Here is a 922,746-nt window from a genome sequence, read left to right as displayed (position 1 = left end):
AATGGTACACCGATAGCCAAGGCATCATGGGCACCAATATTCATACCGAAATTTGGTCTGATGATCCCAAGCTTGGTGAACAAGCTGTTGCGGCCGTAATGGACGAGATGGAGCGTATTAATCAATTGATGAGTCCATACATAGAGCAAAGTGAACTATCCAAATTAAATCGTCAGGCTAGTGCCTCTCCAGTGAAAGTTTCAAAAGAGATGTTCGATTTAGTCACATTGTCGGTTGGTTTGTCTGAAGAAACGCAAGGTGCCTTTGATATTACCTTTGCCAGTGTAGGCTACTTGTACGATTATCGGCAAAATCAGAAACCAGACCAAGAAACTATCAATCAGCTTCTTGAAGCCGTTAATTATTGCCACATACGCTTAGATACTGCCAATCAGACTATCTATTTTTCCCATCCCAAAGTGAAAATTGATTTAGGGGGTATTGCCAAAGGTCATGGGGTTGACAATGCTTTATCCATATTGAAGAGCATGGGAATCGAGCATGCGCTAGTCACTGCGGGCGGAGACACTGGGTTGCTAGGCGACAGGCGCGGAAGACCATGGACAGTGGGCATTAGAGACCCACGTAACAAAGACAAACAAGCGGTTATTTTGCCTTTGGAAAACATCGCCATGTCTACCTCAGGAGATTATGAGCGATATTTTGAGCAAGATGGCCAGCGTTATCATCACATTCTATCCCCCAAAAGTGGTAAGTCAGTTTACGAAGTGCAAAGTGTGACTATCATTGGTCCAGACAGCACTTTGAATGATGCGCTTTCCACAGCAGTATTTGTGATGGGGGTACAACAAGGCATTGATCTAATCAATCGAACGCCAGGTTATGATGTGCTGATTGTGGATAACCAACGTCGTTTACATCATTCCAAAGACTTCTACACCCTAACTTCACACTAAGGGCGACATGTTTAGTTTAAACAAAGGTACCATTTTAGTGGTATTGGGAACGATCCTGTTTTCCAGTAAAGCGATTATGGTCAAATATCTTTATCAATTAGGCATCGGCTCCCTCGAATTGCAAACGCTGCGCATGTTATTTGTTTTACCCTTTTACACTGCGATTTTATTGTGGTCGCTGAAAAAGTCAGGGTGGGGCACCTTGAGTGCCAAAGAGTTATTGGGCTGCATTTTGGCCGGTATTGCTTGTTATCATATTGCCAGCTATTTGGACTTGCTCGGCTTACAGTATATTACCGCTGGTTTGGAACGGATCATTCTGTTTTGTTATCCGGCCATTGCGATTTTATTTAGTTGGTTATTTTTAAAAGAAAAGCCCATGCCCAGATTGTGGATTGCACTATTGATGTCTTATGCAGGCATTGTAGTGTTCTTTTATGCGGACTTATCCTTTGCAGGCGATGAAATCTATTGGGGCAGTTTCTTGGTGTTTGTTGCCAGTATTTTTACCGCTTGGTATATGGTGGCAAACCAGCGTTACTCCCGTCAAATTGGCAGTCAGCGTTTTGTGTGTCTGGCGATGATATCTGCCTGTATTACATTATTGATCCATTCCGCTATCGTGGGGGTTGAAGATTTGACTCAATATACCTCGAGTCATTATGCTGGAGTGGCGGTGATAGCCATATTTATGACACTGATCCCATCCTTTATGATCAGTGTTGGGGTCAAACTCATAGGTGCCAGTAAAGCCGGTATTGTTGGTACAGTTGGACCGTTATTTACCATTATTCTATCCAACCAACTATTAGGTGAGCCGGTTTCGTGGTTGCATTTATTGGGCTTACTCTTAGTGCTATTTGGTATGCGCCAGTTGAAAGTGTAGCGTTTTCCGTTCATCTAACAGGCTAAACTTGGCGAACATAGAATAAACACAATTGTACGGCAGCTTTTTTATATCAAGGCTAGCACTTCTTTGATATTTGCACTCACCTATATTGTCTTGCCGGTATTTTATCGTTGGGTTTACCAGTCATCCGCGTTATTTACCGTTAATCATATATTCCACAATCCAACATTTGTTGTCGCTATGCTGGTTACCACTTAATAATCAAACGGACATAATAATGTTTAAGAAAATTGTAATCACACCACTACTAATGATTGTAATGTACTTATCTGCCTTTTCATTTGCATATGCTGATATTGCAGGTTCATGGAAGGGCGAATTAGCCATAGGTGGAACCACTAAGTTACCTTTGATAATGCATTTCACTATCGAAAATGACAAAATTACAGCCACCATGGACAGCCCTGCACAAGGCGCAGCCGACATACCTGTAGATGATGTTGTGGTAAGCGATAACATTAGCTTTAGCGTCAACGCGATTGGCATGTCGTTCGTCGGCAAGCTAACGCAGCCGGACACCATAACGGGTACCTTTTCCCAAGGCAGTGCTAAATTGCCGTTAGTGTTAATCCGTAGCCATGACGCACGACAAGCGTTAAACCGCCCACAAACACCGGTGGCTCCCTTTGATTATGTAAGTGAAGAGGTAACCTTTGATAATACCAGCGCGAACATCACTCTTGCTGGCACATTGACTAAACCTCAAGGCAACGAACAATTTGCCGCGGTAATCTTAATCTCAGGCTCAGGACCACAAGACCGTGATGAAACATTGTTTGGCCACAAACCCTTTGCCGTTATTGCTGATTACTTAACAAAAAGTGGCCTAGCCGTTCTGCGCTTTGATGACAGGGGGACGGCTCAGTCCCAGGGTGACTTTGCCAATGCGACCAGCGAAGACTTTGCCAGTGATGTGCAAGCGGCGTTTGATTTTTTGACAACCAGAGCTGATATTGACCCTAGGAATATTGGCCTTATTGGGCACAGTGAAGGTGGAATGATTGCACCTATGGTAGCAAGTCAGAATAAGCAAATTGCCTTTGTTGTGATGATGGCTGGCTTAGGGGTAGACGGTGTGACTTTATTGACTCAACAGTCGTTTGATATACAAAAACGCATGGGAGTAGATGAAGGTGCGCTGATAAAAGAGCGCCAACAGGACACCCAATTGTTCAAACAAATAGCCCAAGGCATGTCGACCGATGACATTCGTCAATTTCTCATCAATCAACAGGGTCTTAACGAAGCGGATGCAACTAGCAAAGCGCAACAAATGAGCTCTGCTTGGATGCGCTTTTTCCTTAGCTATCAACCTAAGCAATATTTGGCACAAGTAAAATGCCCATTGCTAGCCATCAATGGCAGTAAAGATCTACAAGTCGCTGCATCTGAAAACCTAGCCGCTATTGAGCAGATTTTAACCCAGAGCAATCATCCTGATTTTGTTGTTCATTCACTACCAGGTCTTAATCATTTATTTCAACAAGCTGAAACCGGCTTACCAAATGAGTATGCTACTATCGAAAATACGATGGATATAGCCGTCCTAAAATTGATGGCTGAATGGATAAACGCAAGAACATAATGATGAAAGGTCGTTCATTTACATTTTTTCAAACTATAGGATGGTTGCTGTTCGGCGCCATCAATTTCTTTAGTCGTGCCGCCATGCAGGGAGTACTTTGGTCAGAGTTTGTCTCAACCAGTGTATTAGTTGTCATCGCTTGGGCAGTGTCGAGCGGTTTGCGCCGTTTTTACCGACGCTCAATCACCTCGCAAGTGTCACTCATTGCGCTAGTTTCTTCGGTGATTCTGGCAAGTCTAGTGGCGGGCGTGCTTTGTACCCTGTTGATATTTGTGGCCTTAGAACCATTTGCTAGCACGCTGTATGACACTGAAACGATTTTTACTACTGTGTCGCTGGTGTCGAATATTATCAACTTGAGTTTGGTAATGCTGATTTGGTCAAGTCTATATTTTGTGATCAAGCGCTATCATAAGTACGAACAAATGAAAGCAGATAAACAACAGCTGGATGCCGCGTTAAAACAAGTCAGTTTAGAGTCATTGATCAGTCAGCTCAACCCACACTTTATGTTCAATACAATTAATAACATTAGAGCACTGATACTAGAGGATACCCATAAAGCCAGAGACATGCTGAGTCATCTTGCCGACATGTATCGTTATACCCTCAATAGTCAAGAAAATCACTTAGTCACTTTAGCCGAAGAGTTAACTATGATTGATGACTATTTAGCCTTGATGGATATTCAGTTAGAGGGGCGATTACAAACAGAATTTGAGGTTGAGACACAAAGCAAAGCGGCATTGCTGCCGCGCATGATGCTGCAATTGTTAGTTGAAAATGCGATTAAATATGGCATAGCCACTAAAAAATCCGGCGGAAAACTGGTTTTAATTGCCAAGCGAGACAAAGACCATTTATTTTTGCAGGTGCGCAACAGCGGCAGTATACAAGCTCAAAAACAGGATAGCACTGGGCTAGGATTGAAAAATATCAAACAACGTTTAGATTTACTCTATGCCGACAAGGCATCGATAACCATGAAAAACGAACATTCCCAAGTGGTGGTAAGCATTTTAATACCCTGGAGCACAACTGATGTTGACAGTCGTAATCGTTGATGATTCGCGACTTGCCCGAGTCGAGCTGGTTAATTTACTTGGGCAAATCGCAGATATAGATATTCTCGGTGAGGCCGAAAACGTTGATAATGCCAAAGCGCTTATTGATCAAACCCGTCCTGATCTTGTCTTGCTTGATATCAACATGCCGGAAAAAGATGGCTTTGATTTATTGACTGAACTGACAAGTGTACCTGAAGTGATTTTCACAACGGCCTATGACCAGTATGCCATCAAATCATTTGAGTACAATGCGTTAGATTACGTGTTAAAGCCTGTAACTGCCCCACGACTTGAGCAAGCTTTAGAAAAGGTCAGAGACAAGTTAAAGGTCCGAAACGCACAAGATGATAGTGATCCATTACTAACGCCGGACAGTCAGTTTTTTGTTAAAGATGGCGATAATTGTTGGCTGGTAAAGTTGGGGGAGGTATCTTTAATTGAATCTGTTGGCAATTACAGTCGGTTATATTTTGCTAACAATAAGCCTATGATTTATAAAGCACTGAGTAAAATACAAGCGCGGTTAGCGCCGGGTATTTTCTTTAGAGCGAATCGGCAGCAATTGGTTAATATGCGAGACGTAGTCAACGTTGAGCCACTTTTAAACGAGAGTTTAGAGCTAAGCTTAAAAAATGGCACGAAAGTGAATGTTTCACGCCGACAAAGCGTGGAATTCAAAACCCTGTTTAAACTGTGAGTTTTTCAGCCTAAATGGCTTTTAAAAATGAGGGTTGGGCGAAAAATATCAGTCGCCCTTGCTCTTAGTTTACTAGGTGACTCAATGAGTATAAGTCACGTGTTTGACTTGTTTTTTTACGAACTTCTTCAAGTGCAGCAGCCTCACTCACTACAAACAAAGCGTTAATCAACCGATTGAAGTGCGCATGCATGGCCGATCTGGCTGCTTGTGAATTTCTATCTTTAAGGGCTTGATAAATAGCCTTGTGTTCTTCCAAGCGGTCACGATTGGACTGACTACAGACACCGGCGCAGGCCTGCTTAATTTGCGGTTGGGAATCTCGAAGCGCCCAGAAATTTTTGACCGCAAGTAGGATCGCATTATTCCTAGTTGCTTTGGAAATAATGAGATGGAATTCGCGGTCCGCTTTCTCTGCTTCGACACCAGATTCCATTGCATCGAGTGTTTTCTTTAGGGATTCAAGTTCGACTTCTGTGATAGACACCGATGCTAACGCTGCTGCCTCGCCTTCGACCAGTGCACGGGCTTGAGTCAGCTCGAAGGCACTAATTTTATCTTTCCAATTTGTCAACCAATAAGTTTATATTGGTTTGTTATCGTTATGGGTTGAAGTCGGTTTTATCAATATTTCTCATAGTGTTAGGCTGCACCAGTTTTCGGGAAATTTTATATGATTACTACCGGTGATGTTATTTTATTGTATGTTTTATAAGGTTTTTTTGGCATGTTTTGTAAAGTGATAGATTGTGAAAAGGCGATGTTAAAACCATTTATTCTAATTTTTCTTACCAATAATATGCTGACTCGGTAATAACCACTTCTTGGAATTGGTAAGTGTGTGGCGGGGGTGTGTCAAAATATAGCTATTATTTTTTAATTGGGGATTTCAATATGGGCTAAATTACTAGCACGTTCTACATTATGTATTAGCAAAAAATTCCCCAGTGGCCTAAACCACATAGTTGCTAGACTGAAAATAACCATTCCTAAGTAAAACGATAAGCGAGCTAGATATAGAGGTGTTGAGCTAGTTGTCTTGATTGATTGCAACCTAGGTGTAAACCTCTCTATACTTATTCTAAATCTAATTTAGTGATACTTTTTTATGAAATTACTATATCTGCTGCCAATGCTATTTTTGACCGCTTGTTCTTCACAGGCACCTAAAGCAATATTATCGGAGGCGACAGCTACTGAGACATTTATTGATGAGCCTGTGACCTCAACGGGACGCTATTTCGCTTATGTACCTTCACCTTCTATTTTGATTTTCTCAGAAACGCGAGATTGGCGACATGAAGAAGGAATAGCCGGGGCGAACCTAGCTATCATGAAGGCAGCAAAGGAAATGGGGCATGGTTATTTCACGACAGAACATAGTGGTATTTTTAACGAAAAGGACTTAGCGCGTTTTGATGTTATTGTATTTAATAACATGACTGGCGATGCGCTGACGCCAGAACAAGAACTAGCCTTTGCCAAATGGCAGTCTAAGGGCAAGGGTACGGTTTTATTGCATGGAGCAGGGGACGACTCCCATCAAGATTGGAGTTTTTACCACAATGAATTGTTGGGCGCGACTTTCGTCAGCCACCCTATGGCTCCTCAATTTCAACCGGCACGGGTTGAAATATTGCAGCCCACTCATCCAGTTATGGCTGGTATGCCAAAGGACTTTATGGCAATTGATGAGTGGTATACCTTTGACGCTCCACCGAGTGATGATTTCATTGTTCTTGCCGGGTTAGATGAAAGTACTTATAGCCCTGTCAATACCGTTTATGGCGATCGTTCTGATTTGCGTATGGGGCCTAAACCTGTTGATCATCCAATTATTTGGTCTCGATGCATTGGGGACATGCAAGCACGTGTTGTTTTCAATGCTATGGGACATCGTTATGAATCCTATGAGACTGAAGAAACATTACTTCTATTGAAAAACATGCTGAATTGGGCGGCTAAAAAAACCGATCCACAGTCACAAGGCTGTGCAAAATAGCCAGAGTTTTATAGGTGCGAATTGGAACCTAAGCCTAAAATATAGCTGCTTATCCCATATGTTGGCTATCAGGTGTGCATGTTTGAGTAATCATTAATGCTGATTAGCACGGAAAAATAGCGCCCAGTCAATAAGTGCTAGTCTTTAATCTTTTAATGTTTTACTATTTTTGAGTAATTTTTTCAGCGTAAATGTAAAGGATTGCTTGCTGCAAATTCATTATTTATCGCTATCTGCAGTACATTTAAGGATTATTTATGGCGGTATTATCGCGCTCGCTGTGTATGTTAGTGTGTTCCCTCATCGTTTCTGCTTGCGGTGGAGGTGGTTCTTCAAGCTCAGGGGACGATGGCGGACCCACTGGGAATAATCCGACCCCTAGTCAAATCATTGCGAATGCTCAAGACTATTCAATTACAGAGCTAAAGCGCGCTGCAACGCGATTAATTGATACTCGCTATACAGGTAAAAAAACCACTGCAAGTTTAGATGTTGACCTTTCTCAGCAAGTGTTCAAATACTTATTCGATGATGCGGCAACTGAAACTCCATATGTTGCCGGCGAAAATTTCACTGACCAAGTGGATAGCAATGGCAATATAGATATTGCGTTTTCGTGTTATTACCAAGGTACTGTTAGGTATAAAGGTAAACTTAATGGCGCTTTCCAAGGTAATCTTGCGATTACTTATTCCAATTGTGCGCAAGCTGATAACGGTTTTCCAATCACTGGAAGTGTTGCCCTAACGATTAATACACTGACAGAAACGTCGGTCAATTTAACCTATTATTTTGATAATCTTGGTTGGACATATGATGACCAATTTATCAAATTAACCGGGTATTCAGATTTTATCTCTACGGGTTACACCTATAGTGACAATTATGCTGTAGAAAATAATCAATATGTCTTGTTTAGCATAGATGATCAACAGTTACTCCTTGACGCCGAATTAGACATTACCACTATAGATTATCAGGATTCGGTTAATTTAACTGGCGAGCTTTTTATCGGTGAAAAAGGCAAGGTTGCTTTTAGTCTAGAAGATGTCGAAGGTTTCCCCCCTTACATCAGTAGCGGCAATGTATTGTTGAGTGCAGATAAACAAGTTACTTTTGATTTTGGTTCAGCAACGGATTCCAATTCTGATTTTATTCGCTATCTTGAAGATAACGATGGCGATGGTAATTATGATGTAGGCGCTTACTTCGTTGATATATACGAACTGTTGAATGGTTCTGTTTCAACCAAACAACTGGTAGCTCTTGCTCAAATGTCGATTCCACCATCAGTTGGCAGCCCGTACCTTTCAAATTACGGCGATATAAATACAACCACAGCAATTGGCGTTGAGGCTGGTTACTATAGCGATCCGGATAATAGTAATGATGAACTAGTGGTTAGTTATCGTTGGTACATTAATGATCAATTGGTGAGCAATCAATCAAGCAATACTTTACCTCCATATCTTGCCGTTTACGGAGATAGTGTGAGAGCAGCGGTTGTTGTATCTGATGGCATCAATAGTACAGAAAGCCCATCCTTGTATATTTATCTACAGGATGCACCCGCAGAAATAAAAATCAGCGACATTCCTGAGGTTATGAAATCTGGTGATGTCGTACAATTTCGTGTGACCTCATATGATCCTGATATTGATATGGATGAAGCTGCGGGCACATTAGTCGCTGGGCCAGAAGGTGCGGTAATTGATGGGTATGGCTGGGTTACTTGGAATGTGCCAACAGAATTTCTATTTCCATTTCAGATATATGATTTTACCTTTTCTTTACCTAATGAAGGAGACGGCGACGCTGAAAAAATAGTGGTACCCATTGAGGTCGAATCTGATGTGGCTATGCCAATAACACGTTCGGGTATCACGGTTCCTGCCAATAATAAATCCATGCATGTGGGCGATTTTGATGGTGATGGCATTAATGAAGTATTGTCTACCAATAGTACAAGTAGCGTTTTCCTACTTGAATTCAAAGATGACAAATATCAACAGAAATGGGTATATCCGTTTAAACTTCCCACCAAAGGACGGATAGTTCAAGTACTAAAGGCAAATCTGGATGAAGATGCTCAACAAGAAATCGTCGTAGTCACCGAAAACGGTGTCAATGTTATTGATGGGTTGGATAAGCAAGCGACTGCTTTATTTGAGACCACGGAATACATCACATTTGCTACCTTAAAAGATATTGATAATGATGGGATCCCTGAAATGGCTTTCCTCAGTTCTCCAGAGACATATTCTGATGGTTATGAGTTGCATGTAGTGTCTTTAAATGCACCTGAATTGGAGCTGTTCACTACCAATGTTGGTTCTGCGAAACAAGTTGAATTTGCAAATGTCGATGACGATAACAATTTGGAATTAGTGGTAAATAATGGTCGAGTTTATGATGCCGTTACATGGGAAAATCAGTGGTTTAGCGGCACTGAGTTTGGCGATGCTAATATTGCTTTAGGTGACTTCAACGGTGACGGCATTGCAGAAATTGCCGGTGCAGATCGTTGGGGAGACGTTAGCATCTATTCAGCAGTAGACAAATCTCAATTGAGTAGTTTTAGTAATTTCAATACCTGTACCCTACTTAGTGAAGATTTGAACAATGATGGTACGGATGAACTTATCGTCGGTGATTGCCAATGGGGCAACATCACCGCTTATAATCTGCAAGGCAACCAGCTAGCTGTATTGTGGGCAGTAAACATGCAAGATCACGGCTCTACGTCTTTAATGAGTGGCGATTCAGATAACGATGGAAAATTGGAATTGCATTGGGGGACAGGTGTTAGTTCGTCAGGAAAGGATAGTTTTATTGCCGCTGATATTGAAATTGATAGTGCAACTATCAAAGATAGCTCTAACGCTGTTCAGTTAGATAATTATAGCAGTGCTGGTTGGTCAAATATTACAGAAAATAATGAAAAGGCAGTGTTTTTTATTCCATCAACTCAAAGTGGATATCAAGGAAGCCGCATAGTCACATTGGATGAAGATGGGTCATATTCACTCAGCGATGAGATTTCTTCAAACTGGGATGGTAGTAGACACGCAGTCACAACTGACTTTAATAACGATGGTTTTGGCGATATTTTTGTACCGAGCACAGATCTTTATGATGGTGCATTCTCCGTTATCCAGCTATACGATAACAGCACTATTTGGCAGGTTACCGGTGATTATGATTCTACCATTGGAGTGATTCAAGCCAATGATTTAAATGCAGATGGTTATGATGATGCGTTATATGCTGATGGGCGTGTTCTTAATGCAATTGATATAGAAAACCAGACAATAATAGCCAATTATACCTTTGATAATTACATAAATGATTTTGCTTCAACAAGGATCAACAACACTGCAGTTGTGTTGGTGTCTTTTGCTAATAAGTTATCTTTTTTGATCAGAAATGGAGCGGTATTCTCCGAAAAGTCCTTTATTGAAAAATCTTGTAGACGCATGGCGTTATTCAACTTTGACAATGATGCCCAATTAGAACTTGCATGTCTTGAAGTCGATCAATATTCATCGTCTTCGCAAACGTTAGTTGTGTATGAATTGAACAATAACACTTTTACTGAAGTTGCTCGTAACTTAGCAAATAGCTATATTTATGATTTAGTTGCTGATCCTAGTACCGATGAAAATCAAAACTTGTTTGTCACTACTTCTAAGCGGGACCGTCTCTATGATAACTACGATAACCTGTATCAAATTAAAAAAATGACATCGCAGGGCAATGTCATTTGGAGTAGCCCTGGCTTAGTCGGGGAACCTAGTTCATATGGGTTGAAAGTAAGAATGGGCTCTAATCAAAAATTAGAGTTTATGCTGTCAACATCGCAAATGATGTATTGGATTAAGTAGCTTATTTGACATTAGGCCCTAATCACAGCGCGGCACTTGTACTCAGCGCAACTACTAACATACTTGACTTTACGTCAGGTATTTATTAGCCCCTACACTTTGGAATGCAACCGCTTGCTGTAAAGCCGCCTGCAAGTTAAAAGGCGGCTGACAAGCCTATGAGATAGTCAGCGCCTTTAAAACCCTTCTGGGAGCATATGCGCCGCGCAATTACTGCTTAACATCCTTATCAGCATCGTTACGTAAGTAACCCGCCGCTTCATCATCTTTAGATTCCAGCTTTTCATTGCTTTTATCTTCGGGTAAAAATCGGCTTTGTTGATTAACTTGATGAATGGTGCTGGCATTTTGTAAGTCGGCTTCATTGGTTATGGAAGCAATCGATTCTCTGCCTTTGAGGAAGTCTTTAATCTCTTTAACTATGGTATCTAGTTCATCATTGTTCTTAGACATACCCATAATGTAACGAGAAGACTCAAGATTGCCCGAGCCACTGGTGGCAAAAATAGAAGTATTTAACCGCGAGGTGATAATCCAAGGGGTAATTGAGCTTCGCACTACGACGTTCTCAGAACGGGTAGAGTCGTGAATTGCCATACCGGTAGAAATTCGCGATTCAGTATAGGTGCCTTCTGTCTTAAGGAACATCAATAATGATGTGAAATGAATTTCACCCCAAAATAAATGCGAAGCATTGTTTAATATTTTGCCGGTAGCTTGAAAAGATAGCCAACCAAATAGGCTGAATAACCCAGTGTTAATGAAGCCCGCAAACTGAGTGACAGCAGACGAACTGGATAAATCACCATCTATCGCATTCAAGAACACTAATGCGTCAGCCAAGTTAAGGGTGAAATAAGCAAAAAAGGCGAATGCGACTAGCACACTAAGTTGCGCTAACGCAGTGGATAAGACCTTATTCGCAGTTTTGTAGTTTACTTTGTTTTCATCGGCTAAAATCGGCTGGGTTTCGACCAAAAGTTCTCCCGCAAAACTCCCTTTACCCTCGGCTTGTTCTTTCAAAGCAGGATCGAATTCACGGTATATGCGGTTAGGAATTTCTTTGTAGCGTCTATTCGCCAGTACGATATTTTCAATATTGATAAATATTTCATTCGGGTGCACGCTTTCTTGCATGTTATCCCGATACTCGCTGACTTCAGTTTGTGGTGTCACGGCTTTCAATCTAGTGTTTAGATTCGGCACCACGCCAATAATCACAAACAGGATGGCAACTAACAATAAGGCAAAATTTCCCCAAGCACTGAAAATAGGCACTGTTTCAGTAAAGTTCTGTACTTGAGCAGATGTCCAACCGGTTAATTCGTCAAGGGCAAAACCCATAAACACCGGTACTATGATGCTTAATGCGATCACCGCTCCAAATGAAACACCTCCGCTGGCATTGGAGGTTTTGTTAGCTTGATTGGTAATGGAGTTAGCTGTGCTGCGCCACATCATAATCAAGTAAAAGAACAATAGTATCGACAACACAGGCATCGTAACTTGTTTCGCTGTCTCGCCAGCCAAGCCAGTACTGACCACGAAAAATACTACTAAAAATGACACGAATGCAGTCAAAAAATTCAGAGTAAGGGCGCCTAATTCTTGCGCTAAGTGTCGCAATGGATTAGGCAAAAAAGTAAGGTTAGGGGAGAGCGAATGGATCAAGCGAGAAATCCAGCCAATTGGCTCAGCAAAGGTTGTATTCTTGCGCCCCATTAACATCGAATGAAGTTTTGCATCATTGTAAAGCAATGCATTTTTTTCCGCTTTGGCGGTATCTTGCTCTGATCTAGAATAATTATAGGCTAACGAGGTGGGAACGGAACGGCCGACAAAATATCTAAATAGCTGAAAGATGCCGATACCCGTATGCCGCACACCACTGGCAAGTAAGATAAAGCCGAGGATGGCATAGGTATAGCTGTAAATCGGCTGTTCTTTGAGAGTCGATGCGACATTAAGTAATGGGATAATTCCCGAAATAGCAAGTAACACACCGGTCGCTACTCGAAATTTACCTTCGGTCTTAAAAGGGTTTTTAATTCCTAATGTTTGTGAGCCAAAATCATAGGCCATATTATTTTCTTTCCATAGTTTGAGTGAGTCAATTTGTACGATGCATTGTTTTGACCAGTGGTGAATGAACTTGACTAGGGTTCACTGGATTGTCGCACAACAATGTCATTTTGGATTTTAGGTTTATTCCAGACTTATTCATTCGTTATATCAAACATTAGCTTTGACTAGCGAGCGAAAACTGTAGCATATTTCAAACGGATTATTGCAGAAAAAATAGTGCTCGATAGTAACAGATAGAATACACACAGCGGGGAGTGCAGGCTTGATTCGATGGCCAGATGTGGCGTAAAAAAGCCGATTAAGATAATCGGCTTTTAAAGTCTTCGTAATTAAATTGCCTAATCAATTCAAACTCCCCGTTTTTGCGCAGGATACCAATTGACGGGTGTTCAACTCCGTTAAAAAATGTCGTTTTGACCATGGTATAGTGAATCATATCTTCGAATATGATCCGGTCCCCTTGTTTCAGGGGATGATCAAAACTATAAGTATCAATCACATCACCGGCGAGGCAAGAGTTGCCACCCAATTTATAGGTAAATTCTGTTGCATTGGCCGGACCGGCATTACGTACTTCGGGGCGATAAGGCATCTCTAACACATCGGGCATATGGCCGGTGGCGGAGATATCCAAAATTGCGATTTTGCCTTCATTCTCAACAATATCGACAACCTCTGATACCAAAGTACCCGTTTGCCACGCCACAGCCGAGCCCGGCTCCATAATGATCTGCAAATTGGGATAACGCTGTTTGAACCCTTTTAAGGTGGCAATTAAATGCTCAACATTGTAACCCTGCTTAGTCATCAGATGACCACCGCCCAAGTTTAACCACTTAAGCTGGGGTAACCATTTTGCAAAGCGTTTTTCCACCGCATCTAAGGTGCGCTGAGTGGCATAGGAGTCACATTCACACAAATTGTGTACGTGAAACCCTTCAATGCCGCTCAAGTCTGCATCTTGTAAATCTTTAACCAAAACACCTAAGCGAGAGCCCGGTGCACTTGGATCATACAATTCGGTTTCTGCTTCTCGGTGCTCAGGATTAATTCTCAAGCCAGCAGAAATACCGCTATCTAATACTTGCTGCTTATAGCGCTGCCATTGGCTCAGGCTATTGAATGAAATATGGTTAACTAACCTCAGCAATTCATCCATGTCTGATTGTTTATAAGCCGGAGAATAAGCGTGGACTTCCTTGCCCATCTCATACTTGGCTAATTTAGCTTCCCATACTGAGCTGGCGGTGCAACCCTTGAGATATTGGCCAACCAAATCGAACGTTGACCACATGGAAAATCCTTTCAAGGCCAGAATAATGTCAACGCCTGCTTCATTTTGCACGCGCTGCATTAACTGCAAATTGTTTTCCAGCTTCTGTTCTTCACATACATAACAGGGTGAAGGAATGTTTGGATTTAACATCGGGTCACTCAAGTGGTTACTCCTGCCTGTGGCTTAAAATTGGATAAATTACTTTTTAAACGGACTCTGGTCACATTCTATTACATGCCATGGCAAACCATGTTTGTTAAGCATATCCATGAACGGATCAGGATCAAACTGTTCCATGTTCCAAACACCTTCCTTCTTCCAGGTGCCGTTAAGCATCAAGGCTGCGCCTATCATCGCTGGAACGCCAGTCGTGTAGGAAACCGCTTGCGCGCCCACTTCTTCATAACATGCAGCATGGCTACAATTATTGTAGATAAAGATGGTTTTCTCTTTGCCATCTTTAATACCTGTGATGTAGGTTCCGATACATGTTTGACCGGTATAACCTTCTGCCAGAGAGCCTGGGTTGGGCAACACTGCTTTAAGGAATTCCAGCGGCACTATTTGCTGTCCTTGGAAATCTATCGGCGCAATGCTAGTCATGCCAATACCTTCTAACACACGCAAATGGTTAAGGTAAGCATCGCCAAAGGTCATCCAGAATCTGGCACGTTTAAGTGTAGGGAAGTGTTTGACAATAGATTCCAATTCTTCGTGGAACATCAAGTAAGATGCGCGCACGCCGATATTTTGGTAATCAAGATCTTCACGTACTGACAAGGGATCAGTTTCTTTCCATTGGCCATCTTCCCAGAAGCGTCCACGTTGGGTAATTTCACGGATGTTGATTTCTGGATTGAAATTGGTCGCAAATGCTTGTCCGTGATCACCGCCATTACAATCAACGATATCCAAATAATGGATTTCATCAAAGTAATGCTTCGCCGCATAAGCGGTATACACGTTAGTTACACCGGGATCAAAACCACTGCCGAGCAGAGCCATAATACCTTTTTGCTTAAAACGTTCCTGATATGCCCACTGCCAAGAGTATTCGAACTTAGCTTCATCTTTAGGTTCGTAGTTAGCCGTATCCAAGTAATCTGTGCCGGTTGCCAAGCAGGCATCCATAATCGGCAAATCTTGATAGGGTAGTGCTAAGTTAACCAATAAGTCTGGTTTAACCTTGTTGATCAATGCTTCAACTTCACTGGCATTGTCTGCATCTATAGCAAACACACCTTTTACGCGATCCGCACCTACTTCAGCCTGCAATGCCTCACATTTGGAGACAGTTCTGCTGGCCAGATAGATTTCGTCAAAATGCTCAGGTAAGCGCGCACATTTCTTTACCGTTACGGCTGCGACGCCGCCAGCACCAATGATCAAAACACGAGACATATTCGGTTCCTATTAATTGATAAAAGTATAAAATTTCGCGCATGCTATCACTGATAATTTCATACGCAAGACTGGACTTAAAAAATAGTCGTTAAAGTCGATTAATTCCAATCCGTTTCAGTTTGACCTTGGTGTTGATTTTCAAGGTGCTCTAACGCCTTACTGACGATTTTTAAACGTTGCTGCAAATCACCTTTGGCCAATATGTATGGCTTATTGTGCTTGTGCATATAATCGATTAAAAACTGCTGGAATTCTTTGCGATTCGCATCGCCTGAACGCTCCCAAGTATCATCATAAGGAATCGAATCGTCACACAATACGACCAAATCATAACGTTGCCAACTTTGTTGGGCTAATGCTTCCAATTCAGGCAAAGCTTTGCCGTGATAATGCAGGGCAAAGTGCCAAGTAGTAAAAGCATTGGTATCGCATATCAAAAATTGATTCGCATGCTTTAGCTGTTCATCTTCCCATTGATTTTGCATTTGAGCGATATGTAATAATTGTTCTGGAGACAGGCGCCTATCGACTTGATGCTCAAGCCAGTATTCACGTCCGTATTCTTCTACCCACTGGGTCTCATATCGCTTCGCCAGTGCCGCCGCCAAAGTTGACTTTCCTGTCGACGGCGCACCGAGTAAAACGACTTTTTTAAATAAATCCACATAAACCTCGGTAGATAAGAAATGTTTGTGTTGAATAATATTCTGTCGAATCTGAGTTGCACTAATAGGGACATGCTCTCTGTGCATGTCTACTCGAAAGTCTTGGCAGTTGAGCGCTTTGGAAACATGTTCTCCATAAGGCTCACTACTGAAAAAGTAATCAAACTTATAATCTTTTAGCAGGCTCGACAAAAAACGGTTTTGAATATCCATTATCTGCTGTGTATAACCTTGCACTTGGGGGCCATTTTTGGCCTCTATAACCGTCACTTGGGGAAACAAAGCCCGGATCCAATTAGCGCGATGATTAAGGCTAATGTGCGCAAGCTCTTTACAGGGATAAATCACAACAATCAACTGTTTAACATGTTCAAGGGCTGTTCGGATCAAATATTCATGACCTTTGTGAAAAGGTGCGAATTTGCCTAAGGTAAAACCAACATCAGTCAAGGGCAGCTTTCCCAGCGGTTTTCTGGTAACTATTGTACCATTGCCACTGGCCAATGCAGGCCATTACTAAAAAGCATAAATACAATGCGGAAGTGGGATAAAGGCCTTTTTGCCAATAAATCCAAATTGCCACGATATCGACCACTATCCAAAAACTCCAATTGAATAATTTTTTATGGGACAACAACCATTGGGCAACTAGACTGGTGCAGGTGGTAAAGGCATCAAAATAAGCAAGACTGGCGTCAGTATAGGTATTCATTAACCAACCCAGAACGCCAGTGCTGAACAACGCCAACACAATGAAAAAGGCATAATGCTTGGCCTTGCCTTTGTCCACTATCACTTGACCGCCCTGATCCAAGTTTCGTGACCAGATTAGGTAGCCATAAATTTGGAATCCAACATAAACCAGATGTAAAAGCATGTCCGAATACAGTTTTACACCGTAAAATATCCAACTGTATAAACTGACCTGAATGAGACCAAACAGGAAACACCAAATATTGCGCTTTATCAGCAAGTAAACACAAATAAAACCGCACACTGTGGCTAGCCACTCTACTGGTGAAGCACCAGCAAACCCAGCTAACCATTCTGACCAATTCATTGTATGTCCACCTAAACCCCTTGGCTGATATTTTATTCTTTATTATTCAGACTGTTACAAACCTAGTTGTAAATATCAAGGCTTACGTACATTCGGAGTCTTGCAGAACGATGCTTGCTCAGTTTCGATTCCCCTGCATTCCACCTGTGTGTATGGCTAAAATTTTGCTGTTGGCCGGGAAGTATCCCTGTTCAATCATCTGCTTTAAAGCGAAAAAGAGTTTACCTGAATAGACAGGTTCAACTTTTATATGGGTGTCTTGATAAAAATCCTCACAGAAACTGATTAACTCAGGTGTTTTCTTGGCGTAACCACCACAATGGTAATCATGTAAAATCTGCCATTGGGCTGACAAGGATCTGTTTTGCGCTTCAGGCAATAAGTCCTTTACTAGGTGTTCTAGGTAATCTTGGCCTTTGAGTACAGCGATACCCAGAATTTTACTGCTTACTTGTGCAATTAGATCTATGCCATGGACCAATCCAGCCATGGTGCCGCCACTTGCCACCGGCGTGACTATGTAATCGTAGCTTTGTTGTAGCTCATTGATGATTTCTGCACTGCCATGCAAAGCCTGCTGCTGGGAGCCGCCTTCTGGGATAATCACGGGGTTGTCAAACTGCTGTTTAATACGGTTTAAATAATCCTCATCATTGCGTTTTGAGTAGGTTAGCTTGTCGACAAATTCAATTTTTGCCCCCCATTGTTGGATGTCTGTCAGCATAGGAGTCATATTTTTTGAGTAATCTCCTCGGACTATGCAACGCAGCGGCAGTTGAAGTTGCTGACAACAATAGGCTAGTGCATGCAGGTGATTGGAGTATCCACCACCAAAACTGATAATCTGACAGGGTTTTTGCTGCATTATTTGCTGTAACGCTAAACCGAGTTTTCGCCATTTATTGCCAGAAATAATTGGATGGATTAAATCATCCCGCTTTACCCATAACCTGACGTGTTGCTCATTGTGCCACGCTGGTGAAATCGCCACTTCTGCGGAGGGAAGACTGATCCCTAAGGTGCGCTGCAATCTGCTTAGCTCGCCAGTTGACAAGTGATTAAGCCTCCACTGTGGAGCGAATAAAACGTTTACTTTCTGAGTAGGGTGAAAAATGCAGCACTTCACCCCTGGCGGCGCGTTTTTGAGCCGCTATCCAATATTCGGCTGTCATCAGGTCAGGATGAAGCTCTTTGAGTAAATCTTTAAGTACGCGCTTGCCGACAATAAAATGCTCGAACTGCTCTGGGAAAACGTCCTCCGGCGAGACTGACAAGGTATCTATAGCAAAGGGGTCATCTGATTGTGGCAATTTACGAAATGTCCGTTGATGCATCCAACAGATTTCGTCGTAATCGTAAAATATCACCCGACCATGACGAGTCACCCCAAAATTTTTATGTAGCATATCGCCGGGGAAGATATTCGCTGCGGCAATTTGTTTGATACACAAGCCTAAATCATCGATGGCATTATGAATTTTTTGTGGGTCAGTTTCGTTTTGTAAAAATAAATTGAGCGGTGTCATTTTTCGTTCTATATAAAGATGCTTAATGATTAATTCATCATTCACCACTTCAATATTTTTACTAGCCACTTCCTGTAGCTCTTTGAGAAGTTCAGGTTCAACTCGCGCTAGGGGCAAGCGGAAGTTTACATATTCATGGGTATCGGCCATGCGTCCCACGCGGTCGGTCATTTTGACCAATCGATAGCATTCTTTTACTTGTTCGCGGGTGACACTCTTACTCTCGGGAAATTCATCTTTGATGATTTTGAACACCACTCCGTATGAGGGAAGATGGAAGACCGCCATCACCAGCCCTCGCACACCTGGTGCAATAGTGAATTTGTCGTCGCTGTTATCCATATGTTGCAAGAAGTTACGGTAAAAGACGGTTTTACCGTGCTTGTAGTGACCGATTGCCATGTACAGCTCGAAATTTTTTTTATTCGGCATCAGTTCTTGTAGGAAGGCGACAATTTCTGCTGGATAAAGAGTGTCAGCCATGAAATAGGCCCGGGCGAAGCCAAAAATCACGCTCAAATCTTTGCGTTCTGTTAGCAGTGCATCTACTTGCAGTTGATTATCTGCGTTAACCAATAATGCAATAACAAAAGGCATTGTCTCATCTGGCATACAGATACGGCCAATCAGATAGGCGGCCTTTCCGCGGTAAAATACTGGTTTGAGAATCTCGACTGTGTGCACCATAGCCAGTTGCTGAGTATTTAACCGTCTACGTAAGGCTTGGTCTAAGTTTTCTAAATCTAAGGCTTTATTTTCAAACTCAAGGGAAAAGCGATAGATAGATAAAATGGAGGTCATCATTGACCCCACAGTGCCGCCGGTATCAAAGCTGTTGACTATTTTACTGCGGTCCTGACCTGCGATGTAACAGCGACTGGGCAAGATGAACATGATGTCATCGTCAATTTTATTGTGTTTATACACTCGACCAATAACTGAATTGTAAAACGTCTCTGCGAGCTCGTATTGGGGGTGTTGCTCTAGTTGTGCAGCGAAGTGGCGTTTTACATCCTGCCAAAACTCCAGCACCTGTTGATGTGGATTGACTAATGTGTAAAGCTCAGCGACAGTATCAGACAGGCTTTGTTCATAAATTGAGATGCGCTCTTTGACAGCAAACTGGGCTGCTTGCCATTGAGCCTGTTCAAAGCGGGATTTTGCTCCGGAGGTAATGCGGCAAAACCAGCGGTAATTTTTTTCAAAGCCAGTGAGAATTAGATAAGCAACGCGTTGTTGAATTTCGGGCATAAGGTTTTGTCAGCTACCGAGGTTACAGGACAATATATTTTGCACCATAAAACAACACAACATGTGTGACAAGGTAAAAAGGAGTACCAGTGAGTTTCCCTGTATTAATTTGTGATGACTCAGCAATTGCACGCAAAATGGCAAAGCGCAGCTTACCTGATGATTTTGCCAGCGAGGTGCATCTTGCCTGCAACGGCCATGAAGCGCTGGCTAAACTGCAAGAAAGACACTTTGCATTGATGCTGTTAGATTTGACCATGCCCCAACTGGACGGTATAGGGGTGCTTGAGGAAATCAAAAGGCATAGTATTGAAGTGTTCGTTATTGTGGTCTCTGGGGATATTCAACCTGAAATGAAAAAGCGCGTGGCACAACTTGGCGCATTGGACTTTATTGAAAAGCCAGTCGATGCCGACAAACTACTCAAAATTCTAAACCGATTCGGCCTGCATTAACCTCTTGATTTGACTCCCCTGATCTTGGCGCTGGATCAAGAGGGTCAGAGTCTGAGGGATCCCCACGAATATTCAATCATTAAAATTGTCTGCTATCATAGTTCTGATATTTAATACCGCAGTTTCAAATTGCTCGCTGAGCAATTTGAAATGCTTATCTACGAAGCCTCTCAATCCTAAATAGTGAAACGATAATACTCGTCTAACCTTAACTGTGTTCGCTTGATAGCGACGGTGTAAACCAGCCGTGAACATTGCTAGACCTATAATGTTGGCCAGAATACTGGCAAGTGTAGCGATAAGGATGAGTACTGCAATGCGGTGTATATATCGGCTTTTATGGTGTTCAAAACCCAATCCAAATAAACTGCTTTTGATATCTCTAAACTCTTCTTCAATTTGCATACGCAGTCGATAAATAGCGACTATTTTTTTACCTAAACTTTTGGTGCGAGGAAGTGATGTGGCAATTAACCAAGGGTCTGTAGCACCTCTTGCATGGACCTTGGAACACTTAGATTGGCGGGCAATGTTATGTTGCGTTAAGCTATGTCGGCCTTTGCTTTTTCCTTTAAATAACACCAAGGTACATGCTAAAGGTTGGCTGCGGCAAATATGGCTAGTAAACCCTATAGGTTGACTGGTAGCTCGCTTATATAACTCAGAGGTATGCTCCCAGTCTTCTTTTTGATTAACATACATCATAGGCTTGCGGACTCTTCCTGCAAAGTCCCACCCCAGAGCAATGACCTCTTTAAACCAAGGGGTTTTATAGCCAGCATCTGTCACAATTATCGGTTTAGCATCGTCATCGATAATCGTCTTTAATTTTGCTAAAAACGCCTTGTGCGTGCACCGTTTTTCTTTCGTGCTCATATCATGAACTTCTTGATAAATAGCCACTCCTCGGCCATTAAAAGCTACCGAAGCCCTTAGCAAAAAACAGCCTTTATGCGTATCTAAGTCAGACCAGTCAATCAGAATAATAGGGCGTGATGAAGCATTCGTATATTGCGTATAGATGGCTTGATAGATAGGTAATTGTTCATTAATAATGTGTTTATTAGACAACAAGCGGTCCGCTTGTTTAATGCGATGTTTTTCATATGCTGAAGATGAAATACCGCGTCCCATGCTGGTAACACTGGCTTTAGCTCCATTTAGCAAACTGCTCACACAACTCGTTAATGACGCTCGTCTAACTTTATGCATTTTGGGCGTGACAGCTCTAAGGAACTTCTTCAAAATAACAACTTCATTCATGGTATTGGTCTTTAGTGATGTTTGGCGATTGATCTGATCACCAAGTACCGTGAATGTTCCAAATTATTTTAAATTACTTCTCTGTTTATTTCGTGGGGATACCTCAGGGTCAGAGTAACTTGAATCTTTGGCATTAAAGGTCTAGTTCTCTAGCTATACGGTTGATGCTGTCGCCTAGTTAGCTATGCTAATGAGGTTCACTCAAGCAAAGGATTGCTGCTATGCCAAGACAACCTCGACTCAATCTAGTAGATGTACCTCAACATGTTGTTCAAAGAGGTAATAATCGGCAAGCCTGTTTCTACAGTGAGCAAGACTATTCAGTATATTTAGACAAACTGTACCTTTACGCGAAAAAATATTCTGTTGCCGTGCATGCATTTGTCCTGATGACGAATCATGTACATCTACTCCTGACACCAAGCACTCCCAAGGCAGTAAGTAAATTGATGCAGGGTATCGGAAGATTTTATGTACGCTACATTAATAAAACCTATCAGCGCACTGGGACTTTGTGGGAAGGACGATTCAAGTCAACCTTGATCGATAGTGAGCAATATTTTTTGCTGGTGAGTCGCTACATCGAAATGAATCCAGTCAGGGCTAGAATGGTTGACCACCCAGCGAGTTATCCATGGTCAAGCTTTCATAGCAATGGATTGGATAAAGACATCAAACTACTCACGCAACATCCATGTTATTTAGCCCTAGGACAAAATCAGTTAGAGAGAAAAAAAGCCTATCGAGCGTTGTTTTTAAATCACATTGCTGAATCTAACGTAGATGCAATTAGAAATGCCACTAATAAAGGAAAAGTGCTTGGGGACAGCCAATTTAAGCGAAAAGTAGAGCTGGAAACAGGTTTCTCACTTGCCCCAAAAGTGCATGGGGGAGACAGACGTTCTTGCAGATAAACTAAAGGTGCTGATAGCAAGTTACTCTGACCCTCTTGATCTTCTCTTGATCTTGGCGCTGTTGATATAAGTTAGAGCTTTTGATTTGCAATAAAATCCAATAATTCTTTTTTAGGCGGTTGACATATAGACGTCTATACGGCAAATTGAAGACATGAAAGCAATAATAATAATGAGCACCACCGGCATGATGATGATTACCAGCCCTTCGGGGACTGTCGCTGGCTAGTGCTTAAAGAAATTTAAAAAAAAGCCCGCGAAACCAGCGGGCTTTTTTGTTATTTAAAACTGATATTTTGTGATTGGCTGTCCATGAAAGAGGCGAATTTACAAACAAAAGCAACAAGAATAAGCGTGAAACAAGTTAATAGGAGCAACAAATGAAGGTGTTGAAATTCGGTGGCTCATCTCTGGCAGATGCGCAGCGCTACTTACGAGTTAAAGATATTAGTCTCGATAGTCACCAAGAAAACGGCGCTGCGGTAGTTCTGTCGGCTCCCAAAGGTGTTACCAATGCATTGTCATTGTTATGTGAACAAGCTACATCTGGTGAAGACTACGGAGAGTTGTATGCAAAGTTAGGAATGACCTTAAATGGTATTGCCGATGATCTTGCCAAGCAACTTCCCAATTATCGAACCGATAAGATCAACAGCTTTATTCAAAGCATTTTGCAGAACCTAAAGCAGCACCTAGACGGTATACGCCTGTTAGGCTGTGCTCCGGACCAAATAGTCGCCAAAATTCTCAGTATGGGCGAATATGTTAGTGTTAATTTGTTTAGTGAAATTCTCACCGCCCTAGGTCAGAAAAATATTATTATCGATCCGGTTCAGTATATTGTTGCTGAAGGGGATTACCTCGATAGCATTGCTGATGTAGCCGTAAGTAAGGCGCGTTTTGCTGAACTGCAATATAGTTCTGATGATGTACTCATCATGCCAGGTTTTGTGGCGGTAAATACAGAAGGGGAAAAAGTCACATTAGGGCGCAACGGCTCTGATTACTCCGCGGCTATTTTGGCTGCTTGTTTAGATGCAGATTGCTGTGAAATATGGACAGATGTGGATGGAGTCTACAATGCTGACCCAAATCAAGTTGAAGGTGCGGTTCTATTAGATAAGCTTACCTATCAAGAAGCGATGGAACTATCCTATTTTGGGGCCAAGGTTCTTCATCCCAAAACCATCGGACCTATCGCCCAACATCATATTCCTTGTTTGATTCGCAACACCCTTAATCCAGCCGCTCCGGGCACCTTAATTGGTAAAGAGTCCAGTGATATTTGGACCAGCGTGAAGGGTATTTCTCACCTTGATGACATGACAATGTTTAATGTGGCAGGTCCTGGCATGAAAGGCATGGTGGGCATGGCCAGTCGCGTCTTTGAAGTGATGTCCAATGCCAATATATCTATCAGCCTAATTACTCAGTCTTCATCGGAATACAGCATTAGTTTTTGTATCCATAGTAAAGATGCGGAACGAGCACAGAACTTGTTAGAAGATGCATTCGCATTAGAATTAAGTAATCATTTACTAGACCCTATCGAAGTCAGGCATGACTTAGCCATAGTTACCTTAGTGGGGGACGGCATGCGACATTCCAAAGGATTGGCCGCGAAATTTTTCAGTTCATTGGCTCAAGCACGAGTCAATAACGTGGCCATTGCACAAGGTTCTTCTGAACGCTCTATCTCTACAGTCATTGAAAAACATCGCGCTAAAGAAGCGGTGAAGGTAGTTCACCAGAATTTTTTCTCAAACTCCCACTCCATTGATGTTTTCCTGGTGGGGTGCGGTAACGTAGGAAAAGAATTATTACAGCAAATGGAACGCCAGCAGCATACGTTGATGGAAAGAGGCATCAGCTTAAAGGTTTACGGTATTGCCAATAGTAGAAAGCTGTTATTGCAAGCTGGTGGTATTGACTTGAAAAACGGTTGGTCTGGTCAACTTGCAGAATCAACAAAGCAATTTTCATTGATCACTATTACTGACTTTGTGCAGGAAAATAGCCTGGTCAACCCTGTCATAGTCGATTGTACCAGCAATGAATCTGTGGCAGCCCAATATGCAGAGTTTATGCTTGCAGGCTTTCATGTGGTGACGCCGAATAAGAAAGCCAATACCCGAGATATCGCCTTTTATAAAACCTTGCGGACCACCGCTCAGCAAACTAACCGCCAATTTTTATATGAAACTACTGTAGGGGCGGGGTTACCCGTTATAGATAACTTGCAGAAGTTGATTTATGCCGGCGATGAGCTAAAACGCTTCGAAGGTATTTTATCCGGTTCACTGTCATTTGTATTTGGCAAACTTGATGAAGGCCTGAGCATTTCACAAGCAACTACTATTGCCCGCGACAATGGTTTTACTGAGCCGGACCCTCGAGATGATCTCTCCGGTATGGACGTAGCACGTAAGCTATTAATTATGGCCCGAGAAGCAGATCTTGAATTAGAGTTAGATGACATCGAAATAGAATCTGTATTACCAGATTCATTTGATGCCAGCGGCTCGATTGAGCAATTTATGCAAAACCTGCCTAAGCTAGATGAGCACTATAAAACCCAAGTGTCTGCGGCCAAAGAAAAAGGTCAGGTGTTACGCTACGTGGGTGCCATCGAAAATGGTCAGTGTAAAGTGTCACTCAAAGCGGTAGATAGTAAGCATCCTCTCTATGCAGTCAAAGAGGGTGAGAATGCCCTTGCAATTCACAGTCATTATTATCAACCTATCCCTTATGTAATTAGAGGATATGGCGCGGGTGCAACAGTGACGGCTGCTGGTGTATTTGCTGATGTGCTGCGCACTATGCCTTGGAAACAGGATATCTAACTGATGAGTAAAATGTTGAAGGCCTACGCGCCAGCGTCAATAGGCAATGTCAGTCTCGGCTTTGACTTGCTCGGCGCGGCGTTGTCTCCCATTGATGGTTCTCCCTTAGGCGATGAAGTGGAAGTTAGCTCAAGCCAATCCTTTGAGTTACGAGTGAAAGGCCCATTTGCGCATAAGTTACCAGCCGACACCAATACCAATATTGTGGTGGATTGCTACAAGATGTTTGCTGAAAAACTCAAATCAAAAGGACAAAGGGCCCAACCTGTTGCCATGACCTTATACAAAAATTTGCCAATTGGCAGCGGCTTAGGCTCAAGTGCTAGCTCTATTGTGGCTGCATTACATGGCTTAAATGAGTTTTTCGACAGCGCATTTGAACAGCATGAGTTGCTGTTGATGATGGGCGAACTGGAAGGCCAGATCAGCGGCAGTGTGCACTATGATAATGTCGCACCATGCTTCGTAGGCGGACTAACCTTGATGAACAACGCCTCGAATCAAATAGCCCTTTCATTGCCGGTATTTGAAAACTGGTATTGGGTAGTGTGTTATTCCGGTATCAGTGTCTCCACTTCAGAGGCTCGTCGTATTTTGCCGAAGCAGATTAGTATCGCAGATACCATAACCTTTGGTCAGCAGTTGGCGGTTTTTGTTGATGCTTGCTACCGTAAAGATGAAAATCTCGCCGCTGCTGTAATGAAAGATGTGTTGGCTGAGCCTTATCGAAAATCACTATTGCCCCATTTCGGTCAAAGTCGAGATTTTGTGATGCAAAATGGTGGTCTGGCATTTGGTATTTCTGGATCCGGCCCTACTGTATTTGCGGTTTGCAATGATTTAAGCAAAGCTAAGACTATTCAACATTGGTTAAATGACAACTATATTCAAAATGACTCCGGATTTAGCCATATTTGTCGGATTGATTCGCAAGGGGCCCAGGCCTCTTAATTGCCGTTTCAATGTACGAAGCGGAAACATAAAATTAAGGTAATAAGTACGTGGAATTGTTCAATTTAAAAGATGACAGTGATAAAGCCAGTTTTGCCGAAGCTGTCAAGAAAGGGCTGGGTAAAAACCAAGGGTTATATTTCCCAAAACAGTTTCCCAAGTTTGAAAACATAGACGAATTACTTGCACTCCCTTTCGTAGCGCGCTCAGTCGAAATATTAAGTCGTCTCATTGGCGATGAATTGCCCAAGGCTGAAATCCAAGGGATAGTCGAGCGGGCGTTTACCTTTGAAGCACCCTTAGTCAAAGTGGCGGATAATATTTATAGTCTTGAGTTATTTCACGGGCCGACGTTAGCCTTCAAAGACTTTGGTGGGCGGTTTATGGCTCAGGTGTTATCGGTTATTGCCAAAGGCCAGCCGATTACCATATTAACCGCGACCTCCGGGGATACTGGTGCAGCGGTAGCGCATGCCTTCCATGGTATTGAAAATATCAATGTAGTGATTTTGTATCCTAAAGGCAAAATTAGCCTGTTACAGGAAAAGCTGTTTACGACCCTAGGTGACAATATTCATACCGTTGCCATAGAAGATGATTTTGATGCCTGTCAGCAATTGGTCAAATCAGCTTTTGATGATGAAGATGTGCGGGTTGGATTACATCTCAATTCTGCTAATTCAATTAACATCAGTCGTCTGCTTGCACAAGTTTGTTACTACTTTGAAGCCGTTTCTCAGCTCAGTGAAGCTCAAAGACAAGATCTAGTCATCTCTGTGCCAAGCGGTAACTTTGGCAATTTAACCGCAGGTATGATTGCAAAAGTCATGGGTTTACCGGTTAAGCACTTCATTGCTGCCACAAACTCAAATGACACTGTCCCTCGTTATTTGAAAACGGGAGAGTGGCAGCCCAAATCCACAGTGGCTACCTTGTCTAATGCGATGGATGTAAGTCAACCAAACAATTGGCCACGAATAGAGGCGATGATAGAGCAAGGGCTTATCGATAAGGCAATTTTAAGTGGTGATGCGGTAGATGAAGACTACACCCAAGTGGCTATGAAACAATTGGCAAATTTAGGCTACATTAGTGAGCCTCATGCGGCCATTGCCTACCGTTCGTTATCTCGTCATTTAGAGCCTGAACAGACGGGCATTTTCTTGGGTACAGCGCATCCGGCCAAGTTTAGAGAAAGTGTTGAAAATGTTTTAGGGCAGCCAATTAGCTTGCCGCAACCCTTGGCAGACTGCGCGGGCAAAGAGATATTATCCACTGAACTACCGAATGACTATGCACAATTAAAAGCTCATTTGTTTAGTATATTAAAAGGCTGACTGTGAGCGATTGGCAAACTGAATTAGCGGCTGAGCAGAATCAGCCGTATTTTCAACAACTGATGCAACGAGTGGAACGTGAACGTACAGAAGGGAAGGTTATCTTCCCTCCCGCTGATGCAGTGTTCAATGCTTTTGATTCGACACCTTTTGAGCAAGTAAAGGTAGTGATTATCGGCCAGGATCCCTATCACGGTTCAGGCCAGGCACATGGTTTGAGCTTTTCGGTGAAGAATGGCGTCAAGATCCCTCCGTCATTACGCAATATCTTTAAAGAATTGGAAACTGACATAGCGGGTTTTAGCACGCCAACCCATGGCAATCTCCAAGGTTGGGCGCAGCAGGGAGTGTTGTTGCTGAATACCGTGTTAACCGTCGAACAAGGTAAGGCTCATTCCCATGCAAGGTATGGCTGGGAAGACTTTACAGCCCATGTAATTCAGCGCCTTAGTCAACATAGGCAGAACTTAGTATTTATGCTGTGGGGAAGTCATGCCCAGAAAAAAGGGCAAATAATAGATCAGAAAAAACACCACATACTCACCGCGCCCCATCCTTCGCCATTATCTGCCCATCGTGGTTTTTTGGGTTGTCAGCATTTTTCCAAGACAAATCGGTTACTGCTGGCGCAGGGTGATACTCCAGTTGATTGGTCTTTAGCATAAAAAAGCCCCGACATTCGGGGCTTTAACGTTATTTATAAATTAGCTAGCTCTGCTTCCAAAGACATATCCATTTCTTCGAGTTCTTTTCTTAGCCGATAACGATCTTGTATCGCTTCTATTTCTCTCCACTTACGCTTTTTACTTTTTGTTTTAGATGGGCGGGATTCTGAGTCAATCATCGACATTAATTCATTTTTATCCACTTTACGTCTCCATTTTTTGTTTTTTGCGCAAATCAGGCTGACAATGAATTAGTATTTCCTAACTAATGGCATTGCCAAAACAGTATGTACCATAGGCCAAGCTAAAATAAAACAAATAGTTTTACTTTTTGTTAACAAATGGTGACGATTTGATGACAAATTAACTGATATCGAAGGAATTACCGCTATTTTGCCGATAATTTAAACAGCAGTATATAAAAGGCCGCCAGAAAAGGCGGCCCGAATTCAATGGTGCAGGAGAATTTTTAAACCCAATTATTGATTTGCTTGTCGAAATGCTTTAATAAGGTGGTTAGTCGAACTATCAAAATCTAGCGGGGCTTGAGTATTGACAAGTTTATCTAGCACTTGATTACCAAGTACTTTGCCTAATTCAACTCCCCATTGGTCAAATGAATTTACTCCCCATATAGCACCTTGTACGAAGACTTTATGTTCATACATTGCGACCAATGCACCTAGGGTTTTCGGATCTAACTGCTCAAACAAAAACGTATTGCTGGGTTTATTACCCGGCATGGTTTTATGAGTAGCTAGTGATCTTTGAGTGTCTTCATCTAGACCTTGGTCAGCTAGGTCGGCAAAACATTCATCGAAAGTTTTACCTTGCATCAATGCTTGTGTTTGACCGAAACAGTTAGATGCTAACATGGCATGATGGGTGTCATTCTGATTGTGCACATTTAATGGCAACATAAAATCTGCTGGAATAAGCAGTTTGCCCTGATGGATCAGCTGGTGGAATGAATGTTGACCATTGGTGCCTTCACTACCCCAAATAACGGGCCCAGTGGCATAGTCAATTTGATCGTCCGCATTGGCAACAGATTTACCATTACTTTCCATATCCAATTGCTGAACATAGGCAGGAAACCCGCGCAAATAATGGTAGTAGGGCAACAGCACATGGCTTTGGGCCCCGTGAAAGTTTGTGTACCACACGCCTAACAAGCCTAATAACATTGGCAAGTTTTGTTCAATTGGGGCCTGCTGAAAATGTTCATCCATCTCGAATGCACCTTCAAGCACGGCACGGTAATTGTCATATCCTACAGTCAAAGCAATGGGGAGTCCTATTGCCGACCAAAGGGAATAACGACCTCCTACCCAGTCCCACATAGGGAAGATGTTGTTCTCATCCATGCCAAAGTTAACGGCTGCTTTCACATTGGAAGAGACGGCTACGAAATGTTTGGCTATATCCTGTTGAGTTCCGCCTTGCTCTAAAAACCACTGTTTTGTGGTTAACGTATTTTGCAACGTTTCTTGAGTAGTAAAGGATTTTGACGACATCACAACTAAGGTTTCACTGTGGTCAAGTTTGGCTAGCACATCTTGAATATGGCAGCCGTCTACGTTAGCCACATAATGCACATTGATACCTTTGTGCCAATACGGCTTTAGGGCTTCAGACATGATTTTAGGGCCCAGAAATGAGCCACCAATACCTATGCTTACGATGTGTCTGATTTCTTTACCGGTATAGCCTTTATGTGCCCCAGAGTGAATCGAGGCGACGAAGCCTTTGAGCTTTTCTTGGGTGGCTAATACTTCGGGCATAACATCTTTACCATCAACCAATACAGGTTTGCCGGAAAAGTTACGTAGTGCAGTATGTAAAACTGCACGCTGTTCCGTATTGTTAATGATTTTTCCATCAAACATAGCGTCGCGCTTTTGCCCTACTTGCATGGTATCAGCCAGGTCAAACAAGGCTGTCAATATACCTTCATTGATGAGGTTCTTGGAATAATCCAGTGTGATGCCGCACGCTGAAAGCGTATACCGTGAAGCCCGTTGAGCGTCTGCTGCGAACCAATCGCGCATATGCTGCCCAGCAATATTGTCGGCTTGCTGGGTTAACCTTTGCCACTGCTCAGTGTTATTAGCTAATGTCATAGTGTGTCTCTTTATGCAAAGATGATTAAAGCAGGCTTTTCAGCATGATTTCCAATTTATCTTGGTCTTTAGCGAAGTTACGGATCCCTTCTGCTAATTTTTCTGTAGCCATAGGATCCTGGTTGTGCTCCCAGCGGAACTGACTTTCAGTCAATTTAGCGCCAGGGGTTTTACTTGCACCTTTATCGACCAATTTGGTTTCCAATCCTCCAGCAGTCTGGGATAACTCTTCTAGCAAATTGGGACTGATAGTCAGACGGTCACAACCGGCTAACTCAGTGATTTCGCCAATGTTTCTGAAGCTGGCGCCCATCACCACTGTTTTGTAACCATGCTCTTTGTAGTATTGATAAATATTAGTGACGGACACCACACCCGGATCTTCATTGGCTGGATAACTGTCTTTACCTGTGCTGGCTTTGTACCAATCTAGAATACGACCAACAAAAGGAGAAATAAGGAAAACCCCAGCTTCTGCACAGGCTCTTGCTTGAGCAAAACTAAATAACAAGGTTAGGTTACAATTAATACCTTCTTGCTCTAGTCTTTCAGCAGCACGAATGCCTTCCCATGTGGAAGCCAGTTTAATTAGCACCCGCTCTTTTGAGATGCCTGCTTGGTCATATAGTGCGATTAATTTTTTGGCTTTTTCGATACTTCCTTCAGTATCAAAAGATAGGCGCGCATCCACTTCAGTGGAAATACGACCTGGGATGATATTGACGATTTCTTTGCCAATGCTGACAGCTAGTTTGTCACCGGCATCTTCAAGCTGCTGGGTCTTATCTTCGGATTGGCTTTTAGCCCAAGCAATAGATTCATCAATCAACGCCTTATACTGAGGCATCTCTGACGCTTTGAGCAGTAATGATGGGTTAGTGGTGGCATCTACCGGTTGATATTTCTTAATCGCTTCGATGTCGCCTGTATCTGCTACTACGGTAGTAATATCTCTTAGTGCTGCTAATTGGTTAGTCATGGATTACCTCAAAGAAAAAGATCAGTGTGAACAGCCCAGAAGCGTGTCTATGGCCGTTATTCAAATGATCAGGGGTTAGCTTAGTATCATCCCTATAGGGTATAACTGTTACACTCAGGTTTCTACTCATATAGGACTAGAGTAAACAAAAATAATAGTGATATCATAAGACATAAAAGTATAACCACTTAACTCTTTGGTTTTCTTACCTTATTGATGTTGCGTTTCGATATATTTTGAGTTTTGTTGAGAGATTGAGTTGATCCTATCAATAAAAGCCTTATCTCGTTAGTTAAGCAGGTCCATTAGTGTTTGCTTTTACGTCTATGCTATTGCTCATATTTACGGCATTGATTACCTATTGTTCAAAGGAGAACCCATGCTAGTTGTCGTGTCACCTGCCAAAAATTTGGATTTTGAAAACCCTGCCACTACCACAAAGAACTCACAAGCCGATTATTTAGATGAATCACAACAACTTATCGATGTGTGTAAGCAGTTGGCACCGAGCCAATTGTCTAGTTTAATGAAAATCAGTGATAAGTTAGCCGGCCTAAATGCAGCCCGTTTCAGTAGTTGGTCACTGCCTTTTACCCAAGACAATGCAAAGCAGGCGATATTGGCTTTTAATGGCGACGTTTATGCCGGATTGGATGCACAGAGTTTTAGCGAGGACGATTTTAGCTTTGCCCAACAGCATTTGCGTATTTTATCTGGATTATATGGCCTGTTGCGGCCACTTGATCTGATGCAACCTTATCGGCTTGAAATGGGCACTAAACTAGATAATCCCCGCGGTTCAGATTTGTATCAGTTTTGGGGTGATAAAATCAGTCAAGGACTCAATAGTACTTTGCAACAGCAGGGCGATAGCGTGTTGGTCAATTTAGCTTCCAATGAATATTTTAAAGCAGTCAGGCTAAAACGTTTGCAGGCGCAGGTTATCACGCCAATTTTTAAAGATGAAAAGAATGGGCAATACAAGATAATTAGTTTTTATGCTAAAAAGGCCAGAGGCTTGATGGCTAGGTTTATCATTCAAAATAAGTTGACTAGCCCGGAGCAACTCAAACACTTTGATTTGGAAGGTTATCAATATTCAGCTCAGCAAAGTACCGCTGACAAACTTGTATTTACCCGTGCAGAGCAAAAATAAATATCAACAGCAGTGATAAAATCACCGATTCGACGGTCTGATTTTAGTAGTATTAGCTATTCGGTAAATAGGATTACACATATTCATGTCAGAAAAATGCGCTATTCATCTAGCCTTAATTGCGAGCATCACCCTGGTGACTGCGCCTTCAATAGCCGCTCAAAACGAACCGGCAGAGGCAAATACCGGTCAGGAAAAACCTAGTTTTGCGCAGTGTATAAATGGGATACAGACAATGGCCACGCAAGCAGGAATTGCTGACGAGTTCATTAAGCGCGCGTTAGACGATGTGCAACATATAGACAAAGCGCTTGAATATGACCGAAATCAGCCAGAGTTTGTGCAAACGTTTCCCAATTATTTGAATAAACGTGTAACCCAGTGGCGAATTGACAAGGGTCGTCAAATGTTGCGAAAACATGCCACTTTGCTATCTGATTTAACACAACGGTTTGGCGTGCCTGCACATTATTTAATTGCTTTTTGGGGACTTGAGACAAACTTTGGCGGTATAAAAGGTAAGATGTCGACAATCGACTCTCTCGCTACTTTGGCTTGTGACCCTCGTCGCAGTGGTTTCTTTACTGAGGAGCTAATCACCGCTATGCGCTTGATGGAGCGCGAGAATCTAGCCAAATCGAAAATGATAGGTTCCTGGGCCGGCGCTATGGGACACACTCAGTTTATGCCCTCAGCCTACATCAATTATGCAATGGATGGCGATGAAGATGGGGTTGTAGATCTATGGGATAGTGAAGAAGATGCGCTGACCTCAGCGGCAAACTTCCTTAGTAAACTTGGTTGGCAAGCGGGTTTTATCTGGGGACGGGAAGTGTTATTGCCAGAAAATTTTGATTACAGCCACGCTGGAAAAGATAATCGTCTTAGTCTCAGTGAATGGTCAACCAAAGGCATTCACAAAGCGGATAATAAAAGGTTGCCTGAGAGTGATATCCAAGCATCGTTATTGGTTCCCACAGGTGCCAATGGTCCGGCGTTTCTAGTTTACAAAAATTTTGACGTGATAATGCGTTGGAATAACTCAGAATCATACGCCATCGCGGTAGGTTACTTAGCCGACAAGCTGATTGGAAAGTCGGATTGGGTAACGGCCTTGCCTGATTTACCCACCTATCCTATCGCCAAAATGGTGGTGTTGCAGGAGAACCTTAACCAACTTGGCTTCGATGTTGGCAAGCCAGACGGCATTGTCGGTCCAGCAACCCGCAGAGGTATTCGCAACTTTCAGAAGTCGGTTGATTTAGTCGCAGATGGATATCCTGGCGAGCATGTGTTTGATGCCCTCCAGCAGGTCTTAGCGCAAAAGACATTATAAGAAAGGCTCCAATTGGAGCTTTCTATTAAGCCTTAATTGTCAGGTATTTGCTTAACATTTTTTGCAATGCATCTTGTTTTATTGGCTTGGTTAGATAATTATTCATCCCCACTTCCAATGCTTTGTCATGATCTTCATTCATCGCATTGGCGGACAAGCCACAAATTATTAACTCTTTAAAACCTTTATCACGAAGAATACTCGTTGCGGTATAGCCGTCCATTACCGGCATTTGAATATCCATTAGCACCAGATCATAGTGGGAGGAGTTAACAATTTTAGTTACCGCTTGTTGACCATCTTCGGCAATGTCATAGCTTACGCCCATTTTCTTTAACATTTCCACCGCGACAAGCTGATTAATATGATTGTCTTCGACCAACAAAAGGTGACCTTTGAACTGTGGTAACTCTTGTTGTGCATCAGCCAAATGTAATGTTTTTGCCATAACTTCACCGTAACGTATCCTTTCAATAAACAGTCTAAAGCTTTGGGTAGTGAAGGGTTGTGAAATAACCGGGTATTGCCACTTTTGCTCTAACAAGTGCGGTAAGGTGCTGGGCTGGGTATTGGTAACTAACCCTACTTTTGCGCCCATTGCTTGGGCCTCTGCAATTTTCGATTGAACGGTTTTATAGGCAATAATATTCTCAACTTCGATTAACAAAAAGGCTTCTTCACCCCGTTCTTGCAGTTGGATTGAAAAGTTTTGCTCAGTTAATTGAATGTAATCTTCATCCAAACATTGCAGATACGCCTCTGGGGTAAGTCGCTCTGCAGCCGTGCTATAATAATATACTTTTAGGCCAGCATCGCAGGCAACGGTTTTTTGCTCCTGTCTATTAACTTGTAAGTCAATGTGGACAACGAATTCACTTCCCTGATTAAGCTCCGAGCCGACCGATATTTGACCATTCATCAGCTCTACCAGTTGATGGACAATGGATAAGCCCAATCCTGTACCACCAAATTGGCGACTGGTTGAGCCATCCGCTTGAGTGAAAGGGTTAAAAATACTTTTTAGCTGTTCCTCGTCCATGCCAATACCGGTATCTGTAATATTCAGAATCAGGGTGATGGTGTTGTCGTCTTTGTTTACAAAATCAACATTTATGCTAATTGTCCCCTCATTGGTGAATTTTACAGCATTAGTGGATAAATTAAGTAGGATCTGACTAATCCTTAGAGGATCACCAATAAGGCTATTGGGTAAATGTGGGTTAGCATAGAAATGAATGTTGAGATTTTTTTCCTGTGCTTTGACGCTGATGTTTGAGAGCAGGTTTTCAAACAACGAATCAGGGCAGAATTGGACACTTTCAATATCCAATTTTCCGGCTTCGATTTTAGAAAAATCAAGGATGTCATTAATTAAGCTCATCAATATTTGGGTTGAATAGGCAACCTTCTCCAAATATTCCCGTTGCTGCTCATCTAATTTGGTATTGAGTACAATATCCACTAAGCCAATAATACCATTCATGGGTGTGCGTATTTCGTGACTCATATTAGCTAAGAAGATACTTTTCGATTGTGTCGCTTGTTCCGCTTTTAGGCTGGAACTGGCTAACTCTTTATTCAATTGTTGCTGCTGCACGTTGAGCAACTTTGAGTGTTCTAACAATTCCCTAGTTTGCATGTTCTTTTCATGAAAAACTTGCGCTGCAGAGGCTAATTTGCCAATTTCGTCTTTGCGGTGGGTATGGGGGATTTTACCTATGCTCAGGCCATCTGCCAGTAAATTAAATACTTTTGAAATTGCAGCTATGGGTAACAATACTCGGTAAACCAAGAACAGGGTTGCAAAAAAAGCTAAGGCGATACTAAACCCAGTGACGGCCTCATTTCTATCCTGCGATTGATCAGCACTTTGAACAATTTGCTGATAAATCAGCTCCTGTTTGGTGGTCACCAATTGACTTAGTTCTTTGGCTAAATACAGAAATTCATTGGCTGAACCTGCCATAACCACATTGATCAAAAAAAGGTAACCCCGAGTAATTTGGGTTAATTGCAAAAAATCAGCTGACAAGTTACTCAACGATAGCTTTAAATCTTCTGCAATGGGTGCTAACTCGTCGGATTCACTGAACAACTGTCGAGTGTCGGTGATTTCCTGTTTAAATGCGTCGATGTTGCTAGGACTAGGCGATATCAAGTACTCCAATGTTTTCATGTGTGCTTGGGATAAATGGTATCGAGCGGAATTCAGAGCTGCCTTTTGATCAGCAGTCAAAGCGCCGGATTGTTCATACTGTTTGAGTGATAGGGCTAGCTTGTCTAGATCTACGGATAACTTCTCATCAAAAATGGCTTTACGGCGACTTCGGCCTTCTACAACCGTCTCAAAATTTTCTTTGTAATCGATTAAATGCGAACGCATGCGCGAGATCAAATCGCGATAAGCATCGACGTCTTGATCCTGCTGGATAATGTTTTCCAGTGAGACTAAATTATTATTAATCTTTTGGTAAATCGTTTCGAATCGGACCAAAACGGAATTACTTGCGGTTTGCTTGTAAATCAATACGTAGCGCTGAACATCTATTACGTCTTTCTCTAATTCTCGGACCAATTCAACTTTTAGTACTGATCGTTGTGAACGGGAGATATCCTCAAAAAAGCGCGTGCTATTGCCCCGGGATATAACTCCTTGTATCAGCAAAAGCCCGATTAAAGTTATCAGTACTAGCGAGATCTGAAATTTGAGTGAACGAAACACGTAATCCTTGTCCTTAAGTCGCTTTAAGAGCTAATAAACTCATACCACTTTTGTAAACTATACTCATAACTTGGCATAACTGTATTCCAAACCGCAACGTTACTAAAACGGGTTTCATAACTGCCACCACTGCGTGTATCGCCCTTTTTGACTGCAACATTACCATCCGAACCTAACAGATCAACTGTTGCGGCTTTGCCTTGATACCAATAATCCCACTCTGCAGCGCTTAAATACTGCGCTGAACGTTGAGCATTAGAAATGTAGTAGCCCTGTCTTGCTATAAATGCACCGGGCCAGCCAGATAGCCACCAGTTCATATAATCATAAGCGGCGTCTTTAGCGTTATTTGAAATGGCAGAGGACATGCACATAACACCATGCCAGCCTCGATAACCTTCTTTTGGCGCGGCAAAATTAACGGGTACATTTTGGCCATTCAACGCTGAAACCGCTGGGGAAAACATACTCTCAATATTCACACGTTTGGTACGCATGAAGTCAACGGACTCAGGCACTGAAGTCCAGAAACCACTAAAATGATTTTTTTGTTTTAAGTCGATTAAATAATCGAACATCACGTCCAGTTCGTTATTGGTAATAGCGCCTATATCGGCAAAGTTGACAATACCCTTTGCTTGAATGGCTAAGGCTAAATCAAATAAACCTATTGTCGGCGCGTTAACAATACCGACTTTACCTCTATGCTTGGGATCCAATAACCACCCCCAACTCTCTGTTTCATAGGGGATTCCTTTTGGGATCACACTTGTATTGTAGCCGAATGAGTCGACATTATGCACATAGGGTAAAAAGCTGATCCTATCGGTATGTCCCGGACCAAGGGTATTATCTTCTTGCACATGCAGCAGTTTATAAGGGGCATCTCCAGCGCCAATCTTTGCATAATCGGTTACTTTGCCGGTTTTAGTTAATGGATTAATTTCATCCCAATAGGTTAAACGTTTTTTATCGATGGCTTGTATGGAGTTCGCGCGCCATAACACATTGATACTGTTTGACCATTGTTCATACAAATCAAAAGAAGAGGGTGCAACGGAGGCTTTTTGCAACACGGCAGCACTACCTCGGGCTTCGAATTGTACGTCTATGCCTAGGTCTTGCATGGCTTGCTTACGAATACTTTCCTGCAAGGTGACGTGTGTTCCTAAAACCCGCAGAGTGTGTTTTTTACGGGCAAAAACATAAGGTGCGTTGCAGATAGCCGCGACAGTTATAGTTGAAGTTGCTAAGGTTTTTAGGGTGCGTCGTTTGTTAGTATCAACATCTTTTAAGTTAACTTTCATGGGGTCACCACCATTGCCACGGACTACAACACAGTAACTTAAGTCTGTCTAACACACAATTATCCATTAGTATAAAAATGCTACCTTAATGTCGCGCGAAAAGTACTGGTACGCCCTAATGGGCGTTGTACTAGCTTCTACTCAGTATAGACCAGCCTGTTAGTCTTGATAGAGTTTTTGCTCGAATATGAGTTGTTGATTTTTTTTACCCTGGCTAAGGTCGATTTTAAAGCGATAATGCTCTTCGTCATCGAACGGCATGACGGCCAAATAATATATAGCATCGCCCTCGATGACTTGGAAAAATTCTAGTTCTATTCCTCTACCAAGTAGGTTTCTGGCACTGCCTTGTATGTTAACTTTTTGTGCTTTTTGGGTTTTGCGATCTAAAACCGAGATGTTGATGATGGTGTTGTTTGGACTTCTTCTAATATTATTTTGTTTTGCTATTGCTGGGGTTAAAATAGTGCTGGCGAAAGCAATATAATGGACATCCCAATCGCCCAGCACTTTTTTCTGTTCTGCTTGAGTGAAAAGACTGGTTATCATAAATGCCAAAGCTAAAGTACGACTAAATAAAGCGACTTTGTGTGTTGTGCGTCTATTCATGTTTAACCAGTCCTATTATCGTTTCGTTAATTTATATGGTTCTGAAAAAAATCATCAGTGCATAGACCAATAGGATCACAATCATTGGAGATAAATCTAATCCTCCGATTGGTGGAATAATGCGTCTAATGGGGGCTAATAATGGTTCGGTGAGTTGATGAAATAAATACTCAATCGGGTTGTTGCCCTGGCTCACCCAACTTAATACTGCACGGATAATCAGCACATAAATAACCAATTGAAGCATTTCGCCAATCAAAAAGTAAACCGAACCCATCAGCAATAAAATCGGATTGATGGTGACATAGCCTTGAATTGCACCTATTGCCCAAGTCCTTAGTAAGGCAACTATAAAGGCAAGGAGCAAAGTGGCGGTGTCAAATCGACCAATAGACGGCACCACTCGCCGCAATGGCCCTACCAATGGGTGAGTTACCTTTACCACAAATTGGCTTAAAGGATTGTAAAAATCAGCCTGAGTAAGCTGCAACCACAGTCTTAATAGCACTACCATAAGGTAGAGCGTAAATAGGGCGTTTAACAAAAAAACAATCGCGTTCATAGTCTGTATTTTATCCTAAAATTGTTTAGCCATTTGTTGCGCACGCTCGATGGCAGCATCCATCGCTTTGGCGACTATTGCTGGCAAGTTGTCTGATTGAAAACTGGCTACTGCCTGTGCGGTAGTTCCACCTTTAGAAGTAACTTGGGTTCTAAGTTGTTCAATTTCAAGTGTATCATTGTTACACACCATTTCAGCACTACCTAACATGGCTTGCTGAACCAGTAAGCGCGCGGTATCACGAGACAATCCTAATTCCATGGCATGTTTTTGCATGGCTTCGGCGAATAAGAAGAAATACGCTGGACTGCTACCCGCGCAGGCAATAACCAAATCAATATCACTCTCTTTGGCAACCCAAACGGTTTCACCTACCGCAGACATCATGTATTGCACAAAATCGCGGTCTTTACTGTCTACTTGCTCAGAGGCGTATAATCCGGTCATGCCTTTCCCTAATAGGCTAGGGGTATTTGGCATAGTGCGCACTAAGGGGTAATTACCGCCAAGCATTTCAAGCAAGCGAGCGCTGAGGATCCCCGCAGCGATGGACACGAATACTTTACCGGTTAACGACTGCGCCTGGGCAAGTTGTTGGCAAACCTGCTCCATCAATTGAGGTTTGACGGCCAATACAATTACATCGGCTTGCGAAACTGCCTGATTGTTATCTTGGGTGATTTGTATACCGTGTTTTTTTTGCAGCTCATTTAACTTACCCACAGATGGATTGCTGGCAATGATATAGTCACTGGGGTATCCCGATTTAACTAGGCCGGAGATAATTGCCGCTGTCATATTGCCTGCGCCGATAAATGCTATTTTTTTATGTTCCATAGATCCCTACAAAATTTATTAATTTCTGGCACCAAAGATTGCCGTGCCGACTCTTACCATTGTACTGCCTTTCAACACTGCAGGTTCAATATCTGCACTCATTCCCATCGATAAGGTGTCAATGTTTTGATACTTACTTTGTAGATCCAACCACAAATGCTGCATTTTTGCGAATGTGTCTAACAATTCATGGCTAGATTGTTGGCTTGCCGGGATCGCCATTAGCCCTCTGAGTTGTAAATTCGGTAATTCGCTGATTTGTTCGGCCAATTCGTCGATTTCATTTGGGAGCACACCTGACTTAGAGGGTTCCTCATTGATATTCACTTGGATTAGCACCTTTAGCGCGCAACTGTCATGGCGTTGTTCACTCAGCCGTTTGGCAATTTTACGCCTATCAACGCTGTGTACCCAATCAAAATGCTCAGCCACCAGCTTAGTCTTGTTGGATTGAATAGGGCCAATAAAGTGCCATTCAATATCACTAAGTTGTTGCAATGCTTTGACTTTGTCTACACCTTCTTGCACATAATTCTCACCGAACAAACGTTGTCCTGCTTCATACGCAAGAACAATATCGGATACCGGTTTAGTTTTACTTACCGCTAGTAATTGAACTGAATTTGGCGCACGATTAGCTTTTTGGCTAGCTTCATTGAGGCTTTCAAGTGCGCTTTTGAGACGTTCTGCTATTGTTTCCATAAGCCTTTATAAAGACGGAGAAATCGTGTTGTGGATATTACCGAACTTTTAGCATTCAGTGTGAAGAATAATGCCTCTGATTTACATCTTTCAGCTGGCTTACCGCCGATTATTCGAGTCGATGGCGAAATGCGTCGCCTTAATGTGCCTGAGCTAGACCACAAACAAGTACATGGGCTGGTCTACGAAATTATGAATGATAGGCAGCGCAAGGAATATGAAGAAAACCTTGAAGTGGATTTTTCGTTTGAAGTGAAAGATCTATCTCGCTTCCGGGTGAATGCATTCGTGCAAAACCGTGGCGCTGCAGCGGTATTAAGAACGATCCCGAGCAAGGTACTAACCTTGGACGATTTAGGTGCACCGGCTATCTTTAAAGATATCATCAACCAACCAACGGGTATTGTGCTGGTCACAGGCGCAACAGGCTCAGGGAAAAGTACTACGCTGGCAGCTATGGTCGATCACATTAATACCTACAAGCGCGAACATATTCTGACCATTGAAGACCCGATTGAATTCGTCCATCAAAATAAATTGTGCGTGTTGAATCAACGGGAAGTGCATCGGGATACCCATAGCTTCAATAATGCCTTGCGCTCTGCGTTGCGGGAAGACCCTGATGTTATTCTGGTGGGTGAATTGCGAGACCTTGAGACAATTCGCTTAGCCATTTCAGCGGCAGAAACCGGACACCTGGTGTTTGGAACCTTGCATACCAATTCCGCCCCCAAAACCATAGACCGGATTATTGATGTGTTCCCCGCAGAAGAAAAGTCGATGGTGCGTTCAATGTTATCCGAGTCGTTACGGGCTGTTATCTCTCAAACTTTATTGAAGAAAGTCGGTGGGGGGCGTGTGGCTGCTCATGAAATCATGATTGGCATTCCGGCGATTCGAAACTTGATCCGTGAGGACAAGGTGCCGCAAATGTATTCAGTGATCCAGACCGGTCAAAGTCATGGTATGCAAACCATGGATCAATGTCTGCAAAAACTCGTCGCTCAAGGGGTGATCAGTGCCCAAGATGCAGCGTCCAAATCCATTGATAAGCAACCCAAGATTGGTTTTTAGGAGTAGCTTATGGACTTAAATCCGTTTTTACGAAAAATGGCCGAGCAGGGGGCTTCGGATCTATTTGTCACTGTGGGCTTTCCTATTAGCGCTAAGATAAATGGTCAAATGACGCCGATTACCGATGAATGCTTAACCGAAGAGGCAGCATTGGCGTTGGTGCAAAATGTAATGAGTGATAAACAACGGGACGAATTCGAGACTAGCAAAGAGTGTAACTTTGCTATTGCCAGAGATGGCATAGGGCGATTTCGTTGCAGTGCATTTTGGCAGCGTGATATGGCGGGCATGGTTGTGCGCCGGATCGTGACTCAGATTCCCAAAGCCGATGACTTAGGTCTGCCGGAGATCCTAAAAGATGTGATAATGGCAAAGCGTGGCTTACTGTTATTCGTTGGTGCTACCGGAACAGGTAAGTCAACCTCTTTAGCAGCCCTTATGGGACATCGTAATCACCATTCCCGTGGGCATATTTTAACTATCGAGGACCCGATTGAATTTGTGCATGAACATGCCGGATGTGTTGTCACTCAGCGGGAAGTGGGTATTGATACTCGCTCATTCGATGATGCTTTAAAAAGTTCTCTGCGCCAAGCGCCTGATGTAATTCTCATCGGTGAAATTCGGTCAATGGAAACCATGGAATATGCTATGTCGTTCGCCGATACAGGCCATTTGTGTGTGGCGACATTACATGCCAATAATGCTAACCAAGCAATCGAACGTATCATGCACTTAGCCCCGCAGGAGCAGCACGCGAAGTTGCGCTTTGATTTGAGTTTAAATTTGAGGGCGATTGTCGCACAGCAGTTAGTACCTACTATTGATGGGAAGGGCCGTGTAGCAGCAATTGAGATTTTGTTAAACTCGCCACTGGTAACAGATTTAATCCAGCGTAACGAAATAGGCAGCCTCAAAGAAGCGATGAAAAAAGGAAAAGAGATGGGCATGCAAAGCTTTGATATGGCCTTGTATGAGCTTTATAAAGAGCAGCGTATCTCCCTTGAGCAAGCGATTCATCATGCGGATTCACCTAACGACCTGAGATTAATGATAAAACTTGATACGGAAGAGGGCACTGGGTTAGGCTCTCTGTCTAACGTATCAATAGATATGGACTGAGGGTGCAGAAAATTTATTGGCACAATGATCGTTTTCGGGTCTATCAAATCAAGCAAATACTAGATGATCATCAGATCCCGAATTTTATCAAAAATGAGTTTGCTATAGGTGCCATCGGTGAGCTTTCACCGATGGATATCATGCCTGAAGTATGGTTAACCGATGATGGTTGGGAAGCTAAAGCTAGAAGTTTGATTGCCGAATTTAATCAGCCGGCAGAGTCCACCCAGTCGTGGCAATGTCCACAATGTCAGGAGAGCAATGAAGGCAACTTTAGTATCTGCTGGAACTGTTCCAGCGCGAAGGCAGAGTCCGAAGTAGATGTTACTGGCACATGAAACTTTCCAGGATCAGGCAGGCAGAGACACTATCCACTTTGCCTTTACTGAGCTTTTTGAAGCCGCCAAGCTCAAACAAACGAGATTTAGCATCGGCTGTAGTAAGACGTTCATCACAGGTTTGCACTGGCACTTTAAATTTGGCATGTAATCTATTGGCAAATTTTTGTGCTGCGAAAGTAACCTGCTGTTTACTGCCGTCCATGTTAAGCGGCAATCCCACTACGATTAAATCGGGGCTCCATTGCTCGTATAGCTTAGCGATAATGTCCCAATTAGGTATGCCATCAGTGGCTGCAATAGCTTCTAATGGTGAAGCCGTACCGGTAATCTCCTGACCCACAGCAACTCCAATACTTTTTGTACCGAAATCAAATCCTAACAACGTTCTGGCGGATGTACTCAATCTAGTACCCTTTTAAACAACAATGAATTTGCGCTGACAATATAGCAGCTATTAAGCATGACCAGCGTCAGGCCCTAGTTGCCAAACATCTATTCCCAGCTTTTGAACCGCAGCCTCCCACTTCTTGTGGATAGGTACGTCAAATAACAGCGCATCGTCAGCTTCAACTAATAGCCATGAATTATCCTGCACTTCTTGCTCTAATTGGCCCGCCGTCCAACCGGCATATCCCAAAGTTACTAAAGATTTTTCAGGTCCGTTTTCATTGCCCAATACAGACAGAATATCTTTGGATGTAGTTATCATAATATCCGAGGTTAGCGCCAAACTGGAACTCCAACCTTGTTGGGTAGTATGCAATATAAAACCACGATCTTGTCCGACAGGACCGCCAGCGAGAACAATATTTTGTTCTTTTTCTTTCAGTACAATGGCATCTTTGTCTGCTTGGGCGATTAATTCCTTTAGCGTCATGCCAACCGGTTGATTGATCACGAGTCCCATGGCCCCTTGTTCATTATGTTCACAGATGTATGTTAATGAACGGGCAAAAAAAGGGTCATCCAAACTTGGCATTGCGACCAGTAAATGGTGCTCAAAATTTTGCATATTAGTTACCTAGCCTCTTCTCGATAGCATCAAATAACATACCAGTAATATCCACATCATAGGCCGCCTCAATTTCTTGTACACAGGTTGGGCTGGTAACATTAATTTCGGTTATTCGGTCTCCGATAACATCTAAGCCAACGAAAATTAAACCTTTCTCAACCAATAATGGCGCGATGGTTTCAGCAATTTTCTTGTCGCTCTCAGATAGTGGTTGGGGCCTGCCAGTGCCTCCTGCGGCTAAGTTACCACGTGTCTCCCCTTTAGTGGGTAAACGGGCAAGACAGTAAGGTATAACTTGTCCATCGACGATTAATATACGTTTATCGCCGTCTTTTATCTCAGGCATGTATCTTTGGAACATGGCATAACGCGACCCTAATTCAGTTAACGTTTCAATGATCACGCCCAGATTAGATCCTTCAGCGGTGACTCTGAAGATTGATGCGCCGCCCATACCATCCAGAGGCTTACAAATTATATCGCCATGTTTTTGATGGAATTGACGAATCAAGGCTGAATCTCGGGTGACCAAAGTATCGGGGATCAATGCTGGAAACCAAGAAGTAAACAACTTTTCATTAAAGTCTCGCAAGCTTTGCGCCCGATTGACAATTAAAGTGCCAGCCTGCTCTGCCAGAGAAAAAATGTGCGTGGCATACAGAAATTCACTATCAAAAGGTGGATCTTTGCGCATCAAAACTACATCCAAATCGGCTAAGCAACGGTGCTCTTGCTCGCCCAATTCGAACCACTGCTGTGCGTCTCGCTTAACACTCAAAGGTCTCATGCGCGCCATGGGTTTACCGTTATCGATATATAAATCGTTCATTTCCATATAAACAATTTCGTATTTACGGCTTTGCGCTTTGAGTAACATGGCAAAACTGGTGTCTTTTTTAATGTTAATCGATTGGATTGGGTCCATCACGATGCCGAGTTTAATAGCCAAGTTGAGTCCTTAAGGAATGGGTTTTAATCATCATACCTAAGATCTTGTGCTAGGAATAAAAATTTCAAGATGATCGCAGCGCTTAATTTTATTCTAAAGCCAAAAAACATTGACCGTTGGCTGCGCTTGAGCAATTCCCGTCAGAATTTTTAGTTGCAATGGGAAAATAGTTCAGTGCTGAAATAGCGCTCGGCGTTATCAGCAAATAGCATGACAATTCTTTTATCTTGGTTTTGGGGTTGTTGTGCAACTTGAATTGATGCACACAAGGCCGCGCCGGAGGATATACCTACTGGCAAGCCCTCCTTTTGAGCTAAAAGTCGGGCATGTTCAATGGCATCATCATCACTGACAGTTAGTATGTGATCTATCAGGCTCAGATCCAGTACATCGGGGATGTGACCAGAGCTAAGACCTTGGATTTTGTGCACTCCAGATTTCCCTTGGGTCAGCACAGGACAAGCGCTGGGCTCCACCCCGATTATTGTTATGGCTGGATTGAGTTTTTTTAACGCTTTGGCAATACCGGTAATAGTGCCGCCTGTGCCTATTCCAGCGACAAAAACATCAATTTTCCCAGCACAATCCCGCCAAATTTCCATAGCGGTTGATCGAAAGTGCGCTGCTGGATTGGCCAGATTCGAAAACTGATTAAGTGATACTGCATTAGGTTTTTGTTGGACCAATTTAGCGGCATGTTCGATTGCCCCTTTAGTACCAAGTTCCCGTGGCGTGGTCACTACGTTGGCGCCATATAGTTTGATAAGCTTACGTCTTTCAATCGACATGTGTTCGGGGATCACTATGGTTAAGGGAATATTACGAAGGGCACAAATCCAAGCACAGGCTACTCCATTATTGCCGGATGTTGCCTCTATCAATTCCGTTTTTGAGTTAAATTCTGCTGAAGCCATGAGCGCATCGATCATGGCCAGCGCAGGGCGGTCCTTTACCGACCCGGCAGGATTGAAATATTCTATTTTGGCTACTAGTTCACAGTCTAGTTCATGGGATTGCATAATGCGGGACAGCCTAACCAGAGGTGTGTTGCCGATGGTTTGGGTGATGTCAGCATAGATGTGTTGCTGAGATTGTGAGTCCAAAGTAACAGTCTGTTGTCTAGCAAGCATGGTTGGTCCAATCAGGGATCTAGTGATAAGTAGCTTGTCACACTATTCTAGTAATAAATTCCAATTTATTTCATATTATTGTGCTAGGTTAGAATAATATTCTAATAATCTCTGTTTGGTGAGAATGTGGATAGTATAGATAAGGCTATTTTACGACTATTGCAGAAAGACTTAACTCTGTCTGTCAATGATATTGCGGAGCAGGTTGGTTTAAGTAGTACACCCTGTTGGCGACGAATTCAGTTGCTTGAAAAGCAAGGGGTGATCAAACATCGTGTTGCGCTATTAGATGCCGAGAAAGTTGATCTGGGCACTACAGTATTTGTGCAAGTCAAAGCCGGTAAACATGATGATAAGTGGCTCACTATGTTTGCCGCGCATGCTAGCTCACTGGAAGAGGTGGTTGAATTCTATCGTATGAGTGGTGAGTACGATTATATGCTCAAAGTATTGGTCAAAGATTTGAAAGCCTTCGATGTTTTTTATAAAAAGCTGGTATCAGGGGCTGCCCTATCAGATGTGACATCAAGCTTCGCCATGGAACAGATCAAATATACTACAGTGATGCCATTGCGCTAATGACTGACCGCAGGACTATTTCCTAGGCTGAAAGCAAAAGCGCCTGTGGATATAGGCGCTGCTGATGTTGCTAGATCATTGGCTTTTTGAGGGAAGTATCCTAAGGAGAAACCCGCACCTCACTTAAGAAAGCTTTATGCTGGTCCAGCACCGGTTGAGTTTCGCCTTTAATTTCGAAGCTCTGCTGTAAACGAATATCCGCTGAAGAACTGCCAATCATTAACTGGATTTCGCCGCTGTCTAATACGTAGTCCATATTGGCGTCATAGTACGCCAGCATGTTCACTGGTAGCGTAAATGTGACTTTAACTGATTGGTTAGGCTCCAATGATATCCGTTTAAATCCTTTTAGCTCTTTTACCGGACGAGTGGCGCTGGCAACCAGATCATGAACATAGAATTGCACCACTTCGTCGCCAGCTCTCTTACCACTATTTTTCAAATTAAAAGAGGCAGTAACCTCTCCATTGATGGCTGCTTTACTATCATCAATGGTTAAGTCGGAGTAGCTAAATTGGGTATAGCTCAAGCCATGGCCAAACGGATACTGAGGTGCTGTGTCGCCAAATATATAACCACGTTTGGCAGATTGTTTGTGATTGTAAAAAAGCGGCAGTTGGCCAATGTCTTTTGGAAATGTTACCGGTAGTTTGCCACCTGGATTGACATCACCAAACAGCATGTTTGCCAGCGCAGTACCGGTTTCCTGACCTAGGTACCAAGCTTCCACTATCGCTGGCGCTTGTTGATTTATTTTGTCTCCAAGGGTCAGGGGTCTACCATTATATAAGATCACTACTGTTGGCTTACCTGTGGCCAGCACCGCTTCAACTAATTGCTGCTGTTCACCAAGCAAGGTAAGAGATGAACGGTCACCTAGGTGATTCTCCGCCCACGCTTCTCTTGAAGAGCCTTCATTACTGCCGACAACCAAAATGGCAATATCACTTTGCTCAGCCAGCGCAACGGCCTCATCCAGCATGCCTACATAATCTTTTGGGTCTGCCAATTTCATATTTTCTTTATCCCAACGCTGTTTGGAATAACTTTTTGCAGCAACCGAGGCGGCGGATGGATTCTGCATGTCTTCGGTAATTAATGCGCCCCGAGCAAAAGACACTTGCGCTTTCCCGGCTAGCTTACTTTTAATCCCATCTAATATGGTTACCGTTTTAAGTGGCACACTACTGTATCCACCCAACAAGGTTTCATCTGCGTGAGGGCCAATCACGGCGACCTTTTTATATTGGTTTATGTTTAGCGGTAAGATCCCGTCATTCTTCAGTAGCACTATGGATTTTTCAGCGGTTTTCAAGGCTAACGCTTGATGGGCTTTACTATTGATTTGTGAAATACCTTTTTCATCAGTAAAAGCATTTTCGAATAAGCCCAAACGGAATTTGTCGGCTAACACTCGTGCTACTGACACGTCTATTTGTTGCTCGCTAATGCGGCCACTTTTGACCAGTTCGATTAACAATGGGTAGGCATCTCTATCGGGCATTTCTACATCGACACCTGCATCAAGAGCCATCTTAGCAGCATTGTCCAGGGTACCGGCTAAACCATGGCGAGTTATGAGCTCTTTGATTGCATAATAATCACTGACCAAGACTCCATCGAATCCCCACTCGTCACGAAGGATCCCAGTTAGTAGCTTTTTATTGGCATGGCTGGGTAAACCATCAATTTCATTATATGAGGCCATCACACTGCGAGCGTTGGCAAGCTTAATGGCGGCTTCAAACGGCGGCAAAAAGACCTCCCTTAGTTCTCGTTCACCCATAGGTGCAGGGGCGATATTTAAACCGCTTGAAGGCTGACCGTGACCGGTAAGATGTTTCAGAGTGGATAATACCCGCGACGATGGAATGCGCTCGCCATCTCCTTGGAAGCCTTTAATTGCAGCCACACCCAACTCGGTAATCAAGTAGGTGTCTTCACCCATAGTTTCTTCAATCCGTCCCCAGCGAGGATCTCTTGCCACATCTAATATTGGTGTTAGCGCTTGGTTGCCACCGCGAGCTCTTACCTCAATAGAGGATGCTTTATACATTTGATAAAGCAAATCGGCATCCCACATACTCGCCAAAGCAATGGCTTGCGGGAAGCTAGTGGATTGTGTCGCAGCATGGCCATGTAAGGCCTCTTCATGAAAAATAGCAGGAATACCTAAGCGAGTTTCTTCAACTAACCATTTTTGGATCCCGTTAGTATATTTAACGGTTTCTAAAGGCAGCATACCTTCACTGGGCCGGGCAATATGACCAATCCCTAAAGGTAAAATTTGTGCAGCCATTTCAGGTAAAAATACCTTGTTGGCGTCTGCCATTTTTTTGCCTTCATTCCAGACAGTTTGTAATTGAGCGACTTTTTCTTCCAATGTCATTCGACTGAGCAGGTCATCCACTCGCTGCTCAATGGGCAACGCTGAATTTTGGTAGTCATTTGCTGCTGCGGGTAAGGCAAATGCCATACAAAGCAGTGAAGCTGTGGTCAAAATAGTCTGCAGTCTTGTGGGTTGTTTATTCATAGGTGAGATATCTGTCCGTAATGCTCGAGGAGGATTCATTCTGTGTAAGTTTATCGTCAAAAAAAGTTATTAGTCATTGTGACAATTTGTAAACGCATTATTATATTTTCGTTAACAATCCTGCTGGCACCTAGCGAGATGATATTAATTCTATAATCGTTAAGTAACTAGCTGCATTGCGTGGAGGAGTGTCTAATTTTGATTGTTTATTTGTTTTCACAGACAAATTTATGATTTCTGGTAATTGTTAAAAACTGCTTAGACATAATGTTGTTAAAATGTATATTTTCCTTTCGAATAATGAAAATCATCATTAAAATTACCTACTGAGGTTTATTATGACCCACCGAAATGTCTGGTTAACTATCAATCTAACAACCCTGTTTTTAGGGGCGTTGGGAGTCACTGCCTGTGAACAATCATCACAGCAAATCGTCAAAAAAGACAGTCAAGTCCAAACTGCACATACCGATACCTACGGTTCAATCAACACTCCTTTGGTCACTGATATCTATACCGCCGACCCTTCTGCTCATGTGTTCGAAGGAAAATTATATATTTACCCCTCACATGATGTTCAATCAGATATTCCTGAAAATGATTCAGGGGATCACTTTGCTATGCGGGATTACCATGTACTCTCAGTCGATGCCATAGGCCAACCGGCGAAAGTACATAATGTTGCCTTAGCACTTGAGGATATTCCTTGGGCGGGTAAACAGTTATGGGCACCAGATGCTGCCTATAAGGACGGTAAATATTATCTTTATTTTCCTGCTAGAGACAAACAGGATATTTTTAAAATTGGGGTGGCGGTTGGCGACTCTCCAATAGGGCCTTTTACCGCGCAACCTCAGCCGTTGGAGGGCAGCTTTAGTATCGATCCAGCGGTGTATGCCGCCGATGATGGTCATCATTATCTTTACTTTGGCGGAATTTGGGGCGGCCAATTACAGCACTGGCAGGGTAATACGTATGCTGAGCAAGAATCTTATCCGCAGGATGACGAACCGGCACTTATGCCTAAAGTAGTGAAGTTATCTGATGATATGCTCAGCTTCGATGGTGAAATAACAGACGTCCAGTTACTTGACACTGACGGTCAACCGATAACCCAAGGTGATGCTGATAAACGTTTTTTTGAAGCGGCGTGGCTGCACAAGTACAACGGACGTTACTATTTTTCATACTCTACCGGCGATACCCATAAAATTGTCTATGGGGTGGGTGACAATCCTCTTGGACCTTTTACTTATCAAGGAGTGATTTTGAACCCTGTGATTGGATGGACCAATCATCATTCTATCGCCGAATATAACGGCCAGTGGTATTTGTTTTATCACGACAGTACCTTGTCTGGTGGCAAAACACATTTACGCAGCGTGAAAATGACACCCTTGACCCATTTAGAGGATGGTTCTATTCAGACTATTGATGCATACGAGCAGCAATAAGGTGTATTTCAAGGCTAAAAATGTATAACGAGATCAAATTTGTGCATTATTTAAATTGATAAATGGCTACACAAACCGTGGATGTCTATATACTCGCGCTGTTACAAGTTGATAACATATTGAAAGCACAATAATAACAAGCCTATCTTGCCGTTAAGCAGATAAATAAGAATAACAACAAGGAGCATATCTTGAGCCAAGAAAAAGAGAATATTTTATTCATCGTAATGGTCAGTTGCGTGGCGACTATTGGTGGATTTTTGTTTGGATTTGATAGCGGCGTAATAAATGGCACCGTTGATGGTCTTAAACTAGCCTTCAATTCCGATAGCGTGGGCACCGGTTTTAATGTCGCTAGTATGCTATTGGGCTGCGCCTTAGGGGCTTTTTTCGCGGGCAAGCTGGCTGATAATATAGGTCGTAAATCGATTTTGATTATCGCTGCGATCTTCTTTATTGTCAGTGCTTGGGGCTCAGGTTACGCGGATACGTCAGGGGCCTTTATATTCTTTCGTATTCTTGGTGGATTAGCTGTGGGAGCTGCATCGGTGATGGCTCCCGCATACATCAGTGAGATCGCACCGGCTCGAATTCGAGGGCGACTCACCACTATTCAACAAGTGGCGATTATTGGCGGTTTATTTAGTGCCTTTGTGAGTAATTATTTGCTAGCTGATTTTGCCGGTATTTCAACTGCTAATATTTGGCTGGATTTTGCTGCTTGGCGATGGATGTTCTGGATTGAACTGATGCCTGCCAGTTTATTTCTGTTGACCTTACTCTTTATTCCAGAAAGTCCACGCTATTTGGTGATCAGTAATCAGATCGAAAGGGCTCATAAGGTGCTCGTCAGACTTTATGGTGCGTCAGAAGGTGACGCTAAGTTAAAAGAAATCCAAGATTCATTGATCAGTGATCAAACCCCTAAGTTTAGCGATTTGATTGATAAGGTTAGCGGTAAAGTCCGCAAAATAGTATGGGTCGGCATAGGCTTAGCGGTCTTCCAGCAACTGGTTGGTATTAATGTGGTGTTTTACTACGGTGCGGTACTGTGGCAAGCAGTGGGATTTTCTGAATCCGATGCGTTATTGATCAATATCATTAGTGGCGCGGTAAGTATTCTTGCCTGTGTGATCACCATGCTGTTAATCGATAAAGTCGGCCGTAAGCCATTCCTAACTTTAGGCTCTGTGGGGATGACAATTACGTTAGGATTAATGGTGTTTGCTTTTGTCAGCGCCGATTTTGATGCTAACGGCAATCTCGATTTAGGCAACTTAGGTACCCTTGCACTGGTGTCTGCTAATGCCTATGTGTTTTTCTTCAATCTATCTTGGGGTCCGGTTATGTGGGTGATGTTAGGAGAGATGTATCCAAATCAGATCCGTGGCTCGGGATTAGCCATTGCCGGATTATTCCAGTGGTCTGCGAACTTTGCGATTACCATGACATTCCCTATCATGTTGGCGAGTATTGGTTTAGCTGGCGCCTATGGTTTCTACGCTCTATGCGCATTGATCTCGGTATTCTTCGTGATCAAGTTCGTACATGAAACAAAAGGCACTGAGCTGGAAGATATGCAGGGATAACCCTTCTCCAAATTAGCTTCGCTGTGTCGAGCAAGCTTCAACGTTTAATTACCTAAATCCCTCGTCAATACGAGGGATTCTTTTGCCTAGAGTTTATCTAACACCAGAGTTGGGTAATCATACCCTCTCAATCAAGCCATTTTTGTAGTTGTCGGCAGCTAGGTTGTGGTTGGCGCGAATCATCTACTTGCAAGGCGGCTAGCTGCTTGGTTGGGACTGCATGCTTTGATTATGAAGCTAGATTAACTAGCACATAAAAAAGGCCTCTGAAGAGGCCTTAGGACGTGTGTTAAAATTAGCGACTAACCGTACAGAATACGATTCACTTTGTTTTCAAGTAACTCTTGTTGACCACTCACGTGTTGCGGGTTCAACTGGTTGTTGATTGTGTATTTTGCGATGGACTCTAACGAATAGTCGCCGTTTAAAATACTCTTGCCTAAGTCTTTGTTCCACAGTGCGTAACGTTCGGCAACTTTTGCTGCTAAGAAGTCATTTTCAAGGATCTGAGCAGCCTTTTTAAGTGCCAATGCCATATGATCCATGCCACCAATATGACCATGAAACAGATCTGCGGGATCAGAACTTTGGCGTCTAAGTTTACAATCGAAGTTCAAGCCACCCGTCGAAAAACCGCCCGATTTAAGAATCTCATACATGACTAAACTGAGTTCCTCTACCGCATTGGGGAATTGGTCTGTATCCCAGCCATTTTGCGCATCACCACGGTTCGCATCGATACTGCCAAAAATACCCAAAGATATAGCAGTGGCTACTTCATGATGGAATGAGTGACCCGCCAAAGTGGCATGGTTGGCCTCAATATTCATTTTAAATTCTTGTTCGATACCGTACTGCTTTAAAAAACCAAAGACGGTGGCGCTATCATAATCATATTGATGCTTAGTAGGTTCTTGTGGTTTAGGCTCTATCAACAAACTGCCTTTGAAGCCTATTTTATGTTTATGTTCAACCACCATCTGCATAAAGCGGCCAAGTTGCTCACGCTCCTGACGAAGATCGGTATTGAGTAATGTCTCGTAACCTTCTCTACCACCCCACAGCACATAGTTTTCGCCGCCAAGACGTTTTGTCGCATTCATTGCATGGCAAACCTGAGTCACGCCATAAGAAAACACTTCTGGGTTAGGATTTGTCGCCGCACCGGCTGCATAGCGCGGATTACTGAATAAATTAGCCGTTCCCCACAATAGTTTCACCCCAGTTTCTTGTTGCTTAGCTTCCAATACATCGACCATCTCAGCAAAATTACTGACATATTCTTTGATTGAATTGCCCTCTGGAGCGACATCTACATCATGAAAGCAATAGTAGGGGATATTCAGTTTGTTGAAAAACTCGAACGCAACGTCAGCTTTTTGCTTGGCTCTTTCCATTGGTTCGCCAGGCTTTAGCCAAGGACGAGAAAAGGTGCCTTGACCAAATACATCGACACCGTCCCAACAAAAGTTATGCCAATAACAAGCGGCGAAACGAAGGTGGTCTTTCATGGTTTTACCCAAAATCACCTCATCCGGATTGTAATGATGAAAGGCAAGAGGATTATCGGAATCCACGCCTTCATAGGAAATTTTTTCAATATTGTTAAAGTATTGCGACATTAAGGTCTCCTTTCGGGGCTTTGATAAACATATCAATAATATGATTTAAGTCTGAAGAGTTATGCACCAAGCAACAATTACGAATTGTACTTACTGTTTTGCGCTTTCTTTTGATGTCTAGGGTTTAAACATCGGTTCTAGGCATGCATATACTTGTTTAAAGATATTTCGCCTTTGTTGGTACATCGAGATCTTAGTGGGATCAGGATAATGGGCTTCTACTGTTTCAGGTACCGGGCAGATGGAATCAATCGAGCGCGCAGGCTCTAATGCCAAACAAGCCAGACGTGCTGCCCCCAATGCAGGGCCAACATCGCCGCCTTGGCGAAATATAACTTTGCTATTGAGCACATCCGCTAACATTTGCCGCCAGTAGGGGCTTTTTGCACCACCGCCAATCAAGGTTATCTCTGTTGCCGCAGCGCCTGATGCATGTAACGCTTCTATGCCATCGGCAAAAGCAAAGCTCACGCCCTCTAATACGCTGTGGGTCATACTCGTCTGGTTAGTGCTGTGGGTTAAACCATAAAAGCTGCCTTTAGCATGAGGATTATTATGTGGGGTCCGTTCACCACTGAGATAAGGTAAAAATATCGGACTGTGCTGTAGGTCCACTGGACTTTGTTCAAGCTGAGCCAACAAGTTGACAACAGATTTTTGCGCAACTTCATCGGCGAACCATTGCAAGCAACTGGCGGCACTTAAAGTGACTGACATCAAATGCCAAGTTTCAGGCAGTGCGTGGCAAAAACTGTGCACCGCCATATCTGGATTGGCACTAAACCCATCCGTTACTAAAAAATACACCCCAGAAGTCCCCAGTGATATCATTGCTTGTCCGGGTTTGATTAGGCCCACGCCGATGGCACCACCTGCATTATCGCCCGCTCCGGCAACCACAGGTACCGAAGGCATATTCCAGTGTTGAGCAATGTCTGGATGCAGATGTCCGGTAATTTGATTGCCTTCGAATAGCGTTGGCATCTGTTGCACTGATAATCCACAGGCCGTTAATAAAGCGTCGTTCCAGTCACGCTTTGCCACATCCAGCCACATGGTGCCTGCTGAATCAGACATATCGGATGCGTAGTCACCGGTCAGTAGAAATCTTAAATAGTCTTTGGGCAACAAAACTTTATGAATTTGAGCGAATAATTCAGGTTCATGTTCCTTGACCCACAACAGTTTAGGTGCAGTGAATCCAGGCATCATGATGTTGCCGGTAATGTTCCGGCTATTCGGAACGAGCTTTTCCAATGCTTTACACTGTGCTTCGCAGCGACCATCGTTCCATAAAATCGCGGGTCTGAGTATCTGATTGTGTTTATCTAGCAAGGTCGCGCCATGCATTTGTCCAGACAAACCTATTGCCTTAATCTTTTGCATGTCATGACGACTGGCAAGGGCCTTCATCGCCCCATCGAATGCCAGCCACCAATCATTGGGATCTTGCTCGGACCACAGCGGTTGAGGGCGGGAAATAGCAATGGATTCTGATTGGCTATCAACTAACCCACCATCCTCATTCATGAGGATAACTTTTATACCTGAGGTACCTAAATCAACGCCAAGATACATAAATTGCCTTTTACACCAGTTTTTTGATTGCAACATAGTCGAATATGCGCAATTTTCTAGCAATTATGATATTTAATAATTAAATTTCGTAATCTTTGTGTTTTGTTTTAATTATTAGATTTAGTATTAAGATGAATGAATCTGTAAAAACATAAGATTTTCTGTTTTACTAAAGGTGTATTGATGTACAAAGCTAAGCACAGTATTTCGTTACTTTTCAATGCTAACAAAGTCTATGACCGTCAGGTTATCGAAGGTATTGGTCACTACTTACAATCATCCAAAGTAGATTGGGATGTGTATCTTGAAGAAGATTGTCTAGCGCGATTAGAACATATTGAAGAGTGGGTAGGTGATGGCATCATTGCCGATTTTGATGATCCATCCTTCCAAAGTGCACTGAAAAACATCAAGTTACCGATCATTGGCGTCGGTGGCTCCTATGAAAATGAAGCCGACTATCCGGATGTTCCTTATGTGGCTACAGATAATTTGGCCGTCATCCGTTCGGCCTATGAACATCTAAAGCAAAAAGGATTAGAGCGTTTTGCATTTTATGGCTTTCCGCCGGATCAAAACCACCGCTGGGCAATTGAACGTGAAAATGCCGTGATCAAGTTATGTAAATTAGATGGCTATGAATGCTCTATCTATCGAGGCCATCCTACCCGGCCAGAAACCTGGCAATATAGTATGAACCGTTTGTCTGACTGGTTGCAGAGCCTTCCCAATCCAGTGGGTGTGATTGCCGTCACAGATGCCAGAGCACGACACTTATTACAAGCCTGTGATCATATAGGCAAGATGGTTCCTGAGCATATTTCCATTGTCGGGATAGATGATGATGACATCGCCCGCAACCTGAGTCGGATTAGCTTAAGTTCGGTGACCCAAGGGTGCTTTGAAATGGGCTATCAGGCCGCAAAGTTACTTCATCATCGCCTAGATAATCCTAATCTGAAGAATAAAATCGTCAAGGTCCCACCAGTGGGAGTTGCACAGCGACAATCGACAGACTTCAAAGCGTTGAAAGACCCTTATGTTATCCAGGCAATGCATTTCATTCGCCAAAATGCCTGCAGAGGGATTAAAGTGGATCAGGTGTTAGATTACGTTGGTATTTCTCGGTCTAATTTGGAGAATCGTTTCAGTGAAGGGTTAGGACACAGTATCCACACTGAAATCCACAACGAAAAATTAACTCGAGCTTGTAAAATGCTGCAACAAGGTGAAGTACAAACCAGTGAAATTGCCAGTATTTGTGGTTACCCATCTTTGCAATACATGTATGCAGTGTTTAGAAAACATTTTGATAAAACACCAAAAGAATATCGTGATGAGTGTGCGGCCAGTTAACTATTCGTTAGCCCGTTTTTTTATGGGCTAACGGCATCGTTTTTGCTAATTTAAAGACTATTAGCGGTGGCCAAGATAGTTGAGACCTTGAGTTACAGATCACCATGGATAGCCTGTAATGCCGATATGGCTGCAATGGCTGCCGTTTCGGTACGCAATACCCGAGGTCCCATCTGCGCGGTTTGAAAGCCTGTTTGTTCAGCAGCGTAAATCTCACTGTCGGAAAATCCTCCCTCTGGACCTATCAATAATCTGACACCTGCTGCAGGAATCGTCAGATGTTTAATGCTTTTGTCTGATCTTGGGTGCAAGGTTAAGCGCAATTGATTGGTGGATTGGCTCACCCAATCGCTAAAGGAGATGCAAGGGTTTACACTAGGTATAATGTTCCGACCACATTGTTCACACGCTGCAGCGACTAATTTTTGCCACTGCTGCTGCTTCTTAAGCCACCGGTCTTGGCTCAATTTCACCCCACAGCGCTCAGTTAAAAGGGGAGTGATTTCATCCACTCCCAGCTCTACCGCTTTTTGTATGGCAAAATCCATCCGGTCGCCTCTGGATACTCCTTGGCCCAAGTGGATTTTAAGAGGAGATTCAACACTGATTGATAATTTTGCATCCACCATGGCGCACACCTGACGTTTTTTAACCACCGTCAACTCAGCGCTATATTCATTGTTGTCACCATTAAACAGCACAATGGGGTGACCTTCGTTAAGACGCAAAACATTCGCTATGTGATTGGCTGCATCAGCACTGAGTTCGACCACCTGGTCTACGACCAATAGGTCGGGATGAAAGATTCTGGGTATACGCATAGTCAAGATTGCACGAGTAAGTTTAGATATTGAATATGGTATCAATCATCGAAAGGATGACAAGCGGTTAATTGAGTTGGCCGGAAATGAAATCGGCAGACCCCAGTCTGCCGATAATTATTTAGCCTAATTTACGTTAATCGCATCAGCTTGATTAAGGGCGGCTTGCTCGATGTCAGGACTCTTTTGCTGCTGAATTACAGCTTTGTGTCTGCGGGCGTGTACGGTATTTTCACCTGTGTCTTTTGAGAGACAAAATATCAAAAGAATCACTAAACTCAGGAAAATTAGTGAGATAATTAACATTTTCAATTCCTTTAAAAATATTACGCTGACCCTATCTAAGGGAGCGTAATTATAGCAGCGTTTTGTACAAATGTTGAACTTCCTACATTCATAATCCGGTATTTTTTTAAATAACTATTAAATTCAACACATTAAATTTTTACTTATTTTCAATGGGGAGATTCTAAAGCGTAATTTTGACAGGACAATGACAATGAAGTGGAAAAACACCACAAGATCTCGTATACCTTTGTAAGTGATCAACCCTTAATCTGTAAGCCTTTTGCGCATTATTTGTTTAATCGCCCTTTGGTCAAAATAAAGAGTGCATATCTTATTGATTCGTCTATCATTTCGACGTGGAAAGATGAACTTGGACTGCTCACACTCGCGTGCATTATTTATGTGTTGCTTTCGAGCAGTCGAGCTATTCCACCATACTAATAATCAAAGCAAGCTCGGGAGAGAATTAATGGAAGACATAAATGTGTCAGAATTGGTCGAAACGTATTTGATCCCATGGGGAACAAATATCATTTTCGCACTTCTGATTTATTTCATAGGTAAAATTGTTGTCAAGATGCTAGTGAACGTATTTGGCAAAGTGTTAGGCCGTTCTAAATACGACGATATGCTAATAGATTTCTTAAAATCTATTGTGCATGCAGTATTGATGTTGTTCGTTATTATTGCCGCGTTAAATGAGTTAGGTGTTAACACCACATCAATGGTTGCTATCTTAGGTGCTGCAGGCTTGGCCATAGGTTTATCTTTGCAAGGTTCTTTACAGAACTTTGCTTCAGGTGTGATGTTGCTAGTTTTCCGCCCCTTTACTCGTGGTAATTTTATTGAAGCAGGTGGTACAGCTGGTGTGGTTAAAGATATTACTATCTTCAATACAATAATGACTACTGGTGACAATAAAGAAGTTATTGTGCCTAATGGCGCCATATACGGCGGGAATATCATAAATTATTCAGCTAAAGAAACACGTCGTGTTGATATGGTTGTGGGAATTTCTTATGACGCAGATCTGAAAAAAGCCAAAGAAGTGCTAATTGAAATGGTTAATGCTGATGAGCGGATCTTAAAAGAGCCTGCTCCAACAGTAGCCGTTGCAGAACTAGCAGATAACAGTGTTAACTTCGTGGTAAGACCTTGGGTTAAATCTGCTGATTATTGGGCAGTAAAATTTGATTTCACTGAAGCTGTGAAATTACGTTTCGACCAAGAAAATATCGGTATTCCATATCCTCAAATGGATGTACATTTACATAAAGTAGAAGACTAAACATCTTTTGCTTAAAGAATGCCGCTCACCTAAGGTGAACGGCATTTTTTTTTGGCTTATTTATGACAATTAGGTTTGTCGTTAGTTGAAGATGCGAGCTGTTGTGCTTTTGCCATATTGGCCTGTAAATCTTTAATCCTAGTGTTAGGAGATGGATGGGTAGACATAAATTCCAGTGGACGATTACCACCACTTGCTTTATCCATGTTTTGCCAAAGATTAACCGATTGACGAGGATCAAATCCTGCTCTTGCCATTAAATCCAAACCAATTAGGTCTGCTTCACTTTCATGGGTGCGGCTGAAGGGCAATTGCACGCCTACTTGAACGCCCACACCTATGGCCGCCATAATCATATTACTGCTGCCGACTTCATTACTTTGCAGGATTTGATTGGTCGCCTCTAGACCGATTCCGATGAGGGCCGAGTTAGACATTCTTTCGTTACCATGTTCTGCTATTACATGGCCCACTTCATGGCCAATTACGGCGGCCAGTTGATGTTGATTTTCAGCCACGTTTAACAGTCCAGTGTATACCCCAATTTTGCCCCCTGGTAAGGCGAATGCATTAACTTGTTCATCTTCAAACACCACTAATTCCCATGTTCCATCGAACACCTCTTTTGGTACATGCTTGGTAATATAAGAAGCCACACAGGTCACAAACTCATTCTCTACTGGCGTTTTCGAGACCTTTTGTTCAGTTTTCATCGAATCAAACGCTTGGGTCCCCATATCCGCTAATTGATTTTTCGAGTACAACTTCAATTGGCTTCTGCCTGTGGGAGATGTTGCGCAAGCAGCAACCAAGGTGGCAGTTGTCGCTGCAATGACTAATGATTGTAAAAACCTTTTCTTCATCGTGAGTATCCATTACTAAGTGGTAAATATAGGGTTATTATTCTACAGCTTGTTAAGCTTAAATTCAGAATTGGAACTTTATTATAAACTCTCTTGAAAATTAAACTGACGAAATTATGAAAACACCCTTAATTCCATGGCTGAGTGTTAGTTTGCCATTTCTGTTAAGTTGTTGCGCGACTTCGCATGATAATTATGCCGACAGAAATCAACTAGTAACCGACTTCTATGCCCACGTTGAAGCTATTAATGATGTTGAATTTGAGTCTCAAGTGGGCGAAAGCATGGCTGTATGGGGGCTGTGGGGGGCATTAGAAAATGCCCATGGTAATAGCGCAGATATGCTCGTTGGAGCCACAGTCAGTGCGTTCTTTGGTGGATTGATTACCGCGTTGTCCGAAGGACCAAGATATGGTTATGAATATCATTTGCTCGCTGTGGATGGTGACTCGGTGATTGTTGTTTTGGATTATTTCCCTGCTGAGGAAGGTCAATGTGTCAGAGTCAGAATGGCTAATTCGGTCAGCGTAAAAGCCACTGATGCAGGTTTCTGTTATTCAGATGACGAATATTAAGACTGGTACCCAGCCTTATGCTAAAAAATATAAACGGCACCCTAAGGTGCCGTTTTTCATATTAAGCAGCAAAAGTTATATAGCGGCTTTGAGTTCTTCTGCTTTATCAATTGCTTCCCAAGGAAACTCTTCGCGACCAAAATGACCGTATGCAGCTGTGGCTTGATATATTGGGCGCTCTAAGTCGAGCATTTTGATCAATCCATAAGGACGAAGGTCAAAATGTGCACGGACCAAAGCGGTCAACTGGCTGTCAGACAACACACCTGTTCCAAAGGTTTCGATATTTATTGAAGTAGGCTCAGCTACCCCAATTGCATAAGACACCTGAATTTCACAACGTTTAGCTAGACCCGCAGCAACGATGTTTTTCGCCACATAACGTCCTGCATATGCAGCAGAACGGTCAACCTTAGAGGGATCTTTACCAGAGAAGGCACCACCACCATGTCGAGCCATACCGCCGTATGTATCAACGATAATTTTACGACCCGTTAGTCCGCAATCCCCCATTGGCCCGCCAATTACAAAGCGACCGGTCGGGTTTATCAGATACTTAGTTGACTTGGTTAGCCACTTTTCAGGCAGCACGGGCTTAATGATTTCTTCCATCACCGCTTCTTGCAAATCTGCTGTACTGATTGAATCACAATGCTGAGTGGACAACACAACTGCGTCAATACCTACTGGTTGGTTGTCTTCATAAATAAAGGTCACCTGGCTTTTAGCATCAGGACGTAACCAATCTAACTTGCCACTTTTCCTGATCTCGGCCTGACGCTTCACCAATCGATGAGAGTAGGTGATAGGTGCTGGCATTAGGACATCGGTCTCGTCACTTGCGTAACCGAACATTAGTCCTTGGTCACCAGCGCCTTGATCTTCTGGTCTGCTGCGATCAACACCTTGATTGATATCTGGAGACTGTTTACCTATGGCGTTAAGGACCGCACAAGAATCAGCGTCAAAACCCATATCCGAATGGGTGTAACCTATTTCTCGAACCGTTTTGCGGGTAAGTTCTTCAATATCAACCCATGCAGAAGTAGTGACTTCGCCACCGACCAAAACCATACCTGTTTTGACATATGTTTCGCAAGCTACACGAGCTTTGGGATCTTGGATGAGAATGGCATCTAACACGGCATCAGAGATTTGATCTGCGATTTTATCCGGGTGCCCTTCAGAGACGGATTCAGATGTAAATAGGTGTGTTGTCATCAGTATTCCTAAACAATAAAAGTAGAACTTAACGTAATAACGTCATCAATAAGGTCATTGTAACTTGAAAATAGTAAATTACCAGTCTTTCCATCTAGACGTCCAAATGTCTATCCGTTCAGAATGGTTTCCACTAAAACGTAAGCAAAAAAAGTATAATCAATAATGAATAAGCGTTGCAGTTCATCTGTGGCTAGTAGAAAATGACCAGCCCAAATTGAATACAAGCTAACTAATCAGTGTCTTACGCAATCCTGCCAGACTTTGATCAAGCTTAACGCAACAAATTGCAGGAGACCTTATGCCTTCACGTCGAGAACTCGCCAACGCCATACGTGCTTTATCCATGGATGCAGTCCAGAAAGCTAACTCAGGACATCCTGGCGCCCCAATGGGTATGGCTGATATAGCTCAGGTGTTATGGAGTGATTTCCTAAACCATAATCCAGCCAATCCAGACTGGGCTAACCGAGATCGCTTTATCTTGTCGAATGGCCATGGTTCGATGTTGATTTATTCGCTACTGCATTTGACGGGGTACGAGTTACCCATTGAAGAATTGAAAAACTTCCGCCAATTGCACTCGAAAACACCAGGTCACCCAGAATACGGTTATGCTCCGGGTGTTGAAACCACCACAGGTCCACTTGGGCAAGGTGTGAGCAATGCGGTCGGTATGGCAATTGCCGAAAAAATGCTTGCTGCACAGTTTAATCAACCGGGTTTCGATATCGTAGATCACTTTACCTATTGCTTCCTAGGCGACGGCTGCTTGATGGAAGGTATTTCCCATGAAGTCTGTTCATTGGCAGGCACCTTGGGTTTGGGCAAATTGATTGCATTTTGGGATGATAATGGCATCTCAATCGACGGTGAAGTTCAGGGATGGTTTACGGACGACACACCTGCACGCTTTGAATCTTACGGCTGGCAAGTCATTGCCGATGTAGACGGTCATGATCCTGAAGCGATTAAAGCCGCAATAGAAACGGCTAAGTCTGATATAACTCGTCCAACTATGATCTGCTGTAAAACCGTTATAGGGTTCGGCTCACCAAACAAATCCGGCAGTCATGATAGCCATGGTTCTCCTCTTGGTACAGATGAAATTGTCGCTACTCGCAAGGCATTGGACTGGAAATATGATGCCTTTGTTATTCCTGATGATATATACGCTCAGTGGGATGCTAAAAAATCTGGTGCAGATAAAGAGCAGCAGTGGAATGCGCAATTGGCTGATTACCAAAGGGCTCATCCAGAATTAGCGGCAGAATTAACCCGCAGACTAAAAGGCGAGTTACCGGCGGATTTTGCACAAAAAGCCGATGACTTCATTAAGTTTTCACAAAGCAAAGCCGAAAACATCGCTAGCCGTAAAGCCTCGCAAAATTCTATCGAAGCCTTTGCCAGTTTGCTACCTGAAGTAGTGGGTGGTTCTGCTGATTTAGCCGGTTCTAACTTAACCTTGTGGTCTGGCTCAAAAGGCATCACTAAAGATGATGCAAATGGCAACTATATTTTTTACGGAGTGCGCGAATTTGGCATGACCGGTATCATGAATGGTATTGGTTTGCATGGCGGATTCCGTCCTTATGGCGCAACCTTCCTAATGTTTATGGAATATGCACGTAATGCAGTTCGTATGGCCGCATTAATGGGTATCCCGAACATCTTTGTTTACACCCATGATTCAATTGGTCAAGGTGAAGATGGCCCAACTCACCAACCTATTGAACAAGTCGCTAACTTACGCCTTACGCCTAATCTTACTACATGGCGTCCATGTGACGGTGCTGAAACAGCAGTAGCCTGGAAAGCCGCGATTGAGCGTAAAGATGGTCCTAGTGCGTTAGTCTTTAGTCGTCAGGGATTGCCTGCTCAATCTCGCAACGACGCCCAATTGGTGAATGTGGCTAAAGGCGGGTATGTGCTAGTGGATTGCGCATCTACACCTGATGTTATCTTGATCGCAACAGGTTCAGAAGTGGCTGTAGCAGTAGATGCGGCTGCTGAATTGACCCAAAAAGGTCACGGGGTTCGAGTAGTCTCTATGCCAAGTACCAATGTATTTGATGCTCAAGATGCTGATTATAAACAATCTGTTCTGCCTAGTTCTGTGACCAAACGAGTTGCAGTGGAAGCAGCGCACGTGGACTTCTGGCATAAATATGTCGGTTTTGACGGCGCAATCGTCGGCATGAGTACCTTTGGTGAGTCCGCTCCTGGTGGCGCATTACTGAAACACTTTGGTATTACTGTCGATGCGGTTGTAGCAGCGGCGGAAAATCTGCTTTAATCCCTGACCGTTGCTAATCTTAATTAGCATATTTGATAAATCGGGGCGCATAATAAGCGCCCCTTTACGTTTAAGAGTCTAATGATACGTATCGCAATTAACGGCTTTGGTCGTATAGGTCGCAATGTTTTACGCGCCTTATATGAAACAGGCCGCAATCAACATATCCAAGTGGTTGCAATAAACGAGATTGCCGAACCGGTTGGCATTGCGCATTTGCTAAAATATGACACGGCGCACGGCCGCTTTAAATTTCCGGTTAGTTTGCAGGGCAACATTTTGGATGTAGCTGGCGATAAAATTGAGTTATTACAGCAGCGCAACTTAGATGGTCTGCCTTGGGCTGATTTAAACATTGATCTGGTGATGGAATGCACAGGTGTGCACAACGATCGCGCAGATGCCGAGATCCACATCGCACAAGGTGCAAAAAAAGTGTTGTTTTCCCATCCATCCACACCGGACATGGATGCCACAGTGATTTTTGGCATTAATGAAGATCAATTGCAAACGGCTGATCGCATCGTATCTAATGGTTCGTGTACCACTAATTGTATCGTTCCAGTGATCAAGGTTCTCGATGAGGCCTTTGAAGTGCTCAGCGGCACTATTACTACTATTCACTCATCAATGCATGATCAACAAGTTATCGATGCCTATCACCCCGATTTGCGCAGGACTCGTGCAGCTAGCCAATCTATTATTCCAGTGGATACCCGACTTGCGGCGGGTATTGAACGTATTATGCCGAAATTTTCCGGTAAATTTGAAGCCATTGCTGTACGGGTTCCTACCATCAATGTGACCGCGATGGATTTAAGCGTGACTTTGGCCCAAGAAGTGTGTATTGAAAATGTTAATCATGCCCTTCAACAAGCTGGTCTGGGAAGGTTATCTGGGATCTTAGGTTATACCGAAGAGCCCTTGGTGTCCGTTGATTTCAATCATGATTCGCGCTCTTGCATCGTAGACGGCACCCAGACCCGAGTCAGCCATAAACAGTTGGTCAAAACACTTGTCTGGTGTGACAATGAGTGGGGATTTGCAAACAGAATGATCGATACTGCTCAGGCTATGTTTAGCCCAAGCTTAAATGAAAGTTAACTATACATTTAAACGTGATAAATAAAGGAAAATCTATGTCGATTATCAATATGACTGAGCTGTCGCTTGCTGGCCAGAGAGTGCTCATCCGCGAGGATCTAAATGTACCAGTCAAAGATGGCAAAGTGACCTCTGATGCGCGCTTGAAAGCGGCTATTCCTACTCTTGAACATGCGTTAAAAGCTGGGGCGAAGGTGATGGTAATGTCTCATCTTGGACGCCCAACCGAAGGGCAGTTTGATGCAGAATATTCCCTTCAGCCAGTAGTCGATTATCTACAAGAAGCCCTTGATGTGCCCGTCAAGTTAGCAACAGATTACTTGCAGGGCTTAGAGCTTAAAGCGGGTGAGCTTGTAGTGCTAGAAAATGTGCGTTTTAATTCTGGTGAGAGTAAAGATGACGAAAATTTAGCCAAACAATATGCCGCTTTGTGTGACATCTTCGTGATGGATGCATTTGGCACGGCACACAGAGCACAAGCATCAACCCACGGCGTGGCTAAATTCGCTCCAGTGGCATGTTCTGGGCCATTACTATCAGATGAGCTTGCAGCCTTGAGTAAAGCCTTAGACAAGCCAGCGAGGCCGATGCTTGCCATTGTTGGCGGCTCAAAGGTATCAACTAAACTCACCGTATTAGATTCTCTTTCATCTAAGGTCGATCAGCTTATCATTGGTGGCGGCATTGCCAATACCTTCATTGCTGCTCAAGGTCACAATGTCGGGAAATCTTTATACGAAGCCGATTTGATTGATGAAGCAAATCGTTTAATGAAAGTTGCCAAAAGCAATGGTGCAACTATCCCTGTTCCGGTAGATGTAGTGACGGGAACTGAATTTTCAGACTCCGCTGTTGCCACCCTAAAGGATGTTTCTGAGGTTGCGGCCGAAGATATGATTTTTGATATTGGCCCTCAAACAGCTGCAGAATTGGCCAAATTGATTGAAAAAGCCGGCACCATTGTCTGGAATGGTCCAGTGGGAGTATTTGAGTTTGATCAGTTTGGCGAAGGGACCAAAGCCATAGCCATGGCCATCGCTAACAGCTCAGCCTTTTCGATTGCCGGTGGTGGTGATACGCTTGCGGCAGTCGACAAGTATGATATCGCCGATAAAATCTCCTATATTTCCACCGGCGGTGGTGCATTTTTAGAGTTTTTGGAAGGGAAAACCCTACCAGCTGTTGCTATGTTGGAGCAACGGGGCAAGAAATAATACGATTTGCTCAAGCTGGAAGCAGGTACCCTAGTTCAGCTTTGTTAAACTAAAGTAACTAATAAGAGGCGCTTCGAAGCGCTCAACCTATAATTTGTATTCTACTATAAAGGAGTGTCGCGAATGGCTTCACAAGCTCAATTAGATATGCTTAAAAAATTACACACTGTTAATGGCTTTATTGCTGCACTTGACCAAAGTGGTGGCAGCACGCCAAAAGCGTTAAAGCTTTATGGGGTGAATGAAGATCAGTATTCTGGTGATGAACAAATGTACGATCAAGTTCATCAGATGCGGACACGCATCATTACCAATGAAGCCTTCAATGGTAAGCGAGTGTTAGGCGCCATCTTGTTTGAAAACACCTTGGATCGTGAAATAGAAGGCCTAGCTAGTTCGGTATATCTATGGGAAGAAAAGCAAGTCATTCCTTTCCTCAAAGTGGACAAAGGCTTACTCGATGAAAAAGATGGTGTTCAATTGATGAAAGATATACCGGGGTTGGATCAGTTACTTGATAAAGCCAATGACAAGGGGGTATTTGGCACTAAAATGCGTTCGGTTATTAAGTTAGCTAACAAGGATGGTGTGCATGCCATTGTGAAGCAGCAATTCGAGGTCAGTGCTCAAATACTAGCCAAAGGTTTAGTGCCCATTATTGAACCGGAAATCGATATCAACAGTCCTGAAAAAGCCGCTGCTGAGCTACTGTTAAAAGGTGAGTTACTAAACCACTTAGATGCATTACCTGAAACCCAAAATGTGATGTTGAAATTAACACTACCTGATGTTGCAGGTTTTTATGACAGCTTAATTGCACACCCACGAGTACTAAAAGTGGTCGCTCTATCGGGTGGTTATAATAGGCAAGAAGCGAATCGTCGCTTGAGTGAAAATAAGGGAATGATCGCTAGCTTTTCAAGAGCCTTGTCGGAGGGTCTTTCGGCACAGCAGTCTGATGCTGAGTTTGGAAAAACCTTAGACGAATCAATAGAAAGTATTTATCAGGCGTCCATTAGCTAACTATCTATCGGTTTTTCTCGAACCGGACGCTAGTCCGGTTTTTTTTTGTTTCCTTTAGTCTTAGCCTTGGCTATATTATTTGCACAGCAGCAATAGGGAGCGGTTATGGACTTTGAACTTCCATTACCTTTATATAAGAAACTTACGGTAACTTTCAGGGTGGAACCTGGCTGCTTAGGTCCGGATGGAATAGATCATATAGAAGGTTTCTGCAAGCATGCTAAAAAGGCCGTGGCTGGACTGGATTCTGATTTTATTCGCTGGGTTATTGTGCCCCGTTATGACAAGTCAATGGCAGAGACTGAATATAAAACTAATGGTAAGTTATTAAATTACGATCAAGCAGAGCTTTATTTGCAGGTGTTCAATAAAGAGCTCGAAGACTTCGAGGAACACTTGCAAGAACGACTGTCTGAATTAATTGATGAATATTTAGGACGGGCTTAGAAAGAATATAAAGAATTGAATCTATTGATTTTTTATAAATATATTGGCCAAGTAGGTATGTGATATTGTCAAAAAAACAACGTAGTATATCGAGTATCAAAAACAGCCGGTTAATAAAACCTGTGGTAAGAAGAGCTCATGCCTACAGCATCAATAAAAAAGCCTTATCAATATCAGAACAATTCTCCAATAGCTTCAGGCCGGTCATAGCTAACTCTGAACTGCTTAGACAACAGACCTATCAAATGCGCCATGATGTTTACGCCAAGGAAATGGGCTTTGAGCCCATCCAATCCAATGGTTTGGAAATAGACGAATTCGATGGGTATTCCACCCATTGCGCATTGATTCATCAACACACTAGCCAAGTCGCTGGCTCAGTTCGAATCGTCAGACCGACTCAAGAGGGTCAGTTGCTGCCAATGCAAAAGTTTGTCCATCAAAATTTTTCGGCCAGTGCACTTCACCCAGCTGATTTGCGGCTTGAGAAAATGTGTGAAATATCTAGATTGACCGTACCCCTTAAATTTCGCCGCAGAGAGATCGATCATCATTCCGGTGCAGAGATGGGGGTGATCAATCAAATGACCTACTCGGAAAGTGAAATACGCTGTTTCCCGTTTATATCCGTCGGCTTGTATCTTACTGTGGCGGCGGTGGTGCTAAGAGAAGGAATAAACCATTGCTATATTATGGTCGAACCTCGCTTAGTAAAAAGCATGCAGTTTGTGGGTTTGCCCTTTGAGCAGATTGGTCCTGTGATTGACTACAATGGAATGCGCGCGCCTTACTATCTTCGCACCCAATTAATCCCCACACACCTCAAAGAAGGCTTCAGATTACTGTTGAGTAATATTGACGCCCATCTTGAGTACGCTTGACACCTTAGCACTATTCAAAGCTTAAGCTATATTGCAATACCTTTAATTGTTCAGCCTCGCGGACCAGATCGGCACTGAAAATCGGTTTATTTTCTAGCCAACCTTGGGGGAAACGCAGTAACACTTGATTGTCTGATACATCAACCTCGAACTCTGGCAAAATATTATCTTGGCGCTTGATGTTAAGTAATACACCGAGGCGCAGGATAATCAGCAGTTTATTTACTGTGTCAGGGTCGAACTGCCAGAATTCGGGCAATTCTTCGAGGCGCAATTTTTTACGATGAAAACGGGCGAGTGTCGCCAACAGGTTTTGCTGTTCTTGATTAAATCCGTACAAATCAACATTCTGTAGGATATAGCCGGAATGACGCTGAACACCACGGGAATTAATTTGCAGGCCCACTTCGTGCAACAGGGCTGCCCACTCTAACATGTTGCGATGCTGTTGCCCGCCAATCTTCCACGCTTTACGACTTTTGTCATAGATATACAAAGTGGTGTCATGTACCCGTCTGGCCTGGTCTATGTCAACGTCATAACGGGTAGACAAACTTTGCGCCGTGCGTTCACGGATATCATGATGGGCAAGTTGTTCTTCCATTTCATAAATAACTCCCTCACGCAGAGCCGCAGCAGAATACTCCATAGACAAAATCTTCAGGCTTTTAAATACGGCAATCAAGATAGACAAGCCCGCAGCAAAAACCGGTATACGGTCTTCGGTAATGCTGGAAAGCGCTAGTTTGTCGGTATGCCCAGCTTCTATGCTCAGTTCTCGCAGTTTTTTAAGGGCATCTATACTGACAAAGCCTTCAGGACCATTCTCATTAAGAGCCTGTGCCTGCAATACAATTGCCTTGATAGTGCCAGATGTACCAAAACAGCTTTGCCAACCTAACCGTAAATATTTGTTATCGATTAATTCTAACTCTTGCTGAGCGGCGGTAATGGCTTTTTTAAACGCAGAAGATGAAAGATTTCCATCTTTAAAAAATTGGTTGGTGTAACTCACACAGCCCATTTGCAAACTGCGTAATATTTTGGTTTCAAAACCATCGCCGATGATAAATTCGGTAGAGCCACCACCTATATCTACTACTAGTCTTTGACCAGCGTTTTGGACCGTATGGGCAACACCTGAATAAATTAAACGTGCTTCTTCGATGCCGGATATGACTTCAATGGGGTAGGGTAAAATCTTTTTAGCCGCTTTGATAAAGTCTTTGGCATTTTTGGCTTTACGTAAGGTATAAGTCGCTACGATTCTCACCGTATCAGGCTCAAAGCCTTGCAGGCTTTCAGCCACCACTTGTAGACTGGCAAGACCGCGATCGATGGCTTCTTGAGACAGCCGATTGTTTTTATCTAGGCCGTCGGCTAAGCGCACTTTTTGTTTTACGCGATGCAAAATTTGCACATTATCGGCAACAATACGCGCCACCACCAAGTGGAAGCTATTGGAACCAATATCCAATGCAGCTACTTGGACGGAAGGACGGGACTCTATATTGTTGAGCACATCGCTTATCTCAGGCATTAGTTTCTCTATGTGGTATAGCCAAAAAGTGAGGTCTAAAGGTTAAGTTCGAACCTTGCCTTATTCCAATGCTTTTAGGAAGTGATATGTTTCAACTTGAGAGCGAATATTTTTGCGATTGCCCCTTTTAACATATCGATTAGTTTGTTCGGCATCTATGATACGCGCTTTGATGGTATCTCTTAGCTGAATATCCAAAATAGCAATAATGCGCTGCTTAAGCTCTTCATCGTAGACTGGGCAACCCACTTCTATACGGTTGTCCATATTGCGGCCCATCCAATCCGCCGAAGATATTATCACTTTAGGCTGACCGGCATTTTTGAAAACCATCACTCGAGGATGCTCTAAAAACCTATCCACTATACTGGTAATAAAGATGTTTTCACTCATCCCTTTGATGCCAGGCAAGAGAGAACACATGCCTCTGACAATTGCGTTGACCTTTACGCCCGCTTGACTGGCGCGGTAAAGATCATCAATCAGTTGTTGATCAACCAGATTATTGACCTTGAGAGTGATCCCTGAGGGCAGGCCGGCTATAGCATTTTGAATTTCTTGACGCACCAAAATTTGAATCTTAGTGCGGGCATTTAATGGTGACACTTGCAGGTGCTGGAATTTATTTCTGCGATAAGGCAGTTGAATCAGGTCAAATACCCAGATTGCTTCTTGTGCAAGCTCTTGATTGCGAGTAAACAAACTAAAGTCGGTGTAAATTTTAGCGGTTTTTTCGTTAAAGTTACCTGTTCCAAAGTGGGCATAATGGGCAAGTTGACCATTTTCCTCGCGGCTGACTACACAAAGTTTACTGTGTATTTTAAATGAAGGTGAGCCCAGAACTACACGTATACCGGCATCTGTCATGGTCTTGGACCATTCAATATTGGCTTCCTCGTCAAATCTGGCTCGTAGCTCCACCACCACAGTAACGGTTTTACCATTATCTACAGCGTCAATTAACGAGCTGACAATGCGCGACTTAGTCGCTACACGATAAATATTCAAGCGGATATGTTTTACGTTGGGGTCAAAGGCTGCTTGGCGAACAAATTCAGTAAAATGTAAGAAACGGTGGTAGGGATAATAAAGCAGAATGTCCTTGTGCTTGATGGCATCAAATACCGTATCGAAATCCGTGAATACCTTGGCGTTTATCGAGGGAAGTTTGGGGTTCTCAAGATAACTACGACCGACATTGGGGAAGCCGATGAAATCTTTGAAATTACGATAAGCCCCGCCGGCTATCAAACTATCATAATTTGAAATCTTCAGGCGTTTACGTAAATTTTTAAGCATCTCTTCAGGCATATCTGCGTCGTGGATCACTCGCACGGGTTCGGCGATCAAGCGCTGCTTCATACTCTCCGACATCTTCTCAACAAAACTCTCATCAATTTCGTCGTTGATAGAGTATTCAGAATCCCGGGTTACTTTGAACGAATAGGCTTCTAATTCATTGAATTCTACAAATCCTTTAAAGATGATATCAAGGCAAAGTTGGATCACATCATCTATGAGTATGATGTGTTTCTTTTTGCGAGACTTTTCCGGTGGTATCAATATGAAACGGGACATGGCCTCGGTTGGCAGTTCAATGGTGGCATACTGGGTAGCCTTGTCTTTGCGGCGAATTGCCACATACAAATAAGTGCCAAAGTCGTTAAGGCGATGCACTAAGTCGACTTTTTTATGAATGAGTATGGGAGCAATATGGCGTAATATTTTGTTTTTAAAATAATTTATTAGCCAATCCCGTTGGAAATCAGACAAGCTATTATTATCAATAATATGGATATTGTAACGGGCCAGACCCTTGATCACATCCTCATAGACTGATTCGAAGTTGTCTGTCATCACCACTACTTTTTGCTGAATCTTTTCCATCAACATCTTAGTATTGTTGGCAGCATCTTCATTACCTTCATCCATATGAATGTAAATCTGTCGTTTAACTTCGGCGACACGGACCCGATAAAATTCGTCCATATTGCTGGAATAAATACCGAGAAAACGAATTCGCTCCACGATAGGATTTTCTTTGTCTGCGGCTTCTTGCAGCACCCGCTCGTTGAACGCAAGCCAACTCAATTCTTTGGGATAATACAGCTCATTTGGGGTCATAATTTACCTAGTGTCGGGGCTACATCGTAAAATGTTGTTAATGGTCAACTGTTTATGTGACATCTCTATGAAATGGAAGTTGGATTTGCGGTTCATCGCAATGCCACATCAACCACCAAATCATTGGCGATACCTTCTAAGGCATCAGATAGAGCATCAATTTCAAAGTTTGCTGGAATCGACACCTTTGCATGGGCTTTAAATAACAAGCTGCCCCAGTTGGGCGCACTTTCGCAACTGGATTCAAATTTAATAATATTAATATTGAATTGACTCAAGGTCGCAGTCAGTTCTTGAACTATGCCAGGCTTGTCGTTGCCCATAATATCTATTTCGGCAATGGTAGTGTCGGTCACACTAGTATCATCTGATTTAACCGAATGAATTGTCAAAGCCGGATGGGCATGCAACCATTCTATCAGTCCAGCATGGTTTTGCTCGGGAATGTCCACTTCGAGGAATCCAGCAAAGTGACCTCCCATATAGGAGAAATTACTCGCTAACCAATTGCCTTCCATTTCATATACTTTTTGCGCCAGGGATTCCACCAAGCCGGGCTTGTCTTTGCCGATCAAAGTCAGGATCATTGACTTCATATCTCATTCCTTATTCTTGTTGGGAATAGTGTATTGTTAGCATAGCGCATACTTTACCGCTAACTGCGACTATTTACCTCTATCCAATAGTGTTTTCCTTTAGGATATTGGGATTTATACCAATTACCGACACCTGTTTTATACATCAAAAATAACCATAGCTTAAGCAAAAAAGCTCAGACACTTGCCCGAATCCTTAAATCCATTACACTAGCCGCACTCGATTAGAATTGGTTGGTAGCGTGGATCATTTGTCGTCACACGAATCTACAATGGAAAACGGCGAAATCGGTAAAATAGCTCAGCGACGAAGGGTTAAAAACCGGCTGATTGCTTACCTGATTGGGATTGCCGGTTGGTGTGTGCTGTTGATGTTGGGACTATTGCTGTGGCATTTGGTCGTTCAAGTGTTGCCATTGTGGAAGTCTGTTCAGATTGAGCCTGCCCAACAGTATCGGGTTCCCGAGGGGCAAAATATTATTCTCATGGGCGATTTTACCCATGGCGACGCCATGGCAAGTTATGATTCTCTGTGCAGATTAAATTTTTTATCACTATCAAACACAAGCTCAATGGGTCAGTCCGGTCTGCAGATCACGAAAACCATACCCACCTTGTGCGATGACCAAGTTAAAGTGAAATCCTATGGTGGCGAATTGTATGTCGCGCGCTTAAGTCAATCGGGATTACTGAGAATAGAAAAGCTCACCCAGTTGCAAAATCATTTTGAAAGTCAATTAGAAATGAGCATCGCCCTTGACGGAGCGAATCCGAACCAGCCCATAGATTCTTATGATTTTGAGTTGTCGGATTCACTCATCATGCTGTCTGTGGTGCAAGATGACAGATGGCAGGTCATAAGTTTGGACCGTCAACGCAAAGAAGAGGTGCACCGAGCGACAGTGATTGCGCAGAAACTCTTGGTATTATTGCCTCGCATCGGACAATTCATGTATGTGCGCGATCAATCTTTAGTCACTCAACTCATTGGTCGGGATGATGAGCTTATTAGCCCAGTAGATAAACCGGTAACCTTTTTGCAAGCCTTACCGAGTCAACGATCTGTTTTTGTTGGCTTAGCCAACAGCAAAGTGCAAAAGTGGTCGGTTGTGAATCAAGCCGGGGTACTGAATTTCGTACCCGTATATGCGCTGGCAGGTGACATCTCACCATTGAAAATCCATGTCCACCAAACAGAAAATGCCGCAGTAGCCTTTACTGACAACCAGAATATTGTTTTATTCAATTATGTCACAGGGGAAACCTTACTTGCAGAACAGCAAGAATTCCAATATCAGGATTCATTTTTAGCTCAGGATCACCTCTTTGTGTATCAACAACAAAGCATTCAAAGCTGGAAAATTAAGGCTTTATCTGCCGTCAACACCGTTGAAGCACTATGGGGGAAAGTACAATACGAGGGGTACAAACAAGCTGATTATGTTTGGCAAACCACTTATGCTACAGACTTTCAGGAGGTAAAGTTTAGTATAGTTCCATTGGTGATTGGAAGTTTAAAAGCTTCGCTATTGGCACTGTTAATTGCTGTACCCTTGGCCTTGAGTGCCGCGATCTATACTGCTTATTTCGCCCCGCAAAAAATGCGGAATTGGATGAAATCCTCAATTGAAATGCTCGAAGCCATTCCCTCTGTGGTCTTGGGGTTTATTGCCGCTATCTGGCTGGCGCCTCTGGCTGAACAGTTTTTGCTTTCACTGTTCTTGTTTATATTGCTGATCCCTTTGGTATTAATTGTCTTTGCATTCTTTCATCAACCTTTGGTTGCGCGCTTGCCACAAAGATTTAAAGAGGGGTGGGAGTTGCCGGTTGTGGCAATATTGCTGTTGCTAAACGGGATCTTTGTCATTTGGGTGACTGAACCTTTCACTGCAATGCAATCTCAGTCAGAAGTTTCAAGTTTCTATTCTGTGTTTTCATTTGACGCGCTCAATTCGGTTAATAAGAGTACTTTGGTTGTAGCCCTGGCCTTGGGCATCGCAATAGTGCCAAGTATCTACTCCTTGGCAGAAGATGCCCTGTTTGAGGTGCCAAGTAGTCTCAAACAGGCGTCTTCAGCATTAGGCGCAACACGTTTACAAACACTACGCAAAGTGGTCCTGGTATTGGCTTATCCGGGGATTTTGTCGGCAATCGCACTTGGATTGGGCCGAGCCTTTGGTGAAACTATGATAGTACTAATGATCACTGGCAATACGCCTGTGGCGGATTGGGATTTGTTATCTGGCATTCGCACTCTTACTGCAAATCTGGCGATCGAGCTTCCTGAAGCAGAAGTGGCTAGTAGTCATTACCAAATCCTATTTTTAACGGCCTTGGTGTTATTTATGTTTACCTTCGTGCTCAATTCCATCGCCGAATTACTAAGGTATTGGTTAAGAAAGAATTATAAACATGGTTAATTGGAAATTAAATTCAGCTCAAAAACAATCTATGGTGACCAGCCTATCTGCCGCCATCGCTGCCTTTTTGATTATTATCCTATTGACCTTATCAATATTTATTATCTTTAGAGGAAGTTACTATTTCTGGCCTCAATCGATCCAACATCTGATTTATCAGCAGGACGCTCAGCAAGTACCGCAGCAACTTTATGCATTACCCACAGCGACTACTATGCGGGTTGATCAACAATTACTACATTTCAAATATTCATCACCCAGTCAATTGGTTAATGGGCAAGCCACCTTCACGTCAAATAGTATTTCCGCAACCGAACCGGAGCAGCCCGTGGCAAGGATACTGCTTAGCAATGGTGGCTTGGTGATCGCTGAAGTGTTACAAATTGTCGATGATAACGGACACGTTTTTGATATTGAAAATTTTTCAGCTTTACGAGACACAGTCGTATCTTTAGAAGATCAAATTGACCATATTCGCAGTGGAGAATTGGCTAATATACACAATCGTTTAGCGGATATGGCCCGTAAAAATGTCGAACAAAGCGCGCCTGCTCGGCAACGACTATCGCAACGTTTTTTTAGGTTACAGAAAGATATTGAGGCTCTTGAGAGCACAATAGGATTATTTCAGTTGAAATTGCGTTTTGCAGATGGACAGCAGGCCAGTTTAAGTCTATTCGATGTGCGTCAAATTGATTTTCCCAATAGTATGTCTTTTTCGCAAAAACTATTGGTCGGATTGTCCAGCTTTAGTGATTTCATCACTGATTCTCCTAAATTAGATAATACTTCGGGCGGCGTATTTCCTGCGTTATTTGGTACCATAGTGATGGTACTGTTGATGACTATACTCGTCACTCCCTTTGGTGTGCTAGCTGCGCTGTATCTGCATGAGTATGCCCCGCAAAATAAAACTACAGCATTAATTCGTATCTCAGTAAATAATCTGGCAGGGGTGCCTTCAATTGTATATGGCGTGTTTGGATTGGGTTTCTTTGTCTATACCCTAGGCGGTAATATCGATGAAATACTTTTTTCTGATAATTTACCTTCACCGACTTTTGGCGCGCCAGGCTTGTTTTGGGCTTCTTTGACCATGGCAATATTAACCTTGCCGGTGGTTATTGTTGCTACCGAGGAAGGCTTGCGCAGAGTCCCCAAGGCGTTGCGAGATGGCAGTTATGCATTAGGTGCAACCCAAGCTGAAACAACCTTAAAGATGGTGTTACCTATTGCCAGCCCAGGCATCATGACGGGAGTTATTTTGGCAATTGCACGTGGGGCCGGAGAAGTTGCCCCTTTAATGCTGGTGGGGGCGGTGAAATTTGCTCCAGCTTTACCCGTAGATGGAGACTTTCCCTTTGTGCATTTACAACGTCAATTTATGCATTTGGGAGTACTGATCTATGATGGAGCTTTTCATAGCCAAAATATTGGTAATGGCTCTTCATTTGTTTTTGCCTGTTGTATGCTACTGTTGATCATTGTGTTCACCTTGAATCTAGTCGCAGTTTTTATCCGTAACCGGCTGCGCAATCAATATTCACAAAATTTTTGATTCATTTTAGAGAATAAAAGCTAAATGTTAAAACTGTTTGAACATGACACCTTGGATGTACACAATTTGACCAAAGAGCAGACGGCAATCGACGTGCGGGATCTCAATTTGTATTTTGCTGACAAACTTGTATTAAACAATATCAACATGTCCATCCCTAAACACCAGGTTACTGCGTTCATTGGTCAAAGTGGCTGCGGGAAATCGACCCTGATAAGCTGTTTCAATCGGATGAATGACTTATTACCCAATTGCACTGTTAACGGAGTGGTAAATATTGGTGGTCGTAACATTTACCATCGCAAAGAAAATGTTGCTTCGTTGCGTACTCAAGTGGGTATGGTATTTCAAAAACCTAACCCTTTCCCTATGTCTATTTTTGATAATGTCTCATATGGCTTGAAATTACAGGGCGTCACAGAGCGGCGCAAATTGGATGATGCCGTTGAAAATACCCTCAAAGAAACCGGTCTATGGGAAGAAGTGCGTAATCGCTTATTTGAGTCGGCCCTTACCTTGTCAGGTGGGCAACAACAAAGATTAGTAATTGCCCGAGCGCTGGCATTGAAACCAGAAATATTATTACTCGATGAGCCCACTTCAGCGCTAGATCCTTTGGCTACCCTGCATATTGAAGAACTGTTGAATCAATTAAAGCTCCGACACACAGTGGTAATCGTCACTCATAATATGCAACAGGCAGCACGAGTATCCGATTACACCGCCTTTTTGCATGAAGGACAGATTATCGAGTATGCCGATAGTGATAGTATATTCACCATGCCGAAGATGAAACAAACTGAAGCCTATATTACGGGTCGATACGGTTAGAAAGGTCGCAATCAATGTCATATATTGAAATTAATACGCATATTTCGGTTGGGTTTAATCAAGAGTTGGAAAACCTTAAGAACTCGGTTTTGACCATGGGCGGGCTGTTAGAACAACAGTTGTCAGACACCATAAAAGCATTGAAGGATAATAATGCTGGGTTAGCTGAAAAAGTTGTATTGAATGATAAAGAAATCAATCATATGGAAGTGCAGATTGACGAAGAGTGTATGCGTATTATTGCCCGCCGCCATCCCACTGCCAGTGATTTACGGTTGGTAATGGTAATTGCCAAGGCAACCGCAGATATTGAACGGATGGGAGATGAGACAGAACGTATCGCCCAGCTAATCTGTCGTTCCAACGTACCTGATTCGGACACCTTAAAATCGAGTATGTTGGTGATTGGCGAATATGTGTTGGCTATGCTCAAGAGCACATTGGATGCCTTCGCTAGATTAGATTTAGAAGCGGCTGAAAAAACCTATAAGAGCGATGTAGTTATAGATGCTCAATATAAAGAATTGTTGGGGATCACTATGCTTGAAATGCAGCAACATTCTGACGAGTTGGAAACGTGGTTAGAGGTGCTGTGGGCGCTGCGATCATTCGAACGTATCGGAGATCGCTGTAAAAATGTCTGTGAGTATGTGATGATCCTCAATAGAGGTTCGCAGGAGCGATATAAATAACGAGGGAAAAGTAGCAAGCCGGTGCTGACGTGCTAAGCTTGATAACTATCATAAACCTCGATGAAACTTTACTTTTGTATTTAAAATGAACGCTTTTAACAAAGTGTTTCAAATTCAACTTCAACTGATTAACATGTAAGAGGGTTCGGAAGTTATTGTCATAAAAAAGTCATATTCACCAGATAGTGTTTCGAGTATGATGCGACGCAACGTACCGGCTGACAGAAATATGTTAAGAGAAATCTAATGCCTACAAATTCATTTCTTGGTGTATTTGCCAAGTCTCCATTGAAGCCTTTGGAAGACCATATTGATTTGGTTGACAAATGCAGTCAAATGCTAGCACCGTTTTTTGCTTGTGTATATGAGTCTGATTGGGATGGCGCGCAAAGCATCCAATCCGAAATATCACAGATGGAAAAACAAGCAGACGTCATTAAACGAGACCTACGGACTAATCTCCCGACCGGTTTGTTTATGCCAATTCAGCGTCAGGACATTCTCGCTTTATTGACCCAGCAAGATAAAATTGCAAACAAAGCCAAGGATATCTCTGGAAGAGTATTAGGCCGTCAATTATTAATTCCTGCATCTTTACAAGCTAGTTTTAAAATATATCTAGAGCGCTGCTTAGATGCGACTACTCAAGCTAAAAATGTGATCAACGAATTAGACGAGTTATTAGAAGCGGGCTTTAAAGGCCGTGAAGTTAATTTAGTCGAACGTATGATCAAAGAGCTTGATGGCATAGAGGATGATACAGATAGACTGCAAGTACAATTGCGTCGAGGTCTGTTGAACATTGAAGCTGAATTAAATCCAGTCGATGTGATGTTTTTATATAACATTATCGAATGGGTAGGTGATCTTGCAGACACGGCCGAACGTGTAGGCGCCAGACTAGAATTGATGTTGGCAGGCTAGGGGCTTACACATGGATATTATTAATACTTACGGGTTTGTCCTGATTGTTCTTGCGGCCGTCGTTGGTTTTTTGATGGCTTGGGGTGTTGGCGCAAACGACGTAGCTAATGCTATGGGAACCTCGGTTGGCTCTAAAGCGTTAACCATAAAACAAGCAATCTTTATTGCGATGATTTTTGAATTTACCGGCGCATATTTAGCCGGTGGGGAAGTCACAGCGACAATACGCAAAGGCATTATTGATGCGAGCTTTTTCGTCGATGTGCCAGAACTGCTAGTGTTCGGGATGATTTCAGCCCTACTATCTGCGGGGATCTGGTTGGCTGTGGCCTCATATTTAGGCTGGCCGGTTTCCACTACACACTCCATTATTGGGGCGATTGTTGGTTTTGCTGCTGTGGGGGTGAGTTCAGACTCAGTAGCCTGGGGCAAAGTAGGTGGAATAGTGGGGAGTTGGGTGGTGACGCCGGCTATCTCTGGTTTCATTGCATACCTGATATTTATGAGTGCTCAGAAACTTATTTTTGATACTGACAATCCGTTCAAAAATGCTAAACGCTATGTTCCTTTTTACATGGCATTGGCTGGCTTTGTTATGTCCTTAGTGACAATTACAAAAGGCTTAAAACACGTAGGGTTAAATATTGGCACCAATGAAGGCTATTTAATCGCTGTTGGAATAGCAATAGCTGTAGGCATTATTGGGCGGCTGTATATTAATCGGATTAAATTCGATGAATCATTAGACCGTGCTATGCATTTTAACAATGTCGAAAAAGTTTTTGCTATCCTGATGATAGTCACGGCGTGTTGTATGGCTTTTGCCCACGGCTCTAATGATGTGGCAAATGCTATTGGCCCGTTGGCCGCAGTTGTATCTGTGGTGAACAGTGGTGGCGAAATTGCCGCTAAAGCGCCCCTGGCGTGGTGGATCTTACCCTTAGGGGCGTTAGGTATAGTTGCGGGATTAGCGCTGTTCGGACACCGTGTTATTCGTACTATTGGAAATGGTATTACCCATCTTACTCCAAGTCGTGGTTTTGCAGCTGAACTTGCTGCCGCTGCCACTGTAGTGGTTGCCTCTGGTACGGGTTTGCCTATTTCCACAACGCAAACTTTAGTGGGGGCGGTGCTAGGTGTAGGTATGGCCAGAGGTATTGCTGCGTTGAACCTAGGTGTGGTTCGAAATATCGTTATTTCTTGGGTGGTAACTCTGCCCGCCGGTGCGGCACTATCAATATTCTTCTTCTTTATCTTGAAAGCAATTTTCACTGTTTAAAGTTTAAAATTATTTCAATTAAAAAGGCATCATTTTGATGCTTTTTTTTTGCCCGCTATTTGGGATACACAAACAGTAAAAACTAATCTAAAATAGCTATATTAATCTATTTTTTAGAAGAGAATATTTACATGAAATGGCCAAACCTCAAACATTTACATTATTTAGTGACACTGCATCAAGTCCAGCATTTCAATAAAGCCGCCCAGCAATGTCATGTTAGTCAATCAACGCTGAGTACCGCGATTCAGAACTTGGAAGAGCAGTTTGGCTGTCAATTACTTGAGCGAGACCATAAGACTTTTGTGTTTACTTCCTTTGGTTTGGAATTAGTGGAACGCAGTAGACACCTACTCAATGACGCGAATGAACTGATCGACTTTGCCCAAACTGCGGGAAATTGGCAGGCTGGCAAGTTAAAGCTTGGGGTGATCCCAACCATAGCTCCGTTTATTTTTGAAGGCGTGTTGAATCAGGTAAGTCAAAACCTTCCTCAAATTCAGCTGCAATTACAAGAAGACACCACTGAGAATTTGCTTCGACAACTTTCAGATGGTTCATTGGATTTACTTGTCCTAGCATTACCTATGGATACCCCGGGCTGCAAGCAGTTGGTCATAGGGCATGATCCTTTTCACTTGATAGCTCACAGTGACTTGGTCGGGACTTTACCTCAGCCGATGGATTTTTCTGCATTGCCCAAAGAAAGTGTATTTTTATTGCAAAAAGAACATTGTATGACAGGTCATGCAGTCAGTGCCTGTGGTCTCCAGCATTCTGAGCAGGTGAGTTCTTTAGCGGCTTCTAGCCTGTACACTTTGGTCCAGTTAGCCAACAGCAAATTGGGCTTCACTTTTATGCCCGAGCTAGCCATAAAACATAACATCCTTAACACTGCACCACTGGTCTCAATGCCAGCAGAAGATAAAGCATATCGGGAAATCGGCTTAGTATGGCGGACTGGAACAACCCGTGTCAGGCTGTTTAGGCTTTTGGGAGAATTGTTGTCTCCACTGATGCCCATTCCCACCCTCGAAAAATAATTAGGATACTTTCAAACTTTTTTGAACTGCCTATCGACTTTAGAGATAAGAACGGATTAGGAAGTAACACCAGTGTTTGAAAAAAGCGATGAACAGCTCATTAATAAAGCATTGGCAGGCAACAAACGAGCCTGGATGAGCTTATTAAAGCGCTATGAAACTCAAATATATAATTACGGTATTCGGATGACCGGCAGCAATGAAGATGCATTAGATTTAATGCAAGAAATTTTCATTTCTGTCTTTCGTAATTTGGCCAGCTATCGCGCTGAGGGAAGCTTCAAAGGATGGCTGTTTAAAATCGCCCACTACCGATGTATTGAGTTTTATCGGCGTAAAAAACCCAACCAAGGATTGGAAGGTGTTCCTGAGCTAGAAAGCCAAGAGCCTTGCGTGGAAAGTCGGATGAGCGCCATTCAAGATACTAATCAACTGGTAATTGCTATGCAGCAATTACCCTTGGCGCAGAAAGCCGTAGTGGAGCTTAAGTTTTTCGGTCAATTTACCTTTGATGAAATTGCCGACCAGTTAGGTATTTCGGCAAATACGGTAAAGTCTAGATTGTATGGGGCTTTGGCAAAGTTAAAAACCTTATTGGAGGTGGAATATGCTTGAACAGCAGCAGAATGAATTGTTTGCGGCATGGATGGAAGACAATTTAAATCCTGACCAGCGACAGCAGTTTGAACGTCTATGCAGCGAAGATGTCGAGTTCAATCAACGGGTGCAAGTGGCTAGTCATGGATTGCTATTGGCTCAGGATTATCAACAACAAAGCGTGCCAAATTGGCAACGTGAGGAATCCTTTGATATGCCTGACAAGGCGAGCTGGTGGCAGTGGCAAGGTCTCCCTGCCTTCTCGGGTGCACTGTCTATGCTGGCGATTATTCTGGTAGTAAGCGGCTTTGAGGCAAGATTTGAGCAAGGCGCATTGACCATCAGTTTCAGTCAAAAACAGCCGGATATAGAGCAAATTGTTGAGCAGCGATTGGTTGAGTTTAAACAGGATCAACAACAAGCGTTAGCGAACTATGCATTGTCATTACGTGAGCAGCAACTTGATGCTAGCACCCAACTGACAAACTATTTGTTGTCGTCTAGCCGTAAGGAAAGGCGTGAAGACTTTGGTGAGTTGATCAAATTCATCAATGAACAGCGCAGTGATGACCAGCTATTTTATGCTAGGCAATTGAACCAGTTAGAACAAGAAATTTATAGCAGTCCCACAAGCTTGCCGTGGGACCAAACCAGCCATAATAGTAATTCCGCTGAGCAATGAGGATGTAACCATGAAAACCCTATTTAATCCACGTAGAACCTTGATCCAAGCAGCAGTCACCTTGATGTTTTCGGCTTTAACGCTAGGTAGTAGTTATGCCAAAACCAATCTGAATGACCTAGGCAACGAGTTGGAAATCATGACTAACATATTGAAGACCTCTATGCGTCAAGATAGTAAAGATGCTGGCTTTAAAGTACGTAGCCTAAATGTTATGTATTTAGCTAATCAAGGTGTTGTTTTTGAAGTCGCGACCAGTTCCAAGCAACGCAACTTCATTTTTGAGTTTAATGGTGATTCAGAATTCTTTGTTTCGCCGCCTGAGGCCCCTGAAGCACCACATTTTGATGCACACGGAGCAGTAGATTTTGAAGTGGAAACGGAGCAGTGGGGGGAGGAATTTGCACAAGTATTCGAGCAGGTTCAGGAGTCCATTGAGCGTTCATCTCATATGATGCGTGAAATTAAGCAACAAGAGCGCGAGTTTGCTTGGGATTTACGGGAATCTGAACGTCGCTTGCGAGACTTGGAATTTGAAATTCGAGCAGCCGATAGCGCACGTCAGAAAGAGCTTAATGCCGAAAAGAAAGACCTTGAAGACAAAATTAAGCAACTGAAATACAAGCAAATTGAAGTTGGGAAGTACGCAACCAAAATAGAACAGGAACATAAACAAAAAGCGGCTGAAAAGCTGGCCGCGCGCAAGCAACAATATGCCGCTTTTATCGGCAAATTCGAAGATAATGTTTCTTCGACCTTGTGTAAGTATGGAACTGGCATCAAAGCTCTCCCTGAAAGCGAACACGTTAGCTTCGTTTTGAACAACATGGGGATGCCTGAAAGAGGTGGCCAACAAGACAAAATCTATGTTTTTAAAAATAAAGATATTCAATCTTGTGTAAGGGACAAACTATCCCCTAAGGAGTTAATCCAAAAGGCAGAGAGTTACATTTTTTAATGCTCTGGTAAGTAGTGTTAGGCACCACTGAGAAATCATTTAAGAAGCCGCAGTAGATGCGGCTTTTTTATGTCACTCACACAATTTAGTTAACACTACAGTATAAAATCGAAAAATGTGCTCGACATTCTACTTCCCTATAAGCCCAGCTCTTGATATTGACTTAGCGCCTGCATAGCCTCAACGTCGTAGACTACTGACGGGCCACCACCCATCATAATCGCAACTGACACGGTTTCAGCAATCTCCTCCTTCTTTGCGCCAGCTTGCATTGCATCATGCACGTGAAAAGAGATACATCCGTCACATCGAACGGTAATCGCTATTCCTAGACTCAGGTTGTCACGTATCGCTTATTGTCATACCAACGCAGATTTGCGCCCAATAATACTGAGCCATTTCTTATTGAATTTAACTTGGTTGGGGAGGGGCCAGTCTACGTAATACCCCTCCCATTACATGCATATACCCGCCAATTCCGACCGATAAAAACGGTAATTGTCACCCGTTTCCCTTCGTTGCACGCAAACCAATATAGTATTTGTTGGCTTAAGGCAGGGCTGTTGATTTGCAGAATGACATTTAGGCCTGAAAAGGCTAAGCTAAGAAAGTTTAAAATTGTAATTTACAATAATCGGATTCATCGAAATGACAAAGCAAGTTGTAATCAGTGGCTCAGGGTTGTGGACGCCAGAGCACAGTATTTCTAACAGCGAATTGGTTGATAGTTATAATCAATTTGCCGAAAAATTTAATCAACAGAATGCGCAAGCAATTGATAGCGGTGAAATTGACGCTAAGCCTTCTTCTAGCGCTGAATTTGTTGAAAAAGCCTCAGGCATAAAAAGTCGCTATATTTACGTTAAAGACGGGGTGCTGGATATAGATCGCATGCGCCCTCGTATCGCGGAACGAAGTGATGATGAATTATCTCATCAAGCCGAAATCGCCTTAAAGGCGGCTAAAAAAGCCCTGAAGGCAGCTAATAAAAAGGCTTCTGATGTAGATGCTGTTATAGTTTCATGTGCTTATACTCAGCGGTCTTATCCCGCTATCGCCATTGAAGTGCAAGGTGCTTTGGGTATTAAAGGGTTTGCTTTTGATATGTTAGTGGCTTGTTCGGCGGCTACATTTGGAGTGCACCGTGCCTATGAAATGATTGCCGCAGAGACGGCTAAATGTGTTTTGGTGATCAATCCTGAATTGGTCTCTCCGCAGATAAACTATACCGATAGAGATAGTCATTTCATTTTTGGTGATGTTGCTACTGCCATGGTTATTGAGCATAAAAGTACGGCTGACAGCGAACATCAATTTGAGATTCTAAGTACCAAAGCGGTAACTGATTTTTCCAGCAATATACGCTCCAATTTCGGCTATATGTCTCGGGCTTTCGATAGCTCCCCTTATGGTGCAGATAAATTGTTTCATCAAGAAGGACGTAAGGTCTTTAAAGAAGTGTGCCCGATGGCTGCGGCGCATATCAGTGAGCATCTTGATCGTCATGAGTTGACGTCCGCAGATGTGAAACGATGGTGGCTACATCAAGCCAATATTAATATGAATACCTTAATTACCAAGCGCCTATTAGGCCGTGAAGCTCAACCAACAGAAGCGCCAATTGTATTAGACACTTATGCTAATACCGCTTCTGCCGGTTCGATTATTGCGTTCAACTTACACCATCAAGATCTAGTTTCAGGAGATTATGGTTTAATTTGTTCATTCGGCGCAGGCTATTCCATTGGTAGTATGGTGTTGCAGAAACGCTAGACGTGGCGACAATAGCAGTAGTTAATGAAGGAAGCGTTTGAGCAATGATTGCAGATTTAGGGTTTGCGTTAAGTACAATCAGTTACGGGCTATTATTGCTACTGCTGTTTACGGTCAGAAAAGCTGGGTTGGCAAAATACCTTCTCATCCTAGCGACTGCTGCCACTTCGTTATGGTCCTTGTCGCATATAAATGCGCTTTTTGGCCCAGTGATAATCAATCAGTTACTGTTGTTTGATACTTGTAAGCAACTAATTTGGCTCGTCTTTCTTCTTTCTTGTATTAAAAATGACTTCTACAATTTAAAAGAAGTCATTGCCCGTCCGTTCTCAATGCTGATGTTAGCAATTCCACTTATAGCCATTGGCTTGCCGTTTTTTCTGCAGCTAGATATAACGTGGCGCTTTCTACTGCAAACTGTCATCGCCCTACAGTTATTAGTCATGTTAGAGCTGATTTATCGTCAGGCAGGCGAACATAAGTGGGCTTACAAACCGCTTATCTTGTATCTGGGAGCGACCAACCTATTTGAATTTGTCACCTATGCCAACGCTACTATGGTTGGCAGTCTAGAAGTCAACTATATCGCCGCCAGAGGATTTATTTACGCCGTGTTATTGCCTCTACTGGTGTTGGCCATCCGTCGGATTAAGCATTGGGGAGTCGACATATTCATATCTCGCGAAATAGTACTGCACAGCTCATTATTAATGGTTGCAGGCGGTTACTTATTCATTATGGCGATGGCCGGTTATTTCGTAAAATATATTGGCGGTCAATGGGGCGGAACAATCCAGATAGTGCTTATTGCGTTGTCCACTGCGCTATTGATGACATTATTTTTATCCAATAGTTTAAGAATGAAAATTAGAGTGTTTATCACCAAACACTTTTTTGCTAATCAGTTCGATTATCGTATTGAGTGGTTAAAACTAACCGAGTCCTTACCTTCTAATGAGTCGGATTTAACTGCAGTTTATCGTAATGCACTTGGCGGTTTAATGCAGGCAATTGATTACAACTCTGGAATACTAATTAAAAAACAAGGACAGTCACTTCGAGTTGTCTCACAAACAGAGCGTGACGACTTATCCCCCCGTGAGTGGCAACTGCTGGATGATTTTTCACGTTATTGCGAGCACAAAAACTGGATAATTGACATCGAGGAGTTACGTTATAAACCTTTTGTTTATGAAGGTCTCAAAGTTAATCACGCGCTGCTCAATGAATGTTCATTTCAAATTGTCCTGCCGATATATAAATCTCAACAACTCTGGGGGTTGGCATTGATGAGTTCCGATCAATCTTCCCGACGATTAAATTGGGAATTACGGGATTATCTATCTGCTGTTACCGCTCAAGTATCTAGTTATGTATTTCACAATGAAGCCGGCAAAGAAGTCGCTGAAAACGCACAGTTTGCGGCCTTTAACCGCATGTCTGCGTTTGTGTTGCATGATCTTAAAAATGTTTTGGCCCAAATCGATTTAATACTTTGCAATGCCGAGCAACATAAAGATAACCCCGAATTTATTGACGATACATTCGAAACCTTGCAGCACACAAAAGCACGAATGGACAAAATGTTACGCCAGTTGACAGACAAGAATGAAGCCCAACAAAATCATGAGAAGCTTTGTACCGTTTCCATCGCATTGGATAACGTCATTACCCATAAGTGTGCAGGAAATTTACCTGAACCTAGATTAAATGTGTTGCACGAGAAACAACTGGTGATAGATGAAGAAAAATTCTGTAATGTAATGTATCACCTCATAAGCAATGCTCAACAAGCTACACCTGATGATGGTTCAGTAACAATTACAGTTGATATGAATCAATTAGGTAACTTTTTGCTGGTGACAATCGCTGATACAGGGGAGGGCATGAGCCAGGACTTCATTGAACGTCGATTGTTCAAACCATTTGATACCACCAAAGGCAATGCTGGTATGGGCATTGGCGCCTATGATGCAAAGAACTTTGTTGAAAAAATTGGTGGAAGCATTCAGGTGCAAAGTACACAAGACAAAGGTTCGGTGTTTACGCTGTCCTTTCCTGCGGAATAAATAATAATAACGAGGCCGAGAAGCAGTGGATAGAATATTAGTAGTGGACGATGATCTAGGAATACAAAAGCAGTTAAAATGGAGTTTAAACGATTATGAGGTTATTTTTGCAGAAGATCGCCAATCTGCTATTAACCAGTTACGCCGATATGAGCCTAAGGTAGTCACCTTAGATCTCGGCTTACCACCTGACCCGACAAATGCCTCAGAAGGCCTTGCTGCATTAGAAGAAATTATTGCGCTTGCGCCTCAGACCAAGGTGATAGTAGTCACTGGGAACAATGATAAAGAGCATGCCCTAAAAGCGATAGCATTAGGAGCATATGATTTTTATCAAAAACCAATTGACTCTGACACTATTCAAATCTTAATCCAACGAGCGGTCAACTTATACAAACTTGAGCAAGAGAACCGTCAGTTGGCGCGTTCTTCTTCCTCAATGAGCAAGATAATTGGTAATAGTGAGTCTATTCAATTGGTTAGTCGCAAAGCTGAAAAAATTGCGCAAACTGATATTAGCACCCTACTACTTGGCGAAAGTGGCACTGGTAAAGAAGTATTTGCCCGCAGTATTCATGATCACAGTCTGCGTAAAGATAAATCATTTGTTGCGATAAACTGTGCGTCTATTCCTGAAAACCTATTAGAGAGCGAACTGTTCGGTTACGAAAAAGGCGCATTTACCGGGGCCAACAAGACAACTTTAGGTAAGATTGAAACCGCGCAAGGTGGCACCCTATTTCTAGATGAAATCGGAGATATGCCGCTGGGTTTACAAGCTAAAATGCTGCGTTTTTTGCAGGAGCGTGTAATTGAAAGGGTGGGGGGGCGAAATGAAATTCCCGTTGATATCAGAGTAATCTGTGCAACCCACCGTAACTTACAAGATATGGTTAGTGAGCAAACATTTCGCGAAGATTTATTTTATCGTGTGGGTGAAATTATCATCAGTATTCCACCGTTGCGTGACCGTGAGAACGACGTAATTTTACTAGCCAAAACCTTCCTCAACCAATATAACGAAGAATTTGGTACTAAGGTAAAAGGGTTGAGTGATGGTGCGATTAAGGCGATGCTGCAACATCAATGGAAAGGTAATATTCGCGAACTTCAAAACAAGCTGAAATCGGCGGTAATTTTGGCCGAAGGCAGTACCATCCAAGCCGATGATTTGGGCTTAATTGTCCGTGACCTGGGTGAAATAAGCGAGAGTCTGAATCTGCGAGAAGTCCGTGAGGAAGCAGAGAGTAGGGCGATACGCCGTGCATATCATCAATCTGAGAGAAATATGTCACGCACCGCAGAATTGTTGGGCGTAACACGACCTACCTTATATTCATTAATTGATAAATATCACTTGGATGATATAAAAACAGGCGCTTAATTGCTTGCGCCTGCTAATCATTGGGGATGGGAGCACCCTGAGCTCAGATTATTCTGCGCTCAGGTAACCTACCAAACCAGCTCGGTAAAATGCTTACGGCACATGGATTCATAACTGTCGTTACCACCAACTTGTACTTGTGCCCCTTGGGTCACAGCTTGACCAGCCTCGTCTCTTCGTACTACGAAGTTTGCTTTGCGACCGCAATGGCAAACGGTCTTCAATTCGACCATTTTGTCAGCCCAGGCCAACAAGTAGTGGCTCCCCTCGAAGGTTTCACCCAAAAAGTCAGTGCGAAGCCCATAAGCTAAGACTGGAATATCCAGATCATCGACCACTTGCAATAATTGTTGCACTTGTTGTTTGGATAGGAACTGCGCTTCATCAATAAATATGCAGTCAATCTTGCCATCCTGACTCATCTTCTGAATGCTTTCAAATAATTGTGAGCTGCTATTAAATAGATTGGCTTCAGCTTGCAGCCCTATTCGGGAGGCTACTTTCCCTTGCCCGTAGCGGTCGTCCAGCGCTGCTGTGAAGATTTCCGCACGCATGCCTCGCTCTTGGTAATTATACGCTGATTGTAACAAGGAGGTGGATTTTCCTGCGTTCATTGCAGAATAGTAGAAGTACAGCTGCGCCATTTAACTGATCTCAAGTTTAAACGTCGTATTGTGCCTATTATTGAGCTAAAAGTGAAATCGAAAAGATACTGGGAAAGTCAACTTTATGAGGTAACTTGCCAAGAATTTGCATGCTGTTGCACCCACACACGTAAGTCATCGTTTTTCATTGGTTCGGCAAATAAGAAACCTTGTAGAAAATCAACCCCAAGCTCGGCTAAGCGATCAGCTTCATGTTGAGTTTCAATTCCCTCTGCAACCGTTTTACTGCCGAACTCATTGGCGATGAAAATGGTGGCACGAATTATCGCTTCACCACCGTGGTGAATGTTTTGAACGAAAGAACGGTCAATTTTGACTATATCGACATTGAGGGTCTGTAACTGACTTAATGATGAATAGCCGGTGCCAAAATCATCTATAGAAACCTGTACATTTCTGGCCTGAATGGCATCTAGTTGTGCTAATACACGCTTCTTATTGTCAGCAAATATCGACTCAGTGATTTCAATATGAAGACGTTCGGCGGCCAATTTACTGGTGGCTAACGCGCGGTCTAAAATGTCAATAAAGCCGTCATCTAATAATTGGATAATAGATACGTTAACGGATACTGAAGCGTCAAGACTATGTTGCCATTGGCTGGCATCTATACAAGCACGGTTAAGCACCCAAGCACCTATGTCATGGATCAGGCCGGACTGTTCTGCCAAAGGAATAAATATATCTGGACTAACTAGGGAACCTTCAAAGTCCCAACGCAGCAAAGCTTCATAAGACCAAGGATGTTTAGACTCGCAATCTACAATTGGTTGATAGCAAAGAAACAGCTCACGCTTGTCAATTGCCCGTTGCAAACCATCTCTTAGCTTTTCTACTTCTTTGAGATTTTTGAATAGATCAGGAGTAAACATTCGAGGTTCAGCAGCGTGATTTTTTTTCTGCTCAAACATCGCGAAGTCTGCCAATTGAATCAACTCGAGGCTGTTGTTCGTATGCTCTGGAAGCATCGCAATACCGATAGAAGCGGTTAAGTGTAATTGATTCGACATGACATCTAATGGCTGCGCGATGCGTGTCATTAACGCTTGTGCAACAGAAATGGCAGTCGGTTGATCAGAATAAGGTAACAGCATCAGAAATTCGTCACCGCCCCAACGCCCAGCATGATAGTCGTTGGCAAATGCACTGAGGCGACTTGATATTTCGACTAACACCGCATCGCCTATTTTATGTCCAAGGGTATCATTAATTTTTTTAAAGCCATTTAGATCGATAAATAGCAAGGCGATTGAATTGTTCCTAGCAAGACATTTTTGCGCCATCTCGTTGAGTTGTCGAATAAAAGCTGAGCGGTTGTAAAGTTGAGTCAGTGGATCTAGGTCGGATAATTCGCGGATTTCTAAAGTGCGCCGCTCAACTTCTTGTTCTAATGAGAGATTCGTGTCGTTAAGATTTTGATAGGCTTCAGAGAGCTTTTTATGTACATCATCTACTTGTTGGATCTCTTGATGCATTTTGGCTACCAAATGAGTATTTTGATTGCGCAGTTTAATCGTATCTAAGGTTAATCTTGCGGCTCGAAAGCCGGAGAATGACATAGCAACTGAAAACATTAGCCCTAAAATGCCCAAATACATATGGAATATGTTATCTGATAGGGCTGCTCGGGTGGAAATAGGCACTAACATTAACAATACAAAAGCGGATGCAGTCAATTTATGCCCAACCAAAGTACTATTAGAGCCTCCCGCTAAGCTACACAATATCGCCATAGTAGCGGCAAACTCGAATTCATTCATACCCTCGTAAAATATTACCGAAAATGCACTCCATAGCAGTGCGGTGGCTATGGCACCTGTAATGCACCGGCTAATTGCAGCGTTGCCATCATAATCAGTCCCGCTGAGTTTGAAGTACCAATACATGGCATCGATAAATCGCATGAAGATAATCAGCGACATGACGACAAACCAATCAAACTTTTGACTATAGGTATTACTATCAGAAATTCCAAAGACTAGGAATGCAGCGGCAATAAGACTCCCAAACATACCAATAATAATATTCTGGTACATGATGTTAGCGGTATCGCGTTGGATAGTCTTAGCGGTTTCAGGCGTGTTTTTGATAATGCAAACCCTTGTAATACAAATGCGAGCTGTGCGCGCGTGTTGACAGTTTGATTATAATACAATGTTAACTATCACAAGCACTGAGTTTACTTAGTTGCAGTAAATTTCGCATATTTGGTAAAAAATTGGTACTAAATTTATAGAATAGTTGCCTTGTGGCTATTATTTGCAGCGTTTTTTGGGGTATTTTACCTGAAATTTGTTTTGCTATAGGTTATTCAGATACTAAAACTAGGGTTCAACCTTACACAATCCTATATTTCCCCGTTGCCTGCCATCGCGTCACTCACATTTGGACCGATTAACCTTGTTCAGCCCACTCATTTGAATGAGCCCAAGGTGGTTTATCGATGAATCGTTACTGCAAACTATTACTTTTTCTTAGGTTTCTTTATTTTCTTTTTAGCTGATTTGGGTTTCTTATGTTTAACCGGTGCTTTTGCTTCTTTATGTTTAGGGCGCAATTCTTCAATCACGCGTCGCTTAAGACGCTGTTTAGTATAACGTTCTATCTTGGCAATTATTCCCATATCATGGGCTTCTGCTATGGATATGGCGATGCCTTTTTTACCTGCTCTACCAGTCCGTCCGATTCGGTGTACATAGATGTCTGCAGTGCGGGGTAAATCGTAATTAATCACATGGCTAATATTCTCCACGTCAATCCCGCGGGAGGCGACATCTGTCGCCAGCAAAATCTTTATATCACCACTTTTGAATTTAGCCATAGCACTTATGCGCTTGTCTTGCGGCATTTCACCTTGCAACCAGATGATCTGGAAACCGTCACGCTCTAGCATTTGTTTTAACTGATTAAGGCGATCACGGGTTTTAACAAAAACAACCGCGGTTTCAACTTGATTAGCTAGGATGTTTTTTAATAGTGCGTATTTATGGGCCGGGTCATCCGCTAAATGCAACCACTGCAGAATTTTAGCGTGTTCTTTACGTGATGGGTTGGCTTCAATGGAAACCGGCTCGATTAATAGATCTTTTGCAAAGCGGGCAATTCCCGGGCCTTCTAAGGTGGCCGAGAACAACATGCTTTGTTTGCGCCATCTTGCTTCTGCGGCAATCTGATTCACAATGGCCGAAAACCCCATATCAAGCATTCTATCGGCTTCGTCTAGGATTAAACTTTCGATGTCGCGACAGTCGAAACTTTCTTTTTCAATATGTTCGAACAATCTTCCCGGAGTGGCTACCAATATATCCAGATTTTTCTCTAAGGTCTCACGGTCTGTACCGTAATTTATGCCGCCAGTAATCAAGCCACATTCTAAGTCGGTATACTTGGTGATCTGTACCGCTTGCTCATAAACTTGTAGGGCTAATTCGCGGGTGGGAGTTAGAATCAAAATGCGGCAAGCACCTGGTTGTTGACGAGGAAAGTCGAGTAGGAACTGGCAAGCTGGTAACAAAAAAGCAGCTGTTTTACCTGTCCCGGTAGGGGCATTGGCAAGGATATCTTTCCCTTCCATCGCAGGCGGAATTACCAACGACTGAATACTAGTAGGGTTGGTATAACCCATATCAGCGACGGCACTACATAGTTTTTCGTCCAGATCTAATTGCTCAAACATACTTTTTCACGTTAACAAACTTGATTCTAAAAATTGGCGCAATTATAGAGGAATCGGTGCGGATAAGGCAGTATTAATTGTATTTTAGCCAATATCAGTATTTCCCTCTGATTTAGCTTAATCTAACTTAAGTTCATTTTTGACTTTTGCAATGGACTCTATCCTTTTCTGATCTAAGCACAATTTTATTTCCTTACCTTTCACCCCGGTGGCCAAGATACTTTGCACGTCTACTTGATTGGCAGCCATATAGGCTCGATGGACATAGTCAGCCTGCTGATATGGGGTATCTTCAAAGCCAGTTCTGCCCCTTGCATCGGCGCGGCATGTGGTAAGTAAATCGGCAAATCGTTGTGGTTTTCGCCAAGCGTCACAACGATTCATCACGTTCAATAAAGTAGCAGGTTTTAACGCAAAGGCTCGATGAATATGACTATGAAACTCACACATCAACAGGCCTAGTTCCGTGCATTCATTTGGCGCCTTGAGTCGTTTGCTCAAAGCTAGCACCGCTTCCAAACCGAGTTTTTCATGGCCATGGTGGGAGGGCCACTTATCCGGTGCGGTCAAAGCCTTGCCGAAATCGTGAACTAAAGCAGCATAACGAATTGACAATTTGTCACTACTTTTTGCGCACTGCTGCAAAACCATCATGGTATGCACTCCGGTGTCAATCTCTGGGTGCCACTTAGCAGGATTAGGAATACCCCACAATGGGTCTAATTCAGCAAACCAAACCTTCAATGCACCGCATTCGCGCAAAACGGCAAAAAACACTTCAGGATTAGGCTCCATTAATGCCCTTGCCGTTTCTTTCCAAACCCGTTCTGCAACCAAGTGTTCAAGCTCACCCTCGGCGACCATATTTTTCATCAATAGCATGGTTTCAGTCGCAACTGAAAAGCCGTACTGAAAATAACGGGCGGCGAAGCGCGCAACCCGCAATACTCGCAATGGGTCTTCGGCAAATGCGGGAGACACATGCTTTAAACGTTTTGCTGCGAGGTCTTGTTGGCCACCATATGGATCGATGAGCTGTTGTTCTTCACCCATCGCCATAGCATTTATCGTCAAATCACGACGCAGTAAATCTTGCTCGAGGGTTACACTGGTATCACTTAGCACTTCGAAACCGGTATAGCCTTTTCCCGATTTGCGTTCAGTGCGAGCTAAGGCATATTCTTCTTTGGTGTTAGGATGAAGAAACACCGGGAAATCTGAGCCAACCTGCTCAAAACCTTGGTCTAACATATTTTGAACGGTGGCACCCACAACGACCCAATCATGGTCGTTGACCTTACGACCAAGTAACTTGTCTCTAACCGCGCCACCCACTAAATAAGTTTTCATAGCCCAAATAATGCTGATTAATATATCGCTAATATTATGCCTTAACATCGGCTAAAATGCAGTCTTTGACATCACTTCAATTAGTGTTACCTTATTCTTCGCAAATATGGATTGGCTTAGTTAAAACATGTACTTAAATTATTTTGGATTATCGGATAATCCTTTTTCCATCGCCCCTAACCCAGACTATTTATATATGAGCCCGCGACACAAAGAAGCGCTAGCCCATTTGATTTTTGGTTTGCGTGAAAGTGGCGGGTTTGTGATGTTGACGGGGGAAGTTGGCACCGGAAAAACTACAGTTTCACGCAAGTTATTACAACAATTGCCTGACAACACCCAGGTGGCCATGATCCTCAATCCAACCTTATCCGCCATCGAGTTACTTGCCTCTATTTGCGATGAACTGAAAATTCGCTATTTGAAAAAGCAAGCTAGCCTAAAGTATTTCACCGATAAAATACTAGATAAGCTGACCACCAATCATCACAACGGCATTAATACCGTACTTATCGTCGATGAAGCGCAGCATCTGTTACCAGAGGTATTGGAACAGCTTCGCTTACTAACCAATCTCGAAACAAATCGTGAAAAGTTGCTTAAAGTAGTTTTGATTGGCCAGCCTGAATTGCAACAATTACTAAAGCGCAACGAATTACGGCAATTAGCCCAAAGGATCACCGCACGGTATCACCTTTTACCTTTATCTGGGCCTGAAGTGAAAAATTATATTGTCCATAGGTTGTCCGTGGCCGGCGGCCATGAACGGATTTTTAGTCCCGCTACTATACAAGCTATTTATCAAATTACCGGTGGAATTCCTCGGGTGATTAATTTGTTGTGCGATCGCGCATTAACCTTAACCTTCACCAAACAGCACCCGATTGTGAAAAGGCATATTTTTATAGCTGCCGCCAGGCAAATTCTTGGTGATGATGTCGTTAGGCATCGTCAGGGTAAGCAGTGGACATTAATCCTAACTGCGTGCTTTGCTGTTTCAGCAGCCGTCGGTTATTGGGTAGGGGCTTAACATGACGCAAAAAATCCCTATCGACCAATTAAAAGTAGGCATGGTCATTATTAAAGTGACGGCACAAAACGGCCCAGTCAAAATTAAAAAATCTGGACTAGTCAACAGTCAGGATATGATTAAAGCCCTCAGCGAAATGGGGGTGCAAGAAGTAGAAGTCGATCCAGACATGACAGTGGAAGTTAAGAAACCAAAAATAGCTAAGTCTAAAACACTACAATTGTTGGAAGACACCGGTGGCTTCAATCAGAGTCTTGATCAGGATATTTCAGAGCAATTTAATCGCAGCCTTTTCCTACCTTCGGTGCAAGAGTTGCCCGAAGCATGGCAGTATTATGGCAAAAAAGCCGGACTGGTCGCCTTGGTTGTGCTTGGTGGTTTTTGCATTGGTTGGGTGATAGCATCGTTAAGCTCTTGGACACAACTAGTCGAAATTAATTTAGCCAACACACCGGCCCAGACTCAAACTACACAGAAATCGTCGGCTGCAGCGGTCGTGACAACAGCACAAGATCAGCAGCTACATACACAAAACCCAGCAGACACTGAAGATTTAGCGTCTGCTATGGATGCAATGCCAAAAGCTCTAGAGATGGTTGAGTCAAACAACAATCAACTGGCCCCTCAACCAATAGAGCAACAACCCATTACTCGTCCCAAACCAGCAGAGACCTCGGAAATAGCAGAGCCGGAATCTAAAATACCGGAAGAATTATTGAAAAAGTTTCAAGATGCTATGGAGTCTTTGGATCAAGAGACGGGTAAGAATGTAGCGGTAGAGACCAAGCCTATAAAAGATGTGCCTACCGTGGAGGAGCTACCTGCTTGGGTGCTGACCCAATTACCCAATATGTCTTTTTCAGCCCATATGTATGCCTCTTCACCTGATGAACGTTGGGTTCGAGTCAACGGTAAACGGGTATTTGAAGGTCAGAAGATAGATGCTGAATTGACCTTGGTGACCATTGAGCCACAACACGTGATCATAACCTTTAAAGGTCAAGAATTTAGTATGGATGCGTTAACCGATTGGTAATCTAGCGATTTGTGCATAAGCAACTATACGTTATTCACAAATATTTCTTTGAAGAATTTAGTCAAGTTAATATCAAATTCTTCAGGTCTGACACTGGCTTCTATTTGCGCTTCAGTTTTGCTCAAATCAATATGTTTAATTTCAGAATAAGATGTTGATTTAGTGCTATAAAAAGATGCCACTGTGGGTTGCAAGGGCGACTTTTTATTGCTCTTGATCACAATACATAATTTACCATTGGTGAGTTTCACCAAAGAGCCGATAGGATGAACCCCTAAACATTGGACAAATCCTTGCACCAATTTCTGCTCATAACCAGGGTCGGTGAGAAGATTTCGCAAGGCTATTGTTGGGGTAACCGCTTTTTTAAATACGCGGTTGCTAACCATAGCATCATAGCTATCTACTATTGCAGCCATGCGGGCAAATTCGCTAACATCGCAGTTGCTTTGTGAATCGGGATAACCGCTACCATCGATTCGCTCATGGTGATTAAAGATAATATCTCTAACATTATCTGAAATGTCACCGCACCGCTCGACCAAATCCAAGCCAATATCCACGTGGGTAGTGACTATGTCTCGTTGCAGTTCAGTCAGTGGTTTGGCTGATTGAGTAATGTCTTTTGGCATGTTTGTCATGCCAACATCCATTAATAAACCGGCTAAACTGAGATCCTCTATTATGCGAGGTTCAAAACCACGGGACTGGGCAAACATGGTGAGTAAAATGGAACAATTAAGTGAGTGCTCTAAAAAGTATTTCCCCGACTTGTTCAACATCGAAAGGCAACATAAGGCGCTTGGCATTTCGAATACTGAATCAATAATATTATGACTTAGGCTCTTTACTTCATCTAAGGAAGTAGGTTGGTTATTTTCAAGACGCTTAAAAAAACGTTCCTGAATGTCCAATGCATCATCATAAAGGGTAGTGGCGGCACTTAGTTGCTCTTTAATAGAGCGTTTGGGTTTTTCCACTGGCGTAGGAGTTTGACTAGCCACGGGGGCTGATGTGGCTTGTTTACTGCGGGATAAATCAATCTCAACTGTCACTACACCTTTCGCCTTCAGTGATTGCACTGAGGCTAAATTGTTGACTAATCCTTTAGTTTTAATTCGAAGCATACCGGTTTGTTCGACAACATCATTGACAAACATACCAGGCTTCAAATCATCAATAGTGATGGTTTGCAGCATTACCTATTATTCATGTTAGGTTTTATTATAAGACGAGATCTTAGCCTAAACGAATAAACAAATCATTGCTTAATATTACTTAAAAACAATAAATTGATTTTTTGCCGCTATATTTGGCGAGAGTTTTTACCCTCGCCATAAACGATGTGAGCTTAAATTACCTTAACCAGGCAAATGCATTTTCTTCAAAATTGAGGATTTTATCATCCAACTCCAAGGTTTGACCTATAGCATCTAAACCTTTGATTAAGTTTGTCTTGTGATGCAATGCAATATCAAATGAAAATACTTGGTCGGCGAATTTAATTCGCTGATTAGGCAAATCGATAAATATTTCGGTGTGCGGATTAGCCTTAACTTGAGCAAATAAAGTGTCCATTTGCGCGCTATTCAAGGCGATTGGTAATAACTGATTATTAATGCAGTTACCGTAAAAAATATCGGCAAAACTGGTGGCAATTACCACCTTGAAACCATAATCATCGAGCGCCCAAGGAGCATGTTCGCGACTAGATCCACAGCCAAAGTTTTCACGGGCCAATAAAATACTAGCCCCTTGATATTCAGGCTGATTGAACACAAAGTCTGGATTGGGCTGCTGTTCATGTAGATCTAAATAACGCCAATCGTGAAATAAATGTTTGCCATAGCCTGAACGTGTCACACCAGTTAGAAATTGTTTTGGAATAATTTGGTCGGTATCTACATTGGCTTGATCCAGTGGAACGCCAGATCCCAAGTGAGTGGTAAAACCTGTCATTACGTGCTCCTAAAGTTCTCTTACATCGACAAAATGACCGGTAATCGCTGCGGCCGCTGCCATTGCAGGTGATACCAAGTGAGTACGGGCACCTCGGCCCTGACGGCCTTCAAAATTGCGATTGCTGGTGGATGCGCAACGATCACCCGCTTTCAAAATATCATCATTCATGCCTAGGCACATTGAACAACCGGGTAGACGCCATTCAAATCCAGCTTCAATAAAAATTTTATCTAATTGTTCCTGCTCGGCTTGTTGTTTGACAGTAACCGAACCAGGCACAACAATTGCGGTTACGCCCGCTGCCACCTTACCTTTTTTGGCAATTAGTGCGGCTGCACGCAGATCTTCTATACGACTGTTAGTACATGAGCCAATAAACACATTATTGACGGCCAAATCAGATAACTTGGTGCCAGGAACAAGATCCATGTATGCCAGGGCTTTGATGGCCGACTCTCGGTCAATTGGATCACTGAAATCATCCACATTCGGAATAGGTTGATTAACCCCAATTACCTGACCTGGATTGGTACCCCAAGTTACTTGCGGCATTATATCTTGTGCATTTAGCTGCACTACAGTGTCAAACTGAGCGCCGTCATCTGAATACAAGGTTTTCCAATACTTAAGCGCGTCATCCCACATTTCACCCTTGGGAATATATTCAAGACCCTTTAAGTAATTGAATGTGATCTCATCCGGCGCAATAAATCCAGCTTTAGCCCCGGCTTCGATGCTCATGTTACATATGGTCATACGCTCTTCCATGCTTAAATCACGGATAGCTTCGCCTGCATATTCAATTACATGTCCGGTTGCGCCTGCATGACCAATTTTACCAATGATAGCCAAGATAATATCTTTAGCGGTGATCCCATCAGGTAATGCACCATCCACATTAACCAGCATACTTTTGGCTTTACTTTGCTTTAAAGTTTGGGTGGCAAAGACATGCTCGACCTGAGAGGTTCCAATTCCAAAGGCTAAGGCCCCGAAGGCTCCGTGGGTAGCTGTATGTGAATCACCGCACACCACTGTCATACCAGGTTGAATCAAGCCCAACTCTGGCGCAATCACATGCACTATGCCTTGCTTTTGATGGCCAACGGGAAATAATTCAATGTCGTGTGCTTTACAGTTGTTGGCAAGGGTTTGAAGCTGGAGCTGATTATCTGGACCACAAGCATCTAAAGCTAAGGAACGAGTGGAAATACTATGATCCATAGTGGCGAAAGTCTTGTGCGGGCAACGCACTTTGCGTCCTTTATCATTCAAGCCTGCAAATGCCTGGGGTGAAGTCACTTCATGGATAAGGTGACGGTCAATATAAATTAAACTATCCTCGCCCAATTGCTCAACAATGTGGGATTGCCAAATTTTGTCATATAGAGATAACGGCATACTGTTGTCCTATTAATTCACTGGGCTGAAGGGTTGGCTTGAGATAAGATCACTTGGCTCACATAATCACCCACCTCGGAAGTGGATTTAGCCATTCTACGCTGTTCTGGCGGCAGCAACTCTGCAGTTAAAATACCATCAGCTAAGGTTTTTATCACAGCTTGGTCAATGCGCTCTGCTGCATCTGCTTGATTTAGGCTAAAGCGCAATAACATGGCCGCAGACAATATCTGCGCAATAGGATTTGCGATTCCTTGTCCTGCAATATCAGGTGCGGAGCCGCCAGCTGGTTCGTATAAGCCAAATCCACTGGCATTAATGCTAGCGGAAGGTAGCAGTCCCATAGATCCCGTGATCATCGCGCACTCGTCAGAAATAATATCGCCAAACAGGTTTGAACAAAGCATCACATCAAAATCACTTGGATAACGCAACAGTTGCATGGTGGCATTGTCAATGTAGATATGTTCTAAGCTAACATCGGGGTAATCTTTGGCGACTTCTTCGGTTACCTCTCGCCATAATCTGGAGCAGACCAGCACGTTAGCTTTATCAACCGAAGTCACTTTTTTTCCGCGCTTTTGCGCAGCTTCAAAAGCACTTACTGCGATACGACGAATTTCTCGTTTGCTATAGCGCATAGTATCAAAGGCAAACTGTTCTTCGCCTTCACCTTCAAGGCCCTTGGGTTGACCGAAATAAATGCCGCTGGTTAACTCGCGGATCACTAACACATCAAAGCCGCTTGCCGCAATATCCGCGCGCAGCGGAGATAAGTGCTCAAGACCGGGATAGATCTTTGCTGGACGCAAGTTACTGAATAAATCGAAATGGCTACGTAATTTTAATAGTGCGGCCCGTTCTGGACGCTCCTCGAGCGGCAAACTGTCCCATTTGGGGCCGCCTATGGAGCCAAATAAGATGGCACTGGCTTTTTCACAGCCATCTAACGTGTATTCGGGTAAGGCTTGTCCGTGGTTATCAATTGCGCAACCACCGACATCGTATTCATTCAGGGTAAAGGTTATATCACTCGTCTGTTCAATGGCGTTTAGCACTTTTTTCGCTTCAGCCATTACCTCAGGACCAATCCCATCTCCTGCTAATACAGCTATTTCATAGTTAGTCATTTAAACCCCTGCAATGTTTACATTTTGTTTCTTTTGATGATCAATTTGGTCAGCTAAGTGTGTGTTATTAAGTACATATATCAGCGCTTTTACCCCAGCCTCAACGATATCTGTGGCCAAGCCAATTCCGTTAAAGCGACGGCCATTGTATTCGGCAATGACACTGACCTGGGCTAGGGCATCAGCTCCTTCACCTTTTGAATCAAGTTTGAAGTCAACAACATCTACTTTGTTATGGCCAATGGCTTTGGTGATAGCATTATAAGCTGCATCGACAGGTCCGTTGCCGATTGCTGATTCAGTTACCTCGATATCACCGATACGCATTTTAACCGTGGCACTTGGTATGATTTCTCGTCCCGAGTTAGCTTGCAAATATAACAATTCGTAATGCGCTTGGTCTTGGCGCTGCTGATCAAAAAATAGTAGGGCTTCTAAGTCATAGTCGAAAACCTGGCCTTTTTTATCAGCTAGTTTCACGAAGGCGTCATAGATGGCGTCTAACTCATAATCCGAGTCTTTATAACCCAATTCGGTCAAACGATGTTTAATGACATGGCGGCCAGAACGAGAGGTCAGATTTAAATTGTTCTTGTTGATACCGACACTTTCAGGTGTCATTATTTCATAGGTATTTTGTGCTTTTAGTACACCATCTTGGTGAATCCCTGATGAGTGGCTAAACGCATTCGCGCCGACGATGGCTTTGTTGGCTTGCACCTGCATATTGCACAGTTGACTGACTAATTTAGAGGTACGGGAGATTTCCTGACTTTTTATATTGGTTTGCAAACCTAATAGACCGCTACGGGTTTGCAAAATCATCGCGATTTCTTCTAATGAGCAATTACCAGCCCGTTCACCAATACCATTAATAGTGGCTTCTACTTGTCTGGCACCTTGCTCAACGGCGGCCAATGAGTTTGCCACAGCAAGGCCTAAATCGTTATGGCAATGCACAGATATGATGGCTTTATCAATATTGGGTACACGGTTATATAAGCTGCTGATAATACCGCCAAATTCTGTCGGCGTGGTGTAACCTACGGTATCGGGAATATTGACCGTGGTGGCGCCAGCATGGATAGCGGCTTCCACCATACGACATAGATAATCTATATGGGTTCGACCAGCATCCTCACAGGAAAATTCAACGTCATCGGTGTAACGACGAGCCCGTTTAATTGCATGAACCGCCATATCAACCACTTGTTGTTGGGATTTTCTTAATTTTGCGTCCACATGAATTTCTGAGGTTGCAATAAAGGTGTGAATACGGAAATGATCTGCTACTTTTAACGCCTCTCCACAGGCATCTATATCTTTGTCTAAGGCTCTGGATAATCCACACACAGTGGCGTTTTTGATTTCTTTGGCAATGGTTTGTACCGAAGCGAAATCGCCCGGTGAAGAAACTGGAAATCCGGCCTCGATAATATCCACCCCAAGTCGCTCAAGGGCAAAAGCGATTTGAAGCTTCTCTTTAACAGTGAGGCTTGCTGGCAAGGCCTGTTCGCCGTCGCGCAAGGTGGTGTCGAAAATTTTGACTAGATTTGACATCGTTTCTCTCCTGTTATGTTTCGCAAATATAAAAAAACCCGTGCAGTGCACGGGTTTAGTGATTTGGTTGTGACCATTTACAACCTACCCGTGCAGTCTCGCTGCCAGAAGGAGTAGAATGTTCAGTAATGCTGTAAAAGATGTTTTCACAATGCGCTCTTCAACGTTTTAATTCATGCATAGTCACTGGCTATATTTGTAACGTTTATCTAGTCTAGCGTCAACTAAAGTTAACATACTTGTATATATCGCTTTGGAATAATAAACCTAAAATCGGGATAAGCCGTGCCTATCGATTCACTTTATTTATAGGTTTTCCAGTTTATCGTGGTGGCTAACAATAATTCTCGTAAACTCAATGCTCGGGGAATAGTACGGCCTTTATGATTCCAGCTGTGACCGCAACACGCTGCGGTAATGTTCAATTTGTTAGGCAAAAGGAGAGTTTTCTGACAGTGTACCTTAGGTTCCGAAGTTAGTTCTTGACCATCGAATTGGAACCATCCATGTTTATTTACATGCAGTCGCTTGCGTTCTGAGTCAATCCGATCAATAGAATCCAATTCCACCGTCTCTAAGCCCATATCAGATATAAACACCGGTACGGGTAAACCCATTCTGGCATGCTTGCCCAACCAATCTTGGCACTTGTTAGCTTGATGACGGGTGATGACACTTTTAGCTGCTTGCTTGGCCTGCCAACTGCCATTGTGTATATCTACATCAATGGGCGCTTCTTGGGTGAGAAAATAGTCGGCGGCATTTTTAATATGATACGACAGACCCGCTAAACGACGTTGTAACAAACTCACATTACTGATTGAGTTTTTGCTAAGCGCTTGTAATTCTCTTTCGTACAGGGCATTACACAGCTCGGCAAAATGGCGCTGTCTTTGGTCGCTAGCGAAAATATCAACCTGATGCTGATGATTGGAATCTGACATTAGCTGATTTATATCAGACATTTGAGTCTATGTAACCCGATTTGGGAGCAGATAAGGGTGCAGCAGACAAAATACAATGTCTGCCGCACATCAGAGCAGAATATTACTGACCCTTTATTTCTTTGCGGCCACCGTAGGATACGGCATCGCCTAAAGCTTCTTCGATACGTAGCAATTGGTTGTATTTAGCTACGCGATCTGAACGGCAAAGCGAACCGGTTTTAATTTGACCAGCAGCAGTACCTACAGCAAGATCGGCAATAGTCGCATCTTCTGTTTCGCCACTGCGATGTGAAATCACAGCGGTGAAGCCTGCATCTTTGGCCATTTTAATCGCATCTAGGGTTTCAGATAAGGAGCCAATTTGATTAAATTTAATCAAGATTGAATTACCCACACCATTGTCGATTCCGCGCTTCAGAATTTTGGTATTGGTCACGAACAAATCATCACCGACCAATTGCACTTTATCGCCAATAATCTTAGTCAAATATGCCCAGCCATCCCAATCGCTTTCATCCAAGCCATCTTCAATGGAGATAATCGGATACTTATTGGCTAGCTCGGCAAGGTAATCACTGAATTGCTCTGAGTTGAATACTTTACCTTCGCCTTTCATGTTGTATTGTCCATCAACATAAAATTCTGATGATGCGCAATCAAGGGCCAAAGTGATATCTTTATTCATTACATAGCCAGCGTTTTCAACTGCTTGAATAATGACTTTTAAGGCTTCTTCATTTGAGCTAAGGTTTGGAGCGAATCCACCTTCGTCGCCCACTGCTGTGCTAAGACCTTTAGCAGAAAGGACTTTTTTCAGGTTATGGAAAATTTCAGCACCCATGCGCAGTGCTTCTTTGAAGTTAGGTGCGCCAACGGGTTGCACCATAAATTCTTGGATATCAACATTGTTATCAGCATGCTCACCACCGTTGATGATGTTCATCATCGGCACAGGCATTGAGTATTGTCCTGGTGTGCCATTTAGCTCTGAAATATGCTGATATAACGGAACCTTCTTCTCCATTGCAGCAGCTTTGGCTGTCGCTAGAGATACCGCAAGAATAGCGTTAGCGCCAAATTTTTCTTTGTTTTCGGTACCATCTAAATCGATCATAATCTGATCAACTGCACGCTGAGCAAGAGCATCTTGACCTATTAGGGCTGATTGAATTTCGTTATTTATGGCAGCGACGGCTTTTAAGACCCCCTTACCTAAATAACGAGTTTTATCACCATCACGTAATTCCAACGCTTCACGAGAACCCGTAGATGCACCAGAAGGAGCACAAGCTCGGCCCCAAGCCCCACTTTCTAAATAAACATCTGCTTCTACTGTGGGATTTCCGCGCGAGTCCATGATCTCACGGCCAATAATCTTGCTGATCTTTGCCATTTTGTTGCCTTATTAAAAATATAAATGTAATTCAATACATACAGGTCAGCCCGTCACTACAAAAGAGAGTAGATTTACTTATCTATTATCTTTTGTAGCGAACTCTAAACTGCCTGATATTCGTTAATTATTATTTTTATGGTATTCGCCCGCGGCTTGCACAAACCCTGTAAATAGAGGATGTCCGTCTCGCGGAGTAGAGTTAAATTCTGGGTGGAATTGGCTTGCAATAAACCATGGATGATCGGGTAATTCGATTACCTCAACCAAGCGTTTATCGGTAGATAACCCGGATACTTTTAAACCTGCCGCTTCTAGCTTATCACGCAGATTATTGTTCACTTCATAGCGGTGACGGTGGCGCTCAAATATTTCATCACTGCCGTACGCCGCTTGAACTTTGGTATCTGGGATTAAATGGCACAATTGACTACCCAAACGCATTGTACCACCAAGATCAGAGCTTTCATCTCTGACCTCTGTGCTGCCATCAGCTTCTAACCATTCAGTGATAAGACCAACCACAGGGAAAGGAGTCGCGGGGTCAAATTCGGTGCTGTTGGCATTTTCCATGCCTGCAACATTACGGGCGAATTCAATCAGCGCGATTTGCATACCAAGACAAATACCTAAATAAGGCACATTATTTTCTCTGGCATATTTAGCTGCGGCAATCTTGCCTTCAATACCACGCTCACCAAATCCACCAGGCACTAGGATCGCATCCAAATCGGCCAGCAATTGCTCACCCTTACTTTCAACATCTTGAGAGTCTATATAACGAATGTTGACGGTAAGGCGGTTTTTCAAACCAGCATGCTTTAAGGCTTCATTGACTGATTTATACGCATCAGGCAATTCTACATATTTGCCAACCATGCCAATATTAACTTCACCAGTAGGATTAGATTCTGCATACAGAACCTGTTCCCATTCGGTCAGATCGGCTTCTGGACAGTCAAGTCCAAAACGCTTAATCACTAATTCATCCATGCCTTGGGCTTTCAACGAGGCAGGAATACGATATATGCTGTCAACATCCTTTAGGCCGATAACGGCTTTTTCGACCACATTTGTAAACAAGGCAATTTTTGAGCGTTCATTTGAGGGCAGGGCACTTTCAGAACGACAAACTAAAATATCGGGTTGGATACCAATTGAACGTAGCTCTTTAACTGAATGCTGTGTTGGTTTGGTTTTTACCTCGCCTGAGGCTGCCATATAAGGCACCAAGGTAAGATGCATATACAAAACATGATCACGGCCTAACTCACTGCCTAATTGACGAATGGCTTCTAAGAAAGGTTGCGACTCAATATCACCAACCGTTCCACCAATTTCAACTATGGCAATATCTACGCCTTCAGCGCCTTCAATTACCCGGCGTTTTATTTCGTTAGTAATATGTGGGATAACCTGAATGGTTGCGCCTAGGTAATCACCTCGACGTTCACGTTTCAATACTTCTTCATATACCCGTCCGGTAGTGAAGTTATTGCGTTTAGTCATGCGGGTGCGAATAAAGCGTTCATAGTGACCTAAGTCCAAATCCGTTTCTGCACCGTCGTCAGTGACAAACACTTCTCCGTGTTGGATCGGGCTCATGGTGCCTGGATCTACATTGATGTAGGGATCCAATTTAAGCATGGTGACTTTCAATCCACGAGCTTCTAGTATCGCCGCGAGTGAAGCAGCAGCAATACCTTTTCCAAGTGATGAAACCACACCACCTGTGACGAAAATATAATTTGTCATGTAAAACCTAAGACGTTTGGAGTTGATAAGAATTGTTGACCAAGGTACTGAAAATTTTCAGCTAATGGACGGCGTAACAGTATACCCAAAGGCGCCTGTGCATACAATGAACTTTTTCGTATTCAGGCGCTTTGTTTTTAATCAGTTTTGGCTCAGATAACAGCTGATAGATGATTACTGATGGCTCATTTTTTTAAGCACATAAAGTAATTCCAGTGCCTGTTTGGGACTGAGGTCATCTGGCTCAACTTGAGCTAATTTATCCTTAACCGGATCGGCTTGCTCAAGTAAGTTTAATTGTAGTGAGTGATCGCTTACTTCATTTAAATTTACTTCAATACGGGGTTCTAACTCTAGCATAGCGAGTTTTTGCTTGGCAGATTGGATCACTGTTCGCGGCACTCCAGCCAGTTGTGCGACCTGTAATCCATAGCTTCGATTGGCCGGTCCTTCTTGCACTGCATGCATGAAACGGATGCTATCTTGGTATTCAACCGCATCCAAATGCACATTAGCCAAATTGTCTAATTCATTGGCTAACTCCGTCAGTTCAAAATAATGGGTGGCGAATAAGGTGAAGGCATTTATTTTCTTAGCCAGATATTCCGCACAAGCCCAAGCAAGCGATAGGCCATCATAGGTACTGGTGCCACGACCAATTTCATCCATCAACACCAAGCTATTGGCCGTGGCATTATTGAGGATATTAGCGGTTTCAGTCATTTCAACCATAAAGGTTGAACGGCCAGACGCTAAATCGTCAGAGGCTCCTATTCGGGTAAATATCCGATCAATCGGGCCAATTTTAGCATCTTGAGCAGGTACAAAACTGCCAATGTAGGCCATTAACACGATAAGTGCAGTTTGGCGCATATAAGTAGATTTGCCGCCCATATTTGGCCCAGTAATCACCAGCATGCGACGGGATGCTGTCAAAGCTAACGGATTAGCAATGAAGGGACCTTGCATCACGTTTTCTACCACCGGATGACGGCCTTGTTGATAGAATATTCCGGTATCCTGGCTAAGCTGAGGACAGTGTAAATCTAGGGTTTCAGCCCGCTCGGCTAGGTTACTTAATACATCCAGTTCAGCCAAACCAGCGGCACTATCCATGAGTGCTTCGAGTTCAGGTAGTAACAAATCGAACAATTGCTCATACAGTTGCTTTTCCAGCGCCAGTGCACGGCTTTGACTGGTCAGTACTTTGTCTTCATGTTCTTTGAGCTCAGGAATGATATAGCGCTCATTATTTTTCAACGTTTGGCGGCGGACGTATTCCGGCGGCACTTTATCCGCATAGCTGCGGCTGACCTCGATATAGAAGCCATGAACCTTGTTGTAGCTGACTTTTAGAGTCGAAATACCAGTGCGTTCTTTTTCTCGCAACTCAAGTCTATCAATGTAATCTGTCGCGCCCTTGGCCAGATCACGCAGTTCATCTAATTCTGCGTTGTAGCCAGGGGCAATAACACCGCCATCGCGGATAAGTACCGGCGGATTCTCGATAATCGCGTGTTGTAATAGCTCTAAAAATGCGGGGAATTCTGTAATCTGTGTGGCCAATTGCGCAAATGGCGCACCTAATTGCGCTAAATTGGTCTGCAACTTTGGCAGGGTTTCAAAGGCATTGGATAAGCGTGAAAAATCTCGAGGTCGAGCGGAGCGCAATGCTAGCCTTGCTAATGCTCGTTCAACATCGCCAATATGCTTCAAGGTACTTTGTAGTTCAGTATAATCACTATTTAGCAATGCTTGAATGCGTTGCTGACGAACTGCTAATGCTTGATGATCACGCAGTGGCCGTTGAATCCATCGATTGAGCAGTCGACTGCCCATAGCAGTAGAGGTGCAATCTAAAATACTACTGAGGGTATTGTCAGTGCCTCCGGCTAAGTTGTGAGTAAGCTCAAGATTGCGTCTAGTTGCGGCGTCCATCATCACCGAATCACAATGATCTTCTAGTTGAATGCGGCGAATATGCGGCAAGGCTGCCCGTTGTGTGTCTTTAACATATTGCATCACGCAACCTGCGGCACATAATCCGAGTTTGGCGTTGTGAACCCCAAAGCCATTTAACTCTTTAGTGCCAAATTGTTGATTCAATTGATTTTGCGCGGTTTGCAAATCGAATTCCCATTCTGGGCGGCGACGCAATCCTGATTGATGTTCAATCAGATGGTGAAAATCAAATCCTTCAGGATAGAGTAACTCTGCTGGCCGACTGCGTTGTAACTCGGCCAATAACGACTCTTCGTCATCTAATTCGACAATGGCAAAGCGACCACTGGTAATATCTAGTGTGGCGTAGCCAAATTTAGTCTTATGGGAAAATACAGCTGCGAGCAAATTATCGCGCTTATCCTCTAACAGGGCTTCGTCTGTGACAGTGCCGGGTGTAACGATTCGCTGTACTTGACGTTCAACCGGACCTTTGCTAGCGGCTGGATCACCAATTTGTTCGCATAGTGCCACCGATTGGCCCATTTTCACTAGGCGGGCAAGGTAATTGTCAACCGCATGGTAAGGTACACCTGCCATAGGAATGGCGTTGCCGCCAGATTTTCCTCTGGCAGTAAGTGAAATATCTAGCAATTGGGCAGCTTTTTTGGCGTCATCAAAGAACAGTTCATAAAAATCACCCATTCGATAAAATAGTAAAATATCCGGATGATCGGCCTTAATACGTAAATATTGGCGCATCATCGGGGTGTGATTATCAAGTTCGGTTGGTTGAACGCTTTGATTCATAGAAACTTTGAGCTCTTTGTTGCAGTGTCTTAGGTCAGAATAAACGGGCTATTCAAAATAAGGCGGTGAATTTCAATAGGTGCATTATAAGAGCTACGCGGGGTTTTTCTAGCGCTACTGATGACAAATATCAGTAGTTTCTCTCAAAGGCACCTAAGCTGCGCAATCGCGGGGTTAATTTAGCGACTTATTAAGTATCGACTATCCCCTTGAATAGCATTGGCGATAAAAGGCATAATTAGCTTTTACTTTTCAAGGCCTGTGCTTATGTTTGCAGATAAGATTGAATCATTGGTCGTGCACTTGGCCACTAATTTGCTCAAGCAAAAATGGACAATTAGTTGTGCTGAATCTTGTACTGGGGGTGGGTTAGCTTTTGCTTTCACCAGTGTTGATGGCAGTTCCAATTGGTTTGAACGCTCTTTTGTGACTTATAGCAATCAAGCTAAACATGAGTTGTTGCAGGTAGAGCAGACTACCTTGGATACATTTGGTGCCGTGTCGCAACAGACTGTTGAACAAATGGCCCTAGGCTGCGCCAAAGTGAGTAAGGCAAATTTAGCGGTTTCAATCAGTGGTATCGCTGGGCCAAATGGCGGTAGCACCGAAAAGCCAGTGGGCTTGGTTTGGTTTGGCTTTTATTGCCAAGGCCAGATAACCAGCACCAGTCGAATCTTTACTGGAAATCGTCATCAGGTCAGAATGCAGGCAATCCAATTCGCCCTTGAGCAAAGTATATTAGTTTGTGAAGGTGAATGAATTCAGTGACTTTGCCTAGCAATGAAATTTATTTTGATAAAAAAACAAAACTGTACTTGTAACTGTATAATCATACAGTATACTTCTGTTCAACAACTATATTGATTGAAATCAGCCAGATCATTAACCATCGCTGATTCACCCATGCTTAATTCGAAGGATACTCCGATGGACGACAATAAATCTCGCGCACTATCAGCAGCTTTAGGACAGATTGAAAAACAATTTGGTAAAGGTGCCATCATGCGTCTGGGTGATAACCAGGCACTTGATATTGATGCAATCTCGACCGGCTCACTTACTATCGATATTGCCCTTGGTATAGGTGGATTGCCCTGTGGTCGTGTGGTTGAAATTTACGGTCCAGAATCATCGGGTAAAACAACATTAACGCTTCAAGCCATTGCTGAAGCACAGAAAATCGGTAAAACCTGTGCATTCGTCGATGCTGAGCATGCTTTGGATCCGATTTATGCTGCAAAGTTAGGGGTCAACATCGATGATTTATTGGTGTCTCAACCTGATACGGGTGAACAAGCCCTAGAAATTTGTGACATGTTAGTACGTTCGGGTGCGGTTGATGTTGTGGTGGTTGACTCGGTAGCTGCTCTTACACCAAAAGCAGAAATCGAAGGCGACATGGGGGATTCTCACGTTGGTCTACAAGCTCGCTTGATGTCTCAAGCATTGCGTAAATTAACAGGTAACATCAAACGTTCAAATACCTTGGTTATTTTCATTAACCAGATCCGGATGAAAATCGGCGTTATGTTTGGTTCACCTGAAACCACTACCGGTGGTAATGCGTTGAAATTCTATGCTTCAGTTCGATTGGATATCCGTCGTATCGGCGCCATCAAGGATGGTGATGAAGTCGTCGGCAACGAAACACGGGTCAAAGTGGTCAAGAATAAAGTTGCCCCCCCATTCAAACAAGCTGAATTCCAAATCATGTATGGACAGGGAATTTGCAAAGAAGCTGAGTTGATCGATTTGGGTGTGAAGCAAAAATTCGTCGAAAAAGCTGGTGCATGGTATAGCTACAACGGCGAACGTATTGGTCAAGGTAAGGCTAATGTTGTTAAATACTTGAAAGAGCATAAAGAAATGGCTGACGATATTGAAAAGCGTCTACGTGCAGAATTATTGTTGCCTAAAACGGTTAAGCCGGAAGATGCCGCCGCTACCGAAGAAGTGTTGTAAAATATTAAATTAAGCGCGTCTCCTAAGCGTGATATTCCCTGCTAAGACTGTTAGTGGGGCTTTTTGCGTTTAGGAGCAGAGCAACTCTACGGAAGCGTGTTAGTTAATTACTGACAGGACATTTTCGAAGTGGCTTATATCTCCAATCCTCCCAATCACTTGCTTTATTGACTTAAATCAAAGCTTTTCTAATGGTCTAAATTACTCTGTTAATTGAATTAGCGTATCAGCTATATAATAAGGGGTAAGTTATGAACCATGTGAGATGTTCTGTAAAATCTATTTTAATAAGTTTAACCACAGTTACGCTTTTGTCAGCATGCGCCTCATCACAAGGCCCCAACGAGTCGAGCGGTATGATTATCGGCGGTATTTTAGGCGGCGTACTTGGCCACCAAATTGGTGGGGGTCATGGCCAAACCGCTGCAACAGTGTTTGGGGCTATGATTGGAACCGCTATTGGAGGAAATGTCGGCCGTACTATGGATGAGGCCGATAGGTTGAAACTATCTCACTCACTTGAAACTGTTCGTACAGGTGTTTCCACCAGTTGGCGTAATCCAGATTCTGGAAATTACTACAAAGTAGTGCCAACAAAAACCTATGGGGGAGATGCTAAACCTTGCCGAGAATATCAAATTGAAGCAACAATTGGGGGCAAAAAGGAAGATATTTACGGAACCGCTTGTCGCCAAGAGGATGGCAGTTGGAAAGCAAAAAATTAATCTCTTTATATTTTAACTATCGAGGTTGCATTAGATGGAAATTTCAAAGGGACTTACCGTCACTTCTTGTGCCTAGCACTCGTGCCTGAAGATACCCATTTGTGTGTTGTATATATAGATAAACTGCTTCTATGTGATATTGATAGTTGCTTTACTGTAGGTCGGTAGCTCAATAAAAATGCACCGATGTATAAATCAGTATGTAGCAAAGATGTTGAACTTAGGGTCTAAAAAAAGCGATTTACAACCGTCTAGAGCGAGTGGAATAGAGGACAGTCCCAAAGAATTTGTAATCATTCCAAAATTTGATTTCTGTCAAATTTAACTATTCCTTTTTTGCTTTAATGAAGAGGAAAGACAGCAGTCTGAATGTCTTTACTCAACGGTCTATTAAAAAAATTGGAGTGTTACCATGACAAGTATTCAAACTAAACAGCAATCAAAACCTAGTAAACATTCGGGCCTTATCCCCATTGATATGTCTTGGGGACAAATGGACAAAATGTTCGATAGTCTTCGAAATCATTGGCCATTTCACTTTACCGATGAAGCACCTTTTAAACTTAATGGCCAACTGTTAAGCCCAGATGTAGATGTAAGTGAAGATAAAAAAAGCTATAAAATATCAGCCGATCTTCCTGGGTTAGATAGTAAAGATATCAGTTTAGACATTTCGGATAATGTGTTGACGATCAGTGGAGAGAGGAAAACTGAATCTGAAAGAGATGATGAAAACAATTACCATATCATGGAAAGAAGCCATGGGTACTTTAAACGCAGCTTTTCATTACCTGTAGCGGTTGAACAAGATAAAATCAAAGCTGACTTCAAAAATGGCGTTTTGCATGTCACTTTACCAAAATCGGAAAAAGCCCAACAATCACAGCGTAAAATCCCAATTTCTAGTTAGCTGTTATTTTGCTTAATTTTTTGTGGAACGCGTTGATTAGTGTCTTTTCAAAGTGAGTATTTGAATGGTCAGTGCGTTCTACACTATTGTTAAGCTAAACTGAAAAGCAACAGCAGGACTTTTGCCTAAACTATTCGATTAATATTAGACCACTAAAAAGTGGTTAGAAAACTTCTTTGCCGTCATATCGTGCGGCCATATCATCCAGCTCTGAAATAGTGCTGTCAAATCCCTTATCTGCAAACTTATATACCACTTGCACTTTATCTGAACCGCGAAATAACTTAGCCTTAATATCTTGCAGGCGTGAAGAATTGACTTCATTTAAGAAACGATTGGCTATTTGAGCGGAATTAAATTGATAAACGATCTGATTTTGCATGATACTCACGTCGTTAGATTTTCAGCGCATAGTGCATGTACAGCTAAACAGAATCAAGACTTTAGTCACCATTTCGGCTACTGGTAGTGTGATTGGATCACGAATATTAAAACAATTCGGCAATATGACTATTGTAAACAAAGGTGTTTATATAAAAGCAGTGAGTGATGTTTTCGTCGGAAAAAAAATCTTAACAACATTGCTATTAATTAATGGTAATGTCGGTGTAATTGAAAGAATTTTATACTAGCCAATAAAAACTGTTCAAAAAGGTTAAGAAAATTACCCAAGTAGTAAAGGATAGGCAATGTCGAACAAGGAGTTAAAAAAGCTAGTTAATCAGATAGAAGCTCAAGTTCATGCTGCAAATTGTTCTGAACAGATTCACTTAGCGCTTATTAAAGCTGTTGATTACCCCCAGCCTTTCGCTTATCAACATAACTACCATATCACTATTAGTATTGTTAGTTTGTTGCTTGGTGGGCTTTTGTTGATGGTGCCTGCTTTGGATGTTGCATTTTTACCTAATTGGAATAATCCTGGCCAAGGCCATTGGATATTCGTTTGGGTTGGCCTACTGGCTTGCTCTGCATTCATCTTCTATTTAGTCTTTAGCCGCGCAAGGCAACTGTCCTCACTGGCTAAAATGGCATTTTTTAAAGACGCCCTATTTGATAATCACATTATAAAAAAGCCGAACCCGAGTAGTCGTGAAATGAGTAGGCATTTTGCGGAGTTCCTGCGTGGCAATCATAGTCGTGAATTTCGCGAGTTTTATGCGGGAGAGTATGTAGGATCGGAACACAACTTCAATTTTAGTTATTTCCACTATCATTATGTTGATAAACGCATTGAAACCTATGTTACTACCGACTCAAAAGGACGCACAACTGTCAGAACGAGAACGGTGTATGACCACTTTGATCGCTATGGGATTATCGTGCCCTTTAGCTTTTACCAGAATATCCAAATTATCGGTGATTCATTAGCTCAGCTTTATCCGGAAAAATATTTTACAGGCTCTGTTCAGTTTGCGCGTAAATTTAAAGTTAGGGCTGGCGATCAATTTATAGCTGCAAAGTTTTTGAAACCCGCAGTTGTAGTAGCGATTGAAGATATTGCTCAGGTGTTAGGTCGGCTTAATATAGAACTCAATACTACAGGAGAGCTTTGTATTTCTTTTACAGATGATAATGTATTAAGTGTTAAACAACGGTATGACTTGAAACAGCCAGTTGAGTTTTATCAAGAATTAGTAGCAAATACAGAACTGCGCAAGCTGCAATCTACGCTTGATTTTATTCATCAACTTATGAAACATTCAGACAGTAACTTCTAAGGATATTTATGCAAACCACTACGATTATTGGACTCGTTATATTGTCTGTGTTGCTTGTTGGCATTGTGGTTATATATAACGGCATTATTACCCGTAAAAATGCAGTGGAAAGAGCTTGGGCGGGCGTCATAACTCAAGAACGTCAAAAAAATAAAATTTTGCCAGAGTTAGAAAAAGTCGTTAGCCAACATAAAGAGTTTGAGTCGAGTGTGCTTACTGATATTACTCGTTTACGCTCGAAGTTGACGGAATTAAACGATCAGCAAATAGACACTCATGGGTTAGCAGATGTAGAGTCTTTGATGTCATCGGTAGCACAAGGTATTAATATTGCGGTGGAAGCCTACCCTGATCTTAAAACCGCTGGTTTGATGGACTCAATGATGCGCGAAATAGCTGAACAGCAGGAAAATGTCGGTGCCGCGATACGGATTTTTAATCAGAATGTTGAAGCCTTTAACGCTGGCATTGAAGTTTTCCCCAACAATATGGTCAATGGCATATTGAATAAACAGCCTCGAATTAATGTGTTTTCTGACGTGCAGACTTCCCAAGGTTTCGATTACAAACCTAACCTTTAACTATAATTGGCGCACCCTCAGCTAACCCAAAACAGCAGGTCTGGCTTTTGTATCAGTGCTGCTGGTAAATTCCTAGTTTTTGTTATTATATATTGGCAGACAAATCTAGAAGTAATAGGATCTTCAGCTACTTTCTACTGTGCAGGCTTGTTTAAATGAACAATACCGTAAAAAAATTAGACAATAACGTGATAAAAGCCTTAACCATTGTGTGTGAGACGGCAAAACAGCAAATTCCGGGTTTTAGTTGGTTAACCCATAGTGCAAATTATTCCAACTTCCCTGCTAGTCTAAAAGTAACCTGTGTGTTTGAAACAGAGCAATCCCTAAATGAAGCAGTCAATCAGCAACGGGATTTAGTTCTGATCAAATCCATTCATACCCAACTGTTGAAGGTTGGTATATTACTCAAACAAGCTAAACATAATGTTGTATTTGATTCTGAAGAAGGATGCATTGAACAACATGGGGGGAACTGGTCGAAGCGTCTATCACAGCATTAAATTAACTCACCATTTAACTTATGTTATCTGATTTTAATAGGGCTTTTAGAATGCGAAAAAATGTGTTTGAAGAGTGTTTGGCATTGGCTTTTATTCAATCGTTTTTGCTCAGCTAACCAGGCCTGTATTTGTGAAATAGCTACTTCTATACTACGAGCCTCTATGCTGTTAAATTTCTGCCTAGCGGAGTGAGTCAATATGAGCGTTAAGGATTGTTCTAACACACAATAGTCATGAAGCTTTCCTAATAGGTCCCCTAGAATAGCTAGTTGGTTAAGGTACATATCATTCTTAGCGTTTTTATTTGAATGCAACATTCGTGATTGATACAAATAGTACTTAACCCATTTTCGACACTGATGATATTTATCATCTTTGTCTGTGATTGCTGCCTTAAGAGCCAACTTTCGCGATTTTTGGTAACTGAATTGTAGACCTTGGCTACAGTCAGTCATTAAAGAAAGCGTTAATTCCTGTTTCCAGACCAGCAGTAGTTGCTCAAGTTGAGCTCGCACATCAGCTATACGGCTTTTCTCATTTGCATGATGACGTAGTTCAACAAAATATCTGAGTAAGAATTGCTTAGTCTTATCGTTTAGTTTTGCTAGCGCTTCGATAGCTTGACACACCAATTCATATTGTACGTCGGCATCACGTTGCCCAGCGTAGCTATCGGCGAGTGCCTTAACGAGTTGTTCAACATTATTGAGGATGATTTTATTGCAAAAAGGTCGATACAACTGAAGTAGTGCTCGCAGGTTTTTGCTGCACACACGTAATTCGTGTACTGCTTCAACGGACAAGTCGTTCGATGACGCTTGGGAATCAGCCATAGCCTTTTGCAAGGCGTTGACGCGCTTCTTAGCAAGTTTGATGAGTGGATCTGACTTTATAGAAGATTTTTTCATGACTAGTTTTACTGAATACCTCCAATTTATTTAACCCAGAGCTGACAAAAATGAAGCAACGAATCTCTCAGGTTATACCAACATGAGCACTAGCCGGTACCAAAGTTTTGTGCTATCTGACATAGTTACCAGTGGGAACCGTATTTGTACAACTGCCGAGCTTATGTATTTTAGAAACGAGTTACAAAGATAGTACATTAGCGATACATAAGTATTCATCAGGGCTACAATATTCTAGCGCTCATAAACGGTCCCTTCAGAAATAGCATGGGCTAAAAACTAGTTTAATCAACGGCTCTTTATTAATAATGGAGCGGCTATTGAGACATCATAAATGAGGCATAAAGGTTAAAAAAAACCGGTGGTACAAATATAGCAAGACTATTTTTGTGGCCAGCGACTATATTTTTATATGCTTAGACGTCATGGTACGAAGTCATATGCTGAGTGCTCTGAAGCTAAGGTAAGATAATTACGACTAATTGCTCATGCGACAATATCCGGTAAGGCTTTATTTGCTAAATGGCAGGATAAGTGCGGGTAGATCGCCTGACGTTTTTGAAATGACAGAATCGCAGGTTTCTGAATTACCCCACTCTCCAGGTTAATCGCTTGTCTAATCGTTTCATTTTTATGCCAACTAGCTCGACCTGCCAGTATAGTCGGTAAATATACAATTAAAGCAGCGGAGATAGATCGCGTTGCACTCTCCCAAAGATAGCTAGGTGAGTGATCCACAGCGTAGTAATCGATGCTTTGATACTTAAACATCGGGTGTTTAAACGTTGTCGGTTTGGCGAAAAAGAATCCCATGCCCTCGTCACAACTGACATCGATAATCAGGCTATTGGCTTTGAGGCAGGCACTTTCTGCTTCGGTCACGAAATCAGTTGGATTTTCAGTATCTTGAAAGGTGCCATTGACAATAATATCAGCTTCACTAATTAGTGATGTTAAGGGGCGTACACTGCCGTCATGTTCTACCACTACCATACGTGCCTCGTTCTTGTCGCCAGCGCGGATGCGAACATAATTACAATCAAGCACTTCTTCACGGACCTCATGCTCGGGTCGTTGAATGCAAATAGTGATATCTCTGAAACCATGTGCTTTCAAAGCGTATATTGCACCTCGGCTGACGGCTCCGAAGCCGAAAATAATGGTTTTACGTTGATTACCGTAGTGTCCATCTATACCTTTGAGTTGCAAGGCATGGATAACCGCACAGTAGCCCGCCATTTCGTTGTTTTTATAGAAGGTATGGCGACCAATGTTGCCACTAGGTGACCAAATGAACATATCCTCAAAGGGAATGAGGGTTTGTTTACGGTCTATCGCGGCTTGAGTGATGTCCCGCTGCTGAACACAATGGGCATAACCCCAAAGTGTTCCGCCTTCGCGAAGTTCCTGCAGGTCAGCTAATACGGGCTTGGCAACAATAACAGTGCCTATCTCGGCGAGTAAATCGTGCCGTGAGGCTATGCCGCCGGTCAGCACTGCAATTTCTGCATCAGTGATTCCAAAGGGTTCACCATAACCTTGTTCAAATACCAGCTGGCGACGCAGTGATTCTGGAATACGCGGTAAATGATCAGGGTGGATGGGATACCTTCGTTCATCTTCTTTTTTTGAAGTCCCTATGACTCCTACTTTTGAAGTATGCATGCTGTGGTGCCCTTATGATTGAAATATTTTGAGTGGGACCTAAGCAACAAATTATTTGTGTCACTGATAGGTCAGTATTTTATATTCTGCTCTGATGAAAACACTGCTGAGGTGCGGCACATATGTTTTTTGTAAAGGACAGGTTATTAGGCTAACGACCTAACAAGAGGTAAAAATCTGTGAGAATCAAACTCACTAGACACTAAATTATTCGACGGTAAATATGCTGACGTCTAAAGACCAGAAGGCATTTGAATACTTCAGAAAATGAAGTGTTCAGACAAAGTATTAGAAAATAGTAGGTAAATGTAGATGGAGTACGTGATAGACCATACAGCATAACCCTGTGGAAGCATAGGTATATCAATTGCACATCTGCTAACAGCTTGACAGTGACTAGACCTTAACAAAAAAGCATCATGCCAGTGAGCAGCATAATAGTGATATAAATCATTATATTGTGAGTAAAAGTAACAGAGCTACTCGCTATAAATTACTAAAATCAACTTGTGGCAGACTTTCAAAGCCGGGTTTGGCAAAGAGGTAACCCTGCATTAATTCAATTCCAGCATCCCGTAGCCAGATCATTTCTTCGGATGTTTCGATACCTTCTGCCAATGGCGTTACATTCAGCTCTTTGAATAAATTTAGACAGTTCTTCATGATGGATTGTCGAGTTTTATCTTGGTCGATATTACGGATCAGTCCCATATCAAATTTAATAATATTGGTCTGAAAATCAGCCAGCAATCCTAATCCAGCATAACCTGAACCAAAATCATCAATTGCGGTTACAAAACCCGATTTTCGATAATATTCAACAATGCGCTTAACAAAATCACTGTCTTCAATTTTCTCTGCCTCGGTAAATTCAAACATGATTTTATCGGTTGAAAACCCATATTGCTTAGCGGCTTCTAACGTGGTGCGAATGCACCTTTCAGGTATATAAACTGCGTTGGGCAGAAAGTTGATGCTCAGCATCGAATCAAGTTTTAGCTTGGATGCCAGCGCAATTGCTTTAACGCGGCAATGCTGATCAAATAAATACCTATTGTCATCGTTTACTTGAGAGATGACGGAATAAGCCGATTCATTGTTTAATCCGCGAGCGAGAGCCTCATAGCCAAAAATTGTTTTAGTTTTGCAATTAATAATTGGCTGGAAAGCCATAGTGAAATCAAAATCAAGGCTGCCTCTATCAGAGCAGTTATCACATGAAAATCTATCAACTATTGTTGTTTGTTCGTCCACTCTTAAAACCCCATTAACGATAAACAGCCACTTCAGTATCTTTGACTCTGACTACCAGATTAAATGTATTTAGAATCATCTCACCTATAGCATTTATGCTTGTGAAATGCTAATTGTTGATGAATGACAAGGTGCAAAAGCAACCGTTGTCCTCAGCCTGCGCAGAATAACATATTATACATAGCATTTTTGAAATGCGTCATTATTGACGCAAACAGCGTATATCAGCTTGTAGTTGCACACCGTTAAATCAGCTTTAGACTGTTTAACTAATCGGTGACTGCATGTATTTGATAAGTTCTGTTGAGCAGATTTAGAATCGACAAACTCTGTGTTGATGAATGAAAATAACGGTAAAGATTGGTTAATCAGGCCCGACCAAAGCAACTGAAATGCTAATGAAGACAGACTTGCTTCATCCAATACATGCTCTGTTTTAGCTGATTTAATCTCATGCAAAGTTTGCATGAATTGGTTAGAGACAAGGCTGTTTATCAAAGCTAAAGTTGCATCGTTTTTTCGCTCGGGAGGGGATAGGTCGTATAATATCGAGACGATATCTTTAGTAAGCTGTTGTTTTAACAAATAGCTGATACCTATATTACTTAAAATAATAATGCTGTGTTGGTCATCGATGAATCGGCTCATCATCGAGCTATAACCATCAATCTGGCCGTCATAGTTATGCAGACTATGGCGATTAAGATCCTTGTCTTTACTATTCCCTGTGGAGACCTTGTCGATGGATTAATTTACCAAGACTAAACGATAACCCTTAGCCAATGACAAGGTTTGATGTCATAGGCGGATTGCCAGATTTCAGGCATGGTTTTTTAGGCTGATTTTTGCCAACACACACTCATCAAAAAACTGATTGTTTTTGTATGAGGCGCTTTTACGTATGCCTTCAGACCTAAAGCCGTTTTTTTCTAACACTCTAATGGATGCTGTATTCAAGGAAACGACAGATACAAACAGGCGAACAATATGAGTAGTACTAAATAACCTATCTGAAAATTGCTTTACAGCTGAAGTGGCGATGCCTTTATTCCAATACTCCTGGCCAATCCAATAGCCAAGCTCTGCACTTCGATAATATTCAAAACTGCCTACTTGAGCCGATATACAGCCAACTAATTTACCCTGGTATTCAATCGCTTTTGTGTACTGTGACCGCTTACTGTGTTCCACCCACCATTGTCCATCGCTTGGGGTGTAAGGCGTTGGTACTGCATCTGTAATGTACTGGGTAACTTGCTTGTTATTGAGATATTTTACAAGCAAGTCAGTGTCGGTACTCTCGAAGGTTCGTAGCCTGATATTCACCAATAATTTTCCTATGCATGGGGGCAGAGTGATTCAGGCCGACTATGTCCTCAAGTCTCATCTATTTTTCAAGGGAGTTTTTGCAAACCATTTAATCCAACTCAGTGAAATAAGCAATTAGGTCACGGCATTGAAAAAGTATGGTGCAGAGTTTCAGGCTCCTTTATTTTTGTCATCCCACAGCATTGGCTCCCAAAGTTCAACTTTGTTTCCATCAGGATCCATTATCCAAGCGAACTTACCGTTTTCATGGGATTCTGGACCGCCTACCGTGGCTATACCTGCTTCTTTGAGTTGAATAAGCATTTCATCAAGATTGTCGACTCGATAATTAATCATAAATGCAGAGTCACTAGGACTGAACCATTGACTGTCCTTGTTGGCCAGATGCCAAACGGTCAGTCCCTTATCTTCAGCCTTATCTTCTGGCCACTTAAGTACGGCACCGCCAAATTCTTCTAGCTTCAATCCTAGGTGTTGCTGATACCAGGCTGCTAGCTCAGTGCTATCCCCCTTACATTTTAGAAAAACTCCGCCAATTCCAGTAATCTTCGCCATGGTAACCTCTTATTCTTTGGGTAACTTAAATAGTTAGTTTGAAAGGGATTCGTTATTTATAACAGCATTCAAAAGATTCTGCCGTAAAAAGTTTTTTGTGCCCTACAAAGTAAATTTGTTAGGTGGCGGGTTAAGCGCTTGCTGTCGCAATAAATACAAATCCGGCCACCTGACAGACTAGATTAATTGTAAATACTGCCGCCGAATAGCCAATTATTTTCGGCCAGGTAAATTCAGTCATACTTTTCAACATCAATAAGGGAACCAAAAAATAGCTTGTTTCAAAGAGATACAAAACCCAGATGGGCAGGCCTGATGCTCTGACTAAAACCGTTGCAAAAAATATAATCAATGCAGGAGCTAAAATAAATGCTAATGAGGTAAAGCCGTCCAAATATCCTTCTTTATCGATGAATTTAAAAAAACACCATACGAAAAATGCTGCTACTGCTATTTGAATCATATTTATTGCCTAATTTTGTTATTGATAAAAGTTAGCGGTAAATTGGGCTCTATAAGTAGCTTTTTCGTATTCTATGATTGGGGTGAATTGCCCGTTAGAGCTAACCTTATTGTCTACCACCCGTCCTTTTATGATGCTGGAGTTGGCCAACATATCACTGGCATTGAAATATAAAACAATAGAAATCAACGCTGTGGTCAAACAAAAAGATAGGGCTATTGCAAAATGGATTATTGGTTTGGGGTTCCAGCCATACTCTGCTTGAATAATCTACTCCTTGATAAATTTATTATGGTTATCTTGCAGGCTGTAATTTGGCATAAAAACAAGCAGTTAGGAAGAGTGAAGGTTAAATTTACCCCCTGTTTGCAAGGCGGCAAGTAATTGCGTCGATAAAATACAGCACAACAATACCTTGTGATTTGCGGCTCACCCTACTTAGCAGTGTTACTACACACTCCTACGTAGGGTGAGTAATGCACTATGCGTGCAATTGGGCGTAAATCACTCTTAGGGTGGTCATCAAAGACTCTTTTACACTGGGCCAGAATATGGCGATGCTATCAACTTCGCCTTGCTGGAAATCAGTTTCAAGTCGGGTGGCAACATCGTCCAGTGGGGCTGAATTTACTTTACGGGCGATGAACGCTAGTTTTCGAGCCTGCATTAAAATGGCTTTGTTGTCATCGTCATTTACTGCCTTGTCCATGTTCTGCATGCTTTGTTCTAGCTCAGACATCATTTCACTCAAGGCCAATGCAAGGGAGACTTTAGGTGGATTTTTTTGTAAATAGGGCAGCAAATCGAACCATATTTGTGGCTCTTTTGGCATAGCTAACTTAGCAAAATCAGGGATGACTTGTTGACTGATTTCCGGTTGTTGTTCTTGTACTTGTTTTAACTCTTCTTTATGAGCATCGACCAAAGCTTTTTCTTTGTGTTGTAGCTTTTGTTGGCTAGATTGAAGCTGTTTTTGGGCCGTTTGCAAGGCAGTCTCTTTACTGGCAATTTGTTGTTTGCTGTTGGTCAGTTCCTGCTCCAGCTGTTGCAGTTTGCTATTCAGCTCAGACTGATTACTGTCTTGTGCATTCAAATTCGCCTTGGTGTTGTCGTATTCTACCTGGATAGCTTGTAACTGTTGATTTAGTTGCTGTTGCTCATTTTGCATGCTGTGAATATTCTGTTCACTGGATTGCAAGGCTTGTTGTTGGTCGGCTAATTGCTGCTGCAGCTTTAATTCCTGTTGTTCTTGTTGTTTCAAGCGTTGCTGCAACTGTTGCGCTTCGTTGCGCGCTTGTTCAAGTTCGGTTTGCAGTTTCTGCTCTCCTGATTGGGTGTCTGACACTTGAGACTCGGCTTTTTGCAATTCTGCTAAACTTTGGTTGAGGCTCTGTTTCATCTGCGCATTTTGTTGTTCGGCTTCTTGCAATGCACGTTGAAGTTGTTGTTTTTGCTGTTCAATTTCTGCGTGATGCTGACGCCATTGTTCATCACTACCTTGGAGCATCTCTTTTTGTTTGATGGCGCGACTTTCCACGTCAGTCAGCTCGACCTTGAGTTGTTCTAATTTTTGCTGTTGCTCTAAGCGTTCGCGCTTTTCGGCATCGGTCTGGCGCTGATTTTCATCTAGCTGCTGGCGGGTCGCCTGCAGTTGCTGCTGTTTGGCGGCCACTTCTTGTTTCAACTCTTGTTGACGTTGTTGCCAATGCTGATCGCTTTCTTGCATAGATTGTTGTTGCTCAGCGCTACGCTGCTCCATCTCAGCTAATTCAACTTGCAGACGCTCAAACAAGTGTTGCTGCTGAGCCTTTGCTTGTTTATCGATTTCGCTTTGCTCGGCAGTCTGTTTGAGGGCTTCTTCGGTTTCTATTAAGCGTTGCTGCTTGGCCTGTAATTCTTTGTTGAGTGCTTCTTGCTTGTCCTTCCAGCGCTGATCCGCTTCTTCCATGATCCGCTTTTGGTGGGCTTCGCTGCGTTTTCCCACTTCAATTAATTCAGCCTGTAAACGCTCCATTACTTGGCGCTGCTCGGCTTTTTGCGCTTCCGTTTGCTGCTTAGCTTGATTGAGGTTTTGCTCGGCTTGTTGCAGTTTCTGTTGTTTAGCCTCTAGTTCAGCTTCAAACTTGTGCTGTTGCTGTTGCCAGTTCAGATTGGCCTCTTCAAGTTTTTGACGCTGCTGTTCATCACTGCGTTGTTCCATTTCCGCCAACTCTTGTTGCAGGCGAGTGAGCAGCTGTTTTTGTTTAGCCCGTTCGTCTTTTTCCAGTTCAACTTGCAGCTCTTGTTTTTTCAGTACCTGTTCTGTTTCGAGTAGGCGTTGTTGCTTAAGCTGCAACTCTTGTTGTAATTCTTGTTGTTGCTTGCGCCATTGCTTATCTGCTTCAACCACTTTCTGTTGCTGTTCTTCGCTGTGTCGTTCGACTTCATTGAGCTCTTGCTGCAACTGCTCTAATCGCTGTTGCTGGATGAGTTTTTCCGCTTGATCTTGCTCTGACTGGCGTTTGGTTTCATCCAGCGCGCTCTGGGTCTTGTGTAATTGGGTTTGTTTGTTAGCCAATTCTTGCTCTAACAACGCCTGCTGTTTCTCCATATCGCCTTTTTGCTGCTTGGACATTTCTTCAAATTTATCCATCTCGTGCTGCAGGTGATCGATATGACGGGCTTTGTTCGATAGCTCAGATTGGGCGACAAAGCATGATTGCTCCAGATCTCGTCGTTGTAACTCTGCCTGTTCACTGGCCTTGCGCTGGTTAATTAGCTGCTGGCGTAATTTTTCGCTGGTCTGACTGGAGCTAGAAAGCTTGCTATGCAAGGCGTTGATTTGCCCGCTGACATCACTAATCTGTTGATCTTTGCTTTGGATAGATTGTTTAAGTTGCTGAATTTCACCTTCAAAGTTTTGCATGGCCTGCTGCTGCGACTGCCTTTCTTGTTCAAGCCGTTCGGCGGTCGCTTCACTGTCTGCCAACTCTTGCTGGGCGGTTTTGTATTTCTTTTCACTGTATTGCAATTCATTGGCAATCTGATTGCGCTGACGCTCTAAACCACTTACTCGGCGGGACGACTGCTCTAATTGAGCGGCCAGTTGTTGATTATTTTCTTCACTTGAAGCCAATGATTCGCGGCTTTGCTGGTAATCCGCTTGCAGTTTATTTAAATGTTCAGCAATACTTTCGTGAGCTTCTTGTAGTGAAGTTATTTCTGATTCCTTGTCGCTGAGATCTTCTTTCACTGCCTTGAGTTTTGACTCGGTGGCCGATAAGCTTTTCACCTTGCTGGCGAGTAAATCTTGGCTGCTTTCCAAAAGTTGTTGCTTCTCAACAATCAGCCGCTCGGCGGCCTGTTGTAAATTAACCGCCTCGATTCGCTCTGCGTCGGCTTGTTTAATTGCGCGTAAATCTGTCCAGATACACAATATTGAGTCTAGGCGCTGGCCTTTGAACATAGGCACAAAGGTAGCATGGCAAGGTAGCTTCACTTCTCCTCTAGCATGCTGCCACATCAGTGAAAGGGCTTTTGAGTCTTGATTAATCTGACTGATTTTTTGTTTTAACTGATCGAGATCGGCATCATCACTATTGAGCGATTTTGAATAAGGGAAGTATCCGAATAATTCTTCTTCGTCCTCAACCCGGAAAAAATCGCAAGCAGCGGGGTTTAATTTATTAAAGCCCTCGCCGCTGAGCACCGCCATTGGCATACTGCTATGTAGAAGTAGGCTTTCGAATTTGTCTTGTTGGTACTGCTCATCGCTGATATCTGATATCCAACATAAGAAGTGTTGTTTGGCTTTATCGAAAAGCTCAATGTTCAGTTCGCTAGGGTGTAATTGTTCAGATTTGCCTTTCAAGTTGGCGTGAAAGCCCGTTAGCTGGCCATTTTTATGTAGCTTTTTAGCTGCTTTCCCTGCACTTTTAGCATCATTAAATAGCTGATAAAAAGACCCTTTGCTAAGTTCATGGGCAGTTAGCCCTAATCGCTTCGTCAGGGCTTCGTTGGCCTGCACAACTCTATCATCATCATCAATCATGGCAATCCCTAACGGCGCTTTATTAATGATATCGGTAAAGTGCTGGCGCTCTTGTTCAAGTTGTGCACTGAGACTTTTCAATTCAGAGATATCTTCTAAACTACAGACCGCCCCAGCATTATTACCCTCGTTGTCACGAAACGGCTGAATTTTGACTTTGAGGACTTTCAGCTCTCCCAAAGGCGAGGTTATTTGTATTTCTCGGGCCATACCAGATTGAATTGAATAGCTTGCTATGCCTTTATTCGGGCCAGAGTCAGGTTGCATCTCTTTTAACTCATCACTAAAGCATGCCAACTGTCTGGCATTTTGATGGCGAATCGTTTCGATTGAAGTATTAAACAATATTTCAAAAGGGGTATTACAGTTGGTTATCAAACCTTGATTGTCTAGGGTGTACATGGCTGCGGAACTGCTACTGAGCAAACCTTTAGCTTGTTGCTTACTCGCCGCGAGTTGATTCTTAAGCTCAATCACAGGGGTGTGATTGCTAATTGTGAGTTGTGCGACTAGGCCTTTATTGTTGTCATCTTTTTTGACCACAACCCCGATTAACTTGCCGTAAAATGCTTGCTCTTGTCCATCGAAACGACATTCAAATTTTGCCGATTCGCCTCGCTCAAGTTGGCCGTAAGCTTGATTCCAAGCGAATTGAGATGACTGATGTACAAATTGTTCAAAGTATTTTAATTCTCCCTGCCCAGCATCGGCAGCTATACCTAGCTGGCTGCATAATACTGCATTGGCGTAAAACTGCTTATCGGCTAAATTCAGTGTTAATTGGCCAATAGCTGTGTCGTCCAGCAACTGATTATTAAGGGCTAAACTTTCGGTTTTTTTGTCTACGATGGCTTGCTGTTCACTGATGTCATACAACGATATGATAGAACTAACCTGTTCGCTGTGATTTTTTTGAGGGGCAAATTCGAGTACTAATTGACGCTTTTTTATCGGGGCGGATAATGCCAATTTACATTGAACTTTTGCGTTAATGGACTGAGTTAATGCCTCATGATCTTGGCCATCAAGCAGCTTATGTAAAGTCTTGCCGAGCAAGTTTTCTGCTCGGTCACCTAAGTAGTACGCAGCTAATTTATTGCAGTACTGAATTGCTCCGGCAGTATTGACATGCACCATGCCTACATGAAAATTGTCTAGTAGCTGTTTTTTTCGGTCTAATATAGCGGTATTTTTGACGTAGGCTTTACGGGCGCGGCTGTGACTGAATTTCAAATATATCAAGGCAAGTAGCAGGAATGAAAACGTGGTGCCTATAACGATAAGTAGCTTATCGATAGTGGCTGCATCCTGCTGCAACACTTGCTCACCCAGAGCAAAGGCTGAATGACTGCACAATGCCAGACTGCCAAATATGCCTTTGTGATAGCTGCGTATTGCCATTAATTTGATTCCCCATTATTCGCCTTAAAACACCATACACCCTATAGAATAGGCAAGAAATCTTTATAAAGATGATTAGGTGTACAAAATAATACTCAACCACAGTTGTTAACATGGCCAATCAATGCCCAATCGAAACAGATCGGCATAATGTGAGGCAAAAAAACGCTGTTTATTGCTAGGCTTTGGTCGCTAGCTTGTTGTGAGTTTTGGCCCAACTCTCTGGAAATTTACCTTGTAGCACATATGAAAACGCAATCAGCTCTGCAATTACATGATAGAGCTGCTCGGGGATTTCTTGTCCTAAATCGAGTTTAGCCAAAAAATCACTCAAGTAGGGATCTTCATGGACAAGCACGCCATTTTGTTTGGCAACTGCAATGATCTCTTCTGCTAATTCGCCAAAGCCTTTGGCAATGACTTTAGGGGATTCTTTGCTGCCATCTTGATATTTGATACCAACGGCGCTCTTGGTTTTGCTCTTATTCATAGCTTTAAGCCTGTGTTTCGAAAATTTGATAGGGGCGCGATTGCAAGTGAGTGGGTATTTTGCCCAACTGACACTGGGTTTTCGCGACTTCAATTCCTAAACTCTCTAAGCGTTTTTTAAATAACGGCAAATAATCAAACACTAAGGTTTTGACGCTGTCATTTGAAGTATAAAAATCTAATTCCAGTACATGTTCTCGTAATTTCGCTTTGGTTAACATCTGGCCTATATCACCTACATCGAGTTTCATGGTCAGATGCCAAGTCGCAGTTTGGCTAGCCTCTTTTTGCTGCTTGTTTGGCGGTTCGGTTTGACGCTTTATCAATAACTCAATATCTCGACGAGACTCACCTGTGCCACTTGGCAGCACATAGTAAAAGCTCTCTTGCCCTTGAATTGCTTGTTCAGCATTGGCCAGCTTGTTGGATTGGTGTTGCGCAAATATCTGACCAAGTTGTTTGAGCATCTGATGGCGTTGCTCCATTTGGTTTAGATCGCTCACACTGCGTTGGCCCTGTGCCGCGCCAGAGGCAGAACTAGTACCTAGAATGCTAGAGATGACTTGAGCCACTTTTTCGTTAGTCTGGGGTTGGGTGCGGGTCAAACGTGCTGCCAGACTGATTTGCAATAGGGCGATCAAGCCTCCCATTAAGCCTTGTTGGGCAGGGGGCTGAATAAGTTGTACTGCCGACAAATTCAACGGCGGTTGCGTCAGCAATTGCTTGATGTGGGCACTATCGGTGTCTTTACCTTGTGGCAGACTTTGTTGAATTTGCTGTAATAAATTTTGCATCAATTGTTTTGTTTCAGGATCTTTTACCACAGCGGTGTCTTGCAAGGCTTTTTCAATTTGAATCAGGGTCTCACTAGGGCTGCTTGCTTGGGGTAACAGACGACGCAAGATGTCATGTATTTGAGTTTGCAACTGCTGCTTTTGCAGGTTAGGTAGTTGAGCAAGTTGACTAATACGCTCTGCTACTGAGGCCGTCTCGGCAGTATTGCCTGTCAATACTGCTTGTGGATCGGCTTGTTTACCCCCTCGAACCACGCTTTGATTATCAGCAGTTTGCATTTTTTGTTCAGATGAAAGAGCAGGGGACGATTGTGCATCTTTCGGCGCAACAGTGACAGGGGCTGGATTACTCAAAAGTTGCTGGGCCTGTTTGAATTGTTCTGAGGTCAGTTTGATACTCGCCATAGGTTGGTCCAACTGGCTGCGTAGTTCCCCCCCATGGACTTGATTCAATGCCAGGGTGACGGTGCGAACGGACGGGGCAAGGCTGGCTAATTTTTCAGATAACGAAGTGGGTAACATTTGCGGATGACGGGCCAGTACATCTAGCAATGCTTGTTTAGGGATAGATAAGGTGTTGGATGAAGCGCTGGCTTGAGAACGAACTGATTCAGCTTGCAATAGTTTGGTAATAGAGCCTTTATCCAGCTGAATTGAGGTTTTCTCGGTTAGGTTGGCAGGGGATTGCGAAGCTGTAGCTAGCTGTTTAGATTCAGCTAATTTGCCACTGCCTAACGACTCATTCACTTGACCCTGTATAGAGCTTGCTAGTGACTTCTGTGTCAATGTATTTGAGTCAGACGTGGGTACAATTTGCTTGATTGAGGTTTTGGTTCGCTGCGCCAAGCCAGCAGACAATAGCGATACTTGCCAGTTATTACCTTTGGGTTGTAACTGTATTTGTACCTGTTGGCCGAGTTGCAGATCAACTGAACCCCGGGGAAGTTGTACACTAAGGTTTTCCTGTCGACCGTTTATCTGAGTGCTTACTGATATAGAGTTATGGGTGAGTGCGGTAATTTGAGCCGATACGATTAAGGTCTTTGCACCCGTTGCTGGCCCGATTCTAGCTTGTATAGCATCTAATAACTGTGATATTTGTCCTTGGCTCAATTTGGCCAATATAAGTTGTTGTTGGCCAACTGCAGCTTGGTCTTTAGGATATAAATTTAGGACTGCAAAGCCGGGTTGCCCCCCTTGACCTTGCTGGATCAGCGCCTGATAAGCGTCTGAGCGCAGCCCTGCTGGCAAACTGGCAGGCTTTTCCAAAATGAGTTGTTTAGTTAATTTTGCGCTATCCGGCTGTGTCTGTCTAGGCAGGGTAATGGCAATTTGATTTCCGGCAAGATGCTGCACGATCACCTGCGCAGCTTGGCGGGCAATAGGCGATGAATTTTGCGCTTGGCTCAACTGGGCTAACGCTTGGCTGAGTTGCTGCGTACTTAATGAAATATCAGACATAACCAGTTTATCGGCATCTAACCAGGATGTTGAGTGTGTCGTTAGCATAACCTGTTGCGAGAATAGAATCTAATAACTGGAATTGGTCGGTTGCTATGGTATGATTTGCGCCGTTTTTTAGGCTCGGTAATCGTTGCTGCTGCCACTGCGGAGAATACACAACCTTGGCATTACTAAGCGGACAGAACTTGTCTTGTGTGAAACAAGACCGGACGCTGTTTGAGAACATTACTTTCTCAGTTCATCCAGCTGAATTGCTCTATATCCGCGGCCAAAATGGCTCGGGTAAAACGAGTCTGCTACGAATACTGGTTGGGTTGTCTGATCCTGCTAGCGGCGCTGTATTATTTAATGGCCAATCAATTATTGAAGTTGCCGACGCCTATCATCAAGGACTCGTGTACTTCGGGCATAAACTAGGTCTGAATTTGAGTTTAAATGGGATAGAAAACCTGCAATTTTGGTGTCAGTTGAATAATGTGGTAGTTGATGACAACCAATTATTTGCGTTAATGGCGGCGCTAGGCTTGGTTGGTTTGGAAGATCTACCCGTGCGTCAGCTTTCTGCTGGTCAACAACGCAGGGTGGCATTAGCTCGGCTATGGCTTAAAACGGATGCGAAAATTTGGATCCTAGATGAACCTTTTACCGCATTAGATGTACAAGGTATTGAGTTGTTAAAAAGCAAAATGGTGCAGCATTTGAGTCAAGGCGGTGGGGTTATTATTACCTCGCACCAACAGTTGGATATTCCTTATCAAACATCTGAATTGATGCTGGAGTACAGATTATGAGTACTGCATTGCTGGCAGTATTCAAACGAGACCTTGCTTTGGCCTTTCGCCAGCGAGCAGAGTTGATGCAGCCTATGATGTTTTTTGTACTGGTGATAAGTCTATTCCCTCTGGGCGTGGGACCAGGGCCAGACATTTTGCAAAAGATAGGTCCAGGGGTAATTTGGGTGGCGGCTATATTGTCATCACTGTTAGGTATGGAGCGCTTATTTCGAGATGATTTCCAAGATGGCAGTTTAGAGCAATTAATGCTCAGTGGCGTGTCCATGCCGCTAGTGGCTTTAGCCAAAGTGGCTGTGCACTGGCTAACCAGTATTTTTCCGTTGATATCGCTCTCACCTTTACTTGCACTTTTCCTAAATTTAACAGTCGAAATGTATTGGGCCTTGTTGAGTACACTGTTAATTGGCACTCCTTTGTTAAGTTTGGTGGGCGCAGTTGCCGTAGGGTTAACTGTTGGAATACAAAAAGGCGGAGTACTCTTGGCATTGTTGTTATTGCCGGTGTTTGTGCCCTTACTAATTTTTGCTACCGCGGCAGTTGACGCCGCTTCATTTCAGTTACCTTATTCTGCCCATTTAGGTTTCATCGGGGCGATGTTATTATTAGCCTTTGCGTTGGCACCCAGTGCTATCGCATATGCATTACGAGTGAGTCAAAGTTAATGTGGAAGTGGTTACATCCTTACGCTAAATCAGAATCAGCTTATCAGTTGTGTAAAACCCTATTACCCTGGTTTGCCATCAGCTCAACCCTGACCCTAATTATCGGTACGTTGTGGGGCTTGTTGTTTGCTCCGCCAGACTACCAGCAGGGGGATTCCTTTCGAATTATTTATATTCACGTTCCTACTGCAATCTTATCTATGAGTGCTTATGCGGCCATGGCCGTTGCCGCCTTGATTGGGTTGGTCTGGCAAATCCGCACCGCGTATATGGCGATGATCGCTATAGCGCCTGTAGGTGCCGTGATCACCTTTATTGCGCTATTTACTGGTGCTGCTTGGGGCAAACCCATGTGGGGCACATGGTGGGTGTGGGATGCACGTTTGACCTCCGAATTGGTCCTGTTGTTCCTTTATCTCGGGGTGATATCCCTTTACAACTCCTTCGATGACAAAATTCAAGGGGGTAAAGCTGCGGGGGTGATGGCATTAGTTGGAGTGATTAATCTGCCCATTATTCATTATTCTGTGGAGTGGTGGAATACCCTGCATCAAGGGGCCAGTATCAGTAAGTTCGATAAACCATCCATTGCCAATGATATGTTGTGGCCGCTGTTAATTAATCTACTTGGCATGGCATTACTCATAGGTGCCATCTCAATTAAACGACTACAAAACGAGTTATTACGCCGTGAAATCCATCGTCCTTGGGCAGTCAAAACCTTGATCAAAGAGGGACGCTCATGAATATACAGTTTGAAAGTTGGCAAGCCTTTTGGCACATGGGCGGCTACGGTTTTTTTGTGTGGTTGTCCTTCGGTGTCACCTTAGCGTCTATTTTGCTACTGGTGGCAGAAAGTTATTGGGCTAAAAAGCAATTGGTTAAAGCCGTCACCGCGCAGCTAGCCCGTAAGAAACGTATTCAACAAAGTAAACAACAGCCAACCGATGTCGCCGCACAGGTTGAGCAAAGCGTAACAGCCCAACAGAGGAAAGAGTTGTGAATCCAAGACGTCAAAAACGATTAATGGGCGTGAGCGCCATAGTTATCCTGATCGCTGCCGCCGTGTGGATGATGCTAAATGCACTGAGTGACAATATCGATCACTTCTATACCCCGTCAGAAATCGTTGATGGTAAACAAGGTGTCAAACCTCAGGTAGGCCAACGTTTACGTATTGGTGGGATGGTCGTGCCAGGCAGTGTCAAACGTGATCAACAAAGCTTGGCGGTAAGCTTTGACTTGGTTGATACAGGTCCATTGGTAACGGTAAGTTATTCGGGTATCTTGCCAGATCTATTTCGTGAAGGGCAGGGTATCGTTGCTACAGGTAAATTAACCGAATCAAATAAAATTGTCGCTGATGAGGTGCTGGCCAAACACGATGAAGAATACATGCCGCCTGAGCTAGCCGAAAAACTCAAAGGCATTAAACATGTCAAACCCGAAAACTTAGGCACTGGCCAATAGGAATATAAATCAGATGTTTGCTGAATTAGGTCATTTTTCGTTAGTCATGGCATTGTTTATGTCATTATTACTCGCAGTCTATCCCATGTGGGGCGCACAACGTAATCATCAGCAGATCATGGCGCTGGCTAAACCCTTAGCCATAGGTATGTTTGTGTTCACGGCATTTGCCTATATTGCCTTGACCAATGCTTTTTATCACGATGATTTCAGCATTGCCTATGTTGCCCATCACTCTAACAGTTTACTGCCTTGGTATTACAAAATTACCGCAGTGTGGGGCGGACATGAAGGCTCATTTTTATTGTGGGTTCTTATATTTTCGGTTTGGACAGTGGCGGTTGCTCTTTTGAGTAATGGCATCCCTCAAGAGATGGTCGCCAGAGTGCTGTCTATATTGGGCTTGGTGGCCGTGGGCTTCTACTTATTTATTCTGATTGCATCTAATCCATTTGAGAGTTTGTTGCCGTTTTATCCCGTTGATGGAAGAGACCTCAATCCGTTACTGCAAGATTTTGGCATGATCATTCATCCACCTATGCTGTATATGGGCTATGTGGGCTTTTCAGTGGCTTTTGCCTTTGCCATTGCTGCACTTATCTCTGGTCAGTTAGATTCCACTTGGGCCCGCTGGTCGCGGCCTTGGACTATCGCTGCTTGGTGCTTCCTAACAGTAGGTATTGCTTTGGGGTCATGGTGGGCTTATTACGAACTTGGCTGGGGCGGCTGGTGGTTCTGGGATCCGGTTGAAAACGCATCGTTTATGCCTTGGCTAATTGGCACTGCCTTGATCCATAGTCTAGCGGTGACCGAAAAACGCAAAATATTCAAGTCTTGGACGGTTTTGCTGGCTATATCGGCTTTCTCATTAAGTCTGCTTGGTACCTTTTTAGTTCGCTCAGGGGTGTTGGTATCGGTGCATTCATTTGCCAGTGATCCTACCCGAGGTTTATTTATTCTCGGCTTATTGGCTGTGGTAGTTGGTGGTTCGCTTACGCTATATGCGCTGCGTGCTCCTCAGTTGAAAAGCGTAGGCCGATTTGAATGGTTCTCACGAGAAGTGATGTTAATGGGCAATAATTTGCTGTTAACCGCCGCCACTATTGTGGTGTTGTTGGGCACCTTATTGCCCCTTGTGCATAAAGAACTGGGCATGGGTTCCATCTCAATAGGTGCGCCATTTTTTAACCAGATGTTTGTCTATTTGATTGTGCCTTTTGTGCTGTTGTTAGCCATGGGACCACTTTCCCGCTGGAAAAAGCAAGCGCCACAAGCATTACAAAAGCAATTATTGCTAGCCTTTGGGCTGAGTATCAGTGCCGCGCTTTTGATTCAGTTCAGTTACGACCAAATGTCTTACATGGCAACCTTAGGTTTAGTGCTTAGTGTCTGGATATTTATCTCAACCATACAAGAAATATTACAACGTACACAAAATCGGGTGTCTGACTCCAGCAGTCGACTGGGCAGATTGCGCAGTCTAACCCCCAGTCATTGGGGGATGGTGCTGGGTCATGTGGGCTTCGCCGTGACCTTGATGGGAATTACCTTAGTTAGTAATTACGAGCAGGAGCGAGACTTACGCATGCATGCTGGTGATGTCGTTGAGCTTGGCGGATACACATTTCAGTTTAGTGCTGTGCGTGATCTTCAAGGCCCCAATTATACTGGTCATGTTGGTATTTTCGATGTGTATACGGATAGTTCATTGACGGACAAGATTACCCATCTTGAACCTGAAAAGCGCTTCTATCCTGTGCAGCGCACCGGTATGACCGAAGCGGGAATAGACTCTGGGATCACCCGTGATCTATTTGTGGCACTGGGCGAACAGCTTAATGACGGTGCTTGGGCCGTCAGGATCTATATTAAACCCTTCGTTAATTGGATTTGGGCAGGGGCATTTTTGATGGGCTTCGGTGGCTTATTATCGATTTCGGATAAGCGCTACAGAATGGCCAAAAAATCTAAAGCAAGCCAACAACAGCGCGCGGTATCTGATGTTGCAGCTTTGCGCAGTGCTGCTAGGGTGGAAGGAAAAGCATGAGAAAACTGACTATCTTTTTGATCCCATTAGTTTTGTTTGTACTGACCTCGGTATTTTTGTACAAAGGCTTGTACAGTGACCCACGTCAACTGGATTCGAATCTAGTTAATCAACCCCTGCCACCTTTTGCGCTGCCAGATTTGATGCAACCGGATAAAACCCATACTCCAGAGATATTCAAAGGGCAGGTGACTTTGATGAACGTCTGGGGCGTGTGGTGTGTCACCTGTGCAGTAGAGCTGCCCTATTTAACCCAGTTGAAAGACCAAGGGGTGAGGATTGTCGGCTTATACTACGACCAAGACACTGATCCAGATTTTGGCTTGAAAAGTATTCCTACAATTCAACAGGAAGTACGGGCCAAGCTAGCAAAATTAGGTAACCCATACGCCTTTAATATATTCGATGTTAAACGGGATTATTCGTTGGATTTAGGCGTCACTGGAGCACCTGAAACCTATGTGATTGATAAGCAAGGTGTGGTCAGGATGCATCATATTGGTGATATCAATCCACGGGTATGGCAGAACAAAATTGGTCCCTTATACAATGAGTTAAGCGCCCAATGAAGACCTTAATTGCCTTAATGAGTTGTATGTTGTTTGGCATAGCTAGTATAGGTGCTGCAGAGCAAGCCTATGAGTTTACCGACCCGGTCAAACAACAATTATTTTTAGACTTAACCCAAGAATTACGCTGTCCTCAATGTCAGAATCAAAATATTGCGGATTCAGATGCGATGATTGCTCACGACTTACGCCGCAAGGTATACGAGCTTTTGCAACAAGGTAAAAGCCACGAAGAAGTGGTCGACTTTATGAAATCCCGTTACGGTGATTTCGTCTCGTATCAGCCGCCTGTTACGCCTCTGACTATTTGGTTATGGCTGCTGCCAGTATTGTTCATCGTGACCGGAATGATATTTGTGTTTAATAAGCGCAGCAAGCAACCTACAGAATTTGATCAAGATAAATTAGACCAAGCTGATTCCCTATTGGAGAAAGATAAGTGAGTAATTATTGGTTTGGAGTCGCACTACTGAGCTGTGTTGGTGTGTTGATTCTAGTCTTTCCGTGGATACGCCGCGGTAATCGCCATCAGCAGGATGTGTTAACTAACACACAAATTATTCGTCAGCGTATGCTAGAGCTTGAGCGCGAGGTTGGCGAGGGGCTGATTGCAGCAGAAGACAAAGACAGCGCGGTCAAAGAGTTGAAGCTTGCCTTGGTGGATGAAAACCAGCCTTTACAAAATACCCAACATTCAGCCTCTGGCATTATGCTGCTAGGGCTAGTCGTTGCGTTATCAGTGTGTGGGTGGATTTACTACAAAAGTAATGAAGTTCAGGATATTGCCAGTTGGCAGCAAGTGACACAACACTCATCCGAATTAGCTAAACGTATTGTGGTGGATGCGGACCCTAGTGTAACCGTTAAAGATTTAGAAGATTTCGCCCTAGCCATGCGAACCAAGTTGCTTAACACCCCAGATGATCATATTGGTTGGCTGCTACTGGGCCGGATCCACGCGTCATTAAATCGATTGGACAGCGCCTTGCAGGCGTTTGAAAAGGCGTACGCTCTGGCGCCAAATCATGGCGGTGTCTTATCTAGCTACAGTCAAACACTTGTATTAACCGGCGAGGAATCTTATCTTCGCCAAGCCGAAGGCCTGATTAGGCGCTCCATCGAGCTAGACCCGAATGATTATAATGCATTGGGAATGTTGGCGGTGACTTCTACTCAGTTAGGCGAAACGCAACAGGCAATTGATAGTTGGCGGAAACTGCAACAAAAATTGTCCGGTGACGATCCTATGCAGTTGGAAATACAAAAAAGGATTGCCGCTTTGAGCGGGGACGCTGAGGATGTAGCTGAAACCTCGGTTATGGTTGCGATCGATATTAGCCAAGAATTGAAAGACAAATTACCCGAAAACGCATTTTTGATTGTTTTCGCACAAGATGCAAACAGTGACTTACGTATGCCAGCTGCCGTGGTGAAAAGCCGTCTAGCCAATTTACCGGTGCAAGTTAGGTTATCTGATGCGAATGCCATGATGCCAACGTTTAAATTGTCACAATTAACCCAAGCACGCTTAGTCGCCAGGATATCAATTGATGAAAATGTGGCACCTGCATCAGGGGATCTGCAAGGAGAGGTAGTGGTAACGCTGCAACCAGGAAAGCAGTTTACCCAAAAAATTACCATTGATAAGGAACTATTGTAATGACGAATAAGATTTTGCTTGTTATAGCCACATTGTTGGCTCTCGGAGGCTGTGCTTCGCGACAAGCCTCCGACGAACAGGTTGAGAATCAAGGATATGCAGATCCGCGGGATCCAATCGAAGGATTCAACCGCGTGATGTGGGATTTTAACTATGATGTGTTGGATGCATACATATTGCGCCCAACCACAGTGGTATATGTTGACTACATGCCCCACGTGGCGCGTACCGGTTTATACAATGCCGCGTTAAATCTAGAAGAGCCGTCGAATACGCTAAATAATCTCTTGCAAGGTAAAGTCGGTGGTAGCCTAACCAGCCTAGGCCGCTTTGTACTGAATTCTACCGTGGGAATTTTGGGGCTGATTGATGTAGCCAAAGAGATTGGTTTAGAACGTCAAGAAGAAGAGTTTGGCGAAGTGCTAGGCAAGTATGGTATTGGCACAGGGGCATTTTTGATGATCCCAGCCATGGGTCCGTCGGATATTCGCTCCAGTGTGGGTGATTTTGTCGATTCATCATACTTCCCGTTGCAAGATTTATCTTTTTACGTTGCAGCGGTTCGCACCGGTATCAAAGCCCTAGAGGCCCGTGCTCAGCTCATTGAGCAAGAAGGAAACTTGGAACAGTCCCTAGATCCTTATGCTTTTGTGAAGAATGCTTATTTTCAAAACCTTGAATTCAAAGTAACCGATGGCAAGGTACCACCTAGTGAATTGCAAGTGGATCCTGAGGTCGAAGAGGAAGGGTTCGAAGACTTCCTCGATGATTTATAAATAGCAATCATGCTCCTCTTTATGCACTGTTGTGTTAAGCAAAGGGGAGCCAATTGGAAAGCCTATCACTTTGTCTAGCTCAACTAATATATCGGCAAATACCGCAGCCATTGGGGTGTTTGACTCTGGCGTAGGCGGGATTTCCGTGGCCAATGCTATTGCAGATATTCTGCCTAATGAAAATATTATTTATGTGGCCGACACCGCTCATGCGCCATATGGTGCCAAAACTGAAGCTTTTGTCACGGCACGCTGCAAACGAATTGTCGATTTCCTTCTGGCCAAACAGGTGAAGTTGATTGTGGTGGCCTGCAATACAGCCACGCTTAGCAGTATTGCCCATTTACGGGCTAACTATGACATGGAATTTGTCGGCGTAGAGCCCGGCATCAAGCCAGCATTAGAAGCCAGTCAAAGTGGTGTGATAGGGGTTATGGCGACGCGTAATACCCTGCAAAGTAACCAATACCAACGCCTTGTTAAGCGTTGGGCCGCAGATCAAACTATTATTAACCAAGCTTGCAATGGTTTGGTTGAGCAGATTGAAAAGGCGCAATTCGATGCGCCAGATACACTTTCTTTGTTAAATACGTTTATTTCACCTATGTTAGAAAAGGGTGCCGATCAAATCGTTCTTGGCTGTACCCATTACGGTTTCTTAAGTCACCAAATTGCAGCTTTGGTGGGTAATCAAGCTCAGCTGATTAATACTAGTGAAGCTATCGCTCGGCGCACTGCCGTATTGTTGCAACAATTGAAATTACTCAATAACAGCGAACAAGTTGGACAAATATCGGTCTATACTAGTCTGCTGGATGTTGGCTTTGAGGAGTTATGTAGCCAACTTTGGGATCGAGTCGTCAAGTCAATCGACACTTTCGACTATTGATTTGGTGCATACTCCTGTTTGGCTATCCTTCTTAGGTGAAAATGGATTTTTTGTGAAATATAGTCTGTCAATAATCGCTTCTGTGCTGCTACTTTCCGGCTGCGCCAATCAAGGTTCTCGCTATCAGGGCGAACACTTGGTGATACCCGCTATCGAAGAAATTAAACCTTGGCAACTCTTTCAAAAAGATGAAAATGGTTTTCGCTACAGTATGTGGCAAGCGCCAGGAGAACGTTGGGCAAATACCTTTGCGGTAAGTGTTTACTATCAGCAAAGCGTTGATTTGGAAGCACGTAGAGCCGAATTAGATAAACCCGGTTTGGAAAGTTGCCAAGGTTTTGCATCGACAGATTTGCCCCATCCAAAATCCCTAGCCGTGGCTTCACGATATTGGCAAACCCAATGTGAGATGTCAGGTAAAGTGGTGGCGCGTATGCTGCATTTAGTGTTGCAGGGCCGAGAGAGCTTCTATCACATTCAGAAAATTTGGAAGTACGAGCCTACTCAGGCGGAATTCGAAGCGTGGCAGCAAAGATTCGAAGCGTCTTTCGTGTGCAATCTAGCTGCTGAGGCAACTGATTGCCCCAGCGAAGATTAATGATCGGTAAGCGCTTGGTTATTCACCAAATGCACCGGCTGGACCTGGAAAGACGACAGGGCTCTCAAAGCCGTCTTTACTGACACTGGCGACGCCGAAAAAGTAATTATCGATGACCACGTTTTCCAGTGTGAACTCATTGACCTTGCCCACATATCGGCTAAATTGCCACTGGGGAGCGTCGGTATAACGCCAATAAATCTTATAACCTGCTAGCTGCGGGTTTTGCTGTGCATCTGCGGTTTGCCAACTTAAGGTTGTGCTTGGTTGCACCGCGCCTTTAATCTTAACCTGAGCGGGTGGATTCGGAGCCCACGCCATTCCTGCTAAGGAAACAGCATTTAATCCGGTGAGCTTAGCGGCATAGTCAAAATTGACGCCTTGAATAGTATCACCATAAGTAATGCCATTCTCGCTACGTAAATCCTGATGTTGGTGATTGTAGTTTTCGTTGGTTTCCATGATCCTAACCCCAGGGTAACCAAGGTCATTGAAAGGGCGATGATGTCCACCACGGCCAAAACGGTCTAAGCGATAAATCACCATGGTATCCAGATTGGGAATATAACGGTCGGCCATCCAATCAATATAACGGGCTAGATTTCGACTAGGAGAGTCGACTTCACCACCGGTAAAACGGCGTGTGCTTGCTTCTTCAGGACTTTCTGTTTGACGGGTCCCTTCGGCAAAAATACGCGCGCTGGTGTTATTGATCACACCATTAATGCCCTGAATATTACCAATCATGTCATTATTTAATACCGCCTTGATACGCCAGCCTTGCTGTTGAGCGGTTTCAGCTAAGATTTTGCCACCGAATAGTCCTTGCTCTTCACCCGCGAGCGCGGCATAAACAATGCTGCCATTAAACTTATATTTAGACAGTACTCGTGCTGCTTCCAATGTCCCCGCTACGCCAGATGCGTTGTCATTGGCACCGGGTGAGTCAGAGGTGAAATCCATCACATCCGATACCCGTGAATCTATATCGCCAGACATCAGCACATAACGTTGAGGATCAGTCTGGCCCCGTTGAATGGCGATTACGCTGACGACTTCTACGGCATCTGGAATACGTTTTTTACCGCTGATGGTCCGAGATTGAAAATAAACTTCTAAGCAGCCACCACATTGTTGTGATATCGCCTCAAACTCGGCTTTGATCCAGCGTCTTGCCGCGCCTATCCCACGACTATCAGATTCGGTCTCGGACAAGGTATGACGGGTGCCAAAGCTGACAAGTTTGACAATGTTTTTTTCGATATTGGCGGCAGAAATATCTGCGGCTATATCATGGAGTTTTTGTTGATCTTGATAGGCTGGTTCAGCACTGGCAAGATTAACTGCACCTATCGCGAGGAATAATGTTGCGGCAGATAAAAAGCGTGGGGTCATAGAAACCTCTTATTAGACATTAAAGTAACAGTATACGAATAAAATCGGACTAAGCCTCCTTTATACGGTAAAGGTAGGTTTTTGGTAGCAAAATACGTTAAATAGGTGATTATTGCCTGTCAACCACATCCATTTATATTGTGCTATCTGACTTTGCGACTTCATCGGATTACAGTATGTTAACTAGCGATAAGCTATTTAGGATATAAGTTGGGGATTATGTTGTTAAAACCCTGACAAATATTCCTGTGGGTTTAAAATAAACATTTTCTTCCAGCCTTGCGGCGTATCATCCGCCAACCAAAAATATGGCAAAAGACTATATATGGCATAGTGCAAGTGGGGTGGTCGCTCTGCGGCATTGCCTGTGGTTCCAACCAAGCCCAATTGCTGGCCGCTACCTAACCAATCTCCTGGCTTCGCTTGGGTATCATCTAAGTGGGCGTAGTAATGCAGCTTCCATTTAGGACCTAAAACCAGCACATATCTACCGCCCTTATCACTTTGAGCAACCTTCACGACTACACCATAAGTTGAGGCTATAACGGGAGTGCGCTGGATAGCGAATATGTCGATGCCTTTATGCATCCCAGAGCTTCCCCAAGGGGAGTGCCAGAAAGTATCGTGATTCCAGTCTGTGCTGTCTGCTCCAAGAACTGGAATAATCTGAGAGCTGGGTAATAGCAGCCCAATTCCCGTTAGGATCACAATAATATAGAACAGTTTACGCAACATAATGCCTCAGTTTCATAGTGCATTTATCATGGTTGTCCATGTAACTCTGGTTGTCCATGTAACTCCCTTTTTATCATGGGTGATGAGATGGACGCTCCCCAATACGGCGTCAATGCGCCAAAATAGTAGTTCTTAAACAAGACTATTTACATAGGGAACGTCCAATATGAAGCTTAAAACAATTACCATCGATTTGGCAAAGACTGTATTTCAAGTGTGCGGAGTAAATGAACATATTAAACCGCAATTTAATAAGAAATTAAAACGGACTGAGCTACTTGATTTTATGCGCCAACAACCACCTACGTTGGTGGTGATGGAAGCCTGTTATTCATCGCATTACTGGGGGCGTGAAATTGCTAAATTAGGTCATGATACCAAGCTTATACCAGCCCAACATGTCACGCCTTTTGTGCGAGGCAACAAGAATGACCATAACGATGCTTTTGCCATAGCAGAAGCCAGCCAGCGCTCACATATCCGCTTTGTCCCCGTAAAATCTGAGCAACAGCAAGAAATTAATTGCTTGCATCGAATTCGAGAGCGCTTAATTAGAAACAAAACGGCCCTGAGTAACCAGATACGCGGGTTGTTAAGTGAATTTGGGGTAATATTTCCTTGTGGCCACGTGGCCTTGTGTGCAGGATTAGCCCAAGTAATTGATAGCGAACAACGCAGTAACCAGTTGAGAACCATGATGCGCGCGTTAAAGGCAGAATATGAAGACACACGCTCTCGCATCAAGGCCATTGAGCAGCAATTGCATCACTTTGTTAATAACAGTGAAAGTGGCAAAATATTGCTCAGCATCCCAGGGATTGGTTTCATTAATGCCTCAGCGTTTTTAGCCGCCATTGATAAAGGCCAGGCGTTTAATAATCCCAAAGAATTTGCCGTGTGGTTAGGGCTGACGCCTAAACAACACGCCTCAGGCAATATCAGTAAGATGGGCGGCATTACCAAACGCGGAGACCGTTATTTACGTAAACAACTGGTACATGGTGCGCGGTCTGTCGTGAGTCGTGCCGCGCAAAGAACTGATCCGTTATCACTGTGGGCCACTAAACTTCGCGTTACCAAGCCGTTTAATAAAGTGGCAGTCGCCGTCGCCCATCGTTTAGCACGTTTAATCTGGATATTGCTCACACGTCAGGAGCACTATCGCGTTACGTCCTCACAAGTGAGCGCATAACATGAATCACTTTACGTTATCCCTGTCGAGCTCAATTCCGTGTAGGACAAAGGCACCAAGCCTGTGTGGGTGTTGTGGAAGGCAAGACACGGGATAACACTTACTTTACCTACCCCGCTTAGTCATAAAATGATGAAGAAAACGGTCTACCTACCTCATCAAAGCCAGACTTAGACACGGATAACAATCCGACTGGGTGTTTTTAGGCGATAAGGTTCGGAGTTCATCAGAGGCCAGCGTTGATTAAACCAACGCTAATAAAGAGCCTGAATATATGTCAGAACTAAGCCATTTTAGACTGCCTTCAAGACAACAGACTAGCGGTAATAGAATAGTAAAAACGTAATTCGTGCAGAAAATCAGCACGAAGGGGCAATTAGTACGTTGACATCAGGGGAGCGTCCATATATGTCCATGTAACTCAGTCCATGTAACTCATTCGATTTATATGCTGGCGGCGAGTTCTGCCCCTTGGCGTATGGCGCGTTTAGCGTCGAGCTCTGCTGCCACGTCGGCACCACCAATCACTTCGACCGAAAGTCCTGCTGCTAGCAGGCTCGCTTCTAGTTCTCTAAACGGGGTTTGTCCGGCACAAGTAATGATGTTGTCGACCTCGAGTACTTTAGGTGTATCACCAATCAAGATATGCAGACCCTGATCATCAATCTTTTCATAACTAACAGAGTTGATCATGTTGACCTTGTAATGGGCAAGGGAAGTGCGATGGATCCACCCAGTAGTTTTGCCTAGTCCAGCACCAACCTTGCTCGATTTACGCTGCAATAAAAAAACCTCGCGGGGCGGGGCAGGTATGCTCGGTGCGGTTAACGCGCCTGGCTGACTAAAGGTTTTATCGATGCCCCAATGAGCTAACCATTTGTCTAGATGGGTTGTTAGATGTTCCTGCTCAACTAAGTATTCGGCTACATCAAAGCCGATCCCACCGGCACCGATTATTGCGACGCGTTTACCTACTGGCTTGTGATCTCTTAGGACGTCTATATAACTCAGTACTTTAGGATGGTCGATGCCTTCTATGCTTAATTGGCGAGGTTTGATACCAGTCGCCAAAATGACTTTATCGAAGCCCTCGGCTGTTAACAGGTCGGCATCTGCCTGAGTATTTAAGTGTAATGTCACGCCAGTCACTTCAATGCGGCGGGCGAAATATCGTATGGTCTCGTAGAACTCCTCTTTACCCGGAATTTGTTTAGCGTAATTGAACTGTCCACCTATTTCACTGGATTGCTCATATAAATGCACATCATGGCCGCGTTGAGCAGCATAGGTGGCAAATGCTAGTCCTGCGGGGCCCGCGCCGACTACTGCCAGTTTCTTGGCTGAAACAACAGATTTGAAAATCAGCTCGGTTTCATAGCAGGCCTCGGGATTCACCAAACAACTTGCGCGTTTTTGCGCAAAAGCATGATCTAAACAGGCTTGATTACAGGCGATGCAGGTATTGATTTGATCGGATTCGTCACGCATCGCCTTGGCCACAAAATGGGCATCAGCCAAAAATGGCCGCGCCATCGAAACCATATCGGCGTGACCTTGAGCAAGCACATTTTCCGCCACCTCTGGGGTGTTAATTCGATTAGTGGTGATAAGCGGGATTTGCACCTCACTTTTCATCCGTTTAGTGATCCAAGTAAAAGCTGCCCGTGGCACTGATGTTGAGATAGTCGGAATACGCGCTTCATGCCAGCCAATACCGGTATTGATCAGTGTTGCACCGGCTTTTTCAATTTCTTTTGCAAGGTAGACAACTTCATCCCATGGGGCACCGCCTTCCACAAGATCAAGCATAGATAGGCGATAGATAATAATAAACTGCTCGCCTACTTTTTGTCGTATTTGACGCACAACTTCTATCGCTAAGCGAGCTCGATTTTCAAGACTGCCACCCCATTCATCGTCTCGTTGATTAGTACGCTGACAGAAGAATTGGTTAATCAGGTAACCTTCTGAGCCCATTATTTCCACACCATCATATCCGGCCTGTTTGGCATAATTAGCCGATTGTGCATAATCATCGATGGTATTTTTAATTCCGCGTTTAGACAAAGCTTTAGGTTTGAACGGAGAAATAGGTGATTTAACGGCTGATGCTGACACACTAAAAGGATGGTAGCCATAGCGTCCGGAATGGAGGATTTGCATACAAATCTTACCATTTTCAGCATGTACCGCATCGGTTATCACTCGATGCTTTTTAGCATGGCGACGGTTGCTCATGCGGCCTGCGAAGGGCGCAACCCAACCCGCAATATTTGGGCTGATACCACCGGTAACAATCAAGCCTACACCGCCTCTAGCTCGCTCGGCGTAAAACGCGGCTAATTTATCGAAGCCGCCTTTTTCTTCTTCCAAGCCTAAATGCATGGAACCCATCAAGGTTCGATTTTTCAGGGTGGTAAAACCTAAATCAAGCGGTGTCAATAAATGTGGAAATGGAGATTGTGATGTCATATTGTGTAACCCTTTTGTATCATAAGTAAAGAGTATGATGCTTAACTCCAAGGTGCAAGCGACTTGAGCTACACTGGGTTAGCAGATAACTATGGTCCACTATGACTCAGCAAACCAATAAGCAGGTTCTACATTCTATTCGCCAGCATTTTAACGATGATGACGCGGTTAAATTGCAATCAATACAATCATTGTGGAGCGACTACGGCGAAATAGCGCGCTACTGGTTACCCAGTTTATCCAGCAGTGTGGTGGTAAAGTCGGTTAATCCTCCAGACGATACGCAGCATCCGCGGGGCTGGAATACTACTGTATCTCATCAACGTAAGTTGGACTCCTATCGTAATGAACAATATTTTTATCAGCATTATTCGGCCTTTACTGATAATTATTGTCATGTTCCACGCTGCTTGGGGACAGGGCAGTTCGGTAAGCAAAGCTGGTTGATTTTACAAGACTTAGATCAGCATGGTTTTACCTATAGGTGTGATGATGCCCCGCTGGCGTTAGTCAAATTAGGACTACGTTGGCTAGCTTATTTTCATGCTCGTTTTTTGCAGGAACCTCTTTCAGGATTATGGCCAATTGGCACTTACTGGCATCTTGCTACTCGACCAGATGAGTGGCAAAAAATGCCTGATGGTCGTTTAAAACAACAGGCGCAAAGCATTGATAACCAGCTAAATCAGGCCGGCTTTCAGACTTTACTGCATGGCGATGCTAAGTTGGCTAATTTCTGTTTTAGTCAAGACCAAACGGATTTGGCTGCGGTAGACTTTCAATATGTCGGGGCTGGGGTTGGGGTGAAAGATGTGGCCTATTTCTTGGGAAGTTGCTTCGATAGTGACGGGCTAATTCATCACGCTGATATGTTGCTAGATCACTATTTCAGTTGCTTACACCAAGCTGCGAAACACTATGTTATCAATACAGATATAGCAGCAGTAGAGCATCAATGGCGCGCACTATATCCTCTGGCTTGGGCCGACTTCCAACGATTTTTAATCGGTTGGGCGACAGAACATTATAAAATTAATGACTACATGTTGATGATGACAGACAAAGTTCTTACGAGCCTCAATAATTGAGCAACTAATGAGGCAATTAAGTTCAGTACTACACAATCATGAATACAGCCGCCACAGCGGTCATGGCCAAAATTAGCCAGCGATACTGCTTGTCAGCAAGTCGTTTAATAATCTGAATTCCACAATAAGCACCTAGGGCAATAAACGGCAGGCCAAGTAAATTTAAGTACAAGGAGTCAAGGGTAATGGTTTCCCAACTCCATACATGAAATGGCACTTTGAATAAGTTAATGACTAAGAAGAACCACGCGGCCGTACCAATGTACTCATTTTTAGGCAATCTCATGCTCAACAAATATAAGGCCATCACCGAGCCTGCAAGGTTACCAATCATAGTGGTTATTCCTCCTAGGGTACCCATTAATATGGCAAACCACATGTAATCCGGCACCTTGTCTTTATTGACGGTTTCCATCCAGATCATGATGCCGAGACTGACGAAGATAATGCCGCCCATTATTTGTTTAAATAACAGATCGTCAATGTTGTTGCCGATTACAGTGGCAATTAAAACTCCCACGGCTGCAGAGGGAAAAAGTTTGAGCAAAAAGCCCCAGTTGGCATGTCGATGATAATATTTAACCGCAAATAAATCGGCCATAATCAACATAGGTAACATCAACCCAGAGGATGCTTTGCCGCCAAATATTAACGCCATTATGGGGACGGCAAACATCGAAACACCATGCACACCAGTTTTGGCCATGCCAATGAAAAATGCTATTAAACACAGCATAGATAATTGCGAATAACTCAAAGAGTAAGAAAAAAGTTCGAGCATAGTTAGATGTACAACCTTCGATTTATTGATGTTGGGCAATAGTTGCTGTTAGCAGAGCAGCGGACTCTATTTTACCCCAACTAATATTATTATCAGCAGATTAACTGACATTCCTTAGCATAGATATCGGCAAGCTTTGAGTTAACCCTGTTGTTGCTGTTGAAGTTTTTCAAGCCAACGATGAAGGGTGACTTTGGAAATCTCCAATTCAACTATTTTTTCATTGATACGTTCTATTTGCTTACTGATGGCCTGTGTCAGCATTGGGCATCCCGGTTGGGGATTGCTCAAAAAAGCAATGGCCGGTTTGATTTCACTCAGCGTAAAACCAACAGACTGTGCCATTTTAATGAATTTTAGCTCATCTAAGCACGAGGCTGGATAATCACGGTAGCCATTAATACCTCTGGGCGGAGCAGAAATGAGACCGATTTTCTCATAATAGCGCAGAGTGTCTTTACCTAAGTTGGCCTTGGTGGCCAGTTCGCTGGCTTTCATAATCGCTCCTGAGAAAAAGCACTTGACCCTGGAGTGTACTCCATACTTTATCATGCTGATACTTTGTTTTGTTTAGGATTAAACACAATGTCAGAATTTCACAGCCAAGCGTTCAGTGCGACCGATGGATTTAAGCTGATAGGGCGCTTTTACCCTAGCAATAGTGGTACAGCGAAAGGGACAATTATTATTGCCAGTGCAACAGGAGTGCCACAAGGTTTTTATCGCAGGTTTGCACTGCGTGCTACTCAATCTGATTTTAATGTGGTCACATTTGACTATCGAGGCATTGGCCAATCTGCTCCTGCATCTTTGCGCGGCTTTGATATGGATTACCGAGATTGGGCCAGCAAAGATTTGAGTGGTGTAGTTGATGAACTCAGTCAGCAAGGTTTACCTTTGTACCTGCTGGGGCATTCCTATGGTGGTCATGCAATAGGTTTGCTTGAACCACATCAGAAAGTGACAGCGGCATATACTTTTGGCACTGGAGCTGGCTGGCATGGTTGGATGCCGAGAATGGAGCAACTCAAAGTGCAGTTCATGTGGCACGTAATGGCGCCCCTTGTCACCCGAGTCAAAGGATATTTAGCCTGGAATGCCTTGGGAATGGGGGAGGATTTACCCTTGGGGGTATATCGTCAATGGAAACGCTGGTGTAGTTATCCCTATTATTTTTTCCAAGATCCGCAATATCCCCATATGAAAGCGCTGTATGAGCGCATTGAAATGCCGATTAAAGCGGTCAATTCTACCGATGATAAGTGGGCTACGCCCAGTTCTAGGCAGGCTTTCTTTACCTACTACGTCAACGCAAAGTTGCAAACTGCCGATATTCATCCGTCTCAAATGGGGCTGAAAAGTATCGGTCATATGGGCTATTTTCATGCTAGTGCAAGTGTATTATGGGAGGACGTTCTAAGCTATTTTGAGCAGAAGGGGGCAGCCACTGTTGGATAGTAAACGAGTCATGTAGCATGGATGCTGCTAACGGTTGTAAGGTGCCATACTAGCCACACTCACTTTAGCCTCTGGCGTTTGTGAGTGTGGCTACTTAGACATTTTTTTATAAAAATAAGTAGCTATTTAAACGGTTGGAATACGTACCCAACCTTCCATCAAAATCCGCGCACTGCGGCTCATCACGGCTTTTTCAACCTGCCATTTCCCATCAATCTTAGTGGCTTTTGCACCCACTCTAAGGGTGCCAGACGGATGGCCAAAACATACTGACTCAATGCTTCCGCCGCCGGCGGCAAGATTGACCAACGTGCCAGGAACTGCGGCTGCAGTGCCAATGGCAACGGCTGCTGTGCCCATCATCGCATGATGTAGTTTACCCATCGACATCGCCCTCACCGACAAATCTATGTCTGCGGATTGGACCGTCTTGCCACTAGAAGCCAGATAACTCGCTGGAGGCGATACGAATGCCACTTTGGGCGTGTGTTGGCGTGTTGCCGCCTCTTCCAAAGAGTTGATCAAGCCCATTTTCATTGCCCCAATCGCGCGGATAGATTCAAACTTTTCTAACGCACTACTGCTACTGTTGATCACATCTTGTAGTTCAGTTCCTTGGTAGCCAATATCAGATGCGTTGACGAAAATAGTTGGGATACCAGCGTTTATCAAGGTCGCCTGCAATGTACCTATACCTGGGATATCTAGGTTGTCGACAAGATTTCCAGTGGGAAACATATCTCCTTCACCGTCTGCTGGTTGCATGAACTCTACCGGTATTTCTGCGGCTGGAAAGGTAACCCCATCTAGTTCAAAATCACCGGTTTCCTGTACTTCTCCATTAGTCATGGGGACGTAGGCGATGATGGTTTTTTGGATATTAACTTGCCAAATCTTTATTTTGACGATGCCATTTTTAACCAATTTGTGCTCTGGGATCAAACCACTATGGATGGCAAAAGGAGCCACGGCGGCGGATAAATTCCCGCAGTTCCCAGACCAATCTACAAAGGCTTTATCAATAGCAACTTGACCGAACAAGTAATCTACGTCGTGATCCGCCACTGTGCTTTTGGATACGATAACGGTTTTGCTGGTACTTGATGTAGCCCCGCCCATGCCATCTGTGTGTTTGCCGTAAGGATCAGGGCTGCCTATCACTCGTAATAACAAATTATCGCGGTATATCCCTGGTCGCTGCGCTTCTACCGGCAGTGCATCCAATCTAAAAAATACACCTTTGCTGGTGCCGCCACGCATATAGGTAGCGGCAATTTTCAGTTGTGGGGCGAAACCGCTCATGCGCTATGTCCTGCAGATTCCAAAAAGTCTTGGGCAAAACGCTGCAACACGCCACCTGCTTCATAAATTGATAACTCTTCGGCAGTATCCACTCGACAGGTCACCGGCACTTCAATTAATTCATTGTTGCTGCGATGAATACGCAGGGTCAAAGTCGCACCAGGCTGGCGCTCACCGACAACATCATAGGTTTCGCTGCCATCAATTTTAAGTGTGGTGCGGGTGGTTCCGGTTTTAAATTCTAAGGGCAATACACCCATGCCGATTAAATTAGTGCGGTGAATTCGCTCAAAACCTTCAGCCACGATAACTTCTACACCAGCTAGACGAACACCTTTAGCGGCCCAGTCTCTCGATGAACCTTGGCCGTAATCTGCCCCAGCGATGATGATCAGTGGTTGTTTACGTTGCATATATACTTCGATTGCATCCCACATGCGCATCTCAGTCCCTTCAGGCTCAAGGCGAGCTAAAGATCCTTGTTTAACCTGGCTAGTGCCATCAGCAAGGGTTTCCATGACCATCTCGTTTAACAACTTGGGATTAGCAAAGGTCGCCCGTTGGGCGGTCAAGTGATCCCCTCTGTGGGTGGCGTAGGAGTTGAAATCTACTTCCGGAACATCCATCGACAATAGATACTCGCCCGCGGCGCTATCACGCATAATAGCGTTAGAAGGTGACAAGTGATCTGTGGTGATATTGTCCCCGAGCACTGCTAGAGGACGCATATTGGTCATGCTACGTTCTCGAGCTAATGCCCCTTCCCAGTATGGAGGGCGTCGAATATAGGTACTTTTTTCACGCCATGCATACAGAGGATCTATGTGCTCACCGTAATCGACGCTTAAGTCGAACATCGGCTGGTATACTTTTTTGAACTGCTCGGGTTTCACACTTTGCGCCACGATTTGATCAATTTCTTCATCGCTGGGCCAGATATCTTTTAAGGTGATAGGTTTGCCTTGGTTATCATAACCCAATACATCTTTTTCAATATCGAAGCGAATCGTACCGGCAATTGCATAAGCTACAACCAAGGGCGGTGAGGCTAGAAAGGCTTGCTTCGCATAAGGATGAATACGGCCATCGAAATTACGGTTACCCGATAACACAGCAGTGGCGTACAAATCACGCTCAATGACTTCCTGCTGAATCTTAGGATCCAAAGCACCGCTCATGCCATTGCAGGTAGTGCAGGCAAAGCCGACAATCCCAAAGCCAAGTTGCTCTAATTCGGACAATAAATTAGCATCTTCCAGATAAAGCTCGACGGTTTTAGAGCCTGGGGCCAGAGAGGTTTTGACCCAAGGCTTGCGACTCAGGCCCAGTTTATTAGCATTGCGAGCAATCAACCCCGCTGCGATTACATTACGTGGGTTACTGGTATTAGTACAACTTGTGATAGCGGCAATAATCACCGCGCCATCAGGCATTAAATCTTTCTCGTTTTCAATGACACCCGAGATACCGCTAGCGGCTAGGTCTTTAGTGGCTACCCGGCGATGAGGATTAGATGGCCCCGCTATATTGCGTCCAACCGAAGATAAGTCGAATTGTAATACGCGCTCGTATTCGACCTTGTTAAGGGTGTCAGCCCATAAGCCGGTGTGCTTAGCGTAGGTTTCGACTAATTTCACCTGCTCGCTTTCACGACCGGTTAGTGTTAAGTAATCGATGGTCTTGTCATCGATATAAAACATGGCAGCAGAGGCGCCAAATTCTGGTGTCATATTGGAAATGGTCGCGCGGTCACCCAAGGTTAATTGCGCCGCACCTTCGCCATAAAATTCTAGATAGGAAGAGATCACACGTTGTTCACGTAAAAACTCCGTTATCGCTAGGACGATATCGGTGGCGGTAATACCTGGTTGGCGTTTACCGGTTAATTCAACACCAATAATATCCGGTAAGCGCAAGTAGGACGCTCTGCCTAACATCACGCTTTCGGCTTCTAGTCCACCCACACCAAGGGCAATTACACCCAGAGCATCTACATGGGGGGTGTGACTATCAGTGCCTACTAAGGTGTCAGGAAAAGCGACACCGTCTCTTGCGTGAATAACCGGAGACATCTTCTCAAGGTTGATTTGATGCATGATGCCGTTACCTGGAGGGATCACGTCTACATTTTTAAATGCGGTCTTGGTCCAGTTGATAAAATGGAAACGGTCGTCATTACGTCTATCTTCAATCGCACGGTTTTTTTCAAAAGCATCTGGTTCAAAACCCGCGTGTTCTACTGCCAACGAGTGGTCGACGATCAACTGAGTTGGGACCACCGGATTCACTTTAGACGGATCGCCTCCTTTGGCTGCGATTGCATCTCTTAGCCCTGCTAGATCTACTAGTGCAGTTTGACCGAGAATGTCGTGACACACTACCCGCGCTGGAAACCATGGGAAGTCCAGATCACGCTTACGCTCGATAAGTTGACGTAATGATGGCTCAAGTTGCTCAGCAGGGCAGCGGCGAACAAGGTTTTCAGCAAACACTCTTGAGGTGTAGGGTAAGCCTGCATAGGCACCTGGTTTAATTGCGTCCACTGCTTCTTGAGTATCAAAGTAATCCAGCTTGGTACCTGGTAATGGTTTGCGATGCAATGTGTTCATAGTGTTTCCAAATTATCTGTGACAGTGTACTCAGGCAGGGACGCCAAGTAACTTTTGAGTGTTGAAACAACACGGCTAAATAGGCCAGCCTATTTAGCCGTTGGGCTGTTTATCTTTGTTTTATCGGAGTGACTTTGCGCGGTCCTGCGCCGATATAATCTGCACTTGGGCGTATAATCCGATTGTTACTGCGCTGCTCCATAACATGAGCTGCCCAGCCTGTTAGGCGCGAGCAGACAAATATTGGGGTGAATAACTTGGTGGGAATACCCATAAAGTGATATGCCGATGCATGGAAAAAATCAGCATTACAAAATAGCTTTTTGCTGTCCCACATAAATTCTTCACATGCCACAGAAATGTCATACAAACTGCTATCGCCAAATTCCTTAGCGAGTTTTTCAGACCAGGCTTTGATGATAACATTGCGAGGATCCGATTCACGGTAAATGGCGTGACCGAAACCCATGATTTTTTCTTTACGGGCCAACATACCGGCCATTTTTTCTTTGGCATCTGCGGGTGAAGAAAATTGCTGGATCATATCCATGGCCGCTTCATTAGCGCCACCATGCAATGGACCGCGCAAAGAGCCGATCGCGCCTGTGATACAGGAGTACATATCAGACAAGGTAGATGCACATACTCGAGCGGTAAAAGTCGAAGCGTTAAACTCGTGTTCAGCATATAGAATTAACGATACATCCATCACTCTTTGATGTTGTACCGATGGTGATTTGCCGGTGAGTAAATGTAGAAAATGGCCAGCAATGGAGTCTTCGTCACTGCTACAGTCAATCTCTACACCCTCGTGGCTATATCGGTACCAGTAACACATGATGGCAGGGAATGCGGCCAACAAACGATTAGCAGCCTGATGCTGCTCGGTAAAATCCACTTCAGGCTCTAGGTTGCCAAGAAATGAACAGCCAGTACGCATCACATCCATCGGGTGGGCGCTGGCAGGGATCAATTTAAGAACTGCTTTGAGGGCTTCAGGCAAATCCCGTTTAGCGGTTAACTCAGTTTTATACTCGTCTAACTGAGATTGGCTAGGTAATTCGCCGTTGAACAACAGGTATGCGACTTCTTCGAAAGTGGCATTTTCGGCCAAATCAGAAATATCATATCCGCAATAGGTTAGACCTGAGCCTGACTTACCTACTGTACAAAGTGCCGTTTCTCCAGCACTTTGGCCGCGAAGACCTGCACCGCTTAATTTTTTATCTACCATGATTTAATCCTGTGAGTTTAATATAAATATTAGGCTACTAATTGACAAAGCTGGTTACTTATTTTTTCCGACAGAAAACAAGCTGTCTAATTTTTGTTCATATTCGTGATAACCAAGATAATCGTACAATTCTATCCGGGTCTGCATACTATCCACCACGGCTTTTTGATCGCCATTTTCAAGGATGGAGGTATAGACATTTTCCGCTGCTTTGTTCATAGCTCTGAACGCACTCAATGGATAAAGCACCATAGCGGCACCCCATTGAGCTAAGTCTTTGGCATTCCATAACTCAGTCTTACCAAATTCGGTGATGTTGGCCAAAATGGGGACGTCCAAGGCTTCGCTAAAAGCTCGGTAGTGCGCTTCGGTTTGAATGGCTTCGGCGAAAATACCGTCAGCGCCTGCGGCAACATAAGCTTGTGCTCTGGCGATTGCCTTGTCTAACCCTTCTTGGGCGAAAGAGTCGGTTCTAGCCATGATGAAAAAGTCGGGATCGGTGCGCGCATCAACGGCGGCGGTGATACGGTCAACCATTTCTTCGATGGAGACAATTTCTTTGTTGGGACGGTGGCCACAACGTTTTTGCGCAACTTGGTCTTCCATGTGAACTGCTGCGGCACCCGCTTTTTCCATGTCTCGGATGGTTTTGGCGATATTAAACGCGCCCCCCCAGCCAGTATCAATATCAACCAACAAAGGTAAGTCACAGGCCGAGGTAATTCGTTGCACATCCACAATCACATCGTTTAATGAGGTCATTCCTAAGTCAGGCAAGCCGTAAGAAGCATTCGCTACACCGCCACCTGAAAGATAAATGGCTTTATGGCCAATTTGTTTGGCCATCATCGCTGTGTAAGCATTAATGGTTCCGACAATTTGTAAAGGTTTGTTGTCAATCAATGCCTGACGAAATCGTTTGCCTGCGCTCATAATGTATCGCTCCGGTAGTTAAATTAAAATAGTGACTAGTGGTTTACAGCAGTTTCTTTTCAATATTATTTTTCGAATATAAAATGTGTCTACGCATCAACATTTCTGCCAGCTCACCATCACGGTTGGCTATCGCTTGAACAATATGTTTATGTTCGTCAAATGCGGTGGACACGCGCGGACCTGCCATGCCAAGTTGGACCCGATACATACGTACCAGATGATAGATTCCGTTAGTTAATATTGAAATGAGGTGATTGTTTTTACTGCCCATAATAATGCGGTAATGAAAATCTACATCGCCAGCTTCTTGATAGTAAGACTGACCTTGTTTGACTTCTTCAAAATGATTTTGCAGAAGATTTTCCAATTCAGTGATTTCAGCATCGCTCATGTTGCTAGCGGCTAGTCTTGCCGCCATACCTTCCAGTGACTCGCGTACTTGATAAAGCTGCACCAATCCTTCCGGTGTTAAGCTTACCACTCGAGCTCCGACGTTCGCCTTACGTTCGACTAAATGACAGGTCGCTAAGCGATTTATCGCTTCGCGCACCACCGCGCGACTGACAGCATATTTTGTCGACAATTCCATTTCACTAAGCTTTCCGCCCGCAGTAATCCGGCCTTCAACAATGTCTGAACGCATCTGATAAAAGGTCTTGTCTGCTGAGGTAACAGGGGATTCAGCAAAAGATTTCACGTAAGCTCACTGTCAGTTAATCAAAATAATGTCGACAATGTAGGCTATAAATTGCTTTTTTGCAAATATTATCCGGTTGATTGTCGACAATCTATTGGGCTGTCAGTTGTACTTAGAAAAGTCAGGATTGAATATCGGATAGGAATTAAATGGGGCCACAGATGCTGCATGGGGAGCTTTGGCAACATCATTTGCCCCTACCTAGGTCTAAGGCTATACGTAGCGCTGTGATTTTAATGGCGCAAGCAGTAAATAGAATATCCAAGCAAACCATGAAACAAAGATAACCGCCAAGATCCAAGCTGCTTTTTCGCCTCCTTGGGTACGGTCAGAAATACTGATTGCAAGAATCGGTATGAACCATAAAACGAAAACAATCACGCCTATTAAAAAGCTAAACATTGTGACTTACTCCTGTATTGACCTAAAAACACGCTCGGTTGCGTCTGATAAATAAAAAGCAAAGCGTGTTCCAACTGTGAAAATCCTTACTTATCAGTCAGATAAGGTGTAAGTGAAATAATTTGATATTTGCTTTTCACCAAATTTTAAGTAAATTGACGAAAAGACGAAACATTATGTTGTTGTTTCGAGTATTCAATTTGGATTGTAAATGCCTCAAAAATCGAAATTATCCACTGAACAATGGGTGGCGCTGCTGGCAAAAGATGAACTGCCAGCCATTACTTCGATAGCCGGAATTTTGGATAAGTTTTCGAATGACGATACTTCCTCTATTCCAAAACTAAGTAAAGTTATCCTGCATGACCAAGCATTGTCTTCTTGCTTACTAAGGGTGGCCAATAGCTCTAGTCGTTCACCTATCCACAAGGTCACTACTGTCTCGCGGGCGGCGATAGTGTTAGGTGTTCATTCAGTAAAAAATATATGCTTAACCGCCAAGGTGCTCGAAGGGCTGCTGAACAATCATAAACTCGTCCCGCAGGTTTACGAGCGTCTTAAAAAATTAATGGCCAATGCATTTTTTGCTGGATTGCTAGCAAGGATGATGGTGCCGGACTATGAGGAGAATACTCAAGAAGAAGTGTACCTTGCGGCGATGATGTACAACATTGGCGAAACCTCTTTTTGGAGTACGGGAAGTATGTTAACCCGTGATTTGATTTTGAAAAGCGGTATGCCTAAATTAGCCTTTGAGCAATATTGTGCCAATCAAGGCGGGATCAAATTTGCCCAGATAAGTTTAGGCTTAGCCCGCACATGGCGCTTAGGTGATCTGTTAGAGAAGGCCTTAGATCATCCAAAAAGCCGCACTAAAGAGATGAATATCATCAGTCTGTCCAATCAGTTGAGTGAAGCGATTGGTACTCCGCCGAAGAACCGCCTCAAATTCGATCAATTGTTACAAGAAGTGGCTAATTTAATGGGCACTGATATACGGATCCTGAAGAACAAAATTGAGGCAACTCGACAGGTGGCCATTGAATTGCTGGGCTCTTATAACGCGTCTATGTTAGAAAGTTATTTAAAACCTTTGCCCAAAGACGCTGATTTTAGCACACAAGCAGCGGCGCCAAAGGTGCCTTTGACTAAAGAGCAAGCGGTGCTAGGCGCTGTAAAATCCTTATCTGAATTGTCTAAACATAGTCGAAACATTAATGATTACTTGTCTGACACCCTGAACCATCTAAGTCAAATTTTTCACTTTGAGCGAGGCGCGTTTTGGGTGTTAAACAGTGATAAAAACGTATTGCAATGTCGCTTGGCCGTGGACAGTGACAGCCAACCCATTCGTTTTTCTAGACAATTTCCAGTCAATGACGGCGCGAATATTTTGACTATGGGTTTACAAAGTGAAGCGCCTTTGTTCATCAATGATTTTCGTCATGCTCGCTGGCAAGATGTGATGACATTAGACTCGGAGTATTTGATGGAAAATGGCATTATGTGTTTATCACCTGTACGAGTAAATAGCCGCAGTATTGGCGTGTTAACCGCACAATTTATCGATAAATCAGTGCTATTTAGCAGCGTAGATTTTGAACACTTTAGCTTTATTACTGAGCATTTAAATATGTGTTTGTCGTTGGTTTCACGAAAGTCTACGGGGATTCCAAACCCATAAAAAAGCCGCATTCACATTTTCATGCTTGCGGCCCAGGGAGTTAACAGTTCACTACGCTGTCAGTAGTATGACGGGTTAAAGGGGCAAAAAGTTTAATAATTATCCAAATTTTTTAAATTCCATCGTTGAAGGATAGTCTTAAATCAAAAAGATGCCATCAAAAAGATTGCATCCTTGCTTTTTTAGTGCTTATATTAGTCAGACACACCCGATGCAAGAAATTAATAAGGATTTTTATGGCTGATACACTTGATGACCTGAACCATGCACAGCGTGAACGCTTGGCATTTATTGATTTTAGTTTGCAATACTTTGGACACGTGGCTCGCACAGACTTGATCCAACGTTTTCAGACAGGGTTAGCGGCCAGCACCCGCGATTTTTCTACTTACAAATCCATCGCACCTGACAATTTAATTTTACGGCATCAGAGTAAAAGCTATCATCGTACAGCCGCGTTTAAGCCCGTGTTTAAGCATGATCCTGAAGTGATTTTAACCTCCCTTAGTCGGGGATTTGGTAACGGCATATCAAGCGGTGTGCAGCCTTCTGAACAATGCTTCGATGCTGTTAGATTAATCCATCCCGATGCGAACATTATCGCGGCGTTAATGCGAGCCATTCATACTAAACAGCCCATAGAAGTGGACTATGTGTCTATTAGTTCAGGTCAATCAAGTCGTGTGATAGTGCCACATAGTATTGTTAATAATGGGCATCGTTGGCATGTTCGCGCCTATGATCGCAAGCATCAGAGCTTCCGAGATTTTGTTTGTACCCGGTTTATTCAGATTACTTCGTTGGCGAGTGACATGCATAAAGGGGAAGGGCGTGAGCATGACAGCCAGTGGAATCAGCAGGTGGAGCTGGTGTTGGTTGCTCATCCGAGCGTGTTGCAACCTAAAGCAATTCACATGGATTATGCCATGGTCGACGGCCAATTACGCTTAAAAATCAAGGCACCTTTGGCGGCTTACTTATTGCGTCAATGGCAAGTAGATTGCTCAGTTGGGCATAAGTTCAAGGCCCAGGGCTGTCAATTGGCATTGGCCAATATTGAGGTACTTGATGGACTGGAGAATACGTCTCTGGCACCGGGCTACCACTAGGTTAGTTTATCTCAAGCACAGTGATACGATGCTGGATAGCAGCCAAGGTCTCATGATGGCTGAATTTAAATAGCGTTATGCCCTGATGTTGAATGGCTAACTGGTGTACATAACTGACCTCTAAGCGATCGCCATTTTCGTAATGGGCATCTTGATTAAATAAACTGTCAGCTTCATCAAAAAGCAGAATATGGCTGGACGTCTCAGCATCGGCAAACAGCCTTGATAAGTCCCTAGGATGCAAATTTTCAATAAATTCACGAGTAATTAGCCGCACCGGACGCTGGCTTGTGTAAGCCAGCATACTGATAAACAAACCGCAAAAGTGCTGATTGGTAAAATTTAATCCCCTCACAACCGACAAGCCCTTTTGTCCATTGGCGAGTATATTTTGAAACTCCCCATGAACCCTTTCGGTGAAGGGGGGCTCTTGGCGAATTTTGTGCGGCTCAAATAAATCATATATGCCTGACATAGCGCCATTATTGTAGCGTCCAAATAGGGTTTTCAATTGTGCTAAGGCCATACTGCTGCTCCGGTAACTAGAGTGAGTTAAGTGTAGTTAAAAAATCTATCGGGAGAATCAATCAATCTTGGATACAAACTTGCATTGCACCCTAGCAGGTAGATTGTGAAGTCGCTAGTGAGAAACATATTTAAACCCATAGAAGATAAAAAGATATCTATTAAATCAATCAATTAAAGAGCTTGAACTCTTTGTGCTCGTCCAACGTATTGTAAGATTATTAACCGCTAAAAAGGAAACAATTACTTATGTCTGAATTATTTACTCCCGTTAAGCTTGGGGATATCAATTTGCAGAACCGTGTGATCATGGCTCCCTTAACTCGTTGCCGGGCCACAGTCGATCATATTCCAACGGATCGAATGGCCACCTACTATGGTCAGCGTGCAGGGGCCGGTCTTATCATCGCTGAAGCTACCATGGCAATTGAAGGAAACTCTGCTTTTTATCGGGAACCTGGCATCTACTCAGACCAACAAGTCGCTGCATGGCGCAAAGTTACAGATGAAGTTCATCAGCAAGGGGGCAAAATATTTTTGCAAATTTGGCACGGTGGAAGAGCTTGCCATCCTGTGCTCAATGACGGGGCAACACCGGTTGCTCCGAGCCCAATTGCCATCGACGGCGAAGTGCATACACCAGAGGGTAAGAAAGCCTATGTTCAACCAGAGAGCTTAACGGCGGATGCAATTCATGCCATTGTTGAAGGCTTTGCTAAGGCTGCCATAAACGCTAAAGCTGCCGGTTTCGATGGTGTCGAAGTACATGGTGCCAACGGCTATTTACTTGATCAATTTCTACGGGATGGTTCAAACAAACGGGATGACCAGTATGGCGGAAGTTTGGAAAACCGCTCCCGTTTATTGTTTGAAGTACTAGATGCGGTTATCAATATTTGGGGTAGCGGTAGAGTAGGCTTGCGTTTGTCGCCACTGAATAGTTTCAACAGTATGATTGATAGTGATCCTATGGGAATGTTGGCTTATGTTGTGGAAAAACTTAATTCGCGTAAATTGGCTTATTTGCACATGATGCGCGCGGACTTTCAGCAGAAACAAACCGGTGATGTAATTGCTATTGCATCCAAAGGATATCAAGGAAATTTGATAGGTAACATGGGATATGATCAGGCTGAGGCGAGCCAAGCAATCGAAAAAGGCTCATTAGCAGCGGTAGCATTTGGTTCAGCCTACATTGCCAACCCAGACTTGGCCTACCGTTTTAAAAATGGTGTACCCTTGCAACAACCGGATGAAGCGACCTTCTACACCCATGGAGACGAAGGCTATATAGATTATCCAACTGCATCTTAAGATTAACTGGTTCGGCTATGTAGGATTTACATAGCCGAAAGCTTATTTGTAGGCATACAGGTCAATATTAGGGGGAATTGTTGATTCAGTATGAGCCAGCATCGGAAATGCCTTCGGCAAAATCCTGAGTTTCATAATAAATTGGTTTCATCGAGCCGCAAAAGCTCAAGCGAGTGATAAGATAATTTTCATCTGGTACAGAAGTTTGTGCATATACATCGGTGCTACACATGACATCTTGCATTAGCAGAATAACATGGTCATAGCTTGGTGCACCTTGGATTTGGTGGACTAACAAACGCGCGTTGCTGCTAAGCTCTACCAAGTCATAGGTTTGCTTGCCCGTCGGGGCTTTGAAATTCTCTAACATTCTCACATATTTTTGATCGGCAAAGGTGACTTCCAATTGTTCGTATATAAGGCTTCCTTGACGCTCATAATGACCGACATAGACATCAGCTTTAACGGTGACTTCCTCACCACGCATTAACCTTTGCAAGTTGAACGGCTCAGGTATAATCGTAACCAAATCCGCATCTTTTACTAAGTAAACTAAGGCGGCACTCTTGGATTCAAGTTTATAGATGATTTGCGCATTGTGAGGTCTGCGATACTTGGCTTGATTCGATGCATATAAAATTGAACCGCTACTAAATAACAGCATGCCATGGGTCCCATAATAGCTTGGGTCAAGAGGCTTAGGCGCTTCTACAGCGGGCTCTTCATTCCCATGAGCGGCGCAACTAATTAATAACATTACCAATATATAACAATACTTTTTCATCTTGGCCCTTAAAAATCCTACAATGTTGCTGATTATATCTTATCTAACCCAGTTGGCTTGAATTTTTCACGACCTTGCTTGCGGAAAATTGTGTTTTTGCGCTTCAAAGCAACTATCCCAGTAGGGTGTGTCGCCAAATCGCTTAGCCAGAAAATCAATCAGCGTACGGGTTCGAGCAGATAGATATCGAGTTTGCGGGTATAACGCATAAAGATTCATGTCAAACCACTGATAGTCAGTTAACACCGGAACCAGCAGTCCTTGTTTTATGGCTGTATGACAAATGAAGGTTGGTTCACACACTACGCCTAAGCCCGCAATGGCAGCATCGCGCAATGCATCGCCATTGCTACTCAGCAAACGGGGCGTGACACTAACCTGACCGCTGATTCCTTCTTTGCTAGTATAGCGCCATCGATTAGGTTGTTTGATATTTGAATAGCAAAGTGCCGGTAGCTGTTTTAAATCATTCGGATTTTGAATGGGGCCAAATCCTTTTAGTAAAGAAGGCGAACAACAAACTACATGCTTAACCGCTGATAACTTGCGCGCTCTTAGGCTTGAATCATCCAAATTGCCTATGCGTAACGCCAAGTCAAAGCCTTCTTCCACAATATCAACCCGTCTATCGCTCATGTCCAAGTCGATATTGACCTTTTCATGAAGATGCATAAATGCAGCAATTGCAGAAGAAAGATGGCCAATGCCGAAACTAAGGGGGGTGGCGATTTTGATATTGCCACTTAAATCTCCCGACGCACGCATTACTTGTCTTTCGGCCTCTTCGAGGTCGTCTAATATTTGCTTGCAGCGTGCAAAATAAAGCTCGCCATCTAGGGTAATGTTCATTTTACGAGTGGTGCGTTTAACCAGTTGCACCCCTAGTCTTTGTTCAAGATCTTTCATTCTTCGACTTACCGCCGAATTTGCAACCCCTAGCTTTTCAGCTGTTCTAGTTGCTGATTGAGTCTCAATCAGGGTAACAAATACCCGCATTTCATCTAGCTTACTCATTTCTATTTTTCTGATTTTTAGAAAAGTTATTTGATAAAATGCGTATTTTTATCTTTATTGTCAAGATGTATGATGCCTTCACTAACTTAACACCGTTTATTTAATTGAATTTTTGGAGAGGATTATGAGTAAGCAATTATTGAGAATTGATGCAAGCATGCGCAGCAATGGTTCGGTCAGTCGCCAACTTGCCGACCAATTGGTCAGCAAGCTAACTAGTCAACAGGACTATATCGTTAAAAACCGTGATTTAACTGATTCTATTCCTTTCGTGAATGAAGGCTGGATCAATGCCAACTTTACTGATCCCTCTGAACGCACTGCCGAACAGCGCTCAATCTTGGCTTTATCTGACGGTTTGGTGGAAGAGTTGAAAGATTCAAGTGTTTTGGTAATAGCTACACCAATCTATAATTTTGGTGTGCCAGCGGCATTCAAAGCTTGGATTGACATGATTGCCAGAGCAAGAGAAACCTTCCGCTATACTGAAAATGGGCCGGTTGGTTTGCTTGAAGGTAAAAAGGCTTATGTGGTGATCACTTCTGCTGGAACGCAATTGGGCACAGAAATGGACTTTGTCACTCCTTGGCTGAAACATGTACTTGGCTTTATTGGCATCAAAGAAGTAGAAATCATTGATAGTAGTGGTTTGATGATGGATGAAGCGGCGGCTATCAATCGCGCAGAAACTAGCATTCAGGCGGTGGCTTAAATCAGATTAACCGACCGATTTAATCATTAGGCATGGCGGGATAACAGTATTATCCCGCCCGTGGCATTAGTGCTAAATGGCTCGTCTTTGTAGCAGGCCTATTTAACGGCCTGTAGCTTTTATGGCATGTTTATCTCTGCGCTGCCTAAAAATGATCTTGAGATTCACCAGTGGTTAAACACTATGCTTTTTCTAATCGTCTTGCCCAGCAACTAGGGTTATTTAAGCTAGCGTAATTGTGCTCGGATAAGTCCTTAGAGCGCGGCAAATCATACACTTATACCCCCTCAACAGCGTAAACTGTCTACCTAGGCAGAATTTCGGTGTTAAATTGCGCCAAACCTCGCTAGAATCGTCGCCCAAACGGAATTCTTACTCCGCGTTAACTGCATCTTGAATCCCGAATTGTTTTGCCGCTTTCATCATAATTAGTAGGACGTTTATGCCTGGGTTACACCGCATTATTCTTATCGACACCCATCTACCTGGCGTAGTGGAATTGAAACTCAATGGACACACCAATATCTGTGGTACTAATGCATCGGGCAAAACCACACTGCAGCGTTTGATTCCGGTCTTTTATGGTGAATATCCTAGCCGCGTAGTACCGGCTACCCGTGACAGTTTTGAAAAATGGTATTTGCCTCGAGAGTCGAGTTTTATTATTTATGAGTACGCACGCAACGAAGATGACTTGTGTCAAGTTGTGCTGGCGTCATCAGGCAATGGTGTCAACTACCGTTTTATTGGTAAACCTTTTGACTTAAACGATTATTTATTTAAAAACAAAGCCGGAGAACACTCCAGCGTCAGTATGAATGAATTGGCTCGAAGCTTGAAACGCTCAAACGTTCTGGTGACCAATTTACTCAATACCAAAGAATTCAAAGCTATATTGCAAAATGATCGCGGTGTTCTTAACGACAGTGCCAATAATCGAGAGCTATTAGGTTACGCACGAATTTTTAGTTTGTGCGACCAAGTCCACCATTTACGCCATATTGAAAAGCTTGCTAAAGCGGTGCATTCCAAAGAAGGCAAAATGGAAACCATCAAGGCAATGATCGCTGCCATTCTGGAAGAAGATGGGGTACAGCCGCCAAGTTCCAGTTTAAGCCGCAATCGCGTTGAGGACTGGATAAGCGAGTGCCACCTCATCAAAGAATTTGATGCCATTCGTCCAGAATTTGCCCGTTTGGAGCAAGCTGACTATCAGTTGGCCCAGACTGAATCTAGACTCAGCACCATCAAGCAACAGTTTTCGCTGGACACCAGCGCTTTGTCGGCCAATATTTTAAAATTGCAGGGACAGGTTGATGAAACTCACTTGGGTAGTAAGAAACTCGAAAACGATTGGACAGCGAACCGTGATGAATTGAATCGAACTTTATCCAGTGCTAAAGCCGATGCTGAAAAATTAGAGTCGGATTTAGAGCAAATTGAGCAAGAGTTTGACGATTGGCAATCACAAGACATTGAGACCCTGCAGAAAAATTTGCAGCAGATGCCGCAATGGGAAAGTGAACTGGAAACTGCATCAACCCGCTATGCATTGCTAACTGACAAGCATCAAGATATTGAATCCAGTTTTAATAAACGTATCGCCCACATCAGTGAAAAATTGAACTTGGAGTTAGAATCCTATTCTGAGCAAAAAGCCCAACTTCAAGACATTCTATCCACCCAAAAAAGTGATGAGCAGCAGGCCTTACAACAGATACGCGATGAACATCAAAGTCAAATGAGTGCCGTCGAGGACACTTATCGCCAACGTGTGAATGAATTAAAAGTTCAGCAGGCTGAAATATCTGCCAGTTTAAAAACCGCTGGCTTTGATGAGTTTGAACAAAGCCAGTTAGATATACTCGACGCCACATTAAAGGAAGCCGGTATTGTTGAGGATGCTAGCCGTGATTCGCTGCGTAAGACACAATTAGCATACCAACAAGCGGTTCAAGCTCGCACACAATCAAATAGCCGCTTGGAAGACGCCCGCCGTCGATTCCAAGCCGCCCAACAAAAGGTATCTGAGGTTGAAGCGCTGCTCTATCCAGGCGAAAACAGTCTGCTTGAATTTTTACGCAAAGAACGTCCTGATTGGGAAACGACATTAGGCAAGGTTATTCATCCGGATCTGCTCAAACGCAAAGATCTAAAACCTGCCGTAGCTGAACATGGGGATAGCCTGTTTGGCGTGAAGCTTGATATGCACAGTTTAGATACCCCGGCCTATGCTGAATCGGAACAATCGATGAAACAGCGCCTAGCGGATACCCAAGAAGAACTTGCTCAAGCTTTGCAAGTGCAAAATGAAGCTGAGAGTGAATTATCCAAAGCCAGTGAAGAGGTACGTAACAAGGAGTTGGCGCAAGCTCGTCAAGAAAGTGAATGCAAAACTGCCGAAGCAAATCGTAAACGGGCTCAGCAAGATAAAGAGCAAATTCAGCAAGAATATGCCCATGCGTTGTCCCAGCGTAAACTGCAAGATAAGAAGCGTTTAGCTGCCAACCAAGCTGAACAGAGCAAGTGTCAGTCGCAACATACCCATGACATTCAGGAATTGAAAGATCAGCAACGGGAAGCGCAGACCGAACATCAATTTCATTGGCAGCAATTAATCGGCGATACCCAAGCTAAAATCAATACCGTTGATCAGCATATCTCCAAAGCCCGTCAAGTGGCGCTGGAAGATAAGCAAAAAACCGAACAATGGAAAGCGGATGAGCTCGACAATCGTGGTGTTGATGTGGACGAAATTGGTGGGCTGCAAAAGCATATTAAGCAATTACAAAAAGATATCACTTATACCGACACTCACAGGCATAAAGTCAAAGATTATCAACGCTGGTATACCAACTACTTTGTTGGATATAAAGTGACATGGCAGAAAAACCTCAGTAGCGCAAAAAAAGCCGCTAGTCAGGCTGAGCGAAAGTTAAATCAGCAGGAAGCTGAGTTTAAACAGCAACGTCAGCAATTTAAAGACAATCAAATTCAGCTAGAACAAGAATTGCGTTTGGCCCGTGAACAAGATGCTGACGTGCAAAACATTAATCGAAATTTGGCCAAGCTAAGCTTACCCAAATTGGATGATACTGTTAATAGTTCGTCAAACTCCACGCTTGATACAGTAAGCATAGGTCAAAGGATTTCAGAAGGCCAAGATTTACTGCAAACCCGTGAGCGGTTGCTGACTGATATCAAAGTATACGTAGAACATTTTGATCAATTGATCGCGGCCCAATCTGGTACAGGTTTGGCAGATATATGGGAACGCTCACGTGAAGATTGTGCGGTGGTTAATGCCCAAGGTATACGCAGTGTTGATCATCGCCGTATGGTTAATCATTTGGCCCAATTACTCAATGAAGTGGTGCCGCAAAAACTACATGGGCTAAGGGAACAAGGTCGTATTTTTGGCGCCGATTTGACTCAATATTATAATGTGTTGGAGGATATCGATAAGCGTATCGCCAGCCAAAGCAACCGTATTAGTAAAGAAGTCGACGAAGAACTGTTTTTGGACGGCGTATCAGAATCTGCGGTGAAAATTAGGTCGCGTATATCAGAATTAGAATTTTGGCCGGAATTAGCCGAGTTCAACACCCTATATCAGGCTTGGATGCAAAGTGGCGCGGTGGAGTTACCCGATGACAACTATGCGGTAAGTATGCGCCGAGTATTGGATATCCTCGGGCGTGCAGCCCTCAGCGGAGGTATTAGTAAACTGCTGGATATTGAACTGCATATCAAAGAAGGTAATTCTAATTTGGTTATCCGCACCGACCGACAACTAAATGAGTCTTCCAGTCATGGTATGGCGTATTTGATTTTGTGTAAGTTCCTGTTGGCGTTTACCCGTTTGTTGCGAGGCCAAGCCAATACAACCATTCACTGGCCAATTGATGAATTGGGTACCTTGCATCAAAGCAATGTGAAAAAGATTTTCGATGCTTGTCAGAACAATAATATTTGTGTGGTGGGAGCCTTTCCAAATCCGGAGTCAGAGGTACTGACTTTGTTTGATAATCGTTACTTGATTGATAAAACCACTCGCAAGCTTCAAGTGGTGCAACCTAAAGTCAGCTCCATTAGTAAACGACTTGCCCAGCGCAAGGCGGCAGAACAGGAGGTCAGCATATGATCACTGAGCAAGGTAGAATTTTAGAGCAGCTTTTATCTGGAAACTTTATTTGTCAGGTATCTGATGAAGATGCATGGCGATTTATTAAAACTAGCGGCAACAGTCACAAGATTGAAGCCCAGTTAAATGTGCTTAACCGAACCTTGGCCAGTGCGGCTGATGGTGAAGTATTCTATGCCGCATATCAGTCCTTAGCAGAGCCTGAGCGCAAAGTGCTCACCAGTCAGTTCCAAGAAATATCCAGTCACTTGGTTCCGCTGGTGGAGTGGTTATTATTGGTGCAACAGGCTAGCGGCACAGATGTCCCAGTGGCGCAGGGCAGTGCAATTCGGTTGACCGAATTACAAGGTACCATCGAAGACACGCCTGCATTTGCCGAGCAGTTGGCGAAAATCTCTCACTACAAACTGTTTGGCTCAACCAGCAGCACGGCAGATGGACAAATAAAACAAGTCTTTAAACGCCTCACGGATTTGGGCTACCTGTTAAAGCCAAACCAAGATAAACAAATTTTTATTGCGACCGGTAAAATTGAATACTTGTTCGAAGTGATCAAATTCATCGACGAAACTGAATCGTTATCGTTAGCAGAGCAAGCGGAGAATGCGGTTCAGCAGGGTAGTTTGCTATGAACCAAAACATGCTACAGGCAGGGGTTAAGCTGCTCAACGCTCTGAGCCGACATGCTGACCTGATCATGCAGGTTTATTTGTCCGGTAGCTTAGATGAATCGAAATTTAGTCCTAAGCTAATTGATAGTTTGATCAAGCAAGGGATTTTATGGAGACCGGAAGCTGAATCCGATCTACGCCTGAAAAATGCCGTGCGGCAATTATTGGAAGGCAGCCTGCAGGATGAGCGAAATCGTCAGATCGACGCTAATATAGGCTCGACCCTTAGTAGTTTAAAGACGTTGGCTGAGCATTATAAAGAAGCATTGCAACATCAGCGCTTTGCTGAATCTCAAGCTCACTTGTCGGATTTAACCGAACATGTTTACAGTTTGACGGAGTCGCTGGCCAATAATGTGCGGGTTTTATTTAGTCGAATCAATAATGAGTTCGGTTATGTATCCTCTATTGATGCAAAAATCCGCGAAAACCAATTGGCCCAATCGCAAGTTTCTGAGTTGCTCAACCAGTTAGAGATGTTTCGCTTTGATGAATTAAGTGAAATTGCCGCCAATCACCGGGAACTTCGACATTTGCTGATAGTCACCCTACAGCATAATTTCTCACGAGTGACTCAAGAGCTATCTATTGTTCAGGCAAGATTACTGGCGTTACTGGGACGTTTCCGCGAGTTTCGTGGACGCACCAGGCTGATCAAAGGCTTTTTACTGCACATGGAACATTCAGCTGATTTTACCCCTATCAATTACTGTCGATTGTCACAAGTGCCTATGCTATTCAATCAGGCTCCAAGTGTTATCCAGCCCGCCAGCGTAGATGTTAATCGGGTCGAGCATGAGCAAGAGTTACAGCTTTTGGTTGGGGCAATTCGCAGTTACAAGCGTCAGCAAAACAGCTATCAACCGGAACGCGCTGCCCAGCAAATACATTTGGAAGCTCAATCTGCGGTGGAGTTTGAAGAAGACTTACTCAAATCGGCCGTCGAAGACTATTTTTGTCAGGTGATTGATAGTGGCGAGCGCTTAACTGCTCTGCAATATTATCAGCAAAACGCCTTGGAGTTCGATCCCGAGGCTTGGTTGTATCAGGTTATTGGAGGGTATCAGGGCCTAACACTAGAAGAACAATCTTACTTTGCCATAGAACAAAGTGGCGAACCTCACCCCATTTATACCGGAAACTTTATTATTCGGGATGTGGAGCTAGGCTTACGCTAAGCTGCAATGATTAACACCCTCATAGGCAAACTTTTGTTACCCATGTGGGTGTTTGCAAGGCCATCGCTGAAGGCTAGGGCATGACCTTCATAAAACTATTAAACTTATCTTGCCCTTTCACAATCCATTCAGGGGTAGATTCACCGGTTCCAGCTAAGGATATCGACTGATGTTGGTTCACCACTTCTTTCACCACCGCCTGTTGTTCCTCGGTGATATCCACAAAAAATACATGTTTGCCTTGCTTGAGTAGCTTTTGGAACCGCTTGAACTGATGGTTGGGCACTTGGATACCAATTAAGCCACCTTCCCAGGTGCAAAATCCTAATAACGCTACGGCTAGAAAACCGAACGGGATCCAACCTGCTGGACTCAGATGCCACTGCATTGCATATGCGATAGCCAACACCAAGCCTGCGGCGATTAGCCCCACCACTGCGCCGAGTTCAGTTGAGCGTACTACATCCTTTTTTAATACTGACTCTATGGCGTGTAAATGGTGCTGTTCGACCTCAGCGTCACTTTCACTTAAAACATGAATTTGTGGGATAAGGAGACCTTTAGCCTGTAACTCAGTTTCAATCAGTTTTAGGTCGTTTAAATCATCGCTGATATAGTAATGTCTTTTCATAATGCCTCGCCCAGTTGATAAATTTGCGGGTGATAGTAATACTGTAGACCATTTATATCACCAGCTGGTTATTTTTTAATCGGTTAGGCTTAAAAAGTTCACATTCGACAATATTTTGCTTGTGCAATATGGCGCATTGTTTGATGCAAAAACCAAGCTCGCCCCAATAAATAAAGGAATACGCATGAGTGCTATGGCTTCATCTATGGTGTTTTTAGCTGCTGCGGTGGTGGCCGTCCCCATTTTCAAAGGTCTCAAATTAGGCAGCATTCTTGGTTACTTGAGCGCAGGGATAGTGATTGGTCCTTCTGTTATGGATTGGGTATCAGAGCCGGGCACAATTTTGCATTTTGCCGAATTGGGCGTGGTGTTATTGCTGTTTGTGATTGGGCTAGAGCTAGAACCTAAGAAACTTTGGAAAATGCGCGATCAAATCATTTTCACTGGAGGTGGACAACTGTTACTCAGTGCAAGTGCCTTGGCATGCGCAGTAAAGTACTTTATGGCAACCAGTTGGATCAGTGCCATTGTGATTGGCTTGGCAGCAGCATTATCGTCAACTGCATTTGCAATTCAATTGATGAATGAGCAAAAGATCCTAAAAACTCCGCCTGGCCAAAAGGGTTTTTCAGTCTTGTTGATGCAGGATTTGGCGGTGATCCCGATTTTATTATTGGTGCATGCTTTGTCCGATGCCACAGGTGTGGATACGCCGCCGTGGTGGGTGAGTGTAACGACCATTGTGGGTGTACTCGTCATTGGTAAATACTTATTAAATCCATTTTTGCGGTTAATATCCGATTATGGCAGCTCAGAAATAATGACCGCGTCGGCATTGTTAATTGTTATGGCGACCGCCCTGGGTATGCAAGAGGCAGGATTATCCATGGGTATGGGGGCCTTTGTCGCCGGTATCCTATTGGCTAACTCTAGCTTTAAACATCAGCTAGAAACTGAAATTGAACCCTTCAAAGGCCTGCTACTGGGGTTATTCTTTATTGCCATTGGAATGAATATGGATCTGCAACTATTATTTGCTGATCCCGCTTTCATAGTCTGCGCCGCGCTAGCGCTCGTAGCGATCAAGACCTTGATCATCTTTAGTATATTGAAACTTGCCAATCAAACTAAAACCGATTCAATGCGCATCGCTCTGATGCTGTCCCAAGGTGGAGAATTCGCATTTGTGGTGATGGGACAAGCTGCAACCAATAGTTTGCTCGAAGCCGATATTGCAAATCAAATTACCCTGATTGTAGGCTTGTCTATGGCTCTGACATCACCACTGGTGATATTGCATAGCTTATGGTTTAACAGCCGTAATTGCCCTGCTGTGTATGACAGTCAAAGAGATACTGATGAACCTCGGGTGATCATCGCTGGCTTTGGCCGGTTTGGACAAATTACTGCGCGTATTCTAACGGCTAATCATATCCCATTCACCGCATTGGATAAGGACGCAGAACAAATTGAATTTGTTAAGAAATTTGGCAGTAATATTTTCTATGGGGATGCAACACGGCTGGATTTGCTCAAAGCAGCGGGCATCGAACAGGCATCGGTATTACTAGTCGCGGTAGAGAGGGAAGAAGACACGTTGAAAATATGTGAAATTGTTAGTGAAGAGTATCCCCATATCAAGATGGTAGTGCGGGTGCGAAATCGCGCCAGTGTGATTGAGATATCAAAGTATCAAAATGCAGAATTAATCAGAGAAGTATTTCCAAGTGGTTTAAAAGCAGCAGAAAATATTCTCCGTCACTACGGCTATGCTGAGGCTGAAGCGAAAAATATGTGTGATATTTTTGAGCGTCACGATCATCAACTCCTGCAAAAAGCTATTGAAGAAAACGTCGATATGCCGCAATTAATTGAAATAAATAGGAAAGGCCGAGCAGAATTGGAGCAGTTATTTACCAAAGATATAAAAGATTTAGGTCGATAAATTTCTTTATTTAGGTTATCTTTTTTACCCTTGGGCTTGCTCGCCTGAGCCATCATATTAGGGCAGTTCGCCAGTTTCGACGATTCCTAGCATGCTTACAGCGGAAGACGAGCTACTTCATTAAGACTATTACTCAATTTACTTAAGCGCTGTCATAAAAGTTAAATTTAACTCAGGTAACTTCGGCGGGCTTTTTCGCTTTATGGATCAATTTAAGATGTTTGATTTTATCCGCAATAATATACGCAACAAGCTGTTGCTTTTGTTCTGCTCGGCTTTATTAGTAATCATCATAGCTGTATATACCGGATTGACTTCAATCCATCATGTTATTCAAGACTATTCAGAGACTGTAAACACAGATGTGTCTAATTTGACTAAGATCTCTGAACTAAACTTGGACTTTAAAACTCAAGTGCAAGAATGGAAGAACACCTTAATAAGAGGAAAAAATCCCAAACAACTGGATAAATATTGGAATCGTTTTTTACACAATGGGGTCCTCATCCAACAGGAATATCAAAGCCTGTTAAAAGAGCTTGATCCCAGCCATCCAGCGTACAATGACTTGTTGAATTTTTCTGAAAGTTATCCTCCTATGCTGGCAGCCTACAAGGAAGGATATAATGCATTTTTACTATCAGGATTCGATATAGACGTTGCTGATAAAAGTGTCAGTGGTATAGATCGCGCACCAACAGAAAGTCTTACTGCAGCAGTAGACAAAACCAATGGTTTTATTTTGGGTTTGAAATCTGACATTGAGGAAAGTGCCGATTCTGCTTTTTTGATTACCAACGTCACAGTGGCCCTGGCGATAATCGCCAGCATAATATTGATTACCTGGTTCATCGAAGTTCGCATTCTTAACCCGCTTAATCAGGTTAGTACCCTTTCTAGACAAATAGCAGGGGGTGACTTCACCACTAAAATCACCAGCACCACCAGCGATCAAATCGGCCAAGTGGCTGATAATTTTAACCTTATTCAAGATGACCTGAGTAAAGTCCTGTTTGGTATATTTGATGACCTAAAACAGTTAGGCCAGTTGATAACCAGTCTGATTCACGCCTTTAATGCGGTTAAAAAAGGGCTAAATAGTCAGATAGAGCAAACTCAATCGGTCAATGACATAGTAACTGAGTTAAACATAAATGGTTCGGCCATTAATGGTGCTATCCAACAGGCGTCAGAATTTGTCACTAAATCCACTGAAGATGCAGAACAAGGTCGCAAAGTTTTCCAGCAAAATGTCGACATTAGCCAGAATATGATGGCGGCAACTAATAATGCCTCAGACATCATCTTAACCCTTAAGAAAGATTCAGATGACATTGGCGATATTGTTACTGTTATCAATGGTATAGCCGAGCAAACTAATTTACTCGCTCTAAACGCTGCGATTGAAGCTGCTCGTGCAGGTGAATCAGGACGCGGATTCGCCGTAGTTGCAGATGAAGTACGAACGTTAGCCAACAAAACGCAACAATCAACTAAACTAATTTCACATAATATTGGCAAATTGCAGGATGCGTCAGATCGTGCTGTGACCGCAATGGAGCAAGGTAAACAACAAGCTGCATTAAGTTTGGAGCAAGCAGTTCTATCACAGAAAATCATTGATCAATTAATTGATTCCTTTAGCCAGATTAGGTTGCTCAATGGCCAAGTGAAGCAATCAATCAACACTCAGCAACAGCAGAATGAATCGGTTAAAGATGGCATTCACAATATTGTCAACTTAAGTGAAAGTTCACAGCATGAAGCCAAAGTAATGGAAGAGGCAGCTGGAGTACTCTCCACTATATTTGAGCATCTGGATTCAGCGACAAAAGACTTTAAAATTAAACAGACGGGATAGGTTGTGTGTAAAATACTGCGATCCAGACTCCTAGCCTAAAGGCAGGGAATCTGGGTACTTGTCAGCTCATTTTTTTCAGCCAGCTCAAGGGTGCTACTTTCAACACAAAGCGTAAAAACGCCCATGGCCAAACCGGTACGTAACTATTGCCACCCTCTTTTTCAATGGCCTTGACCATCGCTCTGCAGCCTGTCTCAGTATCCACGATAAAGGGCACGGCTTTGACTTTTTCATTGATCTCACTGCGAATGAAACCAGGGTGCACGGTTGACACCTTGATGGGTGTCCCTAAGACATCCACTCTTAATCCTTCAGTCATGGAGCTTAATCCGGCTTTGGTGGCGGCATAAACGGTCATTGCTCGTCGCGCACCACGAAATGCACTTATAGAAGAAATGGTGACTAGATGACCGGCATTCTGCTGTCTAAAAATTTCCATGGCAGCTTCACATTGGGCTAGTGCTGAGACGAAATTGGTGATGGCAGTTTGTTTATTTGCATAGAAATAACCGGTGCCGATGGATGCACCTTTGCCCATGCCTGCATTGACAATAATGCGGTCAAGATCGCCGAACTCGGCTTTAAAAGCACGAAAAACCTCAAACACCTGATCATGATTATCAACATCCAGTGACATGATAGAGACTTTAATAGTAGGATTAATCGCTAATAATTCGGCTTTCAATTCTTCTAAACGCTCTATTCTGCGTGCACACAGTGCGAGGTTGCGACCTTTCTTGGCAAACTCAATCGCCATACCCTTGCCGAGGCCTGAGCTGGCACCTGTAATTAAAATATTCTTTCTGATCATAATGGTAACTTCTTATTATTGTTGTCTATTTGTAGGTAATCAGGTGTTTAGGCTTGCCTTCAAAATGGCTGTGATCATTTAATGTGGATAAAAACACCCGAGAACCGGTACTGACGAGTTTCGTCATGCTGCAATTCACTAGCGTCCAGTTAACTTGCATAATTTTAGCTGGGTCAACGCCTAATAAGCTTTGAGATACGACAGAAATGGGTCCGCCCGATGAAAATACTGCTATGCATTTTGCATCGTCAGCATGTTTAATCACATTCTCAAGACCGGCTTTTATCCGTAACTGATACTCTTGCCAAGATTCTTCATAATCGTCATGTTGGCCAGAGATCCAGCGCGCCATGGCTTTATTGAATAGCGTTTCAAACGCCTCTTTTGGGTTGGGTTGCTGACGTACCCAGCTTTCTATTGAGGGCGCATCTGCAAATTCGGGACCGAAACGGGCTAAAATATCATGGTGATTGTATTCGTTCCAATTGGCATCTACTTGCCACAATGGTTCAGCAAGATCCTGCTCCATGCCTTTAAGACACTGCTGTGTGGTTTGTTTGTGGCGCAGCATGCTACCCAAAACCACTTTGTCGAACTGCCCCAGTCGTGGCTGCAGGGACTGACCTAAAATTTCGGCTTGCTGGTGGCCTAATTCTGACAACTTGTCATAGTCTTGTTGACCAAAATTAGCTTGGCCGTGGCGAATTAAATAGATGACAGTCATACACGGGCCTTTTTTATCGATTTTTTGCAGCGCCACAGTAAGTAGTGCACGAAAAACCAAATATGTTTAAACGCTGGATTATTAGTTTGTTTATGGTGGTATCGATAATAAATTTGTTGAGCGATGGCGGCTAAGCGGAATAATCCGTATACCTCGTAGAAGGTAAAATCGTCGACTTTGTAGCCGGTTTTATCCAGATAATACTCAATAACTTCGGCGCGGGTAAACATCCCATCAAGATGGGTAGGTTGGCGACGGGTACCTTGTGCAATGGGATCATCACCAGCGTCTACCCAGTATGCCAAGCTATTGCCGATATCCATTAGTGGATCCCCTAATGTCGCCAACTCCCAATCCAGCACACCAATGATGTGGGTTGGGTCATCGGCTTGTAGCACTAAGTTATCAAAGCGAAAGTCATTGTGAGTGATACAGATATGCTCTTCAGCCGGAATGTTGGCCTTGAGCCAATCCATTACATAATTAGCGCTGGGCACGTTCCAGGTTTTGGCTTTGCTGTAGCGTGTTGTCCACCCTTCTATTTGGCGTTGTGTATAACCAGTACCTTTGCCAAGATGTTGAAGATTCGCCGACTTGTAATCAACCTGATGCAACTCGATTAGGCTATCGAGAGCGTTACGGCACAAGTGCTGAGTTTGAGCTTTGTTCAGCTGTACGCCGCGGGGTAAGTTCTTTCTGGGAATGACGCCGGTGAGTTTCTCCATCACATAGAACTCACTGCCAATCAATCTTTCATCGTCAGAATAGGCAAGCATTGCTGGAACATAAGAATAGACAGGTTTAAGGGCTTGCTGCAGGCGATATTCTCGGCCCATATCATGGGCTCCTTTGGCTTTAGTACCACTAGGTGCTCGACGTAAAATTAATTCCTTTTCGGGATACTGCAAACAATATGTCCAGTTGGACGCGCCGCCAGAGTATTGATGCACAACAGGTTGTGAACTGATATCGCTCATTTGAGTTTTCAGCCAAGGATCTAGGCGGCTTAAATCAAGTTCTTCGCCGGATCTGACTGAGCCAGCTTTATCAATAACATTATTGGATTTTAAGCTATCAGATTGAATTGGCTGAGTCATTTTGACTCTCGGATTTTACTGAGCTGGCGGGTCTTACGTTTAATCATATTCAAGTAGCTACGTATGGGTAAAAAGCGTTTAAGATTATAAGCGGTTTTACCCGCTTTATGAGTAATTATCATGAATCTACCTGCATCAGCCTGCTGAATAATGGTTGCTGCCACTTGAGTGGCAGACAGGTCAGATCTACTTAAAAGTTTAGATACCACTTTATCGATTCCTGGCTGCTTACTGCGCAAGGATTTGTCGAGATTGGTTGGGAAAAACGACGGGCAGGCCACACTAACTTGAACACCTTTAGGGGCTAGCTCTAAATGCATAGTTTCAGAAAAACTCACCACTGCTGCTTTGCTGGCATTATAGCTCGCCATCAATGGAATGGGCGTGATCCCCGCTTGAGACGCAATATTGATTATTTTGCTGGGGTTGGGCATGCAATCTATGAGGCTGCGGGTAACGCGCACCATGCCTAGCAAGTTGATATTCAATACCCATTGCCATTGTTCGATATCTTCGAATGCCAATGCGCCTGCGGTTGCAACACCTGCATTATTTATCAATAAATCAACGTGCTGCCATTTGTTCTGAATGGCAGCTGTTAATTCGTCCACATCTTTTTGCTGGGTAATATCACAATTTTGATACCAAGCATCGCAGCCCTTGTCTTTGAGCAAATCGACGACGGCTAAGCCATCATCTTTGTTTAAATCGACCACACATATTGACACCTTTGGCGCGGCATAGCCCAGCGCCAATGCTCTACCTAATCCGGAGGCCGCTCCGGTTATAACTATATTGCGATTACTGTTGCTCATTAATACTGCTTAGTGTGGTTAACGGTTAACATACTTTTTCAATTCTAGACGGGTCACCATGGCTTGATGCACTTCATCCGGCCCATCGGCTAAACGTAATGCTCTAGCGCCAGCGGCAAATCGCGCTAAGGGGAAGTCGTTGCACATACCTGCTCCACCATGTATTTGGACGGCCATATCAACCACATTCTGCAACATCCGCGGCACGACTACTTTGATGGCTGATATTTCAGTCATCGCATTTTTCACGCCAACCGCATCGATTTTCCACGCTGCATTGAGTGTCATTAGGCGGGCCTGATCAATTGCCATTCTAGCGTCGGCCAAGCGCTCGCCGTTACCGCCTAGTTTTAGTATAGGTTTACCAAATGCTGTGCGGGATAAGCCCCGTTTGATAGCAAGTTCCAAGGCTTTTTCCGCCATGCCAATGGCCCGCATACAATGGTGAATTCGCCCCGGTCCTAAGCGACCTTGTGCGATAGCAAAGCCTTTGCCTAAGCCTGTAATGATATTTTCTTTGGGCACTCGCACATTAGTAAAATGCATTTCACCATGGCCATAGGGCGCATCATAGTCACCATATGCTTGCAGCATTCGTTTGATTTCAATGCCTTTGCTGTCTAATGGTACTATGACCATACTGTGTTGTGCGTGACGTTCATTTTCAGGATTAGACAGCCCCATGAAAATGGTTACTTTGGCGTTGGGGTGGCCTAAGCCAGTACTCCACCATTTCTTACCGTTGATAACGACTTCATCACCGTCCATTTCAATGGTTGCTGCCATATTGGTTGCATCTGATGAAGCTACATCGGGCTCAGTCATCCCAAATACCGAACGGATTTCACCATTGAGTAGTGGTGTTAACCACGTTTGCTGCTGATATTCTGAGCCAAAGTGGTAAAGCACTTCCATATTGCCAGTATCTGGGGCATTACAATTAAAAATTTCCGGTGAGAAGGGGACACGGCCCATTTCCTCTGCCAATGGGGCATACTCGATACAGCTTAGAGCTTTACCTAGTTTTTCATCTGGTAAAAACAAGTTCCACAAACCTTGCTTTTTAGCTTCTTTTTTTAATGCTTCCACTTGGGGATGTAATTTCCAATTGACCCAATCGCCACCAGGATTCATCGCATGCATATCTGCATATACCTGATCTTCAATTGGATAAACATGCTCTTGCATAAATGCCTTAACGCGCGCGAGATACTCTTGTGCTTTTTGGCTGTGCTGGAAATCCATGCTGGGCTCCTCATAGGGTTAATAGTCAATTTTGTATTCATAGCATAGTGTAAAAGACTGCTTTGAATGAAATGAAATTTAGTATTTAATAGGTATGAATTTAATTCATAGTGTTAACGTGCACTCAACAGCATGGGTTTTATCTAAGGTGCAAATATGGCGGATATGAAACGGATACAGCAACTCGATTTAAATTTACTCAAGGTATTTGAAAGCCTGTATCAAGAGCAAAATATGACACGCACCGCAGAGAGATTACATATAACACCATCTGCTGTTAGCCATGGGATCAAACGTCTGCGAGATTGTTTACAGGATCCTTTATTTCAGCGCAGTCAAAACAAAATGTTACCGACACCGGCTTGTCAGCGCATGGCGCCAATGATTATTGATACCCTAAGTCGTTTGAGGCAAATATTGCAGCAGTGGGGCGAGTTTAATCCACTATCAAGCCAACATCATTTTCGAATAGGTATGCATGACGCGTTGGAGCCTTCAATTTTGCCTCGCGTAAGTCGTTTACTGGCACAACGGGCACCGCATGTAACGCTATCGAGTATAAAGGTGGAACGAAGCCAATTAAAAAGGATGTTAGCAGCGGGCCATGTCGACTTTGTGTTTGATATAGCGATGCCAATTAAACTACCAATTCGACATCAAAAAATGCTAGATGATGGCTTTAGCATTTTGCTAGATAAACACCATTGGTTAAGGGGTGGGATGAGTGCGGAACAGTATTTTGATTGCCAACATATTAGTGTCTCGCATCGGCCAAGCGGTGCAGCTGTGGAAGATTTGTACTTACAAGAACAGGGCTTGAGCAGAATCACGTCAGTACGCTGCCAAAACTATTATGCGGCAAAAGATATGTTGAAAAGTGCTAACTGGTTGCTAACGCTACCGACTTCACTGGCGCGGCAACTCAAGGATGATGGATTGGAAATCGTAAAAGTACCTTTTGCCATGCCAGCCATTGCAACCCACTTATATTGGCATCAAAATACCGAGCAAGATCACGGGTTGCTTTGGTTCAGAGGGCTACTGACTGAACTCATTAGTGTTAAACTCCCGTCACAGGTTGCGCTTAATTAGGCGAGTTTGAGTGCTTATTTAGCCATATCAATTGATACGATACGCTGGCAGCTCAGTATTGACTATGTTTAAGCCTCGCATGGTTAACAGGCCGTGGTAGCTTTCTTCGCCAGTGCTGGAAAATTCGAAATCAAATTCGGTATACCAATCCAATTTTGCTTTATATATTGTCAGGCGGGTTTTGCTCCGCGCTGCACTAATAAATTGTAAAGCCTGCTTATCGCAGTATTGTTCCAGATACGCTTTGGCCTTTTCGGAGATGGCTCTGATGCGCCAAAATTGGAAGCCTACGGCTGCAATAATAACGAAAAGTAGAATATCGAATAAGTTAAACTGCATGCTAATTATCTCTATTCGTTGCGGAAAATAAACTGCCTACTGCGTGGGTTAAAGCGGGCGACTTGTCGGTTGAACGCAGCATAGCCAGCATAGCATCGCGGCTATCAGGGAGCTGAACTAAGTCTCGGAAAATTGCCTCAAACAAACTATGGGTTGGGTCAGCCTCGGCGACTTTATGCATGAAATTCATAAGTTTGTTATTTTCACTCAAGGGTTGCCATAAACGTCCGGCGATAACCTCCAAAGTATTGTGATCATTGCATACCTGAGCAGCCAAAGCCATTTCAAGCATACGTTTAGTGCTGTCTCCTTGGGTTTGGCTTAACGCCCGTAAACCATGTTGCCATGCAACGGCATCAGTTGAGTTGCTATCAATAAATTTTTCAATCTGCTGTGTTATCGCTGGATTTAGGGGCTGGTTTTCAAAACTTATCAATAACGTAAATTGTACAGTTTGAGGTAACAGTGCAAATTGCTTGAGCACAAGCTCGTTGATTTCAGGTTCAGCTACATTTGCAGCTAAATCAGCGATACCTTGTAATGACAATGTCTGCCAGTCAATGACCAGCGGCGCTTTAAGATAATCCAAAGCGGCCTGATAATACTGTGAATAGTCCAATTTTAATGTGCGGCGACTGATACTGTTAAAATCGGCTAGTTGCTGCTGGTTGGGCACAAAAGTGTATGGGTTGTCGGGTAGTTGGCCATTACTTTTTTCAGCATTCTCAAGCTGCGAGCCCAAGGCATCGACGATGATCTGCAAAAAATGATTACGGGCGGCGGTTACAACTAAACCCTGCTCATCAATCGGCAATTTCACAAACCAAATATATTGTTGAGAGGAGCGAGTTTTATCCCAGAAAACTATTCCGAACCAGGTATGTTGTGCTCGAGGGAATTGCGGCTTAACGCTAGCATTTTCAATATTCAAAAATAGCTGAGAGGGAAGTTCTCGTATGGTCCTGCCCATATCGAAAACGCGATAATCGGTGCCAGCATGCAACAAAAATTCACTGATGGAAGATATTTGGTTCTTAGTCATATTTGCTTTGGGGTATGATAGTCGTTAAACACTTAATCAAAAATTTAGCACGAGAGTATAAAGCCTGATGACGTTAACCGAAAGGTGCCTGTGAAGACTAGTCAAAATAAAAGCATAGTATTGCGGCAAAAATTGCCCGTGTTATTAGATAATTTGCGCGATATTCTGCAAATACATGATCTTTGGAGTAGCACTGTGCCATCAGAGCAAGCTATGGGCAGTCGAGCCCCCTTTGCTTGCGACAGCATGCCGTTAGAAAATTGGCTGCAGTTTGTATTTTTACCTAAACTTGAGCATTTGCTTGAGCAACAACAGCGGTTGCCTGAAAATTTGGCGATTCTACCTATTGCACAGATTGCGTTCAGTGCTAAACACCATGAGCCAATCTTATTGGCTATCGAAAAAATTGATCGATTATTTAATGCTGCGGAGTATTCAGCATGATTTTACCTATTGTCTATCAAGATGAATATATTGTTGCCATCGATAAACCCGCTGGACTGTTGGTGCATCGGAGTATGTTGGATAAACATGAAACCTTGTTCGCTATGCAAATATTGCGCGACCAGTTAGGTCAGCATGTATTTCCGGTGCATCGCCTCGATAGACCCACATCTGGAGTATTGCTGTTTGCGCTCTCTTCAGAAATTGCACGGAATTTAACCGAACAGTTTAGCGCCAAAAATATTGCTAAGACGTATTTTGCCATTGTCCGTGGGCACAGCCCTGAGCAGGGTCATATAGATTATGCATTAAAAGAAAAGCTCGATAAGATTGCGGATAAAAAGGCGCGGCAAGACAAGGAACCGCAACAAGCCCAGACTGATTTTGTGACTCTAAAACAGGTTGAAGTTCCCTTCGCTGTTGGGCGCTATCAAACCGCACGTTATTCTCTGGTGAAGTTGCATCCATTGACAGGACGTAAGCATCAGTTACGTCGCCATATGGCACATATTCGCCATCCAATTGTTGGAGACACTACTCATGGAGATGGTAAACAAAATCAATTCATCCGGCAGCAGTATGGTTTTGAAGGAATGGCACTGACCTGTCAGCAAATGATAATTGAACATCCGGTTGAGCTTAAAAAATTAGTATTACGTAGCCAATTTGATGCACGAATGGCAAATCTATTGTTAAATTGGGACATCAGTTCTGAACAATTACAACACATCATCTAGAGGAAATAAACAATGGTAGAGTTAGGGATCTTTGTCGGCTCGGTATACGGCAATTCACAGCATGTGGCTGAACAAGTTGAAGAAATGATTGCCGGCAAAGGACATAGTGTGGAAGTGTTCACTGATCCAAGCATTGATGACTTTAAACAGACCAAGTCTGTGTTAATTATTAGCTCTACTACGGGGCAGGGAGATATCCCGCCTAATTTAGAATTTTTCGTGATGGACTTACGGGATAAAATGCCATTGATGGAGCATAAACCCTTTGCTGTTGCGGGTTTGGGGGATAGCAGCTATGGAGAGACTTTTTGTGGTGCTGGGCGGCAAATATTCGAAGTTATGCTAGAGCTACAAGGCAAGCCAGTTGCAGATTTACTAATTGTTGATGCGATGGAAACCTTAGAGCCGGAAAATGAAGTAGTTCCTTGGATTGAAGCGCTACTGCCAAAGCTGTTAAGTTAATTCAAAACAACTACTCTGATTCTGTTCAGAGCCAAGTGCACGACACTGGGCTCTGAACGCTCCAATAATGTTTTTTAGGCTGATTTTATTCAACTTGAGCTTCGGTAGTAATAGTGATCTTCACTGCATCGCCTACATTAGGTACATATTGAGCTAGTCCAAAGTCAGAACGCTGAATTTCGGCATGTGCATCAAAGCCAATCGCTGCTTTTTGTGTCATTGGATGCAAGCCTGTTTTGTTCAATGTGGCATGAAATACCACCGCTTTTGTAACGCCCTTAATTGTTAGCTCACCCACTACATCAAAGGTACTCTCACCTGTCTTGCTCACCTTAGTGCTGACAAACTTTGCATCTGGAAAACGGCTGGTATCAAAATAGTCTTTATCTAAAAATTCGCTGGTCAATTTTTCCACATAAGTATCTATCGAAGTGACTGGTAAAGTAACAGTGATACTAGATTTTTCAGGAGCTTGCTGATCGAAAACAATCTTTCCACTTGCCCCGGATAACGAAGCGGTAGGATTTGAGAATCCAAAATGACTCCAAGATGCAACTATACTGGTGTGAGTGGGATCAATTTGATAGGTCATCTCGGCAGCAGTAAGATTCAAACTTAGTGCGCTAGAAAGTAGCAGTGTTCCGAGCTTTAAATATTTTAACATTGTTTAGTGCCTCATGATTTAGGTTTAGGACTGATAATTGGTACGTATAAGCCTATAAATAGTTTAGTTTATTTTGATGTTTATTCCTCATTCATCTCATTCATGGACAGGCATATTAAATATCTTCTTGAAGAAGCTTGATTCTCCCATAAGCGTTGTATTTTAAGTTGGGATATCCATAAATTATGACTTTTTGCGCCAAATCAGTCTGAGTTAGCCAGCATTAAAGCTAAAGTTATGGTTGATACGAGTTTTAATTCAGCAGGAGCTCTCAAGCTCTGCAGTTGATTTTGGGAGTGAAAGAATTGCGTTGTGCTTAGGGAAAAACGGCTATGCCTAGGATACGTTTTCGCTTAGTGTGATGTTTATAGCGATTCATGGATTGGGGCTGACCAGCCGCGACACTAAAGCAGCTTTCAAAACATTGGCTTAGTGTTAGCCAATGGCTTTCATCTATACCTAAACGTCGCAAAATGGGAGACACAGTGATGTCAATCGTACCTGATTTTTGTGGGGCAATACACCGCCCGGTTGTCTCAACTAATTGAATGTAGTCGATTAAATCAAAATTCAATGCTGAAGGTTTGTTATTAGCATGATTTCCCACAAAAGGCATCAGTGCTCTAGGTTGATAGCCTTTTTTTAAACTGAGTATACGGCGTTGAATACTTGTGTGTTTAGATGTTTCAGGGAGCGTAGCCATGTTGACACGAATAGGGTTTAAATCCACATAAACCATACAGGCGGCTAACGCGTGTTCATCTAAGAGTGCCTGTGATTTAAACCGACCCTCCCAGAAATGACCGGTGCAGTTATCCTCAGCATTGGCTTGGCGTGCAATAGGCTCGTTGAGCTCGCGCATAAACCAACTGATATCGAACAAACGTCGCCGGTATATTGCAATTGTCGCGTCCAAAGTTATTTGTTGAGCATTGTCTGTGGCTTCGCTGTCGTCATTCATAAATTGTTGTACGAGTAACGTGGTCTTATGCAATTTTTGCCAACGAATAATTACTTCTTGGTCACTAAGTTGCTTGGCTTCATCTTGATTCACATGCAATACAACATGGGTGTGATTACTCATCACCGCATATGCACAAACATCAATACAAAATACCCTTGATAAAAAGAGCAAACGGTCTTCAACCCATTGGCGGCGGTATTCATAGCTTTTGCCTGTGAGCATATCTTCCCCACACAAAAATGCACGACGAACACAGCGAGAAACGCAGTGGTAAAAGGGCGTATCAATCAAACTGATTTGGCGCTTTCTAGCTAGAGGCATTTGGTAGTCCTTGTCCAATTCCATTATTACAAGGTTAACGTAGTTCCTTTTTTTTCCAAGTCTAGTTTTAAAGTGGGTGATGAGATGGACGCTCCCCAATACGGCGTCAATGCGCCAAAATAGTAGTTCTTAAACAAGACTATTTACATAGGGAACGTCCAATATGAAGCTTAAAACAATTACCATCGATTTGGCAAAGACTGTATTTCAAGTGTGCGGAGTAAATGAACATATTAAACCGCAATTTAATAAGAAATTAAAACGGACTGAGCTACTTGATTTTATGCGCCAACAACCACCTACGTTGGTGGTGATGGAAGCCTGTTATTCATCGCATTACTGGGGGCGTGAAATTGCTAAATTAGGTCATGATACCAAGCTTATACCAGCCCAACATGTCACGCCTTTTGTGCGAGGCAACAAGAATGACCATAACGATGCTTTTGCCATAGCAGAAGCCAGCCAGCGCTCACATATCCGCTTTGTCCCCGTAAAATCTGAGCAACAGCAAGAAATTAATTGCTTGCATCGAATTCGAGAGCGCTTAATTAGAAACAAAACGGCCCTGAGTAACCAGATACGCGGGTTGTTAAGTGAATTTGGGGTAATATTTCCTTGTGGCCACGTGGCCTTGTGTGCAGGATTAGCCCAAGTAATTGATAGCGAACAACGCAGTAACCAGTTGAGAACCATGATGCGCGCGTTAAAGGCAGAATATGAAGACACACGCTCTCGCATCAAGGCCATTGAGCAGCAATTGCATCACTTTGTTAATAACAGTGAAAGTGGCAAAATATTGCTCAGCATCCCAGGGATTGGTTTCATTAATGCCTCAGCGTTTTTAGCCGCCATTGATAAAGGCCAGGCGTTTAATAATCCCAAAGAATTTGCCGTGTGGTTAGGGCTGACGCCTAAACAACACGCCTCAGGCAATATCAGTAAGATGGGCGGCATTACCAAACGCGGAGACCGTTATTTACGTAAACAACTGGTACATGGTGCGCGGTCTGTCGTGAGTCGTGCCGCGCAAAGAACTGATCCGTTATCACTGTGGGCCACTAAACTTCGCGTTACCAAGCCGTTTAATAAAGTGGCAGTCGCCGTCGCCCATCGTTTAGCACGTTTAATCTGGATATTGCTCACACGTCAGGAGCACTATCGCGTTACGTCCTCACAAGTGAGCGCATAACATGAATCACTTTACGTTATCCCTGTCGAGCTCAATTCCGTGTAGGACAAAGGCACCAAGCCTGTGTGGGTGTTGTGGAAGGCAAGACACGGGATAACACTTACTTTACCTACCCCGCTTAGTCATAAAATGATGAAGAAAACGGTCTACCTACCTCATCAAAGCCAGACTTAGACACGGATAACAATCCGACTGGGTGTTTTTAGGCGATAAGGTTCGGAGTTCATCAGAGGCCAGCGTTGATTAAACCAACGCTAATAAAGAGCCTGAATATATGTCAGAACTAAGCCATTTTAGACTGCCTTCAAGACAACAGACTAGCGGTAATAGAATAGTAAAAACGTAATTCGTGCAGAAAATCAGCACGAAGGGGCAATTAGTACGTTGACATCAGGGGAGCGTCCATATATGTCCTGATTAAAAGCCTATACGTTGACATCATGGGAGCGTCCATATATGTCCACAAAAAGGTGATAGGGGACAACCGGCTGGGGTGGGTGTCCACAATGGGGGCAGAGGTGTAACAACTCGATGCTCGATATTTCTATTGAGCATCCTGCTTATTTAATTTAGCGCGAGATTGGTTATTCTGCGGCCCTGAGCAATGCATTAATACCCACTTTTGAACGAGTTTGTGCATCAACTTTTTTCACGATTACCGCAGCGTAAAGACTATATTTTCCATCTTTGCTTGGTATGCTGCCAGAAACCACAACAGAGCCAGCAGGTACGCGGCCATAATGGACCTCGCCGGTCTCGCGGTCATAAATGCGTGTGCTTTGGCCAATATAAACGCCCATTGAAATAACTGAACCTTCTTCGACTATCACCCCTTCTACAATTTCAGAGCGAGCACCGATAAAACAGTTGTCTTCAATAATGGTCGGGTTTGCTTGAAGCGGCTCAAGTACACCACCAATACCTACGCCACCGGAAAGGTGCACATTTTTACCGATTTGAGCGCATGAACCCACAGTCGCCCAAGTATCTACCATAGTACCCTCGCCCACATAAGCTCCTATGTTGACATAGGATGGCATAACTACCACATTTTTACCGACAAAAGAGCCAGTTCTGACCGCTGCAGGAGGCACGATTCTGACGCCGTCAGCTTCGAATTGGGCTTTGGTGTAATCTGTGTATTTCAACGGAACTTTATCAAAAAAGCGACTTTCAGCTCCGTCCATCACATCATTGTCGTTGATGCGAAAGAATAACAGCACCGCTTTTTTCAACCACTGATGAACTACCCATTCACCAGCAATTTTCTCGGCGACTCTAGCTTCACCTGAGTTAAGCATCGCAATGGCTTTTTGCACTGCTGAACGGGTTTGTTGATCGACGGTTGCTGCCGTAATCGAGGCTCTATTTTCAAATGCACTTTCTATTTGGTTTTTTAGGTCGGACATGTTTCACCGCTGTTTTGAGGTTGATCTAATAGTTGAGTTAAACGATTCTTAAGTTGAACCTGTTGTTCTGTCGTGAGGGCTTGTTCGCTCTGATTAGCGATTATAAATAAATCTTCTGCCCGTTCCCCTATGGTCGAAATTTTTGCCATATGCAATGTCAGTTGCAATTCAACGAAGAGGTGGCCGATTTTAGCTAGCAGCCCTGGAGCGTCCAAGGCTTCTAATTCCATCATAGTAACGTCTGAGCTACTTTGATAGAACCGAACCTTAGTTGGCACATCCAGTTGTTTCATACGGCGCGACATTTTTCGCTCGTTACTGTGTTCTCTGCCGGGTTTTTCCAGTTGAGTTTCAATAGCTTGCTGTAAACTTTTCATCCGACTCGGAGATGAAATGCGCGAACCATCTTGCTCGAGAAGAATAAAACTATCGAACACATAGTCATCTTTGGTTATGGTGATCTGAGCGTCATGAATGGAACAGTTGCGACTGTCCAAAACAGAGGCTATCTGCGCAAAAAGGGCGGGGCGATTTTTGCCATAGACGAGTAATTCAGTGCCTGCTTTCGCTGTAGAGTCGTTCAAGGCCACGGTAAGCTCATTACTCTCTTTATGAGTTGCCTTGGCCACTTCTTGAGTATGCCATGCCAATTGGGTCGGACTGAAACGAGCAAAATAATCATTGTTCAAGCGCCGCCAAAACTGATCAATATCGGCAGCATCTATCCCTTGGTTATTTAATAAGGTGCGAGCCTCAATTTGATGCCTATTCACCCTCTCAAGCAAGGTTACGCCGCACTGTAGACCATTATCCAAGGCCTTTTGGGTTAACAAGAAAAGCTCTCTTAATAAAGACGCTTTCCAATCATTCCAAAGATTGTTGTTGGTCGCACGGATATCCGCCAAAGTAAGCGCATATAAGTGATTAAGATGGTTGTGGCTTTTAACTGCCGCAGCAAATTCGCCGATGATATCGGGGTCATAAATGTCACGACGTTGAGCCACAACAGACATCAGTAAATGGCTTTCTACCAACCATCTGACCAGTTCTGCATCTTCACCATTTATATTATGGTGTTCACAAAAGCGCATCACGTCTTGAGCGCCTAATACCGAATGATCACCATTACGGCCTTTGCCAATGTCATGGAAAATTGCTGCTAAATACAGTAATTCCGGTTTGTCGGCTTCACGAACGATCCGTTTGCAGCGGGGGAATTCTTTATTATTTTCATCATGATAACGAAAAACATTCTTAACTAATCTGTGAGTATGCTCATCTACTGTGTAGGCATGAAATAGGTCAAATTGCATCATACCAACAATGTGATCCCACTCAGGTAAATATGCCTGTAAAATGCCATGCCGGTGCATTAAATCCCAACCTAAACCAAAGAAGTTTTGATGACGCATTAATTGCATAAATACCAGGCGACATTCGGTTATCTCAAAAAAGTATTGATTACTAAACTTACGCCGGGCATTGCGCAGTTGACGTAAACAACTAGAATGTAAGCCCTCACACTGTGGAGTGTTGGCCACCAACAAAAGAAAACGCAAAGTATCCGCGGGACTAGAAAAAACATCTTCATGGCGACAAGCCATTAAGCCATCAGCAAGTTCAAAGTTTTCATTTATTACCTTAAGCTGTTTGACTTTCAAGTCTAGAATGTCTTGGCGAAAATATTGCAATAGCATTTCATTGAGTTCGCTCACGCGGCGCACGATGCGGAAAAACGCTTTCATCATTTTTTCCACTGCAGGCTTGCCGTCACCGTATCCTAGACGCGCCGCCACATCCGCTTGGTAATCAAACAACAAACGGTTTTCGCTGCGCCCTGATACCATATGCAAGGCAAATCGAATCCGCCATAAATGGCTGCGGCATTCTATCAACTCTGCCCATTCGCTTTCGGTGAAGTAACCATGTTCAACTAATTCACGGCCATTCCATACATTGAAGTGTTGTTTGGCTACCCAGCCTATAGATTGGATATCTCGTAAACAGCCCGGATTTTCTTTAACGTTTGGCTCTAAATTATATGACGTGTCATTGAATTTGCTGTGGCGATTTTTTTGTTCTTGATATTTGGCAGTGAAAAAGTCTTTACTACTGATATAACCTTTGCCTGTTAACTTTTTTTGAAGGTTTTCGAAGGTATTGCTACTACCCGTTAATAGCCTTGACTCAACTAAGTTAGTCGCGATGGTGGTATCGCTTTTGCCAAGGTTGAAGGTTTCTTTAACTGTTCGTACGGACTGGCCGATATCTAATTTAATATCCCACAAGAGCGTTATAAAACTACTTACCTTTTCTTGGCTGGCTGTAGATAAGGACTTTTCACTTAAAATTAGTAAATCCACATCTGAATAAGGTTGCAGTTGTCCGCGCCCATAACCGCCAACGGCAACCAGGGCTAGGCCTTTTTGTTTATGTAAGCCTATTAGTGTCCAAGCATGGCATAAAAGTGCGTCGACGAATCTAGCTCTATCGTGTACTAATTGATCGACTGAAACGTTCTCAAATTCTTTGTCGAGCCAAACATAGCTGTCTGCAACACATTGTTTGAAGCCCTTTAAATCGTTGATATCTTGTATTTTGTAAACGTTTTCAACGAGTTGCTGAATTGACAATGGGCTTCCCTCATAAATCTCGATAAATGAATAACGTTCCTTGCATTAGTCACGGAGCGTTAGCTGTTGATTCTATAAAGTTTCCACTAACCTAGTGATGAAGGCAAATAACTAAAACCAGGGTGCCATAATCAATCTTCATAAGCCAAACATTGCGCTTGGCTTAACCTATTGCTATTAATCTACATTAATGGCTAATGACGCGGTCAATCTCTTCATCATCACGCAAAGTTAAAATCTCTACGCCATTAGAAGTAACTAATAGTGTGTGTTCCCACTGGGCACTTAAACTGCGATCTTTGGTTACGACTGTCCATTGGTCAGGGAGAATTTTAGAATAGCGTTTACCGGCATTAATCATTGGTTCAATGGTAAAACACATGCCTTCTAATAATTCTTCACCCGTATTTGGGCGTCCGTAGTGCACCACCTGTGGCTCTTCGTGGAAATTGGCGCCAATTCCATGACCGCAGTATTCCCGAACTATGGTGTAATTGTGCTTTTCTGCATGTTGTTGAATGATATTGCCAATATCACCTAAACGAGTACCTGGTTTCACCAGCTTAATCGCTTTGTACAGGCTTTCTTGGGTAATACGAATGAGCCTTTCCGCCATAATGCTGGGTTTACCCACAACAAACATTTTAGAGGTGTCACCGTGATAACCGTCTTTTATGACGGTCACATCTATATTAATGATGTCACCATCTTTAAGTTTTTTGTCGGCTGGAATGCCATGGCAGATGACATGGTTTACTGAGGTGCAAATCGACTTGGGAAAGGGTGGGTGTCCATAGTTTAATGGCGCAGGAATCGCTTGTTGCTCATTCACAATATAATCATGACAAATTTGGTTGAGCTCATCAGTGGTCACACCTTTTTTGACATGGGGACCGATCATTTGCAACACGTCAGCGGCTAAACGGCCAGCAACGCGCATTTTTTCAACTTCATCTGGTGTTTTGATAGTAATTGTCAAAGCTATTTCCCAATTTGGACTAATAAGAGTTTCTGAATCGCGTTTATTGTATCGCCTCAACTTAATTTTGTATAGCCGCTGACCACGATGTTGCGACCGTAAAACGCCCGATGTTCTGGACAATACTCTTGTCTGTTGGCAGTTGATGTGATATAAAGCGCACCGCAAATTTAGTCAAGTCTCACTAGAGGCTGCTAATGTAGCGAAAACTATTTTTAAATAACACACATACATCGACACATTTGTCGGGGTGTCCAAGCCGGTTTTGCCGCCTAATTGGATCGATAGATGGGATGTATGGAGGCCTAACCCCAATTTGAGGAAATTATAATGGCAAACGTATCTATGCGTGACATGCTCCAGGCGGGCGTGCACTTCGGTCACCAGACTCGTTACTGGAATCCAAAAATGAAGCCTTTCATCTTTGGTGCTCGTAACAAAGTTCATATCATCAACCTAGAAAAAACAGTTCCTTTGTTCAATAACGCATTGAGCTATATTGGCGGTGTATCTGCCAAAAAAGGAAAAGTACTTTTCGTAGGTACTAAGCGCGCTGCAAGTGATGCAGTAAAAGACGCGGCACAGAAATGTGACCAGTTTTATGTTAACAAACGCTGGTTAGGCGGTATGTTGACTAACTGGAAAACAGTTCGTCAATCAATCAAACGTCTTAAAGAGCTTGAGCAACAGTCTCAAGACGGTACATTTGAAAAGTTGACTAAAAAAGAAGTGCTAATGCTTCAGCGTGAAATGACTAAGCTTGAAAGCAGCTTAGGTGGTATCAAAGATATGGGCGGTCTTCCAGATTGTCTTTTCGTAATTGATGCTGACCATGAGCACATTGCAATTACTGAAGCTCGTAACCTAGGTATTCCTGTGGTTTCTGTTGTGGATACTAACTCTAATCCAGATGGTGTTGATTACATCATTCCAGGTAACGATGATGCAATCCGTGCAGTTCAGTTGTATTTGAATGCAGCTGCTGATGCAGTGCTACAAGGTCGCGAACAAAATCTTGAAGTTCAAGCTGAACAAGACGATTTTGTAGAAGCAGCTGAGTAAGCTCTGAGTTTACCGACTAAAATTCTTAGTACTGGTAACTCAATTGTCATTTTGCTGTTATGTTTTAACGGCAAAATGACCCAAACAATTCATCAGGGCGGTATATGTATACGGCCCTGATTTTTTTAAAATATGAACTCATTTGAAATGCTGAGGAAACCAAAATGGCAGTGACAGCAGCCCTAGTAAAAGAACTTCGTGAGCGCACTGGCGCCGGCATGTTAGATTGTAAGAAAGCATTAGTGGAAACTGATGGTGATATCGAGCTGGCAATTGAAAACATGCGTAAGTCTGGTCAAGCAAAAGCCGCTAAAAAAGCGGGTCGTATTGCTGCCGAAGGCGTGATCATGACTAAAGTTGGTAACGGTGTTGCCACCATGATGGAAATCAACAGTGAAACTGATTTCGTAGCCCGTGATGAAGGTTTCTTAGCCTTTGCTAACAAAATCGTAGATCTTGCTGCAGCTGAGAAAATCAACGATATCGAAGTGCTTAAAGAGCGCGAAATCGATGGAACTAAAGTAAGCGACTTGCGTGATACTTTAGTGGCTAAGATCGGCGAAAATATTTCTCCACGTCGTGTCATCACTGTTGAAGGTGATAACCTTGGTGCCTATGTACACAGCGGCCGTATCGGCGTAATCGCTATTTTGCAAGGTGGTGATGAAGAGTTGGCGAAAGACGTAGCAATGCATGTTGCTGCTGCTAGTCCTCAATTCGTTAAGCCTGAAGATGTGGCGCAAGAAGTTGTCGATAAAGAGAAAGAAATCCAAATCGAAATCGCTATCCAATCAGGTAAGCCTGCCGACATCGCTGAAAAAATGGTGTCTGGTCGCATGAAAAAATTCACTGGCGAGATCAGCTTAACTGGTCAACCTTTTGTTAAAGATCCTTCAATGACTGTAGGCGAATTGCTTAAGTCTAAAGGTGCTGATGTTATCAACTTCGTACGTTTTGAAGTGGGTGAAGGTATCGAGAAGAAAGAAGAAGATTTTGCAGCTGAAGTTGCTGCGCAAATGGCCGCTGCAAAGAAATAATTGCGCCTTTCGCTTTTGCGTAAAGCCATTGTCATATAAACTATCGGCACCTCAATTTGAGGTGCCTTTTTATATGCGTTAACGGATCGTAAGAATCAGTAGCGTTACTTAGCCAATATTGAAGGAATTGCCAACCAATGAGTATTGCACCAAAGTCTGCCTATCGTAGAATTTTACTAAAGTTAAGCGGTGAAGCCCTGATGGGTTCTGAAGGTTTCGGTATCGATCCGAAAGTGCTAGACAGAATGGCCCAAGAAATTAAAGAGCTGGTTGAAATGGGTGTGCAAGTTGGGCTAGTCATTGGCGGCGGCAATCTGTTCCGCGGTGAAGGATTAGCAAAAGCCGGTATGAATCGCGTGGTTGGCGATCATATGGGTATGCTTGCCACTGTGATGAATGGCCTAGCTATGCGCGACGCACTGCACCGAGCTTTTGTCAATGCGCGTTTAATGTCAGCGATTCCTCTTAACGGTGTGTGCGATGCATATAACTGGACAGAAGCTATCAGCTTACTGAAATCTGGGCGTGTGGTTATTTTTTCAGCCGGTACCGGCAACCCGTTTTTTACGACAGATTCTGCAGCCTGTTTGCGGGGAATCGAAATTGAAGCCGATGCGGTTTTAAAAGGAACTAAAGTTGATGGGGTGTATGACGATGACCCTGTTACTAATCCCGATGCAGTGCTACTAAAAAATGTTAGCTACCAAGAAGTACTAGAAAAAGAACTTAAAGTGATGGACTTGGCTGCTTTCACATTGGCTCGTGACCACAGTTTGCCGATTCGTGTATACAACATGAATACACCTGGTATTTTACGCAGAGTGGTTATGGGTGAAGATGATGGAACTACCATCTCACATCAGAAAACAAACGATTAATAAAAAAGAATTATAGGGAGACTGCCGTGATAAACGAGATTCAAAGTGATGCTAAGCAGAGAATGGAAAAAAGTATTAGTGCGCTCAAAAGTCAGCTCAGTAAAATACGCACTGGCCGCGCGCATCCAGCGCTACTTGATAGCATTATGGTGCCATATTACGGCACTGATACTCCGCTCAAGCAGTTAGCCAATATCTTTGCTGAAGATGCCAGAACACTTGCACTAACCGTGTTTGATAAAAGCGCTTCCGCTGCGGTCGAAAAAGCTATTATGCAATCAGATCTTGGATTAAATCCGATGAGCTCTGGTACAGCAATGCGCATTCCTTTGCCAGCGCTGACTGAAGAACGTCGTAAAGACTTAATAAAAGTGGTTCGCAATGAAGCCGAACAGGGCCGAGTAGCGGTGCGAAATATTCGTCGAGATGCCAATGCAGATATCAAAGAATTGCTCAAAGAAAAAGAGTTGAGTGAAGACGAAAGTCGCAAAGGTGAGGAAATGATTCAAAAACTAACAGATGAATTTGTTAAAAGTATTGATGTGATGCTGCAAGATAAAGAAAAAGAGTTGATGGAGATCTAAGTTCGTTAAGACGACTTAGTTCCCTATCCTATCTATGACAGATTCTAAAATACCTAAGCACGTTGCCATCATCATGGATGGCAACGGTCGTTGGGCTAAGAAAAAAGGCAAAATTCGCACCTTTGGCCATAAAGCTGGTGTGGAATCAGTCCGGGCAGCGGTGCGTTTTGCCCGTCAAACTGGTATCCAATCTTTAACTCTATTTGCTTTTAGCAGCGAGAACTGGAATCGACCCGCGGCGGAAGTTGGCGTGTTGATGGAGCTATTCAATTTCGTGTTAAATAGCGAAGCTAAGAGACTGAATAAAAATAATGTTCGATTGAAAGTGATTGGCGATACCTCGCGGTTTGACGGGGGTCTAGTAAAGAAAATTCATAAAGCCGAAGCATTAACAGAAAACAATACCTCGTTAGTGCTTAATATAGCGGCTAACTATGGTGGTCGCTGGGATATTATAAACGCGGCTAAAAACCTAGCAAAATACACGATAGAAACGAACGGCAAAATCGATGACATAAGCGAACATGATTTCAATCAATATATGTCACTTGCCGAGCAACCTGAATTAGATTTATTAATTCGCACAGGTGGAGAGCATCGCATCAGTAACTTTTTGATGTGGCAATGTGCCTATGCTGAATTTTATTTTACTGACACATTGTGGCCCGATTTCGATGAACAGGCCTTCCAACTTGCAATAGATGACTTTGCCGACAGACAACGTCGTTTTGGTTTAACTGGCGAGCAGGTAGAGTGCAAATGATGTCGGCCGCAAGTTGGAGTAGTTCAATACTATGTTAAAGCAGCGCATCATAACTGCTCTTATCCTAGCGCCTTTAGCGTTGGCAGCAATAATATTATTACCGTTATTTTGGTTCGAAATCTTTATCGCTTTCGTGATGGGCATGGGGGGATATGAATGGGCAAATATGTCAGGTATATCGAAACGCCCCTACAAAGCCTTGTTTGCTGTATTTATTTTAGCCTGTTGTTTATTGCAAACCTATTTGGTTCCCACAGAATTAATTTGGTATCAAGGTGCATTAAACCCAGTGTATAAATTGATTTTGGGGATTGCTGCTATTTGGTGGTTAGTCTCATTGCTGATGATATTGGCTTATCCGCGTTTTTCCGCAATCTGGAAAAACAGTAAATCTATTCGCTGCTTATTTGGATTTCTAACCTTGATCCCCACATGGGTGGCGGTGGTTTCGTTACGTTCACATATGCATGATATAGATCCCTTTTATGGTGTTTCGTTAATTTTCTATGTACTGGGTATCGTCTGGGCGGCAGATATAGGCGCATTTTTTGTTGGGGTTAAATTTGGTCGGCATAAATTACGCCCTAATGTATCGCCCGGCAAAACATTGGAAGGTTTACTCGGCGGTATTGGCGCCTCCACTGCGATCATTGGCTTTGCTGCTTTGCATTACCAAGTCGACCCTACCCGTATATGGATGCACATACTGATAGGTGGATTAACCGTGGCCGTGTCAGCTCTGGGTGATCTGAATGAAAGTATGTTTAAGCGTTGCGCCGGTATTAAGGATAGCGGGAAGATATTACCGGGTCACGGCGGGTTATTAGATCGAATTGATAGCCTTACTGCTGCGTTTCCTGTGTTTGCCTTCTGTTATGTTATGTGGATGGCTTGATGCAAAACATAACAATTCTAGGGGCAACAGGTTCAATAGGTCAGAGCACACTCGATGTGATAGCTCTACACCCAGACAAATTTAACGTCGTCGCCTTAACGGCGCACAGCAATATAGATAAGTTAATAGAACAAGCAAAAACCTGTCAGCCTGAGTTTTTGGTCATTTCCGATCAGGCAAATTACCTGCAGACTAAGCAAAAATTAGCCCGCGCCAAACTATCTTGTGAGCTGTTAACCGGCCACCAGGGCCTATGTCATGTCGCTCAATTGGAAAGCGTCGACAGTGTAATGGCCGCTATTGTAGGCGCTGCGGGTTTGCTACCGACCTTATCAGCTGTCAAAGCAGGTAAGAAGGTGATGCTAGCCAACAAAGAGTCTTTAGTAATGTGTGGTGATATTTTTATTCAAGAAGTGAATAAAAGTGGTGCACAACTATTGCCAATTGATAGCGAACACAATGCCATTTTTCAGTGTCTTCCGCAGAGCTTTGAGTACGGTGATTTAGCGGCATCAGGTATTGCCAAAATTTTATTGACGGGATCAGGCGGTCCGTTTCTAACTCGTCCGTTAGATAGTTTTGATAAAATCACTCCCGATCAAGCTTGTGCTCATCCGAATTGGGATATGGGTAGAAAAATTTCAGTAGACTCAGCTACCATGATGAATAAAGGCTTGGAATTCATTGAAGCCAAATGGCTGTTCGGCTTAGCCTGCGAAGATATTCAAATTGTGTTACATCCACAAAGTATCATTCACTCCATGGTCCAATACGTCGATGGTTCAGTATTGGCGCAAATGGGTAACCCCGATATGCGCACCCCTATTGCCCATTGTTTGTCTTTTCCCGAGCGGATTGATTCAGGTGTCAAGCCATTGGATTTCTCGGCCCTGACGGATTTTAGTTTTGAGCTTGCCGACTTCAATAGATACCCTAATTTACGCACGGCAATTGAGGCCTGTAAAGCAGGTCAATATGCCACTACAACACTGAACGCGGTGAACGAAATTAGCGTTGAGGCATTTTTGTCTGGGCGCATTCGTTTTACTGATATCGCCAGATTGAATCGGCGGATTGTGGAACAAAGTGAAGCCTGTGCTTTAAATTCAGTAGATGACGTAATCGCATTAGATCAGCAAGTTAGAAAGTTGGCGTTGCAGCAATTAGATAAGGCCTGTGCATGATCGCTTTCCTGTGGAATTTAGTCTCTTTTATTATCGCCCTAGGAATTTTAGTGGCTGTCCATGAATGGGGACATTTTTGGGTTGCTCGGCGTTGTGGCGTCAAAGTTCAACGTTTTTCAATTGGCTTTGGCAAAGCGCTTTGGCGCACCACTGATTCCTTAGGAACCGAGTATGTGATCGCAGCTATACCCCTTGGTGGCTATGTGAAAATGCTTGATGAGAGAGTGGAGCAAGTTAAAGAGGCTGATTTGCCTTATGCTTTCAACCGTCAGCCTGTATTGAAGCGAATTGCGATTGTTTCCGCCGGACCTATTGTTAATTTTTTATTTGCCGTCCTAGCCATGTATTTTCTATTGTTGATTGGCGAACAGGCAGTAAAGCCGGTGATTGGTGACGTCCAAGCAAATTCAATAGCCTCCCAGGCAGGGGTTCAAACGGGCGATGAAATTATCGCATTGGCAGGCCGTGAGACCCTTGACTGGCAGGAAGTGAATTATGAAATAATGGGAGCCATCGGTGATGCTAGCGTACCCATGCAAGTTTCAAGTTCGGCAGGTTATACCCGTACTATTGAATTAGATTTAACTAAATGGCAATTTGACCCAGAAAAACAATCTGCATTGGCTAGTTTAGGTATAATCCCATTTGTTCCCAAGGCAACAAATCAAATGGCCATGGTGGAGAAATATTCTCCAGGTTATAACGCTGGCTTGCGCGAGAATGACTTAATTGTTGGGTTCAATGGAACTCCTGTTGAAAAATGGGAACAAACAGTGGAGTTGATCGAACAACATCCGTTGCAAGACGTCGCAATTACTATTGAACGAGAGGGTGAAATAAAGATCTTAAATGCCACTGTTGGAGTGAAGTCCGATGGGTCAGGCAAAGGGTTACTCGGGGTCATCTCCTATCGAGAGCCATGGCCTGAGGATTATATATTCGTAAAACAATATGGTCCTATCGATGCTTTGTTTCAAGGAGTAGATAGTACTTGGCGTTTGATAACATTAAGTCTTGATATGCTCGGTAAGCTATTTACCGGTGACGTATCGGTTAAAAATTTGAGCGGACCTATATCCATTGCCCAAGGGGCAGGTATGAGTGCCAGTTATGGTATTGTCGCTTTTTTAGGCTTTTTAGCCTTAATTAGCGTGAATTTGGGAATAATTAACCTTTTACCTCTACCTGTGCTTGATGGCGGCCATTTACTCTATTACTTTATAGAGCTTTTAACGGGGCGTCCGGTTTCAGAGTCGGTTCAGGAAGTTGGGTTTAAGATTGGTGGAATCATCTTAATACTGTTGATGGCCGTTGCCTTTTATAATGATATTGCGCGACTATAACGCGCATTGAACAAGATGCTGTGTAGTGACTAGCATTGAGTGCTTAGGAAGAATATTAATAAATGAAGTTAAAACAGTTAGTTGTAGCCGGATTACTGTTATCCAGTGCTAGCTTTGCAAATGCAGCACCTGAAAACGAGTTTTTGGTGTCTGATATTAAAGTGGAAGGATTACAACGGGTTGCTCTTGGAGCGGCGCTGACTTATCTGCCCGTCAAAGTTGGCGATCAAATGAACAGTTTCCGCAGTGCTCAGCTGATCCGCAGTCTGTATTCCTCTACGCATTTTGAAAGCATAGAAATTTTACGTGATGGCACGACTTTAGTGGTGCGGGTAAAAGAGCGTCCGACTATCAGTAATATTATCTTTGATGGCAATGATGACATCAAAGATGAACAATTGCAGGAAAGTCTCGAAGGCAACAATATTCGCGTGGGTGAGCCACTAGACAAAACCGTATTAACCGGTATTGAGAATGGTCTAAAGGACTTCTTTTACAGCATAGGTAAATATAATGCTGATGTCAGTGCCATAGTCACGCCTTTACCTAGAAATCGAATCGATCTGAAGTTTCTCTTTGAAGAAGGCGACTCCGCCCAAATTCAACAAATCAACATCGTCGGTAACGAAGTCTTTTCAGATGCTGAACTATTCCGTCAAATGGAATTAAAATTCGATGCTCCATGGTGGGATTTCTTATCTGAAACCCGTTATCAGAAGCAGACGCTTTCGGGCGATATGGAAACATTACGCAGTTATTATCTCGACAGAGGGTATTTACGTTATACCGTCGATTCCACTCAAGTATCAATGACACCTGAAAAAGATGGTATTTATATCACTTTGAATATTACTGAAGGTGAGCAGTACCGGATTTCAGACGTTGAACTTGTAGGTGATGTGCTTGGCAATGAAGAGTATATGAAAGCTATAATGCCATTGGTTAGTGGCGAGCTTTATAATCAAGCTGAGGTGACTTATACAGAAGAGTTTATTAGTAAGTATCTCGGTCGTTTTGGTTATGCTTATCCACAAGTAACCACCATCCCAGAAATAAATGATGAAGATAAGACGGTAAAATTGACCCTGTCGGTTGACCCAGGCAAACGTATTTATGTGCGCCGAATTAATTTCGAAGGGAATACCGTGACCGCCGACGATGTATTGCGTCAAGGTGTAAGCCAAATGGAAGGTACCTGGTTATCGAATAATCTTCTTGATTCATCGAAAAATACTTTATCCAGATTGACCTATATGGAAGAAGTGGATTTTGAAACTGTGCGCCTGCCCGGTGAAGATGACAAAGTAGATGTCATCTATAAAGTCAAAGAACAGCCATCTGGGTCTTTTAATGCCGGTATAGGTTATGGTGATAGAACCAACTTAAGCCTTCAAGCTGGTATTCAACAAGATAACTTTTTAGGTACGGGTAAACGACTGGCATTTAATATCAGTACTGTGTCATACCAAAAGAGCGTGCAGCTTTCGTATACTGACCCTTACTTCACCATAGATGGTATCAGTTTAGGTGGAAATATTGCTTACAGTGAATTCGATGCAGGTAATGCCAACCTAATCCAGTACAACAGTAAACAGTACTCCCTTGGGGTGAATGTTGGCTATCCAATTAACGAGTTCAACCGAATAAACTTTGGTATGACATACAGTGACGTCGAGTTGTCTCGTCGTAGCTCCTATGAACAAACGGATCGTTTCTATAGTCAATTTATCGACCCGAGCAATCCGGATGCACCGATCAGTTACAATAGTTTCTTAGCATCGGTCTCGTGGAGTCGCAGCACACTTAACAGAGGTATTTTCCCAACTGCAGGGTCATCACAAAGTGCGTCCTTCAGTATTACAACCCCTAACTCAGACGTTAATTACTTTAAAAGTATTATAGATAACAAATTTTATTTCCCGTTAACCAGAGATCAGCGTTGGTCTATTTTGGCTAGGCTTCGTGCAGGTTACGGAAATGGTTATGGTGATACAGACGGAAATGAACAAGTGTTACCTTTCACCCAGAACTTTACGGCTGGTGGTAGCGATACCTTACGAGGCTTTGAGAATAATACCGTTGGACCACGAGGCGTTCAAAGAAATCCCCGCAGTATCCAAGGTCCGGATGGAACTATCTACTTAGGACCAGAGTCCGACTTAATTAGTGTTTCTTCAAGATCCCTTGGTGGCAACGCGATGTTATTGGGCGGACTAGAATTTATTGTACCGACGCCCTTTGTTGGTGAAGAATTAGATAATTCTGTACGTTCGAGTTTCTTTTTCGATGTGGGTAACGTTTGGGATACCGAATTTGACTTTAAAGAATATAGAGATTTAGATGCGGCTAACAGCGCTGCTGACCCAGTTTCAGACTATAGCGATTGGACTCGCTATAGAGCTTCAGCTGGAGTTTCTGTACAATGGCTGTCACCCATGGGCCCTATGGTATTCAGTTTTTCTAGAGCACTACAAGAACGCGTTGGTGATGATGTTAAATTCTTCACCTTCAATATAGGCCAAACATTTTAATCTTAGGTTAGCAATTAGGCTAACCAAAAAATATAACAACAGGAAGGAGTTACCCTTGAAACAGTTAGTTAAAACACTTTTTGCAACCGCATTGTTAAGCAGCGCACTATTAAGTTCAGCAGCTATGGCTGAACAACGTATTGGAGTTGTTAATCGCGACGCTATCGTGCAGCAGATGCCTCAGGCCATTGCTAGTAGCCAGTCTCTGCAAATAGAGTTTAAAGATGAAGGCACAAAAGTAGAAGCCTTGCGTCAGAAAATGGCGGCAGATTTAGAGAAGTTACGTAAAGATGCTCCGACCATGAGCGAAGCGCAAATCAAAGCGGAGCAAGAACGTTTGCAAGCTGCCAATACAGAATATGAAGCTATTGCTAAGCCTTTACAGGAAAAAATCCAAAAGCGTAGACAAGAAGAAAACGTAAAAGTCGTTACGCTACTTAATCAAGCTATTCAAGCGGTAGTTACTGAAGAAAAACTTGATTTGGTACTAGACAGACAAGCAGTAGTATTTGCCACTCCTCAATACGATATCTCTGAAAAAGTATTGAAGAAAGTTAGCCAAATGAAGTAAGGCTAGGAGCCCGCATGCAGTCAATCAGTCTTAAGTCATTGGCAGAAAAGATAGGTGCAACGTTACATTTATCTGGCGATGATAACGAAGATACCCAGATAAATAGTTTGGGAACCTTGGCCGGTGCGGGCATTGGTCAGATTTCTTTTTTGTCCAATAGCAAGTATCGTAATCAACTTGCTGACACGACAGCACAAGCTGTAATTCTACATCCTGATGAATTATCCCATTGCCCTAGTACAGCGTTAGTGCATACAAATCCTTATGTGGGTTTTGCACTAGCTGCCCAAGCTCTTGATACCACTCCTGACGCCGCCTCAGGCATAGCTGCAAGCGCAGTGATAGCCGAGGACGCGGTGCTTGGGACAGGTGTCAGTATTGGTCCCAATGCGGTAATAGAGTCGGGTGTAGTGCTAGGCGATCATGTGCAAGTTGGTGCTGGGTGTTTTATTGGTAAAAACTGTCAGATTGGCAGCTATACTAAATTATGGGCAAATGTTTCCCTCTATCATAATACAATTATGGGTGAGCAATGCTTAGTGCAATCGGCTACAGTGATAGGTAGCGACGGTTTCGGCTATGCCAATGACAAAGGTCGATGGATTAAAATCCCGCAACTTGGAAAAGTTGTGATAGGCAACCGAGTTGAAATTGGAGCCAGTACTACAATCGATCGCGGTGCGCTAGAAGATACCATCATTGCAGACGGCGTTATCATTGATAACCAAGTACAACTCGCCCATAACGTACACTTGGGAGAAAACACTGCGATGGCTGCCTGCAGCGTAATCGCTGGAAGTACTAAACTTGGGCGTAATTGTTCTATTGCGGGATTATGCGGTATCAACGGGCATATCGATATTTGTGATAATGTCCATTTCACTGGTATGAGTATGGTAACAAAAAGTATCAGCGAAGCCGGGGTGTATTCATCTGGGATGCCGGCTGTTTCCAATCGGGAATGGCGCAAAAATGCCGTTTATTTAAGACAAATTTCATCTATTGCTGATCGTGTCAAAGCGTTGGAAAAACAACATTCAAAATAGTGAATTAGTCTTGCTTATTCACTGATTAAAGGAGATCAGCCTTTGGCCGACCATTTAAACCCTATCGAAATAGAAGAAATACTAGAGCTGTTACCCCACAGATATCCCTTTTTGTTGATTGACAGAGTAACTGACTACACCTTGGGTGATTCAATTAAAGCCTATAAAAACATTACTTTTAACGAGCCATGTTTCACCGGTCATTTTCCGGGTAAGCCGATTTTCCCTGGCGTATTGATACTAGAAGCCATGGCACAAGCGGCCGGTGTACTAGGTTTTAAAACGGCTGGAAATACAGATGAGTTATACTTGTATGCTGGCATAGACAATGCACGTTTTAAACTTCCAGTTGTTCCTGGTGACAGACTGGACTTTGACGTTGTGTTAGTCAAAGAACGGCGTGGGATCTGGAAATTCCGCGGAACGGCAAGTGTTGATGGAAAGGAAGCCTGTATAGCTGAATTTATGTGTGCAATGAGGAAAATGTAAGCTGTGATCCATCAAACTGCTATAATTCATCCTTCTGCAAAATTAGCTGCTGACGTCCAGGTTGGCGCTTACACTTTGATCGACGCCGATGTTGAAATTGGCAGCGGCACTATTATTGAGTCACACGTGGTGATCAAAGGCCCAACAAAAATAGGCAAGAACAACCACTTTTTTCAATTTGCGTCTGTCGGCGAGCAATGCCAAGACAAGAAATACGCTGGTGAGCCTACCAGACTAGAAATTGGCGATAATAATGTGTTCCGTGAGTGTGTCACACTGCACAGAGGCACCGTACAAGACAACAGCTTAACCTCTATCGGCTCTAACAACTTGTTGATGGCGTATGTCCACGTAGCTCATGATTGTATGGTCGGTAACGATAATATCCTTGCCAACAATACTACCTTAGCAGGCCATGTGCATTTAGGTGATTCAGTGATCCTTGGTGGAATGACTGCCGTGCATCAATTTTGCCATATTGGTTCGCATAGTTTTACCGGTGGTGGCTGTGTGGTGCTTCGTGATATTCCACCTTTCGTGATGGTAAGCGGAACTGACAATACACCGGCGGGAATTAATTCCGAAGGCTTACGTCGAAGAGGTTTCGATAAAGATGCCATTCTTCAAATCCGTCGAGCCTATAAAATACTCTATCGTAGCGGAAATCGCGCCGAAGAGGCAGTTGAGAAATTACGTGAAATGGCCAAAGAAACTAGCGAAGTAGGTCAAATGGCAGAATTCGTCGCGAATTCATCCAGAGGCATCATTCGTTAGCATGTGCCTTTAACCCTGTGTTTTTCTGAAATGTCCGCCAAGCCCCTTAAAATTGCAATTGTTGCCGGAGAAGCCTCCGGTGACGTACTTGCAGCAGGTCTTATCAAACAAATAAGACAGATACACCCAGATGCAATCATTGAAGGGATTGCCGGTCCCAACATGTTACAGCAAGGGTGTAAGACGCTGTTTGACATGGAAGAGTTATCAGTCATGGGGTTGGTAGAGGTTTTATCGCGAATTCGCCGACTGCTGCATATCCGCAAAACAGTATTTGAATATTTCAAAGCCAACAAGCCCGATGTCTATATCGGCGTGGATGCCCCTGATTTTAATCTCCCACTTGAAAAGAAATTAAAAAAACTCGGTATTAAAACGGTGCACTATGTGAGCCCAACTGTGTGGGCATGGCGTGAAAATCGTATCTATGGGATTGGTGAAGCCACCAACCTAGTGCTGAGTATTTTTCCGTTTGAGAAGCAAGTCTACGACAAACATGGTTTTCCCTGTCGTTTCGTTGGCCACACTATGGCCGATGATATTCCACTGCAACCTGATCAACAGCTAGCTCGACAGTCATTTACTGACCTAGCCGTTGGGGCCGACGAAAAAGTTCTGGCCTTATTACCCGGTAGTCGTGCCGGTGAAGTCAATATGCTGCTGGATATTTTCCTTCAAAGTGCAGCGCTTGCAAGTAACACAATAGGGCCGCTACGTGTTCTGATCCCAGCGGTTAATGAGCTTCGAAAACAGCAGATTGAATTAATTGTTAGTCAATTCAAACAACAGCAAGATTATCCTGAGGGATTAACCGTATCGGTTTTGCTCGGTCAGTCACGTAATGTGATGATTGCCGCGGATGCAATTCTGCTTGCCTCTGGCACGGCCTCTTTGGAAGCCATGTTATGCAAACGACCTATGGTAGTGGCTTACCGGTTAAGATGGCTTACTCATCAAATGATGAAGAAGCTGTACAAAGCGAAATATTTCTCATTGCCGAATTTGTTGGCAGACCAGAAAATTGTGCCTGAATTACTCCAAGATGATGTCAACCCGGCCACTATAGTCGAGTATATTGTCCCGATGTTGCAAGGTGAGAATAGCCAAGTTAGCCAAAAATTTGTAGACCTACATAAAATGTTAAAACAAGATGCAGATAAACAATCTGCACTTGCCGTACTGGAATTAATTGAAGGGCCGAAACGTGACTAATACAAATTCAGCCATGGTTTTTTTGGCGGGTGTAGACGAAGTAGGGCGAGGTCCTTTGGTGGGCGATGTGGTTACCGCTGCAGTGATTTTGGACCCGCATAAACCGATCGACGGATTAAACGACTCAAAGAAATTGAGCGAAAAGAAACGCAATGCTTTATTTCAGCAAATATTAGATTGCAGTTTAAGTTGGGCTATTGGGCGGGCAAGCCCGCAAGAAATTGATCATTTAAATATTTTACAAGCTACTATGTTAGCCATGACACGGGCAGTAGATGGTCTCAGCATACGACCCGATTTCGTAAAAGTGGATGGCAATCGTTGTCCCAATTGGGGGTATGCTAGCGAAGCCATAGTTAAAGGTGATGGCAGTGTCGCTGAGATTTCAGCGGCTTCTATACTGGCGAAAGTCACCCGAGATCAGGAGATGCAAGCATTGCATTTGCAATACCCTCAATATGGCTTTGATCAACATAAAGGTTATCCAACAAAGGCGCATATGCAAAAATTAGCGGAATTTGGCCCAACCAAAGAATATCGAATGAGTTTTAAACCTGTACAACAGGCTTTGTTGCAGCATAGCGGAGTGGTTCATGCAGTCTGAAGGCCACGTCATTTCCAATAGTTTTATTCATCTAAGGGTCCATAGCGATTACTCGATGATGGATGGCTTAAACAAAGTTAAACCCATTTTGGCCAAGGTCAAAGAATTGGGAATGCCTGCTGTTGCGATTACCGATCAGATGAATATGTGTGGTTTGGTTAAGTACTATGAAACAGCCCATGCTAACGGCATTAAGCCTATTGTAGGGGCTGATTTTTGGGTGCAAAGTGATGAAATGGGCGATGAGATATTTCGCTTAACTTTGCTGGCGATGAACAATCAGGGTTACAAAAATATTACTCTGTTGATATCCGAAGCCTATCAACGTGGCCATGTACAAAACAGAGCGGTAATTGACAAGCAGTGGCTGGTTAAATACTCAGCTGGCGTGATCATCATATCGGGGGGGATTTCCGGCGATTTAGGGAAAGCCCTGACAAAAGGTAATATGCCAGTGGCACTTGCCATGACCCAATTTTATCAGCAGCACTTTGCCGATAGGTTCTATTTAGAATTGACTCGTACCGGTCGACCGGGAGAACAGGAGTATATCCAACGAGCCACTCAATGGGCCCATCAGCAAGCATTACCCGTGGTGGCCACTAATGAAGTGTGCTTTATCGATCAAGAAGGTTTTGCGGCACATGATATTCGGGTCTGTATTCATGATGGCTACACCAGAGACGACAAACGACGTCCTAAAAACTATAGCGAACAACAATATTTACGCACAAGTGAAGAGATGTGTGAGTTGTTTTCGGACATTCCAGAAGCTCTGCAAAATACCGTCGAAATCGCCAAACGCTGTAATGTTACCGTTCAATTAGGCACTTACTTTTTGCCAGATTTCCCTACCCAGGGAATGGATATCAAAGACTTTCTGGTCAAGGTATCTAAAGAGGGGCTAGAGCGTCGATTAGCATTTTTATTTCCCGATGAACAAGAGCGTAAAGAAAAGCGCCCGGAATATGATGAGCGTCTAGAAATTGAATTAGGCGTTATCAACCAAATGGGTTTTCCGGGTTACTTTTTGATCGTAATGGAGTTTATTCAGTGGAGTAAAGATAACAATATTCCGGTCGGGCCTGGACGGGGTTCGGGTGCCGGTTCCTTGGTTGCCTATGCCTTGGATATTACCGATCTGGATCCGCTGGAATACGATCTATTATTCGAACGTTTCTTGAACCCTGAACGGGTTTCGATGCCAGATTTCGACGTCGATTTCTGTATGGATCGTCGGGACGAGGTAATTGATCATGTCGCCGAAATGTATGGTCGAGATGCGGTATCACAGATCATAACCTTTGGTACCATGGCAGCTAAAGCCGTAGTGCGTGATGTTGGTCGTGTGTTGGGCCATCCATATGGATTTGTCGATAGGATATCTAAGTTGATCCCGCCAACCCCTGGGATGACCTTAGAAAAAGCCTTTGTAGAAGAGCCTCGATTACCAGAGCTATATCATCAAGATGAGGAAGTCAGGGATCTCATCGACATGTGCCGTATCTTGGAAGGGGTAACTCGTAACGCAGGTAAACATGCCGGTGGTGTGGTTATCGCGCCTACCCAAATAACTGATTTTGCGCCTTTGTATTGTGATGATGAAGGCAAGAACCCCGTCACCCAGTTTGATAAAAATGATGTCGAAACAGCCGGACTGGTTAAGTTCGATTTCTTGGGATTACGCACACTGACAATTATTCAGTGGGCTATTGATATGGTTTCCCGTGGCAAAGGCATTGATATTGATATAGCAGCAATTCCTTTAGTAGATCCTAAGTGTTTTAGGCTGTTACAAAATTCAGAAACCACCGCAGTATTCCAGTTGGAATCTCGCGGTATGAAGGATCTGATAAAACGTCTAAAGCCAGATTGTTTCGAAGATATTATTGCATTGGTAGCTTTGTTCCGACCCGGCCCGCTGCAGTCAGGCATGGTAGATAACTTTATTGATCGTAAGCATGGTCGAGAAGAGATCTCCTATCCTGATGCCGAATATCAGCATGAATGCCTTAAAGAAATTCTGCAGCCCACATACGGAATCATTCTTTACCAAGAACAGGTCATGCAGATTGCTCAGGTTATGTCTGGCTATAGTCTTGGCGGCGCCGATTTGCTTCGCCGCGCTATGGGTAAGAAAAAACCAGAAGAAATGGAAAAGCAAAGGGGCTCTTTTGAAGCGGGAGCAAAAGACAATGGCATTGACCCTGACCTGGCGATCAAAATATTCGATCTGGTAGAAAAGTTTGCGGGCTACGGATTTAACAAGTCTCACTCGGCAGCTTATGCCTTAGTGTCTTATCAAACCTTGTGGCTTAAAACCCATTATCCGGCTGAGTTTATGGCTGCGGTAATGTCTGCAGATATGGACAACACCGATAAAATTGTGACCTTGGTAGATGAATGTAATCGGATGGGTTTAACCATATTACCGCCTGATTTGAATGCCGGTCAGTACAAGTTCACCGTCGATGCTGAAGGTCGTATTGTATATGGCATAGGTGCCATAAAAGGGGTCGGTGAAGGTCCTATAGAAGCGATTATCGCTGCACGAAAAGAGCAGGGTACATTTTCGGATCTATTTGATTTTTGTACCAAAGTAGATCTGAAGAAGGTCAATAAACGGGTACTAGAAAAATTGGTTATGTCTGGTGCTATGGATAATTTAGGTCCGCATCGGGCTTGCCTAATGGCTACCTTACCAGAGGCAATAGCGGCAGCGGATCAACACGCTAAAGCCGAATCTCATGGACAATCTGACATGTTTGGCTTGTTGACCACAGAACCGGATCAAATAGAGCAAGCCTTTGCCAATGTACCTACCTGGCCTGAGAAAGTGTGGTTAGACGGTGAAAAAGAAACCCTTGGCCTATACTTAACCGGACACCCTATCAATCAGTATGAGCAGGAGCTTAAACACTATAGCTCATCAAGATTGGTTGACTTAAAACCGACCAGTAAAGAGATTACATCGACTGCAGTCGGCTTAGTCATAGGTGTCCGGGTTATGACCAATAAAAAGGGCCGGCGCTGGGCCATAGTCACATTAGATGATAAGAGTGCTAGGATAGATGCAAGGTTTTTCCCCGATATGTACGAAAAATATGAGGAACTCCTGCAACCTGACCGAATTTTGCTCATATCCGGACAGGTCAGCTTTGATGAATTCTCTGGTGGCAATACAATATCGGGCCGTGATGCGATGGATATCGTGCAAGCACGGGAGAAAAACGTAAAATGTTTGGGTTTAGAAGTTAATTCGGACTGGTGTAACCAAGCAACAGTGGCTAAACTGCAAGCAATTTTACAAAATTATCAAGGTGGAAGTTGCCCGATTAATATGCGAGTGCTTCACCCTGATGCTGAAATGGTTTTAGCATTTGGGGCACAGTGGTATGTGACACCGGAAGATCAGTTAATTTACGAATTGCAGCAAATGCTGTCTAAACAGGCAGTACAGTTGCAGTTCAGTTGACGCAAATGTGCGTTTGAAACACAAATTTAAAAGGTTCGGGATGAGTTTAAATTACCTAGATTTCGAGAAACCTATTGCTGACTTGGAAGCGAAAATTGAAGAATTGCGTCTTGTTAATCAAGGCGGTGAATTCGATGTTAGCATTGAGGAAGAAATCACTAAGCTACGTGAAAAAAGCGCTGAGCTTACACGTAAAATATTTGCAGATTTAGGTGCATGGCAAGTTTCACAATTAGCCCGTCATCCTATGCGTCCTTATACATTGGACTATATTCCACGTGTATTTGAAGAATTTGATGAGCTAGCAGGTGACAGAGCTTTTGCTGATGATAAAGCGATTGTGGGCGGCTTGGCTGATTTAGATGGTCAACCTGTGATGATCATTGGCCATCAAAAAGGTCGTGATACCCATGAAAAAATTCGCCGAAATTTCGGTATGCCTAAACCTGAAGGTTACCGCAAGGCCTTGCGATTAATGCATATGGCTGAACGCTTTAATTTGCCGATTATCACCTTTATCGACACCCCTGGTGCTTATCCTGGTGTGGGCGCGGAGGAGCGTGGTCAAAGTGAAGCTATTGCAAGAAATCTAAAAGAGATGGCTGACTTAACAGTACCGATAATCTGTACTGTTATTGGTGAGGGCGGCTCTGGCGGTGCATTGGCCATAGGCGTGGGCGATCGAGTTAATATGTTGCAGTACAGTACTTACTCGGTTATTTCCCCAGAAGGATGCGCATCGATTTTGTGGAAGAGCGCAGATAAAGCACCATTAGCCGCCGAGGCTATGGGGGTCAGTGCGGGTCAAATCAAAGAGTTGGGTCTTATCAATACTATTATTGAAGAACCCCTAGGCGGCGCCCATCGCAACCATGATGCTATGGCAGCGAACTTAAAAGCCACCCTAAAACAACAGTTAGCGCAGTTGAAAAATTTGTCTAAAGAAGATTTATTACAACAGCGCTACGATAGAATTATGTCATTTGGTTATTGTTAAACCGCAGTTCAACGTGTTTACTAAACCGCCCTGTAGCAACTCGGCGGTTTTTTTATAATGTCTAAAGCCTACCTTACATCTTTGCTCAGGGATGACTTTGACTGCCCGGCTCGACAAATTGTAGTGGCCTATAGTGGTGGGGTTGATTCACATTTATTGTTGCAACTTAGCGCAGAATTACGCGCACTGTTTCCACAACATCGCTATTTAGCCGTCTATATTCATCATGGAATGAGTGCTAACGCTGATCAATGGCAAGCGCATTGCCAGCGAGTTTGCAATACCCTCAACTTTCCGTTTAAAAGTGTTCGGGTCAATCCTGCTGATTTTTCCGGTGAAGGGCTGGAAAGTGCCGCCAGACAAGCACGCTATTCGGCATTAATTGCTAGTACAGAGGATGAGGGTGTCATTTTACTTGGTCAACACCAAGATGATCAGTTTGAGACCTTTCTTTTGCAACTTAAACGGGGAGCGGGTCCTAAAGGTTTGTCTGCAATGCCTGCACGCTCGCAGCGTGAACGCGGAATTACATTAGTGCGTCCTTTTTTATCTATTGGCCGCGAACAAATTGAACGGCTCGCTCAAGAGTGTCAGCTCGAGTGGGTGGAAGATGAGTCAAATCAAAACCTTCAGTTTGATCGTAACTTTTTGCGTCAACAGATCATTCCCGAACTTAAGCAACGTTGGCCGGGAGTAGCTAAATCTGTTAGTCGTAGTGCAGGCCTTTGTGCAGATCAGCAGTGCTTGCTGGAGGAAGTTGTCAATGAGCGTCTCACCAAGATGATCAGAAACGATGGCGCTATTGATATCCAGCAACTATTGGAGTACTCACAAAGTTGGCAGAATCAAATTGTCAGACATTGGTTAGCGCTGCAAAAAGTACCCATGCCGTCCCAAGCGGTTTTATCAGAGCTTTCACAATTTTTGAACGCTAAACAAGATGCCAATCCACAGCTAAATTGGCAATGCTGGCAATTCAGGCGCTATCAACAACATCTTTTTTGTATTCCAACCCCTCAATCAGTATCTAGGGTCACGGTATATCACTTTGTTAATAGACAACTTGAGTTGCCCAATGGATTAGGAACACTTACCGTAAGGGCAGAACTTGATAGTACTTTGCTGTCTGAGTTGAGCGTTAGATCCGGAAGTTTTGCTCAGTCATTCAAGCCTGTAGATGCAAGACATTCGAAACCGCTGAAACAATGGTTCAAACAATGGCAAATTGCCCCTTGGGTACGAGAGCAATCTTTGCAATTGTATCTGTCGGATAAACTAGTTGGCATCATCGTGGATAAACACCTCATCATGTCGCAAAATACGGATGAACAGCTTTGTAAGACCGTGTTTTTATCCGGCTGAATTTGGCTGCATCGAAATTTATACACTGCTTTATGCAAATTTCCTTTGCTAAGCGCTAGTGTTTGGTGGAAGTTGTAGCGTAAAATCCACAACAATAATGTACCCGATTCGGGGTATTGTGATAATACAGGAGATAACACAAGACTATGGCTGCTTTTGGAACAGTTTTTATGCCAGAGATGGTACTTGCTACTTTTGATAATAATCAATGGAGCGAAGCGAAGTTTGTCGCCTCTGACAGCATTCAAATGCATCCTGGTGCCCATGTCCTGCATTATTCCAGCACATGTTTTGAAGGATTGAAGGCATTTCGTCATGCTGACGGTGGCGTGTATATTTTTCGCATGGATGAAAATATTAAACGCATGCAACAAAGTAGTCGTTTACTTAACTTACCGGCTTTCACCACTGAGCAGTTATCGTCGATGATTATTGATGCAGTACGCAAATACCAAGACGAAGTGCCACAACCACCTGGTTCAATGTACATACGGCCCACACATATCGGTACAGAGCCATCAATTGGTAAAGCAGCGGCTCCTTCTGCAACATCTATGTTGTATGTATTGTTGTCTCCTGTGGGGGACTATTTTTCAGGTGGCGCTAAACCTCTTCGCTTATTGTTGGCAGAAGATGGTATGCGCTGCGCACCTCATATGGGCATGATTAAAAGTGGTGGTAACTATGCCAGCGCATTAGGACCTATTTTGCAGGCCAAAGCACAACATAACGCCGATCAAATTTTGTTCTGTCCGGATGGCGATGTACAAGAAACCGGTGCTGCCAATTTTATTTTGATAGATGGCAATGAAATTATCACCAAGGGATTAGATAGTTCATTTTTGCACGGTATCACTCGCGCAACATTGTTAACTTTGGCTGCTGACTTGGGAATGAAGGTAAGTGAGCGCGAACTTCCAGTAAGTGAATTACTTGAACGAGCAGCCAAGCCTGGCACTGAGGCCGCTCTGTCTGGCACTGCTGCAGTACTGACCCCTGTTGGTACCTTAATTCATCACGAACAAGAATTCACGGTTGGAACAGGCGAAGCAGGGCCTACTACCATGAAGCTGCGCCAAGCGTTGAATGAAATTCAATGGGGAAATCGTGAAGACACCCATGGTTGGTTGACTAAAGTCTAGACGCCCATCGAACAACATGGCCATTTTCGAAAAATGGCCATGTTATACCCTCCACTCTTGTAGGAACTCCATATTTAAGTTTGGTCGTAGCCAATCGATCTTTGAAGCCGTTTGAATGATATCCAGCGCAATTTCAAAATACCTCTTACGTGGACACCCACCTTTTTTTACATTCCAAGACAGCACTGGACTACAAACACGCTGTAAATACCTCCTTGTACGCTTAGCGCTCTCGTCCCTGATAGCGATAGTTTGTGTCCCAGTATCTGTCTTTGCATTCAAATAGGTGTGAGTGCCTGTCCATGTAATGGTCCCAGTATCTGTCTTTGCATTCAAATAGGTGTGAGTGCCTGTCCATGTAATGGTCCCAGTATCTGTCTTTGCATTCACATAGGTGTGAGTGCCTGTCCATGTAATGGTCCTGGACTACCTCTTACGTGGACACCCACCTTTAATTTTTTACATTCCAAGACAGCACTGGACTACAAACACGCTGTAAATACCTCCTTGTACGCTTAGCGCTCTCGTGCCTGATAGCGATAGTTTGTTTCCCAGTATCTGTCTTTGCATTCAAATAGGTGTGAGTGCCTGTCCATGTAATGGTCCTGGACTACCTCTTACGTGGACACCCACCTTTAATTTTTTACATTCCAAGACAGCACTGGACTACAAACACGCTGTAAATACCTCCTTGTACGCTTAGCGCTCTCGTCCCTGATAGCGATAGTTTGTGTCCCAGTATCTGTCTTTGCATTCAAGTAGGTGTGAGTGCCTGTCCATGTAATGATGTAATGGTATCTGTCTTTGCATTCAAGTAAGTGTGAGTGCCTGTCCATGTAATGATCTATTTTCTAGCGGGAATTGAGTTATTCGTAATTGGCTGCTCTTGCGGTGGAGCACCGTTGCTGAAAGGTAGGAAGGACATTATATTGGCGGGCTTGGGCCTCAGTGGCCCTCCAATAAGAACCGCTCGGCTCTTTCTACTCGGCGAGGTTTACCTGAAATGACCACGACGTCACCGACTTTCAGCGCTTCAGACAGATCCGGTGTGGCAATTTCAATATTTTTGCGCCGCAGCCCTTTTATATTGATCCGCATACCGGTTAAATTTAATTCGTCGATACTTTTGCCAACAGCAAAGGCATCGCTGGTGAGAATGATAGCGTGCAGAAATTCTAATTTATCCTTGGTGCCATAACTTATTTCCGTGGTTTCACCTGGGAAGAAGCCATGCATATTACGATAATGGCCTTTCCTTTCAGAGCGTACCCGTTTAAGTATTCGTGACATGGGAATGCCAGATAGATGTAGCACCTGAGAAACCAGCATCAAACTTCCTTCTAATATCTCAGGTACCACTTGGCTGGCTCCAGCGGCATATAATTCTTCAAGGTGATAATCTTTGCGGGTGCGAACAACAATCGGTAGACCTGGACGCAAATCCGTGATCATTTTGATCACGCTCAGGGCTTTTTGATGTTCATCAAAGGTCAATAAGACTAATTTTGCTTTGTCGATGCCGACCGCACGTAAGATATCTTTTTGAGCCACATCACCAAAAAAAATAGGTTCTCCGGCGCTACGGCTTTCACTCACTCTGACGGGATCTGCATCCACCACTAAATAAGGGATAGCCTCGGCATTTAGTAAGCGACTGACAGATTGTCCGACGCGACCGAAGCCCAAGATCAACACATGATCTGTCATATTGGGATGATAAATATCTTCATCCAGAGGATCGCGAGACAATTCTGTGTTACTCGCCAATTTTTTGGCTAAAATTAAACCGTTATCAACCAACCAAGGTGTTAGTGCCATGCTGACCACACCAATAGCCAATAGCAAAGAGCCTTGTTCAGCGCTTATAACTTCATGATTTACGGCCAATGCAGCCAATACAAAACTAAACTCCCCCATCTGGCTGAGTTTAATTCCTGTGGTCCAGGCGTCGATTTCATCAGTTCGAAAGAACCAAGCACAGGCTCGGATAATTAATATCTTGCCCAGCATAATGACGATCAATCCAAGTATTATCCAGTGAAATTGGTTCAAAAGAGTATGCATGTCAAAGCGCATACCTATGGTGATGAAAAACAGTCCCATTAAGATATCTCTGAATGGGCGTATATCTGCTTCAAGCTGATGACGATATTGGCTTTCGCTAAGCATCATGCCGGCTAAAAATGCGCCTAACGCCATCGATAGTCCAAACGAATAGGTCAGCCCGGCTGCAATTAGTGCCACTAGAATCGTTGTTAAGACAAACAACTCATCGGTACGAGTACGTGCCACCTCATTAAAAATGCGCGGTAACAACCATTTCCCGGCAGATAATAAAATACCCACTACTAGTGTGCCTTTTAGAAAGGCCATGGTAATAGCCATCCACATCGAGGTTTGAGAATTTTCCGCAAGCAATGGAACGAGTATTAGTAACGGGACTACAGCTAAATCTTGAAACAATAGAATACTCACCACCATCTGGGCGCGAGTGGAATTGAGGGTGCCTTTTTCTGCCATTTGTTTGATCACGATGGCGGTGGATGACAATGCAATCATGCCACCTATGATCAGTGCCGCTTTGCTATCAAAACCAATAGCCATAGCTAATCCCATAAATGCCAGTGTGGTTACCAACATCTGACCTAAACCAATTCCAAATACCAGATGGCGCATTGCCAGCACTTTAGGTAAGGAAAACTCTAAACCAAGGGAAAAAAGTAAAAAGACTATGCCAAGTTCGGCAAAAAAATGAATTTCTTCGGGGTTATCGATAATCGCTAGTAGATGAGGGCCGGCGAAAATTCCACAAGCTAAATACGCCAGAATGGGCGGAAGGTTCATGCGCTTAAATAACCAAACGGAAAAGACGGCAAAGCTCATCAATACTAATATGCTGGTAAAGCTTACATGCATAACATTGAGACTCCTACTTGGGTTATTCGAACTACTTCATGTTTGATGGCATAACACTTGCTTTAACTCTTGAACTGTTGATACAAAATCACTAAACCGACTTATTTCGCCAAAATTTTGGCAGGAGAATACACCTTGGAACAGATGACGCAATTATTTGAACCGGCCGTTTCAGACTCTGTATTTACTCTTGAGCCTCATCAAACTGGCTTGAGCCAAAGTGAAACGCAAATCATTATGCATCAAATGATGTCGAGTTTAGATTTACACAAATTGGCCTCAGTGTTTTTTAGTCAACTCAAAAACAGCTTAAATGCAGATGCGGTGACAATCAAATTCCCCACAGGTTTAATTACCTTGGGTGATTCGCAAAACGCTAATAATATCAAAATGTTAGACCAAGTTTCACAAAAAAACACTTTTGCGACTATGGTGTACTCTTTTTCCAATTCATTGACATTACGCGAAGCGAATATTCTGAACGAATTACATCGGCTTTTCAAATTCCCTCTTAGGAACGCCCTAGAACACCATACGCTGAAACAAATGGCGTTAAAAGATCATTTGACCTCACTTGGTAATCGAGTGAATTACCAAGAAACCTTAACTAGAATGATTAGTCAAGGGAAACGCACCGGTGATGCGTTCGGCTTGCTGGTGATCGACATGGATAATTTCAAACAGGTGAACGACCGCTTTGGCCATAACGAAGGGGATCAAGTACTGATCGCATCAGCCGAAGCGCTGAAATTGTCATTACGAGACACGGATTATGCATTTCGCTTCGGCGGCGATGAATTTTGTTGTTTACTGCCAGGTAGCGATGACAGCACTAATGGTATCATTGCTCGGCGCATTCAAAGCTTAATGGCAGACTGTGCTATTTTATCCAAACACGGTATTTCATGCAGCATCGGCAGCACTAACTATGCAGATGGGGATACCGAACAAGATCTGTTTAACCGAGCTGACAAGGCTCTTTATAGCGCTAAAGAAAGCGGAAGAAGTTGTTACAAAGCGGCATAATCCGCACTTGCAATGGCAAGTTGTTGCATGGCTAACCCCTTTGCTATTAGAGAATTCATCTTACAAATCTATGCTCATCCCTTCCGCAGCCGCAAACACTTCTAGTCTATCTTCTGCGATTTGAATGACTTCCTGACAATGAGTTTCAATCGCCGCAATATCATCATCGGTACGAATGTGATCGTGACTATATAGAGCCAAGCGCTTTGTTCTGCAGGCTAAGGCCAACTTAACCGCCTCTTCTGCAACCGAGTGGCCCCATCCGGATTTTGCGGGCATATCGGAAAGCATGTATTGGGCGTCATGTATCACGATGTCTGCACTCATCGCGAACTCAACCCATTGCAGAAAATCAGTCTCCTTACGATAAGGCGGGTAGAGTTCGTTGTCAGTAATGTAGGCAACTTTGGCACCATCAGCCTCAATGACATATGAGCTACCACTACCAGGATGGTTCATTGGGTGTCGATAAATGGTGGCGCCGTTAATTGTCCAGCTGCTGGTTTTAGCATCTATGGGCTTGAGCTGAATATTCGATTGCAGTGTCTTATGATGAACTGGAAAATAACTTCCGGTCATTTGCTGCAATATAGCGTCATATTCGTTCAACGTGGTTAACCCTGGGGTAATGTGTATATTTCGCCCGGGTTGATAAATGGGCGCGAAAAACGGAAACCCTTGAATATGATCCCAATGATTATGGGTAAGCAATAAATGTATATCCGAGTTGGTGGATAGCAGGTCTTGACCCAGTTTTTTAATGCCTGTACCTGCGTCGAGTATTATGTCTGTTCCATCATTCAAGCGCAGATGGACACAGGCTGTGTTGCCACCATACTTAACATACTCTGGACCTGGTGCTGGAATGGAGCCTCTCACACCATAAAAGGTTAAACGCATATACCGTCTCTTTGTTTTACTTTAACAAAAGTAAAGTGTTCAATACTGTTGTTAGCATAGCTTACCACTATGTATTTCAACAAATAAGATATGAAGTTATCCAAAGTTATTGAAAAACATATAAAAAGGATTTCAACCCAATACAAAAGTGGCATTTGGCCTAACTAAAATTGGTTTTTTGCCCTAGCAGTTTGGGTAAATGATTTTTGAGGTAGTGCAGTTTTCAATCACTCTGTAGGATTGTTCAGCCTAGCAATTGTATGGGCTTGAAGGGGAGCGTGGATTTTAATGTAAAAGCGTCGCCACGGCGACGACGCTTTTACACGATTGATTTAGAGAGTTTTTACCCACTCTAAAACATTGTCAATATCGAGTAGTTGTTTTTCGCCTGAGCGGCGATGCTTATACTCGATTTTATTTTCATCAAGATTGCGCTCACCAATGACAAGTGTATGAGGAATGCCGATAAGTTCCATATCATTAAACATCACGCCCGGACGCTCTTTGCGATCATCAAACAATACATTGATGCCTGCTTCAACCAGCTTCGCGTAAAGATCCTCAGCAACTTGCTGAATTCGATGGGATTTATGCATATTCATTGGAATTAATGCCAGGGTGAACGGGGCAATCGCGTCAGGCCAGATAATGCCATATTTGTCATGATTTTGTTCAATTGCAGCTGCGACAATACGAGACACACCTATGCCATAACAGCCCATGGTCAAAATCTGATGCTTGCCTTGTTCATTAAGGACACCACAGCCCATCGCACTAGAGTATTTGTCACCAAGTTGGAAAATATGACCCACTTCAATACCGCGTTTAATTTCAATGGTACCTTTTCCATCTGGTGAGCTATCGCCAGCAAGCACGTTTCGCAAGTCTGCAACTTGATAATCGGTAACGTCTTTATCCCAATTAACCCCAGTAAGATGAGATCCGGTTTGGTTAGCGCCACACACAAAGTCAGCTAAATAAGCGGCGCTGTGATCAACTATTACAGGAATAGTTAAGCCTACTGGTCCGATAGAGCCAGGCTCACAGCCAATAGCTTGTTGAATTTGTTGATCTGTAGCCATCGTCAATGGTGTATGTACCGATGCTAACTTCTCGGCCTTTATTTCATTTAACTGATGGTCACCTCGAAGGACAAGGGCAACTAAGCCTTGATCACCATGCTCATCCGCGGCAGCCAATACCACAATAGTTTTGGCAATATCAGCTACTGGTACATCTAAGAACTGACTGACTTGATCAATAGAGGTGATTTCCGGTGTCGCAATTGTCTGTTTTTTTGCAACGCCTTGGGGTTTTTCACCTATAGGGGCAATAGCTGCAGCCATTTCGACATTGGCGGCATAATCAGAGCCATCACTGAAGGCAATAGCATCTTCACCAGATTCAGCTAATACATGAAATTCATGTGAAACCGCACCACCTATTGAACCAGAATCTGCAATCACAGGACGATATTCAAGGCCGAGTCGCTCGAAAATAGTGCAATAGGCTTGAAACATCCGTTGGTAAGTTTGCTCTAAAGATTCTTCCGAGGTGTGGAATGAATACGCATCTTTCATGGTGAATTCACGACTGCGCATGATGCCGAAACGAGGGCGTACTTCATCGCGGAATTTAGTTTGGATTTGATATAAGTTAATAGGCAGTTGCTTATAACTACTGATCTCATTTTTGACTAAAGAGGTGATGACTTCTTCATGGGTAGGCCCCAAAACAAAATCTCTAAAATGACGGTCTTTGATACGCAGCAATTCTGGACCATACTCTTCCCAACGACCACTTTCTTGCCACAAATCTGCAGGTTGAACAACTGGCATTAGCATTTCAATTGCGCCGGCCTTATTCATTTCGTCCCGTACTATGTCGGCGACTTTATTCAGCACTCGCAACCCTGTTGGTAGCCAAGTATATAGACCCGACGCTAGCTTACGCACCATACCGGCACGCAACATTAACTGATGGCTGACGACTTCCGCATCAGATGGGGTTTCTTTTTGAGTAGATAGCAAATATTGGCTGGAACGCATCAGCTTTATGTGTCCTTATTGTCACGGTGTTCAAACGGCGCTCATTCTAGCAGTACACAGACGTGGGCAAAAGTGATAATGCGTGGCTAGGTGCAATTTTGTTGGAATGATGCAATTTATAGTTAGACAGGGCTTACTTCTATGACGGTACAAGTGTCGAGGTTCACTTGCCAACGCACATTAAACTCGTAAAGTTTTACCCCATAAACTCGCTCAGAAGATGTGTTTCGTTGGTAAGCCGGACGGGGATCCTGTGCCATAATCTGGCTAATTAGCAGGTGTAGTTCAGGGTAGGCGGCGCAGTAGTGCTGAATTTGCTGTTGTGCCTGTTGGCTAAAAGCAACCTGTAATAAATTTTCTGGAGCCTGTTGGGCATAACCGGCCATAGCATCAGGGAGCGCATCGGCATAAGGTAAATAAGGTTTGATATCAATGATCGGTGTGCCATCTAATAAGTCTATTCCTGAGACTATAATCTCGACATTATTTTGAACAATATCAACGGACTCTAGTTTTACTACACTCATACCTAAATTATTAGGCCTGTGTGTATTACGAGTAGCAAACACCCCAATTTTTTCATTGCCGCCAAGGCGCGGAGGGCGAGCAAGGGCTGAGTGGGTCTTATCAGCCGTTTGATGGAATTGAAAGATTAACCACAGGTGACTAAATTGCTCCAATCCCCGACAATAATCTGCTTGGCAGTAAGGTTTAACTAGTTCGATTCTACCTTTTGCCGCAGTCGCAAGGCCTGGCTGGCGGGGAATCGCAAACTTCTCTTTGTAGGGGCTGTGGATATAGCCAATGGGGTGAAGTGTTATAGTCATTTAGAATCCAAGCTGTGTGTCTAGAAGTACAGCACATTTAGCAACAATTAACCGCTATTTTGACATCAAAAATACATAATTGCTTGCTAACCTGAGGTCAGTTCACTTCCTGGACGCTTATTGGCTTAAACCATTTCAGCGCAGAATTAATGCATTCCACGTAATTGATCTGGTTTAAGTCATTTTTTTTAGTATCCTTATGCCCTCACATTTAATCTCTTTTGTGTTGATGAAGTTGTTGAAAAGCTAATTATCAACACCATATTCAAGCAAGATTTCGTTAACTTCTTGATCATTATGGGAATAGCATGATCTATGTAAATAAATTATCGAAGATGTTTGGTGATTTCGTCGCAGTAGATAACCTTACATTTAATATACAGCCTGGCGATGTGGTCGGATTTTTAGGTCCAAACGGTGCAGGTAAGTCCACTACCATGAAAATGCTCACGGGTTTCTTAACGCCATCTCAAGGCGATATTCAGGTATTCGACCAGTTTGTCTCGCAGGATGCTAAAAAAATCCAACAAAAAATAGGTTATCTTCCTGAGGGAGCGCCAGCCTATGGCGACATGACTCCTCTGCAATTTTTGCATTTTATAGCCAAAATTCGCGGCCTGAAAGGCCAGTATAAGAAAGACCGAATCAATCGTGTTATTCAGCAGGTTGAATTGCAATCCGTTCTAGACAAACCCATAGATAACCTGTCCAAAGGGTTCAAACGCAGAGTGGGTCTAGCTCAAGCTATATTACATGACCCGGAAATTCTGATTTTGGATGAACCAACTGATGGCCTTGATCCCAATCAAAAACATCAGGTTAGAGGGCTAATTCAGAATTTATCGAAAGACAAAATCGTGATCATCTCAACGCATATTCTTGAGGAAGTGACCGCCGTATGCAATCGGGTGATGATTATCTCTGCTGGCAAACTGATGTTTGATGATACCCCCAACGCATTGTTACAAAAATCCAAATATTATAAGGCTGTGACCTTGCATTTGAGTTATCCGTCAGATACTTCAGGCTTTTTGGAGCTTCCTGGTATTATCGATATCGAAGAAGAACGCAGTACCGGCCGAGTAACGCTGTTGACAGATTCGGGGGCGGACGTATTGCATATGGTTACCCAGCATATTAAAGAGAGACGATTGCCTGTTGATACACTTTATGTAGAACAAGGCCGCTTAGATCAAGTGTTCCGCGATATGACACAAGGAGTACCAGCCTGATGGGCATGATTGCAACCCTGTTTAAACGGGAATTATCTAGTTTTTTTGCCACACCTGTGGCCTATGTGTTTATTACTATTTTTCTGATTTTGTCCGCCGTTTTTGCCTTTTTCGTCGGCAGTTTCTATGAACGGGGACAGGCAGATTTATTACCATTTTTCAATTTTCATCCCTGGCTTTATTTGTTTCTAGTGCCTGCTATTGCCATGCGCACCTGGTCGGAAGAACGTAAAAGCGGCACCATTGAATTGCTGATGACGCTACCTATCTCAACCTTTCAGGCGGTAATGGGAAAGTTTTTAGCATCTTGGGCAGTATTGGGCCTATCTCTTTTACTGACATTCCCATTGTGGCTCACGGTGAACTACTTGGGAGACCCCGATAACGGCGTTATCATTGCTGCTTACATCGGCAGTTGGTTAATGTCAGGGGCATTTTTAGCTGTTGGAATGTGTATGTCAGCGTTGACTAAAAACCAAGTGGTTGCCTTTATCTTGGCGGTGGTGCTGTGCTTTATTTTCGTGGTTAGCGGCAGCAATATTATTCTTGATGCTTTCAAAGATTGGGCACCATCGATAGTAATGGATACCGTGGCCTCATTTAGTTTCTTAAGTCACTTCGAATCGATTGCCAAAGGCGTGATCGCATTAAATGATGTGGGCTTTTTCATTCTTTCTATCGCAGTATGGCTTTATGCAAGCCTGCTGATTATTGAACATAAAAAGGCGGATTAATACTATGAGTCGCACTTCCACCTCTTTAATTTTGATACTGTTAGCGATGTTATTTTTTGCCCTGACGGTATTAAACAATCAATTGTTAAGTCCACTTCGTTTGGATTTAACCGAGAATCAGGTGTATTCCCTATCTGCAGGCAGCAAAGAAATTGTCGCCAACATAGACGAGCCAATTAACCTGTATTTTTTCTATTCAGATAAATCGTCAAAAGGCATGACTACCCTGCGTAACTATGCGTCTCGGGTGGAAAGTATGTTGCGTGAATACGCAAAAGCGGCCCCCGGCAAGATTAATCTAAAAGTCATAGACCCAGAGCCTTTCTCTGAGGCTGAAGATCAGGCCAGCCAGTATGGTTTAACTGCAGCAACTATTGGGAATTTAGGCGATTCTATTTATCTTGGTTTAGCAGCCACCAACGCATTAGATGACCAAGAAACAATTGGCTTTTTTGATCCTCAGCAGGAAAAATTCTTGGAGTATGAAGTTAGTAAATTGATTCACAAATTGTCCAAGCCAAAAAGTGTCAAAGTGTCGATTGTCAGTGACCTGCCACTTGCTGGTGGCCAGAATCCGATGTCAGGACGATTTGATCCGGCTTGGACTTTCTACACTCAGTTGCAGCAATTGTACGACGTGGAGCAAGTTGCCAACAATGCTGAGGCATTGCCAGACTTGACCGATGTATTGTTGTTAGTGCATCCCAAAGATTTATCTCAAAGCCTGATTTATCAAATTGACCAATATGTGATGAAAGGTGGCAAGTTAATGGTTTTTGTCGATCCCAATAACGAGTCAGATCCTATGGCCATGATGGCAGGAATGGGGGCCACGGGGCCTAACAGTTCAAACCTAGTGCAGTTGTTTGATGCTTGGGGATTGAATTTCAATGCTGAGCAAGTCCTGCTAGATGCACAATTAGGCCTAGATATTCGAACCGCAGAGGGGGGGGTTGCCCGTCACTTTGGCTTTATCGGGGTGCAAAGTGAACAACTTGACAGAGATGACGTTACTACCTCTAATCTAGAAGTTATCAATGGTGCTTCTTTTGGTGTGTTTACTAAAAAAGAGGGCAGTAACCTGCGTTGGGTACCGCTGATGAAATCATCTTCAAATACCGACTTGCTTGATGTGGCGGCCTATACGACGAATCGTGATCCTATGGAATTATCGCGAGACTTTAGCAATGACAACCGTCAATACGTGCTTGCCGCGCGCTTAATGGGTAAGGCTAATTCTGCGTTTGAAAATGCCCCTGAAGGGGACAGCACGGGTGAATTTCAGCGCTCAACTCAACAGCTTAATGTCATAGTTGTAGCAGACACGGATCTATTAGCAGATAGATTTTGGGTGCAGCAAGCAAACTTTTTCGGTGAGACAGTTTTTACCCCTTTTGCGAATAACGGCGACTTCGTGACGAATACCGTTGAAAACCTAGCTGGCAGTAATGCACTCATTAGCATTCGTAGTCGCGGTACATTTGCACGTCCATTCAAGACAGTTGATGCTTTGACTTTTGAGGCGGAAAGGAAATTCCGCGAGCAGGAGCAGTTGTTGCAATTACAATTGGAAGAAACCGAACAACAGTTATCTCAATTGCAAAGTCAGCAAACCGATAGTGCCACATTAGTGATTTCTCCTCAGCAACAACAAGCTGTTGATGACTTTATGGCCAAGCGAATCGAGATTCGCAAAGCATTAAGAGATGTTCGTCATCAGTTAGACAAAGATATTGAAGAGTTAGGTAACTGGTTGAAGTTTATCAATATTGCCGTTGCGCCGATTGTGCTAATGTTAATTCTATTGTTGTTGGCAAGATTACTTAGGACCAAATCAAAAGGGAATGAGGGAGCGGCGTCATGAATAGGCAACTTATTGCGCTAGTAGCAATATTAGCTACGGTTGGCGCAGCGATTTATTACTTGCTTGTACAGTCGAATAATCAGGTAGCCACTAGAGCATTATTGTTTCCCAACCTTACACAGCAAGCTGCCAACATTGATTTTATCGAAGTTACACAGCCAAGCGGACGGGTATTCAACGCCACAAAAAAAGCTTCAGATTGGATAACGGCCTTAGATGAAGTTGGGGTTGATTATCCAATGGAACAGGCTAGGTTGGCCGAGCTGGTTGAGAATCTCGCAACCGCCATTTTATTCGAGGCTAAAACCACCAAGCCTGAAAACTATGAACACTTAGGCTTGCAGGATATCACCCAAGCAGATAGTCAGGCCACTGAAGTCTCGATACGAGCCGGCGGCAGTCAATATCGTATTTTGATTGGTGCAAATGCAAGTTCAGGCCAAGGTTCATATGTGAGACTCACCGATGAAAGCCAAACTTGGCTGTTAAACAAAGTTATTGATTTACCAAGTAACCAATATGACTGGCTGAAACAGCCCATATTAAATATAGATGTAAGTCAGGTAGACTCAATGGTGCGTATAGGTGACGGGGGTTTTAGTATTATAAAATCATCTGGGGGAGAATATCAGTTTCAATTAACTAATCTCAGCTCAGCACAATCACTAAAGTATGACTCTATCGTAGATGGTTTTGTGACTAACCTGATGGCATTAGATTTTGAAAAAATTCTAGGTGTGGATTCTGCAACTTGGCAGGAATTACCTGTTGTCGCTGGATTTCAAATTTCGTTGTCTGATGGCACTGTTATAGAGGCATCTTTACGGCAAGAACAGCATCTAAATTACATCATGTTTACCGCGTTGGGCGGGCAGGGCGGTGATTACTGGGATGGGTTGGTATATCAAATATCTAGCTTCAATGCTGGTCAGATAGGTCGAACGCTAGCTGACTTTGTTGAGCAAACTAAAGGGATAGATGCTTCTCAAACTATGTCAACTGACGAGGGTGAGTCGCCCTCTAATTAAAGCACGCTAGTAACAATTTTCGCAGCCCTAGCAGACCGATTTGATTCGCGGTTTCAATATTATCAAATGGTATTTGCTGCGGCTCTTTGTGGGCACGAATCGCTCGGTCTAAACTTTCTTCACGAAGTAAGTGAAACATAGGGTAGGGTGAGCGATTGGTGAAATTCGACGGAGAATCTGCATCCTCACCTTCAAAGAAATAATCGGGGTGGAAACTAGCGATCTGATAAATACCACGATAGCCATTATCGTCAATCCAATTTTCTAGTCGTTCCAAAGCATCGAGATAGTCGAAAAAACTTTCATACCTTGCTGCACAAATTATCAAAGTGGTTTCGGTCTGTGGCTCGTTGTGCAAATGGGTAACTTCAAACTCAAGAGCTTCTACTAATTGTCCCATAGAGGGATGTGCTAGGTATCGATAGCGGACCGATTGGCGCAAAACTTCACGCTTTGCGAAAGGACAAAAATTGAGCCCTATCACTACCTTATCGATCCATGCGACTGTGCTGGATATGACTTTGTCTTGGTTGCTAGAAACACTCATCGATATTAGTAACGATACTTAATGTAGGCTTCAAGGGTGTTTTCAATTAGGCTGGCGACTGTCATAGGCCCTACACCGCCAGGTACTGGGGTTATCCAGCCTGCACGTTCTTTTGCTGCCTCAAATTCAACATCGCCAACTAGGCTACCATCTGCCTTTCGATTAATACCAACATCGATCACAATCGCGCCCGGTTTAACCCAATCCCCTGGGATAAATTCAGGTTTACCTACTGCAACTACCAAAATATCGGCCCGGGCGACATGACTTTTCAAATCTTGGGTAAACTTATGACATGTTGTCACCGTACAACCTGCCAATAGGAGTTCTAATGACATGGGGCGGCCAACAATGTTGGAAGCACCGACAATAACGGCATCTAAACCTTTGGCAGGGCGCTTAGTGGATTCGATAAGGGTCATGATACCTTTTGGGGTGCAGGGTCTTAAGGCAGGCATGCGCTGAACCAGACGACCAATGTTGTATGGATGGAAGCCATCAACGTCTTTATTCGGCTGGATACGTTCTAATACCTGATCAGCATTGAGACCAGCAGGTAGGGGCAACTGGACTAAAATACCATCCACTTCAGGATCAAGGTTGAGTTTATCTACCAAGGCTAATAGATCCTGTTGGGTGGTATTTGCAGGCATATCAAAAGCCTTATCGACGAAACCGACTTCTTCGCATGCTCTGCGCTTATTCGCTACATATACGCCGGAGGCAGGGTCTTGACCCACTTTAATAACCGCCAGACCGGGTGCTCGTTTGCCTGCCGCAGTTATGGCTTCGACTTGAGCGGCGACATTCTCGCGGACCTGTTTGGCGATTGACTTTCCATTTATGATTTGAGCTGGCATGCGTACAACTTTGGCAAGTGAGAGTGATGGTATTGTCCCATAACCAAGCTAAATATCGCAATCGCCTGACGGAAATTTATGCGTTTATATTTATGTAAAGTGGTATCCAAGTCCTCAACAACATTTTTCAAGGTTTTTCATTGATACAACACTAGATATCAACAGAAATAGTCTTACACCAATTAAAACTTATTGCGCATTGCTAAGACGTTTCGCTTAGAAACGATTAGAATAGGCCGGATTTTATTGATTAAGGAATTCGGAGTTGGAATTGTCAGGTGTTGAAATATTTGGTTACTGTGCGTCTGCAATCATTGCATATTCACTCACACGTAGCTCAATTATTAAATTGCGTTGGTTCAATCTATTTGGTGCATCGTCGTTTTGTGTCTATGGAATTATTATTGGTGCCGCTCCTGTTGCGATATTAAATGGTTTTATCGCTATCACAAATGTGGTGTATTTACGCAAGATGTTACTGCAGGCCGAGCAACACTTTTCGGTACTGGAAGTGAGCATGCCATCGAATTATGTGGATTTTTTCTTAGATTATCATCGTCAAGAAGTTTCCGAATTGTTTCCCCGTTTCTTTAAAAGGATAAACCAGCCAGACCGACAATTTTATTTCATGATGGAAAATACAGAAGTGGTAGGCTTGCTATCAGGTTATCCAACCGGTGATAACAACTTTATGGTAGATTTTGATTTTGTGATTCCAGCATATCGAGATTGTCGATTAGGCCAATTTGTCCTTGGCGAAGGGCAGCAGTTGAAGAAGGTGTCCGAATATCAACACATTCTGGCCAAAGCTGATAGCGTGGATCATGAGGACTACTTAATGCAACTGGGTTTTTCTCCAAACAAGAATGGTATATGGTCTTACGATAAGACAACTAATCATTAGCCGCGGAAGCCAAAGTGAAAAAATTAAAAAATGAACAACAATTAATGAAGCTCGCGTTGAGTGTAGGTGAAACCTATGCTAAGAATAGGGGTTACACTGGCTTTAATGAAACTATGGGGCAGAAAGAAAAAGTAGAGATAATCTATCGATTGTTAGTCAAGGATCGACTGGTAGCGCCATTGGCGTCAGATTCTGAAGATTTATTGAGTATGAAACATCGCCTGGCTGTGTGGATTAAAAATAAATTGCCAGCAACCCACGAATTACTTAAATAGTACCGTGAACTTGGCTTATAAAGGCCGAATTGGTTCGCTTATTAATCAAATTGAGCTAAAAATAAGCATCTGATAATTTTATTTAAAAAAGTGTTTGACGAGGTAAGTTCAACTCGGTAATATTCGCGCCCCGTAGAGATGAGGATTTGTTTCTACGTAAGTCGGTGAGTAGCGCAGCTTGGTAGCGCACTTGGTTTGGGTCCAAGGGGTCGCAGGTTCGAATCCTGTCTCACCGACCACTTTTGTTTCTGTATCGATTCGTCGAGCGTCCGTAGCTCAGCTGGATAGAGCACCCGCCTTCTAAGCGGGTGGTCGCAGGTTCGAATCCTGCCGGACGCGCCAGCGAACCGGCTGGTCGGTATCGTAATTATTCCTTTGTTACACTCAGATTTATTCTATCAAAGCTTTCTAATTTTACTCTCACATTGATAATTTGAAACAAATGCCAGCGGTTTGTCTTATTACCTTTTGGCAAGGTTTCTATTTGTATTGCCTACCGATAGTTCCCGTATGAACTCAGAACACCTTTTGACAGTTTGTTTTTTCGCAGTACCCTCTGCAGCTTAACCCTGTTTGCCACATACAAAGCAAGCCTGTCCTTATAGAGTCGTTAACATGGCTGTCCATGTAATGGTATGGTCCATGTAATGATGATGGTATGGTCTTTAACATGGCTGTCCATGTAATGTGGTCTTTAACATGGCTGTCCATGTAATGGTCCATGTAATGGTTCTTAACATGGCTGTCCATGTAATGGCATAGAGTCGTTAACATGGCTGTCCATGTAATGATGTTTAGCTGTCCATGTAATGATGGTCCATGTAATGATGCAATGAATGGGCGCTGGTCCTTAGCATTGAAAAACGACTAACAAGTAATCAATTTTGTTAAGGGAATGAAAAATGTTGTATGGGGTGTGAGCGAACAGCAAAAATATTGATGATATATGCATTAATTGTTTGACATCATATATGTCAGTATATAACATACCGCCCGCTGTCGAGGTGAACGGATTTGAAATATAAAAGCCTTAGATTTAAAGGCCTGTAGGGTTTTAAAATAAAGGTTAAAAATAAGTTTATTAAGATATGCAGCGTTACAGAGTGGTGGGCGTAGCTCAGTTGGTAGAGCTCCGGATTGTGATTCCGGCGGTCGTGGGTTCAAACCCCATCGTCCACCCCACTCGCGGGAGTGGTGGAATTGGTAGACACGCTGGATTTAGGTTCCAGTGCTTCACGGCGTGAGAGTTCAAGTCTCTCCTTCCGCACCATTTATTTTGTATCTTGTGTATATTAAATAATGGGATAGTGATTGATTTTGCAGAAATATTTTTCTGCAAAATTTAGTTACGAATTACAAATTTTCTCAAACACTTTTCTTAGCACTTCTCCTCTTAATTATATCTTGTTTCCAAACTTAACCCTTTATGCATGGCATTAATAAACTAACCTGTTACTGCAAACAGCTTATCTTAACAAAAACTGTTTTTGCCATTTTGCCAACAATCAGCAACCCAGTTGCTGATTATCGAGTTAACCTATTAATACGGGTTTAGGTATAAAAATTAATTTAGTTTGAGTTCAAGATTTTCCGAAGGAATATCCAAATATAGAGTAATGATCTTACCACCTCTAAGTACGCTAAATACCAATGTCTGTGCGTTTTCTATCGTCTGCTGAATGCTATTTAACCCGTCCTCGCTGTCCACATCAAAACCATTCACTTTTTGTAACAGGTCACCTTCTTTAAATCCAGCCGATTTAAATAGTTTGGGATTTAAACCAGGGGAAACTATAAGTCCGTTGCCATTAGTTTGATTTCCTAACAAAATCACTATGTGTTCAAGTCGTTTTGGACGATTCCCAATACTTAGGGCTAGGGAAGATGAACTAATATCATTATTTCTTATACCTTGTGGAGCTGTTTTTTCGGCGCTATCTGACTGATTGTTGGTGGTTGAATTAGCGGAGCCACGTATCAGCAATACTTGTTTATCACCTTGATTCAAAATCACAACCCGATCACTGCGTATTTCTATCAAAGTGGCATTGGTGTACGCAATTTGGTCGCCGATGAAATACGTGCGAACTTGCAACCGAGACTGAATAGTTGCAGAGGACTCATGTTGCTTATCACTGCTAACCACACCTAACAAGGTTAAATCTAATGGCGTCACTATGAGGCTTTTAAGATCAAGTGGATTACTCACTGCTTGGCTTGACGATGCTTGCTGTACAACGTCAACTGCTTTTTTGCCTCTATCTTGGGTAATCAACTTGGCTTCTTCAGTCAATTCAATCGGTGCTCGACTGTCATTGAAAAACATAAAGTAAGCCAAGATAGCTATTGCCAAGGCGAGTGCAGATAAAATTAATTTACTGTTAGAATTGGGGCTATCGCTCATTTGGATCTCTTTAGCGGCTGTTATATTTAGCTAAAAGGATAACGAGGACCGCTTCTTGGTACAATGCTTTATTTATCATTAACACCTTTATCTATGCTGTTGACTGCTTGATCAACTTTAACAACCGATGATAAGGAGTACGACAATACTAATTGCCTAGATGTACCTTTCTGATAATGGCTAGGGATGGTTAATATTCGCTGGTTGGCTATCAAGGTATATTGAAGCTACCTTCAAGCAATTGCATAAAATCAAAGGTAATTTAATTCCACTATTAAAATAGACTTAAAATATGACGTTTATTTTTTGTGGCGCACCATATTTTAACTCAGGTCTTTCATATTTTAACTTTAAGTCCTCAAGTTAAAAATAAATAATTATAAATCAACAGCATATCTACATTCATAAAGTTGGCATTAAAACTGCATTATCAAGTCAGTTGATTAATGAAAATGCAATATTTAATATAATTGCGCTATGGAGTAGTGAAAATGAGCTTTTTTACAGATAGAAAAACATTGGTTGTCGGAGCGTTATCACTGGTTACCAGTGTTTCCGCTGTGTTAGTGACATCACAATCGAACGCATCAAGTGTACCGTTCTTTACCCAGTCGGTGAGCACGACCCAAATGACAGTGCGCCAACAGCAAGTAAACCAACAACAGTCTTATATTCTACAAGGCTTAAGTCGTGATGCGCTTGTTGCTGTAGTGGAAAATGCCGGTGGTGTAGTATCGCGCGAGTTCCCGATAATTAGTGCTGTTAGCGCCTATTTATCTGATTCTCAGATTAGTGAAATTGCTAAAATCGCTGCGGTTAAGGTAACCGCTGACAGAGCCATGATGACAATGGCTGACAATAGCGCTGCCACTGATGCCAGTGCAAATGTGAAGAAGTACGCTATTGATAATTATATTACCACGCAAACCAAAGCTGACTTATTGCATCAACAAGGCATAACCGGTCAGGGCGTCACTGTTGCTGTTATTGATAGTGGTTCTTTAATGGGGGGTAAGCAGGGTGAATCTTTGCTTTATAACACTAATTATCAAAATCGTGCTTTTGATAAGTATGATGCTATCACAGGTGTAGTAAGCACAGAGTTAGACGATGATCTTAACGGTCACGGAAGTCACGTTACTGGTATTATTGCTAGTAGCCTTAAAAGTGATTCAGGCAAATACAATGGTATGGCGCCAGATGTTTACCTTTTGTCAGTAAAAGCCTTTGATGAAACCGGTAATGGTAGCTACTCCGATGTGTTGAATGGATTGAACTATGTATTTGAGAATCGTGAACGTCTAAATATTCGCGTTGTAAATATGTCATTGGGTGCTGAAGTTCAATCAAATTATTGGGAAGATCCAATCAATCAGGCTGTCATGCGTTTATGGGATGCTGGTGTAGTAGTAGTTACCTCTGTGGGTAACACAGGTTCTGATTACAATACAGTGACCCTGCCAAGTAATGTGCCTTATGTTATTTCTGTCGGTGCTATCACTGATAGTTACACTCCTTTTGATACCTCTGATGATCGCATGACCACGTTCTCTTCACGAGGTCCAACTTATGAAGGTTTCATCAAGCCAGAAGTTGTTTCTTATGGTGGCCATATTCGTTCAAAACTGGATAAAAGTAAGTTAATCAAACAAAATCATGCTCCTTCTGAAGAGGGTGAAGATTACTACATGGTGTCTGGTACTTCACAAGCAGCTGCAGTTGTAACGGGTGTGGTTGCTCTTATGCTGCAACATGATCCAGCGCTTAGTCCTGATGATGTCAAATGTCGTTTGATGGCTAGCGCAAGCGCAATCACCAATCCTGATAACGGATACAAATATGGTCCTTTCACCCAAGGTTCTGGTCTTGTTGATGCATATGCAGCAACCATGAGCCAAGCGACGGGTTGTGCAAACAACGGGCTGGATCTAGTTGCTGATTTGATAGGTAGCGCGCACTTTGAAGGACCTGCTCAAGTTGCAGACAATGGTGAGATTTATATCAAGCTTTCTGATACCACAATTTTGATTGAAGGCGCTGTAATGGGGTCGTCTGCGGTCTTGGAAGGTTCAGTGTGGGATGTATCTACTGGGTTGCAAGGCTCTGTGTGGGATGTATCTACTGGGTTGCAAGGCTCTGTGTGGGATGTATCTACTGGGTTGCAAGGCTCAGTGTGGGATGTATCTACCGGATTGCAAGGTTCTGTGTGGGATGTATCTACTGGATTGCAAGGCTCTGTGTGGGATGTATCTACCGGATTGCAAGGCTCTGTGTGGGATGTATCTACCGGATTGCAAGGTTCTGTGTGGGATGTCTCAACTGGTCTGCAAGGTTCGGTGTGGGACGTATCCACTGGATTACAAGGTTCGGTCTGGGATCGCATGTCTGCTCTTGAAGGTTCAGTATGGGACACCAATGCATTTGTTGAAGGCTTTGCATGGAAGGCACTTGCTGCGATTGAAAGCGTAGCAAATGTTGATGAAAAGCCTGCTAAACAACAAAAAAGCTCTAACGATCTTTTAAGCGAGCTACCCGCTATTTAATTAATATCTGTCAAAAGCTGCACTTATACTAAAGTGCAGCTTTTTTTATTCTAATTATTTGTTAAGTTAGCTACGCTAATCAAGCGCATCTATTGATAGTTAAATAAATGCTCTAGCGTCCTTTACTCATAATTTAACATCAAAAATAGTGATTGTGACTGCAGAAAAATACATTGGTGTTAGCTGGAATATGCTACATTACGAGATTAAGGTATTGAAAATTAATGAGATATGTCATGTTTAAAAACATTTTTGTAGTCTTCTGGATCGCTCTGGGATTGACTTCTGCAACTAATGTACTTGCTGACAATCAGAATATTCGTTTTCAGCGTATCGCTCTTGAACAAGGATTATCCCAGGAAAACGTCTCCACTGCATTTCAAGATTCCGAAGGCTTCATGTGGTTCGGCACACAAGAGGGGCTGAATCGCTATGATGGTTATCAATTTAAAGTGTTTACCTACAGTTCACGGAATAAAGAATCACTTAGCTCAGATTGGATTTATCATATAGTCGAGCCACAAAAAAATAAACTATGGGTCGGTACCCGTGGCGGTATCAATGTTTTTGATAAAGCCAGTCAAACCTTTAAGTCTTATCGACACGATCCCGAGCAACCAGGCACGGTCAGCAACGACATTGTAAGGTTCCTGTTTGTATCTTCTACCAATGTTATTTGGATTGGGACCGATGGCGGACTGAACCGCTATAACCCGTTGACCGATGATTTTACCTACGTGCCTCTAAGTGATAACACTATCGAAGCCATTCTTAGCATTACTGAAGATGCCAGTGGAAACCTGTGGGTCGCAAGTTCAAATTCAGGCGTGGTGAAAATTAACCCAGATACCTTAGAGGTATTAATTGACGGTGGGACCTTAGACACCCTTACGGGTACTTCGCTGTCTGCAGCCAAAACCCTTCTTGTTGATAGTCAGCAACGTCTCTGGATTGGTGGTCTGGGCATAGGTGTTAAGGTGATCACGCCACCTAATGCTGAACAAACCGAATTCGACGTTTGGAGCCCTGCCATACTTGAAAAAGAAACTGTTTCCCATGTGTACCAAGATAAAGCCAACAAGGTCTGGTTGGCAACTGATAATGGTCTGTATCGAATGCAACCGGATCGAGAAAGCTTCCTACATATTAAAAACGAGAAGCAAAATCCCTATAGTCTGTCCGATAATCAATTGAATTATTTGTACCAAGACCGCGGTAATGTTTTTTGGGTCGGCAGTATAAAAGGACTGAATAAGTGGAATACAGCAACATCCAATTTCGATCATATCAGGGTAGGAGCGGACAAAGATAAAAGCTTAGCTGGGAGTTATATCAATACCTTTCATGATGGCGCAGCTGGGAAACTATGGATAGGTTCATTGAGCGGATTAGATTTACTGGATGTCGAAAGTGGTAACATTGTTCACTTGAATCACCAACCCGATAACCTAAATTCGCTGCTGAGCGACAAGGTGATGGCACTATACTCTGATAATGGTGATGAACTCTATATTGGTTACCAAGACAAGGGCATGAGCAAATTAAACACGAAAACAATGCGTTTTACCCATTATGAAAGCGATAAGTTAAATCCTCAAACTTTGGGTGCGCCAGGGGTAACCGCCATTGAGCCTGCTGGAAATAATAAGTTGTGGGTGGGTACCTTCGGTGGTGGCTTAAACTTGTTCGATATACAAACCCAAACCTTTACCCGCTATAAACATGACAAAACTAACTTACAAACCCTTAGCACCAATAGAGTTCTTTCCGTGCTTCGGGCTAGAAATGGATTAATTTGGGTAGGAACCTGGGGAGGAGGATTAAATATCTTCAATCCCACTACTGCTACTGCGATGCGAATTAAATCGGATCAAGGCTCGCCCAATGAACTCGGCAGTAATGAAATCTGGTCTATTTTTGAGGATTCAAAGGACAATATTTGGATCGGGACTCGTGGCGGGGGCGTGGTCAAGTTGTCCGCCGAAAATCGCAAGGTGGGTAATTTTCAATTTGAGCGCATATCTCGCTATGAAGGTCTACCCAGTAGTAATGTGTTTGGTATTTTGGAAGACTCAAGTGGCTTGCTCTGGTTAAGCACTAACCGAGGCTTAACTAAACTTGACCCTGAGACTAAAGAACTATTAAATTTTGATAGTTCTCATGGCTTACAAGGCAACGAATTTAACGCCGGTGCTTACTATCAATCTGCTGATGGTAAATTATATTTTGGCGGAACTAATGGAGTGACTTCGTTCTTTCCAGAAAAAATTTCACCAAATAAACACATTCCACCTGTGGTGTTAACTAAGTTTCAGAAGCTAAATGAAGTCTTTAGTATCGACGCCTCAGGCAATGACCACAGTAATATACAAATATCCCACAAAGATTATTTGATTGCTTTTGAGTTTGCTGGTTTGGACTTTGCTTCGCCAAGTAACAACCGTTACCTATATAAACTTGAGGGTTTCGATAATAACTGGATCGAGGCCGGCGATATTCGAAAAGCAACATATACTAACCTGCCTGCCGGCCAATATTTATTTCGAGTCAAAGCGTCAAATAATGATGGTATATGGAATGAGCAAGGAGTCGATGTGGCCCTAACCGTATTGCCCGCCCCTTGGTATTCTTGGTGGGCATATACAATCTACGCTGGGTTTGCCCTTGGATTACTCTACTGGATTTATCGCTCCTACCTTAACAAGCTTGAAAAAGAAGCTAATTATCGCCAAGAGTTGGAATTAGAAGTAAAGAGTAGAACAGTGGAATTACGTGAAGCCAACGAGCAGTTACTTAATGCTAGTGTGACAGATCAGCTAACCGGGCTGCACAATAGACGCTATCTAAATAATATTATCGAGCAGCAATGTGCCAGCGTGTTCCGTGAATTTGAAGAAAACCTGGTCACTGGCCGTTGTACTGCAGACAGTGGTCCACGATTATTCTTCCTCATGTTCGATCTAGATGGTTTTAAACCCATAAATGATACCTATGGCCATGATGCTGGCGACAAAGTGATATGTCAGGTGAGTGACCTGCTGAAGCTCGTATGCCGCAAATCCGATACAGTAATCCGTTGGGGGGGAGATGAGTTCCTGATCATGGGGCGTGTTGAAGAAGTCAGTGAAATTGAGTTGTTAGCAGAACGCTTACGCAGCAAAATATCTGGGTTTGGCTTCGACATCAATTTGAAACAAAAAATGCATTTATCCTGTTCAATTGGCTACAGTATGTATCCTTTCTCTCATCATTATCCAGATTCACTGAGTTGGGAGCAGGTACATTTATTGGCTGACAATGCTCTTTACAAGTCCAAAGAAGGCGGACGTAATCAATGGACTGGGATCTTGCAATCAGCCGAGATGCCTCCGGTCAGTATCATGAATACCTTGACTCAGAATATTGATAACGTGATTGACGAAGGCTATGTCAGGGTTAAGCAGGTATTGCAGGATGGCACGGCAAAAGTCATGGATATCCAAACCAGCAGACGTTAGGCAATAAGGGCTAATTGCTATGCTGGGTTAGCTAAGGGATATCGGTTTTTATTAAACGGTTAATCGGCTAGTTTAGCACTAGACGCATCATTGAGATGCGTCTAGCTCACGTTTCAATTTGTAAAAGGTTGGTTCACTCACACCCAACATTTCTGCCGCCTGAGCCATACTATATACAGGTGTACTCAATATACTTTCCAGTACTAACAATTTAATTTGAGCCACACAATTCTTGAGCACTACCTGACCATTGGCGATAGGAGCTAATGCCTCACTGATTACATGCCAATTACTGGGCCTATGGCTTTCAGTCATGTCTCCCTCAGCTAAAATTTTATCGACTTTTCGTCTTGCCGTACTCTGCGAAATAGACAGTCTAGCAGCAGTAAGACGCATTTTTCGATCGCTAGCAATATAGGTTTTAATAATCAATTCATCTTCAATCCAACTGCCAAAGGGCGCATTGACAAATTGGGGATGTTGGCCTGCTTGGCTAAGTGTTTGCTTGAAGATATCTAACAACATTTCAGTGCAATGTTGTGCACTGACCATAGTTGTGTGTACTTCACTTCTGGCATAGTTATTTGTCGAGTTGTTGTCTTGTTGGCTCGAAAAGCGTTCAGCATTATAATCAGGCTCTGAATAACCCGCATGATTGTTGTTGGAATTGACTAGCGAATTCACCCCAGGGTAGGGCGGAGCAGGACTTTGAGCTGGCAATCGTGAATGATTTTCAGTCTGGGCGGCTGTGGGGCGTACATCGTCTTCAATGTTCAATAGCCCCCACTCAATTACTTTTCCTTCACACAGTAAGGTTGCCTGCATTAATCGATTTTCTAGCTCACGAATATTACCCGGCCATGTATAGTGCAGCATCTTTTGCAGTGCATTAGTCGATAGGTTGCGTTTTTCCAATTTGAATTGTTCGGCGTACTTGGTCAAAAAGTGAGTTGCCAGCAATTCGATATCTTCTGGCCTTTCACGCAGCGGTGGATTATATAAGGTCAAAACGTTTAATCGATAATACAAGTCTTTGCGAAAGTTACCCTGCTCGACTTCAAAGGCCAAATCTCGGTTTGTTACCGCAATGATTTTAACATCGACAGTTATGACCTTATTGCCGCCAACAGGAGTGAAGTGTTTTTCCTGTACGAAACGCAACAGCTTGGTTTGCATATTTAGCGGTAACTCACCTATTTCATCTAAGACTAAAATACCGCCTTCGGCATCTAACACTTTTCCGGAAGAGGTGTTCTGCGCACCAGTAAACGCACCTTTTACATAACCAAATAATTCTGACTCTATTAGGCTTTCAGGGATAGAGCCACAATCTACAATGACTAAGGACTTATTATTGCGATTGCCCATCTGATGTAATGCGTTGATAAGACGTTCTTTACCTGTACCGCTTTCCCCGGTAATCAATACTGTGGTGTCAGTCATAGCGGCGCGTTTGGCGTGCTTGAGTAGATTTGCCATTGCCTGCGAACGATAAATAATGCTGCTAACTTGTAGGCCTTCTTTTAACTGGGTCAGTTCATGTTGCAACTGCTCATTTTGGCTTTCCAGTTTACGGTTGAGCTCCTCTTCTAATTTACTTCTGCGTAGCGCCTTACCTAACTGACGAGTTAAACCTGAGAGCAAAACCTGGGTATCATGTTTAACTTCAAATTGGCTAGCTTTACCACAAATAAATAAGCAGTCGGCAGTTTCTATTTCAAGTGGCAAGACCAAAATAATAGTGCTTCCAACTAGCCTTTCAGAGGGTTTGTCGCTAGCCATCACGCTTTGTTGCATTTGTTTTATTTCGGTTAGAAAGGCACTATCTTGTGCTGTCATGGCGACCGCATCATCATTACTGTCGATAGAGTATAGATATTGTTGCTGTTGCTCGTTTGGACCGATCACGCCGGCGCACATAAAATCAAAGGTTTGTGCCAGACGCTGTATGACGCTTTGCGCCAACTGGGAAAAATCGTATTTGTCGGCGATTAATGAAGATATGTCCCATAACAACAGCATGTTGCGATAATCGGTGATGGTATCTGCTGTAAATATCCCGCCTAGATAATTAAATTTTTGTTGATAAAGACTGAAATCATCTTTGTGCCAGGTAATAATCGATGGCTTCTCTTCTTTCTGGGCTGCTTTTAATGCTTGATCTGCGCGACTGATCAACACAGATGCACATGCGGATTTTGATGGGTAGTCTTCACTATATTCAATAATGGCAGCACCGACATCAAAAGCTAGATTAATAGCCCCATCCAAGTAATGTCTCTGTTGCAGAATTAATTGTAATTTTTTGGCAAAGCTTGCCACATCGGTCTTTTCATTTACCGGAAAAGCTACACCGAATAAGGCACCGCCATAGCGACTTAAAATATCATTTTCTCGGGTACTGGATTTGAGCAATTCGGCTATCTCGCGAATAACATTGTCGCCAAACTCATTGCCAAATTTTCTATTTATTTGGTGAAAGTCAATACAGTGAACCATGATCAAGCCCACCGAATATTGGTTACTCAGCTGAGCGATCTTGTTCTGCAATACGGTGCGGGAGCACAGATTTGTCAAGGGGTCAGACAAGAGCGTTAAAAATTCGGAAATCAAACGCATCTGCATCACAGTTGATTGCAGCATATGCTGAACAGTGACTAACTTATCAGACGAAACCATCAGTTGTTGATTTGATTGATCAGGAGACAACCAATTCGGTATCTGCTGGGCAAAATTAAATTGCATCAGAAACCAAGTGTTGTCATCGAAAGTCTTAATCGGCGCGCGACGGGAGGCTATTTCTGACGCTGTTGCTTTATTGTTAGAGGCAAGGTTAGAGTAGATTGAATCAGCTAAGGGCTCTTCCGTAATTTTAACTAACAAAGTGGTCGCCGAGATTGCCTTAAACGCCATATTGTTAAACGCACTATCTTGTTTAGCAAAGACGTTTACTTCCCCAACCTGTGACGCTTCAATCGGAGTTTCATTAGGACCAAATTCACCCACATTAAAGCTCCCCATTTCATCATTCAATTGGGGATGCCAGACACTAATGTTCTTAGCGCCAGAAAATACTAGTATGCTGTTAATGTGATGATAAAGAAGATCTTTAGGGTTCAAGTTTTACTGGTCCGATTCGCTGATTTATGAAACTAATATTCCATATCGCGCTGCTTGATGCAATTAGACAGAAGTGTTAGACCCGAGTAAACATCCATAATTAGCCTCTAATTTGTCAGGATCACAGCCGATTAAAACAATTAGTCATTATTGACGCCACTTTAATCAATTTTTGCGCTCGACTATGTAAGTCCCAGCCTGTATACTGTCGCGTCTTTTTTAACCGAGGTGGATCACGTTGATCCGCAAAATGCGGTGAATTTGGTCTAGAAAAAAGTAGCGGAAAAACGAACTAAAAACGTCTTTCCCAAGCTAATCTTCAAATCATTGCGAATTCGAATTACGCGTTTTTGTAACGCATAGTTGAGGTATAATAATGCAAGTGTCAGTCGAGACGACTCAAGGCCTAGAGCGCCGTATTACCATTTCTGTTCCTGCTGATTCAATTGATTCAGCGGTGAAATCACGTCTTCAACAGTTGGCGAAAACCCAGCGCATTAACGGTTTCCGTCCAGGTAAAGTTCCTGTATCTGTTATTCAGAAACGTTTCGGACAGGCTGTACGCCAAGAAGTAGCTGGCGAAGCAATGCAACGTAATTTTTACGAAGCTGTCGTTAAAGAAAAATTAAATCCTGCTGGTATGCCGCGTTTTGAAATGAAAAAAGACGTTAGCGGCGAAGATTTAGAGTTTGTAGCTTCTTTTGAAGTATATCCCGAACTTGAGATCCAAGGCTTAGATAAAATTAAGCTTGAAAAACCAGTCGTGGAAATTACCGATAAAGATCTAGCAGACATGCTAGACACCCTTCGCAAGCAACACGCTAGCTGGAAAGAAGTAAAGCGTAAAGCCAAGAAAGATGACCGCGTCACTATCAGCTTCGTTGGTACCATTGACGGCGAAGAATTTGAAGGTGGAAAAGCGGAAGATTTCCCACTTGAACTAGGTAAAGATCGCATGATCCCTGGTTTTGAAAAGCCACTTGTGGGTGCTAAGAAAGGTGATGAAGTTGTTTCTGATGTGACCTTCCCAGAAGATTACCATGCTGAAAACCTTAAAGGTAAAGACGCTCAGTTCACTATCACAGTGAGCAAAGTAGAAGGTCTTGAACTACCTAAAGTTGATGAAGAATTTGCAAAAACTTTCGGTATTGAAGACGGTGACGTTGAAGCATTGAACGTAGAAGTTCGTAAGAATATGCAACGGGAACTTGACCAAACCCTTAAAGCAAAATTAAAAGAAGATGTGATTGCCGGTTTATTAGAAAGCAATACATTAGATCTCCCAGCTGCATTGGTTGAGCAAGAAGTGAACGCTTTGCGTGAACAAGCTAAACAACGCTTCCAACAGCAATCTGGCGGTAAAGTAGACAATATGCCAGAGCTACCAGCAGATTTGTTTGAAGAAAATGCTAAACGTCGAGTTTCTATTGGTCTTATCTTAGGTGAAATAATTAAAAACAACGACATTAAAGTCGATGACGCAAAAGTTGAGCAATTAATTGAAACTACTGCATCTGCTTATGAAGATCCTCAAGAAGTGATCGATTACTACAAGTCTAACAATGAATTATTACAACAAATTCAAAACGTTGCGCTTGAAGAACAAGCTGTAGAGTGGGTAGTAAGTCAGGCTAAGGTCAAAGAAGTGAAAAAGCCCTTTGACGAGATCATGAACAAACAAGCATAATTTCCTTGTTTGTTATTTGACTTCAATAGTCTCCACCTGATTAAATGCTCGGTATCTCCCGAGCATTTTTATTTGTGAAGAATTAAATTTATGTTGAATACCCCGTTCGATCCACTCAATGCGCTTGTCCCTATGGTTGTTGAACAAACTGCAAAGGGTGAGCGTTCTTATGATATATACTCACGTCTACTAAAAGAAAACGTAATATTTTTAGTTGGCCAAGTTGAAGACCACATGGCCAATCTAATTGTTGCGCAAATGTTGTTTTTGGAAGCTGAGAACCCAGAAAAAGATATCTTTTTATATATTAATTCCCCAGGTGGCTCTGTTACCGCTGGTATGGCGATTTACGATACTATGAATTTCATCAAACCTGATGTGAGCACAGTGTGTATCGGTCAGGCTGCAAGTATGGGCGCTTTCTTGTTATCTGGTGGGGCTAAAGGCAAACGCTACTGTTTACCTAATTCTAGAGTGATGATCCATCAACCTCTAGGTGGATTCCAGGGGCAAGCGTCTGATTTTGAAATTCATGCGAAAGAAATCCTGTCTATTAAAGAGAAGTTGAATCGTTTGATGGCAGAGCATACCGGTCAAGATTATGAGAAAGTTGCGCAAGATACAGATAGAGATAATTTCTTGAGCGCGTCTGAATCAAAAGAATATGGTTTGATCGACCAAGTGCTAAATAGTCGTAATGATGCGATAAGTACTAAAAAATAATTTGAGAAGTAAGTCATTTGGGTTAACACTTACTAATAGTTGTCAAACTCGAAGACTAGACAAATTGGAAGAGGCAAGTTTTAGATGACTGATAAGAAAAACACAGATGGCGATAACAAATTATTATATTGCTCTTTCTGTGGCAAAAGTCAGCACGAAGTGCGCAAACTTATCGCAGGACCATCTGTGTTCATATGTGATGAGTGCGTAGAGCTGTGTAACGACATTATCCGTGAAGAAATTAAAGAAATTTCACCTAAGAAAAAGCAGGACGCATTACCTAAGCCTAAAGAAATCCATGCTCACTTAGACGAATATGTAATTGGTCAGGAACACGCTAAGAAAGTGTTGTCGGTAGCAGTTTATAATCACTATAAACGCTTACGTAGTGGCGACGTCCATGACGGTATTGAATTAAGTAAAAGTAATATTTTGCTAATCGGGCCAACGGGTAGTGGTAAAACTTTACTAGCTGAAACTTTAGCTCGTTTGCTTGATGTACCTTTTACTATGGCAGACGCTACTACCTTAACTGAAGCCGGTTATGTAGGTGAAGATGTAGAGAACATCATCCAAAAGCTATTGCAGAAATGTGATTATGATGTTGAGAAAGCACAGCGCGGAATAGTTTATATTGATGAGATTGATAAGATTTCTCGTAAATCTGATAATCCATCTATTACCCGTGATGTGTCTGGTGAAGGGGTACAACAGGCCCTGTTGAAACTGATTGAAGGGACCATCGCTTCTGTTCCACCTCAAGGTGGACGCAAGCATCCTCAACAAGAGTTTCTGCAAGTAGATACGTCTAAGATATTATTTATCTGTGGTGGCGCGTTCGCAGGCTTAGATAAAGTCATAGAGCAACGTGCAGCCGTTGGTTCCGGTATTGGTTTCGGTGCGACAGTTAAAAGCAAAGCAGACAAGAAAAACAGCGGTGAGCTGTTTAAGCAAGTAGAACCAGAGGATTTGGTTAAATACGGCTTAATTCCAGAATTCATTGGTCGCCTCCCTGTTCTAACTAGCTTAGAAGAGTTGAGTGAAGATGCGTTGATAGAAATTCTGAAAAAACCTAAAAACGCACTGACTAAACAATACGGCGCATTGTTTGCCATGGAAAATGCAGAGCTTGAGTTTCGCGATGATGCTTTGCACGCAATTGCCAATAAGGCGATGCAGCGCAAAACCGGCGCCCGTGGATTGCGTTCTATCGTAGAAGGTGTATTACTCGAAACCATGTATGACTTACCGTCCATGACAGGGGTCAGTAAGGTGGTTATCGACGAGACGGTGATAAAAGGCGAATCCAAGCCAATTCTGATTTACGATAGTGGCAGCGATAAGAAAGTTGCAGCAGAATAAAAATTAAATTTATAAAGGCTCTTTGGAGCCTTTATTTTTTTTGATTGAACTTTACTTCGTTATCCCCATATACATAATCATAACTTTCCTAGTATTAATTAAAAACGAGATTAAGCATGACAAAAGAGCGAGTCGATCGCATTGAAATGCCGGTACTGGCATTAAGAGATGTAGTGGTCTATCCACACATGGTCATCCCTTTGTTTGTCGGACGTGAAAAGTCCATTCGATGCCTTGAAGCGGCTATGGATAAAGACAAACAAATCTTCCTAGTTGCCCAAAAAGATGCGGGTGTGGATGAACCGGAAACTGATGATGTATATGAAGTGGGTACGATAGCCACCATTTTACAATTATTAAAACTCCCCGATGGCACGGTAAAAGTGTTAGTCGAAGGTAATGTTCGAGGTCAGATCCAAACATTCCTGCAAACGGATGAGTTTTTTATTGCCGAAGTCAAACAGCATGTAGATAAAGAGTTGCCAGAGAACGAACAGGAAGTCCTTGTGCGTTCTGCGATTTCACAATTTGAGGGTTACGTTAAGCTCAATAAGAAAATCCCACCGGAGGTGCTGACTTCTCTTAATGGTATCGAGGACGCTGCACGATTGGCTGATACCATGGCTGCGCATATGCCTTTGAAATTAGCTGAAAAGCAAAAAGTGCTAGAGATGGAAAGCGTCAATGAACGTCTCGAATACTTGATGGCCTTGATGGAAAACGAAATCGATCTGCTACAGGTTGAAAAGAAAATTCGAACCCGTGTTAAAAAGCAGATGGAAAAAAGCCAACGCGAGTATTATCTGAATGAACAGATGAAAGCGATTCAAAAAGAATTAGGTGAGCTGGATGAGGCGCCTGATGAATTTGAAGCCTTAGGCAAAAAGATTGAAGAAGCCAAAATGCCTGAAGAAGCCAAAGAAAAGGCTACGGCAGAGCTTCGCAAACTCAAAATGATGTCGCCCATGTCGGCTGAAGCCACAGTTGTGCGCAGCTATATAGATTGGCTGGCCAATGTCCCTTGGTTTAAGCGCAGCGCGGTGAAAAAAGATCTCGCAAAAGCAGATGATATTCTTGACTCAGATCACTATGGTTTAGAAAAAGTTAAAGAACGCATCATTGAGTATCTCGCGGTACAACAGCGAGTGAAAAAACTTAAAGGACCGATCCTGTGTTTAGTGGGACCACCAGGGGTGGGTAAAACATCCTTAGGTCAATCTATCGCTAAAGCTACGGGACGCAAATACGTGCGTATGGCTCTAGGCGGCGTGCGCGACGAAGCGGAGATCCGTGGGCATCGCAGAACTTACATTGGCTCAATGCCGGGTAAACTGATCCAGAAGATGGCTAAAGTGGGGGTCAAGAATCCTCTCTTTTTGTTAGATGAGATAGACAAAATGTCATCTGATATGCGCGGCGATCCTTCTTCGGCACTGTTGGAAGTGTTAGATCCTGAGCAAAATAGCACCTTCAGTGACCACTATTTGGAAGTGGATTATGATTTGTCGGATGTGATGTTTGTGGCTACCTCCAACAGTATGAATATACCTGGTCCATTACTGGATCGTATGGAAGTCATACGCCTGTCGGGGTATACCGAAGACGAAAAACTTAACATTGCCATCCGTCATTTGCTTAAAAAGCAAATGTCACGCAATGGTCTCAAAGACGGTGAATTGGTAATCGAAGATTCAGCAATCATAGGGATTATTCGTTATTACACCCGTGAAGCAGGGGTGCGTAGCTTAGAGCGAGAAATTTCTAAAATTTGTCGTAAGGCAGTGAAGAATATCTTGTTGGATAAGTCGGTTAAGCAAGTTGTTGCCAATCAAGATAATCTTAAAGACTTCTTAGGTGTACAACGATTTGATTATGGTAAGGCTGAAGGCAACAACCAAATCGGTCAGGTAACTGGTTTGGCTTGGACATCAGTTGGTGGAGACTTACTAACCATTGAAACCACCTCAGTGCCGGGTAAAGGCAAAACTACCTTTACCGGTTCTTTGGGTGATGTCATGCAAGAGTCGATTAAAACCGCAATGACAGTGGTTCGCAGTAGGGCAGAAAAACTACGTATCAATGAAGATTTCCATGAAAAGCGCGATATTCATGTACATGTCCCTGAAGGTGCAACACCAAAAGACGGTCCAAGTGCGGGTATAGCAATGTGTACAGCGTTAGTTTCATCATTGACCGGAAATCCCGTCAAGGCAGAAGTGGCCATGACGGGAGAAATAACTCTACGGGGTGAAGTGCTCGCCATCGGTGGATTAAAAGAAAAACTGTTGGCCGCTCACCGTGGTGGAATTAAGACAGTTATCATTCCAAAAGACAATGAAAGAGACTTAGAAGAGATACCTGACAACGTTAAGAAGGATTTAAGTATCCATCCGGTACGGTGGATTGACGAGGTATTAACGCTTGCATTACAGGAAAATCCAGAGCGCTTTAGCTTAGAAAAACCAAAAGCGAAGAAAAAATAGCCGAAAACGGCTGTTTTTTCGTTTTTTTTTGAATTTTAGGGCTTCCCTAAGTTAAAAGATATGTTAGCCTTTAACCTAGTTTCGTGCGAAGCCTTATAACAAAAGGGATAGCGACGATTCATTAGTGTTAACAAATTGTAAAACATTGCTTGAAGTTAAGATTCAAGCTTGTTATAACGTCACTGCAATAACAATTTTGCGGAACCACAAATAATAACAATTGAAGGGGATCTTATTGTGAACAAGTCTCAACTAATCGATGCAATCGCTTCTGGTGCGGATATTTCTAAAGCTGCTGCGGGTCGTGCTCTTGATTCATTTACCGACGCGGTTACTACTGCACTTAAAGATGGCGATCAAGTAGCGCTAGTTGGCTTTGGTACATTCTCAGTACGTGAGCGTTCAGCTCGCAGTGGTCGCAATCCACAAACCGGTGAGACTATCCAGATTGCTGCAGCTAAAGTACCTTCTTTCAAAGCAGGTAAAGCACTTAAAGATAGCTGCAACTAATTAGTAATGTGATTTCACATTCTAACTGCAACTACGAAAAAACCCTTACTCATTAAGGGTTTTTTTATTTCTGATAGATCCCCCTAGTTTGACTATTCCTACCCATAGGTTTATTACTTCACAAACCAGCTTAAAATCGATTAGCTGGCATCACATCATAGCTATCGCTGCCATTTACAAAAACTGCCTCCTAAAGTATTAGCATTCTCATCAAAAGCATTAAATAGCGGGCACTCATTGGCTAACATAGGCTCATTTGAGTAAAAGAAATGGTTTAGATAGAGTCTATTTGACCTTTAACCGCCAATGTTAGCCTTTTTGCTGTTATAAACTTTGCGATTGTCTGGTGATCCAGCTATTTTTCGCGCTATAATCTTGCGCCTTAAATACTGTGTTTTTAAGTTCATTGGCCACAGTTGTTGTTATCAAGTCAGTTAGAGAGAATAGACTAATATGTTGGAAAGAATCAGAGAAGGATCGCAGGGTACATGGGCAGTCGTGATCTTGGGCTTAGTTATTTTAAGCTTTGTCTTTGCTGGAGTAGGCGGCTATGTGTCTTCTACCGGTACAGCAGCGGCAGAGGTTAATGGTGACGAAATCTCATTAAACACATTTGAACGTGCATACGAAAACGAACGGGCCCGATTAGAATCTCAGTATGGTGAAGCTTTTACAGCCTTGACAGCTGATGCAGCCTATTTGAATCAATTCCGCCAGAGCGTATTAGACCGTCTCATCGCTGACAAACTCATTGAGCAAGCAGCTGAAGATTTAGGTTTACGGGTGAGTAATCAACAAATTAGTCAGCAAATTGTCAATATGCCAGAGTTTCAAGTTGGCGGTCAGTTCGACAATGTTCGTTTCCAAAATGCGCTCAGACAAGTGGGTTATCAAACCAGTACATTCAGAGACTATATGCGTACTGAAATGACCCGTCAGCAGGTTGCTAAAGCATTATTGGGCAGCGAATTTACCTTACAGTCTGAGGCATCAAGAGTATTAAAGCTTCAAGCGCAAACCCGTAATTTACAGTTTATAACCATCCCTTCTGAGTCATTCAAACAGTCTATAGAGGTGTCAGAAGACGACATCAATATTTTCTATCAACAAAACTTATTGCGCTTCGATACAGAAGAAAAAGTTAGTTTGCAATACGTTGAGCTAAACGCTGACGACTTCTTGGTTGATATCGATGTTACTGAGCAAGAGTTACAGGATCTGTATGAGCGTTCTAGCAGCACTTATCGCACAGAAGAAGAACGTCGTGTATCGCACATCTTATTTGAAACAGCTGATAACGCTGATGCGGCACAAGAAAAAGCAGACGAAGCTGTTAAACGCTTAAATAACGGCGAAGACTTTGCGACAGTTGCAAAAGACATGTCGGAAGATACTTTCTCAGCTGAGAATGGCGGTGATTTAGACTTTTTCGCACAAGGCATGATGGACCCCGCTTTTGCTGATGCTTCATTCGAATTAAAAAATGTCGGAGATGTGTCTGCCATTGTTGAGAGTGAATTTGGCCTACATATTATCAAATTGACTGATATCAAAGCTCAACAGGTCACTCCATTTGAAGACGTTAAAGAAGAATTGGTCAAACGAGTCAAGAGTGAAAAAGCGATTGAAGAATTCTATCTTGCCCAGAACCAACTAAAGGAACTCGCGTTTGAAATGCCTGACAGCTTAGTGGATGTAGCAGAGGCTATTGGTGTGACAGTGCAAGAAACGGCATTGTTCACGGCGCAAACAGCCCCTGAAAAAATTGCTAATCCGACTGTACTTGCGGCGGCTTTTTCAACTGAGCTCACCCAAGACAAAGTCAACAGCGAAGTCATCAGTATTGGTGATAACCACGTTGTAGTGTTGCGAGTTAAAGAATATGAGCCAGAGCGCACTAAAGCGTTACAAGAAGTGAAAGAGCAAATCGTGACACAGCTAGTTTCGGAAAAAGCACAAGCTGCGGCTAAAGCATGGGCAAACGAGTTGTTAGTTGATCTGCAAGCTGGCAACGATATCTCTGCTAAGTTGGCTGATAAAGATCTAGCCTGGGAACTCCAAGCGGGTGTCGCTAGATTCGGAGCCGCATTGCCTCGTGGAATTGTCGATCAAGCATTTAAAATGTCGGCTACTGAAGGCGCAAATCAAGCTGTGGTTGAGCTGGCCAGTGGTAATGTTGGACTAGTGCAACTAAATAGTATCAATCTGACGGACGAGGTTCCTGCCGAACAAATTACTGCTATGCAACAGCGCCTTGGTCAAGCCCGCGCTGAAGGTAGTTATGCAAGTCTAATTGCTGCTATGCGTGCAGAGGCTGATATTAGTATCAACCAATTGTAAGCTTAAGCTAAACCCAATTAAGCCCTTGATCGCTTTAGACGATTAGGGGCTTTTTTATATCTGAAGTTAATCGAAACTCACTTTACTATGATTAGCACTTGGTACTCAAAATTAGATGTTTCTGTTAGTGGTTCCGGCAAGGTTATGCTTGGCCCCGGCACAATTCCTAACGCCTCGCTGACCCAATGCAGGCTAATTTGAGGGTTAACTGGCTCAGTTGCGAGGTGAAGTGCTCCTTGCCATTTTTCTGTTATGGGGGCGCAATTGAAAAAACTACTGTTTGGGCTGCTGTTAATCGTGATATCACAGGTAAATTCCTGCGCTGAGTCACTAACCCTTAAGCTAGTTAAATCAACATAATCAGCCCTTTTTGGATCCTGATATTGACATGGGACATAATCAGTTACTTGTTTAACAATACATGCTACATCACCACTGATTGCAAGATTACTGCGCGGCTTTGCTGATCCTTGAACTGACAACAACAAAGTATTTGCTTGGCTAACATGTAAATTAGAGGGAGGGACATGGGGAGGTCGATGGGATAAACCGGCATTTCCACGGTGAATAGTCGCTGCTATTTGCGCTTGGCCTATCGTAAGGCCACTCACTCGGCCACGGGAATATTGGCCAAATTGTAGGTGTTGTTGGTCTACCTCCAATACATAGGGTTGTTGGCTAATGGTGGCAATATGTTCTGCGCTGCTTCTCCAATTAGCCAATAAGGTCACGTCAATATCATAAAATGGCAGATAATCTAGCCAATCTAATTGTCTTGATGCCACTTTCTGCCTTATGAATTCAATATGCTCTGGCCGCAGTTTTTCTATATAGATTCCTCGGCTAAGCAGCTGTAACGCGCCGCTGAACATGTTTATTTGGGGCAGAGGTAGGCTAGCTGGTTGTTGATTGTTTAGTGCAGCGCGAAGGCTGCTGAGGACATGCTGCTGATAGGCTAGTCGGTTACTCTCATCATGCAAATATTGGCTATCAAATTGGGTCAAATTAATCAGTTGCCAGTCTGGGTAAATTTCGAATTGTCCATCTATGCGTTTAAAGCGGCAGATCTCTAGGTAGGGATCGGCAATATTGAGCGCCAAGGTATAATCTCCATTGGAGTTTATGCCGAAGTGTTGGTGTGCCGAAGGACCGGGCGAATAATTTGAATGTTCGACAAGCATGGTTTGGGTATCGTGGTGGTCACGACAACAACTGCTGCAAAGTGGGTTTTGACCGGCTGTCGCGATACCCACAGTTTTGTTGACCCAACTGCCAGGTTGATTAACTAGCGATTGGTCTTTTAGTATCGTCATAGAGGGTGTCTTACCGCGGCCTGCACCGGCTATCTGACAGTCACAGTTTATGGTTCGAAAATTCGCTTGGGTAAGTACCTCAGTTTCGGATTCATGGCGTTTGAACTGAGTTATCGATATGTCTGTGCTGGCGCTGTCACTGGGCCAAGAAGGTTGGGAAAAACTGACATTTACGTCGCCGTTAATTAAATGGGAACCTTTCATCGCGGGGGCGCTTTCAGCTAATAATACCCTAGGAACCCTTTGATTCGACGGCGTCTGCTGTATGCCATGGATGCTTCGATAGCTCAAAACAGGTGAGACGATACCCTGCAAAGATGTAGTCTGAGTTAATCCTTTGGCGCTGGTCCATTTAACGCTGATTGTGACCCATTTTTGCTCGGGTAAAGAGGGCAGAGCATGATTGTTGGGGATATCTTCGTAGTCACGCCAACTATCCTTTACATTGTCGTTGTCAGTATCGACATAAAATTGATCTCTTACCTGCCATTGCTGATTAAAACGCTGCAATTCTGTTTCATCACCGTCAACGCTGATGTCTATGTCTCCGGCTACTATTTTTCCACCTAGGTTATCTGCGATAGATTGAAAAGAGGAATTTTCATCCATCCTATGAAGGGTCTTGAAATCACGTAAGTCGGTTAATTTTTCGTGGGCCAATTGTCTGGCTATTCCGGCAATATGACGAGATTGTTCAGATTGCATAATATGTGACTGTAAACGCACAAACCCCATTACGCCGATTAGCATGATGATGCAGGCCACCATCACTTCTATCAAACTGAATCCATAGGCCGGCCTCATTGGAAATCCCTATTACTGCCGGCTATATTGGCCACCCGTCTTAATGCGGGAGAATCAGTCAGTTTAGTCAGGATATTAGCGTCAAAGACCAAGACCAGAGACTCGCCAGTAATGTGCATATCACGGTCGGATAAGATCGCTCCTACAATGGTCCCTAAACCCTCTAGGTTAATGATATTTGAGTCAGTACGGCTGTCGGTAACCAACAGCAAAACGAGCCCGTTAATCTGTGCTTGTTGAGCTAGTTCTAGTTGGCCGTTTTCAACCACTAAGAACACTGGGTTTAGCGCTGTTCCTAGTTGTTGGCCCTGATAAAGAACACAATCCCCTTCGATCCACAGCATGGTCAGATTACCTTGAGGTAAATCACTACAGTTATTGCGGATACTGTCTGACTCATCTTTAAATTGCATACTGTACTGCTTAGGAACGTTGCTTAAATAGGCCAGGCTATCGCTGGGGAAGTTGAGATCGTGAGCCACAATATCGGCGGCCAGTGCAGAGTTATTTGAGTATGGCATTGCATCACATGACGCCTGCTCATATTCAAAGTGTCCGCAACTTACAAATGCGTCTGACAACGGCCCCAGCCCCAACTTGCTCCATATCGAGAGGGGTAAGCCTGTTCCGCTACCATTTGGGTTGGCTACTAAGGTAACACTTGCGGTTAATAGCAACTGCCCGTTGACCATTAAAGGGGCGTGAGGAAGGGTGCTTAGTAGCGGGTAGCTAATAATAGATTGATGGGATTGTAAAACCCCCATTTGCTCTGAGGTATTGGCACTGACGTGAACTTGATGAACGGCTAAAGAATTGGCCAAACGCTCACTGCGCTGATGGCTAATCAATGCCCTATAACTGCCTACACTAGGAATATCCCCTCTTAATTGGCTATCGGACCATTGGGGATCCGCCTGCAAGATATTCATTACTTCGGCCAGGCCGGACTGAGCTGCGGCCATGGCGGTGCTTTTAATTTGACTATTAAGGGTTATGATATGTTTAGAATGGCTGACCTTCATATTGTAAATGCCTATGACAGACGTCAACATTAGCAACAGTGTCACACTCAGCAGAGTGACAGCTCCGCGCTGATTAAAAGATGGCATAATTGCTTACTCGAATTGTCTGTTGTCGCTGTATGCTTAACTCTGGGTGAGAGTGTAAATGGGCGCTAAGACTAATGTTTATTTGGAATCGTGTGAGGCCCGCAAGCTGCTCTGTGGTCGCACGAAAGGTTAGCTGTGTAACCCTAACGAAACTGTTGTCCGACAAGTCTTGCCAACCCCCAGATTCACAAGGGGAGCCGGCTTGTCGCATTTCCAAGGCTCGGTCTCTTAATCTGAACCCGTAGCGCTCATCGCCATCTTCGGTGTCTAATCGTCCATTATTATTTCGATCATAAGCAAACTCGATGCAGCTATTCATGCTTTCTCCTGCATAGTGAGATAATTGCCATTGTTGCCAAAACACAGACTGGCTGTGTTCTAGAGACAACGCAGCTTGATGAGCATTGCCGTTATAGCCTGCTCTGCGCAGTTCTGAGGTGAGTAATGACATTATTGTATCAAGCTCTTCAGATAGGCGCATTTTAGCTAAAAATTTTGCGCTAGTGACTCCGGATATAGCGACGAAACTAGTGAGTGAGGCGATAGTGGCTGTGCTTATCGTCATGGCGATGAGTAACTCAACCAATGAAAATCCTGCTTGCAACTTTGCTTTAGCGATATTATTTAGCATGCTGAGTAGGCTCCAATTTGTCCCTGTTGGACACATATCCTAACTCTACCCAAATTTGATATGACTAATTTAGCTTGTGTTGTGCCGTTGGTGAACACACTGCTACCGGCGTTTCCCATTGCACTACCGCGGGTCTTATCGAATATCACTGCGTTATCGTTGCCCATGGTTACCTTAGGCAAATGAATAAATGGATAGTCCTTTGCAGTAAGTTGATAGCTTTGATTACCGAGGGTACAGGCGTTTGCTTGTTTGCAATCACAAGTTCCACGATCGCTCAGGGCCACGCACCAGTTTTGACCTGGAGAAAATTGTACAGTCACTTCCTTAGCTTGGGTTACGGCAAAAGCGCGGCCTTGTTGGAGCAAGTAGTAGCTTTGTTGCAAAGCTCCTTTAAGCTGCTGATGATGCAGCGCCGCGGTGATCGACGGCCCACCAAGGGCTGCTATTAATGTAATAATACTCACCACTATCATAGCTTCGAGAAGCGAGAATCCTTGTGTCTTTATGATTAAATGCACTTTCAATACCCTTTGAAGTTTTCCATGTGCTTTACTGATATTGAGTATAATTGCTAATCAAACAGACAAGGGTACAGATTTATGGTCAAAGGAATGAGTTTGTTGGAATTGATGATTGCGCTAGCTATTTTAGGGATTGTTGCAGCACTGGCGATACCTTCTTATAAGCAATCATTGCTAAAGGCTCGCCGTCAGGAGGCGCAGGTAACATTAATGAAAATAGTCTTGATGCAACAGGAATTTAGAATGTCTCAGCCTAGCTATGCGACAACTGAACAGTTATCCCTTGTTAGCTCAAATTACTATCAATTTAGCGTTTCTAATCAAGGGGCTGCAACATTTACCATACACGCGAATGCACTTAATGAACAACAGGCAGACAGAGGTTGCCAGCAGCTAAGCATTAATCAATCTATGCTCCAAGCTCCCCGCGCTTGTTGGTAATTAAATTGCACTAGTTAACTAACAACATAGCAAAATAAACCACCGCGATAACACAGGAGATAACCAGAATTTTGACAAATCCTTTTTTGCCTTCCTCCAAGCTGTAGCCATTAGTTTTTAGATATGCAATCCAAATTACACACATCATTATGGGAATTAAAAACAAAAATCTAAGCAAGATTGGACTCCTAAAATCGCTATTATGATCTAAACCAGCTCCAATAGTGTCATGTTTTCCTGCGCTAGTAAAAACCCTCAGTGACGGAATGCATCAGGGTAAATGGCAATAGCTTTACTCAGTGAGTGGAATTTCCTCAATAGCATACTAGGTGCCGCCTAGGGATGAGAAGAGGTGACCTACATTTGGTTTAGTCGCCACTTTGTCTAAGAGATAGAATATACCCAGGAGTGGTCAAACAGAACTGGAGGAACAGATGATGAGGGTGATGTGGTCGTAACAGCAGTATAGTTATCCTGCTGTCTGTAATGGCGTTTGTAGATAGCGTTGACGTTTTTTAGCTTTCATCATGGTGATATCCCCCATGGCTAAACCATCGATACACTGATTAAAATCAGGATCAATGTTAAACTCAATAAATTGTAAACCACCATCTTCATAGGTTTCAGAATATTGCTTGAAGAGTGTTGGAACTACCGCCCCCATATTCGCTAGGGAGTGCTTTAGCACAGTGAAGTCTTGTTTGTAGTCTGCGCCTAAAAATGGTGAGCAAGTATCCTGCGGGATTTTAAAGGGTAGCTTGGCGTAGGCAAGCTTAGTCTTGGCGGGGAAATACAAACTGTAAAACTGTACTAATAACACCTTAGCAGCACAGTGATAGTTATTACTTAGGCTGACCGGGCCAAATAAATAACGATATTGCGGGTGTTTATTTAAAAAAGCGCCTATGCCATACCACAGATAATCTAAGCTGCGTTTGCCCCAATAACGGGGTTGAACAAAACTGCGCCCCAGTTCAAGACCTTGCTCGAAGTAGGGGGCCATTTGATCGGTGTATTCAAACAAGGTTGCGGAGTAGAGGCCGCTTAGGCCTTTATTAGCAATGATTTGTTTGGTATCTCCGAAACGATAAGCGCCAGCAATCTCCAAGTCTTCATTATCCCAAAGCAGTAAATGAAAGTAGTCGGAGTCGAAGTTATCAACGTCTCTGCGTTTATTGCTACCTTCCCCGACGGCTCGAAATGCGAACTCACGCAATCTGCCTATCTCACGCATGATAGGTGAACTTCCGGTATGCCGATATAGGTAGATATGTTTTCCATCACCCGTTTCACCGAGGCGTTCACATTGCTGTTTAATTGCCTTTGATAAGGTTTTGCGGTCTTCTGGTAAAGCAATCGCGGTTTGGGTTTTATAGATACCTTGTTTGCCATGACCAATACGGTATAGATGCTTCTTGAACATTTTCACCTGATGGGTAGGGGGGAATTTATTCTGAATGTAGCTATCAACAGGAATAATCTCACCTATGCGGATGGGCAGATGCTTGCGTCTTTGTTTAAACATCTCTTTAACCAATAAAGCTGTGGCCATAGGCTTATAAAACATGGACACGCTATAGAATAGCGGCGAATTTTTTGCGTCTATGTAGGCCGGAAGGATCGGGGAATTAGTGGCTTTTGCAATTTTTAAAAATCCAGAATGCCAGCGTGTATCTCGGATACCTTGGGGGCGCAGGCGAGATACTTCTCCAGCCGGAAAAATTAAAATTGCGCCTTGATTGTTGAGATGCTGATGAATATTTTGGAGATGCTCTTTGGGGGTGCCGCCCTGCATATTATTCACTCGAAGTATTATGTCATGTAAAGGAGGAAGCGCCATGAGCATTTCATTGGCGACGACTTTTACATCACTGCGCACTTCACAGAGTAGTTTCATCAAGGCTAGGGCATCAAGTGAGCCTATTGGGTGATTTGCGATGACGACGACTCGGCCATCGCTGGGAATACGTTCCTTCTCACTATCTCTAGCAGAGTAGCTGACGTTGAAGTATTCCAAAACCTGTTCAATAAAATCGATACCCTGCAGATTGGGGTAATCTCGACCAAATGCTAACATTTCTTTTTCATGTAGTAAGTGGCGCAGAATAAAACGGATAGATTTAAACAGCCAAGGCCTGCCCTCTGTTTGAGGGTAATGTTTTTTTAAGAATTCTTCCGCGGTGTACATACTCACGCCTTTTGACTGCTACTTCTGGAAGACGATAATCGAGTTGTATGACACTTTGACGCCAGATTCTTTGCATATTTATGACGTGGTAACTTTGCTAAAAATAGAATTAATTAGCAGGAAAGCTAAAGTAGATGGGGGATAAATGTCAAAATTTGGACATAAAAAAAGCGCTAAAAGCGCTTTTTATAATGCATTTCTGAAACGCGATATTATAGTGCTTTGATCTGCGCAGCAAGACGGCTCTTATGACGAGCAGCTTTGTTTTTGTGGATCAAACCTTTAGTTGCCATACGGTCAAGCAAAGGTGTAGCAGTAACGAAGGCAGCAGTAGCCGCTTCTTTATCACCAGCAGAGATAGCTGCAATTACTTTTTTAAGATAAGTACGAACCATAGAACGACGGCTAGCGTTGTGCTGGCGACGTTTCTCCGCTTGGATTGCGCGTTTCTTAGCAGACTTAATGTTAGCCAAGTTGGAACTCCCGAAAAAATTCTAGTCAAAATTCAAGGGCGCAGATTGTGCCTATTTGATGCTCTATTGTCAAACAGTTTTACGACTAATAATGCAATTTAGCGCGTAAACAGCAGCTTTATTATCAACAAGACTTGCTGAATGTGTCTGTTTCGTCATTTATTTGCCAGATCCATTAACCATATCGACAGGAGCAGAACATGTTTTTTACCGGTTAATTTTACAGAATATCAGAAATAATTTCCCTGTATTTTTTTAAGACTCGCATCTGCTGGACAGCTTCCATTGAAGTCCCGCATAATATCCTCTCTAAACCCACGGGTTATGCATTAAAGGAAATTGCATTTTGTCGAAAAAATTGCTGAAGTCCGGCGTCGTTGTATCTTTCATGACATTTCTATCTAGGGTGCTGGGTCTTATTCGTGATGTCGTTGTGGCAAATATGCTAGGTGCGGGCGCCGCAGCAGATGTGTTTTTAGTTGCCAACAAGATACCTAATTTCCTTCGTCGCCTATTTGCCGAAGGCGCTTTTGCTCAAGCTTTTATTCCGGTGCTTACCGAAGTGAAAAACGAAGGCGATAAAGAACATCTAAAGTTATTTATCGCCAAGGCATCCGGTACCTTAGGAGTAGTAGTTACCCTAGTCACTTTGTTAGGCGTCATTGGCTCGCCAGTGGTTGCAGCTTTGTTTGGTGCCGGTTGGTTCCTTGACTACCTACAAGGATCGCCACAGGGTGATAAATTTGAGCCATTCGCTTTGATGCTTAAAATTACCTTTCCCTATTTATTTTTTGTTTCACTGACCGGTTTATCTGGCGCGATATTAAACACCTTGAATAAGTTTGCTGTCGCGGCCTTTACTCCAGTGCTGTTGAATGTATCCATTATCGCCTGTGCAATATATCTAAGTCCTAGTTTCGAAAACCCTGAATTTGCATTGGCATGGGGCGTATTTTTTGGCGGCCTGATGCAGTTACTGTTTCAAATTCCATTTCTGTATCGAGCGGGTGTACTGGTCAAGCCAAAATGGGCATGGTCTGACCCTAAAGTGTCTAAGGTCAGGCGCTTGATGATCCCTGCGTTATTTGGGGTTTCGGTAAGTCAAATTAACTTGTTGCTTGATACCATGATTGCTACCGCGCTAATGACAGGGTCAGTGAGTTGGTTGTATTACTCGGACCGTTTATTAGAGTTTCCACTGGGTTTATTTGGTATCGCTATCGCGACAGTTATCTTGCCTACTTTATCTAGTCATCACGTTAGTAAAGATCAGCAAGCTTTCAGCAATAGCATTGATTGGGGCTTGAAGGTTGTGTGTTTGCTGGGGTTACCCGCTGCTGCCGGTCTGTTCGTATTGGCCGAACCTATGCTTTTAACCATTTTTTATGGGGGTGCATTTACCGTCAATGACGCCGCCATGGCCTCTGCAAGTTTAATGGCTTATTCGACTGGTTTATTGAGCTTTATGCTAATCAAAGTGTTAGCACCGGGGTTTTATTCCCGTCAAGATTTAAAGACTCCGGTGCGCTTTGGTATCTATTCTATGGTGGCAAATATTTTCTTTAATATTGCCCTTGCGATTCCGTTTGGATATGTCGGGCTGGCTATTGCTACATCAATGTCTGCAACGCTGAATACGGGTTTACTGTACTTTCAATTGCACCGATTAGGTGTTTATCAGGTAACCGCAGCGACCTTCATTTACCTGATGAAAATTATCCTCGCTACAGGATTAATGGTTGGGGCAATCGTATACGTCAAACCTGACATCGCAATTTGGTGGCAAATGAGTACATGGTTTAAGTCACTGCTATTGGCTAAGTTGATTGGGATTGGATTTGGCACCTTCTGTATTACCTTGTTACTTCTTGGGGTCAGAGTCAAAGATTTCAGCGGTACTCACGTGGTACGAAAAACTGATTAAAGGTATTCAAGGTTACGGAATTGACTAGTTAAATCATTTTTATACCCCGATTCTGATAAATTTGCGACTTTTGTACTGATATCCGGTCGATTCACTTTCTTTAACTGTTCAGTTGGTTATAATTCCGGCCTTTGAATTGCTACAATTTACGCATTGAATTAGAGGGCGCAGTGGAATTAATCCGAGGTTTGCATAATATCCGTGAAGAACACAAAGGGTGTGTGCTAACAATTGGGAAATTTGATGGTGTACATTTAGGTCATCAGGCAGTACTGACTAATTTAATCAAGCAAGCTCGTCAGCTGAATTTACCTGCCACTGTGATGGTGTTCGAGCCGCAACCAGAAGAAGTATTTACACCGCAAAGTGCACCCGCTAGATTGAGCCGTTTACGTGATAAGTTTGTGCATCTTCGAGAAATTGGCGTTGACCGTTTGTTGTGTATTAAATTTGATCAACATTTTGCCGATTGTAGTGCTCAGGATTTTATCGAAAATTTGCTGGTGGATAAACTAGGTATTAAATTTCTCGTTGTTGGCGATGATTTTCGGTTTGGTCAGAAGCGCAGAGGTGACTTTGGGTTACTCGAAGACAATAGCAAAAAATTTGACTATCAAGTAGTCAGTACTCAAAGTTTCCGCCGTAAGGATTGCCGAATTAGCTCAACCGCTATTCGACAAGCATTGTCTCGCGGTGATTTTGTTGAGGCTGAAGCAATGCTTGGAAGACCCTTTGCAATCGCTGGCAGAATAGTACACGGTGAGAAAAAAGGCCGAACCATTGGTTTTCCCACTGCAAACGTCTTGCTAAAACGCTGCAAAGCACCCATTAAGGGAGTCTTTGCCGTAAGCGTTAAAATTGGCGACAAACATTTCCATGGTGTCGCTAATGTTGGAACTAGACCGACATTGTCAGGACAGCGATTACAGTTAGAAGTCCACCTGTTTGATTTTGATCTGCAGGTCTACGGTCAATATATTAGCGTCGTCTTCGTGAATAAGTTGCGAGATGAAATAAAATTTGATTCTTTCGAGTTGTTAAAACAACAAATACAAGTCGATGCACAGCGGGCGCGGGCGCTCATGTGCGTCGAATAAATACCACTAAGATTTGGATTTAAACCTTAATGAGTGATTACAAACATACCTTGAATTTACCCTACACTGATTTCCCTATGCGTGGGAATTTGGCGCAACGGGAACCGCAAATGTTAAAGCAATGGACAGAGAAACGACTGTACCATGTGATTCGAGCGGCCAAAAAAGGTAAAACACCTTTTATATTGCATGATGGCCCTCCTTACGCCAACGGTGATATTCATATTGGCCATGCGGTGAATAAAATTCTTAAAGATGTGATTGTAAAGTCTAAAAACTTATCCGATTTTGATTCTCCCTATGTACCAGGTTGGGATTGCCATGGTCTTCCCATCGAACTTCAGGTAGAGAAAAAAGTCGGTAAGCCAGGTAAAAAAGTCACGGCGGCAGAGTTTAGACAAAAATGTCGCGACTATGCCGAGCGACAAATCGCTGGTCAAAAGCGAGATTTCATTCGTCTAGGTGTACTGGGCGAGTGGGACAGACCTTATAAAACCATGGATTTTAGCTCCGAAGCCGACATCATTCGTGCGCTCGGAGGCATCGTGCGTTCAGGCCATTTGGAAAAAGGCTTTAAGCCAGTGCATTGGTGTACCGATTGTGGTTCGGCACTTGCCGAAGCCGAAGTGGAATATCAAGATAAACAGTCGCCTTCTATTGACGTAAGGTTTTTAGCCGCAGATGAGCAAGGGCTGGTGGAATCCTTTGAACATCCAGAAGGGCATGTAGGTGAAGGGCCGGTCTCTGTTGTGATCTGGACTACTACTCCTTGGACTTTACCTGCAAACCGCGCAGTATGTGTGAGCCCTAAGTTAGAGTACACATTAGTGCAGGTGGACGGCGAAAATGGCAAAGAGCGCTTGATTATCGCCTCGGACCTAGTTAAAGATTGCATGGACCGTTTCGGTTTTGATCACTATCATGCGCTAGGTTATTGCCACGGAGATGCATTTGAAAATCAACATGTTAAACATCCGTTTTATGATTTTACTGTGCCGGTTATTCTAGGTGATCATGTTACCACTGAATCAGGTACTGGTTGCGTTCATACGGCTCCTGGACATGGTGTAGACGATTTTAACGTTGGTGCAAAATACGGTTTGGAAGTGGCTAACCCTGTAGGTGCTAACGGTGTTTATATGCAAGGTACCGAATTATTTGAAGGCGAACATGTATTCAAAGCCAATGCTCACATTGTCGATGTGCTTAAAGAACATAACGCCTTGGTCCATCATCATGCCTATACCCATAGCTACCCGCATTGCTGGCGTCATAAAACGCCGATCATTTTCCGAGCTACGCCTCAATGGTTTATTAGCATGGACAAAAATGGCCTTCGTCAGCAATCTTTAGCCGAAATCAAGAAAACCCAATGGATCCCTGAATGGGGTCAAAGCCGGATTGAATCCATGGTGGAAGGACGTCCTGATTGGTGTATTTCCAGGCAGCGTACTTGGGGTGTGCCAATTGCTTTATTTGTGGATAAAGACAGCGGTGATTTGCATCCTAATACCGACGAACTGCTTGAGCGTGTAGCTAAACTAGTTGAAGCCAAAGGCATACAAGCTTGGTGGGATATTGATCTAACCGAGTTCTTAGGTGAGCAAGACGCGAAAACTTACACTAAGGTACCAGACACCTTGGACGTATGGTTTGATTCAGGTGTGACCCACCACTTTGTGGTCGACAGTCGTGATGATATTCCGGCATCAGCAGACTTGTATCTGGAAGGGTCAGATCAGCACCGTGGCTGGTTCATGTCGTCATTGATGACCTCAGTTGCAGAAAAAGGTCATGCGCCATACAAACAAGTACTAACTCACGGGTTCACCGTCGATGGCGAAGGCAAAAAGATGTCTAAGTCTATTGGCAATACGGTTGCCCCTCAGGAAGTTATCAATAAACTGGGGGCGGATATATTACGTCTTTGGGTTGCATCTACGGATTATCGCAGTGAAATTGCGGTTTCAGATGAAATTTTAAAACGTTCGGCAGATTCATATCGTCGTATACGCAATACTGCCCGGTTCTTGCTGGCCAATCTAAACGGTTTTGATCCTAGTGTTGATGTCGTGCCTTTTGAGCAATTGGTCGAGTTAGACAAATGGGCAGTGAGTCGTGCCGCAACTGTTCAGGCTGAAATCATCGAAGCCTATGAAAAGTATGACTTGTTAGTGGTTTGTCAAAAGATGATGCAATTCTGCTCAATTGAGTTGGGCAGCTTCTATTTGGATATCATTAAAGACCGCCAGTATACGGCTAAAACAGATAGTCATGCTCGACGTTCATGCCAGACAGCCCTCTATCATATTGTTGAATCTCTAGTGCGCTGGATGGCGCCCGTCATGAGCTTTACAGCACAAGAGTTGTGGCAGGAAATGCCTGGCCAACGTGATGAGTTTGTTTTTAGCGGCGTTTGGTATACCGGCTTGCCCACTGATAGCGTTAAAGGTGATTTTGACAATGGATTCTGGCAGCAAGTGTTGGAAGTCAAAGAACAAGTAAACCGTGCATTGGAACAACAACGCAAAAATGGCCACTTGGGTGCATCACTAGAAGCCAATGTGACTTTGTTCGCAACTGCTGCACTAGCCGACAAATTAGCACTATTAGAAGATGAATTACGCTTTGTGTTAATTACCTCGGCGGCCAAATTGGTAACCGTAGAGGCAGCCCCAGAAGGCGCCATTGATACTGAGATAGAAGGCTTGTGGATGGAAATCGCCAAGTCTGCCGATCCTAAGTGTGTACGCTGTTGGCATCACCGAGCCGATGTGGGTGTGGATGAGTCCCATCCAGAGCTTTGTCATCGTTGTGTCGATAATGTCGAGGGTGAGGGTGAAAAAAGACATTATGCTTAATATGTTTAGTAATACCGGCTTACGTTTTCTATGGTTGGCGGCTCTCACCGTGGTGCTGGATCAATGGAGTAAATACGCTATTGTTGCCAGTATGGACGTGTACCAGTCCATCCAATACACCTCGTTTTTCAATTTAACTCATACCCGCAATTATGGTGCAGCTTTTAGTTTTTTGAGTGACGCCAGTGGCTGGCAAAGGTGGTTTTTTACTGGCATAGCGGTAGCCGTTAGCGTGATAATTTTACGTTGGTTGAAGGCCAGTCCTAAAAGCCAGATTCTATTACCCGTGGCATTTTCGCTTATCTTAGGTGGTGCAATAGGCAATGTATATGATCGAGTTGCCTATGGTTACGTAATAGATTTTTTGCATGTGTATTATCAACAATATGACTGGCCAGTGTTTAACTTAGCAGACAGTGCAATTTGTCTAGGTGCTACGCTATTGATTGTTGATATGTTTAAAAATAAACAGGACAAAGGCGAGGATAATGAGTCTACAAATTGATCAAAATAGCCAAGTTGTAATGCATTTTGACCTTAAATTATCCGATGGTTCTGCTGCGGATAGCACCCGGGTCAATAACAAGCCGGCAAAGCTGCAAATGGGCGACGGCAGTTTAACTGCGAATTTCGAACAGTGTTTGTTGGGCTTGCAACAAGGTGATAAAAAATCCTTTACCTTAGAAGCGCCTGATGCATTTGGCCTGCCTAATCCAGATAATATTCACCATATGGAGCGCAGTCGTTTCTCCAAAGACACCCCGGTTGAACTCGGCACTATCATTGCGTTTAGTCAACCAGATGGAACTGAAATTCCAGGTATAGTGCGTGATGTAGAAGGGGATTCGGTGACGGTGGATTTTAATCATCCCTTAGCCGGTCAAAGGGTAATATTTGATGTGGAGATCCTTGGCGTAAGCTAGGGTTTAGACTATGCAGATACATTTAGCCAACCCCAGAGGTTTTTGTGCCGGTGTAGACCGTGCTATCACTATTGTAGAACGTGCACTGGAGCTATTTTCTCCACCTATTTATGTGCGCCATGAAGTGGTTCACAATAAATTTGTGGTTGATGGGTTAAAGCGCCGTGGTGCCAAATTCGTCGACGAACTGACCGAAGTGCCAGATGATAGTATTGTTATATTTTCTGCCCATGGCGTATCTCAGGCGGTTCGTAATGAGGCAACCGATCGTGGCTTAAAAGTATTTGATGCAACTTGTCCGTTGGTAACCAAAGTACATATGGAAGTGATGCGAGCTAGTAAGAAGGGCACAGAGTGCATTCTAATCGGACATCAAGGCCATCCTGAGGTGGAAGGCACCATGGGGCAATATGACAATGCTGCTGGAGGCATCTATTTAGTGGAGTCTGTGATGGATGTGGCTAATTTAGAAGTCAAAGACCCCACTAAGCTTTATTATTGCAGTCAAACGACCTTGTCGGTAGATGATACCGCAGAGGTTATTGATGCTTTGCGTGAAAAGTTCCCGGCTATCGAGGGTCCTCGTAAAGATGATATTTGCTATGCAACGCAAAATAGACAAGATTCAGTTCGCGAATTGGCGGGTGATTGCGAAATTTTATTGGTGGTTGGAGCTCAAAATAGCTCTAATTCCAATCGTCTTCGAGAGTTAGCCGAAAAAATGGGGGCTCAGGCCTATCTGATCGATAGTGCTGACTGCATTCAGAAAGAATGGTTGGAGAACGCAAAACATGTTGGTGTGACAGCCGGCGCCTCAGCCCCGGAAGTGTTAGTACAAGCGGTAGTGGATAAATTGATTAGCTGGGGAGCAGATAAAGCTCATGAACGTCCTGGCCGGGAAGAAAATATCGAGTTCGCGGTACCAAAAGAGTTAAGAGTTCGCCACGTCAGCTAACTCTCTGAGCCTTGAATATTATTGCAGTGCGTTCAAGCATAGTGATAATTTATTCAACGTATTAAGCGCGTCACATGGACGTGATGTAGTCAGTATAACCAACTAGCAATACTGGCAGTGGATACCGATGAATCATCGAGTATTTCAACTATAACAAGCTGTTGAAAATGTTTAATTGGATAAAATTAAGCGGTTTCCCATTGGCCAGTTCCAAAATGGCTGTATTATTTCATACCTAAGCACCTGCTAATATAACCAACACCTAGTCTAAATAGGCTAAATTTAATACCAACGAAAAAGCAGTTCAAGCGATAGACGCAACAAAGACTATACTGGGTCTAATAAACTTGAGTTTTTTGATCTATCAATTTCAGTGAGTCAGGAGTTACCGTGGTAAGAAACGCAGCATGTGGCTATCAACCTACACAGCAACGTGGTGTTGGCATGATTGAAGTGCTGGTTACTTTGTTTATTCTCTCCGTTGGTTTACTTGGCGTCGCGTCGCTACAATTTGTCAGTTCATTTTCTAATTCTGATGCATTGAATCGTTCTCAATCGGTAATGGTGGCGCAGCAGTTAAGCGAACGTTTGAGGGCCAGTGCCAGAATGTCTCTAGTAGGGGATGGTTTAGTTGTCGACCAAAACTATTTCGATGCAGATATCTACAATTTCAATAATCTCTCTTGTAATTCTAGTGCTTTACCTTATGCCTGTTTTTGTCTAGTACAGCCAGCAGATATCCCTGATTGCAGTGGTTCACAGTGCAGTGCAGCGGAGTTTGCGATTTATGATGCCTACGAAGCCAGTTGCTCAGCGGTAGGCTCGAATCCGTCGGTAGAGATCCAAGTAAACTGTGAGGACAATGATTTGTTCGATACAGAACAATGCAGCAGTGGTTCGCGAGTAAACATCATGCTCAGATGGCCCGTGGAGAATCGACAAAATATTGAGAGAGCGTTAAACGACAGTTGTAATGAGGGTAAGTCCGAACCTCATGACTGTGTTCGACTGGATGTGGTGCTATGACTCGTCTACATGCCCGCCAACAGGGTTTTAGTCTTGTTGAAATCATGATTACCCTAGCATTAGGTTTGCTGATATCCGGCGCAATTGTGCAAGTATTAGTGAGTAATAGTTTGACTGAACGACTCAATCGCTCTATTGCTTCAACTCAAGAAAGTGGCCGTTTTATTATTACGCGCCTGCGCAATGAATTAATTATGGCCGGAAGGTATGACCCATTATCCCCCACCTTGAATCGAGACCTCGACCCCGTTGCCGAAGGCGCTTATGTGATGAATCATCCCATTGTACTGCCAGGTGACTTTGCGGCATTTGCTGATGTTGGTTCTTCTCAGGGGGCGGCGGGGAGTAATGATAGGGTCGCGGTTGCTATGGTCGCGTCTAGCGATTGTCGCGGGCTTAAATTAGGGTATGGCGTCAATGAAGAGTTTTACGTGGTCAACGAATATTTTGTCGAGGGTACTCAACTTAAGTGTCGTGGCTTTGATGGGCGCGTATTGCGCGGACAAAAAGTTGCAGTAGGACATGACAACCATGCTTCAGTCACCTTGGTTGATGAGGTTCAAAGCTTTCAAGTACTTTATGGCTACACCAATAATGTCCTTACAGGTGACAACTCCGCTCGCCCGGTCAGTTATGTCACCGCTGATCAATTGGCTGCCATCATTGCAAACAATGGTCAGGTTGTGGCCATCAGACTAGCCGTACTCTTGAAAGGTGATGGTGAAGTGTCGATTAACAATACGCCGCGCTTTAAACTGCTCAACGAGACTGCAATTAACCCCACAGAGCCGCGCCTGTTTAAGCAATTTGAAACCACAATAACATTGCGCAATGTGAAGAACTTTATGCGAAGTAGAAAGGTATGAAACAACAAGGTTTAGTGATGGTATTTGCATTGTTAGTACTGATGAGTCTAACGGTGTTAGGAGTAGCTTCAGTCTCAAGTAGCTTAATGCAAAATAAGATGGCGGTTTCTATGGAGAAACAATCATTGGCCTTTGATGCTGCAGAAGCGGCGATTGCCGGAGTCGTGTTTGAATCTGAGGACGAGGTACTGCTATCGGATCCCGACAAAGTTGACCCCTTGTCTCAAGCCCGACAGGGCAATATTGTTGATCTAGCCAATGATGATATTAGCTGCTTTAACGCCAATGATTGGACTAATCGAACGGTTACTACCAGCGGCTTGCGAACTAATACAGAGCATACGGCGGCAGGACTTTTTGATGAAAAGCCTGCTATTTCAAGCTGGTCTCGCACTGCTTTTATTCAAGAGCGAGCTTGTTTAGGTTCCAGTAACGTGATCGGCGGCAGTAATATTAGCTGTCATGTATTTATCATTAAAGGCTGCGGACAGTTGCAAGGTGCTAAGTTTGCCGTAGCGAACACTTTGAGCGCGTCTGTCTTCGCGCCAGCATCCCAATAGCGAGGTTGTATTTATGTCTATTAATAAAGCGCTAACTGGAGTTGCATCATTTTTGCTTAGCAACATGATTGTCTTTACTGCTTTTGCGGACGATTTGGAAATTTATCTAGGAACATCAGATGCGGCGGTCGAATACTACCCTAATGTACTCTTTATCATGGATACGTCCGGCAGTATGGGCGGCAAAGACAATACTACTGAAACCCGTATGCTTAGAGTACAAAATGCCTTAAAAGAAACCCTTGGAAGTGTGACCAATATCAACGCTGGGTTGATGCGTTTTTCTGATTTCGGTGGGCCGGTATTATATCCCGTCAGTCCGATTGATGCCTCAGTAGTCCCTGAAATCATTACGCCGATAGTCTCAGGCTCAGATGATGCGTATGAGATTTCAGGGGTGGTAAATACGTCATCCAACCAAGTCAAAATATCCCAAGGTACCGAAGTTGTGACTAGTGGTTATCGCTACCAACAACTAAATATTCCAAGAGGAGCGGTGATCACCAGCGCCTATATGCGCTTTACTTCGTCGCAGTTAAATACCGCCGTTACCTCTATTAATATCCGTGCCGAACTAATTGGTGATGCCACAACATTTACCACGAGCAATTTCGATATTTCTTCGCGCACTCGCACCGTCAATGAAATCAATTGGGATAGCGAAAATGATTGGCCTTTATCTGCTGATACGATTAATTCACCGTCTATTGTGAACGTCATTCAAGAAGTGGTTGATCAAACCAGCTGGTGTGGCATGAATGCGTTAAATATTATTCTTGAGACCAGTAGCGTAAGTGGTTCTAGTGATAGGCGTACTGCGGCATTTGAAGATGGCACAGGCTCTACCCCGCAATTGGTCATTGGTTATGATGAGAGTACTGCAACAGGCTGTGTTCAAGGGCAAGCTAATTATCAAGTTGCATCCCAAAGAGACAACGCTGAAGAACGTAATGACGGTGCTCAGTCTACCGGCTCTGAGTTGACCTTTAATGCTTCAAACAACAAATATGTTGCAGTACGTTTTCGTAACCTAGCACTGCCGAAAAATGCTGTTGTAACTAATGCCTATTTGAGATTTACCGCTTATCAGAACCGCACCGGTAGCGGCGCGTCCTTTGTCATACGTGGCGCTAATGAAGCCGATCCCGATAATTTCAGAAACTATCCTCGCTATTTACTGCGAGACAAAGCCAAAACGTCAGCCTCAGTAACCTGGTCGAATATCCCCCAGTGGTACCGGAATTTTTCCTATGATTCGCCCTCTGTGGCTTCTATTGTGCAAGAGTTAGTTAATCGAGGAGATTGGCAAAGCGGCAATGACATGATGTTTATCATGTCAAATATTACCGGTGTAAGAGGGGCTTACAGCTACCAAGGAAAACCATCGGGGGCGCCAGAGTTAGTGGTGGAATATCAAGGTTCTGCTACCCCAGGTAGTATCTCCACAGTCCGTCAACACCTTATCAGCAAGGTGGATGAATTGACTGCCAATGGCTATACGCCCATCGTTGACACGCTATTGGAAGCAGCTAAATACTATGGTGGACGGGATGTAGATTATGGTTTGGCTAGGGGAACAAGCTCAGTGAGCTCTTCGGTTCGCCGTAGTACTCGTGTCAGCCATCGACAAGCCTATATTGGAGCCAACTCTGTATTGCCTAACGGTTGCAGCGAAGACAATTTGAGTGATGGTAACTGTGTTGGTGAGTATATTCCGGCAGGTGCCAGCTATATTTCGCCAATTGAAGACAGGCAGTGCCAGACTAATAACCATATTGTGTTGTTATCCGACGGTGAAGCCAACAACAACCATAGCGTAAGCAAGATTCAAGCGCTGTTAGGGGCAAATTGCCGAGATGCCAATGGTGGCGAAAAGTGTGGCGTTGATCTGATCGGTAATATCGGTGACCTAGGCGACTCGGTTATTGATTCGAGGATCATTACCCATACCATAGGGTTTGCTACCAACAGTGCAGCCAGCGCTTTCTTAAATAAATTAGCCATTAATGGCGGCGGCGGTTTCTACGAAGCCGATAACTCAGCCGATTTGGTAACTGCATTTTCATCTATTTTAAAAACGGTTAAGGATGTTAACACCACCTTCGTTTCTCCAGGGGTGGCGGTCAACCAACTGAATCGCCTGACCCATAACGACGAATTGTATTTCGCCTTATTCAAACCATCAGAAGGGGCCATTTGGCCTGGAAACTTGAAAAAGTATCGGATAGACGGTGATCAAGTTCTCGACCAAAATGGTCTAGCCGCAGTCGATGACGGTACTGGGTTCTTTTCGGAAAACTCACACAGCTATTGGTCAGTCGCAGCGGATGGCAATGATGTCAGAGAGGGAGGGGCCGCTAGCAGAATGACATTGTCACGGAATATCTATACCTTTGAGGGTAATGGCACCATCATACGTGAAGGTAACTTGTTACATGAGAGTAATACTAGTATTAGCCAAAATGATTTAGGCGTGTCGGATTTACCCGATGCTGCAACACTGCGCACTACTGTATTGAAGTGGGTCAGAGGAGTGGATGTTAGAGATGATGATGGCGATGGTAGTAGCGACGACGTACGTTTAATGATGGGTGACCCCATTCATTCGCAACCCATTATTGTCAATTATGGGGCAACAGAAAGTGCTATTTTAGTGGCAACCAACCATGGTCTTCTGCATTCATTTGACCCTGTTACCGGCAGCGAAAATTTCGCCGTAATGCCAAGAGAACTGCTAGCCAATCAATATGACTTATACCGTGATGGCGCAAGCTTCAATCATATTTATGGCTTGGATGGTGACATGGTGTTGCGTAATGACGGTGATAATAAATACTTATACGTGGGTATGCGCCGAGGTGGCAACAACTATTATGCTTTTGACATTACCAGTAAATCATCCCCTTCTTTAAAGTTTGAAATTCGCGGCGGCAGTGCAGGTTTTGAGAAACTGGGTCAGAGTTGGTCTAGACCGACTGTAACAAAAGTTAGAATTGGCTCAACGGTTAAAAACGTGCTGATATTTGCCGGTGGTTATGATGCACAGCAGGACGATAAAGAAACGCGCAGCCCGGATGCAATTGGCAACGCTGTGTATATTGTTGATGCAGATACCGGTGGTTTACTCTGGTCAGCAAGTAATTCAGGTGCTGATTTGACCCTTACCGACATGCAATACAGTATTCCTGCCCGCGTGTCAGTTATTGACAGAGAAGGTGACGGATTTGCCGACCATATGTATGTAGTGGATATGGGAGGTCAAATGTTCCGCTTAGACATACACAATGGAAATGGCGTGAGTGAGTTAGTTAGCGGAGGCCTAATGGCACAGTTCGCGGGAGAATCAGCCACCGATAATCGCCGTTTTTTCTATGGTCCTGACGTGTCTGAAATTACCTTAGGTGATGAGCATTACTATGCCGTTGCCCTTGGCAGTGGCTATCGTGCCCGCCCTCTAAATAGTGTGATTAATGATCATTTTTACATGATTAAAGACCCGGGCGTATTTGAGTTGGATGCAAACGGACTCTATACACGCCCATCTACACCCATATCATTGTCCGAGTTGTTTAATGCCACTGCGCACACTCTGACCTCAAGTGATGAATCGGAAAAAGAAATCGCCACTAATGAATTTTCCAACAAACAAGGTTGGTACCTAGAGTTGGCGGCAGGGGGGGAAAAGGTACTGGCGTCTCCACTGATTATCGACTATCAATTATTCTTTACCACCTATTTACCGACTACAGCCAGTGTCAGTGATTGTGCTCCGCCTGCGGGTAACAGCCGGGCTTATTTGGTTAATTTGCTCAATGCCAATGCGGTGACTGACTTAGATAAAAATGGGGATTACCAAAACGAGGATCGCTTCGCCCAATTACGTCAAACAGGCATAGCACCGGAAACTAAAATTTTGATAGAAGATATTGTCAAACCCGTTGTTTGCTTAGGCACTGAGTGCACCTCGGCGGTAATGGATGTAGACGATGAAGGTAATCCGTTGCCTTGCGGAACAGCTTTTGAGTGTTTGGCTGAAAACATTTATGGGCGCTTCGAACGGGTACAGAAGAATAGTTGGAAAACTGAAATTGAACGGCAATAGAGGGAATAATAGATGACGTTTAGTACAACAAAAAATAGCGGTTTCACCTTAATAGAATTAATGATTGTGGTGGCAATAATCGGCATTATTACTAGTATTGCCTACCCGAGTTACCAAGGGTTTATGAAAAGCAGTAATCGAAGCGCTGCACAGGCAGACTTAATGGCGTTAGCCGCTGCTTTGGAACGTCACAAAGCCTCAAGCTATACTTATAAAGGTGCAGCAGAATCAGCAGGGGATACGGGAAAACCAGCGGTTTTTCATGCTCATTCACCTTCATCTGAACCTCTAGCCAATAAAAAGTATGATTTAACCATTGATAGTGTTTCAGCATCTGGAAACAGTTACCTTATTTTGGCTAAACCGGTGGCTAGCTCAGCGCAATCCGGTGACGGTACTCTATATTTTTATAGTGACGGCAGAAAAGCCTGGGACAAAAACGATAGCAACTCTCTATCAAGTGACGAATATTGCTGGGGATGCTAACTAGTCATTATTAAAAGGCCCAAAACATTTGTTTGGGCTGTGAATCTAATAATAGCCACGGCATCTAGTCATTGTTAGATTGTAAAAATTGTTTTACCGCTAAAACCGTTGTGTGTGGATCTTCTTCATGCGGCACATGGCCCAAGTCATCATAAATAATCAATTGACTGTTTGCGATATCTTGTTCAAACATGGTTGCGAACTCAACCGGTATTAGTTGGTCTTTCTTGCCCCAAATTAACAGAGTAGGGACCTTTATAGTGCGAATCTTATTTACTAAAGGCCCAGGTAACGTCTGCTTAAAGCGTTCTTTCAAAGCGTCACGATTACCGGTGCGAAGGGTTAACTCGTAGTATCTGTCTATCAATGCATCCGTTACTAAATCTGGGTTTGCGTAAACATTTTTAACGCTGCGCGCGACCAATGCCCTAGGTAAGACATTTTTTAATAGCCGACTAGCAATAGGATTTTTCGATAATTTAAAGGCCAGTGGCACAGATTCGGACTTGTAGGGGTAGCCACTGGCGTCGACCAGAATCAATTTGGACACTCTATCAGGATGCAATACTGCAGTTGCCCAAGCGATGTACCCACCAAGAGAGTTACCGGCTAACACACCTTTATCGACTTTTAATTTGTCTAATACCGCCAGTACGACTTCTGCATAATGTTCAATGGTATAATTATTTTGCGGATCGGGACCTGTTAGACCAAAAGCGGGTAAATCGAAACGAATCACCCGGCGCTGTTCTTTTAAGGCTTCTACCCATCCATCCCAAGTGTGCAAAGAGGCACTGGTGCCATGAATTAAGATGATAGGTTCAGGATCGGATTTTGGTCCTTCGTCCCTTAAATGAATATTCATACCTGCAATATTCACGAATTGTGAAGGTTCAGGTGCCCAGCGTTGACTAAGTTCAGCAACCGACTTGTCTGGAGCTTTATTTAAATAAAGGTAAATGGCAAGGGAGATTATAATCGCCATCAGCAAATACAAGCTGAACTTTAAAATTTTCAAGGTAAGCCTCTGGTTAGCTATGTTAGGGTATCAATCATCTATTATTCATACAGTTTCATCTTTAGCCAAATGATATTTTATAAATTTCTCCGTATAAAATTTCGCAGCTATCTATGGGTTTTTGATTAAAAAGCGGGTCTGAAATCAGGTTCAGGAAATGAAACAGCCATGAATAATCGCTGAGGGTGGAAACAATCTGGACCAGGGGCTTGTGCTGAATCAGTTATTTTTATAGAAGCTTTTGGCTAACGGATATCGCTTTTAAGCATCCTTGGCATAAGAGCCTATCGACATGCAAAGTGTCCTTGTGGCATATCGTGTCAGCTTAAACAATAAGTCTGCTATCAAGCAGGTTGCTGTATCAGAACTGATGCAGCGACCTTTAGACACCTATCACATTTATCTTGGCCTTGGGGCCTTAAGGAAGGGTTTGCGGGCTTGTTGGCGGCGGCAGGCTTCTGCGCCATTTTTCTAACTCAGCCACTCTGCGGGTTATTGCACCATTAACTTGGTCCAGCGCCACAAGTTTTGCTTGGATATCACCGATTTGCCTTGAATTATTGTTCTCACTCCCTTTGAGAGCAACTATTTGGGTATTCAATTGCGCCAGTTCATTAGATTGCTGTGATATTTGTTCCTGCAATACAGTTAGATTGGTCGAAACAGTCAAAGTATCACTTTCTAAGCCTGACAATTTCTTGTCTAAAGTTTGTGATGTGGAGTTTAGCTTTTCACTCAACTGGTTGATTTCAGTTTGATTTTTGCGCCAAGCACTGGCCCATAGCTTATCCATTTGAGTCCACAGCTCATCGGTTTTGTCACTCAATTCTGTGACTTTAATACGCAGGGCACCAGCAGATTGATCCATTTCCTCGCCAGTTGCAGACAGTCTTCTTTCCAGCTCTGTCACCCGACTGACAGCATTGTCTAAACTTACTTGCATAATCACTTTTTGCTGATAAAGCCAGTAACAACCAGCCGATGCTGCAATTCCGAGCAATAACGCGAGTACCAGCCAGAAACCGGATACACCGCTTTTAGGGCTTCCATCGTTATCTGATTTTAGCGGTTTGCTGCTTTTTTCTTTAGCCCGAGATTTTTGGAAAGCCTCACGATCTTCTTTATCTAGCACAATATTAGGAAGATCGTTATCGAGTCGCTCATTAGTCATTGGCAGATATCCAGTTTTCTTAATAAGGTAAAATGTTGCTGTCAGTAGCAGATGTTAGCGTTTTTTCTGCTTTGATGCTATTGCCAGTGCGCAGATGGAATATAAAAAGCACTCAACAGCATAAATGTTAACTACGCACAGAGAAATCGCCTCAGCCGGTATATATTGCGGCTAGCGTAATATGCGGGTTAAATATTTGCAGACAATAAAAAAGCAGGCCTAAGCCTGCTTTTAAAAATAACATAAACTTTAGTGATTAAGCCGCGTCTGCTTGTTCGTTATCGGTGCTTTGCTCTGGAGAGAGTAGCTCTAAATCAAAGTTGTATTCATCCACACGAACCGCTAATTTGCGCTTGTCGTTGTAATCCAACACGCTAGTGAGCTCATCTTGAGTCAATAGACCTTTGCTGAATAAGGTTTCAACCACATGCTCAAATGACAACGAGGGTATCACTGGTGATTCACGTACAGCCTTATGAATTTTCTTCAATAATGGCATAGCGGCATGTTTAGCATCAAATGCTTGTTGGTTGATGTCGTTACCATCTCCTGGAATCACTTTAACCAAGTGAGTCAACTGACGTTTAATGCTGGTTTGTTGCATACTGGCTTCTGATAACTCACGTTTCAGATCATCGGATATGCCGCTGACAGACGAAGTATAAGTGTTAGTTAACAATCTCATCAAACCACGGGTAGCAGTTTGCGGGAAGTTATTCACGAAGTCGACTAGAGCTTGTTCACCTTGCTGCAAACACCATTGAATAGCGTATTCGAAATAAGGTAGGGCTTCTTTGCGGTTTTCGACCTTTTGCTCATAAAAACGTATTACTGCCATAGCAGCATAGCTGTAGCTCATAATGTCGCCTAAACGAGCAGACAATAGTTCAGCTTTTTTCAGGTCTCCACCTAGTACTAATAAAGAGAAATCTGCCAATGGAGCTAATTTAGCTGATAACGCGTTCAAACGTTTCTCGTATTTTTTAACTTCTGGCATAGCCGATTCTGCTCGGCGAGCAAAAGGCACGTAGCTGTTAAGTAGCGAACGGAATGCATTGGCGGTACTAAATTTAACGGTTTTACCTAGTACTTTATTGAACTTGGCGTCTGCAGCGTTATCATCGCTGTGGATCAGATCGACCATTTCTTTCAAATACGGGTGACAACGCATCGCTCCTTGACCAAAGATCATCAAGCTGCGGGTGAGTATGTTGGCACCTTCAACGGTAATCGCGATAGGCAGCGCCGAATAGCCATTCGCCAGGGTATTCTGTGGTCCGCGCTGAATCGCTTTACCCGCTTGCACATCCATAGCTGAGTTCAATACATCACGACCCAGCTCTGTCATATGATATTTTGCAATGGCAGTAACAACCGAGGGTTTTAGTCCTATGCCTAAACCTTCAGTGGTTAGAACACGCATGGCTTCAAGAACGAAGGTTTTACCGGCGATATCAGCTAGTTTGTCTTGAATCCCTTCGAAACGTCCAATTGGTACGCCGAATTGTTCACGTACAAAGGAGTACTCAGCGGTAGATTTAAATGCTGACTGAGCAGAGGCTACGCCCATGGCCGGCAGCGAGATACCGCGGCCAGCGCCAAGACAGCTGACTAGCATTTGCCATCCGCGGCCAATATTCTTTTGTCCACCGATAACGAAATCCATTGGTATAAACACATCAGTACCACGGGTAGTGCCGTTATAGAAACGCACACCCATAGGATCATGACGATTACCTAGTTCAACCCCTGGGTGAGACTTTGGAATAAGTGCACAGGTAATGCCTAATTCCAATGAATCGCCAAGTAATTGTTGTGGGTCGAATACTTTAAACGCTAGGCCTAAAACTGTAGCGATAGGCGCTAAGGTAATATAGCGTTTGTCCCAGCTAACACGCAATCCGACGACTTCTTCACCTTCCCACATGCCTTTGGTTACATATGCAGCATCAGGAATAGCGCCTGCATCTGAACCGGCTTCGGGGCTGGTTAGGGCAAAACATGGAATATCTTGGCCGATACTTAGTTTTGGTAACCAATAATTTTGTTGCTCTTCAGTTCCGTAGTGCATAAGCAACTCACCGGGACCTAAAGAGTTTGGCACCATTACGGTAACGGCTACGGCGCCGCTTTTTGCAGCAATGGTGGCTACGATTGTTGAGTTTGCATAAGGGCTAAATTCTAAACCACCAAATTTCTTTGGAATGATCAATGAAAAGAATTTATTCGCTTTAATGAAATCCAAAATATTCTCAGGAATGTGAGCACTATTTTGCAGTTCAAAGTCATCGATCATGCTTAGTAGCTCTTGCACAGGTCCGTCGAGAAAAGCCTGTTCTTCAGCTGTTAATTTGGCAGCCGGAACGTCTCTAAGGGCCTGCATGTCAGGCTTACCTTGATAAATAGAAGATTCGATCCAAACATCACCCGCGTCTAGCGCTTCTTGCTCGGTGACTGAAATTGGTGGTAGTACTTTCTTTAAACTTGTTCTAATACTCATTTTAAACACATCCGCTCATCTGACCAGTTGCTAATAATACTACCTCATTTATCAAAAAGATCAAAATTATCTACAAACCAGTCTATTGCTGGGTCGCGGGTTTAGTCTGCATAAATGATAAAAGTTAACTATAAAACAATTAGATAGTCTCGTGTAGAATAGAAACTATAGAGCGGGGATAGGTAATGGTTTTTGGATAAAATCTGTCAATATATTATGAATATAGGCCGTCAAGTTTTGTATTTGTCGGTATGCTTAACTAATATTGAATGAACTTTACCCAAGGGTTTGTTTGGTTTGATGTTTAATACGTTGAGCCTGAAATTTGCTAGGCTTGAGGCTATTAGTCGTAGTGGTTAACAATTACTATCTGCACTGCTTTTGGCAATTAAGTGAACGAAGTATGTAGTGGATGAAATGGCATGAAGCTATTTCATTTCGAATTAACAACAGCACGGTAGAGGATTTTTTCGGATGAAGCGTTTTTGGTTAAATGCAGTACTAAACAAACCTTGGTGGATCCTCATAGTCTCTATTTCGTTAGTTGTTCTGGCCAGTGCCGGAGGTCAGTTTTTAGCCTTCAACGGTGATTACAAAGTTTATTTCAAACAAGATAATCCGCAGCGGCTAGCATTTGAACAAATGCAAGCTGTGTTTAGCAAGAATGAAAGTGCAACCATTCTTGTGGTGCCGCAATCTGGGAGTGTATTCAATACACGAACCTTGACTCTATTGACTGAATTAACGGAAGACGCTTGGCAGACGCCGTTATCGAATAGAGTCGACTCAATCAGCAACTTTCAACACACTTGGTCTGAGCAAGACGATATGGTGGTTGAGCAACTCATATTAGACGTTGATTCAATTAATTCCCACAGAGTGGAGCAGGTCAAGCAGGTCGCCCTGAGTGATCCGAACTTATTAAATCGTCTGGTTGACCCTAAAGGTCAAATTGCATTAGTAGCGGTTACGGTACAATTGCCCGATGGTGACAAAACAGCCGCCACTGCCAGTATTGTCGACTCTATAAGGCAGTTAACCGACAAGTATAAAGCTAAGTACCCTGATCACGATTTTTATCATACCGGTATTGTGTTCATGAACAGTGCGTTTGAGCATGCTGCAAAGTCGGATGCTAAAACCTTAGTGCCCTTAATGTTTTTGGTTATTCTGATTGTTTTGTGGGTATTGCTGCGTTCCTTCCTAGGAATGCTCACAACCCTGCTTATAGTGCTAACTTCAATCGCTTCGGCAATGGGGGTTGGGGGGTGGTTTGGCTTTGAGCTGACCACAGCTACGGTGAATGTTCCTACCTTAGTTATGACGCTGGCGGTGGCAGATTGCGTCCACGTAATTGCCTCAATGCTGTATGAACTAAGAAATGGAAGGACCAAGCGTGAAGCTATACAAACCAGTATGGAGCTGAATCTAAAACCTATTTTTATCACCAGTGCCACCACTGCGATAGGATTCCTCACTCTGAATTTTTCAGATGTACCCGCGCTAGCTGATTTAGGTACGCTCACCGCAGTAGGGGTTATGATTGCGTGCGCCTTATCGGTGACCTTGCTACCAGCACTATTGGTTTTGGTGCCGATTAAGGCAACTCAAAGCCTAAATCAAAGTGAAGATCCCTTTGTCGCATTTGGAGAGTGGGTTATTGCTCATCACAAGCGTATTTTGCCGTTAACGGTAGTTGTTACAATTGCTGCCATTGGCGCATCAAGTTTAAATAAAATCAATGATATACCTATAGAGTACTTTGATGAGTCAGCTGAATTTAAAATTGCCGCTGATTTACAAAATAAATTGCTCGGCGGTATGTCGACAGTGGACTTTGCTGTGTTAACGGACGTTGAGTCTGGGATTAATAATCCTGAAGTATTAGCAAAGATCCATGCATTCAGTCTTTGGCTAAAACAACAGCCTGAGGTTGATCACGTCGCCAGTATTACCGACACATTTTTACGTCTGAATAAAAACATGCATGGTGATGATCCCGACTTTTATCGTTTACCTGAAAATCAGGAACTGGCGGCGCAGTTTCTGTTGTTGTATGAAATGTCGCTGCCTTATAATTTAGATTTGAACAATCAACTCAATATTGATAAATCGGGTACACGTATTTCAGTGACGATGCAAAATTTAGGTAGCAAACAGATCACTGACTTTGAAGATCGCGCTTATCAATGGATTGCTGATAATGCTAGCGATTTACGTTTAGCCGCAGGTAGTCAAAACCTAATGTTTGCCCACGTAGGCGAAGCTAATATGAATAGCCTATTACGCGGCACCCTGTTTGCATTAATTCTGATAAGCTTGATTTTAGTGTTTGCCTTAGGCTCTTGGAAACTGGGCGGGATCAGCCTGATCCCAAATCTACTGCCGGCGGCTATAGGTTTTGGTATTTGGGGGATCTATTCAGGCGAAATAAATATGGGCCTGTCGGTCGTATTAAGCATGGCATTAGGTATAATTGTGGATGATACTGTGCACTTTCTAAGCAAATATAGACATGCAATCACTCGTGGTGAATCGTCTGAAGATGCTGTTCGTTATGCGTTTCGAAGTGTTGGTAAAGCGCTATGGATAACGACTATCGTACTGACGCTAGGATTTTCTGTTTTAACCTTGTCTTCGTTCGCGTTAAATTCTGACATGGGTTTATTAACCGGGATCATTATTGTTATAGCATTGGTTGTGGACTTTTTGTTCCTACCTGCTTTTCTTCTGCTTTTCGACAAACATGACACGTCTAAGGATTCAAACTATGAAAAACAACAGACAAACTCTTTTGCGGGCTAAACAAGCTTTTGCCCTGGCATTATTGATAATATTTAGCGCTATAGTCAGCGCCCAAGAGTCAGATCAAAAAGGGATGGAAATAGCGAAGGAGCGTAAATTACGGGATTTGGGTTGGGAAGATACCGTGGCGGATATGACCATGGTGTTGCGTAATTCACAAAGCCAACAAACTGAACGCAAGATGCGTACGAAAGCCCTTGAAGTATTGGATGATGGTGACAAAACCATTACTATTTTTGATGAACCACGGGATGTCAGCGGCACTGCTTTTTTAAATTTCTCCCATGCTACTGTGCCTGATGACCAATGGATATATCTTCCGGCTTTAAAGCGGGTGAAACGTATTTCTTCACGGAATAAATCAGGCCCCTTTATGGGTAGCGAGTTTGCTTACGAGGATATGACTACTTTTGAAGTTGAAAAGTATACGTTTAAGTATCTATCTGATGATCAATATAAAGACCGTGATATGTTCGTATTAGAGCAATATCCGGTGGATGAATTTTCTGGCTACACTAAACAAAAAGTGTGGGTTGATAAAGAGCGTTACGTGCCTTATAAAATTGAATTTTATGATAGAAAAGGTAGCTTACTAAAGACATTGGAGATGAGTGATTACAAACAGTATTTGGACAAATATTGGCGCCCACATCGGGCTGAAATGTTCAACGAACAAAATGGTAAAAGTACTGAGTTGATTACCCATACAATAGAGTTTAAAACCGGATTGAAGGACGGAGATTTTGATAAGAACAGCCTTAAAAGGGCGAGATAAAGCACTAACTAGTGCATGTTTAGCTTGTGCTTTTATCTCTACTTTTTCTTTTGCCAGTGAAATTGAAGTAAGAGGCACTGCGGCTATTGAGCAGCGCTATTTTTTGCAAGATGCACTGATGGACCAGCAGCAGCGGGCGAGCATTTCTATGTTCGCTGAAGCTGAAATTTACACTGAATTTAATGACGGAAACGACAGTCTACTGTTTAAGCCCTTTTATCGTTTTGATCAGCAAGATGATGAACGGACCCATGGAGATATCAGGGAGCTCATTTGGCTTCACGTTGGAGATGATTGGGAACTGCGTACCGGCGTGGGACGGGTATTTTGGGGACAAACGGAATCCTTGCATCTAGTGGATATCATTAACCAGACCGACTCCATTGAAGCCATAGATGGCGAAGATAAGCTGGGCCAGCCAATGGTTAATTTATCGATTATACGTGATTGGGGTACCACGTCATTTTTTGTTCTACCTTATTTTCGCGAACGCACATTTTCCGGCCCTGAAGGGCGGCCAAGATTTGCTTTGGAGGTTGATAGCGACAATCCTTTGTATGAATCTAATGATCGAGAAAAAAATATTGATTGGGCAGTGCGCTGGCAAAATACCTTAGGGGATTGGGAAGTGGGCGTCTCTTACTTCGATGGAACGTCACGGGAACCCATCATGGTGCCAGTACTCGACCAAGACGAAGCTTATTTACGCCCCTTATACCCGCAAATCCAGCAGGCCGGAATTGATTTACTAGCGGTTTATGGTGCCTGGTTATTTAAGTTTGAAGGTATTTCCCGTCAATCCGAAGTTGATGACTACACTGCTGCAGTTGGGGGATTTGAATACACCAAAGTTGGTGTGTTTAATAGTAATTTTGATCTAGGTTGGTTGATGGAATACCAATACGATGGCCGCGATAATATATTGTTAGCCCCGTCACAAAATGATCTTATGCTTGGTTCCAGAATTGTATTTAACGATATTGATGGAACGGAAATACTGCTCGGTTTTATCCAAGATTTAGATGTATCTTCTAGTCGAATGGGGTTTGTCGAGGCTTCGAGCCGAATTAATGATAATTGGAAATGGCGTTTTGACGCTTGGTTGTTTTCCAGTAAAGAGCCGAGTGAACCCGTCTATCAATATAGACGTGATGACTTTGCCCAGCTCAGCGTAGAATATTATTTTTAATTGTCGGGCCCATTCGTTGCTAGCTTAGCGACGAATGGGGCCAATGTAACTTGAGGCAATGACAACGTTATCTAAATACATGTCAAAGTTTTTACTCGGTTTTGCCACTCCACCAAAATAATAATTCATCCAAATTTTTTCTATTTTGAGATTGTCAGTTGTTCTGAAGTTTAGATTGTTTCTGTGGAATATTTTAATCCCATCTATCCATACAGTTAAAATCCCATCTTCCTCACCAGGAGTATTTAACTTTAAGTACTGCTCAATACTGTACCACTTTCCCGGTTGCAGAGTGGATAGCTCATCGCCCCAAGGGATGGATTTACCATATTTATTCTTTGTATCGACTTCATAAATATAACTGCCAATTGGCATTCTGGCGGCCCAGTCTTGATTACTTGAGCTAATGCTTTGGTAGAAGGCGCCTCGTGCAGACCAACCATTTTCGCCATTATTTGCCCGACCGCCCCAGCCTGCTTGGTTATAAGTACCGCCGAAACCGGGCAACTTCCCACCGCCAGATACGTTGGAGCCGGGGGCGAGCATTGAGTAGTAGCGGAAATAGGCTTCTTCTGGCTCATGGCCTAATTGGGCTTTGAAGTAGAAGTCTAAGTTCCCGGCCAGATTACGGGAGGTACGAAAAGGCAATACCACCGACTTCCCCGCCTGGCGGGAATAGTGATGAACTTGGCTGTGGTCAACATATTTTAATTCCCCGGTATTTTGCCAAACGGGCTCGTTCAATCCCACCTTAACCTTGATCTCGTTAAACCAGCTTTGCTGGTCAAAATTGTCGGCAAAATAAACGTGTTTGTCTTTTTCGATACCACTGTCAAGAATGTACTTGTGAGCAATACCATTGGAATCAATGTTGGCGGCGGGAGGAATGTAATTGAGTTGGGAAATGGCCAATGCCGATTTGCCATATTGCCGGTCAGTGGTGGTAAGCAACAAACTGGGATTGTCCAATTTTTTCCCTTTCAAATCCTCTGGCAGGGAAAATTTAAGCAAGATAAAATTGCCGTTACCGCCTTTCAGCATTTTTTTAGCGCCATTGGGTTTACGATCTTTTTTAGCAATATAAGTATCGGTTTCGGCAATTAAAAGGCGCTTTTTGCCTGCCACATTGAATATGAGTTGTGGCGCATCATAACCACCTTTCTCGATACTGAAGAAGTCTGTCACGCCCTTATTAGTGCTCTCCGCTGATATCATAAGCACTATGGTGTCAGCAGCTTTTAGCTGCTCAAGGGAAGTCGTAATCGCTCTTTTTATATCTTGATCCGCGACCGGCAAGCTAGTGAGGTATTTAGCATTTGCCGTACTAAATTGTTTAAAATTTCCATCTGGCCAAAAGATGTGTGCTTCTGCGCTGGCAAACTGAAAGGTCGCAGACGTATCGAAATATGCCGACGCCGTTGAGCAAAAACCTAGCACACAGGCGGCGATGGATAAATGATTCAGCGAGCTTAGTTTCATAGCAGCTATTCCTTTTAATTTAATTCAACAGGCGGTTATCTTTAATACGCACAAATGCACCATCTCTGGCTCTAATCCGCCCGTCCAATTCATTGCCATCAATCACCACTGAGGTTTGCTCAAAACGCGCGTCAATACCCAATGAGTTGAACATTGCATTACCTCTAATAGTGGTTGCTGCCGCCTTATTCAGATAAATACTCACATCATTGCGACAATTCACAATTAAATTATCCATAATCTTGCCGTTATTATGTTCATAGGGACAACCGGATGTCTGGCAGAAGGCTTTCTCTGTACCACCATTGCCTAAGGACAAACCCACCCTAACATCTAAACTAGATTGATAGGGAATACGCCAGGCACAGTTGACCACATTGTTTGTCATCACACCGTGTTGACCACCACCTTTAAAAAACGCGCCATAGGTTACGCTTATTCTAGCATCAACCTTGCGGGTGAAATCGGCAATAAAGTTACTGTCGACTAACCAGTTATCTCCCCCCACCACATCTATTGGGCTGGCAGGCGTTGTCGTTTGGCGAACGGACTCATTATAGAAATCGTTATGCTTAATAATAACTTGATCAGCAAATTTAGCTGGCTGAGAATTGTAGTTACCGTTGGCCTTAATGGCCGCATTAAAATTGATAAATTGATTGTTCAATATGACGCTGCCATCTGCATCGCCATAGATGTGAATAGCATGTTCGCATATACTATGGCTGCTGCAATCGCCCCTGAAAATGATATTCTTCACCTGCCAGAAGGCCTTATCTAGATACAAGCCTTCGGACACTGCCACTTTAAAAATGACACTTTGAGGCGTTTTGCCAATTAACTTTATCGGTTTAGATTCCGTTCCATTATGTCTGAAACTAAGCCTTTTGGTTAACCGGTATTCTCCCTCATCTATTAAAATCACACTACCTGGCTTAGCCTGCATAGCTGCCTGATACAGCTGTTTTTCATTGCTAACCAGATGGACTTTTTGCGCCTTAAGTGAAGAGAGTTCAAAATCCGCGCTCTGGGGGGTGAAGCCTACTGACACCTCATCCTTTTGATATGGTATAAGGGCTGCTGGTGGTAACAATTCAAGTGTCGCATCCATCAGCCTCAACACTGAGGCTCGGATCCCCCAGTTTTTTTTCAGATTGATCTGCACATATTGCTTGGCTTTTATGGTTAACTCTTTTCCATCTTGTGAGGAAGACAAGTAACCATAAGCAAAGATAACTATTAATATGGCTGCCAAAAGCAGCCATTTCAGCATCTTGAAAACCTTATTCATAACGACAGTTATAATAAAATTTCGTGTACGTGTGGGTGACCAAGGAAATCTTGAGGACTTGCGGTAGGGCCGTAAGCCCCTGATTGGAAAACAACTAGCCAATCACCAATTTGTGGATCCGTGAGATGCATTTTGTCCGCTAAGGTATCTAATGGGGTGCATAAGGGTCCGACTGCAGTGACGGCTTCGCTTGAGCTGTCAGCACCCATTTTATTGCCAATTGCAACGGGATAGTTTTTACGAATTACCTGTCCGAAGTTACCAGAATTGGACAGATGGTGATGCAGCCCGCCGTTGGTCATCAGATAGGTGTGTCCGCGGGAGACCTTTTTATCGGTAATTTTACTCGCATAGATTCCAGCTTCAGCGACCAAAAAACGGCCAAGCTCAATGATCAATTCAATGGCTGCCAATTGGGGGTAAGTGTCTAATAAATGCCGTAAATTTGTGCCTATGGGGGTAAGGTCTAGTCTTTCTTCTCCTGCAAAATAAGGGATCCCAAATCCACCGCCGATATTGACTGTTTTAACCTCAACAGGGGTGGCATCAATCAATTTCTGGGCTAACGCGAAGGTATTATTGTGTGCATCCTGTATGGCCTCAACCTTAAGGTTCTGAGAGCCCCAATAGATATGAAATCCGCGGAATGACATAGTAGTATAATCAAGGGCCGGCAGAAGCTCTAATAAGCGCTCTTCGTCAATACCAAACTGCTTGGGTCCTCCGCCCATCTTCATGCCCGAGGCTTTAAGCTCGAATGCTGGATTAACGCGAAATGCTACTATGGGTTTAATACCAAGGTTTTGACCAATAGAGATTGCCCTTGATAGTTCCAGTTCTGACTCCACGTGTAAGGTGACCCCTGCACAAATAGCTGCTTTTATTTCAGATTCTTGTTTACTGGGACCAGCAAAGCTGATGTCTTCTACCGGCATGCCAGTTTGAATAGCTAACAACATTTCTTTTTGTGACGCCACATCAAACCCTGCAACCCAGTCACGCATAGCCTGCACTAGAGCGGGGTAGGGATTGGCTTTTATTGCATAATGAAGCTTTATGGTTGATGGCATGTGTTGGTGAAAAAGCGCTATTTGTTTTTTTACAATGGCTTGGTCATAAGCGTAAAACACCGGCTTGTCTAATATTGCAGAGATTAGATCAAGGTTTTTACCACCCACTAAAATCTGTTGCTCACTGACTTCAAATTGATCCATTATTGTATGTACTGGCGCGGGTTTAGCCATTTTGGTATTTTTCCTTTACTTCTTTGCTTAACAAGCTGCGGTCGACTTTTCCATTAGGATTGCGCGGCAATGTCGTCCGAAACTCTACATATTTAGGATGCATAAAATTAGGCATAGCTTTTTTACATTTGGCCAAGATGTCTTTCTGAGTGGTTGTCACATCATCTTTTAAGACTAAAAGCAGCACCACCGCTTGACCTAATTCTAAGTCATTTACACCTGTTGCCACTGCTTCTGCCACTTCATCAGCAGCTTGATAGCAGGCTTCTTCTACTTCCATAGGGCTGACTCGATAGCCCGATGTTTTAATCATTTCATCTTTGCGACCAACAAAATAGAGGTAACCATCTTTATCTCTCTTTACGGTATCGCCAGACCAGACCGCCATTTCCGACAGTACTAGGCCATTTAATTTAGTCGGAACCGGTTTAAAGCGCTCAGCGGTTTTGGCATGGTCATTCCAATAGCCTAAACTAACATGAGGACCACGGTGAACCAACTCACCCGGTTCGTCGACATCACACTCGCTGCCATCCTCTCGTACCACCATTATTTCAGCATTGGGGATAGCTTTACCCATAGAGCCTACTCGCTCATCTACTTTACTCGGATGCAAATAGGTACTGCGAAAGGCTTCGGTAAGCCCATACATTAGGTATGGGTCAGCATTGCTAAAGGTTTCCCGTAATTTATTCAGTGTAACTAAGGGCATAGCGCCGCCTGAATTGGTAAAGTAGCGCAACTGTTGGGTGGCTGACTCGGGCCAATTCACTTTCATCAACTGCTGCCATAAAGGTGGAACCGCGGCTAATCCAGTAACTTGATGTTTTTCAATGGTTTTAACCACATCGCCGGGAAGTAAATAATCCAGCAATACGCAAGTCGCACCACTAATAAATGCTGTGGTTACTTGGCTTAAACCATAGTCAAAACTCAGAGGCAAAAGAGCCAGTAACACATCTTGGTGATCGTTATTTAAATACTGAGAGACACTCAGTGCACCCGCCACTATATTGCGGTGGGAAAGCACTACACCTTTGGGTTTTCCCGTGCTTCCTGAGGTATACAAAATCGCCGCCATATCGTTATCTGCACGAGTGAGTTCGGGCAAAGACATAGCAGGTAATTGGTGTAACAAAACCGTGTTAATTTGGTGATTGAAAGTCGCCGGTAATTTATCTATCAAGATAATATGCTGCAAGGCGGGACAAGCAGCCAATATCGGGTCAAGTGCTTTTAGCCGATCACTACTGGTGATTAAAATTTTGACATCACAATCATTCAAAATGTGCTGAACCTGGGGGGCTTTCAGGACCGAATTAACTGGCACAAACACGCCGAATGCCCGACTTATGGCAAATAAGCTAATGATAGTTTCAGGTACTTTGGGAAGGAACACAGCAACTCGGTCATGCCGATTTAGGCCTAACCCCGTCAAGCCTATGGCCGTTTTGCTAATTTGTTCATCTAATTCCGCGTAACTCAGCGTATTTTGCTTATGTATCAAAGCGCTTCTAGAGCCATGCTGGACTGAGGATTTTGATACTAACTCATCGAAAAATGTTACCATTTTTAATACTTATCTCTTGTTTATTGACTGCAACTATTTCTTATTACTTTAAATAATGGAACAATAAGTGCGATGTTGGTAGAGGTTTATTTTAACCATACCAAAAAATATAATAATACAGGTAGTGAAAGAATGAATATAGCCGCTTCGGTGAAAGAAATTTTAATTGACGTACTGCAATTATCAAGTGACAGCGAGTTTGATGAAGATACCGCTTTATTAGGTGCCATACCTGAGTTCGATTCAATGGCTGTGGTAACAGTGTTAACGGCCATCGAAGATACCTTTGGTATCGAAATAGATGATGATGAAATCAGTGCTGATATTTTTGAAACATTCGGTGCACTTTGCGCCTTTGTAGAAGAAAAAGTACAGTAACCAAAAAAGAACCTCAAGATATGACAACAAAAAAAGTAATGTTGGTTTTTGGTACTCGTCCAGAAGCAATTAAAATGGCTCCGCTAGCACTAGCGTTAAAAAATGATAGTCGCTTAGATGTATCGGTTTGTGTCACGGCACAGCATCGCCAAATGCTTGACCAGGTCTTGGAGTTGTTTACCTTAACACCAGACTATGACTTAGATTTAATGCAGCCAGGTCAAGATTTGTACGATATTACCACACGAGCACTACTAGGCCTTAGAGACGTGTTCAGCGAAGCAAAGCCTGATTTGGTGCTAGTACACGGAGATACCACTACCACCTTTGCCGCATCGCTGGCTGCGTTTTATCAACGTATTGCTGTTGGGCATGTTGAAGCTGGACTGCGGACCGGTGATATATACAGTCCTTGGCCAGAAGAAATTAATCGTAAATTGACCGGGTCATTGACACAACTGCATTTTGCGCCAACTGAAAAAGCCCAAGCAAACCTATTAGCAGAAGGTGTGGCGCCACAAAGTGTATTTGTGACAGGCAACACTGTGATTGACGCACTAGTGCAGGTGGCGGATAAAGTAAAAAATGACCTAGAACTGAATCGCCAAATGTCAGAAAAGTTCTCGTTCTTGGATCCACAGAAAAAATTGATTTTGGTGACTGGGCATCGCCGGGAAAGCTTTGGTGGCGGCTTTGAAAATATTTGTCGTGCATTGAGAACCCTATCAGAAAAGCCTGATGTGCAAGTGCTATATCCCGTTCACCTTAATCCAAATGTGCAAGAGCCCGTCAATAGGCTGCTGGCCGATACCGACGATGTATTTTTAATCGAACCACAGGAATATTTGCCCTTTGTATATTTGATGAGTCGCGCCCATATCATTTTGACAGACTCAGGTGGAGTGCAAGAAGAAGCCCCGTCGCTAGGCAAACCCGTGCTAGTCATGCGCGATACAACCGAGCGACCAGAAGCCGTTGAAGCAGGTACAGTTAAACTAGTTGGTACCGATTATCAGACTATAGTAGAGCAGGCCGAATTGTTGTTAGACGATTCTGGCGCATATGAGAAGATGTCATTTGCCCATAATCCGTATGGAGATGGCAAAGCCTGTCAGCGGATACGCGATATCATCGTCAATAATTAAGGAATAGTATGGCATTTGAAAAAGTTTCAGTAGTAGGGTTGGGTTATATAGGCTTGCCGACGGCGGCCGTAATAGCATCTAGAGGCATCGAAGTTATCGGCATCGATGTATCCAAACAGGCAGTCGACACCATCAACCAGGGAAAAGTTCATATTGTTGAGCCGGATTTGGACATGGTCGTTCAAGCTGCTGTCACTATGGGGAAATTGCGCGCCTCATTGACTCCTGAAGCTGCCCAAGCATTTATGATTGCGGTGCCAACTCCGTTCAAGGAAGATAAACAGCCTGATTTGAGTTACATCGAAAAAGCGGCAGAAGCTATAGCTCCGGTGCTTGAAAAAGGTAATTTGGTGATCCTTGAATCCACGTCTCCGGTGGGCGCAACGGAAAAGCTCACAGGTTGGTTGCAAACACTACGGCCTGATTTGTATTTTCCTGGCCATCCTTCACATGAGCCAGACATGTACGTTGCCCATTGTCCTGAGCGGGTGTTACCCGGCCGTGTATTGGAAGAGTTAGTCTCTAATGATCGTATTATTGGCGGAATGTCTGCGGCATGTAGCGAAAAAGCCATTGAGCTATATAAGATTTTTGTCCGCGGAAATTGTATTTCTACTAATGCAAGAACTGCAGAAATGGCGAAGTTGACAGAGAATAGCTTTCGCGACGTCAACATAGCCTTCGCCAATGAGCTGTCTGTCATTTGTGATGAGCTAAGCATAAATGTATGGGAGTTGATTGCGCTAGCAAATCGTCACCCCAGAGTTAATATTCTGACTCCTGGGCCTGGTGTTGGCGGTCATTGTATTGCTGTAGACCCTTGGTTCATCGTGGCCTCAGCTCCTGAGTCTGCGCGTATGATCCGTACCGCAAGAGAAGTCAATGATGGCAAGCCTGAATATGTGATCAACAAAGTGAAACAGGCTGCAGATGAATTCAAACGTCCCGTTATTGCTTGTTTAGGGCTGGCATTTAAACCTGATATCGATGACCTTCGGGAAAGCCCTGCACTTGGAATTACGCAAAAGCTTGCTGAGTTAGGTGTTGGTCGTATTTTGGCTGTTGAACCTAATATTCATCAGTTACCGGCTAAACTCGAAGGCAGCAAAATCGAGCTTGTGAGCTTAGATACGGCCATTCAACAGGCAAATATTGTGCTTGTATTAGTCAATCACAAACAATTTAAAGTATTAGACAAGTCTCATTTCAATACCAAAGTATTAATCGATTCAAGTGGGCTTATTTCTTAGCTGTTTCTGCTTTTCGATAATTGCCCTTTCTTTCGCGAAACACGCTGCCTACAATAGAATTTCAGTTCTATTGTAGGTTTACACTCAAATTAGTTTATTAATTAGTAAAGAGCATCGTATGAATTCAATAAAAAAATATGGATTGTTATTGGCAACGCTTGCGTTGGTAGCCTGTAGCCAGAAAACCCCGACGGAATACATTGAAGAAGCAGAAAGTGCTATTTTGGAAAACCAGTCGGATAAAGCCATTATTGTGCTGAAAAATGCATTGTCCAGTGACCCGAAAAACCTAAAAGCGCGATTCTTACTTGGATCTATTTATTTTAGTCGTGGTAATGCCGCGTCAGCTGAAAAAGAGCTTAAAATTGCCTTTGACGGAGGCTACTTTAAAAATCAAGTATTACCTATATATCTCGGAGCGTTAGATTTTCTTAAAAAAGATCAACAAATAATCACTATTGTCGAACGTGTTACAGGATTGTCCGCAGAAGCCGAAGCCGCCGCGCAAACCTACAAAGGCTTGGCTCTGTTTAGACAAAACGAAGTATCTCGAGCAAAGTTAGCGATTAAACGTGCAGCAGAATTAGCCCCTCAGTCATCATACAGCCGACTCGGCCGTGCTAACCATGCATTACAGGATGGTGAACTAAATGATGCTTTGATGATCTTGCAGGAGTTATTAACGGCAGACCCTGAGTTTATGCAAGCACGACTGTTACAAGGGCAATTGAGTTTACGCCAAAAGGATTACGAGACAGCGATACAAGACTTTAAAGCCTATAATAAGCAAATGCCTGGTGACGCTCAGGGAAATTTCTTATTAATTGACGCGCTGTTACAACATCAGCAATACGATGAAGCTGAGGCATTAATTACGCCTTTAGTTGAAAAATTGCCTGACAATCCAAGACTCAATGAATTTGTCGGCGTAATGAAATTTAATAAAAATGACTATGCTGGCGCTAAAGTAGCTATGGAACAGGCAATTGCAAATGGTTCTAATGCACCTCGGGTCCGCTTAATCGCTGGAGTCGCTGCTTATCAGCAAAATAAACTTGAGCAAGCCCACAGTCATTTAGCTTCCATCCAGAATTTATTACCTACAGATCATCCCGGTAAACGCTTGTTTGCTGAAATACAGTTACGTTTGGGCTACAGCACAGATGCAGCTCAAACCCTGAGTAACCTTGGAGGCTTCGATCTTTCTGATGCTAGGCTATTTACTCAGGCCGGATTTGACTTGGTTAATAAGGGTAATAGACAGCAAGCTAAAAAAATGCTTGAGTTAGCAAAAAAGGTTGAACCAAGTAGTTCTCAAGAAAAAACCCGCTTGGGAATGCTAAAACTGTCGTTGAATGATAGAACTGGCTATCAGGATCTTGAAGAAGCGATAGCCGAAGATCCTGAGGCGATGCAAGCACGACTCGCTTTGGCTCAGTCATATGTTGTACAAAAAAACTTTGATAGCGCTGCAGAGGTCGCCAAGCAATGGATCTCGGAACAGCCAGATAATATCACCGCGTTTAATTTACTTGCAGAGATATATACAGTTTCCGGTCAGCTTGAACTTGCCAAGCTGACACACAAGCGGGCTTTGGATGTTGCGCCGAATAATCCGACCTCTCTTAAGTTTTTAGCGAAGGAAGCTGAAGAACAGGGTAACAATAAAGATGCCTTAGTATTACTTGAACGAGCAGCTAAGGAAAATCCAGAATATTTGCAAGCATCATTTGAGTATTTAGTGGCGGCTCAAGCGCAAGGTTCCTCACAAACAAAAGATGCTCTGAGTCTGATAAAGGCTATCCATGAAAAGGATCCTAATGACTTAGAGAAGAAGCTGAATTATGCTCGTGCGCTAGTTTTGCAGTCTAAACCTCAACAAGTGCTCGATGTTCTAACTACTGTTAAAGCCCAACCTGATTTACCGGTATTTTACTGGAAAGCACAAGCAGACAGCCTGTTAGCTTTAAATAATCCATCGGATGCATTAAACGTGTATTTGAAATGGCAACAGTTGGAACCCATGCGCAGAGAGCCTTGGCTGGCGGCTATCGTTATTTATGATGGTATTAGAGATTTAGTTGGCGCGCTGGATACGGTTAAACGGGCGCAGAATTTTCATCAAAATGATGCTGAGTTTAAGGTGATGGAAGTTCATTATAGTTTGATCAATGGCAATGTATCAGTGGCTCAGCGGTTATTAAATAATCTTCCTGCCCATGTTAAGTCAAGCAACATGGTTAAAGGCTTACAGGGACAGATTTATTATGCAGAGAAAAAATTCTCTAAAGCGCTTCCTCTGCTGCAGGCTTACTATGATGAAAGCGGTGATGGGCGGTTCGTTCTTTATATGGCTGAAGTCAAGAAGCAATTAAATGAGCCACAAGGCGCAACTGATCTATTAGAGAAGCATTTACAAGTTCGGAAATTAGATCTTAATACAAGAGCAAGATTAGCCGAAATGTATATGCAGGAATTCCCTGAAAAAGCAATTGAACACTATGTATTCTTAGTTGAGTATTTACCGGAAAATATAATTGTACTAAACAATTTAGGCTGGCTGTACGGGCAAACAGGGGAGACAGTTAAAGCGGTGGATTATGCAGAAAAAGCGGTAGCGCTGCGACCTGAAAACCCTATGATGCTGGATACTCTAGGTGTCGCATTATTGAAAAATGGTGATCTGAAAAGAGCATTAGAAGTTAGTAAAAAAGCATTTGATTTGCAGCCAAGTAACCAGGACTATCGAATACATTACGAAGCGGCTCAAAAAGCGAATCAATAATAGCACTTGGGGGTAATTAAAGTGTCAGCATTTTTAACACTCCCCAACAGTCATAAATAAAAAACAACGTAAAAACAGTGAGTTAAAAGTTGGCCCGTAATATGCTTTATACAATCATGGAAAGCTAGACATGCAAAATAGCTTTAACAACTTTAACTTACTCGCTGGAGAATAAATATGAATTACAAGTCTTTAATAGCAGGGATGATTTTAGCAACTGGTTCTTCGGTAGCCATGGCTGATGCATTTTACATTGATGCAGGTGCTGATTTCGGTGATAACCTGAAAAATCAAGCTGCTGGTGCAACAACTACTGGTTGGTTAGAGCAAATGTCTTATAACTATTCGTCTTCAACATTGGTAACTGATGCTGATATGAATGGTCCAACTGCGGGTGATGCTATCACTACTACAGGTGGATTCATCAGTGGCCCTGCTGCTGGCGCTAATATCGCTAACAATGCCGTTGCTGGGTTTTTACCAAATCAATTCGGTACTGAAAGCCACAATGGTTTCGGTAACTGGGGTTTAACCTTCCAATTCGAACTATCTGGTACCTTAGGCCCTGGCTTAGCGACAGATTATAATACTGGTGAAATCACTTTCTATTATTTCACGCCAGGCTTTGCTAACACTAGCGAGTTTGTAGAATTGTTCACTCTTGATTTCTTGAGTGTGACACAGAGCTTAGGTGGTCCTTCGCTTAGAACTATGATTTCTTCAGTTGGTGCTGGTATGGTAAACGGTATTGCAGCTGGTGACGTATTGAACTTCGATAAAGGTTCTGCAGCTGATTTGGTTGATCAAGAAATTGACGGTTTCGGTTTTGTTGACTTCAACACTGATCCGCGTTTCGTGACAGTTATTGATAATAACGATGGTACCTTCACATTGGCTGGTAACCACGACGGTTCATTATCTTTCCAAATCCCTGAGCCTTCAAGCTTGGCGGTATTAGGTCTTGGTCTTTTAGGTTTGGCTGGCGCAGGTCGCAGACGTAAAAACTAAGATACTTTAAAAGTGTTAAAAAACCCGGCTTATGCCGGGTTTTTTATTTTCCGCTCAAAGTAGCTTAGCCAATACTTCTATCCATTATAGGCCCTATTTTTAAACAAGTTAAAATGAACCGGGTTAAGAGACGCTGTAAGAAGCCTGAAGAAAAACAATCATTTAAGAACAAAGTAGGCTAGGATCGAGAGGATAGATTGGCAGCTAAGATAACACATCAAATGTTAAACCTAGCCGCTAGAGTCAAGTGTGTGAATTAAACAATGATTAGAAGCACATAATGTTTAGTTTCATGCTTTAGCTCCACAACAGCGCTTTGGGGCCGTTCGTAAGCTATTATTATTTTAGCTAATATCCGCTGGTTTGGGCTTGCCTATGGCCTTTTTAACCATGGGAAACATGATGTACTTCTGTATAGGGTTTTTATTCCCCCAAGGACGCCATGTTCGTTTGGATTTGTTTTTGTAAGCATCTACATGCCATCCATGGGGGGCACACAGGACTTCTCCACGATTTAACAGGATTTTCAATACGTTACTATTTAGAACGCCTGCCGCTAATGAAATTCCCATTGGGGTCGATGGAACTTTCCCATGCCAAAAGTCGACTTTCGTTCTGTCAACTAGATAACTTAGTTGCAGCATTGCTGGCGATAAGCCCATAATTAAGTGATAAAACTTATCTTCTTCATTGAGTCCTTCTAAACAAAAATACTGCTCAAAAGACATTTTTCCAGGCATAAATACTAGCACTGCGGTTCCCATTCCCATAGGAGCAGCGGTGACGCAAGGGATATTCTTCTCATAACAACGTTGAAACACTTTTCGTCTAATATCCATAGCAAAGATATCCAAGCTATCTATATATAGATCCACACCGTCTAAAAAGTCCTCTAAATTTTCATCACTAATGCCGGTGTCGAAATTTTTTACACGAGATTCCGGGTTGATATTGGCAAGTATATCTTCCATTACCTTAGATTTTTCTAAGCCAAGGGTTTTCATGGAGGCACCGGCCTGACGATTAAAATTGACTAAATCATATTGGTCCATATCCGAAATATGGAAATTGCCAATACCTAGTCTGGCGCAAACAATCGCGTGATCACCGCCGACACCTCCCAAACCACCAATAGCCACTTTGCTGTTGCGAAGAATTTCTTGCTCTTCATCAGTCATCCAACCAATGTTTCTAGAAAATGCTTCTTTGTAGTCAAACATTATTAGTCTCTCTATGTTTGTTAGGGCAGTAACCAATCAATAGGGGCTATCTGTCACTTGGCGATCTCATATTATCGCTATCATCGATACTATTCACATATAAGAAAAGAGCTCAGCGACCTGATATACCTCAAATCTGGGGTTGTAATTCAATATCAATATTTTGTAATAAGGCTTTAAAGTCTTGTTTTAAATTCTGCTCAACTTGTTTAGGTTGGATGTAGTAGGGAGCTCTTTTGCCGTGGTAGTCAATGACAGGTCCAATTTGCTCAAAGGGCAATCCTACAAAACGCATGCTTCTGGCTAGACGAGGTTCAACCATAACAAAGCAATGATTGATATTTTTCTTCAATAAAATTGAAGTGGCCGACAAATATAAACCTACCGCAATAAAGGGGAAACACCTTAATTCTGTTTCAGAGTATATTTCTTTATTGATCATACCTATCGCTGCCCCTTCGTAATTATCCATTTTACGACGTCTGAATTGGGCTGGAACGGCTAATCTTGAAATTTCACAAATGTCATTCCGAGCAAAATTATCGGGAAACAAGTCAGGGCGCTGAATGGCTTCTTTACAATATAGTTCTATCGGCAGCAGTTGACTTGGGTTATCTGAAACAATCAATCTGACGGTGCCAGCAAACAGCTCACTGGATTTATGCTGAATCAGACAATGCAGGGCATGCTTATCAAACTCGTCCGTTTCTAATCTATCATCTCGCTCCGGTTCGAAATGCAATTCTTCACAATAAACCTGATGACGGATCTCAAAAGACTGATTTTTATGTTGCTGAGTTTCTGAAAATACTGGCCTTAAATAGTCGGAGAAATGACTAGAAATGCTTTCTTCTGAAATTTCAGTCATTAAGACTTCCCTTTGTGAAGGTTATTAACCATTATTGATATGACCTATATTACGAATTCAATTTCATTCAGTATAAAGTTTCGGGTTTAACTGCATGTTTGTCAAACGATTAACATTAAATAATCGCCGTTTAACTAAATACTTATACCAATTGTTTAGATAGTAACAGTTCAATTAAGGAGATTATGTTGAAACCTCATCGGCTATCCCAAATACATATTGAAGTGGCTAGAAACTCTACCGACGATTTCAATTTATTCCATGATAAAAATCGATGGAATTGGATTAAACACAATCCATTTAATGGTCCTATAGCACTAGGCTTCCAATTAGGTTGTTTTATTGAAACCCAAATGGAACAGACGGAAATTGAAAACCATGAACAGCAGCAACTGCACCGAGATGATTTTCCTTTTAGTGCGTTTGAGCTAACCTTTGCAGGTGTAGTGGTTGCAGGTGATGAACTTCATTTAGACGTGAAGTCAGGTAAACATAGTCAAAACCAAAATGGCAAGTTGTATTCAAATCGTTTACTGCTCAAGGCCAATGATAAAGCGGTGATATTGGGCTTTAAACGTGAATCAGAATTTAATACGGTTTTGTTGCCTGCAGAGATTCCTTTGGATGTAGATTGGGGCCGACGTGCGGACCGCTCGTTTCACCAAAGTAGTGGCTGTTTCCTTAAACGCAAATATATGATTGTGGGGAATGCAAAGAACTTTCTGACCAGTGCGTTCGCCGAGCAATCCCACTATATTGACGAATTTTCAGATAGGGTTAAATTTCCGCAAATGTATCCCCTTAGTTTAGTCTCTTCAGCGTTACTCGAGCGGGCGCAGGCCATAGGCCATGATTTGGTGAAAAATCCAATGATTTATGCGTCGCACAAACTTTGCATTGATAAGAAGCAATTAGCTAGCCTTAAAAGTAATGATGTGTTGAATATAGTGGTTAGCCCAGAAACTAAGGTTGAAGGTGACCAACAAAAGGTCAGTCATGTGTGTGTCGGTTATGTGCAGCAGAATACCCCGCTATTTACCGCGCAAATTGTGCTGTTACCACTTGCCTCCATCGTTGGTGCATAAACGTCCGTATAGAGACAACAAACAACGCTCAGGGTTTGTATTCCATTACAGCTAACTACAGTTTTAACTTAATGGGCAAATACTTAAGTGTCGTTTCTCTACCTATATCGTAAAGCATTTTCTTTTGCTTTTTAGTAAGTGCAAAATCGACAGAGGAAAATTCGCCCGTATCAACCACCAAAGTGTTATGCCAGTGCTCGGCATGCACATACTCTCTGGATAAGGCGGTCATAAAGGTTTTGATCAACATAAACAAGTATTCAGGTAAATGAAAGAAAACCTTACGTTTTTGTATACTTGGTGCTTGTTGGCTTTGAAGACGAAAGCACACATTCACATCGTTACTGTCGGTCCATTCTCTAAATAAGGCATCTTCTGAAAGAATAGCGCCATCGACTAACAGATGATCTTTATAGGGCTTAAAACTGAAGATAAGTGGTATTGACATCGAGAACCTAACAGCTTGGGATACGGCTAAATCGGGACAGTTTTGTTTGTTAAAAATGACCGGTCCTCCGCCATTAATATCAGTTGCGACAATGCTTAAATCGGTGGTCATCTGACTAAAGGTTTTACCTTCAAGTTGTTTATCCATCCATTGTTCAAAAGCATTTCCAGAGCTTAGGCCTCCTTCTTTTAACAATCGAAAAATGGAATAACCCTTAAATCGCCTAAAATCTGTTTCAACCGCCAGCGTCATTATTTGATCTAAAGATTTACCACTGCAAAATAGCGCCGATACAATAGAACCTCCGGAAATACCGACGATATGGTCATAGTTTAGGTTCAATTCATGCAATGCTTGCATGATACCTATATGAGTGGTTAACCGAGTGCCACCACCAGAAAAAATAGGTACTATTTTAGTTTCAATCTCAAACTGCTTAGATGACATGGTGCACTTATTGGTAACAAGATGTTAGATACAATATGGTTCAAAAAATTATCTTTTGCTCAATCTTTTGCGCGGTCATTTTCAAAATAACTGATTTTCAACCCTTAACTGAATTACACTAGATAAGTTGAATAGCATAAGGATACTGGAATTTTGTCTAAGTTTAGCTACCTGGCTATAGGATTTTTAGTCCTGTTATGTGCACCAAATCTTAGCTTGGCGCATAGCATTGTAGATACGGTTAAAAAAGTAAAAGAATCAGTGGTAGGTATTGGTGTTTTCGACCCGATAAATTCGCCAAGAGCTAGTCTACAGGGGACTGGTTTCGCCGTCGCAGACGGCAGTTATATTATTACTAACCATCATGTTATCAGCACTCCATTAAAGGAAAATAGCCGTCAGAAAAGGGTGGTTTTTGTCGGAACGGGCAGACAACCCAAAGCACTCGAAGCTACAGTTGTCGAGATAGATGAACTACATGATTTGGCATTGCTAAAGATAAGTGAAAAACTAAAACCTATGCAATTGGCAGATAATAATTTGCTCGACGATGGCACCGAAGTGGCATTTACTGGATTTCCGATTGGAGCAATTTTAGGTCACTATCCGGTAACTCATAAAGGGATTATGGCGGCGTCGACTCCGATTATTATTCCTAGCAGTCACTCTAGTCAACTTGATGTAAATACCTTACGACGGCTGCGAGATCCATACTATATTTATCAGATGGATGCGACTGCATACCCAGGTAATAGCGGTAGTGCTGTGTATGAGGTAGACCAAGGAAAAGTCGTTGCGGTGATCAACAAGGTCTTTGTGAAAACAACTAAAGAGGCGGTTTTATCAGAGCCTAGTGGTATTACCTATGCAATACCTGTAAAATATGTTCGTGAATTACTCAAACAAGCAAAAGTTAGTCTTAAATAGTATGTCAAATATCTTTACACTTATGGGCTATTGCTTTAATTAAGATTAGCTAAATCAAGTGGTTGCTGATTTGGTGCGGTTCTTGCTGTGATTAAGTTATAGATTGTAAACTGCGCTTTGAAGTCGCAAAAAATGGGTTTTAATCAATGAATGAATTCAACAAGACAACTACAAAGGATGTTTCCGTTGTGAAAAAGCGCCGTAATTTTTTGAAGAAAACGGCAACGGGCGCGGTTATTGCGAGTCTTCCGGCAAAATCGGTCTGGGGCACCTGTGCTGTTTCTGGCGCGATGTCAGGTAATTTGTCACAAAATGCCGGACGCCACACCTGTACCATACCTGATTTAGGTAATGGTATGCATCCCATTCAATGGAAGGATTGGGACAACCACTACGAAGATTGCTTCCTTAGTTTGAAAGCCAAGAAAAAAGAAATTTATGATAACCGCTACAGAGACTCGAGCTGGAAAGAAAGAGAATACCGAGCTGAATGTGAAAAATATACATCTGTCATAAACACTTGCATGAATAGTGTTTTGAGGTTGCCACAAGAACTCAATCCAATAAATAAAACCTGCCGTGGCGCGTTAGATACATGGGAAGCTGGTTCATCAGGTATTTATTCCAAATTAGCTGCTGTATATCTAAATGCCTTTTTTGGCTTTTATGACGGCTACCATGGCGACCATCAAGCTCAAGAGTTGACTGAGCAAGTGTTCTTATATTGGTACATAGAAAATCATGCGGCTAGTACGGGGCAAATGTTAAGTCGTAACGACCAAACCTTCAGAACTAGTAGTTTAGGTATCAGCGATTATGATTTAGGCTTTGATGGAACCGCATCCACTCAGTGGAAACCTGTGTAAGCAGTACGATTACTCGTTGACTCATTTATCTGACAAACATTATGCCGTAGTAGCGGGGTCTGTAGTTACTTGGTTACAGGACGGAAGTGGCATAGCGATTTATAACGCCTACAATGGTGATACTACTTTTCTCCATGCTCAAGGCACTGTGAAAGCCGATCTCATTGCAGTGCCGATTCCCGCAAGCATAACCCTGTTAAATTTAATTGAATGGCTTGAGCTAAGCACTGATACTGCTGAGCATACCTTACAGCAATTAATCGAGCGCAAAGTGCTGCGGGAACAGGTTTAAATGCTACGAATCCATACTGGCCTTTATCATTTTGACTATTGCTCGCAGGCGCCGCATGTCGATGAGGCGGTGAAAATAATATACGGAGACGTGCCTGAGTTAGACCAACCTGTGGATTTTAAAATCCGCATCATTTTTGAATCCCTAGTTCGACGTTTTATCAAACCCCAAGTTAGCTTTTTCTCTGATCAGCATTCACCTTTTAAACCCTTGCCTGTTTCCCAAGCTGCGGCAGTATTAGAGTGGGGAATGAATTGGTGTATCGCAGCACACGAATACAATAAGTTGTTGATCCACGCTGCGGTGTTAGTTAAAAATGGTAAAGCGATAATTTTCCCGGCATTGCCAGGCTCAGGTAAAAGTACCTTAACGGCCTATTTAGGCCTAGCCGGATGGTCAACTTATTCAGATGAGATGGCGGTTATTGATACTCAAAGTGGCCAAGTGTCACCTTTATATCGGCCCGTCTGCTTAAAAAATAACTCTATTGAATTAGTTAAATCTTGGCACCCAGCAGCTAATTTCACACCAATTTGTCGAGATACTCAAAAAGGTGATGTGGCCCACGTTAAAGTCATGGATTGGCAGCGTTACCAGTCACTCATTCCGGTGCCCATAGTCGCTGTAGTTTTTCCTAAATATCGGGCTAATACAGAGCTGACCATTTATCAATTAAGCCACTTAGATGCTTTCAATGTGCTGAGTAAGAATGCATTTAATTACAATGTGTTAGCCAAAAAAGGTTTCGAGACGGTAGATAAAATTATTCGCAATACCGCTCATTTTGAAATCGAATACGATAATGTCGCAGATGTGGATGATTTTCTAACTGAAGACATTATTGAGAGTTGCCGATGATCGATACCCGTAGTTTATTTAGCTTGCTATTGGAGCCTAAGGTAGGAGTAGATTACAGTTTATCGTACTGGCAAGAGGTGATTTTTATTCTGCGAGAAGCAAAAGTCCTGGCCAGTTTGTATCACAGCGCACAACGGCATGGATGTCTTAATCAGTATCCGGAATTCGCCCAAAAACACCTAAATTCGGCGCAAGTCTATGCCGACCGACAAGCACTACAAATCAATTTTGAAGCGTCTGAACTACGCTTGCTATTCGAAGAAATTGATGTCACCGCCATATTTTTGAAGGGTGCGGGATATACTTTGCGTGACAGTAGCAATAGCCGAGGCAGAATATGTTCTGATATTGATGTGTTGGTTAATCAGCAGGACCTAGCCAAAGCCGAAGCCCATTTAAAGTCACGCCGCTGGAAATCAGAACCTTTGAGTGATTATGATGAGAAATATTATCGCCAATGGGCCCATGAAATCCCACCATTAATTCACTTGAACCGCGCTACAGTGGTTGACATGCATCATAATCTGTATCCGCCTATTAGTGGCCGTTCTCCTGATGTATCATCATTCATTGCATCTAGACAGAAGACTCAAAATGGATGCTTTGTTTTAGATCCAGCCTCCACGGTGATGCACAGTATTATTCATATGTTCGCCAATGAAGATAGTTCGAGTTGGATGCGAGATATGCTCGATATACTGCTTCTGATTGAAGAATTTGGCGATGATGCGTTTTGGTTGAAACTATTAGATTTATCAAAGCAAACCGGATTCAACTTCGAGACCTTATGTTGTTTGCGTTCAATACAATACTACAGTGAAATATTATTGCCTGAAATCGCCCAGCAATTTGTAGCTAACTTCCCGTTGTCGAAACGTCAGGCTTGGTTGTTAGAAAACGCTTTTATTCCTGCGGTGGCACCTGAGCATGATCAGGTATTGGGTCGTCGACATAAAGTTGCTAAAAACATTGTCTATCTGCGCGGCCATTGGATTAAAATGCCAACATCTATTTTATTTAAGCATTTTGTTATTAAATTGTTTTTATCTTTACGTGATCAACTAGTTGGTAAACACCAATTTGACCCTAAGTTACCCAATAATCCCAATTGGTAATTCGCCGCCATCACAATTTTAATCCTTTTCTATACTACTAATTTATCCTTTTTCAGGGCAAACTAGACAAACAAAACTGACTAACATCAACATACGGATTTATATCTGGGGTGAGGAAATAAGCTTGGCACAAAACAAACTTGCAAAATGTATAGGGATCATCGGGTTAGGTTACGTTGGCTTGCCTCTAGCGGTTGCCTTTGGCAAGCAATACAGGACGATTGGATTTGATATTAACCAGCAGCGAATCGCTGAATTAAATCGCGGTGAAGACCATACCCTCGAGGTATCTGCACAGGAACTGTCTTCGGTTAACGATTTATCCTTTAGTTATGACTCCGAAGATTTGTCCCAGTGTGATTATATTATAGTCACGGTTCCCACTCCGATTGATAAAAATCGTCAACCTGATCTAACGCCTTTGCGAAGAGCCAGTGAAATGATTGGTAAGATATTACAAGCAGGTACCACTGTTATTTACGAATCTACTGTTTATCCTGGGGCGACCGAGGAAGTTTGTATTCCCTTAATCGAGCAGCATTCAGGATTGGTTTTTAATCAAGACTTCTACGCAGGTTACAGTCCAGAACGGATTAATCCAGGTGATAAAACCCATCGTCTAGAGAGTATTGTAAAAGTAACTAGCGGCTCCACTGAAGATGTAGCAGAGCGAGTAGATCAGCTGTATTTGAGCATTATTCAGGCCGGTACTCACAAAGCTTCTTCTATCAAGGTGGCCGAAGCGGCTAAAGTGATTGAAAACACGCAGCGTGATTTAAATATTGCATTGATTAACGAGCTTGCAATGATATTTGAACGTTTGGGAATTGATACTGAAGAGGTGTTACTTGCGGCGGGAAGTAAGTGGAACTTCCTTCCCTTTAGACCGGGCTTAGTGGGAGGTCATTGTATTGGTGTGGATCCTTACTATTTGACCCATAAAGCCGAAGAGATTGGTTATCATCCCGAGGTCATATTAGCTGGACGGAGAATTAACGACCAGATGGGCGAATACGTCGTCAGTCGTCTAGTCAAAAAAATGCTTAACAAAAAGATTATGGTTAATGGCGCCAATGTCTTACTGCTAGGTATTACCTTTAAAGAAAATTGTCCTGATATTCGCAATACTAAAGTGGTCGATATTGCCACTGAGTTAGAGAATTACCATGTTAATATGGACATCTATGACCCTTGGGCAGAATCTGACGAAGTTTACCAAGAATATGGCTTACGTTTAGTGGATAAACCTGAAGCGGGTAAATATGATGCCATTATTGCCGCAGTTGCCCATCAGCAATTTAAACAAATGAGCAGTGAAGAATTAACTGCTTTAGGCAAAGACAACTGTGTTATTTTTGATTTGAAATACATTGTAGATAAAAAGATCGTAGATTTGCGATTATAGGAAAATTGATGAAAGTTTTAGTAACCGGAGCGGCTGGATTTATTGGCTCCCATGTAAGTTTGTATTTGTTAGAACGAGGTGATGAAGTTGTTGGATTGGACAATCTGAATGACTATTACGATGTCAATCTAAAGCTAGATAGACTTAAACGTGTCGAGCAACATAAGCATGCCTTTAATTTCACCTTTGTTAAAATGAGTGTGGAAGACCGTGAAGGAATGGAAGCACTTTTTGCGGAGCACAAGTTCGACAAAGTGGTGCATTTAGCCGCCCAAGCTGGTGTGCGTTATTCACTTGAAAATCCACATGCTTACATAGACGCGAATATCGTCGGTTACATGAATGTGCTAGAAGGGTGTCGCCATAATAAAGTTGCACACTTAGTTTATGCTTCATCCAGCTCAGTCTATGGTGCCAACGAATCTATGCCGTTCTCGGTTCACGACAATGTTGATCATCCGGTATCATTGTATGCTGCCAGTAAGAAAGCCAATGAGCTGATGGCTCATACCTACAGTCACCTATACAATCTACCTACCACAGGGTTGCGTTTCTTTACAGTCTACGGACCCTGGGGACGACCTGATATGGCACTTTTCTTGTTTACCAAAGCGATATTAGAAGATAAGCCTATTAAAGTATTTAATTACGGTAAGCATAGACGCGACTTCACCTATATCGATGATATCGTTGAAGGGATTATTCGTACCCTTGACCACAATGCCGAAGCGAATCCTGAGTGGAGTGGTAAGAATCCCGATCCAGGTAGCAGCAAGGCTCCGTGGAAGGTTTATAATATTGGTGCGCAAACACCGGTAGAGCTGATGGATTACATTGAAACTCTGGAAAGTCATCTTGGCAAAGTAGCTGAAAAAGAACTGCTTCCTCTGCAGTTAGGCGATGTGCCTGATACCTACGCAGATGTTGAAGCACTTGTGACAGATGTCGATTATCGTCCACAAACCAATATCAACGAAGGTATTGGAAATTTTGTGAAATGGTATAAAGACTACTTTGGGGTTTAATTCTGGCACTTAAGGTGATTCTTGGATTACCGTTGGATCAAAAAAGGGTTAAGCATTGCTTAACCCTTTTTTATGCAAATAGTTAAAAATTTACATATTAACGCCGTCAGTTAGTGCTATTTAGCTGAGCTTTCATTCTTCTACGCATTTCATGCAATAGTGGCTCGGTATAACCATTGGGTTGCTTAGTCCCTTCAAAAATCAGTGCTTTAGCGGCACTATATGCAATCGAATTGTCCAAATCAGGACACATATTTATATATTCAGAATCACTAGAGTTCTGTTGATCAACTAAGCTGGCCATACGCTGTAGAGATTCTTTCACTTGTTCTTCATTAACAAGTTTATGTTCCAACCAATTGGCAATGTGTTGACTTGAAATACGTAAAGTCGCGCGGTCTTCCATTAAGCCAACATTGTTGATGTCCGGCACTTTAGAACAGCCAATTCCTTGATTGACCCATCTGACAACGTATCCAAGGATCCCTTGGACATTGTTGTCAAGATCGTTCTGAATCTCTTGCGGACTGACATTTACTGCAGGTTTCATTAATGGAATACGTAAAATGTCATCGACTGAAGTGGTATGTGTGAGGGACAATTCAGACTGCTTCGCAAAAACATCAATTTGATGATAATGCAGTGCATGTAATGTTGCTGCAGTAGGCGAGGGTACCCAAGCCGTATTGGCCCCTGACAAAGGATGTACTTGTTTGGCCTGCATCATTTCAGCCATATGATCTGGAATTGGCCACATGCCTTTGCCTATCTGCGCTTTACCAGAGAATCCGGCGTTCAAGCCATGGGTAACATTGTCTTTTTCATAGGCAGTTATCCAAGGCTCTTTCTTCAACTGAGCTTTGAGGGCAAAGGCGCCGGCTTGCATCGAGGTGTGGATTTCATCACCGGTGCGGTCAAGAAAGCCAGTGTTGATAAAGACTACTCGGGTTTTTGCCGCCTCAATACATGCGCTTAGGTTAACGCTGGTACGGCGTTCTTCATCCATGATACCCATTTTTACCGTATTGGGGGCGAGGCCTAAAAGTTGCTCGATACGCTCAAATAGAGTATCTGAAAAAGTAACTTCTTCAGGCCCATGCATCTTAGGTTTAACGATATAAATACTACCATGTTGGCTGTTTTTGAAACGCCCATTACCGAGCAAATCATGCTTTGCAATTAATGAGGTGAGCACGCCATCTACGATCCCTTCTGGTACAGGTTTACCGTCCAAGAGAATCGCATCTGTATCCATCAAATGGCCTACATTGCGCACAAACATCAGGCTGCGGCCATTTAGCGCAAGAGTACTTCCGTCAATATTAGTGTAGCTTCTGTCAGCGTTTAGGGTACGGGTGAATTGCTTACCGCCTTTAGTGACATAGGTCTCTAGCGTACCCTTCATCAAACCTAACCAGTTGCGATAAACTAGGGTTTTGTCGTCGGCATCCACTGCTGCAACAGAGTCTTCACAGTCCATGATAGTGGTCAAAGCAGATTCGACTAGTATATCTTTCAGGCCACTTGAGTCGCTTTTGCCCACAGGATGAGAGCGATCAAATTGTAATTCAACATGCAGCCCGTTGTGTTTTAACAAGATTCCGCTCGGGTCAGCCAAATCACCTTTGAAACCGATTAATTGTTCTGGGGTTGCCAAGTGAGCTGTTTGGTTATTTTCCAAGGTGCAGACAAGTGCTGAATTCTCGATACTATATTTAACGACATCTGCGTGTGTACTCTGTTGCAGCGGGGCTATTTTATCCAACCACTGACGGCCAAATTCTATTACCAGTTGACCACGCACTGGATTATATTGCTTACCCTTTTGCGCTCCATTGTCTTCACTTATTACGTCAGTACCATAAGCTGCATCATATAAGCTTCCCCAGCGGGCGTTTGCTGCATTGATGGCATAGCGCGCGTTATTAATAGGTACAACGAGCTGTGGGCCTGCCATAGTAGCTATTTCAGCATCAACGTTGGTGGTGCTTATTTTGAACGGTACTGGCGCGGGAACCAAGTAGCCAATATCTTGTAAAAAAGTTTTATAGGAACTCAACTCGTATTGTGGATGAGAAAGGTAATATTTATCTAGTTGATGTTGCAAACTATCGCGCTTTTGTAGCAAGGATTGATTGATGGGCACTAAGTCTTTAAGTAGTGAAGAAAAGCCTTGCCAAAATAATTCTGAATCAACTTGAGTTTGCGGCAGTGCCTCATTGCTTATAAAGTTTTCTAATACTTCAGCAACCTGGAGTGATCCTCGTGTTACATAATTCTGCATAGCCATTACTCCTGCGGTGTGTGATTTGACTATCATACCCAGTCAATGAAATTATGTTTAATTTATGGTTATTATGCCTGTGATAGATTTGGTGAATGTTAGGGGTGACAGCTGTCCCTTCAGGCAGCATTTGACTAACTTAGTTGGTTTGCCACATCACCAATTAAACGTCGGAACCATATATGCCCTGCATCGTGATGCAATAGCGCGCTCCAAGCCATTTTGAGTGCAATAGGGGGAATATCAAAGGGTGGGTCTAATATAACCACATCTTGGTCTTTGTGATAAAGATGTGCAGCCTTTGAAGGCAGCGTCGCAATCAAATTTTGCGCTTTTGCTAACTGCAAGGCTACATGGTAATGGCGAGTGAATACACGGATATCTCGCTTCTTGCCAATTTTGGTCAGCTCAGCATCCACCCAACCTAGTTTTTGTACTTCATTGGGATCCACCCCCACACCGACACCAAATCCGGTTTTACTCACCCAAATATGTTGAGCCGACAAGTAACTGTGTAAATCAAATTTTGCCACTATCGGGTTCTGACTATTTAACACACAGGAAAAGGTGTCGTACCAAATCACTTTCTGGTGAAAAGAAAGGGGCAATTCATCGAAACGATTGATAGCCATATCTACTTTGCCGTGCTCTACGTCGTGAAACGTCACATCACTTGGGGTGATAACATCCAAGGTGATGTTAGGGGCAATTTTACCTAATTGGCGAATAACCTCGATCAGTAAAGTAGATTCAGCATAGTCACTCGCCATAATTCTAAAGGTTCGATGGCTTGTAGCCGGAACAAATTCGGTCTCAGGTTGAATTGTGGTTTCAAGTTTGGCTAGTACATCTCGGACTACAGGTTGCAATTCCAATGCCCGTTTAGTTGGAGTCATACCGTCACTAGTGCGAACTAATAGCGGATCTTTGAACAAGTCCCGTAAACGCTTCAAACCGTTGCTCATGGCAGGTTGAGTGATACTTAGCTGATTGGCTGCTTTGGTTACACTTCCTTCACGAAGCAGAACATCTAAATACACCAATAAATTCAGGTCGACTTTTGCTATGTTCAAAATAAATCTACTTATGGTCTGATTTTCAAAGGATTATATCAACAGGTGGGGGGTATTCACACACAAAATCCAATCAATTGGTTTTGTGGATAAAAAAAGAGCAAGCGAGTGCTTGCTCTTTTAGCTAGTTCACTTTGAGCGCGATGATTTACGCATCAAATTGGTTCATGGTGTTGTCTTCGCCGGCTGCCTTAAGCGCCTGCTCACCACTGAAGTATTCTTTATGGTCATCACCTAAATTAGATCCTGCCATGGCTTGGTGCTTCACACACGCTAGGCCCTGACGGAGTTCTTGACGTTGCACGCCCTTAACATAAGCAAGCATACCTTGGTCCCCGAAATATCCTTTGGCTAGATTGTCAGTGGATAGAGCCGCTGTATGATAGGTTGGTAAAGTGATCAAATGATGGAAAATACCAGCTTCACGGGCTGCATCAGCCTGGAAGGTGCGGATTTTTTCATCTGCTTCTTGAGCCAAGTCGCTGTCATCATATTTCACAGACATTAATTCATCACGGTTGTATTGGCTTAGGTCTTTACCCGCTTCCTGCCAAGTATCGAAAACTTGTTGACGGAAGTTTAGCGTCCAGTTGAATGAAGGGGAGTTGTTATAAACCAATTTAGCATTCGGGATAGTTTGACGAATCGCGTCTACCATTGCACCAATTTGTCCTACATGAGGTTTCTCGGTCTCAATCCACAATAAATCAGCGCCATTTTGCAATGATGTTATGCAGTCCAGAACCACACGATCAAAGCCAGTATCGTCCTTGAATTTAAACAATCCATTTGGTAAACGTACTGGTTTAACAAGCTGACCATCTTGGCGAAGAGCCAAATCGCCATCATTTAAATCATCAACAGAATTTACCGCGGTGGTATCTAAAAAGGCGTTGTACTGAGACGCTAAATCCCCTGCTTTAGTTGAAACAGGGATTTTCTGGGTCAAACCTGCACCTAAAGAATCGGTTCTGGCCACTATCACACCGTCATCCACGCCTAGTTCTAGAAACGCATAACGCACAGCATTAATCTTAGCTAAGAAGTCTTCATGAGGAACAGTAACTTTGCCATCTTGGTGACCACATTGCTTGGCATCAGAAACTTGATTCTCGATTTGAATGCAACAAGCACCCGCTTCAATCATCTTCTTGGCGAGCAAATAAGTAGCCTCTTCGTTTCCAAATCCGGCATCAATATCGGCGATGATCGGCACCACATGAGTCTCATAATTGTCTATCTGCGCCTGTATTTCGCTGCTGTCTTTACCTGCGGCCTTGGCGCTGTCTAATTGTTTAAACAAGTCGCCCAGTTCCCGCGCATCGGCTTGGCGAAGAAAGGTGTAGAGCTCTTCAATTAACGCTGCAACTGAGGTTTTTTCATGCATGGATTGATCAGGTAAAGGACCGAACTCAGAGCGAAGGGCGGCAACCATCCAACCCGAAAGATAAAGATAACTTTTATCTGTTGTGCCTTGGTGTTTTTTAACGGCCAACATTTTTTGTTGGCCGATGAACCCATGCCAGCATCCCAAGGATTGAGTGTATTGACTGTTGTCGGCATCATAATCCGCCATGTCTTTACGCATAATAGCAGCGGTATACTTTGCGATTTCCAGACCTGTCTTGAATCGGTTTTGAGCTTTCATACGAGCTGCGTATTCTGGATTAATTGCACTCCAGCCACTACCATTTTGCTGACAAAGTTGTGATACTGCATTTAGATCATTTTGGTATTGAGACATAGCTCTATCCTTCTCGTTACTTTTGTAGGGAACTGAGGTCAACAGCGAAGTAGTGACTTGGCTATTAACTTAAAATTATCGATTCGCCTATTGTTAATATTGTTTGCATCGATGGAGTCATAGTAACGGGATGGTTTGAATAAATGAAACTGATGTTAATTATTTTCGGTATAGATATTGTGAATGTGTGGCGTGAGTAAAACAATTTCCATAGCGATATATATTAAATTGTAAAAATAACCGCTGTGAATAATTCGGCTATAGTATAAAACTATGCCGTTGACAGGTTTACCACAGAGCCGTTTTAAGACTATTATGTATATAGTCAACTAAGTGTATGGTACCTATGTCCGGAATTTTAGCGTCAGTCGATCAAAGAACTCAACTTGTAGGCGAGAACAGGCTTGAACTTTTGATGTTTAAGTTAGGTACGAGGCACACTTTTGCAATCAATGTTTTCAAAGTAAAAGAAGTGATTACGGTACCACAACTAAATCAAATTCCCGGTTCACATGCTCATTTAAAAGGTATAACCAACTATCGCGGTACATCAATACCTGTGATCGATTTGCGCCAAGCCATTAAAATCAGTTCCTCTCCAAAAGTATCGCAGAATCAAAATGTCATCATCACTGAATACAATCGTAGTGTGCAGGGTTTTTTGATCGGCGAGGTGATGAACATAGTCAATACATCCTGGAGTAATATCCAGCCACCGCCTACCACTATAGGCAAAAACAACTATCTGACTGCGATTACTCAAATTGAAGTTGATGGTAAAAATGAGCTAGTGGAAATTATCGACGTGGAAAAGGTCTTGGCAGAAATTATTGAGTACGACACCCATATTTCTGAAGATGTACTCGATGAAGATGTGGTAAAGCATTTGAAGGGGCAAACTGTGTTAGTTGTAGATGACTCGGCAACAGCAAGGTGGCAGATCCGAGACACATTAAAGCAATTGGGTATAAATATCATTGAGCGGCGTGACGGTTTGATGGCGTTGAACTTGTTACGACAATGGGCTGATGAAGGCAAAAATGTCACCGACGAAATTTTGATGATGTTTACCGATGCAGAAATGCCTGAGATGGACGGTTATCGTTTGACCTCAGAAGTGCGTTCAGATGAGCGCATGAAGCACCTATTCATCGCACTCAATACCTCGCTAAGTGGTAGTTTTAATGAAGCTATGGTTGAGAAGGTTGGTTGCAACCGCTTTATCTCAAAGTTTCAGCCTGATTTGTTAGTGGATGTGGTTCAACAGCGCATGCGTGAAAAATTAGAATCAGACTAAACATACGACTTCTAGTATTATCCTTTGGCAGAAATGCCGACAAATTATTCCTAAAAATACCACTCCCTTAGGGGCCCGTGTATTTCTTATGGTCATTGAAATGAGACCTATAGGTTCAAATTCACGTTCATTTGCTATAGTTATGGGTTCAAAATCAGCAAACTGTAGTGCCTCTTTTGGCTTATTCCAGTATGATCCGCCTTCACAGGTATAATGAATCCTGAAGTAAATAGTCATTCGGAGTTGTAATGAAATCTATTTTAGCACTGCTTAGTGTGTTGGTACTTTGTACTGCCAATGCAGATGAAAAACCTAAGAATATCATCATGGTGATAGGTGATGGTATGGGACCGGCGTATACCACTGCTTATCGTTATTTTGCGGACGATAAATCGTCGGCAAATATAGAAGAAACTGTGTTTGACCGTCACTTAGTTGGCATGGCCAGCACCTATCCTGCACGAATGAGTGGTTATGTCACTGATTCAGCAGCCGGTGCTACTGCACTATCGACAGGGTTTAAGTCTTACAATGGTGCCATCGCCGTTGATATTGACAAGAAGTCCCTTCAAACCACTTTAGAGTTGGCCCGACTCAAAGGGATGAAAACCGGAGTTGCAGTTACCTCGCAAATCAATCATGCCACACCAGCATCTTTTGCTGCTCACAATGAGTCCCGTCGCAATTATGATCAAATAGCAGATAGCTACTATGATCGAAAACTAAATGGAATGTTTGTGTTAGATGTGATGTTAGGCGGTGGCTGGGATTACTTTATCCGTAAAGATCGTAACTTGGTTGAGCAATTTCAAGCTGCCGGATACCAATACATTGATACCTTATCAGCTTTGGGGGATTTGCAGCCTAATAAACCTGTAATTGGATTATTTGGCGAGCAGGGTATGCCCTGGGCTCTGGATACCAACAACCGTGTGCGTTTACCCATGTTGACAGGGGCTGCGGTCAAACAACTCGAGAACGACAAGGGCTTCTTCTTGGTAGTGGAAGCCAGTCAGGTAGATTGGGCAGGGCATTCTAACGATGTGGCGTCTGCTATGGCTGAAATGCATGATTTGGCCAAGACCCTAGAATGGCTTGAAAGCTATGTTGAGCAGCATCCAGACACCCTAGTGGTGTTGACCGCCGACCATAGTACCGGCGGATTTACTCTCGCAGCCGATGGTTTATATGAGTGGAAGCCAGATCCGCTAAAAAATCTTAATGCGTCTTTAACTACTCTAGCGGCTAAAATGACCACTAGTGATACACCATTCGAAGAAGCGCACAAGGGTTTAGGATTTGCGTTAACGGAGGAAGAAAAAGCGCTCATTGCAACTGCTAGTATTGGCGACCAAAAAGCCGTTTACGTACAACTGAAAAAAGTTATGGATAAGCGCACGAATACCGGATGGACTACCTCTGGTCACACAGGCGTTGATGTGCAGATATTTGCCATGGGGGCTGGTTCTGAGCACTTCTCAGGGCATATGGATAATGTTGAAATTCCGCAAAAAATATTTGCTTTGCTGGGTCAACAAGCAGACTAAATGACACTAATAATGGTGGTTAAAACAAAAAAGAGGTATCAATTGATACCTCTTTTTTATATCTTGCTAGCCTTGTTAATCGAATAGTACGCTACCGAGCTAAGCTTCTTCTAATATAAATGTGAAAAAATCTTCGCCAGTCAACTTTTTCATTTGTACAAATAAATAACCTATTGCGCCAAATAACATAATAGTGCTTGGGATCACAATAACTGGATAGCTTAGAGCCGTCATACGCCCTAACTCTTCAATATATGCGGTTGTGCCTGGCTCGCTAACTAAAATCATTTTCGCTAAAATATAATTAAGTGCTGAGGATAAGAAAAAAGATGCTGTCACAATATAAGAGCTGACATTTACCTTCTGATTAAAAAGCGCAGTATTATTTTTATTTTCAAGAGCCAGATTTAATGCTTGTAGGTCAATCACATTCTCATTCAAAATAAGGAGTCTGACTAAAGGCTTTTGAGTGAATTGCGAGACTAACACGGCAATACCAATTAACAATGGGATCGCGGCTTCTTTAATAGCTATATATTCTGCTGGTAGTTTGAGCAGTGTTATACCACCGGTCAGAAAAATACTGATAATCCCTAGCACAGAAAAACCGTTAACTTTGCCTGATTTCTTCAGATCCCATAGGCCAAAGCCAATTGGAAATAGCAAGGCAATCACTACGCTCCAGGCTGGCCCTAAGGAGTCTTCTCCACTTAGGTTGGTTAGAATTAATACTGGGATAACAATATTAAATGCCAAGTTCCCAAGGAAACCGCCGTTTTGTTTAGGTTTAGCAGGCTTTTTGCTTGTCGAACTTTCTGCTTGATTGGTCATGAATTAGGACTCTCATAATAGGAACAAAAATTATATCGAATTTACCACCAAAGCTCTAATAACAACGGGCCCAAAGTGCAAATAACTGCGATAATATAACTCACTGGTGTAATTATTTTTGCGCGACTATCTCCTTTTTGCCCAAATTTTTGCAGCCACTAATCCTGTTATGAAGCCGAATAAATGGGACTCCCAAGATACAAACGTGCGGGTAGGGAAGACACCAAAAATCAATCCCCCGTAAAAAAATGTGACAATAAGTGAAATAAACAACAATTTAAATCTTTCTGCCAGTAGCCCGCCTAAGAATAAAAACCCTAGATAACCATATACCAATCCACTGGCACCTATGTGCATGGCAGAACGGCCCAATATCCAAACCATTAAGCCGCTGCTGAGTACAATAAATAGTGTAATCGCGAAAAACTTATTGCGGCCATATTGCAGCACCAGCCAACTGAAAATTGCTAATGTGACAATATTTGCACCGAAGTGAAAAATATCTCTGTGTAGCAAAGGACTCAACAAAATACCCCGTAAGCCAAATAACTCACGAGGATAAATACCGAACACATTCAAACTGCGGTTCGAAATAATATTTACCAACTCAATTATTGCAAAGGTTAGTATGAAATAAAAAACAAACTTAAATTGTAAGTAGAGCTTTGAGGTTGCATTTCCCGTCACATAGGTTCCTTAAATTACTATACTACCGCAAGGCTTAAAATCGCTAAGCTAGGTTAAACAACGGTTTTTATTGTCGCTGCAGTGTAAAGGGCGCAGATAGTGATTGGAACCCTAATAGATGTAACAAGTTTTATCACCGTGAAATTTAAGCTGATTACGACAGGTTGGAATTTCCCCAGGCTTCACATAATTGATGCCTGCTAGACCGTACAAATGGGTGAAAACTGTCGTTGCTGACCCCCTGTTTGTGCATATTAATCGCAGGATAAAATATCTAGTTAATATAAGATTTATCGCTACTGTTTTTCAGTTAATATAGATAAATGGAATTTTTCACCAACGATTTTTTAACGCCTCTTACGACTTGCCTATTAATCGTATTGGCCGGAATGACATCTTTCTTTACTGCTGCATTTGGCGCGGGGGGCGGACTGATGTTGCTGGTGGTGTTAGCATCAATTATGCCGATGTCGGTCGTTATACCTGTGCACGGTTTAGTGCAATTAGGCTCAAATGCAAACCGCGCAGCTATGACCTTTCGTTACATTGATCGCGCCATGCTGATATTTTTTTCTATAGGCGGGCTAGGCGGCGCGCTGAGCTCTTGGTTTTTTGTAGCGGACTTCCCCCACGATTTGAGTAAGATAGCAGTTGGCATCTTTGTCTTGTATTTATTGTGGGGCGTGACGCCTAAAATTGCTGAGACCTCTACCCTATGGAAGATAATAGCAGGCTACATCACCACTTTTCTTTCTATGTTTGTCGGAGCCAGCGGTCCGTTAGTGGGTAGTTGGATGCATGTAAATGGCTACGACAAGATGCGCTTCACGGCCACGTTTTCTAGTTGTATGACCCTTCAGCACACTTTGAAAGCGTTGGTTTATGTGGCGGCTGGCTTTTCATTCTGGCAATGGCTGCCACTGATATTATTAATGATTAGTGCTGGTGCCCTAGGCACTTGGTTTGGTTTACGACTTTTAGTTAAGTTGCCGACGGCAAAATTCAAATTAATATTTAGACTGATCTTGAGTGTATTATCTGCTCAATTAGTTTGGCAAGGTATCTTGGCCGTTGTAGATGATATGCCACCTTCTGTCTCAGTCAATGATGATATGTGGCACAAATCGGCTCATGTCTTGAGTGATAATATTGCCATCCTCACGAATAGTTAAACCTGCTGCCTTATCACCCACCAGCCAACTCCCTATCAAGGTATAATAATCGCCAAATTTAGGTAAGGGCGCATATCCTTGATATATAAACCCTTCATCGCCATAGAATCCGTCTGATTCAGCGATCACCTTGCCATCTTTTTGAATCTTAATATTAGCGCCTTCCCTAGAGAAAATAGGTTTGCGGACAATACCACCTTTTTGGTCTAGCAAATGCTGTTGATCAGCAAAGTATGCTGGCAACAAATTGGGATGCTTGGGGAAATGCGACCAAAGCAGAGGCAAGATTGCTTTGTTGGATAATAATGACTTCCATGGGGGTTCCAACCAGTGACATTTTTGCTGAGCAAGGTAGTCCCCAAACTCTTCGCGCATCATGAACTCCCAAGGGTATAGCTTAAATATCCATTCTATGAGTTCATCATCCAGATCGGTGAATTGATTATCTTGCGTGATGCCAATATCTTCAATAAAGCTAAATTTTACAGGGATCCCCGATTCTGCTGCGCAAGATGCAAGATATTCAATGGTACCTAAGTCTTCCTTGGTATCTTTACAACATGCAAAATGGAGCTGTTGGTTAGGATGCTTAGCTGCGATGTCCGCAAAACGATAAATTAACTTTTCTTGAATGGAATTAAATTGGTCTGCCGAACGAGGCAACTTAGCGCTATCCACATTTTGTTCTAACCAAAGCCATTGCCAATGGCCTGCTTCAAACACAGAGGTAGGTGTATCCATGTTCATCTCAAGCAATTTTGCCGGCGAAGATCCATCGTAGGATAGATCGATGCGGCCGTACAACGAAGGGTCTTTTTGCCGCCAAGAGTGTCTAACCAAATCCCACTGACTGGCCGGAATAGCAAATTTTTTCAGTAGTTCTTCATCGTTGATGATGTTGTCGACCACATGCAAAGCCATTTGATTCAGCTCTTCGGTCGGATCTTCTAAGTCATTTTCAATTTGTTCGCGGGTAAAAGAATAATAGGCTCTTTCATCCCAATAGCGGTCCCCGTACATTGTATGAAAATGAAAGCCAATCTTGTCTGCTTGTTGCTGCCAATCTAGTCTTTCATCAATGGGTAATCGGATCATGCAGGTACCTCAGTGCTTGGCGTGAGTCGGGTTGATGGGCAGGGACAGCATCCCTGCCGCATAATGAAAAGTTAGTGGATTGACCTTAAGGGCGGTTTATCCGCCCCAGCCGCCTTTAGAGCCGCTGCTCTTACTGCCCCAGCTAGATTTTGCGCGAACACTGCTACCAAAACCGCCCCGCTTTATGGTTTTACTCACAGTAGGTTTGGGTTTAAACGCATCGGGTTTGACTTTGTAATTACGTTTGCGAATATCACCATAATCATAACCGTCTGCACCGACCCAGCGATGGCGATAGGAAGAATAGGGTGAATAGGAGGTAAACAGCGGTTGGTATTGATAGCGATTTGGCGACAACAAATTACTGATCATGTAACCCGTCATAAAAGGGATGAAAAACGAGCTTGAATTGCGTTCCACATAGCGACACTGATTTGGCCCGAACTCACTCTCACAGTCACCTTGGCTGTTATATTTAGGAGCGGTGCGCTCTGCTTCGGCCAATGCCTGCTTATAGGCAGTTACACAGGTTTGAGCTTGTTCTGGGTTGGCGTCTTTACAATCCTGTTCGTTTGTATACACAGTGGCTTCTTGACGGTTGTCAGAGCAGGCAGCAAGCAAAACGCCAACCACACCCACCGTGAGCGGTTTAAGTGCAAAATGCTTACGAATCATTGGAAGTGTTATTTGAGCACTGCGTTTGGGTGTCATAATAGGCCCCTTAATACGTCATGCAAGCCGCGTTAAGCAGCCCGACGCCAATAGACATTGATGCTAACATAATACCGGCGGATACTTCTTGATTGTCGATACGTTCGGCGATTTTTGGCATGAAAGTAAAACGTAATATCAAGAAAGCTAGAACTTGAGCAATAAGGGCTACGAATCCCCAGATAGCAAAATCGACTAATGAGGCCGAGTTACTAACTGCACCTGCTAAAGCGATACAAAAGCCCACAATGGCTCCGCCAAAGCCAAGAGCTGCTGCTGTATTGCGCTCCTCTTTTACTAGTTTCCACTCATCTTGCGGCGTGACCAAGGTGTAAGCCAGTTTAAATACAAACAGCAGCGCAATTGAAACAGCGAAATAAATAGTAAAACTAGTTAATCCTGCGAATGATTCCATAATGGTGTCCATGTGGTTTCCTTAATTTTTATGCTAGAGTCTAGTTAGCCGTTGATTTTAATATCTGCTGGCAACACATCAAAGCCGGTGCTAATCACTAAGCAGCGATCATGATTATTGTTAATAATTTTTTCTTCTGCGCTGACAAGCAAAGTTTCAGATTGTTGAGCATTGATTTCTCGTTCGTAGAGCATCACAAACTGATCCGTTTCACTTACATCACCATCTAATTCATAGGTCTTTTCTGTCATGGCAACTGGCGGTGACTCATCACCAATTGCATCCCATACTCGGTTAAAAGTGTTGCCTGCTAAGGTGTACAATGGTGTGGAGACTTGTTCATTTATTAACTGGTCCCACTGCTGTTTTGAACCAACCGTTTTGGTTTCATAAAAGTACCACAACTTAACATCGGTAATATGACTTTCAGTCTCTCCACCGTCCAAAACGACTTGCAAGAAAGCGTCATCATCGGTGTAAAAGCGTAAAATTTTACCGCCGGTATCGAGGTGGGCCTCACCTACAGCTTGAATAATATGCTGCCTGGCGGCACCATCTATTGTCAGTAACGGTTCGATCAATTTCAAATTCAGATCGTCGAGTTCAAATGAACCGCCTAAATAAAGGCCCATTATCTCCGGCGCCTTTGGCTTGGTGTTGGTATCTTTTTTACCGAATAACTTAGAAAACATGCTTCCCTCTCAACATTCTTTGGATTGGATGATTAAGCACTCAGTGCTGCCCAATTCATCTGCATAATGCGTTTGTCGGCAATGTAAAATAGTTTGTATTTGCCACGCAGTTGCTGATCAAAACTGGGATTGAGTTGCACCCTAGCAGGCACGGTCGGCTCAACGTAACCAATAAAAGTGGCGTTATATTGTTGTTTTAGCGCCAAGAAGAGCTTTTCAACAGGTATGGAATCTATATCTTCCGGAACTTCAATGGAGTATTGAGCTTGGCCATCTTGCACAGTTAATAAATCATGCTGTAATAAGCTCGAGCCAGGGTCGAAAGCCGATTTGGCTAACATTTCAACCGCCACACTTGGTGTGCATTCAACATTGGGGCAATGGGTCTGTAATAAATCGACTAGGCTTTCATCTTTGAAATAGGCAATTAGATGTCCCATCTGATTGCGTTTGCTGCAATATAATGCAGTTGTCATGGTGACATCATCTTCTGGGTTGTCCATTATCACAACAGACGCACTGGCTACGCAGGCACGATCCATGTCGTCATCGTTGTTAAATGATGAAACTTTGACAAATTCAATCTTGTCCGGCATCGGATTGTCAATATCCGCTTTGGCACACAATACTATGCTGGGCTGATGATCTGTTTCGCTGCGCTCTTTTAATAGCAAGTTCAATAGTTGCATCGTACGTTGACCATTCCAACCAATTACGAGTACATGATTTTCCAGATTTAATGGTTTCAAACCTTTTACCCCTTTTTGCCATTGCAGTGCAACCCAAGACGCCACCCGCCCAAGGACTAACGCAAAGATACTGAGTCCTAGTGGAATAACATAAAATGAAACTAAATACTTACCGGCCTCGGTGCTGGGAGAAAGGTCGCCATATCCCACCGTTGAGCCTGTGACAACCAGCCAATAAATAAAATCGCTGGGGTTGAGTAGGGCGTGTTCACCCGCTGCAGACAATAATAGCCAACTGCTGGTGCCATAAAATAAAAGCGCCAGTACAATACTGTACCAGCGCATTTCAGAGAACACTCTGACGATTACTTTTTTGACTTTACTGAATACCAACATCCTGATGGTTACCGTATTACTGTCCTAAAATCCGTTTTAATTCATCATCAGCTGAACTTTGTCCACCTTTGATGCCAGCTTGTGCCAGACGTTTTTCAAGATCGTCAGTTGATTCATCCGCCGCGAGTTCTTCAGCTGCTTCTAATTCAGCGCTGCGCAGTTTCTGCTTATCCTGAATGCGACTCAATGACTCGGTTGCCGTTTTCATTTTGCTATTGGCACCCATGTGACGAGATGAAACTGCAACTTGCGCTTTTTGCACTGACTCAGTGGCTTTAACCATATCGACTTGCTGCTCAAGTCGTTTTAAATTTGACTTGGCTTGGTTGATATTCCCAGCTAATTGCTTTTCTGATTGAGTAAACTGGTCAAGGTAAGCCTGCTCTGCTTCAAGCTCGGCGCTCAAGTCAGACACTTTTTGCGCACAATCAAGAGCCAGTTGTCTATCGCTATCAATTGCCTTACGGGCATGCTCTTCATATTGGCTAATTGACGTCTTAAGACCCTCTACTTTTTGTTTAGCCAATTTACACTTGGCCAAAATTTGCGTACGAGCATGGTCCGACTTACGTAATTCTTCTTTGGCTTCACGGATCTCTTGTTCAAGGATACGTATAGCCTGACTATCAACTACAGATTGTGCTGCTTCGTTAGCACCACCTTTAACCGCAGTTATCAATTTTCTCCAAACTGACATAATTCTCTCCTATATACCGACTAGGGTTATTTCAAATGATCTTGATAAGCATCTAAAAATGCTTCTACATTTTGAAATAATGCAGTGACTTCGATCATGACGCTTTCAGCTTTTGATTGTGAGCTTAGTGCGCCAAATGCAGTGTAATACTCTTCTCCTGCGACTTGGGATATGCCAATAGTCGTTAAGGGGAACAGCATGTGTGTTTTTAGAATTTCTTCATTCAACGCTGCGTTATCTTTTACCTCTGAGGTTGAAAACAATAAGCTTTCAACAATAATCTGTTCACCACTGATGGCCAACCAAGCGTCTAAACCATCGCCATTGCCGATCAATAAACAGTTTTCTTCCTGGGTGACAACTAGGTTGTCGTTTTCTGAAAAAAGGGTCTCAAGTTTATTAAGGTCCCAAGTCATGCCTACTCTCCTGTCAGTGTAATGACTATAGTATGTTACCTTTGTTGACGAAAAAACATGATCAATGCAAATTGCTTTGTAAGTTTTTTTGTAACAGGACGAATTGTAGTCACAAGAGTATTTTCTTGTCAAACTTTATTTTAGCTGAATGTAGTGTATAATTCATTTACGTAAATTATAATTCACATAAAGACTTAATTGGAGAATGTATGGACCCGCAAAATAATGCTGATTGGCGGCAAGTTGTACAACGCATCATTAAGGCCGAAATGTCTAAACGTGGGGTTAAATATCAAGATCTTAGTGACCGACTGGAGAATATTAAGATATACCAAAGCGCCGATAACCTTAGAAATAAGGTGAACAAGGGCATTTTAGGTGCTGATCTGTTACTGCAAATTATGTATGTATTAAACATGCGTAAAATTGAGCGAGATGAGATTATTGATATTTTTGCCGACATGGAAATCAAATTAGATGATCAATAAACCTGCGGCCTAATATTAGCAGGCAAAAAAAAGCCCAACAGGGGATGTTGGGCAAAATATCGTTTGGGAGAAACGCTGAAAAACTTAATGTTGTATACAATTTAGCCTAATCATTTTTTTACACAAGTAATACAGGGTATGTAGAAAGGATTGCAGGTATATTTTTTAATACGTAAAATAGTGGTAATTATATTTGGAATTTGCTATGAAATTATCTGATTTTGACTTCGAACTACCTGAGCATTTAATCGCTCGATACCCAATGAAACAGCGCAGTGCAAGCAGGTTGCTGCATCTTCAAGGCAAATCAGGAAAGGTGCAGCATAAAAAATTCACCGATCTAATCGATTTAGTTGAGCCCGGTGATTTACTTATCTTTAATAATACCCGAGTGATACCCGCGCGCATGTTAGGGCAAAAATCTACTGGCGGAAAAGTAGAAGTATTAGTTGAACGTATTATCGATGACAAAACCATCTTGGCCCATGTGCGCGCGAGCAAATCACCGAAACCCGGAACTCAATTGTTGATGGAGGACCACATCAAGCTTGAAATGCTCGGTCGCAAAGATCAACTATTCGAATTAAAAGTGTTAAACGACGAGCCTATACTTACCTTGCTAGAGCAATATGGCCACATGCCATTGCCACCCTATATAGACCGTCCCGATGAGTTCTCTGATAAAGAACGCTATCAAACCGTATACTCTGAAAAGCCAGGCGCTGTTGCCGCCCCTACGGCAGGCTTGCACTTTGATGAACAAACATTACAGACTCTCAAGCAAAAAGGAGTAGGGATCAAATTTGTCACTTTACATGTCGGTGCCGGAACCTTTCAGCCCGTGCGGGTCGAGAATATAGTAGAGCATCACATGCATTCTGAATATGCCGAGGTGCCACAAGATGTGGTAGATGCAATTATCCGCACCAAAGAAAGTGGAAAACGCGTGATTGCGGTGGGTACTACTTCAGTACGTTCTCTGGAGTCTGCTGCCCACGCTTCTATCAAACAAGGAAAACCCCTTGCGGCATTTTTTCAAGATACCGATATATTTATTTATCCCGGTTATCAATTCGAAATTGTTGATGCCATGCTGACCAATTTTCATCTGCCTGAGTCAACTTTGCTGATGTTAATCAGTGCATTCGCCGGACGAGATCAAGTTATGAACGCCTACCAACAAGCCATTGAACAAGAATATCGTTTCTTTAGCTACGGTGACGCTATGTTTATCGAAAAAATGTAACTTAGAGTCTCTTTATAAGGCCCTGAAAACTTTACGGTTTACAGGGCTTTTTTAATATTGCGAAGAGAAATCGCATTTGCTGATTTAAGCATCGCTATTATTCCTTTATAATCCCCGCTGTTTTTCAGCCCTGGACTGTCTTCCGGGTCGCAGAATGAATAAGGTTTAAAATGAAATTTGAATTAGACAATACAGATGGAAAAGCCCGTCGCGGCAGACTCATCTTTGAACGCGGTACGGTTGAAACCCCAGCCTTTATGCCTGTTGGTACTTACGGTACGGTAAAAGGCATGACACCAGAGGAGCTGGAAGAAACAGGCGCTCATATTTGTTTGGGTAATACCTTTCACTTAATGCTACGTCCAGGCACTGAGATCATGAAGCAGCATGGTGATTTGCATGATTTCATGCATTGGCACAAGCCGATTCTTACCGATAGCGGTGGTTTTCAGGTCTTTAGCTTGGGCGATTTAAGAAAAATCACCGAAGAAGGGGTGACGTTTCGCTCGCCTATCAATGGCGAAAAAATTCTATTAACCCCAGAAAAATCCATGGAAGTGCAGCGGGATCTTGGCTCTGATATTGTGATGATATTCGATGAATGTACCCCTTACCCTGCCACTGAACCTGAAGCTCGCCGGTCAATGGAGTTATCTTTACGCTGGGCGAAACGCAGTAAAGCCGCTCATGAAGGAAACCCCTCTGCATTATTTGGTATTATCCAAGGGGGTATGTATGAAGGCTTGCGCGATCAATCATTAAAAGGGTTGGAAGATATCGGTTTTGACGGCTATGCCATCGGTGGTTTGTCTGTTGGAGAGCCTAAAGAAGATATGATCCGTGTACTGGATCATACTACCGATAAAATCCCTGCAGACAAGCCTCGCTACCTTATGGGAGTTGGGCGACCAGAAGATATCGTAGAAGCCGTTCGACGTGGTATCGATATGTTTGATTGTGTGATGCCAACCCGAAATGCCAGAAATGGACATTTATTTGTTACCGATGGGGTGGTTAAGATCCGAAATGCTAAACATAAGACGGATATTGGCCCCTTAGACGAAAAATGTGATTGTTACACTTGTAAAAATTATTCACGGTCATATCTACATCACTTGGACAAGTGTAATGAGATCCTAGGTGCGAGACTAAACACTATCCATAATCTGCGCTATTATCAGCGGGTTATGCAAGGTTTACGGGACGCAATTGCTGAGCAAAAGCTTGAGCAGTTCGTCATAGAATTTTATACACAAAAAAATATGCCGGTACCGGCACTATAACTAAAAAAGATAAGAGGAACTTATGAGTTTATTTATTTCGAACGCTTATGCTCAGGAAGCCGGTGGCCCAGCGGGTGGTGGTTTTGAGATGCTGATTTTATTGGGTGTTTTTGGCTTAATATTCTATTTCATGTTGTATCGCCCACAGGCTAAACGTGTAAAAGAACATAAAGCATTAGTCAATTCAATCGGTAAAGGTGATGAAGTACTCACTCAAGGTGGCATGGTCGGCAAAGTCACTAAAGTCTCTGATGAAAAAGACTTCATAGAAATCGCGTTGAATGACAACACTAATATCGTCATTCAAAAAGGAGCGGTTTCAGCGGTTCTGCCTAAAGGCACCATGAAATCAATTTAAAAGATGAACAGGCAAACTTAGGTTTGCCTGTTTCGTTTATGTAGTGAAGGAAAGCTAAGTGTTAAATCAAACTCCTCTTTGGAAGTACATTCTGGTGTTGCTGGTGATAGCCGTCTGCACTTTGTATGCTTCCCCCAATCTGTATGGCGAAGATTACGCCGTTCAGATTTCTGCTGGCAGAGATGCAGTGGTAGACACCAAGTTAATGGATCGCGTTAACGGGCAATTGGCAGAAGCCAATATCGATAAAAAAGCCATAGTGCTAGAGAACAACCAGATACTCGTGCGCTTGAAAAACGATAGTGATCAACGCTTAGCACGAGAAAAACTAGAAGTCGCGCTAGGTGAAGATTATTACGTCGCTATGAACTTAGCCCCTGACACGCCTGAATGGTTAGCCGGCTTGGGTGGCACACCGATGAAGCTTGGTTTGGATTTGCGCGGTGGTGTGCACTTCCTAATGGAAGTGGATATGAACTCGGTAGTCACTAAAACGTTAAAAGACATGGAAGGGGATTTCAAAACCTCATTGCGAGAAGAAAAAATTCGTTACCGCCGTGTCAGTATCGTTGATGAAACTGTGCATATTCAGTTTCGTGATAGCGAAACCTTGGACAAGGCAGAATTTTTCTTAAAAAATCGCAACCGTGACATGACACTGACTCAGCAGGGCGACTTACTACTCGTTGCCAGTATGTCAGAACAAAAATTAACCGAAATTCGTGATTACGCGGTAAAACAAAACATCACCATTATTCGTAATCGTGTCAACCAACTTGGTGTGGCCGAACCGCTAGTTCAGCGTCAGGGTGCTGAACGCATTGTGGTGCAGCTGCCTGGTATTCAAGATACCACTCGTGCTAAGCAAATTCTGAATGCAACAGCCACCCTCGAATTCAAAATGGTCGACTTGGAACATGATGTTCGTGACGCCCTCAACGGCCGTATTCCTCCTGGAACTGAATTAATTGAAGATCGGCAAGGTGTGCCACAATTGCTTCAAGATAAGGTGATGCTCGAGGGTAGCCATATCATTGATGCCAATAGCGGAGTTGACGAATATGGTATGCCTAAAGTGTCTATTTCATTGGATTCCGCTGGCGGAAGTAAGATGTCTTTGGCCACCAAAGGAAATATTGGTAAGCCAATGGCAACGGTTTTCATTGAATACAAAGCCACTGGTGAGCGTGATGAAAACGACAAACTCATTTTCGTACCCAAACGTGAACTTATCAATCAGGCGACTATTCGTGCTCAGTTAGGCAGTCGATTTGAAATTACCGGCTTAGATTCACCCAAAGAAGCAAGAGATCTAGCGCTGTTGTTGCGAGCTGGAGCTTTGATTGCACCAATTACCATAGTAGAAGAGCGGACTGTTGGGCCTAGCCTAGGTCAAGAAAATATCGATTTGGGAATGCAGGCTATAATTTGGGGCTTTGTACTGGTTCTGGCATTTATGCTGATGTATTACAAAGCTTTTGGTTTAGTCGCTAATATTGCGCTTGCGGTTAACTTAGTGATGATTGTCGGTGTAATGTCAATGATACCCGGTGCCACCCTGACGTTGCCGGGCATGGCAGGCATAGTATTAACAGTCGGTATGGCGGTTGATGCAAATGTGCTGATATTCGAGCGGATTAGAGAAGAGTTACGGGACAGTCGTACGCCACAGCAAGCTATTCATCATGGGTATGACAGTGCATTCTCGACTATTTTAGACGCTAACATCACGACTTTCATTGCGGCAATCATTTTGTTTGCCGTTGGTACAGGTCCTATAAAAGGCTTCTCAATTACCTTGATGATCGGTATTTTGACGTCAATGTTTACCGCAATTATCGTTACCCGCGCCATTGTCAATGGTGTATGGGGCGGTAAGCGTCTAAACAAGTTATGGATTTAGGAGCGGGAAATGAGATTTTTTAAAATGAAAGAAAGCATCGATTTTATGTCGATGCGTATACCCGCCATGATTTTTTCTGGTTTGCTAATCGTTGCTTCCTTAACCTCTTTGGCCATTAATCAGCTCAACTGGGGGTTGGATTTTACCGGTGGTACTCTGATTGAAGTGGGGTACGACAAACCTGCTCAGTTAGACAGTATTCGCTCTCAGTTAGATGTCGCCGGTTTTGGCGATGCGGTTGTGCAAAACTTTGGTAGCAGTGAAGATGTACTTATTCGCCTTTCACCCCGTGATGGTGTAAAAGCAGAAGAAGTCGGCGATCAGGTACTAGCAACCTTACGTGCATCTGGTGATGCGGTAGATATGCGGAGAATTGAATTTGTTGGCCCTAATGTAGGAGAAGAGTTAGCTGAGCAGGGTGGATTGGCCATGTTGGTTGCGCTGATTTGTATTCTTATCTATGTCGCAATGCGTTTTGAGTGGCGCTTTGCATTAGGCTCGGTAATTGCTTTGGCACACGATGTTATTCTCACCTTGGGATTGTTCTCCGTATTGCAAATTGAGTTTGATTTAACCGTTCTAGCCGCAGTATTGGCCGTGATTGGATACTCGTTGAACGATACTATTGTTGTTTCGGATCGTATTCGTGAAAACTTTCTGAAAATTCGTAAAGGTGAGCCAATTGATATTATCAATACCTCATTAACGCAAACTTTGAACAGAACCATCATAACCTCACTAACCACCATTTTGGTGTTGTTAGCGTTGTTTTATAAAGGTGGAGCATTGATTCATGGTTTTGCTACAGCCTTGCTATTTGGTGTAGTCATTGGTACTTACTCGTCAATTTATGTGGCTAGTCTTGTCGCGCTTATGTTAGGAATAAGCAAAGAAGACTTAATGCCTACAGTCGTTGAGAAAGAAGGTGCTGATTTAGACTCTTTACCTTAGCCTCATCAGATATAAATTATTTTAAGCCGGGCATGCCCCGGCTTTTTTATGCTGCGAACATAGCGCAAGCCCAATTAGATATATTTGCTTGAAAATGCTGTGTTGAGGGATAGGTAAGCTTATGATGGAATCATGCTGTTTATGTGAGGGCACACAGATGAACGAGCAGGGGTAAAAGACTTAATTAAAAATGACATTTAACAAGCGCCAAAAAATAGACTAACCTTTATTACATAAGAATAACTATTGGCACCGAGTGGAAAACCTGTCTGCAACTTACCTACTAACCGTGTTGTTAGCCACAAATAGTGGAATTGCATTTGCGCTACTAGCCTTGGTGCCTTCAAATCAAACACAGCATAATAACTACTCCATAAGATATTTCAGGTTGTTTTTCTTATTCTCCCTGTTCGGTTACGCATCTTATGTGCTTCGTGCGGTGCTGATACTAGAAGTGTCTGTAGGCCTGACGAATTGTTTATTGCTATTTGCCATGTATTGCATTGTATTCGGTTTAAGATGGCGCTTGAAGCTAGATAACCATATATTTTACTGGCCAGTGATAGGTCATATTGTGGTTTTTACTGCTTTACAGGTCACCTTGAGTCATTATTATCAAGACAGTATGTTGCTGCGTCTGCTGTTTTTCTACATCAACTTAGTCGCGGTGTTACTCTACGCCTTTGCCTTATTGCATCGAAATCGCAAAGAAGAGCGACATACTTCCAAACCATTGAGTTTAGCAATTGTACTTACTACTTTGGGGATCATGCTTTTCCCCATTTTGTATTTATCCAGCGTCGATGAAGTAGACTTCTTAAACTTGTTATTGCTGATTCAAAATATGATTGTGCCTATGATGTTCGGTACGATTTACTTTTTGCTGTATGAAGATGCATTATATTTAGCTAAAGAAAGTGCCAGTCAGGACCCTGTTACTGGAGTATATAACCGACGATTTTTCATGGAGCAAGCTAATCGTTTTTTACACGCCGCCAAACGACACCAGTTTCCAGTTTGCATTATTTTATGTGATTTAGATCGGTTTACTGATGTAGCAGATAAATATGGCCAATTTGCCAGTGATGAGGTTATCGCGTCGGTGGCAGATATTATTCGTGAGCAGATGCGTGTCGAGGACTTTATTGCTCGTTTTGGCAGCAAAGAGTTTGTCCTACTGCTGCCACAAACTAGACAGGCTGGCGCAATGCTTATTGCTGAACGCATCCGTATACAAATTGAGGCATTGCAATTGAGGTATGAGCAGCAATCGATTTCATTGACGGCCAGTCTTGGGGTGACCAGTATTCATCAATCAGCCGATATCGAAACGAGTCTAAAGTCTGCCGATTTGGCGCTGAGAAAGGCCAAACAAAAAGGCTACAATTGTGTTGAATTTATAGATTCCCCCACTGTACGGCCGCAAGCATTCATCGAACCTGATGAATGACAGTATGGGTGAGTTCGAAATAATTTGTATCTACCACTAAAAAGGGAGGCTTTTGCCTCCCTTTTTTATTAGATTAGTAGTTACTGTCTACTTTAAGTGTTTCACCAATGCTTGAACCACTCTTGGGTTTCCAGCAACAATTTCACCTTTATACAAGGGGTCATTGCCGCCACTGAAGTCTGTCACCAAGCCACCAGATTCACGCACCAGTAGTTCACCTGCTGCAACATCCCAGGGTTGAAGACCACGCTCCCAGTAGCCATCAAAACGTCCGGCTGCTACATAGGCTAAATCCAGAGCAGCAGAGCCGCCACGGCGAATATCACCACATTGCTTAAATATATTACTAAAGCGTTGGATGGCTTGCTCAGCATCATCTTTGGCTTTAAAAGGAAACGCCGTGGCCAAAACTGTGTTATTGAGGTCTCTGGCGTTACTTGCACGAATACGGAATCCATTCAATTGCGCACCACCACCCTTGCTGGCGGTAAATAACTCACCTCTGATGGGATCAAAAACTACGGCTTGGTCTATACGACCTTTGTGCATTAATGCAATGGATACGGCAAAATGAGGGATGCCTTTGATGAAATTAGTGGTGCCATCCAATGGATCGATAATCCATTTGTAGTCTTCATCTCCTTTAACCAAACCACCTTCTTCACCGATGAAGCTATGGTCTGGATAAGATTGCTGAATTTTGTTGATTATCGTAAATTCGGCTTCTTTGTCAATTTTAGTAACAAAGTCATTTTCACCTTTTTTCTCGGTTAATAAGTCGCCACGGTTTTCAAACCCACGAGTAATCACGTTACCTGCAGCGCGCGCAGCGCGCACAGCAATATTCAGCATAGGATGCATATAATTCCACCAATTTTAAAAGAACAGGAGCTACAAACCAGAAACTGGATTGCACAAAATTTCGCCGCGTATTCTAGCAGTTTTTCATTTTGTTGCAATTAAATTCTGCTAGAAACTAGCTTTTGCTAATCATTAGGTTTTGAGTAGATGCTCGACTTCAGTGGTTTTCACTTTGTGATAAGCGGGCGTTATCTGATTGTTTTTTATCAGTGCATGAGAGAAGTGATGGCGGATCATAACCTCGTCAGTGACATCAATCAGGTCCCCCACGCCAACGATGTTCCACAATTGCTCTTCTAGCAATTTAGCTCGATGTATAGCGTACACTGCTACGTAGCTCAACTCCGACTGCAGTTGTTCCAAGTCAGGTCGGCCTGCTCTAGCAAGGAACACTTTAATGGCAATAAATTGGCCGGCTAATAACGCTTCAGAAATAAAACTTTTACGCTCTTTATCACCATGGAATTGATCAGCAAAGCGGCTTTTTACTGCTGCAGATGAACTGTCTTGGCTTGGGTCGAAAGCAACAAAAATTTCGCGCATAACAGGTTTGTCATTGGTTTTGATTTTTTTCAAGGTGTACTGGATGAAATCTAACTCGACGCCATAAGTAGAGTACAAAAAGTCTAATTTAAACTGGCCTGGCTCGGCGTTGAAAGCCAATAAGGTATTTACCCGACTGTTAGGCGCGCTGGTAACCAAGGCGTCAGGCAGGAAATCCACACCTTCTTTACGGATGAAAAAGGCGGTGTTAAGGACATTTTTAGCATATAAGTTCCGTAACGCATTACCAATGCCAGGGATTTCTTCCTCTTCTTTGTATGCCTTTAACTTAGAGCGATTGTTGCGAATTAATTCGTCAAAGAACTTCTGCGCAGTTTTATTGGCGGAGTCTGTAACCGCATGCAAATGCAGTACGTTTCTATCATAGGAAATCCCACGAACTTGATAGGGTAGGTTGATCAAGTCATATTTTTTGGTGACGTTTTGCAGTGTTGGAAAACTCAAATCGACAAAATCATTCTCAACCCCATGGAAGAAGCTATTGAGTTCAACGCGCAACCCATGAATAGAGATGTCTTCACTATTGCCTTCTATAGTGACGTCGCCAATTTTTAATGATACTTTGCTACGCAATTGATAGCGGGTCTCTTTGCGTTGATTATGGTATTTAAAGCGAAACATCTGTACTGCAACAGGCACTTTGTTTCGCGGGTGGCCAAATACTCTTAGAGCTGAAATCTCACTCCTGCGGATGGGAATACGCTCATATGTCTGGGTACCCACTTCATCGGTAATATCAGTGAGCAACGCAATATGTTTAACATTCTTGATACGTGCCATAAGACGAGGAGCGGGGGGTTGATTCTGGCGTTTAACCGCACTGCTAATCGAATCGGGAATGGATAAGGGGATATGAGCCTGAGCTAAGGTCATATCGGTGATCTGTAATTTAAATACTCGCCAACTGGCTTTGCGGGATCCATAACCTAAGAACACTTTCATTAGGTCAGGGCGCTCAAACAACTCTTCTTGAGAGGCCGAATAAAAATATATTTTTTCGTCTTTTACGTGATTAAACGCGTAAAGTACTGTTTCTCTTGGACCCTCTTGAAGAGCTATCAGTCTTTCAAGCCGACTATGGTTGATCATATAACCAATGCGCAACTCAAATTGTTCATCACTCCAATAATATAAAGGATCCTTATTACTATCATTGATTAACGCATATTTGGGTTTGTGCAGACCATTAATTGTCTCGATGTACAAAGGCACTGAGGTAAAGTTAGGCGTGAAATATTGTTCGTAAGTTTTTAATTTGATGGCGGAGAGGGTGTTATCCATGTTCACTTTGTAGCGACGCTTATTACCATGGATAAATTTCTCAAAAAACTCTTCAAAGGCATGAGATGCATGCTCATTGTTTTTTTGTAATGATAGTCGCTGTTCTTTTTTATTGGTTTCCACATCGACAATGGTGTAACCCACACCGGCTTTTCTATCGATGGCATACTCACCTTCCAAACCGCGGAACTGGACGGTGATCCGTTCGCCGACTTTGAATAAATGTTCATTCGCCAATTTTATCTTTAAGCCACTGACGGAGACATCAATAGTTGTTGCTTGTAAGCTCTTGTTTAGATCCGTAAACATTTCGATATTGATAGCGAAATTCATCCGCTCTTCACAGCGCTTTGCATAATTACCAAACATTAATGCGGGGGCTTGATGGGGATGTTTTTCGCTAGATGGATGACCTTCTTTTTCTGCTTTTTCCGCCTTCTCACGCTGCTTTTGGTAAATCACTCGATAACTATTTTCGGTACTAATTACCGCCTCATACACTCCCATGGTGTACTCACCAAATAAGCGGACCTGACGTTCGAATACATCAATCGCGGTGTCATCGAGGAAATGGGACTTGCCCTGATAGGTATATTCGCGACAAACACCTGAAACTTGTCCACGTAAATCCACCACCCGCAAACAGGGGCGGGCAAGACGCTTCAATTCCATTTTTATCAGGAAGCGCTTTTGCTTTGGTACATCGGAAGCTACCTGCGACAACACCTGATTAAACTCAGGTTCATTGATCATAGGTTTAAGCTGTTCGATAATGTCTTGGAATTCTGTTAAATCTTGACTCATGCCACTAAAAGTTCGTTATGGTTAATCTGTCAGTATGATATTCTGTTATCGGCAATGATTGCATAACCTTTGACATCAACTCACTCTAATTTAATGTAGTTCAATTACTTATGGCAAAACGTAAAACCGCTTTTGTATGCTCCGATTGTGGAGCAGAGTTTCCTCGCTGGCAAGGACAATGTAACGACTGTTTAGCGTGGAATACTATTTCTGAGATTGTACTCAGTTCTGAAAAACATGCACCCGAACGCAATTTAAAGGGTTACGCTGGGCAGACTCAAGCGAAAGTAGAAACCCTGGATAAAATAGATTTACAAGCTCTTCCTAGATTCAGCGCTGGATTCAAAGAGTTAGATAGAGTCTTGGGTGGTGGTGTAGTGCCGGGTGCCGCCATGCTGATTGGGGGGTCTCCTGGTGCGGGTAAGAGTACCCTATTGTTGCAAGTTATGTGTCACCTAGCCGCGGCTAAAAATACCCTATATGTCACGGGTGAAGAATCCCTACAACAAGTTGCAATGCGTGCTCAACGACTCAGCCTGCCGACATCTCAACTAAAAGTGTTAGCCGAAACCAACATCGAAACCATTTGCGAGCTGGCATTGCAGCACAAGCCGCAGATCATGGTGATTGATTCTATACAGGTGATGCATGTCAATGATGTTACTTCCGCCCCTGGCAGCGTGTCACAAGTACGTGAAAGTGCGGCCTTTTTAACCCGCTTTGCTAAACAACATCATATCGCCATGTTTTTAGTTGGTCATGTAACCAAAGAAGGTAACCTGGCGGGCCCCAAAGTACTTGAACACTGTATCGATTGCTCCATGATGCTTGAAGGGGAAAGTGATAGTCGTTATCGAACCCTCAGAGGCAATAAGAATCGTTTTGGTGCAGTCAACGAGCTTGGCGTGTTTGCCATGACAGACAAAGGCTTAAAAGAAGTCAGCAATCCGTCCGCGATTTTCTTAAGTCGCGACGAAATGCAATCTCCCGGCAGCATAGTTATGGTGATTTGGGAGGGGACTCGACCTTTGTTAGTGGAAATACAAGCCTTGGTTGATTATTCGCAAATGGCTAATCCACGCCGCATAGCGGTAGGTTTGGAAACCAATCGACTGGCTATGTTATTAGCAGTGTTGCATCGACATGGTAATGTTCAAATGAACGACCAAGATGTATTTGTAAACGTCGTGGGCGGAGTCAAAGTTACCGAAACCAGTGCAGATTTATCCTTATTGCTAGCGATGATCTCTAGCTTTAGGAATCAGGCATTACCGCGGGAATTAATTGCGTTTGGCGAAGTGGGATTGGCAGGCGAAATCAGACCGGTGCCAAATGGCACTGAACGGATCCAAGAAGCGGCTAAGCATGGCTTCAAAAAGGCTATAGTGCCCAAAGGTAATAAACCTAAACAGACTATTGCTGGCATTGAAGTTATTGCTGTTTCGCGCTTATCAGAAGCGTTGGAAGCACTTTAATTAATGGGTGGCGCTGGTTGTTAGTGTGCAATCAGCGCTTGGATTTCCCGGTGGAGTAATTCATCGTCAGCTAGATTAAGCTCAACCAGACGGCGTAATTTAGTAATGCTTTCTATATCTAGTTGCTGAGCACTAAAGCCTAAAGAATGGTTGGCATTGTGTGCAATTGTTCCTCGCATCACAATATTATTGTTCACACCTTGTATATCAATATCTAATTCAAAGTCACGTTCCAAATCACCCTCGAAATCGTCAGGGTAAGCAATTAGCGCCCCCTTGAGTGATATATCGAGCACCGTTGTCTGCCAAACATTATGATCTTGGATGAGCAGCGCTGAGGCAGAAAATAGCACTCGATTAAAATGTCGTTTTTCCATGATTTGCACTAGCTAAGTAATGTTTCATTATAGTTAAGCACAAAAAAGGCGCAATTGCGCCTTTTCGTTGTATTTCAATTGAGCAAAAATTATTTGCTGATTTTTTTGTATTTCAATCTATGGGGCTCAATCATGGCTTCACCAAGGGTTTCTTTTAACCAAGCTTCATACTCAGTAAAGTTGCCTTCGTAAAAGTTGATTTTTCCTTCATCACGATAGTCCATGATATGAGTGGCCACTCTGTCAAGGAACCAGCGATCATGGGAAATAATCATTGCACAGCCAGGGAATTCCAATATGGCATTTTCCAGCGCTCGCAATGTTTCCACGTCCAAATCGTTGGTCGGTTCATCTAACAGCAAAACGTTTCCGCCTGCTTTCAATAATTTAGCCAGATGGACGCGATTTCGCTCACCACCGGATAAGTCTTTGATGAATTTCTGTTGATCTGTCCCTTTGAAATTAAAGCGGCTGCAATATGCTCGGCTGTTGAGCTCGAAATTACCGATTCGAATAATCTCTGAGTCATCAGAAATTTCTTTATACACGGTATTTTTCTCGTTCATATGATCGCGAAATTGATCGACGCTGGCTAACTGCACCGACTCCCCTAATTCGATACTGCCTGAATCGGGTTGTTCTTGTCCGGTCAGCATTCTAAACAGGGTGGATTTACCCGCACCATTAGGACCGATAATCCCTACAATCGCGCCTTTGGGGACCTTAAATGACAAATCGTCAATCAGTAAGCGATCACCATAAGATTTACTTAGATGAGACACCTCGATGACTTTTTCCCCTAAACGCTCACCGGGCGGGATAAATAATTCATTGGTTTCATTTCGCTTTTGATAATCACCGGTGCTGAGTTCATCAAAGCGGGCCATACGTGCTTTGCTCTTAGCCTGACGACCTTTAGGATTGGAGCGTACCCATTCCAATTCTTGCTTAATTGACTTTTGACGAGCGCTTTCTGTGCGTTCTTCTTGTTCTAAACGTTTGTCTTTTTGGTCTAACCAAGAAGAATAGTTGCCTTCCCATGGAATACCCTGACCACGGTCGAGTTCTAAAATCCATCCCGCCACATTGTCCAAAAAGTAACGGTCATGGGTGATGGCAACAACAGTGCCCTCATAATCATGTAAAAAGCGTTCTAGCCAAGCAACGGATTCAGCATCCAAGTGGTTGGTCGGCTCATCGAGTAATAACATGTCGGGTTTTTCTAGTAACAAGCGGCATAAAGCCACTCGGCGTCTTTCTCCCCCAGACAATTTACTTACATCCGCATCCCAAGGGGGCAGGCGAAGTGCATCAGCCGCCCGCTCCAAAGCATTATCTAAATTGTGGCCATCTTTAGCTTGAATAATGCTTTCTAATTCGCCTTGTTCTTTTGCTAAAGCATCAAAATCTGCACCTTCTTCGGCATAGGCTGCGTAAACTTCATCCAAGCGTTTAATCGCATGAGCCACATCGGCTACGGCTTCTTCTATATTGCCTCGAACGTCTTTACTCTCATCTAATTTGGGCTCTTGTGGGAGATAGCCGATTTTCAGGTCCTGCAGAGGACGAGCTTCGCCCTCAATGTCCTTATCGATACCTGCCATGATGCGCAATAGGGTAGATTTACCTGAGCCATTCAAACCTAACACACCAATTTTAGCGCCAGGGAAAAAGCTGAGTGAAATATCTTTTAGAATATGTCGGTTGGGCGGGACGATTTTGCCCACTCTGTGCATGCTGTAAACGTATTGTGCCATTGATGATACTGATTAATTACGAATACCTGCTAGTGTAATCCAGACTTTCCTTTAGTCCAATGGCTGATGTGTTTTTTTGTCGGTAATAGCTCATTTGGTCTGATCTGTTGTTATTCTGGCCATAACAACTGGTATTTAGAGTCACAACCGGCACAATGGATAGATGACTATTTTATAAGAGAAAAAAATGACATCAATTCGATGGGGGATTATTGGCCCAGGCGGAATAGCCCACCAATTTGCCAAAGCTTTGGCGGCCTCAAAACAGGGGAGCTTGCAAGGAGTAGCGAGTCGTAGTCAACAGCGGGCGGTTGAGTTCGCCCAATTATATCAAGCCCCAGACACCTACGCTGATTATGACGCTATCATCAATGCTCAGAATGTCGATGCTATCTATATTGCCACACCACATTCCCATCATTATCCTTATGCTAAGGCGTGTATTGAAGCCGGAAAACATGTTTTGATGGAAAAACCATTGACCGTGAATGCCCAGCAAACTCGGCATTTAATTAATCTTGCAGTACGGCACAATTGTGTTTTTCAAGAAGCATTGTGGAGCCGCTATATGCCCTGTTTCGAGACCGTAAGAGACTGGTTGGATAAGGGGCTTATTGGTGATGTGCAATATATTAGTTCGCAAATCGGCTTCCCATTTTCGCATTTACAAAATCATCGATTAACCAGTCCAGGGCTTGCTGGCGGGGCCCTGTTGGACTTGGGAGTGTACAGCGTCAGTATTAGTCAGTTTTTGCTACGTGAATATCCAAACGCTATAGCTGCTATTAGCCAAATAAACTCAGATAGGGTGGATCAAAATACGTTGGTAAATTTAGCTTATCCTTCAGGGGTGAGCAGTCAGTTTACCTGCACCATCGGCGCTCAGGCTACCAACACCATGACCATCCACGGTAAAGCGGGCTATATATTATTACCGGCTCATTTTTGGAATGGCCAACATGCACAACGTTATCAAGATGATGAGCTGGTTGAATCTGTTGATTTTCACCATCAAGTAAACGGTTTTGAATATCAAATTGAGTCTATTATGCAGTCAATCTGTAGCGCACGATTATGTGATCCTCGCATGAGTCATGCCGACAGTATTAATGTCATGGAAACCTTGGATGAGGTGCGTAAACAGGTAGGTTTAACCTTTCCTGAACGCATAGAAAGGGTAGAATAAAACTAACCGGTATAAAACATTGCGTTTTAACGGTGTACATCGGCAACAAAATGACTAGAATAAGCGCTCATTTTTTGCCTGAGATTGTGCTTAGACAAAGTTATTTAATTTGAAAAAGTGCCAAGTTGTTGAGGAGACACCATGCTGACACGAAACATGAATATCGCAGATTTTGATCCGGAATTGCATGACGCGATTGTTAAAGAAACTCAACGCCAAGAACAACATATTGAATTGATTGCTTCTGAGAACTATTGCAGCCCAAGAGTGTTAGAAGCACAGGGTTCGCAATTGACCAATAAATATGCCGAAGGGTACCCACATAAGCGTTACTACGGTGGCTGTGAATATGTGGATATCGCAGAAGATTTGGCCATCGAGCGTGCTAAACAACTTTTTGGTGCTGATTATGCGAATGTTCAGCCACACTCAGGTTCACAAGCCAACTCTGCGGTCTTTATGGCCTTGTTAGAGGCTGGCGATACTGTATTAGGTATGAGCTTGGCCCATGGTGGTCACTTGACCCATGGCTCACATGTGAATTTTTCAGGTAAAACTTATCACGCCGTACAATATGGTTTGAATGAAGCGACTGGCGAAATTGATATGGAGCAGGTGGAAGCCCTAGCCCTTGAGCACAAACCTAAGATGATTATCGGTGGATTCTCAGCTTACTCAGGTATTGTTGATTGGCAGCGTTTCCGTGAAATTGCTGACAAAGTTGGTGCGTATTTATTGGTTGATATGGCCCATGTCGCTGGCCTAGTGGCTGCCGGTGTTTATCCGAATCCATTGCCTCATGCCCATGTTGTAACCACCACTACCCACAAAACTTTAGCGGGTCCACGAGGTGGATTAATCGTTTCTTCTTGTGGCGATGAAACCATTTATAAGAAATTAAATAGTTCGGTATTCCCAGGTAATCAAGGTGGTCCTTTGTGTCACGTGATTGCTGCAAAAGCCGTAGCCTTCAAAGAAGCGCTGGAGCCAGAATTTAAAGTTTATCAACAGCAAGTGGTTAAAAATGCCAAAGCTATGGTGGCGGTGATGCAATCACGTGGATATAAAATCGTATCTGGTGGTACAGAAAATCATTTGTTCTTGATGGACTTGATTGATAAAGACATCACCGGTAAAGAAGCTGATGCCGCGCTGGGCAGTGCCAACATTACCGTGAACAAGAACTCAGTCCCCAACGACCCACGTTCACCTTTTGTGACCAGTGGTTTACGCATAGGCTCTCCGGCAATTACCCGTCGTGGCTTCAAGCAAGCTGAAGCTGAGCAAGTTGCCACTTGGATTTGCGACGTACTTGACAATATGGGTGACCAAAGCACAATAGATCGAGTAAAAAGCGAAGTCCTTGCCCTATGTGAGAAGTTCCCTGTTTATGGGTAATCTGATTTGAATCATTGAAAAACCGTACCTGTGTACGGTTTTTTTATGTCTGAAAATAGACTATGTTGTGAGAACTTCAATTTGTTGAAGATATAACCCTTAAAATTTAATTTTCTAGCATATTGTATAGGACGACAATAGCCATGTTGAAAAATCCACCTTCTCTGCTAATTGCTTTAGGTTTAGTGATCACCTGGATAATATTACAAATCCTATTAGGCCTAGTGCTCTATCAATCTGGTTTAGTGACACAGTCCAGCGTTTTTTGGGATATGCTAGTTGTCACCATTGCTACCGGTATGGTGGTGTTACTGGCGATGAAGCACACTGAGTTGAGTTTCAGCGGCTTGTGGGATGATTCTGGCAATCAGTTTAGAAGCACAGCGACATTATTGTTTCCACCAATATGCGTGGTATTAGTCGGTGCCTTGTGGTGGTTTGCCGATATTCAAATGCAGTATTTTAAACTGATTCCGCCTAGCCCAGAGATCCTCAAGCACTTTGATATGTTAATGACGGGCGGTATCTGGTCTATATTGGCAGTGTGTGTGATTGCTCCGGTTATTGAGGAAGTTCTTTTCCGCGGTATTATTTTTCGTGGTTTTCTGCATCATTACCCGCCCAGTCTAGCGATAGTATTATCAGCGGTGTTATTTGCCGGTGCTCATCTGAATCTGTATCAGTTTTTGGTGGCACTGGTGATGGGTATTTTTTTAGCTTGGATATATTACAAAAGCCGCTCATTGTGGCCGTGTATTTTTGCTCATGCAGTGTTCAATACCAGCGCCTATATAGGTTACCAACCTATTGAACAATACCAATATAATTCTGTTGTAGTCAACGGTCTTACATTTGGGCTATCAGTGGCTGGTCTGTACCTTTTAAGCCAAGTTTTCAACCGTGGATTTAGCCGGCGCAAGCTAATTTAAGGCATTTTATTCCTTGTCTCAATTTTATCGAATAATGGCTTGCTTACCTCTATAAGCGGTTTGATATTCTGGCAAACTAGGGTCTTTATCATTAAACAGGGGCCCAAGATGTCATCTGTAGTAACCCGAATTCCTGCTGGGCAGAGCGACGCTGCCAAACAATACTTTAGCCAATTGCTGAGCTTCGAAACTGATTGCTGGGATGTACATTTCGCTCAATCGAATAGTCGTCAGGATTTTGTTTTACTGGATGTGCGCAATGCCCAGTTGTATGCGCAAGGTCATCTTCCCCATGCGATTAATATTGCGCATAAACAGTTAAGTGTAGAAAGTTTATCTCACTTCCCTGACGATACTGTATTTGTGGTTTACTGCGCAGGACCACATTGCAATGGCGCAGATAAGGCTGCGGTCAAGTTGGCTGATTTGTCTCGTCCGGTAAAGAAAATGATTGGTGGGGTAACGGGCTGGCTCGATGAAGGATTAAGCCTTGTGGTGGGATAGATAACATGGTTTTACAGTTTATGTCGGGCTAATTAGCCTATCGAACTATAATTTAGCTGCAAATTTTGCTAGTTTTAGCCCATTAAAATCTTGTTGAAAAGATACCAACATTTATGTTTTGTCCATTTTGTGCTGAACAAGAAACCAAAGTTATTGACTCGCGGCTGGTGGCTGAAGGCCACCAAGTTAGACGTAGACGTGAATGTACCAGTTGTCACGAGCGTTTTACGACTTTTGAAATTGCTGAACTAGTTATGCCCCGAGTGGTGAAACGAGATGGCTCCCGTGAACCTTTTAATGAAGATAAATTGCGCGCAGGACTGCAGCGGGCGTTGGAGAAACGTCCTGTGAGCACTGAAAAAGTTGAGCATTGTATCAGTCAGTTAAAGTCGTCTTTGCGGGCCACCGGTGAGCGTGAAATCAGCAGCGAATTTCTAGGTGGTTTGATAATGAACGCGTTGAAAGATCTCGACAAAGTGGCTTATGTGCGCTTTGCGTCTGTCTATCGCTCATTTGAGGATATCCGTGAGTTTGGCGAAGAAATTGCTAAGCTTGGCGACTAGACGTCCTATCGTGAGTGGATAACTTCATGACAGTTCAAACATTTTCTGCGCAAGATCACCGTATGATGGCCCAAGCCTTGAAGTTGGCTCAACGGGGTATCTATTCCACCTCGCCAAATCCAAATGTGGGCTGTGTGATTGCTGATGATAGCGATAACATAGTGGGCCAAGGCTGGCACCTTAAAGCCGGCTCTCCTCATGCTGAAGTCCATGCATTACGCCAAGCTGGGCGGTTGGCTAAAGGGGCGACAGCTTATGTCACTTTAGAGCCCTGTAGCCACTTTGGTCGTACGCCTCCCTGCGCGAATGCGCTAGTCGAAGCTGGTATTAAACGTGTGGTGGCCGCTATGGTCGATCCTAACCCTGCCGTATCTGGGCGTGGACTAGCCATATTGCAACAACAAGGCATAGACACCTCATATGGATTAATGGCTGAGCAAGCAGAAACGTTAAACCGTGGTTTTGTTAAACGGATGAAAACAGGAACACCCTGGGTAACCCTTAAGCTCGCTGCTAGTTTAGATGGCAAAACCGCGTTAGCTAACGGACGCAGTCAGTGGATCACTGGCACTGCTGCGCGCCAAGATGTGCAACGACACCGACTGGCAAGCTGTGCTATTTTGAGTGGTTCAGGTACGGTATTAACTGATGACCCAAGTCTCAATGTTAGACACCATGAGTTAGGTGATTTAGCGCAGCAGATAGATAAAAGTACCATGCGCCAACCCGCTAGAATAATATTAGATGGCAGGAATCAACTTCACAATGCGCTCAGATTGTTTGATCTTGCTGGCCAAACCTATGTATTTAATCAAACCTACAACTCGTTATTGAGACCTAGTGTTGAGCAAATTCAGTTGGCATCTAAGGATAACAAACTTGACTTGCAGGCCGTTCTGCAGAATTTGGCTGAACTGCAATTTAACAATATTTGGTTAGAGGCGGGTGGCCGACTAGCCGGTGCCCTAGTGCAACAAAATTTAGTTGATGAATTGATTTTATACCAAGCGCCCAAATTATTAGGCGATAAGAGTCAAAACTTGTTTGTAATGGATGAGCTAACCTCCATGTCGCAAACAAAGATGTTACAATGGTCATCCATCAAAATGGTCGGTGAAGACGTTAAATTTACCGCACGTTTTGTGCCTAATAGTGAATAATTAGAGAAATTATGTTTACCGGAATAATAGAAGATGTAGGGCATATCGCCAAATTACAGCCCACAGGTGACGATATTCGTCTCACCGTAAATGTGAATAAAATGGACATGTCAGATGTGGCCCTTGGCGATAGTATTGCCACTAATGGTGTATGTTTGACTGTGGTGGACTTTTCCAGCAAACACTACAGTGTAGATGTATCCCATGAAACTATAAAACGCTCTGGTTTTGCTGATTATGCTGTTGGCGACAAAGTTAACTTAGAAAAGGCGATGCAGGCCTCCTCTCGTTTTGGCGGGCATATCGTCAGTGGCCACGTCGACGGGGTTGGTAAAATCATCAGCTTAACCCAGATTGACCGTTGGTTAGAGGCCTGGATCCAAGCACCAGATGCCCTTGCTAAATATATTTCTGAAAAAGGTTCTATCACCGTAGATGGGGTAAGCTTAACCGTAAATGATGTAGACGGTGGCAAATTTATGCTGACGCTTATTCCCCATACACTGCAAGAAACCATCATTGGGAGTTATCGTGTTGGTAGCAAAGTGAATTTGGAAGTTGATCTTATTGCACGATACTTAGAACGCTTGATGATGGGCGATAAAGCCGCTCAAAGTACCAGTAAAAGCGGTATTGATCTGAAGTTTTTAGCCGAGAATGGTTACCTGAAATAACTAAAATCTACGTGCCGCGTAGAATCAAATTAAAACGTCATAACTGATTATAGAGAACCCTAAACACATGGCATTTCATAGCATTGCAGAGATAATTGAAGATATTCGTCAAGGCAAAATGGTCATTCTGATGGATGATGAAGATCGCGAGAATGAAGGCGACCTTATCATGGCTGCCGAGCATGTCACACCTGAAGCGATAAACTTCATGGTAACTCATGCCCGTGGATTAGTCTGTCTACCCATGACGGCTGAGCGTTGTCAAACCTTGAAATTGCCCCTTATGGTCGATAATAATGGCGCGCAATTCTCCACCAATTTCACTGTCTCTATTGAAGCTGCTGAGGGTGTAACAACTGGCATATCTGCCGCAGACCGAGCCCAGACTATATTAGCTGCAGTGAACAAGAATGCGCAAGCTAAAGACATAGTGCAACCAGGTCATATTTTCCCATTAATAGCTAAAGAAGGCGGGGTTTTGAATCGCGCTGGGCATACCGAAGCCGGAGTGGATTTAGCTCGCTTAGCAGGAGCAGAGCCAGCATCTGTAATTGTCGAAATTTTGAATGAGGATGGGAGTATGGCGCGCCGTCCCGAATTAGAAATTTTCGCACAGAAGCATGATCTTAAAATCGGTACCATTGCTGACTTAATTGAATATCGCAACCTAAACGAAACTACTATAGAAAAAGTGGCTACGTGTAAGCTACCTACTCGTTATGGTGAATTTGATTTAGTTACCTTTAAGGATGTCATCGATGATCAAGTTCATTTTGCCCTGTGCAAAGGCAAAATAGAGGGTGAGACTCCAACCTTGGTTCGCGTACATCTGCACAATACCTTCAGTGATTTACTCGGTTCCGAGCGTTCCATTGAACGTAGCATGGGTTTACCAGAAGCCATGCAAAAAATATCTGATGAAGGCGGCGTGTTGATCTTACTCGGAAAACAAGAAGATTTAATTGCCCAAGTTATACAATTTGAAGCCGAAGATAACGGCGAAATGCCAGTCAATGCTGCATGGCAGGGGACATCTCGGACCGTCGGTGTGGGCAGTCAAATACTGGCATCTTTGGGTGTTCGCAAGATGCGTTTGCTTAGCAAGCCGAAAAAGTACCATGCACTATCTGGTTACGGCTTAGAAGTCGTAGATTACGTATATTAGTTTAAGTAACGGTGTGCTACAATGCGCGCCGTTTTTCCTACAGGACTCTTGTATCATGAATATCATCGAAGGTAATGTTCGCGCAACAGGCAAAAAATTCGCCCTAGTTGTGTCACGCTTTAATAGCTTTGTTGTAGAAAGTTTGGTTGATGGCGCATTAGATACGCTTGATCGTGTTGGTGAAGTCAGTGATCAAGATATCACTTTAGTTCGCGTGCCAGGTGCTTACGAGCTGCCAATTGTCGCTAAAAAATTGGCTGAACAGAAAAAATACGATGCAATAATTGCTTTAGGTGCAGTTATTCGCGGTGGTACACCTCATTTTGAATTTGTTGCGGGCGAATGCAACAAAGGTCTAGCCCAAGTATCCTTAGAGTACGGTATTCCTGTTTCCTTCGGTGTTATCACCACTGATAGCATTGAACAAGCCATTGAACGTTCTGGTACTAAAGCTGGCAATAAAGGCGCTGAAGCAGCTATGGGCGCTTTGGAAATGGTCAATGTAATTGCTCAGATTGAAGAGGCTTAACACGTGAAGCCAGCGGCGCGCAGAAAGGCCAGAGAGTTAGCGGTTCAAGCTGTCTATTCCTGGCAGATGACCAACAATCCTGTAGAACAAATTGAACTCAGTATCGCCACTAGCAACAACATGGCTAAGGTCGATATGGGATATTTCCAGGAGTTGTTGCGAGCAGTAGTGAACGATAGCGCTAACCTAGATAAGACTATCAAGCCTTACCTAGGACGACTTCCAGAAGAATTGGATGTCGTTGAAAAAGCGATTTTGCGCATATCTACTTATGAACTAAGTGTGCGAATTGATGTGCCTTATAAGGTTGTGATCAACGAAGCAATTGAGTTGGCAAAATCCTTTGGTGCTGAAGAAAGCCATAAGTTTGTCAATGGTGTATTAGATAAAGCGGTTAAAACACTTCGTAAACACGAACTGTCTTATAAAGAGTAACGTGAAAGAATTCGATGTAATTGAGCGCTTTTTTAACTGCAAAAGTTATCAGCGCAAAGATGTAATTCAAGGTATTGGTGACGATTGTGCCATTACCCGTGTGCCTGACGGTCTCAATTTAGCTACCACCACTGATACCTTAATCAGTGGTGTGCACTTTCCCATAGACACCGCCCCAGAAGCCATTGCTCATAAAGCACTAGCCGTTAACTTGAGTGATCTTGCGGCTATGGGCGCTGAACCTGCTTGGTTTAGTTTGTCCCTGTCATTACCAAGTGTAGATGAGGCATGGTTAGACGCATTTTCCAAGTCATTATTTGAGCTTGCTGAGTACTATTCTATCCAACTGATTGGTGGCGATACTGTCAATGGGCCATTGTCTATTACTATCACTGCACAAGGGTTCGTGCCCCAAGAGCATGCTTTGATTCGCAGTGGCGCTATGCCTGGTGACTTGATTTATGTTACTGGCACCCTAGGGGACGCGGGCATAGGTTTAGGCATCCTACAAGGCAAGCATGACGTGAGTCAGCATTGCGCAGATTATTTGGTAAACCGTTTAAATTATCCAGCTCCTCGCCTGTTGGCAGGAACTGCGTTACGTAGAATCGCATCCGCTTGTATCGACTTGTCAGATGGTTTGGTGAGTGATATTAAACATATCCTCAAGGCGTCCCAATGTGGAGCAAAAATACAAGTTGATAAACTTCCTCTTTCTGTGGCTTTAAAAGAAGCTGTAGAGGTTGAGGATGCTTATCAATCTGCCTTGAGTGCCGGAGATGATTACGAATTACTCTTCACCGTAAGTGAAGAACAAAAAGGCAATTTAGACATTGCCCTAGCAAGTGCCAATATCAGTGTAACCTGTATTGGTCAATTGACGGGTTTGAAAGAAAAATTAGAATTACGCTACGAAGACGAACCTTACCAGGTTCAACGTTCTGGTTTTGAGCATTTTGCCTAATGATCCCTGAACTCCGTCAAAAAGTGTCATTGCGTAACCCAGTACACTTTTTGGCTTTTGGCTTTGGATCTGGACTTGCCTCAAAAATGCCCGGAACATTTGGCTCTATCGCCGCTATTCCACTTGTTATGTTATGCAGCCATTACCTTACATTACCTCTATACCTTGCAGTGACGGTGTTAGCTTGCATCTTGGGTATCTGGATTTGTGGGCAGGCCGCAGACGATATGGGCGTGCACGATCATGCCGCTATCGTGTGGGATGAAATTGCCGGGATGATGATAGTCATGGTTGCGGTTCCCTTATCGTGGCAAACCATGCTCGCGGGATTTGTGCTGTTTCGGTTCTTTGACATAGTCAAACCTTGGCCTATCAGCTACGTAGACCGTGTGTTACATGGTGGCATAGGGATTATGTTGGATGATGTGTTGGCTGGTGTGGCTGCACTGCTGAGTGTGCATTTGATGTTGTATTTAGCTTGGTTAGTTTAACCTTAGAAACTGCTGCTTAGCATCTCCACTTTTCATTTCCATCCTGAAACAAAATCAATCCATATCAACCTAGGGTGATTGCACTGTGGATATTTCGATTGTATGGGAGTTATCCAACTTCAGATTGGTCCTGCACGGCATAGGCTAAAGATTAAACGGCGCATTAGTGTCATCCACCAATACGCCCTCCAAGTAGCATCAACAGATGAATTAACTCGCTAGAAACCCTTCCACCTTGTGAATAATCCCAGCCGAATCTAAGCCTAGGTCGGCATACATTTGTTGTTGGGTACCTTGCATGATGAACTCATCAGGTAAACCAATCTGTAATAATTTGGTTGCACTTTTTTGCGTCATTAAATATTCCGCCACAGCGCTTCCAGCACCGCCGACTATGGCACCATCTTCCAATGAAACCAACAGGCTATGATCCAGACAAAGTTGGTCAAGGACGCTGGTATCCAAGGGTTTGACAAAACGCATATCTATCAAAGTTGCATCCAGTATCTCTGCTGCCTGCTGCGCAAAAGGTAGCAAGGTGCCAAAGTTTAAAATGGCGACTTGCTTACCCGCTCTAAGGCTGCGGGACTTGCCAATTGGAATGGCTTGCATCGTCTCTTCAATAACGACCCCGCTGCCGGTACCTCTGGGATAACGCACAGCGGCAGGCTGATTGAGTTTGTGCCCAGTATATAACATTTGACGGCATTCATTTTCATCCCCAGGGACCATGATGACTAGGTTGGGAATACAGCGCAGAAAAGATATATCAAATGCACCTTGGTGAGTCGGACCATCTGCGCCAACGATGCCGGCTCTATCTATAGCAAACAGAACCGGTAAATTTTGTAAGGCAACATCATGAATCAGTTGATCGTAAGCCCGTTGTAAAAATGTGGAGTAGATGGCAACCACCGGATTAAGCCCTTCTTTGGCTAAACCCGCGGCAAAGGTTACCGAATGCTGCTCGGCTATGGCAACATCGAAATATTGTTCAGGGTATTGTTGAGAAAACCTCACCATGCCTGATCCCTCGCGCATGGCGGGCGTAATCGCCATCAACGCTGGATCTACAGCTGCCATGTCACATAACCAGTCCCCAAACACCTGAGAATAGCTTGGGCCACTGGGCGCTGATTTTGGCAAAGCGTCGTCAGCTGGATTAAATTTAGGCACAGCATGAAATTTTATTGGGTCTTTTTCAGCTTGTTCAAACCCTTTGCCTTTCTTGGTTACCACATGAAGTATTTGTGGGCCTTTGATGTTGCGCATATTACGCAAAGTTTCAACGACCCCTTTTACATCATGACCATCAATAGGTCCGATATAATTAAAGCCTAATTCTTCAAAGATTGTTCCCGGGACTACCATGCCTTTTATGTGCTCTTCAGCTCGGCTGGCAAACTCTTTGATAGGCGGCACATTACTCAGAAGCTTCTTACCCCCGTCACGAATCGAGTTAAAAAAGTTACCGGTCAATAGGCGAGCTAAGTGGCTATTAAGGGCTCCCACGTTTTCGGATATTGACATCTCATTGTCATTCAAAATGACCAACAAGTCTTTATCCATATCCCCACCATGATTCAAGGCCTCAAAAGCCATACCTGCGGTCATCGCACCATCGCCAATCACGGCAACCACTTTACGACCTTTAGCTTCTTTATCGGCCGCAACTGCCATGCCAAGTGCTGCACTGATAGAAGTAGAGGAGTGACCCACAGCGAAAGTGTCGTATTCGCTTTCCGGCGGCCAAGGGAAGGGGTGTAAACCGCCTTTTTGGCGAATAGAAGTCATACGTTCTCGGCGGCCAGTTAGAATTTTGTGTGGATAAGCCTGGTGGCCGACATCCCAAAGAAGGCGATCGAAAGGGGTGTTATAGACATAATGCAAAGCGACGGTTAACTCTACAGTGCCTAATCCTGAGGCAAAGTGACCACTGCTTTTACTCACACAAGACAATAAATATTGCCGCAATTCATCGGCACATTGCTTCAATTGCTCTTGCGGTAGTTTGCGCAGTTCTTCAGGAGTGCCAGCCTTGGCCAACGTAGGGTAATGTGCTAAATCAAGAGTCATGAATTGCCTAATAGTTATTCTGAGTGTGTCTAATGGTTTCGTTGCACAGTGAAATCAGTGAACGTTTCCAAAACACTGGTATTGTAGGGTAAAGCACGCAATGCGTGAAGTGCTTGTTGGTGCAACTGGGATAAATAGTCCTTGGCGCCTCGCAAACCTAATATCGATGGATAGGTAGATTTGTTTTGCGCTTGGTCAGAACCTTGCGGTTTACCTAGGGTTGAAGAGTCTCCAACGATATCTAGAATATCGTCCTGAACCTGAAACGCCAGACCCAAGTTAACACTAAATTCATTGAGCAACCTTGTACTTTCTGGGGCTACATCCGGTGAAAGTGTCGCCGCCATAGAGACTGCTACACGAAGTAACGCCCCCGTTTTTAAACTATGAAGCTGTTGTAACTGAGCTTGGGAAATGCGTTTGTCTGTGGAGGCTAAGTCAATGGCTTGGCCACCACACATACCATCATAACCCGATGCATGGCTGAGTTGTTTGATGAGCGCTAATTGCATTTTAGGACTGTCATGGCTCAAAGTTGCATTAGCTAAAATGTCAAAGGCCATAGTTTGTAGGGCGTCGCCAGCTAAAATCGCGGTGGCTTCATCATATGCAATATGACAGGTTGCCTTGCCGCGACGTAAATCGTCATCATCCATTGCCGGTAAGTCATCATGCACTAAGGAATAGGCATGGATGCATTCAATTGCGACTGCCGGGTAATCTAGATCCTGCTGTTTTGCGCCTAACATTTCACCGGTTGCATAGACTAAAAATGGACGCATGCGTTTGCCACCATTAAATAGAGCATACTGCATGGCACTTTTAAGCTTAGGGGCATGCTCCTCGCTGACTTGAAAAAAGCCTTGCAGGATTTCATCAACCCGCAATTGATAATCTTTTTGTCGTTGGCCTAACTCAATCATCAAAGATCAGTCTCTTGCTCAAGGGGGGCCAGTTTCTCTTCACCATCTTGATTGGTTAAAATTTGTACTCTTTGTTCAGCCTCTTTGAGCATTTTTTGACTGGCTCTTGCCAATACTACACCCCGCTCAAACTTTGCCAGTGCTTGTTCTAGAGGTAAATCGCCACTTTCCATTTCAGATACAAGATCTTCAAGTTCTTGCATCGCATCTTCAAATGATGGTTGTGCTGTTTGCTTGGCTTTACTCATTTGTGTTGGAGGTCCTAGTGGCGGGAAAATTTAAGCCTTGAAAGATACCTGACGCACCTATTAGGGTCAATTGATTTTGCCTGTTAAATCGTTGCTCAACCTAGGTTTAGAGCTCAAAATATAAGTTGAGGTGTTATTGCATTACAGTGTTAGATTTTAATCTACAATTAGGTGCTATTTATTATACTGAAGTTAGGAATATGCTATGGTTTAATGAACCTAGAGTAGGGTTAAATAATTATTGCTTCAGATTTGTAATCTATAGCCGATAAAATTGAATATTTCAGTGACTTATCAAGTCAAGTAGCATTGTAAAATAGTTTGCTCGAAACGGGGTTTCGCAAAGTATTTGGCGTCTTTGGAGGACAGTGTGGATTTAGCAACCCTTATAGGTATGCTTGGTGCAATTGGTTTTGTTTTTATGGCCATGGTGTTGGGTGGAGATCTCAGCATGTTTATGAATGTGCCATCCATACTAATTGTATTCGGCGGAACGTTGTTTGTTGTGCTTTCGCAATTTTCTCTGGGCCAATTCTTTGGAGCTGGTAAAATCGCTGCAAAAGCATTTATGTTTAAAATTGAATCGCCAGATGACTTGATTCAAAAAATCGTTGAAATGGCCGATGCTGCTCGAAAAGGTGGTTTTTTAGCCCTTGAAGAGGCTGAAATAGAAAACGCCTTTATGCAAAAAGGGGTCGATATGCTGGTGGATGGTCACGATGTGGATGTAGTAAGAGATACCCTAGCCAAAGACATCGCAATGACCACCGAACGCCATGAGTTTGGGGCGACTATTTACAAAGGTATGGGTGACGTCGCACCCGCTATGGGTATGATAGGTACCTTAATTGGGTTGGTTGCCATGCTCTCAAACATGGATGACCCCAAAGCGATTGGACCTGCAATGGCGGTGGCTCTATTAACCACCTTGTACGGCGCATTTTTCGCTAACATAGTGTGTTTGCCGATTGCCGTAAAACTAGGTAATCGTGCGATTGAGGAAAAGATCAATCAAAGTTTGGTGTTGGATGGCATCATTGGTATTGCTGATGGGCAAAATCCCCGTGTCATCGAAGGTATTTTGAAGAGCTATTTGGCTGCTAATAAGCGCGGCAGCGCCGCTGAGGAAGAGTAGTAATGGCTGAGCAGGAATGTCCAAAGTGTCCACCTGAAGGACTTCCGGCTTGGATGGGAACTTTCGCAGACTTGATGTCACTGCTGATGTGTTTCTTTGTTTTATTACTGGCTTTTTCTGAAATGGACGTACTGAAGTTTAAACAAATCGCCGGTTCAATGAAGTTTGCCTTTGGTGTGCAAAATAAAATTGAAGTCAAAGACATTCCCAAAGGTACAAGCGTTATCGCAATGGAGTTTAGACCAGGGAAACCGGACCCCACTCCAATTGAAAATATCCAGCAGCAAACAATCGATATGACTCAAGAAATGCTTGAATTTCAAGCGGGTGATGAGGATTCTGCCGGCGGACGTCAAAAACAACGGGGTGAACAACGTGGCGGCTCTGCCCAGCAAACCGCCACCGACCAAGCGGCTAGTACAGCACAGATGCAAGCTACCCAGCAACAAACTAATGAGATGATGAAAAAAGTTGCTCAGCAGTTGGAAAAACAAATCTTAGACGGCTCTATTGAAATGGAGTCTTTGGGACAGCAAATCATTATTCGGATCAGAGAACAAGGCTCATTTTCAGCGGGGTCAGCATTCTTACAACCGCAATTTAAACCTATATTAAAGAACATTGGTGAGCTTTTAGGTGATGTCCCTGGCGAGATTGAAATTTCAGGGCACAGTGACAGTCAACAAATCTCCAATGAGCTATATCGTTCCAATTGGGACCTTTCCGCGCAACGTGCAGTGGCTGTGGCGGAAGAAATACGTCGGGCGACCGGATTTGATGAACAACGAATGATCGTTGTCGGCAAAGCCGATACAGCGCCGTTATCGACAAATGAAAATAATGGTGATCGGAGTCGCAATCGACGGGTCGAAATTTCTATAAATCAAGGCAAGCCTATGTATTCAAAACCTATTTCCGTGGTTGAATAAATTTAATCCTCAGTTTTTTGGCTTTACATTTTATTTATTGTTGGCCTTATTTGACATTAAAATGCTCCTCACTGCCAGGCTATGTCTGACAACCATTTATACCCCTGTAACCCTGTCTCGTATGACCTCACTGCCAGGCTATGTCTGACAACTCAAATTAGCGTAAGGGCGTTATTTTAAACCACCGTACCTCTGTTTTAGCCTCAACTAGGTAAATGCGATATGCTTATTTACTGGATTGTGCATTTTAGTGTTATGCCTATTGACTTAACTAACTCAATTAATTCGATCCAAACTCCTTTGAGTGTCGTAAAGTTCTATGAATCGTTAAGAGGAATATTATTTTGGGCTCCAACATTTTTTCGGCACCTTTGTTTCCTTTGTCTGCGCATTTATTGCCTGGTGGCATGATGTCGTTGCGAATTTTTGAACCGCGCTATATCCGGATGGTAAAAGAAGCCTGTGCTAATCAGACGGGGTTCATCATTTGTATGCTCAATTCTCAAGGCAACAAACAGCTCAATCAACACATATACCCAGTGGGAACCTATGCCACGGTGGTGGACTTCGACCTGTTGGAAGACGGCTTGTTGGGCATCAAAGTTCAAGGGCATCGATGTGTCACTATAGATGCAATAGAATCGCAAGATGACGGTTTGCGGGTGGGACAATGTCAATGGCAAGATGACTGGTCCTGCGATCTAGATATTGACACCCTCGCACCCATGCATACTCGACTTCAAGAGATATTTGTTAAATACCCAGAGGTAAATGCGCTTTATCCAAAGCCGGAATTCAGTAACCCTTTGTGGGTCATCTATCGCTGGCTCGAATTATTACCTGTTCCGGCAGAGCAAAAACAAAAGTTTTTGGCTCAAAAAGACTGCGTTAATGCTGTCGAATTTCTTTCTCAACTGGTAGAGTGATCCCTTTCAGTCAAAGCACGTATAAATTCTGAAGTTAACAAATTCAGGTGAAGGTGCATGTTAGTCGGAATCCCATTGGAAGAAAATCGCTCGGAAACGCCGCGGCCAAAAGAGTGTGCCGAAGAGATGTCTCAGTATTTGCAGATAGTCGCAGAAGATAGATGTACACGCTCATTTTCTAAAGTGTTTGGCTACTTCGCCCCGCGTTTACGTTCTTATGCGTTAAAGCAAATTGGTAATGAAGCGCTAGCGATGGAGCTGGTGCAAGATACAATGTCAAATGTTTGGCAAAAGGCGCACTTATTTAATGCTGAAAAAGGTTCACCTTCTACGTGGATCTTCACCATTGCCAGAAATATTCGCTTCGACATGTTACGCAAGCAAAGAAATCGCAAGGAAGATATATGTTCTGACGATCTTTGGCCTGTACTGTGCGAGCAAACTGCTGATGTCAATGAAGTGTCTATAGATCATCAGATTACCTTACAGCAGGTATCGACCCTTTTTGAAACCCTTCCAGATAAGCAAAGAGTGGTTATAGAAGCTATATATGTCGAAGGTAAATCGCAGCAAGAAGTTGCGGATGAACTAGGGATCCCCCTTGGTACGGTAAAATCGAGAACCCGATTAGCCCTACAAAGATTGAAAGAGATGTTGAACGACGATGATTAATTTCCACCCTAACCAATTGCAGCTAATCGACTTCGTCGAAGGCAATTCTGCCCCCGCAATGGCGTTGATGATCTCTGCTCACAAAGATATGTGTCCCAAATGCAGAGGCCGCATCGAGTTGTTAGAAAGCAGCATCGGTGAAGGAATATTTGAAGTAGAAGCTGAGCGCATTGATTTTGGTACTATGCTATCTGATATCACTAAATTACCCGCAGCGGAACAAATCACTTTCGATCAAGCTAGTCGAGGTCAACCGCTGGTTGAGTCGATTGAATTGGACGGTAGGCAATTTAAATTGCCACGTACATTGAGACGTTTTATTGCTAAAACCGGTAATTTTTCACATTTGCTTGGTAATCTTTGGCAAGCTCCTGTCGATTTAGGTCCCATAGGTAAAGCTAACTTTATCTATATGCAAAAAGGCGGAAGAGTCCCAGAACATACTCATAGAGGTACCGAACTGACGCTAGTTATAAACGGCGAATTCAGTGATGGTATGTCTGACTACGATACTGGCGATTTCATTCTAATGGGTGGGGAGAATACTCATGCTCCTTATTCTGAAGCCAGTGAGGGGTGTTTAGTATTTTCAATTGTCGACGCACCATTACACTTTACTTCTGGCATCGCACGCTTGTTAAATCCATTCAGTCATTTGTTTTTTAACACCAAATAAAAAACCCCTTGAGTTATTTCTATCTTCAAGGGGTTTACTGAGTCAACACTAGTGGAACGTATTCCTAGCTTGAGTATTGACTATCAGGGTAGTTCAAGCGCAATGTTTTCAGCGCATTTTTCTTCAAATCTGGTAAATCCAATTGCTCATAACATTCAACCATGATTTCTAATGCCTGCTGAATTTCAGTTGAATCTGGGTAGTACTCCAAAACATAGCGACCACGGTTAGCAGCAGCGACAAAGGCTTCGCGACGCATATAAAATCGCGCTATAGCAATTTCATATTTGGCTAGACGGTTTTTGATAAAAACCATACGTTTCTTGGCATCAGCCGCATATTTGCTATCTGGAAACTTATTTATCAAACGTCTAAAATCATCGAATGCATCTCTAGAGCGGGAGGGGTCGCGGTCAGAACGGTCTATGCCTACCATTTCTTGGAACAAATTTTTATCTGCATCCATATTGGTTAACCCTCTCATGTACAGAGCATAATCCACATCGGAATGATTTGGATTAAGGCGAACGAAACGGTCGATGGTTGCGATAGTTTCATCTGTCTTACCTACCTTGTAGTAGGCGTAGATCAAATCCAACTGAACTTGGTGGGAGTGAGGACCGAAAGGGTATCTAGAGTCCAGAGTACTTAAAATCGTCGTGGCTGCGTTAAAATTTCCTTGCGCCATCGTTTTCTTTGCTTCTTCATACAAAGCGCTTTCACTGCGGTTGCCGAGTAAAATTTCTTCACTATCAGGTGAGGAAGAACAACCATAAAGGCCGACAACTGATAATATTAAAACTAGTTTATAGAATGAATTTTTAAATGTCATGGTACTCTTATTCTTTATTAGGATTCAGCCGAAGGTAAAAATCCGCTAAACTCCACTTATATTAATTCATTGATCCGAAGCATTCTACCTTAGGGATCTTTGTGATGCACTTTTTATTGCGAATTGCAGTCATTCATTAACAGGACCATATTTTACATGTCAATCCAACAACAAGCCGTTCAACTGAGCGCGGCAGTGCCCGAAATACTTATGGGCAAACGGTTAGATCAAGCTTTAGCCGAAATGTTCCCAGATTATTCAAGATCTCGCATAAAAGATTGGATATTGGCTGGAAATGTTAAAGTAAACGGTGTCGTTTGGGATAAACCTAAAGAAAAAGTATTTGGTGAAGAACAAATTGAAATAGATGCGACTCTTGAAATTCAAGTCAGCCATGAAGCTCAATCGATAGAGCTAAATATTGTTTACGAAGATGAACACATACTAGTTATTAATAAGCCCGCTGATTTAGTTGTACACCCAGGCGCAGGCAACGCCGACGGCACTGTGCTAAATGCCTTGCTTAGTCACGCACCTGAAGTGGCAAATGTACCAAGGGCAGGAATCGTACATCGACTCGACAAAGACACTACTGGCTTGATGGTAGTAGCGAAGACTGTACCGGCCCAGACACACTTAGTTGAAGCTCTACAAGCCCGCGAGATTAGCCGCGAATATGAGGCCGTTGTATATGGCACTATGGTTGCTGGTGGAGTGGTTGACGCACCTATAGGGCGACATCCTACCAAACGCACTAGCATGGCAATTAGAGAGTCAGGTAAACCAGCTGTGACCCATTATCGGGTTAAAGACAAGTTTCGAGCCCATACGCACTTGCGTCTTAAACTTGAGTCCGGTCGAACTCATCAGATCAGAGTGCATATGGCGCATCTGCGCTATCCTCTGGTAGGAGACAACCTTTACGGTGGTCGCCCCAGACTCCCCAAAGCTAGCGGGCCAGAAATGATTGCTATGTTAAGAGGTTTCAAACGTCAGGCATTACATGCTATTCAATTAGAACTAGCCCATCCTATTACAGGTGAGTGGATGAGCTGGAAAGCACCACTACCAGAGGATATGTGCGAACTTTTAGAGGTATTAAAGGCGGATACACTCGAACATGGATTTGACGAAGACTAAATTAACCACAGAAAATGTAATTAAGCCTAATTGGGCATTGCCTGATGGCGTCAACGCTTTTTATACTAATCGCCTAAATGGTGTCAGTCGTCAACCATATGACTCGTTTAATTTGGCGACTCATGTGGGTGACCACTCAGCCAGAGTCGAGGCTAATCGCAGCAGATTGCCTTTAGCGAATAAAATAGCATGGTTGCAGCAAGTTCATAGCAGTCGTTGTATCTCTCTATCAGAGCAGTATTTTTTATCTGGTGAAACTGCTAAGGCTGATGCTAGCATGACCCAAAACAAGCAGCTAGTCTGTGCGGTAATGACAGCTGATTGTTTGCCAATCTTAATTACAAATCAAGCTGCTACCTGCGTTACTGCCGTGCATGCAGGGTGGCGGGGATTAGCTAATGGGGTGTTGCAAAATAGTATAAAGGCTATGCAGTGTCCTACCGACACCCTTACTTTATGGGTTGGTCCACATATTTCGCAACAGCACTTCGAAGTAGGTGAAGAGGTTAAACAGGCTTTTACTGGCTATCCCAACGCTTTTATTCACGTTGCCAATAGCTTAACTGGAGTGGCCAAGTACCAATGCAGTTTGATAGAAATAGTCACAGCCATTTGTGAGTCTTTGGGATTAAGCCAAATTCACAGCGAAAATATTTGTACTTATCAAAATCATCAGTTGTTTTACTCCCACCGCCACGGCCAGCACAACGGCGCGGCCCAAACGGGTCGTTTCATCAGCGCTATTTACCTCGAAAAATAGCGCTAAAATTGTGATCTAGATCAAGCAAGCATAGGGTTATCTATTGAATCATAGATAAGTTGGACCCATCTAAGGGGTAATGTAAATTCTTTAGGACGCAAATATGAGATTAGATAGATTTACCAGTAAATTTCAGATGGCTATCTCCGACGCTCAATCAATCGCGTTGGGCAGAGATCACCAATATATCGAACCCGTTCACCTAATGACCGCATTGTTGAATCAAGAGGGCGGTTCAATACGCCCCCTGTTCGATAATGCCAGCGTCAATGTTAATGCGCTGCGCTCTTCGCTAGCAGAAGCCATCGAGCGTTTACCTCGTGTAGATGGGATTGGCGGTGACGTGCAACTTAGTAAAGATTCAATTGTATTGCTAAATATGAGCGATAAAATTGCACAAAAACGCAAAGATGAATATATCAGCTCAGAAATATTTGTGTTGGCGGCAATTGAAGATAAAGGCAAGTTGGGGGAGATATTTAAGCAATTAAATGTGACTCAGGGCAAATTAGAGCAAGGCATTGAAAAAATGCGCGGTGGTCAGAAAGTCACTGACCCAAATGCAGAAGATGTGCGCCAAGCCTTGGAAAAATTCACCACAGACCTGACCGAGCGTGCTGAGCAGGGCAAATTAGACCCAGTGATAGGTCGTGATGAAGAAATTCGTCGCACCATTCAAGTATTGCAGCGTCGAACAAAAAATAATCCTGTATTGATTGGTGAGCCGGGTGTGGGTAAAACTGCCATTGTAGAAGGGCTTGCGCAACGTATTATTAATTCAGAAGTCCCTGAGGGTTTAAAAAATAAGCGTGTCTTGTCATTGGATATGGGAGCCTTGATAGCGGGCGCTAAATACCGCGGCGAGTTTGAAGAACGACTCAAAGCGGTGCTAAATGAACTGTCCAAAGAAGAAGGGCGGGTGATTTTATTTATTGATGAATTGCATACCATGGTCGGCGCAGGGAAAGGCGAGGGCGCAATGGATGCTGGCAATATGCTCAAACCAGCATTGGCACGTGGCGACTTGCACTGCGTGGGGGCAACCACGTTAGATGAATACCGCCAATATATTGAAAAAGATGCGGCGCTAGAGCGTCGTTTCCAAAAAGTCATCGTCGATCAACCTAGTGTCGAAGACACTATTGCAATATTACGTGGTCTTAAAGAACGCTATGAACTGCATCACTCAGTTGATATTACCGATCCAGCCATAGTCGCTGCGGCGTCTTTGTCTCATCGCTATATTTCTGACCGTCAACTGCCGGATAAAGCCATCGATTTGATTGATGAAGCGGCTTCAAGCATTCGTCTGCAAATGGATTCTAAGCCTGAGGATATGGATCGTTTAGAGCGCAGAATTATCCAGCTGAAACTTGAAGAGCAGGCGTTAGCTAAAGAAAAAGATGAAGCCAGCCATAAAAGACTTGAGCTTATTGAGCTGGAGCGTGAGCAAGCTGAAATTAAGTTTTCTGAATTAGAGACAATTTGGAAATCTGAGAAGGCAGCTATGCAAGGTACGCAACACATTAAATCTGAGCTAGAACAAGCAAAACTGGATTTAGAAATTGCACGACGAGCGTCTGATTTAAGCCGCATGTCCGAATTGCAATATGGCCGGATCCCAGAGTTAGAACTGAAGTTAGAACAAGCTTCTGAAAAAGACCTAACCGAAACTCACTTGCTGAAAAATAAAGTGACAGAGCATGAAATTGCCGATGTATTGTCGCGTTGGACGGGGATCCCTGTCAGCAAGATGCTGGAAGGTGAGAAGGACAAGTTACTGCGAATGGAAGATGTGTTGCACTCTCGCGTAGTAGGCCAATCAGAAGCGGTGACAGCCGTATCTAATGCTATCAGGCGTTCTCGTGCGGGCTTATCTGATCCTGACCGTCCAATCGGCTCATTTTTGTTCTTAGGCCCAACCGGTGTAGGTAAAACTGAATTATGTAAAGCCTTGGCTGGTTTTCTGTTTGACACTGAGCAAGCTTTGGTGCGCATTGATATGTCAGAATTTATGGAAAAACACTCGGTGTCAAGGTTGGTCGGTGCCCCTCCTGGCTATGTCGGCTATGAAGAAGGTGGCTACTTGACTGAGGCGGTGCGCAGAAAGCCTTACTCGGTCATTCTATTAGATGAGGTGGAGAAAGCTCACCCTGATGTTTTCAATATCCTGTTGCAAGTATTAGATGACGGCAGGCTAACTGATGGCCAAGGGCGCACGGTTGACTTCAAAAATACGGTGATCATTATGACCTCTAATATTGGTTCAGATGTGATTCAAGATAAACATCAAGAAAGCCAATACGAAGAAATGAAGAAAATGGTGATGGATATAGTGGCGCAACAATTTCGCCCTGAGTTCATTAACCGTATTGATGATTCAGTTGTATTTCATCCCTTGGGTATGGAGCAAATCAAGTCAATAGCCAAAATTCAATTGCTGTCTTTACGTCAACGTTTGATTGAAAAAGGTCATAAACTGGAACTTTCTCAGCAAGCATTAGAGCGTATTGCTGAAGCGGGATTCGACCCAGTTTATGGTGCGCGGCCACTTAAGCGTGCAATTCAAACTGAAATTGAAAATCCATTGGCCCAGCGACTGCTATCGGGCGAGATTGAACCTGATAGTACCATCAGAATAGATGTCCAAGATGGTGAGTTGATTATTCATTGATTATTGGGTAACCCACAACTGATAGCGAGGTGATTTGATAAGCTGACTGTTAACATCAGCGTGGGTCACTTCAGTTCTTGCCTGATCACTAGCCAAAAAAAGCCGACTTACGTCGGCTTTTTTAATACTATTGGAGTTGTTCAAGTAGTGCTTGTGCAGCATCCTTTTCGATGAAGTAGCGGGGCGAGGACAGAGCACGGTTCAAAGAGGTCTTGGCTTCTGTGTCACGTCCAAGTTTATGCAAGGTATAAGCTAGGTGATACTGATTAGAAGGGTCATCAGAGTTCATTGCAAAAGATTTTCGTAAAATCGTTAGTGCTTGTTCATGTTGGCCTTTGAGGGCAGTTATCCAGCCGTAGGTGTCAAACAAAGCAGCATTTTCATTGCCAATTTCAAGTGCCTGATTAATATATTGTTCCGCTTTAGACAAATCTTTGTTGATGTAAATGTTGGCCAAATTGTTCAGAATAAACATCTGATTGACTAGCGGCTTAACGTCTAAAAGCTTGTCATAGTGGGGTAAGGCGTCGTCTAATCTACCTTGGTTAACATAAAAGTCAGCTAGCAGATTTCGTGAAAAATAGTATTCCGGTGCCCTGTCCACTATTTGAATTAACTTCTGTTCAAACTCCTTAGCAGCAACTCCTCGGGAGGCGAGTTGATAGAGTTTGAGCAAAGCATTTTGGTAATTACTAGTACCTTCCAACGCCTTGAGATATTCCTGAGCCGCCTCAGTTGTTTTTTGCTGGGCGCTATAGACATCGCCGGATAAAACTAACAATTGTGGATCACCTGCACGTAGCTTCAACCATTTAGATAACATGGCACGGGCACTGGTCAAATCATTGCTAGCAAGATGCAGCCTAACGTATTCTGTGGCCAAGAAGAAACTGTCTGGGTGAATGGCATACGCATCGGCAATGCTTTTCTTGGCATCGTCTAGTTCTCCAGCTCTAAATTGAATCTTACTCAACTCTACTAGGGCTACGGGATCCTTCTCAACTAATTGATTGATCTTACGCAATTCTCGTTTAGCTCGGTCATGCTGCTTTAAGGTCAAATAAAGTTGTGCTCGTTGCATTTGGTACTTGGGTTCATCGGGACGGGTCTTGATCGCAATATTGATTTGACGTAAGGCTCTCTCAGTATCACCTTGCTGCGTATAAACGGCGGTAAGTAACTCTAAGGCTGGCAAGTTATCGATATCTTTTTCCAATACTCGTTTAAGATTATCAATTGCCGCATTGGCGTCGTCATTATTGAATTGACTGCGGGCCAGCAAGACTAAAACATTAACTGAATCTGGCTGAATAGTATTCAATTCTAAGGCTAGCTTCAGCGCCTTTTCGTGATCCCCCTTGGCGCTAAGAATATTGGCTTTGTTAAAACGGGCTGAGAAATGCTCTGGATTGATTAATAGAGCTTTATCTAAATATTCTTCAGCCTTTGCGAACTGTTTTAATTTAATTTGAATCGCCGCTTTGAGGTTGAGAAAATTGATGTTATCTGGTGATACTTCTAATAATTTATTCGCGATTGCATCAGCTTCCGCGAACCTTCCGGTCTCAATATATAATTGAGTCCTAGTCATAATATAACCAATATTTCGTTGGCTATGTTCAGATGCATCCAGCTTTTCTAGTGCCAAATCGTACTTTCCACGAGACATTAAGGTTTTAATGTCGAGTAATTCGACGCTGGGGTCGTTAGGGTATTGGGATTTGAGGCGACTTATAATATCAACCGCTTTGAATGACTTGTCATTGGCTAGATACAGTTCCGCTAACAAAAGTGCGGTGTCAATTTTTTCCATTAATTGGCGTTCATGACGCTGCATAGCTTCCAGCGCGGGCTTGGGTTCGTTCAGTTTAATATGGGTTTTAGCAAGTAACGCAATTGCTTCAATATGGTTTGGGACGAACGTTAGATACTGAATAAAGTGTACTTTGGCCTGCCGATAATTTTGTAGGGCATAAGCAGATAAAGCGCTAACGTACAATAGAGAAGGGTCGTTTTGCAGCACTTCACCGCTCAACCCAGCCAACTGAGCGCTCAAATTTTCAAGCTCTTTGGCGGCTTCGTCACTCATTTGATTTTTGGCCAGCAACCATGCCTTTAACAGCATAGCTGTCGGGTCCCCTGGGGTTTGTTCTAGTATTTTGTTTAATAAGGCTTTCGCTGCGTCGACATCTTGGTTTTGTAAATGCGCCGTCACCAATGAACGCTTGATAACCGGGTCTTCTGGGTCAATGGCATAGCTTTTCTGGTAGGCGGAGATGGCTTCGGCTATTTGCTGTTGACGTAAATAATAATTACCTTGTAATAACCAGGTTTGCGGATTGTTTGGTTCAACCATAAATGATCTGTTTAGATAGTCTTTACTGGTTGGATAATTTTCGTCGCGGATTTCAAGTGAGGCCAATGCGTTTAAAGTTCTGACATTGGTCGGTTCAGTGATCAGAGCGCTTTGGTATTCTTTTCTCGCTCCGGCGATGTTACCCATATTTAGTTGAGCTGTGGCAACAATGATTTGCCAATCAGTGCTACTTTGAGGTGTTAGATTGTTAAATTCTGCATCGACAATCTTTTCATTTTGATTGGTGAACAGCCAAACCTTACCTAGCGGATCTGCAACTAGACTGGGGTCGGCGCCGGCACTGAGTGCTTCTTGTAATACATCTTCAGCTTCAACTAAATACCCACTAATAAGCAGCACTCTACCCATGAGTATTTTGGCTGGTAGGTTATCTTCATTTTCTTTTAAACTATTCTTCAAATGGATATAGGATGCTTCAAAATCATTGGCTTGAAACGATTTCAAGGCTTTTTCATAATATTCGCTGCTGTTTTCAGCCTGACTATAACAAGGGACTAGTAGTAGGCTAACAAAAGTCAGCGCCTTCAATACGTTCAACACATTAATTCTCACAATGAAATTTTGATTTGAAACTTTATTTAAGCTGCTTAACATACAGCAAAGTCGAGATTTTTACACCCGTAGGGTATAACAAGTCATATAGACTTGAAGCGCAAGAATAACATTAGATGTATTCATATTGCACATCAAGGTAAACGGGGTATTTGTCATTTAGCACAGGGATTTCAGGCATAAAAAAAGACGGCGAACCGTCTTTTCTTGGAATTATTTGGCTTATACCGTCTTTTTACGTCTCAATAAAGCTGCAACACCAGCCAACATCAAGGCGAAAGTAGCTGGCTCTGGCACGCTAGTTTGACTGTCAGCCTTTCTGGTTGAAACCATGCTTAACTTGACTGCATCCCAACTGCTATTCGTTGCGCCAGTAAATACTGGATTGTACACGCCAACTAACCAATATTTAGATTCAAAACCGGGAGCAATAGTTTTAGTATTATTTACACCAAGGTTCATGACATCAGTATGGTAGCCCCAACCCTTGCCTACAAGATCACTCCATTTATCATCTGAAGCGAAAGGTGTATTGGTATCTAAAGCGGTTGAGCCAGTGTAACCAAGTACAGTCATATCAGAATCGTTGCTTGCCCAACCAGCACGCAAACCGGTCAGTTCTACTGCGGTATCGAATTCAAACAATACCATGTCAAACTCAGCCCAGTTGGTGTTACTGCCTTTGTTATCCAATGCATGATGCGGATCACTGGTGCTGTCGTCGGCATTAATCGCGCCAATACCACTGCTGTAACTGGTAAGCTGCGCACGCTCAAGAAAGGGGTCTTGGTCGTAAGATGCTGAACCTGGATCACATTCAGGACCCGTCCCACATACGCCGAAATTACCAGAGTTAGCCCAAGCGGTGATTTTCACACCGTTCGCCCCGGCAGATTTATAGATTTGGTTACCGCTGATGCTGACATTAGAGGATGTTAGATTCCAATCTTGCGGAGTGTAAGTCGTGGTGGATGCGTTAGCCAAACTTGCTATCGATAACACAAAAAAACCTGTTACTGCTCTTTTAAACATATTGTGCGTCCTAATTTTCGAAGCTACGGATGTCACCGTACCGATTTCAAAATATCTCTGATCCGAGTTAAGCAACTATTGTTCCAGTTTTATAAAACCGTTTAAAAACAATGGCTTTTCAATGTTATTCGCTGTGGTTAAGGTAAAGCTAAAGTGCTGGTGTAAAAATTCCAGACACTTAACTTTCACACTGCCGGTAAATAGTGACACAATTCTAACCAATTACGCTAGGGATCGCTATTCTATTTGAAAAATCTTGTTTTTCCCTTGTACCGTATCCTAGACGTTATGGTATCTTGTGAGCCTAATTTAGGAGGACTAATGACTGAATCTAAACGTAAAGGTATTTACTTATTACCTAACTTGCTAACCACTGCGGGACTTTTTTCTGGATTCTATGCAGTTGTAGCGTCAATGAATGGCCGTTTTGAAGCAGCGGCTGTAGCGATTTTTATCGCGATGATTTTTGATGGTCTGGACGGCCGCGTAGCGCGCATGACCAATACTCAAAGTGAATTTGGCGCCGAATACGACTCAATGGCCGATATGGTGTCTTTTGGTATGGCCCCAGCACTGGTTGCCTATAATTGGGGGTTGGCTGATTTAGGCAAAATAGGTTGGTTAGCAGCCTTTATCTATGTCGCTGGCGCTGCCCTGCGTTTGGCGCGCTTTAATACTCAGCTAGGTGTGGCGGATAAACGTTTCTTCCAAGGCTTAGCCAGCCCGGCGGCTGCGGCGTTAGTCGCAGGGTTGGTCTGGGTAGGTGAGGAATATGGTCTTAGAGGAAGTGATAACGGTATTATTGTTGCTTTGGTGACAGGTCTGGCTGGTTTGTTGATGGTCAGTAACTTTAAATACAATTCTTTTAAAGAACTTAATCTGCATGGCAAAGTGCCTTTTGTAGCTATCCTATTGGTTATGTTGGTATTTGTGGTGGTGGCTACAGAACCTTCATTAATTTTATTCCTTGTCTTTGCACTTTATGCATTGGCCGGCCCCATCAATACTTTCCGAAGCGTCGATAAAGTTAGGTTGGAAGATGTGGTGGGTGATCACGAAGAACATGATGCGGACTTCAGTAGTGATGAAAATGATCATTCCTCACATGAGGATGATCAGCCTGATGCGGCGCCGAAAACTAAATAAAGTGTCAATAATTTTAACGGATTTATCTATTAGTAAACCAAGCCTAATAGTAACTTGTTGAAATTTATGGAAAATAAATATTGGTTCGTTATTTGCTTTAAAGTCGGTAGAGGTCACATTCACAAAAAGTGATCGCGTAACAATTATTAAAACAACAAGAATGATCGGATACACCAATCCAGATTACAAAAAATATAAGGCCCACTTATGAAGTATTTGAATAAAGTTTTGCTTGCTACAGGTTTAATCGTTTCTACTCTTGGCATGTCTATGACCGCCAGTGCAGGCGCAATCATCAAACAGGACATCTATGTGTCTGTTGATTTTGCAGATTCAAACCCTTACGGGATTGTTGAAGGTGCAAACCAATTAATCGGTTCTATTACCTATAATACTGATGATGCAGATGACTTTGGCTTTTTAAGCGCTGAATCTACCGTCCTTGATCTTAGCCCTGGTACTTTGTCCCTTGGCTTATCTGATGCTGTATCAGCAGAGTTTTCACCTCAGCTATTAACTGCCGGTATTGATATGTTCAATCCGTTTGCAGGTTTAGATTTTTTTGTTGACGAATTTAACCTTTTCGGTGCTTCACCTGATTACGTACTAGCGCTTGAGCTTAGTGCTTTTGGTGGTTTCATGGTGTTAGATGAAATTTTCTATGACGTAAACGGTGATATCGAAGACGTATTCCCAGTTGCGTTTGCTGAAACTAATCTTGGCGCTGTTACTTATGTGCCAGAGCCTTCTGCATTATTGCTAATGCTAGCTGGCCTAGGTCTACTAGTTCGCAGAAAAGTTTCTGCTAAATAAGACGCTTTTGAATGATGAAAACCCAGCTTCGGCTGGGTTTTTTATTTTTGACTATTAAAATATTGTTGTTTACGGCTTTTACTAAAAGCTGGCTCAGTTGTTGCAATCCCACTGTTATTCTCTCACACCGTCAAAAACTCGTTATATGCAACTTACTGGCTTATTAAATAGCGTTGATAAAAATCAAGTAAAGCAATTTACTGGTGGCGTGGGTGCACCTCTGGTGGTCTTGGCCATTATGGGTATGGTGATCTTGCCAATGCCTGCATTTTTACTCGACATCCTCTTCAGTTTTAATATCGCATTGTCATTGATGGTGATCCTGGTATCGGTTTTTACCAAAAAACCGGTGGATTTCGGTATCTTCCCATTAGTCTTGCTAATCGCTACGGTATTGCGACTTGCCTTGAATGTCGCCTCAACTCGTATCGTATTACTGGAAGGTCATGAAGGTGGGGATGCGGCAGGGAAAGTCATTGAAGCTTTTGGTGCGGTCGTAATCGGTGGCAATTATGCAGTAGGTATAGTGGTATTCGCCATACTACTGATCATCAATTTTAAAGTTGTTACTGCCGGTGCCGGGCGGATATCCGAAGTAAGCGCTCGCTTTACCTTGGATGCTATGCCAGGTAAGCAAATGGCGATTGATGCAGACCTAAATGCTGGTTATATCGATCAAGATGAAGCCCGCATCAGACGCCTAGAAATTACTTCAGAAGCGGATTTTTACGGTTCCATGGATGGTGCCTCTAAGTTCGTTAAAGGTGATGCCGTTGCAGGGCTATTCATCATGTTGATTAATATTGTTGGTGGTTTATTCATCGGTATTATTCAACACGATTTGGCGTTTGGTGATGCCATCGAGATTTATACTCTACTTACCATTGGTGATGGTCTAGTGGCGCAAATACCTTCGCTATTACTATCGGTAGCTACCGCAATCATCGTTACCCGTGAAAATGACTCACAAGAGATGGGCGCGGAAATGAAGCGTCAATTGGGTAATCAAAAAGCATTGTATGTGACCTCGGGTATTTTGTTCGTAATGGGTATAGTGCCAGGTATGCCACATATTGCTTTCTTAGGATTTAGTGCCGTAGTGGGTGGTGTTGCTTATTTCAATACTTGGAGCGCTAAGAAGGCAGCGGAAGAACCAAAATCCTTGGATAAGTTGCCGGAACAAAGCTTACAACCAGCTGAAATCAAAGAGCTTGGTTGGGATGATGTACAGCATGTTGACACCATAGGGTTGGAAGTGGGTTACAGGCTTATTCCGCTAGTTGATAAAACCCAAGGTGGCGAGTTGCTGACCCGTATTAAAGGGGTCAGGAAGAAGTTATCTCAAGAGTTGGGCTTTTTAATCCCGCCCGTGCATATCCGTGACAACCTAGATTTGAGCCCAAATAGTTACACTATTGCCATGCTGGGCGTGACCGTAGGCGATGCTGAAATTAGTCATGATGATGAATTGGCGATCAACCCCGGCCAGGTTTTTGGTAAGTTGGAAGGTAAAGCGACCAAAGATCCTGCATTTGGCTTGGATGCGGTATGGATCCGCCCTGAGCAACGTGAACATGCACAGACGTTAGGTTACACGGTAGTTGATTCTGCCACTGTGGTGGCGACACATCTGAGTCAATTGCTGACCAATAATGCCTATCAATTACTTGGCCATGAAGAAGTCCAGCAGCTACTTGATATGTTAGCCAAATCAAGTCCCAAATTAGTCGAAGGTTTAGTGCCAGATTTGTTACCACTTAGTACGGTGGTGAAAGTCCTACAAACTCTGTTGTATGAAGGTGTGCCTATTAGAGATATGCGTAGCATAGTGCAAACATTATGTGAGTATGGCCCACGTACGCAAGACCCTGATGTTTTAGTCTCAGCAGTGCGAATTTCACTGAAAAGACTCATAGTCCAAGAAATCAATAATAATGAAGCTGAACTGCCCGTCATAACTTTGGCACCTGAGTTGGAACAGATGTTGCACCAGTCATTGCAAGCCGGTGGTGAAGATGGTGCAGGTATTGAGCCTGGATTAGCTGAGAAATTACAACATTCCCTCAGTGAAGCCTCTCAACAACGAGAATTGGAAGGAGAGCCAGCAGTGTTGTTGACATCAGGCATGTTACGTCCTGTGTTATCAAAGTTCTTCAAACATTCAGTGATGGGACTGCACGTCTTGTCCTACCAAGAAATACCAAACGACAAGCAAATTCGGATTGTCAGTTCGGTGGGTCAATAAAATGACGATTGTCGAAAAAGACATTCTGTATTCGCTAGTTAGGGGGCGATGTGAAAATTAGACGCTTTATTGGAAAAGACATGCGCGAAGCGCTCAAACAAGTGAAAACTGAGTTGGGCGGTGAAGCTGTGATTATGTCAAACAAGAAAATTGCCGGCGGTATTGAAATTATCGCGGCCTATGACAAACCATTAGACAAACCCAATAACGAGCCGTGGGGAGGCGCCACTACATTAAGTCAAGCGCCCACAAACACAAGACCTCAGGCGAGTCAACCCTCTGCTAAGCCGTCGCCAAACAAAAATATCCCTAGTTTGAGCGAAATTATTGGCGACTCTGGCCCTGATAGCCTACGGGAACTGCTAGAGCAGCAAGGTCAAAGCAGTGACCTATCGAGCAATGTAACTAAAGCTAGCGCGCAACCTGTGCGTAGCTTGCCTGATATTGACAATCAAACTGCGATCACCGAAATCCGAAATGAACTCAATTCCCTACGTAATGTGCTGCAATTTCAGGTATCTGGTTTATTTAAGCAAGAAACTCAACGCAATCATCCTATGCATGGATACCTCTCATCTAGGTTGATCCAAATGGGGATAAGCCCCGCCATTGCTGAAGATGTCGTCTCTTATGCTCCTGAAAATACTGACGAACGTCAGTCTTGGTTATTCCTACTTAAACTATTGTCTAATAAAATTCAGACCACAGGTAATGCTATCTTAAACGATAAAGGGGTAGTTGCACTGGTCGGACCCACGGGGACAGGTAAGACAACTACCATTGCTAAGTTGGCCGCCAGAGCTGCGCAAAAATACGGTGCAGACCAGGTTGCAATGGTAACGATTGATTCATATCGTATTGCGGCATACGAGCAGTTAGCAACCTATGGAAAAATAATTGGCTGTTCAGTAAAAAAAGCGCAAAATGCCCAAGAGTTATCAGATATACTTTTTCAACTTCGCAATAAGCGACTGGTTTTAATTGATACAGCTGGATTTGGGCAACGTGACGCCAGATTGATCAAACAGTTAGATACGTTAAATCAGCATTCTTGTGCTAGTATCAAAAAATATGTTGTGATGCAGGCGAATGCTCAACATCGGGTAATGGAGCATACCCTTAGTGCTTATCAACACATTTCATTGCAGGGATGTATTTTTACCAAGTTGGACGAATGTTACAGTCTTGGTGAAGCGCTTAGTGTGGCAATTGAACACAAATTAGCCGTTAGTTATTTAACGGATGGACAAAGTGTCCCTGAGGATATTAAAGTTGCCGATGCAAAGTATTTAATATCAACAGCGGCTAAGCTTTATAAAAAATATGGTTTGCTCCATACTGGTAAAATCGAAGTTCAAAAGTCGGCAATGTCAGTATGATTGAGGACCAAGCGAGTAGCTTAAGAAGAATGAATCAATCTCGATTAATTAAAGTAATTGCGGTCACCGGCGGTAAAGGCGGTGTAGGTAAAACAAACATTACCCTTAATACTGCAATTTCAATGGCTAAAACGGGCAAGCGAGTCATGGTGCTAGATGCTGACTTGGGTTTGGCTAATGTTGATGTAATGCTAGGTTTAAGGGTCGAAAAAAATCTCTCTCATGTACTGTCAGGTGAATGCACCTTAGATGAGGTATTAGTGATGGGGCCCCATGGCGTGCTAATTGCGCCGGCCACCTCAGGCTCTCAATCTATGACAGAATTAAGTCCAACTGAACATGCCGGACTTATCCGAGCGTTCAGTGAGCTAAGAACCGATATCGATGTACTTATCGTCGATACCGCCGCTGGCATTTCAGATATGGTGCTAAGCTTTTCCCGTGCCTCTCAAGACATCATGATGGTTGTTTGCGACGAGCCAACATCATTGACAGATGCATATGCGCTGATCAAATTACTCAACCGTGAACATGGCGTATTTCGGTTTAAGATTGTTGCAAACATGGTGCGTAATATGCGCGAAGGCCAAGAGTTGTTTGCTAAGTTGTCTAAAGTGACCAATCGCTTCTTAGATGTGGCGTTGGAATTGGTTGCGACTATTCCCTACGATGAGAATATTCGCAATTCAGTGCGTAAGCAAAGGGCGATAGTCGATGCTTTTCCTAGTTCACCTGCTGCTGTAGCGATTAAAGGCTTAGCCGAAAAAGCATTGCAATGGCCTATACCTAATCAGCCTGGTGGCCATTTAGAATTTTTCCTTGAGCAACTTATTGTCGACAAGGCGGTGGGTGGTCAAGGGTGAATAGAAAAGCTGCAGCTTATCAACAACAGGTCAATATGGCCCAATTGGTAGAAAGACATGCTTCTCTGGTTAAGCGCATTGCACATCATCTTTTGGCTAGGTTGCCTGCTAGTGTATTAGTCGATGATTTAATTCAATCTGGCATGATTGGATTGCTTGAGGCAGCGAAAAATTTTGATGGCACCAAAGGTGCAAGTTTTGAGACCTTTGCCGGTATCCGTATACGCGGAGCCATGTTAGACGAAATTCGCAAAGGTGATTGGACACCTCGTTCTGTGCATAAGAACGGTCGTGCCATTACTGAAGCCATTAATCAGGTTGAGCGTGAGACAGGAAGGGACGCCAGAGATGTTGATGTGGCTGAAAAACTTCAAGTTTCTCTCACTGATTATCATCAAATGTTGAATGAAGTAAACGCGGGTAAAATTATTGGAATCGAAGATCTGGGTATTACTGAAGATGTAATTTCTACCGAGCAAAATAAAGGTAGCGATGCTCCATTTCAGGATTTATTACAAGGATCATTTCAAAAAGCCCTCGCCCATGCTATTACTACTTTACCTGAGCGAGAAGCGATTGTATTGTCGTTATACTATGATGAAGAACTCAATCTACGCGAAATTGGTGAAGTACTCGAGGTGAGTGAATCGAGAGTTAGCCAAATTCATAGTCAGGCGATGCTTAAATTGAAAAATAAAATGCATTCTTGGCGAATGAACGAAGAACAATAGAATATAATTTTGGTTTAATCCTCATTGGAGGCAGTTTTGAATAAAAGTATGAAAATTCTTGTGGTTGATGATTTTTCAACAATGAGACGTATCATTAAAAATCTACTTAAAGATCTTGGGTTTACTAATGTGCAGGAGGCCGATGATGGCAGCACTGCACTTCCTATGTTGCAACAAGGAGAGTTTGACTTTGTGGTAACAGACTGGAATATGCCCGGCATGCAGGGAATTGATCTTCTTAGAGCGATTCGTGCAGATGATAGCTTGAAGCATTTACCAGTTTTGATGGTAACGGCTGAAGCCAAAAAAGAACAAATCGTTGCCGCTGCGCAGGCAGGTGTAAATGGTTATGTTGTTAAACCTTTTACTGCAGCTACACTGAAGGAAAAGCTTGACAAAATTTTTGAGCGTTTGGGTTAAGACTCACCTGTTAACAACACAATAGGAGTGTCTTAATGACCAGCTCTGTCGAAGCACCGTTATCGATTGAAGATGCGAGAAAGTTAGTGGCTCTTTTGGAACAAGGAGATAACCTTGCGGCCAAAGAATTACTCGAAGAAGCATCATTAACCGATTCTGTCGAATTGTTTGCTGAAGTGGGTAAGCTAACCCGTCAACTGCATGATTCGTTAAATACCTTTCAGTTAGACCCGCGGATTTCTAATTTGGCGACAGAAGAAATTCCAGATGCGCAAAGTCGTCTCAATTACGTGATTGAAACCACTGAAAAAGCTGCTAACCAGACGATGGATGCGGTCGAAACAAGTATGCCGATAGCAGAAAGGCTACATTCAGGGATCGCCAAAATTTTGCCTGAATGGAAAAAATTAATGACCAGACAGCTGCAAATAGGTGAGTTTAAGAGCTTATGCTACGAATTAGATTCGCTTTTAGAAGAATCCTCCGCAGATACTGCTAAACTAAATACTCTGCTTACTGAGGTATTAATGGCTCAGGGTTACCAGGACTTGACCGGTCAGGTTATCCGCAGAGTAATTGAATTGGTTAAAGAAGTTGAATTGAGCTTAGTTAACATGTTGACAGTGTTTGGGTCACCAGAAGCAAACAGTTTAATGTCGAAATATGACGAAAGTGCTAACAAAACTGAACCTCAGTCCGATAAAGTCAAAGCGGAAGGACCAATCATCGATGCAGATACGCGGGATGACGTGGTGTCGGGTCAGGATGACGTTGACGACTTATTATCTAGCTTGGGCTTTTAAGAGGAAATGATGCATGTCTTTTGAAGTTGACGAGGATATCCTACAGGACTTTTTAGTCGAGGCCGGTGAAATACTGGAACTATTGCAGGAGCAACTCGTAGACCTCGAAAACAATCCGGAAGACTCTGATTTACTAAATGCTATATTTCGCGGATATCATACCGTGAAGGGTGGGGCTGGCTTTTTGGCTCTATCAGAATTGGTAGATATTTGTCATGGTGCGGAAAACGTTTTCGATGTTATGCGAAATCGACAACGAACATTAACTCCAGAGTTGATGGACGTAATATTACAAGCCACTGATGTGGTTGTCGAAATGTTCGAAAATGTCAAAGCCAGGGACCCCTTGGTACCTGCTGACAAAGAGTTGTTGGATACCTTGCATCGACTTAGCAAACCTGAATCTCAAGATGAGCAAGTGGCGGTTGTCTCAACAGCTGCACCACAGGTAGCAGAATCTGGCGATGCTGGAAGTTCTGAAAACATAGATGATATCAGTGAAGACGAATTTGAAGCATTATTAGATGAATTACATGGAAGCGCCGCGCCAAACAAAAGTGCGCCTGAACCTGCAGTAGTAATTGATAACGGTTCAGAACAAGACATTAGCGATGATGAATTTGAAGCTTTGCTGGATCAATTGCATGGCGAAGGTAAATTTGTTGCAGAGAAAAAACCTGTCGACAAAGCGCCCCCTGCCGCAGCTTCTCAGCCAAGTTCTGGTACCGAAGAAATTACAGATGACGAGTTCGAAGCTCTACTCGATCAATTGCACGGCAGTGGAAAAGGTCCGGCAGTTCAAGATCCGGCCCCGCCTTCGCCGCCACCACCACCACCGCCTCCTCCTCCAGCGGCACCATCTGAAGCAGCTAAACCTGCACCAGCGGCTGTAGCTAAAGCAGCGCCGAAGAAAGATGAGAAGAAAGCCTCCGGTAGCGCTGCCCAAGGTGAGACCACGGTTCGCGTGGACACTAAACGACTCGACCAAATCATGAACATGGTTGGAGAGTTAGTGTTGGTTCGAAATCGTCTGCTAAGTCTAGGCATCAATGTCAACGATGAAAGTATGACTAAAGCCATTGCCAATCTAGATGTGGTGACTGGTGATTTGCAAGGTGCGGTGATGAAGACCCGCATGCAACCGATTAAAAAGGTTTTCGGACGTTTTCCCCGAGTGGTTAGGGATTTAGCCAGAACTCTTAAGAAAGAAATCACTTTAGAGCTTGAAGGCGAAGAAACAGATTTAGATAAAAACCTAGTTGAGGCCTTAGCGGATCCTTTGGTCCACTTAGTGAGAAACTCAGTCGATCATGGTATTGAAATGCCGGCCGATCGGGTTGCTGCGGGCAAGCCTTCGATGGGGATCGTCAAGTTATCGGCTTCCCAAGAAGGGGACCATATATTACTTACCATTGCAGATGATGGTAAGGGAATGGATGCAGACAAGTTAAAAGACATAGCAATTAGTCGCGGTGTTTTGGATGCTGATGCCGCCGCTAGAATGTCTGATGTCGAAGCCTTTAATTTGATTTTCGCGCCTGGATTCTCCACCAAAACTGAAATATCTGATATTTCAGGACGGGGTGTTGGCATGGATGTGGTGAAAACTAAAATTAACCAGCTCAATGGGACTGTGAATATCGACTCTCAACTGGGTAAAGGCACCCGTTTAGAGATAAAAGTGCCTTTGACATTGGCTATTTTGCCAACCTTGATGATCGTAGTTGGTGATCAAACTTTTGCATTACCCTTGGGCGCGGTAAACGAAATAATTAACATGGATATGAGTAAAACCAACACGGTTGACAACCAACTCACCATGATAGTCCGCTCGAAAGCGATTCCGTTGTTTTATCTTCGGGACTGGTTAAAGCGGGGTAAAGGTAAAACGGATCCTAATTTAGGTCATGTTGTTGTAGTCCAAATTGGTACTCAGCAAGTAGGCTTTGTAGTTGATGCTTTGATTGGTCAAGAAGAAGTAGTGATTAAACCCCTCGATGCATTGTTGCAAGGCACGCCTGGTATGGCTGGCGCAACGATTACCAGTGATGGTGGCATTGCTTTAATCCTAGATATTCCAAATCTGTTAAAGCGATATGCGAAAAAGAAATAACCACTAACGAGGCATTTTTTCACAATGGCATATAGAGTATTGGTGGTTGATGACTCAAGTTTTTTTAGCCGTCGTGTTAAGGATTATCTGAATCAGGATGCCTTTTTAGAAGTTGTTGGTGTAGCGCGAAATGGCGAGGAAGCCATAAAGCTAAATGCTGAAATGAAGCCTGATGTAATCACCATGGATGTAGAAATGCCCGTCATGGATGGTATCACCGCAGTTAAGCGCATTATGGCTACTAAACCGGTTCCTATATTAATGTTCTCTTCTTTAACCCACGACGGGGCACAAGCCACCTTAGATGCCTTAGAGGCAGGGGCTTTGGATTTCTTGCCTAAGAAATTTGAAGATATTGCTAGTAATCGTAAAGAGTCTATTGATTTACTCCAATCCCGCGTGCGGGCTTTAGCAAGTAAAGGCAAAGTTGTTGCTAGGCGGACGCTTAGCTCTGCGAGTTCTCCTGGAACTACAGCGAAAACACAAATCTTTATGCGTGCTACTAGCTCTTCGGTGGCCCCTTCATCAGCTAATAGTCCTTCTGCTGGAGTCGCCGCCAATTTACGTTCGTCAGGAAAGCGTTATGCGGCCTTAGCAATTGGAACGTCTACCGGAGGGCCGGTTGCTTTGCAAAAGGTTCTGACTAGTTTACCCCAGTCCTTTCCTTACCCAATATTGCTAGTTCAACATATGCCAGGTAGTTTTACCAAAGCATTTGCAGAACGCTTAAATGAGCATTGTGCAATTAAGGTTAAAGAGGCCGAGGCCGGTGATCTTTTACAAGCTGGCAGCGCTTATTTAGCGCCAGGCGGAAAACAGATGTTAATCGAAGGGACGGCACGCAATGCACGAATTCGTCTTAGCGACGGTTTGGACAATGATCATTTACTTTTTAAACCCAGTGTAGACGTTACATTTACTTCATTAAGTGAGGTATTTGCCGGGGATGTATTAGGTATCATATTGACAGGTATGGGGTCTGACGGTAAAGAAGGTAGTCGTGCGTTGAAGACGAAAGGCGCGACCATTTGGGCTCAAGACGAAGACACTAGCGTAGTTTATGGTATGCCTCAGGCTGTAACTGTGGCAAATATCGCTTCACGCAACCTGCCTATTGGAGAAATTGCTAAGAGCATACTGTCAGAAATGCAGGTAAAATAAGAAAAATAACGTGCAACCAATGAACAGAGCAACTAATTGATAGTTTGGACGATAGCCAATCAAAAAGGCGGTGTAGGTAAAACTACTACTACAGTGACTTTAGGCGGCCTCCTTGCTCAGCAAGGTAAGCGCGTTATGCTGGTGGATACCGACCCTCAGGCCTCGTTAAGTTATTATTTTGGGGTTGACTCAGAAGAGTTATCTAGCAGTGTGTATGATGTTTTTATGGCGGGAGATGAGTTAGATCGTGATCGAGTGCTGGATTCACTCTGTTCGACTAAATTGGATTCTTTGTTTATCTTGCCAGCCTCTATGGCGCTGGCAACATTGGACCGTACCATGGGTACCCAAAGTGGAATGGGGCTGATTTTGAAAAAGGCGTTTGCACTGGTAGCGGATGACTTTGATTACATTCTTATTGATTGTCCGCCGGTTCTAGGAGTCTTAATGGTTAACGCGGTAGCTGCATGTGATCGAATGTTAATACCCGTACAAACCGAGTTTCTGGCCTTAAAAGGGCTACAGAGAATGATGCACACATTGGAGATTATGGCAAAGTCGCAAAACCGACAATTCGAACATCTGATCATTCCTACTATGTTCGATAAGCGCGTAAATGCAGCGGCAGATGCCTATCAAGAGTTGTGTCGTAAGTATACCGGTCAGGTATGGTCGGGTGTGATTCCAGTTGACACTCGTTTTAGAGATGCGAGTCAGGCGCAAACGCCGCCTTCGGTATTTTGCCCAAAATCCAGAGGGGTCTACGCTTACAAAAGTTTATTAACTCAGCTTCAGACAAAAATTGGCTATATAAAATGAATAATGGCGTGTTTGCAAAAGAACAGATAGTTGAAGATTATTTAACCTCTTTATTGACTGAAGAGGCGCCAAAAGACGTTATTCAGAGCGAAAGTGTCGCCAAGTTGCTCAAGTCTGCTAATCTGAGAGATGTTGACGTTGATAAGATAGTTGAAACGCCAGCGGTCACACCAGATAAAATCGCAATTAAAGAAACGGTTTTGCAGGTCGACATAGAAGAGGCTGGAAATGCATCTCAGACAGCAACGGTAAGTCATATTCCTACCGGAGACTTTCAAGCTTTATTTTTTAAAGTGGCAGGGCTCACGCTGGCACTACCCTTAACGGAACTGGGGGGGATCCATAAGATTGAAAAGATCGGTCCTTTGTTTGGTAAACCGGATTGGTTTAAAGGTGTTATGCTGCACAGAGATGAAAATTTAAACGTAGTAGACACTGCAAAATGGGTAATGCCAGAAAAATATGACGAAAAACTGGCAGAATCTTTAAAATATCAATATCTTATTATGTTAGACAGCAGTGGTTGGGGATTAGCATGCGAAAGTTTAGTCACCACTGCAACCTTAAAGCCTGCTGATGTGAAATGGCGCGAAGATAGTAGTAAGCGTCAGTGGTTAGCGGGAATGGTTAAAGAAAAAATGTGCGCACTTGTGAATGTAAAGCAGTTAATCGCTTTGTTAGACAAGGGCCTTGGTAGTAATAGTAAATAGACGCAGCTTGTAAGGAGCGAGTCATATGAGTGATGACAGAATTACGAAAAATGCCGCTGTAGACAGTAATGATGAAGTTTTACAATGGGTAACGTATCGATTAGGTGAAGAAACCTACGGTATCAACGTGATGCAGGTTCAGGAAGTGTTAAGACACACTGAAATTGCGCCAGTGCCAGGCGCGCCTGAATACGTACTAGGTATTATCAATTTACGTGGCAACGTGGTTACTGTAATTGACACTCGTACCCGCTTTGGTTTGCCGCCAACCGATATAACCGATAATACCCGAATTGTGATTATCGAATCTGATGAGCAGGTTGTAGGCATTTTGGTTGATAGTGTGGCTGAGGTGGTTTATTTGCGTTCCTCAGAAATTGACAGTGCGCCTAATGTTGGAACTGAAGAAAGTGCTAAGTTTATCCAGGGCGTCAGTAACAGAGATGGCGAATTGTTGATTTTGGTCGATCTGAATAAATTATTAAGCGATGAAGAGTGGGATGAAATTAGCGGACTCTAATAGTTCGTTGTAGCATATTTACTAGACCCTGGTCTGAATGAGCAGGGTTTTTTGTTTGGGATTCACTATGACATTATGGGTTATTGTTCTGCTGGGCGTAGCAATAGTTTTGTCTGGCGTCTGTCTTGCTACGCTTTTCTTCGCCAGAAGGCGGATTACGCAACTTGAACAACAACATAGTGCTATTAGTGAGCAATTCATCTTTCTGCAACAACAGGTTGAGGTCCATACTGAAGAATTAAATGAAACTCGTGTCGGCGCTCATGGCCTTAGCGCTAAAGTCAAAGAACTACTGGCGACCTTTGATCATCTAAAAGATAAAATTCACGAAATTGAAAATCAAGATCCTGACACTCGGCTCTATTCCCACGCGACAAAATTAGCCAACGGCGGCGCAAGCGTAGAAGAATTGATGCGAGAGTGCGATCTACCTCGAGCTGAAGCTGAATTATTAGTTTCCATTAAAAAAGGCCGCTCAAGCTAAACGTTATCCCTGCCTGTGCTTATCCTGCCCTGTCTCAAAATCAACGCTCCCTGTTATTTTGTTTAAATTAGAAGATTATGTGAAGATTACGTCAGAAGATTACGTGGACAGGCATCGCTATTTAAAATATCGTTAATGTTTGCCATCGTTCAACAATTGGCTTTGCGCTACCTATTTGATAAGCATCGAGGTAAATATTTTAAATAAATTTAAAGCGGTCTTATTGGTTGTTTTGCTTATCTTAGTTTACCTCCTCAATACTAGTTCTGGCGATAAACACATCAACAGCAGCTCACTTACCAATCCGAACTTACAGTATGAACATGAAGAACCTTTAGGTGAAAAGCTACAGCGAGATAACTTTTCAGAAGATCTTGAGGACAGTGCTACTGAATCAAAGTTGGATGAGTATATTGCTAGCTGTGAGAAAAATATTGATGACTATGGCAGCGATGACCATGATCGGTTGAATGCCTATTTAATGTCACTTGCCAATTCAAACAGCAAGGAAGATCATTTTAATTTCGCATTTTTTAGTCCAATCGATAACGAACAGCAACGATTGAAGTTGTTGCTATCTTATGATCAGCAATATCCTAATGAACCTGAGGTAATGTTTGAGATCGTCAGATTGTGCACTACCAATGAAAAATCAATGGCATGCACCGGCAAGTTAATCCAAAGAGCGACAATGTCCGAATCTTCTAACGGGGAGATGTGGCTCAATAGCGCGAGTTACTTTGCAAAACATAATCACAACCGACAAACAATGGATTCAATAGCCAAGCTCATCAGTTCTAATTATTTTGGTAATGGCTGGGCTGATGATATTAGTCGTTTTCTTAATCTAATGCGTAAACTAGAGGGTGAATATAACTCCAACCATTTTGTAGCTGCTCTGGGTAAAGCAGCAACTAAGCAAACCCAATTTCATTGGATATTTAACTGGTGTAAATCAAATATTAGCGATATTGAGATTGCAGATTCATGTTTTGAACTTGGCAGAAATCTCGCTCACAGAAGTAAAACCTTAGAGAGCCAGTCTATCGGTTTGAACTTGCAAAACATGGTTGTGGATCTTCGCGGTGAAAGCGGATATGACTTAAGTTATAGAGAACAAGCCAGCCAGATACAAACTTCCTATAACCCAATATTTGTCAAAAGGGCTAACCTAATAGGTGCAGATGAGCGATTGTTGCAAAACTGGCTTAATGACTTGAAAAATTTTGGAGAAGTTACTGCTGCTAAAAACGTCGTCAAACAGGTATTAAATCGGTCTGAAAATTCAATTGAATGCCCTTAAGTACAAAAAAGTAAACATCACAGCCTAACGAATACCCATTTAGACGTCTAGACGTAAAGATGTTGACTTTTGCTTCGAGTTGCGAGAAATTCACCTCATCAAATTCAACTTCGGAGTGAACATGCCCATTCGTATTCCTAACGACCTTCCTGCACAGAGTATTTTAGATGCGGAAAATATATTCGTGATGGACAGCGAAAAAGCGTCTCGTCAGGATATTCGCCCCTTAGAAGTAGGTATTTTAAATTTAATGCCGAATAAGATTGAGACAGAGGTGCAAATTCTGCGCCTGATGTCCAATACACCTTTGCAAGTTAATATTGATTTGATCCGTATCGATAATCAGGCTCCCAAGAACACGCCTAAATCTCATATGGATAATTTTTATTTGTCGTTTGATGAAATCGCCCATAAAAATTATGATGGTTTTATTATTACTGGGGCTCCAATCGCACATTTGGATTATGCGGACGTGAAGTACTGGGATAAAATCACCACTATAATGGATTGGACTAGGCGTCATGTGCAATCAACATTGTATTCATGTTGGGCCGCCCACGCGGCGTTTTATCATTATTACGGCTTTAACCGCGAATTAAGAGCAGAAAAACTTTCAGGCGTATTTGAGCATAAAGTAAATGATACCCACGATGAGTTGGTACGAGGGTTTGACCCGTATTTCAGTGCACCCCATTCCCGGTATGGCGAAATCCCTTTGTCTCGCTATGAGCAAGTTGAGGGTCTCAAAGTATTGGCTAGTTCACAACAGACTGGGGCTTATATAGTCGCATCTGAAGATAAGCGTACGGTATTAATTACCGGCCATCCTGAATATGACCCTGATACCTTGGATCAGGAATATCATCGGGATTTGGCAAATAGTCAGGCACCGAATGTCCCACAGAACTATTATCAGAACAATGATCCTACCCAGCCTTTTAAGGTAACTTGGCGAGCGCACGGGACTTTATTGTTCACCAATTGGCTGAATTACTATGTTTACCAGACTACACCGTATAATCTGGATGAATTACCGAGCAAAAAATAAGAGGGGTTTGTATGGCCAATCGATCTATTGAAGTATTTAAAGCATTGGCAAATCAGCGAATTCTGATCCTTGATGGTGCTATGGGTACAATGATCCAACAACACAAATTGGACGAAGATGATTATCGCGGTGAGCGATTTGCTGATTGGCATTGTGATGTGAAAGGCAACAACGATTTATTGGTCCTCAGTCAGCCTTCGATTATATACGATATTCACTGTGAATATCTCGAAGCGGGAGCCGATATCCTCGAAACCAATACCTTCAATGCAACCTCCATTGCGATGGCCGATTATGATATGCAGTCGCTGGCCAAAGAAATAAATATTGAAGCAACTAAATTGGCCCGCAAAGCCGCTGATGAATATACAGCTAAAACGCCTGACAAGCCTAGATTTGTGGCTGGTGTCCTTGGGCCAACTAATCGCACCGCTTCTATATCCCCAGACGTTAATGACCCAGGCAAACGCAACGTCAATTTCGATCAATTGGTGGAGGCATATAAAGAAGCAACCCATGGTTTAATTGAAGGTGGCGCAGACTTTATTCTATTGGAAACAATTTTTGATACGCTTAATGCAAAAGCCGCAGCTTTTGCGGTAGATTCGGTATTTGACGAATTGGGCTTCAAGTTGCCCATTATGATATCAGGTACTATTACCGATGCATCGGGTCGCACTTTGTCAGGTCAAACGGCAGAAGCATTCTACTATTCCCTAAGACATACTAATCCAATCTCATTTGGGCTTAACTGTGCATTGGGGCCTGATTTACTGCGCCAATACGTTGAAGAGATTGCCAGTCGTGCCGAATGTTTAGTTTCAGCTCACCCTAATGCCGGACTACCCAATGAATTTGGCGAATATGATATGGAAGCAGATGAAATGGCTGAACATATTAAAGAGTGGGCACAGTCGGGACTGGTTAATATTGTTGGAGGATGCTGTGGTAGTACCCCTGAGCATATTGCAGCAATGGCCAAAGCCGTTGAGGGGATCCCCCCTAGAAAACCAATACAGAATGACGTAAAAATGCGTTTGTCTGGACTTGAACCTTTTGTGCATTAATCGGGAGTTATCTGTGTCGCAAACTCAAACCAATGCCAGTGCTACATTCATCAACGTTGGTGAGCGTACTAACGTTACTGGCTCTGCCATGTTTAAACGACTTATCCTCGAAGGGGATTATGAAACCGCCCTCGATGTTGCTCGCCAACAAGTAGAAAACGGTGCGCAAATCATCGATATAAATATGGATGAAGCCATGTTGGATTCCGAAGCTGCTATGGTGCGCTTTTTGAATCTCATTGCCTCTGAGCCTGACATTTCAAGAGTGCCGATTATGATCGACTCATCCAAATGGAGTGTCATTGAGGCCGGTCTAAAATGTGTGCAAGGTAAAGCCATTGTCAACTCTATTAGTTTAAAAGAAGGGGAAGAGCCATTTCTTCGTCAAGCTAAGCTTATCAAACGTTATGGCGCGGCAACCGTAGTAATGGCATTTGATGAACAAGGCCAGGCTGATACTCAAGAGCGAAAGTTTGCCATATGTCAGCGCAGCTATCAGTTGTTAACCGAAAAACTCGGCTTTCCGCCAGAAGATATTATTTTTGACCCAAATATTTTCGCTGTTGCGACCGGTATTGAAGAGCACAACAATTACGCAGTAGATTTCATTGAAGCGACCCGTAAAATTAGACAAGAGTTACCCCACTGCCATGTCTCCGGCGGGCTTTCGAATATTTCTTTTTCATTTCGTGGCAACAACCCTGTACGTGAAGCTATGCACTCGGTGTTTCTGTATTACGCGATTAAAGCGGGCATGGACATGGGTATTGTCAACGCAGGTCAGCTTGAAGTGTATGATGAAATTCCAGCAGAGCTAAAGCAAGCGGTAGAGGATGTGATCCTCAATCGCCACCCCGACGCCACCGATAATTTATTAGCGCTAGCGCCCAAATATCAAGGCGACGGAAAAGTTGTTGCTAAAGAGAATCTTGAATGGCGAGAGTTCCCGGTTAGTAAGCGGCTAGAATATGCGCTGGTTAAGGGCATCACCGATTTTATTGAGCAAGACACTGAAGAGTGCCGCCTACAGGCTGAAAAACCACTGCATGTGATTGAAGGTCCTTTAATGGACGGCATGAATGTAGTAGGGGACTTATTTGGTGAAGGTAAAATGTTTCTTCCCCAAGTGGTTAAATCAGCACGGGTGATGAAAAAAGCCGTTGCCTATTTAGAACCTTATATTGAGTTGGAAAAAGACAAAGGCACCACCAACGGTAAAGTCATCTTGGCTACCGTGAAAGGTGATGTACATGACATTGGCAAGAATATTGTTGGCGTGGTACTGCAATGCAACAATTACCAGATTATCGATCTGGGTGTAATGGTATCGGCAGCTAAAATTCTACAGGTTGCCAAGGAAGAGCAAGCTGACATGATCGGCTTATCGGGATTAATTACGCCCTCTCTAGATGAAATGGTTCATGTGGCCAAAGAAATGCAGCGATTGAACTTCACTATTCCGCTTTTGATCGGCGGCGCCACGACATCCAAAGCGCATACAGCGGTTAAGATTGAACAAAATTATTCAGCCCCGGTCGTCTATGTACCCAATGCAAGTCGTGCGGTGGGCGTGTGTCAGAAGTTGATATCTGACGAGCATCGACCAGCATATGTCGCTAAGCTGCAAAAAGAATACGACACGGTACGTGAGCAGCATGCCCGTAAACGTCCTCGTAGCAAGCCTATTAGCTTGCAGTCAGCCAGAGAAAACGCTTTTAGTTGTGACTGGCAGGCCTATCAGGCTCCTGTTCCGAAAAAGCTTGGTGTGAGCGAAGTCTCCGTCGAATTATCTGAACTAATTGATTATATAGATTGGACCCCGTTCTTTTTAACTTGGTCGTTAGCCGGTAAATATCCACGCATATTAAACGATGAAGTCGTAGGGGAAGAGGCAAGCAAACTGTTTGCCGATGCCAAGGAAATGTTGCAGTACATGGTTGACAGTGAAAAACTACAAGCCAAAGGTGTAGTCGGTATTTTTCCTGCTAATCGGGTGGGTGATGATATTGAAATTTATCAAGATGAAAGCCGTCAGCAAGTATCGGTTGTTGCACACCATTTACGCCAACAGACAGAAAAACCCAAAGGTTTTAATTATTGTTTGAGTGACTATATTGCACCGAAGTCTTCTCGCAGAGCAGACTATATTGGCGCTTTTGCGGTGACTGCTGGAATAGGTGAAGATGACTTAGCCAATCATTACATTCAACAAGGTGATGACTACAACGGTATTATGGTAAAAGCCTTGGCGGACCGTTTAGCTGAAGCCTTTGCTGAGTATTTGCACGAGAAAGTGCGTAAAGAAATCTGGGGCTATGCGAAAGATGAAACGTTAAGTAAAGATGATCTCATTCGCGAGAAGTATCAGGGGATCCGCCCCGCACCGGGTTACGCAGCCTGTCCTGAGCATACTGAAAAGCAAGCAATTTGGGATTTGCTCGATGCCGAAAATACCACTGGTATGAAGCTGACCGAGAGTTTTGCAATGTGGCCTGGTGCCGCGGTTTCAGGATGGTATTTCTCTCATCCCGATGCCCGCTATTTTGCCGTTGCACAAATTCAACAAGATCAGGTGGAAGAATACGCACAGCGCAAAAATTGGAGCATAGAAGTCGCTGAAAAGTGGCTTGGGCCGAATATCAATGGATAAGCATACTTTGGCTGCGCAGCGCTTTTCACAAGCTTGTGAGAACAATAAGGCTCCAATTTTACAACAATTGAAGTCTCGTTTAGCTAATTCAAAGGCCGTATTAGAAATAGGCTCAGGGACCGGCCAGCACGCTGCTTATTTCGCAAAAGGTCTGCCTCATGTAATTTGGCAACCAACCGATGTTGAAGACAATCACCCCAGCATTGAGGCTTGGGTCAAGGCTGCCGGTTGCCCTAATGTTGCGCCACCAATGCCATTTTTTATTGGTTTGCACCCATGGAGCTTTGAAAACATAGATGCTGTGTTTAGCGCTAATACCGCCCATATTATGCAAGCGAATGAAGTCCAGTTAATGATGGAATTAATCGGACAGCAGCTGCCCGATGGTGGCATATTTTGTCAATACGGCCCTTTTTGCGTAGCGGGTGAATTTACCAGTGCCAGTAATGCTGACTTTGATCAAAGTCTGCGTCAGCGGGGTTTGGGCGGAATTCGCGATATTGACGAATTAATAAGTTGGGCGCCGCAATTGCAATTATGTGAAACAATTAGTATGCCAGCGAATAATTTATTACTGGTTTGGTCGAAAGCAACTGCTGAGTAACACACTGATATCAGTTATTTTGTTCATTTATTTGTTTAAACGGTAGTAACTGCGCAGCAGTAATTTTGTATGTTTCAATTTGCGGTGTTTCTTGCTCAATAAAACGATTCACCGCCTGTTGAAACGTCTCGTCCGCTAGCCAGTGATTGGAATAACAAAAAATTGGCTCAAATCCCCGAAGTATCTTATGTTCCCCTTGAGTGCCCGGATTGAAACTGTCGAGATGCTTCTCAATACAAAACTCAATTCCTTGGTAATAACAACATTCAAAATGCAAGCCATCAACGTTTTCCAGAGCTCCCCAGTAGCGTCCGCACAACTGATCTTGGTCAAATAAATACAAGGCTCCGGCTATAGGTTTATCGTGTTTGTGAGCTATTACTAATAATAGGTTTTCAGGCATTCTGTCTAGCAGTTGATTAAAAAATGCTTGGGTAAGATAACCTGTATGGCCGCTACGTTTTAAGTAAGTCTGACAATAGCAAAGATAAAAGAAGTTCATTTCAGTAGCGCTAAGTTCTGCGCCGCTATAGCGCTTAATCATAACCTGTTGAGCGAGTACTTTTTGACGTTCTTTACGGACACTTTTTCGTCTGCGAGCGGTAAAGGTGGCAAGAAAGTCATCGAAATCCACATAATTACGATTAAACCATTGAAACTGCACACTTTTTCGTTGGCTACATCCTGCAGACTGCATCAGCTCGCTGCTCGCTTGTGTTGGAAACAAACTATGGAACGACGACATCCCAAGTAGGCTCAACTGTTGATTAATGAACAATACCATCTGCTGTAAGAGCTCAGTTTGGTCAATATCTTGGACAAACAAACAACGCACTCCAGTAACTGGGGTAAATGGAATAGCATTGACTAACTTAGGATAGTAGTCCATTTGATGGCGCTGATAAGCTTCAGCCCAGGCAAAATCAAATACATATTCACCGTAGCTATGGGTTTTCTTATACAAAGGTAGAATGGCGACGAGGCTTTCCTGTTGATAAGCTACTAGGTGATTTGGTAGCCAGCCGGTATCTGCTCCTACCGAACCTGAAGATTCCAACGCTGCGAGAAAGTCGTAACGGCAGAACAACCCTTGATTTTTCGATAATTCGTCCCAGATCTCTTTACTGATATCGTCGACCGAGTGAATGAATTGGAAGTGAAACTGCAAAAGTATTTATCCGTTAGCATAGGGTTTGTATAAATGGATAATAATATGGCCAATAATGATACGAAGATCATTAACCATTCTATTACACGTTTGTTAGCTCGTCGTGAGCACTGTCAAACTGAAATTGTAAATAAACTGCGTGCCAAAGGCTTCGACGAAAAATTAGTAAAGCAGCAATTGCAGTTGTTTGTCGATAAAAATATTCAAAGTGATGCGCGTTATGTAGAAAGTTATATCCGCTCTAAAGCAAATAGTGGGCAGGGTAAGCAAAGAATTTTAATGGCGTTGCAAACCCAGGATATAGATGAAAATGTAATTAACCAAGGCTTCGAACAAGCTGAGACTGATTTTTATGACAATGCAGTGAAGGTATATCAGAAAAAATATACCGACAAACCCATTGTCGATTGGCAGGATAAACAAAAGCGTATGCGCTTTATGCAGTATCGGGGATTTAGTACCCAACAGATAGATTTTGTGTTTAAAAATGGTCAGGGTGAATAATTGCGGTTAATTGTCTTAAATAATTGACTGTCTGAGCGCTGTAGGCTTAACAAGAGCAAGCTTGTTGTGCTATTGTGCAGCGAAATTTAACCCGCAGATATCAATGCTTTGTGTAGATTTTGCACCTAAAGTAACCAGGAAAATGAATGAGCAAAACAACCGCTGAAATTAGACGTGCCTTTTTAGATTATTTTTCTAACCATGGCCATCAAATTGTTTCCAGTTCCTCTTTGGTGCCGGCGGATGACCCTACGCTATTGTTTACCAACGCCGGGATGAATCAATTTAAAGATACGTTTTTGGGCACCGAGAGTCGCAGCTATACCCGTGCGGTATCTTCACAGCGTTGTGTTCGAGCTGGTGGCAAGCACAATGATTTAGAAAATGTAGGCTATACCGCCCGCCATCATACTTTTTTCGAAATGCTTGGCAATTTCAGTTTTGGCGATTATTTCAAAGAACAAGCGATTAAGTTCGCATGGTCATTTCTGACTGAAGAATTGGCGCTACCCAAAGAAAAATTGCTGGTTACCATTTATCACGAAGATGATGAAGCCTTCGACATCTGGCATAAAACCATAGGTTTACCAGCAGATAAAATTATTCGTATTGCCACGTCTGACAATTTTTGGTCAATGGGCGATACTGGACCATGTGGACCTTGCTCAGAGATATTTTTTGATCACGGTGAGCATATTTGGGGCGGCCCTCCGGGTACACCTGAAGAAGACGGTGATCGATTTATCGAAATCTGGAATCTTGTTTTCATGCAGTTTAATCGCACTGCTGATGGCGTGATGCATCCGCTGCCTAAGCCATCTATCGATACAGGTATGGGACTAGAACGAATCTCTGCGATTTTACAGAATGTACACAGTAATTATGAAATTGACATTTTTGTTAAGTTAATCGCTGCTGCGGGTGAGATTGTCGGCTGCCAAGATTTGTCTGATAAGTCGTTACGTGTTATCGCTGATCACATCCGTTCCTGTGGTTTCCTCATCTGTGATGGCGTGATGCCATCGAATGAAGGCCGAGGTTATGTGTTACGTCGCATCATTCGTCGTGCGGTACGCCATGGTTATAAACTTGGCGCTAAAGATATTTTCTTCTATCGTCTGTTTGACGCCTTATGTGAACAGATGGGCGATGCTTATCCCGAATTAGTTGAGCAAAAACCGGTTATTGAAAAAGTATTGCGGGTTGAAGAAGAACAGTTCTCTCGCACCTTAGAGCGTGGCATGGCTATTTTAAACAGTGCGCTGGATGAGCTAGAGGGAGAGGTCGTACCCGGTGAATTAGTGTTTAAACTATATGATACCTACGGCTTTCCTGCAGATTTGACTAATGATGTAGCGCGGGAAAAGGGCTTTACCATTGATCAAGAGGGTTTCGAAACCTCAATGGCTGGACAACGAGAAAGAGCCCAGCAGGCCAGCAACTTTGGAAAAGATTATAACAGTGACATACGCTCTTCCGTGGTAAGTCAATTTAGCGGTTATGAACTTGAACAGGATGACTCAGTCATTCAAGAATTATTTAATCAGTATGGCCCTGTAACAGAGCTCAAAGCCGGTGAGCAGGGAGTGGTAGTGTTATCAAATACGCCATTTTATGCCGAGTCAGGCGGACAAGTTGGTGATACGGGTGAATTGCGTTCTGAACAGGCTAGTTTCACCGTATCAGACACCCTTAAATTAAACGATGCTGTGGGTCATCACGGTGTGGCGAACGGCACCTTTAACGTTGGCGACACAGTAGCAGCTGTGATTGACATAGAGCGGCGTAATGCGATTCGCTTAAACCACAGCGCTACTCACCTAATGCACGCCGCACTTAAATCCGTGTTGGGCGAGCATGTCAGTCAAAAAGGCTCATTAGTGGATGCCCAGCGTTTACGCTTTGACTTTTCTCATTTTGAAGGGATTTCTTCACAACAACTGACTGAAATTGAAAATTTAGTTAACCAAGAAATTCGTATGAACCATTCTTTGTCGACCCAGTTAATGGGGTTGGACGAAGCAAAAGCTGCAGGTGCTACTGCGTTATTCGGTGAAAAATATGACGAGAACGTTAGAGTTGTCGCTATGGGACCGTTCTCTATGGAACTGTGCGGCGGAACTCATGTCAAACAAACCGGTGATATAGGGTTATTCAAGATAATAAGTGAAAGTGGTATAGCATCAGGTGTGCGCCGCATAGAAGCCATAACTGGCCAGAGTGCGATTCAATTCGTACAAGACCAATCCGACCTAGTTAATCGTCTAAGTAGCTTACTAAAAAGTGATCAACAGAACTTAGAGCATAAAGTTGTTTCAGTACTGGATCAAACCAAAGACTTGGAAAAACAAATTGCTAAGTTGAAGCAGCAAATGGCGAGCCAAGCAGGTTCAGACTTGATCTCATCTGCGATTGAAATAAACGGTGTAAAAGTCCTGTCTGCTAAAGTAGAGGGTGTTGAAGCTAAGTCTCTACGTAATATGGTAGATGATCTAAAAAATCAGCTACGCAGTAGTATTATTGTATTAGGCTTAGGACAAACTGATAAAGTAAGCTTGATTGTGGGCGTAACAGCGGATTTAACCAGTAAAGTTAAGGCTGGTGAACTAGTTAACTATATCGCCAATCAGGTTGGCGGTAAAGGCGGCGGCAGAGCCGATATGGCCCAAGCAGGTGGTAGTAAGCCAGAGAACCTAGAGTCTGCATTAGCCTCTGTAGCGAGTTGGTTAGAACAACGTTTATAAATAAAGGTAAGAATTTCAGTTAGTTTTTGTAAGTGACGACAACGACAAGGAATACTGAACGCGTATTTTTCTGGTGATACCAGATAAATACGCTAGTTTTAAGTATGGATGATTGTGGATTAACGGAAAAGGAGCAACAGAATGCTAATTTTAACCCGTCGTGTTGGCGAAACCTTAATGGTTGGTGACGAAGTCACTGTAACTGTATTAGGTGTAAAAGGTAATCAGGTAAGAATAGGGGTTAACGCGCCTAAAGAAGTATCTGTTCACCGAGAAGAAATATATATGCGAATTCAAGCTGAGAAAAATGGTCAAGGAAATTCTGAACCATCTGGCAATCAAAGTGAAGAAAACGCGTAAATAAAAGAGGCTGGAAATTTCAGCCTTTTTACTTTTTGTTAGAAAAATTTAATTTAGTACCACCAGTGAATTGGTCAAATAAAGTACTTGGTTAGCGATTGTTTGACCGAATCGTTTAAAATCATAGCAGGCGAACACATTGAGTTGAAAAAAGGTTTGACATCCTTTCATGATTCAGTAAACTTCGCTCCCACAATTTGGAGAGGTGGCCGAGTGGCTGAAGGCGCTCCCCTGCTAAGGGAGTATAGGGTTTGTAGCCCTATCGAGGGTTCGAATCCCTCCTTCTCCGCCATTTATTTTTGATTAAATAAATGGATTGTAAACAACGCGTGTGTAGCTCAGCTGGATAGAGTACCTGGCTACGAACCAGGCGGTCGGAGGTTCGAATCCTTCCACACGCGCCATTTTTTACTAAGGCTTAATTAGATTAGTAAAACGTATGAGTTAAGTGTTAACTTAGCTGATATAAGATTAATGTGAAAACATTAATGTTGTAAGAAAGAATCAGCGCGTGTGTAGCTCAGCTGGATAGAGTACCTGGCTACGAACCAGGCGGTCGGAGGTTCGAATCCTTCCACACGCGCCATTTTTTCTAACACTCAAGCCTCAACGTTTATCATCATAATTATCATACCCATCGCAAATAGATAAGCAATTTTTAATTGCTGTTTCAAATTACCGTCATACATCATATTTGTTTATTTTCCTTGCTGCTCGCAACCTCTATTGGTTAAATCCCTATTCAACCTCAAAAATTATCCATGTCATTTAAGGGTTGGGTAAAAATTCACTATTTCTGAATAGATATATCAAAATGGCAGGTGATATAAATGGAATTTCCTTGAGTTTTCAAAGTGTAAGTGGTACTTATCTGCACCACACAACTTTAATAGTGAAACATCATGGAAGTACCTATCTCAGAGCTTTTAACCGAAGCAGTCACGCTAATGGTAGTGGGTATGACGGTAGTATTTGTATTTTTGACTCTATTAATTGGCGCAGTGACGTTTATTGCGTTTATTAACCGAAAATTTCCAGAGCAAATACCATCACAGCATACAATGCATCCCCACCGACCGGCACAAGGGCAGATCGAGTCTTCATCATTGATTGCTGCAATCTCGGCGGCGGTTCACGAATATCGCACTAATCGTAAATAGAGCCTAATCCGATTCCTAGGAGTTCCCATGAGCAATCCCCTAAAGATTACCGAATTGGTGTTAAGAGATGCACATCAATCACTACTAGCAACCCGTATGCGCCTAGAGGATATGCTTCCTATCGCAGATAAACTCGACAAAGTTGGCTTTTGGTCGATGGAATCCTGGGGAGGCGCGACTTTCGACGCTTGTATCCGTTATTTAGGTGAAGATCCATGGGAACGTATTCGCGCGCTCAAAAAAGCCATGCCTAATACGCCACAGCAAATGCTCTTGCGGGGGCAAAATTTATTAGGCTATCGTCATTATGCAGATGATGTGGTTGAGAAATTTGTTGAACGTGCACACACTAATGGTGTCGACGTGTTTCGTATTTTTGATGCGATGAATGATACTCGTAACCTGCAAACAGCGGTTAAGGCGACCCTTGCTGTTGGTGCTCATGCGCAAGGTACCATCTCATATACTGTCAGTCCGGTACATACATTACCCCGTTGGTTAGATATGGCCAAAGAGCTCGAAGATATGGGCATTCATTCCCTTTGTATCAAGGATATGGCGGGATTATTGAAACCTTATGAGTGTGAAGAACTTATCACGCAATTAAAAGAAACCATTCAGGTCCCTATTGCGATGCAGTGTCACGCAACTACTGGATTGAGCACTGCTACTTATCAGAAAGCTATCGATGCAGGAATTGATATGCTTGATTGCGCTGTATCGAGCATGAGTATGACTTACGGGCATACGGCGACTGAGACTATCATGGCGATTGTTGAAGGCACTGAACGCGATACAGGGCTCGATTTACTGTTGTTAGATGAGATTGCTAGCTACTTCAGAGATGTACGTAAAAAATACGCTAAATTTGAAGGTAGTCTTAAAGGAGTTGATGCCCGTATTTTGATTGCTCAAGTGCCTGGTGGGATGTTAACCAACATGGAAAGTCAGCTCAAAGAGCAGGGCGCTGAAGACAAATTAGACCAAGTGTTACGGGAGATTCCCAAAGTTAGAGAAGATCTTGGTTTTATTCCGTTAGTCACGCCCACCTCGCAAATAGTCGGCAGCCAATCTGTATTAAACGTGCTCACCGGAGAGCGTTACAAAAGTATTACCAAAGAAACGGCTGGTGTACTCAAAGGTGAATATGGTGCTACCGCAGCGCCAGTCAATGCTGAACTGCAGCTACGTGTGTTAGATGGGCAACAGCCAATTACCTGCCGTCCAGCAGATTTAATTGATCCGGAGTTGAGCAAACTTGAAGCCGAATTAGACGAATTGGTAGCAGAAAAGTCTATTCAACTTGCGGAACACAAAATTGACGACGTATTAACTTATGCGCTGTTCCCGCAGATTGGTTTGAAATTCTTAGAAAATCGTAATAATCCTGATGCATTTGAACCTGCTCCAGGCAAAGAGCTTGAACCCACTGCTACAGCTAATTCTGTGATAGCGACGCCAGACCAAGGGAATGTAGAAGCTTATTCTGTCAGGGTAGATGGTAAAACCTATGAAGTTGAAGTGGGGCCAAGCGGACAGCTTTCCTCCGTGCATCCCAGTCAGACATCAAATAGCCAACCCGCGAGTGTGTCTAGCGGCGCAGAGCTCAAAGCGCCACTGGCGGGTAATATATTTAAAATTGTTGTTAGAGTTGGCGATCACCTGGCTGCTGGTGACGTAATAGTTATCATGGAAGCCATGAAAATGGAAACCGAAGTCCGTGCCGTTGAAGGTGGCACAGTGTCCTCCATATTAATAAAAGAAGGTGATGCCGTGCAATCAGGCCAGCCTCTAATTCACTTGGGTTAATAACATGGAAAAGTTAGAAATTTTGTGGCAAAGCACTGCTTTGGCTCATTTCCAAAGTGGTCAAGTGATCATGATGATGGTTGGCTTGATACTGCTGTATTTGGCCATCGTGAAGAAATTCGAACCACTTTTGTTGATACCCATAGGGTTCGGCGCTTTGCTAACAAATATACCATTGGCCGGATTTACCGATGCGGGTGGCTTGCTTCATTATATTTACGCTATCGGCATTGATACAGGTGTGTTTCCACTCCTCATTTTTATGGGTGTTGGTGCTATGACCGATTTCAGTGCATTAATCGCTAATCCAAGAATGTTATTATTGGGAGCCGCAGCTCAGTTTGGTATTTTTGCGACCCTAATCGGCGCTATCCTACTGAACCTGGTGCCAGGCCTAGAGTTCACGCTAAAAGACGCAGCAGCAATCGCGATTATTGGTGGTGCGGATGGTCCTACGGCAATCTTCCTGGCCTCAAAGCTCGCGCCAGAACTATTAGGCACTATTGCGGTTGCAGCATATTCATACATGGCGCTGGTGCCAATTATTCAGCCACCTATAATGAAAGCACTGACTAATGAAGATGAACGGAAAATTGAAATGGCCCAACTGCGGGTCGTGTCAAGACGAGAGAAAATTATCTTTCCGTTAGCGGTGTTGCTAATGACTATTCTATTTTTACCCACAGCGACCCCCCTAGTTGGTATGTTCTGTTTAGGTAACCTAATGAAAGAATGCGGGGTGGTAGAGCGTTTGAGCAATACGGCACAAAACGAACTCATTAACATAGTGACAATTTTCCTCGGTTTGGCAGTGGGGTCAAAATTATCCTCTGACAAATTCCTCAAAGCTGAAACCTTAGGCATATTGGCTTTGGGCGCGATTGCATTTGCGATAGGTACCGCCACAGGAGTGCTGATGGCAAAACTGATGAATAAATACAGTAAATCAGCTATTAATCCGCTGATAGGGGCCGCGGGGGTTTCTGCGGTGCCTATGGCCGCCCGTGTGGTGAATAAAGTTGGATTGCAAGCCAACCCCCATAACTTCCTGTTAATGCATGCTATGGGGCCTAACGTGGCTGGTGTGCTAGGTTCAGCTGTTGCAGCAGGTATTCTATTGGCCCTAGTTGGCTAAAAACTCCTGCTTGCTAGGCGTTTGGCGTTATCAGAGACTGGTGAGACTTCACCAGTTTCTCGGTGTATTCGCTTTTGGGCCAGGTGAAAATCACCTCGGTTTTACCGCTTTCTACCACCTTACCGTTTTGCAAAATCAAAGCTCTATCACTAACATGTCGCACTATGCCTAAATTGTGCGAAATAAAGATAAAGCCCAAGCCCAAATCATGTTGCAGCTTCATAATCAGATTGATAGTTTGCGAGCGCACTGAGGGATCTAAAGCGGCAAAAGGTTCATCTGCTACTATGACTTGAGGATCCAAAATCAGTGCCTTGGCCAAGGCTAGACGTTGCCTTTGTCCATCAGACAGCATATGCCGATAATAAAACATATGTTCACTCAACAGTCCAACCATCTTAAGGGTGTCTACGATTTTGTTCAGCCGTTGTGCAGAATTAAGCTGGGTATTCAAAATGAGCGGTTCTTCGAGAATTTTGACGACGGTAATGCCAGGATTCAATGATTCATTACTGTGTTGGAATATCATGCGGATATTCAAACAACGTTGTTTAAGGTTATGGGGTGACAGTTTTTGACCGTTTAAGAATATATTTCCGCCTGTTGGTTGTTCGGCGCCTACTAATAACTTACCTAATAATGATTTACCCGAACCATTTTCACCTACTATTGCTAAGGTTTCGCCTGCGTTTAAGTCAAAACTGACCGGACTAAGGGTGAAGCCTTTGCGCTGTTGAAACCATTTTTTTTGCGGCTTTTGTGCAAAACAAAGCTCTTTAACTGAGATTAACGCTGTCATTGCCTGTCCCTGATTAGTGGAAAGTGGCAACTGTAGTAATGGTCTTGTACATGTCGTAGTTCAGGCACTCTTACACACTCTCTTTGTGCTCTGGGACAGCGCGGACCCAGCCGGCACCCAATCGGTAAATGCTGAAGGGTAGGCATAGTGCCATCTAAAGCTGCTAGAGGAGACTTCGGCGGCAAATCCTTTCTAAAGCTCGGTGCACTATCTAATAGGGCTTTGGTATAGGGGTGTAAGGGACGCTTTCTTAATTGTGCCATCTGTCCATCTTCAACGGTTTGTCCACAATACAAAACCGTCATGGTATTGGCCATACTAGAGATGGCTAACAAATCATGACTGACAAATAAGATACTTAAATTGCGTACTTTGTTGAGCCGAGTCAATAATTTGAGAACTTGAGTTTTAGTGGTGATCTCCATCCCCCTAGTTGGATCATCGGCAATTAATAGTTCAGGGGAAGACACTAACGCACAGGCAATCAAAAACTTCTGACAAATATCATCAGCAATTTGATTGGGATAACACTTAAGATACTTATCGTGCTCCTTAATACCCACTTTGTGCAGTAATTTGATGGCCATGGCCTTGCGATTCTTGGCCTTTTGCCAAAACCATTTACCTTCAACCAAATCGGTTGGGATACTTTCCATTAGTTGTTCCCCTAACGTGGAGGAAGGATCCAGAGACAATAACGGATTCTGAAAAATCACTGCGATTTCAGAGCGCATAACTTGGCGTCGTTCAACAGCGTTCATCGAGAGTAAATCTTTGCCCTTCCAAGTCAAACGATCCGCTGTTATTCGCCAATTCTCTGGAATAGCGCCAACAATTGCTCTAATAATTAAACTCTTGCCGGAGCCTGACTCACCCACCAAGGCTCTAATTTCCCCGCTCTCTACTTTAAGGTTGACCTTGTCGAGGGCTTTCATCCAACCACTGGAGCCCTCAATTTCCAACGTGAGATTTTTGATATCTAATAAAGGCATTAGTGTTTTAGCCTATTTCTAAGAGCGGAGCGAAGCCCATCACCGACAACATTGACAGATAACACCATGAGAAAGATAGCACTACCTGGCAAGGCTATGATCCATGGCGACTTATACGCCACTTTTAACCCTTCTGACAACATGGTCCCAAGCTCTGGAGACGGAGGTTGCGCGCCCAACCCTAAAAATCCCAAAGCACTGATATCTAATATCGCAATGGAAAGGGCCATGGTCCATTGCACAACCAGCATTTCGTACATATTTGGCAGTATGCAGTAAAAAAACAAATGACGATTGCCGGCACCATCAAGTTTAGACGACAGCACATATTCTTTTTGCATTTCTGCTCGCACGACTTCACGGGTGTTGTGCACAAATTGTGGGATCAATGCCAGTGAAATAGCCCACATACTATTAACTAGGCCCGTTCCTAAAATAGCCACTATGATGATTGCTATCAGTAAGGTGGGGACTGCCATAATAGAATCGAGCAAGTGATTCAGTACGCTGGAGCGGACCCCTCTGGTCATGCCAGCAAAGGTGCCAATCGCCACCCCAACAACCAATGACACTAAGACCAATAAAATACTTATCCCCAGAGTCATTCGGCAACCGTAGATGAGCCTGGAGAGTAAATCTCGACCAATACTATCGGTACCAAAAATATGCCGGATTGAGCCGCTTACATCCCACGCAGGGGCTATCAAAAATGCATTGGGAATTTGCTCTAGGGGATCAAATGGCGCGATTAACGGACCAAAGATCACCAAGATAACAAAGAAAACTAGCAGCCAAAGCCCAAGTACCGCTATGTGACTTTTGCGAAATTCCATCCAGGTATGGATCAAAGGCGAAGGATGGAACTCTTCTTGATACAAATCAAACTTTGGCATAACGGGCTCCTGTCTGGGCAGGATTAATCAGTTTTGCGACTAAATCTACTGTCACTGTAAAAGCAATTACCAAGGTGGAAACAGCTAACATACCGGCACGTATCGCCGGATAGTCTTGTTGATAAATTGCCTGTATCAACCAGTTACCAATGCCCGGCCAAGAAAAAATGACTTCAATAATCATCGCATTGGTCAATAGCACTGCAAATTGCATAGCGAATAACGGAATAATCGGCAGTAGCGCATTTCGCACACCATGTCGCATAATAACTTGGAAATGGCTCAAACCGCGGGTATAAGCCGCTTGTATATATTGACTGGTCATCACATCGATAACCGAGCGACGGGTTAGTCTGAAAATAATAGCGGTGGTAACTATGGTTAACGATAGCGTCGGCATAATTAAATGCTTGACGGCGCTGTTTATGGCATCTGACTTAAACTCAATGTCACTAAAAAATAGATCAAGTAAAATGAAGCCGGTTTTGTGGGGGATGTCAAAAAGTAAACTAATGCGGCCAGACAGGGGTAGCCAGCCCAATTGAAGAGAAAAGATCAATATCAGGATCAAGGAAAGCCAGAAAATTGGCATGGAGTAGCCGAGTACGCTGGCGGTTAATAGGCCAAAGTCTATGGGTTTGTAGTGTTGAAACCCGGCTAAAAACCCCATAGGGACGCCGATCAATAGCGATAAGATCAATGCATAGGCACACAGTTCGATGCTAGCCGGGAATGTTTGGCTAATTTCATCCCATAGGGGTAACCCACTGCTGAAACTTAATCCGATCTGGCCGTCAAATATATTCAGCAAATAATACCAATATTGATGCAAATAAGAGCGGTCAAATCCGTGCTTGATGGCGAGTTGCTCATACTGGGCAGAATCGATATTTTTTAATCCGGTTAAATTTATCAGCGGATCCCCTGGAAACATATAAACCAGCAGAAACGAAAAAAGGCTTAGCACCAACAGGGTAAAAAATAATAAGTTAAATTTGCGGATAATATGGGCAAACATCATGGTTTTTCTACATCCCCAAAACGAATTGCACCAAAGGGGTTAATTAATAAACCTGTAAGTTCTCGTCGATGAGCACGATATCGAAATGCGTGTGCCAGTGGTACTAATGGAACTTCTTTAGCCAATAATTTATTCGCCATTTTGTAATACCGTACACGTTGTTCTGTTTCAGAATACTGTAAAGCTTTATTGACCAAATCGTCATATTCATGGGAGCACCACATTGCACGATTTGTCCCGGAGGTAATGGCATCGCAGGTGAGTAGCGGACGATAAAAATTATCGGGGTCACCGTTGTCCGCTGACCAGCCAATTAACACTGAGTCGTGGGCTCCTTGCTTTAAACGCTCTCTAAATGCTGACCATTCGTAACTGACGATATTCACCCTGACTCCTACCTGCGCTAAGTAATTTTGCATCAGTTCAGCCATTTTCCGCGCATTTGGGTTATAGGCCCGCTCAACTGGCATGGCCCAAATATTCATGGTGAATCCTTCGGCAACGCCGCTTTCCCGCAACAATTGTCTAGCCATAACCGGATTGTAGTTTGTATCACTTAAGTCCGCTTGATAGGCCCATGATGATTCTGGTAGTAATCCTTTGGCGCTGACGGCACTGCCGAAATAGACCGCTTCGATTAAACTGTTTTTATCTATCGCCATTGCCAGAGCTTGTCTTACTTTGGGCTGATCGAAAGGTGCTTTAGCGGTGTTGAAGGCCCAAAACCCCACATTCAAACCGGGTTTTTCATCTAAGATTAAATCCTCACGCTCTCTGATAGTATCTAACTCACTGTGGGCAGGAAAAGCAATGGCATCACATTCCCCCGTCATCAATTTGGCTAATCTTAACGAGCTCGAAGGCGTGATATCAAAAATCAGTTTTTGCGGGGCACGATCATGCAGCCAATATTGTTGGTGTTTAGAGAAACGTATGTAGCGGTTTTTCTTATATTGTTCAAACTTGAAGGGGCCTGTCCCTATTGGTAAGTTATCGATATTAGTTTTTATATTTAGCTGCTCTAGCTGTTGGGCATATTCTGCGGACAAAATGACAGCAAAATCAGTGGCTAGATTGGCTAAAAAAGAGCTATCGGGGTGATCTAAGGTCAATTCCACTCGATAACCGTTAATTCTTTTCACATCGTTAATAACGTAACTTAAACCTGAACTGGAAAAATAAGGATAATTGCCGCCGGAGACATCGTGAAAAGGGTGTTCGGGCAAACGCCAACGGTTAATGCTAAAAATCACGTCATCGGCATTAAAATTTCGGCTGGGGGAAAAATACGAAGTAGTGTGAAATTGAACGTCTCTGCGCAGTTGAAATGTGTAGGTCAGGCCGTCGTCACTTATTAACCAACTACTGGCCAATGCTGGGACTATTTTACCGGTTAAAGGATCGAAGTTAATTAAGCGATCATATATTTGGTGTGATGATGCATCTGATGTCGTCCCTGAGGTATCTAACTGCGGGTTAAAACTATAAGGATTACCTTCAGAGCAGTAAATAACGCCGGATTCTCCCAGCGGCCTAGTGAGGTTTTTATGACATGCAGCAAGGCCAAATAACAAGCTAAATATCACAAAGTGTTTGATATTTAAGCAGGGCATCAGGGTATTAGTCACTTTAGTTTTCCATCTCTTCGACCGAGCTGTCTAATAAATTGTATTTTTTTAAGTATCCTCTAAGTTGATGATAGGTCAACGAAAGCTTGTCGGCGGTTTTTTTCTGATTAAATTGACTATCCGCTAGAGCTTGTTTAATTAGATCGATTTCAAAATCTTGAGACAGCGTTTTTAGGTCTACTGGAAAGTCAAAGCTGGTGGGCTGTTCTATTCTGGTTTCTACAGCATTAGGTTGAGTTGGGGTTGTGGTAATGGCGCCTGCATGGGGCTCGGGTGTTGAGCTGATGATCCTGTCTTGGGTTTTGATACGTTGCTTGGGTCTAAAAGCAGACTCGAACGGATCCAAGACAATTTGATGCACTGGCACATGAGGGTTATTCGAGCGATAAACCGCTCTTTCCACCACGTTTTTTAACTCTCGTATGTTACCAGGCCAATCGTGCTCCATTAAAATACGTTTGGCTTTTTCGGTAAAGCCGCTGAATAATTCCATGTCCAGCTCTCGGGCCATATTGATGGCGAAATGCTCAGCTAACATCATTATATCATCAGGACGTTCACGTAGCGGTGGTAAGGTTATTACATCAAATGCCAAACGATCCAACAGATCAGGTCTAAACTCACCGCTGGCCGCTAGGGAAGGCAAGTCTTCATTAGTCGCTGCCACTAATCGTACGTCTACTTTGACACTGCGAGAACCACCAACACGTTCAAATTCACCGTACTCTATAACCCGTAAGAGTTTCTCTTGGATTAATCCTGAGGTATTTGCCAGCTCATCTAAAAACAAGGTACCATTATGCGCAACTTCAAAACGTCCCTCTCGACGTTTTTGCGCGCCGGTAAATGCGCCTGCCTCATAACCAAACAGTTCAGATTCCAACAAGCTTTCACTTAAGGCGGCACAATTTAATTTTAAATAAGTTTGTTCCCAGCGTTTAGACAAATAATGTAATCTTGCTGCTACAAGCTCTTTACCCGTTCCACGCTCACCTATAATTAACACAGGCTTATTTAACGCTGCTATTTGAGAAATTTGTTCCAATACCTCTAAAAAGCTATTGGATTGACCTAACAAATTGTCTTGTTGACGAAAACGGCTCATCGACAATATTCCTTATTTAAACCTTGTATTTAAGAAGCAGCAGGTCTTTTTTTGTATGTTTAGCGTTGCTATGAAACGCGTTACTGACCTTTACCTTCGCCCTTTTAGTCAATAAAATCTAAAAAGTGGTCGAATCGACTAATATGTGGTTGATTGTAATAATACGCTATTCTCGCAAAGTTAGTATAAAAAATATTAAATATATATAAATCATACTGTTAAATCACTTTTTAGAATTGGCCCGCATATTGAATAAGTAACTGTAGTTAATGCATTTTGCATTATTTTATTCAACAACATGAGTTAGAGGAAAAGATTATGGGTATCTTCTCGCGTTTTACTGACATAGTGAACTCAAATATCAATTCATTGCTAGATAAGGCCGAAGATCCTGAAAAAATGGTACGCCTTATTATTCAGGAGATGGAAGACACCTTGGTTGAAGTGCGTTCTGCTTCTGCCAAGACGCTAGCAAACAAGAAAGATATTGCTTCACAAATATATAAACTCAGCAATGAGGCTGATGATTGGCAAAGTAAAGCTGAGCTAGCCATTAATAAAGATCGTGAAGACCTCGCTAGGGCTGCTTTGCAAGAGAAAAAGAAATGTGTTGAACACGGTGAAGTCTTGTCCAAAGAATTGTCACTTATTGATGAACAAATCAGTAAGTTACAGGGTGAGATTGGTCAATTACAAGATAAACTAGCGGATGCTAAAGCCCGTCAGAAAACCATTATCATGCGTCAAAAGACAGTCAGTTCGCGTTTGGAAGTTAAACGCACACTGGATAGCACAAAGGTTGATGCTGCAATGGGCCGCTTTGAGCAATATGAGCGTAAAATTGACGATTTGGAATCACAGGTTGATGCCTATGATTTAGGCAAAAAGACCCTTGCAGATGAGTTCAATGAACTTGCAGGTGATGAAAAAATTGACGATGAATTGGCCGCATTAAAGAAAAAAGTGCAGAATAAAGCCAGCAAAGCCAAGAAGTAGGTCTAGGTGCGGATAAAGGAGTAACATTGTGGAAGATATATTAATGTTTACGGTAGGCATACCGACAATAATTTTTATGACTATTGTGGCGCCTATCTGGTTGATACTCCACTATCGCAGTAAGAAGCAAGTCAGTCAGGGGCTTTCGGAAGACGAGTACGTGTCTTTACAGGAATTGTCTAATAAAGCAGAAATGATGGCTGATAGGATTCAAACATTGGAAGCGATTTTGGACGCCGAAACCCCTGATTGGAGGAATAAAGCATGAACACTCGTAAGCAACTTCAGCGTGATACGCAAAACGGTAAAATTGCCGGAGTGTGTGCCGGCATCGCAGAATACTTTGGTATTGAAACTTGGTTAGTACGTATTGCCACTGTGGCAGCCATGTTGTTGCTTGCAGGACCTTTTATTCCGGTGTTTTATATTGCAGCTTGGTTCATTTTGGATAAAAAAACTCCCGAGCATGGGCAGGCGTTTCATCGCTCAACACCTTTTGATCCAAAGCATCAGGGCAAAGGTTGGAAAAACGAATTAGCTGATAACGACCGTAAAGTTGAAGTGAAATCAAAAGTTTGGCAAGCAGGCGAACCGCCTAAACAAGCTTTTTACGATATCAAACAGCAATTTATTCGGACTGAAGCGCGTTTACGTAAGATGGAAACCTATGTTACCTCGTCAGAGTTTCAGCTGAATCGTGAGCTAAACAAGCTGTAGGGGCAAATCCTACTGAAAGCTTTAATTGAAAGACTGTAATAATTCCATTAGCGTGGAGGGCTAAAAGCCCAACTAGGGCGGCCATATGGCCGCTTTTGTTTATTAGCGTGAAAGTTAGCTTTATGGAGATTGATGGATTTGCTAAACAAACTGACTCAACATACGGCGTTGCAACGGCTGCAAAATCAAGTAAAGGTTTTGGGCAATAGAATTGCTGATCATCACGTCAGCCTGGCTGTAACCGGATTAAGCAAGAGCGGTAAAACGGCATTTATCACATCCTTATTGAATCAATTGCTCAATGCACGGGAATCGGCAGACTTACCGTTTTTTTCAGTGGTTAAGCAAGGCCGCTTAATTGGCGTGAAACGCGATGTTCAACCAGATGTCACTGTGGCACGTTTTGCCTATGAAAAAGGCCTTGAAAATCTCACTCAAACACCGCCTGTCTGGCCAGAGTCTACCGCTGGTGTCAGTCAAGTTAGGCTGTTGATTAAATATCGAAACCAATCAAAACTAAGACGTTTGGTGTCTGAATTTAGCACTCTGACCTTGGACATTACGGACTACCCCGGTGAATGGTTGTTAGACTTGCCTTTGCTCGAGCTTGATTACCAGCAGTGGTGTGAGCAATTTTGGCAAGACGTCCACGATATCACCAAAAGTCGTTTAGCAGAGCCATTTAAACAGGCGATTTCCGGCTTAGATATAGAAAGCACACCAGACGAAATGCAGTTGCAGAGTATTTCGACACTGTTTAGCGATTTTCTACTGCAATGCAAGGCCCATGGTTTTCAACTCATTCAGCCAGGTAGATTTGTTTTGCCTGGAGAGTTGGCGGGTGCGCCGGTATTGCAATTTTTTCCTCTCACACCAGAGCAATTAACATCCATCACCAACCAATCAGTGTTTTCCTCCAAAGAAACCGTTGTGGGATTGCTCAGTAATCGCTTTGAACAGTATCAGAAAAAAGTCATAAAGCCGTTTTATAGTAAACATTTTAAACGTTTCGATCGTCAGATTGTTTTGGTCGATTGCCTAAGCGCACTCAATCAAGGGGCGCACAGTTTTAATGATCTGCGTAAAGCGGTCAATTGGTTGCTTGGCAGCTTCCACTATGGCAAGAGCAACATATTAAAACGTTTGTTTTCACCAAATATTGATAAATTAATGTTTGCAGCTAGTAAAGCCGATCACATAACGCCTGCCCAACAACACAATTTGGTGTTACTGCTGGAGTCGATAGTGCATGAAGCCAGACAACAAATTCAATACGAAGGAGTCGTGACCGAATCTACCGCTTTTAGTGCCATTCGAGCGTCCAAGTCTGGAACGGCGGAGGTTAATGGTAAGACGTTGCAGGTGCTGCGGGGCACCGATTTGAATGGAAAGAAAATCACTCTTTTCCCGGGCGATGTGCCAAGCGTTTGTCCTGATGATAGTTTCTGGCAACAGCAAGGATTTCAATTTCCGGCCTTTGCGCCCATGCCTTTAGAAGTCGGGCAACAGACATTTCCGCATATCCGTTTAGACCATGTGCTGGAATTTGTGTTGGGAGACAAAATGGAGTGAACAGATATGACTCAAAATAATAATCAACCCGATGGCAAGTCACCAAGCCCAACCCCTTCAGCAATCCAGTCTGCGTGGGTGCTCGAAGAGCAAACACATAATAACTCACCATCAAATGACGAGGTACCTAATGGGCAGTTATCACCTGCATTGGTGTTGGATGACAATGTACAATGGATGGATGACGAAGGTGCACTTAGTGCAGATACCGGACACGCTGAAAATCTTGCTCCAAGTAGTAAAAAGCCAAATAAAAAATGGTTCTGGTTAGGCCTAGTCGTCATACTATTGGGCGGTATAGAGTTGTTTTTATTTACTCAACAAGTGCTGGAACAGCATGATTGGCTCTCTGCTGCGTGGTTGCTGTTATTGTTCGCGGTAGCAGTAATGGCAGTTAAGCAAGTAATCTCAGAATGGCGAGGATTGCGACAACTGAAACGCTTTGAACAGCAGCGTGATCTAGCCAAAACCTTAATTAATACCCCCTCTATTGGTCAGGGGGAGATATTCTGTAATCAATTAGTCAGTCAGATGGAAGTGATTGAGCCAGAGGCAGTAAATCAGTGGCGGAACACTCTGCAGCCCCATTACTTAGATAGTGAAGTCCTTGGCCTATTTGAACTACATGTCCTAGAGAAAGCCGATCAAGCAGCGTTACAGAAAGTGACTAAGCATGCCTCAGCCTGCGCAGCCATGATTGCGGTCAGTCCTTTCGCGTTATTAGATATGGCGGTGGTATTATGGCGTAATCTGGTAATGCTTAAGCAAGTTAGTCAATGTTATGGCATGCACCTTAGCTATTGGGGACGGATCGGCTTGGTGAAAAGAGTGTTTAAAACCATGCTTTTTGCCGGAGCTGCTGAAATTGTCAGTGATGCAGGAAATTATGCCTTAGGGGCGGGTATTACCGGCAAACTTTCCACTCGACTTGCCCAAGGGTTAGGCGCAGGAGTGTTAACCAGCAGAATTGGGATCAAGGCCATGCATGCCTGTAGGCCTTTACCGTGGGTGGCGAAAAAGCCGCCAGGATTGTCTCATTTGACTCAGCAGCTACTCAGTGACCTAAAAAAAGTCGTTGGTTAACTTATTGAATATTAAGATTTTAAGGCTTGGCGTGTAAAATTATTGTTACGAACTTGTTGTTCCTCGAAATACAGCAGATTCTTTTGCTTTGTGTCTAAATCAGTAGACTTAACCGCATTAGAACGTATTTTAAAGGGCTGTGCTGTTTAGCCGGCTAAGGGTAATAACATGTCTAAAGTGACGAAGTATGTTTCTCATACAGCCGATGAAAACGGTAATGTTAAATGGTCATCTGATGAAAATCGGGTGTGGCAAGATCTTGTAGAAAGACAATTAGAGTGTATCAAAGGGCGGGCATGTGACGAATACATGCAGGGACTGGATCTGTTAGATCTGCCGAAAGATAGGGTGCCGCAATTAGCTGAGGTTAACCAGGTTTTGGCTGTGCATACCGGTTGGCAAGTAGAACAAGTCCCATCGTTGATCAACTTCGATGCCTTTTTCAATTTATTAGCCAACAAGAAATTCCCGGTTGCGACTTTTATTCGCAGTCGTGAAGATTTTGATTACTTACAGGAGCCGGATATATTCCATGAAATTTTTGGCCATTGTCCGCTATTGACTAACCCTGCTTTTGCGCACTTTACCCATACCTATGGAAAATTAGGCTTGGCGGCAAGCAAGGAAGATCGAGCGTATTTAGCTCGACTCTATTGGTTTACTGTTGAGTTTGGTTTATTGCACACGGCCCAAGGACCACGGATCTATGGTGGTGGAATTTTGTCCTCTCCGGGGGAAACCGTCTACGCTCTAGAAAGTGACGTACCTGACCGCTTGCCATTAGAACCTTTAGAGGTACTTCGCACCCCTTATCGAATCGACATTATGCAGCCTGTATATTTTATGTTGAATCATTTTGAGCAGTTATTTGATTTGGCTCAAATGGATGTAATGGCGTTGGTTAATACGGCTAAGAAGTTAGGTTTACATCCCGCAAAGTTCGAAGCTAAGAATAAATTAGCTAGTTAAACCATATAGATACTATCCTACCTGCTCAAGCCACAGTGCTTGAGCAGGGTTGCTGGTCGCAGAATTAAGTCATTTATCTCATTGAAATTGAAGACAAGCAATCCTATTTGTAATAATATCTTTACACATCTAATTTTGGACCACTCATTTAATGCGCTTGGAAATTACCTGCCAGGATCGCCTGGGTATTACTCAGGATATATTGGATATATTAGTCAACTACGAAATTGATCTTCGTGGTATCGAAATCGATAAATCCGGCAAAATATTCCTGAATTTTCCCAATATAGAATTTGATGACTTTCAACACTTCATGCCAGAGATACGCCGTATTAAAGGTATTGAAGATGTTAAAACAACCCCATTCATGCCCATTGAGCGGGAACAGAATCAACTTAGAGCCCTTTTACAAACCTTACCCGATCCGATTTTTTCTTTGGACACTAAAGGGCGTATTCTGTTGGTCAATGATGCGGTAGTCGCCAGTATTGAGCAGCAACCTGAGCAGATGTTAGGCAGTGAAATCAACGAATTCGTCCGTGGTTTTAATTTTCAGAAGTGGCTAGATGGCAAGACAGTTGCAGCTCAGACACTTAAAGTGAATTTTTTGGAACAAGATTTTCTGGCAGATATTTTACCTGTCATGATCCCCGATGCAGACGGTGAATCTATTTTGGCAGGGGCACTATTGATGCTCAAATCCGAGTTTCGCCTAGGCCAGCAACTCACCGTATTTCATCAAGCCAGTAACGATAGTTTTGCGTCGGTTCAGGCCACCAGTAATAGCATGAAGAAAGTGGTTCGCGAAGCCACTCGCATGTCTGAGTTAGATGGCCCAATTTTAATTCTTGGTGAAACCGGAACGGGCAAAGAAATGCTGGCAAGAGCCTGTCATGAGGCGAGTCGGCGTGCCAGTGGAGAGTTTTTGGCGCTCAATTGTGCCTCATTGCCTGATAGTGTGGCTGAGACTGAACTATTTGGATATGCCGCGGGGGCTTTTGGCCAATCAGAAGGTAAGGCCGGTATTCTAGAACAAGCCAAAGCTGGGACCTTATTCTTGGATGAAGTGGGTGATATGTCTGCGCAGTTACAAGCCAAACTATTGCGTGTCCTACAAAATGGCACCTTTCGCCGCGTAGGGGACTCCAATGAGGTCACAGTTGATGTGCGAATTGTATGTACCACACAAAAAGATTTGTCCAAATTGATCGAAGATGGCGAATTTAGAGAAGATTTATATTATCGACTCAATGTACTTAGCTTAATCGTGCCGCCTTTAAGAGAGCGCAAGTCGGACATCATTCCATTGGCTGATCGTTTTCTTAAGCAGCACAGCATGAAATTGGGTAGACGAGCTCCCAAACTGAGTAAGTCTTGTATTGATTATCTACAAACTTACCCATGGCCAGGTAATGTTAGACAATTGGAAAATGCGCTATATAGAGCCCTTTCTCTATTAGAGGGCAATGAAATGAGTAAAGAACACATTCAATTGCCGTCTAGTTCAACCAGTATCAGCTTTGTGCCCGAAGATTTCGAAGGTACCTTAGAGGATGAAGTTAAACGCTATGAGAAAAATTTATTAAGGCGTCTTTACCCCTTCTATCCCAGCACTCGACAACTGGCCAAAAAACTGGGCTTGAGTCATACAGCAATCGCTAACAAATTGCGTGAATATGGCATAAATAAGAAGACTGTAAAAATTTAGTTACACATTTGTAATATGTGTTAACTAAAGTTGACAATGCAAGCCGCTATTTAGCGGCTTTTTGATGTCCAAACGCAAATGTACAGCTAGGCTTACAGTTCTGCTTGTCGCACCAGACTAACTATCGCCTTAGCCTATCTTTAATTCTAGCGCTCAATAGTGTCTATTAGCTCTTTATTACATTTGTTCTAGAAACATTGAGGCAATGACCATGACACAAGATTTTGATTACAATCCGTTAAACAGTGACGGTTTCGAATTTGTCGAATATACCGCAGCGGATGATAAAGGGATCCAAGATTTAAAAGATTTATTTTTATCATTAGGTTTTGCCGAAGTAGCAAAGCATAGATCCAAGCGGGTGTGGTTATTCAAGCAAGGCGACATTAACTTTATCGTAAACGCTGAACCGGCATCACAAGCTGAAGAATTTGCTAGATTGCGTGGACCTAGCGTATGTGGAATGGCATTTCGCGTGAAAGACGCAGGCAAAGCACTGCAACACGCAGTTAAAAATGGCGCGAAACAATTCGTCGGTAATTTAGGCGCGATGGAACTAAATATTCCAGCTGTATATGGAATTGGCGAAAGTACGCTGTATTTTGTCGACCGTTACGGTGATGAATCTATTTACCAAGTCGATTTTAAATTCTACCCAGATTGGCAACAACGGATGAAAGATACCGATGCTGGACTAGAGGTTTTAGACCATCTTACTCACAACGTGAAACGCGGAAATATGGCTGTATGGGCAGACTTCTATGAGCGTATCGGTAACTTCCGCGAAATCCGTTATTTTGATATTGAAGGAAAGCTAACGGGGTTAGTTAGCAAGGCTATGACTTCACCATGCGGTAAAATCCGTATTCCAATCAATGAGTCTTCTGATGATAAGTCGCAGATTGAAGAGTTTATTCGTGAGTACAACGGCGAAGGCATACAACATATTGCGTTGTCCACCGATGATATTTATAAAACAGTGCGGGATCTAAAAGCGCGCGGCTTGAAGTTTATGGACACACCAGACACTTATTATGAAAAAGTCGATGAGCGTGTAGCAGGTCATGGCGAAGATCTTGATATGCTCAAAGAGCTTCGTATTTTGGTCGACGGCGCGCCGATGAAAGATGGTATCTTGCTACAAATTTTTACTGACACTGTAATCGGGCCGGTTTTCTTCGAAATTATTCAACGCAAAGGCAATGAAGGTTTCGGTGAAGGAAACTTTAAAGCGCTATTTGAATCCATTGAACAGGATCAAATTCGCCGCGGTGTGATTGACGCAAACGGAGAAAAAAGCGATGCGTAAATGGATCCAATTTCCTCGTCAGGAAGGGATATCTTCTCGACAAGCTCATGCTGACTTTCCTGAAAAGGCGATATATGAGCGGGAAATTGGTCGCAGTGGCTTTTTTGGTCCTGCTACCCACTTGCATCATACTCATGCTCCTACAGCTTGGTCTGATTGGCAGGGGCCTTTGCGGCCCCGCGCATTTGACCTAAACTTGCTGGGGCAACAGGGTGTTGAGGTTGAGTGCGACTCGCCTTGGTCTGCGCCTGTCATTTTAAGTAATGCACATTGTCTTTATCGTATCTGGCATTGTAAACAAGCTATGTCAAAGCTGGCACGAAACGCCGATGGTGATGAGCTTCTGTTTGTGCATCAAGGCAGCGCTGAACTATTCTGTGATTATGGTCACATGCAGATTAACCAGGGTGATTACGTGGTTATTCCCCGCAGCACTATGTGGCGCTTAGAGCCGCATAGTCCGATGCAAATATTGATGATTGAAGCTACCAATGATAGTTATCAATTACCTGAGAAGGGATTGGTTGGTCCCCATGCTATTTTTGATGCAGGCATGTTGGACACACCAGCCATTAATGAGCAATTTAGCGCACAATATTCTGAACAAACATGGCAAGTAGAGATTAAACGCCATAACCAGCAATCTGTAGTGACCTATCCATTCAACCCCTTGGATGCAATTGGTTGGCATGGGGACTTGTCAGTAGTGCGGATTAACTGGCGAGATATTCGTCCACTTATGAGTCATCGGTATCACTTACCACCTTCGGCGCACACTACCTTTGTTGCCAGTCGATTTGTGATCTGTACCTTTGTTCCTCGGCCAATAGAAAGCGATCCTGGTGCTTTGAAAGTGCCCTTTTACCATAATAACGATGATTACGACGAGGTGCTCTTCTATCATGAAGGCGATTTTTTCAGTCGAGATAACATCGAGAAAGGTATGGTGACATTTCATCCAGCTGGCTTTACACATGGTCCCCATCCTAAGGCCTTCGCCGCAGGGCAAGCCCATAAAAAAACCTTCACTGACGAAGTTGCAGTGATGCTAGACACAAGAGACGCACTCGAGGTTTCAGAGCAAGCCGGTAAAGTGGAAAATAGCCAGTATGTGAACAGTTGGCAAGTTAAGTAATTTAAAAGTAGCGAACAATATAGGAATTATCCGACAATGAAATTAGCAAGTATTAAAAATGGTACACGAGATGGCCAATTGGTCGTTGTTAGTCGTGATTTGACTTTGGCTATTTCAGCAACAGACATTGCGCCGACTTTGCAGGCCGCACTGGACAACTGGCAAGCACTCGCGCCTAAATTGCAACATTTGTATGATCAATTAAATACGGGCTCTGTAGACAGGGCGGTAAAGTTCGACCAAGCAGAATGTGAATCACCACTCCCCCGAGCCTATCAATGGGCCGACGGTAGTGCCTATGTAAACCACGTAGAGCTAGTGCGCAAAGCGCGGGGTGCGGAAATACCAGAAAGCTTCTGGACCGATCCATTAATGTATCAAGGCGGCTCTGATGATTTTATCGGGCCTAAAGATGATATTCAGTTGCCCAGTGATAAGTGGGGAGTTGATTTTGAAGCCGAAGTTGCTGTGATAACCGATGATGTTCCTATGGGTATTGCTAAGCAGCATGCAGCTGATCACATTAAGCTTTTAATGTTGGTTAACGATGTGTCTTTACGTGGGTTGATACCGGGTGAACTAGCAAAAGGATTTGGTTTCTTTCAATCCAAACCGGCATCGGCTTTTTCGCCCGTCGCGATTACGCCAGACGAGTTGGGTGCTCATTGGCAAAACGCAAAAGTCACCTTGCCACTGTTATCTAGCTACAATTACCAACCGTTCGGTAAGCCCCAAGCTGGAGAAGATATGACCTTTAGCTTCGCTGAGTTGATAGCCCATGCTGCTAAGTCTCGTAACTTAGGTGCAGGAGCCATTATTGGTTCGGGTACGGTGTCAAATAAACAGGGTACAGAATACGGCACTAGTATCGCTGAAGGTGGGGTAGGTTATTCGTGTATTGCTGAAGTGCGTATGATTGAAACTATTCGCGATGGTCAACCAAGCACTAGCTTTATGCAATTTGGTGATCACATAAAAATTGACATGCATGATGAGGATGGCAATAGCATATTCGGTAGCATTGAACAAAATGTGGTGAAAGCGGGTCTACCTCACGAAGGCTAGATTATCATTTAGGAGCAGTACAAATGAGTTTATATTTACATGGTTATTGGCGGTCGACCGCGACTTATCGGGTTCGGATCGCGTTGAATCTCAAGCAGCTTGATTACACTTATGTGCCTGTGCATTTAGTTAAGGATGGTGGTCAACAATATAGCTCAGAATACGCTGCTCTTAATCCTGCTCAATTAGTGCCCACCTTTGTTGACGATGACGAAGATATCTTTCTGAATCAGTCTATGGCGATAATCGAGTACTTAGATGAACGTTATGATAAGGGGGCCAGCTTGTTACCTAGTGATAGGTTAGATCGGGCGCGAGTCCGTGCTCTGTCCCAGGATATCGCCTGCGATATTCAACCTTTGGGCAATTTACGGGTGCTGAATCATCTTGATGCGCAATTTGGCGCAGATCAGGCTGCTCGCAGCGACTGGGCCAAGCATTGGATTGAAAAAGGCTTTGATGGAATTGAAAAGCGTCTAAACAATACCGCTACCGACTACTGTTTTGGCTTTGATTTGAGTATGGCTGATGTCATTCTTGTTCCGCAAGTCTACAATGCCGTTCGCTTTGGTGTGGACATGCACAAATACCCAAATATCCAGCATGTAGCCAAAAACTGTAATAAGCTAACGGCATTCATTGATGCGTTGCCAGAAAATCAAATCGACGGGGCTAAATAATGCTTAGCCATTATTGATTTTTTATCGGTAATTCGGTGGTGTTTTTTACTTGCTTGAGGGCAAAGGTTGAACTGAGATGATCTACCAAGGGAAGGTGGGTCAACTTGCTTTTTAACAATTGTTCATACTCTTCGATACTTTCAACGATCACTTTGAGTAGGTAGTCTTTTTCACCACTGGTGGTATGGCATTCAACAATCTCATCGATATTTTGCACAGAGGCTTCAAAATCATTGAGTGAGTCGCCATCATGATTTTTCAAGGTTACGTAAATGAACACGCTAACCCCTAAATTGAGCTTTTTACTATCTAAAAGTGTGACTTTCTGTTTTATGATGCCTTCCGCTTCCATGCGTTTTACTCTGCGCCAACAGGGAGTATGGGATAACCCCACTTTCTGACTTAAATCAGCCATCGAAACAGTAGCATCTTTTTGTAATACGCGGAGAATTTCGCGGTCAAATTTATCAAACTTCATATGGTTTCTTGTTGTGAAAAGTCATTTTGTACCTGTTTGTGCAGCATGCGTAAAATCGTCATCTTTTTCAATAGGAAAAACTAGGATATATATCCTATTTGTTGGAACGCAATCGTTACGAAGTTGCGTGTTCGGGCGAACATTCGAAAACATTGCAAGGTTTATCCTCTCAGCTATAGGCTAATATTGAGCGAAAATAACCACATATAATAATAGGGTATAGCGATGTCAGTGTTTGACCACAAAGAGTTTGATAACCATGAGCAGGTTGCTTTTTTTTCCGACAAGCAAACTGGCTTGCAAGCAATCATTGCAGTGCACAACACTAATTTAGGTCCATCGTTAGGGGGTTGCAGAATGTGGCCTTACGCCGATAGCGCAGAAGCGTTAAATGATGTTCTTCGCTTGTCTCGTGGCATGACCTATAAGGCGGCAATGGCTCAGCTCAAACTTGGCGGTGGGAAAGCCGTTATCCTAGGTGATCCTCGAAAGCACAAAAGCCCAGAAATGATGAGAGCGATGGGGCGCTTTGTTGAACAAATGGGTGGTCGTTATATCACAGCCGAAGATTCAGGTATTGCCGTTAGTGACATCAAATTAATGGGCGAGAGCACCCAACATATATCCGGGGTGAGCGCCAAATACCGTTATGATGGTGGTGAAGCGGATGGTAATCCAGCACCATCAACCGCATTTGGCGTCTTTACTGGTCTAAAAGCGAGTGTTGAATATGCTTTAAAAACAGACTTGAAAGGCGTTCGCGTGGCTGTTCAAGGCTTGGGACATGTGGGGTATCGGTTAGCTAAGCACCTCCACGAGCACGGTGCTAAATTATTTGTGACTGATATTTATGAAGACAGTATCGCTCGTGCGGTAGAAGAGTTTGGCGCCGTTGCCGTCGCCCCTCGTGATATTTTCGATGCGGAAGTAGATGTTTATGCGCCTTGTGCCATGGGCGCGTCTATTAATCATAATACTATTGAGCGCATCTCTGCAAAAGTCATAGCAGGTGCTGCCAATAATCAGTTAGCCGAAGAGTCGTTAGGTGAAGTACTACGCCAAAAAGGCGTGCTCTACGCACCTGATTATGTCATCAATGCGGGTGGTGTTATTGATATATATCATCAGCGCATGCTAAGTACTGCAGAAGCCATGCGAGCCCACATCGAAGGCATAGCCGATACATTACTAGAAATCTATACCCGTTCAGAGCAAAACCAACAACCTACTAATGTGGTTTCAAATAGTATTGCCGAAGAACGCTTTTTAACCGAATAAATAACAGATAAGCAAAAATTGCTGGCAAGCAGCAAAACCGATGGATTTGCTGCTTGCATAATAGTTTTGATTTGGTCATAATGCGCGCCGATTTAGTAAAGCCTAACGGCTCAAATTTCAATCGTTATCGAGTTTCAATGGTGGTCCTCTGGTCCTTTCGCAATGATACTCTGTGAACCCGGTCAGGCCTGGAAGGGAGCAGCCGCAGCAGACGACTCATGTGCCGAAATGTGGCTGGGGGACCGCCACCCAATCTCCCCCCATTAATCTATTTTTTTTCTTCATCCAAGAATTCTATTGCTTTGTTAACCGCATTAGTAACATTCATTTCCATCTGCTGGCGCTCACTTTGCGGTAGATAAAACGACATATCTACTTCATAGCGAATATAGCGTGGCGGTACTTGGTTAAGTGCTAAACAACATAAGTCTGCAATGTAATCATTACTTTTATTTTTGTTTAAACCAAGTTCAGCAATTCGCTCTAAAATTAAATGTTCGTAATAATTGTGGATATCATCGTCTAACTTCATAGTTCAGTTCTTAAATGAGTGTTAAAGCAATAGCTTAGTGTAATCACATCAAATTACCAAGATTGATATAGCTTCTAACATAAGGTTTTAATCTCTTTAGCCAGAATAAACGGTTAAAGAAAAATTTCACGATTTACTTAAGTTGTTGATTGTAATAGGGTTTGGCAGATTGCGCAGTGGTTGAAAGCTATGTTAGGCCTGTCCGATAAACATGAGCTACAAAACAAGACTATTTTTCACTTCAAATAGTTGCCTTGGTCCGCATCTGTGCTTAATTATCATAAAAAACGGTTATAAAAATACACTGAATTTATAATTGCAGTTTGAAGACGTAAACATTTGCTTACTAGTGATGTGAAAATTGACTGAAAATAATTTGAACTTTCCGTAAATAGGCTGATACAACCAGTTGACCAACCCCTCATGATGTGTTTATTATCTGTCGCGAGGTTCACTACCTTACTAATAAAAAGTCGCATAAGCGGCAAAAACTCACACTATTAAATAGTGGTCCAGGGAGACATACATGTTTACAAATTCCAAGTTGGCGAAATCAGTTCGCCTAGCTATGGCTTTTGGCGCTGCGTCAACAGCTATGGTTGCTTCAACTTCTGTCATCGCTCAAGAAGAAGGTGCTAGTTCAGTTGAGAAAATTTCAGTTACAGGTTCACGTATCCAACGTACTGACCTTGAAGGGGCTTCACCTGTAATCTCCATCACAGCTGCTGATATCAAAATGGAAGGTGACTTTACTGTTGCTGATGCATTACGTAGCAGCTCTTTGAACTCTTTCGGTTCGTTCTCTGAACGTTCTGGTAGTTCAGCTCAATCTCAAGCAACTATTAACCTACGTGGTGCTGGTTCACGTCGTACGTTGGTATTGTTGAACGGCCGTCGTTTCCCAGGTTCACCTACACTAGGTGGTGCATCTGCTAACCTTAATGCTATTCCTTTTGCTGCTGTTGAACGTATCGACATCATGACTGAAGGTGCTTCTGCGGTATATGGTTCTGACGCAATGGCTGGTGTTGTTAACGTTATCCTTAAAGAAGATTACGAAGGTCTTACATTTAACATCGGTGCTGGACATCGTGACCAAGACGAAGGTACTACATCTAAAGAATTCTCTATTGTAGGCGGTGTGTCTAACGATAAAGGTAACATTACCTTCGCATTCGATCATCAAGAGCGTAAAGGTATTTCTGACGGTGCACGTCCATATACTGCTGCTAGCATGACTGATTTCGATGGCGATGGTGTAATCCAAGCTTATCAAGAAACATCTGGTTGGTCTTATTTCGGTGCAACTGTACTGACTCCTGATTTCGGGACGGCGACAGCATCTCCATTGTGTGGTGACTTGACTGCTGAATATGGTTCTAACACTTTCCAAGAAGTACGTGCTGATCAAGACTGGGGTGCTGGTTCTACTTACTGTATGTATGCTTACGCGAACGTGTCTTACAATACTGCATCTATCGATCGTAATACGCTTTATGTGAATGCTAACTATGAAGTTGCTGATGACATTGAATGGTTCGGACAAGCTATGTTCGTACAAAACAGCTCATTTGGTCGTTATGCTCCTCCTGCTGCTGCTTGGCAAAATATGACAGCTGATAACCCTCATAACCCTCATGGGGTTGATGGTGCTTACGGTCTGTTCCGCTGGGTTGGTATTGGTACTCGTGACGGCAACGTTGACGATTATAACCAAGATTATACTACTGGTTTCAAAGGTAACCTTGATTGGAAAGATGCTTCTTGGGAAATTTATTTCCATAATAACGTTGCTGATAACAAATCAGTTGGTCAGTATTACTTAAGCTACGGTGGTTTAGCATATAACGAAGCTAATGATATCGATCTTGGTACTGACGAAGGTGTTGCAAATATGAAGGCAACAACTTTGCAAGATTCTAAGTCTAATCTTAACCATTACTATGCTGGTATCGGTTTCGATATGTTTGAACTAGACGGTGGTGCGGTTGCGCATTACTTTGGTGCTGAGTTCATGGAGCAAACTTATGCAGATACTTATGACGGTCAGTCTGAAGCTGGTCTAGTAGGTGGTTCTGCAGGTAACAGTGCTGCGGGTGAGCGTGATATCACATCATTCTTCTACGAAGCTGCTCTTCCTGTACTTGACAATCTAGAAGTTAACGTAGCGGTTCGTTACGATGACTATTCTGATTTCGGTGATAACGTTGCTCCTTCTGTTAAAGCTCGTTGGGAAGTTGCTGATGGTATCGTGCTACGTGCATCTTACTCTGAGTCATTCCGTGCACCAGGCTTGGATGAATTGAACGCTGCAACTACATTCTCTGCTGAAGCTGCTACCGATTACGCACAGTGTGCTGGTAATGGTGTTGCTGCAGAAGATTGTCCTGAGCGTCAATATGACACTTACTACAAATCAAATTCTGGCTTAGGTCCAGAAACATCTGATTATGTGAACTTTGGTGTTGTATGGGATATCACAGAAGAGTTTGGCGTAAAGCTTGACTACTTCAACTTAGCTATTGACAACGTAATCCAAGCCAAAACTGTTCAATCATTGTTGAACGACGAAGCTGCAGGTCTTCTAACTGCGCTGGCTCCTGGTACTGATACGTCTGATGAAACTTTCTACTTGGTCCGTGCTGCTTCTGGCGCAATCGTAGAAGCGGGTACTGGTTATTTCAACGGTATTGGTTTCGAAATTGAAGGTATCGATTTAACCTTCACTGGTATGGTAGAAACAGAGTTTGGTGACTTCCGTTTTAACAACGTGAACAGCTTCGTACTTGCTTACGACCAAGAAATTGGTGGTGTCATTACTGATACTAAAGGTTGGGCTGGTCAGCCTGAACTTAAGTCTGTAGCGACTCTATCTTGGTCTATGGAAGATCATTTAGTAGCTTGGAACACGACTTACACTGATAGTACTGATGCGGGTTCTGGCCCAGGTACAGGTAAGTTAGGTAGCTGGGTAATCCACAACCTAACCTACACGTATAATGCAGGTGAGTACGGTGCGCTTACACTAACAGTTAACAACCTGACTGATGAAGATCCAGTATTGAACTCTTCAGGTCAGTGGACTAACCAAGATCTATACAACAACTTCGGTCGTGATTACCGTGTAAACTATCAAATTAGTTTCTAATTATTACGATAAGTTGTTAACGTAACAACAAAAAGGCCGATGCGAATCGGCCTTTTTTTTCACCTTTTTTTAATCGGAGTATTACAGGTAATGAGTGATTATTGGACCCAGTACTGGCAACAAGGACACCTCACTTCTTTTGGCCAAGAGATCGCTGGAAACTACGTTGGTAGTTTGCAACAGGTTTGGACTGACTTTTTTGCTCAGCTAGATTCAGGTAGTCGAATTTTAGATATTGGTACTGGCAATGGCGCCTTATTAGACATAGCTATACAAAGCAATAAAAATTTCCAGTTAGTAGGTGTGGATAGTGCCGAACTGACTATTCCTGATAGCCTCGATAATGCTGAAAATGTCCATTTTAAGCAAAAGGTAAACGCCCAAAATTTACCTTTTGAAAATCAATATTTTGATGTAGTTATTTCTCAATTTGGTATTGAATATGCAAATCTGTCCCTAGCACTACCTGAATTAGTCAGAGTGATGAAACCTGATGGACAATTCCAATTAGTTATGCACGAGGTAAATTCTTCAATAGTAAAACCAAATGCGGATATTCTTAATGCAGCAATTGGTTTAAATGCAGAAAACGGTGTCTTGTTCCAATTGCGAAAGCTCATAAATGCACTTGCAAAAAATGACCAAAGATCGGTACATACTGAAAATTGTCGTATATCGTTAAATGAAGCAATCACCCAACTAGCGAATGGCAATCATGGTGGTCTTCTAGGGACAGATTTTCCTGCATTTTTGAAGCATATTATGTCTCCAACGCTAACATATACGCAGAGAAAGGAAAAATTAAAGTTATTTACTCGTGAACTGAAAGGTCAGATAATTCGATTATCAGATCTAGTCGCTGCAGCATTAACCCAACAGCGCTATGAAGCAGTATTAGACACCTTGCAGTCGCTAAATCTAATTATTGAGCAAGATTACATGCTTAAGGAAAATAATATAGCTATTGCCAAAGTGCTTCGAGGGCAAAAAAATTAGTCAAAGTATCAACGCCCCGATTATCATACTATCTGCGCCAAGAGCGGGTAGCACGTTACTGTTTGAAACCTTATCGCGCCTCCCTGATCTGTTCACCATAGGTGGGGAAAGTCATGCGTTAATCGAGCATATTCCTGCTCTTAGTACCGTCGCCCGAGGATATGTTTCCAATCGACTGGATGAAATCGATGCGACTCCAGAGATTATTGCAACTTTACGTTCGCGCTTTATTGCAGCGTCAAGGGATTTTAAAGGACAACCCTTGTTTGATAAGTCGCAAAGTTTTCGCTTACTCGAAAAAACACCTAAAAACGCCCTTCGCATAGGCTTTCTAAATAAAGTATTTCCCGATGCAAAGTTCGTATTCTTGGTTCGTGACCCTCGTGAAAATATTAGCAGTATCATGCAGGCCTGGCGTTCGAGACGTTTTGTCACTTATCCTGACTTACCGGGCTGGAAAGGGGGATGGTCTTTGTTTTTGCCGAATAATTGGCAAAGTCTAATTGGTGAGTCTTTAGCAAAGGTAGCCAGCTATCAATGGAAAGAGGCCAATCAAAGCATTTTGGAAGGGTTAGAGCAAATACCGCGTGAGCGCAAGATGATGTTAGGCTACCAAGACTTGGTAGCAAATCCTCAGGCAAGCCTTGAGGCTATTCTTGCATTCGCTCAGCTAAAAGCTGAAGCTCAAACAATGTTAAGTAATGGTTTACCTCTGTCACGTTATACCCTCACACAGCCTAAAGCGGATAAATGGCACGCCAATGCTGCTGAGATATTGCCTTATATGTCGAGTATCAGTGAACTGGTAGAGAGGTTAAATAAAGGCTTAGTTGCCGCTAACAATAAAACTATTGATCACAACATTGATTTATCTGTAGTGTCTGATTTGCCGAGTCTAGCAGCTAAACAGCCACAACCACCTCAAGCACGTGTATCACGTAATGCCCCGTGTCCTTGTGGTTCGGGTAAAAAGTATCGACAATGTCACGGTCAGTTAGCATAATAAAGTTAGTATAGTATCGCACCGGCTAGCGAGAGCCGTAGCGCCAAAGAATACCCACAAAGGTTGTACATGAAACTGGAACACGAGTTTATCCAATTACCACACAAGTTTGAGGTGGAAAGATTGCAACAAGAAGTGCAAACCTTACCTCGGAACCTATGGATACCCCATCATGAAGGATTTCAAGGTAATTACTCTATACCGTTGGTCTCTCGTGGCGGATTGATGAATAATGACTTCAAAGGTGCGATGGCGTGCACCAAAATATTGGACCAGTGTCTGTATTTACGCCAGGTTATTGCTAGTTTTGGCGAGGTAGTTGGACGCTCAAGATTAATGGGATTAGATGCTGGTTGCCAAGTCCCTGTGCATTCTGATATTAATTATCATTGGTATAAACGTGTCCGTATTCATGTGCCAATCATTACCCAGCCAGAAGTGATCTTTCATTGCGGTGAGCGCCAATTACATATGCAAGCAGGGGACGCATGGATATTTGATTCGTGGAAATATCATCAGGTTAAAAATGATAGTTCAGATTTTCGGGTTCATTTGGTTATTGATGTGTGTGGCTCTGCCGAGTTTTGGCAGCAAACTAGAACCGGTGCGGTTCCATGGATAGCCGATAGGCAAAAGGTTCAATCGCCTAAATTAGTTAATTATAAGGCGCATAAGGTTGCCGAAATTAGAACTGAGCAATTCAATGTACCTTTGGTGATGTCGCCAGGGGAAGTCGACGGCTTGGCCGGAGATTTATTGCGAGATGTGCAAAGTGTCGTTACTAATGACACCACAGCGCTAAATGAATTTGTCTCCAAAGTGAATGATTTTGGATATCAGTGGCGCTGCTTATGGACTTTATATGGTATGCAAGAGCAGGGGTGGGCACATTATCAGCAACTACGTCATCGCGCCTTTGAGAGTGTGAAGCATTTAGACACAAAACTGCGTTTGCAAAATGGTACTCAAGCTACGCGAATGTTCTTAAACTGCATTATTGACCCTGCTTTAAATGTCGAAGTAAAAGACAGTTTTTTATCGGTAGACAACACAAGAGATCCCCAGCAGTCTGTGCAAAAAACAGCTCCATCTGCAGTCACTGCCGCTAGCAAAAGTGGGTCGTCCACGCCCACAGCGCAACGAACAATATCTCGTAATGATCCTTGTCACTGTGGTTCAAAATTAAAGTTTAAAGCATGTCATGGCAAACTGAGTTAACCCTCAAGTTTATCGCTTAAAATTGGTTATAAACTTGCCATTTTGTTGGTTAATTGCTCGATTCTGCGCTCAAAGTCAGAAATGTAAGGACGGTACATTTTGCCACTTCCCAATGCTTTCGTGGTGATCGGCTGCCTAACCTGACTCACACTTGGGGTAAGAACAGGTCTGTCGGAAGTATGAAATTCGAGACATTGTGGTTGGAAATCTACCCCACAAAAATCTAAAAGGTTACGTATGCTCTGCTCGGGAGAAGTAACTAATGATTGGTAACTTAAGTGGTATATCTGATCACCATAAACAGCTTTCCAGTGTTTCAATAGGGAAATATATCCAGCGGTATAATCTACGATGTGGCCTAACTGGTAGCTAAAGTCGTTGCCTTTGCTAAAGTGTTGTTTATATACACTCAACACATTGTCTAACGGGTCGCGCAACAAAGCGATTATTTTTGCGTTTGGGAAGAGTGCTTTAATCAAAGCTATATGAATGAAATTTGTAGGATTTTTGTCTATAAATAGAGCATGTTTATTGCCAGTATACTCTTCTACCTGCTGAAGATAATAATCGGCAAAATGCTCTCGTTGTTGCCGGGTCATAGTGGTTATACCCTCAATATACGACTTACCTTTTGATAGCTGCATTGCGATCCGCTCAATAAAAGGCAATTCATCAGTGCAACCGATATCGGAATGACTGGCCAAGATTTGCTCGGTTAGTGTGGTACCTGAACGCGGCATACCTACGATAAATATCGGAGTAGGGGCGTCAGCTGCTAATGATGTGGAATTAATATGTTCGGGTCGATAATCTAACTGCGTTTCAATGATATGTTGATAACCCGCTAACTTAAATGGTCGGGTTTGACTTATTTGTTGGTTTGCAGCTTGTAGATATTTAAAACTTGATGTCACATCTTTTGCTTGCTCTTTAGCCCGTGCCATAGCAAAGCTAAGTAACCCTATTTCTTTCTTATCTGTTATTATAGAATGAGATTTATCCATCGCCTGCTGTATAGCTAATACATCTTGTTCAGAAAATCGATAATCTTTTAAATCGGCTAAACTCCAATAACCCGTCCCTAACATAGATGGTTGGAGTTGAATGAACTTTTGATATTGCTCAGCGGCAAGAGGGGACTGTCCTTTGGCTTTATGAACATGGCCTAAATTCAATATTGCGAGGTGATTGCTATTATCTAAGCGCAGACACTCTTGTAGTGCAGTTATAGCTTGATCAATTTTACCAATACGGGCTAAACATAAACCTAATTGAAATATAATTTTGGGGTTGTTAGGTTCCATTTTGTCTAGCTGTTTGAGTGCTTCGGCCAGTAAAAAATGTAGCTCTAATTGACTTAGCTGTTGGGCAAGCATCTTCAGATGAGTGATAGAAATATCGTCTTGCTTTAGAACCTTTATTAGATACTGTCGTGCAATATCAAAGTGAAGCTGGACTCGCTCAACATGAGCGCCGAGTATTAGTCCATCAATACTTTCAGGATTCTTTCTAAATATTTTGTTCAGCATTATACGAGCCGAACTGATTTTGCCATGACGCAAAGCATCATATGCGTCAGTTAATAATTGTTGCGTATGTTGGTTCACTGATATGTCCGAAAAACTCATGTTGGGCAAAGACATATTAGATGGTATCGTGACCAATAAAGCAAGATTAGGAATAAATAGGATTAAGGCGTTCAAGCCGGATGGTTTTCTATGCAAAACACAGCGTTCAACCCCCAGAAGTCGATCAATACTGCAATGCAATTGATGCAAGCAGGCCAATTTGAAAATGCTTTACAAATATTTAATCAACTAGAAAAGTCTGGTTTTAATGATCACCGTTTGTTTCGTGTAATGGGCTCGGCTTATGAGCGTTTAGCTAACATAACGGCAGCGGCTAAATATTTCAACAAGTCACTTACCTTACAGCCTCGTCAAGCTGATTTGAACATTGCGTTGGGTAATATTACGTCATCCAACAATGATTATGCTTTAGCGAAAACCTATTACCAACTTGCAGTTGACCAATCACCAGACAATAAGGGATACAAGTTAAAACTGGCTAACTGTATGTTACTCAATAGGGAATATGAAAAGGCACTTGATCTACTTGAATCTATATCCAGCGATGATCCTCAAAATCTACTTGCCACAATCGGGAAGTGTCGAGCGTATGCCGCAATGGGTGAAGAGGCTCTAGCGATACGACAATTGGAAGAAGCGCTAACACAACGTCCTCAACAGATTGAGTTAATTAAAGAGTTTGGATGGTTATATAAAAATTTAGGTAGAGCCGAGCTAGCAATTCACTGGTTCGAAAAACGCCTCGAGTTTGAGCCAAACAATGCAGAAGCCATTGAGGATTTGGCACTTGCGTATTTGGATAATGGTAATTCGCAGCAAGCTCTGAGGATAATTCAGCATGGGGTTAAAGAAAACCCATTAAACCAAATGTTAAATAAATTATTAACGTCATTAAAGTTTGAATTGGCACAAAACAATCATTTAGACCATTACCAAAGTCTATCTAGAGAACAGATGCCAAATGGTATGTTCATAGATTACGTACAAAATTTGTTAAAAATGGATCAGATATCCCAAGCAGAAGAGGAATTGCGCGAAGCATCTAAATATGCAGATAAGTCTACAGTCATACATTATCTACAATTGATGTTATGGAAAAAAAAACACCAATTCGAATCAATCATAGATACATTGCAAAAACTGAGAGCAAATAATGTAACGTTGAACGGTAGCCAAAGTGAAATTTTGGTACAGGCATACTTAGCTATCGGCGAAGGACCTAAAGCGCTGACAATTATTAAATCAATGCTAGACCGCAATCCGCAGGATCAGTATTATTGGGCGTTGTATACAACCGCTTTACGTCAGGTAGGTTCTGACCTTTATTACAAATATTGCGACTATGATAAATATGTTTTTCAACAGTCATTAATTTTGCCATCTTCGCAGGGTAGCGTCTTTGAATTTAATCAAAAATTGAAAGTTCTGCTTGAAAAGCTCCATACCAGCAAGCAAAACCCGCTCGATCAATCCCTCATCGGTGGAACGCAGTCAGCCGGTCAGTTACTGAATCGCCAAGATGAGCTGATCTCTGAGTTTAAACAAGCTTTACTAACCACTAGCGCCCAGGCATTAGAGCAATTAAAATTTGATAAAAACCATCCCGTTGGACAGTTTGTTGGCGGTACTAATCATTTTTCATCATCTTGGTCAGTAAGATTGAGCAGTCAAGGTTTTCACATTCCTCATGTACACACTAAAGGATGGTATAGTAGTGCTTACTATGTAGATTTACCTAGTGAGATTGGTACAGAATCTAAGCAAGGATGGTTAAGTTTAGGTAAGCCAGGCATATTTCTCAACAGGCCTTTAGATGCTGAAAAATGGATAAAGCCGGAGCCAGGAAACTTGGTATTGTTTCCATCCTATTTTTGGCATGGTACTGAAGCATTTGAAAGTGAATCGCCGAGGCTGACAGTGGCCTTTGATTTGTTGTCGAATTAATATTAGTACAGGTTAACAAGCTGTTAACCTGTATATGCGCCTTTCTTGGTCTGACGTAGTCAATATTTTCTGCCGCTAAGTTTTGAAAAACAGTCTTATTCGCACAAAAGAATAAATATTTAATCATATACGATGCATAAACCATCAACCTAAGTTTACATTCTTGCGTTGAATGTAACTAAATATTACCCGAATATGCGAGGGTAACAGCCTATAAACAATCAGTTCCAGTTTATTTTACTGATTAGAAAAAATATTATTCTGGTCAGATGTGTTACAAAATCCCATGTAAAAGGTATGCATAAGTAGCTAATGTTTGCTCTGTTTATGTACAGTCGTTTGAAATCTATTCAGTTTCGGTTATTTATCTACATTGTTAATGGGCTGTTGCTTGACTATCGCCCGTAATCCATGTGATTATCGCTGACTGTAAGCTTTGTACTTTTTTAATTCAAAGCTAAACTCCTTATTTAATAGAGCTTATATATAGAGCTTAAAGCCCCTCGCCGGGATACTAATCACCTAGGCTAGGATTCAAAACAAGAAAATTGGTTGGGAACTATGTCCAAAATGAGCAAGAGAACCCTTATTGCCTCTACCGTAATTGGTGCATTCGTACTGGGTAGCAGTGCTGTCTCTGCAGACACGCTAAATGACCTTCATAAAGAAGAAGGTAAGATTCACGTCGCTGCAGTTAAATCCCAAGAGAAGATCAACAGTCTCTATGAACAGTCTCAAGAATTACTTGCTGAATATCGACAAGTGGTTGATGAAACTGAAAACTTGAAAGTTTACAATGACTATGTTGCTACTCTGGTTGCTGATCAGCAACGTGGTATCAATTCATTGCAGAAGCAGATTGATCAAATCGATGAAACTAAACGTGGAATCGTTCCACTATTGTTTAGAATGATTGACAGCTTAGACAAATTCATTAGCGCAGATGTACCAATCAAATTGGCTGAGCGTAAAGCACGTATCGAGCGCCTAAGAGATGTAATGGGTAACTCTAACGTAACGGTATCAGAGCGATTCCGTCAGGTTATTGAAGCTTACCAAATCGAATTGGATTACGGTTCAAAAATCTCTGCTTACCAAGGCAATATGAATTACAACGGAACAGACATCACAGTTGATTTTTTCAACTTGGGTCGCACCGCTCTGATCGCTTTATCTTTGGATCAGAAGAACGCGTGGATGTGGGATACCAATGGCAGCAATTGGGTAGAGCTTGACAGTGAGTACTTGGATTCAAGTATTGAGGCTGTACGTATGGCAAGAAAGCAATTGCCTATCAACCTAGTTAAACTACCAATTCCAGCTGCGGAGTAATTAAGAATGAAAATGACATTTAAATCCGTATTAACTGCAGCTGCAGTAACGCTATTAGCATCAAGTGTACAGGCGCAATCAAACGCGACTCTTGACCAGCTTTTACAAGATGTAAAAAACAACCGTGTATCAGAAGCGCGTTTGAATAAAGACCGTGAAGCTGAGTTTCAGTCTGCACGTGCTGACAAACAAGCTCTATTGAGAACAGCTAAAGCAAACTTGAAAGCTGAAGAAAGTCGTGGCGACAAGCTAGCAAAGCAATTCTCTGATAATGAAGTGACTTTGACCGACAAAAGCACCGAACTTGACCTAGCGACCGGTGATTTAGGCGAAATGTTTGGTGTTGTACGTCAAGCAGCTTCTGAATCTTATGGCCGTATCGCTACTTCAATTGTAAGTGCAGAGTATCCTGGTCGAGCCGAGTTCCTAAAGAGAATGTCAGAAGAGTCTGAAGGTCTACCCAATATCCGTGAGTTAGAAGATATGTGGATAGCGCTTCAAACTGAAATGACTGAATCTGGTAAAATTTCACGCTTCAATACTGAGGTAATCAATATCGATGGTGGTTCTTCACAACAAGAGATTGTGCGTGTTGGTACCTTTAACCTAGTCGGTGAAGTTGGCTACTTGATTTATGATGATCAAGAAGAAAACGTACAACCTCTAGGTCGTCAACCTGATGAATACCAAGCTGAAACAGCTAGAGCCTTGCACAGCGCTACTTCTGGTTTAATCCCTACCTATGTGGATCCATCAAGTGGTGCAATCTTGGGCCTGTTGAAGCAGAAAGCAACTTGGGAAGAGCGTTATCACGCAGGTGGCCCAGTGGGTTACACCATCACCGCTATGCTGGCAATTGGTTTGTTGATTGGTCTATACAAAATCATCACTCTTACCCTAATCAGTGGCAAAATGCGTTCACAGCTTAACAACCCTGGTTCGCCTTCAACTAATAACCCGCTAGGTCGTGTTTTGACTGTTTATCAACAAAACAAAACCAGTGATACTGAAAACCTAGAATTGAAATTAGATGAGGCTATTCTTAAAGAATTACCTTCAATTGAGAGCGGCATCAATATTATCAAAATCTTCGCTGCTATTGCTCCGTTGCTAGGTCTACTAGGTACAGTATTGGGTATGATTGCAACCTTCCAACAAATTACGTTGTTCGGTACAGGTGACCCAAGACTAATGGCTGGAAGTATCTCAATGGCGCTTGTAACTACTGCGCAGGGTATTATTGCAGCGCTTCCATTGATTCTTATGCACAGCATTGTAGCTGGACGCAGTAAGTCAATTGTCCACATTCTCGATGAGCAAACAGCGGGTATCGTTGCGGCTCACGCTGAGACGGAGAAAGCATAGTATGTTTGACCTGATTGGATTATGGGAATCTGTCAGGGAATTTATCGCGACCGGTGGTGGGGTTTTATACCTCGTCGCCGCAGCGCTCTTTCTAATGTGGGTTTTAATGATTGAGCGTTTTTGGTTTTTAACTTCTGTCTATCCTAAGATGAAAAAGAATATCATCAGTGAATGGGATGCTAGAAGTGATACAACCTCTTGGTACGCGCATAGAATCCGTGACGCTTGGATTTCACAAGCTTCAGACAAGTTGAGTACAAACATTTTACTAATTAAGACTCTAGTGGCAATGTGTCCATTAATAGGTCTTCTTGGTACGGTTTGGGGCATGATTAACGTATTTGAAACTATGGCGACTCAGGGAACCGGTAACGCCCGTTTGATGGCAGCTGGTATCTCTATGGCTACAATCCCAACTATGGCTGGGATGGTCGCAGCTTTATCCGGTGTTTTCTTTAGCTCGCGTTTAGAAGCTAAAGTTAAAATCGCCAAAGAGAAGCTTGTCGACAGCCTACCTCACCATTAAGAGAGAAGTTTATGGCTCGTAAAGAACGTGCACCAGAAGAAGATGCAGCGATTGATATGACACCGATGCTAGACATCGTGTTTATCATGCTTATCTTCTTTATTGTAACCACAGTATTCGTTAAAGAAGCGGGTATTCAAGTGAACAAGCCTGCTGCAAACCAGGCAACTTTACCTAAGAATGCAAACATCTTTATAGCTGTGACTGAAGACGGTGTAATTTGGATGGATAAGCGCGAAGTCAAGGTTGAAGCTATACGCGCCAACCTAGAAAAATTGCTCGCAGAACAACCTTCTGATGTTGTGATTATCCAAGCAGATGCAAAAGCAGAACACGGTATTGTGGTGAAAGTCATGGACCAGATTAAAGCTGCCGGAATTGATAAAATTTCTGTTGCGGCAAAAGGAGCATAACTGAATGAGAGTTATTATTTCAATTCTGATCGGTGCTGCTATTGCTTTTGGTTTATTCGTTATAATGGCAAAATTAGTTGCTAATACTAACGCTCCCCAAGCAGACGTGGCTGATACACCGGTTATTGACATCGTTATGAATGACCCTGATGAAACCACACAAACTCGTCAACGTGTTCCACCACCACCGCCTCCTCCGCCACAACAACCACCTAAGATCCAACCGGTTGAACCTGATGTGGAAGATGCTAATGCAGAAGGCGTAAGCTTTAATATGCCTGCTGTTGATGTTGGCGGCGCGTCCATCGATATCGGTGGCGTGGGCAATATGCAACGAGATGGCGACGCAACTCCTATCGTGCGTATAGAGCCGAAGTACCCTGTGCAAGCGGCTCGTGATGGTAAAGAAGGTTGGGTTATTCTATCTTTTACTATTAATGAAGTAGGCGGAGTGGATGACGTTGAAGTAATTGACGCTGATCCCAAACGTATTTTCGACCGCGAAGCGAAACGTGCTTTGAAAAAGTGGAAATACAAGCCTAAAATTGTTGATGGTAAACCCGAAAAACAGTTCAATATGAAAGTGCAGTTGGACTTTAAATTGGATCAAGGCTAATGAAAAAGTTTGTTAAGAATGTTACTGCGATAGCAACGATTACTGCTGCTGCGTTGCTCTCAAACTATGCAACGGCCCAATCAGCACCAGTCGTATGTGCCGATTATAAGCGTGGAAACACAAGTATTGTCGGTGAGCGTACCGGCAAGAAGATACAAAAGGCACTTGACGCTTATAATAACGATTTGATGAAAGAAGCTTTAGAGTTTCTTTATGATATCGATGCGAAAGACGGTTACGATAGAGCATTTACTGATAATTTTATTGGGAAAATGTTAGCAGGACAAGATGACCAGGGCGCAAAAGCTCTTCAATATCTTAAAAATTCTGTGAATCCTAAGTCGTTAAATGATCTTGAGCATGCAGGTACCTTGCGCTTAGTTGCTGATTTAAGCATGCAAGAAAAGGAATATGCCCAATCCGTTGAGTATTATCAAAAATGGATGGACTATACCTGTAAAGAAGATGCAGATGTATACACACGTTTAGCTCAGGCCTATTACGAATTGAAGCAACTACCTAAGATGGTTGAACCGGCTGATAAGGCAATTGCGCTTTATGCTAAGCCGAATAAAAACCCTTATGTGTTAAAGTTGCAGTCTTTTTACGAACGCAAAATGTATAAAGAAACTGTTGCGATCGCTGAAGAGTTGGTTCGTGTCTTTCCTGACAATAAGCAATGGTGGTCACAATTAGGCTTTTTCTACATGTTAGTTGAAGACTATAAGAAAGCATTGTCTACTTTTGAGATCGCTTACAATCAAGGCTATTTGAGTAAAAAATCTGAGATTAAAGCGCTGTCACAATTGTATGCTACTAATGAAATTCCGTACAAAGCTGCGGTTATTCAAGAGAAGTATATGAAATCTGGCTTGCTTGAAAAAGATGACAAGGCGTTAGCTAACCTTGCTAACTCTTGGCACCAGGCTCGTGACTATAAAAAAGCAGCTGGTTACTATGCTCAAGCTGCTCAGGTCCGTCCTGACCCAGATTACTTCCGTAAGCAAGGTATATTGCTGCTCGCTGCTGAAGATTATAAAGGTGCGATAAATGCGTTACAAAAAGCACTGGATGAAGGCGCAGACCAGCAAGGGCGTATCCATATAGCTATGATGGAAGCACATATTTATACCGGTAATTTCAAACAAGCTATGGTCCATGTTCGCGAAGCGAAGAAGGAAAAGAATGTTGAAAGAACTGCAAGAGCGTGGGAGCCTTACATTAAAGAAAAGGCTAAAAACCGCGGTATAAAAGTCTAGTAAACTTATCGTTAAATTAAAAAGCTCCTTTAGGAGCTTTTTTTATACCTGAAATATAATTTTGCTTAAGCTGTTTAATCTAAGCTAAAGATCTTGGCTGGCTCAGGTATTATCCTGAAGCTGATAGATAACTGTGCAAACTGGCGTTTATTAGCTGGATACTAGCTACACAGCAGGTACTAGACTCAGCAAAAGGCGTTAACCGTCCTATGAGCGTTAGTGCTAGGCGAGGAATTGTTAGTTTTAAGTTTTGGTTGGTTCAGGCTAAATTTATCCTTACTATGGCTGCCAAACGGCTAAAGGCTTCTCTGGCCTTTGCTTCAATCTGTTTCTTCCCCGTTAACTTATAAGTTTGTTGTAATGCTTCATAAGGTAGCTTTTCTACCAGTAGGTCTTTAACAAATTGGCATTCTTTGTGTTGGAGACTAATGTCTTCAGGGACACACAACAACCATAGATACAAATACCACTCAAGGCTATGCAAGGGCCGTTTATGGGCAATAAAGTCCTTGACCATTTTGTCTAAAGTTGAGGTATCGGGTTTAGCGGTTGTCCTTGTCGTGCTGTCTATTTTGCTAAAAATTTTAGTCATGATTACCGGCTCAAAATTTTCTAGCCGATGATTTTGTTGGTATGCTAGTTGCGCAGCGCTAAGGTTACTCAAGTTATCTATAATGACTTGGTTCACAAGGGACAATGAACGTAACATTAAACCACTGTATTGGCCACTAGCGGCGTCTTTCTTCAGACCCAGACGTACCATGTGGAAATCATTTTTTGACCAAAAATCAAAAAGCTCTGGTGTAAGGCCGTAAGATGTAGCGATAAAATCAGTATCAACAGTATGCTGACAAATCTTGTCCACAAGAGTGCTGCCTAGGCCGGTCAACCTGGCATGGTTTGCCACTGCAATTCTCACTACCCTTAAATAGCGAAAGCCGGCTAGGTGAGGGGCACAATATTCAAAGGCCAGTCGTTGAGCGGTTAAGTGTCCGGCAACACGTCGCTGGCCTTCTGCTATACCAACCTTTAGAGGATCAAGAACTGGGCCGCCTTCATCATTTGTTAATGCTACGGCAACGGGTATCCCTTTGGAATCGAACAATACATGCAGCTTTTGGTCGGGCGAATCAAGCATGCGCTTCAAATCATCAGGTCGAGTTTGATAGTGAGCTTCTACTAACAATTGAAATACGCATTCAAGCAATAAAGGCTGTTTGATTAACTCTGTTGGAGACAATTGACTGTAATGATACGTGCCATGGGTTATTCGGTTGGGCAGGCTGCCAATTAATGGCTCTTCAACTGGGGCTTTAGGCTGCATGAGGGATTGGGTCGCCATCACTTTGAACCAAAATTGCTCTAGAGAGTCATTGTTAAACCAACGAATAGGTTGGGTTAGGCTAAGTAAATGGGTATGTTTGTAGTGCTGAACTAAATAGGGTTTGAACCTCAGCTCAAATCCTCTGCCGCTGCCTTCATAGCCCTGAATGGTAGTACTGAATATGATCTTGGGATAAAGATTGAGAAGATCCTCTAACACTTTATTTGGTATTGCTGCGGCTTCATCAACCAGTATCAAATCTGCCGCTGGAGGCTGCTCCAGAAGCTTGTCAAATGGCAAAAATCGCATTGTTGACTGTTGATATGAGATACTGTTCTTAACACCTTCAGGAAGGGCACACAAACGAGCTGCGTGTTTAAATATTTGGTCACACATGGATATGTTTACGGCACACACCACTATGTTGATTGGGCTTTTGAGCATTAGTGAACCGGCAACGATCCCTAAAGTGGACGACTTACCCCGTCCACGGTCAGCACTTAACACCATTTTCATCTCTGGTTGAGCAGTAATGGATAAGATGGATTCTACCAGATGAGTCTGTTGCTCTGTGATTAAGTGGTTAATTGAGCTGGGTTGCTGCGCATTTAATTCAGCAACTGGCCCTTTAAACTTTTGCGCTTGCCAAAGGGCGATATGAGGATCTGTTTGAATGTGACTGCACAGCCAACTAACAAAATAACTGTGTCTATTTTTGGTGTTATAGCCATAGGTGGTCGTGTTGATATATTCAGGGTCGGCATATTTTGGCCATTCAGATAATGGTGGACACAGCATGATCATCAAATTTTGCTGAGTCACGCATCCACTCACCGCAAATAACGCGTTAGCCCGCAGCCCACTGAACGCATCGTAAACTACACAATCGAACTCTTGCCCCATGATTTGCTTGTATCGACGATTATCCACCTGAGACTCAGGCGTATCTTCACCTAACCACAATAACGTATCAGGTTGTTTATAAGCGAGTAAACTGCGTACTGATTCATAAACCCAAGGTTGTTCCCCAGAGATAACCAATAGTTGCCGATGGCAGATTGTATTTCGCCTTTGTTCAACCCAGCGCTTGATTTCAGCGGCTAAAACCATATTTACAACATTCATGTTATAGACTAATGCTATAGTGTATTGAAAATAATTGAGGAATACGAATGCGCTTTTTGTCCCGTAGGTTGGTTATGCCCAGCGATCTAAATTATGCAGGCTCTTTGTTTGGTGGTAGGGCCTTGGAATGGATAGATGAAGAAGCCGCAATCTATGCGATTTGTCAGCTTGAAACCAATGTTTTGGTTACTAAGCATATTGGTGAAATCAGTTTCGAGTCCCCGGCGTTGCAAGGGGATGTTGTCGAGTTTGGCTTAGCGACCAAAAAAGTCGGACGCACGTCAATAACGGTAACTTGTATGGTTCGTAACAAGGCCACCAAAAAAACTATTTGTGTCGCTGATGATATTGTATTTGTCAGAGTAGACACAGAAACAAGGGAGCCCATTCCCCATGGTAAAACCTTAAAAGAACTCGAAAATCAAACTAAGCAAGAGCTGCGCTCGCTTAATATGCTAACGGATTAAATGGGTTTGTTTGAAAAAGGTATGTGATACGCCCCTGAATTTAGGGGCGTATTTATTTGCTTAGCTGAGTTTACACACTGGCGGCGACAATCTCTCTGGCTTCTGTTGGCGTGATGTTTTGATGTTCGCCTAGCTTAATAAAACCATTCTCTTGAAGGCGTCTTGCCACATTATCGGCAACGTCAGGAGCAATACCATACTCTGATAATTTTGTTTTAATGCCCATTTGCTGGAAAAATTGTTCGGTTTTCTCTATAGCGAGGTTAATGGCACTTTCCTCATCATAGCGACTCAGCCCCCATACGCGCTCAGCGTACTGCAATAATTTTTCCCGCTTGTGTTCTTTTTGATGATGCATGACTCTAGGCAGAATTATCGCTAGGGTCACAGCGTGATCAAGGTTGTGCAGCGCGGTTAATTCATGGCCAATCATATGAGTGGACCAATCTTGCGGCACACCCACCCCGATTAAACCATTTAGAGCTTGTGTGGCATTCCACATTAAATTCGCTCTGAGCATATAATCTTGAGAGAGTAATACTTGGGGACCGATTTCAATCAAGTTGTTTAAAATAGCTTCGGCAAAGCGATCTTGCACCGTTGCGCCAACAGGGTAAGTGAGGTACTGCTCCATTACATGCACAAAGGCATCAACCACTCCATTGGTTAATTGCCGCTCAGGCAATGAATAGGTTGCTTCAGGGTCTAAAATAGCAAATTTAGGACGCACATGCTCAGAGTCAAAAGGTAACTTTTTCCCTAGTTTGCGTCTGGTAATTACCGAGGCAGTATTGGTCTCGGTACCTGTTGCAGGTAAGGTTAGGATGCAGCCTAGCCCTACTGCACTGGCGACTTTCCCACCGCCAGCTAAAATTTCCCAAGGATCATTATCATAAGGAATTGCCGCGGCGATAAATTTACACCCGTCTATCACTGAACCACCGCCCACCGCTAAAATAAATTCAACGTCATTGGCTTTAGCGTGCTCAACGGCCTGCATCAAGGTGTCAAACTCAGGGTTAGCTTCAACACCTGAAAACTCAGTCCACTGATGGCCTTCGAGTTGTTCGAGCACTTCTTGGTATATACCATTGTGCTTGATACTACCGCCGCCATAAACCAGCATGATTTTACTCTCAGGGAGCAGTTTGCTTAGCTTTTTAATACTGCCTTTACCAAAAACGACTTTGGTTGGGTTGTAATAGGTGAAATTTCGCATGATTTGTTCCTGTTATCTACTCTAAGCTAGATATTGAAGCACTACAGGAAAAATTCAAGCCTTGATATGCTTATAACCAATAAATATAGGGCATGCCTATTTTAAGCTTCGAGTGCTCAATCCATTTGTAGCAGTTAGTGTAAATGCTTGTTATTATTCAATTGTTCAGAGTACTTGTTGCTCTGAATACACCAAGGGGTGCTGATTAGCTGAGATCCGTTTCGCGGAGACCCTTAGACCTGATCCGGATAATACCGGCGTAGGAATGGTATGAAAAATTAAAAATTCATAATTAACCTCTCCATTTACCTGCCGTAACACCGGGTCTTTTCATTGTTAAGAAGAGATCCTTATGAACATAACCAAAATAGCATTAGTCGTGAGTGCGTTGTGTGCCGCCAACTTGCACGCTCAAACAACTCCTAATAGCGAAGAAATCGAAAAAATCATTGTCAGTTCCGACTTTAGAGCTAACGATATTCAAAATGTCACCGCCAGTGTCAGTGTTATCTCAGCTGATGGCATTGTGAATCGTAATGCTAATCATCTGGACGATATTTTGTCCATGGCCGCCAATATCAATTTTGCAAGTGGAGCATCTCGGGGTCGATTTATTCAAATTCGAGGCATTGGTGAACGTAGTCAATTCGCCGAGCCAATTAATCCATCTGTCGGCTTTTTAGTTGATGATTTTGATTTCTCTGGTATTGCCGCAATAGGCACTCTGTTTGACGTGGAGCAAGTGGAAATCATGCGTGGTCCCCAGGCCACTGAGTTTGGTGCTGCAGGGATGGCTGGTACCATAAAAATAAAAACCACTGAAGCAGACGAATCACAACCGACTCGATTCATTGCAACTATTGGCCAACAAAATAGCTGGAATCTAGGGGCGGCCTATGGCAACAAAATTTCCGATTCGGTATTTTATCGGCTTGCAGTTAATCAATATAAAAGTGATGGTTTCATTGAGAACCAATATTTAGGGCGAGACGATACCGATAACTTGGACGAGTTGACCGCCAGACTGAAGTTAAAGTTTGTTTTGTCCGACTCCACAACCCTTGATTTTAACTACCAATATTTTGATATAAGTAATGGCTACGATGCATTTTCTCTTGATAATAATCGAACGACCTTATCCGATGAGCCGGGCTTTGATACCCAGCAAACCCATGCCATAGGGATTAAGGGCGAATTTGAATTATCCTATGCAAAGGTCAGCGGATCAGTTAATCATGCAACATCGGATATGGCTTATGGCTATGATGAAGATTGGACCTATGTTGGATTCCACCCCTGGGAATATAGCTCCGTTGACAAGTATTATCGCTCTAGAGATTTGACTAGCGTCGATTTACGCATAGTTTCGAACCAAAGTTCGCTGATTTTTTCCGACTCAACCCAATGGCTGATTGGGCTCTTTAGTCGTCACATTGATGAAGGTTTATTGCGCAATTATACCTACGCTGACAGTGATTTCAGCAGTCAATATAAGCCTAAAAATCTGGGGGTATATGCACAAACAGATAGCAATTTGTCTGACAACTTAAGTCTTAGCTTAGGTTTTAGGATTGACCGTTTTGAAATTGACTACGCTGATAGTAACAGTTTCCAACAGTCGGTTGAGAATACCTTAGTGGGCGGTAAAGTTGTTTTGCAGTACAGCATTGATAAGGCATCAGTCTATACCAGTGTTTCAAGAGGTTATAAAGCCGGCGGGTTTAATCCTGACGAACGGGTAAAAGCTGAAAATCGCCTATTCGCACCAGAATATAACTGGAACTATGAAGTGGGTGTAAAAGGACAGGCATTAGATGATAATTTATTCCTGCGTTTGGCATTATTTTATATGGACAGAGAAGACACACAAGTAAGTGACTATGATGTTCTGATCCGAGAAGACAATACTCCAGATTTTATCGATATCATTGCTAATGCGGATATTGGTACCAATAAAGGTTTGGAAGTCGAAGCAAATTGGCAAGCATCTGAGGAAATTCAATTTGCCGCTAGTTATGGCTACCTAGACGCAAGTTTCGAGGATTATCAATTGAGTGATGGCAGCTTGATAGACAGGCAGCAGCAAGCTCAAGCCCCCAAGCATACATTCAATATTGCCATGACTGGGTATATAAGTGAGCACATATCTGTGCATATAGATGCTGATGGTAAGGACGAGTACCGTTTTTCTGATGGTCATGATGTTACGTCTCCTTTCACCGTTTTATTAAACGCTCAGGTTAAATATCACTGGCAAGAGTGGACATTCTCTTTGTGGAGTAAAAATCTGTTGGATAGAGAATACTATGTCAGAGGATTTGGTGGCTTCAGCAATGATCCTCGTGATGAATATGCCTTCCCTGAACCCTATTTCCAATTGGGTGATGGTCGTCAGTTTGGATTAACCGCGAATTACCTTTACTAAAAAGCAGGATAAGAGATGAAATTAGTTGTCGAGATATCGTTGTACCCGCTACAAAACGAATATATTCCTGTTATTCAGGGTTTTATTGACAGGCTCAATACCTATGACCAACTTAGTACGCAAACCAGTGCAACTAGTACCATTGTAATGGGCGAGAATACTGAGTTGATGAATATTTTAAACACCGAAATGCAACGTACCTATGAGCAGGTGGGCCAAGCCATATTTGTCTGCAAGTTCCTCAATGGGGAGAATATGGGCAGCGGCAGGTGATGGATGGATTTTTGCAAGCTTTGCAGCAGCAAATGCAACAACAATCATGGATAGAGGTTATTGCGGTTCTCTTTTCCCTTGCTTATCCATGGTTGGCGGCTAGGCAAAATATATTGTGTTGGCCGGCCGCGTTGCTAAGCACTTCATTGTACATCTTTGTATTTTGGGAAGTGAGCTTGCCGTTTAACAGTGCACTGAATGCTTATTATATGATTATGGCAATTTATGGTTGGATAAAGTGGCACAAAAGTCCGCAGTCAGAAGAGCTACCAGTTCGCTCATTGCCACTGCTGATCCATTTAACAGCAATTTCTATTTTGTTGATAAGTGGCTTTGTAGTGTCTAATCTTGTGACTATGTCATTAAGTGGACATGATCATTATTTAGATGCGATGGTGACTGTGTTTAGCGTATATGCCACGTATTTGATGGCGAATAAAGTGCTAGAAAACTGGTTATATTGGATTTTCATCAATGCTGCAGCTGCGTACTTATATCTTAATAATGGTCTGTTCTTGACGGGGATTTTATTTGTCGGATATTTTGGTTTTGCCCTTTATGGCTTTTATAGCTGGCGAAGATCCTATCAGCAGGCTTAGGGGGTATTATCAGTAACAAGTTGCATACCTAGTGCAACTTGTTGCTCTAACACTATAGGAGTAACCTCAAGTTAAACTCAATAGAACATATGTTGTGCATTAAGGGGGAAAGGTGAAACAAGCCAAAATCATCGATGAACTGATTGCTAGCCAACTGTTTGGCCTACATCTATCTATGGAACCAATAACGGGGGGCACAGTTAACCAGAGTTATCGGCTGTATGATGGAGAAACAATTTATTTCCTCAAGACATTTGAGCTGAATCATATTGCACCAACCGATCGGCAAGCGCTATTTTACCAGCAAGCTCAATTGGCTGATTTAGGGCGAGCAACAAAACCTGTATATCTCTCCAAAGCCCATGACTTCCAAGTTGAGCTATGGTTCGAGCATGTATCTTTATCAAAGGCTACAATCGACACCCAACAAAAAATCATCTGTTTGGCCAAAGTGCTATTTGATATTCATCATCTTCCCACCGTTGCCACGTCTTTGGATTTACCCAAAGATTGGTTGCTGTACCTAGATGCCGCTGGCCGCCAAAACCTCGCATACTGGATGGAACGCATCGAATTATGCAAAGCTGATTGGATCGATACTCACAAAGTGGATCAAGTACTGTGTCATAACGATCTAGCCATGGAACATATAGCAATGGCTGAAGTGCCGGTCATCTTCGATTGGGAATACGCTGCTTTGGGCAATAGATATTTCGATTTAGCTGCCTGTGCCTTGATCAATCGTTTGGATCATAGTGAAATATTATCCTTGCAAACCCATTATGCACATTTATCTGGATTGGAGCCGCAATGGGTGTTCGAGCAATGCCAACGACAGTTTCCCATTGTGAAATTGACCAACGATTTATGGTATCTCGCTGCAGCTGAGGTGAACAAAGCCCAAAGCGTTTAATTTTTCAGCAACTGGATGGGTTATTGAGAATCAACACGCAAATTACTTTACCTTTTTTTATCCATGAGTATAATGCCTCTTCTTCTGCAGGGGTGTAGTTCCAATTGGTAGAACAGCGGTCTCCAAAACCGATGGTTGGGGGTTCGAATCCCTCCACCCCTGCCATATTTTCTGTTAGGCTAAGTACATGACTTTGGTTAAACGCAATAGCTTGTCAGACTTCCAACGTGCCATTTTGACGCATATTGGCATTACCCCTTGGCAACTAAAAAATCTTGCACCTGAAGAGGCTAGCTCTTCACACTCTGGTGAACAGAAATCCTCTGAGAACATCAAACCTCAGCCAATCCCAGTTCAAGCAATTAGTTCTGAGCAGAAGCAAGCGGGTCTTGCGCGATTGAAACAACAAATTGCACCAAAAGCTAAATCCGCAGAGGGGAAGGTCTTGCTGTGTATGGATGCGCAATCTGCACAATATAGATTGGTTCAAGATGTGCTGCTAAGCATTGCTCCCAATCAGCATAAGCCATTTATGCTATCGGCCCAATCACCTGAGGCCTTTTGCGATTTCAGCATTGCGTGGAAAATAGGTACAGAATTTAGCCTAACTCAAAATGTAATTGAAACGCCGCCATTAAACTTACTTAGCAAAGCCCCGAATAAGCAAAAGTTATGGAAACTACTGCAAACTTTGCCAACAGCATAGATGTCGACTATGTCCTTTGCTCAGATGTCACCGGATAATTGCCTTGACGCATTTGCTATTCAGCAAAAGTGTCATCTGTTTCCCTGGTCGCAGGCTGTATTCACCGATTCTCTTAGCCCTCCTTACTTTGCGTACCAGATGTGCGAAAACCAACAGGTTATTGGGTATTACTTAGGTTTAGCTGTCGCAGGGGAGGCCACCTTAATGGATATCGGCATTCAACACCTCAGCAGAGGAAAAGGCTTAGCGAATAAATTGCTAGGGCATTTTATCGAAAAATGTATTGAGTTGAAATGTACAGAAATCTGGTTAGAAGTACGAGAATCAAATAGCGCGGCTATTTCGTTGTATCAGAAATATCACTTCGAACCCATTGAAATTCGAAAAGGCTATTATGAAAATGAATCAGGCCGTGAAAACGGCCTCATCATGAAACGATTAGTATAGTCGTACTTATCTAACCGAGGCCTTATCAAGGTTCATTTGCTCAGTTGCATCAGAACGCTCCATAGCCATTTGTACAATTGCAGATGAATTAAACTGACAGCCTGAACACATGGCTATGAATTGATTCATACTTGGGCTACCGATGTTCTTTTCCCAGTTTTCATAAGTCTTACGGGTTTTAACATTAGCCAATTTGGCCATTTGAACGGTGGTTAATCCTGCTTCTAAGCGCATTTTTCGTAAATCACTACCAGTAATATACATAGGTTCCTACTCCATTTTATTTTTATGTTAACGGCAGGTCGTTGATAACGGCGTATTTTATCAATAACACCTGCTTGTTTTTCAAGCATAGTGTAAGCAAGCTTTTGTGGATTCGGGTCCACATCGCGTAAAAAACCGCCCATTTTTTATAAATCTTTGTTTTTTAAAGGTAAATATATTGCACAAAAGTATGTTTTTGGGTCTTTGGGGTGAAAATTGGAAGGAAGGCGTCGAAATCTGACAAACGCCTTTAAGAAAATTTAGCTAGTAACTAAATAAATCGAAATATTCCAAGACGGATCTATACCAAGGTAGCTGGCTTTGTTCCACAGCACTAGGTGGTTTGACTTTGCTACCAGCCTGAGCTGTCATAGTTACACAACTAGCCAATAATAATAGAGTGATAGCTACAGTGCCAATAACAGGTTTTGCTTTCATGCTCTTTCCTTACGCTCAACTAATTCTAGTGTATGTTTACTATATGGCAAAAAAGGCAAGCACAGGGGCATACCAGGTGGTGGTTTCAACGATGGGGTCAGCAGCAGGCGGTTTGACTTTGCTTCCAGCCTGAGCCGATGTGGCCATCATAGTGCTACTCAGTAGTAAGGTAATGGCAGCGGCTTTAACATAAGTATTGGTTTTCATAATGATTCCTTAATAGTGTTGGGCGTTAATTTTAAAGTTTGAATGAGCTGAAGTAGGCAAGCACAGGGGCATACCAGGTGGTGGTTTCAACGATGGGGTCAGCAGCAGGCGGTTTGACTTTGCTTCCAGCCTGAGCCGATGTGGCCATCATAGTGCTACTCAGTAGTAAGGTAATGGCAGCGGCTTTAACATAAGTATTGGTTTTCATAATGATTCCTTAATAGTGTTGGGCGTTAATTTTAAAGTTTGAATGAGCTGAAGTAGGCAAGCACAGGGGCATACCAGGTGGTGGTTTCAACGATGGGGTCAGCAGCAGGCGGTTTGACTTTGCTTCCAGCCTGAGCCGATGTGGCCATCATAGTGCTACTCAGTAGTAAGGTAATGGCAGCGGCTTTAACATAAGTATTGGTTTTCATAATGATTCCTTAATAGTGTTGGGCGTTAATTTTAAAGTTTGAATGAGCTGAAGTAGGCAAGCACAGGGGCATACCAGGTGGTGGTTTCAACGATGGGGTCAGCAGCAGGCGGTTTGACTTTGCTTCCAGCCTGAGCCGATGTGGCCATCATAGTGCTACTCAGTAGTAAGGTAATGGCAGCGGCTTTAACATAAGTATTGGTTTTCATAATGATTCCTTAATAGTGTTGGGCGTTAATTTTAAAGTTTGAATGAGCTGAAGTAGGCAAGCACAGGGGCATACCAAGTGGTGGTTGCAACGATGGGGTCAGCAGCAGGCGGTTTGACTTTGCTTCCAGCCTGAGCCGATGTGGCCATCATAGTGCTACTCAGTAGTAAGGTAATGGCAGCGGCTTTAACATAAGTATTGGTTTTCATAAAACTTCCTAAATATCAGACTAATTTTCAAAATGTGGATTTAAATCCACATGGAAATGCTAGTATGCGTTTTTTTTGAGCAAATTTGCAGTATTTATGCTTTTAGAAGTTTGGGGATGAGTAATTTATAACTTTCATAAAACACCACCCATATTAGATAAGTGTAGAAAAGCTGGCTCAGGTAAGGGTATATAGCCCAAACATAGAGTATTTGATAATGCTCAAAAACGCCTCGAATCAGATACTCTACAATCATTAATAATTGTAATAGGACAAATAGTGCATTTAACTTATAAATTTGCCAATCGAGGTTGACCGAATCAATGTGATCTCGGACGAAAATTTCCTGCATGTAAGCTACGCGCATAAAGATAAGATGACGCGCAAAAGCATAAAATGACATTAAGGTGACATACCAATAGACTTCCGGCGCCTGTTGTTCTGTAAAACTCCAGTACAAGTCAGCAGCAATCGCCAGCACTAAAGCTAGCAGTAATAAGCGAGATACTTTGTCGTATTTGATAACCCAATAGACGCTCAATGCCATAAAGTAAAAAAGCGCTTTAATAATATCCTTGTATTCAAGTTCACTGATCGTCCATGCAGTTTCTTCCGCTAACCGTTGCAGTACTAAAATAATCACCACACCAAGCACATTTATGTTCTTTCGGCAGATTGTTGCGGTAAAAAGCAAGATACAAATAAACAGGCGATCAAATAGGAGGGGTTTTCCGAAGGTATAGATTCCAGCAAAGATAAAAAGCCCTCCAAGGAGGGCTATTAGTATCTTTGGGAAATAGTGGGAAAGTAGCATCAGCTATGAGAAAAGCCGAAATAATCCATAACAGTTGAAAAAAATGACTCTCGAGTTTGCTCGGACGCCTTTTGGCGGCATATTGACCACCACTTACTGATGACTTCAACGCCTATACTGTTCATGGTTTCAGGTTTATCATTTTCTATAGCTGAAACAGTTTCACGACTGATTCCAACTCGCATACCTAATTCTTCTTGAGTGTATCCAGCTTCCTTACGCAAAGAACGTAGTTGTGAACCACTAAACATTTTTCTTCGTGACATTGGCTTATTTCCAGATTGACTAAATTTACTGAGAAACAAAAGGTAAAAAACTTACCTGTTCAGAATATAAGCTAATCTCAACAAACAGTAAATGTAAATTTAATTTTTTTATTCACTGACTTGCGATTATCAAGATATTAATTCATAAATGAAACTGGCAACAAGCTTCGGGACTTTTGCACCTATCTCGTATACAATTCGCGCCCAAAAATCTTTGTAATTAATTAGCCATATAGAGAACTCATGTCATTCCAGCAAGAAGTTGATAAACGCCGCACCTTTGCGATTATTTCTCACCCCGATGCGGGTAAAACCACCATTACTGAAAAAGTATTGTTATTCGGTAATGCGCTGCAAAAAGCAGGTACAGTGAAAGGCAAAAAATCGGGGCAACATGCCAAATCTGATTGGATGGAAATGGAGAAAGAAAGAGGGATATCTGTCACCACATCAGTTATGCAATTTCCTTATCGTGATCATTTAGTCAACTTGCTTGATACCCCTGGACACGAAGACTTCTCCGAAGATACCTATCGCACCTTGACAGCGGTTGACTCATGCTTGATGGTTATTGATGCAGCTAAAGGTGTTGAAGCTAGAACCATTAAACTTATGGAAGTGACTCGCTTACGAGACACACCCATTATCACATTTATCAATAAACTTGATCGAGATACGCGGGATCCAATTGACTTACTGGATGAAGTTGAAGACGTTTTAAATATCAAGTGCGCGCCTATTACTTGGCCAATTGGTATGGGAAAGGAATTCAAAGGGGTTTATCATCTACTCCGTGATGAAACCATGCTGTATAAGTCTGGCTTGGGACACACCATTCAAGAAGAACGCATCATTAAAGGGCTCGATAATCCGGAACTAGATATAGCCATAGGTAGCTATGCCGATGAGTTACGTGAAATGCTTGAGCTGGTAAAAGGTGCGTCACATGAATTTGATTTGCAATCGTTTCTAAGTGGTGAATTGACACCAGTATTTTTTGGTACCGCACTGGGCAACTTTGGTGTCGACCACATGTTGGATGGCTTAGTAAAGTGGGCACCAAAACCTCAGGGCCGTGAAACGGACCAAGGTAAAGTGAAAGCCGATGAAAACAAATTCAGTGGTTTTGTGTTTAAAATTCAGGCTAACATGGACCCTAAACATCGGGATCGTATTGCATTTTGCCGTATCGTTTCGGGTAAGTACGAGAAGGGCATGAAAATGCATCAGACTCGAATCGGTAAAGATGTCCGTATCTCTGATGCTTTAACTTTTCTGGCCGGGGATCGTTCCTTGCTCGAAGAAGCTTACGCTGGCGATATCATAGGTCTGCACAACCATGGTTCCATCCAAATCGGTGATACATTTACCTGGGGTGAAAAGTTTCGTTTTGCAGGTATTCCTAACTTCGCTCCTGAATTATTCAAACGGATTCGACTAAAAGATCCGCTTAAGCAAAAACAATTGCAAAAAGGCCTGATCCAATTGTCTGAAGAAGGTGCGGTTCAAGTATTTAGACCGCTGACCAACAATGACTTAATTGTGGGTGCGGTTGGTGTATTGCAGTTTGATGTAGTGGTCGCTCGCTTAAAAGCAGAATACAACGTAGATGCCATTTATGAGCACGTGAATGTCAGTACAGCGCGTTGGATATATGCCAAAGATCACAAAAAACTAGATGAATTCAGACGCAAAGCAGAAGTAAACCTTGCTTTGGATGGGGGCGACAATCTAGCTTATATCGCCCCGACTATGGTAAACCTCAACCTGTCGGTTGAGCGTTATCCTGACATTGAATTCCACAAGACCCGTGAACACTAAGCATTATTAACACTAAAACCAAACAGACAAATTAAGTAGCACTATGAATTTACAGACCCTTTTGCTCGACCGTTTTAAAGCTGCCCTAGTTGTGATTGGCGCGCCTGCTGATGCACCAACACCGTTAGGACGAAGTACACGTCCAGAGTTTGGTGAGTATCAATTTAATGGTGCTATGGCTTTGGCTAAATTACTCAAGCAGAAACCCAGAGATATCGCTGAAAAGCTAGTTACAGCGGTAGAAATGGACGACATAGCACAAAAATTAGACATTGCTGGGCCAGGTTTTATCAATATTCACCTTAAACCTGAGTGGATGGCACAACAGCTTAAAACGGCTAAACAAGATGTGCGTCTGGGAATTGCAAAACAAGCAACGCAAACCATAGTGGTTGACTATTCTTCCCCCAATCTTGCTAAAGAAATGCACGTGGGGCATTTGCGAAGTACTATCATCGGGGATGCGGTTGTAAAAGCATTGGAATTTTTGGGGCACAAAGTCATTCGCCAAAACCATATGGGTGACTGGGGTACACAATTTGGCATGCTGTTAGCGCATTTGAGCGACCAACTAGCGTCCAATCAAGTTGCCGAAACGGCCTTGTCTGATTTAGAAGATTTCTATCGAGAAGCCAAAGTTCGCTTCGATAACGAAGATGGGTTTGCCGACCGCGCCCGCGATTACGTGGTGAAACTGCAAAGCGGTGACCCACAATGTTTAACCCTTTGGCAAGAGTTCATTGACGTTTCGATTAAACACAGCGAAGAAGTGTATAAAAAACTCAATGTATCACTCACCCGTGCAGATATCATGGGGGAAAGCGCTTACAACTCTGAGCTTCAATCTACCGTCAACAGCCTCAAAGAGCAGGGCATTGCGGTGGAAGATCAAGGTGCTGTAGTCGTCTTCATTGAAGAATTGGCTGATAAAGAAGGTAATCCGGCAGTTTATATTGTACAAAAATCCGGTGGCGGCTTTTTGTATTCGAGTACCGATCAAGCGGCTATCCTTTATCGTTGTCAAACGCTCGGCGCAGATAGGACCCTTATCTTCACCGATGCTCGTCAGGCGCTGCACTTTAAGCAAACTGAAATTGTCGCCCGTAAAGCCGGTTTTATCAGTGACAGCCAAAGTTATGAACATTGCCCCTTTGGCATGATGTTGGGACAAGACGGCAAACCCTTTAAAACCCGCAGTGGCAGCACTGTTAAGCTCGCAGATTTATTGGTCGAAGCAGTTGAACGTGCTGAAGTATTGATAAACAAAAGAGAATCAGATTTATCGGCTGAAGAGCGCAAAATAATCGCTGAAAAAGTTGGGATTAGTGCAGTCAAATATGCTGACTTAAGTAAAAATCGCACAACCGATTATATTTTTAATTGGGATACCATGCTCAGTTTTGAAGGTAATACAGCTCCGTATCTTCAGTACGCATACACTCGCGTTCGCAGTATCTTTAGAAATGCTGGCGTTGATCTAGAACAGTTGGACGGCACAATCTTACTCGAAGCAGAGCAAGAAAAGGCTTTAGCAGTAAAATTGTTGCAATTTAGTGAATACCTAGCTCAAGTCACGAATGAAGCCACGCCCCATGTGTTATGTACTTATTTATACGAACTTGCCAGCCATTTCATGACATTCTACGAAGCCTGTCCGATTTTAAAAGAATCTGTCAGTCAAGAGCATAGAATAAGCCGGATGATGCTTGCCGCCATGACGGCTAAAACCCTTAAAACCGGTTTGGATATTCTAGGCATAGACACCATGGAAAGAATGTAGCAGCCTATTTGGCCACAATATTATTAAGCTGATTAAATATATGAGAGACCGACTATGATCAAAATACTCGCTTTTGCTGGCAGTGGCCGCAAAGATTCTGTTAATAAGAAAGTTGTAGCAGTGGCTGCCAAAGGAGCAGAAGAAGCTGGTGCTCAAGTGACCATCGTGGATCTTGAATCATTTAATATGCCAATGTTCGATGAAGATCTCGAGGCCAAAAACGGTATGCACGAAGGTGCTCAACAATTCAAGCAATTGCTAATTGACAGTGATGGCATATTAATTTCTAGTCCTGAATATAACAGCTCCTACAGTGCGCTTTTCAAAAACGCCATTGACTGGGCATCCCGTAAAATTGAAGGTGAAAAACCCCTCGAAGCATACAAAGGCAAAGTGGCCGGTATTATGGCTGCCTCTCCTGGGGCGATGGGCGGAATGCGTGTGCTAGTGACACTGCGTATGTTGATGGAAAACTTGGGCACCATGGTGTTACCCAATCAAAAGGCCGTAGGTGGAGCTTTTACTAAATTCGACGGAAATGGCAATATCACTGATCCTGCAACGGAAAAAGCCCTTAAAAAAATAGGTAGCGAATTAGTCGAAACCTTACAAAAATTGAAAGCTTAGCTCAGCGTATTTATCGTAAGCAGTGGTATATCTTATGCCACTGCTTTGCTGCACTGGCACTGTCCAAATGCTAAGAAATCCGGTAGAATCCCGTCCCTAATTTAAATACAGATTGAATATTTATGTTTGAAATCAATCCTATACAAAACATGTTGGCAGATGTAAGAAAGCGCAACGACTTGCTTCGGGGGTATCTTTGACTTCGATCACAAGAAAGAGCGCTTGGAAGAAGTCTGTCGTGAGCTAGAAAGTCCTGATGTGTGGAATGAGCCAGAACGTGCTCAAGCTCTAGGCAAAGAAAAAGTTGCTTTGGAAAATGTGGTTGAGACCATCGAACAGCTAGACCAGGGCACGGAAGATGTCGAAGGCTTGCTGGAATTGGCAGTAGAAGCGGAAGACGAAGATACCTTCAATGAGGCTCAAGCTGAACTTGATCAATTGGTTGAGAAGTTAGAGGTGTTAGAATTTCGCCGGATGTTTTCCGGTCCGAACGATAGCAACGATGGATATATCGATATCCAGTCCGGATCAGGTGGCACAGAGGCTCAAGATTGGGCCAATATGTTGCTGCGCATGTATCTTCGCTGGGGTGAAGCCCATGGCTTTAAAACTGAACTCATTGAGGTGTCAGACGGTGATGTGGCAGGTATTAAAAGTGCGACCATTCGTTTTGGTGGTGAATACGCTTTCGGTTGGCTCAGAACTGAAACTGGCGTACATCGATTAGTCAGAAAGTCTCCTTTTGATTCGGGCAGTCGTCGACATACTTCTTTCGCTTCAGTGTTCGTTTATCCGGAAATCAACGATGACATCGAAATCGAATTAAACCCATCAGATTTACGTATCGATACCTATCGTGCTTCCGGTGCGGGTGGGCAACATGTAAACCGTACCGACTCTGCGGTGCGCATAACCCATTTACCCACTAATATTGTTGTGCAGTGTCAAAATGACCGCTCACAACATAAAAATAAAGACCAAGCCATGAAGCAGCTAAAAGCCAAGCTTTATGAGTTTGAGATGCAAAAACAAAATGAAGAGAAACAAGCCATGGAAGACAGTAAATCTGATATCGGCTGGGGCAGTCAAATCCGTTCCTATGTATTAGATGATTCTCGGATTAAAGATTTACGCACCGGGGTTGAAACTCGCAATACTCAAGCTGTATTGGACGGTGATTTAGATAAATTCATTCAGGCAAGTCTTAAATCAGGCCTGTAATTGAACCTAATGATAATAATTCAGGAAAGTCTATGACTGACATTCAACAAGATGAAAATAAATTAATCGCTGAGCGACGTGGCAAGTTGGAGCAGATTCGTAGTCAATGCGATTCCAATGGTTTTCCGAATAGTTTCCGTCGCGAGTTCTACAGTCAAAATTTGCAAGATGAGTTCGGCGAATTGGGCAAAGAAGAATTAGAAACCTTGGGGAAGGTGGTCAGTATTGCGGGGCGTATTTTAGCCAAGCGTGGTCCGTTTTTATTACTACAGGATATGACTGGACGGATCCAATCTTACGCATCTAAAGATGCCCAAAAAGATATTAAAGCCCGCTATGGAAGTTTGGATATCGGCGACATCGTTGGCGTTAAAGGTACATTGCACAAGTCTGGTAAAGGTGACCTGTATGTCAACATGGACGAATATCAACTTTTAACCAAGTCCTTGCGTCCATTGCCAGAGAAATTTCACGGTTTAGCCGATCAAGAAACTAAGTATCGCCAGCGTTATGTTGATTTGATTACCAATCAGCAAACCCGTGACACCTTTATGATCCGCAGTAAAATTGTCAATGGTATTCGTGCCTATTTGACCGAGCGTCAGTTTATGGAAGTGGAAACACCGATGTTGCAGGTTATTCCTGGTGGCGCTACTGCTCGCCCATTTGTGACCCATCATAATGCATTAGACATCGACATGTATTTACGTATTGCGCCTGAGTTGTACCTGAAACGTCTTGTTGTGGGTGGTTTTGAACGTGTGTTTGAAATCAATCGTAACTTCCGTAACGAAGGCTTATCGACTCGGCATAATCCAGAATTTACCATGATTGAATTCTATCAAGCTTATGCAGATTACAATGACTTGATGAATTTAACCGAAGACATGTTGCGCACCCTAGCTAAAGATGTACTTGGAACTACTACCCTCACCAGCACCGAAAAAGATGCTGAAGGGAATGTGGTTAGTCAGGTGGAGTATGATTTTGGCCAACCGTTCGAACGTTTGAGTATGAACGACGCCATTATCAAGTATTGGCCTGAAGCTAACGTGGCAGCCATTCAGGATCCCGAAAATCATCTTGATGCACTCAAAGCGATGGCTAAACAACTGCATATTAAAGAGCCTGCGGTTGATGGTATTTGGGGCGCTGGTAAGTATTTATGTGAGATTTTTGAAGCGACAGCGGAAGAAAAGCTCATCCAACCTACGTTCATTACGGCTTATCCGTGGGAAGTCTCGCCGTTGGCACGTCGCAACGATAAAAACCATTTTGTTACCGACCGCTTTGAGTTTTTTGTGGGGGGCCGTGAACTGGCCAATGGTTTCTCTGAGTTAAATGACCCTGAAGACCAAGCTGCGCGCTTCAAAAAGCAAGTTGAAGAAAAAGACGCTGGCGATGATGAAGCCATGCATTTTGATGAAGACTATATTCGGGCACTTGAATATGGTTTACCGCCGACTGCAGGTGAGGGGATCGGTATCGATCGTTTAGTCATGTTATTTACCGATAGCCCGACTATAAAAGACGTGATTTTATTCCCGCATATGAAACCTGAAGTTAGCGGTGAGTAATTACACGGCGTAAGCTTAGGCATGCTGTCTGAACTGATGTTACATTGAAACGGAGGCTAATTAGCCTCCATTTTTTTTACCTGCTGCAACAAAGTTTGATTGTAGGGTACAGGGATATCTAACCTCCTAGCTTGTTGCACAACATAGCCATTGATAAAATCAATTTCGCTTGGCCGTTTATGCAATAAATCTTGATGCATCGATGAGTAATTCTGCGCGGTGTGTTGGATTACCTGATAGCAGTGTTGTAATCGCTGTTGATGATTTGCCGTTAAACCAAGTGCCTGCATAACCTGAACTACTTCGTGAACAATACCTTCAATATGCTGAGTGTATTGTGGCTCGGCAAGTTGCCCATTGCGGATATTATTTAAGGTTGTTAGCGGGTTGATGACAGCGTTAATTAGCAGCTTGTTCCATAATACTTGCTGAATATCGGTATGCCAGGAACAAGGCGGCAACAGTTTTTCAAACTGTGTTTGAAAGTGAGGGTTATTAGCTGAATCACGCACCCAGCCCGCTTGGGTCTGACCCTTTCCTGTAACCATTAAGGCTCCCTGATCAGGCTTAAACGCAGCGTAACTGGTTGTCGCTATCATAATTGGATTTTCTGGCAGTAACTCTAAAACATACTCGTAGGTGCCTAAACCGTTGTGCAACAGTATCACAGGTATTTTGGTTGCTAGCCGGCCCTTTAATTGCTCAATCGCGGGTAGTATTTGATAGGCTTTGAGCGGAAGTATGACTATTCCCGAATTGATCATTTCGCTGGCTTGTAGGTAGTCAGGTTGTAGAGTGTGTCGTTGTTGATTTTCTTGACAATGAATTTGAATCGGCTGTGCGCTGCGGGTGACCATCTGATAAGTACAATGCTGTCGCTCACAGGCTAGGGCGATTAAGTTTCCAATCGCGCCATTACCGACAATACTAATCATCGCTTAAACCGCCAGTACAGCTTAGTTACGAGGGACCAGCCGCCGAGTAATGCACAGGCCAAGGTAATGCCTGTCAGGTCGGCGTAGAAGTCATCCAAACTGCCGCTTCGATAGGGAATAAAATGTTGCGCTACTTCACTTAATACCGCAAATAATGTGAGCCCAATAACCAACATCCAAAGCGGGCATTTGAGAACCGGTTTCGCTACCAAGGTGATAAGGACAAATAGCAGCGCATGCAATAATTTGTCTGAACGAGTATCGACGGGAATATATTCAACGGGAACAAACATTAATAATAAAAAAATGCCAAATACCAAGGCCGCCAACCAATACATTAGCCTGCGGTGGTTAACCAGGTTCATTGGCGAGCCGTGGCGATTTTTAACTTTGGCCAATCTAACAACCAAGGAGACAAAAATTTGTCTGCTATGTTTGAAATGCAGTTTGGTTGAAAAAACTCCCCAGTTTCAGGCATGCAGGTCACACGCAGTAACGTCCCATTGTCTTCAAACTCCAATGCATAAGCGTGCAGATAGGCACGGTCGGAAAAGGTACCCGAATAATGGGTATCGCCCAAAATAGGGCTGCCGAGGCTCTTCATCATCACTCTGATTTGATGGGTTTTGCCGGTATAAGGTTTGATGACAAATAAACGCAAACCGTCAGTCAAACCGCAATTAAAAAATTGGCTGGTGGCGGGATTGTGTTGGCTGTGTTGAAGCGCCCATTTGCCATCCCGAACTTTGTGCATATCTCCGGTGACAGTGCCTTGGCTTTTTTTTGGCTTTTTATTACTCACCGCCAAATAATATTTTTGAATCTCGCGCTTTGCAAATAACTGGCTGAGCCTTGAAGCGGCTGCTTCAGTGGTCGCGAGGATTAACAACCCAGAAGTGACTTTGTCCAGCCGGTGCACCAGCCATAGTCGCTCTAGATTGAGCTGGCTTTGCATTAGGGTGAGTACACCTTCAGTTTCAGCTTCCCTTTGTACAGGAATGCCTGCTGGCTTATTGATGATGACGAAGTCATCCGCTTGATAAGCAATTGAAATCAAGTAATGTTAATCCTAACTGAACTAATTATATTAAGCGGATTCTAACAGCTGCAGTGCTAATGGATAATCTAAATCGCCCACTGCTTCTGTTATTTGTTGCTTGGCTTGTGCAGACAAGTTTGACCCGTCTAACAGTTGCTTAAGTTGCTCTGGTGGTACAAATTCATTTTTGTTTAAAATGTTGATGAGTTGTTGTATCCCTGAGTCATCACTTGGCGTTTGCGGTTTTTCATGTTCATCTTCTAGTTCAGCTATTTGGATTAGAGTTTGCTGTAAAATAGCAGAAAACTCTGCAAATTCAGCACTAAAGTCTGAGCCACTGTTCACTTGAGATTCCAGTGGTTTGGCAGCAGAATGTAAAGCATTTAACCCCAAATTACCGGCTACACCTTTAACTGTATGAATGGTGTGTTTATATGCTTCGAGGTCTTGTTGTTGCTGAAATTCACTGAGTTTATCTAGCAGTTCGGTATACTCGATTTTAAATTTGCCCAACAATTTAATTAGAAGTGCACGATTACCACTGAGTTGTGACAGTCCAAAGTTTAAGTCGATGATCTCATTCTGTTGGTTCATTTATATCTCTTTACATACAAATTTTGACAATATATTACTTTATTCTAATCGTCAGGGTAGACTAAATAAACCAAATGACATTAAAAACGCGGATTTCTTTGCGATCAATATAAGGCAATTAAGTGAATAGACTAACTTTACTCCTCGGAGCCTTGAGTTTTTCCCTACTCGGATGTAGCTCCGGAAAGCTTGCGCAGCATGATCAAGCCATACAAACTTTGCCAGAAGGTATTAGCTTGATTGAGCAACATCTGGGTGGGGAACAAGACCTAGTAACTATCCCATATAGTAAGTATCAATTGGCTAATGGGCTGACTGTGGTGTTACACCAAGATAAATCAGACCCGTTAGTGCATGTGGATGTGACATATCATGTTGGCTCAGCGCGAGAACAAGTCGGCAAATCAGGTTTTGCCCATTTTTTCGAACATATGATGTTTCAAGGCTCCAAAAATGTCGCCGATGATGAGCATTTTAAAATCATCACAGAAGTTGGTGGTGATATGAATGGCACTACTAACAGCGATCGCACCAACTATTATCAAACGGTGCCGGCTAATCAATTAGAAAAAGTGCTCTGGTTAGAAGCTGATCGAATGGGCTTTTTGCTCGATGCCGTTACGCAAGAGAAATTTGAAATACAACGGGAAACGGTTAAAAACGAGCGTGGTCAAAGTTATGATAATCAACCTTATGGATTGCGAACTGAGCGCAACAGCGAAGCTCTCTATCCTATTGGCCATCCTTATTCGTGGTCAACAATTGGCTATGTTGAAGACTTGGACCGAGTAAATGTAAATGATCTGAAGGCCTTTTTTCAGCGTTGGTATGGTCCAAATAACGCTGTACTTACCATAGGCGGGGATATCGACCAGATAAAAACCTTGCAGTGGATAAATAAGTATTTCTCTACTATCCCGTCTGGCCCGGAAGTCAAAGACGCCCTAAAGCAGCCAGTCATCCTTAATCAAGATCGTTATTTAACTCTTGAAGATGAAGTTTATTTACCCTTGTTACAATTAACATTTCCTACCGTATATGTGCGCCACCAAGACGAAGCTCCTTTGGATGTATTGGCCGATATTTTAGGCGGGGGCAAAACCTCATTATTCTATAAAAATTTAGTCAAAGACAATATCGCCGTGCAAGCGGTGGTCTCTCACCCCTGTCGTGAACTTGCTTGCGAATTTCAATTGATAGCCTTACCCAACCCCGGCAAAACCACTCAACTGGCTGATATTCAGCGTCGAATCGAAGATACCTTAATCGAGTTTGAGCAACGTGGGGTTAATACCGATGATTTAGCAAGGACTAAAGCATCAATTCAATCTTCGACCATCTTCGGTTTACAAAGTGTGTCAGGCAAGGTTTCTATCTTGGCCTCAAATCAGACCTTTGATGACCAACCGGATATGGTTCAATATGATTTGAACCGTTACAACAACGTTAGTGCAGCAGATGTCATGCGAGTTTATCGAACTTATATAAAAGATAAGAGCAAAGTTGTGTTGAGTATCGTCCCCAAAGGCAGTGTGGGCCTAGCTGCTAAGCCTCAGAACTTTGAATTACCTGAGCGTACGCTTACCTCTGAGTCTGATAATTCGTCCGTGTCAGTCGTGGCTAAAACGATACAAGATAGCTTTGATCGTTCAATCCAGCCCTCTGCGGGACCGAATCCAAGTGTCACGGTTCCCCAATATAGCCAAAAGACCTTCGACAATGGGATTAGAATGCTCACTCACCATACATCAGAAACCCCAACGGTTTCATTGTTACTGAGTTTGGAGGGAGGGCCCTTATTAGACCCAATTGAAAAAGCAGGTTTAGCCTCTTTTACTGCCAGCATGATGAATGAGACTACTAGTGCTATGTCGAACGAAGTAATGGCTAATCAGTTGGCCTTGCTGGGGAGCCGAATTTCATTTAGTGCTAATGGACGATTCACTCAGATTCAGGTCAATAGTCTGACCCAAAATCTGACTAAAACCTTAGCATTATTAAAAGTGAAATTATTTTCACCCGCATTTAAGCTAGAGGATTTTCAACGAATTAAGCAAAACTTAGCTCAACAATTACAGCAACAATTGAAAAATCCGAGTATATCTGCGGCTAAAGCTACAGATTTACTAATGTATGGAGCAGAAAATCGTATTAGCCTGCCGGATTCTGGCACCCTCACCACCTTGCAAAATATTCAATTGGACGATGTTAAAGAGTTTTACCGTCGCTATTATTCGCCAGCGAAAGCAAATTTGGTGGTAGTGGGTGATATTGATGAGCAAAAGATTGCTAAGCGGATCCCGTTTCTGACCGAATGGCAAAACGGCGATTATGACATTCCCCAATACAGTGCTTTTCCCGAGTATGAGCACAGTAGTATTTATCTGATTGATAAACCTGACGCCGCGCAGACCGTGGTACAGATTTTAAAAAGAGGGCTACCTTATGACGCTACTGGGACGCACTTTAAAAGTAAGCTAATGAACTTCCCCTTGGGGGGCATGTTTAATAGTCGGATAAATTTGAACCTGCGCGAGGACAAGGGGTATACCTATGGCGCGTCAAGTCGCTTTGTTGGTGGTAAGACCCTAGGTCGATTCCAAGCGGGAGCGGATTTAAAAAAAGAAAACAGCGCCGATGGGATTCGTGAAATATTGCAAGAAATTGCCACCTTTAAACAACAGGGTATGACAATTGACGAGTTACAATTAATGAAGAGTGCTTATACTCAGGCTGAGGCGTTAAGTTACGAAACCCCCTTTAATAAAGCGACTTTCTTAAATCACCTGCTAACCTATGATTTAGCAAAGGAATATCGTGACGTTCAGTATGATATTATTGATAAAATCAGCCTTGAGGAATTAAATGACCTTGCGAATGAATTGCTTGATATCAATGAGTTACAAATTGTAGTAGTGGGAGATGCTGCTGCAATTCGGGCCCAGCTAGCAACCTTAGGGTTGCCAATAGTTGATATGCAAACGCCTCAATAGAGGCGTCGAAACGTATTTACTTTAAGGTAGCAACAGACTAGTAATCTCGGAAGATTTCACTTAGTTTGTCGGTCTCATAAAAATTACGCAAAGGTGCGCAGTAGCATTCACTACGGTGTTGGCAGGGGGTAAATCCAAGTCTATCTGTGGTTGAAAATATTGAAATGCTCCCCACCTTATGATTTTGGCTTTACTCTAGGAATAAATTTTGACGTCAAACACATCGTCTTTTGCCAAAAGACTGGCCGTTTTTAAACGACCTCAGGTTTTGAAAACCTTACCTCAAATTAAACATGGCGTTGAACGTGAAACTCTCAGAATTAACCCCAAGGGTACTCTGTCACAAACACCCCATCCCACAAAATTAGGGGCCGCACTTACCCATGATTATATCACTACCGACTTTTCTGAATCTCTGCTGGAATTCATAACACCACCGGAAAGTGATATCAAGGTGACACTAAATCAACTGGGTGATGTACATAAATTTGTGATGGAAAATATTGGAAATGAGCGTTTGTGGCCGATGAGCATGCCATGCTTTATTGACGGTGAAGAGGATATTCCTATCGCACAATACGGCAGCTCAAACGCAGGCAAAATGAAAACCTTGTATCGAGTCGGCCTGAAAAACCGTTACGGAAGCATGATGCAGGCGATTGCTGGCGTACATTTTAACTTTTCATTTGGCGATGGGTTCTGGCAAGTGTGGTTGCAAGAAATGGAACAGCAAAATGCCGATAAAGACTCCATATCGGCAGCTTATTTTGCGATGATAAGAAATTACCGGCGCTTTTGTTGGCTTATTCCGTTTTTGTTTGGCTCTTCTCCGGCGATTTGTGGCTCGTTTATTCGTGGCAAGAAAACCAATTTACCTTTCAAATTATTGGGTAAAGGTACTCATTACTTACCCTATGCTACCTCATTACGGATGAGTGATTTAGGCTATACCAATTCGGAACAATCTGGTTTGGCTATTTGTTACAACCATGTAGACAGCTATATTAATTCTCTACGTAAAGCCATTAATACGCCATCGGAAAAGTATCAAAAATTTGCCGAAAAGAGCAACGGAGCGTACCGTCAGTTAAATGCTAATGTGCTGCAGATTGAAAATGAATTATATTCACCAATTCGCCCTAAACAGCCCACTCAACCTTTGGAAAAGCCCACAGATGCGTTAGCTAAACGTGGGGTGAGTTACATTGAAGTGCGGGCGCTTGATGTGAATCCATTTAGTCCTGTAGGCATTACTGAAGAGCAGTTTTATTTTCTCGATGTGTTTTTGGCCTACTGTCTGGTGGCACCGAGTGAAATGATGGATGAAAATCAATATGCCGAAACTGAGCGCAACTTAAAAGCGGTGGTGGTAAATGGACGAGACCCCGAGCTAAGGCTACATAATCATAATGAAGCCGTGTCGCTACCTCAGTGGTCAGAACAGCTGTTTGATGAGATGCGTGAAGTGGCCGCCTGCTTGGATCAAGCAAATAACTGTCAATATTATTCTGCAGCACTGGAACAGCAATGGCAGAAGATATGCGATCCTTCACTTACCCCTTCGGCCAAGATTCTTGATATTCTGTTGCAGAAAAACTTTGATAATGGCGCATTGGGGGTAGAGTTGGCAGAGCAGTATCGCAGCCAGTTATTAACCTCCGACTATGCACTGATTAGTCAAGATATGTTTAACCAACAAGCCATTGACTCTCTTGCAGAGCAGCATCGAAGAGAACAACTTGATGATGTTTCATTTGATCAATTTTTGGCAGAATATTTTAGCTCTTCTGTGACCAATTAATTTCCTAGACAGCAAAAAAAATGCCTGACGATATCGTCAGGCATTAAACTACTACCAGGGAAAACACACAATAACTAGAACACACCTTATATGAGTCACTACTGATGGGAAAGTTCACAAAAATCCGAAAAATCTTTAAAACAATTTTCACATCGTTTTTGCTCGCCTTGTTGTTAGGCAGTTGTGCCACTACTCCGCCCAAAAATATTAGTAATATTTGTGAAATTTTTAGACAAAAGTCAGATTGGTATGATGCGGCTTCTGAAATGCATGAAAAATGGGGAGTGCCTATTCATGTTCCTATGGCAATGATGTACCAGGAAAGCTCTTTTAGAGCCGATGCATTACCACCACGAGACTATGTGTTTTTTGGTTTAATTCCCTGGGGCCGGATCAGCAGTGCCTATGGTTACTCTCAAGCGAAGACACCCACTTGGTCGGACTATATCCGTGAAACGGATAACTCAGGGGCGGATAGGGATGACTTCGATGATGCAATTGATTTTATGGGCTGGTTTATCGCTAAAACCTATAAAGTGAATGGCATATCTAAATGGGATGCCTATGCCCAATATCTCAATTATCATGAAGGCTGGGGCGGGTTTCGACGCAAATCTTATAATAAAAAAGCTTGGCTAGTACGGGTAGCTAAAAAAGTTAATGCTCGTTCTCTTCGCTATGCAGGGCAGCTAAAATCCTGCCAAGCAGAATTAGAGCGAAGTTGGTTTTGGAAGTTGTTTGACTAGTCTGCTGCACCTACCAACTAGTGGGTTTTATAAGACATAATCAGTCGTCATGATATGCCGCAACACTAACAGATTTTAAGCCTAAATCTAAAGTGGTGAATAACCTAGAGGTTAATTTGGCACTTTTGGAGTCATTTGCTCGTTGCGAAATCATGTCATCTAAATTGACGTCTGACGGTTGATGTTTGCTGGTGACCTGTAAAGGCAAAAAGCATAAACCAAAATCCTTGCCACAACGCTTACCTGACCACTGTTCGATAATAGAATTGACCTGTTGCTCGCTCTCAGGCGAATGCAGATGGCAATGCAAAAGGATCAAATGATAGTCAGGCTTGGTGGCTAAGCTTGCGCCTAGTTGTTGAAATATGGCTTGTAAGGTTTTAGATAAACCTTGATTGTCGATGTCAGAGATTTGCCCCACACAGACTAAGCTTATTTGAGTCTGCAAAATAGCGTTATGCATATCAGCTGTCGCGACCAATTTGCGTTGTAGGCGAGCTTTTATAACGGCATCTTCCAATTCTTGGTCTTGGATTGGCGAATGATTTTGGTTGATACCATTTACTTTTCGCATGTCCATATCTACGGCTATTACGCGATGGCCATTATTGGCAAATGACACCGACAACAAGGTACCAATTAACCCTAGGCCCACGACACTGATGTCTTCAAAACGAGGTTTGGGGCTTGTATAAGCATTGGAGCGGGTAAATTGATGATGAACATAGGATCGGATGTTAGTCTGTTGATTTTGCATTTTTCCTTCCACTTGCACTTTTCCAGCATGAGTAACCTGTACTGGGTAAATATCAAAATCCATTCCAACATTTAAATTTATTATAAATCAATCGCTTGGAGTGTTAGCTTATGAAATTTTGGGGGATTATGACGCTTTTAGCAGACAGTAAAGGGGTATAAAACAGATTTTTAGCAGTTAAGTGAGTTCAATTGATCTAGATCAGCTTGCCGATTGACAGGATTGTTTAAACTGCAAAGGTAGCAACAACAATCATATTAAATCAAACGAGGACAAGACTATGTTAGAACTACTTTTTAAAGATCCTGTGGTTTGGGGCTCTCTTCTAGGCTTGGCAGTCGTCATTGGTATATGCGTCTATTACATGTATCTATTTATCTACAATACCAATCATGATCTCTAACTAGCTGCTGACCTAGTTTGGGTAACCAATTGATATCAAGTATAAAGTGTAACTCTTTTGGCATTGACGCTGTGAATGCTGACAGCTTATGAATGGCTACTGGCTAGAAATCGGCAACTCAATCAAGACTAACAAAGCGCCGTTACCACCCCATTCCAATGGTGCTTGGTGAAATCCCTCAACTGCTGGGTGTTGGACTAACCAGTTAGGGACAGCTTTTTTAAGCACAAATGAGCCTAATCCGTGTACAATACACACACAATGTAGGTGTTGCTTTTGTGCGGCTACAATCAAGGCTGCTATTTCTAATTTTGCATTCTCTCGATTAAGACCATGTAAATCCAAAATCAAATCAGGCGGGTATTCTCCCCGTCTTAAACGTTTTATCTGAAAACTATCAATCCCTGGCCTTACATACTTAAGTGGGCCGGTGTCTGAAAAATGTGCTTCAAAGCCATCTGAAAAATGAAATGACGCAGCAGCTTGTTTCATTTGCCGATTGGATTGCACCTTTTTCTGCTCAGAAAGTGAATTTCGCTTGCTGGTAGGTCGCGGAGGCGTTATTTTGTCCTGCTTAATAGGCGCGACATCCTTGAAGGCACCTCTGAAAAGAGTCATGTCATCTATTTCTGGCGCATCTGTATCCTGAGCTGAGCTTTTTTTCATATTTGGTTATGATTTATAAATAATCGAACGGGCAATTAAAGTCTAAGCATAGCAAAATACCGGTGAGCGAAAAACACCTTAACTATGACTTTATAATTATGACAACCATAGAATCTATTGATTTAGACACCACGGCGTCTGAACTTGTAACACTATTAGACATCATCAGATGGTCTATGAGTCAGTTTAATCAAGCTGATTTATTTTATGGCCATGGCACTGATACACCTTGGAGCGAAGCGCTAAGTCTGTCCATGCAAGCGTTGCATTTGCCGCAAAACATGTCAGACATCGATGTACAACTCTTGTTGCACGCACGTTTGACCAGTATAGAAAAGCGTCAGATATTGGACTTGGTTTATCGTCGTGTCACTGAACGGGTACCTAGTGCATATTTGACTCAGCAAGCGTGGTTTTGTGGTTTACCCTTTTATGTGGATGAAAGGGTTCTGGTGCCTCGTTCGCCGTTTGCAGAATTGATCAATGATGGTTTTTCTACTTGGTTGTCCAATGAGCCCAAGCAAATTTTAGATTTGTGCACAGGTAGTGGGTGTATCGCAATTGCCTTAGCCTATCAATTCGAAGAGGCTATTGTGGATGCCGTCGATATCAGTTCTGATGCACTCGCTGTTGCCGATATCAATATCCAAGAACATGGTTTAGCCGATAGAGTGTTTCCGATCCAATCCGATTTGATGTCAGCTTTGAGCGGTCAAAAATATGATTTAATTGTCAGTAATCCGCCTTATGTTGATGCTGAAGATATGGCTGACTTACCGGATGAGTTCCAGCATGAACCTGAACTGGGTTTGGCCGCCGGAGAAGATGGTTTAGAACTGGTAGATACCATTTTGCATCAAGCACTTGAGTATCTAACCGATGATGGCTGGTTGTTTGTTGAAGTCGGCAATAGCCAGGTACATATGAATTATAAATATCCTGAATTACCCATGCAGTGGATTGAATTTAAGCAAGGTGGTCACGGAGTATTTGCCTTGAGTAAACCTCAATTAGAGGCTTATTGGGCTGAACGAAATTAACTTTAGGTAAGGTAACTTTTATGGCTGGTAATACGTTTGGCAAGCTTTTCACTGTAACCACTTTTGGCGAAAGCCACGGTATCGCTATTGGTGGAGTAGTCGATGGCTGTCCACCAAATTTGGAACTTTGTGAAGCGGATTTACAAGGTGACTTAGATCGTCGCAAACCGGGTACCTCCCGGTACACGACCGCCCGCCGTGAAGATGATGAAGTGCAAATTTTGTCTGGTGTGTTTGAAGGTAAAACGACAGGCACCAGCATAGGTCTGTTGATAAAAAACAAAGACCAACGTAGTAATGATTATTCTAAAATAAAAGATACCTTTAGACCTGGCCATGCAGATTATACCTATCAGCAAAAATATGGCTTGCGGGACTACCGCGGCGGGGGTCGCTCTTCGGCTCGAGAAACTGCGATCCGTGTTGCCGCCGGTGGGATCGCTAAAAAATATCTAAAACAACTCCACGGGATCGAAATCCATGGTTACCTATCCCAACTTGGTCCGATTAAAATAGACAAGGTTGACCATAGCCTAACCAATACCAATCCTTTCTTCTGTCCCGATGAATCAAAACTAGATGCACTTGACGAATACATGCGGGAATTAAAAAAACAAGGTGATTCGGTGGGCGCCAAAGTATCTGTGGTCGCGACCAATATGCCGGTGGGTTTAGGTGAGCCGATTTTTGACCGCTTAGATGCTGATTTAGCGCTGGCGATGATGGGGATCAATGCGGTGAAAGGAGTCGAGGTTGGCGATGGTTTCGCGGTAGTTGAGCAAAAAGGCAGCGAACATCGAGACGCAATTACCCCTGAAGGGTTTAGGACAAATCGATCCGGCGGTGTGCTCGGTGGTATTTCGACCGGTCAAGATTTAGTTGTGCATATGGCCCTCAAACCCACCTCTAGCATTAGCATCCCTGGAGACTCTGTGGATATCAATGGCCAGGCTACAGAAGTGGTCACTAAAGGCCGTCATGATCCCTGTGTAGGCATAAGAGCAGTACCTATTGCTGAAGCTATGATGGCGATCGTGCTTATGGATCATCTGTTGCGTCACCGTGGTCAAAACGCGGACGTTATTTCGCAGACGCCAATTATCCCAGGACAGGCATAAGCCCATCAAGGAGACTGAATTTTTGCCTAACAGCGTGTCTTCGCCCCTCAATTTATTTCTCATTGGCTTAACCTACCTGCTCTATTTTGGGCAGTTAGGGGTGCTGGTTCCTTATTTGGGTATCTTTCTCGATGGCAGGGGCTTCAGCTCCGAGCAAATCGGCGAATTATTTGCGTTGATAACAGTAGCGCGAATACTCGGGCCAAATCTTTGGGCATCTATGGCAGATAGGTCAGGCAAGGGCTTGGGGATCCTGCAGCTAGGGTGCTTTCTAACCTTCGCGACTTTTTGCTTGGTATTTTGGGTAGACGGATTCTGGGGGTTAACCCTGAGTTTCGCCTTAATGATGATGTTTTGGACAGCCGTCTTGCCACAGTTAGAAGTGCTGACCCTGAACGCAATTCATAGCGACGCCAATCGTTATAGTCGGATCAGACTGTGGGGCAGCATCGGATTCATCATTCTGACCATAGTGACCGGCAAAGCCATTGATCTGTTTTCCAGTGAAGCACCTATCTATGTTAGTGCTGTGGTACTTTTGATTCTATTTGTGTCAACCCTGTTTATTCGGGAAAAGGTGGTTCAGCCTGATGTGAAGAGCAGTGCCGAATCAGCATGGAACTTAGTCCGCACGCGACCCTTTGTATTGTTTATGGTATCAGCGATTTTGTTGCAGGTCAGTTTTGGTACCTACTATGGTTTTTTTGCCCTTTACTCACGAGATCTCGGCTACAGTGGTCAAGCAACGGGCATCTTTATTGGCTTGGGTGTTGCGGCAGAAATTATTATCTTTTTGTTGGCAGGGCGCTTGATTGAGCGCTTTGGAGTGAAGTGGATTTTAATCATTAGTATTTTATTGACGGCACTACGCTGGTGGTTATTAGGTAGCGCGGCGCGATTTATTGAAGTCATTATTTTAAGTCAATTGCTGCATGCGTTTGGATTTGCCATGACCCATGCCGCTTCAGTACAGTTTATCCGCCACTACTTCGGAAATGACTTTCAAAGTCGCGGGCAAGCGCTCTATATCAGTATTGCTTTTGGAGCAGGTGGGGCCGTTGGCAATTACGTCTCTGGCCACATGTGGGCGCAAGGGGAAGGCGCTTTCCAGGCCTACGTTTTTTCTACTCTTGCAGCGTTACTTTCGGCAGGATGTCTGCTCCTAGTACGCTCAAAAAATATGTAGAACGTTAAGGATTTTTTGCTATACAAGGCTTGATTGACTATTACCGGCCAGCAAAGTATCGGTTATAGAATATCCACAGTTAGCCTCACTAGCTATGCTATAGTAAGCCTATGGGGTGATAAACTGTTACTTCAATTACAGCGACCGATGCAGGGGCGCTAAATCGAAATATTATAGGTGGAAAAATTTGATCATTTCTCGGATGTTATGTTTCGTCAGTCTGTGTTTTAGTAGTTTTGCTGTGCAAGCTCAGGAAACCGATAACTTATCCAGCTTGCACCGCTTCAATCCAGACGCAACTTTGCCCGTCATCTCAAGCATGAATATTCGCCAAGTGTACGCCGGCAACAATGTGCTGGCGAAGTCTATCGCCTTGGCACAAAGCGGTGGCAAGCTACAGTATATCTCAGGTGGCAATCGCAGTTCGGAAGTCAAAATTGAATTTCAACAACCCTATAAAGAATCCGAGTTGATTGAAAGCTTGGAGTTACACTTTGATAAAAAGTACGGCTTTATTAATCAGGTAACTCTGACATATAAGATCGCCAGTCGATATTTAGATATCTTGCCGGTCTATGATAAGACCTTGCAACAAGCGGTGAGTAAATACGGTGAGCCATTAAGTTTTAAAACAGTTCAAGATATTGTTAAAACCTCCAGCAGCAAGCCTAAATTTGCTGATTTCAGAGCTAATTTGACCGTCAAGCCTGAGCTTAAAGATGAAATAGCCCAGTATCTAAACTATAAGCAAGTCACCTCAAAGACCCATTTTATCGAGAGTGAAAATGGCCGCGCTTTGCTATTAACGGGCTTCAAACAATGTTATTTCTGGCCAAAGCAGGAATTTGCGGAAATTTTAACCCTGTGTGCTTTCCAACCCTCAAGCGGCAACATGAAGGGACAAGGCGTGACTTTATCCTTGGTGGATTTCAGGGTGAAGCAAGCTATTGAGCACTATCAGTCAGAAGAAGCAGAAATAAATATTAATTTGTAGCCGAATCATAAATTGAGGCCTGTGCAGCAGTTCGGCTAGTTGAACAAATTTCCTTTATCGTCGGCTCAAAAGCAACTGGGCGTTTTGTTGGTCAATTTTAAAATCAAATTGGCGTAATAGATTCATCCCCACCAAACCATCAGCATAATCAAACTCTTCCATAGGAAGGACCACTACTGCCACACTATCCACTCGGAAGCCGCCAAAGAACAGGTGATCTAATTGATAAATAGCTCCATCAACTTGTCCGCCCGCGGTGTTCACTTTATAAGTACCAACGTAGTGCTTTTTCACATAACGGCCAATGCGCTCAAATGCATTCTGGGTGAGCACTGTTGTTGACGCTCCGGTATCTAACATCAACTCAAAAGGCACGCGGCCAATTCGAGTAGATACCACAAAGTGATCTCCGAGGGGCGTTAGTTTCGCGCTGCGTTCGTAATCATTCGATCTGTTCTTAGACTGGTCTGCTGATGCCGCCACAGCGTACTGTTGTTGGAATATTTGCCTGATCCTTTCAGCAGAGGGATCACCTTGAGGCAAGGACGCCAGCACATTCTCCATTAAAAACTCCTGTTGCTGATGGGCATAAGCTTCTGCAAGAGATAAGATAATAGTGTTTCGGGTAGGGTCAAATTGCCATAATGGCTCCAAAAATGTGGCTAAAATATCCCAAGAACCTATCCCCTTAAGCTTCTCAATATTGTCTTGGGTAAGTTGTTCGATAATACTTAATACTTCGGCCCTTTGTGGGGTCGTTAAGGCAAGATCTAACAGCGAATAATACTCCGCTAGCACCTCATTTATTTGGCCGGTGCTTTGCACCCATTGAGCTTCTAAGATCAAATAATCTATGTCTTGAGGGTGCATTCTTAAGTAGACTTGAATGGCCTGTTTTGCACTATGATATTCATTGGCGGCAATTTGCTGGCGGATCTGTTGGATATGCTGTGCTTTATATAGATCATTGTCTGTGTCGCTCAGTGATGTCTTGTGGGAGACCATACTGGGTTCAACCGGTGCAGCAGGCTTAGTACTGGGAATGCTTTGCTCAGATTGGGGCGCATAAGATTCCTGCGCAGGCTGTGAGCGGTCAGAGGTCGCGCTTAGCTTGAGCCACAAATTTATATTGATCCCCACCGACAGCGCTAAACAAACAATAACCAAGGGCAGCAGTGATTTCATTTAAAAACCAGCGAAATAATAGCGTAATGCGCAGTGATTATATTCATCAGTCCAGGCAACTCAGTCATTTCACACACGCTTTACTGTATACCTCAACGAAGGACTCAGGCATACGTTTGGGTTTGCCTGAAGACAGTGCGATACACACGAAATCTGTGCGGGCGGTCAATAGGGTTACTTGGTCAGCTTGGCGAATGAATTGAAAGCGGCGGGCCAGTTTGAGCCTTTTGTCACACTCAACAATCCAAGTGGCACACAATACTTGCTCATTTAACAACGCGGCTGCATGATATTCAATTAGGTGCTTGCTTATCGCCATACCGCGATCAAGTTGCTGATATTGTTGAATACTCAGTCCCAATTGATTGGAATGGGACCAAGCTACTTTTTCAAGTTGCGATACATAGGCGACATTATTGACGTGATTGTAATGATCGATCTGTGCCTCTTCAATTTTCCATTCGATGATGTGTGGTTCAGGCAGCATCCAGTCTAAGGATGTGGATTCACTCATTTGCTGCTCACCTCAGGTAGCGGATTCGGTTGGTCAGGATCGAATAGATGCAGCATAATCTGACGTTCACGCTCGACTATCGGCAGGATAAAATCATCTACTTTTCCTAGCTTCTTAAACGCTTTAAAACCAGTTTCTAGGAAGACATGTAAGCTTTCAACCCCAGCTAACTTTGCCGGTTTACGGGATAACATTAATAAGGTCGAAATCCCGCTAATTTTGACCACCCGTGCTAAATCTTGGCCAAGGTTTTCAAGTAAAGTAATTTGTTCAATGCGTTGCGGTTGGTTGTCGCATTGACGATAGGCTTGCGCATAGCTTACTCTGTCTAGCTGAGCGTCCCCCAGTGCCTCGGCCAACTGAACGTCTAATTCATAGGACAGGCAATTTAGTCTTAGTGCGGCTTCAAGAGAATCCAGCGCTTGTTGGGGAAGGAGCTTGGCCATTTTGGGTACAACCCGCGCTATTTCTTGATCCCGTTGACTGAAATCTTTTGGACCATACAACTCATCAATAAAAAAAGCCATAGCCGGACGAAAACGTTTGCTGTCCCACATGTCTTGATAGCTCACTAATAAACGCCGAGTTTGCCAATCTTGTAAATTACGCAGTGCGTCAGTCAAGCCACTTTCAGTCACATGTTGATGCAGCGCTGAGGATTGATTTAGATGAACAATTATATTTTCTGTCGATGTAGGCATGTTTACACTTATTTAATTAAGGTGAGGGTATCGAATACACTAGCGTCTATCCATCCGCGATTTTTGTCACCCTCTAGCGGCTGAATATCTTTGGAGCCTATGAAATGTTCACGAATAGGGCTACCGTCATTGTCGCAATAAGCCAGCATGAATCCCATTTTTTTACCTGCACTTAGCACCACGGGTGTGTTTTGTTGATTGTCTTGGTAACTGTCAGCAAATACCTTAACTGCCAGTTCCCAGGTAATCTCATAAGGTGCTTGATGGTTGCGAGTCCATTGACTGTTGATGTGCTGATTGTACAGGGCTGGATTACGATCTTTTGCAAGATCAACAACCTGATTATCTAAACTGACATGATAGGCAAAGGCGTTGTGATTATATTGATGATCACCACCTGAGGCATTCTCATCGATAAATACCTCTATACAGTCATCACTCCAATAACCATCGAGGGGGTTAGGATGATTATCGTATAACACGTCATCAATGATATTAAGTTGAATATAAAGGGTATTGGTATCCCAGAGGAGACGATACTTGGCAGAAAAATCACTGCTCTCTAGCGGACCCCCAATGATTACCTGATCTAATGGTTGCCATTGGGCTGACTGCCATTGAGGCTCGTTATCAATTCCATCGATAATAGGCGCTTGTGTGGCCAACTTAACATCTAATGCATTGGTGTTGGTGATAAAAAGCAAAAATGACAATAACCACATAGGTTGGCGAATAAGCATGTTCTCTCCTTTTTAGTAAGCTTGTCTCAATCAAGCATCTTTGGCAAGCATTCACCACAGTGGCGAGCATAGCTTGACTAAATATCCCTGTAAATATTTGGCACTAAGGTTGAGTAAAGTTGGTGAGACTGAGTACAATAGTGGCTGTCTTAAAGTCGGTAGTTTTGGATTTGGCCGTGCATCGTTATCAAGATTTAGTTGATATATTCAACCAAACATTTTATCAAAGTGAGAATACCCGTTTGGTGAAAGGGGATAGCGATCCCGTGTATCTTCCGGCCTCTGCACAATGTGGCTATCATCAGGTGGTATTTGCGAACGGTTTCTATGCCAGCGCACTCCATGAAATTGCCCATTGGTGCATAGCTGGAAAGGCCCGCCGACAGCTCGAGGATTATGGTTACTGGTACTGCCCCGACGGACGGGATGCTCAGCAGCAGCGCCAATTTGAAATGGTCGAAGTCAAACCACAAGCCATAGAGTGGGCATTTAGCTTAGCTGTAGGTTTTCCCTTTCAGGTTAGCACCGATAACCTCAATGGTGCTCAACCGGATAGACAGGCATTCGCGCAAAATGTCAGGGCACAATTAGGCTTATATCAAACCTATGGATTGCCCAAACGGGCTGATTTGTTTGTCCAAGCACTTGATCAATTTTATCCCTCCCCAGCCCGCAGAATAGAGCAAAACTTGCCACTAGAGATAAGCCTGTGAGAGCGTTTAAATTAGGTCTTATCGTCAATCCTTTTGCCGGCATCGGCGGTGCGCTAGCGCTGAAAGGCAGCGATGGCAAGCAAATCCGTGAGAAAGCGTTGGCGATGGGAGCCCAGAAAAAAGCCAATGATAAAGCACGGTTGGCGTTACTTGAATTGACGGCCAATAAAGATGACTTGATAGTTTATACCGCTGCTGGAGAAATGGGCGAATACATCAGCCAGCAAAGTGGTCTGACTACCCATGTGGTTTACACGCCCTCGTCAATTCAAACCGAGAGTGATGACACCGAAAATGCCGCCAAGGCCATTTTGGCGCAAAATGTTGATTTATTATTATTCGCTGGTGGTGATGGTACGGCCCGTAATATATATGATGTAGTGCAGCAAAAAGTACCGGTTTTGGGCGTACCAGCTGGCTGTAAAATTCATTCTGGTGTTTACGCTATCACACCCAAATCAGCGGGGCGTGTGGTGAATATGTTGATATCGGGTGACATTGTTAGCCTTAATGATGCCGAAGTAAAAGACATTGATGAGGACAAGTTTCGCCAAGGACAAGTGCTGGCTAAATATTATGGTGAAATGAGAGTACCTGCAGAGTTACGTTATGTGCAAGCCGTCAAAATGGGCGGCAAAGAATCGGACGAATTGGTTTTGATTGATATTGCGGCGGATATTATTGAAAACATGCAAGAACATCCCGAGACCCTATTTGTGATGGGCTCAGGCTCTACCGTAGCAAGTATTATGGACGAGCTGGGTTTGGAAAATACCTTATTAGGCGTTGATCTTGTACTCAATCAACAACTGCTGCACAAAGACGCTACCGCAGAACAGGTGCTTAGCCATGTCCAACAATATCCTAGCAAATTAGTGATTACCCTGATTGGCGGGCAAGGTCACCTATTTGGCCGCGGTAATCAGCAACTCAGTCCTGCGGTCATTGAATCCATTGGTCGGCAAAATATACTGGTCGTGGCGACCAAAACCAAATTACAAACCCTGCAAGGTCGGCCCCTGATATGTGATAGCGGTGATTGGCAGCTTGATGAAAAAATGTCAGGGCTGATCCCAGTTATTACGGGTTACAAAGATCTTGTTTTATACCCTGTTAACCACCAAGAGGAGGGCAATTAGTGCCAGCAGAACAATTAGAGCAGTTTATCGATAATACCGAACAAAAACTTGATGAGGTAGTCGTTACCGGTAGTGATGAAGAATTGTTTATTTCAGGCTATTTCCATGGACATTTTTCGTTAGTGGTCAGTCAGGTCTTAGGGCACGAGGTACCGACTATGGCCTTGTTAGATGAACTGCTATTAACCAGTCTATCAAATGCCTTTGCTAATAATGAATTGGAACCACAGGATCAAGCTAAAGTGCTGTCACTGTGGCAATCGCTAAAAATTCAATAGGCGACAACTATCTGATTTACCACTATAGATAAGGCTTCTTGGCTATTGACGAGCTACATAATTTGCCGCTTATGGGTTACCACTTGCCGCAGTGCAGGTGTTTAGACGTTATTATTTTCCTTTCCCTGCCGTTAACCTCTTATAGATTGCCATTTCCCCGTAGATTTTTAATTGGCGCGTTAATTGCAATTTCGTGATCTTATAGATTATCAATGACATTGTCCCATTCACAAGCGCGTGTCGGCCAATGCCAATTCTTTGCAGAGGGTAAACCATGAACACAGCAGCAAGGTATTGCAAACTGATAGTGACATTAGCACTATTTGGGGTGCTTCAAGCCTGTTCATCTAATCAGACCGTGAATCATACTGGGTCGGCGGTGGCCCCTCAACTGGCCGTGTCGCCTCTAGGGAATGTTGAATACCATACCTCAGAACTTGCCGATGAGTTATTTGCGCGGGTGAAACTCGACCGCGAATATCGTTATGCGGTCGTTAGCTTCGTGCCCGTTACTAGCTTAAAATTTAGTGGCCTACAGCAACATCCACTGATGCTATTAGGCCACCAATTGTCAGAAGGCATGGTAACTGAAGCCAGTCGTCGTGGATTTATTACTCAAGACTATAAAATCACTAACGATATATTAATAAGTAGCGATACGGAAAACGTCATGAGCCGCGATGTCACTCGCCTTGCGCCTTTAAAAGACGTCGACTTTTATATAACGGGCACTATTACAGAACAGCAAGAAGGTGCGATCGTCAATGCGCGTATTGTGCATGTTCAAAGCAAAGATGTTGTGGCGGCTGCGACTAAGTTTTTTCCTGCCCAGATATTTTGGTTACGGGAAAAGGTCACCACCCGCGGTGGCATGATTTACCGAACTGATTCTTGAATATAAGGTGTAATTTGTGATGAAAATAGTAATAGCATTATTGGCAAGTTCAATGCTGATTGGGTGTGCGAATTCGTCTTGGTGGGCAAGCGAGGATGAATCTGAGGGTAAGCGCAATATGGCTGAACCTTCCGCGGTGAAAATGAACGTAGTGAATATCACCTCCGATCCCGATGCCCCGCAGTTTGATCAGTCCAGTGCAAGTAAAAGTGCGCAGGCAAGCTTATACGGTGCTGCGCCAGCCAATGCGCTTTATGGTAACGGCGGAGGCATACAAAATGGCCGGATGATGACCAAACACGTGGGTGATTATGTGCAAAACATGACTCAAGATTTGATCTCAAATATGGAATATTTGACTGATAAAACGCCCGTGGGCGTGACCACATTTGCTCTTATTGACAGTGATTTACAGCGAACCAATTTACTTGGCTTTCAATTATCTGAGTCTTTTATGCATGAGTTGCATAAGTTTCGTATTCCGGTTATCGATTTCAAAGCCACAGAGTACATTCGGGTGACGGAACATGGAGACTTCTTGTTGACCAGAGACTTTTTAGAGTTAACCGAGACGGCCCCCATTGAGTATATCCTTACCGGCACGTTAACCAAGCATCAAAGCGGTTATTTGGTCAATGCTCGGATCCTTGGACTAAAATCAAAAGCCGTGGTGGCTTCTGCTCAAATGCTAATGCCGTTTTACGTGGTTGACGCTTTACTGCCAAGTGAACATGATTTGGTTGATGGTGTTAAGTTGACTCAAGGGGAGTAGCCAAGATGAAAATGGGGTTTGAGATAGCGGCTTTGTGCATATTGACTTCATTGCTTAGCGGCTGTGCGAGCAGCGACTATTCATTCGCAGATCTATTTTCAGCAGAAGAAGAGCCTGTGGTGGAGGTTAGCGAGCCCAAAGTTAACTCCGCCCCCTCACCGTCTGGTCTGCGCTATCGAGCGGATAGTCGGCAGATGAACGCGATAAATCGTTTCGATAATGAATCCCAATCAGCGATAACAAGCTACCGTTCACCACCATCACTTTATAAACCTGCTTATAGTCATAAATCCTTAATCGATTATGCCGAGCAGTTGACTATGGAGTTGGTGAAAAATGGTCGGTATCTTACTACCCACAGCCGTGTGGGAGTCGCTTCTTTTGTAAATTTGGACGCAGGATTGAAACAAACTAGTGCATTAGGCAATCAATTGTCCGAATTAATGATTTCAGAAGTACAAAGTTTTGGTGTGCCGGTGGTCGACTTTAAAACCACTGACAACATTACAGTCGGCCCATCAGGGGATATGGTGTTTAGTCGAGAAGCTGCCAAACTGGCTGATAACTTAACAGTTGACTATGTTTTATCTGGCACCTTAATTCAAAATGAAAAAGGTGTACGAGTTAACGCCCGTATTATCGCTATGGACTCTAAGCTTGTGGTGTCAAGTGCAAGCATAATGATCCCGCATTTTGTTGTGCAGTCGCTGCAGCCGAGTTTTGTACAACTAAGCGAGTAGTCCCACTAAAGATCTTTGCCGCTATTAGATTTCAGTTTAATGTCTCCTTGCTGGCGAATTAATTGTCGAATCAAGAATCTATTCGGATTGAGAGCATTAAGTAATTGGTGCGACAACGGCAGGGGCTCTGCACTAATTTGACTCGCAATTAAATCAGCTAATAAGGGCGCAGTAGTTAAGCCCCGTGAGCCTAAACCACTGAGTATGTATAATCCGCTGAGATCTTCGGCCATCGGGTAGCGGTGAATCGGCAAGGCTTTGTACAGATGGTCAAATTGTTGCTGCTGAATACTAGCCTCAAACATAGCGCCCGCCACCGGCAGGTGATCTGGCAAACTGCATCTTATCGCTGCTCGTCCAATATGATTGCCTTTAATAGTCTTAATCCAATTCGTGTGCGCCAGTCCTTTTAGATGAGTTGCTAGGTTGATATCTTGTTCGTTTTTGCGATACGCGCGACTGGTATCGTGCTTAACATAAGTCGATCCAAGCGCATGTGCGCCTTGGAATTCAGGGGTTAAATAGCCTTTGTGGCACAAAACAGTGTTTAGTTTATCTAAAGGCTGTTGACTGGGGATGGCTTCTACCTGTCCCCGTACGAGGTTAAATGGCAAATCTGCAGTGTGGGAAATAGCTTTGCTATCCGCGCCAGTTGCAATCACCACTGTATCAAATTGCATCTCCCCCTGCTGGCTTGATGTGACAGTCCAGTGATGTTCTTGTTGGCTCAATGACTGCACGGTGCAATTGCTGAGAAGCTTGCACTGGCCGATTTGTTGCGCATAGTCAAACATTGCATTGACTAGCTCTGGTGGACAAATCCAACCTCCTTGCGGAATAAATAATGATGAATAGGGTAAATCTAGCCCGGCTATGGCAGTACCGCTGACAGCATCAACCCCATGGATTAACGAATCAGGCCATAGGGCATTGTCGACTAAGTTTCGCTGACGAGTTTCAACTTGCGAATTAAAGGCTAACTGCAATACTCCGCACCACTGATGGGCATATGTGCAACCTGCTTGCAGTAACTGCTGATAGCGGCGTGCGGCGAAACCAAAAGCTAGGGCTTGAAGTCGGCTGGTAATGTTGGCTTCTGCGTTAAGTTGAGGATAAAAGCCTCCCTGAGGATTTCCAGAGGCACCTTGAGCCGGCAAAGACTCCTTGAACAAAACGGATACCATATGCCCTCGTTGAACCAGTGAAATAGCCAAGTTGGCAGCAGCAATACCACCGCCAACAACACCGATATGCAATTTCTTTTCGGCTGCGGTATCTACCCTGACCACCGCATGGCGCTGAAAATACTGCTGGGTATCACGTTTGATGTTTTGGTTGTGGGTAAAGTGGCCCATTAACATCTCGCGTTTGCGACCAAATCCTTTGGTTTTGGTGACCTCGAATCCCACTTGGGCAAGGCCGCGTTTTACAATACCAGCGGCGGTAAAGGTGGCAAAGGTGGCTTGGGGTTTACTTAATCGAGCGATTTGAGCAAATAACTCATCGCTCCACATCTTTGGGTTTTTACTGGGCGCGAAACCATCTAGGAACCAAGCATCAACGATTCCTTGGGGATCATTGTGCATCGCTGGAAAGCTATCTAATACGTCGCCAAACCACAAATCTAAGGTTATTGTGCCCTTGGCAAATTGCAATCGATGACAGCCATCAACTAAATCGGGATAGTATTCGACTAGGCCATTAGCTTCCCTTGCCAAGGTTGGCCACTTGTCTAGGGCCGCTTGCAAATCTTGTTGACGCAGCGGAAATTTTTCGGTGCTGATAAAATGTAACTGCTTGAGCGGTGCTTCGGGGTGTTCAAGTCGGAACTGGTCAAAGGCTTGCCATAGGGTTAGAAAATTTAAACCTGTCCCAAAACCTGTTTCTGCAATTACAAAGGAATGCTTGCAATGCTCAACAAAACGTTGTGGGATTCTATTGTGTTGTAAAAACACGTAGCGAGTCTCTTCCAATCCATCGGTATTGGAAAAATAGACGTCATCAAACTCGGTGGCAACTGGAGTACCGTCAGAATTGAACGTGATCTTTGCCGGTTTTATGCTCAAGTTAGCGCCTTTTAATTGATAGTCGTGCTAGGATTAATGAGTGGCATTATCCCACTTCATAGAAGAGCAGACCAGTTCGCTTTACAAAATCATTATTATATGCGGCAAAATTGTTCGAACAAAATTGTTTTTAAAGGGTGAATTATGAGAAGAGCGGTCATTACAGGTATCGGCATTGTTTCGAGTATTGGAAATAACCAACAAGAAGTGTTGGAGTCACTCAAGCAAGGTCGCTCCGGCATCACCTTTTCAGACGAGTTTGCGGAGATGGGATTACGCAGCCAAGTCTGGGGTAAGGTGGATATAGATTTTTCTGAGCACATAGACCGTAAGCAATTACGTTTTATGGGGGATGCAGCAGCATATGCTTATATTGCAATGAAGCAGGCTGTCGAGGATTCGGGACTTGGCGACGATCAAGTTTCCAATATTCGTACCGGAATTATTGCCGGCTCGGGCGGTGCTTCATCTAAAAGCCAAGTTGATGCAGCAGATATTTTGCGCACCAAGGGTGTAAAGCGAGTAGGACCTTACATGGTAACAAAGTCCATGGCCAGTACCGTGTCTGCATGTTTGGCGACGCCATTTAAAATTAAAGGGATCAACTATTCGATTGCCTCTGCTTGCGCTACCAGTGCACATTGTATTGGCAACGCATTAGAGCTGATTCAATTAAATAAGCAAGACGTAGTGTTTGCTGGCGGCGGTGAAGAACTTCATTGGACTTTATCCGTGCAGTTTGACGCTATGGGGGCATTATCTTCGAAATATAACGATAACCCAGCAGTTGCTTCCCGTACTTATGATGCAGATAGAGATGGGTTCGTGAGCTCTGGCGGTGGTGGCATGGTGGTTGTTGAAGAGCTAGAGCATGCTCTTGCACGCGGCGCCAAAATTTACGCTGAAGTGGTAGGTTACGGTGCTACATCCGACGGGGTTGATATGGTTGCTCCATCTGGTGAAGGTGCGGTTCGATGTATGAAAATGGCCATGCAAGGAGTGGATAGCAAAATTGACTACCTAAATACCCATGGTACCTCAACACCGGTAGGTGATGTGAAAGAACTTGGCGCTATCCAAGAAGTCTTTGGCAGTGACGGACCGGCAATCAGTTCAACTAAATCTATGACTGGTCATGCGCTTGGTGCTGCAGGCGTAAATGAAACAATTTACAGTATTTTAATGATGGAAAATGATTTTATTGCTCCGTCAATCAATATTGATAATCTGGATGAAGCTGCCAAAGGTTTAGATATAGTCACTGAGCCCCGCGAGGCCAAGTTGAACACTATAATGTCTAATAGTTTTGGCTTTGGTGGTACAAACGCAACCTTAGTATTAAAACGCTACGAAAGTTAATCTAGTGTAAGGTGGAAGTGAGGCATTGGTTGCCTTACTTCCTCTATATCTAACATTCATTTATGGCTATATTTCGCTTAATTGTATTAATTCCGCACTGTCTAAAATTTTAATTTTTCCATATGCCGACGATATGACCTGCTGTGATTTGAGTTGATTGAGTATTTTGTTCACCGTTTGTCGCGAACTGTTGATCATATGGGCCAGTGACTCTTGTGAAATACTGATAGTCGCACCTTGAATTGCCTGCTCGGAATTGGTTAAACCGCCAGCTAGGAGCAATAATCGTTTTGCTAACTGACCTTGCAGACTGAGTCCACCGGTTTCATCAAGTAACGAAAATGTCGCTCTTATCCTTTGGCACAACAACCGCACAAAATGTGGATACAAGGAAGGTTGTGACAACAACAGTTTTTGGAATGTCTGATTCGGAAGCATTAACAGTGTGGTCGCTTGTTCTGCGTGAGCATCATGGGTACGAGGTAAGCCATCGAACAAGGATATCTCGCCAAACCAGTTGCCGTCATCAAGCCAGGTCAAAACCATTTCTTTGCCATGGCTGTTGACGTTACTGACGCGAATCTTACCGTCCAATACGCAATATAAGCCGTCAGCCACATCTCCTTTAGCGTGTAACTGTTGTCCTTTGGGAAGCATTCTCAATCTACTCATGCCAACTAAGCTATTAATGACTGTCTCGGGTAATTGAGAAAACCAATTATTGCGCTTGAAGAGTGTTTCTAACTGTTGTCTATCCATTTTCCACCACAGCTGATTTAGTCAAAATGAATCATCGCTAGTGTAAAGAAGATTGTCAAATTCGCGACAGTTCATGCCAGCAGATTATCTTATGCTGGTTTATTCAGCTCACAATAAAATTGGGAATCACATGACTTTATCAGTTCAAAATCAAGTTAGTTCAGAAGAATGGCAAACCCGTATTGATCTGGCTGCGTGCTATAGAATTGTTGCCCATTATGGCTGGGATGATCTGGTGTTTACTCATATATCGGCTCGCGTACCCGGTCCAGAACATCATTTCTTGATCAACCCCTATGGTTTAATGTTCGATGAGATTACCGCATCAAACCTTGTCAAAGTGGATTTGCAAGGCAAGATAGTGATGGATACTGAATTTAATATTAATCCGGCAGGTTTTACTATTCATAGTGCAGTTCATGAAGCCAGAGAGGATGCTAAGTGTGTGATGCATTTGCATACCACCCAAGGCGTAGCAGTGTCAGTGTTGAGAAACGGTTTGGAAGCGTATAGTCAGCAATCCTTGTTTGCTTTGGCGTCTATGGCTTATCACGACTATGAAGGTGTGGCGTTAAATCCAGATGAAAAGACCCGTTTGGTGGCGGATTTAGCAGATAAATCCTTTATGATCTTACGTAACCACGGCTTATTAACCTGTGGGGAGTCTATCGCGGATACCTTCTTATTTATGTTCTTGTTACAGCGCTCTTGCGAGATCCAATTACAAGCTCAAGCAACAGGACAGCCACTCATCCGAATAGCTGATCCGATTCTTCAAGGCATTCAAGCGCAAGCAAAACAAGTAACCCGTTCTGCCGGTGGCGCCTTGGCCTGGCCTGGGATATTGAGAAAGTTAGACCGAATTAATCCTGGCTACGACCAGTAAACTAACTATGTTAGCCAGCTAACAGTGATCTTTTGCGGGAGTGACTTAACCAATGCCCTATGCGGATTTAACCGAGTATCGGAATCAACATCATCATTTTGCGATACAAGGACATAACATTGCCTATTGGCAAGCCGGTGAAGGCGAAACTGTAATGTTGATCCACGGATTCCCCAGCGCTGCTTGGGACTGGCAGAGGATATGGCAAGAGTTATCTCGCCATTATCATGTTGTAACTTTAGATTTACTTGGTTATGGCTTGTCTGACAAACCCTACCCACATCAATATAGGCTAATGCAGCAAGCCGATATTGTGGAGGGACTTGTGGCCCATTTAGGCTTATCTAACGTGCATATTCTGGCACATGACTATGGCGACTCAGTGGCCCAAGAACTCCTCAGTCGACACTATACTTGTGACTTAACGTGGCAGATTCCTTCAATATGCTTTTTAAACGGAGGTTTGTTTTCTGAAGCGCACCGGCCGTTGTTCAGGCAAAAATTGTTGAAAAGCTTTTTAGGCCCTATGCTGGCTAAACGGATGAATAAAGGATCACTAGAAAAGAGTTTCAACAATATTTTCGGTAAGCAAACCCCGCTCAAAGCAGCAGAAATTGATGTACTGTGGCAACTGCTCACACACAATAACGGCATCAGGATACTGCCTGCGATGTTGAAATATATTGATGAGCGTAAAGTAAACCGCGACCGTTGGGTTGAAGCCATGCAATTGAGTAAGGTGCCGCTGCATTTTATCAATGGTGTGCAAGATCCCATCTCTGGTCAGCACATGGTGGAGCGATATCAACAGTTGCTTGACAAAGCCGATTGTGCCTGTCTTCCTTGTGGCCACTATCCGCATTTGGAAATGCCCGAGAAAGTTCTAGAGTGTTATTTAACTTTTCGCCAATCGCTATCTTAAGACGAAAACGTCAAGCAAAATTCCACTTAAAAGCCGTGACAATAAAAATATATGGGCTAAGCGAATGCCATGTATCTTGGTAATAAAAATTGTTGGGATGATCATTTTTAATCCCAGTTGAGCTACCAATTGTCGTATTATAGCTGAGCGTTTTCATTTTCTGGGCAAGCAGCCTGAACATTGTCTTAAATGAGTATTTATAGTTTATGAATATACTGTACGAAGATTCCATGCCTTTTGCCGAACACTTTTTTGCCGACTTAGGACAGTGTCAGGCGTTCTCCAGCGGCGCAATTCAGCCAGAAGATATTGCTGACACCCATGTGTTGCTAGTGCGCTCAACCACCAAAGTTAATCAATCCTTGCTGCATTTAGCTAAGAATTTGAAATATGTCGCCACGGCAACCGCCGGTTCAGATCATTTGGATAAAAATTATTTAGACAGCCATGCATTGCCTTGGGGAAGCGCGGCTGGCTGCAACGCTGTTGCCGTAGCTGAATACGTTTTAAGTTGTATGTTTAATCATTACTATGCTGATATCGAGGCACTGCAAAATAAAACCGTGGGTATTGTGGGAGCAGGTCACGTAGGCAGTGCACTGCAGAAGCGCCTTCAAACCATTGGGATACAGACTTTGCTTTGTGATCCTCCACTGGAACAGACCGATGATCCGCGTAGGTTTTCCAGTTTGGACGATATTTGCCAGTGCGACGTTATTAGCTTGCATGTACCCCTTATTGTGGAGGGTGAGCACCCGACCTTTCATATGTTCGATGCGCAACGTTTAGCAGCACTAAAACCAGAACAATTGTTGATCAATGCTTGCAGAGGGGAAGTGTTGAACAACCAGGCAGCCTTAGCATTGTATCGTCAAGGGAAAAAGCTGAATTTAATGTTGGATGTATGGGAAAATGAACCCAACATTGACTTCAACCTTGTTAATAAAACCCTGATCGCAACTGCTCATATTGCCGGACATACCTTAGAGGGAAAGGCGCGGGGCACTTATATGCTGTATCAACAAGTGTGCGAACGCTTTGGTCATGAACAGAAGTTGTCGTTTGAAAGTTGTTTGCCCCCTTGCGAGCCTCTGGATTTCAGCGTACAACCTGAGGACTCACCCTTGCAACAGGTGAAGCAGGTTATCTTAGCTACCTATGATGTAAAACAAGACAGCCATGAGTTTAAAGGGGAGGTAAAAAGTGCTGCTCAATTTGTTTATAGCCGAAAACACTATGCTATAAGAAGAGAATTTGCTTCAGTCCCTTTAAAAACTGGAAATTTTGCTCCAACCAAGGCAATCTACGATCTTGGTTTCCAGGGCTAATTGGCACCTGAGAATAACTGTATTTTAATTGATAATTGGAGTGATGCATTAATGTCTCGTGCTTTCGATGTTGCTGTCCTTGGAGCAACCGGTCTCGTTGGTCAACATATGATAGAAATTCTAGAACAAAGAGATTTTCCAGTAAATAAACTCTATCCTCTAGCGAGCAGCCGTTCTGCTGGTGGAAAGGTGACCTTTAAAGGCAAAGAGATTACGGTACTTGATGCTGATGAGTTTGATTGGAGTCAGGCTCAACTAGGTTTTTTCTCTGCCGGTGGAAGCGTGTCAGAGAAGTTTGCCCCTATAGCTGCTGAAGCTGGTTGTGTGGTCATCGATAATACCTCTCACTTCCGTTATGAACCTGACATCCCACTGGTTGTGCCTGAAGTCAATCCTAATGCCCTAGCTGATTTTAGAAATCGTAATATCATTGCCAATCCAAATTGCTCTACCATTCAAATGTTAGTGGCACTTAAACCGATCCAAGATGCTGTGGGGATCGCTAGAATAAACGTTGCTACTTATCAATCTGTCTCAGGTGCTGGAAAGTCTGCAATGGAAGAGTTAGCTCGTCAAACCACTGACTTGTTAAGTGGCAGAGAAATTAAGCCTAAAGCATTTAGTCGCCAGATTGCCTTTAATGTGATCCCACAAATCGACATGTTTATGGATAATGATTACACCAAAGAAGAAATGAAAATGGTCTGGGAAACTCAGAAAATAATGGGTGACGATAGTATTCGGGTTAATGCGACTGCGGTGCGAGTTCCAGTATTCTTTGGTCATGGCGAGGCAATTCATATTGAAACCCATTCACCAATTGATGCCCAAGATGTGAAAGCCTTGCTCGCTAATGCGCCTGGTGTGACTTTGTTAGAAAATAATGAAGATTTTCCTACCCAAGTTGGCAATGCAAGTGGCACCGATGATGTTTATGTTGGTCGGGTTAGAAATGATATTTCTCATCCAAACGGAATCAACCTGTGGGTTGTGTCGGACAACGTCCGCAAAGGTGCAGCGACCAACAGTATCCAGATTGCAGAAGTATTGATTCGAGATTATATGTAGTCTTTATGCCTAATGCAGTGGTCAATATCCACTGGAAAAGCCAGCAGCCTTTTTGACTGCTGGCTTTTTTTTTGCGGGATACAGCAATGAATAAATTGGTATTGCTCATAAAAATTGTTACTTTGTCGATACATAGCTAATGATGAATATTTGACGGTGTAAATGATTGGCACAAACGCTTATGGCGTGCAGCTGGACAAGTAGAACATATCCACTTGGTAGTTTATATTTATGAATACAATCACATATCTATTTTCAGGTTGGAATGACTTTTGCTATCCTGTATAAGTCAGCAACGGTTGCCAATAAAATGACGAGACGCTGTTTGTGACATTTTATGCTGTGTTTCAGCTTAAAGTAGAAACTGGGATTGAACAATCAATATGGCTGCAATTGAGCCCTGATTAATTTTTTGCAATTTTATCTTTGGAAAGAGACAGGCACCCCAGTCTCATAATAATTATTCTAACAGGACGACGATACAATCATATGAATTTGCGACAGGTAGTGTTTTTGCTAATTGCAGCTGTTGGAGTTTGGTCTTTAAGCACCAGCATCGAAGCTCAGCAAGTTCAAATTAAAGGTCCGAAGAATAGCAGTAGCCAGCTTTCGGGTAATGTTTACGGTCCTATCAAACCTAGTGACACCCTGTGGCGTATCGCCAGTCGTTATCGCCAGAATTCCGATCTTTCGGTTTATCAGGTCATGCAAGCCATCTATGAACTCAACCCAGAAGCTTTTGAAAATAGTAATTTTAATCACTTAGTTGATGGTTCTATTTTGAAACTGCCATCAGAACGCTACATTGCTAGAATTGACCAGAAGCAAGCTAGATTAAAGGCTGAAGCTGATGATTCCAATTGGCAGACTGATCCAGCTAACATACCCGTGGCGGCCAAGGCAGCAGAAATAACAACAGCCGTCAGCAAAGAGGATCTTACCGCCACCAAGCAGGGGATTGAAGACAAGTTAACGGCACTTGATGCGGAACAAAATCGCCAGTTCATGGCAATCCGGCAGCAATTTGCCGAGTCTATTAATAGCGTACAGTCGTTGTTGGACGAAAATCGGAAATTGGTTGACCGATTAGATAATGTAGATAGTGATATCTCTAGTCTGCGGGGCAGAGTAGATGAAGAACTTCAAGTTCAAATGGATCAAATGTTAGCCTTGCAAAATGAGTTGCTGTCAATTTCTAGGCAAGCTGAAGCTCAGCGCAAGGCAGAACTTGAACAAGACAATCTAGCTTGGCTAACAGACCCACTGTTCCTTATTCTATTATCTGTTCTCTTATCGATCAGTTTGCTAGGCGCATTGGCAATGTGGATGATCCGGAAAAACCGCTCTTCCATTTCAGATAGCGATTCTGCTTTAAGTGACAATCATGCCGCTGTGCTTGAACAAAGCGATGAGATGGATGATTTAGCCGATGCATTGACGAATGAATTAAACGGTGACATCGAAGAGCAAGCAGACGACGATTTATTTGCAGACGATGATTTGCTCGATGATGTGTTGTCGGATGAATTAGAGGAATCATTAGATTCTAAGTTGGATGACGATTTTGAGAACTTTGATGATTTAGATGATGACAGTCTTGACCCCATTGTTGAAGAGACAAGTGAGGAAAACGACGAAGATGACGGCCTGCTTGATCAGAACGATCTTGATAGCCTATTTGACGAAGATGATGATTTACTTGCTGAAATTGAAGGGGATAGTGACGAAGCATTAGATCAACAAACACTTGAAGACTCGTCGCTGGTTGACGACCTAGTTGAAAATGAAGATTCAAGTAACGCTGCCCCCGAGACTGAACAAAATGTCGCGGATGAAACAGAAATCGTAGATATTGATGCTATTTTAGATAGTACAGCTGAGCCTTCAGATCAGCCTGTTGCCCCTGCTCCAGTCACGTCTGTAGTTGATGAGGAGCCTGAAAAGCCCGAAATTAGCATCGATGAGTTGTTAGAACAGCCCGAACCCGAACTTCCTGAGTCAATTATTGATAATGATTCCGAATTGATGAGCGAGGCGATGTTGCAAAACATTGACCGTGAAATTACGAGTCAAAATGTTCAACTCGATAATATCACCGATGAATTGCTCACAGAGATAGAGCAATTAGAGCAGATGGGCAGCATGGTCGGTGATCTTGATGATGACGATTCAGAGCAAGATGCTGAGTCCGACACGGCAAATCTAAGCGAGCCTCAAATGGGTATTCAGGAGCTTGATTCAATTTCCGACGGCCTAGAGGATATGATAGAAGAAGATGACAGTGACGAAATGCTCGCAGAATTGGATGATATTCTAGTCAAATCAACTAATACCGATGTAGTCGAAAGTGATGAAATCGATAGCGACGATGCGCTTATGGACAGTGACGACGTCGATGCACTATTGGCGCAGCAGACGCTAACTAATCAAGGTGTTGAGTCATTATCTGCAGATGAATTGCTTGCAGAAATGGATATGGGCGATGATGAATCCGGTCAGCAGGACCAAAATATTGCCGCGGAAGTGCCAAAATCACAGCCAGAAAGCATTGAGGTAACCGACAGCTTAGACAACGCGGTAGACACCCAGGCCGACGAAGAGCAAATTGACATTGATTCTATCCTGGCCGACAGCGCTGAGATCTCGTTTGAACAAGATGGTGAGGAAGATGTTGATAGCGACAAGTTAGAAGAACATGTAGAGGATATTATTGATGCCCTTGATACTGATGTCTCGCAAGACAGCCTTGCCCCTGAAGACAGTCATGACAGCCTTGCCCCTGAAGATGCCCCTGAAGACAGTCATAATCTTGATGTAGATGCTGCTGAATCAGATGGCCCTGAAGACAGTCATAACCCTGATGATGATATCCCTGAGCTAGAAAAAGCGTTGGAGGAGTTCGACCGTGAAGTAGAACTAGAGTCGACGTCATTCGATGTTGAATTGGATGATGATACTGAACAAGCTATATCTCAAAGTGATGGCATTGAACTTGAGACTCTGTTACCCAATAGCAATGCTGATGATTTAGATAAAATAATTTCAGATTTAGATGATGACATACCAAGCATAGGGGATTTAGATAGTCTGTCTTCTGAGACTACCGGGGATATTGACGATTCAGATTTGGAGGAAGCTCTCAAAGCGTTTGATGAAAGTGCCCTAGATGAGCAAAGCATTGATGATTATAGCGCAGATAGTGAGGATACCAGGGAGTCGGTTGATCTTGAAGACCTTCCGGGCTTAGGTGATTGGTTGTCATCGCCTGAGGCTGAGGAGTCAGCTTCAATTGATGAGCTTGAGAAAACCAGTTTCGATGAACTTCTTGATAGTATTGATGAAGATGTTGATGATGAAGATGCACAGCCACTGGTTACAGAGCAAGAACGTATACTTGATGAGACTGGGCTCGATTTCGATGCATTGTTAAATGAGCCAGATGCCTCGTCACAATTTGCTAAGTCAACAGAGTCCCGAGATGAAAGTGATTTTCTAGATGTTGATGATTTGATTAATGAAAGTATCGAAGCGGAAGGATTGATTGGAAACGACCAAGAATTCAATCTAAGCGCTGCCCTAGACTCGTACCCTCAAAGTCGTGCTATGGATGAGATGGTAGATGTTGATAGTGATGACGGTATAGGTGCAAAACTAGATTTAGCACAAGCTTATATCGAAACCGACGATAACGATTCAGCCGCTGAACTATTACAAGAAGTCCTTGAAAAAGGGGACGAGAGTCAAAAAGTAGAAGCCAAAGAGCTACTTGACAAATTACCTTAGGTACTAGGTTTTGATGTCACTGTTTGAAAGATAAATGCTGGCATCAAAACAAAGCAAACCCTACAAATCCTAAGACAGCCACCCAAACTAGACTTAGTACATCCTAAGACTACATCCTAAGACAGCCACCCAAACTAGACTTAGAACTGTACTTTGTTTCAGTTTCAAATCTACTAGGCTTAAGGCATATGACTTGTAAAGGGTTTATTTATGCCAATGGCAAGGAAACACCAGATTAGTTTATCTGATACAGCCTATTATCACTGTGTCTCTCGCTGCGTTCGCCGTGCTTTTCTATGTGGAGAGGATAAATTAACAGGCCAAAGCTATGAGCACCGTCGTAGCTGGGTGGAAGACCGGTTGTTGTTTTTGAGTACAGTTTTCACAATTGATGTGTGCGCATATGCAGTGATGAGTAACCACACCCATGTTGTACTGCATGTAAACAGAGAAAAAGCGTTTGGGCTGACAGATATAGAAATAGTTAAGCGCTGGCAAAAAATACATAAATCAACCTTGTTAGCACAACGCTTTACAGCTAAACAGTCAACGCCTCTGACTCAAGCCGAGCAAATAACCCTTAATGCGACCATCGCCATATATCGTCAAAGGCTATACGATATCAGTTGGTTTATGCGAGAGCTGAACGAAGTTATAGCCAGAAAAGCAAATACCGAAGATTGCTGCACGGGGCATTTCTGGGAAGGTCGCTTCAAATCTCAAGCTCTACTAGATGAACAGGCTTTAACTGCGTGTATGGTGTATGTGGACTTGAACCCAATTCGCGCTAAGATAGCGGACTCATTGGAAATGTCTGAGCATACCAGTATCAAGCGTCGGATAAGCCATGCTGAACGTGGTCGTCAGCCTAAAGTTCTTATGCCCTTTGTGGGAGGCTCACAGCAGCATCAGTCCCCAGGATTAGCATTAAACTTACTTGAGTATATACAGTTGGTAGAGTTAACCGGGCAAAGCCTTGCCCCAAATGAGCGAGGTAGTATTGCAGCTGATACCACTCCTATTTTAACTAAGCTAGGAATTGAGAAGGAGCAGTGGCAGATATTAACCCAATGTTTTGAGTCCACATTTAGTGTTGCAGCGGGGACTGTAGATTCCATAAATAGATATCGAGCCCACACTAAGCGAAAACGCGAAATCCCAATACAAATAAGTGTTTGAACACCGGTTTATTTCAATGTTGTGCAGTTTCATACTGTGAATTAATCTGTGTGTTAGATGGTCTAAACCTACAAAATAGCAAAAATCAACTCCTCTTGTTTACTGTTATTCGTTCATTTAATGAATTCGAAAGAAATTGCCGGTTTTATTTTTAAGAACCATCTTACAATCATAAACAGGCATGGCTGTCTGAAAATCAGTGGTCTAAAGGATGGGGTCTAAAAAGTGGCTGTCTAAAGGACGATTTAGCTGACTAAAAGATGATTTAGTCGATATTTAGAGCTGTCGGCCAAACAGATTGTGAATTTAGATGGATATTTGATTACAATAGGGCTATTGGCAAGACAGTCATTCATTTATTCGGTCATTCATTTATTCGTCATTCATTTATTCAATTGGCGAGACAGTCATTTATTAGACAGTCATTCATTCATTCATTTATTTGGGAACATAATAGCACTATGAGAATTGCCTTAGGCATCGAATACGACGGCGCCAACTACTATGGTTGGCAGCGTCAATCCAAATCAATCAGTGTTCAAGAGCACTTGGAACAAGCACTAAGCAAAGTTGCAAATACTCCAATTCAGGTTAAATGTGCAGGTAGAACAGATGCAGGTGTGCATTCAACTGGACAGGTGGTGCATTTTGATTCTCCAGTAAGCAGGCCAGAGCGCGGTTGGACACTGGGCGTAAACACTAATTTACCTGACAGTATCGCGGTTAAGTGGGCTAAACAGGTGGATGATGATTTCCACGCGCGCTTTTCAGCTGTCGCTCGACGCTATCGCTATATTATTTTTAATCACCCATTTCGCCCCGCGATCCTAAATCACGGTATTACGCATATTTATACTCCATTAGATCACGAAAAAATGCATCAAGCCGCGCAATGTTTAGTTGGAGAACATGATTTCAGCGCCTTCCGCGCATCATTGTGCCAAGCAAAAACACCGGTTCGCCGTTTAAAGCATATCGAAGTCACTCGCAAGGGTAACTACATCATGATTGATGTGCAGGCAAATGCATTTGTCCATCATATGGTGCGCAATATTGCTGGAAGTCTGATGGTAGTGGGCAGTGGTGAACAGCCAATAACGTGGATGCAGCAAGTGCTAGCACAAAAAGATCGCAGCAAAGCTGGCATTACCGCCAAACCCAATGGGTTATATTTGGTCAAAGTAGTTTATCCAGAAAAGTTTGGGATCCCAGAGACTCCGCTGGGACCGGTTTTCATCTAGTACTACTTCTTAGACCAGTTTTGTTTTCTAGGTTTAAGCAAACTATGCTTTAATGGCTTCAATAATTGATTAGACTTTAATTTTTTGCGGAAAAGGCAGTATTAGGCTGCGACTTGCCGCATTTAGGATGTGTTAAATGAGTTGGATACAAAAGATTTTACCTCGCACTCAATCTTCAATTAAGAGTAACGTGCCTGAAGGTATCTGGACCAAATGTGGTTCTTGTGGAGCGGTTCTGTATAAAACGGAATTAGAAAAACAGTTAGAAGTATGCCCCAAATGCGATCATCACATGCGAATTACGGCCAGAGCTAGGTTGAATTCGTTTTTAGACCAAACCGATCGCAAAGAACTAGGTGAAGAGCTGGAGCCACAGGATATTCTTAAGTTTCGTGACTCTAAGCGTTACAAAGACCGTCTTAGTGCAGCGCAAAAAGCGACGAATGAGAAAGATGCATTAGTCGCTATGCAAGGTAAACTCAAAGGAATGCCCATTGCTTGCGTGGCGTTTGAATTTTCCTTTATGGGTGGCTCAATGGCCTCCGTCGTGGGGGCACGTTTTGTAAAGGCGGTAGAAGCCTGTTTAGAGCATAATATGCCACTAGTGTGTTTTTCTACTAGTGGAGGCGCTCGAATGCAAGAAGCATTATTCTCATTAATGCAAATGGCTAAAACCAGTGCAGCTTTAGCGCGAATGAGTAAACAGGGCCTGCCTTATATATCAGTGTTAACCGATCCGACTATGGGCGGTGTATCGGCCAGTCTTGCGATGTTGGGTGATATCAATGTCGCTGAACCCAAAGCATTGATTGGTTTTGCCGGTCCTCGTGTTATTGAGCAGACAGTCCGTGAAACCTTACCAGATGGTTTCCAACGCAGTGAATTTTTGGTAGAAAAAGGTGCGATTGATATGATTGTCGATCGTCGTGAAATGCGTGACACCATTCATCGTCTTTTGAGTAAATTACACACTAAACAGCACTAATGACAAAGCCAGAATCTTTCCCAAACCAGGATAAACCATGTTTATCCTGGTCTCTTGCCATGTGGCAAGATTACTTACAAGCTATCCATCCTAAAAATATCGAAATGGGCTTAGAGCGCTGCCAGCAAGTATTGGTTAATATGGCAATTGATTTGTCACACTCAAAAATTATAACGGTCGCGGGCACCAACGGTAAAGGCACGACTTGCAGAATGATTGAGCAGGGCTTGTTGACTGCCAATCATACTATAGCTGTTTACAGCTCCCCACACCTCGTTGATTACAAAGAAAGACTACGAATCGACGGCGTAATGCTCAGTGATGCGGAACATATTGCCGCATTTATGCAGGTTGAACAGGCCCGTCAGAGTGTATCGCTAACCTTTTTTGAGTTTGCCACTTTGGCGGCTTTAGCGCTGATAGCTAATAATCGGCCAGAGTATGTATTGCTTGAGGTGGGCCTAGGAGGACGCCTAGATGCAGTGAATATTATTGACCCTGATATGGCTGTTATCACTAGTATAGATTTGGATCATCAAGATTGGCTGGGCGACAGCCGTGCGCAAATTGCGATAGAAAAAGCAGGAATTATGCGACCCTTGATTACTGTGGTAATTGGCGAACCTGATCCACCCGATACCTTACTTGAGCAGGTACAACAGTTTGAAGCAAATGCCTTTTGGCAAGGGCAAGATTTTAGCTATCAGCAACATCAACATGATTGGTCTTGGCGTAACGATGAATTTCAACTAAATAATTTGCCGCTACCGTCCATTCCGATGCAAAATGCTTCAACCGCTCTACAAGTTCTTGGTTTATTAAAAATCAACTTGCAGCAAGAGTGGGTAGTTTCATTAATTGAAGACACCCAACTGCCAGGACGTTTCCAGACCATATCATCGCAGCCAACTATAGTTTTGGATGTTGCGCACAACCCGCAAGCAACCCGCTATTTGGCGACTAAAATAGCTCAACAGGACTATCAAAGTTTGCACTTGGTGGTGGCAATGTTGGGAGACAAAGATATCGCTTCGAGTCTATCGCCACTTCAGCCGTTCAATGCCACCTGGCATGTTGCTTCGTTGGATGTGCCAAGAGGTGCTGATCACAGTCAAATAAAATCTGTGCTCAATCCCACTCAAACAGTGTTAGAATTCAAGGAAGTTTGGCAAGCGTACGAAAGTGCTCTTGAGCAAGCGAAGGTAGATGACTTGATTATAGTGTTCGGATCATTTTTTACCGTTAGTCAGGTTATGCAAAAACGGGCTAATCGAACAACTTAATTAAGCCGGTGTCAATTCAACGTAACTGTGTTTTCGAACAAAAAGGATAATTCTTTGTCTTCAGCGTTACAAAACCGATTAGTGGGTACTATCATAATCGTTGCTTTAGCAGTGATTTTTCTGCCGGATATATTAGACGGTAAAAAACAAACCTCAGAAGATGTGTTTGTTTCTTTACCTGAAAGACCTCAAATGGCTGCGGTTCAAAGCGCCGAAAGTTTTCCTGCCGAACAGGTGAAACAACAAACGATTCGCAAAGCTGAAATAATTCCTGATGTAGCTACTGATGATTTTGATATAGCAAATAATGAAGCTGCCACGATCGAGTCTGCCGATGCTTCTCCTAGTTCGTCGGCTTCAAATCAACCTAGTGGTGTAGATGTTGATCGGGCTATTGTCGATCCAGCTGAACAAAACACCGCAACTCAACCCGCTACCCAGAACGATAATTTGTTAGCGGATGCCGGTTGGGTAGTGCAGTTGGGTGTATTTAGACATCAAAAAAATGTTCGAGAATTGCTCAGTACACTGCGTAATGCGGGTTATCGGGCATTTAGCCGGCCAGTGAAAACCAGTACTGGGGAGCTGACCAAAGTGTTTGTCGGACCTGAATTGGACAAAGAAAAATTAGCTAAAGCGCTCCCCCATTTACGTGAGTTGACCAACCTTCAAGGTCGAATAAGTCCTTTCACAGTAAAATGAATGCTAGAAAAAACTTCTATCTCTGGTAGAATGCGCGCGATTTTAACGAACCAATAATAGTGTGACTGTGTCATTATGAATTGGATAGACTTCACCATTATCGGTGTTATCGCAATCTCCACCATCATTAGTTTGATCCGTGGATTCGTCAAAGAAGCCATTTCTTTGGCCATTTGGTTCGCTGCCTTTTTTATCGCCAGCCAATTTTATGAGTTCCTTGCTGTTTACATGACTAAGTTTGATGATCAGATGGTCAGAAACGGCGTCTCTATCGCTATTCTATTTGTCAGTACTTTGATTTTAGGTGGCCTGATAAATTATTTGATAGCGCAGCTTGTGCAGTTTACCGGCTTAACCGGTACCGACCGCGCCCTTGGCTCTGTTTTCGGCGTATTAAGAGGTGTGCTGATTGTCAGCGCCGCATTATTCTTTTTAGATACATTTACGACTTCATCTGAATCCACTTGGTGGATTGAATCAATTCTTATTGCTGAATTTACCCCGATTATTGAGTGGTTTTTCAGCTTTATTCAAGATAACTCCAGTTTTTTAACACCGAATAAGTAGGTAATTTGCATGTGTGGTATTGTCGGAATAGTCGGGAAAAGTGCAGTTAATCAATCGCTTTATGACGCGCTAACTGTATTGCAACACCGTGGACAGGATGCTGCTGGAATCGTCACCATAGATGAGGGAATGTTTCACTTGCGTAAAGGCAACGGCCTAGTTCGGGATGTTTTTCATAATCGTCATATGCAGAGGTTAACGGGGCAGTTTGGGATTGGCCATGCACGCTACCCAACTGCAGGAACGTCCAGTTCAGCTGAAGCACAGCCGTTTTACGTAAATTCCCCCTTCGGTATAGCCTTTGCCCACAATGGCAATCTCACCAATGCTCATGAATTGCAAGATGAAGTGTTCAGAATTGCCCGACGTCATATTAATACCACCTCTGATTCAGAGTTATTATTGAATATATTTGCCCATGAGTTACAAAACTGTGCGGGTTTAACTTTAACCGCCGATGAAGTATTTGCTGCGGTGTCTAAAGTGCATAAGAAAATTCGCGGTGCCTACGCCGTGGTTGCTGCTGTGATTGGCAATGGTATGGTGGCATTTCGTGACCCTTTCGGTATCCGCCCATTAGCGTTAGGTAAGCGCAAAACCGAACTAGGCGATGAATACATGGTCGCCTCGGAAAGTGTTGCACTGGATGCCGTCGGTTTTACCTTTATTCGTGATGTTGCCCCAGGCGAAGCAGTTTATGTTACCGAAGCCGGCGAATTACACACCCAACAATGCGCCGAAAACCCGATGAATGCGCCATGCATTTTCGAATTTGTTTACTTCGCTCGCCCTGACTCGTTCATCGACGGGATCTCGGTTTATGCCTCACGGGTAAACATGGGCAAAAAGCTGGGTCAAAAAATTGCTAAAGAGTGGGCCGATTTAGACATAGATGTGGTTATCCCTATTCCAGAAACATCGATGGATGTTGCCTTGCAAATAGCCATTGAGCTAGACCTACCTTATCGCCAAGGTTACGTAAAGAACCGTTATATTGGTAGAACCTTTATCATGCCTGGGCAAACCATGCGACGTAAGTCAGTACGTCGTAAACTTAATGCAATCAAGTCTGAATTTAAAGGCAAGAACGTATTGTTGGTCGATGATTCCATCGTCCGTGGTACTACCTCAGAGCAAATTATCGAGATGGCTAGGGAGTCAGGGGCTAAGAAAGTTTACTTCGCGTCAGCAGCTCCTGAGATTCGTTTCCCAAATGTATATGGCATAGATATGCCAAGTGCTAACGAATTGATTGCCTATGGGCGAGAATTGGATGAGATCAGCGAGTTGATTAAGGCTGACGGTTTGATTTTCCAAGATATTAAAGATTTAGTCGACGCGGTCAGAGAAGAAAACCCAGCCATTACGCGGTTCGAAACTTCAGTATTTGATGGTAAGTATATCACCGGAGACGTTGATCAAGGCTACCTAGAAAGGATCGATGTGGCCCGCTCTGAAGGTGCTAAGAACGCGGTGATCCAGACCGAGCTGAGTAACCTTGAAATGCATAATATGGATTTAGACAACGACGACTAATCATTCACTGATCAGATGTTATCGAAAAGCAAAAAGGGCAACATCAATGATGTTGCCCTTTTTGCTTTTTTATTAGATAGATTTACAAAGAGCTAGTCACTGTCGCCTGTTGTAATGGCCAACCACCTAGGGTTTTCCATTTATTCACCATAAAACAAAACAATTCTGCGGTTTTAGCTGTGTCGTATAAAGCGGAGTGAGCTTCACGTTGATCAAACTCGATAGCAGCCGCTTCACAAGCTTTGACCAGCACGGTTTGGCCCAAGGTCAACCCCGCTAAACTAGTCGTGTCAAAGGATACAAATGGATGAAATGGAGAGCGTTTAATATTACTCCGTTCTAGTGCTGCATTGACGAAGCCTTGATCGAAAGCAGCATTGTGAGCAACGATAACGGAGCGCTGACAATCTGCATTTTTTTGAGCTTTACGGACCTGCTTGCATAAGTCTTTAATTGCATCAGTTTCGTCAATTGAGCCGCGCAGCGCGCAATATGGATCGATGCCGTTAAAATCAATAGCCGCCTGTACGATATTCGCGCCCTCAAAGGGGTTGATGTGATAATGAAATGTCTGATCCGCTTTCAATAGTCCATTTGAATCCATTTTCAAGGTCACAGCCGCTAATTCTAATAATGCATCGGTTTGAGCGTTAAAACCCGCAGTCTCCACATCAATAACAACGGGGAAATAACCTCTGAAGCGCTGACTAAGCAAGTGAACTGTGTCTGACATGACGACCTAAATGATTGACCAATTAAGCGACCATTATGTCAATCTTTGCCAGACTCTGCCACAGACATCACCGTTAAGTGCACCAAACGATTGTTTTTTGCTCGCCAAAGCGTTTTTATCATGGTCATGCTTTTATTTCAGTTAGCGTACAAATCCCATGGCTGCTATTATTTAGCGAGTTTGGATTTAGCTTTCTAGATTGCCACAGCAAAAATTAAACCTTTTCGGCAAATTGTCGATACTAGTGTAGATTGCTAACTCGATTGATTGGATACCAAAGTGATATGAAAAAATGCGCTTTAGCACTGTGTATGACGCTTAGCTTTTCTGCGCAAGCGGGATTGCGCCATTATTCTGCGCCGGTAGAAGCTTCTCAATGGCAGGTAAGTGAAAAAAGTCGATTGCAATGTACCTTGCAACATCAATTGCCGGGCTATGGTCAAGCGATGTTTACCAGTACTGCATCGAAACAACTTAATATGGAGTTTGAACTGGACATGCTGCGTTTGCCGAATAATTACGGCATGGCTGCGGTATATTCAGTGCCACCAACGTGGATGCCCGGACAGCAGCAAAAAGAAATCGCTAATATGCCAATCCGCAAACAATACAATGGCGACTTGCCCGAAAAAGCGGCATGGACCATGCTGTCTGAGCTGGAAAAAGGTTATTGGCCCACCTTGTATTATCAAGATTGGTACAGTGATTTTGATCGTATCGCAGTGGGTCTCAATGCAAGCAATTTCAGTCAACCCTATGTTGAGTTTGCCCAGTGTGTGGCGAATCTTTTACCTTTTGCGTTCGATGATATTGCCTATACAGTGCTAAGTTATCAAAGCAACAGCGTGGATTTAACCAAATACTCGAAAAAGCGTTTGCAAATGATCGGTGATTATTTAAAAGAAGACACCGACTTAGAGCTAGTGTTATTGGATGGTTACAGTGATAGCTACGGTGGTCAATGGAATAATACTCAATTGTCAATCCGCCGTGCTGTGGAGATAAAAAGTTTCTTTAGTGAACTAGGGGTCGATCCCACTAGAATTGAGGTCACTGGCCATGGAGAACGTCGCCATGCGGCCGCAAATAATAATAAAATGTCCCGTGCAAAAAACCGTCGCGTTGTGATCAGAATGGCTAAACCTTAGGTTTAGCCATTCAACGGATTAGTCAAACTAAAGCTATTGAGCCTGTTGGTGAAGGTCCTTTTCGTGTAGTCTCTTTTGGTATAAATAATTTACCGCCACATCGGTGAAGTCAGTAAATATCCCGTCTACCTCGACCTTATCAAACAAAATGGTGAGTAACTCGTCAGCGCCCATTGCTGGTGGTAGTTCATCTACTCTAAAAGTATATGGATGGATTAATAAAGCATTCTGCTTAGCATTCGCCGCCAGCGGGGTAGGCTGCATCTTGTCCAGATCAAACAACTGTGGCACCCACGGACCTATACCTTGGGCGACTTTGGCTATTTCTGCTAGCCCTGGTGATGATTGCAGGTAATCGTAGTCGGAGCTTGACTCATGCCAACTGTTATCCGCCAGTAATTGAATTAATTTTACCTTTGCGCCTAATTCGTTGCGAATCCGCTTAGTTTCGGCAAAATCAAAACATTGTATGAATACCATGCTATCGGCACTATCCAGCTGGTGCTTGCGTAAAACCTTTAATACTATTTTACTGATATCAACTCCTTGTTGACGATGCCATGCAGGAGACTTGATTTCAGGATACAGCCCCACCTGCTTATTGAATTGACGGTTAAGCTGCTGAATTAATTCTATATGCTGCTCAAAAGTAGCAATGCGGAAGGGTGACAACCCCTGATATCTAGATGGAAAAACCTGATTGTTATCGCTATCAGTTCGTTCATGCTTGTGTAGTTGTTGTAACTCAGCCAAGGTGAAGTCCAGGGCGTAAAAGCGTCCGTCAGGGCGGTGGCGGTCAGGGAATACCTGTTCCACATCGGTTACTGACTCTAAATGGATATCGTGCAGTACCACTGGAACCCCATCTTTACTAAGCACTAGGTCTTGCTCAATAAAATCGGCACCTTGGGCAAAAGCCAAAATAGCCGCCTCCAAAGTATGTTCAGGTAAATAGCCTGATGCGCCTCGATGAGCAATAACTAAAGGCTTCGCCCAAGCTTGTTGTACAGACAATACCAGAACAGCCCTGAACAACAGTTTATATATTATTCTTCTCATTCATCTATCCCATAGATAGTTAATCTTAGCTGGCTAGGTTAAAACTATAGTGTGACTTTTTGGTGAAAAAATAGATTACTCATCAAAATAGTGTACCGCAAAATCTACAACTAATTGACAACACTATTCCCAAGACACCCATCGCAATGAACCTGCAATTTAAGATGGCTGTCTCAGCAACCCGCGATGGCTGTCTCAGCGACCAACCAATGCGGTCTCAGCGACCAGCTTTTCAACTTTGTTGCCTTACGAGCATCTGCAGGCAGTGTTGCAATAGGGCCTAATAAAGCTGCTCAAGCCTGCGGCAATCCTTAATCATGGGATAAGTAAACGAACGAGAAAGTAAATCTGGCTGAGCCCAACAGCCCCCTAACTATGGGGGCTGTATTTTTGTGGCGAAATTATATCTAGAAAAAGAGATAAAGCATTAGCATGATTTTAAAATTCAGCTTTAACGGGGCAAAAGTTAGCTATTCGGTTTTATCTTTGAAGTCACATATGTCTTCAATAATACAAGAGCCGCATCGAGGTTTACGTGCAATACAGGTGTATCTGCCATGTAGAATTAACCAGTGGTGCAAATCAAAAAAGAACTCGGTTTTATGCGGGGTGTTTTTGATGATATTTTTTTCGGTCTCTTCTACGGTTTTACCTTTTGCATAGCCTGTGCGGTTGGCGACGCGCTGTATGTGAGTATCCACTGCAATGAAGTAATTACCTTGGTCGTCTTTGAGCTGGCCGAAGGCTGAATTTAACACCACGTTAGCCGTTTTTCGTCCAACCCCGGGCAAGGCTTCTAATGCCGCGCGATTTTCCGGTACATGAGAGTTGTGCTGTTCTATCAAGATTTTGCAGGTTTTAATGACATTGGCGGCCTTGGCATTAAACAGCCCAATGGTTTTGATGTAGTGCTTGAGGCCTTCCACGCCTAAGTCGTAGATCGCCTGCGGAGTATTAGCCACTGGATAGAGTTTGTCTGTGGCTTTATTGACTCCCACATCAGTGGCCTGGGCCGAGAGAATAACCGCAATCAGCAACTCAAATGGAGTCGTATAATTGAGCTCTGTGACAGGATTGGGGTTGTGGGCCCGCAAGCGGGTTAACATTTCAAGGCGTGTGTGTTTATTCATAATAATACTTTACTACAATCTGGCTGATTAAGTTTCGGTAGTGACCCGGGCCCGTGTTACCGCTTTGTCTGTTGTCGGTGTTTCAATCCAAGACTCTACTCGATTATTAAGCGCATTTTTTAAGGCGATTAATAAGCCCATTCCTAAAAATGCGCCTGGGGGCAATATTGCCAATAGAAAAGGACTTTCGGTTTCAAATACGGTAAGTTTGAGCACGCTGGCCCAATCACCTAACAATAGGTTAGCACCAGAGAATAACGTGCCATAACCCAATAACTCGCGCATTCCACCTAGGATCATCAACACGGCCGTAAAGCCAACCCCCATCATCAAGCCATCAAATGCCGCATACTTAACCGGATTTTTTGATGCATAGGCCTCGGCGCGACCAATAATGGCGCAGTTGGTCACAATTAGCGGAATAAATATGCCTAATGTTTCATATAAATTGAATGTGTAGGCGTTCATGAGTAGTTGGATCACCGTCACAAAGGCGGCAATCACCATCACAAATATCGGGATACGTATTTCATTTGGCACCATATTACGCACCAATGACACAGTGCAGTTTGAACCAATTAACACCAGTGTAGTGGCCAAGCCTAAGCCCAAGCCGTTGATCACTGTCATGGTAACGGCAAGTAATGGACACAAGCCTAATAGCTGCACTATAGCGGGGTTATTTTTCCATAAACCCTGCCAGCTAAGCTCTTGATATTGGTTCATGTTAGGATCCTCCCGCGGCAGAGTCTTTGCTATGTTCGCAGATACCTTCAGCGGCAAACAGCTCTGTCTGATGTTGCTGGAAATAAAGTATGCTATTTTTTACTGCATTTACCACCGCTCTTGGGGTAATAGTTGCACCGGTAAATTGATCGAATTGACCACCGTCCTTTTTAACTTGCCAGGCTTGTAATCCCTGAACAGCGATAGATTTACCGTTAAAATCGAGGACCCAATCGCTGACTCGTAACTCAATCTTATCTCCCAATCCTGGTGTTTCTTTATGCTCTAGCACGCGCACACCAGCTACTTCACCGTCGATTTTAATGCCAACGATCAACTCAATTTTTCCGCTATATCCATTAGCTGCGGTCACCTCGAGTGCAGCAGCTACAGGTGCTCCCTGCATTCTCGCAAAATACACCCGGTGGGCTTCATCGCTACCTAAGAATTCTGCATTGTAGACATCCGTGCAATCATGATGAATATCGTTGTTATAAGATGAAGGAGGTATTATTGCACTCAAAATCGACAGCCTTTTTTGTACCTGCTGTTCGGTTATCTTGTCTTTGGTGCCCACAAAAGTGAGCGCAATCAAGGCTGTGGTAGCTAATGCGAAACTACTCAGAATTAGGCCATTTTGGAGTACACTCTTTTTCATTGACTAATCCTTGCGCTGGGATGATTTGCTTTCAGCGGATTTCACTACAATGTTCTTTTTGTGATCTGAATGGTGTCCGTAAGTTCTTGGTCGGGTGTAATAATCAATCAAGGGTACGGCCATATTCATAATTAACACCGCAAAGGCGATGGCATCAGGATATCCCCCCCAAGTGCGAATTATATATATCCAAGCACCAATGCCGAATCCAAAAATTATCCGCCCACGATTGGTGGTAGAGGCGGATACCGGATCAGTTGCGATAAAAAATGCCCCGAGCATAAAGCCGCCACTGAAAAGATGGAATATCGGGTCGCTGTATACGCCGTTGTCTACCATATACATCACAAGTGATAAACAAACCATGCCTGCTATCACGCCCGCTGGTATATGCCAATTAATCACTTTAGTCTTTAATAAGTATAAGCCCCCCAACAGATAGGCAATATTTATCTCAAACCAGCCGACCCCTAGACCAGATTCGAACATCGCCAGTTGACCGCTCTCTTGTACGGTCATTCCTTGCGATACCGCAGTTTTAACCGCGTCTAATGGTGTTGCCATGGTGTAACCATCGATATGGGTTCGCAACTGCTCGATGCTATAGCCATCAGCGCTGAAACCGGTAAATACGATGCTAACAGAATCCATAAAGCTTTGCGGAAACTGACTCAATGATTGTGGAATGGCCCAAGTAGACATCTCTACCGGAAAAGACACTAACAACATGACGTATGCGGCCATGGCGGGATTAAATAAGTTAAATCCTAAACCACCATATAGTTGCTTAACGATGGCAATAGCGAAAAAACTGCCAATAACGGTTATCCACCAAGGTGCGAGAGGCGGAATACTAACAGCAATTAAAAAGGCCGTTAGCAAGGCACTGCAGTCTTTGATGGCCACTTCAAAATTTTTCTTACGCATCTCTAAAAGCGTCGCTTCGGTTACTACCACTGTAATAGCTGCGATGGCAAAGTGTATTATCGCCCCCCATCCGAAAAACCATGTTTGCAATGCAATTGCGGGCAAGCCTGCATAAATTACCAGACGCATAACTTGACCAGTGGTGCGCTTCACGCGCTGATGGGGAGAACTGGCTATTTTAAAACCCATATAAAATTACTTTTCATCCTCATTTGGATCAGTTTGCTTGGCCGCAGCCCGTTTTGCCTTGGCTTTGACCACGGCGGCAGCAACTTTCTGCTTTTTAAGTTGCTCTGGGGTTAATTCCGTCGAGGCAGGCTCAACCTCCTGCTCACTTCGTTCAGTTGGGGTTGGTTGTTCTGCTGGCGATGACTCAGCCTGTTTAGCTGCGGCTCGTTTTGCCTTGGCTTTGGCCACGGCGGCCGCAACTTTCTGTTTCTTTAAATGCTCTGGATCTAATGGTGCTGCAGCTGATTGCTCAATACTTTCAATTTCTTTTGCAGGAACAGACGCTTGGCCAGAAGCGGCTTGTTTAACCGCCTCTCGTTTGGCTTTGGCTTTAGCAATTGCGGCGGCAATTTTTTGCTGTTTAACCGGTTGATTGGTAGTCGTCGCATTAGTATCAACCTCCGGTTTAGCCGTTGCTTTGGCCGCTTCACGCTTTGCTTTTGCTCTGGCTATAGCCGCCGCGACTTTGTCTTGCTTATCTGTGCTTGCAGCGGCCGACTCGCTTGTCAGGTTTTGGTCGGTAGTCTGGATGTCTGTTTCTTGGTTTTGTAGCTTTTTGGCCTTGGCTCGAGCCAACGCAGCACTGATTTTATCTTTAGCGTCGCTACCTTTCTCACTCATCGCATTACGACGAGCTTCAGCTGCCTTGGAGTGCTTTTCATCGCGCTCTCGTTGCTCAGCCTCTAAACGTTGCTTACGGGCCTCAAAACGCTCTCTGGCTTTGTCTGCTTGGTCTTTTTCTCGCTCTTGTGTGCGTATGTCTGCTTTGGCAATGCGATAGTAATGTACCAGCGGAATTTCACTCGGGCAGACATAAGCACAAGCACCACATTCGATACAGTCAAATAAATTGTATTCTTGCGCTTTATCATACTCTTTGGCTTTGCTGTGCCAGAATAATTGCTGCGGCAGCAGGCTGGCTGGGCAGGCATCTGCACAAGCACTACAGCGTATGCAAGGCTGCTCCGGTCCGGGCTCATCGACTTCAGCCGAAGAGGGGGCCAAAATACAGTTTGTCATTTTCACCACTGGAACGTCATTGCTCAACAACTCGAAACCCATCATCGGGCCACCCATGATAATTTTCCGGTGGCGCTGTTTGTGCTCGCGGTATTTACCTTGTTCAAGTAGGTATGAGATGGGAGTGCCAATTGGCGCCCAAATGTTTTGTGGATATTTAAACGCTTCTCCGGTCAGGGTTACCACCCGCTTAACTAATGGCTTACCACTTAAAACGGCATCGGCAATGGCAAAGCAGGTGCCCACGTTTTGCATGATCACCCCAACATCAATGGGGAGCCCTTTCCCCGGCACTTCACGGTTGGTTAGCACTTGGATAAGTTGTTTCTCGCCGCCTGCTGGATACTTGGTTGGAATTGAGACTACACGGTATTTGGCATTTTCCTGACAGGCCACTTGCATGGCCTCAATCGCTTCGGGTTTATTGTCTTCAATGGCCACTAACACAATTTTGGGGCTAAGCAGATGGGCTAAAATATCGATCCCCTGTCGTATCTGCCATGCGTGTTCCCGCATCAGTCGGTCATCTGAGCTGATATAGGGTTCGCATTCCACCCCATTGATAATCAAAAATTCGACATTTTTCTTCGGTGAAGCCTTAATGTGGGTGGGAAACCCTGCACCACCCATGCCGCTTATCCCCGCGCTACAAATAGCTTCTACAATTTTCGCTTTTGGTTTGGTTTGATAATCTAAAATCGGTTTTAAATCAATCCATGTTTCAAACTCATCGGTGCGTAATTCCACACACAACTCGGGTAACCCTGAGGGATGTGCTGATACGTGAGGACCAATCCGCACTATGCTGCCAGAAGCGGGTGCGTGCACCGGAACGGCAAATGGATTGGTACTCTTGGTCAGTGCTTGTCCTTTTAAGACGCGTTCACCTTCTTTGACTATTAAGCTGCCTTCTACCCCTATATGTTGCTTGACGGCGATGAAAAGCGTGGGCGGCAGCGGTATTTCTTTGATATTGCTGTGATTGGATAGTTCTTTTAGCCCAGGCGGATGCACTCCGCCTGGGAAGTCCCAAAGTCTGCCCTGATTAAGTCGGTCTACAATATCGTCAAATTCGTTATACAAAAAAGATCCTTTAACTTACTTGTTTCACATCTATGGCATTCATCTGCCAGCGCCAAGATGCAGCCGTTTCCGAAATAGGTATCATATCTATGCAATCGACAGGGCAGGGATCAACACAGAGGTCACAACCGGTGCATTCATCTTCAAGTACTGTGTGCATTTGTTTTGCTGCCCCGATAATGGCATCAACCGGACAGGCTTGTATGCATTTAGTACAGCCAATGCATTCATCTTCACGAATAAACGCGACCTTCTTTACATCTTCTTGTCCATGCGCCGCATCTAGTGGTTTAGCCTCTACTCCCATCAAATCTGCAAGTTGCTTGATAGTGGCTTCACCGCCAGGGGGGCATTTGTTAATATCATCGCCATTGGCGATTGCGTCTGCATAGGGGCGACAGCCGGGATACCCACATTGACCACATTGGGTTTGCGGTAATATTTCGTCTATTTGATCTACCAGAGGATCGCTTTCAACTTTGAAGCGAATGGCTGCATAGCCCAAGATAGCGCCAAATATTAAAGCCATAATTCCAATGGCGACTAAGGCAATCATAAAGGTCATTAAAACTTCACCAATCCACTAAAGCCCATAAATGCCAGTGACATCAGTCCTGCCGTTACCATAGCGATAGAGGCCCCTTTGAACGGAGCAGGGACGTTGGCTGCTGCAAGTCGTTCACGCATAGCCGAGAACAAGATTAACACTAGAGAAAAGCCCACTGCGGCGCCAAAGCCATAAACCACCGATTCAACAAAATTATGCTCTTGGTTGACGTTGAGTAAGGCCACACCCAGTACCGCACAATTAGTGGTGATGAGCGGCAGGAATATGCCAAGCAAACGATATAGGGTTGGACTGGTTTTGTGTACCACCATTTCAGTAAATTGGACTACAACCGCAATCACTAAAATAAAGCTCAGGGTTCTTAGATAGCCGATACCGAAAGGCTGTAATATGTAATGTTCAACCAAATAGCTGGTAAGGGAGGCTAAGGTCAGCACGAAGGTCGTTGCCATCGACATACCGATGGCCGTTTCCAATTTGTTTGAAACGCCCATAAAAGGGCATAGCCCTAAAAATTGGACCAAAACAAAGTTGTTTACCAGTACTGTGCCGATCAACAGAACTAAAAATTCACTCATGAAAAATATGCATTGCCTGACTATGACGGGATCGAGGGTATTATCTACGTTTCAGAGCTGATTAACAACTTGATATTAATAGGGATATTAAGACTGAAATTTATACAAGTGGAAAGTGTAACTAGATAGAGTATGCAGGTATCGAAGTAGTGAGCTGACTTGGCTCCCCCTCCCCGACTCGAACGGGGGACCTGCGGATTAACAGTCCGTCGCTCTAACCAACTGAGCTAAGGGGGAATCAAATTGTCAGGTTGAAATTGGCTCCCCCTCCCCGACTCGAACGGGGGACCTGCGGATTAACAGTCCGTCGCTCTAACCAACTGAGCTAAGGGGGACCGGATTTCAACGGAGGCGAATGTTAATGAGCAACACGCAATCTGTCAACACAATATCGAAGGTTTTTTAAGGAATATGTTTATTTGCTCAAATTAAATGCAGTAAAGGTGATAAAATCAACAGTCCTAGGATGTTTTATATACTGGGTTTTTGATCGAGCTAAAATGTTAAGCTGAATTTGCGATTTACACTAGGTGTGAGAGTAGTCGAAATCACCTCATTTAACCTCAAAAAGTTACTTGTTTTGGTTGACAGACTTGACAATTTCTGGGCAATTTCGGTGCCATTTTTTAATAACAATAAATGCACAATGCTAGACTAAATAGTTATAAAGAAACAGTTGATCACTGTTCGTTAGATCAGTGTTTCATAAAACTGAAACATAAAATCAAAGCTCCTAGGGTTAGTGGCGACTTACCTAAATTTTGGTCACATAACTGTAACTGGGCGCTGCAATTGAGATTAGTCCAGTTATCCACCGTTCCTGTGGATAAGTCTGTGCATAAATAGATAGGCACTATGCTTCAAATTTGTTTGATAATGTCAATATGAGAATTCACTTATTCATCAATAATATTAAAAATTATGTAAAACAGATAGATACAAATTGTTGCTGGGGGATTTTTCAAAAATGAGTATTATACTGCCCCGGCTAATCCTGCGCTGTGTGTAGTTTACTGAAAACGATTACTGAAAATGGTATTAGTGGATGAAAATTTTCAGTTTATTGGTTCAGGCCAGTGGTGAGTTGTGTTTTTAATCCAAGGCGTAAAAAAGCAGTTACACTTTATTAGGCCGCTTTTACACAGCGATTTAGCAAAAAGTTGAATTTGTTCTGTGTTATTCCTGTCATAATAGTGTTGCCAAATTTAAGCCGAAGTTTGAATTATATTTAGACCCAAAACAGGCCAGCAATTTAATACTGAGCATAGTCAATAAAATCTATATCGCTTACCATCATTCATTGAGCTAAAAAGAGATGACAATCACGTGAGTCAAACCAAGCCTTCAAGTAGAAATAATGATCTGTTAAACGCCCCGATCCCTGAAACCTTAAAGCGAATGACTTTACCTATGGTGTTGGCCATGGTGATGCTAATGACCTTTGGGTTGGTCGATACGTTTTTTGTCAGTTTACTTGGCACTGAAGAGCTTGCTGCTATCAGTTTTACATTTCCAGTTACTTTTACCATCATAAGTTTAAATATTGGCTTGGGCATAGGTGCATCTGCTGTCATTGGCCGAGCATTGGGCTCTGGCGAAACCCAAATGGCCAAGGAGTTTGCAACCGGTGCATTGATGCTTTCTTTTATCCTAGTGGGCATATTAGCGTTTATTGGTGCGTTGAGCATAGATCCTATATTTCGTCTGATGGGAGCCACGGATGAGCTTATGCCCTTTATACGAGATTACATGCTAGTGTGGTACGGTGCAGGTATTTTTCTTGCTGTTCCTATGGTGGGTAATAGCGTATTAAGAGCTTCTGGGGATACCAAAACCCCGAGTATTGTGATGGCCAGTGGCGGCTTGATAAATGCTATTCTTGACCCCATTCTTATCTTTGGTTGGGGACCGATCCCTGCCATGGGTATAAAGGGAGCTGCACTTGCCACAGCCATTGCGTGGGCAATCGGCTTAATCTACATCCTTTATCTATTGGCCTTAAAGCGAAAATTGATCCTGCCACGCCTACTAAACTGGAAAGAACTTAGGCTAACCAGTGGTGGTGTGTTAAAAATTGGATTGCCCGCAGCCGGTGCGAATATGCTTACACCTATCGCTGTTGGGGTGATCACGGCTATAGTCGCAGGTTATGGACCTGCCGCTGTAGCGGCTTGGGGAGTGGGAAGTCGACTAGAATCCATCGCAAGTATTGTGGTGTTGGCTTTATCAATGTCATTGCCACCCTTTATCAGTCAAAATTATGGTGCTAACAAGCAAGGTCGGGTTAGAAAAAGTTATACCCTGTCGCTAAATTTTGTGATTATCTTTCAATTAATGATATTTGGCATACTTTGGCTTGTCGCTCCTTACATCGCAGCCATATTTGCAGAAGATCAAACTGTTGAAGAGTTGATCACTTTGTTCTTAATGATCGTACCCTTAGGCTATGGTTTACAAGGTGTAGTTGTATTAACCAACTCATCTTTCAATGCATTACATAAACCACTGTCAGCACTGATATTAAGTATTGTACGGTTATTTGTATTCTACGTGCCTTTGGCTTACATCGGCAGTCAATGGGCTGATATCAAAGGGCTATTTTGGGGGTTGATAGTAGCGAATCTGTTTACTGCCAGTCTAGCTTACAGCTGGTTTATGCGCAGTACTAAATTATTTCAATTAGATAAGGTAAACAATGAGGTTTGATATAAGTGAGTAGAGCATTTGACTTAGTTTCGACCTATCAACCTGCAGGGGATCAGCCCAAGGCAATCGAACAATTGGTTGATGGTTTGGACAGCGGCTTAGCTAACCAAACACTGCTGGGGGTGACAGGATCCGGTAAAACCTTCACCATGGCCAATGTCATTAGTCAGGTACAGCGTCCTACCTTAATCCTTGCTCACAACAAAACCCTAGCGGCGCAGTTGTATGGTGAGATGAAAGAGTTCTTTCCCAATAATGCGGTAGAATATTTTGTCTCTTATTACGATTATTATCAACCTGAAGCCTATGTACCTAGTACCGATACCTTTATCGAAAAAGACTCCTCCATAAACGATCATATCGAGCAAATGCGGTTGTCGGCGACTAAGTCTTTGATGGAACGTCGAGACGTAGTGATAGTGTCGAGCGTTTCTGCCATATATGGTTTGGGTGACCCTAAATCCTATATGAAAATGCTATTACATCTTCGTCAGGGCGATTTGATGGATCAGCGCGCCATCCTGCGCCGTTTAGCCGAATTACAATACACCCGCAATGATGTTTCCTTTGAAAGGGGGACATTCAGAGTACGCGGGGATGTGATTGATATTTTTCCTGCGGACTCTGAAAAGCAGGGCATCCGCGTAGAGCTGTTTGATGAAGAAATCGATAATATCCGTTTGTTTGATCCTTTAACCGGCTCTGTAGAAAAAACGGTAACTCGGGTGACTGTATTCCCTAAAACCCATTATGTTACGCCAAGAGAAAAAATCCTGGCCGCTGTTGAGCATATCAAAGTTGAATTGAAAGAGCGGAAGGCGCAATTGCAATCGGTGCATAAATTGGTCGAAGAGCAGCGTATTGTTCAGCGAACTCAATTTGATATGGAGATGATGCAGGAGTTAGGCTATTGCTCGGGTATCGAAAACTACTCTCGGTATCTGTCGGGCCGTGCGCCGGGCGAACCGCCTCCAACACTTTTGGATTATTTTCCTGCCGATGGCTTGCTATTTATCGATGAGTCTCATGTAACTGTGTCGCAAATCGGCGCTATGTTTAAAGGGGATCGCTCTCGTAAAGAAACCTTGGTTGAGTTTGGCTTTAGATTGCCTTCTGCTCTGGATAATCGGCCACTCAAATTTGAAGAATTTGAGCAAATTTCCCCCCAGACTATTTATGTGTCTGCGACACCGGGCAAATATGAGATTGAGAAATCCGGCGAAGATATAGTTGAACAAGTCGTTAGACCTACCGGATTGATTGATCCTGAGATAGAAGTACGTCCTGTCGGTACTCAAGTGGATGATGTTATGTCAGAAATCCACAAGCGGGTGGCGGTTAATGAACGAATATTGGTGACGACTTTAACTAAACGGATGTCTGAGGATCTGAGTGATTACCTTGATGAACACGGTATTAAGGTGCGTTACCTGCACTCTGATATAGATACGGTTGAGCGTATCGAGATCATCCGTGATTTGCGTCTCGGAAAGTTCGATGTACTGGTCGGGATCAACCTGTTACGAGAAGGTTTGGATATGCCTGAAGTGTCCTTGGTGGCAATTTTAGATGCCGACAAAGAAGGTTTTTTGCGCTCCGACAGGGCGCTTATCCAAACCATAGGTCGAGCGGCGCGGAATATTAATGGCAAGGCCATATTATATGCAGATCGGATAACGGGCTCGATGCAGCGTGCGATGGAGGAAACTGAGCGTCGTCGCAATAAACAACGACAACACAATCTCGACAATGGGATCACTCCGACCCAATTGAATAAACCTATTACCGACATCATGGATGTAGGCGATGGTAACTCCATTGATGTTGGCGGCAAAGTAAAATTACGTAAAGTGGCTGAGGCGACTAAGAAATATCAATCTATGAACGCCACCCAATTAATGAGCAAAATTGCCGAATTGGAGAAAAGCATGTTCGTGGCAGCCCGAGAGCTTGAGTTTGAAAAAGCGGCAAGTATACGGGATGAAATTGAGGTGCTAAGAGAGCAAAGCGTTAAACTTTCCTAATAATCAGGCAGCCTAGCTAGGCTGCCTACTATTTGAGCCTGCCTCCATTGGCGCCTTCCACTTCCTTACACCCTCAGCTAGATTCAACTGGATAATTTCCACACTGCATGCAAGCGCAAGCAGAGACACAGTGTAGCTGCTATAAATACGACTAAAAATAAACGTTGTAATAGCCAGCATGCTTGCCTAATATAGGCTTTATAGTATTAATTCCTATACCTTACTGGTGTTGTTATGTTGAATCGTCTACAAGAATCTGACATTAAATTATTGAGGGTGTTTTACGCCGTTGCGTCATGCAATGGGTTCACTGCCGCCGAGCCAGTGCTGCGTATGCAACGTCCGAATATTAGTGCAGCGATTAAAAAACTCGAAGAGCGCTTGGATTTGGTGTTATGTCACCGAGGACGGGGTGGTTTTCAAATGACCAAAGAAGGCGAAGTGGTCTTTCAGGAAACCAAACGTATCTTCAACGCATTTGATAATTTTGTATTTAATCTGAAGAGTTTACATGATGATTACTCAGGGCATATTACCTTGGTATTGATGGCTGGCTTGCCCTTATCAATGCATCTTGCGGTGAGTAAAGCGGTTAAAAGCACGATGAAAAAGTTCGATGATATTCACGTTAATATCCAGACGCGCTTATACAACGAAGTTGAGCATGTGGCGTTATCGGGTGAATGTCATTTAGTGGTGTCCACCTATGATATGGTAAAACCGGAATCAGTCACCTTCCATTCTGTCGGTCACGAATGCGCGGGTCGCTTGTATTGTGCTCCTTCCCATCCTCTTGCCAAATATCGCGACGCCTTGCCAGATACGGTGAAAATTGATGATTACCCGGCTATCGGGATTTCTGGGTTATCCTCTGCCAATTACATTCAGGACGAGAACCGTTTAGCCATACAAACCTTTTCTGATTCATTCGATGCTTGTTTATCCGCCATCATGACTGGTGAATACGTGGGGCTGTTGCCTGATTATATGGCTAAAGAGCAGGGGGCTGGCTTAGGTTTGGTGCCGGTTGGCGGCGGAAAATGGTTTGAGTTCAAACATGAATTGTTTGTGATGAATGGTAAAAATACCCGATTGAATCCAGTCTTGCGCCATTGCATAAAAGAATTAAGTTACTTCATTAAAGAAAGTCAAAAATAACCAAGTTAGAGCTAGACTAGCTAATTGGGTTAACGTTTATTCATAAAAAACGCCAGCGGATTGCTGGCGTTTTAGTATCTATCATAACTGTGTTGGGTTACTTACGTTGGAACTCGCTGGTTTTTAACCATTTAGGCCAATCGCTGGAATTGGCAATTTGATAACCTACATCAAACAACATCTGGGTGTCCTGTTGTACTCCAGAAAAATCCCAACTTTCCCTAAATTGATCACAGACTTGGTGATAACAGCCAGTGATCACAACATTTGTGCGTTTACGGTATGCGGCAGTTTCTTCATCGAAAGGCTCGCTGCCTCCTTCGGCGTACAGGGCAGGTACACCTAATTTGGCGAAGCTGAAATGATCAGACCGATAATAATAACCCGCTTCTGGGCGATCTTCTTGAGTCAGGTGGCGACCTTGCTTTTTAGCTGCCATCTCCAAGTTTGTTTCTAATTCTGATTTGCCCATACCCACGACCGCAACATCTTTGGTTTTGCCTAATACATTCATCGCATCCATATTGATATTCGCTACCGTTTTGTTAAGTGGAATAATAGGGTGCTCAGCGTAAAATTGTGAACCTAATAAACCTTGCTCCTCAGCGGTAACCACTAGGAAAGTAATTGAGCGCTGCGGTCTAACGGTTAATCCCGCGAAAGCTTTGGCCATAACCAAGCTGGCTGCTGTGCCTGTTGCGTTGTCATGGGCTCCATTATAAATCTGATCCCCCACACGACTTTCATCTTTGCCTAGGTGGTCCCAATGCGCCGTGTATAATATATGCTCATCGGCACGCTCACTGCCGGGTAAGGTAGCGATGACATTATTACTCACCGACTTTTGCAACTTACTCTTAATAGTGACAGCGGCTTTTAATTGCAAAGGTGTAGAGTAGGGTCCTTGCATGGCTAAGGCTTTTTGCTGGGCGAAATCTAAACCTGCATCCTTAAATACTTTGTTCGCAGCGTCTAAGCTTATCCAACCTTCTACCGCAACTCTATCGGCATTGCCGTTGTCGCTCGCTAAACTATATTGTGGACCACTCCAACTGTTGGCCACCACGGACCAGCCGTATGACGCGGGCGCGGTTTCATGGACTATGATAGCTGCTTCAGCTCCTTGGCGACTGGCTTCTTCAAATTTATAACTCCAGCGACCATAGTAGGTCATGGTTTTGCCTTGGAACTTACCGCTTTCGGGGTTTTCAAATCCAGGGTCATTGACCAAAATCACCACGGTTTTGCCTTTTACATCTAATCCGGCGTAATCATTCCAGTCATATTCTGGCGCATTCACGCCATAGCCTACGAATACCACTTCGGAATCAGTCAGGTTGATTTGGCTGTTTTCTCGTTTAGACGAGGCTACCATGTCATCTCTGTATTTGAACTGATTCTGGCCAATCCTCAGAGTCATGTCTGGATCAGCAGTGATTTCCATCAGCTCCACGGCTTGCAAATAGCTATTGCCATTGCCGGGTTGATATCCCAAGGCTTTAAAATTACTGATTAAGTAATCCAAGGTTTTGGTTTCACCTGGCGAGGTAGGCGAACGGCCTTCAAATTCATCAGAGGACAATACTTTGGTATGTTGTTTCAAGTCCTGTGTACTGATATTTTGATAGACGCTATCAAAATTACTCGCAGGCATGTTGTTATTCGTTTGACTGCACCCCGCTAGCAAAATAGTGGAGGTGATCAAGGGAAAAATGAACTGTCTTATTTGCATATTGTTGCTCTTATTATTACATTTGTCCCCAGTATAGAAAATCCAATCAGTAATCACTAGAGTCGAATGAAATCTAATTCAGATAATTTGCCAGTAAAAAATCCTTTGATCCCGTTAAAGCGCATTAAGGCCCAGCCGTTTGAACCCCTCAATGAATTGTTTGGCTTAACTCATCAGGCCAATTTACTCCATGCATCTAGCCTAAATAAGTGGGCAGCTAAACTGCAGGGGATTACTCATGAGTTTGTGTGCCAATCAGAACTAGCGGACAACCTTAGTTACTATGAACAAATTATCAATCAACAAAGTATTATTCCGACTCGTCCAGATAGCTGGCATGACTTGTTTAACGGCCTGATATGGCTGCAGTATCCAAAAACTAAAAAATTATTAAACCAATGGCATATGCAAGATATTGAGCAATATGGTTTAACGCCCAGAACAGCGCGGCGCAACCGCATAACCCATTTTGATGAGTGTGGGGTCGTACTAGCGGTTGTAGATAAGCAAATAAGTGGCTTGCTTGCCGAGCATCATTGGCAACAGGCGTTTGTGCAACATCGGCCATCCTGGGGCAAGCAGATTAAAGCCTTTATATTTGGACACGCTAACTTAGAGATGATGTTGAAGCCCTTTATTGGTCTGACCGGAAAGTGGTTGGCGGTAGAGGTTACAGCGGAGTTTTTCAAGCTAGAGTACGGCCAGCAAGTGTCATTGTTAGACACAAAATTAGCCGCTCAATTGCAAGCAGAGCAACCCTTTTCACAGGCAAAATCATTACGGCCACTGCCGCTCTTAGGGGTGCCTGATTGGTGGGATGACAATCAACACCCTGAGTTTTACCGCAATACTGATTATTTCCGCCCTAAGTGCAATTAGACTAGCGTAACTAAGAGTGCGATGCTCAAAATGACCGTGTAAGGTAGCAACGCAAGCAGGTAAACACGCCGATTAGAAAATTGCGTCCAGCGGCTTATCCCCACCGCCGTCAAATATATGCTGAACAAGGTGTCGAGACGAATAAGGTCGGTGACAGCAATCCACGTGGACGACATATCTAAACCCAGCCAATAGCTAAGTGAGACTATATCAAGTTGGATCAGGTGGATCTGGTTGGTTGAGCTCAGCGCCAACATCAACAATGCCAACAAGCAGCTAATTACAGTTGGCAGCGATACCCACCAGGTAAATCCGTACCAATCGGTAAAACCATTCAGATTTTGTTCATCAGAGCGGGTGACTAAATGCAAATAGCCAGCAAATACAGCCATTGCAGCTATCACACCCAGCGACATACCGATAATATAACCTGTGGTATAACTCGCTTGTGATCCCATCATTGCTTTCATACTGTCTTGCTCGGCAGGACTCAAATCGCCTGCCGTAAGCTCGATAACAGCGTGTTTATACCAAGCAAAATCAACAAAATTAAGATAGCTATACATGGGCAAAACAGCTGCCAACATAACTAAAATGAAAGGGATCCATGACCAATTATGTTTGTGATTGAGGGTGGTAAAAACCTCCCGTGGTTTGATAAATACCTGCAAACATGCTTGGAATGGATTGGTAATAGTGTTCATCGGCAGATTAGGTCCTTTTAACTGGTTAAAACTGGTATGGATTATTGTAAGATAATATGCAGTGTAACAAGGGATCCTATTATTTAGAAAATGATTTCCAGATATATGTAATAAATCCAGCACGTTATACACTAACTAAAATAACAAGGTCGTAATTGGGAAAATGGAATGATTGAAATAAAGCAATTATCGAAGAAATTTGAAGTTGAAAATCCAAAGAAACTTAGCGAGCAGGAGCGCAAAGATCCTAGGCTTATAGGGCGCTTTTTTCACTCAGTCAAAGACGTGTCATTTTCGGTTGAAAAAGGTCAAGTGCTAGGACTGCTAGGGCCAAATGGTGCAGGTAAAACCACCACCTTAAGAATGCTATCTACTGCTTTACAACCAGACGGTGGTAGTGTCTTTATCAATAACATTGACGTACTTAAAAAGCCTATAGTAGCCAGACAAAAAATTGGTTTTTTGTCTGGCTCTACAGGCTTGTATGGGCGCCTAAGCGGGCGTGAAAATATTGAGTATTTTGGTCAACTCAATGGCATGAGTAAAGGGGATATTAAGGTTAGGATCGGTGAGCTTTCCGCCATGCTGGACATGGATTCTTTCCTAGACCGGCGCTGCGAAAATTATTCAACGGGTATGAAACAAAAGGCTGCCATTGCCAGAGCGGTAGTGCACAGTCCAGAAGTGGTTATTTTAGATGAGCCCACCACAGGGCTAGATATTATGGCGACACAAACGGTAATGGATTTTATTCGTAGCCTTAAAAATGACAATATTCCGGTAATTTTTTCCACTCACCATCTAGATGAAGTAGAAGAGCTGTGTGACAAAGTGGTGGTTATCGACCAAGGAGTGGGCAAGTTTGAAGGTAGTCTGCAAAGTTTTAAGCAAATGGCAGGCGGTGATAATTTGCATCAAGCGTTTTTAGCCACCATCAACAAGGAGCTATGAATATGTGGTTAGTATTTTTAAAAGAATTAAAAGAGTTGGTGCGCGACCGCAAAACCCTCTTCTTTATGATCGCGTTGCCTATATTAGTGTTTCCGGCAATCATAAGTGGTGTACTGTATTTCAGTAAGCAAGCGGTAGAAGACGCCGAATCTAAAGTGTTGAATTATGCGATTGTCGGTGCTCAATACGCTCCGGAAATTACTGATAAACTGAGTAATACCGCCATGTTTAATCTGGTTGATATTGAGCTTGAGTCTGATTACGCCAGTTTGATTGAACAAGACAAGGTTGATTTCGTGATCGAAATCGCACAGGGCTATTCAAACGATATACTGCAATCCGGACAAAACCGAATAAAGTTGTTTTTTAATGATACAGGCTTAAATAAAGTATTCGCCCGAGTCGATGAAATAGTCAAGCAACAGGCAGATGTTCAGCAAAAGCTGGCCTTCTCACAACAGGATTTAAACCCGCAACAACAACTGGCGCTACTTGAGCCTATAGTGCTGGAAAAAGTCAGCACTGCTGATGAGCGAGAGAGTTTAGGTGAGCGGTTAGGTGGCTTGATCCCGTACTTTATTTTTATTCTGTGCTTGCAAGGAGCTATGTTTCCAGCTGCGGATTTAGGTGCCGGTGAAAAAGAGCGGGGTACCTTGGAAACCTTGCTAATATCACCGATTGAACGTTATAAGATAGTCTTGGGTAAGTTCTTCACTATTGCCCTTGCAGGGTTGACTTCAGCGTTGGTGACCATCTCCAGTATGGCCATATGGGGCTTAATACTAAGTCAGGGTATGGCAGTGGAAGTCGTGGTGAAATTCATGTCTTCTATTGGGGCGATAGACTTTGTGCTGATGTTTTTAATGTTGGTGCCTGTGGTCGCAATTTTTGCCTCAATTTTATTAGCACTGTCTATTTACGCTAAAAGTTTCAAAGAAGCCCAAAGCTACATGGGGTCTTTGACCTTAATGTTATTTGTGCCCATTATATTTTCCTTGCTACCTGGGGTTGAACTCAAGGGCGGCTGGGCTTGGGTGCCGCTAACTAATGTAGCCTTAGCCATTAAAGAGCTGATCAAAGGTACTATGGATTATTTCCAGTTGTTTGCCATTTTCGGCTCCACAGCCGTAATCGCCTTGGCCTTGATTGGTTTTTGTGTGCATTGGTTTAATAAAGAAAAAGTATTATTTAGATAAGCAACTTATCAGTCATGCGGCAGTCCTGTCGCATGATCTTCCTGTACCTCGCCATATAGCGTTAATAGCAATTAATCACTCTCTAGTTGTTGGTGCTTATAAACCGTAACTAAACTTTAATAGCAGCAGTACAATAGACGAATAGGTGATTGAAATCGCCAGTCCAAATTGGATGAAGTGTTTAAACTTGTAGTTTGCTGCGTTAAATGCCAGCAGGTTGGTTTGATAGCCATAGGGTGATAGGAAACTGGCACTAGCAGCAAAGGCAACGGCTAAAGCGAAAGGCATTATAGGTAGACCTAGCATACTCGCGACACCATAGGCGAATGGAAACATAAGGGCTGCTGCTGCGTTATTGGTGACAAGCTCAGTTAACACCAGAGTTACTAGGTAAATAACCACCAGGGCCATAAACGGACTGGTACCTAATAAGTAAGGGCGCAAACTGTCAGTCAGCAATGCTATTACACCAGAGGTTTGCAAAGCGGTGGCTAAGCTTAGCGCGCCGACAATGACTATCACTAGGTTAAGTGGAATGTTGCGTTTTACTTCGGCATTGTTGGTAACACCACTAATCACCAACAGGGCCATAAAAAACATCAAGCCGGTGGCAAGATTAACTATAGATGCTGCGGCCAAAACAATTGTCAGTAGAAACCCGCCCACGGTTATCCATTCTTGTGGTTTGGTTAACTTGGTCGCTATTTTTTGCTCAGAAATAACGAAGAAGTTTTTCGACAAATTGTGGCGTTTCACAAAGTCCTGGCCAGTGGCTAGCAGCAAAAAATCACCTGCTTGCAGTTTTATGTCTCCCAACTTTCCTGAAAGCTGCTCACCATCCCGTCGGATGGCAACCACTGCTGCGTCAAACAAAGCCCTAAAGCCTAAAGCTTTAATAGTTTGGCCGATGATTTGGGCACGGTTAGAGATAATCACTTCCGTCAGGTTATCGCGCAGTAAACCATTGGTTTCGGCAAATAATTTCAAGCCCTTAATATGACTAAGGTTGTCTACCTTTTTGATATTGCCGGAGAAAATTAATTTATCGTTTTGTTGAATAACGATATCGGGGGTTACCGGCGTAATGAGCTTACCGTCTCTGACTATTTCGACTAAAAATAATTCAGGTAAATTACGTAAATGATTATCTTCCACTGAATGGCCAATCAGCTCAGAGTTTTCAATCACCTTGGCCTCAATAAAATATTCTTGAAAACGGCCTTTACGATTCTCTATGGTCGGTAGTATTGGGATCAACAAAAACATCAACAACCCACAACTTAAACCCGCCACTAAGCCGTACAGGGTAAAATCCCAAAAATTAAAACCCGGGTGACCCAGTTCAATTAGAAAACTGTCAACAATCAGATTGGTTGACGTGCCTATTAAAGTAACAGTTCCGCCCAATATCGCTGAGTAGGAGAGGGGTATGAGTAGCTTTGAGGCCGGGTGATGCTGATTTTGACTCACCGGCCCAATTAAACTGGCCACAACAGCGGTATTGTTAAGCAATGCTGAAGAGGTAAAAGTGAGACCAAACAAACGCCAAAAGCTCACATTGAAATTAGGTGAAATTAGCTTTCGTCCTAATCGCTTTATCAGTGAGGTCTTATCTACGGCGCTGCTGACTAGCAACAATAAAATCAGGGTTAATAAACCCTGATTGGTTAGATTGTGGGCGACATCTTCCAGTCCTATTTGCGTGGTAACAACTAAGCCTAAAATAGTGCCAGCAAAAATACTGGATGGGCGCTTATCGGTTACGACAAGCGCCAAAATTGTCATGGTAAATATACCAATTACAATTAGCTGATTGATGTCCACAGTTTCTCAGTGTTTATTTTAGAGTTTTGTAATATCAGTGGCGTTCCAATGTGGGAAATGCTTTCTGACCAAACTATTAAACTCCAACTCAAATTCTGAGAATTGGTGAGAGCTGTTTGCTTCTTTGTTCTGCTCGATGATCATCCCTGCGCCGACAGTACCATTGCTGACGCGATCGATAATAATAAAGGCACCGGTAGTTCGATTTTTAGCGTAAGGGTCGCAGGCCACTGTCTGAGTCAATTTAATATTACCCACCGCAATTTCATTCAGTTTCAAATGTACTGATTCGGTTTTTTGTAGGGTGTTGACGTCAATTAAATGATCCACCGATGAAATTGAGCCGGGCACAAATTTGGTCGCAAATTTAAAGCCATATTGTTTATTCGGGATCATGGCCTCTTCTGACATCCAGACTAAGTGGGTTTTGAAATTATTGCCCTGTAATGGGAGATTGTCAGATTTAACAATCATGTCACCACGGGAGATATCAATTTCATCTTCCAATGTAAGCGTGGTAGTCAGTGGGGCATGGGTCGATTCCAGCTCGCCTTCGAAATTAACGATAGCACGCACCCTCGACTCTTTGCCTGAGGGCAGGGCGGTAACTTTGTCACCTTTACTAATTTGCCCAGAGACAACCGTGCCAGCAAAACCACGGAAGTTTAAATTAGGTCGATTCACATATTGCACAGGGAATCTGAAATCTTCCAGATTGAGATCCTTGCCTATCTCAATATTCTCCAACGTGGTCATAAGGGTATCGCCCGTGTACCACGGCATATTCTCACTCTTATTTACCACATTGTCGCCATCTAGTGCAGACATCGGAATGAAGCGAATATCAGGAATATCGAGCTGTTTAGAAAATTCAAGATAATCCTGCTTAATTTGCTCATAGACCTCTTGACTGTATTCCTTTAAATCCATTTTATTGATGGCCACCACAACGTGTTTTATGCCTAAAAGGGAGACTAAGAATGAGTGACGACGAGTCTGAGTTTTCACACCGCCTCTAGCATCAACCAGGATAATCGCCAATTGACAAGTGGAAGCACCGGTAACCATGTTGCGGGTATATTGTTCATGCCCTGGGGTATCAGCAATAATAAATTTACGTTTATCGGTAGAGAAGTAGCGATATGCCACGTCTATAGTGATCCCTTGTTCTCGTTCAGATTGGAGACCATCGACGAGTAGGGCCAAATCCACTTTTTCACCAGTGGTACCCATTTTTTTACTGTCTTTGGTAATGGCGGCTAACTGATCTTCATAGATCATTTTTGAGTCGTGTAATAATCGGCCGATCAAGGTGCTCTTGCCGTCATCTACGCTGCCGCAGGTCAAGAAACGTAGCAGGTCTTTTTTCTCATGTTGTTCTAGGTAAGACAAAATGTCTTTTTGGAGTAATTCGTTTTCGCTATTCATGTTAGCAGCTCACTAGGAAGTAAGGATTTAATACAGAGTCTTTTTGGTTGTAACGCAGGGGTAGGGCATCGCTTGCTAGAGGATCAGATTCGTCAACTACGGTAACTTTTCCTCCTGCGGCTTCAACCACAGCTTGGGCCGCACCTGTGTCCCATTCGGACGTGGGCCCGAGTCTAGGGTACAAATGCGCCGCCCCTTCGGCGACAAGGCATAGCTTCAACGAGCTGCCCATGGCAACCAATTCAGATTCACCGTCAAGGCTGTCCAGTAATGCTTGGATGGCAGGGCTCTGATGGGAGCGACTTCCAACCACTTTCCAAGTGTCACCGGCTTGATGAGGTAAGGGACTAATCATACTTGATTGGCCCTTTTCTATCTTATAGGCGCCTATACCAGCCACGCCTACATAGGTTTTATCCAACACAGGAGCATATACTACGCCTAATGTCGGTACACCTTGACTGATGAGAGCAATATTGACGGTAAACTCACCGTTCTTTTTAATAAATTCTTTAGTGCCATCTAATGGATCGACTAACCAGTAGTCTTGCCAAGACTGGCGAGTGTGCCAATCAATGTTGGCGGATTCTTCAGACAAAATAGGTAATTCAGAAAGCGTTTTTAAGCCATCCACTATGATGTGGTGAGCGGCAAGGTCGGCTTCAGTTAGCGGGCTTTCATCGGCTTTTTCATAGATGCTAAAATCTTTCTGATAAATCTGCATGATGGCATCACCGGCTTTGTGGGCCAGCGCAGTTATTTGGGCGGCAAGAGGATGTTCAAACATCAGTCTAAAAACCCTTTCTGTGACAGCATAGTAAATAGCAGTTCTGCCGACTCTTCTGGACTTTGGCCAGAGAAGTTAAGGTGTATTTCAGGGTTTTCTGGTACTTCATAAGCAGAGCCTATGCCGGTGAAGTCTTTGATATCTCCTTGGCGAGCTTTTTGATACAGGCCTTTAGGATCGCGTTTTTCACATTCTTCAATAGGCGTATCAACAAACACTTCTACGAATTCACCTTCTTTTAACAAACCGCGACAAAAACCTCTATCGGCTTTGAAGGGCGAGATAAAAGCGGTCAATACGATAAGGCCTGCATCGACAAATAATTTTGCTACTTCGCTAATACGACGAATATTTTCAACTCGGTCTGAATCGCTAAAGCCAAGATCGCCGCACAAGCCATGGCGAACATTGTCACCATCGAGCAAGTAGGTATGTTTGCCTGCTTCAGTTAGCTTCTTTTCTAATAGATTCGCAATGGTAGATTTACCCGAGCCGCTTAAGCCTGTCAGCCAAATAACCGCGGGTTGCTGATTTTTAGCGCTTGCTCTGCGGGACTTGTCGACATCATGCTGATGCCAAACGATATTATTTGCCATTAGAAATAACCCTCCATTTTCTTTTTCTCCATCGAACCAGATGAATCATGGTCAATCACTCGGCCTTGGCGCTCTGATGTTTTGGTAAGCAACATCTCTTGGATTACATCAGGTAGTGTGCTGGCAGTCGATTCAACTGCACCTGTTAATGGATAACAGCCCAAGGTACGAAAACGTACTGAACGCATCTCTGGTGTCTCACCTTCTTTCATTGGCATACGCTCGTCATCTACCATAATGAGTACACCATCCCGTTCTACCACAGGGCGTGGTTTAGCCATATACAGCGAAGGAATCTCGATGTTCTCTAGATAAATATATTGCCAAATATCCAGTTCGGTCCAGTTTGACATTGGAAAGACGCGAATACTTTCGCCTTTATTAATTTGTGAATTGTAAATATTCCACAATTCAGGCCGCTGATTTTTAGGATCCCAGCGGTGATTTTCATCTCTGAATGAATAGACCCGTTCTTTGGCTCTGGATTTCTCTTCATCACGGCGCGCACCACCAAAGGCGGCGTCAAACTTATACTTGTTTAACGCTTGCTTCAAACTCGCAGTTTTCATGATGTCGGTATGCTTGGCGCTACCATGGGTGAATGGTCCAACTCCCATTTCTAGGCCTTCAGGATTAATGTGAACCAATAGATCCAATTCATGTTTGGCCGCCATTTTGTCACGAAACTCAATCATTTCGTGAAATTTCCAAGTGGTGTCAACATGCAAAAGAGGAAAGGGGATTTTTCCTGGAGCAAAAGCTTTTCTGGCTAAGTGTAATAATACCGAGGAATCTTTCCCGACAGAATACAACATGACCGGATTGTCAAACTCGGCGGCCACTTCTCTGAAGATGTGAATACTCTCTGCTTCTAGTTGCTTAAGGTGCGTTACAGAAGGAATGTTTGTTGTCATGTGTAAGTTCCAGTATTTCAGACTTTAGACTAAAGAATTATATGCTTAGAACTTTAACACAACTGTGAAAGCTTTAAGTATGCTAATTTTCTATACTTAGGAGCAAAAAGGTTTAACAAAAGCATTAGTGAACAAGATGTTAACACCTTGTTCACTAATTGACTCTTTTCCCAATTTTTAGGCTTCTTCTAGCCCTTTTTCAGCTTCTGCAAAGGTATTCAAAACAGACTGCTGAGGGGCAGGAGAAGCTAGGCTGGCAATCACTATGGCACAAGAACTGGCGATAAAGCCTGGCACAATTTCATAGACAATATTACTTAAAGGCTGCCCGTCGATTGAAAGACCAGCAAAAATCCAGATCAACACAGTGACTGCACCGGTGATCATCCCCGCTAGAGCACCTGCAAACGTCATGCGTTTCCAATAGAGGCTAAACAATACCAAGGGCCCAAATGCCGCACCAAATCCAGCCCAGGCATTACTGACTAAGCTAAGTACGCTGCTATCTCTGTCATAGGCGAGGTAAATAGCGACAATCGCAACTAGTGCCACTGAGATCCTACCCACCAACACCAATTCTTTTTGGCTGGCGTCACGGCGCACAAAGGCCTGATAAAAATCACCGGTTAGTGAGCTTGAAGTGACCAGTAGTTGTGAGGATATAGTACTCATGATGGCAGCTAATATGGCTGCTAGTAAAAATCCTCCAACTAGCGGGTTGAACAGGACCTGAGACAGATAAATAAAGATGGTTTCAGGGTCATCTAATGTGGCTGGGTTCTTGGTGATATAGGCAAGACCAAGCAAACCTGTCGCCACTGCTCCGGCAAGTGATACTATCATCCAGCTCATGCCGATTCGTCTCGCGGTCTTCATATCTCTTACATGGCGTATCGCCATGAAACGCACGATTATATGTGGTTGGCCAAAATAGCCCACACCCCAAGCCATAAGCGAAATAATGGCCAACAAGCTTAATGCTTCGCCTGTTTTGGCATCCACCCACAGGTTGGTCATATTCTGGCTAACTGAATTGATTTGTACGGTGGCTTCATGCAATCCGCCGATATCCCACAGTACCACTATAGGCACTAACACCAAAGAGACAAACATAATGCAGCCTTGTACAAAGTCGGTCAGGCTAACGGCTAAGAAGCCACCAAACAGAGTGTAAGCCACTACCACGCCGGCGGTAACATACAGACCCATCTCGTAGGTTAAACCAAAAGATGATTCAAACAACTTGCCCCCGGCAACTATGCCGCTGGAAGTGTAAAGGGTAAAAAATACGATGATCACCATAGAAGAAATCAAGCGTAGGAGTCGGGTATTATCTTCAAAACGGTTCTCGAAGAAATCGGGAAGGGTGATGGCGTTTTTGGCGACTTCGGTATAAACCCTCAGCCGTGGTGCGACAAAAATGTAGTTTAGGTAAGCACCTACGGTAAGTCCCACAGCAATCCAAATACTGGATAAACCAGACACATACATCGCACCGGGCACACCCATTAGCATCCACCCACTCATGTCTGAAGCTCCGGCCGATAAAGCCGTGACCTTGGGGCTGAGGGTTCTTCCTCCTAACATATATTCTTGCATATCGGAGGTGGATTTTTTGAAAGCGTATAGCCCTATCCCAAGCATCACAGCAAAATATAATGTGAGTGAGATTAATGTACCTAATTCCATTAATAATCCTTTGGTTCTTTTAAATCGACCCTTAATCACAAACAGGCGTTTGAGAAAGGAATTGAATGATCTATGCTAACAATCCTAGCCACAGCTTACCAGTTGAGACCCAAATGAAGCGCCAAATGCACAGTTTTGATACTCTTTCGACCACTTTATTGTACGCGATACTGCGACTGCGTCAGCAAGTCTTTATGTTGGAGCAGCAAAGTATCTACGATGACATTGATAATCTTGACCAGCAAGCTCGACATCTCACTTTTTTAGATGAAAACACCCGAACCCTGACAGCTTACATGCGTTTTAGACTGCTAGCAGATGGTACGACGGTCAAACTGGAGCGAGTCGTTGTGGCTAAATCTCAGAGGGGGAAGGGGCTCGGCCTTGGGCTAATGCAATTTGCTTTTGAACAAATTGATAAAATACCTCAGGTCAAACAGATACAGTTATCCGCTCAAGTAGATGTGATTTCGTTTTATCAAAGCTTAGGATTTGAAGCTTTTGGCGAGGTTTACGATGATGGGGGGATTGACCATCGGGATATGCAATTGAATTGGCAACATCGGACTAAGTCATCAAAATAATTGACCTAGTCCGAAATGTTTGATGCAGAATTAAACGTTAAAACGGAAGTGAATTACATCACCGTCTTTTACAATATAATCTTTGCCTTCTAGACGCCATTTACCGGCATCTTTGGCACCCTGTTCACCTTTGAATTCAACAAAGTTGTCAAAGCCAATAATTTCAGCACGAATAAAGCCTTTTTCAAAATCAGTGTGGATTTTACCTGCAGCTTGGGGCGCCGTTGAGCCTTCAGGAAACGTCCAAGCGCGGACTTCTTTCACACCCGCAGTGAAGTATGTCTGTAAAGTAAGTAGACTGTACCCAGCACGAATTACACGATTAAGACCTGGTTCAGTAAGACCCATTTCGTCCATAAACTCGGTTTTTTCGTCTTCTTCAAGCTCGGCAATTTCAGATTCAATTTCGGCACAAACCGCCACTACTATTGCGTTTTCTTGTTCTGCAATAGCACGAACTTCATCAAGATAAGGATTATTTTCGAATCCATCATCGTTGACGTTAGCCACATACATGGTAGGTTTTAGGGTTAACATATTCATGTAGCTAATAGCCGCAAGTTCTTCTTTTTCAAGAGGAACTGCGCGAAGGAGTATGCCTTCATCTAGTGCCGGTTTGATTTTCTCTAGTACTTTAAGTTCAAACTTTGCATCGGAATCACCGCCCTTAGCCTTCTTACCCACCCGTAAAAGGGCTTTTTCTAAGGTTTCGAGATCCGATAAGGCCAATTCAGTATTGATCACATCAATATCATCTCTTGGACTCACACGACCAGCAACATGCACAATGTTTTCATTGTCAAAACAACGCACTACGTGTCCAATTGCATCTGTCTCGCGAATGTTGGCTAAAAATTTATTGCCAAGTCCTTCACCTTTTGAAGCCCCGGCTACCAATCCAGCGATATCAACAAATTCCATAGTAGTGGGAATCGTACGTTGGGGATTCACTATAGCGGCCAACTGATCTAGTCGTTCATCAGGAACAGGGACGACACCGGTATTTGGTTCAATGGTACAAAAGGGAAAGTTAGCCGCTTCGATTCCAGCTTTGGTCAGTGCATTGAAAAGGGTCGATTTACCGACGTTTGGTAAACCTACAATCCCACATTTAAAGCCCATTTGTTGTTCCTCAAGATAGTCAGCCTAGTGCTGGCTGTTAAAAGTTTATTCTGCTTTGAAGCCGTGCAGGCGATTCATCGCTTTCTTTAAATCGTGTTTAATTAAGATATCGGTACAGCGCATTGCTTCATCGATTGCCGCATCCATCTGCAGCAGTTCTGTCGCTGATGGTTTTCCCAATACATGTCCGGTCACTCTGGACTTGTCACCAGGGTGGCCGATGCCAATTCTTAATCGTAAAAAATCTTTGTCATTACCCATTTTAGAGACAATATCGCGCACCCCATTTTGACTTGAACTACCACCGATTTTAAATTTTGCCACACCAGGGGGCAAATCTAGTTCGTCGAATGCGACTAGCATATTATTAGTGGCGATGCGGTAGAATCCAGCATAGGCTGATACGGCCTGACCGCTATTGTTCATATAAGTGGTGGGGATCAGCAAACGAATGTCTTGGCTGTCTATGGTTATGCGGCCAGTGTAGCCATAAAATTTATTTTCTAGCTTTAGCGTGCAATTGTGTAACTTTGCTAGGGCTTCAACGAACCAAGCACCTGCATTGTGGCGAGTGTTGTGATATTCGGGGCCTGGATTTCCCAGGCCCACAATAAGCTGAATATCAGACAAGCAACTTATTCCTTAGCTGCGTCTTCTTCAGAGCTTTCTACTTCTTCTTCGGCAACACTTGGACCTTTAGCTGTCTTAACAGTAACAACTGCTAAGTCATGATCTTCGCCTTTAGCCAATTCTACTGAAGTAACACCTTTAGGAAGCGTCAAATCAGATAAATGCAAAGTTTGGCCAAGTTCAACATCAGTTAAATCTACTTCGATAAACTCTGGAAGATTTTTAGGTAGACAAGTGACTTCTACGTCATTCATGTGGTGTTCTGCGTGACCGCCATGAACCTTGATAGAATCTGCACTTTCTTCGTTGATAAAGTGAAGAGGAACACTAGTGGTTAGCTCTTTGTTCTTATCAACGCGCAAGAAATCTATGTGCGTAACTTTTGGTTTGAACGGGTGACGTTGCATGTCTTTAACTACAGCTTCAACTTTCTCGCCAGCGATATCAAGTACTAAAACATGGCTGTAAAACGCTTCAAACTCTTGAGCTTGAAGAACTTTGTTGTGGGCTAGGGTTAAAGAAACTGGCTCTTTGTCAGCTCCGTAAAGGATCGCAGGTACTTTGTCTTCACGACGTAGGCGGCGGCTCGCACCTTTCCCTAGATCTGTGCGGACTTCTGCATCCAAATTAAAAATTGCATCAGACATTTTTTTACTCCAAAAAATAAATAGTGTTGTAAATTCTTGCGACCAGAATTTACGATATAACAAGCGTCTTGCTTGAACCCCTATTAAAAAGGGCGGCGAAGTCTACCATTTGACTGACTCTTAAACAAGCATATAGCACGTACTAGGCTGGTTTAATTTCACCATTGTGTTTTTAACAATATTTGCATTACAGTAGTACAAATAACAAATCATAAAAATAACATGGGGTTGCGCTATGTCATTAAAAATTAAAGTTACATTTTTATTCTTGAGTGCCTTACATCTAAATGCCTTTGCTCAAAACCAAGCCTTAGTCGGCGGCCGATTGATTGATGGTTTTGGGCATCAACCCATCGCCAACAGTGTGATCTTAATAAAAGATGGCATCATCGAAAAAGTCGGTACTATCGATACGCTAGCGATACCAGAAGGTTACACTCAAGTGTCGACTGAAGGCATGGATGTGTTGCCAGGGCTTTGGGAAAATCACGCGCACTTGATGTTAAATGGGCATGCTGACTACGTGCATTGGGATGTTGCTTATATTGACAGGTTGTCGGATGAAATAATGCCAGCAAGTGCCGCCCAATTATTGTTGGCCGGTATAACCAGTGCACGAGATTTAGGTGCACCGCTAAAAGATACCATAAGTGTCAAATCACGGATTGAGAGAGGCGAGATACCTGGCCCAAATTTATATGTTTCTGGCCCATTTTTACAACACGAAGCTTACCCAGGGACCGAAAAATTTCGCTGGGGCATAGATGGCGTGGCTGATGCAAAGCGCAAAGTGAATCAATTAGCCGACGCGGGTATGGATATCATCAAGTTAATTGATCAAGACAAAATGACCCTTGAAGAGGCTCAAGCAATTGTGGATCAAGCCCACGAACGGGGGCTAAAAGTAGTTGCCCATTCACATCGTCCTGATGAAATACGTCGAGGGTTAGAAATAGGCGTAGATAATTTTGAACACACCGGCTTAACCACCTCGCCAGAATATCCAGCTGATATTATTCAAGCACTCAAAGAACGCACCGCAACAGGTCGAGTTGCCGGCGGGCCGCTATTTTGGACACCCACAGTGGAAGGCTTGTGGAATTATCAACTTACCGTAGCCAATCCCGAACGATTAGATAATACCTGCTGGCATCGTGGCCTTAAAGACGACACCATCGCTGATATCGAGTCCTCATTAAAAAATGTCGGTCAATTGGACTATATGCAGTTAACGCCGTTGCGCAAGCCTACACTGAAACGTAAAATCGCGCAGTTAAAGGAAACCGGCGTAGTGTTCTTAGTAGGAACCGATAGTGGGATTCCAACTAAATTTCATTGCCAAAGTACGTGGAATGAAATGGCCATTTGGGTCGAGCAGATGCAAATCAGCTCTATGGATGCGATTCGGGCCGCAACCTACTGGCCGGCAGTAATGATGGGCGTAAATAAAACTACTGGTACAGTTTCAGAAGGTAAAGCAGCCGATATTATAGCGGTGAAAGGGGATGTACTGCGCTACATTAATTTGCTGCAAAATGTGAATTTAGTCATGAAAAATGGTGTGATCTATAAACAGGACGGGCTACCTGTTGAAGCCAATTTATAATATGAGTTTAGCCCGCAAAGGCTGAGGTAAAACCACACTGCACGATGTATAAGCGCCGTGTGGTGTAAATTACTCTAGTGACATCTTCAGTAGGAGTTGGGCTCAGTGACCTGACTGTCATCTATCATTTTTGCTTGAACCACTTTTAACACTTCACCATATTGTTGAAAGGTCATCACGTCTGTTAACACAACGCCTTGTACTTCAACCACCATGCCGTTTTTAAGCAGTGATTTGTCCATCCCGCGAGGCATATATTTTTTGCCATCTTGGGCATCTAAGGCGAAAAACCCGCCTTCTAACGATTTATAAACGATTGTGCCTTTAATAGTCAGCATTTTTGCTGGCTCCTGTTTGGATTCATCCTTATTCGCCTGAGATAAAGAAACGTCAGCCTGTTTGGCCGATTCATTATCAATTGCTTCGCCGGCACATCCACCGATTGCCAACAGCAAGGCGACATTTACTAACACTTTCATAACAGACTCCTTTGTATTTGATACTAGCATACGCCATTCAAGCACGGACGGCGGCAAATTTCGACATTTAGCTGCGTAAATAATAACTGACAAATGTCAGTAAGTGGTCAAGAACCAACATGGCCATGCTCTGCGGACGACTTTAGGATTTCAAGCTTCTAATTTCCCTATGGCAGATTGATCTTGGGACAAGTATCGATGGAAAAGGGATGTAATCTTAGTTCATTCCTCCCTTGCATGGGGCACACGCAGTCTATAAGACAATAAAAAGCCGGATACTAGTCCGGCTGTTGGTGAAGATTTGGTTCTGCTTGGCTTAGTATTCGAACATTGCCGAAATAGATTCTTCGTTGCTGACGCGGCGGATGGCCTCAGCTAGCATGTTTGACAAGGTAAGTTGCTTCACCTTGCTCAATGCTTTGATTTCAGGTCGCAGTGGAATACTGTCAGTGACGATAATTTCATCAATGACTGATTCGGTAATGTTCTTAACTGCATCACCTGAGAATATCGCATGAGTTGCATAGGCATAAACATTTTTAGCGCCATGTGCTTTTAACGCCTCGGCGGCTTTACCTAAGGTTCCACCAGTATCAATCATATCGTCAACGATAATACAGTCGCGGCCTTTTACATCACCAATAATATGCATTACTTGTGCAACATTGGCTTTAGGACGACGTTTATCAATGATGGCTAAGTCAGTGTCGTTTAACAGTTTTGCCATTGCTCGGGCACGAACAACACCGCCAATGTCTGGTGATACCACAACCGGATTATCAAAATCACGTCTGCGCATATCATCTAACAAAATGGGCGTACCAAAAGCGTTATCTACTGGCACATCGAAGAAACCTTGAATTTGCTCTGCGTGTAAATCGATAGTTAATACTCTATCTACACCAACGTTTGATAAGAAATCGGCTACCACTTTAGCGGTAATAGGCACACGAGCTGAACGTACTCGTCTATCTTGTCGAGCATAGCCGAAGTAAGGAATTACCGCGGTGATACGGCCAGCTGATGCACGTCTGAGGGCATCAATCATCACGATCAATTCCATCAAGTTGTCATTAGTAGGCGCGCAAGTAGACTGAATAATAAAAACGTCCGAGCCGCGGACATTTTCATGAATCTCGACACTTATTTCTCCGTCACTGAAGCGGCCAACGCTAGCATGGCCAAGTTTGGTGTAGAGTCGGTCTGCGACTTTTTGGGCGAGTTCTGGTACTGCATTACCAGCGAAAAGCTTCATGTCCGGCACAAGAAAATTCCTCAGTGCGAATAGTTAGGGGGCAACAAATGCGCTTAAATGCTAAACCTTAGCAACAGTTGTCAATTGGTCGGCTGTCTTAACATCATTACATCAGCATAAACTAAAGTAATAAATTCAGCCGGATTTTTTTGCTAAATGATCACATAAAGGAGAATTATTCACTCCTTTGGCTATAAAAGCCTGACAATCTTCCGGCAAAGTATCTTTAACCTGTTGTGCTTGGTTGTTAGTGTCAAAAATGGCGAATAAGCAGGCGCCTGTTCCGGTCATTCTCGACGGCGCGTATTCTAACAAGTGCGCTAATAAATTTGCAACTTTAGGATAGCGTTGACTGACTAATTTCTGGCAATCATTATGAGTTTGCTCAAAAGAATAATCGGACCAGGCTATTTTGGGGGTATTTCTGGGTAAATCTGCAGCAGCAAAAACCTCAGCGGTAGACACGTGGCAATTAGGGAATACGATTAAATAGTATTGGGTTTTGAGCTCTACCGGTGAAATAATTTCGCCTACGCCTTCGGCAAAGGCCGTTTTACCCTGAATAAAAATAGGTACATCCGCACCTAATTGGAGACCAAGCTCAGACAACACATGTGAAGGTAAGTTAGTATTCCATAAATAATTCAACGCCACTAGCGTGGTTGCGGCATTAGATGAGCCGCCGCCAATGCCGCCGCCCATCGGCAATACTTTATCCAGCCAAATATCACAGCCAGCCGAGGTCTTAGTGTAGTGCTGGAGCAATTTAGCCGCTTTAACAATCAGGTTTTGCTCGGCAGGAACATCTTGTAATACGGTTTGCAGGTTAATAATGCCGCTTTGGTTGACTTTAAACGCTAGCCTATCGCCCACATCAACCATTTGGAAGAGACTCTGCAATAGGTGGTAACCCTGCGGGTTTCGGCCAGTGATATGTAGAAAAAGATTGAGTTTGGCTGGGCTTGGCCACCATTCCAACTGGGTTTCATTTGACATCGTTATAATTTCTGCCATGAAGTGATTTTTATTTTGATTTGATTTTGCTTGTCTTTACGATTAACTAATTCTATTTGGTGGGGGAGCAGTAGTTCATCGACTAATTTATATTTTGAATAGGTCAATATCCAAGGTGAGCACCTTTTACACTTCGACACTAATTGATTCACCAAACCTAAATCGTCATAGATTATTGATTCTTGGTCGCTATGTTGACCCTTTACCCACATAGATAGTTTTGCGACTGGAATATTCCATCCGGTAATACGCTGGATAAGATCAGAGGCATTCACATCGGTATAGGTTTTATCATCGGCTTCAAGTTTAGCATAACCTGGATAGCCTTCCATTGACATCAAGGTGGTGCCAATAAAGGTATTTAGCTGCAGATCATACTGCTGATCTAGCTGCTCCCATCTAACATAGGCACTGAATTTTTCATCTGCGCTTTTAAACGCCATACGGCCCTTGATCTTCCAATGATTGAACTCACTGAGGGCTTGCTGATGGGCCACACTATCAACACTCTGGTTTTGAATGCGCTTGCTTGCGCAGCCATTTAGCAACAAAACGCAAATAATACCTATTGCTAGCCCAACAATTCTCATCAAATCTAATCTTTATGAAGTTTTACTAGGTTATATGGGAACACAGAAGGTTAGATACTTTCAATAGTTTTGGCTTTTGCGTACAATGCCGCTCCCAACAACTTTGGACATTTTCAGCCTTTCTGAATGACGTTAATCGCGCTAGGTATTAATCACAAAACAGCATCTGTCGTACTGCGAGAGAAGGTCGCCTTTGCACCTGAATCAATCGTTAGCGCGCTGTCATCCCTACGCCAGTCATTGGGCGCTGAAGAGTCAGTGATTTTATCTACTTGTAATCGTACCGAACTTTATGTTGCCGCCGACCGGATCAATAAGGATGATGTAGTTAATTGGCTGGCCCAATTTCATGGTGTGGCCGCTGGTGATATCGCCAACAACAGCTATTTATTTGAAAGTCGTCAGGCGATTGAACACATAATGCGCGTAGCCAGTGGATTGGACTCGTTAATATTAGGTGAGCCGCAGATACTCGGCCAAGTGAAACAGGCCTATATGAGTGCGAAAAACTCCGGAGCCATCCAAGGGCATTTTGAACGGCTGTTTCAACATATTTTTAGCGTAGCCAAAAAAGTCCGTTCTGACACTGACATCGGCGCCAATGCTGTTTCAGTGGCATTTGCAGCGGTACAACTGTCAAAACAAATATTTTCCTCGTTAGCTAAAACCAATGTGTTATTGATTGGTGCTGGCGAAACCATAGAGTTGGTGGGTAAGCATCTTAATGAGCAATCGGTGCAGAAAATTACCGTGGCCAACCGGACTTTGAGTCGAGCACAGGAGTTGGCTCAGCAGATAGGCGCAGAAGTCGTCACGTTGGCGCAGGTGCCGAGTATCTTGCATCAAGCGGATATTGTTATCAGTTCTACCGCCAGTACCTTGCCCATCATAGGTAAGGGTATGGTGGAAAGTGCCTTGAAAGATCGCAAACACAAGCCTATCTTCTTTGTTGACCTAGCAGTTCCGCGGGATATCGAAAGCGAAGTGGCTGAACTTGATGATGCCTATTTATATAGTGTGGATGATTTACAACATATTGTTGAACAGAATCTTGCTAATCGACAGCAAGCTGCAGACGAAGCTGAAAATATTATTCAACTGCAAGTAAAAGAGTTTTATAACTGGCAAAACTCGCAAGCATCGGTGGATACCTTAAAAACCTTCCGCCAACAGAATTATGAGATCAAAGAAAAGCTACAAGAACGGGCACTCAGTCAGCTTGCAGAGGGTAAAGACCCCCAACAAGTGGTGATAGAATTGTCCAACAAATTAACTAATGCGTTGTTACATGCTCCAACAAAGGCCTTAAATCAAGCAGCCTCTGAGCAAGATGAGCAAACACTGTCCATCCTAAAAAACACCTTAGGGTTGCAGTCTGAACAACAAGATTAAACAGGAACACCATGAAAGACTCAGTCGTCAGCAAGTTAGAATCCTTAATAGAGCGATTTGAAGAAGTGCAAGCTTTGTTAAGCAATGCCGAAATCATTGCTGATCAAAATAAATTTAGAGCCTTATCGAAAGAATATTCGCAACTTGAAGATGTGGTGAAAGCTTTTAAGCAGTATCAACAAGCTCAACAGGATCTCTCATCCGCGCAAGAAATGATGCAAGAAGATGATGCCGAAATGCGCGAAATGGCGCAGGAGGAATATAAAGCTGCAAAGTCGAGTATTGAAAGTTTAGAAACTGAATTGCAAATATTACTCTTGCCTAAAGATCCAAATGATGAAAGTAACTGTTTCTTAGAAATCAGAGCAGGAGCCGGTGGTGATGAAGCCGCCATTTTCGCTGGCGACTTATTCCGTATGTATAGTCGTTATGCCGAAACCCAAGGATGGCGCCTAGAGTTGGTTAATGCCAACGAAGGCGAACATGGTGGTTATAAAGAAGTTGTGGCTAATATCATTGGTGATGGCGCCTATGGAGTAATGAAGTTTGAATCCGGTGGACATAGGGTGCAACGTGTACCTGAAACCGAATCCCAAGGACGGATTCATACATCAGCTTGTACGGTAGCCGTACTACCTGAAATCCCTGAATCTGAAGCGATTTCAATTAACCCGGCTGATTTACGGGTTGATACCTTCAGAGCATCTGGTGCCGGTGGTCAGCACGTCAATAAAACTGATTCTGCTATACGTTTAACTCACATTCCTTCTGGGGTTGTGGTGGAGTGTCAGGATGAACGTTCACAACATAAAAACCGAGCTAAAGCGATGTCGGTATTGCAAGCTAGGCTGAATCAGATAGAAGAAGATAAACGCAATGCCGAAGAAGCTTCCACACGACGTAATTTGGTTGGAAGTGGTGATCGTTCTGAGCGGATCCGGACCTATAACTTTCCCCAGGGACGAGTAACAGATCACCGCATCAACTTAACCTTATATAAACTTGATGACGTTATTGCCGGCGATGTAAATGCATTGTTAGAGCCAATCAGACAAGAACATCAGGCCGATTTGCTAGCATCACTATCGGATCATTAAAATTGCTTTGAGCTCGTTAATGTCAATTCAACAACTATTAGACTGGGCAATAGTCCAGTTAGCTTTAGGCGAAAGTCCTAGGCTTGATGCCCGGATATTACTTAGTCATTGCACTAACTTAAGCATCACGCAACTGATGACTTGGCCGGACAAAAGCATTGATGAAACGCCAGAGAAGCAATTTCGAGATTTAGTCCAACAACGTAAAGTGGGTCATCCGGTCGCCCATTTAATTGGATATCGTGACTTTTGGACCTTGTCGTTGAATGTTACACCTGATACCTTAATTCCGCGCCCTGAAACAGAATTACTGATTGAACAAGCCTTGCAACTAGATTTACCCCGCGAAGCCCGCGTGTTGGACCTAGGTACAGGGACTGGGGCAATTGCTTTGTCGCTGGCCAGTGAACAAGCTGATTGGCAAATAACAGGCGCAGATTTTAGTGCTAAAGCAGTGCAGTTGGCAAAATCCAATGGGGTTAAAAATCACTTAGAGCAGGTGACTTTTTTACAAAGTAACTGGTTTGAGCAAATCCCCCTGCAATCCTTCGATTTAATTGTTTCGAACCCTCCTTATGTTGAGTCTGACAGTCCGTATTTAGCTCAAGGCGATGTTAGATTTGAGCCTGCTTCAGCGTTAACCTCAGGGAGCACTGGATTAGATGACATCACTCAAATTGTAAAAAATGCTACCTCTTATTTATCCTCCAAAGGATGGCTTATGTTAGAGCATGGCTTAGGGCAAGCCCCCGAGATTGCCAAGTTATTTCTCAATTCAGGTTATCAAAATATCTTCCATGCAGAGGACCTAAATGGCGTCACTCGTATTAGCGCTGCCCGTAAAGTAGTTTGATTTTTACTATTTATTTAACATCAACTCGGTTTTTTCAATAGTGTTAGTGGTTTAATCGATAACTTGATGTTAAATTTAGGCAAATTATAGGATTGCAGGGTCATTGAATGTCAGACACATTTCTTTTTGCCGAGGACACGGACGAACCGATAGAAGAGCCAAGAGGCACGTGGAAGGTGTTGATTGTTGATGATGAACCTGAAGTTCATGCTGTCACTAAATTAGCCTTAAATGATTTCGTCTTTTTAGACCGCGGGCTAACTTTTATCAGTGCCCACAGTGGAAAAGAAGCCAAACAACTTTTTCAGGAGCATGATGATATTGCCGTGGTATTGCTGGATGTTGTTATGGAAACCGACGAAGCTGGCCTGGAAGTAGCTGATTATGTTCGTAATGATTTAGACAACCATTTTACCCGCATCATTTTACGCACGGGCCAACCTGGACAGGCGCCAGAGCGTGATGTCATTGTCAACTACGACATCAATGATTATAAATCCAAAACCGAATTGACGGCACAAAAACTATTTACCGTCGTTATTGCATCTTTGCGCTCTTACCGTGACATCACCGTTATAGAAGAAAATCGCAAGGGGTTAGAGAAAATCATTACTGCCTCTGCCAACCTTTTTACCCTGCGTTCATTAGAAAGTTTTATTGAAGGCATTATCCAACAACTTTCTTCCTTATTAGGAGGCACACAGGACGCCGCTTACATTACCTCAGCAGTGGCGGGTCCTATTCCTATTGATTGCCCAGAGCCTGAAAAATTCTATGTATTTACAGGCAAAGGTGAATACCAAAATCAAGAAGGTGCGCTGTTACAGGATGTGGTCAAAGGCAGTGGACTCAAAGCCTGTAAAGATGCCTTGAAAAATCATTCCATGGTGTATGGCGACGAATTTGTGGCGGCATATTGCCAAGGAAAAAGTACCAATGGTTCCTTGTTGTACCTGTCCGGATTACCTAGAAAACTGAATAAAATTGACAAAAAACTACTCGAAATTTTTAGTCAGAATGTGCAAATTGCATTTGATAATGTGTTGCTCACCAAAGATATCGAAGATACCCAGCGAGAAATAATAGAACGCTTAGGGCAGGCGATGGAACGACACTTCAGCGTCGGCAAACATATCCAAAGAATGGTAGAGATGTGCCACATTTTGGCCACAGAGTATGGTTTACCTGATTGTCAGATTGAAATGCTCAAGTTAGCCGTTCCCCTCCATGATGTAGGTAAGCTGAAGGTCCCTATGGATATTATCCGTAAACCTGGGCCTTTATCAGATGATGAACGTAATATCGCTCGCAGCCATGCAGAGATTGGCTATCAATTGCTAAAAGGATCTCGTCGTCCAATTATTCAAACTGCGGCAATGGTGGCCAGAGATCATCATGAGCATTGGGATGGTAGCGGATATCCGCGAGGCCTAAAGGGAGACAAAATACATATATTCAGCCGCATTACTGCTATCGCTGATGTGTATGATGCATTACGAAGCAAATTATTTCATAAAGAGGCTTGGCCTTTAGACAAAGTATTAAAAGTGTTTAAAGGCGAAAGCGGCAAGCACTTTGATCCCAAGTTGGTGGATATACTTATTGAAAATATAGAGCGGATTGAAAGTATCCAAAAAAAGTATCCTGATGAGGTGATGCCTTAAGTCATATTTAGGGCTTGAGCCGTCATTGCGCAAGTCATAGATTTAATTCGACTGTGCTCAGCGACTTAACTAGAAAGCAGATTATCTTGCTCGATTTAAGCCAACAACTGAGATAGAGTGATCACTGTTGTAAGGCTGCCGGTCTTATTACTTGCCAAGCTCAGCGGTTGCCGCTAGTTGTCCACTTAAAATAATAATTTAGGGCGTTACATGTACATAATAGTTAAACATTTCCATCTTACGACGGTAGCACTATCCATTTTGTTATTTGTTTTGAGATATATATGGCTGATGAGAAACTCCAGCCTGTTACAGGCTAAATGGGTGAAAATAACCCCGCACATAGTAGACACATTCTTGCTCGTTTCGGCTATTGCACTTTGTTTCATGGCACCATTTAATCCACTCAATCATCCTTGGCTATGGCAAAAGATTATTCTAGTGGTCGGCTATATAGGGGTAGGATACTTTGTGTTAAAAGTTGCTCGCAGCACCCTTTCAAAGTGGATTGGATTTAGTGTGGCGATAGCGTGTTTGGCACTGGCTGGTAAAATGGCGGTAACTAAACACGCCCTTTTCATGCTATGACTGCATATTTGAGCAAAATCCGTTTCAAGAAGTAGTACCCGATTCCGATAACAGAGATATATGATGTTTTTATCCGAGGATACCGTGGAATCCCTACTACGCGCGATAGGTCAACAAGATATGGTCGGTGCAAGCTTAGTGATAGCTGGCCAATTTGCTGGCATCGGCGATGTTGAGTTGCACAGTGATAAAATTCAGCAGTTGGCACTAGAAGCCTGCAAGATGATTGGTAATGATTGTGATGAGCCATCACGATTTGACCAATTTATAGATGTATTTTATAAAAAGTTTGCGTTTAGTGCCGATGAGACCGACTTTTTCAATTCTAGGTACAGTTTACTTGATCAAGTGCTCGATTATAGAACCGGCATTCCCGTTACTTTGGGGATCATTTTTTGTGCGCTAGCCAAGCAATTGGGTTTTGAAGTTGAAGGGATAAATTTTCCTGGGCATTTTTTAATTCGCTTTAAGAGTCACAATCAAGTGGACGTTTTTATCGATCCCTTGAACGGTAAACCCATGAGTAAAAGTGAATTAGAAGTGTTGTACTTTAGCATTGTGGGCGAAACCGATGTCGACGCTATACCTAACGAGGTGATGCAAGCGGCTAGCGTGGAAGAGATCGTGATTCGCCTGTTGCACAACCTTAAAGCATCCTTTATCCGCGAGCAAAATTATCAAAAGGCATTGGGTGCGGTAGAAATGCTAATTAACTTGTGCCCAAATGATCCTTACGAGCGACGTGATAGAGGCTTTTTATTGCATCAATTAGATTGTCCTCAAGTGGCAAAAGCTGATTATCAGTTTTTTATTAAGCATTGCCCCCAAGACCCCGCTGCGCAACTACTTAAGTTACAAATGCGGCATTGGGATTATCAACACGGGCTGATATTACACTAGCAGTCTTGCAGCGCAGATTGTGAAGCGGCCCGCGCTTATATGGTTCTAATCAGTGGTCTAACTTGTTACTATCCTTTGCTAAACCGTCATCTATTTCCTGGACTATTTAATGAGTAATCAACAAACTATTGCTATTGGGTCAATGCTGATAGGCAATGATCAACCCTTCACCTTGTTTGGCGGCATGAATGTGCTGGAATCACGTGATTTGGCCATGCGCATCGCCGAGCACTACAAAGAGGTCACTGAGCGGTTAAATATCCCTTATGTGTTCAAAGCTTCCTTTGATAAAGCCAATCGCTCTTCGGTAAACTCTTATCGTGGCCCGGGTATGGACGAGGGCCTTAAAATATTTGAAGAGATTAAGCGCACTTTTAATGTTCCGTTAATTACCGACGTGCACGAACCTTATCAGGCTGCGCCTGTTGCCGAAGTAGTCGATGTTATCCAGTTACCAGCGTTCTTAGCCCGACAAACGGATCTGGTTGTGGCTATGGCTAAAACGGGTGCTATTATTAATGTCAAGAAACCACAATTTCTGGCCGCCCATGAGATGCGCCATATCATCAATAAATTTGCGGAAGCAGGTAATGACAAAATTATTTTATGCGAACGTGGATCTTGCTATGGGTACAATAATTTAGTCGTCGATATGCTTGCCATGGATGAAATGAAAAGTTACGCGCCCGTCATATTTGATGCAACACATGCGTTGCAAAAACCTGGCGGCAGAACCGATTCGGCCGATGGACGACGTGCCCAAGCTGCTCAATTAGCCCGAAGTGGCATGGCATTGGGATTAGCCGGATTGTTTATCGAAGCTCATCCAGATCCTAATCTGGCCAAGTGTGATGGCCCATGCGCACTTAAATTAGATAAATTGGAACCTTATCTAATGCAGATGAAAGCGTTAGATGAATTAATAAAATCCTTTCCTGCCTTAGACACCAGTGCTAGTTAACTATTTATCCTCACAGCAGTGGGTTATTCTGCAATAATCCCTGCTGTAGGCGCTTCTTGTGATGGATTGTTCAGAAGTTGTGTACTCTCATCAGAAGAAACAGAATTAATCGGCATACTTAGCACCAATTTCTGGTTATCAGTAGTAAAATCAAAGTCTTGTACTTCGAGAAGATTTTGCGCTAAAAGCATGTCTATGGTGGTAGACAACGCTATCGATTCCACATTCTGCTCGCTGGCCCCAACTGGATTGGTTGAAGCTGCTAACAGGATTAGCCCCAAAACGGAGGATCTTAAATTTTTCATAGTGAGTCCTTGGTTAATATTTTTAAACTGAAATTAGCTGTTTTGATATATTTCCTTAGCAATGAGAGATTGTTAAGGTTATGTTTTTAATCTTATATTTTTAATGTTGATTGTATTTTAGGCTGTATTTGATATGGGTTAAAATGACATTTTTTATTTTTTAGTATTAGATAAACTAATGAATTGATAGGATCTTTAGGGTAAACTAGGGACAACTAAGTAAAGATAAGTCATAGAGTCTGATGAACCGCAGATTACCGCCGTTAAACGCACTTAGAGCATTTGAAGCTGCCGCGAGACACCTCAGTTTTACTAAAGCTGCAGATGAGCTATTTGTGACTCAAGCTGCAGTCAGTCATCAAATTAAAAGCCTAGAAGATTTTTTATCGATTAAATTATTTTTGCGCAAAAATCGCTCGCTACTGCTTACAGAACAAGGGCAGGGTTATTATCTCGACCTGAAAGAGTTGTTTGAGTCGCTGCACTTAGCCACCGCTAAGCTTTTGGCATCAGGCGCCAAAGGGGCCATTACTGTCGCTATGCCACCTAGTTTTGCGATCCAATGGTTGGTTCCCAGAATTCATCAGTTTAGCCAGGCTTATCCTGATATCGACGTTAGAATCAAAGCCATCGACTTTGATGATGGTTTTTTAGCCGATGATGTGGATGTGGCTATTTACTATGGCCGTGGGAAATGGTCTGGGTTGCAAGCTGATAAATTGCACACCGAGTTTCTCACTCCTGTGTGTTCTCCCTTGTTGTTTGACGGTGAAAAACCTTTGGAAACATTGGATGATCTTAAACATCATCGTCTGCTACATGATTCTAGTCGGGAAAGTTGGCGCAATTGGATCCGTCATTTTCATGTAAATGGAGTAAAGGTAGAGCAAGGCCCGATTTTTAGTCACACCATGATGGTTTTGCAGGCAGCGGCGTTGGGGCAGGGGATTGCGCTAGCCAATAGCGTGCTGGCTCATCCAGAGCTTATCTCCGGAAGGTTAGTTTGTCCCTTTGAAGAGCGCTTGATCAGTAAAAGTAGTTACTATTTGGTGTGTCATCAATCGCAAGCCGAGTTGGGCAAAATTGCCACATTTAGGCATTGGTTATTAGAACAGGTTAAAGAAGAGCAAGATGAATATTTCCGTTGATAGTCCAGACAAGCCTAAAGCCTTATTTATCCTGGCGCACGGTGCGGGTGCCGACAAAGATAGTGACTTTATGATGGTTATGGCTAAGCTGCTATGTGAAAGGGGAGTGAAAGTGCTACGCTTTAATTTTCCGTATATGCTCAAAGCTAAAGAGACCGGTAAGCGACGTCCACCGGACAGAATGCCGACACTATTGGAGTCTTATACGCAGGTTATCGCTGACGTTGACAAAAATTTACCTCTTTTTATCGGTGGAAAATCCATGGGGGGAAGAGTCGCCAGCATGCTTGAGAAAGATGACAGGGTGCGGGGTATCGTTTGCCTTGGTTATCCTTTTCACCCTCCTGGAAAGCCTGAAAAGCATAGGACTGCGCATTTGTTGACAGCCACTAAACCTATATTGATAGTACAGGGGGAAAGAGATACCTTTGGTAGCCGAGAACGAGTGGCGGGTTATTCGCTTCCTCAATCGATAAATGTTAAATTTTTGCCAGCCGGTGATCACAGTTTTGTGCCTTTAAAATCCAGCGGCTTTACCCAAGCTGAGCACCTTCAATCGAGCGCAGCTTTAATAGCTGAATTTATGGACAAATTAATATGAAATTTCTATTAGCTTTTTCAGCCATAAGTGCCTGCTTATCAGTGCTGTTGGGGGCGTTTGCCGCCCATGCATTGAAAGCCCAAATTGGACCAGAGTCGTTGGGATATTTTAAAACGGCAGTTCAATATCAAATGATCCACAGTATTGGGGTTTTGGTTATGGCGGTATTTTACCACCAATGGAAAAATGTCTGGTTATTGTGGGGCGCTCGCTCCCTCGCCGCGGGTATTGTTCTGTTCAGCGGTAGTTTATATGTCTTAGCTCTAACGGACATTAGCTGGGTCGGGCCCATTACACCATTAGGCGGATTATTTTTTGTCGCCGGTTGGATATGTCTACTTGTTGCAGCGTATGAATATGAAAACTAATCGTGTTTTGTTTTATTGTCGTGCCGGATTTGAATCTGACATGGCAACTGAAGTGTTAGAGCGGGCTTCCGAGCTTGATATTTATGGTTACCCAACCTTTACTAAGTCTTCTGGTTTTATCACCTTTCAATGTCATCAAGCCGAACAGGCTGAACTGTTAGTGCGCAAATTGTCTTTTCAGTCTCTAATATTTGCTCGGCAAATGTTTGTTTGTGCTGAGCAAATTGTCGATTTGAATACCACAGACAGGATTGGTCCCATATTGTTGGCAGCTGAAGATTTCCCAATGTGCGGCGACCTTAGAGTCGAATATGCCGATACGACTGATGGGCGAGAATTATCTAAGTTGTGTCGTAAATTAACGGTTCCCTTACGACAATCGTTGCGCAAGAAAGGCAAGTTGAGTGCCAAAGAAAATAAGCAAAAACCCTGTTTGCATGCTTTTTTTACTAATGGTGATAGTGTTTATGTAGGCTATTCCTATAGTAATAATAGCAGCCCTTATCCATTAGGTATTTTGCGTCTTAAATTTCCCAATGCTGCGCCTAGTCGCTCAACCTTGAAGCTTGATGAAGCATTCCAATTATTTATTCCGGCAAATGCACAGGATTCACGTTTAGCCCTAGGCATGCAGGCCGTTGATCTGGGCGCTTGTCCGGGAGGTTGGACCTACCAATTGGTGCAGCGTGGCATGTTTGTGCAAGCAGTCGATAATGGCGCTATGGATGAAGCATTAATGGAAACGGGCCAGGTAAAGTACTTCGCCGAGGATGGATTTAAGTTCGAACCCCGTAAGAAAAATGTATATTGGTTGGTGTGCGACATGATTGAGCAACCGCAGAAAGTGGCTAAATTAATGGCTAATTGGTTGATCAAGGGCTGGTGCAAAGAGGCCATGTTCAACCTCAAGTTACCGATGAAACAGCGATACGAGTCGGTTAAACAGGCGGAAAGTATCGTCACAGAGCTCATGGATAAACACCAATGTAACTTTAGTTGGCAGGCCAAACACCTTTATCATGATAGGGAAGAGGTCACAGTGCATCTGCGTCTAGTATAAACACGTGTAGAACTACAGTGATTGATCTTGGGTTATCGACTGTTTTTGCTATGTTGTTTCAGGGCTTTTTTAAGGTCAATCCAGTGTTGTTTGAGCCGCAGCACAGCAACTCGCCTGCCTTTGTCTGTTGATGGTTGATAACGATGTTGAATGATTAGGTCAGTGATCTTGTTGAACGCTCGACTGACATCTCTAGGCGCTTGTGCTTCAACTTGCTTAGCAAAAGCGTTAGGGCCGTCACTTTCTAATCGATGCATATGGTGGTTTCCAAGCAACGTCAAAGCGTGCTGATAATAGCGCATTGCCTCATCTGCTTTGGGGTGTCGCCACTTGGGCAGAAAAAACAATACTAATAGTAGTGCGATAATCGCCACCACACCAAGACCGAATAAAGCTAATTTTTTCGGTGTTAAATCTCCAATAATGGATTTTATTAGGTCTTGTTGTTTATTTTGGTCAAAGCCCAATACCCATTTGCTCCATAAAAAATCAATGTCTCCCAACAGTAATCCTAACTCTTTGAGCCAACCAATAGTGTTAAATCGATTTAGTGAAAACGCTGAGTCGATGAGTTCATTGGCATTTTCCACCGCGGCGCGCAGTCCAAAATTGATCCTATTTGGCGCTATGATCGCGGTGGGGTCGTATCTCAGCCAGCCAAGATCACTGTGCCAAGCCTCTACCCAAGCATGGGCGTCATATTGATATACACTCAGAAAATTACTCTGGCGCATCTCACCACCTTGGTAGCCTGTTACCATGCGGGCCGGGATCCCACCGAGTCGCAAAATATAGGCCATTGCACTGGCATAATGGGAACAAAACCCCTGCTGCTTATCAAATAGAAAAGTATCTACAGGGCTATTTTGCATCAGTGGTGGCTGCAATGTGTACTCAAAGGGCTGTGTGGCAAAAAAGTGCTGCACCGCTTGAATGAAATCTGCATCTAGAGGGTATTGTCTACGCAAATCGCTGACCCAAAGTTGAGTTCGGGGATTGCCCTGTTCAGGCAATTGCAGGTTAATACGTTTATCTAGGCTAAATATTGTTTGGTTTAGGGGGGCCTGAGGGTAGGACCGCAATCGGTACTGATAACTGCTGACCAAGGGCGTTTCACTGACAAGTTGGTAGTCTTGCCCTTGCCAAATTTTCCGGTCACTGCTGAGTCCATCGGGTTGAGCGATATCCAACCCATATAGCCACCTTTGGTGTGTGGGTTCAGCAATAATTTGATAACTAAAATATTGGCCTTCCAGTTGTGGTTTAAATTCACGATTATAAGCTCGATATTGACGGCTTACTGCTCTTCTATCTGGTGAAACTTGCCAACTTTTGCCGTCAAAATACTCCATCACAATAGCACGCCAATATCGTTGCTGTATAGCGGGTACAGCGCCATCGAATTCGACACGAAAGGCAAGCTCGGCACTTTGCGATAACTTAGCGATATCGCCCGGCGTAACCTTCTCCGCTAAGCCCGTTTTATGTTGCTTGGAGGAAGGCATTTGCCATAAGGGTTGCAATTGGGGAAGGACTAAAAACATCAACAAGGTGAGAGGCACAGATTGTGCAACTAAAATAGACACCCGCTTGACTGTATGTTTGAAGGATAATGCTGGGCTAATGTTGGATGCTAGCGATAGCAATAATAACAAGGTTAGTGCCAGATATAATAAGCTAAAGCCAATGCCTTGTTGAAAAATGAAGCCACAGCCGAGTAAAAATCCGCAGGTAGTAACCAATTGGTAATAGTCTTTGTCAGTTTTTAACAGCATGAGTTTGAGCGCACATGCCATGACCAACAAATTGAGCATGGCAAGCAAAATACCGAGCTGAAAACTGAAGTAAGCTAGTACAATGCCACTTAGCAGGGCTAACAGGTTTAAGGTTCGTACAGATGGGGAATGTTTGTGTAGGCCAAGAAACAAAGCCAAGCGCATTACACCTGCACATATCACCAAAACAAAGATCCAACCCATTACCGGCTCGGCTAGACTGAAACTCACGGCGATAAACACCACAGTAATTAATAGATGAGCTACATTGTTGAGGCTCTGGCTCATATTATTTTAGCTCTGCCAGTCGCGGCTTAAACATCGCCAGTGCAGCAAGGCAAAGGTGTTGATGGGCCAATCCTGAATCTGGTGCAATGATTTGACTCTCCAATTTGAGTCCAAAGGGCTGATTCTGACGTGTCAGTTCTAGCACTTGAAAGCATAATTGGCTAAGGGCATTTTCAAGTTCGTCTGAGGGCAAAGCAGGTAAAGTCAACCAACTTATAGAGCCATTTTGTTGGCTAAATTTTTTTGAAATCATTCCCCTGCCTTTGGCGACTTGCTTCCAGGCTACGTGGTGTAGAGGCTCTCCTAGCTTATAAACCGCTAAGCAGTCAAAATCGTCATGGCCCCTGGCGCTTAATTGCTCATCGCTAAATTGTTGTTCAGACATTTGATTGACCGTCGACACTCGGCAAACTTTAGGTTTGGGGTACACGATTAAATCAGATTCGAAGGCAAGGTGGGTCCAGCAACGAAATAATCCGAGGGGATAAAAACTATTAATGGTAATCCGTGGTAGGGTTATTTTGCCCCGCTGTTCACAGTGGAGTGCTTGGTAAATAGGATTCGAAAAATCATCTAAATCCATATTGACTTGTGCTGGCTGACGTAAAAAGCTTAATTGCAATTTGCCATGGCTGGACTGTTCACCGTGGTTGAACCATATAGGCAACTGAATATTATCGTCGACGAAACCATTTTGTACCTTTCCCAGTTGAACATCTAACTTTGCAAAATTAAAATACCCTGCAAACAAGCTCAATAGGAACAAAGAAAGTAAAAAATAACATAATATAATCATTAAGTTATTTTGATAGTTGGTACCTAAAAAAAATAAGCCTAGACACAATAATAGGTAAAGTCCGCCAAAGCGAGAGGGAAAAATAAAGATATTGTGTCTATTTAGTTTGACGCGACGTGCTCTAGGTATGCGCTTGTCCAACCATTTTGACAGTCTATTATGCCATCTCAGCATGGGTTAAGCCGCCAAAGGGTCAATGGCTTTTAGCAGTTTATCACTCAAGGCGTCTTGTCCCGAGAAATCCGCGATGGCCGCTCGCATGCGATGCTCTGCAACTGAGGGTAAAACGGCTTGAATATCTTCAGGGATCAGATAATCCCGACCTTCGATATAGGCCCACGCCTTCGCCGCTGCAACTAAAGCTTTGCTCGCTCGGGGTGATAAAGGGTTAGGGAATCCTTCTATTTCTCTGCTATAGGTAACTAATTTTAGGACATAGTCCAAAATAGCATCAGAGCAGTGCACTTCATTTGCCGCTTTTTGCAAAGCAATAAATTGCTGACAGGTCATCACACTACTTAATTCTTCCGAGCCGCTAGAGTCTTGCTCTAAGAGCATTTGTTTTTCAGCTTGCCAATCGGGGTAACCAAGTTGGATGCGCATTAAAAAACGGTCTAACTGTGATTCGGGTAAGGGGTAGGTACCAGACTGATGCGCCGGATTTTGTGTACCTATGACGAAAAATGGGCTTGGCAAAGGTCGGGTTTCACCATCTAAACTCACCTGTTTCTCTTCCATCGCTTCGAGAAGGGCGCTTTGTGTTTTGGGGCTGGCACGGTTAATTTCATCCGCTAATACAATTTGGCTAAAAATCGGACCTGGATGAAACTGAAAAGCTTGTTTGGCACTGTCAAAAATATTCAGGCCTAACATGTCGGCAGGTAACAGATCTGAGGTGAACTGGATCCGCGAAAAATCTAAACCAAGCACCTTTGCCAAGGCATGGGATAAGGTGGTTTTACCCATGCCGGGTAAGTCCTCAATCAATAAATGGCCGTTCGCCAACAGACAGGTTAGAGCTAATTTGATTTGCCGGCGTTTACCTATCACATGTTTCGAAATTTGTTCAATTGCATGGCTAATAGTTTGCTGCATTTCTAGTTAGGCTTCCTTATGGTCTAGTGAATATAGCTAAGTAAACTGATAACAATAGTTTAGATTCCATCAACGGGAATAAACTCACCCATGCCAAATTTCCCCAAAAAAAGGTTTTTTCTACCGGTTGGGTTACTATCCAAGGTAGGTTAGATGTTTTTAGGAATTTGCTCAGTAATATTAGCCTATAGTGGATTATCTGTAATCTTTGTCTGCGATACATTGGTATAGAATTGCGAATAATAGAGGATCAAAATTTTGCTCAATGTGAAAATCATCACAATTTTTTGCTGAAAAATACTATCCTATCGTCTTATAATAGCGACCATCCCCCCTGTAGTTATTTTGTGGAATTATGAAGACCATTACTATTGACGAAGAACTCTATGCTTTTATCGCCTCTCAAACTAAGCATATCGGTGAAAGTGCATCTGATATTTTGCGCCGAATACTGATTGATGAACTCGGGTTAGTTGCCGGCGAAGATCCTCGCGTAGACGTGACTAAGCCTAAGCAAGTCACCAAAGCAGTGAGAGAAATAAACAAAGCTAAGAATCAATCTCAACAATCGGCTCATAAGCCAGTTGATGGAGTGGTAGATGCCGCTGATTTATTTAACTTACTTAGCGCGGACAAATTTAAGCAAGCGATGAGTAAAGTTGAACGCTTTTTGTTGATGCTATCTGCGTTACATCATGCTCATCCTATACACTTTGATGCGGTATTGAACATTAAAGGCAAGGGACGTTTATATTTTGCCCAGAGCAAAGATGAATTATTGCAATCAGGCAGCAGTACCAATCCAAAACAGATACCAGATTCTGAATTTTGGGTAGTGACTAATAACAACACGGCTAAAAAACGCACTATGCTATTGAATGCCGCTGACGCATTAGGGTACTCTAAATCTTCAATGGATCGTTTAGTCAAAATGTTTGACGCAGAATAAGTATCCGCCACACCCCAAGGAATAAAATGGCCGTTCATCCTCAAGCTGGGCAACCAGCCGCTCCAGAACAACTTGTTAATGTTGCTCGATTAGTCAGTGATTACTATACCAATAAGCCGGATGTTGATGATGCTACTCAAGCTGTCGCATTTGGTACCTCTGGGCATCGAGGAAGTGCGTTCTTAAGCACCTTTACGGATATTCACATTGCTGCCATTTGTCAGGCCTTAGCCGAGTATAGGCAGCAACAAGGTACAACTGGGCCGATGTTTATTGGCATGGATACTCACGCATTATCTGAACCGGCCTTTGTGACTAGTGTAGAAGTGTTGGCTGCGAATAAGATTCCATTGTTTGTCCAGCAGCAACGAGGCTATACACCCACGCCAGTTATTTCACATGCCATATTAAATTTTAATCGCGACAAAACCAGTGGTTTAGCCGATGGCGTGGTGATCACTCCTTCACATAATCCTCCGGAAGATGGCGGTTTTAAGTACAACCCTACCCATGGTGGTCCAGCCGATAGTGATGCAACAGGCTGGATTCAGATCCGAGCAAATCAGCTGATTGCAGACGGAAATCGTGGCGTTAAACGGATTGACTTTGACCATGCAATGAAATCTGACCTAGTCAAAGAAGTCGACCTGGCGGAACAATATATTGCAGAGTTAGACCAAGTCATTGATATGCAAGCTATCGCAACGGCCAATTTACGTCTAGGAACCGATCCCCTTGGTGGTGCGGGCTTGGGCTACTGGGATAAAATAGCGGATCGCTATAATTTAAATATTTCAGTTGTTAACAAAAGAGTTGATCAGCAGTTTGGTTTCATGCGCCGTGACAAAGACGGTAAAATACGTATGGATTGTTCTTCGCCATACGCGATGGCGGGATTGATCGATCTCAAAGATAACTTTGATGTGGCATTTGGCAACGATCCCGATTTTGATCGACACGGAATTGTGACTAAGCACGCCGGATTGATGAATCCAAATCACTATTTAGCTGTTGCAATCAATTATTTGTATCAACATAGAAGTAACTGGAGCAACAAACTGGCGATTGGCAAAACCTTAGTTTCAAGTAGCATGATTGACCGAGTTGCCCAGTCTTTGGGCCGTGAACTAAGAGAAATGCCTGTTGGCTTTAAATGGTTCGTGCAAGGTTTACTCAACAGTGAGATTGGCTTTGCTGGCGAAGAAAGTGCTGGTGGTATTTTCTTACGCAACAATGGGCAGCCTTGGGCCACAGATAAAGACGGAATTATATTATGCTTATTAGCCGCTGAAATTATGGCGGTTACGGGTAAAGATCCTGGTCAGCATTATACCGAATTGACCGATCGCTTTGGCGCGCCTATTTATCGTCGTGTTGACGTTGCAGCAAGCCACCCACAAAAGCAAGTACTGAGTAAAATGGACAAATCAGTTATCACTTCCACCCAATTGGCCGGTGAAAAAATTACCAATATACAAACTCATGCACCGGGTAATAATGCCGCCATTGGTGGCGTAAAAGTCAGTACCGAAAATGGCTGGTTTGCGGCTCGTCCTTCTGGAACCGAAAATGTGTATAAAATATATGCGGAGAGCTTCAACGGCGAAGCCCACCTCAATGATCTATTAAGTGAGGCGCAAGCACTAGTGGATGGTGTGTTTCAATCGCAAAATGTTTAAATAAGGTGTTTATATTGTTAATAAGCTGTTAAGTTAGGCGATAAAATCCACTTGCATACGAATTCATTCTGTTATTTAACATTTTTTTAACAGAAAAGCGTTTAATTTCCTGCTAAAACTATTGGTTTTAGTAAATGCTGTAATTTTATTACAGCATCTAACTCGGTTAATTACCATTAAGTAGGAATTCCAGTCATGGCTAAACCAGCTGTAAAGAGTAAGGCGAATAATGCGCCTGAAAAATTAGACAAAAACACCATCAAAGACGCTATCGTGCGTCATTTGCATAGCACCCTCGGAACTGACGAAAATAAAGCTAACAACCACGCCTGGTGGAAAGCGGCTTGTGCAGCAGTCCAAGAGCAAGTGCTAGAGCGTTTACGTCGCACGCAAAAAGCCCATTACTTGAATGACACTCGCGCGGTGCATTACTTTTCTGCTGAGTTTTTGATGGGCCGACTGATGTCGAATAATCTGCATAATTTAGGCCTGTTTGAGGTGACGGATCAAGCGCTAAATGAGTTAGGGGTAAGTCTTACCGATATTATGGAAGAAGAACCTGACATGGCCCTGGGCAATGGTGGTTTAGGGCGTTTGGCGGCGTGTTTTATTGATTCTTTAGCGACCATGGATTTGCCGGCAATTGGCTATGGTATCCACTATGAACATGGTTTATTTCGCCAAGAAATTAAAAATGGCGCGCAGATAGAACGACCTGATAGCTGGCGTGATTACGGTAACCCTTGGGAAATTTGCCGTCCTGAGTCGATCCAAGATGTATCCTTATATGGATATGTAGAAACTAAATATGGCGACAATGGACGGATCCAAAAAGAGTGGCACCCTGGACTGATTGTAAAAGGCATCCCGTGGGATATTCCTATTGTGGGTTATGGCGGAAAAACGGTCAATGTCCTGCGCTTATGGGAAAGTCAGGCTTCTAGTTACTTTAACTGGGATGTATTTAATGCCGGGGGTTATGTCGATGCCCAAAGTGAAAACGTTCAGGCTGAAACCATCTCTAAAGTGTTATATCCGAACGACGAAACCGAAGCTGGCAAAGAATTGCGTTTGATTCAACAGTACTTTTTCTGTGCCTGTTCACTAAAAGACATAATTCGCCGCTACAAACGTGCCCATGGTGATGATTGGAGCCGCTTTTCAGAGCAAGTCGTTATCCAGTTGAATGATACCCATCCGGCTATTGCGATTCCAGAGTTGATGCGCATCCTAGTTGATCGTGCTGAACTGGATTGGGACGCTGCTTGGGCTATTTGTAACCAAACCTTCGCCTATACTAATCATACATTGCTACCTGAAGCCCTGGAGAAGTGGCCTGCCCGAATGATCGAGAAAATATTACCTCGTCATTTAGAAATCATCTACGAAATCAACTATCGCTTTCTCGCTGAAGTAGAGAAGAAATGGCCGGGTGATAACAAGATTAAGCAGAAACTATCAATTATTGAAGAAAGCAGTGAAAAAATGGTTCGTATGGGGAATCTGTCTGTGATTGGCGCTTTTGCAGTCAATGGTGTGGCAGAGATTCATTCTAAACTAGTTAAACAAAACTTGTTTCCTGAGTTTGATCAATTGTGGCCTGACAAACTTACCAATGTAACCAATGGTATAACTCCTCGTCGTTGGTTGAAGGCTTGTAATCCTGCATTATCGTCGCTAATTGATAAGAAAATTGGCACCGATTGGCCGCTGAAATTGGATAAACTTAAAGATCTTGAGAAGTTTGCAGATGAAGCAAAATTTCAGAAAGACTTTATGAAAATCAAGCACCAAAATAAAGTGGCGCTAGCCAAAGAAGTGAAAAGTTTGACAGGGATTGATATCGATCCAAAGGCTATTTTTGATATCCAAATAAAACGTTTACACGAATATAAGCGTCAGCATTTGAATCTGCTGCATATTATGGCGTTATATCGCCGCTTATTGGAAAATCCCAATTATGATATCTTCCCTCGGGTCTTCATTTTTGGCGCTAAAGCCGCTCCGGGTTATAAGTTGGCCAAGGATATTATTTACGCCATAAATCAGGTAGCAGAACGTATCAATAACGATGTTAGGGTGAATAAAAAGCTCAAAGTGGTGTTTTTACCGAATTATCGGGTCAGCTTGGCTGAAAAAATGATCCCGGCGGCTGATGTATCTGAGCAAATATCCACTGCTGGCAAGGAAGCATCTGGTACAGGCAACATGAAATTGTCCCTAAACGGCGCCTTAACTATTGGCACGCTAGATGGGGCTAATATTGAAATCGCAGAAGAAGTCGGTGATGACAATATATTCATTTTTGGACTGACAGTTGATGAGGTACAAGCGCTGCATGCTAAAGGGTATAATCCTTACGATTATTACTACAAAAACTCTGAGCTTAAAGCCATTTTGGATTGGTTAGAAACTGACTACTTCACCCCTGGCAATCCTGGTGCGCTTGCATCGATCAAGCATAGTTTGCTTGATGGTGGCGATCCCTACTTGGTAATGGCTGATTATCAGTCTTATTCAGAAGCGCAGAAAAAAGTAGATGCTGCCTATCGCGATACGACAAACTGGGCTCGAATGGCAATTTTGAATAGTGCCAGAATGGGTAAGTTTACCTCAGATCGCTCAATTCAAAACTATGTCGACCGTATTTGGAAATTGACGCCATGTGCCGTCGACAAATAAGGCTAGCAATGGATTTGTTTTCGCTTCGAACAATATTGTTCAGATAGTAAACAATTCTTTTTAAAATTGACCATTTAAAGCCCAAATTATTGTTTGGGCTTTTCTTTATCCCTCATATGTGTATAGAATCGTAGTTAATCCCTCAATCATGCGTTTAATAAGATATGAAGTAATGGGTGTTATTCACCAATCATTAGCAACCATCCCTAATCGGTATGCATTTCTCGACCGCATAGATGCGTCGGTTAAAAGTAACAATCAGCTATCACTCATGCTAGTTGATGTGGTGCGTTTTTCGGATGTCAGTAGCTCTTTAGGCTACCAGGTTGGTGATGTGATTTTATTGGCAATCGCCAACAGGATCCGCAAGTTATTTGGTGAGCAAGTGTTACTTGGTCGCATCAGTGGCGATATATTTGGCTTAGTTATTCCTGGTCGTCACGGTGAAAAACAGCTCAGATATCATTTTAATCATTTAATTGAACATTTCAAAACCCCTATCACCTTTGATGGGCATGCATTTATTGCTGATTTCAATGTTGGCTCTGTAGCCAATTCTGTGGAAAATAAAGATACCATCAAACTACTGGCACGCGCAGAAGCGGCCCTTAAACAGGCCAAAGAAAATAAATACGAAAATCTGCAAATTTTAAGTATGTATGAAAAGGCCGATACAGGCCGTTCATTAGCACTAAAAGCTGACCTTAAGCGGGCTTTCTTAAACGACGAATTGGAAATTTACTTTCAACCTAAAGTGGAATTGAATACCCTTAAAATTTCTGGTGCTGAATGTTTACTTCGCTGGAACCATCCACTTGATGGTGTGTTATTTCCCGGCGCTTTGATCGAAGCAGCTGAATCCTACAATATGATGAATGAATTAGGTTATTGGACCTTAGAGCAAGCCTTCAAGAGTGCGTGTAGCTTTAAGAAACAAGGTTTGGATTTAGTCGTATCGGTCAACATGTCACCTACTCAATTGTATGATTTCAACTTTATTCCCACCCTGCTTAAGTTGAAGCAAAAATATCAAATTCCCTTGCATTGCTTAGAATTGGAGTTAACTGAAGATGTTGCTTTGTCCAATTCCTTAATGGTTAAGCGCCAGTTATTAGAAGCTAGATCGCTGGGTATGAAGGTTGCAGTAGATGATTTTGGCAAAGGCTACTCAAATCTTGCTTATATTCGCGATATGGCAATCGATACGATCAAAATCGATAAAACGTTCGTGATGGAACTGGAGAACAACCCCGTTAACATGGCAATCATTAAAGCAACCCAAGTCATTGGTGATGCACTCAATTGTCATATTGTCGCCGAAGGTATCGAGACCATAGGGCAAATGCAAATGTTAAGAGAAGCCGGGATCCTCTGCGGCCAAGGGTTCTTGTTCTCAAAAGCCATCCCGGAAGATGACTTTGTAAAATTATGCCATACTGATTTGGCTGTTGGTACGTCTAAAGCCTATATGAGTCGCAAGGCTTAACCCCTTAACTTTTTCTACAAACTGCTTAGTTGTTGCTATACTCTGCAAAACAAAAAGAATCCTATCAATATGTTATCTAAAGAATTAACTCACACTGGTGAATTCCTTCAATATTCCAGACGACACCCAGAATACTTTGAAAATGGGATGAATTTCGATTTGGCCGATGGTACCTGCGTATCAATTCCCAGTGCTGGCATCATTATCTTCACTCCAGCTAACCCCGCTAATAAAGATATAGTTCTGTCCTGCGGAGTGCATGGCAACGAAACGGCGCCCATCGAAATCTGTGATGATTTGGTTAAATCTATTTTGACTGGTCGCTTGTGTTTGGCGCAACGGGTGATGTTTCTATTTGCCAATTTGCCAGCAATGGATATTGCCGAACGCTTTGTCGAAGAAAACTTAAATCGATTATTTAGCGGGGCTCACGCTAGCAACAGCGAATTAGCCAATGCTGAGAGGCTTAGGGCCAAACAACTAGAGGACGCAGTTGCTAACTTTTTCCAAACTGCTCAGGGCGATATGCGCCTCCACTATGACTTACACACGGCTATTCGGCCTTCGAAAAATGATAAGTTTGCGGTTTACCCCTTTTTACACGGTAAACCTCATTGCAAGCAACAATTGGCCCTGTTGAGCGCCTGTGGGGTCAATACGATATTATTGTCGGAGAATCCCACTACAACATTTAGCTATTTCTCTAGCCATAGCTTTGACGCCCATAGTTTTACTGTGGAGCTAGGTAAAGTCAGGCCTTTTGGTGAAAATGATATGCGCCAATTTACTGCGGTAATTGACACTTTGGGCAAATTAATCAGTCAGTTAGAATTGCACGTAGCGGAGTATGACCCAACAAAAATGGATATTTTTCGTGTCAATCAGGTGATCAATAAACATCAAGATGATTTTAAATTGCATTTTGCCGATGACATTCCAAATTTTACCGATTTCAAAAGAGGCACGCTTTTGGCCTCGGAAACCGGAACATCCTATTTTACAGAGTACGACGGGGAAGCCATAGTCTTTCCTAATGCACAGGTTGCACTTGGCCAAAGAGCGCTTTTGACCGTTGTGCCCACTGAACTTTAAGGCGTTGTGATGGTTAATAATGACTTTCAGCTACATCCTCAACTCGCTAAAGATTGTTTTGAAGTATGCAATCTGCCGTTAAGCAAAATTCTGCTATTGAATGATAGTCAGTTTCCTTGGTTTATTCAGGTTCCACGTTTATTAGGTGTCAGCGAGATCATCGAGCTCAATGATGCTCAGCAAAGTCAGCTATGGTATGAATCAAAAATTCTTAGCGAGACCATTAGCCATCAATTTCAGCCTGATAAGTTAAATGTTGCTGCACTTGGAAATATGGTGCCGCAACTGCATATTCATCACATTGCGCGATACAAGTCAGATCCAGTATGGCCTAAGCCTGTTTGGGGCATCTTACCCGCGAAGCGTTATACTCAAGAAGCCCGAGATAAAATACTGCTGGAAATGAAGCAAACGCTGGAGGAAAAGTTATGTTAGTGACAACAACGCACCATTTGGATGGTAAAAAAATCGATCAATATTATGGCATTGTCGTGGGTGAAGCTGTGATGGGGGCCAACGTAATTAAAGATATATTTGCCTCAATACGGGATGTCGTCGGCGGTCGTGCTGGCTCATACGAGAAAGAATTGACTCGTGCTCGTAAAATTGCATTTTCAGAGTTAACGGAAGAAGCGCGCATGATGGGGGCTAACGCAGTGATCGGGGTAGATATTGATTATCAGGTTATCGGTCAAAACGGCAGTATGTTGATGGTCAGTATTTGCGGTACTGCGGTTAAATTCCAAGATTGAGTGGCAATTGGTGGGTGAGGCGGGCTTATAGGAAATCGTTGTTCATCCACCACTTGTTACTGATTTCTCGCAATCCAGCATGTTTAAACGCTTTGCGGGCTAAACAACAATCTTGTTGATTCAAAAAATCGCCGATACGAATACTGATATGTTCATCTGACAAGACGAACTGCAAACGATCAAAACTAGTTTCCACCTCAGTTACCCTTAAATGCGTATCGAGACGATTAAACTGCCATCTGAACACTGGATGACTGATCCCACATTCAAAAGTGACCTTAGAGGGGGTGATAGTTAGCACTTGGCGAGCATGACAGTTAAGATTTACCCGATACATCAACCATGCTAACAAAGCCACTTCAAAACCCGCAAAGGGCAAAATGAACCAGGCACCCAGTAGCGCCCACAAGGTAGCTATTAGCAACACAAAAACCGCCATCACTGTCACTACCAGCTTTGCTTGCTGCCAGCTAACCGAACGGTTTGGGGATAGCTCGATAATAGTGGCACTAGAATCTATTTGGGTGTTAACCATATTCGCCTTGTCATTTGATTTAATCGTTATGTTGCAAAGGTTTCTCTAGTAGTATGATCCAATTGAGTAAATTGTGACTATCGAGTTCTGAGTATTAGCTATTAATAACCAAAACCAAGGTCCTTCAATAATACAGAGCGCTATTTAATTCTATGTTGCACCATCTTTGCCGTTATCCGCTGCGTTACTTGTTAGCTTTGTGCTGGCTAATCATTATTATAGCTCAGGGCCAACCACTTACTTTAATCGTAGAATACGGAGCATTCTCACTGCTAGGGATGCTGGGTGCGGTTTTTGCCAATGCAACCGGTGCTGGTGGTGGTGTGGTCTTTGTGCCCTTTTTTCAACAGCTGCAATTTGACCCCAATACTACAATCGCCACTAGTTTTGCGATTCAATGTTGCGGTATGACCGCAGGTGCTGTTACATGGTGGAAGTACTTTTCGACACAGCAAGGTGGTAATAAAGACTGGCAGGAGCTCGGCCTTAGCCTAAAACTAGCAATTCCCTCTTCGGTGCTAGGCATTTTGCTGGCCCAAGGCTGGCAACTGACGCGCGGCACTATGACTGCTGCGGAACATCTTCACACAGGTTTTGGGGTATTTTCTATTCTGTTGGCACTCGCTATTTTTGCCAGCATCCCCTTGTTAAAAAAACTCAATTTCAAGCAATCACTCGACATATTCGACATTATCAGCATATGTATCATCGGCTTACTCGGTGGTGCGATAACAGCATATTTGTCTATAGGGGTAGGTGAATTGCTCGCGGTGTTTTTAATTATGCGTCGCTTCAACGTCACCTTCGCAATCGCCACAGCGGTGATCGTGAGTGCATTTTCTGTTTGGGCAGCAGTGGTAAATCACCTAGTCTTCACCCAGGCGGTTTATTGGCCTATAGTTTTATTCGCCGGAGCGGGTGCTATAGTGGGTGGTATATTGGCTAAACAGTTAGTTATGTATTTTTCGGCGACCAATTTAAAAGTTTTCTTCGCTGGCTGGGTATTAATATTAGGTGTCTTTGCTTTGCCGCTTTGAACCTGTTGCTGAGGCAATCAGCACAACTTTTCAAAATCACTAGGAGTGACATTTGCTTCAAGCTAAACAATATTCTGTTAGCCAGTATTGCCAGTCATTGACTGACAAAGAGGATTGGATTGCGGTGGAAGAGCCATTAGAAATATGGCTCAAGCAATACGTTACTCCGCAACAAACTCAATCCAGTCATCTGCTAACCACCATGCGTACCCCAGGCAATGACATTGAGTTGGTCAAAGGATGGTTGCACGCCAGTGGTTTAGTGGACATGGCTTGGGTATTGAGTATTGAAGCAACTGGCACTGAGGCGTTGAAGCATCAGCACAGCAATAGAGTGGTGCTGACCTTGAAGCCTGGCAAGGTTATCCGCTTCGATAAAGCACAGCGAATGCAAACCGCCAACTCAAGTTGTGGTGTGTGTGGACAACAAAGTATTGAATGGTTGATGGATGATTTACCTGCTATTGAACCAATTAATCGAATCAGTATGGCAGCAAGTCGGATAATGTTGATGCCAGCTCGATTACAAAATGCTCAACAGCAATTTCATAAAACCGGTGCTTTGCACGCGGCCGCCCTAATTGATAGTGACGGTAATTTGATTGATATCTTCGAAGACGTAGGCCGACATAACGCCATGGATAAATTAGTCGGCAATAACCTTGCAAACCTACCCGGTAAATTTGCCGTAGTATTAAGCGGACGGGTAAGTTTTGAGATGGTCCAAAAATCTGCAAAAGCCGGTATTAGCATGATAATAGCAGTGGGTGCACCAACGAGTATGGCTGTAGATCTGTGCCGAGAATGGAATATTGCTTTGATTGGGTTTAGCAAGTCTGAGCGGTTCAATCTATATCATGGGCATTCGCAGATACTCGATGATAGCGACATTGCCAACTAAACAAATATTTGTCTACTTGTTAACCTCAAGACGGGTTAATTAATAGGATAAAACGGACAGTATTAATGTGGGGACTAAGATGAGCCAATCATCCAAGCATACAAATCGTATCACCGTGGTTGAACCCAAAGAGTGGGCTGCGGGCTTGCCAGCAGTAATCTCAGCATACAAAAATGTTAGTTTAAAAGTGGGGCCTATCAAGGGCAGTAGATTACTCAGCCACTTAAATCAAATTGAAGGCTTTGATTGTCCAGGCTGTGCTTGGCCTGATCCCTTGCACACACGAGCAACTTTTGAGTTTTGTGAAAACGGTGCCAAGGCCGTCGCCGATGAAGCTACCCTTAAGCGCATCAATGGGGATTTCTTTACACGCTATAGTGTGACTCAACTGAGAGATAAATCAGACAAATGGTTAAATGCTCAGGGGCGACTTTGTCAGCCAATGGTCAAGCATGCCGACAGTGATCATTATCAAGTCGTTACTTGGCAAGATGCCTATACTCTCATCGCTGAACACATCAAGGCTCTTGATAGCGCCGAGCAAGCAACCTTCTACACCTCTGGACGAGCGAGTAATGAAGCAGCATTTTTATATCAACTATTTGTGCGAATGTTGGGCACTAATAACTTACCGGATTGTTCGAACCTGTGTCACGAATCTAGCGGTGTGGGGCTAACAGAAACTTTGGGGGTAGGAAAGGGGACAGTCTCATTAGATGATTTGGAAAATGCCGATGCAATATTTATTTTTGGCCAAAACCCAGGTTCAAACCATCCTAGAATGCTAACTTCATTGCAAAAGGCTAAACGTAAAGGGGCAAAGATTGTCGCCATCAATCCCTTAGATGAAACGGGCTTAAAGCGTTTTAAAAATCCTCAGGAGATTGAAGGAGTTTTAGGTCAAGGCACTGCCCTGAGGGACTTGCATTTAGGGTTGCGAGTGAATGGAGACATGGCTTTGCTAAAGGGCTTGTGCCGAGAGTTGATCGAGCGAGACAATGACGCCAATCCCGTTCTTGATCATGACTTTATTAATCAATTTTGTCATGGCTTTGAGCCGTTTCGGCAGGACATCTTAAGCACCGATTGGAGCTACATCGAGCAGCAAAGCGGCTTAACTCGTCTACAAATACAACAAGCCGCCGATATAGCCTGTCAATCTCAAAGGACCATATGCTGTTGGGCCATGGGCATGACACAACATAAGAATGCGGTAGCTAATATTCAATTGATGACTAACTTCCTGATGTTGCGCGGCAATATTGGCAAACCAGGAGCTGGCGTCTGCCCAGTGCGAGGGCATAGCAATGTGCAGGGCGACCGAACCATGGGGATTTGGGAAAAGCCTACAGCTGAATTCTTGGATGCCCTAGCTACAGAATTTAATTTTGATCCCCCAAGGCATCACGGCGTTGATGCAATAGAAAGTATTCATGCCATGCTAGCGGGCAAGATTAAAGTGTTCTGTGCTTTAGGTGGAAACTTTTTCAGAGCCAATCCTGATCACGAGATGAATGCCAAGGCTCTAGCCAATTGCACTTTGACGGTACAGGCTTCAACTAAGCTAAATCGATCGCATCTATTTACCGGTAAAACCGCATTGATATTGCCGGTGTTGGGACGGACAGAGATCGATCGCCAATCCACAGGTGTCCAAACAGTTACGGTAGAAAATTCAATGGGGGTAATCCAAACCTCCCATGGAAAAATCCCTCCGGCGTCTGCGCATTTAAAAAGTGAAGTTGGATTTATCACAGAATTAGCCGAAACCATTTTGGGTAATAGCCAAGTAGACTGGTTAAGTCTGAGGGATGACTATACTAAAATCCGTGCTCATATTGCTGCAGTCGTGCCAGGTTTCGAAGGTTTTAATCACAAAATTACCCAGTTTGGTGAATTTGTACTGCCTAATCCTGTGCGTGATAAACGCCAGTTCAATACCTCCACTGGCAAAGCTAACTTTATCGTCAATCCCAATCAGCATGTGAGTGTTGAGCCAGGGCAATTCTTGCTGATGACAATCCGCAGTCATGATCAATTTAATACCACCATTTACACTGACGATGATCGCTATCGAGGGGTGTTCGGCGGGCGAGAAGTTATATTCCTCAATCGTCAAGACATGCAAAGGCGCGGGGTCAGCGAAGGGCAATTGGTCGACATTACCAGCTATGATCCAGTAACCCGTAAGGCTCAACGCCAAGTGCTGAATTACAGGGTAATTGGTTATGATATACCCAACGGTTGCGCAGCGGCTTATTATCCTGAAACCAATAATTTAATTTCGCTGGGTCAGGTTGCAGATAGAAGCAACACTCCCGCTTATAAGTCAGTGATCATTAGCATTCACCCCGCAGTTGGCGAAGAAGGGGCCAAGCCACGTAACGAGGTGGAATAAATGCAAAAGCGTCAGCATGATGAATCTTATGTGCAGTTTAGCAGCCCTGATTGGTGCAAAGATGCGGTGATCTATCAAGTTAATACCCGTCAATTCAGCGACCAAGGCACCTTTGAAGCTGTGCAATCTCATCTTCCAAGGCTAAAGAAACTCGGCATCGACATTCTTTGGTTAATGCCGATTCATCCCATAGGAGTCAAAAACCGTAAGGGTAGTTTAGGTAGCCCCTATTCCGTTAAAGACTACTTTGCCGTCAATCCTGACTTAGGTGATCTAGCAAGCCTCAAACGCTTGGTATCAGCAGCTCACGACTTGGGTATGAAAGTTATTCTTGATTGGGTGGCCAATCATAGTGCGTGGGACAACGTATTGGTGGATAGTCATCCTGAATGGTATGCGCGGGATCAAGATGGAAATTTCACACCGACACCGTGGTGGGATTGGGATGACATTATAGATTTTGATTACCGTCATTTCGGCTTGCGAGAATACATGCTCAAAGCGATGTGTTATTGGGTGGAGCAAGCTGACATCGATGGGTATAGATGCGATGTGGCGGGTTTTGTACCGAATGATTTTTGGCGCTCAGTGCGACAACAGCTTACGCAAATTAAACCTATATTTATGCTCGCAGAGTGGGAGTCCAAAGATCTCCATCAACATGCTTTTGATATGACTTATGCGTGGAGTTGGAATGAAATAATGCACAATATTGCGATGCAAAAGGGGGGTCTGAATAAACTTTTTAAATACTATTCGTGGAATCAAAAGAATTATCCCAAACAGGCTCACCGGATGACTTTTGTTAGTAACCACGATAAAAATGCTTGGGATGGAACCCAGTTCGAGCAATTTTCCGACTGTTTACCGCCAGCCATTGTTTTATCTGTCTTAGGCGAAGGTATGCCACTGATTTATAATGGTCAGGAAGCGGGAAGTCGTAAAAGGTTGGCTTTTTTTGACAAGGATTGTATTGAGTGGCAAGAACACGAAATTGGTGAACTCTACCGTCGCTTGATCAAATTGAAGAAATCTCACAGTGCTTTGCATAACGCTCATTGGGGTGCCACAATGCTCAAAGTGGTTAACAACTGCCCAGAATCAGTGTTCAGTTTTATTCGACAAGACACCAACAGTAAAGTTTTTGTGGTGTTAAATTTGTCTGCTAGGCCTCAATCCGTGACTTTTAACAGCACTTTGTTAAGCGGACAGTTTATGTCTGTTTTTGACGACACAGATAGTGAGTTGAACTCAGAACTTACCGTTAATTTAGCACCTTGGGATTATAAAGTTTATGTCAGTTAAATCTTTTTCTGCCAGTCAGGCCCAGGTCTTGGTAGTGGATATGCAACAAAGTCTGTATCCGGTATTATACGGTGCGGCAAGGGTCCTGCAAAAAAGTCGTACATTGCTAACTTGTGCACAACTTATGGACGTACCTATTACTTTTGTTGAGCAGTACCCCCAGGGCTTAGGCAAAACCCATGCAGATCTTGCCGGATTTATCTCAGTCTGTTTTGAAAAAACTACTTTTAGTGCATTGCAACAACCTGATCTTGCTCAACATATTGCTGATATTAAGCAGCAACAGAATCGTCCAGATCTAATCCTCTTGGGTTGCGAGTCCCACGTATGTTTATTACAGACAGCTCTCGGGGCTATGACACTGGGTTATAATGTAGTGGTGGTGTGGGATGCAACAGCGTCTCGTTACGAAGCGGATAGAAGTCTTGCTAAAACAAGGTTAGAGCAAGCGGGTTGCCAACTGGTGTCGACTGAGATGCTAGTATTTGAATGGTTGCAGGGCAGATCCCATGCTAACTTTAAACAAATGATTGAACTGATTCGCCAGCATTAAAAAAGGCGGTTAATCACCGCCTTTTCATCTGTATCTTATGCAAGACACTTGTTGATTGTGTTAGCAATCAGAGGTGTCGCCACCGGTTTTTTCTTTCATTTTGATACAAGCTTCTTTAAGCTTTTCTTCAGCCGCAGCTTTCATTTCAGCAGACTCTTCTTCAGCTGCATCTTTTATATCAGAGGCTTTTTCTTTAGCTGCATCAAGCATGTCTTCACTCTTATCTTCAGCTTCATCCATCATGTCGGCCGCTTTTTCTTTCATTTCTTTAGCTTCTTCGACAACAGCTTCTTTAGTATCTTCAGCTGAATCTTTCTGTGCTTCGGTACAGCCTGCTAAACCTAATCCAGCGATCATCATAGCCAATGCGATTTTGTTTTTAATATTCAACATAGTTTTTCCTTAGTGTAAGTAGTATGTGTAACTTTATTTAGTTGCGTGTGAGCGGCTAAAGGTAGTAACAATAAACAATAGCACCCCAATGTAACAGACTACGGCTACTGTAGCAGACATTATTAGCTTGGGTAGCGAAGTTTTCTGCAAGGCTGCTATCAATACAGTAGATAACACCACAAATATCCAAAATAGCATGTTTAGTCTCCTTTTATTGAAAGCAGCTATTCGGCTAGCGTTTTAGCTCGATAGTAGCTGTATTAATGATTTTTGATTCTATTTGGGAGTAATGCTAAAACTGTTCCAACTATGCATGCTATTGATTTGTATAGATAAAATTTGGGGTGGGGAGTTGCTACACTATAATCCTTGTTAAATAGTGTAGCAATTTCAAGACAGTGTTAATGTGAGTCTTCAAAAATTACTGGAAATGAAGCCTAACAACAACATCACGGCCAATATAGCGGCCATACGTTTAGCCAGTTGGGCAGTGGAGTAGGCTGATGATTGTTTTATTGCAGGCAGCGAGTCGAGTAACCGTGTCATTTGCAATGAGCCGCTATCGCGTAAGCTGGCCAAGTTGCCAGTCAGCCGATTAGCGCTAGCTGGCAACAGTTTTCTATACAGCCATTCAACATCTAAATTAACCGACCGCAGTTCAGCTGGATATAAACCTTTTTTATTTAACCATACAAATGCCAACGCTGAGAAAAACAGTAACTGCAATTGAGTCAATACATGGGTGATATCGTAAGGTACGTAGCTGTTCTCCCAGGGCAATAGTGAGTACAACAAGGCCGGATAGGTGCCAATAAAGATGCACAGTGCAGAGGCTATAAACATCGCCAGCAACATATTATTTGGCGCTTCTTTGGGACGTAAGCCTGAGTCATGGGCAAAGAATGCGAAAAATGGAATTTTGATCCCTGCGTGATGAAATACCCCTGCCGAAGCAAACAGCAACATTAGCCACAAATACTCGTGTCCCGCCTCAATCATAGCTGCCATCACCATACTTTTGCTGACAAAACCGCTGAATAATGGGAAAGCCGAGATTGACGCAGCTCCGACAATACAAAACATAGTGGTCTTGGGCATGGTTTTGTAAAGTCCGCCTAAGTCGGACCCTAGAACATGCCCCACGCGATGCAATACGGCGCCCATGGTCATAAACAGCAAACCTTTGAATATCACATCATTGAAAGCGTGGGCGACTGCGCCGTTTAATGCGAGGCTGGTGCCTATACCAATGCCCACTACCATAAAACCTAATTGATTGATTAAACTGTAGGCCAACACTCGTCTAAGATCGTTTTCGATCACGGCATAAAAAATCGGGAAACAAGTCATGGCCGCGCCTATATAGACTAATAACTCAGTCCCAGGGAAGGTGCGAGCAAGGGCGAAAATAGCCACTTTTGTGGTGAATGCAGATAGGAATACCGTCCCTGTGGGGGTTGCTTCAGGATAGGCGTCAGTCAACCAAGTATGTAAGAACGGGAATCCACACTTGATGCCAAGGGCAATGAAAATAAACCACGAAGCTATGCTATCAAGCCCAATATAGTCAAAGGCAAGTGACTGAGTTTGCTGGTAATGCAGCAAGGTGCCGATTAGTAATAAAATGCCCGAAAAAACTTGGTAGACAAGATATCGAATACCGGCTTTATTGGCTTTTTCAGTACGTCTGGCCAAAATTAACCATACTGAGGTTAGCGCAAGCAACTCCCAAAAGATAAACAGGCTAATCAAGTCGCCGGAAAATACCGCCCCTAAGGCGCTTCCTGCATAGAGTAAACCTGCTGTGTGCTGCAACTTATCTTTGACATGTAGTGAATAGATTATGGCAATCAATGCGGCTATGTGGAATAAGTAACCAAATAAAATACTGAGTTTGTCCACATGCATTATTTGTAATTCAAACTCTACGATACTTACTTGTAGCCAATCGCCATGAGAGGCACTGAAATATAAATTTAAGCCTCCCCAAATCGGGATCAATAGGGTTAGAAAGCGAGCCTTGGCGGGCAGCAATGGTAATAGCAATGCCCCCAGAAAAAAGGGTATAAACGGCGGCAAATTCTCAACCCACATTAGTTATCTCCTTGCTCATCATGGGGCACTTCTGATTCATTTCCATCGTAATAATCTTCTTTACGCATCATGAATTTTCGCATTTTTTTAGCAATAACAACTAACACCACACAGGCAATAAAACCGTAAATAGCATAAAAAGCAGGTATCCGCTCGATGTCGGTATAGATATGTCGATGCAGCAAAAAATCTAATAGCACCAGCAGTAAGCATAAGGCGTAAAAGACCCGTAATATCAGGGTGACATTGCTGGGCTTATCGAAAAAGCCGGGTTGTTCCTCTGGGCCAGTTGGCTGCTGATTTAAATCTGACAAAACTAACTCCTTGCGGTTTATGGAAAGACCGCTGCTTTTGCTAGGGAATAAAATGGCTCTGGGTAAAAGAATAAATAAACGCAAAACACGGCGGGTATAGCCATACCTATTATACAAGGCAATGGTGCTTCATTTATCTTTGCGCTTTGTCCTGCGGGTAAAGGCGAGAAGAAGGCTTTTACAGGTATCACTACTAAATAGGCAATATTCAAAAGTGAGCTAAGTAGCAAGGTGACTAAGAGTGCCCATTTGGTTCCTTCTGGACCCGAAAAATCCATACTGGCTAATAGCAAATACCATTTACTCCACATGCCACCAAAGGGCGGTAAACCAACAATGCTTAATGAGCCAATTAAAAATACTAAAAAGGTAAAAGGCATGGTTCTACCTAAACCCGACAGTTCACTTACTTTGGTTTTATGTGCTGTAACTAAAATCGCCCCAGCTGCGAAAAACAGACTTATTTTGGCAAAAGCATGCATAGCGATATGCAATGAAGCGCCTAATAATCCTAATGAATTCGCCAACACGGCACCTAATACAATGTAACTAAGTTGACTGATGGTAGAGTAGGCCAGACGTTCTTTTAGGTTGTCTTTTGTCATCGCAATAAAAGAGGCCAACAATATAGTCGCCATTGGGAACCAAATTATCCAGTGATTTGCACCGGACAAATTGAGGGCTTCTGGGCCAAAGATAAAAATGGTAATTTTTAAAATGGCAAATACACCGGCTTTTACTACTGCTACCGCGTGAAGCAGCGCACTAACAGGCGTCGGTGCTACCATCGCGGCAGGTAACCATTTGTGCATAGGCATCACCGCGGCCTTCCCTATACCAAATATAAATAAAGCATAAATAAGCGCTATCCATTCGCTGGGAATGTGATCGCCTAATACCCCGCCTTGCGTAAATTGCAAATTTCCGGTGAAATGCCAAATAATCAGCATTGCCGGTAAGAATAGTCCGATGGAAGTACCCATAAGGACACCCAAATATATCCGACCACTGCGTTTGGCTTTTTCATCACCAGAGTGGGTAACAAGGGGATATGTGGACAAGGTCAATATTTCATAAAACAAAAATAAGGTAAATAAGTTGTCTGCAAAGGCGATTGCCATTACGGCGGAAATAGCGATAGCGAAAAGTGCATAGAAACGAGTTTGATGTTTTTCATGGTGAGCCCGCATATAGCCACTGGCGTAAATACTGGTAACCAGCCATAAAATGGCCGCAATCAGGGCAAACAACATCCCCAGCGGATTCAAACTAAAGGCTATCTCCATCCCAGCAAAGGGTTGCGCAAGCACTAAGGTGGCGTCACTCATGTGTTCTAAATGGCCATATAATCCAACCACTACAATTAGCAAAGCTGTAGAGACGAGTAAGGTCACCATTTCCCGCACATTGGGTATTCGGTCGAGTCGGCTAATGAGTAAAGCCCCAAACAAAGGCAATATTATGCTAGTCAATATTAGTAAATCGACACTCATCCTTGCCCCCTATGTCCAGCAAATAAAAGGTCTACGGCCGAATGAGCGGTTTGCATACTGAAGTCGGTAAAAATACCAAAATAAATACACATACCAGACAATATCCATAGTGCAGCTGTCATACTCAATGGGGAGTGGCTAAAGCGTTCACTACCTGATTGTACATCCTGAATTCTGATCTTACTTTGTTGCTGAAAATATAAGACTTCGATTAATTTCCACATGTAAATGATAGCTAGCAAGGAGCCTATAATTATGATCACCAACATGGCCCACTGCTGTTGTTCAATAGCCGCTTGGAGCAACTGCCATTTACTGACGAAACCGACAGTGCCAGGCACACCGATAAGGCTCATTGCAGCAATCAACATAGCGGCAAACGTCCAAGGCATCTCTTTGCCCATGCCTTTCAAGTTTTCATAGGTCGCGGTATTTACTCGGTAGATAAAAAGTCCTGCAGCCATAAAAAGCGCGGCCTTCATCAGGGCATGATTGAATAAATGTAACAGGCTGGCGGTCAAACCACTGCGACTAAAGAAACCAATTCCCATAACCATATAACCGATTTGAGCCACACTGGAATAAGCTAGCATCTTGCGCATACCGTTTTGACCTATGGCTCTTACTGAGCCATAGAGAATTGCCACAGCACCGACTACTACTAGAACCTCTGGTAGCAGCGTAGATAATACATAATCAATTGAAAACACATTGAAAAGACAGCGGATTATTACGTATATGGCAACTTTGGTGGCCGTAGCACACAGAAAAATACTGACTACAGATGGTGCATAGCTGTAGGCATTAGGTAACCAAAGATGTAGCGGATAAATGGCGGCCTTGAGCGCCATTCCCACTATAATAAAGGCGAAGGCCGTGTGGACTAAGCGTATATCACTAGCAGCGACGAGTCCGCTGGATAAATCTGCCATGTTTAACGTGCCGGTAGCAGCATAAGCAAGTCCGATACCGATCAGGAAAAACGTTGCGCCCAAGGTCCCCAGCACCAAATAGTGAAAGGATGCAGTAAGCGCTTTTCGATTATTACCTAAGGCAATGAGTGCATAAGATGCTAAGGATGAAATCTCTAAAAAAACGAAAAGATTGAATATGTCACCGGTTAAGCAAATACCTAGTAGCCCCAAAAAGCACAATTGGAACGCTGTGTAGAATAATGGAATTTGGTGGCTTTCGATCTCAACCTCAACGGATCGTTTAGCATATATGGAGGTCAACATACCGATCCCAGAAACAATAAGTGCAACTAGGCCGTTAACTGAGTCTAAACGATATTCGATTCCCCAAGGCGGTGCCCAACCTCCTAACTCATAATGTATAACAGTGCCATCGGATAACCCCAACAGCAAAATAATCGACATCACAAAGCAGCTTGTTGTGACGAGAAGCGTAATCAGCCACCCAATATAGGCTCGATTTAACATTGCAGTGATAGGCGCACACATTAAGGGTACGACCACCATCAAAATCGTCAGATTTTGTTCTATCATACTTCGCCGTCCATTTTTTCTAATTCATCTTCTTCAATGGTCCCATATGCCTCTTTGATCCGCACTATCAGTGCAAAACCCAGTGCTGTGGTGGCAACGCCGACAACAATGGCAGTTAACATCAGCACTTGGGGGAGGGGATTGGAATAGATATCAAATCCGTCAGCTATAATGGGAGCGGTACCGCCGGTGACTTTGCCTAGACTGATGTAAAGTAGAATTACGCCAGTTTGGAATACACTCAAACCGGCCATTTTTTTAATTAGGTTTGGCTTACTCATCATGGTGTAGAGGCCGGTCATCATGAGTAAAATTATGATCCAATAATTGATATGACCTAATACATATTCCATCATACTGCCCGTGTCCTTCTTGCAAAAGTAAAGAATATCAGCACCATAATTGCGGCCACTGTCAGACCTACGCCTAATTCAATCACAATGATACCTATATGCTGACCTGCTAAGGGGGTCGAGGCTAGGACGCCGTAATCTAAATATGTACCTCCCAATATTAGTGATGCAACGCCAGTACCAGCATACAAAAGCACTCCTAGGCTAGCCGTAATAACTAGGGCTTTATCTGTCAATATTTTGGCTGCAGCATCTAAGCCAAATACTAATGCATATAGCAACATCGCCGAGCTGAAGATAACCCCGGCTTGGAAACCACCACCAGGACTATAGTCGCCATGAAATTGAACATACAAGGCAAACAGCATGATAACGGGAATTAGCACTTTGGCGATGACCCGAAGAATTAAGTTATCAACCACCTTTAACTCCTTTTACTCTGGGTTTTTGTTTGCGCCTAAGCAGTAAAAGCACACCTATCCCAGCAGTGAATACAACGGTAACCTCACCTAGAGTATCGAATCCCCGATAGCTGGCTAAAACCGCTGTAACCAAATTGGGTACCCCAGTGTCTTGCTGGCCCTTTTCGATATATCGTTTAGCCACTTGGGTATGTACTGGCGATTCTTGATCGCCTAAGTTGCCCATATTGTGAGTGCCGTAAAATAGTAATCCTCCGGTAACAAGCACGATAAACAAGGGGCCTAAAGCTAATTTAGGCCGTTTTTTCTCGTGTGTATCATGGGTAACAGCTAGGGTGGCTAGCATTAAAACTGTGGCAATTCCGGTACCCACAGCAGCTTCTGTAAAGGCTACATCAGGTGCATCTAACACCATGAACAAACCTGCAACCAGTAAGCTGTACAAGCCAAACATCATGGCTACCGCAAATAAATTTCTGACTTGAAGAATTGAGATGGCCATCACCAACAGAAACAACAACAACACAATGTCGATTATGAGACTTATCATCACTGCTCCTCATTTTCGTTACTACAGGGAAGGTTTTTACCGTTATTTTGCGGTTTCAATCCCCAATTCCAAGCATTGTTTGCGAGTGAGAATGAAGCTGTGGGGCTGGTAAAAAATAAAAACATAAATACCAGTAGTAATTTGACAGTTACCAGAGAAAGGCCACTTTGAAATGCTAAGCCGGTGAGGATTAAAAAACTACAAAGCGTGTCAGTCACCCCAACGGCATGAAGGCGGCTGTAAAAATCGTTCAAGCGGTGCATGCCGATGCCACCGATTATGCCAAGCAGGCATCCTAAACTAACAAAAATACAGGTCAAAACATCCGCTATTATTAAGATCATTGACTTTCCTTAGATGGTTCAACACCACTCTTAGCTTGTTCTGCGTCAAATTGAGGCTGCATAGCAGGAGTGTCTTCCTGTTCTGGATGAGGGTCGGCATATTCCTTGTTGCGCTGGACCAAACGCAGTGCCGCCACAACGCCTATAAAATTCAACAACGAGTAGAGTAAGGCGATATCTAGTACGTCTGGGCGGCCTGAGATAAAGGCGAAAACCGCCACCAACAATACAGCTTTGGTACCGAACATGTTTACCGCTAAGATCCGGTCAAATACTGTAGGTCCCAATAATGCTCGGGCTAAGGCTAACGCCATTGTCACCATGATTGCCAATGCTGCCGCTATAAAAAGTTGACTCACTGGTTTTCTCCTGCTTGATTATTTTTGTCCAGCGGGATCAATTTTGCTATCTCACCCTCTAGCAAAGCTTGCGCCCCTTCCTCGCTAATAGTATGGACATACAAATAACCGTCTTCGATATGTAAACTGGCGGAGCCAGGAGTGAGGGTAATAGCATTGGCGTAAATGGCTTTGGTTAGATCTGATGATTGTTCTAATGGTATCTTGATCAATTGGGGGTTAATAGGTTTGACGCCTAATATTCGCAGGGTCACATCGATATTCGCAGTGAAGATTTTTTTGGCCAAAACCAACCAGAACCACAGCAGTTGAGCGGCCATAGTAATCGGATGACTTTCATGGTCGATAAGCTCCATCCGTCTGGCCATCAGCAACACAAATAGCACTGAGACTATGCCAAAGCTGATAAACAATATGTTGAAGTGGCCAGAGAGTAATAACCACAGTAGCATAAGGAAAAGCCCAAGGCTGAAAGTCAACTTCAAAACTGAGTGCTCCAAACTAAAAACATTGTTACCTCATTATGTAATTTAACTAAGCAGAATGGATACCTTAGATGAAAGTCCATGCTATTGCCAAGCCCAAGTGCAACTAACCGCTTATAAAATATACATATGTTCAAGTATTTTTGATCATTAATGCTGATATTTTAGGGTTTTTTTGGCATACTCATTGATTACACTCGTACACTTTCAGTGCGTCATTATCAATCTCTAAGCCTATTACGATTCTAGTCTATCGATCAACCAATACAGGTCTATTTAATGTCCAAGGTTACCGAATTATTTGCCCAAGATGGCCTGTTATCCGTTGCTATAGCTGGTTTTAGTCCCCGCAAAGCGCAAGTTGAAATGTCGCAAGCCATTGAAACGGCTATTCTGCAAAAAAGCCCGTTGATTGTCGAGGCGGGTACGGGTACAGGTAAAACATTCGCTTACCTTGCTCCCGTGATGGTCAGTGATAAAAAGGCTATTATTTCCACCGGTACCAAGAATTTACAAGAGCAACTTTTTCATCGCGATTTGCCCTTGTTGACTAAAGCCTTAGCCAGTAATCGACAGGCTGCTTTGCTCAAAGGTCGCTCCAATTACTTGTGCTTGCACCGTTTGAGTCAACATAGCGGTAACAGCACCTTATTGGAAAAACAAACGTTAAATGAACTTACTCAAGTGAGACAATGGGCATCTGCCACCCGCAGTGGTGATATTGGTGAGCTAAAGTCTCTTGCTGAAGATGCCAGAGTAATCCCCTTGGTAACCTCGACAGTGGACAACTGTCTAGGTAAAGATTGTCCTGATTATGAAGACTGTTACTTAGTCAAAGCCAGAAAAAAAGCCCTTGAGGCTGATATCGTAGTGGTGAATCATCATTTATTTTTCGCTGATATGGCTCTCAAAGATACAGGTTTCGGAGAACTCATACCTGACGCGGATATCGTCATCTTTGATGAAGCCCATCAGATACCTGATATCGCCAGTGAATATTTTGGTGAAGCGCTTTCAAGCCGGCAAATATCCGATTTGGCCCGAGATATCGACATCGTCAAGCGCACTGTGCTTAAAGATGCCGACCAATTGGTGAAGGCCGCGGAAAAATGCCGGCTGATCGCTGCTGATCTGCGTATTCTTTTTCCCGTTACGCCAGAAAAAGGCAATTGGCGAAATATGTTAGCCAGAGCGGAAATTCAAACCCAAATGAGCAAGTTGGATGAGTCCCTTGGAGTATTATACGAGGTGGTCAAAATCCATTTGGGCAGAGAAAAAGAGTTGGATACCTTATTTGAACGGGTTACCCATGCTAAGTCTAAATTGGCTGTGTTAACCGACACAAATCAAGCTGGTGTGAGTTTATGGTATGAAACCACACCTAAACATATTGTGCTTCACCTCACACCGTTATCGATTGCCAAACGCTTTGCCAGTTTTATCGAAGAGCCCAAGCGAACATGGGTGTTTACCTCTGCGACCTTAATGGTTGATGGCGGATTCTCACATTTTCAACGTCTAATGGGCTTGCATGATGCACAAACTTTGGCGTTGGACAGTCCTTTTGACTATCAAAAGCAGGCAATATTATGTGTGCCGCGCTATTTACCTGAGCCCAGTAGTTGGGAAATGAAAAAGACCTTGTTAGAGGTCGCGATAAAATTAATTGCAGCCAGTGATGGCCGGTGTTTCTTGTTGTTTACATCACATGCAATGCTAAAAGAAATAGCGGAGAAACTACCTGATCGAATCGATAACCCGATTTTAGTCCAAGGCACAACTACTAAGCGTGCGCTGCTCGAAGAATATGTAAATAATAAACAGGCAGTGTTACTCGGAACCGGTGCATTTTGGGAAGGCGTCGATGTGCGGGGTGATGATCTCACCTGTGTAATGATTGACAAGTTGCCCTTTGCGGCACCGGACGACCCGCTGCTGCAAGCTAGAATAGAAGATTGTCGAAAATCTGGCGCCAACCCCTTCGCTCAGATTCAAATTCCACAGGCGGTGATTTCACTCAAGCAGGGAGCGGGTCGATTGATCCGTGATGAAACGGATCGAGGAGTGCTGGTGATTTGTGATAATCGATTAATCACTAAAGATTACGCAAAGACATTTTTATCCAGCTTACCGCCAATGAAACGAACTCGGGATATTGATTTAGCGATGGATTTTTTGCAGGATATCCAAAAACAGAATGAGCAACCATGAATTTACTAGCACTTGATACCGCAACCGAAGCCTGCTCTGCTGCGATAAAAATTAATCAGCAGGTGCACAGCCTCTTCGAGGTGTGTCCTCAACAACATAGCCAGAAAATACTACCTATGGTAGACCAGTTACTGAAAACTCACCAATCTAGCTTAAAAGACTTTGATTACTTGGTTTTCGGACGGGGTCCCGGCAGTTTCACTGGGGTTCGTATTGCCACTGGGATGATCCAAGGATTATCTCTAGGAACTGAACTTAAAGTCGTTGGGGTGTCTACTTTAGCTACTATGGCCCAGCAAGTTATAGACACTGAAGGGGCTGAGCGGATTGCAGTAGCCATTGATGCTCGTATGGATGAGGTCTATTTCGGACAGTTTATTAATCGAAATGGTCTCGCCGTGTTGGATGGCATTGAGCAGGTGTTGGCACCAGAGCAAGCTTTGCAGCTATTAACCGAATTACCCGATAAACTGGCGGGAACGGGATGGCAAGCTTATCCGGCGTTTAGCCCGCTCGTGGCACAAATAGGTGCGGCACAGGTGCTGTATCCAAACGCAGCATACATGCTTCAGTTAGCCAGTAGACACATAGCCCTTGGGGAAGTATTTGATTGTGAAAATATCCAACCTGTCTATTTGCGAGACAAGGTAACTTGGAAAAAGCTGCCCGGTAGAGAGTAGCAAACAGCGAAACTAGTGGCACTGTCGTCGCGATTTGTATGAGCTAATTTCAACAATGAGCATGAAACTTGCAAAGTTTAACGGTTGGTAACGACAGACATTCAACAGAATTATCACAAGAATAATTTAAAGGTCTTAATTGATTGGAAATTGACAGCCCGTTAGTTGCACTGCAAAACCAACTAACGATAACGCCGAAGGTGAGGGAGCCGCGAAAACCGGTTGACCCTCAACAGCAACCAAATCAGCCGGGCAGCGGCAGGCCAGCTGGTGCGCAGACGGTTGTTCGTCAAAATAACCCTGAGGCGTTGGCGGATGTTGAACGTTACTCTCAACAGCAACAGGACAAAGTTGAGTATTCTGATTATCGCGCTACTAAAGCCATAGATACTTATCAATCCCTAGCCAAACATGAACAGCGAGACGAGATTCAATCGTTATTTGGTGTTGATACTTTCGTGTAACGCCTGATAATTTAGGCTCGTGTTATTCAGCGCAATTTTGTTGCTATTCAGTCAACTTCTGTTAGCTTAAATACATAGTATCTGTTATTCAAAATGAATGAAATCTGGGGTTAAGTTCGGCTTGATTGAGCTATAAATTAACTAACAGCGTACCCATACTAGGTAGCAAATTTAACAAGAGGTTCCAACATGCAAGCTAAGATAGCGGCGTTGTTTGCCGTAATATTATTGTCAGGGTGCGTATCTGTGCCAGAGAGTGTTCAGGTTGATAAAAATGTTGAGCTTCTCTCCTACGAAAAAGCGTCCGCAGACCCTGAAGGAAATTTAGATAAGATGGCCCGTTGGGGCGGTGTTATCGCGCAAATAGAGAATCTGCCTGATGCCACTATGTTGGAAATCTTACACTATCCGTTAAGAACTTATGGGAGACCAATTATTTCAGACCAGAGTATAGGTCGATTCAGGGTCTATGTTGACGGATTTTTAGATCCTATGGTATTCCAAAAAGGCCGGGCGGTAACCGTAGCAGGCAAGCTTATTGGTGTCGAAGAGGGCACGGTAGGTGAGCATAAGTACGTATTCCCAACTTTACAATCTACAGGTTACCATTTGTGGAAAGAGATTGAACGAGTTGAAGTCAGTACCATTCATATGTGGCCCTATCAGTCTTATTGGGGCTTCCCATATCGACCATATCATCAAAGGATCATCATCCGAGGTGGTCAACGCCAAACTCAAGGTGCGGCTCTACCAGTCAATAATCGGCCGGCTAAAAATATCAATAATCGAGATATCGACAGCCGCAAAGAGCCGTGAAAATCAATCCTACAGGATATTATCACCGATGAGTATGGTCCATTATCACGGCAGGTAATTTCCGCTAAGCGGCATAAGGTGGTACAAAAGCGGCAAACTGATGCCGCTTTTTTGTGTCCATTGCATGAGCATATAGCGGTTAATATGGAGCTCGGTATGCATGATGTAAAATTTTCTTTGGCCAATATTCAATTATCTGGATTAACTAATGGCAATGTAGGCAAGCCGCTTATTTTAGCCTTGCATGGATGGTTGGATAATGCGGCTAGTTTCAGCCCGTTAGCAAAATACCTCTCAGACTATCAGGTTATCGCTATTGATTTTGCGGGCCACGGATTATCGAGCCACCGCAGTGCCGATGCCCATTATCACCAAATTGATTTCGTTCATGATTTGCATGAATTGGTCGTCACCCAAGGGTTTAAGTCGTTTATTCTTTTAGGTCATTCGATGGGCGGGATTGTGGGGTCGATGTACACCAGCAGTTTTCCTGAATATGTCAGTCATTATATTACTATTGAGTCTTTCGGGCCTTTGACCAAAACAGCTCAGAGCAGTCCTGAACAAATGCGTGAATCCATAGAGAGTCGTCTGCAATTACAAGCCAGAGAAGCAAAACATCCAAAAAGTTATGATGCCGTCGTCAAAGCGCGAGCCAAGGCGGGCGATCTTAGTTGTGAAGCGGCAGAGTTATTAGTCAATCGAAACTTGTATGAACAAGACGGTGAACTGCGGTTTCGCACTGACCGACGGTTAAGGACGATTTCCTCTTTGCGGGTTACGGATGATCAAGCGCAGCACTTTATGCAGAACATTCAGTGCCCCACGCTTGCGATTATGGGAACTGAAGGTTACGAAGTGATGCGTGAGAAGGTCAAAGAACGTTTGGGATGGGTCCAACACCTCACCCATGTTACTAGTCCCGGTGGCCACCATCTGCATATGGATCACCCCAAACAAATTGCACAACATATCGAAAGCTTTTTACAGAATAATTCGAATGGTGTCGAATAGGCTAAAATTCATCCCCAAAAGAGAGGGTTTTTGGTCTGATTGTCTAGCTTTTCAGCGAATGAAGGCTTATTCCGATCGATATGTTTATCTTTCGCGCATCATTGGTTAACATAACTGGTCCAAGCTGTTAATAATTAACCCCAACTTGGGTTAATCTTGCAGTGATTAAACTAAAAATTTACCCCGCAAAGAAGATCACAAGCCCATGGAGGCAAAGTGGAAAAAATTTGGTTAGAGCATTACGACTCACGCGTACCGGCTGAAATTGACCCTGATCACTACTCCTCAGTAGTGGATATCTTTGAACAGTCAGTCAGCAAGTATGCGAATAATACAGCCTTTATCAATTTTGGGCACAGCATCAATTTCGCAGAACTCGATCGATTGTCCAAACAATTTGCTGCCTACCTGCAAAATGCAGGACTACAAAAAGGTGATCCCGTTGCGATTATGATGCCGAATATAATCCAATATCCGATTGCTTTATTCGGCATCCTGCGGGCCGGTATGACGGTGGTGAATGTTAACCCGCTCTACACCGCTAGGGAGTTAAAGCATCAATTAAGCGATTCGAATGCGAAAGGGATTGTGATTATCGAGAACTTTGCTTGCACCCTAGCTGATGTGATCAAAGACACCCCTATTCAAAAAGTTTTATTGACCCAAATTGCAGATATGCTGCCCGCCCCAAAGCGCTGGGTGATGAACTTTGCAGTTAAATACATCAAGAAAATGGTACCTAATTTTAGCATCGATGGTGCTGAATCATTTATGGCTGCCGTTAAGCAGGGCGCTTCCTTGCCTTATACCCGGCCAGATATCAATAATGATGATATCGCCTTCTTACAGTATACCGGCGGTACTACTGGTGTATCGAAAGGCGCGATGTTGACTCATCGAAATATGGTGGCCAACTTAGAGCAAATTTCCTCGATTCTTGAGACTGTCATTGAACCTGGTAAAGAGTTGGTAGTAACGGCACTGCCGCTATATCATATCTTTGCATTGCAGGCGAACTGCTTGACCTTCGTGAAATTTGGCTGTCCTAGCTTATTAATCACTAATCCTCGCGACATGGATGGTTTTGTAAAAGAGATGACCAGTTACCCATTTACGGTAATGACGGGTGTGAATACATTGTTCAATGGCTTGCTAAACACGCCAGGATTCAAAGAATTGGATTTTAGCAATTTTAAGTTTGCCTTGGGTGGTGGTATGGCAGTGCAACGACCGGTTGCCGAAAAATGGGAGAAAGTGACGGGTAAAGTATTACTTGAAGGTTATGGTCTTACTGAGTGCAGTCCCGTGGTAACAGTGAACCCTCCGCAGCTAGAAAAGTACAAAGGCTCTATCGGCATGCCGGTGTCTTCAACGGATATCAAATTGTGTGATGATGACGGTAATGAAGTCGAAGCTGGTAAACCTGGTGAGATGTATGTCAAAGGTCCGCAGGTGATGAAAGGGTATTTGAATCGTCCGGAAGCCACCGCTGAAATTATGCAAGATGGTTGGTTGGCCACAGGGGATATTGCGACTGTAGATGAGCAGGGGTATTTTTATATTGTAGACCGCAAAAAAGATATGATCCTGGTCTCAGGCTTTAATGTCTTTCCCAATGAAGTCGAAGAAGTTGCCGCCATGCATGAGGATGTTATTGAAGTGGCTGCGGTCGGTGTGCCCCACGAGTCGTCTGGTGAAGCGGTTAAGCTATTTGTGGTACGTAAATCTGAATCATTAACCGAAAAAGCATTAATTGATCACTGTCGACTACATTTGACCGGCTACAAAGTTCCTAAATTTGTTGAGTTCAGAGACGAGCTTCCTAAGTCAAATGTTGGTAAGATATTACGTAAAGAGTTGCGCAATTAATGTCGGTAAACATCTGACCTCCTTATTTTTGCTAAAGCCGACTGATGTCGGCTTTTTATTTCCGGACCGTTTAATAAATCTATGCATTACACACTTATTACCACAGACCAAAAATTGCACGAATTCTGTGCTCAAGCCCAGCAAAGTGACGCCATAGCCGTTGACACTGAATTTGTTAGAACGCGCACCTTATACCCCCGTTTAGGCCTTATTCAAATATTTGATGGCGTAACACTGGCGTTAATCGACCCCTTGGATATCACAGATTTTGGACCACTAGTGGCGCTGTTAAGTGATGAAAAGGTGGTGAAAGTCTTACATTCGTGTTCAGAAGACTTAGAAACCTTTTGGCACAGTCTTGGAGTGGTGCCTAAACCTGTGTTTGACACGCAGTTCGCGGCTTGTTTACTGAACATGGGAGCTACCCTTGGATACGCTAATTTAATCGAAGAGATGTTAGCGATTAAGCTTGATAAGGGGGAATCCCGTACCGACTGGATGGCCCGTCCGCTAAGTGAGGAGCAGTGCCAGTATGCCGCCAATGATGTATTGTATCTATTCGATGTATATCCAAGCTTGAAACAACAAATTGAAGCCTTAGGTCGAACCCAATGGGTTTACCAGGAAATGGAGCAATTGGCCCGTAAAAAGACGCTGCAGGTTCCGACTGAGCTAGCTTATTTGGGAATTAAGAATAATTGGAAATTAACCGGTCGGGAACTTTACCTGCTCAGACTATTAGCTAAATGGCGGGTTGAGCAAGCACGTAAGCGTGATTTGGCGCTGAATTTCGTGGTACGAGAATCCAATTTAGTTGAAATTGCCCGCCAACAACCGACTAATAAGAATGCGCTTTTTAGTATAGATGGCTTGACTCCTCAAGAAGCTCGGATTCATGGCGACGCCATCTTAGAAATGGTGAATGATGCTAAAAATTCACCTGTTGAGGTATTCCCCGCACCGATTGAACGATTAATGGAACACAGTGGTTTCAAAAAAGTCAGCGCTGAATTAAGGGCTGCCTGCCAGCAAACGGCAGATGCGTTATCCATACCTGTAGAGGTGATGGGTTCTAAAAAACAAATTCAGCAGTTACTCAAGTTTCATTGGCTTAAACTAGATGAAATGCGCGAGATGGGTATTCAGCCAGATTTAATCTCAGGTTGGCGAGCACCATTGCTAGCGGCCCAACTGGACGCTATTTTATCTCACTATCAAGGGAGCTAGTTCATGCTGGTCTATGTGTATAAAAGTTCACGAAAAGCTGACACCTATTTGTATGTTTTAAAGCGAGATGACTTTAGCCCAGTGCCTGAAGCACTGATGACCACTTTTGGTCACCCAAATTTCGTGATGATATTACCCTTGAGTAAGCGTGATCATTTGGGTGTGGTTGATAAGCAAAAATTGAGCAATGAATTGAATGACAAAGGTTTTTATTTGCAATTACCACCACCTACAGAGAATCTTCTCAAACAACATGTTCAGCAACAAAATGACAAGCATAGGTAGTAAGGTTTTGATTATGCAAACTAAATTATGGCGAGTGATTATAATAAGTTTAGTGATCTATGGGCTGAGCGTTTTTCAGTTATCAGCACAACAGGCCAAACCTAGCTTTGTCCAATACATTGAGCAACTGAAATTTGAAGCACAACAACAAGGTTTTAGTCCGGCTTTAGTAGAGCAAGCATTTTCACAGGTGCAATATCATCAACGTGCAGTTAAAGCGGATAAGAATCAACCAGAGAGGAAAATCACTTTAGATACCTATTTACAAACGCGGGTACCAGATTGGAAAGTTAAACAAGGGGTTGAGCTGTATTCACAGCATCGTGAGTTGTTAGAACAGGTTGGCCAGAAATATGGCGTGCAGCCTCGTTTTATTGTTGCGCTGTGGGGCAATGAGAGTAACTTCGGTAAATTTACCGGTAATTATCCGGTGATCTCAGCACTGTCTACAATGGCTTACGAGGGGCGTCGTGAGAGCTTTTTCAAAAAACAATTATTTGCGGCTTTAACCATTTTGCAGCAAGGGCATATCAATCAACAAGATTTTTTGGGCTCCTGGGCTGGGGCGATGGGGCAAAGTCAATTCATGCCAACTTCTTTTCTGGCCTATGCAGTTGATTTTGATGGTGATGGTAAAAAAGATATTTGGTCCAATCCTGCCGATGTGTTTGCATCTATTGCCAATTATTTGCAGCAAGAAGGCTGGAGTGATGAAATTACTTGGGGACGACAAGTAAAGCTGCCGGCGGGTTTTGACTTAACACTGGCTGGACTCGACAAAAATAAAATGAAACCCCTGTCTCAGTGGCAGACACTAGGCGTTAGGCGATACGACGGTTCGGCCTTACCAGACATGGCATTGGATGCGTCTCTTATCATGCCGGATGATGAGAAAGGCCGCATTTATCTGGTTTATTCTAACTTTCATACACTGATGAGATGGAACCGCTCCACTTACTTTGGAAGTGCAGTTAGTTATCTATCCGATCGAATTAAAAAGGAACTGACGAATGTATAATCATCGTGGCTTTGATGGCGAAATCTTACCCTTTCCCCCAGGCAAGGTGGTATGCGTGGGTCGGAATTATGTAGACCATGTACATGAATTGAATAGTGAGATGCCGACCCAGCCATTATTGTTCATGAAACCAGCCTCAAGCTTACGCCATGTATCTGAACCCGTGAACATTCCTGCTGATCGTGGCAGTTGTCACAATGAGCTGGAAATAGCCTTGTTGATCGGCAAAACGTTATCTAGTCAGACATCCATTCCTGTGCGCTCAGCTATCTGGGGTGTAGGCCTTGGATTAGATTTAACCTTGCGGGATGTTCAAACTGAACTCAAAGCAAAAGGTTTACCCTGGGAGCGAGCTAAATCCTTTGATGGTGCTTGCCCGGTAAGTGATTTTGTACCGATTCAACAGATAGACAACTTAGACACCTTAACCTTTAATCTAAAAGTTAATCAACAGATTCGCCAACTTGGCGATGCAGCATTGATGATCTGGAATATTGATAGCCTATTGATGCAGATTAGCCAAGTATTCACCCTATCACCGGGCGATATTGTTCTTACTGGCACTCCTAAGGGGGTTGGACCTCTTAGCGATGGTGATGAGGTTAGCATGACATTGGATGGCCACTTTAGCCTGCATACCAGAGTGTTTTCCAATAAGGATGGTGAATGATGACATTGGCTGCCAAATTTTGGGAAAGCAAAAGTTTAGAGCAGATGAATAAGCATGAATGGGAAGCGGTATGTGATGGATGTGCCAAATGTTGCTTACATAAATACATCGATGATGATGCTGAACCTAATGAAGCCTTGCAAGTCAATCCCGACGAGCCAATGGATGAGCTACACTTTACCAACATAGTGTGTAATTTGCTCAACACTAAAACCTGTAGTTGCACTCAATACGCGCAACGTAGCGAATTGGTCCCCGAATGTGTCACCTTAACCAAAGCCAATTTAAACAACATCGACTACATGCCGCCTAGTTGCAGTTACAGAAGATTACGTGAGGGCAGAGGACTACCCTCTTGGCACCCGTTACTAAATAAAGGCAAGAAAAGTGAAATGCATAAAGCGGGTATGTCGGTTCGGGGTAAAACCGTATTTGATAATGATGCAGATATGACACATTTTGAAGATTATATTGTGGTCTGGCCGTTACAGGACTTAGACTAAACTTCTTTTTCACTAGAAATAATTTCGGACATTTTCAACGAAAGTAGACGACTCGTAATCAATATGTGCTTAGGGTTGAAGGTGATGTGTAAGCTGTCTTGTTGATATCCATAGATTTAATGGATTATTCGACTAGAATGTGGATATGATCTTGAAAGTTTATAGGTAGGAGTAGCTCCATTAATATTTCTTTAGCACAATATGGTGTGTTCATTGAAACGCTGCCAGATGGTGTTTTGTTGGTCAATAAAACAGGCATAATTGAGCTGGCTAACTCGAACTTTTATGAGCTGTTGGGTTATCAGCAATCAGAAGTGATGGGTAAGTCTGTCCACATGCTGATTCCTGCAGCAAAGCGACAAGCTCACGAGCGCTATGTCAATGGTTTTGTATCTAGTCCGTCTAAACGGGTGATGGGTGAATTAGCACAATTAACCGGCATGCATCAAAAGGGGTATGAAGTACCACTGGATATCATGCTAAATCCGATAGAATTGGATGGCAGCTACTACACTATTTGTTGTTTGCGTGACACCAGTGTTATGAGGTCGTTAAAGGAGTCATTAGAGAAAGCCCTTGAACGAGAGAAACAGCTCACTATGATTGATGCTCTAACGGGGGCAGGCAATCGACGCTTTTTCTATCTTCAGGCCGAATATGAAATAGAGCGTGCCAGACGGACCACTAATACCTTCTCCATAGCGTATATTGATTTAGATAACTTCAAACAGGTGAATGACCGATTTGGTCATCATGCTGGTGATGAAATACTACGTTATTTTGTTGAAGTGTGTAAAACGCACCTAAGGAAAACCGATATTATTTCACGATTAGGGGGGGATGAGTTTGCTTTGATGATGGTTAATGCCGAACCCACCAGCTTACGCCTGATTGTGCAGCGAATTATTCATGATATGAAGTCTTACATGGACCAAAATGCTTGGCTGGTCACCTTATCTATCGGTGTGGTCTCTTTTGTAAAACCCCCTGAAACCGTTGAGCTCATCCTTAGATTATCTGACCAGTTGATGTATTCCGTCAAACATTCGGGTAAAGATTCTGCCAAATATTCTGTTTACGACTAATTTCACTGGCCTAGTTCTAAGGCCCCGCTTCAATTTGTTATCCTAAATACCTGCATACATAAAGATCAGGTTAAATCCTATTATCAGTTACACAATTGCTCGCGTAATTGGCTGATTTGCTGATCATCAAGAGTGAGTTGATGTTGTTTATGTAACTCTGTCTTCAAGTTATCAATGTATTGCTCAAAACTTCGGGTGACAGGAGTATTTTTTACTTCTGCTAATAAATGATTAGACGAACTAAATCCCATGGCATTAGCATGGCGTTCTTTCGCCCGCGTAAACTTAATATTCAATAATGTTTTGAGTACATGGGCAGCGCTAGTTAGCTCTGCTACATTGGTGTGGGTAATGTCTGCCACATTGCTCTCCGTGAAGTGTAGGATTTAAAAGTACAGTATAGCCTTTACTATACTGCAGAAAATAAGTAAAAGGCTATATGTAAGCAGGCTGAGGCGATAAATTAACTTTCCTATCGCCCCAATATTTGGCTATGCTGCTTCTTAGAAGCTACGCCGAGTAAATAAACGACTAAATAGTACCAATACAAACATTAAAGAATAAACAGCAAATATTACGATCATCCACTGGGGCATACTCAAGTCTAAAAATTGCCAATCTATATTTCCGCAATCACCCGTAGCCGCAAATATATTAGGTAACCAATTGTGTAACGGCATAAATGAAGGGAAGTTCGGGACTATCTCACAAGATGCAAAAAATGGATTGACAGCAGTTTGAATATCGACGTGCTCAATGGCCACCAAAAGCCCCCAAACTGCGGATGTTCCCCAAACTAAAAACCCTAACAAGCGGGTCAGGATGTTGTTATGAATTGAGGGAATTAAGCCTGCAAATAACACCCCAAACACAGCAGCACGTTGATATATGCACATTATACAAGGCTTCAAATCCATTCCGTATTGAAAATATAATGCTACAGCCTCTAGTAATAATGCGGTTATGAATAAGCTCATCCACGCCCAACGCTGCTCAGCCCAATTACCGAGCATATAAAATGTATTCATCTTTGTATAATCACCTAATGGGGGCTTGGGGCAGCAGGTACACCTGCTGCAGCGTTATGATGTTCAATCCAATGCAGATCGTATAAGGTATCCGTCAACTCATATAGACCGAAATATGTGGCGGCTAATCCTACTAAGGTTAAAACAATCGTATAAGGCAGAGCCATATAGACCATTCTACCGTAGGACAATCTTAATAAAGGCGCGATTGCCGAGGTTAACAAGAATAAGAAAGCGGCTTGTCCATTAGGAGTGGCGACACTTGGCAGGTTTGTACCTGTGTTAATTGCAACGGCTAACATATCATACTGGTCACGGGTGATTTGACCGTTATGTAGGGCTGTGGTGACTTCAGTTATGTAAACCGAGCCTACAAATACGTTGTCACTGACCATGGACAAGGCGCCATTTGCTAAATAAAACAACACTAACTGGGTTTTGCCTTCATAGCTCAGCACCCATTCGATGACTGGCTTGAAAAGCCCTTGGTCAATAATTACTGCTACGATGCCAAAGAAAATACACAATAGGGCGGTAAATGGCAGGGCTTCCTCAAATGCCTTACCTAAGGCATGTTCTTCAATTACACCACTCATCGCAGTAGCAAGTACGATGACAGATAAGCCAATCAAGCCCACTTCAGCATAATGACCAGCTAAACCAACAACTAGCCAGATACCAATCAACGCTTGCGCTATTAGGCGTGCATTGTCACGGGTAGTGCGCTGCTCGTCCATATGGGTATTGTAGTCACTTAATATATTTCGAACGACATTGGGTAATTTGGCACCATAACCAAACCAGCCTGCTTTTTCGACCACATAAGAGGTTAGCAATCCTGCAAAAAATACTGGAATGGTAATGGGCGACATACGGACGAAGAACTCGCCAAAATCCCAGCCTGCTTTGTCGGCAATAATTAAATTTTGTGGTTCACCAACCATAGTCATTACACCGCCTAACGCAGTACCTATGGCCGCATGCATCATTAAGTTACGTAAAAACGCACGAAAATTTTCTAAGTCGTCCCGACTGGGTTGTTCTACATCGTCATCACTGGAGTGGTCGTGGTCATGATGGAAGTCTTTGCCAGACGCTACCTTATGGTAAATGCTGTAAAAACCCATACCCACTGCAATGATAACGGCAATCACGGTTAACGCGTCCAAAAACGCTGATAAGAAAGCCGATGCGGCGATGAAAGCAAGTGACAAAGCGCGTTTATTTTTCACATTTATCAGTAGTTTTGTGAACAAATAAAGCAGCAGTTCTTTCATGAAATAGATACCCGCAACCATGAAAATTAACAACAGCACTACGCTGATATTAGTTTTGATCTCATGGTACATATGCTCAGGCGAGGTCATACCTATTATGATCGCTTGCATCAGCAATAGACCACCAGGTTGTAACGGATAACATTTCAATGCCATCGCTAAGGTAAAGATGAATTCCAGTACCAGCACCCAACCGGCTAAATAGGGGCTGACAAAGGTGAATAAAAGTGGATTTAAAATTAGAAAACCAACAATAACTTGCTTGTACCAATCTGGTGCATGCCCCAAAAAGTTTTTATAAATCGCTTGGGTCAAAGAGATTTGCATAGCTCGTATCCTTTTACTAACTGACTGTTAACGGCAGTTTGAATTTGTGGTTCTTTTTTAAGAGGTTAGCATGTTAAATGCAAGGTAAATTTGTGCATAAACAGTAATTTGTCACTCATTTGAACATATTATGTTCGTCATTACTAAAGCTTAACCTTAAGTTTGAAATTTACCACTGTTTGTCAGCTCATTATTAAAGCGACAATTTTAGCTTTATACTTATGATTTTTAGAAGTAAGTCGCGCTAGGATGACGTTTTCTGGTTAACCAGGTATGGATTCGCTGAAAAATTAACCGTTTTTAGGCAACTAATTAAACTTTCATTGTTCCATCTAAAAATCATCTGGTACAATCAGTTTGAAAACATGACCTTACAATTATAATAAGAGAGCCGTTGCATGATTTACAAGGCACAAAGTCCAGCCGGATTCGCTGAAGAATATATCGTCGAATCAATTTGGAGTGGACGATTTCCGCCAGGTACTATTCTACCAGCAGAGCGAGAGTTATCAGAATTGATCGGTGTGACCCGCACCACTCTTAGAGAAGTATTGCAACGACTTGCTCGTGATGGTTGGTTGACTATCCAGCATGGTAAACCCACCAAGGTAAATAACTTTTGGGAAACCTCGGGTTTAAACATTCTTGAAACCTTGGCAAGATTAGATCAAGACGGTATCTCTGAGCTAGTTGATCATTTACTCGCCGCCAGAACAAATCTCAGCGCAGTGTTTATTCGAGGCGCAATTAAAAATAATGCTGAACGGGTCACTGAGATACTCAAAGGCTACAAAGACATTCCAGAAGACGGCGCAGCCTTTGCATTATTTGACTATCAAATTAACCATGATATGGCGTTTGCTTCAGGCAATAAAGTCTATGTATTGATGATGAATGGTTTTAGAGGATTATATTCGCGGATTGGCGGTTACTACTTCTCATGCCAAAAGTCGCGAGATTTATCCCGCAATTACTACCAAAAACTTATGCAGCTAGCCGAAAAAGGCGATTTTGCTGGTGTCGCTTCAGTTATTCGAGAATATGGAATCGAGTCAGGTAAGATTTGGCACGAAATCCGTACGGAGATGCCCAAAGATTTGGTTGATTAAGGTTAGCTGAAAGACTAATAAGACAGGAACTTGAATGACTAAATTAAGTTCCTGTATTTAATTCTATAAAAATCAATAATTTATATAGCCCACCATAATTCCTTCAAAATAATCGTTCAATTAGTATGCGGTTTCTAATTTAACTCTCTATCCTTGCTATCAGTCACTACAGCGAGGAATTATTCATGACTAAGTTAGATGCAATCAAAGGTAAGGTTTCTGAAGCAGAAGATTTTGCACGTAAAATCTGGTTAGCAGGTTTAGGTGCTTATGGTAAGAGTTTTGATGAAGCTCAAGGCCAATATGAAAAATTAACCACTGAAGCGGGTAAAGTTTTCGACGAGCTAGTTGAAAAAGGCGAAACTCTTGAAACTGAAGCGAAAGCTAAAATCAAATCCAAAACTAACGTAGAAGAGCGTGTAGCTGAAGTACGTAAAAAATTGGGTTTAGATAAAACTGGTTCAGAAGATAAAGTAGAAGAACTTTCTGCAAAAATAGATGCGTTAACTGACGCGGTAGCTAAATTAGCTGCTAAATAATACAGACTGCCCAGCTTCAAAGCTGGGTAGCTTGTTTGTTAACACAAGTCTTATATTGGAGTTTGTATGAAAGCAGTCAAGAAAATTGAAACCACTAGCCGTAACTCATGGTTAGCAGGTGTGGGCGCATATTCTCAAAGTGTTGAAAAATCTGCCGATACGCTGGACAAGTTGTACGTTGACGGCAATTCTTTCATACAAGATCTGATAGTTCGTGGAGAATCCGTTGAAGCACAACTTAAAACAAAGTTGACCGCTAAACTAAAGGGGATAGCTATGTTCGAAGACAAAATTGCAATGCTTAAAGCTAAATTTGGTTTGCACAATGATCGTCAAGAGATCCAATTAGAAAAATTGTCATCTAAAGTAGACAATCTGATTGAAGTGGTAGCTAAGCTAGCTCAACAAAAGGCAGCTGAAAAATCAATTGCTAAACCTAAAGTGGCAGCAACGTCAACAGCAAAGACTCCTGCTAAAACGGCCGCGAAATCAACTACTAAGGCTACAACGGCTAAAGCGACAACTGCTGCAACGCCAGCCGCAGCAAGCAAAACTGCAGCTCCGGCTAAAGCTAAAGCTGCTAAAGCGCCAGCCAAGCCTCGCGCTCGCAAAACTGCGGCGACTAAGCCTGATGTTAACAAACAGTCTTAACTGACAGAAGCTATCTGCATAGTGAGATGATGATCTCTAGTGAATTGTTCATCTTGTTAGCGAGCTAAGTTATATTAGGTCAAAGAAATACTGGCAGGATGCTGGATGCGGTTTTCTATTGGAATACCTTTAAAGCGCCTTTAGGCGCTTTTTTGTTGGGCTAGAGAGCTTATATTTACTAGTTCTAAATGATCCATGTCAACCTATAACCCACCAAACCGGTGGACAGCCATCGAAATAATTTCCAAACCGGTGGACAGCCATCGAAATAATTTGAGCTTATTCGACCTAAGATGAGTACACGCCAAAACAGCTAACGCGCTACAAAATCGCTGTGAATACATCCATGTACGCTTTGCGTTTTCATCCCTGAAAACGATATTTTGCAGCACACTAGCTGCCTTTGCATTAATTAAGTGGCTACAGTGATTACGTGGACAGGCATCGATAAAAATTACGTGGACAGCCATCGAAATCATTTGAGCTTGTTCTAGCTAAGATGAGTACATGCTAAGGCGGCTAACAGGCTATAGGTTCGCTATGGCTCAATTGCCATCCGTAGATAAAGCTAATTTACCCAAGGTATTAAACGGTGTGTGAATAGTTAATCCGAATGATTATGAAGTTTTAGATGGGACATTAAATATGCATTAGTTAAAAAGCGCCGTATGAGGTGCAAATGTGATGTGAGCGCGGTGACTCATAAATGCTTGAGTCACCGCAGATCTAGTGAATTCTAAACCTATTTCAGGCTGTTTTTGAAGGCTCCACTAAGCGTAAACCATTGTGTTGGGTTAATACTCTGGCTTCTCTGGCTTTTAACTGTTTTAGATATTTGCTAAACGTTTTGCTGATCAGCGTATCCCGTTTAATCAAGTCAATTTCAGGCCAGGTCGCACGCTCTGCACTACTGATTAATCTCTCAATACTGCGCAGTGAAGGGTTGGCGAAGATTTGTTTTAAACTAGCTAACCCGCGTTCAGGCAATATGTTGATGTCGCCGACATATTGTTGATCAATGATAGAACGTAATTTGTGAATACCCATCTTTGCACCTGAATTCGAAACCGCATTTTCGAGCATGTCGAAGGCATAAATGCTATTCACTTTAGCCAGTTTTGCTACATGCCGCCACGTCATCGCCATAACTCCATTGCTGTGCTTTTTATCGCGAGATAAAAAAGGTACAGCAATGGGATTGGTTTGACTCACGATGCTGTGGTTTACGCCGTATAAGCGTGCCAACTGTTTAAAAGGCATGTCAGCCATCAATGAACCATCTGCAAAACGACGATTTGGAATATAAGGGACAGTATCACCACTTTGATTTTTCGCTTTGAGTTGCACCGGACTAAACACTAAAGGGATCGCGCAAGATGCTCTGACCGCTTGAGTGATAATGGCATTGGGTGAAGTCATTGCATTTAATAAACGTGAATATTGGTGCAAGTCAGATGGAGATACTGTGATGGTAACGTGACGTCCAGTTTTTTTGTATGCCTCTTCAAAGGTAGTCAGATCGAACAGTTCAATCAAGGCATTTTCTAGATTGGTACTATCGAGCAAACTGTTACGACCAAATCCCTGCCATAAACGCCATTCACTGAATTTTTCGTAAATACTTTGGGGGGCTAAGGCTTCAACCAGCTCCTCATTAGTTCGAGTAGCGATTAAGCTGGCAATGATTGAGCCAGCGCTGGCACCGGAGACCACCTCTGGGAGCAAATCATGCTCGGATAAGGATTTAACCACACCGCCATGGAAAAAGCCCAAACCAGCGCCGCCACTGAGCATTAAACAACTTTTACCAAAAGCATGTGAGGTTTCATCAAAAAAGGATAATTTCTGGTAAAAATCCACCTCATGCTCATCGGCATGATAGATGAAGTCCAATGACTGACAGACTTGCTCGATAAATTCTTGGATCAGGTGTTTGGTGCCAATCTTGGAATGATTTTTCAAAGCGGCGTTAGCGATATTCCCTAAATTGCCGTGGATACCTTCGTGTAATATAGACATCAAACCTAAGGCATCACCCCGAGAGCGGGCTAATTTTATCCGTTGAACACGTTTGCGAATTAAACGGTAGTCGTAATCTCGGCAGCTATCTTTGGCTTTCCAATCATCAGCGCCAGACAGTTCATCATGGGCCTCACAGGCTTCCTTGTATTCTTGATAGCTTTCGGCGTGTTTTATCACTCCATCGAGTTCAGTTAGCTTGTTGCGATTTGTCATAGATACCACTCTTTTTTGCGTTACAACTGCATCAGTGTTATCGGCGTTTGGTCGGATTGTTGACCAAAACGTCTAATTAATAGTTATGTAATAAAGGAAAACATTAGAAAACGCTACCAAATATCGACCTTTTTACGAATTATTCAATTCGATTTCAGCGCATTTGTAGTTAACATATTGTTCTTATTTGATATTTAATTTTGTTTAAAATGACAAAGTTTTCTAATTATAATTCGCAAATTAGATTGACCATTCTAACCTCAAAGTTTAGCCTGAGGCTTACTTCGCCACTAAATCTTTAAAATAAAGGCATCCACGCTAAATATGCAATGGATTATTGAAAACTATCTACTGTTACTAATCCCTTTTACAAGCGGAATTGTCGGATGGCTGACTAACTTCCTTGCCGTTAAAATGATGTTTTATCCTATTGAGTTTGTTGGTATTCGGCCTATATTCGGCTGGCAAGGCTTGATCCCGATGAAACGCAGAGAAATGGCTGAAATAGAAGTCGAGTTAGTGCTGGGAAAGTTACTCAGTGTACAAGAATTAGCTGACCGCATCGAAGCTGACAAACTGACCTTGTCTATTCAACGGCGACTCAAGCAAGTTCTGCGTAAAATCGTTAATCAAGTCATGCAAGAAGCTGCGCCACAAGTTTGGGCATCTATGCCGGTGCAGGCCAAAAATTTGGTTTTCCAGCGGGTAGAAGCTGATATCCCTAACGTGGTGCATAAAATGGTCGACGACTTTAAGTACAATGTTGATGAAATCATTGATATTAAAGAGCTAGTGGTTAATCATCTGGTCAATGAGCCGGAATTAATCAATGAAATATTCTTAAAAGCTGGCGAGAAAGAATTTCCATTTATTGAAAAATCCGGTCTGTATTTTGGTTTCTTATTCGGTTTACCCACCATGCTATTCTGGTACTTTTATCAGGCGTGGTGGATACTGCCGCTGGGCGGATTAGCAGTAGGCTACTTAACCAACTGGATAGCAATAAAAATTATTTTTGAACCTAAGCATCCAATTAAAATTTTCGGCTTTACTCTGCAAGGCATGTTTCTAAAGCGTCAAAAAGAAGTGTCTGAGGTGTACTCCAAGATTATCGAAGAAAAGCTGATCAATTCGAAAAATATCACCGACATCGTTTTACATGGCTCAGGTTCGGCTCAATTACTAGAGATTATCGAGTTACATGTCAATGACGCTATAGAACGATATGTTGCAATCGCTCAACCCTACTTTGCCTTGGGTGTTGGCTCTGAAAAGTATTATCGGATGAAGCAGTTAGCTGCGGAGCAAATTTTTGCCAGCTCCGACAAATATCTGCTCTATGCCCATGAGTATGCTAACAATGCGCTGAAAGTAGGTGATGACTTGTGCGCGCGCATGCAGCTTTTAACCCCTGAAGAATTCGAAGGGGTGTTGCGTCCCGCCTATCAAGCCGACGAATGGAAGCTTATTGTGGTTGGCGCTATTTTGGGTATGATTGCGGGTTTTATGCAATTATCATTATTTTAAACCCGCTCGATGTTCGATTAGCTATCTTTTTCCAAGTATTCAAATATCGAGACCATGGATAAGGTCAATTTATGTTTCGGCGCTAAGCTTATCAGCGGTTGCTTGGCTTGGTGAGACTCGCGCATTTTTACCGACTGGGCAATGTAGTGGGGCAGTACTGGATAATTCTCTGCTATCAGCTCATGAATGATTTGTTTAGGTAAATTGGCATTGCTCAAATACTGATTAGCTATAATTCCTTCCACTTCTAATTTGGCGTTGTGATCTTCACGAATCTCGGCGATTTTCTGTTGCAAGCTATATAAACCCTGACGAGCAAAGTCATCACAGTCGATGGGAATGAGACAACGATCTGCGGCAATAAGCGCAGACATGCTGTAAAAGTTTAATGCTGGCGCCGTATCAATGTAAATCCGCTGATAATCCTCCGACAACGACTCTAACGCCTCTTTTAACTTGTAGATTTTATGTCGGCTATCTAACTCACTTTCCAACTCTGCCAAGCGCGGTGAACCCGCTATAATATCTAGATTATTTACCTTAGTCGGTTGGCAAAATACTTTGGCAGGTTGACGATGGAGGTGAAAGGTAATGGTTTGTTCGAACAAATTAGCGATGGTTGAGGTATCTTCTTCCTTTAGTGCATCCAAATAAGCGGTAGTGTTGCATTGAGTGTCTAAATCTATAATCAAGGTTTTGAAGCCTCTTTGCGCGGAAATCGCAGCCAAATTAACGGTTAAGCTCGATTTTCCCACTCCCCCTTTTTTATTAAACAGCACTCTAATCATCAGATTCACCTTATCCTTGTACAATGTAATCGCAATATGAAATGATAAGCCATATTACGCAAGTAATCGATCACACTTGGTTCATCATCTATGAAGACAGCAGAAAGGATTTTAGTCACCTCGTTGGAATTGTTTAACCAACGTGGAGAAAGCAGTGTCAGCAGCGTCGATATCGCGTTGGAGCTAGATATCAGCCCAGGAAATCTTTACTATCACTTCAAGGGTAAAGAAATCATTGTGGCAGCGCTATTTGATTTATACCGTGAACAGATGGATCAGGTATTTAATTCTGCGCAAAACAAAGACTTGAGTATTGAAGAATTCTTCTACTTTTTATTCTTGGTACTCGAAAAAGGCCACCTGTTTCAATTTCTTTATCATAATCAAGCCAACCTAGCTGAAAATCACCCTAGTGTTGCCAAGTTGTTTAAAAAGCATCTATTGTTTCAAGAAAAATCCATTGAAAAATTATTAAATCAATTTGCCAAAAATGGCAATATTGCCACTAGTCAAACTCAAAGATTGCAAATCGTTGAGATAATTGGGCTAGTCTTTACCCAAGCGGCTAATTATTATGCATTAAAAGGGCAGGATGTTAGCGACGAAACACACTTATATAAAAGTTTAGCCATGATTCTGTTTGCTGTTTTACCCTATATACACTTGCCCGAAGGGGAATTACATCATTTGCAAGAAGCTATCACCAGCCATTCTTTAGTCAGTCGTCTGACAGAAGAATAACCGATGCGCTAACGATTGATTATATCTAAGGAAAGCATAGCTTGAGTAATAATATTACGTTTCTTGATAAAACCTTTTGGATCACCGAATCTGAAGACAATCCAAAACATGTTGCCAGCTTGCAATTATTGGAAATGCCAGATGGTGCAGCACCAGATTATGTAGAACAATTATGTCAAGAAGTCAGGCAGTTTGATCATGCGAACAGCCCATTTAATGGCGTGGTAAAATGTGTGCTTGGTTTCCCAACTAAACTTATTGCGTTGGATAAACTTGATATGCAGTACCATGTGCAATTGCATGAGGTTGAAGATGTAACAGACCGAGAAAGCCTGCATGTATTAACTGCAAAATTGCATGAAACTTGGCTCGATAGGGACAAACCCCTTTGGCAATATCACTTTATTAGAGACAATAAAAGTACCCAGTTTGCTATCTATGCAAAGGTTCATCATATGTATGGAGACGGTGCCACACTGATAAGGTGGTTTCAGGCTGGCTATTTAGATCACCCAACGACTGAAGGTTTCGTGCCTGTTTGGGCTAGCGACCGGCCAAAGCGCAAAGAACGCAAACAAGGCCTAGTGAAGTCGATAATGCTGGGTGCATTCGAATTTGTCATGGTTATCTTAGATATGCTGTTTATCTTCTTACGTTTGTTAATGAAACTCACCTACATCAACCCGGTGTACATGCCCATTCCCTTTTCTGGAACCAAGACCTTATTGACCGGTCAGGTGAAGAAAGGGCGAGTGGTGTCTACTGTAGATTTAGATTTCGATCGCATCAAAGCCCTCAGTCGTCGCGCCAGAGCATCGGCCAATGAAATTCTCCTTTGTAGTTTTGACATTGGAGTACATCGATTTTTAAAAGATCACGGGCATACGTTCAAAAAAGCCCTGTATACCAATATGCCGATAAATCTGCGTAAACCCGGTGAACAAACTGGTGGTAATAAAATCGCAATAGTTCCCGTCAGGCTAGCCCACGGCAAAAATGATCCCTACTTACGCCTTAGGCAGATAATTGAAAACCATCGAATAGTGAAGTGGGCTGCCAAACGTTCACGGCCCGCAGCATTTAGCTATTACACCTTACTTATACAATCTTATGGGTTGATATTTGAGATGTTGCGTTTGTCTGATTTCGTTCGACCAATCGCCAATATTCTCATTTCTAACGTACCTGGTCCGTCGAATCAACGATATTTAAAAGACAGCAAATTATTGTCTTGCTACCCCATTTCAACCATGACCCCTGGGGGAGGAGTCAATATCACCTTGATCACTTATGCTGGAGTGGCTAATGTTGGAATCGTGTGCTGTGACAAAAACGTCAAATCCTTAGAGCCCCTGTCTTTGTATTTCGTTGAAGCATTTGAGATGTTGGAAAAATGCATCGATGATCCATCCTTGAATATAGATGATATTGGCGAAAAAGTGCGTGAGGATAATCTATCTATTGTTGATGATATTGTGTTTCACGAAGAGAATAGCTGCGACCCGATAGAAAAGGTGAATAAGCGCGAACAGTAGCCAAAATCGATTTGCAATATGTTGATGTCGCGTCAGAAATGACGCGACATCGTGCTTTAAGGTATCGATAAAATTCGATGCTTCAGCAGTCAGTTAAATCAGAACTTAAACCTTACACAACGGTCTTCGACTACCACGGTTTTGCCATATTCGCGGAACAGCTTTTGCTGCCAATCATCTTCATCCATTTCATAAACAAATTCCGGATCCTGTTTTAACTCTTCTATCAGTTTGATGATCTGCGGCTGGTGGTAGTTTAGAATTTTTTGTTTACTGCCAGAAAGATACAAGTGCAAATAATCCGACGCCATATCTGAACTTCCCGCTGTCATTAAACCTATGGCTGACTTGAAGGTACCGCTGATCAAGTTCTGTACCCCTTTTGGCAGGACTAGATCGAGTAATTGCCGCGAATTATTCAGTAACGCATATTCATCATTAATTAACTCGATTGAATCCAGCAGCATTTGCTCAATGGAAACCGTTTTGCTTGTGACATCGTATTGAGGGGTAACCAGCAATGAAATTGACAAATGGGCACGATATAAAGGGGTGCCCGCTGAATCAATATCAAGACTTGCTAAAATTTTTACATGCACCGAATCACTGCGGCTTGGAATATCAATGTGGGCATTCAATAGGGTGAACGTGCCCTTACCAACAGGTACATCGACAAGAAATGATTGGGGAAAATGGGGCTCAGCTAACTCATTTAATTCTTCGATGCTGTAGTCGACATGCGGGAGTTTTCCACGCTTTATCATCCATCTAGCGGATAGTTGCTGTAACCATAAAACGAGATCTTGGCGCCAACTTGTTTTCACTTGGGAATGCATTCACATAGATAGAGTCATGGAGTTAGTGTGTAGTGACCAGACCGTGCTTGTCAAGAATACAGTAGAAGCCTGCCGGTGATATTGTGGATTTCCGTTCTTATGCGGGAGCAATAATCAGGCTATAGCCACTGAAAATTATAGCGCAGCAGTGGAACATGCTCAGCAGGCGTATGCCCTTGGTAAGGATATATATGCACAAGGTACGGAAAATGCGATCAATCTTGAATACAATTTAGGATTAGCTTATTCGTTGAATAATGAGACAATATTGGATGATATTGAGCCAACTCCCTTATATCGTAAAGCGCCTGAGTATCCGGTTGTAGGGGCTCGTCATAAAAAGAATGGTTCTGTATTACTTAGTTTTGATATCGATGACGCTGGTTTTGTGAAAAACATCAATATGGAAGAGGAAGACGGTGGTCAACACTTTGTTAAAAGCTCTATAGAAGCATTGAACAAGTGGCGGTATGGACCGAAAATCATCGATGGAAAGGCGGTCAATGCGGAAAATATGAGAGTCCGCTTAGATTTCAAAATAGACCGTTCATAGTTTACCGACCCTAGGCCCTAGCCGCACAGTGATGATTTATCCGTGCGGCTTCCCTATAGATTACATGTCTTAGTTGAACAGGGGGCGGGTAGCTGAATACCTCAGTCTTAACGCTTTTACTAAGCTTGTTCATCTAACTCCCTTTCTTATCAATAACCCCCTTTGGTAGTAGTAGCTAATCGTAACGATTTGATTGAGACTTTAAATATTAAAGTGTTATTCACGCTCACTAAAATAGTTACTAATTGCTATGTAACAGATCTCGTTTAACAGAATCTACGTAAACCCTCAGATCCATTGTAAAATACACTTTGATAATGCACTTGCCACTCAAATAAGACAAAATTTCAGGTTCCAATTAGAAGCCATTGCTTTGATATTTACATAAAAGTAACACTTAATTTGGTTTTTTGATAAACTCACTGGTAAGACATCAGATGAGTTGCGGTTGAACTTAGATAAACTTTTAAATATAACGTTAAATCAGTATGTTAATAATCCGGCCAGAGTAGTAAAGAGAGAAAATGAACGATTTAAGCCAAACTCAATTCGATTTTATTATTGTTGGAGCCGGTTCCGCAGGAGCTGCTTTGGCATCTCGTTTAAGCGAAAATCCGTCTGTCACTGTGTGTCTTATTGAAGCTGGCGGCAAAGATAGAAATCCGCTTATTCATATCCCATTTGGGTTATCACTATTATCTCGAGTTGAAAGTGTTAATTGGAATTACAACACTGCGGCGCAAACCGAATTAAATAATCGAGAATTGTACTGGCCAAGAGGCAAAACGCTAGGTGGCTCTAGCTCTATCAACGCAATGTGCTACATTCGCGGTGACCATAAAGACTACGATGATTGGCATACACAAGGTGCAACAGGTTGGGACTGGCAATCGGTTAAACCTTATTTTATTCAATCTGAAAAACAGCAGCACGGCGCTAACGAAGATCACGGTGATGCAGGTCTACTAAGCGTCACCGATCTCCAGCACATCAATCCATTATCAGCCTCTTTTGTCCAAGCTGCTGATGAAGTAGGTATGCCAACCCTTGCCGATTTTAATGGCCAGCAACGTGAAGGGCTGGGTTATTATCAGGTCACCCAAGTTAATGGACAGCGCTGTTCCGCTGCCAAAGGTTATTTAACCCCAGCGTTGCAACGAAGTAATCTTGCGATTTTAACTCACGCCCAAGTTGAGCGGGTCATCACCAACAATGGTCAAGCCACAGGGATCGCATTGCGACTAGATGGCAAAGCAGTGCAACTTGATGCCAGTAAAGAAGTAATTTTGTCGGCTGGTGCAATCAACAGTCCCCAATTACTAATGCTATCCGGAATTGGTCCACAGGCTCATTTGCAACAGCATGGGATTGAAACTGTCGTCGACTTACCCGGTGTGGGGCAAAATCTACAGGATCATTTAGACGCCATCGTGCAACATCGCTGTGAAGCAAAGCAAGGCTATGCGGTGGCTTGGGGGGCGTTACCCATGTACATCAAAGGGGTCTTTCAGTATTTATTTGCTAGAAAAGGTCCATTTTCATCGAATATCGCTGAGGCGGGTGGATTCGCCAGTAGCAAATATGCGCAAGATCGTCCCGATTTACAGTATCATTTTCTACCGGCTATCTTATTGAATCACGGCAGAAGCACTGCATTTGGTTATGGTTATGGCATTCATGTATGTTGTTTGTATCCTAAAAGCCGCGGCGAAATTCGTTTAGCCTCAAAGGATCCTTTAGCACCTGCGGTGATTGACCCTCAGTATCTAACCCATCCGGAAGACGTCGCCGTAATGATAGATGGCGTACGAAAAGCGCGGGCAATATTGGCAAGTAAAACCTTCCAGCAATATGGTTCAAGAGAGATTGGTCCCGGGCCTGATGCACAATCAGATGAACAAATTTTGAGTTTTTTGCGCAAGCGAGCTGAAACTATTTACCATCCTATTGGTACCTGCAAAATGGGGGAGGTAGACGATATGATGAGCGTGGTCGATACGCAATTGAAAGTTAAAGGGATAAAAGGTTTGAGAGTGGTTGATGCATCAGTAATGCCAAGCCTAATTGGCGGTAATACCAATGCTCCCACCATTATGATTGCCGAGCGTGCTGCAGATATGATCAAGCAGGAATATCAGCTTCACCACTAATGATAACAATTAATCTTTAACGCTATGTAGTAGCAAGCTGTTTACCCATAGCTCAAGGTTTTTCTTTCACGGGGTTTTGCTAAACAACTCGACCGCCGTGTCACACATTTCATCAATATGACTGGCATCTGCGTAGATCCCATCAATCAGTAAGCGCGCTATCCCGTGCAGGGTTCCCCACGTCACTTGTGCAAGGCGCAGCGTATCAGCCTCAGCTGACATGATACCCTGTTGCTGCCACGTTTGAGTCATGGTGACCTGATGTTGAAAGCTGGGAAATGCCACCGCTTTTAGAGATTCTGTGGCACTATTTTGCTTCCATATGGTGCGCCCAAACATCAAATCATATAATTCTGGGTTGTCTGCCGCATAGTGAATGTATCCATGGACAAACTGTCTATATTTCTGTTTCGGGCTTAAATCGGGCTGTTCAAAGATCTCTTTCGCTTCGCGCTGCCAATGGATGAAACCTTGCTCTGCAATCGCGCAAAGCAGTTGATTTTTGTCTTTGAAATGGTGATAGGGCGCGGTACGAGACACACCTACACGGTCAGCTAATTTACGCAGAGAAAGTCCGTCGACACCGTCTTCACCTAACATCGCAGTCGCAGCATCAAGCAAACTAGCGCGCAAGTCGCCATGGTGATATCGAGATTTTTGATTAGATATTTTTTTCATGACGGAACTCTAGCATAGATCTTGACAGCGTCAAAATAAGCCTCTATCTTGACGTTGTCTAGTTTGTGAGAGAAAGCTAATTCAGCTCACTTATATGGATTCATCAACGATCTAAACGGTAGTGATGCCGTTTACGTGCTTTACTTAAGCTGAACTTGACCTGATAGGAGAAAACCATGACAGATTTAACATTCGATGATTTAACTACGCTGAACGTGACTATCGATAATCATATTGCGCACATCCAATTATGTCGACCGGACCAACTTAACAGCATGATCCCTGAGTTTTGGCTGGAATTACCCGCTGTAGTGCGCAAGATAGATGATCATGCTGCGGCAAGAGTCATCGTTATTTCTTCTACAGGTAAGCATTTTAGTGCAGGTATGGATTTGTCAGTGTTTATGCAAATGGGCAAAGACTTCAGTGGTGAGCCTGCTCGTCGTGCTGAAAAAATGCGCCGTTCGGTGTTAGAGCTACAAGACTCATTCAATGCACTTGAATCTATTCGTATTCCAGTATTAGCCGCCTTGCAAGGCGGTGTAATAGGAGGAGCAGTTGACATGGTATGCGCTGCAGATAGTCGTTACTGCACCGAAGACACCTTTTTTACCATAAAAGAAACCGAGCTTGGGATGACCGCGGACGTTGGTACATTGCAGCGACTTCCACATTTAATTCCCCAAGGCTTAATTAGAGAATTAGCCTACACCGGACGTAACTGGAGTGCTCAAGAAGCCATGGCCCAGGGGTTTGTTAATCAGGTTTATGCTGATCAGGAAGCCATGCTTAGCGCAGTAATGAAAATTGCCGCTAAAATCGCGATGAATTCCCCTATGGCAGTCGCCGGTTGCAAAGAAATGATTAATTACAGCCGCGATCACAGTGTTCAAGACAGTTTGAATTATATGGCTACGTGGCAGGCAGGGATGTTTCAAATGCCGGATATTCAAGAAGCAATGGCGGCTCAACAACAGAAGAGATTGCCCAGCTACGAAGCGCTTCGTGACAAGCGCTCGATGATGTCTGCAAACAAGAAAGCATAATATTGATAGGATTATATTTTAAATGACTGCACAACTAAAAATTGAAAACCCGTATCCACATTTATTTCAGTCACTTGATTTAGGTTTCACTCAGTTACGAAACAGAGTGTTGATGGGCTCGATGCATACCGGTTTAGAAGAAGCCCCTGATGGGCATATTCGTATGGCGGCATTTTTTGCGGAACGGGCCAGAGGTGGTGTTGGCTTAATCGTCACCGGTGGGATTGGTCCAAATGATGAAGGCGCAACCCATGCCAAAACCAATCGCTTGGATAATGACCAAAGAGTGGCCGAGCATAAAGTAGTAACGGATGCTGTACATAAGGAAGGAGGTAAGATTTGTATGCAAATCTTACATACCGGACGCTACGCTTACAATCCTCAATTGGTTGCACCTTCTGCTATTCAAGCGCCTATTAATCCGTTTAAACCTAAAGAGCTTGATGAAGCGGGGATTCAGAAGCAAATTGATGACTTTGTCTTTACTGCCACACAAGCCCAAAAAGCCGGTTATGACGGTGTTGAAATCATGGGATCTGAAGGCTATTTCTTGAATCAATTTATTGCATCTCGGACCAACCATCGGGATGACAAGTGGGGTGGGGAGTACGAAAACCGTATTCGTTTACCTATCGAAGTCGTGCGTCGGGTTCGCGAAGCCGTGGGTGAACATTTCATCATTATTTATCGCTTATCTATGCTGGATTTAGTTGAAGGAGGTTCAACCTATGATGAAGTCGTCAAACTCGGCTTAGAAGTTGAGCAAGCCGGTGCGACCATCATCAATACTGGTATCGGTTGGCATGAAGCCCGGATCCCAACAATTGCGACTAAGGTACCCCGTGCCGCCTTTACTTGGGTAACGGCGAAATTTCGTAAAGCACTGAATATCCCAGTTATCACGTCAAACCGGATCAACACCCCAGAAGTAGCCGAACAGGTATTGGCTCGTGGCGATGCGGACATGGTATCTATGGCACGACCCTTTTTGGCTGATCCTGATTTCGTTATCAAAGCAATGCAAGACAGAGCCGATGAAATAAATACCTGTATCGGTTGTAACCAAGCGTGTTTAGATCATGTGTTTGAAAATAAAACCGCCAGTTGCTTGGTTAACCCAAGGGCTTGTCATGAGACCGAACTCAATATTGTTAAGGCACTAAAAGTTAAAAATATGGCGGTCGTGGGAGCAGGGCCGGCAGGTTTGGCCGCTGCAGTATCATTGGCGCAACGAGGGCACAGTGTGACTTTGTTCGACGCTGCTAAGGAGATTGGCGGACAATTTAATATTGCGAAGCAAATTCCTGGTAAAGAAGAATTCTTTGAAACCTTGAGATACTTTGCGCGCCAATTGGAGCTCAATGGCGTGACACTTAAGCTAAATGTTAAAGTGACTGCTGAAATGCTTAATAACGCCGATTTCGATGAAGTGCTCATTGCCACGGGTATCAAACCCCGTATGCCACACATCGAAGGTATTGAGCATGACAAGGTGTTAAGCTACTTGGACGTGATCCGCGATAAAAAACCAGTTGGCGATAAAGTCGCTGTAATTGGTGCCGGTGGTATCGGTTTTGATGTATCTGAATTTTTATCCCATGCTGGCGAATCAACCAGTCAAAATATCCCTGCTTTTATGAAAGAGTGGGGCATTGATATGACCTTTAATTCCCGAGGCGGCATTGAAGGCATGCAGGCTCAGCCAACTGCATCCGGTCGAGAAATCTATTTGTTACAGCGAAAAACCACTAAAGTAGGGGCTAATCTGGGCAAAACTACCGGTTGGGCACATCGTGTAGGCTTGTTGGCCAGGGGCGTAAAGCTGGTTGCAGGGGTTGAGTATTTAAAAATTGACGACCAAGGTTTACACATTAAAGTGAATGATGAAGTTCAGATACTTGATGTAGATAACGTTGTGATCTGTGCTGGACAAGATCCCTTACGAGAACTAACAGATGGTTTGAACATTCCATTTCACTTAATTGGTGGTGCGGATGTCGCAGCAGAGCTAGATGCGAAAAGGGCGATTGACCAAGGCACCAGATTGGCTGCAACCTTGTAACCCATAATTTAACCCAAAAAAAACCAGCCACTTAGGCTGGTTTTTTATTGAGTAAATAATTTTTACGCGAAGTTTTTCGCAGCAAAATCCCAGTTAACCAATGACCAGAAGCCATTTAAGTAATTAGGACGAACATTACGATAGTCAATATAGTAAGCGTGTTCCCACAAATCTACAGTGATAAGCGGCGTTACACCTTCTTCTGTAATTGGAGTTCCCGCATTGCTAGTATTAACAATGTCTAGGCTGCCATCAGCTTTTTTAACTAACCACGTCCAGCTAGAGCCGAAGTTGTTAACCGCTTTATCATTGAAGGCTGCTTTGAAATCGTCAAAAGAACCCCATTTTGCATTGATCGCAGTTGCAAGATCGCCACTTGGCTCACCGCCACCGTTAGGGCTTAAGCTGTGCCAGTAAAAAGTGTGGTTCCAAATTTGTGCCGCATTGTTGAATACGCCACCGTCAGAATTTTTAATCACTTCTTCGAGGCTCATGTTAGCCATGTCAGTGCCTTCGACTAGACCATTCAATTTAGTAACGTATGTCGCGTGATGCTTACCGTAGTGAAACTCTAATGTTTCAGCAGAAATATGTGGCTCAAGAGCGTTTTTTTCATAAGGTAGCGCGGGTAGTTCAAATGCCATGATAGGTCTCCATAATTGAGCAATAGCTGTTTTAATGCGTGTTAAATGCTAGCTTGAAAAAAAAGAATGTAAAGCCTTGCTTGAGACTTTTCATTCATAAGTTATCAATTCATATCAAGTTGTAATGAGGGCGGGTTAACAATTTTCAACCCCCTAAACTTTTTACTGGTTAACTGCGTTGCGGATCACTTTACCTGTTTGCATAGCTTAAAAGCAATCAAACTAAGGATCAATTTGGAAAGGCAGGCTTGAAAGGAGTACACTTAGACCCATATAGCTAATCATTCAATTGTTAATTTTAGAGAGTACTCAGATGGAAACCGTAGATAAAATCAAGCAGCAAATTTCCGAAAACCCCATATTGTTATACATGAAAGGTTCGCCTAAATTACCCAGTTGTGGTTTTTCCTCTCAAGCTTCTCAAGCCCTTATGTCCTGTGGAGAGCAGTTTGCTTATGTAGATATTCTACAAAACCCAGATATCAGAGCTGAATTGCCCAAATATGCTGATTGGCCAACCTTCCCCCAACTTTGGGTTGATGGAGAGTTAGTTGGCGGCTGCGATATCATTATCGAGATGTTTCAACAAGGTGAACTTCAACCTCTTGTTAAGCAAACTGCTGAAAAGTATAACAAAAGCGAAGAGTCCGAATAATCGAACCCCTGACGTTTTAGTAATAAAAAAGGAGCATTTAAGCTCCTTTTTTTGCAATCAATTTGATTGGATTAAATCAGGCTAGCAAACTTCTTTAAACAGAGATTCGTCCATTATGGTGGAGTCGATGATATCTTGCGCCATCTGTATACATCTACCACACTGACTGCCAACACCAAGCTTCATGCGCAACTCGCGAGTTGTCCCCACGCCATCTTCTCGCACAGCTTGTTTAATCTTTTTGTCAGTTATGCCATGGCATAAACATACATACATACACTTTCACCTCAATCGTTATGCAAATGATAATAATTGTTATTTACACGCAATTCAAGTTATAATTTGCATAAATACTGAACAAAACTGAATTTCATTTATATCTAATTGTAATGAAGGCCATTTTTTGTTTGGTCGACTAGCTTTTGTATCTTTTAGTTTGTGACACTGACATTGAAAAGCAAAGGACCATTTTGGCTGACTTTCGACACATTAAAGGGCAATATCTGGCCTTTTGATAAATCTGCAGCTATCGCAACTTTTTTAGTCTACAAATTGAGGCATAAAAATATTGTTTTCAACCTTGCTATTTGACTTTAAGGTCTTATATCAGGGCTAGGTTTAATCAATAAAATTCGATAAATCATAAGCACAACATTTGAAATAGTGCTTTTTTACATAATGGAGAATTAAATGAGTGTATTAGTTGGTCGACCAGCCCCAGATTTCACCGCGGCTGCGGTTCTTGGAAGTGGCGAGATTGTAGACAGTTTTACGTTAAGTGAAAATATTAAAGGTAAAAAAGCCGTAGTGTTTTTCTATCCTCTGGATTTTACCTTTGTGTGTCCTTCAGAATTGATTGCCTTTGACAAACGCTATGATGAATTTAAAAAACGCGGTGTTGAAGTCATTGGTGTATCAATTGATTCTCAATTTAGCCACAACGCGTGGAGAAATACTCCAGTAAATCAAGGTGGTATTGGTCCAGTTAAATATACACTAATTGCAGACGTTAAGCATGAAATCTGTCAAGCATATGATGTTGAGCATCCAGCTGATGGTGTTGCATTTCGTGGTTCATTCTTGATTGATGCTGAAGGTAATGTGCGTCATCAAGTGGTTAATGATCTACCGCTTGGTCGTAACGTAGATGAAATGCTGCGTATGGTCGATGCGTTAAACTTCCATGAAGAACATGGTGAAGTTTGTCCTGCTGGTTGGCAGGAAGGCAAAAAGGGTATGGATGCAAGCCCAGAAGGTGTTGCTAAGTACCTATCTGAAAACTCGGATGCGCTATAGTCATCTAGTTGAGATAAAAGCTATATTGAGAACCGCTTCTTATTGAAGCGGTTTTTTTATGGTTTTTTAGTGGGTGAAAACCGGGTCACCAATAACGCTCCATAATAAGACAGAGCCGACCATTAGTATCACAAGTAATATTAATCCGCCGGTCACTACTGAACTTGAATAAATAAATCCCTTGTCTTCGGGAATATGCAACATGATTGGCACGCCTGAATAGAGCAAGTAAATAGAATAAGACACGCCGACAAACCCCACCATCATCACAAACCAAAGTGCCGGATAAAACGCAGCGAATCCGCACATAAACAGTGGAGTGGCGGTGTAAGCAGCTAATTCCAGTGATTGAGTATAAGTGGGATTTGAATCAAACACCTTTGCCAATTCATGCATAATGATTGCCAGCGCCACTACACCAGCCATTAGACCAAAATACATCCCTATTCCCAGGCTAAGAGCGGATTGTTGATTAAGTTTGATCACTTCGCCCACACCAATACTCCAGCCTAAATGCGCGGAGGCATAGTAACTAAGAATAGCGGGAATTAACGCAATGATGCAGATATGGCTAAGACTATAAAAATAACTCTCATGCTTTTCATCGATGGCATGCCATTCTTCTTTTGGGTGAGTGTAGATTCCCCACAGGTGATTCAATATCACAATACGACTCCTTAGGCGGCTTTTTATACAGATGTTAAAGTCACTTTAACGTATGTTTTACATGTTGTTAACAGCAGTGTCTTTTACCAAAGCTGTTAGGTCAATCTTTTTGTGTGAAAAATGTGCTGATAGTTTGTAATCCGAGCATTTATGGAAGGGTGGGAGGCTGTATTTCGCATAATTGAGCTATCCGGCGCATAGGAAAGCACCACTTGACAGCAAACAGCCCCCCCAATTCGAAAAAGTCACTTTGTGCCGCAAAGGCCATTAACTCTCTCAAATTGAACCGCGGGTGACTCTTTGACGTTATAAGGGCAAACATTGCTCAGTCAAATCTGCGGCAGAATATTGATATTCGACCTAAACAAATTATTTGGATCTACTATGCCTTTAATTTTTTGCAGTCTTGCCAAGTTCGCCCCGTAAGGACCTATTTTTCTTATTTCGCCGTTTTCAGGTACAAAATTGACATAAACGCTACCAGTTGAAAGTGCCTCGGTTTTAGTAAATAGGTCACGCACCCAGGCTTTTCCTGCAACATCGAGATTGTCAGATTGCCAGCGTCCATGAATATTCATAGTGTAAGCGGTCGAACGATGAGGGAATGCCATCGCATCACCTTTCACACGGGAGGCGGCACCGCCTAGTTGAGCGATAAATATCTCACACTCGTCAGATGGTACGCTAGTGATTGCATTCAACATGATATCTATTAGTGAGTCCGTAATCTGTTCGAAGTCATTGGATTTCCAATAGTTCCGCGCCCCCTCGGCCAATAATGGGTCAAATGCACCCTGCCAAGCAACATAGGGTGTTTCAGCAACGGCATCTCCAAGCGGTCGGCCCATTGCGCGCAGTGGCGCTAAGGTTGCTTTCGCGTTGTCCAAATCGCCAATACAAGACATGGCGAGTATCAGAATCGGTTTTCCATGAAATTCAGCCGCAATAAATGGAAAAGGTGGGGCTTTGCGTACTACAGTCCAACAGGATGCTTCATCTGGCAATGACTTGGTAAGCTCCTTGTATTGTTGTAGAACGTGCTTCGCTTGCTCAATGGGAAAGATCACTGGACCAGATAAAATAGTGGGCCCAACCGGATGAAGTTTGAATTCAAAGTTGGTGATCACGCCAAAATTGCCGCTTCCGCCGCGTATAGCCCAAAATAGTTCAGTATTTTCCTGTTCAGACAAATGTAAGAAAGCACCTTCTGCAGTCACTATGTCCGCAGATAAGATATTATCAACGGTGTGCCCAAACGCACGACTCAGCCAACCATAGCCCCCACCAAGGGCCAGCCCGGCGATTCCAGTAGTTGAATTGATACCTGTTGGGACTGCTAGGCCGAAGCACTGCGTTTCGTGATCCACATCGCCCAACAGGGCACCACTTTGAACATTGGCGGTACGTTTTAAAGGATCGACTAATACACCTTTCATCGCGGATAGATCTATCATCATACCGCCGTCACATACGGCCCTACCGGCAATATTGTGTCCACCACCTTTTAAAGATAATAATAGTTTGTGTTGGTGGGCGAATTTAACCGCAAAGATTACGTCTGCGGCGCCAGTGCAGCCCACTATCATGGCTGGATAGTTGTCAATCATTCCATTCCAGACTTGTCGCATTTGTTCATATTGTTGATCTTCACGGAGGATTAATTTGCCCCGTAAACCCGCAGCTAAGCTATCTAGTTGCGGTTGTTCTAATTCGAGCTTTTGCCCATCTAGTTGCATTACTTGAATAGTCATTATCTTGTCCTTTGTGTTGATAACTTCATCAGCCTAGGCCTGCTAGTTTGCTCTGTCTAGTGCACTAACTGGACTGCCTAGTACAAATAAATCACTACCTAACTTGCGCTGACCATGATTAGAGTTAAGCTGTTAGTAATAAGATTGTGCTGAGGGACCGCATATGAATACCACTTCCTATGGGCAATATTGTCCGCTGGCTATGTCTGCTGAATTTCTATGTAACCGATGGACGCTACTGGTTTTTCGAGAATTGTTGTTTGGTTCAAGCAATTTTAATGATATCAGCAGGGGTGTCCCGCGAATGTCTCGAACACTATTATCGACGCGCTTGAAAGAGTTAGTCAGTATAGGGCTAGTTGTGCGTCATGAAAGGCATGCTAGTGGCCAAGTCGACTATGTGTTGACCGATGCGGGTAAGGCTTTAGAGTCAGTTGTTTTTGCAATGGCTTCTTGGGGGCAGGAGTGGTTAGAAACCGAACCTTCAGTTGAAAACGTAGATGTTAGTTTTCTTATGTGGGATATAAGACGCAATGTTAAGATACTTCCACAGTTACCCGATCCTTTTATTGTGCATTTTTTTATCACTGATGTGGTAGAAAATAAGAGTGAGCATTGGTTAGTGTTCGAAAATGAAGAAGTTGATTTGTGTTATATCAATCGTGGTTTTTCAGTCAACGTTAAAATAGAAGTGAGCGCTAAAAAGCTAACAAAGATATGGATGGGATGGGACGATTTTGATCAAGCGATCGCTGACAAAACCCTCAAACTAAGCGGACCTAAAGACTACACAGACATAGCTCAACAATGGTTAGGTTGTAGCAGTGTCGCGCATATCAAAAAACGCGCTAAAGCCTTGCTCACTAAACAATAATCTTAGCTTGATTTGGCCCGATTACTGATCCGATAATTAAAAATTTCCGTAAAACTTTTACTTTGCAGCTGCAACGTTGAATAATTGAGCGTGGGGTGCTTGGCGTTTCACAAAACGTTTTCACTCATTATTCGGTTACGCTGTTTAGAATTTCTATTTGAGACTTTTGGGCAGTGATTAACTTGTATATTAAATGTTGAACATCGCACTCGTTAATCAAACGTTAAACTGTGTGCTAAGTAGTAGGACTATGAAACCAGACTCTGTCGTAAATTCGTCTTTAAGTTTTCTCTCTGGTGGAGGGAAGATGGGCGCGTTGACCCGTGCCTACGACTGGGAAGCAACAAGTTTGGGAAGCCCTGAGAACTGGCCGCAACCTTTAAAAACCAGCTTACGTTTATTACTTTCTACAGGTCATCCCATGCTAATTTGGTGGGGACCTGATTTAATCCAATTTTATAATGATGCCTATTCACGCTCCCTTGGTGTAGAGCGCCATCCTAGTGCTCTGGGGCAATCATGTCGCGAATGCTGGGGAGAAATATGGTCAGTTATTGGTTCACAAATAAACCAGGTTTTGGCCGGTGAGGGACATACCTGGCATGAAAATCAACTGGTACCCATTACCCGCAACGGCGTCCGTGAAGATGTGTATTGGACCTACAGCTATGGCCCTATAGATGATCCCCAATCAGAAGGCGGGGTCGGTGGTATTTTGGTTGTCTGTACGGAAACCACCGAGCAGGTTTTAGCCGAGCAACGGTTAAAAACAGCGACTGAGCGTTGGCGTTCTTTGTTTGACCAAGCTCCAGGTTTTATGTGTATATTGAATGGGCCTGAATATCGCTTCGAATATGCCAATAAAAACTATATTGATATGATTGGCCAACAGGACATTTTAGGTAAAACCGTTCTAGAGGTTTTGCCAGAAGTCGTCAATCAAGGGTTTATTGCGCTATTGGATGAGGTTTATTCAATGGGTAAGACACACAAGGGGGTTGCGACTCCACTAAGCCTCAACTCACAAGAACCACTATTTATCGATTTTGTCTACCAACCTACGTTTGATGAGGATGGCCAAGTTACTGGTATATTGGTGCAAGGTTATGATGTGACTAAACGAGTCCGTGCGACTGCGTCCTTGCATGAAGCCGATCGCCGCAAAGACGAATTTTTGGCTATGCTGGCTCACGAATTGCGGAATCCATTGGCACCCATCCGAAATGTCAGCGAGTTGTTAACTCAATCTGTTCATCAAGATCCCCAGTTGCAAAGTATCGGCAATATATTAGATCGTCAAGTTACCCAATTAACGCATTTAATGGATGATTTACTGGATATCTCGCGCATCACTCAAAACCGCATTACCCTTAAATTTGAGCCATTAAATCTGTCAAAGTTGATGGTTTTGGCTCTAGAGTCTTTAGACAATTCCTTTGAATTAAAACAGCAAGAGGTCAGTTTTCTCGACCATCAGGAGCCTGTGTTTATTAGAGGCGATTTGACTCGAATGGTGCAATGTCTGTCAAATGTGCTCAACAATGCGGTCAAATATACTCCAGTTGGAGGCAGCATTAGTGTTCACCTTACAGTGGAGGGCGCTAATGCAATTGTTACAATAACGGATACCGGTTGTGGCATCCAAAGCGATATGTTAAGCAAGGTATTTGACTTATTTGTACAAGCCAAAGGTTCATTGGATCGCTCACAGGGCGGTTTAGGTATAGGTTTAAATATCGTGCAGCGTATGGTCAATATGCATGGAGGCAGTGTTACAGCAAAGAGCGAAGGATTAGACAAAGGCTCTAGTTTTAGAATTTGCTTACCCCTTATCGAAGCTCCGGATGAGGATTCAAGCTGTTTGTTAGCGGCGAAACAAAGCTATGTTAAACGTATATTGCTGGTGGATGATAATTGTGATGCAGCTGATACGCTGGCTGAATTACTCAGTATGCAAGGTCATGAAGTTACAACCGTCTATACAGCTCACGCAGCGCTTGAGCAAATAGATATTGTGGATCCTAGCGTAGTCTTGCTCGATATTGGTTTGCCTGACATTAATGGTTATGAAGTTGCTAGTTATATTCGGGATAAAAACAAAGAAAGGGTGTTGATTGCAGTAACCGGATACGGCCAAGCAGAAGACATACGCCTAGCCAAAGAGGCGGGCTTTAATTTTCACTTCACCAAGCCGGTAGTATTGAACGACCTAGTGAACGTATTCGACAAGACTGATGGCGATTTACAATCATTTTGATGATTTAATTATTAACTACCCTTGTATGTCAGCTTTGTAAACTGCGCTGACCTTCTTGCTAGGCAAAACGGCAGTAACGCAGCTATCCAGTATGAGCCTATAAATGCTTGCTAGGGGAATTAAAGATATTACTAATGGCATCGATAAGTTTCGCTTTTTCAGCGGGCTTAGCCACGTGGGCATCAAATCCTACACGCTTGTACATTGCGATATCTTCGGCCATCACATTTGCTGTAAGTGCAATGATGGGCAAATTGGGCTGCTGCCTTTTAATTTGGATGCAGGCTTCAACGCCATCCATTTCAGGCATCTGTATGTCCATCAGAATAATATCCGGCGATTTTTGATGGGCTAGATCAATGGCTACACGACCATTCTCCGCAAACCACAAGGTTGCATTGGTGGGGGCCAACATGGCTTCTATTATGGTCTGATTTATTTCATTGTCTTCAGCCACTAAAATAACTTTGCTATTTAATTCTAACGTGTCGGATTTAGCCACTGGAGCGTGATTTTCATTCGCTTGGGCTTTATGTAAGGGCAAACTGACTTTAAAGGTTGAGCCTATTCCTTCCTGACTCTCCACCGAAATGTCGCCATTCATTAGCGCAACTAAGGATTGGGTAATCGATAAGCCTAAGCCCGTGCCACCGAATTTTCTGGTAGTCGATGAATCGGCTTGTTCAAATCGTTGAAACAGTCGGTCAACAACCCCTTGGCTCATACCTATGCCGGTATCGGTTATAGTAAAGATTAAGCTGTCGTTAGCAGGTGCGTAATCGATAATACAGGTGACCTCACCGGATGGTGTGAACTTGATGGCGTTGGACATAATATTTAGCAAGATTTGCTGTACTCTGACTGAATCCCCTAACCAGTAGTCATGGCTTACATTTCGTTGTAAGCGCAACGCTATGCCTTTTTGTTTCGCAATAACGTATAAGTCTGACATCAAATGCTCTGTGATAGTCGATAACTTAAAAGTGTCATTTTCGAGGGTGAGCTTGCCAGCCTCTATTTTAGAAAAATCTAATATGTCGTTAATTATTACGATCAGAACATCAGTTGAATAGGTCGCTTTGGCGAGCAAATCTTGGCCTTGGCTAGTGAGTTGTTCATTTTTTAACAGTTGCAAGGTCCCATAAATGCCATTCATTGGCGTTCTGATCTCATGACTCATGTTGGCCAGAAATTTAGATTTTATGCTATTTGCCTGCTCAGCGAGTTCCTTCGCATCGGCCAATTCTTTTTCGCGCTTGATTTGCTCACTTAAATCGAACGCTATACCTAAGAATCCGATAGTCTGACCATCATCATCGCATAAACTGCTGACATTTAACCTGACAGGAATATGACGCCCAAGCTTATCAATATAGGTCCAGCGATTTACATCAGGCTCGCCAAGACGGGCCTTTGCCACAAAAGCCTCAAAACCAATTTCAATGTGCATGCCTAGCTCTAGTGATAGCTGTTTGGCTCTGGCCACTACTTCTTCCGGTAAATGCAATAGTGCGGCTGTATGCTTACCAACGACTTCGTCGCTAGTATAACCTAGGAGTCTTTCTGCAGCAGGGTTGAAAATGGTGATTAAGCCTTCTTCATCAGTGGCGATAATGGCATAGCCAGCTCCGTGCAAAATACTGCGCTGCAGCACACTAACCCGTGAGATTTCTTTGGTTCTTTCGGCAACCTCATTTTCCAAGTTTTTATTTGCAGTCGTTAAAGCAGTCTCTCTTTCAATTGCCATCTCGATACGATGGCGTTTGATTTGATTACTGCGAGATATGCTCAACTGCAAAGTAAATAAGCCCAATACTATCAATAGGGTAATGCCGATGATTTGCCAAAAAGACAGAGAAGGAGAGGGTAGCAGTAAAGAGGTAATATAAGGTTGTTTGGCGACCAGTTGTAGTTGCCAGTTGCGGCCCAAAATGTCTATTGACTGACTTGCAGTATAGGCAGTTCGCTCAGCATCGCTATTATCGTAAGAGAAAAAAGTAGTGGATGCTTGCTCGGTGTTATCGCTGATGGTTAACGTGAGATCATCATTGCTACTGATCAGTGACCCTAATACTTCATCAATTAATAGTGGCGCGTAGCTCCAGCCGACTAAATTTTCTAAACGGCCTTGTTCGGTTTCTGCCACTACTTCTGTAGTGTAAACAGGCATTAAAATTAAGAATCCATGCAAGGCTTTTTGTTTAGCTTGAATTAGGGTGATGGGACCGCTAAGCCGTAAAGTGTTTAGTCGAGCGGCATCTAGTGCTGCCTGACGGCGCATTTTTTCAGAGCCTATATCTAATCCAATAGCCTGGAAGTTCGGGCCTTCTGGCGAGATATATTGGATAACAAATAAACTGTCAGTATTGGCAGTGAGCTGCTTTATGGAGAACTGATTGTCAGGCCTATCCTCACGGGCTTGGGCGATAAAGTTTTCTTTCTGCTCAGGCTGAATATAACGGATGAAGCCAAATCCCCGCGCCCCAGGGAACTCATTTACGTAATCTCTGGTTAGGGCATATCTACGCATTTGCTGATAGTTGATTCCGTCTGGACCAACTGACATGATTGAACCACGAACGCCTCTGAGCCCATACTGGTATAAGGTCACCCGGGAAACGACTCCTTGGCTGATTTGTTCAAGGTGTGAGGTTAAACTCTGCTGAATTCGTTGTTCATTTTCTATATTTTGGTAATGACTTACATAACTGGCAGTGCTGACTCCTACAATTAGAAGTACAAAAAGCAGTAATAGAAAAGCTATGATTTGCTTAGATGAACGATTTGATATTTCTGAGCTATGTGTCATTTAATCCTTGTACCAACCTACATAATAGGTGATAAAAATGGCGGTGAGAAAATGCCATTGTCTGAAGCTGAATGGTTTAGTTTGGCCCTAAACCAATAGCTAATAACCGACCAACAGGGCAACCCAATCTTATAGCGAAAAAGTATAGTATCAATTTATATTTTTTGATAGCCATGGGAGGAATTATATCAACCGGCTAAAACTTTGATATATCGCGTTAAAATAGGCTAATGGTAGTAAATTTATGAGTTGATTTGGCGGTTATCTAGTCACTAAATGGGTGCACATAAAAATTCGCTATTTGCCAGTGTCAGTGGTATTTTGGTGGGCGGCTTGTGAGAAAGTCATGTTTTATTTATGTGCATTCGCAGTTTTATTCTTAATCCTTCGTTCGGTTCAATCTAAATCTACGTTTTCTTCCCGCTCAAAGGTCGTCGATAAGGCGCATTTTTAGTTTTTTTAGGATAATTTTTATGTCTAATACTGTAACCGGTACGGTTAAATGGTTTAACGAGTCTATGGGGTTTGGTTTTATTGAGCAAGCTTCTGGACCGGATGTATTCGCCCATTTTAGTGCTATTGTCAGTGAAGGTTATAAAACCCTTGCTGATGGGCAAAAGGTTGAGTTTACACTTGGCGAAGGCAAAAAAGGTCCGCAGGCCGAAAATATAGTGTGTATTGAAACCAATTAGTGTCCTGTTAATCAATCTGTTGGCTGATTACAATAGTCTAATCTGCGGATGTGCATTTCACAGATGAAAAAAGCCGCTTAAATTAAATTTAAAGCGGCTTTTTGCTTTCTAAATAATGCACAGCTAGCATCGCAGATGCTTAAGTGACTTAATCCCTGCGAACAACTTGAATGCTAGTTATTATTCAATAACCGATAAAAGATCAGGGTTGATCACAAGATTTCTCACACCATGTGCATGATCTTCTTTGAACTCATTTCCTTCACACCAATTTCCAACTGATTCAATATTTACCTTTGCAACTTGAGGGCGCACGCTCCAAGTGACTTGAATTGGCGAAGCCTTTTCATTGTAATCGGGGCCTGTCGTCGAGCCAGCATACTCAATCGGAGTACCGGTATCGTTAGGAATGTTCTTAGATTGATATAAACCATCTTTTAACTCAAAGTCAGTAAGCTTGCCAAAATCACCTGCCTGTTGATCATTCACTACCACATAGACTTGAGTTTCAACCCGTAATTGTGGGTTGATAAAGGATTCACTCAAACAAGCTTTTAAAGTATGGCCGGGCTTAACCTGTGCAGAACTGTGTACGTAGTGGACTTCAATAGTATCGCCGGGCGACAAACTGCTATGTCCTTTTTGGCATACTGGCTGTGAAATAGGCGCAATCTCTGCCTGACTTAGCTGGCCACTGTAGTCAAAACCTACAAGAGTTCCATTTCCAGCATCTTTGCTAAACTCGCCGCCTTTATGCTCAGCAGATTTGTGAAAGTGTATGTTACATAGATTCATTTGAGTGTAGTCTGGAGCAGCAGAAAATATGCGTTTGTTGTTACCAGAAACAGCGTCGATATCTCTTGGCGATTGTGGGCCGAATCCTTTGTTGTGAGTGTTTTTTTGTAACATAGCGCGCTGTTTTTCAACTGCGTTTTCGTCACTCGAATGTGACATATTATCAGCTAACACAAAACTTGACGTCAGAGTGACACTTACAAATCCAATAACGGGTAACAATTTCATTGTGTAGTGGTCAAGTATTAATTATCCTACCGGTTTTAATTTCTCGAATCGGCATATATCTGTTTGGTATTTTTCTGTTATTGAAATTGAATCTAGATTATTTAATAAAATATCTTTATCTTCTGGTGATATCTGAAATTGAACGTAATTTCCAACGGGAAGTTTGACCGACTGTTCTTGCAAGCTTACGAAAACATTTCCACAATAGGATTTGTAGTATTGAATAAGTACATCTATGTCACTCGCGTTTAATGAAATCGGCAGAATTTGGTTATAAATACAGTTTTGATAGAAAATATCAGCGAAACTAACGGCAATGATTGCTCTTATACCGAAACCTCTGAGCGCCCATTGTGCATGCTCTCTGCTCGAACCACAGCCGAAATTTTCTCGACTAAGCAAAATTTGTGACTCTTTAAGAAATGGTGAATTAAGTATGAAGTTGCTGTTAGGCTTTGAGTAGTCGCCATCGATATAACGATTATTGAAAAATAAGTTTTTTCCGTAACCACTGCGGCTAGTACTAGACATAAATTGCTTTGGAATTATTTGGTCAGTATCGATATTCGATGAATCTAAGGGAATGGCTGTACTTTCTATATTGAAATAGGCCATTAAGTATTCTCCTCTACCAGTAGTCTGACATCAGTAATCTTTCCCGTAATTGCTGCTGCAGCTGCCATTGCGGGGCTCATCAAATGTGTTCTTGCTCCTCTGCCTTGCCTGCCTTCGAAATTTCTATTGCTTGTCGATGCACAGCGATTTCCCGGCTTCAGGGCATCATCATTCATACCTAGACACATGGAGCATCCGGGGTGGCGCCATTGGAAACCGGCAGATTCGAAAATCTCCTTTAATCCTTCCTTTTCTGCTTGTTCCCGGACAGCTACGGATCCTGGTACAACAATAGCCTTTACAGAAGAAACGACTTTGCCAAGGCTTGCAATCTTAGCTGCTTCTCTTAAGTCTTCGATACGACTGTTTGTGCATGAACCAATAAACACATGGTCGACGGTTGTTCGGTCTAGTTTTGAATCAATACTAAGATTCATATAGTTTAACGCGTCTTTGGCTTCTTTTATTTTCTCATTAGTTTGATTTACCGAAGGATCCGGTACGTACCCATCAACCCCAATAACTTGCGAAGGGTTGGTGCCCCAAGTAACTTGTGGAGTGACCCCACTGATATCAATGCTGATGTGCCTATCAAACACAGCGTTGCTGTCACTTTTTAGTAAAGACCATTGTGCTATTTTTTGCTCCCAGTCACGATCTGATATTAACGGAAGTGCCTTTCTGATGTAAGCAAAGGTCTTGCAGTCCGGCGCGATGAGGCTACTTTTGGCACCAGCTTCTATGGACATGTTACACATAGTCAAACGTTCTTCCATGCTCATTTGTTCAATTATTTCTCCTGAGTACTCAATGACATATCCGGTAGCGCCATTGTTACCAATTATACCCAAAGTATAAAGAATCACGTCTTTAGCAGAAATAAAGGTTCCTCTTTTACCAGTGTATGTAATCTTCAAAGTTTTGGACTTTAAAAGTCGAATGCTTTGGGTGGCCAAAACATGTTCAACTTGAGAGGTACCAATGCCAAAGGCTAGCGCACCAAAAGCACCATGAGTAGATGTGTGGGAATCTCCACAAACGACAGTCATTCCCGGAAGGATTAATCCTTGCTCTGGAGCAATTACATGCACTATGCCCTGTTTAGGGTGGCCTAATGGGAATAGTGTTACGTCTGCCTGTTGGCAATTGTACTCTAGCATTGTTAGTTGAGCTTTATTCTCAGGTGAGCAATCTTCCAGCGAAGCTGATGTAGTTGGAATGCTATGATCCATAGTTGCAATCGTTAAGTTAGGCCTTCGAATGGATCTGCCTTTATCTCTAAGACCTTCGAATGCTTGCGGTGAAGTAACTTCATGAATTAAGTGTAGGTCTATGTAGAGTATTGCTTCTGCATTGTGGGATGCAACAATGTGTGTGTCCCATATTTTTTCATACATTGTTTTTGCTGAATTCATTCATTATATCCCAAATTAAATGCCAGAAATAAAGGTAGGGACCAGGATTTGAAGTCATGGTAATTCATAAATTTCAGGTTGCTGGTCACGTCTTTTTGAATGGAATATTGAGACTAGCGACCTTTTACAATTGACATGGTAACTGACGCAACATGGCGGCCATGACTTTTGGCAATTTCAAGGTCATTTTCAGAAGGCATCCTGCTCCCGTCGCCACCTGCTATAGTGGATGAACCATAAGGAGTGCCTCCCATTACTTCATCTATTTGAGTTAGTCTTTTTTCTGTATATGGTGCACCGACAATAGTCATTCCCAAGTGGAGCAGATTAACTATAGTTGAGATCAGAGTCGTTTCTTGACCGCCATGTTGGCTTGCTGTAGAGGTAAATACACTACCAACTTTTCCGACTAAAGCATTCTGAAACCATAAACCGCCCGTTTGATCTAGAAAGTTAGCCATTTGAGCTGCCATTCTTCCATATCGAGTAGGAGTGCCGATAATAATTGCGTCGTATTCGGGAAGTTCATCTACGCTGGCAATTGGAGCTGCTTGATCAAGCTTGGCACCTGACGATTTTGCTACTGCCTCCGGCATTAACTCAGGCACTCTTTTTATTATTACTTCGGAGCCGGGTACTGAGCGAGCTCCTTCTGCTATTGCCTGGGCCATAGCCTCAATGTGTCCATAAGTTGAATAATATAAAATTAGTGTTTTCACTATTGATACTCCAGTTGCTGTTAGGGTTTCTTTAATTGTCCATTGTATTGAATATGTTCAGCGGCTTTGCCTGATAAGATAAACCCAATCGGATTACGATTTTCTTCTTCCAAATGAGCCACTAAGCTCGCGGTTCTGGCAAGCAAAGAGATACCTTTCAATGCGCTCAGGGGAAAACCGACGTCGAGCATAACTGCAGGAATCGCACCATTGACATTTATAGGTAGTGATTTTCCAAACACACTAGGGATAAGCTTATGAATCTCATAAAGTGCCTCAATGTAAGGGCCTTCTACCTGTTTTTCCTTGGCAAGTTTGAGGATAAGGTTTGCCCGGGGATCCCCAGAAGAGTGGAGTGGATGACCAAACCCTGGAGCTCTACGGCTCTGCTCCTTTAATTGAAGCAGCGCTTTGTGTACAACCTTTTCGAGGTCATCTGTTTGAGCCTCATTAACAATTTCGGATAGAAAACGACCAGTAACTTCTGCGCTACCAAGCACTACTGAGCCGCAGCCATTGAGTCCGGCGGAAACTGCGCCTTGAAAAGCCTCTGGCGCCGCTGCTAATGTCATCCTAGCTGCCACTACACTGGGCACAAGGCCGTGTTCAGCTATTGAAGCTAGCACCACATTAGCAAAATATTTTTGATTTTCATCAGGTAACTTTCCACAAACTAATAGCCAAAAATATGCGGTGAAATCTATTTCCCCAATTATATCGTCACAAAGATCATAACCACGGACTGTAATATTTTCGGCAGTAGAAGTACAAATGCTAGTATATGCATTATCTTGCTTTCCAATTCTCATTGCTGCTTCTCGCTATTTTGAAGTTCACTTTAATTTCTGCTGGGCTTAGTATTTGTTGAAATCACTAATTTGGTTAATTCGACTAACGAACTTGTTTTCGATAATCGAAAGATATATCATTATCCGTAGTAAGTAAAGGGAGTAGTCTCTTCAAGTAATAAGATTATTTAATGAATAACATAACACTGAGGACTCAAACATGTTTAAAATGCTATCGGATGTAAATGTCGTTGAAATGGGAACGTTCATCACTGGGCCTGCCGCTGGTATGTTTTTAGCAGACCTTGGTGCGGATGTAATTAAAGTTGAAAGGCCGGAAATTGGGGACCCCTTCAGAGCTTTTAACGGCGAGTTGTATAGCCCTCATTTTCAAACCTATAACCGCAATAAACGTAGTGTTGAACTCAACACAAAGTCTGACTCAGATCTTGAAGAATTCGATAAGCTAATTAGACAAGCTGATGTATTTATCGAAAATTTTCGCCCCGGCGTCGCCAAGAAACTCAGAGTTGACTATGAACGCTTAAAACAAATAAATCCCAAATTAGTTTACTGCTCAATTTCAGGGTTTGGTCCTGATGGACCTGACGCATTGAAACCTGCTTTTGATACTGTAGCTCAAGCCGCAACTGGATTTCTTCGTTTATTACTCAATCCTGCCAACCCTCGGGTTGTTGGTCCTGCCATTGCTGACGCAATCACAGGCTTTTATGCATCACAAGGGATTTTGGCAGCATTGTTTGCGCGGCAAAAGTCAAATGAAAGCTGCTTAGTCGAGATTTCGATGTTGGAAGCAATGAGCCACTTTAATTTGGATGACTTTACCCATTACCTTTCCGCAGATTTAATCATGGGACCAGAAAGTAGACCTAATGTATCCCAATCCTACGTGTTTGAATGTAAAGATAAACGTTGGATCGCCTTACACATGTCATCACCAACAAAATTTTGGACGGGTCTAGCAGAGGCTGTGGGCCATCCAAATATGTTAAGTCGGTCTGAGTTCGCAAGTAGAGAGTCTCGTATAGAGAACTATGATAAAGTGGTTGAGTTTCTCAAGCCATTATTTCTTGCAAAACCGTCGTCATATTGGTGTGAGAGGCTGGTAGAAATTGAAGTACCTCATTCACTTGTCCTAAATTCCAAGGAAGCGCTGGAAACACCACAAGCAATCCATATGAATCTATGTGTGCAAACTGAGCACCCACAGAAGGGTATTTTTAAAACCGTTAGATCGCCCTTACGCTTTAATGGCGAGGCGAATCTAGACGTTTTAGCCCCTCCGGTACTAGGGGAACACAATGGCCAGGAGTTTAATGGCTAATTTGAATATTGAATAAATTGCCTTGCAATTCAATTTTGCTATAGTGCTGTGCATTAATGATTGGAAAGGTTAATACAATATTTTGAAAGAGAAAAACCCTGAATACTTAACAACACTAGAACGAGGCTTGACTGTGCTGCGCTCATTCAATAAGTCTCAACCCGAAATGCAACTTAGCGAGGTGGCGGCTGCTACAAATTTGAGTCCGGCGGTAGCTAGAAGGTGCTTAAATACCTTTGTTGAACTCGGTTATGTTGTAAAGGTGGGGAAAAAGTTTCTTTTAACGCCTGAAGTATTGGTTTTTGGTTCCGCATTTTTAGCTTCTGCCAGTATTGACTCAGTTGTAGGTGAGCATTTGCAAAGAGTTCGGGATGAAACTGGAGATAGCTCTTCAATTTCAGTCCTATCTGGCGAAGACATATTGTATTTAGCCCATATTCCAACAAATCGACATATAAGATTGAATGCTGGAGTGGGCACTCGATTTCCCGCCCACGCAACATCAATGGGAAAAGTGTTACTTGCTTACATGACGGAAACCAGAGCTGTCGAATATTTTGAGCGTGCTGAATTGAAGCGCTTTACAGATCTTACTGTTACGTCAAAAGACACACTCAAACAGCAGCTTATTGACATAAAAAAGAAAGGTTATTGTTCAGTCTTGAATGAATTAGATTATGGCCTGGTTTCAGTAGCTGTTCCGGTTTTCGATGACAACGGTAATGTCTTGGCTGCAATAAATTGTTCTACTGGCGCATCAAGAATCGCGCAAGATGAACTTGTCAGAACGCGTCTTCCATTGCTTAAAGTGGCAGCTAAGGACATCCAGTATGCCCTCAGCAAATGGCCAATATTGTTACATTCATTGTTAAAAAATTAAGTTCGGTATACATCATCTAAAGCACTCATTGAGTGCTTTTTTTTTATCTTCTCCAAACCGCTATATAAATAATGAATAAAATTCGATTAACGAACTTGTATTCGCTAATCGAAGATAGTAATGTAAAGGAAAGGTTAAAAAAAAGTAACGTTTTGTGTGCTTTTTTAACTACTAATCCAGGTCACTCGCTAGGAGAAAATCATGCCTGAATCCGCATTTGAGTATATTTCAAATAAAACTTTACTAAGCACTTTGGTTGCTATTGGTTTGTTCGGTACCACAACAGCTTTCGCACAAGAGCAGCAAGATATTGGTGAGCAGGCTGATCAAACTAGTGATGTCGAAGTCATTATGGTGAAAGGTACGAGGCGAACCCAAAGCCTTCAGGATGCGCCTGTGGCGGTAACTGCGTTTACAGATTTTGATATTCAGGGAGCAGGGATTGAGCGTCCAGCGGATTTTATCAGTCTAACGCCAAATGTAACCTTAATAGAAACACAAAATGCAGGCATGGCGTTTATTACTATTAGAGGGATTTCTCAGAACAGAGATACACAACCATCAGTCGCCGTGATAATAGATGGTGTACAGCAAACTGATGCGGGGCAATTTCAGCAGGAGTTGTTTGATATAGAACAAATCGAAGTGCTAAAAGGTCCGCAAGGAGGGCTCTACGGCAGAAATGCAATTGGTGGTGCTATTGTAATATCAACCAAGGATCCAGCCGAGTATGCAGAGGGGCGAATTAAACTTGGTGTGGATAATGGACCTGGCTTCAGGGCGCAAGTAGGGGTGAGCGGACCGGGTGGAGAAAACTGGGCTTATCGTTTATCGGGATCATTTTATGATACGGATGGTTACATAGAAAACACTTATTTGGGCGAAGATTCTGACCCACTGAGAGATATTTCACTTCGAGGGAAAGTTGTTTGGTATGTGAATGATAAACTTGAAGTTGATTTCAGAGGTTACTACAGTGCATTGGAAACTCAACCATTTAACTACCGAATCGCTTCTGACGTAAATACAATACTATCTCCTAGAACCAACAATGCTGGAATTAACGACCGGGACTTATATGGAGGCTCGGTGAAAATAACCTATACAGAGGAAGATGGTGGATTCTGGACTTCAATAACCGCTTATGACCGTAGCAAAGAGTTAATAGCGGGAGATGCGTTTGACTACTTACCTATTGAAGAATCTTTTCTATTTAATTTGGCTGGTTTTGATCAAAGTCAAATTTCCAATTTTGGATCTAAATCATGGAGCCAAGAAATTCGCTATACCTCTTCAGATGATGAAAAATTTAAATACATCTATGGTGCTTATGTAGTTGACACCGAGCAGTTGCAACAAAATGGGGCTCGCATAGATACTGGTGTTGGTTTTTCCGCACCTCTTGACTGGATTAGTTTAGACCCAGCCAATCCACAGTTAAACTTTTTATCTGATGTACGAAACAATTTTGCTTGGGCGTTTTTCGCTAATGCATCATACGAATTTAATGAACAGTGGTCGGTTGATACATCACTACGTTACGATAAAGATGAACGGGAAAACTTGACGCAAACGCCTCAGGCATTCATCCCCAATGTGCCCGGATTTGAAGTGGGCGTTGAAGGTGAAGTTAAAAAGCGGGATTTTGGTCAATGGCAACCCAAACTAACTTTCACCTATAAGCCCGTTGATGAATTTACCGCTTATGGCGGCTACAGTGTAGGCTTTAGGTCTGGTGGATTTAATCAAACGGGATCAGATGCTATAGCGGGTAGTGCAGGAATTTTCGGTATAAAAGAGTTTTACGATGCAGAGACAGCGAAAACTTTTGAGGTTGGAGGCAAGTTTACCCTACCCGATATGAACGTAAGAGGTGGTTTCGCATTATATTCGACCGAAAGCGAAAACACACCTTTCTTCGTTTTCTTACAGCAAAATTCAACACAAAATATTGGTGTTATACCTGAAGCACGTTTACAGGGGTTTGAATTTGATATTAACGCAACGCCTCTTCCCGGATTACGATTGGTAGCAGGTTTTGGTTACGTTGATAGTGAGATTAAAGAGTACGGAGACCCTTCTGCGATTGGCAATCAGACCCCCGCAGTTTCAAAAACGACTCTAAATTTAGGTGCACAATATACCCAGGATTTGAATGATGGAATATCGAGTTTAGTTTGGCGACTAGATTACCAAAGACTAGGTGAGACGAACTTTGACATTTATGAATCAACGACTCGTGATCCTATTAATCTATTGGATGCTAGGGTGACCTACGAAGCAGAAAACTGGTCACTGGCGTTGTGGGCTAAAAACTTAACTGACAAACAATACAATGCTGAATGGTCGCCTGGAGGCTTTATATATCGTGCTCGCCCAAGAATTTATGGGCTAACCTATACTTACAATTTTGAAATGTAGAATATATAAGTTCAGTTAAAACGCTAATTAATCAACTTTTGGAGAAATTTATGTCATTAGCACATTGGGATAAATCTGATACACCAATTCAGAAACTTCGGTCACAACGGATTAACCGTCAACGTTCGACGTCTATCAATGCGCTGCATCATCACGCTTTCAAATGCAAAAATGCTGAAGAAACTAGGAAGTTCTATGAAGATGTTCTTCATATTCCTTTAGTGTGTACGATTATTGAGCCAGTTGATCCTATAACAGGAAAAGAAACACCATATGCACATATGTATTTTGAACTTGGTGACGGAAGTTGGTTAGCTTTTTTTGATTTTCCGCAAAAGTATCAGGATCTGAATTGTGGTTTTGAAAAGACCGATGTGTGGACTCATCACATAGCACTTGAAGTTACTGATGAAGATATATTAAACGAACATCGAAAAAACCTTGATGCAGCTGGAATCGAGTACATGAATATCGATCATGAGTACTGTAATTCTATTTATTTCCATGATCCAAACGGGTTAGTGGTAGAGTTCACGCATAACGTCGATGATACCGAGCGATATTTTCACGATAAAGCTCGTGACGTTAAAAAAGACACCCAGGAGTGGATGCGAGTGAGAGCAGAACACTACCCCGATGCTACTTAATGGGAGTTACGAAATTGCATGAATTACGTATCGCAAGTTTAGATGGAACTGAACTTGCTGTAATCTCCAATGGTAAAACCGACTTACCACCGATAATTTTTGTTCATGGAACCTGTTCTAGTTATAAAATTTGGCACCAACAATTTAACGATTCTAAGTTAAATGAACATTTTCATCTCATAGCATTCGATCTTCGTGGTCATGGACATTCAGAAAAGCCAAAGGTAGCTGAATTCTATACTGAAGGTGAGCGATGGGCTGGAGATCTCTTTTCAATTTTTGAGTATTTCAATCTACGTAAAGTATTTATCGTTGCTTGGTCTTATGGTGGTCGGGTCGTGAATGACTATTTAAAAGTATTTGGGAAGTCGATGCTTAGCGGAATCAATTTTATCGCAGCAGGTACATTAGCGACAGAATCAGTTAAGGGGCCGGGTTACGCAGTGTTATCTGCGCTTTATGACGAAAGTCAAACCGTGCGTGAAAATGCCGAAAAGCGGTTTGTAACTGATCTAACTCAAAATGTGGCAGATGATTATATTGCAAATCAGATGCTTAACGATTTATCTGCGGTACCACTGAATGTGCGCATTTTTATGCGCAATAGACGGATGGACTACGAAGACGTATTAGCAAAACTAGACTTACCTGTGTTATTAACGCATGGCAAGAAAGATTTATATTCACTGCCGCTCTTAGCCGAGCTATTAGAAGTTCACCTACCTAAAGCATCTACATCTTGGTATAAAAATGATGGGCATATACCTTTCCTAAGTTCCCCCAATCGTTTTAATAATGAATTAGCAAAATTTGTGCTAACAGTATAATTTTTATGTTATCTGAATCAGCCAAAAGAGCTATGAAGTGTTGCAACATTATAACAGGCTGCAGATTGAATTTAGTTGTCATCGCCATCTAATTTGTTTGAAGGCAAGAGTGGTTGAGCTAAATAGTCGATGATCATTGATCTAATGAATTTCACTCGGTTTGCCAAAATAGCGTGTCTGTTGAAGCACAAATACAGGTTTTCACTGATAGCCTTCTCTAGTCTATGTATGTTGATTGTTTTTTGCGGTTTAAAGGCTTGTGCTGCATGTAACGGAAGTACAGTAAACCCCAATCCCATACTGACAGGCTCCAGGATCAAGCTGATTTGGTTTGAGAAACCCCGATATGGAAATTGTTCTATATGCTCAAATTGACCAAAGTTTTTACTCAATAACAGTCTGCCATGATGTGCTGCGTCAGGGTGGGAGATAAATCCGATTTTAACTAATGCACCCCAGTCAATTGAATTAACTTTGTTTGATGTGACTAGAACGAGCGGTTCTTCTCCTATCTTCTGGCTAACAAGGCTACTGCTATCAGTTAACTCGGTTATCAAACCCAAATCTAATTCTCTGCTGTTTAAGTCCTGTTCAATGCTTTTATTGGGTGCAAAACGATAATCGATAGAAAGTGCAGGATGCGTTAATTGCAAGGTAAGTAAACGTGGATAAAGATTTAAGCCAATACTCCCCGGCGAGGCAATTTTTACTCTGCCACTGTATGCGTCATCTTGTTTAATTGATGCCTCTAACTCTGCGGCTGAATGCAGCAGTTCTCGCCCTTTGGTATATAATTGCTGACCAGCGCTTGTGAGTGAGAATGATTTCCCCTGTCTAATTAGTAATTGGCTTGCGAGTTGGTTCTCCAACTTTTTAATATGTTGGCTCACACCCGATTGAGTCATAAATAGCTTTGTCGCCGTTTGGGTAAAATGTCCAACATCCACAAGCGTGCAAAAGGTGTTTAACCAGGTTGGGTTAATCATTATAAAAAATACTCAAAATAATAATAATTGATAATTTTATGTACTTTAACATAGGGACTATACTTTTTACTACTTTACAAAGAGGGCGATAAAATGAGCAATGTATATCCAAGAACCTTTTCCCATATTGGTATATCTGTACCTGATTTGGATGCGGCAGTTAAGTTTTATACTGAAGTGTTAGGTTGGTATCTTATTATGCAGCCAACTGAAATAAGCGAAGATGACTCACCAATAGGTGAAATGTGCACTGATGTGTTTGGTGCAGGCTGGGAGCATTTCAGGATCGCTCACCTGTCCACTGGGGATAGAGTAGGGGTCGAACTGTTTGAATTCAAAAATCAGCAAAACCCTGAAGACAATTTCGAATACTGGAAAACAGGCGTGTTTCACTTTTGCGTGCAAGATCCTAATGTTGAAGAGTTGGCCGAAAAGATAGTTGCCGCAGGGGGCAAAAAACGTATGAAGGCGCCACGTTATTATTATCCTGGAGAAAAGCCTTACCGAATGATCTATATGGAAGACCCATTCGGTAATATTTTGGAAATATACAGCCATAGCTACGAATTAACTTATGCAGCAGGTGCTTATTAATTTGAATGTTCTGGGGGCGTAAACACCCAGAACGAAGCGAGGCAGGGGGCAAAGCTAAAAGAGCACCGCTTTAAGGCTGTGCTCAGGCAGGCCTACTCCCTCACACTGTTCCGGTAGCAATAACGGGTACACACCAAAAACGCAATTTACCGTTTGGACATGCTAGTCTTATATGCGTTAATAGTTGCTCATACTGCGGTTGTTCATGCAGCAACTCGAATCGATAGAAATCCCGATAGCCCTCCACTTGTTCCTGAATATTATAATGATGATGCTGCCGACTATAACCCTGAATCTTACTCAAGCTAAAGCCTGAAAGGCTATCTGCTTCAATTAAACTATCAACCAGATTATCTTTGAATTCTTGAGGAACAATAATAATTAGTAGCTGGCTGTGGTTAGTTTTTTGCATTGCGGACCTCCATCCATTTATACAATACGGGCAGTAGATACAAGGTGGTTAATGTTGAAGTGAATAACCCTCCAATAACTACTATAGCAAGGGGTTTTTGTATTTCCGCACCTGGTCCGGTAGCAATGGCTAAAGGCGCGAGACCAAACATGGCTGTGGTCGCTGTCATTAATACGGGCCTTAATCTTCGCGTCGCTCCGTCAATAGTTCGGGTAAGAATGTCACTAATTTCGAGTCTTGTTTGTTCGAAGTAACTTACCATTACCACACCATTTAACACCGCAATACCCAGCAATGCGATAAAACCTACTGACGCTGGCACAGATAAATACTGGCCAGTAATGAAAAGCGCAAAAATGCCGCCCATTACGGCAAACGGAATGTTGAGTAAAATTAGCGCCGATTTAGCTAAAGAGCCAAAAGTAGTAAACAAAATGATTAATATCAGTAAGAGCGAGATAGGCACCACCATCATCAAATTTCTTGTCGCACGCTGTTGGTTTTCAAATTCTCCACCAAAAGTAACCGAGTAGCCTGGCGGCAAAACTAAAGTATTATTCAATTTTTGTTCTAGCTCTTCTACAAACCCGACTATATCTCGTCCGGATACGTTTGTAGTCACCACTGCAAATCGGTTGCTGTTCTCCCGTTCCACCAGAATTGGACCTTGTTTAAATTCTATATCAGCGATTTGATACAATGGAATCAGGCTGGCATCGGGCATGAGAATAATGCTATTTTCAATGTCGTTTAAAGTTGATGGACGTAGTGGCGAGTTAGCAGAAACAGCTATAACAATGGGTGTTTTTCGCTTACCCTGAATGATTTCAGAGACTCCCACTGTTTCGAACTGTGAACGCAAATAGTTGGAAAGTTCGGTGATGGTCATCTGATAATGCTGCGCGATTTCAGTTTTCAGGCGAATGTTTAGAAACTCACCTCCCTCAGTTACGGCCGTGTTGACGTCAACACTGCCCTGAGTTGCTTTGGTGATATCAGTTATCTGTGAAGCTAAATGAGCCAACTGATTCAAATCCTGACCAAAGACCTTAATGGTGACATCACCCGTGCTGCCAGTTAACATCTCAGATACCCGCATTTGAATGGGCTGGGTAAAGCCGAAATTAATCCCGGGAAACTGTTTCAGCACCTCACGGATAGCGTCAACCAATTCTTGTTTACTGGAAAATCGCCACTGCGCACGAGGAGTCAACTCCATAAATACATCTGTTTCATTAAGGCCCATGGGATCCAAGCCGATCTCATCCGCGCCAACTCTGGCAACTATTTGTTTAATTTCTGGGATCTTCGCAAGTAACGCATTTTCAATTTGAATATCCAGTTGAGTAGAGGCCTCCAAGGTAATGTTAGGGGATTTCTCAAGCTGCACAATGATATCGCCTTCATCCAGCACAGGCATAAAGGTTTTACCTAAATAGACAAATTGCACTCCACTTATTACCAGTGCCAACATCAGACCAATAATTAATGGAGCGGGGCGACCCAAAGTTTTCGATAAGGTATTGCGATAGTATTTTTTTAATAGGCTGACAAAGCGAGGCTCGCCGGAATCCTGCCCAGTAATTAACATTGAGGCTAGGGCTGGAATGGCAGTGATTGACAACAACAGGGCCGCAAACATAGCAAAGACGATAGTTAACGCCACGGGTTTGAATAACTTTCCTTCCAAACCAGTGAGCGCTAAAAGAGGCGAAAATACTATCATTACAATGATGGTGCCTGAAACGACCGGAACAGCCACATCTTTGCATGCCCGATAAATTAAATGTAATTTTGGCAATGGTGTTTTTCGATTAAGTTGGTTCACCACATTTTCAACTACTACGACGGATGCATCTACCAGCATACCTATGGCAATCACCAATCCGCCTAAACTCATCAAGTTGGCTGACATTTGGAAAGTGTTCATTAACCAAAAGGTAGTTAATGCAGAAAGGGGCAAGATCATCGATACAACGATGGCCGCACGAATATTACCTAAAAACAACGCCAGCACAATTACCACCAAAATTACCGCTATCAGTAAAGCTTCTTCTATGGTGCCTATAGCGGTATCAATAAGATTTTTGCGATTGTAAAAGACATTTATGCTGGTGCCTTCGGGCAGGGTATTTTCAATCTGTTTTAACCTATTTGTCACTCCTTCAATCACCTTAGCAGTGTTTGAATTTTTCAGGGAAATAACGATTGCTTCAGTGGTTTCCTCACCGTTACGGGTGACCGAACCATAGCGGGTTAGATGGCCGACACTTAAAGTGGCAACATCGGATAGTCGTATGGATTGTTCGGCAGTGACGGCAATTACCATTTCGCTAAGTTGGTCGATGTTCTCAATACGACCTTCGCCACGAATAATCAGTGCATCGTTGCCTACATCCAAACGTCCGATATTGCCATTTACGTTATTTGCCTGAATATGCTTAGCTAACTGGTCTAAGGTTAGGCCCAATACCGCAAGTTTTGCTGGTTCAGGGGTGATTTGATAGGTTTTGGCAAACCCACCTAGAATATTCACGTCGGCAACACCGTCGATAGTTCTAAGTAGCGGCCGGATATCCCACTCGAGTATTTGTCTGCGTTCGACCAGGCTTAAGTGCGGGTTTTCTAAGGAGAACATGAACATCTCACTGAGCGGTGTACTCATGGGCGCTATTCCACCTTCTAAGCCCTCAGGTAAACTCGTCCAAAGATTGTTTAAACGCTCAGCGACTTGTTGTCTAGCCCAATAAATATCAGTGCCTTCGACGAAATCTAGAGTGATATCGGTTATTGCATATTTTGTGGTTGAGCGCAGTATTTGTTGGTTGGGGATCCCCAATAGCTCAGTTTCCAGTGGAAGTGTGACCTGAGCTTCGATCTCTTCAGCCGTCATGCCGGGAGCCTTGAGGATAACTTTTACTTGGGTGGGAGATATATCTGGGAAAGCATCAATTGGGATGTTCATCCACGAAACGGCGCCTGTCAACAGAACCCCTATTGCGATGAGTAAGATAAAAACCCGTTGAGTGAGGGAGAATCGAATCAAATTGGAAAGCATTTATTCGCTCCCTAATCCAAGCATAATACCCTGTACTGCACTCACTGAGCTTGTTAGTACTTCAGCATTTGTCAGGGGTGTGTCACTGGTGGCAATATAATTTTGCTCAATACTGCTAACTAACGTGATTGCCGTGGCATGAAACTGATTGTCTATTTTTACAAACACAAACTGTTCGCCTCCAATTGAAAAAACTGACTTACGAGGTATGGAATAGGCCGGTTGATTAAAATGCGCTACAACTGAAAAACTTTGGCCGAGGAGGTAAGGGCATTGGGCCGTTAAGGGAGAGGACCAAACTTTGCTGGAAAGTCCAGAGACAATTGACTCAACTGCGCTCACGGTTAACTGGCAATCCCGTTCTGGCGTAGAGAGATACGCGATGTTATGGGCATTTTTGTTTGCCACATTGAGAGTCAATTTTATACTTTCAAGGGGGATGATACTAGCAATTATGTCTTCTTCTGCAAGGGATAAAAGGTTAGTGTTAAATTGCACAATACCGTCTATCGGCGTTTTCAAGGTCAGCGTTTCACTATCGTCATCGAAATGGGAAACAAGCTCAAAAAAGTGCTGCATTTCGTCGTAATCTAATTTAGCGCTAAAATAAGCGCTGTTTATATCTATCCAACTTTGCTGTGAAATTGCTGATTGTGCATACAGTGGTGAATTTCGCTTGTATTGCTGTGCGGCGAGTTCAAACATGGTTTTCTTTACGTTGTACTGACTGAAATAATGGTGTACTTCCGGTCCAGACAGTTTGACAAAATCCTCGCCAGACTTCAGTCGAGTGCCCACCGGATACATAAAAGTAACTTGCTGTGCCGATAGTGGAGAGCGAATACTATAAGCCTTGCCTGGCTCTTGCTGAATACTTCCAAGGGTGGGGCGGCCCGGGTAAACAAGTACAGATTCCACCTGCTGTGTCAGCAGTTTCAAATTTTTGAGATCCTGGATGGCTAGTTTGTCCTGCTCGGCAAATCCATTGGGTGCTAATACCAAACTAGCGAGAATACCGAGCACTCGTGCTATACCATTCATAACGATTTTCCTAAGGCTTGATTAAGGGTGGCTACTTGTCGGTGTAGATTAATTTGGTTCACTGCGAATTGAGCTTGAGTATCCACAATTTCTAGGCTTCTACGCAGGATCCATTCTTGGTCGGCAATGTTTGATGTCAATAAGTTATCCAAGGTAGGTTGCAGTTGCTGGGTGATTTCCAATGCTTCCTCCAACAGATTATGACGTTGCTGGCTTAGGGTTAGCTCAGCACTAGCGGTATTGATTGATTGCTGTATTTGTTGTTGCAACGTGATTCTTTGCAGTAAGTATTGAGATTGAGCTTGCACAAATTCAGTGTACTGAGACTGGCTAAAGTCATTACCAACTGAAAAGGGCATTTCAACTCCCAAACCTATTTGATTTTCTGTTATTCCGCTTGTTTCAATTCGTTTCGCAGTGACAGACAGATTCCAGGGGCGCGCGTTATTAGCTGATAGTTTTAATTGGGATGTAAACAACTGCCAAGACGCATCTAGTGCCTGTATGTCTGGATGCTGGGTGGCAGCATTTGGGTCCTGGCCATCAAATGCTTCAACAATGTTGTCCGGTAGGTTATTTAAACCTGTAAGCGTACGATATTCAGATAGGAGTTTTTGTACTTGATTTTGATACTCTAGCAGGGCAATACGAATTTGAATGGTTTCTTGTTTAACTAACATGGTCAGATAAGAAGGGGTGTTTCCTGCTTTGGAAAGTTTCTGGTAATGCTCTAACAGGGTTTGTAACACCTTAAGTTTTTGCTGCGCTTGATGACTGTAGACTTGTTGAAGTTGGTATTCCCATATATTAAAACGGATAAGGCCGGAAAGAAGCAGGGCTTGCTGCTGCGATGCATGATGTCGAATGAGTGGTGCAGACTGATGTAACTGCTGTTCTAGGTCATGTTGCAAACTAGATTTCATAGGTAGGTTTAGGCTTATTTCTGCTTCTTTTGCGCCCTCAGTTTGCTGATTATGCAGGTATAATAGGGATACGGTTGGTGAACTGGCGATCCAAGAATTTGTCGGTTTGTCAATGGAACCCGATGAAAGTGATAGGCGATTAAGCTGTTGGTGTTTCTCTATCGCAGCGTCTAACACATCCTCTAGGCTCAATTGCATTGCCCAAAGGTTGGAATGCCAAATAAGTAACAATAACAAAAATAGTTTTCGATTCTTCAACAAATGAAACATTTTCACGATAAGCTCACTGGTGTAGGTATTCGCGCAATGTTGCTTGAAACAACATTTTCTGACAATAAACACATGTTAGAGAGCCATCGAACATATGTTCGACAGAGTGTAAGATAACGTATTTTTATTAGGTTTAGGTTAGATGAAAGATAAAATTATCATTGCAGTACTGATTGTTATTATGCTTCTAAACGGAATCGATGTGTTCGTCGATATCGACTTGAATGTGCCAATTTGGCATGTGCTTCAGGAGTCGGCCATCGTATTCATCTCAGGCATCGCAGCCATGTTTCTGATTTACGATTTGCGCAAACGTACAACGTCATTAAATCGCCTATCCACACAACTCAAAGAAGCTGATACACAAATTCAATCGCTAAGTGGCAAGATTGAAACCGAGCGCAAACATTATGGACAAGTTATTAAAGCTCAGTTTGAAGATTGGGGGCTGACAATGGGTGAGCAGCAAGTGGCTATTTTGATTTTAAAGGGATTAAGCTTGAAAGAGATAGCCAGCGTCCGGGACACTAAAGAGACAACTGTGCGGCAACAAGCTTCCAGCTTATATGCAAAAAGTAACCTGGTCGGTCGCCACGAGTTCTCTGCCTGGTTTTTAGAAGATTTTCTGAACTTTAAGTAGATAATGGACAGGTTTGAAGATTCCCGATGGCAAGCCGAAGTTGATTAATTTTCCTACAAAGGGCTAAACACTGTTATGCTGGTGTCCGTCTAAGCAAAAAAAGCGAATCCTTTGTCAGATTTATATCAACAAGATCAAAAAGTTCAAAAGCCGATGTCAAACCTTCAAAGTGCAAACCGCTTATTGGTCGATGCTATTGTTAGCATGACTGACATTGTGGAATCCATGCATCATCGTATCAGCCCCATGTCCAGAATAACTCAATCCCCTGCTAAAGAGCGCACTAGTGGAGTTACCGGTCTAGTTTACAAAAGTATTCGAGGTTTGACTGAACTTGTTGGTAAGGGAATTGATGTGCCACTGGGCGTCATCAGCCAATCGTTAGGCCAAAAAGAATTAGCACCTAGCGGGGCTGCCTTAGTCTCAGCTTTGAACGGCGTGTTAGGTGACCATTTAGCTGAGCGTCAGAGTCCATTGGCTATTCCAATGATGTTTAAGCAAGACGGTAAGCAATTAGACCAATCGGCATTAATGGATGCTATCAACAAATCAAAGGGTAAACTTGTCATCATGGTGCATGGTCTATGCATGAATGACTTACAGTGGCAGCAAGGGGAGCATAATCACGGTAAAGCACTTGCAGATGACTTAGGGCATGCCGCAGTGTATTTACATTACAATAGTGGTCAACATGTATCTGAAAATGGCAAAACGTTTAGTCATATGCTTGAAAAAATTGTGCTTCAAGCAAATGCGATGGACGCATCTTTACAACTAGATATTTCGATTGTGGCCCACAGTATGGGAGGCTTGGTTTCTAGGAGCGCCTATCACCACGCAAAAATATTGGGTCATGCTTGGCCAGACTATTTTAAAAATTTGATTTTTCTTGGCACACCCCATCACGGGGCACCACTTGAAAAAGCTGGGAGCTGGCTGGATATGTTACTCGACATCCATGCCTATGCATCTCCTCTTAGCCGTTTAACCAAAATCCGCAGCGCGGGAATTAATGATTTACGCCACGGTAATATTGTCGAGACGGATTGGCAAGCGCGCACCCGATTTGATTTCTCTTCTGATAAACGCACGCCAATGGCGCTACCTGATAACGTCAAATGTTATGCAGTGGCTACCACTATTTCAGCCAACTCAAGTCGCATAACGGAACAAATGGTTGGTGACGGTTTAGTACCACTAGACAGCGCCTTGGGTAAGCATGAGAACAAAACCTTCACCCTGCAATTTCCTCGAACTCATCAATGGATAGGACGAGATATTAGTCACATGCAGTTACTCAGCGACCCTGATATTTACGTTGCGATAAGACATTGGTTAGCTATTGAGTAAGTTGTTAGGAGAAACATCCTATTTAAAAGGATAAATTTGGTGTGTTATGGAGTAGCAAATACAGTCTAAAGTAAAAAGGGAGCGACTTAGCCCCCTTTCAATTATAGCTTCAACATTGTGATATTGGGTCAAACTTGATTGGGGTGTTTATTTGTTCTGGCGGGTAGCCAATGTACCAAGAATGTAAATCTTGGACTATTTGAAATCCACATTTTTCATCCACAAGACTGCCACGAACAACTTTGATTTTATTGTTTTGCTTGATAAAAAAAGTTTGGTCAGGGTTATCGATTTCTGAGTACTCACCAGTTAAATCTTTTTTAACAACGTGGAGGGCCGTGTTTAACAACTCAGAGAGTGCATTAACAATATCGCTATTATCTCCTTGGAGCATTAAATCACGCTCTTCACTAGTCAGTTTTGGGCCGAATATCTGAATCATATTTTGGTAACGAAGGTGTTTCTCACCACCATTTTCATCTGGTAACCAAACAACCAACTTTAACGCCAATTGATTCATTTCTGTATTACTCAAAAAAATCGGCTTTACCATTAAAGTGTCAGCAGTAATACTGTCTGTAGCAACTATATTAGTTCGGTATTGTTCAACTAAACTGCTAATGGAAACCCCATCAACCATTTCAATTAATGGTTGTACTTGGTTGTTGGCTTGCTCCTGTGCCTGAGACAACATGCTATTACGAGATGAATTGACTATAGCGGCATGAGCTCCAATTTGGGCAAATAAACCTATTAACCCTGCTCCTCCTTGATACAAGATAGGGGACTCTGCTGCGGTGTCATCGCGAACATGAATTCCCCGCAACTCGACATTGTCATTTTCAGCAAAACTAAAGGCGAAACTGTCTTCGTTATAGAAAGTTCCACCCACTTTATTTACATGCTTGGCATAATCATCTCGATTGGGTGTGCTGGCACACCCAACAAAGAATAATGTGATTGCAATTATTAAACAGCGCATAATATTGAGCTCTTTATATTATAAATTAAATTGCATCACGAACTTTGGCTTTAAAGTTCTCTATCGCTTGGTAATATGAGGTTGTTACACTTGGGAATGTAGGCGGCTCATCCCATTCACCTTCGGGTTGAACTTTTTCATCTAACGAAAGATATTGTACGTAGGCGTTTGATTCTAAATCAACGGCGTACAATAAACCCGCGATGTGGCCTTGTGGATCACCGTTTGGGATGTACTGGCTAAAGCTTCGGAAAGCTCCATGTCTGTGCAACTCAAGGACAACTAGGACGTCAATATCTAGCTCTTGTTTAAGTGCTCGAAAATCCTTTTTAGCAAATCCCAGCTCACCCTTAAATTTATTCATTTTAGCGATAGGCTTAGAAAGGCTGACAATTTTTATATTGGGTGTTTTCTGACCATATTCTTCTAACACAAGTGCCTTAATGTTCTCCAGTTCGTTTGCATCTACTTGTGTTTCAAGATGCCTGTCCAATTTGCTCGTTAGAGTAGATGCTACACCGTAACACAGTAGGCAACTGGCGCCATAAATATGAGTAGTTGCTTTGTCTTCTGGAGCTACATAAACATAGCCTACCTTGACGTCCGGTTTTGCAAAGATATTACTTGTCATTGCCACTGTTGGTTGCGGTGTGCTGCCGCACGCAGCTAACAACATAGTTAAACTTAAAACCACAATAAATTTAACTTTGCTTCCATATTTGTTCATTTCGATTCCTAATTTTTAGTTTTATTAGTATTTTTCACACAACTGGATCTTTGGCAGCTCGAAACTGCAAAAGCTAATTGTGTGGGAGGATCGTGGAATAAAAAGGAGGGTCTAAGCAAGCGCATTCAACTTCCATTTATTGCTCAATATCCAGCGAAAGATTCTAAACATAACGTATCTAATTGGCTACTATTTTTTCTCACTCGCTAGAGTATTGCTACAATAACCCATAACTTTTTGATCTTCATAAAGGTTATAGTTCAATTTTGTGCAAAGCTGAAAAGTTAGATTCGAATCTGGTTTGTAAGTAAGTCTGACTAACGGCAGTATCAAAGTAGTGGGAAATCGCATTTGATAGATGAATCTTTCAATCCTCAATAACAATGTATTAGAATAGCGACATATTAATAATACTATCTGGCAAAACTTTATGCGCCCATTGTTATTCCTTTTTCTACTAGTCTCATTACAAGTGAATGGCAACGAAAAAATTCTCAATGTGGCAGTTAATATTGGCCCGCCTTGGGCGTATTTCGATAAAAATAAAGGTGTGACAGGCATCGATGTGGAAATTATAAGGCGTATTTTTGCCAAGCATGGTTTCACTACTGAGTTCCATTTATTAGCCTATAGCCGCCTTATAAAAGAATTTAATCAAGGAAAATTTGATTTCGCCAGTCCCGCTGCGTTTGCGCCCGACAACGGTTATCTCACCAGCAAGTATCTCCCTTTCAAAGATGTTGTCGTTTCACTTAAACGCCGCGGTCTCACAGTAGCAAAGTTGTCAGACTTAACGGGTAAAAGCATCGCAGCTTATCAACATGCTACCGTTGTATTAGGCGCGGAGTACGCCAAAACTGTTGAAAGTACTAACTACCTTGAATTCGCAGAAAGGGAAGTTCCGATGACGTTGTTGGTTCATGACCGCAGTGATGTAGTGATAGGCGAAAGGCGCTTACTAGAATACATCCAAAATAATCTTTATCCACAGGATGAAATCGTTATCCATCCAATCTTCGCCAGCGTAAGTTATGGAGCGATTGCGAAGGAACAAGGTATTCAGCAACTGTTCGATAAAGCGCTCAAAGAAATGATTGAATCCGGTGAGTATCAGGAAATATTGGCTATGTGGCCTTAGCTTATTTCATCAGCGTAATAGGATTGTTGTTTTTTGCTTCAATTCATATCAGGGCTGTTCAGTTAACTAGGGCTTTTTCAGCCAATCCATCTCTGTCACCCGTGTATTTAGTACCCGTTCTGAATTAACTAATAAAAACTAATTTTCTGCGCCGGGAGTCGCCTGTTAACTGCAGGCGAGCGCTTCCGGATAATAGTTGGTTCTATGGCAAATTAATAAGCGTTTATCCCTGTCGAGTGACAGTTGATTGTATGGCTGGCTCGGCAACGGATTGTTCAAACCCATTTAGTGCGACTTTAATTAACAAATGCTAAATCTCCCTAGTAATTACCCTTAGAGTATCAGGCCAACTAACCCAGCGAGCACGCCATATAAAATTAATACCAGTACCGTACGTTTAAGAATATAGCCCTCTTGTTTCTGCAATGAAAGAATGGCGGTAACCGCTACAATGTTATTGATACAGACCATATTTCCCATGGCAGCCCCTACTGATTGCAGGGCTAATATCGTCGTTAGATCTAAGCTTAGTCCGGTTGCGATGGATTGTTGTATCCCCGAAAAAGTCAGATTTGAGACCGTGGCTGAACCAGAAAAAAATGAACCCAGTGCGCCAAGAAAGGGGGCAAAAAATCCCCAGTATTGACCGCTTAACGTGGCTAGATGTTGACCGATTAGGCTAACAGCAGATTGTTCAGCGCCTAACATCATCAAATTAACAAATACCAGCGCGCCCATTAAGGCCACTACAGGTTTATGCATTATGGATTGGGTATGTCTTAACACTTCTGCTAGTGAGCCCTGGCGAAACGTCCACAGGGTAATTAAGCCAATGAGTAAAAAAGGTAATACTGATGGAACATACAAAACACTGTGTTGCCATGAGGTGTTGGTTTGCAAAATTTGCTGTAAATTTAATACCAACGCAGCACTGATACTAAAATCTCCCAGTAGTCCCAAATTGAGATGCCATGCTGGCTCACTAAGCTGCAATAATGATTTAAGGCCCAACTCTGGCACTCTGGTCACTATTAATAACAGTACGGTGCCCCATAAAGGAAAGCTAGCCTTACATAAAACCCTCAGTGATATCTGACTTTCTGCTGAAGACGACGGTGCCCCTGCAGAGGGGCTCAAGCCAATTCCAAACTTTGCCAATAAAAGTGTTAGCAATAATCCGATTGAGCCACCAATTAAGGACGGAAACTCCACGCTCACGCTACTTAGTGCAAGATAGGGCAAGGTGCACGAAAAGGTTGATAGCAGAATAAATACGATGTTCTGTTTAAGTAAGCGGTTGTCAGTGAGCACGAAAGCCAAAGCGCAGAGCACCACTAAAGGGGCAACGGCAGTATTAATTAATGCAGACTTCCAAGCAATATCGCCCAGTTGTTGGGGGAATAACTCGAGCACCGATAATCCAAACCAAATTGGTGTCCCCACCGCGCCGAAGGTAACTGGGATAGAATTTAATATCAGGCAACACACTGCTACCCGCAAAGCAGGAAAACCTAAACTGACTAAAATAGGGGCAGCAATCGCCGCAGGGGTACCAAATCCACTTGCCCCCTCAATTAAAAAGGCAAAGGCCCATGCCACAATCATAAGTTGTGCCACCGGATTGATACTGATTTGATTTACCCAACTGCGTATTATGTCTAACGCGCCACTGACTTCCATGCATCGAAACAGGAAAATCGCACCGGCTATTATAAGTATTGGCGTCCAAGCCTTTAATAAACCTGCGATCACGCTGGCATGAACCAAATTTGGCTCACGGTTAAATACCAGCAATACTACCAAATAGACTAGTAGGGCAGAAAAGGGGAGCGCCTGATTAGCGGGAAGACTGTTCTTTCTACTCATCAAGTAGATCAGAACAACAATAGGTAAATAGGCAAAGCCCAGTAACAACATGTATTTACCTTCTTATTTGTCCTATTTCATTTAGGACTCTATTTAAGCAGTCTGTGGAGATATGTCAAAGGTAAATAAAAGCGCTGGGTAAAAAGAAATTTCACTATTTGAACAATGTTAAAAACAACTCATATAAGAAGAAAAACAGGAGGTTAGGCACTAAGCCTTAGACAGTCGCCTATTGAACTACAATGTATCTTTACCGCGGCAAAAATGGCTGGCAGTATGATAGCAATCAACTAAACATTGATAAGGCCAGTTCGGTCTGCAACGTTTATTACCACAAGGCAGCGCAAGATGGATTATTTGATCTGGATTGGTATTGTTTTTTGCTTGACTCAGTCGGCTATTTTTTCAGGATTAAATCTGGCTTATTTCAGTATCAGTCGTTTGCGGCTAGAAATTGAGGTGGCGAACGGCAATGCCGCTGCGGCCACTATTTTGGCGTTACGCAAGGATTCTAATTTTCTACTCACCACCGTTTTGTGGGGAAATGTAGGAATAAACGTGTTGCTTACATTATTGTCTAATTCGGTAATGGTCGGTCTGACAGCATTCCTTTTTTCGACCGTGGTGATAACCATCGGTGGAGAGATATCGCCCCAAGCTTATTTCTCCAGAAATGCATTGCGGATGGCGTCAATGTTGACGCCTGTTCTACGTTTTTATCAGGTTATCTTATTTGTCATCGCTAAGCCCAGTGCGCTGGCCCTTGATTTGTGGCTGGGCAAAGAGAGCGTGCAGTATTTTCGTGAGCGTGATCTGCGCCAATTATTGCATAAGCATATCGACGCCGAGGGTTCAGACGTTGACGCTACCGAGGGGATCGGTGCGCTCAACTTTCTCGCCATTGATGATGTGCCAGTATCCGAGGAAGGCGAGATAGTCTCAGATGAGAGCATTATTCAAGTTGATATTATTGATAATAGGCCGGTATTTTTTGCCGGTAAACTCTCCCCCGAACAGGAACAAAAACAATTCGCACATCGATTGTCATCTACTCCTCATCAATGGATTATACTGACCGACAACAATGATTTTCCTGCCTTTGCTCTAGATTCAGATGCTTATCTACGTCGTGTATATTGTGCCGTTGATGAGGTTGTTGAGCCTTTCGACTACTGTCATAAACCAATGATTTTGAATGATCCAAAAACTCGGCTCGGCGCAGTACTCATTTTGATGAAGTCGGAAGCAGATCAGCATTCAGACACACCCTTGAAGCAAGATTTGATATTGCTTTGGGCTGAGGAGAAACGTATTGTCACCGGCGCCGACATTCTTGGTCGATTGCTCAAGGGCATTGGTTTGTATAAGTCCCTTGACCTACAAAGCAAAAAAGAGTGATGAATTCTGTGGGCCAGATCCCACATAGCTTAAAGAAGTAAGGCTTAACTCAGAAATAATTGACCATTTTGCCGCTCGGGCATGGCGTTTACCTGTCTAGAATAGATGTTTGCTACGCTACAGCGGCAAATATGCTAATGTGCGCGCCATTTCTTAATTTCATATAAAATTTTTAATTAGGTCGTATTATGATCCCATGGATCCAACTAGGCACTGCGCAAATTCTCAATAATGGCGGCACGTTAACATTTTCCCAGCGAGGTGATGAATTTTCAATTCGTTTATCTGGCATACGCGGCGAACTGATGAATAGCCGTGTATACAATTCAGAAAAAGAGCTTTCTAAACTAGGCTGTGCATATTTAAAATCAACAGAAAATGCCCAGGTACTAGTGGGTGGGTTAGGTATGGGATATACCTTGGCTGAGGCGCTCAAGATCGTCACCCCAAGCTCCCAAGTGACAGTTGCAGAGTTAATTCCTGAAGTGGTGGCTTGGAATCAAGGGCCATTGGGTAACTGCGCTAAAAATCCATTAAAAGATCCTCGCGCGAAAGTACATATCGGAGATGTGCAAGCATTATTAAGCACTAACAAACCTACATATGATGCGATATTACTCGATGTGGATAATGGCCCTGAAGGACTTACTCATTCGGATAACAATTGGATTTATTCCTTGCCAGGACTGCAAAGTATTTATAACACTCTGCGCCCTAAAGGGATGCTAGCAATATGGTCGGCCGGGCCGGATTATTTATTTTCTGTACGCTTGAAAAAAGCAGGGTTTGAGGTAGATACACGGATAGTAAGGGCACGCATAGGCAAGGGCAGTCGACACACTATTTTTCTAGCTAGAAAAGCATAGGGTGAAGCTATTAACCTGCCCATCAAGAGAGACTAATTCCTTATGCCTAAATCTCAGTAATTCTGCCGGTTGAAGTCGATATTGTTGGGAGAAAAATTGCCCTGATAGTTGGCTGTTAGGTTGCTTTCATCGGATGGAACAACCTATACTCAATCGATGGATACCCAATTCAAATAGCTAATTTAAATGATAATAGCTGGTTATAAAAGTAATCTGATTAAATGCAATGGATACAGCATTTGGCAAGAAGATAATGTTATTTTTATTTATTCTGTTGGGTTATGGGGGAAATCAACTGCCGAACGATTCAGTAGAGATTATACCAAAATGCGCGAGCCGCTGGTCGGCAAACCATGGTCAGTTATCAATCACAGTAAAAATTGGGTCTTAGGAACACCAGAGATTGAACCAATATTGGGTAAATTGGCTAAACCAGAAGACAATGACGGATTAGTGGTATCAATCCGAATTGTCAGTGAAAATGCCCTCGCTCAGTTTCAGATGAAAAAAATCACCGAAAATATACCAAAAAGTTATTTCAGAATGAGTTTTATAGAGGAAGTCGAAGCATTTAACTGCTTAAAAGAGCATGGCTTTGATACACAAATCCAGCTTTTTTCTGAGCGTATTGACGTCTAAACTGAATGTTATAGCAGGCAGGCTCTCCTTTTTAGCAGAAATTTCATATTGCCTGACGTCACACTCTGATAAATCAATTTAGCATTATTTATCAGATCACCAGGGACAGCTTTTACGTTTGAGTTGGTAATGACGGCGTGGCTTGATTTTCACTATTTAGAACAAATCCATGTTGCTCCAACCAGGCTAAGCCCTCAGCTATGCTTTCAACTAAAACGACCTCCTTTTTCTTCAAATTATTGCCCAAATATTTTGTTAGGGTGAATTTCTTTATTTCAACGTATTCATCGCCAAGAACAAAGACTAAATGAGTGCGTCCATTCTGCCTCACCCAATCTTCCATTTCGCTTAAAATTTGAACAATGTCGGTTGAGCTCAATCCCCATTGACGGACATCAACCAAATTTCCCCAAGGGGCTCCATTTAGTGTTTTTACCTGCAACTTTAATTGGTTAAAAACCCGGCGTGTATCGTCTATATTGATAGTGCCGACAACGGTGGTGATAAGGATATTGCCATTCCAACTGATATTATATGAACTATGCTTCTTCATGATCCTCCAAGAATCCAATATAAATTGCATTCTTTCTAGTCGCCGATATCTCATAAGCAAGCGCACTTAAGATTTACCCTACGTCGAGTATATGAAATATTAAAGCTTCATGTCCAATAACTGTAAATATTTTTACTGAGTCTGTTATCTTAAGACTCTGTATTTTTTCACGACCATTTGGCACTACGCTGACTTATGCGCTTATTCGCCGTCAGGATGTTTGAAGCTGTGCGACCAAACAAATTAAGATTGATGAAGTTATCACGCCAGAGAATCCCCCAACTGTGCTGGTGGGCGATGCTAATTGCGAGATGAAAACTTAGGTGCGCAGACCAATTAGTCATAATTTGCCTTAGTATTAGTTACATATTGCGGTAAATAACTCTTCATACCTAGCGGCAGGGCTAAATCTCTGAGATATATAATGTTTATTTTAATATTCTTGATCTTTTTAATTTATTAATAAGTAAGCTTACACTAAACACGCTAATCGTTAACTTATCACAATAATCAAAGTCACCGTGGAGACGCAAATGTTGCTATTTAAATCGAAAACGCAAAAGCACAAGCTGTGCAGTAGTGTTGTTAAAGCCATGCGAACTCCAACTATTATTACCAATAAAGAAAACCTAGTCGTTTGTGTCAACCTCGCATTTTGTGAGGTTATGGGTGAGGCCAAATTCGACAATCGTAACTTTGCAACTTTGTTCGATCAAAAAGGTTTACAAACGTTTTTGAAAAACGGCGTTGAGGTTATTTTGCATACCACTAGCATAGACATTTTAGGTGAAGTTTTTTCTCTGCATGCTGTTGAACTTGTTGATAACAATCCTATTGACGCGGGGTTTTTTAGTAAACTTTGTGACAAACTGAGCGAGGGTTTGCTGATCGTTAACGAATCGGGCGAGATAGTACATTTTAATCATACTGCAGCCCAACAGCTGAAATTAAGTGAACGGGATTTGGGAAGAAAATTCACCGAACATCAAGGTGGCAAGTTATTGGCTCAAGCAATCAGTGAACTAAAAGTATCCTTTTCGCTCGTCGATGGCGGTAATGAGGTATTAATAAGCGAGAGTTGGTTTGAGCATTGCGATCAAGTTTTCAAAGCGATAAAGCTAATACCTGAAACACAATCGGCGGAAACTAAACAGCAATTAGAGATGCTGAGCCGAGTTGTTAGTTCTACCAGGGCATCGTGTTTGATTACCGATACAAAGGGGAATCTTGTATATGTTAATCCCGGATTTGAGAAACTTACTAAATACACAGCCGCAGAGGCTTTGGGAAAGAAACCCGGTAAAATGTTACAAGGGAAACATACCGATAAGGAGACTGTTAATCGAATTTCTCAAAAGTTAAAGGCCCGTGAACCTTTTTATGAAGAAATCCTTAATTATACAAAAGATGGGGAGCCGTATTGGATAGTTCTTTCGGTTAATCCTACATTCGATGAAAATCGTCAACATACAGGTTTTGTAGGGGTTAGCTCGGATATTCGCGAGACCAAACAGCAGGTTTTAGCGCAATTGAGTCAAAAAGAAGCAATGAGTCAGCATTCTGCAGTCATGGAATTTGATCTGCAAGGTAAATTGATATCAGCTAATCCGTATTGTATTCAACAGTTTAATAATATTACTGAGACAGAATTCAAAAAGATCGTCAAAGGGCTATTTGAGCACGTGTCAGTGGAACAATCCACTCGCATTAAAGAGGGGGACAGCGCGGACGTTGTTATCGCTGTTCATTATGATAACCGTGAAATTAAGTTTAATTGTATCATTAGTCCAGTTAAAGACTTAAATGGTGCTGTGAATAGGTATTTAGTTTTTGGTGAAAATATATCAGAGCGTAACCGAGTTATTGAAGATACTCATGAAGCAATGTCACAAGTCCTTGATCGTATCCAAGAGATTGTTACCACTATTAACTCAGTATCAAATCAAACCAATCTGTTGGCCTTAAACGCAGCTATAGAGGCTGCAAGAGCAGGAGAAGCAGGGCGTGGTTTCGCAGTTGTCGCTGATGAGGTAAGAACGTTGGCTCAGAGTTCCACCGATGCAGCAACACAAATAGGTGAATTGATCAATGAAACTCAAACCCATGTGGATGGCCTGTCAACCTATTTAGGTAACTAGTAAGGAGCAAACTAGCTTGTTTAACTGATTTCATTAGTCACTTTGAAATTATTTGTTGCAAAAGTTAGGAGGGTAATCCCCCCGAAAAATAACTGAAGACAATTTTGAATAACTCAGGGATGACGTTTTTGCTTGGGGTGAGATAGAAGGGATGAGTTTCTTGATTATTTTACTCGGGGAAAAAATAATCATTTGATTTTGATGAATATTTTAATTGAATTTATTTAACAAAAGCAGTCATTGTTAATAAATAATCTGATCCGCTGAAATTCTTTTTGCCTTAGCTCCTAGGTGACAAGCTTACGTAATTAACCGGTATTTTTTAAAGTAGAACAGGCTTTGGCACATCTTTCATTGAAAAATAATGTTTCGCTGTATCAATGTCGTAACGATGACGAATAAGATCATGATAATAAAAGTAATGATTATTGAACAACGAGTACCAAAGACTTACTGAAACCGATTAACATAGGTCTTAACTGCCCAACCCCACAGAGCTGGATTGACGAGTCTATCAAGCCTGAAAACGTGTCAACACTGTTAGTCGATCATGCTAATTGAGAGTTAAAAGCATAGCTGTGCAACTATAAACTTCTACTGGTATAAGTGTCATAAAACACTATAATCTCATCAATAGTATGAATATTTCATATCTTTGGGGAAGTGTAATGTCAACAATCCGAAAAACTATTACTGTTACAGATCAACAAGACGAATGGATAAAAGCCCAAATTGTTGCTGGCCGATACACCAACGATAGCGAATATATCCGTGCTCTGGTACGTAACGATCAGGAGCAAAATAGCCATGATGGCGCTATAAGAAAAGCCTTAATTGAAGGTGAGGCAAGTGGAAAGCCACAGCCATTCGAGGTAGGTGCTTTTAAAGCAAGAATGATGGCTAAACATGGCTAGTTACCGTCTTGCTCCATTGGCCGAGCTGGATATGGAAGCAATTGGGGAATACTCTTTTGAACAATGGGGTATCAATCAAGCTAACTATTATGCTGATGAACTTGTTTTAGCTTTTGAAGGTTTGGCAGAGTCTCCTTGTTTGGGGGTATCCTGTGACAATGTTCGGGTAGGCTATAAATTTTATCGCCAAGGCAAGCACTTGATTTATTTTAAAACAACCGATTATGGTGTGGCGGTTATAAGAATACTGCATGAGCGAATGTCACCCAGTCTCTTTCTTTAACTTTTCACAGGATACCCTTGATTGAATATTTCAGAGCTACTTTCTCCGATAAACAGTTTTCTGCAATGCTCAACCCCACAAAGCTGGATTGACGAGGCTATCAAGCCTGAAAACTTGTCAACACTGTTAGTCGATCATGCGAATTGTGAGCTGAAAGCCGCTCAAACCGCCATGCTGTTATTACGGCGTTATGCGGTCGACAAGGAAAGCGGTGACGCTTTGCTGGCTTGGCTTAAACCGTTTGAAGATTATGTTTATCGCCAAATAGGCAGCGGTGACTTTAGTCAACATGTTAGCTTATCTAAAAAATTGATCAGTAAATCAGATTTTTCTCATGGTGATGAATTGATTGCTAAAATGGTAATGTTGATCAAAGAAGAATTACATCATTTTCAGCAAGTGCTCGAGATCCTCCACAGTCGCGGAATCGAATATCAAAACATCAAAGCCGGTCGTTATGCTCGCGGCATGATGCGTCATGTGCGCACCCATGAACCAGCAAAGCTAACCGATACGCTTATTTGTGGTGCATACATCGAAGCCCGCTCTTGCGAACGTTTTGCCAAACTTGCACCTTATTTAGACCCAGAGTTAGAGTCGTTCTATGTGTCATTGCTTCGTTCTGAAGCTCGCCATTTCCAGGATTATTTAACCCTCGCGCAAACGGTAAGTGGACAAAGTATCGACCAGCGAGTTAATTTCTTTGCTGAGAAAGAGGCAGAGCTAATAGCAAAAGCTGACGATGATTTTAAGTTCCATAGCGGCACACCCATATAACTAATGAAACTTGCTAGGTAGCTCAAAGCACTAGGTTGTTGCCGTTTTAAAAACTCACAGTCACTTATTTTCTTACGCAAAAAAAGCACCCTAAGGTGCTTTTTAAAATTAAAAATCTTTACCAAATACGCACACGGTCTTCTGGCGCCAGATATAGAGCATCATCTGGTTTTACATCGAATGCTTTATACCAAGCATCATGATTTCGTGGGGCTAGTGCGCGGAATTGACCTGGAGCATGAGTGCCAGCACGAAGCTGAGACAACATGCTCTCTTCTGTGCGTTTTTCACGCCACACTTGGGCCCAAGCTAAGAAGAATCGTTGATCGCCGGTGGTGCCGTCAATAATCGGGGCTTCTTTACCATTTAGGCTTAATTTATAAGCATGATAAGCCATGGATAGCCCGCCAACGTCTCCGATATTCTCGCCTAAACTGTTACGACCATTAACGAAATTGTCTGGGATTGGCTCATAAGCGCTATATTGGGCAGCTAGTGCATCGGCTTTGGCATCAAAGGCGGCTCGATCTTCATCTGTCCACCAATTTTGCTGAATACCATTAGCATCTGATTTTGAACCTTGATCATCAAAACCATGGCCCATCTCATGTCCAATGACTGCGCCTATCGCACCATAATTTACCGCAGCATCTGCATTCGGATCGAAAAAAGGTGGTTGTAGAATGGCGGCAGGGAAGACGATTTCATTGAACGAACTATTGTAATACGCATTCACTCTTTGCGGCGCCATACCCCAGCGTTCCCGATCCGTTTTTTGCAGTTCTTTGGCTGCACTATCGGCTCTAAAGAATTGACGTAAGCGCACAACATTGCCAAGCAAATCATCATCGCTGATTTTCAGTCCATCGAAGCTTTGCCAAACATCTGGGTAACCAATTTTGGGGTTAAATGCGGCTAGTTTTGCTTGCGCATTGATCTTGGTCTCGGCCCCCATCCAATCTAGGTTTTCGATACGCTCGCCTAAGGCTTTTCGTAAGTTTTCAACCAACTCTGCCATTTGCTGTTTAGAACTGGCAGGGAAGTGTTTTTCTACATAGGTCTTACCTAATGCAAAACCTAGAGACTGGGTTCCTGACATGTCAGCAATTGCTCGTTTCCAACGAGGACGAGGCTCTTGTTGACCGTTCAAGGTTTTACCGTAAAAATCAAAGTTGGCGTTAAAGATATCATCAGACAAAAAACGAGCATGATTGCTGATGGTGTGGTAGCTCATATAGTCCTTCCAAACCGACAACGGCTGGCTATTTACCAACTCTATCACGGCTTTAATTGGCTCAGGCTGGCTCATATTTAGCTGAGGAACCTGATATTCGGTTTCTGCAAAATAGGTGTCCCAATCAAAGCCAGGATATTCGGTTGCCAGATTTTTACGCTCAACTTGATTAAGGGTTAAATCACGGTTACGGCGCTTTTCACGAGGCCATTGTAGTTCTGCAATTTTTGTTTCAAGAGCGAGAATTTGTTGTGCCTTTTCGGCGGCATTCTCTACTTCTGCAAAGTTCAACATTTGTTCAATATGCGTCACATAAGCCTTACGAATAGTAACAAAGCGCTCTGATTCTTCTAAATAGTAAGAACGGTCAGGTAAGCCTAAGCCTGCCACACCTAGGCTCAATTGATACTGATCTGGGTTCAAACGGTTGAACCACATACCACCATCAATGGGGGTGCTGGTGCCCTCAAGCCAAGACCGACCAAAGGCAGCCGTTAACTGAGTCTTATCTTGAATATCCGCGATACCCTTTAAAACCGGCGCGATTGGCGAAATACCTTTAGTGTTGGCCGCATCGGTATCCATATAGGCAGCATAGAAGTCAGCAATCAGTTGTTGCTCTTCGTTCAATTGTGTCGCAGTAGTGATTTCTTCGATAATTTGTTTTATTTCTGTTTCGCTGCGCTCGGCTAACTTATCAAACGCGCCGTAGCGAGTCTTATCACTGGGCATTTCAAAATTCTTATACCAAGTACCACCGGCATATTGGAAAAAGTTGTCACCGGGTTTTACTGATTCGTCTCGGGCATCTAATTCAACTCCAAAACTGCCCAACTCAGCGCGGGTAACTTTGCCACTATCGGCTTTAGCCGTTTCAGTCTGGATAGCTGAGAGGGTGTCTGTGGGCTCGCCACAAGCACTTAATAAAAATACGCAAGCGATGCTTGATGCAATAAGTGTTTTGTTCATAATTCCTCTGGCTCTCTCTAAGTCGGTGCCTTGCTAATGTGCAGGAAATCAGTTGATTTGCTACACATCTGTCTTGTTAATAGTTTAATTGCTGGCTGTTGGCGGTAACTATTTCGTGCGCTACCTTAGTGAACTCTTCGATGAATTGACACATTTTCGGGATAAATTATCGAAAAATTGCGTGTAAACACATCAGCACAGCTAACTTATACTGCTTAAACAGCCCATAGGATTATATTATTGAGTAGTGCGGGCAAATAAAAGAGGGTAAAACGCACACAAAGTAATGTGAATTAGCCGATGAATACCTTGACCCGCTCGCAGGCCTCAAAAGTGCCTTGGGGTACTAAGGGACAAAATTAAGCAAATTAAGTGACTTAGTCTACAGTTTCCCTTGCATAAGTCGTCTAAATCAGTATAATTCGGCGGCCTTGATTTTCGTGCTCTAGGGCACAGGGGAGCAGGGCAAACAAGTTAACAGTAACGCTATTACGAGTTTGAGGCATTTATATGGTTACTATTCGTTTACAGCGTGGTGGCGCAAAAAAGCGTCCATTTTATCAAGTAGTGGTTGCTGACAGTCGTCGTTCACGTGACGGTAAGTTCATTGAGAACATTGGCTTTTTCAACCCAACTGCACAAGGTCAATCAGAGCGCTTACGCTTAGATCTTGAGCGTGTTGAGCATTGGGTAGGACACGGCGCAAGCCTGTCTGAGCGCGTTGCTCGCTTGGTTAAAGATGCAAGAAAAGCAACTGCGTAAGCATTGTTTAATAAAATTGAGGTATAGATGAGTCAAGCGTCTGACACAATAGTGATTGGCAAAATCGGTGCACCTTACGGTGTGAAAGGTTGGGTTAAAATCACTACCTATACTGATGAGACTACAGGTGTATTTGATTACGCTCCTTGGCTTTTGGGCGAAGCAGCAAAAGAATATACCGTTGACAGCTGGCGAACGCACGGTAAAGGCGTTGTCGCGAAACTAATTGGGGTTGAAACGCGAGATGATGCTGAAAGTATCAAAAATCTCGATATTTCAATCAAAGCTGAACAGCTACCTCAATTGGCCGACGATGATTATTATTGGCGAGACCTAGTCGGCATGCAGGTAGTGACTTTAAACGGTTACGGTCTGGGTGTAGTGAAAGAGTTATTTGAAACCGGTGCTAACGATGTAATGTTAGTAAAAGCTAATTCAAATGACGCTTTTGGTCAAAAAGAACGTATGTTGCCTTTTATTCGCGAACAAGTGATTAAAGAGGTCAACGTACAGGCGAAAACAATCACAGTAGATTGGGATCCCGGGTTTTAAATGAACCCACCAATGTCCGATGTTGAGGATACCTCAACAACACAACGTTGGTTTGGTGTGGTAAGTCTGTTTCCAGAGATGTTTGACAGTTTTACTCAGCAAGGTGTCACTGGACGAGCGGTGAAAAACCACTTGTTGTCAGTAGAGTTTTTTAATCCAAGAGACTTTACTCATGACAAGCATCGAACAGTTGATGACCGCCCTTATGGCGGCGGACCCGGCATGCTGATGATGGTTCAGCCATTAACTGACGCTATTCACGCAGCTAAATTAGCTGCGGGGAAAAAAACTAAGGTGATTTACTTGTCACCTCAGGGAAAGAAGTTAGACCAAGCTGGTGTGAAGGAATTGTCTGAGAATGACAGTTTAATATTTGTCGCCGGTCGATACGAAGGTATCGATGAACGAGTAATAGAAGCCGAGATCGATGAAGAATGGTCTATTGGCGATTATGTACTTAGTGGTGGTGAACTACCGGCCATGGTTCTAATGGATGCTATATCTCGATTTGTACCGGGAGTGTTAGGACACGATCAGTCAGCCCAGCAGGATTCGTTTACTGAAGGTTTACTAGATTGTCCCCATTACACCCGGCCTGAAAATCTTGATGGACGCAGTGTACCTGAGGTTTTATTAAGCGGTAATCACCAAAAAATCAGGCAGTGGCGGATGCAACAGTCGCTAGGGAGAACCTGGCTACGACGCCCTGAATTGTTAAATGACCTAGCTCTGACTGAGGAGCAAAAACGATTGTTGGATTTGTTCCAAACATCGTTGGCGCAGCATGATGACAGTTAATCTAGGATGAGAGGTTATGATGAGCAAAGTCAATCAAGATATCATCAAGAAAATTGAAGAAGAACAGTTAAAGACTGATCTTCCGAGCTTCGGCCCGGGTGACACAGTTGTTGTTAAAGTACGAGTTAAAGAAGGCGAAAAAGAGCGTCTTCAGGCTTACGAAGGCGTTGTAATCGCTAAGCGTAACCGTGGCCTACACTCTGCATTCACTGTACGTAAGATCTCCAATGGTGAAGGTGTTGAACGTGTTTTCCAAACACACAGCCCTGCTATAGCTTCTATTGAAGTTAAACGCCGTGGTGCGGTACGTCGTGCTAAGCTTTATTATCTTCGTGAACGTTCAGGTAAATCTGCACGTATCAGAGAAAAGCTTAACTAAGATTTTAATTAATGCGTTATTGTTAACTTGTGAAAACCCGCGAAAGCGGGTTTTTTTATGGCGAGGGGAAATATCTACAATCCATTGAGTAGCATTGGCTCATACCTATCAATATCAGCTTTAATTTGCTATTCAGCTAACCTTCAGTTTATTTCAGTTATTCTTCTAATTATAAGATTTAATTACATATTTTTGGTAAAACGGATTCACTTAAAAGAGTTGGTATAGTTTCTGCTTTTAATACAAGCATAAAACAAATAAGCAATGAACAATTTATATTTTCACCCAAGGAGACAAGAATGAAAAAAACACTTCTAGCTATTACCTTATCCAGCTTGCTGATCTCAGGTTGTGCCTCTAATGCTAGCAATGCACAAAAGGGGGCCGGCATCGGTGCTGTACTAGGCGCATTGGCGGGTAAAGGCACGGGCGACAACGATAAGAGTCGCTACGTTTGGGGCGCTGCGCTAGGTGCGTTAGCGGGTGGCGCTATTGGTAACTATATGGACAACCAAGAAGAAGAGTTTAGGGAAGAATTGAAGGGCAGTGGCGTTGAAGTGTATCGAGAAGGCGACAGTATAAGACTGTCGATTCCAGGAAATATTACCTTTGAAACGGCCCAGGCGAATATTGTGACTGGCTTTTATCCTGTTCTTAACGATGTGGCTAAGGTGTTAACTCGCTATGAGAAAACCAAGCTGAGCATTGAAGGTCATACTGATTCAGTTGGCGACGCCACTTACAATCAGCAGCTTTCTATACAACGAGCCAACAGTGTTGCAGCTTACTTAGAAAGTAAGAATGTTATGTCGAGTCGACTACAAACAATAGGGTATGGAGAGTCACAACCCGTAGCGTCAAATGATAATGCTCAAGGTCGACAAAAAAATCGCCGGGTAGAACTACGGGTTATCCCGATAACTGGATAGACATTTAGCAGCAAGGCTGCATGTTGATTGCTTTTTAAGCGGCCGCTGTAATGATTTCAGAAATATACTTAGTAGGAATTGCGCAAAATTTATTTGTGACGCAAACTATCCAAACTGATTGAACTAACGGTAACCTAGGTTACCGTTTTTTTGTGGCTGAGTTATTGTAGGAGTAATAATGTTCATAGATCCGTCTTGGCGAATTCTGACCATAGGGGATGGAGATCTATCATTTACCTACTCGTTGCTAAAAGATCGCAAGGTGGAAAACGTTTATGGCTCAGTACTGGATCCTGAAGTTATATTAAGAGCCAAGTATCGTGAACATGCAATTGATGCATTATTGGATCGTGACAAGAAGATATTTTACCAGCTTGATATCACTCAAACCCAAAGCATACCAGCCCAGTTAATCCAGCAATTTGACCTAGTGATTTTTCAGTTCCCACTGATACCCAATTTTGGCCGTGATCCAACCTCAACTACTGCGCCGCAAATGGACAGTAATATTTTGAATCGACATCTACTGCTTAGCTTTATTCAAAACTGTTTTGAGGTGCTGCTCGACCCTGCTGGGCAGGGGCTATGTTATATCACATCTAAAGATGTGAAGCCCTACGCTGACTGGAACATCGAAAACCTAACGCCGGTGCCCGGTGCAGCCCATTTTTTGGGATGGCAGCCTTTTGATAGCCAGAATTTCCCTCGCTATAAAGTACGTAATGTAGACCGAGATAAGCAGATTAAAGACACCGCCGGGAAAACCTATGTTTGGGGCTACAAAGGCTTGCAATATCCAATGCTGGATTTGCGGCCCTCCAGTAAATCCCTGCTGGGCTACTGTAAGCTGTGTGGAACGGGTCCACTATTAACAGAGCAATCTTTAGCAGCGCACCAACTATCCAAAAGCCACCTGCGCAAATTGAATTATGAAACTAAGTGGCAGGACTACATCAAGATGAAAGTCTAAAAAGCACACTAGACCGCGACTAAGGTTCGTTTGAGAACCATGATATTATTCTGACAATTTGACGTTCCGCCATCTTTGTAAGAACTACTGTGTGTGAACAAACTAATCATCAAATGCTAAATTGAGAGTAAATCTATGAGCGACCATGAAAAGATTTCAGAACAGCAAAAGATGCTGACCCAAGTTGAATATTTTCCCAGTGATAAGGCGCTGCACCAGCAGCGTATGCATGCTAAAACCCAGTGTCATCAATTTAATTTACTGCCGCCGTCGGACTATAAAAAAGGCATGCTACTGTTAAAAGACTTATTTGCAAAAAGTGCTGGATTTTGGATCGAACCTCAATTTTATTGTGACTATGGTTATAATATTTCTTTAGGCAAACACTTTTACGCCAATCATGGTTTGGTGATACTTGACGCCGCACCTGTGAGTATCGGTGACAATGTGCTGTTAGCACCTGGGGTGTTGATTTCCACCGCCACCCATCCTGTTGATCCGCAAAAACGTAAAAAAGGCATTGAAACGGCGCATCCAATTCGCATCGGCAATAATGTGTGGATCGGCATGGGTGCCAAAATATTGCCCGGTGTGACTATAGGCGATAATGCCGTTATTGCTGCCGGCGCGGTTGTGAATAAAGATGTGCTTGCCAACACAGTGAATGCGGGTGTACCGGCTAAAATGATTAGCAATATTGAGGTATGATGATCTACTAGGTTGGAGTAACTATTTTGAAAATAGATAATTGGAGTTATCGATGAACGACTTTCATTCGGCAGAATTGGAAGAGGCATTGACCTCTATCTTGTTGAACCAAACTAGCTCGATAACTGAATATCAATTGATAGTGACACTGCAAAACGAGCCTTTTACACTTTTCGACCCTGAAGCGTTGCGTGACCCATTAAATTTGTTCCGCTGTCATTTCATTCTGTTCCATCATTTATATCGCTTGGCAGATAGTTTCAACTATCAGCAATTGGGACAACTTAATATTCACACTACCTGTATTGAATTACGCCCATGGGCAGTCGGCTCAAATAAGCTCAGCGAAAAGGACCCGTTAAGACAATATTATTTAGATTGGAGTCATTTCCAAAAAACGGACCAACAGGCGGTCGAGCAACTACTGGAGAGTTTCTGGCAAAACATGCAGCGGTCTGAGAGGCTAGATATCACCCCGCAAAATAAACAAGCCGCCTTGGCAGAATTTGGTATCGCAACATTAACCACTCCAGAACAGTTGAAACGCCTATATCGTAAACTGCAACATCAACATCATCCAGACAAAGGCGGCAGCGGGGATAAGAGTAAGCGTTTGGAACACGCTTACTCCTTACTCAAACAATGTTTTTAGGCGTAGTTGAATTTTGTAAAAAATAACTGAAGTAGCCTTCTTCGAGTGGCTTGCTAAACCAATTACCTTGAATATGATTGCAGCCCATTTGTCGTAAGATGTTGACTTGATCCCTTTCTTCGACTCCCTCGGCGATTATGCTTAAATTCAAGTTCTTTGCCAGATCGACCACGGTTCTGGCAATAGATTGGTCTTCTTTACTATTGTGCATGTTTTTTATAAATGATTGGTCAATCTTCAATTTATCTATAGGAAAGTCTTTCAAATAGCTTAGCGAGGAATATCCGGTGCCGAAGTCGTCGATAGCTAACTTAACACCCATTTGTTTGAGTTGACGAAGGGTGTCCAATGTATTGGTATCATTGTTGAATAGTACACCTTCAGTTATTTCCAATTCTAGATTGCTGCCGGGTAGGGTGTGTTTCGTCAACGCTGAGGTGATGGTGCTAACAAATCCTGGGGCGGTAAATTGTTTAGGGGAGATATTCACTGCGATTACAAAATCAGTGTAGCCGGCATTAACTATGTCTTTTGCTTTTTGGCAGGCTGTATTCAGCGCCCATTCACCCAACGCTAAAATTAAGTCTGATTGCTCAGCCAATGGAATAAATTCTGCTGGGGAAATCCATTGATCCTCTCTATGCCACCTTATCAGGGCTTCGGCGCCAGTGATTTTGTTAGTCTGTAAATTAAGTTGAGGTTGAAAGTACAATTGGAACTGCTGTGCTAGCAAAGCGTCTCGCATGGCAACTTGTAGTTCATTTTTACGTGCAATGGCGTCACCCAGCTCCTCACTGTAGAGGATGTAATCTGTGTGTTGTTGACTGGCGGATGCATCAAGAGCAATACGGGCATTACGGATCACAGCTTCGACGCTAGCACCATCGCCAGGAAATGTGGCGAAGCCAAAATCCAACTCCAAGCGATACTGCCCTGAGAACTGGGTTGCTTTCATTTGCTGATTAAGATGCTTTACAAAATGCTCGGCCAGTGTTGGATCAGGTGTAGAGTCTATAATGATGGCGAAGTTTTTATCACCAATATGAAAACATCTAATGTGCGGCTCAACGTCTAAGCAAGCTTGCTGCAGAACTTTGGCCAGTTCAATAATGACCATTTGGCTTCTGGTATGGGACACATCCGCCAATAATTTACTAAAGGAACGGATTTCAATCTGCCCTAAGGTAAAAGGCTTGTGCTCAATGACCATATACTCGATGACTTCGCGAAAACGATATTGATTAGCAAGCTCTGTTTCCGGATGATGATAGGCTTGAGATTGCAACCTTTGCTCAGCGACTTTTTTGGCCGACACGTCGAGTAAATGCAGATCCCAGCGACGTTGATCGGTTAACCAATGTAATTCGCACTCGTACGTATATTGTTTTAGTTGATACTCAAATCGAGTGAATTTTTTGTTGTTTTGTAAAGCAGCTCTCTGGTATCGACTCAAATCCATGCAAAGTAACGACCTGACATCATTTGGGCCAAGATCTAGAGTGGTTAGTAATCGATATGTTGCCGGATTAGAATATATAACCTCACCTTGTTCATTCAGACTAATAATTGGGTTTGGCGTGCGATGTTGAAACATAGATACATCAGTATTTTGCTGTGCGGATAATAAGCAAGTACTTAATGTACGCTTAAAAAACCATCCCAATAATACTGCAGCCAAGATGAATATTAGGATTAAGAAAATGGCGTACTGGAGCAATCCAATATCCCCTGACAGTTGCTGCTTATCGATTCCTATCGAGTTTAGCAATTTCTTGGCACTTGATATTTCCTGTTGGATTTGCACTATCTGGCTGATACCCAATGGTGGGGCTAGTTGGTTGCTTTGAGCCTGTGGGATATTTGCGCTCAATTCAATTGCTTGTAAGTGTATACTTTGTTGGATCTGCGCTAGTTTTGCTAAAGGCTGGCTCGGCCCAAGTTGATGGCTAAGCTCTGTAATACTCGCGACTGTTTGCTGAGAACTAATGGTAAATGTCTGTTGAAAATGGTCAATATTAAAAGCGTTCGAATATGAATCTAATAAACTTTTCTGAAGAGTTAGATTCTGCTGGATCTGCTGTACTTGTGCTTGTGAACTGGTTCCTAATAAAAGGGAAGAGTGTTGGAGATGATAATTCGCCACCAATAACATAGCTGAAATACCAATAGCAAAAACAAACATTATGACAAAACCAATGTTAAATTTGCTTAAAAGTTTCCTTGGAGAATTCTCCTTCATGTAGGCAATTCCATATTCCGTGTTAAATCTATCATTTTAAAAATAAACCATTAGTGTCTAACAGTCGAGTTATGGCGTAAATTTCTAAAATAAAAGCACTTTTTAAATTACAGGTTGTGCTAGAATGCAAAGGCTGGTAAAAAGTCAACCCTGCTTCTGTAATTAAAATGCAAGTTTAGTGTATCGTTTGGTTTACAGCTCTGTTGTGACTACTCTATCTACATCTACACCTACACCGAATTATAAGGTAAAAATCGAACTATGATTAAAGATCCCGTCAATAATGTCCATATTTCATCTGAGGACGTTATTGTAACTCCTGAGCAATTGGCCGCAGAACTACCCATTAGCGACAAAGCACTGAAAGGAATTGAAGATTCTCGTGCCATCATCTCCGATATTATTCACCGTCGTGACCACCGTTTATTGGTTATCAGCGGACCATGTTCAATCCACGATATTGAGTCGGCTAAAGAGTATGCGATAAAACTCAAAGAGCTACATGAATCCAGTAAAGATACGTTGTATATCGTTATGCGAGTGTACTTTGAAAAGCCGCGTACTACCGTTGGCTGGAAAGGGATGATAAATGATCCTCATCTTGACGGCTCCTTTGATATTGAGTGTGGTTTACGTAAAGCTCGCGAGCTATTGATTTGGTTGGCTGAGCTTGAACTGCCTGTGGCTACTGAAGCCTTAGATCCCATTAGCCCCCAATATCTCGCAGAATTATTTAGTTGGTCTGCTATTGGTGCAAGAACCTCGGAGTCACAAACTCACCGTGAAATGGCCAGTGGTTTATCCATGCCAGTAGGCTTTAAAAATGGTACGGATGGCAGTTTAGGTATCGCTATTAATGCCTTGCAATCAGCCGCATCGGGTCACCGTTTTATGGGGATCAATAAGCAAGGCCAGGTCAGTGTTATCAAAACCCAAGGCAACCCAGATGGGCATATAATCTTACGGGGTGGTAAACAGCCAAACTATGATTCAGTTTGTGTGTCTGATTGCGAAACTGAAATGAGCAACGCTAATCTTTTTGCAGGTTTAGTTGTTGATTGTAGTCATGCTAATTCTAGCAAAGATTACCGCCGTCAGCCTTTAGTGGCGCAAAATGTGGTTAATCAGATCCTTGAAGGGAATCAGTCTATAATTGGTGTAATGCTCGAAAGCCATCTTAAAGCAGGCAATCAAAGTAGTGACGGCAAAACCCTAAAAGATCTAGAGTATGGTGTGTCTATCACTGATGGCTGCATTGATTGGAAGGCGACAGAGGATTTGCTCGATCATTCTAGAGAAAAACTAATCACAGTATTACCCATGCGTTTAAACAAACTACGGGAATCGGCATAAGCGAAATTTATCATGTCAGACAATCCAGAATCACTCGATAATTTACGTCTGAAAATCGACCAGTTGGATAGCCAACTGGTCGATTTGCTTGCGCAGCGCGCACGCTTAACCACTAAGGTTGGAGAATACAAAAGTCGCAGAGGCTTGCCGGTATATGTTCCTAGCAGAGAGGCCGAGCTGATTAGCAAACGTCGCGCTGAGGGTGAATCTAAAGGGGTTTCAGCAAGCTTAATCGAAGATTTATTACGCCGTATTATGCGCGAGTCTTATCAAACCCAAAGCAATCAATATTTATGCGTAGCAGCAAAGGTAAATAAAATAGTGATAGTGGGTGGGCGAGGGGCTTTAGGGCGTATTTTTGTCGATATGTTTAAAAGAAGCGGTTATCAGGTTGAGATTCTTGAGTATAAAGATTGGCCTAAGGCCGAGCAGATATTGACAGGCGCAGATTTGGTCTTAATTGCTGTGCCTATTGCGTTGACGGAAACGGTTATTGCCCAAGTGGCTCAGTTCATACCGAAAAAAAGTATCTTGGCTGATATTACCAGCACAAAGCAAAAACCCCTGCAAACTATGTTAGACAATCACAGTGGACCTGTGGTGGGCTTACATCCAATGTTTGGTCCAGATGTTCAAAGCTTAGTTAAGCAAGTTGTGGTGGTTTGTGAGGGGCGTCAGCCGGAAGCCTATCAGTGGCTAGTCGAACAAATCCAAATGTGGGGAGCAATTGTGCATTTGAGCACGGCCCAAGAACATGATGATGCTATGGCGTTTATACAAGTTATGCGCCATTTTAGTAGTTTTGTTTACGGTGCTCATTTAGCTGGGGAGAATCCAGATCTTCAACAGTTGGTCGCATTTAGCTCGCCGATCTACCGCCTTGAGTTGGCGATGGTCGGTCGTTTATTTGCTCAAGATCCAGAGCTTTATGCAGATATAATCTTTAACAACGTTGAGAGTATAGGATTATTGAAGCGTTTTCGTGACCGCTTCGATGCCGCACTGTCATTGTTGGAAGGGAATAACAAAGGCGAATTTGTAAAACAGTTTTTTGCCATTGGTAACTGGTTTGGCCCATATGCTAAAGAATGCTTAGTAAGCAGTAAAAAATTATTGCTCAAAGCTGATGACGATAGGGTTCTATAAAAGCTAGTAGCGGGTTATTTAGCCCTAAATCACATTACTAGTGGTACTGGTTAAAAATTTGGTCTAGGATTTTGTTTCAACTATTTGTTCGCCTTGCGCTAAGTATCTGTTCCATGAGTTTACGATTACGGTTAATTATTGCCACTTTGAGTTTAGTCGCACTTTCAATTATTGTGTTGGGTGTGATTTCGGTTAATATCGCTGCCAATAGAGCCTCAGAAGCCCTAACTGAGTCAGCTAAACAAAAGCTCATTAGTCAAAGTGCTCAAAGCAGGGAAGCCGTTGAAGAGTACTTCCATATCATTGAGTCACAGCTGAGAGTTCAATCTTTTTCGCTATCTACCATTGAAGCTGCGCGCGAATTTATTCCTGCTTTCAATCAATACCATAGTCAGCGGGGTAATATTAATTCAACTGAAATTAGCAAAACTGAGGAGTTCTATGACAAAGATTTTGTGTAGCACTTCAATGAGTTAAATCCACATAAAATTCAAAAAGCATCAGAAGTCTTAACCAGTATAGGTGCCAATGGTTTAGCTTTATAATATGACTTTATCGCAGGGTCAGATTATCCATTAGCAGAGAAGGCAGAGCTAACCCAACTTAGAAATAATACTGATTATGCCACTGCACATGCGAAGCATCACCCTTCAATACGTCACTTTTCTGAAGAGTTTAACTATAGCGATATTTATATTGTAGACATAAAAACCGGCGATATTGTGTACAGTGTTTTTAAAAAGGTCGATTTTGCCACCAACTTAAAAACCGGTCCCTACGCAAACTCTGAGATTGGTCTTGCCTATCAAATGGCGGCTAAATCAAGCTCAGAAGATGAGGTGTTTTTCACTCACTTTAGAAACTATCGTCCCTCATATGATGCCTTGTCTGGCTTCGCTTCTTCACCTATTTATGTTGACGGCAACAAAGCTGCTGTATTGATCTATAAAATGCCGATGAAACATTTGAACAGTCTATTAACTCATTCTGGAAAGTGGAAGGACTATGGCTTTGGTGATACCGGAGAATCTTATCTAGTCAGCTCCGCTGGCGTACTGATAACAGAAAGTCGCTATTTTTTAGAAGACATGGACTCATATATTAAAGAGATCAGTGAAGTACACCCCAATCAAGCCAAAGAAATGCGTGCTCGAAACACGTCTATCGGTGTTCAACCTGTTGATACCGCAAGTGCAAAGGCCGCATTGAGCGGGCAGTCAGGGTTTATGAAAGTAGAAGACTACAATGGTATAGAGGTTTTTTCTGCATATTCCCCCCTTAAAGTTGGCAATATTCAAATGGCGATTTTAGCGGAAATTAAAGTAGATGAGGCCGTCCAAGCATCTAAAAGTCTCCGCAATGAATTAATTTGGACCATGATCTTAGAGATGATTATTTTGGTCTTTATCGCCGGCGTTATTTCATGGTTTATTTCTAATCGGATGGTGAAGCCTTTAAATGAATTGGGGGATGCGTTTGAGGAAGTAACCTCTGGGAACGGTGATCTTACTAGCCGCTTAAAGTCCTCTAATATTCCAGAAATAAATCGAGTGACTCAAAGTTTTAATACCTTTATTGGGCAGATTCGTGAAATTATTGCGCAGATAAAGTTGGATGCTGATACCTTGGCGTCAGCCTCTCAACAACTTAGTGCTGTAACTAGCCAAAGCTATAATATTACTTCGATTCAAGGAGAGCAAACCGAAATAGTCTCATCTTCTATGGTTGAGCTGGCGGCCTCAATCGAAGAGGTTTCGCGCTCTACCGTAGATACCAGTACCAAAAGTTTACAAGCACAAGAGAGTTTAAAAGAGAATATGGAGCGTGCTGATATGGCAGCTCAGAACATTAAACTTCTGGTGCAATTGATTAATGATTCAAGCGAAGTGATATCGAGTTTAAAAAATGAAGTACAACAAATAACAGCAGCCTTAACTGTAATCACCAGTATTGCAGATCAGACTAACTTGCTGGCCTTAAATGCGGCAATTGAGGCTGCTCGGGCTGGAGAGGCAGGTCGGGGGTTTTCTGTAGTTGCAGATGAAGTGCGCGCCCTTGCTACACGCTCACAACAAAGCACAGTTGAAATATCAAAACTCGTAGAAGTGATGAATATTTCTTCTCAAAAATCAGTTGAACGTATGGAAAGGGCAGGCGCTGCGGCCAGCGGCGGTATTCATTTAGTCGATTTAGTTACAGTGGCAATGGATGAATTATCTGTGTCGCTTAAAGCGCTATTAGCTTTGACGGATACGGTGGTTGCAACCACAGTTGAACAAAATGCAACGTCAGCTTCGGTTGCGGAAAGTGTACAAAAAATTAACGATATGGCTAGTGAAGTCATGGATGGTTCAAATCAAACCCGACAGGCTGCAGAGGAACTAGCTAAAATTGCTGAAAAGACCCGAGAGCTGGTGTCTCGGTTCAAAGTATAAATAACTATAAACTAAAAAATCCGTTAGTCTGGTTTACTAACGGATTTTGTTTAGTTACTCATCTAGGTGAAGCTGCCGTTTGTTAATCTGCTAAAGCATGGACTGCTGCAACCTTGGTGGGACTAATTTCTTCACTTGGGTAACAGCCCAACACTTTAAAATATCGTGTTGTTCCCTTGAGTTTATCCAATGCTGTTTGCATCGGACCATCTTGTACATTTCCTTCAACATCAATATAGAACATCTCTTCCCATGGATTTCCGGTAATCGGGCGAGATTCCAGCTTGGTCATATTGATATTGTTGTCACGCAAAACGGTCAGGGCTTCTACTAGCGCCCCTGATTTTTGCACAGTCGACATGACTAAGGTGGTCTTTGCCGGAACCTGTAATGGGACTTTCACTGCTTTACGCGCGACTACGATAAATCGACTGTGGTTCTCTTTCTGATTAGCTAGATTAGACTTTATTGCAGTTAGCCCATAGAGTGCGCCACCTGCTTCACTACCTATGGCTGCGGCGCAATCGCTACCTAGTTCATTTACTTTAAGCATGGCTGCTGAGGTGCTGTCACAGGGTTTAACTTCGACATTACCCAATTCAGCAAGAAAGTGACTGCACTGAGCGAACACTTGAGGGTGGGCGTAAAGTGTACGAATCTTGCTCATTTCGATATCTTTTGCTACTAACATCGCATGTTTTATTGGATGGGTTAATTCGCCAATAATAGATAAACTGGTGTGCTGTAGTTGGTCGTAGACTTCGTTGATACTGCCGGATGAAGTATTTTCAATCGGCAATACCGCATAGTCAGCCTCATTGGTTTCTACCTTTTTGACGATTTCTGCAAAACTTTTACAGCCAATTTCCATTAGCTCACCAGGGCGACGGGAAAAATACTTTTGGGTGGCTAAATAACTGTATGAGCCGCGGTCACCTAGAAATGCCACTCGGTTTAGCGGCAGGCTGCTGCCAGGGTTGGCTCTTTCCGCCAGTAAAGCTTGTTGATTCAACACCGAATCTTCTATCACAACATGAAAAATTTGGGTGACGTAATGCGCATCTAAACCAAACTCTTTGCCTTGTTTAATTAAGCGGATCAATAGCTGCTCTTCACGTTGATGATCTCGAACCGGAATTTGGTTACGGATCTTAGTTTCTGCAACACTATTGGTATATTGCTGGCGTTGGGCGAGTAATTTTAAAAGGTTGCTATCGAGAGTCGTAATCTTCTCTCTTAGCTGTTCTAGTTCCTGTGTAGACATTTGACTCTTCACCTGCTTTTAAAATGCAAAACCTCCATGCTTTGGAGGTTTTGTGTGGACTCGTAAATTCACAACAAACACTCACCTAAGGCTAGGGGGGCGTATAAAACAACCGTTTTGTGAAGTGGATTTTTTTCATACCTCGAATCTATTAATTCACCCCTCACTTGTCAATCAATAGTTCGATTATGTTTGCATATCTTATTCATAATCGTGAATCTCTAGCAATATATCCCTGCGTTACCTTGACATATATAAAGACTCCCGATTAATCCAAATCTTTATAAAGACATATATGGACGCTCCCCTGATGTCAACGTACTAATTGCCCCTTCGTGCTGATTTTCTGCACGAATTACGTTTTTACTATTCTATTACCGCTAGTCTGTTGTCTTGAAGGCAGTCTAAAATGGCTTAGTTCTGACATATATTCAGGCTCTTTATTAGCGTTGGTTTAATCAACGCTGGCCTCTGATGAACTCCGAACCTTATCGCCTAAAAACACCCAGTCGGATTGTTATCCGTGTCTAAGTCTGGCTTTGATGAGGTAGGTAGACCGTTTTCTTCATCATTTTATGACTAAGCGGGGTAGGTAAAGTAAGTGTTATCCCGTGTCTTGCCTTCCACAACACCCACACAGGCTTGGTGCCTTTGTCCTACACGGAATTGAGCTCGACAGGGATAACGTAAAGTGATTCATGTTATGCGCTCACTTGTGAGGACGTAACGCGATAGTGCTCCTGACGTGTGAGCAATATCCAGATTAAACGTGCTAAACGATGGGCGACGGCGACTGCCACTTTATTAAACGGCTTGGTAACGCGAAGTTTAGTGGCCCACAGTGATAACGGATCAGTTCTTTGCGCGGCACGACTCACGACAGACCGCGCACCATGTACCAGTTGTTTACGTAAATAACGGTCTCCGCGTTTGGTAATGCCGCCCATCTTACTGATATTGCCTGAGGCGTGTTGTTTAGGCGTCAGCCCTAACCACACGGCAAATTCTTTGGGATTATTAAACGCCTGGCCTTTATCAATGGCGGCTAAAAACGCTGAGGCATTAATGAAACCAATCCCTGGGATGCTGAGCAATATTTTGCCACTTTCACTGTTATTAACAAAGTGATGCAATTGCTGCTCAATGGCCTTGATGCGAGAGCGTGTGTCTTCATATTCTGCCTTTAACGCGCGCATCATGGTTCTCAACTGGTTACTGCGTTGTTCGCTATCAATTACTTGGGCTAATCCTGCACACAAGGCCACGTGGCCACAAGGAAATATTACCCCAAATTCACTTAACAACCCGCGTATCTGGTTACTCAGGGCCGTTTTGTTTCTAATTAAGCGCTCTCGAATTCGATGCAAGCAATTAATTTCTTGCTGTTGCTCAGATTTTACGGGGACAAAGCGGATATGTGAGCGCTGGCTGGCTTCTGCTATGGCAAAAGCATCGTTATGGTCATTCTTGTTGCCTCGCACAAAAGGCGTGACATGTTGGGCTGGTATAAGCTTGGTATCATGACCTAATTTAGCAATTTCACGCCCCCAGTAATGCGATGAATAACAGGCTTCCATCACCACCAACGTAGGTGGTTGTTGGCGCATAAAATCAAGTAGCTCAGTCCGTTTTAATTTCTTATTAAATTGCGGTTTAATATGTTCATTTACTCCGCACACTTGAAATACAGTCTTTGCCAAATCGATGGTAATTGTTTTAAGCTTCATATTGGACGTTCCCTATGTAAATAGTCTTGTTTAAGAACTACTATTTTGGCGCATTGACGCCGTATTGGGGAGCGTCCATCTCATCACCCATTCATTACATGGACCATTACATGGACAGCCATCGTAAACATTACATGGACAGCCATCGTAAATGCTTCCATCAGAAACATGGTTTTTGACCGCGATTTAACCAGTGTTTGATTTTTATGCTGAGAAGTCGAAAGTGATTGGAAGTCTGAATTTGAAAGGAAAGGGGGACAGCGGTGGTGTTCCGCTGTCAGATCGCCATTACATGGACAGCCATCGTAAATACATCATCATTGCATGGACACCCATCATCATTGCATGGACAGCCATCGTAAATGCTTCCATCAGAAACATGGTTTTTGACCGCGATTTAACCAGTGTTTGATTTTTATGCTGAGAAGTCGAAAGTGATTGGAAGTCTGAATTTGAAAGGAAAGGGAGACAGCGGTGGTGTTCCGCTGTCAGATCATCATTACATGGACAGCCATCGTAAATGCTTTCATTAAACATTACATGGACAGCCATCGTAAATGCTTTCATCAGAAACATGGTTTTTGACCGCGATTTAACCAGTGTTTGATTTATATGCTGAGAAGTCGAAAGTGATTGGAAGTCTGAATTTGAAAGGAAAGGGGGGACAGCGGTGGTGTTCCGCTGTCAGATAACGATAGACTATTCAGCGAATTAGTCGCTGAGTAAGGTGACTAACATTCTGCGCACTTCATCTGCCTCAAAAGGCTTGTCACATAGCGCGTTTACTCCAGTTTGCTGGATGTTAGCCATATGCGCGCTGTCAGCAGCTTCTGATGTTACCATTATGATAGGAATATGTGATGTCTGCGGATTAAAACGAATAAATTCTGAAAGTTCACGTCCATCCATTTCAGGCATATTGTAGTCTGTTACAACTAAGTCATAGGTATTGTCTTTAATGTAGGTTAGGGCCATTGCACCATTTTCAGCTTCTTGGATTTTTTTCAACCCCATGCCTTCTAGTACACGGCGAATGTGGTTTCTAGCTAATCTACTGTCGTCAACCAATAAAACTCGTACTTCTTCAACATCAAATAAATCCAGTTCTAGTTCAGAAGTGTTGATCAACTCTAACGTAGCCTTCAATGCTCGTGATAAATGCACAGGTTTAAAAGGTTTTGGTAATATTGCTGCTACGCCTGCTTGTTTAAATTCATCTAATTTAGCCACGCGGTTTTCACTGCTTACTAGCATAAACGGAATTGAGGCCGTTTCATCATTACCCTTTATATGCTTTAGCAAATCTAAACCTGTACCGTCTTCGAAATACATAGAACTCACTACCACGTCACTGCCATGGGCTTTCAAAGCACTTTTAGCTTCTGCTATCGTCGAGACAGAATCTATCTCACCGACATTTTCTTTAATCAGTAGTGAGGTAATGATTTTACGTTGAGTATCTGAGGGCTCAATCAATAAGATATTGACTTCAGATAATGAGATATTTTCCATAATGGATTCCTGTTATTTGACGAGAGGATTGGCTAGCCACCGACAAGTTTTACGGTCATGCCTTTTTTTTCGAGAATCGATTTGATTTTATCTCGATTATCCCCTTGAATTTCGATAATACCTTGCTTGATCGCTCCGCCCGTCCCACAGTGCTTTTTAAGCTCTGTGCACAGGGTTTTGAGTGGTTCTGGCGATAATCCGAGGCCTTCAATTGTGGTCACTCCTTTGCCCTTGCGACCCTTGGTTTCTCGTCGGATCCTGACAATTCCGTCTTTAGAGAGTGATTGAACAGGCGTAGTGCTTTGTCTTTCAATACGACCACCGTCGGTACTATAGACAAGATTATTTTCAGACATAATACTTTAAGTTGTGAATAGAATAACGCTCAGTTTAGACAAATATTGGATGGACATAAACATCAATTATTCAAACAAGCGGACTTAATTTAACTTATTATTTTAAAACACCTATATTTATTCGATTAACGGTTTAAAATTGTTGTGTCGGTTGTGTTCAAGGCAAATCTGGGAAGAAATTCATGTTTGAGTAATTGAGGAGATAAAAATGAGCGTAGAGTCTCAGCTATCGGAAGACCAAAAAACGTTGACTATCCACATGGATGAGAAATTTGATTTCGGCAAAGTACAAGAATTTAGAATCGCCTTTACATCAGCACCTAGTACTATTCATACAATCATAGTCGACCTAGAACAGACCGAATATATGGATAGTTCTGCGCTTGGTATGTTACTTAACATGCAAAAAACTATGGTTAGCCAAGTGAAGACCTTTCGGATTGTGAATTCTCGTCCCCAAGTTTCGAAAATATTAAAAATCTCCCGCTTTGATAAAAAATTTCAATTAAGTTAAATAGTAGACGGTCTCATGCGGATTTTGATAGTTGATGATGAGTCATTAAATCGCTCTTTGCTTAGGTTCATGCTCGAAGAGGCTGGATTTCCTGACTGCTATGAAGCTGGCAGTGGGCAGCAGGCCATTGAACTCGCGGCTCAGATTGACCCTGATTTGGTACTTTTAGATGTAATGATGCCAGATATGGACGGTTATCAGGTCGCTCCTATCTTGAAAAGTATGTCTGACGAAATATATCTGCCAATTATTTTTATTACAGCCTTGGATGATCAAACCGCTCTTGCTAAGTGTCTAGAGGTTGGTGGTGATGACTTTGCGGCCAAACCGTTTGATAAGCTTATTTTAACCGCTAAAATTCGTGCTCACCAACGTACTCGGTTACTCAGCCGACGAGCCTTTGAACAGAATCAAGAGCTCAATTACTTTCGTAATGGGGTGCAACGAGAACATGATATTGTTGAACATATTTTTAATAATGCCTTAGCGCTGGACAAAAAATTAGCTTGTTTTTTTGATTACAGACTGACGCCAGCCAGTCGTTTTAACGGTGACCTGTTTCTGGCTGAAATAAGCCCATCCGGCGGAATTTTCTTTTTAGTTGGTGACTTTACGGGGCACGGTTTGGCCTCTTCTATTGGTGCCTTACCTGTTGCTCGAAGCTTTCAAGCTATGGCGAGCAAAGGTATGGCAGTGTCAGACATGGTAGCTGCGCTAAATAAAACCTTGCTGTCATTGTTGCCTGGCGATATGTTTTTTGCAGCCGCATTGGTTGAAATATCAAATACCGGACAGCATTTTACCATCTGGAATGGAGGCATGCCTGATTTATGGGTGATTAAAGCTGACGGTGAAATAGCTAAAACACTTGCTTCTAAGCACATGGCGTTGGGGATCCTTGAAGAGCACGAGTTCGAGAATAATGTCGAATATTATGAGGCCAAAAGTGATGAACGACTTGTAGGCTATTCGGATGGCGTTATCGAACTGATGAATATTGATTCACAAATGTTAGGTGAAAAAGTAGTGTTAGGTTGGTTGTCCGAAACGCCCGATATGACGGTTGAGGATATTATTCACAAGATAGAAAGCTTCCGAGGTAAGGCAGAGCAACTAGATGATATTACCTTCATCAGTTACACCTGCCAGAATTTGGATAAGCTAAAGCCTGACCATTTGGTAACTCAATTGCCTTTTAATGTTAGTGTTGAGCTATTACCTGATCAGTTAAGAGAGTTTGATCCGGTTTATGATCTGGTGGCTATGGTTGCCTCTCAATTGGGAATGTACGGGATCCGTTCAGACCTGAGTACTGTTTTGGGAGAATTATTCAACAATTCACTTGATCATGGCTTATTGGAGCTAGATTCAAACTTAAAAAATAGTACCGATGGATTTTTTGAGTTCTATGAAATGCGTTTTCAACGCCTGGCAGAACTGAAAAATGGCAGTATTTCTATTTCTATTTCAGTTTCATTTCAGCCCAATGGTAAAACCTTGATTGCTAAAGTAAGCGATACAGGGAATGGGTTTGACATTCATCAATCCCATATTTTCAATGATGATTTTACTTATGGTCGAGGGATCCCATTAGTCAAAGAACTCTGCGATAATCTGGAATATAGTCCCGATGGTAGCCAAGTTACCGCCACCTTTTTAATCTAGTAAGAGAGACAAATTGTGATAATAAGACAAGCCCAACCAAACGACTTACAAGCCTTAGTGGGCTTTAATCAAGCTATGGCACAAGAGACCGAAGGTAAAGCCTTGGATACAGACATATTAACTTCCGGCGTTTCTGCGATGTTGAGTGATAGCAATAAAGGTTTTTATTTAGTTGCAGAACAACAAGATGGCGAGATTGCAGGAAGCCTGATGGTCACCTATGAGTGGAGCGATTGGCGCAACAGTCAATTTTGGTGGGTGCAAAGCGTATACGTTCGCCCGGAAAATCGTCGCACAGGGATTTACTCCATGCTTTATCAAAAAGTTCAAGAGTTGGCTGAACAAACCGATGGTGTGTGTGGCTACAGGCTCTATGTTGAAAAAGAAAATGTTATAGCTCAAGCAACCTATGAAAAGCTTGGTATGGGCCAGAGCCATTACTTTATGTATGAATCAAAATAGAGCGATTGTTCAATTTCTAATTGCTATTGAGAATTATTATCAATAACGGTAAGATCGCCTTATCTTAACTAACCCTATGGGAAATTATGCGAAAGTTATTTGGATATTGTGTTATTGCAATTGCAGCTTTTGTTAGCAGTTCTGCTTACAGCGCTGAGGTTAACGTATACTCCGCACGTAAAGAAGCCTTGATAAAACCCGTGTTGGACAATTTTAGCCAAGAAACGGGGATCAAAGTGAATTTGATCACTGGCAGTGCCGATGCGCTGATTAGCCGGATTGACAGCGAAGGTAAATATAGCCCTGCTGATATTCTACTCACAACAGATGCTGGTCGCTTAGTTAGAGCAAAACAGCAAGGTCTGACCCAAGCGTTTACATCTGAAACCATTGATAAACAGGTTGCGCCTGCTTTAAGAGACCAAGAAGGCCATTGGTTTGCGTTAACCAAACGTGCTCGTCCTATCATGGTTGCCAAGAGTAACTCTACTTTAGAGGGCCTCAGCAGCTATGAAGATTTAACTAACCCTGAATTTAAGGGCCAAATTTGTATCCGATCTTCTAGTAATATATACAATCAATCAATGTTAGCTGCCTTGATTCATTTAGAGGGAGAGGCGGCAGCGTCTAAATATGCGACTGGGCTGGTTAAGAATTTCGCTCGTCCGCCTAAAGGTGGTGATAGAGACCAAATTAAAGCCATGGTTGCTGGTCAATGTAGTGTTGCGATTGCAAATACCTATTATCTAGCGGGTATGTTGAAAAGTAGCGACCCAGCAGAGGTAAGTGTGGCAGAACAGGTTAGGGTTATTTGGCCTAATCAACAAGGTCGTGGGGCTCACGTGAATATATCTGGCGCGGCGTTGATCAAGAATGCTCCTAACCCTGAAGAAGCGAAGCAACTGTTAGACTATTTATTGAATGAGAAGTCTCAAGCTTGGTATGCCGAGGCTAATTTTGAATATCCGGTACGCGAAGACGTCCAGTGGAGCAAAACGTTAAAAGGTTTTGGTGAGTTTAAAGCCGAAAGCGTTCCCCTAGAACGTGTAGGTGAGCTTAACGCTGAAGCATTAAAAGTCATGGATAAAGCAGGCTGGAAATAACCTACTTGGGTCAAAAATTCACATCTAAATGGTTTAAAAACATAATTCCAGATAGATTCAACACCAGCCTACTCATTGTGAGTGGGCTGTTAGGACTTCCGGTATTAGTTGTGTTTACCAGTCTGGTTGACCCACAACCAGAGATCTGGAAACACCTCGCTGACACCGTTCTAGCTGATTATATAGTCAATTCTCTACTGCTCGCATTTAGCGTTGGTCTGGGTTGTCTGTTGCTTGGCGGCAGTCTGGCTTGGTGCGTGGTGAGGTTTGAATTCTGGGGGCGAAAAACCCTGCAATGGGTTTTGGTCCTGCCACTAGCCATGCCCGCCTATATCATCGCTTACACTTACACGGGGTTGTTAGATTTTGCCGGGCCATTGCAAAGTGCTTTACGCGAACACTTTGGTTGGTCTTATGGTGAGTATTGGTTTCCCGAAATCCGCTCGCTTTCAGGCGCTATAGCCATGCTGATATTAGTGCTATATCCCTATGTTTATATTTTGGCTCGTACCGCATTCGCGGAACAATCCAAGAGCCTACGAGAAGCTAGTTTAAGTTTGGGTATCTCATCTTGGCGTTATTTCATTCAAGTCGCACTGCCGATGGCAAGACCTGCCTTATTAGCAGGCACAGCGCTCACCATGATGGAGGCGTTCGCCGACTATGGCACTGTGCAATATTTTGGTGTCAGTACCTTTACTACCGGAATTTTTCGCACCTGGTTTGGGCTTGGTAATCAAATTGCCGCCTCACAATTAGCCGCACTGCTGTGCACCTTTGTGTTAGTTTTGCTGCTGCTAGAACGCTGGTCACGGAATAAAGTACGCTATTATCAACGGGGCAATGTGGCTGATACTATCCCGCGGATCAAGTTGAACCCCAGCGCGGGTCTAACCCTATTGCTCCTTTGTGCGCTGGTGCCGCTGTTAGGTTTTTTTGTTCCGGTTTATCAATTGTTGATCTGGGCGTTAGCCAATTCCAACGGTTATATCTCTGACGACTTCTGGCAATTGCTATGGAACTCATTCTTTTTAGCGGGTGTGGCAGCAGTTTTGATCGTTGGCCTTGCCATAGTCTTTGCCTATGGGAAGCGGTTAAGTCGTCATCCCCTTATGAGTATTCAAATACAAACGGTAAGTTTAGGTTACGCTATTCCCGGGACTGTTATTGCGGTGGGTGTCTTGTTACCGTTAAGTTGGGCAGATCACGGTATTAATTACCTGAGCGAAACCTTTTATGATACCTCAGTCGGTTTAATTCTTTCCGGTACCTTAGTTGCTTTATTATTGGCTTACACCGTTCGGTTTCTCTCAGTGGCCTTGCAAAATGTCGACTCTGGATTGGCTAGGATCACGCCTAGTATGGATGAAGCTGCGCGCTCTATGGGTCTTTCCTCCCCTAAAGTTCTGTTTCGGGTGCATATACCCATTATGCGCGCAAGCATCATCAGCGCCTTGTTATTAGTCTTTGTTGATGTACTTAAGGAATTACCCGCCACTCTAATTTTACGTCCATTCAATTACAATACCCTGGCTGTCAGTGCATTTCAGTACGCATCAGATGAACGTCTGGTGGATGCCGCAGCGCCGGCACTGGCAATTGTCGCTGCCGGCTTAATTCCGGTTATTATGTTATCCAGAGCGTTAGATAAAAATAGAGAACATTAGAGATCATGTTAAGCCTGCAAAATATAGATGTCTTTTACAAGCAAACCCAAGCGGTAAAAAGCGTGTCTTTGACACTCGAAAAAGGACAAATAGGTTGTCTGCTGGGGCCTTCTGGATGTGGCAAAACTACCATATTACGAGCAATCGCCGGTTTTGAAAAAATTCAGCAAGGGAAGATCAACGTCAGGCAAAAGTTGATGAGTAGTAACAGTGATTTTGTCGCGCCTGAGAAACGTAAAATTGCCGTTGTTTTTCAAGATTTTGCATTGTTTCCTCACCTAAATGTTGAGCAAAACGTGGCATTCGGTTTGAGTCATTTAGTTCCTAAACAGCGTATTGCCCGAGTTGAAGAACTACTAGAATTGGTTGAACTCACTCAACATAGATCACAGTTCCCACATCAGCTATCCGGAGGCCAACAGCAACGGGTTGCACTTGCCAGAGCGATGGCGCCAAAACCAGACTTGTTACTATTGGATGAACCCTTTGCCAATTTGGATGCTGATTTACGTGAAGATTTGGCGAGGCAAGTACGTAATATTTTAAAGCATGAGCATACGACAGCGCTTATGGTTACCCACGACCAACATGAAGCATTTGCAATAGCCGATGCCATAGGCGTTATGCAACAAGGTGAGTTGCACCAGTGGGGCAGTGCCTATGATTTATATCATCGACCGGCCACTAAATTCGTTGCAGGTTTCATTGGCGAAGGGGTGTTTCTTAAGGGGAAGGTGATAGGTTTGCACCAATTAGAAACCGAGTTGGGGACGTTTTCATTAACCCAAGGCGATGATACTCCGGTGGACACCATAGTGGATGTGTTAGTCAGACCGGACGATATAGTACATGATGATAACAGTCCGATATGCGTAGAAGTGATAGCAAAATCATTCCGTGGCGCACATATCATGTACCAGTTGCAATTACCTAACGCCCCTTTTAGTCAAGTGCAGTGCTTAGCCCTGAGTCACCATGATCATCAAGTAGGCGAGAAAATTGGAATACGTCTAGATTTAGAACATATCATTTTGTTTTCAGCCGATGAAAATTCAAATCTTTCAATTGTTTAGTGTCATTCAAAAATAACTAAATGGCGAAGCTAAATGCTATTTTAACCTATTTTTTCCGCGCTCCGACGGAGCCAACTGAACTTCTGCTATGCATAGCGGTATTACTAGTAGACAAGTATTTTAATTCGAATAGGTGCTATCCATGTTAAAAGCGATTAGTGAATGGTTTCAGGAACAAATTGGACAATCACAGCAACACGATCAGCAAAGTACAGTTGAATTAGCCACAGCTGTACTGCTGTATGAAATTATGCGGGCAGATGAAAAATTTGAAGAAGCTGAGCAATTGGCCTTTAATGCGTTGCTCGAAGGGCACTTTTCGTTGCAGCCAGACGCTGTACAATTGCTGGTAGAAGCGTCTAAACATGAAGCTAAGCATGCAGTCGATTTTCAAACATATACTCGTGTTATTAATCAGCAGTGCAATGTCGATGAAAAACGCAAAATACTGCACATGTTGTGGCGGCTAGCTTATGCAGATAGACATATCGATGTACATGAAAGTCATCTGATACGCCGAATTTCAGATTTACTACATATTCCCCATAGTGAATTTATCCAAACTAAGCTAACCATCATCGACGCCAACCAAGCTAATTAACCGCAATACACGGGATTGAGGGCCGGTGTTGTTTTTTCAATACAGGCTAACACCTTGATCCCAATAGATAAATACAAGTGCCTGCAGTCCATGTTGCTAAAAAGGTACATATTACTATTGGTGCTCTGCTTGATAAATTGTATGCCAAGCTCAACCTATTGATAAATATATAAAATATTTAAGTGGCATAGTTCCTGATATATCCTGTTAGTAATTGTGATTTAGCTGTAACTGGTTCCTACAGCTATGTAAAGGACTGCACAATGATGAGTACTTACCGTAACTTCTTGTTATAAGCTGCGATGGCGTTGCAACTTCAGGTTAAGTACTTTGAGCACTTTAAGTCGTGCTACGGGGCAAGGATGCCACCATTTTTATATTTTATGATATTCAGTACTCAAGGAGAGAATAATATGCAACGTTCACTGGCAATGGGATTACTTGTACTAATCGTAGGATTACTTCAATTTGTGGTTAGCATCCGAGCGATGGCTCAATCCGATATAATCGCTGAAATGGATCAGGATGAAGATGGCATGATCAGCATTCGAGAAGCCGTTGCAAATCCAACTTTATTAGCATCTTTTGGTAAAATAGACACCGATGGCGATGGCAAGATTAGCCATCAGGAATTGTCTCAATCAACTTTATTAACTCAAGTTGAACTTGAGCATTAAGTCCAACTAGCGGATGCCTTGTTTTGCCGGTTTTATTTGTACTTTTTGTCTGGTTCAACAGTTCCAATTAGTAGATTATCGTAGGATACTGCCAACTTGCTTGTAGTCTTAAAAGGTATGAAGATGCAATTTGGCTCTCTACGCCAACTTACACTGTTGAGTTTTCTTGTCGCCCTGATTCCGTTGGCCGTATTATTGTGGCATAGCCAGAGTTCACTCACCAAAATGGCCAAAATAGCCGCCAGCGAAGCGCAATTTTCTGTGGATATGGCTCGCCAAATCGGTGCGATGGAAAATATTGCTATTGATGTAGAAAGGTTGATTCGTCAGTATCATGTGTTGAAAAAACCAGAGTTGCAGCAATTAACAGAAAGTTACATCCAACGGCTACTGGAAAAATTACAAAATGTCTGTTTTGAGCTGCCGGATCAGTTTCCCTGCCAATCGGTGGAAAATCGGGTTCAATGGTTCAAAACTAATCCAAACATAGAAGACCCTTTATTACTCGACGCGCAACTTGCGGAGTTTCGCCGTGCGATAGCTGAGCTCCATCAGCAGGTGGATGCACTGCTGGACGAACGTATTGAGCAACAACAAGAATACGTTAATTCGGTGCAACAAACCCAAGCATGGTCCACCGGTATATTGGCGACCTTTTCACTGCTTTTGATCGTGTTTGCCAGTCAGTTAATTCTGTCACCGGTGGCTAAGATTGAACGCATCATTGGCGAAATTGCGAAGCAGTCGGAAGTCCTCCCTGGCATTTCCAAATCCGGCCCTAAAGAGCTGATTGAGGTTGAATATAAACTACATTGGTTGGCTGACCGGTTAAATCAACTTGAACATTTACGTCATGCATTATTGCGTCACGCCTCCCATGAACTTAAGACCCCGTTGGCAAGCATTAAAGAAGGCTGTTCACTATTAACTGAATGTGTAGTGGGGCCGCTAAACGATCAACAAAAAGAAGTTTTGTCCTTACTTAACAGCAGTACCGACAGGTTGAATTTATTAATTGAACAATTACTTGACTATAACTTGCTATTGCAACAGGCTAAACCAGTGTATGAAAAAACAGACACCAAGCAGTTATTTACTGCGGTGTTGACCGATAATGCATTGGCCATTCAACAAAATCACAACCAAGTTAATATCGATATTAAGGTCGATTCCATGTTGGTCGATCCCAACCTGTATCGTCGTATTTTGGATAATTTGGTTTCCAATGCATTAGCCCATGGCAGCATCGGTCGACCCATTGATATAAAGCTCTACAGACAAGCCGACATGTGGGTTTTGGATGTAGCTAATCGAGGTCAAAAGATCCCAATGGAACTGAGAAAATCTTTATTTGAACCCTTTAAAAGAGGGGATAATCGACGCAACGACAGAGTAATAGGTTCGGGGTTGGGTCTATCTATCGTTGCCGATTGTGCACGAATGATGCATGGCACCGCTAATATAGTAGATGTGGACTACGCTGATGTATGTATGCGAGTCAGTTTGCCTTTAAGCGAGGGGCTGTCATGAAAGGATTCATTGTTGTAAGTGGATTCAGTGTATTTGCACTCTCGGGTTGTGTGCTGTTTGACGGGGTCAGTGATAGAGAGCCTTCTAGCAATCAAGTTGAAGTCGAACTAGTTGCTGAAAATTTCTGTTTGAGCCAGCAAACGCAACAGCAGATAGAGCATAACTGTGATGTACTGTATTGGCTAAATTACTGGGTTGAACAAGAGCAGCTCAGCTGGCCACAGCGCTTAGACAAGCTCAATGAGCTTGGTGACTCGCCGGCTGATTTAATGAAAAAAGTGTTGCTCAGTCAAATTAAGGGCACGCCCTATCAGCATCGATTGCGAGCGCAGGGCTGGGCTGAGCAAATCTTTCCACAAATGTCAGGTCCAATGCGGCAACTGTTTAGGGTGATCCTACACAAGCCAAGTGAAGAATTATTAGAGTTGGAATCAGGTTTAACCATCCTAACCAAACTCAATACCAATCAATCAAAGGTATTAGATGAACAAAAGCTACGCCTACAAGAACAGCAACAGCAGATCGATCAGTTGCTAAAAATTGAGGCTTCGATGATGGAAAAGAAAGAGGGGATTAACCAATGAGTAAAGCAGAAGAACCATCTCTACCGAAATTATTGCTGGTAGATGACGACGAAAGTTTACTGCGCCTCATGACAATCCGTTTGCAAGGTGAAGGCTATCAGGTCGCCACTGCAGAAGGAGGCAAAGAAGCACTAAAGTTACTCAATGCCCAAAGCTTTGACGTAGTGCTTAGTGATTTGCGTATGCCAGGCTTGGATGGGTTAAGCTTGTTCGAAGAAATTGTCGCCTTGCGGAGGGATATCCCAGTGATATTAATGACCGCCCATGGCACCATTCAAGACGCGGTTGAAGCCACTCAGCGTGGCGTATTTGGATTCCTGACCAAACCCATAGATCACGATGCATTGCGCGACTTGTTAGTCAAAGCCGTCAGTCAGAGTCAAGGTGTACAAAAAGGTACCTGGTGCGAAGAAATTATTACCCGCTCGATGCAAATGGAACATCTGCTGGATCAAGCCTTCCGAGTAGCGCAGCGGGATGTCAGTGTATTGATAACAGGTGCCAGCGGCACAGGTAAAGAACTCCTAGCTCAGGCATTGCATAATGCCAGCTCTCGGGTCAAAAAACCTTTTGTCGCAATCAACTGCGGGGCCTTGCCGGAAAACTTACTTGAATCTGAATTGTTTGGTCATGCCAAAGGTGCTTTCACCGGCGCGGTAAATGAGCACCAAGGCCTATTCAGAGAGGCTGATGGCGGCACTTTATTTTTAGATGAAATAGGGGACATGCCGATCACCTTGCAGGTCAAACTATTGCGTGCATTACAAGAGCAGCAAATTCGTCCCGTTGGCGGCAGTAAACAAATTCCGATTAATGTTCGCGTTATCTCTGCGACCCACAAGAATTTGGCCAAAGAGATGGTCGATGGCAATTTCCGTGAAGATCTATATTACCGCTTGAATGTCGTCAATTTAACCTTGCCTTCTCTGCGCGAGCGCTCTGAAGATATTCCGTTGTTGGCAAGACACTTGTTAGCGAAAAGTGCCGAGCGGCACGATGTTAATGTCAGTCGTTTCTCTGACGATGCCATGCAATTATTGGTCACTGCGCCTTGGCCGGGTAATGTTAGGCAGTTAGTCAATGTGGTTGAACAATGCGTGGCATTGACCCAAACCTCAGTTATCGCGTCACATTTGGTTGAGCAGGCACTATCGGCATCGGAACAAAAATGGCCCACCTTAACTGAAGCCCGTGATGCGTTTGAGCAGAGTTACTTGCTCAAACTACTTAAGATGACCGACGGTAATGTTACCCGTGCGGCGGAATTGGCTGGGCGTAATCGCACCGATATGCATAAGCTAATGAAAAAGCACGACTTACATTCCACAGACTTCAAACCAGAAACAGCTTAATTTTTACCGCAACAATCAAGCTGTGTCCCCACGGTCACAGCTTGTATCAGACGATTGCTAGAAAATACTCATTTGCTGATTGATACATTTAGGTAAGTCGAATTTTGGTGAATTGATATTTGGGTATGATTGACTTAATTGATTGAAAAACTGCTCTGCAAGCCAAGGTGCTTGTGCATTGTCGGGCATGTGAAAAAAGATGTAGGGGCTGATATTGTCATTTTGCCATTCAACGATTTTGTCTACCCAAGGGGCCAGAAACTCAGCGTTTCGATGTAAATTGGGATGGCCTACAAAGCGCACGATTGGACGACTGCCGGTGGCGACCACATGAGTTGGAATTTTCGGCTTTTTCGATTGGACCTCAAGGGTCAAGGTATCCGAAGGATTATGACAAGCGAACAGCCCTCGGGTATCCATAATCACTCGATTTATCGACAGTTGAGTTAATAACTGATTAAGTCTCAACTCATTGTCAGCTTTATCAAACCAAGCTAAGTCGCGCACCTCAACAGCGATATGCATATCTTTGGGTAAACTGAGCAAAAATTGTTTTAATTCATCGAACCGATTGGGTCCAAATGAGCTAGGAAGCTGCAACATGACACAGCCTAATTGGTCTTCTAGCAAGGCAAAACGTTTAACAGTCTGGGCCAATAATTCGCTATTATGGTTCAGGTTTTTACTATGGCTGATGTCTCGGGGAAGCTTGAAGGTAAATGAAAAACCCCCATCTACCTGTTCTTTCCAACCGAGCATAGTGTCTTCACTGGGTAATTGATAAAAGCTGGTATTGCCCTCAACACTGTTGAACCAGCTCTGATAACTTCGCAACGGATGTTGGCGACTGGCCGAGTTTGCATACAAGGTGCCGAACCATTGCGGATGACTCCACATCGGGCAGCCATAATTAAGTGTTGTCTGAGGTTGCTGCATTTTTCTACAAAGTCCCAATTATAAGGTGATTTTAGCCCACAAAATGTTATTTCAACAGTGTGCAATGACACGGTTTTGTTTATACTATGCGGCTTTAATCCTGTGATTTAACAGAAATTTCACTGCGGGTGCCAGTTAGTGTATCAAGACTAGGGATCCAAGCAACAGAGGCTATACATGCGCACAGATTACTGCGGCAACATTAATGCAAAATTTATTGGTCAAGAAGTCACACTTTGTGGCTGGGTAAATAAACGTCGAGATTTGGGCGGTGTAATCTTTCTTGATCTGCGTGATAGAGAAGGGATAGTGCAGGTTGTTTATGATCCTGATTTGAAAGATGTATTCGAACTGGCTAACAGTTTACGCAGTGAATTTTGTGTGCAAATTTCCGGTCTGGTCAGAGCTCGTCCTGAAGGCCAAATAAATCAAGATATGTCTACTGGCGAGATTGAAATTTTAGGTAAAGAGCTGACTATTTTGAATAAATCAGCCGCGCTGCCATTGGATTGGAACCAAGAAAATTCTGAAGAACAGCGACTAAAGTATCGCTACCTTGATTTGCGTCGTCCCTTGATGAGCGACAGATTGAAGTTTCGCGCTAAAGTGACCAGTTCAGTACGCAGTTATTTAGAAAATCAAGGTTTTCTAGATATCGAAACACCAATTTTGACCAAAGCAACACCTGAAGGTGCGCGAGACTATTTAGTTCCGAGTCGCACCCACAAAGGCGAGTTCTTTGCGCTTCCCCAATCACCCCAGCTGTTCAAGCAATTGCTGATGATGTCGGGCATGGATCGTTACTATCAAATCGTTAAATGTTTCCGTGATGAAGATCTGCGCGCAGACCGTCAACCTGAATTCACTCAAATCGATATCGAAACCACCTTTTTAGATGCCCAGGGCGTGATGACTATCACCGAAGGTTTGATCCGCGATTTATTCAACAAGATGTTAGATGTTGAATTAGGTGATTTCCCCCATATGACTTATGCAGAAGCTATGCGTCGTTTTGGTAGTGATAAACCAGACCTGCGTAACCCGCTGGAATTGGTTGACGTTGCTGATTTACTTAAAGACGTTGAATTTAAAGTATTCGCCGGCCCTGCCAATGATGACAATGGTCGTGTTGCGGTGATTAAAGTGCCTGGTGGCGCCAAATTGTCACGTAAGAATATTGACGACTACGGAAGTTTCGTTGGTATTTATGGTGCCAAAGGTTTGGCATGGATGAAAGTAAATGACTTGTCTGCGGGCATGGACGGTTTACAGTCTCCTATTCTTAAGTTTTTATCCGAACCGGTTGCCATGGCAATTGTTGAACGCTGTGAAGCTAAAGACGGCGATATCATCTTGTTTGGTGCCGATGCTAACAATGTCGTGACCGAAGCATTAGGCGCGTTAAGACTGAAGCTAGGTGAAGACCTGGACTTATTAGAAGGTCAGTGGAAACCATTGTGGGTGATTGATTTCCCCATGTTTGAAGAATTCGATGGTCAGTTCCACGCACTTCATCATCCGTTCACCGCACCACGGGATATGACGCCACAGCAATTGGCTGAGGATCCAGCTACGGCTATTTCAAATGCCTATGACATGGTATTGAATGGCGTTGAGTTAGGCGGTGGTTCGGTACGTATCCACAGTCAAGATATGCAAGCTGAAGTATTCAGATTACTTGGTATTAGTGATGAAGAGGCCCAACTGAAATTTGGCTTCTTACTTGAAGCTCTTAAGTTTGGTGCGCCGCCCCATGCAGGTTTAGCTTTCGGTTTAGACCGCTTAGTAATGCTTATGACAGGTGCTACTTCTATTCGTGATGTAATGGCATTCCCGAAAACTACCACCGCTGCCTGTCCTTTAACCAACGCGCCCAGTGAAGCTAATCCTGAGCAGTTAAAAGAATTGGCTATCGCCACTACGGTTACCAAGAAAGCGGATTAATATGGCGTTTCGCCGTCCCGAATCTGTGCTCATTGTTATTTATGATGCTGCTTCACGAGTATTAGTGTTGCAGCGTCAAGATGACCCAGATTTTTGGCAAAGCGTGACCGGCACCCTAGAGCACAATGAGCTGCCGTGGGAAACCGCCAGTCGTGAAGTTGCCGAAGAAACCGGCATTCATATCGAAACACATAGCTTGCAGCTCATCGACTGTGGCTGCACCAATCAATATGTGATTAGAGATATTTGGCGTCATCGCTATCCTCCGAATTGTCGTTACAATACCGAATATGTATTTGCCTTGCAGGTCACAGGAGACGAAGTGATTAAGCTAACAGAGCATTTGTCTTATCAATGGTTAGATAAACACCAAGCAATAGATAAAGTTTGGTCTGACACCAATAGAGCTGCCATTATAAAATTTGTGCCCGATGCTGGTGAGCAAAGATGTCGATAATTCTCGGCATAGATCCTGGCTCGAGGATCACCGGCTATGGCGTGATCAAGCAAGTAGGCAATAAATTTAGTTACCTTGGAAGTGGTTGTATTCGTATGCAGGGTGATGAGCTTGGGCCCCGTTTGGATCAGATTTTTAATGGCGTCAGTGAAATCATATTGCAGTTTCAACCCAATGAATTTGCCATCGAACAGGTTTTCATGGCAAAAAACCCTGATTCAGCACTTAAATTAGGCCAGGCCCGCGGTGCGGCGATTGTGGCGGCTACCCAATCTAAGCTACGAATTGCTGAATATTCAGCCCGACAAATTAAGCAAAGCGTCGTTGGCAAAGGCTCAGCAGATAAAACCCAAGTGCAGCATATGGTCACTTACTTGCTGAAACTGGCAAGTACACCCCAAGCCGATGCGGCCGATGCACTGGCAGTGGCTTTGTGCCATGGTCATACACATCAAAACTTGCTGAAACTTGCCGGCCAAGCCAAAAAAACTGTGCGTGGACGACTTCGATAATAGTTGTTCTGAACCATTGCACCTGACCCTAGTAAACTAATAAATAACAGGAAATAAGCATGATTGGACGGATCAGAGGGTTATTACTCGAAAAGCAACCACCAGATATTTTGATTGAAGCGGGTGGTGTCGGCTATGAAGTACAATTACCGATGACAAGCTTCTATCAATTGCCAGAGGTTGGTCAAGAAGCCATTGTTTATATTCATTTTGTGGTAAGAGAAGATGCCCAGTTACTCTTTGGTTTCGCTGACAAATCTGAACGTGCCTTGTTTCGAGAATTGATTAAAGTCAATGGCGTAGGCCCTAAGTTAGCATTAACTATATTATCTGGCATGTCAGCGTCGCAGTTTATTACCTGTGTTAGCCAAGATGATTACACCGGCTTGGTTAAATTACCTGGGGTAGGTAAGAAAACCGCAGAACGTTTGATTATTGAAATGCGTGATAGGCTGAAAAAATTGTCGGAGCAGGGTGATGGCGCGGCCCACTTACCCTCGATGCAGGTAGACGGTGACAGCCAAAGTTTAATTCTGACCAGTGATGTTAAAGAAGATGCATTGAGTGCGCTGGTCGCATTAGGCTACAAGCCAGTGCATGCTGCCAAAGTGGTTAATTCGGTATTTCGCGAAGGAGTATCAAGTGAAGATGTGATCCGTGACGCTTTACGATCATTAGCGTCCTAGAGGTTGTGATACAACAAGTCTGTACTAACGTTGTAATTTACTGTATAAAAACACACTAAAAGAGCAAGTAGAAGTTTTCATGATAGAAGCAGATCGTCTGATCCAACCCATAGCCAGCAGTGAAGATGAAATCATTGACCGTGCCATTCGACCCAAGATGTTGGCGGATTACACTGGGCAAGATCATGTGTGCGAACAAATGGATATTTTCATCCAAGCCGCCCGTAATCGCCAAGATGCGTTAGATCATCTACTGATTTTTGGCCCGCCAGGATTAGGCAAAACTACCTTGGCCAACATAGTTGCCAATGAAATGGGGGTGAATATTAAAACCACCTCGGGGCCGATTCTGGAAAAAGCCGGTGATTTAGCCGCACTACTCACCAATTTAGATGAAAACGATGTGTTGTTTATCGATGAAATCCATCGTCTAAGTCCTGTGGTAGAAGAAATTCTTTATCCGGCAATGGAGGATTATCAGTTAGACATCATGATTGGTGAAGGACCGGCAGCGCGCTCGATAAAACTCGATCTGCCGCCATTTACCTTAATTGGCGCTACCACCCGAGCAGGCTCTTTGACCTCACCACTGCGTGACCGGTTTGGCATCGTGCAGCGTTTAGAATTTTATAACGTAAAAGATCTGACCCAGATTGTGCGGCGCTCAGCAAATTATCTGAATTTATCTATGGGTGAAGAAGGCGCGTTAGAGATTGCCAGACGCTCTAGAGGTACACCACGTATTGCCAATCGTTTATTACGTCGTGTCCGTGATTTTGCTGAAATAAGAGCCAATGGCGACATCAGCCAAGATGTTGCCGCCCAAGCCTTGGATATGTTGGATGTGGATAAAGAAGGTTTTGATTACATGGACCGTAAATTATTGATGACCATCATCGAAAAGTTTATGGGCGGCCCAGTAGGGTTAGACAACCTAGCAGCGGCTATTGGTGAGGAAAAAGATACTATCGAAGATGTAATTGAACCCTTTCTCATTCAACAGGGTTTTTTGCAACGCACACCACGGGGTCGCATTGCCTCACAACGGGCTTTCTTGCACTTCGGCCAAGATTATAATCCACAGGCATAGCGGCCTATTCTAAGTTGCTAATAAGTCGTTCAATTGAAATTGCTCACTACTGGTCTCGCCCTTATTATTGCTTTGATGTGAAGGGCTGTTGGTGCAGTGGATTTCAGCCACCGTCAATCAACTATCTGGCGTTAGTCATTTTCAAAAAATACGCAAAAAAAAGCCCGCGAAAAACGCGGGCAAAGCAACAAGTGTTTGGAAAGGAAAATTCCAGGGAACAAATATGTTTAAAACAAAGGAACATTATCTGACTGGTGCAAGAAAAAATGTCTTTGCGTTAGTCCAGAGAACGAGGCGTATTCTAGCGACGTGGGAAAAATCGGCAACTGAAATAAATTGCTGTTTCGAATTAGAAAAACTAATGGGTCTGTAATTTATCTTGATTTCGATCTTGCGCTTAGGCTTTTAAAAACAGTAGATGCAAAGTTTAATGTAATAAATTATGATTGTTTTTTGTTAATTTTAGATTAAATTAATTGTGGTCAGAATTGTCCGCTTTGAAAAAGTATGCAAGTTGAATGCATGAATATATGAGTTTTGGCTTAATTCTAGGTTCGAACTTATCAAAACACTAATAGAAAACACGATAAATAGCTTGTTGGCTGTATAAATTAAGGTCGGAATCAATCATGGCTCGCCCATGTAGTATAGATTCATATTGCATAAATATGCAGTTTATCAAGGCGGGCAGATAATCTGAATAAATGACTCTTTGGGTATAAAATGGCTACACACATACATAAAATCAGAGTGTATTACGAAGACACCGACGCCGGTGGCATCGTTTATTATGCAAACTATTTAAAGTTCTTGGAGCGAGCTAGAACCGAGTGGTTAAGAAGTTTTGCCATAGAACAACAAAGTTTATTGGAACAATCTATCGGTTTTGTCGTCAAACGGGTTGAAATGGACAATCTAGCTGCGGCAAAATTCGATGATATGTTGCATGTTTACAGCGAATTAATTGAATTGAAACGTGCTAGCATGACGTTCAAACAAACAATAAAAAATGCAAACCAAATAACTTTGGTCAATGCGCAGATACGAGTAGCATGTGTGGATCTAGCTAGAATGAAGCCCATCGCTATTCCGAAGTTTATTTTAGGGGAAATCTCAGGTGTCATCTAATTTGTCATTTTTTGATCTGTTCTTACAGGCAAGTTTGCTTGTGCAATTGGTTATGTTGTTACTTTTGGCGACATCGGTGGTGTCTTGGACCTTCATTATTCAGCGGGTAAAAGTGCTGGGACAAGCGAAAACTGAAACCAAAAAGTTCGAAGATAAATTCTGGTCGGGTGTGGATTTGAATCAGCTTTACCAAGAGTTATCGGCCCGTCAGTCTGTTCAGGGCATGGCAAGTTTATTCTGCGCAGGCTTTAAAGAGTTTGTGCGCTTACGTAAATCAGACTCATCCACCGAGACCTTGATGGAAGGCACACATCGTGCGATGCGAGTCTCCTTATCTCGCGAGGTAGATAATCTGGAAGCCAACTTATCTTTCCTCGCAACGGCAGGTTCAATTAGCCCGTATATTGGTTTGTTTGGAACAGTTTGGGGGATCATGAATTCCTTTATCGCGCTGGGTGAAGTGCAACAGGCTACCCTTGCCATGGTCGCACCGGGTATCGCAGAAGCGCTAATTGCTACGGCAATGGGCTTGTTTGCAGCCATTCCGTCGGTTATTGCCTATAACAGATTCAGTAATCAGGTAGAGAAGTTAGAGAATAGCTACGGTAATTTTATGGAAGAGTTTTCCAGTATTTTACATCGTCAAACTTTAAATCAACGCACTGACAACGCCTAGGTACGTTTATGTATGAAAGAAAAAGGCGCCGTCCTGTCTCCGAAATAAATGTTGTTCCTTACATTGATGTCATGTTGGTGTTGCTGATCATTTTTATGGTCACAGCACCACTGGTGACCCAAGGTGTAAAAGTGGACTTACCCAAAGCCCAAGCCGAATCGCTGTCGGAAGAGGCCAAGCCACCTATTATTGCCTCAGTGAATGCTGCCGGTGAATATTTTATCAATGTGGGTGACAGCCAAGATGTAGCTATGTCCGCTGCGGATCTAGCGGTAATAGTGGCGCAACAGATCAAAAAGGAACCTAACACACCTGTGGTTGTTAAAGGTGATGGTGCGGTTCCCTACAATAAGGTAGTGCAGTTGATGGTATTGCTGCAACGTGCAGGGGTGCCTTCTGTCGGTTTGATGACTGAATCACCAGAGCAGTAGGGGGCAAGATGTCTAAGTTTGGCTCTGCGCTTTCTATCTCGCTGGCATTGCACGGCGTACTCGCTGTATTTTTGTTGATAAGTGTGGATTTTCATTCATTGCCCAAGCCGGTGAGTCTTCAGTCGCCCGATTTCGCGCCAATTCAAGCGGTGGTGGTCGATGCGAAAACGATCAATGAGCAACTGAATAAAATCGAGCAAGCAAAAGAAGCACAACGGCAAAAAGAGTTAAAAAAAATTCGTGATGAGCAGCGCCGCAAAGATGAAGCTGCCAAACGCATTCGTGACGAAGCAGATAAAAAACGCCGTCAGATTGAAGATAAAAAGCGGCGCGAGCAAGCTGCTATAGCTGCTAAAGAAAAGCAACGTAAAGAACAGCAGCAAGCCGAGCAACAAGAGCAGGAGCGTCAAGCTCGCGAACTTGAACGTAAGGCCGCTGAGGAACGGGAACGCAAGGCCCGTGAAAAGCAAGAAGCAGAAGAGCGTGCTAAACAGCTAGCGCAACGTAAGAAACAAGAGGAGCAAGAGCGCAAAGAGTTGGAGCGTTTAATGCAAGAACAGCTAGAAGCGGAGCAAGCTCAGCAGGCGGTGCGTAACCAACAAAGACAACGGTTTGTTTTGACCGAGGTGCAAAAATACCAAGCGTGGATAGAAGCTAAGATTGTCCAGAATTGGAATTATGATGATTCAATGAAAGGTAAAACCTGTCGGATCCAAATTCGCTTATCGACCACAGGCTTTGTGATTTCAGTGCAAACCTTGGGCGGTGACAAGCGAGTATGCTTAACCGGCGAGCAGGCGGTGCGACGAGCAGGGGAGTTACCTATGTCCTCAGACCCTGAGGTCTACAATGAATTAAAAGATATAACATTTAACTTTGGTTTTTAAATTTGATGAAAAAAATTATTAGAGTATTGGCAAGTTGTATGCTGCTGAGCTTCTCAGCAGTTTCGAGTGCTTCATTAGAGATTTACATTACCGAAGGCGTCAATTTTGCCCGCCCGGTAGGAATAGTTCCATTTCATTTAAGCCCAGGTACGGTATTGCCCAGCAGCATCCATGAAGTGGTTGCAGCGGATCTCACCCGCAGTGGTAAGTTCTTTGCCATCGCCCAAGACAAATTACCACAGGCGCCAAATAGCGACGCGGATATGGATTATGGTCGCTGGGTTGAAGCTGGCGCAGAGGCGGTATTAATCGGCCATATTGAACAGCAAGGTACAGATCAATTTAAAGTATCGTTGCAATTAGTTGACGTCCTTCGAGGACAGATCACCGGCGGACGCACCCAAGCCTTAAGCGACGGTAAGTTAGTTGCCAGTCGCGATCATATCTTAGATGAGTGGAACATGGTGATAAGGGGTGACCAATTCCGTCAGTATGCCCATCGCATCAGCGATATAGTGTATGAGAAATTAACCGGCGAAAAAGGCGCTTTCTTAACACAAATCGCTTATGTCATTGTGCGCGATGCAGCCACTGAAAGTAAGCCTTTTCAATTGGTAGTGGCCGATTATGATGGTGAAAATGAAACGGTATTGCTGCGTTCCAACGAGCCGCTCATGTCACCTACTTGGTCTCCTAATGGTCGGCAGTTGGCGTATGTGTCCTTCGAGCAGAAAAAACCGCAAATCTATATTCAAGATATCTATACATCGAGTCGCACTTTGGTGACGGATTTTCCAGGAATCAATGGTGCACCAGCGTTTTCCCCTGATGGCAAGCAACTAGCTATGGTGTTGTCAAAAGATGGTAATCCAGAAATTTACATTATGGATATTGCTTCTAAGCAGTTACGACAAATCACTCGAAATCGTGCAATCGATACTGAACCCAGTTGGTCTCCGGATGGTAAACATTTGATTTTTAGTTCAGAACGGGGTGGTAAACCTCAGATTTATCGAGTAAATTTAGCTTCAGGCAAGACTAGGCGAGTTACTTTTGAAGGGGATATGAACCTGGGGGGAACCTACACACCTGACGGTAGTCAGATGGTCATGGTAAACCGCACCAGAGGAAACTATCATATTTCTAAACAAGGTATTGATTCTGGAAATATGTTGGTTCTTACCAAAACCTTTTTGGATGAATCGCCGAGTATTGCACCTAATGGCAGTATGATAATATACAGTACGCTGCATGAAGGAAAGCAAGTGTTGTCATTAGTGTCTCTCGATGGAAGGTTCAAGGCAAGATTGCCGGTGTCAGACGGGCAGGTAAAGTCACCTAGCTGGTCACCATTTTTATAATAATTCAAACACGAATATAAATTTCTAAAAATGAGAAGGACTAAAGAAATGCAACTTAAAAAATTATGTAGAGGGTTATTGATTGCACTGCCAGTGTTAACCATGATGGCGTGTACTTCAACAGATAATAAAACTCTTAGCGAAGAAGAAGCCCGTGCAGCGGCGGCGACTCAAGCGGAAGTCGAAAGACAAGCCCGTGATGCACAGCAAGCAGCTGAAGCCAAAGTACTTGAAGATCGTAGAATGAAGCTTGAAGAGATGCGTCAAAACGATCTTGCCACTTTGCAACAAGATCAAGTTGTATACTTTGATTTTGATACGTCAAACCTATCTTCTGCTGCCTATGCAGTGTTAGAAAAACACGCCGATTATTTAGCAAAAAATCCTAGCCAGTCTATTGTTATTGAAGGTCACTGCGATCACCGTGGTACACCGGAATACAATATTGCACTGGGTGAACGCAGAGCCAAGTCTGTGCAAACTTATTTAATGAATTCAGGTGTAAGTGCGTCACAAATGAGTGTTGTGTCTTACGGTGAAGAGAAACCAGCGGTAAGTGGTTCGTCAGAATCTGCTTTTGCACAAAACCGCCGTGGTATTTTGGTTTATCAATAAGATTAGGTAATGATGATTAAACGCAATGTAGCGATTAGTCTTTTACTGGTCAGTGGAGCCGCAGTTAATGCGGCTCCTGCGCCTGTATCAGACTTGAATGACGGCTCTTTGGAGCAACGAGTAGCAGTGCTTGAGCGTATCGCACAAACGCGCAGTGATATGCAGCATCGGGTGCAGCAGCAGTTAGATGAAATGCAATCTGATGTGAGCGAGATGCGTGGTACATTAGAGTTGCATAATCACCAACTGGAAAAGATTTTAGAGCGACAGCGTGAGCTGTACCTTGAAATTGACCGCAGAGTTGCCGCTATCAGCGCTCAGACTGCCAGTTTACCTGTTTCTGGCCAATCCGTTAGCTCAGCGTCCGTGGACAGTGTGGCGTCTTCTCAGGTGCCTAGTGCGACTAATATGAGCGAAAGCGAGGCCTATGATCGGGCGGTGAATCTTATACTGCGTGACAAAGAATATGATCAAGCGATTCCGTTGTTCCAGTCTTTCATCCAGCTTTATCCCAATTCTAGTTATGCACCCAACGCCCATTATTGGTTAGGTCAATTACTGTTTAATAAACAGGATTGGGTTGGGGCAGGTGAGCAATTCCAAATTTTATTGAGTGGTTATCCTGATTCAACTAAACGTGGTGATGCTTTGTTCAAATTAGGTGTAGTTGCACAAAAACGCGATAATTTGGCCAGAGCCAAGCAATTATTTCAACAAGTTTTAGATGAATATCCTAATTCGTCGGCCAGTAAATTGGCAGATGCTAGATTAAAATCGCTCAATTAATCGCTATAAAAATAACCACTTAAGTTAAGTAAAAGTTAAATTTCACTTAACCTTGGGTATAAAAGCAGCAAACAGTTAAATAGTTCGTATATTTCTCAAATTAGAGGTTGCGCCCTGACGATATTTGAGTATTATATGCCGCCGTTGCAGGAGGTAAGCAACAACACTGAAAGAGGGTCGTTAGCTCAGCTGGTAGAGCAGTTGACTTTTAATCAATTGGTCGCTGGTTCGAATCCAGCACGACCCACCACTTTCAGGATTATACGACTAGTTGTCAAATAATCCTTAAAACCTTCGACAACTTTGCAGGACGCAAATTTGAATATGCTAAGCATAACCCGATAAGGGTAAAGAACAGGACTTCGACAGAATTTAGGCTCATCCTAAATTCTGACATTGGTAAGCTTCAATTAGATGGGTCGTTAGCTCAGTTGGTAGAGCAGTTGACTTTTAATCAATTGGTCGCTGGTTCGAATCCAGCACGACCCACCATCTAATCATCAACAAATTCCCAAACTTAACTAAACTGTCTTAAACATCCTAGCGTCTTACAGCGATCAAGAGGGTCAGAGTAACTTGATCTTTCTTTGCCGTTTTCAAGTTACTCTGACCCTCTTGATCTACTCTTGATCTCTCTTTAGCTGAGGGCTTCCTTGAAGTCGCTTTTGTAGCGTCTTGATATGGCCAGCTGTTTGCCAGATTTGAGAGTCACCACACCATCACCGCTGGCCGCATACTGAATATTATCAATAGCTGCATGATTGACGCCGTGACTTCTATGTATACGACTAAACCCCATCGACTCAATGCGTTGTAGTGTATTGCCTAGAGTGCCTCGCAAAGGGTAGATCCGGCCACCTTGATAGAGGTTGACATAGTTGCCTGCTGATTCAAGCCATTCAACCTCTGTTACTTTAACTAAAAACTCCTTATCAAGCTTTTTAACCAACAGGTGATGGGGCGCGGCACTATTGCTGCTCGTAGAATCGTCCTGCTGGGACTCTTGGGCCTCATCCTTAATAAGGCTTGCCTCTCCTTTTAAACGGCCGTACAGGGCTATTACGAGTTGGTGGAGCACCAACCAAGTTATGTATCCCCAAATATCTTTTCGATATTCATACCAAAACTCTCGCAGCCAAGGTGCAAAGTCATAGTTTCCGCCAGCAAAAAAATAGATGATTTCTCTAAACATCACCATCAATAACACGTGGGCGATAGAAAAAAGCGTCGCGGCGAGCAAATGGATCAGGATCTGTTTGGGTATATGGGAAAAGCGTGGCGGAAATCGTCTGAACACAGCAAACATGGCAGGGAGTAATAAAAAGGTACTTAATGCACTTGTGTATTCCCATGCAAAAGGTTCCCAGATGGAAATAGATAATTGTCCGCCACGACTGTGCTCCATTAAAACACTGGTGGCATTAATGCTGTTATTGGTAAAAAGGTAGAGGCCAATTAGCCCAAAGGTGAATACAAATTTGTGTTTTTCAAACCGTGCTAACCAAAGTTGAAATGAATTATCCCCAAATGCCACCGCTTATCCCTCATATCATCCATAGCCCCACTCTAGGCTGTGTTTTTTACTCAGTAATCCGTTAAATATTACCAAGCATAAGTAAACTGTAAGGGAATAGCATGACACAAAATCATATTGGCCGTCGACACGATTTGGACTGGTTAAGAGTACTGGCATTTTCACTGTTAATTTTGTATCACATTGGTATGTACTATGTTGCTGATTGGGGTTGGCATATCAAAAGTGAGCATACTAGTATTTGGTTGCAAGAGCTGATGATATTGACCAATCCATGGCGCATGTCGCTGATCTTCTTCATTAGCGCAGTAGCACTTTCATTAGTTCAGCAACGTTATGGGGCTGGAAAACTGTTGTTATTGCGCTCAAAACGTATATTGATCCCACTTATATTCGGTATGTTTGTAGTGGTGGCGCCGCAGGTGTATATCGAATTCAAAGATCAGAATTTGATATCAATGGATTATTGGTCCTTTTGGCGGGAATATATAGATGTTGACACTCAGCTATTACCCCAGCGCCATTCTGAAATCGGATTGTTGACCTGGAATCATTTATGGTTTTTGCCCTATGTATGGGTGTATAGCGTCATCATCCTACTGTTACGCCATCCATTGAATCGACTAGCCAATAGCCCGCTGCTGGCCAAGATCCCGATGCCAGCAATGATGCTAATTGCCATGGGTGGTTTAATCGCGTTTTGGTATAATTTAGCCGCTGACTATCCCTCTACACATGGTTTATTTGACGATTGGTACAATCACAGCAAATACTTTTTGGTGACTTGTGTGGGTTATCTGTTTGCTCAACATCGCCATTGGTGGTCAGCTGTTATCAGTAAACGCTATTGGCTGCTGTTAATCGCTTGTTGCGGCTATATTTTTATCGTGCTTGATCGGCACCAATACTTTGTCTGGTTAGCAGAGCATTACGAACAGTCACTTTTGGTGAGGTTATTTTATGGTGTGGCCTTTTCTGCAAATCACTGGGGCTGGATTTTTGCTGTGGTGGGTTTAGCGGGTCACTTTCTTAACAAACCCAGCAAATTGCTGACTTATGCTAATCAAGCGGTTTTGCCTTGGTATATTTTACATCAAACCCTAATCGTAGTGATTGCCTGGAACCTGCGCTCATTTGGTTTAAATAGCGGATTAGAATGTATATTGATCCTGTTGTTAACCACTTTAGGCTGCATTGTCGGGTATGAAATGGTACGTCGTACTTGGCTAAGCAGAATATTATTCGGACTAAAAGCGACTCAAAAATCAGGGTCTCAAGCCAATAATCAGCCTAATTTAGCAAAAAGTCTCTGATCTGCTATGTAATACCTCAAGCTAAACTATAAATTATCTTAGCTTGAGGTATAATGTCCGGACGTAACCACCCTGTATAAAAGAGAAGTAGCATGTCGCAGGTGAATCGAATTGATTCAATAGACTATCCGTTTCCAGCCAAACCAGTGGTTTTATCGGGTAGCCAACAAGCGTTTTATAAATCTGAGATTAAACGTCTGTTGGTCGAGAAAAATGCCGTATTGGTGTCTCACTATTACACCGATGCTGAAATTCAGCAGCTTACCGAGGAAACCGGTGGATTCATTTCTGACTCACTGGAGATGGCCAGGTTTGGTCGCGACAGCAGTGCGCAAACACTGATTGTGGCTGGCGTGAAGTTTATGGGGGAAACCTCAAAAATTCTTAGCCCAGAAAAAACCGTCTTGATGCCAACCTTAGATGCCACTTGTTCGTTAGATTTGGGTTGTCCCATCGATGAATTTAGTGCCTTTTGTGATGCCCACCCTGATCATACTGTAGTGGTGTATGCCAATACTTCAGCTGCGGTTAAAGCTAGAGCTGATTGGGTAGTCACCTCAAGTATTGCTCTAGAGATTGTTGAGCATTTAGACTCTCTTGGTGAGAAAATTATTTGGGGCCCGGATCGACATTTAGGCGCGTACATCGCTAAACAAACAGGCGCTGACATGCTGATGTGGCAAGGCGAATGTATCGTGCACGACGAGTTTTCTGCCAAAGCACTACGAGACATGCAACATCTTCATCCTGATGCTGCGGTTCTAGTGCATCCAGAGTCTCCGGCTAGCGTGGTTGACATGGCAGATGCAGTAGGCTCAACCAGCCAATTGATTAAAGCCTCGCAAGAGCTGCCACACAATAAATTTATTGTTGCCACTGACCGCGGCATTTTTTACAAGATGCAGCAGTTGGCACCAAACAAGCAGTTTCTAGAAGCGCCAACAGGCGGGAACGGCGCAACCTGTAAAAGTTGTGCTCATTGTCCGTGGATGGCAATGAACGGCTTAAAAGCGATTTATGATGCATTGGTTGATAGTCAAGGGCATGAAATTTTTGTGGACGATGATTTACGCAGAAAAGCCCTAATCCCCTTAAACAGAATGCTCGATTTTTCAGCACAACATAAGCTTCTGGTCAAAGGAAACTCATAAACCCTAAGAAAGCCGCATATTTTTGCGTTTTCAGCTTGATCACTGAAAGGTTATTACCTACTATACGCGGCGCTCGCAAATCATCGGTTTGTAGCAAAAAATTTGGAGAGGTGGCTGAGTGGCTGACTAATTTGTCTGGAACAAATTAGAGCATGCGAAGCATGACCCGAAGGGTGAAAGGCAGGATGCCTGGAGTAACGCGCACGCCTTGCGCCGAATTTAAGGACAACCTTAGAATCGAATAGGGCATAGAATACGTAAAAATTTGGAGAGGTGGCTGAGTGGCTGAAGGCGCACGCCTGGAAAGTGTGTTTAGGGTTAAACCTAACGAGGGTTCGAATCCCTCTCTCTCCGCCAAATAATTAAAACCCGCACTTGTTGCGGGTTTTTTGCGTTATTGAATCGCAGAAAGGTGCGATAGGGTGAGAAGCCTCGCGGTTCGACTAATTGTCAGGAACAATCAGTAGCGCCGAAGGCGCCCGAAGGGTCGGGCACAGGGATGTGCCTGAGTAGATCCCTGTCTCTGTGGCCAAATTATATAAACCCGCACTCGTTGCGGTTTTTTTGCGTATTTGAATCGCACAAAGGTGAGTTAGGGTGAGAAGCCTCGCGGTTCGACTAATTGTCAGGAACAATTGGTACCGCCGAAGGCGCCCTAATTATCATTTCGCACGTAAGCCTCACTAAATGTAAAGCCGCCGAATACAAAATCAACTAACACTCTAATTAATAGTATTGAAAATAAACAATGTTCAAGGCAAAGTAGTGGTGTATGAAAAATAACCATGTGTAATGGTGGCACAGATAAGAATTGCTTTGTTTCGCAGGATCGCTAGGCAATATATGTGTCAGATTAAAGTGATATTTAATTATAAAGACATAAAGATGAAGCCAAGTGTGACTCCGAAAACGGGTAGTTTATTAGAAGCTTATTCAAAACAAATATTTGAATATCCGCTTCCCAAAGCCAAGATGACTCATGAAATTGCCGTCGTTAATGATGGCAAGATGGTAGTTATTTCTCAAATGGATAGCAGTACTCTAGTACAGATAGACTTGGATAATATGGGGCGTCCGATTAATGCTTTCAGCTATCAGATTGGCAATCAAACTTCTGGGCTTCATGGTGTATCTATGTCGACATCTTATCTGGGAGATATCTGGGTTACGCTGCAAAACGATTCGGAACTCATTCGCCTTACACCTGGAAAAAGTGCATCAGTTGCTCCTCAAATCCAGTCAGTCATCCAGGTACCCAAACCTGGAAAGGGTCCACATTGTGTCTCAGAATTCGGCGAGGATCTTTGGTTTTCGTGCAAAGATCCCAGTGATGATACTGGTGATTATTATGTATGCCGCATAAATAAAGCTAATCCAAATAAGTTTTCACTCTGGAGAGTGCCTAAATCTCCAGTCTTCGTCATGAAACACCCGAAAACTGGCGATGTCTACGCCTCAATAGATTCTAATAGTAAGATAGCTAGGTGTAAAAATAGTGAAGGTGCATATTGTCAGCAAACAATCCAGAATCCAGAGCTTCTAGAAATCCCATCTGAGCAAGGCAGTACTGTAGTCGGTATGTGCATTGGTCCGGATGAAAATCCATGGTTTGTATTGTTGGGTGGTTCGGGTGCTGGCACTGGTACTTTTGGGAGGATTCTACCAAGTTGTGATATTGAGTTTGTACAACTTACAGGGCCGTTAGGAGCCAAAGCTGGTCTGCTACATATCACTTTTGCACCCCATACAGATGGGGAAAGTTATCGTGCATATATTTTGTCATCAGATATCACAAAGGACAGCACATTTAATCAACCTAACGCGCTATTTGACGTAACCCTAGACTCTAAGACCTTAGAGGTTTTAAGTGAAGTGAGTTTTGTATTCCCGACACAGTATAGTTGGGCCCATCGTGTTTTTTATTCTAAGCATGGACTTTATTGTACACAACTACGAACTTCGGGATTGGTTCATATTATCCCTAAAATTGAAGGGAACAAACCTCAAATCAATGAAGGTAATGAAACATTTAAAAAATTTGGAATGGGTATCAATAGCAAAACTGTAGTGTATGTGTGAGGGATAACCAATACGTAAAGCCAACGGATATTTTAAATTTCATAGCTTTATGGGGCGAGAACTCGCTAGCTGAGGTTGAGTGAATATATAGCCCCAAGTCATACTTAGGAAAGCTATTATGCTAAAGAGTTCTTTGAAACTCTCAATAAATCCAGTCGTTATGCTATCGCGCACGGATTGATAAGTGCCAAAAAGAACGAAACTAGGCTGCGGCGGTTTACAAAATGCATGAGCATGCTTAATCGCCAAGAAAAGCCGAAATAAGGTGAATTCAGCATTATAATTCAATTAACCCTGCTGCAATTTGCATCGGTCCATTAGTCGGATTAATGCAGCACTATATGGTCAATTCTTTCTACGTTTTGATGAGGCAATATTATGATAAAAGTAATTACATTCTATTTTTTTCTGATGTTTTGTTTTGATGCTTTAGCAATTGAGAAATTTCCAAACCTACTATTTTTAGAAGGCGAACAACAGTCACCCCCAGCTGATTTGAGTGCAGTGAAATGGCTTTCAGGTCATTGGAGGGGAGAAGCATTTGGAGGCCTCATTGAAGAAGTATGGTCACCGCCTGTTGTTGGAAGCATGATGGGAGCATTTAAGCTAGTTGTTGAAAATGAAGTACAATTTTATGAAATTGAGACAATATCTGAAGAAAATGGAACACTTATATTCAGATTAAAGCATTTTCATAGCGATCTAAAAGGCTGGGAAGAGAAAGATAAAACTTTTGATTTCCCATTAGTCAAACTCACAGAAAATAAAGTCTATTTTAACGGTCTGACTCTTGAGAGGATTAACGATAAAGAGATGAATATATATGTAGCGATTGAATCTGATGGCAGCACAACTGAACAGAAGTTTACTTATCAAAGGTTTGAGTAAAAGGCTTGAGAGTAGGGCTCAAGGCACTACCAAGCTGTTAGTTTCATATGAGTATATATCGCACAGTCATCATGAATTTGTTTTTTACATCATTGGTCTTGATGGCAAGTGATAAACCTAGTGATTCAACAGATGAGCAATGGAACAAGTATCTTGAGCACAAAGCTTCGCGGGATAAGATGCTTGAGGCTCGTTATAATAATGAGTTAAAGCATAATCCACCTAAACCGCCTTGGATTAAATACCCTAATCGTCATCCGACAGATATATTTTGGCGAATGGGTAATGGAGAAGATTATTTAGTCGATTATTTCGGGTTATATTTTAAGTATGCTTCGGTATCTGAGACTAAGGCTTATATGCTTAAATACCCAGAACACAAGGATTGGCTGGGTACGTATGAAAGCATCAAAAACTAAAAATTAATATACGGTCCTTAGCGCCCGCATCGTTTAACCTTTAGGTTCTATATGGTTGAGTTCTTGTATTTACTGTCTTCACGAAAATCGCCAAGAGCGCTAGTAAAGCAATTTAATCACCCTGATGGCAGCTGCAATAACAGAAGCGGAAATTTTAATTTGGCGCGACATAGTGCGAACTTAACAAACCCAAGTCAGCGGGAGAAGACATGAAGTTTAACTTTTTTTACTTAGTTTTACTCATTCCACTTTCAACTATTGCGTCCCAATTGGAAGAAAGTGAAGTGTTGCATTTATCTGGCGCTGTTTACTCGTTTATAGCCGAAGTTGGATTGTGTGGTAAGCAATACCCTGATTTGAATGACCAAACAAAACGCTCTCACGCTTTTTTTAAATCCATAATTGGCAGAGTTGAGGCGTATTACGCATCCTTAGATAAAACGTCCAAGTTTGTAAAGGTTGAAAAAGCTGGTGTCAATATTGCTGGCCGCAAGATGATGCAAGCTATGTCAAATGGTGGTATCTCGAGAGACAAATGCAATACTATAATTGCTTTTGGCTCAGAATTAGACTTCCCCGAAGATCTACAAAATGTGCTATCTAAAATGGGTAGCTAGTTCGATCTCAACCGGCCGAACGCCTCGTCGGTGTACTCGGCCATAGGCTTATTTAAGTAGATTTTATGCCATTCACACCTTTTCACATGGGTCCAGGGATACTGATCAAATCACTACTTCAAGGTGGTTTTAGCCTAATGGTGTTCGGTTGGTCCCAAATCGTAATGGATATACAGCCGCTTGTTGTTTTAATAACGGGTGAAGGTCATCTTCATGGTTTTTCCCATACTTATATAGGGGCTTCGTTGTTGGCTGTATTTTCAGGTCTAACCGGTAAGTATTTATCGGAATTGGGTTTGAAAATTCTGAAAATGGATTTTTCGTTTTCTATCGAAATATCTTGGCTAGTGAGTTTTATAAGTGCATTTATGGGTTGTTTTAGCCATGTGATCTTGGATAGTATTATACACGCGGATGTTGAACCCTTTTCCCCGTTTTCGCATAACAACGGGTTTTTAGGCCTTATCTCAGTTTCAACTCTTCATACCCTGTGTTTGTATAGCGGCTTCTTGGGTGCGGCAATATTTTATGGGGTGGGTTACTTGAAACGTAGTAGCTAAAAATTAGGATGCAGTTCCTTGGACCTGCAACATTTAACCGTTATGGATTAAAAGGATTTAAAATGAAAAAATTTCTAGTGTTAACTGTGATACTTGGTTTTTCTACAGCTGGATATGCTGCAGGAAATATGGATAAAATTACTAATTTGAATGAGTTTAGCTATTTCACCCATACTTACTATCTGCATCCACAACCTGAGCTAATTGAAAATGCGATTAAATTTGTCGATTCTTCTGATGTTGCCTCCAATCCAAATGCAAAAGCACCGCTGCTTATGTCGTTTAGTTGTCTATTTTCTAACTATGGGGCATCTGAAAGGGAAAAGTGGCAAGAACAAATCAAGAGCACAGGGGAGCCTGCTAAATCCATACTTACTCAGTCAATCAATCAGTCACCACTTGAGTTATTAGCGGCAACAGCTACTTCTCCAGCAAAGAATGACATGAATTGGTCTTGTTTCTTCGCAACCGGAGACTTCTCATATCTGAATTCAATCATAGAAGGACTTCAGCATTTGGATAATCGTGAAGATATGAATTTATACTTAACCGCCGCAACCGCTAAATGGTCACTATCAAGTAATGCTAAACGGCATGTTAAAGTCACAACGGCAATGGAGGCCATGAAAGGCGGTGATGTAAAGGCGATGCAGCCAGTTGCTGATGAGATCTTAAACAAGGACCCTCAAGTTATTAGAGCAGAAATGCTAGCAGTTCTAAAGGAGCAGAAAGAAAAAGGAGTATGGAAATAGTCTTTTCAGCCCTAGAAATTAAACGGCGTAATGCACACCTTGAATTTTGCACCAGGTTGTAGTCGTTTAAAGGATATAAATTTAGTTAGTCTAGCCCTTGTGTCGATTTATTGTGGCCAACTATATTATTGCCTCTGAAACAAGCGTCAGTAAAGTTGTTCGTCGACTCTTTTGAGCGCAAGGAAGAAATCCAAACATGGGTTTGTTTCACTTTGGATACGCGAGTGTTCAAGCACCAGACGGTTATGCAGTGATTGCCACAATCCGCAGTCTGATCCGAATACATTAACTCAAATTTTTCTTTCAAGCAGGTACTCTGGAGAATCTTACCTCTGGGTTAACCTGCGACAAGGCAATGCAGATATAAAAAAGCGTTAAAATTTTAAATACTTAAACATGGATATTTAATCTTCTTAGCATTGTCTTATCCGTGGGGGAAAGATCTAAAATGGCGCTTCTGGCAAGGGTTTCTAACACATTGCTGGCGTTGTGATTGGCTTTATCGAGCGCAATGTAATCAGATTGTTTAGTGGAGGGGACGGGATTGATCCTAATGTAGCGTTTCCCAAGCAAATCTCTGGCTTGCATGATCGCAAGTTGCTCCTGACAGTGAAGTGTGAACTGAAATAAATCATGAAAAGCCAACCACTGAAGGCTTCCCGGGTTCAATGATGCTTTTGGCGCAGACGCAGGAGAGCTGTTTGCCGTGCCAATACTGACCATGTGAATATCATCAATTCCAATATCTGCAGATTTCAGAGCTCGTGTTATCGCCAAAGCATCTGGCGCATTGGCGATTAATCCGCCATCTAGATAGCTGCCTTTATTCACAACATGAGGTTTGAAAAAAGTAGGTGCTGCCGATGTTGATAACATGGCATCCATGATGGTCGCGTCAGTCGGTTGGTTATAAGAAAAATCCTTGCTGCCTAATATTGTCGGAGTAGCCAAACTGTGATCGATGCTGGTCAGCATCAGCTTACATGGGTTCTGGTTACAGGTATTAAATTGCTCGCCTGAAAAAGTGGTTTCTTCCCCGTCACGAATCAGTGATGAGTTTATAGCCGCTTCGAGTGGCCCTGTAGGATAGGAACTTGTAAACAAACTCTTGAGCTTTCGTCTAAGGCGTTTTGCGAATATTTGTTCACCATGCTCGCGCAGTTTAGACACCAAAGTAGCAGCGGGAATACCATAGGCCAAGCCGGTGGCGATGATCCCGCCGATGGATGTGCCGCAAATGAGATCAAAACACTGATTGAGCGGCCGGCCGGCTTTTTCTTCCAACATAGTCGCAATGTAGCCACTAAAAAGCCCTCTGTAGCCACCACCGGTCAATGCAAGTACTTTAAAGCTGTTGTCGGTCTTGTCTAAATCATCTGCCAGGTTATCAAGCAGCTTTCCGTGTTTCATCTCTGGGGCCATATTTTTTCATCGTTAGATTTCGTTGATCACTAAGCCAAAATCTTTTTTAACGTCCTTATTAGCGATAATCATATTTTCACCCAGCCATTCACAGTTATTGCCCAGGGCAGTTGCCATGATCATTTTGTAGCCTTCAGGGACCTCAACTTGGTTGTTTGTCCCGTCTGTAATAAACACATGCTCGTTGTACAATAGCTTATAATGCTCTTTCGCGGGCTCATCAAAATCTAATATTCTGTCATCAAAATGTTTGAGTCCCCTTAAAAAATAACTCTCCACTTTTTTTCGCAGCTCAGGGTGGACATTGTTTTCAATAGTCGCCTCAATCACACCAAGTGTAATGATACTCAGGTAGCAACGGCTAACAGGATAGGAGGTGAATAAGTGGTGATCAGCGTTGCGGAAAAACTTAATAAAAGCATCCGTGCTCAATAAGTATTTTGTCATTCAAATAGATCCACTTTAAGGTTTGGCTGCGCTTTTTTGTGCTCAATCGTAAAATCGAAATCCAGAGGCGGAATCGACTTGGGCATAACATCGGCCAGCGACACTTGCTCTTCCTTGGAATACAACTCAGCTATTTCATCTAAGGAGAATAGGAATACCGGCTCTTTGCCCTTTAAGCCTCCAACCGCTTCAATATTTCCAGCAAGAGATGAATCGACAACATCTTTCATTTTGAGCTTGGCGCTTCTTACTGTTGTAGATTTAACGGCATACTCTCCACTATCCTGCATAACAAGAACACCTTTATCAGCTAATAAGGTAATTACTTGATCACTGATCAGCGAGCCAAACTTCTCGCGTAAGTGGTTTATGCCATTGCTGAATGGGATTAATCGTCTACTCCCAATATCTTTTAACACCCTAAACCCCTTTTTTGTGGTCTCAATAATACTATTGTAGCCACATAAGTGCCCGCGTCAATATATGTGGCTATATAATGTGCATCTTGAAGCTATATCAGAAGTGATCCTATGAATATTTATGCTTGTCGTCGGACGTGATATTTGTTCTAACATCTTTAACTGCATGAAAGTTTTAATTTTTCTTATATTCATTTGAGTAGCAAGACGGTATCTGGCAGCGCTCTATCAAATTAATGGCGATTTAAGTACATGTGATCTAAATTTATTGACTAGCCGTTTGAAAATTATATTGCCCAAAATGCTTGCGAGTTGTGATGCGGCGATTGAGGCTTGCCTAAGTGATTTGGTTAGCATGTAAAATAAGGAGGTTATTATGTCGACAATTTCAATTAACGGGGTAAATCACCCGCTGCCCGACGATCCACGCACTACGCTACTTGACTTTTTACACCAAGAACTGGCTTCCTTTGGCACAAAGAAGGGATGTGATCATGGCCAATGCGGAGCTTGTACTGTGATTGTGGATGGTAGGCGGGTAAATGCCTGTCTAATATTCGCCTTCCAACTACAAGGTAAGAACGTTAAGACCATAGAGGGAATTGCTGATGGCGACGACTTACATAAAGTGCAACAGGCGTTTATAGACAACGATGCTTTTCAGTGTGGCTTTTGTACGCCGGGTCAAATATGTTCGTCTGTGGCAACGATCAAAGAGATGGCACAGGGTGAGCCAAGTATTGTGCAGTTTTCAAAACAATACGATGTCAAAGAAGATATTAAGGAGCGGATGAGCGGTAATCTTTGTCGCTGCGGTGCCTACCCAAATATCATTGCAGCCGTTGAAACGACAATGACAACGTCTAAGGAATAACATGGAACCCTTTAAAGTTATTCAACTAACAGATAGCAAAACATTGTCATCAATTGGTGATTGCCAAGGTAGCCGATTTCTTGCCGGGGGCACTAACCTGATTGACTTGATGAAGCATCAAATCGAGACGCCGGTTAGACTCATTGATTTGTCCCAATGGGAAGCAAGCGATAAAATCGAAGAGTCTGATGATGACATCAGTGTCGGCGCTATGGTGACCAATACGGAGTTGGCGAATTTTTCAGCCAAACATCCCGCTTTGTCGGTGCTGGCTCAGGCTTTACTTAGCGGGGCAACAGTGCAACTTCGCAACCGTGCCAGCACTGCCGGTAATTTGCTGCAACGAACCCGGTGCTATTACTTCTACGATACCTCTAAACGCTGCAATAAGCGTGTACCCGGTAGCGGCTGTGATGCGTTGCAGGGCTTTAATCGTATACATGCTGTGCTAGGGGCCAGTGAACATTGTATTGCATCTCATCCATCCGATATGGCTGTGGCAATGACCTTATTGGATGCTAAAGTTCATAGCATAGACACTGCGGGGTCAACAAGAGCGATACCAGTTAGAGAGCTTTACAGGTTGCCTGGTAGTACGCCTCATATCGAAACCTGCCTAAAAAGTGATGAATTGATCACCCACGTCAGTATTCCTAAGCGCTCAAGAGGCACACATTATTATCAAAAGGTACGAGATCGCCAATCCTACGCTTTTGCGCTCGTTTCCGTGGCGTGCACGTTAAAATTAATCGACAACAAAATAGAAGATGTGCAAATCGCATTCGGCGGGGTTGGCACCCAGCCGTGGCTTGCAACCAATACCATGGCCAAACTTCAGGGGCAGCAAGCAACCACCAAGAACGTTGAAAATGCTTTGGATGCAGATCTCATAGGCGCTAAAGGAGCGGGCCGTAACGATTTTAAGATCTCACTTACCAAGCGGACTTTGAAACATGTATTAACTACTGTTATCCAACATCAACAGTCTAATCCGGGTTACGAAGGGGCATTGTATGACCATAACCAATAGCAAAGCGTCTTTCTCCATAGGACAGGCCATGAACCGGACTGATGGACCGGCCAAAGTGCAGGGCCAAGCAACTTACGCCGCCGAACATCAGCTTGATGCAAAACCCTTGATAGGCTGGGTGGTCACATCGAAAGTCGCTAGCGGACAGATTGAGTCAATCGATGCATCAAAAGCTGAACAATCAGAAGGAGTGAGCGCGGTACTAAATTACACTAATTCACCGGCTCAATTGCAATTCGGCAAACCTGAAGACGAAGGACGCTTCACCCAAAGCCGAGCTATGCTAAATGACACCAAAATTCGCTATTTTGGATGGCCGGTGGCATTGGTCATTGCGAATACCTTAGAACAAGCAAGATATGCTGCCAGCCTCGTTGAGGTCAAAGTGCGTGCCGACAAAGTCACTCTATTTACCCAAGCGGAACAAGCACAGCAAACACCCGACGAATTAGATGGTGGGCTAGATGCAGATGCGTCAGCAGGTGATATTGCAAGCGCGCTGGCAGGCTCTGATCAAAGCATAAATGTAACTTACCAAACCCCATCTCAAGTGTCTGCTGCGATGGAGCCCCATGCCTGTATTGCCAATTATGATGGCACTAATCTAACCGTCTATACCAGCATTCAGTTTGTCGCTACTGCGGTTGAGGCTATCGCAACCACGTTAAACATGGACAAAAGCAAGGTCAGAATTATTTGCCCCTATGTGGGGGGCGGATTTGGCTCAAAACTTGGGGTTCATGCAGAAACAATACTAGCCTGTTTAGGCGCTATACATATGCGCTGTCCTGTAAAGGTTGTCGCAACCCGCCGACAGGTATTTCATTTGGCGCCGCACCGGGGTAACTCCTATCAAGATATGCGCTTGGGTGTGATGAATTCCGGTCATCTAAGTGGCATTGAGCACAAAAGCTATATGCCAATGGCACGTGGCTATGCCTTCGCCGAGCCAACCGGCGCCGGTGCCCGTTCTACCTATCAAGCTGACGCAATATCCAGTACCCATCGGGTTAAAGAAGTTGATATGCCCACAATAGATTCAACTCGTTCGCCGGGGGATGCCATAGGGTCACTGGCATTCGAGTCGGCAATAGACGAGCTGGCAAAGCAAATCGATATGGATCCCGTTGAGTTTAGAATGCTTAACATGCCCACCAAGCACCCCATTTCGGGGTTGCCTTTTTCCAGCCATCAGCTTAAAGCTTGCCTGCAAACCGGAGCGCAAAAGTTCGGCTGGCAGGCAAGAAACCAAGGTAACAAAGATAACGATGAGGAATGGTTAACGGGCTTTGGTGTCGCGTCAGCAATACGTATGAATATGATCACCCCCTGTTCGGTAAAATTGGAATTGAGCGCCGCTGGCAATATCAATGTATCTACCGATATGACGGATGTCGGAACAGGTACCTACACCATTCTCACCCAAATCGTATCCGATTTTTTCAGCCTGGCGACTGACAGAATTCAGGTGGATTTAGGTAACAGTCACTCACCAGAATCTTGTGGCTCAGGTGGATCCTTCGGAGCATCTAGTTGTGGTTCCGCAACGTTAAAAGCCTGTAAGCAGTTGAATGAAAAAATTCAAAGACTGTGCTTCTCCACTACTTCGCAGGATCGGGTGATCTTGGCAGGACAGACTATTACTTTGCCAGACTCTGAGGTAAATAAAACTAGAGCGGTGCAACTTGATAGTTTAAAACAGCAGTTAGGCGGAGGCACGATTCAAACCACCGCCCACATAGAGCCAGGCCAAGGGCATGAGGACTACGAGCAATTTTCTTACGGTGCACATTTTGCCAAAGTTGAGGTGAACAAAACCACCGGAGAAGTAAAGCTGATAAAACAACTAGGGGTCTTTTCTGCCGGACGCATCCTAAACAGCAAGACCGCTGCATCACAGCTAAAAGGTGGCATGGTTTGGGGAGCGGGTTACGCCCTTCGAGAAGAGCTATATACCGACACCCGAGATGGCAGTTTTATTAACTGTGACTTTGCCGAGTATCACTTGCCAGTCAACCGAGACATAGGCGAGGTCGAAGTACACTTCATCGAAGAGCCTGACTACAAAGCCTGTGAACTAGGCTCTAAAGGAATTGGTGAGCTGGGAATAACCGGTGCGGGGGCGGCGATTGCAAACGCTGTAGCAGATGCCACTGGGGTACGAGTGAGATCTTTTCCCATCACGCTAGACAAACTATTTCCCGCATTTGAAGATAGCTAATTCGCCCAACGGCGCAGTTTTCATTTACATCAAGTCGATATAGTCTGGGCCATTGCTTCTCTAATCTGATAAATAAGCAATGGCTGATGAATTTGTTGCGCCAAGGGATATAGGCATCTGAAGACGATGATGGCTGGGCCCATATAGGCACTATAGGCAAACATATCTCAAACCACGCATCATTCGCTCAAAGAAATTACGGCTTCAAAAAATTAAGGGCTCTGTTTGGCGCAATTGATTTATTTGAACTTAAACAAAAGAATGGCTCTGGTACTTACGTTCGAGATAAGCGAAAAGCTAAAAGTGCTTAATTGAACAGTGTGATGGGCTATAACTCAAATAAATTCTATTTTTAATCCGCAAAATCATTCTAAAAAAAGATATTTTATACTCGCAATATCTTGTCCTGGACACGAGTGAAAACAATAAAGGTCGCGTTTTTGTAAAAATTAATCAGCACTCGCAGTGGTGATGGAAAATGCCTCATTTGCGCAAGTGTAAATTGCGAAGGTATCGATGGATTAAATAACTCAGCCGAGATGCCATCCATGAACAGCCTTAGTCTACACTAAGTTTTAACCCTGGTTGTGGCGGTGAATTTATACTACTGCCTTGTTCCATCCATTTTAGTTATAGATTTGATACTCGCTACTACGATATCGAAGGCCAACTGCTAGAGATAGCAGCAGGGTAGACTAAAACCCCAGACTATTATATTTAGCTGTGCAGTGAACTTCTCGTTTTTCAAGTTAACCTTGGGTGTATCGCTGCGCATCAAGCACAAACAATTGTGTGGGCAATTCTTCAGTGACTTTCAAAAAAGCATTTTGACCAAAACGGGCGGCTAGATCCTGCATCGATGACTCGTCATCGGTAAAAATTAAGTAGCTAGATTCTTTCGCCCAGCTTTCAGCTTCATCAGTGCCGTAGCCGGATAAATAAAAGTATTTATGCTTTTTTAGTTCATCGCAAAATCGTTGGTGGCGCAGTGCGTTTTCCTGTGCTGAAAGCATACAACTAAAAGGGTTTTCAGGGGTGATAAAATAGGCACTTTTAAGGTTTTTTAAACGCAGAATTGTGTTTACCACTTCAGAGGTTTCGCCCACATGAAGCCGATGTAGTTCACCGGCATATTCAACCATATATTTCGCGGTGCGATAAGCATGCAAAAGGTGCTCGTCAATCATGTTGTCTATTCCTTATCAGTCAAACACGACAGCAATTTTTCTATCTAAATAACCACTGCTTCACCGCGTCCATATTCTGGATCACCACTTGTTGTGCTCTGGGGTCGGCAGCAATGACATTCATGTCGATACGCATCATCTGCATCAAGTACTGCACCAGCGCACCACGGACTTTTATCAGAAGTAGGTTGTCACTCATACCATAATCATTCGCAACTATGGCTTGTTGCTCTGCTGATAGGCGCTGGTCTGGGGTGAAACACACATTTACCTGCGTGTTCCAGGCCTCATCTTGGATAATGGTTTGTGTGCTAGTGCCCATAGGCTCAGGGGTGCCATAAAAACGGGTGAGTACAAAATCACGATAATCCTGGTTCTTTTCACAAAAGGCGCGCACATGCCAGCGCATTCCTGAATGCACAATAGAGTGGGGCACAATAATGCGACCATCTTTATCAGGAGTATTCACCGAACGATAATCAACTTCTAACCGGGTTTTATTGCGACAAGCTTTGACAATCTGGCGTAGCACTTCCGGTCGTATTCGATAAGTGGGTAGGGGTATTTTATGGGTGTAATTAAAGCCCAAGGTCATGTCTTCGAAAGTATTCATCAAGTCACTGTTGCGATGAATAAGCTGTAAGTATTCATCTGCGTCACCTAAGGTCACTTTCGGACTAAATTGTTCTGTGGGCTCATACCCTTTCAAGGATGAATTATAACTAAGGTTGTCTGGGCCAATGCTTTGTCGGTATTCAGTGATATCTTTCGAGGCTTGTTGTCTACCGATCCCAAAGTAATCGATAAGATGGCCTGCATTTAATTTACCTTCCCACAGCGCCACTATCTCAATCAATCGATAGCGCTGCAATAAGTCATACCGAAACGGCCAATGGGATTTTTGTTTCATATGTGTCGTCAATAGCTACATTTAATGTGATAAATAACAACACAAAACTTCATTAACAGCAAAATAATTTATTAAATATGTATGGTTAATGTACATGTGTCAAATTTCTAAAAATGTAAATCCCTTTAATAATAAGGGGGTTGGCCTGTTTGCCAATCCGCCCCTGTTGGATTTATGCACATTCCTGCCTGAAAACTACTCATGTTTATCCGAACAGTGATTTACCTGTCGTAATTGACGACATATTATTATTTCACGGTTTAAACAAGAGGAAGCCACCATGACCATCTCTCAACATGCTCAGAAGCGTTGTCAGCAGCGCGGTATTTCTCCAGACCTTGTTGTATTGCTAAACGCTTTAGGAATGGAAACCCAACAGAAGGGCAACACCTATGTGCTTGAACTCGACAAGCACACTCAGAAAACCTTAACAAAAAAACTCAAACGATTGTTAATGCAAATTCAGCGCAATGTGTTTGTGGTTATCTCAGATGACGACCATGTCATTACCATCGCACATAAGCACTAGGAGAACGTAACATGAAAATGGACTTCATCATGGCTGTCTTGCCAAAGCCGATTTGCCAACCCGACTTCATCATGGCTGTCTTGCCAAAGCCGATTTGCCAACCCAACGATAATTCCTTGAACGAAAGGGGACGAGTATGACCAGTTTTGCGGATCCAGATATTATTGCTTGCCCTCACTGTGAATCTCGTTACCTTCGTCGTGTATTACGCAGTTTAAGTATGTTTGGTCAACAAACTTACTCCGACGGCGGTAATGGCGGGATATTGAGCAATGTTATTGTGCGTGAAAGTCGTTGTACCCATTGCAGCAAAATTATCAAGGATGTGGACGCGCTGCCTGCGTTAGGCACCCAATCAAGAAAGTCTTTTTGGCGACAATGGTTTGCACCCAAAGAGTCGCTTTACTATCTACCTCAGGCATCCTTTGATGTTTATCTTGACCTTTTCAATGATGCCTCTGATATTTTGCAACAGCGCAGGTATGCGGTTCTGGCTTACCGAGAGTTTAATATCAATTTCAAAGTGTATGGCAGTGAGCGAGTGGCATCGAATGAATACCAGCGGGCCTACCGTATGCTTACGGACTTTATGTTAGACCATCCCATGGTACCAGCCATCGATGAATACATATTGATTTGCGCCGATATTTACAGACTTCGTGGGGAGTTTTTACTTTCAAAACAAAACTATGCTAACGTGACCGGTAAAGAGTTTGCCCATGTTGTCGAGCAAGGAAAGCGCTGGTGTAACAGTAAAAACACCAGTTTGATGGCCATCAAAGAGCCCGATATGGTAAATAATGCAAGGAACGCATCGTGAGAAAACAAAACAGCTCGATTCTTTTTAGTCCCTCTGATCTCGTTCGTTTTGTCCAATCTCCATTTGCCAGCTGGATGGAAAGACTTTGTTTAGAACAGCCGCAGACCAAAGCGCTAAAAGATAAACCTGATCCCTTATTAAGTTATTTAGCTGATAAAGGCCTTGAACATGAAGCCAACTATCTTAGTAATTTAGTCCAAAGCGCACAGCGCTTGGTAACTATAGGGGATGGTCTGTCCAATGATGAAAAAATAGCAGCCACCATTGCTGCGATGGAAGATGGTGCGGATGTTATTTTTCAAGCATGTTTAGCAGCGGATAGCTTTCAGGGCTTTGCGGATTTTTTAGTGAAAGTTGATAAGCCATCTAAGCTGGGTTCGTATTCATATGAACCATGGGACACTAAGCTAGCCAAACAGCCTAAAGCGTATTTTATCATTCAACTGTGTTGCTACGCCGACTTACTAAAGTCTGTACAAGGAGTGCTGCCAGATAACATCGCGGTTGTATTGGGTACCCAAGAGAAAGTTCAGTATAGCAGCTTAGATTTTTGGGCTTATTATCAGGCGAAGAAGACCGAATTTATAAATCAGCAATCAGGCTTTGACCCGAGCAATCAGCCCGATCCCTTCGCATACAAAGACCTTGGTGATTGGACTGACTATGTTGAACAATTGCGTCAGCAACAAGATCACCTATCCAAAATTGCCAATATCACAAGGTTACACATTCAAAGGTTGAACCGTGCGGGGATCAACACCTGCGAACAACTAATCAATAACAAGCAGTTAAGCATTGGTAGCATGCCGGTAGAGATCAGTGAGCGTCTTAAGCACCAAGCTAAGTTGCAGAAACAAACCGAAACAACAGCAACTTTGGCGTTTGAATTGCTCCCCATGGACCAAAATGATCCCAAAGGCTTGGCAATCCTGCCGCCCCATGATCAAGGCGATTTATTTTTTGACCTAGAAGGCTTTCCATTAGAGGAGGGCGGTTTGGAGTATTTGTGGGGCTGCAGTTACTTCGACACTGGTGGCAAACGGCAGTTTTGGGAGCGCTGGGCCCATGATCATCAACAAGAAAAGACAGCATTTATCGACTTTGCTGAATTCGCCTATAAGCGCTGGCGGCAAAACCCTAGTATGCACATATATCATTATGGTCATTATGAAATCAGTGTATGCAAACGCTTGATGGGTCGTTATGGCGTTATGGAAACTCAAATCGATGACATGCTACGAGCTGGAGTATTTGTTGATTTATACAAAGTCATTCAACATGGCATGATTTTAGGGGCCCCGAGTTACTCGATCAAAAAAGTAGAGCAGCTTTTTAGAGAGCAGCGCGATACAGATGTGGCCTCTGGTGGTGAGTCGGTGGTGGTGTATGCCAAATGGCAAGAAACTCCCGATGGCCAAAGCTGGCAAACTTCAAAAGTCTTATGCGATATTCGTGATTACAATATTGATGATTGTAACTCCACTCAAGAGCTCACAGCATGGCTGCGCGAGCTACAAAAGAATTATCAGATTGAGTATGTCGAGCCCTTCCCAGTGGCAACAGGCACAACGGCACAACAATCTGACCAAGATGAACCTGATCCTGTTCGACAAATTGAGACGAATTTACGAGTATTGGCGGATGCTCAAGGTACATCACACCAGACCAGCCTGATCACTAATCAACTGGCCGATTTAGTGGATTTTTTCTCACGTGAAAACAAACCGACCTGGTGGCGATTTTTCGAGCGTAAAGCCATGAGCTTTGAAGAATTATTTGATGATCCTGACTGTCTAGTAGGTTGTGAGCGCACGGCTACCGATCCTCAACCATCGGGCAAAAGCGGTAGGGGCGCGCCAGTGTATGAATATCAATTCATTCCATCCCAAGAGTTTAGAAATAGGCGTTTTAAACAAGCCTTTGTATTGGAAAGAAATATTGGTGTGGTGGGTATTGAAAATGTTGATGATAAGGCCGGGCTGGTATGGATTAAAGGAAAGCGCAATGCACCTTTACCTGATTATCTGACGCTAATTTCCTATGAATATATTAATCCAGGTGCAGTTGAGGACCGAGTGCGCGGAGCAGCCATTAGATTTACTAACGAGCAGAAATTATCCAAGCCGCTGGAAGATTTTTTACTAAGACGATCACCAGCGTTACCCCAAGGTTTACTGCAGCAAATCGATAGTGCCAAAGACGCCAACAAACTGGCATTGATCACTCAAGCAGTATGTCGCTTAGATAATTCGTTTCTATCCATTCAAGGACCACCTGGAACAGGCAAGACCTACACTGCATCACACGTAATCCTTGAGTTATTGCAACAGGGTAAATCCATCGGGGTCAGCTCCAATAGTCACAAGGCGATTAACAACCTGATGAGCGCAGTTGCGAAGCTTATGCTCGCAGCGGGGCTGCAGATTCCCATGTACAAAGTGCAGCAAGACGACACTGACGAGATGTTTTCCCTTTACCCTATTCAGCAGCTCAATTCGCGAGATGGCAATATTCACCTTCAAGGCGCTGGTCTATATGGTGCAACCGCATGGGGTTTTGCGCAAAATGAGCATTCATTTGATTATTTGTTTATCGATGAAGCTGGGCAAGTATCCGTTGCATACCTCATCGCCATGGCTAAAAATGCCAATAATATTGTGGTGATGGGCGACCAAATGCAATTGCCGCAACCATTACAAGGCAGCCATCCAGGCGACAGTAGTTTGTCGATTTTAGACTACCAACTGCAAGAACATGCCACAGTGCCCATCGACAAGGGCGTTTTTCTGAATCGCTCGTACCGCATGCACAGCGCGGTTAATCAGTTCATATCAGAGATGGTCTATGAAGGCCGATTGGATAACGATGCTAACTGCGATCGACAACACATACATTTTCCCAAACAGCACCACACAAGCCTAATCGAGTCAGCGGGGATTATCGCAATACCGCTAGACCATTCAGGTAACAAACAGAGTAGCGCAGAAGAAGTTGCGCTTATACGCCTATTGGTCGACGATTTACTCAAAAGTGAGCACACCGATAAAAACGGCAATAAAAAGCCAATCACCGGCTCTGACATACTGGTGGTCGCGCCATTTAATCATCAGGTAAACGAGCTTAAAAAGACATTGGGATTTGATGCGCGAGTAGGCACAGTGGATTTATTTCAAGGCCAAGAAGCGCCAGTGGTGATTGTTTCAATGACCGCCAGTATTGCCGCTGAATCCGCTCGAGGCGCAGATTTTTTGCTAAGCATAAATCGCTTAAACGTCGCGATTTCAAGAGCGCAAGCACTCGCCATAGTGGTTTACAGTGAAACCCTATTACAAGGCTCACCAAGCAATATCGAAGATATTAAACGCTTTAGTTTTTTTCAGCAGTTGGTTGACTTGTAGGCACTTGACTTAAAAAAGGGAATAAATGAAAGGATTAAATTCAGCGATAATGTTTTACATGAAGTTTAGTCAAATTGGCTTCGCTGCTTTTTTGAAATTCTAGAGAATTTGAGTATATTGATATAAATCGCAGGGGTAAATAAGTCCTTAAATATTCAATTCATCCACATAACTAGCGCAGTATCCTAAAGTAATGTACTTTTGGGCTTATATCGTTCAAAGAAAAAGGAAACCGTTTGAGCGCCAGCAATATTACTTATTACTCAAAGCAGGCTGAGAGTTTAAGTGCCCAATATGACAATGTCAGTTTTACTGATGTGCATAGTGATTGGCTAACGCATTTGCCAGACAAAGGCTGGGCACTTGATGTTGGTGCAGGGTCTGGCCGTGATGCAGCATTTCTTGCAGATAAAGGTTTAAGTGTTGTTGCTGTTGAACCCGCCGAGGGTATGCGTTCATTAGCTCGCGAAAAACACTCAAATCTTAATATTCATTGGCTTGACGATACGCTTCCAGAGTTACAAAAAGTCTTTGCTCTACAAATTAAATTTGATCTCATTTTACTTAGCGCAGTGTGGATGCATATTGCACCATCTAATCGTGAACGTGCTTTTAGAAAGCTAAGCACCTTATTGAAACCTAATGGCAAGTTAGTGATATCGCTGCGTCACGGTGAATGCCATGACGAGCGTGTTATGTATGAAGTGTCTACATCAGAGCAGGCGCAATTAGCCAGCAAGTTTGGTCTGTCATATGAGTTAGCTACCTCGCAGATAGCTAAGGACAAACTCGGTCGCGATGATGTAAGTTGGCAGACTGTGGTGCTTACCTTGCCTGATAATGGCACAGGGGCTTTTCCACTAATACGCAACATTGTAGTAAACGACAACAAAGCCTCTACGTATAAATTGGCGCTATTGCGCGCCTTGTTGCGCATTGCCGAAGGACATCCCGGCGCAGTGATAAGCCAAACCGATGACTGTGTTGAGTTGCCTCTAGGTTTGGTATCGTTGTATTGGATGAAGTTATATAAACCCTTAGTTGATACCTTTGCTATGCAGCAAAATAGCAACAGCAAAAAGGGCTTAGGTTTTATTAAAGAAAATGGTTGGCAAAAGCTTACTTCGCTTGCAAATAATGACTTGTATGTAGGGGCTAGTTATTCAAATAGTGCTAACGACTTTGCCAGTAGCTTGCATCAAACTTTAAAAGACATTAGTAACACCATAAAAGACATGCCAGTGAAATACATTACTTTACCTGGCACTCAAGATGCGGTGTTTTCGGTGCAAACCAAATTCAAAAGTAAACCCAAATGCATCATGCTTGATAATGACTATTTAGCCAGTTTTGGTTCATTTTACCTACCCAAACCTATTTGGGATGCGATGGCGCAGTTTAGTGTATGGATTGAACCGGCTTTGTTGAATGAGTGGGTAGCTCAAATGGAGAAATACAGCGGCAATAAAAACAATGGGTTTACCCGCCAACAATATTTTGATGCATTGCGTTGGGACAATCCACATCGCAATACCACTAAAGTGCGCAAGCGTATTGACGCACTTTTGGCCCAGCAAAATGTACATTGTGTGTGGTCGGGTAAGCGGCTAAGTATGACTGGCAAATATGCCGTTGATCACGCTATACCATTTGCGCGGTGGCCCAATAACGACTTATGGAATTTGCTGCCCAGCAATAGCCAAATTAATATCAAGAAATCAGATAAGTTACCCAGTGCATCAAAATTAAATAGCTGCCGATCGGATATAACTCATTGGTGGCAATCAGCTTGGCAGGATGATTCGTCTGAATTTTTCACTCAAGCGAGCTTTGCTCTGCCTATGCTTTCAAACCAAAATCGCAGCTTCGATGATGTGTTTGAAGCGTTTTCTTTACAACGTGATCGCCTGCGCGATTTACAGCAATTGACCGAGTGGTATTAATTTAGGATAGATTATAATCTCGCTAAATTGCTCTATTCTATCAACAGGGCATCTAATACAACCATCAATCTTTCTTATTTATTGTTACTTCAATATTTTTACTGTTGCCAGCGAACCAGCTTTGAACGTAGATGCTGCCGATAACTGGGGGCATGCCATCTTCTGGTATTTCTTTGTATCGCACGCTATTTTTATTCTTTTTTTCGAATTCAAACTTCACTTTCTTCTCAGACATTTTTCCTACCTTCACTGCAGCTTAATCGCTGGGATCTAATTTAATATCGGTGATTCTATAATTGTTTGAGAACAACAGACTAATAAAATTTTATCTCCAATACTCTACGGCTGCTTAAACAAGAGGTAGGCTAAAGCTATTTCTTGACCGGAATGTCTTCTAATAGCTGTATAATTGCGTGGTTGTTGGTTAGCTTGGCTAGGTCGATGAGATAGCTTTTTTCTAGCTCTTGCATGGGTTCGTCGGGCAATAGTTCTTTTATCGATTGCTCTTCGCCATTTGCTATGGCGGTTTTCAACGCTGCGAAGTTGGCGATGCCGTGCTCATTTTGGTTGCTGTTGTCATGTTCCATTGGTAGCGCTCCGTTTATGTTTACTGATTGAAGTCAAAACTTACTCTATGTATTAACCATATGGCTGGGTCTTATGTAATACAACGCTCTGAACAAAATAATCCCTAATATATTTTCTGTGATGTGGGTTCAAAACCTAGCCTTGGAGCTCAGTGGCAGGCTTATTTATGTAAGCGGTGATTTTGTCGCCACGCAGATGCATTCATTGCATAGGCTCGTTTGAACAAGCGGTTAAAGTGTCCGGCATCTTGGTAGCCTACTGACCAGGAAATTTCTTCTACGCTCTTGTCACTATGCTTGAGGTACTCTTTGCCTTGTTCGATTCGGAGTTGCTGTATGTAGCCAAGGGGTGTTTCGCCGGTGGCATCTTTAAAGCGTCGCTTGAAAGTGCGGGTGCTCATATTTGCCTTGCTGGCCAGTTCGTCGATGGTGACTGGGTTCATAAAGTGAATTTCTAACCACTGTTGAACAGATAAAATCTCATCGTCTTTATGGTAGGTTTGATGTCCCATGGAGGTGAATTCGCCGGAGTAACCGCGCCGAAAATCCACTAAAAATACCTGCTCAACAGATTCACCTACCTCAGGGCAAGACAGCCGAGAAAGTAAATACACCATGATCTCCAGTGCCGCATTCATACCAGCGGAGCAGTAAAGCTCACCTGTGGCAGTGATATAGCGTTCAGGACGCACATTTACTTTGGGGTATGAGCGGGCAAAATGGGCTTGCTTTTGCCAGTGAGTAGTACTGATCCTGTCATCCAAGAGTCCGGCTTCGGCCAAAAAATACGCCGCAGTTGCCGCCGCCATAATGGGCTTACCTTGTTCATGCCACTGCCGAAGACGAGGGTACAAGGCTTGTTGCTGAATGAGTAAGTCATCCATGTCTCCCCAAATACCATGCAGTATGACTAGATCTGTGCTGTGAATGTCATCCAGCGCACAATCTGGTGTCACTGCTAAACCGCTAAAGGTAGATGTGGGCTTACCATCTAAGGTCACCAGCGAAATATTAATTGGCTCACCCAGTAAACGTTTTTGTAAGCTCGACGCAAAGGCTAAAACATCGTGAGTAAGACCTAGGCTCAGGCCCATTGTATTTTCACAAGCGTAGAGGGTGACGTGCTTCAACATAAACAAATTTCCTATTCTGTTGGCGGTATTATTTACAATAATGGCCCGAATGACCAGTTAAATGTCCTGACTGACGCTGTTAACATGTTGTTTACACTTCTAGTATGTTCACAGTGAATTTGATACTGGAGAAAATCATGGACTTAACCCAAGAGCATGAAGCGCTAAGAAAGACAGTTCGAGATTTTGTAGATCGGGAAATGGATCCCTTTGTGGAAGAGTGGGAAAGTGCTGGGAAGGCTCCGCTGCATTCTCTATTCAAGAAAATGGGTGACCTAGGCTTGTTAGGCATTCATAAACCAGAAGCCTTTGGGGGCTCAGGTTTAGATTACAGCTACAATCTAGTGTTTGCTGAAGAGATCGGCCGTGCCTATGGTGGTTCGCTACCCATGGCAATTGGGGTGCAAACGGATATGGCCACACCTGCCTTAGCGCGCTTTGGTAGCGACGAGTTGAAGCGTGATTTTCTCGCACCTGCCATTGCCGGAGACATGGTGGCCTGTATTGGTGTTAGTGAGCCAGGCGCAGGCTCTGATGTGGCAGGTTTAAAAACCAATGCCAAAAGTGACGGTGATGATTACGTCATTAATGGCAGCAAAATGTGGATCACCAACGCAACCCAAGGCGATTGGATTTGTTTGTTGGCCAATACCAGTGACGGTAATGTACATGCCAATAAGTCTCTTATTATCGTTCCACTAGATTCTCCGGGCATTGAGATATCCAAGCCATTGAACAAAATGGGTATGCGCGCCAGTGATACCGCGCAAATCTTTTTCGATAATGTGCGGGTGCCCAAGCGTAATCGGATTGGAGAAGAGAACCGCGGCTTCGCAATGCAGATGATGCAATTCCAAGAAGAACGTATATATGCCGCCGCCGGTGCACTTAAAGGGATGGAACGGATCATTCAAGACACTATCCAGTGGTGTCGTGAGCGTCACACCTTTGGCCAGCCCGTGCTAAACAACCAAGTTGTGCACTTCAAACTGGCTGAATTACAAACTGAAGTTGAGGCTCTTCGCGCGCTAACCTGGAAGGCCTGTCATCAACATGTGAATGGCGAAGATGCTACCTATCTAGCCTCTATGGCAAAACTCAAATCTGGACGATTGTGGCGAGAAGTTACCGATGGGTGTCTACAGTATTGGGGCGGCATGGGGTTCATGTGGGATAACGTGGTTGCCAGAGCCTATCGGGATAGTCGAATTTTATCGATTGCCGGTGGCAGTGACGAGATGATGTTGGGCATTATTGCTAAGCATATGGATATATTTCCAAAGCGCAGATAAGTGCATTCGAGTTGGGAGATTGTACCCAGCACGTTTTTAAATGTGAATTTGGTTAAAGAAGTAGAGGTTAAAGGGAAATCAACATGGCTATTCCAGTATTGTTTCACAACAAATTAAGTTTACCGGTCATTTGCGCTCCTATGTTCTTGGTGTCTAGTCCTAAGTTGGTGATCAGTGCGTGTAAGAACGGCATTGTGGGCTCGTTTCCCACATTTAATACTCGCACCCAAGATTTACTCGACAGCTGGATAGAGCAAATCTCGACAGAATTGGACGCCTACGCCAAATCAAACCCAGAAAAGCCAGTTGCGCCCTTTGCGGTTAATCTTGTGGTGCATCCGTCGAACACTCGTTTAGAAAAAGACCGTGCGGTGGTGAAAAAGCATCAAGTGCCCTTTGTGATCACCAGCCAAGGCAACCCTGCTCAGGTGGTTGAAGAAGTCCATCAGTGGGGTGGCATTGTTTTTCATGACGTTATTCGAGCCGACCATGCCAAGAAAGCTATCGCGGCGGGGGTTGACGGCATCATCATCGTCACCGCCGGTGCGGGTGGACACGCCGGTGAGATCAATCCCTTCGCCTTGGTTCGAGAAATACGTGAGTTTTGGGATGGCCCGCTAGCACTGGCTGGCGCAATTAACGACGGTTACGGCGTGCGGGCAGCTGAAATTTTAGGGGCTGATTTTAGCTACATGGGCACACGCTTCATTGCTACAGAAGAAGCCGAGGTAGAAGCCGACTATAAATCAATGTTGGTGTCCTCTGAAATTAAAGACTTAATCTATACCGATACCTTCACCGGCGTGAAATGTAACTTTCTCAAGCCCTCTATCGCAAGAGCTGGAGTTGACTTAGAAAGCTTTCAGGCCAAATCACATGTGGATCTTGATTTAGGAGAAAGTAATGCCTGGAAAGACTTCTGGAGTGCAGGGCATGGTGTGTCTGGAATTAAGCAGGTTTTGCCTATGAAGGCTTTGGTGCAACAGCTTAAAAATGAATATCAAGGGGCTGTTGAGATGCCTGCTTTTACTACTAAAAGTTCATGATGTGAGCCAACAGGCTAGCAATGACTATTTTTCACTAACAACAAATACGGATTGGAAACATGGCAATCATTCAGTCGCAGCTTGATACACAATCAGCACAATACAAGCAGAACGCCAGTGTGATGCTTGACGCTGTAGACGAGCTGCGTGGTATCGAAACGCGCGTTATTCAAAATGCCCAGCAAAAAGCTCCGCGTTATATTGAGCGTGGTCTACTTCCACCTAGAGAGCGGCTTAATCTGTTGCTTGATCCCGGCGCGCCTTTTCTAGAGCTGTCGACCTTATGTGGCTATATGCAAGAGGGCGACACCGACGGCTCGGCAGCAGGCGGTGGGGTTATCGCCGGTATGGGCTACGTTTCCGGTACCCGCTGCATGGTGTTGGTCGATGATTACCTCGCAAAAGGTGGCAGTATCACCCAGTTAGGTAGTGTTAAACGCTTGCGCATGTACAACATTGCACTGCAAAACAAACTGCCGGTTTTAGCCTTAGCCCAAAGCGGCGGCGGCGATTTGACCTCGCTGGGCGACTGGTTTGGTTTTACCGGTGCAGGCTTTGCTTTACAGGCAAAGCTATCCGCTGCGGGTATTCCGCAAATTACCGTGGTGCACGGAAGTGCCACAGCCGGAGGGGCATATCAACCGGGTTTATCAGATTACGTAGTGATGATCCGCAAGCAATCTACTGTGTATCTTGCCGGGCCTCCGCTGCTAAAAGCGGCTACCGGTGAGATTGCCACAGATGAAGAGATTGGCGGGGCTGAAATGCATAGCTCGGTGTCAGGGGTGGCAGATTATCAAGCTGAAAATGACGCCGATGGCATTCGCATTGCCCGTGAAATTACCCATAGTTTAGGCTGGCATAAAAACAGCCCGGCGCCAATTAATAATACCAGCAAGGCACCCTTATATAACACTGATGAGCTGTTGGGTGTTGTCCCTGAAGATGCTAAAACCCCTTACGATGTTCGCGAAGTCATAGCACGAATTGCCGATGGTTCGAACTTTCTCGATTTTAAATCAGATTATGACGTAGGCACGGTTTGCGGGCATGTGGAGCTGTGCGGCATGCCTTGTGGCGTGATTGGCAATAACGGTCCTATTACCGCCCAAGGGGCAGCCAAAGCTGCCCAATTTATTCAGTTATGCCAACAAACCGCCACGCCAATTATATTTTTGCACAACACCACCGGCTTTTTAGTCGGAACCGAATCTGAGCGCGCCGGTATCATCAAGCATGGCGCAAAGCTTATCCAAGCGGTAACCAATACCACAGTGCCAAAAATTAGCCTTTTGTTAGGCGGCTCATTTGGCGCGGGTAACTATGCCATGGCTGGACGAGGCATAGATCCACGTTTTATGTTTGCATGGCCACGCTCGGTGGTATCTGTGATGGGCCCAGCTCAGGCGGGCAGCGTTTTAAGAACGGTTGCCAAAGCAAAGATGGCCAGAAGCGGCGCAATTGATCAAGACCGGCTCGATGCATTAGAAAAAGGCACCGTCAAAGTCATGGAAGCTAAATCCCGCGCGTTGGCCAATTCCGCCCGCTTGTGGGATGACGGCATGATTGACCCCCGTGATACCCGAGAGGTTTTGGCCTATGCATTGGCTATCTGCCAAGAAGGCGATAATCGCAAGCTCAATAGCAATACTTTCGGCATAGCGCGTTTCTAGTGATATATATTTGCGCCTGCTAAGGGCTGGGTTAGCAGCGCCGAAACTGAATGGAAAGAGATAAGCACTATGTTGAACATTAAACAGCAAGACTACCAAGAGATTTTAATCGCACAAAATAATGGGGTGTTGACCATCACATTGAATCGGCCCCACAAAAAGAATGCAATGAATTTAGCTTTGGTTAACGAGGTGACTGGGTTGTTCGCCAGTATCTCTGACAGCAGCGAAATCCGGGCGGTAGTTTTGCGTGGCAGTGAGGGTAATTTTTGTGCGGGTGGTGATATTTCTGACATGCACAAAGATGCGGCCAGTGAAGAACAGCGGCATAAAACAGTATGGGAATTCAATCGCAGTTTCGGCCGCATGATCACCCAAGTGAACCATGCACCGCAGGTGGTGGTTAGCGTGCTGGAAGGAGCTGTGCTTGGTGGCGGCTTCGGTTTGGCCTGTGTGTCTGATGTGGCGATTGCGGATGCAAATGCTGCTTTTTCAATGCCTGAAACGGGCTTGGGGATCATTCCTGCCCAAATTGCGCCCTTTGTTGTGGCCCGCATAGGCTTAACCCATGCTCGTCGCTTGGCCTTATTAGGCGAGCGAATTGGTGGTGAAGAAGCCAAGACATTGGGAATAGTACATTTTGTTTGTCATTCAGCAACTGAGCTGCAAGAACAGCTTGATAGGGTAGTGAAACAAGTCAGGCGCTGTGCCCCCAAAGCGAATGCGGCAACCAAAGCGCTGATGTTAAAGGTCGGTCAAGTTGAGCTCGAATCCCTGTTAGATGAGGCTGCAGATGCCTTCACCCAATCATTAACCAATGATGAAGGTCAAGAAGGTACACAAGCATTCTTACAGAAACGCAAGCCAAATTGGAGTGAGTGATGAATTGCAATCAGCTTGTATCTCCAACAAACCAGCCACGCCTAAGTGAATGAATAATGAGTTTATGATGAAAACACTGAATAAAATACTGATCGCCAATCGGGGTGAAATAGCGGTGCGGGTGATCCAAACAGCTAGGCGTTTGGGCTATCGAACTGTGGCGATTTACAGTGACGCAGATAGTCAGGCCCGTCATGTGTTGGAAGCCGACCAGGCTGTGTGTGTTGGCCCCGCGACTGCGGCTGAGTCTTATCTGGTGATAGAAAATATTATTGCAGCGGCACTTAAAACCGGTGCCGATGGGATTCATCCTGGCTATGGATTTTTATCAGAAAACGCCTCATTTGCTCGTGCCTGCGAGAATGCCGGTATCACCTTTATTGGCCCCGATGCCGAAGCTATTGAACTTATGGGCAGCAAAAGGCTCTCCAAAGTGGCTATGATTGCGGCCGGTGTGCCCTGTATTGACGGCTATCAAAGTGAAGATCAAAGTGATCAGGTGCTTATCGAAAAAGCCCAGCAGATAGGCTTCCCCCTTATGGTCAAAGCATCGGCGGGTGGCGGCGGACGTGGCATGCGCTTAGTTAACCGGCAAAGTGAATTGGCCGATCAAATAAAAACGGCACGCTCTGAGGCAAAAAATGCCTTCGGCAGTGGTGAATTAATTCTAGAGCGCGCGGTAATTGAGCCTCGTCATATTGAAATTCAGGTGTTTGCTGACACCTTTGGTAACACGGTTTATCTGGGCGAACGGGATTGTTCTATACAACGGCGACATCAAAAAGTGGTTGAAGAAGCACCGTCTCCTTTTGTCGATGATGCCTTACGGGAACGCATGGGCCAAGCCGCGGTTGAGGCCGCTAAGGCATGTAATTATATCGGCGCGGGCACCGTTGAGTTTTTAGTTGATAAAGATAAAAACTTTTATTTCCTAGAAATGAATACTCGCCTGCAAGTTGAACATCCGGTGACCGAACTCGTCACCGGCCAAGATCTGGTGGCTTGGCAGTTGATGGTGGCAACCGGTGAGCCACTGCCACTGACCCAAGAGCAGATTGTTATTAGCGGCCATGCTATAGAAGTGCGCCTTTACGCTGAAGATCCCCGCAACGGCTTTATGCCGCAAACCGGCGAGGTTTTATGCTGGCAAACACCAGAGCAGCGCGAAGGTATACGCATCGATTACGGAATAAACTGCGGGGATGTAATCAGCGCCCATTACGATCCCATGCTGGCAAAAATCATTGCCTATGGTGATAGTCGCTCAACCGCAGTCCGGCGCTTGGCTAGCGCCACCCAAGACACCCAACTGTTGGGGGTGAACAGCAATAAACATTTTTTAGAAAAGGTACTTAAACATCCGGCATTTTTAGCCGCACAAGCAACCACTGCTTTTATAGAACAACACTTTACCGATGACGACAGCATATGCGGTGATACCCCAGACGCTAGCACGCTAGCCCGTGCAGCCATTATTTATTATCAGCATGAACTGGCAAAGGTGCACAACTGGGATAGCGCTGCCGGACAAGCATATACCTTCAAGTTGGATTTTAACGGCCAAGTTTATGCTGTGCGCCTTGTAAAACATGCAAACGACTACTTGGTGTCCACTGCCAAGGGCGAATCACAGTTAGAGCTTGTGGCATATCATGACTGTCAGTGCGTGGTGGTTGAAGACGGTATACGTGAAACTTTTTACTATGTGTTACAACAAGATGTACTGTATTTAGATGATGGCACTGGTCATTATAAATTTGACAATGTGACCCACAAACCTGCAGTGGCGAACGATACCGCAGGAAGTGGCGAAGTGAAGGCACCGATGGATGGCGTGATTGTCAATCTGTTAGTTCAGGAAAACGACAAAGTTGAAGCCGGACAAATACTGGTGGTAATGGAAGCCATGAAGATGGAGCACCAAATGAAAGCGACCATTAAGGGCAGGGTAGACTTTGTCGGTGTGGCGGTTGGTCAGCAGGTAAAATCCAAGCAGCTGTTAGTGGCTGTAAGTGCTGAACAAGCAAAAAATAGCAACGAGTAGTGTAGGTTTTTATGACGGACAAAACAGTAAGAATTGGCGGAGCCTCGGCGTTTTACGGAGACAGTCAGCTATCCGCTAGGCAATTAGTAGAGGGGGGTGATATCGACTACCTTGTTTTTGATTATTTAGCCGAAGTGACTATGGCGATATTGTCCCAAGCGAAAGCTAAAAACGATAGTTATGGCTATGCCGTTGATTTCGTCACCGTCGCCATGAAAGATGTGTTAGCCGACTGTGCAAAAAAAGGCATCAAGGTGATCGCCAACGCTGGTGGAATGAACGTTCCAAGCTGTATTGCAGCGCTCAAACAGCTTTGTGATGAACTAGGTATTAAGCTCAACATTGCCGGTGTGTATGGTGATGACTTATCTGCAAAGCGTGATGAGCTAGCCGATTGCGACTTGTCTGAGTTGCAAAGCAAAGCCCCCTTGCCGAAAAACTTGGCTAGCATTAATGCCTACTTGGGCGCTAGGCCCATCGCCGATGCCCTAGCCGCCGGTGCTGATGTAGTGGTAACAGGACGAATAGTGGACAGCGCGCTGGTAATTGCGCCACTGATACATGAATTTGCCTGGGGTGAAAGCGACTACGATAAGTTAGCCCAAGGTGCACTGGCAGGCCATGTGCTGGAGTGCGGCGCACAGTGTACAGGTGGTAACTTTACCGATTGGCATCTAGTGCCAGATTTTTCCAACATGAGCTACCCGGTGGCAGAGGTCAGCAGTAACGGTAATTTTGAAGTGTGCATTGTACCTAATACCGGCGGCTTGGTAAGCGTAGCCACTGTTGGTGAGCAGGTGTTGTATGAAATTGGCGATCCCGCTAATTACTTGTTGCCTGATGTTTGCTGCGACTTTAGCAATATCGAGCTAAAACAAGTGGCCAAAGATCGGGTGCGGGTTTGCGGTGCAAAGGGCAGAGCGCCGGGTAATCAATATAAGGTTTGTGCCACCTATGTGGATGGCTACAAGCTAATGAGCTCGTTTTTTATGGGAGGCGAGCGCTGCGTTGAAAAAGCCCAGACTAATGTTGCTGCACTTATTAAACGCACAGAGCGTTTTTTTGCTCAAAAAGGTTTGCCCGCTTATCGTGATACTAATCTAGAGATTATTGGCTCAGAGGCAACCTATGGCCCTCATGCAAAAAACCAAAATACTCGCGAAGTAATGGTTAAATTGGGTTTGCATCATGATAACAAAGCCGCGCTGCAATTTGCTGCTAGCGAAATTGCTTACCTCGCCACCTCCGCCGCTCCTGGTATGAGCGGTTTTGGTGCTGGGCGGCCAAAACCCCAGCCCTTGATACGGGTTCACTCTGCGTTAATTGATAAAGCCTTGGTGCCTGTAACCGTGCAGTTGAACCAAGATCCAATTTCTCAGAAGTGTTATTTGACTCCGCAGCTATCAAAGCCTGCTGTAGCGGCTTCATACTCACAGCAGCAAATAGAAAACTACATACTTAACGATGATGAATTAGTCGATGTACCCTTATCGAAGCTGGTGTATGCACGCAGCGGTGACAAAGGGAATAACGTCAATATTGGCATTATTTCACGTGAAGCAAAGTATTTACCCATCCTATATCATCAGGTGACGGCCAAAGCGCTAAAGGACTATTTTGCCCATCAGGTGGAAGGTGAGGTTGAGCGCTTTAATCTGCCGGGTTTTAACGGATTTAACTTCCTGATGAGCGAAGCGCTGGGCGGCGGCGGAACCGCATCACTGCGTATCGATTCACAGGGCAAAGCGGCGGCGCAGATGTTGTTGTCGATGACGGTTAAAGTTCCCAAAAGCTGGGAATTGTAAGGCACTAAATTATCAGGGGAATAACTTGATAAGGGCTCCAGTTTAATTTAAAAAAGAGGCACTATTATGGGTTATCAATCCAGCCTTGCGGCAAACAGTTTTAGCGGCAAGACCATTATCATCACAGGCGGGGGAAGTGGCATTGGACGCTGCACGGCCCACGAATTGGCGTCTCTTGGCGCTACCGTTGTATTGCTAGGACGCACCCTTGAAAAACTTCAAAAAACTGCACAAGAAATTATTGATGACGGTGGACAAGCCCAATACTTGCCATTAGATATTCGCGATGAACAAAAAGTAATTGAAACCATCGGGCTCATATTGGCAGAAAACAGTCGAGTGCATGGCTTGGTCAATATGGCTGGTGGCCAATTTCGCGCTCCTTTAGAAGCCATAAGCAAAAAGGGCTTTGATGCGGTGGTGCAAACCAATTTAGTTGGCGGCTTTTTGATGGCAAGAGAAATATACAAGCAACATTTCAAAGACCATGGCGGCAGTATTGTTAACATCACCGCTGACAATAAAAACGGCATGCCTGGCATGGGACACTCTGGTGCCGCCCGCGCGGGAGTAGAGAATCTCACCAAGACCGCTGCATGGGAGTGGGGCAGGCATGGTGTAAGGGTGAATACGGTAGCGCCAGGTTGGGTGGCATCCTCGGGGCTTGATACCTATCCTGAAGAAATGAAAAAGGCGCTGCGCAGCTTGAAATATGCGGTGCCATTAGGGCGTATTGCCTGTGAGGCTGAAGTATCCTCGGTCATATGCTTTTTGATGAGCGATGGGGCTAATTTTATTAGCGGACAATCTATTTGGGTTGATGGCGGATCTAGCATGGGCTCGGCACCTGCGATGTACCCATTAAGCCAAGATAAAGTAACTAATAGTCAGACATGCGACGGTTTTCATCGCTCTGTTATACCAGAAGTATTGCGCTAAAAAACCAGATTGAAATTGCCAGCAGACGTTCTGTGAGTGAAGCTTTTGAACTCGTCTTAATACGGCAATTGCCTATAAAAATAATATGAAACGGTAAGTTATTGCCTAAGGGGTAAAAGATGAGAGATAAAGCACTGGAAAAGAACCTGATTGAACGTGTTGCAATGGGAGACCTATTGCGACGACGCAGCCGAGACAGTGCTCATCTACCGGCCTTAGTCGATTTTCATCAAGGTCAGCGCAGCGAAATCAGCTATGGCGAGTTAAATAATCGGGTCAATCAACTCGCCCATGGTTTGATTTCTAACGGGCTAAAACAAGGTGACAAGCTTGCTTTAATTTCTACCAACCAAACTGACATGGTGGTGGTTTATTTTGCTTGTTATAAGCTTGGCGTGGTGGTGGTGCCGATCAATTTTATGCAAAGCATAGATGACATTCGTTATAATTTTGAGCATAGCGAGTCTGTAGCGATCGTTTATCAGGAGATGTTTTCCGATATGGTTTTAGCCTTGCTTGAAGGCAACACTAGTATCAAGCTCACAGCTCAAATAGGCAATCAAAGAGGTCGCGCCAATTTTTCACTTGATGAGTTAATTGACGGACACAGCACCAGTGAAATTGAAGACCGCCTTATTGCTGATCGCGATACCGCTCATATGATTTACACCTCGGGCACTACCTCAAGACCCAAAGCGGTGGAGTCGTCCCATTTAACTTTAACCATTGCCGCGCTGACCGGTGTTATTGAATTAGATATTAATAAACAAAATCGCATGCTCTTGGTGTTGCCCCTCTTTCACTGCGCGGCTTTATCTATTTTACACCCCATTTTGTTACGCAGTGGCTGCGCCGTGCTGCATGCTGCTTTTGACCCTAAGGTGATTGTTAACAGCATCGAGCAGGAAAAAATTCAAACCGCAGCTTTTCTTCCGATGATGTGGAACGCCTTGCTGGCCACACCCGATATTGATAAACGTGATTTTAGTCACTTCAAAACTGGCATTTACGCCATGGCGGCAATGAATAGTCAAAATTTAGATAAAGTCAGAGATACTTTTGGCTGCGAAATGCACCTCGGAAGTGGGCAGACAGAGTTTGCGCCAGTTGCCTGTATTTATCGCGACAACACGCCAACTGAGTTTGCTGAGGGTAATTATTGGGGCGTGCCTGTTTGCACCGCCGAACAAGCGGTTATTGACGAATTTGGTAACGAGCTGCCAAATGGCCAAGTAGGCGAGATAGCGTGGCGAGGGCCACAGGTGATGAGCGGCTACTATAAAAACCCCGAAGCCTCAGATGAAGCCACTGGGTTTGGCTGGCACCATACTGGCGACTTAGGTTTAATTGACAGTAAAGGGCAGTTACTTTTTATTGATAGGAAAAAAGATACGATTAAATCCGGCGGTGAAAATGTATCTTCGCAAAAAGTAGAACAAATTCTAGAATCCTTCAAAGGCGTGGAAAGAGCCGCCTCATTTGGTGTGAGCCACCCTCATTGGGGCGAGGCAGTATGTGCCTGCGTTATAGCTCAATCAGAGGTAGAGCTGGATGTAGCAGAAATAGAATTATTCTGTAAAACTCAGCTCGGAAAATTCGAAGTCCCTAAGGCTATTTTCATCTGCCAAACGCTCCCCATGACAGGCACCGGAAAAATCCGCAAAGTAGAATTACGCCATCAATATAGCGATATATTTGCTACAGCTGACTAATAGACAAGATCAAGAGGGTCAGAGATCAAGAGGGTCAGAGTAACTTGAAAAATATCAAGTTACTCTGACCCTCTTGATCCTCTGACCCTCTTGATCCCTCTTGATCCCCAATTAGATGTATAGCTAATAATTAAATACTCTTGGGTTTAGGTTTGGTTTTAGGCTGGGATGATTTATGATCTAGGGCACTGTTCCAATACAATAAACAAATATGATCCCGCTTAAGCGAAAAACCAGCCCCAAAAAATCGGTTCGCTCTGTTGCTCAGACACCGAGAAAATGTCGCTGTGGTGGTGCACCGAGCAAACCCAAAGCAATAGCCGATTGTAATGATAGATGGTTCATCCGCTGCAAAGTTGAACGATGTTGTGCGTATAACATTGGACAAGGCTTAGCAGATACTATCTTGGGTTGGAACCATCTGAGTTCTCATCTATATCGATAATATTGAAAAGCGGTGGGATGGATTATGTTCACTACAAATACCGCAAAAGTGCGTTTCTAAAATAGCGCTACGGATATCACTTAAAGTTTGGTTAAAATAGCCTATTCACACCCACAGGTAATTAAACTATGCCGCAAACTCGCGCCGACTCCCTTGTAGTTCTGGATTTTGAAACCACAGGACTATCACCCGATATGGGCGACAGGGCTATCGAAATTGGTGCTGTGCGTCTTGAAAAGGGGGAAGTGGTTGAGCGTTTTCAGGCATTGATGAATCCAGGTAAGCGCATCAGTGCGTTCATTGAAGATTATACCGGTATTACTAATCAGATGTTGAGCCAAGCGGCTCCATGTGATGAAGTGACGGATGAGTTTGCTAGTTTCATGGGGGACAGCAACCTTGTTGCCCACAATGCGTCTTTTGACAAACGCTTCTTAGATGCCGAGTTACGTCGAGTATCCAGAGCATACACAGGTGCCTTTGCGTGCTCTTTACTGGTGGCCCGACGTTTATATCAGCAAGCACCTAATCATAAACTCGGTTCGTTAATCGCCTATAAAAACATCCCATCCGATGGCGGCTTCCACCGGGCGTTATTCGACTCAGAAATGACAGCGAAATTGTGGATGACCATGTTGCAAGATATTTCCCAAATCACAACTCGAGAAGATGTACCGTTTTCGCTAATCCAAAAACTGGCCAAAACACCCAAAATAGCGGTGTATAAGTTACTGCAATCTGGGTTGCCTAAAATCTAGAATCATTTTCACAGGGGATGCCGTCACGGTCACCGTCCATTTTAGTATTCGGGCAATTTTCAAGAAAGTATTCGGCTTCCGCTCTAGATGTCATTTGGCTGCAATGCTGCCTTCCATCACAGGAAAACGTTTGTTCAGGGACGAATTGTGTTGAATAAGGTGCTGGTATTAGGGGAGCCTTTTTAGGTAACAAATCCAAACGCTGAATCACCACCGCCACAATAACTATTAAAACTGCCACGTATAAAAAGCGCAGATTTGAGCGAGGTTTGTAGTTTTTAACAAGCTTAGGTTGGGTTCTCGATTTGACACCTTCAATTCGAGCATTAGTCGCTCTTTTTTTGCCATTAACCTGTTCGACATTAAAATAGATAAAGTCGCCGGTTCTAGGTTTACGACTCATGTCATTGAGTTCAGATATATGAATGAAAGTATCGTGGTTTAATTCGGCTGTTTTAATAAAACCGAATCCTCTGGCATCGTCCCACTTTGTTAACTGGCCTTTGTACATACCTTTCCTTGGCTAAATTTATGCACCAAAATAATAACAAGGAAAATCAATAAAATCTAACGACTAGTTAATAATCAAGAGGGTCAGGAATCTAATCTAATCAAGAGGGTCAGAGTAAAAAGCACGAGCCTAACAAACGTGTTCAGACAATGATCACGTTTTTACTCTGACCCTCTTGATCTCTCTTGATCTCTCTTGAGCTCGTTTGACTTTATTGGCGTAAAACATCGTTAAAGTGTCATTCTGCCATTTCTGGTTGTCTGTTAAGCTCTGGCTAGATTGCACAGTCAGGTATAGATGATGAACAAGAAAATTGGTGTTTTACTTTTTGATAAGGTGAATCTGTTTGATGTGGCAGGGCCATTGGAAGTCTTTGCTGTGGCCAGCGAACTGGGTCCGTTGCAGTATCAAATCGTTGCTATTGGTTTAGAGCAGAAGGCGTATCAATCAGAAACAGGTGTAAAACTGGTAGCAGATCACTGCACTATTAGTGATATGCATTTAGATACGCTGATTATTCCTGGCGGTGCAGGTGCAAGAGATGCGCACACTACCGAATCGCACAATCGTTGGTTAACCGAGCAAATCGATAAATGTCGCAGAGTGATGAGTATATGCACTGGGGCTTACCTTCTAGCCTCTACTGGGGTGCTGAATCACAAAAAAGCCACCACCCATTGGAACTACATTCAGGACTTTGCTCAGCGCTATCCGCAAATTGATGTGGTTGAGGACCAGTTGTTTGTCGATCATGGCAAGATAGCTAGCTCTGCTGGGATATCTTCAGGGATCGATCTTGCGCTGGCGCTAGTGGAAAGGGATTGCGGAAGTGAGTTAGCGCTACGTGTCGCAAAGTTTCTAGTCTTGCATTATCGTCGCACAGGTAGCCAAGCGCAGTTTTCTGAACCCTTACGATATCAGTTTTCAGCGGACAGCCACTTCTCAGGTCTTACCCCGTGGATACTGCAAAATTTGACCAACAAATTACCGGTTTCGGCGCTGGCCGAGCAAGTTTGTATGACGGAAAGAAGTTTTTACCGCAGTTTTATCAAGCAAATGAAAATACCACCGGGTAAGTATGTCGAGCGGTTGCGATTAGAGCATGCCAAGCAATTACTGGTCGAATCAAATTGCGCTATGCAAAAAGTTGCACAGGCCTGTGGCTATAAAAATTTAGATGTGTTTAGACGGGCATTTGAGCGCAAGTTTGCAATTTCACCTAATGCGTACCGCAGTCAATTTTCAAGGCTTCAATAGCAGCCTGCAATAAGTGAATTCAATGGTGTCTATCGAATGAGGATAATTTATAAAAGGGAATAGAGAAAAATTTACCAAGCCTCAGACTGATTGAAAGTCAATCTTTGCTCCTAATACTCAACCAAAACTTAAGGGGGGGTCATCATGACGTATAAACATAAAAAAGGCTTGCAAGAGCAAGCCATTATTCTAACCGAGGATATCTTCGAACCAATCCAAGATATCAACACCTTCAGATTCTTCTGGTTCATTCGGCGGTGGCTTGGTGCCACTGGTAGCGTGCGCCTGCATGGATACAAAGGCAGGAACTGCGGTTAATATAACAGCAAAAAAGATGGATTTAGACTTTCTCATATTTCCTCCAAACACGAAATGTGGATTCATTTCCACATTTCTATTATGCAGATATCGGAAGAAATTACTAATTCTTTAGGCCATCATTGAACGGGCTTTCATTTCATGTATGGCTTCGCGCAATACAATGTACATCACCCAAACGCCGAGCGCCTGCATGATATATTCATAGGAAGTGTATAAATACATAGCATTTTGATTGATTGTTGTACGAATAAGGTACTCTGTCACCATGGCACATTCAATTAAACAAACAACACCTTTGGTGTTATAAACTAACCAATCACCCTGAATATAGTTGGTGCCTTTACGGTAATGGGGGCGCAAAACGATTGCGCCCCTAACCAAAATGTATATGCCTATTTTAACAAAGAAAAAGTAGATCATCGGGCCGGTTTCACCAACTGAAGTCCAATACAGCTCGAATCCCACCACGATAAGTATAAAGGGCACGACTATCTTATTAATAGGATCGGAGCGAATTTGCCACATACATCCTAGAGCAAAAAGAAAGAACAATCCTTGGTAATAAATGTTTTCAGTTAGCAATTGGAAGGCGATAAAAATCCCAATTTTCTCAACGATTAAAATTAAGCATAACCCGACAATGTCTGCGTTGTTTCTGAAAAAGAATAAAATAAATAAGAAAATGCTGGCACTGACCAGATCAAAAATATAGGGCGTATCAAAGGTGAATATCCCCAATAAAATAGAAGCAACAATAGCTACTGGGGTGAGGAAATTATAGACGAACTGTCGGCTCAGCACACTAGAATCCAAAGTAACAAATAACTTTTTCCATGAAGGAGTGTTTATGGGCGTCATCAATTCTTGAACTGGAAATCTCATACATTTTACGCATAACTTCCATACTTAAATGTTCAATTGTGCCGGGTTTATTATTTTCAATTGCAGAAATGGTTTCTCTGCTTAACCCGACCTTTTGCGCCCATTCTTCTTGTGTAAAGCCGGATTTTTTACGCAACTCCCTGAGGACGGTTCCTTCAAACTTTTTTCGTCTACTCATACTGCTCTTACCTCTGTCATACTGCGACAGGCAAAATGTAATCTAAATTGCATAGATGGTAAAGAGAATTGCGTTGTTGAAATATTTTAAATTACTCTATTTCCTAACAAAACTTGGCTAACAGACGGCGAAAACCACAGAAAATATGCAAAAGTGCATTTTATCTCAACGCTGTTATTTTTTTCGTTGACTGGATTGACGAATGATCAATTCGGTCGGCATCATTGTGGAGATTACTTGCTCATTGGCCATTAACGCAATTAAGGAATCGACTAAGAGTTTTCCAGCTTGTGCGGTATCTTGCTTGATAGACGTTAACGCCGGTTGGGTATAGGCCGCCACCGAAATATCATCGTAACCGGTAATCGCAACCTGGTTAGGAATATCGATACCCGATTCATTGAGTGCTCGAATCATCCCTAGTGCTATGGTGTCGCTCGCTGCCACTACGCCATCATAATCAAATTTACCTTGTTTAATTAATTCAAGTGTTACTTGATAGGCATCATCGTAATTGAAATGGATGTCTAAGGGGGCTGGGGCCGTTAGTTGATGTTGCTGAAGTGTTTTTTGATAGCCAGCGTAACGCTGACTGGTTTCAAAAGATCGCCAGCCACTAAAAACAATATTTTGGCAATTTTGTTCAATTAAATGTTTTGTGGCTAGCTCTCCTCCAAGAAAATTGTCGGTGCCAACGGTAGGGTAGGACTGATTGGGCGAAGGTGCGCCCCACACAACAATTGGATAACTGGGATTAATCAGTGAATCAAACTTTTTGATATCATCGCCTTGGCCAAACACGATCAAACCATCGGCACGCTTCATATCAAAGAAATCGGCCAACTGAATGTCCTGATTAATATTCAGTGATACCAATAACACGTCATATTTGAGTGTGGTTAGTTCTTGCGCGATCACGCCGACAAAATTCAACATAAAGGGATCGGTGATCGACTGGTCAAATTCAGAACTTTTAATGATCACCACCGCTATGGTGTTGGATTTCTGCAAACGTAAATTACGAGCAGCTGTATTTATTTTAAATCCATGTTCAGCAGCGATGGCTTGAATTTTTTGACGAGTTTTTTGACTGATCAACGAATTGTTGTTTAGTGCTCTAGATGCCGTAGATTCTGATACCCCAGCTAATTTCGCTAAATCTGATAGCTTCCTAATTTTACTCGCCATTACCGTTACTTTCCTTTGAGCTTACTTCGACTGATGAAAATACGCTAAAACACCCGATTTGTTAAATTTATTTAATTTTATTGCAATCGATTGCGAAATTAATTGCAATCGATTGCAATTTTACATATCTTTAACATCGATAAGAAAAAGCAGGCGTTTAAGTCGGTTTATATGCGTCGAATTTAACATCTAACAGGTACAACGAAATGAAACACACACAATTTGCACACACCTTGCTCGCAGCTAGTATCGCACTTGCGCTTCCATCATTAGCCCGGGCTCAAGAAGCAGAAAAAGTTAAAAATGAAAAACAAGATTATGTAGAACAAATCGTGGTGACGGGTACGGCTAGTGGCCAATCTGTTCGAAAAGTCGACGCAAGTTATGCTTCATCCATTTTGGGTGAAGACGATATTAAGAAGCTTGCTCCAAAAAGTACTGCCGATTTATTTAAAGCCATTCCTGGCGTCTGGGCTGAAAGCTCAGGTGGAGTAGCGGGCGCAAACGTGTTTGTGCGAGGATTTCCCGGTGGTGGAGATGCCCCATTTTTAACCGTGCAATTGCAAGGTATACCGGTTTATACGCCTCCTACCTTGTCCTTTTTAGAAAACTCTTCAATGTTCAGAATTGATGAAACCATTGATTTTATGGATGCACTACGTGGTGGTCCTAGTTCCGTTGTGTCAAATGGTCAGCCTGGCTTGACCACCAACTTCATGCTTAAAGAGGGCGGAGAGTCAACTGAAGGCCGAGTGAAATACACCACTTCAGATTATAATTTGCAACGAGTGGATGCTTTGGTTAGCGGTGCGCTAGCGGAAGACTTATATTTTATGATCGGTGGTTATGTGCAGCAAAGTCCAGGGATCAGAGATGCGGGTTTTGATTCTGAGAAAGGCCATCAAATTACCATTAATATTACTAAAGTATTGGATAACGGTAAGATCAACTTATTCACCCGTAATACTGATGATCATGGTGCTTGGTATCTACCTACGCCGTTGGTGGCAGGGGTAGATAATAGCTACACGCAACTCGGCACTTTAAATCGCCAAGCATCTATTCAGTATGGTCCAGAAGGTGAATCTGAGGCATTCGATTTTGGTGAAGGCCGCGGCTGGGATGGCTCTATTTCCGGCGGTAGTATTAATTTGGACCTAGACGGAGATTGGGCCTTTGTCGACCGTTTCGCCTATACCTCTGGCAACGCTGATACCTTGGGTTTAGTGCCAAATGGCGATGCCGTAGCCTTATCTACTGTTGCCGACAACGGCCAATCAGCGATTGGCGCGGTAACAGGCAATACTTACGACGGTGATACCTTGGTACAACAGATAGGCCGTTGGGTAGTCAGAAAGCAAATCGAATCATTTACCAACGATTTAGCATTGACCAAAAAAGGCGATAACTTCTCAGCAACAGTGGGTTTATTTACCAGCAGTTTTTCTGCTAACGACTGGTGGTCAATTGGTAATCATTCCTATCATGTAATTGCCCCAGGTGGTGAAAACCTAACCGGTATAGCCTGTAACGACAATGAAGATAGTTGTGGCTGGAACTATGATATTAACTCTACTGGTGACGGCAATACGCGGGCGCTCTATGCTGCCTTTGAATATCAGTTAAGCGATACGCTTTCTGCTGATATTGGTGTGCGCCAAGAGAATCATGAAATTGAATACACCGTTGATGAGGGTCTCGATGGAGTGATTAACAAAGCAGTGCAATATGATGAAAACGATACTGCAATTACCCTCGGGGCGAACTGGCAGTTGCAAGAAGATATGGGTATTTTTGCTCGCTACAGTGAAGGTAGCAAAATGCCTTACTTTGATGATTTTCGTGACAACTTTGGTGCTTATGAAAACGGTGAAGATCTGATCAAAGAGGTGACCCAATTTGAACTAGGCTATAAGCTGGCCAAATCCAATTACTACCTCTATGCCACGGGTTTCTATAATGAAGTCAAAGGTGATACCTTTACTCGCGTTCCCGGTGGACCTACTGAAGTACTAACGAACCAAGCTTACGGTGTAGAGCTAGATGCGGCTTATTACAATGACACTGGCTTCTCTGTTACTTTGAATGCAACAATTCAAAATCCTGAAATTACCGACAGCGCGACAAATGAAGGTAACGAAGCGCAGCGTCAACCGGGTTGGCAACTTCGTTTGACCCCAAGTTATGAATTTGAAATGGTCAATTACGTGCTAAACCTGTATGGCACCCTTTCTGCGGTTGATGATCGTTATGCCGATAACGAGAATACCGTCGTATTGGAAGGCTATGAAAAATTAGATATAGGTCTGATTATTCAACATGACAACGGTATGCAATTCGAATTTGCCATGCAAAATGTGACCGATGAAGACGCGTTGACCGAAGGTGACCCTAGAAACCCAACGTCGCCAAATGGTCGTTTCATTTTGCCGCGCTCAGCTACCTTTAGCGTAAGTTACGACTTCTAACCTGCGTTAATCTCAAAGCACCTTGCTGGATTGCAAGGTGCTGTTGTTTTGGTTAACCTCAATTCGCACGCCACAAGCAATAAACCGCTACATTTTTTGGATTGATCATTTTGCAAGTTAACACTCTAAACCCCATGTCTCGATTGATGACAATAGTCGCGATTGCCGCCTGTTATTTTACCTTCGCGATTTTGCTCAATAGCGTCGGACCTGTCATTCTGCAATCAATTAACAGCTTTGATATCAGTAAACCTCATGCGAGTACTCTCGAAGGGTTTAAAGATCTGTCAATTGCTTTGGTGTCATTTGTCATTGCCTCATTTATTCCGCGAATAGGTTACAAAATAGCCCTGTTAGCGGGACTATTATTAGTTCTGCTTGCTTGTTTAGTCACGCCACTAGTCAATGAATTTGTAATGATCCAAGTGCTGTTTGCTTGTATCGGGACCTCTTTTGCTTTGGTTAAAGTGTCGGTTTATTCAATTATTGGCCAGTTAAGCCATGATGCAAAGGGCCATGCGTCGTTACTCAATACCATTGAAGGGATCTTCATGCTGGGTGTTTTATCCGGTTATTGGGTGTTTAGCAGCTTTATCGGCGAGCAACCAAGCGATTCGGCACAATGGCTGAATGTATATTTCTTTTTGGCGTTCTTAATTGGTATTACCATTATTTTCACTTTTTTTGCACCGATAGAAAAACCGCAAAAAAGTAGCCAAAGCGTAAAATTAAAAGATGACTTTCTGCAGATGATCAAACTGGCCTATAAGCCTTTGGTGCTTATTTTTGTGCTGTCGATCTTTTTATATGTGTTGGTCGAGCAGGGCATAGGTACTTGGCTGCCTACCTTTAACAACGAAATACTTCACTTACCGGTGAATATCAGTATTCAAGTTACTAGTTTATTTGCAGCATCTATTGCCGTTGGACGCCTGCTCGCCGGTCAGGTTCTGCGGGTATTCAACTGGTATGGTTTTTTGAATGTGTGTTTGCTTGGCATGGCGATTTTGATGCTGTTGATCCTACCCTTAACTAAAGACTTAGTTCCCGCTGGCGTTGATAGTATCTGGGATGCCCCTTTGGCTGCATATATTTTACCTTTGATTGGCTTATTAATGGCGCCCATATACCCCATTTTAAATTCAGTTATGTTAAGTTCCCTAAATAAATCCCACCATGCCGCTATGACAGGGCTTATTGTAGTTTTCTCTGCGCTAGGAGGCACAACAGGCTCTATTCTCACCGGTTACATCTTTGACATTTTTGGTGGTCAAAATGCATTTTATAGCGCGCTTATACCTATGCTGGGTATTGCTTTGAGCCTTTATTTTTTCCGACGTAAGACTACCCCGTCGCCTACATAGTTTTTGAGATCAGCAAAATGACGTACTCCCAACACCCTAAATATGATGTGCAAGACAATCTAGCCTTTTTGGACAGTGAGTTGTTTCACGCTGTACAAATGGCGGGGCTTTTCGACGATAGCAAAGCCTTTGCTGATGCATTACCTAAGTGCGATTATGCCAAGGTGACTCAGCACTACGACCAGCAAGTATCTGCTAGCGATTTTAATCTTCGCAGTTTCGTAAATGCACATTTTGATTTGCCCCAGCCGTTGGAGTTAAGGGATGTGATAAGCCAAGATGTGCGCTCACAAATAGAAGCCTTGTGGGATAAACTAGCCAGACAACCCGACCATCCACAAAATGATTCTCTGATCCCTTTGCAGCATGGCTATTTAGTGCCTGGAGGACGGTTTCGTGAAATTTATTATTGGGATAGCTATTTCACCGCCTTGGGACTGATGATTTCAGGGCGAGAAGCCTTGGTTAAATCAATGATTTACAATTTCATTGAATTACAACAACAAGTGGGGTGTATTCCAAATGGCAATCGCAACTACTACCGCTCACGCTCTCAGCCTCCAGTACTAGGATTAATGATTGACCTTATCGTTGAAGCGCAGACAGATGAGCAAGAAAAGCTGAATTTCATCGCTGCTACTGTTGCGGGCTTAGAAACCGAATATCGCTTCTGGATGGATGGGGCCCAAAATTTGTCGGTGTCGGATTGCGCTAAGCGTCGGGTAGTTCGCATGCCAAACTCACAGGTGTTGAACCGCTATTGGGATGATAGCGCTACGCCTCGACCTGAATCTTATCGAGAAGATATGGAGGCTGCCAGTGCCCTAGAGGCGTCCCAGCGGAATGATTATTATCGAAATATACGAGCCGCTTGTGAGTCGGGATGGGACTTTAGTTCACGCTGGTTGGCTGAGCACAATAATTTATCCTCGATTCAAACTACCCATATTATCCCCGTTGATTTGAATGCACTGTTGTGGAAAGTTGAAAAATTACTGGCGAAATATCACACCTTGCTAGGTCAGCATGCTAGGGCAATTGAATTTAGTGAAAATGCTGATAAACGTAAACAGGCGATAGATTATTATTTGTGGGATACTCAACGGCAATTTTATTATGACTACAATTTCGTCGCCGCGCAGCAAACCACGGTGAAATCACTGGCCGCAGCAGTCCCTTTATTTGTGGAAATGGCCAACGACGCTCAAGCCGAGTCGGTTCTGCAATGCATTGCACACGATTTTGTCTGCACTGGTGGACTGATCACAACTACTGAGCACACCTCTCAGCAGTGGGACTCCCCCAATGGCTGGGCACCACTACACTGGTTTACCGTGCAAGCTGCGCGTAATTATGCCAACACTAATCTGGCTGAGTTGATTATGCAAAGATGGCTGAATACGGTGGAAAATCATTTTCAACAACATGGTAATTTGATGGAAAAATACGATGTGATAAGTGCTGCGCAATTGGCCCAAGGTGGCGAATATGAAGTGCAACATGGATTTGGTTGGACCAACGGAGTGACCTTGAAGTTCTATGATTTACTCACCAAAGGGTAAGGTTGTCGGCGCTTTTTTACAGTGGAACTCTAACGTTAAAACCCTTTTCATTGAGGTTTGAAAACTACTTTACGTTTTTAGCATCTTCAAATAGCAAAACCTGCTGGTTGCTATTTTAATGAGATGCTAACTTGTCTCTTGAGGGCATAGTACGGTTTCTGCCACCTTCTTTGGCTTGGTATAAAAAGTGATCCGCCAGACCGATTGCTTTATCAATTGAGGTGTTTGGCGTGACCTCATTCACACCAATGCTAAGGGTCATAGTTATCTCTTTGCCGTCATGTATAAACACGCTATCTGCTACTTTTAAACGGATTTTCTCTGCTAAGGTGAAGGCGTCATGGGCATTGGTTTCCGGGAGCAACAATAGAAACTCTTCGCCTCCCCAACGGGCAATCTTATCTTGTTTTCGCAATGTCTGAGTAAATAAATTGGCTAGCTGTTGTAAAACACTGTCGCCGCCGTCATGACCGAAATTATCGTTGATGGCTTTAAAATGGTCGATATCACATAACAGCACCGACATATCCACTTTGCTTCGTTGTGCACGGTTGAACTCATAGTCCAAATATTCGCGCATAGCCCGGCGATTTGGCAGCAGTGTAAGTGGATCATGCATGGCCTGTTGTTCAAATCTATCACTTAATTGTTGCATCATTTCGAATGATCTATGCCGGGTGTATTCATACACGCCGAATAAAAACGTGACCGTTAAGAATGAATATATTAAGCGGGATTTAAATTCGTAGCTGTAACTAGCTTGCAGCAGCAATTCATTTGGGAAAAACAGCATAATACTGATAATACTGATGAAAACCCCAATATTAACCAATCCTTTTTTAAGACCCGCGAAGAAAAATGCAAAAGGTGGCACTATATATATCCACAATGGGCCAGTATTGGCATAACCACCGGTGTAAACTACCGAAATCATCAGGGCTAACAGGCAATAGTGAATAATTCTGCGTGAAACAATGTAAGGGTGCGTTATGCTTTTAATACGATGAATTTGGTGAGCGATTAAGAACACGATAGCGGCGACAAGCAGCAAGCTACTTAACACCTTTTCGTCTCGATATAGGGCACTCATTGATAGGATAAAAGTGACTATTAGCCCGATTAGGGAAAATAGATTCACCACGAAAATTTGCTGGTTTACCTCGTAAGTTTGACTGGTATTGTTACCTGAATGCAGATGATTTTTCAGCAAATTATTAAAGTTTAACACCATTTTCAATCATCGCCTTTGAGGTTTCTGAGACTTGCTGACTCATCTGAGTTACCAGCGCCCGTAATTGACTGACAGAATGAGCATAGCCGTCTTGGTGCAGTTCAGCCACAAATTTAAACGCTCTCACTTCTACGCGGCTTTGCTGCTCTTCTTGTGCCGTGGTTTGTAACCAGTATTGTCCGGATATCAAAACTTGCGACTGATAAGTAGAGATAAAGTGATCAATTTGAATACTCAACTGGCTATGACTTTGACGTGCTAGCGGAGATGCGGCAGAGACCAACTCAATTGGGCTGGCTGCCGAACTCATATCTGCTAACAGGGCCTTTTGAATACCCAGTTGTAACGGCTCAGCCCAAAAGTCTTGTTTGGAATAATATAGCTGGTGATCTTTTAATTGCATGGCCAAATTTGCTCTGTCTAAATAGCCAGATAAACGTACCTGCTTTAATACTACAATGGGTTTAGCTGGGTCACGCCGGTTCTCTGCTGCCAGCGCGCTAGTATCGCTTAGTAAATAATAGTTAATGTTCTGAACTGGACTGCTAGAGCAGGCCGCCAATAACATTATTATTGAACACAACAGTAATTTATTCATTATTGCCATCCTTGTTACCAGTGTTTTTTGCTCTAGGTTCAATCACCGGTTGCGTGCCATCGGCAAAGATTAAGCTATTTGGGGTCTGGTTAAGTTGCTGTAAAAGGGGCGCGAGTTGATCCAAGGTTAACTGAAATTTTTGCATGGTGGAGATAAGTTCATCATTGCTGTCTGATCCTTGAGAATAATCTTTGAGGAGTCCATCTAGACTAATCAAGGTGTCATTTAAATGATCACTGGTTGATTGATCTGTCACATCCCTTAAGACTTGGTTTAACGAGCCAGCCGTTTGCTCAATGCTTTGACCGGTTTGATTAAGTGTTGCCAGCAAAGTACTGGCACGAGTAGAAAGCTCTGCAAAGGGAATCGTGTTGATGTTGTCCAATACATCACTGACTTTTTGGGTAATTTGCGCAAACTCACCACTGGTGGTGGGTATCACGTTATAGCCTAAGAATGTCTGCGGCGTATGTTGATCCAGATCTTCGTAGTGCTGCAGATCAACATAGAGACCACCGGTGATAATATTGCCAATTTTCAATGACGCTCTAAGTCCTTGATCGACCCATCTTAAAATTTGGGATTTTACGAATACTGCACCCTGACGGTTATCTGGTTGCTGGACGCGGCTGGGCTGAATAGTGATCAAAATGGGAATCGCATAGCCTTCATCTAAAAATTCTTCGTTGGCCACACCGGGTAAATTAATCTCTAATACTTTACCGATTTCAAGGCCTCGATATTCAACCGGTGCTCCTACGGTTAGACCCCGTATGGTGTCCTTGATTAAGATAATAAAATTCACGCCTAATTTATACCGCTCGTTTACAGCGGTATCATAATCACGATATATATCAAAGTAGGCGCGTTTGGTGATCACATCTCCTGCGGGCATTCCTTGAGGAATACCAAAGGTTACGCCATTTGTTAGCATAGTTTCCAAGCTGCCGGTTTGCACTTCGATACCGTTGGCAGCCAACTCGAATCGCACACCACTGGTGTTCCAAAATTTTGTGTTTTCAGTAATTAGCTTGTGGTAAGGCGCTTCGATAAAGGCATTGTAGTAAACAACTCGTTCTTCAACATTGAAATAAATATCTTCAAATTCTCCCACTTTGAGGCCTTTATAAACAATGGGATCGCCTTCTTTAAAGGCGAATTCGGCGTTGCTGTTTAAAGTGATTTGCAGGCCGGGTGTGCCTGCCGGCGTAACTGGAGGGTTTTCCAAGGCGACATAAGAGGTGATGGGCTCAACACTTTCATTCACATTATCATCTTGACTGGGCTCTAAGGTAATATAAGGGCCTGATAGCAATGTGCTTAAGCCTGAAACTCCGCTGAGTGAAACTCTTGGTCTAACTAACCAAAAGCTACTGTTTGATTTTAACAAGTGCGCTGCGCTTGGCTCAATTCGGGCCGTAACCAGCACGCCACTCATATCAGCTTTGAGCGCCACTTTTTTTACTACACCAACTTGAACATCTTTGGTTCTGATTTTGGTTTTATCAGCTTCAATGCCGGTTGCTGAAACAAACTCAATGGTGATTAGTGGTCCTTGATTGGCCCACTGGTGATATACCATCCAGACCCCAATGGATAGAGCGAGCAGTGGAATTAGCCAAATTTTAGAGATACGGCGACTTTGTGACACAATCGCGTGCTGCACTTCATGTTGATTGTTGTCATCTTTGTTCATTGTTATTCACCGAATTTGTCCATATCAATCGTGTATCGAAGGTCATTGCTGCCAACATAGTTAAAACGACAACTCCACAAAAAGCTAGGGCTGCGGGTCCTGGATAAACACTCATGGTATTGCCTAACTGAATTAGACTCACCAGTATTGCGACTACAAATATATCAATCATCGACCATCTGCCGATAAACTCCGTCACCCGGTACCAAAAAATCCGTTCAGAGTGTCGACTATCTTTACCTTTTTGTACCGTGTAATTGAGCCAGATTAAGATCAGTAATTTACCGACAGGGACAATCACGCTGGCAATGAAAATCACTATTGCGATTGGGTAAGAGCCTGATTGCCATAATAAAATAACTCCCCCTAAAATGGTACTGGGTTCATCAGTGCCCAAAAGGTAAGTGTGCATGATGGGTAGGGTATTGGCTGGAATGTAAAACAAAATAGAGGTGCAAAGCAGTGCCCATGTTCGCTGAAGACTTTCAGATTTGTGTAATTTGGCCGGCTGGTGGGGTCGTTTTGCCACCGCCAAATATAATTGATGTTTGTCCATATACAATATTGCCGCAATCAAACACAGGGTAAACCCAATGTAAGCGTAGAAAGACATCCCCAGACTAATGTCCGCCAATGAACTGACTTTCACCAAACTGACCAATACCCCAATGAGAAATATTTCAGCCATGCTCCATGGGATTATGCTAAAAACCAAGGTTAAGATACGTTTAGAGAAAGGCCATGATAGTCCTAGTTGTAATGGGCATACCACAAGCAAAATACCGATTAATACCATGGCGGGTATCACAACGATTGACAGCATTTGTAAAATGGCCAGCACAATATCTCCTTCCTCTATAAGAACTTGGATACCAGAGATAATACCGATGGACTGTTCTTGACCATTGGCACTGAAACCCAGAAAGTTAAATGGCAAAGACAAGCCTAAAAAGATCAAAGCAGCAATACTAAAGGCAATAATGCTTTGGACGGAATGCTGGTTAAAACGAGTTAATACAAAGCCACATCTAGGGCAAGTTGCGGTTTGCCGATTAGATAAAAATGGCAGTGCCACTTTGTTATCGCATTCATGGCAGGTAACGATAGTAACGTGTTTGTTAGCATAGACGTTGCTATTTGGGAGATGGTGAGTGCTAGTCATGTTCTGCCAGAAACTTAAATGGACAAGGCGCAGCGATGCGCTTTGATGAAAGTAGCCACCGAACAGTCAATATCATCAACGGTGGTTGCCCAGGAACAAATACTAATCCTTATAATGCTTCGCTCTTGCCACTTAGCTCCAACGCACCAGAGCTCACCGGAGCGTTGCAATGCCTTCAATGTTGCTTGGGTTATCTCATCGTTTTCACACTGGATGATTACCTGATTGAACACCACATCATTTACCACTTTAAAGCCGTTCTTGGCTAATTGTGATGCTATATAGACTGCCCGCTGATGCAACAGCTCAACCAATTGGGCTATGCCCTTTCGACCTAAGTATCGCATACAGGCCCACAGCTCTATTCCTCGGGCACGACGTGACATATCCGGTGTGAAGTTCATATTATCACGCTCATCACTGGCCTGAATATATGAACCTTGCTGATGAAGGGCGTGAGTTAGCGCATCTTGATCAGAGCACAAAATAATCCCGCAATCGTAGGGTGTATTTAAGGTTTTGTGTCCATCTACTGACCAAGAATTGGCTAATTCAACGCCTTGGGTAAGTGAGTCAAACTGTTTTGATGCGCTGGCCCATAAGCCAAAGGCACCATCAACATGGACCCAGCAGCCTGCCTCATTCGCTTGGGGTATAAGCTGGCTAAAGTTATCGAAAGCACCGCTACAGACATTGCCAGCTTGCAAAATTAATATACAGCTTTGATCCAGTTCAGGTAGTTGGTCTACCTTCATTCTGCCTTGCTTATCACATTCGACCCATTCTAGCTGTTGGCGACCAAAACCGAGCAAATTCAGCATTTTAATAACAGTGCCATGAGTCTGAGTACCGACAATGATGCGCAGCGACGGCGCCCCAAACAGGCCGCGTTCTGTTAGGTCCCAATTTAATTTTGATAGTTGTCGATAACGGGCAGCGGCCAGCCCACATAATGTAGCTACCGAGGTGCCACCCACTAAACCTGCGACACTACCGTGGGGCAATGAAAAAAGCTCAGTTAACCATCGTTGACAGACGCTCTCGGTTTGAGCGGCAATTGGGGACATCACATACAGCCCAGCATTTTGATCCCAGACATCAGCCATCCATTTTGCGGCAAGCCCAATAGGCAGCGCACCACCATTTACAAAACCAAAATAACGACCAACCGAATAGGGCACGGTATTTTGTGCGCCTATGTGGTTCAGTTGGCCAAGAATTTTTGCGGGGTCTTCACTGGCTTCAGGTAAGGGGATATTCAATTCTTTAAGCAGACTCAGGCTTTGTTGATTTGGAAATGAACGCATCTTGGGAAGATTTTTAGTGTAGCTATAGGCAAAGTCAGCAGCTTGTTTGAGTAGCTCCTGGTTATCTTGTTGTGAAAATAAGTCGGCCTGTAATTTTGACATAGATGCTTAGCGATTCCTTTTACTATGGCTAACTTATCACTAAAGTAAATTTTGAGCATTAAAAAAGCCATCTTATTTGATGGCTTTTAGGTTCAACTTATTGCACGTCTAATTAGTAGTTAGCGTTACCAGGTGTGCGCGGGAAGGGGATAACATCGCGTACATTTTGCATACCAGTTACATAGGCCACTAAGCGTTCAAATCCAAGACCAAAGCCTGAATGGGGTACACTACCATAACGACGTAAATCACGATACCAACCGTAATCTTCTTTATCTAGGCCCATTTCCTCTAGACGACGGTCGAACACATCAAGGCGTTCTTCACGTTGTGAGCCACCGATAATTTCACCGATACCAGGGGCTAATACATCCATAGCAGCGACGGTTTTACCATCGTCATTGATACGCATGTAGAAAGCTTTAATGTCCTTTGGATAATTTTGCATGATGATGGGGGCACCAACATGTTCTTCGGCTAAATAGCGCTCGTGTTCAGACGATAAATCAACGCCCCATTCCACTGGGAATTCGAACTGCTTACCGCAGTTTTGCAATATTTCGATGGCGTCGGTGTAATCCATTCTGACGAATTCTTGATCGATCACTTTTTCCAAGCGGCTAATGGCGTCTTTATTAATACGTTGGGCAAAAAATGCCATATCGTCGGCGCGCTCAGCTAATACCGCTTTGAATACGTACTTCAATAGATCTTCAGCCAATTGGGCGACATCCGATAAGTCAGCAAATGCGACTTCTGGTTCTATCATCCAAAATTCGGCCAGATGGCGGCTGGTGTTGGAATTTTCCGCCCGAAAGGTAGGACCAAAGGTATAAACCTTTGATAAAGCCGTACAGTAGGTTTCGGCGTTTAGCTGACCTGAAACGGTTAAATAGGTTTCTTTGCCAAAGAAGTCTTGTGAGTAATCAACTTCACCGGCTTCTGTTTTTGGGACATTCATCATGTCTAAGGTAGACACACGGAACATCTCACCCGCACCTTCGGTATCACTTGCAGTCAAAATTGGTGTGCTTATCCAGAAGTAGCCCTGTTCATGGAAGAACCTGTGTATGGCTTGGGATAAACAGTTACGTACACGCATCACAGCGCCAATTACGTTGGTACGCGGACGTAGATGGGCATGTTCACGCAAATACTCAATACTGTGACGCTTTGGCGACATTGGATAAGTATCGGGATTTTCAACCATGCCTAAGATTTCAATTTGATTGGCTTGGATCTCAATCGCTTGTCCTTGACCTTCAGAGGCTTTTACTTCACCTGTGACGGCAATAGAACAACCGGTGGTTAATTTTTGTATTTCTGCATAGTTTGCTAAATCACTCTGGGCGATAACCTGAACTGGATCGAAGCAACTGCCGTCGTGTAGATTAATAAACGACAAGCCTGCTTTTGAATCTCTGCGGGTTCTAACCCATCCTTTAATGATTAGCTTTTCTCCAATTGGATACTTGCCAGCTAAAACGTCAACCACAGGGGCGTGCGCCATTGATATTCTCCACTACTGCAGGATTTTAACCTGCTTTATTTCATTAAAAATGCTAAATGCAAACTCAGCGACTACTATTCAGTATTAGATGAATCCGGATTCTTACTGTACATTTATCAAGATAAGCTGATATAACCGTTCCGGAATACAACGCTGTTTTGATAAGGTGTGTAATCTTACTTAGCTAAACCGCAGACTCAAGTAAAAATAGGCACTAAACGTATAATATGATTGAACAAGAGCACTGGCCGGGCAAAAATCGCCGCAAGACACCTCGAAGTCACGATAAATTCTACCAAATAGTATTAGCCTTGAATATCTTTGCGTGGGTTGTTTTTGTCGCCTCATTGATTGTTTTTCACTATGCAAGGCCTGAACTGATCTCTGGAGTACAAGAATATTGGGGAGTCGATGGGCGAACTGACTGGTCCATGTCACTTAGTCTCTACCTACTTTTGCTGTTGGGATTTTGCACTATCCTCAGTGCTTCGCTGTTGGTTATGCGGCGATTAAGGAATCGCCGCGAGAATGATTATTTTGGTATTAATGTGGTTATACTACTAGCCGTATCTGTCACTGTGCTAAGTTGGATTTTGTACGACATGAATGGCTGATGTGCCGCTTAGCTAATTTAAACTCTGTAGCGAAATCGCAATTGCGGCAGTGAGCTGACTAAGTTGTTCTGAGCTAATGATAAAAGGCGGCATGATATAAATCAGCTTCCCAAAAGGCCGGATCCAAACCCCGTTATCAACAAAGATTCGCTGTAACTGCGCCACGTCGACCGCTTGTTTACATTCCACTACGCCAATTGCGCCCAGTACTCTCACATCAGCAACTGCCACATGTTGTTTTAACGGCAAAAGCTGTTCTTTAAGCTGTTGCTCTATGTCTGCTACCTGTTGTTGCCAGTGATTTTGTTGGATCAATTTAAGGCTGGCATTAGCTACCGCGCAGGCCAGAGGGTTACCCATGTAAGTTGGACCGTGCATAAATACCCCAGGTTCACCTGCGCACACCCCTAAAGCTACATCTTCGCTGCATAAAGTGGCCGCTAGCGTCATGTAGCCGCCTGTTAGGGCTTTACCAAGACACATAATATCAGGACTTATCTGTGCATGCTCACAAGCGAATAGCTTACCGGTTCGTCCAAAACCTGTGGCTATCTCATCACAGATGAGCAATATATCGTGTTCGTCACACAATTGGCGGCAACGTTTTAGATACTCCGGATGATAAATCCGCATCCCGCCAGCGCCTTGCACCACAGGTTCAATTATTAGCGCGGCCAATTGATGTTTATGGGCCTGGATCAAGTCTTCTAGTGGGGCAATATCATCCTCATTCCAATTCTGATCAAAGCGGGTTTGTGGCGCCGGTGCGAATATTTGATGGGACAGTACGTTATTGAATAAGCTGTGCATTCCATTGACTGGGTCACATACCGACATCGCAGCAAACGTATCACCGTGGTAACCATTGCGCGGTGTTAGAAATTTATGTTTCTCAGTTGAGCCTTGGCATGCCCAATATTGCAAGGCCATTTTCATTGCTACTTCAACGGCGACAGAGCCTGAGTCAGCCAAAAAGACTCGTTCTAAACCTTTAGGGGCAATGTCGAGCAGCTGACGGCATAAATCAATGGCAGGTTGGTGGGTGATCCCACCAAACATCACATGGGACATTTTACCTAATTGATCTACTGCAGCTTGATTCAATTCTGGGTGATTGTAGCCATGAATAGCCGCCCACCAAGACGACATGCCATCTACCAACTGCTCGCCATCTTGCAAGGTTAAATGCACCCCTTTGGCGGATTCAACTTGATAACAGGGAAGGGGGTTGACTGCCGACGTATAGGGGTGCCAGATATGTTTTTGGTCGAATTGGAGATCAGATAAATTGGAATTGTTCAATTATTGCTCACATGTAAATTTTTTGAAGTGGTACGAGTTGACAATAGTGTTTTGCGCCTTAGACTAAGCCAACATAATTGGATAGTAAAGGACCAAACATGACCAGCCCCGCAGTTTCTTCTCAATTGGGTGATATTCGACACGATTGGACGTTAGAGCAAATAAATGCATTATTTGCGCTACCCTTCAATGATTTGCTATTCAAAGCACAATTAACCCATCGGCAACATTTTGATCCCAACTATGTGCAGGTTAGTACACTGTTATCGATTAAAACAGGAGCTTGCCCAGAAGACTGCAAATACTGTCCGCAAAGTGCACGTTACGATACGGGCTTGGAAAAAGAGCGCCTACTGGAAATTGAAAAAGTTATTCAACGTGCTAAAGAAGCTAAGCAAACCGGATCTACCCGTTTTTGTATGGGAGCAGCGTGGCGTAATCCTAAAGAGCGAGATATGCCCTATGTGATTGAGATGATCAAAGAGGTGAAAAAGCTCGGCTTGGAAACCTGTATGACCCTCGGCATGTTAACCCGCGATCAAGCAGTTGCTTTGCAGCAAGCTGGTTTGGATTATTACAACCATAATTTGGATACGTCGCCTGAATATTATGGCGATATTATTACCACTCGGACCTATCAAGACCGACTGGATACACTACAAAATGTTCGTGATGCAGGGATGAATGTCTGTTCTGGCGGTATTGTTGGTATGGGAGAAGATGCAGCAGATCGTTCCAGTTTGCTAATGCAATTGGCCAATTTAGAGCATCACCCAGAAAGTGTGCCAATCAATATGTTAGTGAAAGTCAAAGGAACGCCATTAGATAATGTCGAAGATTTAGATGGCTTCGAATTTATCCGTACTATTGCAGTGGCTCGGATCATCATGCCCAAATCTTTTGTGCGCCTGTCTGCCGGTCGTGAATCAATGAATGAACAAATGCAGGCGATGTGCTTTATGGCCGGGGCAAATTCCATTTTTTATGGCTGTAAATTGCTTACCACCTCAAACCCAGAGACTCACGAAGATGTAATGTTGTTTAAGAAGTTGGGTATTAACTCTCAACAGACTAGAGAATATTCTGATGAAGCCCATGCAGCGGCCTTGCTTGAAGAAATTGAAGCGAAGCAAGCACAACCCTCGAACGACTTGTTTTATGATGCCAGCAAAACGTCAACGGCTAACGCTACTGCTGACTCGATCGGTTAAGCCGTGGCATTTGAATTTATCAAACAGCAATTAGACCAGCGCCGTCAAGCAGGATTGTTTCGAACGCGACGGGTGTTGAGTGCCTGTGATGGGGCAATGATAGAAGTCGATGGCCAGCATTATCTTAATTTCTCTAGTAATGATTATCTTGGCCAGCGACAAAACATCAAGATTTTACAATCTTGGGTAGAAGGATTGTCATTGTTTGGCGCCGGCAGCGGTGCCTCACCTTTGGTGACTGGCCACACTCAAGCTCATCAAGACTTAGAAGATTACCTAGCTGAAAATCTGCAGCGGGAAAAAGTCTTATTGTTCAATTCTGGTTTTGCGGCTAATCAGGCTATATGCCAAGCGCTAGCTCATGAATCGATGACGATATTGTCTGACAAATTGATGCATGCCTCTTTCATCGAAGGTGCTATGCACAGCAAAGCTAAATTTAAACGCTTTAAACATAATGACATTGAACATGCAAAGGCGTTGTTGGCTGAAAGGGAGGGGGACACCCTACTGGCGACTGAAGGGATTTTTAGTATGGACGGTGATGCTGGGGAGCTCATTTCGCTGGCCTCCCTTGCTAGTGATAGTGACGCTTGGTTGCTGGTGGATGATGCCCATGGGTTTGGAGTGACTGGTCAATATGGTCTAGGCAGTATCGAAGCGCTAGGGTTGAGCCAGCAACAGGTGCCCATTTTAATGGCCACCTTTGGTAAAGCTGTAGGAACCGGTGGGGCTTTTGTGGCAGGCTCTGCGGATTTAATTGATTATTTAATCAATTTTGCCAAACACTATATTTACAGTACCGCTATGCCGCCGGCTATGGCTCGCGCGACACTGACAAGCTTACAAACCCTTCGAGATGGTCAGCAGCAAGCTAAATTACAAACTCACATTAAGGATTTCAAACGCTTGTGCTTACAAGCCAATATCAGCCTTTTATCGTCAGACAGTGCCATCCAACCTATTTTGATTGGGGATCCGCAACACTGCCTGAGTATAAGCGAGCAACTCAAAAATTTGGGCATTTGGGTCACGGCTATTCGTTTTCCCACCGTGCCCAAGGGGCAAGACCGATTGCGCATTACACTAAGCACGGATCACACCCCCCAAGACATTGCTGCTTTGGTTGATGCCCTACAGATAGTACTTACAACATCATCAATGCAAGGTGAAAATTAGTTCCATGAACGAACCATTGATAGATCCTAGGGAGCAATCCAATACGTTGCTTAAGCAACGGCTTGCAAGACAATTCGGCCAAGCCGCAAAAGTTTACAATGATATAGCGCAAGTGCAGTTGGATATTGGTTTTGATGGGCTGCAAATGCTGCCTCAAAGTGGTGATTCAGCGTTGGATATCGGCTGCGGTACAGGGCGACTCACTCGACAACTTGCTCATCGTTTTAATAAGGTGTTTGGCATAGATTTAGCCTCTGGCATGATTGAGGTTGCCAAGAATGACATGGGAAAAACTGACAATGTTCAGTTTTCGGTCGCTGATGCTGAGCAATTGCCCTTTGAATCAGGTCAGTTTGATTGTGTGTTTTCTAGCATGGCGTTGCAGTGGTGCATACCAATTGAAGCAAGTTTAGGGCAAGTTTTTAGCGTGCTCAAACCTGGTGGTAAAGCGGTATTGACGATTTTGAACGACGGCTCATTAAACGAATTGAAAGCCAGTTGGGCGCAAGTCGACTCTATTCCCAGGGTCAATCAATTTTTGTCCCATGCGCAAATCGTCAAAGGAGCTAGAAGCGCAGGCTTTGTGGTGGAAGACGCGCAAAAAACCTATGTTACTTGGCATGCCAATACCAGAGCTGTGCTAAATAGCGTGAAAAAAATCGGCGCGGGTGTGCTGTCGGACACCGGCAATAAAGCCAGTTTGACGCGAACCACTTTAGCGAAGCTCGCTAGCGCCTATGAATCACAATATGCGATTAATAAACACCTTCCGTTGACCTATCAGGTCAGTTTTCTACTGCTGGAAAAACCACGTTGACGAGATCAATATTTATCACAGGCACCGATACCGATGCAGGAAAAACCTTTGTTGCTGCGGCGCTTTTAAAACGTGCTTATGCTTTGGGGCTCACTACCGCGGGATATAAACCCGTGGCAGCGGGTTGTGATACAACAGCCGAGGGCTTGCGTAACAGTGATGCTTTAGTATTACAATCAGAAAGCCATCCTTCATTGAGTTACCTTGAGGTGAATCCCATTGCGTTTGAAGCACCAATCGCCCCTCATATTGCAGCGGCTCTTGAGGGGCGCAGTATTTCATTAGCTGAAATTTCACAGGGTTATCAACATTTATACACCCAGCACCCCGATTTTTTGGTAGTTGAAGGAGCGGGGGGATGGCGACTGCCACTCGGTGATCAGCGTTTTATGTCAGATTTTGTTATTCAGCATAAAATACCAGTGTTGTTGGTAGTAGGTCTCAAGTTGGGCTGTTTGAATCATGCCATTTTGACCCGTGAAGCTGTTCTAAAAGATGGGTTAGAAGTCGTTGGATGGATTGGCAATCATATCGACCCTGATATGCTCTATGGCCAAGAAAATATAGCTAGCCTGAGAGATATGTTCCCTGAACCTTGTTTAGGTATTATACCTCACTTAAAGGGGCATCAAGATGCCAGTGATTTCCTCGCAGATGCGGACGCATATTTGACCACCTAGGGTAGCGCTGAGATTTCATCTATAATGAACTCGGCCTATGGGATGAATAGGCCAAGCTCAATTCGTTATATTTATTCTTTGTTATCGGGCGGTTAGATTGAATGCGCGATCAAGTAACTGGATAGATCTTCATTGGCTTTAATAAAGTGTTTGGTTTTGTGCTTAAAAATAACACCGCTCAAGTCGCCCTTTAAACTGAGTATGCTGTCCTCTAATAATAAAGCTGAACCTTCTCTAATCCCAATCACCGGAGTATCGGGCTGCAACAGACAGAATTCTTCTATTCGTTGATCTCTGGTTTCACCATTGTGCCCAGGAGGCTGGTAATCGGTGTAATGTGGATTGAGCTGAAAAGGGACTAAATTTAAGGCATTAAATGATTGAGGTTCAATAATTGGCATATCATTGGTGGTGCGAATGGATGGTCCACAGATATTAGAACCTGCACTCCAACCTACATAAAGGGAACCTGATATTACCGCAGTTCGGATCTCATTTATTAAGTCCCTGTGTTGCAATTGGTAAAGCAAGTTAAAAGTGTTGCCTCCTCCCACCAAAATAGCAGATGCCTCTCGGATAGCTTGCTTTGGATCCGTCTGCTGGTGGATTGATTCTATCTCAAACTCAGGCAGCGCTTGACGAACTTTGCTTATATAGTCATCCCAGGTCAGACTGACGCCAGCATAAGGAATAAAAAGCAGCTTGTTGACGCCTTCCAAAAACGGAATTAACGTTCTTTTTGCCGAACTTAAATATTCTTCATTGCCAGCTTTTGAACTGCTAAGCATTAATAACTTCATGATTTTTAATCCCAAATTCAATTTAGCGCTAGACGCGCAGCAGATGGAGGCTAAAATAGCACATCGCCACATCCAATTTTCGACTAGGGATATATAATACATGGCTGGACCAATCAAATCAGTGCTGTTTGTGTGTTTGGGGAATATTTGTCGTTCTCCTACTGCTGAAGCGGTGTTTCTACATAAAGTCAAACAGCGGACTTTAGCCATAGAGGTAGATTCTGCAGGTACTCAGGGATTTCACACTGGATGTGCGCCGGATGAGCGTTCCCAGCAGGCTGGCGAGGCAAGAGGCTATAGTTTTGAAGGTCTCAAATGTCGCAAAGTGGAAAAACAAGATTTTGAGTATTTTGATCTCATAATTGCCATGGACGAGGTCAATCTGCGTAACTTGCAAAGCGAATGTCCTGAAGAGTTACATGAGAAAATTCACTTATTTATGTCTTTTTCAGCCCTTGAAGAGGATATAGTGCCGGATCCCTATTATGGCGGCAAAAAGGGATTCGAATACGTTTTAGACCTGATTGAAAGCGCTTCGGATGGCTTATTAAACTACATTACTCGTAGAAATACTTGACATCAAACAAGCCTGTGAAAATTAATAGTAACTGCTGCACAAGGCTAGATATGGACACAAGATTAGCAGTTAAAAAGCCAGTGACTGAGCGATAACACTGTTTATAGTTTATTCTTGTATAGGATAGGCTTGAATGAGATTGAAAAGTGCTGTGTTTCACCGTAACGTCTCAGACCAGACTTAATTCGAGCAGAGCTGATCTGCAACCTGAAAATAAGAGGAACAATAGTGAGCCAATGGCAACTAGATAGCTGGCGCAGTAAACCTATACAGCAACAGCCTACGTACCAAGATCAAGACCAATTGAAATCTGTTGAGAAAACCTTGCAAAGTTATCCGCCGTTGGTGTTTGCAGAGGAGACTCGTCAGTTGTTTAAACAATTAGGTGATGTTGCTGAAGGAAAAGGCTTTTTATTACAGGGCGGTGATTGTGCTGAATCATTTAATGAATTTAATGCGCCGAAAATCCGTGACACTTTCAAAGTCATCTTGCAGATGGCGATTGTTTTAACCTATGCAGGTAAGTGTCCGGTCACCAAAGTGGCCCGTATGGCGGGACAATATGCTAAACCACGCTCGGCGGATTTAGAAACCATTAACGGTGTGACCCTGCCGAGTTATCGTGGAGACATTATCAATAGCTTTGAGTTTACTGAGGAAGCTCGCCAACCTGATCCGAATAGAATGATCGAAGCTTACCATCGTGGCGCCTCTACCCTGAATTTATTGCGGGCATTTGCTCAAGGCGGCTTAGCTGACCTGCATCAGGTAAATCGTTGGAACATGAGTTTCCTCGAGAATAATCCTTTGAGAGAGCGTTATCAGGATATTGCTAATAGATTGCAAGACACTTTAGAGTTTATGGATGTGATTGGGATCAATCATGCTAATAATGCTACCTTGCATGAAACTCATTTATTTACTTCCCACGAAGCTTTATTGCTCAATTACGAGCAAGCTTTGACTCGCATCGATACATTAACCGGCAAACCTTATAATTGTTCGGCACACATGGTATGGATTGGCGAGCGGACTCGTCAACTCGATCATGCTCATGTTGAGTTTTTTAAAGGTATCCATAATCCTATCGGCGTGAAGATTGGACCCACAATGGAAGAGGACGAGTTAATTCGTCTTATCGATGCCTTGAATCCAGATAATCTAGCTGGTCGATTAACCTTTATCACCCGTATGGGTGCCGATAAGCTCGCACAGAATCTGCCTCGTTTACTGCGTAAAGTAAAATCCGAAGGGCGTAAAGTAGTGTGGAGCTCTGATCCAATGCATGGCAACACTAAGAAAGCGTCTAGCGGTTATAAAACGAGAAATTTCGATGATATCCTCAGCGAAATTCAACAGTTTTTTGCTGCTCATGAAGCAGAAGGGACACACCCTGGTGGTATTCATTTAGAAATGACGGGACAACATGTAACTGAATGCACAGGTGGGGCATATCAAATCAGTGATGATGACTTAGCCCAAGCCTATAAAACTCAATGTGACCCAAGATTGAATGCTGATCAGGTGCTAGAGATGGCGTTCTTAGTGGCTGATCACTTAAAGGCTAAAAAATAATCTAGTATTGCAAACCACTATATGGAAGTCAGCGAGGTGAGTGCTGGCTTCCATTTGAGTTACTCAACCTGAGTTTGCAGCAGGCACGCATTAGGCGCTGCGTTTATCCATTTCAACCACATCGGCTTTTTCTTCGTTTAGCACAGATTTAAGATCAGCGCCTTTGAGTAACTTACCTACCATGTCTTTATTTTTAGATAACAAAATCGTTAGCTCTTCAGAGATCTCTGGCGCTAACTTAATGCCTTTAGCATTGAAATAAGCACCAAGGTTATCGGCTACTTCCAACATTTTGTCATATTTGTCTGCAGCTTTTTTATCGGTGGTCACTAGTTTTTCTTCCCCGTTATGTTCAACAACGTATTTTACGATAATGGCCATGTGGATTTCCCTTATTGAGTAAGAAGTATAAATATAGATCATGCACTGTCTGTTTGTACAGTATTAATTGAAATAAATATACCTAGTAACGTCAATTTCACTTATTGTAACAAAGAGGAATCTATTTTTATGAAGCTATCACAGTGGTCAATTAACGCTTTTGCAGTCAGACTAGGCACACCATAAACCTCTGTCGAGCAGTTATGTTTAGCTTTGATATGGGCGAGCAGCATACTGAAGTCACCATCGCCGGAGCACAGAATTACCTTATTTAAATTGGCGCTGGCTTCCATTATGTCGATAGTGATCCCCACATCCCAATCACCTTTGGCAGAACCGTCCTGACGTTGAATGAATGGTTTGGTTTTAACCGCAAATCCAATGTGTCTAAGCGCATCTTGAAACTTAATTTGCGAGTCATTCTGTGGGGCGATAGCGTAGGCAATTGCGTTTGTGATAACGCCTTGTTGGCTGATGTTTTGCCATAATTTGCGGTAGTTAAACGAACCTTGGTAGGCATCTCTGCAGGTGTAGTAGATATTCTGAACATCTACAAATATTCCAATGTTTTGCATGCTGACGCCTTTTGTAACCGATATAAAGTCACCTATTTTAGGTAAAGTAGGTGACAAGGGATATCAGTTTAACTTTTACTGGCAAGATAATCTTCATAATTACCTTTAAAGTCGACCAGGCCGTTAGGGGTTAATTCAATTATTCTTGTCGCCAAAGAAGATACAAATTCTCTATCATGACTGACGAAAAATAATGTGCCTGGGTAATTTTCTAAAGCGAGGTTCAAGGATTCAATGGATTCCATATCCAAATGATTGGTGGGTTCATCCATCAGCAGAATATTGGGCTTTTGCAGCATCAATTTACCGAATAGCATACGGCCTTGTTCGCCACCTGATATAACTTTGACCGATTTATTAATTTCTTTTTGTGAGAATAATAAGCGACCCAAGGTACCGCGGATGACTTGCTCGTCATCGCCTTCCTGCGCCCATTGATACATCCATTCAATCAGCGACATATCTTGTTCAAATTCAGATGCATGATCTTGCGCATAATACCCAAGTTGAGAATTTTCAGACCATTTTATCTGACCTGTATCGGCTTCGAGATCGCCAAATAAACAACGTATTAAACTGGTTTTACCGGCACCATTGGGCCCAATAATAGCTACCCGTTCGCCCACTTCTACCATAAGGTCGAGTTTGCTAAATAAAGCGGTTTCAAAGGCTTTCGACAGTCCTTCTACTTCCAATGCCAGTCTGTGCAACTTTTTATCTTGCTCAAATCGGATGAATGGATTTTGACGGCTGGATGGTTTGACTTCTTCTATTTGAATTTTATCTATTTGTTTGGCTCTAGACGTTGCTTGTTTTGATTTTGATGCATTAGCAGAAAAACGACTGACAAATGTTTTTAATTCAGCAATTTGTGCTTTCTTTTTGGCATTTTCTGATAACAAGCGTTCTCTTGATTGGGTAGCAGCCGTCATGTATTCGTCGTAGTTGCCCGGGAAGACACGCAACTCACCATAATCCAAATCAGCCATATGGCTACAAACACTGTTCAGGAAATGACGATCGTGTGAAATGATTATCATCGTACAGCTACGGGCGTTAAGAGTGTCTTCCAACCAGCGAATCGTATCTATGTCGAGGTTGTTGGTTGGCTCATCAAGGAGCATGATATCTGGTTCAGCAAATAATACTTGCGCTAGAAGTACACGAAGTTTCCAACCTGGAGCAACTTCACTCATTGGACCGAAATGCAGAGATTCATCAATACCTACGCCAATAAGGAGTTCGCCTGCTCGGGATTCTGCGGTGTAACCATCCATTTCAGCAAATTCTGATTCCAGTTCTGCGGCTCGAATACCGTCGGCTTCAGTCATCTCCGGATTTGCGTATATGGCATCACGCTCTTCTTTTACGCTCCACAGTTCATCATGGCCCATGATGACAGTGTCGATAACACTATATTTTTCAAAGGCGAATTGATCTTGTTTTAGCTTACCGATACGTTCATTTGGGTCTTTTGAAATATTGCCCGCAGAGGGCTCTAAATCACCACCTAAAATTTTCATAAAGGTCGATTTACCACAACCATTGGCGCCGATTAAACCATAGCGATTGCCATCGCCAAACTTGACCGAAACGTTTTCAAAAAGTGGCTTTGCACCAAATTGCATTGTGATGTTGGCTGATATTAACAAGACGATATTCCCAATAGTTAAAACGATAAAGTTACGAGCATTAATATGCCGTTAAAAATTGCGCCATATTATGCCACAGTTTTACTTTTGAAGCGCCAGAAACAGCCAGAATAAAGCTACGATTTGTTTAATAATACTCCCCCAATCATATTTAAACATGCTAAGTATTCTAAAAAGGGTCAATTCTGTAGCTTCACTTTAAAGTCGCTACTTAGCTGATATGTTTGTTAACCATTGATGCCGTAATGTGCTATAAAATAAGTCGTTAATCGAGTAGAATTCCGCCTAATGTTTGCTTGAGTGTTTCACTCACATATAGAGTTGGGTTTGTGATAAGTAAATTTTTATTGTCAGTAATTTTCATGCATGCTTTATGGGTTATAGGCCCTGCTGAAGCATTGGCATCAGAGTCTAAAGCCCTTGTCTTTGTGGTTAATTCTCCCGGTTCGTTTCCCTATTTGTATTATGATGATGTGCAGCAAAAGTATTCCGGTTTGGTCGATTATTTCTTTTTAGAAGTAGAACCTAAAGGATTTCCACCAGTTGTTTTTGTCGATTCTAATCAACTGCGCAGTGAACAATTTGTCATAGAGGGTAAAGCGGATTTATATTTGGCCAATGTAGGTTGGCTACAACGTCCTAAGCTGACAATAGCAAGCCGACCTTTTGTCTCCCATAAAACATTTTTATATAGTATTGAACCATTCGAAGCTGATTTTTCGCTATCCAACACGGTTAGAGGACGAGTATGTACACATGAAAATTTTGTCTATACCGGTCTAGAGTTTTATTTTGCAAACTCTAATTTAGTGCGGGTAGACTCAAGTAGTCATAAAGCTATGGCTTCTATGTTAAAGAGCAAGCGCTGTGATTTTGCCGTAATGAATGACTACAATGCTATGGAAGCTTTTAGCACAGATGAGTTCTGTAAAACGAGTATTTACCAGTCCCCCGAGCCGACAAGTACGGTCGATTTAACTTTTGTAATGCGTCCACAAATGCAGGCATTAAAAGAAACTATCGATAGATTGTTAGTTGAATTTATTAGCAGTGGTCAATTAGATGCAAAGTTGGCGTCCTATCCTAATATTCCTGACTTCCCGAAAAAAGCCACCTGCCTCTAGATAAGTTGTTTTACTAAGACTCCTTGGGTACAGCTGGATTTTTGTGTGAAGTTAGGCTACCAACTAAATTTTTCAAGACAAATTGCAAATTGTATGGAAAATCAGCCTAGGTGGTGATTTTTATAAACTGATTCTTATCAAGACATATATGGACGCTCCCCTGATGTCAACGTACTAATTGCCCCTTCGTGCTGATTTTCTGCACGAATTACGTTTTTACTATTCTATTACCGCTAGTCTGTTGTCTTGAAGGCAGTCTAAAATGGCTTAGTTCTGACATATATTCAGGCTCTTTATTAGCGTTGGTTTAATCAACGCTGGCCTCTGATGAACTCCGAACCTTATCGCCTAAAAACACCCAGTCGGATTGTTATCCGTGTCTAAGTCTGGCTTTGATGAGGTAGGTAGACCGTTTTCTTCATCATTTTATGACTAAGCGGGGTAGGTAAAGTAAGTGTTATCCCGTGTCTTGCCTTCCACAACACCCACACAGGCTTGGTGCCTTTGTCCTACACGGAATTGAGCTCGACAGGGATAACGTAAAGTGATTCATGTTATGCGCTCACTTGTGAGGACGTAACGCGATAGTGCTCCTGACGTGTGAGCAATATCCAGATTAAACGTGCTAAACGATGGGCGACGGCGACTGCCACTTTATTAAACGGCTTGGTAACGCGAAGTTTAGTGGCCCACAGTGATAACGGATCAGTTCTTTGCGCGGCACGACTCACGACAGACCGCGCACCATGTACCAGTTGTTTACGTAAATAACGGTCTCCGCGTTTGGTAATGCCGCCCATCTTACTGATATTGCCTGAGGCGTGTTGTTTAGGCGTCAGCCCTAACCACACGGCAAATTCTTTGGGATTATTAAACGCCTGGCCTTTATCAATGGCGGCTAAAAACGCTGAGGCATTAATGAAACCAATCCCTGGGATGCTGAGCAATATTTTGCCACTTTCACTGTTATTAACAAAGTGATGCAATTGCTGCTCAATGGCCTTGATGCGAGAGCGTGTGTCTTCATATTCTGCCTTTAACGCGCGCATCATGGTTCTCAACTGGTTACTGCGTTGTTCGCTATCAATTACTTGGGCTAATCCTGCACACAAGGCCACGTGGCCACAAGGAAATATTACCCCAAATTCACTTAACAACCCGCGTATCTGGTTACTCAGGGCCGTTTTGTTTCTAATTAAGCGCTCTCGAATTCGATGCAAGCAATTAATTTCTTGCTGTTGCTCAGATTTTACGGGGACAAAGCGGATATGTGAGCGCTGGCTGGCTTCTGCTATGGCAAAAGCATCGTTATGGTCATTCTTGTTGCCTCGCACAAAAGGCGTGACATGTTGGGCTGGTATAAGCTTGGTATCATGACCTAATTTAGCAATTTCACGCCCCCAGTAATGCGATGAATAACAGGCTTCCATCACCACCAACGTAGGTGGTTGTTGGCGCATAAAATCAAGTAGCTCAGTCCGTTTTAATTTCTTATTAAATTGCGGTTTAATATGTTCATTTACTCCGCACACTTGAAATACAGTCTTTGCCAAATCGATGGTAATTGTTTTAAGCTTCATATTGGACGTTCCCTATGTAAATAGTCTTGTTTAAGAACTACTATTTTGGCGCATTGACGCCGTATTGGGGAGCGTCCATCTCATCACCCATCGTTGATTCTTATCAAGACACCCATGGCTAATCTGAGTAGTTCTTTACCTGGATAGTCATTCAAGATCGTGCATTGCACGGCAGTTGCTATACCACTAAATTGGAGTGAATACGGCCTAATACCTTATACGTGGATTTTGCTGAGAGTGATTCAATGAAAGCTACACTTTACGCTTAGACCAGGTGTAAGCTAGTTTGATGGGCGCCTAAAGTCTGACTTATCCGTTTATGTCAAGACTAGATACACCTGCTTTCAACGAAGGAATTGTTTTGCATTAACAACTTGTTGGACGGAAAGTGGGGTGTTATTTTCAAAATCTACATCATGGCCAATTTCGATAATATTCACTTTTCTATTTGCACCGGAAAAAGGCTTGATGCTCGTGATACTGATACCTGCTCGGATCAGAGTTAATGCAACATATTTTACTTCTTCAATATCAACTTGATCGCCGAACCAAATTGCATTGGTTTTGGCATTTTTCAGAGTAGGAGCGCTTTTTGAAACTGAGATCCCCTTTACGGTCAGACTCTTCCAAACTCTTTGTTGATCTACCTCTTTGACGAAATACCTAATTTCAGTTGCCATACTGAAGGAAATATCTTCCTTTTGCTCAATATTTTCAATATTTTCAATGGTTTCGTTGGCAAGTAGTGACATTTTAATAGCATCAACACTGGTATTATCAGGATCGACTAGCCATTCATCGACTTTACTCAATAACACAGACAAACTTGACTCGGTATTGTGTTTAAATTCAGCTAGCGTTTCACTTACATGGATATTTCTGGTCTCTAGAGATTTAACACTATTTTTCTGTTCCATATTCTCAGTTGCAGCATTGATATTCGAATTAATGCCGAGAATGCAGGTTGCCGCCAACGCTAAGACAAGTAGGCTTATCATAGCTCTTTTATGTTTTTTTTTGACTGTCCATAAATATCGAAATTAGGCCGATGAACATTGCAAGTAGCGGCATTGAGAATGCTTCTAGAGACATAGTTTTCTACTTATTGTTTTTCGTGTCGTGAGCGAATTGCCCTTTAAAGAGGGTATAAACGTTAGTTCAATTTGGGGATTATGTGAAATTATAAATTGATAGGTTACATTCGAACGAAGATTAATCCTCTAGAAACCCATAGCTAGCAAAATGTGTTAAAAAGAAAATGACGATTAATTAATTTGGGAATAGGTTGAAAATTTTCTAGATGGGTTTAGGGAAAGGGTTAGCAAGAATTAGCTGTTCCACTATATAAATATAAATCGCTGACCGCTGCTCTGGATGATATTAGCAGTGAAATATGCTGTAATCTGACCAGTATGGCTAACTAAGTTAATCTGTAGTCTTTACGAATATAGAAGCCGATGGGTTGAGTCAGGCAAATACACTCGCCCAAATCAACCCATTGGTAATTATTCATCCAAAGGAGTATTGAAGTCTTCAGACAGCTCAAAGTCACCTGTAACACTAGCCACTTTGCCATCAACAAATTTAATGACCAACTCTTTACGGAAATCTTCGCCACGTTTACGCATGCCGCGTTTCATTTCATATACATAATACCAAGTATTATGATCGAAAGAGTCTTGCACGACAGGACGCCCGAGGACATAGACTACTTGTTCTTTGGTCATTGCAATACGAAGTTGCTCGACGTTTTTATCTTGTAAAAAATTACCTTGCGGTACATCAATACGATATATCCAGTCGGCGCAGCCAGACATGGCAAAGCTAAGTACAACAACGATCAATAGGCTTTTAAACTTCATTATCCAATTCATTTCATTTTTTAGTTAATAGGATTAAGCACACTTGCGCTTTTACAGGACACGCATGCTAACTCACCCCACTACTTGCAATCAATCTTTTCTAGCAACAAGGGGAAATCGCTATTGATAATGCTGAAGTAACTCCTTGGCATTGGCAATCGCGGAGTCGGTTAGTGTATCTCCAGCTAATAGACGTGCTAATTCTTCAATTCGTTCATTTTCTTTTAAACAAATCATATGAGTTTCGGTGGTTTCATTGTCAGTAAACTTTGTTACAAACATTTGTTGATTACCACTTGCAGCTACTTGGGGTAAATGAGTCACACAAATTACCTGACATGACGCCCCCAGTTTTCTTAGCAACTTACCCACTACAGAAGCGGTTGGCCCACTGATACCGGTATCTACTTCATCAAATATCATGGTAGGTATTTGATTTCCTTTGGAGCTGATAACTTGCAACGCCAAGCCAACTCTTGACAATTCACCACCAGAAACTACCTTATCTAGCGCATCGGGCGCTATACCCGGATTGGTTGAAATCGTGAATTGAATCCGATCTAACCCTGAGCTACTGGCACTTTGGCGTGGATCAAAATCGACCTGAACGGAAAATTTCGCCTTGGTCATGTTCATTGCTTGGATATGAGTTTCTACTTGTTGAGCTAGCGCTTGGCTGGCTATTATACGTGATTCGCTCAGCTTTTTGGCACTTTTCAGATATTGGCTATTTAGTACAGACAGTTGCTGTTGTAGTGCATCCAAGGACTCTTCTTGTTTATTTAATTCACTTAACTCAGTGGCTAACAACTGATGGCAATTGTAAAGTGCTTCTGGACGCACACCATGCTTGCGAGCAAAGTCCAAGGCTTTAGAATAGCGCTGCTCCACTTGTTGCATACGCATAGGATCAATTTCGAGTTTGTCCGAGTAGGCCCGTAACTGGTTCGAAGCTTCATCGAGATTAATCAATGCCTCATTCAAAATCGCTACTATGGGAGAGAGTTCAGCGTCATGCTCTTGGAGCTCCGCAAGCATTTCGACACTGGTTTGCACTGCATTCATAGCGCTATTTTCGTCAGCATCATATAAGCAATAGAAGCTCTTTTGGGTTTGCTCCAACAGAGTTTGGCTATTACTCAACTTTTTGTGCTCGATTTCTAACTCTTGGAACTCGTTCTCAGATAACGCGAATTCATCGAGTTCTTGGACTTGGTATTCTAATAAACTTTTACGATCAGTTCGGCTTTGTTGTTCACCAAGTAACAGTTCCAACTCGCGATGAGCTTGATTTAGTGACCCATAATGACTTTTCACATCATGGAGCAAGTCAGCATGATCGGCAAAGTTATCTACCACTCTTTTTTGCATATCGGGCTTGAGTAATTGCTGATGGGCATGTTGACCATGAACACTTACCAAGTTAGAGGCTAGCAATTTCAGCTGTTGTAATGGGACAGGGAAGCCATTTATATAGGCTTTTGAGCGTCCTTCACTGGATATTACTCTACGGATAATTAAATCTGCCGGCACTTCATCGGCATCCATAAAATCATTATCAATAAGCCATTTTTGAACATTGAGTAATTGGGTTGTATCAAAGGTTGCGCTAACATCAGCTTTACTGCTATTCGCTCGAACCAAGCTGGCCTCGGCTCTATCGCCTAAACATAATCCCAAGGCATCGATTGCAATAGATTTCCCTGCTCCCGTTTCACCGGTGATAACAGATAAACCCTGACGGAAATCAATATCCAAACTTTTTACAATTGCTAAATTTTTAATAGATAAATGGATCAACATAAAAATAAACACATGTTCATATATACAGTAACTGTAAATATATACATATTTTGAAATTTGTAAAGTGAATTGCGAATTAAGCCGTTCAGTTTTTACAGCTGCATTTAATAAAGTTTTGAGCCCCAACCCAGCTTGGTACGTAACACATTGAAATAGTTATAATCTTTAGGGTGAATAAGAGACAGTTTGTCCTGATTCTTTTTAATATTAATAATGTCACCGGGTAACACTGTTAATACTATATGACTGTCGCAACTTACTTGTAAGTTGTCTGTGTTGTCTTGGGATACTTTCATTTTGACGGTACTATTGGCGTCGACCACTATGGGTCTGCTACTCAATGTATGGGGAAACATGGGTACTAATGTCAAAGCGTCTAAGTTCGGAGTAAGAATCGGCCCCCCCCCGGACAATGAATAGGCTGTTGAGCCTGTAGGAGTGGCTACAATCAGTCCATCTGAGCGTTGGCTAAAGACAAAATTATCGTCAATATAGACTTCGAACTCCATCATATGCGCCACTTTACCGTGATGCAGTACCACTTCGTTTATTGCTGAATTGGCACTTTGTAAAATGCCGTCGCGAAATACTTCAACCTGCAATATGAATCGTTGTTCGCGAACACTTTCCCCTTGGAAAATGCTTTCTAACTGACGCTCGATGTCATCTGGACTGATATCAGTTAAAAAGCCTAAATTACCACGGTTTACACCGACTACAGCGACATCATGCTTGGCCAACACTCTGGCAGCACCCAACATATTTCCATCGCCGCCAACAACTATTGCTAAGTCTGCTTGTGTGCCAATTTCTTCCAACTCTGCTGACTCAAAACCGTTACCTACCAGCATGTTGGTCACTTTTCGTTCTACCAAAATGCGGCAACCCTTGCTTTTTAAAAACTGCACGATTGCATTCAAGCTTTTGTTGGCACCTTCGTGTGCGGGTTTACCAATCAATCCAATGGTTTTAAACGGCATAGTGATGAAAACAACGTTAGTAAAAAAGGAACTGCAGTATACCCATGCTTTAATGTTAAAACCAAGTAACAATAGCCAACAACTAGCTTAGCTGACTCGGCTCAACGTGCAGTCCAACCACCGTCAATTACTAGGGTTTGAGCCGTCATGTTACGAGCTCCATCACTGATCAAAAAGGCGGCGCTAGCGGCAAGTTCATCGATACTGATAAACGCCTTTTTTGGCATTGGCTCAAGCATTATTTTATCGATCACTTCTGCTTCAGTTATATTATTTTGCAAGGCTTGTGCTGCGATTTGTTGTTCCACCAGTGGGGTTTTCACATAGGCCGGACATAGGGTGTTTATCGTGATGTTTGCTTGCCCAATCTCCAATGCCACCGTCTTGGCAAAGCCGAGCAGACCATGTTTCGCGGCTACATAAGCTGATTTGTAGGGGGAGGCGACCAATGAATGCAAGGAGCCAATATTAATAATACGGCCAAAATTACGCTCTCGCATACCGGGCAAAAAAGCCTTCGACAATAATGCGGGTCCAACTAACATGATATTGATTAACATCTGCCATTTATCCGCAGGGAAATCTTCCAATTTAGAGACATGTTGAATGCCAGCATTATTAATCAATACATCTATTTGAAGTGGCATCAAGGCATCAACCAAGCCTTCTATTTGTTGGCTACTGGATACATCTATTACGATAGAGTCTGCAACTATACCTAACTTCCTCAATTTGCCGGCCGCTAACTCAGCAGACTGGCCATTGATATCAGCAATCACTATATGATGGCCTTGATTCCCTAAGTATTCGCCAATGCCATAGCCAATACCACTTGCACCACCGGTAATTAATACGGTTTTAGTAGACATAAATTCCCCTATTAGCTCTATTTATTTAGCCATGTGTTTAACAATATTTTCGACAGCCTGAATCTGTTTGCCAGATTTAGTTGCATAATTCTCGCCGGTATATCCCCACCAATCCCAGCAACCTTGAGGGTTGAGTGGCATCATCATGGATGCACGAGTTTGGGGGTACAAGACAACCATATGGTTACTATCGGCCCAGTTGTTTAAGCCATTTTGTTGAATGAATTGCTGGTCTACAGCCTCTGCGTTCTGATTGCAGCCATGAAAGCTCATGTGAAGGGTGCATTGCTCACCTTGACTACAGCTATTGGGCACATACGCATAACCTGTTTTTGCCAATGTGCTCGCGACTTCACCGCCCAATTCACGTTGATCAAATTCCACTACCTGACCGCTAGGTTTCTCGCTAGCTGGTTTCAACGAATCGAACAAAAATGACAAAAACTCACCCGCGGCATCATAGTTACATTTACCGATAAATGGCGCTTTGGATTCATCGCACTGGTGGCCGTTTTTTTGGGTTGGAAAGTGATGAGCGAATGGCTTGTCGCTAATGTATTTAAGGTTTTCAGGCTTTATCCAGTTTGAATATTGGGTAAACAGTGCTTCGCTGACCGGGGCAATTACGCGGGTGTCTTTGTTACCGTGAAATAACCAAACCTTGCTGTGCTGTAAGTTACCAATTGCATCAATCAGTCCAGCTTTGGCATAATTCTCGGCTTGTTGCTTAAGCAAGGCAAGGTCGATGGGGGTATCCACTTTGTTTACACATTGGGATAATGCGCCACCAATAGATCCCTGTGCACAATAATATGGCCCAGCAGCAATGATCGCAGCTTTATCGACCCATTTAGAGTGGGCAAGGTGAAATTGATTCGCCATAAATCCGCCACTTGAAATCCCCGATACGCTGATATGCTCAATATCTAAATCCAGCTGTTGCAAAGGGCCAGCAAAGGCTTTTGAAACCAGCATAGGTAAAGCTAACAGTAATAAATTTTTCATATGAAACTCCAGCTCTTATTGTTTTAGGAAAGCGCGGATAGCATCAGTATGCTGGGAGATGCCAGTTACACCTTCAAGATGTCCCAAGGGGCCTTCAAGCATTTTAATTTGGCTTTTTTTACCGCTATCGATCAATGCTTGATGAGTTTGTTTAGCGTGGTAGGGCATCAGCAGTTGATCTTGGGTAGCGGGTAGGAACAATGTCTTTGCTGTGATGCTCGCGATGGCTTTAGAAAAATCATGTTGATGGCCGGTGATAAATAGCTGGCAGGCCCTGACTAAATAAAGCAGATGATTTGCATCCATAGTTGTCGCGCGGGCCTGTGCTCTGCTGCGCAGCCAATTAACTATGCTGTGAGATTTTCGAATATCATGCAATGGCTCACTTTCGAGGGCCTGAAAGGGCACAGTTTGTTTGCCTAGTTGGTTGAAAAAATCCGCAGATAGGGCATTTTGAGTGATCAACATTAATGACGCGGTTAATCCGTCAATAGGGGCTGAACCGGCATAATAATCGCCATCGTTCCAATTTCTATCGAGTTTGATTGGCGTGGCCCAATGTTCTAAAAGTGCCGTTGTCCAAGGGTCGGATTGGCCAGCTCCTATAACTGACATCATTCGTTCAACTTTACTCGGATAAGCTGCCGCCCAATCGATGGCTTGCATTGAACCCATTGAGGGCCCAACGACAGCGTATAGTTTTTGAATACCCAAAGATTCAAGCACCAGCTTTTGAACATTGACGAAATCACGAATGGTAACCACCGGGAAGTCTAGACCATAAGGTTTTTGAGTGTCGGGGTTGATGGACGCTGGACCCGTTGTGATCACATGGGGATCACCAACACCTAAATTAGCCAAAGAATCCACACTGATCACAAAAAAGCGATTGGTGTCGATTGCTTTCCCAGGGCCTATAATGGCGTCCCAATATCCCAGGCTGGCATCGGCTACATCATATTTTCCGGCTGCGTGGGAGTTGCCGGTAAAATAATGGGTAATTAGTATTACATTATCTTTTTGTGGGTTTAGGTTGCCATAGCTTTCCCAGCCAACATTCACTTCCTTTATGTTATTACCATTAAAAGTCTTGAAGTTTTGGCTGGTGAAAGTTTGTTTATCCACCAACAACTCAGCATTCACTGAACTGCACATGATAGCTAGGATAGATGATAGGGCTATGGCCCAGATATAGTTGACAGGAAAACGCTTCAACGACGGCGAATTTGACCTATGTATTAAATGATTATTCATCGAGTTACCTTAAAACCAATTAAATAATGCAATGGCCAATGACAAGCCTATTAATGGCACAACCACGGTGAGCGCCCCAACAGCCCAATAGGCCCGTTGATGGGTTTCATGACAAATGGCGCGTATGGTAGTGACCACATAACCGTTGTGAGGTAATGAATCTAGCGCGCCGGATGAGATAGAGACTATTCTATGCAGTTGCTCCGGGTCGACTCCCTGATCCATGTAGTGTGGACCAACCAAAGGCAAGGCTATTGCCTGACCACCTGATGCTGAACCGGTGAGGCCTGCGATCACACTTACCGCTATTGCCGCGCCGATAAGCTCATTACCGGGTATTTGAGTCATTATTTCAACAGCTTGTTGGAAGGCTAGCGTTGATTTTGCGATGGTACCAAAACCAACCACAGCAGCGGTGTTGCCGATGGCAATCAGGGCACCTGTAGTGCCTAAAGTCACCGCCGCACCAAAGTTGTGGAAATATTTGTAGTTGATGATAATCAATGTCATCACACCACCACCAAGTGCAACTATTAATGCCATTTGCTGTAAAGCTTCATGCAAGCTAAAAGACAATACCAACACGACTAATAAAGGGAAGAGTCCTGTAAGCGGATGGGGGTAGTCACGTTCTGCTATTTCTGGGTCATGCTCTTTATGTTCAAAAGTCTCTCCGTTGGCAAGAGCTTTGTTGATCATTTTGCGGATCCACCAAAAACCCATAGTTGCCATGAAAATGGCGACTACTAAGCTAACTTCCCAAGCAGCGAAAGGGGATGTACCTAAATATTTAATTGGGATCCAGTTTTGAATTTCCGGCGAGCCCGCCGATGTCATGGTAAAGGTAACCGAGCCGAAAGCGAGGGCCGCGGGAATAAAACGACGGGGTAAATTTGCGTCTTTGAATAGACTTAATGCCATTGGGTAAACGGAAAAAGCGACCACGAAAACACTCACGCCACCATAGGTTAGTATGGCGCAAGCAATCACCACTGCTGCCACTGCATGTTGTTTGCCTAGACGTTTAATAATAGCTTTGGCAACCGCGTCAGCTGCGCCGGTATCCTCCATGAATTTGCCAAACAAACTGCCAAGTAAAAACATAAAAAACCACGAAGCAATAAATCCCGAGAACCCTTGCATATAGGTTTCAACAAAATTTACTTCACCGATAAAAACGGGGATTCCACTGGTTAGTGCTACAACCAAAGCACACAAGGGTGCCGCAATAAACAAATTCATGCCTCTTATCGTAAGTATGATAAGTAACAATAGTCCACCTATTAAGCCAATCAGACTGAGCATGGGTATTCCTTTTTATTAATAATATTTCAATGACAAGTCTGTGACCGCAGACAATATAATATGCCGCACAGTGTTAACGTTTTTCGGTTTAAACAACATAGTACTATGGTACTAAGGTAAAACGTTGCGTTCTGAATTACAGTACTCAGGCATCAAGTACTGACCACAAACAATACACATATTAAAATAATGAAAACTGTGTAAAAGGACATCTAATGAAAACTACTCCGTCTAATGCTTTGCCTACTATTAGAACGAATCTAAAAACCAGCGCTATTGCCTGTGCAGTGGCGTTGTCTGGACTATCGGCCCCATTACTTGCTCAAGAAAAGGAACGTGGACTGGAAAAAATTGAAATTACAGCCCGTAAAACCGTAGAAACATTACAAGAAGTGCCTATCTCTGTAACCTCTGTTGGGGCGACCAAGTTGGACGAAATTGGCGCTTCGGTGATTACTGAAATAGCGCAATTTTCGCCAAATACAACCTTGCAAACAAGTCGTGGTACAAACTCAACCTTAACCGCCTTTATCCGAGGTGTAGGCCAGCAGGATCCACTTTGGGGTTATGAGCCGGGCGTGGGAATTTACGTAGATGATGTCTATATGGCACGCCCACAAGGCGCAGTTTTAGACTTGTTAAATGTAGAACGTATAGAAGTATTGCGCGGCCCACAAGGCACCTTATACGGTAAAAACACCATTGGTGGTGCGATTAAATATGTGACAAAGGCTATGTCTGGCGACCCAACGATGGAAGTACGAGCTACTGTGGGCAGTTACGGCCAGCGAGATTTAAAAGTAACCGGCCAATTGCCTGTTATTGAAGACAAGCTTTATATCGGAGCAGGTTTTGCTACCCTAAATCGTGATGGTTTTGGTAGTTTCCTTCAATCTGCGTTGCCTAACCAAGATACCGAAAACTATAACAAAGATGTCACAGCAGCTAGAGTAACAGTAGAGTTCACCCCTGCCGATGATATGTTTTTCCGTTTCAATTGGGATAAAACGGTCGATGACTCTAATTCTAAAGGCGGTTACCGTCTGTTACCGAGTTTGCTAACGGATGCACCTGTGCCTGATAGTGTGTTTGATTCTTACACCAGTTTGCCAACAGAAAATAAAGTTGAAACCGAAGGGTTCAGTTTGATGGCCAACTGGGATGTATCTGATCAATTATCATTAAAATATATTGGCTCTTCTCGTGAAAGTTACTCGCCGACCAATATTGACTTTGACAATACCGCATTGGACATTTTTGATGTGCCTGCGATTTATGAAGATGAAAATACCACTCACGAGCTGCAAGCAAACTATCGCTCAGATAAATTCTCATTGGTGAGTGGTGTGTACTATTACGATGGTGAATCATGTGGTCAATTTGAAGCAATTTTAGGTGTGTTAGGTCGTGCAGCATTTGCCACTCCAGGGCTAACTCGTGAAGTTTCAGGCTGCAATAACAGTGAAAGCGTCGCGATTTATGCGCAATCATCTTTTGATATCACCGATAAGCTATCGATGACAGTAGGTGCACGTTATACCGATGAAGAAAAGCAAGCCACGGTTAACAATGGTTTAGTATTTGACAATGTATATCCGTCTTCTGGCTGGATCCCTGGTTATGTTCGACCAGACGGTAATTTAGTACCACAAGTATTGGGTAGCGATTCAGATGGAGATGGTGTTTTAGACGCACCTGCGGTAGAAAGCTGGAGCCGATTCACTCCAAGATTGGGGTTAGAATATCAAGTTAGTAGCGATATGATGTTGTTCGCCAGCTACTCACAGGGCTTTAAATCAGGAACCTTTAATCCTCGGGCGACAGCGCAAGAAAAGGGTGCACGTCCAGAGATAGTTGATAGCTATGAAATTGGCGTCAAGGCTGATTGGTCGGATAAATTGCGTACCAACATTACCTTGTTCTCGTTAGATCATAAAGATCGTCAATACATTTCCGTTATAGCCGGTGATAGTGCAACTGACTTAAATCAGGTGTTGGGAAATGTTGGTGAATCAGACGCACAAGGTTTAGAAGCGGAAATTACCTATGCCGCTACAGAGTCATTAACCTTTGATTTTGCACTAGGGTTGATCAATTCTGAATTTAGCACCGTAATAGAAGATACTCCTGCTGGGCCAATTAACATTGCTGAAGCGTTTTCAGTTTCTAACACGCCAAAGCGAACCGCTAACTTTGCGGTTAACTACCTACTAAACACCAGTGGTGGGGATGTGATGTTCAATGCGAACTATTACTATCGCAGCGAATACAGCTTGTTTGAGCAAGACAACCTGTTGAACCAAGATGGTTATGGTTTATTGAATCTCAGTGCGGTGTGGTACAGCGACGACGGTAATTGGAATGCAGGTTTGCACATTAAAAACTTGACCGACGAAGAATATTTGGTCGGAGGGTACCAGTTCGTTACACCAAACCCAGACGCGCCGAATGATATTAGTCAGTACACGCCAGGCTTAGGTGGCGATAACACTTTGATTGGATACTATGGGGATCCAAGAACTATCCACCTAACTGTGGGCTATAATTTCTAACTTTTTTGTGTGTTGTTTGGGCGGCTTTGCCGCCCTTTTTTTTGCTATTCTGTTGAGGGGCTCTTAATATAGCGGCTCTCTCCAAAGGTAAGTAACTGAATACACTCTATGAATGTAAAAGCATTAATTGCAGATGACCATCCTCTTTTTCGCGTTGCCTTAAAGCAAGCAGTCTGTGCACTATTAGATAAAAATATTGCTGAAGCTGCTAGTTTGCAGGAAACCTTGGATTGTTTAGTCAAAGATCCGGAAATTGAATTGGTTTTTCTGGATTTAAATATGCCAGGTAATGATGGTCTGTTTGGCCTGAGCCAGATACGGCTCAGGCATCCGGATGTACTGGTAGTTATAGTATCGGCAGAGGAGCAAGCTCAAATTATCCAGCGCGCGATTAATCTTGGCGCAAGTGGCTTTGTTCCAAAATCAAGCACATTAGAGCAAATCGCCGAAGCAATCGAGCAAGTGCTTGATGGTGGCCAATGGTTGCCAGCTCATCTTATTGACGAGGTTGAGCAGGCGCTACCTGATGAACAATCATCATTTGCCCGTCACTTAGAACAACTCACTCCTCAGCAGTTTATTGTGCTGAAAATGATGGCTGATGGTTTATTAAATAAACAAATTGCTTACGAACTAGGTATAAAAGAAACCACTATTAAACAACATGGTTCAGCCATTTTGAAGAAACTTAAGTTGAACAACCGCACTCAAGCAGGCGTGCTTTTCAAGCAAATCATGCAGTAAGCTGATTTGCACAGTAGAATCGGTTCAGACAGGATATAGTGAAAATGGCTGCTCATCTAATAGGTTAATAGTCGCCCTAAGCGGTTAACTTGGCCTGACGCAGCATACGTTTAAGAGCTGCACTTTTGAGAGGTTTGGGCAAAAACAACAATCCCGCGTCAAGGGAACAAGAACGCATTTCTTCACTGCGTTCGGCTGAATTTAAAATTCCAGGTAGCTTGATATTAAAATGAGCACGGATGGCATGACTCATTTCAATGCCAGTTAGGCCATCATCCAAATGATAGTCTAACAACATTAAGTCGACAGGTTGTTTGAGATCAGCGACCTGCTCAATGGTCTCTATGCTGACCACAGTTGCCTCCCAACTAGTCAATAATTGTTTCACAGCAGTGCGGGTTTGAACGTCATTTTCGACCAATAACACTGTCTTGCCCTTTAAGATAGCTGTCTTAAGTTCTTGAGTTGGCGGTTGGTTGGCCGGGGCTAACTTACTCTGGCAAATATTGACTGCAACACTAAATTGACTGCCTTTTCCTGGTTCTGACAGCAGCTTTACAGGGTGTTTTAATAGACTAGAAATCTTGTCCACTATGGTTAACCCCAATCCTAAGCCTTGCTGTTGCTGGGTATGATTGAGTTGTCTAAACTCTTCAAAAATGCATTGTTGCTCGTCAACGGAAATTCCTGATCCGGTATCTAATACACGAATTTGCAAACTGTGCTGATTGCGTTTACAGCCCAAAACTATGCGACCCTTGGCGGTATAGCGCACCGCATTTGAGAGTAAGTTTTGGATGACTCTGCGCAGTAACTTTTTATCGGAGCGGATCCATAAGGAGCTGCGTACGTAATGAAATTCTAGACCTTTTTGCTGGGCAATCATGGCAAACTCATTGGCCAGCGGATCGAGGATTTCGGTAATTGCAAATGGCTGGATGTGAGGGACTAAAATTCCAGATTCTAATTTTGTCATGTCTAACAATAAAGACAATAATTCCTCGGCGTTGTTAAGGGAATCTTTCAAAGACTGACTTAATAAACGGATCTCTGGCTCAGAGGATTTTTGATTGATTAGCTCGCCAAATAAACTTGCGGCATTAAACGGCTGCATCAAATCATGTCCCGCAGCGGCTAAAAATTTGGTTTTACTGTCGTTTGCTAGTTCAGCCTGATGTTTGGCTATCGTCAGGGCCTGATTGGAATTTTTTAGCTCTTCAGTACGTTTTGCTACCCGCAATTCTAATTGTGTTTTTGCCTGTTCAAGTTGTTGTTGTATTTCAATATACTCGGTTATATCACTATAAGTAGTAACGAACCCACCGCCTGGTAGTGGACTACCATTAAGTTCTATGACTTGACCGCCAGGTTGTTTACGAACGTATTTGTATCGGCTGCCTTGTCGAATGTACTCAATGCGTTTGGCTATCTCTTGTTGCGCGTCATCACTGTGGCCGAACAAGCCCCGCTTAGCGTTAAATTCGAGTAATTCCTGCATGGATAATCCAGCTTTGATGAAGTTGTCAGGATAATCAAAAAGCTCCACATAACGCTGATTCCACGCAATTAATTTCAAATCAGGGTCTATTACGCTGATCCCTTGTTGTATATGCTGGACACTGGATTGCAATATCTCATGATTAAATTGAAAGGTCTGAGTGGCCTGTTCCATCCATTCAAATAACTCAGGTAAGGATACCTGGTCTTTTTCTGATATGGCTGAGATAAGGATGCGAGCACTAGCGCCGCCAATTTTACCTGAAAGAATGCTTTCCACCCGCTCCAACAATAGTGGGCTTGCATAGCCATCTCTAGAATGTCGTTGTGAGAATGTAGCAAGTTCGTCTTGTTCATGATGATTTAATACATTTTGAGTTAGTGCTAATAGTCTATTCAACTTGATAACTTGACGGACCGGGCTCTCTTCTGACGTATCATCGGCTGTGCTGTGAGTTAACTTTCGATTAGGGATGAGTAAAGTTACTAGCACGTAACACAGGGTATTGGCGAATACACTTAGCATAAAGCCTCTGCCAAGCTCCAGATCGGTTGGCATAGGATCAAAATAATAACTGCCGGTAATACTTGGCCACAGTAACCAATAAAACCAACATAGTGCGCCGACAATCAGACCTGACAAGGCGGCTAAGCGATTAGATTTTTGCCAATATAATCCGAAGATAATCATCGGCATGATTTGTGAGAGTAGGGCAATAGAGATGATGCCACTATTGACCAGTGGTGAGCCCGAACTGACATCACGATGATATAGATATGCGATGAATAGTACTGAGGCTATGGCCAGACGACGAATAAATAATATTACTCCTGGTGTAAGGTCGTTTTGTTGCTGATTAATTAGCTTGAACTTGATCCATATGGGCGTAATAAGGTTGTTAGAGATCATGATGCCAACGGCAAGGGTGGCAACAATTACCATGCTGGTCGCAGCGGCTAACCCGCCCACAAAGCTGATTAGGGTTGCGATTTTTTGCTTGGCCATTAGTGGTAAGGCTAGTGCATAGCTATCGGTGCTAATGGTCTCTGGATTGAGCAAAATCTGACCCGCCAAAGCAATTGGCAATACAAACAGCGTCATACCCAATAAATATAACGGAAATAACCACCGAGCAGTCACTAATTCTTGTTCTCCTTTATTCTCAACAAAGTTGACATGAAACTGACGGGGCAAACAAAACATCGCACAAATACCAAGTAAAATATGACTGATAAACACCCAGATTGCCGGATCCGCTTCTATCACTTGTCTAGCGTTGGGGGAGTTTTGTGCTTGGCCCATCAAATCAAATATACCATCGAACAATCCGTAGCAGACAAACAGGCCAACGCACAGCAGAGCAACAAGTTTTAGCAAGGATGCAAAGGCTACGGTTAACATCAGTCCCGGTTTTTTGTCGATGAGATCAAATGTACGGGCACCAAACAAGATGGCAAGGATGGCCAGCAAAGCCGTAACATACAAACCTATATCAGAAGATAAATCAGGGGCTGCGGCGGAGATTAAAGTGATATTGTGGGTGACTGAATCAAGCTGCAAGGCAATATAGGGTACGACCCCAATGAAACATAATAAAGTGACAATAGCAGCCAGCATATGAGATTGACGATACTGCAATCCCACAAAGTCAGCCAGTGAACTGACGTTGTTTTGCTGGCATATTAAGGCAATTTTTTTCAGCGCGGTAAAGCCAAATAACATCACAAAAATAACACCTAAATAGGTAGGAACAAACGCCCAACCGTATAGTGTTGCTTGGGTTGAAGTACCGAAAAAAGCCCAAGAAGTGCAATGGACGCCCATGGCTAAGCCATAGATTAGTGGATGCTGTTTTTTTCGGTCCAACAATTTGTCGCCAATGAAGCCAACTAAAAACAACAGCAATAAATAACAAAACACCACGGTCGAGATGGTTGCAACGCTAAACATTTACAATACAGCATAAAATAATCAACAATTTCACCACTTTACCTAGACAAGTCAGATTATGAAAGCGGCAGAATTAAACATCTAATTAAAAAAAAATGTAATTCAATAAAAAAACTGGGGTTTTTACCCTTGAAGCCCATTAAAGCAACCCCATCTATAGGCTCAATCAGATTCAAATTACAATTTTAGAGTAAAAATCAAAGCGATGGAGTCAGGCATGAATAAAGATCAGCAGCCCCAAGATTTAAACGAGCATGAGCAGCAAGAACATTCGGCTGTTGATGATAGCAACGAAGTTCCAGCGGAACAGCAATCATTGTCAGCAGAGCAGCAAACCATTTCAGAGTTACAAGCTGCACTAGCCAAGGCAGAAGCAACAGTATCTGAGCAGCGTGATTCAGTATTACGTGCTAAAGCGGAAATGGAAAATGCACGCAGACGAGCTGAAACCGAAGTGGAAAAAGCACGTAAATTTGCCTTGGAACGTTTTGCCGCCGAATTGTTGCCAGTGGCAGATAATTTAGAGCGTGCTGTACAGCTCGCTGATCATGAAAATGAATCATTAAAACCGATGATGGAAGGGGTAGATATTACGCTCAAGTCATTTATCTCTACCATTGAAAAATTTGGACTTAATGTGATTGACCCTCAAGGTGAAGCATTTAATCCAGAAAAGCATCAAGCCATGTCGATGCAAGAAAGTGCTGATGTGCCAGCTAACACTGTGTTGGCTGTGATGCAAAAAGGTTACGAAATTAATGGCAGATTATTGCGTCCCGCAATGGTCATGGTATCTAGAGCCTCTGAAGGCGGCGTAGATATCGAAGCTTAAATTGCATTTTTGGGTTTTTTTTTTCATAAAAAACATTGAAAAAATTCAGAATAACCCCACAAAAGGTACAGACTTTAGAATTACAGTTTTTATGGAGATAGACTAATGGGTAAGATCATTGGCATAGATTTAGGTACAACCAATTCATGTGTTGCTGTGTTAGAAGGCGACAAAGTTAAAGTATTAGAAAACGCAGAGGGTGATCGTACAACACCTTCCATCATTGCATACAGCAATGACGGTGAGATTTTAGTTGGTGCGCCAGCTAAACGTCAGGCGGTTACTAACCCACAAAATACCCTATATGCGATTAAGCGTTTAATTGGTCGCCGTTGGGAAGATAAAGAAGTTCAACGTGATATCGACATCATGCCTTTCAGCATTGTTAAAGCTGACAACGGTGATGCGTGGGTTGAAGTGAAAGGCGAGAAGATGGCTCCGCCACAAATCTCTGCTGAAGTGTTAAAGAAAATGAAAAAAACGGCAGAAGATTACTTAGGTGAAAAAGTAACTGAAGCGGTCATCACCGTACCGGCTTACTTTAATGATTCACAGCGTCAAGCCACTAAAGATGCAGGTAAAATTGCAGGCTTGGATGTTAAACGTATCATTAACGAACCAACTGCTGCAGCCCTTGCTTATGGCATGGACAAGAAGAAAGGCGACAACGTTGTTGCTGTATATGACTTAGGTGGTGGTACGTTCGATATTTCAATTATTGAAATTGATGAAGTTGAAGGCGAGCACACATTTGAAGTACTTGCGACCAACGGTGACACACACTTAGGTGGTGAAGATTTCGATAACCGCGTAATTAATTACTTAGTTGCCGAATTCAAGAAAGACCAAGGTGTAGATTTACGTAAAGATCCCTTGGCTATGCAACGCCTAAAAGAAGCGGGTGAGAAGGCTAAAATTGAATTGTCTTCTGCACAACAAACAGAAGTTAACTTACCGTATATAACAGCTGATGCATCTGGTCCTAAGCACTTAACGATTAAAGTTACCCGTGCCAAACTAGAGTCATTGGTTGAAGATATGGTTAAGCAAACTCTTGACCCAGTTAAGCAAGCGTTATCTGATGCAAACCTTTCAGTTAGCGATATAAATGACATCATTCTAGTGGGTGGTCAAACACGTATGCCATTGGTTCAGAAGTATGTAACTGAATTCTTTGGAAAAGAGCCACGTAAAGACGTGAATGCTGATGAAGCCGTTGCAGCAGGTGCTGCGATTCAAGGTGGTGTTCTAGCCGGTGACGTTACAGACGTACTTCTACTAGATGTTACTCCTTTGTCTCTTGGTATCGAGACTATGGGCGGTGTGATGACGGCGTTGATTGAGAAAAACTCAACCATCCCAACTAAAAAATCACAAACCTTCTCTACGGCGGAAGATAACCAATCTGCAGTAACAGTTCATGTGTTACAAGGCGAGCGTAAGCAAGCCGCAGGTAATAAGTCTTTAGGTCAATTTAATCTTGAAGGGATCCGTGCTGCTCAACGCGGTGCGCCTCAAATCGAAGTCACCTTCGATATTGATGCTGATGGTATTTTACATGTTTCCGCTAAAGATAAGGACACAGGTAAAGAGCAGAAGATAACTATCCAAGCGTCTTCTGGTTTGAGTGAAGCAGAAATCGAAAAAATGGTAGCAGATGCAGAAGCTAATAAAGATGCTGACGCTAAGTTTGAAGAAATGGTTCAGACTCGCAACCAGGCTGACGGTATGATCCACGGTACCAGAAAGCAAATCGAAGAAGCGGGTGATGCATTGCCTGCTGACGATAAAGCTACAATCGAAGCGGCTATTGAAGCCCTTGAGACTGCGGTTAAAAACGAAGACAAAGCGGAAATCGAAGGCAAGACTCAAGAGTTGATTCAAGCTTCTGCTAAATTGATGGAAATAGCTCAAGCGAAAGCGGGCGCTGAAGGTGCTGCTGGTGCAGAACAGCCTGATGCGAAACAGTCTTCACAAGATGATGACGTGGTTGACGCTGAGTTTGAAGAAGTAAAAGACGACAAAAAGTAATTGTTGTCTTGGCCTGAACCATTCAGGCTTTGATCCAAACTGGGCGCAGCAAGATTTCTTACTGCGCCCTTTATTCGTTTTAGGTTAGACAAGTTCAAACACTATTTAACGTGTTTGGCATCATATAGGATAAACGAGCAGTATGTCGAAGCGAGACTATTATGAAGTGCTTGGAGTTAGCAAAAGTGCTGACGAGCGTGAAATAAAAAAGGCTTATAAACGCCTCGCGATGAAGTTTCACCCGGATAGAACTAAGGGTGACAAAGCGATGGAAGAAAAATTTAAAGAAGTCCAAGAAGCACACGAAATCCTTACCGATGGCCAAAAGCGAGCAGCGTATGATCAATATGGTCACGCTGGTGTTGATCCTAATCGAGGCGGCGCTGGCTTTGGTGGTGGTGGTGCTGACTTTGGCGATATATTTGGCGACGTTTTTGGTGACATTTTTGGCGGGGGTGGCCGTGGAGGTCGACAATCTCGAGCTCGTCAAGGCTCTGACCTTCGATATAATCTTGAGTTGTCACTTGAAGAAGCCGTAAGGGGCAAGAATGTAGAAATTCGCGTGCCTACCTTGGTTGCTTGTGATGGTTGCGACGGCTCTGGTGCTAAGAAAGGCAGTTCTCCCACCACCTGTCCTACCTGCCATGGTAATGGTCAGGTGCAAATGCGCCAAGGTTTCTTTGCCGTGCAGCAAACCTGCCCAACCTGTTCTGGACGTGGGAAAATTATTGCAGATCCTTGTCGTGAGTGTCATGGTCATGGACGTAAGGAAAAAACTAAAACCCTGTCTGTGAAAGTACCAGCGGGTGTAGACACCGGCGATCGTATTCGTCTCACCGGAGAGGGTGAAGCGGGTGAAGCCGGAGCGCCAGCAGGTGATTTGTATGTTCAGGTCCACGTTAAAGAACATAGTATATTCACTCGTGACGGAAACAACCTGTATTGTGAAGTTCCATTGAGCTTTACCAAGGCGGCGTTAGGCGGTGACATCGAAGTACCTACCCTAGATGGCAAGGTTAAGCTTAAGATCACAACTGAAACGCAAACTGGCAAAATGTTCAGACTTCGCGGTAAGGGTGTTAAATCAGTCCGTAGTGGTAGCGTTGGTGACTTAATGTGCCGGGTTGTGGTTGAAACACCAGTTAATTTAACGTCTCGCCAGAAAGAGTTGCTTGAAGAATTAGATACTTCAATGGGTAAAGGAGACGAAGCAGCTAAATATCGTCCAAAAGAACAAGGATTCTTCGACGGTGTGAAGAAATTCTTCGATGACCTAACCAATTAATTGAAAGTATTATATAAAAAGCGCCTTTTGGCGCTTTTTTATTATCTTGCTATTGATATTTTTTATTGCCAACTGTTAGGTTAAGAAGGTAGATTCAGAACCAATAAACTACCAATACGAAATTGCTGTTTTTAGCAGCTCCAACATTATAAAAGAGGGAACATATGAGACCAATCGTCAAGTCTGCTTTGCTAGCGTTAAGTTTATTAACAGGGATACATTTAGCTAATGCAGTTGAACCGGCTCAGTCCGACAAGCATGCGGCCAGTGCTGTGCAGTTCAGACAGGCGTTGCTACAGTTAGTCAGAAGCAATGTAGGCGCTTTAGGAGCCATGGCTAAAGAAGCGATCCCAATGGATGCACAGACCATTGAAAAAAATGCGTTACGCATTGAACAGCTTTCTTTAATGATGGATGATTACTTTTCTGTTGATACCCGCAAGTTTGATGTAAAGACAGACGCTTTGGCTAAAATTTGGCAAGACTATCCAGATTTTCAAACAAAAATCACCGCTTTAACTGATGCGGCACGAACCTTGAGAGTTTCAGCTGAAGAAGGGCAGACTGACAGTTTTAAAGCTAACATTGGCGCGGTATTGAAAAGTTGTAAAGGCTGCCACGACAGCTATAAAGCTGATTAATCTCTGCTAAATAGAGCATTCAGATGAGCAGGCTATAAGTTTCTGAAGACTTAAATGCCTGCTTTTCTAGCGCAGTAATAACGCTAAAAGTAATATTCCACTTCGGGTACCGGGGCGGCTATCGCCACTAACCAATAAATAAATGCTGCTATCAAAGCTGCTATTATCAAGGCCAACACAATTCTTGAGGATGTAACTCTGGGTGAGTCTGCCACTTTATCATCAACTTGTTTGTAGCCACTTATCATGGGAGCAATCAACGAGCGGCGTAATCCAAATTTGTACCACAAGATAGCGACAATATGAAAAAGAATCACATAACTGATTAGCTCAAAGGTGAAGTGATGCAACCAATTGAGCCAACTTTGGGTTTCTGTATTTACCGCCGATATGTATGGTCCCGAGTGAAGCACATCATCGGTAGCGAAAAGACCACTGATGGTTTGCATCAATAAAAGTACGATAACCAAGGGCACCAATAAACCGCCTACAGGATTGTGGCCAATATAGTCTTTGTTGTTGCCTTTCATTAGTGCAATAAAATAGTTAAAAATAGCTTTAGGAGGCGCAAGAAAATCACTGAACCTAGAATGTTTAGTTCCGACGAATCCCCATATCAACCGAAAGATTATAAGACCCAGGGTGAAGTAACCAATGTAAAAATGGAAGTCCATCAAGTCACCACCCAACTCAGCCGTAGCCCATTGAGCAACTATGGCTAATACCAATAACCAGTGGAACAAACGAATCGGTAGATCCCAAATAAGTCTTTTACGCATTTTATTTCCTAACAGCTTGTTAATTTTACATCCAAGAACGCTTTTGCTGACTAACGATCTGTAGAGTATTAGCCAGAAAGTCTTTTGCAACTTTCGCCGGCATAAAGGGAATGGCTAGCGATCCTGATGCCAATATAAACACAATGTTTGCCAGATTATGACGTCGCATGATTGGATTTTGGACAAATTTGCTTTGTTGTACCTTATAATTAGCGAAACAATAATGATTGACCCCGAATAAGCCTTTGCGTATATAAAAATACTTCGGATCTGCAGCATAACCCCAGCGTTTCCAGCGGCACCAGATTAACACTAGAGCGACAAAAGTAACTATTTCGACAATGACAAGTCCAAAAGGATTGGCATGAGTTAATACAAAGCCTGATGCTAGGATATTCAACGGCAGTAACCAATAGATTATCTGCCGCCATATAAAGCGTTTGCTAATAGAATTAAATTCAACATTTCGCAGTTGATTTAATTCCAATGCATCCTCACTGATAGCCAAGGCTTGGTGATGAGTTACAGAAGGAACGATAATCTTATTATTCTGCTGTATTTGGTTAGCATGTTGGCCGGCCGAGCTGTTTTGTTTCATTTCGAGGTTTATCCGCCCCAATAGTACATCCAACCAATCTTGTTTAAATACTAATAACTGAAGTCTAGAAAGTCGCATTGTGACTTCCTGACGGGTGAATAACCCGCTGCGCCTTACATATTTATCGTCGGTTTTATGCAAGGTATATTGGTAAAACATAACGATGGAGCCTAACACCGACAGCAACGAAAGGGAGCCGGCAACGATTATTATGAGTAGTAACCCCGTCAATGCGACTTGCCAAATAGATTGTGTTTGTATGTCAAAATACGATTGGTAGTCAATCCCTATACTGTCCAACCAAGATACCATGTAAGAGGCTATGTCATCGTACACCGGCGCCAATACCCCAAGAATGATCCACACTCTATTATTGGTAATGCCATGTAAAATAAGATCCTTAATACTCCGGCTATTAATTAATTGTTCTGTCGGCGACTGAGGTTGTTTTTCCTCTGCGGATGGTTCATTAATCTGTATAGATTTTTGCTGCAGGATTTGCGACTTTAAGTACTTAGCATAATCCATAGGTAGAGCAACAATTTTTGCCTCCTGCTTAGCTGAACCCGCGGTATCGAGTTGCAAACAGGCATGGTTATTTAGACGATAATAAAGGGGCTGTTCAATAGTGACGTTTTGAATTCGTTCAAAGGGCAAGTTTATATTTTTCTTAGATAAAACCCCTGAGCGGATCTCGACAGTTTGGCCCTTTAATCTAAACGTATAAAACACGTATTGGAGCACAGATGACAGCACAATAAATGCGATCACTGCTATGACTACTGGCAGCCATACATGTGGTTTTTCTTGCAAAGTGGAGTAGCTAATTGCCAGAGCGGGAACGATATAAATCATATTGCCTGCAGCTAGTTTTATGCCGCTGGCGATAAAATACAAAATCGCAATGGGAGAAAGTCGTTGCCAGTCATCTTTATTCGGGCTGATTATAGCATCCTGGTCAGCCATCCAATTGGATATCCTTGTGCTGCAAAATATACTGCCGAAGCCTTTGTGCTTGCTTAAAGCTTAAACCCGGAATTTCGAAGGTATGCATCGAACCGCCGGCGCTAAATACTTGAATGGCAGCGAGACCGAACAGCCGCTCAATAGGACCACGTTTTATCTCAATGTGTTGAATGCGCAAAATAGGTTGGCTAATGATGTTCTTGAAAAATACGCCATAGGTAAAGTGTAAATCGTGTTCGCGCAGATAATACTTTTTACATGGAATTGCGATGAACTGATATGTACAAACGGCTAAAGTCACTAACCCGACTACCAATAATCCCGGCTTATATAGTTGTAGCATTGACTCATGCAAGGTGAAAATCGTCTGAAATCTGCTGATAGACATTACTGTAATGAACATCAAAGCAGCGATTAATATACTGCCGATGACCGCAATTATATACCTTGAATCTAAGGCTTCAAATGGCAATTCAATTGGGTCCGGTAAGTCTGCACTTGAGATGGCTAAATTGGAAAATTCCATGTATGAGTTCCATTGAAATACTATGGTTAATGTAACGTATTATGCGATGGATACAATCCTAGCAACTGATTTTCTCAATTGTACATCGAATGATTATGTCTTATACCTAACTAACTACTGAAAAATGCAACAAGATGTAGCACAATATTCAAAAGTATTATTGGCTGAAAAAGGGTGACTATGACTGCAATTGGTATATTTGGGGCGAATGGGCGAATGGGACGAGTGCTGATAGACGCCGCAGATAGTGATAGTTTAGTCGAGCTCAAAGCTGCATCTGTGAGAGCCGGCTCTGCGTGGGTTGGGATGGATGTGGGAGAATTAGCCGGCATTGGTAAGAAAAGCCTAGTTGTGACTGGAGATTTAAATGCAGCGGCCAGTTATATTGACGTGGTAATTGATTTTACTTTACCTGCAGCATTAGAAAGTAATCTGGCCTGGTGTATCAAACATAAAAAAGCCATTGTGGTTGGCACCACTGGATTGACTGAAAATCATAAAGCCATATTAGCGCAAGCGGCGCGCAGTATACCGATTGTCTTTGCGGCTAATTACAGCGTAGGAGTGAATCTGATGCTTAATTTGGTTCGTCAAGCGGCAAAAGTTATGGGTCAGTCGGCTGATATAGAAATTGTTGAAACTCATCACCGCTTCAAAAAAGATGCTCCCTCGGGAACGGCAATTGCGATAGGAGAGGCCATCGCAGACGAACTAAATTGGGATCTCAATCAATGTGCCGTTTACGCCCGAGAAGGGGATACGGGTGAACGCCAACAAAACACTATTGGCTTTGCCACTGTTCGAGCCGGAGATGTAGTCGGCGATCATACGGCGTTGTTTGCCGATTTGGGTGAAAGATTAGAGATAACCCACAAGGCGTCTAGTCGCTTAACCTTTGCCAAGGGTGCAATGAAAGCAGCAAAATGGCTAAAAAATCAACCTGCTGGGTTGTATTCGATGGAAGATGTTTTGGGTTTTAAATGAGTATTTCAGGGGCTTATAATCAAAATTGGTGTAAAAGCCTCATTTCTGTGATTTTTCTACATAATATTAGACCTGAATAAAGACTTGGTGTATGATCTCGGGAATTTGCCTAATTTTCGCGATTGACAGTGTTGATTTAGCGAAAATGCTTGCGGCAAAGAACGTAAACGAGATGTGAATCGAGGATTTACGCTCGTTTTTTATAGGGTTTTGAGGCGTTGTACGCTTTTTTTCCTTGGGTTGTCCTTAATTAGGAGGTTGACTTGGCTATTTCCGCCCTTTTGGTGCTAGAAGACGGTTCAGTTTTCAAAGGCACATCAATTGGAGCTTCTGGTGTTTCCGTCGGTGAAGTGGTTTTTAATACATCAATGACCGGTTATCAGGAGATATTGACAGATCCTTCGTATGCAGAACAAATCATTACTCTTACCTATCCTCATATAGGCAACACTGGTACTAATTCTGAGGATGTTGAATCAGATAAAATATGGGCCAAAGGCCTTATTATTCGAGACCTTCCTCTATTAGCTAGTAACTTCCGCAATCAATCTTCCCTTTCTGACTACTTAAAAGACAATAATATTGTTGGCATCGCTGATATCGACACGCGCCGCTTAACGCGTATTTTACGGGATAAAGGCGCCCAGCGTGGCTGTATCGTTACGGTTGATGATTTTAGCCAGCAAGCAGTTGACGATGGGATAAAAGCATCTTTAGCGTTTCCTGGTCTAAAAGGAATGGATCTAGCCAAAGCAGTTACTACTGATAAATCTTATGAGTGGCGTGATGGGGTTTGGTCACTGGAAGACGGTTACGAAAAAGATAAGCAAGATTGTCAGTTCCATGTGGTTGCCTATGATTTTGGCGCCAAACACAATATTTTGCGAATGTTAGTCGACCGTAGTTGTAAGCTAACGGTGGTGCCTGCAACCACCTCCGCTGCAGACGTATTGGCATTGCAACCTGACGGCATCTTTTTGTCGAATGGTCCTGGAGACCCAGAACCCTGTACCTATGCAATTGAAGCCATCCAAGCTTTTTTAGAAACGGACATTCCGATTTTTGGTATTTGCTTAGGTCACCAGCTGTTAGCCTTAGCTAGCGGTGCTAAAACCTTAAAAATGAAGTTTGGTCACCACGGTGCGAATCACCCAGTTAAAGACTTACACCGTGATGTAGTGATGATTACCAGTCAAAATCACGGTTTTGCTGTAGATGAAAATGCTTTGCCGGATAATCTTGAAGTCACTCATGTGTCTTTATTTGATAAATCTTTACAAGGCATACATCGAAAAGATAAACCTGCATTTAGTTTTCAAGGCCATCCAGAAGCGAGTCCAGGTCCACATGACGCCGCGCCTTTGTTTGACCACTTTATTGAATTGATGCAAGCCAGATCACACTAAATAACGCCTAGACTAGAGAAAAATTACTATGCCAAAACGTACCGACCTAAAAAGCATACTGATTCTGGGCGCAGGCCCAATCGTAATAGGACAGGCATGCGAATTTGATTATTCAGGTGCGCAAGCCTGTAAAGCGCTGCGAGAAGAAGGTTACCGAGTCATATTGGTTAACTCTAATCCCGCCACAATCATGACTGATCCTGAAATGGCAGATGCCACTTACATTGAGCCAATTCATTGGGAAGTGGTTAAAAAAATAATTGAAAAAGAACGTCCCGACGCTATCTTGCCCACTATGGGCGGACAAACCGCGCTGAATTGTGCGTTGGATTTAAATAAGTTCGGGGTGTTAGAAGAGTTTGGCGTAGAAATGATCGGCGCCACTGCTGATGCGATTGATAAAGCAGAAGATCGCGAGCGTTTTGACAAAGCTATGAAATCCATTGGCCTAGCGTGTCCTCACGCTGAAATTGCCCATACTATTGAACAGGCTCATGATGTGATTAGTCGCATCGGCTTCCCATGTATTATTCGACCGTCATTTACCATGGGTGGCAGTGGTGGTGGTATTGCTTATAATGTTGATGAATTCGATGAAATTTGTCGCCGAGGTCTCGACCTTTCACCCACTAGTGAGTTATTAATTGATGAATCGCTGATAGGTTGGAAAGAGTATGAAATGGAAGTGGTCAGGGACAAAAATGATAATTGCATCATTGTTTGTACTATCGAAAACTTCGACCCTATGGGAGTACATACTGGAGACTCGATAACTGTTGCTCCAGCCCAAACCTTAACGGATAAAGAATTCCAGATCATGCGTAATGCGGCTATGGCAGTATTGCGAGAAATTGGTGTGGAAACCGGTGGTTCAAACGTGCAATTTGGTGTGTGTCCGAATACGGGTCGTATGGTTATCATTGAAATGAATCCTCGGGTATCTCGTTCTTCGGCACTAGCTTCTAAGGCAACAGGATTCCCGATCGCTAAAGTTGCTGCTAAATTGGCGATTGGTTATACCCTTGATGAACTAGCTAATGACATCACTGGCGGGTTAACCCCAGCATCATTCGAGCCATCCATCGATTATGTGGTTACCAAGCTACCGCGTTTTAATTTTGAAAAATTTGCCGGTGCCAATGATCGTCTGACGACACAGATGAAATCAGTCGGTGAAGTTATGGCGATTGGTCGAAATCAGCAAGAGTCATTGCAAAAAGCACTTCGCGGCCTTGAAGTAGGTGTGAATGGATTAGATTCGATTATCGATATTAGCGACCCAGAAGCAGAAGAAATTATTATTCGTGAGTTGAGAGAGCCTGGCGCTGAGCGTATTTGGTATATCGGTGATGCTTTACGAATGGGTATGAGCGTTGAGGAATTATTTAACCTAACCAATATTGATCGTTGGTATTTGGTCCAAATCGAAGAATTAATTAAATTAGAACAACAAGTGTCTGAATTAGGGTTAAGTGGCATAGATGCTGATTTTATGCGGACCTTAAAACGCAAAGGTTTTGCCGATGCCCGCTTGGCTGAATTAACCTGTGTAGCTGAGAGTGATGTACGAGAGTTGCGCCGCGGTATGGATATTGTACCTGTATACAAGCGGGTGGATACCTGTGCGGCAGAATTTTCTACTAGCACGGCATACATGTATTCTACTTACGATGAAGAATGTGAAGCGCAACCCACCGACCGCGATAAAATTATGGTGTTAGGCGGAGGTCCAAATCGAATTGGCCAAGGGATAGAGTTTGATTATTGTTGTGTCCATGCTGCTTTAGCGATGCGTGAAGATGGCTATGAAACAATCATGGTCAATTGTAACCCTGAAACGGTTTCAACCGACTATGATACATCTGACCGCTTATACTTTGAGCCCGTCACTTTGGAAGATGTGCTAGAAATCGTTAGAATTGAAAAGCCCAAGGGTGTCATTGTTCAGTATGGTGGCCAAACACCACTTAAGTTGGCTCGCGCTTTAGAGGCTGCTGGTGTGCCTATCATTGGAACCTCACCAGACGCTATTGACCGTGCAGAAGACCGCGAACGTTTTCAGCAAATGGTCAATAAACTAAATCTAAAGCAACCCGCCAATGCGACTGTCAGTAATATGGAACAGGCGTTGACGGAGGCTGAAAAAATTGGTTTTCCATTAGTTGTTCGTCCCTCCTACGTCTTAGGCGGTCGTGCAATGGAAATCGTCTATGACCTTAAGGATCTTAAGCGCTATTTGAATGAAGCCGTTAAAGTATCCAATGATTCACCTGTTTTACTGGACCGCTTCTTAGATGATGCAATCGAAGTTGATATCGATGCTATGTGTGACGGTGAGAACGTGGTAATTGGCGGCATCATGGAACATATCGAACAAGCGGGAGTGCATTCCGGTGATTCAGCTTGCTCGTTACCTCCATATTCACTGAGTGAAGATATACAAAATGTGATGCGCCAACAAGTTAAGGACATGGCTCTGGAGTTGGGGGTTATTGGATTAATGAATACTCAGTTTGCCGTCAAAGATGGTGAAGTGTATTTGATTGAAGTGAATCCTCGTGCAGCCCGGACTATTCCATTTGTGTCAAAAGCTACGGGTATGCCATTGGCAAAAATAGCAGCCCGAGCTATGGTGGGGCAGTCGTTACCCTCTCAGGGCATAACCGAGGAAATCATTCCTCCGTTTTATTCGGTAAAAGAAGTTGTCTTGCCGTTTGCTAAATTCCAAGGTGTTGATCCCTTATTAGGCCCTGAAATGCGCTCTACCGGCGAAGTGATGGGAGTGGGGGATACTTTTGAAGAAGCCTATGCCAAAGCAAACTTAGGCGCAGGCGCTCCTATTCCTGCAAAAGGTAAAGCGTTACTCTCAGTGCGCCAAAATGATAAGCATCGCCTGGTCGATTTAGCGACTAAGATGGTTCAACGTGGCTTTGATTTAGAAGCTACTACAGGTACGGCTCAGCTTATAAATGATGCTGGCATTGCCTGTTCAGTAGTAAACAAATTGACTGAAGGCCGGCCTAACATTGTGGATGCAATCAAAAATGGTGAGTATTGTTATATCGTAAATACCACTGAAGGACGCAAAGCCATAAATGATTCGGTTTATATTCGTCGTGAGGCGTTGTTAAATAAAGTTGCTTATACCACCACTCTCAATGCAGCTTTTGCAACCGTCAGTGCCCATGAAGCAGATGATCGCGCCAGAGTGACATCTGTACAATCTCTCCACCAGAGAGTTAAAGAACGCTAAAGTTGTGTTAAACTAAAGCATCTAGAAGTTTAATTGAAGTGCGCATGTTATTGCGCACTTTCTTATTGTGCAACGAAGTCTTATAACTAAAAATACAAGAGAATTTTACGCAATGAACCAATACCCCATGACTGCAAAAGGCGCGGATTTATTACGCAAGGAACTTAATGAATTAAAGTCAGTGAAACGACCTCAGATTATTCAGTCTATCGCAGAAGCCAGAGAACATGGTGATTTGAAAGAGAATGCTGAGTATCATGCCGCCCGCGAGCAACAAAGCTTTTGCGAAGGCCGTATTCAAGACATTGAAGGCAAACTTTCCAATGCTCAAATCATCGATGTCACCAAAATGACCAATAATGGCAAAGTTATTTTTGGCACTACAGTGACCATCATTAATATGGAAAATGATGAAGAAACCACCTATAAAATTGTCGGTGATGATGAGTCTGACATCAAAAATAACCTAATCTCAGTTAATTCACCTATTGCCCGCGGACTGATAGGTAAAGAGATCGACGATATAGTCAATATCCAAACTCCAGCGGGAACAGTAGAGTTCGAAATTTCTGCTGTAGAATATGTTTGAACCTCATTAATTGTCACTAATACGCCTGTACGCGGTATCCATGCGTACAGGCAGTTCTCAATTTGATAATCTTAACCATACCTATGCTAACCTTGGCTATCTTAGCTGGTTCGATAATTCTTAAAAAATTCACCCACATACATAAACCTCTTCGCGACTGATGTGAGCTAAACATTAATTTTAATTGGTCGGTGTTGCGAAATAGGTTGAAGACGTTAGGCCGTCGCTGAATGGGAGTGAAAGCGGTACCCGAGCCATAGGGTTATTTAGCTCGTTTCTGACGCCAAAAAACTAAAGGTAAGCCTACTAAAGTCAAAATCCACAGGGGTAAATCCCCTAGCATTCTGTATGGAGTGACACCATCTGTCAGAAAAATATCATCACTCAAAACGGCAGCTTCAAATTGCGGTAAACGACTTTGAATATGTCCTTTATGATCGATAAACGCGGTGATGCCATTATTGGTTGCTCTAAGGACTGGCAAGCCAAATTCTTTGGCTCTAACTTGTGCAATTTCTAGGTGCTGGTCCGGCCCGTGAGATGCTCCAAACCAAGCATCGTTACTGACAGTAATTATGAAATCGGTTTGCTCGGTGAGATTGGCCGATATCTGCCTTGGGAATGCTATTTCAAAGCATATTGCTGGAGCTAGGTGATAGCCTTTTGCTAACAAGTTTTGCTGCTGAAAATCGCCTTGGGTAAAGGATGACATGGGGAGATCAAAAATAGGTGCTAACTTACGCAACACATTCTCAAATGGAATAAATTCACCGATGGGTAATAGATGATGCTTGTCATATCGATTGCTGTGTAAATAGTGATAATGTTCTGTTTTGTCAGTATTGGACTGCTTGCCTAGCACTATTAGATTATTAAAAACTTGGCGGGTATTGTAATTGTAGTTGACGATCCCAGTGATGAGCCCTGTATCGGTTTGCAGCGCCTTTTCATCTAGCTGTACAAGGTAATCTTCCGCTGTTGATTCCAATTGGGGAATCGCTGCTTCTGGCCATATTATTATGTCATTTGACCAATGAGCTTGGGTCATCTTCTGATATTTAGCCATGGTGGATAATTCCTGCTCAGGTATCCAGCGCATCTCTTGCTTGATGTTCCCTTGTACCATAGCTATGGACACGGGTTGTGCTTTGACAGACACCCAGTCATATTGATCAAGTGTCCAACCGCCGAGTATCGAAACAACAAGTAAAAAAGCTGGGGCTCTGATATTATGTTTTCTTAAGCCGGTGGATATCGAAATACAAATTGCAATGAGCAGGGCACTTAAACCGGATTCGCCAATCACCGCAATCCAACCAGCCAAAGGACTATCAATTTGGCTATAACCAATTGATAACCAAGGAAAACCAGTGAGTAGCCAACTACGTAACCACTCTACAACCACCCATAGCAAAGGAGCCGCTATGAGCCAGTAAGATGGTTTGACCCTATGTTTTAACAGACTTGCGAATATTGCCGGATATAAAGCTAAGTAACTACACAGTATTAGCATCAATCCTATCGAGCCCGCTAAGGGTAATCCGCCGAATTCAGAAATGCTAACATGCACCCAGGAAATACCAGCACCAAACCAGCCTAATCCAAAAGCAAATCCAGATTTAAAACCCGAGGGGGAGATTAGCAGTAGATAGAAAAAACCACTTAGACAGGCCAGCATAACCGGCCAAATGGAGAAGGGAGCATAACTAAAGGTCAGTAATGCTCCCAATACACAACTTAATCCATAATGAAGTATTGATTTCAGAACCTAGTCTTCCTTGTTAGGCAAGGTCACTTTTAATTGAAGTAATCGGCGCTTATCTGAATTAGTGATTTTAAAGCTTAACCCATCAATTTCTACTTCATCGTCCGTACTTGGCATATGGCCAAAGGCTTTAAGTACAATGCCCCCAATCGTATCAGCTTGCTCCTCATCGTAATGAGTTTCAAAAAATTGATTAAAATCTTCTATAGGGGTTAGCGCTTTTACCGAATATGTATAGGTATTGAGGGGTCTGATATCGTCTGAGTCATTTTCCTCAACATCATGTTCATCTTCAATTTCACCGACGATAAGTTCTAGAATATCTTCGATGGTAACTAAGCCAGATACGCCGCCATATTCATCTACCACAATCGCCATATGATAACGTTGTTGTCTGAATTCTTTTAACAATACATCAACTCGTTTACTTTCAGGCACAATAACAGCTTGGCGCAACACATCCTTTAAGTGAAACTCTTTGCCCGGTATAAAGGCATAGGCAAGCAGGTCTTTGGCGAGTAAAATTCCTTCGATATGATCTTTATCTTCATTGATAACAGGGAAGCGAGAGTGAGCAGATTCCAACATGACTGGCAAGAATTGTTCGACCGTTTCGTCGATGTTAATGGTGATCATTTGAGCCCGAGGGATCATAATATCACGCACTTTCATTTCGTTGACACCCATTACCCCTTCAATCATTTCACGGGTTTGTGGGTCAATTACTTCTCGCAATTCTGCGTCAGTAATGATATCAACTAAATCTTCTTTGTTCTTCGGCTCTCCGTTGAAGGTTTGGACCAACTTGTCCAACCAACCTTTATTCGAAGAACCGCTAGTAGAGTGGGGGTTATCGTCGCTCATAATACTTTTGTTTAGTTCCTTGACCGTTTATCTTTAATGATCTTGGTAGGGATCGTCAATACTTAATTTCGATAATAACGAAACTTCTAACTGTTCCATCTCTTGTGCATCCTGATCATTTTCATGGTCAAAGCCCAATAGATGGAGGGTTCCGTGTATCAACATATGTGCCCAATGATTGGCTAATGGTTTTTGTTGTTCATTTGCTTCTTTTGCGACTATTTCGGCGCAAACCACTAAATCACCGAGTAAATGTAACTGGATACCAGGCAGTGCTTCAAATGGGAAGGACAATACATTGGTCGGCTTTTCTTTGCCCCGATAGGCATTATTCAACTGTTGGCTTTCTTGTGGACTGACAATCCGGACCGTCACTTCTTGATCTTCGTTGAACCGTTCTCCCAGAGCTATATTCAACCATTGTTGAATATCTTCATGGGCAGGAATATCGGTGGCGTCACAAGCAATTTGCAGATCTAATATGGCTGCCACTAGTGTTATTTCTCATCCTGTTTTTGCTGTTGTTGATTCTGCTGAATTTTCAATCGTTCTTGCTCAGATTCATATTGCTCATAGGCTTGTACTATGCGCGCAACGACAGGATGACGTACTACATCATTAGCAGTAAAGAAATTGAAGGATATGTCCTGCACATCTTTGAGTACTTCGATGGTGTGACGTAGACCTGATCTTACCCCACGGGGTAAGTCTATTTGAGTAATATCACCGGTGATAACCGCCCTAGAATTGAAACCTATACGGGTCAGGAACATTTTCATTTGTTCAACTGTGGTATTTTGACTCTCGTCTAAGATAATGAATGCATCGTTAAGAGTACGCCCACGCATATATGCCAAAGGGGCGACTTCTATAACATTACGCTCAATCAGTTTTTCAACTTTATCAAAGCCGAGCATTTCAAATAAAGCGTCATAGAGCGGGCGTAGATAAGGATCGACTTTTTGGGATAGATCACCAGGTAAGAAGCCCAATTTTTCACCAGCTTCCACGGCTGGGCGAGTCAGTAATATTCGTCTAATCTCTTGTTTTTCTAGGGCATCAACCGCACAAGCGACCGCTAAATAAGTTTTGCCTGTCCCAGCAGGACCGACGCCGAAAGTAATATCATGATTTACAATATTAGACACATATTGACTTTGATTCGGGTTTCGGGGCTTGATCACACCCCGTCGAGTTTTTATATGAACTTCTTTTCCATAATGACCCGCTTCGGCTTTTTCTAAGCACTTAGCCTCTTGGATGGCAAGGTGAACCTGATCAGGCTCTAGAATGTGGGTGATACCTTTAACAGGTTGGGTCTCGATATAAAGTAACTTGAGTAACTCCGCAGCGCCGTTGGTCTGCAGCGGCTCTCCCAATACCTTAAACTCATTATTTCGATAGGTGATTTCAACACCTAAACGGCGTTCAATTTGTTTGATGTTGTCGTCTAAAGGCCCACACAGACTGGCTAAACGTTTATTGTCTGCCGGTTCCAAGATGATTTCGTTGCTAACTAGGGTACTCAAAATAAAAACAAACCTTTTAAATTAACCAATTGAAATAGGTACAAATTTCTCTACACCCAATTCATCTTTCAAAGCGGCGTGCTTAGACAAGATGGACTGAGGAGTAATGCTAATTCGAAGCCCCATATCCTGCTCCCTGCGGACTACTTGTCCTCGTAATGAATTAGCAAATACATCTGTAATCAGCACATCAATGAATTCGCCAATCATGTCCGGTGTGCCTTCAAAATTCACTACACGATTATTCTCGGTCCGACCGGATAATTCCATGGGATTTTTCTTTGAAGGTCCTTCTACCAAAATACGTTGTTCGGTGTTTAACATGTTTCTGGCGATGCGAAGTGCTTGCTGATTGATCCTACTTTGTAGAATTTGTAAACGCTGTTTTTTGGTTTCATCACTCACATCATCTGGCAAATCGGCGGCAGGCGTTCCGGGTCTAGCACTATATATAAAGCTAAAGCTTAAATCGAAATCAACTGCTTGGATTAAATCCATAGTGGCTTGAAAATCCTCATCACTCTCGCCAGGAAAACCAATGATAAAATCAGAAGACATACACAAATTAGGTCGTATCTTTTTCAAACGCCTAATTTTAGATTTGTATTCAATTGCTGTATGACCTCGTTTCATAAGATTTAACACTCGATCTGCGCCGCTTTGCACCGGCAGATGAAGGTGATCAACTAATTCAGGAATATTGGCATAGGCTTCAATCAAGTCTTCAGTGAATTCAACTGGATGTGAAGTGGTGTAGCGAATACGATCGATACCATCAATAGATGCTATTAATTCAAGTAACTCAGCAAATCTACAGATTGATCCATCGAAACTAGGGCCTCGAAAGGCATTCACGTTCTGCCCCAATAAATTAACTTCTCGAACGCCTTGTTCGGCAAGTTGTGCTACTTCCAGTAAAACATCGTCTACCGGGCGACTGACTTCCTCGCCACGAGTATAAGGGACCACACAAAAGCTACAATATTTTGAGCAGCCTTCCATGATAGAGACAAATGCACTGGGACCGTCCGCTCTTGGCTCGGGTAAACGATCAAATTTTTCAATTTCAGGAAAGCTAACGTCGACTACTGATTTTTGACCACCTTTTATTTGGTTGATCATCTCAGGTAACCGATGCAGTGTTTGCGGCCCAAAGATGACGTCCACAAAGGGAGCTCTTTGTCGTATCGTTTCCCCTTCTTGGGATGCAACGCAACCCCCCACGCCAATTATCAAGTCTGGTTTGGTTTTTTTAAGGTTCTTCCAGCGGCCTAATTGATGAAACACTTTTTCCTGTGCTTTTTCTCTGATTGAGCAGGTATTTAATAAAATAACATCTGCATCTTCCGCTTCTTGAGCCAGCTCATAACCGTGCGTAGAATCTAGTAGGTCAGCCATTTTTTCCGAGTCATACTCGTTCATTTGGCAACCCCAGGTTTTGATAAATAACTTCTTGCTCATAGCGCGCTTTCGGACCCTAATGTTTTGTAATTAATATGATGCATTATGATAAAAATACATACCGCTGAATTATGTCAATGTGACCGCAGATTTTAACGTTTTTTGAGCGTTTGCACCAGCCTTGTATTGAGAAACAGTGGCTCATTTCGTTTATTGCGGTGTTTGCTTGTGAAAAAGACTGATCGCGAAGATACTTTTTAAGTATCATTCATGGTGTGAAAAATAATTGGAAAGTGGATTATATGTTTGATGTGGGTGTTATAGGTGGAGGAATGGTCGGCAGCTCAGTCGCTCTAGGCTTGGCTCAACAGGGTTGTAAAGTGGCTCTTGTAGAATCAACTATGCCTGAAAGTTATGTAATCACTCAACCGCCAGACCTGCGTGTATCTGCAATTAATTTACTCTCACAAAATTTACTCAGTCAATTGGGGGCGTGGCAAAGCATTGAAAAAATGCGCTTGTGCCCATTCAAGCGTATGTCAGTGTGGGAAAATGCCAAACACCGCACCGATTTTGTGGCTAAGGACATGGATCTTGAGAATTTGGGACACATCGTTGAAAATCGTTTGGTCCAATTGGCTTTGCTCGAGCTCATCGGCCAACAGGAAAATGTCACCCTATTGAGCAATGGGATAGTCGATGGAATTCATATTAACAGTCACATAAATGTAACTGTAAAAAATACTGACAGTTTTAACTGCAAGTTATTGATTGGTGCCGATGGGGGGAATTCACAAGTAAGAAAGTTAATGAATATTGGATCTCAAGGCTGGCAATACACACAACAAGCTTTGGGTATTCAAATTAAGATGACTGATGGCGTCCAACGCGATATAACTTGGCAAGCATTCAGACCAACTGGACCTTTAGCATTTTTACCGCTTTATGGCGGTTATGGCTCCTTGGTTTGGTATGATGACGCGAACACCATTCGCTATTTAAACGGATTGAATAAAACCCAACTCAAAGCGCAAATACTAGAACACTTTCCGTCAGAATTAGTAGACTTCGAAATCTTAAATTACGCTAGTTTTCCACTCACTCGAATGCATGCCAACCATTACGCAAAGGGCAATACAGTATTAGTTGGTGATGCAGCACACACCATTAATCCTTTGGCCGGGCAGGGGGTTAATTTAGGCTTTAAAGATGTCCAGGTACTACTAGAAAAAATGTCCACATGGGATAAACAAGAAAATTCAATTAAACCAATTTTAGTGCAGTACGAATCTATTCGTCGACCAGATAATCTGTTGATGATGTCTGCGATGGATTTTACTTACTCGTTATTCAGTAATGATATTGGCCCACTTAAGCTTTTACGAAATGTTGGCCTTGCATTAGCTGACAAAGCCACACCATTAAAGAAACAAGTTATGAAGTATGCATTGGGATTAAATTGAACTGAGCTGGGGCAATATTGATGCCCCAGTTTATCGCCAATTCCCATTGTTTATTTCTGATCCCAAATACCTGTTTCTGTTTCACCTTGAATTTGACAATCCCCAGTGGAGTACTCTGGACGCTCCCCTCTATCTCGCTTGATGAAATAGTCTTTACTAATGGCAACTATGGTAGGTGTCATCCACACAATGGCAATGATATTGATTATAGTCATTAAACCCAGCGCCATATCAGCCATAGCCCAAACTTGGGGTAGGGAAGCCTTTGAGCCCCAGAAAATCATCAACAAATAACCTAGGGTATATACACCTCTGCCGATTTTGTTATCTAGTTTAAACATGTGCAGATTACTTTCGCCATAGGCATAATTTGCCACAACGGAGGTAAATGCAAATAAACTGATAGCTGCAGCCACAAAATCTCCACCAAAATCACCCAGATGAGAGCTCATGGCAGTTTGAGTAAGTCTGATACCTTCCATTTGTTCACCGTTAGAGCCCCCGGCGAGTAAAATTACCACTGCAGTGCAGGTACAAAGTATCATAGTGTCGATAAACACACCGAGCATTTGCACATAGCCTTGTGAAACCGGATGATTTGGATTGGGTGTGGCGCCTGCCGCTGCATGAGGAACACTTCCTGAGCCCGCTTCATTGGAATATAAACCACGTTGGATTCCATTTTTAATTGCAGCGCCAAGAGCTCCGGCACCGGCCTCCTGCAAACCAAATGCCGATGTAATGATATCGTACAACATTGCGGGTACTAACTGGATATTAATAAAGGTTATCGCTAACGCTACTAACACGTAAGTTACAGCCATGAAGGGGACGATCCATTCTGCAAACTTCGCTATGGCTCTAAAACCACCTATAACAATTAATCCAGCTAATACAATGATAACAAGTCCAGAGTATTGGGTTGGGATATCATAAGCATGATTTAATGCATCTGTGATGGTGTTTGCCTGTACCGCGCTAAAAATAAAGCCATATCCAAGAAACAAACATAGGGAGAATAGAACGGCTAGCCATCTCTTGTTTAGACCTTGTTGAATATAATAGGCTGGTCCGCCTCGATATTCACCATTTTCATCTCTGACTTTGTACAATTGCCCCAGAACACTTTCGGCAAAACCAGTAGCCATGCCTAATATGGCAATCATCCACATCCAGAAGATAGAGCCTGAGCCCCCTAATGAAATTGCTACGGCTACACCGGCTAAATTACCGGTACCCACGCGAGCAGATAAGCTGGTGCATAGTGCTTGGAAAGAACTGATCCCTGACTTGTCACTTTTTTGGCTACCTTTCATTATTGAAAACATATGTCCGAAGTGACGGATTTGGACAAAGCCAAGCTTGAATGTAAACCATAGCCCACCCAATACAAGCATCACTGCTAAAATTGGCACCTGAACTGTGCTGATAGCATCTTCACTTTCCCAAAGTACACTTAGGCCTTTGTTCCAGAGTAAATCGTTGATAAATGTCACTATGTCATTAAGCACGCTAATATCCGTAAGTATTTGATTTTATTTGGTTCAGTTTGAAGATAATGAATTGAGTGGCAAAGTGCTAGTATTTTTTAGAAATAAAAAGGCCCGAGAGGTTATCTCGGGCCCTTAATATGGCTGGGGTAGCTGGATTTGAACCAACGAATGGCGGGATCAAAACCCGCTGCCTTACCGCTTGGCTATACCCCAATTGGGTGACAAATGCTTGCGCACTTGTTTGTACTAAAAATGGCTGGGGTAGCTGGATTTGAACCAACGAATGGCGGGATCAAAACCCGCTGCCTTACCGCTTGGCTATACCCCAACAAAAATGGTGCGGAAGGAGAGACTTGAACTCTCACGCCGTGAAGCACTGGAACCTAAATCCAGCGTGTCTACCAATTCCACCACTCCCGCTTTCACTCTTGCATTCCTGCAAGAATTGGTGGCTACGGCGGGACTCGAACCTGCGACCCCATCATTATGAGTGATGTGCTCTAACCAGCTGAGCTACGTAGCCACGTACTTTTGTTCACTCCTCTGTGGAGTGGCGCGTATTATGCTGATCTGAAGTTAGGTCGTCAACCCTTTTTTTAGCATGAATATTCGTTTGCTTAGTAACTAAACAATGTGTTTAAAAAATTGGCAAAAAAGCAAGTCAAAATTATATATTGAGTAAATTAAGAGACTAATAAAGGTGTATGACTGTTCGTAAAATGAAGCTTCAAATTGAACAAGACTACCCTAAAAAGTGCATTCCACTCATTTGTACATATCTTCATGGGTCATTTTTCATCACCCACACCCTATTTGTTTGTAGGTGACGTGGAGATCGTTATATTACTGCTGTGAAGTCTTTATTCAGATTCTTGTTATTGATTTAATTATATAAGGCAACTAGGGTCTTAGAGTGCTATTACGCCGTTGCAGCACTATTACTAGGTTCAAAATTCGGGTTGCTGATAGCTAGCGAGTTGTGCTTAAGGTCAATTGCAAAAAAAAATCCATAATCAGTAAACTAATTATGGATTTTGTAGCCACTATATATGGATTAACCAGAATTAATATCAGGTAACCCACATATCGGATTTTTTATTTAATAGTTTGTATCTTATTGAGCTTTAACTTCAATAACAGTCAAACCATTCTCGTCGCCGTTTTCATCTGTGTAGATGATTCCGCCAACATAGTCTTCACCACTTTGTAATCCACGCATACCAACAAATACATTATTAGTACGACCGTCAACTGCACGAGAAGATGCTCTAACCGACATGTTAGTCGAACCAGATTCATCTACAGTCCATACATGTAACGGTGCTACAACGCTATCTGCACCATTTAACGACCAACCTAGTACAAATACTACGTAAATGTCGCTATTTCCTAGATTAGCTAAAGGAACAGGGTCAATTAATACTACAGATTCGTCAGAAGCAGCATTGGTACTTGTGCCAACTTCAGAACAACTAAACTGTGGGCATGCATAGACAAAAAGATCTAAATCTACAGCAGGATTTGCTTGATCTTCTGATTTAAGTCCGAATTTAGCTATGCGAGTTCCCTCTGGTACATCTACAAAGTAGAAACCAAGTCCAGGTTCGTTAAACGTAAATGACCCATCTTCGTCTTGTGCTACTGTACTGAATGAAACATCAGCTGTATCAAGACCAATACCCTGTGCAAAGAAACGACCATTATAAGCTAGGTCTACTGGCACTGTTACTCTTGCAGCAGAGCGTGTAGCAACAACGTTAACCGACTCTGGAGCATTTACACGAGGTGGTACAGTAGCTTTAAGCGCTACCGGGCTATATACATTGCGAATACCATCTGACCAAGTCACTGAACCGAAGGTCCATTGATCTAGTACTGCGTCACTATTTTTGCTAAAGGTAACTTCATACACACCTAAACCACCTGCATTAAAGCTCATGGTGTTAGTTGATACAAATGTTCCTAAATCAAAGTCATATACACTTACTTCTACATCAACACCTGCAGGTGCTTCAACAGTGGCAGTGTAGGTATCTGAGTCACTTACATTATTAACATAACGTCTAATCGTTTGTGTTTCAGATAATGACTCAATCGCGATCGACGCAATATTTAAGTCACTCGCGTCAGTTGGGAAGCCTGCATTTTCCAGAGCGCCACAGGCACCGGAGAAGTAATCGGCTTCAACAAATGCTGCATCACCACTTCCGCATAAGAATGCGTAATAGTCATTGAAAGTTGCATCGTAGATCAAACCTGGATCCACCGCACTATTTGGATTTGCATGACCAGCACCAAAATCAAACGGGTCAGCAGGCGTGCTGCCATCTTCTTTAGTAACACCTTGATAAGATGAAGTCATCAACGCAGATTTGATTGCAGAAGGCGACCAGTTAGGTTGAGCTTCTCTTACTAATGCTGCCATACCTGCAATATGAGGCGAGGACATAGATGTACCGCTCAAGTATGCATAGCTTTCTCCAACTGTACCAGAGTCGATTTGAGCGCCAGAAGTACCCGCTAAAATTTGCACACCAGGAGCCGTAATATCAGGTTTGATGATATCAGCAGTCGCTAAACTTTCACCACGTGACGAGAATCCCGCCATTTGATTACCAATTTGAGGCGCTGAACTTGCGGTGCCTTCGTTGGTCATATTAACGCTTACAACAACTTCATCTACCAATCCGGCTAAATCCAATCCATCTTGATTAGAGATCATTACGCCAGGAATGGTAATTCCAGTTCCATCACCACCCATCGCGATTGCTGGCCTGTCATCTGAGTAAATAACAACGCCATCTGCACCGGCATTTTGTGCATTCAATACTTTAATACTGAAATTACAAGTACCACGCGCGATAAGTGCAATTTTACCTTCAAGTTCACCAGCAGGATTATCTACACCATCGCCACACGCCAAAGCTGGCGTTACGGCAACTAATTCGCCACTTAAACCTTCTTCAGGGATAGGACTTGTGATTGCACCAGGAATTGAGAATAAATCACGGATAGTGTCGCCATCATTGACTTCAAGGATATTGCCTACTAAGGCCGCATCACCTTCATATGTCGAAGCTGCAACTGTGGTTACCCAAGGTACATTGTGTGCAACGGTTTGCGGACCAGGACCAGAGTTACCAGCAGACAATGAACTGAACACACCACCACGAGCGGCGTTAAAAAACGCAACATGCACGGGGTCAGTCATAGCAGTGCGGCTACCACTGATTGAGTAGTTAATCACATCTACACCATCTGCAGTTGCTGCATCGATTGCTGCTACTGAATCTGTAGAAAAACAACCACTATTACCCACAGCACTGCCATTCCAACAGACTTTGTATGCTGCAACTCGAGCACGGGGGGCGATACCAGATACAGTACCTATGTCAATTCCTTGTAATGACGCTGTTACACCTTCATTCCCGCCTGCTGTGGTAATAGTATGAGTACCGTGACCGTCTGCATCACGGGGAGAATCAAACTCGCCCGGTAAAATGGTGTTGTTTTGAGCGAATGAATCGTTGAAATACCTGGCACCGATTAATTTATTGTTACAGGCGAACTCTGGATCTGTTCCAGTATCACATTCACCGGCCCAATCTGGGCGACTGATTTCGATTGGATCAAAACCATCATCGGATAAACTTGGATTTTCTGGCCAGACACCAGAATCTACTACACCAATGATTACATTTTCGCCCTTAGTACCTAGGGTATGTAATCCACCTGGAGCAGTAAGCCCTAAAAATGCTGGTGTATTTGATGTATCCATCTGAAGAAGTTCATCAGGCCAAATGTTTAATACATTTGGATTAGATTTTAACTTGGCCAACTGAGCTGGTGATAAACTTGCGGCAAAACCATTGAATGAATGCTCGTAGGTGTAAATAGCATCAGTAACACCAACACTATTCATGACTGCTTTTTGCTTGTTTACTAATCCTTTCCGATAAGCAATAGATGCTGCAGAATTTGCATCATATTTTGCTTCATTGAATTGACCTTCAAATCGATCTGGTATCGATGCGCTACTTGCACCTTGTCGCGTAGCCGCTGGGGCATCTTTTAGTTGTACTATGTAGCGAGATTTTGAAGGAACCGAGTTAAGGCTCGTTGAATCTAAAGTGAGTAGACTACGGTCTGAATTTGATAATGCAAAAGCACTATGTACAGACATCGCCAAGAAGCACCCTGTACCGAGCACTGTTAGCTGTTTGCGTAACATAGAATTTTCCTTTATTTATATATAATTATAATTATTAAGCAGAATGGGTACTGCCTACGTATAGAAAACGTTATCCAAACTTCTTTGGTTTGGTCCGTTAACTATAACGCTAAAGTAATCTGTCGACTATTATTTATTATGTGTCGTATCAGATATTAGTTTTTACTAAGCAAATATCGTTCCTTAGATGCATCTGCATGATTTTTATATGATTTAACTTCAGGAGTGGGTAGTTATTCCCTTGAACTGTTAAAATAGATGACACTCATCGACTACTTTTGGTTTGAATTTTACCCAGCACTTCAACGGGAATTTGGACATTATTTTTGATTCCTTTGCTCATCCCAAGCAGACTGTAGTAGATTTCAAACTTGATTAATCCTGCCTTTATATAGGAAGTATCTAAATCGAAGTTTTTATCCCTAGCTATGGACTAAAAATTGGCTAAATAACAATTAATTTCAAATAAGCCCTTGACGTTCATCTTGGTAACTGTAGAATGCGCCCTCGCTTCGGGGAGTTCTTACAAGAACACTCATTCACAGAGAGTCAAATGACAAATCTGTGACACAGCTCTAGGGCAGGTGTGAAGCGGGGTTCAACCAGAAACGTTTCGAAAATAAATTAAAATTTTCTAAACAAAAAAGGTTGACACCGAATCCGGAGAGTGTAGAATACGCCTCCCGCTTGAGAGAGACCTTAGAGTCAAACTTCAGCAAGGAAAAAGATTTATCGGGTGACGTCAAATGCGACGCTTACCTTGAGCAAGAAAGCCGAGTGATAATGTTTACATATTTGCTGGCAAGATTAGCTCAAAATGTTCTTTAACAATTGATAACAAGACAATCTGTGTGGACACTCATTATAAGAGTGTTTACCAAAAAAATTCATATTTCGAAACTTTAATTGAAGAGTTTGATCATGGCTCAGATTGAACGCTGGCGGCAGGCCTAACACATGCAAGTCGAACGGTAGCAGAACTAGCTTGCTAGTTGCTGACGAGTGGCGGACGGGTGAGTAATGCCTGGGAATTTGCCTTTGTGTGGGGGATAACTATTGGAAACGATAGCTAATACCGCATAACGTCTACGGACCAAAGGGGGCTTTTAGCTCTCGCGCAAAGAGAAGCCCAGGTGAGATTAGCTAGTTGGCGGGGTAAGAGCCCACCAAGGCGACGATCTCTAGCTGTTCTGAGAGGAAGATCAGCCACACTGGGACTGAGACACGGCCCAGACTCCTACGGGAGGCAGCAGTGGGGAATATTGCACAATGGGGGAAACCCTGATGCAGCCATGCCGCGTGTGTGAAGAAGGCCTTCGGGTTGTAAAGCACTTTCAGTTGTGAGGAAAGGTTGATGGTTAATACCCATCAGCTGTGACGTTAGCAACAGAAGAAGCACCGGCTAACTCCGTGCCAGCAGCCGCGGTAATACGGAGGGTGCGAGCGTTAATCGGAATTACTGGGCGTAAAGCGCACGCAGGCGGTTGTATAAGCTAGATGTGAAAGCCCCGGGCTCAACCTGGGACGGTCATTTAGAACTGTACGACTAGAGTCTTGGAGAGGGGAGTGGAATTCCAGGTGTAGCGGTGAAATGCGTAGATATCTGGAGGAACATCAGTGGCGAAGGCGACTCCCTGGCCAAAGACTGACGCTCATGTGCGAAAGTGTGGGTAGCGAACAGGATTAGATACCCTGGTAGTCCACACCGTAAACGCTGTCTACTAGCTGTTTGTGGATTTTATCCGTGAGTAGCGAAGCTAACGCGATAAGTAGACCGCCTGGGGAGTACGGCCGCAAGGTTAAAACTCAAATGAATTGACGGGGGCCCGCACAAGCGGTGGAGCATGTGGTTTAATTCGATGCAACGCGAAGAACCTTACCTACTCTTGACATCCAGAAAATTTGGCAGAGATGCCTCAGTGCCTTCGGGAATTCTGAGACAGGTGCTGCATGGCTGTCGTCAGCTCGTGTCGTGAGATGTTGGGTTAAGTCCCGCAACGAGCGCAACCCTTGTCCTTAGTTGCCAGCATTTAGTTGGGCACTCTAAGGAGACTGCCGGTGACAAACCGGAGGAAGGTGGGGACGACGTCAAGTCATCATGGCCCTTACGAGTAGGGCTACACACGTGCTACAATGGCGAGTACAGAGGGAAGCGAGACAGTGATGTGGAGCGGACCCCTTAAAGCTCGTCGTAGTCCGGATTGGAGTCTGCAACTCGACTCCATGAAGTCGGAATCGCTAGTAATCGCAAATCAGAATGTTGCGGTGAATACGTTCCCGGGCCTTGTACACACCGCCCGTCACACCATGGGAGTGGGATGCAAAAGAAGTAGTTAGTCTAACCTTCGGGAGGACGATTACCACTTTGTGTTTCATGACTGGGGTGAAGTCGTAACAAGGTAACCCTAGGGGAACCTGGGGTTGGATCACCTCCTTACACTATAGGTATCACTTTTGTGATGCAGTGTTCACACAGATTGTTTTGTTGTTAATAAAGAAGAACGACGGCCTATTGGGGCTATAGCTCAGCTGGGAGAGCGCCTGCCTTGCACGCAGGAGGTCAGCAGTTCGATCCTGCTTAGCTCCACCAATTGCTGTTAGACTAAAGCAAGAATAGGCTTGTAGCTCAGCTGGTTAGAGCGCACCCCTGATAAGGGTGAGGTCGGCAGTTCAAGTCTGCCCAAGCCTACCAAATTCACGCCTATGCTGCGTTATTTGACTCGTCGTGTACAAAAGCGGTACACGTCCTCATCAAATGCCTTGCCTAGCCGCGAATTGCGCGTAAATAGTTGGCTCGTCGTTAAAAGGAAGTAAGCACCTTAATCAATATGTGTAGTAATAGCATAAATTGATTAGGGTTTTTTAAACCTTAAAAGTGCATTGTGTAAGCGACGTCATGTAATGATAGTCACCTTGCGCAAATGTTATCTCAAGAATCAGTGTTCACTACGTTCACGTTTCTTGTTTCGATAATTTTGCACGAACGTTCTTTAACAATTTGGAAAGCTGATAAAAGTAATCAAAACTAAGAGTAATAATTGAAGAGTAATCTTCAAGCGTACTCTATCTGATTTTGTGATTAGTACTTGTCACGCATACACAAGCTCTTAAATGAGCACCTATGATTTGTGAATAAAAAGGCGCAAATCAAACCAAAGAATATACCGTTAATCATTCATGTCTTTAACGGAATATTCAACGATTTGGTTTCTAGGCAAGTGGATACGAAAATCGAATGAGGGCGCATACGTATTTGTATGTAACCGAGTGAGATTGAAGAGCCACGCAGCATAGGAAGCAAAGCGGTAGGATATTTGGGGTTGTATGGTTAAGTGACTAAGCGTATACGGTGGATGCCTAGGCAGTTAGAGGCGATGAAGGACGTGTAAGTCTGCGAAAAGCTGTGGTGAGTTGACAAAACGCATTTGAACCACAGATATCCGAATGGGGAAACCCACCGCTTCGGCGGTATCATTAACTGAATACATAGGTTAATGAGGCAAACGAGGGGAACTGAAACATCTAAGTACCCTTAGGAAAAGAAATCAACCGAGATTCCCCTAGTAGCGGCGAGCGAACGGGGATTAGCCCTTAAGCTAATTGTAAGCCAGTGGAATGTGTTGGAAAGCACAGCGATACAAGGTGATAGCCCTGTACACAAAGGCGAACTTTAAGTGAAATCGAGTAGGTCGGGACACGTGTTATCTTGACTGAAAATGGGGGGACCATCCTCCAAGGCTAAATACTCCTAACTGACCGATAGTGAACCAGTACCGTGAGGGAAAGGCGAAAAGAACCCCTGTGAGGGGAGTGAAATAGAACCTGAAACCGTATACGTACAAGCAGTGGGAGCAGACTTGTTCTGTGACTGCGTACCTTTTGTATAATGGGTCAGCGACTTATATTTTGTAGCGAGGTTAACCGATTAGGGGAGCCGTAGTGAAAGCGAGCGTTAACTGCGCGTCTAGTTGCAAGGTATAGACCCGAAACCCGGTGATCTAGCCATGGGCAGGTTGAAGGTTGAGTAACATCAACTGGAGGACCGAACCCACTAACGTTGAAAAGTTAGGGGATGACCTGTGGCTGGGGGTGAAAGGCCAATCAAACCGGGAGATAGCTGGTTCTCCCCGAAAGCTATTTAGGTAGCGCCTCGGACGAACACCATTGGGGGTAGAGCACTGTTAAGGCTAGGGGGTCATCCCGACTTACCAACCCTTTGCAAACTCCGAATACCAATGAGTGATATCCGGGAGACACACGGCGGGTGCTAACGTCCGTCGTGAAGAGGGAAACAACCCAGACCGCCAGCTAAGGTCCCAAAATATTGCTAAGTGGGAAACGATGTGGGAAGGCTAAGACAGCTAGGAGGTTGGCTTAGAAGCAGCCACCCTTTAAAGAAAGCGTAATAGCTCACTAGTCGAGTCGGCCTGCGCGGAAGATGTAACGGGGCTAAGCAATATACCGAAGCTGCGGATGTCTACTTTGTAGACATGGTAGGGGAGCGTTGTGTAAGTGGTTGAAGGTGAGCTGTGAGGCGAGCTGGACATATCACAAGTGCGAATGCTGACATGAGTAACGATAATGGGGGTGAAAAACCCCCACGCCGGAAGACCAAGGTTTCCTGTCCCATGCTAATCAGGGCAGGGTAAGTCGGCCCCTAAGGCGAGGCAGAAATGCGTAGTCGATGGGAAACGGATTAATATTTCCGTACTTGGTATATCAGTGAAGGGGGGACGGAGAAGGCTAGGCAAGCTTGGTGTTGGTTATCCAAGTGAAAGTGCGTAGGGTAGAATTTTAGGTAAATCCGGAATTCTATTAGCCTGAGACACGAGACGAGACACCACGGTGTTGAAGTTGTTGATGCCATGCTTCCAGGAAAAGCCTCTAAACTTATGATATATCGAACCGTACCCCAAACCGACACAGGTGGTCAGGTAGAGAATACTAAGGCGCTTGAGAGAACTCGGGTGAAGGAACTCGGCAAAATAGTACCGTAACTTCGGGAGAAGGTACGCCCCTGTTTGTGAAGGACTTGCTCCGTAAGCGAATGGGGGTCGCAGTGACCAGGTGGCTGGGACTGTTTATTAAAAACACAGCACTGTGCTAAATCGCAAGATGACGTATACGGTGTGACACCTGCCCGGTGCCGGAAGGTTAATTGATGGGGTTAGCGTAAGCGAAGCTCTTGATCGAAGCCCCGGTAAACGGCGGCCGTAACTATAACGGTCCTAAGGTAGCGAAATTCCTTGTCGGGTAAGTTCCGACCTGCACGAATGGTGTAACCATGGCCACGCTGTCTCCACCCGAGACTCAGTGAAATTGAAATCGCAGTGAAGATGCTGTGTACCCGCACCTAGACGGAAAGACCCCGTGAACCTTTACTACAGCTTGGCACTGAACATTGAATCTACATGTGTAGAATAGGTGGGAGGCTTTGAAGCACAGTCGCTAGATTGTGTGGAGCCACCTTTGAAATACCACCCTTGTATATTTGATGTTCTAACATAGGTCCCTAATCGGGATTGTGGACAGTGTCTGGTGGGTAGTTTGACTGGGGCGGTCTCCTCCCAAAGAGTAACGGAGGAGCACGAAGGTTAGCTAATCACGGTCGGACATCGTGAGGTTAGTGCAATGGCATAAGCTAGCTTAACTGCGAGACAGACACGTCGAGCAGGTACGAAAGTAGGTCATAGTGATCCGGTGGTTCTGTATGGAAGGGCCATCGCTCAACGGATAAAAGGTACTCCGGGGATAACAGGCTGATACCGCCCAAGAGTTCATATCGACGGCGGTGTTTGGCACCTCGATGTCGGCTCATCACATCCTGGGGCTGAAGTCGGTCCCAAGGGTATGGCTGTTCGCCATTTAAAGTGGTACGCGAGCTGGGTTTAGAACGTCGTGAGACAGTTCGGTCCCTATCTGGTGTGGGCGTTGGATGATTGAGGGGAGCTGCTCCTAGTACGAGAGGACCGGAGTGGACGAACCGCTGGTGTTCGGGTTGTTTTGCCAAAGGCATTGCCCGGTAGCTACGTTCGGAATCGATAACCGCTGAAAGCATCTAAGCGGGAAGCGAGCCCCAAGATGAGTCATCCCTGACAGTTTAACTGTCCTAAAGGGTTGTTGAAGACTACGACGTAGATAGGCAGGGTGTGGAAGCGTTGCAAGGCGTTAAGCTAACCTGTACTAATTGCCCGTGAGGCTTAACCATACAACGCCCAAATGTCTTTGACATTGGTGTTGAATGAGTGACAAGACAACACAAAACAGGCTTGGTAAAACAAGCAAGAGTACGCAACTCGATTTGATTACGATATCGCTTTTCCAGATTTGTTAATGTTTGGTTTAACTACAAAGTTAAACGAGACAACCAGTTTATGCCTGGCAGCCATAGCGATACGGTACCACCTGATCCCATTCCGAACTCAGAAGTGAAACGTATTAGCGGCGATGGTAGTGTGGGGTTTCCCCATGTGAGAGTAGCACACTGCCAGGCTCCCATTTAGAAGAAAGGCTACCTATTTAGGTAGCCTTTTTTTATGACTGCGATTTAGCTAACGAAGTGCCTTTATGGGGTGGAGTTTTCTCGATTCTCTAGTAAAGTAATCACGCTTTGCGCCGTCAGATAGCCAGCCTCACCTTGCGCAAACATAACTCAATAATTAGAATTCGCTACGCTCAGCATTTTGTTTCGTTAATTTTGCACCACCAAACCTAACCCCTCAAATGTCATGCAATGCCTGTCCACGTATCAAACGGCTAGGTGTCAACCTTCCAAGGTGGTATCTCCAGTGCAGCATCCATGCTGCCCGTTCAGTCGGCTAACGCTTCTTCGAAGCTAACAGCAGCCTCCATCACCCCCATGTGAGAGCCTTACGAAAATAGCGAAAAGCTTATATCAACCGAATGCTTAGATGTTCACAAGAAGGAATACTGAATAAGTGCCACGACATATTGTTTTCAGGGATGAAAACGCTAAGCGCACAGGGACGTATTTACCGCGTGGTCGTGGTGCTTTTGTTCAGTGGTGCTTCCCTGCAGCGCTCTATGCCTGTCCACATAACACAAGAACAGCTTCAAGTTACTCTGACCCTGAGGGATCGACCCTGAGGGATCCCCACGAATATTCAATCATTAAAATTGTCTGCTATCATAGTTCTGATATTTAATACCGCAGTTTCAAATTGCTCGCTGAGCAATTTTAAATGCTTATCTACGAAGCCTCTCAATCCTAAATAGTGAAACGATAATACTCGTCTAACCTTAACTGTGTTCGCTTGATAGCGACGGTGTAAACCAGCCGTGAACATTGCTAGACCTATAATGTTGGCCAGAATACTGGCAAGTGTAGCGATAAGGATGAGTACTGCAATGCGGTGTATACATCGGCTTTTATGGTGTTCAAAACCCAATCCAAATAAACTGCTTTTGATATCTCTAAACTCTTCTTCAATTTGCATACGCAGTCGATAAATAGCGACTATTTTTTTACCTAAACTTTTGGTGCGAGGAAGTGATGTGGCAATTAACCAAGGGTCTGTAGCACCTCTTGCATGGACCTTGGAACACTTAGATTGGCGGGCAATGTTATGTTGCGTTAAGCTATGTCGGCCTTTGCTTTTTCCTTTAAATAACACCAAGGTACATGCTAAAGGTTGGCTGCGGCAAATATGGCTAGTAAACCCTATAGGTTGACTGGTAGCTCGCTTATATAACTCAGAGGTATGCTCCCAGTCTTCTTTTTGATTAACATACATCATAGGCTTGCGGACTCTTCCTGCAAAGTCCCACCCCAGAGCAATGACCTCTTTAAACCAAGGGGTTTTATAGCCAGCATCTGTCACAATTATCGGTTTAGCATCGTCATCGATAATCGTCTTTAATTTTGCTAAAAACGCCTTGTGCGTGCACCGTTTTTCTTTCGTGCTCATATCATGAACTTCTTGATAAATAGCCACTCCTCGGCCATTAAAAGCTACCGAAGCCCTTAGCAAAAAACAGCCTTTATGCGTATCTAAGTCAGACCAGTCAATCAGAATAATAGGGCGTGATGAAGCATTCGTATATTGCGTATAGATGGCTTGATAGATAGGTAATTGTTCATTAATAATGTGTTTATTAGACAACAAGCGGTCCGCTTGTTTAATGCGATGTTTTTCATATGCTGAAGATGAAATACCGCGTCCCATGCTGGTAACACTGGCTTTAGCTCCATTTAGCAAACTGCTCACACAACTCGTTAATGACGCTCGTCTAACTTTATGCATTTTGGGCGTGACAGCTCTAAGGAACTTCTTCAAAATAACAACTTCATTCATGGTATTAGTCTTTAGTGATGTTTGGCGATTGATCTGATCACCAAGTACCGTGAATGTTCCAAATTATTTTAAATTACTTCTCTGTTTATTTCGTGGGGATACCTCAGACTCTGACCCTCTTGAAATAATGGCCCTTTTGAAATAGAGAGCCTATTATCAACCATCCATGATAACGCGCTCAGCCACTAAATACTGGGGCCCCGTGCTGCTATGTTACTTTATTTGACCTACTTACTCACAGGAGTATGAATTATAGCTAAGTAGATAATAAAAAACGCTCAACTTATCTTCTGGATGGTTTGAACTATCCATTGCTTCAGTTGGGCTTCGCTTAACGCACCAGATATACGATCTTGTTCTTTACCCATATAAAACATTACTAATGTTGGTAGGCTTCTAATCCCTGCCTCGGCCGCTACTTGCTGATTTGCTTCAGTATCGAGTTTTGCAAAAAGAATATTGGTTGTCACTGATGCAAGACTAGAAAATACCGGTGCCATCATGTGACATGGGCCGCACCAGGATGCCCAAAAATCGACTAAAACAGGTAGGTCATTTTTTCCAATGTATTTGAAGAAGCTTTCATTATCTAACTGGGCCGGTTGCTGAGTATGCATTAGTGATTGGCATTTTCCACATCGACCTTCCAGGTGATTTTTATTGTCTGGGATACGATTAGTCGCAAAGCAATCTGGGCAAACAATATGCATAAGAACCTCTATTGATTTTTAAATTGATATCATGAAATTTTCATATTTAGAGTTTATAGCACGGTAGCAATGACATAGGAATAAATGAGGAAAGTAAATAATTACGCTAATGCCCAATATTATTTCTGATTAGATATTTACTATTTTAAGGGGAGTGGAGTTAGGGTGTTCCGTGACGACAAATAATTACGATGGTATATTTCCACGCTTTTAGTCAGCCTTAATACAAAGCTTACGATTATTAAGATATAGGTAATGGAAATTGAGGGCACAATGGCGTTAATAAAAATCCAACATACTTTTAGAAAGTAACATCGTTGGTTAGGGTTTCCTGGCAGGGATCATACCTATTTACCCGATTAGTGGGGTCTTGCTGATTTTTCGAAATACAGGTTTTTTAAAATTTCAGCAAATAGAGATCCGTCAATTAGCAGTCGATTTAAATGCTGATGGGCTTGGTCAAAAGTTGAAACTCAGGGTTTTTCGGATAAACACTAGAACTCTAAAAGTATTGTCTTCAGCGATGGAACGTACAAGAGATTATCAGGGAGTGTAACAATAGTAAAAGTAGACTATCCACTAATACGGGTCAAATTGGTTAATGTAGTGGCAGACTAAACCCGAATATCGTTTTAAGTGGTAACATTACACTGATAAACGAGGTGTTCAATGGTAAAAAGAAGTCGCCGGTCATTTAGTCCGGAATTTAAACATGATGCTGCGAGTTTAGTTCTCGATCAAGGTTATAACTATGCCGAGGCATCCCGTACAGTTGATGTCCATGAGAATACGCTGCGTAGTTGGGTGCAACAATTGGAATTGGAGCGCGGCGGTACAACGCCGAAGTCCAAAGCATTAACAACAGACCAGCAACGTATTCAAGAGCTCGAGGCTCGAGTGAATAGACTAGAACGAGAAAAGTCGATACTAAAAAAGGCTACCGCTCTCTTGATGTCAGACGAACTGAAATCTACACGCTGATAGACCGATTGAGAGAGCATGAGTCAACTGAATTGGTCTGTTCGGCGATGGGAGTAGGCGTCAGTAGTTATTACGAACGTAAAAAACGACAACGACTTATCAAGACTAAAAGGCGCATATTGCGAGCCAGGGTGAAGCGCCTTTTCGACAAAAGTCGTCAGTCAGCGGGTTCACGCACCATTGTCGCTATGCTTCGCGATGAGGGCGTTGTCATGGGGCGGTTCAAAGCGAGTCGGCTCATGAAAGAGCAAGGACTGATGAGTAAGCAGCCTGGCAAGCACGCTTACAAAAACGTACAAGTTGAACGGCCGGACATTCCAAATTTATTGGCTCGTCAGTTTGATGTGGAACAGCCAAACCAGGTCTAGTGTGGAGATATCACCTACATTTGGACAGGAAGTTCATGGCATTATGCCGCGGTGGTTATCGACTTATTTACTCGACGTGTGATTGGGTGGAGCTTGTCGAATCGAGCGGACGCAGAGTTAGCTGCCAAAGCTTTGGATATGGCCTATGAGCATAGGGGAAAGCCACAGGATGTTATGTTCCATAGCGACCAAGGTTCACAATATGGTGCTCGTAAATTCCGACAGAGGCTATGGCGCTACCGAATGACATAAAGCATGAGTCGACGCGGCAAATGCTGGGATAACAGCCCAATGGAAAGAGTATTTAGAAGTCTAAAATCTGAATGGGTGCCTTCAAACGGTTACTGTTCGATAAACGAAGCGAAACGAGATGTGGGTTACTACCTGATGAATTATTATAACTGGGAAAGGCCACACCAATTTAACAATGGGCTACCACCTGCTAAAGCAGAAGAATTAGCTAAAATGGTGTCCGGATTTAGTTGACCACTACATAAACTACACAAAGCAACAACATACAGTCCATTATTTTTTAAATATTGGATTTGGTTTGGCATTGATGTTCATGCTATCAACACCACTATTTCAAACCAATTTCAATATCGCCGCTTCCGGGCAATATTTGCTCTAATACTAGTATTGTTGAGTTCCTAGAGTAGTGCCTTTAGTTGGGTTTTAACCACAATTTTAGGTTTCGCGACAGAAGTTACAATGCATTAAGCATAAAAATGAAAGGTTACTCCCTATGTAAAATAATGACTATAAACCACGTTATTTGCTCATCATTGTACCGTGTAAAAAAATTTCCTACCCTAGGGCAGTAGATATACCAAAGCAAAAATATTAATAGATATACGACTAAAAGCTTATATGATTTGATTGATTTAAAAGTAATTTTAAAGCAAAAAATCGTAAGATTAGGCTATATTAATCATCATTAACTACTAAAATGTGAACAATGCTGTGAAGTTATTAGCTATTCAATTCGTAAGTGCGCTCTTGTCTATTCTAGTCTTAGGTTATATTGCTACCCCTTGGTGGATTGTTGCGATAGTTTCATCTTTCATTATTGTCGCTATTGGCTGGATATTGCAAAACAAGCCTGAAATTCAAGAAGAAACTAAGATTGATGACAAGAATTTTAAATTGGTAGGTAACAGTATTAGCAAAGCATCGAGTCGAATTGCAATTGGCGGTGCTTCGGTCTCGCATTTTTTAGATAAACTTGCAGGTTCATTTAAAATACAAGTGGATAATGCTCAAGAGATTGCCGAAAGAATTAAACGTTTAGAAGATGACAATGATGAGTTATTACAATTTGCTGATATTGCTGAAAATAGGATACAGGATTCGGATGGAAAGACTCAGAAAAGTAAATTGTTACTAGCACAATTATTAACTCAACATAAAACCTTGGCTGCACAAATTACCCATTCGAAAGAAATGCTATCTATGCTTAGATCTAGTGCAGAGTCCATCGGCAATATCACCACAACAATTAATCAATTGGCAGATCAAACCAATATGCTAGCACTTAATGCTGCTATAGAAGCTGCTCGTGCCGGGGATCAAGGTCGGGGTTTTGCCGTGGTTGCCGATGAGGTAAGGGACTTAGCGAAGAGGACTACAGATGCAACTAAAGGAATTGATAATGTGCTCTCTGATATAAATAAGTGCAGTCAAGATTCAGTCGCATCTATCGAACAGGTAGCGGATGCTGGGGAGGTCATGTCAACAATTATCAATCAAACTTCCGAGCTCATTCAAGATACCAGTGTTTCATCCTCAGAAGCGGCAAACGCGATGTCGAAGGTTAAAAATACTGTTAGTTCTCACGGAGAAACTAATCGCGGTATTAGTTCTAATGTTCTGCAACTGCATGAAACAACCAAACGACTTGAACACGATTTGAAAGATGTGTCGGATCAGGTCCTGTCTCTTAGTAACCAAACCGAAGATATTTTCCGGCAACTTGATTTTTTCAATGTTGAAGAAGATCGTAATTTCCAAGTGCAAAAAATTGCTCGAGAAACCGCTAGCAAGATTGGGAGTTTGTTTGAATCAGCTATACAGAATGGAAAAATCAGTCAGCAAGTTCTGTTCGAGTTCAATTATAAACCGGTGAAGAATACTAATCCTCAGAAGTTCACCACTGGCTTTGATCAATTTACCGATAGTCATTTACCTAGTATTCAGGAGCCAATCCTCAATCAATATAGTTTTATAATTTATGCTGGGGCGGTGGACATTAATGGATATTTCCCCACCCACAATAAAAAGTTTAGTCATCCCATGACAGGTAACTATGAAAAGGATTTAGCCAATAGCCGCACAAAACGAGTTTTTGATGACTATACAGGCGCTAGGTGTGGGAAGAACACTCAGAAATTTTTACTGCAGACTTACAAAAGAGACACTGGCGAAATAATGCATGACTTATCGGCTCCCATTTATGTAAATGGTAAGCATTGGGGAGGCTTTAGAATTGGCTACAGTGCTTCAGAACATTAGGTCACCTGGGAAGCGGAAACAAGAATGAATATAAGCCAGTAATGATCATTGTGTATAAAACCCACCGTTATAAAGAGTGATGCTTCGGATCTTATTCCTAATGGCTACCCTCATTGCCGCCCAGTGTTTAGCCATACGTTATGCAACTACATAGATATTTTTTGAGCTAAAGTTTTAATTCGTTTGCACAATGCATACCTTACCCTTTGTTGATCTAACGATCTTTTAATTCTTTAAGGGTTGATAAATAAACAGTTACAAATCATTTACCATTAATTGTACACACGGATTTAAATGTTTGGCATAGTCTGATGGGGAAATAAAAATAACAACTGGAGAGATAATGAAAACTTTTTTTAAATGGACAGGGCTGCTGCTTTTGTTATTAATTATATTAGGCAGTGCGCTGGGCGCCCATGAGTGGTATGCCAAAAAGCCATTCTTTTTTCGAGCTTTTCTTGACCGAACCTTGATTGCGGTTGCAATGGATAACCCCGAACTTCTTACTTCTATAGGTGTATTGGAGTCTATGGGCATCAGAGGACATAATGCCGAGCTCAATGATGACAGTTTACAAAAAGCAGATGAGATGTATGTTCTGATGAAACAGGTTCGTGAAAATCTGTTGTCATATTCAGATGATTCTTTGGATGATCACCAATTACTATCAAAAGAGATCGCGCTTTATTTGCTGGATGCCGGAGTAGCAGCTGAACCCTACCGGTTCCATGATTATCCGGTAAATCAGTTATTTGGGTTGCAGAATGAATTCCCAAGTTTTATGGACTCACAACATCAAGTCAATACAGTAGAAGATGCGGAAAACTATGTATCCAGATTAAAAAAATCTAGCGTTAAATTTGCTCAAAATATGGAAGGTTTGTTGGTTAGAGAGCAAAAAAATATCATCCCTCCAAGATTCGTAATTGATCGCGTACTTGAGGAAATGCAGGCATTTGTTGATGCTCCACCAGAGGAAAATATTTTATATACGTCTTTGGCTAAAAAAATCGAGGATGCTAGCGAATTTGATGATACTCAAACAGAACGAGTACTAGCCGAGACCTCGGATGCAATTAAATCTCATGTTTACCCAGCCTATCAGTCTTATATTGAATACTTTGATAAATTAAAAAGCAAAGCCGGTTCTGATGATGGTTATTGGCGTCTTGAAGGCGGTGATATTGCTTATCAGCAGGCATTGCAGTTTTTTACAACGACTAACTACTCAGCTGACTTTATTCATAACACTGGTTTAGCAGAAGTTGAGCGCATTCAGCAGCAAATTTTGACAATTTTAGCATCAGAAGGATTTGATGTATCACAAGGTTTTACCGCTGCAATCGATACGTTAAAGAACGATGAACGCTTCTACTATGAAGACTCTGACGAGGGAAGAGCGCAAATTCTTGTGGATTATCAGCTGATCTTAGATGAAATCAATGCGAAAATGGGAGAAGCTTTTAATACCTTGCCTAAAGCTGGCATGGAAGTGAAGCGGATCCCTGAGTTTAAAGAGAAAACTGCGCCTGGTGCATACTATCAGCGCCCGTCAATGGATGGTTCTCGTCCAGGTGTATTCTTCGCTAATCTTTACGATATTAAAGCGACGCCTAAATATGGCATGCGTACTTTGGCATACCATGAAGGTATTCCAGGCCATCACTTTCAAATTAGTATTTCCATGGAGTTAGAAGGGCTACCTATTTTTAGAACCTTGTCTCCCTTTACTGCTTATACTGAAGGTTGGGCGCTTTATACTGAGCGGTTAGCTTGGGAATTAGGATTTGAGAAGGATCCATTCGATAATATCGGACGTTTACAAGCAGAGTTATTTAGAGCCGTTCGTTTGGTTGTTGATACTGGTATTCATGCTAAGCGTTGGACCAGAGAAGAAGCCATCCAATATATGGCAGACAATACAGGGATAGCACAAAGTGATGTGGTATCTGAAATTGAACGTTATATCGTAATGCCAGGACAAGCGACTGCATACAAAGTCGGTATGATGAAAATATTGGAAGTCAGAGAAAAAGCCAAACAAGCGCTAGGCGATAAATTTGATTTGGCAGAATTCCATGATGTTGTTTTGAAAAATGGCGCGGTACCTTTGGATATTCTTGAGCGCCTCGTAGACCAATATATTCAGAGTAAACAGGCCAGATAAAATATATTCTAATTTGGGGGGGGCGACTGCCCCCCATATATTCGCCTTTGTTCTGACTGATATAAAATGAATTGTGATAATTTAACCGAAAGTATTTTATTGATTGAGCTTTCTTATTCTTTACTGCAAGTAAGATAAAGCAGGAAGGGTAAAAGTATATTGCACTCAATTTAGTGACAGCTTGCTTATTTCATATTTTTCAAATCGTTGTAGTTACACCAAATATATGAAATTACTTTTTATTAACAAGGGTCTCTCTACATAATGGTAAATCTAACTCAACAACAATATGATAGGAATTAATATGAATCAAATAAAAAGATCGACTATCGCTACAGCTCTAGGTGCAGTCGTTATTGGCTCACTTTCGTCAATTAGTTTACAAGCAAATGCTAATCCTTTTGCTATTCAAACCTTGGAGTCGGGCTACATGCAAGATGCCGCTGAAGGCAAATGTGGCGGAGACAAAGTCAAAGAAGAAGGCAAGTGCGGCGGCGATAAAGCCAAAAAAGAAGGTAAGTGTGGCGAAGGCAAGTGCGGTGGTGATAAAGCCAAAGAAGAAGGCAAGTGCGGAGGAGACAAAGCCAAAAAAGAAGGCAAGTGCGGCGAGGGTAAGTGCGGTGGCGATAAAGCCAAACAAGAAGGTAAGTGTGGCGAAGGCAAATGCGGTGGCGATAAAGCCAAAAAAGAAGGTAAGTGTGGCGAAGGCAAGTGCGGCGGTGACAAAGCCAAAAAAGAAGGAAAGTGTGGTGAAGGGAAGTGCGGCAGTGACAAAGCCAAAAAAGAAGGCAAGTGCGGCGGCCAAGCTTAAGTCAACTAAACAGTGTAGAACAAAGACCGGTTTATGCCGGTCTTTGTTGTTTGAAAAAGCCCATAAATAATTATTCGGACTCGTTATGAACAACAATTTGCTCCATGGGGCAGGGTTAGGATTACGTCGAGAAATGCTCGATGAGGTGTTGCCAGATATTCCCCCTGAGATCGATTTTTGGGAAGTCGCTCCTGAAAACTGGATCCCATTGGGCGGGAAGTATCAGCATCAATTGGAAGCTTTTAGTCAAAATACCCAATTCGTAAATCATGGCTTATCGCTTTCTATAGGCAGTTTCGACCCACTTGATATAAAATTTATTAAAGAAATAAAGAGTTTTTTAGACAGACACAATGTTATCTATTACAGCGAACATTTGAGCTATTGTTCTGGCAACGGGCACATGTATGATTTAATGCCTATACCCTTTACTGAGGAAGCCGTGCGGCATGTTGTGGAGCGAATACAAATCGTTCAAGATATTCTAAAACGCCCTCTTGTTTTGGAAAATGTGTCCTATTATGCCGCACCAGGTCAGGATATGACGGAGTTGGATTTCACCCTTGAAGTGTTAAAACGATCAGGTGGTTTGTTGTTGCTAGATGTAAACAATATTTATGTAAACTCAATAAACCATGGATACAATGCAACGGCATTTTTACAGGCGTTGCCAAGTGACAAAATTGCTTACGGCCATATTGCGGGTCATTATGATGAAGCCGAAGATTTAAAAGTGGATACACATGGGGCCGATGTAATTCAACCCGTTTGGTCGTTATTAGAGCAAGCCTATCAATTTCATGGTGTTTTCCCAACCTTACTGGAGCGTGATTTTAATATTCCATCCATTGATGAATTAATCCAAGAAGTAAATAAAATAAAAGCTATCCAAAGTAAAATATCCCAACAGAAAAATGGTGCCAAGGAGTATTCCTAATTGAATGACTTCAAACAGATTCAGACTGATTTTGTGGCCAGTCTAAGAGATCCTGAAAACCATCCCATGGTGGGTATTGAACCTCGCCGAATGAACATTTATAAGGAGCTATTTTTTACTAACATCTTGGGTTTTTTAAACACCGGTTTTCCTGTCTTGGCAAGTATTTATGGTGAAAATAAATGGCAACAACTTGCTCGCCAGTTTTTTGCTAAACATCAATGCCAATCCCCTTACTTTATTGACATCAGTAAAGAGTTCGTGACATTTCTCGATGAGGAATTTTCGGCTACTGAATTTGACCCCTGCTTTGCTGCGGAATTAGCTCATTATGAATGGTTGGAGCTGGATGTCAGTGCCAGAAAGTCCAAACAAAAAGCTATCATCTGGGATGGAGAATGTGATTTTGAACGAGTCAGCTTTTCAGGGCTGGCAAGCTTAGCGGGATATCATTATCCTGTGCATCAAATCACTATCGATAATCAACCTAAAAGCCCTAGTGAGCCAATTTATATTGTCGTGTATCGGAACTCGGCGTTTGATGTTAGATTCTCGGTAGTCAATGTTGTTACCGCCCATCTATTGAACGAAATCCAAAGTGTAAATTCTGTTGAAGTAGCGCTATTGCTCGAACATATGAGCGACGCATTGCCGCAGTTACCGAAGCAACAGGTCACCGATACTACAATTCAGTCGTTGGAACAACTTCTTAATCAACAAATATTGTTGCTTCCAAGAGATTAATCACTGTTAATTAAAGCCGCTTTGGATTAGTATTTGGCGCTTTGTGAACAATAGTTAAAATCGTTGGAGTGTCACTATGCAAGAACAAAATGCAGCTAAAGATCCGTTCAACTGGACTTACTTTTTTATTTTTGTGGCTGTCCTAATTGCGTTGCCGTTAATGCACGTTATTTTAGGGTGGTTTGCATTCTATCTTTGATTTTAAGTCGTAAAGCAAGCCACATAAGAGGATTTCTGTGTCAGCTGAATATATAAAATCGGTAGTTAAGACCGTCCCAGACTACCCAAAGCCGGGCATCATGTTTAGAGATGTTACATCGGTATTAGAGGATCATACTGCTTTTTCCAAGAGCATAGCCTTATTGTTGGAAAAATTCCTACCGCTGAAGTTCGATAAGGTTGCTGGTACAGAGGCCAGAGGCTTCTTATTTGGTGCACCATTAGCGATTGAAATGGGGATTGGTTTTGTACCTGTTCGAAAGCCGAATAAATTACCGCGCAAAACTATTTCAGAAACCTATGAATTGGAATATGGCATGGATACCTTAGAGATCCACGAAGACGCCATCAAGCCTGGTGAAAGAGTATTAATGATTGATGACCTTCTCGCCACTGGCGGCACTATGGTTGCCACCGCTAATCTGATTCGTCAATTGGGCGGTATTGCCGAACATGCTGGTTTCATCATTTCATTACCAGATTTAGGTGGTGAAGAAAAATTGAAGAGACACGGTGTAGCTTGCCATTCTTTATGTAGCTTCGACGGCGAATAATTCTTAATGGCATATCAGGTACTGGCAAGAAAATGGCGACCCAATCAATTCTCCGAATTAGTTGGTCAAGAGCATGTTGTTACCGCGATATCAAACGCTTTAGATAACAATCGCTTGCATCATGCATATTTGTTCACAGGTACTCGAGGCGTAGGGAAAACCACCATAGCGCGGATTTTCTCAAAGAGTTTAAATTGTGAAACTGGCATGAGTGCAACACCTTGCGGTCAGTGCCATACCTGTAAAGAAATTGAAAATGGTAGCTTTGTTGATTTACTCGAAATTGACGCTGCCTCTCGCACTAAAGTTGAAGACACACGGGAGTTATTGGATAACGTTCAATACAAGCCTACCCGGGGTGAATACAAAGTGTACTTGATTGATGAAGTGCACATGTTATCTAAACACAGTTTCAATGCGCTGTTAAAAACCTTGGAGGAGCCGCCCCCACACGTTAAATTCTTGCTGGCCACCACAGATCCACAGAAACTCCCCGTGACCATTCTGTCGCGCTGCCTTCAGTTTAATCTAAAAGCATTATCGCGCGAACAGATTAGTCAGCAACTATCTTACGTACTTGAACAAGAACATATTCCCTTCGACAAACCGGCGCTATTACAACTATCTCGTGCTGCACAAGGCAGCATGCGTGATGCACTGAGTTTAACCGATCAAGCCATAGCGCAAGGGAATGGCCAAGTTACTAACCAGATAGTTACTGATATGCTGGGTTTGATGGACAAAGGTCAGGTCATCAAGCTAGTGCATAGCTTATTTAGCAACAAGGCTAGTGAAGTCATGGCGTTAGTTGAAGCGCTTTCGCAGCAAGCAGCAGATTACGAGCAGGTGCTGGGTGAAATGATGAGCTTATTGCATCAGGTTGCATTGACTCAATTCGTACCAGAAGCCTGTAAACTTGAAACGGTTTCTGCCAGAGCTGTGTATCAATTGTCTAAAATGTTGGCACCCGAGCAAGTTCAACTCAATTATCAAATAGCCTTGCAAGGTAAAAAAGATATTGCTTTTGCGGCAGATGCTCGGGTTGGATTGGAAATGACCTTGCTGCGTATGATGGCTTTTAATCCCACACCCTTGAATTTGTCAATTGACGATACAGTGGATTTGTCTCGTGAAGAAATTGCCGCAGTTGCATCTACTGCATCTGAAGCGACTACAGAAGCGTTAGTCTCCGGTGGTGATGAAAAGCATAAATTGCAACCACTGAGTGATGAATCAGATGTTGACAAAGCGAGTCTTACTGAAGAGTTAGTGAGCCAGCAAGCCGATATTATACGTCAAGCTGAATCGTTGACGCCCAATAGTCAGCCAGCCAAAGAACCAGGGCCATCTAGCCAAGATAGTTATTCTGCAGATTTTTCAGAACAGAATTTTGAGCAAAATACAGCTCATCAAAATATAGACTCCGCTGATGACGATTTTTACTTTTATCAAAATGAACAGGCGGCATCTGAGTGCTCAGCACAAATGCCTCCTGAACATATAAACCATGACTATGCGCCTGATGTGTCAGCTACAGGGTCAAGAGCATCGACGGCTCAAGTCACTTCTCAAGTTAGTTTAACTTCAACCCAATCGTTAATAGATTTGAAAAATAAACTAGCACAAAAAGAAACCGGTTCGGAGGTTGCAGATGCATCGACAAAAAAGTCTGAAAGCAAGGCCGATTTCAGCCGATTTAGTCCCAAATCACCGATAAACGAACAACCTATTACGAAGCTGTTTTTGCCACCGGATAACCCATCGACTAGTGAGCAATCTGAGACAACCGCTCCGCAGGATATACCTAGCTCAGTTCTGCCATCATCAGAGGTGGGCAGGCCAAGGGATTTTACTGTTGCTAGGGACTATGAACCTGCTAAAAGTACAACATTACTTTGCCAAGACACCTCCGCAATGCATGAAGGTGGCTATACTCATCAAGGGTTACAAACTGAACCTCAAGTTCAGTCGGGACAGCTAAAGGGGCACGCAGATATACCGCCTTGGGAATCGAATCAAAATTCAGCCATCCCAGCCAGTATCATTGACGACCAAGATAGCAGTCAGTTCGATCCTATGGCCCATCTCCAAGAGGATGTGGATGTCGAGGTCGATTTTGACATTCCTGTCTTTTTAGAAAATGGTGAAAAGGTTATTGCAGCCCACCAATTAGATACATGGAGTCAGATCATTGAGGCCTCAAATGTGGCTGGTTTAACTAAGCAGTTGGCACTGCATTCGGCTTATACCAAGAATGCTAACGTGGTGACCTTGAATTTGATAGAATCGAAGCCACATTTAGATACTGAACTGGCTCGAAATCAACTTCAGCAGGCGTTGAGTGAAGTATTCCAGCAACCAATTGAATTACTGGTTGAACATGAAAAACCTAAAAATACGCCTTACGCAGTGCAGCGGTCGATCAATCAGGTACGAATCGCACATGCCCGTGATGTTGCTGAAAATGATGAAAATATCGGCCTGATCAAGTCAGTATTCTCAGCACGAGTGCTGAACGATAGTATTAAACCTAGATAGAAACCAAATAAGAGAGAGAAAACATGTTTAAAGGTGGTATGGGAAATATCATGAAGCAAGCGCAGCAAATGCAAGAGCGCATGCAAAAAACCCAAGAAGAGCTTGCTAACATAGAAGTTACAGGCGAAGCCGGAGCGGGCATGGTTAAAGTTACCATGACCTGTAATCATAATGTCAGACGAGTGGATATCGACCCTAGTTTAATGGACGATGAAAAAGAAATGATTGAAGATTTGGTGGCTGCTGCAATCAATGATGCGGTTAGACGGATCCAAGAAACCAATAAAGAAAAAATGGGTGATGTCACTGGTGGTATGCCGTTACCCCCAGGCTTCAAGATGCCCTTTTAGATTCAATGTTAAGGTTCTCTAGATGAAGTTTAGTCCGTTAATTTCTGAGCTGATTGAAACGCTTACTTATTTACCAGGGGTTGGCAAAAAAAGCGCTCAACGGATGGCATTCCACTTATTGGAGCGTAATCGTCAGGGAGCCTTGCAGCTAAGCCAAAACTTGCATGATGCTATGGAGCATATTAAACACTGTTCAGCCTGTCGTACCTTTACAGAGGCATCTCTGTGCGAAATATGCAGTGATGCGGAGCGTGAAACCAGTGGTCAATTGTGTATCGTTGAATCACCTCAAGATGTATTAGCCATTGAGCAAACCTCAGAGTTTAAGGGGCGATACTTTGTGTTAATGGGCCACTTATCTCCGATTGATGGCATAGGTCCAAACGAAATTGGCCTGAATGAGCTATCAAAACTATTAGATAGCGGGCTTTTCAAAGAAGTTATTTTAGCCACTAACCCAACGGTAGAAGGCGAAGCCACCGCCCATTATATTGCCCAAATGTGTAAAGACCGATCCCTGTCTGCCACTCGGCTGGCTCATGGAATGCCTGTTGGTGGTGAACTTGAATACGTAGACGGCAACACCCTCATCCATGCGTTTACCGGCAGACGTTCCATTTAGCGATTATTTTTAACAAAATCGAAAATTATTGTTGAAAAGCAATTAAACGACCACATCTCCTAAGCCTAGAACCAAATGCTCAATTAGGAGAAAATTGTTTATGGCTGAAGCCGCTCACCAAGAAACTCATGGATTTCAAACCGAAGTAAAACAATTGCTTCAACTGATGATCCATTCACTTTATTCCAATAAAGAAATATTCCTACGCGAATTAGTATCCAATGCTGCTGATGCTGCTGACAAACTTAGATTCAAAGCGTTATCAGACGATTCACTGTTTGAAGGGGATGGTGATCTTGCAGTAAAACTAAGTGCTGATAAAGAAGCGGGTACCATTACAATCTCTGATAATGGTATTGGCATGAACCGCGAAGATGTGATTGAGCATCTTGGAACTATTGCTAAATCGGGAACCAAAGAATTTTTCAGTCATTTATCCGGTGATCAAGCCAAAGATTCACAACTTATAGGCCAGTTCGGTGTAGGTTTCTACTCCTCATTTATCGTCGCTGATAATGTGGTAGTGCGCACCAGAGCCGCTGGAGACAGCGCTGATAAAGGTGTTGAATGGCAGTCGGCAGGAGAAGGTGAATTTACGGTTAAAGACATCGTTAAAGAGGATAAAGGCACCGAAATTATTCTGCATCTGCGCGAAGAAGAAAAAGAGTTTGCAGATGAATGGCGTTTACGCTCGATCGTAAATAAGTATTCTGAGCATATTGGCATTCCGGTTAAAATGTACAAAGCAGAAGTCCCTGAATCAGATGGGCCTGATGGCGAAAAAATCCCTGCTCAACCAGGCAACTGGGAAGCTGTCAACAAGGCTACAGCATTATGGACTCGCGACAAATCTGAAATTAGCGACGAAGAATACAATGAATTTTATAAGCATGTTTCCCATGACTTTACCGATCCATTGCTTTGGTCACACAATAAAGTCGAAGGTAAAACCGAATACACCAGCTTATTGTATATCCCATCAAAGGCTCCTTTTGATTTGTGGAATCGTGATCAAAACCACGGTTTGAAACTTTATGTTCAACGCGTTTTTATTATGGACGATGCGGAACAGTTCATGCCGGTGTATTTGCGTTTCGTTAAAGGCTTGTTAGATTCTAACGATTTACCTTTGAACGTTTCTCGCGAAATATTACAAGATAACAAAATCACTCAAGCTATCCGTCAAGGTTGCAGTAAGCGTGTTATTCAAATGCTTGAACGCATGGCAAAAAATGAGCCTGAAAAATATCAATCATTTTGGACTGAGTTTGGTAACGTCTTGAAGGAAGGCCCTTCTGAAGACCACGCTAATAAAGACAAAATTGCTGGGTTATTGCGTTTTGCATCCACCCATAATGACAGCGATGCGCAAACCGTCTCGCTAGAAGATTATATTGGCCGTATGAAAGAAGGTCAGGAAAAAATCTATTTCATTACCGCCGACAGTTATCAAGCTGCTAAATCAAGCCCTCATCTTGAAATATTCAAGAAGAAAGGCATTGAAGTTTTGTTAATGTCTGACCGAATTGATGAATGGTTGATGTCGCATTTGACTGAATTCCAAGAAAAATCGTTTCAGTCTATTGCCCGCGGAACCCTAGATCTAGGTGATTTAGATGACGAAGAGAGCAAGAAAGAACAAGAAGCAGCTGAAAAGCAGGTAGAAGGTGTATTAGACAGAGTTAAATCAGCGCTTGGAGACAAAGTCGTTGATGTTAAATTTACTCACCGCTTAACTGATTCGCCTGCGTGTATCGTGACAGACGAACAAGGTATGTCTACTCAAATGATCAAGCTTATGCAAGCTGCAGGACAACCTGCACCCGAAGCGAGATATCATTTTGAACTTAACCCAGAGCATCAATTAGTTAAGATGCTGGCTGAGTTACAAGATGAAGGTCAGTTTGCGCAATGGACAGCAGTTCTGTATGACCAAGCAGCATTGTCAGAGCAAGGTAGCTTGAAAGATCCTGCTAGCTTCGTGCAGAATCTAAACAAGCTATTGGTTGATTTGGCTAAATAGCATATTAGGTTAGTTAATAAAAAACGGGCTTCTAGCCCGTTTTTTGTTGTAACGGATATTTTTATACCTCTAATTGCACCCATTTTGCATATTTTCTACCACTTTGGCATTAGGTGTGTCTGATATTCTTGTATACCTACTAACGAATGTGTAAAGTTGCGGTTGGATTCAATTTTACTACTTAAGAGGACACGGCATGCGCATTATTCTTCTTGGCGCGCCAGGTGCAGGCAAAGGCACCCAAGCTCAATTTTTGATGGGAAAATATGGCATCCCGCAAATATCAACTGGCGATATGTTGAGAGCGGCGATAAAAGCAGGTACTGACTTAGGTCTTGCGGCGAAAAAGGTGATGGATGAAGGCAAACTGGTATCAGATGATCTGATCATTGGTTTGGTCAAAGAGCGAATTACTCAGCCTGATTGTAAAAGTGGCTTTTTATTAGATGGCTTCCCGCGCACTATTCCACAAGCTGACGCGATGAAGCAAGCTGGTATAAACGTGGACTTTTGTATCGAATTTGATGTGGCTGATGACGTAATAGTAGAGCGTATGGCTGGACGACGTGTTCATCCTGGTTCTGGCCGTGTTTATCACATAAGTTATAACCCGCCAAAAGAAGCTGGTAAAGATGACGTATCGGGCGAAGAGCTAGTGATCCGTCCTGACGACGAAGAATTAACGGTTCGTAAGCGGTTGACTGTTTATCACGAGCAAACTAAGCCATTGATTGAATATTACAGTGCCGAAGCCAAAGCAGGCAATTGTCAATATATCAAGATTGATGGTACCCAAGCGGTCGATGTTGTAAGTCAGGAATTAGCTGAAAAGTTATCTTAAACTACGATCAATAAAATTTTGTAAAAGCCCACTATGATGTGGGCTTTTTAATTCAATGCGGGAAATAACATGAGCACGCCAATTACAGCATTTTACGCTGGCTTGATGGGGATAACCTTTCTATATTTATCTATTTTAGTCATCAAACAACGTCGTGGTTTAAAAGTGAGTTTAGGCGATGGAGGCGACAGCCATTTTCAAGGTGTAATCCGAGCCCATGGCAATTTTGCAGAATACGTACCCCTTATCTTAATTCTTCTATTAATTGCAGAGCAAAACAGCGTGAACTATATTCTACTGCATGCTGTGGGGACCGCACTTCTGATAGGGCGTATTATCCATGCCTACGGCCTTAGGCATCACGTGGGCGTGAGCTGGCAAAGGATGTGGGGCACAGTTCTGACATTTGCCGCGCTCCTCACTGCTGCAGTACTAAATATTTTAGTAGTTTACTAATGTAAACTGAATAGCCATCTGTTTAAATTGACCACTTAGGTTTGATTAGGCAATAAAAACGGCGCCTATTTGGCGCCGTTTCTGATTAATAACTAACATAAGTCAGTTAATTCTAATTGGCTTAATTGGATTGGTTTTCGAGTAAGTTACTTCCAATCTCAATTTTCCTAGGCTTTTTCGCTTCAGGGATAACCCGTTCCAAGTCAATATGCAGTATGCCGTGTTTCATGTCTGCGGCCAGCACTTTAACGTGGTCACCGAGTTGGAATTTGCGTTCGAAGTTGCGTTCAGAAATACCTTTGTGAAGGAATTTACGTTCCCCTTCGCCTTTCTCTTTTGTCAGTGTTCCTGACACTTTCAAGGTATTTTCTTGTACTTCTATTTCAATGTCGTCTTGTGAAAAGCCAGCCACTGCCATAGTGATGCGATACTTGTCATCACTTAACAATTCAATGTTGTAAGGGGGGTAGGCAGTTTGTTTCTCACTTTGAGAAGCTGCATCAATCATAGATGCCAAGTGATCAAAACCGATAAACGAACGATAAAGTGGAGATAAATCTATATTACGCATTTTCATATCCTCGCTAAAAAGCAATATGTTTAATTATTTAAGTTTTTGCCCCGATAATTCGGCGGCGTTATGTGTCGACCCTTTCGGCGTCGACAAGTAATATGTGTGGTAAGCAATGGCTTTTTTCAACGTCGATAATTAAAAAAAGTTAAATTAATTTGTAAGGGTTTGATTTTTAACTAAATTAATTTTTTAAATTTTCTATTCATTTTAGGTAAATAATAATTATCTCGGTCAAAAGACAGTACAACATGACTGGCTTTACCTTGCAGTTCTTGCTCTGAGACAAACCCAAAGTAACGAGAGTCCTGACTATTGTTGCGATTATCTCCCATCACAAAATATTGACCTTCAGGTATCAAAATATTAGTGAAACTTGATTTAGGGTTAGGTATGTTCACAAATTGCACTTTGTGAGTTATTCCAAATAGATCTTCCTGAAAAATAGTACTTTCATCTGCTTTATACTGGATAACTGTGCCGTTAATGACTAATTGATTGTTGCGCATGGCGATCTGATCACCGGGTAAACCTATAATCCGTTTGATCAGTCTATCCCGCTCAGCAGTGGCTTGAATTACTACAATGTCCCCCCGCTGTGGATGACCTGTTTTGGCAATTTCAATGTCTGTAAAAGGTAGTTCGAGGCGGTACGCCATTTTGTCGACAAAAATCCGATCACCAATTTCTATAGTCGGTAACATTGAACCTGAAGGAACATGGTACCAATCGGCAATACTGCTGCGCGAAGCAAACATCAACAAGACAAATAGCGCAAATCCCCAGTTTTGTTTAACCATCCCGCCAAGTGTTTTTAACATGGGTCTTCCTCATTTTTTTCAGATTGGTCTATTTCATTTCACTTTAGCGACATATACAAATCTGCTTTGTAAAAAGATATGTGTGCTTTTGTCATTGATCACGGTGCACTGCAAATTCAACTGCGGCTTTGGCATGGATTAGGGTGGTATCATATAACGGTACTTCGGTATCTTGTTGGTTCACCAACAGTCCAATTTCGGTACAACCCAGAATAACGGCTTGCGCTCCTTGCTTGACTAAATCGTCGATAATCGCTAAATATTGTGTTCTAGACTCATCACGTATTTTGCCAATGCACAACTCATCATAAATGATACGATGCACCGTATTTCGCTGTATGGCATTGGGTGTCAGCACCTCAATGCCAAAATGCTCAACTAAACGAGAAGTGTAAAAATCTTGCTCCATGGTAAAACGAGTACCGAGTAATCCCACCTTTTTGATGTTATCCCCAATTAATTCTTTACCGGTAGCATCAGCTATATGTAATAAGGGTAAAGAGCAGCCTTGTTGGATGGTGTCAGCCACCTTATGCATAGTATTGGTACAAATCACGATGCACTGTGCTCCTGCACTTTGTAAGCCTAACGCCGTATTGAGCAAAATATCGCCAAGCTCAGTCCAATTGTCACTGCGTTGAAGTGCTTCTATTTGGGCGAAATCCACACTGTGCAAAATGATTTTTGCCGAATGTAACCCGCCTAATTCTGCTTCTACAGCTAAATTAATTTCTCGATAGTAATTCAGTGTTGATTGCCAACTCATCCCGCCAATTAAGCCTAGTGTGCGCATAATAATTACCTAGTCAATTAAATAATATTCAATGGTTGCGACCACCCGTACTCGCTTAACGTGGGGCGTGTTGCTATCTCGGTCACCAATTGTAAACTGACCTTGGCGGGCCTGTTTTATTTTGCCTAGTTTACTGCCACTGTCTTCGGCGAACTTCAACGCAACTTCGCGAGCCTTTTGTGTGGCATCTTCAATCATAGTCGGCTTGATTTCATTCAAACCAGAATAGAGAAACTGGGTGCGACTGGAATAGCCGTCACCTGATAATACCAAGCCTTGCTTGCCCAACGCGACCAAACTATTTTGCGCTGAAATTACCGTATCTATTTTAAGGCTATAAATGGTGACTGTTTGGGATGCGCTAAAACGAATGTCGTTGGTGGAATAGTTAGCATAGTTTTGGGCTTTTTTATCGTTCACCATTGGAGGTGATACTGAAATTTCATTGCTGTCGAAGCCGCTGTTAACTAAAAAAGATTTTATGGTGGCGGTTTTTACTTCCAATTGATCATACAAATCAACCAACTCATTACTGACAACACTTTATTGGATTGGCCAAATGGCTGTATCTGCGCTGACTTCTTTTTCAGATAAACCTTTGACTTGTACTGTCCGCTCATAAGATCGGTAGCGTTCAACACTTTGCTCTAAAAAATAGCCTAACAGGGCGGCGCTTGCTATTAGTGAAATTCCACAAATAGCCGCGGCTTTAGGTGCTTGCATGCTCAAGTTCCATTCTACACTTTTGAAGAACCTATCCTAGCGCAGTTCACTCAAGATAGGCTAGCACTTCAGACAGCCCTGGTACTCAGCGATATTTTTTAGATGTTATTTTTCGTCGAACAAGGGAAGGGGCCTGTAATGAAGGACTAGGATTGTCCCTTTGGCCAGGTGCTAGCAGCAAAAAGGCTCAGCCAATTGATTTGGCCAAGCACTCGCATCTTATAGGTTGTGAAGGTGATTTATTTACTGTGACGAGCTTTCAACACGTCGATTACATCACTTAATGACAAATCTGAGGCTTGTAACAAAACGATAAGATGATAGAGCAGATCTGCCGATTCATTTTTCAATTCTTCTAAATCACCGACGGTTGCCGCTAAGGCGGTTTCAACTCCTTCCTCACCAACTTTCTGTGAGATACGTTTTATCCCTTTGCTATAAAGTTTTGCGGTATAGCTAGTTTCAGGATCGGCATTTTTGCGTGAAGCCAATATTGTTTCCAATTGTGCGACAAAGGTCATTTCGGCATCTTGGCTATCTGCCCAGCAGGACTCAGTGCCCAAATGGCAGGTTGGGCCATTAGGAACAACCAATGCTAGCAGTGAATCTTTATCACAATCAGCGCTTATTTCTGTTAACGCCAAGGTGTGACCCGATGACTCACCTTTGGTCCAGAGCCGCTGTTTCGAACGACTGAAAAAGGTTACCTGACCAGATTCAAGGGTACTTTCTAATGCGGCCTTATTCATAAAGCCTTGCATTAGCACTTTACCGCTTTTAGCGTGTTGTACAATACAAGGCAATAAACCATCCATCTTATCCCAGCTTAAGGCTGTAATGCTTTGGGGAGTAATAATCATAATTATCTCAATTAAGTAGTGTCTGGGGGCTAAAATCGTCCCGGATTACCACGCCTTGGGCGCGTAAAAAATCTTTTAGTTCAGGGAGTGGAATAATACCTTTGTGAAATACTGATGCGGCCAATGCGCCGTCTACATCGGCTTGCTTGAACACATCATAAAAGTGATGCTTTTCACCTGCACCGCCAGAGGCGATTAACGGTACCTGACAGGCCTGGCGGATCTGGCTCAGTTGTCTGATATCGTAACCTTGGCGCACACCGTCTTGATTCATGCAGTTAAGCACAATCTCACCTGCTCCTCTGCGCTGAACCTCTTTCACCCAATCGATGGTTTGTCGACCGGTGTTTTGAGTGCGCTTTTCATCGCCAGTAAATTGGTAAACTTGGTATTGTTGGGTTTGTTCATCAAAATAGCTGTCGATGCCGACCACCACACATTGTTGACCAAAAGTATCGTGCAAGCGGGTAATCAATTCAGGATCGGCAAGAGCAGGAGAGTTGACCGATATTTTATCAGCCCCCATTTCCAGAATGCGTCCAGCGTCTTCCACCGACTTGATCCCACCTGCGACACAAAAGGGAATATCGATAACCTTAGCAATGCGGCTTACCCAGCTTTTGTCCACAACCCGTTGATCACTTGAGGCGGTAATATCATAAAAGACCAATTCATCAGCACCTTGTTGAGCATATTGTTCTGCCAGCGGAACGATATCGCCAATGATCTCATGGTTTCTAAATTTGACGCCCTTGACGACTTTGCCATCTCTTACGTCTAAACAGGGAATTATGCGCCTTGCCAGCATTGTATCGCCTCCTTGAGAGTAAACTTACCTTCTAACAACGCTCGACCTAATATTACCCCATCGACTTTACTGGGTTTCAACGCATCTATATCAGCTAATGAGCCGATACCACCTGATGCCTGCCATAGGACTTGTGGAAATTGTTGTTTCATTTCGGCGTATAGTTGATGATTAGCACCCTGAAGTGTGCCATCGCGGCTAATGTCTGTGCACAATACGTGTTTTGCACCAACACTCAAAAAATCGTTCAGTAAGCTTTCCAACGCTACGCCTGAGCTGTTTTGCCAGCCCTGGGTGGCGATAACTTTGTTGCCTTGCTGATCGATATTGACATCTAGCGCAAGGACAATCGCGTCGGGGCCATATTGGGTCACCCACGATTTGACTAGATCTGGTTGCTGGACTGCTAGGGAGCCAATCACAATGCGCTTAACTCCACTATCCAGCAACTGTGCCACATCCGATTCGGCCCGAATACCGCCGCCTGCCTGAAATTGCATGCGCTTGGTGTTAACCATTTTCTCAATCAACTGTAGTTGACGTTTTTGGGTATCTTTAGCGCCTGTTAGGTCGACAATATGCAACCATTGGGCACCTTGATCAGCATAGTCATGAACCACTTCTACAGGATCAATTGTGTATTGGGTTTTTTGGTTATAGTCACCTTGGTAAAGACGGACTACGGAACCATCGATCAAATCAATCGCAGGAATAATCATAGGTTTAAAAAATTCTCCAGTAGTGTAGCACCGGCTTCGCCAGAGCGTTCAGGATGGAACTGAACACCAAAAAAATTATCACGTTGGATGGCCGCAGAAAATGGCATCCCATAGTCGCACTTAGCTAAGGTATGTGCGCTTACTTCTACGGCAAAACTATGTACAAAGTAGAAGTAGGTATCCGCAGGTATGCCTTTAAAAATAGTGTCATTATTTACCGGAATAACCGTGTTCCAACCCATATGGGGTAATCTTAAATCGCCAACTTGCATACGTTTAACCTGGCCAGGAATAACATTTAAACAAGGGGTATCAAAGGGTGCATCTTGTTGGGCCTTTTCTTCTGAACTGGCGACCATCAATTGCATGCCCAAACACACACCGAGTACGGGTTGGGTTAAGCCTTGAATACAATTAACTAATTGTTTTTGTTGAATGCTATTCATCGCTGCATTGGCGCTACCCACACCGGGTAAAATGACTTTGTCAGACGCAGCAATTATGGCTGGATCGTCAGACACTTGCACATGCGAGGTTAATCGCTCAATGGCGAACTTTACCGAAGAGATATTGGCACATCCGGTATTAATTATGACGGATCGCTGACGCATGCTTAGAGTGCTCCTTTGCTGCTGGGCAAAGTATCGCCTTGTTTGGTGATGGCTTGGCGCAATGCTCGGCCAAATACTTTAAACAAGCTTTCAACCTGATGGTGTGCATTTCCCTCTGTGGTGGATAAATGCAGTGATAAACCCATAGCTTGAGCAATGGAATAGAAGAAATGAGGCACCATTTCTGTGGCCATTTCACCTACGGTGTCGCGACTGAAATCAGCTTCAAATTTCAAATGTGGTCGATTCGAGATATCCATTATGCATTCTGCGCGGCACTCATCCATCGGCAAAGCAAAACCAAAGCGGCCAATACCACGTTTATTGCCCAAGGCCTGTTTAAGCGCTTCGCCTAATGCTAGTGCAGTATCTTCAACACTGTGATGGTCATCGATATGGAGGTCACCTTTCACATCAAGTTGCAACTCGAAACCACCGTGGGTAGCTATCTGATCAAGCATGTGATCAAAAAATCCTAACCCGGTATGAATGCTAGACTTGGCGTTTGAGTCCAAATCAACATAGACATTTATTTGTGTCTCAGAGGTATTACGCTGGACTGTGGCCGTTCGACTGGCGCTTAGAATCGCTTTTTCTATAGCCAGCCAATTATTGGTTTGGCGGTCATACAATTGACTTTTTATGCCCATGTTTTGCGCCAACTGTATATCGGTTTGACGATCGCCGATTACCAATGAGCGAGTAAAATCGATCCGTCCTTGTTGCAAGTAATCTTTGACTAACCCTAAGTTGGGTTTTCGGCAACTACAATTATCTTGCTCAAAATGCGGGCAAATTAATACATCATCAAAGATTACGCCTTGGGATGTGAAAATATCCATCATTTTATTGTGCGGCGCATCAAAGTCCCTTTGTGGAAAGGAGTCTGTGCCTAAACCATCTTGGTTGGACACCATGACTAAGCGGTAGCCAGCTTGTTGCAGTTTTAATAAAACAGGAACAACTTGAGGTTCAAATACCAGCTTCTCTAAAGAATCCAGTTGCTTGTCTATGGGTGGCTCCTCTACCAAGGTGCCGTCTCTATCGATAAATAGGATCGGTTGAGCGCTCATTGTGTCGCTTCCTGTAATTCAAAAAAGGTTGTAATAAGACTAATAAGTCGCTGGTTTTGTTGTTCGTTACCTACAGTCACTCGCAAACAATTGTCTAAGTTTAATTGTTTGGATTGATCGCGGATCAACATGCCATGCTCGACCAGAAACTTCATTAGCTGATTTTTAGACGGGGTACGGAAAAGGATAAAGTTGGCTTTATCATCGCCGATTAATTCAATTTGTTGAAACTGCGATAATGCCTTTTTTACATTGCTGCGTTGTTGTGCAATAAACTGAATTTGAGTTTCTAGTCTGTCTAACCCTTTTTCCGTCAAAGCTTGTTGCGCAATTTGAGCGCAAGGATCAGGAATAGGGTAGGGGGCAATCACCTTTAGCATGGTCTGAATGATATCTGGCGAAGCCAAGGTAAAACCACAACGTAATCCGGCCAAAGCAAAAGCTTTAGATAGTGTGCGCAGTATCACAAGGTTGGGATAATTTTTAAGCTCACTCGCCCAGTTGTGCTGCCAATCAAACTCTATGTATGCTTCGTCTACCACTACTAGCGCTGAGTCGGCAAAGTGTTCAAGCACTGCACGCAACTGCTTCGTATCAACGGTTGTTCCGGTTGGGTTGTTGGGGGAGCAAATGAAAACAAGATTAACTTCATCTTTGGAGGCACATATGGCCTCTACGTCTAGGCTGAAATCTTGTTTAAGAGGCGCTTTCACAATCCCTACATTGCAGGTTTCAGCACTGATGGCGTACATGCCATAAGTAGGCGGACATATAAGAATTTTGTCTTTGCCGGGAGTACAAAAGGATCGAATTAATAATTCTATGCCTTCATCTGCACCACGAGTAACCAAGGTTTGTTCGGGCAGCACCGATGCATACCCGGCATATTTTCTCAGTACACCTTGAGGTTGACAGTCAGGGTAACGATTGAGTCGGGCATCATCCAAATCATATTCGTTGGCAAAAGGAGACTCGTTAGCATTTAACCATATCTGTTGCTGCCCGCCGTCTCCAACAGAAAATAAACGACGAGCAGACTCATAAGGGGTTAGCCCTTTAAGGTTTTCACAAACCAATTTGTCTATTAATTCAGACATCAGTCGCTCCTTGCAAGCGGATAGCTACGGCTTGCTTGTGGGCATCTAAACCTTCTGCCGCAGCTAAATCCATAATGGCATCACCGATATTAAGCAACCCTTGATAGCTTAACTCTTGAACCGTATAGCGACGCATAAAATCTGCCAAGCCTAGGCTGGAGTAATTCCGAGCATAGCCGTATGTGGGTAACACATGGTTGGTGCCACTGGCATAATCTCCTGCAGATTCGGGTGACCATTTGCCGACAAAAATAGAACCAGCATGCTTAATACTTGTTAAGGTGTTCCGGGGATTTTGCACTTGAATAATCAAATGTTCCGGCGCGTATTGGTTGCTTACCTGTATTGATTCTTCAATGCTGGTGGTTAAAATATAACGGCTGTGCAGCATAGCTTGACTGGCAATGGACTCTCTACTCAATTTAGGTAGCTGAATGGCAACTTGTTGTTGAACAGCATCTATTAACACCTGGCTATTAGAAACTAACACCGCTTGAGAATCGGCACCGTGTTCTGCTTGCGATAATAAATCTGATGCGACAAAGGCCGGATCTGCTTGTTCATCCGCTATGACCAATACCTCAGAAGGGCCAGCGGGCATATCGATAGCAGCACCATCAGCAAGAGTACTAACTTGTTGCTTAGCTTCGGTTACAAAGCTATTGCCGGGTCCAAATATTTTATCGACTTTCGCTATTGATTGGGTTCCGAATGCCATGGCGGCAATTGCTTGGGCTCCGCCGATTAGATACACTTCATCAATACCGCATAACGTCGCTGCGTAGCGGATTTCTGCAGCAATATTGCCATTTTTATCGGGAGGTGTGCATAACACTTTTCGATTACAGCCAGCCACCTGCGCAGTGGCGCCCAACATCAATACGGTTGAAGGTAATGGCGCGCTGCCACCAGGGATATATAAACCAACAGCATCTAAAGCAGTGTGTTTAAGCTCGCAGACTACCCCTGGTTGGGTTTCTACTTTTACATCCTGTGGATACTGGGCCTGATGGAATAGAGAAATATTTTGATAGGCGATATCAATGGCTTTTTTGACTTTATCGCTAATTTCACTCTGCGCAGAGGTAAGGGCTGCACTCGCTAACCTTAACTGAGCTAAATCAACTCCATCAAACTTTTTGGTTAACTCGCGGATCGCCTCGTCGCCGCGGTTTTTTACCTGTTGCAGTATACCGCTGACGGTGTCTGCCAGCGTTTTGTTGTCCGCCATAGCAGGGCGGCTTAATAATGTGACTTTTTCTGAGTCGGACAACGACGCCCATATTTGATAATTGGCAGGCATAATTTAACCCATCATTTTTTCAATTGGCATAACAAGGATAGAACTGCAGCCTAATGCTTTTAGTTTTTCCATTGTTTCCCAAAAAAGAGTTTCTGAGCTGACAACATGAATTGCTACGCTTTCGTCATTATTGGCAAGTGGCAGCACTGTTGGGTTTTCAGCTCCAGGCAATAATCTTTTTACCTGCTCTAAATAAGCTTTAGGAGCATGCAACATAATATATTTACTTTCCTTGGCTTGCATCACGCCATCAACACGGGGCAGCATTCGATTGATAAGAGCTTGTTTATCTTCAGATAAATCACCGCCACGTTGGATCAATACAGCTTTTGACTTAAAAATGACTTCTTCTTCACGCAAACCGTTGGCTTCTAAGGTGGCACCGGTTGATACTAGGTCACAGATTGCATCGGCAACACCTGCTCTTGGAGCAACTTCAACTGAACCTGTCAACATAACTGCTTTGGCATCTATGTTGTTTTTGGCGAAAAAACGCTCTAATAAAAAAGGATAGGTGGTGGCGACTTTTAAACCATTAAGAGATTTTATACCTTGGTAATCAAACTCATTTGGTACCGCTATAGACAGCTGGCAACCACCGTAATCTAAGCGACGAAGGGTTTTGAATTCGTATGCTTTGCCGGATTGCTGGCGTTCGAGCATTTTTTCTTCCAATTCATTTTCACCAATGAAGCCCATGTCCACCACGCCATCCATGACCAGGCCCGGAATATCATCGTCACGCACTAACAACAAATCGATAGGTTGATTGGTTGAATGTGCAATCAATAAGCGGTCGCGAATTTGTAACTTAATACCAATGGCTTTCAGTAACGCTATGCTGTCGTCACTTAATCGTCCTTTTTTCTGCACTGCTATTCTTAATCTTTTACTATCGCTCATTTAATTGCCTCACAATATTTATGTATGCTTAAAACTTTCGCCAATACAAAGAAAAACCCCCGGAAGTTTCCTTCCGGGGGTTTAGAATAAATCTGCTCCACTGGAAGGACAATAGACCTTCCAGCACGAACCTGAAAGGTTATGCTATATGATGATGTAGATGAAAAAAGATATTTGCTTTTGACAAAATCATAAATCCTTGGTGTTCGTTTCAGTGTAATTAGTGCCTCCCCCGAACATTATCCAATTGAATATGACAATGCAAGCGTAAAGGTGAATTTAGTCCGGTTCATGTTTGAATTAGATAAAACAAAATGGTATTAAACTAAATTCATGCTTAATAAATGAACTGTAAATGCTAAAGTTGGTCCAAATCAATACGATAGAACAGTATCATGTTTAACAAAGTGCGCTTAATATGAGTAATGACTTAATTTTTTCAATATTACCTCGCGAGGGCAAAGCAGCCATTGAGAAAGATGAACTGCGGGTGAAAAAGGTAGAAAAGGAGGCTAAGTTACGGCCTTTGAATGACGAGGAAAAAGAACTTAATACTGAAGAGCGCGAAGCCCGCGAGAAGTATCTGCGCAAAGCGCCTAATCCTGCTAAAGAAAAAGATAAGCAAGAAGAGTCAGCAAAAGACTCAGATAAATTAGATCCTGAGTTGCCGGAAATTGATGAACATGGCCGTAAACATTTAGATATCTATATTTAGCTATAGTAGTGAGAATACCAAGGGGAACTGTCGGTCGAATTACCAAGTTGCTCTGTCATAATAACATTATTAACAAACGCCATTTTCTGCAATTTTTGCAGGCCAATTGGATTGTGCCCATAAAGCGATTTTTTGCTAAATCAAGCATATTCAATGATATATCATGAATAATATTTAGCCTTCAATTCTAGGTTTCTTTCATTAAACCATAAAAGGAATTAACTTGATCAAATCATACCTTCAATTTTTTGCTGCTTTGTCTGCAATTGTGATTTTAACCAGTCATCACCTAAATGCTAAAGAAGAAACTCTTCATAATAACTATGAAAGTGCAATCGAACATCCAAAGAGGCTAAAGTCAGACTTTGAGAATGATGTAAAAAGAAAGCCATCTTTGATTCTGCCCTTTACCCAGATTGAGAAAGGTAACAAAGTTTTGGAATTAGGCGCTGTAGGAGGTTATACCACTGAATTGATTTCCTGGTTGGTCGGCGATTCAGGTAAAGTTTACGCGCACTTTCTTTACAATGAAGAAAGATTAAACAATGATCGGTTGTCAAATGTTGTCCCCCTCCGACAACATAGTCTTTTAGAATTAAATACCGTCTTGACTGAAAATAATATAAATGAAAACGCTCTGGACTCAGTGGTTATTTTCTTCATATTGCACGATATATATTTAAATAAAGAGATGGATGAAAAACTGCTACAAACACTATATGTCTCTTTAAAACCTGGAGGGACAATCGTGGTTCTCGACAATGCTGCAATGGAAGGATCAGGGCTTGAGGCAATTGGCACGCTCCATAGAATAGATGAAGATTTTGTGATCAGTGAGTTTAAAAGGTTTGGCTTCGTTCTTGATGGTACTAGCAAAGTTTTAAGAAACAAAAACGACGACCACACTAAGCCGTGGGGAGATTTTGAAGGATTACAGGATAGGTTCGCATTCAGGTTTAAAAAACCATAACAAAGTCGCTTTTTTTCATCCCGGAGATGAGCCTTTATTAATATTACTAATATGACACCCATACTAATATCACCTACTAATATGACACCCATGTTTGTAAGTTACGCTTTGGAGGTAATTTAGACAATATTGGATAGTCAAAGTGTCTTAGTTCTGGGTAGGTAAAATAATGCCTAACTGCAGATTTTGAATACGATATCGGTTATTCATTTGATAAGTCGGTCGATTTACCAAATCCTAAGCAGCCGAAATTACCCGCTTATTGTGGCATGCAGAGACTTGATGATTTGATGTTGTTATGCGTGTTTGAACAATATTTTTGCCTTACCCATGCCTCTTATGCGTTGATGTTTTGTGTGACGCTTGAACTGCTGAAGCATATGCTCACTGCCCACCGCGGTGGCAAAGTGCTTTTCGAATTCAGTGGTGAGTGCCAGCCATTGCTCTGTATTGATGTTTAGTCGTTGAAGAATGTCGCTCTGGCTATGGTCAATATATCCGGCTTTGTCGTCTCGAAGACTTCTGCCAGTGCTATCAACTAGTACACAATAATCAATCAAGCTGAAGGCTGCATATTCTGGTGATAAGGATCAGTCATTCCGGTTTCATCGGGATCACTAATCTTTGACGCATTGGACGAGTCTGTGTTTTACCCTAAGTGATCCCGATGGGTCAACTCAGATTGTATTTTTCTCATCGACTCCCCTTTTAAATTGATCCGGTGAGCGTTGTGCATGAGCCTGTCTAGAATCGCGTCTGCCAACGTATTATCGCCAATAGACTGATACCACTGATCGGTCGGTAACTGACTGATGATCACAGTCGATGAGCTGCCGTTTCTATCATCCATGATTTCCATCAGATCGTTCCGGTGTGCGGCTTTAAGTGGTTCCAGCCCCCAGTCATCCAGAATGAGCATGTTCATGCGGGCCAGATGCTGTAGCGCCTTGCTGTAGGTGCCATCAGCTTTTGCTTGGGTCAGTTCTAGCATTAATCGAGAGAGTCGGTAGTATTTCGCGCTGTAACCTTTGGTGCAAGCGGTGTGCGCTAAAGCACAGGCCAGATAAGTCTTACCGCTGCCGCAAGGACCGGTGAGTAGCAGGTTCTGGTGCTTGTTTACCCAGTCACATTGCAACAGAGAGGCCATCATAGCTTGCTTTAGTCCCCTTGGCTGGCTGTAATCTATATCCCGTGCAGTGGCGTTGATTTTCAATTTGGCGGCTTTGAGCAATCGCTGTTGTTTACGCTGCTCCCGCTCATGTTGTTCGCAGTCGGTCATCAGTTGGAGTCGCTCATCGAAGCTTAAAGCATCGTAGTTGCCAGGTTGTTCAGTTTGCATCGTCAGAGCTTTTGCCATGCCGGTGAGTTTGAGCTGGCGTAGTTGGGTGAGAGTATTATTTATCATGATGTCTCCTTGATTAGTGGAAGCTTTGTGGGCCACGGATATTCTCGTGGGATTGGGGTAGCAGTGAGGGCTGTTCCGGTGTATCAGGATGCAGTTTGTCTTGGTTGCTACTAAGGATATCTTTGATGTGCTTGAGTCGATAAAGACTGTGTTGGTTGGCAATGGCGCAGGCCTTGTCGATGCGCTGTGGTGGATATTGGCGAGACAGGCTCAGTAGACCTAAACACACACGATAAGCCTGTTGCTCATGCTGTTTGCTGTTGAGCTGAGTTTTGACCCAAGCAAGCACCTCGCCACCGATATCTTTGGCCCAATTCATGAGTCTGCCTTTGGACCATTGATGATGTTTTTCATGTTGGGTCGGCATGTGACTGGGTGTGGTACTCATGCCTGCGCGATACTGTCTAGCGTGACTAGCAACGAGGTTGTTGTGGAACAGTAATTCAATCACATTGGCCTTGGCATATAGCTCAATGCGCTCGCCGACCAGATGATGGGGCACTGAGTACAAGTGCTCATCATACTGGACGTGGTAATCAATATTGACTTTGACCTGCTTGATATCGGTGTACTGGTAGGTGTGTTTAGGCAGCGGCAAGAGCACCGGTTTATCAATGGACTCGAACCAAGTTCGGCGACTGCCCTTGAACTGTTTAAAGGGCTTGTTGTTCACCTCAACCAGTAAGGCTTTGATGCAGGTGTTTAGCTCGGCCAATGAGAAGAAGGTGTGATGACGTAAGCGTGCCAATATCCAGCGCTCAATGATTTGCACACCCACTTCAGCCTTGGCTTTATCTTTAGGTTTATACGGCCTGGTAGGCACAATAGCCACCCCATAGTGAGCGGCCAGTTGTTGATACGCCGGATTCACATCAGGGTCGTAACGACAGGCTTTAGTTACTCCGCTTTTTAAGTTATCTGGCACCACCATTTGTGGCACACCGCCTAAGAAGTTAAAGGCTCTGGCATGACTATTCAGCCAGTCGGGCAAACTCTGACTATAGGTCGCTTCAGCGAAGGTATAGTTGGTTGCGCCCATCACCGCAACGAATATCTGTGCGGTGCGTACTTCACCAGAGCTACCGCTGACAATTGGCACCGTCTGCCCAGCATAATCGACAAACAGAGTTTCGCCCGCTTTATGGATTTGGCGCATGGAACGGCGCTGTTTAGCACGCCATACCTCATAATGATGGCAATATTGCGAGTAGCTATAGCTGCGATTAGGATACTGCTGGGTATATTCCTCCCACAGCAGGTGCTTGGTCACGCCTTTGCCCTTGAGTTCTTGATGCACTTCAGTCCAAGCAGGCAACTGATAGTGGCGGGACGGCCTAGGGTCTGATTGTGGATACAACAATCTTGCCAGCGCAACGTCATCCATATCATCGGGTAACGGCCAAGTAAGTTCGCAGTGCTTAACTTTAGCAAGCAACTTTTGCACACCACCAATACTGGCTTTCGTGCAGATACTGATTTTTCGTAGACTGAGCTGGGCTTCAAAATGAAGTCGTAGGATTTCTCTGATATTACGCATTGTAAACCTCTTTGTAGCCATGACTGCTCCAGACAAAAAGGAACTAGGCTAGCAAATATGTTGAATATCAACGCGTCAATTAAGATTCTATTAGGTAGAAGTCATCATTCTGGTGACATCCCAAAAGTGATCCCGATGAAACCGGAATAGATGATCCCGATGAAATCAGAATCAGTGATCCCGAATAGCCAGAAAAGGTGATCCCGATGGACCGGAATATGCAAAGGCGATACCTTTGGGCATGTTTTGTCGATAATTACCTACAAAACACATCAGAGAAGCAGGTTGTTTGCCTTCTTTGAGGGCGTGAATACGTTGAAACACACTAGTATGCTTGGAGGTTTCTGGCGTACTTTCCATTTTGGAGCGAATTGGGTTTAAATCCACATAGGCCATACAGGCTAGCACCGCGCTTTCATCTAGCAAGGCCTGGCTTTTGAATCTTCCTTCCCAAAACCTGCCCGTGCAGCCATCTTCTGCATTGGCTTCACGAGCAATGTGTTCATTTAATTCACGCATAAACCAACTGATGTCGTATAAGCGATGACGGACAACCTCAACGGTTTCATCCACTGTCAGTTGCTCGCAAGTACTAAGCGCATCACCGCGTAAATACTTTTGTGTGAGTAACGTGCCCTTGTGTAATCGATGCCAACGGCTAAGGACCTCTTTGTCAGGCCAACTGCCCGCAAGGTCTTTATCCACACACAGCACCACATGGGTATGATTACTCATCACCGCATAGGCCGCGATATCAATGGCAAATACCGAACCTAAAAATAACAAACGAGATTCTACCCAGTCCCGGCGATGTTCATAACTTTGTCCCGTGTACTCATCTTCGCCACACAAAAAAGAACGCCGTACACAGCGGGAAACACAATGATAATAAGGGGTATCGATTAAGCTGATTTGATTTTTTCGAGCTTGAGGCATACATCATCCATCCATGGTTGATTAACGTCCTTAAAGCCTAGTCGAAGATTGAAACTTTAACAGTCTAGGAATGGGTGTCTTGATAATAATGTTGGGGAATGGGTGTCTTGATAATATTTATAATGGATGTCTCGATGTTGATAATATCTCAACAAAAAATCGTGTTTTCTAAATTCACATTCAGGCCTATTTAGTCAAACATTGCTCCACTGCTAATGCAGCGGCGCAATGAAATATTCTACTTGCCTACATCAATATCAGATGTATAAATCTAGTTTAATCAAAGGTTTTTGCTAGCCAGTGTTTAGCGACTTCTCTTGGTAAGCAACTGGCTAAAGGTGAACGTTCAAAATCACTCTTTTGAACTACATTTTGGTCACTACTGACGCTCTGTCCTTGTATGTTAGCAATAACACGACAGTTAATGCCCTGCTGTTCTTCAGTATAGATTATCTTGACTGACCCTCCCCTGGATAGAAGTAAGTTATAGGGATATCCCTTGCCGGTAAATAATTTGCCGGGCAATTTTTTATTTGAGGCACTCGCGCTTAGTGTTACCGCTAAAGCCCCAATTAAGATGGCTACTAAAATATTAAGTATGATAGCTTTCATGATTTCTCCATAGTTTAAAGGTGACTGCGAGGTAAAGATTAGTGCTAAAAGGCTACTTGAACAAACGATAAAAAATGAAGTATAGTTAAGTTTATCTTAACTATGTGAAAGGCGGTTGTTTTGAAGAGTTATCTTCCCCCTCTTAAGTCTCTACAGTTTTTTATGCTAGCCGGTCAACTAAATAGTTTTAAGCTAGCAGCTCAAAAGTTAAACGTAACTCAAGCAGCAGTAAGTCAGCAGATAAAACTTTTGGAGGAACAATTAGATTTACGGTTATTCGATCGAAATAATCGACAAACATCGTTGACCATTGCTGGTAAGCGGCTTCTGCCATTTATCGAACAAGGGTTTGAGCATTTTCAAGCAGGTATAAAAGCGGTTTCGGGTGACACTAAACCTACTATATTACGAATTTCCGCCATTCTTTCATTCACGTCTTTGTGGTTATTACCGCGAATTCAACATTTTCAAAAGCTGCATCCAGAACTGATGATCCAAATTGCTCCAAGTAATGATTTAGTTAATTTTAACTCTGGTGATATCGACCTAGCCATTCGAATGGGAGGAGGGAATTATGCAGGGTTAACCGAAAAAAAATTGGCTAGTGATCAGGTTATATTAGTCGCAAGCCCAGACATTATTGGTTTAGATGAGAGAAACCAAGCAGATAAGGTATTTTCCTTACCTTGGTTAGAAGATACTACTAGAGTAATCCAACCTATTTTTGCCAAACTATGCGAACAATATGGTATCGCGCAGCACCAAATGACATTCATTTTGCGGGCTAATAATTCCGTTACCCTAATAGAAAATGCTGTTGCAGGTAGAGGTTTTACCATAGTAAATAAGAGTTTGGTGGCTGATCATTTACTCAGTGGTAAATTAGTGAAATTGTTAAATTATTCCCAACCTAGCCCATTTTCATTGTATTTAGTCGCGCCAGAGAATCATTTTCAATGGCCTAAAATTAAATTATTTGAAGATTGGTTTATACCTCAATTAGAGCAAACCTTTGTTGATCTTGATAGATGGTAATTAGCTAGAGTGAGTCCTGTCATCAGCCAATGGGTCGAAAGTTTAAGGTTTAGATTTAAATTGTATGGCTTTAAATGAATTGATCCTTTTATGTGTAATGACTGATCAGCAGTTAAAAGAGGGTAGTGCATTAGTTTTATCTCTAAGACAAACATCAATCTATCGCCATAGATCCCGCTGGAATGAGTCCTAGGCAGGCATTTTTTCAATGGAAAACGTCATACCAGCATAGTGTTCGAGTTTATCAATCAGGCTTTCTCCTAAGGCGGAAGCAGGGGTCCAAAATCCACCGGCTAATTTTGCTTTTGGTTGATCCAGCAGCAGGCATAGCGCCGTTTCCGATAATATTTTTGCTGTTGAGCCATAACCGGGATCTTGATCACCGGTCACTTTAGTTTGAATAGCTAGTCCATCAGGGGTTTGTCCAAAAAATCTTAGATCATAGTATCCGTCCTGCTGTTCAGCGTCTGACGGGCCTTCCCCAGGTTTTGGCAACACCACCTTTTCTAAAAACCAACGACTTGGTGGTAATGCTGATACCAGCATGAAGCCAAGTAAACCAATTGATAGGGCGGAAGCAGAAATACATCCTGCTGTGCCACTGCCCATCATCATAGCCTCGTCATAAGTAAAATCGTCACCATAGCGGTTGTGCATTAGCGCGTTGCTTCTAAACACAATTTTAGTATTGATTGCCGCCATGATAAAAGGTGCTATCCATGAATTACTGGCTAGATCAAATTCCGCCATTTTGAGGTTTTGTTGATGTGCTGAGAAGTTATGTTCAGCAGGGCACAGTGCATAGGGATTAGCCAATAGCTGTCGCAGCTCTCTACTTTTTGCCGATTCTTTTACGATATTCATCATACTGGCAACCGTCCCACCACTGGCTGCGCCTTTGAGTGCTTTGACACGCATTTTAACACTTTTACAATTAGAGCCTAACTGATCTAGAGACATTTTCTGGATAAATAACACTCCTAAATCAGATGGCACAGAGTCAAAGCCGCAACAATGAATTATTCTAGAACCATTAATTTGGGCAAGTTTTTCGTAGCGTCTGAGCATTTTGGCTATCCACTGAGGCTCGCCCGTCAAGTCACAATAATCTGTTCCTGCAGTGACGCAAGCTTTTACCAACGCTTCCCCATAAAGGGCATAGGGCCCTACAGTGGAAATAACAACCCGAGTTTGCTGGCATAGATTTGACAAAGCTTGCTGATCAGATGCGTCAGCGACAATTATGGCTAGTTTTTCACCAGCCGGACCTAGCTTAGCGCGCAACGACGACAGTTTTTCATGGCTACGCCCCGCGATTGCCCAACTAACTTCTTGGTTTCCAGGAGGGTATCGTTTGAGTAAATAGGCACAGGTTATACTGCCTACAAAGCTAGTGGCACCGAATACGACTAAATCATGGATCGGCATAAATTCATCCCTATTATTTTGTGTTATTCAAACTTGTGATAATGCAAGCAGGCAGTCACTACTATGATAGCAATAAAGCGCTGATGCAATGAGCACCTGTTAGCCATTTAGTTACACAAGGGATATAAAATGACAACTATCACCAATACTCAAATTCAAATTAACCAGTCTGATTTGACGGACCTAAAAATAGTACATAAATCTTTTAACACATCTGAACTCGGTCCGGACCAAGTGTTATTAAAGGTACAATCCTTTGGTTTTTCAGCTAATAACATTACTTACGCGTTACTAGGAAGCCAAATGGGGTATTGGGGCTTCTTTGAAGCTAGCAGTGGATTTGGCATCATGCCGGTTTGGGGCTTTGCGACTGTTGAACAATCTAACCATAGGGATTTAAAAGTTGGTGAAAAAGTGTTTGGTTATTTACCCTTTGCGACCCATTTACGGATAACCGCAGGGAAAACCACCGAATCAAACTTTTACGATGTTAATCCGACTAGAAAAAGCATTTCACCAGTGTATGACCAATATATCCGCTGTGCCAAGGATCCTGGTTATGATCCGGCCCAGGAAGTTTGGCAGCTAAATTTCCGTCCATTGTTTATGACGTCCTTTGTGTTAGATGACTTTGTTGCCGAACATATCACAGATTCTACTTTACAAATTATTATTACCAGTGCATCGAGCAAGACAGCCTACGGCGCAGCATTTCTATTAAAGCATTTTAAATCTACACGGGCGGGTAATTACCGCGTGATAGGATTAACTTCTCCATCTAATCTGATCTTTACCGAAAAGAGTGGTTGCTATGACGAGGTGCTCAGTTATGACGAATATGAGGGGATAAGTAATAAAGATGACGCTATCGTGTTAGATTTCTCGGGTAACAAGCCACTGCTACTTAATTTGCAAACGCACTTGGCTGAGTATATGCAAAGTATGATTTATATTGGTGTGACAGATGTTAAATCACAGATGAAGCGATTTGAAGGTGATCTCAAAGGTGAGTTTTTCTTTGCGCCGAGTCAAGTCAAAAAGCGCACGCAAGAGTGGGGTGGCCAAGGCTTTATGCAACGCTATGGCAATGCTTGGTCTGCCTTTTTTGAGCATATTAAACCATTGCTTCATACCCATAATTGCACTGGGGTTGAAGCCATATGTGATTTGTATCATCAAGGTTTAGCAGGAAATTTTGATACCTCTCAATTGTACTATGTGCGCTTTGAAGAGTAATCGCTTCGTTGGTGAATATCTAGCCCTCTAGGGCTAGATATTCACAGGAGGAGGTAAACCAGCGGGATATTTCTAGTATTTCAGTATAGTCCACAAGGCTATAACCTAATTGATTAAAACGCAGCAATTGTTCGTCAGTTGGAAAAGTATAATAGTGAGCCTGTGTCGCTAAAGACATCGGTTGTAATGGCACAGATTCACCTCGTTCAATGAAATTAATCGCGCCAATAATCTGTTGCACGCCCTGCGGATACAAACTTAATACATTGGACAAATATGACTTGCTGAAATCAATATCCCGGGTTGCACAAGATATCCTGCTACCTGCATCTATTTTACTTGAATCAATGTAATGAAGGGTTGATGTGATGTGTTGCTGTTGATTGTACATGGCCCAAAATGTGGCCATGACTCCTCGATATTCGGGTAATTTTCCGGAATGCAGATTGATCACGCCGTATTCAGGGATATCGATAATGGCTTGTTGTAATATTTGACCAAAGCGAATTGATAAAATTAAGTTCGGTTTGTGTGAAGCAACAATTTGTACTCCCTGAGAATTGTTAATATTGGCTATATCGCTAATTGCTATACCGACTTGGTTCAATTGCTCAAAGGTTCGCAAACAACTAGGCGTGTGAGCTTGATGCTCGATAAGGGGAAACAAGAGTTGGTTGAATAGAGTTTGCTCAAAAAAGGATAATTGTTGCAGTCCTGCCGGCTTACTTGAACTGCCGCCCACTTTAGCCGAAAGTAGCACCGTATAGGTATGTTGAGGGGCTTGTCGAACAAGTAGATTGAGGGCGAATAGACTGGCTAAGTCGCGATTGGCTAATAGGGTTATTCTCATTGTTAGCTCAAGCTCTACTGCTTCTCATCATATTCTTTATTGCGTTGATTGGACGCTGCTACTTTTTCTGCCAGCTTAGGATCTAGTTTAGTTTTTTCCATTTTCATATTAGCACTGTTTTTAAGCATTAAAATGTTGCCAACCACTAAACCAATTACAATTAACAAAGTTACGATCAACCAGATATTCATGTTCAATGACCATTTAAAGTGTAACGGTGAAAAAGTTCAGCAAGATGAGGAATAATCCACTCTTTGCCACCCATGTCGGTAGTCGATAATTGATGTTTTAATATGTTTAAGTCTAGTTCAGCGATAATCTTTTGCGCTAATGGCTGATAACTTAAATGCCAGGGCTCTGGCGCCACTCCACCAGTGTAATATTGATAAGGACGATAGAAGTTAAATTGTTGAGCATTGTCGGTCAGCCAGCAATTTAACCTATGACAAGGACCGCCCAGCTCGTATTCCGGTTTAATCAATTCAAATCTATGACCGGTATCGAGGACAGCTTGCTTGTCGTACACATCGAAGTCTGTTCCCCAATGATGACGACTACTGCCTGGCAGGGCAGACCACGTCATAATCCCATGTACTTTTTGCTCTACGGTGAGATTCACCGGGTCAATTAACTTGCTATTGATATCATATAGTGAGGCTTTTCCCTGCCATTTATTTTGCCAAATACTCAATTGCCGATCAAAATTACGGAAGCTACTGACCAGTTGCATGTCGACACCATCAAGTAAAGCGGCACTTTGCATTTGAAAAAAGGCATGAACCACTTCCTTTATTAATCCATGCTTTTCATCTATGGGCTCAATGTGGTCGTCCACAAGGCCCATCCAATGTTTGGCGTTCACTACAGCATTAATCGGCATAAAATGTCGAAGTAGATATTGGCCAGTAATTCCAAATCCGTCTTTTTGACTTTTTCATCTACCTTGTGAATTGTGGCATTCACCGGTCCCAACTCAATAACTTGAGCCCCTGTTGGTGCGATAAAACGACCATCAGAGGTGCCGCCGGCTGTGGATAATTCAGTTTCAAGACCGGTTTGTGCTTTTATTGCATTCTGAGTTGCAGCAACCAGTGCGCCTTTGTCAGTCAGGAAGGGCTGGCCGTTGAAGGTCCAATTTATATCGTAGTCTAATCCATGCCGATCAAGGATCTCGTATACACGATTGATCAATTGTTTATCAGTGACCTCGGTTGAAAAACGAAAGTTGAAGCATATCGCCAGTTCGCCAGGTATGACATTGCCTGCGCCTGTGCCACCATTAATATTGGAGATTTGAAAGCTGGTGGGTGGGAAAAATTCATTGCCATCATCCCAGTGGCTTTGGGCTAGTTCTGCCAGCGCTTGAGACGCTAAATGGATGGGGTTCTTGGCTAAATGAGGATAAGCCACATGGCCTTGAATTCCCTTTACAATGAGGTCTCCGGTAAGCGAACCTCTGCGCCCATTTTTGACTACATCACCTACTTGTTCTGTGCTGGAAGGCTCACCTACTAGACACCAATCAATTTTTTCGTTTCGAGCCTCTAGGGTATCAATGACTTTCGTCGTGCCATTAATAAAAGGACCTTCTTCATCACTGGTAATCAAAAAGGCAATACTGCCTTTGTGCACTGGATGCTGCTTAAGAAAGCGCTCGGTTGCCACTAACATAGCTGCCAAACTGCCTTTCATATCTGCGGCACCACGGCCATGTAGGTATTCACCTATTTCGGTGGCTTCAAACGGCGGCGTTTGCCAGTGGGCTTCAGGACCAGAGGGCACCACATCAGTGTGGCCGGCAAAACAAAATAGTGGGCCTGATTTACCTTTACGTGCCCACATATTGGTCGTGTCGGCAAATACCATAGATTCTATGTCAAATCCTAACGGTGCAAGTATGTCAGCCATCAACTTTTGACAATCAGCGTCATTGGGCGTGACAGATTTACGATTTATCAGCTCTTTGGTTAGCTCAACAGTTGGTGAACTCACTTAAACACCTCTTCATATTCAGCGGGTTTGAACCCGAGGTGATATTCGCCATTGTGGATAAGTACTGGGCGCTTGATCATCGCTGGAGCATCCAGCATAAGCGCGATGGCAGATTGGGTATCTAAGTTCTGTTTCTTTTCTTCGGACAGTTGTCTGAAAGTAGTACCTCTTTGGTTTAACAATTTTTGCCAGCCAAGTTTGGACTCTGCCTCTATAAGCCAGTCAGAGGTAATGCCATCTACACGATAGTCATGAAATTGATAGTCAATCTGATTGGCTTCTAACCACTTTTTAGCTTTCTTGATGGTATCGCAGTTTTTGATGCCGAACATTTTAGTCATAAGCTTGGATATCTTCCGTTGTTTACTTGTGGGGAAATATAACGATTTATCAATATAGTAGCAAAGTGCATTTGAATGAATGATGCGCTGACCCAGATTGTTAAATGAATACCGAAAATAGAATATCTTCACCTGCAGACACTTTTTGTCGCTTGAGGCTAACCCCTCTAACTTTGTCACTATTGAGTAAGGTGACAAAAAATATAGGACATTCGAGGGCTAAGCGTAGCTTTCGAGGGTCAAACTCTAATAAAATTTGCCCCTGTTTGACGATTTCACCTACTCTTACTTTACGTTTGAAGCTTTCACCGAATAATTTGTGAGAAGCCGCACCAAATTGAATCTGCACACGTAAACCATGTTTGTCTTTAACGACTATGCGGTGAGCTGTTTCTTTAAACTCCAGCACCTTAGCATCAAAAGGTGAAAACAGTTGGTAACCTGAAGTGTCGATTGCTACCCCCTCACCGAATAATCTCTGTTGGAATAGAGGTTGATCAACTTCATCTAGGTTTTTCACTGCACCAGATATGGGACTAAGTATGTCAATTCTTTTGCTATAAGTTGGTAAGTTGCTTTCATCCACCAAGCGGCTAAATAATGACATTACAGGATAACTTTATAGCCATCTAGCTCCAATGCCTTTGCCGCAGTAGATAGATCTTTTTGTTTAACTAAGAAAAAATCAGTCTCGAAAGTAGACACAATAAATATACTGACTTTGGCTGTTGCGAGTACATTGCCTATCTGAGCCATAATACCCACCATTGACAACTCTAACGGACCTAACACTTCCAGAACACGCCAATCCGTATCTGATTCTTCAGAGTCCACATTAACACTTTGAGGCACAACGATAGAGAGTTCATCATGGGTCTTACCAATGAAATATAATGAAGCATTCATTACTTGAGGAGGTATTTCAGCTTGTACAGGTAGGCTGTGAATAACAAAAATATCAGGCAAAGCTGCAAGTGTCTGTTTTGGCATCGGTAATCCTTTATTGTCGGACTGCCATTTTGCTTATGCGTGGAGTTAAGTCAAGTCTTAGCTGTGATAATAAAGTTTTCCAAGGTTATCCACTGTTTCTGTGGATAACCTTGTTGAGGAAACTTTATATCTATATCAACCAATTGATTTTAAACAATAAAAGTTAACTGGTTGGTTTTCAATCAACCATGGTTTTTTTACCCGTAGAGCGGGTTATCAACAGGGCGGAGCGTCTTTTATTGAGCAAGTGAATATGGGACTGTGGATAACATGAAGGTTTACTAAATTACAGAGTGTAGCTGTTGCTATCGCTATATATCGCTATAGGCCCATGTGTGGGTGAGTTTAGAACAATGGCGGTGATAAAGTACGATTGTGGGTAAGTAATCCAACTCTGGTTAAATCACCGCAATATGCTTGTAACTGAGCGCGCAGCGTCCGTTTGTGGCAAATTTGCAGACATTATCAATTGCGACAACGCAGCGATACGCCATCTATAGTCAATTATTAATAATATAAATATCAATAGATTAACTTCAGGCTTGCAAATAATAGTTTGCTTGCTACATTAGCCTCTCTTTAGACAACACGAGTAATGACGTGCAATTGCTGGATATTTACGCTGGGCCAACAGCGCTCAAGGAAATTAAGGAACATGGTCTCAAACAAGAACTGTTTGATTATATGTTGGGAGCCTCTGGCGGCCCAAAATGGTTTAGCTTAGCCGGATTGGATAGAGTTGTATTTTCACAATTTTTTGCTGAGCGTAAAACGCCGCTGCATATTGTTGGTTCTTCGGCTGGAGCCTTTCGCTTTGCCTGCTTTGCTCAAAATGATCCCGTTGCGGCGATTAATCGCCTGGCCGATAAATATTCGCACACGACTTATGCGGATAAACCCACTGCTAAAGAAATAACGCTTTCGGCTATAGAGTTGTTGGATTATGTATTGGGCGAAAATGGAATGGATGAAATCATCCACAACCCGATTATCAAGGCTCATTTCGTAGTCGCACGTTGCAAAGGGCTTACCAAATTTGAAAATCGACCAGTGCAAATGGCTGGTTTGATAGCAAGTGCGGGCGCTAATTTTGTTAGTCGGCGCCATTTGAAACAGTTTTATCAGCGCTATGTATTCGCATCACCAAGCAGTGAATTGGTGATCCACGATCCTAATAATATGCCAACTTATTCAGTTGAATTGAGTAAAGCGAATTTAACTCAGGCTTTAATGGCATCTGGTTCCATCCCAATTGTTATTGAAGGAGTGAGAAATATCAATGGGGCCCCTGCAGGTATGTATCGAGATGGTGGTATTATTGATTATCACTTCGACTTAACATTTGGCCCAAGTAATGGGCTGGTATTTTATCCTCATTTTTATCCTAAACCTATCCCTGGTTGGTTTGATAAGTCATTGCGCAACCGTCTGCCACACAAAAGTAGTTACGACAAAGTTGTCATGGCGGTTCCCTCTGCAGAGTTTGTGACGTCACTGCCGTACCAAAAAATTCCAGATCGCACGGATTTTGAAACCATGCCAGCTCAACAGCGAATCGATTATTGGCAAAAAGTGATTAAACAAAGTGACCAATTGGGTGAAGCTTTCCTTGCCGCTATGGACGATGAACAGATTGCAGACAAAGTGAAACCCTTTGTGTTTTAGTCATCAAAGCTTATTTATGTGTATAAATTACGCAAACAGTCATAAATGCACGAAAAACTCCTTGAAGATAATCAATAGCATCGTTATTATACGCGCCGCTTAAGACATTCGATTTAAGCTTTTTCTACAGCAATACAGTGCGTCCGTAGCTCAGTTGGTTAGAGCACCACCTTGACATGGTGGGGGTCGGTAGTTCGAGTCTACTCGGACGCACCATTTTTATTCAAATTAAGTTGCTATTCCTAATTCCTTATCGCATTTGTCTCTCGACAGTTTTGAACCGATTTTGCAAGGCTACTTCAGTGCCAGTTTTTATTTCTACCATAGTTCATATTACAAGCTGTGCTAGCCATTTAAGAATTACCACTACTATAATCTGCACTCATTGAGTTTGGATTTCGTTTATTCGAGGATATTATTTGAAAACTTTTACCTGCCAGTGTGGTAATACCCTTCATTTTGCCAATAGCAAATGTGTGTCATGTGGTTTGTTATTGGGATTCATCCCTGACGATACTCAACTTAGTGCTTTTACGCGAAATCGAAATGGTCAACTTCAGGCTTCCAGTAACGGTAAATTATACCGCCAGTGCAAGAACTATGTGCAATACGATGTATGCAATTGGATGTTGCTAATTGAAGATTGTGAGGAATATTGCTCGTCTTGTCGACTAAATCAAGTTATCCCCAATTTAGATGAACAGCAGAATATAACCCTATGGTTTAGAATGGAGCAAGCCAAGCGCCGTCTGCTCTACACCTTAATTAAACTTAACCTACCCATAGTAAGCAAAAAACACGATCTTAAATCTGGTCTTGGCTTTGCCTTTTTACAAGATGAAACCCAAGACGAATTTGGGAATGAACTTACAGTGAAAAATGTCGTCACCACCGGCCATGCCTCAGGCTTAATTACCATTAATTTGAACGAAGCGGACCATGGTACTCGCGTGCATATGCGTGAGAAAATGCAAGAGCGATATCGCACCCTGTTGGGGCATTTTCGCCACGAATCAGGCCATTATTATTGGGATAGGTTGGTGGCACATACCGATAATCTGGAAGAGTTCCGCAAGCTATTTGGCGATGAGAGAATCGATTACATGGGCGCCATGAATACTTACTATGCCGAAGGTCCTAAACCGAATTGGCAAAATGTCTGGATAAGTGCTTATGCAAGCATGCATCCATGGGAAGATTGGGCTGAGACGTGGGCACATTATCTGCATATGCTGGATACCTTAGAAACCGCCAGTGATTGTGATTTTAGTATCGCTGGCAATGTGCTCGCCAATCCTATTCCTATCGTCGGACAGCATGATCACGTGTATGCTGCTACCAGTTTTACTCATTTGTTTAATGATTGGAGTCGGTTAATTACGGTATTAAATGCACTCAACCGCAGCATGGGCTTGGATGATGCGTACCCTTTCGTTATCTCCATTACTGCTTTGGATAAGCTGCGCTTTATACATGAGCTGGTTTTAGAAGGTTAATGAGTTAACCTTCTTTAGTGATATTAGGCTTCTCCCAGTCAAAGCGGGGTAGACGATTAAATGCCCGCTTCAATCCTAAATTCCACTGCTTTTGGATTGACTTGTACATCATACTATTGGCTGTTAGCACGTTATGGTAGGGCTGTTCAATCACGCCATCAGTGTGAATAGCTAACTCAATGGGTGGCCCTACCGAGATATTACTTCGAATGGTAGAATCAACCGAAACTATGGCGCAGCGCGCAGCATCTTCTAGAGATGTAGTGGGGCTAATGATCCTATCCAAAATGGGTTTACCGTATTTATTTTCCCCAATCTGCAAATAAGGCGTATCAGCCGATGCAGTGATGAAGTTTCCTTGCGGATAGATCAAGAAAATCTCACACTTCTCACCCTCAATTTGTCCTCCTAAAATGAAGCTCGACTCTGCACTGGATTTAGATTTTTCCATGGCGTCCGCATGGGCGTTTTGCTCAGCTTGACTTAGCTGTCCGATATATTGAGCCACTTCATGCAGGTATTTACCTTTGGAGATGTCAAATTTAGCCTCCGGATCTGCTATATCTTTATTGATGGCATTAATAACCGCTTGAGAGGTGGCTAAACTGCCAGAGGTTAATAATACTAAGGTACGATTGTGTGGAAATACAAATCGAGTCATCTTGCTGTAGGTCGCGACATAATCTACGCCCGCATTGGTGCGTGAGTCAGACGCAAAGACTAATCCTTTATTTAAGCTAATGGCTAAACAATAGGTCAATTTGATTCTCCTAAAGGCACGTTTTGGGCTTGAGCAAAGGTCAACTGACTTCACTGTTTGGCCCGGCTAATTACCGATATTAAGGTTAAAACATCAGAGTTATCAAGAGTTTTACTGTCTTTATTAACGTAAGTTCGTATACTAAATATTCAAACAGATTTTGGCAGGAGTAAACATGGCTATTCGTTGGGATAACTATTCGGTCGGCAACTTCTATGATGAGTTGTTAGAGGATACAGGTAAGCCACGAGAACATGCATTGGCATTGTGCGACTACTTGTATCGGCTTAATGATACTGAACTAAATGAATACAAAGCCGCTGCGGACTCCGCGATCCATGTTATGGGGATCACTTTCAGAGTTTATAATGATGAGGAAGGCTCTATTGATCGGGCTTGGCCTTTCGACCTTATTCCTCGTCTTATCGATGTTAAAGAGTGGAAGGAAATTGAATTAGGTTTAGTTCAGCGTGTCAAAGCGCTAAATATGTTTATTGATGATCTCTACAATGAGCAAAGTATCATTAAAGATGGCGTGTTCCCAGCTGAAATGCTAGAAAAATCGAAAAACTTCTTACCTCAATGCAAAGGCGTAAAACCACCCTTTGGTGTATGGGCACACATCTGTGGATCGGATTTGGTACGTGATCATCATGGCACTGTTTATGTACTTGAGGACAATTTACGAGTCCCTTCTGGGGTATCATATATGTTGGAAAACAGACAGGTGATGAAGCGTGTATTCCCTGAAATGTTTGAGCAATACAATATCCTCCCAGTGGACAACTACCCATCTGAATTATATGACATGCTAGCCAATCTTTCGCCGCGCAAAATTGAAGAGCCTGAAATCGTAGTCCTCACTCCTGGCATCTATAATTCGGCTTATTTTGAGCATGCATACCTGGCACAACAAATGGGCGCAGAGCTGGTGGTTGGTGATGATTTAGTGGTTCAGGATGATGATTGTGTCTATATGCGTACCATCAATGGTTTGAGCCGAGTAGATGTGGTTTATCGCCGTATTGATGACTGGTTCTTAGATCCGGAAGTATTCAATCCTGAATCTACTCTTGGGGTGCCCGGCATCATGCGAGCGTGGAAAGCGGGGAATGTAGGGTTAGCCAATGCGCCTGGTTCGGGAGTAGCAGATGATAAAGTTGTGTACAGTTTCGTGCCACAGATAATCGAATACTATTTGAATGAAAAAGCACTGCTACCCAATGTACCAACCTATCGATGCATCAACCCTGATGAGCGAGATTATGTACTGAAAAATATTGCGCAAATGGTGGTGAAACCTGCTAATGAATCAGGGGGGTACGGTATGTTGATTGGACCTCACGCTAGTGCTAAAGAGCATGATGAATTTCGTGAGTTAATTAACCAGGATCCCCGTAATTACGTAGCCCAGCCTATGTTACTGCTTTCTACTGCGCCTACGGTTATCGACACAGAAGCTGAAGGGCGACATTTAGATTTACGACCATTTATACTCAGCGGCAAAGACATCAGCGTTACGATGGGCGGCTTGACAAGGGTGGCCTTGGTTAAAGGGTCGACAGTGGTGAATTCCTCCCAAGGTGGCGGTAGTAAAGATACATGGATTGTTGATATGGAGGGCAAATAATTATGTTGTCGCGTGTAGCAAATAATTTATGTTGGTTGGGGCGTTACTTAGAGCGGGCAGAAAATACTGCTCGATTGATAAACGTGAACTTTAATCTTTTATTGGACTTACCTAAAAGTATTGAACTGGGTTGGGAGCCAATAGTTGATATTATCTCAAATCGGGAGCAATTTTATCAAAACTACGAAGACGCTAGTGAGCGAAACGTGGTCAACTTTTTGGTTGCCGATAGCAAAAACTTTGGCTCAATCGTCAACTCACTAAATGCCTCTAGAGAAAATGCTCGCACCATACGTGAAATTATCCCAAGGGAAGCGTGGGAGCAAATAAATGAATTATATTTATATGCCAAAGAGAATAACCAAAAAGCTTTATCAAGACGTTCTAGATACGACTTTTTAAGTGAAATAATTCAGGCGAATCAGACTATTACAGGGATATTGTCGGGTACTATGACCTATGATGAAGGCTATCAATTCTTACTCATAGGGCGCAATCTAGAACGGGCAGATATGACCACACGGATCATCGATGTGCGCAGTGCAACCTTGTTACCCGACATAGAAACAGAGCAGTCAGCATTTGAGAACCTGCAGTGGATGAGTGTATTAAAGTCATTGACCGCGTATCAAATGTATCGGCGCGAAATGCGCTTAAGGATCCGCCGCTCTGATGTACTCAAATTTTTATTGCTTGAAGAGCGTTTTCCGCGCGCGTTAATGCATACCCTCAAGCAAGTTGAGGTCTGCTTACGTCAGTTACCTAATTATGAAGCATCGCTCAACACTTTGTCTAAAGTGGAGCAACAGCTACTGGATGCCAATCCACAGTTGCTTATTCAGGACAAGCTCCATGAATTTATTGATGATATGCAATTGGGTCTAATGGAGATATTCGACCAAATTCAACAGACCTACTTTTAGCGATAAACCTAAGGCTGCATCTACGCTCATAGCAGGGCTTATTTGCAGCGTATTTTTAATGATGCTGGCCGTTTATGATCGCTGAGGTGATAGGTTACATCTGGCTAAAAGAGTCTGCCAATAGTGAATATGTTGTGACATGATCTGTTGATAATGTGCGAAATCATTCATTCGAGCCTGAAGGTATTGCTTCAAGCTTGGGCTGAGTTGTGGTTTATCGATTAGGGTTGAAATAAGCGGTTCAAATGAATAATGGAACTGGTTCAGTTGGCCAGCTAATGGCTGAACCCTGTCAATGAAGAACATTTGAAATACATTTTTCATATATTCAACTTGTTGTTTAGACTGAGCGGAATGGCAATGCAGTTTGTCATTATTTTCATCTAATAATGCGCTGACGTGGCTCAGTTCATTGCTCAAAAGCAATTGGGTGCGCCACATCTTGGCTAGCAAGGGCGCTTTTCTGAGTTGATTAAGTGCATTTTCTAAATGTTCAGGATTGGCTTTTGGCGATTGATGAAGTTGCAGTAGGTAGTCTAAAGCCTGCTGGACGCCATGCAAATCACTTTGATCCGACATCTTTAGCCATGCTCGGTTACTGCTAAAAGCTTGCTTAACCTCAATACTGTTCTGCAGCAGGTTTGTCCACACAAGAGGCAAATTCCGTTGTTTTAGAACCAGCCACTGGTTTAATAGTTTTGCTTGCTCTGGTGAGGATGTCGAAGCTAAACATGCTGTGATTCCTTCAATTAACTTAACTTCATAGATATATCGAGAAGAGGGGAGTTGTACTTTACCTAGTGGAGTATTCCGTTGTGCTATTAACGTCATCACCGAGCAATTGTTTAACCCGTAAAAGTCTCGCAAATTAATCGATGTTTGCGCAATATCTACCGCTAATACAGAGGCTTTGGGGTAGGTTAGGGTGTTATGCCGATCTTGCTGCTTTGTGTCTACCTGCAAAATATTGGCTAGTCGACTGTGGTACTTCATTAAGTCAGAATCAATTGATTCTGTTGTGCAGGCACCCAGCATAGAAACACAAAGATACGCAGCAATCGGCTTGAAGATTGGTAACAAGAGCTCTCACTTTATTAGCTTGTTTTAATAGTTTTGCTCGTCATCAGAGATGATCTTGACGTCAATTTTTTTGTGAAGTTCATCTAAGTGGACGGCAATATGAATGTCATGACAGCAGTTCGGGCATTCATCGAAAAAATCCTGATCTCCGTTACTACTGTCGATTAATATATGCAAGTGATGACCACAGTGTGGACACTCTATAGACTGAGATGTTTCAGAGGCAATGGAAACCATTTTAACTCCTATGCGACGGTGGTGTTGGCGATGCTTCTTCCCCCATCTACGGCTAATACTTGTCCGGTTATATAAGATGCATCTATTAAAAATTTAATGGCTTGGGCGATATCATGTTCCTGGCCTAACCTGCCCAAAGGAATATGTTTAAGCATGTTTTCTTTGTCTTTATCGCTTAGTTCCTTTTCGGGCCATAATATAGCGCCTGGGGCAACCGCGTTTACTCTGATTGTTGGAGCAAGTTCCTGCGCTAAAGATTGTGTCATGCTGACCAGTGCAGCTTTTGCCATGCAGTATACAGTATGACCCTTGAGTGGCTTTTGTGCATGAATATCTGCCATATTGATGACAACACCCTGATTCTTCTCAAGTTGTTTTTCACAAGCTTGGGTTAAAAACAGAGGCGCTTGCGCGTTGCTACCTATAAGAGCTTGCCAGTCCGACTCCTCGATAGTACCAACTGGGGTGGAGTAAAATGAGGAAGCATTGTTGACCAGCACGTCCAAGCGCCCGAAGGCATCTATAGCCGCTTTAGCAATTTCCGCTACAACGCTAGGATCAGTCAAATCACCCTGTACCAATTTAGCTGAATCAGAACGAAGTTTATTTAAACTCGCCATCAAATTTAGCCCGGCGTCTTGAGAGCGATGGCAATGCAATACGATATTATAGCCGCAGTTATGCAGGTATTGTGCGGTGTACGCGCCAATCCGCTTAGCACTGCCGGTAATGAAAACCACTTTATTTTGCATAATTTACTTAAACATAGGGGGCAAATTGTGAAGAGTAATGATTCCCCATGTGTTGTGCAAGAGCGGTTTTTGTTATCTGCCACTAATACATTGAGGCAAGATTTTTCAAGGTTCCTTGTGCCCGTTGTAAATATTGCCCCCCAAACAAAAAAGCATGATTAAGTATATGGTAAAGCTGATATATGGATTTTCTATATTGATAGTGTTCAGGTAGGGGCCAAACCGATTCGTAACCACGGTAAAAGCTAGTTGGAAATTGGGTAAATAACTCAGTCATTGCTATGTCGGTTTCGCGATCACCATAATAAAATGCAGGATCAAATATTACCGCTAGGTTCTTATTAAAGCCTGTATTACCAATCCACAGATCGCCATGTAACATAGACGAGACCGGTGAATGACCGGCTAGCAGACTGTTAACCGACTCCACAGCGCTGTCTATGTCACACAATTTTTGCCCTTTTTCAGCTAGCATTTGTAGCATGAAGCCAATTCGCTGCTCTGCGAAGAAGTTCGCCCAACTCTTGCTCCACTTATTCGGCTGTGGGGTCAAACCGATAAAGTTATCCTCTTGCCATCCATACATTTGTTGGGTGTGCTGCTGATGTAAGCTTGCTAATTTGCTACCAAAATCAAACCAAGCGGTATCATCACCCTGTGAGAGGCTGAGAAACTCCAGAACTAAAAAGCATTTTCCCTCTTGGGTGCCCATACAGATCACTTCAGGTATTTTAAATATATTGGTTTGTCGTAAGTGTTCTAAACCCTCAATCTCAGCGGCAAAGTGTTCATACTTATCTTCAGAAATGACCTTGGTGAAAAATCGTCGACGACCATCACATAAGCGATATGCGCTATGGGAATCGCCTTCCGAGATTTCTCGAATGTCATTGCAAATAAAGTCTTGATGTATTTTTTGGCTAATCTGGTCGCTAATAAAATGCCACATTGCAGTAACCTAATAAGTGCTTGAATCTTGAGTATGGAACAGCATGTGAAGTGTTGATGTGAAAATTGGTTATAAAAACCGTCACTCTTATACGATGCTTACTAAATTGGAGCCCATAGATTCATTCAGCATAGAAGGTTTCTATGCTTTGAAGTATTTCAAGCTATTGAATTAACGCTAATTAAATTTAAAAAAGCTAGATTGAGGTTTATCCGTTAGACTTCTTTTGCCAACAACTTTTGTAACTGGATAAAAGTATCATAAGTCGAACTGACAAGGATTTGGTTAGCCAGCCACCTTGGTAAATTTCCGCTGGGTTCACCATAACCGGTATAGCGAATCAACACTTGTCCGTTTTGACGGGGAAGAACTTCCCAAGTGCCCGCTACCTTTTCCATTCGAACGTACTGCTTTGTGGCGGGAAAATGCTCAGTATAGTCAATGATTTTAATACTTACGCTGCCATCTGCTGGATCCAAGGTAGTAGTAGAATGGGTCACCATATCTCGGTCTTTAACCGGCCATGGAGCTGAAAAAATGGTGCGCACAACGCGTATGTTGGGCGAAGGTTTAGCCAAAACCTGAACTCGCTCACAATTGGCGATCCACTGAGGCGCGATATCAGTACGTTCCAATAGTGCTAGAAACTCAGCAGCAGTAGAGTGAATAACTAGCTCCGCCTTAATGGCAGCATAGCCTGAGTCGGTGGGTTGCTTAAATACCTTGAGGGATTCGTTCTGTTTGGCTAATTGCCAATTGTTGGCTGCGGCGGTTTCCGTTATGGCTAACGCTGTGCTAGCCCACACAAAGCAGTAAAATAGCGGGAGATACTTAAAAATGGAACGCTGAACTATAACTGTTATTAATTGCATCTGGCCGCTGTTGTTATGTATCATAGGCAAAGTGCTCTGATTGTAACAGAGTAAATGACTCAAATATGTGATTTAACGCAAGTATGCTTAAACACCCATCAAGGGTGTTTTTTATTGTGAAATCGGTAATAAATTTTCATTTTTGCGTTAAATAAATTTAAATCGCAAGTGGCGCTTGGTAGGTGTCACCACTGTGTAAGGAATATCAATGCTAACGATTACGCTTCCAGATGGCAGTCAACGCCAATTCGAACATGCTGTTTCTGTCTTAGATGTGGCTAATGATATAGGTCCAGGTTTAGCTAAAGCGACTATTGCTGGAAAAGTGAATGGTAAGCTGGTGGACGCAGTGGATATGATCACTGCAGATGCCAAATTGCAAATTATCACCGCAAAAGATGATGAAGGCCTAGAGATTATTCGCCATTCTTGCGCCCACTTAATCGGTCATGCAATCAAGCAATTGTACCCTGATGCCAAAATGGCCATTGGTCCAACTATCGATAATGGTTTTTATTATGACATCGACATGGAACATTCGCTCAATGATGATGACTTGCAGAAGCTTGAAAAGCGCATGTTGGAGTTAGCTAAGACAAGTTATGATGTGGTCAAGAAAACGGTCAGTTGGCAAGAAGCTCGGGATACCTTCGAAGCGCGTGGTGAAAGTTACAAAATTGAAATTTTAGACGAAAATATTGCTAAAGATGATAAGCCTGGTTTATATCATCATGAAGAATATGTCGATATGTGTCGTGGACCTCACGTTCCCAATATGCGTTTCTGTCAGCACTTTAAAATAATGAAGGTGGCCGGAGCGTATTGGCGCGGTAATAGCGATAACAAAATGTTGCAACGTGTCTATGGCACTGCCTGGGCTGATAAAAAGCAATTAAAAGGCTACTTGACTCGGCTTGAAGAAGCGGAAAAGCGCGACCATAGAAAAATTGGTAAAGCGTTGGATTTATTCCATTGGCAAGAAGAAGCGCCGGGAATGGTGTTTTGGCACAATGATGGTTGGAGTATCTACACCGAGTTAGAGCACTTTATTCGTCAAAAACAGCGTGAGTTTGGTTTCGGTGAAGTCAAAGGACCATTAATGATGGACCGTGTGCTGTGGGAGAAATCTGGCCACTGGGACAAGTACGCAGAGAACATGTTTACTACAGTATCAGAAAAACGTGAATATGCTATTAAACCAATGAATTGTCCGGGCCACGTGCAGATTTTTAATCAAGGCCTAAAATCTTATCGTGACTTACCTTTGCGTATGGCAGAATTTGGTTGTTGTCACCGTAATGAGCCATCAGGTGCGTTACATGGTTTGATGCGCGTACGTGGCTTTACTCAAGATGATGCACATATATTCTGTACTGAAGAACAAATACAAGACGAAGTCGCCAGCTGCATCGAAATGATTTACGACGTATATAAAGTATTTGGTTTTGACAAAATAGTGGTAAAACTTTCCACTCGTCCAGAAAAACGCGTGGGTTCTGATGAAGATTGGGACAAAGCGGAGCAGAAACTTGCTGATGCCCTTAACTCGAAAAACATTGAATTTCAGTATTTGCCCGGTGAAGGTGCATTTTATGGGCCTAAAATTGAATTCACCTTGCATGATTGTTTAGATAGAGCCTGGCAATGTGGTACAGTACAGCTAGATTTCTCAATGCCTGGTCGTTTAGGTGCTACTTATGTAGCTGAAGACGGTGAACGTAAAGTTCCGGTTATGATCCACCGAGCGACATTAGGCTCATTAGAACGGTTTATTGGTATTTTGACCGAAGAGTACGCTGGGCAATTTCCAGTTTGGTTGGCTCCTTTTCAAGTTGTGGTAATGAATATTACTGACAAACAGGGCGAATATGCCGCAAATGTAGCGAAAAAATTACAACAAAATGGTTTTAGATCGAAGTCGGACTTGAGAAATGAGAAGATTGGCTTTAAAATCCGCGAGCACACTCTTAAACGAGTTCCATATTTACTCGTAGTTGGTGATAAAGAAATGGAAGCCGGCGAAGTAGCAGTGCGCTCACGCAAGGGCGATGACCTAGGAAAATTATCCATTGATGCGTTTATTGAAATGCTCAATCAACAGGTTACGTCTAAGCAACTAGATTAATTTCGTGGAGGAACGACATATTAAAGGCGCTAATAATAAGGCACAAGGCGATAAAGCCAACATTAACGATGAAATTACAGCGACGGAAGTACGCTTAATTGGTAAAGATGCTGAACAACTTGGAATTGTTTCACTTAGTGAAGCTCAAAGTTTAGCTGACCAAGCTAGTTTGGACTTGGTAGAAATCAGTCCAAATGCCGAGCCGCCAGTATGTAAAGTGATGGACTACGGAAAGTTCCTCTTCGAGAAGAGTAAAGCTCAGAAAGAGCAGAAGAAAAAGCAAAAGCAAATTCAGGTCAAGGAGATTAAATTTCGCCCTGGCACTGATGAAGGCGACTACCAGGTAAAACTGCGCAACCTGCGTCGCTTTCTAGAGGCGGGTGATAAAGCCAAGGTAACGATCCGTTTTCGCGGACGTGAAATGGCTCACCAAGAGATCGGCATTGAACAACTAAAACGCGTCCGCGCGGATTTAGAAGACATTGCTAACTGCGAATCTTTCCCACATCGGGTAGAGGGTCGTCAGATGATCATGGTGCTCGCCCCCATTAAGAAGTAGTTTAAGGTTTACAAGTAACTGGGACCGTAAAACCGGATCTGCACCCAAGTTCACCTTGCTGCTAAATTGTAACTATGACCCTGTAAACTAATATTCAGAGGTCTTAACAATGCGGAGTTTTAGCAATGCCTAAAATGAAAACCAACCGTGGAGCTGCCAAGCGTTTTAGAAAAACCGCTTCAGGTCGTTTCAAGAGCAAACAGTCTCACTTGCGTCACATTTTGACCAAGAAGAGCTCTAAGCGTAAACGTCACCTTCGTGGCAAGAAATTAGCCCATGTTGCTGACACTGCGTTGATTCAACGCATGTTACCTTACGTTTAAGAGAGGAGACTAGAAAATGGCAAGAGTAAAACGTGGTGTTGTGGCACGTGCCCGTCACAAAAAGGTACTAAAGCAAGCCAAAGGTTATTACGGAGCTCGTAGTCGAGTTTATCGTGTTGCTGTCCAGGCAGTAACAAAAGCGGGTCAATATGCATACCGTGACCGTCGTCAGCGTAAACGTCAATTCCGTCAATTGTGGATTGCACGTATTAATGCTGCGGCACGTCAAAATGGTATTTCTTACAGCCGTTTCATTAATGGTTTGAAGAAAGCGTCTGTCGAAATCGATCGTAAGATCCTTGCTGACATCGCAGTACATGACAAAAACGCGTTTACTGCTTTGGTTGAAGCAGCAAAAGGCGCATTGGCTTAATTTTTAACAATTAAGTTTAAGTTCTTTCGGGAAAAGGCGAGCAGGATGCTCGCCTTTTTTCGTTTTAAAATTCCTTAAATAGGTGTAGTTGCATCCAACATAGCGATGGGTGATCGGATTATTCATATGAATGGTCGGATCTACGATCCAACCTTGGGTAGGTTCTTGCAGGCTGATCCGCATATTCAGGCTCCGATGAATAGCCAGTCATACAACCGTTACAGCTATGTTCTGAATAATCCGTTGAGTTATACCGATCCGAGTGGGTATTTCTTTAAGCAGTTAAACAAAATTTTTGGTAAGTTTGCGCCATTTGCAAGTCTACTTGCAATGGTCTTTATACCAGGCGCATGGGCCTTCGCAACAGAGAGCTTATTTGGTGCAGTAACAACTGGATTTTTAGCTGGGGGTGTTTCAACAGGTAGCCTAAAAGGAGCACTAGTTGGAGCTTTTTCCGCTGCTGCTTTTTACGGAGTAGGGCAACATTTCAAGGGATTGGCTGCGGGGAATTCTGATGATGCGGTAACACATTCTTTTGGAGGTTTGGATTTGACGTCTGGGCAGATTGCAGGCCAGGTTGCTAGTCATGCGAGTGTAGGTGGTGTTACCTCAGTGTTAAGTGGTGGAAAGTTCGGTCACGGATTCTTTAGTGCTGGAGTGACTAAAGGAATTGGTGGAGCATTTTTACCTGGTGGGGACAATCTTACTAGTAATGAAATAGCTAAGGGTACTATTGTTTCTGCTGTAATTGGTGGTACTGCATCAGTAATTTCTGGAGGTAAATTTTCTAATGGTGCTAGAACTGGCGCTTTCCAGTATTTGTTTAATCAGGCATTAAGTTCAATTAAAAAAGGTTATGATAGGATTGAGACTACAAAAAGAATAATTGATATTGCAAATCAATATGGAGATGAATCGTTTTCTGACGTTGTAGACGCCATGAACTTTATACGCCGAGCTGACTTAAGTACCTTAAGGGACATGTTTCCACATTTGAGTTCTAATGATACTCAAATTCAAGCTGAAATATATGCTCTGACTGTGAGTTTTAGGCGGGATGTTAGTTTACCCAGCGGTGCGAAAATGGGAGGTGTAACATTCTCAGCATTTGTTGATTTAGGTTTAGGCAGTATGAGCGATAGAACTCTAGCATTGGCTGAAGTTTATATGACTGCCATTGGAATGGGGAATAATCTATCAGGAAGTCAGATTGTCGATAACTATGGTAAAAATATAATGTGGCCTCAATACTATAAGGGGAATTAAGATGAGATGGGTTTACTTATTCATTTTTATTGTAATGACGCAAAACTCAGTGGCACAAGAAAAGTTCAAATTGGATGTTTTTGATACTGAGTTTAGTCTAGAAGTACCTTACCTAATCAAAGGACCATTTCGAAATGGCACAGTTAGTTTTATCCCTGTTGATGAAAATAGTGAACTTAGCGGTTTTGTAATACACGAGTTGAAAGAAGGTGATCAATATTGTTCATCAAACGGTACTTTTCAGAAAAAAAATATTAGATACGCAGTTCTACATGATGTTGATAGGTATGGTGATGTTGACATTTTGATGGTTTGTGATCGAACAAATTTTTTGATTGTTAATGTGAATGATTTGTTTGCTAAGCAAATTATTAATCACTTCAATTTAATATTTGAATAAGACCAGATAGGTCAGGAAAGAAAAGGGGGACAGCTCACTTTGATTTACAATTGTCATTGGCTTCAAAAATACCGTTAGTTAACCAGCAAGCCCCGAAAGGGGCTTTGTTTTCTGCTTTACCCGCTAAATATACGGGTTAAAAATGCAAATAAAATCAGGCATATCCGCCTAACTTAAACGCCTGTAAATAGTCTAATAAAGGGGTCGGAACGAATTAATCCACGAATCAATTGGGATGGTTGTTTGCCTTAGCCACGCGACCTCGCACTAGCGGGGTTTTTGCTTTTTTGCATATTGTTGAAGGCTTTGTTCTACTTTAAAGTAAATAAAACTAGAATAAAGGGGTCGGAACGAATTAATCGATGAATCAATTGGGATGGATTGTTTGCCTTAGCTGGAGACTGTAACTAATTTTGCAATAAAGGGGTCGGAACGAATTAATCCACGAATCAATTGGGATGGTTGTTTGAATAAAGGGGTCGGAACGAATTAATCGACGAATCAATTGGGATGGATTGTTTGCCTTAGCCACGCGACCTCGCATTAGCGGGGTTTTTGCTTTTTTGGATATTGTTGAAGGCTTTGTTCTACTTAGAATAAAGGGGTCGGAACGAATTAATCGACGAATCAATTGGGATGGATTGTTTGTCTTTGCCACGCGACCTCGCATTAGCGGGGTTTTCGCTTTTTTAGCCGTTGCTATACCCGATTCAGAAGATATAAACTCATTGTCGGGCCATGACTAACTTGAAAATATAATATTCACTCCGACCCCTTTGCATTTGGCTGGACTCATACCTTTTGCAAGTGAAGCAAGGAAACTCGGCAAGGTTGCTGATGTAGCCAAAGAAGGTATAACCGCAATACGCAAAGGAAAAGGCGCATTAAATTCATTTGATGGCGCATCAGATTACATAAGAAAAAATGGCGCCCTCCCCGATAACTTTATAACCAAGAAGGATGCCCTAGCTTTGGGCTGGAACCCCAAAAAAGGCAATCTCCACGATATAGCTCCCGGAAAAAGCATTGGAGGCGACGTATTTCACAATAGGCAAGGTGGTCTACCTTCATCAGGAGGAAGAACGTGGAAGGAGGCTGACATAAACTATTCTGGTGGTCACAGAGGTAGCGATAGGATGTTATATTCAAGCGACGGACTTATCTATAAAACAACAGACCACTACAAGAGTTTCACTCAGCTATAACGGAGAACTAATGACCAATATAATCATTGATGGAAAAGACTTTAAAAACGAACAAGAGTTCCATAAATTAATAAAGATAAAAATGGATTTCCCTGACTATTACGGTGAAAATCTGGACGCTTTATGGGACTGCCTAACTAGCGAAATTGAGCAGCCGATTTCCATAACTTGGGTTAACTTTAAAGATAGCTTGGAATTACTGGGAGATGATGCGGTCAATATAGCAAGCACTTTTGAGGATGCATCATCAGAGCTACCTAATTTTGAGTTTTCAAAGCTGTAATTATTGCTATTACTAGAGTCCGAATTTCGATGGAGTTCGGACTCATCAAGCCGTTGCGCCACCTTCAACCATCATCACAGCTTTCATAATAAAGGGGTCGGAACGAATTAGCCATGAAGCCTTGCATTAAAGGGGGGGTTGCTTTCAAGACTTATACAGCAAGATAAATCCAGCATCGAACTCCCCGTCCCGCCATTGGCCTAATGTTCTTCCGAATAAAGGGGTCGGAACGAATTAATCGATGAATTAATCGGGATGGATTGTTTGTCTTTGCCACGCGACCTCGCATTAGCGGGGTTTTTGCTTTTTTAGCCGTTGCTATACCCGATTCAGAAGATATAAACTCTTTGTCGGGCCATGACTAACTTGAAAATATAATATTCACTCCGACCCCTTTGCACGTGGCGTTTCAGATGTCAGACAACATTGAATTCGCGAAGATGTTTTACGCGACTGCACTGGCAGCACAGGCATCTAATCGCGATATTACGATTCAAACTAACGGGGTTGAATCTGGTTACTTAAAATTCACGCGAGTGTGGCTAAGCGCTCAATAGCTAAAACCCAACGTGTTTGTGAAGCCGCCTAATAATCAATTTGAAGGATATAGAATGAAGAAGCTATTAACGGCATGTCTACTTGTTGTTCCTTGCTGTGTAAATGCTACAGATATTAACTGTAAAGGCGCAGTGACATGGGTCATGGATTCGCCATCAAATTGCACTGGTAATACTGCATTTAAAACATCTGGCTCGAATGGAAAATGGATTTGCCCACCGTCCGAAAAAGGTAATGCAATTGTTTTAGCTGCGCTCGCCGCTGGTAAAACATTGGAGGTTTACATCGATGATCAAAACGGCACTATTAGCTGCGCTACTCTCCCATGGTTTGTTTCTGCTAAATATATAATTATTAACCCCTAGGGCTTATCAAGCACTTTTAATCGAGACTAATATGAAAATTTTTTTTGGAAGTATCACTTTTTTAGTAAACCTGTTCTGTTTGAATGCATATGGGGCGGATGACTCCCATGGCACTTACTCTATAGATTTCATTCGGGTAAGTGATTCTACTGGGCTTACTTATTTGAAACCAAAGAGCAGTGTAATTGTTAAAAATACGAGCTGCACGAGATCTGACATGTTTGCAATTGACAAAAATGCTGAGTCATACCAGCAAATTTATTCAGCGCTTTTATCAGGAATAAAGGGGTCGGAACGAATTAGCCATGAAGCCTCGCCCTAGCGGGGCTTTTGCTTTCAAGACTTATACAGCAAGCTGAATCCAGCATCGAACTCCCCATCTCGCCATTGGCCTAATGTTCTTCGGCCATCTGGGGTTATTCGCTCAAGATATTCAGGATAGTCGGGGTTTATGCCATAGAGCGTTTGCCCCTCGGCCAGCAACTGCTAAAATAAGGGGTCGGAACGAATTAGTCGTGATAGATCACAGAATTAGCCATGAAACCACGCATTAGCACGGCTTTTTGCTGTCAAAGCAGAAATAGAAGTGTGAGAGATATCTTGTGGTTGCTAGGTGAATCAAGTTTTGGTGCTGAGCATGCCAATTGCGCCTATAATTATGTTTTAGATGGTTTAATGTGAGCGCTAAAAAATGAATAAAGAACAACAACGGGAACATATTCTGGATAGGGTCAATGACTGGGCAGGCGGCTCTGCACAAGCTATCGTTTGGTACGAAAATACTCACATCAATGCTTTGGGTTGCACCGCCAAACGCGCGGTGAATGAGGGGCATTTTGACGCTGTCATAGCTTATCTGGAAGGCATAGCCCTCGGCGGCTACGCCTAAGGATTAATTAATTCAGCCAGCTCCAATCAGCCATTAGCTTGCCCTAACTGACCTTTCTAACCTCTTCAATATCAACCAATTTGCACAAAGCATGGTCTTTGGCGAACGCGTGGATTTTGCTTTCTGTTCGATCGAGGTCAGTAGCGTAGCGGCAAAAGAATCCATAGATTCGTGCATCATCTTGCTGGATTGCTCTTACGTCATTCAACCCACCATTAATGTTAAATTGTCGCCCATCTAATGGGTGCGCTTGGTTCCCGTTGCACTGCTCTTTGGCAAACATTGAAAGTATTTCACGTGCTGTTATCGGCGCTTCGAGTTTAATCGCTGTTCCACAATAAGGCATAAGTGTGCTTCCTAAATTGATATTTAAAAAAAGTATAGCCCAGCCGCAGACTGGCGTCATCGCAGCGGAATAAATCTCAATCTGTAGGGCAGGCCAGTTAGCCGTTGTATGGTCCATTTTTATGCACCACATGGTCCAGCTTAGCGAGAATCGTGCTCCATCTTATTAGCAGAGGTGGTGCGTTTAGGGGATAATATGCAAGTGCAAATACTATAAAAATGCACCATCAGTTTTAAGATGAAGGACTGACATTCTCGTTAAGCTGGAGCACTCGATACACTATTTGGACAGACATCCAAATTCTGTTGAAGAGTGTTTGATCTGGTTTTACAAATTATTTTTGATTTGCGAAGTGTCTGGTTAAAGACGATGTTGGTTGATTAATAGTTCCAACTCTTCTGGTTCATGAATGTCAGCAAAATAAATGGTCTGGGGATCTTCTAACCAATCTCTGATCTCAGGACTATAGTGATAGTCTTTGGGGTAATTTTCTCGACTTACGTTTTCGGCTTTCAATGCTTTTTCTATCGTCTTAAAAAAAGCGAAGCGATCAAAGTTGGGGTATTGATGAGCCAAGAACGCAGCAATGACATGGACAACTTTCGACAAATCCAGTAACGGTGGATGGATCATACTTTTGCTTCGAGCCTGAGTGTAGCCAAGTAAAATATCCGATAGATCCATTAATCCACATCGTTCTGGATTCTTAATGAGATGACAACATCTATTCCAAAACAATCTTGGAGTATAAGCCGAAATACCTAATTCTTCTCTTAGAGATGACAAATCCAGTTGTGCAAGATCTTCAAAAGAAAGAAGCGCCCAGAGCTTGTGGTTTAGCGACTCATTCGCTTTCGAAGAAATTGATTTAATCATTTTAATTTTGTACTTGTTTTTTAAGGGTTCCCCTTTCATCTTTTTTGCATAAAAGCCAGATTGCTTTTCAACTTCGAGTCTGTAGTGATTGTACTCATTGGGTTTTGTTTCAAGCTCAGCATAAAGCTGCTTTAGATTTTCAACTTTTAAATCGAGCATCAGGTCGTGAATGCATGCCTGAGTTGCAAAAATTTTAAGAGGACGGGAGAGTGACGAATAAATAGTATCAAAATCGCCGCTCAAAATGTTAAGGATATTTTTCATTTCTCTTGATTTTGCAATAGCAAGGAAAACAAGTAGTTGCTATTGAATTTGGTTAATAAAATGGGCGTTACATAAGTGTAGGATAAAATTTAATCTCTGAATTAAACTGTGCTTCTCATTCACAAATAGGACTGGAGGTGACTAACGACTAAACAAGAAGTGGAGCAACTTGCTTTGGCATTGGAGAAAGATTTACTGACCTACTATGGTTCACCAATCATTTCTGGCGAAAAGCTGCAAATGGCTTTGGGGTATCCGACGATGGCTGCAATGAAAAAATCCATTATTCGGAAAACGTTTCCAGTGAAAACTTTCAAAATTGCTAACAGGCGGGGTCAATTTGCCCTAATCAAAGATATTTCATTTTGGTTGGCAGAGCAGGCCCGCTAATTAATTTTTAAGTTGTATTTAAGAGGGCATACAGAAAAGCCCCGGTTACGGGGCTTTTCATTTTACTTCAGTTGTCGTTTTCGAGCCGACGTCTGAAGTGTAGTAAAACCCACATAAATTGCAATAGCGACATTGGAATTAAAAAGCCATTGTTTCGGGCGTGTGCTCTCCAATTAATTTGGAGAAAAAAATGAAAAAAAGTACGCAGTTTTTAGAAATAGTTAGGTTGAATAAACAGACCGAATTCAGTAACCGAGAAATAGGACGAGCTGTAGGTGCGTCACATCAGACCGTTGGTCGATGTTTAAAAAAATTTAAGGTAAGTGGTTTAACACTAGCAGAAATTATGGCGTTGGAACCAGACGAGATAATGAAAATTCGTTATCCGAAATATGGCCGTCGAATACATAATTTTATCATCCCTGATTGGGGCGAAATATATAATCGACTGCTGAAGAAACATATTACACTTCTGATGATTTTTATTGAATATGCTGAAGCTTACGGCATGAATGCTATGAAGTATTCGACCTTCTGCCGAGAATATCGGAAACATTGTAAATTGAATAAGCTGTCGATGAAGCTGATTCACAAACCCGCAGAAACTATGCAGGTTGATTATGCAGGGATAACCTACAAAGCCACCTTTGCCGCAAAACCTATTCAATTCTTCGTTGCGGTTTTGCCGTATTCAGGACTGATGTATGCACGGGGTACATTACGTCAGACAACCGAAGATTGGATAGAGGGGCATATCGGAGCATTTAAGGCATTTGGTGGAGTACCTGAAATAGTTATTCCAGACAATGCTAAAGCAGTTGTAAGTCAACCAGCGCCTAATTTAGTGATCAATCCTAAATATGAAGCCTGCACCAATTATTATGGTGTCACCGTATTACCTGCACGACCTAAACATCCGCAAGATAAGGCAGATGCAGAGGGACATGTGAAAATTTTCACTTTCGACATCATGCCTGAATTACGCAAGCAGGTGTTTAGAACTCTTGACGATATGAATGATTTTATTGCAGAGGAAGTGGCCAAAGTTAATAGTAGAACATTAAGTAAATCCTCAGTTAGCAGGCAAGATATTTTTGATACGTTTGAGCGAACACTGCTTAATCCATTACCTGATTCGGCATTTGAGCCGCTCGAATGTATCTTAAACATCTCTGTACCTAGCAATTATTCCATATTGTATGATGAGCATCACTACTCAGTGCCTCACCGTTATGCCAACAAAAAGGTTCAAGTTCATATCCATAAAAACAAGGTGGTTGTGTGGTTGGGACACAAAGAAATTGCGTGTCATGAACGTAGCTTTGAAAAGGGAGGATACACAAGAGTTGAAACACATATGCATCCAGAACACTTGTGGTTTGACGATAAACCTGTCGAATATTTTGTAGATTGGGCGGAAAAATCCTTTGCGTGCGCTGACATTACACAGTTTGTTAAAAATTTATTCAACTCAAAATACAAGAAGTCACGCCGAGGTAATCAATATTGTCGCTTGTTGCAAAAACTCAGTAAGTCATACTCCACTGAGGATTTAAGCGGTGCGTGTGCCTATGCTATTTCAAATGGACATACGAACAACTGGGAATTATTTACCTATATTCTCAAGTCAGGCGTCTTTAAGCCCAAAGTGGAAGATGACTTTAAAGTTTTACCCAGCAGCATCGTTCGCGGCGGCGATTATTATAATGCGACGGGGGTGCAGTTATGATCCTTCCTCAATTGAAAGAAAAACTTGAAGCGCTGAAGCTTCCCGTCTTAGTCAATGGGCTGGAAGATGCGTGCAGCGATGCAACGTTGAATGTCGATAGAGTCTGCGGTTTGCTTGATGGGTTGCTCGATAGTCAGATTGCTCTTAACTCCGCAAATGCTGCGACACGAATGCGAAAGCAAGCCCAATTACGCTGGCCTGATGCCACGTTAGCGACCTCGAAGAATATTAAAGAAGTTATTCAGCTTTCGGTTTACAACCACATTCAGTCATGTAGGTGGCTCAAGCTGTATAACCATATTATGATTGAGGGGCCAAGTGGCAGTGGCAAAACGCATCTTGCTTGTGCTATTGGCAACGAGGTAATCGGTGAAGGCTATAAAGTTCGTTTTTTTCGCTATCGTGAACTTGTCATCCAATTAGTCGCAGCAGACAAGGGAGGTGAATTACCTGCATTACTTAAAAAATTGATGCGAATTGATTTACTTATCATCGATGATTGGTTGGCACAGAAATTAACGCGAGAAGAACAGGCTGTTTTGTTCGAGTTAATCGAAAAGCGAGAAAAGCGTGGTTCACTTGTTATCACGACTCAGTTCGACACTAAGCGTCTTCATGAATCAATCGGAGGTGACATTATTGCAGACGCAGTATTAGATCGTATTGTCCCCATGTCTTACCGTATAAACCTAAATCACAATATCGCATTCCGTGCCGCTGACGCGATAGCTCTCCCTAGTGATAAGGAGAACTCACATGATTAGTGATTTGTCTCCATATGACATTGGTTCATCTCGGCTTATCTCATTTCACGCCCAGCAACAATACGTAGAAATGACGCTTAACCACTATATGCAAAGCTTAAAATCTTCAAGTGATGCATTGGATTATGTGGTGTGTAAAAGAGGGGTGTCGGAGAATGTGGCAGAATCCTATCAATTGGGCTTTGTTGACCGAAGTTTGGGCAAAGCGTTACCCGATACGGAATGTTTTGAAGGAGCCATGATAAGAGGCACGCTTCAGCGATTTGGTTTAATTAAGCCAAATGGTAGGGAATACTTTCGCGGATGCGTTGTTGTTCCTGTCAGAGATGAGTCAGGCAACTTCGTCGATATGTACGGCAGAAAAATCGCAAAATATCAACGTGGTGGTGTGGCGTTCTATCTGCGTATTCACCCTTATGCAATGTCACTATTCAACGCACAGGCTTTACTAACGAATAATGAGGTCATAATTTGTTCGTCACCAATAGAGGCGTTGAGTTTTTTATCTTGCGGTGTTTCAAATGTTGTTGGGATGATGGGCGTTCAGTCGGTATGTAATGCCTACGTTGAGCAGTTGCAAAACAATGGTGTAATGTCGGTTATCTTAGCCATAAATAATACTGCGCAGGGACTCCGCTACAAAAGCATCCTTATACGTATGTTAAAGTCGGTGGGTATCAACTATCGGGAATTAGAGTTGCCATCAGGTAAAGACGTAAACAATGTGTTGGTTGAATCTCGCAATTTGCACAGCCTTCGTAAACAATTGCAATCCGAGGTTCCATTCGGGAAGTTATGTCACTAACGATCGAAGCCGCTTTATCACTATATTATCAAGAATGTATAGCGAGAGAGCAATCGCCCAGAACGGTTGAGGGAAAACGCAGTACCCTCAACCAGTTTCTCAATTTCTGTCATTCAAACGGCATAATTACTCTTAATGCTGTCGCACTGGCGCACCTGAGGGGCTATCAACATTTTCTTATCGAATACCGTACTAAACAAGGAAAACCTCTAGATGTTGCCACCCGAAGAAACAAGCTAGTTGCGATTCGTGAGTTCTTGCGACGGATGTTTCTTATGGATCATATAGATGTTAATCCAGCAGACAAGTTCGAAGTACCAAAACGCCCCAAACGGTTGCCCAGCGGAATCCTCACTGAAGATGAGATTGCCGCCATTTTTAAACAAACAGCTTTGCACGGTGAAAATGGATTACGGGACAAAGCCATTTTGGAGCTTTACTATGCATCTGGGATGCGCAGGGCAGAACTCAGTAAGTTGACGCTCAACGATGTAGATGTAAATAAAAATCTTGTTCGGATAAATGACGGTAAAGGACATAAGGATAGGGTTGTGCCAATCGCATCCAGAACAGCTAAATTGCTTCTTGAATACGCTAATACAGCGCGTAAAAATAACGCAACTTTCCAATCCGGTGAATGGTTGTTTCTAAACAATCGAAGTCAACAATTTAGTCCTAAGCAGCTTTCCTCTTTGGTGAGAAAATATGTGATACGAGCAGGTGTAAATCGCAAGGGGGCTTGCAACTTATATCGCCATACTGCGGCGACTCAAATGCTAGAAAACGGCGCGGATATTCGGGTTATTCAAGAACAACTTGGCCACGCGGATTTGTCTACAACGCAGGTATACACTAAGGTCAGTAACAAACTGCTAGTCGATACTTATCATCGGACGCATCCTGCTGCTATTGAATAAACTGGATTTTGTGAACTTTACTGTATTAATATACACAAAATAAAATGTAACGATTAGAAAAACACGGATAGATTTTTGCGGGTAAAAATATGAAGAGTCAGCCGGTAGAGGGAGTTAAACCAGCATTGTTATCTTGGGCGCGAGAGTCAATAGGATTCTCTGTTGATGATGTTGCTTTGAAAATGAAGCGCTCTGTTGATGAAATTCTCGAATGGGAGTCAGGTATTTCTGCACCTAGCTATCCCCAATTGGAAAAGCTCGCTTATCAGTTATACAAACGACCGCTCGCAGTATTCTTTCTTCCTGAGCCGCCAAATGAAATTTCTCCGAAAAAAGAATTTAGAAGCCTGCCTGATTCAGATTTAGACAATCTTAAACCAGATACCTATATGCATGTTAGGAAAGGACATGCTTATCAAATATCACTCAAAGAAGTTTTCAACAACTCTAACCCCGCTGACAGTAAGTTATGGCAAGAAGTTGCTTTGAACCTAGACAGAAGCGTAGTCGAGCAATCACGAAGGATTAGGAATGCTTTGAATATAAGCATAGAAAACCAGTCAGCAATTCGTAGTGATGAAGAAGCGTTAAAAACTTGGCGTGCAAGTATTGAAGCAAAAGGTGTATTCATATTCAAAGAATCATTCAAACAAAAGGATATATCAGGGTTTTGTTTGTCAGACGATGAATTCCCTATTATTTACTTGAATAACACCACTACTAAAACCAGACAAATTTTCAGTTTGTTTCATGAGTTAGCTCACATTTTACTCAACACCAAAAGTTTAAGTAAGTTTGAACACGGATATTTTAATCAACTTCCACCAAATGCGCAGAGGATCGAAGTTTTCTGCAATGCTATTGCCGCAGAAGTACTTATTCCCAAATCTGATTTTGAATCGTTCACCGCCAATTTGCCTTTCAATATTGAAGCCGTTTCTGATGACGAAATTGAAAGAATTGCAGCTCGATATAGTGTGAGCAGGGAGTCGATATTAAGAAAATTCCTTGATCAAGATAGAGTTAGCTCGTCGCATTATAAAGAAAAATCCGAAATGTGGGCAAATCAAAGAAAAGGAGGCTCAGGTGGTAATTGGTACGCGTCAGCTAATGCCTATCTGAGTAGTACATTCGCGCGTGAAGTTTTAAGTCAACACTACAAGCATAACCTGTCTATAGATAAGGCGTCGGATTTGCTTGGGATAAAAGCAAAAAACTTTAGTGGTTTAGAGCAAAGGATATTGCAAGGAACGAGTGCATGATTTATGTATTTGACACCAGCTCACTTAGTAAATTAAAGCACTTTTATCCGACAATTTTCAAAACCTTATGGGACGGCTTAGATGCTCTGGTTAATTCAGGAAACCTTATTTCTACGAGAGAAGTATGGAATGAACTTGAAAGAGGATCACCTGATAAACATGTCAATGCATGGTTGAAAGATAGAAAAGAAATTTTTACAACACCGACTGGTAAGGAGCTATCTTTTGTTGCTCAAATCCTCAGTGTCCCTCACTATCAATCGCTAATTGGAGAAACGCAACGCTTGAAAGGAACTCCCGTTGCAGACCCGTTTATCATTGCTTGTGCAAGTGTTAGAGGTGGAACAGTAGTAACAGAAGAGCTTGCCAAGCCTAATGCTGCCAAAATACCAAACGTTTGCGAGCACTTTGGTAACATCCCTTGTATAACCCTAGAACAGTTTATGGAAAGTCAAAACTGGGGTTTTTGATCTAAATCATCCTTGTAAAGTGGTTCTTTAACAATAAATTCTTCCCGACATAATCCGTTTTAATTCATATGAACGGGCGGGTGTACGACTACAACCTTGGCCGCTTTATGTCGGTAGACCCCTTCATCCAAATGCCCGAAAGCAGCCAGAGCACTAATCCGTATTCGTATATTATGAATAATCCGATGGCGGGGACAGATCCTACGGGGTATAAGGCGTCGGGCAGCGGGTTTTCTAATATTTCTCATATTTTTGATGGGGGGGGGTGCAAGTATTGATAGCCTGAGCCTCTTACCCAACTTGGTTATTATGTTCTACCCATTGAACTGACCACTAAATTGTTACAAGAACAAGGAATTGTTGATGATGCCCAGTTAAGTGCTTCAGATCCAATATTGTTCAATCAAATGTATGGTGCAGACGCTGTGTTATTCGTTACTATTACCGAGTGGGACACATCTTATTTCGTCATCGGTGGTAACGTTACTGTTGGAATTGGTTATTTACTGAAGTCAACTTCATCAGGTGAAACCTTGTGGCAATACAATGACAGACTTGTGATTAATACCGGTGGTGATTCTGGTGGTGGTTTGATTGGTGCAATTATCTCCACCGCTATTAATACCGCATTAACTGACTATGTGCCGGTTGCTAAAAGGGTGAACTATATGGCTCTTTCCAGTATGCCGGTTGGGACTTATCATAAGCAGCATGGGCAGGACAAACTTGCTAAGGCTGTTAACAAAGATAAAGTACAAACCGCTCAGTAGTGGTACATATTGCCTTTAGGCATATCAAATCTTGGCTGATTTAGGGTTGATAACTCGCAGTCGTCAAAGCTTTACAAGTCACAAACAAAACCACCGAACATGAAAATGTTTAGTGGTTTTGTCTTTTTGAGATATGAGCAAAACCTGAATTTAGGTTTGGCACCTCAAGCTAGATGCTTTTAGATAAAAACTATATTGTCTTCAAATCAAAACTCAGCTTGGGTTTATGATGCTATTGCGCCTATAAACAAGTTATTGTAATAATGGCGTTTGAAGCAAAGGTTTTTGCTGATAGTTGCTTAACTTCCCCTATTAATGCCATTTACTCACAGAAACAGTAAATATCCCGTAGATTCAATCAATTGTGGCTAGCCTAAATGTGGGGCTTTCGTGTAGAATTGCGGGCTATTTTTAATTGTCTTGGTCTTCTTGTGTCTTTATGCGCAGAGACTACATATTAAATCCAATTCGAGGATACTATGGATCTTGATGCCATAATTAGCGAAGCAGAACAGCAGATTAATGCTGCTGAAGATGCCAACACCCTTGACGCCGTGCGCGTTGAATTTATGGGTAAAAAAGGACGGATGACTGACCTATTAAAAGGGTTAGGGAAACTATCCGCCGAAGAACGCCCTGCGGTTGGGCAAAAAATTAATATTGCCAAACAAAAGATCCAAAGCCTGATATCTTCACGTGGGGAAACCTTACGTGATCTCGAATTAAATCAAAAATTGGCGCAAGAAACTATTGATGTGACCCTGCCTGGAAGAGGCGAACACATTGGTGGTTTACACCCAGTTAGTCGAACTATTGCCCGTATTGAAAGCTTCTTTAGTGAATTGGGCTTTGCGATCAAAACCGGCCCTGAGGTCGAAGATGGCTTCCACAATTTCGATGCGCTAAATATACCGGCCAATCATCCAGCACGAGCTGATCACGATACCTTCTATTTCAATCCTGATGTGATGTTGCGAACTCAAACATCTGGGGTGCAAATTCGCACTATGGAAGTTGAAAGTCCACCGTTGAGAATAATTTCGCCGGGACGGGTATATCGTAACGATTACGATCAAACTCATACCCCAATGTTCCATCAAGTTGAAGGGCTAATGGTTGATAAGAATGTCAGTTTTGCAGAGCTGAAAGGCATTTTGCATGACTTTTTAAACAACTTTTTTGAAGAAGACTTACAGGTACGCTTCCGTCCTTCTTACTTCCCATTCACTGAGCCTTCAGCTGAGGTTGATGTGATGGGTAAAAATGGCAAATGGCTTGAAGTTTTAGGCTGTGGCATGGTTCATCCAAATGTATTGCGTGCAGTCAATATTGATCCTGAAGTATATACCGGATTTGCTTTTGGGATGGGCGTCGAACGGTTAACCATGTTGCGCTATGGCGTAAATGACCTACGTTCATTCTTTGAAAACGATCTTCGTTTCCTCAAGCAGTTCAAATAAGGGATACTCGAAAAGATGAAATTCAGTGAAAAGTGGTTAAGAGAATGGGTCAACCCTGCCATCACGACCGAACAATTGTCTGAACAATTGAGTATGGCTGGCTTGGAAGTCGATGGTGTTGAACCTGTCGCTGGTGAGTTTAGCGGTGTGCTTATTGGAGAAGTTGTAGAATGCGGTCAGCATCCTGATGCCGATAAATTACAGGTGACCAAAATAGATATTGGCGCAGCAGACTTGTTAGATATTGTTTGCGGCGCACCAAACTGTCGACTTGGACTCAAAGTGGCGGTGGCGACTGTGGGCGCCGTTTTACCCGGTAACTTTAAAATTAAGAAAGCGAAATTGCGTGGACAGCCATCTTTTGGCATGTTGTGCAGTTTTTCTGAGCTGGGTATTTCTGACGATCATGATGGTATCTTGGAATTGCCTGAAGATGCGCCAATAGGCAAAGACCTACGGGAATATTTGGGCCTAAACGACGTAACAATCGAAGTCGATTTAACCCCAAATCGTGCTGATTGTTTAGGAATTCGCGGCTTGGCTCGTGAAGTGGGCGTGTTAAACCAGGTCGAGGTTATCCAACCTGCAGTAGCTGAGGTTAAACACTCCATCACGGACACTCGTGCAATCCAGTTAGACGCTCCGCAAGCCTGCCCTAGATATCTGGGGCGGGTGATTAAAAATATTAATCTAGATGCTAAGTCACCGCTTTGGATGCAAGAGAAGCTTCGACGCAGTGGCATTCGTAGCATAGATCCAGTGGTTGATATAACCAACTATGTATTGCTAGAGCTTGGTCATCCAATGCACGCATTTGATAATGACAAGTTGCACGGTAATGTGGTTGTACGCTTTGCAAAAGAAAACGAATGCTTGACCTTGTTGGATGGCGAAGAGGTTAAACTGAATAGCAATACCTTGGTTATCGCAGATCAGCAAAAGGCCTTGGCAATGGCGGGTATATTCGGTGGCCTCGACTCAGGAGTCACGGAGTCAAGTCGTGATATTTTCTTAGAAAGCGCCTTTTTTGCACCTGATGCCATTATGGGCAAAGCCCGCCAATATGGTTTACATACTGATGCATCCCATCGCTATGAACGAGGTGTTGATCCTCAATTGCAGCGCACGGCCATGGAGCGAGCTACCCAGCTATTACTGGACATCGTTGGGGGTGAAGCAGGGCCAATTACTGAAGGTTGTAGTGAACAGCACATACCAGCAGAAAAAGCCGTTGAACTTCGAAGCACTAGATTAGAGCGCGTGTTGGGGATTAAAATTGATCCTGCACAAGTGACAGATATTTTGACTCGTTTGGGTTTAGGTGTGGAGCAACATCAAGACAAATGGCAAGTTAGTGTTCCCGCGTATCGCTTTGATATCAGTATTGAAGAAGACTTGATTGAAGAAGTGGCTAGAGTGTACGGCTATAACAACATTCCTGAAATTTCGCCAGTGGCCGATTTAAAAATGTCAGTCCATCGGGAACAAAACCTAACCTTTGATAGACTAAAACAAAGTTTGGTAGAAAGAGATTATCAAGAAGCAATCACTTATTCGTTTATCGACCCTAAGGTGCAAAAGGCGCTGTTTCCCGAAATTGATGGTTTAGCTTTACCCCATCCGATTTCAAGTGATATGTCGGTAATGCGAGTCAGCTTGTGGATTGGATTACTACAATCTGTGTCTTATAATCAGAAACGTCAACAAACACGGGTCAGATTGTTCGAAACAGGTTTGCGATTCATCCCTGACCAAAGCGAGAAGACGGGGGTGCGACAGGAAGCAGTAGTTGCAGGTGTTATTTGTGGTAATCGTAATAATGAACATTGGGGTCTAGAAGACCGTTCTGTCGACTTTTACGACATCAAAGCTGATGTGGAAGCCTTGTTGGCCACGACTTCAGATGGTAATGCGTTTCGTTTTGAGGCCGCTCAGCACAGCGCGTTACATCCGGGGCAAAGTGCGGCAATTTATCGTAATGACACCTTGGTAGGATATGTGGGTGCGGTGCATCCTAAATACTCCAAAGAACTGGGTTTGAACGGTAAAACATTTGTTTTTGAGCTAGATTACGCCGCAATAGGTGTTAAAAAGTTGCCTTTAGCGGAAGAAATTTCGAAATACCCTGCTAATAGACGTGACATTGCGGTTGTTGTAGAGGAAGATAAAGTTGTTGGTGAAATATTATCTTACATCGAAAAATTTGGCGGAAATCAACTAGTTGGCCTAAACTTGTTCGATGTATACAGAGGTAAGGGTATCGAGGCCGGTTATAAGAGCTTGGCAATCTCACTTATCTTACAGGACCAAACGAGAACGCTTGAAGAAAGTGATATTCAAGCGGTAGTCGAAGACATTCTGTCCCATTTATCAGAAAGGTTCGGGGCAACATTGAGGGATTGACGGTATGGCGCTAACCAAAGCCGAAATGGCTGAACATTTATTTGAAAAGTTGGGTATTAATAAACGGGATGCCAAGGACTTGGTAGAATCGTTTTTTGAAGAGGTGCGTGAAGCACTAGAGTCAGGTGAGCAAGTCAAGTTGTCTGGTTTTGGTAATTTTGATCTTCGTGAGAAGAACGAGCGGCCTGGAAGAAACCCCAAAACCGGTGAAGATATTCCTATTAAGGCACGTCGTGTAGTAACTTTCCGTCCAGGACAGAAACTTAAAAGTCGTGTAGAGAATACTGAACCAACTGATATGTAATATGAAATTATGCGCATCCTCTTTGGGTGCGCATTGATTTATATTAGTCAATCAGCTCAGTCCTACGAGCTAGTTTACGTCAAGAAATATTATGTTTCTCAATCCTCTATCATCCAAAGCTTTTGTTTTTATAACCCTGATCGCAATAGCGTTTATAGCTTGTGGCAGTGTATTTTTGTATCTTAATTCCGCTAAGCCAACCAATAGTTTTCAGGTTACCGAAGAGATTAAATCAAACCTCGATCTTAACCAATTTAGCTACCAAGATATTTTAGAAAACCCTGAGTTTAAGCAAGGTATGCAAAGGTCTGTGAAGACGAAGAATCTTAATAAAGCTAAAGCGTTACAGCAAAAAGCCATACAGATTGCGCTGGCTGCTGGTTTGGATGATTTTGAAGTGCAGCTTTTATCCGGAGATAAAGGTCTAAATTTCATGCAATTTCTAGCTAAAAGACAGTTATTTGCAGCAGAGTTCGAAGTGCGTTATCAAGGATTAAAAGATATTCAGCAATTGAAGTTGGATTATCCCGAAGCCGCTGACTTGTTCGCTCGCTCTGACATGTTAATTGCTAAACGAGATCGAGACATTATTGACATCGCGAAAAGCTTAGCCACCGGAAACGCGGATTTAGAGCCCTACATTCGGGCGGCACAGCAACAATGGCTAAGAAACTCCCAAGCAAAAGAATAACTCACTTATCCTCGGAACATCAGTTTACCAGCCTCTGATTATTTGAGTTTTTCTGCCATTGAGCCATTCAGATCTTCTTTTACACTGAACCAAGCAACGGCTGAAATGGCTAGACATGCTCCACAAATGATAAATAACATATTTTTATCATCAACTTGGTTGATCACTTTGCCAATGCCCAAGCTTGATACCAACTGGGGGAGGACTACTGATAGATTAAATAACCCCATGTACAAGCCCATTTTTGCGCCGTTAACCTTTTGCGACATAATGGCAAAAGGCAAACTGATAGTGGCAGCCCAACCAATACCAAGAAACGCCATCATTATATAGATTGTTAAGGTACTTTGACCGAGTTGGGATAATGCTAGATAAGCCAACGCCATAGATATTATGCAATAAGTATGAACTTTCACCCGTCCGATTCGACGGGCAAGAGGTTCTAGCAATAATGCAGGTAAGATGGCTGATACAATGCTCAAGACCAGAAAACTGGCACTTATTACTTGCCCAGTCTCGGTATCATTCAAATGAGGTTGGTTCTGTTTGAGGAAGCCAATGATATAAATAAACATGGATTGCACCCCTAACCAAGTGAAAGAATGGGCAGCTAATACTTTTTTAAAGCCAATCTCACTGGTTCCATCATCAAGAATCTGCTCTTTTTCCCGCAAGGTTTTCACAATAAAGGCCAAGGTGATAATCAGACATGCAAATTCTACCCAGTAGTGAGTGATTTCGATGCCCGCAATTTTGAATCCAAACGCGTAGGCGGAATAGATTAAAAAGCCCCACAGCGGCTGGATCATCATCAAACCCTTAAAGAAGCCTAATTTTCTGGCTGTTGTCTCGGGTTCGGATTGAGTAAGAGATTGAGGCTCTTGAATAAATAGAGGAGGGACGATAGACAAGATGAACACCAGTCCAACACCTATATAAATCAAGGCATAATTAGTCCAATAGGTGCCAATGACATAAGCCAATACGCCAAATGAGCCGGATACGGTTTGCATCCAAGTATACCCTTTGGTTCTTTCATGGCCTTTAGGCGTAACATCAGCAATGATTGAGCGGGTAGGATTGAAACTTACATTGATTGATAAATCCAAGGTTAGAGCAATCAGTACGGCAACTCCTAAGATACCATTGACGCCTAAGGCACTAGTAATTACCCCGATGTTTGGCAAGGCCAATAAGCTTAATGCTGCTAATACGCCTCCAATAAAAATAAAGGGACGGCGGCGGCCATTCCAAAACCAAACCTTATCACTGATGGCACCAATAATGACCTGCCCCAAAATGCCTGCAATTGGCCCCGCCGCCCATACAAAGCCCACATCATGCAGGTCTAAACCATATTGGGTGGTAAGCAACCAACTCAGTGCTGCAATTTGCACCGACAAAGCGAATCCCATGGCACTGGCAGGTAAGCTGAGTATGGTATAAAAGCCATTGGTAAGATTTTTTTGAAACGCTAACATGATTGCTCACTTATTTTTATTGTTAACAATATTGTAACCTAAGCGATGATGAAACTAAGCTTACATACGTATGCAATCTGACGATTAATTTTTAGCGGTGTGGGTTTTTCAGACAATTGCCGGTTTATAGGCTACAGAATCCATCATTGTTGCTTGAATACTGTAATTTATACGATGATTTACCCACATTTTACGCCTTTTTACTTTTGTTATGTTGTTCATTCTTTTATAGTTTTCATTCACTCACAAATAAATAGAAGAGAATATAATGGGTCCAATCATGTTGGATGTTTCCGGCTATGAATTAACAGCTGAAGAAAAGAACATTCTTGATCATCCACTTGTCGGCGGCGTTATTTTATTTAGTCGTAATTATTTTGAGCAAACCCAATTGACCGAGTTAATCAAGCAGATTCGTTTGCACGCTCGCAACCCCGTTTTGCTCGCTGTTGATCATGAGGGGGGACGAGTGCAGCGTTTTCGCCAAGGCTTCAGTGCGATTCCAGCCATGGCAAAGTTATGTCCTGAAGATAGACCTGTTAATCAAAAAATGTGTCAGCAAGCGGAGGTTTTTGGCTGGTTAATGGCTGTGGAGCTGCTAGCCTTTGATATTGACATCAGTTTCGCTCCGGTGCTGGATATTCATGGCATATCCGATGTCATCGGTGATAGGAGCTTTAATCAAGACCCTGATAAAATCATTGAACTGGCATCTAGTTTTATTCAAGGTATGCATCGTGCTGGGATGAAAGCCACTGGCAAGCATTTTCCAGGACATGGCAACGTTAAAGAAGATTCGCATATAGCCATGCCTATCGATAACCGCAGTTTGGATGAGATAGTTCAAATGGACATGCGAGTGTTTAAACAAATTCATCAAAGAGGATTGCTCGATGCAGTAATGCCTGCGCATGTTATTTATCCTCAAGTAGATGATCTGCCTGCGGGATTCTCACCCATATGGGTGCAAGAATACTTGCGTCAGCAACTGGGATTCAACGGCACGGTATTTACCGATGATTTGTCGATGCAGGGTGCGGTGCATTTGGGCACTTTTGTTCAGCGAGCTGAGATGGCCTTAGCGGCCGGCTGTGATATGGCCTTGGTGTGCAACCACCCACAAGGTGCCATAGAAGTTTTGGATGGATTATCCAATGATTATCCCTCGACAGGTAGAGTGAAAAATATGTTAAAGGGCCCGGCAATGGGTCTGTCAACTTTGCAGCACAGTAAAGATTATAATCAAGCAATCGAACAACTAAAGCGTTTCAATGAAAGCTAAAACCAGCATAATTTTAGGGGGGCTAATACTCTCAGGCGCTCTACATATATTATTGACGGTGACCGGGCAACCTAAGGCCATTGCCGCTACTGCAAGCATTACCTTGTTTGTAGCGATTCTATGGGTGTCTGAAGCCCTGCCTATTCCTGTTACGTCATTGATCCCATTTTTCGCATTTCCTCTAGCAGGGGTTTTAACCCATCAACAAGCAGCTTCTGCTTTGGGAAGTCATGTCATTTTACTGTTGATGGGGGCGTTTATGCTCTCAAAGTCGCTGGAAAAATCCACCGTTCACAAGCGCTTGGCCGTATATATGTTGAAGCTCACCGGTACTCATAGTGCTAAGCGCTTAGTGTTAGGCTTTATGCTTACAGCGGCGTTACTTAGCATGTGGATATCCAATACCGCCACCACCTTGATGTTACTGCCAATTGCTTTGGCATTAATCCCGCTCATTAATAATCAACGAACAGTGTTGGCCTTGTTGTTAGGCATTGCCTACGCCGCCAGCTTAGGCGGAGTAGGAACCCCAATAGGCACACCCCCGAATATTATTTTCATGAGCGTGTACAGCGAAACCCAAGGGCAAGAAATCGACTTTTTAGAGTGGATGAAAACGGGCATTCCTGTGGTGGTCATCGCTATCCCGCTGATGGCCTTATGGCTAACCAGAGGACTGGGCAAGCTCGAAGATTGTCATATGCCCGCCGCAGGGCAGTGGCAAAGTGCCGAAAAGCGTGTGTTATGGGTTTTTGCCGGAGTTGCACTGGCATGGGTGCTACGACCATATTGGACTGGCTGGTTAAATATGCCTTACGTGGGAGATAGTTCAATTGCCTTGCTGGGTGTGGTTATTATGTTTTTGGTGCCATCGGGTAACAAAGATCAATCCGGCAAAGATGAAACCTTACTGGATTGGAATACCGCCGCGTCCATTCCTTGGGGAATGCTGCTGTTGTTTGCAGGGGGAATTTGTATTGCAAAAGCCTTTAGTGCATCAGGTTTGAGTGAGGTGATGGGGGGGTGGTTGACGGGCTTGTCGACCCTGCCGTTACCAGTGCTGATCTTATCGGTATGTTTATTCGTCACCTTTCTAACGGAAATTACCTCAAATACTGCCACGGCTACGCTGCTGATGCCGATTTTAGCCACTGCAGGGGCTGCGGCCAATATTGATCCTGCTTTGCTTATGATGCCCGCCGCCATGAGTGCCAGTTGCGCCTTCATGTTGCCAGTTGCCACTGCACCTAATGCGATTATCTATGGAACCGGTAAATTTGCGATTAAACAGATGGCCAGAGAAGGCTTTGCATTAAATATCATTGCAGCCTTGGTTATTACTGCCGTGACTATAGTGACGATTTAAAACAGCGCCCAGCAAGGCATGAGAGATAACTGGCGCTATACATTTTGCTCATGTATTTGGTGGGAAAAGTTAATGCTGCGCGCCAGTACGAAGAAATAATCAGATAGACGATTTAAATATCCGATACAAATTTCTGGTACAGGGTGCTCTTCGAGCAAAGCGACCATTCGTCGTTCTGCTCGTCTAGTCACGGTGCGACACACATGAGCTTGCGCGGCTACTGGGTGACCGCCAGGTAGAATGAAGTGAGTTTGCACTGGCAGGTTTGCTTGCATTGTATCAATTGCGCCTTCCAATATTTGCACGTCTTGCTCAATGAGGCTGGTTTTAGCGGAAATAGCAAAACCAATTTGGAATAGGTTTTTTTGCGCATTGAGTAAGGTTTCTTTTTGGGCCAATATGCTAGGGTCCTGTTGATTGGCAAGCAATAATCCCACATGTGCATTGAGTTCATCTAACGTGCCGTAGCAGTCCAACACATCTGCGCTTTTCGCCATTCGAACCATCTTATCGGCATATATCTGGGTCTGTCCGGTGTCACCCTTTTTAGTATATATCTTCATAGCGTCGTTCCCCTATTTGTTGACGGAGCCATCAGGCTGTATAACCAGTTGCGGGAATTCATGTCTGCGGATTTGAATCACCATACCAAACATCGGGTGATCAAAATAATGCACCTGCTTACTGATCACGCGGCGCATTTGCTGAAACGGAAAACTTTGTAATTTACTAGACCCAGTCAAGGCGTTTTGCTCGGTTGGCGCGACTAAAATGGGAGCGCGAAAATCCACATCACCATCAATATGCAAATAAGGTGTACGTTGGATATAGCGCAAAAATACTTTTATGCGACCATCTATTTCCCATAAATCTTGTTGGACTTCCAGATTAGCTTGATTGCTATTGCTGGCAACCTCTACAGGAGGTTGAAAAACGAAATCGTCATTTTGCAGCGCTTGACGAATTTGGCTGACCAAATCAAGCGCCATAGGTTGCTCGCCACTTGATTGATGAGAAAGGGAAATATGCTTATCTGCGGGGAGTAGTTCACTAATCACAGCGTCGGTCTGGGGCGTTTTTACGGGTTGCCCGCGCCCATCTTTTGGCTCAGGCTCAGGAATAAGCTCACCGGTAGGGGTATATTGCTGGGCGTAATTTTTGCCGGCAATCAGATGGAATGCCTGTCCTTGTTCTTGATCAAAATATATTTGTTGTCGCCAGCCAGTATGAAGTAAAGTGGATAGGTCTCTTTGACGATTAATATCATTCGCTAAATCAGTAAGTTGCAAACTATTTATGGCCAGTAATTGGGCACCGCGGAAGTTGGCATTTTCGCTCACATCCAGTGCCTTGGGAACCTTGGCAATAAAGTGGTAGGGCAGTTGTGCTTCATCGAATCGGCATACATTTTTGCTTGGGATGCGCAGATCATATTGACTGATGTTTAAATCCCAGGGAAATAGTGAAGCATTAGTATCATTAAGCGATTGTGCAGGAGAATAATGTTGAACACCGGATGCCGGTAAATTTATATTTTTTTGCCTTTCGGAACCGTTGTCCGCGCGTTTTGGCTGATTGTTTGAGCCTTCGACTATTTTGTCGAAGGGGATAAAGTTAGCATACTCGGGATTAAATACCACAGGCTCTAATGGTTTATCTGCTATGGCGGGCAAAAAGCATTTGGGCAATGACCAATATAAATCAGCAATATCTGGTTTCAAATAATGCTCAATCAATTGGTGCGTGAACGTCCCGTTAACCTGATTGAGTTGGGGCTCGAATTTTTCTAGAATACTGTCAGCTGAGATATTTCGCTTATAAACAATAATTTCGATATCGAACCACCAATCTTGGTCTTGGGCGAAGGTCATAGACCCAAACAGGGTAAGGTATATCAATCCGCAATATTTGGCAGGTTTCGTCAGCAAATTATGAAGTTGTAATCTGGGATTATTCAAATAGGTCATTATGCAGCCCGAACTTGTCGTTTTAAATCAATTAACAGATTATTTATGGCGTCAATCCGGCTTTTAGGACTGTCATTGTTGATAACAATTTTCAATTTCTGAGGACCTTCTAACTTAAATTGATTCGGCTTAGTTTGTATGAGTTGGATAATATAACCCAGTTCAACCTTAGTATTTTGAGCAAATTCTATCACGGCACCTTTCACTGTAGCGTCTATTTTGGTCACGCCCACGTGCTTAGCGTCTAATTTCATTTCTGCTATTTGCACCAAGTTCTTAGCAGCTTCTGGTAGTAAACCAAACCGGTCTATGAGTTCAATCTGGAACTCTCGAATTGCAGCTTGATTTTTACATCCCGCCAGCTTCTTATACAAGGACAATCTGGTATTCACATCGCCAATATAATCGTCTGGTAGTAATGCAGGTATTCGCAACTCAATGTCAGTTTGTGCCGACAAGGCATCATCTAAAGAAGGTTCGCGGCCTTCTTTTAATGCTTCAACCGCTTGCTCCAGCATGTCCATGTACAAAGAGAATCCTACAGTGGCGATTTGGCCGGATTGGTCATCCCCTAACAGCTCTCCCGCTCCTCGAATTTCTAAATCGTGGGTAGCTAACGCAAAACCGGCACCCAAATCTTCCAAAGTCGAAATGGCATCTAGGCGCTTCTTGGCGTCTTTGGTCATGCGCTTGGGGTGGGGCGCTAACAAATAAGCATATGCTTGGTGATGGGAACGGCCCACTCGACCGCGCAACTGATGCAGTTGCGCCAGACCAAGGTGATCCGCTCGGTCCATAATAATAGTGTTAGCAGAAGGAACATCAATTCCGGTTTCAATAATAGTGGTACACACAAGCACGTTGAAACGTTGATGATAAAAATCACTCATCACCTGTTCAAGCTCGCGCTCTCGCATCTGACCATGACCAATTGCTACCCGAGCTTCTGGAATGATTTCAGCGATTTCTTGGGCGGTCTTCTCAATACTATCAACTGAGTTGTGTAAAAAGTAAACTTGACCACCGCGCAGTATTTCTCGCATGATAGCTTCTCGTATCATCTCTTTACTGCGCTGCTGAACAAAGGTTTTGATCGCCAAACGCTTAGCCGGTGGTGTCGCTATGATGGATAGATCGCGCATACCGCTCAACGCCATATTTAACGTTCGTGGAATAGGGGTGGCGGTCAATGTGAGAATATCTACATCTGAGCGTAATGCTTTAAACTTTTCTTTTTGACGCACCCCAAAGCGATGTTCTTCATCGATAATCACTAAACCCAAATCACTGAATTTAATGTCATCTTGCAATAGTTTATGGGTGCCTACCACAATATCTACTTTTCCATCTGCTAAACCCTTCATCACCTCTTTTTGCTCTTTTGTACTGATGAAACGGGATATAACTTCAATTTTAAACGGGCATTGAGCAAATCTGTCTTTGAAGTTTTCATAATGTTGCTGCGCCAATAAGGTTGTTGGTACCAATATGGCTACCTGTTTACCTTCGTTAGCTGCAAGGAAGGCAGCGCGCATGGCTACTTCGGTTTTACCAAAACCAACATCCCCACAGACTAATCGGTCCATAGCATTGGGACTGCCCATATCTTGAATGACGGCGTTAATAGCCTGTTGCTGATCTATGGTTTCCTCAAAGGGAAAACTATCGGCAAAGGCTTGATACTCTGGCCATTCGATCTTATATGCATAGCCGGGTTTAGCGGCTCTGCGGGCATATACATCGAGCAGTTGTGCCGCTACATCTCGGACTTTTTCAGCCGCTTTTTTCTTCGCTTTGCTCCAACTGTCAGAGCCCAATGAGTGAAGCGGGGCGTGATCAAGATCGCCGCCACTATAACGGCTAATCAAATGTAGCGCCGCCACTGGAACGTATAACTTGGCCTCTTTAGCATACTCAATGGTTAGGTATTCAGTGGTTACACCACCCACATCTAGGGTCTGTAGACCTAAAAATCGCCCGACACCATGATCTAAATGGACCACAGGTTGACCTTGGGTTAATTCCGCTAGATTGCGGATCACCGCACTTTCGTCTGTGGCTTGGCGTTTGTCTCTTAATCTACGTTGACTCACCTTGTGACCAAGTAACTGAGTCTCGGTTATAAACGCCAACTCACCATCTTGCTCTAGAAGCTGAAAACTGTGCTCAGCTAAGCCTATGGCAATACCGATGGATTCATGGCTGGTTAGAAACTGGCTGAGATCCTCAAAGCTCTTAGCTTTAATTTGAGCTTTGCTCAATAAATCTAATAGGTTCTCTCTGCGACCTTGTGACTCGGCACTAAATAAGATCTTGGCACCGCGTTTCTGCCAGTTGGCCACAGCCGACTTCAAACTGGCCCAAGGGACTTTATTTTGATGCTTGATGCCGATGTCACCAATTGCACTGGTGCTAAAATTAGTACGGCCATTCTTCATTTCAATGGGTTGAGCACTAATGGCGATTCGCGGCCATTGTTTTAGACCAGCAAATAATTCTTCATATCGCTGAAAGACCTCTTGCGGTGGCAATAGAGGCCGGGCCAAGTTGTAACGGTGCTGTTCATAGCGCTCAGTTAAGTCAGCCCAATAAAATTCACATGCGGCAGACAAGTCACCGTTCATCATGACCAAGGTGTCTTTGTGCAAATAATCAAATAAGGTTGCAGTATGGGTGAAAAATAATGGCAGATAATATTCAATACCACCAGGCATCAAGCCTTTACCGACTTGGTAATAAACCGAATCTTTACTGTTATTCGCCTCGAACTTTTCAGCGTATTGTTGCCTAAACAATGCAATTGCAGGCCCATCGGTGGGGAATTCTCGGGCAGGCAGCATTTTTATTTCGTAGACTTTATCACCGGAACGCTGATTATCTGGATCAAATATACTAATACTGTCAACTTCGTCGTCAAACAAGTCTATCCGGAAGGGATCCGTACTGCCCATGGGATATAAATCGACGATACTACCTCGAATACTATATTCACCATGACTCATTACCTGGCTTACATGTTGATAACCAGATTTTTCCAGACCGGATCGAAATGCATTTATATCGAGCTGTTGTCCCGTTTTCAGAATAAGTAAATACTGACCCATAAAATCAGTTGGCGGCATGCGCAACAGTAAGGTATTCACCGGCACAATGAATATGCAGCGTTTGTTCTGGGTTAATTCAAACAAGGTCTCAAGACGTTGTGATACGATATCTTGATGGGGCGAAAAGTTGTCATAGGGTAAGGTTTCCCAGTCTGGCAACAGCTTGACATCGATGTGCTGTTGTTGAGGGCTTTTTAGGAAAAACAACAGCTCTTTTTCTAGCTTTAATGCCGTCGGTGTATCTGCGGTGACCAGCAACGTAGAGCCAGCATTTAGCTTTGCCCCATTGGCTATGGCGAGTGCCAAACTACTACCGTGTAAGTTACCCCAGTGAATTATATTGCCTGCTTTGAGCGGTAATTCAGGCGAAAAAATATTTGCTACCATTATTGCTTTTCGTTCTTTTGTTGTTTGGCTCTAGCCCGCAGTTCCAAAGTCTGCACATGCAAACTAGCCCGTACCAGCAGTTCTTGATCGGGTTCGCGAATGCAACTGAATAATAAGGATATATGGTGGTGCTGTTCGACTTGCTCACAGTTAATCACCTCTGCATAGCAAAAAACACCAGCAGCTTCGTCGGCTAAGAATATTTTTAGTTCAACCATTTGACCAACTTGCAGTGGAGAAGGGCTGACTAGGGTTAACCCACCACCACCAAATTCAATAGTGTGAAAGCGATTCGCGCTATCATCTTGCTGCTGCAAAATGTAAGACATCATTAAATCAATTTTTTTATTTTGCTGATTTAGAAATTCTACCAGCTCTACTGCATATTCCCCCAAATTCTTAAGGGGACGGAGAATTTTGCTATCAGCTCCTGACATTTCTGCTGCAATTTTAAATGCATAGGGCATGTGTTCAGCCAAGTCCTGTTGGTCAGGTAGTAAGAAATCATCGCCAAGAGGCTGCATATTCACATTAAGTTTGTGCTTAATGGTGAAAAACTCATGATACTGAGCCTTCTTTTGTTCTGAGCCAATTGAATCCATGCTTACCCCATTGAAAATTGTTTCGTTTAACGTATTTTCTATTTGCTAAAACTTATTTCTGACTGATTTTACAATCATTTAAAGCCGAGTCAGCTTGCTTGTACGTGAAATGTTAAACACGTATTATGCCAGCTTATTAATAACAATGAACAACCAAATACAAGATTCTTTGTCGGAATAGCTTGTAGGTTCATACATTTTATCAAAAGGCCTTTATTCATCATGTTTCATCCTGTCTCTGCTTTTATCGGTCTTAGATACGCAAAAGCCAGTAAAAGTAATCACTTTATAGCCTTTATTAATTTATTTAGTGTATTTGGTATCGCGCTAGGCTTGATTGCTTTAATTACCGTATCCTCTGTTATGAATGGCTTTGAGTTGCAACTTAAAACCCGATTGTTAGGTATCACACCACACATTGTAGTAGATACTATCGGGGTTGAATCCCAGAAAATAGCCGCGTTTAAAAGCATTCCAGAAGTAAAATCAATTTCAGCTATTGTGGAAAGCGAAGGTGTGATCCAGTCTCGACGAGGTATTCAAGGGGTGGTATTACATGGCATTGAACCATCTTTTATGACTCAATCTGTTGTTGCACAGAATATGTTGTTTGGGAAATTTGACGATTTAGCTGAAGGGCAATTTAATATAATCATTGGTCGACCGTTGGCCAGCAAATTAGATCTACGTCCAGGGGATCAGACTCGAATAATATCAGCCAATGCCAGCAGTTTTACACCATTTGGAAGAATGCCTAGCCAGCGTCTGTTCAACATCGTCGGCATCTTCGAATTGGGCTCACAGCTGGATGATAAGGTAGTGTATTTACACATCGGTGATAATGCCAAGTTGTTGCGTAAATCCCTTGCCCAAATCAGTCAAACTCGACTGTTTCTGGATGATGCCTTCGATTACTTGAAGGTTGAAAAGTTGATTGATCTACCTACCGTTAATTGGAGAGCTCGACAAGGACCTTTATTTGATGCGGTAAAGATGGAAAAGAATATGATGTCGCTGATGTTATTGCTGATCATTGCGGTAGCTGCTTTCAATATAGTCTCTGCATTGGTGATGGTAGTGACCGAGAAGCAAGGGGATATTGCCATCCTGCGTACTCAAGGGATGCAAGGTCATCAGATACTCTCTATATTTTTAATCAATGGTTTGTATAATGGGATTAAAGGCACATTATTTGGTTTGTTTGTTGGTTTGCTGTTGGTAAGCCAAATAAATCCATTGCTTAGTTTACTGGGCGCACCAATCTCGATTGGTGACAATCAGGGGTTGCCTGTCGATATTCAATGGGCACAAATTGCGTCTCTTGTATTTCTTTCAATTGGCTTATGTTTTGCCGCGACACTCTATCCTGCTTACCGTGCATTGAAAGTACAGCCAGCTAACGCGCTAAAATACGAATAAAGCTAGAATATTAAGTTTGTAGTTACGAATTATGGATATTTTCCATCAAAACTGGATGGCTTTTAGCTATAATAACGTTTTCTTTTTATTGAGTTTTGATGATATTCATCAATCACATGTCACTAAGGTTTGTTAATGCAAAAAACTTACATTACTGCACAACAGTTACTTGAAGATTCATTTAGGTTAGCTGCTAAAGTTTTCGAAGATGGGTTTCGTCCCCATTTTATTGTTGGCATATGGCGAGGCGGCGCACCCATTGGTATTGCAGTGCAAGAATATTTTGACTATAAACAAGTTGAGACTGACCATATTGCGGTGCGCACGTCTTCGTACTATGGGATTGATAAACAGTCTAAAGAAATAAAAGTGCATGGATTGCATTATCTTATTGAAAACGCTAATGCCAGTGACGGTTTATTGATTGTAGATGATGTGTTTGATTCCGGACGAAGTGTCGAAGCATTGATTGCACAAATAAAGAAACTATCTCGTCGTAATATGCCTGAAGATATCCGTATTGCCTGTCCATATTACAAACCTGCCAATAATAAAACTCAAATAGTACCTGACTATTATGTGCACGAAAGTGATGAGTGGTTAGTTTTTCCCCATGAAATTTCAGGCCTAACCCCAGATGAGATTATCGCGGGTAAGACAGATCTTAAAAATGTTCATGATATTTTGTTTTAAACAGACATCGTCATAGTTAAGATTCATGACTTGTTTTACCAGTCATGAATCAATTTTTGCGGCAAATTTTGCCCTTTCATCCCCAAACAATAAGCTAACCCCGCTGATAAAGATCTCTGCCTAAACGGCTGATGAAACCTAACAACTAGCTTCTTGATGGCTGAGTAGATAAATACTCTTAAATCTTAATGTTTTCCATAGCTTGCCGCATATTATCCAGATAAAGTGTGTGCCATTGGGTAGCTTCACCCATTGATGTTAATGTGCAAATTTAGATTCAAAATTTAACTCCCACTTAAATAATGACTCAATATCGATTCATTTGATTTGTCATTATTTTAGTCAAAGTTAGAAAACCCTAGATATGGCTAAATATAGCTTAGCGTTTATTTATAACTATATGAAATTATTGGCTATTTTGTTTTATTTGTCTCTTGTGAAATGTTGGCCCAATAGCTGCATTTACAATTACGTGAAGTCCTATGTTGGGCTGAAGTGATTATCAGGAGATGTCGTTCATGAACAAAATGTTTTCGTTCTGTTTAACAATTCTAGTTTTAGTGCTTTTTAGCGCTGGCTTGATGCAGACGTTAAGCTCGGAAGTTGCCCCTGAGAAAAGTGAGGGCAGTGCTGTTCAATCTTTTATCGTCCAAGGTGCAAGTCAATCCACCATGCAGCGCGAAGTTACCGCAGTCGGTGGTGTTGTGTTGCACAAGTATAAGGTGATTGAGGCTATTTCAGCGTCTTTGACTCAGCAGCAAATCAGCATGGTCAAATCTGTCAATCCTATGTTGCGCTTCTTTAGCGATACTGGTGTCGATGTAAGTGCAGCCAAGTGGGCGAGTAAAAAGCCCCTCAAATTCGACTTGAATGCTAATCAAGTCGTTTGGTACACGAAAAGTTTTATCGATCAAGATCTTGATATTAAGCAGGTTGAACTGAACTGGCCGAAAGAAAATGGCAAGCTAGTCGGGCTGAGTTTTGCAGGCAGAAAATTTAATTTATCGAAAAGTAGTAAACATGCCAAATTACAGATGACGCCATCAGGTGCCACTATTACTTTTTCAAGCAGAAAAACCCTTAGATTCAAGGGTAAGAAGCAAGTTAAAGTGGAAATGTCTTTTCAAAATCCACCAAGTGTTATTGAGTCAGATTATCAAATTGCATTGAATATGACTAACGGCGACAAAATCGATATTGAAAAACAGTTGCAAGACAATGTCGACACGCCAATACGCTATAACACTAAACGCAAGTCAATGAACTGGAAAACCCTTGCTGCAACTGAAAGTACCGCAACCTTAACAAAAGTCATGATCGATTGGCCTGTTGAGAACGGCGCAGTAAAAACCTTCAACTTGAATCAGGTAGCAATTATTGATATGCCTCTAGAAGGTGGAAGCGCAGAAATTAGTTTATCTGATGCAATTACGCTGAGCAAAGGTGAGGAAGTTATTATTGATGTGGCTTTTAGCCAACTGTCTTCTGTTGATGACTTTCAATATAGCGTTGTACTTGAATATTCAGACGGTCAATTCCAAGAAATGGCAACAACCAATTTAACCCCACAACAGAGTTATCGTCGAGATACATACTACCCTACTATTGTTAGAGCAGATGAAGCTCATAAACTCGGCTATACCGGCAAAGATGTTACGGTAGCTATTATCGATACGGGTCTTGAGAGCTTCAAAAGCATTCGCGAAGACACCATGGGCTCAAGTCGATTTATTCGTGAGTTCAACGTATTAGATAGTGACAATGTTGATAGTGCAAATGATGAGAATGGTCACGGAACCCACGTTGCCAGCATCATTGCTAATAACTCAGCTACTTTCAACGCACGAGGCGAGATGACCGGCAGTTATAATGGAATCGCGCCTGATGCAAACTTGGTTATTGTCAAAGCGTTTGATGAACAAGGAAGAGCAAGTTATGCCAGTATTTTGGCCGCAGTGGAATATGTTATAGACCATAAAGATGCGCTTAACATCAAGGTGCTTAATTTGTCCTTTAGTGCTATACCTAGCTCATATTACTGGGATGACCCTATCAACCAAGCGGTAATGCGTGCCTGGGAAGCCGGTATCACTGTATTGGCTGCTGCTGGTAATCAGGGACCCGAGGCTATGACCATTGGCGTACCAGGTAACACTCCTTACATTATTACAGTAGGTGCGACTTCGGATAATTACACTGTAGATAACCTTGGTGATGATTTTGTTACGAGTTTCTCTAGTGCAGGTCCTACGTTTGAAGGTTTTGTAAAGCCAGAAATTGTCGCACCAGGTGGCCATATTCAAGGTTTGTTAGATGAAGAGACTTTTATCAGTACCAACTACACAATCTATGACGATAACGGACAATACTTCCTATTATCGGGTTCTTCGCAGTCCACCGCTATTATGTCAGGGGTGGTCGCGTTGATGTTACAAAAAGATCCTAGCCTGAGTCCGGATGACATTAAATGTCGCTTGATGTATACCGCTAAGGTAGCCGTAAAAGAAGACGGTAATCTTGCTTATAGTGTATTTCAACAAGGTGCTGGCTTGGTTGATGCCATGAGTGCATTGCATGAAAGTGCAGTAGGCTGTGGCAATGCAGGTATGGATATTGCACAGGATTTATCTGGCGAAAATCATTATGTTGGTCCCGCACGTCGTTATGAGGGTGACGGTGATTTTTATATTCCAGATGCTCAGGGCATGGGTTGGAACGGCGTATACCAAGATTCACAATTGTGGGGCAACGTGCGCTTCCTCAGTAATTCTCAATTATGGGGTAATGTTCGTTTCGACAGTGACTCTCAATTGTGGGGCAATGTTAATAATGATTCGCAGCTATGGGGTAATGTACGTTTCAATAGCAACTCACAACTTTGGGGTAATGTGCGCTTTAACAATGATTCTCAGTTGTGGGGCAACGTGAAATTCTTTAGTGATTCCCAGCTTTGGGGCAACGTGCGCTTTGATAGCAGTTCACAACTGTGGGGAAATGTCAGGTTTAATAGTGATTCACAACTATGGGGTAACACTCGGGCTGCTAGCAGTGAATCCAATGTGAGCATGTTTAACCAAAGATGGGTTGAACAAGAATAGCGCTCACTCAACTAACTCAAAACGAGTACCTTATGTACTCGTTTTTTTGCGGTTAAAAACCTCTTCCCTATACAAATAGAGTAAATTCAAGTAACTTTATGTTTAATAGACACTAATTAGTTTGCATTTCATGTCGAGTTGGTTACATTTCGCCCTTCCAAAGCGCTGCGGGCTGGCGTGTATTATTGTGCTAGCCTGTTGGGGTTGGCTTACACAGACTTGGGCAAAACATGGGGTGCCCAGTAAAACAAACTTCTATCAAACCGATCTTCATCAACTTTACTTTAATAATATCTCTCCGCAAACAATGGGTTTACAACCATTTATCAACGCAATTGAACAAGATTCTCGCGGATTCATTTGGTTTGGAACCCAAAACGGGCTTCACCGCTATGATGGCAAATCAATGCGTCATTATAACTTTATTCCAGGCGACAGTAGCAGTCTTAGCAATAACTGGATAAGGGATTTGCATGTAGATGGAGAGGGACGTCTTTGGGTTGCGACCGACTCAGGGATCAATCTTTACCTTGCCGAACAAGATGCATTCAAATCTTTTTCGCCGAATGCGGTCAAGTACCCAAATTTACTTGCTGAAGAGTTCTTAGTCATTGCCGAAGCTCACGATGGGAGTATGTGGTTTGGTAGTAGGGATGCTGGTCTGACCCTCTACAATCCACAACGAGATACCTTCACTGCTTTTCAGCTTGACCCTGCCAATCCCGAGTCTTTAAGTAGCAACAAGATAACGGGTATTCTGGTGGATAAAACCAACAACCTTTGGGTAGCGACGGAAGATGCTGGTATTGCAATCAAATTAGCCGGTTCACAAGACTTTATTCACTTAAATGAACAAAGTGCACAACCCTTCCCAAGTAATAATATCGCGGATTTGTTTCAAGATAAGCAGGGCACCATTTGGATTGCTACTAAAGATAAAGGCCTGTACGCAATTGATTTTGGTTTTGAAGTGACTAAAGCCTATCGACATGATGAAAACAATGGTTTTAGTCTTTGTTCCGACGAAGTCGGATATATCCAAGATGACAATGTAGGGCGGTTGTGGCTCGCTACAGCAAAAGGCTTATGTGAATTTAATCTTGAAACCCAAAGATTTTATCTTTATCAACACGAGTCGGGTCGACCCACTAGTTTGATTAGCAATGCTGTCAAGACGCTATATCAAGATGATGGTGGGGTAATGTGGGTGGGCACCTTTGGAGGTGTAAGTTCCTGGAATGCGGATGTCAAAAACTTTACTCATATAAGCCAAGATTTTGGAGTTGGGTCTCAGTTATCGGTGAATCTGATCACCTCTTTTGCCCAAGATGCTCATGGTAATCTCTATGTAGGAACCTGGGATGGTGGCGTAAATCAGATTGATACAAATACCAGTCAGTTTACGCACTTGAAAGATACTGGCGAGCCAGGCTCTATCAAGGATAACCGAGTCATGAGCCTGTTAGTGGATGACAAGGACACATTATGGGTGGGTACATATCAAAGTGGTTTGTTTAAACGTAAAAGTGGAGAGCAACATTTTGAAAACTATCGACACGATCCCGAGGATCCAAATACAATCAGTTCAAATGCAATCAGTAAAATTATTCAATTGGCAAGTGGCGAAATAGCCGTTGCAACATACGGAGGGGGGCTTAATATTTTGCCCGCCGATGGTCAGATTAAACATTTTAAACATATCGCGAGTGATCCTAGCTCACTGTCAAGTGATCGATTATTAGACCTGGTGCAAAGTGCAGATGGAAACATCTGGTTGGCAACTAACGGTGGCGGCTTGAATCGGGTTGATCTGCAGCGTAATGAGATCACCCGATTTGTTAATGATCCAGATGATCCCAACTCTATCCCAAGCAATAATATTTATACTCTACTTGATACCGAAAACTATTTATGGATAGGTACTCAACAGGTAGGTCTGTTGCGATTTACTAAACACCAATCCGATACTCACAAAAGTAACTTCGAATATTTTTCAATTAATAATAGGGTGCCCATCCAAGTTGTATTCGGCTTGTTAGACGATGAAAATGGTAATATTTGGTTCACTCATCCCAACGGTATTTCTCAAATTGCCTCAGATGGGACCTTCACTCGTACTTTCAATTCGGGCCATGGTTTACAAAGCAGTGACTTCACTGCCGGTGCTAATTTCAAAGCTAAAAACGGTAGGATGTTTTTTGGTGGCTCAAATGGTTTCTATACCTTTTTTCCCAACAATCCTCCGGTTAACCGCTTCAATGCGCCAATGGCATTATTGTCATTTAGTATTTTTAATCATGACGTTCCTCTGTACAAAGCGTTTCGTGATGATGGGGTGATAGAGCTTAAACATTCGGATTCGGTGATAGGGTTTAAATTTGCCGTGTTGGATTTCACCAAGCCTTCTGACAACCAATATCAATACAAAGTTGATGGATTGCATGATGAATGGGTAGATGCCGGAAGTAACAATGAAATTACTTTCTCAAACCTAGCCGATGGAACCTACACATTAAGAGTGCGTGGCGCCAATAGCGACGGCTATTGGAGTGAGCAAGAATTAGAAGTGCAGTTGGAGGTGATGCCTCCACCGTGGAAAACGATTTATGCTTATGTAGTTTATCTCATCATATTAATCAGCATCTTATATAGGGTTTATCAGAGGCAACAGCAAAAAGAACAAGCACAATTGCGCTATCAACAAAAATTGGAAAGCGAAGTCGAGCAACGTACCAATGAGCTAAAAGTATCTAACCAACAATTAGCTGAAACCATCATTGAAAAAGACGTTGCACGCGCCCGTGCTGAGGATGCGGCGAAAGCTAAATCAGACTTCTTAGCCACTATGAGTCATGAAATAAGAACGCCGATGAACAGTATACTTGGTATGGGGGAGTTGTTGCTCAATACTCACCTGAATCCATTGCAACGTCGATATGCCTCGACAGCCCATCGTTCTGGCGAAATGTTATTAGAGCTTATCAACGATATTTTGGACTTTTCCAAGATGGAAGTGAGTAAAATTGCGCTAGAGCATATCGCTTTCGATGTGCATTCCTTGATTGAAGAAAGCGTTTTTTACATTGCTGGTCGAGCTCACGAAAAAGATGTGCAAATAGGCTTTAATGTGGCCACTGACTGCCCAACATTTATCATGGGCGATCCATTACGCCTACGCCAAATATTGACCAACCTGATTGGTAACGCTATTAAGTTCACTGAATACGGCTGTATCGTTATTGACGTTAGTTGTGAAGACAACAGATTGCAGATAGCAGTGTCCGATAGCGGTATCGGTATGTCAGAACAGCAGCAACAGAAAATTTTCCAGCCATTTGAACAGGCCGATAGCACCACAACACGGAAATTTGGAGGCTCTGGTTTAGGTCTGACCATCACCAAGACCTTAGTGGAATTAATGAAAGGTGAAATTAGCGTAACCTCTGAACAACACAAGGGCTCCAAGTTTATAGTGTCATTGCCCCTTGAGGCTGCACAGCAGCCAACCGGTGAATATCCGTTGGCAGAGTTCGGCAGCATAACAGTCGCAGTTTTGGCGTTTGATGAGCCAACCAAATCTATGCTTTTGAACTGCCTCGAACGTATGCAAATGAATTATTTTGAGATCACCAGTGTTAGTCAATTAACCTCAGTTGAACAACAGAAAAATATTATATACTTGGTGGATGAGGCCATTTTACAGGATTTGTCATGGTTGCATGGCATCATAGAAGTACAGTCATCGGTTATCGTCATGACCCAACTCAACCATGATCAGGACGACTTACCTATTGCATCTTTGCAGATCCTTAACAAACCCATACAGCGACACAGTTTAGTTGAAAGCATTAAAGAGAAAATGGGGCTTCGGCATACCTCTGAAAATGTCATATCACCGTTAGAGTTCGGCCAAAATTATATCTTCGAAGCAAAAATCTTAGTGGTAGATGATTCTAAAACCAACCAGCAAGTCGCATCAGATATGTTAACTCTGCTGGGCTGTAAAGTTGAAATTGCAGACCATGGAATGATGGCAATTGAGAAAGTGAAAACCAGCCATTTTGATCTTATATTGATGGACTGTCAGATGCCGGTAATGGATGGGTTTGAATGTACTAGAGAGTTACGCATACTGCAAAACGTACAACACATAGCCAGGTTGATTATCGTTGCTTTGACCGCTGGAATGGGTAGTCATTATAGGCAGGAATGTCTAGACGCGGGCATGGATGATTGCATGCTTAAACCCTTTACCGCCAAACAATTATTGGCCACTTTACAACACTATTTAGGCGATAAAATTGTTGCCAAAAAGGTAGTTCAAAACTATGTTTTAGATAGCCAAGAACCGGCCGCCACTGTGGATGAGGATAGTCCCCTTGCGCAATATATTAATACCGAAACCGTTAACACTATTGTTGCCGTAGAAAAGCAAACGGGTAGAAAGATTTTTAGTCGTGTTATTGAAACTTTTAAAACTGAGATGCAACATAAAATACCCGAACTGTTGAATCATTATCAACAGGGCGATGCGGAAAATCTAGCATTGCTAGCCCATAGCATCAAGTCTATTACTGGCAATGTTGGAGCTAAAAAACTTGAAGTCTACTGCCAAATTATCGAAAAGGCTGGAATTGATAACAATTTGGCGGCATGCTCAGACACCATAGATAAATTTTCAGCTTGTTATGAGAAAACCCTAAGTTACTTGGATACATTTACCGCATGATAACGACTTCGCAGCACAATCCCAAACACACTATCAAGGTACTTGTTTGCGATGATGACCCTACATATCGGATGATTATGCGCGATACCCTTGAGTCAGAGGGCTTTGTGGTTTTTGATGCAGCCGACGGCGAAGCTGCCTTAACTCAGTTTTTCGCCGTGAAACCCGATATAGTCTTATTAGATGTACAAATGCCGATACTCGGAGGCTTTGAAGTTTGCCAGCAAATTCGCGCCACCGACCATGGTAAAGATATCCCAGTTCTAATGGTGACTGGCGCAGACGATTATGTTTCTATTGATACAGCTTATTCAGTAGGGGCAACTGACTTCCTCCCAAAGCCGATAAAATGGCCAATGATACCGCACCGAATTAAGTATATGTTGCGCAGTCGTGAAGCTATGGTAAGCCTAAAGGAAAGTGAAGAGCGACTGCGTTATTTAGCTTATTATGATTCTTTGACTGGCTTGCCTAATCGGCAATACTTCAAAGAGCAATTGGAAGCATTTATCAATCTGGCTAAACGTGGACAGTACCATGTGGCTATCTTATTTATCGACTTAGATAGATTTAAACGGATAAATGATACTTTAGGTCACTCCTACGGCGATAAATTATTGCAAGAGGTGGCTAAAAAATTACAGTCTAATTTGCGCCAAAGTGATTTTATTACTCGACAACCAGAACTCTCTGATGTGCCAGAATTGGCGCGATTGGGTGGTGATGAATTCACTATCTTTTTGAGCAATGTGGTTAGTGTAGATGCCGTTACCCAAGTCGCTCAACGTTTGTTAAATCAATTGTCTGAGCCTATCAAACTTGAAAAATATGAAGTAGTGGTCACGCCAAGCATAGGCATATCTTTCTATCCCCATGATGGCGATACAGTTGATAGTTTATTGAAAAATGCAGATGCCGCCATGTACTTCGCCAAAGAATCCGGCCGTGGATGTTTTAAATTTTATTCAGAGTCATTAAATTCTAGAGCAGTGAATCGTTTGAAACTTGAAGAATCTCTTCGAGATGCCCTTAAGAACGATGATTTTGAGCTGTATTTTCAACCGCAAGTCCGACTCAGTGATCATAAAATATGTCATGTAGAAGCTTTGCTTCGTTGGCAGCACCCTGAATTGGGTTTCATCTCACCAGCAGAATTTATCCCAATTGCAGAAGACTCTGGCTTCATTGTTGATATTGGACACTGGGTATTAACTACCGCATGTTTACAGGCAAAAGCCTGGCTTGATACCTTAGATGAGCCTATTGGCGTAGCAGTTAATATTTCGGGCAGACAATTTAAATCGCCATCCTTTATTGATGATGTTGCATCTGTGCTAAAGGAAACTCAATTACCCGCTCATTTGCTCGAACTTGAGCTGACTGAGAGTGTGGTGATGAGTAATGTACAAGAGAACATTGTACGATTGCATGGCCTAAAACGAATGGGCGTCTCCCTGTCGGTGGATGATTTCGGGACCGGATATTCATCTTTAAGTTATTTAAAACGCTTCCCAATCGACACATTGAAAATTGACCGGTCGTTTATTATTGATATTGCTAATGATGAAAACGATTTAGCTATTGTGGCCGCCGTATTAGCACTAGCAAATTCATTAAAACTCAATGTAGTAGCTGAAGGGGTTGAAACCCAGAGCCAGTTACAGATGTTAGAAGATCTGCAACCCAACAAGGAAATGTTGATCCAAGGCTACTATTTCCATCGCCCTATGCCTGCTGTGGATTGTAATAAGTTATTTGCTCATTTATCCAAATAATACTTATCGTAAAAGGTATAAACCCAACTTGGTTTATAAATTATTAGTAATGTCATTGTCATGCCGTTTAACATAGCCTCTGAGAACACTAATAGTGGTATTAACATCAAATAAGTATCCACAATTACATCGGTATCATAGGCTCCTTCTAGATAAAAGTAGCCCCCTAACAGCAACATTTTCAACGCTATCATTGCAGCACCTGCAAAAAACGCACAGACAAATACATAGACAAAAAAGTGGCGGGGCAGTTTGTGAAATGAAAAACTGTATATTAAATATGATAGTCCTATAGGCGCAGTAACTCCGAGTAGGCCATTAACCCCAAACATTGCCCAGCTGTCGTAACCTGCTACTGTGGAGACTAACAAGGTAATCGCACCACTGAGCAGCGCCCAACGCAATCCAAGCAATAATGTTAACGCAGTCAACCACAAAAAGTGTACGTCTAACCCAGGTGTCACACCAACTCTAAATAGCCATAAACCAAATACACTAACAGAGGCACCTAAAACCAAATGTTGAGTTTTCTTACTGGAGGCAAAAAGTTTGAAATCGACATGATAAATGACCACGGCGATGCTAACTGCATATAGCAACCAAGCACAGATTTGTAAAAAGGTTAAATCAAACATAAGTTACTTATAAGTTGCCCAAATAGGGGCATGGTCCGACGGTTTTTCAATGCCTCTAAGTTCATAATCCACGCCCGCATCTAACAATCTTTCATGTAGTGGATCGGTCGCCAAAATAAGATCAATTCGCAGACCTCGATTATCATCAAAGCCTTTAGAGCGGTAATCAAACCAGCTGTATTGTTCGCTTTGCTGCGGGTTTAAACTGCGAAAGCCGTCTTTAAGGCCCCAATCGAACAAGGTGTTTAACCATTGGCGCTCTTCGGGTAAAAAGCTGCATTTGCCTGTTCTAAGCCAGCGCTTTTGATTTTCTGCACCTATACCGATATCTAAATCGGTGTGAGAAATATTCACATCGCCCATGACAATGACATTCTCGTCGGGCTGATGATATGCGTTTAGGTAATGCATCAAGTCTTGGTAGAATTTGCGTTTGGCCGGATATTTAGTTTCATGAGATTGATTTTCACCTTGCGGGAAATAACCGTTGAGCACTCGAACTGATTCACCATTCGCCATAGGATAGGTCACCATGATCATGCGTCGTTGAGCATCTTCTTCGTCTGTGGGAAACCCATATTGTACTTCTATGGGTTGTTCTTTACATAGCATGGCTACACCATAGTGGCCTTTTTGACCATGGAAATAAACGTGGTATCCCATAGCTGCAACTGCATCTAGCGGGAATTGGTCATTGTGCACTTTGATTTCTTGTAAACCAATCACATCCGGTTGGTGTTTAGCAATCAGTGCTTCTAGTTGGTGAAGGCGAGCGCGGATACCATTAATGTTAAACGAGATAAATTTCATATCAGGGCCAGTAATACTAAGATGACGTCAAGTCTAACAAACAATAACTTAGGCCTAAACTCGTTTATCCCCACAATGGTCGATTATTTTCAATTAAAACCTCTCCTTAGTGAATCTTAGTGGTTGGCGCTGGATAGACAAAACGTTACCATGAAAATACTATTGCCTAGCTTATAAAATTGCAGAAAAGCGCCTCAAGGAAACCCTGTGCTTCATTTAATTCAGTCTAACAAAATGGAAAATTTACAGGCACAGTTGCTCGAGCAACTTAGCCGTAGTCACTATTCTGATGATGGGCTAGCGGATTTACTTACCAGTGACACTATTATTGTGCAGAGTCCAGGTATGGCTCAATGGTTGAAAATCAATATTGCCCAAACCTTAGGCATTGCCGCCAACTTGGTTTTTCCACTGCCTTCGAGTTTTATTTGGCAGCAGTACCAGCACTATTTTGACGATTTACCCGATACTTCAGCCTTTACCAAAAGTAATATGGCCTGGAAGCTGATGAGTCTACTGCCACAATTACTCCCGTGCCCAGAGTTTAAAGATATAGAGGATTACTTAGCCGGCGACCGTGGGCTGAAGTTCTATCAGTTATGCCAAAAGATAGCGGATGTCTTTGATCAATATCAGGTTTATAGACCAGACTGGATCAACGATTGGCAAGACGGTAGCAGCACCGTTGAAGCAACGCAATTGCAGCGTCACCACTGGCAGCCATTGTTATGGCGAGAGTTGGTTAACTCGACCCAAGCATTGGGAGAATCTTTATATCATCGGGCTAATTTACACCACTTATTGTTAAATAAGATCGCTCAGACAAAGGATCATCAATCACTGAAGCCATTATACATCTTTGGTATTTCGACCCTACCGCAACAGCAGCTTGAGGTGTTTGAAGCCTTAGCGCAACATCGAGAAGTGTTTTTGTTCTGGTGTAACCCGAGTCAACATTATTGGGGAGATATCGTCGATGAAAAAATGTTGAGTAAGCGCAAACTCAAACAATTAGAGGGAAAGTTAACCGGTGTTGAATTTTTAGATGTAGGTAATCCATTGTTAGCGAGTTGGGGTAAACCTGGTCGAGATTATCTGGAAATGTTGTTGTTAAGTGATGCACAACAGCATGATGCCTTTGATACAAGTCAGCCTCACAACCTAGTGCAATGGCTGCAATATGAAGTATTACAACTGAGTATGCGTAATACCGGAAGTAGACTCAGCGCAGCGGAATTGCTCAGCAATGGTAGCGAGTTTCCTAAAATTCCGATTGATAGCCAAGATGATTCATTGCAAATCCATAGTTGCCATTCTAAAGTCCGGGAGTTGGAAGTGCTGCATAATTATCTGCTGCAGCAATTTAGCCTAGACTCCCAGTTAAGCCCAGCTGACATAGTGGTCATGATGCCAGATGTGGCAAGTTATGCGCCTTATATTGAAGGGGTATTTGGCAGCGCGGTGGCGGATCTATTTATTCCCTTTGGCATATCCGACCGAAACGCCGCACAAGAGTCTTCCATGCTTGAAAACTTCATGGATTTGCTTAATTTGCACCAACATCGTTTTGGTTTGTCCGAACTCCTTAGTTATTTAGAAGTCCCAGCAGTGCAGCAAAAGTTCGATATTAGTTTGGAAGAATATCAGGATATTCGGTTCTGGCTGAATGACGCAGGATTTCGCTGGGGGTGGGATGGACAAGACAAGACTCGTTGGCAGCTTCCTGCTCAACAGCAAAACACCTTTATATTTGCCCTACAGCGCTTGCTTGCTGGTTATGCTATGTCTGGTCAGCACTTATATCACTATCACCACACTCCCACTGAAGAAGGGGATATTGCTCCCTATCATGATATTGAAGGGCAACGGGCCATTGCACTGGGTAAGCTATTTGAATTTGTACAATTGCTTGAGAAAATCCAACACTATTGTTTAACCAGCGATACCTTAGAGAATAAGGTCAAGCAGGCTTTAGTTTATATAGAGCAGCTGTATCTTGTGGAAGACCATGAGCAGGTTTATTTAAATCAACTGCGTCAGGCACTGCAAAGTGTTACCACCCATAAACAGCAATTTCCTGAGCATGTTCTTCACGATGTATTTGTTGCAGAAGTACAACAAAATCTGAATGAGAAAGGTGTTGGGCAACGTTTTTTAGCAGGCGCGGTGAATTTCTGCACGCTGATGCCAATGCGCAGTATTCCCTTTAAACATGTCTGCATGTTGGGTATGAATGATGCGGATTATCCGCGACAAACCGTGCCTGTGGGTTTTGACTTAATGGCGGATATGCCCAAGCGTCGTGGTGACCGTTCTAGAAGATTGGACGATCGGTATTTGTTTTTGGAAGCGATCATCTCAGCCCGCAGTAAACTTTATATTAGTTATTTGGGTATGAGCGCCAAAGATAACTCACCCCGCAACCCGTCAATTTTGGTCAGTGAATTAGTAGACTATTGCCAGCAAGTTTTCTGCCTGCAAGGGCAGGATACATTGACACCCAAGCAAACCCGGAAAAATCTTGTTGAGCACATTCAATTTCAACATGCCCTGCAGCCATTTTCACACCAGTACTTCGAACAACATCATCGATTAGGCAACAGCTTTAACGGCCAATGGTTGGCAGTGCTCAAGGCCCAACAACAAGTATTTGAGATAGAGCCTTTTATGGCGCAACCCCTGATGATTGCTGAAGAGGCTAAAACCAGCATTGAACTAGAGCAATTATTGGATTTCTTTAATAACCCTGCGAAACATTTTTTCCGTACTCGCTGGCGTACTAGTCTGCAATTATTCCATGACGAGCTGCTCGATGAAGAACCTTTTGAGTTGGATGGATTGAGTCGTTACCAGCTTAATGATCATTATCTAAATCAGGCTATTTATCAGAGAAAATCTGTTCCTCAATCTCCATACTTAACAGAAGGGGAAGAGGAGGGGCAAGATGATAATAGTTTTGTGCAATATTTTATCCGCCAATGGCAAGCGCGGGGAGTGTTGCCGGATGGCGAGAGTGGCACCTTGGTCATGGGCTCAATGATAGCACGAGCCCAGCCACAACTTGACCAGTTGCAAGCTATTATTAAAGACCAATCCCCGCGAATTATGGAAGTGTCTCTCATATTTCAGGACATTGAGCTGCAAGGCTGGATTAAATCGATATATGCTCAGCAATTAGTTTTATTTAGGCCCGGAAAAATTAACGGCAAAGACAAGTTTGGCTTGTGGTTAAGATGGTTATGCTGTTGTGCCACCCATTCGAGTTCAATGACGAGTGCGACTTTTATCGGTATCGATAAAAGTTTCTGCTTAACCCCTGTGCCGCAAGAACAAGCGTTGCAGTATTTGGCGCAATTAGTGCAAGTTTACTTAGTCGGCTTAAGCGCTCCACCTATGTTCTTTCCTAATGCGGCTGCTTGCTGGTTAGAGAGTCAAAGTAAAGCTAAAACACTGGATAATTTTGCTGGAAATCATTTTGCCAGAGGCGAACAACAAGACCCAAATATCGCGCGAATTTGCCCTGATTTAGCGGAAAATTTCGAGTCCTTTTGTCAAACCAGTGAAAGCATTATGCAACCCATGTATCACTTTGAGGATGGCAAATGAAGTTATTAGACAGCTATTCATTCCCACTCCAAGGCGCTTCTTTAATCGAGGCAAGTGCGGGCACAGGCAAAACCTACACCATCGTGAATCTCTATTTACGCTTGTTGCTAGGGCATCAATGTAAGCCTTTAACCGTTGATCAAATATTAGTGGTTACCTTTACTAATGCAGCGACAGCAGAGCTAAAGGAGCGGATTCGGCAGCGTATTTACACAGCTTACTTAGATTTTTATTTAGGCAGTAGCGATGATGAGTTTATTCAATTACTGATTAACGATAACTCAAATCAGCAACTTGCCTGTGAAACCTTGAGTCTAGCAGCCAAACAAATGGATGAAGCAGCGGTCTTTACTATACATAGCTTTTGTCAACGCATGCTCAGTGAGCATGCTTTTGAAAGTGGCAGCGTATTTGACGAGCAGTTTGAGCTGGACGAGTCGAAATGGATTCGACAAGCTGGGCAAGACTATTGGCGAAAATACATAGCCCCCCTTAGCATGGCAAAGTTGGAGTTTATCCGTGATTTTTGGTCCTCACCTGAGTTATTGCTCAAAGCGTTATCGCCCATTTTACACCGCCAATTATTGACTTCATCAGTCAGTGAACTACAGTTGGGATTTAGCCAACTTGACAAACTTATCGAACAAACACGGCAACTCAAGTGCTGGTGGCAAGATGAGCGCGTTAGCGAACAGATGCAGCAGGCTAAATTCAAGGGTAACTTTAAGTTGGGTAAACCCGGCGTGTATTTGCAAATGGATGAATTTTGTCAAAGTGATTCAAACTTGTGTCCGTTTGATTCTGGTTGGACAGACTTTTTTCCTGAAAAAGTGCAAAAAGCCCGCAGTAAAACCAGTCCTGAACTGACCCATATTAATTTTGAGCGCTTCGAGCAACTGGAAAACCTGCGAGTCAAGGCTACGGGCAATTTCAAGCAAGCATTGTTATACGATGGGTTGCAAAAAATTAGAGCCAACCTAGCAGACTATAAGCAACAAACTCATCAATTAGCCCCAGATGATCTCATGGCACGCTTGCACGCTGCAGTATCTTCTGTCCATGGCGAACCCTTAGTAAACTTAATTCGAACTAAATTTCCGGCTGCCTTAATTGATGAATTTCAAGATACCGATGATATTCAGTTCACTATTTTCAGTCAGCTTTATCCGTTAGTTCAAACCCAAGACAGTCCTTTGTGTTTAATCATGATCGGTGATCCCAAACAAGCGATATACGCGTTCCGTGGTGCGGATATTTTTACCTATATCGAAGCAAAACAGCGGGTTGACTCACAACGACACTTTACCCTGGCGACCAATTGGCGCTCTCAACCAAATATGGTCGAAGCGGTCAATCAGTTATTTATTAGCAGCAAAAGGGGCTTTTTATTCGAACAAGATATTCCTTTTTATCCTGTGCAGGCTGCCAGCGAGAATGCTGAATTTCGAATTGAACAGGCAACCCAAGCCAGCCTCATTTTCCATCACCTGGTATTAGATGATGAGTGCCTTAGCCAAAGCGATGCACGCCGTTATTTGTCGATTCATCTAGCCAATCAGTTGGTTAGCATTTTAGCTCAAGGCAGCGTCGTTGTTGAGCACAGTGGTAATGCGCAATCCAAGCCAATTCTGGCTGGGGATTGCTGTGTTTTGGTCAGGGATCGTCTAGAGGCAGCGGTGATTAAGCAAGCGTTGTCAGAAGCAAACATCGATAGCGTATTTTTAATCCGTCACAGTGTGTTTGCCACTGACACAGCAGCCGATGTTTATCGTCTACTAGATGCAATGGTCAACCCAAGAGACGAACGCAAACTAAAAGCGGCTTTGGCCAGTGGCCTGATGTGTCACAATGCCAGCGCTTTGGAGCAACTTTTTAATAACGAATTAGATTGGCAGATGTTAGTTGAGCAATTCGTTATCTGGCAGCAACATTGGCAGCGCCATGGCGTCATGATGGCGCTCAATCAGTTGTTAAACCATTTTGATGTTTTTTCCCGCTTGCTAACCTATCACCCTGATGGATTGCGGCGTTTAACTGATTTGCGCCATCTAATTGAGTTATTACAACAACAAAATAGCCTGACGCCCAGTGAGAATCAGACGTTATATTGGCTAGGTCAGCAAATTCTAAATCCTGATCATGCAAATGAAGCCCAGCAATTGCGCTTGGAGACCGATGCTAATCTAGTCCAAATTATCACCATGCATACCTCTAAAGGTCTTGAATTCCCTCTGGTTTTTATCCCTTTTGCTTGCGCCTATCGAGAACCAAGCAATGCCATTTATCACAATGATGATCAACAGCTTATGGTAGATTTCCTAGCTCAACCTGAGAGCATGCAAAAAGCAGATCATGAACGTTTGGCTGAGGATATTCGATTGCTATACGTTGCCTTGACTCGGGCGGTGTATCATTGTTTTGTTGGGGTGTGGAATCCCATGTTGGGTCGCAGTAAGCGTCAGTCCGCCTTACCGTTAACGGCGATGGGAAGTTTATTGATATCCGAACCCCAGCAGCCAGATAATATCGGCCTAAGGCAAAGTATCGAGGCGTTAGCTGAGCGCACTGATATTGGTTATCAACAGGTTGATGTCAACAGCCCAAGCCAACAAGCATCCATTGGCAGTTCACCACAACATGAGCATTGGCAAGTCGCACAATTAGCTAATACTATTGCGCGAAACTGGCGGATCACAAGCTATTCTGCCATTGCTCGCAATCAATTTCAGTTGGCGCATGAACAACCTGGTACCGATGAGCATGAAGCGCCGGTTACCCCAGCACAAGCTGAATTATCCTCGGCCAGCCTCGAGGAAGCGGCTTCGTTAGACCGTTTTCAATTTACTCGTGGGGCTCAGGCTGGCTCATTTTTGCATGGTGTGTTAGAAAATATCGATTTCCAAAAACCGGTAACGCTAGTACAAGTGATCGAGCAGCAAGGGGATTGGTATGGGATTGACCCTATATGGAATCCTGTTGTACTGCAGTGGTTAAAAGATGTGTTGCTTACCCCGATTCCTTTACCAATCAAGGATGAACCGCAAAGCAGCTTAATGCTGGCGCAATTGAGCCCACAAGATGTGTCCATTGAAATGGAATTTCACATGCCGTTAACTAAGGTCAAAGTTAAGGATTTCAATCGGTTGATCAATCAATACTTCAGCACAACTGCCCGAAATTATCAGTTTGAACAACTCAATGGCATGCTCAAAGGCTATATTGATTTAACCTTCAGTTTTGATGGCCAGTATTTTGTGGCAGATTATAAATCAAACTATCTTGGGGATAAGTTTAAAGACTATGCTGAGCCTAATTTGCAGCAAGCTATGGTTGAGCATGATTATCACTTACAATCCGTTTTGTATATCCTAGCCTTACATAGAATGTTATCTATCAAATTAGCAGACTATCAATATGACCGTCATATTGGTGGTGCTTATTATTGGTTTTTACGGGGAATGTCCCCGGATCATTTAGGCTCAGGGATATATTTCATTAAACCTCAGAAGGAGTTTATTGAGGCGCTTGATGGATTATTCTATGGCAACCCAATCGCTAATGACGAATCTGAAACAGTGGTTGTTGAGCCAAGCGAGCCTGCGCAATTAGGATTATGGTGATGGATTTGATTTTTTCCTTTTCTGAACAATATGAAACGCAAATCCAACGTTTAGGACTCTCATCCATTGATATCGCTTTCGCCAGTTTCATTTTTCAAATGGAGTCAGCGCAAACCAAGGGAGTTGCCTTATTAGCTGGGCTTGTGAGTCAAAAGTTGAGCCAGCAAGATAGTTGTTTGAATATTAATAATATCGATTTTTCAACCTTACAAATTTTGGGCTTTGATTCAACCAAGAGCTTGCTCATGTCTCTTGAACAGGCCCGCAGTGTCAATGTTGATAATCAACAAATCGAAGCCAAACCGATAATATTCGAAAATAATAACCTGTATTTGCAACGCTACCACCAATATGAGGTGTCCTTAGCTAATATTATTCAAAATAAGCTGGGTAGTTTTTTAGCTGTTGACCAAGAACATGCGAATACCGTACTAACAGAGCTTTTCAGTCCGCCTCCAGCCAATCAGGAAAAGGATACAGATTGGCAAAAAGTCGCCGTTTGCATCGCTGCAACCCGCAGTTTTTCGCTGATAACCGGTGGGCCGGGAACGGGTAAAACCACTACTGTGGCTAAGTTGCTGGCGTTGCTGCAAGGTTTGGCTAGCAAGCAGGGTAAGCCCTTGAAAATTCAGCTGGTGGCGCCTACCGGTAAAGCCGCCGCTAGACTGACAGAGTCATTGCTTTTGGCGCGCGACAGATTACCCCTGCAGTACCGCTGGGCGCTTGATGTTCAATGCAGCACCATACATAGGTTGCTAGGCAGCCAACCTGCTCGTGTAGACTTTAAACACAATCAGCAAAATATGTTGCACTTAGATGTGCTAATCGTTGATGAAGCATCTATGGTTGACCTTCCGCTTATGTCCAAACTGCTTGGCGCTGTGCCCATAGCCAGTCGTGTCATTTTGTTGGGTGATCAGAACCAATTGTCATCAGTGGAAGCGGGCAGTGTGCTGGCTGATATTTGTCAGGCTGCTTTGCAAGGCACCACAGAGCCGGTTTACAGTGCAGAAGTGTGTCAGTTGGTGGCAGAATTGAGTGGCGAAATTATTCCACCAGTTGAGCAGCAGCGGGTTAGCGGTAATATTTCTGATTGTTTAGTCAAATTGCAAAAAAGTCACAGATTTTCGGCATCAAGCCCGATAGGGCAGCTCGCCAAGCATGTCATACAAGGTGAGGTGAATAAAGGGTTAACCCTCTTGTCTCAGCAACAGTCAGGTGAGGGATTATCTTGGTACAAAAATGCCACTTTGCGAGAGTTTGTGCGCAGTTATGCGTCGCTTCTAAGTGGCTATTTCGGAGCAATTAAATTAGCCGATATTGGCCAAGCCTTTGCATTATTAGAGAAGCAGCAAATCTTATGTGCCCAAAAAAATGGCAGTTGGGGTGTTGAAAACCTTAACTTTATGATCGAACAGGAACTGAACAAACAAGGCCATATTAGCTTGGATCGTAAAGATTATTATGGTCGCCCAATAATGTTATCGCAAAATGATCATGGCTTAGGTATTTTTAACGGCGATATTGGGATCATAATGGCCGACCCTGAGCAGCCACAACTCATTAAGGCGTGGTTTAAGACAGGTCATGAGCAGTATAACGGTATAGTCGTGAGTAGGTTGCCGCGGCATGATACGGTCTATGCGATGACCATTCATAAAAGCCAAGGATCAGAATTTGAAAAGGTGGTGTTATGTTTACCGGAAAGTCGAGACGACAAGCCGATTATGGGGTTGAGTCGCGAACTGTTTTACACGGGGTTAACTCGGGCTAAACAACGTTTCGAATTGTATGGCCAACAGCACGTTTTAGAGAAATGCTTACAATCTGCTTGTTATCGCAGCAGTGGATTGGCCCAGCGCCTGTAGTCACCGAGACTACAGAGTCTTAGAAGTTAATCTCAATCAAGGTATTTTGTGCAGGTAGACCCCAGAACAAAAAAGTCGTAAATCCGAATAAAATACCCCGTCTATGTGCCGATAAAGCAAGCGTAGCCAATGACTTTTTGCCATAATTGGCGCTAAGCAACATAAAATACCATCACGGAGTCTATATGACCGATGTACTAGCGGAAGAATTTGTATCTATTAGTAAGCTTCAACCAGAAGAGCGTTTTGAATATGCACTACAAACCATGGTTGAAAATGAGGGGTTGTGGGGATTATTTGGTGAAAATGGCTGGCTACTGCTTAAAGCAGACGAAGATGCGTGTTTCCCCGTATGGCCTCATGAAGCCTTTGCAAAAGCATGGGAAAAGAATGATTTTCCAGATTGCAAACCGAAGAAAATTGACCTTGAATCATGGCTCGCACAATGGCTGCCAGGCATGCAACAAAACGGCACCCTAGTGTTGATGTTTCCATTAAGTGAAGACGAAGAGGGGATCATGCTAGAAGCGGAAGAAGTGTTAGATTGTTTTGAAGAACTGATCAACAGTGGATCCTAAGCAGGCTTGGGTCAGAGCAAGAGTCAATCGAGGTTATTGGCTCTGTTTCACCAGCGAAGATTGACGGCCAGTTTGAATTTTTCGCAATCACATCAGAGCAAAGATAGACACATGACAGACACTTCATTGCGCAGCCATTTTCCCTTCTTTCAGCAACCCCAAAATGCTGATTTAGTCTACTTTGATAGTGCTGCCACCACGCAAAAACCCCAATCCGTTTTAGACGGGATTTATCAATATTACCTATTAAAAAATGCCAATGTGCATCGCTCCTCTTTTTCATTGGCAGCAGATACCACCACCGAATTCGAGGACGCTAGAGACTTTGTAAGATATTTCATTAATGCTAAAAGCAGTCAGGAAATCATCTGGACCAAAGGAGCGACCGAGAGTATCAATTTGGTGGCTAAAAGCTTAGCTGACACTGAACTGCCTATGAATGGTCGGATCCTGATATCTGCCACTGAACATCACGCAAATATTGTGCCTTGGCAAAGATTAGCGGCCAGCAAACAACTGCATATTGATGTTATTCCCGTCGATGAGAAGGGCTGCTGGGACATCAGGAAGGGATTAGCTTTGTTGACTGAGCAAACTTGCATAGTGGCACTGGGCTTGGTATCTAATGCCCTCGGCACTATCCAACCGGTAAGAGCCTTGCTGCAAAAAGCTCAACAAGTAGGTGCAATCACCTTGCTAGATGCTGCTCAAGCCATTGCTCATAAACCAGTTGATGTGCAAGATTTGGCCTGTGATTATCTGGTCTTTAGTGGTCATAAAGCTTTCGGGCCCACCGGAATAGGTGTGTTATACGGTAAACGTGAGGCATTGCAAAACTTGCCAGTATATCAGACCGGTGGCGAAATGATTAAACAGGTCAGTTATCACAGCTGTACTTTTCAAGAGTTACCATTCAAGTTTGAAGCAGGCACACCGAATATCGAGGGCGCGCTAGGATTGCATCAAGGCTTATTGTTTATTCAGCAAAATCGCCATGCTATAGAAAGCCATGAGTCCATGCTACATAGATCACTGTTAGCCCAACTGGCGACCATTGAGCAAGTCCGGATTTTAGGGGATGTAAAGCATTCAATTGCGACCACGTCATTTGTAATTGAAGGGCTCGATAGTCATGATATTGGGATTTTACTCAATGAACAGGGGATTGCGCTAAGGGTAGGGCATCACTGCGCAATGCCGTTAATGGCCGAATTGAAGCTCGCTGGCACCTTGCGGGTGTCTTTGAGTTGTTATAATACGCTAGCAGAAATACAGAGGTTCATCACGGCATTAAAACGCAGCATTGAGCAAATCAATAACCAAACCCATGGCGCTCTAATTGGCCATACCTATGATGCTGGTCCTGAGGAATTAGCAGACGAGCTGCCATTAGCTACAAGTATTCAAAAAGCAAGGGGGTGGGATGGCGTGTACCGACAAATAATGCTGGCCGGAAAAGTTGCCAATAGATTGCCGGTTGATGAACGTATTGATGCCAATGAAATACAGGGTTGCGAAAGTCAAGTATGGTTATCAGCAAATCGCGATGACAAAGGAGTATTGCAGTTTAGATTTGATGCCACAGGAAAAATTGTAAGAGGATTGCTGGCGATCATGCTGGAGCCGATGCAGAATAAGACTGCAGACTTTATCAAACTGTTTGATACGAAAAATTATTTACAGCGTTTAGGCTTAAGCCGCCACTTGAGTGCATCACGAGGTAACGGTTTAGCAGCGGTAGATCGAGCGATTAAACTTATTGCTGATCAAAAATGAATCTTTGATAGTATTTATCTGTTAGTTTTAAATATGTTATCCACGTCCAACTTTTAGATTAGCCAACAGGATGTTCATGAATCAAAATAATGAAACACAAAATGACGTTAAGTTACTTGCCCGTAACCTCAATGAAAATGATTTCGACGATATCAAAGAAATCATGGATCGCGTCTATTCTACCTTAGGTGGTTCCATTACTAAGAAGCGTTTCATGGCGATGATGAAAATTTTTCGTGATGGACAAATATGTATTGAAGACGACGGCAAAGTGATAGCCGCGGCCTTCTCAGTGATTATCGACTACGACCAGTTTGGTGATGAACACACCTATGATGAAATAACCGGTAATGCGTACTTAACAACTCATGATCCAAATGGTGATGTACTCTACGGGATTGAAGTGTTTGTCGACCCTGATTACCGTAACTTAAGACTAGGCCGCCGTCTGTATGAGGCGCGCAAAGAGTTGTGTGTGAGTTTAAATTTACGGGCCATCATTCTCGGTGGACGCATCCCTAATTACAAAGACCATAGTGCTAAGATGTCACCGCAGAAATATATCGAAGCGGTTAAGCGTAAAGAACTTTACGATCCGATCCTGACCTTTCAATTATCAAATGATTTTGAAGTGAAGCGAGTACTGCGTGGCTATATGCCCGAGGATAAAGAATCACAAGGTTACGCCACCTTGCTTGAATGGTTCAATATTTATTACGAGCCGAAGAAACGCAAACTCTTTGGTGGCAAAAAAGAAGTGGTGCGCATCGGTTGCGTACAATGGCAAATGCGTGAGATGACCAGTGTGGAAGATCTGTTGCAACAATTCGAATATTTTGTCGATGCGTTGTCTGACTATCGCAGCGACGTGGCACTCTTCCCTGAGTTCTTTAATGCGCCCTTAATGGGATTGGGTGACCAATCTTCATCTATTGAAGCCATAAAGCATTTAGCCACCTATACGGAGGCCATCGTCAGTGAAGTCTCAAAAATGGCGGTGAGCTACAACATCAATATTATTCCCGGTTCGATGCCATTGATAGAAGATGACCAGCTCTATAACGTGGCATATCTATGTAAACGGGATGGTACTATTGAAACTCAATACAAACTTCATCCCACTCCGTCTGAGAAAAAGGACTGGATCATGGAAGGGGGGGATAGACTGACGTTATTCGATACGGATTTTGGTCGAATCGGCATTTTAATTTGCTACGATGTTGAGTTTCCTGAGCTTGCTCGTTTGCTCAGTGAAGAAGAAATGCAAATTCTATTTGTACCCTTCTGGACAGATACCAAAAATGGCTATTTACGGGTCAAGCGCTGTGCGCAAGCTCGAGCGATTGAAAATGAATGTTATGTAGCCATTGCTGGAAGCATCGGCAATTTACCCAAGGTAGATAACGTCGATATTCAGTATGGTCAAACAGCGGTATTTTCACCGTCAGATTTTGCCTTTCCCCATGATGCAATTATGGCAGAGACCACGCCGAACACCGAAATGACACTGATTGTTGATGTGGATTTAGATAAGTTACAGATCCTGCAAAATAACGGCTCTGTGCGCAACTTCTTAGACAAACGACGCGACCTATATCGTATTGAATGGTTAGGGGAAAAATCAATAAAATAACGTTTCAAAGGTTGTGATAACAAACGTCTTGATTAGCCTATCAAGACGTTTTTTTATGGGCATTTTTTGCCTCAATCCACTGGGACATATATTGGGTACTTTTATGCATATGATGTTGTAACATAGCACCAGTGAAGTTGGCGACTCTATGCTGCTTAAGGTTAGACAATAAGCGTTCAATGCTAGCGATTAATGTGGCGCCTATTTGGCCTTGATCGAAATGTTTACTGATGATCACAAAACCCATTTGCTGTGCTTGTGCCCAACGTCCTTGATCTTGATAAAGTGAAACTGCGTTATCAACAAAGTCTTGTTCTGAGGAGGCTACAGACCCAGGCCATTGATCTGTAGATACGATTCCTTCTGCACCAACGGCTGTTGTGACGCTGGGCGTACCGCACATCATAGCCTCAGTAAGTTTACCCTTTAGTCCCGCTCCGAAACGTAAGGGGGCTAAACAAACCCGACTATTGGCCATAACGTCCTTAGCATCATCCACCCAGCCTTGCACAAAAAAACCTTGTTTGGGATTGTGTAAAGCAGTTGCTTTGGGAGGCGGATAAGCACCATAAATATACAAATTGGCTTGAGGTAATCTTTGCCTGATTTTAGGCCAAATATTTTGTTTGAGGTTTAGCACAGCATCCCAATTAGGCGCATGTCTAAAGTTACCAATTGTAATAAAGTCGTGGCGCTGCGCGAAACCCAGCCCGTTGCGATTCAATTTGTGTGGGTCTAGCATAAAAGGGCAGATCTGCAGCAACGCAGTTGGTATGTTAAATACGTCGGTTAGCAAGGCGTACTCTACAGATGAAATAATTAGGCTCAGATCGCAGCGGTAGATAGCCGAAATCTCCCTAATCGCCTTATCGCCCGTCATGTTTAAGCTAGAGAGTGATAATTCATCAACGGCAATCCCTTGTTTAAAAGCCTGAAGGCGGGCATCACGCAAAAAATGTAAGTCTTCTGTGTCTAAAATGCGCAATGCTTGGGGACAACATTTGGCAACTCGCCATCCAAACTGTTCTTCCATCATAAAGCGGTCAAATAACACTACCTGGGGATCTAAATCTTGGACGAAGGTGTCGAAGGAACTATCGTTTAATGCAATACTGACTTCAGAAATATCGAAAAGGGTCAGATCAACTTTATGTTCACCTTGCAAAGCAGGACTGGCAAAGGTTATTTGGTAGCCCGCCTGCAAAAATTGCTGAAGAAGGCTGAGCATATGTTGTCCGGCTGCAGAAGAATTGGGTTCAGGCCATACATAGCCAATTACAAGTAGCTTTTGTTGGGCTGGCGGCAAAGTGTAGGGCATAAATTCCAAATCAAAAAGTTGTATAGGTTGACGTTAGTGATCTTATCTCTGGGCTAATTCATATGAAAGCCTTATGATCAATTTAAGGGATTTTAAACCACTGTTTAAGCAGAAAATATGAATCATAATCATTTAGTCTTTGGTGCCGGATTGATCGGCTGTTATTTAGGTGGCGCTATAGCACTTAGCGGGCAAAGCGTGAGGCTGCTTTGTCGTGCCAAGATCCAAAAAAATTTGCAGGACGGGATTAAATTAACCGATTATCTTGGTCACCAAGCATTAATCAATTCTATCCAATTTTGTCAGGCTATAGAGCAAGGCGCGACTCCTTTCGGGATTATTTGGTTAACGGTAAAGTGCACAGATGTTGCAACTGCATGTGAGCAAATGCAATGTTTTGTAGACACCCATACCCGGATAATATGTTGTCAAAATGGCTTGGGCTCAGAACAAATTGTAAAGCAGGCATTTCCGCACAATCAGGTGTTAAGAGCCATGGTGCCATTTAATGTGGTGGAAATGGATAAAGGACATTTTCATCGCGGATCAGCGGGCACCCTGACCATTGAAAGTGATAATTGCGAAGAGCAATTTGTCGAACAGTTAATAGCACAGATTAACTCTGACCTGCTTCCAGTGGAAAGTTCAGCGGATATGGATTCGCTACTTTGGGCCAAACTACAACTTAACTTAGGCAACAGCGTTAATGCATTGGCAGATATTCCGGTCAAAGCGATGCTAGAGCAACGGGGCTATCGACTGGTTGTTGCTGGTTTAATGAAAGAGTTATTAGCGGTTACTAAAGCCAAAAACATTGTGTTACCTAAGGTGACCGCTGTACCTGCACAGTTAATCCCCTATATTTTACGCCTACCGAACATACTGTTTAAACGGGTAGCAAATCAAATGTTGGCTATTGACCCGAATGTTAAAACCTCAATGTGGTGGGATCTATCACGGGGTAAAGCCACTGAAATTGATCATTTAAATGGTGCTGTGGTGCAGGCTGGGGATAGGTTAAATATTTCTTGCCCAGCTAATCAAAAAATTATCAGCTTGATAAAGAGTATCCAGCATGGTGAAGTAAACGCACCCAAACGGCCTATAAGCGCTGAACAATTATATCAACTTGTTTTTTCTGAACAAAATTAGCAACTGATGATTTTATGTTTGGAAAATATGTGTAGAAGCTGAGCTTTTTTTGTTATTTTATCTACACTTCAATTAGAGTTTAACAATGATGGTACTAACAGGAGAGTCGAATAGTGCATGCACACGATTATGCGTCTGAAGCGAAAGACATATTTGTATTGCCCGATGCTGTTTTTCAGATTAAAAGGTTAATTGATGATCATGCAGCTAGTATGGAGGAAATTTCTAACATTATTAACTTCGATCCTGCGCTGACGGTACAAATCCTTAAAATTGCTAACAGTGCGCTTTATAAATTTCCGAATCAAGTTGATTCAATTTCAAAAGCGACGCAAATCATTGGGACTAATTCAGTATATGATTTAGTTGTGGCATTTGGAGTACGTAGGGCGTTTGAAGAGGTTGCAACAACGGTAATCGATTTGGAACGCTTTTGGGAAAATGCAGTATTTTGTGGATTACTAAACAAATATTTCGCTGAAAGATTGCTTGGCAAAAATACAGAACGCTTGTTTGTCGCCGGCCTTTTGCATAATGTCGGTGAATTAATTATGGTACGCTTTAACCCGCAAATTGCTAAAAAATGTGCACAAATCAATGAAGCCCAAACTCCATTGAGTCTTCAGCTCAATCATATTGGCTCTACTTATGCTGACATCGGCGCATCGTTGATTAAAATGTGGGGTATTCCTGATTCCATTTCCACCCCGATTAAACACCAACATTATGAACAGTCAGAATCTGCCAATATCGAAGATAAAATTATGCAACTCAGTTACATCATGGCTTTAGATCATTGTAATCCAGAGATTTATTCAGGCCACGCCAATCTTGAAGTGGAATTATATGAAACCCTGGGGCTGGATAATGATGATCTGCAAGCCGCCTTAACTCATACAGGTATGCAGAGCTTGAGCGTGCTTGCCATGTTTAGCCCCGCTAGCGTTTCGGTGTTGTAGCCTTCGTTAGGGGGAGCTTATAACCTAATCAAAAATTCCAACGGTTTGTCTGCTAAGAGCTATTAGTTGACCCTGTTGATCCCAAATATTTGCCTCGGTGTGGGCATAACCGTCAGCCGCTTGCCTAGTTTTTGCTTGGTAGGCAAACCAATCTGAAGGTGAAAACGTTTTATGGGGATGTAGAAACTCTACGTTCCAACTCATGGTGCTCGCAGGTGCTGGCCATCGCAGCATTTGCAAAACAGTAGGGGGCCAAGAATCAATTAAACAGATTAAATGTGCATCCGTAATCTGTTGCGGCGCTTCTTTAAATCGCATCCAGCCATGTATGTCACTTAATTTACTCCCTGCAAATGGCATACTACCTTGCTCAATTGATAAGTCGAAATGGCGTAAAAATTTAGGGGTTATTTTAGGTATTTGGGGAATAAACTTGGCTTTTTGTGGCAACTCCATAGCGTGATGTTCATGATTCATCACCGCAACTTTCGAGGAGCGAGCAACCCCAAAGCTGACCTGACAGAGTAATGCGACTTTGTCATCTTGGATAATCTTGGCGTAGGCTTGTGTGGCATTTTTTCCCTGCCTCAGAACATCCACTTCAATTGAAAACGGCATATCGACTTCAATTGGACCAACGAAGTTACAACTAAATGAGCGCATCACTCTATCGTCTGCAACCTGTTGCTTAACGGCCGCGTACGCCATGGCAGCAGATATACCACCAAAAAGAGTCCGACCTTGACTCCACTCTTTTGGAACCCTAAGTCCATCACAGGAAATAGCTTGTTGTTTATTGGCAATATGTGCCGATACTTGCTGGAGTAGCTGATCAATATGCATATGTGTATTACCTCTGATTTAGCAGCCTGTTATATCGTGAAACTGGTCCGATGTCCAGCCAGGCCAGTTCGGGGCCAGTATTTCACTGCGGGTTGATTAGTTATTCTGCCTTATGTTTGGCCGTGCACTATCAATATTTTTGATGGTTATTATTTTATTTACAAATGGTTAACAAGAACGCTTGGTAATTCACCAGCATGACACTTAGTATGAGGATCTAAACTTTTTAGTGCAGGAGTCAGCATGCTAAATACGGAACCAAGTGACAAGACAATTTCGCAGCCCAATCAGCAGGTCAACAGCAAATACAGAATGTATGTACTTTGTATATTAACCTTGGTTTATGCGTTTAATTTCATTGACCGTCAGATCATTGGTATTTTGTCTCCTCTCATCAAAGAGGATCTCGGTTTAGATGACGCACAACTTGGTTGGCTTAAAGGTATTTATTTCGCACTATTGTATACCGTGGTCGGGATCCCGATTGCTTGGCTAGCCGATCGTTATAGCCGGGTGAATATAGTGGCAATCTCATTAACCTTGTGGAGTGGCTTTACTGCATTATCCGGTTTAGCGACTAATTTTACTCAACTAGCCCTTGCGCGAGTTGGGGTTGGTATTGGCGAAGCAGGGGGCAGTCCTCCTTCCCACTCTATGATTTCGGATCTGTTTCCAAAAGATAAGCGAGCTGGTGCATTGGCTATCTATTCTTTGGGGATCCCATTTGGAATAATGCTAGCGTTCTTCGCTACCGCATTTTTGATTAAAGGTGGTAGTGCGGATTGGCGAGTCGTCATGCTTAGTGTTGGTTTACCCGGAGTATTGCTAGCTTTACTGTTAAAGTTCACTGTCAAAGAACCAACCCGTGGCGGCGACAATAAAGCTGCAGATCTAGAGCAAGTCCCCTTCATAACCGCCCTCAAAGCCTTGCTGGTAATTCCATCATGGTGGGGGATGTGCTTGGGGATATCCTTTGGCTCTTTTGGAAACTATGCTATATCCACTTGGATTATCGATTTTTATGTTCGAGCCCATAGCGGTTTTGATTTTGCCAATTTGTTGATCATTATGGGCATCATCAACGGTACTGTTTATGCTCTTGGCGTTTGGGTTGGTGGAGCCGCAGTAGATAAATGGGGTAAAAAAAGTAAGAAAGCCTACGGGTTGGTTCCTTGTATTATGATGATTGTGGGGGCGCCAGCATTTTACTTATCGCTGCAGGTTGAAAGCCTATACGCATCCCTAGCTCTGTTAACCATCTTGTTATTCACCAGCGGCGCCTACCTTGGTCCTTCTTTTGCCCTTGCGCAAACCTTAGCCCCGGTGAAAGTCAGAGCGATGTCTACGGCTCTGTTCTTTTTCGTTTTAAATATTATTGCCTTGGGCGGTGGACCAACCTTTGTTGGGATCCTCAGTGCCAACTTAGCTGAAGTACATGGTGAAGTTGAAAGTTTAAGAATCGCTTTAATGTGGTTGGTAGTGCCATATATTCTATCCATAGTGGCATTTTACTGGACCTCTAAAAGAGTGGATGAAGATTGGCAAAAAGCAGAATTACGAAACGGTTAACAGGCAAAAAAATACCGCTCCAGGAGGAGCGGTAATAACCATCAAGGGACGGGAAAGTACCACTTAGTATCAAAGGAAATCGTTATATAAAGTTGCCTTGCAACTTTACTAATCAGCTGCTTTAACGATTAATTCGTCAGCTGAATGGTTACTGCGTTGCTCTGCTTGATTCAAGTTCGCACGCTCTAATAAGGCTATACCGTTACAGTTAGTCGAATTAAAATGCTGGGCAAGCAAGTTAGAATATTCATTGGTTAAATTGTTATCAGCGTAGACATTGGCTGCAGTAGTTTCCGCTTTAATGCAGGCATTTTGTAATGACGCATTAATGTCTGCCTGTGCGTTACTTGCAAACGCTAGGAAGATTGCTCCACTGATGACTAAACTTCTGTTTAATATTGTCATTTCGTGCTCCATTTATCTGGCTGGTTATTTAACGTAGGATGATTTTGACCCAATTTTTGCAATCAATAAATGCCGGCAACGATACTTAGGTATATATTTAGATACTATTGGTGAGATGATTATGCTGGTTGGTCTGTTAATTGGAGGTGAGTTTTTGGTATATAAGCAAACAAATTGTTGTTATTTTTCGTATTGTTGCTGTGTTTTAATTAGCTAAACTAGATTGAATCACACCCTAGACCAATGAATTTGACGTCATTAGGATCAAGGGGTAAATACATTAATATTACTAAGCCCCAACGCTGCAAAAAACATAATGAAGTCTAACACGCTTTTCAAGTGATTGATTATCTTATGATATAGCACTCATTTAATCGATATTTTAAAAGTAACATAAAGAGTATAAATTTAATAATGAACGCGAAACCAATTATTCACTTCGCCCATGCAAACGGCTTTCCGGCCAGTAGTTACAATAAATTATTCGCTTATCTAAAAGATGATTTTGGCATTATTGCGTTAGAGAAATTTGCCCATAATCCAGCATTTCCATTGTCTCAGGATTGGCAAAATCAAGTGGCAGAATTGGTCGATTATATTGACACTAAACATGCGCAGCCTTGCTATTTAGTTGGGCATTCTTTTGGTGCGGTTGTGTCCTACATGGCAGCATGTCAAAACCCAGAAAAATTCCTCGGCTTGATCATGCTGGACCCCCCTTTAGTAACTGGATTAACCAGTTTATTTGCTAGATCTGTGCGTAACACTCGACTATTCGACAATTTTACCCCGGCCAAACAAACGCTTAATCGCTGCACCGCTTGGCCAAAAGGGGTAGATTTAGTCGAGTATTTCCAAGCCAAAACATTGTTTAAGGATATGCATCCACAGTGTGTTGAAGATTATGTGGCGGCTGCCACAATAGAAACTGATGAGGGGCATAAATTGGATTTTGATCATCAGGTTGAGGCCAATATTTTCCGTACAGTACCGCTGAATATTTCACGTTATTATGGAAAGCTAACCATACCGTCGTTACTCATCACAGGAGAACAAACTAAGGTCTGCACAGAAAAATTGATTGCACCATTTATTCGTCACAATAAATTAGCGCATAAGCAGGTGGCAAGAGGAGGGCACATGTTCCCACTTGAGCAGCCGGAACATGTGTCAATATTGATTAGTGAGCAAATTCACCTGTGGGAAAATCAACGCATTGCAAAGTCTAAAATTGTTTAATGTGCACTAATAACCCACGGGTAAACCAAGCATTTCACGAGTCACTAATACAACCCCTGTGTCGGTGACTCGAAATCCTCTTGCTTCGTCATCTTGTCGGCTATGGCCTATTACAGTACCCTCAGGCACTACACATCCTCGGTCAATAATCGCTCGTCGGATACGGCAGTTCCGTTTAATCTCCACATCTGGCAATACCACTGATTCTTCAACTTCGGTATACGAATGCACACGCACATTCGAAAAGCACACGCTTTTTCGAATAGTTGCACCTGAGATGATACAACCACCGGAAACCACAGAGTTAATTGCAGCGCCCCGGCGATTGTCTTCTTCCCAGACAAATTTTGCTGGCGGAAGTTGTTCTTGGTAGGTCCAGATTGGCCATCTTTTATCGTACAGATTCAGCGCTGGCACTGGAGCGACTAATTCCATGTTGGCTTGCCAAAATGAATCCAAGGTACCCACGTCACGCCAATAAACTTCTTGTTGATCCTTTTCATCAAAGGCGTAGGCATACACCGGATGATCTTTAATAATAGCGGGGATAATATCCTTTCCAAAATCTCGATCTGATTCTGACTGTTCAGAATCGCGTTTTAGCTGTTCAAACAGGAATTCCGTATCGAATACATAGTTACCCATGGAAGCTAAGCACTTTTCACTATCCCCAGGCAAAGGGGTAGGGTGGGTAGGCTTTTCTTCAAAACCTTTAATCCTCATATCTTCATCCACCGACATGACACCGAATTGGCCTGCAGCTTCGTGAATGGGAACGGGCATGCAGCAGACGGTCATTTTGGCACCAGATTCTGCATGTTTGGCAATAAGCGTACCGTAGTCCATGCGGTAAATGTGGTCGCCAGATAGGATCATGACATATTTGGGTAATTCATCACGAATAATATCAATATTCTGGAATACAGCATCAGCTGTGCCTTGATACCAATTATCCGAAAAACGTTGAGAAGCCGGTAAAATTTCGACAGACTCGCCGAGCTCTTTCTTAAAGTGTCCCCAGCCTCTAACCAAATGACGGATAAGAGAATGAGATTTATATTGGGTTATAACGCCAATCCGGCGAATTCCTGAGTTGATGCAATTTGATAATGGGAAGTCGATTATTCGGAATTTACCACCAAAATACAACGCAGGTTTAGCTCGCCAATCAGTTAGTTCGTGTAGTCTGGAGCCTCTGCCTCCGGCTAGAATTAAGGCATAAGTTTCTTTAGTTAAATTACTTATATAACGCGGGCTTTGACTTTCCATATTGCATATTCCTCAGACATTACTAAAACAATTAAGCCAAGGAGAAGGACTACTCGATACACTCACCTTGTAAAAATTAGTGTGGCATGTCAGTCAGTTAAACACAATTTCGAATCACCCTTAATTCGACTTTTTAGCTAAAAAAATGAATATTTTGGCTAAAAAATACAATTCCGCTAATATTAAGCCATCTGTCCACCGACATCACGCTAAGGAATTACCATGCAACACGTGGCTATTCTAGTTTCTGAACCCGTTCCAATGTTTGAACTAGGCTGCGCTTTAGAAGTCTTTAGTTTGCCCAAAAAAGACAGACCTTATTGGTATAAATGTGATCTTGTTAGTTTTGACGGTAGCAGACTAACTTCATCCACCGGAGTGACTCTTGAAGTCCCCGAAATATCTGAATTGCTTCACTATGACATCTTGATCATACCCGGCTGGAGTACCCAGAATAACAAGCTAAAACTATCCTTAGCTGAACAAATTGTTGCATTTCATAGTTTGAACAAACCGATTATTTCATTTTGTTCTGGTGCATTTCTTATTGCCCAACTGGGTCTGTTAAATCACTGCAAAGCAACCACACATTGGCGCTATGCGGAGTTGTTCCAACAACGCTTTCCTTTGGTGGAATACGTGGATAATGTGCTCTATACCCATCAGGACAATGTCTGGTGTTCTGCGGGCAGCGCCGCAGCACTGGATTTATCCATTGAGATCGTCAGGCAAGATTTTGGCCATGAAATTGCAAATGATATTGCTCGAAGGTTAGTGATATCCCCTCATCGCTCCGGTGGCCAAGCGCAGTTTGTTGAAACACCGGTACCAGCCAAGCACCAGCGTTTTAGTAAGACATTGGACTGGGCGATCAACAAACTCAATAGTCCACTGCTCGTAGATGACTTAGCCAAGCATGCGAGTATGTCTAGGCGCAGTTTCGATCGGCATTTTAAATCCTCTGTGGGTATGTCCCCCAAGGAATGGTTAAATCAACAACGAGTAAGGCTGGCCAGACAAATATTAGAATCAGATCACCTAGCAATGGAGGAACTCGCGGCAAGAGTCGGCTTTGACAATACCGTCACCTTACGATTTAATTTTCACAAATTCGTCGGTATTTCGCCTAGCGAATATCAACAACAATTTTTTAAAGGCTAATAGCAAGGACTTAAATGGCTGCCGAGCAAAGCAAACAAAAAGTTATTTTTGACCACGACGGTGGAGTGGATGATTTACTCTCGCTAATGTTACTGTTGACTATGCAACACGTAGAATTATTGGCGGTAACTATTACTCCTGCGGATTGTTATTTATCAGATGCCACTGTGTCGACACAAAAAATACTGGCGATGTTCGGACAAGATCATATCCCCATTGCCCAAGGGCGGTTGCATGGAATCAATGCCTTTCCTGCTGAATGGAAAGCTCAACCGAAAATTTGTAATGCTTTTCCTGACATGCTCACTCAGAAATTCAATAGTGATTCGTTGTCAGCTAAAGCAGCCGATGAACTGATAGCCGAGCTATTAATGCAACATGACAAGGTTTCTCTTTTGATGACTGGACCTTGTAGCAATCTGGTCGCAGCGATTGAGTATTTACCGGCAATTTTACCGGCAATAGAACAATTGATCTGGATGGGCGGGGCGGTTGATGTGCCAGGCAATGTTGCCATGCACAACCACAATAAATCTGCAGAATGGAATGCTTATTGGGATCCTATTGCTAGTGCCAAGCTATTTACATACGGGATTGAGATAAAGTTAATCAGTTTAGATGCGACTAATTGCTTGCCAGTTAATCTGTCTTTTTTGTCCGATTTAGCTGCGCAGAAAGGGAATCACGTGTCACATTTGGCTGGTCAATTTTGGGCTACCACCATCAATTCTATTCCAAGTTATGAATTTACCTATTTCATGTGGGACGTACTGGCTACTTCGGTGCTGGCCCTACCCAGTAGTGCGATTAAATTCGAAGACGTTGAATTAAATGTGTTGATAAGTGAGCCCAATGCTGGACAAACCTATCGATGCCAGGGGTCTGGTCAGTGGGCTAAGGTAGCTACTTGGGTTGATAAGCAACAGGTATTGGATTATGTGTTAGAGCAATTCAAAAGGGATTTTTAATTTTCGTGGAAAGTGTTAATAAAATGTTGCATTATTTGATGGGTTATAATCACAGGACAAAAAATGTCAGTATTAAAGAAATTATTCATCGGTGTCATCCTTGTTGCTGTACTGGTGATGGGAATAGGCTTTCTGCTACCGTCAGATTTCCGAGTCGAACGCTCGGTTATTATCAAAGCGCCGTCGGAACAAATATATCCACTGATTGCTGATTTAAAAGAATGGAAACGTTGGGGGGGTTGGTTTGCCAGAGATCCTAATATGCTAGTCACTTATAGTGGCCCAGATAGCAGTATAGGCATGAAATCGAGCTGGACGAGTGCAACAGAAGGTAGTGGTGAAATGACCATAACGGCATTGCAGCCCAATACTAGTGTTAAATACGATTTATATTTTCCAGAATTTGAAATGGGCTCAACGGGCGAGTTAACATTGATAGATGTCAGCGATGGAACCAAAGTCGTTTGGCGAGATTATGGCGATGTGGGGAGTAATCCGATTAAACACTATTTTGCCTTGATGATGGACTCAATGATTGGTCCCGATTTTCAGCAGGGTTTGGAAAATCTTAAGGCCCTTGTGGAAAATTGAGGTGTAATTTATCCGTAAGAGCTAGTTAAATACTTCTGCCAGTTTTAAGGCAAACAAAGCATATCGCTAATTGTCAGCAATATAGGCGCCCTGAGTGCGGCCGTGGCCGGTCTGCTGATCATATTCTTGGTTTAAAATTTGATAGGTCGTAACAATTTTTTTCACGCGCTCAGTGGCCGTTGTTTTCAAGGGTGCACATTGAAAATGGCCGGTTAAGTTGTTTAGCATATTTTCTATTTTTTCACCTGCTTCGAGCCATAGCTGTTGATGACCAACTTCATGTTCCAATAGTGCTGAATAGTATTGTTCAAAGCGTAATTGGGTATCCTTTGGAATCGATGGATGTGCATCCAGCTTGGGCAACGTGTAGATACCCTCCAACGAGACAGAGACTTTCACCACATGGCATAAATTGCTTTTTATTTGCAGTGCAAACATCGGGCGGAGTTGCCATTGTGTGCCGCCATGAAACAATTGATTGTCTTTACTTATCGGTGACTTCTCACGCAGTTGCTGTTTTATTTGCTGGATATTCGCAGGCTCGATAACATAATAGGTAAACTGCTCACGCAAAATCACTTCAGCTTGACTCATGTGT

Annotated in this window: 808 protein-coding genes, 20 tRNA genes, 3 rRNA genes, 1 other RNA gene, 10 pseudogenes, 1 riboswitch and 1 other annotated feature (2 of these 844 only partly in view); of the genes and pseudogenes, 506 read left to right on the top strand and 336 right to left on the bottom strand. The window is 43.1% G+C overall.

Features of this window, described 5'->3' with window-relative positions; genetic code table 11:
• The 5 genes from QR722_RS15320 to QR722_RS15300 all read left to right on the top strand — a co-directional run.
• Nucleotides 1-917, top strand: the 3' portion of a protein-coding gene (locus QR722_RS15320; RefSeq protein WP_286283801.1) for an FAD:protein FMN transferase. The gene continues 25 nt to the left of window position 1, outside the view; the window shows 917 of its 942 coding nt (coding positions 26-942); the start codon falls outside the window, past its left edge; it ends in the stop codon at nt 915-917.
• A 7-nt stretch (nt 918-924) separates the two neighbouring features.
• A complete protein-coding gene (locus QR722_RS15315; protein WP_286283799.1) occupies nt 925-1,803 on the top strand; it encodes a DMT family transporter in 879 nt (292 codons plus the stop codon).
• 241 nt (nt 1,804-2,044) lie between these two features.
• Nucleotides 2,045-3,412 (top strand): alpha/beta hydrolase family protein, encoded by a 1,368-nt coding sequence (locus QR722_RS15310; protein ID WP_286283798.1) that lies wholly within the window; start codon nt 2,045-2,047, stop codon nt 3,410-3,412.
• On the top strand, nt 3,412-4,476 hold the full coding sequence (locus tag QR722_RS15305; protein WP_286283797.1) for a sensor histidine kinase: 1,065 nt from the start codon (nt 3,412-3,414) through the stop codon (nt 4,474-4,476). The genes QR722_RS15310 and QR722_RS15305 overlap by 1 nt, the downstream gene beginning before the upstream one ends.
• A complete protein-coding gene (locus QR722_RS15300; protein ID WP_286283796.1) occupies nt 4,454-5,176 on the top strand; it encodes a LytR/AlgR family response regulator transcription factor in 723 nt (240 codons plus the stop codon). The genes QR722_RS15305 and QR722_RS15300 overlap by 23 nt, the downstream gene beginning before the upstream one ends.
• Before the next feature lie 64 nt (nt 5,177-5,240).
• Here the strand turns inward: QR722_RS15300 and QR722_RS15295 are convergent.
• Nucleotides 5,241-5,732: pseudogene (locus QR722_RS15295) on the bottom strand (FadR/GntR family transcriptional regulator); the annotation flags it as partial.
• A gap of 552 nt (nt 5,733-6,284) precedes the next feature.
• Between QR722_RS15295 and QR722_RS15290 the strand changes: the two are divergent.
• Both QR722_RS15290 and QR722_RS15285 read left to right on the top strand, forming a co-directional pair.
• Entirely contained in the window at nt 6,285-7,178 is an 894-nt protein-coding gene (locus QR722_RS15290) for a ThuA domain-containing protein (RefSeq protein ID WP_286283794.1), read from the top strand.
• A 257-nt stretch (nt 7,179-7,435) separates the two neighbouring features.
• On the top strand, nt 7,436-11,062 hold the full coding sequence (locus QR722_RS15285) for a hypothetical protein (protein ID WP_286283793.1): 3,627 nt from the start codon (nt 7,436-7,438) through the stop codon (nt 11,060-11,062).
• Nucleotides 11,063-11,272: 210 nt separating this feature from the next.
• Here the strand turns inward: QR722_RS15285 and QR722_RS15280 are convergent, their stop codons facing one another.
• From QR722_RS15280 to aceK, 7 genes are all read right to left on the bottom strand, one after another.
• A complete protein-coding gene (locus tag QR722_RS15280; RefSeq protein ID WP_286283792.1) occupies nt 11,273-13,144 on the bottom strand; it encodes a hypothetical protein in 1,872 nt (623 codons plus the stop codon).
• A gap of 301 nt (nt 13,145-13,445) precedes the next feature.
• Nucleotides 13,446-14,585 (bottom strand): carboxynorspermidine decarboxylase, encoded by a 1,140-nt coding sequence (gene nspC / locus QR722_RS15275; protein ID WP_286283791.1) that lies wholly within the window; start codon nt 14,583-14,585, stop codon nt 13,446-13,448.
• 36 nt (nt 14,586-14,621) lie between these two features.
• Nucleotides 14,622-15,824 (bottom strand): saccharopine dehydrogenase family protein, encoded by a 1,203-nt coding sequence (locus QR722_RS15270; protein WP_286283790.1) that lies wholly within the window; start codon nt 15,822-15,824, stop codon nt 14,622-14,624.
• Nucleotides 15,825-15,925: 101 nt separating this feature from the next.
• Nucleotides 15,926-16,942: an AAA family ATPase gene (locus QR722_RS15265; protein WP_286283789.1), complete on the bottom strand. Its 1,017-nt coding sequence runs from the start codon at nt 16,940-16,942 to the stop codon at nt 15,926-15,928.
• Nucleotides 16,935-17,552: a nicotinamide riboside transporter PnuC gene (gene pnuC / locus QR722_RS15260; RefSeq protein WP_286283788.1), complete on the bottom strand. Its 618-nt coding sequence runs from the start codon at nt 17,550-17,552 to the stop codon at nt 16,935-16,937. Before pnuC (QR722_RS15260) ends, QR722_RS15265 begins: the two co-directional genes overlap by 8 nt.
• Nucleotides 17,553-17,670: 118 nt before the next feature.
• The gene (locus QR722_RS15255; RefSeq protein WP_286283787.1) at nt 17,671-18,606 is read right to left on the bottom strand and encodes a 1-aminocyclopropane-1-carboxylate deaminase/D-cysteine desulfhydrase; all 936 of its coding nucleotides are present in this window, start codon (nt 18,604-18,606) and stop codon (nt 17,671-17,673) included.
• A gap of 4 nt (nt 18,607-18,610) precedes the next feature.
• On the bottom strand, nt 18,611-20,329 hold the full coding sequence (gene aceK, locus QR722_RS15250; protein WP_286283786.1) for a bifunctional isocitrate dehydrogenase kinase/phosphatase: 1,719 nt from the start codon (nt 20,327-20,329) through the stop codon (nt 18,611-18,613).
• An 89-nt stretch (nt 20,330-20,418) separates the two neighbouring features.
• Between aceK and QR722_RS15245 the strand changes: the two genes are divergently transcribed.
• Nucleotides 20,419-20,784, top strand: coding sequence for a response regulator (locus QR722_RS15245; protein ID WP_286283784.1), 366 nt, complete (start codon nt 20,419-20,421; stop codon nt 20,782-20,784).
• Between the two features lie 72 nt (nt 20,785-20,856).
• On the opposite strand, the gene QR722_RS15240 is transcribed toward QR722_RS15245, so the two are convergent.
• The gene (locus QR722_RS15240; protein WP_286283783.1) at nt 20,857-22,047 is read right to left on the bottom strand and encodes an IS4 family transposase; all 1,191 of its coding nucleotides are present in this window, start codon (nt 22,045-22,047) and stop codon (nt 20,857-20,859) included.
• A 221-nt stretch (nt 22,048-22,268) separates the two neighbouring features.
• Between QR722_RS15240 and QR722_RS15235 the strand changes: the two genes are divergently transcribed.
• The 5 genes from QR722_RS15235 (at nt 22,269) to ung (ending at nt 28,757) form a co-directional block, all read left to right on the top strand.
• A complete protein-coding gene (locus QR722_RS15235) occupies nt 22,269-22,961 on the top strand; it encodes a transposase (RefSeq protein ID WP_286283782.1) in 693 nt (230 codons plus the stop codon).
• 380 nt (nt 22,962-23,341) lie between these two features.
• A complete protein-coding gene (gene thrA, locus QR722_RS15230) occupies nt 23,342-25,804 on the top strand; it encodes a bifunctional aspartate kinase/homoserine dehydrogenase I (RefSeq protein WP_286283781.1) in 2,463 nt (820 codons plus the stop codon).
• A 3-nt stretch (nt 25,805-25,807) separates the two neighbouring features.
• On the top strand, nt 25,808-26,755 hold the full coding sequence (gene thrB, locus QR722_RS15225) for a homoserine kinase (protein ID WP_286283780.1): 948 nt from the start codon (nt 25,808-25,810) through the stop codon (nt 26,753-26,755).
• Between the two features lie 50 nt (nt 26,756-26,805).
• Nucleotides 26,806-28,092 (top strand): threonine synthase, encoded by a 1,287-nt coding sequence (gene thrC, locus QR722_RS15220; protein ID WP_286283779.1) that lies wholly within the window; start codon nt 26,806-26,808, stop codon nt 28,090-28,092.
• Nucleotides 28,089-28,757, top strand: coding sequence for a uracil-DNA glycosylase (gene ung, locus QR722_RS15215; protein ID WP_286287697.1), 669 nt, complete (start codon nt 28,089-28,091; stop codon nt 28,755-28,757). Before thrC ends, ung begins: the two co-directional genes overlap by 4 nt.
• 32 nt (nt 28,758-28,789) lie before the next feature.
• On the opposite strand, the gene QR722_RS15210 is transcribed toward ung, so the two are convergent.
• The 3 genes from QR722_RS15210 to tal all read right to left on the bottom strand — a co-directional run bounded on the left by QR722_RS15210 (nt 28,790) and on the right by tal (nt 31,859).
• The gene (locus QR722_RS15210; RefSeq protein WP_286283778.1) at nt 28,790-28,960 is read right to left on the bottom strand and encodes a DUF3545 family protein; all 171 of its coding nucleotides are present in this window, start codon (nt 28,958-28,960) and stop codon (nt 28,790-28,792) included.
• A 276-nt stretch (nt 28,961-29,236) separates the two neighbouring features.
• The gene (gene pgi / locus QR722_RS15205) at nt 29,237-30,880 is read right to left on the bottom strand and encodes a glucose-6-phosphate isomerase (protein ID WP_286283777.1); all 1,644 of its coding nucleotides are present in this window, start codon (nt 30,878-30,880) and stop codon (nt 29,237-29,239) included.
• Between the two features lie 25 nt (nt 30,881-30,905).
• Nucleotides 30,906-31,859 (bottom strand): transaldolase, encoded by a 954-nt coding sequence (tal, locus tag QR722_RS15200; protein ID WP_286283776.1) that lies wholly within the window; start codon nt 31,857-31,859, stop codon nt 30,906-30,908.
• A gap of 379 nt (nt 31,860-32,238) precedes the next feature.
• Between tal and yaaA the strand changes: the two genes are divergently transcribed.
• Nucleotides 32,239-33,015 carry a peroxide stress protein YaaA gene (gene yaaA, locus QR722_RS15195; protein ID WP_286283775.1) on the top strand — a complete coding sequence of 259 codons (777 nt, stop codon included), beginning with the start codon at nt 32,239-32,241 and terminating at the stop codon, nt 33,013-33,015.
• A gap of 85 nt (nt 33,016-33,100) precedes the next feature.
• Nucleotides 33,101-34,351, top strand: a complete 1,251-nt coding sequence (locus QR722_RS15190; RefSeq protein ID WP_286283774.1) for a lytic murein transglycosylase — start codon at nt 33,101-33,103, stop codon at nt 34,349-34,351.
• Nucleotides 34,352-34,376: 25 nt separating this feature from the next.
• On the opposite strand, the gene QR722_RS15185 is transcribed toward QR722_RS15190, so the two are convergent.
• From QR722_RS15185 to QR722_RS15160, 6 genes are all read right to left on the bottom strand, one after another.
• Nucleotides 34,377-37,073: an ATP-binding protein gene (locus tag QR722_RS15185; RefSeq protein WP_286283773.1), complete on the bottom strand. Its 2,697-nt coding sequence runs from the start codon at nt 37,071-37,073 to the stop codon at nt 34,377-34,379.
• Nucleotides 37,074-37,096: 23 nt separating this feature from the next.
• Entirely contained in the window at nt 37,097-38,380 is a 1,284-nt protein-coding gene (locus QR722_RS15180) for an ABC transporter substrate-binding protein (RefSeq protein WP_286283772.1), read from the bottom strand.
• A gap of 159 nt (nt 38,381-38,539) precedes the next feature.
• A complete protein-coding gene (locus QR722_RS15175) occupies nt 38,540-38,989 on the bottom strand; it encodes a DUF4426 domain-containing protein (protein WP_286283771.1) in 450 nt (149 codons plus the stop codon).
• 31 nt (nt 38,990-39,020) lie between these two features.
• Nucleotides 39,021-39,551 carry a YggT family protein gene (locus tag QR722_RS15170; RefSeq protein ID WP_286283770.1) on the bottom strand — a complete coding sequence of 177 codons (531 nt, stop codon included), beginning with the start codon at nt 39,549-39,551 and terminating at the stop codon, nt 39,021-39,023.
• Between the two features lie 15 nt (nt 39,552-39,566).
• Complete coding sequence (gene proC, locus QR722_RS15165; protein ID WP_286283769.1) at nt 39,567-40,388, bottom strand: pyrroline-5-carboxylate reductase; 822 nt, start codon at nt 40,386-40,388, stop codon at nt 39,567-39,569.
• An 18-nt stretch (nt 40,389-40,406) separates the two neighbouring features.
• Nucleotides 40,407-41,090, bottom strand: coding sequence for a YggS family pyridoxal phosphate-dependent enzyme (locus QR722_RS15160; RefSeq protein WP_286283768.1), 684 nt, complete (start codon nt 41,088-41,090; stop codon nt 40,407-40,409).
• A 30-nt stretch (nt 41,091-41,120) separates the two neighbouring features.
• On the opposite strand from QR722_RS15160, the gene QR722_RS15155 reads away from it, so the two are divergent.
• From QR722_RS15155 to QR722_RS15145, 3 genes are read left to right on the top strand one after another with little or no spacing between them, the layout of a single operon-like run.
• Nucleotides 41,121-42,164, top strand: coding sequence for a type IV pilus twitching motility protein PilT (locus QR722_RS15155; protein ID WP_286283767.1), 1,044 nt, complete (start codon nt 41,121-41,123; stop codon nt 42,162-42,164).
• A 9-nt stretch (nt 42,165-42,173) separates the two neighbouring features.
• Nucleotides 42,174-43,286: a PilT/PilU family type 4a pilus ATPase gene (locus QR722_RS15150; protein WP_286283766.1), complete on the top strand. Its 1,113-nt coding sequence runs from the start codon at nt 42,174-42,176 to the stop codon at nt 43,284-43,286.
• Nucleotides 43,287-43,288: 2 nt separating this feature from the next.
• Nucleotides 43,289-43,624: a putative signal transducing protein gene (locus QR722_RS15145; RefSeq protein ID WP_286283765.1), complete on the top strand. Its 336-nt coding sequence runs from the start codon at nt 43,289-43,291 to the stop codon at nt 43,622-43,624.
• Here QR722_RS15145 and ruvX read toward each other — a convergent pair.
• The 4 genes from ruvX to cysK form a co-directional block, all read right to left on the bottom strand.
• Nucleotides 43,611-44,030, bottom strand: a complete 420-nt coding sequence (gene ruvX, locus QR722_RS15140) for a Holliday junction resolvase RuvX (RefSeq protein WP_286283764.1) — start codon at nt 44,028-44,030, stop codon at nt 43,611-43,613. The two genes, QR722_RS15145 and ruvX, sit on opposite strands and share 14 nt — an antisense overlap.
• A 51-nt stretch (nt 44,031-44,081) precedes the next feature.
• Nucleotides 44,082-44,639, bottom strand: a complete 558-nt coding sequence (locus tag QR722_RS15135) for a YqgE/AlgH family protein (RefSeq protein WP_286283763.1) — start codon at nt 44,637-44,639, stop codon at nt 44,082-44,084.
• A 1-nt stretch (nt 44,640) separates the two neighbouring features.
• Nucleotides 44,641-45,591 (bottom strand): glutathione synthase, encoded by a 951-nt coding sequence (gshB, locus tag QR722_RS15130; RefSeq protein WP_286283762.1) that lies wholly within the window; start codon nt 45,589-45,591, stop codon nt 44,641-44,643.
• A gap of 149 nt (nt 45,592-45,740) precedes the next feature.
• Complete coding sequence (gene cysK, locus QR722_RS15125) at nt 45,741-46,721, bottom strand: cysteine synthase A (protein WP_286283761.1); 981 nt, start codon at nt 46,719-46,721, stop codon at nt 45,741-45,743.
• A gap of 126 nt (nt 46,722-46,847) precedes the next feature.
• On the opposite strand from cysK, the gene QR722_RS15120 reads away from it, so the two are divergent.
• Nucleotides 46,848-47,300 carry an Lrp/AsnC family transcriptional regulator gene (locus QR722_RS15120; protein WP_286283760.1) on the top strand — a complete coding sequence of 151 codons (453 nt, stop codon included), beginning with the start codon at nt 46,848-46,850 and terminating at the stop codon, nt 47,298-47,300.
• Nucleotides 47,301-47,400: 100 nt separating this feature from the next.
• Here QR722_RS15120 and QR722_RS15115 read toward each other — a convergent pair whose 3' ends face one another.
• Nucleotides 47,401-49,833, bottom strand: a complete 2,433-nt coding sequence (locus tag QR722_RS15115) for a glycoside hydrolase family 3 N-terminal domain-containing protein (RefSeq protein WP_286283759.1) — start codon at nt 49,831-49,833, stop codon at nt 47,401-47,403.
• A 338-nt stretch (nt 49,834-50,171) separates the two neighbouring features.
• Here QR722_RS15115 and QR722_RS15110 point away from each other — a divergent pair, with 338 nt between their 5' ends.
• Both QR722_RS15110 and QR722_RS15105 read left to right on the top strand, forming a co-directional pair.
• Nucleotides 50,172-51,287, top strand: a complete 1,116-nt coding sequence (locus QR722_RS15110; protein WP_286283758.1) for a glycoside hydrolase family 43 protein — start codon at nt 50,172-50,174, stop codon at nt 51,285-51,287.
• Between the two features lie 161 nt (nt 51,288-51,448).
• On the top strand, nt 51,449-52,876 hold the full coding sequence (locus QR722_RS15105) for a sugar porter family MFS transporter (RefSeq protein WP_286287694.1): 1,428 nt from the start codon (nt 51,449-51,451) through the stop codon (nt 52,874-52,876).
• A gap of 302 nt (nt 52,877-53,178) precedes the next feature.
• Here QR722_RS15105 and xylA read toward each other — a convergent pair whose 3' ends face one another.
• The gene (gene xylA, locus QR722_RS15100; protein ID WP_286283757.1) at nt 53,179-54,498 is read right to left on the bottom strand and encodes a xylose isomerase; all 1,320 of its coding nucleotides are present in this window, start codon (nt 54,496-54,498) and stop codon (nt 53,179-53,181) included.
• 117 nt (nt 54,499-54,615) lie between these two features.
• Nucleotides 54,616-56,076, bottom strand: coding sequence for a xylulokinase (gene xylB / locus QR722_RS15095; RefSeq protein ID WP_286283755.1), 1,461 nt, complete (start codon nt 56,074-56,076; stop codon nt 54,616-54,618).
• A gap of 183 nt (nt 56,077-56,259) precedes the next feature.
• Between xylB and QR722_RS15090 the strand changes: the two genes are divergently transcribed.
• Nucleotides 56,260-57,432, top strand: a complete 1,173-nt coding sequence (locus tag QR722_RS15090) for a XylR family transcriptional regulator (RefSeq protein ID WP_286283754.1) — start codon at nt 56,260-56,262, stop codon at nt 57,430-57,432.
• A 92-nt stretch (nt 57,433-57,524) separates the two neighbouring features.
• On the opposite strand, the gene QR722_RS15085 is transcribed toward QR722_RS15090, so the two are convergent.
• Together QR722_RS15085 and QR722_RS15080 are read right to left on the bottom strand one after the other, a co-directional pair.
• Nucleotides 57,525-58,253, bottom strand: a complete 729-nt coding sequence (locus tag QR722_RS15085) for a 16S rRNA (uracil(1498)-N(3))-methyltransferase (RefSeq protein WP_286283753.1) — start codon at nt 58,251-58,253, stop codon at nt 57,525-57,527.
• A 126-nt stretch (nt 58,254-58,379) separates the two neighbouring features.
• Nucleotides 58,380-58,559 carry a hypothetical protein gene (locus tag QR722_RS15080; protein ID WP_286283752.1) on the bottom strand — a complete coding sequence of 60 codons (180 nt, stop codon included), beginning with the start codon at nt 58,557-58,559 and terminating at the stop codon, nt 58,380-58,382.
• A gap of 451 nt (nt 58,560-59,010) precedes the next feature.
• On the opposite strand from QR722_RS15080, the gene QR722_RS15075 reads away from it, so the two are divergent.
• The gene (locus QR722_RS15075; protein ID WP_286283751.1) at nt 59,011-59,829 is read left to right on the top strand and encodes a mechanosensitive ion channel family protein; all 819 of its coding nucleotides are present in this window, start codon (nt 59,011-59,013) and stop codon (nt 59,827-59,829) included.
• A gap of 56 nt (nt 59,830-59,885) precedes the next feature.
• Here QR722_RS15075 and QR722_RS15070 read toward each other — a convergent pair whose 3' ends face one another.
• Nucleotides 59,886-60,692 carry a M48 family metallopeptidase gene (locus QR722_RS15070; protein WP_286283750.1) on the bottom strand — a complete coding sequence of 269 codons (807 nt, stop codon included), beginning with the start codon at nt 60,690-60,692 and terminating at the stop codon, nt 59,886-59,888.
• Nucleotides 60,693-60,808: 116 nt separating this feature from the next.
• Between QR722_RS15070 and QR722_RS15065 the strand changes: the two genes are divergently transcribed.
• Nucleotides 60,809-61,267, top strand: a complete 459-nt coding sequence (locus tag QR722_RS15065) for a hypothetical protein (RefSeq protein ID WP_286283749.1) — start codon at nt 60,809-60,811, stop codon at nt 61,265-61,267.
• Between the two features lie 75 nt (nt 61,268-61,342).
• Here QR722_RS15065 and metK read toward each other — a convergent pair whose 3' ends face one another.
• A complete protein-coding gene (gene metK, locus QR722_RS15060; protein ID WP_286283748.1) occupies nt 61,343-62,488 on the bottom strand; it encodes a methionine adenosyltransferase in 1,146 nt (381 codons plus the stop codon).
• A gap of 301 nt (nt 62,489-62,789) precedes the next feature.
• On the opposite strand from metK, the gene tkt reads away from it, so the two are divergent.
• From tkt to QR722_RS15030, 6 genes are all read left to right on the top strand, one after another.
• A complete protein-coding gene (gene tkt, locus QR722_RS15055; RefSeq protein ID WP_286283747.1) occupies nt 62,790-64,784 on the top strand; it encodes a transketolase in 1,995 nt (664 codons plus the stop codon).
• An 81-nt stretch (nt 64,785-64,865) separates the two neighbouring features.
• Nucleotides 64,866-65,888, top strand: coding sequence for an erythrose-4-phosphate dehydrogenase (epd, locus tag QR722_RS15050; protein WP_286283746.1), 1,023 nt, complete (start codon nt 64,866-64,868; stop codon nt 65,886-65,888).
• 35 nt (nt 65,889-65,923) lie between these two features.
• Nucleotides 65,924-67,102 (top strand): phosphoglycerate kinase, encoded by a 1,179-nt coding sequence (locus tag QR722_RS15045; RefSeq protein WP_286283745.1) that lies wholly within the window; start codon nt 65,924-65,926, stop codon nt 67,100-67,102.
• A gap of 123 nt (nt 67,103-67,225) precedes the next feature.
• Nucleotides 67,226-68,125 carry a fructose bisphosphate aldolase gene (locus QR722_RS15040; RefSeq protein WP_286283744.1) on the top strand — a complete coding sequence of 300 codons (900 nt, stop codon included), beginning with the start codon at nt 67,226-67,228 and terminating at the stop codon, nt 68,123-68,125.
• Between the two features lie 105 nt (nt 68,126-68,230).
• The gene (locus tag QR722_RS15035) at nt 68,231-68,572 is read left to right on the top strand and encodes a hypothetical protein (RefSeq protein ID WP_286283743.1); all 342 of its coding nucleotides are present in this window, start codon (nt 68,231-68,233) and stop codon (nt 68,570-68,572) included.
• A gap of 65 nt (nt 68,573-68,637) precedes the next feature.
• Nucleotides 68,638-69,453: a PEP-CTERM/exosortase system-associated acyltransferase gene (locus QR722_RS15030; RefSeq protein ID WP_286283742.1), complete on the top strand. Its 816-nt coding sequence runs from the start codon at nt 68,638-68,640 to the stop codon at nt 69,451-69,453.
• A 10-nt stretch (nt 69,454-69,463) separates the two neighbouring features.
• On the opposite strand, the gene ppx is transcribed toward QR722_RS15030, so the two are convergent.
• The 3 genes from ppx to QR722_RS15015 all read right to left on the bottom strand — a co-directional run bounded on the left by ppx (nt 69,464) and on the right by QR722_RS15015 (nt 73,713).
• Entirely contained in the window at nt 69,464-70,993 is a 1,530-nt protein-coding gene (gene ppx, locus QR722_RS15025) for an exopolyphosphatase (protein WP_286283741.1), read from the bottom strand.
• Between the two features lie 60 nt (nt 70,994-71,053).
• The gene (gene ppk1 / locus QR722_RS15020) at nt 71,054-73,117 is read right to left on the bottom strand and encodes a polyphosphate kinase 1 (RefSeq protein ID WP_286283740.1); all 2,064 of its coding nucleotides are present in this window, start codon (nt 73,115-73,117) and stop codon (nt 71,054-71,056) included.
• A 92-nt stretch (nt 73,118-73,209) separates the two neighbouring features.
• Nucleotides 73,210-73,713 carry a glycine cleavage system transcriptional repressor gene (locus tag QR722_RS15015; RefSeq protein WP_286283739.1) on the bottom strand — a complete coding sequence of 168 codons (504 nt, stop codon included), beginning with the start codon at nt 73,711-73,713 and terminating at the stop codon, nt 73,210-73,212.
• Between the two features lie 272 nt (nt 73,714-73,985).
• Between QR722_RS15015 and QR722_RS15010 the strand changes: the two genes are divergently transcribed.
• The 10 genes from QR722_RS15010 to QR722_RS14965 all read left to right on the top strand — a co-directional run bounded on the left by QR722_RS15010 (nt 73,986) and on the right by QR722_RS14965 (nt 84,697).
• A complete protein-coding gene (locus QR722_RS15010) occupies nt 73,986-76,133 on the top strand; it encodes an ABC transporter permease subunit (RefSeq protein ID WP_286283738.1) in 2,148 nt (715 codons plus the stop codon).
• Complete coding sequence (pstA, locus tag QR722_RS15005) at nt 76,126-77,691, top strand: phosphate ABC transporter permease PstA (protein ID WP_286283737.1); 1,566 nt, start codon at nt 76,126-76,128, stop codon at nt 77,689-77,691. The genes QR722_RS15010 and pstA overlap by 8 nt, the downstream gene beginning before the upstream one ends.
• Nucleotides 77,692-77,715: 24 nt before the next feature.
• A complete protein-coding gene (pstB, locus tag QR722_RS15000; protein ID WP_286283736.1) occupies nt 77,716-78,522 on the top strand; it encodes a phosphate ABC transporter ATP-binding protein PstB in 807 nt (268 codons plus the stop codon).
• 14 nt (nt 78,523-78,536) lie between these two features.
• The gene (gene phoU, locus QR722_RS14995) at nt 78,537-79,214 is read left to right on the top strand and encodes a phosphate signaling complex protein PhoU (protein ID WP_286283735.1); all 678 of its coding nucleotides are present in this window, start codon (nt 78,537-78,539) and stop codon (nt 79,212-79,214) included.
• Between the two features lie 246 nt (nt 79,215-79,460).
• Entirely contained in the window at nt 79,461-80,138 is a 678-nt protein-coding gene (locus QR722_RS14990) for a TIGR00153 family protein (protein WP_286283734.1), read from the top strand.
• 10 nt (nt 80,139-80,148) lie between these two features.
• A complete protein-coding gene (locus QR722_RS14985) occupies nt 80,149-81,417 on the top strand; it encodes an inorganic phosphate transporter (RefSeq protein ID WP_286283733.1) in 1,269 nt (422 codons plus the stop codon).
• A 131-nt stretch (nt 81,418-81,548) separates the two neighbouring features.
• The gene (locus QR722_RS14980) at nt 81,549-82,460 is read left to right on the top strand and encodes a hydrogen peroxide-inducible genes activator (protein ID WP_286283732.1); all 912 of its coding nucleotides are present in this window, start codon (nt 81,549-81,551) and stop codon (nt 82,458-82,460) included.
• Between the two features lie 72 nt (nt 82,461-82,532).
• Nucleotides 82,533-83,075 (top strand): RNA polymerase sigma factor, encoded by a 543-nt coding sequence (locus QR722_RS14975; RefSeq protein WP_286283731.1) that lies wholly within the window; start codon nt 82,533-82,535, stop codon nt 83,073-83,075.
• Complete coding sequence (locus QR722_RS14970) at nt 83,068-83,739, top strand: hypothetical protein (protein WP_286283730.1); 672 nt, start codon at nt 83,068-83,070, stop codon at nt 83,737-83,739. Before QR722_RS14975 ends, QR722_RS14970 begins: the two co-directional genes overlap by 8 nt.
• Before the next feature lie 10 nt (nt 83,740-83,749).
• Entirely contained in the window at nt 83,750-84,697 is a 948-nt protein-coding gene (locus QR722_RS14965) for a hypothetical protein (RefSeq protein ID WP_286283729.1), read from the top strand.
• Nucleotides 84,698-84,834: 137 nt separating this feature from the next.
• Here the strand turns inward: QR722_RS14965 and QR722_RS14960 are convergent, their stop codons facing one another.
• Nucleotides 84,835-85,023 carry a carboxymuconolactone decarboxylase family protein gene (locus QR722_RS14960; protein WP_502872479.1) on the bottom strand — a complete coding sequence of 63 codons (189 nt, stop codon included), beginning with the start codon at nt 85,021-85,023 and terminating at the stop codon, nt 84,835-84,837.
• Between the two features lie 322 nt (nt 85,024-85,345).
• Between QR722_RS14960 and QR722_RS14955 the strand changes: the two genes are divergently transcribed.
• Genes QR722_RS14955 through prsR form a run of 3 tightly spaced genes read left to right on the top strand, consistent with a single transcriptional unit; the run spans nt 85,346 to nt 89,923 of the window.
• Nucleotides 85,346-86,470 carry a beta-ketoacyl-ACP synthase III gene (locus tag QR722_RS14955; protein ID WP_286283726.1) on the top strand — a complete coding sequence of 375 codons (1,125 nt, stop codon included), beginning with the start codon at nt 85,346-85,348 and terminating at the stop codon, nt 86,468-86,470.
• 44 nt (nt 86,471-86,514) lie between these two features.
• Nucleotides 86,515-88,539, top strand: a complete 2,025-nt coding sequence (gene prsK / locus QR722_RS14950) for an XrtA/PEP-CTERM system histidine kinase PrsK (RefSeq protein WP_286283724.1) — start codon at nt 86,515-86,517, stop codon at nt 88,537-88,539.
• 25 nt (nt 88,540-88,564) lie between these two features.
• A complete protein-coding gene (prsR, locus tag QR722_RS14945) occupies nt 88,565-89,923 on the top strand; it encodes a PEP-CTERM-box response regulator transcription factor (RefSeq protein WP_286283723.1) in 1,359 nt (452 codons plus the stop codon).
• A gap of 68 nt (nt 89,924-89,991) precedes the next feature.
• Here the strand turns inward: prsR and QR722_RS14940 are convergent, their stop codons facing one another.
• The 4 genes from QR722_RS14940 to QR722_RS14925 form a co-directional block, all read right to left on the bottom strand.
• Nucleotides 89,992-90,567, bottom strand: coding sequence for a thymidine kinase (locus QR722_RS14940; RefSeq protein WP_286283721.1), 576 nt, complete (start codon nt 90,565-90,567; stop codon nt 89,992-89,994).
• An 83-nt stretch (nt 90,568-90,650) separates the two neighbouring features.
• Entirely contained in the window at nt 90,651-92,624 is a 1,974-nt protein-coding gene (locus QR722_RS14935) for a putative bifunctional diguanylate cyclase/phosphodiesterase (protein ID WP_286283720.1), read from the bottom strand.
• Nucleotides 92,625-93,052: 428 nt separating this feature from the next.
• On the bottom strand, nt 93,053-94,264 hold the full coding sequence (gene srmB / locus QR722_RS14930) for an ATP-dependent RNA helicase SrmB (RefSeq protein WP_286283719.1): 1,212 nt from the start codon (nt 94,262-94,264) through the stop codon (nt 93,053-93,055).
• Between the two features lie 117 nt (nt 94,265-94,381).
• A complete protein-coding gene (locus tag QR722_RS14925) occupies nt 94,382-95,614 on the bottom strand; it encodes a multifunctional CCA addition/repair protein (RefSeq protein WP_286283717.1) in 1,233 nt (410 codons plus the stop codon).
• 127 nt (nt 95,615-95,741) lie between these two features.
• Here QR722_RS14925 and QR722_RS14920 point away from each other — a divergent pair, with 127 nt between their 5' ends.
• Complete coding sequence (locus tag QR722_RS14920; protein ID WP_286283716.1) at nt 95,742-96,644, top strand: ExeA family protein; 903 nt, start codon at nt 95,742-95,744, stop codon at nt 96,642-96,644.
• Nucleotide 96,645: 1 nt separating this feature from the next.
• Nucleotides 96,646-97,680 (top strand): general secretion pathway protein GspB, encoded by a 1,035-nt coding sequence (locus QR722_RS14915; protein WP_286283715.1) that lies wholly within the window; start codon nt 96,646-96,648, stop codon nt 97,678-97,680.
• Nucleotides 97,681-97,703: 23 nt separating this feature from the next.
• Here the strand turns inward: QR722_RS14915 and QR722_RS14910 are convergent, their stop codons facing one another.
• The 9 genes from QR722_RS14910 to mutS form a co-directional block, all read right to left on the bottom strand.
• Nucleotides 97,704-98,879: an HD-GYP domain-containing protein gene (locus QR722_RS14910; protein ID WP_286283714.1), complete on the bottom strand. Its 1,176-nt coding sequence runs from the start codon at nt 98,877-98,879 to the stop codon at nt 97,704-97,706.
• Between the two features lie 157 nt (nt 98,880-99,036).
• On the bottom strand, nt 99,037-99,639 hold the full coding sequence (gene leuD, locus QR722_RS14905) for a 3-isopropylmalate dehydratase small subunit (RefSeq protein WP_286283713.1): 603 nt from the start codon (nt 99,637-99,639) through the stop codon (nt 99,037-99,039).
• Between the two features lie 9 nt (nt 99,640-99,648).
• A complete protein-coding gene (leuC, locus tag QR722_RS14900; RefSeq protein ID WP_286283712.1) occupies nt 99,649-101,043 on the bottom strand; it encodes a 3-isopropylmalate dehydratase large subunit in 1,395 nt (464 codons plus the stop codon).
• 17 nt (nt 101,044-101,060) lie between these two features.
• Nucleotides 101,061-102,173: a 3-isopropylmalate dehydrogenase gene (gene leuB / locus QR722_RS14895; RefSeq protein WP_286283711.1), complete on the bottom strand. Its 1,113-nt coding sequence runs from the start codon at nt 102,171-102,173 to the stop codon at nt 101,061-101,063.
• Nucleotides 102,174-103,733: a 2-isopropylmalate synthase gene (gene leuA / locus QR722_RS14890; RefSeq protein WP_286283709.1), complete on the bottom strand. Its 1,560-nt coding sequence runs from the start codon at nt 103,731-103,733 to the stop codon at nt 102,174-102,176.
• A gap of 302 nt (nt 103,734-104,035) precedes the next feature.
• Nucleotides 104,036-104,698, bottom strand: coding sequence for a hypothetical protein (locus tag QR722_RS14885; RefSeq protein WP_286283708.1), 663 nt, complete (start codon nt 104,696-104,698; stop codon nt 104,036-104,038).
• A gap of 82 nt (nt 104,699-104,780) precedes the next feature.
• Entirely contained in the window at nt 104,781-106,073 is a 1,293-nt protein-coding gene (eno, locus tag QR722_RS14880; protein ID WP_286283707.1) for a phosphopyruvate hydratase, read from the bottom strand.
• 123 nt (nt 106,074-106,196) lie between these two features.
• On the bottom strand, nt 106,197-107,828 hold the full coding sequence (pyrG, locus tag QR722_RS14875; RefSeq protein ID WP_286283706.1) for a CTP synthase: 1,632 nt from the start codon (nt 107,826-107,828) through the stop codon (nt 106,197-106,199).
• Nucleotides 107,829-108,002: 174 nt separating this feature from the next.
• Nucleotides 108,003-110,534, bottom strand: coding sequence for a DNA mismatch repair protein MutS (mutS, locus tag QR722_RS14870; protein WP_502872478.1), 2,532 nt, complete (start codon nt 110,532-110,534; stop codon nt 108,003-108,005).
• A 312-nt stretch (nt 110,535-110,846) separates the two neighbouring features.
• Here mutS and QR722_RS14865 point away from each other — a divergent pair, with 312 nt between their 5' ends.
• The 4 genes from QR722_RS14865 to QR722_RS14850 all read left to right on the top strand — a co-directional run bounded on the left by QR722_RS14865 (nt 110,847) and on the right by QR722_RS14850 (nt 114,176).
• Nucleotides 110,847-111,338, top strand: a complete 492-nt coding sequence (locus QR722_RS14865) for a CinA family protein (RefSeq protein WP_286283704.1) — start codon at nt 110,847-110,849, stop codon at nt 111,336-111,338.
• Between the two features lie 168 nt (nt 111,339-111,506).
• Nucleotides 111,507-112,541: a recombinase RecA gene (gene recA, locus QR722_RS14860; RefSeq protein WP_286283703.1), complete on the top strand. Its 1,035-nt coding sequence runs from the start codon at nt 111,507-111,509 to the stop codon at nt 112,539-112,541.
• Nucleotides 112,542-112,792: 251 nt separating this feature from the next.
• Entirely contained in the window at nt 112,793-113,266 is a 474-nt protein-coding gene (locus tag QR722_RS14855; protein ID WP_502872437.1) for an RT0821/Lpp0805 family surface protein, read from the top strand.
• 412 nt (nt 113,267-113,678) lie between these two features.
• Nucleotides 113,679-114,176, top strand: coding sequence for an Hsp20/alpha crystallin family protein (locus QR722_RS14850; RefSeq protein WP_286283702.1), 498 nt, complete (start codon nt 113,679-113,681; stop codon nt 114,174-114,176).
• Between the two features lie 163 nt (nt 114,177-114,339).
• On the opposite strand, the gene QR722_RS14845 is transcribed toward QR722_RS14850, so the two are convergent.
• Nucleotides 114,340-114,558 carry a hypothetical protein gene (locus tag QR722_RS14845; RefSeq protein ID WP_286283701.1) on the bottom strand — a complete coding sequence of 73 codons (219 nt, stop codon included), beginning with the start codon at nt 114,556-114,558 and terminating at the stop codon, nt 114,340-114,342.
• A 307-nt stretch (nt 114,559-114,865) separates the two neighbouring features.
• On the opposite strand from QR722_RS14845, the gene QR722_RS14840 reads away from it, so the two are divergent.
• The 3 genes from QR722_RS14840 (at nt 114,866) to QR722_RS14830 (ending at nt 116,981) form a co-directional block, all read left to right on the top strand.
• On the top strand, nt 114,866-115,897 hold the full coding sequence (locus QR722_RS14840; RefSeq protein ID WP_286283700.1) for a hypothetical protein: 1,032 nt from the start codon (nt 114,866-114,868) through the stop codon (nt 115,895-115,897).
• An 8-nt stretch (nt 115,898-115,905) separates the two neighbouring features.
• On the top strand, nt 115,906-116,478 hold the full coding sequence (locus tag QR722_RS14835) for a LemA family protein (RefSeq protein ID WP_286283699.1): 573 nt from the start codon (nt 115,906-115,908) through the stop codon (nt 116,476-116,478).
• A 155-nt stretch (nt 116,479-116,633) separates the two neighbouring features.
• The gene (locus QR722_RS14830; protein ID WP_286283698.1) at nt 116,634-116,981 is read left to right on the top strand and encodes a Fis family transcriptional regulator; all 348 of its coding nucleotides are present in this window, start codon (nt 116,634-116,636) and stop codon (nt 116,979-116,981) included.
• Nucleotides 116,982-117,004: 23 nt separating this feature from the next.
• On the opposite strand, the gene QR722_RS14825 is transcribed toward QR722_RS14830, so the two are convergent.
• From QR722_RS14825 to QR722_RS14780, 10 genes are all read right to left on the bottom strand, one after another.
• On the bottom strand, nt 117,005-117,889 hold the full coding sequence (locus tag QR722_RS14825) for a CHAD domain-containing protein (RefSeq protein WP_286283697.1): 885 nt from the start codon (nt 117,887-117,889) through the stop codon (nt 117,005-117,007).
• Between the two features lie 486 nt (nt 117,890-118,375).
• A complete protein-coding gene (locus QR722_RS14820; RefSeq protein WP_286283695.1) occupies nt 118,376-119,554 on the bottom strand; it encodes a N(5)-(carboxyethyl)ornithine synthase in 1,179 nt (392 codons plus the stop codon).
• 486 nt (nt 119,555-120,040) lie between these two features.
• The gene (locus QR722_RS14815; protein WP_286283694.1) at nt 120,041-120,808 is read right to left on the bottom strand and encodes an EAL domain-containing protein; all 768 of its coding nucleotides are present in this window, start codon (nt 120,806-120,808) and stop codon (nt 120,041-120,043) included.
• Between the two features lie 174 nt (nt 120,809-120,982).
• Nucleotides 120,983-121,459 (bottom strand): hypothetical protein, encoded by a 477-nt coding sequence (locus QR722_RS14810; protein WP_286283693.1) that lies wholly within the window; start codon nt 121,457-121,459, stop codon nt 120,983-120,985.
• Nucleotides 121,460-121,627: 168 nt separating this feature from the next.
• On the bottom strand, nt 121,628-122,134 hold the full coding sequence (locus tag QR722_RS14805) for a GNAT family N-acetyltransferase (protein ID WP_286283691.1): 507 nt from the start codon (nt 122,132-122,134) through the stop codon (nt 121,628-121,630).
• Between the two features lie 153 nt (nt 122,135-122,287).
• Nucleotides 122,288-122,692: a VOC family protein gene (locus tag QR722_RS14800; RefSeq protein WP_286283690.1), complete on the bottom strand. Its 405-nt coding sequence runs from the start codon at nt 122,690-122,692 to the stop codon at nt 122,288-122,290.
• 130 nt (nt 122,693-122,822) lie between these two features.
• Nucleotides 122,823-123,155, bottom strand: coding sequence for a hypothetical protein (locus tag QR722_RS14795; protein WP_286283689.1), 333 nt, complete (start codon nt 123,153-123,155; stop codon nt 122,823-122,825).
• A gap of 481 nt (nt 123,156-123,636) precedes the next feature.
• Nucleotides 123,637-128,586, bottom strand: a complete 4,950-nt coding sequence (locus tag QR722_RS14790) for a PAS domain S-box protein (protein ID WP_286283688.1) — start codon at nt 128,584-128,586, stop codon at nt 123,637-123,639.
• Between the two features lie 178 nt (nt 128,587-128,764).
• On the bottom strand, nt 128,765-129,076 hold the full coding sequence (locus QR722_RS14785) for an EscU/YscU/HrcU family type III secretion system export apparatus switch protein (protein WP_286283687.1): 312 nt from the start codon (nt 129,074-129,076) through the stop codon (nt 128,765-128,767).
• A 4-nt stretch (nt 129,077-129,080) separates the two neighbouring features.
• A complete protein-coding gene (locus QR722_RS14780) occupies nt 129,081-131,378 on the bottom strand; it encodes a hypothetical protein (RefSeq protein WP_286283686.1) in 2,298 nt (765 codons plus the stop codon).
• Between the two features lie 116 nt (nt 131,379-131,494).
• Between QR722_RS14780 and ccmA the strand changes: the two genes are divergently transcribed.
• The 12 genes from ccmA to QR722_RS14720 all read left to right on the top strand — a co-directional run bounded on the left by ccmA (nt 131,495) and on the right by QR722_RS14720 (nt 140,798).
• Nucleotides 131,495-132,124: a cytochrome c biogenesis heme-transporting ATPase CcmA gene (gene ccmA, locus QR722_RS14775; protein ID WP_286283685.1), complete on the top strand. Its 630-nt coding sequence runs from the start codon at nt 131,495-131,497 to the stop codon at nt 132,122-132,124.
• Nucleotides 132,121-132,789: a heme exporter protein CcmB gene (gene ccmB / locus QR722_RS14770; protein WP_286283684.1), complete on the top strand. Its 669-nt coding sequence runs from the start codon at nt 132,121-132,123 to the stop codon at nt 132,787-132,789. The genes ccmA and ccmB overlap by 4 nt, the downstream gene beginning before the upstream one ends.
• Nucleotides 132,789-133,535, top strand: coding sequence for a heme ABC transporter permease (locus tag QR722_RS14765; protein ID WP_286283683.1), 747 nt, complete (start codon nt 132,789-132,791; stop codon nt 133,533-133,535). The genes ccmB and QR722_RS14765 overlap by 1 nt, the downstream gene beginning before the upstream one ends.
• The gene (gene ccmD, locus QR722_RS14760) at nt 133,532-133,792 is read left to right on the top strand and encodes a heme exporter protein CcmD (protein WP_286283682.1); all 261 of its coding nucleotides are present in this window, start codon (nt 133,532-133,534) and stop codon (nt 133,790-133,792) included. Before QR722_RS14765 ends, ccmD begins: the two co-directional genes overlap by 4 nt.
• Nucleotides 133,789-134,259, top strand: coding sequence for a cytochrome c maturation protein CcmE (gene ccmE / locus QR722_RS14755; RefSeq protein WP_286283681.1), 471 nt, complete (start codon nt 133,789-133,791; stop codon nt 134,257-134,259). The genes ccmD and ccmE overlap by 4 nt, the downstream gene beginning before the upstream one ends.
• Before the next feature lie 13 nt (nt 134,260-134,272).
• Nucleotides 134,273-136,306, top strand: coding sequence for a heme lyase CcmF/NrfE family subunit (locus tag QR722_RS14750; RefSeq protein ID WP_286283679.1), 2,034 nt, complete (start codon nt 134,273-134,275; stop codon nt 136,304-136,306).
• Nucleotides 136,303-136,875, top strand: coding sequence for a DsbE family thiol:disulfide interchange protein (locus QR722_RS14745; protein ID WP_286283678.1), 573 nt, complete (start codon nt 136,303-136,305; stop codon nt 136,873-136,875). The genes QR722_RS14750 and QR722_RS14745 overlap by 4 nt, the downstream gene beginning before the upstream one ends.
• Entirely contained in the window at nt 136,872-137,318 is a 447-nt protein-coding gene (locus tag QR722_RS14740) for a cytochrome c-type biogenesis protein (protein WP_286283677.1), read from the top strand. Before QR722_RS14745 ends, QR722_RS14740 begins: the two co-directional genes overlap by 4 nt.
• A complete protein-coding gene (gene ccmI, locus QR722_RS14735; RefSeq protein WP_286283676.1) occupies nt 137,315-138,535 on the top strand; it encodes a c-type cytochrome biogenesis protein CcmI in 1,221 nt (406 codons plus the stop codon). Before QR722_RS14740 ends, ccmI begins: the two co-directional genes overlap by 4 nt.
• Nucleotides 138,535-139,311, top strand: a complete 777-nt coding sequence (locus tag QR722_RS14730) for an MlaA family lipoprotein (protein WP_286283675.1) — start codon at nt 138,535-138,537, stop codon at nt 139,309-139,311. Before ccmI ends, QR722_RS14730 begins: the two co-directional genes overlap by 1 nt.
• 70 nt (nt 139,312-139,381) lie before the next feature.
• Entirely contained in the window at nt 139,382-140,200 is an 819-nt protein-coding gene (murI, locus tag QR722_RS14725; RefSeq protein WP_286283673.1) for a glutamate racemase, read from the top strand.
• Nucleotides 140,201-140,252: 52 nt separating this feature from the next.
• Nucleotides 140,253-140,798: a hypothetical protein gene (locus QR722_RS14720; RefSeq protein ID WP_286283672.1), complete on the top strand. Its 546-nt coding sequence runs from the start codon at nt 140,253-140,255 to the stop codon at nt 140,796-140,798.
• Between the two features lie 18 nt (nt 140,799-140,816).
• On the opposite strand, the gene QR722_RS14715 is transcribed toward QR722_RS14720, so the two are convergent.
• Nucleotides 140,817-142,193: a M28 family peptidase gene (locus tag QR722_RS14715; protein ID WP_286283671.1), complete on the bottom strand. Its 1,377-nt coding sequence runs from the start codon at nt 142,191-142,193 to the stop codon at nt 140,817-140,819.
• Nucleotides 142,194-142,418: 225 nt separating this feature from the next.
• Entirely contained in the window at nt 142,419-142,928 is a 510-nt protein-coding gene (locus tag QR722_RS14710; RefSeq protein ID WP_286283670.1) for a M23 family metallopeptidase, read from the bottom strand.
• Between the two features lie 166 nt (nt 142,929-143,094).
• Here QR722_RS14710 and QR722_RS14705 point away from each other — a divergent pair, with 166 nt between their 5' ends.
• On the top strand, nt 143,095-144,120 hold the full coding sequence (locus QR722_RS14705) for an IS110 family RNA-guided transposase (protein ID WP_286283064.1): 1,026 nt from the start codon (nt 143,095-143,097) through the stop codon (nt 144,118-144,120).
• Between the two features lie 444 nt (nt 144,121-144,564).
• Here the strand turns inward: QR722_RS14705 and QR722_RS14700 are convergent, their stop codons facing one another.
• A complete protein-coding gene (locus QR722_RS14700; protein WP_286283669.1) occupies nt 144,565-146,592 on the bottom strand; it encodes an NADPH-dependent 2,4-dienoyl-CoA reductase in 2,028 nt (675 codons plus the stop codon).
• Between the two features lie 101 nt (nt 146,593-146,693).
• Here QR722_RS14700 and QR722_RS14695 point away from each other — a divergent pair, with 101 nt between their 5' ends.
• Nucleotides 146,694-147,680: a phosphotransferase gene (locus QR722_RS14695; RefSeq protein WP_286283668.1), complete on the top strand. Its 987-nt coding sequence runs from the start codon at nt 146,694-146,696 to the stop codon at nt 147,678-147,680.
• 28 nt (nt 147,681-147,708) lie between these two features.
• Here QR722_RS14695 and QR722_RS14690 read toward each other — a convergent pair whose 3' ends face one another.
• Nucleotides 147,709-148,461 (bottom strand): sulfite exporter TauE/SafE family protein, encoded by a 753-nt coding sequence (locus QR722_RS14690; RefSeq protein ID WP_286283666.1) that lies wholly within the window; start codon nt 148,459-148,461, stop codon nt 147,709-147,711.
• 141 nt (nt 148,462-148,602) lie between these two features.
• Nucleotides 148,603-148,959 (bottom strand): MerR family transcriptional regulator, encoded by a 357-nt coding sequence (locus QR722_RS14685; RefSeq protein ID WP_286283665.1) that lies wholly within the window; start codon nt 148,957-148,959, stop codon nt 148,603-148,605.
• An 87-nt stretch (nt 148,960-149,046) separates the two neighbouring features.
• On the opposite strand from QR722_RS14685, the gene QR722_RS14680 reads away from it, so the two are divergent.
• A complete protein-coding gene (locus QR722_RS14680) occupies nt 149,047-149,919 on the top strand; it encodes an alpha/beta hydrolase family protein (RefSeq protein ID WP_286283664.1) in 873 nt (290 codons plus the stop codon).
• 126 nt (nt 149,920-150,045) lie between these two features.
• On the opposite strand, the gene prpF is transcribed toward QR722_RS14680, so the two are convergent.
• The 6 genes from prpF to QR722_RS14650 all read right to left on the bottom strand — a co-directional run bounded on the left by prpF (nt 150,046) and on the right by QR722_RS14650 (nt 157,099).
• On the bottom strand, nt 150,046-151,221 hold the full coding sequence (gene prpF, locus QR722_RS14675) for a 2-methylaconitate cis-trans isomerase PrpF (protein ID WP_286283663.1): 1,176 nt from the start codon (nt 151,219-151,221) through the stop codon (nt 150,046-150,048).
• The gene (acnD, locus tag QR722_RS14670; protein WP_286283661.1) at nt 151,218-153,830 is read right to left on the bottom strand and encodes a Fe/S-dependent 2-methylisocitrate dehydratase AcnD; all 2,613 of its coding nucleotides are present in this window, start codon (nt 153,828-153,830) and stop codon (nt 151,218-151,220) included. Before acnD ends, prpF begins: the two co-directional genes overlap by 4 nt.
• A gap of 109 nt (nt 153,831-153,939) precedes the next feature.
• Nucleotides 153,940-155,064 (bottom strand): bifunctional 2-methylcitrate synthase/citrate synthase, encoded by a 1,125-nt coding sequence (gene prpC / locus QR722_RS14665; RefSeq protein ID WP_286283660.1) that lies wholly within the window; start codon nt 155,062-155,064, stop codon nt 153,940-153,942.
• A gap of 54 nt (nt 155,065-155,118) precedes the next feature.
• Complete coding sequence (gene prpB, locus QR722_RS14660; protein WP_286283659.1) at nt 155,119-155,997, bottom strand: methylisocitrate lyase; 879 nt, start codon at nt 155,995-155,997, stop codon at nt 155,119-155,121.
• 43 nt (nt 155,998-156,040) lie between these two features.
• The gene (locus QR722_RS14655) at nt 156,041-156,643 is read right to left on the bottom strand and encodes a GntR family transcriptional regulator (protein WP_502872477.1); all 603 of its coding nucleotides are present in this window, start codon (nt 156,641-156,643) and stop codon (nt 156,041-156,043) included.
• A gap of 267 nt (nt 156,644-156,910) precedes the next feature.
• Entirely contained in the window at nt 156,911-157,099 is a 189-nt protein-coding gene (locus QR722_RS14650) for a PLDc N-terminal domain-containing protein (protein WP_286283657.1), read from the bottom strand.
• Nucleotides 157,100-157,310: 211 nt separating this feature from the next.
• Between QR722_RS14650 and QR722_RS14645 the strand changes: the two genes are divergently transcribed.
• Both QR722_RS14645 and QR722_RS14640 read left to right on the top strand, forming a co-directional pair.
• Complete coding sequence (locus QR722_RS14645; protein ID WP_286283656.1) at nt 157,311-158,783, top strand: HDOD domain-containing protein; 1,473 nt, start codon at nt 157,311-157,313, stop codon at nt 158,781-158,783.
• A gap of 236 nt (nt 158,784-159,019) precedes the next feature.
• Nucleotides 159,020-159,892: a WYL domain-containing protein gene (locus QR722_RS14640; protein WP_286283654.1), complete on the top strand. Its 873-nt coding sequence runs from the start codon at nt 159,020-159,022 to the stop codon at nt 159,890-159,892.
• A gap of 1 nt (nt 159,893) precedes the next feature.
• Here QR722_RS14640 and QR722_RS14635 read toward each other — a convergent pair whose 3' ends face one another.
• On the bottom strand, nt 159,894-160,418 hold the full coding sequence (locus QR722_RS14635; RefSeq protein ID WP_286283653.1) for a hypothetical protein: 525 nt from the start codon (nt 160,416-160,418) through the stop codon (nt 159,894-159,896).
• A 248-nt stretch (nt 160,419-160,666) separates the two neighbouring features.
• Here QR722_RS14635 and QR722_RS14630 point away from each other — a divergent pair, with 248 nt between their 5' ends.
• Nucleotides 160,667-161,731 (top strand): alkene reductase, encoded by a 1,065-nt coding sequence (locus QR722_RS14630; protein ID WP_286283652.1) that lies wholly within the window; start codon nt 160,667-160,669, stop codon nt 161,729-161,731.
• An 85-nt stretch (nt 161,732-161,816) separates the two neighbouring features.
• Here QR722_RS14630 and QR722_RS14625 read toward each other — a convergent pair whose 3' ends face one another.
• Together QR722_RS14625 and QR722_RS14620 are read right to left on the bottom strand one after the other, a co-directional pair.
• The gene (locus QR722_RS14625; RefSeq protein WP_286283651.1) at nt 161,817-162,515 is read right to left on the bottom strand and encodes a hypothetical protein; all 699 of its coding nucleotides are present in this window, start codon (nt 162,513-162,515) and stop codon (nt 161,817-161,819) included.
• 66 nt (nt 162,516-162,581) lie between these two features.
• Nucleotides 162,582-163,529: a LysR family transcriptional regulator gene (locus QR722_RS14620; RefSeq protein ID WP_286283650.1), complete on the bottom strand. Its 948-nt coding sequence runs from the start codon at nt 163,527-163,529 to the stop codon at nt 162,582-162,584.
• A gap of 124 nt (nt 163,530-163,653) precedes the next feature.
• On the opposite strand from QR722_RS14620, the gene QR722_RS14615 reads away from it, so the two are divergent.
• The 4 genes from QR722_RS14615 (at nt 163,654) to QR722_RS14600 (ending at nt 170,234) form a co-directional block, all read left to right on the top strand.
• On the top strand, nt 163,654-164,241 hold the full coding sequence (locus QR722_RS14615) for an FMN-dependent NADH-azoreductase (RefSeq protein WP_286283649.1): 588 nt from the start codon (nt 163,654-163,656) through the stop codon (nt 164,239-164,241).
• Between the two features lie 442 nt (nt 164,242-164,683).
• Nucleotides 164,684-168,385, top strand: coding sequence for an ATP-binding protein (locus QR722_RS14610; protein WP_286283647.1), 3,702 nt, complete (start codon nt 164,684-164,686; stop codon nt 168,383-168,385).
• On the top strand, nt 168,382-169,017 hold the full coding sequence (locus tag QR722_RS14605) for a condensin complex protein MksE (protein WP_286283646.1): 636 nt from the start codon (nt 168,382-168,384) through the stop codon (nt 169,015-169,017). The genes QR722_RS14610 and QR722_RS14605 overlap by 4 nt, the downstream gene beginning before the upstream one ends.
• Entirely contained in the window at nt 169,014-170,234 is a 1,221-nt protein-coding gene (locus QR722_RS14600; RefSeq protein WP_286283645.1) for a phosphoenolpyruvate carboxylase, read from the top strand. The genes QR722_RS14605 and QR722_RS14600 overlap by 4 nt, the downstream gene beginning before the upstream one ends.
• Nucleotides 170,235-170,307: 73 nt before the next feature.
• On the opposite strand, the gene QR722_RS14595 is transcribed toward QR722_RS14600, so the two are convergent.
• Nucleotides 170,308-170,865 carry an NAD/FAD-utilizing enzyme gene (locus tag QR722_RS14595; RefSeq protein ID WP_286283644.1) on the bottom strand — a complete coding sequence of 186 codons (558 nt, stop codon included), beginning with the start codon at nt 170,863-170,865 and terminating at the stop codon, nt 170,308-170,310.
• 184 nt (nt 170,866-171,049) lie between these two features.
• Between QR722_RS14595 and QR722_RS14590 the strand changes: the two genes are divergently transcribed.
• The gene (locus tag QR722_RS14590; RefSeq protein ID WP_286283643.1) at nt 171,050-172,810 is read left to right on the top strand and encodes a monovalent cation:proton antiporter-2 (CPA2) family protein; all 1,761 of its coding nucleotides are present in this window, start codon (nt 171,050-171,052) and stop codon (nt 172,808-172,810) included.
• Nucleotides 172,811-173,027: 217 nt separating this feature from the next.
• Nucleotides 173,028-174,671 (top strand): methyl-accepting chemotaxis protein, encoded by a 1,644-nt coding sequence (locus QR722_RS14585; RefSeq protein ID WP_286283642.1) that lies wholly within the window; start codon nt 173,028-173,030, stop codon nt 174,669-174,671.
• A gap of 61 nt (nt 174,672-174,732) precedes the next feature.
• Here QR722_RS14585 and QR722_RS14580 read toward each other — a convergent pair whose 3' ends face one another.
• From QR722_RS14580 to QR722_RS14560, 5 genes are read right to left on the bottom strand one after another with little or no spacing between them, the layout of a single operon-like run.
• The gene (locus QR722_RS14580) at nt 174,733-175,482 is read right to left on the bottom strand and encodes an SDR family oxidoreductase (RefSeq protein ID WP_286283641.1); all 750 of its coding nucleotides are present in this window, start codon (nt 175,480-175,482) and stop codon (nt 174,733-174,735) included.
• A gap of 25 nt (nt 175,483-175,507) precedes the next feature.
• Nucleotides 175,508-176,206, bottom strand: a complete 699-nt coding sequence (locus tag QR722_RS14575) for a histidine phosphatase family protein (RefSeq protein ID WP_286283639.1) — start codon at nt 176,204-176,206, stop codon at nt 175,508-175,510.
• Complete coding sequence (locus QR722_RS14570; protein ID WP_286283638.1) at nt 176,203-177,303, bottom strand: phosphotransferase family protein; 1,101 nt, start codon at nt 177,301-177,303, stop codon at nt 176,203-176,205. Before QR722_RS14570 ends, QR722_RS14575 begins: the two co-directional genes overlap by 4 nt.
• Nucleotides 177,300-178,118, bottom strand: a complete 819-nt coding sequence (locus tag QR722_RS14565) for an SDR family oxidoreductase (RefSeq protein ID WP_286283637.1) — start codon at nt 178,116-178,118, stop codon at nt 177,300-177,302. The genes QR722_RS14570 and QR722_RS14565 overlap by 4 nt, the downstream gene beginning before the upstream one ends.
• Nucleotides 178,119-178,136: 18 nt before the next feature.
• Nucleotides 178,137-179,363 (bottom strand): acyl-CoA dehydrogenase family protein, encoded by a 1,227-nt coding sequence (locus QR722_RS14560; protein ID WP_286283636.1) that lies wholly within the window; start codon nt 179,361-179,363, stop codon nt 178,137-178,139.
• A 156-nt stretch (nt 179,364-179,519) separates the two neighbouring features.
• Between QR722_RS14560 and QR722_RS14555 the strand changes: the two genes are divergently transcribed.
• On the top strand, nt 179,520-180,455 hold the full coding sequence (locus QR722_RS14555; protein WP_286283635.1) for a LysR family transcriptional regulator: 936 nt from the start codon (nt 179,520-179,522) through the stop codon (nt 180,453-180,455).
• A gap of 27 nt (nt 180,456-180,482) precedes the next feature.
• Here QR722_RS14555 and QR722_RS14550 read toward each other — a convergent pair whose 3' ends face one another.
• Both QR722_RS14550 and QR722_RS14545 read right to left on the bottom strand, forming a co-directional pair.
• Nucleotides 180,483-180,794 (bottom strand): DUF3301 domain-containing protein, encoded by a 312-nt coding sequence (locus QR722_RS14550; protein ID WP_286283634.1) that lies wholly within the window; start codon nt 180,792-180,794, stop codon nt 180,483-180,485.
• Nucleotide 180,795: 1 nt separating this feature from the next.
• Nucleotides 180,796-181,836 (bottom strand): DUF3549 family protein, encoded by a 1,041-nt coding sequence (locus QR722_RS14545; protein WP_286283633.1) that lies wholly within the window; start codon nt 181,834-181,836, stop codon nt 180,796-180,798.
• A gap of 90 nt (nt 181,837-181,926) precedes the next feature.
• Between QR722_RS14545 and QR722_RS14540 the strand changes: the two genes are divergently transcribed.
• Genes QR722_RS14540 through QR722_RS14530 form a run of 3 tightly spaced genes read left to right on the top strand, consistent with a single transcriptional unit; the run spans nt 181,927 to nt 183,479 of the window.
• On the top strand, nt 181,927-182,280 hold the full coding sequence (locus QR722_RS14540) for a YqcC family protein (protein ID WP_286283632.1): 354 nt from the start codon (nt 181,927-181,929) through the stop codon (nt 182,278-182,280).
• Entirely contained in the window at nt 182,277-183,017 is a 741-nt protein-coding gene (gene truC / locus QR722_RS14535; RefSeq protein WP_286283631.1) for a tRNA pseudouridine(65) synthase TruC, read from the top strand. The genes QR722_RS14540 and truC overlap by 4 nt, the downstream gene beginning before the upstream one ends.
• A gap of 12 nt (nt 183,018-183,029) precedes the next feature.
• The gene (locus QR722_RS14530; RefSeq protein ID WP_286283630.1) at nt 183,030-183,479 is read left to right on the top strand and encodes a flavodoxin domain-containing protein; all 450 of its coding nucleotides are present in this window, start codon (nt 183,030-183,032) and stop codon (nt 183,477-183,479) included.
• An 85-nt stretch (nt 183,480-183,564) separates the two neighbouring features.
• Here QR722_RS14530 and QR722_RS14525 read toward each other — a convergent pair whose 3' ends face one another.
• Together QR722_RS14525 and QR722_RS14520 are read right to left on the bottom strand one after the other, a co-directional pair.
• A complete protein-coding gene (locus QR722_RS14525; protein ID WP_286283629.1) occupies nt 183,565-184,143 on the bottom strand; it encodes a YceI family protein in 579 nt (192 codons plus the stop codon).
• A 316-nt stretch (nt 184,144-184,459) separates the two neighbouring features.
• Nucleotides 184,460-185,428, bottom strand: a complete 969-nt coding sequence (locus QR722_RS14520; protein WP_286283628.1) for a transposase — start codon at nt 185,426-185,428, stop codon at nt 184,460-184,462.
• Between the two features lie 163 nt (nt 185,429-185,591).
• On the opposite strand from QR722_RS14520, the gene QR722_RS14515 reads away from it, so the two are divergent.
• Complete coding sequence (locus tag QR722_RS14515) at nt 185,592-186,617, top strand: IS110 family RNA-guided transposase (RefSeq protein ID WP_286283064.1); 1,026 nt, start codon at nt 185,592-185,594, stop codon at nt 186,615-186,617.
• A gap of 584 nt (nt 186,618-187,201) precedes the next feature.
• Here the strand turns inward: QR722_RS14515 and dapD are convergent.
• The 3 genes from dapD to map all read right to left on the bottom strand — a co-directional run bounded on the left by dapD (nt 187,202) and on the right by map (nt 191,644).
• Entirely contained in the window at nt 187,202-188,026 is an 825-nt protein-coding gene (gene dapD / locus QR722_RS14510) for a 2,3,4,5-tetrahydropyridine-2,6-dicarboxylate N-succinyltransferase (RefSeq protein ID WP_286283627.1), read from the bottom strand.
• Entirely contained in the window at nt 188,014-190,659 is a 2,646-nt protein-coding gene (glnD, locus tag QR722_RS14505; protein ID WP_286283626.1) for a [protein-PII] uridylyltransferase, read from the bottom strand. The genes dapD and glnD overlap by 13 nt, the downstream gene beginning before the upstream one ends.
• A gap of 187 nt (nt 190,660-190,846) precedes the next feature.
• On the bottom strand, nt 190,847-191,644 hold the full coding sequence (gene map, locus QR722_RS14500; protein WP_286287690.1) for a type I methionyl aminopeptidase: 798 nt from the start codon (nt 191,642-191,644) through the stop codon (nt 190,847-190,849).
• A gap of 324 nt (nt 191,645-191,968) precedes the next feature.
• Here map and rpsB point away from each other — a divergent pair, with 324 nt between their 5' ends.
• From rpsB to QR722_RS14405, 19 genes are all read left to right on the top strand, one after another.
• The gene (gene rpsB, locus QR722_RS14495; protein ID WP_286283625.1) at nt 191,969-192,700 is read left to right on the top strand and encodes a 30S ribosomal protein S2; all 732 of its coding nucleotides are present in this window, start codon (nt 191,969-191,971) and stop codon (nt 192,698-192,700) included.
• 164 nt (nt 192,701-192,864) lie between these two features.
• Complete coding sequence (tsf, locus tag QR722_RS14490) at nt 192,865-193,737, top strand: translation elongation factor Ts (RefSeq protein ID WP_286283624.1); 873 nt, start codon at nt 192,865-192,867, stop codon at nt 193,735-193,737.
• A gap of 137 nt (nt 193,738-193,874) precedes the next feature.
• Nucleotides 193,875-194,615: a UMP kinase gene (gene pyrH / locus QR722_RS14485; protein WP_286283623.1), complete on the top strand. Its 741-nt coding sequence runs from the start codon at nt 193,875-193,877 to the stop codon at nt 194,613-194,615.
• Nucleotides 194,616-194,641: 26 nt separating this feature from the next.
• Nucleotides 194,642-195,199, top strand: coding sequence for a ribosome recycling factor (frr, locus tag QR722_RS14480; protein WP_286283622.1), 558 nt, complete (start codon nt 194,642-194,644; stop codon nt 195,197-195,199).
• A gap of 34 nt (nt 195,200-195,233) precedes the next feature.
• Nucleotides 195,234-195,962 carry a polyprenyl diphosphate synthase gene (gene uppS, locus QR722_RS14475; protein ID WP_286283621.1) on the top strand — a complete coding sequence of 243 codons (729 nt, stop codon included), beginning with the start codon at nt 195,234-195,236 and terminating at the stop codon, nt 195,960-195,962.
• Between the two features lie 31 nt (nt 195,963-195,993).
• Nucleotides 195,994-196,857, top strand: a complete 864-nt coding sequence (locus tag QR722_RS14470) for a phosphatidate cytidylyltransferase (RefSeq protein WP_286283619.1) — start codon at nt 195,994-195,996, stop codon at nt 196,855-196,857.
• On the top strand, nt 196,857-198,041 hold the full coding sequence (gene ispC / locus QR722_RS14465) for a 1-deoxy-D-xylulose-5-phosphate reductoisomerase (protein ID WP_286283618.1): 1,185 nt from the start codon (nt 196,857-196,859) through the stop codon (nt 198,039-198,041). Before QR722_RS14470 ends, ispC begins: the two co-directional genes overlap by 1 nt.
• Nucleotides 198,038-199,384, top strand: coding sequence for a sigma E protease regulator RseP (gene rseP / locus QR722_RS14460; RefSeq protein ID WP_286283617.1), 1,347 nt, complete (start codon nt 198,038-198,040; stop codon nt 199,382-199,384). Before ispC ends, rseP begins: the two co-directional genes overlap by 4 nt.
• Before the next feature lie 62 nt (nt 199,385-199,446).
• The gene (gene bamA / locus QR722_RS14455) at nt 199,447-201,915 is read left to right on the top strand and encodes an outer membrane protein assembly factor BamA (RefSeq protein WP_286283616.1); all 2,469 of its coding nucleotides are present in this window, start codon (nt 199,447-199,449) and stop codon (nt 201,913-201,915) included.
• Nucleotides 201,916-201,970: 55 nt separating this feature from the next.
• Nucleotides 201,971-202,486: an OmpH/Skp family outer membrane protein gene (locus QR722_RS14450; RefSeq protein WP_286283615.1), complete on the top strand. Its 516-nt coding sequence runs from the start codon at nt 201,971-201,973 to the stop codon at nt 202,484-202,486.
• 14 nt (nt 202,487-202,500) lie between these two features.
• Nucleotides 202,501-203,532, top strand: coding sequence for a UDP-3-O-(3-hydroxymyristoyl)glucosamine N-acyltransferase (lpxD, locus tag QR722_RS14445; RefSeq protein ID WP_286283614.1), 1,032 nt, complete (start codon nt 202,501-202,503; stop codon nt 203,530-203,532).
• Between the two features lie 42 nt (nt 203,533-203,574).
• Complete coding sequence (fabZ, locus tag QR722_RS14440) at nt 203,575-204,021, top strand: 3-hydroxyacyl-ACP dehydratase FabZ (protein WP_286283613.1); 447 nt, start codon at nt 203,575-203,577, stop codon at nt 204,019-204,021.
• Between the two features lie 3 nt (nt 204,022-204,024).
• Nucleotides 204,025-204,795 (top strand): acyl-ACP--UDP-N-acetylglucosamine O-acyltransferase, encoded by a 771-nt coding sequence (gene lpxA, locus QR722_RS14435; protein ID WP_286283612.1) that lies wholly within the window; start codon nt 204,025-204,027, stop codon nt 204,793-204,795.
• A gap of 30 nt (nt 204,796-204,825) precedes the next feature.
• Nucleotides 204,826-206,007: a lipid-A-disaccharide synthase gene (lpxB, locus tag QR722_RS14430; RefSeq protein WP_286283611.1), complete on the top strand. Its 1,182-nt coding sequence runs from the start codon at nt 204,826-204,828 to the stop codon at nt 206,005-206,007.
• Nucleotides 206,008-206,020: 13 nt separating this feature from the next.
• A complete protein-coding gene (gene rnhB, locus QR722_RS14425) occupies nt 206,021-206,611 on the top strand; it encodes a ribonuclease HII (RefSeq protein WP_286287688.1) in 591 nt (196 codons plus the stop codon).
• The gene (dnaE, locus tag QR722_RS14420; protein ID WP_286283610.1) at nt 206,601-210,086 is read left to right on the top strand and encodes a DNA polymerase III subunit alpha; all 3,486 of its coding nucleotides are present in this window, start codon (nt 206,601-206,603) and stop codon (nt 210,084-210,086) included. Before rnhB ends, dnaE begins: the two co-directional genes overlap by 11 nt.
• Before the next feature lie 40 nt (nt 210,087-210,126).
• Nucleotides 210,127-211,083 carry an acetyl-CoA carboxylase carboxyl transferase subunit alpha gene (accA, locus tag QR722_RS14415; RefSeq protein WP_286283609.1) on the top strand — a complete coding sequence of 319 codons (957 nt, stop codon included), beginning with the start codon at nt 210,127-210,129 and terminating at the stop codon, nt 211,081-211,083.
• Between the two features lie 57 nt (nt 211,084-211,140).
• The gene (gene tilS / locus QR722_RS14410; RefSeq protein WP_286283608.1) at nt 211,141-212,445 is read left to right on the top strand and encodes a tRNA lysidine(34) synthetase TilS; all 1,305 of its coding nucleotides are present in this window, start codon (nt 211,141-211,143) and stop codon (nt 212,443-212,445) included.
• Between the two features lie 146 nt (nt 212,446-212,591).
• Complete coding sequence (locus QR722_RS14405) at nt 212,592-213,587, top strand: branched-chain amino acid aminotransferase (protein ID WP_286283606.1); 996 nt, start codon at nt 212,592-212,594, stop codon at nt 213,585-213,587.
• 945 nt (nt 213,588-214,532) lie between these two features.
• Here the strand turns inward: QR722_RS14405 and QR722_RS14400 are convergent.
• Nucleotides 214,533-216,503, bottom strand: a complete 1,971-nt coding sequence (locus QR722_RS14400) for a monovalent cation:proton antiporter family protein (protein WP_286283605.1) — start codon at nt 216,501-216,503, stop codon at nt 214,533-214,535.
• Between the two features lie 144 nt (nt 216,504-216,647).
• On the opposite strand from QR722_RS14400, the gene QR722_RS14395 reads away from it, so the two are divergent.
• A complete protein-coding gene (locus QR722_RS14395) occupies nt 216,648-217,529 on the top strand; it encodes a GGDEF domain-containing protein (RefSeq protein ID WP_286287686.1) in 882 nt (293 codons plus the stop codon).
• 60 nt (nt 217,530-217,589) lie between these two features.
• Here the strand turns inward: QR722_RS14395 and QR722_RS14390 are convergent, their stop codons facing one another.
• The 3 genes from QR722_RS14390 to tsaA all read right to left on the bottom strand — a co-directional run bounded on the left by QR722_RS14390 (nt 217,590) and on the right by tsaA (nt 221,304).
• Nucleotides 217,590-218,429 carry an MBL fold metallo-hydrolase gene (locus QR722_RS14390; protein WP_286283604.1) on the bottom strand — a complete coding sequence of 280 codons (840 nt, stop codon included), beginning with the start codon at nt 218,427-218,429 and terminating at the stop codon, nt 217,590-217,592.
• A gap of 332 nt (nt 218,430-218,761) precedes the next feature.
• Entirely contained in the window at nt 218,762-220,477 is a 1,716-nt protein-coding gene (locus QR722_RS14385) for a proline--tRNA ligase (RefSeq protein ID WP_286283603.1), read from the bottom strand.
• A gap of 122 nt (nt 220,478-220,599) precedes the next feature.
• Nucleotides 220,600-221,304 carry a tRNA (N6-threonylcarbamoyladenosine(37)-N6)-methyltransferase TrmO gene (gene tsaA, locus QR722_RS14380; RefSeq protein ID WP_286283602.1) on the bottom strand — a complete coding sequence of 235 codons (705 nt, stop codon included), beginning with the start codon at nt 221,302-221,304 and terminating at the stop codon, nt 220,600-220,602.
• Between the two features lie 308 nt (nt 221,305-221,612).
• Between tsaA and QR722_RS14375 the strand changes: the two genes are divergently transcribed.
• Genes QR722_RS14375 through QR722_RS14360 form a run of 4 tightly spaced genes read left to right on the top strand, consistent with a single transcriptional unit; the run spans nt 221,613 to nt 226,162 of the window.
• Nucleotides 221,613-222,536 (top strand): ABC transporter ATP-binding protein, encoded by a 924-nt coding sequence (locus QR722_RS14375; RefSeq protein ID WP_286283601.1) that lies wholly within the window; start codon nt 221,613-221,615, stop codon nt 222,534-222,536.
• Nucleotides 222,536-223,270 carry an ABC transporter permease subunit gene (locus QR722_RS14370; RefSeq protein WP_286283600.1) on the top strand — a complete coding sequence of 245 codons (735 nt, stop codon included), beginning with the start codon at nt 222,536-222,538 and terminating at the stop codon, nt 223,268-223,270. Before QR722_RS14375 ends, QR722_RS14370 begins: the two co-directional genes overlap by 1 nt.
• Before the next feature lie 4 nt (nt 223,271-223,274).
• A complete protein-coding gene (locus QR722_RS14365; RefSeq protein WP_286283599.1) occupies nt 223,275-225,134 on the top strand; it encodes a GldG family protein in 1,860 nt (619 codons plus the stop codon).
• Entirely contained in the window at nt 225,131-226,162 is a 1,032-nt protein-coding gene (locus QR722_RS14360) for a DUF4340 domain-containing protein (protein WP_286283598.1), read from the top strand. Before QR722_RS14365 ends, QR722_RS14360 begins: the two co-directional genes overlap by 4 nt.
• On the opposite strand, the gene QR722_RS14355 is transcribed toward QR722_RS14360, so the two are convergent.
• Entirely contained in the window at nt 226,155-226,709 is a 555-nt protein-coding gene (locus tag QR722_RS14355; RefSeq protein ID WP_286283597.1) for a DUF1415 domain-containing protein, read from the bottom strand. The genes QR722_RS14360 and QR722_RS14355 overlap by 8 nt on opposite strands.
• A 5-nt stretch (nt 226,710-226,714) precedes the next feature.
• Entirely contained in the window at nt 226,715-227,569 is an 855-nt protein-coding gene (gene folD, locus QR722_RS14350; RefSeq protein WP_286283595.1) for a bifunctional methylenetetrahydrofolate dehydrogenase/methenyltetrahydrofolate cyclohydrolase FolD, read from the bottom strand.
• Between the two features lie 265 nt (nt 227,570-227,834).
• Here folD and QR722_RS14345 point away from each other — a divergent pair, with 265 nt between their 5' ends.
• The 6 genes from QR722_RS14345 (at nt 227,835) to QR722_RS14320 (ending at nt 230,018) form a co-directional block, all read left to right on the top strand.
• Nucleotides 227,835-228,473: a hypothetical protein gene (locus QR722_RS14345; RefSeq protein ID WP_286283593.1), complete on the top strand. Its 639-nt coding sequence runs from the start codon at nt 227,835-227,837 to the stop codon at nt 228,471-228,473.
• 14 nt (nt 228,474-228,487) lie between these two features.
• A complete protein-coding gene (locus QR722_RS14340) occupies nt 228,488-228,748 on the top strand; it encodes a DUF5062 family protein (RefSeq protein ID WP_286283591.1) in 261 nt (86 codons plus the stop codon).
• 162 nt (nt 228,749-228,910) lie between these two features.
• Nucleotides 228,911-228,987: transfer RNA gene (locus tag QR722_RS14335), tRNA-Pro, on the top strand.
• Nucleotides 228,988-229,013: 26 nt separating this feature from the next.
• A tRNA-Arg gene (locus QR722_RS14330) sits at nt 229,014-229,090 on the top strand.
• A 764-nt stretch (nt 229,091-229,854) separates the two neighbouring features.
• Nucleotides 229,855-229,930, top strand: a tRNA-His gene (locus tag QR722_RS14325).
• A gap of 3 nt (nt 229,931-229,933) precedes the next feature.
• A tRNA-Leu gene (locus tag QR722_RS14320) sits at nt 229,934-230,018 on the top strand.
• 294 nt (nt 230,019-230,312) lie between these two features.
• Here QR722_RS14320 and QR722_RS14315 read toward each other — a convergent pair.
• Nucleotides 230,313-231,152, bottom strand: a complete 840-nt coding sequence (locus tag QR722_RS14315; protein ID WP_286283590.1) for a type II secretion system protein N — start codon at nt 231,150-231,152, stop codon at nt 230,313-230,315.
• 491 nt (nt 231,153-231,643) lie between these two features.
• On the opposite strand from QR722_RS14315, the gene QR722_RS14310 reads away from it, so the two are divergent.
• Both QR722_RS14310 and QR722_RS14305 read left to right on the top strand, forming a co-directional pair.
• Nucleotides 231,644-233,695 carry a S8 family peptidase gene (locus QR722_RS14310; protein ID WP_286283588.1) on the top strand — a complete coding sequence of 684 codons (2,052 nt, stop codon included), beginning with the start codon at nt 231,644-231,646 and terminating at the stop codon, nt 233,693-233,695.
• 236 nt (nt 233,696-233,931) lie between these two features.
• Complete coding sequence (locus tag QR722_RS14305; RefSeq protein WP_286283587.1) at nt 233,932-237,192, top strand: ligand-binding sensor domain-containing diguanylate cyclase; 3,261 nt, start codon at nt 233,932-233,934, stop codon at nt 237,190-237,192.
• 87 nt (nt 237,193-237,279) lie between these two features.
• Here the strand turns inward: QR722_RS14305 and QR722_RS14300 are convergent, their stop codons facing one another.
• Nucleotides 237,280-240,312, bottom strand: a complete 3,033-nt coding sequence (locus tag QR722_RS14300; RefSeq protein ID WP_286283586.1) for a sigma 54-interacting transcriptional regulator — start codon at nt 240,310-240,312, stop codon at nt 237,280-237,282.
• A 376-nt stretch (nt 240,313-240,688) separates the two neighbouring features.
• Here QR722_RS14300 and tig point away from each other — a divergent pair, with 376 nt between their 5' ends.
• The 6 genes from tig (at nt 240,689) to QR722_RS14270 (ending at nt 249,417) form a co-directional block, all read left to right on the top strand.
• On the top strand, nt 240,689-241,999 hold the full coding sequence (gene tig, locus QR722_RS14295; protein ID WP_286283585.1) for a trigger factor: 1,311 nt from the start codon (nt 240,689-240,691) through the stop codon (nt 241,997-241,999).
• A gap of 90 nt (nt 242,000-242,089) precedes the next feature.
• Nucleotides 242,090-242,722 (top strand): ATP-dependent Clp endopeptidase proteolytic subunit ClpP, encoded by a 633-nt coding sequence (clpP, locus tag QR722_RS14290; RefSeq protein WP_286283584.1) that lies wholly within the window; start codon nt 242,090-242,092, stop codon nt 242,720-242,722.
• An 84-nt stretch (nt 242,723-242,806) separates the two neighbouring features.
• The gene (clpX, locus tag QR722_RS14285) at nt 242,807-244,084 is read left to right on the top strand and encodes an ATP-dependent protease ATP-binding subunit ClpX (protein ID WP_286283583.1); all 1,278 of its coding nucleotides are present in this window, start codon (nt 242,807-242,809) and stop codon (nt 244,082-244,084) included.
• Nucleotides 244,085-244,200: 116 nt separating this feature from the next.
• Complete coding sequence (gene lon / locus QR722_RS14280) at nt 244,201-246,567, top strand: endopeptidase La (protein WP_286283582.1); 2,367 nt, start codon at nt 244,201-244,203, stop codon at nt 246,565-246,567.
• A 237-nt stretch (nt 246,568-246,804) separates the two neighbouring features.
• Entirely contained in the window at nt 246,805-247,077 is a 273-nt protein-coding gene (locus QR722_RS14275; RefSeq protein WP_286283581.1) for an HU family DNA-binding protein, read from the top strand.
• A gap of 453 nt (nt 247,078-247,530) precedes the next feature.
• Entirely contained in the window at nt 247,531-249,417 is a 1,887-nt protein-coding gene (locus QR722_RS14270; RefSeq protein WP_286283579.1) for a SurA N-terminal domain-containing protein, read from the top strand.
• Between the two features lie 77 nt (nt 249,418-249,494).
• On the opposite strand, the gene QR722_RS14265 is transcribed toward QR722_RS14270, so the two are convergent.
• The 4 genes from QR722_RS14265 to QR722_RS14250 are packed head-to-tail and all read right to left on the bottom strand — an operon-like array spanning nt 249,495 to nt 253,795.
• Nucleotides 249,495-251,534, bottom strand: a complete 2,040-nt coding sequence (locus QR722_RS14265) for a prepilin-type N-terminal cleavage/methylation domain-containing protein (RefSeq protein WP_286283578.1) — start codon at nt 251,532-251,534, stop codon at nt 249,495-249,497.
• Complete coding sequence (locus tag QR722_RS14260) at nt 251,531-252,643, bottom strand: hypothetical protein (protein ID WP_286283577.1); 1,113 nt, start codon at nt 252,641-252,643, stop codon at nt 251,531-251,533. The genes QR722_RS14265 and QR722_RS14260 overlap by 4 nt, the downstream gene beginning before the upstream one ends.
• On the bottom strand, nt 252,630-253,274 hold the full coding sequence (locus QR722_RS14255) for a prepilin-type N-terminal cleavage/methylation domain-containing protein (protein WP_286283576.1): 645 nt from the start codon (nt 253,272-253,274) through the stop codon (nt 252,630-252,632). The genes QR722_RS14260 and QR722_RS14255 overlap by 14 nt, the downstream gene beginning before the upstream one ends.
• Nucleotides 253,268-253,795 carry a GspH/FimT family pseudopilin gene (locus QR722_RS14250; protein WP_286283575.1) on the bottom strand — a complete coding sequence of 176 codons (528 nt, stop codon included), beginning with the start codon at nt 253,793-253,795 and terminating at the stop codon, nt 253,268-253,270. The genes QR722_RS14255 and QR722_RS14250 overlap by 7 nt, the downstream gene beginning before the upstream one ends.
• A gap of 81 nt (nt 253,796-253,876) precedes the next feature.
• Here QR722_RS14250 and QR722_RS14245 point away from each other — a divergent pair, with 81 nt between their 5' ends.
• The gene (locus tag QR722_RS14245) at nt 253,877-254,239 is read left to right on the top strand and encodes a type IV pilin protein (protein WP_286283574.1); all 363 of its coding nucleotides are present in this window, start codon (nt 253,877-253,879) and stop codon (nt 254,237-254,239) included.
• A 469-nt stretch (nt 254,240-254,708) separates the two neighbouring features.
• On the opposite strand, the gene olsF is transcribed toward QR722_RS14245, so the two are convergent.
• Nucleotides 254,709-256,427, bottom strand: coding sequence for a bifunctional ornithine lipid synthase OlsF (gene olsF / locus QR722_RS14240; protein WP_286283573.1), 1,719 nt, complete (start codon nt 256,425-256,427; stop codon nt 254,709-254,711).
• A 212-nt stretch (nt 256,428-256,639) separates the two neighbouring features.
• The gene (gene rpsT, locus QR722_RS14235) at nt 256,640-256,900 is read right to left on the bottom strand and encodes a 30S ribosomal protein S20 (protein ID WP_286283572.1); all 261 of its coding nucleotides are present in this window, start codon (nt 256,898-256,900) and stop codon (nt 256,640-256,642) included.
• Between the two features lie 346 nt (nt 256,901-257,246).
• Between rpsT and murJ the strand changes: the two genes are divergently transcribed.
• The 11 genes from murJ to QR722_RS14180 all read left to right on the top strand — a co-directional run bounded on the left by murJ (nt 257,247) and on the right by QR722_RS14180 (nt 271,700).
• Nucleotides 257,247-258,824: a murein biosynthesis integral membrane protein MurJ gene (murJ, locus tag QR722_RS14230; protein WP_286283571.1), complete on the top strand. Its 1,578-nt coding sequence runs from the start codon at nt 257,247-257,249 to the stop codon at nt 258,822-258,824.
• 170 nt (nt 258,825-258,994) lie between these two features.
• Entirely contained in the window at nt 258,995-259,921 is a 927-nt protein-coding gene (ribF, locus tag QR722_RS14225) for a bifunctional riboflavin kinase/FAD synthetase (protein WP_286283570.1), read from the top strand.
• A gap of 29 nt (nt 259,922-259,950) precedes the next feature.
• Nucleotides 259,951-262,782: an isoleucine--tRNA ligase gene (gene ileS / locus QR722_RS14220; RefSeq protein WP_286283569.1), complete on the top strand. Its 2,832-nt coding sequence runs from the start codon at nt 259,951-259,953 to the stop codon at nt 262,780-262,782.
• On the top strand, nt 262,775-263,287 hold the full coding sequence (lspA, locus tag QR722_RS14215; RefSeq protein ID WP_286283568.1) for a signal peptidase II: 513 nt from the start codon (nt 262,775-262,777) through the stop codon (nt 263,285-263,287). The genes ileS and lspA overlap by 8 nt, the downstream gene beginning before the upstream one ends.
• Nucleotides 263,271-263,705 carry an FKBP-type peptidyl-prolyl cis-trans isomerase gene (gene fkpB / locus QR722_RS14210; protein WP_286283567.1) on the top strand — a complete coding sequence of 145 codons (435 nt, stop codon included), beginning with the start codon at nt 263,271-263,273 and terminating at the stop codon, nt 263,703-263,705. The genes lspA and fkpB overlap by 17 nt, the downstream gene beginning before the upstream one ends.
• A gap of 10 nt (nt 263,706-263,715) precedes the next feature.
• Nucleotides 263,716-264,660 (top strand): 4-hydroxy-3-methylbut-2-enyl diphosphate reductase, encoded by a 945-nt coding sequence (ispH, locus tag QR722_RS14205; RefSeq protein WP_286283566.1) that lies wholly within the window; start codon nt 263,716-263,718, stop codon nt 264,658-264,660.
• A gap of 390 nt (nt 264,661-265,050) precedes the next feature.
• Nucleotides 265,051-265,686 (top strand): type IV pilus modification protein PilV, encoded by a 636-nt coding sequence (gene pilV / locus QR722_RS14200; protein ID WP_286283565.1) that lies wholly within the window; start codon nt 265,051-265,053, stop codon nt 265,684-265,686.
• Nucleotides 265,683-266,552 carry a PilW family protein gene (locus QR722_RS14195; protein WP_286283564.1) on the top strand — a complete coding sequence of 290 codons (870 nt, stop codon included), beginning with the start codon at nt 265,683-265,685 and terminating at the stop codon, nt 266,550-266,552. Before pilV ends, QR722_RS14195 begins: the two co-directional genes overlap by 4 nt.
• Nucleotides 266,549-267,112, top strand: a complete 564-nt coding sequence (locus QR722_RS14190) for a pilus assembly PilX family protein (protein WP_286283563.1) — start codon at nt 266,549-266,551, stop codon at nt 267,110-267,112. Before QR722_RS14195 ends, QR722_RS14190 begins: the two co-directional genes overlap by 4 nt.
• A 13-nt stretch (nt 267,113-267,125) precedes the next feature.
• Nucleotides 267,126-271,214, top strand: a complete 4,089-nt coding sequence (locus tag QR722_RS14185; protein WP_286283562.1) for a PilC/PilY family type IV pilus protein — start codon at nt 267,126-267,128, stop codon at nt 271,212-271,214.
• A gap of 12 nt (nt 271,215-271,226) precedes the next feature.
• Nucleotides 271,227-271,700 carry a type IV pilin protein gene (locus QR722_RS14180; RefSeq protein ID WP_286283561.1) on the top strand — a complete coding sequence of 158 codons (474 nt, stop codon included), beginning with the start codon at nt 271,227-271,229 and terminating at the stop codon, nt 271,698-271,700.
• 64 nt (nt 271,701-271,764) lie between these two features.
• Here the strand turns inward: QR722_RS14180 and QR722_RS14175 are convergent, their stop codons facing one another.
• From QR722_RS14175 to QR722_RS14165, 3 genes are all read right to left on the bottom strand, one after another.
• On the bottom strand, nt 271,765-272,685 hold the full coding sequence (locus tag QR722_RS14175) for an alpha/beta fold hydrolase (protein WP_286283559.1): 921 nt from the start codon (nt 272,683-272,685) through the stop codon (nt 271,765-271,767).
• A gap of 451 nt (nt 272,686-273,136) precedes the next feature.
• On the bottom strand, nt 273,137-273,889 hold the full coding sequence (locus tag QR722_RS14170; RefSeq protein ID WP_286283558.1) for a hypothetical protein: 753 nt from the start codon (nt 273,887-273,889) through the stop codon (nt 273,137-273,139).
• Between the two features lie 256 nt (nt 273,890-274,145).
• The gene (locus tag QR722_RS14165; RefSeq protein ID WP_286283557.1) at nt 274,146-276,389 is read right to left on the bottom strand and encodes an acyl-CoA dehydrogenase; all 2,244 of its coding nucleotides are present in this window, start codon (nt 276,387-276,389) and stop codon (nt 274,146-274,148) included.
• A gap of 474 nt (nt 276,390-276,863) precedes the next feature.
• Between QR722_RS14165 and QR722_RS14160 the strand changes: the two genes are divergently transcribed.
• The 3 genes from QR722_RS14160 to QR722_RS14150 are packed head-to-tail and all read left to right on the top strand — an operon-like array spanning nt 276,864 to nt 281,158.
• Nucleotides 276,864-279,194 carry an efflux RND transporter permease subunit gene (locus tag QR722_RS14160; RefSeq protein ID WP_286283556.1) on the top strand — a complete coding sequence of 777 codons (2,331 nt, stop codon included), beginning with the start codon at nt 276,864-276,866 and terminating at the stop codon, nt 279,192-279,194.
• A complete protein-coding gene (locus QR722_RS14155) occupies nt 279,160-279,969 on the top strand; it encodes an outer membrane lipoprotein-sorting protein (RefSeq protein WP_286283555.1) in 810 nt (269 codons plus the stop codon). The genes QR722_RS14160 and QR722_RS14155 overlap by 35 nt, the downstream gene beginning before the upstream one ends.
• On the top strand, nt 279,938-281,158 hold the full coding sequence (locus tag QR722_RS14150) for a hypothetical protein (RefSeq protein ID WP_286283554.1): 1,221 nt from the start codon (nt 279,938-279,940) through the stop codon (nt 281,156-281,158). Before QR722_RS14155 ends, QR722_RS14150 begins: the two co-directional genes overlap by 32 nt.
• Before the next feature lie 24 nt (nt 281,159-281,182).
• Here the strand turns inward: QR722_RS14150 and QR722_RS14145 are convergent, their stop codons facing one another.
• Genes QR722_RS14145 through QR722_RS14130 form a run of 4 tightly spaced genes read right to left on the bottom strand, consistent with a single transcriptional unit; the run spans nt 281,183 to nt 286,742 of the window.
• Complete coding sequence (locus QR722_RS14145; protein WP_286283553.1) at nt 281,183-282,637, bottom strand: polysaccharide lyase; 1,455 nt, start codon at nt 282,635-282,637, stop codon at nt 281,183-281,185.
• 19 nt (nt 282,638-282,656) lie between these two features.
• The gene (locus tag QR722_RS14140; RefSeq protein WP_286283552.1) at nt 282,657-283,910 is read right to left on the bottom strand and encodes a chondroitinase-B domain-containing protein; all 1,254 of its coding nucleotides are present in this window, start codon (nt 283,908-283,910) and stop codon (nt 282,657-282,659) included.
• 26 nt (nt 283,911-283,936) lie between these two features.
• On the bottom strand, nt 283,937-285,172 hold the full coding sequence (locus tag QR722_RS14135; protein ID WP_286283551.1) for a pyridoxal-dependent decarboxylase, exosortase A system-associated: 1,236 nt from the start codon (nt 285,170-285,172) through the stop codon (nt 283,937-283,939).
• A complete protein-coding gene (locus QR722_RS14130) occupies nt 285,165-286,742 on the bottom strand; it encodes an acyl-CoA ligase (AMP-forming), exosortase A system-associated (RefSeq protein WP_286283550.1) in 1,578 nt (525 codons plus the stop codon). The genes QR722_RS14135 and QR722_RS14130 overlap by 8 nt, the downstream gene beginning before the upstream one ends.
• A 132-nt stretch (nt 286,743-286,874) precedes the next feature.
• Between QR722_RS14130 and QR722_RS14125 the strand changes: the two genes are divergently transcribed.
• The 5 genes from QR722_RS14125 (at nt 286,875) to QR722_RS14105 (ending at nt 293,308) form a co-directional block, all read left to right on the top strand.
• Nucleotides 286,875-287,120 (top strand): acyl carrier protein, encoded by a 246-nt coding sequence (locus QR722_RS14125; RefSeq protein ID WP_286283549.1) that lies wholly within the window; start codon nt 286,875-286,877, stop codon nt 287,118-287,120.
• A 20-nt stretch (nt 287,121-287,140) separates the two neighbouring features.
• Nucleotides 287,141-288,265, top strand: a complete 1,125-nt coding sequence (gene wecB, locus QR722_RS14120) for a non-hydrolyzing UDP-N-acetylglucosamine 2-epimerase (protein WP_286283548.1) — start codon at nt 287,141-287,143, stop codon at nt 288,263-288,265.
• Nucleotides 288,266-288,273: 8 nt separating this feature from the next.
• Nucleotides 288,274-289,515, top strand: a complete 1,242-nt coding sequence (gene wecC / locus QR722_RS14115; protein WP_286283547.1) for a UDP-N-acetyl-D-mannosamine dehydrogenase — start codon at nt 288,274-288,276, stop codon at nt 289,513-289,515.
• A 118-nt stretch (nt 289,516-289,633) separates the two neighbouring features.
• Nucleotides 289,634-292,300, top strand: coding sequence for an XrtA/PEP-CTERM system TPR-repeat protein PrsT (prsT, locus tag QR722_RS14110; RefSeq protein WP_286283546.1), 2,667 nt, complete (start codon nt 289,634-289,636; stop codon nt 292,298-292,300).
• Between the two features lie 177 nt (nt 292,301-292,477).
• A complete protein-coding gene (locus tag QR722_RS14105) occupies nt 292,478-293,308 on the top strand; it encodes a PEP-CTERM sorting domain-containing protein (protein ID WP_286283545.1) in 831 nt (276 codons plus the stop codon).
• A 344-nt stretch (nt 293,309-293,652) separates the two neighbouring features.
• Here QR722_RS14105 and QR722_RS14100 read toward each other — a convergent pair whose 3' ends face one another.
• Nucleotides 293,653-294,528: a ThiF family adenylyltransferase gene (locus QR722_RS14100; RefSeq protein WP_286283544.1), complete on the bottom strand. Its 876-nt coding sequence runs from the start codon at nt 294,526-294,528 to the stop codon at nt 293,653-293,655.
• Between the two features lie 130 nt (nt 294,529-294,658).
• Nucleotides 294,659-295,396: a PEP-CTERM/exosortase system-associated acyltransferase gene (locus QR722_RS14095; RefSeq protein WP_286283542.1), complete on the bottom strand. Its 738-nt coding sequence runs from the start codon at nt 295,394-295,396 to the stop codon at nt 294,659-294,661.
• Nucleotides 295,397-295,581: 185 nt separating this feature from the next.
• Between QR722_RS14095 and QR722_RS14090 the strand changes: the two genes are divergently transcribed.
• Complete coding sequence (locus QR722_RS14090) at nt 295,582-296,481, top strand: hypothetical protein (protein ID WP_286283541.1); 900 nt, start codon at nt 295,582-295,584, stop codon at nt 296,479-296,481.
• A gap of 55 nt (nt 296,482-296,536) precedes the next feature.
• Here QR722_RS14090 and QR722_RS14085 read toward each other — a convergent pair whose 3' ends face one another.
• A complete protein-coding gene (locus QR722_RS14085) occupies nt 296,537-297,376 on the bottom strand; it encodes a patatin-like phospholipase family protein (protein WP_286283540.1) in 840 nt (279 codons plus the stop codon).
• 153 nt (nt 297,377-297,529) lie between these two features.
• Between QR722_RS14085 and QR722_RS14080 the strand changes: the two genes are divergently transcribed.
• The 7 genes from QR722_RS14080 to QR722_RS14050 all read left to right on the top strand — a co-directional run bounded on the left by QR722_RS14080 (nt 297,530) and on the right by QR722_RS14050 (nt 303,864).
• Nucleotides 297,530-298,303 (top strand): S1 family peptidase, encoded by a 774-nt coding sequence (locus tag QR722_RS14080; protein ID WP_286283539.1) that lies wholly within the window; start codon nt 297,530-297,532, stop codon nt 298,301-298,303.
• A 146-nt stretch (nt 298,304-298,449) separates the two neighbouring features.
• Nucleotides 298,450-299,169 (top strand): hypothetical protein, encoded by a 720-nt coding sequence (locus QR722_RS14075; protein WP_286283538.1) that lies wholly within the window; start codon nt 298,450-298,452, stop codon nt 299,167-299,169.
• Nucleotides 299,135-299,461, top strand: coding sequence for a hypothetical protein (locus QR722_RS14070; RefSeq protein WP_286283537.1), 327 nt, complete (start codon nt 299,135-299,137; stop codon nt 299,459-299,461). The genes QR722_RS14075 and QR722_RS14070 overlap by 35 nt, the downstream gene beginning before the upstream one ends.
• Nucleotides 299,462-300,319, top strand: a complete 858-nt coding sequence (locus tag QR722_RS14065; RefSeq protein ID WP_286283535.1) for an HprK-related kinase A — start codon at nt 299,462-299,464, stop codon at nt 300,317-300,319. It abuts the gene before it with no gap.
• Nucleotides 300,316-301,434, top strand: a complete 1,119-nt coding sequence (locus QR722_RS14060) for a nucleotidyltransferase family protein (protein ID WP_286283534.1) — start codon at nt 300,316-300,318, stop codon at nt 301,432-301,434. Before QR722_RS14065 ends, QR722_RS14060 begins: the two co-directional genes overlap by 4 nt.
• Nucleotides 301,435-301,552: 118 nt before the next feature.
• Nucleotides 301,553-302,839 (top strand): Vi polysaccharide biosynthesis UDP-N-acetylglucosamine C-6 dehydrogenase TviB, encoded by a 1,287-nt coding sequence (gene tviB, locus QR722_RS14055; RefSeq protein WP_502872476.1) that lies wholly within the window; start codon nt 301,553-301,555, stop codon nt 302,837-302,839.
• Nucleotides 302,840-302,847: 8 nt separating this feature from the next.
• Nucleotides 302,848-303,864 carry an NAD-dependent epimerase gene (locus QR722_RS14050; protein WP_286283532.1) on the top strand — a complete coding sequence of 339 codons (1,017 nt, stop codon included), beginning with the start codon at nt 302,848-302,850 and terminating at the stop codon, nt 303,862-303,864.
• A gap of 106 nt (nt 303,865-303,970) precedes the next feature.
• Here the strand turns inward: QR722_RS14050 and QR722_RS14045 are convergent, their stop codons facing one another.
• The 3 genes from QR722_RS14045 to QR722_RS14035 all read right to left on the bottom strand — a co-directional run bounded on the left by QR722_RS14045 (nt 303,971) and on the right by QR722_RS14035 (nt 308,965).
• A complete protein-coding gene (locus QR722_RS14045; protein ID WP_286283531.1) occupies nt 303,971-306,148 on the bottom strand; it encodes a malate synthase G in 2,178 nt (725 codons plus the stop codon).
• Between the two features lie 134 nt (nt 306,149-306,282).
• Nucleotides 306,283-307,221: a LysR family transcriptional regulator gene (locus QR722_RS14040; protein WP_286283530.1), complete on the bottom strand. Its 939-nt coding sequence runs from the start codon at nt 307,219-307,221 to the stop codon at nt 306,283-306,285.
• 148 nt (nt 307,222-307,369) lie between these two features.
• Nucleotides 307,370-308,965 carry an isocitrate lyase gene (locus QR722_RS14035; protein WP_286283529.1) on the bottom strand — a complete coding sequence of 532 codons (1,596 nt, stop codon included), beginning with the start codon at nt 308,963-308,965 and terminating at the stop codon, nt 307,370-307,372.
• Nucleotides 308,966-309,311: 346 nt separating this feature from the next.
• Between QR722_RS14035 and QR722_RS14030 the strand changes: the two genes are divergently transcribed.
• Together QR722_RS14030 and QR722_RS14025 are read left to right on the top strand one after the other, a co-directional pair.
• Complete coding sequence (locus QR722_RS14030; RefSeq protein WP_286283528.1) at nt 309,312-310,262, top strand: chemotaxis protein CheV; 951 nt, start codon at nt 309,312-309,314, stop codon at nt 310,260-310,262.
• A 248-nt stretch (nt 310,263-310,510) separates the two neighbouring features.
• Nucleotides 310,511-311,809 carry an alkaline phosphatase gene (locus tag QR722_RS14025; protein ID WP_286283527.1) on the top strand — a complete coding sequence of 433 codons (1,299 nt, stop codon included), beginning with the start codon at nt 310,511-310,513 and terminating at the stop codon, nt 311,807-311,809.
• A 99-nt stretch (nt 311,810-311,908) separates the two neighbouring features.
• On the opposite strand, the gene QR722_RS14020 is transcribed toward QR722_RS14025, so the two are convergent.
• Nucleotides 311,909-312,640 carry a VC0807 family protein gene (locus QR722_RS14020; protein WP_286283526.1) on the bottom strand — a complete coding sequence of 244 codons (732 nt, stop codon included), beginning with the start codon at nt 312,638-312,640 and terminating at the stop codon, nt 311,909-311,911.
• Nucleotides 312,641-312,766: 126 nt separating this feature from the next.
• Nucleotides 312,767-313,327, bottom strand: coding sequence for a rhomboid family intramembrane serine protease (locus QR722_RS14015; RefSeq protein ID WP_286283525.1), 561 nt, complete (start codon nt 313,325-313,327; stop codon nt 312,767-312,769).
• Between the two features lie 323 nt (nt 313,328-313,650).
• Between QR722_RS14015 and QR722_RS14010 the strand changes: the two genes are divergently transcribed.
• The gene (locus QR722_RS14010) at nt 313,651-314,499 is read left to right on the top strand and encodes a sulfite exporter TauE/SafE family protein (protein WP_286283524.1); all 849 of its coding nucleotides are present in this window, start codon (nt 313,651-313,653) and stop codon (nt 314,497-314,499) included.
• Here the strand turns inward: QR722_RS14010 and QR722_RS14005 are convergent.
• The 7 genes from QR722_RS14005 to QR722_RS13975 all read right to left on the bottom strand — a co-directional run bounded on the left by QR722_RS14005 (nt 314,425) and on the right by QR722_RS13975 (nt 319,610).
• Nucleotides 314,425-315,594, bottom strand: a complete 1,170-nt coding sequence (locus QR722_RS14005; RefSeq protein WP_286283523.1) for a glutathionylspermidine synthase family protein — start codon at nt 315,592-315,594, stop codon at nt 314,425-314,427. The two genes, QR722_RS14010 and QR722_RS14005, sit on opposite strands and share 75 nt — an antisense overlap.
• A gap of 96 nt (nt 315,595-315,690) precedes the next feature.
• Nucleotides 315,691-316,305 (bottom strand): DUF1190 family protein, encoded by a 615-nt coding sequence (locus QR722_RS14000; protein ID WP_286283522.1) that lies wholly within the window; start codon nt 316,303-316,305, stop codon nt 315,691-315,693.
• A 10-nt stretch (nt 316,306-316,315) separates the two neighbouring features.
• Entirely contained in the window at nt 316,316-316,732 is a 417-nt protein-coding gene (locus tag QR722_RS13995) for a DUF350 domain-containing protein (RefSeq protein ID WP_286283521.1), read from the bottom strand.
• 32 nt (nt 316,733-316,764) lie between these two features.
• Entirely contained in the window at nt 316,765-317,412 is a 648-nt protein-coding gene (locus QR722_RS13990; RefSeq protein WP_286283520.1) for a YjfK family protein, read from the bottom strand.
• A gap of 32 nt (nt 317,413-317,444) precedes the next feature.
• Nucleotides 317,445-318,497: a potassium channel family protein gene (locus QR722_RS13985; RefSeq protein ID WP_286283519.1), complete on the bottom strand. Its 1,053-nt coding sequence runs from the start codon at nt 318,495-318,497 to the stop codon at nt 317,445-317,447.
• 16 nt (nt 318,498-318,513) lie between these two features.
• Nucleotides 318,514-319,194, bottom strand: coding sequence for a PspA/IM30 family protein (locus tag QR722_RS13980; RefSeq protein WP_286283518.1), 681 nt, complete (start codon nt 319,192-319,194; stop codon nt 318,514-318,516).
• A 26-nt stretch (nt 319,195-319,220) separates the two neighbouring features.
• The gene (locus QR722_RS13975; RefSeq protein WP_286283517.1) at nt 319,221-319,610 is read right to left on the bottom strand and encodes a YjfI family protein; all 390 of its coding nucleotides are present in this window, start codon (nt 319,608-319,610) and stop codon (nt 319,221-319,223) included.
• A 209-nt stretch (nt 319,611-319,819) separates the two neighbouring features.
• On the opposite strand from QR722_RS13975, the gene QR722_RS13970 reads away from it, so the two are divergent.
• From QR722_RS13970 to QR722_RS13940, 7 genes are all read left to right on the top strand, one after another.
• Nucleotides 319,820-320,098: a DUF6471 domain-containing protein gene (locus QR722_RS13970; RefSeq protein WP_286283516.1), complete on the top strand. Its 279-nt coding sequence runs from the start codon at nt 319,820-319,822 to the stop codon at nt 320,096-320,098.
• Between the two features lie 205 nt (nt 320,099-320,303).
• Entirely contained in the window at nt 320,304-321,344 is a 1,041-nt protein-coding gene (queA, locus tag QR722_RS13965) for a tRNA preQ1(34) S-adenosylmethionine ribosyltransferase-isomerase QueA (RefSeq protein ID WP_286283515.1), read from the top strand.
• A gap of 170 nt (nt 321,345-321,514) precedes the next feature.
• On the top strand, nt 321,515-322,627 hold the full coding sequence (gene tgt, locus QR722_RS13960) for a tRNA guanosine(34) transglycosylase Tgt (RefSeq protein WP_286283513.1): 1,113 nt from the start codon (nt 321,515-321,517) through the stop codon (nt 322,625-322,627).
• 22 nt (nt 322,628-322,649) lie between these two features.
• Nucleotides 322,650-322,985, top strand: a complete 336-nt coding sequence (yajC, locus tag QR722_RS13955; protein WP_286283512.1) for a preprotein translocase subunit YajC — start codon at nt 322,650-322,652, stop codon at nt 322,983-322,985.
• Nucleotides 322,986-323,043: 58 nt separating this feature from the next.
• Nucleotides 323,044-324,888: a protein translocase subunit SecD gene (gene secD, locus QR722_RS13950; RefSeq protein WP_286283511.1), complete on the top strand. Its 1,845-nt coding sequence runs from the start codon at nt 323,044-323,046 to the stop codon at nt 324,886-324,888.
• Nucleotides 324,889-324,897: 9 nt separating this feature from the next.
• Nucleotides 324,898-325,839, top strand: a complete 942-nt coding sequence (gene secF, locus QR722_RS13945) for a protein translocase subunit SecF (RefSeq protein WP_286283510.1) — start codon at nt 324,898-324,900, stop codon at nt 325,837-325,839.
• Nucleotides 325,840-326,095: 256 nt separating this feature from the next.
• Nucleotides 326,096-327,289 (top strand): GGDEF domain-containing protein, encoded by a 1,194-nt coding sequence (locus QR722_RS13940; RefSeq protein ID WP_286283509.1) that lies wholly within the window; start codon nt 326,096-326,098, stop codon nt 327,287-327,289.
• 87 nt (nt 327,290-327,376) lie between these two features.
• Here the strand turns inward: QR722_RS13940 and suhB are convergent, their stop codons facing one another.
• Both suhB and QR722_RS13930 read right to left on the bottom strand, forming a co-directional pair.
• On the bottom strand, nt 327,377-328,150 hold the full coding sequence (suhB, locus tag QR722_RS13935; RefSeq protein ID WP_286283508.1) for an inositol-1-monophosphatase: 774 nt from the start codon (nt 328,148-328,150) through the stop codon (nt 327,377-327,379).
• A 132-nt stretch (nt 328,151-328,282) separates the two neighbouring features.
• Complete coding sequence (locus tag QR722_RS13930) at nt 328,283-330,799, bottom strand: PilZ domain-containing protein (RefSeq protein WP_286283507.1); 2,517 nt, start codon at nt 330,797-330,799, stop codon at nt 328,283-328,285.
• A gap of 110 nt (nt 330,800-330,909) precedes the next feature.
• Between QR722_RS13930 and radA the strand changes: the two genes are divergently transcribed.
• Nucleotides 330,910-332,274 carry a DNA repair protein RadA gene (gene radA, locus QR722_RS13925; protein ID WP_286283506.1) on the top strand — a complete coding sequence of 455 codons (1,365 nt, stop codon included), beginning with the start codon at nt 330,910-330,912 and terminating at the stop codon, nt 332,272-332,274.
• 20 nt (nt 332,275-332,294) lie between these two features.
• Here radA and QR722_RS13920 read toward each other — a convergent pair whose 3' ends face one another.
• Together QR722_RS13920 and ettA are read right to left on the bottom strand one after the other, a co-directional pair.
• Nucleotides 332,295-332,651, bottom strand: a complete 357-nt coding sequence (locus QR722_RS13920; protein ID WP_286283505.1) for a PilZ domain-containing protein — start codon at nt 332,649-332,651, stop codon at nt 332,295-332,297.
• An 89-nt stretch (nt 332,652-332,740) separates the two neighbouring features.
• Nucleotides 332,741-334,408 (bottom strand): energy-dependent translational throttle protein EttA, encoded by a 1,668-nt coding sequence (gene ettA / locus QR722_RS13915; protein ID WP_286283504.1) that lies wholly within the window; start codon nt 334,406-334,408, stop codon nt 332,741-332,743.
• A gap of 187 nt (nt 334,409-334,595) precedes the next feature.
• Here ettA and QR722_RS13910 point away from each other — a divergent pair, with 187 nt between their 5' ends.
• The 12 genes from QR722_RS13910 (at nt 334,596) to QR722_RS13855 (ending at nt 344,406) form a co-directional block, all read left to right on the top strand.
• Entirely contained in the window at nt 334,596-335,594 is a 999-nt protein-coding gene (locus tag QR722_RS13910) for a Gfo/Idh/MocA family protein (protein WP_286283502.1), read from the top strand.
• A 141-nt stretch (nt 335,595-335,735) separates the two neighbouring features.
• Nucleotides 335,736-336,992: a serine hydroxymethyltransferase gene (gene glyA / locus QR722_RS13905; protein WP_286283500.1), complete on the top strand. Its 1,257-nt coding sequence runs from the start codon at nt 335,736-335,738 to the stop codon at nt 336,990-336,992.
• A gap of 143 nt (nt 336,993-337,135) precedes the next feature.
• The gene (locus tag QR722_RS13900) at nt 337,136-337,921 is read left to right on the top strand and encodes a CPBP family intramembrane glutamic endopeptidase (protein WP_286283499.1); all 786 of its coding nucleotides are present in this window, start codon (nt 337,136-337,138) and stop codon (nt 337,919-337,921) included.
• Between the two features lie 108 nt (nt 337,922-338,029).
• Nucleotides 338,030-338,425 (top strand): rhodanese-like domain-containing protein, encoded by a 396-nt coding sequence (locus tag QR722_RS13895; protein WP_286283498.1) that lies wholly within the window; start codon nt 338,030-338,032, stop codon nt 338,423-338,425.
• Nucleotides 338,426-338,538: 113 nt separating this feature from the next.
• Nucleotides 338,539-338,988 carry a transcriptional regulator NrdR gene (gene nrdR, locus QR722_RS13890; protein WP_286283497.1) on the top strand — a complete coding sequence of 150 codons (450 nt, stop codon included), beginning with the start codon at nt 338,539-338,541 and terminating at the stop codon, nt 338,986-338,988.
• Nucleotides 338,989-339,014: 26 nt separating this feature from the next.
• Nucleotides 339,015-340,148: a bifunctional diaminohydroxyphosphoribosylaminopyrimidine deaminase/5-amino-6-(5-phosphoribosylamino)uracil reductase RibD gene (ribD, locus tag QR722_RS13885; protein ID WP_286283496.1), complete on the top strand. Its 1,134-nt coding sequence runs from the start codon at nt 339,015-339,017 to the stop codon at nt 340,146-340,148.
• Nucleotides 340,149-340,159: 11 nt separating this feature from the next.
• Nucleotides 340,160-340,822: a riboflavin synthase gene (locus QR722_RS13880; RefSeq protein ID WP_286283495.1), complete on the top strand. Its 663-nt coding sequence runs from the start codon at nt 340,160-340,162 to the stop codon at nt 340,820-340,822.
• A 67-nt stretch (nt 340,823-340,889) separates the two neighbouring features.
• Nucleotides 340,890-341,987, top strand: a complete 1,098-nt coding sequence (ribBA, locus tag QR722_RS13875) for a bifunctional 3,4-dihydroxy-2-butanone-4-phosphate synthase/GTP cyclohydrolase II (RefSeq protein WP_286283493.1) — start codon at nt 340,890-340,892, stop codon at nt 341,985-341,987.
• A 55-nt stretch (nt 341,988-342,042) separates the two neighbouring features.
• Nucleotides 342,043-342,516 (top strand): 6,7-dimethyl-8-ribityllumazine synthase, encoded by a 474-nt coding sequence (ribH, locus tag QR722_RS13870; RefSeq protein ID WP_286283492.1) that lies wholly within the window; start codon nt 342,043-342,045, stop codon nt 342,514-342,516.
• 3 nt (nt 342,517-342,519) lie between these two features.
• Complete coding sequence (gene nusB, locus QR722_RS13865) at nt 342,520-342,951, top strand: transcription antitermination factor NusB (protein ID WP_286283491.1); 432 nt, start codon at nt 342,520-342,522, stop codon at nt 342,949-342,951.
• 1 nt (nt 342,952) lies between these two features.
• Nucleotides 342,953-343,915, top strand: a complete 963-nt coding sequence (gene thiL / locus QR722_RS13860; RefSeq protein ID WP_286283490.1) for a thiamine-phosphate kinase — start codon at nt 342,953-342,955, stop codon at nt 343,913-343,915.
• Nucleotides 343,915-344,406: a phosphatidylglycerophosphatase A family protein gene (locus QR722_RS13855; protein WP_286283489.1), complete on the top strand. Its 492-nt coding sequence runs from the start codon at nt 343,915-343,917 to the stop codon at nt 344,404-344,406. The genes thiL and QR722_RS13855 overlap by 1 nt, the downstream gene beginning before the upstream one ends.
• Before the next feature lie 210 nt (nt 344,407-344,616).
• On the opposite strand, the gene dxs is transcribed toward QR722_RS13855, so the two are convergent.
• The 3 genes from dxs to xseB are packed head-to-tail and all read right to left on the bottom strand — an operon-like array spanning nt 344,617 to nt 347,653.
• Nucleotides 344,617-346,482: a 1-deoxy-D-xylulose-5-phosphate synthase gene (gene dxs / locus QR722_RS13850; RefSeq protein ID WP_286283488.1), complete on the bottom strand. Its 1,866-nt coding sequence runs from the start codon at nt 346,480-346,482 to the stop codon at nt 344,617-344,619.
• A gap of 29 nt (nt 346,483-346,511) precedes the next feature.
• A complete protein-coding gene (ispA, locus tag QR722_RS13845; RefSeq protein WP_502872475.1) occupies nt 346,512-347,402 on the bottom strand; it encodes a (2E,6E)-farnesyl diphosphate synthase in 891 nt (296 codons plus the stop codon).
• A gap of 2 nt (nt 347,403-347,404) precedes the next feature.
• Nucleotides 347,405-347,653, bottom strand: coding sequence for an exodeoxyribonuclease VII small subunit (gene xseB / locus QR722_RS13840; RefSeq protein WP_286283486.1), 249 nt, complete (start codon nt 347,651-347,653; stop codon nt 347,405-347,407).
• A gap of 370 nt (nt 347,654-348,023) precedes the next feature.
• On the opposite strand from xseB, the gene pomA reads away from it, so the two are divergent.
• The 5 genes from pomA to QR722_RS13815 all read left to right on the top strand — a co-directional run bounded on the left by pomA (nt 348,024) and on the right by QR722_RS13815 (nt 351,991).
• Nucleotides 348,024-348,788 carry a flagellar motor protein PomA gene (gene pomA, locus QR722_RS13835; protein ID WP_286283485.1) on the top strand — a complete coding sequence of 255 codons (765 nt, stop codon included), beginning with the start codon at nt 348,024-348,026 and terminating at the stop codon, nt 348,786-348,788.
• A gap of 2 nt (nt 348,789-348,790) precedes the next feature.
• Nucleotides 348,791-349,717 (top strand): flagellar motor protein MotB, encoded by a 927-nt coding sequence (locus QR722_RS13830; RefSeq protein WP_286283484.1) that lies wholly within the window; start codon nt 348,791-348,793, stop codon nt 349,715-349,717.
• A 344-nt stretch (nt 349,718-350,061) separates the two neighbouring features.
• The gene (locus tag QR722_RS13825) at nt 350,062-350,643 is read left to right on the top strand and encodes an LON peptidase substrate-binding domain-containing protein (RefSeq protein ID WP_286283483.1); all 582 of its coding nucleotides are present in this window, start codon (nt 350,062-350,064) and stop codon (nt 350,641-350,643) included.
• A 57-nt stretch (nt 350,644-350,700) separates the two neighbouring features.
• Nucleotides 350,701-351,315 (top strand): sigma-70 family RNA polymerase sigma factor, encoded by a 615-nt coding sequence (locus tag QR722_RS13820; RefSeq protein WP_286283482.1) that lies wholly within the window; start codon nt 350,701-350,703, stop codon nt 351,313-351,315.
• The gene (locus tag QR722_RS13815; RefSeq protein ID WP_286283481.1) at nt 351,308-351,991 is read left to right on the top strand and encodes a ChrR family anti-sigma-E factor; all 684 of its coding nucleotides are present in this window, start codon (nt 351,308-351,310) and stop codon (nt 351,989-351,991) included. Before QR722_RS13820 ends, QR722_RS13815 begins: the two co-directional genes overlap by 8 nt.
• Before the next feature lie 64 nt (nt 351,992-352,055).
• Here the strand turns inward: QR722_RS13815 and QR722_RS13810 are convergent, their stop codons facing one another.
• Entirely contained in the window at nt 352,056-352,823 is a 768-nt protein-coding gene (locus tag QR722_RS13810; protein ID WP_286283480.1) for an outer membrane protein assembly factor BamD, read from the bottom strand.
• 156 nt (nt 352,824-352,979) lie between these two features.
• Here QR722_RS13810 and rluD point away from each other — a divergent pair, with 156 nt between their 5' ends.
• From rluD to clpB, 3 genes are all read left to right on the top strand, one after another.
• Entirely contained in the window at nt 352,980-353,963 is a 984-nt protein-coding gene (rluD, locus tag QR722_RS13805) for a 23S rRNA pseudouridine(1911/1915/1917) synthase RluD (protein ID WP_286283479.1), read from the top strand.
• A complete protein-coding gene (gene pgeF, locus QR722_RS13800) occupies nt 353,944-354,723 on the top strand; it encodes a peptidoglycan editing factor PgeF (protein ID WP_286283478.1) in 780 nt (259 codons plus the stop codon). Before rluD ends, pgeF begins: the two co-directional genes overlap by 20 nt.
• A 103-nt stretch (nt 354,724-354,826) precedes the next feature.
• Nucleotides 354,827-357,397: an ATP-dependent chaperone ClpB gene (clpB, locus tag QR722_RS13795; RefSeq protein WP_286283476.1), complete on the top strand. Its 2,571-nt coding sequence runs from the start codon at nt 354,827-354,829 to the stop codon at nt 357,395-357,397.
• Nucleotides 357,398-357,524: 127 nt separating this feature from the next.
• Here clpB and prsT (QR722_RS13790) read toward each other — a convergent pair whose 3' ends face one another.
• Together prsT (QR722_RS13790) and xdp1 are read right to left on the bottom strand one after the other, a co-directional pair.
• Nucleotides 357,525-360,314: an XrtA/PEP-CTERM system TPR-repeat protein PrsT gene (gene prsT, locus QR722_RS13790; protein WP_286283475.1), complete on the bottom strand. Its 2,790-nt coding sequence runs from the start codon at nt 360,312-360,314 to the stop codon at nt 357,525-357,527.
• A 234-nt stretch (nt 360,315-360,548) separates the two neighbouring features.
• Entirely contained in the window at nt 360,549-361,358 is an 810-nt protein-coding gene (gene xdp1 / locus QR722_RS13785) for an exosortase-dependent surface protein XDP1 (RefSeq protein WP_286283474.1), read from the bottom strand.
• A 321-nt stretch (nt 361,359-361,679) separates the two neighbouring features.
• Between xdp1 and pssA the strand changes: the two genes are divergently transcribed.
• The 19 genes from pssA (at nt 361,680) to QR722_RS13690 (ending at nt 382,237) form a co-directional block, all read left to right on the top strand.
• Nucleotides 361,680-362,504, top strand: a complete 825-nt coding sequence (gene pssA / locus QR722_RS13780; protein WP_286283473.1) for a CDP-diacylglycerol--serine O-phosphatidyltransferase — start codon at nt 361,680-361,682, stop codon at nt 362,502-362,504.
• A 207-nt stretch (nt 362,505-362,711) separates the two neighbouring features.
• A complete protein-coding gene (locus tag QR722_RS13775) occupies nt 362,712-363,317 on the top strand; it encodes a PEP-CTERM sorting domain-containing protein (protein WP_286283472.1) in 606 nt (201 codons plus the stop codon).
• Nucleotides 363,318-363,462: 145 nt separating this feature from the next.
• Nucleotides 363,463-365,562: a flagellar biosynthesis protein FlhA gene (gene flhA / locus QR722_RS13770; protein WP_286287684.1), complete on the top strand. Its 2,100-nt coding sequence runs from the start codon at nt 363,463-363,465 to the stop codon at nt 365,560-365,562.
• Between the two features lie 50 nt (nt 365,563-365,612).
• The gene (gene flhF, locus QR722_RS13765) at nt 365,613-366,941 is read left to right on the top strand and encodes a flagellar biosynthesis GTPase FlhF (protein ID WP_286283470.1); all 1,329 of its coding nucleotides are present in this window, start codon (nt 365,613-365,615) and stop codon (nt 366,939-366,941) included.
• On the top strand, nt 366,938-367,804 hold the full coding sequence (locus tag QR722_RS13760; protein ID WP_286283469.1) for a MinD/ParA family ATP-binding protein: 867 nt from the start codon (nt 366,938-366,940) through the stop codon (nt 367,802-367,804). The genes flhF and QR722_RS13760 overlap by 4 nt, the downstream gene beginning before the upstream one ends.
• Nucleotides 367,801-368,535 (top strand): RNA polymerase sigma factor FliA, encoded by a 735-nt coding sequence (locus QR722_RS13755; protein WP_286283468.1) that lies wholly within the window; start codon nt 367,801-367,803, stop codon nt 368,533-368,535. The genes QR722_RS13760 and QR722_RS13755 overlap by 4 nt, the downstream gene beginning before the upstream one ends.
• 36 nt (nt 368,536-368,571) lie before the next feature.
• Entirely contained in the window at nt 368,572-368,955 is a 384-nt protein-coding gene (gene cheY, locus QR722_RS13750; RefSeq protein ID WP_286283467.1) for a chemotaxis response regulator CheY, read from the top strand.
• A gap of 35 nt (nt 368,956-368,990) precedes the next feature.
• Entirely contained in the window at nt 368,991-369,758 is a 768-nt protein-coding gene (locus tag QR722_RS13745) for a protein phosphatase CheZ (protein ID WP_286283466.1), read from the top strand.
• Nucleotides 369,759-369,771: 13 nt separating this feature from the next.
• Nucleotides 369,772-371,871, top strand: a complete 2,100-nt coding sequence (locus QR722_RS13740; RefSeq protein WP_286283465.1) for a chemotaxis protein CheA — start codon at nt 369,772-369,774, stop codon at nt 371,869-371,871.
• Nucleotides 371,872-371,895: 24 nt separating this feature from the next.
• On the top strand, nt 371,896-373,032 hold the full coding sequence (locus tag QR722_RS13735; RefSeq protein WP_286283464.1) for a protein-glutamate methylesterase/protein-glutamine glutaminase: 1,137 nt from the start codon (nt 371,896-371,898) through the stop codon (nt 373,030-373,032).
• 36 nt (nt 373,033-373,068) lie between these two features.
• Nucleotides 373,069-373,851: a ParA family protein gene (locus QR722_RS13730; protein ID WP_286283463.1), complete on the top strand. Its 783-nt coding sequence runs from the start codon at nt 373,069-373,071 to the stop codon at nt 373,849-373,851.
• Complete coding sequence (locus QR722_RS13725) at nt 373,848-374,561, top strand: chemotaxis protein CheW (protein WP_286283462.1); 714 nt, start codon at nt 373,848-373,850, stop codon at nt 374,559-374,561. The genes QR722_RS13730 and QR722_RS13725 overlap by 4 nt, the downstream gene beginning before the upstream one ends.
• A 25-nt stretch (nt 374,562-374,586) precedes the next feature.
• Nucleotides 374,587-375,081: a chemotaxis protein CheW gene (locus QR722_RS13720; RefSeq protein WP_286283461.1), complete on the top strand. Its 495-nt coding sequence runs from the start codon at nt 374,587-374,589 to the stop codon at nt 375,079-375,081.
• A gap of 67 nt (nt 375,082-375,148) precedes the next feature.
• Complete coding sequence (locus tag QR722_RS13715) at nt 375,149-375,565, top strand: DUF2802 domain-containing protein (protein WP_286283460.1); 417 nt, start codon at nt 375,149-375,151, stop codon at nt 375,563-375,565.
• A gap of 223 nt (nt 375,566-375,788) precedes the next feature.
• Complete coding sequence (locus QR722_RS13710; RefSeq protein WP_286283458.1) at nt 375,789-376,868, top strand: hypothetical protein; 1,080 nt, start codon at nt 375,789-375,791, stop codon at nt 376,866-376,868.
• Between the two features lie 121 nt (nt 376,869-376,989).
• Nucleotides 376,990-377,916: a homoserine O-acetyltransferase MetA gene (gene metA / locus QR722_RS13705; RefSeq protein ID WP_286283456.1), complete on the top strand. Its 927-nt coding sequence runs from the start codon at nt 376,990-376,992 to the stop codon at nt 377,914-377,916.
• A gap of 11 nt (nt 377,917-377,927) precedes the next feature.
• Nucleotides 377,928-378,983, top strand: coding sequence for a homocysteine S-methyltransferase family protein (locus QR722_RS13700; protein WP_286283455.1), 1,056 nt, complete (start codon nt 377,928-377,930; stop codon nt 378,981-378,983).
• 13 nt (nt 378,984-378,996) lie between these two features.
• On the top strand, nt 378,997-381,633 hold the full coding sequence (gene metH / locus QR722_RS13695) for a methionine synthase (protein ID WP_286283454.1): 2,637 nt from the start codon (nt 378,997-378,999) through the stop codon (nt 381,631-381,633).
• On the top strand, nt 381,626-382,237 hold the full coding sequence (locus tag QR722_RS13690) for a DUF938 domain-containing protein (RefSeq protein ID WP_286283453.1): 612 nt from the start codon (nt 381,626-381,628) through the stop codon (nt 382,235-382,237). Before metH ends, QR722_RS13690 begins: the two co-directional genes overlap by 8 nt.
• 10 nt (nt 382,238-382,247) lie before the next feature.
• On the opposite strand, the gene QR722_RS13685 is transcribed toward QR722_RS13690, so the two are convergent.
• Nucleotides 382,248-383,405, bottom strand: a complete 1,158-nt coding sequence (locus QR722_RS13685; protein ID WP_353506887.1) for a GNAT family N-acetyltransferase — start codon at nt 383,403-383,405, stop codon at nt 382,248-382,250.
• 33 nt (nt 383,406-383,438) lie between these two features.
• On the opposite strand from QR722_RS13685, the gene QR722_RS13680 reads away from it, so the two are divergent.
• The 9 genes from QR722_RS13680 (at nt 383,439) to QR722_RS13640 (ending at nt 391,117) form a co-directional block, all read left to right on the top strand.
• Complete coding sequence (locus tag QR722_RS13680) at nt 383,439-383,909, top strand: regulatory protein RecX (protein WP_286283452.1); 471 nt, start codon at nt 383,439-383,441, stop codon at nt 383,907-383,909.
• Nucleotides 383,910-384,055: 146 nt separating this feature from the next.
• Nucleotides 384,056-386,653, top strand: coding sequence for an alanine--tRNA ligase (alaS, locus tag QR722_RS13675; RefSeq protein WP_286283451.1), 2,598 nt, complete (start codon nt 384,056-384,058; stop codon nt 386,651-386,653).
• 141 nt (nt 386,654-386,794) lie between these two features.
• Nucleotides 386,795-387,013 (top strand): carbon storage regulator CsrA, encoded by a 219-nt coding sequence (gene csrA / locus QR722_RS13670; protein WP_286283450.1) that lies wholly within the window; start codon nt 386,795-386,797, stop codon nt 387,011-387,013.
• Nucleotides 387,014-387,212: 199 nt separating this feature from the next.
• Nucleotides 387,213-387,305, top strand: a tRNA-Ser gene (locus QR722_RS13665).
• A gap of 35 nt (nt 387,306-387,340) precedes the next feature.
• Nucleotides 387,341-387,417, top strand: a tRNA-Arg gene (locus QR722_RS13660).
• Nucleotides 387,418-387,522: 105 nt separating this feature from the next.
• A tRNA-Arg gene (locus tag QR722_RS13655) sits at nt 387,523-387,599 on the top strand.
• 316 nt (nt 387,600-387,915) lie between these two features.
• Nucleotides 387,916-388,173: an OadG family protein gene (locus QR722_RS13650; RefSeq protein WP_286283449.1), complete on the top strand. Its 258-nt coding sequence runs from the start codon at nt 387,916-387,918 to the stop codon at nt 388,171-388,173.
• A gap of 27 nt (nt 388,174-388,200) precedes the next feature.
• Nucleotides 388,201-389,982 (top strand): sodium-extruding oxaloacetate decarboxylase subunit alpha, encoded by a 1,782-nt coding sequence (gene oadA / locus QR722_RS13645; protein WP_286283448.1) that lies wholly within the window; start codon nt 388,201-388,203, stop codon nt 389,980-389,982.
• 4 nt (nt 389,983-389,986) lie between these two features.
• Nucleotides 389,987-391,117, top strand: a complete 1,131-nt coding sequence (locus QR722_RS13640; RefSeq protein WP_286283447.1) for a sodium ion-translocating decarboxylase subunit beta — start codon at nt 389,987-389,989, stop codon at nt 391,115-391,117.
• 13 nt (nt 391,118-391,130) lie between these two features.
• On the opposite strand, the gene QR722_RS13635 is transcribed toward QR722_RS13640, so the two are convergent.
• The 6 genes from QR722_RS13635 to pspF are packed head-to-tail and all read right to left on the bottom strand — an operon-like array spanning nt 391,131 to nt 397,555.
• On the bottom strand, nt 391,131-391,916 hold the full coding sequence (locus QR722_RS13635; RefSeq protein ID WP_286283445.1) for an ATP-binding cassette domain-containing protein: 786 nt from the start codon (nt 391,914-391,916) through the stop codon (nt 391,131-391,133).
• On the bottom strand, nt 391,913-392,908 hold the full coding sequence (locus QR722_RS13630) for an oligopeptide/dipeptide ABC transporter ATP-binding protein (RefSeq protein ID WP_286283443.1): 996 nt from the start codon (nt 392,906-392,908) through the stop codon (nt 391,913-391,915). The genes QR722_RS13635 and QR722_RS13630 overlap by 4 nt, the downstream gene beginning before the upstream one ends.
• Complete coding sequence (locus QR722_RS13625; RefSeq protein WP_286283442.1) at nt 392,908-393,801, bottom strand: ABC transporter permease subunit; 894 nt, start codon at nt 393,799-393,801, stop codon at nt 392,908-392,910. The genes QR722_RS13630 and QR722_RS13625 overlap by 1 nt, the downstream gene beginning before the upstream one ends.
• Entirely contained in the window at nt 393,788-394,819 is a 1,032-nt protein-coding gene (locus QR722_RS13620; RefSeq protein WP_286287679.1) for an ABC transporter permease, read from the bottom strand. Before QR722_RS13620 ends, QR722_RS13625 begins: the two co-directional genes overlap by 14 nt.
• Complete coding sequence (locus QR722_RS13615) at nt 394,819-396,435, bottom strand: ABC transporter substrate-binding protein (protein ID WP_502872474.1); 1,617 nt, start codon at nt 396,433-396,435, stop codon at nt 394,819-394,821. Before QR722_RS13615 ends, QR722_RS13620 begins: the two co-directional genes overlap by 1 nt.
• A gap of 16 nt (nt 396,436-396,451) precedes the next feature.
• Entirely contained in the window at nt 396,452-397,555 is a 1,104-nt protein-coding gene (pspF, locus tag QR722_RS13610) for a phage shock protein operon transcriptional activator (RefSeq protein ID WP_286283436.1), read from the bottom strand.
• Nucleotides 397,556-397,873: 318 nt separating this feature from the next.
• On the opposite strand from pspF, the gene pspA reads away from it, so the two are divergent.
• The 11 genes from pspA to maiA all read left to right on the top strand — a co-directional run bounded on the left by pspA (nt 397,874) and on the right by maiA (nt 408,789).
• Nucleotides 397,874-398,551: a phage shock protein PspA gene (gene pspA / locus QR722_RS13605; RefSeq protein WP_286283435.1), complete on the top strand. Its 678-nt coding sequence runs from the start codon at nt 397,874-397,876 to the stop codon at nt 398,549-398,551.
• A gap of 43 nt (nt 398,552-398,594) precedes the next feature.
• The gene (gene pspB / locus QR722_RS13600) at nt 398,595-398,819 is read left to right on the top strand and encodes an envelope stress response membrane protein PspB (RefSeq protein ID WP_502872473.1); all 225 of its coding nucleotides are present in this window, start codon (nt 398,595-398,597) and stop codon (nt 398,817-398,819) included.
• Nucleotides 398,816-399,268 carry an envelope stress response membrane protein PspC gene (gene pspC, locus QR722_RS13595; RefSeq protein ID WP_286283432.1) on the top strand — a complete coding sequence of 151 codons (453 nt, stop codon included), beginning with the start codon at nt 398,816-398,818 and terminating at the stop codon, nt 399,266-399,268. The genes pspB and pspC overlap by 4 nt, the downstream gene beginning before the upstream one ends.
• A 132-nt stretch (nt 399,269-399,400) precedes the next feature.
• On the top strand, nt 399,401-400,840 hold the full coding sequence (locus QR722_RS13590) for a YcjX family GTP-binding protein (RefSeq protein WP_286283429.1): 1,440 nt from the start codon (nt 399,401-399,403) through the stop codon (nt 400,838-400,840).
• Nucleotides 400,841-400,846: 6 nt separating this feature from the next.
• Nucleotides 400,847-401,923, top strand: a complete 1,077-nt coding sequence (locus QR722_RS13585) for a YcjF family protein (RefSeq protein WP_286283428.1) — start codon at nt 400,847-400,849, stop codon at nt 401,921-401,923.
• Nucleotides 401,924-402,091: 168 nt separating this feature from the next.
• Nucleotides 402,092-402,892 carry a phenylalanine 4-monooxygenase gene (phhA, locus tag QR722_RS13580; RefSeq protein WP_286283425.1) on the top strand — a complete coding sequence of 267 codons (801 nt, stop codon included), beginning with the start codon at nt 402,092-402,094 and terminating at the stop codon, nt 402,890-402,892.
• 151 nt (nt 402,893-403,043) lie between these two features.
• Nucleotides 403,044-404,600: a transcriptional regulator TyrR gene (tyrR, locus tag QR722_RS13575; RefSeq protein ID WP_286283423.1), complete on the top strand. Its 1,557-nt coding sequence runs from the start codon at nt 403,044-403,046 to the stop codon at nt 404,598-404,600.
• A 211-nt stretch (nt 404,601-404,811) separates the two neighbouring features.
• On the top strand, nt 404,812-405,909 hold the full coding sequence (gene hppD / locus QR722_RS13570; protein WP_286283421.1) for a 4-hydroxyphenylpyruvate dioxygenase: 1,098 nt from the start codon (nt 404,812-404,814) through the stop codon (nt 405,907-405,909).
• Nucleotides 405,902-407,044: a homogentisate 1,2-dioxygenase gene (locus QR722_RS13565; RefSeq protein WP_286283420.1), complete on the top strand. Its 1,143-nt coding sequence runs from the start codon at nt 405,902-405,904 to the stop codon at nt 407,042-407,044. Before hppD ends, QR722_RS13565 begins: the two co-directional genes overlap by 8 nt.
• A 36-nt stretch (nt 407,045-407,080) precedes the next feature.
• Nucleotides 407,081-408,109: a fumarylacetoacetate hydrolase family protein gene (locus tag QR722_RS13560; RefSeq protein ID WP_286283419.1), complete on the top strand. Its 1,029-nt coding sequence runs from the start codon at nt 407,081-407,083 to the stop codon at nt 408,107-408,109.
• Nucleotides 408,110-408,132: 23 nt separating this feature from the next.
• The gene (maiA, locus tag QR722_RS13555) at nt 408,133-408,789 is read left to right on the top strand and encodes a maleylacetoacetate isomerase (RefSeq protein ID WP_286283418.1); all 657 of its coding nucleotides are present in this window, start codon (nt 408,133-408,135) and stop codon (nt 408,787-408,789) included.
• A 10-nt stretch (nt 408,790-408,799) separates the two neighbouring features.
• Here the strand turns inward: maiA and QR722_RS13550 are convergent, their stop codons facing one another.
• A complete protein-coding gene (locus QR722_RS13550; protein ID WP_286283417.1) occupies nt 408,800-409,267 on the bottom strand; it encodes an Lrp/AsnC family transcriptional regulator in 468 nt (155 codons plus the stop codon).
• A gap of 225 nt (nt 409,268-409,492) precedes the next feature.
• On the opposite strand from QR722_RS13550, the gene QR722_RS13545 reads away from it, so the two are divergent.
• Complete coding sequence (locus tag QR722_RS13545; protein ID WP_286283416.1) at nt 409,493-410,545, top strand: Glu/Leu/Phe/Val dehydrogenase dimerization domain-containing protein; 1,053 nt, start codon at nt 409,493-409,495, stop codon at nt 410,543-410,545.
• A 146-nt stretch (nt 410,546-410,691) separates the two neighbouring features.
• Nucleotides 410,692-410,788: signal recognition particle sRNA small type (gene ffs / locus QR722_RS13540), an RNA gene on the top strand.
• A 25-nt stretch (nt 410,789-410,813) separates the two neighbouring features.
• Here the strand turns inward: ffs and QR722_RS13535 are convergent.
• Complete coding sequence (locus QR722_RS13535; RefSeq protein ID WP_286283415.1) at nt 410,814-411,077, bottom strand: late competence development ComFB family protein; 264 nt, start codon at nt 411,075-411,077, stop codon at nt 410,814-410,816.
• Between the two features lie 526 nt (nt 411,078-411,603).
• Between QR722_RS13535 and QR722_RS13530 the strand changes: the two genes are divergently transcribed.
• From QR722_RS13530 to QR722_RS13515, 4 genes are all read left to right on the top strand, one after another.
• Nucleotides 411,604-414,225 (top strand): TonB-dependent receptor domain-containing protein, encoded by a 2,622-nt coding sequence (locus tag QR722_RS13530; RefSeq protein ID WP_286283414.1) that lies wholly within the window; start codon nt 411,604-411,606, stop codon nt 414,223-414,225.
• Nucleotides 414,226-414,399: 174 nt separating this feature from the next.
• Complete coding sequence (locus QR722_RS13525) at nt 414,400-415,221, top strand: class I SAM-dependent methyltransferase (protein ID WP_286283413.1); 822 nt, start codon at nt 414,400-414,402, stop codon at nt 415,219-415,221.
• On the top strand, nt 415,190-416,224 hold the full coding sequence (locus tag QR722_RS13520; RefSeq protein WP_286283412.1) for a sulfotransferase family protein: 1,035 nt from the start codon (nt 415,190-415,192) through the stop codon (nt 416,222-416,224). Before QR722_RS13525 ends, QR722_RS13520 begins: the two co-directional genes overlap by 32 nt.
• Nucleotides 416,225-416,293: 69 nt before the next feature.
• Nucleotides 416,294-417,442, top strand: coding sequence for an aspartyl/asparaginyl beta-hydroxylase domain-containing protein (locus QR722_RS13515; protein WP_286283410.1), 1,149 nt, complete (start codon nt 416,294-416,296; stop codon nt 417,440-417,442).
• 26 nt (nt 417,443-417,468) lie between these two features.
• Here the strand turns inward: QR722_RS13515 and QR722_RS13510 are convergent, their stop codons facing one another.
• On the bottom strand, nt 417,469-419,049 hold the full coding sequence (locus QR722_RS13510; RefSeq protein WP_286283408.1) for a tetratricopeptide repeat-containing sulfotransferase family protein: 1,581 nt from the start codon (nt 419,047-419,049) through the stop codon (nt 417,469-417,471).
• 111 nt (nt 419,050-419,160) lie between these two features.
• On the opposite strand from QR722_RS13510, the gene QR722_RS13505 reads away from it, so the two are divergent.
• From QR722_RS13505 to QR722_RS13475, 7 genes are all read left to right on the top strand, one after another.
• Nucleotides 419,161-420,975: a tetratricopeptide repeat protein gene (locus QR722_RS13505; RefSeq protein ID WP_286283406.1), complete on the top strand. Its 1,815-nt coding sequence runs from the start codon at nt 419,161-419,163 to the stop codon at nt 420,973-420,975.
• A gap of 570 nt (nt 420,976-421,545) precedes the next feature.
• Nucleotides 421,546-422,307, top strand: a complete 762-nt coding sequence (locus QR722_RS13500) for a DUF3450 domain-containing protein (RefSeq protein WP_286283405.1) — start codon at nt 421,546-421,548, stop codon at nt 422,305-422,307.
• A 6-nt stretch (nt 422,308-422,313) separates the two neighbouring features.
• Nucleotides 422,314-423,672, top strand: coding sequence for a MotA/TolQ/ExbB proton channel family protein (locus tag QR722_RS13495; protein ID WP_286283404.1), 1,359 nt, complete (start codon nt 422,314-422,316; stop codon nt 423,670-423,672).
• 1 nt (nt 423,673) lies between these two features.
• Nucleotides 423,674-424,198, top strand: a complete 525-nt coding sequence (locus QR722_RS13490) for a MotA/TolQ/ExbB proton channel family protein (protein ID WP_286283403.1) — start codon at nt 423,674-423,676, stop codon at nt 424,196-424,198.
• A gap of 11 nt (nt 424,199-424,209) precedes the next feature.
• Nucleotides 424,210-424,611, top strand: a complete 402-nt coding sequence (locus QR722_RS13485; RefSeq protein ID WP_286283401.1) for an ExbD/TolR family protein — start codon at nt 424,210-424,212, stop codon at nt 424,609-424,611.
• 4 nt (nt 424,612-424,615) lie between these two features.
• Nucleotides 424,616-425,227 (top strand): energy transducer TonB, encoded by a 612-nt coding sequence (locus tag QR722_RS13480; RefSeq protein ID WP_286283400.1) that lies wholly within the window; start codon nt 424,616-424,618, stop codon nt 425,225-425,227.
• Nucleotides 425,227-426,486, top strand: coding sequence for a tetratricopeptide repeat protein (locus QR722_RS13475; protein ID WP_286283399.1), 1,260 nt, complete (start codon nt 425,227-425,229; stop codon nt 426,484-426,486). The genes QR722_RS13480 and QR722_RS13475 overlap by 1 nt, the downstream gene beginning before the upstream one ends.
• 259 nt (nt 426,487-426,745) lie before the next feature.
• Here the strand turns inward: QR722_RS13475 and QR722_RS13470 are convergent, their stop codons facing one another.
• Nucleotides 426,746-428,935 carry a tRNA(Met) cytidine acetyltransferase TmcA domain-containing protein gene (locus tag QR722_RS13470; protein WP_286283398.1) on the bottom strand — a complete coding sequence of 730 codons (2,190 nt, stop codon included), beginning with the start codon at nt 428,933-428,935 and terminating at the stop codon, nt 426,746-426,748.
• Between the two features lie 47 nt (nt 428,936-428,982).
• On the opposite strand from QR722_RS13470, the gene QR722_RS13465 reads away from it, so the two are divergent.
• Entirely contained in the window at nt 428,983-429,402 is a 420-nt protein-coding gene (locus tag QR722_RS13465) for an acyl-CoA thioesterase (protein WP_286283397.1), read from the top strand.
• Nucleotides 429,403-429,472: 70 nt separating this feature from the next.
• Here QR722_RS13465 and QR722_RS13460 read toward each other — a convergent pair whose 3' ends face one another.
• Nucleotides 429,473-430,621, bottom strand: a complete 1,149-nt coding sequence (locus QR722_RS13460) for an iron-containing alcohol dehydrogenase (protein ID WP_286283395.1) — start codon at nt 430,619-430,621, stop codon at nt 429,473-429,475.
• 184 nt (nt 430,622-430,805) lie between these two features.
• Nucleotides 430,806-430,904, top strand: a riboswitch (TPP riboswitch).
• A gap of 69 nt (nt 430,905-430,973) precedes the next feature.
• Between QR722_RS13460 and QR722_RS13455 the strand changes: the two genes are divergently transcribed.
• The 7 genes from QR722_RS13455 (at nt 430,974) to rimI (ending at nt 435,984) form a co-directional block, all read left to right on the top strand.
• Nucleotides 430,974-433,046 carry a TonB-dependent receptor gene (locus QR722_RS13455; protein ID WP_286283394.1) on the top strand — a complete coding sequence of 691 codons (2,073 nt, stop codon included), beginning with the start codon at nt 430,974-430,976 and terminating at the stop codon, nt 433,044-433,046.
• Between the two features lie 15 nt (nt 433,047-433,061).
• Entirely contained in the window at nt 433,062-433,319 is a 258-nt protein-coding gene (locus tag QR722_RS13450) for a YkoF family thiamine/hydroxymethylpyrimidine-binding protein (RefSeq protein WP_286283393.1), read from the top strand.
• The gene (pnuC, locus tag QR722_RS13445; RefSeq protein ID WP_286283392.1) at nt 433,319-433,918 is read left to right on the top strand and encodes a nicotinamide riboside transporter PnuC; all 600 of its coding nucleotides are present in this window, start codon (nt 433,319-433,321) and stop codon (nt 433,916-433,918) included. Before QR722_RS13450 ends, pnuC (QR722_RS13445) begins: the two co-directional genes overlap by 1 nt.
• Nucleotides 433,919-434,030: 112 nt before the next feature.
• Complete coding sequence (locus tag QR722_RS13440) at nt 434,031-434,831, top strand: phosphotransferase (RefSeq protein ID WP_286283391.1); 801 nt, start codon at nt 434,031-434,033, stop codon at nt 434,829-434,831.
• A gap of 88 nt (nt 434,832-434,919) precedes the next feature.
• A tRNA-Trp gene (locus QR722_RS13435) sits at nt 434,920-434,996 on the top strand.
• 22 nt (nt 434,997-435,018) lie between these two features.
• Nucleotides 435,019-435,537 (top strand): hypothetical protein, encoded by a 519-nt coding sequence (locus tag QR722_RS13430; RefSeq protein WP_286283390.1) that lies wholly within the window; start codon nt 435,019-435,021, stop codon nt 435,535-435,537.
• Complete coding sequence (rimI, locus tag QR722_RS13425; protein WP_286283389.1) at nt 435,538-435,984, top strand: ribosomal protein S18-alanine N-acetyltransferase; 447 nt, start codon at nt 435,538-435,540, stop codon at nt 435,982-435,984.
• Nucleotides 435,985-435,990: 6 nt separating this feature from the next.
• Here the strand turns inward: rimI and QR722_RS13420 are convergent, their stop codons facing one another.
• The 9 genes from QR722_RS13420 to QR722_RS13380 all read right to left on the bottom strand — a co-directional run bounded on the left by QR722_RS13420 (nt 435,991) and on the right by QR722_RS13380 (nt 438,805).
• A complete protein-coding gene (locus tag QR722_RS13420) occupies nt 435,991-436,248 on the bottom strand; it encodes a helix-turn-helix transcriptional regulator (protein ID WP_286283388.1) in 258 nt (85 codons plus the stop codon).
• Between the two features lie 264 nt (nt 436,249-436,512).
• Nucleotides 436,513-436,686, bottom strand: coding sequence for a hypothetical protein (locus QR722_RS13415; protein ID WP_286283387.1), 174 nt, complete (start codon nt 436,684-436,686; stop codon nt 436,513-436,515).
• A 39-nt stretch (nt 436,687-436,725) separates the two neighbouring features.
• Nucleotides 436,726-436,893, bottom strand: a complete 168-nt coding sequence (locus QR722_RS13410; RefSeq protein ID WP_286283386.1) for a hypothetical protein — start codon at nt 436,891-436,893, stop codon at nt 436,726-436,728.
• 31 nt (nt 436,894-436,924) lie between these two features.
• Nucleotides 436,925-437,101, bottom strand: coding sequence for a hypothetical protein (locus QR722_RS13405; RefSeq protein ID WP_286283385.1), 177 nt, complete (start codon nt 437,099-437,101; stop codon nt 436,925-436,927).
• A 31-nt stretch (nt 437,102-437,132) separates the two neighbouring features.
• Nucleotides 437,133-437,309 carry a hypothetical protein gene (locus tag QR722_RS13400; RefSeq protein WP_286283385.1) on the bottom strand — a complete coding sequence of 59 codons (177 nt, stop codon included), beginning with the start codon at nt 437,307-437,309 and terminating at the stop codon, nt 437,133-437,135.
• A gap of 31 nt (nt 437,310-437,340) precedes the next feature.
• Nucleotides 437,341-437,517, bottom strand: coding sequence for a hypothetical protein (locus QR722_RS13395; protein ID WP_286283385.1), 177 nt, complete (start codon nt 437,515-437,517; stop codon nt 437,341-437,343).
• Between the two features lie 31 nt (nt 437,518-437,548).
• Nucleotides 437,549-437,725: a hypothetical protein gene (locus tag QR722_RS13390; protein WP_286283384.1), complete on the bottom strand. Its 177-nt coding sequence runs from the start codon at nt 437,723-437,725 to the stop codon at nt 437,549-437,551.
• A 94-nt stretch (nt 437,726-437,819) separates the two neighbouring features.
• Complete coding sequence (locus QR722_RS13385; protein ID WP_286283382.1) at nt 437,820-438,539, bottom strand: hypothetical protein; 720 nt, start codon at nt 438,537-438,539, stop codon at nt 437,820-437,822.
• A complete protein-coding gene (locus QR722_RS13380; protein ID WP_286283381.1) occupies nt 438,539-438,805 on the bottom strand; it encodes a helix-turn-helix domain-containing protein in 267 nt (88 codons plus the stop codon). Before QR722_RS13380 ends, QR722_RS13385 begins: the two co-directional genes overlap by 1 nt.
• Nucleotides 438,806-439,048: 243 nt before the next feature.
• Between QR722_RS13380 and prfC the strand changes: the two genes are divergently transcribed.
• The 5 genes from prfC to lysS all read left to right on the top strand — a co-directional run bounded on the left by prfC (nt 439,049) and on the right by lysS (nt 445,831).
• Entirely contained in the window at nt 439,049-440,626 is a 1,578-nt protein-coding gene (prfC, locus tag QR722_RS13375) for a peptide chain release factor 3 (protein ID WP_286283379.1), read from the top strand.
• A 43-nt stretch (nt 440,627-440,669) separates the two neighbouring features.
• Nucleotides 440,670-442,406 (top strand): arginine--tRNA ligase, encoded by a 1,737-nt coding sequence (argS, locus tag QR722_RS13370; protein WP_286283378.1) that lies wholly within the window; start codon nt 440,670-440,672, stop codon nt 442,404-442,406.
• A 54-nt stretch (nt 442,407-442,460) separates the two neighbouring features.
• Nucleotides 442,461-443,033 (top strand): NADPH-dependent FMN reductase, encoded by a 573-nt coding sequence (locus QR722_RS13365; RefSeq protein WP_286283377.1) that lies wholly within the window; start codon nt 442,461-442,463, stop codon nt 443,031-443,033.
• A 122-nt stretch (nt 443,034-443,155) separates the two neighbouring features.
• Nucleotides 443,156-444,254 (top strand): peptide chain release factor 2 gene (gene prfB, locus QR722_RS13360; protein WP_286283376.1). Its coding sequence is split into 2 segments (ribosomal slippage): nt 443,156-443,230 and nt 443,232-444,254, totalling 1,098 coding nucleotides; the frame shifts between segments, so codons are not numbered across the junction.
• Between the two features lie 32 nt (nt 444,255-444,286).
• Complete coding sequence (gene lysS, locus QR722_RS13355; RefSeq protein ID WP_286283375.1) at nt 444,287-445,831, top strand: lysine--tRNA ligase; 1,545 nt, start codon at nt 444,287-444,289, stop codon at nt 445,829-445,831.
• Between the two features lie 56 nt (nt 445,832-445,887).
• On the opposite strand, the gene QR722_RS13350 is transcribed toward lysS, so the two are convergent.
• The 4 genes from QR722_RS13350 to QR722_RS13335 are packed head-to-tail and all read right to left on the bottom strand — an operon-like array spanning nt 445,888 to nt 448,399.
• Entirely contained in the window at nt 445,888-446,766 is an 879-nt protein-coding gene (locus QR722_RS13350) for a ketopantoate reductase family protein (protein WP_286283374.1), read from the bottom strand.
• Nucleotides 446,763-447,131 carry a VanZ family protein gene (locus tag QR722_RS13345; RefSeq protein WP_286283373.1) on the bottom strand — a complete coding sequence of 123 codons (369 nt, stop codon included), beginning with the start codon at nt 447,129-447,131 and terminating at the stop codon, nt 446,763-446,765. Before QR722_RS13345 ends, QR722_RS13350 begins: the two co-directional genes overlap by 4 nt.
• Entirely contained in the window at nt 447,128-447,823 is a 696-nt protein-coding gene (locus tag QR722_RS13340; RefSeq protein WP_286283372.1) for a TIGR01621 family pseudouridine synthase, read from the bottom strand. The genes QR722_RS13345 and QR722_RS13340 overlap by 4 nt, the downstream gene beginning before the upstream one ends.
• 30 nt (nt 447,824-447,853) lie before the next feature.
• Nucleotides 447,854-448,399 carry an Hpt domain-containing protein gene (locus tag QR722_RS13335; protein WP_286283371.1) on the bottom strand — a complete coding sequence of 182 codons (546 nt, stop codon included), beginning with the start codon at nt 448,397-448,399 and terminating at the stop codon, nt 447,854-447,856.
• A gap of 122 nt (nt 448,400-448,521) precedes the next feature.
• Between QR722_RS13335 and QR722_RS13330 the strand changes: the two genes are divergently transcribed.
• The 3 genes from QR722_RS13330 to QR722_RS13320 all read left to right on the top strand — a co-directional run bounded on the left by QR722_RS13330 (nt 448,522) and on the right by QR722_RS13320 (nt 453,939).
• On the top strand, nt 448,522-451,392 hold the full coding sequence (locus tag QR722_RS13330) for a M16 family metallopeptidase (protein ID WP_502872435.1): 2,871 nt from the start codon (nt 448,522-448,524) through the stop codon (nt 451,390-451,392).
• A gap of 208 nt (nt 451,393-451,600) precedes the next feature.
• Nucleotides 451,601-453,193 carry a glutamate--cysteine ligase gene (gene gshA / locus QR722_RS13325; RefSeq protein WP_286283370.1) on the top strand — a complete coding sequence of 531 codons (1,593 nt, stop codon included), beginning with the start codon at nt 451,601-451,603 and terminating at the stop codon, nt 453,191-453,193.
• A gap of 101 nt (nt 453,194-453,294) precedes the next feature.
• Nucleotides 453,295-453,939, top strand: coding sequence for a transglycosylase SLT domain-containing protein (locus QR722_RS13320; RefSeq protein ID WP_502872472.1), 645 nt, complete (start codon nt 453,295-453,297; stop codon nt 453,937-453,939).
• 40 nt (nt 453,940-453,979) lie between these two features.
• On the opposite strand, the gene QR722_RS13315 is transcribed toward QR722_RS13320, so the two are convergent.
• Nucleotides 453,980-454,759 (bottom strand): Rossmann-fold NAD(P)-binding domain-containing protein, encoded by a 780-nt coding sequence (locus QR722_RS13315; RefSeq protein ID WP_286283368.1) that lies wholly within the window; start codon nt 454,757-454,759, stop codon nt 453,980-453,982.
• Nucleotides 454,760-454,976: 217 nt separating this feature from the next.
• Between QR722_RS13315 and QR722_RS13310 the strand changes: the two genes are divergently transcribed.
• The gene (locus QR722_RS13310; protein WP_286283366.1) at nt 454,977-455,099 is read left to right on the top strand and encodes a DUF3149 domain-containing protein; all 123 of its coding nucleotides are present in this window, start codon (nt 454,977-454,979) and stop codon (nt 455,097-455,099) included.
• 96 nt (nt 455,100-455,195) lie between these two features.
• Here QR722_RS13310 and smrB read toward each other — a convergent pair whose 3' ends face one another.
• Nucleotides 455,196-455,765: an endonuclease SmrB gene (gene smrB, locus QR722_RS13305; protein WP_286283364.1), complete on the bottom strand. Its 570-nt coding sequence runs from the start codon at nt 455,763-455,765 to the stop codon at nt 455,196-455,198.
• 98 nt (nt 455,766-455,863) lie between these two features.
• On the opposite strand from smrB, the gene prmB reads away from it, so the two are divergent.
• From prmB to QR722_RS13285, 4 genes are all read left to right on the top strand, one after another.
• The gene (gene prmB, locus QR722_RS13300) at nt 455,864-456,805 is read left to right on the top strand and encodes a 50S ribosomal protein L3 N(5)-glutamine methyltransferase (RefSeq protein ID WP_286283362.1); all 942 of its coding nucleotides are present in this window, start codon (nt 455,864-455,866) and stop codon (nt 456,803-456,805) included.
• 20 nt (nt 456,806-456,825) lie between these two features.
• Nucleotides 456,826-457,923: a chorismate synthase gene (gene aroC / locus QR722_RS13295; protein ID WP_286283361.1), complete on the top strand. Its 1,098-nt coding sequence runs from the start codon at nt 456,826-456,828 to the stop codon at nt 457,921-457,923.
• A 22-nt stretch (nt 457,924-457,945) separates the two neighbouring features.
• Nucleotides 457,946-459,109 (top strand): MFS transporter, encoded by a 1,164-nt coding sequence (locus tag QR722_RS13290; protein ID WP_286283360.1) that lies wholly within the window; start codon nt 457,946-457,948, stop codon nt 459,107-459,109.
• 187 nt (nt 459,110-459,296) lie between these two features.
• Nucleotides 459,297-460,103, top strand: a complete 807-nt coding sequence (locus QR722_RS13285) for a hypothetical protein (protein ID WP_286283359.1) — start codon at nt 459,297-459,299, stop codon at nt 460,101-460,103.
• A 54-nt stretch (nt 460,104-460,157) separates the two neighbouring features.
• Here the strand turns inward: QR722_RS13285 and QR722_RS13280 are convergent, their stop codons facing one another.
• The 4 genes from QR722_RS13280 to QR722_RS13265 form a co-directional block, all read right to left on the bottom strand.
• Nucleotides 460,158-461,288: a retropepsin-like aspartic protease family protein gene (locus QR722_RS13280; protein ID WP_286283358.1), complete on the bottom strand. Its 1,131-nt coding sequence runs from the start codon at nt 461,286-461,288 to the stop codon at nt 460,158-460,160.
• Nucleotides 461,289-461,352: 64 nt separating this feature from the next.
• Nucleotides 461,353-461,802, bottom strand: a complete 450-nt coding sequence (locus QR722_RS13275; protein ID WP_286283357.1) for an acyl-CoA thioesterase — start codon at nt 461,800-461,802, stop codon at nt 461,353-461,355.
• On the bottom strand, nt 461,799-462,503 hold the full coding sequence (locus tag QR722_RS13270; protein ID WP_286283356.1) for a DUF8198 family protein: 705 nt from the start codon (nt 462,501-462,503) through the stop codon (nt 461,799-461,801). Before QR722_RS13270 ends, QR722_RS13275 begins: the two co-directional genes overlap by 4 nt.
• 8 nt (nt 462,504-462,511) lie before the next feature.
• A complete protein-coding gene (locus tag QR722_RS13265) occupies nt 462,512-463,243 on the bottom strand; it encodes a CBM9 family sugar-binding protein (protein WP_286283355.1) in 732 nt (243 codons plus the stop codon).
• Nucleotides 463,244-463,383: 140 nt separating this feature from the next.
• Here QR722_RS13265 and QR722_RS13260 point away from each other — a divergent pair, with 140 nt between their 5' ends.
• From QR722_RS13260 to QR722_RS13235, 6 genes are all read left to right on the top strand, one after another.
• The gene (locus QR722_RS13260) at nt 463,384-463,956 is read left to right on the top strand and encodes an elongation factor P hydroxylase (RefSeq protein WP_286283354.1); all 573 of its coding nucleotides are present in this window, start codon (nt 463,384-463,386) and stop codon (nt 463,954-463,956) included.
• Nucleotides 463,953-465,095 (top strand): ATP-NAD kinase family protein, encoded by a 1,143-nt coding sequence (locus tag QR722_RS13255; protein WP_286283353.1) that lies wholly within the window; start codon nt 463,953-463,955, stop codon nt 465,093-465,095. The genes QR722_RS13260 and QR722_RS13255 overlap by 4 nt, the downstream gene beginning before the upstream one ends.
• Nucleotides 465,095-465,373 carry a YfcL family protein gene (locus tag QR722_RS13250; RefSeq protein WP_286283352.1) on the top strand — a complete coding sequence of 93 codons (279 nt, stop codon included), beginning with the start codon at nt 465,095-465,097 and terminating at the stop codon, nt 465,371-465,373. The genes QR722_RS13255 and QR722_RS13250 overlap by 1 nt, the downstream gene beginning before the upstream one ends.
• Before the next feature lie 274 nt (nt 465,374-465,647).
• Entirely contained in the window at nt 465,648-466,268 is a 621-nt protein-coding gene (locus QR722_RS13245; protein WP_286283351.1) for a FlgO family outer membrane protein, read from the top strand.
• Nucleotides 466,269-466,287: 19 nt separating this feature from the next.
• The gene (locus tag QR722_RS13240; protein WP_286283350.1) at nt 466,288-467,040 is read left to right on the top strand and encodes a FlgO family outer membrane protein; all 753 of its coding nucleotides are present in this window, start codon (nt 466,288-466,290) and stop codon (nt 467,038-467,040) included.
• Between the two features lie 5 nt (nt 467,041-467,045).
• Entirely contained in the window at nt 467,046-467,780 is a 735-nt protein-coding gene (locus tag QR722_RS13235) for a FlgO family outer membrane protein (protein WP_286283349.1), read from the top strand.
• A gap of 5 nt (nt 467,781-467,785) precedes the next feature.
• Here QR722_RS13235 and mnmC read toward each other — a convergent pair whose 3' ends face one another.
• Complete coding sequence (gene mnmC / locus QR722_RS13230) at nt 467,786-469,846, bottom strand: bifunctional tRNA (5-methylaminomethyl-2-thiouridine)(34)-methyltransferase MnmC2/FAD-dependent 5-carboxymethylaminomethyl-2-thiouridine(34) oxidoreductase MnmC1 (protein ID WP_286283348.1); 2,061 nt, start codon at nt 469,844-469,846, stop codon at nt 467,786-467,788.
• 144 nt (nt 469,847-469,990) lie between these two features.
• On the opposite strand from mnmC, the gene fabB reads away from it, so the two are divergent.
• Nucleotides 469,991-471,205 carry a beta-ketoacyl-ACP synthase I gene (gene fabB, locus QR722_RS13225; RefSeq protein WP_286283347.1) on the top strand — a complete coding sequence of 405 codons (1,215 nt, stop codon included), beginning with the start codon at nt 469,991-469,993 and terminating at the stop codon, nt 471,203-471,205.
• Between the two features lie 66 nt (nt 471,206-471,271).
• Here fabB and QR722_RS13220 read toward each other — a convergent pair whose 3' ends face one another.
• A complete protein-coding gene (locus QR722_RS13220) occupies nt 471,272-471,964 on the bottom strand; it encodes a Crp/Fnr family transcriptional regulator (RefSeq protein ID WP_286283346.1) in 693 nt (230 codons plus the stop codon).
• 130 nt (nt 471,965-472,094) lie between these two features.
• Between QR722_RS13220 and QR722_RS13215 the strand changes: the two genes are divergently transcribed.
• The 12 genes from QR722_RS13215 (at nt 472,095) to purF (ending at nt 487,444) form a co-directional block, all read left to right on the top strand.
• On the top strand, nt 472,095-472,850 hold the full coding sequence (locus QR722_RS13215; protein ID WP_286283345.1) for a class II aldolase/adducin family protein: 756 nt from the start codon (nt 472,095-472,097) through the stop codon (nt 472,848-472,850).
• Nucleotides 472,851-472,902: 52 nt separating this feature from the next.
• Nucleotides 472,903-473,772, top strand: coding sequence for an alpha/beta fold hydrolase (locus QR722_RS13210; protein WP_286283344.1), 870 nt, complete (start codon nt 472,903-472,905; stop codon nt 473,770-473,772).
• Between the two features lie 206 nt (nt 473,773-473,978).
• Nucleotides 473,979-475,100 (top strand): 4-phosphoerythronate dehydrogenase, encoded by a 1,122-nt coding sequence (locus QR722_RS13205; RefSeq protein ID WP_286283343.1) that lies wholly within the window; start codon nt 473,979-473,981, stop codon nt 475,098-475,100.
• A gap of 51 nt (nt 475,101-475,151) precedes the next feature.
• Nucleotides 475,152-476,168, top strand: a complete 1,017-nt coding sequence (locus QR722_RS13200) for an aspartate-semialdehyde dehydrogenase (RefSeq protein ID WP_286283341.1) — start codon at nt 475,152-475,154, stop codon at nt 476,166-476,168.
• Between the two features lie 489 nt (nt 476,169-476,657).
• A complete protein-coding gene (locus QR722_RS13195) occupies nt 476,658-479,951 on the top strand; it encodes a FimV/HubP family polar landmark protein (protein WP_286283340.1) in 3,294 nt (1,097 codons plus the stop codon).
• Between the two features lie 210 nt (nt 479,952-480,161).
• Nucleotides 480,162-481,130 carry a transposase gene (locus tag QR722_RS13190; RefSeq protein ID WP_286283339.1) on the top strand — a complete coding sequence of 323 codons (969 nt, stop codon included), beginning with the start codon at nt 480,162-480,164 and terminating at the stop codon, nt 481,128-481,130.
• 461 nt (nt 481,131-481,591) lie between these two features.
• Nucleotides 481,592-482,371, top strand: a complete 780-nt coding sequence (truA, locus tag QR722_RS13185) for a tRNA pseudouridine(38-40) synthase TruA (RefSeq protein ID WP_286283338.1) — start codon at nt 481,592-481,594, stop codon at nt 482,369-482,371.
• A 136-nt stretch (nt 482,372-482,507) separates the two neighbouring features.
• Nucleotides 482,508-483,356, top strand: coding sequence for an acetyl-CoA carboxylase, carboxyltransferase subunit beta (gene accD, locus QR722_RS13180; protein WP_286283337.1), 849 nt, complete (start codon nt 482,508-482,510; stop codon nt 483,354-483,356).
• Nucleotides 483,356-484,639, top strand: coding sequence for a bifunctional tetrahydrofolate synthase/dihydrofolate synthase (gene folC, locus QR722_RS13175; protein ID WP_286283336.1), 1,284 nt, complete (start codon nt 483,356-483,358; stop codon nt 484,637-484,639). The genes accD and folC overlap by 1 nt, the downstream gene beginning before the upstream one ends.
• A gap of 54 nt (nt 484,640-484,693) precedes the next feature.
• Complete coding sequence (locus tag QR722_RS13170; protein WP_286283335.1) at nt 484,694-485,341, top strand: SPOR domain-containing protein; 648 nt, start codon at nt 484,694-484,696, stop codon at nt 485,339-485,341.
• 75 nt (nt 485,342-485,416) lie between these two features.
• Nucleotides 485,417-485,908 carry a CvpA family protein gene (locus tag QR722_RS13165; protein ID WP_286283334.1) on the top strand — a complete coding sequence of 164 codons (492 nt, stop codon included), beginning with the start codon at nt 485,417-485,419 and terminating at the stop codon, nt 485,906-485,908.
• Between the two features lie 9 nt (nt 485,909-485,917).
• Nucleotides 485,918-487,444: an amidophosphoribosyltransferase gene (gene purF / locus QR722_RS13160; protein WP_286283332.1), complete on the top strand. Its 1,527-nt coding sequence runs from the start codon at nt 485,918-485,920 to the stop codon at nt 487,442-487,444.
• Nucleotides 487,445-487,526: 82 nt separating this feature from the next.
• Here the strand turns inward: purF and rnt are convergent, their stop codons facing one another.
• The gene (rnt, locus tag QR722_RS13155) at nt 487,527-488,177 is read right to left on the bottom strand and encodes a ribonuclease T (RefSeq protein WP_286283330.1); all 651 of its coding nucleotides are present in this window, start codon (nt 488,175-488,177) and stop codon (nt 487,527-487,529) included.
• A 284-nt stretch (nt 488,178-488,461) separates the two neighbouring features.
• Here rnt and QR722_RS13150 point away from each other — a divergent pair, with 284 nt between their 5' ends.
• Complete coding sequence (locus tag QR722_RS13150; RefSeq protein WP_286283329.1) at nt 488,462-489,325, top strand: flagellar protein MotY; 864 nt, start codon at nt 488,462-488,464, stop codon at nt 489,323-489,325.
• Between the two features lie 33 nt (nt 489,326-489,358).
• Here QR722_RS13150 and glpQ read toward each other — a convergent pair whose 3' ends face one another.
• The 10 genes from glpQ to QR722_RS13100 form a co-directional block, all read right to left on the bottom strand.
• Nucleotides 489,359-490,384, bottom strand: a complete 1,026-nt coding sequence (glpQ, locus tag QR722_RS13145) for a glycerophosphodiester phosphodiesterase (protein WP_286283328.1) — start codon at nt 490,382-490,384, stop codon at nt 489,359-489,361.
• Nucleotides 490,385-490,854: 470 nt separating this feature from the next.
• Nucleotides 490,855-491,514, bottom strand: a complete 660-nt coding sequence (gene nth, locus QR722_RS13140) for an endonuclease III (RefSeq protein WP_286283327.1) — start codon at nt 491,512-491,514, stop codon at nt 490,855-490,857.
• Nucleotides 491,515-491,541: 27 nt separating this feature from the next.
• The gene (locus tag QR722_RS13135; protein WP_286283326.1) at nt 491,542-492,240 is read right to left on the bottom strand and encodes an electron transport complex subunit E; all 699 of its coding nucleotides are present in this window, start codon (nt 492,238-492,240) and stop codon (nt 491,542-491,544) included.
• 1 nt (nt 492,241) lies between these two features.
• Entirely contained in the window at nt 492,242-492,898 is a 657-nt protein-coding gene (gene rsxG / locus QR722_RS13130) for an electron transport complex subunit RsxG (protein WP_286283325.1), read from the bottom strand.
• Nucleotides 492,899-492,901: 3 nt separating this feature from the next.
• Complete coding sequence (rsxD, locus tag QR722_RS13125; protein ID WP_286283324.1) at nt 492,902-494,014, bottom strand: electron transport complex subunit RsxD; 1,113 nt, start codon at nt 494,012-494,014, stop codon at nt 492,902-492,904.
• 6 nt (nt 494,015-494,020) lie between these two features.
• Nucleotides 494,021-496,156, bottom strand: coding sequence for an electron transport complex subunit RsxC (gene rsxC, locus QR722_RS13120; RefSeq protein ID WP_286283323.1), 2,136 nt, complete (start codon nt 496,154-496,156; stop codon nt 494,021-494,023).
• 10 nt (nt 496,157-496,166) lie between these two features.
• A complete protein-coding gene (rsxB, locus tag QR722_RS13115; RefSeq protein ID WP_286283322.1) occupies nt 496,167-496,721 on the bottom strand; it encodes an electron transport complex subunit RsxB in 555 nt (184 codons plus the stop codon).
• The gene (rsxA, locus tag QR722_RS13110) at nt 496,721-497,302 is read right to left on the bottom strand and encodes an electron transport complex subunit RsxA (RefSeq protein ID WP_286283320.1); all 582 of its coding nucleotides are present in this window, start codon (nt 497,300-497,302) and stop codon (nt 496,721-496,723) included. Before rsxA ends, rsxB begins: the two co-directional genes overlap by 1 nt.
• 160 nt (nt 497,303-497,462) lie before the next feature.
• Nucleotides 497,463-497,539 (bottom strand) — tRNA-Asn (locus tag QR722_RS13105).
• A 21-nt stretch (nt 497,540-497,560) separates the two neighbouring features.
• A tRNA-Asn gene (locus QR722_RS13100) sits at nt 497,561-497,637 on the bottom strand.
• A gap of 991 nt (nt 497,638-498,628) precedes the next feature.
• Between QR722_RS13100 and QR722_RS13095 the strand changes: the two genes are divergently transcribed.
• From QR722_RS13095 to QR722_RS13085, 3 genes are all read left to right on the top strand, one after another.
• Entirely contained in the window at nt 498,629-500,008 is a 1,380-nt protein-coding gene (locus QR722_RS13095; protein ID WP_286283319.1) for an MATE family efflux transporter, read from the top strand.
• A gap of 5 nt (nt 500,009-500,013) precedes the next feature.
• Nucleotides 500,014-502,032 (top strand): excinuclease ABC subunit UvrB, encoded by a 2,019-nt coding sequence (uvrB, locus tag QR722_RS13090; protein ID WP_286283318.1) that lies wholly within the window; start codon nt 500,014-500,016, stop codon nt 502,030-502,032.
• A 234-nt stretch (nt 502,033-502,266) separates the two neighbouring features.
• The gene (locus QR722_RS13085; protein WP_286283317.1) at nt 502,267-503,190 is read left to right on the top strand and encodes a LysR family transcriptional regulator; all 924 of its coding nucleotides are present in this window, start codon (nt 502,267-502,269) and stop codon (nt 503,188-503,190) included.
• A gap of 97 nt (nt 503,191-503,287) precedes the next feature.
• On the opposite strand, the gene QR722_RS13080 is transcribed toward QR722_RS13085, so the two are convergent.
• Nucleotides 503,288-504,916 carry a M28 family metallopeptidase gene (locus QR722_RS13080; protein ID WP_502872471.1) on the bottom strand — a complete coding sequence of 543 codons (1,629 nt, stop codon included), beginning with the start codon at nt 504,914-504,916 and terminating at the stop codon, nt 503,288-503,290.
• A 72-nt stretch (nt 504,917-504,988) separates the two neighbouring features.
• Between QR722_RS13080 and QR722_RS13075 the strand changes: the two genes are divergently transcribed.
• Nucleotides 504,989-505,801 (top strand): DUF3025 domain-containing protein, encoded by an 813-nt coding sequence (locus tag QR722_RS13075; protein ID WP_286283315.1) that lies wholly within the window; start codon nt 504,989-504,991, stop codon nt 505,799-505,801.
• On the opposite strand, the gene QR722_RS13070 is transcribed toward QR722_RS13075, so the two are convergent.
• Nucleotides 505,798-506,505 carry a YIP1 family protein gene (locus QR722_RS13070; RefSeq protein WP_286283314.1) on the bottom strand — a complete coding sequence of 236 codons (708 nt, stop codon included), beginning with the start codon at nt 506,503-506,505 and terminating at the stop codon, nt 505,798-505,800. The two genes, QR722_RS13075 and QR722_RS13070, sit on opposite strands and share 4 nt — an antisense overlap.
• Nucleotides 506,506-506,673: 168 nt before the next feature.
• On the opposite strand from QR722_RS13070, the gene QR722_RS13065 reads away from it, so the two are divergent.
• Together QR722_RS13065 and QR722_RS13060 are read left to right on the top strand one after the other, a co-directional pair.
• Nucleotides 506,674-507,456, top strand: coding sequence for an ABC transporter ATP-binding protein (locus tag QR722_RS13065; RefSeq protein ID WP_286283313.1), 783 nt, complete (start codon nt 506,674-506,676; stop codon nt 507,454-507,456).
• A 2-nt stretch (nt 507,457-507,458) separates the two neighbouring features.
• Nucleotides 507,459-508,652, top strand: a complete 1,194-nt coding sequence (locus QR722_RS13060; protein ID WP_286283312.1) for an ABC transporter permease — start codon at nt 507,459-507,461, stop codon at nt 508,650-508,652.
• A gap of 96 nt (nt 508,653-508,748) precedes the next feature.
• On the opposite strand, the gene QR722_RS13055 is transcribed toward QR722_RS13060, so the two are convergent.
• The 6 genes from QR722_RS13055 to putP form a co-directional block, all read right to left on the bottom strand.
• Nucleotides 508,749-510,476 (bottom strand): SLC13 family permease, encoded by a 1,728-nt coding sequence (locus QR722_RS13055; RefSeq protein ID WP_286283311.1) that lies wholly within the window; start codon nt 510,474-510,476, stop codon nt 508,749-508,751.
• A gap of 18 nt (nt 510,477-510,494) precedes the next feature.
• A complete protein-coding gene (gene cysN, locus QR722_RS13050) occupies nt 510,495-511,904 on the bottom strand; it encodes a sulfate adenylyltransferase subunit CysN (RefSeq protein ID WP_286283310.1) in 1,410 nt (469 codons plus the stop codon).
• Nucleotide 511,905: 1 nt separating this feature from the next.
• Nucleotides 511,906-512,691 (bottom strand): 3'(2'),5'-bisphosphate nucleotidase CysQ, encoded by a 786-nt coding sequence (gene cysQ, locus QR722_RS13045; protein ID WP_286283309.1) that lies wholly within the window; start codon nt 512,689-512,691, stop codon nt 511,906-511,908.
• Nucleotides 512,691-513,287 (bottom strand): adenylyl-sulfate kinase, encoded by a 597-nt coding sequence (gene cysC, locus QR722_RS13040; protein WP_286283308.1) that lies wholly within the window; start codon nt 513,285-513,287, stop codon nt 512,691-512,693. Before cysC ends, cysQ begins: the two co-directional genes overlap by 1 nt.
• Nucleotides 513,287-514,201, bottom strand: coding sequence for a sulfate adenylyltransferase subunit CysD (gene cysD / locus QR722_RS13035; RefSeq protein ID WP_286283307.1), 915 nt, complete (start codon nt 514,199-514,201; stop codon nt 513,287-513,289). Before cysD ends, cysC begins: the two co-directional genes overlap by 1 nt.
• Before the next feature lie 177 nt (nt 514,202-514,378).
• Nucleotides 514,379-515,890, bottom strand: coding sequence for a sodium/proline symporter PutP (putP, locus tag QR722_RS13030; protein ID WP_286283306.1), 1,512 nt, complete (start codon nt 515,888-515,890; stop codon nt 514,379-514,381).
• A 65-nt stretch (nt 515,891-515,955) separates the two neighbouring features.
• On the opposite strand from putP, the gene QR722_RS13025 reads away from it, so the two are divergent.
• Nucleotides 515,956-516,474, top strand: coding sequence for a GNAT family N-acetyltransferase (locus tag QR722_RS13025; RefSeq protein WP_286283305.1), 519 nt, complete (start codon nt 515,956-515,958; stop codon nt 516,472-516,474).
• A 30-nt stretch (nt 516,475-516,504) separates the two neighbouring features.
• On the opposite strand, the gene ychF is transcribed toward QR722_RS13025, so the two are convergent.
• Genes ychF through QR722_RS13010 form a run of 3 tightly spaced genes read right to left on the bottom strand, consistent with a single transcriptional unit; the run spans nt 516,505 to nt 518,873 of the window.
• Nucleotides 516,505-517,596, bottom strand: a complete 1,092-nt coding sequence (ychF, locus tag QR722_RS13020; RefSeq protein WP_286283304.1) for a redox-regulated ATPase YchF — start codon at nt 517,594-517,596, stop codon at nt 516,505-516,507.
• Between the two features lie 45 nt (nt 517,597-517,641).
• Nucleotides 517,642-518,226: an aminoacyl-tRNA hydrolase gene (pth, locus tag QR722_RS13015; RefSeq protein WP_286283303.1), complete on the bottom strand. Its 585-nt coding sequence runs from the start codon at nt 518,224-518,226 to the stop codon at nt 517,642-517,644.
• Nucleotides 518,227-518,231: 5 nt separating this feature from the next.
• Nucleotides 518,232-518,873 (bottom strand): 50S ribosomal protein L25/general stress protein Ctc, encoded by a 642-nt coding sequence (locus tag QR722_RS13010; protein WP_286283302.1) that lies wholly within the window; start codon nt 518,871-518,873, stop codon nt 518,232-518,234.
• Between the two features lie 235 nt (nt 518,874-519,108).
• Between QR722_RS13010 and QR722_RS13005 the strand changes: the two genes are divergently transcribed.
• Nucleotides 519,109-520,479 carry an amidohydrolase family protein gene (locus QR722_RS13005; RefSeq protein WP_286283301.1) on the top strand — a complete coding sequence of 457 codons (1,371 nt, stop codon included), beginning with the start codon at nt 519,109-519,111 and terminating at the stop codon, nt 520,477-520,479.
• A gap of 86 nt (nt 520,480-520,565) precedes the next feature.
• On the opposite strand, the gene QR722_RS13000 is transcribed toward QR722_RS13005, so the two are convergent.
• From QR722_RS13000 to lolB, 4 genes are all read right to left on the bottom strand, one after another.
• A complete protein-coding gene (locus QR722_RS13000; protein ID WP_286283300.1) occupies nt 520,566-520,958 on the bottom strand; it encodes a hypothetical protein in 393 nt (130 codons plus the stop codon).
• Between the two features lie 316 nt (nt 520,959-521,274).
• Nucleotides 521,275-522,222 (bottom strand): ribose-phosphate pyrophosphokinase, encoded by a 948-nt coding sequence (locus QR722_RS12995; protein WP_286283298.1) that lies wholly within the window; start codon nt 522,220-522,222, stop codon nt 521,275-521,277.
• A 126-nt stretch (nt 522,223-522,348) separates the two neighbouring features.
• On the bottom strand, nt 522,349-523,209 hold the full coding sequence (gene ispE, locus QR722_RS12990; protein ID WP_286283297.1) for a 4-(cytidine 5'-diphospho)-2-C-methyl-D-erythritol kinase: 861 nt from the start codon (nt 523,207-523,209) through the stop codon (nt 522,349-522,351).
• Nucleotides 523,210-523,211: 2 nt separating this feature from the next.
• Nucleotides 523,212-523,817 (bottom strand): lipoprotein insertase outer membrane protein LolB, encoded by a 606-nt coding sequence (lolB, locus tag QR722_RS12985; RefSeq protein ID WP_286287674.1) that lies wholly within the window; start codon nt 523,815-523,817, stop codon nt 523,212-523,214.
• A 126-nt stretch (nt 523,818-523,943) separates the two neighbouring features.
• Between lolB and hemA the strand changes: the two genes are divergently transcribed.
• The 7 genes from hemA to kdsA all read left to right on the top strand — a co-directional run bounded on the left by hemA (nt 523,944) and on the right by kdsA (nt 531,272).
• Nucleotides 523,944-525,209, top strand: coding sequence for a glutamyl-tRNA reductase (gene hemA, locus QR722_RS12980; RefSeq protein ID WP_286283296.1), 1,266 nt, complete (start codon nt 523,944-523,946; stop codon nt 525,207-525,209).
• An 11-nt stretch (nt 525,210-525,220) separates the two neighbouring features.
• Complete coding sequence (gene prfA / locus QR722_RS12975; RefSeq protein WP_286283295.1) at nt 525,221-526,306, top strand: peptide chain release factor 1; 1,086 nt, start codon at nt 525,221-525,223, stop codon at nt 526,304-526,306.
• Between the two features lie 19 nt (nt 526,307-526,325).
• The gene (gene prmC, locus QR722_RS12970) at nt 526,326-527,159 is read left to right on the top strand and encodes a peptide chain release factor N(5)-glutamine methyltransferase (protein ID WP_286283293.1); all 834 of its coding nucleotides are present in this window, start codon (nt 526,326-526,328) and stop codon (nt 527,157-527,159) included.
• A gap of 107 nt (nt 527,160-527,266) precedes the next feature.
• A complete protein-coding gene (locus QR722_RS12965; protein ID WP_286283291.1) occupies nt 527,267-528,823 on the top strand; it encodes a DUF3369 domain-containing protein in 1,557 nt (518 codons plus the stop codon).
• Between the two features lie 210 nt (nt 528,824-529,033).
• Nucleotides 529,034-529,411 (top strand): SirB2 family protein, encoded by a 378-nt coding sequence (locus tag QR722_RS12960; protein ID WP_286283290.1) that lies wholly within the window; start codon nt 529,034-529,036, stop codon nt 529,409-529,411.
• Between the two features lie 60 nt (nt 529,412-529,471).
• A complete protein-coding gene (locus QR722_RS12955; protein ID WP_286283289.1) occupies nt 529,472-530,311 on the top strand; it encodes a SirB1 family protein in 840 nt (279 codons plus the stop codon).
• Nucleotides 530,312-530,420: 109 nt separating this feature from the next.
• Nucleotides 530,421-531,272, top strand: a complete 852-nt coding sequence (gene kdsA, locus QR722_RS12950) for a 3-deoxy-8-phosphooctulonate synthase (protein ID WP_286283288.1) — start codon at nt 530,421-530,423, stop codon at nt 531,270-531,272.
• A 23-nt stretch (nt 531,273-531,295) separates the two neighbouring features.
• On the opposite strand, the gene QR722_RS12945 is transcribed toward kdsA, so the two are convergent.
• Nucleotides 531,296-531,577 (bottom strand): hypothetical protein, encoded by a 282-nt coding sequence (locus tag QR722_RS12945; RefSeq protein WP_286283287.1) that lies wholly within the window; start codon nt 531,575-531,577, stop codon nt 531,296-531,298.
• A 242-nt stretch (nt 531,578-531,819) separates the two neighbouring features.
• On the opposite strand from QR722_RS12945, the gene QR722_RS12940 reads away from it, so the two are divergent.
• The 4 genes from QR722_RS12940 to rlmM are packed head-to-tail and all read left to right on the top strand — an operon-like array spanning nt 531,820 to nt 534,754.
• Nucleotides 531,820-532,725 (top strand): transcriptional regulator GcvA, encoded by a 906-nt coding sequence (locus QR722_RS12940; RefSeq protein WP_286283286.1) that lies wholly within the window; start codon nt 531,820-531,822, stop codon nt 532,723-532,725.
• Nucleotides 532,709-533,326 (top strand): alpha/beta family hydrolase, encoded by a 618-nt coding sequence (locus QR722_RS12935; RefSeq protein WP_286283285.1) that lies wholly within the window; start codon nt 532,709-532,711, stop codon nt 533,324-533,326. Before QR722_RS12940 ends, QR722_RS12935 begins: the two co-directional genes overlap by 17 nt.
• On the top strand, nt 533,323-533,694 hold the full coding sequence (locus QR722_RS12930) for a DUF423 domain-containing protein (RefSeq protein WP_286283284.1): 372 nt from the start codon (nt 533,323-533,325) through the stop codon (nt 533,692-533,694). The genes QR722_RS12935 and QR722_RS12930 overlap by 4 nt, the downstream gene beginning before the upstream one ends.
• A complete protein-coding gene (gene rlmM, locus QR722_RS12925) occupies nt 533,684-534,754 on the top strand; it encodes a 23S rRNA (cytidine(2498)-2'-O)-methyltransferase RlmM (protein ID WP_286283283.1) in 1,071 nt (356 codons plus the stop codon). The genes QR722_RS12930 and rlmM overlap by 11 nt, the downstream gene beginning before the upstream one ends.
• Nucleotides 534,755-534,786: 32 nt before the next feature.
• On the opposite strand, the gene QR722_RS12920 is transcribed toward rlmM, so the two are convergent.
• The 3 genes from QR722_RS12920 to QR722_RS12910 form a co-directional block, all read right to left on the bottom strand.
• A complete protein-coding gene (locus tag QR722_RS12920) occupies nt 534,787-536,817 on the bottom strand; it encodes a transglutaminase TgpA family protein (protein ID WP_286283282.1) in 2,031 nt (676 codons plus the stop codon).
• Between the two features lies 1 nt (nt 536,818).
• Entirely contained in the window at nt 536,819-537,613 is a 795-nt protein-coding gene (locus QR722_RS12915) for a DUF58 domain-containing protein (protein WP_286283281.1), read from the bottom strand.
• A 177-nt stretch (nt 537,614-537,790) separates the two neighbouring features.
• The gene (locus tag QR722_RS12910) at nt 537,791-538,708 is read right to left on the bottom strand and encodes an AAA family ATPase (protein WP_286283280.1); all 918 of its coding nucleotides are present in this window, start codon (nt 538,706-538,708) and stop codon (nt 537,791-537,793) included.
• A gap of 355 nt (nt 538,709-539,063) precedes the next feature.
• Between QR722_RS12910 and seqA the strand changes: the two genes are divergently transcribed.
• The 7 genes from seqA (at nt 539,064) to QR722_RS12875 (ending at nt 547,348) form a co-directional block, all read left to right on the top strand.
• Nucleotides 539,064-539,657, top strand: a complete 594-nt coding sequence (gene seqA, locus QR722_RS12905) for a replication initiation negative regulator SeqA (protein ID WP_286283279.1) — start codon at nt 539,064-539,066, stop codon at nt 539,655-539,657.
• Between the two features lie 26 nt (nt 539,658-539,683).
• Nucleotides 539,684-541,336 (top strand): phosphoglucomutase (alpha-D-glucose-1,6-bisphosphate-dependent), encoded by a 1,653-nt coding sequence (gene pgm, locus QR722_RS12900; protein ID WP_286283278.1) that lies wholly within the window; start codon nt 539,684-539,686, stop codon nt 541,334-541,336.
• A 195-nt stretch (nt 541,337-541,531) separates the two neighbouring features.
• Complete coding sequence (locus QR722_RS12895) at nt 541,532-544,018, top strand: glycogen/starch/alpha-glucan phosphorylase (RefSeq protein ID WP_286283277.1); 2,487 nt, start codon at nt 541,532-541,534, stop codon at nt 544,016-544,018.
• Nucleotides 544,019-544,190: 172 nt separating this feature from the next.
• Nucleotides 544,191-545,504, top strand: coding sequence for a putative bifunctional diguanylate cyclase/phosphodiesterase (locus QR722_RS12890; protein WP_286283276.1), 1,314 nt, complete (start codon nt 544,191-544,193; stop codon nt 545,502-545,504).
• Nucleotides 545,505-545,573: 69 nt separating this feature from the next.
• Entirely contained in the window at nt 545,574-546,596 is a 1,023-nt protein-coding gene (astE, locus tag QR722_RS12885; protein WP_286283275.1) for a succinylglutamate desuccinylase, read from the top strand.
• A gap of 9 nt (nt 546,597-546,605) precedes the next feature.
• Complete coding sequence (locus tag QR722_RS12880) at nt 546,606-547,031, top strand: HIT domain-containing protein (RefSeq protein ID WP_286283274.1); 426 nt, start codon at nt 546,606-546,608, stop codon at nt 547,029-547,031.
• Nucleotides 547,025-547,348 carry a heavy metal-binding domain-containing protein gene (locus QR722_RS12875; RefSeq protein WP_286283273.1) on the top strand — a complete coding sequence of 108 codons (324 nt, stop codon included), beginning with the start codon at nt 547,025-547,027 and terminating at the stop codon, nt 547,346-547,348. Before QR722_RS12880 ends, QR722_RS12875 begins: the two co-directional genes overlap by 7 nt.
• Nucleotides 547,349-547,373: 25 nt before the next feature.
• Here the strand turns inward: QR722_RS12875 and QR722_RS12870 are convergent, their stop codons facing one another.
• A complete protein-coding gene (locus QR722_RS12870; RefSeq protein WP_286283272.1) occupies nt 547,374-547,883 on the bottom strand; it encodes a DUF2244 domain-containing protein in 510 nt (169 codons plus the stop codon).
• Nucleotides 547,884-548,035: 152 nt separating this feature from the next.
• Here QR722_RS12870 and QR722_RS12865 point away from each other — a divergent pair, with 152 nt between their 5' ends.
• The 5 genes from QR722_RS12865 (at nt 548,036) to QR722_RS12845 (ending at nt 554,077) form a co-directional block, all read left to right on the top strand.
• Nucleotides 548,036-548,920, top strand: coding sequence for a sulfite exporter TauE/SafE family protein (locus tag QR722_RS12865; RefSeq protein WP_286283271.1), 885 nt, complete (start codon nt 548,036-548,038; stop codon nt 548,918-548,920).
• 52 nt (nt 548,921-548,972) lie between these two features.
• Nucleotides 548,973-549,821, top strand: coding sequence for a formate dehydrogenase accessory sulfurtransferase FdhD (gene fdhD, locus QR722_RS12860; protein WP_286283270.1), 849 nt, complete (start codon nt 548,973-548,975; stop codon nt 549,819-549,821).
• Nucleotides 549,822-549,900: 79 nt separating this feature from the next.
• Nucleotides 549,901-552,219 carry an FdhF/YdeP family oxidoreductase gene (locus QR722_RS12855; RefSeq protein ID WP_286283268.1) on the top strand — a complete coding sequence of 773 codons (2,319 nt, stop codon included), beginning with the start codon at nt 549,901-549,903 and terminating at the stop codon, nt 552,217-552,219.
• Nucleotides 552,220-553,524 (top strand): alpha-amylase family glycosyl hydrolase, encoded by a 1,305-nt coding sequence (locus QR722_RS12850; protein ID WP_286283267.1) that lies wholly within the window; start codon nt 552,220-552,222, stop codon nt 553,522-553,524. It begins immediately after the preceding gene.
• Nucleotides 553,514-554,077: an isochorismatase family protein gene (locus QR722_RS12845; RefSeq protein ID WP_286283266.1), complete on the top strand. Its 564-nt coding sequence runs from the start codon at nt 553,514-553,516 to the stop codon at nt 554,075-554,077. The genes QR722_RS12850 and QR722_RS12845 overlap by 11 nt, the downstream gene beginning before the upstream one ends.
• A gap of 60 nt (nt 554,078-554,137) precedes the next feature.
• Here QR722_RS12845 and QR722_RS12840 read toward each other — a convergent pair whose 3' ends face one another.
• The 12 genes from QR722_RS12840 to QR722_RS12785 all read right to left on the bottom strand — a co-directional run bounded on the left by QR722_RS12840 (nt 554,138) and on the right by QR722_RS12785 (nt 562,359).
• Nucleotides 554,138-554,470, bottom strand: a complete 333-nt coding sequence (locus QR722_RS12840; protein ID WP_286283265.1) for a hypothetical protein — start codon at nt 554,468-554,470, stop codon at nt 554,138-554,140.
• 33 nt (nt 554,471-554,503) lie between these two features.
• Nucleotides 554,504-554,668: a hypothetical protein gene (locus tag QR722_RS12835; RefSeq protein WP_286283264.1), complete on the bottom strand. Its 165-nt coding sequence runs from the start codon at nt 554,666-554,668 to the stop codon at nt 554,504-554,506.
• A gap of 216 nt (nt 554,669-554,884) precedes the next feature.
• On the bottom strand, nt 554,885-556,564 hold the full coding sequence (locus tag QR722_RS12830; RefSeq protein WP_286283263.1) for a Na(+)/H(+) antiporter subunit D: 1,680 nt from the start codon (nt 556,562-556,564) through the stop codon (nt 554,885-554,887).
• The gene (locus QR722_RS12825; protein WP_286283262.1) at nt 556,564-556,878 is read right to left on the bottom strand and encodes a hypothetical protein; all 315 of its coding nucleotides are present in this window, start codon (nt 556,876-556,878) and stop codon (nt 556,564-556,566) included. Before QR722_RS12825 ends, QR722_RS12830 begins: the two co-directional genes overlap by 1 nt.
• Before the next feature lie 17 nt (nt 556,879-556,895).
• The gene (locus tag QR722_RS12820) at nt 556,896-558,371 is read right to left on the bottom strand and encodes a proton-conducting transporter transmembrane domain-containing protein (RefSeq protein WP_286283261.1); all 1,476 of its coding nucleotides are present in this window, start codon (nt 558,369-558,371) and stop codon (nt 556,896-556,898) included.
• Complete coding sequence (locus tag QR722_RS12815; protein ID WP_286283260.1) at nt 558,368-559,879, bottom strand: monovalent cation/H+ antiporter subunit D family protein; 1,512 nt, start codon at nt 559,877-559,879, stop codon at nt 558,368-558,370. Before QR722_RS12815 ends, QR722_RS12820 begins: the two co-directional genes overlap by 4 nt.
• Nucleotides 559,876-560,235 (bottom strand): cation:proton antiporter subunit C, encoded by a 360-nt coding sequence (locus tag QR722_RS12810; protein ID WP_286283258.1) that lies wholly within the window; start codon nt 560,233-560,235, stop codon nt 559,876-559,878. Before QR722_RS12810 ends, QR722_RS12815 begins: the two co-directional genes overlap by 4 nt.
• A complete protein-coding gene (locus tag QR722_RS12805; protein WP_286283257.1) occupies nt 560,232-560,654 on the bottom strand; it encodes a Na(+)/H(+) antiporter subunit B in 423 nt (140 codons plus the stop codon). The genes QR722_RS12810 and QR722_RS12805 overlap by 4 nt, the downstream gene beginning before the upstream one ends.
• On the bottom strand, nt 560,647-561,204 hold the full coding sequence (locus QR722_RS12800; protein WP_286283256.1) for a DUF4040 domain-containing protein: 558 nt from the start codon (nt 561,202-561,204) through the stop codon (nt 560,647-560,649). The genes QR722_RS12805 and QR722_RS12800 overlap by 8 nt, the downstream gene beginning before the upstream one ends.
• Nucleotides 561,204-561,548: a monovalent cation/H(+) antiporter subunit G gene (gene mnhG / locus QR722_RS12795; RefSeq protein WP_286283255.1), complete on the bottom strand. Its 345-nt coding sequence runs from the start codon at nt 561,546-561,548 to the stop codon at nt 561,204-561,206. The genes QR722_RS12800 and mnhG overlap by 1 nt, the downstream gene beginning before the upstream one ends.
• A complete protein-coding gene (locus QR722_RS12790; protein WP_286283254.1) occupies nt 561,545-561,907 on the bottom strand; it encodes an MrpF/PhaF family protein in 363 nt (120 codons plus the stop codon). The genes mnhG and QR722_RS12790 overlap by 4 nt, the downstream gene beginning before the upstream one ends.
• Nucleotides 561,904-562,359: a Na+/H+ antiporter subunit E gene (locus tag QR722_RS12785; RefSeq protein ID WP_286283253.1), complete on the bottom strand. Its 456-nt coding sequence runs from the start codon at nt 562,357-562,359 to the stop codon at nt 561,904-561,906. Before QR722_RS12785 ends, QR722_RS12790 begins: the two co-directional genes overlap by 4 nt.
• A 312-nt stretch (nt 562,360-562,671) precedes the next feature.
• Between QR722_RS12785 and yoaA the strand changes: the two genes are divergently transcribed.
• From yoaA to QR722_RS12725, 12 genes are all read left to right on the top strand, one after another.
• Nucleotides 562,672-564,603: a DNA repair helicase YoaA gene (gene yoaA / locus QR722_RS12780; RefSeq protein ID WP_286283252.1), complete on the top strand. Its 1,932-nt coding sequence runs from the start codon at nt 562,672-562,674 to the stop codon at nt 564,601-564,603.
• Nucleotides 564,600-565,283 carry a tRNA (adenosine(37)-N6)-threonylcarbamoyltransferase complex dimerization subunit type 1 TsaB gene (gene tsaB / locus QR722_RS12775; RefSeq protein ID WP_286283251.1) on the top strand — a complete coding sequence of 228 codons (684 nt, stop codon included), beginning with the start codon at nt 564,600-564,602 and terminating at the stop codon, nt 565,281-565,283. Before yoaA ends, tsaB begins: the two co-directional genes overlap by 4 nt.
• A 143-nt stretch (nt 565,284-565,426) precedes the next feature.
• Nucleotides 565,427-565,747: a hypothetical protein gene (locus tag QR722_RS12770; protein ID WP_286283250.1), complete on the top strand. Its 321-nt coding sequence runs from the start codon at nt 565,427-565,429 to the stop codon at nt 565,745-565,747.
• A gap of 189 nt (nt 565,748-565,936) precedes the next feature.
• On the top strand, nt 565,937-566,563 hold the full coding sequence (locus QR722_RS12765; protein WP_286283248.1) for a Slp family lipoprotein: 627 nt from the start codon (nt 565,937-565,939) through the stop codon (nt 566,561-566,563).
• Nucleotides 566,564-566,719: 156 nt separating this feature from the next.
• Nucleotides 566,720-567,577 (top strand): alpha/beta fold hydrolase, encoded by an 858-nt coding sequence (locus QR722_RS12760; RefSeq protein ID WP_286283246.1) that lies wholly within the window; start codon nt 566,720-566,722, stop codon nt 567,575-567,577.
• A 216-nt stretch (nt 567,578-567,793) separates the two neighbouring features.
• Entirely contained in the window at nt 567,794-569,446 is a 1,653-nt protein-coding gene (fadD, locus tag QR722_RS12755) for a long-chain-fatty-acid--CoA ligase FadD (protein ID WP_286283244.1), read from the top strand.
• Between the two features lie 81 nt (nt 569,447-569,527).
• On the top strand, nt 569,528-570,673 hold the full coding sequence (gene rnd / locus QR722_RS12750; protein WP_286283243.1) for a ribonuclease D: 1,146 nt from the start codon (nt 569,528-569,530) through the stop codon (nt 570,671-570,673).
• A 3-nt stretch (nt 570,674-570,676) separates the two neighbouring features.
• On the top strand, nt 570,677-570,958 hold the full coding sequence (locus QR722_RS12745) for a YcgL domain-containing protein (protein ID WP_286283241.1): 282 nt from the start codon (nt 570,677-570,679) through the stop codon (nt 570,956-570,958).
• 13 nt (nt 570,959-570,971) lie between these two features.
• Entirely contained in the window at nt 570,972-571,976 is a 1,005-nt protein-coding gene (locus QR722_RS12740; RefSeq protein WP_286283240.1) for a lytic murein transglycosylase, read from the top strand.
• On the top strand, nt 571,969-572,646 hold the full coding sequence (locus QR722_RS12735) for a fumarylacetoacetate hydrolase family protein (RefSeq protein ID WP_286283239.1): 678 nt from the start codon (nt 571,969-571,971) through the stop codon (nt 572,644-572,646). Before QR722_RS12740 ends, QR722_RS12735 begins: the two co-directional genes overlap by 8 nt.
• A 5-nt stretch (nt 572,647-572,651) precedes the next feature.
• Complete coding sequence (locus tag QR722_RS12730) at nt 572,652-573,149, top strand: YcgN family cysteine cluster protein (RefSeq protein WP_502872470.1); 498 nt, start codon at nt 572,652-572,654, stop codon at nt 573,147-573,149.
• 161 nt (nt 573,150-573,310) lie between these two features.
• The gene (locus QR722_RS12725) at nt 573,311-574,234 is read left to right on the top strand and encodes a diguanylate cyclase (RefSeq protein WP_353506912.1); all 924 of its coding nucleotides are present in this window, start codon (nt 573,311-573,313) and stop codon (nt 574,232-574,234) included.
• A gap of 83 nt (nt 574,235-574,317) precedes the next feature.
• Here QR722_RS12725 and QR722_RS12720 read toward each other — a convergent pair whose 3' ends face one another.
• The 3 genes from QR722_RS12720 to nhaB form a co-directional block, all read right to left on the bottom strand.
• The gene (locus QR722_RS12720; protein ID WP_286283238.1) at nt 574,318-574,596 is read right to left on the bottom strand and encodes a hypothetical protein; all 279 of its coding nucleotides are present in this window, start codon (nt 574,594-574,596) and stop codon (nt 574,318-574,320) included.
• A 141-nt stretch (nt 574,597-574,737) separates the two neighbouring features.
• Complete coding sequence (dsbB, locus tag QR722_RS12715; RefSeq protein ID WP_286283237.1) at nt 574,738-575,262, bottom strand: disulfide bond formation protein DsbB; 525 nt, start codon at nt 575,260-575,262, stop codon at nt 574,738-574,740.
• Between the two features lie 14 nt (nt 575,263-575,276).
• Nucleotides 575,277-576,866 carry a sodium/proton antiporter NhaB gene (nhaB, locus tag QR722_RS12710; RefSeq protein ID WP_286283236.1) on the bottom strand — a complete coding sequence of 530 codons (1,590 nt, stop codon included), beginning with the start codon at nt 576,864-576,866 and terminating at the stop codon, nt 575,277-575,279.
• Nucleotides 576,867-577,264: 398 nt separating this feature from the next.
• On the opposite strand from nhaB, the gene fadR reads away from it, so the two are divergent.
• The 3 genes from fadR (at nt 577,265) to QR722_RS12695 (ending at nt 579,165) form a co-directional block, all read left to right on the top strand.
• On the top strand, nt 577,265-577,975 hold the full coding sequence (fadR, locus tag QR722_RS12705; protein ID WP_286283235.1) for a fatty acid metabolism transcriptional regulator FadR: 711 nt from the start codon (nt 577,265-577,267) through the stop codon (nt 577,973-577,975).
• 185 nt (nt 577,976-578,160) lie between these two features.
• Complete coding sequence (locus QR722_RS12700; RefSeq protein ID WP_286283234.1) at nt 578,161-578,514, top strand: phasin family protein; 354 nt, start codon at nt 578,161-578,163, stop codon at nt 578,512-578,514.
• A 66-nt stretch (nt 578,515-578,580) separates the two neighbouring features.
• Nucleotides 578,581-579,165, top strand: a complete 585-nt coding sequence (locus QR722_RS12695; RefSeq protein ID WP_286283233.1) for a hypothetical protein — start codon at nt 578,581-578,583, stop codon at nt 579,163-579,165.
• A gap of 747 nt (nt 579,166-579,912) precedes the next feature.
• On the opposite strand, the gene QR722_RS12690 is transcribed toward QR722_RS12695, so the two are convergent.
• The gene (locus tag QR722_RS12690; protein WP_286283232.1) at nt 579,913-581,400 is read right to left on the bottom strand and encodes a DUF3336 domain-containing protein; all 1,488 of its coding nucleotides are present in this window, start codon (nt 581,398-581,400) and stop codon (nt 579,913-579,915) included.
• A gap of 324 nt (nt 581,401-581,724) precedes the next feature.
• Here QR722_RS12690 and QR722_RS12685 point away from each other — a divergent pair, with 324 nt between their 5' ends.
• The gene (locus tag QR722_RS12685; RefSeq protein ID WP_286283230.1) at nt 581,725-582,927 is read left to right on the top strand and encodes a DUF445 domain-containing protein; all 1,203 of its coding nucleotides are present in this window, start codon (nt 581,725-581,727) and stop codon (nt 582,925-582,927) included.
• A 17-nt stretch (nt 582,928-582,944) separates the two neighbouring features.
• Here QR722_RS12685 and QR722_RS12680 read toward each other — a convergent pair whose 3' ends face one another.
• Entirely contained in the window at nt 582,945-583,715 is a 771-nt protein-coding gene (locus QR722_RS12680) for a ParA family protein (protein WP_286283229.1), read from the bottom strand.
• 90 nt (nt 583,716-583,805) lie between these two features.
• Here QR722_RS12680 and QR722_RS12675 point away from each other — a divergent pair, with 90 nt between their 5' ends.
• Nucleotides 583,806-584,456 carry a TetR/AcrR family transcriptional regulator gene (locus QR722_RS12675; RefSeq protein WP_286283228.1) on the top strand — a complete coding sequence of 217 codons (651 nt, stop codon included), beginning with the start codon at nt 583,806-583,808 and terminating at the stop codon, nt 584,454-584,456.
• 41 nt (nt 584,457-584,497) lie between these two features.
• Entirely contained in the window at nt 584,498-585,991 is a 1,494-nt protein-coding gene (locus QR722_RS12670) for a wax ester/triacylglycerol synthase domain-containing protein (RefSeq protein WP_286283226.1), read from the top strand.
• A 98-nt stretch (nt 585,992-586,089) separates the two neighbouring features.
• Here the strand turns inward: QR722_RS12670 and QR722_RS12665 are convergent, their stop codons facing one another.
• Nucleotides 586,090-586,815, bottom strand: a complete 726-nt coding sequence (locus tag QR722_RS12665; protein ID WP_286283225.1) for a DUF1439 domain-containing protein — start codon at nt 586,813-586,815, stop codon at nt 586,090-586,092.
• A 160-nt stretch (nt 586,816-586,975) separates the two neighbouring features.
• On the opposite strand from QR722_RS12665, the gene QR722_RS12660 reads away from it, so the two are divergent.
• Both QR722_RS12660 and QR722_RS12655 read left to right on the top strand, forming a co-directional pair.
• Nucleotides 586,976-587,380: an energy transducer TonB gene (locus QR722_RS12660; RefSeq protein ID WP_286283224.1), complete on the top strand. Its 405-nt coding sequence runs from the start codon at nt 586,976-586,978 to the stop codon at nt 587,378-587,380.
• Between the two features lie 524 nt (nt 587,381-587,904).
• On the top strand, nt 587,905-589,530 hold the full coding sequence (locus QR722_RS12655) for a GMC family oxidoreductase (RefSeq protein ID WP_286283223.1): 1,626 nt from the start codon (nt 587,905-587,907) through the stop codon (nt 589,528-589,530).
• A gap of 66 nt (nt 589,531-589,596) precedes the next feature.
• Here QR722_RS12655 and QR722_RS12650 read toward each other — a convergent pair whose 3' ends face one another.
• Entirely contained in the window at nt 589,597-590,208 is a 612-nt protein-coding gene (locus QR722_RS12650) for a TetR/AcrR family transcriptional regulator (protein ID WP_286283222.1), read from the bottom strand.
• Between the two features lie 176 nt (nt 590,209-590,384).
• Here QR722_RS12650 and QR722_RS12645 point away from each other — a divergent pair, with 176 nt between their 5' ends.
• Together QR722_RS12645 and QR722_RS12640 are read left to right on the top strand one after the other, a co-directional pair.
• Nucleotides 590,385-591,254, top strand: a complete 870-nt coding sequence (locus QR722_RS12645; protein ID WP_286283221.1) for a crotonase/enoyl-CoA hydratase family protein — start codon at nt 590,385-590,387, stop codon at nt 591,252-591,254.
• Nucleotides 591,255-591,276: 22 nt separating this feature from the next.
• A complete protein-coding gene (locus QR722_RS12640; protein ID WP_286283220.1) occupies nt 591,277-593,316 on the top strand; it encodes an NADPH-dependent 2,4-dienoyl-CoA reductase in 2,040 nt (679 codons plus the stop codon).
• A 62-nt stretch (nt 593,317-593,378) separates the two neighbouring features.
• Here the strand turns inward: QR722_RS12640 and QR722_RS12635 are convergent, their stop codons facing one another.
• Complete coding sequence (locus tag QR722_RS12635; protein WP_286283219.1) at nt 593,379-593,960, bottom strand: Fe-Mn family superoxide dismutase; 582 nt, start codon at nt 593,958-593,960, stop codon at nt 593,379-593,381.
• A gap of 313 nt (nt 593,961-594,273) precedes the next feature.
• Here QR722_RS12635 and QR722_RS12630 point away from each other — a divergent pair, with 313 nt between their 5' ends.
• Nucleotides 594,274-594,615 (top strand): Grx4 family monothiol glutaredoxin, encoded by a 342-nt coding sequence (locus tag QR722_RS12630; protein WP_286283218.1) that lies wholly within the window; start codon nt 594,274-594,276, stop codon nt 594,613-594,615.
• 81 nt (nt 594,616-594,696) lie between these two features.
• Here QR722_RS12630 and QR722_RS12625 read toward each other — a convergent pair whose 3' ends face one another.
• A complete protein-coding gene (locus QR722_RS12625; protein WP_286283216.1) occupies nt 594,697-594,891 on the bottom strand; it encodes a bacterioferritin-associated ferredoxin in 195 nt (64 codons plus the stop codon).
• Nucleotides 594,892-595,305: 414 nt separating this feature from the next.
• On the opposite strand from QR722_RS12625, the gene QR722_RS12620 reads away from it, so the two are divergent.
• Nucleotides 595,306-595,911: a peroxiredoxin gene (locus QR722_RS12620; RefSeq protein ID WP_286283215.1), complete on the top strand. Its 606-nt coding sequence runs from the start codon at nt 595,306-595,308 to the stop codon at nt 595,909-595,911.
• 66 nt (nt 595,912-595,977) lie between these two features.
• On the opposite strand, the gene QR722_RS12615 is transcribed toward QR722_RS12620, so the two are convergent.
• Nucleotides 595,978-596,577, bottom strand: coding sequence for a Yip1 family protein (locus QR722_RS12615; protein ID WP_286283214.1), 600 nt, complete (start codon nt 596,575-596,577; stop codon nt 595,978-595,980).
• A 329-nt stretch (nt 596,578-596,906) separates the two neighbouring features.
• Nucleotides 596,907-598,328, bottom strand: coding sequence for an FAD-binding oxidoreductase (locus QR722_RS12610; RefSeq protein WP_286283213.1), 1,422 nt, complete (start codon nt 598,326-598,328; stop codon nt 596,907-596,909).
• A 163-nt stretch (nt 598,329-598,491) separates the two neighbouring features.
• Between QR722_RS12610 and QR722_RS12605 the strand changes: the two genes are divergently transcribed.
• Nucleotides 598,492-599,202 carry a winged helix-turn-helix transcriptional regulator gene (locus tag QR722_RS12605; protein WP_286283212.1) on the top strand — a complete coding sequence of 237 codons (711 nt, stop codon included), beginning with the start codon at nt 598,492-598,494 and terminating at the stop codon, nt 599,200-599,202.
• A 250-nt stretch (nt 599,203-599,452) separates the two neighbouring features.
• The gene (locus QR722_RS12600) at nt 599,453-601,459 is read left to right on the top strand and encodes a hybrid sensor histidine kinase/response regulator (RefSeq protein ID WP_286283211.1); all 2,007 of its coding nucleotides are present in this window, start codon (nt 599,453-599,455) and stop codon (nt 601,457-601,459) included.
• 97 nt (nt 601,460-601,556) lie between these two features.
• Here the strand turns inward: QR722_RS12600 and QR722_RS12595 are convergent, their stop codons facing one another.
• Nucleotides 601,557-604,268, bottom strand: a complete 2,712-nt coding sequence (locus QR722_RS12595) for a CHASE domain-containing hybrid sensor histidine kinase/response regulator family protein (RefSeq protein ID WP_286283210.1) — start codon at nt 604,266-604,268, stop codon at nt 601,557-601,559.
• 473 nt (nt 604,269-604,741) lie between these two features.
• On the opposite strand from QR722_RS12595, the gene QR722_RS12590 reads away from it, so the two are divergent.
• Nucleotides 604,742-604,960 (top strand): cold-shock protein, encoded by a 219-nt coding sequence (locus QR722_RS12590; protein WP_286283209.1) that lies wholly within the window; start codon nt 604,742-604,744, stop codon nt 604,958-604,960.
• A gap of 180 nt (nt 604,961-605,140) precedes the next feature.
• Here the strand turns inward: QR722_RS12590 and QR722_RS12585 are convergent, their stop codons facing one another.
• The 5 genes from QR722_RS12585 to QR722_RS12565 form a co-directional block, all read right to left on the bottom strand.
• Nucleotides 605,141-605,983, bottom strand: coding sequence for a delta-class carbonic anhydrase (locus QR722_RS12585; RefSeq protein WP_286283208.1), 843 nt, complete (start codon nt 605,981-605,983; stop codon nt 605,141-605,143).
• Between the two features lie 21 nt (nt 605,984-606,004).
• Nucleotides 606,005-606,598 carry a 3-isopropylmalate dehydratase small subunit gene (leuD, locus tag QR722_RS12580; RefSeq protein WP_286283207.1) on the bottom strand — a complete coding sequence of 198 codons (594 nt, stop codon included), beginning with the start codon at nt 606,596-606,598 and terminating at the stop codon, nt 606,005-606,007.
• A complete protein-coding gene (gene leuC, locus QR722_RS12575) occupies nt 606,598-608,013 on the bottom strand; it encodes a 3-isopropylmalate dehydratase large subunit (protein ID WP_286283206.1) in 1,416 nt (471 codons plus the stop codon). Before leuC (QR722_RS12575) ends, leuD (QR722_RS12580) begins: the two co-directional genes overlap by 1 nt.
• Nucleotides 608,014-608,126: 113 nt before the next feature.
• Nucleotides 608,127-608,732 carry an NAD(P)H:quinone oxidoreductase gene (gene wrbA / locus QR722_RS12570; RefSeq protein WP_353506885.1) on the bottom strand — a complete coding sequence of 202 codons (606 nt, stop codon included), beginning with the start codon at nt 608,730-608,732 and terminating at the stop codon, nt 608,127-608,129.
• A gap of 20 nt (nt 608,733-608,752) precedes the next feature.
• Nucleotides 608,753-609,541, bottom strand: a complete 789-nt coding sequence (locus QR722_RS12565; protein WP_286283205.1) for a citryl-CoA lyase — start codon at nt 609,539-609,541, stop codon at nt 608,753-608,755.
• Nucleotides 609,542-609,740: 199 nt separating this feature from the next.
• Here QR722_RS12565 and QR722_RS12560 point away from each other — a divergent pair, with 199 nt between their 5' ends.
• The 5 genes from QR722_RS12560 to QR722_RS12540 all read left to right on the top strand — a co-directional run bounded on the left by QR722_RS12560 (nt 609,741) and on the right by QR722_RS12540 (nt 615,640).
• Nucleotides 609,741-610,865, top strand: coding sequence for a CaiB/BaiF CoA transferase family protein (locus QR722_RS12560; RefSeq protein ID WP_286283204.1), 1,125 nt, complete (start codon nt 609,741-609,743; stop codon nt 610,863-610,865).
• 82 nt (nt 610,866-610,947) lie between these two features.
• The gene (locus QR722_RS12555; protein ID WP_286283202.1) at nt 610,948-611,745 is read left to right on the top strand and encodes an IclR family transcriptional regulator domain-containing protein; all 798 of its coding nucleotides are present in this window, start codon (nt 610,948-610,950) and stop codon (nt 611,743-611,745) included.
• Nucleotides 611,746-611,946: 201 nt separating this feature from the next.
• On the top strand, nt 611,947-614,166 hold the full coding sequence (locus QR722_RS12550; protein ID WP_286283201.1) for a TonB-dependent receptor: 2,220 nt from the start codon (nt 611,947-611,949) through the stop codon (nt 614,164-614,166).
• Nucleotides 614,167-614,216: 50 nt separating this feature from the next.
• The gene (locus tag QR722_RS12545) at nt 614,217-614,813 is read left to right on the top strand and encodes a VOC family protein (RefSeq protein ID WP_286283200.1); all 597 of its coding nucleotides are present in this window, start codon (nt 614,217-614,219) and stop codon (nt 614,811-614,813) included.
• A gap of 14 nt (nt 614,814-614,827) precedes the next feature.
• Complete coding sequence (locus QR722_RS12540; protein ID WP_286283199.1) at nt 614,828-615,640, top strand: alpha/beta fold hydrolase; 813 nt, start codon at nt 614,828-614,830, stop codon at nt 615,638-615,640.
• A 71-nt stretch (nt 615,641-615,711) separates the two neighbouring features.
• Here the strand turns inward: QR722_RS12540 and QR722_RS12535 are convergent, their stop codons facing one another.
• The gene (locus QR722_RS12535) at nt 615,712-616,626 is read right to left on the bottom strand and encodes a LysR family transcriptional regulator (protein WP_286283198.1); all 915 of its coding nucleotides are present in this window, start codon (nt 616,624-616,626) and stop codon (nt 615,712-615,714) included.
• Between the two features lie 93 nt (nt 616,627-616,719).
• Here QR722_RS12535 and QR722_RS12530 point away from each other — a divergent pair, with 93 nt between their 5' ends.
• Entirely contained in the window at nt 616,720-617,220 is a 501-nt protein-coding gene (locus tag QR722_RS12530) for a lactoylglutathione lyase family protein (protein ID WP_286283196.1), read from the top strand.
• 100 nt (nt 617,221-617,320) lie between these two features.
• On the opposite strand, the gene QR722_RS12525 is transcribed toward QR722_RS12530, so the two are convergent.
• From QR722_RS12525 to QR722_RS12510, 4 genes are read right to left on the bottom strand one after another with little or no spacing between them, the layout of a single operon-like run.
• On the bottom strand, nt 617,321-617,632 hold the full coding sequence (locus QR722_RS12525) for a DUF3240 family protein (RefSeq protein ID WP_286283195.1): 312 nt from the start codon (nt 617,630-617,632) through the stop codon (nt 617,321-617,323).
• Nucleotides 617,619-620,690 carry an efflux RND transporter permease subunit gene (locus QR722_RS12520; protein ID WP_286283194.1) on the bottom strand — a complete coding sequence of 1,024 codons (3,072 nt, stop codon included), beginning with the start codon at nt 620,688-620,690 and terminating at the stop codon, nt 617,619-617,621. The genes QR722_RS12525 and QR722_RS12520 overlap by 14 nt, the downstream gene beginning before the upstream one ends.
• Entirely contained in the window at nt 620,691-621,731 is a 1,041-nt protein-coding gene (locus QR722_RS12515) for an efflux RND transporter periplasmic adaptor subunit (protein WP_286283193.1), read from the bottom strand. It lies immediately after the preceding gene.
• Nucleotides 621,728-622,930: a TolC family protein gene (locus tag QR722_RS12510; protein ID WP_502872434.1), complete on the bottom strand. Its 1,203-nt coding sequence runs from the start codon at nt 622,928-622,930 to the stop codon at nt 621,728-621,730. Before QR722_RS12510 ends, QR722_RS12515 begins: the two co-directional genes overlap by 4 nt.
• Nucleotides 622,931-623,066: 136 nt before the next feature.
• On the opposite strand from QR722_RS12510, the gene QR722_RS12505 reads away from it, so the two are divergent.
• Complete coding sequence (locus tag QR722_RS12505; protein WP_286283192.1) at nt 623,067-623,564, top strand: helix-turn-helix transcriptional regulator; 498 nt, start codon at nt 623,067-623,069, stop codon at nt 623,562-623,564.
• Nucleotides 623,565-623,675: 111 nt separating this feature from the next.
• The gene (locus QR722_RS12500) at nt 623,676-624,914 is read left to right on the top strand and encodes an esterase/lipase family protein (RefSeq protein WP_286283191.1); all 1,239 of its coding nucleotides are present in this window, start codon (nt 623,676-623,678) and stop codon (nt 624,912-624,914) included.
• Between the two features lie 109 nt (nt 624,915-625,023).
• Here QR722_RS12500 and QR722_RS12495 read toward each other — a convergent pair whose 3' ends face one another.
• The gene (locus QR722_RS12495) at nt 625,024-625,896 is read right to left on the bottom strand and encodes a globin family protein (RefSeq protein WP_286283190.1); all 873 of its coding nucleotides are present in this window, start codon (nt 625,894-625,896) and stop codon (nt 625,024-625,026) included.
• Between the two features lie 25 nt (nt 625,897-625,921).
• Nucleotides 625,922-626,623, bottom strand: a complete 702-nt coding sequence (locus QR722_RS12490) for a hypothetical protein (RefSeq protein WP_286283189.1) — start codon at nt 626,621-626,623, stop codon at nt 625,922-625,924.
• Nucleotides 626,624-627,053: 430 nt separating this feature from the next.
• Here QR722_RS12490 and QR722_RS12485 point away from each other — a divergent pair, with 430 nt between their 5' ends.
• Nucleotides 627,054-627,761, top strand: coding sequence for a substrate-binding periplasmic protein (locus QR722_RS12485; RefSeq protein WP_286283188.1), 708 nt, complete (start codon nt 627,054-627,056; stop codon nt 627,759-627,761).
• A 333-nt stretch (nt 627,762-628,094) separates the two neighbouring features.
• On the opposite strand, the gene QR722_RS12480 is transcribed toward QR722_RS12485, so the two are convergent.
• Nucleotides 628,095-629,678: an L-lactate permease gene (locus QR722_RS12480; RefSeq protein WP_286283187.1), complete on the bottom strand. Its 1,584-nt coding sequence runs from the start codon at nt 629,676-629,678 to the stop codon at nt 628,095-628,097.
• A 297-nt stretch (nt 629,679-629,975) separates the two neighbouring features.
• Here QR722_RS12480 and QR722_RS12475 point away from each other — a divergent pair, with 297 nt between their 5' ends.
• The 3 genes from QR722_RS12475 to QR722_RS12465 all read left to right on the top strand — a co-directional run bounded on the left by QR722_RS12475 (nt 629,976) and on the right by QR722_RS12465 (nt 632,530).
• Nucleotides 629,976-631,025 carry a DUF21 domain-containing protein gene (locus QR722_RS12475; protein WP_286283186.1) on the top strand — a complete coding sequence of 350 codons (1,050 nt, stop codon included), beginning with the start codon at nt 629,976-629,978 and terminating at the stop codon, nt 631,023-631,025.
• A gap of 188 nt (nt 631,026-631,213) precedes the next feature.
• A complete protein-coding gene (locus tag QR722_RS12470) occupies nt 631,214-631,891 on the top strand; it encodes a spermidine synthase (protein WP_286283185.1) in 678 nt (225 codons plus the stop codon).
• 186 nt (nt 631,892-632,077) lie between these two features.
• On the top strand, nt 632,078-632,530 hold the full coding sequence (locus QR722_RS12465; protein WP_286283183.1) for a hypothetical protein: 453 nt from the start codon (nt 632,078-632,080) through the stop codon (nt 632,528-632,530).
• Nucleotides 632,531-632,642: 112 nt separating this feature from the next.
• Here the strand turns inward: QR722_RS12465 and QR722_RS12460 are convergent, their stop codons facing one another.
• Nucleotides 632,643-633,083 carry a hypothetical protein gene (locus tag QR722_RS12460; RefSeq protein WP_286283182.1) on the bottom strand — a complete coding sequence of 147 codons (441 nt, stop codon included), beginning with the start codon at nt 633,081-633,083 and terminating at the stop codon, nt 632,643-632,645.
• 533 nt (nt 633,084-633,616) lie between these two features.
• On the opposite strand from QR722_RS12460, the pseudogene QR722_RS19430 reads away from it, so the two are divergent.
• The 5 genes and pseudogenes from QR722_RS19430 to miaE form a co-directional block, all read left to right on the top strand.
• Nucleotides 633,617-634,540, top strand: a pseudogene (locus QR722_RS19430) (PAS domain-containing protein); the annotation flags it as partial.
• 315 nt (nt 634,541-634,855) lie between these two features.
• A pseudogene (locus QR722_RS19425) lies at nt 634,856-635,221 on the top strand (methyl-accepting chemotaxis protein); the annotation flags it as partial.
• Between the two features lie 668 nt (nt 635,222-635,889).
• A complete protein-coding gene (locus QR722_RS12445; RefSeq protein WP_286283180.1) occupies nt 635,890-636,135 on the top strand; it encodes a type II toxin-antitoxin system ParD family antitoxin in 246 nt (81 codons plus the stop codon).
• The gene (locus QR722_RS12440) at nt 636,128-636,418 is read left to right on the top strand and encodes a type II toxin-antitoxin system RelE/ParE family toxin (RefSeq protein WP_286283179.1); all 291 of its coding nucleotides are present in this window, start codon (nt 636,128-636,130) and stop codon (nt 636,416-636,418) included. The genes QR722_RS12445 and QR722_RS12440 overlap by 8 nt, the downstream gene beginning before the upstream one ends.
• Nucleotides 636,419-636,439: 21 nt before the next feature.
• Nucleotides 636,440-637,195, top strand: coding sequence for a tRNA isopentenyl-2-thiomethyl-A-37 hydroxylase MiaE (gene miaE, locus QR722_RS12435; RefSeq protein ID WP_286283178.1), 756 nt, complete (start codon nt 636,440-636,442; stop codon nt 637,193-637,195).
• Between the two features lie 118 nt (nt 637,196-637,313).
• On the opposite strand, the gene QR722_RS12430 is transcribed toward miaE, so the two are convergent.
• Nucleotides 637,314-639,398: a M13 family metallopeptidase gene (locus tag QR722_RS12430; RefSeq protein WP_286283177.1), complete on the bottom strand. Its 2,085-nt coding sequence runs from the start codon at nt 639,396-639,398 to the stop codon at nt 637,314-637,316.
• A gap of 510 nt (nt 639,399-639,908) precedes the next feature.
• Here QR722_RS12430 and rpsP point away from each other — a divergent pair.
• The 8 genes from rpsP to QR722_RS12390 all read left to right on the top strand — a co-directional run bounded on the left by rpsP (nt 639,909) and on the right by QR722_RS12390 (nt 645,148).
• Nucleotides 639,909-640,160: a 30S ribosomal protein S16 gene (gene rpsP / locus QR722_RS12425; protein ID WP_286283176.1), complete on the top strand. Its 252-nt coding sequence runs from the start codon at nt 639,909-639,911 to the stop codon at nt 640,158-640,160.
• A 27-nt stretch (nt 640,161-640,187) separates the two neighbouring features.
• Nucleotides 640,188-640,712, top strand: a complete 525-nt coding sequence (gene rimM / locus QR722_RS12420) for a ribosome maturation factor RimM (protein WP_286283175.1) — start codon at nt 640,188-640,190, stop codon at nt 640,710-640,712.
• Nucleotides 640,713-641,510, top strand: a complete 798-nt coding sequence (gene trmD / locus QR722_RS12415) for a tRNA (guanosine(37)-N1)-methyltransferase TrmD (RefSeq protein WP_286283174.1) — start codon at nt 640,713-640,715, stop codon at nt 641,508-641,510.
• Nucleotides 641,511-641,529: 19 nt separating this feature from the next.
• A complete protein-coding gene (rplS, locus tag QR722_RS12410; RefSeq protein WP_286287663.1) occupies nt 641,530-641,889 on the top strand; it encodes a 50S ribosomal protein L19 in 360 nt (119 codons plus the stop codon).
• Between the two features lie 299 nt (nt 641,890-642,188).
• A complete protein-coding gene (locus QR722_RS12405) occupies nt 642,189-642,818 on the top strand; it encodes a YiaD family glycine zipper/OmpA-like lipoprotein (protein WP_286283173.1) in 630 nt (209 codons plus the stop codon).
• 178 nt (nt 642,819-642,996) lie between these two features.
• Entirely contained in the window at nt 642,997-643,788 is a 792-nt protein-coding gene (locus QR722_RS12400) for a Rossmann-like fold-containing protein (protein ID WP_286283172.1), read from the top strand.
• 135 nt (nt 643,789-643,923) lie between these two features.
• Nucleotides 643,924-644,496: a sugar O-acetyltransferase gene (locus QR722_RS12395; protein ID WP_286283170.1), complete on the top strand. Its 573-nt coding sequence runs from the start codon at nt 643,924-643,926 to the stop codon at nt 644,494-644,496.
• Between the two features lie 52 nt (nt 644,497-644,548).
• Complete coding sequence (locus QR722_RS12390; protein ID WP_286283169.1) at nt 644,549-645,148, top strand: DNA-J related domain-containing protein; 600 nt, start codon at nt 644,549-644,551, stop codon at nt 645,146-645,148.
• Here QR722_RS12390 and QR722_RS12385 read toward each other — a convergent pair.
• Nucleotides 645,132-647,330, bottom strand: coding sequence for a putative bifunctional diguanylate cyclase/phosphodiesterase (locus QR722_RS12385; protein WP_286283168.1), 2,199 nt, complete (start codon nt 647,328-647,330; stop codon nt 645,132-645,134). The two genes, QR722_RS12390 and QR722_RS12385, sit on opposite strands and share 17 nt — an antisense overlap.
• Nucleotides 647,331-647,648: 318 nt before the next feature.
• Between QR722_RS12385 and QR722_RS12380 the strand changes: the two genes are divergently transcribed.
• The 4 genes from QR722_RS12380 (at nt 647,649) to QR722_RS12365 (ending at nt 652,321) form a co-directional block, all read left to right on the top strand.
• A complete protein-coding gene (locus QR722_RS12380; protein ID WP_286283167.1) occupies nt 647,649-648,740 on the top strand; it encodes a 3-deoxy-7-phosphoheptulonate synthase in 1,092 nt (363 codons plus the stop codon).
• Nucleotides 648,741-648,752: 12 nt separating this feature from the next.
• A complete protein-coding gene (gene tyrA, locus QR722_RS12375) occupies nt 648,753-649,886 on the top strand; it encodes a bifunctional chorismate mutase/prephenate dehydrogenase (RefSeq protein ID WP_286283166.1) in 1,134 nt (377 codons plus the stop codon).
• Between the two features lie 113 nt (nt 649,887-649,999).
• Entirely contained in the window at nt 650,000-650,347 is a 348-nt protein-coding gene (locus QR722_RS12370) for a hypothetical protein (protein ID WP_286283165.1), read from the top strand.
• A gap of 261 nt (nt 650,348-650,608) precedes the next feature.
• Nucleotides 650,609-652,321 (top strand): methyl-accepting chemotaxis protein, encoded by a 1,713-nt coding sequence (locus tag QR722_RS12365; protein ID WP_286283163.1) that lies wholly within the window; start codon nt 650,609-650,611, stop codon nt 652,319-652,321.
• Between the two features lie 82 nt (nt 652,322-652,403).
• On the opposite strand, the gene pheA is transcribed toward QR722_RS12365, so the two are convergent.
• Both pheA and QR722_RS12355 read right to left on the bottom strand, forming a co-directional pair.
• Nucleotides 652,404-653,585, bottom strand: coding sequence for a prephenate dehydratase (gene pheA, locus QR722_RS12360; RefSeq protein WP_286283162.1), 1,182 nt, complete (start codon nt 653,583-653,585; stop codon nt 652,404-652,406).
• 701 nt (nt 653,586-654,286) lie between these two features.
• Nucleotides 654,287-655,312 carry an IS110 family RNA-guided transposase gene (locus tag QR722_RS12355; protein WP_286283064.1) on the bottom strand — a complete coding sequence of 342 codons (1,026 nt, stop codon included), beginning with the start codon at nt 655,310-655,312 and terminating at the stop codon, nt 654,287-654,289.
• A 241-nt stretch (nt 655,313-655,553) separates the two neighbouring features.
• Between QR722_RS12355 and QR722_RS12350 the strand changes: the two genes are divergently transcribed.
• Nucleotides 655,554-655,724 (top strand): hypothetical protein, encoded by a 171-nt coding sequence (locus QR722_RS12350; RefSeq protein WP_286283161.1) that lies wholly within the window; start codon nt 655,554-655,556, stop codon nt 655,722-655,724.
• Between the two features lie 299 nt (nt 655,725-656,023).
• On the opposite strand, the gene QR722_RS12345 is transcribed toward QR722_RS12350, so the two are convergent.
• Together QR722_RS12345 and yciH are read right to left on the bottom strand one after the other, a co-directional pair.
• Nucleotides 656,024-656,824: a response regulator transcription factor gene (locus tag QR722_RS12345; RefSeq protein WP_286283159.1), complete on the bottom strand. Its 801-nt coding sequence runs from the start codon at nt 656,822-656,824 to the stop codon at nt 656,024-656,026.
• 32 nt (nt 656,825-656,856) lie between these two features.
• Nucleotides 656,857-657,180, bottom strand: a complete 324-nt coding sequence (gene yciH, locus QR722_RS12340) for a stress response translation initiation inhibitor YciH (protein WP_286283158.1) — start codon at nt 657,178-657,180, stop codon at nt 656,857-656,859.
• Between the two features lie 208 nt (nt 657,181-657,388).
• Here yciH and QR722_RS12335 point away from each other — a divergent pair, with 208 nt between their 5' ends.
• From QR722_RS12335 to QR722_RS12285, 11 genes are all read left to right on the top strand, one after another.
• Nucleotides 657,389-657,694, top strand: coding sequence for an STAS domain-containing protein (locus QR722_RS12335; RefSeq protein WP_286283157.1), 306 nt, complete (start codon nt 657,389-657,391; stop codon nt 657,692-657,694).
• Between the two features lie 15 nt (nt 657,695-657,709).
• Nucleotides 657,710-659,359 (top strand): ATP-binding SpoIIE family protein phosphatase, encoded by a 1,650-nt coding sequence (locus QR722_RS12330; RefSeq protein WP_286283155.1) that lies wholly within the window; start codon nt 657,710-657,712, stop codon nt 659,357-659,359.
• Between the two features lie 15 nt (nt 659,360-659,374).
• Nucleotides 659,375-659,821, top strand: a complete 447-nt coding sequence (locus tag QR722_RS12325; RefSeq protein ID WP_286283154.1) for a GNAT family N-acetyltransferase — start codon at nt 659,375-659,377, stop codon at nt 659,819-659,821.
• 86 nt (nt 659,822-659,907) lie between these two features.
• Nucleotides 659,908-660,924 carry a Fe(3+) ABC transporter substrate-binding protein gene (locus QR722_RS12320; protein ID WP_286283153.1) on the top strand — a complete coding sequence of 339 codons (1,017 nt, stop codon included), beginning with the start codon at nt 659,908-659,910 and terminating at the stop codon, nt 660,922-660,924.
• Between the two features lie 77 nt (nt 660,925-661,001).
• Nucleotides 661,002-662,591 carry an ABC transporter permease gene (locus tag QR722_RS12315; protein ID WP_286283152.1) on the top strand — a complete coding sequence of 530 codons (1,590 nt, stop codon included), beginning with the start codon at nt 661,002-661,004 and terminating at the stop codon, nt 662,589-662,591.
• 5 nt (nt 662,592-662,596) lie between these two features.
• Nucleotides 662,597-663,664, top strand: coding sequence for an ABC transporter ATP-binding protein (locus QR722_RS12310; protein ID WP_286283151.1), 1,068 nt, complete (start codon nt 662,597-662,599; stop codon nt 663,662-663,664).
• Nucleotides 663,665-663,806: 142 nt separating this feature from the next.
• The gene (locus QR722_RS12305) at nt 663,807-664,265 is read left to right on the top strand and encodes a tellurite resistance TerB family protein (RefSeq protein ID WP_286283150.1); all 459 of its coding nucleotides are present in this window, start codon (nt 663,807-663,809) and stop codon (nt 664,263-664,265) included.
• Between the two features lie 413 nt (nt 664,266-664,678).
• Nucleotides 664,679-664,942, top strand: a complete 264-nt coding sequence (locus QR722_RS12300; protein ID WP_286283149.1) for an EF-hand domain-containing protein — start codon at nt 664,679-664,681, stop codon at nt 664,940-664,942.
• A 123-nt stretch (nt 664,943-665,065) separates the two neighbouring features.
• Nucleotides 665,066-666,472, top strand: a complete 1,407-nt coding sequence (locus tag QR722_RS12295; protein ID WP_286283148.1) for a sensor histidine kinase — start codon at nt 665,066-665,068, stop codon at nt 666,470-666,472.
• Complete coding sequence (locus QR722_RS12290; protein ID WP_286283147.1) at nt 666,469-667,056, top strand: hypothetical protein; 588 nt, start codon at nt 666,469-666,471, stop codon at nt 667,054-667,056. The genes QR722_RS12295 and QR722_RS12290 overlap by 4 nt, the downstream gene beginning before the upstream one ends.
• On the top strand, nt 667,053-668,408 hold the full coding sequence (locus tag QR722_RS12285) for a sigma 54-interacting transcriptional regulator (RefSeq protein WP_286283146.1): 1,356 nt from the start codon (nt 667,053-667,055) through the stop codon (nt 668,406-668,408). The genes QR722_RS12290 and QR722_RS12285 overlap by 4 nt, the downstream gene beginning before the upstream one ends.
• Nucleotides 668,409-668,465: 57 nt before the next feature.
• Here QR722_RS12285 and QR722_RS12280 read toward each other — a convergent pair whose 3' ends face one another.
• Nucleotides 668,466-669,344, bottom strand: a complete 879-nt coding sequence (locus QR722_RS12280) for a DUF72 domain-containing protein (RefSeq protein ID WP_286283145.1) — start codon at nt 669,342-669,344, stop codon at nt 668,466-668,468.
• Between the two features lie 177 nt (nt 669,345-669,521).
• Between QR722_RS12280 and aspS the strand changes: the two genes are divergently transcribed.
• The 15 genes from aspS to QR722_RS12205 all read left to right on the top strand — a co-directional run bounded on the left by aspS (nt 669,522) and on the right by QR722_RS12205 (nt 680,409).
• Nucleotides 669,522-671,288 carry an aspartate--tRNA ligase gene (aspS, locus tag QR722_RS12275; protein ID WP_286283144.1) on the top strand — a complete coding sequence of 589 codons (1,767 nt, stop codon included), beginning with the start codon at nt 669,522-669,524 and terminating at the stop codon, nt 671,286-671,288.
• A gap of 1 nt (nt 671,289) precedes the next feature.
• On the top strand, nt 671,290-671,745 hold the full coding sequence (gene nudB, locus QR722_RS12270; protein ID WP_286283143.1) for a dihydroneopterin triphosphate diphosphatase: 456 nt from the start codon (nt 671,290-671,292) through the stop codon (nt 671,743-671,745).
• Nucleotides 671,736-672,257, top strand: coding sequence for a crossover junction endodeoxyribonuclease RuvC (gene ruvC / locus QR722_RS12265; RefSeq protein WP_286283142.1), 522 nt, complete (start codon nt 671,736-671,738; stop codon nt 672,255-672,257). The genes nudB and ruvC overlap by 10 nt, the downstream gene beginning before the upstream one ends.
• Before the next feature lie 59 nt (nt 672,258-672,316).
• Complete coding sequence (ruvA, locus tag QR722_RS12260) at nt 672,317-672,943, top strand: Holliday junction branch migration protein RuvA (RefSeq protein WP_286283141.1); 627 nt, start codon at nt 672,317-672,319, stop codon at nt 672,941-672,943.
• 79 nt (nt 672,944-673,022) lie between these two features.
• A complete protein-coding gene (ruvB, locus tag QR722_RS12255) occupies nt 673,023-674,033 on the top strand; it encodes a Holliday junction branch migration DNA helicase RuvB (protein ID WP_286283140.1) in 1,011 nt (336 codons plus the stop codon).
• Nucleotides 674,034-674,124: 91 nt separating this feature from the next.
• A complete protein-coding gene (locus tag QR722_RS12250; RefSeq protein WP_286283139.1) occupies nt 674,125-674,406 on the top strand; it encodes a hypothetical protein in 282 nt (93 codons plus the stop codon).
• A gap of 350 nt (nt 674,407-674,756) precedes the next feature.
• Nucleotides 674,757-675,161 carry a tol-pal system-associated acyl-CoA thioesterase gene (gene ybgC / locus QR722_RS12245; protein WP_286283138.1) on the top strand — a complete coding sequence of 135 codons (405 nt, stop codon included), beginning with the start codon at nt 674,757-674,759 and terminating at the stop codon, nt 675,159-675,161.
• Nucleotides 675,151-675,837, top strand: a complete 687-nt coding sequence (gene tolQ / locus QR722_RS12240) for a protein TolQ (protein ID WP_286283137.1) — start codon at nt 675,151-675,153, stop codon at nt 675,835-675,837. Before ybgC ends, tolQ begins: the two co-directional genes overlap by 11 nt.
• A gap of 8 nt (nt 675,838-675,845) precedes the next feature.
• Nucleotides 675,846-676,268, top strand: a complete 423-nt coding sequence (tolR, locus tag QR722_RS12235; protein WP_286283136.1) for a protein TolR — start codon at nt 675,846-675,848, stop codon at nt 676,266-676,268.
• A gap of 8 nt (nt 676,269-676,276) precedes the next feature.
• Nucleotides 676,277-677,155: a cell envelope integrity protein TolA gene (gene tolA / locus QR722_RS12230; RefSeq protein WP_286283135.1), complete on the top strand. Its 879-nt coding sequence runs from the start codon at nt 676,277-676,279 to the stop codon at nt 677,153-677,155.
• 5 nt (nt 677,156-677,160) lie between these two features.
• Nucleotides 677,161-678,516: a Tol-Pal system beta propeller repeat protein TolB gene (gene tolB, locus QR722_RS12225; protein ID WP_286283134.1), complete on the top strand. Its 1,356-nt coding sequence runs from the start codon at nt 677,161-677,163 to the stop codon at nt 678,514-678,516.
• A 48-nt stretch (nt 678,517-678,564) separates the two neighbouring features.
• Nucleotides 678,565-679,131: a peptidoglycan-associated lipoprotein Pal gene (gene pal / locus QR722_RS12220; protein WP_286283133.1), complete on the top strand. Its 567-nt coding sequence runs from the start codon at nt 678,565-678,567 to the stop codon at nt 679,129-679,131.
• Between the two features lie 12 nt (nt 679,132-679,143).
• Complete coding sequence (ybgF, locus tag QR722_RS12215; RefSeq protein WP_286287661.1) at nt 679,144-679,917, top strand: tol-pal system protein YbgF; 774 nt, start codon at nt 679,144-679,146, stop codon at nt 679,915-679,917.
• A gap of 174 nt (nt 679,918-680,091) precedes the next feature.
• A tRNA-Lys gene (locus QR722_RS12210) sits at nt 680,092-680,167 on the top strand.
• A 166-nt stretch (nt 680,168-680,333) separates the two neighbouring features.
• Nucleotides 680,334-680,409, top strand: a tRNA-Lys gene (locus QR722_RS12205).
• 145 nt (nt 680,410-680,554) lie between these two features.
• Here the strand turns inward: QR722_RS12205 and QR722_RS12200 are convergent.
• Entirely contained in the window at nt 680,555-681,451 is an 897-nt protein-coding gene (locus tag QR722_RS12200) for a LytR/AlgR family response regulator transcription factor (protein WP_286283132.1), read from the bottom strand.
• A 101-nt stretch (nt 681,452-681,552) separates the two neighbouring features.
• Here QR722_RS12200 and QR722_RS12195 point away from each other — a divergent pair, with 101 nt between their 5' ends.
• The 10 genes and pseudogenes from QR722_RS12195 (at nt 681,553) to QR722_RS12150 (ending at nt 689,230) form a co-directional block, all read left to right on the top strand.
• Nucleotides 681,553-682,764, top strand: coding sequence for an acyltransferase family protein (locus QR722_RS12195; protein ID WP_286283131.1), 1,212 nt, complete (start codon nt 681,553-681,555; stop codon nt 682,762-682,764).
• A gap of 92 nt (nt 682,765-682,856) precedes the next feature.
• Nucleotides 682,857-683,915, top strand: coding sequence for a quinolinate synthase NadA (gene nadA / locus QR722_RS12190; RefSeq protein ID WP_286283130.1), 1,059 nt, complete (start codon nt 682,857-682,859; stop codon nt 683,913-683,915).
• 267 nt (nt 683,916-684,182) lie between these two features.
• A tRNA-Ser gene (locus tag QR722_RS12185) sits at nt 684,183-684,272 on the top strand.
• Nucleotides 684,273-684,800: 528 nt separating this feature from the next.
• Nucleotides 684,801-685,994, top strand: coding sequence for an NHL repeat-containing protein (locus QR722_RS12180; RefSeq protein WP_286283129.1), 1,194 nt, complete (start codon nt 684,801-684,803; stop codon nt 685,992-685,994).
• Nucleotides 685,995-686,117: 123 nt separating this feature from the next.
• Nucleotides 686,118-686,258: pseudogene (locus QR722_RS12175) on the top strand (YdeI/OmpD-associated family protein); the annotation flags it as partial.
• A 114-nt stretch (nt 686,259-686,372) separates the two neighbouring features.
• Nucleotides 686,373-686,882 (top strand): DUF6265 family protein, encoded by a 510-nt coding sequence (locus QR722_RS12170; protein ID WP_286283128.1) that lies wholly within the window; start codon nt 686,373-686,375, stop codon nt 686,880-686,882.
• Between the two features lie 47 nt (nt 686,883-686,929).
• On the top strand, nt 686,930-687,301 hold the full coding sequence (locus QR722_RS12165; protein ID WP_286283126.1) for a hypothetical protein: 372 nt from the start codon (nt 686,930-686,932) through the stop codon (nt 687,299-687,301).
• A gap of 209 nt (nt 687,302-687,510) precedes the next feature.
• Nucleotides 687,511-687,918 carry a hypothetical protein gene (locus tag QR722_RS12160; RefSeq protein WP_286283124.1) on the top strand — a complete coding sequence of 136 codons (408 nt, stop codon included), beginning with the start codon at nt 687,511-687,513 and terminating at the stop codon, nt 687,916-687,918.
• 65 nt (nt 687,919-687,983) lie between these two features.
• A complete protein-coding gene (locus tag QR722_RS12155) occupies nt 687,984-688,478 on the top strand; it encodes a metal-dependent hydrolase (RefSeq protein WP_286283122.1) in 495 nt (164 codons plus the stop codon).
• Between the two features lie 62 nt (nt 688,479-688,540).
• Nucleotides 688,541-689,230 (top strand): hypothetical protein, encoded by a 690-nt coding sequence (locus QR722_RS12150; RefSeq protein ID WP_286283120.1) that lies wholly within the window; start codon nt 688,541-688,543, stop codon nt 689,228-689,230.
• Between the two features lie 390 nt (nt 689,231-689,620).
• Here the strand turns inward: QR722_RS12150 and QR722_RS12145 are convergent, their stop codons facing one another.
• Genes QR722_RS12145 through QR722_RS12135 form a run of 3 tightly spaced genes read right to left on the bottom strand, consistent with a single transcriptional unit; the run spans nt 689,621 to nt 691,518 of the window.
• The gene (locus tag QR722_RS12145) at nt 689,621-690,640 is read right to left on the bottom strand and encodes a CBASS cGAMP-activated phospholipase (RefSeq protein ID WP_286283119.1); all 1,020 of its coding nucleotides are present in this window, start codon (nt 690,638-690,640) and stop codon (nt 689,621-689,623) included.
• A gap of 24 nt (nt 690,641-690,664) precedes the next feature.
• Nucleotides 690,665-691,099 carry a PIN domain-containing protein gene (locus tag QR722_RS12140; RefSeq protein WP_286283118.1) on the bottom strand — a complete coding sequence of 145 codons (435 nt, stop codon included), beginning with the start codon at nt 691,097-691,099 and terminating at the stop codon, nt 690,665-690,667.
• On the bottom strand, nt 691,096-691,518 hold the full coding sequence (locus tag QR722_RS12135) for a hypothetical protein (RefSeq protein WP_286283117.1): 423 nt from the start codon (nt 691,516-691,518) through the stop codon (nt 691,096-691,098). The genes QR722_RS12140 and QR722_RS12135 overlap by 4 nt, the downstream gene beginning before the upstream one ends.
• 376 nt (nt 691,519-691,894) lie before the next feature.
• On the opposite strand from QR722_RS12135, the gene QR722_RS12130 reads away from it, so the two are divergent.
• The 4 genes and pseudogenes from QR722_RS12130 to QR722_RS12115 form a co-directional block, all read left to right on the top strand.
• Entirely contained in the window at nt 691,895-692,392 is a 498-nt protein-coding gene (locus QR722_RS12130) for a (2Fe-2S)-binding protein (RefSeq protein ID WP_286283116.1), read from the top strand.
• Between the two features lies 1 nt (nt 692,393).
• Entirely contained in the window at nt 692,394-693,422 is a 1,029-nt protein-coding gene (locus tag QR722_RS12125) for an FAD binding domain-containing protein (protein WP_286283115.1), read from the top strand.
• The gene (locus QR722_RS12120) at nt 693,406-695,643 is read left to right on the top strand and encodes a xanthine dehydrogenase family protein molybdopterin-binding subunit (RefSeq protein ID WP_286283114.1); all 2,238 of its coding nucleotides are present in this window, start codon (nt 693,406-693,408) and stop codon (nt 695,641-695,643) included. The genes QR722_RS12125 and QR722_RS12120 overlap by 17 nt, the downstream gene beginning before the upstream one ends.
• A gap of 83 nt (nt 695,644-695,726) precedes the next feature.
• A pseudogene (locus QR722_RS12115) lies at nt 695,727-695,954 on the top strand (OST-HTH/LOTUS domain-containing protein); the annotation flags it as partial.
• Nucleotides 695,955-696,392: 438 nt separating this feature from the next.
• On the opposite strand, the gene QR722_RS12110 reads toward QR722_RS12115, so the two are convergent.
• Both QR722_RS12110 and QR722_RS12105 read right to left on the bottom strand, forming a co-directional pair.
• Nucleotides 696,393-696,830: a DUF3293 domain-containing protein gene (locus QR722_RS12110; RefSeq protein ID WP_286283113.1), complete on the bottom strand. Its 438-nt coding sequence runs from the start codon at nt 696,828-696,830 to the stop codon at nt 696,393-696,395.
• A 40-nt stretch (nt 696,831-696,870) separates the two neighbouring features.
• The gene (locus QR722_RS12105) at nt 696,871-697,740 is read right to left on the bottom strand and encodes a BrxR family helix-turn-helix transcriptional regulator (protein WP_286283112.1); all 870 of its coding nucleotides are present in this window, start codon (nt 697,738-697,740) and stop codon (nt 696,871-696,873) included.
• A gap of 280 nt (nt 697,741-698,020) precedes the next feature.
• Between QR722_RS12105 and QR722_RS12100 the strand changes: the two genes are divergently transcribed.
• The 4 genes from QR722_RS12100 (at nt 698,021) to QR722_RS12085 (ending at nt 704,430) form a co-directional block, all read left to right on the top strand.
• Nucleotides 698,021-698,269, top strand: a complete 249-nt coding sequence (locus QR722_RS12100) for a hypothetical protein (protein ID WP_286283111.1) — start codon at nt 698,021-698,023, stop codon at nt 698,267-698,269.
• 136 nt (nt 698,270-698,405) lie between these two features.
• Nucleotides 698,406-699,089 (top strand): hypothetical protein, encoded by a 684-nt coding sequence (locus QR722_RS12095; RefSeq protein ID WP_286283110.1) that lies wholly within the window; start codon nt 698,406-698,408, stop codon nt 699,087-699,089.
• On the top strand, nt 699,086-702,487 hold the full coding sequence (locus tag QR722_RS12090) for a TM0106 family RecB-like putative nuclease (protein ID WP_286283109.1): 3,402 nt from the start codon (nt 699,086-699,088) through the stop codon (nt 702,485-702,487). Before QR722_RS12095 ends, QR722_RS12090 begins: the two co-directional genes overlap by 4 nt.
• Before the next feature lie 236 nt (nt 702,488-702,723).
• Nucleotides 702,724-704,430 (top strand): class I SAM-dependent methyltransferase, encoded by a 1,707-nt coding sequence (locus QR722_RS12085; protein WP_286283108.1) that lies wholly within the window; start codon nt 702,724-702,726, stop codon nt 704,428-704,430.
• Between the two features lie 64 nt (nt 704,431-704,494).
• Here the strand turns inward: QR722_RS12085 and QR722_RS12080 are convergent, their stop codons facing one another.
• The 3 genes from QR722_RS12080 to QR722_RS12070 all read right to left on the bottom strand — a co-directional run bounded on the left by QR722_RS12080 (nt 704,495) and on the right by QR722_RS12070 (nt 706,150).
• A complete protein-coding gene (locus tag QR722_RS12080; protein ID WP_286283107.1) occupies nt 704,495-704,665 on the bottom strand; it encodes a hypothetical protein in 171 nt (56 codons plus the stop codon).
• 136 nt (nt 704,666-704,801) lie between these two features.
• Nucleotides 704,802-705,017 carry a hypothetical protein gene (locus tag QR722_RS12075; protein WP_286283105.1) on the bottom strand — a complete coding sequence of 72 codons (216 nt, stop codon included), beginning with the start codon at nt 705,015-705,017 and terminating at the stop codon, nt 704,802-704,804.
• Between the two features lie 161 nt (nt 705,018-705,178).
• Entirely contained in the window at nt 705,179-706,150 is a 972-nt protein-coding gene (locus tag QR722_RS12070) for a GlxA family transcriptional regulator (RefSeq protein ID WP_286283103.1), read from the bottom strand.
• 137 nt (nt 706,151-706,287) lie between these two features.
• On the opposite strand from QR722_RS12070, the gene QR722_RS12065 reads away from it, so the two are divergent.
• The 9 genes from QR722_RS12065 to QR722_RS12025 all read left to right on the top strand — a co-directional run bounded on the left by QR722_RS12065 (nt 706,288) and on the right by QR722_RS12025 (nt 718,746).
• Entirely contained in the window at nt 706,288-707,442 is a 1,155-nt protein-coding gene (locus tag QR722_RS12065) for an acyl-CoA dehydrogenase family protein (RefSeq protein ID WP_286283101.1), read from the top strand.
• An 83-nt stretch (nt 707,443-707,525) separates the two neighbouring features.
• Entirely contained in the window at nt 707,526-708,488 is a 963-nt protein-coding gene (locus QR722_RS12060; RefSeq protein ID WP_286283100.1) for an NAD(P)H-dependent flavin oxidoreductase, read from the top strand.
• Nucleotides 708,489-708,547: 59 nt separating this feature from the next.
• A complete protein-coding gene (locus QR722_RS12055; protein WP_286283099.1) occupies nt 708,548-710,161 on the top strand; it encodes an acyl-CoA carboxylase subunit beta in 1,614 nt (537 codons plus the stop codon).
• Nucleotides 710,162-710,230: 69 nt separating this feature from the next.
• Nucleotides 710,231-711,043, top strand: a complete 813-nt coding sequence (locus QR722_RS12050; RefSeq protein ID WP_286283098.1) for an enoyl-CoA hydratase/isomerase family protein — start codon at nt 710,231-710,233, stop codon at nt 711,041-711,043.
• Between the two features lie 64 nt (nt 711,044-711,107).
• Entirely contained in the window at nt 711,108-713,087 is a 1,980-nt protein-coding gene (locus QR722_RS12045) for an acetyl/propionyl/methylcrotonyl-CoA carboxylase subunit alpha (RefSeq protein ID WP_286287659.1), read from the top strand.
• An 11-nt stretch (nt 713,088-713,098) separates the two neighbouring features.
• A complete protein-coding gene (locus QR722_RS12040; protein WP_286283097.1) occupies nt 713,099-714,892 on the top strand; it encodes an acyclic terpene utilization AtuA family protein in 1,794 nt (597 codons plus the stop codon).
• 66 nt (nt 714,893-714,958) lie between these two features.
• A complete protein-coding gene (locus QR722_RS12035; protein WP_286283096.1) occupies nt 714,959-715,831 on the top strand; it encodes an SDR family oxidoreductase in 873 nt (290 codons plus the stop codon).
• 119 nt (nt 715,832-715,950) lie between these two features.
• Nucleotides 715,951-717,543: a class I adenylate-forming enzyme family protein gene (locus tag QR722_RS12030; RefSeq protein WP_286283095.1), complete on the top strand. Its 1,593-nt coding sequence runs from the start codon at nt 715,951-715,953 to the stop codon at nt 717,541-717,543.
• 573 nt (nt 717,544-718,116) lie between these two features.
• On the top strand, nt 718,117-718,746 hold the full coding sequence (locus tag QR722_RS12025) for a 3'-5' exonuclease (protein WP_286283094.1): 630 nt from the start codon (nt 718,117-718,119) through the stop codon (nt 718,744-718,746).
• Here the strand turns inward: QR722_RS12025 and QR722_RS12020 are convergent.
• A complete protein-coding gene (locus QR722_RS12020) occupies nt 718,736-719,257 on the bottom strand; it encodes an excalibur calcium-binding domain-containing protein (protein ID WP_286283093.1) in 522 nt (173 codons plus the stop codon). The genes QR722_RS12025 and QR722_RS12020 overlap by 11 nt on opposite strands.
• A gap of 300 nt (nt 719,258-719,557) precedes the next feature.
• Here QR722_RS12020 and QR722_RS12015 point away from each other — a divergent pair, with 300 nt between their 5' ends.
• On the top strand, nt 719,558-720,514 hold the full coding sequence (locus tag QR722_RS12015) for a GlxA family transcriptional regulator (RefSeq protein ID WP_286283092.1): 957 nt from the start codon (nt 719,558-719,560) through the stop codon (nt 720,512-720,514).
• Between the two features lie 189 nt (nt 720,515-720,703).
• On the opposite strand, the gene QR722_RS12010 is transcribed toward QR722_RS12015, so the two are convergent.
• The 4 genes from QR722_RS12010 to QR722_RS11995 all read right to left on the bottom strand — a co-directional run bounded on the left by QR722_RS12010 (nt 720,704) and on the right by QR722_RS11995 (nt 723,083).
• Complete coding sequence (locus QR722_RS12010) at nt 720,704-720,868, bottom strand: hypothetical protein (protein ID WP_286283091.1); 165 nt, start codon at nt 720,866-720,868, stop codon at nt 720,704-720,706.
• A gap of 75 nt (nt 720,869-720,943) precedes the next feature.
• Nucleotides 720,944-721,636: a hypothetical protein gene (locus QR722_RS12005; RefSeq protein WP_286283090.1), complete on the bottom strand. Its 693-nt coding sequence runs from the start codon at nt 721,634-721,636 to the stop codon at nt 720,944-720,946.
• Between the two features lies 1 nt (nt 721,637).
• Nucleotides 721,638-721,895, bottom strand: a complete 258-nt coding sequence (locus tag QR722_RS12000) for a helix-turn-helix domain-containing protein (RefSeq protein WP_286283089.1) — start codon at nt 721,893-721,895, stop codon at nt 721,638-721,640.
• A gap of 174 nt (nt 721,896-722,069) precedes the next feature.
• Complete coding sequence (locus QR722_RS11995) at nt 722,070-723,083, bottom strand: LacI family DNA-binding transcriptional regulator (protein ID WP_286283088.1); 1,014 nt, start codon at nt 723,081-723,083, stop codon at nt 722,070-722,072.
• A 206-nt stretch (nt 723,084-723,289) separates the two neighbouring features.
• On the opposite strand from QR722_RS11995, the gene QR722_RS11990 reads away from it, so the two are divergent.
• From QR722_RS11990 to treF, 3 genes are all read left to right on the top strand, one after another.
• Nucleotides 723,290-725,551 carry a TonB-dependent receptor gene (locus tag QR722_RS11990; protein WP_286283087.1) on the top strand — a complete coding sequence of 754 codons (2,262 nt, stop codon included), beginning with the start codon at nt 723,290-723,292 and terminating at the stop codon, nt 725,549-725,551.
• Nucleotides 725,552-725,685: 134 nt separating this feature from the next.
• Nucleotides 725,686-726,915 (top strand): MFS transporter, encoded by a 1,230-nt coding sequence (locus QR722_RS11985; protein ID WP_286287658.1) that lies wholly within the window; start codon nt 725,686-725,688, stop codon nt 726,913-726,915.
• Between the two features lie 17 nt (nt 726,916-726,932).
• Nucleotides 726,933-728,477: an alpha,alpha-trehalase TreF gene (gene treF, locus QR722_RS11980; RefSeq protein ID WP_286283086.1), complete on the top strand. Its 1,545-nt coding sequence runs from the start codon at nt 726,933-726,935 to the stop codon at nt 728,475-728,477.
• A 115-nt stretch (nt 728,478-728,592) separates the two neighbouring features.
• Here the strand turns inward: treF and QR722_RS11975 are convergent, their stop codons facing one another.
• From QR722_RS11975 to asnS, 6 genes are all read right to left on the bottom strand, one after another.
• Entirely contained in the window at nt 728,593-729,708 is a 1,116-nt protein-coding gene (locus tag QR722_RS11975; protein WP_286287656.1) for a GGDEF domain-containing protein, read from the bottom strand.
• A complete protein-coding gene (locus QR722_RS11970; protein ID WP_286283085.1) occupies nt 729,692-730,306 on the bottom strand; it encodes a PqiC family protein in 615 nt (204 codons plus the stop codon). Before QR722_RS11970 ends, QR722_RS11975 begins: the two co-directional genes overlap by 17 nt.
• Nucleotides 730,299-732,002 (bottom strand): intermembrane transport protein PqiB, encoded by a 1,704-nt coding sequence (gene pqiB, locus QR722_RS11965; protein ID WP_286283084.1) that lies wholly within the window; start codon nt 732,000-732,002, stop codon nt 730,299-730,301. Before pqiB ends, QR722_RS11970 begins: the two co-directional genes overlap by 8 nt.
• A complete protein-coding gene (locus tag QR722_RS11960; protein WP_286283083.1) occupies nt 731,989-733,164 on the bottom strand; it encodes a paraquat-inducible protein A in 1,176 nt (391 codons plus the stop codon). The genes pqiB and QR722_RS11960 overlap by 14 nt, the downstream gene beginning before the upstream one ends.
• A gap of 14 nt (nt 733,165-733,178) precedes the next feature.
• Entirely contained in the window at nt 733,179-734,573 is a 1,395-nt protein-coding gene (locus tag QR722_RS11955; protein WP_286283082.1) for a pyridoxal phosphate-dependent decarboxylase family protein, read from the bottom strand.
• A 112-nt stretch (nt 734,574-734,685) separates the two neighbouring features.
• On the bottom strand, nt 734,686-736,083 hold the full coding sequence (gene asnS / locus QR722_RS11950; RefSeq protein WP_286283081.1) for an asparagine--tRNA ligase: 1,398 nt from the start codon (nt 736,081-736,083) through the stop codon (nt 734,686-734,688).
• Nucleotides 736,084-736,310: 227 nt separating this feature from the next.
• Here asnS and QR722_RS11945 point away from each other — a divergent pair, with 227 nt between their 5' ends.
• Complete coding sequence (locus QR722_RS11945) at nt 736,311-736,697, top strand: hypothetical protein (protein WP_286283080.1); 387 nt, start codon at nt 736,311-736,313, stop codon at nt 736,695-736,697.
• Between the two features lie 12 nt (nt 736,698-736,709).
• Here QR722_RS11945 and bioA read toward each other — a convergent pair whose 3' ends face one another.
• Nucleotides 736,710-737,999: an adenosylmethionine--8-amino-7-oxononanoate transaminase gene (gene bioA / locus QR722_RS11940; RefSeq protein ID WP_286283079.1), complete on the bottom strand. Its 1,290-nt coding sequence runs from the start codon at nt 737,997-737,999 to the stop codon at nt 736,710-736,712.
• A gap of 98 nt (nt 738,000-738,097) precedes the next feature.
• Here bioA and bioB point away from each other — a divergent pair, with 98 nt between their 5' ends.
• Genes bioB through bioD form a run of 4 tightly spaced genes read left to right on the top strand, consistent with a single transcriptional unit; the run spans nt 738,098 to nt 741,886 of the window.
• Nucleotides 738,098-739,210, top strand: a complete 1,113-nt coding sequence (gene bioB / locus QR722_RS11935) for a biotin synthase BioB (RefSeq protein ID WP_286283078.1) — start codon at nt 738,098-738,100, stop codon at nt 739,208-739,210.
• A gap of 3 nt (nt 739,211-739,213) precedes the next feature.
• Nucleotides 739,214-740,389, top strand: coding sequence for an aminotransferase class I/II-fold pyridoxal phosphate-dependent enzyme (locus tag QR722_RS11930; protein ID WP_286283077.1), 1,176 nt, complete (start codon nt 739,214-739,216; stop codon nt 740,387-740,389).
• Between the two features lie 4 nt (nt 740,390-740,393).
• The gene (locus QR722_RS11925) at nt 740,394-741,206 is read left to right on the top strand and encodes a methyltransferase domain-containing protein (RefSeq protein ID WP_286283075.1); all 813 of its coding nucleotides are present in this window, start codon (nt 740,394-740,396) and stop codon (nt 741,204-741,206) included.
• A complete protein-coding gene (bioD, locus tag QR722_RS11920) occupies nt 741,203-741,886 on the top strand; it encodes a dethiobiotin synthase (RefSeq protein ID WP_286283074.1) in 684 nt (227 codons plus the stop codon). Before QR722_RS11925 ends, bioD begins: the two co-directional genes overlap by 4 nt.
• A gap of 92 nt (nt 741,887-741,978) precedes the next feature.
• Here bioD and pepE read toward each other — a convergent pair whose 3' ends face one another.
• Nucleotides 741,979-742,686, bottom strand: a complete 708-nt coding sequence (gene pepE, locus QR722_RS11915) for a dipeptidase PepE (RefSeq protein ID WP_286283073.1) — start codon at nt 742,684-742,686, stop codon at nt 741,979-741,981.
• A 100-nt stretch (nt 742,687-742,786) separates the two neighbouring features.
• Here pepE and QR722_RS11910 point away from each other — a divergent pair, with 100 nt between their 5' ends.
• Nucleotides 742,787-743,263 carry a low molecular weight protein-tyrosine-phosphatase gene (locus tag QR722_RS11910; RefSeq protein WP_286283072.1) on the top strand — a complete coding sequence of 159 codons (477 nt, stop codon included), beginning with the start codon at nt 742,787-742,789 and terminating at the stop codon, nt 743,261-743,263.
• A 228-nt stretch (nt 743,264-743,491) separates the two neighbouring features.
• Nucleotides 743,492-744,838: a class II 3-deoxy-7-phosphoheptulonate synthase gene (locus tag QR722_RS11905; RefSeq protein WP_286283071.1), complete on the top strand. Its 1,347-nt coding sequence runs from the start codon at nt 743,492-743,494 to the stop codon at nt 744,836-744,838.
• Between the two features lie 90 nt (nt 744,839-744,928).
• On the opposite strand, the gene QR722_RS11900 is transcribed toward QR722_RS11905, so the two are convergent.
• From QR722_RS11900 to QR722_RS11890, 3 genes are all read right to left on the bottom strand, one after another.
• Nucleotides 744,929-745,219 (bottom strand): YebG family protein, encoded by a 291-nt coding sequence (locus QR722_RS11900; protein WP_286283070.1) that lies wholly within the window; start codon nt 745,217-745,219, stop codon nt 744,929-744,931.
• Between the two features lie 101 nt (nt 745,220-745,320).
• Nucleotides 745,321-745,794 carry an NYN domain-containing protein gene (locus QR722_RS11895; protein ID WP_286283068.1) on the bottom strand — a complete coding sequence of 158 codons (474 nt, stop codon included), beginning with the start codon at nt 745,792-745,794 and terminating at the stop codon, nt 745,321-745,323.
• A 68-nt stretch (nt 745,795-745,862) separates the two neighbouring features.
• Nucleotides 745,863-747,446, bottom strand: a complete 1,584-nt coding sequence (locus QR722_RS11890) for an ABC-F family ATPase (protein WP_286283066.1) — start codon at nt 747,444-747,446, stop codon at nt 745,863-745,865.
• Nucleotides 747,447-747,775: 329 nt separating this feature from the next.
• Here QR722_RS11890 and QR722_RS11885 point away from each other — a divergent pair, with 329 nt between their 5' ends.
• Nucleotides 747,776-748,570: a transporter substrate-binding domain-containing protein gene (locus QR722_RS11885; protein ID WP_286283065.1), complete on the top strand. Its 795-nt coding sequence runs from the start codon at nt 747,776-747,778 to the stop codon at nt 748,568-748,570.
• A gap of 554 nt (nt 748,571-749,124) precedes the next feature.
• Here the strand turns inward: QR722_RS11885 and QR722_RS11880 are convergent.
• The 9 genes from QR722_RS11880 to QR722_RS11840 all read right to left on the bottom strand — a co-directional run bounded on the left by QR722_RS11880 (nt 749,125) and on the right by QR722_RS11840 (nt 759,228).
• Nucleotides 749,125-750,150, bottom strand: coding sequence for an IS110 family RNA-guided transposase (locus QR722_RS11880; protein ID WP_286283064.1), 1,026 nt, complete (start codon nt 750,148-750,150; stop codon nt 749,125-749,127).
• 344 nt (nt 750,151-750,494) lie between these two features.
• A complete protein-coding gene (locus QR722_RS11875) occupies nt 750,495-751,148 on the bottom strand; it encodes a hypothetical protein (RefSeq protein ID WP_286283063.1) in 654 nt (217 codons plus the stop codon).
• A 507-nt stretch (nt 751,149-751,655) separates the two neighbouring features.
• Nucleotides 751,656-752,012, bottom strand: coding sequence for an outer membrane protein assembly factor BamE (locus QR722_RS11870; RefSeq protein ID WP_286283061.1), 357 nt, complete (start codon nt 752,010-752,012; stop codon nt 751,656-751,658).
• A gap of 120 nt (nt 752,013-752,132) precedes the next feature.
• Nucleotides 752,133-753,815 carry a DNA repair protein RecN gene (gene recN / locus QR722_RS11865; RefSeq protein WP_286283060.1) on the bottom strand — a complete coding sequence of 561 codons (1,683 nt, stop codon included), beginning with the start codon at nt 753,813-753,815 and terminating at the stop codon, nt 752,133-752,135.
• A gap of 104 nt (nt 753,816-753,919) precedes the next feature.
• Nucleotides 753,920-754,795, bottom strand: a complete 876-nt coding sequence (gene nadK, locus QR722_RS11860) for an NAD(+) kinase (RefSeq protein ID WP_286283058.1) — start codon at nt 754,793-754,795, stop codon at nt 753,920-753,922.
• Nucleotides 754,796-754,896: 101 nt separating this feature from the next.
• Nucleotides 754,897-755,664, bottom strand: coding sequence for a 3-hydroxybutyrate dehydrogenase (locus QR722_RS11855; protein WP_286283057.1), 768 nt, complete (start codon nt 755,662-755,664; stop codon nt 754,897-754,899).
• 21 nt (nt 755,665-755,685) lie between these two features.
• Complete coding sequence (locus tag QR722_RS11850) at nt 755,686-756,669, bottom strand: extracellular catalytic domain type 2 short-chain-length polyhydroxyalkanoate depolymerase (protein ID WP_286283056.1); 984 nt, start codon at nt 756,667-756,669, stop codon at nt 755,686-755,688.
• A 15-nt stretch (nt 756,670-756,684) separates the two neighbouring features.
• Entirely contained in the window at nt 756,685-757,824 is a 1,140-nt protein-coding gene (locus QR722_RS11845) for an E22 family MetX-like putative esterase (RefSeq protein ID WP_286287654.1), read from the bottom strand.
• 108 nt (nt 757,825-757,932) lie between these two features.
• On the bottom strand, nt 757,933-759,228 hold the full coding sequence (locus QR722_RS11840) for a GntP family permease (protein ID WP_286283055.1): 1,296 nt from the start codon (nt 759,226-759,228) through the stop codon (nt 757,933-757,935).
• Between the two features lie 215 nt (nt 759,229-759,443).
• On the opposite strand from QR722_RS11840, the gene QR722_RS11835 reads away from it, so the two are divergent.
• Together QR722_RS11835 and QR722_RS11830 are read left to right on the top strand one after the other, a co-directional pair.
• On the top strand, nt 759,444-761,780 hold the full coding sequence (locus QR722_RS11835; protein WP_286283054.1) for a TonB-dependent receptor: 2,337 nt from the start codon (nt 759,444-759,446) through the stop codon (nt 761,778-761,780).
• Nucleotides 761,781-761,888: 108 nt separating this feature from the next.
• On the top strand, nt 761,889-762,524 hold the full coding sequence (locus QR722_RS11830) for a response regulator (protein ID WP_286283053.1): 636 nt from the start codon (nt 761,889-761,891) through the stop codon (nt 762,522-762,524).
• Between the two features lie 76 nt (nt 762,525-762,600).
• Here the strand turns inward: QR722_RS11830 and QR722_RS11825 are convergent, their stop codons facing one another.
• Nucleotides 762,601-765,972 carry a PAS domain-containing hybrid sensor histidine kinase/response regulator gene (locus QR722_RS11825; RefSeq protein ID WP_286283052.1) on the bottom strand — a complete coding sequence of 1,124 codons (3,372 nt, stop codon included), beginning with the start codon at nt 765,970-765,972 and terminating at the stop codon, nt 762,601-762,603.
• 217 nt (nt 765,973-766,189) lie between these two features.
• Here QR722_RS11825 and grpE point away from each other — a divergent pair, with 217 nt between their 5' ends.
• The 4 genes from grpE to QR722_RS11805 all read left to right on the top strand — a co-directional run bounded on the left by grpE (nt 766,190) and on the right by QR722_RS11805 (nt 770,761).
• Complete coding sequence (gene grpE, locus QR722_RS11820) at nt 766,190-766,804, top strand: nucleotide exchange factor GrpE (RefSeq protein WP_286283051.1); 615 nt, start codon at nt 766,190-766,192, stop codon at nt 766,802-766,804.
• A 105-nt stretch (nt 766,805-766,909) separates the two neighbouring features.
• On the top strand, nt 766,910-768,835 hold the full coding sequence (dnaK, locus tag QR722_RS11815) for a molecular chaperone DnaK (RefSeq protein WP_286283050.1): 1,926 nt from the start codon (nt 766,910-766,912) through the stop codon (nt 768,833-768,835).
• 142 nt (nt 768,836-768,977) lie between these two features.
• Entirely contained in the window at nt 768,978-770,120 is a 1,143-nt protein-coding gene (gene dnaJ / locus QR722_RS11810) for a molecular chaperone DnaJ (RefSeq protein ID WP_286283049.1), read from the top strand.
• Nucleotides 770,121-770,284: 164 nt separating this feature from the next.
• The gene (locus tag QR722_RS11805; protein ID WP_286283048.1) at nt 770,285-770,761 is read left to right on the top strand and encodes a c-type cytochrome; all 477 of its coding nucleotides are present in this window, start codon (nt 770,285-770,287) and stop codon (nt 770,759-770,761) included.
• A gap of 83 nt (nt 770,762-770,844) precedes the next feature.
• On the opposite strand, the gene QR722_RS11800 is transcribed toward QR722_RS11805, so the two are convergent.
• From QR722_RS11800 to QR722_RS11790, 3 genes are read right to left on the bottom strand one after another with little or no spacing between them, the layout of a single operon-like run.
• Entirely contained in the window at nt 770,845-771,540 is a 696-nt protein-coding gene (locus QR722_RS11800) for a cytochrome b/b6 domain-containing protein (RefSeq protein WP_286283047.1), read from the bottom strand.
• A 25-nt stretch (nt 771,541-771,565) separates the two neighbouring features.
• Entirely contained in the window at nt 771,566-773,104 is a 1,539-nt protein-coding gene (locus QR722_RS11795) for a PH domain-containing protein (protein WP_286283046.1), read from the bottom strand.
• Nucleotides 773,097-773,630 (bottom strand): PH domain-containing protein, encoded by a 534-nt coding sequence (locus QR722_RS11790; protein WP_286283044.1) that lies wholly within the window; start codon nt 773,628-773,630, stop codon nt 773,097-773,099. Before QR722_RS11790 ends, QR722_RS11795 begins: the two co-directional genes overlap by 8 nt.
• Before the next feature lie 180 nt (nt 773,631-773,810).
• On the opposite strand from QR722_RS11790, the gene dapB reads away from it, so the two are divergent.
• From dapB to greA, 4 genes are all read left to right on the top strand, one after another.
• A complete protein-coding gene (dapB, locus tag QR722_RS11785; protein ID WP_286283043.1) occupies nt 773,811-774,614 on the top strand; it encodes a 4-hydroxy-tetrahydrodipicolinate reductase in 804 nt (267 codons plus the stop codon).
• A 263-nt stretch (nt 774,615-774,877) separates the two neighbouring features.
• Nucleotides 774,878-776,020, top strand: coding sequence for a glutamine-hydrolyzing carbamoyl-phosphate synthase small subunit (carA, locus tag QR722_RS11780; RefSeq protein ID WP_286283042.1), 1,143 nt, complete (start codon nt 774,878-774,880; stop codon nt 776,018-776,020).
• A 28-nt stretch (nt 776,021-776,048) separates the two neighbouring features.
• Nucleotides 776,049-779,273, top strand: a complete 3,225-nt coding sequence (gene carB, locus QR722_RS11775) for a carbamoyl-phosphate synthase large subunit (RefSeq protein WP_286283040.1) — start codon at nt 776,049-776,051, stop codon at nt 779,271-779,273.
• A gap of 112 nt (nt 779,274-779,385) precedes the next feature.
• On the top strand, nt 779,386-779,862 hold the full coding sequence (gene greA, locus QR722_RS11770) for a transcription elongation factor GreA (RefSeq protein ID WP_286283039.1): 477 nt from the start codon (nt 779,386-779,388) through the stop codon (nt 779,860-779,862).
• Nucleotides 779,863-780,124: 262 nt separating this feature from the next.
• Here greA and lnt read toward each other — a convergent pair whose 3' ends face one another.
• From lnt to miaB, 5 genes are read right to left on the bottom strand one after another with little or no spacing between them, the layout of a single operon-like run.
• The gene (gene lnt, locus QR722_RS11765) at nt 780,125-781,591 is read right to left on the bottom strand and encodes an apolipoprotein N-acyltransferase (protein WP_286283038.1); all 1,467 of its coding nucleotides are present in this window, start codon (nt 781,589-781,591) and stop codon (nt 780,125-780,127) included.
• Between the two features lie 39 nt (nt 781,592-781,630).
• Nucleotides 781,631-782,491, bottom strand: a complete 861-nt coding sequence (gene corC, locus QR722_RS11760) for a CNNM family magnesium/cobalt transport protein CorC (protein WP_286283037.1) — start codon at nt 782,489-782,491, stop codon at nt 781,631-781,633.
• Nucleotides 782,492-782,524: 33 nt separating this feature from the next.
• Nucleotides 782,525-782,983 carry an rRNA maturation RNase YbeY gene (gene ybeY / locus QR722_RS11755; protein WP_286283036.1) on the bottom strand — a complete coding sequence of 153 codons (459 nt, stop codon included), beginning with the start codon at nt 782,981-782,983 and terminating at the stop codon, nt 782,525-782,527.
• Between the two features lie 5 nt (nt 782,984-782,988).
• Nucleotides 782,989-784,020 carry a PhoH family protein gene (locus QR722_RS11750; protein WP_286283035.1) on the bottom strand — a complete coding sequence of 344 codons (1,032 nt, stop codon included), beginning with the start codon at nt 784,018-784,020 and terminating at the stop codon, nt 782,989-782,991.
• Between the two features lie 21 nt (nt 784,021-784,041).
• Complete coding sequence (gene miaB / locus QR722_RS11745) at nt 784,042-785,481, bottom strand: tRNA (N6-isopentenyl adenosine(37)-C2)-methylthiotransferase MiaB (RefSeq protein ID WP_286283034.1); 1,440 nt, start codon at nt 785,479-785,481, stop codon at nt 784,042-784,044.
• Between the two features lie 215 nt (nt 785,482-785,696).
• On the opposite strand from miaB, the gene QR722_RS11740 reads away from it, so the two are divergent.
• On the top strand, nt 785,697-786,884 hold the full coding sequence (locus tag QR722_RS11740; protein ID WP_353506884.1) for an FAD-dependent oxidoreductase: 1,188 nt from the start codon (nt 785,697-785,699) through the stop codon (nt 786,882-786,884).
• A gap of 50 nt (nt 786,885-786,934) precedes the next feature.
• Here the strand turns inward: QR722_RS11740 and QR722_RS11735 are convergent, their stop codons facing one another.
• From QR722_RS11735 to QR722_RS11710, 6 genes are all read right to left on the bottom strand, one after another.
• A complete protein-coding gene (locus QR722_RS11735) occupies nt 786,935-788,395 on the bottom strand; it encodes an alanine/glycine:cation symporter family protein (protein WP_286283033.1) in 1,461 nt (486 codons plus the stop codon).
• A 120-nt stretch (nt 788,396-788,515) separates the two neighbouring features.
• Nucleotides 788,516-788,590: transfer RNA gene (locus QR722_RS11730), tRNA-Gln, on the bottom strand.
• A gap of 40 nt (nt 788,591-788,630) precedes the next feature.
• Nucleotides 788,631-788,705 (bottom strand) — tRNA-Gln (locus tag QR722_RS11725).
• Nucleotides 788,706-788,712: 7 nt separating this feature from the next.
• A tRNA-Leu gene (locus QR722_RS11720) sits at nt 788,713-788,797 on the bottom strand.
• A gap of 26 nt (nt 788,798-788,823) precedes the next feature.
• Nucleotides 788,824-788,900 (bottom strand) — tRNA-Met (locus QR722_RS11715).
• Between the two features lie 591 nt (nt 788,901-789,491).
• The gene (locus tag QR722_RS11710; protein WP_286283032.1) at nt 789,492-792,608 is read right to left on the bottom strand and encodes a S8 family serine peptidase; all 3,117 of its coding nucleotides are present in this window, start codon (nt 792,606-792,608) and stop codon (nt 789,492-789,494) included.
• A 903-nt stretch (nt 792,609-793,511) separates the two neighbouring features.
• Between QR722_RS11710 and QR722_RS11705 the strand changes: the two genes are divergently transcribed.
• From QR722_RS11705 to rrf, 5 genes are all read left to right on the top strand, one after another.
• Nucleotides 793,512-795,045: ribosomal RNA gene (locus tag QR722_RS11705) — 16S ribosomal RNA — on the top strand.
• Nucleotides 795,046-795,122: 77 nt separating this feature from the next.
• Nucleotides 795,123-795,198: transfer RNA gene (locus QR722_RS11700), tRNA-Ala, on the top strand.
• A gap of 25 nt (nt 795,199-795,223) precedes the next feature.
• Nucleotides 795,224-795,300: transfer RNA gene (locus tag QR722_RS11695), tRNA-Ile, on the top strand.
• Between the two features lie 634 nt (nt 795,301-795,934).
• Nucleotides 795,935-798,816 (top strand): 23S ribosomal RNA (locus QR722_RS11690).
• A 169-nt stretch (nt 798,817-798,985) separates the two neighbouring features.
• Nucleotides 798,986-799,101 (top strand): 5S ribosomal RNA (gene rrf, locus QR722_RS11685).
• Together the 16S, 23S and 5S rRNA genes with 2 tRNA genes alongside form the textbook arrangement of a ribosomal RNA operon.
• 631 nt (nt 799,102-799,732) lie before the next feature.
• Here rrf and QR722_RS11680 read toward each other — a convergent pair.
• Together QR722_RS11680 and trxC are read right to left on the bottom strand one after the other, a co-directional pair.
• On the bottom strand, nt 799,733-800,923 hold the full coding sequence (locus QR722_RS11680; RefSeq protein ID WP_286283031.1) for an IS4 family transposase: 1,191 nt from the start codon (nt 800,921-800,923) through the stop codon (nt 799,733-799,735).
• 278 nt (nt 800,924-801,201) lie between these two features.
• Nucleotides 801,202-801,633 carry a thioredoxin TrxC gene (gene trxC, locus QR722_RS11675; RefSeq protein ID WP_286283030.1) on the bottom strand — a complete coding sequence of 144 codons (432 nt, stop codon included), beginning with the start codon at nt 801,631-801,633 and terminating at the stop codon, nt 801,202-801,204.
• A gap of 669 nt (nt 801,634-802,302) precedes the next feature.
• Here trxC and QR722_RS11670 point away from each other — a divergent pair.
• From QR722_RS11670 to QR722_RS11610, 13 genes and pseudogenes are all read left to right on the top strand, one after another.
• Nucleotides 802,303-803,468: pseudogene (locus tag QR722_RS11670) on the top strand (IS3 family transposase).
• A 477-nt stretch (nt 803,469-803,945) separates the two neighbouring features.
• Nucleotides 803,946-805,493 (top strand): methyl-accepting chemotaxis protein, encoded by a 1,548-nt coding sequence (locus QR722_RS11665; RefSeq protein WP_286283029.1) that lies wholly within the window; start codon nt 803,946-803,948, stop codon nt 805,491-805,493.
• 343 nt (nt 805,494-805,836) lie between these two features.
• Nucleotides 805,837-807,660 (top strand): DUF885 domain-containing protein, encoded by a 1,824-nt coding sequence (locus QR722_RS11660; RefSeq protein ID WP_286283028.1) that lies wholly within the window; start codon nt 805,837-805,839, stop codon nt 807,658-807,660.
• A 304-nt stretch (nt 807,661-807,964) separates the two neighbouring features.
• Nucleotides 807,965-808,471: an HvfA family oxazolone/thioamide-modified RiPP metallophore gene (locus QR722_RS11655; protein ID WP_286283027.1), complete on the top strand. Its 507-nt coding sequence runs from the start codon at nt 807,965-807,967 to the stop codon at nt 808,469-808,471.
• Between the two features lie 85 nt (nt 808,472-808,556).
• On the top strand, nt 808,557-809,408 hold the full coding sequence (locus tag QR722_RS11650; protein WP_286283026.1) for an HvfB family MNIO-type RiPP peptide maturase: 852 nt from the start codon (nt 808,557-808,559) through the stop codon (nt 809,406-809,408).
• Nucleotides 809,409-810,152 (top strand): HvfC family RiPP maturation protein, encoded by a 744-nt coding sequence (locus tag QR722_RS11645; RefSeq protein ID WP_286283025.1) that lies wholly within the window; start codon nt 809,409-809,411, stop codon nt 810,150-810,152.
• Nucleotides 810,153-810,388: 236 nt separating this feature from the next.
• Nucleotides 810,389-810,925 carry an adenine phosphoribosyltransferase gene (gene apt / locus QR722_RS11640; RefSeq protein ID WP_286283024.1) on the top strand — a complete coding sequence of 179 codons (537 nt, stop codon included), beginning with the start codon at nt 810,389-810,391 and terminating at the stop codon, nt 810,923-810,925.
• Nucleotides 810,926-810,931: 6 nt separating this feature from the next.
• A complete protein-coding gene (gene dnaX / locus QR722_RS11635) occupies nt 810,932-813,463 on the top strand; it encodes a DNA polymerase III subunit gamma/tau (protein ID WP_286283023.1) in 2,532 nt (843 codons plus the stop codon).
• Between the two features lie 23 nt (nt 813,464-813,486).
• Nucleotides 813,487-813,813: a YbaB/EbfC family nucleoid-associated protein gene (locus tag QR722_RS11630; RefSeq protein WP_286283022.1), complete on the top strand. Its 327-nt coding sequence runs from the start codon at nt 813,487-813,489 to the stop codon at nt 813,811-813,813.
• 22 nt (nt 813,814-813,835) lie between these two features.
• Nucleotides 813,836-814,435 (top strand): recombination mediator RecR, encoded by a 600-nt coding sequence (recR, locus tag QR722_RS11625; RefSeq protein WP_286283021.1) that lies wholly within the window; start codon nt 813,836-813,838, stop codon nt 814,433-814,435.
• Between the two features lie 100 nt (nt 814,436-814,535).
• Nucleotides 814,536-816,458 (top strand): molecular chaperone HtpG, encoded by a 1,923-nt coding sequence (gene htpG, locus QR722_RS11620; RefSeq protein ID WP_286283020.1) that lies wholly within the window; start codon nt 814,536-814,538, stop codon nt 816,456-816,458.
• Between the two features lie 196 nt (nt 816,459-816,654).
• The gene (gene adk, locus QR722_RS11615; protein ID WP_286283019.1) at nt 816,655-817,299 is read left to right on the top strand and encodes an adenylate kinase; all 645 of its coding nucleotides are present in this window, start codon (nt 816,655-816,657) and stop codon (nt 817,297-817,299) included.
• Nucleotides 817,300-817,368: 69 nt separating this feature from the next.
• Nucleotides 817,369-817,755 (top strand): MAPEG family protein, encoded by a 387-nt coding sequence (locus QR722_RS11610; RefSeq protein ID WP_286283018.1) that lies wholly within the window; start codon nt 817,369-817,371, stop codon nt 817,753-817,755.
• Between the two features lie 121 nt (nt 817,756-817,876).
• Here QR722_RS11610 and QR722_RS11605 read toward each other — a convergent pair whose 3' ends face one another.
• The 13 genes from QR722_RS11605 to hisG form a co-directional block, all read right to left on the bottom strand.
• Nucleotides 817,877-818,326 carry an Hsp20 family protein gene (locus QR722_RS11605; protein WP_286283017.1) on the bottom strand — a complete coding sequence of 150 codons (450 nt, stop codon included), beginning with the start codon at nt 818,324-818,326 and terminating at the stop codon, nt 817,877-817,879.
• A 179-nt stretch (nt 818,327-818,505) separates the two neighbouring features.
• A complete protein-coding gene (gene lepB, locus QR722_RS11600) occupies nt 818,506-819,147 on the bottom strand; it encodes a signal peptidase I (RefSeq protein WP_286283016.1) in 642 nt (213 codons plus the stop codon).
• A 91-nt stretch (nt 819,148-819,238) separates the two neighbouring features.
• A complete protein-coding gene (locus tag QR722_RS11595; RefSeq protein ID WP_286283014.1) occupies nt 819,239-819,940 on the bottom strand; it encodes an aspartate/glutamate racemase family protein in 702 nt (233 codons plus the stop codon).
• Between the two features lie 9 nt (nt 819,941-819,949).
• On the bottom strand, nt 819,950-820,456 hold the full coding sequence (locus tag QR722_RS11590) for an SIMPL domain-containing protein (RefSeq protein ID WP_353506883.1): 507 nt from the start codon (nt 820,454-820,456) through the stop codon (nt 819,950-819,952).
• A gap of 27 nt (nt 820,457-820,483) precedes the next feature.
• A complete protein-coding gene (locus tag QR722_RS19410) occupies nt 820,484-820,663 on the bottom strand; it encodes a hypothetical protein (protein ID WP_353506882.1) in 180 nt (59 codons plus the stop codon).
• A gap of 239 nt (nt 820,664-820,902) precedes the next feature.
• Nucleotides 820,903-821,523 (bottom strand): bifunctional phosphoribosyl-AMP cyclohydrolase/phosphoribosyl-ATP diphosphatase HisIE, encoded by a 621-nt coding sequence (hisIE, locus tag QR722_RS11585; RefSeq protein ID WP_286283013.1) that lies wholly within the window; start codon nt 821,521-821,523, stop codon nt 820,903-820,905.
• A gap of 7 nt (nt 821,524-821,530) precedes the next feature.
• Entirely contained in the window at nt 821,531-822,331 is an 801-nt protein-coding gene (hisF, locus tag QR722_RS11580) for an imidazole glycerol phosphate synthase subunit HisF (RefSeq protein WP_286283012.1), read from the bottom strand.
• A complete protein-coding gene (hisA, locus tag QR722_RS11575; protein ID WP_286283011.1) occupies nt 822,313-823,050 on the bottom strand; it encodes a 1-(5-phosphoribosyl)-5-[(5-phosphoribosylamino)methylideneamino]imidazole-4-carboxamide isomerase in 738 nt (245 codons plus the stop codon). The genes hisF and hisA overlap by 19 nt, the downstream gene beginning before the upstream one ends.
• A complete protein-coding gene (gene hisH, locus QR722_RS11570) occupies nt 823,047-823,661 on the bottom strand; it encodes an imidazole glycerol phosphate synthase subunit HisH (protein WP_286283010.1) in 615 nt (204 codons plus the stop codon). The genes hisA and hisH overlap by 4 nt, the downstream gene beginning before the upstream one ends.
• 2 nt (nt 823,662-823,663) lie before the next feature.
• Nucleotides 823,664-824,734: a bifunctional histidinol-phosphatase/imidazoleglycerol-phosphate dehydratase HisB gene (gene hisB / locus QR722_RS11565; protein ID WP_286283009.1), complete on the bottom strand. Its 1,071-nt coding sequence runs from the start codon at nt 824,732-824,734 to the stop codon at nt 823,664-823,666.
• Nucleotides 824,731-825,831, bottom strand: coding sequence for a histidinol-phosphate transaminase (gene hisC, locus QR722_RS11560; RefSeq protein WP_286283008.1), 1,101 nt, complete (start codon nt 825,829-825,831; stop codon nt 824,731-824,733). The genes hisB and hisC overlap by 4 nt, the downstream gene beginning before the upstream one ends.
• Nucleotides 825,824-827,134, bottom strand: a complete 1,311-nt coding sequence (gene hisD, locus QR722_RS11555) for a histidinol dehydrogenase (protein WP_286283007.1) — start codon at nt 827,132-827,134, stop codon at nt 825,824-825,826. The genes hisC and hisD overlap by 8 nt, the downstream gene beginning before the upstream one ends.
• Before the next feature lie 3 nt (nt 827,135-827,137).
• On the bottom strand, nt 827,138-828,037 hold the full coding sequence (hisG, locus tag QR722_RS11550; RefSeq protein WP_286283006.1) for an ATP phosphoribosyltransferase: 900 nt from the start codon (nt 828,035-828,037) through the stop codon (nt 827,138-827,140).
• 47 nt (nt 828,038-828,084) lie between these two features.
• Nucleotides 828,085-828,201, bottom strand: a sequence feature (His leader region).
• Nucleotides 828,202-828,455: 254 nt separating this feature from the next.
• On the opposite strand from hisG, the gene QR722_RS11545 reads away from it, so the two are divergent.
• Both QR722_RS11545 and QR722_RS11540 read left to right on the top strand, forming a co-directional pair.
• Nucleotides 828,456-828,752 carry a hypothetical protein gene (locus tag QR722_RS11545; RefSeq protein WP_286283005.1) on the top strand — a complete coding sequence of 99 codons (297 nt, stop codon included), beginning with the start codon at nt 828,456-828,458 and terminating at the stop codon, nt 828,750-828,752.
• A gap of 223 nt (nt 828,753-828,975) precedes the next feature.
• Nucleotides 828,976-829,722, top strand: a complete 747-nt coding sequence (locus QR722_RS11540) for a class I SAM-dependent methyltransferase (protein ID WP_286283004.1) — start codon at nt 828,976-828,978, stop codon at nt 829,720-829,722.
• 296 nt (nt 829,723-830,018) lie between these two features.
• On the opposite strand, the pseudogene QR722_RS11535 reads toward QR722_RS11540, so the two are convergent.
• From QR722_RS11535 to QR722_RS11515, 5 genes and pseudogenes are all read right to left on the bottom strand, one after another.
• Nucleotides 830,019-830,303: pseudogene (locus tag QR722_RS11535) on the bottom strand (hypothetical protein); the annotation flags it as partial.
• Between the two features lie 68 nt (nt 830,304-830,371).
• Nucleotides 830,372-831,130 (bottom strand): IS21-like element helper ATPase IstB, encoded by a 759-nt coding sequence (gene istB / locus QR722_RS11530; RefSeq protein ID WP_286287614.1) that lies wholly within the window; start codon nt 831,128-831,130, stop codon nt 830,372-830,374.
• Between the two features lie 10 nt (nt 831,131-831,140).
• Nucleotides 831,141-832,685: an IS21 family transposase gene (istA, locus tag QR722_RS11525; protein WP_286283003.1), complete on the bottom strand. Its 1,545-nt coding sequence runs from the start codon at nt 832,683-832,685 to the stop codon at nt 831,141-831,143.
• Nucleotides 832,686-832,883: 198 nt separating this feature from the next.
• Nucleotides 832,884-833,600 (bottom strand): annotated as a pseudogene (locus QR722_RS11520) (transposase); the annotation flags it as partial.
• 276 nt (nt 833,601-833,876) lie between these two features.
• On the bottom strand, nt 833,877-834,212 hold the full coding sequence (locus QR722_RS11515) for a hypothetical protein (RefSeq protein ID WP_286283002.1): 336 nt from the start codon (nt 834,210-834,212) through the stop codon (nt 833,877-833,879).
• 120 nt (nt 834,213-834,332) lie between these two features.
• Between QR722_RS11515 and QR722_RS11510 the strand changes: the two genes are divergently transcribed.
• Nucleotides 834,333-835,247, top strand: a complete 915-nt coding sequence (locus tag QR722_RS11510) for a LysR substrate-binding domain-containing protein (protein ID WP_286283001.1) — start codon at nt 834,333-834,335, stop codon at nt 835,245-835,247.
• 189 nt (nt 835,248-835,436) lie between these two features.
• Here QR722_RS11510 and QR722_RS11505 read toward each other — a convergent pair whose 3' ends face one another.
• Complete coding sequence (locus QR722_RS11505) at nt 835,437-836,675, bottom strand: saccharopine dehydrogenase family protein (RefSeq protein WP_286283000.1); 1,239 nt, start codon at nt 836,673-836,675, stop codon at nt 835,437-835,439.
• Between the two features lie 129 nt (nt 836,676-836,804).
• On the opposite strand from QR722_RS11505, the gene QR722_RS11500 reads away from it, so the two are divergent.
• Entirely contained in the window at nt 836,805-837,911 is a 1,107-nt protein-coding gene (locus QR722_RS11500) for a DUF2855 family protein (RefSeq protein WP_286282999.1), read from the top strand.
• Nucleotides 837,912-837,930: 19 nt separating this feature from the next.
• Here the strand turns inward: QR722_RS11500 and QR722_RS11495 are convergent, their stop codons facing one another.
• The 7 genes from QR722_RS11495 to QR722_RS11465 all read right to left on the bottom strand — a co-directional run bounded on the left by QR722_RS11495 (nt 837,931) and on the right by QR722_RS11465 (nt 842,084).
• Entirely contained in the window at nt 837,931-838,761 is an 831-nt protein-coding gene (locus QR722_RS11495) for a formyl transferase (protein WP_286282998.1), read from the bottom strand.
• Nucleotides 838,762-838,775: 14 nt separating this feature from the next.
• The gene (locus QR722_RS11490) at nt 838,776-838,952 is read right to left on the bottom strand and encodes a DUF2897 family protein (RefSeq protein WP_286282997.1); all 177 of its coding nucleotides are present in this window, start codon (nt 838,950-838,952) and stop codon (nt 838,776-838,778) included.
• A gap of 2 nt (nt 838,953-838,954) precedes the next feature.
• Nucleotides 838,955-839,605: a M15 family metallopeptidase gene (locus tag QR722_RS11485; protein ID WP_286287650.1), complete on the bottom strand. Its 651-nt coding sequence runs from the start codon at nt 839,603-839,605 to the stop codon at nt 838,955-838,957.
• Between the two features lie 17 nt (nt 839,606-839,622).
• A complete protein-coding gene (gene dapE, locus QR722_RS11480; RefSeq protein WP_286282996.1) occupies nt 839,623-840,753 on the bottom strand; it encodes a succinyl-diaminopimelate desuccinylase in 1,131 nt (376 codons plus the stop codon).
• Entirely contained in the window at nt 840,750-841,094 is a 345-nt protein-coding gene (locus QR722_RS11475; protein WP_286282995.1) for an ArsC family reductase, read from the bottom strand. Before QR722_RS11475 ends, dapE begins: the two co-directional genes overlap by 4 nt.
• Nucleotides 841,095-841,194: 100 nt before the next feature.
• On the bottom strand, nt 841,195-841,701 hold the full coding sequence (locus QR722_RS11470) for a PTS sugar transporter subunit IIA (RefSeq protein WP_286282994.1): 507 nt from the start codon (nt 841,699-841,701) through the stop codon (nt 841,195-841,197).
• Complete coding sequence (locus tag QR722_RS11465; protein WP_286282993.1) at nt 841,701-842,084, bottom strand: ACT domain-containing protein; 384 nt, start codon at nt 842,082-842,084, stop codon at nt 841,701-841,703. The genes QR722_RS11470 and QR722_RS11465 overlap by 1 nt, the downstream gene beginning before the upstream one ends.
• Before the next feature lie 600 nt (nt 842,085-842,684).
• Here QR722_RS11465 and QR722_RS11460 point away from each other — a divergent pair.
• The 3 genes from QR722_RS11460 to QR722_RS11450 all read left to right on the top strand — a co-directional run bounded on the left by QR722_RS11460 (nt 842,685) and on the right by QR722_RS11450 (nt 845,245).
• Entirely contained in the window at nt 842,685-843,749 is a 1,065-nt protein-coding gene (locus QR722_RS11460; protein ID WP_286282992.1) for a patatin-like phospholipase family protein, read from the top strand.
• A 139-nt stretch (nt 843,750-843,888) separates the two neighbouring features.
• Nucleotides 843,889-843,965 (top strand) — tRNA-Val (locus QR722_RS11455).
• 203 nt (nt 843,966-844,168) lie between these two features.
• On the top strand, nt 844,169-845,245 hold the full coding sequence (locus QR722_RS11450; RefSeq protein WP_286282991.1) for a zinc-binding metallopeptidase family protein: 1,077 nt from the start codon (nt 844,169-844,171) through the stop codon (nt 845,243-845,245).
• A gap of 4 nt (nt 845,246-845,249) precedes the next feature.
• Here the strand turns inward: QR722_RS11450 and QR722_RS11445 are convergent, their stop codons facing one another.
• Nucleotides 845,250-846,005, bottom strand: a complete 756-nt coding sequence (locus QR722_RS11445; protein ID WP_286282990.1) for a proteasome-type protease — start codon at nt 846,003-846,005, stop codon at nt 845,250-845,252.
• Nucleotides 846,006-846,180: 175 nt separating this feature from the next.
• Here QR722_RS11445 and QR722_RS11440 point away from each other — a divergent pair, with 175 nt between their 5' ends.
• Together QR722_RS11440 and QR722_RS11435 are read left to right on the top strand one after the other, a co-directional pair.
• Nucleotides 846,181-847,635: a circularly permuted type 2 ATP-grasp protein gene (locus QR722_RS11440; protein WP_286282989.1), complete on the top strand. Its 1,455-nt coding sequence runs from the start codon at nt 846,181-846,183 to the stop codon at nt 847,633-847,635.
• 2 nt (nt 847,636-847,637) lie between these two features.
• Nucleotides 847,638-848,558, top strand: a complete 921-nt coding sequence (locus QR722_RS11435) for an alpha-E domain-containing protein (RefSeq protein ID WP_286282988.1) — start codon at nt 847,638-847,640, stop codon at nt 848,556-848,558.
• 72 nt (nt 848,559-848,630) lie between these two features.
• On the opposite strand, the gene QR722_RS11430 is transcribed toward QR722_RS11435, so the two are convergent.
• The 5 genes from QR722_RS11430 to QR722_RS11410 all read right to left on the bottom strand — a co-directional run bounded on the left by QR722_RS11430 (nt 848,631) and on the right by QR722_RS11410 (nt 852,448).
• Nucleotides 848,631-849,638, bottom strand: a complete 1,008-nt coding sequence (locus tag QR722_RS11430; RefSeq protein ID WP_286282987.1) for a DUF3080 family protein — start codon at nt 849,636-849,638, stop codon at nt 848,631-848,633.
• Between the two features lie 24 nt (nt 849,639-849,662).
• Nucleotides 849,663-849,875, bottom strand: coding sequence for a CPXCG motif-containing cysteine-rich protein (locus QR722_RS11425; RefSeq protein ID WP_286282986.1), 213 nt, complete (start codon nt 849,873-849,875; stop codon nt 849,663-849,665).
• A gap of 8 nt (nt 849,876-849,883) precedes the next feature.
• Complete coding sequence (locus QR722_RS11420) at nt 849,884-850,627, bottom strand: pteridine reductase (RefSeq protein ID WP_286282985.1); 744 nt, start codon at nt 850,625-850,627, stop codon at nt 849,884-849,886.
• An 82-nt stretch (nt 850,628-850,709) separates the two neighbouring features.
• Nucleotides 850,710-851,576: a fructosamine kinase family protein gene (locus QR722_RS11415; RefSeq protein ID WP_286282983.1), complete on the bottom strand. Its 867-nt coding sequence runs from the start codon at nt 851,574-851,576 to the stop codon at nt 850,710-850,712.
• Nucleotides 851,577-851,791: 215 nt separating this feature from the next.
• Nucleotides 851,792-852,448: an START domain-containing protein gene (locus tag QR722_RS11410; protein ID WP_286282982.1), complete on the bottom strand. Its 657-nt coding sequence runs from the start codon at nt 852,446-852,448 to the stop codon at nt 851,792-851,794.
• A 208-nt stretch (nt 852,449-852,656) separates the two neighbouring features.
• Between QR722_RS11410 and thrS the strand changes: the two genes are divergently transcribed.
• From thrS to QR722_RS11355, 11 genes are all read left to right on the top strand, one after another.
• Nucleotides 852,657-854,573, top strand: a complete 1,917-nt coding sequence (gene thrS / locus QR722_RS11405) for a threonine--tRNA ligase (protein ID WP_286282981.1) — start codon at nt 852,657-852,659, stop codon at nt 854,571-854,573.
• 4 nt (nt 854,574-854,577) lie between these two features.
• A complete protein-coding gene (infC, locus tag QR722_RS11400) occupies nt 854,578-855,132 on the top strand; it encodes a translation initiation factor IF-3 (RefSeq protein WP_286282980.1) in 555 nt (184 codons plus the stop codon).
• Nucleotides 855,133-855,257: 125 nt separating this feature from the next.
• Nucleotides 855,258-855,455 carry a 50S ribosomal protein L35 gene (rpmI, locus tag QR722_RS11395; protein ID WP_006991117.1) on the top strand — a complete coding sequence of 66 codons (198 nt, stop codon included), beginning with the start codon at nt 855,258-855,260 and terminating at the stop codon, nt 855,453-855,455.
• 16 nt (nt 855,456-855,471) lie between these two features.
• Nucleotides 855,472-855,828: a 50S ribosomal protein L20 gene (gene rplT / locus QR722_RS11390; protein WP_286282977.1), complete on the top strand. Its 357-nt coding sequence runs from the start codon at nt 855,472-855,474 to the stop codon at nt 855,826-855,828.
• 126 nt (nt 855,829-855,954) lie between these two features.
• Entirely contained in the window at nt 855,955-857,094 is a 1,140-nt protein-coding gene (locus QR722_RS11385; protein WP_286282976.1) for an RHS repeat-associated core domain-containing protein, read from the top strand.
• A 1-nt stretch (nt 857,095) separates the two neighbouring features.
• A complete protein-coding gene (locus QR722_RS11380) occupies nt 857,096-857,494 on the top strand; it encodes a hypothetical protein (RefSeq protein ID WP_286282975.1) in 399 nt (132 codons plus the stop codon).
• A gap of 782 nt (nt 857,495-858,276) precedes the next feature.
• A complete protein-coding gene (locus QR722_RS11375; RefSeq protein WP_286282974.1) occupies nt 858,277-858,699 on the top strand; it encodes a ribonuclease domain-containing protein in 423 nt (140 codons plus the stop codon).
• Nucleotides 858,700-858,709: 10 nt separating this feature from the next.
• On the top strand, nt 858,710-858,982 hold the full coding sequence (locus tag QR722_RS11370; RefSeq protein WP_286282973.1) for a barstar family protein: 273 nt from the start codon (nt 858,710-858,712) through the stop codon (nt 858,980-858,982).
• A gap of 413 nt (nt 858,983-859,395) precedes the next feature.
• Complete coding sequence (locus QR722_RS11365) at nt 859,396-859,539, top strand: hypothetical protein (RefSeq protein ID WP_286282972.1); 144 nt, start codon at nt 859,396-859,398, stop codon at nt 859,537-859,539.
• A 54-nt stretch (nt 859,540-859,593) separates the two neighbouring features.
• On the top strand, nt 859,594-859,905 hold the full coding sequence (locus QR722_RS11360; RefSeq protein ID WP_286282971.1) for a hypothetical protein: 312 nt from the start codon (nt 859,594-859,596) through the stop codon (nt 859,903-859,905).
• Between the two features lie 691 nt (nt 859,906-860,596).
• Complete coding sequence (locus tag QR722_RS11355) at nt 860,597-860,794, top strand: hypothetical protein (RefSeq protein ID WP_286282970.1); 198 nt, start codon at nt 860,597-860,599, stop codon at nt 860,792-860,794.
• 43 nt (nt 860,795-860,837) lie between these two features.
• Here the strand turns inward: QR722_RS11355 and QR722_RS11350 are convergent, their stop codons facing one another.
• On the bottom strand, nt 860,838-861,257 hold the full coding sequence (locus tag QR722_RS11350; protein ID WP_286282969.1) for a hypothetical protein: 420 nt from the start codon (nt 861,255-861,257) through the stop codon (nt 860,838-860,840).
• Between the two features lie 243 nt (nt 861,258-861,500).
• Nucleotides 861,501-862,280, bottom strand: a complete 780-nt coding sequence (locus QR722_RS11345; protein ID WP_286282968.1) for a hypothetical protein — start codon at nt 862,278-862,280, stop codon at nt 861,501-861,503.
• A 159-nt stretch (nt 862,281-862,439) separates the two neighbouring features.
• On the opposite strand from QR722_RS11345, the gene QR722_RS11340 reads away from it, so the two are divergent.
• From QR722_RS11340 to QR722_RS11280, 13 genes and pseudogenes are all read left to right on the top strand, one after another.
• On the top strand, nt 862,440-862,670 hold the full coding sequence (locus QR722_RS11340; protein WP_286282967.1) for a hypothetical protein: 231 nt from the start codon (nt 862,440-862,442) through the stop codon (nt 862,668-862,670).
• 190 nt (nt 862,671-862,860) lie between these two features.
• Complete coding sequence (gene istA / locus QR722_RS11335) at nt 862,861-864,399, top strand: IS21 family transposase (RefSeq protein ID WP_286282966.1); 1,539 nt, start codon at nt 862,861-862,863, stop codon at nt 864,397-864,399.
• Nucleotides 864,396-865,163 carry an ATP-binding protein gene (locus QR722_RS11330; RefSeq protein WP_286282965.1) on the top strand — a complete coding sequence of 256 codons (768 nt, stop codon included), beginning with the start codon at nt 864,396-864,398 and terminating at the stop codon, nt 865,161-865,163. The genes istA (QR722_RS11335) and QR722_RS11330 overlap by 4 nt, the downstream gene beginning before the upstream one ends.
• Nucleotides 865,156-865,968: a toprim domain-containing protein gene (locus QR722_RS11325; RefSeq protein WP_286282964.1), complete on the top strand. Its 813-nt coding sequence runs from the start codon at nt 865,156-865,158 to the stop codon at nt 865,966-865,968. The genes QR722_RS11330 and QR722_RS11325 overlap by 8 nt, the downstream gene beginning before the upstream one ends.
• On the top strand, nt 865,959-866,885 hold the full coding sequence (locus QR722_RS11320) for a phage lytic cycle repressor MrpR family protein (RefSeq protein ID WP_286282963.1): 927 nt from the start codon (nt 865,959-865,961) through the stop codon (nt 866,883-866,885). Before QR722_RS11325 ends, QR722_RS11320 begins: the two co-directional genes overlap by 10 nt.
• An 89-nt stretch (nt 866,886-866,974) precedes the next feature.
• A complete protein-coding gene (locus QR722_RS11315) occupies nt 866,975-868,147 on the top strand; it encodes an XRE family transcriptional regulator (RefSeq protein ID WP_286282962.1) in 1,173 nt (390 codons plus the stop codon).
• Nucleotides 868,144-868,617 (top strand): PIN domain-containing protein, encoded by a 474-nt coding sequence (locus QR722_RS11310; RefSeq protein ID WP_286282961.1) that lies wholly within the window; start codon nt 868,144-868,146, stop codon nt 868,615-868,617. The genes QR722_RS11315 and QR722_RS11310 overlap by 4 nt, the downstream gene beginning before the upstream one ends.
• A 59-nt stretch (nt 868,618-868,676) precedes the next feature.
• Nucleotides 868,677-868,829 (top strand): annotated as a pseudogene (locus QR722_RS11305) (RHS repeat-associated core domain-containing protein); the annotation flags it as partial.
• Between the two features lie 84 nt (nt 868,830-868,913).
• Nucleotides 868,914-869,387: pseudogene (locus QR722_RS11300) on the top strand (GNA1162 family protein); the annotation flags it as partial.
• 479 nt (nt 869,388-869,866) lie between these two features.
• On the top strand, nt 869,867-870,847 hold the full coding sequence (pheS, locus tag QR722_RS11295) for a phenylalanine--tRNA ligase subunit alpha (RefSeq protein WP_286282959.1): 981 nt from the start codon (nt 869,867-869,869) through the stop codon (nt 870,845-870,847).
• Nucleotides 870,848-870,862: 15 nt separating this feature from the next.
• Nucleotides 870,863-873,250 carry a phenylalanine--tRNA ligase subunit beta gene (gene pheT / locus QR722_RS11290; protein ID WP_286282958.1) on the top strand — a complete coding sequence of 796 codons (2,388 nt, stop codon included), beginning with the start codon at nt 870,863-870,865 and terminating at the stop codon, nt 873,248-873,250.
• Nucleotides 873,251-873,254: 4 nt separating this feature from the next.
• Nucleotides 873,255-873,554, top strand: a complete 300-nt coding sequence (gene ihfA / locus QR722_RS11285; RefSeq protein WP_286282957.1) for an integration host factor subunit alpha — start codon at nt 873,255-873,257, stop codon at nt 873,552-873,554.
• A gap of 91 nt (nt 873,555-873,645) precedes the next feature.
• The gene (locus QR722_RS11280; protein WP_286282955.1) at nt 873,646-874,245 is read left to right on the top strand and encodes a hypothetical protein; all 600 of its coding nucleotides are present in this window, start codon (nt 873,646-873,648) and stop codon (nt 874,243-874,245) included.
• 38 nt (nt 874,246-874,283) lie between these two features.
• On the opposite strand, the gene QR722_RS11275 is transcribed toward QR722_RS11280, so the two are convergent.
• Nucleotides 874,284-875,726, bottom strand: a complete 1,443-nt coding sequence (locus QR722_RS11275) for an MFS transporter (RefSeq protein ID WP_286282954.1) — start codon at nt 875,724-875,726, stop codon at nt 874,284-874,286.
• A gap of 268 nt (nt 875,727-875,994) precedes the next feature.
• Between QR722_RS11275 and nagZ the strand changes: the two genes are divergently transcribed.
• Together nagZ and QR722_RS11265 are read left to right on the top strand one after the other, a co-directional pair.
• On the top strand, nt 875,995-877,008 hold the full coding sequence (nagZ, locus tag QR722_RS11270; RefSeq protein ID WP_286282953.1) for a beta-N-acetylhexosaminidase: 1,014 nt from the start codon (nt 875,995-875,997) through the stop codon (nt 877,006-877,008).
• Nucleotides 876,998-878,374, top strand: a complete 1,377-nt coding sequence (locus tag QR722_RS11265; protein ID WP_286282952.1) for an SLC13 family permease — start codon at nt 876,998-877,000, stop codon at nt 878,372-878,374. Before nagZ ends, QR722_RS11265 begins: the two co-directional genes overlap by 11 nt.
• A 35-nt stretch (nt 878,375-878,409) precedes the next feature.
• Here the strand turns inward: QR722_RS11265 and QR722_RS11260 are convergent, their stop codons facing one another.
• The 4 genes from QR722_RS11260 to QR722_RS11245 are packed head-to-tail and all read right to left on the bottom strand — an operon-like array spanning nt 878,410 to nt 884,434.
• On the bottom strand, nt 878,410-878,937 hold the full coding sequence (locus QR722_RS11260) for a cob(I)yrinic acid a,c-diamide adenosyltransferase (protein WP_286282951.1): 528 nt from the start codon (nt 878,935-878,937) through the stop codon (nt 878,410-878,412).
• Between the two features lie 12 nt (nt 878,938-878,949).
• Nucleotides 878,950-880,341: a CsiV family protein gene (locus QR722_RS11255; protein WP_286282950.1), complete on the bottom strand. Its 1,392-nt coding sequence runs from the start codon at nt 880,339-880,341 to the stop codon at nt 878,950-878,952.
• Nucleotides 880,341-883,832: a transcription-repair coupling factor gene (mfd, locus tag QR722_RS11250; RefSeq protein ID WP_286282949.1), complete on the bottom strand. Its 3,492-nt coding sequence runs from the start codon at nt 883,830-883,832 to the stop codon at nt 880,341-880,343. The genes QR722_RS11255 and mfd overlap by 1 nt, the downstream gene beginning before the upstream one ends.
• Nucleotides 883,832-884,434 (bottom strand): PilZ domain-containing protein, encoded by a 603-nt coding sequence (locus QR722_RS11245; protein ID WP_286282948.1) that lies wholly within the window; start codon nt 884,432-884,434, stop codon nt 883,832-883,834. The genes mfd and QR722_RS11245 overlap by 1 nt, the downstream gene beginning before the upstream one ends.
• A gap of 222 nt (nt 884,435-884,656) precedes the next feature.
• Here QR722_RS11245 and QR722_RS11240 point away from each other — a divergent pair, with 222 nt between their 5' ends.
• From QR722_RS11240 to QR722_RS11220, 5 genes are all read left to right on the top strand, one after another.
• A complete protein-coding gene (locus tag QR722_RS11240) occupies nt 884,657-885,853 on the top strand; it encodes a lipoprotein-releasing ABC transporter permease subunit (protein ID WP_286282947.1) in 1,197 nt (398 codons plus the stop codon).
• Nucleotides 885,854-885,988: 135 nt separating this feature from the next.
• Nucleotides 885,989-886,546, top strand: a complete 558-nt coding sequence (locus QR722_RS11235; protein ID WP_286282946.1) for a phosphoribosyltransferase — start codon at nt 885,989-885,991, stop codon at nt 886,544-886,546.
• Nucleotides 886,547-887,064: 518 nt separating this feature from the next.
• Nucleotides 887,065-889,644 (top strand): S8 family peptidase, encoded by a 2,580-nt coding sequence (locus QR722_RS11230; protein ID WP_286282945.1) that lies wholly within the window; start codon nt 887,065-887,067, stop codon nt 889,642-889,644.
• Between the two features lie 130 nt (nt 889,645-889,774).
• Nucleotides 889,775-894,373, top strand: a complete 4,599-nt coding sequence (locus tag QR722_RS11225; protein ID WP_286282944.1) for a two-component regulator propeller domain-containing protein — start codon at nt 889,775-889,777, stop codon at nt 894,371-894,373.
• Nucleotides 894,370-896,148 (top strand): two-component system response regulator, encoded by a 1,779-nt coding sequence (locus QR722_RS11220; RefSeq protein ID WP_286282943.1) that lies wholly within the window; start codon nt 894,370-894,372, stop codon nt 896,146-896,148. The genes QR722_RS11225 and QR722_RS11220 overlap by 4 nt, the downstream gene beginning before the upstream one ends.
• On the opposite strand, the gene QR722_RS11215 is transcribed toward QR722_RS11220, so the two are convergent.
• Together QR722_RS11215 and xthA are read right to left on the bottom strand one after the other, a co-directional pair.
• Nucleotides 896,133-896,783 (bottom strand): energy-coupling factor ABC transporter permease, encoded by a 651-nt coding sequence (locus QR722_RS11215; protein ID WP_286282942.1) that lies wholly within the window; start codon nt 896,781-896,783, stop codon nt 896,133-896,135. The genes QR722_RS11220 and QR722_RS11215 overlap by 16 nt on opposite strands.
• Nucleotides 896,784-896,786: 3 nt before the next feature.
• The gene (xthA, locus tag QR722_RS11210; RefSeq protein ID WP_286282941.1) at nt 896,787-897,593 is read right to left on the bottom strand and encodes an exodeoxyribonuclease III; all 807 of its coding nucleotides are present in this window, start codon (nt 897,591-897,593) and stop codon (nt 896,787-896,789) included.
• A gap of 207 nt (nt 897,594-897,800) precedes the next feature.
• On the opposite strand from xthA, the gene recC reads away from it, so the two are divergent.
• The 6 genes from recC (at nt 897,801) to QR722_RS11180 (ending at nt 910,674) form a co-directional block, all read left to right on the top strand.
• Nucleotides 897,801-901,199, top strand: a complete 3,399-nt coding sequence (gene recC / locus QR722_RS11205; protein ID WP_286282940.1) for an exodeoxyribonuclease V subunit gamma — start codon at nt 897,801-897,803, stop codon at nt 901,197-901,199.
• Nucleotides 901,196-904,819: an exodeoxyribonuclease V subunit beta gene (gene recB, locus QR722_RS11200; protein ID WP_286282939.1), complete on the top strand. Its 3,624-nt coding sequence runs from the start codon at nt 901,196-901,198 to the stop codon at nt 904,817-904,819. The genes recC and recB overlap by 4 nt, the downstream gene beginning before the upstream one ends.
• Entirely contained in the window at nt 904,819-906,687 is a 1,869-nt protein-coding gene (gene recD / locus QR722_RS11195; protein ID WP_286282938.1) for an exodeoxyribonuclease V subunit alpha, read from the top strand. The genes recB and recD overlap by 1 nt, the downstream gene beginning before the upstream one ends.
• A gap of 185 nt (nt 906,688-906,872) precedes the next feature.
• Nucleotides 906,873-907,265 carry a DUF2750 domain-containing protein gene (locus tag QR722_RS11190; RefSeq protein ID WP_286282937.1) on the top strand — a complete coding sequence of 131 codons (393 nt, stop codon included), beginning with the start codon at nt 906,873-906,875 and terminating at the stop codon, nt 907,263-907,265.
• Between the two features lie 111 nt (nt 907,266-907,376).
• A complete protein-coding gene (locus tag QR722_RS11185) occupies nt 907,377-909,041 on the top strand; it encodes a SufS family cysteine desulfurase (RefSeq protein ID WP_286282936.1) in 1,665 nt (554 codons plus the stop codon).
• A 76-nt stretch (nt 909,042-909,117) separates the two neighbouring features.
• Nucleotides 909,118-910,674: a bifunctional GNAT family N-acetyltransferase/carbon-nitrogen hydrolase family protein gene (locus QR722_RS11180; RefSeq protein ID WP_286282935.1), complete on the top strand. Its 1,557-nt coding sequence runs from the start codon at nt 909,118-909,120 to the stop codon at nt 910,672-910,674.
• Between the two features lie 40 nt (nt 910,675-910,714).
• On the opposite strand, the gene QR722_RS11175 is transcribed toward QR722_RS11180, so the two are convergent.
• Nucleotides 910,715-911,992 (bottom strand): glycosyltransferase, encoded by a 1,278-nt coding sequence (locus tag QR722_RS11175; RefSeq protein WP_286282934.1) that lies wholly within the window; start codon nt 911,990-911,992, stop codon nt 910,715-910,717.
• Between the two features lie 117 nt (nt 911,993-912,109).
• Here QR722_RS11175 and QR722_RS11170 point away from each other — a divergent pair, with 117 nt between their 5' ends.
• Together QR722_RS11170 and QR722_RS11165 are read left to right on the top strand one after the other, a co-directional pair.
• Nucleotides 912,110-913,144 (top strand): 2-dehydropantoate 2-reductase, encoded by a 1,035-nt coding sequence (locus tag QR722_RS11170; protein ID WP_286282933.1) that lies wholly within the window; start codon nt 912,110-912,112, stop codon nt 913,142-913,144.
• Nucleotides 913,145-913,257: 113 nt separating this feature from the next.
• Complete coding sequence (locus QR722_RS11165; RefSeq protein WP_286282932.1) at nt 913,258-914,103, top strand: HDOD domain-containing protein; 846 nt, start codon at nt 913,258-913,260, stop codon at nt 914,101-914,103.
• Nucleotides 914,104-914,127: 24 nt separating this feature from the next.
• Here the strand turns inward: QR722_RS11165 and QR722_RS11160 are convergent, their stop codons facing one another.
• A complete protein-coding gene (locus QR722_RS11160) occupies nt 914,128-914,946 on the bottom strand; it encodes an acyl-CoA thioesterase (RefSeq protein WP_286282931.1) in 819 nt (272 codons plus the stop codon).
• Between the two features lie 243 nt (nt 914,947-915,189).
• Between QR722_RS11160 and QR722_RS11155 the strand changes: the two genes are divergently transcribed.
• Nucleotides 915,190-916,515 (top strand): spinster family MFS transporter, encoded by a 1,326-nt coding sequence (locus QR722_RS11155; protein ID WP_286282930.1) that lies wholly within the window; start codon nt 915,190-915,192, stop codon nt 916,513-916,515.
• A gap of 108 nt (nt 916,516-916,623) precedes the next feature.
• On the opposite strand, the gene QR722_RS11150 is transcribed toward QR722_RS11155, so the two are convergent.
• A complete protein-coding gene (locus QR722_RS11150) occupies nt 916,624-916,920 on the bottom strand; it encodes a hypothetical protein (RefSeq protein WP_286282929.1) in 297 nt (98 codons plus the stop codon).
• 414 nt (nt 916,921-917,334) lie between these two features.
• Here QR722_RS11150 and QR722_RS11145 point away from each other — a divergent pair, with 414 nt between their 5' ends.
• Nucleotides 917,335-918,159: an alpha/beta fold hydrolase gene (locus tag QR722_RS11145; protein ID WP_286282928.1), complete on the top strand. Its 825-nt coding sequence runs from the start codon at nt 917,335-917,337 to the stop codon at nt 918,157-918,159.
• 6 nt (nt 918,160-918,165) lie between these two features.
• Here the strand turns inward: QR722_RS11145 and glgC are convergent, their stop codons facing one another.
• The gene (gene glgC, locus QR722_RS11140; RefSeq protein ID WP_286282927.1) at nt 918,166-919,428 is read right to left on the bottom strand and encodes a glucose-1-phosphate adenylyltransferase; all 1,263 of its coding nucleotides are present in this window, start codon (nt 919,426-919,428) and stop codon (nt 918,166-918,168) included.
• Between the two features lie 222 nt (nt 919,429-919,650).
• Between glgC and QR722_RS11135 the strand changes: the two genes are divergently transcribed.
• From QR722_RS11135 to QR722_RS11125, 3 genes are all read left to right on the top strand, one after another.
• Entirely contained in the window at nt 919,651-920,589 is a 939-nt protein-coding gene (locus tag QR722_RS11135) for a GlxA family transcriptional regulator (protein ID WP_286282926.1), read from the top strand.
• 14 nt (nt 920,590-920,603) lie between these two features.
• A complete protein-coding gene (locus QR722_RS11130; protein WP_286282925.1) occupies nt 920,604-921,557 on the top strand; it encodes a nucleoside hydrolase in 954 nt (317 codons plus the stop codon).
• A 63-nt stretch (nt 921,558-921,620) separates the two neighbouring features.
• Nucleotides 921,621-922,148: an SRPBCC family protein gene (locus QR722_RS11125; RefSeq protein ID WP_286282923.1), complete on the top strand. Its 528-nt coding sequence runs from the start codon at nt 921,621-921,623 to the stop codon at nt 922,146-922,148.
• Between the two features lie 66 nt (nt 922,149-922,214).
• On the opposite strand, the gene QR722_RS11120 is transcribed toward QR722_RS11125, so the two are convergent.
• Nucleotides 922,215-922,746: the 3' portion of a DUF922 domain-containing protein gene (locus QR722_RS11120; RefSeq protein WP_286282921.1), read on the bottom strand. It continues 47 nt past the right edge of the window; only the last 532 of its 579 coding nucleotides appear in the window; its start codon lies off the right edge, out of view; it ends in the stop codon at nt 922,215-922,217.

This window comes from Aliiglaciecola sp. LCG003 (assembly GCF_030316135.1).
GTDB lineage: Bacteria > Pseudomonadota > Gammaproteobacteria > Enterobacterales > Alteromonadaceae > Aliiglaciecola.
This window is presented reverse-complemented; position numbering and strand designations above follow the sequence as displayed.

Excerpts from the sequence above, each read along its gene's own strand:
- rimM (WP_286283175.1), top strand. The coding sequence starts at position 640,188 with ATGAGTCAAGCGTCTGACACAATAGTGATTGGCAAAATCGGTGCACCT.
- QR722_RS14565 (WP_286283637.1), bottom strand. The coding sequence starts at position 178,118 with ATGAGCAACAGTAATCGCAATATAGTTATAACCGGAGCGGCCTCCGGA.
- QR722_RS12400 (WP_286283172.1), top strand. The coding sequence starts at position 642,997 with ATGTTCATAGATCCGTCTTGGCGAATTCTGACCATAGGGGATGGAGAT.
- QR722_RS14045 (WP_286283531.1), bottom strand. The coding sequence starts at position 306,148 with ATGCAGAATTATGTAACACGAGGATCACTCCAGGTTGCTGAAGTATTA.
- QR722_RS11325 (WP_286282964.1), top strand. The coding sequence starts at position 865,156 with ATGATTAGTGATTTGTCTCCATATGACATTGGTTCATCTCGGCTTATC.
- QR722_RS14175 (WP_286283559.1), bottom strand. The coding sequence starts at position 272,685 with ATGGCGATTATAATCTCCCTTGCCATTTACCTTTATTTAAATAAAGCT.
- QR722_RS12960 (WP_286283290.1), top strand. The coding sequence starts at position 529,034 with ATGTACATAATAGTTAAACATTTCCATCTTACGACGGTAGCACTATCC.
- QR722_RS13210 (WP_286283344.1), top strand. The coding sequence starts at position 472,903 with ATGCCCTATGCGGATTTAACCGAGTATCGGAATCAACATCATCATTTT.
- dapD (WP_286283627.1), bottom strand. The coding sequence starts at position 188,026 with ATGTCCGACCTAAAAAACCAAATAGAAAGTGCATTTGAAAATAGAGCC.
- QR722_RS15085 (WP_286283753.1), bottom strand. The coding sequence starts at position 58,253 with ATGCGTATACCCAGAATCTTTCATCCCGACCTATTGGTCGTAGACCAG.
- QR722_RS14560 (WP_286283636.1), bottom strand. The coding sequence starts at position 179,363 with ATGGATTTCCAGCACAGCCAAAAAGCACAAGAGTATCTCGCGCGCGTT.
- QR722_RS11315 (WP_286282962.1), top strand. The coding sequence starts at position 866,975 with ATGAAGAGTCAGCCGGTAGAGGGAGTTAAACCAGCATTGTTATCTTGG.
- QR722_RS11265 (WP_286282952.1), top strand. The coding sequence starts at position 876,998 with ATGAAAGCTAAAACCAGCATAATTTTAGGGGGGCTAATACTCTCAGGC.
- mnhG (WP_286283255.1), bottom strand. The coding sequence starts at position 561,548 with ATGATCTTAATAATAGCGGATGTTTTGACCTGTATTTTTGTTAGTTTA.
- QR722_RS11175 (WP_286282934.1), bottom strand. The coding sequence starts at position 911,992 with ATGCCCTACACTTTGCCGCCAGCCCAACAAAAGCTACTTGTAATTGGC.
- pspF (WP_286283436.1), bottom strand. The coding sequence starts at position 397,555 with ATGAGCCGTTTTCGTCAACAAGACAATTTGTTAGGTCAATCCAATAGC.
- QR722_RS12820 (WP_286283261.1), bottom strand. The coding sequence starts at position 558,371 with ATGAGTGTCGATTTACTAATATTGACTAGCATAATATTGCCTTTGTTT.
- QR722_RS14395 (WP_286287686.1), top strand. The coding sequence starts at position 216,648 with ATGACGCAATTATTTGAACCGGCCGTTTCAGACTCTGTATTTACTCTT.
- QR722_RS14060 (WP_286283534.1), top strand. The coding sequence starts at position 300,316 with ATGATCGATACCCGTAGTTTATTTAGCTTGCTATTGGAGCCTAAGGTA.
- QR722_RS12470 (WP_286283185.1), top strand. The coding sequence starts at position 631,214 with ATGATCCCATGGATCCAACTAGGCACTGCGCAAATTCTCAATAATGGC.
- QR722_RS12385 (WP_286283168.1), bottom strand. The coding sequence starts at position 647,330 with ATGTTTGTTTTTGCTATTGGTATTTCAGCTATGTTATTGGTGGCGAAT.
- QR722_RS14005 (WP_286283523.1), bottom strand. The coding sequence starts at position 315,594 with ATGATCCGATTACCCATTGATGAAAGACTAGATTGGCAGCAACAAGCA.
- prmC (WP_286283293.1), top strand. The coding sequence starts at position 526,326 with ATGTCAATTCAACAACTATTAGACTGGGCAATAGTCCAGTTAGCTTTA.
- QR722_RS13005 (WP_286283301.1), top strand. The coding sequence starts at position 519,109 with ATGTCATTAAAAATTAAAGTTACATTTTTATTCTTGAGTGCCTTACAT.
- dnaK (WP_286283050.1), top strand. The coding sequence starts at position 766,910 with ATGGGTAAGATCATTGGCATAGATTTAGGTACAACCAATTCATGTGTT.
- QR722_RS12625 (WP_286283216.1), bottom strand. The coding sequence starts at position 594,891 with ATGTATGTATGTTTATGCCATGGCATAACTGACAAAAAGATTAAACAA.
- QR722_RS14625 (WP_286283651.1), bottom strand. The coding sequence starts at position 162,515 with ATGAAAAAGTATTGTTATATATTGGTAATGTTATTAATTAGTTGCGCC.
- QR722_RS12940 (WP_286283286.1), top strand. The coding sequence starts at position 531,820 with ATGAACCGCAGATTACCGCCGTTAAACGCACTTAGAGCATTTGAAGCT.
- ccmB (WP_286283684.1), top strand. The coding sequence starts at position 132,121 with ATGAGTACTGCATTGCTGGCAGTATTCAAACGAGACCTTGCTTTGGCC.
- QR722_RS11825 (WP_286283052.1), bottom strand. The coding sequence starts at position 765,972 with ATGTTTAGCGTTGCAACCATCTCGACCGTGGTGTTTTGTTATTTATTG.
- QR722_RS14190 (WP_286283563.1), top strand. The coding sequence starts at position 266,549 with ATGAAACAACAAGGTTTAGTGATGGTATTTGCATTGTTAGTACTGATG.
- QR722_RS13980 (WP_286283518.1), bottom strand. The coding sequence starts at position 319,194 with ATGTCAGTTTGGAGAAAATTGATAACTGCGGTTAAAGGTGGTGCTAAC.
- QR722_RS11180 (WP_286282935.1), top strand. The coding sequence starts at position 909,118 with ATGAATCAAAATAATGAAACACAAAATGACGTTAAGTTACTTGCCCGT.
- QR722_RS13650 (WP_286283449.1), top strand. The coding sequence starts at position 387,916 with ATGGAAGTACCTATCTCAGAGCTTTTAACCGAAGCAGTCACGCTAATG.
- QR722_RS15110 (WP_286283758.1), top strand. The coding sequence starts at position 50,172 with ATGACCCACCGAAATGTCTGGTTAACTATCAATCTAACAACCCTGTTT.
- xdp1 (WP_286283474.1), bottom strand. The coding sequence starts at position 361,358 with ATGTTTAAAAGAGCAGTAACAGGTTTTTTTGTGTTATCGATAGCAAGT.
- lysS (WP_286283375.1), top strand. The coding sequence starts at position 444,287 with ATGACTGACATTCAACAAGATGAAAATAAATTAATCGCTGAGCGACGT.
- QR722_RS12585 (WP_286283208.1), bottom strand. The coding sequence starts at position 605,983 with ATGAAATTGTTACCCGTTATTGGATTTGTAAGTGTCACTCTGACGTCA.
- QR722_RS11835 (WP_286283054.1), top strand. The coding sequence starts at position 759,444 with ATGAAAACTACTCCGTCTAATGCTTTGCCTACTATTAGAACGAATCTA.
- QR722_RS14600 (WP_286283645.1), top strand. The coding sequence starts at position 169,014 with ATGAACCAAAACATGCTACAGGCAGGGGTTAAGCTGCTCAACGCTCTG.
- pheS (WP_286282959.1), top strand. The coding sequence starts at position 869,867 with ATGGATCTTGATGCCATAATTAGCGAAGCAGAACAGCAGATTAATGCT.
- eno (WP_286283707.1), bottom strand. The coding sequence starts at position 106,073 with ATGGCAAAGATCAGCAAGATTATTGGCCGTGAGATCATGGACTCGCGC.
- glyA (WP_286283500.1), top strand. The coding sequence starts at position 335,736 with ATGCTGACACGAAACATGAATATCGCAGATTTTGATCCGGAATTGCAT.
- QR722_RS13380 (WP_286283381.1), bottom strand. The coding sequence starts at position 438,805 with ATGTCACGAAGAAAAATGTTTAGTGGTTCACAACTACGTTCTTTGCGT.
- QR722_RS14385 (WP_286283603.1), bottom strand. The coding sequence starts at position 220,477 with ATGCGTTCCAGCCAATATTTGCTATCTACTCAAAAAGAAACCCCATCT.
- QR722_RS12280 (WP_286283145.1), bottom strand. The coding sequence starts at position 669,344 with ATGCAGCAACCTCAGACAACACTTAATTATGGCTGCCCGATGTGGAGT.
- fabB (WP_286283347.1), top strand. The coding sequence starts at position 469,991 with ATGAGAAGAGCGGTCATTACAGGTATCGGCATTGTTTCGAGTATTGGA.
- QR722_RS14840 (WP_286283700.1), top strand. The coding sequence starts at position 114,866 with ATGTCGAACAAGGAGTTAAAAAAGCTAGTTAATCAGATAGAAGCTCAA.
- ppx (WP_286283741.1), bottom strand. The coding sequence starts at position 70,993 with ATGCCTGAGATAAGCGATGTGCTCAACAATATAGAGTCCCGTCCTTCC.
- QR722_RS12320 (WP_286283153.1), top strand. The coding sequence starts at position 659,908 with ATGCGAAAGTTATTTGGATATTGTGTTATTGCAATTGCAGCTTTTGTT.
- acnD (WP_286283661.1), bottom strand. The coding sequence starts at position 153,830 with ATGAACACATTGCATCGCAAACCATTACCAGGTACCAAGCTGGATTAC.
- dapB (WP_286283043.1), top strand. The coding sequence starts at position 773,811 with ATGACTGCAATTGGTATATTTGGGGCGAATGGGCGAATGGGACGAGTG.
- QR722_RS12075 (WP_286283105.1), bottom strand. The coding sequence starts at position 705,017 with ATGGAACATGACAACAGCAACCAAAATGAGCACGGCATCGCCAACTTC.
- QR722_RS15280 (WP_286283792.1), bottom strand. The coding sequence starts at position 13,144 with ATGGCCTATGATTTTGGCTCACAAACATTAGGAATTAAAAACCCTTTT.
- QR722_RS12395 (WP_286283170.1), top strand. The coding sequence starts at position 643,924 with ATGAGCGACCATGAAAAGATTTCAGAACAGCAAAAGATGCTGACCCAA.
- ybgF (WP_286287661.1), top strand. The coding sequence starts at position 679,144 with ATGATTAAACGCAATGTAGCGATTAGTCTTTTACTGGTCAGTGGAGCC.
- ileS (WP_286283569.1), top strand. The coding sequence starts at position 259,951 with ATGAGTGATTACAAACATACCTTGAATTTACCCTACACTGATTTCCCT.
- QR722_RS11970 (WP_286283085.1), bottom strand. The coding sequence starts at position 730,306 with ATGAATAAATTACTGTTGTGTTCAATAATAATGTTATTGGCGGCCTGC.
- QR722_RS12180 (WP_286283129.1), top strand. The coding sequence starts at position 684,801 with ATGAAGCCAAGTGTGACTCCGAAAACGGGTAGTTTATTAGAAGCTTAT.
- QR722_RS12290 (WP_286283147.1), top strand. The coding sequence starts at position 666,469 with ATGAAAGGATTCATTGTTGTAAGTGGATTCAGTGTATTTGCACTCTCG.
- QR722_RS15150 (WP_286283766.1), top strand. The coding sequence starts at position 42,174 with ATGGACTTAAATCCGTTTTTACGAAAAATGGCCGAGCAGGGGGCTTCG.
- QR722_RS13190 (WP_286283339.1), top strand. The coding sequence starts at position 480,162 with ATGCCAATGGCAAGGAAACACCAGATTAGTTTATCTGATACAGCCTAT.
- QR722_RS11190 (WP_286282937.1), top strand. The coding sequence starts at position 906,873 with ATGACCGATGTACTAGCGGAAGAATTTGTATCTATTAGTAAGCTTCAA.
- QR722_RS14785 (WP_286283687.1), bottom strand. The coding sequence starts at position 129,076 with ATGAATAAGAGCAAAACCAAGAGCGCCGTTGGTATCAAATATCAAGAT.
- QR722_RS14020 (WP_286283526.1), bottom strand. The coding sequence starts at position 312,640 with ATGACCAATCAAGCAGAAAGTTCGACAAGCAAAAAGCCTGCTAAACCT.
- QR722_RS13345 (WP_286283373.1), bottom strand. The coding sequence starts at position 447,131 with ATGAACCTGGTTAACCACCGCAGGCTAATGTATTGGTTGGCGGCCTTG.
- QR722_RS12515 (WP_286283193.1), bottom strand. The coding sequence starts at position 621,731 with ATGAATGGTATAGCACGAGTGCTCGGTATTCTCGCTAGTTTGGTATTA.
- QR722_RS12830 (WP_286283263.1), bottom strand. The coding sequence starts at position 556,564 with ATGTGGGTTGAGAATTTGCCGCCGTTTATACCCTTTTTTCTGGGGGCA.
- xylB (WP_286283755.1), bottom strand. The coding sequence starts at position 56,076 with ATGTATCTTGGCGTTGATTTAGGTACCTCAGGTATAAAAGTTATCCTC.
- QR722_RS14105 (WP_286283545.1), top strand. The coding sequence starts at position 292,478 with ATGAATTACAAGTCTTTAATAGCAGGGATGATTTTAGCAACTGGTTCT.
- pgm (WP_286283278.1), top strand. The coding sequence starts at position 539,684 with ATGGCCGTTCATCCTCAAGCTGGGCAACCAGCCGCTCCAGAACAACTT.
- QR722_RS12305 (WP_286283150.1), top strand. The coding sequence starts at position 663,807 with ATGTTAAAAGCGATTAGTGAATGGTTTCAGGAACAAATTGGACAATCA.
- QR722_RS12110 (WP_286283113.1), bottom strand. The coding sequence starts at position 696,830 with ATGATTGACGAGCACCTTTTGCATGCTTATCGCACCGCGAAATATATG.
- argS (WP_286283378.1), top strand. The coding sequence starts at position 440,670 with ATGAATTTACAGACCCTTTTGCTCGACCGTTTTAAAGCTGCCCTAGTT.
- QR722_RS14970 (WP_286283730.1), top strand. The coding sequence starts at position 83,068 with ATGCTTGAACAGCAGCAGAATGAATTGTTTGCGGCATGGATGGAAGAC.
- QR722_RS14655 (WP_502872477.1), bottom strand. The coding sequence starts at position 156,643 with ATGCGTTCAGACATTGTTGAAGGCCGGATTACTGCGGGCGGAAAGCTT.
- QR722_RS12855 (WP_286283268.1), top strand. The coding sequence starts at position 549,901 with ATGAGCCAATCATCCAAGCATACAAATCGTATCACCGTGGTTGAACCC.
- QR722_RS12640 (WP_286283220.1), top strand. The coding sequence starts at position 591,277 with ATGACTGCACAACTAAAAATTGAAAACCCGTATCCACATTTATTTCAG.
- QR722_RS14090 (WP_286283541.1), top strand. The coding sequence starts at position 295,582 with ATGTTGAAACCTCATCGGCTATCCCAAATACATATTGAAGTGGCTAGA.
- lpxD (WP_286283614.1), top strand. The coding sequence starts at position 202,501 with ATGCAGTCAATCAGTCTTAAGTCATTGGCAGAAAAGATAGGTGCAACG.
- QR722_RS14635 (WP_286283653.1), bottom strand. The coding sequence starts at position 160,418 with ATGGCCTTAGCACAATTGAAAACCCTATTTGGACGCTACAATAATGGC.
- QR722_RS11415 (WP_286282983.1), bottom strand. The coding sequence starts at position 851,576 with ATGTGGCATTTTATTAGCGACCAGATTAGCCAAAAAATACATCAAGAC.
- olsF (WP_286283573.1), bottom strand. The coding sequence starts at position 256,427 with ATGTACACCGCGGAAGAATTCTTAAAAAAACATTACCCTCAAACAGAG.
- QR722_RS11150 (WP_286282929.1), bottom strand. The coding sequence starts at position 916,920 with ATGACAATATTAAACAGAAGTTTAGTCATCAGTGGAGCAATCTTCCTA.
- QR722_RS15270 (WP_286283790.1), bottom strand. The coding sequence starts at position 15,824 with ATGTCTCGTGTTTTGATCATTGGTGCTGGCGGCGTCGCAGCCGTAACG.
- QR722_RS12335 (WP_286283157.1), top strand. The coding sequence starts at position 657,389 with ATGAGCGTAGAGTCTCAGCTATCGGAAGACCAAAAAACGTTGACTATC.
- QR722_RS14145 (WP_286283553.1), bottom strand. The coding sequence starts at position 282,637 with ATGAAACTAAGCTCGCTGAATCATTTATCCATCGCCGCCTGTGTGCTA.
- mfd (WP_286282949.1), bottom strand. The coding sequence starts at position 883,832 with ATGGTAGCAAATATTTTTTCGCCTGAATTACCGCTCAAAGCAGGCAAT.
- hisG (WP_286283006.1), bottom strand. The coding sequence starts at position 828,037 with ATGAGCGATAGTAAAAGATTAAGAATAGCAGTGCAGAAAAAAGGACGA.
- QR722_RS15175 (WP_286283771.1), bottom strand. The coding sequence starts at position 38,989 with ATGAATAGACGCACAACACACAAAGTCGCTTTATTTAGTCGTACTTTA.
- ruvB (WP_286283140.1), top strand. The coding sequence starts at position 673,023 with ATGATAGAAGCAGATCGTCTGATCCAACCCATAGCCAGCAGTGAAGAT.
- QR722_RS14315 (WP_286283590.1), bottom strand. The coding sequence starts at position 231,152 with ATGAGCGATAGCCCCAATTCTAACAGTAAATTAATTTTATCTGCACTC.
- QR722_RS12195 (WP_286283131.1), top strand. The coding sequence starts at position 681,553 with ATGACACAAAATCATATTGGCCGTCGACACGATTTGGACTGGTTAAGA.
- QR722_RS12155 (WP_286283122.1), top strand. The coding sequence starts at position 687,984 with ATGCCATTCACACCTTTTCACATGGGTCCAGGGATACTGATCAAATCA.
- QR722_RS14575 (WP_286283639.1), bottom strand. The coding sequence starts at position 176,206 with ATGACTGTCATCTATTTAATTCGCCACGGCCAAGCTAATTTTGGTCAA.
- QR722_RS12015 (WP_286283092.1), top strand. The coding sequence starts at position 719,558 with ATGAACAAGAAAATTGGTGTTTTACTTTTTGATAAGGTGAATCTGTTT.
- QR722_RS11235 (WP_286282946.1), top strand. The coding sequence starts at position 885,989 with ATGCAAAAAACTTACATTACTGCACAACAGTTACTTGAAGATTCATTT.
- QR722_RS12810 (WP_286283258.1), bottom strand. The coding sequence starts at position 560,235 with ATGATGGAATATGTATTAGGTCATATCAATTATTGGATCATAATTTTA.
- QR722_RS12065 (WP_286283101.1), top strand. The coding sequence starts at position 706,288 with ATGGACTTAACCCAAGAGCATGAAGCGCTAAGAAAGACAGTTCGAGAT.
- adk (WP_286283019.1), top strand. The coding sequence starts at position 816,655 with ATGCGCATTATTCTTCTTGGCGCGCCAGGTGCAGGCAAAGGCACCCAA.
- lepB (WP_286283016.1), bottom strand. The coding sequence starts at position 819,147 with ATGTTAAAAACACTTGGCGGGATGGTTAAACAAAACTGGGGATTTGCG.
- QR722_RS15080 (WP_286283752.1), bottom strand. The coding sequence starts at position 58,559 with ATGTTAATTATCTCACTAATTTTCCTGAGTTTAGTGATTCTTTTGATA.
- QR722_RS15235 (WP_286283782.1), top strand. The coding sequence starts at position 22,269 with ATGCCAAGACAACCTCGACTCAATCTAGTAGATGTACCTCAACATGTT.
- QR722_RS11225 (WP_286282944.1), top strand. The coding sequence starts at position 889,775 with ATGTCGAGTTGGTTACATTTCGCCCTTCCAAAGCGCTGCGGGCTGGCG.
- QR722_RS13715 (WP_286283460.1), top strand. The coding sequence starts at position 375,149 with ATGACATTATGGGTTATTGTTCTGCTGGGCGTAGCAATAGTTTTGTCT.
- tolA (WP_286283135.1), top strand. The coding sequence starts at position 676,277 with ATGTCTAAGTTTGGCTCTGCGCTTTCTATCTCGCTGGCATTGCACGGC.
- QR722_RS12525 (WP_286283195.1), bottom strand. The coding sequence starts at position 617,632 with ATGCAAAAAACTAACCACAGCCAGCTACTAATTATTATTGTTCCTCAA.
- QR722_RS14680 (WP_286283664.1), top strand. The coding sequence starts at position 149,047 with ATGTCAGAATTTCACAGCCAAGCGTTCAGTGCGACCGATGGATTTAAG.
- QR722_RS13560 (WP_286283419.1), top strand. The coding sequence starts at position 407,081 with ATGAAATTAGCAAGTATTAAAAATGGTACACGAGATGGCCAATTGGTC.
- QR722_RS11385 (WP_286282976.1), top strand. The coding sequence starts at position 855,955 with ATGAATGGTCGGATCTACGATCCAACCTTGGGTAGGTTCTTGCAGGCT.
- truC (WP_286283631.1), top strand. The coding sequence starts at position 182,277 with ATGATTTTACCTATTGTCTATCAAGATGAATATATTGTTGCCATCGAT.
- hppD (WP_286283421.1), top strand. The coding sequence starts at position 404,812 with ATGACACAAGATTTTGATTACAATCCGTTAAACAGTGACGGTTTCGAA.
- QR722_RS11515 (WP_286283002.1), bottom strand. The coding sequence starts at position 834,212 with ATGAAAGCTATCATACTTAATATTTTAGTAGCCATCTTAATTGGGGCT.
- QR722_RS13470 (WP_286283398.1), bottom strand. The coding sequence starts at position 428,935 with ATGAATGTTGTAAATATGGTTTTAGCCGCTGAAATCAAGCGCTGGGTT.
- QR722_RS14685 (WP_286283665.1), bottom strand. The coding sequence starts at position 148,959 with ATGAAAGCCAGCGAACTGGCCACCAAGGCCAACTTAGGTAAAGACACT.
- accA (WP_286283609.1), top strand. The coding sequence starts at position 210,127 with ATGAGTTTAAATTACCTAGATTTCGAGAAACCTATTGCTGACTTGGAA.
- QR722_RS12965 (WP_286283291.1), top strand. The coding sequence starts at position 527,267 with ATGTCAGACACATTTCTTTTTGCCGAGGACACGGACGAACCGATAGAA.
- recA (WP_286283703.1), top strand. The coding sequence starts at position 111,507 with ATGGACGACAATAAATCTCGCGCACTATCAGCAGCTTTAGGACAGATT.
- cysK (WP_286283761.1), bottom strand. The coding sequence starts at position 46,721 with ATGCTTGCTAGACAACAGACTGTTACTTTGGACTCACAATCTCAGCAA.
- QR722_RS12485 (WP_286283188.1), top strand. The coding sequence starts at position 627,054 with ATGCGCCCATTGTTATTCCTTTTTCTACTAGTCTCATTACAAGTGAAT.
- QR722_RS14780 (WP_286283686.1), bottom strand. The coding sequence starts at position 131,378 with ATGCTAACGACACACTCAACATCCTGGTTAGATGCCGATAAACTGGTT.
- QR722_RS13490 (WP_286283403.1), top strand. The coding sequence starts at position 423,674 with ATGTTTGACCTGATTGGATTATGGGAATCTGTCAGGGAATTTATCGCG.
- csrA (WP_286283450.1), top strand. The coding sequence starts at position 386,795 with ATGCTAATTTTAACCCGTCGTGTTGGCGAAACCTTAATGGTTGGTGAC.
- QR722_RS12685 (WP_286283230.1), top strand. The coding sequence starts at position 581,725 with ATGCAATGGATTATTGAAAACTATCTACTGTTACTAATCCCTTTTACA.
- QR722_RS12890 (WP_286283276.1), top strand. The coding sequence starts at position 544,191 with ATGGGTGTTATTCACCAATCATTAGCAACCATCCCTAATCGGTATGCA.
- QR722_RS13405 (WP_286283385.1), bottom strand. The coding sequence starts at position 437,101 with ATGAAAACCAATACTTATGTTAAAGCCGCTGCCATTACCTTACTACTG.
- tolR (WP_286283136.1), top strand. The coding sequence starts at position 675,846 with ATGTATGAAAGAAAAAGGCGCCGTCCTGTCTCCGAAATAAATGTTGTT.
- QR722_RS12620 (WP_286283215.1), top strand. The coding sequence starts at position 595,306 with ATGAGTGTATTAGTTGGTCGACCAGCCCCAGATTTCACCGCGGCTGCG.
- pspC (WP_286283432.1), top strand. The coding sequence starts at position 398,816 with ATGAACACTCGTAAGCAACTTCAGCGTGATACGCAAAACGGTAAAATT.
- QR722_RS14800 (WP_286283690.1), bottom strand. The coding sequence starts at position 122,692 with ATGGCGAAGATTACTGGAATTGGCGGAGTTTTTCTAAAATGTAAGGGG.
- QR722_RS13930 (WP_286283507.1), bottom strand. The coding sequence starts at position 330,799 with ATGAGTCAAGATTTAACAGAATTCCAAGACATTATCGAACAGCTTAAA.
- QR722_RS13065 (WP_286283313.1), top strand. The coding sequence starts at position 506,674 with ATGATTGAAATAAAGCAATTATCGAAGAAATTTGAAGTTGAAAATCCA.
- dxs (WP_286283488.1), bottom strand. The coding sequence starts at position 346,482 with ATGACTCTTGATTTAGCACATTACCCTACGTTGGCCAAGGCTGGCACT.
- QR722_RS13485 (WP_286283401.1), top strand. The coding sequence starts at position 424,210 with ATGGCTCGTAAAGAACGTGCACCAGAAGAAGATGCAGCGATTGATATG.
- QR722_RS11985 (WP_286287658.1), top strand. The coding sequence starts at position 725,686 with ATGTCTCGATTGATGACAATAGTCGCGATTGCCGCCTGTTATTTTACC.
- QR722_RS15090 (WP_286283754.1), top strand. The coding sequence starts at position 56,260 with ATGTACAAAGCTAAGCACAGTATTTCGTTACTTTTCAATGCTAACAAA.
- ychF (WP_286283304.1), bottom strand. The coding sequence starts at position 517,596 with ATGGGCTTTAAATGTGGGATTGTAGGTTTACCAAACGTCGGTAAATCG.
- QR722_RS12050 (WP_286283098.1), top strand. The coding sequence starts at position 710,231 with ATGTTGAACATTAAACAGCAAGACTACCAAGAGATTTTAATCGCACAA.
- QR722_RS12010 (WP_286283091.1), bottom strand. The coding sequence starts at position 720,868 with ATGAGAAAGTCTAAATCCATCTTTTTTGCTGTTATATTAACCGCAGTT.
- dnaE (WP_286283610.1), top strand. The coding sequence starts at position 206,601 with ATGCAGTCTGAAGGCCACGTCATTTCCAATAGTTTTATTCATCTAAGG.
- aroC (WP_286283361.1), top strand. The coding sequence starts at position 456,826 with ATGGCTGGTAATACGTTTGGCAAGCTTTTCACTGTAACCACTTTTGGC.
- ihfA (WP_286282957.1), top strand. The coding sequence starts at position 873,255 with ATGGCGCTAACCAAAGCCGAAATGGCTGAACATTTATTTGAAAAGTTG.
- nrdR (WP_286283497.1), top strand. The coding sequence starts at position 338,539 with ATGTTTTGTCCATTTTGTGCTGAACAAGAAACCAAAGTTATTGACTCG.
- thrS (WP_286282981.1), top strand. The coding sequence starts at position 852,657 with ATGCTAACGATTACGCTTCCAGATGGCAGTCAACGCCAATTCGAACAT.
- QR722_RS14170 (WP_286283558.1), bottom strand. The coding sequence starts at position 273,889 with ATGACTAATGAGCGACTCGATAACGATCTTCCTAATATTGTGCTAGAT.
- QR722_RS13385 (WP_286283382.1), bottom strand. The coding sequence starts at position 438,539 with ATGCTACTTTCCCACTATTTCCCAAAGATACTAATAGCCCTCCTTGGA.
- QR722_RS13855 (WP_286283489.1), top strand. The coding sequence starts at position 343,915 with ATGATCCCTGAACTCCGTCAAAAAGTGTCATTGCGTAACCCAGTACAC.
- rsxD (WP_286283324.1), bottom strand. The coding sequence starts at position 494,014 with ATGGGTTTTAAAATAGCCAGTTCTCCCCATCAGCGCGTGAAGCGCACC.
- QR722_RS11800 (WP_286283047.1), bottom strand. The coding sequence starts at position 771,540 with ATGCGTAAAAGACTTATTTGGGATCTACCGATTCGTTTGTTCCACTGG.
- QR722_RS14525 (WP_286283629.1), bottom strand. The coding sequence starts at position 184,143 with ATGTTAAAATATTTAAAGCTCGGAACACTGCTACTTTCTAGCGCACTA.
- QR722_RS12785 (WP_286283253.1), bottom strand. The coding sequence starts at position 562,359 with ATGCTACTGTGGTTATTACTCTCTGGCCACTTCAACATATTGTTTATC.
- QR722_RS12945 (WP_286283287.1), bottom strand. The coding sequence starts at position 531,577 with ATGAAAAATTTAAGATCCTCCGTTTTGGGGCTAATCCTGTTAGCAGCT.
- QR722_RS11155 (WP_286282930.1), top strand. The coding sequence starts at position 915,190 with ATGCTAAATACGGAACCAAGTGACAAGACAATTTCGCAGCCCAATCAG.
- QR722_RS13000 (WP_286283300.1), bottom strand. The coding sequence starts at position 520,958 with ATGAAAGTGTTAGTAAATGTCGCCTTGCTGTTGGCAATCGGTGGATGT.
- QR722_RS13165 (WP_286283334.1), top strand. The coding sequence starts at position 485,417 with ATGAATTGGATAGACTTCACCATTATCGGTGTTATCGCAATCTCCACC.
- QR722_RS11230 (WP_286282945.1), top strand. The coding sequence starts at position 887,065 with ATGAACAAAATGTTTTCGTTCTGTTTAACAATTCTAGTTTTAGTGCTT.
- ruvA (WP_286283141.1), top strand. The coding sequence starts at position 672,317 with ATGATTGGACGGATCAGAGGGTTATTACTCGAAAAGCAACCACCAGAT.
- QR722_RS11360 (WP_286282971.1), top strand. The coding sequence starts at position 859,594 with ATGAAGAAGCTATTAACGGCATGTCTACTTGTTGTTCCTTGCTGTGTA.
- QR722_RS11260 (WP_286282951.1), bottom strand. The coding sequence starts at position 878,937 with ATGAAGATATATACTAAAAAGGGTGACACCGGACAGACCCAGATATAT.
- QR722_RS12550 (WP_286283201.1), top strand. The coding sequence starts at position 611,947 with ATGCCTGAATCCGCATTTGAGTATATTTCAAATAAAACTTTACTAAGC.
- QR722_RS13775 (WP_286283472.1), top strand. The coding sequence starts at position 362,712 with ATGAAGTATTTGAATAAAGTTTTGCTTGCTACAGGTTTAATCGTTTCT.
- QR722_RS13415 (WP_286283387.1), bottom strand. The coding sequence starts at position 436,686 with ATGAAAGCAAAACCTGTTATTGGCACTGTAGCTATCACTCTATTATTA.
- QR722_RS12045 (WP_286287659.1), top strand. The coding sequence starts at position 711,108 with ATGATGAAAACACTGAATAAAATACTGATCGCCAATCGGGGTGAAATA.
- glpQ (WP_286283328.1), bottom strand. The coding sequence starts at position 490,384 with ATGAGAAGAATAATATATAAACTGTTGTTCAGGGCTGTTCTGGTATTG.
- pepE (WP_286283073.1), bottom strand. The coding sequence starts at position 742,686 with ATGAAGTTATTAATGCTTAGCAGTTCAAAAGCTGGCAATGAAGAATAT.
- ispC (WP_286283618.1), top strand. The coding sequence starts at position 196,857 with ATGCAAAACATAACAATTCTAGGGGCAACAGGTTCAATAGGTCAGAGC.
- QR722_RS14795 (WP_286283689.1), bottom strand. The coding sequence starts at position 123,155 with ATGATTCAAATAGCAGTAGCAGCATTTTTCGTATGGTGTTTTTTTAAA.
- cysD (WP_286283307.1), bottom strand. The coding sequence starts at position 514,201 with ATGACAACAAACATTCCTTCTGTAACGCACCTTAAGCAACTAGAAGCA.
- QR722_RS11365 (WP_286282972.1), top strand. The coding sequence starts at position 859,396 with ATGTCAGACAACATTGAATTCGCGAAGATGTTTTACGCGACTGCACTG.
- QR722_RS14705 (WP_286283064.1), top strand. The coding sequence starts at position 143,095 with ATGAAGCTTAAAACAATTACCATCGATTTGGCAAAGACTGTATTTCAA.
- QR722_RS14260 (WP_286283577.1), bottom strand. The coding sequence starts at position 252,643 with ATGCCATCTTTTAATCAGCGCGGAGCTGTCACTCTGCTGAGTGTGACA.
- QR722_RS12130 (WP_286283116.1), top strand. The coding sequence starts at position 691,895 with ATGTCGACAATTTCAATTAACGGGGTAAATCACCCGCTGCCCGACGAT.
- QR722_RS13745 (WP_286283466.1), top strand. The coding sequence starts at position 368,991 with ATGACCAGCTCTGTCGAAGCACCGTTATCGATTGAAGATGCGAGAAAG.
- treF (WP_286283086.1), top strand. The coding sequence starts at position 726,933 with ATGACGTACTCCCAACACCCTAAATATGATGTGCAAGACAATCTAGCC.
- QR722_RS14365 (WP_286283599.1), top strand. The coding sequence starts at position 223,275 with ATGAGTCGCACTTCCACCTCTTTAATTTTGATACTGTTAGCGATGTTA.
- rnd (WP_286283243.1), top strand. The coding sequence starts at position 569,528 with ATGCATTACACACTTATTACCACAGACCAAAAATTGCACGAATTCTGT.
- QR722_RS14370 (WP_286283600.1), top strand. The coding sequence starts at position 222,536 with ATGGGCATGATTGCAACCCTGTTTAAACGGGAATTATCTAGTTTTTTT.
- QR722_RS13565 (WP_286283420.1), top strand. The coding sequence starts at position 405,902 with ATGCGTAAATGGATCCAATTTCCTCGTCAGGAAGGGATATCTTCTCGA.
- QR722_RS13830 (WP_286283484.1), top strand. The coding sequence starts at position 348,791 with ATGGCTGAGCAGGAATGTCCAAAGTGTCCACCTGAAGGACTTCCGGCT.
- QR722_RS15035 (WP_286283743.1), top strand. The coding sequence starts at position 68,231 with ATGGACTTTGAACTTCCATTACCTTTATATAAGAAACTTACGGTAACT.
- QR722_RS11595 (WP_286283014.1), bottom strand. The coding sequence starts at position 819,940 with ATGCGCACACTAGGCTTAATTGGCGGGATGAGTTGGCAATCAACACTG.
- yaaA (WP_286283775.1), top strand. The coding sequence starts at position 32,239 with ATGCTAGTTGTCGTGTCACCTGCCAAAAATTTGGATTTTGAAAACCCT.
- QR722_RS12070 (WP_286283103.1), bottom strand. The coding sequence starts at position 706,150 with ATGTTGAAGCACGTCACCCTCTACGCTTGTGAAAATACAATGGGCCTG.
- wecC (WP_286283547.1), top strand. The coding sequence starts at position 288,274 with ATGGCATTTGAAAAAGTTTCAGTAGTAGGGTTGGGTTATATAGGCTTG.
- recD (WP_286282938.1), top strand. The coding sequence starts at position 904,819 with ATGGATTTGATTTTTTCCTTTTCTGAACAATATGAAACGCAAATCCAA.
- rpmI (WP_006991117.1), top strand. The coding sequence starts at position 855,258 with ATGCCTAAAATGAAAACCAACCGTGGAGCTGCCAAGCGTTTTAGAAAA.
- xthA (WP_286282941.1), bottom strand. The coding sequence starts at position 897,593 with ATGAAATTTATCTCGTTTAACATTAATGGTATCCGCGCTCGCCTTCAC.
- QR722_RS12935 (WP_286283285.1), top strand. The coding sequence starts at position 532,709 with ATGAATATTTCCGTTGATAGTCCAGACAAGCCTAAAGCCTTATTTATC.
- astE (WP_286283275.1), top strand. The coding sequence starts at position 545,574 with ATGTTATCTAAAGAATTAACTCACACTGGTGAATTCCTTCAATATTCC.
- QR722_RS14910 (WP_286283714.1), bottom strand. The coding sequence starts at position 98,879 with ATGCTGCAAACCATCACTATTGATGATTTGAAGCCTGGTATGTTTGTC.
- QR722_RS11840 (WP_286283055.1), bottom strand. The coding sequence starts at position 759,228 with ATGCTCAGTCTGATTGGCTTAATAGGTGGACTATTGTTACTTATCATA.
- purF (WP_286283332.1), top strand. The coding sequence starts at position 485,918 with ATGTGTGGTATTGTCGGAATAGTCGGGAAAAGTGCAGTTAATCAATCG.
- QR722_RS13995 (WP_286283521.1), bottom strand. The coding sequence starts at position 316,732 with ATGGACACCATTATGGAATCATTCGCAGGATTAACTAGTTTTACTATT.
- QR722_RS12125 (WP_286283115.1), top strand. The coding sequence starts at position 692,394 with ATGGAACCCTTTAAAGTTATTCAACTAACAGATAGCAAAACATTGTCA.
- QR722_RS13700 (WP_286283455.1), top strand. The coding sequence starts at position 377,928 with ATGGCCAATCGATCTATTGAAGTATTTAAAGCATTGGCAAATCAGCGA.
- dnaX (WP_286283023.1), top strand. The coding sequence starts at position 810,932 with ATGGCATATCAGGTACTGGCAAGAAAATGGCGACCCAATCAATTCTCC.
- QR722_RS12735 (WP_286283239.1), top strand. The coding sequence starts at position 571,969 with ATGTATAATCATCGTGGCTTTGATGGCGAAATCTTACCCTTTCCCCCA.
- QR722_RS14590 (WP_286283643.1), top strand. The coding sequence starts at position 171,050 with ATGAGTGCTATGGCTTCATCTATGGTGTTTTTAGCTGCTGCGGTGGTG.
- prsT (WP_286283546.1), top strand. The coding sequence starts at position 289,634 with ATGAATTCAATAAAAAAATATGGATTGTTATTGGCAACGCTTGCGTTG.
- QR722_RS14400 (WP_286283605.1), bottom strand. The coding sequence starts at position 216,503 with ATGCATGTAAGCTTTACCAGCATATTAGTATTGATGAGCTTTGCCGTC.
- QR722_RS14180 (WP_286283561.1), top strand. The coding sequence starts at position 271,227 with ATGACGTTTAGTACAACAAAAAATAGCGGTTTCACCTTAATAGAATTA.
- QR722_RS12700 (WP_286283234.1), top strand. The coding sequence starts at position 578,161 with ATGACTAAGTTAGATGCAATCAAAGGTAAGGTTTCTGAAGCAGAAGAT.
- QR722_RS12300 (WP_286283149.1), top strand. The coding sequence starts at position 664,679 with ATGCAACGTTCACTGGCAATGGGATTACTTGTACTAATCGTAGGATTA.
- QR722_RS13970 (WP_286283516.1), top strand. The coding sequence starts at position 319,820 with ATGGACCCGCAAAATAATGCTGATTGGCGGCAAGTTGTACAACGCATC.
- QR722_RS12020 (WP_286283093.1), bottom strand. The coding sequence starts at position 719,257 with ATGTACAAAGGCCAGTTAACAAAGTGGGACGATGCCAGAGGATTCGGT.
- QR722_RS13635 (WP_286283445.1), bottom strand. The coding sequence starts at position 391,916 with ATGACAGCGTTAATCTCAGTTAAAGAGCTTTGTTTTGCACAAAAGCCG.
- QR722_RS12465 (WP_286283183.1), top strand. The coding sequence starts at position 632,078 with ATGATAATAGCTGGTTATAAAAGTAATCTGATTAAATGCAATGGATAC.
- QR722_RS12490 (WP_286283189.1), bottom strand. The coding sequence starts at position 626,623 with ATGAACAAATATGGAAGCAAAGTTAAATTTATTGTGGTTTTAAGTTTA.
- prpC (WP_286283660.1), bottom strand. The coding sequence starts at position 155,064 with ATGGTAGATAAAAAATTAAGCGGTGCAGGTCTTCGCGGCCAAAGTGCT.
- QR722_RS14595 (WP_286283644.1), bottom strand. The coding sequence starts at position 170,865 with ATGAAAAGACATTACTATATCAGCGATGATTTAAACGACCTAAAACTG.
- QR722_RS12745 (WP_286283241.1), top strand. The coding sequence starts at position 570,677 with ATGCTGGTCTATGTGTATAAAAGTTCACGAAAAGCTGACACCTATTTG.
- QR722_RS12655 (WP_286283223.1), top strand. The coding sequence starts at position 587,905 with ATGAACGATTTAAGCCAAACTCAATTCGATTTTATTATTGTTGGAGCC.
- QR722_RS13515 (WP_286283410.1), top strand. The coding sequence starts at position 416,294 with ATGAAACTGGAACACGAGTTTATCCAATTACCACACAAGTTTGAGGTG.
- QR722_RS15115 (WP_286283759.1), bottom strand. The coding sequence starts at position 49,833 with ATGAATAAACAACCCACAAGACTGCAGACTATTTTGACCACAGCTTCA.
- QR722_RS14620 (WP_286283650.1), bottom strand. The coding sequence starts at position 163,529 with ATGAGTAAGCTAGATGAAATGCGGGTATTTGTTACCCTGATTGAGACT.
- QR722_RS14740 (WP_286283677.1), top strand. The coding sequence starts at position 136,872 with ATGAAGACCTTAATTGCCTTAATGAGTTGTATGTTGTTTGGCATAGCT.
- prpF (WP_286283663.1), bottom strand. The coding sequence starts at position 151,221 with ATGAGCGGTTTCGCCCCACAACTGAAAATTGCCGCTACCTATATGCGT.
- QR722_RS12505 (WP_286283192.1), top strand. The coding sequence starts at position 623,067 with ATGAAAGATAAAATTATCATTGCAGTACTGATTGTTATTATGCTTCTA.
- QR722_RS14405 (WP_286283606.1), top strand. The coding sequence starts at position 212,592 with ATGGCTGCTTTTGGAACAGTTTTTATGCCAGAGATGGTACTTGCTACT.
- QR722_RS14065 (WP_286283535.1), top strand. The coding sequence starts at position 299,462 with ATGCTACGAATCCATACTGGCCTTTATCATTTTGACTATTGCTCGCAG.
- QR722_RS14925 (WP_286283717.1), bottom strand. The coding sequence starts at position 95,614 with ATGAAAACTTATTTAGTGGGTGGCGCGGTTAGAGACAAGTTACTTGGT.
- QR722_RS12095 (WP_286283110.1), top strand. The coding sequence starts at position 698,406 with ATGACCAGTTTTGCGGATCCAGATATTATTGCTTGCCCTCACTGTGAA.
- asnS (WP_286283081.1), bottom strand. The coding sequence starts at position 736,083 with ATGGCGCACGCCCCTGTGGTTGACGTTTTAGCTGGCAAGTATCCAATT.
- metK (WP_286283748.1), bottom strand. The coding sequence starts at position 62,488 with ATGACAACACACCTATTTACATCTGAATCCGTCTCTGAAGGGCACCCG.
- radA (WP_286283506.1), top strand. The coding sequence starts at position 330,910 with ATGGCAAAACGTAAAACCGCTTTTGTATGCTCCGATTGTGGAGCAGAG.
- QR722_RS14515 (WP_286283064.1), top strand. The coding sequence starts at position 185,592 with ATGAAGCTTAAAACAATTACCATCGATTTGGCAAAGACTGTATTTCAA.
- tsaA (WP_286283602.1), bottom strand. The coding sequence starts at position 221,304 with ATGACTATAACACTTCACCCCATTGGCTATATCCACAGCCCCTACAAA.
- QR722_RS13390 (WP_286283384.1), bottom strand. The coding sequence starts at position 437,725 with ATGAAAACCAATACTTATGTTAAAGCCGCTGCCATTACCTTACTACTG.
- rplS (WP_286287663.1), top strand. The coding sequence starts at position 641,530 with ATGAGCAAAGTCAATCAAGATATCATCAAGAAAATTGAAGAAGAACAG.
- QR722_RS11910 (WP_286283072.1), top strand. The coding sequence starts at position 742,787 with ATGGCTGGACCAATCAAATCAGTGCTGTTTGTGTGTTTGGGGAATATT.
- QR722_RS13630 (WP_286283443.1), bottom strand. The coding sequence starts at position 392,908 with ATGCCTTTATTAGATATCAAAAATCTCACGTTGGAAATTGAGGGCTCC.
- QR722_RS14355 (WP_286283597.1), bottom strand. The coding sequence starts at position 226,709 with ATGAGTGTTTCTAGCAACCAAGACAAAGTCATATCCAGCACAGTCGCA.
- QR722_RS11470 (WP_286282994.1), bottom strand. The coding sequence starts at position 841,701 with ATGTCATTATTTAGCCGCTTGGTGGATGAAAGCAACTTACCAACTTAT.
- QR722_RS11955 (WP_286283082.1), bottom strand. The coding sequence starts at position 734,573 with ATGTCAAAATTACAGGCCGACTTATTTTCACAACAAGATAACCAGGAG.
- QR722_RS14915 (WP_286283715.1), top strand. The coding sequence starts at position 96,646 with ATGACGCAAAAAATCCCTATCGACCAATTAAAAGTAGGCATGGTCATT.
- QR722_RS13615 (WP_502872474.1), bottom strand. The coding sequence starts at position 396,435 with ATGCCCTGCTTAAATATCAAACACTTTGTGATATTTAGCTTGTTATTT.
- QR722_RS12035 (WP_286283096.1), top strand. The coding sequence starts at position 714,959 with ATGGGTTATCAATCCAGCCTTGCGGCAAACAGTTTTAGCGGCAAGACC.
- QR722_RS14360 (WP_286283598.1), top strand. The coding sequence starts at position 225,131 with ATGAATAGGCAACTTATTGCGCTAGTAGCAATATTAGCTACGGTTGGC.
- lolB (WP_286287674.1), bottom strand. The coding sequence starts at position 523,817 with ATGAGAATTGTTGGGCTAGCAATAGGTATTATTTGCGTTTTGTTGCTA.
- QR722_RS11855 (WP_286283057.1), bottom strand. The coding sequence starts at position 755,664 with ATGTCTACTAAAACCGTATTAATTACCGGTGGTGCAAGTGGTATTGGC.
- QR722_RS14750 (WP_286283679.1), top strand. The coding sequence starts at position 134,273 with ATGTTTGCTGAATTAGGTCATTTTTCGTTAGTCATGGCATTGTTTATG.
- QR722_RS11650 (WP_286283026.1), top strand. The coding sequence starts at position 808,557 with ATGAACAACAATTTGCTCCATGGGGCAGGGTTAGGATTACGTCGAGAA.
- secF (WP_286283510.1), top strand. The coding sequence starts at position 324,898 with ATGAGATTTTTTAAAATGAAAGAAAGCATCGATTTTATGTCGATGCGT.
- clpP (WP_286283584.1), top strand. The coding sequence starts at position 242,090 with ATGTTGAATACCCCGTTCGATCCACTCAATGCGCTTGTCCCTATGGTT.
- QR722_RS13500 (WP_286283405.1), top strand. The coding sequence starts at position 421,546 with ATGAGCAAGAGAACCCTTATTGCCTCTACCGTAATTGGTGCATTCGTA.
- hisD (WP_286283007.1), bottom strand. The coding sequence starts at position 827,134 with ATGCCTGCCAATTATCAAATATGGGCGTCGTTGTCCGACTCAGAAAAA.
- QR722_RS13135 (WP_286283326.1), bottom strand. The coding sequence starts at position 492,240 with ATGAACCAATATCAAGAGCTTAGCTGGCAGGGTTTATGGAAAAATAAC.
- aceK (WP_286283786.1), bottom strand. The coding sequence starts at position 20,329 with ATGCCCGAAATTCAACAACGCGTTGCTTATCTAATTCTCACTGGCTTT.
- QR722_RS14920 (WP_286283716.1), top strand. The coding sequence starts at position 95,742 with ATGTACTTAAATTATTTTGGATTATCGGATAATCCTTTTTCCATCGCC.
- QR722_RS12445 (WP_286283180.1), top strand. The coding sequence starts at position 635,890 with ATGTCAACAATCCGAAAAACTATTACTGTTACAGATCAACAAGACGAA.
- QR722_RS12345 (WP_286283159.1), bottom strand. The coding sequence starts at position 656,824 with ATGGAAAATATCTCATTATCTGAAGTCAATATCTTATTGATTGAGCCC.
- QR722_RS13465 (WP_286283397.1), top strand. The coding sequence starts at position 428,983 with ATGCGCTTTTTGTCCCGTAGGTTGGTTATGCCCAGCGATCTAAATTAT.
- folC (WP_286283336.1), top strand. The coding sequence starts at position 483,356 with ATGACAAAGCCAGAATCTTTCCCAAACCAGGATAAACCATGTTTATCC.
- QR722_RS12285 (WP_286283146.1), top strand. The coding sequence starts at position 667,053 with ATGAGTAAAGCAGAAGAACCATCTCTACCGAAATTATTGCTGGTAGAT.
- QR722_RS14580 (WP_286283641.1), bottom strand. The coding sequence starts at position 175,482 with ATGATCAGAAAGAATATTTTAATTACAGGTGCCAGCTCAGGCCTCGGC.
- QR722_RS13815 (WP_286283481.1), top strand. The coding sequence starts at position 351,308 with ATGATTAATTTCCACCCTAACCAATTGCAGCTAATCGACTTCGTCGAA.
- QR722_RS13640 (WP_286283447.1), top strand. The coding sequence starts at position 389,987 with ATGGAAAAGTTAGAAATTTTGTGGCAAAGCACTGCTTTGGCTCATTTC.
- smrB (WP_286283364.1), bottom strand. The coding sequence starts at position 455,765 with ATGAAAAAAAGCTCAGCTCAGGATACAGATGCGCCAGAAATAGATGAC.
- QR722_RS12535 (WP_286283198.1), bottom strand. The coding sequence starts at position 616,626 with ATGATTAACCCAACCTGGTTAAACACCTTTTGCACGCTTGTGGATGTT.
- QR722_RS14140 (WP_286283552.1), bottom strand. The coding sequence starts at position 283,910 with ATGCTGAAATGGCTGCTTTTGGCAGCCATATTAATAGTTATCTTTGCT.
- QR722_RS12160 (WP_286283124.1), top strand. The coding sequence starts at position 687,511 with ATGAAGTTTAACTTTTTTTACTTAGTTTTACTCATTCCACTTTCAACT.
- QR722_RS12080 (WP_286283107.1), bottom strand. The coding sequence starts at position 704,665 with ATGTCTGAGAAGAAAGTGAAGTTTGAATTCGAAAAAAAGAATAAAAAT.
- QR722_RS14550 (WP_286283634.1), bottom strand. The coding sequence starts at position 180,794 with ATGCAGTTTAACTTATTCGATATTCTACTTTTCGTTATTATTGCAGCC.
- QR722_RS11680 (WP_286283031.1), bottom strand. The coding sequence starts at position 800,923 with ATGAATGAAGTTGTTATTTTGAAGAAGTTCCTTAGAGCTGTCACGCCC.
- QR722_RS14185 (WP_286283562.1), top strand. The coding sequence starts at position 267,126 with ATGTCTATTAATAAAGCGCTAACTGGAGTTGCATCATTTTTGCTTAGC.
- leuD (WP_286283207.1), bottom strand. The coding sequence starts at position 606,598 with ATGGCCTATTTCAATATAGAAAGTACAGCCATTCCCTTAGATTCATCG.
- flhA (WP_286287684.1), top strand. The coding sequence starts at position 363,463 with ATGCAACTTACTGGCTTATTAAATAGCGTTGATAAAAATCAAGTAAAG.
- QR722_RS13410 (WP_286283386.1), bottom strand. The coding sequence starts at position 436,893 with ATGAAAACCAATACTTATGTTAAAGCCGCTGCCATTACCTTACTACTG.
- QR722_RS11355 (WP_286282970.1), top strand. The coding sequence starts at position 860,597 with ATGAATAAAGAACAACAACGGGAACATATTCTGGATAGGGTCAATGAC.
- QR722_RS14195 (WP_286283564.1), top strand. The coding sequence starts at position 265,683 with ATGACTCGTCTACATGCCCGCCAACAGGGTTTTAGTCTTGTTGAAATC.
- QR722_RS12645 (WP_286283221.1), top strand. The coding sequence starts at position 590,385 with ATGACAGATTTAACATTCGATGATTTAACTACGCTGAACGTGACTATC.
- QR722_RS11240 (WP_286282947.1), top strand. The coding sequence starts at position 884,657 with ATGTTTCATCCTGTCTCTGCTTTTATCGGTCTTAGATACGCAAAAGCC.
- QR722_RS13590 (WP_286283429.1), top strand. The coding sequence starts at position 399,401 with ATGGATTTGCTAAACAAACTGACTCAACATACGGCGTTGCAACGGCTG.
- QR722_RS13315 (WP_286283368.1), bottom strand. The coding sequence starts at position 454,759 with ATGGATTTTGATATTTACCCAGTACAGGTTACTCATGCTGGAAAAGTG.
- QR722_RS11345 (WP_286282968.1), bottom strand. The coding sequence starts at position 862,280 with ATGAAAAATATCCTTAACATTTTGAGCGGCGATTTTGATACTATTTAT.
- QR722_RS13535 (WP_286283415.1), bottom strand. The coding sequence starts at position 411,077 with ATGAAGTTAGACGATGATATCCACAATTATTACGAACATTTAATTTTA.
- tal (WP_286283776.1), bottom strand. The coding sequence starts at position 31,859 with ATGACTAACCAATTAGCAGCACTAAGAGATATTACTACCGTAGTAGCA.
- QR722_RS11850 (WP_286283056.1), bottom strand. The coding sequence starts at position 756,669 with ATGAAAAATTTATTACTGTTAGCTTTACCTATGCTGGTTTCAAAAGCC.
- QR722_RS14075 (WP_286283538.1), top strand. The coding sequence starts at position 298,450 with ATGAATGAATTCAACAAGACAACTACAAAGGATGTTTCCGTTGTGAAA.
- QR722_RS11170 (WP_286282933.1), top strand. The coding sequence starts at position 912,110 with ATGAATCATAATCATTTAGTCTTTGGTGCCGGATTGATCGGCTGTTAT.
- QR722_RS13010 (WP_286283302.1), bottom strand. The coding sequence starts at position 518,873 with ATGTCTGATGCAATTTTTAATTTGGATGCAGAAGTCCGCACAGATCTA.
- QR722_RS12140 (WP_286283118.1), bottom strand. The coding sequence starts at position 691,099 with ATGACAAAATACTTATTGAGCACGGATGCTTTTATTAAGTTTTTCCGC.
- QR722_RS15045 (WP_286283745.1), top strand. The coding sequence starts at position 65,924 with ATGTCGATTATCAATATGACTGAGCTGTCGCTTGCTGGCCAGAGAGTG.
- rsxB (WP_286283322.1), bottom strand. The coding sequence starts at position 496,721 with ATGACCTTTATGATTGCCTTAGTCGCCATTGGAATTATGGCTTTAATA.
- QR722_RS11245 (WP_286282948.1), bottom strand. The coding sequence starts at position 884,434 with ATGGATTCAATTGGCTCAGAACAAAAGAAGGCTCAGTATCATGAGTTT.
- QR722_RS15160 (WP_286283768.1), bottom strand. The coding sequence starts at position 41,090 with ATGGAAACAATAGCAGAACGTCTCAAAAGCGCACTTGAAAGCCTCAAT.
- dsbB (WP_286283237.1), bottom strand. The coding sequence starts at position 575,262 with ATGAATACATTTTATATGCTCGGTAATTGGGCTGAGCAGCGTTGGGCG.
- QR722_RS12030 (WP_286283095.1), top strand. The coding sequence starts at position 715,951 with ATGAGAGATAAAGCACTGGAAAAGAACCTGATTGAACGTGTTGCAATG.
- QR722_RS13720 (WP_286283461.1), top strand. The coding sequence starts at position 374,587 with ATGAGTGATGACAGAATTACGAAAAATGCCGCTGTAGACAGTAATGAT.
- ispH (WP_286283566.1), top strand. The coding sequence starts at position 263,716 with ATGCAGATACATTTAGCCAACCCCAGAGGTTTTTGTGCCGGTGTAGAC.
- QR722_RS14835 (WP_286283699.1), top strand. The coding sequence starts at position 115,906 with ATGCAAACCACTACGATTATTGGACTCGTTATATTGTCTGTGTTGCTT.
- QR722_RS14690 (WP_286283666.1), bottom strand. The coding sequence starts at position 148,461 with ATGCTCGAACTTTTTTCTTACTCTTTGAGTTATTCGCAATTATCTATG.
- QR722_RS13025 (WP_286283305.1), top strand. The coding sequence starts at position 515,956 with ATGATCTATGCTAACAATCCTAGCCACAGCTTACCAGTTGAGACCCAA.
- QR722_RS14605 (WP_286283646.1), top strand. The coding sequence starts at position 168,382 with ATGATCACTGAGCAAGGTAGAATTTTAGAGCAGCTTTTATCTGGAAAC.
- QR722_RS14715 (WP_286283671.1), bottom strand. The coding sequence starts at position 142,193 with ATGACCCCACGCTTTTTATCTGCCGCAACATTATTCCTCGCGATAGGT.
- QR722_RS13820 (WP_286283482.1), top strand. The coding sequence starts at position 350,701 with ATGTTAGTCGGAATCCCATTGGAAGAAAATCGCTCGGAAACGCCGCGG.
- pyrG (WP_286283706.1), bottom strand. The coding sequence starts at position 107,828 with ATGACAAATTATATTTTCGTCACAGGTGGTGTGGTTTCATCACTTGGA.
- QR722_RS13335 (WP_286283371.1), bottom strand. The coding sequence starts at position 448,399 with ATGAACCAACAGAATGAGATCATCGACTTAAACTTTGGACTGTCACAA.
- QR722_RS12610 (WP_286283213.1), bottom strand. The coding sequence starts at position 598,328 with ATGACTATTCAAGTAATGCAACTAGATGGGCAAAAGCTCGAATTAGAA.
- QR722_RS14165 (WP_286283557.1), bottom strand. The coding sequence starts at position 276,389 with ATGAGTATTAGAACAAGTTTAAAGAAAGTACTACCACCAATTTCAGTC.
- QR722_RS12060 (WP_286283100.1), top strand. The coding sequence starts at position 707,526 with ATGGCTATTCCAGTATTGTTTCACAACAAATTAAGTTTACCGGTCATT.
- tkt (WP_286283747.1), top strand. The coding sequence starts at position 62,790 with ATGCCTTCACGTCGAGAACTCGCCAACGCCATACGTGCTTTATCCATG.
- ribBA (WP_286283493.1), top strand. The coding sequence starts at position 340,890 with ATGGCATTTCATAGCATTGCAGAGATAATTGAAGATATTCGTCAAGGC.
- QR722_RS14695 (WP_286283668.1), top strand. The coding sequence starts at position 146,694 with ATGACTCAGCAAACCAATAAGCAGGTTCTACATTCTATTCGCCAGCAT.
- bioB (WP_286283078.1), top strand. The coding sequence starts at position 738,098 with ATGACCAGCCCCGCAGTTTCTTCTCAATTGGGTGATATTCGACACGAT.
- QR722_RS14025 (WP_286283527.1), top strand. The coding sequence starts at position 310,511 with ATGAAATCTATTTTAGCACTGCTTAGTGTGTTGGTACTTTGTACTGCC.
- QR722_RS14520 (WP_286283628.1), bottom strand. The coding sequence starts at position 185,428 with ATGCCTCTAGCTAGAAAGCGCCAAATCAGTTTGATTGATACGCCCTTT.
- QR722_RS14390 (WP_286283604.1), bottom strand. The coding sequence starts at position 218,429 with ATGCGTTTAACCTTTTATGGTGTGAGAGGCTCCATTCCAGCACCAGGT.
- rplT (WP_286282977.1), top strand. The coding sequence starts at position 855,472 with ATGGCAAGAGTAAAACGTGGTGTTGTGGCACGTGCCCGTCACAAAAAG.
- leuC (WP_286283206.1), bottom strand. The coding sequence starts at position 608,013 with ATGAATTCAGCAAAAACAATGTATGAAAAAATATGGGACACACACATT.
- QR722_RS14305 (WP_286283587.1), top strand. The coding sequence starts at position 233,932 with ATGTTTAAAAACATTTTTGTAGTCTTCTGGATCGCTCTGGGATTGACT.
- accD (WP_286283337.1), top strand. The coding sequence starts at position 482,508 with ATGAGTTGGATACAAAAGATTTTACCTCGCACTCAATCTTCAATTAAG.
- QR722_RS15180 (WP_286283772.1), bottom strand. The coding sequence starts at position 38,380 with ATGAAAGTTAACTTAAAAGATGTTGATACTAACAAACGACGCACCCTA.
- maiA (WP_286283418.1), top strand. The coding sequence starts at position 408,133 with ATGAGTTTATATTTACATGGTTATTGGCGGTCGACCGCGACTTATCGG.
- QR722_RS13195 (WP_286283340.1), top strand. The coding sequence starts at position 476,658 with ATGAATTTGCGACAGGTAGTGTTTTTGCTAATTGCAGCTGTTGGAGTT.
- QR722_RS11660 (WP_286283028.1), top strand. The coding sequence starts at position 805,837 with ATGAAAACTTTTTTTAAATGGACAGGGCTGCTGCTTTTGTTATTAATT.
- QR722_RS15300 (WP_286283796.1), top strand. The coding sequence starts at position 4,454 with ATGTTGACAGTCGTAATCGTTGATGATTCGCGACTTGCCCGAGTCGAG.
- QR722_RS12100 (WP_286283111.1), top strand. The coding sequence starts at position 698,021 with ATGACCATCTCTCAACATGCTCAGAAGCGTTGTCAGCAGCGCGGTATT.
- QR722_RS15135 (WP_286283763.1), bottom strand. The coding sequence starts at position 44,639 with ATGCAAAATTTTGAGCACCATTTACTGGTCGCAATGCCAAGTTTGGAT.
- QR722_RS13450 (WP_286283393.1), top strand. The coding sequence starts at position 433,062 with ATGAAATTAGTTGTCGAGATATCGTTGTACCCGCTACAAAACGAATAT.
- QR722_RS12605 (WP_286283212.1), top strand. The coding sequence starts at position 598,492 with ATGAATACCACTTCCTATGGGCAATATTGTCCGCTGGCTATGTCTGCT.
- recR (WP_286283021.1), top strand. The coding sequence starts at position 813,836 with ATGAAGTTTAGTCCGTTAATTTCTGAGCTGATTGAAACGCTTACTTAT.
- QR722_RS12545 (WP_286283200.1), top strand. The coding sequence starts at position 614,217 with ATGTCATTAGCACATTGGGATAAATCTGATACACCAATTCAGAAACTT.
- QR722_RS13740 (WP_286283465.1), top strand. The coding sequence starts at position 369,772 with ATGTCTTTTGAAGTTGACGAGGATATCCTACAGGACTTTTTAGTCGAG.
- QR722_RS12025 (WP_286283094.1), top strand. The coding sequence starts at position 718,117 with ATGCCGCAAACTCGCGCCGACTCCCTTGTAGTTCTGGATTTTGAAACC.
- QR722_RS14630 (WP_286283652.1), top strand. The coding sequence starts at position 160,667 with ATGTCTGAATTATTTACTCCCGTTAAGCTTGGGGATATCAATTTGCAG.
- QR722_RS13395 (WP_286283385.1), bottom strand. The coding sequence starts at position 437,517 with ATGAAAACCAATACTTATGTTAAAGCCGCTGCCATTACCTTACTACTG.
- QR722_RS11320 (WP_286282963.1), top strand. The coding sequence starts at position 865,959 with ATGTCACTAACGATCGAAGCCGCTTTATCACTATATTATCAAGAATGT.
- QR722_RS14745 (WP_286283678.1), top strand. The coding sequence starts at position 136,303 with ATGAGAAAACTGACTATCTTTTTGATCCCATTAGTTTTGTTTGTACTG.
- QR722_RS11160 (WP_286282931.1), bottom strand. The coding sequence starts at position 914,946 with ATGCATATTGATCAGCTACTCCAGCAAGTATCGGCACATATTGCCAAT.
- QR722_RS13420 (WP_286283388.1), bottom strand. The coding sequence starts at position 436,248 with ATGTATATTACTGGTAGTGATTTACGAAAAATGCGCTTAGAAGCAGGA.
- QR722_RS11475 (WP_286282995.1), bottom strand. The coding sequence starts at position 841,094 with ATGACTAAAATGTTCGGCATCAAAAACTGCGATACCATCAAGAAAGCT.
- kdsA (WP_286283288.1), top strand. The coding sequence starts at position 530,421 with ATGAGTAATCAACAAACTATTGCTATTGGGTCAATGCTGATAGGCAAT.
- QR722_RS13150 (WP_286283329.1), top strand. The coding sequence starts at position 488,462 with ATGAAAAAATGCGCTTTAGCACTGTGTATGACGCTTAGCTTTTCTGCG.
- QR722_RS14825 (WP_286283697.1), bottom strand. The coding sequence starts at position 117,889 with ATGAAAAAATCTTCTATAAAGTCAGATCCACTCATCAAACTTGCTAAG.
- QR722_RS12690 (WP_286283232.1), bottom strand. The coding sequence starts at position 581,400 with ATGACAAATCGCAACAAGCTAACTGAACTCGATGGAGTGATAAAACAC.
- prsK (WP_286283724.1), top strand. The coding sequence starts at position 86,515 with ATGATTGCAGATTTAGGGTTTGCGTTAAGTACAATCAGTTACGGGCTA.
- QR722_RS11125 (WP_286282923.1), top strand. The coding sequence starts at position 921,621 with ATGTCAGTATTAAAGAAATTATTCATCGGTGTCATCCTTGTTGCTGTA.
- QR722_RS13990 (WP_286283520.1), bottom strand. The coding sequence starts at position 317,412 with ATGTTTTCTAAGTTATTCGGTAAAAAAGATACCAACACCAAGCCAAAG.
- QR722_RS12055 (WP_286283099.1), top strand. The coding sequence starts at position 708,548 with ATGGCAATCATTCAGTCGCAGCTTGATACACAATCAGCACAATACAAG.
- QR722_RS11505 (WP_286283000.1), bottom strand. The coding sequence starts at position 836,675 with ATGCCGATCCATGATTTAGTCGTATTCGGTGCCACTAGCTTTGTAGGC.
- QR722_RS15315 (WP_286283799.1), top strand. The coding sequence starts at position 925 with ATGTTTAGTTTAAACAAAGGTACCATTTTAGTGGTATTGGGAACGATC.
- QR722_RS14645 (WP_286283656.1), top strand. The coding sequence starts at position 157,311 with ATGCCTCAAAAATCGAAATTATCCACTGAACAATGGGTGGCGCTGCTG.
- QR722_RS13585 (WP_286283428.1), top strand. The coding sequence starts at position 400,847 with ATGACTCAAAATAATAATCAACCCGATGGCAAGTCACCAAGCCCAACC.
- QR722_RS12480 (WP_286283187.1), bottom strand. The coding sequence starts at position 629,678 with ATGTTGTTACTGGGCTTTGCCTATTTACCTATTGTTGTTCTGATCTAC.
- QR722_RS12955 (WP_286283289.1), top strand. The coding sequence starts at position 529,472 with ATGATGTTTTTATCCGAGGATACCGTGGAATCCCTACTACGCGCGATA.
- QR722_RS11435 (WP_286282988.1), top strand. The coding sequence starts at position 847,638 with ATGTTGTCGCGTGTAGCAAATAATTTATGTTGGTTGGGGCGTTACTTA.
- QR722_RS12865 (WP_286283271.1), top strand. The coding sequence starts at position 548,036 with ATGTTGCACCATCTTTGCCGTTATCCGCTGCGTTACTTGTTAGCTTTG.
- clpB (WP_286283476.1), top strand. The coding sequence starts at position 354,827 with ATGAGATTAGATAGATTTACCAGTAAATTTCAGATGGCTATCTCCGAC.
- QR722_RS13240 (WP_286283350.1), top strand. The coding sequence starts at position 466,288 with ATGAAAATAGTAATAGCATTATTGGCAAGTTCAATGCTGATTGGGTGT.
- QR722_RS12170 (WP_286283128.1), top strand. The coding sequence starts at position 686,373 with ATGATAAAAGTAATTACATTCTATTTTTTTCTGATGTTTTGTTTTGAT.
- phoU (WP_286283735.1), top strand. The coding sequence starts at position 78,537 with ATGTCATATATTGAAATTAATACGCATATTTCGGTTGGGTTTAATCAA.
- QR722_RS12600 (WP_286283211.1), top strand. The coding sequence starts at position 599,453 with ATGAAACCAGACTCTGTCGTAAATTCGTCTTTAAGTTTTCTCTCTGGT.
- QR722_RS13475 (WP_286283399.1), top strand. The coding sequence starts at position 425,227 with ATGAAAAAGTTTGTTAAGAATGTTACTGCGATAGCAACGATTACTGCT.
- QR722_RS14990 (WP_286283734.1), top strand. The coding sequence starts at position 79,461 with ATGCCTACAAATTCATTTCTTGGTGTATTTGCCAAGTCTCCATTGAAG.
- QR722_RS11275 (WP_286282954.1), bottom strand. The coding sequence starts at position 875,726 with ATGTTAGCGTTTCAAAAAAATCTTACCAATGGCTTTTATACCATACTC.
- QR722_RS11995 (WP_286283088.1), bottom strand. The coding sequence starts at position 723,083 with ATGGCGAGTAAAATTAGGAAGCTATCAGATTTAGCGAAATTAGCTGGG.
- QR722_RS14965 (WP_286283729.1), top strand. The coding sequence starts at position 83,750 with ATGAAAACCCTATTTAATCCACGTAGAACCTTGATCCAAGCAGCAGTC.
- QR722_RS15285 (WP_286283793.1), top strand. The coding sequence starts at position 7,436 with ATGGCGGTATTATCGCGCTCGCTGTGTATGTTAGTGTGTTCCCTCATC.
- QR722_RS15010 (WP_286283738.1), top strand. The coding sequence starts at position 73,986 with ATGGAAAACGGCGAAATCGGTAAAATAGCTCAGCGACGAAGGGTTAAA.
- QR722_RS14985 (WP_286283733.1), top strand. The coding sequence starts at position 80,149 with ATGGATATTATTAATACTTACGGGTTTGTCCTGATTGTTCTTGCGGCC.
- hemA (WP_286283296.1), top strand. The coding sequence starts at position 523,944 with ATGACGTTAATCGCGCTAGGTATTAATCACAAAACAGCATCTGTCGTA.
- QR722_RS12565 (WP_286283205.1), bottom strand. The coding sequence starts at position 609,541 with ATGAGAATTGGAAAGCAAGATAATGCATATACTAGCATTTGTACTTCT.
- QR722_RS12310 (WP_286283151.1), top strand. The coding sequence starts at position 662,597 with ATGTTAAGCCTGCAAAATATAGATGTCTTTTACAAGCAAACCCAAGCG.
- rseP (WP_286283617.1), top strand. The coding sequence starts at position 198,038 with ATGATCGCTTTCCTGTGGAATTTAGTCTCTTTTATTATCGCCCTAGGA.
- alaS (WP_286283451.1), top strand. The coding sequence starts at position 384,056 with ATGAGCAAAACAACCGCTGAAATTAGACGTGCCTTTTTAGATTATTTT.
- QR722_RS13220 (WP_286283346.1), bottom strand. The coding sequence starts at position 471,964 with ATGGATAGACAACAGTTAGAAACACTCTTCAAGCGCAATAATTGGTTT.
- QR722_RS13060 (WP_286283312.1), top strand. The coding sequence starts at position 507,459 with ATGTGGTTAGTATTTTTAAAAGAATTAAAAGAGTTGGTGCGCGACCGC.
- hisA (WP_286283011.1), bottom strand. The coding sequence starts at position 823,050 with ATGATTATTCCTGCGATTGATTTGATCGATGGTTCCGTAGTCCGTCTT.
- QR722_RS12870 (WP_286283272.1), bottom strand. The coding sequence starts at position 547,883 with ATGGTTAACACCCAAATAGATTCTAGTGCCACTATTATCGAGCTATCC.
- QR722_RS14160 (WP_286283556.1), top strand. The coding sequence starts at position 276,864 with ATGAAGCGTTTTTGGTTAAATGCAGTACTAAACAAACCTTGGTGGATC.
- QR722_RS11440 (WP_286282989.1), top strand. The coding sequence starts at position 846,181 with ATGGCTATTCGTTGGGATAACTATTCGGTCGGCAACTTCTATGATGAG.
- rlmM (WP_286283283.1), top strand. The coding sequence starts at position 533,684 with ATGAAAACTAATCGTGTTTTGTTTTATTGTCGTGCCGGATTTGAATCT.
- QR722_RS12405 (WP_286283173.1), top strand. The coding sequence starts at position 642,189 with ATGAAAAAAACACTTCTAGCTATTACCTTATCCAGCTTGCTGATCTCA.
- QR722_RS12910 (WP_286283280.1), bottom strand. The coding sequence starts at position 538,708 with ATGCAGCAAACTATTAGCCATGCAATTGAACAAATTTCGAAACATGTG.
- QR722_RS11790 (WP_286283044.1), bottom strand. The coding sequence starts at position 773,630 with ATGGAATTTTCCAATTTAGCCATCTCAAGTGCAGACTTACCGGACCCA.
- QR722_RS12460 (WP_286283182.1), bottom strand. The coding sequence starts at position 633,083 with ATGAAGAAGCATAGTTCATATAATATCAGTTGGAATGGCAATATCCTT.
- hisC (WP_286283008.1), bottom strand. The coding sequence starts at position 825,831 with ATGTCTGAATTAATAGACAAATTGGTTTGTGAAAACCTTAAAGGGCTA.
- xseB (WP_286283486.1), bottom strand. The coding sequence starts at position 347,653 with ATGAGTAAAGCCAAGCAAACAGCACAACCATCATTTGAAGATGCGATG.
- QR722_RS13460 (WP_286283395.1), bottom strand. The coding sequence starts at position 430,621 with ATGCGAAATTTCACCTATTACAACCCAACCAAAGTCGTTTTTGGTAAA.
- pqiB (WP_286283084.1), bottom strand. The coding sequence starts at position 732,002 with ATGAACAAAGATGACAACAATCAACATGAAGTGCAGCACGCGATTGTG.
- QR722_RS14030 (WP_286283528.1), top strand. The coding sequence starts at position 309,312 with ATGTCCGGAATTTTAGCGTCAGTCGATCAAAGAACTCAACTTGTAGGC.
- QR722_RS11945 (WP_286283080.1), top strand. The coding sequence starts at position 736,311 with ATGATTGAACAAGAGCACTGGCCGGGCAAAAATCGCCGCAAGACACCT.
- glgC (WP_286282927.1), bottom strand. The coding sequence starts at position 919,428 with ATGGAAAGTCAAAGCCCGCGTTATATAAGTAATTTAACTAAAGAAACT.
- htpG (WP_286283020.1), top strand. The coding sequence starts at position 814,536 with ATGGCTGAAGCCGCTCACCAAGAAACTCATGGATTTCAAACCGAAGTA.
- QR722_RS14245 (WP_286283574.1), top strand. The coding sequence starts at position 253,877 with ATGGTCAAAGGAATGAGTTTGTTGGAATTGATGATTGCGCTAGCTATT.
- QR722_RS14585 (WP_286283642.1), top strand. The coding sequence starts at position 173,028 with ATGTTTGATTTTATCCGCAATAATATACGCAACAAGCTGTTGCTTTTG.
- istA (WP_286282966.1), top strand. The coding sequence starts at position 862,861 with ATGAAAAAAAGTACGCAGTTTTTAGAAATAGTTAGGTTGAATAAACAG.
- QR722_RS11420 (WP_286282985.1), bottom strand. The coding sequence starts at position 850,627 with ATGCAAAATAAAGTGGTTTTCATTACCGGCAGTGCTAAGCGGATTGGC.
- QR722_RS14855 (WP_502872437.1), top strand. The coding sequence starts at position 112,793 with ATGAACCATGTGAGATGTTCTGTAAAATCTATTTTAATAAGTTTAACC.
- phhA (WP_286283425.1), top strand. The coding sequence starts at position 402,092 with ATGTCTAAAGTGACGAAGTATGTTTCTCATACAGCCGATGAAAACGGT.
- QR722_RS12765 (WP_286283248.1), top strand. The coding sequence starts at position 565,937 with ATGCAAGCTAAGATAGCGGCGTTGTTTGCCGTAATATTATTGTCAGGG.
- QR722_RS14270 (WP_286283579.1), top strand. The coding sequence starts at position 247,531 with ATGTTGGAAAGAATCAGAGAAGGATCGCAGGGTACATGGGCAGTCGTG.
- QR722_RS11710 (WP_286283032.1), bottom strand. The coding sequence starts at position 792,608 with ATGTTACGCAAACAGCTAACAGTGCTCGGTACAGGGTGCTTCTTGGCG.
- QR722_RS14935 (WP_286283720.1), bottom strand. The coding sequence starts at position 92,624 with ATGTACCAGAATATTATTATTGGTATGTTTGGGAGTCTTATTGCCGCT.
- prfC (WP_286283379.1), top strand. The coding sequence starts at position 439,049 with ATGTCATTCCAGCAAGAAGTTGATAAACGCCGCACCTTTGCGATTATT.
- QR722_RS11370 (WP_286282973.1), top strand. The coding sequence starts at position 858,710 with ATGACCAATATAATCATTGATGGAAAAGACTTTAAAAACGAACAAGAG.
- QR722_RS12680 (WP_286283229.1), bottom strand. The coding sequence starts at position 583,715 with ATGATTAGAGTGCTGTTTAATAAAAAAGGGGGAGTGGGAAAATCGAGC.
- cysC (WP_286283308.1), bottom strand. The coding sequence starts at position 513,287 with ATGGCAAATAATATCGTTTGGCATCAGCATGATGTCGACAAGTCCCGC.
- queA (WP_286283515.1), top strand. The coding sequence starts at position 320,304 with ATGAAATTATCTGATTTTGACTTCGAACTACCTGAGCATTTAATCGCT.
- QR722_RS13900 (WP_286283499.1), top strand. The coding sequence starts at position 337,136 with ATGTTGAAAAATCCACCTTCTCTGCTAATTGCTTTAGGTTTAGTGATC.
- tsf (WP_286283624.1), top strand. The coding sequence starts at position 192,865 with ATGGCAGTGACAGCAGCCCTAGTAAAAGAACTTCGTGAGCGCACTGGC.
- QR722_RS12530 (WP_286283196.1), top strand. The coding sequence starts at position 616,720 with ATGAGCAATGTATATCCAAGAACCTTTTCCCATATTGGTATATCTGTA.
- QR722_RS11630 (WP_286283022.1), top strand. The coding sequence starts at position 813,487 with ATGTTTAAAGGTGGTATGGGAAATATCATGAAGCAAGCGCAGCAAATG.
- QR722_RS13245 (WP_286283351.1), top strand. The coding sequence starts at position 465,648 with ATGAACACAGCAGCAAGGTATTGCAAACTGATAGTGACATTAGCACTA.
- nagZ (WP_286282953.1), top strand. The coding sequence starts at position 875,995 with ATGGGTCCAATCATGTTGGATGTTTCCGGCTATGAATTAACAGCTGAA.
- QR722_RS15190 (WP_286283774.1), top strand. The coding sequence starts at position 33,101 with ATGTCAGAAAAATGCGCTATTCATCTAGCCTTAATTGCGAGCATCACC.
- lon (WP_286283582.1), top strand. The coding sequence starts at position 244,201 with ATGACAAAAGAGCGAGTCGATCGCATTGAAATGCCGGTACTGGCATTA.
- QR722_RS13810 (WP_286283480.1), bottom strand. The coding sequence starts at position 352,823 with ATGACATTTAAAAATTCATTCTATAAACTAGTTTTAATATTATCAGTT.
- metA (WP_286283456.1), top strand. The coding sequence starts at position 376,990 with ATGCCCATTCGTATTCCTAACGACCTTCCTGCACAGAGTATTTTAGAT.
- ppk1 (WP_286283740.1), bottom strand. The coding sequence starts at position 73,117 with ATGACCCCAAATGAGCTGTATTATCCCAAAGAATTGAGTTGGCTTGCG.
- rsxA (WP_286283320.1), bottom strand. The coding sequence starts at position 497,302 with ATGAGTGAATTTTTAGTTCTGTTGATCGGCACAGTACTGGTAAACAAC.
- QR722_RS14085 (WP_286283540.1), bottom strand. The coding sequence starts at position 297,376 with ATGTCATCTAAGCAGTTTGAGATTGAAACTAAAATAGTACCTATTTTT.
- QR722_RS14610 (WP_286283647.1), top strand. The coding sequence starts at position 164,684 with ATGCCTGGGTTACACCGCATTATTCTTATCGACACCCATCTACCTGGC.
- trxC (WP_286283030.1), bottom strand. The coding sequence starts at position 801,633 with ATGCATATTGTTTGCCCAGATTGCTTTGCGACTAATCGTATCCCAGAC.
- QR722_RS14830 (WP_286283698.1), top strand. The coding sequence starts at position 116,634 with ATGAACAATACCGTAAAAAAATTAGACAATAACGTGATAAAAGCCTTA.
- proC (WP_286283769.1), bottom strand. The coding sequence starts at position 40,388 with ATGGAACATAAAAAAATAGCATTTATCGGCGCAGGCAATATGACAGCG.
- pgi (WP_286283777.1), bottom strand. The coding sequence starts at position 30,880 with ATGACATTAGCTAATAACACTGAGCAGTGGCAAAGGTTAACCCAGCAA.
- QR722_RS12800 (WP_286283256.1), bottom strand. The coding sequence starts at position 561,204 with ATGATAAGTCTCATAATCGACATTGTGTTGTTGTTGTTTCTGTTGGTG.
- QR722_RS14000 (WP_286283522.1), bottom strand. The coding sequence starts at position 316,305 with ATGACACCCAAACGCAGTGCTCAAATAACACTTCCAATGATTCGTAAG.
- QR722_RS13680 (WP_286283452.1), top strand. The coding sequence starts at position 383,439 with ATGGATAATAATATGGCCAATAATGATACGAAGATCATTAACCATTCT.
- QR722_RS13200 (WP_286283341.1), top strand. The coding sequence starts at position 475,152 with ATGTCTCGTGCTTTCGATGTTGCTGTCCTTGGAGCAACCGGTCTCGTT.
- istA (WP_286283003.1), bottom strand. The coding sequence starts at position 832,685 with ATGGCTACAAAGAGGTTTACAATGCGTAATATCAGAGAAATCCTACGA.
- thrA (WP_286283781.1), top strand. The coding sequence starts at position 23,342 with ATGAAGGTGTTGAAATTCGGTGGCTCATCTCTGGCAGATGCGCAGCGC.
- QR722_RS14555 (WP_286283635.1), top strand. The coding sequence starts at position 179,520 with ATGGCGGATATGAAACGGATACAGCAACTCGATTTAAATTTACTCAAG.
- recB (WP_286282939.1), top strand. The coding sequence starts at position 901,196 with ATGAAGTTATTAGACAGCTATTCATTCCCACTCCAAGGCGCTTCTTTA.
- QR722_RS14820 (WP_286283695.1), bottom strand. The coding sequence starts at position 119,554 with ATGCATACTTCAAAAGTAGGAGTCATAGGGACTTCAAAAAAAGAAGAT.
- QR722_RS11310 (WP_286282961.1), top strand. The coding sequence starts at position 868,144 with ATGATTTATGTATTTGACACCAGCTCACTTAGTAAATTAAAGCACTTT.
- QR722_RS13350 (WP_286283374.1), bottom strand. The coding sequence starts at position 446,766 with ATGATTAGTATTGTCGGTAATGGCGCGATTGGAAACTTAATCGCCCTA.
- QR722_RS12595 (WP_286283210.1), bottom strand. The coding sequence starts at position 604,268 with ATGACACATAGCTCAGAAATATCAAATCGTTCATCTAAGCAAATCATA.
- QR722_RS13280 (WP_286283358.1), bottom strand. The coding sequence starts at position 461,288 with ATGAAATCACTGCTGCCCTTGGTTATTGTTTGTTTAGCGCTGTCGGTG.
- yciH (WP_286283158.1), bottom strand. The coding sequence starts at position 657,180 with ATGTCTGAAAATAATCTTGTCTATAGTACCGACGGTGGTCGTATTGAA.
- QR722_RS13085 (WP_286283317.1), top strand. The coding sequence starts at position 502,267 with ATGTTGAATCGTCTACAAGAATCTGACATTAAATTATTGAGGGTGTTT.
- QR722_RS12440 (WP_286283179.1), top strand. The coding sequence starts at position 636,128 with ATGGCTAGTTACCGTCTTGCTCCATTGGCCGAGCTGGATATGGAAGCA.
- ribD (WP_286283496.1), top strand. The coding sequence starts at position 339,015 with ATGACAGTTCAAACATTTTCTGCGCAAGATCACCGTATGATGGCCCAA.
- rpsP (WP_286283176.1), top strand. The coding sequence starts at position 639,909 with ATGGTTACTATTCGTTTACAGCGTGGTGGCGCAAAAAAGCGTCCATTT.
- QR722_RS12390 (WP_286283169.1), top strand. The coding sequence starts at position 644,549 with ATGAACGACTTTCATTCGGCAGAATTGGAAGAGGCATTGACCTCTATC.
- QR722_RS13070 (WP_286283314.1), bottom strand. The coding sequence starts at position 506,505 with ATGAACACTATTACCAATCCATTCCAAGCATGTTTGCAGGTATTTATC.
- QR722_RS12430 (WP_286283177.1), bottom strand. The coding sequence starts at position 639,398 with ATGAACAAAACACTTATTGCATCAAGCATCGCTTGCGTATTTTTATTA.
- nhaB (WP_286283236.1), bottom strand. The coding sequence starts at position 576,866 with ATGCAAATCTCTTTGACCCAAGCGATTTATAAAAACTTTTTGGGGCAT.
- QR722_RS11610 (WP_286283018.1), top strand. The coding sequence starts at position 817,369 with ATGAGCACGCCAATTACAGCATTTTACGCTGGCTTGATGGGGATAACC.
- QR722_RS11350 (WP_286282969.1), bottom strand. The coding sequence starts at position 861,257 with ATGGACCATACAACGGCTAACTGGCCTGCCCTACAGATTGAGATTTAT.
- QR722_RS13205 (WP_286283343.1), top strand. The coding sequence starts at position 473,979 with ATGAATATACTGTACGAAGATTCCATGCCTTTTGCCGAACACTTTTTT.
- grpE (WP_286283051.1), top strand. The coding sequence starts at position 766,190 with ATGAATAAAGATCAGCAGCCCCAAGATTTAAACGAGCATGAGCAGCAA.
- QR722_RS13985 (WP_286283519.1), bottom strand. The coding sequence starts at position 318,497 with ATGTTGGTATTCAGTAAAGTCAAAAAAGTAATCGTCAGAGTGTTCTCT.
- QR722_RS14050 (WP_286283532.1), top strand. The coding sequence starts at position 302,848 with ATGAAAGTTTTAGTAACCGGAGCGGCTGGATTTATTGGCTCCCATGTA.
- tig (WP_286283585.1), top strand. The coding sequence starts at position 240,689 with ATGCAAGTGTCAGTCGAGACGACTCAAGGCCTAGAGCGCCGTATTACC.
- QR722_RS14955 (WP_286283726.1), top strand. The coding sequence starts at position 85,346 with ATGACAAAGCAAGTTGTAATCAGTGGCTCAGGGTTGTGGACGCCAGAG.
- QR722_RS12760 (WP_286283246.1), top strand. The coding sequence starts at position 566,720 with ATGCATGATGTAAAATTTTCTTTGGCCAATATTCAATTATCTGGATTA.
- QR722_RS13505 (WP_286283406.1), top strand. The coding sequence starts at position 419,161 with ATGCAAAACACAGCGTTCAACCCCCAGAAGTCGATCAATACTGCAATG.
- QR722_RS11465 (WP_286282993.1), bottom strand. The coding sequence starts at position 842,084 with ATGCCAAAACAGACACTTGCAGCTTTGCCTGATATTTTTGTTATTCAC.
- QR722_RS13235 (WP_286283349.1), top strand. The coding sequence starts at position 467,046 with ATGAAAATGGGGTTTGAGATAGCGGCTTTGTGCATATTGACTTCATTG.
- ccmD (WP_286283682.1), top strand. The coding sequence starts at position 133,532 with ATGAATATACAGTTTGAAAGTTGGCAAGCCTTTTGGCACATGGGCGGC.
- truA (WP_286283338.1), top strand. The coding sequence starts at position 481,592 with ATGAGAATTGCCTTAGGCATCGAATACGACGGCGCCAACTACTATGGT.
- QR722_RS13530 (WP_286283414.1), top strand. The coding sequence starts at position 411,604 with ATGTTTACAAATTCCAAGTTGGCGAAATCAGTTCGCCTAGCTATGGCT.
- QR722_RS15070 (WP_286283750.1), bottom strand. The coding sequence starts at position 60,692 with ATGAAGAAAAGGTTTTTACAATCATTAGTCATTGCAGCGACAACTGCC.
- QR722_RS13690 (WP_286283453.1), top strand. The coding sequence starts at position 381,626 with ATGGATAAGCATACTTTGGCTGCGCAGCGCTTTTCACAAGCTTGTGAG.
- pspA (WP_286283435.1), top strand. The coding sequence starts at position 397,874 with ATGGGTATCTTCTCGCGTTTTACTGACATAGTGAACTCAAATATCAAT.
- QR722_RS11255 (WP_286282950.1), bottom strand. The coding sequence starts at position 880,341 with ATGACCTATTTGAATAATCCCAGATTACAACTTCATAATTTGCTGACG.
- QR722_RS12145 (WP_286283119.1), bottom strand. The coding sequence starts at position 690,640 with ATGAAACACGGAAAGCTGCTTGATAACCTGGCAGATGATTTAGACAAG.
- QR722_RS11500 (WP_286282999.1), top strand. The coding sequence starts at position 836,805 with ATGACAACTATCACCAATACTCAAATTCAAATTAACCAGTCTGATTTG.
- QR722_RS11545 (WP_286283005.1), top strand. The coding sequence starts at position 828,456 with ATGAGTAATGACTTAATTTTTTCAATATTACCTCGCGAGGGCAAAGCA.
- QR722_RS13735 (WP_286283464.1), top strand. The coding sequence starts at position 371,896 with ATGGCATATAGAGTATTGGTGGTTGATGACTCAAGTTTTTTTAGCCGT.
- lspA (WP_286283568.1), top strand. The coding sequence starts at position 262,775 with ATGCTTAATATGTTTAGTAATACCGGCTTACGTTTTCTATGGTTGGCG.
- QR722_RS12875 (WP_286283273.1), top strand. The coding sequence starts at position 547,025 with ATGTTAGTGACAACAACGCACCATTTGGATGGTAAAAAAATCGATCAA.
- QR722_RS12930 (WP_286283284.1), top strand. The coding sequence starts at position 533,323 with ATGAAATTTCTATTAGCTTTTTCAGCCATAAGTGCCTGCTTATCAGTG.
- QR722_RS12895 (WP_286283277.1), top strand. The coding sequence starts at position 541,532 with ATGGCTAAACCAGCTGTAAAGAGTAAGGCGAATAATGCGCCTGAAAAA.
- QR722_RS12475 (WP_286283186.1), top strand. The coding sequence starts at position 629,976 with ATGGATTATTTGATCTGGATTGGTATTGTTTTTTGCTTGACTCAGTCG.
- aspS (WP_286283144.1), top strand. The coding sequence starts at position 669,522 with ATGCGCACAGATTACTGCGGCAACATTAATGCAAAATTTATTGGTCAA.
- pssA (WP_286283473.1), top strand. The coding sequence starts at position 361,680 with ATGACTGAATCTAAACGTAAAGGTATTTACTTATTACCTAACTTGCTA.
- nth (WP_286283327.1), bottom strand. The coding sequence starts at position 491,514 with ATGAATAAACACACACGCCTTGAAATGTTAACCCGCTTGCGGGCCCAC.
- QR722_RS11280 (WP_286282955.1), top strand. The coding sequence starts at position 873,646 with ATGTTTCTCAATCCTCTATCATCCAAAGCTTTTGTTTTTATAACCCTG.
- suhB (WP_286283508.1), bottom strand. The coding sequence starts at position 328,150 with ATGCATCCTATGCTGAATATTGCTGTGCGCGCTGCGCGCGCTGCAGGT.
- QR722_RS15240 (WP_286283783.1), bottom strand. The coding sequence starts at position 22,047 with ATGAATGAAGTTGTTATTTTGAAGAAGTTCCTTAGAGCTGTCACGCCC.
- nudB (WP_286283143.1), top strand. The coding sequence starts at position 671,290 with ATGGCGTTTCGCCGTCCCGAATCTGTGCTCATTGTTATTTATGATGCT.
- pheA (WP_286283162.1), bottom strand. The coding sequence starts at position 653,585 with ATGTCTACACAGGAACTAGAACAGCTAAGAGAGAAGATTACGACTCTC.
- QR722_RS12675 (WP_286283228.1), top strand. The coding sequence starts at position 583,806 with ATGAAGACAGCAGAAAGGATTTTAGTCACCTCGTTGGAATTGTTTAAC.
- QR722_RS11330 (WP_286282965.1), top strand. The coding sequence starts at position 864,396 with ATGATCCTTCCTCAATTGAAAGAAAAACTTGAAGCGCTGAAGCTTCCC.
- QR722_RS13545 (WP_286283416.1), top strand. The coding sequence starts at position 409,493 with ATGTCAGTGTTTGACCACAAAGAGTTTGATAACCATGAGCAGGTTGCT.
- leuB (WP_286283711.1), bottom strand. The coding sequence starts at position 102,173 with ATGACTAACTATGAAATAGCTGTATTAGCAGGAGATGGGATTGGTCCT.
- dnaJ (WP_286283049.1), top strand. The coding sequence starts at position 768,978 with ATGTCGAAGCGAGACTATTATGAAGTGCTTGGAGTTAGCAAAAGTGCT.
- QR722_RS12355 (WP_286283064.1), bottom strand. The coding sequence starts at position 655,312 with ATGAAGCTTAAAACAATTACCATCGATTTGGCAAAGACTGTATTTCAA.
- putP (WP_286283306.1), bottom strand. The coding sequence starts at position 515,890 with ATGGAATTAGGTACATTAATCTCACTCACATTATATTTTGCTGTGATG.
- QR722_RS14375 (WP_286283601.1), top strand. The coding sequence starts at position 221,613 with ATGATCTATGTAAATAAATTATCGAAGATGTTTGGTGATTTCGTCGCA.
- QR722_RS11880 (WP_286283064.1), bottom strand. The coding sequence starts at position 750,150 with ATGAAGCTTAAAACAATTACCATCGATTTGGCAAAGACTGTATTTCAA.
- QR722_RS13400 (WP_286283385.1), bottom strand. The coding sequence starts at position 437,309 with ATGAAAACCAATACTTATGTTAAAGCCGCTGCCATTACCTTACTACTG.
- QR722_RS14940 (WP_286283721.1), bottom strand. The coding sequence starts at position 90,567 with ATGGCGCAGCTGTACTTCTACTATTCTGCAATGAACGCAGGAAAATCC.
- hisIE (WP_286283013.1), bottom strand. The coding sequence starts at position 821,523 with ATGATTATTACTCCCCAAAGCATTACAGCCTTAAGCTGGGATAAGATG.
- pspB (WP_502872473.1), top strand. The coding sequence starts at position 398,595 with ATGTTTACGGTAGGCATACCGACAATAATTTTTATGACTATTGTGGCG.
- QR722_RS12295 (WP_286283148.1), top strand. The coding sequence starts at position 665,066 with ATGCAATTTGGCTCTCTACGCCAACTTACACTGTTGAGTTTTCTTGTC.
- wecB (WP_286283548.1), top strand. The coding sequence starts at position 287,141 with ATGACAACAAAAAAAGTAATGTTGGTTTTTGGTACTCGTCCAGAAGCA.
- QR722_RS13075 (WP_286283315.1), top strand. The coding sequence starts at position 504,989 with ATGAAATCTAATTCAGATAATTTGCCAGTAAAAAATCCTTTGATCCCG.
- tgt (WP_286283513.1), top strand. The coding sequence starts at position 321,515 with ATGAAATTTGAATTAGACAATACAGATGGAAAAGCCCGTCGCGGCAGA.
- QR722_RS14155 (WP_286283555.1), top strand. The coding sequence starts at position 279,160 with ATGAAAAACAACAGACAAACTCTTTTGCGGGCTAAACAAGCTTTTGCC.
- leuC (WP_286283712.1), bottom strand. The coding sequence starts at position 101,043 with ATGCCGTTATCTCTATATGACAAAATTTGGCAATCCCACATTGTTGAG.
- miaB (WP_286283034.1), bottom strand. The coding sequence starts at position 785,481 with ATGAGCAAGAAGTTATTTATCAAAACCTGGGGTTGCCAAATGAACGAG.
- oadA (WP_286283448.1), top strand. The coding sequence starts at position 388,201 with ATGAGCAATCCCCTAAAGATTACCGAATTGGTGTTAAGAGATGCACAT.
- corC (WP_286283037.1), bottom strand. The coding sequence starts at position 782,491 with ATGAGCGACGATAACCCCCACTCTACTAGCGGTTCTTCGAATAAAGGT.
- QR722_RS14035 (WP_286283529.1), bottom strand. The coding sequence starts at position 308,965 with ATGTCTCAATACCAAAATGATCTAAATGCAGTATCACAACTTTGTCAG.
- QR722_RS14765 (WP_286283683.1), top strand. The coding sequence starts at position 132,789 with ATGTGGAAGTGGTTACATCCTTACGCTAAATCAGAATCAGCTTATCAG.
- srmB (WP_286283719.1), bottom strand. The coding sequence starts at position 94,264 with ATGTTTGAGCAATTAGATCTGGACGAAAAACTATGTAGTGCCGTCGCT.
- pgeF (WP_286283478.1), top strand. The coding sequence starts at position 353,944 with ATGGATTTGACGAAGACTAAATTAACCACAGAAAATGTAATTAAGCCT.
- QR722_RS11870 (WP_286283061.1), bottom strand. The coding sequence starts at position 752,012 with ATGAAGTTTAAAAGCCTATTGATCGTTGTTGTACTTAGCTTTGCCATG.
- QR722_RS12915 (WP_286283281.1), bottom strand. The coding sequence starts at position 537,613 with ATGATTATATTATGTTATTTTTTACTTTCTTTGTTCCTATTGAGCTTG.
- QR722_RS11145 (WP_286282928.1), top strand. The coding sequence starts at position 917,335 with ATGAACGCGAAACCAATTATTCACTTCGCCCATGCAAACGGCTTTCCG.
- pnuC (WP_286283392.1), top strand. The coding sequence starts at position 433,319 with ATGGATGGATTTTTGCAAGCTTTGCAGCAGCAAATGCAACAACAATCA.
- QR722_RS15170 (WP_286283770.1), bottom strand. The coding sequence starts at position 39,551 with ATGAACGCGATTGTTTTTTTGTTAAACGCCCTATTTACGCTCTACCTT.
- lpxB (WP_286283611.1), top strand. The coding sequence starts at position 204,826 with ATGTCCGCCAAGCCCCTTAAAATTGCAATTGTTGCCGGAGAAGCCTCC.
- QR722_RS13495 (WP_286283404.1), top strand. The coding sequence starts at position 422,314 with ATGAAAATGACATTTAAATCCGTATTAACTGCAGCTGCAGTAACGCTA.
- QR722_RS14545 (WP_286283633.1), bottom strand. The coding sequence starts at position 181,836 with ATGACTAAGAACCAAATATCTTCCATCAGTGAATTTTTGTTGCATGCT.
- QR722_RS11925 (WP_286283075.1), top strand. The coding sequence starts at position 740,394 with ATGAACGAACCATTGATAGATCCTAGGGAGCAATCCAATACGTTGCTT.
- QR722_RS14570 (WP_286283638.1), bottom strand. The coding sequence starts at position 177,303 with ATGACTCAGCCAATTCAATCTGATAGCTTAAAATCCAATAATGTTATT.
- leuA (WP_286283709.1), bottom strand. The coding sequence starts at position 103,733 with ATGTCAAATCTAGTCAAAATTTTCGACACCACCTTGCGCGACGGCGAA.
- QR722_RS19410 (WP_353506882.1), bottom strand. The coding sequence starts at position 820,663 with ATGCAAGCACCTAAAGCCGCGGCTATTTGTGGAATTTCACTAATAGCA.
- ettA (WP_286283504.1), bottom strand. The coding sequence starts at position 334,408 with ATGGCACAATACGTTTACAGCATGCACAGAGTGGGCAAAATCGTCCCG.
- QR722_RS12815 (WP_286283260.1), bottom strand. The coding sequence starts at position 559,879 with ATGATAGAACAAAATCTGACGATTTTGATGGTGGTCGTACCCTTAATG.
- QR722_RS15015 (WP_286283739.1), bottom strand. The coding sequence starts at position 73,713 with ATGAAGTCAATGATCCTGACTTTGATCGGCAAAGACAAGCCCGGCTTG.
- QR722_RS12650 (WP_286283222.1), bottom strand. The coding sequence starts at position 590,208 with ATGAAAAAAATATCTAATCAAAAATCTCGATATCACCATGGCGACTTG.
- bamA (WP_286283616.1), top strand. The coding sequence starts at position 199,447 with ATGAAGTTAAAACAGTTAGTTGTAGCCGGATTACTGTTATCCAGTGCT.
- clpX (WP_286283583.1), top strand. The coding sequence starts at position 242,807 with ATGACTGATAAGAAAAACACAGATGGCGATAACAAATTATTATATTGC.
- ruvC (WP_286283142.1), top strand. The coding sequence starts at position 671,736 with ATGTCGATAATTCTCGGCATAGATCCTGGCTCGAGGATCACCGGCTAT.
- QR722_RS15310 (WP_286283798.1), top strand. The coding sequence starts at position 2,045 with ATGTTTAAGAAAATTGTAATCACACCACTACTAATGATTGTAATGTAC.
- carB (WP_286283040.1), top strand. The coding sequence starts at position 776,049 with ATGCCAAAACGTACCGACCTAAAAAGCATACTGATTCTGGGCGCAGGC.
- leuD (WP_286283713.1), bottom strand. The coding sequence starts at position 99,639 with ATGACAGGTTTTACCACTCACTTGGGATCTGGCGTTCCACTGGATCAA.
- cysQ (WP_286283309.1), bottom strand. The coding sequence starts at position 512,691 with ATGTTTGAACATCCTCTTGCCGCCCAAATAACTGCGCTGGCCCACAAA.
- QR722_RS13365 (WP_286283377.1), top strand. The coding sequence starts at position 442,461 with ATGATCAAAATACTCGCTTTTGCTGGCAGTGGCCGCAAAGATTCTGTT.
- QR722_RS12520 (WP_286283194.1), bottom strand. The coding sequence starts at position 620,690 with ATGCTTTCCAATTTGATTCGATTCTCCCTCACTCAACGGGTTTTTATC.
- QR722_RS13265 (WP_286283355.1), bottom strand. The coding sequence starts at position 463,243 with ATGCTTATTCGCCAACCTATGTGGTTATTGTCATTTTTGCTTTTTATC.
- rimI (WP_286283389.1), top strand. The coding sequence starts at position 435,538 with ATGTCGACTATGTCCTTTGCTCAGATGTCACCGGATAATTGCCTTGAC.
- tilS (WP_286283608.1), top strand. The coding sequence starts at position 211,141 with ATGTCTAAAGCCTACCTTACATCTTTGCTCAGGGATGACTTTGACTGC.
- QR722_RS11485 (WP_286287650.1), bottom strand. The coding sequence starts at position 839,605 with ATGGGCCTTGTGGACGACCACATTGAGCCCATAGATGAAAAGCATGGA.
- QR722_RS11410 (WP_286282982.1), bottom strand. The coding sequence starts at position 852,448 with ATGCAATTAATAACAGTTATAGTTCAGCGTTCCATTTTTAAGTATCTC.
- QR722_RS12560 (WP_286283204.1), top strand. The coding sequence starts at position 609,741 with ATGTTTAAAATGCTATCGGATGTAAATGTCGTTGAAATGGGAACGTTC.
- QR722_RS13430 (WP_286283390.1), top strand. The coding sequence starts at position 435,019 with ATGACTTTGGTTAAACGCAATAGCTTGTCAGACTTCCAACGTGCCATT.
- nadK (WP_286283058.1), bottom strand. The coding sequence starts at position 754,795 with ATGCCGTTTAAAACCATTGGATTGATTGGTAAACCCGCACACGAAGGT.
- trmD (WP_286283174.1), top strand. The coding sequence starts at position 640,713 with ATGAACCCACCAATGTCCGATGTTGAGGATACCTCAACAACACAACGT.
- QR722_RS14790 (WP_286283688.1), bottom strand. The coding sequence starts at position 128,586 with ATGGCAATACGCAGCTATCACAAAGGCATATTTGGCAGTCTGGCATTG.
- QR722_RS12880 (WP_286283274.1), top strand. The coding sequence starts at position 546,606 with ATGGTTAATAATGACTTTCAGCTACATCCTCAACTCGCTAAAGATTGT.
- QR722_RS11845 (WP_286287654.1), bottom strand. The coding sequence starts at position 757,824 with ATGTGCAGTTCAGTGAATGCTGAGTTGTTGGTGGATAAACAAACTTTC.
- QR722_RS13895 (WP_286283498.1), top strand. The coding sequence starts at position 338,030 with ATGTCATCTGTAGTAACCCGAATTCCTGCTGGGCAGAGCGACGCTGCC.
- QR722_RS12835 (WP_286283264.1), bottom strand. The coding sequence starts at position 554,668 with ATGCTATTTTGGATATTTGTGGTGTTATCTACTGTATTGATAGCAGCC.
- QR722_RS14095 (WP_286283542.1), bottom strand. The coding sequence starts at position 295,396 with ATGACTGAAATTTCAGAAGAAAGCATTTCTAGTCATTTCTCCGACTAT.
- recN (WP_286283060.1), bottom strand. The coding sequence starts at position 753,815 with ATGTTGATCCATTTATCTATTAAAAATTTAGCAATTGTAAAAAGTTTG.
- QR722_RS11495 (WP_286282998.1), bottom strand. The coding sequence starts at position 838,761 with ATGAGAATAACCCTATTAGCCAATCGCGACTTAGCCAGTCTATTCGCC.
- QR722_RS14730 (WP_286283675.1), top strand. The coding sequence starts at position 138,535 with ATGACGAATAAGATTTTGCTTGTTATAGCCACATTGTTGGCTCTCGGA.
- QR722_RS13270 (WP_286283356.1), bottom strand. The coding sequence starts at position 462,503 with ATGCCTACATCGACAGAAAATATAATTGTTCATCTAAATCAATCCTCA.
- QR722_RS12920 (WP_286283282.1), bottom strand. The coding sequence starts at position 536,817 with ATGAGCCAGAGCCTCAACAATGTAGCTCATCTATTAATTACTGTGGTG.
- ispE (WP_286283297.1), bottom strand. The coding sequence starts at position 523,209 with ATGTCAAATGAAACCCAGTTGGAATGGTGGCCAAGCCCAGCCAAACTC.
- tyrA (WP_286283166.1), top strand. The coding sequence starts at position 648,753 with ATGTCAGACAATCCAGAATCACTCGATAATTTACGTCTGAAAATCGAC.
- QR722_RS14615 (WP_286283649.1), top strand. The coding sequence starts at position 163,654 with ATGAGTAAGCAATTATTGAGAATTGATGCAAGCATGCGCAGCAATGGT.
- tolB (WP_286283134.1), top strand. The coding sequence starts at position 677,161 with ATGAAAAAAATTATTAGAGTATTGGCAAGTTGTATGCTGCTGAGCTTC.
- QR722_RS11830 (WP_286283053.1), top strand. The coding sequence starts at position 761,889 with ATGAATGTAAAAGCATTAATTGCAGATGACCATCCTCTTTTTCGCGTT.
- QR722_RS14885 (WP_286283708.1), bottom strand. The coding sequence starts at position 104,698 with ATGTCTGATATAAATCAGCTAATGTCAGATTCCAATCATCAGCATCAG.
- thrB (WP_286283780.1), top strand. The coding sequence starts at position 25,808 with ATGAGTAAAATGTTGAAGGCCTACGCGCCAGCGTCAATAGGCAATGTC.
- QR722_RS14070 (WP_286283537.1), top strand. The coding sequence starts at position 299,135 with ATGGAACCGCATCCACTCAGTGGAAACCTGTGTAAGCAGTACGATTAC.
- QR722_RS13550 (WP_286283417.1), bottom strand. The coding sequence starts at position 409,267 with ATGAAGTTTGATAAATTTGACCGCGAAATTCTCCGCGTATTACAAAAA.
- QR722_RS12630 (WP_286283218.1), top strand. The coding sequence starts at position 594,274 with ATGGAAACCGTAGATAAAATCAAGCAGCAAATTTCCGAAAACCCCATA.
- QR722_RS15305 (WP_286283797.1), top strand. The coding sequence starts at position 3,412 with ATGATGAAAGGTCGTTCATTTACATTTTTTCAAACTATAGGATGGTTG.
- QR722_RS14865 (WP_286283704.1), top strand. The coding sequence starts at position 110,847 with ATGTTTGCAGATAAGATTGAATCATTGGTCGTGCACTTGGCCACTAAT.
- QR722_RS14135 (WP_286283551.1), bottom strand. The coding sequence starts at position 285,172 with ATGGCTAAACCCGCGCCAGTACATACAATAATGGATCAATTTGAAGTC.
- pnuC (WP_286283788.1), bottom strand. The coding sequence starts at position 17,552 with ATGAATTGGTCAGAATGGTTAGCTGGGTTTGCTGGTGCTTCACCAGTA.
- pal (WP_286283133.1), top strand. The coding sequence starts at position 678,565 with ATGCAACTTAAAAAATTATGTAGAGGGTTATTGATTGCACTGCCAGTG.
- QR722_RS11895 (WP_286283068.1), bottom strand. The coding sequence starts at position 745,794 with ATGCAAAACATTGGAATATTTGTAGATGTTCAGAATATCTACTACACC.
- QR722_RS14710 (WP_286283670.1), bottom strand. The coding sequence starts at position 142,928 with ATGTTGCGTAAACTGTTCTATATTATTGTGATCCTAACGGGAATTGGG.
- QR722_RS14700 (WP_286283669.1), bottom strand. The coding sequence starts at position 146,592 with ATGACATCACAATCTCCATTTCCACATTTATTGACACCGCTTGATTTA.
- rnhB (WP_286287688.1), top strand. The coding sequence starts at position 206,021 with ATGGTTTTTTTGGCGGGTGTAGACGAAGTAGGGCGAGGTCCTTTGGTG.
- rpsB (WP_286283625.1), top strand. The coding sequence starts at position 191,969 with ATGGCAAACGTATCTATGCGTGACATGCTCCAGGCGGGCGTGCACTTC.
- QR722_RS12105 (WP_286283112.1), bottom strand. The coding sequence starts at position 697,740 with ATGAAACAAAAATCCCATTGGCCGTTTCGGTATGACTTATTGCAGCGC.
- QR722_RS14640 (WP_286283654.1), top strand. The coding sequence starts at position 159,020 with ATGGCTGATACACTTGATGACCTGAACCATGCACAGCGTGAACGCTTG.
- QR722_RS12380 (WP_286283167.1), top strand. The coding sequence starts at position 647,649 with ATGATTAAAGATCCCGTCAATAATGTCCATATTTCATCTGAGGACGTT.
- QR722_RS14125 (WP_286283549.1), top strand. The coding sequence starts at position 286,875 with ATGAATATAGCCGCTTCGGTGAAAGAAATTTTAATTGACGTACTGCAA.
- QR722_RS11490 (WP_286282997.1), bottom strand. The coding sequence starts at position 838,952 with ATGAATATCTGGTTGATCGTAACTTTGTTAATTGTAATTGGTTTAGTG.
- QR722_RS12845 (WP_286283266.1), top strand. The coding sequence starts at position 553,514 with ATGTCAGTTAAATCTTTTTCTGCCAGTCAGGCCCAGGTCTTGGTAGTG.
- pstA (WP_286283737.1), top strand. The coding sequence starts at position 76,126 with ATGGTTAATTGGAAATTAAATTCAGCTCAAAAACAATCTATGGTGACC.
- QR722_RS13620 (WP_286287679.1), bottom strand. The coding sequence starts at position 394,819 with ATGTTTGCCCATATTATCCGCAAATTTAACTTATTATTTTTTACCCTG.
- QR722_RS14310 (WP_286283588.1), top strand. The coding sequence starts at position 231,644 with ATGAGCTTTTTTACAGATAGAAAAACATTGGTTGTCGGAGCGTTATCA.
- epd (WP_286283746.1), top strand. The coding sequence starts at position 64,866 with ATGATACGTATCGCAATTAACGGCTTTGGTCGTATAGGTCGCAATGTT.
- QR722_RS13275 (WP_286283357.1), bottom strand. The coding sequence starts at position 461,802 with ATGAGTGAATCCACATCCTTAGACTGGATGCTGCCTGAACCACACATC.
- QR722_RS11805 (WP_286283048.1), top strand. The coding sequence starts at position 770,285 with ATGAGACCAATCGTCAAGTCTGCTTTGCTAGCGTTAAGTTTATTAACA.
- QR722_RS13625 (WP_286283442.1), bottom strand. The coding sequence starts at position 393,801 with ATGCCAAAGTTTGATTTGTATCAAGAAGAGTTCCATCCTTCGCCTTTG.
- QR722_RS11425 (WP_286282986.1), bottom strand. The coding sequence starts at position 849,875 with ATGGTTTCCATTGCCTCTGAAACATCTCAGTCTATAGAGTGTCCACAC.
- rluD (WP_286283479.1), top strand. The coding sequence starts at position 352,980 with ATGTCAATCCAACAACAAGCCGTTCAACTGAGCGCGGCAGTGCCCGAA.
- tsaB (WP_286283251.1), top strand. The coding sequence starts at position 564,600 with ATGAATTTACTAGCACTTGATACCGCAACCGAAGCCTGCTCTGCTGCG.
- QR722_RS11990 (WP_286283087.1), top strand. The coding sequence starts at position 723,290 with ATGAAACACACACAATTTGCACACACCTTGCTCGCAGCTAGTATCGCA.
- QR722_RS11960 (WP_286283083.1), bottom strand. The coding sequence starts at position 733,164 with ATGACTAGCACTCACCATCTCCCAAATAGCAACGTCTATGCTAACAAA.
- hisB (WP_286283009.1), bottom strand. The coding sequence starts at position 824,734 with ATGAGCGCTCAACCGATCCTATTTATCGATAGAGACGGCACCTTGGTA.
- QR722_RS13215 (WP_286283345.1), top strand. The coding sequence starts at position 472,095 with ATGACTTTATCAGTTCAAAATCAAGTTAGTTCAGAAGAATGGCAAACC.
- QR722_RS12040 (WP_286283097.1), top strand. The coding sequence starts at position 713,099 with ATGACGGACAAAACAGTAAGAATTGGCGGAGCCTCGGCGTTTTACGGA.
- QR722_RS14010 (WP_286283524.1), top strand. The coding sequence starts at position 313,651 with ATGGAATTTTTCACCAACGATTTTTTAACGCCTCTTACGACTTGCCTA.
- QR722_RS12840 (WP_286283265.1), bottom strand. The coding sequence starts at position 554,470 with ATGTTGAATATTAAAAACAAAATCGCATTGGCTATGATGATCGCTGGA.
- QR722_RS11975 (WP_286287656.1), bottom strand. The coding sequence starts at position 729,708 with ATGGTGTTAAACTTTAATAATTTGCTGAAAAATCATCTGCATTCAGGT.
- QR722_RS11900 (WP_286283070.1), bottom strand. The coding sequence starts at position 745,219 with ATGGCCATTATCGTAAAATACGTTGTTGAACATAACGGGGAAGAAAAA.
- folD (WP_286283595.1), bottom strand. The coding sequence starts at position 227,569 with ATGCCAGCTCAAATCATAAATGGAAAGTCAATCGCCAAACAGGTCCGC.
- hisF (WP_286283012.1), bottom strand. The coding sequence starts at position 822,331 with ATGCTGGCAAGGCGCATAATTCCCTGTTTAGACGTAAGAGATGGCAAA.
- QR722_RS12695 (WP_286283233.1), top strand. The coding sequence starts at position 578,581 with ATGAAAGCAGTCAAGAAAATTGAAACCACTAGCCGTAACTCATGGTTA.
- QR722_RS13480 (WP_286283400.1), top strand. The coding sequence starts at position 424,616 with ATGAGAGTTATTATTTCAATTCTGATCGGTGCTGCTATTGCTTTTGGT.
- QR722_RS13725 (WP_286283462.1), top strand. The coding sequence starts at position 373,848 with ATGAATAATGGCGTGTTTGCAAAAGAACAGATAGTTGAAGATTATTTA.
- QR722_RS14530 (WP_286283630.1), top strand. The coding sequence starts at position 183,030 with ATGGTAGAGTTAGGGATCTTTGTCGGCTCGGTATACGGCAATTCACAG.
- QR722_RS14265 (WP_286283578.1), bottom strand. The coding sequence starts at position 251,534 with ATGAGGCCGGCCTATGGATTCAGTTTGATAGAAGTGATGGTGGCCTGC.
- QR722_RS14470 (WP_286283619.1), top strand. The coding sequence starts at position 195,994 with ATGTTAAAGCAGCGCATCATAACTGCTCTTATCCTAGCGCCTTTAGCG.
- QR722_RS12165 (WP_286283126.1), top strand. The coding sequence starts at position 686,930 with ATGAGTATATATCGCACAGTCATCATGAATTTGTTTTTTACATCATTG.
- QR722_RS11795 (WP_286283046.1), bottom strand. The coding sequence starts at position 773,104 with ATGGCTGACCAGGATGCTATAATCAGCCCGAATAAAGATGACTGGCAA.
- rnt (WP_286283330.1), bottom strand. The coding sequence starts at position 488,177 with ATGTCAGACACAGTTCACTTGCTTAGTCAGCGCTTCAGAGGTTATTTC.
- QR722_RS12590 (WP_286283209.1), top strand. The coding sequence starts at position 604,742 with ATGTCTAATACTGTAACCGGTACGGTTAAATGGTTTAACGAGTCTATG.
- uppS (WP_286283621.1), top strand. The coding sequence starts at position 195,234 with ATGACAGATTCTAAAATACCTAAGCACGTTGCCATCATCATGGATGGC.
- prpB (WP_286283659.1), bottom strand. The coding sequence starts at position 155,997 with ATGAGCGCAGGCAAACGATTTCGTCAGGCATTGATTGACAACAAACCT.
- QR722_RS12330 (WP_286283155.1), top strand. The coding sequence starts at position 657,710 with ATGCGGATTTTGATAGTTGATGATGAGTCATTAAATCGCTCTTTGCTT.
- QR722_RS15075 (WP_286283751.1), top strand. The coding sequence starts at position 59,011 with ATGGAAGACATAAATGTGTCAGAATTGGTCGAAACGTATTTGATCCCA.
- QR722_RS11875 (WP_286283063.1), bottom strand. The coding sequence starts at position 751,148 with ATGATAAGCCTACTTGTCTTAGCGTTGGCGGCAACCTGCATTCTCGGC.
- QR722_RS14810 (WP_286283693.1), bottom strand. The coding sequence starts at position 121,459 with ATGATGAGCCGATTCATCGATGACCAACACAGCATTATTATTTTAAGT.
- fadR (WP_286283235.1), top strand. The coding sequence starts at position 577,265 with ATGATTTACAAGGCACAAAGTCCAGCCGGATTCGCTGAAGAATATATC.
- QR722_RS11185 (WP_286282936.1), top strand. The coding sequence starts at position 907,377 with ATGACAGACACTTCATTGCGCAGCCATTTTCCCTTCTTTCAGCAACCC.
- QR722_RS13975 (WP_286283517.1), bottom strand. The coding sequence starts at position 319,610 with ATGACTTGGGACCTTAATAAACTTGAGACCCTTTTTTCAGAAAACGAC.
- QR722_RS12850 (WP_286283267.1), top strand. The coding sequence starts at position 552,220 with ATGCAAAAGCGTCAGCATGATGAATCTTATGTGCAGTTTAGCAGCCCT.
- QR722_RS13455 (WP_286283394.1), top strand. The coding sequence starts at position 430,974 with ATGAACATAACCAAAATAGCATTAGTCGTGAGTGCGTTGTGTGCCGCC.
- yoaA (WP_286283252.1), top strand. The coding sequence starts at position 562,672 with ATGTCCAAGGTTACCGAATTATTTGCCCAAGATGGCCTGTTATCCGTT.
- QR722_RS14100 (WP_286283544.1), bottom strand. The coding sequence starts at position 294,528 with ATGTTTGACTACAAAGAAGCATTTTCTAGAAACATTGGTTGGATGACT.
- rsxG (WP_286283325.1), bottom strand. The coding sequence starts at position 492,898 with ATGAAAAAGAGTGTACTCCAAAATGGCCTAATTCTGAGTAGTTTCGCA.
- QR722_RS12000 (WP_286283089.1), bottom strand. The coding sequence starts at position 721,895 with ATGAGTAGACGAAAAAAGTTTGAAGGAACCGTCCTCAGGGAGTTGCGT.
- prmB (WP_286283362.1), top strand. The coding sequence starts at position 455,864 with ATGACAACCATAGAATCTATTGATTTAGACACCACGGCGTCTGAACTT.
- QR722_RS15040 (WP_286283744.1), top strand. The coding sequence starts at position 67,226 with ATGGCTTCACAAGCTCAATTAGATATGCTTAAAAAATTACACACTGTT.
- QR722_RS13880 (WP_286283495.1), top strand. The coding sequence starts at position 340,160 with ATGTTTACCGGAATAATAGAAGATGTAGGGCATATCGCCAAATTACAG.
- prfA (WP_286283295.1), top strand. The coding sequence starts at position 525,221 with ATGAAAGACTCAGTCGTCAGCAAGTTAGAATCCTTAATAGAGCGATTT.
- QR722_RS14130 (WP_286283550.1), bottom strand. The coding sequence starts at position 286,742 with ATGGTAACATTTTTCGATGAGTTAGTATCAAAATCCTCAGTCCAGCAT.
- QR722_RS15290 (WP_286283794.1), top strand. The coding sequence starts at position 6,285 with ATGAAATTACTATATCTGCTGCCAATGCTATTTTTGACCGCTTGTTCT.
- QR722_RS13910 (WP_286283502.1), top strand. The coding sequence starts at position 334,596 with ATGACATCAATTCGATGGGGGATTATTGGCCCAGGCGGAATAGCCCAC.
- seqA (WP_286283279.1), top strand. The coding sequence starts at position 539,064 with ATGAAGACCATTACTATTGACGAAGAACTCTATGCTTTTATCGCCTCT.
- nadA (WP_286283130.1), top strand. The coding sequence starts at position 682,857 with ATGTCGCAGGTGAATCGAATTGATTCAATAGACTATCCGTTTCCAGCC.
- QR722_RS12740 (WP_286283240.1), top strand. The coding sequence starts at position 570,972 with ATGCAAACTAAATTATGGCGAGTGATTATAATAAGTTTAGTGATCTAT.
- QR722_RS11655 (WP_286283027.1), top strand. The coding sequence starts at position 807,965 with ATGAATCAAATAAAAAGATCGACTATCGCTACAGCTCTAGGTGCAGTC.
- QR722_RS13760 (WP_286283469.1), top strand. The coding sequence starts at position 366,938 with ATGATTGAGGACCAAGCGAGTAGCTTAAGAAGAATGAATCAATCTCGA.
- QR722_RS14255 (WP_286283576.1), bottom strand. The coding sequence starts at position 253,274 with ATGCTAAATAATATCGCTAAAGCAAAGTTGCAAGCAGGATTTTCATTG.
- tyrR (WP_286283423.1), top strand. The coding sequence starts at position 403,044 with ATGCGCTTGGAAATTACCTGCCAGGATCGCCTGGGTATTACTCAGGAT.
- QR722_RS12370 (WP_286283165.1), top strand. The coding sequence starts at position 650,000 with ATGAGTTTACGATTACGGTTAATTATTGCCACTTTGAGTTTAGTCGCA.
- QR722_RS15065 (WP_286283749.1), top strand. The coding sequence starts at position 60,809 with ATGAAAACACCCTTAATTCCATGGCTGAGTGTTAGTTTGCCATTTCTG.
- QR722_RS11130 (WP_286282925.1), top strand. The coding sequence starts at position 920,604 with ATGGCTGCCGAGCAAAGCAAACAAAAAGTTATTTTTGACCACGACGGT.
- QR722_RS12120 (WP_286283114.1), top strand. The coding sequence starts at position 693,406 with ATGACCATAACCAATAGCAAAGCGTCTTTCTCCATAGGACAGGCCATG.
- fkpB (WP_286283567.1), top strand. The coding sequence starts at position 263,271 with ATGAGTCTACAAATTGATCAAAATAGCCAAGTTGTAATGCATTTTGAC.
- QR722_RS13310 (WP_286283366.1), top strand. The coding sequence starts at position 454,977 with ATGTTAGAACTACTTTTTAAAGATCCTGTGGTTTGGGGCTCTCTTCTA.
- QR722_RS12150 (WP_286283120.1), top strand. The coding sequence starts at position 688,541 with ATGAAAAAATTTCTAGTGTTAACTGTGATACTTGGTTTTTCTACAGCT.
- QR722_RS14650 (WP_286283657.1), bottom strand. The coding sequence starts at position 157,099 with ATGTTTAGCTTTTTAATAGGCGTGATTGTTTTCGTTTTATGGTTCATA.
- pstB (WP_286283736.1), top strand. The coding sequence starts at position 77,716 with ATGTTAAAACTGTTTGAACATGACACCTTGGATGTACACAATTTGACC.
- QR722_RS14850 (WP_286283702.1), top strand. The coding sequence starts at position 113,679 with ATGACAAGTATTCAAACTAAACAGCAATCAAAACCTAGTAAACATTCG.
- QR722_RS11380 (WP_286282975.1), top strand. The coding sequence starts at position 857,096 with ATGAGATGGGTTTACTTATTCATTTTTATTGTAATGACGCAAAACTCA.
- yajC (WP_286283512.1), top strand. The coding sequence starts at position 322,650 with ATGAGTTTATTTATTTCGAACGCTTATGCTCAGGAAGCCGGTGGCCCA.
- hisH (WP_286283010.1), bottom strand. The coding sequence starts at position 823,661 with ATGCGTCAGCGATCCGTCATAATTAATACCGGATGTGCCAATATCTCT.
- QR722_RS12635 (WP_286283219.1), bottom strand. The coding sequence starts at position 593,960 with ATGGCATTTGAACTACCCGCGCTACCTTATGAAAAAAACGCTCTTGAG.
- QR722_RS12495 (WP_286283190.1), bottom strand. The coding sequence starts at position 625,896 with ATGCGCTGTTTAATAATTGCAATCACATTATTCTTTGTTGGGTGTGCC.
- QR722_RS14845 (WP_286283701.1), bottom strand. The coding sequence starts at position 114,558 with ATGCAAAATCAGATCGTTTATCAATTTAATTCCGCTCAAATAGCCAAT.
- QR722_RS13920 (WP_286283505.1), bottom strand. The coding sequence starts at position 332,651 with ATGGAAAAACGACATTTTAATCGAGTGCTATTTTCTGCCTCAGCGCTG.
- xylA (WP_286283757.1), bottom strand. The coding sequence starts at position 54,498 with ATGTCGCAATACTTTAACAATATTGAAAAAATTTCCTATGAAGGCGTG.
- mutS (WP_502872478.1), bottom strand. The coding sequence starts at position 110,534 with ATGATGCGCCAATATTTACGTATTAAGGCCGATCATCCGGATATTTTA.
- QR722_RS11215 (WP_286282942.1), bottom strand. The coding sequence starts at position 896,783 with ATGTTTGATTTAACCTTTTTACAAATCTGTGCTTGGTTGCTATATGCA.
- greA (WP_286283039.1), top strand. The coding sequence starts at position 779,386 with ATGAACCAATACCCCATGACTGCAAAAGGCGCGGATTTATTACGCAAG.
- cysN (WP_286283310.1), bottom strand. The coding sequence starts at position 511,904 with ATGAATAGCGAAAACGAATTACTCCAAAAAGACATTTTGTCTTACCTA.
- pyrH (WP_286283623.1), top strand. The coding sequence starts at position 193,875 with ATGAGTATTGCACCAAAGTCTGCCTATCGTAGAATTTTACTAAAGTTA.
- QR722_RS11220 (WP_286282943.1), top strand. The coding sequence starts at position 894,370 with ATGATAACGACTTCGCAGCACAATCCCAAACACACTATCAAGGTACTT.
- QR722_RS14980 (WP_286283732.1), top strand. The coding sequence starts at position 81,549 with ATGAAATGGCCAAACCTCAAACATTTACATTATTTAGTGACACTGCAT.
- QR722_RS11135 (WP_286282926.1), top strand. The coding sequence starts at position 919,651 with ATGCAACACGTGGCTATTCTAGTTTCTGAACCCGTTCCAATGTTTGAA.
- ribH (WP_286283492.1), top strand. The coding sequence starts at position 342,043 with ATGAATATCATCGAAGGTAATGTTCGCGCAACAGGCAAAAAATTCGCC.
- ybgC (WP_286283138.1), top strand. The coding sequence starts at position 674,757 with ATGGCTACACACATACATAAAATCAGAGTGTATTACGAAGACACCGAC.
- QR722_RS11605 (WP_286283017.1), bottom strand. The coding sequence starts at position 818,326 with ATGCGTAATATAGATTTATCTCCACTTTATCGTTCGTTTATCGGTTTT.
- pheT (WP_286282958.1), top strand. The coding sequence starts at position 870,863 with ATGAAATTCAGTGAAAAGTGGTTAAGAGAATGGGTCAACCCTGCCATC.